863 protein-coding genes, 7 tRNA genes, 3 pseudogenes and 3 riboswitches (1 of these 876 running past the window's edge) are annotated in these 892,619 nt (G+C 66.1%); of the genes and pseudogenes, 365 read left to right on the forward strand and 508 right to left on the reverse strand.

The features are described from left to right. Positions 1-527 (forward strand): sigma-70 family RNA polymerase sigma factor (locus tag ACTIEY_RS00005; protein WP_439517091.1); only part of this gene is annotated, 527 nt, incomplete at its 5' end. Positions 528-621: 94 nt separating this feature from the next. Here the strand turns inward: ACTIEY_RS00005 and ACTIEY_RS00010 are convergent. The 7 genes from ACTIEY_RS00010 to ACTIEY_RS00040 all read right to left on the reverse strand — a co-directional run bounded on the left by ACTIEY_RS00010 (position 622) and on the right by ACTIEY_RS00040 (position 6,105). After that, on the reverse strand, positions 622-1,431 hold the full coding sequence (locus ACTIEY_RS00010; protein WP_439517092.1) for a hypothetical protein: 810 nt from the start codon (positions 1,429-1,431) through the stop codon (positions 622-624). 11 nt (positions 1,432-1,442) lie between these two features. Then, a complete protein-coding gene (locus ACTIEY_RS00015) occupies positions 1,443-2,108 on the reverse strand; it encodes a hypothetical protein (protein WP_439517093.1) in 666 nt (221 codons plus the stop codon). A gap of 69 nt (positions 2,109-2,177) precedes the next feature. Next, positions 2,178-3,557 (reverse strand): HAMP domain-containing sensor histidine kinase, encoded by a 1,380-nt coding sequence (locus tag ACTIEY_RS00020; RefSeq protein ID WP_439517094.1) that lies wholly within the window; start codon positions 3,555-3,557, stop codon positions 2,178-2,180. Then, positions 3,554-4,252, reverse strand: a complete 699-nt coding sequence (locus ACTIEY_RS00025; RefSeq protein ID WP_439517095.1) for a response regulator transcription factor — start codon at positions 4,250-4,252, stop codon at positions 3,554-3,556. Before ACTIEY_RS00025 ends, ACTIEY_RS00020 begins: the two co-directional genes overlap by 4 nt. A 13-nt stretch (positions 4,253-4,265) precedes the next feature. Continuing rightward, positions 4,266-4,577 (reverse strand): hypothetical protein, encoded by a 312-nt coding sequence (locus ACTIEY_RS00030; RefSeq protein WP_439517096.1) that lies wholly within the window; start codon positions 4,575-4,577, stop codon positions 4,266-4,268. A gap of 15 nt (positions 4,578-4,592) precedes the next feature. Next, positions 4,593-5,063 carry a Spy/CpxP family protein refolding chaperone gene (locus ACTIEY_RS00035; RefSeq protein WP_439517097.1) on the reverse strand — a complete coding sequence of 157 codons (471 nt, stop codon included), beginning with the start codon at positions 5,061-5,063 and terminating at the stop codon, positions 4,593-4,595. A gap of 58 nt (positions 5,064-5,121) precedes the next feature. Further along, positions 5,122-6,105, reverse strand: coding sequence for a LysR family transcriptional regulator (locus ACTIEY_RS00040; protein ID WP_439517098.1), 984 nt, complete (start codon positions 6,103-6,105; stop codon positions 5,122-5,124). Positions 6,106-6,129: 24 nt separating this feature from the next. Between ACTIEY_RS00040 and uraD the strand changes: the two genes are divergently transcribed. Genes uraD through ACTIEY_RS00055 form a run of 3 tightly spaced genes read left to right on the forward strand, consistent with a single transcriptional unit; the run spans position 6,130 to position 8,113 of the window. Then, complete coding sequence (gene uraD / locus ACTIEY_RS00045; RefSeq protein ID WP_439517099.1) at positions 6,130-6,768, forward strand: 2-oxo-4-hydroxy-4-carboxy-5-ureidoimidazoline decarboxylase; 639 nt, start codon at positions 6,130-6,132, stop codon at positions 6,766-6,768. After that, on the forward strand, positions 6,765-7,739 hold the full coding sequence (locus tag ACTIEY_RS00050; protein WP_439517100.1) for a Bug family tripartite tricarboxylate transporter substrate binding protein: 975 nt from the start codon (positions 6,765-6,767) through the stop codon (positions 7,737-7,739). The genes uraD and ACTIEY_RS00050 overlap by 4 nt, the downstream gene beginning before the upstream one ends. Positions 7,740-7,744: 5 nt before the next feature. After that, positions 7,745-8,113, forward strand: coding sequence for a hydroxyisourate hydrolase (locus tag ACTIEY_RS00055; protein ID WP_439517101.1), 369 nt, complete (start codon positions 7,745-7,747; stop codon positions 8,111-8,113). A gap of 3 nt (positions 8,114-8,116) precedes the next feature. On the opposite strand, the gene ACTIEY_RS00060 is transcribed toward ACTIEY_RS00055, so the two are convergent. From ACTIEY_RS00060 to ACTIEY_RS00095, 8 genes are read right to left on the reverse strand one after another with little or no spacing between them, the layout of a single operon-like run. Then, the gene (locus ACTIEY_RS00060; RefSeq protein WP_439517102.1) at positions 8,117-9,118 is read right to left on the reverse strand and encodes an aldo/keto reductase; all 1,002 of its coding nucleotides are present in this window, start codon (positions 9,116-9,118) and stop codon (positions 8,117-8,119) included. A 5-nt stretch (positions 9,119-9,123) separates the two neighbouring features. Further along, complete coding sequence (locus tag ACTIEY_RS00065; RefSeq protein ID WP_439517103.1) at positions 9,124-10,089, reverse strand: Gfo/Idh/MocA family oxidoreductase; 966 nt, start codon at positions 10,087-10,089, stop codon at positions 9,124-9,126. 1 nt (position 10,090) lies between these two features. Then, a complete protein-coding gene (locus tag ACTIEY_RS00070; protein WP_439517104.1) occupies positions 10,091-10,945 on the reverse strand; it encodes a class III extradiol dioxygenase subunit beta in 855 nt (284 codons plus the stop codon). Between the two features lie 2 nt (positions 10,946-10,947). Next, entirely contained in the window at positions 10,948-11,388 is a 441-nt protein-coding gene (gene ligA / locus ACTIEY_RS00075) for a protocatechuate 4,5-dioxygenase subunit alpha (protein ID WP_439517105.1), read from the reverse strand. A 4-nt stretch (positions 11,389-11,392) separates the two neighbouring features. Beyond that, a complete protein-coding gene (locus ACTIEY_RS00080) occupies positions 11,393-12,325 on the reverse strand; it encodes an amidohydrolase family protein (RefSeq protein WP_439517106.1) in 933 nt (310 codons plus the stop codon). An 8-nt stretch (positions 12,326-12,333) separates the two neighbouring features. Continuing rightward, the gene (gene ligK / locus ACTIEY_RS00085; RefSeq protein WP_439517107.1) at positions 12,334-13,017 is read right to left on the reverse strand and encodes a 4-carboxy-4-hydroxy-2-oxoadipate aldolase/oxaloacetate decarboxylase; all 684 of its coding nucleotides are present in this window, start codon (positions 13,015-13,017) and stop codon (positions 12,334-12,336) included. Position 13,018: 1 nt separating this feature from the next. Continuing rightward, entirely contained in the window at positions 13,019-14,053 is a 1,035-nt protein-coding gene (locus ACTIEY_RS00090; RefSeq protein ID WP_439517108.1) for an amidohydrolase family protein, read from the reverse strand. A 22-nt stretch (positions 14,054-14,075) separates the two neighbouring features. Beyond that, positions 14,076-14,768, reverse strand: a complete 693-nt coding sequence (locus tag ACTIEY_RS00095) for a substrate-binding domain-containing protein (RefSeq protein ID WP_439517109.1) — start codon at positions 14,766-14,768, stop codon at positions 14,076-14,078. 127 nt (positions 14,769-14,895) lie between these two features. Here ACTIEY_RS00095 and ACTIEY_RS00100 point away from each other — a divergent pair, with 127 nt between their 5' ends. Continuing rightward, positions 14,896-15,804, forward strand: a complete 909-nt coding sequence (locus ACTIEY_RS00100; protein ID WP_439517110.1) for a LysR substrate-binding domain-containing protein — start codon at positions 14,896-14,898, stop codon at positions 15,802-15,804. 8 nt (positions 15,805-15,812) lie between these two features. On the opposite strand, the gene ACTIEY_RS00105 is transcribed toward ACTIEY_RS00100, so the two are convergent. The 7 genes from ACTIEY_RS00105 to ACTIEY_RS00135 form a co-directional block, all read right to left on the reverse strand. Next, positions 15,813-16,787 (reverse strand): tripartite tricarboxylate transporter substrate binding protein, encoded by a 975-nt coding sequence (locus tag ACTIEY_RS00105; RefSeq protein ID WP_439517111.1) that lies wholly within the window; start codon positions 16,785-16,787, stop codon positions 15,813-15,815. A gap of 16 nt (positions 16,788-16,803) precedes the next feature. Continuing rightward, positions 16,804-18,123: a TRAP transporter large permease gene (locus ACTIEY_RS00110; protein ID WP_439517112.1), complete on the reverse strand. Its 1,320-nt coding sequence runs from the start codon at positions 18,121-18,123 to the stop codon at positions 16,804-16,806. Next, positions 18,120-18,596: a TRAP transporter small permease gene (locus ACTIEY_RS00115; RefSeq protein ID WP_439517113.1), complete on the reverse strand. Its 477-nt coding sequence runs from the start codon at positions 18,594-18,596 to the stop codon at positions 18,120-18,122. The genes ACTIEY_RS00110 and ACTIEY_RS00115 overlap by 4 nt, the downstream gene beginning before the upstream one ends. 106 nt (positions 18,597-18,702) lie before the next feature. Then, positions 18,703-19,743: a TRAP transporter substrate-binding protein gene (locus ACTIEY_RS00120; protein WP_439517114.1), complete on the reverse strand. Its 1,041-nt coding sequence runs from the start codon at positions 19,741-19,743 to the stop codon at positions 18,703-18,705. A gap of 104 nt (positions 19,744-19,847) precedes the next feature. Further along, a complete protein-coding gene (locus ACTIEY_RS00125; protein ID WP_439517115.1) occupies positions 19,848-20,831 on the reverse strand; it encodes a PDR/VanB family oxidoreductase in 984 nt (327 codons plus the stop codon). Next, positions 20,828-21,604: a GntR family transcriptional regulator gene (locus ACTIEY_RS00130; protein ID WP_439517116.1), complete on the reverse strand. Its 777-nt coding sequence runs from the start codon at positions 21,602-21,604 to the stop codon at positions 20,828-20,830. The genes ACTIEY_RS00125 and ACTIEY_RS00130 overlap by 4 nt, the downstream gene beginning before the upstream one ends. A 1-nt stretch (position 21,605) precedes the next feature. Further along, a complete protein-coding gene (locus ACTIEY_RS00135; protein ID WP_439517117.1) occupies positions 21,606-22,691 on the reverse strand; it encodes an aromatic ring-hydroxylating dioxygenase subunit alpha in 1,086 nt (361 codons plus the stop codon). Between the two features lie 141 nt (positions 22,692-22,832). On the opposite strand from ACTIEY_RS00135, the gene ACTIEY_RS00140 reads away from it, so the two are divergent. Continuing rightward, positions 22,833-23,960, forward strand: coding sequence for a 5-methyltetrahydropteroyltriglutamate--homocysteine S-methyltransferase (locus tag ACTIEY_RS00140; protein ID WP_439517118.1), 1,128 nt, complete (start codon positions 22,833-22,835; stop codon positions 23,958-23,960). A gap of 28 nt (positions 23,961-23,988) precedes the next feature. Here the strand turns inward: ACTIEY_RS00140 and ACTIEY_RS00145 are convergent, their stop codons facing one another. Genes ACTIEY_RS00145 through ACTIEY_RS00155 form a run of 3 tightly spaced genes read right to left on the reverse strand, consistent with a single transcriptional unit; the run spans position 23,989 to position 27,791 of the window. Then, positions 23,989-25,029: a TRAP transporter substrate-binding protein gene (locus ACTIEY_RS00145; RefSeq protein WP_439517119.1), complete on the reverse strand. Its 1,041-nt coding sequence runs from the start codon at positions 25,027-25,029 to the stop codon at positions 23,989-23,991. Between the two features lie 43 nt (positions 25,030-25,072). After that, positions 25,073-26,911 carry an AMP-binding protein gene (locus tag ACTIEY_RS00150; RefSeq protein WP_439517120.1) on the reverse strand — a complete coding sequence of 613 codons (1,839 nt, stop codon included), beginning with the start codon at positions 26,909-26,911 and terminating at the stop codon, positions 25,073-25,075. Positions 26,912-26,921: 10 nt separating this feature from the next. Continuing rightward, a complete protein-coding gene (locus ACTIEY_RS00155) occupies positions 26,922-27,791 on the reverse strand; it encodes an amidohydrolase family protein (protein WP_439517121.1) in 870 nt (289 codons plus the stop codon). 114 nt (positions 27,792-27,905) lie between these two features. On the opposite strand from ACTIEY_RS00155, the gene ACTIEY_RS00160 reads away from it, so the two are divergent. From ACTIEY_RS00160 to ACTIEY_RS00215, 12 genes are all read left to right on the forward strand, one after another. Next, positions 27,906-28,694 carry a crotonase/enoyl-CoA hydratase family protein gene (locus ACTIEY_RS00160; RefSeq protein WP_439517122.1) on the forward strand — a complete coding sequence of 263 codons (789 nt, stop codon included), beginning with the start codon at positions 27,906-27,908 and terminating at the stop codon, positions 28,692-28,694. A gap of 4 nt (positions 28,695-28,698) precedes the next feature. Next, positions 28,699-30,552 (forward strand): feruloyl-CoA synthase, encoded by a 1,854-nt coding sequence (locus tag ACTIEY_RS00165; protein WP_439517123.1) that lies wholly within the window; start codon positions 28,699-28,701, stop codon positions 30,550-30,552. Positions 30,553-30,562: 10 nt separating this feature from the next. Next, entirely contained in the window at positions 30,563-31,810 is a 1,248-nt protein-coding gene (locus ACTIEY_RS00170; protein ID WP_439517124.1) for a thiolase family protein, read from the forward strand. 16 nt (positions 31,811-31,826) lie between these two features. Beyond that, on the forward strand, positions 31,827-32,591 hold the full coding sequence (locus ACTIEY_RS00175) for an SDR family NAD(P)-dependent oxidoreductase (RefSeq protein WP_439517125.1): 765 nt from the start codon (positions 31,827-31,829) through the stop codon (positions 32,589-32,591). Continuing rightward, positions 32,588-33,007: an acyl-CoA thioesterase gene (locus ACTIEY_RS00180; RefSeq protein ID WP_439517126.1), complete on the forward strand. Its 420-nt coding sequence runs from the start codon at positions 32,588-32,590 to the stop codon at positions 33,005-33,007. The genes ACTIEY_RS00175 and ACTIEY_RS00180 overlap by 4 nt, the downstream gene beginning before the upstream one ends. Before the next feature lie 55 nt (positions 33,008-33,062). Next, positions 33,063-34,196, forward strand: a complete 1,134-nt coding sequence (locus tag ACTIEY_RS00185) for an ABC transporter substrate-binding protein (protein ID WP_439517127.1) — start codon at positions 33,063-33,065, stop codon at positions 34,194-34,196. A 174-nt stretch (positions 34,197-34,370) separates the two neighbouring features. Then, positions 34,371-35,411: a branched-chain amino acid ABC transporter permease gene (locus tag ACTIEY_RS00190; protein WP_439517128.1), complete on the forward strand. Its 1,041-nt coding sequence runs from the start codon at positions 34,371-34,373 to the stop codon at positions 35,409-35,411. Position 35,412: 1 nt separating this feature from the next. Beyond that, positions 35,413-37,182 (forward strand): branched-chain amino acid ABC transporter ATP-binding protein/permease, encoded by a 1,770-nt coding sequence (locus ACTIEY_RS00195; protein WP_439517129.1) that lies wholly within the window; start codon positions 35,413-35,415, stop codon positions 37,180-37,182. A gap of 1 nt (position 37,183) precedes the next feature. Beyond that, positions 37,184-37,918, forward strand: coding sequence for an ABC transporter ATP-binding protein (locus tag ACTIEY_RS00200; protein WP_439517130.1), 735 nt, complete (start codon positions 37,184-37,186; stop codon positions 37,916-37,918). Positions 37,919-37,948: 30 nt separating this feature from the next. Beyond that, a complete protein-coding gene (locus ACTIEY_RS00205; protein WP_439517131.1) occupies positions 37,949-39,676 on the forward strand; it encodes a tannase/feruloyl esterase family alpha/beta hydrolase in 1,728 nt (575 codons plus the stop codon). Then, positions 39,676-41,376, forward strand: a complete 1,701-nt coding sequence (locus tag ACTIEY_RS00210; RefSeq protein WP_439517132.1) for an acyl-CoA dehydrogenase family protein — start codon at positions 39,676-39,678, stop codon at positions 41,374-41,376. Before ACTIEY_RS00205 ends, ACTIEY_RS00210 begins: the two co-directional genes overlap by 1 nt. A 23-nt stretch (positions 41,377-41,399) precedes the next feature. Next, positions 41,400-41,942, forward strand: a complete 543-nt coding sequence (locus tag ACTIEY_RS00215; protein ID WP_439517133.1) for a MarR family winged helix-turn-helix transcriptional regulator — start codon at positions 41,400-41,402, stop codon at positions 41,940-41,942. A 10-nt stretch (positions 41,943-41,952) separates the two neighbouring features. Here ACTIEY_RS00215 and nhaR read toward each other — a convergent pair whose 3' ends face one another. Next, entirely contained in the window at positions 41,953-42,873 is a 921-nt protein-coding gene (nhaR, locus tag ACTIEY_RS00220) for a transcriptional activator NhaR (protein WP_439517134.1), read from the reverse strand. A 116-nt stretch (positions 42,874-42,989) separates the two neighbouring features. Between nhaR and ACTIEY_RS00225 the strand changes: the two genes are divergently transcribed. The 5 genes from ACTIEY_RS00225 (at position 42,990) to dnaJ (ending at position 48,357) form a co-directional block, all read left to right on the forward strand. Continuing rightward, entirely contained in the window at positions 42,990-43,916 is a 927-nt protein-coding gene (locus ACTIEY_RS00225) for a sodium-dependent bicarbonate transport family permease (protein ID WP_439517135.1), read from the forward strand. Positions 43,917-44,046: 130 nt separating this feature from the next. After that, positions 44,047-44,388: a winged helix-turn-helix transcriptional regulator gene (locus ACTIEY_RS00230; RefSeq protein ID WP_439517136.1), complete on the forward strand. Its 342-nt coding sequence runs from the start codon at positions 44,047-44,049 to the stop codon at positions 44,386-44,388. 175 nt (positions 44,389-44,563) lie between these two features. Further along, positions 44,564-45,124, forward strand: coding sequence for a nucleotide exchange factor GrpE (grpE, locus tag ACTIEY_RS00235; RefSeq protein WP_439517137.1), 561 nt, complete (start codon positions 44,564-44,566; stop codon positions 45,122-45,124). A gap of 89 nt (positions 45,125-45,213) precedes the next feature. Continuing rightward, positions 45,214-47,145, forward strand: a complete 1,932-nt coding sequence (gene dnaK / locus ACTIEY_RS00240) for a molecular chaperone DnaK (RefSeq protein ID WP_439517138.1) — start codon at positions 45,214-45,216, stop codon at positions 47,143-47,145. Positions 47,146-47,226: 81 nt separating this feature from the next. Further along, positions 47,227-48,357 (forward strand): molecular chaperone DnaJ, encoded by a 1,131-nt coding sequence (gene dnaJ / locus ACTIEY_RS00245; protein WP_439517139.1) that lies wholly within the window; start codon positions 47,227-47,229, stop codon positions 48,355-48,357. Positions 48,358-48,393: 36 nt separating this feature from the next. On the opposite strand, the gene ACTIEY_RS00250 is transcribed toward dnaJ, so the two are convergent. The 3 genes from ACTIEY_RS00250 to ACTIEY_RS00260 form a co-directional block, all read right to left on the reverse strand. Further along, complete coding sequence (locus tag ACTIEY_RS00250; protein WP_439517140.1) at positions 48,394-49,434, reverse strand: endonuclease/exonuclease/phosphatase family protein; 1,041 nt, start codon at positions 49,432-49,434, stop codon at positions 48,394-48,396. An 84-nt stretch (positions 49,435-49,518) separates the two neighbouring features. Continuing rightward, entirely contained in the window at positions 49,519-49,923 is a 405-nt protein-coding gene (locus tag ACTIEY_RS00255; RefSeq protein WP_439517141.1) for a hypothetical protein, read from the reverse strand. 24 nt (positions 49,924-49,947) lie between these two features. Then, entirely contained in the window at positions 49,948-50,235 is a 288-nt protein-coding gene (locus ACTIEY_RS00260; RefSeq protein ID WP_439517142.1) for a hypothetical protein, read from the reverse strand. Positions 50,236-50,347: 112 nt separating this feature from the next. Here ACTIEY_RS00260 and ACTIEY_RS00265 point away from each other — a divergent pair, with 112 nt between their 5' ends. The 3 genes from ACTIEY_RS00265 (at position 50,348) to ACTIEY_RS00275 (ending at position 53,988) form a co-directional block, all read left to right on the forward strand. Continuing rightward, positions 50,348-51,340: a ZIP family metal transporter gene (locus tag ACTIEY_RS00265; protein ID WP_439517143.1), complete on the forward strand. Its 993-nt coding sequence runs from the start codon at positions 50,348-50,350 to the stop codon at positions 51,338-51,340. 30 nt (positions 51,341-51,370) lie between these two features. Then, on the forward strand, positions 51,371-52,735 hold the full coding sequence (locus ACTIEY_RS00270; protein ID WP_439517144.1) for an MBL fold metallo-hydrolase: 1,365 nt from the start codon (positions 51,371-51,373) through the stop codon (positions 52,733-52,735). Between the two features lie 62 nt (positions 52,736-52,797). Further along, complete coding sequence (locus tag ACTIEY_RS00275; protein WP_439517145.1) at positions 52,798-53,988, forward strand: lytic murein transglycosylase; 1,191 nt, start codon at positions 52,798-52,800, stop codon at positions 53,986-53,988. Here ACTIEY_RS00275 and ACTIEY_RS00280 read toward each other — a convergent pair. Further along, positions 53,966-54,913, reverse strand: coding sequence for a helix-turn-helix transcriptional regulator (locus ACTIEY_RS00280; RefSeq protein WP_439517146.1), 948 nt, complete (start codon positions 54,911-54,913; stop codon positions 53,966-53,968). The genes ACTIEY_RS00275 and ACTIEY_RS00280 overlap by 23 nt on opposite strands. A gap of 115 nt (positions 54,914-55,028) precedes the next feature. On the opposite strand from ACTIEY_RS00280, the gene ACTIEY_RS00285 reads away from it, so the two are divergent. Further along, a complete protein-coding gene (locus ACTIEY_RS00285) occupies positions 55,029-55,631 on the forward strand; it encodes a glutathione S-transferase family protein (RefSeq protein WP_439517147.1) in 603 nt (200 codons plus the stop codon). 33 nt (positions 55,632-55,664) lie between these two features. On the opposite strand, the gene ACTIEY_RS00290 is transcribed toward ACTIEY_RS00285, so the two are convergent. Beyond that, positions 55,665-56,009: a heavy metal-binding domain-containing protein gene (locus ACTIEY_RS00290; protein WP_439517148.1), complete on the reverse strand. Its 345-nt coding sequence runs from the start codon at positions 56,007-56,009 to the stop codon at positions 55,665-55,667. 79 nt (positions 56,010-56,088) lie between these two features. Here ACTIEY_RS00290 and ACTIEY_RS00295 point away from each other — a divergent pair, with 79 nt between their 5' ends. Further along, a complete protein-coding gene (locus ACTIEY_RS00295; RefSeq protein WP_439517149.1) occupies positions 56,089-56,760 on the forward strand; it encodes a class I SAM-dependent methyltransferase in 672 nt (223 codons plus the stop codon). Between the two features lie 67 nt (positions 56,761-56,827). On the opposite strand, the gene ACTIEY_RS00300 is transcribed toward ACTIEY_RS00295, so the two are convergent. Both ACTIEY_RS00300 and ACTIEY_RS00305 read right to left on the reverse strand, forming a co-directional pair. Further along, a complete protein-coding gene (locus tag ACTIEY_RS00300) occupies positions 56,828-56,998 on the reverse strand; it encodes a hypothetical protein (RefSeq protein ID WP_439517150.1) in 171 nt (56 codons plus the stop codon). A 62-nt stretch (positions 56,999-57,060) separates the two neighbouring features. Continuing rightward, positions 57,061-57,954 carry a transglutaminase-like domain-containing protein gene (locus tag ACTIEY_RS00305; RefSeq protein ID WP_439517151.1) on the reverse strand — a complete coding sequence of 298 codons (894 nt, stop codon included), beginning with the start codon at positions 57,952-57,954 and terminating at the stop codon, positions 57,061-57,063. Positions 57,955-58,126: 172 nt separating this feature from the next. Between ACTIEY_RS00305 and ACTIEY_RS00310 the strand changes: the two genes are divergently transcribed. Further along, the gene (locus ACTIEY_RS00310) at positions 58,127-60,670 is read left to right on the forward strand and encodes an FtsX-like permease family protein (protein WP_439518243.1); all 2,544 of its coding nucleotides are present in this window, start codon (positions 58,127-58,129) and stop codon (positions 60,668-60,670) included. After that, complete coding sequence (locus tag ACTIEY_RS00315; RefSeq protein WP_439517152.1) at positions 60,667-61,800, forward strand: lipocalin-like domain-containing protein; 1,134 nt, start codon at positions 60,667-60,669, stop codon at positions 61,798-61,800. The genes ACTIEY_RS00310 and ACTIEY_RS00315 overlap by 4 nt, the downstream gene beginning before the upstream one ends. Position 61,801: 1 nt before the next feature. Here the strand turns inward: ACTIEY_RS00315 and ACTIEY_RS00320 are convergent, their stop codons facing one another. After that, positions 61,802-62,473, reverse strand: a complete 672-nt coding sequence (locus tag ACTIEY_RS00320; protein ID WP_439517153.1) for a FadR/GntR family transcriptional regulator — start codon at positions 62,471-62,473, stop codon at positions 61,802-61,804. A 149-nt stretch (positions 62,474-62,622) separates the two neighbouring features. Here ACTIEY_RS00320 and ACTIEY_RS00325 point away from each other — a divergent pair, with 149 nt between their 5' ends. Then, a complete protein-coding gene (locus ACTIEY_RS00325; RefSeq protein ID WP_439517154.1) occupies positions 62,623-63,495 on the forward strand; it encodes a fumarylacetoacetate hydrolase family protein in 873 nt (290 codons plus the stop codon). Positions 63,496-63,535: 40 nt separating this feature from the next. Next, the gene (locus ACTIEY_RS00330; RefSeq protein WP_439517155.1) at positions 63,536-64,513 is read left to right on the forward strand and encodes a tripartite tricarboxylate transporter substrate binding protein; all 978 of its coding nucleotides are present in this window, start codon (positions 63,536-63,538) and stop codon (positions 64,511-64,513) included. Here the strand turns inward: ACTIEY_RS00330 and ACTIEY_RS00335 are convergent. From ACTIEY_RS00335 to ACTIEY_RS00345, 3 genes are read right to left on the reverse strand one after another with little or no spacing between them, the layout of a single operon-like run. Continuing rightward, positions 64,510-65,169: a hypothetical protein gene (locus ACTIEY_RS00335; protein ID WP_439517156.1), complete on the reverse strand. Its 660-nt coding sequence runs from the start codon at positions 65,167-65,169 to the stop codon at positions 64,510-64,512. The two genes, ACTIEY_RS00330 and ACTIEY_RS00335, sit on opposite strands and share 4 nt — an antisense overlap. Next, positions 65,166-66,176, reverse strand: a complete 1,011-nt coding sequence (locus ACTIEY_RS00340; RefSeq protein ID WP_439517157.1) for an MlaD family protein — start codon at positions 66,174-66,176, stop codon at positions 65,166-65,168. The genes ACTIEY_RS00335 and ACTIEY_RS00340 overlap by 4 nt, the downstream gene beginning before the upstream one ends. Positions 66,177-66,180: 4 nt before the next feature. Continuing rightward, positions 66,181-66,987, reverse strand: coding sequence for an MlaE family ABC transporter permease (locus ACTIEY_RS00345; protein ID WP_439517158.1), 807 nt, complete (start codon positions 66,985-66,987; stop codon positions 66,181-66,183). A gap of 130 nt (positions 66,988-67,117) precedes the next feature. Between ACTIEY_RS00345 and ACTIEY_RS00350 the strand changes: the two genes are divergently transcribed. Then, positions 67,118-68,680 (forward strand): acyl-CoA synthetase, encoded by a 1,563-nt coding sequence (locus tag ACTIEY_RS00350; protein WP_439517159.1) that lies wholly within the window; start codon positions 67,118-67,120, stop codon positions 68,678-68,680. On the opposite strand, the gene queG is transcribed toward ACTIEY_RS00350, so the two are convergent. Continuing rightward, positions 68,668-69,741, reverse strand: a complete 1,074-nt coding sequence (gene queG / locus ACTIEY_RS00355; RefSeq protein ID WP_439517160.1) for a tRNA epoxyqueuosine(34) reductase QueG — start codon at positions 69,739-69,741, stop codon at positions 68,668-68,670. The genes ACTIEY_RS00350 and queG overlap by 13 nt on opposite strands. Before the next feature lie 33 nt (positions 69,742-69,774). Between queG and tsaE the strand changes: the two genes are divergently transcribed. Continuing rightward, on the forward strand, positions 69,775-70,323 hold the full coding sequence (gene tsaE / locus ACTIEY_RS00360; RefSeq protein ID WP_439518244.1) for a tRNA (adenosine(37)-N6)-threonylcarbamoyltransferase complex ATPase subunit type 1 TsaE: 549 nt from the start codon (positions 69,775-69,777) through the stop codon (positions 70,321-70,323). After that, positions 70,320-71,765 carry an N-acetylmuramoyl-L-alanine amidase gene (locus ACTIEY_RS00365; protein WP_439517161.1) on the forward strand — a complete coding sequence of 482 codons (1,446 nt, stop codon included), beginning with the start codon at positions 70,320-70,322 and terminating at the stop codon, positions 71,763-71,765. Before tsaE ends, ACTIEY_RS00365 begins: the two co-directional genes overlap by 4 nt. A 10-nt stretch (positions 71,766-71,775) precedes the next feature. Here the strand turns inward: ACTIEY_RS00365 and ACTIEY_RS00370 are convergent, their stop codons facing one another. Genes ACTIEY_RS00370 through ACTIEY_RS00385 form a run of 4 tightly spaced genes read right to left on the reverse strand, consistent with a single transcriptional unit; the run spans position 71,776 to position 74,880 of the window. Further along, positions 71,776-72,102: a non-heme iron oxygenase ferredoxin subunit gene (locus ACTIEY_RS00370; RefSeq protein WP_439517162.1), complete on the reverse strand. Its 327-nt coding sequence runs from the start codon at positions 72,100-72,102 to the stop codon at positions 71,776-71,778. Positions 72,103-72,118: 16 nt separating this feature from the next. Continuing rightward, on the reverse strand, positions 72,119-72,607 hold the full coding sequence (locus ACTIEY_RS00375) for an aromatic-ring-hydroxylating dioxygenase subunit beta (protein ID WP_439517163.1): 489 nt from the start codon (positions 72,605-72,607) through the stop codon (positions 72,119-72,121). Continuing rightward, positions 72,604-73,872: an aromatic ring-hydroxylating dioxygenase subunit alpha gene (locus tag ACTIEY_RS00380; protein ID WP_439517164.1), complete on the reverse strand. Its 1,269-nt coding sequence runs from the start codon at positions 73,870-73,872 to the stop codon at positions 72,604-72,606. The genes ACTIEY_RS00375 and ACTIEY_RS00380 overlap by 4 nt, the downstream gene beginning before the upstream one ends. A 21-nt stretch (positions 73,873-73,893) precedes the next feature. Continuing rightward, the gene (locus ACTIEY_RS00385) at positions 73,894-74,880 is read right to left on the reverse strand and encodes a 2Fe-2S iron-sulfur cluster-binding protein (protein WP_439517165.1); all 987 of its coding nucleotides are present in this window, start codon (positions 74,878-74,880) and stop codon (positions 73,894-73,896) included. A 72-nt stretch (positions 74,881-74,952) separates the two neighbouring features. Here ACTIEY_RS00385 and ACTIEY_RS00390 point away from each other — a divergent pair, with 72 nt between their 5' ends. Continuing rightward, positions 74,953-75,867 (forward strand): LysR family transcriptional regulator, encoded by a 915-nt coding sequence (locus ACTIEY_RS00390; protein ID WP_439518245.1) that lies wholly within the window; start codon positions 74,953-74,955, stop codon positions 75,865-75,867. Between the two features lie 2 nt (positions 75,868-75,869). On the opposite strand, the gene ACTIEY_RS00395 is transcribed toward ACTIEY_RS00390, so the two are convergent. Beyond that, positions 75,870-76,526, reverse strand: coding sequence for a DedA family protein (locus ACTIEY_RS00395; RefSeq protein WP_439517166.1), 657 nt, complete (start codon positions 76,524-76,526; stop codon positions 75,870-75,872). Positions 76,527-76,561: 35 nt separating this feature from the next. Here ACTIEY_RS00395 and mutL point away from each other — a divergent pair, with 35 nt between their 5' ends. The 14 genes from mutL (at position 76,562) to ACTIEY_RS00465 (ending at position 92,333) form a co-directional block, all read left to right on the forward strand. Continuing rightward, positions 76,562-78,505 carry a DNA mismatch repair endonuclease MutL gene (gene mutL / locus ACTIEY_RS00400; RefSeq protein ID WP_439517167.1) on the forward strand — a complete coding sequence of 648 codons (1,944 nt, stop codon included), beginning with the start codon at positions 76,562-76,564 and terminating at the stop codon, positions 78,503-78,505. Positions 78,506-78,589: 84 nt separating this feature from the next. After that, positions 78,590-79,933, forward strand: coding sequence for an NADP-specific glutamate dehydrogenase (gdhA, locus tag ACTIEY_RS00405; protein ID WP_439517168.1), 1,344 nt, complete (start codon positions 78,590-78,592; stop codon positions 79,931-79,933). A gap of 101 nt (positions 79,934-80,034) precedes the next feature. Next, positions 80,035-80,916, forward strand: coding sequence for an alpha/beta hydrolase (locus tag ACTIEY_RS00410; RefSeq protein WP_439517169.1), 882 nt, complete (start codon positions 80,035-80,037; stop codon positions 80,914-80,916). A 46-nt stretch (positions 80,917-80,962) separates the two neighbouring features. Then, the gene (locus ACTIEY_RS00415; protein ID WP_439517170.1) at positions 80,963-82,213 is read left to right on the forward strand and encodes a multidrug effflux MFS transporter; all 1,251 of its coding nucleotides are present in this window, start codon (positions 80,963-80,965) and stop codon (positions 82,211-82,213) included. After that, positions 82,210-83,181 (forward strand): tRNA (adenosine(37)-N6)-dimethylallyltransferase MiaA, encoded by a 972-nt coding sequence (gene miaA, locus ACTIEY_RS00420; RefSeq protein ID WP_439517171.1) that lies wholly within the window; start codon positions 82,210-82,212, stop codon positions 83,179-83,181. The genes ACTIEY_RS00415 and miaA overlap by 4 nt, the downstream gene beginning before the upstream one ends. Next, a complete protein-coding gene (locus tag ACTIEY_RS00425) occupies positions 83,178-83,834 on the forward strand; it encodes an ABC transporter ATP-binding protein (RefSeq protein ID WP_439517172.1) in 657 nt (218 codons plus the stop codon). The genes miaA and ACTIEY_RS00425 overlap by 4 nt, the downstream gene beginning before the upstream one ends. A gap of 102 nt (positions 83,835-83,936) precedes the next feature. Then, positions 83,937-85,415, forward strand: a complete 1,479-nt coding sequence (gene zwf, locus ACTIEY_RS00430) for a glucose-6-phosphate dehydrogenase (protein WP_439517173.1) — start codon at positions 83,937-83,939, stop codon at positions 85,413-85,415. Between the two features lie 4 nt (positions 85,416-85,419). Continuing rightward, positions 85,420-86,151, forward strand: a complete 732-nt coding sequence (pgl, locus tag ACTIEY_RS00435; RefSeq protein ID WP_439517174.1) for a 6-phosphogluconolactonase — start codon at positions 85,420-85,422, stop codon at positions 86,149-86,151. A gap of 18 nt (positions 86,152-86,169) precedes the next feature. Next, positions 86,170-88,002, forward strand: coding sequence for a phosphogluconate dehydratase (edd, locus tag ACTIEY_RS00440; RefSeq protein ID WP_439517175.1), 1,833 nt, complete (start codon positions 86,170-86,172; stop codon positions 88,000-88,002). A 22-nt stretch (positions 88,003-88,024) separates the two neighbouring features. Next, the gene (gene eda / locus ACTIEY_RS00445) at positions 88,025-88,660 is read left to right on the forward strand and encodes a bifunctional 4-hydroxy-2-oxoglutarate aldolase/2-dehydro-3-deoxy-phosphogluconate aldolase (RefSeq protein ID WP_439518246.1); all 636 of its coding nucleotides are present in this window, start codon (positions 88,025-88,027) and stop codon (positions 88,658-88,660) included. Continuing rightward, the gene (gene pgi, locus ACTIEY_RS00450) at positions 88,657-90,261 is read left to right on the forward strand and encodes a glucose-6-phosphate isomerase (protein WP_439517176.1); all 1,605 of its coding nucleotides are present in this window, start codon (positions 88,657-88,659) and stop codon (positions 90,259-90,261) included. The genes eda and pgi overlap by 4 nt, the downstream gene beginning before the upstream one ends. 71 nt (positions 90,262-90,332) lie before the next feature. Continuing rightward, positions 90,333-90,683, forward strand: coding sequence for a hypothetical protein (locus ACTIEY_RS00455; protein ID WP_439517177.1), 351 nt, complete (start codon positions 90,333-90,335; stop codon positions 90,681-90,683). A gap of 62 nt (positions 90,684-90,745) precedes the next feature. Further along, the gene (locus ACTIEY_RS00460; RefSeq protein ID WP_439517178.1) at positions 90,746-91,813 is read left to right on the forward strand and encodes a hypothetical protein; all 1,068 of its coding nucleotides are present in this window, start codon (positions 90,746-90,748) and stop codon (positions 91,811-91,813) included. 103 nt (positions 91,814-91,916) lie between these two features. Next, on the forward strand, positions 91,917-92,333 hold the full coding sequence (locus ACTIEY_RS00465) for a hypothetical protein (RefSeq protein WP_439517179.1): 417 nt from the start codon (positions 91,917-91,919) through the stop codon (positions 92,331-92,333). Between the two features lie 8 nt (positions 92,334-92,341). On the opposite strand, the gene garD is transcribed toward ACTIEY_RS00465, so the two are convergent. Next, entirely contained in the window at positions 92,342-93,928 is a 1,587-nt protein-coding gene (gene garD, locus ACTIEY_RS00470) for a galactarate dehydratase (protein WP_439517180.1), read from the reverse strand. 96 nt (positions 93,929-94,024) lie between these two features. Here garD and ACTIEY_RS00475 point away from each other — a divergent pair, with 96 nt between their 5' ends. The 5 genes from ACTIEY_RS00475 to glxR all read left to right on the forward strand — a co-directional run bounded on the left by ACTIEY_RS00475 (position 94,025) and on the right by glxR (position 99,249). Beyond that, positions 94,025-95,053 carry a LacI family DNA-binding transcriptional regulator gene (locus ACTIEY_RS00475; protein WP_439517181.1) on the forward strand — a complete coding sequence of 343 codons (1,029 nt, stop codon included), beginning with the start codon at positions 94,025-94,027 and terminating at the stop codon, positions 95,051-95,053. Between the two features lie 141 nt (positions 95,054-95,194). Continuing rightward, positions 95,195-96,145, forward strand: a complete 951-nt coding sequence (locus ACTIEY_RS00480) for a Bug family tripartite tricarboxylate transporter substrate binding protein (protein WP_439517182.1) — start codon at positions 95,195-95,197, stop codon at positions 96,143-96,145. 2 nt (positions 96,146-96,147) lie between these two features. Further along, positions 96,148-97,497 (forward strand): glucarate dehydratase, encoded by a 1,350-nt coding sequence (gene gudD, locus ACTIEY_RS00485; RefSeq protein ID WP_439517183.1) that lies wholly within the window; start codon positions 96,148-96,150, stop codon positions 97,495-97,497. Between the two features lie 19 nt (positions 97,498-97,516). After that, positions 97,517-98,305, forward strand: coding sequence for an HpcH/HpaI aldolase family protein (locus tag ACTIEY_RS00490; RefSeq protein WP_439517184.1), 789 nt, complete (start codon positions 97,517-97,519; stop codon positions 98,303-98,305). A 32-nt stretch (positions 98,306-98,337) separates the two neighbouring features. Further along, positions 98,338-99,249, forward strand: a complete 912-nt coding sequence (gene glxR / locus ACTIEY_RS00495) for a 2-hydroxy-3-oxopropionate reductase (protein ID WP_439517185.1) — start codon at positions 98,338-98,340, stop codon at positions 99,247-99,249. 27 nt (positions 99,250-99,276) lie between these two features. On the opposite strand, the gene ACTIEY_RS00500 is transcribed toward glxR, so the two are convergent. The 4 genes from ACTIEY_RS00500 to ACTIEY_RS00515 are packed head-to-tail and all read right to left on the reverse strand — an operon-like array spanning position 99,277 to position 102,635. Further along, complete coding sequence (locus tag ACTIEY_RS00500; protein WP_439517186.1) at positions 99,277-100,296, reverse strand: TRAP transporter substrate-binding protein; 1,020 nt, start codon at positions 100,294-100,296, stop codon at positions 99,277-99,279. Positions 100,297-100,329: 33 nt separating this feature from the next. Further along, positions 100,330-101,622, reverse strand: coding sequence for a TRAP transporter large permease (locus ACTIEY_RS00505; RefSeq protein WP_439517187.1), 1,293 nt, complete (start codon positions 101,620-101,622; stop codon positions 100,330-100,332). A gap of 3 nt (positions 101,623-101,625) precedes the next feature. Then, positions 101,626-102,117: a TRAP transporter small permease gene (locus tag ACTIEY_RS00510; protein ID WP_439517188.1), complete on the reverse strand. Its 492-nt coding sequence runs from the start codon at positions 102,115-102,117 to the stop codon at positions 101,626-101,628. Next, complete coding sequence (locus tag ACTIEY_RS00515; protein ID WP_439517189.1) at positions 102,114-102,635, reverse strand: gluconokinase; 522 nt, start codon at positions 102,633-102,635, stop codon at positions 102,114-102,116. The genes ACTIEY_RS00510 and ACTIEY_RS00515 overlap by 4 nt, the downstream gene beginning before the upstream one ends. A gap of 181 nt (positions 102,636-102,816) precedes the next feature. Here ACTIEY_RS00515 and ACTIEY_RS00520 point away from each other — a divergent pair, with 181 nt between their 5' ends. The 3 genes from ACTIEY_RS00520 to ACTIEY_RS00530 are packed head-to-tail and all read left to right on the forward strand — an operon-like array spanning position 102,817 to position 104,572. Then, the gene (locus tag ACTIEY_RS00520; RefSeq protein ID WP_439517190.1) at positions 102,817-103,842 is read left to right on the forward strand and encodes a LacI family DNA-binding transcriptional regulator; all 1,026 of its coding nucleotides are present in this window, start codon (positions 102,817-102,819) and stop codon (positions 103,840-103,842) included. Positions 103,843-103,885: 43 nt separating this feature from the next. Then, positions 103,886-104,254 carry a hypothetical protein gene (locus tag ACTIEY_RS00525; protein WP_439517191.1) on the forward strand — a complete coding sequence of 123 codons (369 nt, stop codon included), beginning with the start codon at positions 103,886-103,888 and terminating at the stop codon, positions 104,252-104,254. A gap of 30 nt (positions 104,255-104,284) precedes the next feature. After that, positions 104,285-104,572, forward strand: coding sequence for a DUF1330 domain-containing protein (locus tag ACTIEY_RS00530; RefSeq protein ID WP_439517192.1), 288 nt, complete (start codon positions 104,285-104,287; stop codon positions 104,570-104,572). On the opposite strand, the gene creD is transcribed toward ACTIEY_RS00530, so the two are convergent. From creD to creB, 3 genes are all read right to left on the reverse strand, one after another. Further along, positions 104,527-105,897 carry a cell envelope integrity protein CreD gene (gene creD / locus ACTIEY_RS00535; RefSeq protein ID WP_439517193.1) on the reverse strand — a complete coding sequence of 457 codons (1,371 nt, stop codon included), beginning with the start codon at positions 105,895-105,897 and terminating at the stop codon, positions 104,527-104,529. The two genes, ACTIEY_RS00530 and creD, sit on opposite strands and share 46 nt — an antisense overlap. A gap of 96 nt (positions 105,898-105,993) precedes the next feature. Then, positions 105,994-107,436, reverse strand: coding sequence for a two-component system sensor histidine kinase CreC (creC, locus tag ACTIEY_RS00540; protein WP_439517194.1), 1,443 nt, complete (start codon positions 107,434-107,436; stop codon positions 105,994-105,996). Between the two features lie 4 nt (positions 107,437-107,440). Then, positions 107,441-108,130: a two-component system response regulator CreB gene (creB, locus tag ACTIEY_RS00545; RefSeq protein ID WP_439518247.1), complete on the reverse strand. Its 690-nt coding sequence runs from the start codon at positions 108,128-108,130 to the stop codon at positions 107,441-107,443. A 111-nt stretch (positions 108,131-108,241) separates the two neighbouring features. Between creB and ACTIEY_RS00550 the strand changes: the two genes are divergently transcribed. Next, a complete protein-coding gene (locus tag ACTIEY_RS00550; RefSeq protein ID WP_439517195.1) occupies positions 108,242-110,557 on the forward strand; it encodes a penicillin-binding protein 1A in 2,316 nt (771 codons plus the stop codon). Positions 110,558-110,566: 9 nt separating this feature from the next. On the opposite strand, the gene ACTIEY_RS00555 is transcribed toward ACTIEY_RS00550, so the two are convergent. From ACTIEY_RS00555 to ACTIEY_RS00570, 4 genes are all read right to left on the reverse strand, one after another. Next, complete coding sequence (locus ACTIEY_RS00555; protein WP_439517196.1) at positions 110,567-111,547, reverse strand: NAD(P)H-dependent flavin oxidoreductase; 981 nt, start codon at positions 111,545-111,547, stop codon at positions 110,567-110,569. 23 nt (positions 111,548-111,570) lie between these two features. Then, positions 111,571-113,358: an acyl-CoA dehydrogenase gene (locus ACTIEY_RS00560; RefSeq protein ID WP_439517197.1), complete on the reverse strand. Its 1,788-nt coding sequence runs from the start codon at positions 113,356-113,358 to the stop codon at positions 111,571-111,573. A 78-nt stretch (positions 113,359-113,436) separates the two neighbouring features. Continuing rightward, positions 113,437-114,369: an electron transfer flavoprotein subunit alpha/FixB family protein gene (locus tag ACTIEY_RS00565; RefSeq protein WP_439517198.1), complete on the reverse strand. Its 933-nt coding sequence runs from the start codon at positions 114,367-114,369 to the stop codon at positions 113,437-113,439. A 1-nt stretch (position 114,370) separates the two neighbouring features. Then, complete coding sequence (locus ACTIEY_RS00570) at positions 114,371-115,120, reverse strand: electron transfer flavoprotein subunit beta/FixA family protein (protein ID WP_439517199.1); 750 nt, start codon at positions 115,118-115,120, stop codon at positions 114,371-114,373. Between the two features lie 294 nt (positions 115,121-115,414). Between ACTIEY_RS00570 and ACTIEY_RS00575 the strand changes: the two genes are divergently transcribed. The 3 genes from ACTIEY_RS00575 to ACTIEY_RS00585 all read left to right on the forward strand — a co-directional run bounded on the left by ACTIEY_RS00575 (position 115,415) and on the right by ACTIEY_RS00585 (position 118,320). Beyond that, positions 115,415-116,428: a TRAP transporter substrate-binding protein gene (locus ACTIEY_RS00575; RefSeq protein ID WP_439517200.1), complete on the forward strand. Its 1,014-nt coding sequence runs from the start codon at positions 115,415-115,417 to the stop codon at positions 116,426-116,428. An 81-nt stretch (positions 116,429-116,509) separates the two neighbouring features. Beyond that, on the forward strand, positions 116,510-117,028 hold the full coding sequence (locus tag ACTIEY_RS00580) for a TRAP transporter small permease (RefSeq protein WP_439517201.1): 519 nt from the start codon (positions 116,510-116,512) through the stop codon (positions 117,026-117,028). After that, positions 117,025-118,320 carry a TRAP transporter large permease gene (locus ACTIEY_RS00585; protein WP_439517202.1) on the forward strand — a complete coding sequence of 432 codons (1,296 nt, stop codon included), beginning with the start codon at positions 117,025-117,027 and terminating at the stop codon, positions 118,318-118,320. The genes ACTIEY_RS00580 and ACTIEY_RS00585 overlap by 4 nt, the downstream gene beginning before the upstream one ends. Here the strand turns inward: ACTIEY_RS00585 and ACTIEY_RS00590 are convergent. Together ACTIEY_RS00590 and ACTIEY_RS00595 are read right to left on the reverse strand one after the other, a co-directional pair. Further along, complete coding sequence (locus ACTIEY_RS00590) at positions 118,307-119,614, reverse strand: mechanosensitive ion channel family protein (protein ID WP_439517203.1); 1,308 nt, start codon at positions 119,612-119,614, stop codon at positions 118,307-118,309. The genes ACTIEY_RS00585 and ACTIEY_RS00590 overlap by 14 nt on opposite strands. An 18-nt stretch (positions 119,615-119,632) precedes the next feature. Further along, complete coding sequence (locus ACTIEY_RS00595; RefSeq protein WP_439517204.1) at positions 119,633-120,586, reverse strand: histone deacetylase family protein; 954 nt, start codon at positions 120,584-120,586, stop codon at positions 119,633-119,635. A 26-nt stretch (positions 120,587-120,612) separates the two neighbouring features. Here ACTIEY_RS00595 and ACTIEY_RS00600 point away from each other — a divergent pair, with 26 nt between their 5' ends. From ACTIEY_RS00600 to mltB, 4 genes are read left to right on the forward strand one after another with little or no spacing between them, the layout of a single operon-like run. Further along, entirely contained in the window at positions 120,613-121,533 is a 921-nt protein-coding gene (locus ACTIEY_RS00600) for an AAA family ATPase (RefSeq protein ID WP_439517205.1), read from the forward strand. Positions 121,534-121,536: 3 nt separating this feature from the next. Beyond that, positions 121,537-122,520 (forward strand): DUF58 domain-containing protein, encoded by a 984-nt coding sequence (locus tag ACTIEY_RS00605; RefSeq protein ID WP_439517206.1) that lies wholly within the window; start codon positions 121,537-121,539, stop codon positions 122,518-122,520. Further along, a complete protein-coding gene (locus tag ACTIEY_RS00610) occupies positions 122,517-124,538 on the forward strand; it encodes a transglutaminaseTgpA domain-containing protein (RefSeq protein WP_439518248.1) in 2,022 nt (673 codons plus the stop codon). The genes ACTIEY_RS00605 and ACTIEY_RS00610 overlap by 4 nt, the downstream gene beginning before the upstream one ends. After that, the gene (gene mltB, locus ACTIEY_RS00615; protein ID WP_439517207.1) at positions 124,505-125,614 is read left to right on the forward strand and encodes a lytic murein transglycosylase B; all 1,110 of its coding nucleotides are present in this window, start codon (positions 124,505-124,507) and stop codon (positions 125,612-125,614) included. The genes ACTIEY_RS00610 and mltB overlap by 34 nt, the downstream gene beginning before the upstream one ends. Positions 125,615-125,627: 13 nt before the next feature. On the opposite strand, the gene ACTIEY_RS00620 is transcribed toward mltB, so the two are convergent. Further along, on the reverse strand, positions 125,628-126,428 hold the full coding sequence (locus tag ACTIEY_RS00620; RefSeq protein ID WP_439517208.1) for an IclR family transcriptional regulator: 801 nt from the start codon (positions 126,426-126,428) through the stop codon (positions 125,628-125,630). A 147-nt stretch (positions 126,429-126,575) separates the two neighbouring features. On the opposite strand from ACTIEY_RS00620, the gene ACTIEY_RS00625 reads away from it, so the two are divergent. From ACTIEY_RS00625 to ACTIEY_RS00660, 8 genes are all read left to right on the forward strand, one after another. Further along, on the forward strand, positions 126,576-127,397 hold the full coding sequence (locus ACTIEY_RS00625; protein ID WP_439517209.1) for an SDR family NAD(P)-dependent oxidoreductase: 822 nt from the start codon (positions 126,576-126,578) through the stop codon (positions 127,395-127,397). Between the two features lie 52 nt (positions 127,398-127,449). After that, positions 127,450-128,466, forward strand: coding sequence for a TRAP transporter substrate-binding protein (locus tag ACTIEY_RS00630; RefSeq protein WP_439517210.1), 1,017 nt, complete (start codon positions 127,450-127,452; stop codon positions 128,464-128,466). A gap of 126 nt (positions 128,467-128,592) precedes the next feature. Beyond that, entirely contained in the window at positions 128,593-130,479 is a 1,887-nt protein-coding gene (locus tag ACTIEY_RS00635; RefSeq protein WP_439517211.1) for a TRAP transporter large permease, read from the forward strand. Between the two features lie 11 nt (positions 130,480-130,490). After that, positions 130,491-131,483: a thiamine pyrophosphate-dependent dehydrogenase E1 component subunit alpha gene (locus ACTIEY_RS00640; protein WP_439517212.1), complete on the forward strand. Its 993-nt coding sequence runs from the start codon at positions 130,491-130,493 to the stop codon at positions 131,481-131,483. Then, complete coding sequence (locus ACTIEY_RS00645; RefSeq protein ID WP_439517213.1) at positions 131,474-132,490, forward strand: alpha-ketoacid dehydrogenase subunit beta; 1,017 nt, start codon at positions 131,474-131,476, stop codon at positions 132,488-132,490. The genes ACTIEY_RS00640 and ACTIEY_RS00645 overlap by 10 nt, the downstream gene beginning before the upstream one ends. 11 nt (positions 132,491-132,501) lie before the next feature. Beyond that, positions 132,502-133,518: a ketol-acid reductoisomerase gene (gene ilvC / locus ACTIEY_RS00650; protein WP_439517214.1), complete on the forward strand. Its 1,017-nt coding sequence runs from the start codon at positions 132,502-132,504 to the stop codon at positions 133,516-133,518. Between the two features lie 5 nt (positions 133,519-133,523). Beyond that, positions 133,524-134,318: an SDR family NAD(P)-dependent oxidoreductase gene (locus ACTIEY_RS00655; protein WP_439517215.1), complete on the forward strand. Its 795-nt coding sequence runs from the start codon at positions 133,524-133,526 to the stop codon at positions 134,316-134,318. Positions 134,319-134,352: 34 nt separating this feature from the next. After that, positions 134,353-135,573, forward strand: a complete 1,221-nt coding sequence (locus tag ACTIEY_RS00660; RefSeq protein ID WP_439517216.1) for a hypothetical protein — start codon at positions 134,353-134,355, stop codon at positions 135,571-135,573. 9 nt (positions 135,574-135,582) lie between these two features. Here the strand turns inward: ACTIEY_RS00660 and ACTIEY_RS00665 are convergent, their stop codons facing one another. Further along, entirely contained in the window at positions 135,583-136,302 is a 720-nt protein-coding gene (locus ACTIEY_RS00665; protein WP_439517217.1) for a hypothetical protein, read from the reverse strand. 170 nt (positions 136,303-136,472) lie between these two features. Between ACTIEY_RS00665 and ACTIEY_RS00670 the strand changes: the two genes are divergently transcribed. From ACTIEY_RS00670 to ACTIEY_RS00680, 3 genes are read left to right on the forward strand one after another with little or no spacing between them, the layout of a single operon-like run. Beyond that, positions 136,473-137,063, forward strand: a complete 591-nt coding sequence (locus ACTIEY_RS00670) for a nucleotidyltransferase family protein (RefSeq protein ID WP_439517218.1) — start codon at positions 136,473-136,475, stop codon at positions 137,061-137,063. 12 nt (positions 137,064-137,075) lie between these two features. After that, positions 137,076-137,249, forward strand: coding sequence for a DUF1328 domain-containing protein (locus ACTIEY_RS00675; protein ID WP_439517219.1), 174 nt, complete (start codon positions 137,076-137,078; stop codon positions 137,247-137,249). A gap of 2 nt (positions 137,250-137,251) precedes the next feature. Then, positions 137,252-139,756: an excinuclease ABC subunit A gene (locus ACTIEY_RS00680; RefSeq protein WP_439517220.1), complete on the forward strand. Its 2,505-nt coding sequence runs from the start codon at positions 137,252-137,254 to the stop codon at positions 139,754-139,756. A 1-nt stretch (position 139,757) separates the two neighbouring features. Here the strand turns inward: ACTIEY_RS00680 and ACTIEY_RS00685 are convergent, their stop codons facing one another. The 5 genes from ACTIEY_RS00685 to ACTIEY_RS00705 all read right to left on the reverse strand — a co-directional run bounded on the left by ACTIEY_RS00685 (position 139,758) and on the right by ACTIEY_RS00705 (position 143,621). After that, the gene (locus tag ACTIEY_RS00685) at positions 139,758-140,570 is read right to left on the reverse strand and encodes a phosphatase PAP2 family protein (RefSeq protein ID WP_439517221.1); all 813 of its coding nucleotides are present in this window, start codon (positions 140,568-140,570) and stop codon (positions 139,758-139,760) included. A 17-nt stretch (positions 140,571-140,587) separates the two neighbouring features. After that, complete coding sequence (locus tag ACTIEY_RS00690) at positions 140,588-141,457, reverse strand: hypothetical protein (protein ID WP_439517222.1); 870 nt, start codon at positions 141,455-141,457, stop codon at positions 140,588-140,590. Between the two features lie 163 nt (positions 141,458-141,620). After that, entirely contained in the window at positions 141,621-141,932 is a 312-nt protein-coding gene (locus ACTIEY_RS00695) for an AzlD domain-containing protein (RefSeq protein ID WP_439517223.1), read from the reverse strand. 4 nt (positions 141,933-141,936) lie between these two features. Beyond that, on the reverse strand, positions 141,937-142,644 hold the full coding sequence (locus ACTIEY_RS00700) for an AzlC family ABC transporter permease (RefSeq protein WP_439517224.1): 708 nt from the start codon (positions 142,642-142,644) through the stop codon (positions 141,937-141,939). Positions 142,645-142,694: 50 nt separating this feature from the next. Beyond that, positions 142,695-143,621 carry a DMT family transporter gene (locus ACTIEY_RS00705; RefSeq protein ID WP_439517225.1) on the reverse strand — a complete coding sequence of 309 codons (927 nt, stop codon included), beginning with the start codon at positions 143,619-143,621 and terminating at the stop codon, positions 142,695-142,697. 89 nt (positions 143,622-143,710) lie between these two features. Between ACTIEY_RS00705 and ACTIEY_RS00710 the strand changes: the two genes are divergently transcribed. Next, the gene (locus ACTIEY_RS00710) at positions 143,711-144,589 is read left to right on the forward strand and encodes a LysR family transcriptional regulator (protein WP_439517226.1); all 879 of its coding nucleotides are present in this window, start codon (positions 143,711-143,713) and stop codon (positions 144,587-144,589) included. Here the strand turns inward: ACTIEY_RS00710 and ACTIEY_RS00715 are convergent. From ACTIEY_RS00715 to ACTIEY_RS00725, 3 genes are all read right to left on the reverse strand, one after another. After that, on the reverse strand, positions 144,558-145,517 hold the full coding sequence (locus ACTIEY_RS00715; RefSeq protein ID WP_439517227.1) for an alpha-E domain-containing protein: 960 nt from the start codon (positions 145,515-145,517) through the stop codon (positions 144,558-144,560). The genes ACTIEY_RS00710 and ACTIEY_RS00715 overlap by 32 nt on opposite strands. Positions 145,518-145,532: 15 nt before the next feature. Further along, positions 145,533-146,972: a circularly permuted type 2 ATP-grasp protein gene (locus ACTIEY_RS00720; protein WP_439517228.1), complete on the reverse strand. Its 1,440-nt coding sequence runs from the start codon at positions 146,970-146,972 to the stop codon at positions 145,533-145,535. A gap of 77 nt (positions 146,973-147,049) precedes the next feature. After that, a complete protein-coding gene (locus ACTIEY_RS00725; protein ID WP_439517229.1) occupies positions 147,050-148,636 on the reverse strand; it encodes a hypothetical protein in 1,587 nt (528 codons plus the stop codon). Between the two features lie 204 nt (positions 148,637-148,840). Between ACTIEY_RS00725 and ACTIEY_RS00730 the strand changes: the two genes are divergently transcribed. Both ACTIEY_RS00730 and ACTIEY_RS00735 read left to right on the forward strand, forming a co-directional pair. Beyond that, positions 148,841-149,440, forward strand: a complete 600-nt coding sequence (locus ACTIEY_RS00730; protein ID WP_439517230.1) for a response regulator transcription factor — start codon at positions 148,841-148,843, stop codon at positions 149,438-149,440. Next, a complete protein-coding gene (locus ACTIEY_RS00735; protein ID WP_439517231.1) occupies positions 149,427-151,844 on the forward strand; it encodes an ATP-binding protein in 2,418 nt (805 codons plus the stop codon). The genes ACTIEY_RS00730 and ACTIEY_RS00735 overlap by 14 nt, the downstream gene beginning before the upstream one ends. A gap of 7 nt (positions 151,845-151,851) precedes the next feature. Here ACTIEY_RS00735 and ACTIEY_RS00740 read toward each other — a convergent pair whose 3' ends face one another. Next, positions 151,852-154,224, reverse strand: coding sequence for a DNA internalization-related competence protein ComEC/Rec2 (locus ACTIEY_RS00740; protein ID WP_439517232.1), 2,373 nt, complete (start codon positions 154,222-154,224; stop codon positions 151,852-151,854). A 170-nt stretch (positions 154,225-154,394) separates the two neighbouring features. On the opposite strand from ACTIEY_RS00740, the gene ACTIEY_RS00745 reads away from it, so the two are divergent. The 4 genes from ACTIEY_RS00745 (at position 154,395) to ACTIEY_RS00760 (ending at position 162,076) form a co-directional block, all read left to right on the forward strand. Continuing rightward, a complete protein-coding gene (locus ACTIEY_RS00745) occupies positions 154,395-157,901 on the forward strand; it encodes a DUF2126 domain-containing protein (protein ID WP_439517233.1) in 3,507 nt (1,168 codons plus the stop codon). 91 nt (positions 157,902-157,992) lie between these two features. Beyond that, entirely contained in the window at positions 157,993-160,593 is a 2,601-nt protein-coding gene (locus ACTIEY_RS00750; RefSeq protein ID WP_439517234.1) for a circularly permuted type 2 ATP-grasp protein, read from the forward strand. Position 160,594: 1 nt separating this feature from the next. Continuing rightward, on the forward strand, positions 160,595-161,557 hold the full coding sequence (locus ACTIEY_RS00755; RefSeq protein ID WP_439517235.1) for a transglutaminase family protein: 963 nt from the start codon (positions 160,595-160,597) through the stop codon (positions 161,555-161,557). Positions 161,558-161,608: 51 nt separating this feature from the next. Beyond that, a complete protein-coding gene (locus ACTIEY_RS00760; RefSeq protein WP_439517236.1) occupies positions 161,609-162,076 on the forward strand; it encodes a RidA family protein in 468 nt (155 codons plus the stop codon). Positions 162,077-162,080: 4 nt separating this feature from the next. On the opposite strand, the gene ACTIEY_RS00765 is transcribed toward ACTIEY_RS00760, so the two are convergent. From ACTIEY_RS00765 to ACTIEY_RS00780, 4 genes are all read right to left on the reverse strand, one after another. After that, the gene (locus tag ACTIEY_RS00765) at positions 162,081-162,260 is read right to left on the reverse strand and encodes a hypothetical protein (protein ID WP_439517237.1); all 180 of its coding nucleotides are present in this window, start codon (positions 162,258-162,260) and stop codon (positions 162,081-162,083) included. A 2-nt stretch (positions 162,261-162,262) separates the two neighbouring features. Further along, positions 162,263-163,363, reverse strand: a complete 1,101-nt coding sequence (locus ACTIEY_RS00770; protein WP_439517238.1) for a DNA glycosylase AlkZ-like family protein — start codon at positions 163,361-163,363, stop codon at positions 162,263-162,265. A gap of 9 nt (positions 163,364-163,372) precedes the next feature. Further along, positions 163,373-165,718, reverse strand: coding sequence for a DNA topoisomerase IV subunit A (gene parC / locus ACTIEY_RS00775; protein ID WP_439517239.1), 2,346 nt, complete (start codon positions 165,716-165,718; stop codon positions 163,373-163,375). A 118-nt stretch (positions 165,719-165,836) separates the two neighbouring features. Beyond that, positions 165,837-167,807 carry a DNA topoisomerase IV subunit B gene (locus ACTIEY_RS00780; protein WP_439517240.1) on the reverse strand — a complete coding sequence of 657 codons (1,971 nt, stop codon included), beginning with the start codon at positions 167,805-167,807 and terminating at the stop codon, positions 165,837-165,839. A gap of 155 nt (positions 167,808-167,962) precedes the next feature. Here ACTIEY_RS00780 and ACTIEY_RS00785 point away from each other — a divergent pair, with 155 nt between their 5' ends. From ACTIEY_RS00785 to bamC, 5 genes are all read left to right on the forward strand, one after another. Continuing rightward, positions 167,963-169,210 carry an MFS transporter gene (locus ACTIEY_RS00785; protein ID WP_439517241.1) on the forward strand — a complete coding sequence of 416 codons (1,248 nt, stop codon included), beginning with the start codon at positions 167,963-167,965 and terminating at the stop codon, positions 169,208-169,210. Further along, positions 169,207-169,335, forward strand: a complete 129-nt coding sequence (locus ACTIEY_RS00790; protein WP_439517242.1) for a hypothetical protein — start codon at positions 169,207-169,209, stop codon at positions 169,333-169,335. Before ACTIEY_RS00785 ends, ACTIEY_RS00790 begins: the two co-directional genes overlap by 4 nt. Beyond that, positions 169,335-169,889: a class I SAM-dependent methyltransferase gene (locus ACTIEY_RS00795; RefSeq protein ID WP_439517243.1), complete on the forward strand. Its 555-nt coding sequence runs from the start codon at positions 169,335-169,337 to the stop codon at positions 169,887-169,889. The genes ACTIEY_RS00790 and ACTIEY_RS00795 overlap by 1 nt, the downstream gene beginning before the upstream one ends. Before the next feature lie 74 nt (positions 169,890-169,963). After that, positions 169,964-170,863, forward strand: coding sequence for a 4-hydroxy-tetrahydrodipicolinate synthase (gene dapA / locus ACTIEY_RS00800; protein ID WP_439517244.1), 900 nt, complete (start codon positions 169,964-169,966; stop codon positions 170,861-170,863). 90 nt (positions 170,864-170,953) lie between these two features. Next, positions 170,954-172,057 (forward strand): outer membrane protein assembly factor BamC, encoded by a 1,104-nt coding sequence (gene bamC, locus ACTIEY_RS00805; RefSeq protein ID WP_439518249.1) that lies wholly within the window; start codon positions 170,954-170,956, stop codon positions 172,055-172,057. 4 nt (positions 172,058-172,061) lie between these two features. On the opposite strand, the gene ACTIEY_RS00810 is transcribed toward bamC, so the two are convergent. Next, positions 172,062-172,583 (reverse strand): hypothetical protein, encoded by a 522-nt coding sequence (locus ACTIEY_RS00810; RefSeq protein WP_439517245.1) that lies wholly within the window; start codon positions 172,581-172,583, stop codon positions 172,062-172,064. 16 nt (positions 172,584-172,599) lie between these two features. Further along, positions 172,600-173,739, reverse strand: coding sequence for a JmjC domain-containing protein (locus ACTIEY_RS00815; RefSeq protein WP_439517246.1), 1,140 nt, complete (start codon positions 173,737-173,739; stop codon positions 172,600-172,602). Positions 173,740-173,753: 14 nt separating this feature from the next. Between ACTIEY_RS00815 and ACTIEY_RS00820 the strand changes: the two genes are divergently transcribed. Next, positions 173,754-174,305 carry an FKBP-type peptidyl-prolyl cis-trans isomerase gene (locus ACTIEY_RS00820; RefSeq protein ID WP_439517247.1) on the forward strand — a complete coding sequence of 184 codons (552 nt, stop codon included), beginning with the start codon at positions 173,754-173,756 and terminating at the stop codon, positions 174,303-174,305. Positions 174,306-174,317: 12 nt separating this feature from the next. Here ACTIEY_RS00820 and dut read toward each other — a convergent pair whose 3' ends face one another. From dut to ACTIEY_RS00855, 7 genes are all read right to left on the reverse strand, one after another. Next, a complete protein-coding gene (gene dut, locus ACTIEY_RS00825) occupies positions 174,318-174,767 on the reverse strand; it encodes a dUTP diphosphatase (RefSeq protein WP_439517248.1) in 450 nt (149 codons plus the stop codon). A gap of 38 nt (positions 174,768-174,805) precedes the next feature. Continuing rightward, a complete protein-coding gene (locus tag ACTIEY_RS00830; protein WP_439517249.1) occupies positions 174,806-176,608 on the reverse strand; it encodes a TRAP transporter large permease in 1,803 nt (600 codons plus the stop codon). A gap of 2 nt (positions 176,609-176,610) precedes the next feature. After that, positions 176,611-177,210: a TRAP transporter small permease subunit gene (locus tag ACTIEY_RS00835; protein ID WP_439517250.1), complete on the reverse strand. Its 600-nt coding sequence runs from the start codon at positions 177,208-177,210 to the stop codon at positions 176,611-176,613. Between the two features lie 172 nt (positions 177,211-177,382). After that, positions 177,383-178,462, reverse strand: coding sequence for a TRAP transporter substrate-binding protein (locus tag ACTIEY_RS00840; protein WP_439517251.1), 1,080 nt, complete (start codon positions 178,460-178,462; stop codon positions 177,383-177,385). A 193-nt stretch (positions 178,463-178,655) separates the two neighbouring features. Beyond that, on the reverse strand, positions 178,656-180,551 hold the full coding sequence (gene dxs / locus ACTIEY_RS00845; RefSeq protein WP_439517252.1) for a 1-deoxy-D-xylulose-5-phosphate synthase: 1,896 nt from the start codon (positions 180,549-180,551) through the stop codon (positions 178,656-178,658). Between the two features lie 45 nt (positions 180,552-180,596). Next, positions 180,597-181,493: a polyprenyl synthetase family protein gene (locus tag ACTIEY_RS00850; RefSeq protein ID WP_439518250.1), complete on the reverse strand. Its 897-nt coding sequence runs from the start codon at positions 181,491-181,493 to the stop codon at positions 180,597-180,599. A 5-nt stretch (positions 181,494-181,498) separates the two neighbouring features. Beyond that, positions 181,499-181,756 (reverse strand): exodeoxyribonuclease VII small subunit, encoded by a 258-nt coding sequence (locus ACTIEY_RS00855; RefSeq protein ID WP_439517253.1) that lies wholly within the window; start codon positions 181,754-181,756, stop codon positions 181,499-181,501. Positions 181,757-181,973: 217 nt separating this feature from the next. Between ACTIEY_RS00855 and ACTIEY_RS00860 the strand changes: the two genes are divergently transcribed. The 4 genes from ACTIEY_RS00860 to ACTIEY_RS00875 are packed head-to-tail and all read left to right on the forward strand — an operon-like array spanning position 181,974 to position 187,603. After that, a complete protein-coding gene (locus tag ACTIEY_RS00860) occupies positions 181,974-183,179 on the forward strand; it encodes an aromatic ring-hydroxylating oxygenase subunit alpha (RefSeq protein WP_439517254.1) in 1,206 nt (401 codons plus the stop codon). 55 nt (positions 183,180-183,234) lie between these two features. After that, a complete protein-coding gene (locus tag ACTIEY_RS00865) occupies positions 183,235-184,125 on the forward strand; it encodes a DMT family transporter (protein WP_439517255.1) in 891 nt (296 codons plus the stop codon). Between the two features lie 27 nt (positions 184,126-184,152). Next, positions 184,153-185,010, forward strand: a complete 858-nt coding sequence (locus ACTIEY_RS00870) for a sulfurtransferase (RefSeq protein ID WP_439517256.1) — start codon at positions 184,153-184,155, stop codon at positions 185,008-185,010. 22 nt (positions 185,011-185,032) lie between these two features. Beyond that, complete coding sequence (locus ACTIEY_RS00875; protein ID WP_439517257.1) at positions 185,033-187,603, forward strand: PAS domain-containing sensor histidine kinase; 2,571 nt, start codon at positions 185,033-185,035, stop codon at positions 187,601-187,603. Here ACTIEY_RS00875 and ACTIEY_RS00880 read toward each other — a convergent pair. The 3 genes from ACTIEY_RS00880 to polA form a co-directional block, all read right to left on the reverse strand. Next, a complete protein-coding gene (locus tag ACTIEY_RS00880; protein WP_439517258.1) occupies positions 187,595-188,410 on the reverse strand; it encodes a ZIP family metal transporter in 816 nt (271 codons plus the stop codon). The two genes, ACTIEY_RS00875 and ACTIEY_RS00880, sit on opposite strands and share 9 nt — an antisense overlap. A gap of 69 nt (positions 188,411-188,479) precedes the next feature. Then, entirely contained in the window at positions 188,480-189,379 is a 900-nt protein-coding gene (locus ACTIEY_RS00885) for a dienelactone hydrolase family protein (protein WP_439517259.1), read from the reverse strand. 69 nt (positions 189,380-189,448) lie between these two features. After that, a complete protein-coding gene (gene polA, locus ACTIEY_RS00890; RefSeq protein ID WP_439517260.1) occupies positions 189,449-192,262 on the reverse strand; it encodes a DNA polymerase I in 2,814 nt (937 codons plus the stop codon). Positions 192,263-192,377: 115 nt separating this feature from the next. Here polA and ACTIEY_RS00895 point away from each other — a divergent pair, with 115 nt between their 5' ends. Genes ACTIEY_RS00895 through ACTIEY_RS00910 form a run of 4 tightly spaced genes read left to right on the forward strand, consistent with a single transcriptional unit; the run spans position 192,378 to position 195,284 of the window. Further along, entirely contained in the window at positions 192,378-192,710 is a 333-nt protein-coding gene (locus ACTIEY_RS00895; RefSeq protein WP_439517261.1) for a DUF2782 domain-containing protein, read from the forward strand. 11 nt (positions 192,711-192,721) lie between these two features. Then, entirely contained in the window at positions 192,722-193,729 is a 1,008-nt protein-coding gene (locus ACTIEY_RS00900; RefSeq protein ID WP_439517262.1) for a homoserine kinase, read from the forward strand. Continuing rightward, entirely contained in the window at positions 193,726-194,535 is an 810-nt protein-coding gene (locus tag ACTIEY_RS00905; RefSeq protein ID WP_439517263.1) for a BPSS1780 family membrane protein, read from the forward strand. Before ACTIEY_RS00900 ends, ACTIEY_RS00905 begins: the two co-directional genes overlap by 4 nt. Next, positions 194,532-195,284: an iron dicitrate transport regulator FecR gene (locus ACTIEY_RS00910; RefSeq protein WP_439517264.1), complete on the forward strand. Its 753-nt coding sequence runs from the start codon at positions 194,532-194,534 to the stop codon at positions 195,282-195,284. The genes ACTIEY_RS00905 and ACTIEY_RS00910 overlap by 4 nt, the downstream gene beginning before the upstream one ends. Positions 195,285-195,299: 15 nt before the next feature. Here the strand turns inward: ACTIEY_RS00910 and ACTIEY_RS00915 are convergent, their stop codons facing one another. After that, entirely contained in the window at positions 195,300-197,558 is a 2,259-nt protein-coding gene (locus ACTIEY_RS00915) for a PhoX family protein (protein WP_439517265.1), read from the reverse strand. Positions 197,559-197,667: 109 nt separating this feature from the next. Next, positions 197,668-198,867: a glycosyltransferase family 4 protein gene (locus ACTIEY_RS00920; protein ID WP_439517266.1), complete on the reverse strand. Its 1,200-nt coding sequence runs from the start codon at positions 198,865-198,867 to the stop codon at positions 197,668-197,670. A 121-nt stretch (positions 198,868-198,988) separates the two neighbouring features. Between ACTIEY_RS00920 and ACTIEY_RS00925 the strand changes: the two genes are divergently transcribed. Then, the gene (locus ACTIEY_RS00925; protein ID WP_439517267.1) at positions 198,989-199,594 is read left to right on the forward strand and encodes a hypothetical protein; all 606 of its coding nucleotides are present in this window, start codon (positions 198,989-198,991) and stop codon (positions 199,592-199,594) included. 7 nt (positions 199,595-199,601) lie between these two features. Here ACTIEY_RS00925 and ACTIEY_RS00930 read toward each other — a convergent pair whose 3' ends face one another. Then, a complete protein-coding gene (locus tag ACTIEY_RS00930; RefSeq protein WP_439517268.1) occupies positions 199,602-201,257 on the reverse strand; it encodes an aminotransferase class III-fold pyridoxal phosphate-dependent enzyme in 1,656 nt (551 codons plus the stop codon). A 61-nt stretch (positions 201,258-201,318) separates the two neighbouring features. On the opposite strand from ACTIEY_RS00930, the gene asd reads away from it, so the two are divergent. After that, entirely contained in the window at positions 201,319-202,209 is an 891-nt protein-coding gene (gene asd / locus ACTIEY_RS00935; RefSeq protein ID WP_439517269.1) for an archaetidylserine decarboxylase, read from the forward strand. Between the two features lies 1 nt (position 202,210). Here asd and arsH read toward each other — a convergent pair whose 3' ends face one another. From arsH to ACTIEY_RS00970, 7 genes are all read right to left on the reverse strand, one after another. Further along, positions 202,211-202,927, reverse strand: coding sequence for an arsenical resistance protein ArsH (gene arsH / locus ACTIEY_RS00940; RefSeq protein ID WP_439517270.1), 717 nt, complete (start codon positions 202,925-202,927; stop codon positions 202,211-202,213). Further along, positions 202,914-203,342, reverse strand: a complete 429-nt coding sequence (gene arsC, locus ACTIEY_RS00945) for an arsenate reductase (glutaredoxin) (RefSeq protein ID WP_439517271.1) — start codon at positions 203,340-203,342, stop codon at positions 202,914-202,916. The genes arsH and arsC overlap by 14 nt, the downstream gene beginning before the upstream one ends. Before the next feature lie 4 nt (positions 203,343-203,346). After that, positions 203,347-204,372, reverse strand: coding sequence for an ACR3 family arsenite efflux transporter (arsB, locus tag ACTIEY_RS00950; RefSeq protein ID WP_439517272.1), 1,026 nt, complete (start codon positions 204,370-204,372; stop codon positions 203,347-203,349). A 9-nt stretch (positions 204,373-204,381) separates the two neighbouring features. After that, positions 204,382-204,705: an ArsR/SmtB family transcription factor gene (locus ACTIEY_RS00955; protein WP_439517273.1), complete on the reverse strand. Its 324-nt coding sequence runs from the start codon at positions 204,703-204,705 to the stop codon at positions 204,382-204,384. Continuing rightward, positions 204,698-205,957 (reverse strand): organoarsenical effux MFS transporter ArsJ, encoded by a 1,260-nt coding sequence (gene arsJ, locus ACTIEY_RS00960; protein WP_439517274.1) that lies wholly within the window; start codon positions 205,955-205,957, stop codon positions 204,698-204,700. The genes ACTIEY_RS00955 and arsJ overlap by 8 nt, the downstream gene beginning before the upstream one ends. A gap of 1 nt (position 205,958) precedes the next feature. Continuing rightward, positions 205,959-207,002 (reverse strand): ArsJ-associated glyceraldehyde-3-phosphate dehydrogenase, encoded by a 1,044-nt coding sequence (locus ACTIEY_RS00965; RefSeq protein ID WP_439517275.1) that lies wholly within the window; start codon positions 207,000-207,002, stop codon positions 205,959-205,961. Between the two features lie 102 nt (positions 207,003-207,104). Then, positions 207,105-209,519 (reverse strand): UvrD-helicase domain-containing protein, encoded by a 2,415-nt coding sequence (locus tag ACTIEY_RS00970; protein WP_439517276.1) that lies wholly within the window; start codon positions 209,517-209,519, stop codon positions 207,105-207,107. A 74-nt stretch (positions 209,520-209,593) separates the two neighbouring features. Between ACTIEY_RS00970 and ACTIEY_RS00975 the strand changes: the two genes are divergently transcribed. Together ACTIEY_RS00975 and ACTIEY_RS00980 are read left to right on the forward strand one after the other, a co-directional pair. After that, a complete protein-coding gene (locus ACTIEY_RS00975; RefSeq protein ID WP_439517277.1) occupies positions 209,594-210,607 on the forward strand; it encodes a hypothetical protein in 1,014 nt (337 codons plus the stop codon). A 192-nt stretch (positions 210,608-210,799) separates the two neighbouring features. Further along, positions 210,800-211,777, forward strand: a complete 978-nt coding sequence (locus ACTIEY_RS00980; protein WP_439517278.1) for a GMP reductase — start codon at positions 210,800-210,802, stop codon at positions 211,775-211,777. Positions 211,778-211,795: 18 nt separating this feature from the next. On the opposite strand, the gene ACTIEY_RS00985 is transcribed toward ACTIEY_RS00980, so the two are convergent. Further along, positions 211,796-212,680 carry an alpha/beta hydrolase gene (locus ACTIEY_RS00985; protein ID WP_439517279.1) on the reverse strand — a complete coding sequence of 295 codons (885 nt, stop codon included), beginning with the start codon at positions 212,678-212,680 and terminating at the stop codon, positions 211,796-211,798. 93 nt (positions 212,681-212,773) lie between these two features. Here ACTIEY_RS00985 and ACTIEY_RS00990 point away from each other — a divergent pair, with 93 nt between their 5' ends. Next, on the forward strand, positions 212,774-213,538 hold the full coding sequence (locus ACTIEY_RS00990) for a GntR family transcriptional regulator (RefSeq protein WP_439517280.1): 765 nt from the start codon (positions 212,774-212,776) through the stop codon (positions 213,536-213,538). Positions 213,539-213,640: 102 nt separating this feature from the next. Then, complete coding sequence (locus ACTIEY_RS00995; RefSeq protein ID WP_439517281.1) at positions 213,641-214,549, forward strand: NAD(P)-dependent oxidoreductase; 909 nt, start codon at positions 213,641-213,643, stop codon at positions 214,547-214,549. 75 nt (positions 214,550-214,624) lie between these two features. Here the strand turns inward: ACTIEY_RS00995 and ACTIEY_RS01000 are convergent, their stop codons facing one another. The 3 genes from ACTIEY_RS01000 to orn all read right to left on the reverse strand — a co-directional run bounded on the left by ACTIEY_RS01000 (position 214,625) and on the right by orn (position 218,974). Beyond that, the gene (locus ACTIEY_RS01000) at positions 214,625-216,442 is read right to left on the reverse strand and encodes a DEAD/DEAH box helicase (RefSeq protein WP_439517282.1); all 1,818 of its coding nucleotides are present in this window, start codon (positions 216,440-216,442) and stop codon (positions 214,625-214,627) included. Positions 216,443-216,732: 290 nt separating this feature from the next. After that, positions 216,733-218,319, reverse strand: a complete 1,587-nt coding sequence (locus tag ACTIEY_RS01005) for an inorganic phosphate transporter (protein ID WP_439517283.1) — start codon at positions 218,317-218,319, stop codon at positions 216,733-216,735. A gap of 61 nt (positions 218,320-218,380) precedes the next feature. Continuing rightward, on the reverse strand, positions 218,381-218,974 hold the full coding sequence (gene orn / locus ACTIEY_RS01010) for an oligoribonuclease (protein WP_439517284.1): 594 nt from the start codon (positions 218,972-218,974) through the stop codon (positions 218,381-218,383). Between the two features lie 88 nt (positions 218,975-219,062). Here orn and ACTIEY_RS01015 point away from each other — a divergent pair, with 88 nt between their 5' ends. The 3 genes from ACTIEY_RS01015 to rsgA are packed head-to-tail and all read left to right on the forward strand — an operon-like array spanning position 219,063 to position 221,579. Beyond that, entirely contained in the window at positions 219,063-220,325 is a 1,263-nt protein-coding gene (locus ACTIEY_RS01015; protein WP_439518251.1) for a M48 family metallopeptidase, read from the forward strand. 13 nt (positions 220,326-220,338) lie between these two features. Continuing rightward, a complete protein-coding gene (locus tag ACTIEY_RS01020; protein ID WP_439517285.1) occupies positions 220,339-220,659 on the forward strand; it encodes a 4a-hydroxytetrahydrobiopterin dehydratase in 321 nt (106 codons plus the stop codon). Further along, entirely contained in the window at positions 220,659-221,579 is a 921-nt protein-coding gene (gene rsgA / locus ACTIEY_RS01025) for a ribosome small subunit-dependent GTPase A (RefSeq protein WP_439517286.1), read from the forward strand. The genes ACTIEY_RS01020 and rsgA overlap by 1 nt, the downstream gene beginning before the upstream one ends. A gap of 2 nt (positions 221,580-221,581) precedes the next feature. Here the strand turns inward: rsgA and ACTIEY_RS01030 are convergent, their stop codons facing one another. The 6 genes from ACTIEY_RS01030 to rpsP all read right to left on the reverse strand — a co-directional run bounded on the left by ACTIEY_RS01030 (position 221,582) and on the right by rpsP (position 225,487). Next, complete coding sequence (locus ACTIEY_RS01030; RefSeq protein ID WP_439517287.1) at positions 221,582-222,511, reverse strand: CobD/CbiB family protein; 930 nt, start codon at positions 222,509-222,511, stop codon at positions 221,582-221,584. Positions 222,512-222,550: 39 nt separating this feature from the next. Continuing rightward, a complete protein-coding gene (locus ACTIEY_RS01035) occupies positions 222,551-223,234 on the reverse strand; it encodes a CoA pyrophosphatase (RefSeq protein WP_439517288.1) in 684 nt (227 codons plus the stop codon). A gap of 71 nt (positions 223,235-223,305) precedes the next feature. Then, positions 223,306-223,662, reverse strand: a complete 357-nt coding sequence (gene rplS, locus ACTIEY_RS01040) for a 50S ribosomal protein L19 (protein ID WP_086123134.1) — start codon at positions 223,660-223,662, stop codon at positions 223,306-223,308. Positions 223,663-223,804: 142 nt separating this feature from the next. Further along, positions 223,805-224,581, reverse strand: a complete 777-nt coding sequence (gene trmD, locus ACTIEY_RS01045; protein ID WP_439517289.1) for a tRNA (guanosine(37)-N1)-methyltransferase TrmD — start codon at positions 224,579-224,581, stop codon at positions 223,805-223,807. Between the two features lie 29 nt (positions 224,582-224,610). Next, the gene (gene rimM, locus ACTIEY_RS01050; protein WP_439518252.1) at positions 224,611-225,216 is read right to left on the reverse strand and encodes a ribosome maturation factor RimM; all 606 of its coding nucleotides are present in this window, start codon (positions 225,214-225,216) and stop codon (positions 224,611-224,613) included. A 10-nt stretch (positions 225,217-225,226) separates the two neighbouring features. Continuing rightward, the gene (gene rpsP / locus ACTIEY_RS01055; protein ID WP_439517290.1) at positions 225,227-225,487 is read right to left on the reverse strand and encodes a 30S ribosomal protein S16; all 261 of its coding nucleotides are present in this window, start codon (positions 225,485-225,487) and stop codon (positions 225,227-225,229) included. 177 nt (positions 225,488-225,664) lie between these two features. Here rpsP and ACTIEY_RS01060 point away from each other — a divergent pair, with 177 nt between their 5' ends. Both ACTIEY_RS01060 and ACTIEY_RS01065 read left to right on the forward strand, forming a co-directional pair. Further along, positions 225,665-226,195 carry a GNAT family N-acetyltransferase gene (locus tag ACTIEY_RS01060; RefSeq protein ID WP_439517291.1) on the forward strand — a complete coding sequence of 177 codons (531 nt, stop codon included), beginning with the start codon at positions 225,665-225,667 and terminating at the stop codon, positions 226,193-226,195. Further along, positions 226,192-226,650, forward strand: a complete 459-nt coding sequence (locus ACTIEY_RS01065; RefSeq protein ID WP_439517292.1) for a hypothetical protein — start codon at positions 226,192-226,194, stop codon at positions 226,648-226,650. Before ACTIEY_RS01060 ends, ACTIEY_RS01065 begins: the two co-directional genes overlap by 4 nt. Before the next feature lie 6 nt (positions 226,651-226,656). Here the strand turns inward: ACTIEY_RS01065 and ACTIEY_RS01070 are convergent, their stop codons facing one another. Genes ACTIEY_RS01070 through ACTIEY_RS01095 form a run of 6 tightly spaced genes read right to left on the reverse strand, consistent with a single transcriptional unit; the run spans position 226,657 to position 230,839 of the window. After that, positions 226,657-227,613, reverse strand: coding sequence for an AEC family transporter (locus tag ACTIEY_RS01070; protein ID WP_439517293.1), 957 nt, complete (start codon positions 227,611-227,613; stop codon positions 226,657-226,659). Positions 227,614-227,626: 13 nt separating this feature from the next. After that, positions 227,627-228,172 (reverse strand): DUF3299 domain-containing protein, encoded by a 546-nt coding sequence (locus ACTIEY_RS01075; RefSeq protein WP_439517294.1) that lies wholly within the window; start codon positions 228,170-228,172, stop codon positions 227,627-227,629. Between the two features lie 21 nt (positions 228,173-228,193). Further along, positions 228,194-228,436: a hypothetical protein gene (locus ACTIEY_RS01080; protein ID WP_439517295.1), complete on the reverse strand. Its 243-nt coding sequence runs from the start codon at positions 228,434-228,436 to the stop codon at positions 228,194-228,196. Between the two features lie 5 nt (positions 228,437-228,441). Continuing rightward, positions 228,442-229,668: an FtsX-like permease family protein gene (locus ACTIEY_RS01085; RefSeq protein ID WP_439517296.1), complete on the reverse strand. Its 1,227-nt coding sequence runs from the start codon at positions 229,666-229,668 to the stop codon at positions 228,442-228,444. Then, positions 229,665-230,324: an ABC transporter ATP-binding protein gene (locus tag ACTIEY_RS01090; protein ID WP_439517297.1), complete on the reverse strand. Its 660-nt coding sequence runs from the start codon at positions 230,322-230,324 to the stop codon at positions 229,665-229,667. The genes ACTIEY_RS01085 and ACTIEY_RS01090 overlap by 4 nt, the downstream gene beginning before the upstream one ends. Next, a complete protein-coding gene (locus ACTIEY_RS01095; protein ID WP_439517298.1) occupies positions 230,321-230,839 on the reverse strand; it encodes a Fur family transcriptional regulator in 519 nt (172 codons plus the stop codon). The genes ACTIEY_RS01090 and ACTIEY_RS01095 overlap by 4 nt, the downstream gene beginning before the upstream one ends. A 177-nt stretch (positions 230,840-231,016) precedes the next feature. On the opposite strand from ACTIEY_RS01095, the gene ACTIEY_RS01100 reads away from it, so the two are divergent. Continuing rightward, entirely contained in the window at positions 231,017-231,568 is a 552-nt protein-coding gene (locus tag ACTIEY_RS01100; RefSeq protein ID WP_439517299.1) for a fasciclin domain-containing protein, read from the forward strand. A gap of 18 nt (positions 231,569-231,586) precedes the next feature. Here ACTIEY_RS01100 and msrA read toward each other — a convergent pair whose 3' ends face one another. Beyond that, complete coding sequence (gene msrA / locus ACTIEY_RS01105; RefSeq protein WP_439517300.1) at positions 231,587-232,123, reverse strand: peptide-methionine (S)-S-oxide reductase MsrA; 537 nt, start codon at positions 232,121-232,123, stop codon at positions 231,587-231,589. An 18-nt stretch (positions 232,124-232,141) separates the two neighbouring features. Further along, positions 232,142-233,041 (reverse strand): LysR family transcriptional regulator, encoded by a 900-nt coding sequence (locus tag ACTIEY_RS01110; RefSeq protein WP_439517301.1) that lies wholly within the window; start codon positions 233,039-233,041, stop codon positions 232,142-232,144. A 97-nt stretch (positions 233,042-233,138) separates the two neighbouring features. Between ACTIEY_RS01110 and ACTIEY_RS01115 the strand changes: the two genes are divergently transcribed. The 7 genes from ACTIEY_RS01115 to ACTIEY_RS01145 all read left to right on the forward strand — a co-directional run bounded on the left by ACTIEY_RS01115 (position 233,139) and on the right by ACTIEY_RS01145 (position 242,028). Further along, positions 233,139-234,332, forward strand: a complete 1,194-nt coding sequence (locus tag ACTIEY_RS01115) for an acyl-CoA dehydrogenase (RefSeq protein ID WP_439517302.1) — start codon at positions 233,139-233,141, stop codon at positions 234,330-234,332. A gap of 88 nt (positions 234,333-234,420) precedes the next feature. Next, entirely contained in the window at positions 234,421-235,110 is a 690-nt protein-coding gene (locus ACTIEY_RS01120) for a TetR/AcrR family transcriptional regulator (RefSeq protein WP_439517303.1), read from the forward strand. Between the two features lie 25 nt (positions 235,111-235,135). Continuing rightward, positions 235,136-236,281 (forward strand): efflux RND transporter periplasmic adaptor subunit, encoded by a 1,146-nt coding sequence (locus ACTIEY_RS01125; protein WP_439517304.1) that lies wholly within the window; start codon positions 235,136-235,138, stop codon positions 236,279-236,281. Between the two features lie 9 nt (positions 236,282-236,290). After that, positions 236,291-239,470 carry an efflux RND transporter permease subunit gene (locus tag ACTIEY_RS01130; RefSeq protein ID WP_439517305.1) on the forward strand — a complete coding sequence of 1,060 codons (3,180 nt, stop codon included), beginning with the start codon at positions 236,291-236,293 and terminating at the stop codon, positions 239,468-239,470. Between the two features lie 70 nt (positions 239,471-239,540). Continuing rightward, positions 239,541-240,242, forward strand: coding sequence for a protein-L-isoaspartate O-methyltransferase family protein (locus ACTIEY_RS01135; protein WP_439517306.1), 702 nt, complete (start codon positions 239,541-239,543; stop codon positions 240,240-240,242). A 25-nt stretch (positions 240,243-240,267) separates the two neighbouring features. Beyond that, complete coding sequence (locus ACTIEY_RS01140) at positions 240,268-240,618, forward strand: rhodanese-like domain-containing protein (protein ID WP_439517307.1); 351 nt, start codon at positions 240,268-240,270, stop codon at positions 240,616-240,618. A gap of 45 nt (positions 240,619-240,663) precedes the next feature. Next, positions 240,664-242,028: a TolC family outer membrane protein gene (locus tag ACTIEY_RS01145; RefSeq protein ID WP_439517308.1), complete on the forward strand. Its 1,365-nt coding sequence runs from the start codon at positions 240,664-240,666 to the stop codon at positions 242,026-242,028. Positions 242,029-242,031: 3 nt separating this feature from the next. Here the strand turns inward: ACTIEY_RS01145 and ACTIEY_RS01150 are convergent, their stop codons facing one another. The 5 genes from ACTIEY_RS01150 to ACTIEY_RS01170 are packed head-to-tail and all read right to left on the reverse strand — an operon-like array spanning position 242,032 to position 247,250. Continuing rightward, positions 242,032-243,126 carry a rhamnan synthesis F family protein gene (locus tag ACTIEY_RS01150; protein WP_439517309.1) on the reverse strand — a complete coding sequence of 365 codons (1,095 nt, stop codon included), beginning with the start codon at positions 243,124-243,126 and terminating at the stop codon, positions 242,032-242,034. A gap of 5 nt (positions 243,127-243,131) precedes the next feature. Next, positions 243,132-244,379, reverse strand: coding sequence for an O-antigen ligase family protein (locus ACTIEY_RS01155; RefSeq protein WP_439517310.1), 1,248 nt, complete (start codon positions 244,377-244,379; stop codon positions 243,132-243,134). A 2-nt stretch (positions 244,380-244,381) separates the two neighbouring features. Further along, positions 244,382-245,500 carry a UDP-N-acetylglucosamine 2-epimerase gene (neuC, locus tag ACTIEY_RS01160; protein ID WP_439517311.1) on the reverse strand — a complete coding sequence of 373 codons (1,119 nt, stop codon included), beginning with the start codon at positions 245,498-245,500 and terminating at the stop codon, positions 244,382-244,384. Further along, entirely contained in the window at positions 245,500-246,552 is a 1,053-nt protein-coding gene (locus ACTIEY_RS01165) for an N-acetylneuraminate synthase family protein (RefSeq protein WP_439517312.1), read from the reverse strand. The genes neuC and ACTIEY_RS01165 overlap by 1 nt, the downstream gene beginning before the upstream one ends. A gap of 11 nt (positions 246,553-246,563) precedes the next feature. Continuing rightward, the gene (locus ACTIEY_RS01170) at positions 246,564-247,250 is read right to left on the reverse strand and encodes an acylneuraminate cytidylyltransferase family protein (RefSeq protein ID WP_439517313.1); all 687 of its coding nucleotides are present in this window, start codon (positions 247,248-247,250) and stop codon (positions 246,564-246,566) included. Between the two features lie 114 nt (positions 247,251-247,364). Between ACTIEY_RS01170 and ACTIEY_RS01175 the strand changes: the two genes are divergently transcribed. Together ACTIEY_RS01175 and ACTIEY_RS01180 are read left to right on the forward strand one after the other, a co-directional pair. Beyond that, the gene (locus ACTIEY_RS01175; RefSeq protein ID WP_439517314.1) at positions 247,365-248,765 is read left to right on the forward strand and encodes a 3-deoxy-D-manno-octulosonic acid transferase; all 1,401 of its coding nucleotides are present in this window, start codon (positions 247,365-247,367) and stop codon (positions 248,763-248,765) included. Beyond that, positions 248,762-250,018, forward strand: a complete 1,257-nt coding sequence (locus ACTIEY_RS01180) for a 3-deoxy-D-manno-octulosonic acid transferase (protein ID WP_439517315.1) — start codon at positions 248,762-248,764, stop codon at positions 250,016-250,018. Before ACTIEY_RS01175 ends, ACTIEY_RS01180 begins: the two co-directional genes overlap by 4 nt. 27 nt (positions 250,019-250,045) lie before the next feature. On the opposite strand, the gene ACTIEY_RS01185 is transcribed toward ACTIEY_RS01180, so the two are convergent. Continuing rightward, entirely contained in the window at positions 250,046-251,428 is a 1,383-nt protein-coding gene (locus ACTIEY_RS01185; protein WP_439517316.1) for a phosphomannomutase/phosphoglucomutase, read from the reverse strand. A gap of 107 nt (positions 251,429-251,535) precedes the next feature. Between ACTIEY_RS01185 and ACTIEY_RS01190 the strand changes: the two genes are divergently transcribed. The 3 genes from ACTIEY_RS01190 (at position 251,536) to ACTIEY_RS01200 (ending at position 254,566) form a co-directional block, all read left to right on the forward strand. Then, positions 251,536-253,086, forward strand: coding sequence for a DNA-3-methyladenine glycosylase 2 family protein (locus ACTIEY_RS01190; protein WP_439517317.1), 1,551 nt, complete (start codon positions 251,536-251,538; stop codon positions 253,084-253,086). Next, complete coding sequence (locus tag ACTIEY_RS01195) at positions 253,083-253,583, forward strand: methylated-DNA--[protein]-cysteine S-methyltransferase (RefSeq protein ID WP_439517318.1); 501 nt, start codon at positions 253,083-253,085, stop codon at positions 253,581-253,583. The genes ACTIEY_RS01190 and ACTIEY_RS01195 overlap by 4 nt, the downstream gene beginning before the upstream one ends. Positions 253,584-253,666: 83 nt before the next feature. After that, entirely contained in the window at positions 253,667-254,566 is a 900-nt protein-coding gene (locus tag ACTIEY_RS01200) for a DMT family transporter (RefSeq protein ID WP_439517319.1), read from the forward strand. Between the two features lie 11 nt (positions 254,567-254,577). Here the strand turns inward: ACTIEY_RS01200 and ACTIEY_RS01205 are convergent, their stop codons facing one another. The 6 genes from ACTIEY_RS01205 to ACTIEY_RS01230 form a co-directional block, all read right to left on the reverse strand. Continuing rightward, a complete protein-coding gene (locus ACTIEY_RS01205; protein WP_439517320.1) occupies positions 254,578-256,575 on the reverse strand; it encodes an acyltransferase family protein in 1,998 nt (665 codons plus the stop codon). 182 nt (positions 256,576-256,757) lie between these two features. Further along, entirely contained in the window at positions 256,758-257,714 is a 957-nt protein-coding gene (locus ACTIEY_RS01210) for a PDR/VanB family oxidoreductase (protein ID WP_439517321.1), read from the reverse strand. A 10-nt stretch (positions 257,715-257,724) separates the two neighbouring features. Then, positions 257,725-259,044 carry a Rieske 2Fe-2S domain-containing protein gene (locus tag ACTIEY_RS01215; RefSeq protein ID WP_439517322.1) on the reverse strand — a complete coding sequence of 440 codons (1,320 nt, stop codon included), beginning with the start codon at positions 259,042-259,044 and terminating at the stop codon, positions 257,725-257,727. A 44-nt stretch (positions 259,045-259,088) separates the two neighbouring features. Further along, positions 259,089-259,427 carry an NIPSNAP family protein gene (locus tag ACTIEY_RS01220; protein WP_439517323.1) on the reverse strand — a complete coding sequence of 113 codons (339 nt, stop codon included), beginning with the start codon at positions 259,425-259,427 and terminating at the stop codon, positions 259,089-259,091. After that, complete coding sequence (locus tag ACTIEY_RS01225; RefSeq protein ID WP_439517324.1) at positions 259,411-261,174, reverse strand: FAD-dependent oxidoreductase; 1,764 nt, start codon at positions 261,172-261,174, stop codon at positions 259,411-259,413. Before ACTIEY_RS01225 ends, ACTIEY_RS01220 begins: the two co-directional genes overlap by 17 nt. A gap of 8 nt (positions 261,175-261,182) precedes the next feature. Next, complete coding sequence (locus tag ACTIEY_RS01230) at positions 261,183-262,166, reverse strand: flavin reductase (protein WP_439517325.1); 984 nt, start codon at positions 262,164-262,166, stop codon at positions 261,183-261,185. 184 nt (positions 262,167-262,350) lie between these two features. On the opposite strand from ACTIEY_RS01230, the gene ACTIEY_RS01235 reads away from it, so the two are divergent. The 4 genes from ACTIEY_RS01235 to ACTIEY_RS01250 all read left to right on the forward strand — a co-directional run bounded on the left by ACTIEY_RS01235 (position 262,351) and on the right by ACTIEY_RS01250 (position 265,153). Beyond that, entirely contained in the window at positions 262,351-263,544 is a 1,194-nt protein-coding gene (locus tag ACTIEY_RS01235) for a thiolase family protein (protein ID WP_439517326.1), read from the forward strand. Then, positions 263,541-263,963 carry a Zn-ribbon domain-containing OB-fold protein gene (locus ACTIEY_RS01240; RefSeq protein ID WP_439517327.1) on the forward strand — a complete coding sequence of 141 codons (423 nt, stop codon included), beginning with the start codon at positions 263,541-263,543 and terminating at the stop codon, positions 263,961-263,963. Before ACTIEY_RS01235 ends, ACTIEY_RS01240 begins: the two co-directional genes overlap by 4 nt. Positions 263,964-263,998: 35 nt before the next feature. After that, positions 263,999-264,322 carry an NIPSNAP family protein gene (locus ACTIEY_RS01245; protein ID WP_439517328.1) on the forward strand — a complete coding sequence of 108 codons (324 nt, stop codon included), beginning with the start codon at positions 263,999-264,001 and terminating at the stop codon, positions 264,320-264,322. Between the two features lie 90 nt (positions 264,323-264,412). Further along, positions 264,413-265,153, forward strand: coding sequence for a FadR/GntR family transcriptional regulator (locus ACTIEY_RS01250; RefSeq protein ID WP_439517329.1), 741 nt, complete (start codon positions 264,413-264,415; stop codon positions 265,151-265,153). Here the strand turns inward: ACTIEY_RS01250 and ACTIEY_RS01255 are convergent. From ACTIEY_RS01255 to ACTIEY_RS01275, 5 genes are all read right to left on the reverse strand, one after another. Continuing rightward, complete coding sequence (locus ACTIEY_RS01255; protein WP_439517330.1) at positions 265,150-266,640, reverse strand: FAD-dependent oxidoreductase; 1,491 nt, start codon at positions 266,638-266,640, stop codon at positions 265,150-265,152. The two genes, ACTIEY_RS01250 and ACTIEY_RS01255, sit on opposite strands and share 4 nt — an antisense overlap. After that, positions 266,637-267,617, reverse strand: a complete 981-nt coding sequence (locus ACTIEY_RS01260; RefSeq protein ID WP_439517331.1) for a Bug family tripartite tricarboxylate transporter substrate binding protein — start codon at positions 267,615-267,617, stop codon at positions 266,637-266,639. Before ACTIEY_RS01260 ends, ACTIEY_RS01255 begins: the two co-directional genes overlap by 4 nt. A 31-nt stretch (positions 267,618-267,648) precedes the next feature. Continuing rightward, a complete protein-coding gene (locus tag ACTIEY_RS01265; protein ID WP_439517332.1) occupies positions 267,649-268,050 on the reverse strand; it encodes a cupin domain-containing protein in 402 nt (133 codons plus the stop codon). A gap of 5 nt (positions 268,051-268,055) precedes the next feature. Continuing rightward, positions 268,056-269,288 (reverse strand): amidohydrolase family protein, encoded by a 1,233-nt coding sequence (locus tag ACTIEY_RS01270; protein ID WP_439517333.1) that lies wholly within the window; start codon positions 269,286-269,288, stop codon positions 268,056-268,058. A gap of 127 nt (positions 269,289-269,415) precedes the next feature. After that, entirely contained in the window at positions 269,416-270,270 is an 855-nt protein-coding gene (locus ACTIEY_RS01275; RefSeq protein ID WP_439517334.1) for a FadR/GntR family transcriptional regulator, read from the reverse strand. Positions 270,271-270,435: 165 nt separating this feature from the next. On the opposite strand from ACTIEY_RS01275, the gene ACTIEY_RS01280 reads away from it, so the two are divergent. Genes ACTIEY_RS01280 through ACTIEY_RS01295 form a run of 4 tightly spaced genes read left to right on the forward strand, consistent with a single transcriptional unit; the run spans position 270,436 to position 275,037 of the window. Next, positions 270,436-271,281 carry a hypothetical protein gene (locus ACTIEY_RS01280; protein ID WP_439517335.1) on the forward strand — a complete coding sequence of 282 codons (846 nt, stop codon included), beginning with the start codon at positions 270,436-270,438 and terminating at the stop codon, positions 271,279-271,281. Next, positions 271,278-272,693, forward strand: coding sequence for a hypothetical protein (locus ACTIEY_RS01285; protein WP_439517336.1), 1,416 nt, complete (start codon positions 271,278-271,280; stop codon positions 272,691-272,693). Before ACTIEY_RS01280 ends, ACTIEY_RS01285 begins: the two co-directional genes overlap by 4 nt. A gap of 32 nt (positions 272,694-272,725) precedes the next feature. Next, a complete protein-coding gene (locus ACTIEY_RS01290; protein WP_439517337.1) occupies positions 272,726-273,826 on the forward strand; it encodes a CaiB/BaiF CoA transferase family protein in 1,101 nt (366 codons plus the stop codon). Next, the gene (locus ACTIEY_RS01295; RefSeq protein WP_439517338.1) at positions 273,823-275,037 is read left to right on the forward strand and encodes an MFS transporter; all 1,215 of its coding nucleotides are present in this window, start codon (positions 273,823-273,825) and stop codon (positions 275,035-275,037) included. The genes ACTIEY_RS01290 and ACTIEY_RS01295 overlap by 4 nt, the downstream gene beginning before the upstream one ends. Positions 275,038-275,041: 4 nt before the next feature. Here the strand turns inward: ACTIEY_RS01295 and ACTIEY_RS01300 are convergent, their stop codons facing one another. From ACTIEY_RS01300 to ACTIEY_RS01310, 3 genes are read right to left on the reverse strand one after another with little or no spacing between them, the layout of a single operon-like run. Beyond that, the gene (locus ACTIEY_RS01300) at positions 275,042-276,193 is read right to left on the reverse strand and encodes an MFS transporter (RefSeq protein ID WP_439517339.1); all 1,152 of its coding nucleotides are present in this window, start codon (positions 276,191-276,193) and stop codon (positions 275,042-275,044) included. Beyond that, the gene (locus ACTIEY_RS01305) at positions 276,175-276,633 is read right to left on the reverse strand and encodes a Zn-ribbon domain-containing OB-fold protein (RefSeq protein WP_439517340.1); all 459 of its coding nucleotides are present in this window, start codon (positions 276,631-276,633) and stop codon (positions 276,175-276,177) included. Before ACTIEY_RS01305 ends, ACTIEY_RS01300 begins: the two co-directional genes overlap by 19 nt. Next, entirely contained in the window at positions 276,630-277,811 is a 1,182-nt protein-coding gene (locus tag ACTIEY_RS01310; RefSeq protein WP_439517341.1) for a thiolase C-terminal domain-containing protein, read from the reverse strand. The genes ACTIEY_RS01305 and ACTIEY_RS01310 overlap by 4 nt, the downstream gene beginning before the upstream one ends. Positions 277,812-277,932: 121 nt before the next feature. Here ACTIEY_RS01310 and ACTIEY_RS01315 point away from each other — a divergent pair, with 121 nt between their 5' ends. Genes ACTIEY_RS01315 through ACTIEY_RS01340 form a run of 6 tightly spaced genes read left to right on the forward strand, consistent with a single transcriptional unit; the run spans position 277,933 to position 284,179 of the window. Further along, positions 277,933-278,952 carry a cyclase family protein gene (locus ACTIEY_RS01315; protein WP_439517342.1) on the forward strand — a complete coding sequence of 340 codons (1,020 nt, stop codon included), beginning with the start codon at positions 277,933-277,935 and terminating at the stop codon, positions 278,950-278,952. A gap of 26 nt (positions 278,953-278,978) precedes the next feature. Next, the gene (locus tag ACTIEY_RS01320; protein ID WP_439517343.1) at positions 278,979-279,740 is read left to right on the forward strand and encodes an SDR family oxidoreductase; all 762 of its coding nucleotides are present in this window, start codon (positions 278,979-278,981) and stop codon (positions 279,738-279,740) included. Positions 279,741-279,747: 7 nt separating this feature from the next. Continuing rightward, a complete protein-coding gene (locus tag ACTIEY_RS01325) occupies positions 279,748-280,827 on the forward strand; it encodes an amidohydrolase family protein (protein ID WP_439517344.1) in 1,080 nt (359 codons plus the stop codon). Further along, the gene (locus ACTIEY_RS01330; RefSeq protein WP_439517345.1) at positions 280,824-281,576 is read left to right on the forward strand and encodes an SDR family oxidoreductase; all 753 of its coding nucleotides are present in this window, start codon (positions 280,824-280,826) and stop codon (positions 281,574-281,576) included. The genes ACTIEY_RS01325 and ACTIEY_RS01330 overlap by 4 nt, the downstream gene beginning before the upstream one ends. Further along, positions 281,573-283,216: an AMP-binding protein gene (locus ACTIEY_RS01335; RefSeq protein ID WP_439517346.1), complete on the forward strand. Its 1,644-nt coding sequence runs from the start codon at positions 281,573-281,575 to the stop codon at positions 283,214-283,216. Before ACTIEY_RS01330 ends, ACTIEY_RS01335 begins: the two co-directional genes overlap by 4 nt. Before the next feature lie 12 nt (positions 283,217-283,228). Next, positions 283,229-284,179, forward strand: a complete 951-nt coding sequence (locus ACTIEY_RS01340; protein WP_439517347.1) for an SMP-30/gluconolactonase/LRE family protein — start codon at positions 283,229-283,231, stop codon at positions 284,177-284,179. A 9-nt stretch (positions 284,180-284,188) separates the two neighbouring features. Here ACTIEY_RS01340 and ACTIEY_RS01345 read toward each other — a convergent pair whose 3' ends face one another. The 4 genes from ACTIEY_RS01345 to ACTIEY_RS01360 are packed head-to-tail and all read right to left on the reverse strand — an operon-like array spanning position 284,189 to position 289,662. Beyond that, complete coding sequence (locus tag ACTIEY_RS01345; RefSeq protein ID WP_439517348.1) at positions 284,189-284,998, reverse strand: SDR family NAD(P)-dependent oxidoreductase; 810 nt, start codon at positions 284,996-284,998, stop codon at positions 284,189-284,191. 4 nt (positions 284,999-285,002) lie between these two features. Further along, positions 285,003-286,229 carry an ABC transporter substrate-binding protein gene (locus ACTIEY_RS01350; protein ID WP_439517349.1) on the reverse strand — a complete coding sequence of 409 codons (1,227 nt, stop codon included), beginning with the start codon at positions 286,227-286,229 and terminating at the stop codon, positions 285,003-285,005. 47 nt (positions 286,230-286,276) lie between these two features. Further along, positions 286,277-288,796 carry a branched-chain amino acid ABC transporter ATP-binding protein/permease gene (locus ACTIEY_RS01355; RefSeq protein ID WP_439517350.1) on the reverse strand — a complete coding sequence of 840 codons (2,520 nt, stop codon included), beginning with the start codon at positions 288,794-288,796 and terminating at the stop codon, positions 286,277-286,279. Beyond that, positions 288,793-289,662, reverse strand: a complete 870-nt coding sequence (locus tag ACTIEY_RS01360; RefSeq protein ID WP_439517351.1) for a branched-chain amino acid ABC transporter permease — start codon at positions 289,660-289,662, stop codon at positions 288,793-288,795. Before ACTIEY_RS01360 ends, ACTIEY_RS01355 begins: the two co-directional genes overlap by 4 nt. Positions 289,663-289,749: 87 nt before the next feature. Here ACTIEY_RS01360 and ACTIEY_RS01365 point away from each other — a divergent pair, with 87 nt between their 5' ends. Further along, positions 289,750-290,562, forward strand: coding sequence for a FadR/GntR family transcriptional regulator (locus ACTIEY_RS01365; protein WP_439517352.1), 813 nt, complete (start codon positions 289,750-289,752; stop codon positions 290,560-290,562). A gap of 28 nt (positions 290,563-290,590) precedes the next feature. Here the strand turns inward: ACTIEY_RS01365 and ACTIEY_RS01370 are convergent, their stop codons facing one another. Genes ACTIEY_RS01370 through ACTIEY_RS01390 form a run of 5 tightly spaced genes read right to left on the reverse strand, consistent with a single transcriptional unit; the run spans position 290,591 to position 294,458 of the window. Further along, the gene (locus ACTIEY_RS01370; RefSeq protein WP_439517353.1) at positions 290,591-291,160 is read right to left on the reverse strand and encodes a nuclear transport factor 2 family protein; all 570 of its coding nucleotides are present in this window, start codon (positions 291,158-291,160) and stop codon (positions 290,591-290,593) included. A 10-nt stretch (positions 291,161-291,170) separates the two neighbouring features. Then, complete coding sequence (locus ACTIEY_RS01375; protein WP_439517354.1) at positions 291,171-292,151, reverse strand: Bug family tripartite tricarboxylate transporter substrate binding protein; 981 nt, start codon at positions 292,149-292,151, stop codon at positions 291,171-291,173. After that, on the reverse strand, positions 292,148-292,576 hold the full coding sequence (locus ACTIEY_RS01380) for a Zn-ribbon domain-containing OB-fold protein (RefSeq protein WP_439517355.1): 429 nt from the start codon (positions 292,574-292,576) through the stop codon (positions 292,148-292,150). The genes ACTIEY_RS01375 and ACTIEY_RS01380 overlap by 4 nt, the downstream gene beginning before the upstream one ends. Then, positions 292,573-293,757: a thiolase family protein gene (locus ACTIEY_RS01385; protein ID WP_439517356.1), complete on the reverse strand. Its 1,185-nt coding sequence runs from the start codon at positions 293,755-293,757 to the stop codon at positions 292,573-292,575. Before ACTIEY_RS01385 ends, ACTIEY_RS01380 begins: the two co-directional genes overlap by 4 nt. Further along, on the reverse strand, positions 293,757-294,458 hold the full coding sequence (locus ACTIEY_RS01390) for a nitroreductase (protein WP_439517357.1): 702 nt from the start codon (positions 294,456-294,458) through the stop codon (positions 293,757-293,759). The genes ACTIEY_RS01385 and ACTIEY_RS01390 overlap by 1 nt, the downstream gene beginning before the upstream one ends. Positions 294,459-294,561: 103 nt before the next feature. Here ACTIEY_RS01390 and ACTIEY_RS01395 point away from each other — a divergent pair, with 103 nt between their 5' ends. Then, entirely contained in the window at positions 294,562-295,557 is a 996-nt protein-coding gene (locus ACTIEY_RS01395; protein WP_439517358.1) for a Bug family tripartite tricarboxylate transporter substrate binding protein, read from the forward strand. Positions 295,558-295,570: 13 nt separating this feature from the next. On the opposite strand, the gene ACTIEY_RS01400 is transcribed toward ACTIEY_RS01395, so the two are convergent. Next, positions 295,571-296,209 carry a DUF2889 domain-containing protein gene (locus ACTIEY_RS01400; protein ID WP_439517359.1) on the reverse strand — a complete coding sequence of 213 codons (639 nt, stop codon included), beginning with the start codon at positions 296,207-296,209 and terminating at the stop codon, positions 295,571-295,573. Further along, positions 296,209-297,519 (reverse strand): CaiB/BaiF CoA transferase family protein, encoded by a 1,311-nt coding sequence (locus ACTIEY_RS01405; RefSeq protein ID WP_439517360.1) that lies wholly within the window; start codon positions 297,517-297,519, stop codon positions 296,209-296,211. The genes ACTIEY_RS01400 and ACTIEY_RS01405 overlap by 1 nt, the downstream gene beginning before the upstream one ends. Before the next feature lie 125 nt (positions 297,520-297,644). Here ACTIEY_RS01405 and ACTIEY_RS01410 point away from each other — a divergent pair, with 125 nt between their 5' ends. Genes ACTIEY_RS01410 through ACTIEY_RS01430 form a run of 5 tightly spaced genes read left to right on the forward strand, consistent with a single transcriptional unit; the run spans position 297,645 to position 301,857 of the window. Continuing rightward, a complete protein-coding gene (locus ACTIEY_RS01410) occupies positions 297,645-298,178 on the forward strand; it encodes a nuclear transport factor 2 family protein (protein WP_439517361.1) in 534 nt (177 codons plus the stop codon). 43 nt (positions 298,179-298,221) lie between these two features. Next, entirely contained in the window at positions 298,222-299,193 is a 972-nt protein-coding gene (locus ACTIEY_RS01415; protein ID WP_439517362.1) for a Bug family tripartite tricarboxylate transporter substrate binding protein, read from the forward strand. 16 nt (positions 299,194-299,209) lie between these two features. Continuing rightward, complete coding sequence (locus ACTIEY_RS01420) at positions 299,210-300,118, forward strand: fumarylacetoacetate hydrolase family protein (protein ID WP_439517363.1); 909 nt, start codon at positions 299,210-299,212, stop codon at positions 300,116-300,118. A 46-nt stretch (positions 300,119-300,164) separates the two neighbouring features. Further along, positions 300,165-301,169 carry a Bug family tripartite tricarboxylate transporter substrate binding protein gene (locus ACTIEY_RS01425; protein ID WP_439517364.1) on the forward strand — a complete coding sequence of 335 codons (1,005 nt, stop codon included), beginning with the start codon at positions 300,165-300,167 and terminating at the stop codon, positions 301,167-301,169. A 7-nt stretch (positions 301,170-301,176) separates the two neighbouring features. After that, a complete protein-coding gene (locus ACTIEY_RS01430; RefSeq protein WP_439517365.1) occupies positions 301,177-301,857 on the forward strand; it encodes an EthD family reductase in 681 nt (226 codons plus the stop codon). Here ACTIEY_RS01430 and ACTIEY_RS01435 read toward each other — a convergent pair. From ACTIEY_RS01435 to ACTIEY_RS01495, 13 genes are read right to left on the reverse strand one after another with little or no spacing between them, the layout of a single operon-like run. After that, complete coding sequence (locus ACTIEY_RS01435) at positions 301,850-303,094, reverse strand: CaiB/BaiF CoA transferase family protein (RefSeq protein WP_439517366.1); 1,245 nt, start codon at positions 303,092-303,094, stop codon at positions 301,850-301,852. The genes ACTIEY_RS01430 and ACTIEY_RS01435 overlap by 8 nt on opposite strands. 6 nt (positions 303,095-303,100) lie before the next feature. Beyond that, positions 303,101-303,910, reverse strand: coding sequence for an enoyl-CoA hydratase/isomerase family protein (locus tag ACTIEY_RS01440; protein WP_439517367.1), 810 nt, complete (start codon positions 303,908-303,910; stop codon positions 303,101-303,103). After that, a complete protein-coding gene (locus ACTIEY_RS01445) occupies positions 303,900-304,793 on the reverse strand; it encodes an NUDIX hydrolase (RefSeq protein ID WP_439517368.1) in 894 nt (297 codons plus the stop codon). The genes ACTIEY_RS01440 and ACTIEY_RS01445 overlap by 11 nt, the downstream gene beginning before the upstream one ends. Before the next feature lie 14 nt (positions 304,794-304,807). After that, positions 304,808-305,653: a PaaI family thioesterase gene (locus ACTIEY_RS01450; RefSeq protein ID WP_439517369.1), complete on the reverse strand. Its 846-nt coding sequence runs from the start codon at positions 305,651-305,653 to the stop codon at positions 304,808-304,810. Continuing rightward, a complete protein-coding gene (locus ACTIEY_RS01455; RefSeq protein WP_439517370.1) occupies positions 305,650-306,795 on the reverse strand; it encodes a CaiB/BaiF CoA transferase family protein in 1,146 nt (381 codons plus the stop codon). The genes ACTIEY_RS01450 and ACTIEY_RS01455 overlap by 4 nt, the downstream gene beginning before the upstream one ends. Beyond that, positions 306,792-307,658: an alpha/beta hydrolase gene (locus ACTIEY_RS01460; RefSeq protein ID WP_439517371.1), complete on the reverse strand. Its 867-nt coding sequence runs from the start codon at positions 307,656-307,658 to the stop codon at positions 306,792-306,794. The genes ACTIEY_RS01455 and ACTIEY_RS01460 overlap by 4 nt, the downstream gene beginning before the upstream one ends. 9 nt (positions 307,659-307,667) lie before the next feature. Further along, complete coding sequence (locus tag ACTIEY_RS01465; RefSeq protein WP_439517372.1) at positions 307,668-307,925, reverse strand: hypothetical protein; 258 nt, start codon at positions 307,923-307,925, stop codon at positions 307,668-307,670. A 52-nt stretch (positions 307,926-307,977) separates the two neighbouring features. Then, entirely contained in the window at positions 307,978-308,958 is a 981-nt protein-coding gene (locus ACTIEY_RS01470) for an aldo/keto reductase (RefSeq protein WP_439517373.1), read from the reverse strand. Between the two features lie 39 nt (positions 308,959-308,997). Continuing rightward, positions 308,998-311,097 carry an acetate--CoA ligase family protein gene (locus tag ACTIEY_RS01475; protein ID WP_439517374.1) on the reverse strand — a complete coding sequence of 700 codons (2,100 nt, stop codon included), beginning with the start codon at positions 311,095-311,097 and terminating at the stop codon, positions 308,998-309,000. A 3-nt stretch (positions 311,098-311,100) separates the two neighbouring features. Continuing rightward, on the reverse strand, positions 311,101-312,369 hold the full coding sequence (locus tag ACTIEY_RS01480; RefSeq protein ID WP_439517375.1) for a CaiB/BaiF CoA transferase family protein: 1,269 nt from the start codon (positions 312,367-312,369) through the stop codon (positions 311,101-311,103). A 10-nt stretch (positions 312,370-312,379) separates the two neighbouring features. Continuing rightward, positions 312,380-313,162: a class II aldolase/adducin family protein gene (locus tag ACTIEY_RS01485; RefSeq protein ID WP_439518253.1), complete on the reverse strand. Its 783-nt coding sequence runs from the start codon at positions 313,160-313,162 to the stop codon at positions 312,380-312,382. Between the two features lie 25 nt (positions 313,163-313,187). Continuing rightward, positions 313,188-314,156 (reverse strand): Bug family tripartite tricarboxylate transporter substrate binding protein, encoded by a 969-nt coding sequence (locus ACTIEY_RS01490; protein ID WP_439517376.1) that lies wholly within the window; start codon positions 314,154-314,156, stop codon positions 313,188-313,190. 59 nt (positions 314,157-314,215) lie between these two features. Then, the gene (locus tag ACTIEY_RS01495; RefSeq protein ID WP_439517377.1) at positions 314,216-316,498 is read right to left on the reverse strand and encodes an acyl-CoA dehydrogenase family protein; all 2,283 of its coding nucleotides are present in this window, start codon (positions 316,496-316,498) and stop codon (positions 314,216-314,218) included. A gap of 179 nt (positions 316,499-316,677) precedes the next feature. Between ACTIEY_RS01495 and ACTIEY_RS01500 the strand changes: the two genes are divergently transcribed. Beyond that, positions 316,678-317,637: a LysR family transcriptional regulator gene (locus ACTIEY_RS01500; protein WP_439517378.1), complete on the forward strand. Its 960-nt coding sequence runs from the start codon at positions 316,678-316,680 to the stop codon at positions 317,635-317,637. Between the two features lie 9 nt (positions 317,638-317,646). On the opposite strand, the gene ACTIEY_RS01505 is transcribed toward ACTIEY_RS01500, so the two are convergent. The 3 genes from ACTIEY_RS01505 to ACTIEY_RS01515 are packed head-to-tail and all read right to left on the reverse strand — an operon-like array spanning position 317,647 to position 321,129. Then, complete coding sequence (locus ACTIEY_RS01505) at positions 317,647-319,206, reverse strand: acetyl-CoA acetyltransferase (protein ID WP_439517379.1); 1,560 nt, start codon at positions 319,204-319,206, stop codon at positions 317,647-317,649. Continuing rightward, the gene (locus ACTIEY_RS01510) at positions 319,191-319,985 is read right to left on the reverse strand and encodes an enoyl-CoA hydratase-related protein (RefSeq protein ID WP_413905481.1); all 795 of its coding nucleotides are present in this window, start codon (positions 319,983-319,985) and stop codon (positions 319,191-319,193) included. The genes ACTIEY_RS01505 and ACTIEY_RS01510 overlap by 16 nt, the downstream gene beginning before the upstream one ends. Positions 319,986-320,004: 19 nt before the next feature. After that, complete coding sequence (locus tag ACTIEY_RS01515; RefSeq protein WP_439517380.1) at positions 320,005-321,129, reverse strand: nitronate monooxygenase; 1,125 nt, start codon at positions 321,127-321,129, stop codon at positions 320,005-320,007. Positions 321,130-321,281: 152 nt separating this feature from the next. Here ACTIEY_RS01515 and ACTIEY_RS01520 point away from each other — a divergent pair, with 152 nt between their 5' ends. Continuing rightward, positions 321,282-321,770, forward strand: a complete 489-nt coding sequence (locus tag ACTIEY_RS01520; RefSeq protein WP_439517381.1) for a MarR family winged helix-turn-helix transcriptional regulator — start codon at positions 321,282-321,284, stop codon at positions 321,768-321,770. Then, a complete protein-coding gene (locus ACTIEY_RS01525; RefSeq protein ID WP_439517382.1) occupies positions 321,767-322,732 on the forward strand; it encodes a ketopantoate reductase family protein in 966 nt (321 codons plus the stop codon). The genes ACTIEY_RS01520 and ACTIEY_RS01525 overlap by 4 nt, the downstream gene beginning before the upstream one ends. Positions 322,733-322,747: 15 nt before the next feature. On the opposite strand, the gene ACTIEY_RS01530 is transcribed toward ACTIEY_RS01525, so the two are convergent. Next, on the reverse strand, positions 322,748-323,683 hold the full coding sequence (locus tag ACTIEY_RS01530; protein ID WP_439517383.1) for an alpha/beta hydrolase fold domain-containing protein: 936 nt from the start codon (positions 323,681-323,683) through the stop codon (positions 322,748-322,750). A 167-nt stretch (positions 323,684-323,850) separates the two neighbouring features. Here ACTIEY_RS01530 and ACTIEY_RS01535 point away from each other — a divergent pair, with 167 nt between their 5' ends. Together ACTIEY_RS01535 and ACTIEY_RS01540 are read left to right on the forward strand one after the other, a co-directional pair. Continuing rightward, complete coding sequence (locus ACTIEY_RS01535; RefSeq protein ID WP_439517384.1) at positions 323,851-325,467, forward strand: flavin-containing monooxygenase; 1,617 nt, start codon at positions 323,851-323,853, stop codon at positions 325,465-325,467. Between the two features lie 34 nt (positions 325,468-325,501). After that, positions 325,502-325,948 (forward strand): MarR family winged helix-turn-helix transcriptional regulator, encoded by a 447-nt coding sequence (locus ACTIEY_RS01540; RefSeq protein WP_439517385.1) that lies wholly within the window; start codon positions 325,502-325,504, stop codon positions 325,946-325,948. Between the two features lie 2 nt (positions 325,949-325,950). On the opposite strand, the gene ACTIEY_RS01545 is transcribed toward ACTIEY_RS01540, so the two are convergent. Next, positions 325,951-326,688, reverse strand: a complete 738-nt coding sequence (locus ACTIEY_RS01545; RefSeq protein WP_439517386.1) for an SDR family NAD(P)-dependent oxidoreductase — start codon at positions 326,686-326,688, stop codon at positions 325,951-325,953. A 7-nt stretch (positions 326,689-326,695) separates the two neighbouring features. Then, complete coding sequence (locus ACTIEY_RS01550) at positions 326,696-327,517, reverse strand: SDR family NAD(P)-dependent oxidoreductase (RefSeq protein ID WP_439517387.1); 822 nt, start codon at positions 327,515-327,517, stop codon at positions 326,696-326,698. 174 nt (positions 327,518-327,691) lie between these two features. On the opposite strand from ACTIEY_RS01550, the gene ACTIEY_RS01555 reads away from it, so the two are divergent. Next, the gene (locus tag ACTIEY_RS01555; protein ID WP_439517388.1) at positions 327,692-328,657 is read left to right on the forward strand and encodes a Bug family tripartite tricarboxylate transporter substrate binding protein; all 966 of its coding nucleotides are present in this window, start codon (positions 327,692-327,694) and stop codon (positions 328,655-328,657) included. A gap of 115 nt (positions 328,658-328,772) precedes the next feature. Here the strand turns inward: ACTIEY_RS01555 and gtdA are convergent, their stop codons facing one another. From gtdA to ACTIEY_RS01580, 5 genes and pseudogenes are all read right to left on the reverse strand, one after another. Next, positions 328,773-329,867, reverse strand: a complete 1,095-nt coding sequence (gene gtdA, locus ACTIEY_RS01560; protein ID WP_439517389.1) for a gentisate 1,2-dioxygenase — start codon at positions 329,865-329,867, stop codon at positions 328,773-328,775. Positions 329,868-329,888: 21 nt separating this feature from the next. Then, a complete protein-coding gene (locus tag ACTIEY_RS01565; protein WP_439517390.1) occupies positions 329,889-331,643 on the reverse strand; it encodes an FAD-dependent oxidoreductase in 1,755 nt (584 codons plus the stop codon). Beyond that, positions 331,640-332,071, reverse strand: a complete 432-nt coding sequence (locus ACTIEY_RS01570; RefSeq protein ID WP_439518254.1) for an NAD-binding protein — start codon at positions 332,069-332,071, stop codon at positions 331,640-331,642. The genes ACTIEY_RS01565 and ACTIEY_RS01570 overlap by 4 nt, the downstream gene beginning before the upstream one ends. A 6-nt stretch (positions 332,072-332,077) precedes the next feature. After that, positions 332,078-332,563: pseudogene (locus tag ACTIEY_RS01575) on the reverse strand (NAD(P)-dependent oxidoreductase); the annotation flags it as partial. After that, positions 332,557-333,264, reverse strand: a complete 708-nt coding sequence (locus ACTIEY_RS01580; RefSeq protein WP_439517391.1) for an EthD domain-containing protein — start codon at positions 333,262-333,264, stop codon at positions 332,557-332,559. The gene ACTIEY_RS01580 and the pseudogene ACTIEY_RS01575, both read right to left, overlap by 7 nt. Before the next feature lie 78 nt (positions 333,265-333,342). Here ACTIEY_RS01580 and ACTIEY_RS01585 point away from each other — a divergent pair, with 78 nt between their 5' ends. Next, on the forward strand, positions 333,343-334,326 hold the full coding sequence (locus ACTIEY_RS01585; RefSeq protein ID WP_439517392.1) for an NADPH:quinone oxidoreductase family protein: 984 nt from the start codon (positions 333,343-333,345) through the stop codon (positions 334,324-334,326). Here ACTIEY_RS01585 and ACTIEY_RS01590 read toward each other — a convergent pair. Together ACTIEY_RS01590 and ACTIEY_RS01595 are read right to left on the reverse strand one after the other, a co-directional pair. Beyond that, positions 334,316-335,269: an aldo/keto reductase gene (locus ACTIEY_RS01590; protein ID WP_439517393.1), complete on the reverse strand. Its 954-nt coding sequence runs from the start codon at positions 335,267-335,269 to the stop codon at positions 334,316-334,318. The genes ACTIEY_RS01585 and ACTIEY_RS01590 overlap by 11 nt on opposite strands. 38 nt (positions 335,270-335,307) lie before the next feature. Next, positions 335,308-336,000: an SDR family NAD(P)-dependent oxidoreductase gene (locus ACTIEY_RS01595; RefSeq protein WP_439517394.1), complete on the reverse strand. Its 693-nt coding sequence runs from the start codon at positions 335,998-336,000 to the stop codon at positions 335,308-335,310. A 212-nt stretch (positions 336,001-336,212) separates the two neighbouring features. Between ACTIEY_RS01595 and ACTIEY_RS01600 the strand changes: the two genes are divergently transcribed. The 4 genes from ACTIEY_RS01600 (at position 336,213) to ACTIEY_RS01615 (ending at position 341,855) form a co-directional block, all read left to right on the forward strand. Further along, positions 336,213-337,937: an N-acyl-D-amino-acid deacylase family protein gene (locus ACTIEY_RS01600; RefSeq protein WP_439517395.1), complete on the forward strand. Its 1,725-nt coding sequence runs from the start codon at positions 336,213-336,215 to the stop codon at positions 337,935-337,937. A gap of 15 nt (positions 337,938-337,952) precedes the next feature. Continuing rightward, positions 337,953-339,695: an N-acyl-D-amino-acid deacylase family protein gene (locus tag ACTIEY_RS01605; protein ID WP_439517396.1), complete on the forward strand. Its 1,743-nt coding sequence runs from the start codon at positions 337,953-337,955 to the stop codon at positions 339,693-339,695. 41 nt (positions 339,696-339,736) lie between these two features. After that, complete coding sequence (locus tag ACTIEY_RS01610) at positions 339,737-340,720, forward strand: Bug family tripartite tricarboxylate transporter substrate binding protein (RefSeq protein WP_439517397.1); 984 nt, start codon at positions 339,737-339,739, stop codon at positions 340,718-340,720. A 118-nt stretch (positions 340,721-340,838) separates the two neighbouring features. Next, the gene (locus tag ACTIEY_RS01615; protein WP_439517398.1) at positions 340,839-341,855 is read left to right on the forward strand and encodes a TRAP transporter substrate-binding protein; all 1,017 of its coding nucleotides are present in this window, start codon (positions 340,839-340,841) and stop codon (positions 341,853-341,855) included. A gap of 20 nt (positions 341,856-341,875) precedes the next feature. Here the strand turns inward: ACTIEY_RS01615 and ACTIEY_RS01620 are convergent, their stop codons facing one another. Continuing rightward, complete coding sequence (locus tag ACTIEY_RS01620) at positions 341,876-342,562, reverse strand: hypothetical protein (protein ID WP_439517399.1); 687 nt, start codon at positions 342,560-342,562, stop codon at positions 341,876-341,878. 72 nt (positions 342,563-342,634) lie between these two features. Between ACTIEY_RS01620 and ACTIEY_RS01625 the strand changes: the two genes are divergently transcribed. Both ACTIEY_RS01625 and ACTIEY_RS01630 read left to right on the forward strand, forming a co-directional pair. Next, a complete protein-coding gene (locus ACTIEY_RS01625) occupies positions 342,635-343,171 on the forward strand; it encodes a TRAP transporter small permease (protein WP_439517400.1) in 537 nt (178 codons plus the stop codon). A gap of 15 nt (positions 343,172-343,186) precedes the next feature. Continuing rightward, positions 343,187-344,467, forward strand: a complete 1,281-nt coding sequence (locus ACTIEY_RS01630) for a TRAP transporter large permease (protein WP_439517401.1) — start codon at positions 343,187-343,189, stop codon at positions 344,465-344,467. A 15-nt stretch (positions 344,468-344,482) separates the two neighbouring features. Here ACTIEY_RS01630 and ACTIEY_RS01635 read toward each other — a convergent pair whose 3' ends face one another. The 4 genes from ACTIEY_RS01635 to ACTIEY_RS01650 are packed head-to-tail and all read right to left on the reverse strand — an operon-like array spanning position 344,483 to position 348,921. After that, positions 344,483-345,262, reverse strand: coding sequence for an SDR family NAD(P)-dependent oxidoreductase (locus ACTIEY_RS01635; RefSeq protein WP_439517402.1), 780 nt, complete (start codon positions 345,260-345,262; stop codon positions 344,483-344,485). Continuing rightward, positions 345,259-346,134 (reverse strand): sugar phosphate isomerase/epimerase family protein, encoded by an 876-nt coding sequence (locus ACTIEY_RS01640; protein WP_439517403.1) that lies wholly within the window; start codon positions 346,132-346,134, stop codon positions 345,259-345,261. The genes ACTIEY_RS01635 and ACTIEY_RS01640 overlap by 4 nt, the downstream gene beginning before the upstream one ends. Beyond that, positions 346,131-347,198: an SDR family oxidoreductase gene (locus tag ACTIEY_RS01645; protein WP_439517404.1), complete on the reverse strand. Its 1,068-nt coding sequence runs from the start codon at positions 347,196-347,198 to the stop codon at positions 346,131-346,133. Before ACTIEY_RS01645 ends, ACTIEY_RS01640 begins: the two co-directional genes overlap by 4 nt. 13 nt (positions 347,199-347,211) lie before the next feature. Continuing rightward, the gene (locus ACTIEY_RS01650; protein WP_439517405.1) at positions 347,212-348,921 is read right to left on the reverse strand and encodes an FAD-binding protein; all 1,710 of its coding nucleotides are present in this window, start codon (positions 348,919-348,921) and stop codon (positions 347,212-347,214) included. 86 nt (positions 348,922-349,007) lie between these two features. On the opposite strand from ACTIEY_RS01650, the gene ACTIEY_RS01655 reads away from it, so the two are divergent. The 3 genes from ACTIEY_RS01655 to ACTIEY_RS01665 all read left to right on the forward strand — a co-directional run bounded on the left by ACTIEY_RS01655 (position 349,008) and on the right by ACTIEY_RS01665 (position 351,311). Next, complete coding sequence (locus ACTIEY_RS01655; protein WP_439517406.1) at positions 349,008-350,072, forward strand: Gfo/Idh/MocA family protein; 1,065 nt, start codon at positions 349,008-349,010, stop codon at positions 350,070-350,072. A 7-nt stretch (positions 350,073-350,079) separates the two neighbouring features. After that, positions 350,080-350,871, forward strand: coding sequence for an SDR family NAD(P)-dependent oxidoreductase (locus tag ACTIEY_RS01660; RefSeq protein WP_439517407.1), 792 nt, complete (start codon positions 350,080-350,082; stop codon positions 350,869-350,871). A 113-nt stretch (positions 350,872-350,984) separates the two neighbouring features. Next, complete coding sequence (locus tag ACTIEY_RS01665; protein ID WP_439517408.1) at positions 350,985-351,311, forward strand: DUF1330 domain-containing protein; 327 nt, start codon at positions 350,985-350,987, stop codon at positions 351,309-351,311. Between the two features lie 10 nt (positions 351,312-351,321). On the opposite strand, the gene ACTIEY_RS01670 is transcribed toward ACTIEY_RS01665, so the two are convergent. The 5 genes from ACTIEY_RS01670 to iaaH are packed head-to-tail and all read right to left on the reverse strand — an operon-like array spanning position 351,322 to position 357,233. Then, a complete protein-coding gene (locus tag ACTIEY_RS01670; protein WP_439517409.1) occupies positions 351,322-352,014 on the reverse strand; it encodes an ABC transporter ATP-binding protein in 693 nt (230 codons plus the stop codon). Continuing rightward, a complete protein-coding gene (locus tag ACTIEY_RS01675; protein ID WP_439517410.1) occupies positions 352,011-353,747 on the reverse strand; it encodes a branched-chain amino acid ABC transporter ATP-binding protein/permease in 1,737 nt (578 codons plus the stop codon). The genes ACTIEY_RS01670 and ACTIEY_RS01675 overlap by 4 nt, the downstream gene beginning before the upstream one ends. A gap of 4 nt (positions 353,748-353,751) precedes the next feature. Further along, positions 353,752-354,606, reverse strand: coding sequence for a branched-chain amino acid ABC transporter permease (locus tag ACTIEY_RS01680; protein ID WP_439517411.1), 855 nt, complete (start codon positions 354,604-354,606; stop codon positions 353,752-353,754). Positions 354,607-354,613: 7 nt separating this feature from the next. After that, the gene (locus ACTIEY_RS01685) at positions 354,614-355,780 is read right to left on the reverse strand and encodes a substrate-binding domain-containing protein (protein ID WP_439517412.1); all 1,167 of its coding nucleotides are present in this window, start codon (positions 355,778-355,780) and stop codon (positions 354,614-354,616) included. A 28-nt stretch (positions 355,781-355,808) separates the two neighbouring features. Continuing rightward, entirely contained in the window at positions 355,809-357,233 is a 1,425-nt protein-coding gene (gene iaaH, locus ACTIEY_RS01690) for an indoleacetamide hydrolase (RefSeq protein WP_439517413.1), read from the reverse strand. 151 nt (positions 357,234-357,384) lie between these two features. Here iaaH and ACTIEY_RS01695 point away from each other — a divergent pair, with 151 nt between their 5' ends. From ACTIEY_RS01695 to ACTIEY_RS01705, 3 genes are all read left to right on the forward strand, one after another. Further along, positions 357,385-358,200, forward strand: coding sequence for a helix-turn-helix transcriptional regulator (locus ACTIEY_RS01695; protein WP_439517414.1), 816 nt, complete (start codon positions 357,385-357,387; stop codon positions 358,198-358,200). Between the two features lie 29 nt (positions 358,201-358,229). Next, entirely contained in the window at positions 358,230-359,357 is a 1,128-nt protein-coding gene (locus ACTIEY_RS01700; RefSeq protein WP_439517415.1) for a hypothetical protein, read from the forward strand. A 327-nt stretch (positions 359,358-359,684) separates the two neighbouring features. Continuing rightward, complete coding sequence (locus ACTIEY_RS01705; protein WP_439517416.1) at positions 359,685-360,710, forward strand: tyrosine-type recombinase/integrase; 1,026 nt, start codon at positions 359,685-359,687, stop codon at positions 360,708-360,710. 1,111 nt (positions 360,711-361,821) lie between these two features. On the opposite strand, the gene ACTIEY_RS01710 is transcribed toward ACTIEY_RS01705, so the two are convergent. Further along, positions 361,822-362,118, reverse strand: a complete 297-nt coding sequence (locus ACTIEY_RS01710) for a hypothetical protein (RefSeq protein ID WP_137919463.1) — start codon at positions 362,116-362,118, stop codon at positions 361,822-361,824. 796 nt (positions 362,119-362,914) lie between these two features. On the opposite strand from ACTIEY_RS01710, the gene ACTIEY_RS01715 reads away from it, so the two are divergent. Next, positions 362,915-363,727, forward strand: coding sequence for a hypothetical protein (locus tag ACTIEY_RS01715; RefSeq protein WP_137919462.1), 813 nt, complete (start codon positions 362,915-362,917; stop codon positions 363,725-363,727). A 185-nt stretch (positions 363,728-363,912) separates the two neighbouring features. Then, positions 363,913-364,062, forward strand: a complete 150-nt coding sequence (locus tag ACTIEY_RS01720) for a hypothetical protein (RefSeq protein ID WP_171020016.1) — start codon at positions 363,913-363,915, stop codon at positions 364,060-364,062. A 568-nt stretch (positions 364,063-364,630) separates the two neighbouring features. Here the strand turns inward: ACTIEY_RS01720 and ACTIEY_RS01725 are convergent. Continuing rightward, positions 364,631-365,575: a sugar kinase gene (locus tag ACTIEY_RS01725; RefSeq protein WP_137919461.1), complete on the reverse strand. Its 945-nt coding sequence runs from the start codon at positions 365,573-365,575 to the stop codon at positions 364,631-364,633. Continuing rightward, on the reverse strand, positions 365,572-366,633 hold the full coding sequence (locus ACTIEY_RS01730; RefSeq protein WP_439517417.1) for an SPFH domain-containing protein: 1,062 nt from the start codon (positions 366,631-366,633) through the stop codon (positions 365,572-365,574). The genes ACTIEY_RS01725 and ACTIEY_RS01730 overlap by 4 nt, the downstream gene beginning before the upstream one ends. Before the next feature lie 76 nt (positions 366,634-366,709). Here ACTIEY_RS01730 and ACTIEY_RS01735 point away from each other — a divergent pair, with 76 nt between their 5' ends. The 3 genes from ACTIEY_RS01735 to pncB are packed head-to-tail and all read left to right on the forward strand — an operon-like array spanning position 366,710 to position 369,535. Then, entirely contained in the window at positions 366,710-367,462 is a 753-nt protein-coding gene (locus tag ACTIEY_RS01735) for an NUDIX hydrolase (protein WP_137919459.1), read from the forward strand. Between the two features lies 1 nt (position 367,463). Beyond that, positions 367,464-368,279, forward strand: a complete 816-nt coding sequence (locus ACTIEY_RS01740) for an isochorismatase family protein (RefSeq protein WP_137919458.1) — start codon at positions 367,464-367,466, stop codon at positions 368,277-368,279. Further along, positions 368,276-369,535: a nicotinate phosphoribosyltransferase gene (pncB, locus tag ACTIEY_RS01745; protein WP_137919457.1), complete on the forward strand. Its 1,260-nt coding sequence runs from the start codon at positions 368,276-368,278 to the stop codon at positions 369,533-369,535. Before ACTIEY_RS01740 ends, pncB begins: the two co-directional genes overlap by 4 nt. Positions 369,536-369,802: 267 nt before the next feature. Here the strand turns inward: pncB and ACTIEY_RS01750 are convergent, their stop codons facing one another. The 4 genes from ACTIEY_RS01750 to ACTIEY_RS01765 form a co-directional block, all read right to left on the reverse strand. Then, on the reverse strand, positions 369,803-372,949 hold the full coding sequence (locus ACTIEY_RS01750; protein ID WP_159604195.1) for an efflux RND transporter permease subunit: 3,147 nt from the start codon (positions 372,947-372,949) through the stop codon (positions 369,803-369,805). Then, a complete protein-coding gene (locus tag ACTIEY_RS01755; protein WP_159604197.1) occupies positions 372,946-374,550 on the reverse strand; it encodes an efflux RND transporter periplasmic adaptor subunit in 1,605 nt (534 codons plus the stop codon). The genes ACTIEY_RS01750 and ACTIEY_RS01755 overlap by 4 nt, the downstream gene beginning before the upstream one ends. Continuing rightward, positions 374,547-375,821, reverse strand: coding sequence for a TolC family protein (locus tag ACTIEY_RS01760; RefSeq protein ID WP_159604199.1), 1,275 nt, complete (start codon positions 375,819-375,821; stop codon positions 374,547-374,549). The genes ACTIEY_RS01755 and ACTIEY_RS01760 overlap by 4 nt, the downstream gene beginning before the upstream one ends. Before the next feature lie 93 nt (positions 375,822-375,914). Continuing rightward, positions 375,915-376,277, reverse strand: a complete 363-nt coding sequence (locus tag ACTIEY_RS01765) for a hypothetical protein (protein ID WP_439517418.1) — start codon at positions 376,275-376,277, stop codon at positions 375,915-375,917. Between the two features lie 110 nt (positions 376,278-376,387). On the opposite strand from ACTIEY_RS01765, the gene ACTIEY_RS01770 reads away from it, so the two are divergent. Next, positions 376,388-376,924: a hypothetical protein gene (locus ACTIEY_RS01770; RefSeq protein ID WP_439517419.1), complete on the forward strand. Its 537-nt coding sequence runs from the start codon at positions 376,388-376,390 to the stop codon at positions 376,922-376,924. Here ACTIEY_RS01770 and ACTIEY_RS01775 read toward each other — a convergent pair. Beyond that, positions 376,861-378,294, reverse strand: coding sequence for a heavy metal sensor histidine kinase (locus ACTIEY_RS01775; RefSeq protein WP_328793964.1), 1,434 nt, complete (start codon positions 378,292-378,294; stop codon positions 376,861-376,863). The genes ACTIEY_RS01770 and ACTIEY_RS01775 overlap by 64 nt on opposite strands. 11 nt (positions 378,295-378,305) lie before the next feature. Next, positions 378,306-378,989: a heavy metal response regulator transcription factor gene (locus ACTIEY_RS01780; RefSeq protein WP_159604205.1), complete on the reverse strand. Its 684-nt coding sequence runs from the start codon at positions 378,987-378,989 to the stop codon at positions 378,306-378,308. 140 nt (positions 378,990-379,129) lie between these two features. On the opposite strand from ACTIEY_RS01780, the gene ACTIEY_RS01785 reads away from it, so the two are divergent. The 5 genes from ACTIEY_RS01785 (at position 379,130) to ACTIEY_RS01805 (ending at position 383,223) form a co-directional block, all read left to right on the forward strand. Continuing rightward, positions 379,130-380,239, forward strand: coding sequence for a hypothetical protein (locus ACTIEY_RS01785; RefSeq protein WP_439517420.1), 1,110 nt, complete (start codon positions 379,130-379,132; stop codon positions 380,237-380,239). 30 nt (positions 380,240-380,269) lie between these two features. Further along, entirely contained in the window at positions 380,270-381,658 is a 1,389-nt protein-coding gene (locus ACTIEY_RS01790; RefSeq protein ID WP_159604209.1) for a multicopper oxidase family protein, read from the forward strand. A gap of 48 nt (positions 381,659-381,706) precedes the next feature. Then, a complete protein-coding gene (locus ACTIEY_RS01795; RefSeq protein ID WP_159604211.1) occupies positions 381,707-382,198 on the forward strand; it encodes a cupredoxin domain-containing protein in 492 nt (163 codons plus the stop codon). 39 nt (positions 382,199-382,237) lie between these two features. Beyond that, positions 382,238-382,600, forward strand: a complete 363-nt coding sequence (locus tag ACTIEY_RS01800) for a copper-binding protein (protein ID WP_201450009.1) — start codon at positions 382,238-382,240, stop codon at positions 382,598-382,600. 212 nt (positions 382,601-382,812) lie between these two features. Continuing rightward, positions 382,813-383,223: a DUF305 domain-containing protein gene (locus tag ACTIEY_RS01805; RefSeq protein WP_236574261.1), complete on the forward strand. Its 411-nt coding sequence runs from the start codon at positions 382,813-382,815 to the stop codon at positions 383,221-383,223. A 54-nt stretch (positions 383,224-383,277) separates the two neighbouring features. Here ACTIEY_RS01805 and merR read toward each other — a convergent pair whose 3' ends face one another. After that, entirely contained in the window at positions 383,278-383,712 is a 435-nt protein-coding gene (gene merR, locus ACTIEY_RS01810) for an Hg(II)-responsive transcriptional regulator (RefSeq protein ID WP_201450010.1), read from the reverse strand. 42 nt (positions 383,713-383,754) lie between these two features. On the opposite strand from merR, the gene merT reads away from it, so the two are divergent. The 4 genes from merT to ACTIEY_RS01830 all read left to right on the forward strand — a co-directional run bounded on the left by merT (position 383,755) and on the right by ACTIEY_RS01830 (position 385,074). Continuing rightward, positions 383,755-384,144 (forward strand): mercuric ion transporter MerT, encoded by a 390-nt coding sequence (gene merT, locus ACTIEY_RS01815; protein ID WP_159604213.1) that lies wholly within the window; start codon positions 383,755-383,757, stop codon positions 384,142-384,144. A gap of 14 nt (positions 384,145-384,158) precedes the next feature. Continuing rightward, positions 384,159-384,440: a mercury resistance system periplasmic binding protein MerP gene (gene merP / locus ACTIEY_RS01820; protein WP_236574262.1), complete on the forward strand. Its 282-nt coding sequence runs from the start codon at positions 384,159-384,161 to the stop codon at positions 384,438-384,440. Beyond that, a complete protein-coding gene (locus ACTIEY_RS01825) occupies positions 384,437-384,661 on the forward strand; it encodes a GDCCVxC domain-containing (seleno)protein (protein ID WP_159604217.1) in 225 nt (74 codons plus the stop codon). Before merP ends, ACTIEY_RS01825 begins: the two co-directional genes overlap by 4 nt. A 128-nt stretch (positions 384,662-384,789) precedes the next feature. Continuing rightward, positions 384,790-385,074, forward strand: a complete 285-nt coding sequence (locus ACTIEY_RS01830) for a CopK family periplasmic copper-binding protein (RefSeq protein WP_159604219.1) — start codon at positions 384,790-384,792, stop codon at positions 385,072-385,074. A gap of 220 nt (positions 385,075-385,294) precedes the next feature. Here the strand turns inward: ACTIEY_RS01830 and ACTIEY_RS01835 are convergent, their stop codons facing one another. From ACTIEY_RS01835 to ACTIEY_RS01860, 6 genes are all read right to left on the reverse strand, one after another. Then, positions 385,295-387,625: a heavy metal translocating P-type ATPase gene (locus tag ACTIEY_RS01835; RefSeq protein ID WP_159604221.1), complete on the reverse strand. Its 2,331-nt coding sequence runs from the start codon at positions 387,623-387,625 to the stop codon at positions 385,295-385,297. A gap of 10 nt (positions 387,626-387,635) precedes the next feature. Continuing rightward, positions 387,636-387,884 carry a DUF2933 domain-containing protein gene (locus ACTIEY_RS01840; protein WP_159604223.1) on the reverse strand — a complete coding sequence of 83 codons (249 nt, stop codon included), beginning with the start codon at positions 387,882-387,884 and terminating at the stop codon, positions 387,636-387,638. 103 nt (positions 387,885-387,987) lie between these two features. Continuing rightward, complete coding sequence (locus tag ACTIEY_RS01845) at positions 387,988-388,464, reverse strand: hypothetical protein (RefSeq protein ID WP_159604225.1); 477 nt, start codon at positions 388,462-388,464, stop codon at positions 387,988-387,990. 131 nt (positions 388,465-388,595) lie between these two features. Continuing rightward, complete coding sequence (locus ACTIEY_RS01850) at positions 388,596-389,009, reverse strand: hypothetical protein (RefSeq protein ID WP_159604227.1); 414 nt, start codon at positions 389,007-389,009, stop codon at positions 388,596-388,598. 80 nt (positions 389,010-389,089) lie between these two features. Continuing rightward, complete coding sequence (locus tag ACTIEY_RS01855; protein WP_328793965.1) at positions 389,090-389,737, reverse strand: MerR family DNA-binding protein; 648 nt, start codon at positions 389,735-389,737, stop codon at positions 389,090-389,092. A gap of 100 nt (positions 389,738-389,837) precedes the next feature. Continuing rightward, positions 389,838-390,029 (reverse strand): heavy-metal-associated domain-containing protein, encoded by a 192-nt coding sequence (locus tag ACTIEY_RS01860; protein WP_137922110.1) that lies wholly within the window; start codon positions 390,027-390,029, stop codon positions 389,838-389,840. A 138-nt stretch (positions 390,030-390,167) separates the two neighbouring features. On the opposite strand from ACTIEY_RS01860, the gene ACTIEY_RS01865 reads away from it, so the two are divergent. Further along, entirely contained in the window at positions 390,168-392,363 is a 2,196-nt protein-coding gene (locus ACTIEY_RS01865) for a heavy metal translocating P-type ATPase (RefSeq protein WP_439517421.1), read from the forward strand. 338 nt (positions 392,364-392,701) lie between these two features. Here ACTIEY_RS01865 and ACTIEY_RS01870 read toward each other — a convergent pair whose 3' ends face one another. From ACTIEY_RS01870 to ACTIEY_RS01920, 11 genes are all read right to left on the reverse strand, one after another. Next, positions 392,702-392,995 (reverse strand): hypothetical protein, encoded by a 294-nt coding sequence (locus tag ACTIEY_RS01870; RefSeq protein ID WP_439517422.1) that lies wholly within the window; start codon positions 392,993-392,995, stop codon positions 392,702-392,704. A gap of 450 nt (positions 392,996-393,445) precedes the next feature. Next, positions 393,446-394,099 (reverse strand): DsbA family protein, encoded by a 654-nt coding sequence (locus ACTIEY_RS01875; protein WP_137922108.1) that lies wholly within the window; start codon positions 394,097-394,099, stop codon positions 393,446-393,448. An 85-nt stretch (positions 394,100-394,184) separates the two neighbouring features. Further along, complete coding sequence (locus ACTIEY_RS01880) at positions 394,185-394,508, reverse strand: YnfA family protein (RefSeq protein ID WP_137922107.1); 324 nt, start codon at positions 394,506-394,508, stop codon at positions 394,185-394,187. A 15-nt stretch (positions 394,509-394,523) separates the two neighbouring features. Then, entirely contained in the window at positions 394,524-395,156 is a 633-nt protein-coding gene (locus tag ACTIEY_RS01885; protein ID WP_159604231.1) for an SCO family protein, read from the reverse strand. Next, on the reverse strand, positions 395,153-395,809 hold the full coding sequence (locus ACTIEY_RS01890; protein ID WP_137922105.1) for a DsbA family protein: 657 nt from the start codon (positions 395,807-395,809) through the stop codon (positions 395,153-395,155). Before ACTIEY_RS01890 ends, ACTIEY_RS01885 begins: the two co-directional genes overlap by 4 nt. Then, complete coding sequence (locus ACTIEY_RS01895; protein WP_137922104.1) at positions 395,806-396,222, reverse strand: disulfide bond formation protein B; 417 nt, start codon at positions 396,220-396,222, stop codon at positions 395,806-395,808. Before ACTIEY_RS01895 ends, ACTIEY_RS01890 begins: the two co-directional genes overlap by 4 nt. Continuing rightward, positions 396,219-396,743: a signal peptidase II gene (lspA, locus tag ACTIEY_RS01900; protein ID WP_137922103.1), complete on the reverse strand. Its 525-nt coding sequence runs from the start codon at positions 396,741-396,743 to the stop codon at positions 396,219-396,221. The genes ACTIEY_RS01895 and lspA overlap by 4 nt, the downstream gene beginning before the upstream one ends. Positions 396,744-396,838: 95 nt before the next feature. Continuing rightward, positions 396,839-397,213, reverse strand: a complete 375-nt coding sequence (locus ACTIEY_RS01905; protein WP_137922102.1) for a hypothetical protein — start codon at positions 397,211-397,213, stop codon at positions 396,839-396,841. Between the two features lie 46 nt (positions 397,214-397,259). Next, complete coding sequence (locus tag ACTIEY_RS01910; protein WP_159604235.1) at positions 397,260-397,727, reverse strand: hypothetical protein; 468 nt, start codon at positions 397,725-397,727, stop codon at positions 397,260-397,262. Between the two features lie 30 nt (positions 397,728-397,757). After that, positions 397,758-398,135 (reverse strand): DUF3703 domain-containing protein, encoded by a 378-nt coding sequence (locus ACTIEY_RS01915; RefSeq protein WP_159604237.1) that lies wholly within the window; start codon positions 398,133-398,135, stop codon positions 397,758-397,760. Then, positions 398,119-398,775, reverse strand: coding sequence for a cation transporter (locus ACTIEY_RS01920; protein ID WP_439517423.1), 657 nt, complete (start codon positions 398,773-398,775; stop codon positions 398,119-398,121). The genes ACTIEY_RS01915 and ACTIEY_RS01920 overlap by 17 nt, the downstream gene beginning before the upstream one ends. 80 nt (positions 398,776-398,855) lie before the next feature. Here ACTIEY_RS01920 and ACTIEY_RS01925 point away from each other — a divergent pair, with 80 nt between their 5' ends. From ACTIEY_RS01925 to ACTIEY_RS01950, 6 genes are all read left to right on the forward strand, one after another. Continuing rightward, entirely contained in the window at positions 398,856-399,278 is a 423-nt protein-coding gene (locus ACTIEY_RS01925; protein WP_159604241.1) for a Cd(II)/Pb(II)-responsive transcriptional regulator, read from the forward strand. 207 nt (positions 399,279-399,485) lie between these two features. Further along, positions 399,486-399,917 carry an HU family DNA-binding protein gene (locus tag ACTIEY_RS01930; RefSeq protein ID WP_439517424.1) on the forward strand — a complete coding sequence of 144 codons (432 nt, stop codon included), beginning with the start codon at positions 399,486-399,488 and terminating at the stop codon, positions 399,915-399,917. A gap of 135 nt (positions 399,918-400,052) precedes the next feature. After that, positions 400,053-400,325, forward strand: a complete 273-nt coding sequence (locus ACTIEY_RS01935) for a 2Fe-2S iron-sulfur cluster-binding protein (protein ID WP_439517425.1) — start codon at positions 400,053-400,055, stop codon at positions 400,323-400,325. A 97-nt stretch (positions 400,326-400,422) separates the two neighbouring features. Continuing rightward, positions 400,423-401,343, forward strand: coding sequence for a LysR family transcriptional regulator (locus tag ACTIEY_RS01940; protein WP_439517426.1), 921 nt, complete (start codon positions 400,423-400,425; stop codon positions 401,341-401,343). 96 nt (positions 401,344-401,439) lie between these two features. Next, positions 401,440-402,429: a Bug family tripartite tricarboxylate transporter substrate binding protein gene (locus ACTIEY_RS01945; RefSeq protein ID WP_439517427.1), complete on the forward strand. Its 990-nt coding sequence runs from the start codon at positions 401,440-401,442 to the stop codon at positions 402,427-402,429. Further along, positions 402,426-403,397, forward strand: a complete 972-nt coding sequence (locus tag ACTIEY_RS01950) for a succinylglutamate desuccinylase (RefSeq protein WP_439517428.1) — start codon at positions 402,426-402,428, stop codon at positions 403,395-403,397. Before ACTIEY_RS01945 ends, ACTIEY_RS01950 begins: the two co-directional genes overlap by 4 nt. Positions 403,398-404,040: 643 nt before the next feature. Here ACTIEY_RS01950 and ACTIEY_RS01955 read toward each other — a convergent pair. Further along, entirely contained in the window at positions 404,041-405,036 is a 996-nt protein-coding gene (locus tag ACTIEY_RS01955) for a LysR family transcriptional regulator (RefSeq protein WP_439517429.1), read from the reverse strand. 51 nt (positions 405,037-405,087) lie between these two features. On the opposite strand from ACTIEY_RS01955, the gene ACTIEY_RS01960 reads away from it, so the two are divergent. The 11 genes from ACTIEY_RS01960 (at position 405,088) to sorU (ending at position 413,471) form a co-directional block, all read left to right on the forward strand. Continuing rightward, a complete protein-coding gene (locus tag ACTIEY_RS01960; RefSeq protein ID WP_100174373.1) occupies positions 405,088-406,194 on the forward strand; it encodes a YeiH family protein in 1,107 nt (368 codons plus the stop codon). A gap of 161 nt (positions 406,195-406,355) precedes the next feature. Beyond that, positions 406,356-406,787 carry a nuclear transport factor 2 family protein gene (locus ACTIEY_RS01965; protein WP_008904227.1) on the forward strand — a complete coding sequence of 144 codons (432 nt, stop codon included), beginning with the start codon at positions 406,356-406,358 and terminating at the stop codon, positions 406,785-406,787. Positions 406,788-406,907: 120 nt separating this feature from the next. Further along, positions 406,908-407,225, forward strand: coding sequence for a COG4315 family predicted lipoprotein (locus tag ACTIEY_RS01970; protein WP_231624607.1), 318 nt, complete (start codon positions 406,908-406,910; stop codon positions 407,223-407,225). Between the two features lie 46 nt (positions 407,226-407,271). Beyond that, positions 407,272-407,775, forward strand: coding sequence for an RNA polymerase sigma factor (locus tag ACTIEY_RS01975; RefSeq protein ID WP_008904230.1), 504 nt, complete (start codon positions 407,272-407,274; stop codon positions 407,773-407,775). 19 nt (positions 407,776-407,794) lie between these two features. Beyond that, positions 407,795-408,694 (forward strand): anti-sigma factor family protein, encoded by a 900-nt coding sequence (locus ACTIEY_RS01980; RefSeq protein ID WP_108322911.1) that lies wholly within the window; start codon positions 407,795-407,797, stop codon positions 408,692-408,694. Between the two features lie 161 nt (positions 408,695-408,855). Further along, positions 408,856-410,250, forward strand: coding sequence for a YncE family protein (locus ACTIEY_RS01985; protein ID WP_062405660.1), 1,395 nt, complete (start codon positions 408,856-408,858; stop codon positions 410,248-410,250). Continuing rightward, complete coding sequence (locus ACTIEY_RS01990; protein WP_008904210.1) at positions 410,247-410,606, forward strand: DUF305 domain-containing protein; 360 nt, start codon at positions 410,247-410,249, stop codon at positions 410,604-410,606. Before ACTIEY_RS01985 ends, ACTIEY_RS01990 begins: the two co-directional genes overlap by 4 nt. 70 nt (positions 410,607-410,676) lie before the next feature. Beyond that, on the forward strand, positions 410,677-411,210 hold the full coding sequence (locus ACTIEY_RS01995) for an RNA polymerase sigma factor (RefSeq protein WP_050813810.1): 534 nt from the start codon (positions 410,677-410,679) through the stop codon (positions 411,208-411,210). Then, positions 411,207-411,809 (forward strand): hypothetical protein, encoded by a 603-nt coding sequence (locus ACTIEY_RS02000; protein ID WP_066787015.1) that lies wholly within the window; start codon positions 411,207-411,209, stop codon positions 411,807-411,809. Before ACTIEY_RS01995 ends, ACTIEY_RS02000 begins: the two co-directional genes overlap by 4 nt. A gap of 85 nt (positions 411,810-411,894) precedes the next feature. After that, a complete protein-coding gene (gene sorT, locus ACTIEY_RS02005; protein ID WP_041484972.1) occupies positions 411,895-413,127 on the forward strand; it encodes a SorT family sulfite dehydrogenase catalytic subunit in 1,233 nt (410 codons plus the stop codon). Continuing rightward, the gene (gene sorU / locus ACTIEY_RS02010) at positions 413,124-413,471 is read left to right on the forward strand and encodes a SorU family sulfite dehydrogenase c-type cytochrome subunit (protein WP_008904214.1); all 348 of its coding nucleotides are present in this window, start codon (positions 413,124-413,126) and stop codon (positions 413,469-413,471) included. Before sorT ends, sorU begins: the two co-directional genes overlap by 4 nt. A 1,404-nt stretch (positions 413,472-414,875) precedes the next feature. Here sorU and ACTIEY_RS02015 read toward each other — a convergent pair. The 9 genes from ACTIEY_RS02015 to folC form a co-directional block, all read right to left on the reverse strand. After that, positions 414,876-414,952 (reverse strand) — tRNA-Asp (locus tag ACTIEY_RS02015). 70 nt (positions 414,953-415,022) lie between these two features. Next, a tRNA-Glu gene (locus ACTIEY_RS02020) sits at positions 415,023-415,098 on the reverse strand. Between the two features lie 74 nt (positions 415,099-415,172). Next, positions 415,173-415,248, reverse strand: a tRNA-Ala gene (locus ACTIEY_RS02025). Between the two features lie 78 nt (positions 415,249-415,326). Continuing rightward, on the reverse strand, positions 415,327-416,712 hold the full coding sequence (gltX, locus tag ACTIEY_RS02030) for a glutamate--tRNA ligase (protein WP_439517430.1): 1,386 nt from the start codon (positions 416,710-416,712) through the stop codon (positions 415,327-415,329). Position 416,713: 1 nt separating this feature from the next. Continuing rightward, positions 416,714-417,925 (reverse strand): O-succinylhomoserine sulfhydrylase, encoded by a 1,212-nt coding sequence (locus ACTIEY_RS02035; RefSeq protein ID WP_439517431.1) that lies wholly within the window; start codon positions 417,923-417,925, stop codon positions 416,714-416,716. An 18-nt stretch (positions 417,926-417,943) separates the two neighbouring features. Further along, positions 417,944-419,449 (reverse strand): amidophosphoribosyltransferase, encoded by a 1,506-nt coding sequence (purF, locus tag ACTIEY_RS02040; protein ID WP_439517432.1) that lies wholly within the window; start codon positions 419,447-419,449, stop codon positions 417,944-417,946. Positions 419,450-419,470: 21 nt separating this feature from the next. Further along, positions 419,471-419,956, reverse strand: coding sequence for a CvpA family protein (locus ACTIEY_RS02045; protein ID WP_439517433.1), 486 nt, complete (start codon positions 419,954-419,956; stop codon positions 419,471-419,473). A gap of 19 nt (positions 419,957-419,975) precedes the next feature. Beyond that, positions 419,976-420,710 carry an SPOR domain-containing protein gene (locus ACTIEY_RS02050; RefSeq protein WP_439517434.1) on the reverse strand — a complete coding sequence of 245 codons (735 nt, stop codon included), beginning with the start codon at positions 420,708-420,710 and terminating at the stop codon, positions 419,976-419,978. A 76-nt stretch (positions 420,711-420,786) separates the two neighbouring features. Continuing rightward, positions 420,787-422,154 (reverse strand): bifunctional tetrahydrofolate synthase/dihydrofolate synthase, encoded by a 1,368-nt coding sequence (gene folC / locus ACTIEY_RS02055; protein WP_439517435.1) that lies wholly within the window; start codon positions 422,152-422,154, stop codon positions 420,787-420,789. Positions 422,155-422,188: 34 nt separating this feature from the next. On the opposite strand from folC, the gene ACTIEY_RS02060 reads away from it, so the two are divergent. The 3 genes from ACTIEY_RS02060 to argG all read left to right on the forward strand — a co-directional run bounded on the left by ACTIEY_RS02060 (position 422,189) and on the right by argG (position 424,256). After that, complete coding sequence (locus tag ACTIEY_RS02060; protein WP_439517436.1) at positions 422,189-422,536, forward strand: ArsC family reductase; 348 nt, start codon at positions 422,189-422,191, stop codon at positions 422,534-422,536. 64 nt (positions 422,537-422,600) lie between these two features. Further along, positions 422,601-422,918, forward strand: coding sequence for a pyrimidine/purine nucleoside phosphorylase (locus ACTIEY_RS02065; RefSeq protein ID WP_439517437.1), 318 nt, complete (start codon positions 422,601-422,603; stop codon positions 422,916-422,918). Between the two features lie 6 nt (positions 422,919-422,924). Beyond that, positions 422,925-424,256 carry an argininosuccinate synthase gene (gene argG / locus ACTIEY_RS02070; protein WP_439517438.1) on the forward strand — a complete coding sequence of 444 codons (1,332 nt, stop codon included), beginning with the start codon at positions 422,925-422,927 and terminating at the stop codon, positions 424,254-424,256. 203 nt (positions 424,257-424,459) lie between these two features. Here argG and murB read toward each other — a convergent pair whose 3' ends face one another. Further along, on the reverse strand, positions 424,460-425,512 hold the full coding sequence (gene murB / locus ACTIEY_RS02075; protein ID WP_439517439.1) for a UDP-N-acetylmuramate dehydrogenase: 1,053 nt from the start codon (positions 425,510-425,512) through the stop codon (positions 424,460-424,462). A gap of 58 nt (positions 425,513-425,570) precedes the next feature. Here murB and ACTIEY_RS02080 point away from each other — a divergent pair, with 58 nt between their 5' ends. The 3 genes from ACTIEY_RS02080 to ACTIEY_RS02090 are packed head-to-tail and all read left to right on the forward strand — an operon-like array spanning position 425,571 to position 427,632. Beyond that, entirely contained in the window at positions 425,571-426,473 is a 903-nt protein-coding gene (locus tag ACTIEY_RS02080) for a hypothetical protein (protein ID WP_439517440.1), read from the forward strand. 14 nt (positions 426,474-426,487) lie between these two features. Continuing rightward, a complete protein-coding gene (locus ACTIEY_RS02085; protein WP_439517441.1) occupies positions 426,488-426,979 on the forward strand; it encodes a YajQ family cyclic di-GMP-binding protein in 492 nt (163 codons plus the stop codon). Beyond that, entirely contained in the window at positions 426,979-427,632 is a 654-nt protein-coding gene (locus tag ACTIEY_RS02090; RefSeq protein ID WP_439517442.1) for a retropepsin-like aspartic protease family protein, read from the forward strand. The genes ACTIEY_RS02085 and ACTIEY_RS02090 overlap by 1 nt, the downstream gene beginning before the upstream one ends. On the opposite strand, the gene ACTIEY_RS02095 is transcribed toward ACTIEY_RS02090, so the two are convergent. The 4 genes from ACTIEY_RS02095 to ACTIEY_RS02110 are packed head-to-tail and all read right to left on the reverse strand — an operon-like array spanning position 427,633 to position 430,236. Continuing rightward, complete coding sequence (locus ACTIEY_RS02095) at positions 427,633-428,001, reverse strand: RidA family protein (RefSeq protein ID WP_439517443.1); 369 nt, start codon at positions 427,999-428,001, stop codon at positions 427,633-427,635. Continuing rightward, a complete protein-coding gene (plsY, locus tag ACTIEY_RS02100) occupies positions 427,998-428,627 on the reverse strand; it encodes a glycerol-3-phosphate 1-O-acyltransferase PlsY (protein WP_439517444.1) in 630 nt (209 codons plus the stop codon). Before plsY ends, ACTIEY_RS02095 begins: the two co-directional genes overlap by 4 nt. Before the next feature lie 56 nt (positions 428,628-428,683). Continuing rightward, positions 428,684-429,175: an aminoacyl-tRNA deacylase gene (locus tag ACTIEY_RS02105; RefSeq protein ID WP_439517445.1), complete on the reverse strand. Its 492-nt coding sequence runs from the start codon at positions 429,173-429,175 to the stop codon at positions 428,684-428,686. A gap of 8 nt (positions 429,176-429,183) precedes the next feature. Next, on the reverse strand, positions 429,184-430,236 hold the full coding sequence (locus tag ACTIEY_RS02110; RefSeq protein ID WP_439517446.1) for an aldo/keto reductase: 1,053 nt from the start codon (positions 430,234-430,236) through the stop codon (positions 429,184-429,186). 139 nt (positions 430,237-430,375) lie between these two features. On the opposite strand from ACTIEY_RS02110, the gene ACTIEY_RS02115 reads away from it, so the two are divergent. Further along, positions 430,376-431,059, forward strand: a complete 684-nt coding sequence (locus ACTIEY_RS02115) for an OmpA family protein (RefSeq protein WP_439517447.1) — start codon at positions 430,376-430,378, stop codon at positions 431,057-431,059. A gap of 62 nt (positions 431,060-431,121) precedes the next feature. Here ACTIEY_RS02115 and ACTIEY_RS02120 read toward each other — a convergent pair whose 3' ends face one another. Next, positions 431,122-432,870: an acyl-CoA synthetase gene (locus tag ACTIEY_RS02120; protein ID WP_439517448.1), complete on the reverse strand. Its 1,749-nt coding sequence runs from the start codon at positions 432,868-432,870 to the stop codon at positions 431,122-431,124. Positions 432,871-432,905: 35 nt separating this feature from the next. Here ACTIEY_RS02120 and ACTIEY_RS02125 point away from each other — a divergent pair, with 35 nt between their 5' ends. The 6 genes from ACTIEY_RS02125 to ACTIEY_RS02150 all read left to right on the forward strand — a co-directional run bounded on the left by ACTIEY_RS02125 (position 432,906) and on the right by ACTIEY_RS02150 (position 439,413). Then, positions 432,906-433,826: an alpha/beta fold hydrolase gene (locus ACTIEY_RS02125; protein ID WP_439517449.1), complete on the forward strand. Its 921-nt coding sequence runs from the start codon at positions 432,906-432,908 to the stop codon at positions 433,824-433,826. Between the two features lie 72 nt (positions 433,827-433,898). Continuing rightward, positions 433,899-434,435 (forward strand): hypothetical protein, encoded by a 537-nt coding sequence (locus ACTIEY_RS02130; protein WP_439517450.1) that lies wholly within the window; start codon positions 433,899-433,901, stop codon positions 434,433-434,435. A 66-nt stretch (positions 434,436-434,501) separates the two neighbouring features. Then, positions 434,502-435,606, forward strand: a protein-coding gene (prfB, locus tag ACTIEY_RS02135; RefSeq protein WP_439517451.1) for a peptide chain release factor 2 whose coding sequence is annotated in 2 segments (ribosomal slippage) — positions 434,502-434,582 and positions 434,584-435,606 — 1,104 coding nt in all. Because the reading frame shifts where the segments join, the coding sequence is not laid out codon by codon here. 3 nt (positions 435,607-435,609) lie between these two features. Beyond that, entirely contained in the window at positions 435,610-438,306 is a 2,697-nt protein-coding gene (gene pepN / locus ACTIEY_RS02140; RefSeq protein ID WP_439517452.1) for an aminopeptidase N, read from the forward strand. Between the two features lie 12 nt (positions 438,307-438,318). Next, positions 438,319-439,326 carry a class 1 fructose-bisphosphatase gene (locus ACTIEY_RS02145; protein WP_439517453.1) on the forward strand — a complete coding sequence of 336 codons (1,008 nt, stop codon included), beginning with the start codon at positions 438,319-438,321 and terminating at the stop codon, positions 439,324-439,326. Positions 439,327-439,337: 11 nt separating this feature from the next. Then, a tRNA-Thr gene (locus ACTIEY_RS02150) sits at positions 439,338-439,413 on the forward strand. Positions 439,414-439,578: 165 nt separating this feature from the next. Here ACTIEY_RS02150 and ACTIEY_RS02155 read toward each other — a convergent pair. The 3 genes from ACTIEY_RS02155 to ACTIEY_RS02165 form a co-directional block, all read right to left on the reverse strand. After that, positions 439,579-440,469, reverse strand: coding sequence for a hypothetical protein (locus ACTIEY_RS02155; protein ID WP_439517454.1), 891 nt, complete (start codon positions 440,467-440,469; stop codon positions 439,579-439,581). 111 nt (positions 440,470-440,580) lie between these two features. Continuing rightward, a complete protein-coding gene (locus ACTIEY_RS02160; protein ID WP_439517455.1) occupies positions 440,581-441,504 on the reverse strand; it encodes a DNA-processing protein DprA in 924 nt (307 codons plus the stop codon). A 781-nt stretch (positions 441,505-442,285) separates the two neighbouring features. Continuing rightward, a complete protein-coding gene (locus ACTIEY_RS02165; RefSeq protein ID WP_439517456.1) occupies positions 442,286-443,533 on the reverse strand; it encodes an NAD(P)/FAD-dependent oxidoreductase in 1,248 nt (415 codons plus the stop codon). Positions 443,534-443,748: 215 nt separating this feature from the next. On the opposite strand from ACTIEY_RS02165, the gene ACTIEY_RS02170 reads away from it, so the two are divergent. The 4 genes from ACTIEY_RS02170 to ACTIEY_RS02185 all read left to right on the forward strand — a co-directional run bounded on the left by ACTIEY_RS02170 (position 443,749) and on the right by ACTIEY_RS02185 (position 449,661). Continuing rightward, complete coding sequence (locus ACTIEY_RS02170) at positions 443,749-444,765, forward strand: porin (protein WP_439517457.1); 1,017 nt, start codon at positions 443,749-443,751, stop codon at positions 444,763-444,765. Positions 444,766-444,895: 130 nt separating this feature from the next. Next, positions 444,896-445,570, forward strand: coding sequence for a hypothetical protein (locus ACTIEY_RS02175; protein ID WP_439517458.1), 675 nt, complete (start codon positions 444,896-444,898; stop codon positions 445,568-445,570). Between the two features lie 727 nt (positions 445,571-446,297). Then, a complete protein-coding gene (locus ACTIEY_RS02180) occupies positions 446,298-448,190 on the forward strand; it encodes a DUF1800 domain-containing protein (RefSeq protein ID WP_439517459.1) in 1,893 nt (630 codons plus the stop codon). 10 nt (positions 448,191-448,200) lie between these two features. Beyond that, positions 448,201-449,661 carry a DUF1501 domain-containing protein gene (locus ACTIEY_RS02185; protein ID WP_439517460.1) on the forward strand — a complete coding sequence of 487 codons (1,461 nt, stop codon included), beginning with the start codon at positions 448,201-448,203 and terminating at the stop codon, positions 449,659-449,661. Here the strand turns inward: ACTIEY_RS02185 and soxB are convergent, their stop codons facing one another. The 8 genes from soxB to soxC all read right to left on the reverse strand — a co-directional run bounded on the left by soxB (position 449,662) and on the right by soxC (position 456,715). Further along, positions 449,662-451,386, reverse strand: a complete 1,725-nt coding sequence (soxB, locus tag ACTIEY_RS02190; RefSeq protein ID WP_439517461.1) for a thiosulfohydrolase SoxB — start codon at positions 451,384-451,386, stop codon at positions 449,662-449,664. Positions 451,387-451,475: 89 nt separating this feature from the next. Further along, positions 451,476-452,126: a sulfur oxidation c-type cytochrome SoxX gene (soxX, locus tag ACTIEY_RS02195; RefSeq protein WP_439517462.1), complete on the reverse strand. Its 651-nt coding sequence runs from the start codon at positions 452,124-452,126 to the stop codon at positions 451,476-451,478. Positions 452,127-452,141: 15 nt separating this feature from the next. After that, complete coding sequence (soxA, locus tag ACTIEY_RS02200; RefSeq protein ID WP_439517463.1) at positions 452,142-452,951, reverse strand: sulfur oxidation c-type cytochrome SoxA; 810 nt, start codon at positions 452,949-452,951, stop codon at positions 452,142-452,144. 81 nt (positions 452,952-453,032) lie between these two features. Further along, a complete protein-coding gene (gene soxZ / locus ACTIEY_RS02205) occupies positions 453,033-453,344 on the reverse strand; it encodes a thiosulfate oxidation carrier complex protein SoxZ (RefSeq protein WP_086122943.1) in 312 nt (103 codons plus the stop codon). A 55-nt stretch (positions 453,345-453,399) separates the two neighbouring features. Continuing rightward, a complete protein-coding gene (gene soxY / locus ACTIEY_RS02210) occupies positions 453,400-453,855 on the reverse strand; it encodes a thiosulfate oxidation carrier protein SoxY (RefSeq protein ID WP_086122942.1) in 456 nt (151 codons plus the stop codon). A gap of 36 nt (positions 453,856-453,891) precedes the next feature. Continuing rightward, on the reverse strand, positions 453,892-454,224 hold the full coding sequence (locus tag ACTIEY_RS02215; RefSeq protein ID WP_439517464.1) for a c-type cytochrome: 333 nt from the start codon (positions 454,222-454,224) through the stop codon (positions 453,892-453,894). Between the two features lie 77 nt (positions 454,225-454,301). Beyond that, positions 454,302-455,372: a c-type cytochrome gene (locus ACTIEY_RS02220; protein WP_439517465.1), complete on the reverse strand. Its 1,071-nt coding sequence runs from the start codon at positions 455,370-455,372 to the stop codon at positions 454,302-454,304. Beyond that, positions 455,372-456,715: a sulfite dehydrogenase gene (soxC, locus tag ACTIEY_RS02225; protein WP_439517466.1), complete on the reverse strand. Its 1,344-nt coding sequence runs from the start codon at positions 456,713-456,715 to the stop codon at positions 455,372-455,374. The genes ACTIEY_RS02220 and soxC overlap by 1 nt, the downstream gene beginning before the upstream one ends. A gap of 165 nt (positions 456,716-456,880) precedes the next feature. On the opposite strand from soxC, the gene ACTIEY_RS02230 reads away from it, so the two are divergent. From ACTIEY_RS02230 to ACTIEY_RS02240, 3 genes are all read left to right on the forward strand, one after another. After that, positions 456,881-457,183, forward strand: a complete 303-nt coding sequence (locus ACTIEY_RS02230; protein WP_439517467.1) for a c-type cytochrome — start codon at positions 456,881-456,883, stop codon at positions 457,181-457,183. Between the two features lie 10 nt (positions 457,184-457,193). Next, on the forward strand, positions 457,194-458,471 hold the full coding sequence (locus tag ACTIEY_RS02235; RefSeq protein WP_439517468.1) for an FCSD flavin-binding domain-containing protein: 1,278 nt from the start codon (positions 457,194-457,196) through the stop codon (positions 458,469-458,471). A 141-nt stretch (positions 458,472-458,612) separates the two neighbouring features. Continuing rightward, positions 458,613-458,723: riboswitch (TPP riboswitch) on the forward strand. Positions 458,724-458,792: 69 nt separating this feature from the next. Beyond that, positions 458,793-460,106: a purine-cytosine permease family protein gene (locus ACTIEY_RS02240; RefSeq protein WP_439517469.1), complete on the forward strand. Its 1,314-nt coding sequence runs from the start codon at positions 458,793-458,795 to the stop codon at positions 460,104-460,106. An 11-nt stretch (positions 460,107-460,117) separates the two neighbouring features. On the opposite strand, the gene thiD is transcribed toward ACTIEY_RS02240, so the two are convergent. After that, on the reverse strand, positions 460,118-460,963 hold the full coding sequence (thiD, locus tag ACTIEY_RS02245; protein ID WP_439517470.1) for a bifunctional hydroxymethylpyrimidine kinase/phosphomethylpyrimidine kinase: 846 nt from the start codon (positions 460,961-460,963) through the stop codon (positions 460,118-460,120). Positions 460,964-460,995: 32 nt separating this feature from the next. On the opposite strand from thiD, the gene ACTIEY_RS02250 reads away from it, so the two are divergent. The 5 genes from ACTIEY_RS02250 (at position 460,996) to ACTIEY_RS02270 (ending at position 464,364) form a co-directional block, all read left to right on the forward strand. Further along, a complete protein-coding gene (locus tag ACTIEY_RS02250; RefSeq protein WP_439517471.1) occupies positions 460,996-462,066 on the forward strand; it encodes an FAD-dependent oxidoreductase in 1,071 nt (356 codons plus the stop codon). A 12-nt stretch (positions 462,067-462,078) separates the two neighbouring features. Beyond that, a complete protein-coding gene (thiS, locus tag ACTIEY_RS02255; RefSeq protein WP_439517472.1) occupies positions 462,079-462,276 on the forward strand; it encodes a sulfur carrier protein ThiS in 198 nt (65 codons plus the stop codon). Positions 462,277-462,291: 15 nt separating this feature from the next. Beyond that, positions 462,292-463,101, forward strand: a complete 810-nt coding sequence (locus ACTIEY_RS02260; protein ID WP_439518255.1) for a thiazole synthase — start codon at positions 462,292-462,294, stop codon at positions 463,099-463,101. Beyond that, complete coding sequence (locus ACTIEY_RS02265) at positions 463,098-464,012, forward strand: thiamine phosphate synthase (RefSeq protein ID WP_439517473.1); 915 nt, start codon at positions 463,098-463,100, stop codon at positions 464,010-464,012. Before ACTIEY_RS02260 ends, ACTIEY_RS02265 begins: the two co-directional genes overlap by 4 nt. A gap of 112 nt (positions 464,013-464,124) precedes the next feature. Continuing rightward, positions 464,125-464,364 (forward strand): CsbD family protein, encoded by a 240-nt coding sequence (locus ACTIEY_RS02270; protein WP_439517474.1) that lies wholly within the window; start codon positions 464,125-464,127, stop codon positions 464,362-464,364. Positions 464,365-464,376: 12 nt separating this feature from the next. On the opposite strand, the gene ACTIEY_RS02275 is transcribed toward ACTIEY_RS02270, so the two are convergent. From ACTIEY_RS02275 to ACTIEY_RS02295, 5 genes are all read right to left on the reverse strand, one after another. After that, a complete protein-coding gene (locus ACTIEY_RS02275) occupies positions 464,377-465,078 on the reverse strand; it encodes a Crp/Fnr family transcriptional regulator (RefSeq protein WP_439517475.1) in 702 nt (233 codons plus the stop codon). 114 nt (positions 465,079-465,192) lie between these two features. Next, a complete protein-coding gene (locus ACTIEY_RS02280; RefSeq protein ID WP_439517476.1) occupies positions 465,193-465,702 on the reverse strand; it encodes a hemerythrin domain-containing protein in 510 nt (169 codons plus the stop codon). 88 nt (positions 465,703-465,790) lie between these two features. Next, positions 465,791-466,510 carry a Crp/Fnr family transcriptional regulator gene (locus tag ACTIEY_RS02285; RefSeq protein ID WP_439517477.1) on the reverse strand — a complete coding sequence of 240 codons (720 nt, stop codon included), beginning with the start codon at positions 466,508-466,510 and terminating at the stop codon, positions 465,791-465,793. Positions 466,511-466,677: 167 nt separating this feature from the next. Then, on the reverse strand, positions 466,678-475,200 hold the full coding sequence (locus ACTIEY_RS02290) for a GH36-type glycosyl hydrolase domain-containing protein (RefSeq protein WP_439517478.1): 8,523 nt from the start codon (positions 475,198-475,200) through the stop codon (positions 466,678-466,680). Between the two features lie 4 nt (positions 475,201-475,204). Continuing rightward, entirely contained in the window at positions 475,205-475,447 is a 243-nt protein-coding gene (locus tag ACTIEY_RS02295; RefSeq protein WP_439517479.1) for a hypothetical protein, read from the reverse strand. Between the two features lie 210 nt (positions 475,448-475,657). Here ACTIEY_RS02295 and ACTIEY_RS02300 point away from each other — a divergent pair, with 210 nt between their 5' ends. After that, positions 475,658-476,254 carry a glycine zipper 2TM domain-containing protein gene (locus ACTIEY_RS02300; protein ID WP_439517480.1) on the forward strand — a complete coding sequence of 199 codons (597 nt, stop codon included), beginning with the start codon at positions 475,658-475,660 and terminating at the stop codon, positions 476,252-476,254. A gap of 105 nt (positions 476,255-476,359) precedes the next feature. Continuing rightward, on the forward strand, positions 476,360-477,127 hold the full coding sequence (locus ACTIEY_RS02305; protein ID WP_439517481.1) for an SDR family NAD(P)-dependent oxidoreductase: 768 nt from the start codon (positions 476,360-476,362) through the stop codon (positions 477,125-477,127). A gap of 6 nt (positions 477,128-477,133) precedes the next feature. Here the strand turns inward: ACTIEY_RS02305 and ACTIEY_RS02310 are convergent, their stop codons facing one another. Next, a complete protein-coding gene (locus ACTIEY_RS02310) occupies positions 477,134-477,637 on the reverse strand; it encodes a hypothetical protein (RefSeq protein ID WP_439517482.1) in 504 nt (167 codons plus the stop codon). A 112-nt stretch (positions 477,638-477,749) separates the two neighbouring features. Between ACTIEY_RS02310 and ACTIEY_RS02315 the strand changes: the two genes are divergently transcribed. Then, positions 477,750-477,989: a SlyX family protein gene (locus ACTIEY_RS02315; protein WP_439517483.1), complete on the forward strand. Its 240-nt coding sequence runs from the start codon at positions 477,750-477,752 to the stop codon at positions 477,987-477,989. 12 nt (positions 477,990-478,001) lie between these two features. Here ACTIEY_RS02315 and ACTIEY_RS02320 read toward each other — a convergent pair whose 3' ends face one another. The 3 genes from ACTIEY_RS02320 to ACTIEY_RS02330 all read right to left on the reverse strand — a co-directional run bounded on the left by ACTIEY_RS02320 (position 478,002) and on the right by ACTIEY_RS02330 (position 479,897). Continuing rightward, complete coding sequence (locus tag ACTIEY_RS02320; protein WP_439517484.1) at positions 478,002-478,364, reverse strand: hypothetical protein; 363 nt, start codon at positions 478,362-478,364, stop codon at positions 478,002-478,004. Positions 478,365-478,489: 125 nt separating this feature from the next. Next, entirely contained in the window at positions 478,490-478,948 is a 459-nt protein-coding gene (locus tag ACTIEY_RS02325; RefSeq protein WP_439517485.1) for a carboxymuconolactone decarboxylase family protein, read from the reverse strand. Positions 478,949-478,991: 43 nt separating this feature from the next. Further along, on the reverse strand, positions 478,992-479,897 hold the full coding sequence (locus tag ACTIEY_RS02330) for an RNA polymerase sigma-70 factor (RefSeq protein ID WP_439517486.1): 906 nt from the start codon (positions 479,895-479,897) through the stop codon (positions 478,992-478,994). Between the two features lie 178 nt (positions 479,898-480,075). On the opposite strand from ACTIEY_RS02330, the gene ACTIEY_RS02335 reads away from it, so the two are divergent. The 3 genes from ACTIEY_RS02335 to ACTIEY_RS02345 are packed head-to-tail and all read left to right on the forward strand — an operon-like array spanning position 480,076 to position 484,919. Continuing rightward, positions 480,076-483,126: a transglycosylase domain-containing protein gene (locus tag ACTIEY_RS02335; RefSeq protein WP_439517487.1), complete on the forward strand. Its 3,051-nt coding sequence runs from the start codon at positions 480,076-480,078 to the stop codon at positions 483,124-483,126. A 30-nt stretch (positions 483,127-483,156) separates the two neighbouring features. Continuing rightward, the gene (locus tag ACTIEY_RS02340; protein ID WP_439517488.1) at positions 483,157-484,128 is read left to right on the forward strand and encodes a diacylglycerol/lipid kinase family protein; all 972 of its coding nucleotides are present in this window, start codon (positions 483,157-483,159) and stop codon (positions 484,126-484,128) included. Then, a complete protein-coding gene (locus ACTIEY_RS02345) occupies positions 484,125-484,919 on the forward strand; it encodes a metallophosphoesterase family protein (RefSeq protein WP_439517489.1) in 795 nt (264 codons plus the stop codon). Before ACTIEY_RS02340 ends, ACTIEY_RS02345 begins: the two co-directional genes overlap by 4 nt. 13 nt (positions 484,920-484,932) lie before the next feature. On the opposite strand, the gene ACTIEY_RS02350 is transcribed toward ACTIEY_RS02345, so the two are convergent. The 4 genes from ACTIEY_RS02350 to ACTIEY_RS02365 all read right to left on the reverse strand — a co-directional run bounded on the left by ACTIEY_RS02350 (position 484,933) and on the right by ACTIEY_RS02365 (position 487,732). Beyond that, complete coding sequence (locus ACTIEY_RS02350) at positions 484,933-485,832, reverse strand: NAD(P)/FAD-dependent oxidoreductase (RefSeq protein ID WP_439517490.1); 900 nt, start codon at positions 485,830-485,832, stop codon at positions 484,933-484,935. After that, positions 485,807-486,277 carry an Rrf2 family transcriptional regulator gene (locus ACTIEY_RS02355; RefSeq protein ID WP_439517491.1) on the reverse strand — a complete coding sequence of 157 codons (471 nt, stop codon included), beginning with the start codon at positions 486,275-486,277 and terminating at the stop codon, positions 485,807-485,809. The genes ACTIEY_RS02350 and ACTIEY_RS02355 overlap by 26 nt, the downstream gene beginning before the upstream one ends. Before the next feature lie 55 nt (positions 486,278-486,332). Beyond that, on the reverse strand, positions 486,333-486,854 hold the full coding sequence (locus ACTIEY_RS02360) for a DUF962 domain-containing protein (protein ID WP_439517492.1): 522 nt from the start codon (positions 486,852-486,854) through the stop codon (positions 486,333-486,335). An 83-nt stretch (positions 486,855-486,937) separates the two neighbouring features. Beyond that, positions 486,938-487,732: a hypothetical protein gene (locus ACTIEY_RS02365; protein ID WP_439517493.1), complete on the reverse strand. Its 795-nt coding sequence runs from the start codon at positions 487,730-487,732 to the stop codon at positions 486,938-486,940. Positions 487,733-487,765: 33 nt separating this feature from the next. On the opposite strand from ACTIEY_RS02365, the gene ACTIEY_RS02370 reads away from it, so the two are divergent. After that, positions 487,766-490,042 (forward strand): helicase C-terminal domain-containing protein, encoded by a 2,277-nt coding sequence (locus ACTIEY_RS02370; protein WP_439517494.1) that lies wholly within the window; start codon positions 487,766-487,768, stop codon positions 490,040-490,042. A 3-nt stretch (positions 490,043-490,045) separates the two neighbouring features. Here the strand turns inward: ACTIEY_RS02370 and ACTIEY_RS02375 are convergent, their stop codons facing one another. Then, positions 490,046-491,356 (reverse strand): hemolysin family protein, encoded by a 1,311-nt coding sequence (locus tag ACTIEY_RS02375; protein ID WP_439517495.1) that lies wholly within the window; start codon positions 491,354-491,356, stop codon positions 490,046-490,048. 9 nt (positions 491,357-491,365) lie between these two features. Between ACTIEY_RS02375 and ACTIEY_RS02380 the strand changes: the two genes are divergently transcribed. After that, positions 491,366-492,205, forward strand: coding sequence for a symmetrical bis(5'-nucleosyl)-tetraphosphatase (locus tag ACTIEY_RS02380; protein ID WP_439517496.1), 840 nt, complete (start codon positions 491,366-491,368; stop codon positions 492,203-492,205). Between the two features lie 52 nt (positions 492,206-492,257). Here the strand turns inward: ACTIEY_RS02380 and ACTIEY_RS02385 are convergent, their stop codons facing one another. The 4 genes from ACTIEY_RS02385 to dcd form a co-directional block, all read right to left on the reverse strand. Further along, the gene (locus ACTIEY_RS02385) at positions 492,258-493,739 is read right to left on the reverse strand and encodes a DEAD/DEAH box helicase (RefSeq protein ID WP_439517497.1); all 1,482 of its coding nucleotides are present in this window, start codon (positions 493,737-493,739) and stop codon (positions 492,258-492,260) included. Positions 493,740-493,806: 67 nt separating this feature from the next. Continuing rightward, a complete protein-coding gene (ypfJ, locus tag ACTIEY_RS02390) occupies positions 493,807-494,703 on the reverse strand; it encodes a KPN_02809 family neutral zinc metallopeptidase (RefSeq protein ID WP_439517498.1) in 897 nt (298 codons plus the stop codon). A gap of 57 nt (positions 494,704-494,760) precedes the next feature. Then, the gene (locus tag ACTIEY_RS02395; protein ID WP_439517499.1) at positions 494,761-495,864 is read right to left on the reverse strand and encodes a fatty acid desaturase; all 1,104 of its coding nucleotides are present in this window, start codon (positions 495,862-495,864) and stop codon (positions 494,761-494,763) included. Positions 495,865-495,928: 64 nt separating this feature from the next. After that, the gene (gene dcd / locus ACTIEY_RS02400) at positions 495,929-496,501 is read right to left on the reverse strand and encodes a dCTP deaminase (protein ID WP_439517500.1); all 573 of its coding nucleotides are present in this window, start codon (positions 496,499-496,501) and stop codon (positions 495,929-495,931) included. Positions 496,502-496,617: 116 nt separating this feature from the next. Here dcd and ACTIEY_RS02405 point away from each other — a divergent pair, with 116 nt between their 5' ends. The 3 genes from ACTIEY_RS02405 to ACTIEY_RS02415 are packed head-to-tail and all read left to right on the forward strand — an operon-like array spanning position 496,618 to position 499,616. Further along, entirely contained in the window at positions 496,618-497,214 is a 597-nt protein-coding gene (locus ACTIEY_RS02405; protein ID WP_439517501.1) for a GbsR/MarR family transcriptional regulator, read from the forward strand. 16 nt (positions 497,215-497,230) lie between these two features. Continuing rightward, the gene (locus tag ACTIEY_RS02410) at positions 497,231-498,595 is read left to right on the forward strand and encodes a cytochrome ubiquinol oxidase subunit I (RefSeq protein ID WP_439517502.1); all 1,365 of its coding nucleotides are present in this window, start codon (positions 497,231-497,233) and stop codon (positions 498,593-498,595) included. 16 nt (positions 498,596-498,611) lie between these two features. Then, complete coding sequence (locus ACTIEY_RS02415) at positions 498,612-499,616, forward strand: cytochrome d ubiquinol oxidase subunit II (protein WP_439517503.1); 1,005 nt, start codon at positions 498,612-498,614, stop codon at positions 499,614-499,616. Between the two features lie 126 nt (positions 499,617-499,742). On the opposite strand, the gene guaD is transcribed toward ACTIEY_RS02415, so the two are convergent. The 10 genes from guaD to ACTIEY_RS02465 form a co-directional block, all read right to left on the reverse strand. After that, positions 499,743-501,023: a guanine deaminase gene (gene guaD / locus ACTIEY_RS02420; protein ID WP_439517504.1), complete on the reverse strand. Its 1,281-nt coding sequence runs from the start codon at positions 501,021-501,023 to the stop codon at positions 499,743-499,745. 72 nt (positions 501,024-501,095) lie between these two features. Continuing rightward, positions 501,096-502,196, reverse strand: coding sequence for a BMP family ABC transporter substrate-binding protein (locus ACTIEY_RS02425; protein ID WP_439517505.1), 1,101 nt, complete (start codon positions 502,194-502,196; stop codon positions 501,096-501,098). Between the two features lie 72 nt (positions 502,197-502,268). Continuing rightward, on the reverse strand, positions 502,269-503,408 hold the full coding sequence (locus ACTIEY_RS02430) for a Fic family protein (RefSeq protein ID WP_439517506.1): 1,140 nt from the start codon (positions 503,406-503,408) through the stop codon (positions 502,269-502,271). 89 nt (positions 503,409-503,497) lie between these two features. Continuing rightward, the gene (locus ACTIEY_RS02435) at positions 503,498-504,508 is read right to left on the reverse strand and encodes an adenosine deaminase (RefSeq protein WP_439517507.1); all 1,011 of its coding nucleotides are present in this window, start codon (positions 504,506-504,508) and stop codon (positions 503,498-503,500) included. Between the two features lie 15 nt (positions 504,509-504,523). Next, positions 504,524-505,528 carry a Rieske 2Fe-2S domain-containing protein gene (locus ACTIEY_RS02440; protein ID WP_439517508.1) on the reverse strand — a complete coding sequence of 335 codons (1,005 nt, stop codon included), beginning with the start codon at positions 505,526-505,528 and terminating at the stop codon, positions 504,524-504,526. 134 nt (positions 505,529-505,662) lie between these two features. Continuing rightward, positions 505,663-506,817: a BMP family ABC transporter substrate-binding protein gene (locus ACTIEY_RS02445; protein WP_439517509.1), complete on the reverse strand. Its 1,155-nt coding sequence runs from the start codon at positions 506,815-506,817 to the stop codon at positions 505,663-505,665. Positions 506,818-506,892: 75 nt separating this feature from the next. Further along, positions 506,893-507,813, reverse strand: coding sequence for an ABC transporter permease (locus tag ACTIEY_RS02450; protein WP_439517510.1), 921 nt, complete (start codon positions 507,811-507,813; stop codon positions 506,893-506,895). A 19-nt stretch (positions 507,814-507,832) separates the two neighbouring features. Then, positions 507,833-508,888, reverse strand: coding sequence for an ABC transporter permease (locus ACTIEY_RS02455; RefSeq protein ID WP_439517511.1), 1,056 nt, complete (start codon positions 508,886-508,888; stop codon positions 507,833-507,835). After that, positions 508,875-510,416, reverse strand: a complete 1,542-nt coding sequence (locus ACTIEY_RS02460; RefSeq protein WP_439517512.1) for an ABC transporter ATP-binding protein — start codon at positions 510,414-510,416, stop codon at positions 508,875-508,877. Before ACTIEY_RS02460 ends, ACTIEY_RS02455 begins: the two co-directional genes overlap by 14 nt. 20 nt (positions 510,417-510,436) lie before the next feature. After that, on the reverse strand, positions 510,437-511,381 hold the full coding sequence (locus tag ACTIEY_RS02465) for a LysR family transcriptional regulator (RefSeq protein WP_439517513.1): 945 nt from the start codon (positions 511,379-511,381) through the stop codon (positions 510,437-510,439). Between the two features lie 94 nt (positions 511,382-511,475). On the opposite strand from ACTIEY_RS02465, the gene xdhA reads away from it, so the two are divergent. From xdhA to ACTIEY_RS02480, 3 genes are all read left to right on the forward strand, one after another. Next, entirely contained in the window at positions 511,476-513,050 is a 1,575-nt protein-coding gene (gene xdhA / locus ACTIEY_RS02470; protein WP_439517514.1) for a xanthine dehydrogenase small subunit, read from the forward strand. Continuing rightward, complete coding sequence (gene xdhB, locus ACTIEY_RS02475) at positions 513,047-515,557, forward strand: xanthine dehydrogenase molybdopterin binding subunit (protein WP_439517515.1); 2,511 nt, start codon at positions 513,047-513,049, stop codon at positions 515,555-515,557. The genes xdhA and xdhB overlap by 4 nt, the downstream gene beginning before the upstream one ends. Positions 515,558-515,658: 101 nt before the next feature. Further along, positions 515,659-516,174, forward strand: coding sequence for a class I SAM-dependent methyltransferase (locus ACTIEY_RS02480; RefSeq protein WP_439517516.1), 516 nt, complete (start codon positions 515,659-515,661; stop codon positions 516,172-516,174). Between the two features lie 17 nt (positions 516,175-516,191). Here the strand turns inward: ACTIEY_RS02480 and ACTIEY_RS02485 are convergent, their stop codons facing one another. Continuing rightward, positions 516,192-516,758, reverse strand: coding sequence for a hypothetical protein (locus tag ACTIEY_RS02485; protein ID WP_439517517.1), 567 nt, complete (start codon positions 516,756-516,758; stop codon positions 516,192-516,194). A gap of 204 nt (positions 516,759-516,962) precedes the next feature. Between ACTIEY_RS02485 and ACTIEY_RS02490 the strand changes: the two genes are divergently transcribed. Further along, entirely contained in the window at positions 516,963-517,472 is a 510-nt protein-coding gene (locus tag ACTIEY_RS02490; protein WP_439517518.1) for a DUF1993 domain-containing protein, read from the forward strand. 245 nt (positions 517,473-517,717) lie between these two features. Here ACTIEY_RS02490 and ACTIEY_RS02495 read toward each other — a convergent pair whose 3' ends face one another. The 15 genes from ACTIEY_RS02495 to ACTIEY_RS02565 form a co-directional block, all read right to left on the reverse strand. Next, positions 517,718-518,275: a hemerythrin domain-containing protein gene (locus ACTIEY_RS02495; protein ID WP_439517519.1), complete on the reverse strand. Its 558-nt coding sequence runs from the start codon at positions 518,273-518,275 to the stop codon at positions 517,718-517,720. Positions 518,276-518,294: 19 nt separating this feature from the next. After that, positions 518,295-518,699 carry a ribonucleotide reductase subunit alpha gene (locus ACTIEY_RS02500; RefSeq protein ID WP_439517520.1) on the reverse strand — a complete coding sequence of 135 codons (405 nt, stop codon included), beginning with the start codon at positions 518,697-518,699 and terminating at the stop codon, positions 518,295-518,297. A 13-nt stretch (positions 518,700-518,712) separates the two neighbouring features. Next, entirely contained in the window at positions 518,713-519,396 is a 684-nt protein-coding gene (locus ACTIEY_RS02505) for a nitroreductase family protein (protein WP_439517521.1), read from the reverse strand. Then, positions 519,374-520,072 carry a carbonic anhydrase gene (locus ACTIEY_RS02510; RefSeq protein WP_439517522.1) on the reverse strand — a complete coding sequence of 233 codons (699 nt, stop codon included), beginning with the start codon at positions 520,070-520,072 and terminating at the stop codon, positions 519,374-519,376. The genes ACTIEY_RS02505 and ACTIEY_RS02510 overlap by 23 nt, the downstream gene beginning before the upstream one ends. Beyond that, entirely contained in the window at positions 520,069-520,923 is an 855-nt protein-coding gene (locus ACTIEY_RS02515) for a peptidylprolyl isomerase (RefSeq protein WP_439517523.1), read from the reverse strand. Before ACTIEY_RS02515 ends, ACTIEY_RS02510 begins: the two co-directional genes overlap by 4 nt. A 25-nt stretch (positions 520,924-520,948) precedes the next feature. After that, complete coding sequence (narI, locus tag ACTIEY_RS02520) at positions 520,949-521,680, reverse strand: respiratory nitrate reductase subunit gamma (protein WP_439517524.1); 732 nt, start codon at positions 521,678-521,680, stop codon at positions 520,949-520,951. After that, positions 521,677-522,390 (reverse strand): nitrate reductase molybdenum cofactor assembly chaperone, encoded by a 714-nt coding sequence (gene narJ / locus ACTIEY_RS02525; RefSeq protein WP_439517525.1) that lies wholly within the window; start codon positions 522,388-522,390, stop codon positions 521,677-521,679. Before narJ ends, narI begins: the two co-directional genes overlap by 4 nt. Before the next feature lies 1 nt (position 522,391). After that, positions 522,392-523,924, reverse strand: coding sequence for a nitrate reductase subunit beta (narH, locus tag ACTIEY_RS02530; RefSeq protein WP_439517526.1), 1,533 nt, complete (start codon positions 523,922-523,924; stop codon positions 522,392-522,394). Positions 523,925-523,953: 29 nt separating this feature from the next. Next, positions 523,954-527,772 (reverse strand): nitrate reductase subunit alpha, encoded by a 3,819-nt coding sequence (locus ACTIEY_RS02535; RefSeq protein WP_439517527.1) that lies wholly within the window; start codon positions 527,770-527,772, stop codon positions 523,954-523,956. 58 nt (positions 527,773-527,830) lie between these two features. Next, entirely contained in the window at positions 527,831-529,459 is a 1,629-nt protein-coding gene (locus ACTIEY_RS02540; protein WP_439517528.1) for an MFS transporter, read from the reverse strand. 24 nt (positions 529,460-529,483) lie between these two features. Continuing rightward, positions 529,484-530,752 (reverse strand): MFS transporter, encoded by a 1,269-nt coding sequence (locus tag ACTIEY_RS02545; RefSeq protein ID WP_439517529.1) that lies wholly within the window; start codon positions 530,750-530,752, stop codon positions 529,484-529,486. A gap of 164 nt (positions 530,753-530,916) precedes the next feature. Next, positions 530,917-531,246, reverse strand: a complete 330-nt coding sequence (locus tag ACTIEY_RS02550) for a cupin domain-containing protein (protein WP_439517530.1) — start codon at positions 531,244-531,246, stop codon at positions 530,917-530,919. Between the two features lie 9 nt (positions 531,247-531,255). Beyond that, positions 531,256-531,954 (reverse strand): response regulator, encoded by a 699-nt coding sequence (locus ACTIEY_RS02555; protein ID WP_439517531.1) that lies wholly within the window; start codon positions 531,952-531,954, stop codon positions 531,256-531,258. Next, complete coding sequence (locus ACTIEY_RS02560; RefSeq protein ID WP_439517532.1) at positions 531,951-533,861, reverse strand: type IV pili methyl-accepting chemotaxis transducer N-terminal domain-containing protein; 1,911 nt, start codon at positions 533,859-533,861, stop codon at positions 531,951-531,953. The genes ACTIEY_RS02555 and ACTIEY_RS02560 overlap by 4 nt, the downstream gene beginning before the upstream one ends. Before the next feature lie 9 nt (positions 533,862-533,870). After that, positions 533,871-534,386 carry an Rrf2 family transcriptional regulator gene (locus tag ACTIEY_RS02565; protein WP_439517533.1) on the reverse strand — a complete coding sequence of 172 codons (516 nt, stop codon included), beginning with the start codon at positions 534,384-534,386 and terminating at the stop codon, positions 533,871-533,873. 110 nt (positions 534,387-534,496) lie between these two features. Between ACTIEY_RS02565 and ytfE the strand changes: the two genes are divergently transcribed. The 4 genes from ytfE to ACTIEY_RS02585 all read left to right on the forward strand — a co-directional run bounded on the left by ytfE (position 534,497) and on the right by ACTIEY_RS02585 (position 537,603). Then, on the forward strand, positions 534,497-535,195 hold the full coding sequence (gene ytfE / locus ACTIEY_RS02570) for an iron-sulfur cluster repair protein YtfE (protein WP_439517534.1): 699 nt from the start codon (positions 534,497-534,499) through the stop codon (positions 535,193-535,195). Positions 535,196-535,209: 14 nt separating this feature from the next. Then, complete coding sequence (locus ACTIEY_RS02575; protein ID WP_439517535.1) at positions 535,210-536,391, forward strand: NnrS family protein; 1,182 nt, start codon at positions 535,210-535,212, stop codon at positions 536,389-536,391. A 4-nt stretch (positions 536,392-536,395) separates the two neighbouring features. Further along, complete coding sequence (gene fdxA, locus ACTIEY_RS02580; protein WP_439517536.1) at positions 536,396-536,719, forward strand: ferredoxin FdxA; 324 nt, start codon at positions 536,396-536,398, stop codon at positions 536,717-536,719. 152 nt (positions 536,720-536,871) lie between these two features. Further along, entirely contained in the window at positions 536,872-537,603 is a 732-nt protein-coding gene (locus ACTIEY_RS02585; RefSeq protein WP_439517537.1) for a succinate dehydrogenase iron-sulfur subunit, read from the forward strand. Between the two features lie 146 nt (positions 537,604-537,749). Here ACTIEY_RS02585 and serA read toward each other — a convergent pair whose 3' ends face one another. Together serA and ACTIEY_RS02595 are read right to left on the reverse strand one after the other, a co-directional pair. Continuing rightward, positions 537,750-539,012 (reverse strand): phosphoglycerate dehydrogenase, encoded by a 1,263-nt coding sequence (serA, locus tag ACTIEY_RS02590; protein ID WP_439517538.1) that lies wholly within the window; start codon positions 539,010-539,012, stop codon positions 537,750-537,752. 233 nt (positions 539,013-539,245) lie between these two features. Beyond that, positions 539,246-539,551, reverse strand: coding sequence for a hypothetical protein (locus ACTIEY_RS02595; RefSeq protein WP_439517539.1), 306 nt, complete (start codon positions 539,549-539,551; stop codon positions 539,246-539,248). Between the two features lie 387 nt (positions 539,552-539,938). Between ACTIEY_RS02595 and ACTIEY_RS02600 the strand changes: the two genes are divergently transcribed. Further along, positions 539,939-540,961 (forward strand): uroporphyrinogen decarboxylase family protein, encoded by a 1,023-nt coding sequence (locus ACTIEY_RS02600; protein WP_439517540.1) that lies wholly within the window; start codon positions 539,939-539,941, stop codon positions 540,959-540,961. 38 nt (positions 540,962-540,999) lie between these two features. Here the strand turns inward: ACTIEY_RS02600 and ACTIEY_RS02605 are convergent, their stop codons facing one another. Further along, positions 541,000-543,105: a Fe-S protein gene (locus tag ACTIEY_RS02605; RefSeq protein WP_439517541.1), complete on the reverse strand. Its 2,106-nt coding sequence runs from the start codon at positions 543,103-543,105 to the stop codon at positions 541,000-541,002. Between the two features lie 131 nt (positions 543,106-543,236). On the opposite strand from ACTIEY_RS02605, the gene ACTIEY_RS02610 reads away from it, so the two are divergent. Next, positions 543,237-543,605, forward strand: a complete 369-nt coding sequence (locus tag ACTIEY_RS02610) for a DUF1428 domain-containing protein (protein ID WP_439517542.1) — start codon at positions 543,237-543,239, stop codon at positions 543,603-543,605. Between the two features lie 33 nt (positions 543,606-543,638). Here the strand turns inward: ACTIEY_RS02610 and ACTIEY_RS02615 are convergent, their stop codons facing one another. After that, positions 543,639-544,037 (reverse strand): GNAT family N-acetyltransferase, encoded by a 399-nt coding sequence (locus ACTIEY_RS02615; protein WP_439517543.1) that lies wholly within the window; start codon positions 544,035-544,037, stop codon positions 543,639-543,641. Between the two features lie 86 nt (positions 544,038-544,123). Here ACTIEY_RS02615 and ACTIEY_RS02620 point away from each other — a divergent pair, with 86 nt between their 5' ends. Genes ACTIEY_RS02620 through ACTIEY_RS02630 form a run of 3 tightly spaced genes read left to right on the forward strand, consistent with a single transcriptional unit; the run spans position 544,124 to position 546,393 of the window. Then, a complete protein-coding gene (locus ACTIEY_RS02620; protein ID WP_439517544.1) occupies positions 544,124-544,990 on the forward strand; it encodes a helix-turn-helix domain-containing protein in 867 nt (288 codons plus the stop codon). A gap of 42 nt (positions 544,991-545,032) precedes the next feature. Further along, positions 545,033-545,938 (forward strand): SDR family oxidoreductase, encoded by a 906-nt coding sequence (locus ACTIEY_RS02625; RefSeq protein ID WP_439518256.1) that lies wholly within the window; start codon positions 545,033-545,035, stop codon positions 545,936-545,938. Next, the gene (locus ACTIEY_RS02630; protein ID WP_439517545.1) at positions 545,935-546,393 is read left to right on the forward strand and encodes a GNAT family N-acetyltransferase; all 459 of its coding nucleotides are present in this window, start codon (positions 545,935-545,937) and stop codon (positions 546,391-546,393) included. The genes ACTIEY_RS02625 and ACTIEY_RS02630 overlap by 4 nt, the downstream gene beginning before the upstream one ends. A gap of 1 nt (position 546,394) precedes the next feature. Here ACTIEY_RS02630 and xth read toward each other — a convergent pair whose 3' ends face one another. The 5 genes from xth to ACTIEY_RS02655 form a co-directional block, all read right to left on the reverse strand. After that, positions 546,395-547,186 carry an exodeoxyribonuclease III gene (gene xth, locus ACTIEY_RS02635; RefSeq protein ID WP_439517546.1) on the reverse strand — a complete coding sequence of 264 codons (792 nt, stop codon included), beginning with the start codon at positions 547,184-547,186 and terminating at the stop codon, positions 546,395-546,397. Beyond that, the gene (locus ACTIEY_RS02640) at positions 547,183-548,565 is read right to left on the reverse strand and encodes a cation:proton antiporter (RefSeq protein ID WP_439517547.1); all 1,383 of its coding nucleotides are present in this window, start codon (positions 548,563-548,565) and stop codon (positions 547,183-547,185) included. Before ACTIEY_RS02640 ends, xth begins: the two co-directional genes overlap by 4 nt. Before the next feature lie 82 nt (positions 548,566-548,647). Further along, the gene (locus tag ACTIEY_RS02645; protein ID WP_439517548.1) at positions 548,648-549,796 is read right to left on the reverse strand and encodes an ATP-binding protein; all 1,149 of its coding nucleotides are present in this window, start codon (positions 549,794-549,796) and stop codon (positions 548,648-548,650) included. 66 nt (positions 549,797-549,862) lie between these two features. Beyond that, on the reverse strand, positions 549,863-550,621 hold the full coding sequence (locus ACTIEY_RS02650; RefSeq protein WP_439517549.1) for a helix-turn-helix domain-containing protein: 759 nt from the start codon (positions 550,619-550,621) through the stop codon (positions 549,863-549,865). A gap of 75 nt (positions 550,622-550,696) precedes the next feature. Beyond that, on the reverse strand, positions 550,697-551,035 hold the full coding sequence (locus ACTIEY_RS02655) for a DUF2834 domain-containing protein (RefSeq protein ID WP_439517550.1): 339 nt from the start codon (positions 551,033-551,035) through the stop codon (positions 550,697-550,699). Positions 551,036-551,157: 122 nt separating this feature from the next. Between ACTIEY_RS02655 and ACTIEY_RS02660 the strand changes: the two genes are divergently transcribed. From ACTIEY_RS02660 to ACTIEY_RS02685, 6 genes are all read left to right on the forward strand, one after another. After that, positions 551,158-552,060, forward strand: coding sequence for a LysR family transcriptional regulator (locus tag ACTIEY_RS02660; protein WP_439517551.1), 903 nt, complete (start codon positions 551,158-551,160; stop codon positions 552,058-552,060). A gap of 140 nt (positions 552,061-552,200) precedes the next feature. Further along, positions 552,201-553,256, forward strand: a complete 1,056-nt coding sequence (locus ACTIEY_RS02665) for an ABC transporter substrate-binding protein (protein ID WP_439517552.1) — start codon at positions 552,201-552,203, stop codon at positions 553,254-553,256. Next, entirely contained in the window at positions 553,256-554,050 is a 795-nt protein-coding gene (locus ACTIEY_RS02670; RefSeq protein WP_439517553.1) for an ABC transporter ATP-binding protein, read from the forward strand. The genes ACTIEY_RS02665 and ACTIEY_RS02670 overlap by 1 nt, the downstream gene beginning before the upstream one ends. After that, positions 554,043-554,951: an ABC transporter permease gene (locus ACTIEY_RS02675; protein ID WP_439517554.1), complete on the forward strand. Its 909-nt coding sequence runs from the start codon at positions 554,043-554,045 to the stop codon at positions 554,949-554,951. Before ACTIEY_RS02670 ends, ACTIEY_RS02675 begins: the two co-directional genes overlap by 8 nt. 76 nt (positions 554,952-555,027) lie before the next feature. Beyond that, complete coding sequence (locus ACTIEY_RS02680) at positions 555,028-555,429, forward strand: cupin domain-containing protein (protein ID WP_439517555.1); 402 nt, start codon at positions 555,028-555,030, stop codon at positions 555,427-555,429. Next, positions 555,407-556,174: an SDR family oxidoreductase gene (locus ACTIEY_RS02685; protein ID WP_439517556.1), complete on the forward strand. Its 768-nt coding sequence runs from the start codon at positions 555,407-555,409 to the stop codon at positions 556,172-556,174. Before ACTIEY_RS02680 ends, ACTIEY_RS02685 begins: the two co-directional genes overlap by 23 nt. A gap of 11 nt (positions 556,175-556,185) precedes the next feature. Here the strand turns inward: ACTIEY_RS02685 and ACTIEY_RS02690 are convergent, their stop codons facing one another. The 3 genes from ACTIEY_RS02690 to ACTIEY_RS02700 all read right to left on the reverse strand — a co-directional run bounded on the left by ACTIEY_RS02690 (position 556,186) and on the right by ACTIEY_RS02700 (position 558,652). Beyond that, positions 556,186-557,085: a LysR family transcriptional regulator gene (locus ACTIEY_RS02690; protein ID WP_439517557.1), complete on the reverse strand. Its 900-nt coding sequence runs from the start codon at positions 557,083-557,085 to the stop codon at positions 556,186-556,188. An 82-nt stretch (positions 557,086-557,167) separates the two neighbouring features. Further along, positions 557,168-557,749: an amino acid synthesis family protein gene (locus ACTIEY_RS02695; RefSeq protein WP_439517558.1), complete on the reverse strand. Its 582-nt coding sequence runs from the start codon at positions 557,747-557,749 to the stop codon at positions 557,168-557,170. Between the two features lie 9 nt (positions 557,750-557,758). Further along, positions 557,759-558,652 carry an NAD(P)-dependent oxidoreductase gene (locus tag ACTIEY_RS02700; protein WP_439518257.1) on the reverse strand — a complete coding sequence of 298 codons (894 nt, stop codon included), beginning with the start codon at positions 558,650-558,652 and terminating at the stop codon, positions 557,759-557,761. A gap of 164 nt (positions 558,653-558,816) precedes the next feature. On the opposite strand from ACTIEY_RS02700, the gene ACTIEY_RS02705 reads away from it, so the two are divergent. Continuing rightward, complete coding sequence (locus ACTIEY_RS02705) at positions 558,817-559,314, forward strand: GyrI-like domain-containing protein (protein WP_439517559.1); 498 nt, start codon at positions 558,817-558,819, stop codon at positions 559,312-559,314. A 15-nt stretch (positions 559,315-559,329) separates the two neighbouring features. Here the strand turns inward: ACTIEY_RS02705 and ACTIEY_RS02710 are convergent, their stop codons facing one another. From ACTIEY_RS02710 to ACTIEY_RS02730, 5 genes are read right to left on the reverse strand one after another with little or no spacing between them, the layout of a single operon-like run. After that, complete coding sequence (locus ACTIEY_RS02710; protein ID WP_439517560.1) at positions 559,330-559,749, reverse strand: GlcG/HbpS family heme-binding protein; 420 nt, start codon at positions 559,747-559,749, stop codon at positions 559,330-559,332. Positions 559,750-559,795: 46 nt separating this feature from the next. Next, positions 559,796-560,647 carry a fumarylacetoacetate hydrolase family protein gene (locus ACTIEY_RS02715; protein WP_439517561.1) on the reverse strand — a complete coding sequence of 284 codons (852 nt, stop codon included), beginning with the start codon at positions 560,645-560,647 and terminating at the stop codon, positions 559,796-559,798. A gap of 11 nt (positions 560,648-560,658) precedes the next feature. Continuing rightward, positions 560,659-561,648, reverse strand: coding sequence for a Bug family tripartite tricarboxylate transporter substrate binding protein (locus tag ACTIEY_RS02720; protein ID WP_439517562.1), 990 nt, complete (start codon positions 561,646-561,648; stop codon positions 560,659-560,661). Then, on the reverse strand, positions 561,645-562,652 hold the full coding sequence (locus ACTIEY_RS02725; protein ID WP_439517563.1) for an amidohydrolase family protein: 1,008 nt from the start codon (positions 562,650-562,652) through the stop codon (positions 561,645-561,647). The genes ACTIEY_RS02720 and ACTIEY_RS02725 overlap by 4 nt, the downstream gene beginning before the upstream one ends. Positions 562,653-562,656: 4 nt before the next feature. After that, the gene (locus tag ACTIEY_RS02730) at positions 562,657-563,202 is read right to left on the reverse strand and encodes a VOC family protein (RefSeq protein WP_439517564.1); all 546 of its coding nucleotides are present in this window, start codon (positions 563,200-563,202) and stop codon (positions 562,657-562,659) included. 114 nt (positions 563,203-563,316) lie between these two features. Here ACTIEY_RS02730 and ACTIEY_RS02735 point away from each other — a divergent pair, with 114 nt between their 5' ends. Both ACTIEY_RS02735 and ACTIEY_RS02740 read left to right on the forward strand, forming a co-directional pair. Next, positions 563,317-564,273, forward strand: a complete 957-nt coding sequence (locus tag ACTIEY_RS02735; RefSeq protein ID WP_439517565.1) for a LysR family transcriptional regulator — start codon at positions 563,317-563,319, stop codon at positions 564,271-564,273. Between the two features lie 56 nt (positions 564,274-564,329). Beyond that, a complete protein-coding gene (locus ACTIEY_RS02740; RefSeq protein ID WP_439517566.1) occupies positions 564,330-564,869 on the forward strand; it encodes an NADPH-dependent FMN reductase in 540 nt (179 codons plus the stop codon). A gap of 22 nt (positions 564,870-564,891) precedes the next feature. Here ACTIEY_RS02740 and ACTIEY_RS02745 read toward each other — a convergent pair whose 3' ends face one another. Together ACTIEY_RS02745 and ACTIEY_RS02750 are read right to left on the reverse strand one after the other, a co-directional pair. Then, entirely contained in the window at positions 564,892-567,282 is a 2,391-nt protein-coding gene (locus ACTIEY_RS02745; RefSeq protein WP_439517567.1) for a catalase, read from the reverse strand. Between the two features lie 77 nt (positions 567,283-567,359). Further along, on the reverse strand, positions 567,360-567,680 hold the full coding sequence (locus tag ACTIEY_RS02750; RefSeq protein WP_439517568.1) for a hypothetical protein: 321 nt from the start codon (positions 567,678-567,680) through the stop codon (positions 567,360-567,362). A gap of 259 nt (positions 567,681-567,939) precedes the next feature. Between ACTIEY_RS02750 and ACTIEY_RS02755 the strand changes: the two genes are divergently transcribed. From ACTIEY_RS02755 to ACTIEY_RS02770, 4 genes are all read left to right on the forward strand, one after another. Then, complete coding sequence (locus tag ACTIEY_RS02755) at positions 567,940-571,221, forward strand: PAS domain S-box protein (RefSeq protein ID WP_439517569.1); 3,282 nt, start codon at positions 567,940-567,942, stop codon at positions 571,219-571,221. A gap of 108 nt (positions 571,222-571,329) precedes the next feature. Continuing rightward, positions 571,330-571,812: a hemerythrin domain-containing protein gene (locus tag ACTIEY_RS02760; RefSeq protein WP_439517570.1), complete on the forward strand. Its 483-nt coding sequence runs from the start codon at positions 571,330-571,332 to the stop codon at positions 571,810-571,812. 68 nt (positions 571,813-571,880) lie between these two features. Then, complete coding sequence (locus tag ACTIEY_RS02765) at positions 571,881-572,087, forward strand: hypothetical protein (RefSeq protein ID WP_439517571.1); 207 nt, start codon at positions 571,881-571,883, stop codon at positions 572,085-572,087. Between the two features lie 81 nt (positions 572,088-572,168). Then, positions 572,169-574,202, forward strand: coding sequence for a spermidine synthase (locus ACTIEY_RS02770; protein ID WP_439517572.1), 2,034 nt, complete (start codon positions 572,169-572,171; stop codon positions 574,200-574,202). 16 nt (positions 574,203-574,218) lie between these two features. Here the strand turns inward: ACTIEY_RS02770 and ACTIEY_RS02775 are convergent, their stop codons facing one another. The 4 genes from ACTIEY_RS02775 to ACTIEY_RS02790 are packed head-to-tail and all read right to left on the reverse strand — an operon-like array spanning position 574,219 to position 577,346. Continuing rightward, complete coding sequence (locus ACTIEY_RS02775) at positions 574,219-574,950, reverse strand: CPBP family glutamic-type intramembrane protease (protein WP_439517573.1); 732 nt, start codon at positions 574,948-574,950, stop codon at positions 574,219-574,221. Between the two features lie 10 nt (positions 574,951-574,960). Beyond that, on the reverse strand, positions 574,961-575,149 hold the full coding sequence (locus ACTIEY_RS02780) for a hypothetical protein (protein WP_439517574.1): 189 nt from the start codon (positions 575,147-575,149) through the stop codon (positions 574,961-574,963). Positions 575,150-575,157: 8 nt separating this feature from the next. Continuing rightward, positions 575,158-575,988 (reverse strand): SAM-dependent methyltransferase, encoded by an 831-nt coding sequence (locus ACTIEY_RS02785; RefSeq protein ID WP_439517575.1) that lies wholly within the window; start codon positions 575,986-575,988, stop codon positions 575,158-575,160. Then, positions 575,985-577,346, reverse strand: a complete 1,362-nt coding sequence (locus ACTIEY_RS02790) for an APC family permease (RefSeq protein ID WP_439518258.1) — start codon at positions 577,344-577,346, stop codon at positions 575,985-575,987. Before ACTIEY_RS02790 ends, ACTIEY_RS02785 begins: the two co-directional genes overlap by 4 nt. 194 nt (positions 577,347-577,540) lie before the next feature. Between ACTIEY_RS02790 and ACTIEY_RS02795 the strand changes: the two genes are divergently transcribed. Continuing rightward, positions 577,541-578,704: a zinc-dependent alcohol dehydrogenase gene (locus tag ACTIEY_RS02795; RefSeq protein ID WP_439517576.1), complete on the forward strand. Its 1,164-nt coding sequence runs from the start codon at positions 577,541-577,543 to the stop codon at positions 578,702-578,704. 13 nt (positions 578,705-578,717) lie between these two features. Here ACTIEY_RS02795 and ACTIEY_RS02800 read toward each other — a convergent pair whose 3' ends face one another. Genes ACTIEY_RS02800 through ACTIEY_RS02840 form a run of 9 tightly spaced genes read right to left on the reverse strand, consistent with a single transcriptional unit; the run spans position 578,718 to position 588,863 of the window. Continuing rightward, positions 578,718-579,833, reverse strand: a complete 1,116-nt coding sequence (locus ACTIEY_RS02800) for an MBL fold metallo-hydrolase (protein ID WP_439517577.1) — start codon at positions 579,831-579,833, stop codon at positions 578,718-578,720. Beyond that, positions 579,830-581,092, reverse strand: coding sequence for an amidohydrolase family protein (locus ACTIEY_RS02805; protein ID WP_439517578.1), 1,263 nt, complete (start codon positions 581,090-581,092; stop codon positions 579,830-579,832). The genes ACTIEY_RS02800 and ACTIEY_RS02805 overlap by 4 nt, the downstream gene beginning before the upstream one ends. Further along, positions 581,092-582,015 carry an ABC transporter permease gene (locus ACTIEY_RS02810; protein ID WP_439517579.1) on the reverse strand — a complete coding sequence of 308 codons (924 nt, stop codon included), beginning with the start codon at positions 582,013-582,015 and terminating at the stop codon, positions 581,092-581,094. Before ACTIEY_RS02810 ends, ACTIEY_RS02805 begins: the two co-directional genes overlap by 1 nt. Before the next feature lie 10 nt (positions 582,016-582,025). Then, positions 582,026-583,087: an ABC transporter permease gene (locus ACTIEY_RS02815; protein ID WP_439517580.1), complete on the reverse strand. Its 1,062-nt coding sequence runs from the start codon at positions 583,085-583,087 to the stop codon at positions 582,026-582,028. After that, positions 583,077-584,621 (reverse strand): ABC transporter ATP-binding protein, encoded by a 1,545-nt coding sequence (locus ACTIEY_RS02820; RefSeq protein ID WP_439517581.1) that lies wholly within the window; start codon positions 584,619-584,621, stop codon positions 583,077-583,079. The genes ACTIEY_RS02815 and ACTIEY_RS02820 overlap by 11 nt, the downstream gene beginning before the upstream one ends. Continuing rightward, positions 584,618-585,616 (reverse strand): BMP family protein, encoded by a 999-nt coding sequence (locus ACTIEY_RS02825; RefSeq protein WP_439517582.1) that lies wholly within the window; start codon positions 585,614-585,616, stop codon positions 584,618-584,620. Before ACTIEY_RS02825 ends, ACTIEY_RS02820 begins: the two co-directional genes overlap by 4 nt. 44 nt (positions 585,617-585,660) lie before the next feature. Further along, positions 585,661-586,290 carry a uracil phosphoribosyltransferase gene (gene upp / locus ACTIEY_RS02830; protein ID WP_439517583.1) on the reverse strand — a complete coding sequence of 210 codons (630 nt, stop codon included), beginning with the start codon at positions 586,288-586,290 and terminating at the stop codon, positions 585,661-585,663. A 30-nt stretch (positions 586,291-586,320) separates the two neighbouring features. Then, complete coding sequence (locus ACTIEY_RS02835; RefSeq protein ID WP_439517584.1) at positions 586,321-587,562, reverse strand: URC4/urg3 family protein; 1,242 nt, start codon at positions 587,560-587,562, stop codon at positions 586,321-586,323. Further along, positions 587,559-588,863 carry a GTP cyclohydrolase II gene (locus tag ACTIEY_RS02840; protein WP_439518259.1) on the reverse strand — a complete coding sequence of 435 codons (1,305 nt, stop codon included), beginning with the start codon at positions 588,861-588,863 and terminating at the stop codon, positions 587,559-587,561. The genes ACTIEY_RS02835 and ACTIEY_RS02840 overlap by 4 nt, the downstream gene beginning before the upstream one ends. Before the next feature lie 121 nt (positions 588,864-588,984). Between ACTIEY_RS02840 and ACTIEY_RS02845 the strand changes: the two genes are divergently transcribed. Next, positions 588,985-589,284 carry a hypothetical protein gene (locus ACTIEY_RS02845; protein WP_439517585.1) on the forward strand — a complete coding sequence of 100 codons (300 nt, stop codon included), beginning with the start codon at positions 588,985-588,987 and terminating at the stop codon, positions 589,282-589,284. A gap of 27 nt (positions 589,285-589,311) precedes the next feature. Here the strand turns inward: ACTIEY_RS02845 and ACTIEY_RS02850 are convergent, their stop codons facing one another. Continuing rightward, on the reverse strand, positions 589,312-590,124 hold the full coding sequence (locus ACTIEY_RS02850; RefSeq protein WP_439517586.1) for a DUF72 domain-containing protein: 813 nt from the start codon (positions 590,122-590,124) through the stop codon (positions 589,312-589,314). A gap of 43 nt (positions 590,125-590,167) precedes the next feature. After that, a riboswitch (TPP riboswitch) is annotated at positions 590,168-590,282 on the forward strand. 58 nt (positions 590,283-590,340) lie between these two features. On the opposite strand from ACTIEY_RS02850, the gene thiC reads away from it, so the two are divergent. The 3 genes and pseudogenes from thiC to ACTIEY_RS02865 form a co-directional block, all read left to right on the forward strand. Continuing rightward, positions 590,341-592,221: a phosphomethylpyrimidine synthase ThiC gene (thiC, locus tag ACTIEY_RS02855; RefSeq protein WP_439517587.1), complete on the forward strand. Its 1,881-nt coding sequence runs from the start codon at positions 590,341-590,343 to the stop codon at positions 592,219-592,221. Positions 592,222-592,231: 10 nt separating this feature from the next. Continuing rightward, positions 592,232-592,459: pseudogene (locus tag ACTIEY_RS02860) on the forward strand (DUF1653 domain-containing protein); the annotation flags it as partial. Between the two features lie 90 nt (positions 592,460-592,549). After that, a pseudogene (locus ACTIEY_RS02865) lies at positions 592,550-592,684 on the forward strand (oxidoreductase-like domain-containing protein); the annotation flags it as partial. On the opposite strand, the gene ACTIEY_RS02870 reads toward ACTIEY_RS02865, so the two are convergent. Further along, on the reverse strand, positions 592,644-593,738 hold the full coding sequence (locus ACTIEY_RS02870) for a PA0069 family radical SAM protein (protein WP_439517588.1): 1,095 nt from the start codon (positions 593,736-593,738) through the stop codon (positions 592,644-592,646). The pseudogene ACTIEY_RS02865 and the gene ACTIEY_RS02870 sit on opposite strands and share 41 nt — an antisense overlap. Positions 593,739-593,792: 54 nt before the next feature. Here ACTIEY_RS02870 and ACTIEY_RS02875 point away from each other — a divergent pair, with 54 nt between their 5' ends. The 4 genes from ACTIEY_RS02875 to ACTIEY_RS02890 are packed head-to-tail and all read left to right on the forward strand — an operon-like array spanning position 593,793 to position 597,491. Then, positions 593,793-594,761, forward strand: a complete 969-nt coding sequence (locus tag ACTIEY_RS02875; protein WP_439517589.1) for an ABC transporter ATP-binding protein — start codon at positions 593,793-593,795, stop codon at positions 594,759-594,761. Then, positions 594,758-595,519, forward strand: a complete 762-nt coding sequence (locus tag ACTIEY_RS02880; RefSeq protein ID WP_439517590.1) for an ABC transporter permease — start codon at positions 594,758-594,760, stop codon at positions 595,517-595,519. The genes ACTIEY_RS02875 and ACTIEY_RS02880 overlap by 4 nt, the downstream gene beginning before the upstream one ends. A gap of 6 nt (positions 595,520-595,525) precedes the next feature. After that, the gene (locus ACTIEY_RS02885; RefSeq protein WP_439517591.1) at positions 595,526-596,746 is read left to right on the forward strand and encodes a helix-turn-helix domain-containing protein; all 1,221 of its coding nucleotides are present in this window, start codon (positions 595,526-595,528) and stop codon (positions 596,744-596,746) included. 46 nt (positions 596,747-596,792) lie between these two features. Continuing rightward, entirely contained in the window at positions 596,793-597,491 is a 699-nt protein-coding gene (locus tag ACTIEY_RS02890) for a hypothetical protein (protein ID WP_439517592.1), read from the forward strand. Here ACTIEY_RS02890 and ACTIEY_RS02895 read toward each other — a convergent pair. The 6 genes from ACTIEY_RS02895 to ACTIEY_RS02920 form a co-directional block, all read right to left on the reverse strand. Then, positions 597,470-598,675, reverse strand: a complete 1,206-nt coding sequence (locus ACTIEY_RS02895) for an extracellular catalytic domain type 1 short-chain-length polyhydroxyalkanoate depolymerase (RefSeq protein ID WP_439517593.1) — start codon at positions 598,673-598,675, stop codon at positions 597,470-597,472. The genes ACTIEY_RS02890 and ACTIEY_RS02895 overlap by 22 nt on opposite strands. Beyond that, positions 598,672-599,571: a YihY/virulence factor BrkB family protein gene (locus tag ACTIEY_RS02900; protein WP_439517594.1), complete on the reverse strand. Its 900-nt coding sequence runs from the start codon at positions 599,569-599,571 to the stop codon at positions 598,672-598,674. Before ACTIEY_RS02900 ends, ACTIEY_RS02895 begins: the two co-directional genes overlap by 4 nt. Before the next feature lie 28 nt (positions 599,572-599,599). Next, positions 599,600-600,007, reverse strand: a complete 408-nt coding sequence (locus ACTIEY_RS02905; protein WP_439517595.1) for a DUF2177 family protein — start codon at positions 600,005-600,007, stop codon at positions 599,600-599,602. A 50-nt stretch (positions 600,008-600,057) separates the two neighbouring features. Continuing rightward, on the reverse strand, positions 600,058-600,561 hold the full coding sequence (locus ACTIEY_RS02910) for a pyridoxamine 5'-phosphate oxidase family protein (RefSeq protein WP_439517596.1): 504 nt from the start codon (positions 600,559-600,561) through the stop codon (positions 600,058-600,060). Between the two features lie 141 nt (positions 600,562-600,702). After that, the gene (locus tag ACTIEY_RS02915) at positions 600,703-601,701 is read right to left on the reverse strand and encodes a hypothetical protein (RefSeq protein WP_439517597.1); all 999 of its coding nucleotides are present in this window, start codon (positions 601,699-601,701) and stop codon (positions 600,703-600,705) included. Positions 601,702-601,780: 79 nt separating this feature from the next. Further along, positions 601,781-602,674 carry a LysR substrate-binding domain-containing protein gene (locus ACTIEY_RS02920; RefSeq protein ID WP_439517598.1) on the reverse strand — a complete coding sequence of 298 codons (894 nt, stop codon included), beginning with the start codon at positions 602,672-602,674 and terminating at the stop codon, positions 601,781-601,783. A gap of 64 nt (positions 602,675-602,738) precedes the next feature. Between ACTIEY_RS02920 and ACTIEY_RS02925 the strand changes: the two genes are divergently transcribed. From ACTIEY_RS02925 to ACTIEY_RS02935, 3 genes are read left to right on the forward strand one after another with little or no spacing between them, the layout of a single operon-like run. After that, positions 602,739-604,100 carry an acyclic terpene utilization AtuA family protein gene (locus tag ACTIEY_RS02925; protein WP_439517599.1) on the forward strand — a complete coding sequence of 454 codons (1,362 nt, stop codon included), beginning with the start codon at positions 602,739-602,741 and terminating at the stop codon, positions 604,098-604,100. Then, positions 604,097-604,459, forward strand: a complete 363-nt coding sequence (locus ACTIEY_RS02930; RefSeq protein WP_439517600.1) for an AtuA-related protein — start codon at positions 604,097-604,099, stop codon at positions 604,457-604,459. Before ACTIEY_RS02925 ends, ACTIEY_RS02930 begins: the two co-directional genes overlap by 4 nt. Before the next feature lie 34 nt (positions 604,460-604,493). Continuing rightward, positions 604,494-605,468 carry a Bug family tripartite tricarboxylate transporter substrate binding protein gene (locus tag ACTIEY_RS02935; RefSeq protein WP_439517601.1) on the forward strand — a complete coding sequence of 325 codons (975 nt, stop codon included), beginning with the start codon at positions 604,494-604,496 and terminating at the stop codon, positions 605,466-605,468. Here the strand turns inward: ACTIEY_RS02935 and ACTIEY_RS02940 are convergent. Continuing rightward, entirely contained in the window at positions 605,440-606,360 is a 921-nt protein-coding gene (locus ACTIEY_RS02940; RefSeq protein WP_439517602.1) for a LysR substrate-binding domain-containing protein, read from the reverse strand. The genes ACTIEY_RS02935 and ACTIEY_RS02940 overlap by 29 nt on opposite strands. A 108-nt stretch (positions 606,361-606,468) precedes the next feature. Between ACTIEY_RS02940 and ACTIEY_RS02945 the strand changes: the two genes are divergently transcribed. Then, positions 606,469-607,209 carry a glutathione S-transferase family protein gene (locus tag ACTIEY_RS02945; RefSeq protein WP_439517603.1) on the forward strand — a complete coding sequence of 247 codons (741 nt, stop codon included), beginning with the start codon at positions 606,469-606,471 and terminating at the stop codon, positions 607,207-607,209. Here the strand turns inward: ACTIEY_RS02945 and ACTIEY_RS02950 are convergent. Beyond that, positions 607,161-607,907 (reverse strand): SDR family oxidoreductase, encoded by a 747-nt coding sequence (locus tag ACTIEY_RS02950; RefSeq protein ID WP_439517604.1) that lies wholly within the window; start codon positions 607,905-607,907, stop codon positions 607,161-607,163. The genes ACTIEY_RS02945 and ACTIEY_RS02950 overlap by 49 nt on opposite strands. A gap of 102 nt (positions 607,908-608,009) precedes the next feature. On the opposite strand from ACTIEY_RS02950, the gene ACTIEY_RS02955 reads away from it, so the two are divergent. Genes ACTIEY_RS02955 through ACTIEY_RS02965 form a run of 3 tightly spaced genes read left to right on the forward strand, consistent with a single transcriptional unit; the run spans position 608,010 to position 610,227 of the window. Beyond that, positions 608,010-608,936, forward strand: a complete 927-nt coding sequence (locus ACTIEY_RS02955) for an AraC family transcriptional regulator (RefSeq protein WP_439517605.1) — start codon at positions 608,010-608,012, stop codon at positions 608,934-608,936. After that, positions 608,933-609,826 (forward strand): amidohydrolase family protein, encoded by an 894-nt coding sequence (locus ACTIEY_RS02960; protein WP_439517606.1) that lies wholly within the window; start codon positions 608,933-608,935, stop codon positions 609,824-609,826. The genes ACTIEY_RS02955 and ACTIEY_RS02960 overlap by 4 nt, the downstream gene beginning before the upstream one ends. A 23-nt stretch (positions 609,827-609,849) precedes the next feature. Beyond that, positions 609,850-610,227 (forward strand): nuclear transport factor 2 family protein, encoded by a 378-nt coding sequence (locus ACTIEY_RS02965; RefSeq protein ID WP_439517607.1) that lies wholly within the window; start codon positions 609,850-609,852, stop codon positions 610,225-610,227. Between the two features lie 14 nt (positions 610,228-610,241). On the opposite strand, the gene ACTIEY_RS02970 is transcribed toward ACTIEY_RS02965, so the two are convergent. The 8 genes from ACTIEY_RS02970 to gcl all read right to left on the reverse strand — a co-directional run bounded on the left by ACTIEY_RS02970 (position 610,242) and on the right by gcl (position 618,734). Continuing rightward, a complete protein-coding gene (locus tag ACTIEY_RS02970; RefSeq protein WP_439517608.1) occupies positions 610,242-610,589 on the reverse strand; it encodes a DUF2894 domain-containing protein in 348 nt (115 codons plus the stop codon). Beyond that, positions 610,582-611,247: an OmpA family protein gene (locus tag ACTIEY_RS02975; RefSeq protein WP_439518260.1), complete on the reverse strand. Its 666-nt coding sequence runs from the start codon at positions 611,245-611,247 to the stop codon at positions 610,582-610,584. The genes ACTIEY_RS02970 and ACTIEY_RS02975 overlap by 8 nt, the downstream gene beginning before the upstream one ends. Beyond that, positions 611,247-613,025 carry a hypothetical protein gene (locus ACTIEY_RS02980; RefSeq protein ID WP_439517609.1) on the reverse strand — a complete coding sequence of 593 codons (1,779 nt, stop codon included), beginning with the start codon at positions 613,023-613,025 and terminating at the stop codon, positions 611,247-611,249. Before ACTIEY_RS02980 ends, ACTIEY_RS02975 begins: the two co-directional genes overlap by 1 nt. A 9-nt stretch (positions 613,026-613,034) precedes the next feature. Then, a complete protein-coding gene (locus ACTIEY_RS02985) occupies positions 613,035-613,688 on the reverse strand; it encodes a DUF3348 family protein (RefSeq protein ID WP_439517610.1) in 654 nt (217 codons plus the stop codon). A 69-nt stretch (positions 613,689-613,757) separates the two neighbouring features. After that, positions 613,758-615,083, reverse strand: coding sequence for a glycerate kinase type-2 family protein (locus ACTIEY_RS02990; RefSeq protein ID WP_439517611.1), 1,326 nt, complete (start codon positions 615,081-615,083; stop codon positions 613,758-613,760). Between the two features lie 134 nt (positions 615,084-615,217). After that, on the reverse strand, positions 615,218-616,120 hold the full coding sequence (locus ACTIEY_RS02995; RefSeq protein ID WP_439517612.1) for a 2-hydroxy-3-oxopropionate reductase: 903 nt from the start codon (positions 616,118-616,120) through the stop codon (positions 615,218-615,220). Positions 616,121-616,131: 11 nt separating this feature from the next. After that, positions 616,132-616,929 (reverse strand): hydroxypyruvate isomerase, encoded by a 798-nt coding sequence (gene hyi, locus ACTIEY_RS03000; RefSeq protein ID WP_439517613.1) that lies wholly within the window; start codon positions 616,927-616,929, stop codon positions 616,132-616,134. Positions 616,930-616,946: 17 nt separating this feature from the next. Next, positions 616,947-618,734, reverse strand: coding sequence for a glyoxylate carboligase (gene gcl, locus ACTIEY_RS03005; RefSeq protein ID WP_439517614.1), 1,788 nt, complete (start codon positions 618,732-618,734; stop codon positions 616,947-616,949). A 136-nt stretch (positions 618,735-618,870) separates the two neighbouring features. On the opposite strand from gcl, the gene ACTIEY_RS03010 reads away from it, so the two are divergent. Both ACTIEY_RS03010 and ACTIEY_RS03015 read left to right on the forward strand, forming a co-directional pair. Beyond that, entirely contained in the window at positions 618,871-619,779 is a 909-nt protein-coding gene (locus ACTIEY_RS03010; RefSeq protein WP_439517615.1) for a LysR family transcriptional regulator, read from the forward strand. Between the two features lie 96 nt (positions 619,780-619,875). Next, positions 619,876-621,330 (forward strand): 8-oxoguanine deaminase, encoded by a 1,455-nt coding sequence (locus tag ACTIEY_RS03015; RefSeq protein WP_439517616.1) that lies wholly within the window; start codon positions 619,876-619,878, stop codon positions 621,328-621,330. A gap of 4 nt (positions 621,331-621,334) precedes the next feature. On the opposite strand, the gene ACTIEY_RS03020 is transcribed toward ACTIEY_RS03015, so the two are convergent. Further along, positions 621,335-621,814, reverse strand: a complete 480-nt coding sequence (locus ACTIEY_RS03020; RefSeq protein WP_439517617.1) for an Lrp/AsnC family transcriptional regulator — start codon at positions 621,812-621,814, stop codon at positions 621,335-621,337. A gap of 70 nt (positions 621,815-621,884) precedes the next feature. Here ACTIEY_RS03020 and ACTIEY_RS03025 point away from each other — a divergent pair, with 70 nt between their 5' ends. Continuing rightward, the gene (locus ACTIEY_RS03025; RefSeq protein WP_439517618.1) at positions 621,885-622,850 is read left to right on the forward strand and encodes an EamA family transporter; all 966 of its coding nucleotides are present in this window, start codon (positions 621,885-621,887) and stop codon (positions 622,848-622,850) included. A 7-nt stretch (positions 622,851-622,857) separates the two neighbouring features. Here ACTIEY_RS03025 and ACTIEY_RS03030 read toward each other — a convergent pair whose 3' ends face one another. From ACTIEY_RS03030 to dctP, 4 genes are all read right to left on the reverse strand, one after another. Continuing rightward, entirely contained in the window at positions 622,858-624,135 is a 1,278-nt protein-coding gene (locus ACTIEY_RS03030) for a hydroxymethylglutaryl-CoA reductase, degradative (RefSeq protein WP_439517619.1), read from the reverse strand. 29 nt (positions 624,136-624,164) lie between these two features. Further along, positions 624,165-625,481 carry a TRAP transporter large permease gene (locus tag ACTIEY_RS03035; protein WP_439517620.1) on the reverse strand — a complete coding sequence of 439 codons (1,317 nt, stop codon included), beginning with the start codon at positions 625,479-625,481 and terminating at the stop codon, positions 624,165-624,167. Positions 625,482-625,542: 61 nt separating this feature from the next. Further along, positions 625,543-626,073, reverse strand: a complete 531-nt coding sequence (locus ACTIEY_RS03040) for a TRAP transporter small permease subunit (protein WP_439517621.1) — start codon at positions 626,071-626,073, stop codon at positions 625,543-625,545. 65 nt (positions 626,074-626,138) lie between these two features. Next, positions 626,139-627,185, reverse strand: coding sequence for a TRAP transporter substrate-binding protein DctP (gene dctP / locus ACTIEY_RS03045; protein WP_439517622.1), 1,047 nt, complete (start codon positions 627,183-627,185; stop codon positions 626,139-626,141). Between the two features lie 170 nt (positions 627,186-627,355). Here dctP and ACTIEY_RS03050 point away from each other — a divergent pair, with 170 nt between their 5' ends. Next, positions 627,356-628,759, forward strand: a complete 1,404-nt coding sequence (locus ACTIEY_RS03050; protein WP_439517623.1) for a PLP-dependent aminotransferase family protein — start codon at positions 627,356-627,358, stop codon at positions 628,757-628,759. On the opposite strand, the gene ACTIEY_RS03055 is transcribed toward ACTIEY_RS03050, so the two are convergent. Genes ACTIEY_RS03055 through ACTIEY_RS03080 form a run of 6 tightly spaced genes read right to left on the reverse strand, consistent with a single transcriptional unit; the run spans position 628,747 to position 636,082 of the window. Beyond that, positions 628,747-629,451, reverse strand: coding sequence for an alpha/beta hydrolase (locus ACTIEY_RS03055; protein WP_439517624.1), 705 nt, complete (start codon positions 629,449-629,451; stop codon positions 628,747-628,749). The two genes, ACTIEY_RS03050 and ACTIEY_RS03055, sit on opposite strands and share 13 nt — an antisense overlap. A gap of 24 nt (positions 629,452-629,475) precedes the next feature. Further along, positions 629,476-630,777 carry a TRAP transporter large permease gene (locus tag ACTIEY_RS03060; protein WP_439517625.1) on the reverse strand — a complete coding sequence of 434 codons (1,302 nt, stop codon included), beginning with the start codon at positions 630,775-630,777 and terminating at the stop codon, positions 629,476-629,478. After that, positions 630,767-631,273 carry a TRAP transporter small permease gene (locus ACTIEY_RS03065; RefSeq protein ID WP_439517626.1) on the reverse strand — a complete coding sequence of 169 codons (507 nt, stop codon included), beginning with the start codon at positions 631,271-631,273 and terminating at the stop codon, positions 630,767-630,769. Before ACTIEY_RS03065 ends, ACTIEY_RS03060 begins: the two co-directional genes overlap by 11 nt. Further along, complete coding sequence (locus tag ACTIEY_RS03070; RefSeq protein WP_439517627.1) at positions 631,273-632,304, reverse strand: TRAP transporter substrate-binding protein; 1,032 nt, start codon at positions 632,302-632,304, stop codon at positions 631,273-631,275. Before ACTIEY_RS03070 ends, ACTIEY_RS03065 begins: the two co-directional genes overlap by 1 nt. Positions 632,305-632,353: 49 nt before the next feature. Next, on the reverse strand, positions 632,354-633,931 hold the full coding sequence (locus ACTIEY_RS03075) for an indolepyruvate oxidoreductase subunit beta family protein (RefSeq protein ID WP_439517628.1): 1,578 nt from the start codon (positions 633,929-633,931) through the stop codon (positions 632,354-632,356). 3 nt (positions 633,932-633,934) lie between these two features. Beyond that, positions 633,935-636,082 carry a thiamine pyrophosphate-dependent enzyme gene (locus ACTIEY_RS03080; RefSeq protein ID WP_439517629.1) on the reverse strand — a complete coding sequence of 716 codons (2,148 nt, stop codon included), beginning with the start codon at positions 636,080-636,082 and terminating at the stop codon, positions 633,935-633,937. 133 nt (positions 636,083-636,215) lie between these two features. Here ACTIEY_RS03080 and ACTIEY_RS03085 point away from each other — a divergent pair, with 133 nt between their 5' ends. The 3 genes from ACTIEY_RS03085 to ACTIEY_RS03095 all read left to right on the forward strand — a co-directional run bounded on the left by ACTIEY_RS03085 (position 636,216) and on the right by ACTIEY_RS03095 (position 639,742). After that, complete coding sequence (locus tag ACTIEY_RS03085; RefSeq protein ID WP_439517630.1) at positions 636,216-637,148, forward strand: LysR family transcriptional regulator; 933 nt, start codon at positions 636,216-636,218, stop codon at positions 637,146-637,148. A 14-nt stretch (positions 637,149-637,162) separates the two neighbouring features. Next, a complete protein-coding gene (locus ACTIEY_RS03090) occupies positions 637,163-637,963 on the forward strand; it encodes a 2-keto-4-pentenoate hydratase (protein ID WP_439517631.1) in 801 nt (266 codons plus the stop codon). Positions 637,964-638,056: 93 nt separating this feature from the next. Continuing rightward, positions 638,057-639,742 (forward strand): AMP-binding protein, encoded by a 1,686-nt coding sequence (locus ACTIEY_RS03095; protein WP_439517632.1) that lies wholly within the window; start codon positions 638,057-638,059, stop codon positions 639,740-639,742. Here ACTIEY_RS03095 and ACTIEY_RS03100 read toward each other — a convergent pair. The 3 genes from ACTIEY_RS03100 to ACTIEY_RS03110 form a co-directional block, all read right to left on the reverse strand. Continuing rightward, positions 639,729-640,226 (reverse strand): low molecular weight protein-tyrosine-phosphatase, encoded by a 498-nt coding sequence (locus ACTIEY_RS03100; protein WP_439517633.1) that lies wholly within the window; start codon positions 640,224-640,226, stop codon positions 639,729-639,731. The genes ACTIEY_RS03095 and ACTIEY_RS03100 overlap by 14 nt on opposite strands. A gap of 68 nt (positions 640,227-640,294) precedes the next feature. Next, entirely contained in the window at positions 640,295-640,603 is a 309-nt protein-coding gene (locus tag ACTIEY_RS03105; protein ID WP_439517634.1) for an H-NS histone family protein, read from the reverse strand. A 68-nt stretch (positions 640,604-640,671) separates the two neighbouring features. Beyond that, on the reverse strand, positions 640,672-641,664 hold the full coding sequence (locus ACTIEY_RS03110) for an RluA family pseudouridine synthase (protein ID WP_439517635.1): 993 nt from the start codon (positions 641,662-641,664) through the stop codon (positions 640,672-640,674). A gap of 595 nt (positions 641,665-642,259) precedes the next feature. Here ACTIEY_RS03110 and ACTIEY_RS03115 point away from each other — a divergent pair. After that, complete coding sequence (locus ACTIEY_RS03115) at positions 642,260-645,361, forward strand: Rne/Rng family ribonuclease (RefSeq protein ID WP_439517636.1); 3,102 nt, start codon at positions 642,260-642,262, stop codon at positions 645,359-645,361. 251 nt (positions 645,362-645,612) lie between these two features. Here the strand turns inward: ACTIEY_RS03115 and ACTIEY_RS03120 are convergent, their stop codons facing one another. From ACTIEY_RS03120 to hemC, 4 genes are read right to left on the reverse strand one after another with little or no spacing between them, the layout of a single operon-like run. After that, entirely contained in the window at positions 645,613-646,926 is a 1,314-nt protein-coding gene (locus tag ACTIEY_RS03120; RefSeq protein WP_439517637.1) for a heme biosynthesis protein HemY, read from the reverse strand. Further along, entirely contained in the window at positions 646,926-648,152 is a 1,227-nt protein-coding gene (locus ACTIEY_RS03125) for a uroporphyrinogen-III C-methyltransferase (protein WP_439517638.1), read from the reverse strand. Before ACTIEY_RS03125 ends, ACTIEY_RS03120 begins: the two co-directional genes overlap by 1 nt. Next, a complete protein-coding gene (locus ACTIEY_RS03130) occupies positions 648,149-649,012 on the reverse strand; it encodes a uroporphyrinogen-III synthase (protein ID WP_439517639.1) in 864 nt (287 codons plus the stop codon). The genes ACTIEY_RS03125 and ACTIEY_RS03130 overlap by 4 nt, the downstream gene beginning before the upstream one ends. A gap of 4 nt (positions 649,013-649,016) precedes the next feature. Next, on the reverse strand, positions 649,017-649,973 hold the full coding sequence (hemC, locus tag ACTIEY_RS03135; RefSeq protein WP_439517640.1) for a hydroxymethylbilane synthase: 957 nt from the start codon (positions 649,971-649,973) through the stop codon (positions 649,017-649,019). A 131-nt stretch (positions 649,974-650,104) separates the two neighbouring features. On the opposite strand from hemC, the gene ppc reads away from it, so the two are divergent. The 6 genes from ppc (at position 650,105) to ACTIEY_RS03165 (ending at position 657,322) form a co-directional block, all read left to right on the forward strand. Continuing rightward, positions 650,105-652,915: a phosphoenolpyruvate carboxylase gene (gene ppc / locus ACTIEY_RS03140; protein WP_439517641.1), complete on the forward strand. Its 2,811-nt coding sequence runs from the start codon at positions 650,105-650,107 to the stop codon at positions 652,913-652,915. A gap of 43 nt (positions 652,916-652,958) precedes the next feature. Beyond that, positions 652,959-653,813: a 3',5'-nucleoside bisphosphate phosphatase gene (locus ACTIEY_RS03145; protein ID WP_439517642.1), complete on the forward strand. Its 855-nt coding sequence runs from the start codon at positions 652,959-652,961 to the stop codon at positions 653,811-653,813. Between the two features lie 14 nt (positions 653,814-653,827). Then, positions 653,828-654,463: an L-threonylcarbamoyladenylate synthase gene (locus ACTIEY_RS03150; RefSeq protein ID WP_439517643.1), complete on the forward strand. Its 636-nt coding sequence runs from the start codon at positions 653,828-653,830 to the stop codon at positions 654,461-654,463. A gap of 44 nt (positions 654,464-654,507) precedes the next feature. After that, positions 654,508-655,176: a site-2 protease family protein gene (locus tag ACTIEY_RS03155; RefSeq protein WP_439517644.1), complete on the forward strand. Its 669-nt coding sequence runs from the start codon at positions 654,508-654,510 to the stop codon at positions 655,174-655,176. A 13-nt stretch (positions 655,177-655,189) separates the two neighbouring features. Further along, positions 655,190-656,482: a tryptophan--tRNA ligase gene (locus ACTIEY_RS03160; RefSeq protein WP_439517645.1), complete on the forward strand. Its 1,293-nt coding sequence runs from the start codon at positions 655,190-655,192 to the stop codon at positions 656,480-656,482. Positions 656,483-656,728: 246 nt separating this feature from the next. Further along, complete coding sequence (locus tag ACTIEY_RS03165; protein ID WP_086122810.1) at positions 656,729-657,322, forward strand: LuxR C-terminal-related transcriptional regulator; 594 nt, start codon at positions 656,729-656,731, stop codon at positions 657,320-657,322. Here the strand turns inward: ACTIEY_RS03165 and ACTIEY_RS03170 are convergent. Then, the gene (locus ACTIEY_RS03170) at positions 657,308-658,735 is read right to left on the reverse strand and encodes a sensor histidine kinase (RefSeq protein WP_439517646.1); all 1,428 of its coding nucleotides are present in this window, start codon (positions 658,733-658,735) and stop codon (positions 657,308-657,310) included. The genes ACTIEY_RS03165 and ACTIEY_RS03170 overlap by 15 nt on opposite strands. Before the next feature lie 110 nt (positions 658,736-658,845). Between ACTIEY_RS03170 and ACTIEY_RS03175 the strand changes: the two genes are divergently transcribed. Then, a tRNA-Ser gene (locus ACTIEY_RS03175) sits at positions 658,846-658,936 on the forward strand. Positions 658,937-658,964: 28 nt separating this feature from the next. Here the strand turns inward: ACTIEY_RS03175 and ACTIEY_RS03180 are convergent. The 5 genes from ACTIEY_RS03180 to ACTIEY_RS03200 form a co-directional block, all read right to left on the reverse strand. Further along, on the reverse strand, positions 658,965-659,600 hold the full coding sequence (locus ACTIEY_RS03180; protein WP_439517647.1) for an OmpA family protein: 636 nt from the start codon (positions 659,598-659,600) through the stop codon (positions 658,965-658,967). Next, positions 659,597-660,091 carry a FecR family protein gene (locus ACTIEY_RS03185; RefSeq protein ID WP_439517648.1) on the reverse strand — a complete coding sequence of 165 codons (495 nt, stop codon included), beginning with the start codon at positions 660,089-660,091 and terminating at the stop codon, positions 659,597-659,599. The genes ACTIEY_RS03180 and ACTIEY_RS03185 overlap by 4 nt, the downstream gene beginning before the upstream one ends. Positions 660,092-660,292: 201 nt before the next feature. After that, entirely contained in the window at positions 660,293-661,606 is a 1,314-nt protein-coding gene (gene serS / locus ACTIEY_RS03190; protein ID WP_439517649.1) for a serine--tRNA ligase, read from the reverse strand. Between the two features lie 42 nt (positions 661,607-661,648). Continuing rightward, positions 661,649-662,620, reverse strand: a complete 972-nt coding sequence (gene ispH / locus ACTIEY_RS03195; RefSeq protein WP_439517650.1) for a 4-hydroxy-3-methylbut-2-enyl diphosphate reductase — start codon at positions 662,618-662,620, stop codon at positions 661,649-661,651. Next, positions 662,620-663,066, reverse strand: coding sequence for an FKBP-type peptidyl-prolyl cis-trans isomerase (locus ACTIEY_RS03200; RefSeq protein WP_439517651.1), 447 nt, complete (start codon positions 663,064-663,066; stop codon positions 662,620-662,622). The genes ispH and ACTIEY_RS03200 overlap by 1 nt, the downstream gene beginning before the upstream one ends. A gap of 65 nt (positions 663,067-663,131) precedes the next feature. On the opposite strand from ACTIEY_RS03200, the gene radC reads away from it, so the two are divergent. Beyond that, positions 663,132-663,824 (forward strand): RadC family protein, encoded by a 693-nt coding sequence (gene radC, locus ACTIEY_RS03205; RefSeq protein WP_439517652.1) that lies wholly within the window; start codon positions 663,132-663,134, stop codon positions 663,822-663,824. Between the two features lie 187 nt (positions 663,825-664,011). Here the strand turns inward: radC and ACTIEY_RS03210 are convergent, their stop codons facing one another. Next, positions 664,012-664,890 (reverse strand): class II aldolase/adducin family protein, encoded by an 879-nt coding sequence (locus ACTIEY_RS03210; RefSeq protein ID WP_439517653.1) that lies wholly within the window; start codon positions 664,888-664,890, stop codon positions 664,012-664,014. A gap of 146 nt (positions 664,891-665,036) precedes the next feature. Between ACTIEY_RS03210 and ACTIEY_RS03215 the strand changes: the two genes are divergently transcribed. Continuing rightward, a complete protein-coding gene (locus ACTIEY_RS03215; protein WP_439517654.1) occupies positions 665,037-665,318 on the forward strand; it encodes a hypothetical protein in 282 nt (93 codons plus the stop codon). Continuing rightward, a complete protein-coding gene (locus ACTIEY_RS03220; RefSeq protein WP_439517655.1) occupies positions 665,296-665,931 on the forward strand; it encodes a Smr/MutS family protein in 636 nt (211 codons plus the stop codon). Before ACTIEY_RS03215 ends, ACTIEY_RS03220 begins: the two co-directional genes overlap by 23 nt. A 7-nt stretch (positions 665,932-665,938) precedes the next feature. On the opposite strand, the gene ACTIEY_RS03225 is transcribed toward ACTIEY_RS03220, so the two are convergent. Both ACTIEY_RS03225 and ACTIEY_RS03230 read right to left on the reverse strand, forming a co-directional pair. Then, on the reverse strand, positions 665,939-666,823 hold the full coding sequence (locus ACTIEY_RS03225; RefSeq protein WP_439517656.1) for an SMP-30/gluconolactonase/LRE family protein: 885 nt from the start codon (positions 666,821-666,823) through the stop codon (positions 665,939-665,941). After that, the gene (locus ACTIEY_RS03230; protein ID WP_439517657.1) at positions 666,820-667,662 is read right to left on the reverse strand and encodes an IclR family transcriptional regulator; all 843 of its coding nucleotides are present in this window, start codon (positions 667,660-667,662) and stop codon (positions 666,820-666,822) included. The genes ACTIEY_RS03225 and ACTIEY_RS03230 overlap by 4 nt, the downstream gene beginning before the upstream one ends. Positions 667,663-667,777: 115 nt before the next feature. Here ACTIEY_RS03230 and ACTIEY_RS03235 point away from each other — a divergent pair, with 115 nt between their 5' ends. The 3 genes from ACTIEY_RS03235 to ACTIEY_RS03245 all read left to right on the forward strand — a co-directional run bounded on the left by ACTIEY_RS03235 (position 667,778) and on the right by ACTIEY_RS03245 (position 669,850). Continuing rightward, entirely contained in the window at positions 667,778-668,458 is a 681-nt protein-coding gene (locus tag ACTIEY_RS03235) for a hypothetical protein (RefSeq protein ID WP_439517658.1), read from the forward strand. 56 nt (positions 668,459-668,514) lie between these two features. Beyond that, positions 668,515-669,522: a TRAP transporter substrate-binding protein gene (locus tag ACTIEY_RS03240; protein WP_439517659.1), complete on the forward strand. Its 1,008-nt coding sequence runs from the start codon at positions 668,515-668,517 to the stop codon at positions 669,520-669,522. Between the two features lie 70 nt (positions 669,523-669,592). Then, positions 669,593-669,850: a hypothetical protein gene (locus ACTIEY_RS03245; RefSeq protein ID WP_439517660.1), complete on the forward strand. Its 258-nt coding sequence runs from the start codon at positions 669,593-669,595 to the stop codon at positions 669,848-669,850. Positions 669,851-669,857: 7 nt separating this feature from the next. On the opposite strand, the gene ACTIEY_RS03250 is transcribed toward ACTIEY_RS03245, so the two are convergent. The 10 genes from ACTIEY_RS03250 to ACTIEY_RS03295 all read right to left on the reverse strand — a co-directional run bounded on the left by ACTIEY_RS03250 (position 669,858) and on the right by ACTIEY_RS03295 (position 680,232). Further along, on the reverse strand, positions 669,858-670,277 hold the full coding sequence (locus ACTIEY_RS03250; protein WP_439517661.1) for a group II truncated hemoglobin: 420 nt from the start codon (positions 670,275-670,277) through the stop codon (positions 669,858-669,860). Further along, positions 670,274-672,829, reverse strand: a complete 2,556-nt coding sequence (locus ACTIEY_RS03255; RefSeq protein ID WP_439517662.1) for an ABC transporter permease — start codon at positions 672,827-672,829, stop codon at positions 670,274-670,276. The genes ACTIEY_RS03250 and ACTIEY_RS03255 overlap by 4 nt, the downstream gene beginning before the upstream one ends. A gap of 34 nt (positions 672,830-672,863) precedes the next feature. Next, positions 672,864-673,496, reverse strand: a complete 633-nt coding sequence (upp, locus tag ACTIEY_RS03260) for a uracil phosphoribosyltransferase (protein WP_439517663.1) — start codon at positions 673,494-673,496, stop codon at positions 672,864-672,866. A gap of 54 nt (positions 673,497-673,550) precedes the next feature. Continuing rightward, on the reverse strand, positions 673,551-674,411 hold the full coding sequence (locus ACTIEY_RS03265; protein WP_439517664.1) for a formate dehydrogenase accessory sulfurtransferase FdhD: 861 nt from the start codon (positions 674,409-674,411) through the stop codon (positions 673,551-673,553). Positions 674,412-674,503: 92 nt separating this feature from the next. Further along, positions 674,504-674,890 carry a hypothetical protein gene (locus ACTIEY_RS03270; protein ID WP_439517665.1) on the reverse strand — a complete coding sequence of 129 codons (387 nt, stop codon included), beginning with the start codon at positions 674,888-674,890 and terminating at the stop codon, positions 674,504-674,506. A 34-nt stretch (positions 674,891-674,924) separates the two neighbouring features. Next, positions 674,925-676,118, reverse strand: coding sequence for a formate dehydrogenase subunit gamma (locus tag ACTIEY_RS03275; RefSeq protein WP_439518261.1), 1,194 nt, complete (start codon positions 676,116-676,118; stop codon positions 674,925-674,927). Between the two features lie 45 nt (positions 676,119-676,163). Further along, a complete protein-coding gene (locus ACTIEY_RS03280) occupies positions 676,164-676,406 on the reverse strand; it encodes a hypothetical protein (RefSeq protein ID WP_439517666.1) in 243 nt (80 codons plus the stop codon). Beyond that, a complete protein-coding gene (fdh3B, locus tag ACTIEY_RS03285) occupies positions 676,403-677,005 on the reverse strand; it encodes a formate dehydrogenase FDH3 subunit beta (protein ID WP_439517667.1) in 603 nt (200 codons plus the stop codon). Before fdh3B ends, ACTIEY_RS03280 begins: the two co-directional genes overlap by 4 nt. A gap of 10 nt (positions 677,006-677,015) precedes the next feature. Beyond that, positions 677,016-679,982 (reverse strand): formate dehydrogenase subunit alpha, encoded by a 2,967-nt coding sequence (locus ACTIEY_RS03290; protein WP_439517668.1) that lies wholly within the window; start codon positions 679,980-679,982, stop codon positions 677,016-677,018. Positions 679,983-679,998: 16 nt separating this feature from the next. Beyond that, the gene (locus ACTIEY_RS03295; RefSeq protein ID WP_439517669.1) at positions 679,999-680,232 is read right to left on the reverse strand and encodes a formate dehydrogenase; all 234 of its coding nucleotides are present in this window, start codon (positions 680,230-680,232) and stop codon (positions 679,999-680,001) included. A gap of 441 nt (positions 680,233-680,673) precedes the next feature. Here ACTIEY_RS03295 and ACTIEY_RS03300 point away from each other — a divergent pair, with 441 nt between their 5' ends. Together ACTIEY_RS03300 and ACTIEY_RS03305 are read left to right on the forward strand one after the other, a co-directional pair. Beyond that, entirely contained in the window at positions 680,674-682,059 is a 1,386-nt protein-coding gene (locus ACTIEY_RS03300) for a sigma-54-dependent transcriptional regulator (protein ID WP_439517670.1), read from the forward strand. Further along, positions 682,056-684,164 carry a sensor histidine kinase gene (locus ACTIEY_RS03305; RefSeq protein WP_439517671.1) on the forward strand — a complete coding sequence of 703 codons (2,109 nt, stop codon included), beginning with the start codon at positions 682,056-682,058 and terminating at the stop codon, positions 684,162-684,164. The genes ACTIEY_RS03300 and ACTIEY_RS03305 overlap by 4 nt, the downstream gene beginning before the upstream one ends. Positions 684,165-684,177: 13 nt before the next feature. Here the strand turns inward: ACTIEY_RS03305 and ACTIEY_RS03310 are convergent, their stop codons facing one another. From ACTIEY_RS03310 to ACTIEY_RS03345, 8 genes are all read right to left on the reverse strand, one after another. Further along, entirely contained in the window at positions 684,178-684,798 is a 621-nt protein-coding gene (locus tag ACTIEY_RS03310) for a TorD/DmsD family molecular chaperone (protein WP_439517672.1), read from the reverse strand. A gap of 14 nt (positions 684,799-684,812) precedes the next feature. Further along, complete coding sequence (locus tag ACTIEY_RS03315) at positions 684,813-686,882, reverse strand: 4Fe-4S binding protein (RefSeq protein ID WP_439518262.1); 2,070 nt, start codon at positions 686,880-686,882, stop codon at positions 684,813-684,815. Continuing rightward, on the reverse strand, positions 686,842-687,510 hold the full coding sequence (locus ACTIEY_RS03320) for a DUF3306 domain-containing protein (protein WP_439517673.1): 669 nt from the start codon (positions 687,508-687,510) through the stop codon (positions 686,842-686,844). Before ACTIEY_RS03320 ends, ACTIEY_RS03315 begins: the two co-directional genes overlap by 41 nt. Before the next feature lie 2 nt (positions 687,511-687,512). After that, entirely contained in the window at positions 687,513-688,145 is a 633-nt protein-coding gene (locus ACTIEY_RS03325) for a DUF3305 domain-containing protein (protein WP_439517674.1), read from the reverse strand. Positions 688,146-688,236: 91 nt separating this feature from the next. Beyond that, entirely contained in the window at positions 688,237-689,529 is a 1,293-nt protein-coding gene (gene boxA / locus ACTIEY_RS03330) for a benzoyl-CoA 2,3-epoxidase subunit BoxA (RefSeq protein WP_439517675.1), read from the reverse strand. A 134-nt stretch (positions 689,530-689,663) separates the two neighbouring features. Beyond that, entirely contained in the window at positions 689,664-691,091 is a 1,428-nt protein-coding gene (boxB, locus tag ACTIEY_RS03335) for a benzoyl-CoA 2,3-epoxidase subunit BoxB (RefSeq protein WP_439517676.1), read from the reverse strand. Between the two features lie 19 nt (positions 691,092-691,110). After that, complete coding sequence (boxC, locus tag ACTIEY_RS03340; RefSeq protein ID WP_439517677.1) at positions 691,111-692,778, reverse strand: 2,3-epoxybenzoyl-CoA dihydrolase; 1,668 nt, start codon at positions 692,776-692,778, stop codon at positions 691,111-691,113. Between the two features lie 146 nt (positions 692,779-692,924). Beyond that, on the reverse strand, positions 692,925-693,845 hold the full coding sequence (locus tag ACTIEY_RS03345) for a helix-turn-helix transcriptional regulator (protein ID WP_439518263.1): 921 nt from the start codon (positions 693,843-693,845) through the stop codon (positions 692,925-692,927). Positions 693,846-694,045: 200 nt separating this feature from the next. On the opposite strand from ACTIEY_RS03345, the gene ACTIEY_RS03350 reads away from it, so the two are divergent. Both ACTIEY_RS03350 and ACTIEY_RS03355 read left to right on the forward strand, forming a co-directional pair. Then, positions 694,046-695,620 (forward strand): 3,4-dehydroadipyl-CoA semialdehyde dehydrogenase, encoded by a 1,575-nt coding sequence (locus ACTIEY_RS03350; protein ID WP_439517678.1) that lies wholly within the window; start codon positions 694,046-694,048, stop codon positions 695,618-695,620. A 19-nt stretch (positions 695,621-695,639) separates the two neighbouring features. Then, complete coding sequence (locus ACTIEY_RS03355) at positions 695,640-697,199, forward strand: benzoate-CoA ligase family protein (RefSeq protein ID WP_439517679.1); 1,560 nt, start codon at positions 695,640-695,642, stop codon at positions 697,197-697,199. 4 nt (positions 697,200-697,203) lie between these two features. On the opposite strand, the gene apbC is transcribed toward ACTIEY_RS03355, so the two are convergent. After that, positions 697,204-698,295 carry an iron-sulfur cluster carrier protein ApbC gene (apbC, locus tag ACTIEY_RS03360; protein WP_439517680.1) on the reverse strand — a complete coding sequence of 364 codons (1,092 nt, stop codon included), beginning with the start codon at positions 698,293-698,295 and terminating at the stop codon, positions 697,204-697,206. A 151-nt stretch (positions 698,296-698,446) separates the two neighbouring features. Between apbC and metG the strand changes: the two genes are divergently transcribed. Together metG and ACTIEY_RS03370 are read left to right on the forward strand one after the other, a co-directional pair. After that, the gene (metG, locus tag ACTIEY_RS03365) at positions 698,447-700,504 is read left to right on the forward strand and encodes a methionine--tRNA ligase (protein WP_439517681.1); all 2,058 of its coding nucleotides are present in this window, start codon (positions 698,447-698,449) and stop codon (positions 700,502-700,504) included. 10 nt (positions 700,505-700,514) lie between these two features. After that, positions 700,515-701,255: a YoaK family protein gene (locus tag ACTIEY_RS03370; RefSeq protein WP_439517682.1), complete on the forward strand. Its 741-nt coding sequence runs from the start codon at positions 700,515-700,517 to the stop codon at positions 701,253-701,255. Between the two features lie 12 nt (positions 701,256-701,267). Here the strand turns inward: ACTIEY_RS03370 and bamE are convergent, their stop codons facing one another. Beyond that, on the reverse strand, positions 701,268-701,774 hold the full coding sequence (bamE, locus tag ACTIEY_RS03375; protein WP_439517683.1) for an outer membrane protein assembly factor BamE domain-containing protein: 507 nt from the start codon (positions 701,772-701,774) through the stop codon (positions 701,268-701,270). Positions 701,775-701,873: 99 nt separating this feature from the next. Here bamE and ACTIEY_RS03380 point away from each other — a divergent pair, with 99 nt between their 5' ends. Genes ACTIEY_RS03380 through nadB form a run of 4 tightly spaced genes read left to right on the forward strand, consistent with a single transcriptional unit; the run spans position 701,874 to position 706,244 of the window. After that, complete coding sequence (locus tag ACTIEY_RS03380; protein WP_439517684.1) at positions 701,874-703,517, forward strand: SulP family inorganic anion transporter; 1,644 nt, start codon at positions 701,874-701,876, stop codon at positions 703,515-703,517. Between the two features lie 50 nt (positions 703,518-703,567). Continuing rightward, positions 703,568-703,780: a DUF3460 family protein gene (locus tag ACTIEY_RS03385; RefSeq protein WP_439517685.1), complete on the forward strand. Its 213-nt coding sequence runs from the start codon at positions 703,568-703,570 to the stop codon at positions 703,778-703,780. A gap of 8 nt (positions 703,781-703,788) precedes the next feature. After that, positions 703,789-704,640, forward strand: coding sequence for a segregation and condensation protein A (locus ACTIEY_RS03390; protein WP_439517686.1), 852 nt, complete (start codon positions 703,789-703,791; stop codon positions 704,638-704,640). Next, positions 704,637-706,244: an L-aspartate oxidase gene (nadB, locus tag ACTIEY_RS03395; RefSeq protein WP_439517687.1), complete on the forward strand. Its 1,608-nt coding sequence runs from the start codon at positions 704,637-704,639 to the stop codon at positions 706,242-706,244. Before ACTIEY_RS03390 ends, nadB begins: the two co-directional genes overlap by 4 nt. A 5-nt stretch (positions 706,245-706,249) precedes the next feature. Here nadB and nadA read toward each other — a convergent pair whose 3' ends face one another. Together nadA and nadC are read right to left on the reverse strand one after the other, a co-directional pair. Continuing rightward, positions 706,250-707,368 (reverse strand): quinolinate synthase NadA, encoded by a 1,119-nt coding sequence (gene nadA / locus ACTIEY_RS03400; RefSeq protein WP_439517688.1) that lies wholly within the window; start codon positions 707,366-707,368, stop codon positions 706,250-706,252. A gap of 29 nt (positions 707,369-707,397) precedes the next feature. After that, entirely contained in the window at positions 707,398-708,261 is an 864-nt protein-coding gene (gene nadC / locus ACTIEY_RS03405; protein WP_439517689.1) for a carboxylating nicotinate-nucleotide diphosphorylase, read from the reverse strand. A gap of 72 nt (positions 708,262-708,333) precedes the next feature. On the opposite strand from nadC, the gene panB reads away from it, so the two are divergent. Together panB and panC are read left to right on the forward strand one after the other, a co-directional pair. Then, positions 708,334-709,221, forward strand: coding sequence for a 3-methyl-2-oxobutanoate hydroxymethyltransferase (panB, locus tag ACTIEY_RS03410; protein WP_439517690.1), 888 nt, complete (start codon positions 708,334-708,336; stop codon positions 709,219-709,221). A gap of 25 nt (positions 709,222-709,246) precedes the next feature. Then, positions 709,247-710,098, forward strand: coding sequence for a pantoate--beta-alanine ligase (panC, locus tag ACTIEY_RS03415; RefSeq protein WP_439517691.1), 852 nt, complete (start codon positions 709,247-709,249; stop codon positions 710,096-710,098). Here the strand turns inward: panC and ACTIEY_RS03420 are convergent. The 4 genes from ACTIEY_RS03420 to ACTIEY_RS03435 form a co-directional block, all read right to left on the reverse strand. Continuing rightward, on the reverse strand, positions 710,095-711,117 hold the full coding sequence (locus ACTIEY_RS03420; protein ID WP_439517692.1) for an NAD(P)H-dependent glycerol-3-phosphate dehydrogenase: 1,023 nt from the start codon (positions 711,115-711,117) through the stop codon (positions 710,095-710,097). The genes panC and ACTIEY_RS03420 overlap by 4 nt on opposite strands. A gap of 27 nt (positions 711,118-711,144) precedes the next feature. Beyond that, complete coding sequence (gene secB / locus ACTIEY_RS03425) at positions 711,145-711,603, reverse strand: protein-export chaperone SecB (protein WP_439517693.1); 459 nt, start codon at positions 711,601-711,603, stop codon at positions 711,145-711,147. 105 nt (positions 711,604-711,708) lie between these two features. Next, positions 711,709-711,966: a glutaredoxin 3 gene (grxC, locus tag ACTIEY_RS03430; RefSeq protein ID WP_439517694.1), complete on the reverse strand. Its 258-nt coding sequence runs from the start codon at positions 711,964-711,966 to the stop codon at positions 711,709-711,711. A 34-nt stretch (positions 711,967-712,000) separates the two neighbouring features. After that, complete coding sequence (locus ACTIEY_RS03435; protein ID WP_439517695.1) at positions 712,001-712,411, reverse strand: rhodanese-like domain-containing protein; 411 nt, start codon at positions 712,409-712,411, stop codon at positions 712,001-712,003. 84 nt (positions 712,412-712,495) lie between these two features. Between ACTIEY_RS03435 and gpmA the strand changes: the two genes are divergently transcribed. The 3 genes from gpmA (at position 712,496) to ACTIEY_RS03450 (ending at position 715,667) form a co-directional block, all read left to right on the forward strand. Then, entirely contained in the window at positions 712,496-713,239 is a 744-nt protein-coding gene (gpmA, locus tag ACTIEY_RS03440; protein ID WP_439517696.1) for a 2,3-diphosphoglycerate-dependent phosphoglycerate mutase, read from the forward strand. A 153-nt stretch (positions 713,240-713,392) separates the two neighbouring features. Then, on the forward strand, positions 713,393-714,868 hold the full coding sequence (locus ACTIEY_RS03445) for a S41 family peptidase (RefSeq protein WP_439518264.1): 1,476 nt from the start codon (positions 713,393-713,395) through the stop codon (positions 714,866-714,868). A gap of 46 nt (positions 714,869-714,914) precedes the next feature. Beyond that, positions 714,915-715,667, forward strand: coding sequence for a HesA/MoeB/ThiF family protein (locus ACTIEY_RS03450; protein WP_439517697.1), 753 nt, complete (start codon positions 714,915-714,917; stop codon positions 715,665-715,667). 10 nt (positions 715,668-715,677) lie between these two features. Here ACTIEY_RS03450 and ACTIEY_RS03455 read toward each other — a convergent pair whose 3' ends face one another. The 25 genes from ACTIEY_RS03455 to ACTIEY_RS03575 form a co-directional block, all read right to left on the reverse strand. Further along, positions 715,678-716,193, reverse strand: coding sequence for a thermonuclease family protein (locus ACTIEY_RS03455; protein WP_439517698.1), 516 nt, complete (start codon positions 716,191-716,193; stop codon positions 715,678-715,680). After that, positions 716,190-716,411 (reverse strand): hypothetical protein, encoded by a 222-nt coding sequence (locus ACTIEY_RS03460; protein WP_439517699.1) that lies wholly within the window; start codon positions 716,409-716,411, stop codon positions 716,190-716,192. Before ACTIEY_RS03460 ends, ACTIEY_RS03455 begins: the two co-directional genes overlap by 4 nt. 120 nt (positions 716,412-716,531) lie before the next feature. After that, entirely contained in the window at positions 716,532-716,975 is a 444-nt protein-coding gene (locus ACTIEY_RS03465) for a VOC family protein (protein ID WP_439517700.1), read from the reverse strand. 74 nt (positions 716,976-717,049) lie between these two features. Beyond that, the gene (locus ACTIEY_RS03470) at positions 717,050-717,889 is read right to left on the reverse strand and encodes a helix-turn-helix domain-containing protein (RefSeq protein WP_439517701.1); all 840 of its coding nucleotides are present in this window, start codon (positions 717,887-717,889) and stop codon (positions 717,050-717,052) included. A gap of 49 nt (positions 717,890-717,938) precedes the next feature. Next, positions 717,939-718,442, reverse strand: a complete 504-nt coding sequence (locus ACTIEY_RS03475; RefSeq protein WP_439517702.1) for a 6,7-dimethyl-8-ribityllumazine synthase — start codon at positions 718,440-718,442, stop codon at positions 717,939-717,941. Positions 718,443-718,532: 90 nt separating this feature from the next. Next, a riboswitch (FMN riboswitch) is annotated at positions 718,533-718,723 on the reverse strand. 74 nt (positions 718,724-718,797) lie between these two features. Continuing rightward, positions 718,798-719,631 (reverse strand): DUF429 domain-containing protein, encoded by an 834-nt coding sequence (locus tag ACTIEY_RS03480; RefSeq protein ID WP_439517703.1) that lies wholly within the window; start codon positions 719,629-719,631, stop codon positions 718,798-718,800. 8 nt (positions 719,632-719,639) lie between these two features. Then, positions 719,640-720,062, reverse strand: a complete 423-nt coding sequence (locus tag ACTIEY_RS03485) for a BLUF domain-containing protein (protein ID WP_086122752.1) — start codon at positions 720,060-720,062, stop codon at positions 719,640-719,642. Positions 720,063-720,087: 25 nt separating this feature from the next. After that, positions 720,088-720,816, reverse strand: coding sequence for a GTP cyclohydrolase I (gene folE / locus ACTIEY_RS03490; RefSeq protein WP_439517704.1), 729 nt, complete (start codon positions 720,814-720,816; stop codon positions 720,088-720,090). A gap of 68 nt (positions 720,817-720,884) precedes the next feature. Then, entirely contained in the window at positions 720,885-722,657 is a 1,773-nt protein-coding gene (locus ACTIEY_RS03495) for an ATP-dependent DNA ligase (RefSeq protein WP_439517705.1), read from the reverse strand. Continuing rightward, complete coding sequence (locus ACTIEY_RS03500; RefSeq protein ID WP_439517706.1) at positions 722,654-723,682, reverse strand: ligase-associated DNA damage response exonuclease; 1,029 nt, start codon at positions 723,680-723,682, stop codon at positions 722,654-722,656. The genes ACTIEY_RS03495 and ACTIEY_RS03500 overlap by 4 nt, the downstream gene beginning before the upstream one ends. Then, positions 723,679-724,944 carry a cardiolipin synthase ClsB gene (gene clsB / locus ACTIEY_RS03505; protein WP_439518265.1) on the reverse strand — a complete coding sequence of 422 codons (1,266 nt, stop codon included), beginning with the start codon at positions 724,942-724,944 and terminating at the stop codon, positions 723,679-723,681. The genes ACTIEY_RS03500 and clsB overlap by 4 nt, the downstream gene beginning before the upstream one ends. 47 nt (positions 724,945-724,991) lie before the next feature. Then, the gene (locus tag ACTIEY_RS03510; RefSeq protein ID WP_439517707.1) at positions 724,992-725,720 is read right to left on the reverse strand and encodes an endonuclease/exonuclease/phosphatase family protein; all 729 of its coding nucleotides are present in this window, start codon (positions 725,718-725,720) and stop codon (positions 724,992-724,994) included. A gap of 23 nt (positions 725,721-725,743) precedes the next feature. Further along, a complete protein-coding gene (nudB, locus tag ACTIEY_RS03515) occupies positions 725,744-726,202 on the reverse strand; it encodes a dihydroneopterin triphosphate diphosphatase (RefSeq protein ID WP_439517708.1) in 459 nt (152 codons plus the stop codon). A gap of 9 nt (positions 726,203-726,211) precedes the next feature. Next, on the reverse strand, positions 726,212-726,514 hold the full coding sequence (locus ACTIEY_RS03520; protein ID WP_439517709.1) for a YqjK family protein: 303 nt from the start codon (positions 726,512-726,514) through the stop codon (positions 726,212-726,214). Continuing rightward, positions 726,511-726,882, reverse strand: a complete 372-nt coding sequence (locus ACTIEY_RS03525; RefSeq protein WP_439517710.1) for a phage holin family protein — start codon at positions 726,880-726,882, stop codon at positions 726,511-726,513. The genes ACTIEY_RS03520 and ACTIEY_RS03525 overlap by 4 nt, the downstream gene beginning before the upstream one ends. 20 nt (positions 726,883-726,902) lie before the next feature. Continuing rightward, complete coding sequence (locus ACTIEY_RS03530) at positions 726,903-727,223, reverse strand: DUF883 family protein (protein ID WP_439517711.1); 321 nt, start codon at positions 727,221-727,223, stop codon at positions 726,903-726,905. A gap of 132 nt (positions 727,224-727,355) precedes the next feature. Beyond that, on the reverse strand, positions 727,356-729,155 hold the full coding sequence (aspS, locus tag ACTIEY_RS03535) for an aspartate--tRNA ligase (protein ID WP_439517712.1): 1,800 nt from the start codon (positions 729,153-729,155) through the stop codon (positions 727,356-727,358). Positions 729,156-729,203: 48 nt separating this feature from the next. After that, the gene (locus tag ACTIEY_RS03540; protein WP_439517713.1) at positions 729,204-729,884 is read right to left on the reverse strand and encodes a DUF502 domain-containing protein; all 681 of its coding nucleotides are present in this window, start codon (positions 729,882-729,884) and stop codon (positions 729,204-729,206) included. Positions 729,885-729,893: 9 nt separating this feature from the next. After that, positions 729,894-730,247 carry an FmdB family zinc ribbon protein gene (locus tag ACTIEY_RS03545; RefSeq protein WP_439517714.1) on the reverse strand — a complete coding sequence of 118 codons (354 nt, stop codon included), beginning with the start codon at positions 730,245-730,247 and terminating at the stop codon, positions 729,894-729,896. Positions 730,248-730,386: 139 nt separating this feature from the next. Beyond that, positions 730,387-731,952 carry a ubiquinone biosynthesis regulatory protein kinase UbiB gene (ubiB, locus tag ACTIEY_RS03550; protein ID WP_439517715.1) on the reverse strand — a complete coding sequence of 522 codons (1,566 nt, stop codon included), beginning with the start codon at positions 731,950-731,952 and terminating at the stop codon, positions 730,387-730,389. Continuing rightward, entirely contained in the window at positions 731,949-732,557 is a 609-nt protein-coding gene (locus tag ACTIEY_RS03555) for a hypothetical protein (protein ID WP_439517716.1), read from the reverse strand. Before ACTIEY_RS03555 ends, ubiB begins: the two co-directional genes overlap by 4 nt. Before the next feature lie 31 nt (positions 732,558-732,588). Next, a complete protein-coding gene (locus tag ACTIEY_RS03560) occupies positions 732,589-733,587 on the reverse strand; it encodes a Tim44 domain-containing protein (protein WP_439517717.1) in 999 nt (332 codons plus the stop codon). A gap of 44 nt (positions 733,588-733,631) precedes the next feature. Beyond that, positions 733,632-734,363, reverse strand: a complete 732-nt coding sequence (ubiE, locus tag ACTIEY_RS03565) for a bifunctional demethylmenaquinone methyltransferase/2-methoxy-6-polyprenyl-1,4-benzoquinol methylase UbiE (RefSeq protein WP_439517718.1) — start codon at positions 734,361-734,363, stop codon at positions 733,632-733,634. A gap of 16 nt (positions 734,364-734,379) precedes the next feature. Next, complete coding sequence (locus ACTIEY_RS03570; RefSeq protein ID WP_439517719.1) at positions 734,380-734,793, reverse strand: gamma-butyrobetaine hydroxylase-like domain-containing protein; 414 nt, start codon at positions 734,791-734,793, stop codon at positions 734,380-734,382. Between the two features lie 24 nt (positions 734,794-734,817). After that, positions 734,818-738,696 (reverse strand): DUF3683 domain-containing protein, encoded by a 3,879-nt coding sequence (locus tag ACTIEY_RS03575; protein ID WP_439517720.1) that lies wholly within the window; start codon positions 738,694-738,696, stop codon positions 734,818-734,820. Positions 738,697-738,871: 175 nt separating this feature from the next. Between ACTIEY_RS03575 and ugpB the strand changes: the two genes are divergently transcribed. The 5 genes from ugpB to ugpQ all read left to right on the forward strand — a co-directional run bounded on the left by ugpB (position 738,872) and on the right by ugpQ (position 743,786). Beyond that, positions 738,872-740,191 (forward strand): sn-glycerol-3-phosphate ABC transporter substrate-binding protein UgpB, encoded by a 1,320-nt coding sequence (ugpB, locus tag ACTIEY_RS03580; protein WP_439517721.1) that lies wholly within the window; start codon positions 738,872-738,874, stop codon positions 740,189-740,191. Positions 740,192-740,298: 107 nt separating this feature from the next. Further along, positions 740,299-741,180, forward strand: a complete 882-nt coding sequence (gene ugpA / locus ACTIEY_RS03585) for a sn-glycerol-3-phosphate ABC transporter permease UgpA (RefSeq protein WP_439517722.1) — start codon at positions 740,299-740,301, stop codon at positions 741,178-741,180. Beyond that, complete coding sequence (ugpE, locus tag ACTIEY_RS03590; RefSeq protein ID WP_439517723.1) at positions 741,180-742,034, forward strand: sn-glycerol-3-phosphate ABC transporter permease UgpE; 855 nt, start codon at positions 741,180-741,182, stop codon at positions 742,032-742,034. The genes ugpA and ugpE overlap by 1 nt, the downstream gene beginning before the upstream one ends. A gap of 19 nt (positions 742,035-742,053) precedes the next feature. Next, positions 742,054-743,058, forward strand: a complete 1,005-nt coding sequence (locus ACTIEY_RS03595) for a sn-glycerol-3-phosphate import ATP-binding protein UgpC (RefSeq protein ID WP_439517724.1) — start codon at positions 742,054-742,056, stop codon at positions 743,056-743,058. Further along, a complete protein-coding gene (gene ugpQ, locus ACTIEY_RS03600; RefSeq protein WP_439517725.1) occupies positions 743,055-743,786 on the forward strand; it encodes a glycerophosphodiester phosphodiesterase in 732 nt (243 codons plus the stop codon). The genes ACTIEY_RS03595 and ugpQ overlap by 4 nt, the downstream gene beginning before the upstream one ends. A 15-nt stretch (positions 743,787-743,801) precedes the next feature. Here ugpQ and ACTIEY_RS03605 read toward each other — a convergent pair whose 3' ends face one another. Further along, complete coding sequence (locus ACTIEY_RS03605; RefSeq protein WP_439517726.1) at positions 743,802-744,071, reverse strand: hypothetical protein; 270 nt, start codon at positions 744,069-744,071, stop codon at positions 743,802-743,804. A gap of 48 nt (positions 744,072-744,119) precedes the next feature. Between ACTIEY_RS03605 and hemA the strand changes: the two genes are divergently transcribed. The 5 genes from hemA to ACTIEY_RS03630 all read left to right on the forward strand — a co-directional run bounded on the left by hemA (position 744,120) and on the right by ACTIEY_RS03630 (position 748,970). Beyond that, positions 744,120-745,418 carry a glutamyl-tRNA reductase gene (gene hemA, locus ACTIEY_RS03610; RefSeq protein WP_439517727.1) on the forward strand — a complete coding sequence of 433 codons (1,299 nt, stop codon included), beginning with the start codon at positions 744,120-744,122 and terminating at the stop codon, positions 745,416-745,418. Between the two features lie 71 nt (positions 745,419-745,489). Then, a complete protein-coding gene (prfA, locus tag ACTIEY_RS03615) occupies positions 745,490-746,578 on the forward strand; it encodes a peptide chain release factor 1 (RefSeq protein WP_439517728.1) in 1,089 nt (362 codons plus the stop codon). Further along, the gene (gene prmC, locus ACTIEY_RS03620) at positions 746,575-747,408 is read left to right on the forward strand and encodes a peptide chain release factor N(5)-glutamine methyltransferase (protein WP_439517729.1); all 834 of its coding nucleotides are present in this window, start codon (positions 746,575-746,577) and stop codon (positions 747,406-747,408) included. The genes prfA and prmC overlap by 4 nt, the downstream gene beginning before the upstream one ends. 52 nt (positions 747,409-747,460) lie before the next feature. Beyond that, on the forward strand, positions 747,461-747,784 hold the full coding sequence (grxD, locus tag ACTIEY_RS03625; RefSeq protein WP_439517730.1) for a Grx4 family monothiol glutaredoxin: 324 nt from the start codon (positions 747,461-747,463) through the stop codon (positions 747,782-747,784). Between the two features lie 181 nt (positions 747,785-747,965). Next, positions 747,966-748,970, forward strand: coding sequence for an AAA family ATPase (locus ACTIEY_RS03630; protein WP_439517731.1), 1,005 nt, complete (start codon positions 747,966-747,968; stop codon positions 748,968-748,970). Here the strand turns inward: ACTIEY_RS03630 and ACTIEY_RS03635 are convergent, their stop codons facing one another. After that, on the reverse strand, positions 748,971-749,600 hold the full coding sequence (locus ACTIEY_RS03635) for a lytic transglycosylase domain-containing protein (RefSeq protein ID WP_439517732.1): 630 nt from the start codon (positions 749,598-749,600) through the stop codon (positions 748,971-748,973). It lies immediately after the preceding gene. Then, entirely contained in the window at positions 749,597-751,342 is a 1,746-nt protein-coding gene (locus ACTIEY_RS03640) for a proline--tRNA ligase (RefSeq protein WP_439517733.1), read from the reverse strand. Before ACTIEY_RS03640 ends, ACTIEY_RS03635 begins: the two co-directional genes overlap by 4 nt. A 179-nt stretch (positions 751,343-751,521) precedes the next feature. Between ACTIEY_RS03640 and ACTIEY_RS03645 the strand changes: the two genes are divergently transcribed. Then, positions 751,522-752,163: an RNA pyrophosphohydrolase gene (locus tag ACTIEY_RS03645; RefSeq protein WP_439517734.1), complete on the forward strand. Its 642-nt coding sequence runs from the start codon at positions 751,522-751,524 to the stop codon at positions 752,161-752,163. Further along, positions 752,160-752,696 (forward strand): CNP1-like family protein, encoded by a 537-nt coding sequence (locus ACTIEY_RS03650; RefSeq protein WP_439517735.1) that lies wholly within the window; start codon positions 752,160-752,162, stop codon positions 752,694-752,696. Before ACTIEY_RS03645 ends, ACTIEY_RS03650 begins: the two co-directional genes overlap by 4 nt. Before the next feature lie 25 nt (positions 752,697-752,721). Here the strand turns inward: ACTIEY_RS03650 and proB are convergent, their stop codons facing one another. The 4 genes from proB to rplU form a co-directional block, all read right to left on the reverse strand. Further along, positions 752,722-753,870 carry a glutamate 5-kinase gene (gene proB, locus ACTIEY_RS03655; RefSeq protein ID WP_439518266.1) on the reverse strand — a complete coding sequence of 383 codons (1,149 nt, stop codon included), beginning with the start codon at positions 753,868-753,870 and terminating at the stop codon, positions 752,722-752,724. Between the two features lie 58 nt (positions 753,871-753,928). Continuing rightward, complete coding sequence (cgtA, locus tag ACTIEY_RS03660) at positions 753,929-755,002, reverse strand: Obg family GTPase CgtA (protein ID WP_439517736.1); 1,074 nt, start codon at positions 755,000-755,002, stop codon at positions 753,929-753,931. 142 nt (positions 755,003-755,144) lie between these two features. After that, positions 755,145-755,402, reverse strand: coding sequence for a 50S ribosomal protein L27 (rpmA, locus tag ACTIEY_RS03665; protein ID WP_428288247.1), 258 nt, complete (start codon positions 755,400-755,402; stop codon positions 755,145-755,147). 13 nt (positions 755,403-755,415) lie between these two features. Beyond that, a complete protein-coding gene (rplU, locus tag ACTIEY_RS03670) occupies positions 755,416-755,727 on the reverse strand; it encodes a 50S ribosomal protein L21 (protein WP_439518267.1) in 312 nt (103 codons plus the stop codon). 259 nt (positions 755,728-755,986) lie between these two features. Between rplU and ACTIEY_RS03675 the strand changes: the two genes are divergently transcribed. From ACTIEY_RS03675 to ACTIEY_RS03710, 8 genes are all read left to right on the forward strand, one after another. After that, positions 755,987-756,916: a polyprenyl synthetase family protein gene (locus ACTIEY_RS03675; RefSeq protein WP_439518268.1), complete on the forward strand. Its 930-nt coding sequence runs from the start codon at positions 755,987-755,989 to the stop codon at positions 756,914-756,916. Between the two features lie 49 nt (positions 756,917-756,965). Continuing rightward, a tRNA-Pro gene (locus tag ACTIEY_RS03680) sits at positions 756,966-757,042 on the forward strand. Positions 757,043-757,252: 210 nt separating this feature from the next. After that, positions 757,253-758,944 carry a type IV-A pilus assembly ATPase PilB gene (pilB, locus tag ACTIEY_RS03685; RefSeq protein ID WP_439517737.1) on the forward strand — a complete coding sequence of 564 codons (1,692 nt, stop codon included), beginning with the start codon at positions 757,253-757,255 and terminating at the stop codon, positions 758,942-758,944. Between the two features lie 31 nt (positions 758,945-758,975). Next, the gene (locus ACTIEY_RS03690) at positions 758,976-760,193 is read left to right on the forward strand and encodes a type II secretion system F family protein (protein ID WP_439517738.1); all 1,218 of its coding nucleotides are present in this window, start codon (positions 758,976-758,978) and stop codon (positions 760,191-760,193) included. Beyond that, a complete protein-coding gene (locus tag ACTIEY_RS03695) occupies positions 760,193-761,053 on the forward strand; it encodes a prepilin peptidase (protein WP_439517739.1) in 861 nt (286 codons plus the stop codon). Before ACTIEY_RS03690 ends, ACTIEY_RS03695 begins: the two co-directional genes overlap by 1 nt. Beyond that, a complete protein-coding gene (gene coaE, locus ACTIEY_RS03700; RefSeq protein WP_439517740.1) occupies positions 761,050-761,667 on the forward strand; it encodes a dephospho-CoA kinase in 618 nt (205 codons plus the stop codon). Before ACTIEY_RS03695 ends, coaE begins: the two co-directional genes overlap by 4 nt. A gap of 42 nt (positions 761,668-761,709) precedes the next feature. Beyond that, positions 761,710-762,465 (forward strand): cell division protein ZapD, encoded by a 756-nt coding sequence (gene zapD, locus ACTIEY_RS03705; RefSeq protein ID WP_439517741.1) that lies wholly within the window; start codon positions 761,710-761,712, stop codon positions 762,463-762,465. A 9-nt stretch (positions 762,466-762,474) separates the two neighbouring features. Beyond that, a complete protein-coding gene (locus ACTIEY_RS03710) occupies positions 762,475-762,678 on the forward strand; it encodes a DNA gyrase inhibitor YacG (RefSeq protein ID WP_439517742.1) in 204 nt (67 codons plus the stop codon). A 6-nt stretch (positions 762,679-762,684) separates the two neighbouring features. Here ACTIEY_RS03710 and mutT read toward each other — a convergent pair whose 3' ends face one another. From mutT to petA, 11 genes are all read right to left on the reverse strand, one after another. Further along, complete coding sequence (gene mutT / locus ACTIEY_RS03715) at positions 762,685-763,143, reverse strand: 8-oxo-dGTP diphosphatase MutT (RefSeq protein ID WP_439517743.1); 459 nt, start codon at positions 763,141-763,143, stop codon at positions 762,685-762,687. Then, complete coding sequence (locus ACTIEY_RS03720) at positions 763,140-764,018, reverse strand: ATP-binding protein (RefSeq protein ID WP_439517744.1); 879 nt, start codon at positions 764,016-764,018, stop codon at positions 763,140-763,142. Before ACTIEY_RS03720 ends, mutT begins: the two co-directional genes overlap by 4 nt. A 9-nt stretch (positions 764,019-764,027) precedes the next feature. Beyond that, entirely contained in the window at positions 764,028-765,275 is a 1,248-nt protein-coding gene (gene argJ, locus ACTIEY_RS03725; RefSeq protein WP_439517745.1) for a bifunctional glutamate N-acetyltransferase/amino-acid acetyltransferase ArgJ, read from the reverse strand. A 72-nt stretch (positions 765,276-765,347) separates the two neighbouring features. Further along, a complete protein-coding gene (gene secA, locus ACTIEY_RS03730; protein ID WP_439517746.1) occupies positions 765,348-768,104 on the reverse strand; it encodes a preprotein translocase subunit SecA in 2,757 nt (918 codons plus the stop codon). Between the two features lie 172 nt (positions 768,105-768,276). Beyond that, positions 768,277-769,227, reverse strand: coding sequence for a M23 family metallopeptidase (locus ACTIEY_RS03735; RefSeq protein ID WP_439517747.1), 951 nt, complete (start codon positions 769,225-769,227; stop codon positions 768,277-768,279). A 412-nt stretch (positions 769,228-769,639) separates the two neighbouring features. Continuing rightward, a tRNA-Thr gene (locus ACTIEY_RS03740) sits at positions 769,640-769,715 on the reverse strand. 15 nt (positions 769,716-769,730) lie between these two features. Continuing rightward, positions 769,731-770,276: a ClpXP protease specificity-enhancing factor gene (locus ACTIEY_RS03745; RefSeq protein WP_439517748.1), complete on the reverse strand. Its 546-nt coding sequence runs from the start codon at positions 770,274-770,276 to the stop codon at positions 769,731-769,733. Between the two features lie 23 nt (positions 770,277-770,299). Continuing rightward, a complete protein-coding gene (locus ACTIEY_RS03750) occupies positions 770,300-770,911 on the reverse strand; it encodes a glutathione S-transferase N-terminal domain-containing protein (protein WP_086122704.1) in 612 nt (203 codons plus the stop codon). A 112-nt stretch (positions 770,912-771,023) separates the two neighbouring features. After that, the gene (locus tag ACTIEY_RS03755) at positions 771,024-771,779 is read right to left on the reverse strand and encodes a cytochrome c1 (protein ID WP_439517749.1); all 756 of its coding nucleotides are present in this window, start codon (positions 771,777-771,779) and stop codon (positions 771,024-771,026) included. Between the two features lie 30 nt (positions 771,780-771,809). Next, positions 771,810-773,210, reverse strand: coding sequence for a cytochrome b (locus ACTIEY_RS03760; RefSeq protein ID WP_439517750.1), 1,401 nt, complete (start codon positions 773,208-773,210; stop codon positions 771,810-771,812). Between the two features lie 41 nt (positions 773,211-773,251). Beyond that, a complete protein-coding gene (gene petA / locus ACTIEY_RS03765; protein ID WP_439517751.1) occupies positions 773,252-773,860 on the reverse strand; it encodes a ubiquinol-cytochrome c reductase iron-sulfur subunit in 609 nt (202 codons plus the stop codon). Between the two features lie 208 nt (positions 773,861-774,068). Here petA and mscL point away from each other — a divergent pair, with 208 nt between their 5' ends. Continuing rightward, entirely contained in the window at positions 774,069-774,497 is a 429-nt protein-coding gene (gene mscL, locus ACTIEY_RS03770) for a large conductance mechanosensitive channel protein MscL (RefSeq protein ID WP_439517752.1), read from the forward strand. Position 774,498: 1 nt separating this feature from the next. Here the strand turns inward: mscL and pdxA are convergent, their stop codons facing one another. Together pdxA and ACTIEY_RS03780 are read right to left on the reverse strand one after the other, a co-directional pair. Then, the gene (gene pdxA / locus ACTIEY_RS03775; protein ID WP_439517753.1) at positions 774,499-775,530 is read right to left on the reverse strand and encodes a 4-hydroxythreonine-4-phosphate dehydrogenase PdxA; all 1,032 of its coding nucleotides are present in this window, start codon (positions 775,528-775,530) and stop codon (positions 774,499-774,501) included. 8 nt (positions 775,531-775,538) lie between these two features. Beyond that, positions 775,539-776,303 carry a Nif3-like dinuclear metal center hexameric protein gene (locus ACTIEY_RS03780; protein WP_439517754.1) on the reverse strand — a complete coding sequence of 255 codons (765 nt, stop codon included), beginning with the start codon at positions 776,301-776,303 and terminating at the stop codon, positions 775,539-775,541. Positions 776,304-776,508: 205 nt separating this feature from the next. Here ACTIEY_RS03780 and ACTIEY_RS03785 point away from each other — a divergent pair, with 205 nt between their 5' ends. Continuing rightward, positions 776,509-777,660 carry a S1C family serine protease gene (locus tag ACTIEY_RS03785; protein ID WP_439517755.1) on the forward strand — a complete coding sequence of 384 codons (1,152 nt, stop codon included), beginning with the start codon at positions 776,509-776,511 and terminating at the stop codon, positions 777,658-777,660. Positions 777,661-777,668: 8 nt separating this feature from the next. Here ACTIEY_RS03785 and tatC read toward each other — a convergent pair whose 3' ends face one another. From tatC to hisI, 7 genes are all read right to left on the reverse strand, one after another. Further along, positions 777,669-778,466, reverse strand: a complete 798-nt coding sequence (tatC, locus tag ACTIEY_RS03790; protein ID WP_439517756.1) for a twin-arginine translocase subunit TatC — start codon at positions 778,464-778,466, stop codon at positions 777,669-777,671. Further along, a complete protein-coding gene (tatB, locus tag ACTIEY_RS03795) occupies positions 778,466-778,957 on the reverse strand; it encodes a Sec-independent protein translocase protein TatB (RefSeq protein WP_439517757.1) in 492 nt (163 codons plus the stop codon). Before tatB ends, tatC begins: the two co-directional genes overlap by 1 nt. Positions 778,958-779,017: 60 nt before the next feature. Next, entirely contained in the window at positions 779,018-779,266 is a 249-nt protein-coding gene (gene tatA / locus ACTIEY_RS03800) for a Sec-independent protein translocase subunit TatA (protein WP_439517758.1), read from the reverse strand. A 115-nt stretch (positions 779,267-779,381) separates the two neighbouring features. Then, on the reverse strand, positions 779,382-779,744 hold the full coding sequence (locus ACTIEY_RS03805) for a histidine triad nucleotide-binding protein (RefSeq protein WP_439517759.1): 363 nt from the start codon (positions 779,742-779,744) through the stop codon (positions 779,382-779,384). A 3-nt stretch (positions 779,745-779,747) separates the two neighbouring features. Beyond that, positions 779,748-780,137, reverse strand: a complete 390-nt coding sequence (locus tag ACTIEY_RS03810; protein ID WP_439517760.1) for a DUF4870 family protein — start codon at positions 780,135-780,137, stop codon at positions 779,748-779,750. Positions 780,138-780,149: 12 nt separating this feature from the next. Next, complete coding sequence (locus ACTIEY_RS03815) at positions 780,150-780,530, reverse strand: phosphoribosyl-ATP diphosphatase (protein ID WP_439517761.1); 381 nt, start codon at positions 780,528-780,530, stop codon at positions 780,150-780,152. 7 nt (positions 780,531-780,537) lie between these two features. Continuing rightward, positions 780,538-780,936, reverse strand: coding sequence for a phosphoribosyl-AMP cyclohydrolase (hisI, locus tag ACTIEY_RS03820; protein ID WP_439518269.1), 399 nt, complete (start codon positions 780,934-780,936; stop codon positions 780,538-780,540). A gap of 93 nt (positions 780,937-781,029) precedes the next feature. Here hisI and ACTIEY_RS03825 point away from each other — a divergent pair, with 93 nt between their 5' ends. Continuing rightward, on the forward strand, positions 781,030-781,524 hold the full coding sequence (locus ACTIEY_RS03825; protein WP_439517762.1) for a LapA family protein: 495 nt from the start codon (positions 781,030-781,032) through the stop codon (positions 781,522-781,524). A gap of 10 nt (positions 781,525-781,534) precedes the next feature. On the opposite strand, the gene hisF is transcribed toward ACTIEY_RS03825, so the two are convergent. The 29 genes from hisF to ACTIEY_RS03970 form a co-directional block, all read right to left on the reverse strand. Further along, a complete protein-coding gene (gene hisF / locus ACTIEY_RS03830) occupies positions 781,535-782,314 on the reverse strand; it encodes an imidazole glycerol phosphate synthase subunit HisF (protein WP_439517763.1) in 780 nt (259 codons plus the stop codon). A 77-nt stretch (positions 782,315-782,391) separates the two neighbouring features. Beyond that, positions 782,392-783,132 (reverse strand): 1-(5-phosphoribosyl)-5-[(5-phosphoribosylamino)methylideneamino]imidazole-4-carboxamide isomerase, encoded by a 741-nt coding sequence (hisA, locus tag ACTIEY_RS03835; RefSeq protein ID WP_086122687.1) that lies wholly within the window; start codon positions 783,130-783,132, stop codon positions 782,392-782,394. Positions 783,133-783,163: 31 nt separating this feature from the next. Next, positions 783,164-783,823: an imidazole glycerol phosphate synthase subunit HisH gene (gene hisH, locus ACTIEY_RS03840; RefSeq protein WP_439517764.1), complete on the reverse strand. Its 660-nt coding sequence runs from the start codon at positions 783,821-783,823 to the stop codon at positions 783,164-783,166. 13 nt (positions 783,824-783,836) lie between these two features. Further along, the gene (hisB, locus tag ACTIEY_RS03845) at positions 783,837-784,457 is read right to left on the reverse strand and encodes an imidazoleglycerol-phosphate dehydratase HisB (protein WP_439517765.1); all 621 of its coding nucleotides are present in this window, start codon (positions 784,455-784,457) and stop codon (positions 783,837-783,839) included. After that, positions 784,454-785,542, reverse strand: coding sequence for a histidinol-phosphate transaminase (gene hisC, locus ACTIEY_RS03850; protein ID WP_439517766.1), 1,089 nt, complete (start codon positions 785,540-785,542; stop codon positions 784,454-784,456). Before hisC ends, hisB begins: the two co-directional genes overlap by 4 nt. After that, positions 785,539-786,930 carry a histidinol dehydrogenase gene (gene hisD, locus ACTIEY_RS03855; RefSeq protein WP_439517767.1) on the reverse strand — a complete coding sequence of 464 codons (1,392 nt, stop codon included), beginning with the start codon at positions 786,928-786,930 and terminating at the stop codon, positions 785,539-785,541. Before hisD ends, hisC begins: the two co-directional genes overlap by 4 nt. Continuing rightward, positions 786,927-787,580 carry an ATP phosphoribosyltransferase gene (gene hisG / locus ACTIEY_RS03860; RefSeq protein WP_439517768.1) on the reverse strand — a complete coding sequence of 218 codons (654 nt, stop codon included), beginning with the start codon at positions 787,578-787,580 and terminating at the stop codon, positions 786,927-786,929. Before hisG ends, hisD begins: the two co-directional genes overlap by 4 nt. Beyond that, positions 787,577-788,857 (reverse strand): UDP-N-acetylglucosamine 1-carboxyvinyltransferase, encoded by a 1,281-nt coding sequence (gene murA, locus ACTIEY_RS03865; RefSeq protein ID WP_439517769.1) that lies wholly within the window; start codon positions 788,855-788,857, stop codon positions 787,577-787,579. The genes hisG and murA overlap by 4 nt, the downstream gene beginning before the upstream one ends. 13 nt (positions 788,858-788,870) lie before the next feature. Beyond that, complete coding sequence (locus ACTIEY_RS03870) at positions 788,871-789,110, reverse strand: BolA family protein (protein WP_439517770.1); 240 nt, start codon at positions 789,108-789,110, stop codon at positions 788,871-788,873. A 1-nt stretch (position 789,111) separates the two neighbouring features. After that, a complete protein-coding gene (locus ACTIEY_RS03875; protein ID WP_439517771.1) occupies positions 789,112-789,867 on the reverse strand; it encodes an ABC transporter permease in 756 nt (251 codons plus the stop codon). Then, the gene (locus tag ACTIEY_RS03880; protein ID WP_439517772.1) at positions 789,864-790,802 is read right to left on the reverse strand and encodes an ABC transporter ATP-binding protein; all 939 of its coding nucleotides are present in this window, start codon (positions 790,800-790,802) and stop codon (positions 789,864-789,866) included. The genes ACTIEY_RS03875 and ACTIEY_RS03880 overlap by 4 nt, the downstream gene beginning before the upstream one ends. Positions 790,803-790,920: 118 nt before the next feature. Then, entirely contained in the window at positions 790,921-791,205 is a 285-nt protein-coding gene (locus ACTIEY_RS03885) for an STAS domain-containing protein (RefSeq protein ID WP_439517773.1), read from the reverse strand. Positions 791,206-791,211: 6 nt separating this feature from the next. Beyond that, the gene (locus ACTIEY_RS03890; protein ID WP_439518270.1) at positions 791,212-791,832 is read right to left on the reverse strand and encodes an MlaC/ttg2D family ABC transporter substrate-binding protein; all 621 of its coding nucleotides are present in this window, start codon (positions 791,830-791,832) and stop codon (positions 791,212-791,214) included. An 88-nt stretch (positions 791,833-791,920) separates the two neighbouring features. Next, entirely contained in the window at positions 791,921-792,682 is a 762-nt protein-coding gene (locus ACTIEY_RS03895) for an MlaA family lipoprotein (protein WP_439517774.1), read from the reverse strand. A gap of 20 nt (positions 792,683-792,702) precedes the next feature. Then, positions 792,703-793,194, reverse strand: a complete 492-nt coding sequence (gene mlaD / locus ACTIEY_RS03900; protein ID WP_439517775.1) for an outer membrane lipid asymmetry maintenance protein MlaD — start codon at positions 793,192-793,194, stop codon at positions 792,703-792,705. Between the two features lie 29 nt (positions 793,195-793,223). Continuing rightward, entirely contained in the window at positions 793,224-794,006 is a 783-nt protein-coding gene (mlaE, locus tag ACTIEY_RS03905) for a lipid asymmetry maintenance ABC transporter permease subunit MlaE (RefSeq protein WP_439517776.1), read from the reverse strand. Beyond that, positions 794,003-794,830 (reverse strand): ABC transporter ATP-binding protein, encoded by an 828-nt coding sequence (locus ACTIEY_RS03910; protein WP_439517777.1) that lies wholly within the window; start codon positions 794,828-794,830, stop codon positions 794,003-794,005. Before ACTIEY_RS03910 ends, mlaE begins: the two co-directional genes overlap by 4 nt. 109 nt (positions 794,831-794,939) lie before the next feature. After that, the gene (locus ACTIEY_RS03915; protein ID WP_439517778.1) at positions 794,940-796,406 is read right to left on the reverse strand and encodes a glutamate synthase subunit beta; all 1,467 of its coding nucleotides are present in this window, start codon (positions 796,404-796,406) and stop codon (positions 794,940-794,942) included. A 35-nt stretch (positions 796,407-796,441) separates the two neighbouring features. Further along, the gene (locus tag ACTIEY_RS03920) at positions 796,442-801,220 is read right to left on the reverse strand and encodes a glutamate synthase-related protein (RefSeq protein WP_439517779.1); all 4,779 of its coding nucleotides are present in this window, start codon (positions 801,218-801,220) and stop codon (positions 796,442-796,444) included. A 182-nt stretch (positions 801,221-801,402) separates the two neighbouring features. Beyond that, positions 801,403-802,104, reverse strand: coding sequence for a transposase (locus tag ACTIEY_RS03925; protein ID WP_439517780.1), 702 nt, complete (start codon positions 802,102-802,104; stop codon positions 801,403-801,405). Between the two features lie 33 nt (positions 802,105-802,137). Then, positions 802,138-803,334: an MFS transporter gene (locus ACTIEY_RS03930; protein ID WP_439517781.1), complete on the reverse strand. Its 1,197-nt coding sequence runs from the start codon at positions 803,332-803,334 to the stop codon at positions 802,138-802,140. Next, positions 803,331-804,521: a deoxyguanosinetriphosphate triphosphohydrolase gene (locus ACTIEY_RS03935; RefSeq protein WP_439517782.1), complete on the reverse strand. Its 1,191-nt coding sequence runs from the start codon at positions 804,519-804,521 to the stop codon at positions 803,331-803,333. The genes ACTIEY_RS03930 and ACTIEY_RS03935 overlap by 4 nt, the downstream gene beginning before the upstream one ends. Beyond that, a complete protein-coding gene (gene aroB / locus ACTIEY_RS03940) occupies positions 804,518-805,642 on the reverse strand; it encodes a 3-dehydroquinate synthase (protein WP_439517783.1) in 1,125 nt (374 codons plus the stop codon). The genes ACTIEY_RS03935 and aroB overlap by 4 nt, the downstream gene beginning before the upstream one ends. Before the next feature lie 47 nt (positions 805,643-805,689). Continuing rightward, positions 805,690-806,229, reverse strand: coding sequence for a shikimate kinase (locus ACTIEY_RS03945; RefSeq protein WP_439518271.1), 540 nt, complete (start codon positions 806,227-806,229; stop codon positions 805,690-805,692). A gap of 23 nt (positions 806,230-806,252) precedes the next feature. After that, positions 806,253-808,376, reverse strand: coding sequence for a type IV pilus secretin PilQ (gene pilQ / locus ACTIEY_RS03950; RefSeq protein ID WP_439517784.1), 2,124 nt, complete (start codon positions 808,374-808,376; stop codon positions 806,253-806,255). Beyond that, the gene (locus ACTIEY_RS03955; RefSeq protein WP_439517785.1) at positions 808,373-808,924 is read right to left on the reverse strand and encodes a pilus assembly protein PilP; all 552 of its coding nucleotides are present in this window, start codon (positions 808,922-808,924) and stop codon (positions 808,373-808,375) included. The genes pilQ and ACTIEY_RS03955 overlap by 4 nt, the downstream gene beginning before the upstream one ends. Then, positions 808,924-809,598 carry a type 4a pilus biogenesis protein PilO gene (locus ACTIEY_RS03960; RefSeq protein WP_439517786.1) on the reverse strand — a complete coding sequence of 225 codons (675 nt, stop codon included), beginning with the start codon at positions 809,596-809,598 and terminating at the stop codon, positions 808,924-808,926. Before ACTIEY_RS03960 ends, ACTIEY_RS03955 begins: the two co-directional genes overlap by 1 nt. Positions 809,599-809,615: 17 nt before the next feature. Beyond that, entirely contained in the window at positions 809,616-810,230 is a 615-nt protein-coding gene (locus ACTIEY_RS03965; RefSeq protein WP_439517787.1) for a PilN domain-containing protein, read from the reverse strand. Further along, complete coding sequence (locus ACTIEY_RS03970; RefSeq protein ID WP_439517788.1) at positions 810,227-811,306, reverse strand: pilus assembly protein PilM; 1,080 nt, start codon at positions 811,304-811,306, stop codon at positions 810,227-810,229. The genes ACTIEY_RS03965 and ACTIEY_RS03970 overlap by 4 nt, the downstream gene beginning before the upstream one ends. A gap of 267 nt (positions 811,307-811,573) precedes the next feature. Between ACTIEY_RS03970 and ACTIEY_RS03975 the strand changes: the two genes are divergently transcribed. After that, positions 811,574-813,997, forward strand: coding sequence for a penicillin-binding protein 1A (locus tag ACTIEY_RS03975; protein ID WP_439517789.1), 2,424 nt, complete (start codon positions 811,574-811,576; stop codon positions 813,995-813,997). Here ACTIEY_RS03975 and cyaY read toward each other — a convergent pair. Beyond that, positions 813,987-814,316 carry an iron donor protein CyaY gene (cyaY, locus tag ACTIEY_RS03980; protein WP_439517790.1) on the reverse strand — a complete coding sequence of 110 codons (330 nt, stop codon included), beginning with the start codon at positions 814,314-814,316 and terminating at the stop codon, positions 813,987-813,989. The two genes, ACTIEY_RS03975 and cyaY, sit on opposite strands and share 11 nt — an antisense overlap. 63 nt (positions 814,317-814,379) lie before the next feature. On the opposite strand from cyaY, the gene lptM reads away from it, so the two are divergent. Continuing rightward, complete coding sequence (gene lptM / locus ACTIEY_RS03985; RefSeq protein WP_439517791.1) at positions 814,380-814,520, forward strand: LPS translocon maturation chaperone LptM; 141 nt, start codon at positions 814,380-814,382, stop codon at positions 814,518-814,520. 18 nt (positions 814,521-814,538) lie between these two features. Next, positions 814,539-815,837, forward strand: a complete 1,299-nt coding sequence (lysA, locus tag ACTIEY_RS03990; RefSeq protein ID WP_439517792.1) for a diaminopimelate decarboxylase — start codon at positions 814,539-814,541, stop codon at positions 815,835-815,837. On the opposite strand, the gene ACTIEY_RS03995 is transcribed toward lysA, so the two are convergent. The 5 genes from ACTIEY_RS03995 to ACTIEY_RS04015 all read right to left on the reverse strand — a co-directional run bounded on the left by ACTIEY_RS03995 (position 815,773) and on the right by ACTIEY_RS04015 (position 821,867). Beyond that, positions 815,773-816,444, reverse strand: a complete 672-nt coding sequence (locus ACTIEY_RS03995; RefSeq protein ID WP_439517793.1) for a sulfite oxidase heme-binding subunit YedZ — start codon at positions 816,442-816,444, stop codon at positions 815,773-815,775. The genes lysA and ACTIEY_RS03995 overlap by 65 nt on opposite strands. Positions 816,445-816,449: 5 nt before the next feature. Then, a complete protein-coding gene (gene msrP, locus ACTIEY_RS04000; RefSeq protein WP_439517794.1) occupies positions 816,450-817,457 on the reverse strand; it encodes a protein-methionine-sulfoxide reductase catalytic subunit MsrP in 1,008 nt (335 codons plus the stop codon). 104 nt (positions 817,458-817,561) lie between these two features. Further along, positions 817,562-818,929, reverse strand: a complete 1,368-nt coding sequence (gene ccsB, locus ACTIEY_RS04005) for a c-type cytochrome biogenesis protein CcsB (RefSeq protein WP_439517795.1) — start codon at positions 818,927-818,929, stop codon at positions 817,562-817,564. A 2-nt stretch (positions 818,930-818,931) separates the two neighbouring features. Next, positions 818,932-821,079, reverse strand: a complete 2,148-nt coding sequence (locus ACTIEY_RS04010; RefSeq protein WP_439517796.1) for a cytochrome c biogenesis protein ResB — start codon at positions 821,077-821,079, stop codon at positions 818,932-818,934. A 173-nt stretch (positions 821,080-821,252) separates the two neighbouring features. Then, positions 821,253-821,867, reverse strand: a complete 615-nt coding sequence (locus tag ACTIEY_RS04015; protein ID WP_439517797.1) for a c-type cytochrome — start codon at positions 821,865-821,867, stop codon at positions 821,253-821,255. A gap of 103 nt (positions 821,868-821,970) precedes the next feature. Here ACTIEY_RS04015 and yihA point away from each other — a divergent pair, with 103 nt between their 5' ends. Next, the gene (gene yihA, locus ACTIEY_RS04020; protein WP_439517798.1) at positions 821,971-822,741 is read left to right on the forward strand and encodes a ribosome biogenesis GTP-binding protein YihA/YsxC; all 771 of its coding nucleotides are present in this window, start codon (positions 821,971-821,973) and stop codon (positions 822,739-822,741) included. 27 nt (positions 822,742-822,768) lie between these two features. Then, entirely contained in the window at positions 822,769-823,698 is a 930-nt protein-coding gene (locus ACTIEY_RS04025; RefSeq protein ID WP_439517799.1) for an alpha/beta fold hydrolase, read from the forward strand. Here ACTIEY_RS04025 and ACTIEY_RS04030 read toward each other — a convergent pair. Together ACTIEY_RS04030 and ACTIEY_RS04035 are read right to left on the reverse strand one after the other, a co-directional pair. Next, positions 823,683-824,618 (reverse strand): lysophospholipid acyltransferase family protein, encoded by a 936-nt coding sequence (locus ACTIEY_RS04030; RefSeq protein WP_439518272.1) that lies wholly within the window; start codon positions 824,616-824,618, stop codon positions 823,683-823,685. The genes ACTIEY_RS04025 and ACTIEY_RS04030 overlap by 16 nt on opposite strands. 25 nt (positions 824,619-824,643) lie before the next feature. After that, complete coding sequence (locus ACTIEY_RS04035) at positions 824,644-825,498, reverse strand: lysophospholipid acyltransferase family protein (RefSeq protein WP_439517800.1); 855 nt, start codon at positions 825,496-825,498, stop codon at positions 824,644-824,646. Between the two features lie 123 nt (positions 825,499-825,621). Between ACTIEY_RS04035 and metK the strand changes: the two genes are divergently transcribed. From metK to ACTIEY_RS04050, 3 genes are all read left to right on the forward strand, one after another. Next, positions 825,622-826,803: a methionine adenosyltransferase gene (metK, locus tag ACTIEY_RS04040; RefSeq protein ID WP_439517801.1), complete on the forward strand. Its 1,182-nt coding sequence runs from the start codon at positions 825,622-825,624 to the stop codon at positions 826,801-826,803. A gap of 183 nt (positions 826,804-826,986) precedes the next feature. Further along, a complete protein-coding gene (locus ACTIEY_RS04045; protein ID WP_439517802.1) occupies positions 826,987-829,059 on the forward strand; it encodes a PAS domain-containing sensor histidine kinase in 2,073 nt (690 codons plus the stop codon). Between the two features lie 69 nt (positions 829,060-829,128). Continuing rightward, complete coding sequence (locus tag ACTIEY_RS04050) at positions 829,129-829,896, forward strand: SDR family oxidoreductase (RefSeq protein ID WP_439517803.1); 768 nt, start codon at positions 829,129-829,131, stop codon at positions 829,894-829,896. Positions 829,897-829,912: 16 nt separating this feature from the next. On the opposite strand, the gene ACTIEY_RS04055 is transcribed toward ACTIEY_RS04050, so the two are convergent. Beyond that, complete coding sequence (locus tag ACTIEY_RS04055; RefSeq protein ID WP_439517804.1) at positions 829,913-830,461, reverse strand: NADPH-dependent FMN reductase; 549 nt, start codon at positions 830,459-830,461, stop codon at positions 829,913-829,915. A 238-nt stretch (positions 830,462-830,699) separates the two neighbouring features. Between ACTIEY_RS04055 and groES the strand changes: the two genes are divergently transcribed. Both groES and groL read left to right on the forward strand, forming a co-directional pair. Further along, the gene (groES, locus tag ACTIEY_RS04060; RefSeq protein WP_439517805.1) at positions 830,700-830,990 is read left to right on the forward strand and encodes a co-chaperone GroES; all 291 of its coding nucleotides are present in this window, start codon (positions 830,700-830,702) and stop codon (positions 830,988-830,990) included. Positions 830,991-831,039: 49 nt separating this feature from the next. Further along, positions 831,040-832,689 carry a chaperonin GroEL gene (gene groL, locus ACTIEY_RS04065; RefSeq protein ID WP_439517806.1) on the forward strand — a complete coding sequence of 550 codons (1,650 nt, stop codon included), beginning with the start codon at positions 831,040-831,042 and terminating at the stop codon, positions 832,687-832,689. Positions 832,690-832,764: 75 nt separating this feature from the next. Here the strand turns inward: groL and tal are convergent, their stop codons facing one another. Beyond that, on the reverse strand, positions 832,765-833,706 hold the full coding sequence (gene tal, locus ACTIEY_RS04070; RefSeq protein ID WP_439517807.1) for a transaldolase: 942 nt from the start codon (positions 833,704-833,706) through the stop codon (positions 832,765-832,767). A gap of 63 nt (positions 833,707-833,769) precedes the next feature. Here tal and ACTIEY_RS04075 point away from each other — a divergent pair, with 63 nt between their 5' ends. Next, entirely contained in the window at positions 833,770-834,618 is an 849-nt protein-coding gene (locus tag ACTIEY_RS04075; RefSeq protein ID WP_439517808.1) for a MurR/RpiR family transcriptional regulator, read from the forward strand. A gap of 60 nt (positions 834,619-834,678) precedes the next feature. Here ACTIEY_RS04075 and ACTIEY_RS04080 read toward each other — a convergent pair whose 3' ends face one another. The 8 genes from ACTIEY_RS04080 to ACTIEY_RS04115 all read right to left on the reverse strand — a co-directional run bounded on the left by ACTIEY_RS04080 (position 834,679) and on the right by ACTIEY_RS04115 (position 844,196). Next, entirely contained in the window at positions 834,679-835,722 is a 1,044-nt protein-coding gene (locus tag ACTIEY_RS04080) for an ABC transporter ATP-binding protein (protein ID WP_439518273.1), read from the reverse strand. A 44-nt stretch (positions 835,723-835,766) separates the two neighbouring features. After that, a complete protein-coding gene (locus tag ACTIEY_RS04085) occupies positions 835,767-836,744 on the reverse strand; it encodes an ABC transporter ATP-binding protein (RefSeq protein ID WP_439517809.1) in 978 nt (325 codons plus the stop codon). A 4-nt stretch (positions 836,745-836,748) separates the two neighbouring features. Next, positions 836,749-837,657: an ABC transporter permease gene (locus ACTIEY_RS04090; protein ID WP_439518274.1), complete on the reverse strand. Its 909-nt coding sequence runs from the start codon at positions 837,655-837,657 to the stop codon at positions 836,749-836,751. Between the two features lie 85 nt (positions 837,658-837,742). Then, positions 837,743-839,275, reverse strand: coding sequence for an ABC transporter substrate-binding protein (locus ACTIEY_RS04095; protein ID WP_439518275.1), 1,533 nt, complete (start codon positions 839,273-839,275; stop codon positions 837,743-837,745). Between the two features lie 41 nt (positions 839,276-839,316). Next, positions 839,317-840,600 (reverse strand): M20 aminoacylase family protein, encoded by a 1,284-nt coding sequence (locus tag ACTIEY_RS04100; RefSeq protein WP_439517810.1) that lies wholly within the window; start codon positions 840,598-840,600, stop codon positions 839,317-839,319. Between the two features lie 14 nt (positions 840,601-840,614). Then, positions 840,615-841,595, reverse strand: coding sequence for an ABC transporter permease (locus tag ACTIEY_RS04105; RefSeq protein ID WP_439517811.1), 981 nt, complete (start codon positions 841,593-841,595; stop codon positions 840,615-840,617). Positions 841,596-841,659: 64 nt separating this feature from the next. Continuing rightward, on the reverse strand, positions 841,660-843,231 hold the full coding sequence (locus tag ACTIEY_RS04110; protein WP_439517812.1) for an ABC transporter substrate-binding protein: 1,572 nt from the start codon (positions 843,229-843,231) through the stop codon (positions 841,660-841,662). Between the two features lie 176 nt (positions 843,232-843,407). Then, entirely contained in the window at positions 843,408-844,196 is a 789-nt protein-coding gene (locus tag ACTIEY_RS04115; protein ID WP_439517813.1) for a DUF3047 domain-containing protein, read from the reverse strand. A gap of 200 nt (positions 844,197-844,396) precedes the next feature. Between ACTIEY_RS04115 and ACTIEY_RS04120 the strand changes: the two genes are divergently transcribed. Then, a complete protein-coding gene (locus ACTIEY_RS04120; protein ID WP_439517814.1) occupies positions 844,397-844,714 on the forward strand; it encodes a ComEA family DNA-binding protein in 318 nt (105 codons plus the stop codon). 74 nt (positions 844,715-844,788) lie between these two features. Here ACTIEY_RS04120 and ACTIEY_RS04125 read toward each other — a convergent pair whose 3' ends face one another. Beyond that, positions 844,789-845,781, reverse strand: a complete 993-nt coding sequence (locus ACTIEY_RS04125) for a porin (protein ID WP_439517815.1) — start codon at positions 845,779-845,781, stop codon at positions 844,789-844,791. Between the two features lie 276 nt (positions 845,782-846,057). Continuing rightward, positions 846,058-847,065 carry a porin gene (locus ACTIEY_RS04130; RefSeq protein WP_439517816.1) on the reverse strand — a complete coding sequence of 336 codons (1,008 nt, stop codon included), beginning with the start codon at positions 847,063-847,065 and terminating at the stop codon, positions 846,058-846,060. Positions 847,066-847,381: 316 nt separating this feature from the next. On the opposite strand from ACTIEY_RS04130, the gene coq7 reads away from it, so the two are divergent. Beyond that, positions 847,382-848,035 carry a 2-polyprenyl-3-methyl-6-methoxy-1,4-benzoquinone monooxygenase gene (gene coq7, locus ACTIEY_RS04135; RefSeq protein ID WP_439517817.1) on the forward strand — a complete coding sequence of 218 codons (654 nt, stop codon included), beginning with the start codon at positions 847,382-847,384 and terminating at the stop codon, positions 848,033-848,035. Between the two features lie 4 nt (positions 848,036-848,039). Here the strand turns inward: coq7 and ACTIEY_RS04140 are convergent, their stop codons facing one another. Continuing rightward, positions 848,040-848,489 carry an OsmC family protein gene (locus ACTIEY_RS04140; RefSeq protein ID WP_439517818.1) on the reverse strand — a complete coding sequence of 150 codons (450 nt, stop codon included), beginning with the start codon at positions 848,487-848,489 and terminating at the stop codon, positions 848,040-848,042. A gap of 229 nt (positions 848,490-848,718) precedes the next feature. Between ACTIEY_RS04140 and ilvA the strand changes: the two genes are divergently transcribed. Then, complete coding sequence (ilvA, locus tag ACTIEY_RS04145) at positions 848,719-850,320, forward strand: threonine ammonia-lyase, biosynthetic (protein ID WP_439517819.1); 1,602 nt, start codon at positions 848,719-848,721, stop codon at positions 850,318-850,320. A 13-nt stretch (positions 850,321-850,333) separates the two neighbouring features. Beyond that, positions 850,334-851,434 carry a nicotinate-nucleotide--dimethylbenzimidazole phosphoribosyltransferase gene (locus tag ACTIEY_RS04150; RefSeq protein WP_439517820.1) on the forward strand — a complete coding sequence of 367 codons (1,101 nt, stop codon included), beginning with the start codon at positions 850,334-850,336 and terminating at the stop codon, positions 851,432-851,434. A 5-nt stretch (positions 851,435-851,439) separates the two neighbouring features. Here the strand turns inward: ACTIEY_RS04150 and ACTIEY_RS04155 are convergent, their stop codons facing one another. Both ACTIEY_RS04155 and ACTIEY_RS04160 read right to left on the reverse strand, forming a co-directional pair. After that, the gene (locus tag ACTIEY_RS04155) at positions 851,440-853,371 is read right to left on the reverse strand and encodes a DUF294 nucleotidyltransferase-like domain-containing protein (protein WP_439517821.1); all 1,932 of its coding nucleotides are present in this window, start codon (positions 853,369-853,371) and stop codon (positions 851,440-851,442) included. Positions 853,372-853,408: 37 nt separating this feature from the next. Beyond that, the gene (locus ACTIEY_RS04160; RefSeq protein WP_439517822.1) at positions 853,409-853,921 is read right to left on the reverse strand and encodes a type II secretion system protein N; all 513 of its coding nucleotides are present in this window, start codon (positions 853,919-853,921) and stop codon (positions 853,409-853,411) included. 99 nt (positions 853,922-854,020) lie between these two features. On the opposite strand from ACTIEY_RS04160, the gene gspG reads away from it, so the two are divergent. The 13 genes from gspG (at position 854,021) to ACTIEY_RS04225 (ending at position 867,683) form a co-directional block, all read left to right on the forward strand. Next, complete coding sequence (gene gspG / locus ACTIEY_RS04165; RefSeq protein ID WP_439517823.1) at positions 854,021-854,491, forward strand: type II secretion system major pseudopilin GspG; 471 nt, start codon at positions 854,021-854,023, stop codon at positions 854,489-854,491. A gap of 122 nt (positions 854,492-854,613) precedes the next feature. Beyond that, the gene (locus tag ACTIEY_RS04170; RefSeq protein ID WP_439517824.1) at positions 854,614-855,078 is read left to right on the forward strand and encodes a prepilin-type N-terminal cleavage/methylation domain-containing protein; all 465 of its coding nucleotides are present in this window, start codon (positions 854,614-854,616) and stop codon (positions 855,076-855,078) included. Next, positions 855,075-855,443, forward strand: coding sequence for a type II secretion system minor pseudopilin GspI (gene gspI, locus ACTIEY_RS04175; RefSeq protein WP_439517825.1), 369 nt, complete (start codon positions 855,075-855,077; stop codon positions 855,441-855,443). Before ACTIEY_RS04170 ends, gspI begins: the two co-directional genes overlap by 4 nt. 1 nt (position 855,444) lies before the next feature. Continuing rightward, a complete protein-coding gene (locus ACTIEY_RS04180; RefSeq protein WP_439517826.1) occupies positions 855,445-856,149 on the forward strand; it encodes a PulJ/GspJ family protein in 705 nt (234 codons plus the stop codon). Positions 856,150-856,238: 89 nt separating this feature from the next. Further along, positions 856,239-857,231 (forward strand): type II secretion system minor pseudopilin GspK, encoded by a 993-nt coding sequence (gene gspK, locus ACTIEY_RS04185; RefSeq protein WP_439517827.1) that lies wholly within the window; start codon positions 856,239-856,241, stop codon positions 857,229-857,231. A 113-nt stretch (positions 857,232-857,344) separates the two neighbouring features. Then, positions 857,345-858,655, forward strand: coding sequence for a type II secretion system protein GspL (gene gspL / locus ACTIEY_RS04190; protein WP_439517828.1), 1,311 nt, complete (start codon positions 857,345-857,347; stop codon positions 858,653-858,655). A gap of 3 nt (positions 858,656-858,658) precedes the next feature. Then, entirely contained in the window at positions 858,659-859,192 is a 534-nt protein-coding gene (gene gspM, locus ACTIEY_RS04195) for a type II secretion system protein GspM (RefSeq protein ID WP_439517829.1), read from the forward strand. Positions 859,193-859,232: 40 nt separating this feature from the next. Further along, positions 859,233-860,015, forward strand: a complete 783-nt coding sequence (gene gspN / locus ACTIEY_RS04200; RefSeq protein ID WP_439517830.1) for a type II secretion system protein N — start codon at positions 859,233-859,235, stop codon at positions 860,013-860,015. A 59-nt stretch (positions 860,016-860,074) separates the two neighbouring features. Then, positions 860,075-862,225 (forward strand): type II secretion system secretin GspD, encoded by a 2,151-nt coding sequence (gene gspD, locus ACTIEY_RS04205; protein WP_439517831.1) that lies wholly within the window; start codon positions 860,075-860,077, stop codon positions 862,223-862,225. A gap of 10 nt (positions 862,226-862,235) precedes the next feature. Then, positions 862,236-863,678, forward strand: a complete 1,443-nt coding sequence (gene gspE / locus ACTIEY_RS04210; RefSeq protein WP_439517832.1) for a type II secretion system ATPase GspE — start codon at positions 862,236-862,238, stop codon at positions 863,676-863,678. Between the two features lie 91 nt (positions 863,679-863,769). After that, positions 863,770-864,999, forward strand: coding sequence for a type II secretion system inner membrane protein GspF (gspF, locus tag ACTIEY_RS04215; RefSeq protein WP_439517833.1), 1,230 nt, complete (start codon positions 863,770-863,772; stop codon positions 864,997-864,999). A 2-nt stretch (positions 865,000-865,001) separates the two neighbouring features. Then, positions 865,002-865,898 carry a 5'-nucleotidase gene (locus tag ACTIEY_RS04220; RefSeq protein WP_439517834.1) on the forward strand — a complete coding sequence of 299 codons (897 nt, stop codon included), beginning with the start codon at positions 865,002-865,004 and terminating at the stop codon, positions 865,896-865,898. A gap of 12 nt (positions 865,899-865,910) precedes the next feature. Continuing rightward, on the forward strand, positions 865,911-867,683 hold the full coding sequence (locus ACTIEY_RS04225) for an ABC transporter ATP-binding protein/permease (RefSeq protein ID WP_439517835.1): 1,773 nt from the start codon (positions 865,911-865,913) through the stop codon (positions 867,681-867,683). Here ACTIEY_RS04225 and ACTIEY_RS04230 read toward each other — a convergent pair. From ACTIEY_RS04230 to ACTIEY_RS04240, 3 genes are read right to left on the reverse strand one after another with little or no spacing between them, the layout of a single operon-like run. After that, positions 867,662-868,708: a Gfo/Idh/MocA family protein gene (locus ACTIEY_RS04230; protein ID WP_439517836.1), complete on the reverse strand. Its 1,047-nt coding sequence runs from the start codon at positions 868,706-868,708 to the stop codon at positions 867,662-867,664. The genes ACTIEY_RS04225 and ACTIEY_RS04230 overlap by 22 nt on opposite strands. Before the next feature lie 8 nt (positions 868,709-868,716). Then, a complete protein-coding gene (locus tag ACTIEY_RS04235; protein WP_439517837.1) occupies positions 868,717-869,988 on the reverse strand; it encodes an FAD-dependent oxidoreductase in 1,272 nt (423 codons plus the stop codon). Next, the gene (locus ACTIEY_RS04240; RefSeq protein WP_439517838.1) at positions 869,985-870,971 is read right to left on the reverse strand and encodes a Bug family tripartite tricarboxylate transporter substrate binding protein; all 987 of its coding nucleotides are present in this window, start codon (positions 870,969-870,971) and stop codon (positions 869,985-869,987) included. The genes ACTIEY_RS04235 and ACTIEY_RS04240 overlap by 4 nt, the downstream gene beginning before the upstream one ends. 103 nt (positions 870,972-871,074) lie before the next feature. Between ACTIEY_RS04240 and ACTIEY_RS04245 the strand changes: the two genes are divergently transcribed. Then, the gene (locus ACTIEY_RS04245; RefSeq protein ID WP_439517839.1) at positions 871,075-871,998 is read left to right on the forward strand and encodes a LysR family transcriptional regulator; all 924 of its coding nucleotides are present in this window, start codon (positions 871,075-871,077) and stop codon (positions 871,996-871,998) included. A gap of 2 nt (positions 871,999-872,000) precedes the next feature. On the opposite strand, the gene queC is transcribed toward ACTIEY_RS04245, so the two are convergent. The 13 genes from queC to flgB all read right to left on the reverse strand — a co-directional run bounded on the left by queC (position 872,001) and on the right by flgB (position 884,453). Further along, positions 872,001-872,744 (reverse strand): 7-cyano-7-deazaguanine synthase QueC, encoded by a 744-nt coding sequence (gene queC, locus ACTIEY_RS04250; RefSeq protein WP_439517840.1) that lies wholly within the window; start codon positions 872,742-872,744, stop codon positions 872,001-872,003. A 130-nt stretch (positions 872,745-872,874) separates the two neighbouring features. Continuing rightward, the gene (locus ACTIEY_RS04255; RefSeq protein WP_439517841.1) at positions 872,875-874,074 is read right to left on the reverse strand and encodes an HDOD domain-containing protein; all 1,200 of its coding nucleotides are present in this window, start codon (positions 874,072-874,074) and stop codon (positions 872,875-872,877) included. Positions 874,075-874,090: 16 nt separating this feature from the next. Beyond that, a complete protein-coding gene (gene flgL, locus ACTIEY_RS04260) occupies positions 874,091-875,305 on the reverse strand; it encodes a flagellar hook-associated protein FlgL (RefSeq protein ID WP_439517842.1) in 1,215 nt (404 codons plus the stop codon). An 11-nt stretch (positions 875,306-875,316) separates the two neighbouring features. Continuing rightward, on the reverse strand, positions 875,317-877,230 hold the full coding sequence (gene flgK, locus ACTIEY_RS04265) for a flagellar hook-associated protein FlgK (protein WP_439517843.1): 1,914 nt from the start codon (positions 877,228-877,230) through the stop codon (positions 875,317-875,319). Between the two features lie 15 nt (positions 877,231-877,245). Continuing rightward, positions 877,246-878,097, reverse strand: coding sequence for a flagellar assembly peptidoglycan hydrolase FlgJ (gene flgJ / locus ACTIEY_RS04270; RefSeq protein WP_439517844.1), 852 nt, complete (start codon positions 878,095-878,097; stop codon positions 877,246-877,248). Positions 878,098-878,242: 145 nt separating this feature from the next. Beyond that, the gene (locus tag ACTIEY_RS04275; protein ID WP_439517845.1) at positions 878,243-879,367 is read right to left on the reverse strand and encodes a flagellar basal body P-ring protein FlgI; all 1,125 of its coding nucleotides are present in this window, start codon (positions 879,365-879,367) and stop codon (positions 878,243-878,245) included. 46 nt (positions 879,368-879,413) lie between these two features. Next, positions 879,414-880,106, reverse strand: coding sequence for a flagellar basal body L-ring protein FlgH (locus tag ACTIEY_RS04280; protein ID WP_439517846.1), 693 nt, complete (start codon positions 880,104-880,106; stop codon positions 879,414-879,416). Between the two features lie 9 nt (positions 880,107-880,115). After that, positions 880,116-880,898 carry a flagellar basal-body rod protein FlgG gene (gene flgG / locus ACTIEY_RS04285; protein ID WP_439517847.1) on the reverse strand — a complete coding sequence of 261 codons (783 nt, stop codon included), beginning with the start codon at positions 880,896-880,898 and terminating at the stop codon, positions 880,116-880,118. Positions 880,899-880,914: 16 nt separating this feature from the next. After that, positions 880,915-881,652, reverse strand: coding sequence for a flagellar basal-body rod protein FlgF (gene flgF / locus ACTIEY_RS04290; protein WP_439517848.1), 738 nt, complete (start codon positions 881,650-881,652; stop codon positions 880,915-880,917). A gap of 35 nt (positions 881,653-881,687) precedes the next feature. Continuing rightward, positions 881,688-882,911 (reverse strand): flagellar hook protein FlgE, encoded by a 1,224-nt coding sequence (gene flgE, locus ACTIEY_RS04295; protein ID WP_439517849.1) that lies wholly within the window; start codon positions 882,909-882,911, stop codon positions 881,688-881,690. A 53-nt stretch (positions 882,912-882,964) separates the two neighbouring features. After that, the gene (locus ACTIEY_RS04300; protein ID WP_439517850.1) at positions 882,965-883,627 is read right to left on the reverse strand and encodes a flagellar hook assembly protein FlgD; all 663 of its coding nucleotides are present in this window, start codon (positions 883,625-883,627) and stop codon (positions 882,965-882,967) included. 2 nt (positions 883,628-883,629) lie between these two features. Beyond that, a complete protein-coding gene (gene flgC / locus ACTIEY_RS04305; RefSeq protein ID WP_086122604.1) occupies positions 883,630-884,034 on the reverse strand; it encodes a flagellar basal body rod protein FlgC in 405 nt (134 codons plus the stop codon). 17 nt (positions 884,035-884,051) lie between these two features. Beyond that, positions 884,052-884,453: a flagellar basal body rod protein FlgB gene (gene flgB / locus ACTIEY_RS04310; RefSeq protein WP_439517851.1), complete on the reverse strand. Its 402-nt coding sequence runs from the start codon at positions 884,451-884,453 to the stop codon at positions 884,052-884,054. A gap of 182 nt (positions 884,454-884,635) precedes the next feature. On the opposite strand from flgB, the gene flgA reads away from it, so the two are divergent. The 3 genes from flgA (at position 884,636) to ACTIEY_RS04325 (ending at position 886,232) form a co-directional block, all read left to right on the forward strand. Next, positions 884,636-885,379 (forward strand): flagellar basal body P-ring formation chaperone FlgA, encoded by a 744-nt coding sequence (gene flgA, locus ACTIEY_RS04315; RefSeq protein WP_439517852.1) that lies wholly within the window; start codon positions 884,636-884,638, stop codon positions 885,377-885,379. 131 nt (positions 885,380-885,510) lie between these two features. After that, entirely contained in the window at positions 885,511-885,834 is a 324-nt protein-coding gene (gene flgM, locus ACTIEY_RS04320; RefSeq protein ID WP_439517853.1) for a flagellar biosynthesis anti-sigma factor FlgM, read from the forward strand. Between the two features lie 20 nt (positions 885,835-885,854). Further along, positions 885,855-886,232 carry a hypothetical protein gene (locus ACTIEY_RS04325; RefSeq protein ID WP_439517854.1) on the forward strand — a complete coding sequence of 126 codons (378 nt, stop codon included), beginning with the start codon at positions 885,855-885,857 and terminating at the stop codon, positions 886,230-886,232. 72 nt (positions 886,233-886,304) lie between these two features. Here ACTIEY_RS04325 and ACTIEY_RS04330 read toward each other — a convergent pair whose 3' ends face one another. From ACTIEY_RS04330 to ACTIEY_RS04340, 3 genes are all read right to left on the reverse strand, one after another. Continuing rightward, a complete protein-coding gene (locus ACTIEY_RS04330; RefSeq protein WP_439517855.1) occupies positions 886,305-886,862 on the reverse strand; it encodes a hypothetical protein in 558 nt (185 codons plus the stop codon). A 110-nt stretch (positions 886,863-886,972) separates the two neighbouring features. After that, positions 886,973-887,350, reverse strand: a complete 378-nt coding sequence (locus ACTIEY_RS04335; RefSeq protein WP_439517856.1) for an ankyrin repeat domain-containing protein — start codon at positions 887,348-887,350, stop codon at positions 886,973-886,975. Then, the gene (locus tag ACTIEY_RS04340; RefSeq protein WP_439517857.1) at positions 887,351-887,599 is read right to left on the reverse strand and encodes a DUF1272 domain-containing protein; all 249 of its coding nucleotides are present in this window, start codon (positions 887,597-887,599) and stop codon (positions 887,351-887,353) included. A gap of 256 nt (positions 887,600-887,855) precedes the next feature. On the opposite strand from ACTIEY_RS04340, the gene ACTIEY_RS04345 reads away from it, so the two are divergent. Next, complete coding sequence (locus ACTIEY_RS04345) at positions 887,856-888,308, forward strand: ankyrin repeat domain-containing protein (RefSeq protein WP_439517858.1); 453 nt, start codon at positions 887,856-887,858, stop codon at positions 888,306-888,308. Positions 888,309-888,329: 21 nt separating this feature from the next. Here the strand turns inward: ACTIEY_RS04345 and ACTIEY_RS04350 are convergent, their stop codons facing one another. The 4 genes in view from ACTIEY_RS04350 to flhA are tightly spaced (at most 2 nt apart) and all read right to left on the reverse strand, a layout consistent with a single transcriptional unit that may run on beyond the window. Next, the gene (locus tag ACTIEY_RS04350) at positions 888,330-889,046 is read right to left on the reverse strand and encodes an RNA polymerase sigma factor FliA (protein WP_439517859.1); all 717 of its coding nucleotides are present in this window, start codon (positions 889,044-889,046) and stop codon (positions 888,330-888,332) included. Between the two features lie 2 nt (positions 889,047-889,048). Next, positions 889,049-889,849 (reverse strand): hypothetical protein, encoded by an 801-nt coding sequence (locus tag ACTIEY_RS04355; RefSeq protein WP_439517860.1) that lies wholly within the window; start codon positions 889,847-889,849, stop codon positions 889,049-889,051. Next, positions 889,842-891,362: a flagellar biosynthesis protein FlhF gene (flhF, locus tag ACTIEY_RS04360; protein ID WP_439517861.1), complete on the reverse strand. Its 1,521-nt coding sequence runs from the start codon at positions 891,360-891,362 to the stop codon at positions 889,842-889,844. Before flhF ends, ACTIEY_RS04355 begins: the two co-directional genes overlap by 8 nt. Next, positions 891,359-892,619, reverse strand: the 3' portion of a protein-coding gene (flhA, locus tag ACTIEY_RS04365; protein WP_439517862.1) for a flagellar biosynthesis protein FlhA. The gene runs 818 nt beyond the window's last position; the window shows 1,261 of its 2,079 coding nt (coding positions 819-2,079); its start codon lies off the right edge, out of view; its stop codon occupies positions 891,359-891,361. Before flhA ends, flhF begins: the two co-directional genes overlap by 4 nt.

The following is an 892,619-nucleotide window of genomic DNA, read 5'->3' on the forward strand; positions in this document are numbered from 1 at the left end:
CCCGCTCGATCGCCGACCAGGCGCGCACCATCCGCATCCCGGTGCACATGATCGAAACCATCAACAAGATGAACCGCATCAGCCGCCAGCATCTGCAGGAGTTCGGCTTCGAGCCCGATGCGTCCATCCTGGCCGAGAAGATGGAGATGCCCGAGGACAAGATCCGCAAGATCATGAAGATCGCGAAAGAGCCGATCTCGATGGAAACCCCCATCGGCGACGACGACGATTCTCACCTCGGCGATTTCATCGAAGACCAGGCGAACACGGCGCCCATCGAGGCCGCCATGCAGGCCGGCCTGCGCGAAGTGGTCAAGGAGATTCTCGACAGCCTGACGCCGCGCGAAGCCAAGGTGCTGCGCATGCGCTTCGGCATCGAGATGTCGACCGACCACACGCTGGAAGAAGTGGGCAAGCAGTTCGACGTGACGCGCGAACGCATCCGCCAGATCGAAAGCAAGGCGGTGCGAAAACTCAAGCACCCGAGCCGCTCGGACAAGCTGCGCAGCTTCATCGACACGCTGTAAGCAAGCCGCCTTTTGGCAGAAAAAAAAAGGGGAGCTTGTGCTCCCCTTTTTCATGGCTCTCCGCGCAGCGAAGTGCCCGGGGACGGACCGGGGCTCATCGCACGCCGAGCATCCAGCCTTCGAGTTCGGCCACGTCGCGCTCCATGGGCGTGAGTGGCGGGTGAAAGCAGGCTTCCAGCGCATGGCGCGCGGCCATGTCGGCCATCCAGCGCGCGACGGCATAGGCGTCGTGCTCGTCCACGTCGCGCTGCTCGCGCGGAAAGCGCCGACGGAAAAGGGACGGGTGAACCTCGACGATCACCGACTTGTCCTCAGGCACCTGCCAGCCGTCAAAGGGCCAGAAATGCAGTCGGTCGCCGACCTGGTCTCGCAGCCATTTCAGCCAGGGGATGCCGGCGTGCGCGGCCTTGGCCGCAACGCCCTGAGCGTTGTTCAGACAGACGCCCCTGGCTGACACGGTCCAGCGCTCCGTCAGGCGAAGCACCTCGTCGTGGGTGTCCTGCTGCGCCGGGATCCATGCGCTCTTGCGCTGGCTGAGCAGGCGGCGCCTCACCGCATCGACGGCCACGCGATCTTCGTGGGTGGGCCAGTGGGCCACGAAGTGGCTGAGAAACGCGGGCCAGGTGTCGAGGTGATGGTGGCCGAAGTGCGACACCGGCATGGAGAAACCGTGGTCCATGCCGGCCAGGAATCGCGTGCCTTGCAGCACTTCGTCCCGCAACCGCTCAGCCACTTCACGCCGGTTCCACTGAGAGGGCGAGAAGTCGCCGCCCTCTGCGGGCGAACAATCCCAGCGCAGCGCCCCTCGAGCCTGGGGCCGGGCGGCATACACCTGCAGACCTTTGAGGCGGGTCAGTGGCGTCTGCGCGCCCGAATAGCCGATGCCGATGAAACAGTCGAACATGAACCGGGTTCCTATGCCGCCTTCGTCGACTCAATGAGGCGTCGCAGTCCCTGTGATGCCTCGGCGCGTTCGTGCGCGTTGCCCAGGCGCAGGGCGTCAAAGAGCGCCAGCATGTCGTGCAGGGCCGGATCCTGCACGGCCGCGTAGGGCACGCCGGCATGCAGTGGCTCGATGCCCTGGCCCACGGCCACTCCGTTCGGATGCGGCCAGACCCAGGCACCCTCACCAGGCGGCAGCCAGCGCGCAGCCGCCGGCCAGCTTCGACCGGTGGGTACGCCGGGCGACACGGGCAGGCGTTGCGCAGGAAAGGCGTAGCGCGCGCCATGCAGGGCGAACTCCACGAGGTGATCGGCGTGCACGCGCGCGGGGTTGTCGTCTCCCGAGGGCGATGCTTCGCTCACCAGACCCCTTGCTGCAGCCACGCGGGCGGGTCTGCGTGCCCGGCCGCGGACGCGGTAAATGGCAGCGGGCTCATCCAGCACCCCCGCGGAAGGCACGGCCGCCGACCGGCCCGCCGGGCCTTTGAGCAGCTCGGCCTGGAGTCCTCGCTTCACACACGCGTGCGCCTCAGAAGCGCTCAGGCCTAGTTCGTCGGCCAGACTGGCGTAGGTCCAACGCCGGCCCGCGAGTGCCGCCAGCTTGAGGGCCACCAGAAAATCCTGCGGTTTGAGCTGCATTGAAATTCTTCATTCGTGAATTGCGAATCAAGAATCTATCAGAGTGCCACAGCTTGCGCAAGACCTCCCTCATGCTGGCGGCAACGTCACCGTGACAGCCAGGCCTGGCTTCGCATTGAGCACCGAAAACGTACCGCCGTGCGCCTGTGCCACCAGCCGGCACAGGTAAAGGCCCAGACCCACCCCGCCTGCGCTGCGCGTGCGGGCGGTGTCGGGCCGAAAGAAGGGTTGGGCCAGATGCGGCAACTGGTCTTCGGGCACGCCGGGGCCATGGTCGCGCACCTGGATCTGCACGCCCTCGCCGCCGACATCCACCCGCTCCAGGTGAAGTTCCACCGGCAGCAGGGCGCCGGCGTTGTGGCGCAGCGCGTTGTCCAGCAGGTTGCGCAGCAGCAGGCGCACGCGAACGCGGTCCATGGGCAGCGTGGGCAGCGCGGGCGCGGTGAACAGGCGGACCGTGTGCGCGGCAGGCTGCGTGATGGCCAGTTCCTCGATCACTTCTCTGGCCAGCACGACCGGGTCCGTGGGTTCGCGGTGCAGCGCCTTGTGCCGCCCGGCCAGGCGCTCGCTTTCCAGCAGGTCGCTGATGAGGCGGGCCATCTCTGCGAGGTCGCGGAGCAGCGCCTCGCGCTGGGCGGCAACGTCCTCGGATTCGGGCAGCAGCTCGGTGTTGAGCCGTGCGCGGGTCAGCGGGCTGCGCAGTTCGTGGCTGATGGCCAAGAGCAGCGCGCGCTGGGCTTCGAGCATCTGGTGGATGTCGTGGCCCATGGTGTTGATGGTGGTCGCGAGCTGCCCCAGCTCGTCGGGGCGCTGCGGCCTGCGCACGGGTATGGGCTGTCCGAACTCGCCGGCGCCAAAGCGCTGCGCACCCTGCCGGATGTCGTCCAGCGGACGAAGCAGGCGGCGAACGTACAGGTAGGCCAGCAGCGTGAGCAGCAGCAGCACCGTGAGGGTGAAGCCGATCAGCTTCGGCCGGCGCTCGAACGCCGCATCGTTCAGGCCAAACTCGATCCGGTGGCCATCGGCGGTGGTCCGCAGCAGCAGCCGGTCCCAATCCTGCTCGTCGCCCCAGCCGGGTCCGTCGCCATCGGCGCTGCGAGGGCGATCGCGTTTCCACTGCGGCTTGACCTGATCGGGATGCGAGCGCCAGTTCACCTGCGGGCCGCTGATCGCAATGGTCAGCGGCAGGCGCTGCGTGAGCGCCTGCGCTCGCTCCACGCTGGGCGTGCCTCCCACCACCACCTCGCCGCCGAGGCGGTCGACATAGTCCATGAGCAGCGGCCGCGCGGCCTCGCGCCAACCCACTGAAAACGCCTTTTGCGCACCGCTGATGAACGTGAACGCCATGCCCATGGCGAGCAGCAGGAAGACGAGCACCAGGCGCAACCGCAACGAGCTGCGCAACGCCACAAAAGCGCGGCGGTACCAGGGCAGCGGGGACGCGCTCACGGCGTGAGGCGTCGCAAGGCCAGCGAGTACCCAGCGTTGCGCAGCGTCTTGATGCAATCCAGCGGCTCGAGCTTCCTGCGCAGGCGGCTGACCACGATGTCCACCGCCCTCGTGTACAGGTCGGCATCGTGTCCGCGCAACTGGTTGAGGATGTCGTCGCGGCTGAACACGCGGCCGCTCTCGCGCGCCAGGAGGTGGAGCAATTCGAACTCGGTGCCCGTGAGTTCCACCGCTTCGCCCTGGCGCACCACGCTGCGCCGCGCGGGATCGATGCTCAACCCTTCGAACGACAGCACGCCGGGCGATGCCGCACCGGCCGCCGGGCCGTTCTGGCCATGGCGTCGACGCAGCACGGTCTGGATGCGAGCCACCAGTTCGCGGGGCTCGAAGGGTTTGGGCAGGTAGTCGTCCGCGCCCAGTTCGAGGCCGACGACGCGATCCATCACGTCGCCGCGCGCGGTGAGCATGACGATGGGAATGTCGCTTTCCTTGCGGATGGTGCGGCAGAGTTCGAAGCCGTCCATCTCGGGCAGCATCACATCGAGGATGGCGACTTCGAACGATCCCGCGCGCAACCGGGCCAGGCCTTCGCTCGGCTTGAGCGCATGGGTCAATGCCAGTTCGAAGCGCTGGAAATAGGTCGCCAGCGGCGCCCCCAACTGTTCGTCGTCGTCAATCAGCAAGACACGGTGCATGCGGCATTCTCACTCACATCACCGCGCCCGGACCCACATCGCTGAGCGCACGGTGCCGCAGGATGAGCCGGCGAAGGCGCTGCTGTGCTCGCGTGTCCATGCCATCGAAGCGGTCGGCGACCGACAGGAGCGCAGGCAGCGTGTGCACGGCCTCGACGGGCCGCCGCCGGGACAGCCGGGCCCACAGGCCGAGCGCGTGTTCGCGATCGAATCGCGGTCCCCAGACCAGGGTCAGCAACTCGTCGTGCGGGTCCTCCACGTCGGCCAGCAGCGCAGGACCGTGGTCGCGCAGCGGCTGGCCAATGGGTTGCAGGGCCGGTGACATCGCTGCCTCGCCCACTCAACCGCGACCGAACCAGCCCTTGCGGTGTGCCATGCGATCGCGCACCTCGGCCTGCTGCGTCGGGTTGAGGCTGTCGTAGAAATCGGCCAGGGCGTTGATCACCTCGGGGCTGCTCACCTGCAGCACACGCGTCTTTTCGTCGAGCAGGCCCAGCGCGCGGGCGCGGTCGAACTTCTCGGCCGCCACCAGTGAACGCAGTTCGGCGCGCGGGTCGGCACTCTGGCCGATGAAGGCGGCGCGCTGCGCCTGCACCTTGTCGGCCAGCACGTTGAGCTTCTGCTGCTGTGCGGCGTCAAGGTCGAGCTTGCTGGTGATGCGCTCGATCACCTTGCCGCGCACCTCGGCCATCTTCTCGGCGCTCATGGGGCCGCGCTCGTGGTGGCCGCGTGTGCCGCAGGCAGCCAGGCCACCGAGTGCGATGGAGATGCCGGTGAAGGCCAGGAGAGAGCGTTTGATCCAGGGTTTCATGATGGAAGTCCTTTGCGAAGGGCTGTTGAACATGTCCGTCATGGTGCCGGCCGCGTCGCTACCTGGGGTCTCGCCGCGGTTTCGGTTTTTTTCGGTTTGTATCGGCACCGGCTGCACGCACGCGGTCGAGGTACTCGATCACATGCACACCGAGTCGCTCGGCCACCATGCGGGCGATGTGGGGCAGCGCGCGCCCCGCGCTGACCGCCACGTCCACCGTCTGTGGCTGCGCGCTCTTGTCCTTGAGGGGCACGAAGCGCAGTTGTCCCGCCAGGATCTCCGGCCCCGCATCCAGCTCCGAGGTGAGTGCCACGTGGCTGCCACTGCGCACCAGGCTCTTGACGAGTTGCAGCGAGTTCGTCACCAGCGGGGGGCGCGCCTCCTGCAGCAGCCAGTTGTGCCGCCGCTCCAGGTAGCGCCGGATCGCGAGCACCTTGCTCTGCGCTGCCAGTGGCCAGGCGGCAACATCCTTGAACGTCACCTGCGCCAGCGAAGCCAGCGCGTGACCCGGCGCCACCACGCAGCCCAGCGGCAGGTCGGCCGTGGCCACGATGTGCAGATCGCGGCCGGCCTTGAGGTTGAACGCCACCGCCAGGTCCACCTCGCCCGCGCGCAGTCGCTGCATGGCTTCATCCGGGCTCACGATGTCCACCTCCAGCACGATGCCGGGATGTTCCCTGGCCACCGCCAGCACGAACTCGGGCAGCAGGCCGTTCACATGGCTGTCCATGGCGGCCAGCCTCAGGTGGCCCTGGCTCACCCCCTGCAGGTGCTTGATGTCGGAGAGCGTGCGGTTCAGGTCGGCCTTCCAGCGCTGGGAGAGCGCGAGCAGCAGTTCACCGGCAGCCGTCAGGCGCATGCCACGCGGCTGGCGTTCGAACAGGGGCAAGCCCAGGTCTTCCTCCAGCAACAGGATGTGGCGGTCGATCGCCGAAGCAGAAATCGACACGTCGCGCGCCGCCGCCTGCACCGAACCGAGCTGGGCCACGGCCGCCACGTAACGCAGGGCCTTGGGATGGAGCAGCTGGCTCAGGTTGCTCATGCGTTCTCAAAATCAGAATGGAACATGCCCAATTATGCGATGGACAGCAACGCAGCTGCGTCGCAAACTGCGCCCATCATGAACACGCCCGGTGCTTTCCCCCTTTCATGGACCGCCTTGACGGCCCTGGACGAACCCGGCTTTGGCGAGCTGCTGGGACCGGTGGTGGAGCACGCGCCCTGGGTGGCGCAGCGGGCCTGGGCGGCGAAGCCTTTCGCCGATCGTGATCACCTCTTTCGCGCCCTGGCCGACGTGGTCATGCGCGCCGACCCTGCCGAGCAAATCGCCCTGTTGCGCGGCCACCCGGAGCTGGCTGGCCAGGAAGCGCGGGCGGGCACGATGACGGCGGACTCCCAGAGCGAACAGGGCCGACTCGGTCTCATGGCACTCGATCCCACCACAGTCCAGCGGATCGAGACCCTCAACCAGCGCTACCGCGAGCGCTTTGGATTTCCCTTCATCGTGGCTCTGCGCCTGCACGAGACGCTGGCGTCGGTGCTGAAGGCTTTCGATGAACGCCTGCGGCACGACGACGCAACGGAACGCCGCGAGGCGCTATTGCAAGTCTGCGAAGTCATGCGCGGTCGCCTGGCCAATACCGTGCTGCCCCCCACCCCCCTGCCCACCACGTCCGTACCCACCTTCTCAGAAAGCCCATCATGAAACACCCACGCCGCCACTTCCTGGCCTTCGCCGCCCTGCTTTGCCTGGCCATGCCGCAGGCCCACGCGCAAGCCTGGCCCCAGAAGCCGATCCGGATCGTGGTCACCTTCGCCCCGGGCGGCTCGTCCGACATCGTGGCCCGCCTGCTGCAGCCGGGGCTGCAGGAGAAGCTGGGCCAGACCGTCATCGTGGAAAACAAGCCCGGCGCGGGCAGCACCATCGGTGCCAACGAAGTCGCGCGCGCCGCACCCGACGGCTACACCTTGCTGCTGTCCAACACAGCGCCCATCAGCATCTCGCCCTTCATGATGGACAAGTCGCCCTACGACCCGGTCAAGAGCTTCAGCCACGTGGCCTACATCGGCTCGGTGCCCAATGTGTTCGTCGTGCACCCATCGGTTCCGGCCAAGACCATGCCCGAGCTGGTGAAATGGATCAATGCACAGGCCAAACCAGTGAACTACGGTTCTGGCGGCGTGGGCTCCATCGGCCACATCGTCGGCGAGATGTTCAAGCAGCAGTACAAGCTGAACATGGAACACGTGCCCTACAAGGGCTCGTCTCCCATGCACAACGACCTGCTCGGCGGCACGCTGCAGTTCGCGGTGGACACGCTCACGCAGAACGTGCCCTACATGAAGGACGGCAAGCTCACCGGCATCGCCGTGACCTCGCGCACCCGCGCTGCCATGTCTCCCAACGTGCCCACCGTGGTGGAAGCCGGCTACCCCAAGCTGGTGGCCGACAACTTCCTCGGCATTTCGGCACCAGCAGGCACGCCCAAGGACGTGGTGGACAAGGTGAACAAGGCGGTGAGCGAGGTGGTGGCCCAGCCCGACGTGGCGAGGCGCCTGGCCGACCTGGGCGTGGCGCCCGACAGCATGACCCCTGCTGAATTCACGAAGTTCGTCACCGAGCAGGTCTCCGACTGGGCCCCGGCCGTCAAGGCCTCCGGCGCGCGGTTGAATTGAACGCCATGAGCGGCGGCATCTCGATCCATTGTGTGGATGTGGCCAGCGGCCGGCTGGCCGTGGGCCTGCATGTGCAAGTGCAGCGCCTGGGCGCCAACGATTTGCCCCAGGGCGAACCGCTGGCCGAAGGCCGGGTGGGCAGCAACGGCCTGCTGCAGCACCCTGCCCTCATGAGCGACACCATCACCGCCGGCGGCTACGAAGTGCGCTTCGCGGTGGGCGACTTCTACCGGAGTCAGGGCACGGTGCCCACCGGCGCGGTGTTCCTGGAAGTGGTGCCTTACCGCTTCCACATCGCCGACCCTGTGCAGCACTACCACCTGCCGTTCAAGTTCACGGCCTGGGGGTTTTCGCTGTTTCGCGGCGGCGCCTGACGTTCAGTACGCTTCGGTGTCGACCTCGCGATTCGCCTGGTCGTTGTAGCGGTTGCCACTCACCGACTGCTGATTGATCAGATCTTCCAGCTTCAACATGGTGGCCGCATCGAGCTTCACGTCCGCCGCATCGATGTTGTCGCGCAGGTGGTCTTGCCGGGCCGTGCCGGGAATGGGCAGGATGTCCTCACCTTTGTGCAGCAGCCACGCAATGGCCAGCTGCGCGGGCGTGCAGCCCACGTCGCGCGCCATGGCCTCGTAGGGCGCCAGCAGCTTGAGATTGACCGCATAGTGCTCGGGCGAGAAGCGCGGCATGGTGCGGCGGATGTCCTTGGCGTCCAGCGCAGCAAGGTCCAGGGGACCGCACAGGAAACCGCGAGCCACCGGGCTGAAGGCCACGAAGCTCACGCCCAGTTCACGGCAGGCGTCCAGCACCGCGATCTCGGGGTTGCGCGTCCACAACGAATACTCGGTCTGCACCGCCGCAATCGGGTGCACCGCGTGCGCCTTGCGCAGGGTGGATGCAGACACTTCGGAGAGGCCGATGGTCTGGATCTTGCCGGCACGCACCAGATCGCTGAGGGCACCCACGCTGTCCTCCACCGGCACCTGCTTGTCCCAGCGGTGCAGGTAGTAGAGATCGATCACATCGGTCTTCAGGCGCTTGAGTGCCGCTTCGCAGGTGGCGCGCAGTGTCTCGGGCCGGCCGTCGATCACGCGCACCAGCTTGCCGTCGCCCGCCACGTCCACGCCCTGCATGCCGCACTTGCTCGCCAGCGTGAACTGGCTGCGGTGTCGGGAGAGCGCCTTGCCCACTGCCGTTTCGCTGGCACCGAAGCCGTACAGGGCGGCCGTGTCGAAGTGCGTGACGCCAAGGTCCAGCGCGTTCAGCAGCAAGCGCTCGGCGTCCGCGGGCGGAATGGGTGCGCCATAGGCATGGCAGATGTTCATGCAGCCCAGGCCGATGGCCGAGACCTTGAAGGGGCCGAGTTGTCGTTCCTGCATCGCGTTCAACCGTTGGCGTTGAGTTGTTGCTCCAGCTGGTGCAGCACTTCGTAGCAGGCAAACACCTTGGCCACGCTGGAGTTGGGCTCGCGGCCTTCGCGAATGGCCGCGAAGAACTCGCGGTCCTGCAGCTCGATGCCGTTCATGCTCACCGCCACTTTCGACACATCGATCTTCTCCTCCTTGCCGCTGAACAGGTCGTCGTAGCGCGCAATGTAGGTCGCGGTGTCGCCGATGTAGCGGAAGAAGGTGCCGAGCGGTCCGTCGTTGTTGAAGCTCAGGCTGAGCGTGCAGATGGCGCCACTGGCGGCCTTGAGCTGGATGCTCATGTCCATCGCGATACCCAGCACGGGGTGGATCGGGCCCTGCACAGCATTGGCCTGCACGATCGGGCTGCCGCACTGGTAGGCGAACAGATCCACGGTGTGGGCCGCGTGGTGCCACAGCAGGTGGTCGGTCCAGCTGCGGGCCTGGCCCAGGGCGTTGGTGTTGGTCCGGCGGAAGAAATAGGTCTGCACATCCATCTGCTGGATGTTGAATTTGCCGTCCTTGATCTGCTGGTTGACGTACTGGTGGCTGGGATTGAAGCGGCGCGTGTGGCCGCACATGGCGATCAGCCCGGTGGTCTTCTGCAACGCCACCACGTCCTGCGCGCCCTTGAGACTGTCGGCCAGCGGAATTTCCACCTGCACATGCTTGCCGGCCTTCAGGCAGGCGATGGTCTGTTCGGCATGCATCTGCGTGGGCGTGCAGAGGATGACGGCATCCAGTTCCTGGATGGCCAGGCTCTCCGCGAGGTTGGTCGTGACATGGCCGATGCCGTACTTCGTGGCCACTTCCTGCGTCTTGTCGAGCTCGCGCCCGATCAGCGAGATCACCTCGACGCCGTCGATGTTCTTGATGCCGTCCAGGTGCTTGACGCCAAAGGCGCCCGCGCCGGCGAGGGCGACTTTGATGGTTTTGTTGTTCATGTCAGGCGTGCTCCAGAATGAGGTGGCCCACGGCGGTGTTGCTCGCGGGCACATGGTAGAAGCGGTGCGCCACCTTCGGCGGCTGGCCACCGGCCACATCGGCCATGGCACCGCGTGCAATCAGCCACATCACCAGTTCGATGCCTTCGCTGCCGGCTTCGCGCACGTAGTCGATGTGCGGGACTCTCGCCAGGCCGTCCGGGTCGGCGATCAGCCGGTCGAGGAACGCGTTGTCGAAGGTCTTGTTGATGAGTCCTGCACGCGGCCCCTGCAGCTGGTGGCTCATGCCGCCGGTGCCCCAGATCTGCACGTTGAGGTCTTCGTCGTAGCTCTCCACGGCCTTGCGGATGGCCTTGCCCAGGTTGTAGCAACGCTGGCCGCTGGGCACGGGGTACTGCACCACGTTGACCGCAAAAGGGATGACCGGGCACGGCCAGGCCTCTGGCTGGCCGCACATGAGCGACAGCGGCACTGTCAGGCCGTGGTCGACGTCCATCCTGTTCACGATGGTGAGGTCGAAATCCTGCTGGATGACGGACTGCGCAATGTGCGACGCCAGGTCCGGGTGGCCCACGACCTTGGGCACAGGACGCGGTCCCCAGCCTTCGTCGGCAGGCTGGAACTCGGCCGCGGCGCCGATGGCAAAGGTGGGAATCATGTCCAGGCTGAAGGCGGTGGCGTGGTCGTTGAACACGAGGAAGATCACGTCCGGCTTGTTCTGCTTCATCCATTGCTTGGAGAAGTCGTAGCCACCAAAGACGGGTTGCCAATAGGGTTCCTGGGTCTTGCCCAGATCGAGTGCGGCGCCGATGGCGGGCACGTGCGAGGTGTAGACGGATGCGGTGATGCGTGCCATGTTCAGTTCACTTTCTTGCCGGCGGAGCCTTGCGGCTGGCGGTTCGCCTGCGCGTCGCCATCCTCCCCCACCACGCGGTTGCCATCGGCCGAGCGGCCGCCGGCGATCATCATGTTGCGGTATTCGTCTTCGGTCATGCCGGTCATGGAGCCCGCCATCTGCTGGAAGCTCTTGCCGTCGGTGGCACCGATCTTGGCCAGGAAGTAGATGTTGCCGCCCAGGCGGATGCACCAGTTCAGGTCGCGCGCCAGCACGGCCTCTTTCTGCTCTTCGGTCATGGCCCACTGGTCCAGGTAGGCGCGTTCGTCGGCCTTGAACTTCTCGCGGTTCTCGGCTTTCATGAGGCTCATGCAGAACTGGTTGAGCCAGTAGCCTTTGCGGCTCTGTTCGGCGTCGAAGATCGTCGTGCCGGGCACGTCCATGTAGGGTTTGTCCAGTGCCATGTTCTTAGACCTCCTCGGGCCAGTAGAGTTTCATCGGATTGGTCACCAGAAGCTTTTTCTGCAGCTCGGGTGTGGTGGCGATGTGCGGGATGAAATCGACCAGCAGGCCATCGTCGGGCATGTGGTCTTTCAGGTTCGGGTGCGGCCAGTCAGTGCCCCAGAGCACGCGGTCGGGGAACTCCTCCACCACCTTGCGCGCGAACGGAACCACATCGGTGTAGGCGTTCTGCTCGCCATTCAGGGCCCTCGGGCCGGTCACTGAGAGGCGTTCCGGGCAGCTCACCTTGCTCCACACATTGGGGTGCTGGCGCATGAACTTCAGGAACAGCTCGAACTCGGGTCCATCCACCGGCTTGCTCACGTCCGGCCTTCCCATGTGGTCCACCACCACGGTGGTGGGCAGTGCGGTGAAGAAATCCCACAGCTCGGGCAGGTCCACCGCCTCGAAGTAGATGACGACGTGCCAGCCCAGCTTCTGGATCCGGCCGGCGATCTCCATCAGCTCTTCCTTGGGCGTGAAGTCCACCAGGCGCTTGACGAAATTGAACCGCACGCCGCGCACGCCGGCGGCGTGCAGCGCCTGCAGCTCTTCGTCGGTCACGCTACGCCTGACCGTGGCCACGCCACGCGCCTTGCCGTCCGAGTGCACCAGCGCATCGACCAGCGCCCTGTTGTCAGCGCCGTGGCAGGTGGCCTGCACCACGACGTTGCGGGCAAAGCCCAGGTGGTCGCGCAGCGCGAAGAGTTGCTGCTTGCTGGCGTCGCAGGGTGTGTACTTGCGCTCGGGCGCGTAGGGAAATTCGGCACCGGGGCCGAACACGTGGCAATGCGCGTCCACGCTGCCGGCAGGCACCTGGAAGCGGGGCCGGCTGGGTCCGTCGTACCAGTCGAGCCAGCCGGCGGTCTTGGTGAAATCACCCGATGTGGTTTTGCTCATGGCTGCTTTCAATCGATGTATTTCAGGCCGGCAGCAGCGAGCGGCTCACGCATCTTGTACATGTCCAGCCCCAGCACGCCGCTGGCCAGCTTCGCGCGTTTCTCGCCTTCGAAACTCTCGCGCTTCCGGGCCGCTTCCAGCGTGGCGGCGGCGCGTGCGGCAGGCACACAGACCACGCCATCGTCGTCGGCCACGATCACGTCGCCCGGTGTCACCAGCATGCCGGCGCAGACGACGGGAATGTTCACCGAACCCAGCGTGGCCTTGATGGTGCCCTTGCTCGAGATGGCTTTGCTCCACACGGGGAAGTTCATCTTCTGGAGTTCCTTGACATCGCGCACGCCACCGTCGATGACCAGCGCGCGCGCACCGCGCGCCTGGAACGATGTGGCCAGCAGGTCGCCAAAGAAGCCGTCGGTGCATTCCGCAGTGACGGTGGCCACCACGATGTCGCCGGGCTGGATCTGCTCGGCAGCCACATGCATCATCCAGTTGTCGCCGGGCTGCAGCAAAACGGTCACTGCCGTGCCGCTGACCTGCTGACCCGGGAAGATGGGCCGCATATAGGGTTTGAGCAGGCCGACTCGCCCCATGGCTTCATGCACCGTGGCAGAGCCCAGTGCGGCCAGGCCGTCGGCTGCTGCGCGGTCAGCGCGGGTGATGTTGCGGTAGACAACGCCAAGTTCGTACATGTCAGAGGCCCTTTGATTTGAGACGCGCATCCAGGCGCGGGAACACGCGGCGCACATTGCCTTCGTAGATCTGGTGCTTGTCTTCCGCACTCAGGATCTTCGACGCCTCGATGTAGCGCTTGGTGTCGTCGTAGTAATGGCCGGTGGTCGGGTCGACGCCGCGCACCGCGCCGATCATCTCGCTGGCAAACAGCACGTTCTTCACCGGGATCACGGTGTTGAGCAGGTCGATGCCGGGCTGGTGATAGACGCAGGTGTCGAAGAAGATGTTGTTCATCACGTGGTCGTCCAGCAGCGGCTTCTTCATCTCTTGCGCAAGGCCCCGGAAGCGGCCCCAGTGGTAGGGCACCGCGCCGCCGCCGTGTGGAACGAGGAACTTCAGCGTGGGGAAGTCCTTGAACAGGTCGCCCTGGATGCACTGCATGAACGCGGTGGTGTCGGCATTCAGGTAGTGCGCGCCGGTGGTGTGAAAGCAGGCATTGCAGCTCGTGCTCACATGGATCATGGCCGGCAGGTCGTACTCGACCATCTTCTCGTAGATCGGGTACCAGTGCCTGTCGGTCAATGGCGGGCTGTTCCAGTGGCCACCCGAAGGATCGGGGTTGAGGTTGATGCCCACCGCACCGTATTCCTTGACGCACTTCTCCAGCTCGGGGATGCAGGTGGCCGGGTCGACGCCGGGCGACTGCGGCAGCATGGCCACGGGCACGAAGTGATCGGGGAACAGCGTGGAGACGCGGTAGCAGAGTTCGTTGCAGATCGCAGCCCAGGTGCTGGACACCTTGAAGTCGCCGATGTGGTGCGCCATGAAGCTCGCGCGCGGTGAGAACAGCGTGAGGTCGCTGCCGCGTTCCTTCATCAGCCTGAGCTGGTTCGTCTCGATGGACTCGCGCAGCTCGTCATCGCTGATGCGCAGGTCCGCCACCTGGGGCATCACCGCCGGGTCCTTGATGCCGGCGATCTGCTGGTTGCGCCAGTTCTCCAGCGCCTTGGGGGCGGTGGTGTAGTGGCCGTGGCAATCGATGATCAGACTCATGGGGTCTCCTGGTTGTTGGGGGTCAGCGCGCGGCTTCCATGCCCTGGCGCTGTTTGGCTTCGTCCGCAGCGGGCGAGACCATGAAGTCGAGCAAGGCGCGGACTTCATCGGTCCGCGACGTGGCCACGGGGATGCCGGCGGAAAAGGTGGTGACGATCTGGATGGCAGGTGGCAGTGGCCCGGCCACGGAGATGCCGTCGACGTGCAGCAGTTCGCTGAGCTGCTGGAAACCCAGCGCCACCTCGCCGCGAGCCACCAGCGTGCCCACGGGCACGCCGGGGGGCGCCTGCACCATGCGCCCTGCAATCTGATCGGCGATGCCCCAGCGCTCGAACAGCTTGCCCAGGGCGACGCCGCTGGGTCCGGTGGAGCAGCTCACGCTGCGTGCGGCCAGCACCGCAGCGCGCACCGAGTCTTCCGACGACAGGTCGGGCAGCGGCTCTCCCGCGCGCACGGCCACCGCCACGCCCGAGCGCACCAGGTCGACCCGGCTGCCAGGACGCAGGTGGCCTGCGGCGGTGAGCTTGTCGATGGCGTCCGACGCCAGCACCACCAGATCGAAGGTTTCGCCGGCCTGCACGCGCTTGGCCGCGTCCACACCGCCGACCGATTCGATCTCGATCGCAGCGGAGGCGCGCGCGCCGTACGCGGCCACCAGTTCGGCCAGGACCTGGCGCGTGGCCATGGAAGAAATGCCTCGGATGGGTGGGGTCATGGGAGGGGTGTGCGTGAAGACCGGCCATTGTGGACCTGCCTTGCACCCCTGAAAAGCCACATGACCGGCTAGCAGCTAGAACAAAAAAACATAACTATGATCGGCGCTCCCCCCTCATTCTTCGGCCATGGACCTCAAGCAACTCGAGTATTTCGTGCGCGTCGCCGAGCTGGGCAGCTTCACCCGCGCGGCCATGGCGCTGCACGTGGCCCAACCGGCGTTGTCCCGGCAGGTGCGCCTGCTCGAAGTGGAATTGCGCCAGAACCTGCTGGTGCGCAACGGCCGTGGTGCCGTCCCCACCGAAGCCGGCAAGCTGCTGCTGGCGCATGGGCGCGGCATTCTTCACCAGGTGGAGCGGGCACGCGAGGAACTGGGCCGGGTGCGCGGCGCCCTGGCCGGCCGCGTCGCCATCGGGCTGCCGCCCAGCCTGGCGCGGGTCCTCACGGTGCCGCTGACCCGCGCGTTTCGCCAGCAGCTGCCGCAGGCCAGCCTGTCGATCAGTGAAGGGCTGTCGGTGACCATGCAGGAGTGGCTGGTGACCGGACGGCTCGACATTGCCGTGCTCTACAACGCCCAGCCCTCGCCCGAACTCGAGATCCAGCCGCTGCACGACGAGGACCTGATGCTGGTGGAGCCGCGGCCGCCCGGCCTGCCCGAAGATCCGCCACCCCCGCCCGTGCCGTTGCGCGAAGTGGCCGCGCTGCCGCTGGTGATTCCCAGCCGGCCGAACGCGATCCGAATGCATGTGGAGGCCGAGATGGCCAACATTGGCTGTCGCCCACTGGTGGCGCTGGAGATCGATGGCGTGGCGGCCATCCTGGACCTGGTGGCCGACGGTGCCGGTGCCGCGCTGCTCTCGCGCAACGCGGTGGCCAGCTCGATCCGACCCTCGGCCTACCGCATGCGGCAGGTGAGCGAGCCGCCGCTGCGCACCCGCCTTTGCCTGGGCATCAGCTCACAGCGCCCGGCCACCCTGACACAGCAGAACACGCTGGACCTGATTCGACAGACGCTGGAAAAGCTCAGAACACGCTGAGCCACCGCTCACTGCCGGGGAATTCCGGCGCGCTCGATCACGCGACTCCAGCGCTGGATGTCGCTCACCAGCAGCGCCGAGGCCTGCTCGGGTGTGGACGAACGCGGGTCGATGTTGAGTTCGCGCAGCTTCTTCTGCACGTCCGCGTCGGCCACCGTGGCGGCAATCTCCCGCTGCAGCCGTTCAACGACGGCACGCGGCGTCTTCGCCGGCGCCGCCAGCGCGTTCCATGAGGACGCCTGGAACCCGGCAACGCCTCCCTCCATCGCGGTGGGCACCTCCGGCAGCACCGCAGAGCGCCGCTCGCCCGCCACCGCCAGCGCCTTGAGGGCACCACCACGGATCTGCGGGAGCACCGGCGCCAGGATCTCCACGCCCACGTCCACCTGCCGGCCGCGCAACGCACCAATGAGATTGGGCGTGCCATTGAACGGAATGATCTGCGCGTCGATGTCCGCGCTGCTCTTGAACAGCTCGGCCGCGAGGTGCTGTGTGCTGCCGATGTTGATGCTGCCCATGTTGAGCTTGCCCGGGTTGGCGCGGGCATAGGTCAGCAAATCGGCGAAGCTCCTGAACGGCGCATCGGGATGGGCGACCACCGCAATGTCGAAGTAGCCCAGCGTGGAAATAGGGGCGAAGTCGCGCACCGTGTCGAATGGCAGCGACTTGAACAGACCCGCCGTGACCGCCGTGCCGTTGGACATGAGGAACAGGCTGTGGCCGTCCGGCTCGGCGCGCGCCACGCTCTCGGCGGCCACCACACCACCCGCCCCGGGGCGGTTCTCGATCACCACCGTCTGGCCCAGGCGTTCACCCAGCCGGCCCGCGACGATGCGCGCCGTGAGATCACCCACGCCGCCCGCAGCGAAAGGCACCACGATGCGCAGGCCCTTGCTGGGGAAGACCGCTTGCGCAGCCGCCGGGGACGAGAAGGCACTGGCCATGAGCGACACCAGTCCAGCCAGGAATGCGCGACGTCCCATCGACTGGTCCCGTGTGTCAGCCGACGTACTGCACCAGCCAGAGCGAAAGCCCGGGGAACAGCAGCAGCAAGGTCGTGCGCACCACGTCGCTCGCCAGGAAAGGCAGCACGCCGCGGTAGCTCTCACCGATCGGCACGTCCTTGGCCATGCCATTGACCACGTACACGTTCAGCCCCACGGGCGGTGCCAGCAGGCCGAAGCCCACGGTCATGAGCACCATGATGCCGAACCAGATGGCCACCGATTCCTGCGGCATGCCGAAGTCCAGGCCCATGACGACCGGGAAGAAGATCGGGATGGTCAACAGGATCATGGACAGTTCGTCCATCACCGCGCCCAGAACCACATAGAACAGCAGGATGGCGGTCACCACCATCAGCGGCGCCACGTTCCAGCTGTTGATCACGGTGGACAGCATGGTGGTGACCTGGGTCAGTGCCAGGGCCGAGTTCATCATGTCCGCCCCGATGAAGATCATGAAGATCATGGCGCTGGCCGCGGCGGTGGCGTAGAAGCACTGCTTGATCTTTGCCAGGGTCAGTTCGCCCTTGAGCAGGGCCGCCACGAAGGTGCTGGCCGCGCCCACACCGGCGCCTTCCGTGGGTGTGAAAAGGCCGCCGTAGATGCCACCGAAGACGATGATGAACACGATCGCGATCGGGCCCACGCCCATGAGCGCCTCCATGGTCAGGCGCGGGTGATCGTCATCGTGCTCGGGCGCGTGGCCGGGCACCAGGCGCACATAGATCGCAATGGCAATCATGTAGCCCAGCATGGCGATGATGCCGGGCACCATCGCGGCCGCGAACAGCTTGGCGATGTTCTGCTCGGTCAGGATGGCGTAGATCACCAGCGGCACCGAAGGGGGTATCAGGATGCCCAATGTGCCGCCGGCAGCCAGCGTGCCCGTGGCCAGGCGGCCGGAATACCCGTGGCGTTTCATTTCAGGCAGCGCCACCGAGGTGATGGTGGCCGCCGTGGCGATGGACGACCCACAGATGGCCCCGAAGCCGGCGCTGGCCAGCACCGCCGCCATGGCCAGACCCCCCTTGAAGCGGGCCATGACCACGCTGGCGAACTGGAACAGTGCCTTGGAGATGCCGCCCTGGGTGGCGAAGTTGCCCATCAGGATGAACAACGGAATGACCGAGAGGTCGTAGCTCGCGAAACGGGCAAAGGCCGCGCCGTTGAGGTTGTTGAAGAAGGGCGGCAGCCCCACCTGGTAGATGTAGCCGAAGGTGCCTGCTGCAAACATGGCCACCGCAATCGGGACACGGATGGCCATCAGGCCCAGCATGATCCCGAAAATCAACCCCGCCAAAGACAAAGAACTCATTCACCCTGCTCCGGAAAGTTACGCACAAAGGCCTGGTACAGGGCGATCAATGCCGTCAGCAAGAACGGCGGCACCATGAAGCAATACACGATCCACTCGGGAAAGCCCAGCATCATCGAAGTGGTCTGGGTCTCGTAGGCGCTGATGCCGCCCACCGTGGTGCGCCACGTCAGCAGCAGCATGAGCAGCGCCAGCAGCAGCGCGCCAAAGCGGTCCATCCAGGCGGTGGCGCCGGTGGAGGCCTTCGAGGTGAAGAAGTCCACGATGATGTTCTCGCGCTTGAGCTGGCACCAGGGCAGGAACAGCGCGATCGCCGCGCCAGCGGTGAACGCGGTCAGTTCGTAGTCGCCCACCAGCGTCGTGCCGATGGTGTTGCGTCCGATGAGGCTCACACAGGTGATCAGGGTGATCACCGTCAGCAGGACACCCGCCAGGATCGCGCTCGATCTGGCCAACAAGGAAAGCAGTTTCAACGCGGCACCTTCTTGAAACAGGCGATCCGCTCAGGCCGAGAGCGGCCGGAGCGGATCGTTCGGTAGAGAACGCGGCACCGCTCGGGATGCCGCAGGGGGTACGGGATTATCGCTGGTACTTGGCGATGAGCGCCCGGGCTTCAGAGACCAGCTTCGCACCGTCCACGTTCTTGCCCTTCATTTCATTGATCCAGTCCGTTTCCACGGTGGCCGCGGTGCGGCGCCACCGCTGGGTCTCGGCGGTGTCGAGAGCGACGATGTTGTTGCCCGCCTTCTCGGCGATCGCGCGGCCAGCCTTGTCGCCTTCGTCCATGGCGCGCCCGAACATGGCCGCCGTCTCGATGCCGGCATTGGCGTCGATCACCTTTTTCAGGTCGGCTGGCAGCTTGTCGTACGAGGCCTTGTTCATGGAGAACGCAAAGGTCTGCGTGTACAGGCCTTGGCGTCCCGCAAAGGTGGTGTGGTTCTTCACCAGCTCGGTCACCTTGAGGGAGGGCGTGACCTCCCAAGGAATGGTCGTGCCGTCGATCGTGCCCTTGGACAGCGCATCGGTCACTGCGGGCACGGGCATGCCCACGGGCGTGGCGCCGAGCTTGGTGAGCATGTTGTTGATCACGCGCGAACCGCCGCGCACCTTCATGCCGCGAAGGCTCTCCAGCCCGGTCACGGGCGTCTTGGTGTGGAACAAGCCGGGCCCGTGCGTGTGCACGGCAATCAGCTTCACGTCCTTGAATTCGTCGGAGGCGTACTTGTCCACGTACTCCTGGAAGGCCCGTGAAGACTCTTCGGCCGATCCACTCATGAAGGGGAGCTCGAACACCTCGGACTTGTTGAAGCGGCCCGGGGTGTAGCCCAGCACGGTCCAGGTCAGGTCCACCACGCCGTCGCGCGCCTGGTCGAACAACTGCGGTGGCGCGCCACCGAGCTGCATGGCGTGGAAAAGCTGCACCTTGATCCTGCCGCCAGATTCGGCTTCCACCTTCTGCGCCCAGGGCACGAGCGCGCGTGCGGGGATGGTGGCTTGCGGCGGCAGCATCTGGTGCAGGCGCAGGGTGACCACCTGCTGTGCACCGGCACGCCCGGCCAGCCCTGCCAGGGCGACCGCGCTCAGGGCCAGCAGCGTGGTGCGGCGTGTGAGAAGGCTCATGTTTGTCTCCAGTTTCTGGTGGATGGTCCGGCTCGTGAGCGGGTGGGCGCGCTCCGATCCGGGTTCATTGAACAAGGCGATGCCCACACGTTGCAGCGTCACGATCAGGCGCACTCGGCGCGCCAGGCGGTATCCAGCGTGACCCGGCCCACCACCCGCGAGACGCAGGCGCAGATGCGCGTGTTCTCCTGCTTCTCACGCTCGCTGAGGAAAACGTCGCGGTGATCGATCTGGCCTTCGAGCGAGAGCACGTCCATGGCACACAGGCCGCACTCGCCGCGCCGGCAGTCACTCATGACCTCGATGCCGGCGGCTTCCAGCGCGTCCAGCAGTGGCTGGTCGGGCGGCACGTCGATGTGGGCGCCGTGGCGCGGCAGATCCACCTGGAAGCCGGCGCTGTGCAGCCGGCCTCCGCTGCCGAAGGTCTCGAACCGCAAGCTGGGCAGAGGATGGCCGGCATCGAGCCAGCGCGCGCGCATGTCGTCCAGCAACTTCGCGGGACCGCACACGTAGGCCTGCGAGCCGATGGGCAAGGCCTCGATCTCGCCGGCCAGGTCAAGGCGTTGGCCGCGTCCCGACACACAGGTGACGAGGCCTTCACCCAGCAACTTGCGCAAGGTTTCGCCGTAGGCCAGTTCGCTGTCGCTGCGCGCCGCGTAGAGCAGCCGCACCGGCTGTCCCCTGCGCACCAGGGCCTGCGCCATCGACACCATGGGGGTGATGCCGATGCCGCCAGCCACCAGCAGGGTGGCCGGGGCCGCGAAGCTCAGCGGAAAGTGGTTCTGAGGCGTGCCCACTTCGAGCCCGTCGCCCTCGGCGAGTTGCCACATGGCGCGCGAGCCACCCAGGCCATCGTCGAGCCGCTTCACGGCGATGCGGTAGCCCGCTGCTTCCTCCGGCGCACCGACCAGCGAATAGTTGCGCGTGTATTCGCGCGCATCCACCGTGAGGCGCACCTGCAGGTGGGCGCCTGGCGTCCAGCGCACGGCGGGTTCGCCCTCGGGCGTCAGCACGAACTCGCGCACGTGCGGTGTGAGATCGCGCGTTGCGGCCACGCGGGCCGGGTGCCAGGTGAGTGTGCTTTTCATCGTCTGCGAATCAGTTTGAGCGCGGGCATGGCACCGGGTGCGTGCACCCGGGCCGGACCGCTGAGGACGTCCTGCAGGTTGCGCTGGGCCAGGCGCGAGTGCTCGCGCATGATGGCTTCGGCGCGCGCGCCCTCGCGCTGCCCGATGGCATCGAGCACCTGCCGGTGCTGGTCCTGAGCCACCACCAGCATGTCGCGCGCTCGGCTGGAATGCGCCTGCACCACCACGAAGCCCGAGGGCGATGCGAATGGCAGGCTGAGCACCTTCTCCAGCTGGCGGACGATGGTCGGGCTGTCGGCCATCTCCCAGACGAGGCTGTGGAACTCGCTGTTGAGCACCACGTAGGCCGAGAAACCTTCGTCGTCGAGCGACGGCGCCGCGAGCACCGCATCGATGCGGTCCAGGCACTGCCGCGCTTCGGCCAGCACCACGCCGGGCGCGCCGCGCTCTGCGGCCAGCCTGGCCAGCAGGCCTTCGAGCGTGCCTCGCAGCTCGATGGCGTCGGCGATGTCGCGCTCCGAAAACGTCTGCACCACGTAGCCGCCATTGGGCAGCGCCTGCAGCAGCCCTTCTTGCTCCAGGCGCATGAGCGCGGCGCGGATCGGCGTGCGCGAAACCCCCAGGCGCTCAACGATGGCCAGCTCTGCAATGCGCGAGCCGCCCGCCAGCTCACCCGAGAGGATGAGCTCGCGCAATTGAAGCAGCGCACGCACCTGGGCGCTTTCGGTGCCCGTGCTTTCGCTGGCAGGCGCTGGAGGTGTCAAGGTGTCCATCTCATCCCGCCCGGCGAATGGGAATGACGGTGGACGGTGAACCACCGCGCTCTGCGTCCACAAGTCGGTCGATCAGGCGACGGGCCCACATCGCGCCCGCATCGATGTTGAGGTTGTAGAACTTGTGGTCCGGGTGTTCCTCGATCGCCTTCTGCTGGGCTTCGAGCACGAGCTCGTCCTCACGAAAGATGCTGGCCACGCCTTCGCGCAACTGGTGCGTGAGACGTTGCTCGTCCAGGCAGTAGTTGCGCGCAAAGGCCCAGAAGTACAGGCAGGTGTTGCCGGTCTCCGGGGTGATCGTGTTGAGCACAAACCCGTTGACCCCCTGGCTGCGATCGCCCTGTGGAGCGCCGGTGCCGGCAGGCGCCACGCCGACGTCGATGGCCACCGTGCAGGGCGCTTCGAAGCGGATGATCTGCCAGCGGTCCACCAGGCCGCTGTAGCCGCGCGCCTGCTGGATCTGGCCAGCCCAGAACGGCGGCGCCTCGATGCCCTCCATCCAGCGCGTCACCACCGCGGTGCGTTCGCCGTGCGTGGCCACGAAGGGCGCCTCGGCCACGGCGCGGTTGCCGATGCTGCTGCCGTGCACGAAGGCCTCGTGGGTGAGATCCATGAGGTTGTCCACGACCAGGCGGTAGTCGCACTTCACGCGAATCATCTTGCCGTCCGCGGCCCATGCCGGGTCGTGGTTCCAGTGCAGGTCGGGCACCAGGGCGGGGTCGGCCAGCGCCGGATCCCCGGGCCACACCCAGATGAAGCGGTGTTTTTCCACCACCGGAAATGCGCGCACACACGCGGAAGGATTCAACGTTTCCTGGCTCGGCATGTGGGTGCAACGACCTTCGGCGTTGTAGACCAGCCCGTGGTACCCGCACACCACCTCGTCCCCCTCCAGGCGGCCCATGGACAGCGGCAGCAACCGGTGCCAGCAAGCATCTTCCAGCGCTGCCACTGCGCCCCCGCTCTGCCGGTAAAGCACCATTTTCTGGTTGCAGATGGTGCGCGCCAGCAGGCTGCGGCCCACCTCCACGTCGTAAGCGGCGGCGTACCAGGCGTTGAGTGGAAAATGCGAGGGCGTCGTGTTCATGGGATACGCAATGTATACAGAACAACGCATTTTTCAAGGCTTTTTACCGGTTATTGGGGTTTTCCATAGGTTTCTGTATTCTTCAAAGGCTGGCAAAGTCTCTTTTTGCCTTCTTTTGACGACATTCAACCGGACCACACCATGACCTTGCGCCAGCACCCGCCCTTCCGCGCCGACCACGTCGGCAGCTTTCTGCGACCGGCCTACCTGCTCGAGGCGCGTGAGAAAAAGGCCAAGGGCACGATCACCGCGGCTCAGCTGCGCGAAGTGGAAGACCGCGCCATCACGGAGATCGTCAAGTTCCAGGCCGACGTGGGCCTGCAGTCCATCACCGACGGTGAGTTCCGCCGCACGTATTTCCACATTGATTTCCTGGAACAGCTCGGTGGCGTGAAGACCGACATTCCTGTGACCATCCGCAAGCCCGATGGCACCGAAGAGCTGGCGCCGCCGGTGATCCGTGTCATCGACAAGGTTCGCCACGCGAAAAACATCCAGCTTGCCGATTTCCAATACCTGAAGGCGCAGGTGGAAGCACTCGGATTGCCCGCCATCACGCCCAAGGTGACCATTCCCTCGCCCACGATGCTGCACTTTCGCGGCGGACGCGCGGGCATCAGCAAGGAGGCCTATCCCGAGCTGGACCCGGTGTTCTACGACGACGTGGCCAAGGCCTATGGCGAGGAACTGCAGAGCCTGGCCGACGCGGGCTGCTCCTACGTGCAGATGGACGACACCAATATGGCCTACCTGTGCGACGAGCGCATGCGCGAAGCGGCTCGCCAGCGCGGTGACGATCCGAATGAATTGCCGCACCGCTACGCCGGCTTCATCAACAAGGTGGTAGCGCACAAGCCCGCCGGCATGACGCTGGCCATGCACCTGTGCCGCGGCAACTTCAAGAGCACGCACGCGGCCGCCGGCAACTACGAACCCGTGGCCGAAGCGCTGCTGTCGGAAATGAAGCTGGACGCCTTCTTCCTGGAATACGACGACGACCGCAGCGGCGACTTCCGACCGCTGCGCTACCTCTCCAAGGACAAGGTCGTGGTGCTCGGCCTCGTGACCACCAAGTTCGGCGAGCTGGAAAGCAAGGACGCCCTCAAGCGCCGGATCGACGAAGCCGCGAAATACGCACCGCTCGACCAGATGTGCCTCTCTCCCCAGTGCGGCTTCTCCAGCACCGTGCACGGCAACAACATCGCCATGGAAGACCAGCGCCGCAAGCTGGCACTGGTGGTGGAAACGGCGCAGGAAGTCTGGGGTTGAAAGAAGGGGCGCCGCACGGCGCCCCACCTCACTTGGCGTACTTGGCGATCAGGGCCCGGGCCTCCGAGACCAGCTTCGCCCCGTCGATGTTCTTGCCCTTCATCTCGTTGATCCAGTCGGTCTCGACCGCACCGGCGGTGCGGCGCCAGCGCTGGGTCTCGGCGGTGTCGAGCGCCACGATGTTGTTCTTCGCCTTCTCGGCGATCTCGCGCCCCATCCGGTCGCCTTCGTCCATCGCCCGGCCGAACAGCGCCGCCGTCTCGATGCCGGAGTTGTCGTCGATCACTTTCTTCAGGTCCGCCGGCAGCTTGTCGTAGGCACCCTTGTTCATCGAAAACGCGAACGTCTGGGTGTAGAGGCCGGTGGCGCCTGCGAAGGTGGTGTGGTTCTTCACCAGCTCGGTCACTTTCAATGAAGGCGTCACTTCCCAGGGGATGGTCGTGCCGTCGATGGTCCCCTTCGACAGCGCGTCCGTCACCGCTGGCACGGGCATGCCCACGGGCGTGGCACCCAGCTTGACAAGCATGTTGTTGATCACGCGCGAGCCGCCGCGGATCTTCATGCCGCGCAGGCTTTCCAGGCCCGTCACCGGCTGCTTGGTGTGGAACAGGCCCGGCCCGTGCGTGTGCACCGCCAGCAGCTTGACGTCCTTGAACTCGTCGGCGGCGTACTTCTCCACGTACTCCTGGAACGCACGCGAGGACTGCTCGGCCAGACCGCTCATGAACGGCAGCTCGAACACCTCGGCCTTGTTGAAGCGACCGGGCGTGTAGCCCAGGACCGTCCAGGTGATGTCGGCCACGCCATCGCGCGCCTGGTCGAAAAGCTGCGGAGGCGTTCCACCCAGCTGCATGGCGTTGAAGATCTGGACCTTGATGCGCCCGCCGGAATCGGTTTCGATCTTGCGGGCCCACGGCACGATGGCGCGCGATGGAATGGGTGCCTGGCCTGGGAGGAACTGGTGCAGGCGCAGCGTGATCGGCTGCTGCGCCAGAGCGCCACCTGCCAAAGTAGCGGCGGCCAGGCCACTGAATGCCACAAGTGCGCGGCGGCGGTTGAATCGGTTCATGGGTGTCTCCAGGTGATGAAAAAAAGAAGGCAGGATCGCCTTCTCAACTGAAACGAATCTCGACGTCGATGGCCATGGCCGCCAGGCCATGCAACAGGCGTTCGTGCAGGGCACCGTCGCGGGGACCGGGAAGTTCGATCACCGCCCGCTGCCGTCCATCTTTCTCGAACGCGCGCACCTGGGCGTTCACGCCCGGTGCCCAGTCGCCCAGTGCGTCCTGCAGCTTGATTTCGATGGCACGCAGACGGAGTTCAGGCTTGAAGACCTTGCCGATGGCCGTCACCGGCAGGGCGTCGAGCAGCACCACGCGCCGTGGGCAGGCGGGGCGTTCGTACACGGTGGGCGCCACAGCGGCCAGCAAGTCTTCAGGCGTGAGCTTCGAACCGGGCTTCAGGCTCACGAAGGCCACCGGCACTTCGCCCGCATAGGCGTCGGGCTCGGCCACCACGGCGCACATCGCCACGTCCGGATGAGCGAGGAACGCGTCCTCCACCAACCCGGGGTCGATGTTGTGCGAGCCGCGGATGATCACGTCCTTGGCGCGCCCCGTGATGTGGATGCGGCCGGCCTGGTCGATATGGCCCAGGTCACCCGAGACGATCCAGCCCTCTTCGAACATGCCCGCGTTGCGTGCAGCGTCGGTGTAACCCGGGCTCACGTGCGGCCCGCGCAGCACCAGCACGCCGGTCTGGCCTGTTGCGCAACGCTCGCCCAGGCGGGCTTTGCCATCGCGCCAGGGCACGGCGTGCACTTCGGTGTACGGCAGGCGCAGGCCAGCCGACCCCGGCGTGCGCGGCCCCCGCAACGGTTCGATGCTCACCAGCCCGGCGCATTCGGTCATGCCCAGGATGTTGCGCACCGGGATCCCGGTGGCGAGCTCGAAGCGCTGCGCCAGTTCGGCGGGCAGCGGCGAGCCGCCCGTGTAGGCCGCGCGCACGCTCTTCAACCGGGCATCGATGGGCACGCCCAGCAGGCTGGCCAGGACCGTGGGCACGCAGGCCAGATGCGTCACGTGCTCGCGCTCGCAGAACTTCCAGTAGGCGCGCACGAAACCCGTGTTGCGCATGCCGGTGAGGGTGGGCAGGACCTGGCGCGCGCCAATGGCCAGCAGCGCCAGGCCGTACACAAAGGCGCCGGCCACATGGAACAGCGGAAAGCCGTTGATCTCGACGGCATGTTCGTCCATGTCGTAGAACGCGTGGGCGAACCACGCGGTATGTGCCTCGTTGCCCTGCGTGTGCTGCGCGAGCTTCGGCGCGCCGGTGGTGCCACCGGTGTGGAACAGCGCCACCACGCGGTCGGGATGCAGGTCGGGGTCAAACGCCAGCTGGTCGGCCATCAGGGCCATCTGGTCCTGCAGCACCGGTACGCCCGGCGCGAGCGTGGCCCCGACGCGGATCTGCACCAGTGGCAGCGGATGGTGCCGGACCACCTGCTCGGCCACGGGCCACACCGCCAGCTCGTCGTTCGGGCCCAGCGCCACCAGCACCCTGGCGTTGGCGGCCTTGAGCAGCGATGCAATGTGCTCGGGCTGCAGCAGGTAGTTGATCGGACACACGCGGCCCGCGAGCTGGGCACCCCAGAGCACCACCTGCGCTTCGGGCGTGTTGGGCGCCAGCACCGCCACCGCATCATCGGGCCCCACGCCCATCGAACGGAACAGGTTGGCGGCACGGTGGATGCCTGCCAGCAGCGCACGGTAGGTGGTGCGCCGCGCAGGCGTGTCCAGTCCCGCATCGGGCAGGAAGGTCAGCGCCTCACGCGCGGGAAAGCGCTGCGCCGAAGCGCGAATCAGGGCATACGGGCTGCGATGGGGCGCGACCAAGGCGCGCACGTTGCGCTCGAGATGTTCGATGTCGGCAATCGAAGTGAAGGCCTGCATGGCACCACGCTCACTGCACGTCCAGGCCCAGCAGGCGCACCGCATTGCCCTTGAGGATGCCCGGCATCACTTCGGGCTTGAAACCGGCAATCTCGAAGTCTTTCATCCAGCGCTCCGGTGTGATCAGGGGGTAGTCGCTGCCAAACAGGATGCGGTCCTTGAGCAGGGTGTTGGCGTACTGGACCAGTTGCTTGGGAAAGTACTTCGGGCTCCAGCCGGAGAGATCGATCCACACGTTGGGCTTGTGCGTGGCCACGCTCAAGGCCTCGTCCTGCCACGGGAAACTGGGGTGGGCCATGACGATCTGCATGTCGGGGAAGTCGATCGCCACGTCGTCCAGGTGCATGGGGTTGCTGTACTCCAGCCGCAGGCCACCGCCGCACCGCATGCCCGAACCGATGCCGCTGTGGCCGGTGTGGAAGATGGTGGGCAGCTTGTGCGCATTGATCACCTCGTAGATGGGCCAGGCCATCTTGTCGTACGGGTGGTAGCCCTGCACGGTGGGGTGGAACTTGAAGCCCTTCACGCCCTCTTCCTTGATGAGCCGCTCGGCCTCGCGCGCACCCATCTTTCCCTTGTGCGGGTCGATGCTGGCGAAGGCAATCATCATGTCGCTGTTCTCGCGCGCAGCCTGGGCAATCTCTTCGTTCGGAATGCGTCGCCGGCCCAGCTGGGCCTCGCTGTCCACGGTGAACATCACCAGGCCGAGCTTGCGTTCGCGGTAGTAGGCGATCGTCTCGGCAATGGTGGGCCGGCGGTTGCTGCCGAAGTACTTGTCGGCGGCGCGGTCGTACTCTTCGCCGTAGCTGTCGAAGGGGTTGCGGCAACTCACTTCGGCATGGGTGTGGATGTCGATCGCGATCAGCTTCTTGTGGTCCATGCATGTCTCCAATGACCTAGGGTAAACACGGGTGTGGTTTCAGACCGGCGTGCTTGTTTTGGTTATTGTTTATAACAATAATGCAAAGCCACTTCAAGCCCAACAACCCTTGCCATGCCCATCCATTCCAACGACATCACGCTGAGCCTGCAAGGCGCTTCGTCTGAAATTGCCGTCATCACGCTCAACCGCCCGGCCAAGCGCAACGCGCTCAACGATGGCCTGATCCTCGCATTGCGCGACATCTTCCAGGGCATGCCGCACGGCGTGCGCGCTGCGGTCATCCACGGCTCTGGCGACCATTTCTGCGCCGGCCTGGACCTGTCCGAACTGAGTGAGCGAGATGCGGGCGAAGGCTTGCACCATTCGCGCATGTGGCACGCCGCGCTGGACTGCGTGCAGTCCGGGCCGGTGCCGGTGGTGGCTGCATTGCACGGCGCGGTGGTGGGCGGCGGCCTGGAACTGGCCAGCGCCTGCCACATCCGCGTGGCCGACGAGACCGCGTTCTTTGCACTGCCCGAAGGCTCGCGCGGCATCTTCGTGGGCGGCGGCGGTTCGGTGCGCATCCCGCGCCTGATCGGCGCTGCGCGCATGGCCGACATGATGTTCACCGGCCGCGTGTACAAGGCCGCAGACGCCGAACGCATCGGCATCATGCAGTACCTCGTGCCCACCGGCACCGCACTGGACAAGGCCATGGAGCTGGCCACCCGCATCGCCGGCAACGCGCCCCTGACCAACTACGCGCTGATGCACGCGCTGCCCCGAATCGCGGAGCAACCGGCCGACCAGGGCTTCTTCACCGAGGCCCTGATGGCGGCCATCGTGCAGAACGCGCCCGAGGCGAAAGCCCGTGTGCGCGATTTCCTGGAAGGCCGCGCGGCCAAGGTCAGCAAGGACTGACGCCATGACCGCAGCGAAGTACCGACCCTTGAAGTTCGGCGTCACGACGGCGGTGCTGCGCGACGGCGCCGAAGGCGTGCACTACCTCAGCGCCAACCGGGCGCTGGGCGCATTTCCCGAGCGCATCACCGACCGCCTGGTGCACTGGGCGAAAGAGCGACCTGACCAGACGCTGTTCGCGCGACGGGTGAAGACCGCCGACGGCAGCACCGGCGACTGGCGGCATGTGACGTTCGCGCAGGCACTCGACGCCGCGCGCCGCATCGGCCAGGGTCTGCTCGACCGAGGCCTCTCAGCCGAAAGGCCCGTGCTGATCCTGAGCGAGAACGACCTCGAGCACGCGATGCTCGCACTGGGCTGCCTGTACGCCGGCATCGCCTATTGCCCCACCTCACCGCCCTACTCGCTCATCAGCCAGGATTTCGACAAGCTGCACCACGTGGTGAAGACCCTCACGCCCGGCCTGGTGTTCGCGAGCGATGCGAACCGCTACGGCCGCGCGATGCTGGCCACGCTGGGCGAAGGTGTGGAGATCGTGACGACCGAGGGCACCGTGCCCGGTCGCGCCACCACGTCGTTTGCAGAACTGCTGGCCACCGAGCCCACGCCCGCGGTCGATGCGGCGCAAGCCGCCACCGGTCCGGACACCATCGCCAAGTTCCTGTTCACCTCGGGCTCCACCAAGATGCCGAAGGCGGTGATCAACACGCAGCGCATGTGGTGCGCCAACCAGCAGCAGATGGCCGAGTCGATGCCGGTGCTGGCCGAGGTGCCGCTGGTGCTGGTGGACTGGCTGCCCTGGAACCACACGTTTGGCGGCAACCACAACTTCGGCATGGTGGTCTACCACGGCGGCACGCTCTACATCGACGATGGAAAGCCCACACCCGCGCTCATGGCCGAGACCTTGCGCAACCTGCGCGAGATCGCGCCCACCGTGTACTTCAACGTACCGACCGGGTTCGAAGCCATCGCCAACGCCATGAAGACTGACGACGCCCTGCGCAAGAAGCTGCTCTCGCGCGTGCAGATGTTCTTCTACGCGGGCGCGGCGCTGGCGCAACCCGTCTGGGACGCGCTGCATTCGGTGCAGGAACAGGAAGTGGGCGAGCGCATCGTGATGGGCACGGGCCTGGGCATGACCGAATCCAGCCCCTTCGGCATCTTCGTGACCAGCCCCAACGTGAAGGCAGGCGACCTGGGCCTGCCCACTCCGGGACTCGTGCTCAAGCTGGTCGACACCGACGGAAAAACCGAGGTGCGCTACAAAGGCCCGAACATCACGCCCGGCTACTGGCGCATGCCGGCAGAGACCGCGGATTCTTTCGACGAGGAAGGCTTCTTCAAGACCGGCGACGCCGTGAAGTGGATCGACGAGACCGACATCCACCAGGGGCTGAAGTTCGACGGCCGCATTGCCGAAGACTTCAAGCTCGCCACCGGCACCTTCGTGAGCGTTGGCCCGCTTCGCGCCAGGATCATTGCAGCGGGTGCGCCCTACATCCAGGACGTGGTGCTCACCGGCCTGAACATGAAGGAAGTGGGCGCCATGGTGTTTCCCACCGCCGCGGTGCGCGCCCTCAGCGGCATGCCGGCCGACGCAGCGCTGCATGACGTGCTCAACAGCGCGCCGGTCCTCGCCCAGTTCCAGCGCGTGGTCAATGACCTGGCGAAAACCGCCACCGGCAGCGCCAGCCGCATTGCGCGCCTGTGCCTGCTGGCCGACCCGCCCACCATCGACCGCGGCGAGATCACCGACAAGGGTTCGATCAACCAGCGCGCCGTGCTCACCCACCGCGCCGAGACAGTGGCCCGCCTGCACGACGACACGCTGCACGCGATCCTGAAACCTGAATAAGACACCCGACATGGCATCCCGAGGATTCTTCAACGCATTCGACGACGTCTGGGTGCTCGACGGCGTGCGCACGCCGATGGTGGACTACTGTGGTGCGCTCGGCCACATCTCACCCACCGACCTGGGCATCAAGGCCGCGCGCGAAGCGCTGTCGCGCGCGGGCGTGCCGGGCGAGCACATCGGCTCGGTGGTCGCCGGCAACATGGCGCCTGGCGACTTCGACCAGTTCTTCCTGCCGCGCCACATCGGCCTGTACGCAGGCGTGCCGGTGGAAGTGCCGGCGATCATGGCGCAGCGCATCTGCGGCACCGGCTTCGAGCTGTTCCGCCAGGCCGGCGAACACATCCATGGGGGCGCGTGCGATGCCGCGCTGGTGGTGGGCACCGAGAACATGACGCGCAACCCGATTGCCGCGTTTGACCACCGCACCGGCTTCAGGCTGGGCGCGCCGGTGGGCTTCAAGGACTACATGTGGGAGGCCTTGAAGGATCCCGCAGCCGGCATCAACATGATCCAGACCGCCGAGAACCTGGCCACCAAGTACGGCATCACCCGTGAAGAGGTGGACGCTTTCGCATCGAGCTCGTTCGCGAGGGCGGTCGCGGCTCAGGAAAGCGGCTTCCTTGCCGGCGAGATCGTGCCGGTGGTCACCGAGAAATTCGAACTCGCCGGGTACAAGGCACGCGGCATCAAGCTGCAAGGCAAGGTCACGGAAGTGGCCACCGACACCCACCCGCGCATCTCGCCAGTGGAGGTGCTGGCGAAGCTGAAAGCGGTGTTCGACGGCGGCGTGCAGACGGGTGGCAACAGCTCCGCGCTGGTGGACGCTGCAGCGGCCTGCGTGGTCGCGTCCGGCGCGTACGCCAAGGCCCACAGCAAGAAGCCGCTGGCCCGCGTGGTGGCTGCAGCCGCCGTGGGCGTCCCCCCCGAGATCATGGGAATCGGGCCGGCCCCGGCCATCCGTCTCCTGCTGGAACGAGCCGGCCTGAAGCTGGCCGACATCGGGCGCTTCGAAGTGAACGAGGCACAAGGTGCTCAGACGCTGGCGGTGGCGCGCGAACTCGGCATGGACCTGGACCGCCTCAACGTGAACGGCGGCGCCATTGCGCTGGGCCACCCGCTGGCGGCCACCGGCGTGCGCCTCACGCTCACGCTGGCGCGCGAACTGCAGCGCAGCGGGGTGCGCTACGGCATCTCCAGCGCCTGCGTGGGCGGAGGCCAGGGCATGGCGCTGCTCATCGAAAACACATCAGCCTGAAAAAGGAAAACCAGACATGAACATTCAAGGACATGCCGCCCTCGTCACCGGCGGCGGCTCCGGCCTCGGCGAAGCCACCGCGCGCGAACTCGCCCGCCTGGGCGCGAAGGTCGCGGTGCTCGACATCCACCTCGAGAACGCGAAGCGCGTGGCCGCCGACATCGGCGGCGCAGCCTTCGCCTGCGACATCACGAACACCGAAAGCCTGCAGGCCGCCATCGATGGAGCCGCCGCCGCGCACGGCCCGGCCCGGATCCTGATGAACATTGCCGGCATCGGCAGCGCGAAGCGCGTGGTGGCCAAGGACGGCAGCCCCGCACCGCTGGAAGACTTTGCGAAAGTCATCCACATCAACCTGATCGGCACCTACAACGCCAGCCGCCTGTTCGCTGCGGCCTGCGCCAGGCTGGACCCCCTGGAAGATGGCGAACGCGGCGTGATGATCTTCACCGCCAGCGTGGCAGCGTTCGACGGCCAGGTGGGCCAGCAGGCCTACAGCGCCTCCAAGGGCGGCCTGGTGGGCATGACGCTGCCCATGGCGCGCGATCTTGCCCAGCACGGCATTCGCGTCTGCACCATCGCGCCGGGCCTGTTCAGCACGCCGCTGATGAAGCAGCTTCCCGAGCCGGTGCAGGCATCGCTCGCGGCCAGCATTCCGTTTCCGCCGCGGTTGGGCAAGCCGGAGGAGTTTGCGCAACTGGCGGCCCACATCGTCACCAACACGCACCTGAACGGCGAAGTGATCCGCCTGGACGGCGCACTGCGGATGGCACCGCGATGACCAAGTCCGTGATCTACGAGGTGGAGGTCATGTTCGGCGACTGCGATCCCGCCGGCATCGTCTTCTTCCCCAATTTCTCGAAATGGATGGATGCCTCCTCGCTCAACTTCTTCGTGAAGTGCGGCGTGCCCCCTTGGCGCGAATTGAAGAAGACGCGAGGCATCGTCGGCACCCCGCTGCTGGAGATCCACACCAAGTTCATGCGCCCCGCCACGTATGGTGAACGCCTGCAGATCCACACCAGCGTGACCGAGTGGCGCGAGAAGGTATTCATGCACCGGCACCTGGTCAAGCGCGGCGACGACCTGCTCTGCGAAGGCACGGAGACGCGCGCCTTCGTGATCCACCCGCCCGAGGCGCCCGAGCGCATCAAGGCCATTCCCGTGCCCGAGGACATCAAGGCCCTGTGTTCCTGACTCCCGCTTTCCCTGCCCGTTCCGTTTCTCACCACCACCCAGAAGGAGACCTTCCATGAAAATCGTCAAGACCCTCGTTGCCGCCGCCGTCACGGCGCTGGCCACCACCGCCGCGCTGGCCGACATCAACATCGGCGTGAGCCTTTCGCTCACGGGCCCCGGTTCGGGCCTGGGCATCCCCATGCAGAACCAGCTCAAGCTGTTCCCCCAGACCATCGCGGGTGAGAAGGTCAACCTGATCATCCTCGACGACGCCAGCGACCCGGGCAAGGGCGCGGCCAATGCCCGCCGTTTCGTGACCGAAGACAAGGTCGACGTCATCATCGGTTCGTGCCTCACGCCCGTGGCCGCTGCCATGACGCCGGTGGCCACCGAAGCCAAGACGGTGCAACTGGCCGCATCGCCGGTGGGCGTGCCGCCCGGCGCAGACCACTGGATGTTCCGGCTGCCGCAGGGCAACGACGTGATGGCGCACGCCATGGTCGAGCACATGAAGAAGCAGAACATCAAGACCATTGGCTTCCTTGGCTACACCGACGCATACGGCGAGTTGTGGCTCAAGGCGATCACGCCGCTGGCCGAGAAGGCGGGCATGAAAGTGGTGGCGGTGGAGCGCTTCGCACGGGCCGACACCAGCGTCACGCCGCAGGCTCTCAAGCTGACCTCGGCCAACCCCGATGCCATCCTGGTGGTGGCGTCCGGTTCTGGCGCCGCGATGCCGCACAAGGGCATCGTGGAGCGCGGCTACAAGGGCAAGATCTACCAGACGCATGCCGCTGCCACGCCCGACCTGGTGCGCATCGGTGGCAAGGACGTGGAGGGTTCCTTCGTCGTCTCCGGCCCGGCCGTCATCGCCGAGCAGCTGCCTGAAGCCCATCCGTCGAAGAAGCTGGCGGTGGATTTCGTCACCAACTACGAGAAGGCCATGGGCCCCGGCACGCGCAACCAGTTCGCTGGCCACAGCTACGACGCCGCCATCGCCCTGAACAAGGCGGTTCCCATCGCCCTCAAGAGCGGCAAGCCCGGCACGCCCGAGTTCCGCGCCGGCCTGCGCGACGCTTTCGAGACCATGGGTCGCACCGTGTTCTCGCACGGCGTGATGAACTGGACCAAGGACGACCACTGGGGCTACACCAATGAAACCGGTGTGATGCTCAAGGTGGTTGACGGCAAATTCAAGGTGGAGTGAGTCGGAGCACCCCCCTGCGCCGCTGACGCGGCTTCCCCCCTCTCTGGCGCGCCTTCGGCGCTGGGAGGGGGGACGGCACCTTGGGCCGGCGGAGCCGGACCCTCGGTGCCTCTGGTGGTGGCGTGCCTGCAGTTCTGGTCTTTGTTGAGCGCTTTCTCTTCTCATGGGCTTTTTATGGATTTCTCCATTGCCAGCATTCTTTTGCTGGACGGCTTGACCAACGGCGCGGTGTACGCGCTGCTGGGGCTGGCCATCGTCCTGGTGTTCACGGTCACCCGGATCATCTTCATTCCCCAGGGCGAGTTCGTCGCGTACGGCGCGCTGACCCTGGCCATCTTCCAGACCGGCAAGGTGCCCGGCACCGTGTGGTTGCTGTTGCTGCTGGCCGGCGTGGCTGCGTTGATGGAGCTGGGCGAGCGCTGGCGCCATCAGCGATCGGCCCTGGCTGCGCTCAAGGCCGCAGGCCGCACGCTGGTGCTGCCGGTGCTGGTGTCGGGCGTGGCCATCTGGGCGGCGCCGCAACAGTTCGCGCTGTGGGTTCAGGCCGTACTCAGCGTGGCCGTGGTCACGGTTTACGGGCCTCTGGTCTACCGCGTGGCCTACCAGTCGCTGGAGAGCGCGACGCCGCTGGTGCTGCTGATCGTCTCGGTGGGCGTGCACTTCGCCATGACGGGCCTGGGCCTGCTGTTCTTCGGGGCCGAAGGCTTCCGCAACCCGGCCTTCTGGGGTGAACGCTTCACCATCGGCCCGGTCATGCTCTCGGGCCAGGCCATCATCACCTTTGCCGCCACGGTGGCGCTCATCGTCATGCTCTGGCTGTACTTCGAGCGTTCGCTGCGCGGCAAGGCGCTGCGCGCCATCGCGGTGAACCGCACCGGCGCTCGTCTCATGGGCATCTCGTCGCAGGCGTCGGGCCAGCTCACCATGACCATGGCGGCCTTCATCGGTGCGCTCTCCGGCCTGCTGATCGGGCCGACCACCACCGTGTTCTACGACTCCGGTTTCCTGATCGGCCTCAAGGGTTTCGTGGCCGCCGTGGCCGCTGGCCTGGCCAGCTATCCCGGTGCGCTCATCGCCGCACTGGGCGTGGGCGTGATCGAAGCCTTTGGGTCCTTCTGGGCCAGCGCCTTCAAGGAAGTCATCGTGTTCACCCTGATCCTCCCCGTGCTTCTCTTCCGTTCGCTGCGAAGCAAGCATTCCGACGAGGACCACTGACATGCCGAAACCGCAAAACCTCGGCCTGCTGATGCTGGCCTTCGCGATCCCGCTGATCGCCGTTCTGCCGCTGCCCGACTTCTGGATCACACAGCTCAACTACATCGGCATGTACAGCATGACCGTGCTGGGCCTGATCCTGCTCACCGGCGTGGGTGGCCTCACCTCATTCGGACAGGCGGCCTTCGTCGGCATCGGCGCCTACGCCACGGCGTGGCTCACCCTCAACCTCGGCATGTCGCCGTGGCTCACGCTCTTCATCGGCATGGGGCTCACCGCCGGCAGCGCGCTGCTGGTCGGGTTGATCACGCTGCGCATGTCGGGCCACTACCTGCCGCTGGCCACCATCGCCTGGGGCCTGTCGCTCTACTACCTCATGGGCAATCTCGATGCGCTGGGCAAGTACGACGGCCTGCTGGGCATCAAGAGCCTGTCCATCGGCGAATACGACATCGGCCAGGGCCGAGCCTTTTTCGTGCTCACCTGGGTGATCCTGCTGGCCTTCGTGGCCGCGATGCTGCACCTGCTCGACTCGCGCGCTGGCCGTGCGATCCGCTCGCTCAAGAGCGGTTCGCAGATGGCCGAGGCCATGGGCATCAGCACGTTCCGCTACAAGGTCACGATCTTTGTGCTCGCCGCGGTGTTCGCGTCCGTCGCAGGCTGGTTGCTCGCCCACTTCCAGCGCACGGTGAACCCCTCGGCTTTCGGTCTGAAGATGGGCATCGAGTACCTGTTCATGGCGGTGATCGGTGGCGTGGGCCACGTCTGGGGCGCCATCGTGGGCGCGGGCCTCATCCGCGTGCTGGAAGACCAGCTGCAGGTGCTGCTCCCCAGGCTGATCGGCACCAGCGGAAGCTATGAGGTGATCGTCTTCGGCATCGCGCTGGTGGTGGTGCTCAAGTACCTGCCCGATGGCCTGTGGTCGCTCGTGGGACGCCACATGCCCAAGCCGCCGCGCAAGGTGGACTGGCAAGGCGCTGCCGCCCTGCCCGCGCGCGTCAGGCCCGCCGCCGGAGAACTGGTGCTGGACGTGCAGAAGGCGCGCATGCAGTTCGGCGGGCTGGTTGCGGTGAACGACATCAGCTTCCAGATCCACTCGGGCCAGATCGTCGGCCTGATCGGACCCAACGGCGCGGGCAAGTCCACCACCTTCAACCTCATCACCGGCGTCCTGCCGGCCACCAGTGGGCAGGTGCTGTTCCAGGGTGGCAACGTGATCGGCAAGCCCTCGAGGGAAATCGCGCAGATGGGCATGGCGCGCACCTTCCAGCACGTGAAGATGATTCCGGACATGACGGTGCTGGAGAACGTGGCGCTGGGCGCGCACACGCGCGGCTCCAAGGGCGTGTTGCCGGCCATGGTGCGTGCCAACCGCGCGGAAGAGAAACAGCTGTTCCGCGAAGCGCAGCGACAGCTCGAACGCATCGGCATGGGCGAGTACCTGCACGAGCAGGCGGGCAACCTCGCCATGGGACCGCAGCGCCTCATGGAGATCGCGCGTGCGCTCAGCGCAGACCCGACCCTGCTGCTGCTTGATGAACCTGCCGCCGGCCTGCGCTACCAGGAGAAGCAGGCTCTGGTGGCTGTGCTGCGCCAGCTCAAGAGCGAAGGCATGAGCATCCTGCTGGTGGAACACGACATGGACCTGGTCATGCAGATCTGCGACCACCTGGTGGTGATGGAGTTCGGCACGCTGCTCACGCAGGGACCTCCCGCGCAGGTGCAGCAAGACCCGAAGGTGCGTGCGGCCTACCTCGGCACGGAGCATTGAAATGACCACACCGATTCTCCAAGTCAAGGGCCTGCGCGCCGGTTACGGTCGTGCCGAGGTGCTGCACGGCATCGACATCGAGGCCCTGCCCGGCGGCGTGATCACCGTGATCGGCCCCAATGGCGCCGGCAAGTCGACCATGCTCAACACGCTCATGGGCATCCTGCCTGGCCAGGGCAGCATCGAATTCCGCGGCCAGGACATCACCACGCTCACGCTCGAAGAGCGCGTGATGAACGGCATGGCGCTGGTGCCCGAAAAACGCGAACTCTTCGGCACCATGGCGGTGGAAGACAACCTGCTGCTGGGCGGTTTCCGCCAGATGCGCCTGGGCAATGCGAAGTGGCGCAGCAAGCTCGACGATGTGTACGCCATCTTCCCGCGCCTGCAGGAACGCCGCACCCAGCTGGCCGGCACGCTGTCCGGCGGTGAGCGACAGATGCTGGCTGTGGGCCGCGCGCTCATGTCCAGCCCCGATCTGCTCATGCTCGACGAGCCCAGCCTGGGTCTCGCACCGCTGATCGTCAAAGAGATCTTTGCCATCATCGAACGGCTGCGCCAGACCGGCGTGACGATCGTGCTGGTGGAGCAGAACGCCCGCGCTGCGCTGCAGGTGGCCGACCACGGCTACGTGCTGGAAATGGGCGAACTGAGTGCCCAGGGTCCGGCGAGTGAACTCGCCAGCGACCCGCGCGTGATCGAGACCTACCTGGGCACGGCCCGACAGAGTGCCTGATTTTCCGCAACGCCCCTGAGGAGACACACCATGAGAAAAACCGCAACCGTCGCCCGCCTGGCCTGGCCTGCTGCATTGGGCCTCGCGCTGGTGGCCTGCAGCACCACGACCGTGGCGCCACCGCCCGCTCCGCTCAAGCCGGCGGTGGGCGCCAGCCTCAACCAGTGCGACGCGCTTTTGAGCCAGTTCCGGTTCGACCAGACGGTCATCGATTCGGCCGTCAACGTGGCCGCCGGCGGCCTCATGCTGGCCGGCCAGCCCGTGGCGGCGCACTGCCTGGTCAAAGGCCAGATGCACCAACGCAAGGGCAGCGACGGCCGCGACTACGCGATCGGTTTCGAGATGCGCCTGCCGCAGGCCTGGAACGGCCGCTTCTACTACCAGGGCAACGGCGGGCTCGACGGGGCGGTGCGACCCGCCGAGGGCGCTCTGGGTGGCGGTCCGATCACGGGCGCACTGGCGCAGGGTTTTGCCGTGATCAGTTCGGATGCGGGCCACACCGGCGCTCAGACCACCGTCTTCGGCCTCGAGCCCCAGGCGCGGCTGGACTACGGTTACCAGGCTGTGGCCAGGCTCACGCCCATGGCCAAGGCCCTGATCGCCCGCGCCTACGGCAAGGCCCCGGATCGCTCCTACATCGGCGGATGCTCCAACGGCGGGCGCCATGCCATCGTGGCGGCTTCGCGGCTGGGTGAGCAGTACGACGGTTACCTCATCGGCGCGCCCGGCTACCGCCTGCCCAACGCGGCGCTGGCGCAACTGTGGGGCGCGCAGCGCTGGCTGCCGCAGGCCACGCCCGGAGCCACGGTGAAGCACCCGTTGAACCCGAACGCGAACATCCCCGACCTGGGCAGCGCGCTCACCGCGCCGGAACGCCAGACCGTGGCGCGTGCGATCCTGGAGCGATGCGACGCACTGGACGGCCTGAAGGACGGCCTGGTGCAGGCCACCCAGGCCTGCCAGAGCGCGTTCAATGTGTTGCGCGATGTGCCCACCTGCGTGGGTGCGCGCGACGGCAACTGCCTGACCGCACCGCAGAAAGCCACACTGGCCGAAGTACAGGCCGGCGGCAAGGTCGACAGCGGGCAATCGATCTACAGCGCCTTCCCCTACGACCCCGGCATCGCGGGCAGCAACTGGGCCACCTGGAAATTCGTCAACGCCGTGGCGCTGGATCCGCTGTCGGTGGGCACCATCTTCACCGCGCCGCCCGCCGCGCCGGTGAACTTCGCCAGTGCCAATCTCAATGCCCTGCTGCCCGCCATCTCGGCCACCACCGACACCTACCGCGAATCCGGCGTCTCGCTCATGGGCCCGCCCGGCCACGAAAAGCCCGACAACCTGCTCCCGCTTCGCGCACGCGGCGCGAAGATGGTGCTCTACCACGGCGTGAGCGACGCGATCTTCTCGGCAGAAGACACGCGGCAATGGGTCGAACGCGTCGACCGTTCGCAGGGAGGCAAGGGCAACGACTTCGCGCGCTACTTCCCCGTGCCCGGCATGAACCATTGCAGCGGCGGCCCGGCCACCGACCAGTTCGACCTGCTCGGCCCGCTGGTGAAATGGGTGGAGCAAGGTGTGGCGCCGCAAGCCGTGACCGCCAGCGCCCGCGGCGCCGGCAACGCCGGTGGCGTGAACGCCGAGCTGCCCGCCGACTGGGCACCCAACCGCACGCGCCCGCTCTGCGCCTACCCGAGCGTGGCGCACTACAACGGCACCGGCCCGGTGGAGAGTGCGGCCAGCTTCACCTGCCGCTGATGAACGCCTACCAGCCTCGGCCCGAGAGCCACGCCTTCATCCTCATGGAGGTGCTGCGCGCGCCCGAGGTGCTGGCCGAACTGCCCGCGCTGGCCGAACACGCCGAGCCCGCCCTGCTCACCCAGGTGATCGAGGAAGCCGGCAGATTCGTGGGCGAGGTGCTCTCGCCCCTGAACCGCGCGGGCGACGAAGTAGGCGCGCAATGGAAGGCCGGCTCGGTCACCATGCCACCGGGTTTCCGTGATGCCTACCAGGCGTTCTGGCGAGCCGGCTGGCCTTCACTGGCCTGCGCCACCGAAGACGGTGGCCAGGGCCTGCCCACCGCGCTGGAAGCGGTGCTGCACGAGATGTTGAACGCGGCCAACCACGGCTGGACCATGGCGCCCGGCCTGCTGCACGGCGCGTACGAGTGCCTCAAGCACCACGCCTCCGATGAGATCAAGGCGCGCTACCTGGAAAAGCTCGCCACCGGCGAGTGGCTGGCCACCATGTGCCTGACCGAGCCTCACGCCGGCAGTGACCTCGGCCTGGTCCGCACCCGGGCCACGCCGTTGCCCGACGGCCGATTCGCACTCAGCGGCACCAAGATCTTCATCTCCGGCGGTGAGCACGACCTGTCCGACAACATCGTGCACCTGGTGCTGGCACGCCTGCCCGATGCGCCGCCGGGCCCCAGGGGCCTTTCGCTGTTCGTCGTGCCCAAGTTCGACGAATCGGGTCATCGCAGTGCCGTCCATTGCGAGCGCATCGAAGACAAGATGGGCATCCACGCCAGCCCCACCTGCGTGCTGCGCTTCGACGAGGCCACCGCCTCGCTGGTGGGTGAGCCCGGCAAGGGCCTGAATGCGATGTTCGTGATGATGAACGCGGCGCGGCTGCTGGTCGGCCTGCAGGGCATTGGCCTGCTCGATGCCGCGTGGCAGAAAGCCAGCGCCTACGCGCAGGAGCGACGACAGATGCGCGCACCCGGCAGCGCGAGCCGGGCGGGTGAAGCCGATGCGATTGCACTGCACCCGGCCATGCAACGCATCCTGCTGACCCAGCGCGCCTGGATCGACACCGGCCGCGTGCTGGCCTACCGCACGGCCCTCGAACTCGACATCCAGAAACACCACCCCGATGCCGCGCGCCGCGAAGCCGCTGCGCGCTGGTGCAGCCTGGTCACCCCGGTGCTCAAGTCCGCCTGGACCGAACAGGCCTTCATCGGCGCCAGCGCCTGCCTGCAGGTGTTCGGCGGCCACGGCTATGTGCGCGAATGGGGCATCGAGCAGCACGTGCGGGACGCGCGCGTGGCCATGATCTACGAGGGCACCAACGAGATCCAGGCGATCGACCTGCTGATCCGCAAGACCCTGCCCGATGGCGCCGCGGCCCTTCAAACGCTGCTGGCCGAGCTGCAGGCCGATCTGACGGCGATGCCAGAGGCCCTGGCTGCACATGATGCGGTGCAGGGGTTCAGCGATTTCGTTCGTTCGCAAGTCCTGCCGATGGTCACCGCTGCCGACGCGCCGGCGGATCGCGCCCACTGGCTCGCCGACGATTTCCTGCGCGCATTTGCACTGGTGCTCATGGCCTGGGCCAGTGCACGCCTGGCTGCCACGCCCGGCGCGGGCGATGCCCCCGCTGCCTTCTGGCGGTTCGTCTGGCCCGAGTTCGACCTGCGCCTGCGCCTGATGCGAAGCACGCTGGGCGCTCCCTGATTTCGCCCAGCTATCCTCGAACCATGCCCGAGACCTCCATTGCCAATGCCCTGCGCCGTCCCCGCGGCCCGCGCAGGAAATCCGTCGCCGAGGCCGAACGCGCGCTGGGCCATGACACGGTGGGCGCGACCGAGCCCAACGAGATCGACACCAGCTACCTCGAGTCCCTGCTGGGCTACAACGCCCGGCGCACCGCGCTGGCGGTGATCGCCGTGTTCCTGCGCCGCATGGAGCCCTACGGCATGCGGCCGGTGGATTTCTCGGTGCTGTCGGTCGTGGCCCACAACCCGGGCGTGACCTCGCGCCAGATCTGCGCCGCGCTCGACATCCTGCCGCCCAACCTGGTGGGCATGGTCAAGAGCCTGCACAAGCGTGGCCTGATCGTTCGCAGGCCTCACCCCACAGACCGCCGCGCTCAGGGCCTGCACCTGTCCGCCGCAGGCCAGCGGCTCTACCGCGACGCGCAATCCACCGCCAGCCAGCTGGAACAGGAAGTTGCCGGTCGTCTCTCGGCTGTCGAGTTGCAGACGCTCATCGAGCTGCTGCGCAAGGTCTACCGGCGCTGAACGCTGCGCGCTAGCGTTTCGGAAACAGCTCACGACGCGCGGCATCGGTGATGGCCGCCACCGCGGGGTTGGAAATTCGGCGCTCGATCGAGATGGCATAGAACTCCTCCATGAGGTCGTCTGCGGCGCCGAGTTGCACCACCTGGTACTGCGCTTCAATCTCATGGGCCAGGATGGCCGGGCCGGCGAACACACCGAAGCCCTGACGGCCAAACGCCTTCGTCAAGGCGCCATCGTCGAACTCAGCGACCACGCTGGGCGACACATCTTCGTCCTTCAGCCATGCCTCCAGGCGGGGGCGAAGCACGGAATCGAAACTCGGCATGAGCCAGGGCAGCCCGGAAATGCTGCGCGGAAACCGGGAACGGGCCTGCCGCAGCGTGAGCCCTTCGCGCTTGAGCAGGTGAGGCGACGCAAAGAAGCACACACCCGTCCGGCCCAGCAGATGGGTGAACGCCTTCACGCTCAGCCCGGCAGGAAGCGGCACATCGGAGACGATCAGGTCGAGCCGATGCACAGCCAGTTCAGCCAGCAGGGGCGTGAGCTTGCCCTCGACGCAGATCAGGCGGCTGCGCTCGCCTGTCTCCAAGGCCGGCTCCAGCACATGGCAGGCGATGGACTTGGGAACCGAATTCACCACGCCGACGCGAAAGCTGCCTTGCCCGAACCCCTCCTGCCCCGCCTGCAAGGCCTCCTGCATGGCGGCCCCCATAGAAAAGATGTCGTCCGCGAACCTGTGCACCATGCGGCCTGCGTCGGTGGGTTCCAGGCCTCGCCCGGCCTTGCGCAGCAAGGGCTTGCCCAGGCGCTCCTCCAGCTGCTTGATCTGCCCGCTCAGGGTCTGGGGTGTCAGGTGCAACTGGGCGCTGGCGCGGGCGATGCTCCCCGTGCGCATCACGGTCCAGAAGTAGTGGAGGTGCTTGTAATTCATGTGAATGCATCGGTTTATTCGATGTGTTGGAGCGTAGATCCGAATTTTTCTCGAATCAACAGCTGACTACAGTGGTGCCCTGCATCAGGGAATCTGAGTCAAGGGAAATCATGTCCGTGGATGTTGTCGTTCTGTTCTTCGGACTCGGCCTGGCCGCCCGCCTGGCGGGCAGTGAACTCAAGGTTCCGCAGGCGTTGTACGAAACGCTGTCGATCTATCTGCTGCTCGCCATCGGGCTCAAGGGCGGCGTGGAGATCAGCCGCCAGCCGCTTCAGGAATTGCTGCCACAGGTGCTTGCCTGCCTCGGATTCAGCCTGGCCGTACCGTTCGCGGCGGTTCCGCTGCTGCGCCGCCTGGGCTTTTCGGGGGTGGACAGCGCCAGCCTGGCGGCGCACTACGGCTCGGTCAGCGTCGTCACCTTCGCAGTGGCCACCAGCCACCTGCAACAGAAGGGCGTCGGCTACGAGAGCCATGCAGCGCTCTGGGTGGCCTTGATGGAGGCGCCGGCCTTGCTGTCGGCCATCTTCCTGGCGCGCCGCGGTGGCGCGGGCCCTGTCGACTGGCGCCATCTGTCTCGGGATGTGCTGGCGGGCCCGTCGGTGATGCTGCTCGCCGGCGGGCTGGCCATCGGCGCTGTCATGGGGGAAGCCGGTACCGCCCCACTCAAGGCGGTGTTCGTCGACCCCTTCAAGGGCGTCCTCGCCTTGTTCATGCTGGAACTTGGTCTGGTGCTGGGGGAGCGCCTGGCGGAGGTGCGCCGTTTTGGCGTGCGCCTGCTGGTACTGGGTACCGTTCTGCCCCTGTTGCTGGCGGTCGCGGGTGCAGTGATGGGAAAGCTCCTGGGCCTGAGCGTGGGCGGGGTGGCGCTCATGGCCACGCTGGCGGCGAGTGCCAGCTACATCGCAGCGCCCACCGCCATGCGCATTGGCCTGCCCGAGGCGAATGCGGGGCTCTCCATCGCGGCAGCCCTGGGGGTCACTTTTCCCTTCAACATCCTGCTCGGCATTCCCCTGTATCTGTGGCTCGCAGGGCTGCTGGCCTGATGGCAATCCGGGTAAATCCGGATCATTGATCTTTAAGCCACATTGCTGCAGTGCACGCAGCTAGCAAACTGGTAGCACGCGGTTTTCCTGCCTATAGTGGAATGCTCCCTTCGAGCCGCACGGAGCCCCCATGACCGTCAAGGACAACGCCGCCGTGATCCAGCTCTTCGACCTGCTGGAATCGCGTTACGCCATGCGCGTGATCTGGGCCCTGAGCGACGGCCACCCGCAGACCTTCCGGCTCCTGCAGGACAGCGTGGGTGGCGTCACGCCCAACACGCTCAATACCCGACTGAAAGAGCTGCGGGCGGCCCGCCTGGTGGACCACGCCGGCAGCGGCTACCGGCTCACGTCCCAGGGCGCCGACCTCGCCCGACGCCTGCAGGAAGTGCAGCAGTTCGCGGGCAAGTGGTCGCAGCACCAGGCGCGGGTGGCGGCTTCCACCGCTCACCTGCATTCGCTCGGGACTTAAAATCACGCCCCTGGGGTGGTTTCCACCCCGGCACGGACACACCGCGGCCCAGCGCGCCGGTCGCCTGTCCAACCGGTGGCAAAACGGCCACCCACTCCCTTGAATCCGGGTCGCGAGCCCCCAACTGTCGTCCACGGCCTCTTTGGCCCCGAGTTTTCACGCACTTCAGAGATCCATGAGCCAGACCCCCAACCCACCCGCACAGCCCGACCCGAATGCACCCGTGAGCCCTGAAGAGGCGCTGGCTGCCGAGGCCGCCGATGAGGCCGATGCCCAGGCCGCCCTGACCCAGGAGCTCTCCACGCTCAAGGCCCAGAACGCCGATCTGGCTGACCAGTTCCTGCGCGCCAAGGCCGAGGCCGAGAATGCCCGTCGCCGCGCCGAGGAAGAAGTCGCCAAGGCACGCAAGTTCGCGGTGGAAAGCTTTGCCGACAGCCTGCTGGCCGTGGCCGACAGCCTGGAGGCCGGCCTGGCGATTGCCGACGCCACGCGCGACCAGCTGCGCGAGGGCACCGAAGCCACGCTCAAGCAGCTCAAGAGCGCGCTGGAACGCCACAAGGTGCTGGAGATCAACCCCGCCGTGGCCGCAAAGTTCGACCCGCACCAGCACCAGGCCATCAGCATGGTGCCGGCCGACCAGGAGGCCAACACCGTGGTCACCGTGCTGCAGAAGGGTTACCTCATTGCCGACCGCGTGCTCCGCCCGGCCCTCGTGACGGTGGCTGCACCGAAATGATCCACAGGCGGGCTTGAAATACCCACCGGTTATCCACACCTTCCCCACATCGTTTTTCACACATTCACTTTTCCAGACGGAGTTACAACATGGGACGAATCATCGGCATTGACCTGGGCACCACCAACTCGTGCGTGGCCATCATGGAAGGCAACACCACCAAGGTGATCGAGAACGCCGAAGGCGCGCGCACCACGCCCTCGATCGTGGCCTACCAGGAAGACGGCGAAGTGCTGGTGGGTGCTTCGGCCAAGCGCCAGGCCGTGACCAACCCGCGCAACACGCTGTACGCGATCAAGCGCCTGATCGGCCGCAAGTTCACCGAGAAGGAAGTGCAGAAGGACATCAACCTGATGCCCTACTCCATCGTGGCCGCCGACAACGGCGACGCCTGGGTGGAAGTGCGCGGCAAGCAGATTTCGGCCCAGCAGGTCAGCGCGGACATCCTGCGCAAGATGAAGAAGACCGCCGAGGACTACCTGGGCGAGCCAGTGACCGAGGCCGTGATCACCGTTCCTGCCTACTTCAACGACGCCCAGCGCCAGGCCACCAAGGATGCTGGCCGCATCGCCGGCCTGGACGTGAAACGCATCATCAACGAACCCACCGCTGCCGCCCTGGCCTTTGGCCTGGACAAGCAGGAAAAGGGCGATCGCAAGATTGCCGTGTACGACCTGGGTGGCGGTACGTTCGACGTGTCCATCATCGAGATTGCCGATGTGGATGGCGAGAAGCAGTTCGAGGTGCTCTCCACCAACGGCGACACGTTCCTGGGCGGTGAAGACTTCGACCAGCGCATCATCGACCACATCATTGCCGAGTTCAAGAAGGAACAGGGCGTGGACCTGTCCAAGGACGTGCTGGCCCTGCAGCGCCTGAAGGAAGCCGCCGAGAAGGCCAAGATCGAGCTGTCCTCCTCCGCTGCGACCGACATCAACCTGCCCTACATCACGGCTGACGCTTCGGGCCCCAAGCACCTGAACATCAAGCTCACGCGCGCCAAGCTGGAAGCCCTGGTGGAGGAGCTGATCGAACGCACGATCGCGCCCTGCCGCACGGCCATCAAGGACGCCGGCATCAGCGCCTCTGACATCCACGACGTGATCCTGGTGGGCGGCATGACGCGCATGCCCAAGGTGCAGGAGAAGGTGAAGGAGTTCTTCGGCAAGGAGCCGCGCAAGGACGTGAACCCCGACGAGGCGGTGGCCGTGGGTGCTGCCATCCAGGGCCAGGTGCTCAGTGGTGACCGCAAGGACGTGTTGCTGCTGGATGTGACCCCGCTGAGCCTTGGTATCGAGACCATGGGTGGCGTCATGACCAAGATGATCCAGAAGAACACCACGATCCCGACCAAGTTCGCACAGACCTTCTCGACCGCCGAAGACAACCAGCCGGCCGTGACCATCAAGGTGTTCCAGGGCGAACGCGAGATCGCATCGGGCAACAAGTTGCTGGGCGAATTCAACCTGGAAGGCATTCCAGCCTCGCCGCGCGGCATGCCTCAGATCGAGGTGTCGTTCGACATCGACGCCAACGGCATCCTGCACGTGGGCGCCAAGGACAAGGGCACCGGCAAGGAAAACAAGATCACCATCAAGGCGAACTCGGGTCTGTCCGAGGCCGAGATCCAGCAGATGGTGAAGGACGCCGAGCTCAACGCCGCCGACGACAAGAAGAAGGTTGAACTCGTGCAGGCCCGCAACCAGGCCGAAGCCATGGTGCACAGCGTGAAGAAGAGCCTGAGCGAACATGGCGACAAGCTCGATGCGGCCGAAAAGGAAGCCATCGAGACCGCACTGAAGGACGTGGAAGAGGCCGCCAAGGGCGAGGACAAGGAAGCCATCGAAAGCAAGACCGAGGCGCTGATGTCGGCCAGCCAGAAACTGGGCGAGAAGGTGTACGCCGCCTCGCAGGCCGAGCAGGCCGCTGCCGCGGGGGCCTCTGAAGCCCAGGCGGGTGGCAGCAAGCCGGCGGACGACGATGTCGTCGATGCCGAAGTCAAGGAAGTGAAGAAGGGCTGATCGATAGCCCGCTTGCTGACTGTTCGCCGCGTCCGGGCAACCTGACGCGGCGTTCGTGTTTCAACCGAACCGCAACTGACCATGGCAAAACGCGATTTTTACGAAGTGCTGGGCGTGCCCAAGAACGCCTCGGACGAAGAAATCAAGAAGGCGTATCGCAAGCTGGCGATGAAGCACCACCCCGACCGCAACCAGGGTGATGCGGCCAAGGCCGCCGAAGAGAAGTTCAAGGAGGCCAAAGAGGCCTACGAAATGCTCTCGGACGCGCAGAAGAAGGCGGCCTATGACCAGTACGGACACGCCGGCGTGGACCCCAACATGCGCGGGCCGGGCGGCGCCGAAGGTTTCGGCGGCTTCTCCGAATCGTTCGGCGACATCTTCGGCGACATCTTCGGTGGCGCACGCGGCCAGCGCGCCGGGCGCCAGGTGTACCGCGGCGCCGACCTCTCCTACGCCATGGAGATCTCGCTCGAGGAAGCGGCAGCCGGCAAGGAAACCCAGATCCGCATTCCCTCGTGGGACGATTGCGAAACCTGCAAGGGCACTGGCGCCAAGCCCGGCACCAGCGTGAAGACCTGCACCACCTGCCATGGGCAGGGCTCGGTGCAGATGCGCCAGGGCTTCTTCAGCGTGCAGCAGACCTGCCCGCACTGCCACGGCAGCGGCAAGATCATTCCCGAGCCCTGCGCCACCTGCAGCGGCCAGGGCAAGATCAAGAAGCAGAAGACGCTGGAGATCAAGATCCCCGCCGGCATCGACGACGGCCAGCGCATCCGCAGCACCGGCAACGGCGAACCGGGCCAGAACGGGGGCCCTTCGGGTGACCTCTACATCGAAGTGCGCCTGCGCAAGCACGACATCTTCGAACGCGAAGGCGACGACCTGCATTGCCAGGTGCCCGTGAGCATGACGGTGGCCGCCCTGGGCGGCGAGATCGACGTGCCCACCCTGGCTGGCAAGGCCACCATCGACCTGCCCGAAGGCACCCAGAGCGGCAAGACCTTCCGCCTGCGCGGCAAGGGCGTCAAGGGTGTGCGAAGCAGCTACCCGGGCGACCTGTACTGCCACGTGGCGGTGGAGACCCCGATCAAGCTCACCGAGCACCAGCGAAAGCTCCTCAAGGAACTCGACGAGTCGTTCAAGAAGGGCGGCCACAAGCACAGCCCGAACGACAAGGGATGGTTCGAGAAGGCGAAGTCCTTCTTCAGTTGACGCTCGGGACGGCATCGCCGGGGCGATGCTGGTGCGTCAGGTCACCGAGTCCAGATAGGCATCGGCGTCGTCCACGCCGAACTCCACCCACATGGGCAGGTGGTCGCTCATCTGGTAGGTGCGCCAGTCCTTGAAACTGCGGCCGGGCCGGCTGGCTCGCTGTGCAGCGTAGAGCGCCTCGTCTTCAAGCCGGTAGACCTGTTCGAAGACATCGAACACGCCCGCCCTTCCCTGCGGCTTCAAAGCCTGGAGGGATCGGTAGTAAGCGATCTGGTCGTAATGCTTGCTCTTGTCGACATTCGAACCAGGGACGTTCTGCAACTCGGGCGGAACCACAAAGCCCGCGCTGGTCAACGCTTCCATGGTGACGTCGTTGCGATTGAAGATGTTGAAGTCGCCCAGGATGAGCAGGTTGTCCCGGGTGGGTTTTCCTTCTGGTGCATAGACCGGGGCGCCAGAGAACTTGGCTGCCGACTTGGCCAGCGTCTTGCCGAACGACGCGATTTCTTCCAGTCGACGCGGGTCGACCTTGACGGACTGGCCGTAGTAGATGTGAACCGTCACCAGCGTGAGATAGGCCCAGCCGACGCGAAAGCCAGCCACGTAGGGAGAGCGCGCAAATTGCACCACCCGGGGCTCGGGCTCGCGGGATTCGGGGAGCACGAGTTCCGCAGCCAGGCCGGTGAAGCTGACCTTGCGCGTGTCGAAGAGGTAAGCCAGACGTTCCGAATTGCCCGATGTGCCCAGGGTCACGTCCGTGACGATGTATTCCCACGAAGGGCCGAGCAACCTGCGCAGGCGCTGCAAGGCGTACAAGCCCTCCCGCACCTCTTGAATGGCCACCAGGTCGAACCGGCTGACCACCTCGGCGATGTAGAAGTACGCCTCGTCCGTGCGGTAGCCGTACTTGCCGGAATCGAACTCCCTCAGGTTCCAGGTGGCCAGCAGCAAGGTATCGCTGGCGGTGCGCGTGGGCACCTGCTGGGCCAGTGCGCTGCGAAGTCGCTTCAAGCCGGCGACCGTTCGCAGGCGCACTTCCTGATTCTGGATGCGCTTGAGTTCGACATAGCTGGGCATGGAAACTCCCCGACGGCGTTGAGCAACGCCAGCCCCGCATCGTTGGATTCGCCAGCCCTGCTGTCAATCCTCAAAAAGGGGAACTCAATCCCGGCAGTAGCCCTCGCCTGCCTTCACGGTCAGGCAGTCCTTCTTTTCGCTCAGCCACTTCATGCCCGTCTGTGCGCCGTCGGTGGCGCGCACCGATTCGCGCACGCCGTCGCGTTCGAACTCGAGGCGTTCACCCGCCGCAGTGCCCTTGAAGGTGCGAGGGCCGTCCAGGTTCTGGACGGTGACTTCGTACTGGCCGTTGCCACCGGCGATCTGCACAAAGGTGCCCTCCGGACCGTTCCACTTGCCGAGCCACTGGTCCGCAGCCGGGGCGGCGCTCGCGGCCGCAGGCGCCGCTGCAGGGCTGGTGCGCGGCGCTTCGGCGGTGCGCTCCTGGCAACCCATGGCGAAGAGTGAGGCCACGGCAAACAAGGTGCCAAGGAAGGGAGTTCGATTCATGGGGGTCGATCCAGATCAAATTGTTCAGCCGCTGCGTGAAAGCCGATGGAATCGACGGGCAAAAACCCCCGCCGCGATGGCAATCGACCACAAGGCGAGGGACAGCAGCAGATAGAAGAATTCGCTGCCCGCGTGGTGCACCACGATGCCATCGAAATGATGGCCTTCCTCGTTGTAGGGCATGCGGAAGCGAGCCACGGTATAGAGCGAGACCAGCAGCGCCGGAATGGCGAATGCAAAGGCCAGCAGCGCCAGCAAGAAGGCTTTGAGGGCGCCGCGCGCAGGCGGGTCCCGGCCGGGAAGAGACTTCATGCTGCATTCTCGCCCGTCCGCTTCGACCCTATCTCCGCCATTGCCAACATCGATTGGACTTGTTCGATAGTCTTTATCAAACTGAACGCCTCCTACTGCAGAGCAACTCCCTATGACCGAACTGATTCGACAACTCCGCCCCGACTGGGCGACCGTTCCGGCGATGGACCTGAAGGTTCCTGCGCACGCGTTGCGCAATGCCCTGTTGTCGCTGGGTGCCGGGCTGCTCGTGATGGCAGGACTGGCGGCCCTCAGAACGTTCTGGGCGCCCACCCGCGCGTGGTGGGATGCGGCCGGGCATGGCAGCGCCATGGCCGCCGGCGTGCAGGCTTCGCTTCTGGCGGCCGTGGCCACTGCGGTGGGTGCCTTGCCGGTGTTCCTGGTGCAACGCGTGAGCAAGCTGCAGGAGGCCGCCCTGCTGTCCTTCTCGGCGGGCGTCATGCTGGCGGCTGCTGTGTTTGCGCTCCTGTTGCCGTCGCTCGACGCCGGCCAGGCGCTCCTTGGCCACCGCACCAGCGCAGCGGCGCTGACCGGGCTCGGCCTGGCACTCGGCATGGGGCTCATGCTGGCCATCGACCGATTCACACCCCATGAGCACGCGGTGTTGCCGCCCGCAGCGCAGGGGCACGCAGCGATGCACACCGACCGCGCGGCGCAAGGCGCCAAGCTGATGGTGCTGGCCATCCTGATCCACAACGTACCGGAAGGGCTGGCCGTGGGCGCGGCTTACGCCGGTGCGCAGGATTCGGCGGGCACCCAGGCAGGCGCCTCGGTGGCACTGGCCATCGGCCTGCAGAACATGCCCGAAGGTCTCATCGTCGCCATGGCCTTGCGCACCCTGGGTCAGAGCGCGGGACGCGCATGGGGCGTGGCCGCACTCACCGGGCTGGCCGAGCCACTGGGGGCGATCCTCGGTCTCTGGGTGCTGGGCAGCGTGCCGGCGTTCTATCCCATCGGGCTGGCGCTGGCCGCCGGCGCCATGTTGTTCGTGGTGAGCCACGAAATCATTCCCGAGACGCACCGCAGCGGCTACGAAACCCTGGCCACGGCAACGCTGCTGGCGGGGTTCGTGTTCATGCTGCTCCTCGACTCGGCACTCACCTGAGGCCAGAAACCCGCGGCGTAAGATCGCCGCATGAGTGTCCACATCCGATTCCTCGGCGGCGCCGGCACCGTCACCGGTTCAAAGTACCTGGTGGAGCACGGCGGCCAATGCCTGATGGTGGACTGCGGGTTGTTCCAGGGCTACAAGCAATTGCGCCTGCGCAACCGCGACCCTCTCCCGGTGGCGCCCGGGGACATCGGCGCAGTGCTGCTCACGCACGCGCACCTCGATCACAGCGGGTACCTGCCGCTGCTGTTGAAGGACGGCTTTGACGGCCAGGTGTGGTCCACGCCGGCCACTCGGGACCTGGCCCAGATCCTGTTGCCCGACAGCGGCCACATCCAGGAAGAGGATGCGGCCTACGCCAACCGCAAGGGTTTCTCGAAGCATTCCCCGGCACTTCCGCTCTACACCGAAGACGAGGCCCGGCAGAGCCTGAAGCGATTCCGCACCGTGCCCATGCACCAGGCCTTCGAGCCGCTGCGGGGCTGGACGGCGCGCTTCTACGGCGCCGGTCACATCCTGGGCGCAGCCAGCGTGCTGCTGGAGGTGGGTGGGCGGCGCATCCTGTTCTCGGGCGACCTGGGCCGCCCGGACGACTCGATCATGCTCGCGCCCGATGCGCCCCCAGCGGCCGACGTGGTGGTGTGTGAGTCGACCTACGGTGATCGTGAACACCCTGACGAAGACCTGCTCGCCGAGCTGCGCCCTGCGCTGCAGCGCGTGGCCGCCCGCGGCGGTACGGCGGTGGTGCCGGTGTTCGCGGTGGGCCGGGCGCAGGCGCTCCTGCACGCCATTGCGCAGCTGAAGTCCACGGGCGACCTGCCAGAGGCTTTGCCCATTTACCTCGACAGCCCCATGGCCATCCACAGCACCGAGCTGTTTGCCCGCCACCTGGGCGAACACCGCCTGCGCGCGCAGCAGTGCCACGACATGGGCCATGTCGCGACGATGGTGCGCAACGCCGAAGAATCCCAGGCCATCGCCAGACGCCACGGCCCCAAGGTGATCCTGGCCGCCAGTGGAATGGCCACCGGTGGCCGTGTGCTGCACCACCTCGTGCAGCAACTGGGCGACCACCGCAACATGGTGGTCCTCACCGGCTATCAGGCGCCCGGCACGCGCGGTGCCACGCTGGCCAATGGTGGAACTCAGGTGCGCATCCACGGGCAGGACCTTCCAGTGCGCGCGGAGGTGGTGCAGCTCACTGCGGCATCGGCACACGCCGACGCCGGCCAGCTCGTGGACTGGCTGCGCTCGCTGCCCACTCCGCCGCGCCGCGTGTTCGTGACGCACGGGGACATGGAAGCCGCCGACCGCCTGCGCCACCGCATCGAAACCGAACTTCGCTGGCAGGCGCTGGTGCCCGAGCACGGAAGCACCTGGGCCGCGTGATCTCGAACATTTCCTCACACGGGCATGGCGAACCGCAGCCCGTCGATCCGACTCCCACAAACATGAACCGACACATCCCCCTGATCCTCGGCACCGCCCTTGTCGCCTCCAGCGCCTGGGCGCAAACGCCCAATCCTGAATTCGACAACTGCCTGAACAGCCTGCGCGCCCCTGCCCGCGCCGCCGGCGTTCAGGACGCGACCTTTGCGCAGCACACGCAGGGCCTGGTGCCCGACATGACCGTGATCGACCGGCTGAACTTCCAGCCCGAGTTCCGCACCGCCATCTGGGACTACATGGCGGGTCTGGTGGACGAAGAGCGCGTGGAGCAAGGCAAAGCCCTCATGGCGCAGCACGCCGAGACGCTGGCGCGGGTCAACGAGCGATTCGGCGTGGACCCGGCCACCGTGGTGGCCGTTTGGGGGGTGGAGAGCAACTTTGGCCAGAGCTTCGGCAAATCGCCGCTGGTGCAGTCGCTCGGCACGCTCTCGTGCTTTGGCCGGCGCCAGGCGTACTTCCGTGGCGAGTTCTTCGCCACGCTGCGCATCCTGCAGGCCGGGCACATTGCTCCCGAGCGGCTGGTGGGTTCGTGGGCCGGTGCGTTCGGGCACACGCAGTTCATGCCCAGCACCTTCGAACGGCTGGCGGTGGACTTCGATGGCGATGGCAAGGCCGACCTGATGGACAGCACCACCGACGCGCTGGCTTCCACCGCGAACTTCCTGCAGAAAGCGGGCTGGCAGACCGGCCAGCCCTGGGGCTTCGAAGTGAAGCTGCCAGAAGGCTTTTCCGCTGCGGGCGAAGGCAGGCGCACCAAGCGCGCGATGAGCGAATGGACCGCGCGTGGCGTGAAGCGCGTGGACGGCTCTGCGTTGCCCGCCTCGGGGAGTGCAGGCCTCCTCACGCTGGCCGGTCCGCAGGGTCCCGCCTTCCTGGTGATGCGAAACTTTGACGCGCTCTACAGCTACAACGCGGCCGAGAGCTATGGCCTGGCGATCGCGCACCTGTCGGACCGCCTGCGCGGCGCCGGCCCCTTCGCCACACCCTGGCCCACCGACGACCCGGGCATCTCGCGCGCCGAACGCCGCGAACTGCAAACGCTGCTGATCCAGCGCGGTCACGACATCGGCGCTGTGGACGGCATGCTGGGCGACAAGAGCCGCACCGCCATCCGCGCCGAGCAGGAGCGCCTGGGGCAGGAAGCCAGCGGGCGCGCGGGCCAGAAGCTGCTCAGGGCGCTGCGAGGCGGTTGAGGCTGCGCGACAGGCGCTCGCTGGCCACGCGCAGGCGTTCCTTCAACAGCGGCGGCTCAATGACGTCGAAGTCCACGTCGAGGGCCATCAGCCAGTAAACCAGCGAGTCAAGCTGGTTGGCGGCGCACACCATGATGCAACGCTGGTCGTCGACCGCTTCGAGCACGGCGGCCGATGGTGGAATGCGTTGCAGCATCACGTCTCGCGGCTGGTGCAGCATCACACGCGCCTGCTCGGGGTGTTCCACGAAAGCGCGCAGCTCACCCGCAGGCGGTGGTCGCGGCGCAAAGTGCGCGCCGGTCTTCGGCTCACCCTCCACGCGGTCGATGCGAAAGGTGCGCCAGTCGTCGCGCGCCGGGTCCCACGCCACCAGGTACCAGCGGGTGCCGTTGTGCACCAGGCCGTGCGGCTCCACGTTGCGCTGCGTGCTCCGGTTCTTGCCATCGCGGTAGGCAAACCCCAGTTGAAACTGGTCGCGGCAGGCAGCCGCCAGGGTTGCCAGCACGTTGGCATCCACCGTGGGCCCCATGCGCTGGATGGGCATGATCGCCGCGCGCAAGGCCTCGATGCGTCGACGCAGACGCGCAGGCATCACCTGCCCCAGTTTCACCAGCGCCCGCAGCGAACTCTCTTCCACCCCACTCACGGTGCCGGCGGCGGCGATCTGCAGCGCAATCGCCACGGCCAGGGCTTCGTCGTCGTCGAGCAGCAGCGGCGGCAGCGCCTGCCCGGCACGAAACGCATAGCCACCCGCCACGCCGCTGCTGGCATGGATGGGGTAGCCCAACTGGCGCAGGCGGTCGATGTCGCGGCGAAGCGTGCGCGGGTTCACCTCCAGGCGCTCGGCCAGCTCCTGGCCGGCCCAGTGGCTGCGCGTCTGCAGCAGGGAAAGCACGCGTAGCAGGCGTGAGGATGAGGTCAGCATGCCTGCAACTCTACCTCTTATCGAGGGCAGAAACTGTCCGCAATGTGGACGACATTGCCATCACGGCCTCGGTGCCCTGCCGGGACGGTCATCAACCCCTTGAAAGGAGCTCTTCATGTCCATCGTTCTCTACTGGCACCCCATGTCCAGCGCCAGCCCCATCGCGTCGTCCCTCGTTGAACTCGACGTGCCGCACGAGCGCGTGAAGGTCGACATTCGCACCGGCGAACAGCGACGCCCCGAATTCCTGGCCCTCAACCCCAACGGCAAGGTGCCGACCCTCAGCTTCGACGGCGCGCCGATGTTCGAGGCGCTGGCCATCCAGCTCTGGCTCGGCGAGCAGTTCGGCGTGGATCGCGGCCTGTGGCCCGCCGCAGGCACGCCCGAGCGGCTGCAGGCCATGTCGTGGTGCACATGGTCGTACGTGACCTACGGTGGGCAACTCATGCGCCGGCAGGCCGCGCTGGACGCTGGCACGCCGGACGACGCGCACGGCACCGCCGCGCGAAAAGCCATGGATGAACTGCTCGGCCTGCTCGACGACCGCCTGGGGCGTCAGCCCTGGATGATGGGCGAGGCCTATTCGCTGGTGGACCTCGTGGTGGGTTCGGTCATCGGCTACAGCGCCTACATCGGCGCGCCCGTGGCCTCTCACCCGACCACACTGGCGTGGCTGCAGAAGGTGCAGGCGCGCCCGGCGATGAACGTCGAGAACTGAGCAGGAGCGGGGGTCTCGACCAGAGCACCCGAGCTACATCTTCACGGCGGTGCCGCTCACGCAGACCATCATCATGCCGTTGGCCTCGCCCAGCACCTCGTAGTCGAAGTCGATGCCGATGACACCGTTGGCACCCATCTCCTTGGCGGACTCGATGAGGTCTTCCATGGCGGCATCGCGCGCGCCCGAGAGCGCACGCTCATAGCCTCCCGCGCGCCCGCCCACCACGTCGCGCACCGACGAGAACATGTCGCGAAAGATGTTGGCGCCGATGATGGCCTCGCCGTGAACCACGCCCAGCATCTGCGAACGCTGCACGCCTTCGAGCGTGGTGGTGCTGAGGAAGAAGCCGTCCTTGCCCTTGGAAAACCAGCCCATGTGAAAACTCCCGCTGACGCACCACCCGCTGGGTGCCTGCGCATGGTACCGTGGCCCACAACCCCCACGAAAGCCATCCATGCCAGGCTACCAGGTCCGCACCGAGACCCTGAACCTCGGCGGCGAAGACTGGCACATCCGTCGTCTCAGCGACGGCCAGCAGTTCACCGACACCGATCACCGCGCAGCCGACCTGGGCCTGCCGCCGGCGGGCTGGGCGCACTTCGGCCAGGTGTGGCCCTCCTCGCGCGTGCTCGCGCTGGCCATGCTCACCCAACCCATGCAGGGCCTGCGGGTGCTGGAGATCGGGGCGGGACTCGCCCTGGCCAGCCTGGTCATGCACCGGCGCGGCGCCGACGTGACGGTCAGCGACTGGCATCCCCTGACCGAAGAGTTCCTTCGCCACAACCTGGTGCTCAATGGCCTGGGACCCCTGCCTTACCAGGCGGGGAACTGGGAGAGCACGGCGGCCACCGACAACCCGGCGCTCGGGCGCTTCGACCTCATCGTGGGCAGCGACCTGCTCTACGAACGCCAGCAGCCCGCGCAACTGGCGGCGTTCATCTTTCGCCACAGCACGCCCACCGCCGTGGTCATCATCGTGGACCCCGACCGGGGCAACCGCGCCGCCTTCGGTCGCGACATGGCCGCGATGGGGTTCGTCCTCAGCATGACCACTGCCGATCGACAACTGGAAGACGGCGAAGCCTACAAGGGCCGCTTCCTGCGCTTCCACCGCCAGCGGGTCTGACTTCACCATGCAAAAGGCCCGCGATTGCGGGCCTTTTGCATGGAGGCCGGGAACGGCCCGGCGGGGATCAGCCGCCCTTCTTGGAGCGCTTGCCCGGGTTCTTCTTGCTGCGCGTGGCCACGCCGCGTTCCAGGCTGACGCGCTGGCCGCGGCCCGGCGAGGTCAGGGAGACGCCGGCAACGGGCGTGGGGCGGGGGGTGCGCTTGCGGTCGGCTTCGGTGACGATTTTGTTGCCCATGACAGGATCCTGAGAGAGTTGGAAAAACCCCTATTAGGCCACAAGGCCCCGGCCAGCAAGCCTCAGGCGGTGGCGACCGGGCTCCAGCCCAGGCTCGAATCGGTGGACAGGCCTTCAGGCCGATGCACCGGGAGTTGCCAGCCTTTGCCGGCGTCCGTCTGCGCGGAGATGTCGATGCGCGGCGCGCTCGCCGCCACGCTGCCGAAGATCGTGGCGAAGGACGCGTCGGCCGCATCACGGCCGGTCCCGATGCGCACGAAGCCCATGGGAATGGCGGTGCCCGATGGATCGAAGATGTACCAGCGGTGGCCCAGGTAAGCCTCCACGTAGGCATGGAAGTCGGTGGGGCCCAGCGAGGGATCGGCACCGTAGTCGATGGCGGTGGTGAATCGTGCAGGGATGTTGAGCGCGCGGCAGAACGCGATCATGAGGTGGGCGAAATCGCGGCACACCCCCTTGTGATCGTTCAGGGTGTCCAGTGCAGAGGTCATGGAGTTGCTGGTGTTCGACTCGAACTTCACCTCGCTCTGCACCCACTGCTGGATCGCCTGCACCCGACGGTAGCCCTGCGGCATGTGGCCGAAGAGTTGCGTGGCCATCGCCGTCACACAGTCGGACTGGCAATAGCGGCTCGGATAGATGTAGGCCAGCGCATCAGGGGGCAACTGCGCCACCGGCACCTCGAACACGCTGTCGGGATCGGCCACATGGTGGGCGATGTCGAGCGTGGCGCGGTAGCGCAACTGCAGCGGCCCGGGCGAGGCCGTCAGCCGCAGGAGGCGCGTGCGCGTGGGCGCGTCCGTACTCATGGACATGGGCACGGGCTGGCTGAGTTGCAGTTCTTCCCACACCACCGTCTGCTGGGGGGCGTGCGCGGCCTGCACGTTGAAGATGAAATCCGCACCGGGCGGGTGCACCGTGTATTCGAGGTCGATGGCGAGGTGGATGCGTACCATGGGGTCACCGTGGAAAAGGACAGGAACTGGCCAGTTGGCCAGGCGGCCGCGCAGGGTGCGCGGATGAATCGGTGAACTCCAGAAAACCGTTGGTGCATCGTACGCGGGCAAAAGCCCCGCGTCTGTGCGATGAAACACTCTGCGAATGCACCCCGGCCTTAAGCTTCAGAGGATGCGCGCGTTGCTCTCCACCTTCTCCATGCAGGAATTGCGCCACCACCCGTGGCGCAACGCTTCCGCGGTGGTGGCGGTCATGCTGGGTGTTGCGCTGGCCTTCGCGGTGCACCTCATCAATGCATCGGCGCTGGCCGAGTTTTCCAGCGCGGTGAGTTCGGTCAACGGCCAGCCCGATGTGTCGCTGCGCGCGCGCCAGGGACCGCTGGACGACCGCCTGCTCGAGCAGGTCGCTGCTCACCCCGGCGTGGCCCTGGCCAGCCCGGTGCTGGAAGTGGCCACGCAGGTTCTGGACGCACGGGGCCAACCGGTTCAGGTGAAGCTGCTGGGTGTGGACGCGCTCGTGGTGGCCGGCCTGTCTCCTGCGCTCATGCCGGTGGTGGAAGGAACGGACGCGAAACGTCTCGACCTGTTCGCACCGGACGCTGTGTTCCTCAACCCCGCAGCCAGCCAGGCCCTGCAAGGCGCGAGCGGGCTGCAAGTGCCCGGCGGAGCGCTGCGTGTGGCCGGCCGCGTGACCGCACCTGGTGCGCCGCTGCTGGTGATGGATGTGGCCGCCGCGCAGGAGCGCATGGCCCGAGCGGGCCAGCTCAGCCGCATCGACCTGCGCCTGGCACCGGGCGCGCGCACCGACGAGGTGCTGACCGGACTGGACTTGCCGGACCATGTGATCGCGCAACGCCCTGAACAATCGGGTGAGCGCGTCAGCAACCTCTCTCGCGCTTACCGCGTGAATCTCACCGTGCTGGCGCTGGTCGCGCTGTTCACGGGCGCGTTCCTCGTGTTCTCGGTGCTGTCGCTCTCGGTGGCGCGTCGCCAGCCGCAATTTGCGTTGCTGGGCGTGCTGGGCCTCTCTGGCGGCGAACGTCTGCGGCTGGTGCTGGCCGAGTCGGCCCTGCTGGGCCTGCTGGGCAGCGCGCTGGGCGTGGCCCTGGGCACTGCCCTGGCCGCGCTCGCCCTGCGCCTGCTGGGCGGCGATCTCGGCGGGGGTTATTTCACCGGTGAGTCCCCTCCGCTGCTGTGGAGCCCGCTGGCGGCGCTGGTCTACGGCCTGCTTGGCGTGGCGGCTTCGGTGGTGGGTGGGTGGTGGCCGGCGCGCGCCACGGCGCGCATGGCGCCGGCGTTGGCGCTCAAGGGTCTGGGTGCACCGGCGCCGCGGGGTGGACGTCGCCACGCGCTGGCACTCGCGCTCATCGCACTGGCGGCGGCACTGGCCTGGGCGCCGCCCGTGGCGGGCATTCCGCTGGCCGCCTACGTGTCGGTGGGGCTGCTGCTGGTGGGTGGCATCGCCGCCCTGCCGCTGGCGGTGGGCTGGCTGCTGGACTGGATCGCGCCGCACGTGTCCCGCCGCACGCTCCCGCTGCTGGCGGTGGAGCGATCGCGGCGACTGCGCGAAACGGCCGCGGTGGCCACCAGCGGCGTGGTCGCCAGCCTGGCGCTGTCGGTCGCGCTCACGGTGATGGTGGCCAGCTTTCGCGATTCGGTCACGCAATGGCTCGACGCCGTGCTGCCCGCACCGCTCTATGTGCGCAGCGTGGGCGGCGTGGGCGACAGCAGCCACTTGCCCGACGATTTCGTGGCCGCGGTCTCGCGCGTGCCGGGCGTGGCGCGTGCCGACCCGTTGCGCGCCACCCCGGTGCAACTGGACCCGGCGCGCCCGGCCGTGGTCCTGCTCTCACGCCCGCTCATCGCGGTGCCCGGTGCCATGCTCGGCCTGCCGCTGGTGGGCAACCCGTTGCCCGCACCCGATGCCCGCGAAGGTGAGCGTGTGGTGCGCGTCTATGTGAGCGAGGCCATGGTGGACCTTTACGGTGCCACGTCCGGGGGCTGGCTGGACGGACTGGCGATGGCTTTTGCCGAACCGCAGGCGCGCGGCACGCGTTTCTTCGTGGCCGGCGTGTGGCGCGACTACGCTCGCCAGCACGGCAGCGTGGTGATGGACCGCGACGATTTCGTGCGCCTCACGGGCGACGCGCGCGTGAACGACCTGGCCCTGCTGCTCACCGCCGATGCGCGCGAAGACGAGGTGCGCGAGCGCATCCGGGTCGAAGCCGAACGGCTGGGTGTCACCGATCAGATCCAGTTCGCCTCGGCCAGCCAGATTCGCACCGGATCCCTGCGCATCTTCGACCGCAGCTTTGCCGTCACCGTCTGGCTGCAGGCGGTGGCGATCGGCATCGGGCTCTTCGGCGTGGCCGCGAGCTTCAGCGCGCAGGTGCTGGCGCGCAGACGCGAGTTCGGCCTGCTCGCGCACCTGGGCCTGACGCGCCGCCAGATCCTGGGCGTGGTGGCGCTGGAAGGCCTGGCCTGGACGCTGCTCGGTGCGCTGGCCGGCCTGGCGCTGGGCCTGGCGGTGAGCCTCGTGCTGGTGCATGTGGTCAACCCGCAGAGCTTTCACTGGACCATGGACCTGGTGTTGCCCTGGGCGCGGCTGCTCGCGCTGTGCGCCGCCGTGGTGCTGGCTGGCACGCTCACCGCCTGGCTCGCCGGCCAGGCCGCTGCCAGCCGCGATGCGGTGCGCGCCGTCAAGGAGGACTGGTGAAATTTGATCGGCGTCAATGGCTGGCCGGCGCCGTGGGTGCCTGCCTGGTGCCCCCGCTGCACGCGCAGGACACGCAGGACACGCACCAGCCGGGTGACGCCTTGCGACCGCGCCCGCTCTCGTTCCCGCGTGACCACGGCAGCCACAACGAGACGCGGACCGAGTGGTGGTACCTCACCGGGCATGCACGCGGTGCCAGCGGGCGCGATTTCGGGTTCCAGCTCACCTTCTTCCGCAGCCGCGTGGACGAGGCCCGCGCCCTCAAAAGCCGGCTCGCTGCCCGGCACCTGCTGTTTGCGCACGCGGCCATCACCGACGTGCAGAACGGCGAGCTCGTGCACGACCAGCGCATTGCGCGCTGGAACGGCCAGCCGCCCGCTCAAACCGGCCACGCGGTGTTTGCCAGCGTGAACGACACGCACATCGAACTGCGCGACTGGCATCTGCTGCGCGAGCCCGCGGGTGACTACACGATGCGCATCGCCAGCGAAGCCTTGCAGATCGAACTGCGCGCCCGGCCACAACAGGCGTGGCTGCTGCAGGGCCAGGCCGGCTTCTCCCGCAAGGGGCCCGACCCGGCCCAGGCCAGCTTCTACGTGAGTCAGCCCCACCTGGCCGTGCAAGGCACCCTGGGGGTGCGCGGGCAGCGCTTCGCCGTGCAAGGGAGCGGCTGGCTGGACCACGAATGGAGCGAAGCGCTGCTGCATCCCGAGGCCGTGGGCTGGGACTGGATCGGCATGAACCTGCTGGACGGCAGCAGCCTCACGGCCTTCCAGTTGCGGCGCAAGGACGGCAGCAAGGTCTGGGCGGGCGGTTCGTTCCGCGCCGCCGGCAGCGCGCAGGACCCGCGTGACATCTACGCCTTCGCGCCCGGCGAAGTGGACTGGCAGCCCCGGCGCTTCTGGACCAGCCCGCTCACGCGCGCTCGCTATCCGGTGGAATGGGTGGTGCGCACGCCCGCCGACTTCTACACCATCAAGGCCGTCATCGATCCGCAGGAACTGGACAGCCGCGCGAGCACCGGCACGGTGTACTGGGAAGGCCTCTCGGATCTGATCGACAGCAATGGCCGCACCGTGGGGCGCGGCTACCTGGAGATGACGGGCTACGCGCAGCGGCTGGTGCTGTGACTCAATAACCGAGCAGGTTGCGGCGCACCTGCAAGAGGTGTTCGAGGGTGAGCTCCCGGGCGCGGGCACCGTCCCGATCCCTGAGCGCGCTCACGATCTGCCGGTGCTGCACCTGGTACGCCAGCCGGCGTTCGGGCGTCACGCTCTTCTTCTTCAGCTGCCCCCAGTCGCCCTGGGCGCGCACCGTCTTCATGAGGCTGAACACGTTCCCCACGAAGCTGTTGTGGGCCGCGTCGGCAATGGCCTGGTGCAGTTCGGCGTCCCAGTGTTCGAAAGCCTCCAGGGTTTGCGCCGCCTCGGCCTGGTCGCAGCAGTCGTCCATGCGCCGCAGGTCGGCCACCGTGGCGTTGCGGATCGCGAGTTCGATGATGGCGGGCTCCATCGCCAGGCGCGCCTCCATGAGGTCGGCCGGGCTGGTGTGCTGGGACGAGTCGTGCTGGATGCGCTGGCCGAGGCGCGCCCCGGCCTGTTCGGCCACGAAGGTGCCGCTGCCCACGGTCTGCTCGATCAGGCCCTGCTGCTTGAAATCGGCCAGTGCCTTGCGCACCGTGGTGCGGCTCACCCCGAAGGTGTCGGCCAGTTCGCGTTCGGTGGGCAGTCGATCGCCGGCTCTCCATTGCCCGGTGTGCAACTGGTCGAGGATCGATTCGCGCAAGGGTCTGGCCAGGCTCATGAAAGCAAATGTACCAAACCAGACCAATTCGCTCACCATGCTGTAGCTCAGTGCTTTCCCCAATCCTGAAGTTGCCCTCATGGCCTATGATTTTTGATCTGGTACCAATTGGTACTTTTTGGTATTCATCGCATCATCAAGGAGTCTGCGTGCGCATCGCCACTTTCGTTCATCAAGGCCAGCGACAGGTCGGCACCGTTTCTGCGGACGGCCTCGCCGTCACACCGCTGGCGCTCAGCCCGACCGAAGCCCAGCGCGGCGCGCTGCCGCTGGTGGAGGCTGCCGCCCGTGGCGCCCCACTGCCCGCTGCCTCCGGCGCCGCGCTGAAGCTCGCCGACCTGCAGCTCGAAGCGCCGATTCCCGTGCCCCGCCGCAACATCTGGTGCGTGGGCCGCAACTACCACGAGCACGCGAAGGAGTTGCAGGGCTCGGTGTTCAAGAACAACAACACCAACCCCGCGGCCTGGCCCATCGTGTTCACCAAGGTGCCCGAATGCGTGGTGGCCAACGGCGCCGACGTGCAGTTGCCCGGAGACGACATCTCGCCTCAGATCGACTACGAAGCCGAACTCGCGGTGGTCATCGGCATCGGCGGCAAGAACATCGCGAAGGCCGATGCGATGAAGCACGTGTTCGGCTACACCATCGTCAACGACGTGACCGCGCGCGACGTGCAGATGCGCCACCAGCAGTGGGACATGGGCAAGAGCTTCGACACCTTCTGCCCCATGGGGCCGTGGATCGTCACCGCCGACGAGCTCGACGGCCAGCACACGCGCGTGCGCTGCTGGGTCAACGACGAGCCGCGCCAGGATGGCCGCACCGAAGACCTGATCTTCGACATTCCCACGCTGATCGAGACCATCTCGCGCGGCATCACGCTGTATCCCGGCGACGTCATCGCCACCGGCACGCCGGCGGGTGTGGGCCTGGGCATGACGCCGCCCACGTTCCTGAAGACCGGCGACGTGGTGCGCATCGAGATCGACGGCATCGGCACGCTGCAGAACCGGTTTGTCTGAACGCCCCTTCCTCTGTCAAGAAAATCGTCTGGAGACACTCATGCACCGCACCGCACTCAAACTCTGCAGCCTCGCGCTGGCGCTCGCTGCCACGATGGGCATGGCCCACGCACAGGACGCTTACCCGAGCAAGCCCGTCACCATGGTGGTGCCGTTCCCACCCGGGGGCGTGGCCGACGTGGTGGGCCGCCCGGTGGCTGAAGCCATGGCGCGCCACCTCAACCAGTCGGTGGTGGTGGTCAACCGGGCTGGCGCGGGCGGTGGCATCGGCATGGCGCAGGTGGCCAAGGCTGCGCCCGACGGCTACACCATGCTCATGGCGTTGTCCTCCATCGTGGTGCTGCCCGAAGCCGACAGGATTCTCGGCCGCCCACCGATGTTCGAACTCTCGCAACTGATCCCCATCGCGCGCATGACCGCCGACCCCACGGTGCTGGTGGTGCGCGCCGACAGCCCGTGGAAGACCTACGCCGAATTCATCGCCGCCGCCAAGACCAGCCCGGGCCGGCTGACGTTCGGCTCATCGGGCAACTACGGCACCATGCATGTCCCCATGGAGCAGCTCAAGGCGGCCACGTCCAGCTACATGCTCCATGTGCCGTACACCGGCGCGGGCCCCGCCATCCTGGGCATGCTCAGCGGCCAGGTGGACGCGGTGGCCACCGGTCCGGCCAGTGCCGTGGGGCAGATCAAGGCGGGCAAGCTGCGCGCCCTGGCGCACTGGGGCGAAGGCCGCCTGGCCCTGCTGCCGGATGTGCCCAGCTTCAAGGAACTCGGCGTGCCGATCAGCTACTCGCAGTGGTCGGGCATCTTCGTGCCAGCGGGCACACCGCCTGCGGTGGTGAACAAGTTGCGCGAAGCCGCGCGCATGGCCGCCCAGGATCCGAAGACCGTGCAGGTGATGACCACCGCCGGCACCTCGTTCCAGTTCCAGGACGCAGCCGAATTCGACAAGTTCGTCCAGGACGACGCCAGCGCCATGAAGACGGTGGTGCAGAAGATCGGCAAGGTGAACTAGGGCCTCGGCGCTGGCGCGACAAGGTTCATGCGACGTTGCAGGCGAGCGGCCTCCTCGCTGGCACCGGCGGCCTGCGCGCGGTCCCGTTGCACACCGAGCCACGCCAGCAAGGGACGCCGCCATCCGCGCGCCGATGCGGTGTCGACCGCCGCACCGATCACACCGGGTGTGGCCCGGCCTGTCTTGAGCAGCACGCCCGCAGCGACAAGCTGCGAGAGCGGATCCTGGATCGCGGCCACGGCTGCATCGGGTGCGGTGCTGGTCACCAGGGGGCGATGCACTTCGGGCAGCACAGCGGCGTCGGCTGGCGTGGCCGCGCCTTGCAGGTAGCGCGCGTAGGCCTGTTCGGCCGGCGCGGCGTCCTGCGCCAGGGCATCGAAACCCGCGCACGGCTCAAACACAAGCGAGGCCACCCGCGTGGCACAGCGCAGCAGTTCGGCGCGGGCCAGCAGATCGGCGCGGCCCGTGCTGGTAATCTCCCGCCGCGCGCGCGCGAATTCCACCGCCTCGATGCGCGCATCGCCCACCAGCCAGGCCTCGGCTGCGCGCTCGGCGCTCGACTTCGCATTCATCTGCCATTCGGGTGCGGGGGGCTTGCTGGCACAGGCGGTCAGCGCAACCAGTGAAAACACAAAGGCAGGGAAGAGCATGTTCATGGAAGGCGAATCTCTGTTTCACGCGCAAAAGGCCATTTGCGGTTGATCTCGTTGATCAGCGAATCCACCTTGCGCAGGCTGGACTCGACCTCGGCGCGCAAGGTCCCCAGGTCGCCGGTGGCATCGCGCGTGTTGCTCGCCACACCCTGCACCTCCACCAGCACCGCGTCCACCTTCTGCAGGCTGTTGCGCGCGTCGGCCAGCAAGGCATTGAGCTGCTTGACGGTGGCCTGCGCATCGCCCACCAGACCGGTCTGCCCTGGCGGCGCACCCTGGCCGAACACCTGGCGGTCGGCGTTGGCGGCCAGGCTGTCCAGCCGCTTGGCCAGCGCATCGGCACGCAGCAGCAGCGCGTTGGTGCGCTCGATGGTCTGCACCAGTTTCTTCGCATCCTCGTCGTTGCCCATCAGCACGCCCAGCCCACCGTGCGGACCTTTGAGGCGCTCGGCGGTCACCTGCACGCCGCCCAGCGTGCCGGCCACGGCGCCGTCGGCCGCCGTGAGCGCGGCCAGGTTCTCGAGCACCTCGCGCATGCTGGCCGCCAGCTTGGGAATTTCAGCGGCCGTATCGCCACGCAGCACGTTGCGCTCCGCGCCGTCGGGCAGCGGTGGGTCGTCCAGCACGCCGCTGTAGGCGCGCAGGCGCGTGCCACCCACCAGACCGCGTTCCATGGTGAAGATGCTGGATGTGCGAAGCCATTTCGCGTCCTTCTCCGGCACGTCCACGAGGATGCGCACGTTGCCGTCATCGGCCAGCTCGATGCGCGCCACGCGCCCGATCGCAAACCCGGCGAAGGTCATGTCCATCCCCACCACCACGCCCTCGGAGTCGTCGGAAATGAGCACCAGCCGCTGCGTGGGCTCGAACACGCCGCGCGCGAACATGACATAGGCGGCCGATCCCACCACCAGCAGCACCATCACCACCAACAGCAGCGCGGCTTTGAACTCCAGGTTCTTCACGGGGGGCGGTTCGTCGCCGGGTGGGCGTTCGGGTGTGGGGTTCATGGCATTAGTAATAGTTGCCGATCAGGGACGTGACTTCGATCAGGAGCACGACCGAAAACAGGCGGGCGAATTCAGACATGTCGCTGCGCCGCGAGAAACCCCCGCGCTCATCGCTCTGCGCGCTGGCGGCCAGCGGCACGACGCCCACGGCCAGGGCAAAGAACAGTGTCTTGAGCGTGAAGATGAGCGTGACCGTGGGGGAGAACACCTGCCCCACGCTGCGCGTGTAGGCCGGCAGGCCCCAGGGCGAGAAGCCGTAGACCGTGAGGTAGGTGAGCAGCAGGCAGACCACGCAGGCCAGCGCCGCGAGCAGCAGCACCGAGAACATCGCGGCCAGCGCACGCGGCAGCAACACCGAAGCCAGCAACGACTCTTGCGGCGCGAGGTGGCCTTCGCGGTGCGCCCGGGCGAAACGACCCCGCAGGGCCTGCGCGGCCGGCATGGCGTAACGCGCGGCCACGAACATGGCCGAATACAGGGGGATCAGCTCCAGCACCAGCGTGCGCACCAGGACTTCCAGCGCGTACTGCGACAGGCCATAGCTGTAGGCCGTGGCCACCACGATGCGGATGAGCACCAGGCTCACCAGCGCCGACAGCACCAGGAACCAGGTGAGCAGCGGTGCGGTGGCGGTGTAGAGGTGTGCGAACACCGCGCTGCGATGGGCCGACCGCGTGTAGATGGTCGGCGAGAGTGCCAGCACCACGATCTGAGCGCCCATGTGGATCACGTGCCACCACGCGCGCCAGGTGGCGCGGACCTTGCGGCCCCAGTGGCCGATCAGGCTGTGGGTGGCGTTCACGGGATTCATGGGCGGATGATAGTCGTCACCTTCGTGAGCAAACGTGACAGCGCGCTGGTGTAAACGCGCATGCCAGCCCGCCCGGATTCGATTTCAATCGGGCATCGCACTTCCCTCATCGAGCACTCAGGAGCCCTGCATGTCATTAGCCATCCACCCGGTGGTGCGCCGCCAGACCATCGCCGATGCGCTGCGCCGCACCGCGCTGCGCCTGCCGGCCAAGACCGCCATCGTCTGCGGTGCCACACAGTGGACCTACGCCGAGTTCGATGCGCTGGTGAGCCGCCTCGCGGCCGGCCTGGCACGCATCGGCGTGGCGCAGGGCGACAAGGTGGCCGTGCTGGCGCGCAATTCGCACGGCTTTGCCGCCCTGCGCTTTGCGCTGGCACGTCGCGGCGCGGTGATGGTGCCGATCAATTTCATGCTCAAGGCCGACGAAGTGGCCTACATCCTGCGCCACGCGGGCGCGAAGACGCTCGCCACCGACAGCGGCCTCGCAGCGCTGGCGCGCGAAGCCGCTGCACTGGACACGCAGGTCGCCCAGTTCGTCTGGCTGCCCGCGGAGGACCCGAGTGAGCCCGTGGCCGGCATGCACCGTTTCGACGAACTGGCCGCCTGCACCGACCCCCTGCCCGACGTGACCCTGGGCAGCTTCGACCTGGCGCAGATCGTCTACACCAGCGGCACCGAGTCCACCCCCAAGGGCGCCATGCTCACCCACGACGCCGTGTTGTGGCAGTACGTGAGTTGCGTCATCAATGCCGACATCGCCGAGGACGACCACGCCCTGCACGCCTTGCCGCTGTACCACTGCGCGCAGCTCGACGTCTTCTTCGGCCCGGCCATCTACATCGGCAGCAGCAACGTGATCACGGCCAAGCCAGTGCCCGACCACCTGATCGCCCTGATCGAGCGGTTCGGCATCACCAGTTTCTTCGCGCCGCCCACGGTGTGGATCGCGCTGCTGCGTTCGCCACTGTTCGATGCAGCCAGGCTCAGAAGCCTGGTCAAAGGTTATTACGGCGCCTCGATCATGCCGGTGGAGGTGCTGAAGGAACTCGCCTCGCGCCTGCCGGCGGTGCGGCTGTGGAACCTGTACGGCCAGACCGAGATCGCGCCGCTGGCCACCATGTTGCCGCCCGAGGACCAGTTGCGCAAACCCGGTTCCTGCGGCAAGGCGGTGCTGAACGTGGAGACCCGTGTGGTGAACGACGACATGCGGGACGTGGCCGTGGGCGAGGTCGGGGAACTCGTGCACCGATCGCCTCACCTGATGCTGGGCTACTTCAACGACCCGGAGCGCACGAAAGCCGCCTTCGAAGGCGACTGGTTCCACAGCGGCGACCTCGCCACCATCGACGAAGAGGGCTACATCACGGTGGTGGACCGCAAGAAGGACATGATCAAGACCGGCGGCGAGAACGTCGCCAGCCGCGAGGTGGAGGAAATGGTCTACCGCCTGGGTGCGGTCAGCGAAGTGGCGGTGATCGGCCTGCCGGACCCGAAATGGGTGGAAGCGGTCACCGCCGTGATCGTGGTCAAGGCCGGTCAGCAGCTCACCGAGGCCGAGGTGATGGCGCACTGCAACCAGCACATGGCCGGTTTCAAGAGCCCGAAGCGCGTGGTGTTCACCGAGAGCCTGCCCAAGAACCCGAGCGGCAAGCTGCTCAAGCGCGAGTTGAGGCAGCGCTACACGGCCTGAGACAGCGCCCAGGCCACGTGCTCCCGCACGAGGTCGCTGGGGTGATCGGCGCGGGCGCCCAGGGCTGACAACACGTGTTCGTCGCGGCTGGCCCGCAGTGCGTTGCCCAGCGCCACCGCAATGTTGCGCAGCCAGCGCTCATGTCCGATGCGCCGGATCGGACTGCCTTCGGTTCGCCGCAGGAACTCGCCCTCGCTCCAGCCGAACAGTTCGAGCAGCGTGGAACCGCTCAGGCCCTCGCGGGCATCGAAATCGGCCAGCGGACTGCGCCGTGCGAACTTGTTCCACGGACAGATCAACTGGCAGTCGTCGCAGCCATAGATGCGGTTGCCCATGGGCGCGCGCAGTTCTTCAGGAATGGCGCCTGCGTGTTCGATGGTGAGGTAACTGATGCAACGGCGTGCATCGAGCCGCTGCGGGGCGGTGATGGCCTGGGTGGGGCACACGTCGATGCAGGCGCTGCAGGCGCCGCAGTGATCGCTGACGGCCTCGGTGGCGGGGAGCGCGAGGTCCACATAGATCTCCCCGAGGAAGAACATGGATCCACCCTCGCGGTTCAGCACCAGGGTGTTCTTGCCGCGCCAGCCCTGGCCACTGCGCTGCGCCAGTTCCACTTCCAGCACCGGGGCCGAGTCGGTGAACACGCGGTGTCCCAGCGGCCCGACGGCTCCCTGGATGCGCTCGGCCAGTTTCTGCAGCCGGTTTCGCAGCACCTTGTGGTAGTCGCGGCCCCGCGCATACATGGACACCACGGCTTCACCCGGGTTTTCAAGCCGCGCGAACTCCAGCGCCTGCCAGCCCTCGGGCGCCTCGCGCGGCAAATAATCCATCCGCGCGGTGATCACGCTCACGGTACCCGGCAGCAACTCGGCGGGGCGTGCGCGCTTCATGCCGTGGGCAGCCATGTAGGCCATGTCACCGTGCCATCCAGCCGACAACCAGGCCTGCAGACCCGGCTCTGCCGAAGACAAATCCACATCGGCCACGCCAATTTGCGAAAATGCGAGCTCCTGGCCCCAGGCCTGTATCTGCGAGACGAGTTGAGCGGTATCGAGAGCCATCTTCATGTGAAGCCCATTGTAGGAACCGACCCGGTGCCTGCGGGTTCGGTGTCCCCAAATGCCCGTTGGCAGGGGCGCTGGGAGACCGAAGAAGACACACAGAGCTTCGCCCGCCAGCTCGCCATGTCCCCCGCCATCGCCCACGCCACCATTGCCCTGGACGGCGACCTCGGCGCGGGCAAGACCACGCTGGTGCGCCACCTGCTGCGCGCACTCGGCGTGCGCGGCCGCATCAAGAGCCCGACCTACGCCGTGGTGGAACCTCACACGGCCATCGATTGCGCCGTGATGCCCGCGGGCGAACCGCTGCAGGTCTGGCACTTCGACTTCTACCGCTTCAGCGATCCGCGCGAGTGGGAAGATGCCGGCTTTCGCGAACTTTTCGCCAGCCCCGGCCTCAAGCTGGTGGAGTGGCCCGAACGCGCTGGCGACTTTCTACCTCTGGTCGATCTGCGCATTCACATCCAACCCGACGAGATGACACCACAAGACCACATCGACCTCGACCAGGACACCCACCGTCGCGTCAACATCATGGCCATGACACCCACCGGCCGCCTGCTGCTGGAGGCCCTGCAATGACTGTCTCGCGGCGCCAGCTCCTGCGGACCGGCTCGCTCGTGTTGCTGCTCGGCGCGCAGCAGATTGCACGCGGTGCCAGCGTGCTGGCGGTGCGCATCTGGCCCGCCGAGGACTACACGCGGGTCACCATCGAGTCCGATGCGGTGCTGCAGGCGCGCCAGTTCTTCATCAACGAGCCACCCCGCCTGGCGGTGGACATTGAAGGCATCGACCTGCTGCCGGGCCTGAAGGAACTGGTGGGCAAGCTGAAATCGGACGATCCGAACATCGCCGGCATCCGCGTGGCCCAGAACGCGGCCAACGTGGTTCGCCTGGTCATCGATCTCAAGCAGCCGATCAAGCCGCAGGTTTTCAACCTCGAACCGGTGGCCGCCTACCAGCACCGGCTGGTGTTCGACCTGTATCCCGTCAATGCACCCGATCCGCTGGAGCAACTCATTGCCCAGCGCATGAAGGACCTGGACGAAGCCAGTGCGCGCGCGGCGCGGCTGCTGGGCCTGGAGACCGACAAGGTCACGCGGCCCGCCACGCCCGAGAACGACCCACTGGGCGCCTTGATCGCGAAACGTGAGTTGCCGCCGGGTGTCACAGGCCCCGTGGCGCCTGGCAACGCGCCCGCTCAGCCCCCGGCCACGGCCGACGACACGGCAGTGGCCGGCGCCACGCCACGCCAGGGAAGCGCGGCCAGACAGCCACCGGCAGGCAAGGGCAAGACCGAGCGCCTGATCATCGTGGCGCTGGACCCCGGACATGGCGGCGAAGACCCGGGTGCCATCGGACCGGGAGGCACGCACGAGAAGAAGGTGGTGCTGCAGATTGCGCAGAAGCTGCGGGACCGCATCAACGACACCCGCGTGAACGGCAACCCCATGCGCGCCTACATGACGCGCGACCGGGACTTCTTCGTTCCCCTGCAGGTGCGGGTGCAAAAGGCGCAGAAGGTCCAGGCCGATCTCTTCATCAGCCTGCATGCCGACGCGTTCCTCACGCCCCGGCCGCAGGGCGCCAGCGTCTATGCGCTGAGCACCAAGGGTGCCAGCAGCGCCGCTGCCCGCTGGATGGCCGACAAGGAAAACGCGGCCGACCTGGTGGGCGGCCTCAACGTGAAGTCGGGTTCAGACGCGCACCTTCGCCGCGCCTTGCTGGACATGAGCACCACCGCGCAGATCAACGACAGCCTGAAGCTCGGCAGTGCCATGCTGGGTCATGTCAAGCAGATCGGCAAGCTGCACAAGCCGCGCGTGGAGCAGGCCAACTTTGCCGTTCTGCGAGCGCCGGACATCCCCAGCGTCTTGGTGGAAACGGCCTTCATCAGCAACCCCGATGAAGAGAAGCGGTTGAACGATCCGAAGTACCAGAACGACCTCGCCGATGCCTTGCTGCGCGGCATCGTCGCCTACTTCTCCAGGAATCCGCCGCTGGCGAGAACGCGGCAGATCTGATCACCCGGCCTCAGCCCGTCAGGTCCAGCATCACGCGGCCGCCTTCGATGCGCACCGGATAGCAGCGCAGGGCTTCGGTCACCGGCGCGCAAGTGGGGCTTCCATTGCGCACGTCGAATTTCCCCTGGTGCAGCGGGCATTCGATCTCGTGCCCTTCCAGGAATCCGTCGCAGAGCCGCGCATGGCCGTGGGTGCAGGTGTTGTCGGTGGCGAACACGTCCCCTTCCACCTTGTAGAGGGCGATGTCGCGCCCCCCGATCTGAAGGCCGATGACGTCGTCATCGGGCAGGTCGTCGAGCGAGGCCGCATCGGTCCAGGCATCGGGGTTCGAACTCATGGGTGCACCTCGCGCGTCAGATGGGGTAGATGATGGAGTTCGGGATCATTTCGCTGTCGTACACGCACAGGCGGGAGGCGAACTTGAGACCTTGCGGTGTGCGAACGATGACGTCGATGTAGCGCCCCACATTGAACACCGTGCTCTCCTTCGAGAGCTTGGTCCGGAACACAGCGTAGTTGGCTTCCGTCTCAAAGCGGTCAACCTCGGCCTTGTGGACCAACGGCGCACCCACCACGTGGCGCTGGTAATACGGGTCGTGGAACAGCGTTTCCTTGATGCCGTAGGCGCGGTCCTTGAGCATGCCCTTGCTCTCGAAGGACAGGGTGGCCAGCGGAAAGCCGCGCTCGTGGTTCTCTCGCGGGATCAGCTTGTAGATGCCCTCGTCGATAAAGAACTCGGGCCACAGGTCCCAGTCGCCCGAGTCCACGGCCTGTGCGTAGTCGGCGTAGAGGCGCGTGATCGCCAGATGGTCTTCGAAACGGATGTCGGGTGTTGGGCTCATGCCTTGTCCTCCATGACTTCGCGCCAGTATTGGTACATGCCGCGGATCAGCGTCTCGGTGACCATGTGGTCGGTGTCGCCCACCTCGCGGCCGCCGAGTTCGGCAAGCGTGCGGTGGTGCGGCTTCTGCTCGAAGCCCTGCTGCGAAAACTCGATCACCTCGCCGTCGTCGGCCGACACGAAGCCGGCCGGGCCAAACAGGTTGGCCTGTCGCAGGCGGCGCTGCGTCATCTCCGGCGTGTCGTCCTCAAAACCGAAGTGCGTCCAGACGAAATCGAATGCGCCGTGGCCGTCGGGCTGGATGTGCCGCGTGGACACGCTGTTGACCTGCTGCTGAAGGATCACGCTGGGAAACAGAGTGGTCATGACCGCCGTGGGGCCACCCCACCAGTCCTCGGGCACGATGTCCAGGAACCGCGGGTCGTGCAGCTGCATGCTCTCCTTGAAACTGGACACCTGCGTCACCTGGTCGGCCTTGCCCGACTGGCCGCGCGTCGAAATCATGGCGGCATGGCGGTGGTGTGCGTCCATCTTCAGTTCGCTCTTGTTGTCGGCGCGCCAGAGGCCGAAGGTGACGAACCAGGTGTGCAGCAGGCCCGGGTGGTAAGGGTCCTTGATGTTCTCCTGCATGAGCTTCCAGTTGCCGGGGATGCGCTGGCGGTTGTAGCCCAGGATGGTGAGCTTGCGGCCGTTGAAGAGGCGGTCGAAGTAACCGAGGATGACCGGGCCAAGGAAGTCCTCGAGCGATTCCACACCGTGGTCGAAGCTGGCGAACACCACGCCACCGCGCGTGGCCACCTTGAGCTGGTTGAGACCGTGGTCGGTGGTCTTGAAATCGGCCGGCATGCCGCCGTTGACCTTGCCGTCCTGCTTCACGCCCCGGCGGAACGGCACGCCCTGCAGATCGCCTTTCAGGGTGTAGCTCCACTGGTGGTACGGACAGACGAACTCTTTTCGGTTGCCGTGGCGTTCCCGGCAGAACTGCATGCCCCGGTGCGCACACACGTTCTCCACCACCCGGATCTCGCCTTCGGCATCGCGCACCAGGATCACCGAACGCTCACCGATCACGGTGCGCTTGAAATCCCCGTTGTTGGGGACCTCCGCTTCCAGGCCCACATAGTTCCAGTGACGGGTGTAGAAGAAGCGTTCGAGCTCCTTCCTGTGCTGCGCCGGGTCGGTGTAGGCCATGAAGGGAATGCGGCTCGTGCCGTCGGATTCCCAGCGGATGCGATCGGGAAATGTCCCGTCGGTGGTGGTGCTCATGCGGTCTCCTTGTTGTGGTGATCAGGTGCTGCTGGCGTAGAAAGCGTCGGCGTGGATGTGGTCGGGCTGCACGCCCATCTGGCGGATGAGGATCGAGGTGGCCTCCACCATCGGCGGCGCGCCACACAGGTAGGCGCGAAAGCCGTGAAGCTTTGGCCAGTCGTGGCGGATGGCATCGGTCACGAGGCCGGTGCGGCAGCCCGGCGCGCGCCCGGACGCCACCACGGTGTGCACGTTCAGGTCAGGATGGCGCTTCTGCAGATCGGCCAGCCCTTCGTGCCCGTAGATGTCGCGCTCGGAACGCACGCCGACATACAGGTGCACCGGGTTGCGCAACCGCGCGTCCAGTGCCCCGCGAAGGATGGAGAGGATGGGCGCCAGTCCCGTGCCGCCAGCCACGCAGAGCATCGGCCCCGCGTGCTTCTGGCGCAGATAGGCCGAGCCCAGCGGCCCGCTCACACGGACCGCGTCGCCCACCTTCAGCGATTCCGCGATGTACCCGGTGACGCGGCCCTGCGGCACCAGCCGCACGTGGAACTCCAGCTCGCCATCGGTGCACAGGCCCGCCATCGAATAGGGCCGGATGTGCTCGGGCGTGAACTGGAGCTGGGCGTACTGTCCGGGCGAGAACTCGATCGGCTTGGCCGGCTTCAGGCGCAGGCGCCTGATGTCGTGCGTGACGTCTTCGATGGCCAGCACGGTGGCCTTGACGATGCGAGCGGTGTGCACCACCACCTCGTCCGGCTCGGGAATCTCCAGGGTGCAGGGCTCGGTCACGAAGGTCTGGCAGGCCAGCACGAGGTTCGGGTCGTCCCCGGCCTGCGCGTGCCGGACTTCGCGCCCGGATTCCAGCACGTGGCCCGAAACCACCTTGCACCGGCAGGTGCCGCAGCGCCCCGCCATGCAGCTGTACGACACCGGAATACCGTTTGCGCGCAGGGCCTCGAGCAGATTCGTGCCTGCGTTGACATGGAGCGTGCGGTCGATGGGCCGGATGTGGATGTCCATCGGGCGATGATCCGTGGCTCGGTGAAATCAGTCAACGCAATGGCATGAATGGTCGATATCATCCAGATCAATATGGAACTCGAAGACATCGACCTCAACCTGCTGGTGGTTTTCAACCAGCTGCTCACCGAACGAAGCGTCTCGCGGGTGGCCGAGAACCTGGGCTTGGGGCAGCCGGCGGTGAGCAATTCCCTGGCGCGTCTGCGCAAGCTGTTCGACGACGAGCTCTTCCTGCGCACCGCGCAGGGCATGCAGCCCACGCCGTTCGCGGAGCACCTGGCCGAATCCATCGGCTATGCGCTGGGCATGATCCACGGCGCGGTGAACGCGCGCACCTCGTTCGATCCCGCCACCAGCCAGCGCGGCTTCACCATCGGCATGACCGACATCGGCGAGATCTATTTCCTCCCACGGCTCATGCAGCGTGTGCAGGAACTGGCGCCCTCGGTGACGATCAGCACGGCGAGGCACACCAGCCTGAACTTGAAGGATGCGATGGAGGCGGGCCAGATCGACCTGGCCATCGGACTGCTGCCGCAGCTCAAGGCCGGCTTTTTTCAGCGACGCATGTTCGAACAGAAATACGTCTGCCTGTTCCGCCAGGGGCACAAGCTCGATCAGAAACGACTGCGCTCGGCCGACTTCTTTGCAGCCGACCACGTGGCCGTTGTTTCAGCCGGCACCGGCCACGGCCAGGTGGACGAGATTCTGGACAACCACACGCCGCAACGGCGCGTGAAGCTCAAGGTGCCGCACTTCGTGGCCATCGGCCACATCCTCCAGACCACCGACCTGATCGCCACGGTGCCCGAGCGCTTGGCCGAGCGCATGGTCGAGCCGTTTGCGTTGAGACACCTGCCGCACCCGGTCGATCTGCCGCGCATCGCCATCAACCAGTTCTGGCACGCGAAATACCACAAGGACCCCGCCAACCAGTGGCTGCGCAACCTGGTGTTCGACCTGCACGCCGACGGCGCGCCGGCCTGAGGTCACACCACCGGATTTTGCTTGGCTTCGCGGCTGGCCTTCCACCCACCATAGAGTGCAATCAGGCCTGGCACGAGGATCAGGGCCCAGATGATCACGCTCAGGTTTTCCTGCACCCACGGCAGGTTGCCGAACACGTACCCCGCCGTGGTCAGGCCCACCACCCAGATCAGCGCGCCGATCACGTTGTACGCCGTGAACTTGGTGCGCGTCATCTCGGCCACACCGGCCACGAAGGGCGCGAAGGTGCGGATGAAGGGCATGAAACGGGCGAGGATGATGGTGATGCCGCCGTAGCGCTCGTAGAAGGCGTGCGCCTGGTTGAACGCGTTGCGGTTGAACAGGCGCGAGTTTTCCCACTGGAACACCTTGGGTCCGAAGTAGCGGCCAATGGAGTAGTTCGTCTGGTCGCCCAGGATCGCGGCGATCACCAGCAGAACCATCACCAGCGGAAGGCTCATGAGGCCGGCACCGCAGAGTGCCCCCACCACGAACAGCAGCGAGTCGCCCGGCAGGAACGGCATGACCACCACGCCGGTCTCGGTGAAGATGATGAGGAAGAGCAGTGCGTACACCCAGGCGCCGTAGTTCTGCACGAAAGTCTGCAGGTGCTGGTCCACGTTGAGGATGAAGTCGATGAGGAAGGCGATGATGTCCATGGAGCGGCATTATCCCCGCCACCTACAATTTGCCCGTGACCACCCTGCCCTCCCTCGCCCGGGCGCCCCGGCGCCCCATCCGCGAACTTCCCGATGAACTCGTCAGCCAGATCGCCGCTGGCGAGGTGGTGGAACGGCCGGCCTCGGTGGTGCGCGAACTGCTGGACAACGCGCTGGACGCGGGCGCCACGCAGATCACAGTGCGCCTGCAGGCCGGCGGGGTGCGGCTGATCAGCGTTGAAGACAACGGTGGCGGCATCCTGCGCAGCGAACTCCCTCACGCGCTCAAGCGCCACGCCACCAGCAAGATCGCCAGCCTGGCCGATCTCGAGTCCGTGGGCACGATGGGTTTTCGCGGCGAGGCGCTGGCCGCCATCTGCTCGATTGCGGAAGTGTCGCTTTTGACCCGCGTGGACACCGACGACGAAGCCCACGGCTGGCTGCTCGATGGGCGCAGCGGCGAGCTACGCCCCACCGCCCGCGCACCGGGCACCACGGTGGAAGTGCGCGAGCTCTTCTTCGCCACGCCGGCGCGGCGCAAGTTCCTCAAGACCGACGCCACCGAACTCGCCCACTGCATCGAAGCCGTGCGCCGCCACGCGCTGGCGCGACCCGACGTGGGCTTTGCCATCTGGCACGAGGGCAAGCCAGTGTCGCAATGGCGCGCCGTGGCCGGCGGCGGCATCGATGCGCTGCGCCAGCGCCTGGCCGATGTGCTGGGCGAGGAATTCGTGGAGCAGGCGGTGGCAGTGCACTGGCCGGTGGACGCGCCCGATGACGACCTGCAGCGCCTGCGCGTGTGGGGCTTCGCCGGCGTGCCGGACGCTGCAAGGTCGCGCGCCGACTGGCAATTTGCCTATGTGAATGGCCGCTACGTGCGCGACAAGGTCATCATGCACGCCGCGCGCAGCGCCTACGAAGACGTGCTGCACGGCCACCGCCAGCCGGTCTATGCGCTGTACGCGTCGCTGGACCCGGCGCGCGTGGACGTGAACGTGCACCCCACCAAGATCGAGGTGCGTTTCCGTGACAGCCGCGAGGTGCACCACGCCGTGCGGCAGGCGGTGGAGGGCGCGCTGGCGGTGCCGCGATCGGGGTCGGCTGCGGAGCCGACGGCCATCGCGCCCGCGCCGGTGTGGACACCACCCGCGCAGCAGACCGGGCTGGCGTTTGCACCGCGCGAGCCAGAGGTGGGATACAGGGTGAGCGATGTGGGGGCTTTGTGGGGTAACGGGTCTGGATGGGCTTCGACTGGCTCAGCCCGAACGGTGGTGGGTGGAGCCGACACGAACACATCCGTTCGGGCTGAGTTCAATCCCCTTCGAGCTGAGTTCAATCCCGTTCGGGCTGAGCCTGTCGAAGCCCCTGCCCACCTTCCGCCCCTGCCCCAAGGCGACTGGCCCCTGGGCCGCGCCATAGCCCAATTGCAGGGCGTCTACATCCTCGCCGAGAACGCCCAGGGACTGGTGGTGGTCGACATGCACGCGGCGCACGAACGCATCGTCTACGAGCGCCTCAAGCAGCAACTGGACGACCAGCGGGTGGCCAGCCAGCCGTTGCTGATCCCGGCCACGTTTGCCGCCACGCCCGAAGAGGTCGCCACCGCCGAGAGCTGCGCGGACGTGCTGGGGACGCTGGGGCTGGAGGTGAATCCGCTCTCGCCCAGAACGCTCGCCGTGCGCGCCGTGCCCACCACCCTGGCGCAGGGCGACCCGGTGGACCTTGCGCGCAGTGTGCTGGCCGAACTGGCTCAGCACGATGCCAGCACGGTGGTGCTGCGCGCCCGCAACGAGCTGCTGGCCACCATGGCCTGCCATGGCGCCGTGCGGGCCAACCGGCGCCTCACGCTGGACGAAATGAATGGCCTGTTGCGGCAGATGGAAGTGACTGAGCGGTCGGACCAGTGCAACCACGGCCGACCCACCTGGCGGCAGGTGGGCATGAAGGAACTGGACGCGCTGTTCCTGCGCGGGCGCTGAGACACAGGCACCAGTCGAGGGCGTTTTGCGACGCGGAATGCGCGTTCCGCATAATCTCATGCACCAATTTGAAGCATGAGATCCATGAAATACCCTTCGGCCCACGCATTCCTCGAGCAAGTCGCGCACCGCAATCCCCACCAACCCGAATTCCTCCAGGCCGTCACCGAGGTGATGGAAAGCCTCTGGCCGTTCATCGGCACTCACCCGCGATACGCAGAGCAGGGCCTGCTTGATCGACTGGTCGAGCCCGAACGCGTGGTGATGTTCCGCATCTCCTGGGTGAACGACCACGGCGATGTGCAGGTGAACCGCGGCTACCGCATCCAGCACAGCTCGGCCATCGGCCCGTTCAAGGGTGGCATGCGCTTTCATCCCTCGGTGAACCTGTCCATCCTGAAGTTCCTCGCGTTCGAGCAGACCTTCAAGAACGCGCTGACCACCCTGCCCATGGGCGGAGGCAAAGGCGGGTCGGACTTCGACCCCAAGGGCAAGAGCGCGGGCGAGGTGATGCGCTTTTGCCAGGCGCTGATGAGCGAACTGTTTCGCCACGTGGGTTCGGACACCGACATTCCGGCGGGCGACATCGGCGTGGGCGCGCGCGAGGTCGGCTATATGGCCGGCATGATGAAGAAGCTGAGCAACCGCGCAGACAGCGTCTTCACCGGCAAGGGGCTGAGCTTTGGCGGTTCGCTGGTGCGGCCGGAGGCCACGGGCTACGGCACGGTGTACTTCGCCGAGGAAATGCTCAAGACCAAAGGCAGGTCGCTCGACGGCCTGCGCGTGAGCGTGTCCGGCTCGGGCAACGTGGCGCAGTACGCGGTGGAAAAGGCCATGGCCATGGGCGCGAAGGTGGTCACGGTGTCCGACTCCAGCGGCACCGTGATCGACGAGGACGGCTTCACCCCGGCCAAGCTGGCCGAGTTGATGGAAGTGAAGAACCACCTGTACGGGCGCGTGAGCGACTACGCCGAGCGCACGAAGACCCGCTTTGAAGCGGGCATCAATCCTTGGGGCGTGCCGGTGGACGTGGCCCTGCCCTGTGCGACGCAGAATGAGATCGCGGTGAGCGACGCGAACACGCTGGTGAAGAACGGCGTGTGCTGCGTGGCCGAAGGCGCCAACATGCCCACCACGCTCGAAGCGGTGGACGTGCTGGAGGCGGCCGGCGTGCTCTATGCACCTGGCAAGGCCAGCAACGCTGGCGGCGTGGCCACTTCCGGCCTGGAGATGAGCCAGAACGCCATGCGCCTGTCGTGGCCGCGCGAGGAAGTCGATGCGCGGTTGCACACCATCATGGTCGGCATCCATCAGGCCTGTCTGCAGCACGGCAAGCGCAAGGACGGCACGGTGAGCTACGTGGACGGCGCGAACATCGCGGGCTTCGTGAAGGTCGCCGATGCGATGCTCGCCCAGGGCGTGATCTAGGCCACACAAGCCCGATCTGGCGGTGGATCGCCGTGGCATGGAACGTGCACGATGGTGAAAACACCTGAACTTTTCACCGTTCACGGGCATCCATCACCGCCATGAAGCGACTCTTCGTCACCTTGTTTGCCGCCCTCGCCCTGATGGCCGGGTGCGCCACGCTCGACGAGAAGCAGCGCACCTGGATCTTCCAGCCGTCGGACCGGAGCTGGGCGGGCGGGGTGAGCGCAGCGCAGGGCATGGACGACGTGTGGATCGAGTTCCCGTCGCAGGTCACGGGCAAGCCGGTGAAGCTGCACGGTTTGTGGGCCCAGCACGAGAACTTCGCGGCACGCCCGGATGCGCCCATCCTGCTGTACCTCCATGGTGCGCGGTTCAACGTGACAGGCTCGGCCTTTCGGGCACGTCGCATGGAAGAACTCGGTTTCTCGGTGCTGGCCATCGACTACCGGGGCTTCGGCAAGAGCAGCAGCGACCTGCCCTCGGAAACCATGGCCTACGAAGATGCGCGCGCGGCTTGGAACTGGCTGGAACAGAAGTACCCGGGGCGACCTCGCTACATCTTCGGTCATTCTCTGGGAGGCGCCATCGCCATCGAGCTGGCGGCACAGGTGGATGACGAAGCCGGCACGGTGGTCGAGGGCACGTTCACCTCCATCCCCGATGTGGTGAGCACCTTCAAGTGGGGCTGGCTGCCGGTCTCGCTGCTCATCACCCAGCGCTTCGAAGCCGTCAAGCGCGTGCCCGACATCGGCTCGCCGCTGCTGGTGGTGCACGGCGGTGACGATCGCCTGATCCAGCCTGAACTGGGCCGCAAGCTGTTCGAGGCCGCCAAGGGCCGCAAGTCGTTCGTGCTGGTCGAAGGTGGGTCGCACCACAACACCAACTCGGTGGGTCAGGCGCAGTACCGTGCCGCGCTGGCCGACCTGTTCGGCCTGGGTGATGCCCTGCCGGAAACCGCCGTGAACGTGGTCCGCAACTAGCCCCGCAAGCCCGGTCTGGAAGGTGGCTTCTGCTACCCTCGACCGGATGCCCTCCCCGTCCGTTTCTCCCCGCATGTCGCCCGGCCTCATCGTGCTGGTGCTCGCCATGCTGCTGGGCCTGCAGCCTGTCACCACCGACCTGTACCTCCCCGCCCTGCCCTCGATCACGCAGGGCTTCGGCGCGCCGATGTCCCAGGCCCAGCTCACGCTCACTGCCTTGCTGCTCGCCTTCGGCCTGTCGCAACTGGTGTGGGGTCCGTTGTCGGACCGGTTCGGCCGCCGCCCCATCCTCCTTCTGGGCATGGCGGCCTACGTGGCCGCCTCGATCGGCAGCGCGTTCTCGCCCACCATGGAACAGCTCATCGTCTGGCGTGCCGTACAGGGCGTGGCCATGGGCGCGGGCGTGATGTGCGCGCGCGCCATCGTGCGGGACCTCTACGCACCCGCCGACGGCGCACGGGTGATGTCCAAGGGGCTCACGGGTCTGGGCGTGATCGCCTGCGCCAGCGCGCCGGTGGGTGGCCTGCTCTCGGACCTGTTCGGATGGCGCATTTCACTGGTGGCCCTGGCCGTGTTCGGCGCCGGCACGCTGGCGGTGCTGGCGTGGCGCTTCGAGGAAACCCTGGCGCGCAAGAATCCGGACGCCCTGCATCCGGGCAAGCTGTTCAGCACCTGGTCGCACATCGCGCGCCATCCCACCTTCTGGGCCTTCGCGCTGCTCGCGACGGCGTCCTACGGCGGCCTGTTCACATTCCTCGCGGGCTCGTCCTTCGTGTTCATCCAGGTGCTGGGCCTGAGCAAGACGCAGTACGGCCTGGTGATGTTCAGCATGTCGCTGAGCTACATCCTGGGCACTTTCCTGTGCCGGCAGATGCTGCCCCGCCTGGGCATCCGCCGCACCGAGGCCATTGCCGGCGCCATGACGCTCACAGCGGGCACCAGCATGGGCCTGCTGGCCTGGGCCGGCGTGCAGAGTGCGTGGGCCATCATGCTGCCGTTCTACCTGTTCATGCTGGCCCACGGGGTGCACCAGCCCGTGAGCCAGACCGGCGCGGTGGGGCCGTTCCCCCAGGCGGCAGGCGCGGCTTCGGCGCTCAGTGGCTTCCTCATGATGTTGGCCGCGTTCTTCATGGGCGGCTGGCTGGGTCGCAGCCTCGCGGGCATCGCCGAAGGCACGGGCTCCGTGCTGCCGCTCACCAACGGCATCTGGTTCTGGAGCGTGGTGATTGCCGCCACCGCGTGGACGCTGGTACAGCGGCACGGCGATCCGAAGCCTCTGCCCGTTCGCATGGCATGAAGCCCGCCGCACCCCGTTGCATCGCCATCGCCGGCCCCACGGCCAGCGGCAAGAGCGCCGCGTCGCTCGCGGTGGCGCAGCGCTGGCCGGTGGAGATCGTGAGCGTGGACTCGGCGCTGGTGTTTCGCGGCATGGACATCGGCACCGCCAAGCCCACTGCCGATGAGCGCGCGCAGGCCCCTCACCACCTCATCGACATCCTCGACCCGCTGGAGAGCTACAGTGCGGCCGCATTCGTGCGCGACGCGACGGCGCTGGTCGATCAGATCGCGTCGCGCGGGCGCACCGCGCTGCTGGTGGGCGGCACCATGCTGTATTTCAAGGCGCTGCTGGCCGGCCTGGACACCATGCCGCCCGCCGACGCCGCCGTGCGCGAGGCCATCGACGCGCGCGCCCGACAGGCGGGCTGGCCGGCACTGCACGCCGAACTCGCTCGCGTGGACCCTGCCACCGCTGCACGCCTGCCTCCCACCGACTCGCAGCGCATCCAGCGCGCGCTGGAGGTGTTCGAGGTCTCGGGCCGACCCATCTCGTGTTTCCAGAGCGGGCGCACCCACGACCCGCAAAGCCCGCTGGCGCCAGACCACCTGATCTCGCTGGAGCCCACGGAGCGATCCTGGCTGCACGCGCGCATTGCACAGCGTTTCGAGGACATGCTCGCCCAGGGCTTCATGGATGAAGTTCGTCGCCTGCGGGGGCGTGGCGACCTCTCCACCGGGCTGCCCTCCATGCGTTGTGTGGGTTACCGCCAGGCCTGGGAACTGATGGATCAACATGGTGAGTCGCTGCCTCCTGCCCAGCAGACCGAGTTGCGCGAGCGGGGCATATTCGCCACGCGCCAGCTGGCCAAGCGCCAGCTCACCTGGCTGCGCTCCATGCCGCAGCGCAAGGTGATCGCGTGCGACGCGCCCGATGCACTGGCGCAGGTGCTGACCAGCGTGGCTCAACGCCTGGGAGAACCCGCGTGACCCTGGTCGTCGAGCGCCTGGGCAAGCGCTACGGCGATGTGGCCGTGTTCAGCGTTGTGAGCCTGCGGGTGGAGCCCGGTGAATTCGTGGCCATCGTCGGCGAGTCGGGCGTGGGCAAATCCAGCCTGCTCAATTGCCTGGCCGCGCTGGACGACTGGAGCGAAGGCAGCATCCACCACGCTGGCGTGGACCTGGGCACGCTGGGCGAGACCCAGCGCGCCCACTGGCGGCGCGAGCACCTGGGCTTCGTGTTCCAGGCCTTCCATGTGCTGCCGCACCTGGACGTGGCGCAGAACGTGGGGCTGCCGCTGCTGTTGCTGGGTCGGCCCGACGCGGCACGCGTGCGCGAAATGCTCGACGCCGTGGGCCTGGGGGATCTCGGCGCGCGCCTGCCGGCCGAACTCTCGGGAGGCCAGTTGCAGCGCGTGGCGATCGCGCGCGCCCTGGTGCACCGCCCCGGCCTGCTGCTGGCCGACGAGCCCACCGGCAACCTCGATCCCACCACGGCCTCTCAAGTGATGGACGTGCTGCAGCGACAGGCGCAAGACAGCGGCGCCGCGCTGGTGCTGGTGACGCATTCCGCCGCCGCCGCCGCGCGGGCACGGCGCGTGCTCCATCTCACCGCCGACGGCCTGACGCATTTCGCAGCCTGACTGGGCCTTCTGGCCACAAGCGGGTAAGGTGGAAGCCTGATGACGCGGCAATGTAACTTTGTCACATTAGAATTCACAAAATCAAGTAACTAAATTAGAAGCATGGTCACTTCAACTGCCCCGGCGACCTCCGCCACCGCCCCGCTCGACCTGGTCATCTTCGGCGGCGCCGGGGATCTGTCGGTGCGCAAGTTGCTGCCCGCGCTGTACATGGCGCACCTGCACCACAACCTGCCACCGGCCACCCGCATCCTGGTGCTGGGCAGGCAGCCCTGGGACCGTGCGGCCTTCACCGCCTTCGTCGACGAAAAGGTGCGCGGTTTCATCGACCCGGAAGCGCTCGACGCGCTGGCCTGGCCGGCTTTCGTGGAGCGACTGGCCTATGTGTGCGTCGACGCCACGGAGGCCGGCGATTTCGCGCGCCTGGGCGCGGCCCTGCAGGACGGCTCCGACCGCGTCTACTACCTGGCCACCGCCCCCACGCTGTTCACCGGCATCTGCGCCCACCTGGCGCAGGCAGGCCTGATCGACGCCCGCTCGCGCGTGGTGCTGGAGAAACCACTGGGCCACGACCTCGCCTCCGCGCGAGCCATCAACGACGAAGTCGGCCGGCATTTCAGCGAATCGCAGACCTTCCGCATCGATCACTACCTGGGCAAGGAAACGGTGCAGAACCTCATGGTGCTGCGCTTTGGCAACACCATCTTTGAACCGCTGTGGCGCAGCCCTTTCATCAAGAGCGTGCAGATCACCGTGGCCGAGTCGGTCGGCGTGGGCAGCCGCGCCGGCTTCTACGACGGCACCGGCGCGCTGCGCGACATGCTGCAGAACCACCTGCTGCAGCTGCTGTGCATCGTGGCCATGGAGCCCCCTGTGTCGCTGGACCCGGATGCGGTGCGGGACGAAAAGCTCAAGGTGCTTCGCTCGCTGCGGCCCATGACGGTGGCCGACGTTGCGCGTGACACCGTGCGCGGGCAGTACACCGCCGGCGCCTCCAACGGCGACAAGGCCGTGGCCTACCACCAGGAAGCCAACGTGCCGCCCGACAGCCAGACCGAAACCTTTGTCGCCCTGCGCGCGCACATCAACAACTGGCGCTGGGCCAACGTGCCGATCTTCCTGCGCACCGGCAAGCGCATGGCCGAGCGGCGCTCGGAGATCGTGATCGAGTTTGCCGACCTGCCCTACACCATCTTTCCGGACGCACCGCGCCAGCCGGTCAATCGACTGATGATCCGCCTGCAGCCGGAAGAACACGTGCAACTGCAGATGATGGCCAAGGAGCCAGGCAGCGGCATGCGCCTGCGCCCGGTGAGCCTGGACCTGGACCTGGAATCCGCCTTCAGCGCGCGCCGTGCCGAAGCCTACGAACGACTGCTGATGGACGTGACCAAGGGACGCCTGACGCACTTCATGCGGCGCGATGAACTCGAGGCCGCATGGAGCTGGGTGGAACCCATCCTGGACGGGTGGAAGAACCTGAACGAAAAGCCACGTCCCTACGCCGCCGGCAGCTGGGGCCCCGCGGCCTCGTCCGCCCTGATGGCGCGCGAAGGCTCGGCGTGGGCCGAAGAGGTATGACCCCATGAAAGAAGACGAGCCGATCCCGCCCACCACCCTGCAGGTGCACCCGGCCGGCAGCGAAGCCGAACAGGCGCAGCAACTCGCGCGGCACATTGCGCGGCGCCTGCGTGAGGCGATCACGGTGCGTGGACACGCGGTGCTGGCGGTCTCGGGAGGCAAGTCGCCAGTGGCGATGTTCGAGCAGCTGCGTGAGCAGCCACTGGACTGGTCTCACGTGACCGTGGTGCTGGTGGACGAGCGATGCGTGCCTCACGATCATGCGGAAAGCAACACCGCGCTGGTGCGCCGGCACCTGCTGCGCGACGCGGCCGCCAGCGCCACCTTCGTGCCTTTCTTCGACACTTTGCCGGCCGCGCTGAGCGACGCCGCGCTCAACGCCATGGTCGATGCCGCGAACCACCGACTTGCCGCACATCCGTGGCCCATGGACCTGGTGGTGCTCGGCATGGGCGAAGACGGCCACACGGCATCGCTGTTTCCCGCCGCACCCCGGCTGGCGCAGGCGCTGCGCGGCAGCGGTCCGCTGACCTGGTTGCGCCCTGTGGCTGCGCCACACGCGCGCCTCACCCTCACCCTGCCCGCCCTGCTGGCCACGCGTGAAGTGGCGCTGTCCATCACCGGCGCGGGCAAGCTCGCCACCTACCAGCAGGCACGCCTGGGCGCCGACGAATCGCTGCCGGTCTCGCTGGTGCTGAACCAGTATCAGACCCCGGTCAGCGTCTGGCTGGCCTGAACCCGGAAGCAGAACACGATGAACACCACCCCACCGATTCACCCCACCCTCGATCGCGTCACCCGACGCATCATCGAACGCAGCGCGGACAGCCGGGCTGCGTACCTGGAGTCCATGGCCGCGCAGCGCAAGAACGGCACGCAGCGCGCGGGCATGGGCTGCGCCAACATGGCGCACACCACGGCGGCGCTGCCGCGCGCCGACAAACTCAAGATCCACGCGGAACGCGCGCCGCATGTGGGCATCGTCACCGCCTACAACGACATGCTCTCGGCGCACCAGCCTTACGAAACCTACCCGCAGAAAATCCGTGATCATGCCCACGCGCTGGGGGCCACCGCGCAGGTGGCGGGCGGCGTGCCGGCCATGTGCGACGGCGTCACCCAGGGCGCGGCCGGCATGGAGCTCTCGCTGTTCTCGCGGGACGTGATTGCGCTCGGCACCGCTGTGGCGCTTTCACACAACGTGTTCGATGCCGCCCTCATGCTGGGCATCTGCGACAAGATCGTGCCCGGCCTGTTCATGGGTTCGCTGCAGTTCGGCCACCTGAGCACGGTTTTCGTGCCCGCCGGTCCCATGACATCGGGCCTGTCGAACGACGCCAAGGCCAAGGTGCGACAGCAGTACGCGCAGGGTCTGGTGGGCCGCGACGAGTTGCTTGAATCCGAAGCGCAGGCCTACCACAGCCCTGGCACGTGCACCTTCTACGGCACCGCCAACAGCAACCAGATGCTCATGGAGATCATGGGGCTGCACCTGCCGGGCGCCTCGTTCGTGAACCCTGGCACGCCATTGCGCGAGGCACTCACGCGCGGCGCGGTCAAGCGGGCCGTGGCCAACACCGGGCGCACGGGCGAAACCGCCATCTGCATGGCCGACATCGTCACCGAGAAAACCCTCGTCAACGGCATCGTGGGCCTTCTGTCCACCGGCGGTTCCACCAACCACACGCTGCACCTCGTGGCCATGGCGCGCGCGGCCGGCGTGCTGGTGGACTGGGACGACTTTGCCGAGCTTTCGCACGTGGTGCCGCTGCTGGCGCGCGTCTACCCCAATGGCAGCGCCGACGTGAACCATTTCCACGCCGCCGGCGGCATGGGCTTTCTCATGCAGGAACTGCTCTCGGCCGGCCTGCTGCACGCCGATGTGAACACCGTGATGGGCCCCGGTCTGGAGGCCTACGTTCGTGAACCGTGGCTGGACAACGGTCAGCTCGCGTGGCGACCCGTGCCCCAGCGCAGCGGCGACACCAGCGTGCTTCGCCCCGTGACCGAACCCTTCAGCGCCGATGGTGGCCTTCGCCTGCTGCAGGGGAACCTGGGCCGCAGCGTGGTCAAGGTGTCTGCCGTGAAGCCCGAGCACCGGTTGGTGCGCGCGCAGGCCGTGGTGGTGAACGACCAGCACGACCTGCTGGACCTGTTCAACGCCGGCAAGCTCGAACACGATCTGGTGGCCGTGGTGCGCTACCAGGGCCCGCGCGCCAACGGCATGCCCGAACTCCACAAGCTCACACCGCCGCTGGCCGTATTGCAGGACAAGGGCTTCAAGGTGGCGCTGGTCACCGACGGACGCATGTCAGGTGCCTCCGGCAAGGTGCCCGCGGCCATCCACCTCAGCCCCGAATCGCTGGCGGGTGGACCGATCGCGCGCGTGCGCGATGGCGACTGGATCACGCTGGATTGCGAACGCGGCGTGCTGGAACTCGAAGTGGATGCCGCCACCCTGGGCAGGCGTCGCGTGAAACACCCCGACCTGCGCGGCAACCAGCACGGCAGCGGGCGTGAATTGTTCAGCCTGTTCCGCCAGCAGGCCAGCGCCGCCGAACTGGGCGCTTCTCCACTTTTCCCTTGAGACCCTGTTGATCGATCCCGACATGACGACCTGCTTCACCCCACCCACTTTCACGTCCCGCGTGGTGCCTGTGATCGTGCTCACCGATGCGGCGCAAGCCGTGCCGCTGGCGCACGCCCTGCTCGAAGGCGGCATCGACGTGATGGAGATCACCCTGCGCTCGGACGTGGCGCTCATGGCCATCGAGGCAGTAGCGCGCGCCGTGCCCCAGATGCACCTGGGCGCCGGTACGGTCACCCGCGTGGCCGAGGTGCAGCAGGTGTTGAACGCAGGTGCCACGTTCGCGCTGTCGCCGGGCTGCACCGACGCGCTGGTGGATGCCGTGAAAGCCGCCAACCTGCCCTTCATTCCCGGTGTGATGACGCCCGGTGAAGTCATGCGCGCGCGCGACCATGGTTTCCACCTCATGAAGCTCTTTCCCGCTGCGCAGGCCGGCGGCATCGGCATGCTCAAGGCACTCGGCTCGCCGCTGGCAGACGTGCGCTTCTGCCCCACCGGCGGCGTGAGCACCGACAACCTGCGCGAGCTGCTCGCCCTGCCCAACGTGGCGATGGTCGGCGGCTCCTGGCTCACGCCGGCCGACGCGCTGCGCCAGGGCGACTGGGCCCGCATCACCCAACTGGCCACCGAGGCCACCCAACTCTCCAAAGCCGCATGAACCTGCCCACCACCCTGCCCGCCTGGAGCCGTCTTCAGGCCCTGGCCGCCACGCCCACACCCCACCTGCGCGAACTGCTCGCCGAACCTGGCCGGGCCACGCGCTTCACCCACAGCGTGGCCGGCATCACGCTGGACGCCAGCCGCCAGCGCCTCACGCCCGACATCGAGAGCGCATTGCTCGAACTGGCGCAGCAGTCGAACCTGGCGGAGCAGCGCGATGCGATGTTTCGGGGCGATGCGATCAACGCCACGGAAGGCCGTCCGGTGCTGCACGTGGCGCTGCGCGGTGACCCGCTGCACACGGGCCCCTGGGGCCAGCAGGTGCAGGCCGACGTGCAACACGAGATCAACCGCGTGTGCGACTTCGCCGAAGCGCTGTCTGCCGGCGCGGTGCGCGGCCACAGTGGCGAGGTCATCACCGACGTGGTCAACATCGGCATCGGGGGCTCCGACCTGGGACCCCGCATGGCCGCAGAGGCCCTGGCGCACCTGGCCGACCCTGCCGTGCCAGGCCCGCGCGTGCATTTCGTCTCCAACCCCGACGCGTGGGCGCTGCACAGCGTGCTGCGTGGACTGGATGCGGCGCGCACGCTGCTGGTGGTTTCCAGCAAGACCTTCACCACGCAGGAAACGCTGACCAATGCTGCCAGCGCGCAACGCTGGCTGACCGACCAGGGCTGCCCCGAGGCTGATTTGCAGAAACACCTTGTGGCCATCACGGCAAGCCCGAACCAGTCCGCCCGAATGGGGTATCCGGCCGAGCGCACGTTTTTGTTCTGGGACTGGGTGGGCGGACGCTATTCGGTGTGGTCGGCACTGGGCTTGCCGCTGGCCCTGGCCATCGGCGCGGCCAACTTCCGCGATTTCCTGGCCGGCGCGCGCGAGATGGACCAGCACTTCATGGACGCACCGCTGGCGCAGAACATGCCCGTGCTGATGGCGCTGCACGGCGTATGGAACCGCAACTTCCTGCGAATGCCCAGCCACCTCATCGTGCCGTACGCCTCGCGGCTGGCGCGCTTCACGCCCTTCGTGCAGCAGATGGACATGGAATCCAACGGCAAGCGCACCCACGTCGACGGCACGCCCGCCACGGTGGACACCGGTCCCATCGTGTGGGGCGGCCTGGGCATCGATGGTCAACATGCCTATTTCCAGCTCATCCATCAGGGCCAGCACACCGTGCCGGTGGATTTCATCGGCGTGGAGAACGAGGACACGCCGCTGCCCCTGGCCGCCACCCACCACGCGGTGGTGAACCTGAACCTGCGCGCCCAGGCCGAGGCCATGGCGCGCGGGCGCAGCCTGCCGGATACGCAAGCCGTGCTGGAAAAGGAAGGCATGGCACCGGCGAAGGCCGCGGCCATGGCGCCGCACCGGAGTTTCGACGGCAACATTCCCAGCCAGATCCTCTGGCTGGACCGCCTCGACCCGCAACGCCTGGGGGCGCTCATCGCGCTGTACGAGCACAAGGTCTTCGTGCAGGCGGCCATCTGGCGCATCAACGCTTACGACCAGTGGGGCGTGGAACTGGGCAAGACCATGGCCAAGGCGATGAAATCGCTGGAAACACCCGGGACAGCGAGCCATCCCCGGTAGGGTATAAAATGCGCTGCCCGAAGTGGGCTGACCCTCCCAGCCCCCTGGCTTTTCCGCCCTAGGAACCGCGCATGCACAGCGTCAAGACCTTTCTCAGCAGCCTGACGTCGATCCTGACGTCGAGCCATGGAGATTCGACGCCCAAGGCCCCGGACCCGCATGCCATGCTGCTCATCCAGAAGTCCATGCTGCGGCTGCTGGGTGTTCGCGGCGCCGAACTGCACCCCGATCTGGAGCACCGCATCCGGTACGCGCCCAGCATCGAGGCCCTGTGGTTCCTGCGCTCCGATCTCGCCCAGGCCCTGTGCCTGCAACGCGACGAAACCAGTGCGCTGCAGGCGGTCTCGGACCTCACGCCGCTGTTTGAAGGCAACATCGCCAAGACGCAATTGCAGGCGTACCAGCGCGGCCAGCGACGCTGAATCGCCAGCGCATCGGCGCAGGTGTTAGGGTCCGGGGGTACCACAACCCCCAGGATCCATTCATGACCTCCTTCCCACTGACTGCACGGCGAGCCGCGCTGGCACTGCCCATCGCGTTTCTGGCCGCCTGTGGAGGTGATGCGTCGGCTCCTGCGCCCGTCAGCTCACCTCCGGTGGTGGTCACGCCCCCTCCCCCCGTGGTCCTGCCACCCGTCACCACCACCTTGTCGGTGAGCACGTCTGCGCTGGCGCTGGCCGTGTCCGGCTTGGGCCGCACCATCACGGTCACCAACACGGGGGCCGATGCGGCCACCGCGCTGGCGCTGGTGACCACACCTGCGCTGCCGGCGGGCTCCATCGTGTCCAGCAACACGTGTAGCGCCCTCGCGGCGGGCGCGAGTTGCCTGCTGACCATCACACCGGGTGCCACCGCTTCGGCCGCCGCAGGCGACACCAGCCCGGTGCCGGTCACGGTGCGCATCACCGGCAGCAACACCAACACCGTGACCACCGATGTCTCGGTGCTGGACCACGGCAGCGTCTACCAGGCCGGCTATGTGTTCTCGCTGGACGACACCACGCCGCCCACCGCCAGCGTGGGTGGCAGGGTCGCCGCACTCAACGATTCATCCCCAGGTGTGCCGTGGGCCGTCAATGCTGGAGGCGCACCAGCCTTCGACAACATTCCTGGCATATCCGAGACGGATGTGGCACCGCCCTGCAACGGCAACCGCGATGGCGCTTGCAACACCAATGTCCTCGTCAGCTACTACGCCACCACGCCGGTGAACCTCTACGCCGCCGGCTCGTGCAAGGCCACGTTGAACGGGTTGAGCGACTGGTACCTGCCGGCCATCTGTGAGATGGGCTTCGACGGAACCGGCAACGGCACTGGCTGTGGAACATCGGGTGCGCCGCTGACCGACAGCATCCAATCCAATCTGGTGGACAAGGGCAACATCGGGGGGATCGCCGACAACACCTACTACTGGAGCTCAACCCAGTATGTGCATGCGCCGAGCATCGGCGCCTACGCCCAATACTTCTCCTCACAGGGCGGGTCGGCGCAAGAGGGTTTTTACAAAGCGCAACAGTGGCAAACGCGCTGCGTGCGCGCCCTGACCCTTTGAGCGAGATCGGACAAGGACTACAGACCCCGGAGCGGCGTCCATCCAGCATGGTGATCCAGGGCGATGACATCTCATCACCTTCGACATTCGGAAAGGACCCACCATGAACTCATCCACTCGCTCCAACCTGCGAACCGGTCTGGCTGCTGCCGCTCTGGCCCTGGCGTTGCCAGGCGCCTGGGCGGCGGGCAGCGCCGACAAAGCGTCCATCGAGGCGAACTACCAGGCCGCGCGCTCGGCCTGCCAAGCCATGGCCGTGCCGTCGGACCGCACGAACTGCCTGCGCGACGCAGGCGCTGCCCGCGCCCAGGCCCTTCGCACCGGACCGTCCAGCACATCGCCCGAGCAACTGCAACGCAATGCGCTGCAACGCTGCCAGGCACACAAGTCGGCAGAAGACCAGGCCACCTGCGAACGCATGGCGCGCGGCGACGGCAACACCTCAGGCTCGGTGGAGAGTGGCGGCGTGATCCGCGAGCTCACCACCCAGGTGCCGGCACCGATGCCGCCGCGCCAGTAAACCGACGTTCAGGTCACCGGCGCGGGGTTGAACAGCACCAGGGCGTTGTGCAGCTTCCAGCGCTCCGCCCAGGTCTGCTGGCGACCGCTGGCCACCTCGAGCATCAGACGGAACAACTCCCAGCCCACGTCTTCAATGCTGGCGGTCCCGTCGGCGATGGTGCCAGCGTTGAGGTCCATCAGGTCATGCCAGCGACGAGCAAGGTCGCTGCGCGTGGCCACCTTGATGACCGGCACGGGTGCCAGCCCATAGGGTGTGCCACGCCCGGTGGTGAACACATGCAGATTCATGCCCGCTGCCACCTGCAGCGTGCCGCAGATGAAATCGCTGGCGGGCGTTGCGGCATAGGTCAGTCCCCTGGCTTGCAGTTTCTCGCCCGGTGAAAGCACGTTGTGGATGGGCGAACTGCCCGACTTCACGATCGAGCCCATCGCCTTTTCCACGATGTTGGACAGGCCGCCCTTCTTGTTGCCCGGTGTCGTGTTGGCGCTGCGGTCCACGCTGCCGCGCTTGAGGTAGTCGTCGTACCAGGCCATCTCCCGCACCATGGCCTGCGCCACCTCCGGCGTGGTGGCACGGGCTGTCAGCTGGGCGATGCCGTCTCGCACCTCCGTGGTCTCGGAAAACATCACGCTCGCGCCTGCGCGCACCAGCAGGTCGGTGCAGAAGCCCACGGCGGGATTGGCGGTGACGCCAGAGAACGCGTCGCTGCCACCGCATTGCACGCCCACCACCAGTTCGCTGGCCGGCACGGTCTCGCGGCGGCGAGCGTTCAGCCGCTTCAAGTGCACTTCGGCCTGGTGCAGGATCGAGTCGACCATCGACATGAAGCCCACGTGCGCGTCGTCCTGGAGACAGACGGTGTCCAACAACTCGGCAGCGCCGGTTGCACGGGTGTCCTGGATCGGGATGACGCCGGGAGGAAACAGGCGTTCGGGTTGCAGCTTCTCGCACCCCAGGCTGACCACCATGACTTCGCCGCCGAAGTTGGGGTTCAGGCTGATGTGGCGCAGCGTGCGGATGGGAATGATGGCATCTGGCGCGTCGATGGCCACGCCGCAGCCATAGCCATGTTCCAGCGCCACCACACCGTCCACGTTCGGGTACTTCGGCAGCAGCTCGCTGCGGATGCGCTGAACGGCGAAGTCGGTGACACCGGCCACGCATTGCACCGTCTGCGTGATGGCCAGGATGTTGCGCGTGCCCACGGAGCCGTCCGGGTTGCGGTAGCCCTCGAAGGTGTAGCCCTCCAACGGTGGCAGTGGATCGGGCTTGAAAGTGGCCATGGGCAGATCTTCCAGGCCGCGCGCCTCGGGCATCTTGAGCAGGCGCTCGTGAACCCAGCTGCCGGCGGGAATGTCGTCGATGGCGAAACCGATCGGCACGCCGTAGCGCAGCACCGTGCCGCCGAGCGGAAGGTCCACCAGCGCCACCTTGTGGCCTTGCGGCACCCTCTCGCGCAGCACCAGGCCACCGGGCAAGGCGGTGCCCGCGGGCAGGCCGCCGTCGTTGGCGACGATGGCCACGTTGTCGCGCTCGTGCATGCGGATGGTCAGGGGCGTTGCCGCCGAGACTCTGGCAAGGGTTTCCGACATCCGCATCTCCTATGATTCAGCGCGCAATCCGCACGCACGGGCCGTTACCGGCTACGATCGCGATCCATTTGGTACCGGTACCATTTTAAGCCGCAAATGAAAGAATCCGACAACACCCGGCGCACTCGCCGCGGCAGCGGGGCCATCACGCTGCGGGATGTGGCCCGCCTGGCCGGCGTGGCGCCCATCACCGCGTCCCGCGTGCTCAACACCCCGGAACAGGTGTCGGCCGACGTGCGGCAGAAGGTGCTGGAAGCGGTGCAGAAAACCGGCTACGTGCCCAACCGCATGGCAGGCGGGCTGGCCTCTTCGCGCAGCCGCCTGATTGCCGCGGTGGTGCCGAGCACGGTGATGTCGGTCTTCATGCCGACCATCGAGGCGCTGAACGGCACGCTGTTCGATGCGGGCTACCAGCTCATGCTGGGCCAGTCGGGTTACTCCGCGAGTCGAGAGGAATCGCTGCTGGAGGCCATCATCGGACGCCGGCCGGACGGCATTTTCCTCACGGGCATCCTGCGCCCGGGCCTGGGCCGCACGCGCCTGCTGGCATCGGGCATCCCGGTGGTGGAAACCTGGGACCTGACGCCCACCCCCATCGACATGCTGGTGGGCTTCTCGCACAACGACATCGGCCGCGAGGTGGCGCGCTTCCTCATGGGCAAGGGGCGCCAGCGGCTGGCCCTGATCCGCGCGGAAGACGAGCGCGCGGACCGGCGGGCGACCGCGTTCGCCGACGCAGTGACTCGGGCGGGGCGGGCCCCTGTGGAAGTGGTGAACGTGGGCGCTTCCCGCTCACTGGGCAGCGGGCGTGAAGCGCTGGGCCGCTTGCTGGCGCAGGCGCCCGATGTGGACGCGGTGTTCTGCAGTTCGGATCTGCTGGCGCTGGGTGTGCAGACAGAGGCGCGGGTGCGCGGCATCGACATCCCCGGGCAGCTGGCCATCGTGGGATTCGGTGACGTGCCGTTTGCCGCCGACATGGCGCCGGCACTCAGCACGGTGCGCATCAATGGCGTGGACATCGGGCGCATGGCCGCGCAGTGGCTGATCGACCGGGCACAGGGGCGGGAGGTGCCGCACCGCGTGGTGGACGTGGGGTTCTCCATTGTGGAGCGGGAGACTTCCTGAGTTTTTCTCCGAATCGGTTGCCAGAAAAACCGATTGACGCGCCCTGATGGTACCGGTACCATTCGCCCCAACTTCGGTTGGTACCGGTACCAGCCAGAAGCCCGTCTGGCCCGATTTCCCCAACGACAGGAGACACACCACATGAAGCAACTGCTTTGCGCACTCGGCGCTGCCATGACCCTCACATCGGCCATGGCCTGGCCCGACAAGACCGTCACCCTGGTGGTGCCCTTCCCGCCCGGTGGTTCCACCGACGTGATCGCGCGCACCCTGCAGCCCAAGCTGCAGGAAAAACTCGGCGGCACCTTCGTGGTGGAAAACAAGGCCGGCGCCACCGGCACCATTGGCGCCACCCACGTGGTGCGATCCGCGCCCGATGGCCACACCCTCTTTGTGTCCTCCCTCGGCCCGTTCGTCATCGCGCCCCACCTCTTCAAGGTCAGCTACGACGCGCCCAAGGAATTCGACTTCATCTCTGTGGCGGTGCAGGCGCCCAACGTGCTGGTGGTGCCCGCTGCTTCGGCGCACAAAAGCATGGCCGACGTGCTGGCGTTCCAGAAGGCCAACCCCGGCAAGATGACCTTTGCGTCTTCAGGCAACGGCAGCAGCGACCACCTGACCGCCGAGCTCTACTGGCAGCAGACCGGCACCAGCGGCGTGCACGTGCCCTACAAGGGTGGTGGTCCGGTGATGACCGACCTGCTGGGCAACCAGGTGGACTCCTCGTTCATGAACATCAACACCGCCATGCCTCAGATCAGAGCCGGGAAGCTGCGCGCACTCTCCATCACCAGTGCGCAACGCTCGCCGTTGCTGCCCGATGTCCCCACGCTCGATGAGCTCGGCATCAAGGACGCCAACGTCTACTCCTGGCAGGCCGTGGCTGGCCCGAAGGGCATGCCCGCCGACGTGAAGACCAAGCTGCACGCGGCCATCCGCGACGCGTTGAACGACCCCGCCGTGAAGCCGAAGTTGCTCGAGGTGGGCTTTGAAGTGGTCGCCAGCACGCCGGAGCAGTTCACGGCCTTCCAGGCTGCGGAATTTGCCCGCTGGCAAAAGCTCATCCAGTCGCGCAACATCAAGGCCGACTGATCATGCTGAGTCCCGTCGCCGTGTCCGCCTCCACGCCGCGCGTCACCGACCTTCGCGCCATTCCGGTGGCGGGGCGGGACAGCATGTTGCTCAACCTGAGCGGTGCGCATGCACCGTTCTTCACGCGCAACCTGCTCATCCTCACCGACAGCGCAGGGCGCACCGGGGTGGGCGAGGTGCCGGGTGGCGAAAAGATCCGGCAGACGCTGGAAGACGCACGCGAACTGGTGGTGGGCCAGCCGATCGGCGACCACCAGCGCCTGCTGCGCGAACTGCACAGCCGCTTTGCCGATCGCGACTCGGGCGGGCGTGGACTGCAGACCTTCGACCTGCGCACCACCATCCACGCCGTAACGGCCGTGGAGAGTGCCCTGCTCGACCTGCTGGGCCAGCACCTGGAGGTGCCCGTGGCGGCACTCCTCGGTGAAGGCCAGCAGCGCGACGCGGTGGAGATGCTGGGCTACCTCTTCTACATCGGTGACCGCACGAAGACGGATCTGCCCTACGCCAGTGAGCCTGGCGCGCCAGACGCCTGGAGCCGCCTGCGCCACGAAGAGGCCATGTCGCCGGAAGCCGTGGTCCGCCTGGCCGAGGCCGCGCGCGAGCGCTACGGCTTCAACGACTTCAAGCTCAAGGGCGGCGTGCTGCGCGGCGACGAGGAAGTGGACGCGGTGATCGCACTGCACGAGCGCTTCCCCGATGCCCGTGTGACGCTGGACCCGAACGGGGGGTGGCTTCTCAGGGACGCGATCCGCCTGGGCCAGCGCATGCGCGGCGTGGTGGCGTACGCCGAAGACCCGTGTGGCGCCGAGGACGGTTTTTCCGGCCGCGAGGTGATGGCCGAGTTCCGCCGCGCCACTGGCCTGCCCACGGCGACCAACATGATTGCCACCGACTGGCGCCAGCTCACGCACGCCCTGTCGCTGCAGTCGGTGGACATTCCGCTGGCCGACCCGCACTTCTGGACCATGGCCGGCAGCGTGCGCGTGGCCCAGACCTGCCGCGACTGGGGCCTGACCTGGGGTTCGCATTCCAACAACCACTTTGATGTGTCGCTCGCTATGTTCACCCATGTGGGCGCCGCCGCGCCCGGCAAGGTCACCGCGATCGACACGCACTGGATCTGGCAGGACGGCCAGCGCCTGACGAAGGAGCCGCTTAAGATCGTCGGCGGCCATGTGCAGGTGCCGCGCAAACCCGGTCTGGGCGTGGAACTGGACATGGCCGAGGTGGAGAAAGCCCACCAGATGTACCTGCAGCACGGCCTGGGATCGCGCGACGATGCCACCGCCATGCGGTACCTGATTCCGAACTGGACCTTCAACCCCAAGCGCCCGGCGCTGGACCGATGAACCACAACCCTTGCAATCCATGAGACCGAACCGACTGCGACAGATCTGGGCCGCTGGCGGCGCGGTGGCCAATGGCTGGCTCGCCATCCCCAACAGTTTTTCTGCCGAGACCATGGCCCACCAGGGCTGGGACTCCCTCACCATCGACCTGCAGCACGGCGTGGTCGATTACCAGTCCATGGTGACCATGCTGCAGGCCATCTCCACCACCGACACCGTGCCCGTGGTGCGCGTGCCCTGGCTGGAGCCGGGCATCCTCATGAAGACACTCGACGCCGGTGCTTATGGGGTGATCTGCCCCATGGTGAACACGCGCGAGGACGCGCAGAAGCTGGTGGCCTACACCCACTACGCGCCGCGCGGCACGCGCAGTTTCGGCCCGGTGCGCGCCCTGCTTTATGGCGGCGCCGACTATCCGAAGCACGCCAACGACACCATCGTCACCTTCGCCATGATCGAGACCGCGCAGGCGCTCGACAACCTGGAAGAAATCCTTTCCGTCCCCGGGCTGGATGCCATCTACATCGGCCCGTCCGACCTGTCTCTCGCGCTCGGGTGCAACCCGACCTTCGACGACCTCGATCCCAAGGCGGCCGCCGCGGTCGAACACATCCTGGCGCGCGCCAGGGCGCACGGCCTGGTGGCCGGCATCCACAACGGCTCGCCCGAAGCGGCTGCGCGCCGCATCGCCATGGGTTTCCAGTTCGTCACCATCAGTTCCGACGCGCGCCTCATTGCCGCCGGCTCGCAGCAGGTGCTGGCCACGCTGCGGGCGACGCATCCGCGCAGCACGCCGGACGGCTACTGAATACCTCACCCACTCTCTTGCAAGGACCCTAAATGAAGATCGGATTCATCGGCCTCGGCATCATGGGCACGCCCATGGCCTTGCACCTCGCGAACGCAGGCCACGCGCTGTACGTGCACACGCGCAGCCAGGTGCCTGAGTCGATCGGCGCAGCCGGCGGAAAGCGCTGTGACGACGCCGCCGCCGTGGCGCGCGAAGCCGAGGTGATCTTCACCATGGTGCCGGACACACCCGACGTGGAAGCCGTGCTGTTCGGCGAGAACGGCGTGGCCAGCGGCTTGAAAGGCAGCGCGGCCGGCCCTGACGGCCGGGTGGGCAAGGTCGTGGTCGACATGAGCTCGATCTCGCCCATGGCCACCAAGGGCTTCGCAAAACGCATCAACGAACTCGGCTGCGACTACATCGATGCGCCGGTGAGCGGCGGCGAAGTGGGCGCCAAGGCCGGTTCGCTCACCATCATGTGCGGTGGCGACGAAGCGGTGTTCGAGCGCGTGAAGCCCTTGCTGGAACTCATGGGCAAGAACATCACGCTGGTCGGTGGCAATGGCGATGGCCAGACGACCAAGGTGGCCAACCAGATCATCGTGGCGCTGAACATCGCGGCGGTGAGCGAAGCGCTGGTGTTCGCCAGCAAGGCTGGCGCGGATCCGGCCAAGGTGCGTCAGGCGCTCATGGGCGGGTTTGCGTCCAGCCGCATCCTGGAGGTGCACGGCGAACGCATGATCAAGCGCACGTTCAACCCGGGTTTTCGCATCAAGCTGCACCAGAAGGATCTGAACCTCGCATTGCAGGGCGCGCGCGAGATCGGCGTGAGCCTGCCGCAGACGGCGAACGCCGCGCAACTGATGCAGGCGTGTGCCGCGCACGGCATGGGAGAGCTCGACCACTCTGCGCTGGTGAAAGCGCTGGAACTGATGGCCGGCCACCCGGTGGCGCCGGACTGACCGCCTGCCAGTCCGGCGGCGCGCTGCTTACTTCGCGGCGCGCGCCTTGGCCACGGCGGCCTGCGTTTCCTTCCACAGGTCTTCGCCCACGTTGGCGGCAATGCCGGTGTTCACCGACGCCAGCTTCTCGCGCATGCGGTTCGCCTCGGCCGGGCTCAGCTGGTTGATCTGCATGCCCTTGCCCTTCAGGTCCGCCAGCGCCTTGTCGGCTTCGGCGCGCGTGTCCTGGCGCTCGAAGTCGCGGCTCTTCTTCGCCGCATCCATCAGCACCTTCTGCTCGTCCTTGCTGAGCTGATCCCAGTACTTCTTGCTCACGGTGACGATCCACGGGCTGTAGACGTGGTTGGTCACCGTCAGGTACTTCTGCACCTCGTAGAACTTGCTGGAGAGGATGGTGTTGTAGGGGTTCTCCTGTCCGTCCACGGTCTTCGTTTCCAGCGCGGTGAACAGTTCGGAGAACGGCAGCGGCACGGCATTGGCGCCCAGGGTCTTGAAGCTGTCGATGAACACGTTGTTCTGCATCACGCGCAGCTTGATGCCGTCCATGTCTTCGAGTTTGGTGACAGCACGCTTGTTGTTGGTGAGGTTGCGGAAACCGTTCTCCCAGTACACCAGTCCCACCAGGCCTTTTTCCTGCAGCTTGTCCATCACCTTCTGACCCACCGGGCCGTCCAGCACCACATCGGCTTCCTTGGCGTTGTCGAACAGGAACGGCGTGTCCCAGATCGCCATTTCCTTGGTGATACCCACCAGGGTGGCGGTGGAGCCCACCATCATTTCCTGCGCGCCGCCAATCAGGGCCTGCTGCATCTGCACGTCCGAGCCGAGCGCGGCAGCGCCGATGGCGCGGATCTTCATCTTGCCGCCGGAGGCTTTTTCCACCTCGTCGGCAAAGACCTTGGTGGCGCGGCCCTGGTTGGACACTTCGTTCAGGCCGTAGCCAAAGCGGATGATGCGCGGCTTGATGTCCTGAGACAGGGCGGCAAAAGGCGCGGCAAAGGCGGCCGCGGCAGTGGCGGCAATGAGGGTGCGGCGGAACAGGGTCATGACAGTCTCCTTGGAGTGGGTGAAATTGAATCGTCAGCGCATCCAGGCCACGGGCGCGGTAACGATCTGCGGGAACACGATGAACAGGCCGAGAACGAAGAGGTAGGCAAGCAGGAAGGGGTTCACGCCCTTGATCACCTGGTGCATGGGCAGCCGACCGACACCGGCGACCACGTTGAGCACGGTGCCCACCGGCGGCGTGATGAGGCCGATGGCGCCGTTGAGCACGAACATGAGGCCGAAATACACCGGGTCGATGCCGGCCTTCACGGCGATCGGCAGCATCACCGGCGCGATGATGAGGATGGTGGGCGTGAGGTCGAGGGCTGTGCCGATCAGAACCAGCGCGATCATCATGGCCACCATCAGGAGGCGCGGATGTTCGATCAGCGGCCCGAGCCAGCCCGACAGCGTGGACGGCAGGTCGGCCAGCGTGATCATGTAGCTGGCCACGGCGGCACCGGCGCACAGGAACATCACCACCGCCGTGGTGCTGGCCGCACGCACGAGCGCCGCGTACAGGTCGGGCAGGCGCATCTCGCGGTGCACGAGCATGGCGATCACCAGCGCGTAGAACGCCGCCACCACGGCGGCTTCGGTCGGCGTGAACACGCCGCTCTTCATGCCGCCGATGATGATCACCGGCATCAACAGCGCCCACACGGCGCGCCCGGTGAGTCGCAGCCGTTCGGACAGCGGCGCCTTGGGGTGGCTCTTGAGCGTCATCTTGCGCAGCACCACGCGCCAAGCCACGATGAGCGCCAGGCCCATGATCAGCCCGGGCACGATGCCGGAGATGAACAGCGCCGAGATCGACGTGTTGGTGGTGACGCCATAGATCACGAACGCCATGGACGGCGGGATGATCGGACCGATGACGCTGCCGGCGGCAATCAGCCCCGCCGACGAAGCCAGCGGGTAGCCGTGCTGGCGCATCATGGGCAACAGGATCGCGGACATGGCCGCCGCGTCGGCCAGTGCCGAGCCCGACATCGCCGAAAGCAGGACCGCGGCACCGATGGCCACGTAGCCCAGTCCGCCGTGAACATGGCCCACCCAGGCCTGCGCCATGTCGATGATGCGCCGGCTGATGCCGCCGGAGTTCATGAGCTCACCGGCCAGGATGAAGAACGGCACGGCCAGCAGCGGAAAGCTGTCGACGCCGGCCACCATGTTCTGGGCCAGCAGTTGCGTGTCCCAGAAGTCCATGACCCAGGCCATGGCGGCCCCGGTGAGGAGCAGCGCGAACGCCATGTTCATGCCCACGCCCATGAGCAGCACCATGCCGGCCATGAAAACGATGAAAGCGAGTGCTTCGACGCTCATGGCCTACTCCATGTCCACCGAATGGCCCAAGTCGAGCGGCGTGCGCCGCACGATCTCGACCAGCACCATGAATCCGATAGCCACCGCGCACAGCAGGGCCGGCAACGGCAACAGCGCCACCGGGTACCCCAGCACCACGGAATTGCTGTTCATGCCCACCACCACCTGCTGCCAGGCGCCACGGCCCAGCAGCACGCAGGCCAGCAGCACCAGCAGGCGGGTGACCAGGGTGACGAATGCAAACGCTTTCGGCCGATGGCGAAGCGTGCCCACCAGGCTGGTGAAGGCCATGTGCTGGCCCGCCGGGTAGGCCGCCGTGGCGCCCAGGAACACCATCCACACGAACAGCAGGCGCGAGAGTTCCTCGGTGGCGTTCAGCCCGCTGTTGAAGCCATAGCGCAGCACGACGTTGCCGAACACGCACAGCACCATGGCCCCGAGGCACAGCGCCAGCAAGGCTTCGGCACCGCGCTGGAGAAAGCGCTTCTGGTTCATTGCACCACCTCCGAACCGCGCACCCATCGGGTCACCTCGGCCCCCAGAGTGGCGAGTTCACGCGTGGCGTCCAGGCGCAGCACGCCGGGCTCTTCGCGCGGGTCTTCCAGCGTTTCGAACTGGCTGGCCACCAGGCTCACCGGGAAGACGTGCTCGGGTCGCGAGGCCACGCGCTCGCGCGCCTGCTCCTGCGTGAGATCGAGGAACACGAAGCGCAGGCCCGGTGCGGCCGCGCGCAGGCGATCACGGTAGCGGCGGCGCAGCGCTGAACACGTGAGCACCACGCCATCGCGGTGGCGCTGCAATTGCTCCGCCAGCGTGTCGAGCCAGGCCGCGCGGTCTTCATCGCTCAGCGGCGAACCGCTGCGCATCTTCAGGATGTTGCTGGCGGAATGGAAATCGTCGCCTTCGAGCAGTGGGACGCGCAGCGCGTGGGCGCACCACTGCCCCAGGCTGGACTTGCCGCAACCCGCCACGCCCATGACGACAAGCAAGGTGTTTTCGGGCCGATGGTTCATTTGGTAGCGCTGTCCCAAGAATCAAAAAAAAGGGCTGCAACAACAGCGTGGCATCCACCTCGACGCAGCGAGGTTTCATGGCAACATGTGAAGGCAGGTTCAGGGTAAGTTCGGGTGCCGGAAGGCATTGGACAGCGCTATCCTAATCGCCACTGCCTTTGTTGAAATACCGGGAAAACCCTTGGAACCTTCCGAACGCAAGCGGCGCCACAGCGGTCGCATCACCCTCAGCGACGTGGCCCAGGCAGCCGAAGTCAGCCCCATCACAGCGTCTCGCGCGCTGCGCGGCGAGCGCGGCGTGGCCGCCGAGCTGGTCGAACGCGTCAAGGCGGCCGCCGCCCAGTTGGGCTACGTGCCGGACCCGGCTGCACGCGCCCTGGCGTCGCAGCGCAGCGCGCAGGTGCCGGTGCTGGTGCCGCTGCTCTCCAACGCGCTGTTTGTCGACGTGCTGGAATCCGTACAGCGCACGCTGTGGCCGCACGGCTTCCAGACCCTCATCGGCGTGACGCACTACGAGCCGATGGAAGAAGAACAACTGCTTCGCAGCTACCTGGCGCACCGCCCGGCCGGTCTGCTGCTCACCGGATTCGATCGCACCGAAGCCGCCCGGCAACTGATTGCCGCCAGCGGCGTGCCCTGCGTCTACCTGATGGAGCTCACGCAGGCACCTGGCGTGTACTGCGTGGGTTTCTCGCAGATCGAAGCTGGCCACGCCATCACCGAGCACCTCGTGCAACGCGGGCGCCGACGCATTGCGTTCGTGGCCGCCCAGCTGGACCCACGCACCATGCAGCGCGCCGAGGGGTACCGCCGGTGCCTGCGCCAGCACGGCCTGTACGACGCTCGGCTGGAACTGCTCAGCCCGCAGCCGTCATCGATGCGACTGGGCGGTGAACTGCTGCAGGATCTGCTGCGCACCCGCCCCGAGGTGGACGCGGTGTTCTTCTGCAACGACGACCTGGCGCAGGGGGGCCTGCTCACCGCACTGCGCCTGGGCGTGGACGTGCCTGGCCGCATTGCCGTGGCGGGTTTCAACGACCTTTCCGGCAGCGACCAGATGGTGCCGCCGCTGACCACCGTGCGCACGCCGCGCCGCGCCATGGGGGAAGCGAGCGCGCAGATGCTGCTGTTGCTGATGCGCGGCGAGACCCCGGCACAGAACTCGGTGGACCTGGGTTTCGAGCCGATGATTCGCGGCAGCAGTTGACAACGGCGCTATGCTGGCGCACCCGTTCCCGCAGGAGGCTCCCATGTCCCATGCAGCTTTCACGATCAAGGCGTTTGCGGTCTACCTGGTGGCGCTCGGCGCGTCGCTGGTGTTTGTCCCCAACCTCATGCTCTCGATCTTCGGCTTCGCGCCCACGAACGAAGTGTGGATCCGCGTGCTGGGCGTCGTGGTGTTCAACCTCGGCTGGTACTACTGGTACGCCGCCGCGAGCGAAGCCCGCCCTTTCTTTGCCGCCTCGGTGGCCACGCGCGTGTTCGCGCTGCTGGCCTTTTCGGGGCTGGTGGTCAAGGGGTTCGCCCCGCCCATGCTGGCGCTGTTCGGCGTGATCGACGCCGCTGGCGGCGCGTGGACCTGGGCAGCCTTGCGCCGCGACCGCCGTTTCTTCCATTGATGCCCACCTTTCCCACAGGAGACCAACCCCATGGCTGCCTACATCTACGCCAATGTCCAGATCACCGACCCCGCGCTCTACGAGACCTACCGAAAGGACGTCCCCAGCGTGCTCGCGGCACATGGCGGCAAATTCCTGGTGCGTGGCGGCGCCGTGACCGTGCTGGAGGGCGACGGCAATCCTCAGCGCCAGGTGATCCTGGAGTTTCCCGACATGGCGCACCTGCAGGCCTTCTACCAGTCGCCGGAGTACCAGCGACTGGTCGCCATCCGTCAACGCGCGTCCACGGGCACGTTGTTCGCCATCGAAGGCGCCTGAGGCGGCGGCGATCCCATCACGCTGTACCAGTCCACCTGGCGGGTGGCGACCATGATGGCGGCGAGCACACCGAAGAGCAGCAACGAGCCCATCATCAGGGCGTTGTCTTCCGAAACGAGGATGCCGTAGAGCACGCCGTACAACGCGACGAGCAGGCCACTCATGGCCAGGCCCGGCCGCCAGCCTCCCAGCACATGGCGCAGGTAGTGCGCCAGCAGCCCGATGCAAGCGGAGCTCGCCACCGTGTAGGCCCACACGAAATCCATGTGCTCGGCGAGTGAGAGCAACAGCAGGAAGAAAAGCACCAGCGCAGCGCCGATCATGAGGTATTGCATGGGGTGGATGCGCCACTGGCGCACCATCTCCAGCACGAAGAACGCGGCGAACGTGAGCACGACGAACATCATGGCGTACTTGGTCGCGCGCTCGGTCATGCGGTAGACGTCCACCGGATGGTCCAGCGACACCGAAAAGCCTTCCAGCACGTGCGCCTTGTCGACTGGCTGCAGGAACTGCTGCTGTGCCTGGGCAGACAGCGAGGTCACGTTCCACTGCGCCTCGAAACCTTGGGGGCCCACACTGCGCGAACGCGGCAGGAAATCACCGCCAAAGCTGGGATGTGGCCACGACGACTGCAGGTGCACGCTGTTCTCATCCGCAAGCGGCACCCAGCCGATGCGGCCCGTGCCGGCCAGTTCCATCCGCAGTTCGAACGTCAAGGCTTCACCCGCCCGGAGCGAGGCGGCGTCGACCGGCGCACCCAGGGGCAAAGGCATGCGTTGGGCGGACAGGGTCGGAACCACCGCAAGCACACGACCGCCCACCTTCAACTGCGGCGCACTGAGCAGGCCACGCAGGTCGCCCACACCCATCAGCACACGCGGTTGCCCCAGCGCGATCTGACCACCCTTCTCTCTGGGCTGCACGTCGCTCCAGACGAATCGACCCTGGCTTTCCTGCGAACTGGTGTAGACCGTGATGTGAAAGATGCCGCGCCAGCGTGTCTCTGTGGTCAGGCGCGCCCGCGTATCCATTCGAACCGGAAAGCGGATGGCCACGTGGCTCTGCGTCACACGCTCTTCGCGCGTGAGGCCGCTGTCGCCCACCGGCACGGTGCGCAAGAAAGTCTCTGTGTACGGCACGTAGAGCACCGGCCCGGTGACTGTCTGGGCGCCTGCATGGGCGCGAGCCACTTCGGCGACCGCGGTCTCGCGGTTCTGGCTGCGCTCCTGGATCACTTCGCGCACCATCATCAAGGGAATCGAGAGCAGCATCATCAGCAATCCGATGACCAGCACTTTGCTCAGCAAGGGGTATTTGTTCAAGTCGGGCTCCGTGTTGACGACACCCGCAGTCTCATCAACACCCGTGCATCCAGTGTGCGGTGCAGCGGAAATTTGTGAAGCCGGCGTGAAACGGCTTCAGATCGGCAATCGCCAGCGAGCCTCGCACCCCGGCGGCGGGATGGCATTGCCGATGACAAGCTGGCCTCCGTGCAGGTCGCACACTTCCCGCACCAGGCACAGGCCCAGGCCCGAACCCTTGTCCTGCCCTTCACCGCGTGGCAGGGAATAGAAGCGTTCAAAGATGCGATCGAGCGCGTAGTCGGGAATGCCCGGTCCTTCATCGCGCACCGACCATTCCACGTATTCGCCATCCCGGTGCAGGCGCAGCCAGATCTGGCCCCCGGGCGGAGAAAAGTCCATCGCATTGTCCAGCAGGTTCTGCAAGCCTTGTCCGATCAGGAAGGCGTCACCCTGCACCTGCACGGCTTGCCCCAGGTCGTCATGCACGCGCAGTGCCTTGATCCGCAGGCCAGGCTCCATGCGTTGCAGCAGTTCGCGCGTGAGCGCACTCAGGTCCACGGTTTCGCGCGCGGCCAGTCCACGCATCTGCTCGATGTGGGCGAGTTCGAGCAACTTGTCCACCAGCAGGCGAAGCCGCTCGGCCTGGCGATGGATGTGCCCGGCGAAACGGCGTCGGTCGTCTGGTGGCAGATCTTCCTGCAGCAGCTCGGCGGCTCCCCGGATGGCGGCGAGTGGACTCTTGAGTTCGTGCGTGAGCGTGTGGACATAGCTCTCCACGTACGCCTTGTCCTCGAGCCGCAGCCGCATCTGCTCCAGCGATTGCGCCAGCTCGCTGAACTCGGTGCTGCCTGAAAGACGCCCCAGCACCGGCATGGCAACGCGGTCTCCGCGCGCGACCGCATTGGCGTAGCCACGCAAGCGAGAGAGCGAATGCGCGATCCACCAGCTGAACAACAGGCCAATGGCGAGAGAAAGACCCAGCAAGGCCCACGACCATCGAAGGATGCGTTGCTGGCTGCGCTCGATGTAGGGCTCGAGGCGATCGTTGGGCCGCGAGACAGACAGCGCACCGATGATGCGGTCGCCATCGCGGATGGGTGCGGCCACGTGCATGACCGTGGCGGTGTCGGGCGCGTAGGGGTTGGCAGGGCTTGAACGGGCACCGTATTCGCCGCGCAGTGCACGGCTCACATCGTTCCAGCGCGAGAAGTCCTGGCCGATCGCCTCCGGCCTGGTGTCGAAGCGGACCATCCCCTGGGCGTCGGTGACGGTGATGCGGTAATCGATTCGCTCCTTGCGAAAGCCCCAGATGCTGGCCTGAGGATTCACCTCGGAAAGATCGCTGAGGGCCTGGGCAAAGCCACCGGTGGCGATGATGCCCGCCTTCATGTCGGGCGCCGCGATTCGAGCGAGTGTGTACGCCGCGTCCACCAGGCTGTCTTCCATGGCCTGGCGCGTGCCCGGCTTGACCTCTTGCACGAACACACTCAGCACCACGAACAGCGCCAGTCCCAGGATCAGGAAAAAGCCCAGAAGCAGGCGCAGGCCGATGCGCATGGGTTCAGCCGGTGCGACGGATGGAATAACCCATGTTGCGATGGGTCTGGATCACATCTTCCCTCAGTCCGCGATCGCGCAACTTGGCACGCACCAGCTTCACGTGCGCGTCCACCGTGCGGTCCGACGTGTCAGCAGCGCCACCCCACACAAGGTCCATGAGTTCGGAACGCGAGAAGATGCGCTCGGGCCGACGCATCAGCGTGGCGAGCAACTGGAATTCGTAGCGCGTGAGCGCAAGCACGCTGCCCATGCAGGCGATGCGCTGGGCAGCTTCGTCCAGCACCAGGGCATCCGGGCCGGGCACCGGGGCGGGCGGCCCGCCGATCGAGCCACTGCGCCGAAGGATGGCGCGCACGCGGGCCACCACTTCCCTCGGCGAAAAGGGCTTGACGACGTAGTCGTCGGCCCCGAGTTCAAGCCCCAGCACTCGGTCGATCTCTTCGTGGCGCGCGCTCAGAAAAATGATCGGGAGTTCGCTGGTCTTGCGGATGGCACGGCACACATCGAGACCGCTGCCGTCCGGCAGTCCCACGTCCAGCACGGCGAGATCGGGCGGCTCGTCTTCCCAGGCCTTGAGCGCCTCGCCCACCAGGCGCACGTGCCGCACCTCGAAGCCTTCGCTCTGCAGCGCATAGATCAGCGTGTCGGCAATGGCCTGTTCGTCTTCCAGCAGCAGGATGCGCTTGCGCATGGGTGAGGTCACGGTCGTTGAAGGGCGCCATCTTAAGCGGACACAGCTGGTTACCTTGCCACCTTGGCCAGTGCACACGCGCTTCACACCCATCCGTGACAATTTGCCTCCATGTTTGCGCTCTACTTCCGGCGCGCGCTTCTGGGCCTCACCCTGGTTGCCGCCACTTTCTCCGTGCTGCCCACACAGGCGTCGACCTTCGACCTGCCGCCGCTGGACCGCATCGTCAACTACCAGCCCAAGCTGCCGCTGCAGGTGTTCACCGCCGACGGCGTCGAGATCGCACAGTTCGGCACCGAGCGGCGTGAATACGTGCCGCTCTCGCGCATGCCGCGGCGGCTGCAGGACGCGGTGCTGGCGGTGGAGGACGCGCGTTTCCGCGAGCACTCGGGCGTGGACCCCAAAGGCATGGCGCGCGCGCTGGTGGCGGCCATCACCGGCGGGCAGCGTCAGGGCGCGTCCACCATCACACAGCAGCTGGTTCGCACCATGCTGCTCACGCGCGAATTCTCCGCAGAGCGCAAGGCCAAGGAAATCTGGCTGGCGCTCAAGCTCGAACAAGAGATCTCCAAGGACCGCATCCTGGAGATCTACCTGAATGAAATTTTCCTGGGCCAGCGCGCCTATGGCTTTGCCGCCGCGGCGCAGATCTATTTCGGCAAGCCGCTGGACAAGCTCTCACTCGCCGAGACGGCCATGCTCGCCGGCCTTCCGCAGAACCCCTACTACGCCAACCCGGTGGCCAACCTCGCGCGCGCCACGCAGCGCCAGCGCGTGGTGCTCGCCCGCATGCGGGCGGTGGACGCGATCAACGACCAGCAGCTCGCCGCGGCGAAGGCGGAAAAGCTCGTGATCCGCCAGCCCGGCCTGCGCAGCGTGCATGCCGCACACGTGGCCGAAATGGCGCGCCGCGCCGTGGTGGAGCGTTTCGGCACGGAAGCGTATTCGAGCGGCATCAAGGTCACGACCTCCCTGCGCGCTGCAGACCAGCGCGCGGCCCACTCGGCCGTGCAGCGCGGCGTGCTGGCGTTCGACCGCCGTGGCCCCTGGCGCGGACCGGAAGACCAGGAGGCCTTGCCCGCGAAGGACGGTGCGGAGCTGGAGCGCGCCGCCGCCGAGGCGCTGAAGGACCACCGCGACGACGAAACCCTGCGCGTGGGCATCGTGCTCGCCGCCAGCCCCAAGGCGCTGCAGGTGCAGCTCACCAGCGGCGAACGCGTGACGGTGCAAGGGGAAGGCCTGCGCTGGGCACAGCGCGGCCTGGACGCCAAGGCCAAGGCACCGCTGAAGATCGAGCGCGGGTCCATCATGCGCGTGACCACCAGTGGCAAGACCAAGGCGGGTGCGGTGTGGGCCATTTCCCAATGGCCTGAAGCCGAGGCTGCGCTGGTCGCCATGGACCCGAAGACAGGCCGCGTGCGCGCGCTCGTGGGTGGCTTCGACTTCACCCGCCAGCCGTTCAACCACGTCACCCAGGGCTGGCGCCAGCCAGGTTCGGCACTCAAGCCTTTGCTGTACTCGGCCGCACTCGAATCGCGCGTGATGCCCGCCACGATGGTGGACGACCTGCCCTTCACCGCCGCCAACGGCTGGAGCCCGAAGAACAGCAACCACGAGTTTTCCGGCCCGATGTCGGTCCGCGAAGCCATCGCGCGGTCAAGCAACCTGGCCAGCGTTCGGGTGCTCCAGCACACCGGCACGCAGGCGGCGCGCGACTGGACCGGGCGCTTCGGCCTCGACCCTGCCCGGCAGCCCGACAACCTGACCCTGGCGCTCGGCACGGGCAGCGCCACGCCGCTGCAGATGGCACAGGCCTACGCCACGCTGGCCAACGGCGGCTGGGGCGTGTCCCCGGTGGTGATCGAGAAGATCACCGACGCCCAGGGCAAGGTGTTGTTCGAAGAGCCGCCCGCCGCTGCGCTGACGGAGGAGAACCGCGTCATCCCCGCGCGCAACGCGTTTGTGGTGTCCAGCCTGCTCAACGACGTCACCCGCACCGGCACGGCCGCTCGCGCGCAGGCCACCCTCAAGCGCAGCGATCTCTATGGCAAGACCGGCACCACCAACGACGCGGTGGACGCGTGGTTCGCCGGTTACCAACCCACCCTGGCCACTGCCGTCTGGATGGGCTACGACCAGCCGCGCGGCCTGGGGGGCGCGGAATCGGGTGGACGGCTGGCGCTGCCGATCTGGATCGACTTCATGGGCGCCGCCCTGAAGGGTGTGCCGGTGGCACCGGCGCCTGCGCCGCCGCCTGGGCTGGTGCGCGAAGGCGATGACTGGCTCTACGCCGAATGGGCCGAAGGCGGCTGGGTCTCCGCCATTTCCGATGAGCGCGGTGTGGAGTACGCCCGAACCTTCGCGGGCGACCTAGGCAAGATGTTCGACTCGCTGGGCAACTGGTTCAGGAACGGGCCCAGGCCCTGAGCCGCGCGCTCAGCCCGCGCAGATGCGGGCCTTGGCGTCTGCGTACTCGCGCTTGAAGCGCGCCACCAGATCGGCCGCCGGCATCACCTCGTGGATGGCGCCAATGCCCTGGCCGCAACCCCAGATGTCGCGCCAGGCCTTGGCGGCGTTCGCGCCTTCGCCGGTCGCGAAGTTCATCTTGCTCGGGTCGCTCTGCGGCAGGTTGTCCGGGTCCATGCCGGCGTTCTTGATGCTGCCCTTGAGGTAGTTTCCGTGGATGCCGGTGTAGAAGTTGCTGTAGACGATGTCGTCGGAATTCGACTGGGTGATCATTTCCTTGTAGCCATCCACGGCGCGCGCCTCCTCGGTGGCGATGAAGGCCGAGCCGATGTAGGCGAGGTCGGCGCCCATGGCTTGCGCGGCCAGGATCGCGCCGCCCGAGGCGATGGCGCCCGAGAGCGCAATGGGGCCACCAAACCACTCGCGGATTTCCTGCACCATGGCAAACGGGCTTTTCACACTGGCGTGGCCACCCGCACCGGCCGCCACGGGGATCAGGCCATCGGCACCCTTCTCGATCGCCTTGTGCGCGAACACGTTGTTGATCACGTCGTGCAGCACGATGCCGCCCCAGCTGTGCACGCCCTGGTTCACGTCTTCGCGCGCACCCAGGCTGGTGATGACGATCGGCACCTTGTACTTGGCACACAGCGCCATGTCCTGCTCCAGCCGGTCGTTGCTCTTGTGAACGATCTGGTTGATGGCGAAGGGCGCGGCCTTGTTGTCGGGGTTGGCCTTGTCGTGCGCCGCCAGCGCCTCGGTGATCTCGGCCAGCCACTCGTCAAGCTGCGATGCCGGACGTGCGTTCAACGCCGGCATGGCGCCCACCACGCCGGCCTTGCACTGGGCAATGACGAGCTTGGGGTTGCTGATGATGAACAGCGGCGAACCGATCACAGGGAATTTCAGGTTCTTCAGGACGGGCGGCAGGCTGCGGGCGGGTGCGGTCATGGGGTCTCCGATGAGGGTTCGGTTCAGAACGATTCGATGGCCAGCGCGGTCACGGCGTCGGCGCCATCCACGATGGCATCGCGCACGCCGGGAGCGCGGCTGAGGATGTGGTCGGCGTAGAAGCGAGCGGTGGTGATCTTGGCCTGCATGAAAGCGACGTCCTGTCCCTTGGCGGACAGATCCTCGGCCACCAGAAGCGCGCGCGCCATCTGCCAGCCCGCGATGAGATTGCCCGCCAGCATGAGGTAGGGCACGCTGCCGGCAAAGGCCGCGTTGGGGTTGCTTCGCGTGTTGGCCGCGATGAACTCCACCACGTCCACGAAGGCCTCGCGTGCGGCTGCCAGGCGCTTGCCCACGGCTTGCGCCTGGGCGCTGCCAGCGCCGAGTTCCTTTTCGGTCTGCTCGATCTGCGCGGCAATCGCCTTGGCCGCCATGCCGCCGTCGCGCGAGGTCTTGCGGCCCACGAGGTCGTTGGCCTGGATGGCCGTCGTGCCTTCGTAGATGGTGAGGATCTTGGCGTCGCGGTAGTACTGGGCCGCGCCGGTTTCCTCGATGAAGCCCATGCCGCCGTGCACCTGCACGCCCAGGCTGGTCACTTCCATGCTCATCTCGGTGCTGTAGCCCTTGACCAGCGGCACGAGGAATTCGTAGAAGGTCGCGTTCTGCTTGCGCACCTCGGCATCCGGGTGATGGTGCGAGGCGTCGTAGGCGGCTGCGGCCACGGCCGCCATGGCGCGGCAGCCCTCTGTGGAAGCGCGCATGGTCATCAGCATGCGCTTCACATCGGGGTGGTGGATGATGGGCGCGGCCGCGCTCAGCGAGCCATCCACCGGGCGGCTCTGCACGCGGTCCTTCGCGTAGGCCACGGCTTTCTGGTAGGCCCGCTCGGCAATGGCGATGCCCTGCACGCCCACGGCGTAGCGAGCTGCGTTCATCATGATGAACATGTACTCCAGGCCGCGGTTTTCCTGGCCCACGATGTAGCCGACAGCGCCACCGTGATCGCCATACTGGAGCACCGCAGTGGGGCTGGCCTTGATGCCCATCTTGTGCTCGATGCTGACGCAGTGCACGTCGTTGCGTTCACCGATCGAGCCGTCCTGGTTCACCATGAATTTCGGCACCACGAACAGGCTGATGCCTTTCACGCCTTCGGGCGCGCCGGTGACACGCGCGAGCACCAGGTGCACGATGTTCTCGGCCATGTCGTGCTCACCATAGGTGATGAAGATCTTGGTGCCGAACACCTTGTAGGTACCGTCGGGCTGTGGCTCGGCGCGGCTGCGCACCGCCGCGAGATCGGATCCGGCCTGCGGCTCGGTCAGATTCATGGTGCCGGTCCATTGCCCGCTCACCAGCTTCTCCAGGTAGATCGCCTTGAGTTCGTCGCTGCCGGCGGTGATCAGTGCCTCGATCGCGCCGTCGGTGAGCAAGGGGCACAGCGCAAAGCTCATGTTGGCGCTGTTGAGGATTTCACCGCAGGCCGCGCCAATGGTCTTGGGCAGGCCCTGTCCACCGAAGTCGGTGGGATGCTGCAGGCCCTGCCAGCCGCCTTCGGCGTACTGCTTGAATGCGTCCTTGAATCCGGGCGTGGTGGTGACCTTGCCGTCCTTGAAGGACGAAGGATTCTTGTCACCTTCCCAGTTCAACGGGGCGATCACATCCTGGTTGAGCCTGGCGCACTCCTCCAGCACGGCCTGGGCCGTTTCCAGACCGGCGTCCTCAAAGCCCGGCATCTGCGCCACCTGGTCGATGCGCGCCAGGTGTTCGATGTCGAACAGCATGTCTTTGAGAGGGGCGATGTAGCTCATGGCAATGTCTCCACAGGATTCACGGGTGCAGATGCAACAAGGGCATCGCGAACGATGCCCTTGCGTTGATCAGAGGGCTCAGAGCGCCTTGATCAGCTCGGGCACAGCCTCGAAGAGATCGGCCTCCAGGCCGTAGTCGGCGACCGAGAAGATCGGTGCCTCGGGGTCCTTGTTGATCGCCACGATCACCTTGGAATCCTTCATGCCGGCCAGGTGCTGGATGGCGCCCGAGATACCCGCAGCGATGTAGAGCTGCGGCGCCACGATCTTGCCGGTCTGGCCGACCTGCCAGTCGTTGGGCGCGTAGCCGGCGTCCACCGCTGCACGGCTGGCACCGAGCGCGGCGCCGAGCTTGTCGGCCAGCGGCGTCATGACGTCGTTGAACTTCTCGGCGCTGCCCAGCGCACGGCCACCCGAGACGATGATCTTGGCGGCGGTGAGTTCGGGACGGTCGCTCTTGGCGATCTCGCTGCCCACGAACTTGCTCTTGCCCTCGTCGGCTGCGGCCGTGGCGGTCTCCACCGCGGCGCTGCCACCCGTGGCAGCGGCCGGGTCAAAGCCCGTGGTGCGCACGGTGATCACCTTGGTGGCGTCCTGCGCCTGCACGGTGGCAATCGCATTGCCGGCGTAGATCGGGCGCTCGAAGGTGTCGGCGCTGATCACCTTGGTGATGTCGGAGACCTGGGCCACGTCCAGCGCGGCGGCCACGCGGGGCGCCACGTTCTTGCCGCTGGCGGTGGCCGGGAACAGGATGTGGCTGTAGTTCGATGCGATGGCCAGCACCTGCGCTGCGGTGTTCTCGGCCAGGCCGTGTTCGAAGCCAGGGGCGTCGGCGTGGATCACCTTGGCCACGCCGGCGATCTGCGCGGCGGCCGCGGCGGCGGGGCCGGCGTTGTGGCCAGCGATGAGGATGTGCACATCACCACCGCACTGGGCAGCGGCGGCGACGGTATTGAGCGTGGCGCCCTTGACGGAGGCGTTGTCGTGTTCGGCAATAACGAGTGCGGTCATGTCAGATCACCTTGGCTTCATTCTTGAGTTTTTCAACGAGGGTGGCCACGTCGGGCACCTTGATGCCCGCGCCGCGCTTGGGCGGCTCGCTGACCTTGAGCGTCTTGATGCGCGGCGTCACATCCACCCCGAGGTCTTCGGGCTTGACGATGTCGAGCTGCTTCTTCTTGGCCTTCATGATGTTGGGCAGCGTCACGTAACGCGGCTCGTTCAGCCGCAAATCCGTGGTGACCACCGCCGGCAGCGTGATGGACAGTGTCTCCAGGCCGCCATCCACTTCGCGCGTCACGCTGGCCTTGCCATCGGCCACTTCCACCTTGCTGGCAAACGTGGCTTGCGGCAGGCCCGCGAGCGCCGCCAGCATCTGGCCGGTCTGGTTGCAATCGTCGTCGATGGCCTGCTTGCCCAGGATCACGAGTCCCGGTTGCTCCTTGTCGAACAGGGCCTTGAGCAGCTTGGCCACGGCCAGCGGCTGCAGTTCGACCGAGGTCTCCACCAGGATGGCGCGGTCCGCGCCGATGGCCATGGCGGTGCGCAGCGTTTCCTGACATTGGGTGACCCCGCACGAAACAGCGATCACCTCGGTCACCACGCCTTTTTCCTTCAACCGCACGGCTTCTTCCACCGCGATCTCGTCAAAGGGGTTCATGCTCATCTTGACGTTGGCGATGTCCACGCCGGTGCCGTCGCTCTTGACCCGTACCTTGACGTTGTAATCCACCACGCGCTTGACGGGGACGATGACCTTCATGCTGCTTTGCTCCTGATGATTGGAAGAAACGGGCGCCACTTGACGTGAACGTCAACGGGGCATTGTATGCGGGGCATCGGTGCCATTCCGATGCAAACGAACGACCGTGCTTTTTCTTGCATTGTAGTGGCTGGACACGGCGCCACGGCGACTGTCGCTGCAATGACCATTAACCAACCACCCGGTCGGCGAATCCGGGTAAGTCTGGAGGCGGCGAACGCGGGCGCTCGCCTATAGTGGGTCATGCTCAACTGCTTATGTTGAGTAATCAACGACCCTCCCAGGAGATCCTGCATGAAACTTCGTTTGCTCGTGGCAGCCGCCCTTTCGTCGACCGCCTTGCTCGGCGGCGCCGCGTCGGCCCAGACCGTGTTTTCCGTCTCCAGCTGGGTCGGCCCGGCGCACACGCTGAGCATGGCGCAGAAGACCTGGTGCGACCAACTGGAGAAGGACAGCGCGGGCCGGATGAAGTGCAACATCCTGCCCAAGGCTGTGGCCGCGGCCCCCGGCACCTTCGACGCCGTGCGCGACGGTCTGGCTGACATCTCCTTCACGGTGGACGGCTACACGCCTGGCCGCTTCATCAACACGCAGGTGGCCGAGTTCCCCTTCCTGGGCAACAGCGCCACCGCCACGTCGGTGGCCTACTGGCGCATCTACAACAAGTACTTTGCACCTCTGGGCGAGCACCGCGGCGTGAAGGTGCTGTCGGTGTTCACCCATGGCCCGGGCATCATCTTCAACGCCAAGCAGCCGGTCACGTCGGCTGCGGATGCCAGCAAACTCAAGTTCCGCATCGGTGGCGGCAACATCAACGAGCTCTCCAAGGCGATGGGCTGGAACACCACGCTCAAGCCGGCGCCCGAGTCTTTCGAACTGCTCTCCACCGGCGTCATGGACGGCACGTTTTTCCCCGATGAATCCATCGCGTCGTTCAAGCTGAGCATGATCAAGCACGCCACCACCTTCCCCGGCGGCCTCTACAACACCAGCTTCGTCTTCATGATGAACCCGGCGAAGTACGACGCGCTCTCGGCGCAGGACAAGGCCGTGGTGGACAAGCTCTCGGGAGAAACCGCCGCACGCACCTTCGGCGAAGGCTGGGACAAGGTCGATGCCGCCAGCCGCGAACTGCAGAAAACGCAGGGTGTCGTGCGAGCCCAGGCCGATGAAGGCTTCGTGAAGGCGGTGGCCGCCAAGCAGGGTGAACTCGAGGACAAGTGGGCGGCGGCCGCCTCAGCCAAGGGTTTGAAGGATCCCAAGGCGGTGCTGGCCGAATTCCGCGCTGAAATCGCCAAGGCGAAGTAAGCTCGCGCATCTCGAGGCCTGCCCCTCAAGGCCGGCGGAGCACCATGCCCGCCGGCCTTTTCACATCAGGACATCAACATCATGCTCAAGACGCTGGAGCGCATGCTGCGCTGGTCTGCCGGGCTCATGGCCGCCATGGCCCTGTTCGCCATCATGTGGCTCACGCTGGTCGATGTGACCGGCCGGCGCTTCTTCAACCACTCGGTGCCTGGGGGGCTGGAGATCACCGAGATCCTCATGGTCATCGTGATCTTCGGCGCCCTGCCGATGGTGTCCTGGCGCAACGAGCATGTGGTGTTCGATTCGCTTGACGCTTGGCTGCCAGACTGGGTGCGCGGCATCCAGGCACGCGTCGTCAATCTGGTCTGTGCGCTCACGTTCGCGAGCCTGGGCTATTTGATGTCGACACGTGCCACGCGTTTTGCCGAATACGGCGACACCACGGTCTACCTGCAGCTGTCGATCGCCCCCGTGGCCTGGCTGATGGCCGGCCTTCTGGTGCTCACGGCCCTCGTTCACCTGCTGTTCGTCTTCGTCGAAGTTCCAGTGCCTTCGCCCCATCATCCCGCGCCGGCGCAACTCGAGGAGCCTGCACCATGATCGAAGCCTCATTGGGCTTTCTCGCGGTCTTCGGGATGGCGTTCCTGCGCATCCCCCTGGCACTGGCCATGGCCATCGCGGGCATGGTGGGCCTGGGCCTCATGCGGGGCTGGCAGCCTGCGTTCGCGAGCACCAGCCAGGTGATTTTCGAGACCGGTTTCCACTACGTGCTCTCGGTCATCCCGCTGTTCATCCTGATGGGCAACCTCGTGGCCCGCGCCGGCATGGCCCGCGAGCTGTACACGGCTGCGAATGCCTTCGTGGGCCACCGCAAGGGTGGCCTGGCCATGGCCAGCGTCATCGCTTCGGGCGGATTTGGCTGCATCTGCGGCTCCTCCATCGCCACGGCAGCCACCATGACGCGCGTGGCGTACCCCGAGATGAAGCGCCATGGCTACAAGGACACGCTTGCCACGGGCGCCATCGCCTCAGGCGGCACGCTGGGCATCCTGATCCCGCCATCCACCATCCTGGTCATCTACGGGATCATCACCGAGACCGACATCGGCAAGCTGTTCGTCGCGGGCATCCTGCCCGGGCTGGTCGCCATCATCTGCCTGTGCGTGGCCGTGATGTACATCACCTGGCGCGATCCGGCCGCTGGGCCACGCGCCGAGAAGTTCACCTGGCCGCAGCGGTTGGCCGCGGTAAGGAGCATCTGGGGTGTCGGCCTGCTGTTCGCGCTGGTGATCGGCGGCATCTATGGCGGGGTGTTCACGGCCACGGAGGGCGCTGGCGTCGGTGCGGCGGGCGCGTTTTTCTTTGCACTCGCCCGAGGCGTGCTGACGCCGCGTGTGCTTCTGGACATCCTTGTCGAAAGCACGCGCACGACGGCGATGCTGTTCACCATCCTGATCGGCGCCATGATCTTCACGAGCTTCGTGAACTTCACCAGCATGCCCGGCGATTTGCGCGACTTCCTGCTGCAGTTCAGCCCCCACCCCATCATGGTGGTGGTGGTGATGATGGCGATCTACGTGGCGCTGGGGCTGGTGATGGAGGAGCTCTCCATGGTGCTGCTGACCATCCCGGTGTTCTTCCCCGTCATCACGGGACTGGGGTTCGATCCCGTGTGGTTCGGCATCCTGATCGTCACCATTGTGGAGATCGGGATGATCTCACCGCCCGTGGGGATGAACCTGTTCGTCATGAACGCACTGTTGCCGCTGGTGAAACTGAAGTCCATCTTCCAGGGTGTGTGGCCCTTCGTGATGGCCGACATTGTTCGCCTGGGCATCCTGATCGCGTTTCCAGCCATCTCGCTCTGGCTGCCGAGCCTCATGAACCGCTAGTGGTTTCCTCGCGCGGGGTTCGGCGCAAGTGCACCACCCGCTGCGGATAAGGCAGATCAATGCCGTTCTCCTGCAGCAGTTGCAGGATGCGCCGGTTGACCAGCGAACGCAGCTTGAGCTGTTCGGCCCCATCCCCTGAGTTGATCCAGTATCCCACGGTGAACTCCAGCCCGTCGGCACCGAACGCCGACAGCGACGCCTGAGGCGCGGGTTCCCTGAGCGCGTCGTCCTGCTCGCTCACGGCCTGCAGCAGCCACTGGCTCACCCGCTCCACATCGCTGTCGTAGGCCACCGACACCACCGTGGTCTGCCACACCCGCGTCAGGGCTGTCGAGAGGTTCTCAACGCGGTTGATCACCATCAGTTCATTGGGCACGATCGACTCCCGACCCGTGGGTGCACGGATCACGCTGTATCGCGTGTTGATGTCGAGGATGCGGCCTTCGAAGTTGTCCACCTTCACGTTGTCGCCGATCCGCAGGCGACGCTCGGCCAGGATCACGAAACCGCTCACATAGTTCGACGCCAGCTTCTGCAGGCCAAAGCCCACCCCCACACCTATGGCGCCGCTGAACACCGACAGGGCGGTGAGGTCGATGCCCACCGCAGACAGCGCCACGATCAGGCCGACGAACAGGAGCAGCGCCCGCGTGGCGTTGCTCACCGCCTTGCGCATGGAAAGATCGCCGCCAGAGGCCTTGCGCAGCAACCGAGTCTCGATGGCAGAGGACACCCACAGGGACAGGATCAGGACGGCAGCGGCGGTGATGATGCCTTCGAGCAGCGTGCGCAGGGTGAGCGTGGAGCTCCCCACTTTCCAGGTGATGTCGTCGAGTTCGGCCAGAACGACGGGCAGCAGTCCACTGACCCACAGCACCATCGCCAGCCAGGCCACCCACGAAATGGTGCGTTCCAGCGCTCGGACCCAGGGCGCAGACGTGAACGCTGCCTGCAACACCTTCACGCCGACGCGAATGACCACCAGCGAGACCAGCACCGGAATGGCAAGCTTGAACGCGGCCAGCGGCATCAGCTTGGTCACCAGAGCGCGCGCCACATAGGCGAACAGCAGCAGCACCAGCGGGAACATGGCGCCATCGATGAGGCGACGACCGAACAGCACCGACGTCTTTTCCCCCTGCATGCGCAAGGCATTGCGCAGCGCCCACACGATGGCAAGGGAAAGTGCGACGCAGATGGCCAGTGCCGCCAGTTCCATGAGGACCGTGGGCTGGGTGAATCCGGCCAGCCAGAGGCCGATGTCATCGATGGGCTTGGGGGATGGATTCGGCATGGATCAAGGAAACTTCATTCAGACGTCGGCCAGCACACGCAGGTGCGCTTCCACGCTGCGTCCCAGTGCGCTCAGCGCATAGCCGCCTTCCAGGCAACTCACGATGCGGCCCTTCGCGTGGCGCAGCGCCACCTCTTTGATGCGGGAGGTCATCCAGCTGTAATCGCTCTCAACCAGCCCGAGCTGGCCCATGTCGTCTTCGCGGTGCGCGTCGAAGCCGGCGCTGATGAAGATCATCTGCGGCCGGTGGGCCTCCAGCCGCGGCAGCCACATCATGTCCACCAGCTCGCGGATGTCCATGCCCTTGGTGTAGGCCGGCACCGGCAGATTGACGAGGTTGGCAGCCTTCGAGTGGTCCCACACCGGATAGAAAGGGTGCTGGTAGAAGCTGCACATGAGGATGCGCTCGTCGCCGGCCACGATGTCCTCGGTGCCGTTGCCGTGGTGCACGTCGAAATCGACGATGGCCACGCGCTGCAGGCCGTGGCGCTCCAGGGCGTACTTGGCGGCCACGGCCACGTTGTTCACGAAGCAGAACCCCATCGCCTGGTTGCGCGTGGCGTGATGGCCTGGTGGGCGCACGGCGCAGAAGGCATTGGCCATTTCACCGGCCATCACCGCATCGGTGGCATCGATGGCGGCGCCCGCGGCCATGAGGATGGCGTCCCAGCTGTGGGTGTTGATGGCGGTGTCGGGGTCCACCTGGGCGTGTGTCGGACCGCCAGCGGCCATCTCTTCCTTGAGCCCTTCGCACAGGCCTCGCAACGAGGCCAGGTGCATGCGGCCATGGGCCAGTTCGAGGTCGGCCAACGACGCGGCGGTGGCTTCGCGGCGCTCGAGCGCCACATCCAGCCCGGAGATCAACAAACGGTCTTCGATGGCATCGAGCCGCTCGGGGCATTCCGGGTGGCCGGCGCCCATTTCGTGTCTCCAGCAATCCCTGTGGGTGAAATACCCGGTGGCCTGACTCATGGCGGTTTTACGGTATGGTTCGCGGCATGCAAGCCGACACAAGAATCCAACTGTTGCTGAATCAGCTTAACACGGTGATCGTGGGCAAATCGCAGCAGGTTTCGGACTGTGTGGCGTGCTTGCTGGCCGGTGGACACCTGCTGATCGAGGACGTTCCCGGCGTGGGCAAGACGACACTCGCGCACGCCCTCTCCCGGTCCTTCGGCCTGCAGTTCGCGCGCGTGCAGTTCACCGCCGATCTCATGCCCAGCGACCTGGTGGGCGTGTCGATCTACGAGCGTGGCCGCGAGGACTTCGTTTTCCATCCCGGCCCCGTGTTTGCGCAGGTGCTGCTGGCCGACGAGATCAACCGCGCCAGCCCGAAGACGCAGAGCGCGCTGCTCGAAGCCATGGAGGAAAAGCAGGTCACGGTGGAAGGCGAAACCCGTGCGCTGCCCCAACCCTTCTTCGTGATCGCCACACAGAACCCGCACGACCAGCTCGGCACCTACGCCCTGCCCGAATCGCAGCTGGACCGCTTCCACATGCGCCTGTCCATCGGCTATCCAGACCGCGCCGCCGAACGCGAACTGTTGCGTGGCCAGGACCGGCGCGACATGCTCGAACGCCTGCCCGCTGCCCTCACACCCTCCGACCTGGCCGACCTGCAGCACACGGTGAGCGAGGTGCACACCGCCGAGCCGGTGCTCGAATACCTGCAGGACCTGGTGGCTGCCACCCGCAGTGGCCGCTGGTTTGCACAGGGGCTCTCGCCCCGCGCGGCGCTGGCGGTGGTGCGTTCGGCCAAGGCCCAGGCCTACCTGAACGGCCGCGACTACGTGGCACCCGACGACATCGCTGCCATCCTGCCGCAGACGGTGTCGCACCGGCTCATTCCGGTTCGGGACGCGGGACGCGGCCCGGTGGAGCAGGTGCGCGCCATGCTGGAAGCCGTGCCTCTGCCCTAGGCGATGGACAACCCCATCCGCCTGGCTCGCGAGCGTGTGCAGCACTGGTGGCACAGCCGCCTGCCCCGCACCGACACCCTCACCCTCACGCAGCGCAACGTCTACATCCTGCCCACACGGGCGGGCTGGATGCTGGCCTTCACCCTCCTCATCCTGCTGCTGGCCAGCATCAACTACCAGCTCAACCTGGGCTACCTGCTCACCTTCCTGCTCGCCGGCACCGCCGCCGTGGGCATGCACGTGTGTCACGGCAACCTTCGCGGCACCACGCTGCACCTGCACCCGCCCGAGCCAGTGCACGCGGGGCAGGCGGCGCTGCTCGATGTGCGCCTGTCCAGCGAACGCCCGCGCACCCGCTACGGCATCGGCATGGGCGTGATCGGCGTGGACACAGCGCACGCCCCGCTGGCCTGGACGGACGTGCCCGCGCAAGGCAGCGCCACGCTGCAGGTGAGCTGGCCCGCGCCGAGCCGGGGCCTTCACACACTGGCGCCGCTCACCGCCCACACGCTGTTTCCGCTGGGCACCTTCCGCGTCTGGACCGTGTGGCGACCGGCGTCGCCGGTGCTCGTGTATCCCGAGCCAGAAAGCCATCCGCCCCCGCTGCCGCCGGGTGAGCCGCAGGCGGGCAGTTCGGGGCTGGCCCGCGTGCAGAGCACCGGCGAATTCGACGGCGTGCGCGCGTACCAGCGCGGCGATCCCATGAAGGCCGTGGTGTGGAAGAAGGCCGCGCAGGCGTTTGCATCGGGTCGCGATGAACTGGTGAGTCGCGACGCGCTGTCCAGTCAGCGGCAGCAGCTCTGGCTGGACCACGCGAAATGCGGTGCCGCCAGCGCCGAGGCACGCCTCTCGCGCCTGACCGCCTGGGTGCTGATGGCCGACCGTTTGGGGCTGGACTACGGTCTGCGCGTGCCGGGCCGCGAGATTGCTCCTGACCAGGGCGCTGCGCACCGCGCCCGCTGCCTGGAGGCGCTGGCGCTGTGCTGAAACAACTCCGGCAATCGGCCACCAGTCTCCCGCGCGAGACCCGCGACACCCTCTTCCTGCTCGCCGTGATCGGCTGGGTGGTGTTCCTGCAGGTGGGTCACATTCCGTGGTGGTGCGGGCTGCTGACGGCCTGTGTGCTGGTCTGGCGCACCACCCTCACGCTGCGCGGCCTGCCCCTGCCCGGCTGGCCTTGGCGTGTGGGACTGCTCGCGCTGTTGCTGGGCGCCACCTGGGCCACCCACAGCACCATCCTGGGGCGCGACGCGGGCGTCACGCTCATCGTGGTGCTGCTGGCCTTGAAGACGCTGGAAATGCGCGCACGCCGCGACGCCTTCGTGATCTTCTTCCTCTCGTTCTTCATGCTGCTCACGCACTTCTTCTATTCCCAGACGCTCCTCACTGCGGCGGGCATTCTGGTCGCGCTCATGGCGCTGCTGACCGCGCTGGTCAATGCCCACATGCCGGTGGGTCGCCCCACCCTGGGCCAGGCCGCGCGCATCGCCGGCGGCATGGCCCTGATGGGCGCGCCCATCATGCTGGTGCTGTTCCTCCTGTTTCCGCGCCTTTCGCCGCTGTGGGGCACACCGGGCGACGACGCGGCCGGGCGCAGCGGCCTGTCCAACAGCATGCGGGTGGGACAGATCGCCCAGCTGGTGCTGGACGAGAACATCGCGCTGCGGGTGAAGTTCGATGGCCCGCCGCCGCCGCAAGGCCAGCTGTATTTCCGCGGCCCCGTGCTGAGCGATTTCGATGGCGCGGAATGGCGGCCCGTTCGATCGGGCTTCCCCGACGCGATGGCGTTGCCCTCGGACCTGAGGGTTTCGGGCGACGCCGTGCGCTACGAGGTGACGATGGAAGCCAACCGCCGGCCCTGGCTGTTCCTGCTGGAAGCGGCACCGCAGGCGCCGGAAGTGCCCGGCGTGCGCGTGCGCATGACACGCGAGCTGCAATGGGTCACCGACCGCCCCATCGGCAGCACGGTGCGCTACCGCGCCGAAAGCCACACCGAATTTCGCCATGGTCCGCAGGAGCCTGCGGTGGCGCTGCAGGACCACATCGAGCTGCCGCCCGGCTTCAATCCGCGCACGCTGGCGCTCGCCCAGGAACTGCGGCGCCAGCATGGCAACTCGAACCCGGCGCTGATCGATGCCGTGCTCGAGCGCCTGCGCACCGGCGGCTACAGCTACACGCTCGAGCCCGGTGTCTACGGCCAGCACACCGCCGACGAGTTCTGGTTCGACCGCCGGCAGGGCTTCTGCGAGCACATCGCCAGCAGCTTCGTGGTGCTCATGCGGGCACTCGACATCCCGGCGCGCATCGTGACCGGTTACCAGGGCGGCGAACTCAATGGCATGGACAGTTTCTGGACGGTGCGACAGCGCGACGCCCACGCCTGGGCCGAAGTCTGGCTGCAAGGCCAGGGTTGGGTGCGCGTGGACCCCACGTCGGCCGTGTCGCCCGGGCGCATCGGCTCGCTGGAGCGGCTCACCGCGCCCGAAGGCGCGCTGGCCGGCGCACTGCGCAATTTCAATCCCACGCTGCTCACGCAGTTGCGCGACGTGTGGGAGGCTGTGAACAACCGCTGGAGCCAGTGGGTGCTGAACTACACGCAGGGTCGCCAGCTCGACCTGCTGAGGAACCTGGGCTTCCAGTCGCCGAGTTGGAGCGACCTCGTGACCGTGCTGCTCGGCGTGTTGGTGATCGCCAGCCTGCTGGGCGCGGCGTGGACCCTGTGGGAACGCCAGCAGCACGATCCCTGGCTTCGCCTTCTGCGCCGGGCGCGCACGCGCCTGCAGGCCCTGGGCATTGCCAGCGCCGACCACACGCCTGCGCGCGAGCTGGCGCGCCAGGTGGATCAGCGGTTTGGCGCCCAGACCGACGTTGCACAATGGCTGCTTCGGCTCGAAGCCCTGCGCTACAGCCGCCCCGACTCCACGAATCCCATCACCCTCGCCGCCTTGCAGCGCGAGTTCAGGCAACTGGCATGGCCCAGAAAAAATTCCACTCCCGCATCCTGACGCACGCCGCCCTGCTGGCGGTCACTGTATTCGCCCTTGCCGGCAACACCTGGGCACAGGGCAGCCCGGCCAAGACACGCCCCGGCGCTCGTCCCGCCCCAGCGCCCTATTTCTACGCACAGAGCGAAGCTGCCATGGCCTTCGCCACCGACCTTGCCCAGCGCCGCGACCTCGACCCCGCCTGGGTGCGCCAGCAGATCGGCCAGGCCCAGCGCCTGCCGGTGGTGATCCGCCTCATGCAGCCCGCACCCAGCGGCACACCCAAGAACTGGGCGGCCTACCGCGCCCGCTTCATCGAACCCGTGCGCCTGCGGGCCGGCCAGCAGTTCTGGGAAACGAACCGTGAAACACTGGCGCGAGCCGAGGCGGAGTACGGCGTGCCCGCCAGCCTCATCGTCGGCGTGATCGGCGTGGAAACGCTCTACGGCCGCCACACCGGTACGCACAAGGTGATCGACGCGCTCAGCACGCTGGCTTTCGACTTTCCCGCCAGCCACCCTCGCGCAGCCACCCGCAGCGAGTTCTTTCGCGGTGAGCTCGAGCAGTACCTGAGCCTCACCGAACGCAGCGGCGCCGACCCGCAGAGCCTGCTCGGCAGCTACGCCGGCGCCATGGGCTGGCCGCAGTTCCTGCCGAGCAGCTGGGTCAAGTACGCGATCGATTTCGACGCCGACGGCAAGGTCGATCTGTTCAACAGCACGGCCGATGTGATCGGCTCCGTGGCGAACTACTTCAAGGCCTTTGGCTGGCAAAGCGGCCTGCCCACCCACTACCCGGTGCGTTTCGACCCGAACCAGAGCAGGGAGGACCTGAGCACCCTGCTGGCGCCGGACATCCTGCCCAGCTTCAGCGTGGAGAGCTTCAATGCCAGAGGCGCGGTGATCGACAGCCCTGCTGCCGCGCAACACAGCGGCAAGCTCGCGCTGGTGGAACTCGAAAACGCAGGCGCACCGTCCACGTATGTGGCGGGCACCGAGAACTTCTACGTGGTCACGCGCTACAACTGGAGCAGCTATTACGCGCTGGCGGTGATCGAGCTCGGCCGTGAGGTGGAAGCGCTGGTTTCGGGGCGTTGAACATCGGCTGCGCTCAAGCCGATCCCTCCTGCTCGGCGCGGCTCATCACGTCGCGGCTCACGCGCAGCATGCGCTCGCCCAGCACCGCCCTGCGCATGGGGTGCAGGCGGGCCTCGCTGGTCACCAGCACGATGGCCGCCACGGGCCGGCCGTCCTGGCGCAACAACGGTACACCCAGCGCCCAGTAGTGCGGCACCACGATGCCCGGGATGATCGCGTAGCCGCGTTCGCGCGTTTCCTGCAGCAAGGGACGGATCACCGAGACCGGTGACTTGGGATAGTGCTTGTCGATGAACGCACCGTTCGCGCGCAGCGCCGCCTCGGCTTCGTCTTCGGGCAGCGCAGCCAGGATGGCCAGACCCCCCGCACCCACGCCCAGCGGGTGCCGGTCGCCCACGCGCAGGGCATCGGGCGGGATCGGCACGTCGCCCGTCTCGCGCGAAAGACAGATGGCCTCGAAGCCCTGCACCACCGAGAAGAACACCCAGTCGCCGGTTTCCAGCGCCAGCGCGCGCAGCGAGACCATGGCCAGGCGCTGCAGGGTGTAGCTGGGTTCGGCGGCCAGTCCCACCGCGAAGGTCTCCGGGCCCAGGCGGTAGCAGCGCGAGGCGGCATCGTGCACGACGAAGCGCTCGTCCACCAGGGTCTGGGTGAGGCGCACGGCGGTGGCCTTGCTCAGGCCCAGGCGGCGGCCGATGTCGCTGATGCGCATGCCATCGGGCTGGCTGCGCGCCAGCAGCTTGAGAATGGCCAGTCCGCGCCGCAGCGTCTGGGCGCCCGGTGTCTCGCCGGTGGCAAGTCCTGTGTCGGTCATGTTGGTAAAAACCCGTGGTGCCTGGTCTACATGTTGAACCGAATTCTGACTCCACTCCGCAGCATCCCTCTTCCCAGGCCACCTGCGCCGCTGCCAAGATCGGCAAGACGCTTCACATAATGAACTAAAACCCCGGACGACGACACGATGAACCAATCCAGGCCACACTCCGGACGGGTCGCCCTGGTCACGGGCGCCGCCAGCGGCATCGGCCTGGACGTTGCCCACGGGCTGTCTCGCCAGGGCGCGATCATCTGCGTGGTGGACCGCAACGGCCCCACCGCGCAGCAAGCCGCCCAGGCCATCGTGGACGCTGGTGGACAGGCCGAAGCCTTCGTGGTGGATCTGGCCGACATGGTGGCGGTGAGCGCCATGCTGGCGAAACTGGGCGAACGCCACCCGGTGATCGACATCCTGATCAACAACGCCGGCATCGTACTCACGCAGCCCGCGACCGACGTGGCCCTGTCGCAATGGAACACCACGCTGGCGGTCAACGTCACGGCGCCCATGGTGCTCACGCAGCACGTGCTGCCGGGCATGAAGGCGCGCGGCTGGGGTCGCATCGTCAACGTGTCCTCCATCAGTGGTGTGCGCGCCGGCACGGGCCGCCTGGCCTACGGCACGTCCAAGGCCGCGCTGATCGCCATGACCGGCCAGTTCGCCATCGAAGTGGCCGAATGGGGCGTGACCGTGAATGCGATCGCACCCGGCTTCGTGGACACGCCGATGATCCGCACGCTGCATGGGAGTTCGAAGCAATCCACCCTGCTGGCCGCGTGCCCCATGAACCGCCTGTGCTCGGCGCAGGAGGTGGCCAGTGCGGTGCTGTTCTTTACCTCGGAAGACGCCGCCTTCATCACCGGCCAGACCCTGGGCGTGGATGGCGGGTTTCTGGCCAGCGGCCTTTTCATTCGCAACCTGTTCGAGATTCCGGCCGCCACACCCGCCCAGGGTGTCGCTGCCTGAGTCGATCGCTCCCCTTTTCTTCACCCCGCACCACAACGACAGGAGACAGACGATGACCTTTTCCCGCCGCACCCTCATCAAGGCCACGGGCATCGCAGCGGCCAGCTGCGCAGCACCGCTGAAACTGGCTTACGGCCAGAGCGCCGAATTCACCTTCAAGTACGCCAACAACCAGCCGCCGGCGCACCCCATGAACGTGCGCGCCAAGGAAGCGGTGGAAGCGATCAAGAAGGAAACCAACGGCCGCATGGAGATCCAGCTCTTCCCGAGCAACCAGCTGGGTTCCGACACCGACACGCTGAGCCAGTTGCGCTCCGGTGGCGTGGAGATGTTCAACCTCTCCGGCCTGATCCTCTCGACGCTGGTGACCCCCACCGCGCTCAACGGCCTGGGCTTTGCCTTCCCCAACTACGACGCGGTGTGGAAAGCCATGGACGGCGACGTCGGCGCCTACATCCGCGCGCAGATTGCCAAAGTGAACCTGGTCGCACTCGACAAGATCTGGGACAACGGCTTCCGCCAGACGACCACGTCGACCAAGCCCATCGTGACGCCGGCCGATCTGGAAGGCTTCAAGATCCGCGTGCCGGTGTCGCCACTGTGGACCTCCATGTTCAAGGCCTTCGGCTCCTCGCCGATCTCGATCAACGCCTCCGAGATGTACACCGCGCTGCAGACCAAGGTGGCCGACGGCCAGGAGAACCCGTTCGCGGTCATCTCCAACTTCAAGCTCTACGAAGTGCAGAAATACTGCTCGCTCACCAACCACATGTGGGACGGCTTCTGGACGCTGATCAACAAACGCGCCTGGGACCGCCTGCCGCCGAACATCCGCGACATCGTGGCCAAGCACCTGAACGACGCTGCCATGAAGGAGCGCGTGGACGTGGCCGCCAACGAAGCCACGCTGCAGAAGGACCTGACCGCCAAGGGCATCGTGTTCAACACGCCCAACACGGCACCGTTCCGCGACAAGCTGCGCAGCGCGGGCTTCTACGCCGAATGGAAGGCGAAGTTCGGTGACGAGGCCTGGGCGGTGATGGAGAAGTACACCGGAAAATTGGGCTAACCCCCCCGCCGCGCTTCGCGCGACCCCCCTTCGGGGGGCGGCACTGGCGGACCGGCGGAGCCGGATCCGCGGTGCCTCTCGATCTGACCCGGCGTGCGTTGCGGGTCTTTTTTCTTTCACTTCCTTATGACTCAATCTTCTGCCGGGGTGCCGGCTGCCGACGTCGGCGACGCGCTGGAAGGCGGCGGCGTCTCTCACGAGACGCGTCCCAGCCCGCTGTGGATGCGGCCGATCGAGGCGCTCTCTGCGCTGCTCATGCTCAACATCACGGTGTTGCTGCTGGTGGGCGTGATCTCGCGCTACGTGTTCGGCAAACCCATCATCTGGTCGGACGAAGTGGTTTCGCTCTCGTTCATCTGGCTGACCATGCTGGGTGCTGCCATTGCCGTGCACCGCAACGAGCACCTCCGCCTGAGTCTGTTCGTGGACATGTTGCCGCCGCGCCCACGCGCCTTCGTCCATGCGTTCGCGCTGGTGGCGGTTGCGGCTTTGCTGATCGCCCTGATCGGCCCGGCCATCGGGTACGCAAAGGAAGAGTGGTACATCCACACGCCGGCCCTGGACCTGCCCAACACGTTTCGGGTGAGCTCGATTGCGTTCGGCTTCATCGCCATGCTGGCCATGGTGCTCATCTACGCCGGGCGCACGGTGCGCAAGACCGACCTCGCCCTCGCTGCGGTGGTGGTGGCCGCCATCGCCGGCGCCTGCTGGGCACTGTCGCCGCAACTGATGAAGCTGGGCACCACCAACATCGCCATCTTTCTCATCGGCTTCGTCGTCGTGTGCCTGGTCTCCGGCGTGCCCATTGCGTTCTGCTTCGGCATCGGCGCGGTGTGCTACCTCGCCTTCTCCACGCACGTGCCCGTCACCGTGGTGATTGGCCGCATGGACGAAGGCATGTCCAGCCTGGTGCTGGTCTCCGTGCCCATCTTCGTGCTGCTGGGCTGTGTGCTCGACGTCACCGGCATGGGCAAGGCCATCGTCGACTTCCTGGCCTCGCTGCTGGGCCACATCAAGGCCGGCATGTCGTATGTGCTGTTGGGATCGCTGTTCATCGTCTCCGGCATCTCGGGGTCCAAGGTGTCCGACATGGCCACCGTGGCGCCGGCACTGTTTCCGGAAATGAAGCGTCGCGGGCACAAGCCGCGTGAGATGGTGGCCCTGCTCGCCACCGGCGCGGCCATGGCCGACACCGTACCGCCGAGCATCGTGCTGATCGTGCTCGGCGCCGTGGCTGGCGTGTCCATCGCGGGGCTCTTCCAGGCCGGCTTCGTGGTGGCCATGGTGCTGCTGGCGGTGTTGCTGGTGATGGCCCGCTGGAAGGCGCGCAACGAAGACATGCACGGCGCGAAACGCGCGCCCATGCGGATGGTGGGCCGTTTCCTGCTGGTGGCTGCGCCCGCGCTGGTGCTGCCCTTCATCATTCGCAGCGCGGTCGGCGAAGGCGTGGCCACCGCCACCGAAGTCTCCACCGTGGCCGTGGTCTACGCGCTGTTCGTGGGCCATGTGCTCTATGGCGGCATCGGCCTGCGCAGGTTCTACAACATGCTGGTGGACACGGCGGCGCTTTCGGGTGCGGTGCTGCTGGTGCTGGGCGCGGCGTCGGCCATGGCCTGGTCCATCACGCAAAGCGGTGTGGTGCAGCAGCTTTCGGTGTTCCTGACCACGCTGCCCGGCGGCTGGATGGGCTTCATGGCGGTGACCATCGTCGTGTTCGTGGTGCTGGGCTGCCTGCTCGAAGGCCTGCCCGCCGTGCTGCTGCTCGCACCCATCATGTTTCCCATTGCCAAGACGCTCGGCATCAACGACATCCACTACTCGATGGTGATCGTCTGCGCCATGAACATCGGCCTGATGATGCCGCCCATCGGCGTGGGCTTCTACATTGCGTGCCGCATCGGCGGTGCCAAGCCCGATGAAGTGATCGGCGCGATCTGGCCTTACCTCGCGGCCCTGCTGGTCGGCGTGGTGATCATCGCGGCCGTGCCGTGGATCTCCCTCGTGGCCCTGTGAGCAACACCCCAATGATCGATCTCTACCGAACCATGGCGCGCATCCGCGCCTTCGAGCTCGCGGCCGAAGTGGCCAGCCAGGGCGGCGTGCAGGTGCTGGGCGCGAAGATGGACGACCGCGCCAAAGTGCGCGGGCCGCTGCACCTCTCCATCGGCCAGGAGGCGGTGGCCGTGGGCGTGTGCGCCCACCTGAATCGCACCGACCTGCTCACCAGCACCCACCGCGGCCACGGCCACACGCTGGCCAAGGGCGGCAACATGCGCCGCATGATGGCCGAGCTGTTTGGACGGGCCGACGGGAACAACGCCGGCAAGGGTGGCTCCATGCACATCGCCGATTTCTCCGTGGGCATGCTGGGCGCCAATGGCGTGGTCACCGCCGGCCTGCCCATCGCCTGTGGTGCCGCGCAGGCGCTCAAGCTGCAAGGCAAGCCCGACATCGTGGTGTGTTTCTTCGGCGACGGCGCCACCAACCGCGGACCTTTCCTGGAGGCGCTCAACTGGGCCGCCGTGTACCGCCTGCCCGTGCTCTTCGTGTGCGAGGACAACCGCTATTCGGCCACCACCGCCACATCCGGCCTCACCGCCGGACCGGGTGTGGTGGCGCGTGGTGCGTCGCTTGGCGTGCCCGGCGAGTCGGTGGACGGCAACGACATCGAGGCCGTGTTCGAGGCGGCGGGCCGCCTGGTGGCGCAGGTTCGGTCGGGCCAGGGGCCGCACCTGTTGCACGCCCTGACCTGGCGCGTGCGCGGCCACGTGTCGGTGGACCAGCAGGGTTACCGGGATCCGGAAGACCTGCGCGGGGCCATCGAGGCCGACCCGCTGCGCCAGGCGCGCGAACGTGCGCAGGCGCTGGGCGCCAGCGCCGCCGAACTCGACGCGGTGGATGCCGCCGTTCAGGCCGAGATCGACGACGCCGTGGCGTTCGCCAACGCCTCGCCGACGCCCGACCCCGAGCACGCCTTCACCGACATCCAGACCACCGGAGCCGGCACATGGCACTGAACCGAATGACCTATGCCGAGGCGGCCGTGCGCGCTGTGTCCAACGCCATGCAGCGCGACCCCAGCGTGGTGGTGCTGGGCGAAGACGTGGGACGCGGCGGCATCTTCGGCCAGTACAAGGGCCTGCAGGCCAGCTTCGGCCCCGATCGCGTGGTGGACACGCCCATCTCGGAAGCCACCATCGTGGGTGCCGGCGTGGGCATGGCGCTGGTGGGCATGCGCCCCGTGGTGGAACTGCGCGTGGTCGACTTCGCCATGTGCGCCATGGACGAGATCGTCAACCAGGCGGCGAAGAACCGCTACATGTTCGGTGGGCAGGGCCGCGTGCCGCTGGTGATGCGCATGCCCATCGGCATGTGGTCCAACTCGGCCGCGCAGCATTCGCAAAGCCTGGAAGCCTGGTTCGCCCATCTGCCCGGCGTGGTGGTGATGTGCCCGGCCACCCCGCAGGACAACTATTCCATGCTCACCCAGGCCCTGCAAGGCGAGGACCCGGTGATCTACATGGAGAACAAGGAACTCTGGACCCTGGAAGGCGAAGTGGACGAATCCATTGCCTGCGTCCCGGGCCAGGCCCATGTGCTACGCCGCGGCGCCGACCTCACGCTGGTGAGCTGGTCGGCCGCGGTGCACACCGCGTCGGCTGCGGCCGCACAGCTCGCTGAGCAAGGCGTGCAGGCCAGCGTCATCGACCTGGGCACCCTATGGCCGTGGGACCGCGACGCCGTGCTCGCCGACTGCGCCCGCACCGGTCACCTGCTGGTGGTGCACGACGCGGTGCAGGCCGGCGGCTTCGGCGCCGAGATTGCAGCCACCGCCGCACAGGCCACGGGCTGCCGCGTGGCGCGCCTGGGTGCACCGCGCATTCCCGTGGGCTACGCCACGCGCCTGGAGAGCGTGGCGCGCATTTCACCCTCCGCCGTGGTGCAAGCGGCGTTCAACCTCCTGTCCACCCATCCCTCCGTCCGCACCGAGCCGGGCGAGGAAGTCCCCTCCCATCCCATCTGAAGGCAACGACCATGAAAGTTTTCTACGACAAGGACTGCGACCTCTCCCTGATCAAGGGCAAGACGGTGGCCATCATCGGCTACGGCAGCCAGGGCCATGCGCATGCGCAGAACCTCAACGACAGCGGCGTGAAGGTGGTGGTGGGCCTGCGCAAGGGCGGCGCATCGTGGGACAAGGTCGGCAAGGCCGGCCTGAACGTGCTCGAGGTCAAGGAAGCGGTGAAGTCCGCTGACGTCGTCATGATCCTGCTGCCCGACGAGCAGATCGCCGAGGTCTACAAGAACAACGTGGAGCCCAACATCAAGCAGGGCGGCTCGCTGGCCTTTGCCCACGGCTTCAACGTGCACTACAACCAGGTGGTGCCGCGCGCCGACCTGGACGTGTGGATGGTCGCGCCCAAGGCGCCGGGCCACACCGTGCGCAACACCTACACCCAGGGCGGGGGCGTGCCCCACCTGGTGGCGGTGCACCAGGACAAGAGCGGCAAGGCGCGCGACCTGGCGCTGTCGTATGCCATGGCCAACGGTGGCGGCAAGGCCGGCATCATCGAGACCAACTTCAAGGAAGAGACCGAGACCGACCTGTTCGGCGAGCAGGCGGTGCTGTGCGGTGGTGCGGTCGAGCTCATCAAGATGGGCTACGAGACGCTGGTGGAAGCGGGTTATGCGCCCGAGATGGCGTACTTCGAGTGCCTGCACGAGCTGAAGCTGATCGTGGACCTGATCTACGAAGGCGGGATTGCGAACATGAACTACTCGATCTCGAACAACGCCGAGTACGGCGAGTACGTGACCGGGCCGGAGGTGATCAACGAGCAGTCGCGCGTGGCCATGCGCAATGCCTTGAAGCGTATCCAGAACGGCGAGTACGCCAAGATGTTCATCGCCGAGGGCCGCACCAACTACCCGAGCATGACGGCGCGCCGGCGCACCACGGCCGACCACAGCATCGAAGTGGTGGGTGCGCAGTTGCGCGCCATGATGCCGTGGATCGCCAAGAACAAGCTCGTGGACCAGACGCGGAACTGAAGTCCATGGCACACCCCGTCTCCGAAAGGGTTGCCGTCATCACCGGCGCGGCGCGCGGCATCGGGCTGGCCAGCGCGCGCTGGTTCCTCGCCCGCGGCTGGCGCACGGTGGTGGTGGACAAGGACGGCCCCACGCTGGCCGCCGCGCAGGCCGCGCTGGAGCGCGAGTCCCCGGGCCGTTCGCTGGCGCAGCAGGTCGACGTGTCGGACCCGGCACAGGTGAATGCGCTGGTGGCCAGCGTGGACGCCGCGTGGGGTCGCATCGACGCGCTGGTCAACAACGCCGGGGTGGCCGTGTTCAAGCCGCTGGTGTCCACCAGCTTCGAGGAGTGGCGCCACGTGATGGCCACCAACCTCGATGGCGCCTTCCTCTGCAGCCAGGCCTGCGTGCCCCTGCTGCGCCGCCAGGGCGGCGCCATCGTCAACATCGCTTCCATTTCGGGCCTGCGCGCCAGCACGCTGCGCGTGGCCTACGGCACCAGCAAGGCCGCGCTGATCCACTTCACCAAGCAACAGGCCGTGGAACTGGCCGGCATCGGCATCCGCTGCAACGCCGTCGCCCCCGGCCCGGTGGAGACGGCCATGGCCAGGCAGGTCCACACGCCTGAAATAAGGGCCGACTACCACGCCGCGATTCCGCTGGCGCGCTACGGCTCGGAGGAAGAAATCGCCGCAGGCATCGGCTTTCTCTGTGCGCCTGAGGCGTCGTACATAACCGGCCAGGTGGTGGCAGTGGACGGCGGATTCGACGCCGCCGGCGTGGGACTGCCGACCCTGCGGCGCGACTTCAGCGATCTCTGAGCGTGCCGCGCAGGGCTTGCTGCGGTGCAACAGCTTGGCTAGACTGCACCTGCCCTCGCAGACCTACCCCGAAAGCAGCGTGCGCCCTTCGATTCCATCCTGTCCCATTGAAGAAGCCGACCCGCGACTGCAGCGGGCGCAGGTCATGCTTGCGCTGTTCCAGCAGCTCGACGAGCAGGAGTGGACCCTGCCCGGCACACAGCGCCTGGCCGCCGCGCTGCCCGAGATCGACCCCTTGCGCGCCATGCTCGACAGCCTGGCCCACGATCCGGATCAGGCCAGCCTTCACATTGCACTGGCGGCCGCGAGCGCCTGGGTGTGGCAACCCGCCGGCCTGCACCTGGAAGGCCTTTCCCACCTCGAACGCGCCGGCTCGCGCATCGACCCCGCGCTCACGCCTGTGCCGCTCCAGGCGCGCTGGTCCACCGTGCGCGTGCTCGCTGCCATGCCGCTGCCCGGCGCCAGCGAGCGCGGCCACGCCGAACGCGCCGTGGCCCTCTACCGAGTGCAGGGCGACCGGCGCGGGCTGTACCACGCGCTGGGGGCTTTCGTGCGGCTCGCCGCCGTGGCACGCGATTTCGAGCCGGCGCAGGCCGCGTTGCGCGAACTGGAAAGCCTGCACGACCCGGGCTGGCCACCGTGCTCCCGCACCGTTCTGCTCACCGCGCGGGGTTACCTCGCGTACTTCGCGGGACGTGTGGAAGAGGCCCTGACCGCCTACGAAGCCCTGCTCAAACTCGTCACCAAGTCCGACGATGCCTGGGCCCAACGCAGCGCGTTGATCTTTCTGGAACAGGCCATGCAGGCGCTGGGGCGCTTCGAGGAGGCCGTGCGACTCGGTCGAGAACTGATCGCACAGCAGCGCGCCTTGCCGTTCCGGAGCAGTCTCACCATGCCCTGGGCCAACCTGTGCCAGGCACTGACCGAACTGGGTGAGCTCGATGAAGCCCTGCAGGCCGGGCGCGAGGCACTGGAAGAAGGCCTGCACGACGGACAGCTGTGGCTCACGCTCGACGTGTTCGCCTACCTCGCCGGACGGCGCGGGCGCCTGGGCGACGCAGCCCTGGCCTTTGGCTGTGCCGACGCGGAGTTCGCCCAACGCGGCGCCGTGCGCCAACCCAACGAACAGCGCGCCCACGACGTCACCCTGGCCGCTCTGCGCGAGGCCATGCCGAGCTACTTCGTCTCGGCACTGCTCACCGAGGGAGCGGCTCTCTCGGTGGAAGACGCGGCGCGGCTGGCGCTGGACAGCTGAGGCAGCCGCTCAGGGCGCGTCGCTGGCCTGCGCGCTGCCGGCCACCGCCGCACCGCCACCCGCGCCCACCCCCATCCCCACACCCATGCCTGCGCCACCGCCGCCGGCACCCCCTCCTCCACCACCGCCACCACCGCTGCGTCCACCGCGGGCATCGGCTCCGCCACCGCGGCGCGCGCCCCCGCCTGCGGCGTTCACGCGCAGCGGACCCTGGTTGGGCACGGCCAACTCGGCCGGCACAGGCGTGAGGTCCAGCGCCTGGCGAATGAAGCTGCGCAGCGACACCACCAGTTCAGCCACCTCCACATTGCGCCCCGCCACCATCTCGTTGGCCGCATGCGCAGCCAGGCGCACCTGTTCTTCGGTGCCCAGCAGGATGATGTCGGACAGCGCGGCTTCCACCGCATCGCGAATGCGCCGGCGCCGCTCGGAGGCGCTGGCGACCGGATCCATCTCGGCTTCTTCCGTGGTTTCGCTCTCACGCCGCAGGTCTCGCAGGTGTGCGGGGTCCACCGTGAGCACCCCGGTGAACGAACCACCCAGCGTCTTGTAGGCCGCGATCAGCACCTTCAGCCGCTCGTTGATCTGCCGGTTCTCGCGTTCACGCTTTCGCTGGAAGGTCTGCATGAACACCAGGCGGATGCCGACGAACACCAGCGACACCAGCACCAGGCCGAAAAGCGTGGTGAAGATGGCCGACAACGAACTGAAATCGAGCATGCCGCGCATGGTGGGTCCTGTGACAGTGGCAAGGGCCGATCAGTATGCACCGGCCATGTCGGCGCGCGAGCCTGCGTGCAGGCCGATGCGGGCCCGATTGCCAGCCTGGGTGGAGAACAGGGAAACTCCGTCATCGCATTGAACCTGGCGAATCTGCCCATTTTCTGAAGGCGCCACCGTTGCTCCCCTCGCAAGCCCGCTTCTTCAAAGACATCCTGACCAACCGCCACAACCGCGCGATTCTGGAACGCTGGCCCGGTTTGGACCTGCCCGACGGGTGGCTGGTGGCGGGCTGCCTGTTCCAGACCGTCTGGAACTTGAGCAGCGGACGTGCGCCGGAAGCGGGCATCAAGGACTACGACCTCTTCTATTTCGACACCAGCGACCTGAGCGAAGCGGGCGAACGCGCGGTGCAGGCGCGTGTGAGCGACGCCCTGGGCGACCTGGGCGTGACGGTGGAGGTGTCGAACCAGGCGCGCGTGCACCTCTGGTACACGAACTACTTCGGCGAGCCCTATGCCGCCCTGCGAAGCAGCCGCGAGGGCATCGACCGATTCCTGGTGCCCGCCACCTGCGTAGGCGTGCGCCCCGATGAGCTGTATGCGCCCAATGGACTGGATCTGCTCTACGAAGGCATGCTCACCATGAACCCGCTGACGCCCCACCGTGAACTCTTTCTGAAGAAAGCGCAGTCGTATCGGTCGCGCTGGCCGTGGCTGCAGATGCGACCGGGCACGGCAATTGCCCCCGTAGGCGGCTCTTCAAACTAACCAGGAATCGCCATGCTCAAGTGGGCCGTCATCTTCTTTCTCATCTCACTCGTGGCCGGCTTCTTCGGCTTTCGCGGCGTCGAATCCGGCTCTCAGAAGATCGCCAAGGTGCTCTTCTTCATCGCCATCGCCATCTTCCTGGTGGTGCTCGTCTTTGGCGTGTTCCTGGGCACGCTGGTGTTCTAGGCGTGCCCAAGCCCAATCGCGCGTCGCCCGTCAGGGAATCCGGGTTCATTCGCGTGCGCGGCGCGCGCGAACACAACCTCAAGGACGTGGACGTCGATGTGCCGCGCAATGCCTTGGTGGTGTTCACCGGCATATCGGGGTCGGGCAAGTCGTCGCTGGCCTTCGGCACGCTGTTTGCCGAGGCGCAGCGCCGCTATTTCGATTCCGTCTCGCCCTACGCGCGGCGGTTGATCGACCAGGTCGGCGTGCCGGACGTGGACAGCATCGATGGGCTGCCGCCTGCGGTGGCGCTGCAACAGGCCAGGGGTTCTGCCGGATCGCGGTCCACGCTGGGCTCGGTGTCGATGATGTCCAACCTGCTGCGCATGCTGTATTCGCGCGCTGGCCGGTACCCGCGTGGCATGCCCATACTGCATGCCGAGGATTTTTCGCCGCACACACCGCAGGGTGCATGCCCCACCTGCCAGGGACTGGGCTTTGTCTACGACGTGACCGAGAAGGCCATGGTGCCCGACGACACCTTGAGCATCCGCGAACGCGCCGTGGCCGCCTGGCCGCCCGCCTGGCACGGGCAGAACCTGCGGGACATCCTGGTGACACTGGGCTACGACGTCGACAAGCCCTGGCGCGACCTGCCGCGCAAGGACCGGGACTGGATCCTGTTCACCGACGAGCAGCCCACGGTGCCTGTCTACGCCGGCTTCACGCCCGCAGAAACGCGCGCCGCGCTGCGTCGCAAGCTGGAGCCCAGCTACCAGGGCACCTTCACCGGCGCGCGCAAATATGTGCTGCACACCTTTGCCACCACACCCAGCGAACTGATGAAGCGGCGCGTGTCGCGCTTCATGTCGGGCACCGTGTGCCCTGAATGCGATGGCAAGCGGCTGAAGGCCGACGCGCTGTCGGTGAGCTTTGCCGGTCTTGACATCGGCGCGCTCTCTCGCCTGCCGTTGAACGAGGTCGCGCGGGTGCTGGCGCAAGCCAGCACAAAGGAGCTGCCGCCTGAAAAGCGCATCGCCGCCCAGCGCATCACCCACAACGTGCTCGAACGCGTGAAGACCCTGCAGGACATCGGCCTGGGCTACCTCTCGCTGGACCGGCAGACACCCACGCTGTCCTCGGGCGAGCTGCAGCGCGTGCGACTGGCCACGCAGATTCACGCCAACCTCTTTGGCGTGCTCTATGTGCTGGATGAACCCTCTGCCGGCCTGCACCCCGCCGATGGCGTTTCACTGCTCGCTGCCCTCGACCGGCTCAAGCAGGCGGGCAACTCGCTCTTTGTGGTGGAGCACGACATGGCCGTGATGCAGCACGCTGACTGGATCGTGGACGTGGGTCCTGAGGCCGGTGAACATGGCGGGCACGTGCTGTACAGCGGCCCGCTGGACGGCCTGCGCAAAGCGAAAGGCTCCCACACCGCGCACCATCTGTTTGCGCCATCGAAACCCCGTGCCCGGGAGGTGCGTGCACCACGAGGCTGGCTCCAGCTGGCCGGCGTGGCCTGCAACAACCTGCACCGCGTGAACGCTGCGTTTCCCATGGGCGTGCTCACCGCCGTCACCGGTGTCTCCGGCTCAGGCAAATCCAGCCTGGTGGGCCACGCGCTGGTGGACCTGATGGCCGACCACCTGGGTCATCAACCCGCCGCGCCCGACACCGCAGGCGACGACGAGGCACCGGTGGGTGCCGTGGTGAGTGCTGGACGCATCGCGGCGGGCGCAGAAGCGTTTCGCCGCCTGGTGAAGGTGGACCAGAAACCCATCGGCCGCACGCCACGATCCAACCTGGCCACGTACACCGGTCTGTTCGATGCGGTGCGCAAGCTCTTTGCGGCCGAGCCCGCCGCCAGGAAGCGCCAGTGGGGCGCCGGTCGGTTCTCGTTCAACGTGGCCGGCGGGCGTTGCGACACCTGCGAAGGCGAAGGCTTCGTGCATGTGGAACTGCTCTTCATGCCCGGCGTCTACGCCCCATGTTCCACCTGCGGTGGTCAACGCTACAACGACAAGACCCTCCAGATCCTGCACGACGGCAAGAACATCGCCGAGGTGCTGGCGATGACGGTTGATGAAGCCACTGCGTTCTTCGCGCACGTGCCGGCCATCCACCGTCCTCTAAAGCTGCTGCAGGACATCGGGCTGGGCTACCTGCGTCTGGGCCAACCCGCCACCGAACTCTCGGGCGGCGAAGCTCAACGCATCAAGCTGGCCACCGAACTGCAGCGCCCCGAGCGCGGCGACACCCTGTACGTACTCGACGAACCCACCACCGGCCTGCACGCCGCCGATGTGGACCGGCTCATGGCCCAGCTCCATGCACTGGTGGACGCGGGCAACACCGTGGTGATCGTGGAGCACGACATGCGCGTGGTGGCCGGCTGCGACTGGGTGATCGATGTCGGGCCGGGCGCGGGGGAGGAAGGCGGGCGCATCGTGGTCGCCGGGGAGCCTGCGACGGTGGCCGTCCATCCCGTGTCCACGACGGCGCCCTATCTCGCAGCGCAGGGCTGAATCAGCCAGGGCGCGAATGCCGTCGCGCAACTTCCATCGCCACCACGCACACCGTCAACCACGCAAGCCCGGAAGCGAACCCGGCGATCACGTCGCTCGCCCAATGCACTTGCAGGAACACCCGGCTCCAGCCGGTGCTGAACGCCAGCGCAACGGCCAGAAGCACGGCAGGCACATGCCAGCGCGAAGGCAGCAGGCGCATGCAGAGGTAAGCGAGCATGCCGTACACCACCACCGAGCCGGAAGTGTGCCCGCTCGGAAAGCTGTAACCGTCGGCCACCGCGAAGCCATGGTCGTGCACGGGCCGCACGCGCTCGAAGATCTGCTTGAGCGCCCGATTCAGCACTGCGCCACCTGCGCAGGCCACCACCCAGCCGAACGCCATGGCGGTTTGCCGGCGAGCCAGCAACAAGATGCCCACGACCACCACCAGCACCGTGAGGGTGATGGGGTCACCCAGGTGCGTGAGCGTTCCGAACACGCGCAACGTGGTGGCCGACAGTTCCTTCGAGAGCGTCTCCGTCAATCGAGAATCGAACAGGCCGAACTCCTCGTCCGCCTGAAAGACTTCCATCATCTCGGCGAACACCGCCGCCGTTGCCACCAGCATGCCCGCTCCCACCACCAGGCAGATGCTCAGCAACATGGTGCGCGACAGGTTGCCGCCGACGATGCGTCCGCTGTAGCGCCTGAAGAACACCAGAGCAGTCGCGGTCACCAGGAGCAGGATGATCAGGGTCACGAAAAACACGGACACCGCGTGCGCCCCGAGCCAATCGGCCAAGGCCTGCACCTGCACTGCGTCGTCGTCCACAGGGACGTCGTGCCGTCTCAATGCGCCTGCAACCCCACCGGAAAGTCGTAGTGCTCATCCACCACCCGCGCCGCCATCAGCGGCAGCATGCGGTCGATGAAGACTTCGCCGATCCATTGGCGGGTGGTGGTGTCTGGCGTGTCGATGCAGCTTTGCAGCGTGAGGCTGCTGAAGCTGCCGATGCCGTCTTCCATGTACAGGCCGAGCGGCACCGCAGACAGGTGGTTGCCCTGGTTGTCCACGGGATGGCTCAGGGTGGCTTGTTGCCAGGCGCTGTAGAAGCGTTCGAAGCAGCCCACGGTGCCCTTGCGCCAGACGTCGCTGATGTAGAAGTGCCAGGCACCCTGGTCTTCCACCACAAAGCCCCAGCTGAACTCGTGAATGCCGTCGGGCGCTTCGGCGAGCACGCCGATCTCGGTCACGTCTTCGCGGGCCTTGTATTCGGCGTACAGCGGGCCGGGGCCGGTGAGTTCGCCGCGCACGAAGCGTTGCAGCAGCGTGGGGTCTGAACTGAACAGGGGTGGGGGGTCGCTCCAGGCGCGTTTGGCGCGGTGGATCAGGCGCGATGTGGCGTCGGCGCTTTTCTGTGCGTTGATGCAGCGGTCCATGAAGGTCTTGCGGCCGTCGGGGGTACCGAGCTGTTCGATGATTTCCTCGAAGGCGACGTCGTCCTTCAAGTAGCCGTCTTCACGCAGGCGCAGCACGATGTCGAGCATGGAGCTGCGGGTGATGTGTTCGAGCATGTAGGCCATGTCGCCGCCGTCGAACTGGTCGATGGACTTCTGCACCCAGGCCAGGGTCTCCTCGGGCGAGAGGCCTTGTGGCGCCCGCGGCATGTCGTTGAACAGGGCACGCAGCACCCTCACCGTATCCAGATCGCTGGCCATGAAATCTCCGTAATGGCATGCGGCCTGTCCCCCTTGATCAGGCCCCACGGCCAGCATAGCCGCGTCTGGCGCTCCGGCTCCTATCGCTTCCCCGGGTGTGTGACTTTTGAGCCGCTTTGGCGCAACGCCAAGCCGCTGTGCGTGACTTTTTGCGCCCGGCTTTTCAGAGCACGGCGCGCAGAACGGCCGTCACCAGCATGCAGGCCACCACGCCGCCCAGCTGCCCGCCGCGCGCCAGCCAGGCCAGGGTGGCGGCCACCAGGCCACCCACCAGGGCCGGGTCCAGGTTGCTCCAGTGCGGGCCGGCCACCGAGCCCACCAGCATGCCGGCCAGCAAAGCCGGTGCCAGGGCATCGATGACGGCGCTCACGCGCGGCGGCAGCGTGCGGCCGTGCAGCAGCACCGGGCCGGCGGCCTTGAGCGCGTAGTTGACCAGGGCAAAGGCCACCACCGCCAGCAGCATCGACTGGTTCATGGTTTCAGCCCTCCTGCCGGCGCAGGGCCAGGAAACCGGCCACGCCGCTGCACAGCAGCGCCACGCCGGGCGGGACGAACCAGCACATGACCCCTGCAATGCCCGCCGCCAGCAGAATCACCGGGCGCTGGCGCGGGCTCACCCGCCAGATGTCGAGCACGAAAATGAGGAACATGGCGGGAAACAGCGTGTCCAGTCCCCATTGCCTGACCAGCGCGGGCGACGGCGAAAGGTAGGCGCCGATGGCCGTGCCGCCCACCCACGCGGGCCATTGCACCAGCGTGGCCGCAATCATCTTCTCGCGGCTCACCGTGCCATCGGGCAGCCGGGCCGTGGCCCACGACGCATCCAGCACGGCCTGAGATTCCAGCGAACGCCGCCAAAGTCCCCCGCGCAGGCTGCGCGCTGCATTGATGGCCAGGGGCACGAAGCGCAGGTTGATCAGGGTGGCAGCGCTGACGGCGCCGATCACGCCACCGCCGCCACCGAACGCAAGGACGATGGCGAATTGCGCGCCACCGGCAAACACGATGGCCGACATGAGCACCACCAGCCAGGCGGGCCAGCCCTGCGCCACCGCGGCCACGCCAAAACTCACCGCCAGCGCAAAAGCCCCCACACCCAGGCCAAGGCCAGTGACGAGGCCTTGGCGCCAATGCAGGCGGCGGGTGGCCTCGAGGATCTCGGGCGATTCATGGGCAGCGGTGTTCATGCAGGCAGGCGGGAAGAAACGACTCCGGGGAAATTACCACGGAAGCCTCTTCATGCCTGCCGCGCGCGTTGCATGCCCACCACCACCAGGGCCACCAGCATCGCCAGCACGCCCACCATCTGGCTCGGGCTGAGCGCGCGGCCGTACACCAGCCAGTCCACCGCCACCGCCGAAGCCGGGTACACGAACTGCAGCACCGCCACGCGTCCGGCCGTCAGGCGCGCCACACCGGCATAAAGCACCACATAGGCCAGACCGGTATGGATCACGCCCAGCCCGGCCAGCCACGCCCACGCCGCCCCGGCAGAAGGCCAGCCCTGCGTGAGCGGCCACCAAAGCAGCACCACCGCGCCCACGGCGCACTGCCACCACGCCAGCGCCAGCGGGCTCAGGCCGCGCGCGCGGTGGGCAATGAGCGTGAGCGCCGCATAGCCCACCGAATTCAGCAAGGCCAGCGCCACGCCCCAGAGGTAACTGCGGGTCCAGCCCACGCCGGTGAGCGCGCCGTCCACCCAGCCAGAAGCCAGCGCCAGGCCCACCAGCGAAGCCAGCGCCGCGAGGGCCTGCGCACGCGTGATGCGCTCTTTCCACCACCATGCACCGAAGGCCATGACCAGGAACGGCTGCACGTGCACCACCACCGTGGCCACGCTGATGGAGGTGCGTTCGATCGCCTCGAAGAACAGCAGCCAGTTCACCACCGCCAGCACACCCGCGCTCACCGCGGCCACGCGAGCCGCGCCAGCCAGGCGCAGCTCACCCCAGCGGCGCGTGGCGGCGAACCAGGCCGTGAGCGCCAGCAGGCCGAAGGCACAGCGGAACCACACCGCCGTGAGCGGGCTTTGCCCCGCCTCCTCCAGGAACACCCCCAGCGTGCCCAGCATCAGACCCCCGGCCACCATCAGCCACATGCCACCACGTTCGCGTGCGTTGGCGGCTTCCACAGACATGGCTTGCAGGGCGGTGCTCGAGTTCATGCGCCGATGGTCGGGCGCTCGGCTGAATCTGTACAGCGGATAAATAGAATCCCATGCATCCGGTTTTCGAATAATGGAGCAAGACCATCATGAACCATGCAGACCTGCAACTCGACTGGTTGCGCGCTTTCGTCACGGTGGTGGACTGCGGCTCCCTGTCGGCGGCGGCGCCCTTGCTGCACCGCTCGCAGTCGGCGGTGAGCATGCAGATCAAGAAGCTGGACGACGCAGTGGGGCGGCCGGTGCTGTTGCGCGGGCCCAGGCACCTGGAGGTGACGCCCGTGGGCGCCGAGCTGCTGGGTTATGCGCGCCGCCTGCTCGCCCTGCACGGCGAAACGCTGGAAGCGCTGCACGGTCCGGTGCTCTCGGGTCATGTCCGCCTGGGCGTGCCCGATGACTACGCCGCCACCTACCTCACGCCGGTGCTGCGCAGCTATGCCAGCCGCCACGCGGCCGTGGAAATCGAACTGCACTGCGAGCAGTCCACCGCCCTCATTCCCAAGGTGCAGCGTGGCGAGATCGACATCGCCCTGGTCTCACGCGACAAGCCCACGCGCGGCACGCTGCTGTTTCACGAGCCGCTGGTGTGGGTGGGCGCGGCCGCCTTCGAAGCGTGGCGGCGCGACCCCTTGCCGCTGGCGGTGTACGAGCAGGCCAGCCAGGCCCGGCGGTCCACCATCGCCGCACTCACGGCACAACGCCGCGCCTACCGCATGGTCTACAACAGCTCCAGTCTGGCGGGCCAGCTGGCGGCGGTGGAAAGCGGCCTGGCGGTGGCCGTGCTCACACGCTGCAGCGTGCCGCCCCACCTGCCCATCCTGGGCGAGCGGCAGGGTCTGCCGCCGTTGGCGACCATGGAGGTGGCGGTCTACCGCAGCCAGGCGTCGCGCCGCATGACCGCCGTGGACGCGCTGTTCGACCAGATGGTGGCCACGCTCAGTGCGAGGGGACGAGAAAGTCCTGGCTGATGCGGCCACCGAGTTCGTTCACGCGGTCGAGGAACTGCGTGAGGAACGCGTGCAGGCCCGTGGAGAGGATCTCGTCGATGCGCGCGTACTGCAGGTCGGCCTTGAGCTTGCCGGCTCGGCGCAGGGTTTCGCCGCTGTGCTCGTTGGACACCACCGCGAGGTTGTTCACCACCTCGTTCAGGCTGGCGGCCAGGCTGCGGGGCATGTCGGCGCGCAGGATCAGCAACTCGGCCACGCGCTCGGGTGTGATCACGTCGCGGTAGACCTTGCGGTACACCTCGAAGCCGCTCACGCTGCGCAGGATCGCGCTCCAGTGGTAGAAGTCGTACTCCTGGTCCAGTTCGCTGGCGGCGCCAAAGAAGTCGCTGTGCACCGCGTGGAACTTCACGTCCAGCAGCCGCGCGGTGTTGTCGGCGCGCTCCAGGAAGGTGCCCATGCGGTAGAAGTGGAAGGCCTCGTCCTGCAGCATGGTGCCGATGGCGACACCGCGCGAGAGGTGCGAGCGGAACTTGACCCACTCGAAGAATTCGCTCGGATCGCGCTCGAAGTTCTTGGCCTTGAGCATGCGCGCGAGTTCCAGCCAGGTCTGGTTTTGCGTCTCCCAGAATTCGGTGGTGAGGGCGCCGCGCACGGCGCGGGCGTTCTCCCGCGCCGCCTTCAGGCAGGCCGCAATGCTCGACGGGTTGGACTCGTCGCGCACCATGAAGTCGAGCACGTTGCGCGGCGTGATCTCCTTGCCGTACTTCTTGGTGTAGGTGGGCATGAGCTCGCTGATCACCAGCAGCCCTTCCCAGCCCACTTGCGCCACGGCGGCAGACTGCGGCAGCAGAGAGGTCTGGTAGTTCACGTCCAGCATGCGGGCGGTGTTCTCCGCGCGCTCGGTGTAGCGGGACATCCAGAAAAGGTGGTCGGCGGTGCGCGAAAGCATTGGTTGTCTCCCTTGTCAGTCCTCGAGGACCCACGTGTCTTTGGTACCACCGCCCTGTGACGAGTTGACGACCAGCGAACCGTCCTTGAGTGCCACGCGCGTGAGGCCGCCGGGCACCATCTGCACTTCCTTGCCGCTCAGCACGAAGGGCCGCAGGTCGATGTGGCGCGGTGCCACGCCGCTCTGCACGTACGTGGGGCAGGTGGACAGCGACAGCGTGGGTTGGGCGATGTAGCCGCTGGGGTTGGCCAGCACGGCCTTGCGGAAATCCTCGATCTCGGCCTTGGTGGAGGCCGGCCCGACCAGCATGCCGTAGCCGCCCGCACCGTGCACCTCCTTCACCACCAGGTCCTTCATGTTGGCGAGCATGTACTTGAGGTCTTCGGCGTCGCGGCCCATGAAGGTCGGCACGTTGTTCAAAATCGGTTTCTGGCCCAGGTAAAACTCGATCATCTTCGGCACATACGGGTAGATGGACTTGTCGTCGGCAACTCCCGTGCCCACCGCGTTGCAGATCGCCACATTGCCGCTGCGGTACACACTGAGCAGGCCTTCGCAGCCCAGCGTGGAGGTGGGGCGGAACACGGAAGGATCGAGGAAGTCGTCATCGACGCGGCGGTAGATCACGTCCACCCGCTTGGGTCCGCGCGTGGTGCGCATGTAGACAAAGTTGTCCTTGACGAACAGGTCCTGGCCTTCCACCAGCTCGATGCCCATCTGCTGCGCGAGGAAGGCGTGTTCGAAGTACGCGCTGTTGTACATGCCCGGCGTGAGCACCACCACCGTGGGCTCGGCCGTGGTGGCCGGACTCACGGCGCGCAGGGTTTCGAGCAGCAGGTCGGGGTAATGCGCGACCGGCGCCACCCGGTTCTCACCAAAGAGTTCGGGGAACAGCCGCATCATCATCTTGCGGTCTTCGAGCATGTAGCTCACGCCGCTGGGCACGCGCAGGTTGTCCTCGAGCACGTAGTACTCGCCCACGCCTTCTGCATTGGGCGCGCGCACGATGTCGATGCCCGCGATGTGCGAATAGATCTGATGCGGCACGTCCACACCCATCATCTCGGGGCGGAACTGCGCGTTCTGGAAGATCTGGTCGGCCGGGATGAGCCCGGCCTTGATGATTTCCTGATCGTGGTAGACGTCGTGGATGAAGCGGTTGAGCGCCGTCACGCGCTGCACCAGGCCTTCTTCCATGCTCTGCCACTCGTGGGCGGGGATGACGCGGGGAATCAGGTCGAACGGGATGAGTCGCTCGGTGCCGGAGCCGTCTTCGTCCTTGGCGCCGTACACCGCAAAAGTGATGCCGACCCGGCGGAAGATCATCTCCGCCTCTTCCCGCCGGGCTGCCATCACGTCTTCAGGCTGCTGGGCCAGCCAGCGCGCGTAGTTCTGATAGTGGGCCCGCACCTCGCTGGGCGAGGCATTCATTTCGTCGAACATCGGTCTGCTCATGGGCTTTTTCTCCTGCCCACAGCATAGCAAGGACCGGGCCAGGGTTAGCCCTTGCGGGCTCTCTCCCTCGCCCGCGGTCAGCGCGCCGCCCGGAACAGCCCGTTGGTCACGGTCACGCTGCGCTGCAGGTCGGCGGTGACAAAGGTGCCACTGAAGCTGCCTTCGATGGCGTTGGTCACGTCGGTCAGCGTGATCGAGCAGCTGCTGCCGGCCGGGCCGGGCGCTGGCTGGGCCCGGTTGCCGGCGTAGTACCACTCGCTGTTCCACCAGAACCAGATGTTGACCTTGCGGTAGTTCGCATCGGCGACGGTGGACACGGCTTCCTGGTCACAGAGGTAGGTGCCGGTGGCCTGCGGCAGGGTGTGGATCTGCACGCCCAGCGGGTAGCCAGGGCTGGATGCCTCTGCGCCCACGGGCGTGCCGGTCACGGCGATGAAGGTGTAGTTGCGGTAGCTGTCGGCATACGAGGCATCGAGCGCGCTGCTGTAGCCGTAGGTCGTGCCAGCCACGTCGAAGGAAACACCGGTCTGCCCCGACGGAAGCTGGCCCCCGCCGGTGGAAGCTGCCAGGCGGAAGTAGCCATTGGCCATGGTGCTGGATTCGCCGCTGAGTCCGTCGATCAGCGTGCCGGCAAACCGGCCGGTGATGGTGTTGCTGGTGACCGCGATCACCTCCACCGCGCAACTGCCGCCCGATGGCGCGGTGCTCAGCGTGCGCCCACCGTCCTGCAGCTGGATGTTGAGACCCGTCGAACCCACGCAGGCATGCGTGCCCACGGTGGCCGGCACGTTGCGGATCATCCAGCGTTCCAGTGCGTTGGGGCTGCTGTCGGTGCCGCCGGAGGCATCGAAGTTGCCGGTGCTCGGGCCTTGCACGACCAACCAGCCGACGTTGGCCGTGCGGGTGAACACGGTGCCACCCACGGTGGCGGTGGCGCCGTTGCCTTCATTCAGCGCGGCGCCGTCGCCCGAGCCGGCGCCGCCAGAGGAAGCGGGGGCGGTGGGCAGGGCGGGCGGTGTGCCCGGCGCGGACCATTGCGCCAGCACCGCGCTGTAGCTGGTGCCCGCGGTGCTGATGGCCGCGCTGAAAGCCTCGAGCAGGTCGTCGTAGGGGTCGCCGCCGAGGGCGCTGAAGACCATGTCCAGCGGCGAGAAGCCGCTGGGCAGCGCGTAGCCGGCCGACTGCAGGGCCTGCCGGATGGCGGCGCTCGCATCGGCCGCTGCCTGGGCGGCGGCGGCCAGCCGCTCGGGCGTGACGGATGTGAACCAGCTGGCCGGCGACGTGTCGACGGCGGCGGCCACCAGCAGGTCGGTCAGCGGGGTGATGTTGACGGTGCCGGCGGTCAGCGCAAGCGAGTGGAAGGTCTGCACGTTCGGCACGCCGCCCACGGTGCCGCCACTGGCGCTGACCGCGCAGGGCAGCGCTGCCTGCGGCACGGTGGCGCCCCAGGCGCCGGTGCCGCTGGTGGAGACCGGCGTGAGCGTGACGGGAATCGAGCAACTGAGCTGGATGCTGGCGCCGACGATGGGCGCACCCACAGCGACCACGCCCTGGAGCTGGGCTGTCTGGGTCGCGGGGGTGCCGGAGCCGCTGCCACCGCAGGCCAGCAAGCCCGCGACCATGCCGGCGAGAAGAAGAGAACGGGTGAGGGTGCGAACTATCATCTGGAGTCCTTCGTGTTGGAGCGCCGCAGCGCAAGACCGGGTGCGGCGGCGGCGTAGTATTCGATGCGCCCGCGTCGCCGGACTCACCCGTTCGGATGAGCCACTCCATTGATCTCGCGCCGTGAAAGCTCCCAGGGGTACCAAGGGGCGCAGCGTGCGCAATCATTCACGCCTGCGGCCTGCGCCGCGCCATCCGTTCCAGCCATGACGACGTGTTCCGCCCTGGTGGTCGACGACCATCCCCTTGTCGCCGAATCCGTGGCGGTGCTGATCCTCTCGATCGCGCCGGGGGCGGTGGTCGAGCGCCGCGAAACGCTGCGCGGCTGCGCCAGCCTGGCGGGCCGCGCGGCTCCCCTGACGCTCATCGTGGCGGACCTGTCGTTGCCGGACGCCAGTGGCCTGCGGGCACTGGAACAACTTCGCGCCTGGTGGCCGCAGGCCAGCGTGGTGGTGTTCTCCGGTGCGCGCAACGCCCTGCTCCAGCGCCACTGCATGGAAGCCGGTGCGGCTGCCTTCGTGGTGAAGACCGCTTCCACGGTGGAACTGCGCGAATCGTTGCAGCGGGTGCTGAACGTCGCCCTGCCCAGGCCCACGCTCGCGCTGCCCACGCGGTGGTCGGACGGTGAGCTCTCGCCCAAGCAGGAGGCGGTGTGGCGCGACCTGGCCAGCGGCCTGTCGAACCAGGAAATCGCCCAGCGCCATGGCGTCTCGATCAACACCGTGAAGACCCACGTCCGCGAACTGTTCGAACGCATCGGCGTGCGCAACCGCACCGAGGCAGCGCGCCTGTATGCCGAGCGCTGAGGTGTTTCGGCGCGGCCTGCTCGCCGCCGCCCTGTTGCTGCTGTGCGTGGTCGCCTTTGCGCCGATGCCTGCGGCCGGTGCGCAGATGAACGCAGCATTGCGGGTCGCCGACGCGCCGCGCGAGCCGCTGCTGCTGTGGCGCCACCTGAGGGTGCTGCAGAACCTGGCCGGCGCCGAACTCACGCCCGCCGAGGCGTCTGCCGCCATCGAGGCCGGCGGCGCTGACGTGATGTCCTTGCGTCGACCCGAGCACTCGCTGGGGCGTCGTCCGACCCCGGTGTGGGCCCGGTTCACGGTGGAGCACGCCGGGGACGAGGCCATCGATCTCGTGCTCGCGCAGCGCTATCCCACCATCGAGCACCTGGAGCTCTACCAGCAGCAAGGTTCGCAATGGGAGCGCATCCTGGGCACCCACGAAACGGCGCGCGCGATGTTCGAGCGCGACCGCTTCCCGAACTTCCACCTGAGCCTGCAGCCCGGCGAGCGCGCGGAGTACCTGGTAAAGATGCAGACCGTGGCACCCTTGCGCTGGGTGCTCTCGGTGCAGGAGCCCGGCACTTTCGCCACGGAACAGCGGTGGCACGACTGGGCGCTGGCATTCGGCTACACGGTGCCCCTGTCGGTGTTGCTGCTGGTGGCTTTCCTGTACCGGCTCAACACCACGCCGGGCCTGGGTTTCTTCATGGGGTTGACGCTGGCCGACATCGTCGCCACCACGTGGATCGCCGGCTTTGCTGCCGAGTTGCTGCCCACGGTATCGGGGGAGCAATTGCGCACCATCGGACACGTGGCGTATGCGGCCATGCTGTTCTTCGGCCCCCGCCATGCGCTGGCGTTCGCCGGCGCGGCCAGCCCGCGGCGCCTGCGCCTGGCCGCCCAGGTGCTGTCGGTCGCCGGCCCGGCGGCCGTGCTGGTGGCCTTGTGGTTCGATCCCTCCACCGCGGCCGCCATGCCCGGGCCGCTGGGTTTCATCATGGCGGCGCTGTGCTGCGCCATGGCCTGGCATGCGCACCGGCAGGGCCAGCCGCATGCGCTGGCCTACATCGCGGCCTGGTCGGCCTACCTGGTGACCACCCTTTTGTATTTCTTCGTGCGTCTGGAGGTGTGGCCGCTGGAGGTGTTGCCGCTCATGATCTTTGGGCAGTCGCTCGGGCTGACGCTGCTCATGGGTCACACCGTGGCCCGCGCGGTGGTCGACCGCGACGGCCACCTGCGGGTGGCCTTGCAGGAGGCCGAGTCGCAGCAGCGCCAGATCGAGTCGATGGGAGCCGAGCGAGAACGCCTGTTCGCAGCGGCCAGCCACGACCTGCGCCAGCCCCTGCAGGCGATAGCGATCAACGTCGAGCTGCTCCAGCACCGCCTGAACGCCGCGACGCCGCGCGACAGCGACGACGACCGCGCCCTGCTCGACCGCATGCAGGCCGCGCTCACCGGCACCAACGAGCTGCTCGAATCGCTGCTCGACCTGCGCCTGGACGCGTTCAGCCAGGCGGCGGTCGAACACGTGCCGGTGGAACTGGCGCCGCTGCTGGAACGCCTGGGCGCGGAATACCGCAGCAGCACGGCCGCACGCGGTCTCATGCTGCGCGTGGCACCCACGCGAGCCTGGGTGCGCGCCGATCCCCAGCGGCTCGAACGCGTGCTGCGCAACCTGCTGGCCAACGCGGTGCGCTACACCGAGTCCGGCTGGGTTCTGATGGGTGTGCGCCGAGGCCCGGGCGCCCACTGGCGCATCCAGGTCATGGACACGGGCGCCGGCATCGATCCCCTGCGCGCCGAGCAGTTGTTTGGCGAGCATGTGCGCGGTGTGCACGAGCGGGCTGCTGGAGCCTCAGCGCCGGGCGGCTACGGGCTGGGCCTGTACATCGTGCAGCGGCTGGCCGACGCCATGGGCGCAAGGGTGGGCGTTCGGCCGCGCACGCGAAACTGGCACGAGGGCAGCGTCTTCGAGATCGTGCTGCCATCGTGCGCGCCCGTCTTGCCGGCGCCAACGCCCGCGCCACAGGCCCGGGCACCGCGCCCGCTGCTCGGGCGCCGCGTGCTGCTGGTCGACGACGACCGAGCGTCGCGCGAGGCGCTGGCGGCGGGGCTCGCCGAACTGGGGGCTCAAGTCGATGCCCGACCCATGCCGCCCGAGGCCCCGATCGACCCGCACACGTGGCACGCGGTGGTGTGCGACCTGGACCTGGGCGCCCGGCGCACGGGCCTGGACCTGTTGATGGAACAAGGCAGCGGCCTGCGCGTGCTCGTGAGCGGCCGACTGACACCCGACACCGTGGCACAGGCCAGCGCTCACGGCATCGTCCCACTGCAGAAACCGGTGTCGCTGGCGATGCTGGCACAGGTGATCGACCACGACGTCGGGGTCGCCGACCTGCAACCCGCTTCCGAGGCAGGCCGCTGAGCCAGCGTCACCCGCCAGCGCGCCAGTACCGCGGCGACTGCTGGCGATGGCAAGCCACGCCACCCGGATCGTCACTGCGCCAGGTGGCAGCCCCGCAATCCGGCGAATTCACCCAACCGATGCCGCGCTGGCGGTACCGCTCCAGCACGCTGTCGGCCGGATGGCCGAAGCGGTTGCGGTAGCCCGACTGCACGATCACCCAGCGCGGCATGAGCGTGTTGAGCAGCACCGGGCTGCTGGAAGACTGGCTGCCGTGGTGCGGCGCCAGCATGACGGTGGCGCGCAGTTCGGGTCGCGCCAGCGCCAGCCGCACCTCCTGCGCCGCGTCGATGTCGCCGCCGAGCCAGGCACTGTGGTGGCCGTTGGACACGCGAAGCACGCACGACATGGCGTTGCTGGAGAGGCGCGGTGCGCCGTCCTCGCGGTAGTGCGCGGGCTGCGGATGCAGGATTTCAAAGTCCACGCCGTCCCAGTGCCAGCGCCGGCCAGCGATGCAGCGGCGAAAAGGATCGGGGTCGAACGATGAGAGCCAGCGCGCCTGCGGCTGCGCGGCCTGCACCGAAGCCGCGCCGCCAGCGTGGTCGCTGTCGCGGTGGCTCACCACCACGGCGTCCAGCGTTTCGCCCAGCGCGCGCAGCAAGGGCAGCACCACGCGGTCGCCGGCATCGGCGGCGTCGGCCTGGGGGCCGTAGCGCGGCCCGGTGTCGTAGAGCAGGCTGTGGCTGGCGGTGCGCAGCAGCACCGCGCTGCCCTGTCCCACGTCCAGCGCCAGCAGTTCGAACTCGCCAGGGGCGGGGCGCGGTGGGGTGAAGATCAGCGCGGGCCAGATGAACATGAGGCCACCCAGACGCAGCGGCCAGGGCAGGCGAAGCACCAGCAGCACCCCGCCGGCCACGGCTGCCACGGCCAGCGGCCATGGAGCCACGGGCCGGAAGATGGCGGCCCAGGGCCATTGCGCGAGCCAGGTCAGCCCCAGCGACATGGCCTGCACCGCCCAGGCCGCCGCATCCCACAGCGGCGGCAGCAGCACGCCGAGCATGGCCAGCGGCGTGATCCACAGGGTGACCAGGGGAATGGCCACCAGGTTGGCGACCAGGCCCACCACGGAGAACTGCCCGAAGAGCAGCAGCGTGAGCGGCGCCAGCGCGACGGTGACGGTGCCCTGCTCTTTCACCAGCGACGCCACGGCTCGCCAGGCGCGGTGCGGCACGTTCAGCGGCGCTGGATCGCGCCACCGACCACCCGGGTCCGACGCGAACAGGATGCCCACGGCCACGAAACTGAGCCAGAAGCCCGGCTGCAGCAGCGCCCACGGGTCCAGTGCCAGCACGGCCACCATGGCCAGCAGCCAGACCGCCGGCCAGGGCCAGCGGCGCACCCCCAGCCGCAAAGCCACCACCACCGCCAGCATGATCAGCGTGCGCTGCGAAGGCACGCCCCAACCCGAAAACAGCGCGTAGGCCGTTGCCAGCGCCACGCCGCCCACGCCAGAGGCCAGCGGCGTGGGCACGGCGTGCAAGGCGCGTGGCCACCAGCGCGCCAGCCGCCGCCACGCCAGCGCCACCAGCACCGTGGCGAGCCACGCGAACATGGTCACGTGCAGTCCCGAGATGGACATCAGGTGAGCGACGCCCGTGGTCCGGAAGAGGTCCCAGTCGGCGCGTTCGATGGCCGACTGCTCGCCCACCACCAGCGCCGCGATCACCCCCGCGCTGCGCGGGTCATGGGCCAGCCGGGCGTCGATGCGCTCGCTCACCGACTGGCGAACGGCGTCCAGCGAACGCCACGGGCTGGACGCCAGCCGCCGCGGCGCCGGGTCGCGCGGCCCGCTTCGCACATAGCCGGTGGCCTGGATGCCGCGCTCCCAGAGCCAGAGCTCGCGATCAAAGCCGTGCGGGTTCGAGTTGCCGTGCGGCAGGCGCAGGCGCACGGTGAACTGCCAGCGCTCGCCCGCGCGCAGACCCGGGCTGCCGGCCGCCATGGACCAGCTGCCCCCGGCTGCTGCGTCCACACCGCCGTACCAGCTCAGTTGAAGCAGCGGCGGCAGCCGCACCGCATTGCCTTGCAGCGAGGCCGACTCCACCCTGAATTCAAAACGTTCGCCTTGAGCGCCGCGCTGCGGCAGCGAGTCGATGCTACCGGTGACCTGGATGTCCCGGCCCTCCAGCGCTGGATCCAACGCGTCTGCCGCGAAGTGGGCGGCACGCGCACCTGTGAGGCCAAACCCCGCCAGCGTGCCCGCCAGCAGTCCGATGACCACGCCCCAGCGACACAACAGGCGCCACTTCCAGGCCATGGTCAGCAGCACAAGCGCCAGGCCCGGCAACACGAGATAGACCACGAGCGCGTGAAGTTCGGCCTGCTGCAACTGCAAGGCCACGCCACACACCCCACCCCCCAAAGTACCTGCTCGCCACGCGCCTCGGCGGCCGCCGTGCGGCCTGTCATTCTTCTTTGGCGCGAGACTTGCTAGGATGCCTGCAAGCCGCGCCGGCATTTTTCCCGCCAGCGGACCCATCGATTCCTGTTTTTCCCTGTCGAAAGCTTTGCATGGCCATCCACGTTGCCCTGAGCCACATCACGCATTATCGGTACGACCGTCCGGTCAAGCTTGGGCCTCAGGTGGTTCGTCTGCGTCCCGCCCCGCACAGCCGCACGAAGGTGCTCTCGTATTCGCAGCGCATCGAGCCCGGCATGCACTTCATCAACTGGCAGCAGGATCCGTTTGCCAACTACCAGGCGCGGCTGGTGTTTCCGGAGCCCACCACGGAGTTCAAGGTCACCATCGACCTGGTGGTGGAAATGGCGGTGTACAACCCGTTCGACTTCTTCCTGGAACCCTCGGCCGAGAACTTCCCGTTCGAATACGAAGCCAGCCAGCTGCAGGAACTCGCGCCCTACCTCGCCACCGCGCCCAGGACGCCGCTGCTCAAGGCCTACTTGGCCGAAGTGGACCGCAGCGAACGCCGCACCATCGATTTCCTGGTCGACATCAACCAGCGGCTGCAGCGCGACATCGCCTACACGATCCGCATGGAACCCGGGGTGCAGGCGCCGGAGGAAACGCTGAAGATCAAGAGCGGTTCCTGCCGCGACAGCGGCTGGCTGCTGGTGCAGATCCTGCGCCACATGGGCCTGGCGGCGCGCTTCGTCTCGGGCTACCTGATCCAGCTCACGTCGGACGTGAAATCGGTCGACGGCCCGAACGGTCCCGAGAAAGATTTCACCGACCTGCACGCCTGGTGCGAGGTGTTCCTGCCCGGCGCCGGCTGGATCGGGCTGGACCCGACCTCGGGCCTGCTGGCCGGCGAGGGCCACGTGCCGCTGGCCTGCACGCCGCAGCCTTCGAGCGCCGCTCCCGTGGAAGGCGCGGTGGACAAGTGCGAGGTGACCTTCAGCCACCACATGGGCGTGACGCGCATCTACGAATCGCCGCGTGTGACCCTGCCTTACACCGAAGAGCAATGGGCCGGCGTGCTGGCGCTGGGCGAGAAGGTGGATGCCGACCTGGAAAAAAATGACGTGCGCCTGACCATGGGCGGCGAGCCGACTTACGTGGCCACGGCCGACCGCGATGCCGCGGAATGGAACACCGACGCGCTCGGGCCCACCAAGCGCGGCTACGCCACCGAACTGCTGGGCCGCCTGCGCGAGCAGTACGGCGCCGGTGGCTTCGTGCACATGGGCCAGGGCAAGTGGTACCCGGGCGAACAGTTGCCGCGCTGGGCGCTCTCGATGTTCTGGCGCGCCGATGGCGACACCATCTGGAACAACCCGGCGCTGCTGGCCGATGAGCGCGACGAAGCCCACTACACCGCCGACGACGCGCGCCGATTCACGCAGGCGCTCGCGCGCAAGCTGGGCCTGTCCACGCAGTACATCACCCCCGGCTACGAGGACACCTGGTATTACCTGTGGCGTGAGCGCCGCCTGCCGGTGAACGTGGATCCGTTCGACAGCAAGCTCGACGACGAGCTGGAGCGCGCGCGCCTGCGCCGCGTGTTCACGCAAGGGCTCGATGCCACGGTCGGCTACGTGCTGCCGCTGCAGGCCTCGGGTCCCAGCGGCGCGCTCTCCAGCAACGGCAAGGCAGGCTACCCGCGCATCTCCGGCACGGTGTGGTCCACCGGCCCCTGGTTCTTCCGCGACGAGCGCATGTACCTGATTCCGGGCGATTCGCCCATGGGTTATCGCCTGCCGCTGGATTCGCTGCCCTGGGTGTCGGCCGGCGACTACCCGTACCACATCGAGCAGGACCCGCACTCCGCGCGCGACCCGCTGCCGCGCGGCGCGGCGGTGAAACATCAGGTATCGCCTCATCAGGTGGGCGGCGGCTTTGCCGAAGGTGGCACGGTCTCGATGCAGAGCGTCGACTACGAAGTCGAGGGCGAAACGGTGGAAGGACTGCGGCCTGGTCAGCCCGGCCCGGGTTCGGCGCCTTCGCAGGCGCTCTCGTCGCGCTTCCCGCAGCGCGCTGAATCGGCCGCCTGGCTCACGCGCACCGCGCTGTGCGTGGAAGCGCGCGATCCGCACCGCTCCAACGGCCCCAAGGCCGAGAAGGCCGGCGGCGGCAAGAGTCACCACCTGTATGTGTTCATGCCACCCATGGTGCAACTGGAGGACTACCTGGACCTGCTGGCCGCCGTGGAAGCCACCGCCGAGAAGCTGGGGATGACCATCGTGCTCGAAGGCTACCCGCCGCCGCGCGACCCGCGCCTGAAGATGCTGCAGGTCACGCCCGATCCCGGTGTGATCGAGGTCAACATCCATCCGGCGCACAACTGGGGCGAACTGGTGGAGCACACCGAGTTCCTGTACGAAGCGGCACACCAGACGCGCCTGTGCGCCGAGAAGTTCATGACCGATGGCCGCCACACCGGCACCGGCGGCGGCAACCACTTCGTGCTGGGCGGCGCCACGCCCGCGGATTCGCCCTTCCTGCGCAAGCCGGAGTTGCTGGGCAGCCTGCTCGCCTACTGGCACAACCACCCTTCTCTTTCGTACCTGTTCAGCGGCCTGTTCATCGGCCCGACCAGCCAGGCACCGCGCGTGGACGAGGCGCGCAACGACCAGTTGTACGAGCTGGAGATCGCGCTCGCGCAGATCGAGAAGAACCGCGAGACCTATGGCGAGGACATGCCGCCCTGGATGGTGGACCGCACGCTGCGCAACATCCTGATCGACGTGACGGGCAACACGCACCGCAGCGAGTTCTGCATCGACAAGTTGTACTCGCCCGACTCCCCCACCGGCCGCCTGGGCCTGCTCGAGCTGCGCGCTTTCGAGATGCCGCCGCACGCGCGCATGAGCATCGCGCAGCAGCTCTTGCTGCGCGCCATGATCGCGCGCTTCTGGAAGCAGCCGTGGAACGGGCGCCTGACGCGCTGGGGCACCGAGCTGCACGACCGCTACCTGCTGCCGACCTTCGTGCGCATGGACTTCGAGGACGTGCTCGCCGACATGGCCGACATCGGCTACGACTTCGACATGGCGTGGTTCGAGCCGCACTTCGAGTTCCGCTTCCCACTGGTCGGCGAAGTGGCGGCGCGCGGCATCGAGCTCACCATCCGCAGCGCGCTGGAACCCTGGCACGTGATGGGCGAGGAAGGCGCACCCGGAGGCACCGTGCGTTACGTGGATTCGTCGCTGGAACGCGTGGAAGTGCTGGTCAAGGGCTTGAACGAAAGCCGGCATGTGGTCACCTGCAACGGCCGCGCCCTGCCGCTGATGAGCACCGGCACGGTCTCTGAGTTCGTGGCCGGCGTGCGCTACAAGGCCTGGAGTCCGCCTTCAGCCCTGCACCCGTCGATTCCCGCCCACGCGCCGCTGACCTTCGACATCGTCGACACCTGGCTGCAGCGCTCGCTGGGCGGCTGCCAGTACCACGTCGCCCACCCGGGCGGGCGCAACTACGACACCTTCCCCATCAATGCCTACGAGGCCGAGAGTCGCCGGCTGTCGCGCTTCTTCCAGATGGGCCACACGCCCGGGCGCATGGTGGTGGAACCGGCGTTCAGCAGCCGCGAATTCCCCTGCACGCTCGACTTGCGCACCTGAGCCCGGGCAAACCCGGGCTGTGTGAAGCATGCAACAAGGCGACACCGACGGCCCGGGGCCCCGAGCACCTGCGCGGGCATACTCGGGAGCAGTGAATCCCGAACCGACCGAATCCCTCTTTGACGGGCTGCGTCCGGACGCCCCCGGCGATCTGGCGCTCTCGCTCGCGGTGCCCGCCGACGCCGGCCACCGCGACGAGCTGCGTGCGGGCGCTGCGGCGGAGGTGCCTGGGCTTGCGCCCACCTGGGCCCGTTTCTTCGAGCACATCGGCACCGACGGCTTCGCCGACCTGAACCGGCGCAGCGAGAACCTGCAGCGGCAGATCCGCGACAACGGCGTCACCTACAACGTGTACGCCGACAAGGCGCGCGGCCTGGAGCGACCCTGGGCGCTGGACCTCTTCCCCAAGATCATCGACCCGCAGGACTGGGCCCGCATCGAAGCCGGCGTGCTGCAGCGCACGCGCCTGCTCAACGCCATGATGGCCGACCTGTACGGCGAGCGCGAACTGCTCAAGCGCGCGCTGCTGCCGGCCGCGCTGGTGCAGGGCCATCCGGGCTACCTGAGGGCGATGCAGGGCGTGCGGCCGCCAGGTGACACCTGGCTGCACATCGTGGGCTTCGACCTGGCGCAAGGCCCGGACGGCCAGTGGTGGGTGGTGGGCCAGCGCACGCAGGCGCCCTCAGGCCTGGGCTACCTGCTGGAGAACCGCATCGCGATTTCCCGCCAGTTCCCCAAGGCCTTCGCCGGCATGAAAGTGCAGCGCCTGGCGGCCAGCTACCGCGCGCTGATGGACGGCATCAAGCGCATGGCGCCCGAGGGCGAGAACGCGCGCATCGCGCTGCTCACGCCCGGGCCGTACAACGAAACCTATTTCGAGCACGCCTACCTGGCGCGCTACCTGGGTCTGACGCTGGTGGAGGGCAATGACCTCACGGTGCGGGACCAGCGCCTGTTCCTCAAGACGCTCGGCGGCCTGGAACCGGTGCACGCGCTCATCAAGCGGCTGGACGACGAGTGGCTGGATCCGCTGGAACTCAGGTCGGATTCCCGCCTGGGCGTGCCCGGCCTGCTGCAGGTGCTGCGGGCGGGCAACCTTCTGCTGGCGAATGCGCCCGGGTCGGCGCCGCTGGAATCGAGCGCACTGCTGGGCTTCCTGCCGGCCATCAGCCGCCACCTGCTCGGGGAAGAACTCAGCATGCCGTCGCTGGCCACCTGGTGGTGCGGCGAAGACGCCGCACTGCGCGAAGTGCTCCCGCTGCTCAAGGACAGCGTGATCAAGCCCACCTACCCACGCTCGGAACTGGAGACGGTGATGGGCCAGAGCCTGGGCGAACGGCAGCTGGACGAATGGTCGGGACGCATGGCGCGCCACCCCGACAACTACACCGTGCAGTCGTGGCTGCCGCTGTCGCAGACGCCCACCTGGTCGGGCGAGCGCCTGATTCCGCGGTCGGCGATGCTGCGCGTGTTCGCGCTCGCCAACGGACCGAAATCCTGGTGCGTGCTGCCCGGCGGTCTCGTGCGACTGGCGCCGCGCGGCGAACTGATCGCAGCCATGCAGCGCGGTGGCAGCAGCGCCGACTGCTGGGTCGTCACCAACGGGGCGGTGGACCACACCAGCCTGCTACAGACCGCACCCAGCACGCTCTCCATGGCCCTGCAGAAGCAGCCCGTGACCAGCCGCGCGGCCGAGAACCTGTTCTGGCTGGGTCGCTACACCGAGCGCGCAGAGAACACCATCCGCCTGGCGCAGATCGCGCTGTCGCACCTGGGCGGCGAGGAGCCGAGCTCCCGCCCGCTCATGGCCTGGCTGTCCGACACCGCACGCGAGCACGCGCTGGTGCTGCCCGACGTGCCCGCGGCCACGCTCTCGCCGCGCGTGTTCGCACGCAGCCTGATCGCGTCGCTCTCGCCCCATCCCGACACGCCCATGGAACTGCAGGCGCTCAGCGTGGGCTTCAACCTTCGTGCGCTCAAGCTGTCGGCCTCGCAGGTGCGCGAACGCCTGTCGCAGGAACACTGGAACCTCATCGAACGCGTGGAATCCGCGTTTGCGCACGATTGCGCGGCCCTGTCCACCGACGCCGAATACGCCATCGCCGAGGCGCTGACCGCACTGCAGAACGCGAGCGAGCTGCTGGCGGCCATCACGGGCTCGCAGACCGACCGCATGGTGCGCGACGACGGCTGGCGAATGCTCTCCATGGGTCGTCACATCGAGCGGCTGATCACGCTTTCGCGCGCGCTCGCGCTGGGTCTGGAGCACCGATGCGTGCACGACGCCGCCGGCTTCGAAGCGGTGGTGGCCCTGTTCGACAGCACCATCACCTTCCACGCCCAGTACCAGCAGCGTCGCGACATGGTGGCACTGATCGACCTGCTGGTGATGGACCGCGACAACCCGCGCTCGCTCGCCTGGGTGGTGCACACGCTGCGCTCGCGCCTGGCCAAGCTGGCCCAGAGCGCCACGCCGCAAGATGCGGTACTGGCGCGCAGCCTGCCCAACCCCGACACCTGGGTGCTGCCCGACCTGAGCAACTGGCAGCGCAGCCCCGATGGCCTGCGCACCTGGAGCGACCTGACCACGTTGCTGGAAGAATGCGAGGCCGCAGCGGTTGATCTGTCCAACGAGCTCACACGACTGCATTTCAGTCATGCGGACCAGCGCAATCAATCGCTCGGTGCTTGACATGCTGTTGAGAATCCTCCACCGCACCCGCTACCGCTACCACGCCGCGATCGACCTCGCGCAGCACATGGTGCACCTGCGGCCGGTGGACACGCCGACGCAGCAGGTGTTGCAACACGAACTGCGCATCGACCCCGAACCCGCCGCACGCAGCCACACCACCGACGTGTTCGGCAACCAGCGCACCTTCTTCTCCTTGCAGGCCCACCACGCCGTGCTGACGGTGGAGGCCGACAGTGTGGTGAGCACGCACGCACCCGAACCGCTGCCGCTGGGACAGCCCTGGCGCGCCATGAGCTGGGAGCGTGTGCGCGAGCATTTCCGCTACCGTGCGATGGCACCATTCGATCCCGCGAGCGAGTTCCTGTTTCCCTCGCCCTACGCGCCACGCGATGATCATTTCTCGGATTTCGCGCGCCCTGTCGTCAAGCCTGGGCTGCCCGCGCTGGAAGCCGCGCGCGCGCTGATGGAACACATCCACACCGAACTGACCTACGAGACCGACAGCACCGAAGTGAACACGCCGGCGGTCGACGCGCTGGCACAGCGCAAGGGCGTGTGCCAGGACTTCGCGCACATCATGATCGGCTGCCTGCGCAGCCTGGGCCTGCCCGCCCGCTACGTGAGCGGCTACCTGCTCACGCGCCCGCCGCCCGGGCGGCCCCGACTGATCGGTGCAGACGCCTCTCACGCCTGGGTGTCGGTGTATGTGCCACTGCTCACCGAGCAAGAAGACGAGTCCCCGGCTGGCGGATCATGGTTCGACTTCGACCCGACCAACAACCGCTGCGGCTGGGGCAGCCCCGGCGAGGACTACGTGACGCTGGCCACGGGGCGCGACTTCGGCGACGTCTCGCCCATGCGCGGCGTGATCCAGAGCGGCGCGCGCCACACGCTGTCGGTCGCGGTCACTGTCGCACCACCCGACGAACTCGCCGAACTCGCTTCGATCACGCCTGCCTGAAGTCTGGCGCTGCGCCGATAGAATGGCCCGCTCATTCTTCAGGAGTCTCCCATGTCCGTTCACGACCAGCTCAAGAGCCTCGGCATCACCCTGCCTCCCGTCTCCGTACCCGCCGCTGCCTACGTGCCCTTCGTGCAGACGGGCAACCTGATCTTTCTGAGCGGCCACATCGCCCGGAAGGACGGCAAGCCCTGGGTCGGCCAGCTCGGCCTGACCATGACCACCGATGAAGGCAAGGCCGCTGCGCGCGCCGTGGCGATCGACCTCATGGGCACACTCTCGGCCGCGTGTCTCGCCGCCGGCAAGACGCTGGACGACGTCAAGCGCGTCGTCAAGGTGCTCAGCCTGGTCAACTCCACCGCCACCTACACCGAACAGCACCTCGTCACCAACGGCTGCAGCGAACTGATCGGTCAGGTGTTCGGACCGGTGGGCGCCCATGCGCGCAGCGCCTTTGGGGTGGCGCAGTTGCCGATGGGCGCCTGTGTGGAGATCGAGCTGATCGCAGAGCTGGCCTAGGAATTCACTTCCTGCGGCGCTCGTTCGCCCGCCGCACCTGACGGCTCTGATGGGCCTGGGCCACCGCCACTTCCTTGGCCGCGCGTCGGCGAGCGAAGTGGCGCACGGCCCAGCGCGCCACACCGAACGACAGCGCCGCCACCAGCGCTGCCACCACCAAGCCGATCCATTCGCCGTTGTCCATGCTCAAGTCTCCTGGGTGAGGAAGATCTGGAAGCGCGCCAGTTCATCATCGAGCGCGCGCTGGAACCCAGGGCCTTTCGGCCGTTTGACTGCAAATCCCAACTGGTGTGACAAGCGCCCGCGTTCCATGCGCAGGTTGGCCCAGCCCACCATGTCTTCTCCCCACAGCACGGGCAAGGCGTAGTGGCCCATGGTGCGCTTGGGGGCCGGCACATAGGCTTCGAACCGGTAGGTCCAGTCCCACAGCATGGCAAAACGCCGCCGGTCCCACACCACGGGGTCGAAGGGCGCCAGCAGCCGAAGACCTTCGCCGGGCTGGTGGCGGCGGGAAGCCGGGTTTTCGTCCGCGGGCCAGAACCAGCTGGTGCCATCGACCACGGCGTGGTTGTAGCGTTCGCGCGCTGCCCTCGCCGCCGCCCGCGTTTCCACCGTCAGATGCGGCGCCCCATAGCGCAGGAGCGTCACCAGATAACCCAGGCTGGGCGAAGGGATGGGCGCATACAGCGCCACGATGGCATCGACCAATGCCTCGGCACGCGCCCGGCGCGCTGCGGGACTGTCGTCCTGTTCGACGTGGCGCATCGCCTCGTAGATCCGCGTGCCCGCTTCCCGACGGCGCACGCGCAGCCAGCCGTGGTGGTGCATGTGTTCGAGCAGGCGGGTGCTGGCATTGAGTTCGCCGCCCCAGTATCCAGCGATGCGTCCGTGGTGAGCAAAGGCCTCGCCCACCTCGCGCGGATGCACCGCGCCGCGCGCCTGCACGAACGCCAGCACCTCCTGTGCGCGGTCCATGGTGAGCGCGTCCCAGGGGCGACGCGGCGTGCGCGGATGCAGCATGGCCTGCATCGCGCGAGGCATGAAGCCGTAGTTGACGAAGGCGTCTTCCTCGATGCCCAGCCGCTCGTATCGACGCGCCAGATCGCCCGCCCTGTAACCACGCACGCGCTGGAAAAGGATCAGGTCCTGCGCACGGGCCGGTGCGCGCATGGGATCGGCCTGAACGAAGCCCAGCCGGCGAATCGCAGCCGGCAGGGTGACGGGCTTGAACAGGCTGCGCGCGATCGCGTAGCGGCGCAGATCGGCCAGCGTGGGCGAGCGCGCCATGGAGCAGCCCTACTCCACCCGGGTGATCCGGTTGGGTTTGAACCCCAGGTCGGCCGCCTTCCCTTTGCGGGCACGCGCTGCGCGGGCGTTGTTCAGGCTGCGGATCTCCAGCGTTTCGTCGCGTTCCTTGCCACCACGACCGATGCCTTCGATCTTCACGCTGCGCGTATAGGCGGCCGCGCCGGCCAGCGTGTCCTTGGGTTCCAGGTCGAGCAACATGAGGCCGCGACCACCCTTCTCCATCATCTTGAGTTCGCTGATCTCGAAGGTGAGGATGCGCCCACCGGTGGAGGCACAGCACACGTGCGTGGCGGGCACCAGTGCCAACGAGCCGGACGTGAACGCCGCGTGCGACGGCGCGCAGGGCGTCTCGCCCTCGCCAAGGTTGAGGAAGGTCTTGCCGCCGCGCTGGCGCGAAACCATGTTCTCCACGGTGGCCAGGAAGCCGTAGCCCCCGCTGTTGCTGAGCAACAGCGCGGCGTTGGCGGGGCCAGCGAAGTAGTGCAGAGGCTGTGTCCCGGTTTCCAGTTCGATGAGCGTGGTGATGGGCTGGCCATCGCCGCGCGCACCGGGCAGGCTCGCCACGGGCACGGAGTACACACGGCCATTGCTGCCGAAGGTGATGAGCGTGTCCACCGTGCGGCACTCGAAGGTGCCATACAGACCATCGCCGGCCTTGAAGGCGAAGCTGCCGGCCTCGTGGCCATGGCCGGTGCGCGCGCGCACCCAGCCCTTGCTGGAGACCACCACCGTCACCGGTTCGTCCACCACCTTGATCTCGGCCACAGCCTTCTTCTCGGTCTGGATCAGGGTGCGGCGCGCATCGGCGAAAGTCTTCGCATCGGCTTCGATTTCCTTGACCATCAGGCGCTTCAGGCTGCCCGGGTTGGCCAGGATGTCTTCGAGCTTGCCCTGCTCCTCCTTGAGCGACTTGAGTTCCTGTTCGATCTTGATGGCTTCGAGCCGCGCAAGCTGGCGCAGGCGGATTTCAAGGATGTCTTCGGCCTGCCGGTCGCTGAGCCTGAAGCGCTCGATCAACGCGGCCTTGGGCTCGTCGCTCTGCCGGATGATGGCGATCACCTCGTCGATGTTGAGCAGCACAAGCTGCCGACCTTCGAGGATGTGAATGCGGTCCAGCACCTTGGTCAGGCGGTGCTGCGAGCGGCGCGTGATGGTGGATTGGCGGAACTCGATCCACTCGGTGAGTATCTGCCGAAGCGACTTCTGCGTCGGCCGGCCGTCCAGTCCCACCATGGTGAGGTTGATCGGGGCCGAGGTTTCCAGGCTGGTGTGCGCGAGCAGCGCGGTGATGAGTTCCTGCTGCTCGATGCGGCTGCTCTTGGGCTCGAACACCAGGCGCACCGGTGCGTCCTTGCTCGATTCGTCGCGCACGCCGTCGAGCACCATGAGGATGCTGGCCTTGAGCTGCGTCTGCTCCTGCGACAGCGCCTTCTTGCCGGCCTTCACCTTGGGGTTGGTGAGTTCCTCGATTTCTTCCAGCACGCGTTGCGTGCTCACGCCCGGCGGCAGCTCGGTGACCACCAGTTGCCACTGGCCGCGTGCGAGGTCTTCGATCTTCCAGCGCGCGCGCACCTTGAGGCTGCCTCGCCCCGTGCGGTAGGCATCGGCGATGTCCCCGGCCGGGCTGATGATCTGGCCGCCGCCGGGGTAGTCCGGCCCGGGAAGGATCGCGAAGAGTTCGTCGTCCGACAGCTTGGGGGTCTTGATCAGCGCCACGCAGGCGTCGGCCACCTCGCGCAGGTTGTGGCTGGGTATCTCGGTCGCCAGACCCACGGCAATGCCGCTGGCGCCGTTGAGCAGGTTGAACGGCAGGCGCGCGGGCAACTGCCTGGGCTCCACCGTGGAGCCGTCGTAGTTGGGCACGAAGTCCACCGTGCCTTCGTCGATCTCGTCGAGCAACAGCGTGGTGATCTTCGCCAGCCGCGCTTCGGTGTAGCGCATGGCCGCTGCGCCGTCGCCATCGCGCGAGCCAAAGTTGCCCTGCCCGTCGATCAGCGGGTAGCGCTGCGCGAAGTCCTGCGCCATGCGGACCAGCGCGTCGTAAGCCGCCTGGTCGCCGTGCGGGTGGAATCGGCCGAGCACGTCGCCCACCACGCGCGCGCTTTTCACCGGGCGCGCTGCCGTGTTGTTGTTGGGACCGGAAAAGCCCAGCCCCATGCGGTCCATGCTGTAGAGGATGCGCCGCTGCACCGGCTTCTGCCCATCGCACACGTCGGGCAGCGCGCGGCCCTTGACGACCGACAGCGCGTATTCCAGATACGCGCGCTGGGCGTAGTTCGCGAGGTTCAAGCCGTCGTCCGGATCGGACAAGGGCAGTTCAGGAGTTTCAGTCATTGCAACTCAGTTCTTCGTTCAAGGCAGTGATTCGGTCAAGGACACCGCAGATCCGGCTTTGCCGGTCTGCCAGTGTCGCCCCTGAGGGGTGACGCGAAGCGGCGCGGGGGGAGTTCAACTAGATGTCTATCTCCACGGAGTCGCCGTGCAACTCCATCAACTCACGGCGCGAGGCGGCTTCGCCCTTGCCCATGAGCTTGGTGATGAGGGCTTCGGTGCCGGCGAAGTCGATCGCGCCCAGCACCACGGGCATGAGGCGTCGCGTGTCGGGGTTGAGGGTGGTGTCCCACAATTGCTCGGCGCTCATCTCGCCCAGGCCCTTGAAGCGGCTGATCTGGCATTTGTCCCGCGGCACGCCGTCCTTGGCGCACTTGTCCAGGATGGCGTGCAGCTCGCCTTCGTCCAGCGCGTACTGCTTGGCGGCCGGCTTCTTGCCGCGGGCGGGAATGTCCACGCGGAACAGCGGCGGGCGCGCCACGAACACGTGGCCCGCCTCGATGAGCTTGGGAAAGTGGCGAAAGAACAGGGTGAGCAGCAAGACCTGAATGTGCGAACCGTCCACGTCGGCGTCGCTCAGGATGCAGACCTTGCCGTAGCGCAGGCCGGAAAGGTCGGGCGTGTCGTTCGGCCCGTGCGGGTCGACGCCAATGGCCACCGCGATGTCGTGGATCTCGGTGTTGGCGAACAGGCGGTCCCGCTCGACTTCCCAGGTGTTGAGCACCTTGCCGCGAAGCGGCAGCACCGCCTGGCTTTCCTTGTCGCGGCCCATCTTGGCGCTGCCGCCGGCCGAATCGCCCTCGACCAGGAACACCTCGTTGTGTGCCAGGTCCTTGCTTTCGCAGTCGGTGAGCTTGCCGGGCAGCACGGCCACGCCGGAGCCCTTGCGCTTCTCGACCTTCTGGCCCGCCTTCTGGCGGAACTGCGCGGCCTTGATGGCCAGTTCGGCCAGCTTCCTGCCGTAGTCCACGTGCTGGTTGAGCCAGAGTTCGAGCGCAGGGCGCACGAAGCTGCCGACCAGCCGCACCGCATCGCGCGAATTCAGGCGTTCCTTGATCTGCCCCTGGAACTGAGGGTCCAGCACCTTGGCAGAGAGCACGTAGCTGGCGCGCGCGAACACGTCTTCGGGCAGCAGCTTCACGCCCTTGGGCAGCAGCGCGTGCAATTCGATGAAGCCCTTGACCGCCTGGAACAGGCCGTCCCTCAGGCCGCTTTCGTGCGTGCCGCCCGCGCTGGTGGGGATCAGGTTGACGTAACTCTCGCGCACGGGCTGGCCGTCTTCGGTGAAGGCCACGCACCAGGCGGCGCCTTCACCCTCGGCAAAGCTGTCGTGACCGCTGTCCGCGAAGCCTTCGCCTTCGAACAACGGGATCACCGGGTCGCCGGTCAGGGTCTGCTGAAGGTAGTCGCGCAGGCCGCCCTTGTAGAGCCAGGTCTGCGTATCCCTGGTCTTTTCGTTCACCAGCGTCACGGTCACGCCCGGCATCAGCACCGCCTTGCTGCGCAGCAGGTGCGTGAGTTCGGCCATGGGCAGCGCGGCGGACTCGAAATATTTCGCGTCGGGCCAGGCGCGCACCGTGGTGCCCTGCTTGCGGTCGGCCTCGCCCCGGGGCGTCAGCACCAGCGGCTCGATCACGTCGCCGGCCGAGAAGGCCAGCCTGGCCACCTGGCCTTCTCGGTAACTCGTGACCTCCAGCCGGGTGGAAAGCGCATTGGTGACGCTCACGCCCACGCCGTGCAGGCCGCCCGAGAAGCTGTAGGCCCCGCCCTTGCCCTTGTCGAACTTGCCGCCCGCGTGCAGACGCGTGAACACCAGTTCGACCACCGGCGCCTTTTCCTCCGGGTGCAGACCGAACGGAATACCGCGGCCATCGTCTTCCACGCTGACGGAATGGTCCGAGTGCAGCGTGACCTTGATCTTCTTGCCGTGTCCGGCCAGGGCCTCGTCGGCCGCGTTGTCGAGCACTTCCTGAATGATGTGCAGCGAGTTGTCGGTCCGGGTGTACATGCCCGGGCGCTGCTTGACGGGCTCGAGGCCCTTGAGGACACGGATCGAGCCCTCGGAGTATTCGTGGGGGGTTTGGGTCGCCATGGGGGCGGATTGTATGCGCGCCCACCCAGAATCACTGTATGCATTTACAGATTCCTCAGTGGCACGGACGATCCATGCGTCCGCGTCATCAATCCCGCCGTCCGATGTCAAAGGCGCGTCCGGCACAAAGGCGGCATCTTCGCTACATTTCCCGGATGTCCTCCGCGCCCCTCACGACCTCCCCGCAGGCTCCACGCCTGTCCGCCCTGCAGGTGCTGGCCTGCGGCGCCCTCATCGTCACCCTGTCCATGGGGGTGCGGCACGGCTTCGGCCTGTGGCTGCAGCCCATCACCCAGGCCCAGGGGTGGACGCGCGAGACCTTCTCGTTCGCCCTGGCGGTCCAGAACCTTTCCTGGGGCCTGTTCGGCATCTTTGCCGGCATGGCCGCCGACCGCTTTGGCGCCTTCCGTGTGCTGGCAGGTGGCGCGGTGCTGTACGCGCTGGGCATGGCCGGCATGGCGCTCAGCACCAGTTCGCTCATGTTCGCGCTCACCACGGGCGTGCTCATCGGCGCTGCGCAAGCCGGCACCACCTACGCGGTGATCTACGGCGTGATCGGTCGCCAGATGCCCGCGGAAAAGCGCTCCTGGGCCATGGGTGTTGCGGCGGCGGCCGGCTCGTTCGGCCAGTTCCTCATGGTCCCCGTGGAAGGCTGGCTGATCAGCAACGTGGGCTGGCAGCAGGCCCTGCTCTTCCTGGGCGTGCTGCTGCTGCTCATCATTCCGCTGGCACTGGGACTGCGGGAACCTGGCTTTGCCGCGGGCGAGGCCCCCAGGCGCGACCAGACCATCGCGCAGGCACTGCGCGAAGCCTTCCGCTACCGCAGCTTCCAGTTGCTCATGGCAGGCTATTTCGTCTGCGGCTTCCAGGTGGTGTTCATCGGCGTTCACATGCCCAGCTACCTCAAGGACAACGGTCTGTCGCCCCAGGTCGCCAGCTATGCCCTGGCGCTGATCGGCCTGTTCAACGTGGTCGGCACCTATGCGGCGGGCGCGCTGGGACAGCGCCTGGCCAAGCGCCACATCCTCGCGTTCATCTACTTCGCTCGGGCGGCCGCCATTTCGGTGTTCCTGATCGTGCCGCTCACGCCCGCCAGCGTGTACGTGTTCGCCAGCGTCATGGGCGTGCTGTGGCTCTCCACCATCCCGCCGACCAACGCGGTTCTCGCGCAGATCTTCGGTGTGGCCCACATGTCCATGCTCAGCGGTTTCGTTTTCTTCAGCCACCAGATCGGCAGCTTCATGGGCGTCTGGCTCGGTGGCGTGCTGTACGACCGCACTGGCAGCTACGACATCGTGTGGTACCTGTCCATCGCGCTCGGGGTCTTCGCCGGTCTGGTCAACCTGCCGGTGCGCGAGTCGCCGATCGTGCGCGCCCCGCAAGGCGTAAGGGCGGTCGCGTGAAGCCCCTCGCGCTGCGGGCGCTGGTCTGGACCGCGGTCGCTGCGGGCCTGCTGGCCACGCTGGCGCTCTACCAGCGGCCCGATTTCCTCGTCAACCTCGCCGACCAGATCTGGAGCTGCTTCTGATGCACGGCACCGAGGCCCCGTCGGCCTGGGTGCGACGCTGGGCGCATCTGGTGCCGGCCGGCGGCAGCGTGCTGGACGTGGCCTGCGGCCACGGGCGGCACCTGCGCTGGTTCGCCGCATGCGGTCATCCGGTCACGGGGGTGGACCGGTCACCCGAGGCCATCGCAGCCGTGGCAGGCGTCGGACGGACGGTGCAGGCCGACATCGAGCAGGGTCCGTGGCCTTTCGAGGGCGAATCCTTCGGCGCCGTGGTGGTGACCAACTACCTCTGGCGCCCCCTGTTGCCGACGCTGTTGGACAGCGTGTCAGAAGGCGGTGTGCTGATTTACGAGACCTTCGCCAGCGGCAACGAAAGTGTGGGCAAGCCCTCGAGGCCGGACTTTCTCCTGCAAAGCGGTGAACTTCTGGACGTCTGCAGGGACCTCAGGGTGGTGGCGTTCGAAGACGGGTTCTGCGACCGCCCCGAACGCTTCGTTCAGCGCATTGCCGCGGTCCGAAAACGTCCCGCCCACCCAGGCTCCCCCCCAAGGTACCCACTGGATCCCACTGGGTAGAATGCGTGATTCGCGCGCCGGTTGCGCGCCCTGCTGAAAAGGGCGCACCCGTCGCCCTCCATCGGACCCCGAACATGACACCCATCACCGGCAGCATCGTCGCCCTGGTCACGCCCATGCAGGAAGACGGCAGCGTGGACTATCCCACCCTGCGCAAACTGATCGACTGGCACATCACCGAAGGCACCGACTGCATCGGCGTGGTCGGCACCACGGGCGAATCCCCCACCGTCACGGTGGAAGAGCACTGCGAGATCATCCGCGTCTCGGTGGAACAGGCGCGCACCCATGGCGACAAACGCGTGCCCATCATGGCCGGCTGCGGCGCGAACTCCACCGCCGAGGCCATCGAACTCGCGCGCTTCGCCCGCAGTGTCGGTGCCGACTGCCAGCTGCAGGTGGTGCCCTACTACAACAAGCCGACTCAGGAAGGCCAGTACCAGCACTTCAAGGCCATTGCCGAAGCCGTGGGCGACCTGCCCACCATCCTCTACAACGTGCCGGGCCGCACCGTGGGCGACATGCACCATGACACCGTGCTGCGCCTGGCGCAAGTGCCCGGTATCGTCGGCATCAAGGAGGCCACCGGCAACATCGAGCGCGCGCAGTGGTTGATCCGCGAAGTGCCGAAGGGTTTTGCGGTGTACTCCGGAGACGACCCCACCGCTGTGGCGCTCATGCTGTGTGGTGGCCAGGGCAATGTCAGCGTCACCGCCAACATCGCGCCGCGCCTGATGCACGAACTGTGTGTGGCAGCCGTGGCGGGTGACGTGAAGCGCGCGATGGAAATCCAGTTCCAGTTGCTGCCCGTGCACAAGAACCTGTTCGTCGAAGCCAATCCGATCCCGCTCAAGTGGGCCATGTCGCGCCTGGGTCTCTGCAAGGAAACCCTGCGCCTGCCCATGACGCCCATGTCGCGAAACCTCGTGCCGCTGGTCGAGGGCGCTCTCAAAGAAAGCGGCTTGCTGGCCTGATCCGGCCCGCTCGCCTTCGTCGATTCCACCCGTCCCCAACAAGTCCCCTCCATGTCCATCCGCCAACCGAACACGACCCCCTCCACCCGGATGAGCCCGTCTCGCTCCGCCTCCAGCCTGCCGGTGCGCCTGAGCGCCTTGGCGATCGCTGCGCTCGTGGTCTCGGGCTGCTCCGTCTTCCAGGAAGACAAGATCGACTACAAGGGCGCCGCGCGCGGCAGCACGCTGGACGTGCCGCCGGACCTGACGCAGCTCAGCCGCGATTCGCGCTACAACGTCCCGGGCTCGGTGGTGACGGCCAGCGGCTATCAGTCGGCCCAGCCGGCTGCGGCTGGAACGGGCACCGCAACCGTGACGGTCGGTGACGTGCGCATCGAGCGCGCTGGCACGCAGCGCTGGCTGGTGGTCGACCGCCCGGCCGACAAGCTCTGGAGTCCGGTGCGCGATTTCTGGCAGGAGAACGGCTTCCTGCTGGAAGTCGACCAGGAATCGCTGGGCATCATGGAAACCGACTGGGCCGAGAACCGCGCCAAGCTGCCGCAGGATTTCATCCGCTCGACCATCGGCAGGATTTTCGACAGCGCGTATTCGACCGGCGAACGCGACAAGTTCCGCACCCGCCTGGAGCGCAATCCGGCCGGTGGCACGGAGATCTACGTCAGCCACCGCGGCATGGTGGAGGTCTACTCCAACACCGAGAAGGACCAGACGGTCTGGCAGCCGCGTCCGGCCGATGTGGAACTGGAAACCGAATTCCTGCGCCGCATGATGATCAAGCTCGGCGTGAGCGAAGCGCAGGCCAAGGCCGTGACCGCCACGGCGCCGGTGCAAGCCGCGGCCCGCATGACCATGGTCAACAACGCTCCGGTCGTGCAGTTCGACGACAACTTCGACCGCGCCTGGCGGCGTGTGGGCCTGTCGCTGGATCGCACAGGCTTCACGGTGGAAGACCGCGACCGCAGCCAGGGCACGTACTTTGTCCGATACGTTGAACCGGTCACCACCACGAAACCGGGCTTCATCAGCCGCATCTTTGGCGCTTCGACGCCCGAAGCCAGTGCAGCTCGCTACCGTGTGGTGGTGCGCAGCGTCGAGAACAAGACCACGGTGTCCGTGCTCGATGGCCAGGGCAGGGCCGACGGCTCGGCCAACGCCCAGCGCATCGCCCAACTGCTGGCCGACGACCTCAAGTAAGTCGTCAGAGGCCGAGGGTCGACGCCGGGAAGGCTGGCGTCCCCTTCTGCCACCACAGGTTCAGCCGCTCCCGCAGCGCCACGCGGCGCGCTGCGTCGTGGCTGGCCAGCAGCGTGCCGCGGGCCGGATCCAGTCGCTCCATCGTCCAGCCGGGTGACCACACCGCGCTGGGCAGTTCGCCCAGTGCGGCGTTCGCGCAGGCATGCGCTTCCACCAGGTGAGACCACGTCACGCGCCACTGCACAAAGCGCGGGTGGCGCTCGCGCAAATCACGGTAGTCCCTTGCGATCAACTGCAGTGTGCGACCGCGTGCCGACCAATCGTGCAGCGAGGCCACCACCTCGCGCTCGCCCAGCGGCCAGTCGGCGAAATCCACATCGCACAGCACGATTCGAGACCAGCCTTCTGCTGCGGCCGTGGCCAGCGCCTGGCGCACCACATCCACAAACAGCGCATGCCCTTCCATGCGCCCTTGCGGCAGCGCGGGCAGGCCCGACGGTGGTGTTGCTTCGTCCACAGGGTTCATCTGCGACTCCAGATCTTCAATCGATGACGGGATGCAGCCAGCCTGCTTCGAACCAGTCCTGCAGCAGGGCCCTGGCATCGGCGCTGGCCTGCTTCACCTCGCGCGTGGAAAGCACACGCCGGTCCGCCAGCGTGCGCATGAGGCGCGCATCGGCGCCCCCCGCGCGAAAACTCTCCCCGTTGATGAACACATGGTGTTCGTCGTACATCATGCGCGTGCGCCGATCCAGCCTCAAGGCAGCGGGCGTCCAAGCGCCGGAGGCTTCGTCGAACCAGATGTGGGGCTTGGGTTCGGTCATGACCTCACCGAGCGCACAGGCGAGCGATCGGCGATCGGCGAGAAGCCGCTGCAAGGCATCGAGGGCGAAGTCGCGAAGCGCCTCGGGGATGGCCGCGGGGTGCGCCGTGGCAGCCTGGCGAGGGTCGCGGTACAGCGTGTCGTCCTGAAGTTCGTCCGCCATGCGCTGCAACAGTTCTCCAGCCAGTCCTCCTCGTTGGGGCGCCCGGAATCCTATCGAGCAGGTGGTGCAGTCACCACCCACGGCCACGCCGTCGTGCGCCCACCGGGGCGGCAGGTAGAGCATGTCGCCAGGACCGAGCAGGTGCTCCTCCTCAGGTTCGAAATGTCGAAGGATCTTCAGGGGCACATCGGGTTGCAACGAAAAATCGCTCTGCCGACCGATTCGCCAGCGCCGCTGACCGGTGGCCTGCAACAGGAAGACGTCGTAGCTGTCGAAGTGGGGTCCCACGCCACCGCCATCGCTGGCCCAGGAGATCATCAGGTCGTCCAGCCGCGCATCGGGCACAAAACGAAACCGCTGCAAGAGTTCGTGCGCCGCATCCAGATGCTGGTCCACCCCCTGCACCAGCAAGGTCCAGCCGGGCTGCTTCAGGGGCGGCAGGCTGCTTCGGCCCAGAGGGCCCTGGCGCAGGGTCCAGCCGGCGCCCTGGCGCACGATCAGGCGCGACTCCACGCCCTCCTGGCCCGCCATGTCAAACAGTTGCTGGCGCGAGGCCAGGGGCCGAAAACCCGGCACCGCTGCGCGGATCAGTAGCGGCTTCTTCTGCCAGTGGCGGCGCATGAATTGCGCCGGCGTGAGCCCCCCCAGCAATGGCGTGGGTGTGTCGGGAAGGCTGGTGGCTGGTGCGGGTGTCATGGGACAATTGTCGGATGAAAATCAACCAACAATGCGTGGTCGCACTGACCTGGACCCTCAAGGACACGCTCGGCGAGGAGCTCGACGTGCTCGAAGAGCCGGTGGAGTTCCTGGTCGGCGGCAACGACTTGCTGGCCAAGATCGAGGAGGCCTTGCTCAACCACTCCGCGGGCGACACCATCGAACTGCACCTGGAGCCGGTGGACGGCTTCGGCGAGTACGACGACCGTCTGCTCTTCCTGGAGCCACGCCATCTGTTTCCGGACGAACTTGAGGAAGGCATGGGTTTCGAGGGTCTGCCCGAAGGTTGCAACGCGGCGGCACCCAGGGATCGCCTGTACTTCGTCAGTGACATCTACCCCGAGCACGTCGTGCTCGACGCCAACCACCCGCTCGCAGGGATTGCCCTGCGGATCGTGATGAAGGTGCACTCGGTGCGCGAGGCCGAGGAAGGCGAGATTGGTCGGGGCACGCTGGGCACCGGTTTCTTCCGCATGGAAGTGCACGCCCCGGACGAGCTTCAGGGCCCCGGCATCACACCGCCCGGTCCCAGGACACTTCACTAGACGGCGGACGCCTCAGCCGCGACCGGTTGAACCGTAGCCCCCCGCGCCGCGCTCGCTCGCGGCCGCGAAGTCGTCCACCACGTTGAAGCGCGCCTGCACCACGGGCACGATCACCATCTGTGCGATGCGCTCCATGGGCTCGATGGTGAAAGCCACGTCGCTGCGGTTCCACGCACTCACCATGAGCTGGCCCTGGTAGTCGCTGTCGATCAGACCCACGAGGTTGCCGAGCACGATGCCGTGCTTGTGGCCCAGGCCGGAGCGCGGCAGGATCATGGCGGCGTAGCCGGGGTCGGCCAGATGGATCGCCAGGCCCGTGGGCACCAGTTGCCAGGCGTTGGGCGCCAGCGTGAGGGGCGCATCGAGGCAGGCCCGCAGGTCCAGGCCCGCGCTGCCCGCGGTGGCGTACGCCGGAAGCTGGCTCGCTATGCGCGCGTCCAGCACCTTCACATCAATCTGCATGCCGTCACTCCGACCCGGTTGGGCCACTTGGTTGTTTTTCAGGGTTTTCTCAGGCTGTCCTGCAGCGCCTTGCCAGGATCGTCCTCCGGCTCCTGCGCGGGCGCGGAGGCATCGGGCTCCGGCACTTCGGCGGCCTCTTCGGCTGGCGCCTCTTCTTCTTGCGGCGCCTCTTCCTGCGGTGAGGCCTCCTCCAGACCGGGCATGTTGCGCAACATGTCGCTCACGGCGTCGTCATCCACCTGAACCTTGGCACCCAGGCTGCCGGTGACCAACGTGGGGTTGAGCACCACCACCGCCACCATGATGAGTTGCAGGATGATGAAGGCGATCGAACCTTTGTAGATCTGTGCAGTGGTGACCGCCGGGATGCGCTCTTTCGTGACCACGTCCGTGTAGTCGCTTCGCGCGGCCACGCTGCGCAGGTAGAACAGCGCAAAGCCGAAGGGCGGTGTGAGGAACGAGGTCTGCAGGTTCATGGCGAGGATCACGCCGAACCAGATCAGGTCGATGTCCATCTTGGCCGCAACCGGCGCGAGCAAGGGCACCACGATGAACGCGATCTCGAAGAAGTCGATGAACATGCCCAGCACGAAGACCAGGATGTTCACGAACAGGAGGAAGCCCATCTGGCCACCCGGCAGCTTGTCGAACAGGTGCTCGACCCAGATGTGGCCATCGGCGGCGTTGAAGGTGAAGCTGAAGACGGTGGAGCCGATGAGAATGAACAGCACGAAGATGGCGAGCTTGGTGGTGCTCTCCAGCGCCTGCTTGAGCAGGCTCCAGGTCAGGGCCCGGCGCGCGCTGGCCATGATGAGCGCGCCCAGCGCGCCCATGGCGCCGCCTTCGGTGGGCGTGGCGATCCCGAGAAAGATGGTGCCCAGCACCAGGAAGATGAGTACCAGGGGCGGAATGAGCACGAAGGTGACCTGCTCGGCCAGGCGAGAAAGCAGCCCGAGCCGGAACAGCCGGTTGAGCAAGGCCAGCGCGAGGGCCAGCAGGGAGCCGACGGTGATCGACAGGATCACCACCTCGTCGCCCGCGGGACTGAACTCGCGCCCGATCAGCGGGTTGATGACCGACTCATGCACTTGCGACCACGCAAAGCTCACAGCCGCACACAGTGCAAGCAGCACCAGCAGCGAACGGTGGCCGCTCGATCCGTCGGGCTCGTTGTAGATGCGCGCTTCGGCTGGCAGGGCCGGCACCCAGCGGGGTTTGATGATGGCCACGCCGGCGATGAACAGCAAGTACAGGCCCACGAGCATCAGACCGGGGATCAGCGCACCGGCGTACATGTCACCGACCGACCGGCCGAGCTGGTCGGCCAGCACGATCAGCACCAGCGAAGGCGGGATCGCCTGGGCGAGCGTGCCCGACGCCGTGATGGTGCCGGTGGCGATGGTGCGGTTGTAGCCGTACCGCAGCATGATGGGCAACGAGATCAAACCCATGGAGATGACCGCAGCCGCCACCACGCCCGTGGTGGCAGCCAGCAACGCGCCCACCAGAATGACGGCCACCGCCAGGCCACCTCGAACGGGGCCGAACACCTGCGCCACCGTCGCCAGCAGATCCTCGGCCATGCGGCTGCGCTCGAGGATGATGCCCATCAGGGTGAAGAAGGGGATGGCGAGCAGCGTGTCGTTCTGCATGATGCCGAACACGCGCAATGGCAGGGCCTGGAACAGGTTGGAGGGGAACAGGCCGGCCTCCATGCCGATGAAGCCGAAGAACAGCCCGGTGGCGGCGAGCGCGAAGGCCACCGGAAAACCGGACAGCAGGAAAACCAGCAGTCCCGCAAACATCATGGGGACAAAATTGGCGCCAATGAATTCGATCATGATCACTGCGCTCCCTTGAGCCGCGCCTGCGCTTCGTCGAGCAGTTGCTGGGCCAGTTTCTCTTCATCGGTGGGGCCGTCGTGGGCCAGCACGTCGGGCCCGTGGCCGGTGAGAAACGCGATGCGCTTGATCAGTTCGCTGACACCCTGCACGAACAGGATCACGAACCCCAGCGGGATCAGGCCGTAGACCGGCCACCGGATCAGGCCACCCGAGTTGGACGACATCTCGCCCGTGTTCCACGCTCGCTCGAACAGCGGCCAGCCGAGCGTGGCCATCATGTAGCAGAGGGGAAACAGGAAGATGAGGATGCCCAGGACATCGACCCAGTTGCGGCCCCGCGCGCTGAACCTGGAGGAGATGAAATCGATGCGCACATGGGCGTTGCGCAAGAAGGCGTAACCACTGCCCAGCATGAACACCGCGGCAAACAGGTACCACTGGATTTCCAGCAAGGCGTTGGAGCTGCTGTCGAACAGCTTGCGCACGATGGCGTTGCCGGCGCTGATGAGGGTGGTGGCCAGAATGAACCACATCACCAGCTTGCCGATGAAATCGCTGAAAGCGTCGATGAGGCGGGAGATTTTCAGTAGAAAAGGCATGGGATTCCCCGTTTGAAGGGCGGTCTCGAAGGCAACCGGGTAGTCTAGCGGACAGCACCCGACATAGCTCAACAACGGCCTACACCAGCGCGTGCCGACGCCGTTCCAAGCGTGAGCCCGCCCGAGCAAAAAACCCCGCCAGGGCGGGGCTTCCTGCAGAGGCGGTGGTGGATTACAGCTTGGCCGCCTGCATGTAGCGGTCGAACTGCGCTTCGGTGAAGCGGAACCACAGGTTCTGGTCCTTGCGGAAGTTCGAGTAGTCGGTGTAGATCTTCTTCCACTTCGGGTTCTTGGCGTTGTTCTCTTCGTAGAGCTCCATGGAGTTCTTGAACGCAGCGTCCATGATCACCTTGGGGAAGGCCAGCACCTTGGTGCCCGCGGCCACCAGTTGCTTGAGCGCAGCCGGGTTCAAGGCGTCGTACTTGGCCTGCATGGTGGTGTGGGCGATGGCGGCCGCACATTCCACGATCGCCTTGTTCTCGGCCGAGAGCGCGTTGTAAGCCTTGTTGTTGACGTAGAGGGAGAGCTGCGGGCCGCCTTCCCACCAGCCAGGGTAGTAGTAGTTCTTGGCGACCTTGTTGAAGCCGAGCTTCTGGTCGTCATACGGTCCGATCCACTCCGTGGCGTCGATCGTGCCCTTCTCCAGCGCTTGGTAGATCTCGCCGCCAGGGATGTTCTGCGGCACACCGCCCATGGTGGTGAGCACCCGGCCTGCAAAGCCGCCAATGCGCATCTTCAGGCCCTTGATGTCGGCCAGCGTCTTGATTTCCTTGCGGTACCAGCCGCCCATCTGCGCGCCGGTGTTGCCCATGGGGAAGTTGACGATGTTGTATCCCTCGTAGAACTCGCGGAACAGCTTCATGCCGTTGCCTTCGTACATCCAGGCCGTCATCTGCCGGCTGTTCAGACCGAAGGGAATCGCGCAATCAAGTGCAAAGGTGTCGTCCTTGCCGAAGAAGTAGTAAGGCGCGGTGTGAGCACATTCCACCGTGCCTTCCTGTACCCCGTCCACCACGCCGAAGGCCGGCATGAGTTCGCCACCTGGGTGAACGGAGACGGTGAACTTGCCACCCGTCATTTCGTTCACCTTTTTGGCGAACACATCGGCCGCGCCGAAGATGGTGTCGAGTGCCTTGGGAAAACTCGAGGCCAGTCGCCACCGGATGGTGGCCTGGGCATGCACCGCTGGCGCGACACCGGCGGTCAGCACGCCGGCGATACCGGCGTGCTTGATCATTGATCGACGATCCATATTGTTTGACTCCGTGGTTTTGATTGGGAATACACCCGGAGCGGCGAACCGCGCCGGAGACTTTTCAGTCCGAGGTCATTGTAGAAATGGCACCCGTGACGCAGTCAGGGGTTTTCCCTTGAAACACGCCCTGTGGCAGGGCATGTTCAGGCGCTTGCCAGCTATCTCACGGCCGGTGCACCGGCCGGGTGCATCAGCTCACGACCTTGAGGTTCGCCGGTGCGTGCAGCAGCGCATCGAAGCGCGCGCGAACCGAGGCTTCGATGCCGCTGGCGTCCAGGCCTTGCAACGACAGCAGCTTGGCGGGATCGCCATGCTCGATGAATTCATCGGGCAAGCCCAGTTGCAGCACCGGCAGGTTGAGGCCTTCCGCCTGCAGCGCTTCCAGCACCGCGGAGCCCGCGCCGCCTTGCACGCAGCCCTCTTCCAGGGTCACGATCGCGTCGTGGCTTTGCGCGATTTCACGCAGCAGTTCCACATCGAGCGGTTTGGCCCAGCGCATGTTGGCCACACTGGCCCCAAGTTTCTCGCCCGCCACCAGCGCGGGCTGGAGCAAGGTGCCGAAGGCCAGGATGGCCACGCCGCGGCCCTTGCGGCGCAGCTCACCGCGCCCATACGGCAATCCTTCCAGGCCCTCGGGCTGTGCCCCGCCTGCACCCGCACCGCGCGGGTAACGAACGGCCACTGGATGGTTCTGTTCAAACGCGGTGCTCAGCAACTGACGGCACTCGGCTTCGTCGGCCGGGCACGCCACGGCCATGTTGGGAATGCAGCGCAGGTACGCAATGTCGTAGGCCCCTGCGTGGGTGGCGCCATCGGCACCCACCAGTCCGGCGCGGTCGAGCGCAAACACCACGGGCAGGTTTTGCAGCGCCACGTCGTGGATGAACTGGTCGTAGCCCCGCTGCAGGAATGTGGAGTAGATCGCCACTACGGGCTTGAGGCCTTCGCACGCGAGGCCGGCTGCGAATGTCACCGCGTGCTGCTCGGCAATGCCGACGTCGAAATAACGCGCAGGAAAGCGACGTTCGAATTCGACCATGCCCGAGCCTTCGCGCATGGCGGGTGTGATGCCCACCAGCCGCGGGTCGGCGGCGGCCATGTCGCACAGCCATTTGCCAAACACCTGGGTGAAGGTCGTCTTCGCTGGGGTCGTCGACTTGACCAGGCCGACCGCAGGGTCGAAGGTGCCCGGACCGTGGTAAGCCACTGGGTCGGCTTCGGCGAGCTTGTAACCCTGGCCTTTCTTGGTCACCACATGAAGGAACTGCGGGCCGCTGTCGGTATCGAGCAGGTGGCGGATGTTCTCCAGCGTGGGGATGAGCGAATCGAGGTCGTGGCCGTCGATGGGCCCGATGTAGTTGAAACCGAATTTCTCGAACAACGTGGCGGGCACCACCATGCCCTTGGCGTGCTCTTCCAGCCGCTTGGCCAGTTCGAACAGCGGCGGCGCACCCTTGAGCACCTGCTTGCCCACGTTCTTGGCCGCGGCATAGAACTGCCCGCTCATCAACTGGGCCAGGTACCGGTTGAGCGCCCCCACCGGCGGCGAGATCGACATGTCGTTGTCGTTGAGCACCACGAGCAGGCGGCCTTCGGCAACGCCCGCATTGTTCAGGGCTTCGAAGGCCATGCCGGCGGTCATGGCGCCATCGCCAATGATGGCCACGGACTTGCGTTTCTCGCCCTTGATCCTGGCCGCCATCGCCATGCCGAGCGCCGCCGAGATGCTGGTGGATGAATGCGCAGTGCCGAAGGTGTCGTACTCGCTTTCGTCGCGACGTGGGAAACCGCTGATGCCACCCAGCTGGCGCAGCGAGCCCATGCGGTCGCGCCGTCCCGTGAGGATCTTGTGCGGATAGGTCTGGTGGCCCACGTCCCACACCAGCCGGTCTTCCGGGGTGTCGAAGACATAGTGCAGGGCCAGGGTGAGTTCCACGGTGCCCAGGTTGGAACTGAGGTGGCCGCCGGTGCGGGCCACGCTTTCGAGCAGGAAGGTGCGCAGTTCATCGGCCAGCGGCGTGAGTTGCGCGCGCGAGAGGCGGCGAACGTCCTTGGGCGACTCGATGGTGGACAGAAGAGAACTCATGGGCAAATTGGCTCGGGTCATGTCGTGGGGGCCTTGAGCAAGGACTCAGTATGCACGCCGACCCACCCAGTCGGCCAGCGCATGCAGGATGGCCGTGTCGTCCAGTCGGCTCTCGTCCAGGGCGGCGTGGGCCTGGTCCAGCAGGCGTTCGGCATAAGCCTGCGCCTGAGTCAGTCCCATCAGGGAAACGAAGGTGGGCTTGTCGGCTGCGGCATCCTTGCCGGCGGTCTTGCCCAGGGTGGCCGAATCGGCGGTCACATCGAGCACATCGTCCACCACCTGAAAAGCCAGACCCAGGGCCGCACCATAGCGTCCTAGTTGCTCAAGGGCTTGTGCGGGAACGCTCCCGGTGGCCGCGCCCATGGTGACGCTGGCCTTGAGCAATGCGCCCGTCTTCTGCCGGTGCATCGCCTCAAGGGCGGGCTGGTCCAGTGCCAGACCGACGCTGGCCAGGTCAATGGCCTGTCCACCCGCCATGCCGGAGGCGCCGGCGGCCTGGGCCAGCAGCCGGCAGAGCAAAGCGGCCATCTCGCTCGACACGCTGCCATCGCCCGGCACGAGCAGTTCGAAGGCCAGCGCCTGCAGGGCGTCGCCCGCCAGAAGGGCCTGGGCTTCGCCATAACGCACATGCACCGTGGGTTTTCCCCGGCGCAGCACGTCGTTGTCCATGCACGGCATGTCGTCGTGCACCAGCGAGTAGGCGTGAATCAGTTCGACCGCGCAGGACGCACGCAAGGCCGCACCGTGCGAGCCGCCCACCGCTTCGCTGGTGGCCAGCACCAGCAGCGGGCGCAGCCGTTTGCCGCCGTCCAGCACCGCGTAGCGCATGGCCTCACCCAGGCCAGCGGGCGCATCGGCAGGCACCCAGGTGGACAGGGCCTGCTCGACCTCGTCCTGCTTCGCCTGCCGCCAGGCTGCGAAATCCGTCGGATCGCTCAGCACGGCGTTCAAGCGGCGTCCCAGGGTTTGAGCTCGCCGCCCTCGAGCACCTTGATCTGGTTCTCCACCGCATCCAGGCGGGCACGGCAGAAGGCCAGCAGCTCGGCGCCACGCTGGTAGTGCGTGAGGAGTTGTTCCAGCGGCAACTGACCAGCGTCCAGTTGTGAAACCAGTTGTTCGAGTTCTGCCAGCGCCGCCTCGTAACTGGTGGGGGCATTGGCAGGCGCCGCAGCGCGGGCGGAACTGGTGGCGGGGCGTGTGGTCATAGGTGGGGTGTTCGTGGGCCGCCGGGGGGCCGACCGACATTCTATGCACAGCACGCCGTATTGACCCCCGGGGTACAATCCGGCCTCTTTTTTTCCAAACTGACGGGCCCCACAGCCCGGAGGGACGCACCACTCCACCCATCCCGCGCGAATTCGTCTGACGAGCACAGCGCTTACCCTGCCCCTTCATAGGGGGAGTCTCTAGGTCAGGACCCTGATGTCTGATTTAAGTCTTCAACTGCAGCAGGCCGCAAGCCAACTTCCGGTTTCCAGCTACTTCAGCGAGGCGCTGTTCCAGCGCGAAAAGGAAACGCTCTTCCAGCGCGGGCCCCGGTACGTGGGGCACCAACTCTCGGTCCCCAACGTGGGGGACTACCACACCCTGCCGCAGGAACGCGGAGGACGGGCCCTCGTGCACACGGCCAAGGGCATCGAGCTCGTCTCCAACGTGTGCCGGCACCGCCAGGCCATGATGCTGCACGGGAAGGGCAACCTCAACGACACCCGCAACGGCAGTGCCGGGGGCAACATCGTGTGCCCGCTCCACCGCTGGACCTACAGCGGCGTGCACGGCGAGCGCGCCGGGCAGTTGCTGGGTGCGCCGCACTTCGAGCAGGACCCCTGCCTGAACCTCAACCACTACCCGCTGCGCGAATGGAACGGGTTGCTGTTCGAGGACAACGGCCGTGACGTGGCGGCGGACCTGGCGAACATGGGGCCGCGCGCGGCGCTCGACTTCGAAGGCATGGTGCTCGACCACGTGGAGCTGCACGAGTGCAACTACAACTGGAAAACCTTCATCGAGGTGTACCTGGAGGACTACCACGTGGCGCCGTTCCACCCGGGTCTTGGCGGTTTTGTCACCTGCGAGGACCTGCGCTGGGAGTTCACGCCCGAGTACTCCGTGCAGACCGTGGGTGCGGCCAACCTGCTGGGCAAGGCGGGGAGCCCGGTGTACCAGCGCTGGCACGAGCAACTCATGAACTACCGCCAGGGCGCCATGCCCGAGCACGGCGCGATCTGGCTCACCTACTACCCTCACATCATGGTGGAGTGGTATCCGCACGTGCTGACGGTCTCCACGCTGCATCCGGTGAGCGTGGACAAGACGCTGAACATGGTGGAGTTCTACTACCCCGAAGAAATCGCTGCCTTCGAGCGCGAGTTCGTGGAGTCGCAACGCGCGGCTTACATGGAAACCTGCGTGGAAGACGACGAGATCGCCGAACGCATGGACGCCGGCCGCAAGGCCCTGCTCTCGCGCGGCGACAACGAGGTGGGCCCTTACCAGAGCCCGATGGAAGACGGCATGCAGCACTTCCACGAGTGGTACAGGAGGAGCATGAGCCGCCCTGCGCCGCCTTCGGCGTCACTCCCCCAGGAGGGCGTCACCTGCGGCCTGGCGGAGCCAGTTCCGCGGTGACTCTCGCTTGCTGCTGCCCTCCTGCGGCGCTGGTTCCAGAAAAGGGGCATTGAGCATGCAGGCCTTGTGGATCGTGCTGGCCTCGCTGCTGTTTGCCTCCATGGCGGTGTGCATCAAGTACGCCTCCGCCTACTTCAATGCCTTCGAGATCGTGTTCTATCGCGGCCTGCTGGGCATGCTGGTGCTCATGGCGATCGCCCGCGTGCAGGGCACCTCGCTGCGCACCAGCGTGCCTGCCATGCACGCCTGGCGCGGCGTGGTGGGCGTGATCTCGCTCACCACGTGGTTCTACGCGATTGCCCACCTGCCGCTTCCCACGGCCATGACCCTGAACTACATGAGCAGCGTGTGGATCGCCACGTTCCTGCTCGGAGGCGCACTCCTGCTGCAGGGTCGCAACGTGCCCATGCGCCAGCAAGGTCCCTTGTTTCTGACGGTGATCGCCGGCTTCGCTGGCGTGGCCATGTTGCTGAGGCCGTCGCTCAATCCGGATCAGGTGGTCGGCGCCTTCGTGGGCTTGCTCTCCGGTGTGTTTGCCGCGCTCGCCTACCTTCAGGTGGCCGCCCTGTCGCGAGCGGGCGAGTCGGAAAGCCGCACGGTCTTCTATTTTTCGCTCTGTGCAACCCTGGTGGGCGGACTGGGCATGCTGTTCTCCGGTGCCAGTGCTTGGCAATGGCCCTCGGCGCTCTGGCTCCTGCCCACCGGCCTGCTGGCGGTGTTCGGCCAGCTCTGCCTCACCCGCGCCTACTCACGGGGCTCGACCATGGTGGCGGCCAGCCTGCACTACACCGGCATCGTGTTTGCCGCGCTCTACAGCCTGCTCCTGTTCGGCGAGCAAATTCCGCTCATGGGCTGGCTCGGCATGGCGCTCATCGTCATCAGCGGTGTCGCGGCGACCGCGCTGCGCACACGCGCCGTGCCCAACGCCCCCGCCGAAGAGCACTGAAACGCGGCTCTGCCGCACAATTCACGGATGTACACCACCCTGATCACGCCGGCCGAACTCCAGCAACTGATGGGCAGCGGCACGCCGGTGCGCCTGCTGGACGCCAGTTTCGAGCTGATGAAGCCCGATGCAGGCGCCGCCCAGTTCGATGCTGAACACCTGCCCGGTTCGACCTACGTCCACCTGGACCACCACCTGAGCGACAAGACCGGCGCCGATCGCGCCAGCGGCGGGCGTCATCCGCTGCCCTCGCGCGAGACCTTTGCGCAAAGGCTGGGTGAGCTGGGTGTAGCCAACGATGTGCAGGTGGTGGTGATCGACCGGCAGGGTGCCAACTACGCGGGGCGGCTTTGGTGGATGCTGAAGTGGTGCGGACACGAGGCGGTAGCGGTGCTCGACGGTGGCCTGCCAGCCTGGAAGGCCCAGGGTGGCGCGCTCGCCAGCGGGCCGGCGCAGGCCGCCACCCCGGCCCGGTTCGAACTTCGCCCTCCCCTGGCCCATCTCGCCACCACGGACGAGATCGCGGGTTCGCTCGGGCGGCCCGGACTCACGCTCATCGATGCCCGCGCCGCAGCACGGTTCCGCGGCGAAACCGAGCCGCTGGATCCGGTGGCGGGGCACATTCCCGGCGCGCTGAACCGGCCGTTTGTGCAGAGTGTGATGGCGGACGGTCGCTTCAAACCGGCGGCCGAGCTGCGGGCCGAATTCGAGCAGTTGCTCGGTGCTCGTGATCCGGCCAGCGTCGTGCATCACTGCGGCAGCGGCGTGAGCGCCCTTCCCAATCTGCTGGCCATGGAGATCGCGGGCCTGGGGCGCACCCGGCTCTACGCAGGCAGCTGGAGCGAATGGTGCAACACGCCGGGCATGCCCGTAGCGCAGGGCTGAACGCCCGAGGATCCACGCCCTCATGACCCGACCCTCTCAGAACCAGGAACCGGCGGCGGTGCCCGTCCTGGCAGGAGGACCGCGAAAGCGCGTGCTGGCACTGCTGTCGCTGGTGATCGGCGTTGCCGCGTTTTTGGTGCTGGTGCTCGACCTGTTGGTGGCCAGTCCTGGTCAGCACGAAGCATGGAACGCGGGCGCGATGATGGTCGTGGCCGCCGTGGCATGGTGGCTGGTGCGCACGGACCGTGAGCACTACGTGGCGCACCTGATCGTTTTTGGAACCTTGTTGATCGCGATCAATTCGGTGCTCACCTACGGCTCCGTGCGAACCGCTGTGGGCTTCCTGTTCGTGGCCGCCGTCGCCGGGGCTGGCACGTTCCTGGGTCGCACGGCGCTGGTGCTCACGGTGCTGGCCAGCGTCGGATCACTGGGTGTGCTCACGCTGGCCGAATACAACGGCTGGCTCCCTGCGACCCCGTATTTTCAAGTGGGCATTCGTGTGTGGATCACCCACTCGGCCACGCTGGTGGTGGTGGCGGTGATGGTCTACCACAGCAGGCGGCAATTGCGCGATTCATTCGCCCGCCAGACCGATGAGCTGGAGCGTCGCAAGAAAACCGAGCAGGAACGCGACCGCAATCTGGAGCGTTTCGCACGCATCTTCCGCACCAATCCCAGCCCCATGGTGGCGCAGTCCGCCCGCTCGGGGGTGATCCTGGATGTGAACCCTGCGTTCGAGCGCTGCTACGGCTACCAGCGCTCGCAGGTGCTGGGTCGACAGGACGGTTTTCTCTGGGCGTCGCAGGAAGAGCGCGAATCGTTCATGACCTTCCTGTTTAGCCGGCGTCGGGCCGAACAGTACGCGGCGCACGGTCTTCGCGCCGACGGCAGCGTGTTCGACGCACTCATCTCCAGCGAGATGGGCGATGACCCCGAAGACAAGCTGATCATCACCACCATTTCCGACGCGAGCGCGCAAAACGAAATGCTGGAACGGCTTCGCCGCTCCGAGGAGCGGTTCGCCAAGGCCTTCAACTTCAGCCCGTTGAACATGACCATCACGCGGCTGTCCGATGGATCTTTCGTCGAGGTGAACCGGGCCGAAGACCGCGCCCAGGGCCTGGCGCCCGAAGACCTCAAGGGCAAGACGTCGGTGGAGATCGGCGCGTGGCTCACACCCGAGCACCGCGAGGCTTTTGTGGCGCGCCTGCTGCGCGACGGCCGCGTCGACGCCTACGAAACCAGGATGCGCCACAAGGACGGCCATCTGGTGGACACGCGCCTGTGGGCCGAACTCGTGGAAATGGATGGCGAGCGCTGCATCCTGTCCTGCACGGTCAACATCACCGAGGAAAAGCAGCGAGAAAACCTGCTGCTCAATGTGGCCAGGGGCGTCGCCGCCGAAACGGGCGAAGCTTTCTTCGGTGCGCTCACGCGCCACCTGGAGGAAACCGTCGGCGCCGACATGGTGGTGATTGGTGAATGCCGTGAGGACGGACGGGTGCGCACCCTGGCCATCCAGCAAAACGGCCGCGCCGCGTCCAACTTCAGTTTCAACCCGCAAGGTACGCCTTGCGGACAGACGCTGCGGCAGCAGGACATGCTGGTCTGCGTGAACGATCTGGCCGAGCAGTTCCCACAGGCCACCAGCCTGATTGCCTCCGGTTGCCAGGCCTACCTGGGCAAGGCGCTGCGCGATGCCGACGGCACGCCCATCGGCGTGATCTTTGCGCTGTGGGGCCGTCAGGTGGAGATCGGTGCGGACACGCAGGCGCTGATCGCCATCTTTGCCAGCCGCGCCAACGCCGAACTGGTGCGACTGCGGCGCGACCGCGAGATCCAGCAGTTCAGTGAAACGCTGGAGCAGCGCGTGCGAGAACGCACGGCGGACCTTCAGAACCTCAATGCCGAACTCGACTCCTTTGCCTATTCCGTCTCGCACGATTTGAAGTCTCCGCTGCGCGCGATCGACGGCTTCACGCGACTGCTGGACGAAGCGGTGGGCGAGCGCTTGAGCAAGGACGAACGAGAGCTGCTGGACCGCGTGCTGCATTCCACCAACCGGATGAGTTCGCTCATCAATGACCTGCTGGCCCTGGCGCGGGTGAGCCAAGGCCGCCTGGAGCGCCAGACCGTGGACCTGAGCGCGCTGGCCAGCCAGGTGCTGCTGCAGGAAAGGCAGAAACACCCGGAGCGCCTGATCGAATACCGCGTGGAGCCAGACTTGAAAGCGCATTGCGACCCGCGGCTGGCACGCATCGCACTGGAGAACCTGTTTGCCAATGCGTTCAAGTACACGCGCCGGCGGGAACAGACCTTGATCGAGTGGGGCCGCCTGCCAGCGCAGGACGCGCAACCAGGCCATTTCTTTGTGCGCGACAACGGCGTGGGTTTCGACATGGCCTATGCCGACAAACTTTTCAAGCCCTTCCAGCGCCTGCACATGCCCAGCGAATTTGAAGGCACCGGCATCGGCCTGGCCACCGTGCGCCGCATCATCGAACGGCACGGCGGCACGATACACGGAGAAGGCACCCCCGGCGAAGGCGCCCTCTTCACCTTCACCCTGGGCGATCCACCCGCGTCAGTGTGAGTGGGCCAGGCCGCTGACCAGCGTGACCAGACCGATGCCCGCCAGCAACCACAAGATCTGCGCCACCGTGGCGCTCAGGCCCACGCGCTTCTGCAGTTGCGGAATCAGGTCGGCCAACGCCACATAGACGAAGCTGCTGGACGCGGCGACCAGGAAGTACGGCAGGTAGTCTTCCAGCCGCGTGAGCAGGAAGTAGCCCACGATACCGCCCAGCGCCGTCACCGTGCCGGCGAGCGACACCTTGACCAGCGCGGCCCGCCGGGTGGGAGAGGTCTGCCTCAGCACCACCAGGTCTCCCATGTGGTGAGGCACTTCGTGGGCCAGCACCGCCAGCGAGGCAATCACGCCCAGCCGCATGTCGGCCATGAAAGCCGAGGCGATCAGGATGCCATCACCGAAGGCATGCACGCTGTCTCCGGCCAGCACGGTCCAGCCGCCCGAGCGCGGCTCCGGGTGGTGATGGCCATGGTGATGGCCATGGTGGTGGTGCGCATGGTCATGATCGTGGTGGGCGCCCGCGTCCGGCTGATGGTGCTCGTGTCCGTGGTGCCAGAGCTCGGCCTTGTCCAGAAGGAAAAAGAACACCAGGCCACCCAGCAGCAGGGCAAAGAGTTCGTGCGCGCTGGCCTCGCTCTCGAACGCCTCGGGCAGCAGGTGCATGAAAGCCGTGGCCATCAGCGCGCCCGCTGCCATGCTGAGCATGTGCTGCGTGTAGCGGGCCATCATGGCGAAACCCAGCAGGGCAGCCAGCCAGACGCTGCCGACACCGGCGGCAATGGTTCCAAGGAGGATGGCGAGAAGGGTCATCACGCGCTCGATCAGCCACAAAAAAGGGCCGCGATCTGCGGCCCCGGAGGTCAATGGTGCAGGCGGCTTTCAGGCCACGCCATGCTGCTTGAACCACGCCACCGCCCGTTTCCAGCCATCTTCGGCCGGTTCCTTGCGGAAGCTCGGGCGGTAGTCGGCATGAAAGGCGTGCGGCGCGTCGGGGTAGACCACGAAGGTCGACGCTTTGGCGGCCGGACTTCCGGTTGCCAGAGCGACCTTCATCTTATCAACCGTGTCAAGAGGGATGCCGGTGTCGGCTGCCCCATAGAGGCCCAGCACCGGGCCTTTCAGGCTGGCGGCCACATCCACCGGGTGCTTCGGGCTGAGCGGCGTCGCATCGCCCACCAGCCGGCCATACCAGGCCACGCCTGCCTTCACGGCCGGGTTGTGTGCGGCGTAGAGCCAGACCTGACGCCCGCCCCAGCAGAACCCGGTCACGCCCAGCTTGCTCACGTCGCCTCCGTTGGCCGCAGCCCACTTCACCGTGGCGTCCAGGTCGCCCAGCACCTGGGCATCCGGCACCTTGGAGACCACCTCGGCGATCAGCTTGGCGATCTCGCCATAGCTCTGGGCGTCACCCTGCCGCACGAACAGCTCGGGAGCGATGGCGAGGTACCCGGCCTTGGCGAAACGGCGGGTGGTGTCGGCGATGTATTCGTGCACGCCGAAGATCTCCGACAACACCAGCACCACCGGCAGGCCGGTCCTGCCGGCCGGTGCGGCGCGGTAGGCGGGCATCTTGAAACCGTTCACGTCGATCATGACCTCACCCACGGTCAGGCCGTCCGAAGGTGTCTTGATCGCCGTCTGCGCCATCAGCGGTGCGGCGGCGGCCGCGTAACCCACCCCGAGCGCGGCCTTCAGCGCGGTTCGGCGGGTGGCACCGAGTTCGGTGGACTGGCCAGGCAACAGGGCATCGAGGTCCTGGGCGTGTCGTTCGTCGAGCATGAGGCTGTCTCCTTCTGGGTGGGTGGTTGAGAGTTGGCTGACCCGGAGCGGCGCACGAAGTTCAAGCCCTCAATGGGCTTTGTCCCAGTTCGGGCCGACGCCCACTTCGGCCAGCAACGGGACCTTGAGGGCGGCCACGCCGGCCATGAGGTGCGGAATCTCGGTCCTGAGCCAGTCCACCTCGCCTTCGGGCACTTCGAACACCAGTTCGTCGTGCACCTGCATGATCATCCGGGTGCCCCGGCGTTGTTCGTCCAGCGCCTTCTGCACCGCCACCATGCTGAGCTTGATGAGGTCGGCGGCGGTGCCCTGCATGGGGGCGTTGATGGCGGCACGCTCGGCGCCGCTGCGACGCGGACCGTTGGGGCTGTTGATCTCGGGCAGGTACAGGCGCCTGCCGAACACCGTTTCCACGTAGCCGCGAGCCTTGGCGCTCTGGCGCGTTTCGTCCATGTAGCGCTTGACGCCTTCGAAGCGCTCGAAATAGCGCGTGATGTAGTTCTTGGCCGCCGTGTTGTCGATGGCCAGCGCCTTGGCCAGGCCAAAGGCGCTCATGCCGTAGATGAGGCCGAAGTTGATGACCTTGGCGTAGCGGCGCTGCTCACTGCTCACCTGCGCCGATTCAACGCCGAACACCTCGGCCGCCGTGGCGCGGTGCACGTCCAGCCCTTCGTGGAAAGCGCGCAGCAGGGCTTCATCCCCACTGATGTGCGCCATGATGCGCAGCTCGATCTGCGAGTAGTCGGCACTGGCGATCACATGGCCGGCGGGCGCCACGAACGCCTCGCGCACGCGACGGCCTTCGGGTGTGCGGATCGGGATGTTCTGCAGGTTCGGGTCGTTGCTGGAGAGTCGCCCGGTCACGGCCACGGCCTGCGCGTAGTGCGTGTGCACGCGCCCGGTGCGCGGCAGCGCGAGCTGGGCGAGCTTGTCGGTGTACGTGCCCTTTAGCTTGGACAGGCCCCGGTGTTCGAGGATCTTGGCGGGCAAAGGGTAATCCTCGGCGAGCTTTTCCAGCACCTCTTCGTCGGTGCTGCGCGCGCCAGTCGCGGTCTTCTTGATCACCGGGAGGCCCAGTTTGTCGAAGAAGATCTCGCCCAGTTGCTTGGGACTGGCCAGGTTGAAAGGCTGTCCGGCGATGGCGTACGCCTCCTGTTCCAGCGCCACGATGCGCTGGCCGAGTTCGTGGCTCTGCGCGGCCAGCGTGGGCGCGTCGATCAGCACGCCGTTGCGCTCGATGCGGTAGAGCGCCTCGCTGCTCGCCATCTCCAGCTCGTAGACGAACTTCAGCTTCTCGTCGGCCTCCAGCTTCGGCCACAGCGCCAGGTGCACGTCCAGCGTCTGGTCGCTGTCCTCGCAGGAATACTCGGCCGCCTTGGCCACGTCGACCTGGGCAAAGGGAATCTGGTGCGCGCCTTTACCGCACAGGTCCTCGTAGTTGATGCCTTGCCGTCCCAGGTGTCGCTCGGCCAGGCTGGCCAGGCCATGTGGCTTGTGCACCTCCAGCACGTAGCTCTGCAGCATGGTGTCGTGCGCGTATCCCTGCACCTCGATGCCGTGGTTGGCAAACACGTGGCGGTCGTACTTCACGTGCTGCCCGAGCTTCTTGCGGCTGCCGTCCTCCAGCCAGGGTTTGAGGCGCGCCAGCACGTCGTCGAACGGCAATTGAGCCGGCGCATCGGGACCGCTGTGGCGAAGCGGGATGTAGGCGGCCTCGCCCGGCGTCACGCTGAAGCTGATGCCCACGATCTCGGCGCGCATTTCGTCCAGCGAGGTCGTCTCGGTGTCGATGGCGACCAGGTCTGCAGCCTGCACCCTGGCGAGCCAGTCGTCGAACAGGCCCCAGTCAAGAATGGTGTCGTACTTCAGGTTGGTGGCCTGCGTGGTGCCGCTCAGGTCCGGCTCGTCAAACAGCCCCGGGGCGGTATTGCCCGATCGCGACTTGTGCTCCTCGATCAGTTCGGGGTGCACATCGTGCTGCTCGAGCGCCTTCACGAGACCCTTGAAACCGTAATTTTCGCTGAAGGTCTTGAGCGCCTCGGTGTCCTGTCCGCCGATGGTGATGGCCTCCAGCGAGGGCAGTCCCTCGATGTGGTCCTTCAGATCGCAGTCCGTCTTGATGGTGAGCAACTCACGGCCCCTGGGCAGCCATTCGAGTGCATTGCGCAAGTTCTCGCCCGCCACACCCTTGATCTCGCCAGCGCGCGCCACCAGCGCCTCGAGCGAGCCATACTCCAGCAGCCATTTCACCGCCGTCTTCGGCCCCACCTTGGGCACGCCGGGCACGTTGTCCACCTGGTCGCCCACCAGGGTCTGGTAGTCCAGCATCAGGCTGGGCGGCACGCCAAACTCCGCCGTCACACCGGCCACGTCCCGGCGCCGGTCGTTCATGGTGTCGATCACCGTGATGTGTTCGTTGACCAGCTGGCTCAAATCCTTGTCGCCGCTGGAGATGATGCAGGTGATGCCCTGCTGCGACGCGATATGGGCCAGCGTACCGATCACGTCGTCCGCCTCCACGCCCGGCACGTCCAGCACCTTCCAGCCCAGCAACTTCACCACTTCGTGGATCGGGCCGATCTGCGAGCGCAAATCGTCGGGCATGGGTGAGCGGTTGGCCTTGTACTCAGGGTAGAGCGCGTCCCGGAAAGTCGGCCCCTTGGCGTCGAAGACGCAGGCAGCGTAGTCTGCGCGCACGTCCTTGCGCAGCTTCTGCATCATGTTGACCATGCCCCGGATGGCCCCGGTGGCGGGGCTGGAGGGGTCGCCCGGCACGGCCCGCAGGTCGGGCATGGCGTGGAACGCGCGGTAGAGGTAGCTGGAACCGTCGACCAGCAGCAGCGTGGGCGCGGGGTTCGGGGAGGGGGTCTGGGCGTCGGACATGGGGCGATTGTGGCGGAGATCGTGCCGCATCCAGCCCGCCGCCGGCTGCGTATCCAGTGGTAACCGGCTTCGCCCCTGTCGCGGCGCTGCCGGCCTGCCTTGCCTACAATGCCGCATGACCCCGAACCTCCGCCGCTCCCTCGCCGCACTCGCCCTCGGCGGTTGTGCCACCCTGACTGCACTGGCCCAGGTCGCCCCCGTGGCGCCCACGGAGTCGCCTCGAGAACCCGGATCGCCGCGAGACCGGATCGAACGCATCACGCACGAGGACAGCCTGACCCGGATCGACGAGTTGCGCGTGGGCGGGCAGACGCAGAGCATCGACGTGCAGCCCAAGAATGGCGCGCCGGCCTACCAGATCCAGCCCGAGGGGGCCGGATCCACCGACTCAAGTGGCAAGCGCACCGGCAACGCCGGGCGCAGCAGCTGGCGCGTGCTGAACTTCTGATCGCCTGCGACATGGCTGTCTACACCGAAGTCGCGTTCACCGAAGCCGCCGCCCTCCTCCACACGCTCGATCTCGGCGATCTCACCGAGCTCCGGGGCATCCAGGGCGGCATTGAAAACACCAATTACTTCGTGACCAGCGAGCGCGACGGCGCCACGCAGGAGCATGTGTTGACCGTGTTCGAACGGCTCGGCTTCGAGCAGTTGCCGTTCTACCTTCACCTGATGAAGTTTCTGGCCGAACGCGGCATTCCCGTGCCGGCCCCGGCGGCCAATGGCCAGGGCGAGATCCTCCACGCCGTGCAGGGCAAACCGGCGGCGGTGGTGGCCAAGTTGCGCGGACGCAGCGACCTCGCGCCGGGCGTGGCGCAATGCGAGGCCGTGGGCGCCATGCTGGCCCGCATGCACCTGGCAGGGCGCGATTTTCCGCTGAGCCAGCCCAACCTGCGCGGGTTGCCCTGGTGGAACGAAACCGTGCCGGTGGTGCTGCCCTTCCTCACTTCGCCGCAGGCGGACCTGATCCGCTCGGAGTTGGCCTACCAGAACCACGTGGCCGGGAGTCCGGCCTACGCCGCGCTGCCGCGTGGGCCGATCCACGCCGACCTGTTCCGGGACAACGCCATGTTCGAGGAAGGGGAGCTCACCGGATTCTTCGATTTCTATTTCGCGGGCTGCGACACCTTCCTCTTTGACATTGCGGTCTGCCTGAACGACTGGTGCGTGCTGCACGACGAAGACCACGATGGTTCGCTGGACTCGCCGCGTTCTCTGGCCTTGCTGGCGGCCTACCAGGCGGTTCGCCCGCTGGGCGCCGCCGAACGGCAACTGCTCCCCGCGCTGTTGCGCGCCGGCGCCCTGCGCTTCTGGATCTCCCGCCTGTGGGACCTCCATCTGCCGCGCGAGGCCGCGCTGCTCCAGGCCCACGACCCCTCCCATTTCGAACGCGTGCTGCGCGCCCGTGTGCGCGACACGCAGGCACTGTCGGCCCTGCTGCGCGAAGACGCCCTCCAACCCGCATGAAACTCAACCTCGTCCCCGCCCGCACCGGCCTGCAATGGGTCAAGCTGGGCGTGAAGACCTTCTTCCGCCAGCCGCTGGCCATGTCGGGCCTGTTCTTCATGTTCATGGCCACGGTGTCCATCGTCTCGCTGGTGCCCGTGCTGGGCACCGCCATCTCGCTCACGCTGGTGCCGGCCGCCACGTTGGGCCTCATGGCCGCCAGCCAGGAAGCGTCCCACGGTCGCTTTCCCATGCCGTCGCTGCTGATCTCCGGTTTTCGGGCCGGGCCGTCGAAGACGCGCTCCATGCTCATTCTGGGCGCCATGTATGCCGCCGGCCTGATGCTGGTGCTGGGTGTCTCGGCCTTGTTTGGAACCGATGTGCCGCCGGTGGCGCCCGACGTGCCCGAAGGCGAGGTGTCGCCGGAAATGGTGCGCAACCTGTTCGCCAACGAGGGCCTGTGGGCGGCGATGGTGCTCTATGTGCCGCTGCTCATGGCCTTCTGGCACGCACCGGCCCTGGTGCACTGGCACGGCGTGAGCCCCTTGAAGAGCCTGTTCTTCAGCCTGCTGGCCTGCTGGTCCAACAAGGGCGCCATGCTGGTCTACTTCTTTGGCTGGGTCGGTGTCTTCATGCTGGTGGGCCTGTTCATGAGCCTGCTGACCACGCTGCTGGGTGGCACGCAGGCGCTCAACCTCATCCTGTACCCCATGGTGCTGTTCATGGCCTCCATGTTCCACACCTCGATCTACTTCACGGTTCGCGACAGTTTCATGGCCGAAGGCGCTTCCGCCCTCACCGATTCACCACCTGGAGACAACGCATGACCCAGCACACCCTGCAAGGCCGAAGCGAAGACGAGGTTCTGTGGTTCCAGCGTCGCGACACGCTCAAGGCCGCCGCTGCCTGGGTGATGGCCGGTGGCCTGCCGGCGGCCCTGGCCCAGCAGCGCAGCAACGTGGTGGAGTTCGTGGGTGACGTGATGCTCAACGGCCAGCGCATGGTGCCGCAGCAGACGGTGCAGACCGGCGACGACATCCTGACCGGGCCGGCGTCCAGGTTGGTGTTCCTGATCGGCAACGCCGCTTTCCATGTGCGGCAGAACTCGCGCCTGCGCGTGGAGCGTGGCAGCACGCTGAACACGGCGAGCCTGCTGCGCCTGCTCTCCGGGGCGGTGGTGAGTGCATTCGGGCCCGGCCGCAACCGCAGCATCGTGACACCCACGCTGACCGCCGGCATCCGCGGCACCGGCGTCTACACCGAAATCATGGCCGACCAGGGCGGTCGCAGCTACTTCTGCAACTGCTATGGCACCGTCGACATGGAATCGAACGGCAACCGCGCCGTGTCGGTATCGAGCTACCACCAGTCGTTCTGGGGCGAGGTGCAGCCGCGCGGCGGTCGCTTCCTCACGCCCGCGCCGGCGATCAACCACACCGACGAAGAACTGGAATTCCTCGCCCGCTTGATCGGGCAACGCACGGCCTGGCAGATCGTTGGCCAGACCGGCGTGAAGGACGGGCGCGGCTACATGGAGCAGCGCCCGCCGGAAGCCCACCCCGCAGCGCCGCGCTGAGGCGGCGCCAGGGGCTCAGAGGCCGATCACGCCGCCGTCGGTGCGGGTGATGACGATGGTGGCCGAACGCGGTCGGCCGGCGGGGCCATAACCCTGGTTGCCCGGCCACTGGCTCTGGAACGTGAACGGCCCGGCGCCGTAGGCCGGCGTGCTTTCACCCGGGTGCTGCACGTTCACAAACAGCGTGCGGCCGTCCGCCGTTTCGGTGATGCCGGTGATCTCGCAGCCCGCCGTGCCCACCAGGAAGCGGCGCAGCCGGGTCTCGCCCAGCGCAGCACCCAGGAAGGTGTTCTGCGTGCCGGTGGCGCCGCCCAGGCTGTTGTTCACCGTGACCGCACCGCCGTCACCCACCGACCCCGGAATGGCGGCAAGCAGCATGCAGTTGGTGACATCGGTGTAGGCGCCGTCGTCGGTCTGGATCCAGCAGATGCCGGTGGCCTGGCTGAACCACAGGCCATCGGGTGAAGCAAAGTCGTTCTTCGCGTTCAGGCCCGAGAGGTTGATGTTTGCGCCCGAGTCCTCCTCCGCGCCGAAGAGGAAGATGTCCCAGTTGAAGCTGGTCGCGGTGGAGGCGCCGGCCAGTTCCTTGAAGCGGATGATGTGGCCGTGGGGGTTGCCGGTGCGGGCGCGGCCGTCCACGTCGGCATACGCGCGCGGGTTGGCGGCGTCGGCGTTGGCCACGTTGCGGCTGCCGTTGTTGGTCATGGTGAAGTAGACCTCACCGTTCTTCGGGTTGATGGCGCCCCACTCCGGACGGTCCATCTTGGTGGCGCCCACAGCGTCGGCGGCGTGGCGCGCGTTCACCAGTACATCGGCCTGGTTGGCGAACACGTAGGTGGCATAGCCCGAGATGGCGGGGTTGGCGATGTTGAGTTCGAGCCACTCGCCGCTGCCATTGGCGTTGAACTTCGCCACGTACAGCTTGCCCTCGTTCAGGTACTTGTCGCCGGCGGCCAGGCCACCGCCCACGTCGCTGGCGCTCCACACGGCGGTGGAAACGAACTTGTAGATGTACTCGTTCTGCGAGTCGCAACCCATGTAGAACGCCAGAGGTTGGCCCACCACCGGAATGCTGCACACGGCAGCCTCATGGGCGAAGCGGCCCATGGCCACGCGCTTGGCGGGCGTGCCGCTGGTCAGCGGGTCGATTTCCACGTTGTAGCCGAAGGTGTTGGGCTCGTTGCGGAAGTCCAGCGCGGCGGTGGCGCCCGGTGCCGAGATGTCCCAGCGACCGAAGCGGTCGTCGGTGGCGGCCGTGGCGGTGGCGTACCAGCCTTGCGAACCGGCCGTGGTGGCACCACCCGCGATGGCCGTGCGGGCCACGCCGTAACGCTGACGCGAGGTGCTGGTCTTGGCGTCCACCGCCGTGGAACCCTGTGGCATGTTGAAGTACGCCGCCCAGTTCTCTTCACAAGCCAGGTAGGTGCCCCAGGGGGTCTTGCCATGGCCGCAGTTGTTGATGGTGCCGCGCGAGGTGGCGCCGGTGGTGTCGAACTTCGTCACCATGAAGGCGCGGATGTCGGCCAGATGGGCGGCCGGGCCGGCAATGCGCATCGGCGACTGGCCGGTGACGCGGCGGTTGTAGAGGGAATCGAGCTTGTGGGTCCACTGGCCCGAGGCGTTCTTGCCGATCTCGGCCACCGACACGCCATGGTGGTTGATTTCCTTCAGCACTTCCAGTTCGGGCCGCACGCCCAGGTCCCAGCCGCCGAACTGGCTGAACTTCTTGCCCGACACACCGGCAGAGGTCTGGCCGGTGGGATGGAAGAAGTGCGAGTCGGCCGAGCTTTCGTGGTTGACGACCAGCACCGCGCGACCCGTGTCGGTGGCGGTGTAGCGACCCAGCGAGTCGATATAGAAGAGGTCCATGCCGTCGTGGTGATCGCCCACGCGCATCGTCCATTCGTCCGTTTCCGTGCCCAGGTTGCTGTACGCGGGGATGCTTGACACCAGCCGGTCACCGGTGGCGTGCAGCACGGTGTAGGTGTAGCCGGCGGGCAGCGTCACGTTGTCGAGCAGGTTCTTGTCGACGGCGCTGAAACCGAGCGCCGTCTCGCTCGGCGTGCCGGGCGCGGGCGCGGGGGCGGGGGCAGGTGCGTCATCGCCGCCACCGCCGCAGGCCGAGAGGAACGGGATGGTGGAGAGCGCGGCCAGGCCAATGCCGCCACGGATGAGGTTGCGGCGGTTCAGCGGCGTGCGGCCGCTGCGTTCCAGCACGTCCTGGAAATGTTCGTTGGGCGAGTCGTTGAAGGAGTCGTCGGAATGGTGGGACATGTTGGCTTGCGTGGGTGGTTGAAAGACCCACGCAGTGTCCCGATCGCACATGACGCTTCCGTGAATCGGATGAAAACCCCCACCCGTACTTCATCATGCGTCTTCGACATCACCGTGTCACATTCGCCGCCACCCGCAGAAACAAGCCCTCCACCTGCCATGCGATCTGCTGCCAGTCGATCTGAGCAACTTCCGATCGCGCCCGCGCGGCGGCGTGTGCGATGCGTCCCGGCTGCGCCGCCAGCCCTGTTGCGGCTTGAACGAAAGCGGCTTCATCTTTCGGCGCCACCAGCCAGCCGTTGCCCTCGTGCTGCACCCAGTCGGCCGCGGCGGCGGTGTTGAACGCGAGCACCGGCAAGCCACTGGCCAGGGCCTCCACCGTCACGTTGCCAAAGGTCTCGGTGAGGCTGGGAAACAGGAACACGTCGGCCGAGGCGTAGTAGCCGGCCAGTTCGTCGTGCCGGCGCATGCCCGCGAACACCGCCTGCGGGCAGCGCTGGTGCAAGCTCTCTCGCAGCGGCCCATCGCCCACCACCACCAGCTTCACATCCGGGTGGCGTGTGCGCATGGCCTCGAAGGACCGAAGCGCCACGTCAAGGTTCTTCTCGGCAGCCAGGCGGCCCACCACCAGCAGCACCAGGGTGTGTGCACCGGCGCCCCACGACGCGCGCAACGCCTCGCTGCGGCGTGCCGGATTGAACAGTTGCGTGTCGACGCCGCGCGCCACCACCTGCACGTTGTCGAAGCCGCTATCCAGCAGCTCGTCGCGCAGGGCCTGCGTGGGCACCATGGTGAGTTGCGTGAGGTTGTGGAACTTGCGCAGGTAGGCCACGATCGGTTTGCGCAGCCAGCCCACGCCGTAGTGCTGGCTGTAGGCATGGAAATTGGTGCGGAAATCGGAGGTGATCGGCAGGCGCAGGTGGCGCGCGGCCTGCAGGGCCGACCAGCCCAGCGGGCCTTCGGTGGCGATGTGCACGAGGTCGGGCCGTTTGAGCGTCCAGGCATGGATCAGTGCCCGCTTGCCCGGCAGACCCAGCTTGAGCTGCGGGTAACGCGGGATCGGCATGCCGCGCATGAGCAATTCTTCAAAACCGGTGTGACTGGATGCCTGCTCCACCGGCGTCTGTCGCGGCCGGATCAACTGCACCTGGTGGTTGCGCGCGCAAAGGCCCTGGACCAGGCGCGACAGGGTGAGCGCCACCCCGTTGATCTCGGGCGGCCAGGTTTCAGTCACGACCGAGAGGCGCAGCGACGGCGTGGAGGCCGGGTATTCCTCCACCAGGATCTGGTCCGAGTGCAATGTGCTCATGGCGGCATGTTTGCGGGCGATTGCAACACGGCGATGACAGCGCACACCTGTCACCGGGTTTTCACACGTTCACGCAACCATGTCATGCGCCTGTCGCGCCCCTGCCACCCATGGAGCTGCCGTGAACGAGTTCTTCAGAACCCTTGAAATCCAGCGCTGGGACGACCACCGCTACTACCACCACAGCCGCATCAACCAGACGCTGCACTTCATCAGCGCCATGAGCTTCGTGGTCGCCTACGCGCTGCTCTGGACCGACCCGGTGCTCGCGGCGTTGATCGCATGGCTGGTGGCCATGACCAGCCGCCAGGCGGGCCACTTCTTCTTCGAACCCAAGGGCTACGACCACGTGAACCAGGCCACGCATGACCACAAGGAAGCCATCAAGGTGGGCTACAACCTGCGCCGCAAGGTGGTGCTCATGGCCTTGTGGGCGGGAACGCCGCTGCTGGTGTGGGCGGCGCCCGGTGTGTTCGGGCTCTTCCCACCACCTGCCACGGCGATGGAATTCACGCGCCAGGTCGGTGCGCTGTGGCTCGCTCTCGGTGTGGGAGGGCTGCTGTTTCGCACGGTCCATCTGTTCTTCATCGCCGACGTGAAAACGGGCCTGGTGTGGATGACCAAGATCCTCACGGACCCGTTCCACGACATCAAGCTCTACCACAAGGCGCCGCTCTACCTCATGCGCGGCCAGCTCATCGACCCGGGCATTGCCCAGCGCAGCTGAGGCCGCCTCAGCCGCGCAGGTGCTGCCACATCTCGCGCAGGATCTGCCGCCGGATGGTCTGGTGCGTGGTGCGCGAAGCGCGCCACCACCAGCCCTGGTTCTTCATGTCCTGTGCAGCCGCCACGCAGCGGCGCAGCACCTCTTCAAAATCGTCGTCGTGCAGGTCCAGGCGGAAGATCAAGCGCCCTGTGCCGACCCAGCTCAAGGCCAGGCCATGCCAGCGCAGGAAGTACTGGTACATCCAGTGATACCGACCCGGCTCGGTGTAGTTCAGTGTCCACACGCTCTGCAGGTTGGCGGCGCGCACCGGCAGGCCGTGGGCAGCCATGGTGTCGTTGAAACGCCGGGCTCGCGCGTCCCACGTCGCGTCCTGGTCCTGGTAAAGCGCCTGCATCTCCGGCGTCTGCAGGCGGCGCAAGAACGCATTCATGCCACCCATCACGTAGGGATGTGCGTTGAACGTGCCACGCGCAAAGCACACGTCGGCCGGGCGTTCGGATCGAAAGCGCTTCATGAGATCGGCGCGGCCGCAGACCACGCCGACCGGGTAGCCGCCGGCGAGCGACTTGCCGTAGGTCACCAGGTCGGCCCGCACACCGAAGTACGCCTGCGCTCCGCCCGGTGCCAGCCGGAATCCGAGGAACACCTCGTCGAAGATCAGCACGATGCCGCGTTCGGTGCACACCTGTCGCAAGCGCTTCAGCCACGCGGTGTAGGCGGCGCGGTCGTAGCCCGCGCGGCGGCTGCCGTCCACCAGCGTCGAATCGCCGGGTGCGTTGCGGTTGGGGTGCAGGGCCTGCAACGGATTCACCAGCACGCAGGCAATGTCGCGCCGCGTGCGCAACACCTGCAGGCTCTTCTCGTCCATGTCCTTGAGGGTGAAGGTCTCGCGCGGCGGCATCGGGTTGCCCGGGCCGGGCTGCACGTCTTCCCACCAGCCATGGTAGGCACCGCAGAAACGCACGAGCCGTTTGCGCCGCGTGTGGTAGCGCGCCAGGCGCACGGCCTGCATCACCGCCTCGGTGCCCGACATGTGGAAGGACACCTGTTCCTGGCCGGAGATGTCCTTGAGGCGCGCGATGTTGTCGGCCACACAGGGGTGGTAGGCACCCAGCACCGGCCCCAGCGTCTCGCCGATGCGTGCACCCTCGGCCATGCAGGCCTTGTAGACATCCACGCCGAAGACATTGACGCCATAGGAACCCGTGAGGTCGATGAACTGGTTGCCATCGAGGTCGGTCACGGTGTTGCCTTCTGCCGAAGCCACGAAGGCGCCCACCTGGAGGTGCTCACGCACATGCGGACTGAACTGGAAGGGCACACGGTAGCTGCCGGTGAACTGCAGGTCCGCCAGTCCCTCGCGCGCCTCGGCGGTGAGCGCCAGGGTCTGCGCGTACCGCTGCGCGTACCCCGCCGCCAGGGTGTCGAACGAAGCGCGGCGCAGATGCACCACCTCGGGCGGCGCACCGTCGCCGGCGAAAAATTTCTCTTCATCGTAGGCATAGCCGGGCAGCCAGGCGGCCAGCCGCTTGGCCATGCGCGAGTGGCCAGCCAGCGATCGGTGCTTGGCACGCGAGAGTTGCAGGCGTTGCCGCAGGTAAGGCAGCGCCAGCGCCAGCGAGCCCAGAGGCACGATGTAGGGCAGATGGGACAGGTAGGACATGCAGCAGGCGCTCCAGTGCGTTGGATGTGTGTCGTTTGTAGGTCGACCACATGACGCGCCCATGAACATCTCAAGACAGCTCCAGCGTCTCGCGCTGAACGAGGACCTCAACTTCCTGCTCACCAACCGGGTGCCTCGCGCCGCGCTCACCCGCTTCATGGGCTGGTTCAGCCGCATCCGGAACCCCTGGGTGCGCGACGCGTCGATGGCGGTATGGCGCGCCTTCACCGAACTGGACCTGAGCGAAGCGAAAAAGACCTCGTTCCACAGCCTGCACGATTGCTTCGTGCGGGAACTCAAACCCGGCGTGCGCCCCATCGACGCCCGCGCCGATGTGATGGTGAGCCCCTGCGATGCGATCGTGGGAGCGTGCGGCCGCATCGGCGACGATCCCACCGCCCAGGTGTTCCAGGCCAAAGGATTCCCGTACCCGCTCACCGACCTGCTCGGCCCGGATGCGCGTGCCCTCGAAATGATCGACGCCCTGCGCGGCGGCAGCTACGTCACCCTGCGTCTGACCTCCAGCATGTACCACCACTTTCATGCGCCCGACTCGCTGACGCTGGAACACGTGACCTTCCATTGCGGCGACACCTGGAACGTGAACCCGATTGCCTTGAAGCGCATCGAGCACCTCTTCTGCAAGAACGAGCGCGCGGCCCTCTACCTGCGACAGGACGACGGCACGCCGCTGCTGCTGGTGCCGGTCGCTGCGATTCTGGTGGCCAGCATGCGGCTGCGCGCCGTGGACGTGGCACTCAACGCGCAGTACCGCGGACCGCACGAACTGCCCTGCAATGCCCGCTATGGCAAAGGTCAGGAGATGGGCTGGTTCGAACACGGTTCCACCATCCTCGTGTTCACGCCGCCAGGCTTTCACCTGGCCGACAGTGTGGACGCGGGCCATCGAATCCGAATGGGAGAGCCCCTGCTCAAGCGCTCGCCCGCGTGAGTCAGATCGCGGATTGGTTCACCCGGCGCATGAGTGCTTCGGCGCTTTCCTTGCGTTCGCTGTAGCGATCCACCAGATAAGGCGCCACATCGCGCGTGAGCAGCGTGAACTTGACCAGTTCCTCCAGCACGTCCACCACCCGGTCGTGGTACGCCGAAGGCTTGAGGCGATCGTGCTCGTCGAACTCCTGGAAGGCCTTGGCGATGGACGACTGGTTGGGAATGGTGATCATGCGCATCCAGCGGCCCAGCACGCGCATCTGGTTCACCGCATTGAAAGACTGCGAGCCACCACTGACCTGCATCACTGCAAGCGTCTTGCCTTGCGTGGGTCGCACCGCGCCCAGCGACAGGGGAATCCAGTCGATCTGTGCCTTCATGATCCCTGTCATGGCACCGTGGCGCTCGGGCGAACACCACACCATGCCCTCGGCCCATGTCGCCAGCTGGCGCAGCTCCACCACCTTGTGATGCGTCTCGGGCGCGTCGTCCGGCAGTGGCAAGCCGCTGGGGTGGAACACGCGAGTCTCGGCGCCCATGGCCTGCAACAGCCGCGCCGACTCTTCCACCACCAGGCGGCTGAAGGACCGCAGACGCAACGAGCCATACAACAACAGGATGCGAGGTGCATGCGTGGACGCCTGCGTAGAGCGCAAGCGCGCCGCATCGGGCACTTCGAACGAGTCGACGTCGAGCTGCGGCAAGTCAGCGTTGTTCACGGACACGCGCCCCCTTCTCGTCCACCACCCGCTCGCCGTCTTCCTTGCTGAAGGCTCCCTGCTGCGGGTGTTCGAGGATGTCAAGCACACGCTCCGAAGGACGGCACAGCCGCGTGCCCAACGGCGTCACCACGATGGGGCGGTTCATGAGGATCGGGTGCTGGACGATGAAGTCGAGCAGTTGGTCATCGGTCCAGTGCACCTCACCAAGGCCCAGTTCGGCATAGGGCGTCCCCTTCTCGCGCAGGATGTCGCGCACGCTGCCATTCATGTCGGCCACCAGGCGCTGGAGCGTCTCGCGGCTGGGTGGCGTCTTCAGGTATTCGATGACCTGCGGTTCTTCGCCACTGTTGCGGATGAGCGCCAGCGTGTTGCGCGATGTCCCGCAGGCAGGGTTGTGAAAGATCGTGATCATGGGCTCATGCCTTCGCAGGTTGGTCGATGGGCCGCCAGGCGTTGACGAGCGCCACCAGCGTCAGCATCACCGGCACTTCCACCAGCACGCCCACCACGGTGGCCAGCGCAGCGCCCGAGTTCAGGCCGAACAGCGAGATGGCCACGGCCACGGCCAGTTCGAAGAAGTTGGACGTGCCGATCAGACACGCCGGCCCGGCGACGTCGTGGCGCAGCTTGAGCCATTTCGCGCCCCACCATGTGATGAAGAAGATGCCGTAAGACTGCAGCACAAGCGGCACCGCAATCAGCGCGATCACCAGCGGCTGTGCCACGATGGTCCGGGCCTGGAAGCCGAACAGCAGCACCACGGTGGCGATCAGGCCTGCCACCGACCACGGCTTGAGCACCGCCACGAAGTCGGCCACCGCATGGTCCGACTTTCGGTTCAGCAGGTGCCGCGTGGCCATGCCGGCCAGCAAGGGCAACACCACGTACAGCACGGTGGAGAGCAGCAGCGTCTCCCAGGGCACCGTGAGATCGGTAAGGCCAAGCAGAAAGGCGGCGATGGGCGCGTATGCCACCACCATGATGAGGTCGTTGATGGACACCTGCACCAATGTGTAGTTGGCATCGCCCTTCACCAGTTGGCTCCAGACGAACACCATGGCCGTGCAGGGCGCCACGCCGAGCAGGATCATGCCAGCGATGTATTCCTTGGCCGAGACCGGATCGACCCACGGTGCAAAGAGATAATGGAAGAACAACACGCCGAGTGCTGCCATGGTGAAGGGCTTGATGAGCCAGTTCACCACGAGGGTAAGGGCCAGGCCCTGCGGCTTCTTGCCCACGTCCTTGATGGCCGACCAGTCGATCTGGATCATCATCGGATAGATCATCACCCAGATGAACACCGCCACCACAAGATTGACGTGGGCGATCTCCAGGCTCGCCACCACTTCGAACAAACCGGGCAATGCCAGGCCCAGGGCCACGCCCAGTGCAATGCCACAGGCCACCCACACCGTCAGATACCGTTCGAACAGACCCATGATCCAGTCTCAGCAGCGGTCGCAAGCGACCGCGGTGACCTCGCACGGCTGCCCTTCGCAGCAGTGCGCGGTGAGAAAACCCAGCAGCGTGTTCATCTGCGCGAACTGCGCCCGGTAGATCAGGTGACGGCCATCGCGCTCGCTGCTGGCCAGGCCCGCATGCACCAGTTCCTTGAGGTGGAAAGAGATGGCCGTGGGCGACGTGTCCAGCGCTTCGGCCATGTGCCCCGGCAGAACGCCCTTGGGGCCTGCCACCACGAGCATGCGGAAGATGCGCAGGCGCGTCTCCTGCGCGAGTGCGCCCAGGGCGCGCACGACATCGGTTTCATTCATGGAGCAGCTCCGTCTGTGCGAGGGTAGGTCTTGCCTGCCTGGTCAGCGGCAGGCGCAGCGTAATCAGCCAGCAGGTGACCAGCATCACCGCCGATCCGGCGAGCGCATAGAGCAGCCCGCCCCACTGGTACAGCAGGCCCGACATCAGCGTGCCCATGAACCGGCCCAGCGCGTTGGCGGCGTAATAGAAGCCCACGTCTTCCGCCGCTTTCTCCGACCCGGCGTAGGCCAGGATCAGGTAGGAGTGCACCGAGGAGTTCACCGCGAACGCGAAACCGAACAGGCCGAGCCCGCCCACCACCGCCCATTCCAGGTGAGGCACCTGCAGGTACACCGCCACGGCGATGCCCATGGGCACCACCGCCAGCAGCGCCGACCACAGGCGCGCGGCCGGCACCTCGGCGCTCAATCCATCCGCGCTGCGGCGCACCAGCTGCGGCGCAAGCGCCTGCACCATGCCATAGCCAATGGTCCAGGCGGCCAGGAAGCCACCCACCATGGTGAAGGTCCAGCCCTGGGAGTACAGGAACACCGGCACGCCCACCACGAACCAGACATCGCGCGCGCCAAAGAGCACCACGCGGGCGGCCGCCAGCGCGTTGATGCCGGCGTTCTTGGCGAACAACTCTTTCGCCGATTTCGACGCCTGGCTCTTGCCCATCATGGGCGGCAGCAAAGTCACCACGCCCACCAGCACCAGCGCCAGCAAGCCCGCCATGCACCACAGCGAGGCCTGAAAGCCAATGGCTTGCAGCAGCAGGCCACCCAGGAAAAAGCCCACGCCTTTCATGGCGTTCTTGCTGCCGGTGAACCAGGCCACCCACTTGAACAATTGACCGGAACCCTGCTCTTTCGCCTGCGCCGACGTCACCTTGATGGCCGACTTGCTGGCGGTCTTGGTGAGATCTTTCGCCACCCCGCAGATGCCCTGGGCCAGCACCACCCAGGCCACCGACATGGCTGCGGTCCACGCCGTATTCAACAGCGAGAGCAGCGAGAAACCAACGATCTGCGTGACCAGCCCCACCGTGAGCATGCGCGTGATGCCGTAGCGCGTGGCCAACCAGCCGCCGATGAGGTTGGCCAGCACACCCGCCGCCTCGTACAGCAGGAACAGGAAGGCCAGGGCAAACGGCGAATAGCCCAGCTTGTAGAAGTGCAGCAGCACCAGCATGCGCAGCGCACCGTCGGTGAGCGTGAAGCCCCAGTAGGCGGCGGTGACGATGGCGTAGTTGCGCGCGGCGTGCTGCATGTCAGATGCCCGCGTCGTTCATGTGGCAGGCCAGGTCGACCATGCGGCAGGCGTAACCCATCTCGTTGTCGTACCAGGCGTACACCTTGAGCAGCGTCCCGTCGGTCACCATGGTGGAGAGCGCGTCCACGATGGAGCTGCGCGTGTCGCGCGCGTAATCGACGCTGACCAGCGGGCGCGTCTCGTAGCCGAGGATGCCCGCCAGCGAGCCCTTCGAAGCGCGCTCGAACAGGGCGTTGACCTCCTCTACGGTGGTTTCGCGTTGAAGCTCGAACACGCAGTCGGTGAGCGAGGCGTTCAGCGCGGGCACACGCACCGCGTGGCCATTGAGCTTGCCCTTGAGCTCGGGATAGATGAGCGCAATGGCGGTGGCGCTGCCGGTGGTGGTGGGTGCCAGGCTCATCAGCGCGCTGCGGGCTCGGCGCAGGTCCTTGTGCGGCGCATCCACCACCAGGTTGGTGTTGGTGGGGTTGTGCAGCGTGGTGATCTGGCCATGGCGGATGCCGATGGCCTCGTGCACCACCTGCACCACAGGAACCAGGCAATTGGTGGTGCACGACGCGGCGGTGACGATGCGGTCGCGCGCCGGGTCGTACTGCGCGTGGTTCACGCCCACCACGATGTTGAGCACACCGCCGACCTTCACCGGCGCGGCCACGATCACGCGCTTCGCACCCCGATCCAGGTGCCCCTGCAGCGTTTCGGGCGTGAGGAACTTGCCGGTGCATTCCAGTACGACGTCCACGCCCAGGTCACCCCAGGGAATCTCAGCCGGCGCGCCATGCGCGCTGAAGGACATGCGCTTGTCGTCGATGTGGACGACGTGCTCTCCCTCAGCGGCGATGTTCGCCCGCCACTTGCCCTGCACGCTGTCGAAGGCCAGCAGGTGCGCAGTGGCCGCGGCGCCGCCCTTGAGTTCGTTGAGGTGCACCACCTCCAGCCGATTGCCCGCGCGCGGGTCGTCGCTCTGCCGCTCGGCCGCCCCCAGCGCGGCGCGCAGCGCCAGTCGCCCGATGCGGCCCATGCCATTGATGCCAACTTTCATAGGGATCTCCGTGAGTGTTCGATTCTATATTTCAACAACTGTTGAATAATCGCACCGGACTGTGACACCGCGATGACATTCCAACTGCAGTGCGTTTCGCCCTCAGGTGATCGGCGTCAACTTCGCCACGCTCAATGCCAGCCACTTGGTGCCATGGCGCGTGAAGCTGACCTGCGCGCGCGCATCGACGCCCGCGCCTTCCACCGCCAGCACCTTGCCCTCGCCAAACTTGTTGTGAAACACGGCCAGTCCGGCGTGGATGTCGGTACCGCGGTCGGGCTCGGGCGCGGTCTGGCCCAGGCCCTTGGGATCGCCCTTGTCGTTGAACCCCGGTGACCAGGACGGCTGCAGCACCGGCGCGGCGCCAAAGCCGCGCCTGCCGTTCTGCCATGTGCCACCCCTGCCGCCCCAGGCGGGTTGCGCTGGCGTGAGCCATTTCAGACACGCCTCGGGAAGTTCGTCGAAGAACCGGCTCTTGAGGTTGTAGCGGGTCTGGCCATGCAGCATGCGTGTCTGCGAATGACTCAGGTACAGGCGCTTCCTGGCACGCGTGATCGCCACGTACATGAGCCGGCGCTCTTCTTCCAGGCTTGCCCGGTCGCTCATGGAATTCTCGTGGGGGAACAGGCCCTCTTCCATGCCGGTGATGAACACGCAGTCGAACTCCAGGCCCTTGGCGGCGTGCACCGTCATGAGCTGCACGGCGTCCTGCCCGGCCTGGGCCTGGTTGTCGCCGGATTCCAGCGCGGCGTGCGTGAGGAAGGCGGCAAGCGGGCTCAAGGTTTCGCCGGTTTCAGCGTCGGGCGCCAGGGGTTCATTGACCACCGGCAAGTTCGGATCCAGCCCCTGGCTCACCGGACTTTGCGTCAAGGGCTTGCCCAGTTCGTCCACCGGCAGGGCCACTGCATCGCGGCCGAAGCCTTCGATGCTCACAAAGCTCTCCGCCGCGTTCACCAGCTCCTCCAGGTTCTCCACCCGGTCCTGCCCTTCGCGCTCGGCGCGGTAGTGTTCGATGAGGCCGCTGTGTTCGAGCACCATCTCGATGATCTCGCGCAACGTGCTGCCTTCGGTCTGCTCGCGCACCACATCGAGCTTGGCCACGAAGGCGCCGATGGCCACACCCGCGCGGCCTGTCACGGCACTCACCGCGTCGTGCAACGAGCAGCCCGAAGCGCGCGCGACGTCCTGCAACTGTTCGATGCTGCGCGCGCCGATGCCGCGCGGCGGGAAATTCACCACGCGCAGGAAACTGGTGTCGTCGTTGGGGTTCTCCAGCAGCCGCAGGTAGGCCAGTGCGTGCTTGATCTCGGCGCGCTCGAAGAAACGCAGGCCGCCGTACACGCGGTACGGCATGCCCGCGTTGAACAGGGCCGTTTCCACCACCCGGCTCTGGGCGTTGCTGCGGTAGAGCACGGCCATCTCGCTGCGCGGTACGTCTTCGCGCGCGAGCTGCTTCATCTCGTCCACCATCCATTGCGCTTCGGCAAAATCGCTGGTGGCCTCAAACACCCGCACGGGTTCGCCTGCGCCTGCATCGGTGCGCAGGTTCTTGCCCAGGCGGTGCGTGTTGTGGCTGATCAGTTGGTTGGCCGAGTCCAGAATGTTGCTGGCGCTGCGGTAGTTCTGCTCCAGCTTGATCTGGTGGCGCACGTTGAACTCGCGAACGAAGTCGGCCATGTTGCCCACGCGCGCGCCGCGAAAGGCGTAGATGCTCTGGTCGTCGTCGCCCACCGCGAACACGGCGTTGCCCGAACCCGACAGGCCTTCGATCGGCGGCGCACTGAACATCTTGATCCAGGCGTATTGCAGTCGGTTGGTGTCCTGGAATTCGTCGATGAGGATGTGGCGAAAGCGCCGCTGGTAATGCTCTCGAATGGGGTCGTTGTCGCGCAGCACCTCGAAGCTTCTCAGCATGAGCTCCCCGAAATCCACCACGCCTTCGCGCTGGCACTGCTCTTCATAAAGCGCATAGAGCTCGATCTTCTTGCGCGTCTCCTCGTCCTTGGCGACCACGTCGCGTGGGCGTTGGCCGTCTTCCTTGCAACCGCTGATGAAGTACTGCACCTGCTTGGGCGGGAAGCGCTCGTCGTCCACGTTGAACTGCTTGCACAGCCGCTTGACGGCCGAGAGCTGGTCCTGCGTATCGAGGATCTGGAACGTGGCCGGCAGGTTGGCGATCTTGTGATGAGCGCGCAGGAAGCGATTGCACAGCCCGTGAAACGTCCCGATCCACATGCCGCGCACATTCACCGGCAGCATGGCCGAGAGGCGCGTCATCATTTCCTTGGCCGCCTTGTTGGTGAAGGTCACGGCCAGTATGCCGCCGGGGTACACGTGGCCGTTCTGCATCAACCAGGCGATGCGCGTGGTGAGCACGCGTGTCTTTCCCGAGCCGGCACCGGCCAGGATCAGTGCGTGCTCGGCGGGCAGGGTGACGGCAGCGGCCTGCTCGGCATTGAGGCCCGCGAGCAACGGGGACGGGAGCAAGCTGGCTTGCGACGGATCTTCAATCGGCATGCGCCTGATTGTAGGAAGCCGGTGTGGCGTTGCGAGGCACAATGCGCACACCGAAGGGACATGAAGAGGCTTTCGTGAAGATCCTGCGTGTGCTGGGCCTTTTGCTGCTGTTGCTGTTGATCGGCGGTGTCGTGCTGGCGTGGCCATCGCTGCGCGACTGGCGCCATGATTTTGTGGCCCCCACGCCACTGCTGGCGGAGGAGACGCCCATGGCGGCCATCTGCCGCATCCGCACCGAGTTCCTGGCGCTCCCCAACCCGGTTTATGAAGGTTTTCAGCACCACGACCGGTGGGAACGCCAGCGCCTGGGCGCACCCACGGAGCGCTTCGGCCCGTTCTGGGAAATCGACCTGGACTGGACCGCGTGGCGGTTTGCCCGACGCCACTCGCGGCTGGAGATCGTGGCCGCCATCGGCCCTTACCTGAGCGACCCTCAACTGGCGCCCAAGGCCACGGCAGTGCTTGCCGGCCTGCCGGTGCGTTCGCGCGAACAACTGGGCCAGGTGCAGACCTTTTCCATCCTGCTGGCCGAACCCGAGAAGTTCCTGCCCGACAGCCTGGCAGCGGCCCCGTGGACCGACCCCCAACTGGCGTTCGCCCAAGGCGCGATGAGAACCCTGTATGGCGTCGAGAACAGCGTTGATCGCCTGCAGGGCACCACCAGGTCATCGCATGCCGGCACACTGGAAGGCAGCCTGCTGGAAATCCTGGAGGCCAACGATGCCCTGAAGGCCCCCCAGTTCGAGACAGTGGACGTGAGCGACACGCCGACCTACCCGGACTACGAATCGCTGGTGCAGAAACTCGCTCCGCCCGCCCCCTTGCCGTCGTTCGATGCCTTCGTGCGGCGCTGGCCGCGCGAACTCATTGCCACGGCGTTGTTTCCGCTGGCACTGGATGCCGGGACCGACCGGAGCGCCACCAGCAACCGAGAGCGCTACATGCGCATCATGGGGCGCGAGGCGGCCTACTGGCCCTTGCACGCGCAGCGGCTCTTCAACAATGAAGCCCAGGCCGCAGCGTATCGGCGCGAGACCGGCGATTTTGCGCGTTCGCTGTGCCTGGGCAGCCAGCCCCGCACGCTGTAGCCATCTGCATTCGAAATTCCGTATGACCGGCATGGGGCCAGGCACATGTACCCGCCTGCGTGAGCACGGGTAGAATCAGTCACCGGGCCCAAGATTCTTGCGCCCGGTTTTTTTGTGGCCATTGCCCACAGAAGCCGGCACAAGCCAAGCGCTCTCCTGTTCAACCAACAGTTTTCTGGAGCCTGGTTTCAAATGGAAATTTTTGACTACGACAACGTGCTGCTGTTGCCACGCAAGTGCCGCGTGAACAGCCGCTCCGAATGCGACGCCGGCGTGGAGCTGGGGGGACGCAAGTTCCGCCTGCCGGTGGTTCCCGCCAACATGAAGACGGTGGTGGATGAACGCATCTGCACCTGGCTCGCGCGCAACGGTTACTTCTATGTCATGCACCGTTTCGACCTGGACAACGTGAAGTTCGTGCGCGACATGCGCGCAGCCGGTGTCTATGCGTCGATCTCGCTGGGCGTGAAGGCACCGGACTACGCCACGGTGGACCTGCTGGCGGCCGAAGGCATGGCGCCCGAATACATCACCATCGACATCGCCCATGGCCATGCCGACAGCGTGAAAGACATGATCGGCTACCTGAAGGAAAAGCTCCCCACGTCCTTCGTGATCGCGGGCAACGTGGCCACGCCCGAAGCGGTGATCGACCTGGAGAACTGGGGTGCCGACGCCACCAAGGTGGGTGTGGGGCCGGGCAAGGTGTGCATCACCAAGCTCAAGACCGGCTTTGGCACCGGCGGCTGGCAGCTCTCGGCATTGAAGTGGTGCGCGCGCGTGGCGACCAAACCCATCATTGCGGATGGCGGCATTCGGAGCCACGGCGACATCGCCAAGAGCGTGCGCTTTGGCGCTTCCATGGTGATGATCGGCTCCCTGTTCGCCGGCCACGAGGAGTCTCCCGGGCAGACCGTGGAAGTGGACGGCCAGCGATTCAAGGAGTACTACGGCTCGGCCAGCGACTTCAACAAGGGCGAGTACCGCCATGTCGAAGGCAAGCGCATTCTTGAACCCATCAAAGGGCGCCTGGCCGATACGCTGGTGGAAATGGAGCAGGACGTGCAGAGCTCCATCAGCTATGGCGGTGGTACCCGGCTCATGGACATCCGCAAGGTGAACTACGTGATCCTGGGCGGGGACAACGCCGGTGAACACCTGCTGATGTGAAGCTGGCGCGTTGGCGCCTCAAAGTTCCAGCAACTCCCGCGCCAGAAGGTGCAGCCGGTGACCCGGCTGCGCGAGCGCTTCCACGATGCTGAAATGGTTGAGGCCCGGCAAGGCTTCGCACACCGGCACCACCTCCGGTCCCCAGGCCTGCCGGATCAGGCGGTTCTGGCGCAAGAACTCGTCGCTCTCCTCGGCGCCCGCCAGCGCGTACAGCCGGCCGCGGCCGTCACGCAGCGGCGGCGCCGGCAACCGGGCAGGGCTGGCTTTCTTGACCTGGGCAGGCGTCAGGCGCAGTGACACCTGCACGGAGGGCGTGTGCATCACCGGTTCAAGGTCGTGCAGGCCGGAGATGGACATCGCGTTCATGACCAGGGAGGCAGGGAGATCGTCGCCGACCCTGGTCCATTCGCAGGCCAGCATCATGGCGGCCAGGTGCCCGCCTGCGGAATGGCCTGCAACAGTGATGCGGGCCGGGTCACCACCGTGGGCGGCAATGTGACGGTGCACCCAGGCGAGCGCCTTGACCATCTGCAGGGTGATCTCCGGAATGGTGACGGCCGGACACAGCGCGTAGTTGGGCACCACCACGCAAGCGCCCGCCTGCACGAAGGGCGGCGCAATGAAGGAATGGTCGGCCTTGTCCAGGCTGCGCCACCAGCCGCCATGGATGAACACCAGCACGGGTGCCAACGGCGTGCCCGGGCTGCGAACGGCGGGAAACAGATCCAGCGTCTCGCCAGCATCCAGGCCGTAGCTCACATCCAGCAGGGCACGCCCGTCCTTGCGTGCCTGGGCGGATTCGCTCGCCCAGCGCTCGAAATGGGCCGCATGTTCGGGCACGCGGGCACGGTTGTTGTACTCACGTTCCAGCCAATCGGCGTCGTAGGCGGTGGGGGTGCTCATGGAGGCGCATTGTGTCATGGGGGTTTTCACTGACCACGCTGTTCCGCAAGCCACCAAACGTGTATTCTGTATACAGAGTTCAGAAACTTCCCCATGCCCGCTCAATTGCTCAAGCTCGATGCCACGCCGGACCTGGTCGACCAGGTCTACCGGGTCTTGCTGGACGCCATCAGCGCAGGCTCTCTCCAGCCCGGTCAACGCATCACGCAGGAGGAACTGGCCGACCAGTTGGCGGTGTCCCGTCAGCCGGTGATGCAGGCGCTTCGGCTGCTGAAGAAAGACGGATTCGTACAGGACGCGCCGATCACCCATGGCCCCGCCGGTCGTTGCCGTGGCCTGCAGGTCACCCCGATCGACGCCAGTTGGATCGCGCAGGTTTACGAGGTGCGCGGCGCACTCGATGCCCTGGCTGTGCGCTTGGCGGCACAGCGCCGCACCCCGATCGATCCCGCGCTCATCGCAGAAGGTCGCGCGGCTGTCGAGCGAGGCGACATCAAGGCCATGATCGACGCCGATCTGGCCTTCCACACCGCGCTGTATCGAGCCTCCCGGAACCCCTTGATCGAGCAAAGCGCGTTGCTGCACTGGCACCACATCCGCCGCGCCATGGGTGAAGCCCTGCAGTCGGACATGTTGCGCGAGCCCGTGTGGGACGAGCACGAGGCCATCGCCCAGGCAGTGGCGGACGGCGACGTGCAGCGGGCTCAGGACCTGATGCATGAACACAGTGGCAAGGCCAGCTCCACGCTGGGCGCCGAAATGATCCTGAAGGCCCGGCCGCACGCAGCCGAGGCGTCTTCTGCGGCAGCAGCACCCGCCGCTCGCACCCGACAACTCCGTGGTCGTCATTTGCTCTAGCATCTGACCCACTTCCGCGCGGTTTCCGGGCTTGCCCGGAAACCGCCTTTTTTTGTCTGGTGCGGCCATCGCGCCATTCGTTGCGAACAGAGGAAACCATCCGTGAACACGCCCTCGCCCACACCCGAATCTTCCGCCCCGGTCCGAGTGGCGGTGCTGGGCATCGGCATGATGGGCCTGCCCATGGCGCGCCGCCTGTGTGAGGCGGATTGCGAGGTCAGCGCCTGGAACCGCTCGCGCGCGAAGGCCGAACGGCTCCTGCCCTTCGGCGCCAGCGTGACCGACCGACCGGCCGACGCGGTCGCACAGGCCGACGTGGTGATCACGCTGCTGGAGAACGGCGAGGTGGTGGAGGACGTCTTGTTCGAACAGGGCGCCACCGAAGGTCTGCGGCCCGGCGCGTTGCTGATCGACATGTCGTCCATCCAGCCTCGTCAGGCACGCGAGCACGCTGACCGTCTCGCCGCACTGGGCGCAAGTCACCTCGACGCGCCGGTCTCAGGCGGCACGCTGGGCGCAGAACAGGGACAGCTGGCCATCATGGTGGGCGGCAAAGTGGCCGATTTCGAACGCGCCCGCCCATTGCTGGAGCTGCTGGGCCGACCCACGCATGTCGGTCCCAGTGGCGCAGGACAACTCGCCAAACTTGCCAACCAGATGATCGTGGGCATCACCATCGGCGCGGTGGCCGAAGCCCTGCTGCTGTGTGAGAAAGGCGGCGCCGACATGGCCAAGGTCAAGCAGGCCATCACCGGCGGCTTCGCCGACAGCCGAATCCTGCAGGTACATGGCCAGCGCATGATCGAACGCGATTTCACCAAGCGCGGCGCCGTGGCCGTGCAACTCAAGGACATGCGAAACGCGCTGGCGACCGCCTCGGAGATCGGCTTCGAGGCACCGATCACGCAGCTGTTTGAACAACTCTTCGCCCAGGCCGCCGATCACGGCCTCGGTGATCTGGATCACTCTGCGCTGTTTGTAGAGCTCGCGAACCGGAACGGCATGGCCTGATCGAACCTGCCTGCATCAACCCATAAAAAAAACCGGGCACTAAGGCCCGGTTTTCGATGTTGAAGCGCTTGGTTCTCAGCGCGGGCTGCGGCGCGCCACCGGTCGGGCCGGCGCGCGCTCAGCACCCTTGTCGGTGCGACCGAAGCTGGAGAAGCTACCCGGCTTGCCACCCGTGCGGGCGGGCGCGCGGTCAGAGAAGCCTCGTCCAGCCGGCGGTCGACTGTCGAAGCGGCCTTCGCCACCGCCGCGGTTGTTGTCAAAGCGGTTCTCGCCGCGCGGATCCGCACGACCTTCGAAACGCGGGTCAAAACGCGTTTCAGGGCGGCTGTGGTCCACGCGCGGCGCTTCGAAGCGACCCTCTGAGCGGCCTTCCGGACGACCTTCAAAACGCGGTCCGCGCGGTGCCGAAGGACCACGGCGGTCGTTGAAACCGCTGCGGTCTGCATAGCCGTTGGCAGGACGACCACTCGGGCGACCACGGCCACCGAACTCGGGCTGCGGTGCGCGCTGACGCGGCTCCAGACCCGGCACGGTTTCAACATTGATGCGCTGGCGGGTGTAGGCCTCGATGTCACCGATCTTGCGGCGATCGCGGAACTCCGCAAACGTCACGGCCAGGCCATCGCGGCCGGCGCGGCCGGTGCGGCCGATGCGGTGGGTGTAGTCCTCAGCCTTCATGGGCAGGCCGAAGTTGAACACGTGGGTGATCGTGGGCACGTCGATGCCGCGTGCGGCCACATCGGTGGCGACCAGGATCTGCACCTGGCCGGCGCGCAACGCCATCAGGCGCCGGTTGCGGATGCCCTGGCTCAGCGCGCCGTGCAGTGCGACGGCAGAGAAGCCGTCTTGCTGAAGGTCGTTGGCCAGGCCGTCGCATTCGATTTGCGTGCTGGCAAAAACGATGGCTTGGTTGATGCTGGCGTCGCGCAGCCAATGGTCGAGCAGCTTGCGCTTGTGATCGGCGTGGTCGGCCCAGAAGAGCACCTGCTTGATGTTGGCGTGTTGCTCCTGCGGCGAATCGATCTGCACCTTCTGCACGTGCTTGCCGTTGTCGTGCATCACACGCATGGCGAGCTGCTGGATGCGCGGCGCAAACGTGGCGCTGAACATCATCGTCTGGCGGCGCTGGCTGGTGAGTTCGTTGACTTCAGCCAGGTCGTCGGCGAAGCCGAGGTCGAGCATGCGGTCGGCTTCGTCCACCACCAGGAACTGGACCTGGTCAAGCTTGAGCTGCTGCGAACGCTGCAGGTCGAGCAGGCGGCCTGGCGTGGCAACCACCAGGTCGGCGTTCTGCAGGCGAGCGATCTGCAGCTGGTAAGGCATGCCGCCGACCACGTTCGCGATGCGCAGGCCACGGCAATGGCGCACCAGGTCGATGGCGTCGTTGGCCACCTGCTGCGCCAGTTCGCGTGTGGGGCACAGGATCAGAGCGCCGGGGGTGGCGGCCTTGAAGTTGCGCGAGCTGGTGGGGTCCTTGCGCTTGGGGGCCTTGGGCGGCGCTTCGCCACGCGCGAGGGCTTCGGCCACGGCGCGCTCACGGTCGGCGCGCTCCTTGGCTTCAGCGTCGGCACGCTGTTGCAGCAACGTGTGCAGCAGAGGCAGCAGGAAGGCGGCGGTCTTGCCGCTGCCGGTCTGGCTGGACACCATCAGGTCGGCAAAACGCGCTTCGCCCTGGGCCAGCATGGCCTTGGGGATCACGTTGTTCTGCACCGCCGTGGGTTGCGTGTAGCCCAGGTCCATACAGGCCTGAACCAGCTCGGGTGCAAGACCCAGCAACTGGAAGCCGTTGGGTGCAACGGGCTCGGTGACCACAGGGGTGGAAGTGTCTGCCTCGGTCTCGGCAGAAAGAATTTCGGGCGAGAAATCGCCGCGGGCTTCAAAAGAGTCGCTCATGTTCGTCCATGCGCCAGATGCGCAATTGATCGAATGCAAACGCTGGGTGGGACGGCCGACCTCAAGGGGTGGCAGCTCCGGGGCGCTGGATCCGTTCGTGGTTACAAAACATCAACCATCAAACGATCAACGCGCCATGGGTCACAAGGAGAACGTGACACCGGGAGCGAAGGCCCATCCTGGAAATTCCGGGGGCCTGGTGTGTGAGGCAGATGCACAAATCATCGCAGTTGCCTGCGAAGCCACTGATTATGGCACAGATTCAGTAAAAACCCTAATCTCCCGGCAGATCATTCCAGAACCGCGCGCACGATGAAGAAGAGCAAGGCCGCCAGCACCGCAGTGGCGGGCACGGTGACGATCCACGCCGCCACGATGCGCATGACGGCGGAGCGCTTGACGATCTCTTTCTTGTAGGCCTTCTTCAGCGCCTTCTGCTCTTTCTTGGCGAAGACCGCGCCCTCCGCAGCCTCACGGGCCTTGGTGCGGCGTTTCATGTCGGCCAGCATGCGCTTCTTCTCTCTGACCTCGGCGGCCTCAAATCGGTGGAGGTAGGCTTCCACCTCCGCGCGGTCTGCGCCCTGGTGTCCGGCGAAAACCACCGCCTCCATCTTGGCGTAGTTCACCTTGAGCAGTTCCCGCAGAAAGCCCACGCCAAACACCGCACCGATCGAGATGTGCGTGGTCGAGACCGGCATGCCCAGCTGCGAAGCAACGATCACCGTGAGCGTGGCGGACATGGCAATGGCGTAGGCGCGCATGTTGTCCAGCTCGGTGATCTCCTTGCCCACGGTGCGGATCAGCCGCGCACCGTAGAGAGCCAGGCCGACCGACAGGCCCAGCGCGCCGAGCACCATGATCCACAGGGGCGTGCCGGCTTTGGTGGCGATGGCACCCTCCTTCACGGCTTCATAAATGGCGGCGAGGGGGCCGATGGCATTGGCGACGTCGTTGGCGCCGTGTGCAAAGCTCAGCAGGGCCGCCGAACACACAAGCGGCCAGGTGAAGAGGCGATTGACGCCGTCCTTGCTGTTGTCCTGGCGCATGGCCATGCGGGCGATCGGTTTGCGAATCAGCCACCAGACCACGATTGCCACAGCCGCACCCGCCAACAGCGCCACCAGAATATCCACCTTCACCACCTGGCCAAGCCCTTTGACCAGCATGTAGGTGGTGTAGGCCCACACCATGATGGCAATGAGCACAGGCACCACGCGGCTGGCGGCCTCGGTCTTGTCGCTGCGGTAAGTGACGCTGCGCTTGATCACATAAAGGAAGGCAGCCGCCATGGCGCCACCCATCAGCGGCGAGATCACCCAGCTGATCACGATGGCGCCGATGGTGTCCCAGTTCACCAGTCCCCAGCCACCCGCTGCAATGCCGGCGCCCATGACCGCGCCGATGATGGAATGCGTGGTGGAGACCGGCGCACCCAGCGCAGTGGCCAGATTCAGCCAGAGTGCGCCGGCCAGCAGCGCAGCGAACATGACCCAGGCAAACAACGCAGGATCCGAAATGGCGTCCGGATCGATGATGCCGCCCTTGATGGTGCCGACCACGTCCCCGCCGGCCACGATGGCGCCCAGAGCCTCGAAGACAGCCGCCACCACAATGGCCCAGCCCATGGTCATGGCGCCGGATCCCACCGCTGGCCCCATGTTGTTGGCGACGTCGTTGGCGCCAATGTTCATCGCCATGTAGGCACCCACCGCTGCCGCCACGATGAGTAGCCACATGGCCGAACTCGTCAGGCTGGCGGTGGACGCACCGGTGAGCGAGGCATAGACCCCCACCAGCAGCAAAAACAGCACGGCAGCGCCGAGCTGGAACACTTCCTGATGCTTCGAAACGAAGCGCGCGCGGGACTTTTTGGTCATGTGAAGCTCAGATGAATGTCACGATTCTGACATGTGACGCCGGCGGCGAAACCGCCTGAACTCAGCGCAGAAAATGCGTGCGGTAGTGCTCGAGTTCGTCGATGGACTCGTGCACATCGGCCAGCGCCGTGTGTTTCTGGTGCTTCTTGAATGCCTCGTACACATCGGGTCTCCAGCGCTTGGCCAGTTCCTTCAGCGTGCTGACATCGAGACACCGGTAGTGAAAGAAGGCCTCCAGTCTGGGCATGTACTTCACCATGAACCGGCGGTCCTGGCTGATGGTGTTGCCGCACATGGGTGAACCGTTCTTAGGCACGTACTGCGAAATGAACGCCAGCAAGGTGGCTTCTGCTTCGGCCTCCGTCACGGTGCTGACCTTGACCTTGTCGATCAAGCCGCTGCGGCCGTGCGTGCCCTTGTTCCAGTTGTCCATCGCACCCAGCACCGCATCGCTCTGGTGAATGACCACTACAGGTCCTTCGATCCTCGGGGTGAGTTGCGGGCCCGTGATGATCACGGCGATCTCCAGCAGACGTTCCTTTTCGGGATCGAGCCCGCTCATCTCGCAATCGATCCAGACCAGGTTCTGATCGCTTTTGGTGAGGGCGGGGGTGTCGGGTGCGGGCACGGCGGCGGGAGGGGAGGCAGAAGTCATGGCGAGGATTTTCACCGATCCGGCCGGGACTGCCGGCGGCATGCCCTGCGAGCTGCCGGCCCAGGCGGCATTCGATAGACTCGGCCCCATGGACATCGCCGCACTTTCCTTCACCGCTCTCTTTTGCACCCTGCTCGTGCTGGGCCTGCTCGTGCGCACGGTGCTGGCCAGCCGGCAGATCCGCCATGTGGCACGGCACCGGGGCACCGTGCCCGCCGCTTTCAGCGACGTCATTGCCATCAGCGCCCACCAGAAGGCCGCCGACTACACCATCACCAAATCGCGCTTTGGTCTGCTGGAGACGTCGATCGAGGCTGCGCTGCTGCTGGGCTGGACGCTGCTGGGCGGGCTGGACTGGCTCAACCAGACGCTGCTGGCGGCACTGGGCCCTGGCATGTGGCAGCAGCTAGCCCTGGTCACCTCGTTTGTGGTCATTGGCGGACTGATCACGCTGCCCTTGAGCTGGTACAGCACTTTCCGGATCGAGGAGCGCTTCGGTTTCAACAAGATGACCCTCTCGCTCTGGCTGGCTGATCTGGCCAAGGGCACGCTGGTGGGCGGCCTCATCGGCCTGCCGATCGTCGCGTTGATGCTGTGGCTGATGGGCGCGGCGGGTTCCAACTGGTGGCTCTGGGCCTGGGGGGTCTGGATGGCGTTCAACCTGCTGGCGCTGGTGCTGTACCCCACGGTCATTGCCCCGCTGTTCAACAAGTTCGAGCCGCTGTCGGACGAAACCCTCAAGGCGCGGGTGAACGCGCTGATGCAGCGCTGCGGCTTCGCAGCCAAAGGCCTTTTCGTCATGGACGGCAGCAAACGCAGCGCGCACGCCAACGCCTACTTCACCGGCTTCGGAGCGGCCAAGCGCGTGGTCTTCTTCGACACCCTGCTGCAGCAACTGAGCCCGGGCGAGATCGACGCCGTGCTGGCGCACGAGTTGGGCCACTACAAGCGCCGCCACATCCTCAAACGAATCGCACTGATGTTCGCACTCAGCCTCGCGGGCTTTGCGCTGCTGGGGTGGGTCTCAGGGCAGGCATGGTTCTACAGCGGCCTGGGTGTCACGCCCTCGATGGAGTCGCCCAACGATGCGCTGGCCTTGCTGCTCTTCCTCATGGTCGTGCCTCTCTTCACCTTTTTCCTCTCACCCCTGATGGCGCAGCTTTCGCGTCGGCACGAATTCGAAGCCGACGCCTACGCCAAGGCCCAGACCAGCGGCGACGACCTGGCGAGCGCGTTGCTCAAGCTGTACAAGGACAACGCGAGCACGCTCACGCCCGATCCGCTTTACGCCCGCTTCTACTATTCGCACCCGCCGGCCAGCGAGCGGCTCTCCCGCCTGCAATCCGCCTGATCCCACGCACGTCATGAATCCCATCCATCAGAACCGCCGCGCACTGTCTGCCACCGAAATCGTCACACAGCTCACCCAGCTCAACGGCGACGCCGCGCAGGGCTGGAAACTGATCGACGGCTCGCTGGAGAAGACCTACACCTTCGCCAACTTCCACGAGACCATGGCGTTCGTCAACGCGCTGGCCTGGGTGGCACACCGCGAAGATCATCACCCCGACCTCGCGCTCAGCTACAGCCGATGCACGGTGCGCTTCAACACGCACGACGTGGGCGGCATCTCCGTCAGCGACTTCCACTGCGCAGCCGCGGTGGACGCGCTGCAGAAGGACTGATGGCCGACCTCTTGCCCGGTCTGGTGGTGGCTGCCCACGGGCGCCACTGCCTCGTGGAGAGTCCCGATGGCGAACGCCGCATCTGTCACCCTCGCGGCAAGAAGAGCGCGGTGGTGGTGGGCGATGCGGTGCAGTGGCAGATCACGGGCGACGAAGGCAGCATCGAGCGCGTGGACGAGCGGCGCAACCTGTTCTACCGGCAGGATGAGATGCGCACCAAGTCGTTTGCGGCCAATCTCGACCAGGTGCTGGTGCTGGTGGCGGCCGATCCCGAGTTTTCAGAGAGCCAGCTCGCGCGCGCGCTGATCGCCGCCCAGGCCGAGCGCATCGACGTGCTGATCGTGCTCAACAAGAGCGACCTGCAGCCCGCTTTCGACCGCGCCTGGGCGCGACTTGCGCCCTACCGACGCATGGGTTGCACGGTGCTGCCCCTGCGCCTGAAATCGGCTGATGGCTCCGAGGCTGGCGTGAATGCGCTGCTGGACAGATTGATGGGCCAGCGTACGCTGGTGCTCGGGCCTTCGGGCGTGGGCAAGAGCACCCTGGTGAACCGGCTGGTTCCCGAAGCCCGGGCGCAAACAGGCGAGATCTCGCGCGCACTCAACTCGGGCAAACACACCACCACCAGCACCACCTGGTACTGGGTGGACCCAGCACGAACCACCGCCTTGATCGACTCCCCCGGTTTTCAGGAATTCGGCCTGAACCACATCGAGCCCATGCAGCTTGCGCAGCTCATGCCCGACCTGAATGCCACCCTGGGTGAATGCCGCTTCTACAACTGCACCCACCTGCACGAACCGGGATGCGCCGTGGTGGCCCACGTGCACAACGGCGACGCACCGCTGGCCATCAGCGAGAACCGCTACCGCATCTACCGCGAGTTGTTCGAAGAACTTTCGAACAAGCGACGTTACTAGCCCTACAAGCCTGCCAGCGTGAGCAGCGCGAGCAGCAGCATCCAGAGCACCACAGCGCGCCAGACCAGGCCCACCACGCTGCCCAGGTGAGCCAGCTGCGGCTCGGGGCGGCTGCCGGGGTCGCCCTCTTCGGGCAGGGCCAGGGCATCGGGTTGAGGCGCAAGGCGCACATTCAAGGCGCCCGAAGTGGCGGCCAGCACGACACCATCGCTGCCGGGTGCAAAGCGTTCGGCATCGCCTCTCCAACTGGCCACCGCTTCCTCGAAATTGCCCACGATGGCAAAGCCGAGCGCGGTCATGCGCGCGGGTACGTGATCCACCCATTCCCATGCCTTTTCAGCGGCGGACTGCAGCGCCACGCTGGGCGTGCCGTCAGGGCGGGCACGCCAGTTGCGAGAGAGGTACTCGGCCAGTCGGTAGAACACCGCGCCCGAAGGACCGAGGCCCAGCGCCCAGAACACCACGAAACACACCAGCACACCGAACACGTGGCGATGTGCGGCCAGCACCGAATGCTCGATCACCTGGCGAAGCAACTCGGTGCGCGGCAGCGACGATGATTCCACCCTCAGCCAGACCGCAAGTTTCTCGCGCGCCAGCCCATCATTGCCCTCTTCCAGAGCCTGCCGGATCTCGCTGAAATGATGGCTGAACTGTCGAAATCCGAGCGTGACGTACAGGACACCCACGACCCACACAAAAGCCAGCACCGAGCTGAATTGCCACAGACCCCAATAGACCAGCCCGGCCAGTATTGAAGGCACGCCCACAGCCAGCAGCCACGCCACCCAGCCGTGGGACGACTGCCCGGCATCCAGGTTGCGCCGCACGGTGCGCGCCCAACCGCGCAGGCCGGCATGAACGGGGTTGTTGAAAGCGAGGGGACGCGCTTGCTCGAGCAAAAGGGCAATGAGAATGGCAAAGAAGCTCATGGCGCCATCATAGTGGCGCGCTCCTTGCAGGCCGCCAGATCAAGCTGTGAGCAGCCGGTAGAAATTGCGCAACATCCCAGCGGTGGCGCCCCAGATGAAGCGCTCTCGGTCGCCGTCCTGGTACGGCATGGAATACCACTGGCGCACCACGCCCTCGAAATCGTGGGCATGGCGGCGATGGTGCAGGGGGTTCATGAGATAGGCGAGTGGCACTTCGAACACATCATCCACCTCATGGGGGTTGGGCACGAGCTCGAAGCCGGGTCGCACCAGACCCACCACCGGCGTGATGATGAAGGCCGTGCCGGTGACGTACTCTGGCAAGGTTCCGAGCACTTCCACATGGTCCGGCGGCAGGCCGATCTCTTCATGCGCTTCACGCAGCGCCGCCGCCGTCGCGTCGGCATCTTCGGGATCGAGCTTGCCGCCTGGCAGCGCGATCTGGCCTGCATGGGTGGACATGCGCGCGGTGCGTTGCGTGAGGATCAACGTGAGCTCCTCCCGCATGACCAGTGGCAGAAGCACGGCCGCCTGGGCGGGCGCCCGGTTGGCAAACCTGATTTCGCGGTGCAGCTCGGGGGTCCACTCTGGAAGGTGCGCGAACAGATCGCGCAGTCCTGCTGGCGTCAGGCGGTGCGCCTGCGCAGGATGCAGAATTTCGTCGGGTGCGTCGGCCAGGATGGGCACAAGTCGCGGATCGAAGGCAGGCAGGAGCTGGGTCATGAAGAAGCAAGCATAGGCGGAACGCAAAAAAGCCGCTCCAGGGAGCGGCTTTTCGAGGCCTGCCAGGCTGCTTACGCGCCCAGCTTTTCGCGGATGCGAGCCGACTTGCCGCTGCGCTCGCGCAGGTAGTACAGCTTGGCGCGACGCACGGCACCGCGACGCTTGACTTCGATCTTGGCGATCAGCGGGCTGTACAGCGGAAAGGTGCGTTCCACGCCTTCGCCGTTGGAGATCTTGCGCACGATGAAGCTGGAGTTGAGACCGCGGTTGCGACGGGCCACCACCACGCCTTCGTAGGCCTGCACGCGCTTGCGCGTGCCTTCGATCACGTTCACGCTGACGATCACGGTGTCGCCAGGGGCGAACGGCGGGATCACCTTGCCGAGGCGAGCAATTTCTTCCTGCTCAAGGGTCTGGATGAGGTTCATGGTTTCCTGTTTCGTCGATCATGACCGCGCTGCACTAAAGGCCGCGAATCCGGCAGGAGCCCTGTCCAACCTTCGCAGCGGGCTGCTGGGTTGCGGGCTGGCCCGGTCGCGGCGGCCGGTCAGAGGATCGAAAAGCCTTGGATTATAGCAAGCCCTGCGACCGCAGGAAAGCCTCGTCGACGGCGTCGACCAAACCCTGCTCCCGGGATTTCGCGAGGAGATCGGGCCGGCGGCGTGCCGTCAACAGCAGGCTTTGCTCGCGCCGGTGGCGGGCGATGCGTTCGTGGTGGCCGCCGAGCAACACCTCAGGCACCGCCAGAGGCCCCGAAGGCCCCTGCCACACTTCGGGGCGTGTGAAGTGCGGACTGTCCAGCAGCCCGTCGAGCGCCGGATTGAAGCTGTCCTGCTGGTGGCTGCCTTCGTCGTTCAACACGCCGGGCTGCAGCCGGGCCACTGCGTCCAGCAGGGCCATGGCGGCAATCTCGCCGCCCGAGAGCACGAAATCGCCCAGACTGATCTGCAAGTCCACACAGGCGTCGATGAAGCGCTGGTCGATGCCCTCGTAGCGACCGCAGACCAGCACGGCACCCTGCCCCTGCGACCAGGTCTCAACGCCCGCATGGTCCAGCCGGTCGCCCACGGGAGAAAACAGGACGACGGGCGCGGGCTGCGCTTCGGGATCGCTCCTTGACGCACGCACCGCCTGCAGGCAACGCCACAGCGGCTCGGCCATCATGACCATGCCGGGACCACCCCCAAACGGACGATCGTCCACGCGCCGGTAGTTGCCTTCCGAAAAGTCGCGGGGATTCCAGAAATTCACCACCACCTGCCCCGATTCGAACGCACGGCGGTTGATGCCATGGGCCAGAAACGGTTCGAACAGCTCGGGAAACAGGGTAATGACGTCAAAGCGCATGGATGGACCTGGATGCGGACGTCGCGCGCTCAATAGTCGGGTTGCCAGTCGACCGTGATCCGCCGCGCCGCCCTGTCGACCTCGTCCACATAGGCGTCGACGAAAGGAATCATGCGTTCGGCGACCTGCGGCTCCCCTTCCACGGTCTCGGGGTACTCCAGGACGAGCACGGAATTCGGCCCCGTCGGCATGAGGTCGCGCACCACGCCCAGATGCACACCCTCCCGGTTCACCACTTCCAGGCCAATGAGATCGACCCAGTAGTACTCGCCTTCGGGTGTGGCGGGAAACGCACTGCGCGGAAGGTAGATGCGAACGCCCTTGAGACCTTCGGCAGCGTTGCGGTTGTCCACCCCTTCGATCTGGGCAACCAGACCGTCGGTGTGGCCCTTGACTTCGGCCACCTCGACGCCCACGCAACCCGCGAACGCTGCGAAGCCGCGCGCGAAGCGGGCTTCGGGCGGCTGCAGGAACCAGTGGGAGGCGGTGAGCAGCGCCTCGGTATCGGCGCTGTGCGGCAGGATGCGAACCCAGCCTTTGATGCCCCAGGCGTCCTGGATGCGACCCAGCTCGATGGCGTCATCGGGCAGGGACGACGCCTGGAAGGCGCCGGACGCGGGGCTGGTCACCTTCAGTGGTGAAGGATCAGGCCGCGGGAGCCGTGGCAGCAGCGCTTTGCTTGACCAGGCGTGCCACGGTGTCGGACGGGGTGGCGCCCACGCTGGTCCAGTAGGTCAGGCGGTCGAGCGCGATGCGCAGGGGTTCTTCACCACCGCGGGCCAGCGGGTTGTAGAAGCCGATGCGCTCGATGAAGCGGCCATCGCGGCGGTTGCGCTTGTCGGCAACCACGATGTTGTAGAACGGACGGGCTTTTGCGCCGCCGCGGGAGAGTCGGATGACGACCATGATTTATCCTTCGGGTGGAGAGGTACCGAACTGGTACTTCACTGGGTTTTGCAACCCGCCTCGATCGCGGCGCCTGAGACACACGACTGACCACCCGGCCAGCGAAACGCCACGAAACCCGCGATTATAGCCCGTCTGGCGGTCCAGCCCTCTACTTCCACGTTCTCCACTCACGCCATGCCCCTCATCCGCCCCAGCCGCGACGAAGACCTCGACGCCATCACCCGCATCTATGGCCACCACGTGCTCCATGGGACCGGCACTTTTGAAACCACGCCGCCGAGCCAGGCCGACATGACCGCCCGCCGCGCCGACGTGCTGGCCAAAGGCCTGCCCTGGCTGGTGGCGGAAGACGATGGGCAGGTGCTCGGTTTTGCCTACGGCAACTGGTTCAAGCCGCGCCCGGCCTACCGGTTTTCGGTGGAAGACTCGATCTACATGGACCCGGCAGCCCACCGCAAGGGCCTGGGGCGCGCCCTGCTGGCCGAGCTGCTGGCCGTGCTGGAGCGCACCGGAACGCGCAAGGTGATGGCCGTGATCGGGGACTCGAACAACGCAGGCTCCATCGGTGTGCACCGTGCGCTGGGGTTCGAGATGGTGGGCGTCGTGCAGTCCTGCGGCTGGAAATTCGATCGCTGGCTTGACATCGTGATGATGCAGAAGACCCTGGGCGCGGGCGACAGCACGCCTCCGAACCCCGCCGCATGAACACGTACCGCCGGAACAAGACGCTGGCCGTCTGGCTCGCGCTCGTCTTGGGTGTGCTCGGGCTGCACCGCTTCTACCTGCGCGGCCTGGGCGACTGGGTGGGCTGGCTGCACCCCATTCCTGCCGCGCTCGGCCTGTGGGGTGTGGACCGTGTGCTGCTCTATGGACAGGACGACAAGCTCTCCTGGATCCTCATACCGCTGCTGGGCATGACGATCGCAGCGAGCTGCCTCATGGCCATCGTGTATGCGTTGACCGATCGGGAAAAGTGGAACCGGCAGTTCAACCCCGCGTTACCGGCCGATGCCAGCCCCGGTGGAACGAACTGGCTGACCATCGGCGCCCTGGTGGCGGCCTTGCTCATGGGCACCGTCGCGCTGATGGGGAGCCTCGCGTTCGGCTTTCAGCGCTACTTCGAATACCAGGTCGAAGAGGGCCGCAAGATCAGCCAGTGACCCAGCTCAGCCGATGTACGACATGAGCAGCATCACCAGACTCAGCGTGAACAGCGCCAGCACCGTGGACAGGCCCATGCTGGCGGTGGTGATTTCCTGGGCCACTTCGTAACGCTGCGCGAACAGGAACACGTTGGCGCCAATGGGCAGTGCGGCGGCCACCACCATCACGGTCAGTGGCAGACCGGAGATGCCCATGGCCCAGGCGCTGGCGCCCACCAGCACCGGCAACACCAGGTTTTTCGATGCGGTGATCCAGAGCGCCTGCCGAAGGTGGCCCGCCATGGGCGTGCGCGCCAGCGTCACCCCCACCAGCACCAGGGCGATCGGACCGAAGGCGCTGCCCAGCAGTTGAAGCGGGCGGTCCACCACCGTCGGGAGCGTCCAGCCGGTCTGTGCGAACAGCAGGCCACAAAGAATGGGAAGCGGGATCGGATGGATCAGCGCGCCCTTGAAGGCCGACCAGGCCGTGGCCAGCACATGCGGCGCCCGTTCACCGCCCGCTCTCGCTTCTCGCGCCACCGCCAGTTCCAGCACGATGGAGCCCACCGTGAGCAGGATGAGCGCGTGCACCGAGACCAGCGTGAGCAGGGTCACCAGTCCCGCCTTGCCGTACGCCAGTTCCACCAACGTGATGCCGAGCATGACCATGTTCGAGAACGTGCCGGCCAGGGCCATCACCACACTGCCGCGGTTGAACCCGCGCCACGCAATGGAAACGCCGAGCAGCGTCAGTGCGGCCAGGAAATAGGCGGCCACCGGCAGCAGGTCCAGCTGTTCGAAGCGCACCGCACTCATGGTGCGGAACAGCAGCGCCGGGATCAGCAGGAGGAAGACCAGGTTGGACAGGTCCTTGATGGAGCTGTCGCGGATCCACTGGAGTCGGCCGGCGAGGAAGCCGAGCGCGATGAGCAGGAAAACCGGTGTGAGAGAGGCAACGACGGGGTGTTGGGCGAAGTTCACCCGCGGATGTTACTCACTCGACCCCCACCGCCTCCGTGATGCGGTAGTACAGACCGTACTTGTCGTTCTGCAGCACGTGGAACTTTCCCTCGACCACCACCGCTTCCAGCTTGTACTTCACCGGCTTGCTGGTACGCACCTCCACCATGCTTTCAGGCCCGCCCGGCGTGCAGAAAGAGCAGGTGAGCGGCACCGAGGCCAACAGGAAGTGGCGCTGGTTCTCGCCGGGCTCCAGCGGCATCATGAAGCCCTGCAGGCGCAGCGTCTTCTGGTTGAGCGCATTCACCGCGTCGGGATACACCGGCACGATGCGCTTCTTCTCCACCTTCGTGGTGATGTCGGTGAGCGTGGACCAGGCCACCACGTCGCTGCGCCTGGGCAATGGCGCAAACGGGCTGAGCGGACTGTGCACGCCGGCGCCCTGCCCTTGCACATGTGGCGCGTTCTGTGGCTGCGAAGCTGCAGCACCAGGCGGCAGAGGTGAACTCAGCGTCTGAGCCCCGGCGCCACCCGAAAGGCACAGCATCAACAATGCGGCGGTGGATCGAAACAGGGTCATGGGCGGTCTGGATCAATGGGGTCAATGGGCGTGGCGCATGCCGCAGTATTTGCCCAGGGCAAGACCCTTGCAAGCGGCCTGGAGTTCCGCCAGGCACACTTTTTCGCCCTTGCCGGCCTCCAGGCACCTGGCCGCGCCCTCGTGGGCGCTGGCCATGGCGCGGTGGCGAGCGATGTCTTCCTTGGTCTCCTGCTCTGAATGTTGCGCCAGCGCGGACGTGGCGAGCAGGACAGCGGTCGAGAGAAGCAGCATGGCTTTTTTCATGGAATTCACCTGGTTGAGTTGAGAAGGGAAGTGACATCGATGCGGTAGGCGCTGATCGCGGGCAACAGGGCCGAGATCACCGCCACGCTGAAGGCCAGCGCAGGCACCCACCATTCGGCGGGAACCCACTGCCAGCCCGACATGCTCAAGGAATGACGGGTCGAAAGCAGTTCGCCCAGCAGTGCGGTCAACGCGTGCGCGCTCAGCAGGCCCAGTGCGCAGGCCAGCAAGGCGAGCCAGAGCGCCTCGCACAGCAGCAGTGCGCTCACGCGGGCCGGCGGTGCGCCGAGCATGCGCAGCATGGCGAGATCGCCCTGGCGCTCGCGCACGGCGCTCCAGAGGGCGATGAAGACCGAGAGTCCGGCCACGGCGAGCAGCACCGCCGTCAATCCCTGCAGCACCTGCGTGCCCACGCCGACCATGGCCAGCAGGCGGGTGATCTCCAGCGCCGGCGCGGCCGCCTGCATGGAGGTGGTCTCGTTGACGAAACGTGGGAAGCTCACGGCCGCCATGGGCGTGCGGTAGCGGATGAGTGCCAGCGTGATCTCGCGCTCGGCCTGCAGCGCGGCGTCCAGTTCGGTCCGCTCGGCCTCGCTCATGCCATCGCCCGCGTGCATGTCGTCGTGCACGCGCCAGACCGACTCGGTGGCGGTGAGGATCAGGCGGTCGAGCACGCAGCCGCAGGGCGCGAGCACGCCCGTGACGGTGTAGGGCGTACCGCCATGGGATGCGCCGCCACTTCCCAGGCCGTGCGCACCTTCAAAAACCTGGCCGATCTGCAGACCCGTGCGCGTGGCCACCTGCGCGCCGATGACCGCCTCCAGTGGGCGTTTCCACCACGCGCCGCCGGCCAGCGTGGCGTCGTAATGCGCGGGATAGTCGGGCGTGGTGCCCACGATGCGAAAGCCCTGCAGGTTGTCGCCCAGGCTGAGCGGGATCAGCTGTTCCACCTGAGGATGACGGGCCAGCTCGTCCGCTTCGGCCAGCGGGATGTTCCCCGGCGGCACGTCGATGTGGAAGACGCCGGCCAGGATGAGCTGCATCGGGCTGCCCTTGGCGCCCACGACGACGTCGATACCGGCCAGGTCGCGGTCGAACGCGCGCTCCACCTGATCCCGCGCCACCAGCACCAGCGCCATGGACGCCAGCCCCAGCGACAGCAGAAGCAGATTCAACGCAGTGGCCAGGGGGCGCGACCAGAGGTAGCGCCAAGACAGGGTGGCGACGTTCATGCCGCTGGCTCCGTGGTCGACCGCACGAGCGACAACACCTGCGCCTGCGGCAGCGATTGCCACACCCGCGCATCGTGCGTGGCAATCACCAGCGTGGCGTCCAGCCGGGCTGCGCTCTCCTTCAGCAAGCCCAGCGCCATGGCGCCGGCGTCGTCGTCCAGGCTCGCCGTGGGTTCGTCGGCCAGGATCACGCGCGGGCGCAGCAGCACGGCGCGCGCCAGTGCCACCCGTTGCGCCTGTCCGCCTGAGAGTTGCGAAGGCCGGCGCGTGGCGAACGCGCCCACTTGCAACGTCTCCAGCGCGCGCGCGATGGCTGCTCGATCCAGGGGCAGCCCGGCCGCGAAATAGACCAGGGCCAGGTTGTCGTTCACGCTCAGCGCGTCACTCAGGTGCAGCTTCTGCGGCAGAAAGCCCATGTGGCGCGCGCGCCAGGTGTCGCGGGCGCCCCCCGCCAGCGCACCGACCGACTGCCCGGCCACCACGATCTCACCGGCCGACGGGGTGAGCAGACCGGCCGCAAGTGCCAGCCAGGTCGACTTGCCGCTGCCGGAGGGCCCACGCAAGAGCAAGGTGCCGCCCTGCGACACCGTGACGTCGGGCATGTGGATGGGCGGTGCGTGCGGGTAGGCATGCACCAGCGAGCGGGTGCCGATCACGGGGTTGCCCTGGACCGTTGACGAGGCGGCAGGCAGGCCGCGCAAGTGCCGCGCACCAGGAGTTCCACTCGCGTCGCTTGGTGGCCCGTTCGTGCGACCGCCTGAGACAGCCCTTTCTTCAGCGCCCGCGCGGGTTCACCGGCATCGGGCAAGTCGAAACGCTGGTGGCAGGCGTCGCATTCAAAACGGGCCGCGGTGCGGTCGGTCTCTGCGGGACCATCCAGGTTCGACCTCAGGCTGAACCGCCACACGCGCTGTGCGTCTGCCTCGCGGCGCAGCACGCCGCAGCTGGCCAGGCGGTCCAGCAGGCGATAGAGCGTCACGCGATTGAGATCCAGGCCTCGCGCGGTCAGTGCGACTTGCGCCTGGGCATGCGTCAGGCTCTGCTGGGGCCGGGTGAGAAACAGGCCCAGCACCGCTCGGGTCGCCAGTGTGCGGCGCAGTCCCGCGCCTTCCAGGCGCGACTGCACCTCAGGGGGTACCGCGGTGGATTCTCTGGCGAGTCGGGTAGGCATGTCGTCCTTCATCCGTTGTTGCAACCGGGTTGCAATACGGCGGGATGTTAACGCAATTCAGTTGCAAAAACCTTCGGCGTGCGAAGGTGAATGACATTCCTGATTTCTGAATCCAGTCGGTATCCGCCCTGCGTATCTATTCCAGCCACATCGGCTTCAACCCCAACTGGAGACTTCATGATCACCAAGACCCTCAGCAAGACCGTTCTGGCCCTGGCTATCGGCACCGCATCCCTGGGCGCATTCGCGCAAGTCATGGTGGGCGGCGCGCCCATGCTCGCCAGCAAGGACATCATCGACAACGCCGTGAACTCCAAGGACCACACCACGCTGGTGGCCGCCGTCAAGGCAGCCGGCCTGGTGGACACGCTCAAGGGCCCGGGTCCGTTCACCGTGTTCGCACCCACCAACGCCGCCTTCACCGCACTGCCGGCCGGCACGGTGGACACCCTGCTCAAGCCCGAGAACAAGCCCATGCTCAGCGGCATCCTGACCTACCACGTGGTCTCGGGCAAGTTTGATGCGGCAGCCATCAGCAAGATGATTGCCGATGGCAAGGGCATGGCGTCGATCAAGACCGTGGCGGGCGGCACGCTGGTGGCCAAGTCGGCCGGCGGAAAGGTCACCGTGACAGATGAAAAGGGTGGCGTGGCCACCGTCACCATTGCCGACGTGTATCAGTCCAACGGCGTGATCCACGTGGTGGACAAGGTGCTGCTGCCGAAGTGATCTCCGGCTCCGCAAGACCTACTTCGCCAGCCGGGCGAAGGTCTTGCGGAACTTGGCCACCTTGGGCGCAGCCACTGCCATGCAGTAGCCCTGGTGCGGGTTGCGCTCGAAAAAATCCTGGTGGTAGTCCTCCGCTGGCCAGTAGTTGTCCAGCGGTTTCACCTCGGTGACGATGGGCTTGCCAAAGGCGTTGTCCTTGGTAAGTTCATCGATCAGCGCCTGCGCCACCTGCTGCTGTTCGGGCGTGGTGAAGTAGATGCCGCTGCGGTACTGCGTGCCCACGTCATTGCCCTGTCGGTTCAGCGTGGTGGCGTCGTGCACCACGAAGAAGATTTCCAGGATCTCGCGCGTGCTGATCTGCGCGGGGTCGTATTCGAGCCGCACCACCTCGTTATGGCCCGTGGTTCCGGTGCATACCATCTCGTAGCTCGGCTGTTTCACCTGCCCATTGCTGTAGCCCGACTCCACGTCGGTCACGCCCTTGACGCCCACGTACACCGCCTCGGTGCACCAGAAGCAGCCACCACCCAGCACCAGCACCTGTTTGTCGCTCATTGCATTTCTCCAGAAACATCAGCCCACCGAATGTACCGACTGCGCCGCCGCGCGCACGACCGCCAGGAATGCCCCCAGTGCGGCCTGGTCTCTGTCGGTCTTCCACAGGCAGTGCGTCTCGTAGGGAGGTGTCTGCGCATCCAGCGGCACGAAAACCGTGCCCGGCAGGTTGGCCTGTTGCAGCGCAGCCGGCACCAGCGCCACGCCCAGACCCTGCGCCACCAGCGACACCACGCTGAGCCAGTGCCTGAGTTCGTAGCGCACCTCGGGCGAGAAACCCGCGTCGGCGCACAGGCCCAGGATGCGCTCGTGGTAGTCGGGCGACACCGCCCGCGCGATCATGGCAAAGGGCTCACCCTGCAGCATGCGCAGGGCCAGCCGCCGGCGCCTCGCCATGGCGTGCCCCACCGGAAGACATGCCACGAACGGCTGGCGCGACACCAGGATCTGCGAAAAACCCGTCGGCACGCGCGTGGTGTGCACGAAGCCCACGTCCAGCCGCTCGTGCATGAGGTCGATCAACTGATCGCTCGAACTCAGCTCTCGCAACGTGAGGCGCAGCTTGGGGTGCTCGGCGGCAAAGCCCTTGAGCATCTGCGGCAAGCCCCGGTAAAGCACGGTGCCCGCAAAGCCGATCTGCAGACTGCCAACCAGCCCTTGCGCCACCTCGCGCGCCTCCCGGGCGGCCTGGCCCGCCTGGTCGAGCAATGCCCGCGCGGCCGGCACGAAGGCCTGCCCCGCCGCTGTGAGCTGCACGCCCCGGCTGTTGCGGGTGAACAGGGCCGCCCCTACCGAAGCCTCGAGTTGCTGGATGTTGAGCGAGAGCGGCGGCTGGGTGATGGACAGGCGCTGCGCCGCACGGCCGAAGTGCAACTCTTCGGCCAGAGCCAGGAAATAGCGCAGGTGGCGGAACTCCATGAATATCTTTTCTGGATCAATGGATACAGGGACGATATTAGACAAGTATGTATGTGCAGTCGACAATCGCGCTTTTCCCGACCCGGAGACAACCACCATGCTTTCACCCACCAAGGCCAAGGCCAGCTTCAGCTGGGAAGACCCGTTTCACCTCTCCCAGCAGCTCGACGACGACGAGCGCCAGGTGATGGACGCCGCGCGCGCCTACTGCCAGGAAAAACTGCTGCCCCGCGTGACGGAGGCCTTCCGCCACGAGAAGACCGACGTGGCCATCTTTCGCGAGATGGGTGAGCTCGGGCTGCTGGGCGCCACGATTCCGGAAGCCTACGGCGGCGCCGGCCTCAACTACGTGTGCTATGGCCTGGTGGCGCGCGAAGTGGAACGCGTGGATTCGGGCTACCGCTCCATGATGAGTGTGCAGAGCTCGCTGGTGATGGTGCCGATTAACGAGTTCGGCACCGAAGCGCAGAAGCAGAAGTACCTGCCCAAGCTGGCCACGGGCGAATGGATCGGCTGCTTCGGATTGACCGAGCCCAACCACGGCTCCGATCCCGGCAGCATGGTCACGCGTGCCAGGAAGGTGGACGGCGGCTACAGCCTCTCTGGCGCCAAGATGTGGATCACCAATTCGCCGATCGCCGACGTGTTCGTGGTCTGGGCCAAGGACGACGAAGGCGCGATCCGCGGCTTCATCCTCGACAAAGGCATGAAAGGACTCTCTGCGCCGGCCATCCACAGCAAGGTGGGACTTCGCGCCTCCATCACGGGCGAGATCGTGATGGACAGCGTCTTCTGCCCGGAGGAAAACGCCTTCCCCGAGGTGCGAGGCCTCAAGGGCCCGTTCACCTGCCTCAACAGCGCGCGCTACGGCATCGCCTGGGGCGCGCTCGGTGCCGCCGAAGACTGTTACTTCCGCGCGCGCCAGTACGTGCTGGACCGCCAGCAGTTCGGCCGCCCGCTGGCCGCCAACCAGTTGATCCAGAAGAAGCTGGCCGACATGCTCACCGAGATCAGCCTGGGCCTGCAGGGCTGCCTGCGCCTGGGTCGGATGAAGGACGAGGGCACGGCGGCGGTGGAGATCACCTCCATCCTCAAGCGCAACAGCTGCGGCAAGGCGCTCGACATTGCCCGCCTGGCGCGCGACATGATGGGCGGCAACGGCATCAGCGATGAATTCGGCGTCGCGCGCCACCTGGTGAACCTGGAAGTCGTGAACACCTATGAAGGCACGCACGACGTGCACGCGCTGATCCTCGGACGCGCCATCACCGGCATCGCGGCGTTTTCCTGACGGCGTTGACGCCGGCTTTACCGGCGCGACATCAGACGGGCAGGGCCATGGGTTATATTACTAACCCATCGGTCATTAACCAACGCCCATGCCTGCTCCACCCACGTCCGCCGCGCTGACGGCCGCTGATTCCGGCGCCGAGCCGCGCCAGCGCCGCGCGCGTCGCAAGGAAGCGCGTCCGGGCGAGCTGCTCGACGCCGCGCTGCAACTCTTCGTGGAGAAAGGCTTTGCGTCCACGCGCGTCGAAGAGGTGGCGGCGCGCGCAGGCGTCTCCAAGGGAACGCTGTTCCTGTACTTCCCTAGCAAGGAAGAGCTTTTCAAGGCCGTGGTGCGCGAGAACATCGCCGGCCGCTTCACGGAGTGGAACGAGGAACTTCAGCAGTTCAGCGGCAACAGTGCAGAGCTGGTGCGCTACTGCATGCACTCCTGGTGGGAACGCATCGGCAACTCGGCGGCTTCGGGCATCACCAAGCTGGTGATGAGCGAGGCCGGCATGTTTCCAGAGATCGCCGCGTTCTACCAGCAGGAGGTCATCACCCCCGGCCACGACCTGCTGCGCCGCGTCCTGCAGCGTGGCATCGACCGGGGCGAGTTCAGGCCGCTGGCGCTGGAGTACGCGGTCTACAGCCTGATTGCGCCCATGATTTTCCTGTTGATGTGGAAGCACTCCATGGCGCCGTGCTGTCCGCCATCTGAACAGATCGACCCGATCGGCTTCCTGGACAACCAGGTCGACCTGCTGCTCAACGGCATGCTCCTGGTCAGCAAGCCCGCATGAACACCTTTTTAACTTCCAACCGGTCATGACCACTCCGCGATCGCGTTCCACCTGGATCAAATGGCTGCTGCTGGTTCTTTTGGTGGTGGGCCTCGGCGTCGGCCTGCTGCGCGCGCTGGACAAGCGCAAGACACAGGCTTCCGAGGCGAGAAGTGCCGCCGAGGCCATGCAGAAGGCGCCCGTCTACACACTGGCCGCCAGCGATGTGGTGACGGCGCAATCCATCGAACTGACCCAGACCGTGGGCATCTCGGGTTCGGTCGAAGCGCTGCAGACGGCGGCCGTGAAGGCGCGCACCGCCGGCGAGATCCAGGGCCTGAGCAAGCGCGAAGGCGATGAAGTGAAGGCAGGCGAAGTGCTCGCGCGCATCGACAGCACCGAAGCCCAGGCGCGTGTGCGCCAGGCCGCCCAGCAGGCCGAATCGGCACAGGCGCAGGTGAGCATTGCACGGCGCACCACGGACAACAACCAGGCGCTCGTGCGCCAGGGCTTCATTTCCGCCACAGCGCTGGAGACTTCCAACAACAACCTGGCCGCCGCCGAAGCCAACCACCGCGCTGCACTGGCGGCGCTGGACATCGCGAGAAAGTCCTTGACCGATACGACGTTGCGTTCGCCGCTGAGTGGCCAGATATCTGCCCGGCTGGTGCAGAACGGCGAGCGTGTGGGCATCGACACGCGCGTGTTCGATGTGGTGGATCTGTCGGCCTTTGAAATGGAAGCCGCCATCTCGCCCGGTGATGCCGCCACGGTGCGGGTGGGCCAGGCCGCCCTGCTGCGCGTCGAGGCACTGCCCGACCCTGTGCAGGCCACGGTGTCGCGCATCAACCCCAGCGTGCAGGCCGGGAGCCGCAGTGTGCTGGTCTACCTGCGCGTGCCAGCGGCCCCCGGCATGCGCCAGGGCCTCTTCGCGCAGGGGCATCTCGTCACCGGCTCGGTCAAGGCCATCGCCGTGCCGGCCTCTGCCGTGCGCAACGACAAGCCGCAGCCCTACATCCAGCTTGTGCGGGAAGGCGCGGTGGTTCACCTGACCGTGACCGGCGGAGCCACCGGTTTGCGCAACAGCGAGCCCATGCGGGAGATCGCCGGCCTGGCCGAAGGCACTCAGGTGCTGGGCGCGCAAGCCGGGCTGATCCGCGAAGGCACGGCTGTGAAGCTGGCCACGAACTGAGCACCTGCCATGTGGTTCACCCAGGTCTCGCTGCGCAATCCGGTCTTCGCCACCATGGTGATGATCGCGTTCGTGGTGCTGGGCCTGTTCTCGTTCCAGCGGCTGCAGGTCGACCAGTTTCCCAACATCGACTTTCCCGTGGTGGTGGTGCAGGTGGCCTACCCCGGCGCGTCGCCCGAGATCGTGGAGTCCGAGGTCACCAAGCGCGTCGAAGAGGCGGTCAACGCCATTGCCGGCGTGAACACGCTGACCTCGCGGAGCTACGAAGGTCAGTCGATCGTGATCATCGAGTTCCAGCTCACCGTGGACGGCCGCAAGGCGGCCGAGGACGTGCGCGAGAAGATCGCGATCCTGCGCCCCGTGTTCCGCGACGAGGTGGAAGAGCCCCGCGTGCTGCGCTTCGACCCGGCGAGCCGGTCCATCTGGTCGGTGGCGGTGATCCCCCAGGAAGTGAACGGCAAGACCCCCAGCGCCGTGGAGCTCACCACCTGGGCCGAGCAGGTGTTCAAGAAGCGGCTGGAGAACGTGCGGGGAGTGGGCTCGGTGACGCTGGTGGGGCCCACGCGTCGCGCCATCAACATCGACCTCGATCCGTCGGCCATGGAAGCGCTCGGCGTGACCACCGAACAGATCAACACCGCCGTGCGCAACGAGAATCAGGACCTGCCGGTGGGCACGCTCAAGACCGGTGAAGCCGAGCGCGTGGTTCAGGTGCTCTCGCGCCTGGAGAATCCGAAAGACTTCGAGAACATCATCGTCGCGCGGCGTGGCGGCCAGGCCGTGCGCCTGGGCCAGGTGGCCCGCGTGAGCGACGGCACGCAGGAAGTGGAGAGCCTGGCGCTCTACAACGGCCAGCGCACGTTGCTGCTGCAGGTCCAGAAGGCGCAAGACGAGAACACCATTGCGGTCACCGACGGGCTCAAGGCCGCGGTGGCGTCGCTGGGCGCCGAGCTGCCGCCGGGCATGCGGCTGGAGCAGATCGCCGACGGGTCGCGCCCGATCCGCGTCTCGGTGGACAACGTGCGCCGCACCCTGATCGAAGGCGCCCTGCTCACGGTCCTCATCGTCTTCCTGTTCCTGAACTCGTGGCGCTCCACCGTCATCACCGGCCTCACGCTGCCCATTGCGCTGATCGGCACCTTTTTCTTCATGAACCTGTTCGGGTTCACCATCAACATGATCACGCTGATGGCGCTCACGCTCTCGGTGGGTCTGCTGATCGACGATGCCATCGTGGTGCGCGAGAACATCGTGCGCCATGTGCAGATGGGAAAGACGCCGTTCAACGCCGCCATGGACGGCACGCAGGAGATCGGGCTGGCCGTCCTGGCCACCACGCTGTCCATCGTCGCGGTGTTTCTGCCCATCGGCTTCATGGGCGGCATCATCGGCAAGTTCTTCCACGAGTTCGGCATCACCATGGTGGCGGCGGTGCTCATCTCGATGTTCGTGAGCTTCACGCTGGACCCCATGCTGTCGTCGGTGTGGCACGACCCTGAAATCGAGAAACACGGCAAGGGCACCGGCCCCAGGTCTTTCTACGACAAGACCATCGGCCGTGTCACCGGCTGGTTCGACCGCTTCCAGGACGACCTGGCCGACACCTACCAGGGAACGCTTCGGTGGTCGCTCCGGCACAAGCTCGCCACCCTGGGACTGGCGCTCGCCACCTTCGTCGGCAGCCTGTTCATCGTGCCGTTGCTGGGCACCGAGTTCGTGCCCAAGGCCGATTTCTCCGAAACCTCGCTGAGCTTCAACACCCCGGTGGGCTCGTCGCTCGAGGCCACCGAAGCCAAGACCCGGCAGGTCGAAGCCATCCTGCGTGAATTCCCCGAAGTGCAGTACACGCTGTCCACGCTGAACACCGGCAATGCGCAGGGCGCCATGTATGCCAGCATCTACGTGCGCCTCGTCGATCGCAAGGACCGCACGCTGAGTGCCGATGCGATGTCGGCGCGGCTTCGCGAGCGCCTGCGCAGCGTGCCGGGCATCACCGTGACGCACGTCGGCCTGCTCGACGCCGTGGGTGGCAACAAGCAGGTGGAGTTCTCGCTGCAGGGGGATGACCTGGCCGAGCTCGAACGCCTCACGCAGACCGTGATGGAGCGCATCCGCCCGATCGTGGGACTGGTCGACCTCGATGCAAGCGTCAAGCCCAACAAGCCGACCGTGGACGTGAAGATGAAGCGCGACCTCGCCTCGGACCTGGGCCTGAACGTGGCCGCCGTGGGGGCGAGCCTGCGCACGCTGGTGGCTGGCACCACGGTGGGCAACTGGCGCGCCGCCGACGGCCAGAGCTACGACGTGAACGTGCGTCTGGCACCTGGCGAACGCGAGCGCACCAGCGACCTCGCCAACCTGCCTTTCATGGTGGGCACGGCCGCCGACGGCACCGCGCGGGTGGTGCGTCTGGGCCAGGTGGCCGATGTCGTGGACGCCACGGGTCCGAACCAGATCAACCGCCGCAACCTGAACCGCGAGGTGGCGATCAACGCCAACGTCTACGGCCGCTCGCCCGGCGAGGTGTCCACGGAGATCCGGCAGGTGCTCGATGGCATTGCATTCCCACCGGGCTACCGGTATGAGTTCGGCGGCTCCACCAAGAACATGCAGGAGTCCTTCGGCTATGCGCTCTCGGCGCTTGCGCTGGCGATCATCTTCATCTACATGATCCTGGCCAGCCAGTTCCAGAGCTTCCTGCAGCCGCTCGCGCTCATGACCTCGCTGCCGCTCACCCTGATCGGCGTGGTGCTCACGCTGCTGATGTTCGGCTCGACCATGAGCATGTTTTCCGTCATCGGCATCGTGCTCCTCATGGGACTGGTCACGAAGAACGCCATCCTGCTGGTGGACTTCGCCATCCGCGCGCGCGAAGGCCGCGCCGGCGGGCCGCCGCTGGACCGGGAGTCCGCCTTGCTCATGGCCGCTCGCGTGCGGCTGCGTCCCATCCTCATGACCACGCTGGCCATGGTGTTCGGCATGGTGCCGCTCGCCTTCGCGCTCACCGAAGGCTCCGAGCAGCGCGCCCCCATGGGGCAAGCCGTCATCGGTGGCGTGATCACCTCCTCGCTCCTCACCCTGGTGGTGGTGCCCGTCGTCTATTGCTACATGGACGACCTGGGCGCCTGGTTCCGTCGCCGGTTCGGCCTGGCGCCTGTGCACCCCGTCCCGGCCAGCCCCACTCCTTAAAATCCCGCGCTGATCCGCACCTCCCGTCGCCCGTCCATTCGCCCTTCACCGCTTCAACCGAGTCGATGCCATGACCACTTCCACCCTCCAAACCATGAGCCTGAGCCAGGCGCGCTTCAACATGATCGAACAACAGATCCGTCCCTGGGAGGTGCTGGACGCCCAGGTGCTGGATCTGCTGGCCCGCGTGCGTCGCGAGGATTTCGTCCCCGCCGCCCACCAGGCGCTCGCCTTCGCGGATCTGGAGCTGCCCCTCACCCAGCCTGCGGTGGAAGGCGAAGCGATGCTCGCACCCCGGGTCGAGGCCCGTCTGCTGCAGGACCTCATGCTCAAGCCCACCGACAAGGTGCTCGAAGTGGGCAGCGGCAGCGGCTACATGGCTGCGCTCCTGGGCAGCCTGGGCCAGAGCGTGGTCTCGCTGGAGATCAACCCCGAACTCGCCCGCATGGCGCGCCAGAACCTCAAGAGCGCTGGCATCCACAACGTGGATGTGCGCGAGGCCGACGCGGCTGCCAATGGCTTTGCCGCCTGCGCCAGCCAGGGGCCGTTCGACGCCATCGTGCTCAGCGGCTCGGTGGCCGAAGTGCCCACCGCCTTGCTGTCGTTGCTGGCACCCGGCGGTCGCCTGGCCGCCATTGTGGGTTTCGAGCCGATGATGCGCGCCACCATCGTCACCCGCACCGGCGAGGCCTCTTATCAGACGGCCCAGCCGTGGGACACGGTCGCGCCGCGCCTGAGGAACTTTCCCCAGCCTTCGGGCTTCCGTTTCTGATGTCCAACCCCTCCACCGCGCGCCCATGAAAGCCATCCACCCCGCCCAGCTCCAGGACTGGATTCAACTGGCCGCGGCCAGTGCGCCCGCGAACACCTTGCCCGTGGTGCTCGACGTGCGTGAGCCCTGGGAACTGCAGACCGCCTCGGTCAAGCCCGAAGGTTTCGAGCTGATCGCCATGCCCATGCGCAGCGTGCCCGAGCGCCACCTGGAGCTTGATCGCGCGCGTCCCATTGCATGCCTTTGCCACCACGGAGCCCGCAGTGCGCAGGTCACGCAGTTCCTGCTGCAGAACGGTTTCACCGACGTGGTCAACATCCACGGCGGCATCCACGCCTGGTCGCAGGAACTCGACCCCAGCGTGCCCGTGTACTGAACCGCATCCCACCGAACCGAACAGCCCGATTCACAAGGACACGTCATGACCGCCCCCATCGCCCACCCTTCCCCCGCACGGCGCGGCTGGCCTGCCCTGAGCCGCACGGCGCTGGCCGCGTTGATGGCGCTGGGTGCTGCCACCACGGCACAGGCCCAGAGTCTGGTGGAGCTGTTCGACGCCGCACGCGGTTTCGACGCGACGTACCTCTCGGCCCGCTCGCAGTACGACGCCGACCTGTTCCGCGCCGCACAAGCGCGCGCCGGCCTGCTGCCCCAGGTGGGCCTGGCGGCAGCCGCCAGCTGGGCACGGCGCGAGAGCAGCAGCAATGCGCTGGAGGCCACCAGCAACAGCCAGAGCACCGGCATTTCGGCCAGCCAGCCCCTCTACCGCCCGGTCAACAAGCTGGTCGACGAGCAGGCCCAGCTGTCCACGGACATCGCGCGGGCCCAACTCGTGCAGGCCGAGCAGGACCTCATCCTGCGCACTTCGCAGGCCTACTTCGATGTGCTCGCTGCGCAGGACACCCTGACCTTCGTCCAGGCGCAGAAGACCGCCGTGGCCGAACAGCTCGCTGCGGCCAAGCGCAACTTCGAGGTGGGGACCACCACGGTGACCGATTCGCGCGAGGCCCAGGCCCAGTACGACCTGGTGCTGGCGCTGGAGATCGCGGCGGAAAACGACCTCAGGGTGAAGAAGCTCGCGCTGGACCAGCTCGTGGGGCGCCCGGGCGTGACACCCCGGCCGCTGATCGCACCGGTTGAACTGCCGCCACTGTTGCCGGCTGACCCCCAGGCCTGGGTGAACCTGGCAGACGACACCCATCCCGCCATCCTGCAGGCCACGCGCGGGCTCGAGATTGCGAAGCTGGAAACCGCCAAGGCGGAAGCCGGGCACAAGCCCACCGTGGATCTGGTGGCGCAGTACCAGGTGGCACGCGCGCCATCGAACGTGGCCTTCGTACCGGGCAACGTGCGCACCAACAACGCCAGCGTGGGCGTGCAGTTCAACATGCCGCTGTTCGCCGGCTTCTCGATCCAGAACCGCGTGAAGGAAACGTTGTCGCTGGAAGAGAAGGCCCGCACCGATCTGGAAGCCACGCGCCGCGGCGTGGACCTGAACACCCGCAGCGCCTACCTGGGCGTGGTATCGGGCCAGAGCCAGGTCAAGGCCCTGGAAGCGGCGGAGGCTTCCAGCCAGAGCGCGCTGGACGCCAACCGCCTGGGCTACCAGGTCGGCGTCCGCATCAACATCGATGTGCTCAACGCGCAGAGCCAGCTGTTCCAGACCAAGCGCGATCTTGCGCAGGCGCGCTACAACGTGCTGCTGGGCAGCCTGCGGCTGCGCCAGGCCAGCGGCAGGCTGGTGCCGGAAGACCTGCTGCCGGTGAATTCGCTGCTGGCGCCCTGAGGCTCAGCCGGCGACGCTGGCCAGGATTTCCTGGAACGTGGCGGTGTCGGGCCTCGGCAGATCCCCCGCCTCCACCGCGCGCACGTACTGGCGCCGCATGCGGACCTGCAGTTCTCCCCGGTTCTTCTTGAGCAGCGGCACGCCCATCAGCCCGATGGTGGCGTAACAGAACGAAGAGTGGAAATTGCGTCGGGCCGAGACCGCTTCGATGTGCGCCATGGCCCTCGCGCGCCATGCGCTGTCGCGCGCACCCGCGCCCATGAGTTCGTCGCGCTCGCGCTGCAGATGGGGATCGGTGTAGGCGCCGTATTCCAGCGTCTTGACGATCGCCTCCACCGGTTGCTGGGCGATGACACGCAGCAACCGGTCGCGCGAGTAGACGCCCTCGCTGGGCACCCCCGCAGCAAACAGGGCGCGGGAAAAACCGCGCTCGCCGCGCCGCACGGTGAGGTACTTGTTGCTCGTGGCAACGTAATGGTTCCAGTAATCGAGGAACACCGCCGAGCTCAAGACCGACCGCTTGATGTGGAAAAAGTAGGACAGGAAGATGCCGGCATGTTCGGCTTCGGGCTCCCCTTGATCCACATGCCGCAGCGCCCCCATGAAGCCCGCATTCGACCGCTCCATGGTGCTCAGCAGGGTTTCGGCATCATCCAGTGGGAACCAGACGCTGTCGTTGAGGATGACGAGATGTTCCGGTGCGACGGACCAGTGCCAGAGCAGGCGGATCCCGTCGCGGTAGCCACCGAAGTCGTAGCCAAAATTGGGGCGCTCCACAAAACGCCACACGCACGAACCCAGCGTGCGCTGATCCTGCGCCGACACCGGAGCGTTCGAGACCAGCATCACCGCGTAGCCACGCCGCGCCAGGTGCCGGCAGGTGGCAAGCACCGAAGCGGCCATACCCCTGGGCTGGTACACCAGAAAGATCGCCACCTTGGGCGTGAGCGGCGCGGCACCGTTGAGCAACCGGTGGTCCGACGGAAATCGGGCATCGAGCCGGCGCTGGCGCGCCGCACCGATCAGGCGCTCGGGCAGCGCCTGGGCCTGCTGACGCAGGGTCTCGATTTCACGCGCGATCTTCCAGCGGGGAACCATGCGCATTACCTCGTCTGCGCGACAGGCATGCGCCAGCCGGCCAGCAGCAGGGGCATCATCGATGCAAAGAAGTGACGCTCGGTCGTCACCCAGAAAGGCCCGTTGATGAAGCTGTCCACCAGAAGAATGGCCATGAACGCCACGGTCAGCAGGCGGTAGCGTCCCTGCAGCGACAGGCCTGCAGCCAGCGCAGCCAGCAGCAGCCACACATAGGCCAGCAAACCGAACACGCCGTGCTCGGCGGCAAAGAAGAGGAACTGGTTGTGCGGATGCACGCAGGAAATCGCACACTGGCCGGCGTCGTTGTAGTACTGGAGCGAATACACGCGGTAGCCGCCCGTGCCGTGCCCCCAGATCGGGCTGGCCACGAACATCTCAGACGCGTTCTTCCACATGTCCAGCCGTGCGCCGATGGAGGTGCTCACCACGCCGCTGTCGACGTACTGGCTGAACTCGGCCACCGCGGAAAGGATGCGCTGCCGCAGCAGGGGCGAGGACGCAAAAAGCACCGCCATGAGCACCAGCACCACCGCCAGCGAGCGCCAGCGCCAGACCACCGGCACCGACACCAGCGCCAGCGCACAGAACATGGCCAGCACCACCACCTGGCCGGTGCGGCCCTGCAGCAGGTGCGTGATGCTGAACACGGCAAACACCGTCACCACAGTCCAAGCCAACCGTGCGCCGCGCCCCTTGGCCTCCAGGGCGTACACCACGGCCAGCGCGGTGAAGAACGACATCGCCAGACCCTGTGCGATGTAGTCGTTGAAGATGTTGTGGCTCACGCCGAAGCCGCGCTGGTGCGAGTCCGACCAGGGCACCTGGACCCAGATGTTGGCGTAGGTCGACACCAGCGTGATCAGTGAACCCACGGCGAAACCCACGAGCGCACGGTTCTGCCAGCGCGGCTCGTGCAGCAGTGTGAGCAGCATCAGCATCATCGGAAACTTGCTGTAGACGTACAGGTGGCTGCCGATGGTGGAACGCGGCGCATCGGTGTAGGTGATGCCCACCAGCACCAGGGCGAACAGCATCAGGCTGGGCAGCGTGATGGGGTGGCGGCGGATCAATGCCCACTTCTCGGCGTAGCGACCGGAAAGCGGCCAGCAGACCAGGATGAGCAGCACCGCAATGTTGACCAGAGCGATGGAGGTCGGAGCGCCCAACAGCAACGCCACGGCGGCCCACCGGGCGGTCACATCCATCGAGGACTGGAAACGGTCCAGGACCGTCGGGGCGCGTGCGTTGTCCAAGATCAATCGCTGGAGAAAGCCTTCTGCAGCGGCTGCAGCCAGAACGCAGGGCGCCGCAGCACCTCCACGAATCCCTCAGCCGCGTGGCCGGTGCCGAACGTGGTGTCGGCCGGCAACCGCTGGCCCCAGGTCTCCTTCAGGAACCGGTCGATGGTGGCAGAGTCCTCCGCGGCGCACGCGGTGATCGACGGTCCGCTGGCGCGCTTGTTCTGGCGCGTCCCCACATCCAGGCTCGGCACACCCAGAAACGGCGCTTCGCGCACGCCGGCGCTGCTGTTGCCCACCATCGCCGAGGCATGGCGCATGAGCTCAGAGAAGTAGGCAAAGCGCATCGACGGGATCTGCCGGAACCGCGCAGGCGGCAGGCGGTCGAGCACGGCGAAGATGTCTTCGGTGCCGGGGTCGTTGTTGGGCGAGATCACGACGAAGTTCCGCCCACTCGCTTCGAGCCGAGCGAACAGTGCCGCTGCCTGTGCGCCGATGGTGTCGGCCTCGGAAGTGACGGGATGGAAGATCGCAATGCCGTAGTCGTCGAATGCAATGGCGTAGCGCTCCTTCACCTGCGCCAACGTGACGCCCGATGGGAGGGCGTGCGTGTCGAGTTCGGGGGAACCGATGTTGTGCACGCGATCGGCCGGCTCACCCAGCGCCAGCACGCGCTGGCGGGCTTCTTCCGAGCTCACGAAATGCTGGGAGCACAGCTTGGTGTTGCAGTGCCGGATGCTCTCGTCGATGGTCCCGGACACCTCGCCGCCTTCGATGTGCGCAGAAGGGATGTACTTCATGGCACAGACGATGGAGGCGGCCAGCGCCTCGACCCGGTCGCCATGGATGACCACGAGGTCGGGCCGATGCTCATGCACGAAGTCGGAGAAACCGAGGATGGTCTTGGAGAGGATGAAGTCCTGCGCGTCGCCTTCGCGCTGGTTGACGAACTCGAAGAACTCGGCATCGGGAAACCGCTTCACCTCCAGCCTGGTTTCGCCATAGCGCCGCATCATGTGCATACCGGTGATGAAGAAACTGATGCCGAAGCCGGCCCGCTGCGCAGCCAGTGCCAGCGGCTCGAGCTTGCCGAAATCGGCGCGCGTGCCGGTGACGAAAAGCAGCTTCTGGCCCATCAGCTGTTCGCCAGCGGCTGGATGCCGTCGAGGTCGCTCCACAGCAGTTGCTGGTTGCGCTTCACCGCGCGCGTGAGCCGTGCGCCGACGAGCCGGTCGAAGTGCTGCACCGAGATCTCGCCCGAGCCGGGACGCCGCGCCCAGATGTCCGCCGGGGTGATGACATGGCCGGCGGCGAGGTCGCGGTCGGCCACCATGGAACCGCGCGCGAAGCGGTACACGTCTTCCTCGGGTGCGGTGCGCACCTTGGGGTTGTGCAGCGCGGTGTGGATCTCACGCGAGCGGTCGATCAGGAACTTCAGCTCGGCCGGGTCCATGGAACAGGAAATGTCAGGACCCTTGCGGTAGCGCGTGTCGGTGAAATGACGCTCCAGAATGCACGCGCCGAGCGCCACCGCCGAGATCGCCATCTCCGGCCCGATGCTGTGGTCGGAGAAGCCGATAACGGCGCGCGGAAAGGCGTTGCGCAGTTCGGTGATGCCCTGCAGGCTCACGATCTCGGGTGGCGACGGGTAGAGGTTGGTGCACTCCAGCAGCGCGTATTCAACGCCAGCGTCGTCGAGTGCCCTGACCGACGGGCGCATGCCTTCGATGGTCTGCATGCCGGTGCTCATGATGATGGGCTTGCCGAAGCTGGCGATGTGCCGGATCAGTGGCACATGGTTGCACTCGCCCGAACCGATCTTGAAGGCCGCGATGCCGATGTCGTTGAGGAAATCGGCCGCCGCGCGCGAGAACGGCGTGGAAATGTAGATCATGCCGAGCGACTCGGCATAGGCCTTGAGCGCAATCTCGTCGTCTTTGGACAGCGCACATTCGGCCATCACGTCCCAGATGGATTTGTCGGCGTTCGGCGGGAAGATGGCCTTGGCTTCGTCGGTCATCTCGTCGTCCACGAAATGCGTCTGGTGCTTGACCATCTCGCAGCCTGCGCGGTGCGCGGCCAGCACCATGCCCTTGGCCACATCGAGGCTGCCGCCGTGGTTGATGCCGATCTCGGCCACCACGAGGGGTGGGTGGGCGCTGGAGATCTCCCGATGCGCGATCTTCATGGTGGTGTCCTTCAGGAACGGGTCTGTTTCAGGAGCGCCTCGCAGCGCTCGAAGTCTTCCAGCGAATCGATGTCCAGGCTGCGTTCGGCCGGCATGGGCAGCACCCCGATGCGTTCGGAGACGAAGCTGCCGCGGCCCACGAACCAGTCGGCGTCGAGCACATAGATGGCGCCGTTGGGTCGCACCACCGCCGGCAGGCTCTGGCGGTTGGCGAAGCAGTGCGCAGGATCGGACAGGGGCTGAAACCGGTTGCCCCGCAGTGTGCCCCACTTGAGGACGCCCCGGTCGGCCTCGGTGACCGACATCACGAGCTCGAAATAGCCTCCGGCGAAGACGCGCAGCGCTTCTTCGATGTCGCTCGGGCGGCGCAGCGGCGAGGTGGCCTGCAGCAGCACCACCGCACCGTGCACGTCCGCAGTTTCCAGGGCGTGTAGCAACACCGGCGCCATGGGGACGTTGTCGCCCGCCAGCTCGGCGGGGCGCTCCACCAGCGCCACCTGCGTGGGCAGTTCGGCCCACAGCACGTCGGGCATGTCGGTGGTGATCACCACGCGCGATGCGCCGGCGGCCAGCGCCTGGTCAAGCGCATGGCGGTACAGCGGCTTGCCCGCCAGCGGGCGGATGTTCTTGGACGGAAGGCCCCTGGATCCGGCGCGCAGCGGGATGACCGCGGTCCAGGCCGGAGATGGAAGGGACATGGTGGATTTCCTGTGGTGCGGGGTGCGCCCGCACGGCGGGATGGCGGGTGCAGGTGCGTAACTATACTGAAAGCCTTTCGCCGGGCTCCCGGCCAGCGCACCCCGCAACCACCGATGGCCCAGCCCCCTTCCACCCGCCCATCGTCACGCCCGTTCCCGCCCGGCTGGCGCCTGTCGGCCATGATCGCTGTGTACGAACTGCTGTGGCATTTGCTGCTGCCGTTCTTCCTGCTGTTTCTCTGGCAACGGGGCAGGCGAGAGCCGCTGTACCGACAGCACTGGGGCGAGCGTTTTGGGGGCGTGTCCACCGCCTTGCGCAACCCGTTGTGGGTTCATTCGGCTTCCATGGGCGAAATCCGCGGCGCCGCGCCGCTGGTGCGTGCCCTGCTCGCGGCCGGCTACCCGGTGCTCGTGACCACGCTCACGCCCGCCGGCCGCACCGCTGCCCTCGCCTTGTTCAAGGAAGCCATCGCCGAGGGGCGTGCGCAAGTGGCTTTTGTGCCACTGGAACTGGGCTGGGTGGTGCGACGGTTCATCCGCCGCGTGCAGCCGCGCGCGGCCATGATGACCGAGATCGACACCTGGCCGGTGCTGCTGGCCAGCACTCGCCGCCAGCGCGTGCCCCTGTGCATCGCCAACGCGCAGTACCCGAAAAAGAGCATCGAGCGCGATCGTCGGTGGGGCGGTTTTCGCGCCGGGATCTTCCAGGCGTATGAACTGGTGCTGTGCAAATCGGAAACACACGCGCAGCGCTTTCGCGACGTGGGCTGCGAGCGTGTGGTGATCGCGGGTGAAACGCGCTTCGACCTTCCGGTCTCGCCCGCGCAGCTGGCCGCAGCCCAGGTCTTGCTGGCTCCGTGGAACCTGGCCACCGGTGGGGCAGGCGAGCGGCCGGTGTTTTGCTTCGCCAGCGCCATCGTGGGCGAAGATGAACAGTTCATCGACGCCATCGCGCGTGTGCAGGCGGGCCTGGCACAGGCCGGCCTGCCGCGCCCGCTGGTGGTGTACGTACCGCGCAGCCCGCAGCGTTTCGACGCCGTGGCCGCGCTGCTGGAAGGCGCGGGCTTGAAGGTGGCGCGCCGCGGCCGCATGCTGGACGCTGCGCTGGCACCCACACCCGACGCACCCGACATGGCGCAGGTGGACGTTTTGCTGGGCGACTCGCTGGGCGAGATGTACTTCTACCTCGCGCTCTCCCAGGTGGTGGTGGTGGGGGCGTCCTTTGTCCCGCTGGGCGCGCACAACGTCATCGAACCGCTCGCATTGAAAAAACCGGTGATGGTGGGCCACAGCATCTGGGGCATCGAGTACCCGGGGGTGGAAGCACTGGCCGCCGGGGTGTTGCAGCAGCACATGACGATTGCGGGCCTGGCCGATGCGCTGGTGAAGCTGCTCACCTCGCCGTCGGACTACGCGGCGGCCATCGCGGGGGCAGAGGCCTTCTACGCCGAGCATGGTGGCGCCACCCGGAAACACATGGCCACCCTCGTGCCCTGGCTGGAGGGGCGTGGATGAATGCACCGCGCCAGCCATGGGCGCTGCGGGCCTACCTGAGCCTGACGCGCACGCTCGCGCCAGTGTGGCGACGAGGGCTGGAACGGCGCCTGAAGCGCGGCAAGGAAACGCCGCGCAGCGTGCGACAGAAGCTGGGCAGTGAGTATGCGGACCGGCCCGAAGGCACGGTGGTGTGGGGCCATGCGGTGGGGGTGGGCGAGGCGATGGCGCTGGCTGGCCTGTTCGCGCGGCTGGCGCCGCTGCGCCCCGACTGCAGTTTCCTCATCACCACCACCGCGCGCACCTCGGGCGACGCGCTCAAGCGCACCGGCCTGCCACCTCGCTGCCAGCACCAGTTCGCACCGGTGGACACCCCCGAGGCCGTGTCCCGTTTCCTGGACCACTGGCGCCCCTCGCTGGCGCTGTGGTGCGAGATGGACCTGTGGCCCGCGCTGATCGCCGGGACCGATGCGCGCGGCGTGCCGCGGCTGCTGGTCAATGCCCGGCTATCGCCCGAGTCGCTGGCCAGGCGCCGTTGGGGTCGCTGGCTCTACCAGGCCCTGCTGCCCGGCTTTCGCGATCTGTTCGCCCAGAACGATGCCACGGTTGAAGCGCTCGTGAGCCTGGGCGCGCCGCGCGATCGCATCACGGTGAGCGGCACGATCAAGTCGCTGGTGCCGGCGCTGGGCTGCGATGTGGACGAACTGGCGGCCTGGCGTGAAGCGCTGGGCACGAGAAGGGTGTGGCTGCTGGCGTCGAGCCATCCTGGCGAAGAGACGATGGCGCTGCAAGCCCATGCGCGCCTGCGCGAAGATCAACCCCAGGCCTTGCTGCTGATCGCGCCGCGTGCGCCCGCGCGCGGCGCCGAGGTGGCGGCGCTGGCCGGTGATGCGCCGCTGCGCAGTGCGGGCGCGCAGCTGCCCACCGCCGCACCGGTGTATGTGGCCGACAGCATCGGCGAAATGGGCCTGTGGTATCGCCTGGCACCGATCGCGCTCGTGGGTGGCTCGTTCGCTCCCGTCGGTGGCCACAACCCCCACGAGCCGCTGGCGCTGGGCTGCGCGGTGCTGCACGGACCCAACGTGTGGAATTTTTCAGAGAGCTACGAGCGGCTCGACAGCCTGGGCCAGAGCGGACTGGTTCAAGACGTTGACGAACTGGTGCGCAGCGTCACGGCGGCCTGGGCGGCGCCACGCGACTCCGAAGCCATGGCGCTGGTGGATCCGCAGGCCGAGGCGGTGATCACCCGCGTGCTTCACCACCTGCCGGGCTGACAGATCGCCTGGGGGCGAGCACGGAACTCAGTGCGCGCTCGCGCCCACCACCGCATCGGGCTTTCCGAGGCGCAACAGGGTCAGCATGGCCGCCTCGATGCGGTGCAAGGCCTCTGGCGTGTGCCCTTCGAAACGCAGCACCAGCACCGGCGTGGTGTTGGACGCGCGCACCAGCCCGAAGCCATCGGGCCAGTCGACCCGCACCCCGTCGATGGTGGAGACCTTGGCGGGCGCATCGAATTTCGCCAGCGCCACAAGCTTCTCCACCACCGCGTGCGGCTCGCCTTCGGCGCAGGGCACGTTGAGTTCGGGCGTGCTGAAGCTGGTGGGCAGCGCGTTGAGCACGGCGCTGGCGTCGGGGCTGCGGCTCAGGATTTCCAGCAGGCGTGCGCCGGCGTAGGTGCCGTCGTCGAAGCCGTACCAGCGCTCCTTGAAGAAGATGTGGCCACTCATCTCGCCGCCCAGAGGGCTGTTCAGCTCCTTCATGCGCGCCTTGATCAGCGAGTGGCCCGTCTTGTAGATGTGGGCCACGCCACCCGCGGCTTCAATGGCGGGCGCCAGGCGCTGCGAGCATTTCACGTCGAACACGATGTCGCCGCCCGGCACGCGGGAGAGCACGTCCTGCGAAAACAGGATCATCTGGCGGTCGGGATAGATGGTGGCGCCGTCCTTGGTGACGATGCCCAGGCGATCGCCATCGCCGTCAAAGGCCAGGCCGAGTTCGGCATCCGTCTCGCGCAGGGTGCGGATCACGTCCTGCAGGTTCTCGGGCTTGCTCGGGTCCGGGTGGTGGTTGGGAAAGTTGCCGTCGACTTCGCTGAACAGCTCGATCACCTCGCAGCCCAGCGCGCGGAAGATCGCCGGGGCGGAGGCACCGGCCACGCCGTTGCCGCAGTCCACCACCAGCTTCATGGGCCTGGCCAGCTTCACATCGCCCACGATGCGCGCCTGGTAGGCGGCCGATACATTGATCAGCCGCACGCGTCCGCCGTCCTGGCGCTGGTGGGTCTCGCCCTCCATCGTGCGGCGCAGGCCCTGGATGTCTTCGCCATAGATAGCGCGTCCACCCAGCACCATCTTGAAGCCGTTGTAGTCGCGCGGGTTGTGGCTGCCCGTGATCTGGATGCCGCTGGTGCACAGCGTGCTGGCCGCAAAGTACAACTGCGGCGTGGTCGCCATGCCGATGTCGATCACGTCGACGCCCGCGGCCACCAGGCCACGGATCAAAGCCACCGAAAGCGCAGGACCGCTGAGTCGGCCATCCCGCCCCACGGCCACAGTGCGCTCGCCCAGCGCCATCGCCTGCGTGCCAAAGGCCAGGCCCAGGGCTCCGGCCACGCCTTCGTTCAGGTCGGTCGGCGTGACGCCACGGATGTCGTAGGCCTTGAAGATGGACGCAGCAACTTGCATGGGGGATCCCTGTTGAACGGAAGAAAAACATTGTAGGAGGGGGTATCGCCGGCTTTGTGAGGCATATGTCCGGAAACGGCCAGTTGCAACGGCCCGGGGGGCCTAACATGGCCCCCATGGAACACCCCGCCCGGATCGACGACGACGCCTGCTACCGCGCCCTGTGCGCGCACGACGCGCGCTTCGACGGCCGCTTCTTCACCGCCGTCACGTCCACCGGCATCTATTGCCGGCCGGTGTGCCGGGTGCGCACGCCGCGGCGCGAGAACTGCCGTTTCTTCGAGCACGCGGCTCAGGCGGAACGGGCCGGTTTCCGCCCGTGCCTGCGCTGTCGGCCCGAGCTGGCGCCGCTGGAGCGCCACTGGTCCACCGAAGACGCTTCCACCATCCTGGTGCAGCAGGCCACGCGCTGGCTCGACGACCCCGAGCAATGGACCGACCCGGATGGTGCGACCGCGATGAGCGGGCGACTGGCGAACCGGCTGGGCGTGAGCGACCGCCACCTGCGCCGCGTGTTCGAGGAGCACCTGGGCGTTTCGCCATTGCAGTACCTGCAGACGCGCAAACTTCTGACGGCCAAGCAACTGCTGGCCGACACCGACCTGCCGGTGACGCAGGTGGCGCTGGCCAGCGGCTTTGCGAGCGTGCGGCGTTTCAACGCCGCCTTCCTCGCCCACTACCGCCTCAACCCCACGCAACTGCGACGGCAGGCCCCAACCAGGCGCGACGCCGACACGGGCCGGGGCACCTCGGTGCGGCTGGGCTACCGGCCGCCCTACGACGCCCCCGCCCTGCTCGCCTTCCTGCGCCAGCGGCTCATCACCGGCACCGGTTTCGTGCGCAGCGAAGCCGGCGCGCCCCTGCAACTGGGACAGACGTGCCGCCTTGCAGCGGCCGGGCAGATGCACAAGGGCTGGTTGCTGGCCGACTTCGACGAAGCGCGCTGCCAGGTGGTGCTGCGCGTGAGCGATTCCCTGCGCGAAGCGCTGCCCCAGGTCATCCACCGCGTGCGCGCGGCACTCGATCTGGACGCAGACCCCGCCGCCATCAACGCCGTGCTTCATGCGGCCTTTCCCCATGGCGACGGGTTGCGCGTGCCGGGTGCGGTGGACGGTTTCGAGCTGGCGGTGCGCGCGGTGCTCGGCCAGCAGATCACCGTGGCCGCCGCCCGCACGCTGTCGCAGCGGCTGGTGGACGGCTTTGGCGAGGTCATCGAGACCCCGTTTGCGGAACTCACGCGCCTCTTCCCCGCGCCCGAGGTGCTGGCCGTAGCCGGCGGCGATGCGCTCGGCCAGCTCGGCATCGTGAAGCAACGCCAGGCCGCCATCGTGGCGCTGGCGCAGGCGGTGGACGGGCAGCGGCTGTCGCTGCACGGCAGCGCCGACGTGCCCGCCACCATCGCGGCGCTCAAGGAACTGCCGGGCATTGGCGACTGGACCGCACAGTACATCGCCATGCGCGCGCTGCGCTGGCCCGATGCCTTCCCCGCAGGCGACGTGGCCTTGCACAAGGTCATGGGCCTGCAACAGCACAAGCAGGCCGCGCGCCTGGCGGAGGCGGCATCGGGCGTGTGGAAGCCCTGGCGCAGCTACGCCGTGATCCGGGCCTGGGCAGGCGGCGTCACACCTCCCACAGAATCTGCAGGAGCACCCCTATGAAACACGACCCCACCACCCACTTCACGCGCTGGCAGGCGCCCATGGGACCGATGATCCTCGCCGCCACGTCCCGTGGCCTCAGCGGCGTCTGGTTCGAAGGCCAGCGGCACGCGCCCGACCCCTCGGCGTGGCAGCGTGCCGACGACGCGCCGCTGCTGGTCCAGGCCCAGGAGCAGCTCACGGCGTACTTCGCCGGCCGGCGCACCACGTTCGATCTGCCGCTGGACCTGCAGCGCGGCACCGCCTTCCAGCAACGCGTGTGGCAGGCGCTGCTGCAGATCGCTGCGGGGCGCACCACGAGCTACGGCGCACTGAGCCAGCGCATCGGAAACCCTGCCGCCGTCCGCGCGGTGGGCGCTGCGGTGGGACGCAATCCGGTGAGCATCGTCGTGCCCTGCCACCGCGTGATTGGAGCCAATGGTTCGCTCACGGGCTACGCTGGCGGACTGGACCGGAAAACCGCCCTGCTCGCTCTCGAAGGTGCGGTCCTGCATTGAACCGACCGGCGCATCAATCGCCGGGCCAAGCATCATCAATCCACGGGCGTGAGCACAGCGCTTCAAATGCATACTTCCGGCCTATGAATCCTGCACTCGTTTTCGAATTCGTCCTGCTCGGCGCGATCTGGGGCGCCTCCTTCCTTTTCATGCGCCTGTCCGTGGTGGACTTCGGGGCTTTGCCCACGGCCTTTGTGCGCGTCTCGGTGGCCGCCGCCTTCCTGCTGCCCATCCTGTTGTGGAAGCGCGAGGGCGGCATCCTCCTCAAGCACTGGAAAGCGCTCTTCATCGTGGGACTGCTGAATTCGGCCATACCCTTCGCGTGCTTTTCGTTTGCGCTGCTGGCCATCACCACCGGCCTCTCGGCCATCCTGAATGCGACGGTGCCGCTGTTCGGCGCCCTGGTGGCGTGGCTCTGGCTGAAGGACCGCCCCAACGCGTCGCGCATCCTGGGCCTGGTGATCGGCTTTGCCGGCATCGTCGCGCTCACCAGCGGCAAGGCCAGCTTCAAGCCCGACGCCGTCTCGGGCATTGCGCCGGCCTGGGCGGTGCTCGCCTGCCTGCTCGCCACGCTGTGCTACGGCATCGCCGCCAGCTTCACCAAGCGCCACCTCGGTGGGTTGCCCTCCATGGTGACCGCCACCGGCAGCCAGCTCGGCGCGGTGTGCGGCCTGGCGCTGCCCGCGCTCTGGCTGTGGCCCGCCAGCAACCCCGGCAGCACCGCCTGGCTGGCCATCGTGGCGCTGGGCGTGCTCTGCACCGGCGTGGCCTACATCCTGTACTTCCGCCTCATCGAACAGGCAGGGCCCGCCCGCGCCCTCACCGTCACGTTTCTCATCCCCGTGTTCGCCCTGATCTACGGCGCCCTGCTGCTGGGCGAGGCCATCACACCGCTGATGCTCGGGTGCGGGGTCGTGATTCTGTGCGGGACGGCGTTGTCGACGGGGTTGGTGCGTCTTGGGTGGCTGAGCAGCGCGCGTTGATGCGGCTGACGTCAGGGATCGAGCAACTGACGCTGCACCCAGAGTGCAGCCTTCTCGGCTCCCCGAATGTTGAGGTGGTCCCGATCCTGGTACCAGGGGCCGTCCCTGTCGCCCATCCAACACCGATCTACTGAGCAGAACACTTGCTCCGGGTTGAGCACCCTGAATCCTTCGATCGACAGCAATCGATCCAGCAATCGCCGAACCCGCGCCGCTTGCATCTGGTGTTGCGGGTACGGCAGGGCGTGGCGACGGATGACGGTGTCCGCTGCCGCCTCACCCCACAAGCCAGCCCGGTTCAGCTGGAAGAAAACCTTGCGCGGTTCCGTGGTCTGCTGCGGCACCTGCTCCATCAGATGGACTCGCGCGCCCAGGGCTGCATAGGCACGCGCCGTGCGCTCGAGTGCCCTGACGAACACCGCCCGACTGTGTTCCCGGGAATGAGGGTCGCCATCGTTCTCCACCAGGAAGTAGCGTCGCGCGGAGCGGTTGGCGTTGTTTCCATCGATGTACATGCCCCAGCGCGCCACCAACAGGACGTTCCGCGGCCTCAACCGGCGGGCGTGCTCGTACTGCGCCTGAACCAGCGCGCGGCAGACACCCTCTGGCCAGACGCCCGAGCGAACGTCGACGCCCAGCAGGGGAATGCAGCCTCCCATGCCGATGTAAGCATGCTCGATGCCGAGGTCTCGCGACGCTGCCACGAGTGCAGGAAGAAATGCATCGGCATGGCTGTCGCCGACCAAAAGGGTATGCACGTCACCCGGCTGAACGCCAGCGCGCCAGTGGCATTGCGCCTCGATGTCCGCCGGCAAGGGAAGCCGCTCGCCGCAGGGGGTGGCGATACCCTGCCATCGAAACATATCCGCCACGCGAGCGTGGCGGTCTACCCGCTCCGGAAAACCCTGTTGCGTGTGGATCAGGAAGGCGAGGCTCGCCAATCCCAGCGAAAGGGCCAGAGCGCCCATGAAGACGCCCCTTCGATTCAGGAAGCCCTTTTGCCGGAACGGCTGCTCCACGAACCGCCATGTGAGCGCCGCCAGCAACACACTGAGCGTGCACAGCATCAGCATGGCGGCGAGAGAGGGCTCTTCCAGCGCAGCAAGCCGCGCCAGCGCAAATAGAGGCTGGTGCCAAAGGTATGCGCTGTAAGTCACGAGCCCCACACCGACCAGTACCCGTGACCCCAGCAAGCGCCCGACCACGTTGTGCGGTCCGGCAAACAGGATGAGCAGCACGGCGCCCGCCACAGGCAACAGCGCGCTCGCGCCTGGCCACGGCATGGCACGATCGAAAGCAGAGACGCTCGCAAGAAGCAGGAACAAGCCCACGAGACACCACCAGGAGCCTGCCGTTCTGGATGCCAACTGTCGGCCCGATCGAAGATGCAGCGCCACGAGCGCGCCGGCCGCCAGCTCCCAGCTTCGAAACGGGAGCAGGTAGAAGGCCGCGTCCGGATAGGTTCTGGAACCCCATGCGGCCAGGGCGAAACTGGTCACCGCCACGCCGGCGAGCATGGCCGACAACTGCCTGATCCCGCGCCTGAAAATCAATACCACCAGCGCCGGGTAGATCAGGTAGTACTGCTCTTCCACCGCCAGGCTCCAGGTGTGCAGCAAGGGCAGCAGCTCGGCACTGGCGTCGAAATAACCACTTTCGCTCCAGAAAAGGAAGTTGGAGACGAAAAGCACCACCGCGAGCATGCTTTTGGAAAACGCCTTGAAATCCTCGGGAAGCAGGACCCACCAGGACAGGATCAGCGTGGCGAGGATCACCACAAACAGCGCGGGCAGGATCCGTCGCACGCGACGCTCGTAGAAGCCCGTGAATGAAAACGAGCCTCGGCTGAGTTCGTCGAGGACGATGCCGGTGATCAGGTAGCCACTGATGACGAAGAACACGTCGACACCAACGTACCCGCCTGAGAAACCGGGCGCGCCCGCGTGGAACAACAGTACCGGCAACACGGCAACGGCCCGCAGCCCGTCGATCTCCCGTCGGTAATTCAAGGGTCCTGGGTCCGGGCAAGGTTCTTGTTCGATGGCACGTGAACGTGGTGCCGCAGATCACCCTGGCGGGCGCGGTGCGGATCATGCTCAAGTGGCCATCGATACAGATCGATGACACCCGGAGTTCAGGTTTCGGGATACGGTTTGCTGCCTTGCAGCCACCAGAGGCTGGCGGGACGCGCCTAGAGATCGAGCACCAGCGTCGGCGACTTTGAGCCCGAGCAGCAGATCATGATGTGGCGGTTGTCGGCGCGTTCCTCGTCGGTGAGGTACTCGTCGCGGTGATCGGGTTCTCCCTCGATCACGCCGGTCATGCAGGTGCCGCACACACCTGCGCTGCAGGCGTACTGCACCTGCACGCCCTTGTCGAGGAGGGCATCGAGGATGGTCTTGCCCGGCGCCACCGGAATGCGCTGCCCGCTGCGCTGGAGCACGAGTTCAAAGCCACCGGCGGTGGCGGCTTCGTTGGCGGCGGCGAAACGCTCGATGTGCACCTGCGCGGCAGGTCGCGCGGCGCTTGCGTCGAGGAAGGCATCGATCATGCGCGCCGGGCCGCAGCAGTAGAAATGCGCATCGGCAGGCGCATCGGCCACCACACGCGCCATGTCCATGCGGGTCTGGTCTTCGGCACCGCAATGCAGGGTGAGCAAGCCACGCCCCGCGTCGAGCGCGGCGAGTTCGTCGACAAACACGGCGTGCTGCCGCGAGCGCGCAGCCAGATGCAGGCGCCAGGCGCGGCCCTCGCGCTCGAGCTGGCGCACCATCGACATCAGCGGGGTGACGCCGATGCCACCGCCGATGAGCACGGACATCGCCGTATCCGCCGAGAGGGGAAAGTCGTTGACCGGAGGCCGCACCTGCAGCACGTCGCCCACGCGGGGATGGTCGTGCAGCCAGGTCGAACCGCCCTTGCCGTCGCGCTCGCGCAGCACGGCCACCACATACCGGTGCGTCTCGGCGGCATCGTTCACCAGCGAATAGCTGCGCACTCTCTCGCCGGGCAGCAGGAAGTCGATGTGGGCGCCGGCACTGAAGGCGGGCAGCGGCCCACCCTGCGCGGCCACCAGTTCGAGCGAAACGACGTCCTGGGCCTCCTGCCGGATCTGGCGCAGGCGGACGTTCAACGGCTGATCGGGCATGCGGTGCGGCTCAGGGCGCGTAACCGAAATCGGCACCCAGGCGCGCGCGCATGTGCTCGGCGCCCTCTTCCTGCCAGGAGGACCTGGCCGGCAGCGTGAGCGACACCGCGCGCACCATGAAGAGATCGGGATCGTCGTAGCGAGGGGGTCGTTGCTGGCGTTGCGCCAGGTTGCGCACCGTCTCCAGCAGCTGGCGCCGCGTCATGGCGATGCCGGTGTCGCTGATGCCCAGGTGCTCCTGGCTGCGGTCGTAGATGGGCGCCACGCCCGACTGGCAGGCCGCATCCTGCACCCACAAGCCGGGCAGGCCGGAGAACCAGGTCTTGGTCTGCGCGTCGTAGTTGAACTGGAAACCGGTCTCCAGGTTGAACTTGGTCCAGTACTTGGCGAAGGGCACGCTCACCGGCCTCGGTGCGAAAGCGTGCTCACTGGCGTGGCCGGTCTCGCGGCCAGCGTGGCCCTCTTCGAACAGCTTGCGCGTTTTTTCGTAGAGCGGCTGCGAGGGGTGGTACGAGAACATGATGCACAGCGTGTTCTCGTCGTCCAGCGGCACCCAGGCGTGGCCGCTGAGTTCGGGATACTTGGACTGCGGCGGCACCAGGGTGTAGAACGGCAGCAGGAACTGGTTGACGCGCCAGTACCAGGTGTTCTCGTCCAGCACGCGGCGCGACGCAATGCTCATGCCCTGCTCGCCGCGCTGGCATTCGAACACCGGGCGCAGGTCCTTCTTGGCCACCCAGTCGTTGATGGCGCCTTGAGAATCGATGCGGCCGTGCAGGATGGCCGCGTGCGCCGAGTCGATCTCGCCTTCCACCGCCTGAAGCCAGTTGCATTCCTGCACGCGAAAGCTCACGTGCACGTTCTCCTGCGGCACCATGTTCCATTCGAGCGAGGGCAGTGGTGGTGGCGACTCCCGATCAGGGCCCATGTAGGCCCAGACGATGCCGTTGCGTTCCTGGCAGGGGTAGTTCTTGATCCGCGTTTTCGATTTGAGACGGCTCTCCGGCGGCTCGGCGGGCATGTCCACCACCTCGCCGTTCACATCGAACTTCCAGCCGTGGTAGACGCAACGCAGCCCGCAGTCTTCGTTGCGGCCGAACACCAGCGGCGCCCCCCGGTGCGGGCAGGCGTGGTCCACCAGCCCGATGCGGCCTTCGCTGTCGCGAAACGCCAGCAGGTCTTCACCCAGCAGGCGCACCCGCACCGGCTGGCCGTTCACCTCCAGATCGGTGGACGGCAGGAACGGCAGCCAGTACAGGCGCATGAGCTGGCCCATGGGCGCATCGGGGCCCACACGCACGAGCAGTTCGTTGTCTTCGCGGGAAAGCATTCGCGGGTCTCCAGTCGGGATGTTGTGGTGTGCGCGCTGGCGCTTCAGCCCTGGCGCAGGCTGGGCAGGTCAATGCGGCGGATCAGGCGCGTCTCCTGCGCCACGATGAGGTGCTCCGAGGCCGACAGATAGGCCGGAAAATCCGGGTGCGTGTCGCGTGCGAGCGAGCGGCGCTCGTAGTCGGCCATGTCGTCGTAACCCCAGAGGTGCACCACCTGGTTCAGCGGCCCGACCACGCTCGAATAGAAGGCCAGGGGCGTTCCCAGGGTCTTGAGCAGCACCGGCATGGCCAGGCGATCGAACACCTCCAGGAACTCCGGCATCTTGCGCAGCTTGATCGTGTAGATGCGGTGATCGACCAGCGCCTTAGGCGGCAACAGCATGCGCTTCCTCCTGGATCACGGCCGTCTCCAGCCCGGGTTCGAGGCCGGCCAGGAAGCGCCCGGTGAGGTAGCCGAAGGTCAGGATCGGACCCAGGGTGATACCGGCGCCCGGGTAGTTGCCACCCATCACGCTGGCGCGGTCGTTGCCCACGGCGAAGAGGCCCGGGATGGGGCGGCCCTGCGGGCCGAGCACGCGGCCGGCGACATCGGTGGTGATGCCATCGAAACTGCCAAGGTCGCCCACCAGCAGCTTGAGCGCGTAGTAGGGGCCGTCGCCAATCGGCGCCACGCACGGATTGGGCTTCTGCTCGGGATCGGCCAGGTAGCGGTTGAAGGACGTGCGGCCACGGCCGAACTCGGGGTCCTCACCGCGCACCGCCCCTTCGTTGTACCGGCGCACGGTGGCTTCGAGGCCCGCGGGGTCGAGGCCGGCGTTCTTAGCAAGCTCCGCCAGCGTGCGGCCCTTGCTCAGGTATCCGTTGCGCACGAAGCCGCCCAGCGGCATGGGCGCGGGCTTGGCGTATCCCAGGCCATATTTGCTGATGGTGGCCTGGTCGCAGATCAGCCACGCTGCGGTCTCGCGGTCGTTCTTGCAGGCCTCGATCATCGCGGCGCCCACATCGTGGTACGAGTTCGATTCGTTGGTGAAGCGCTTGCCATTGCGCAGCACGCCGATGATGCCGGGCTTGTAGCGGTCCAGCAGATGCGGGAACGCACCAAAGGTGCCGTCCTTGCGCGGCACCTTGGACGTGGGCATCCAGGCTGCCGCCGAGGCAAAGCGGATCGGCACCGTGCCGCCCACCTGTTCGGCCATGCGCGAACCGTCGCCGGTGTTGTCGGTCGGCACCGGAGAGAAATGCTCGCCGCCGCGGCGCAGGTGCGGGTAGGCCCGCTGGATGCGCTCCAGGTCGTGCGCAAACCCGCCCGCCGCCAGCACCACACCCTTGCGCGCACGAATGGTGCGTTCGCCATCGGGGCCGGCCACGCGCGCACCGACCACGCGGCCGTCTTCCACCAGCAGTTCGCGCGCGGGTGTGGAGGTGTGGATGGGAATCTTCAGGTCCAGCGCGGACTTGGCCAGCCGCGCCGCCAATGCGTTGCCGCTGGTGACCAGCACGCCTCGGCGGTAGAGCGCGAGTTCCTTGATGTGCGTGAGCAGCCGCTTGAACACATAGGTGGCCGACTTCAGCGATTTCGTGGCGTTGAAGAAGTGCTTGAGGTCGGCGTTGGACGAGTTGAACATCATGCCGATGAAGGTGATGGTCGCCAGCGGAGGCCGCAGGCGCGCCATGTCCGGGCCCAGGCCGCGGATGTCGTAGGGCGCGGCCAGGATGGAACGGCCAATGTCCACGCCGCCATCCACGTCGGGGTGGTAGTCGGGGTAGAGCGTGGGGATGAACTTGAGTTCGGTCTCCCGGTCGAAGAACTCGACCATTTCCGGGCCCCGGTCCACGAAGGCCTCGACCGCCGGGCGATCAAAGAAAGCGCCGGTTTCGGCGCGCATGTAGCGCATCACCGCTTCGCGGCTGTCGGCAATGCCGGCCTTGCGGGCCTGGGGGCTGCCGGGAATCCAGAGCACGCCGCCGGAGAAAGCGGTGGTGCCCCCGAAGACGGCGGCCTTCTCGACCACCACCACGTCCAGGCCGTGGTGCCGGGCGGAGATGGCGGTGGACAGGCCCCCCGCGCCGGCCCCGATGACGAGCACGTCGCACTCGGTGGCGCTGGCTGAATGGTTTGACTGGCTCATGGCGGTCCTCAGGTGGAAGCAAGTGCGGCGGATGCGGCAGCGGCGCCGCGGCGCATCTCGTCGAAATAGTGCGACATGGCGGCTTCGGCCGCTTCGGCGTCGCGCTCGCGCAGGTGAGAGAGGATCTGCTTGCGCACCGGCACCAGGTCGGGACGGTAACGCAGCGAGGAATCGGCCTTGAGCACCTGCCGCATGATGTTGGTGAGAGTCTCCGAGACCACCACCAGCACCTCGTTGTGTGCCGCGTGCGTGATCAGGCGGAAGAACTCCAGGCTGGCTTCGGCGCGCTGCTCGCGTTCCTCGGGCGCCACCAGTTGCTCGATCTGCAGGATGTTGTTCTCGATGGCGTCGAAATCCTCCTCCGCGCCGTTCTCGCAGGCCAGGCGCAACAGCATGCAGTTGACCAGTCGGCGCGCCTGATCGAGGTTGCCCGGCTCCATGCGCCCCCGGGCGGAGAGCTCGCGCAGCGATTGCGTGAGCATCATGTAGGCGCCCTTGTAGAACACAAGCGAGTCTTCATGGCGACCGTGCTCGAACTTCGCCACCTGTCCCAGGAACAGCACATGGTCGCCCGCAAGGTGTTCGGCGAACTTGTCGCATTCGAACGTGGCCACACAGTCCTCGATGATGGGCAGTTCGCGGTGGCCCTTGTGCCAGGCGACGCCCTCGAACTTGTCGACGATCTGGCCGCTGGCAAACCGGCCCGACAGGTCCTTCTGGTCCTCGGCCAGGATGTTGATGGCGAAGGCGCCAGCCTTCTGGAAGGCCTCCAGGCTCTTGCTGTTGATGCGCAGGCCCCAGGAGACCAGGGGCGGCTCCAGCGAGACCGAGCTGAACGAATTGCAGGTCAGACCCACCGGGCGGCCATCGGCCCCCATGGTGGTGATGATCGCCACGCCGGTCGGGAAGCTCCCCAGCGCATTGCGGAACGCGCGGACATCGAACGCCGGATTCGGCTCCGTGACGACGGGAGGAGTGGTGGTGGCGGACATGCGGTCTCCAGATACTGCGCGGGATGGCGGACTGGCCAGATTATGGCGCACCCAAGCATGACCGTCAATGGTATTACCAATACGTTGAACTGGCATCCGGAACCGATCGAGAACCTGTCATTGATATGAATGGTCCGTCCATTACCGCTATACTGCGACCGTCACTGAACGGAAGGAACACAGCATGACAAGACGCGTGGCCATCGTGGGCACCAGCGCCATCCCCGTGGGGCGTCACCAGACGCGATCGGACGAACCGCTGCAGGTGCTGGAGCAGGAGATCATGAGCAAACTGGTGGTGGACGCCGTGAAGGACGCCGGCGTCGACCGCAAAGACATCCAGAGCCTCATCTTCACCGTGACGCGGCCCTACACGCTGCAGAAGTATTTCCACACCTTCCTGGTCAGTCACTTGCGCCTGCCATGCACCGGCAACGTGATGGAGGTGATGGGCAACGGCATGACGGCGGCGCTGGCCTTCGATCAGGCGTGCAATGAAATCATGCTGGGCCGCACCGACGTGGCGCTGGCGCTCGGCATCAACATGGAGGCGGCCACGCCTTCCATTGACCACGCCATGAGCAGCATGCGCTCCACGGGCGACGTGGACTTCCACGCCACCGCCGGCTTCATCCCGATCTCCTGGTACGCCATGGACGCCATGCGCTACATGCACGACTTTGGCGCCACGCGCGAGCAATTCGGCTCGGTGGCGGTGAAGAACCGTCACCACGCCTCGCTCAATCCGCTGGCCCAGTACCGCAAGCCGATCACGCTCGATGAGGTCATGGCGCAGCGCCCGATCGTCGAGCCTCTGGGCCTGTACGACGTGCCGGGCCGCAGCGACGGGGCAGCCTGCCTGGTGCTGGCCACTGAGGAAGTGGCGAAGTCACTGGGCAAGCCCTATGTGCTGGTGCGCGGCCGGGGCTTCTTCCACGACGGCTCGCACCAGATCAACGAAGTGCCCAACGACATGACCGAACTGATCGCCGCCAAGCGCGCATCGGCCACGGCCTACGAGCAGGCCGGCGTCAGCGCGGCGGACATCGACTTCGCCGAGTTCTACGCGCCCTGCACCATCGTCGAGATCCTGGTGAGCGAGGCGGTGGGCTTTTTCGAACGCGGCCAGGGCGCTCCCGGCGCGCTGGAAGGCCAGACCCGCCTGGGCGGGCGCATTCCCATCTCCACGTCCGGCGGCCTCACCTCGCGCGGGCACCCGGCCTACGTGACCTCGCTCTACAACATGGTCGAGGTCGCCGACCAGCTGCGCGGCCGCGCGGGCGAAAGGCAGGTGGCCAATGCCCGACTCGGTCTGGCCACCGGCGAACTCGGCAACTACAACGCCGCCCTGATCCATGTTCTGGAGGCCGTCCGATGACACTCGAGCTGATCCCCGTTCCCCGCCAGCGCGCCTACCCGCCGCGCGTCTCCGCCTTCACCCAGCCCTTCTGGGAGGGCCTCTCCCAGGGCAAATGGCAATCCACCTGCTGCCAGGCTTGTGGCAAATTCACCTTTCCGCCCAAGAAGATCTGCCCGCACTGCTGGTCGGAGGACATGGTGTGGAAGGACCTGAGCGCGCGCGGCACGCTGTATTCGTGGACGCGCATCCACGCCGCCCCCAAGGTGTTCGCCGAAGAATCCCCGTACGCGGTCTGCGTGGTGGACCTGGACATCGGCCTTCGCATCGCCACGCGCATGGTCGAGCGCGAGGGGGTCGACTTCCAGCCCGGCATTCCCATGGAACTGGTGGTGCTTCAATACGAAGACGGTCCGCTGTTCGCATCGCGCCCTGCCTGATCGTTCCCCTTCACCCTTTGCAACGGAGACCCCGGATGTTCTACGAACTGCGCACCTACACCTGCCTGCCCGGCAAGATGCCCATCGTCCTCAAGCGCTTCGAAACCGCGACGCTCGGACTCTTCAAGAAACACGGCATGAAGGCCGGCCCCCTCTTCACGGTGGCGGTGGGCGAGGACAACCTGCAGATCAAGTACATCCTGGAATGGGAATCGCACGCCCAGCGCGACAAGGCCTGGACGGACTTTCGCAACGACCCCGACTGGGTGAAGGCACTGGCCGAAAGCGAGAAGGACGGGCCCGTGGTGGCCAGGATCGGCAACGAGCTGCTGATGGCGGTTCCGTTCTCCCTCAAATAGGGGACACGAACGCGGTGCACGGGTCAGACCCTGATGAGGTTCGACCGGTCGGTCGGTAAAATGCGAGGATCGTTCACTTCGAATACACGCATGAACAACGCCACCGCTTCCGCGCTCGGGTTCGCGCCGATCACGCCGCAACGCGCCTTCGAAGAGATCGCCAACCAGATCCGCGAACTGGTGGCCAGCGGCAAGCTCAAGCCCGGTGACCGGCTGCCCGCCGAGCGCGAGCTCTCCGCCAAGTTCAACGTCAGCCGCAACACCCTGCGCGAGGCGCTCCGCGCCCTGGAGCTCTCCGGCATGATCGAACTGCGCAAGGGCGCCACGGGTGGCGCCTTCGTGTTGCCCGGCAGTTCCGGGGTCATCGTCAACGGCTTGCGCGATCTGTACCACCTGGGCGCCATCACGCCGCAGCACCTCACGGAGGCGCGCACCTGGATCAGCGGTATCGTGGTTCGCGTGGCCTGCGAACGCCTCACCGAAGAAGACCTGCAGCGGCTCGAGGCCAATGTGGCCGCTGCGGCGCAGGCGCAGAAAGCCGGCAACTTCGAGGCGCGGGCCGAGTACCACCGTCAGTTCCACATCCTCCTGGCCGAAGCCACCCACAACCCCATCATCCTGATTGCGGTGGAAGGCATGAGCGAACTCATGCGCCAGTTCATCAAGGCCATCGGGCCCAGCGAGAACGCCTACACCCTGCCCTCGCGGCGCCGCCTGCTCAAGCACCTGCGGGACCGCGACGCCGATGCCGCAGAAGCCGAGATGACCAAGTTCCTCGAACGCCTGGAGATCAAGTACCTCGATCTCTGGAACTCGCGCACGAAAGTCTAGGCGCGGGCGGCTTCCTGCGCGGCATGTCGCCCGGCCCGTCGCCCCGACGTGACTGCCCAGCCAATGTGGTGGCCGTTGCCCGCCAGCAAGGCACCCCCCTGACCCACCGCCCCGGCCGCATACAGCCGCGGAATCACGCTCCCATCCTCGCGCAGCACCTGGTGGCGCGTGTTCACGGCCAGGCCACCATCCGTGATGACGATGCGACTCTCCAGCGGACCCAGCGCATGAAACGGCGCCTGCAGCACGCCGCCGGCCACGCCCTCGGGCCGTGCAGCGTTTTGCTGCTCGATCGCGGCACACAGGGCATCGGCTGGCAGGCCCACACTGTGCGCCAGCGATGCCAGGCTGTCGGCGCGGTGGTAGAGGTCCGCGCGGTGCCGCTGGTAGTCGGGCAGATAGGCAAAGGCGACTCCCGGCGCGGTCGATACATAGTGAGGCGGCTTTGAAAACATCGTCGCCACACGTTGGTCAAACACCAGCCACGCGTGTCCGCCGGGTTGCCTTGCAATGGCCAGACCCGGTTGCCCCAGTTCATCCACAAAACGCTGCCCATGCCGGTTGACCAGCACCGCGCCCGCGCGCAGCAGCGAAGCCTCCGGTCCCAGCGAGGCCGTCATGAACGACATCACGAAGGGACGGAACAGCGAAGCCGGCAAGCGGTTCAGCGCCCATTGCATCAGCTTGCCCAACAGCATGGAAGGCGGCAGGCGTCTCACGAGACTTGGCCGCGCCGGCTCCATGAAGCGCAGGCCAGGTCCGTACACCACTTCGCCATTGACCACGCGCGCACCCAGCGCCTCGCCGAGCCTGTGACCATCGCCTGTGGCGGTGGGGTTGATGGCCGGGATGCCGGCCAGTTCGGGTCGAAACCGTCCCTTGAGTTCGGGGTCGTTGCTGTAGTCGCCCGCCGCCAGCACCACGCCCGAACGCGCCTGCACCTCCACCGTCTGACCGCCGATGCGCGCCAGCACGCCGCGCACCGCACCGTCGCTTCCCGTCAGGATCTGCTGGACCGGCGCATCGAGCCGGACGTCCACGCCGCGAGACTTTGCGGCGCGATTCAGGTAGTAGGGGTAGGCGCGCGAATTGGGCAAGACGTTGTGCATGCGCGGGTGGCGGTGCGGCGGATCGGCGGTGGGGCCGTAGAAGCTCAGCCCGAGCGACATCAGCCACTCCAGCGACTCGGCGGCATGGTCCACCAGCAGGCGGCGCAGCTCCAGGTTGTCGCGGCCCGCGAAAGGACCCATGAAGTGGTCCATGTCGGCAAAGTGCTCGTCGGGCGTGTCCACGATGCCGGCGCGCTTCTGCAGGCTGGACCCCGCCGCGTTGATGGAGCCCACCGAAAGGCGGCTGCTGCCGCCGGGCATGGGGTTCTTCTCCAGCACGATCACGCGGGCGCCAGCGTCGGCGGCCTCGATGCTGGCCGACAGCCCCGAGGCGCCAGCACCCACCACGATCACGTCACACGTCAGACCGGCGTTCATTCCACCTTCAGGCCGGTGGTGCGGATCAGGTCGGCCCAGCGGGCAGACTCAGCGCGCGTGATGTCGTGGAAAGCGGCCGGCGTGCTCGGAGCGGCCAGCGCACCGATGCTGGCGAACTTCGCCTGGATGTCCGGCCGGGCCAGCACCTTGTCCAGCGCCTCGTTGAGTCGGGCCACATGGGCGGCCGGCGTGCCGCTGGGGGCGAACAGACCGAACCACACCTCGGCTGAGAAGCCCGGCACGGTGGCCGCAATGGGCTTGACTCCGGGCAGCAGCGGCGCGGGCCGCACCGAAGCCACGCCCAGCAGCTTCACCTGACCTTCCTTCACGGCGCCCATCATCAGCGGCGAGGGCGGCGTCATTAGCGCCTGCACCTGACCTGCCCGCAAGGCCAGCAGCAGAGGCGCTTCGCCACGGTAGGGCACGTGCACCATCTTCATGCTGGCCGCCTGGGCCAGCAGCGCCATGCTCATGTGGCCAAAGGACGCCGTGCCCACCGAACCGTACTCGACCGGTGCTCGCTGGTAGCGGATGTAGTCGATGAATTCCGTCATGGTGCTGGCCGGCACCTCGTTGTGGACGAGCAGCACCATGGGGGTCAGGCTCACGCGCGACACCGGCGAGAAGTCCATCAGCGCGTCGTAGCCGGCCTGCCGGTTCAGGTGCGGCGTCATCACGAATCCGTTGTTCGCAAACACCAGCGTGTGGCCATCCGGCGTGGCCGTGGCGACGGCCTGGGTGCCAATGGCACCGGTGGCACCCGGCTTGTTGTCGACGATCACCGGCTGACCGAGCAGCTTGCCCAGTGGCTCGGCCACGGCACGGATCTGGACGTCGGACAAGCCCCCGGCCGCATACGGCACCACGATGCGAAGCGGCCGGCTGGGAAAGGTCGCCTGCTGGGCCATGACCGGCCACCAGGCGAGCGCGGTCCACGCGGCAAGGCCAGCCATGAGCGCGCGGACGGGGTGGCTCATGGTGCGGGCCGGAGGGCGCCGCCTTCCGGCATTACTTCAGTTCCTTGCCAGCGAATTCGCCTTCGAGGAACTTGTTGGGCTTGAGGAAGAAGGAAATCACCAGCGCCCCGTTGGGCGACCGGGCGAGATGCCGGTTGCCCTTGGGTCGCCACACGTAATCGCCTTCACGCACCTCGCCTTCGTCGTCCACGATGCTGCCCGAAAGCACGTAGGTCTGCTCGATCTCCACGTGCTCGTGCAGCGGCAGCTGCGTGCCGGGCTGCCAGCGGAACAGCGCGGTGAGCAAGCCGCTGCTCTCGTCCTGCATCAACACCTTCATGTCGATGCCGGGGGTGGGCGTGGGCTTCCAGGGAATGCTCTGCACGTCCACGTAACGGGACTCGTCATCGCCCAGCTGGTCGTGCTGCGGATGAAAAGGCGTGATGGCGTTCATGCCCTTCAGGCCTTGGCGTTGTACTTGGCCAGGATTTCCTTGAAGCCAAACACCTTGGCGGCGTTCATGCCCAGCACCTTGGCCCGGCTGGCTTCGCTGATGCCACCCATCTGGCGTTCGATGGCCTGGGCCGAATGCGGCCAGGTGCCCTCGTGGTGCGGGTAGTCGTTGGCCCACATGAAGTTGTCCTGCAGGCCATGCTCTTCCATCAACGCCAGGCCGGCACGGTCTTCACCGAAGGTGGCAAAGCCCTTGGCCTTGAAGAAGTCCGACGGCAGCGCCTTGAGCTTGGGTTTGACCCAGAAGTGGTGCTTGAGGTAGGCCTCGTCCATGGCGTCCAGCATCCATGGCACCCAGCCGATGCCGGCCTCCACGCTGCCGAACTTCAGCTCGGGGTGACGCTCGGCCACGCCCGATGCGCAGATGTTGACCAGCGGCTCCAGCGTGGGAGAAAGCGAGTGCACCACGTAGTTCACCACCGCGCCGCCCAGGCCGCGCGTGGTGCGTGGATCCTTGCCGGTGGACACGTGGAAGGTGACGGGCACATCGGCCTCGGTGAAGCGCGCCCACATGGGATCGAATTCGATCTTGTTGTAGTTGAGCTCGTTGGTCTTGGGTGGGCCGAACAGTGGCTTGCAGGGCAGCGTGAAGTGGCGGAAGCCGAGCTTGAGGCAGCGGTCGATTTCCTTCAACGTGGCCTCGATGTTGCCGGTGGCCAGCGCCGCCGCCGGCGAAAGGCGGTCAAAGTGCGCGCCAAAGGTTTCGTGTGCCCAGGTGTTGTACACCTCGCACTGGGCATGCGCAAAATCGGGATCGAACGTGTACCACATGCCCAGGCCCTTGCCGGGGAAGATGATCTCGCCGTCGATGCCATCCATCTCCAGATCCTGGATGCGCTGGTCGACGGACGGGCCCTTCTCGGTCGCCGTGGCGCCGGCCCTGGAACGGGCCAGGTCTTCGCCCTCGAGCCGGGCCAGCACCAGACGGTCAGGCTGCTCGGAAGCTTCCATCTTGCGCCACTGGATGCCCTTCTCGTCGATCCACATCTTGGGCAGGCGGTCCTTGTACTTGGCGTCGATGCGCTCGGCCCACAGGTTGCCCGGTTCATTGGCATGGGTGTCCGAGGAGATCATCAGGTACTTGTTGGCAGCGCCCGGCTGTGGCGACTTGTCCCAGCCGGTGGCGCCAGGGGTGTTCAGGCGCCACTGGTTGGCTTCGTTGACGACGATTTCGCTCATGGTGTGTGGTCCTCGTGGTGATTGATCGGGCATTCGTTTTTGAATGGTATGACCATTATATGTCCCGAAAAACCCTTGTCAAGCAAACCACGAACACGGGAAACCCCAGCGCGGGGTGACCGGGCCGTCAGCGAGTGGCAGGTCGGGCAGCAGGTTTGGCCGACTTCGCTGCCGACTTGGCGGCCGACTTGGCCGGGGCCTTGGGCGCCGGCTTGGCCAGGGGCAGCGCGTCCTTGGCCACGGCTGCCACGGTGCGCCCGGGGCGCACCACCTCGATCGGATCCGCGTCCATGCCCTGGTGCACCACCGAGAGGTATTCGTTCATGTGCTTGATGGCGGTGTCCGCATCGCGCGCGCGCATGGCCTTGACGATGCGCTTGCGCACCGCCACCAGCTCGGGCCGAGCCACGCGGCCGGTGCGGTCGATCACCACGCGGATGATGTCGCTGAGCGAGTCCACCAGCATCATCAGCACTTCGTTGCGCGTGGCCTTGGCAATCAGCCGGAAGAACATCACGCCGGCATTGGCCCGGTGGAGCATGTCTTCGCTGCTCTCGATGTAGGCGATGTTGGCTTCGATGGCCTGGAAGTCTTCCTCCGTGGCGCGTTCGCATGCCAGGCGCATCACCATGCCGTTGATGAGGACCCGGGCCTCGGCCAGGCTGCGCAGTGTCACGCGGCCCAGGAACATCAGGTCCTGCAGGGACTGGGTGAGCATGGCGGGGTTGCCGTCGCGGATGAAGGTTCCGCCCTTCACGCCCTTCTGCAGGGAAACCACCCCCGAGATCTCCAGCGTGCGCAGCGCCTCGCGCACCGCCGGCCGGCTCACCTTGAACTCCAGCGCCAGCTCGCGTTCGGCGGGGAGCTTGTCGCCGGGCTTCAAGGCGCCCGAACTCAGCCGGTTTCGGATCTGCTCGCAGATCTCCTCGAACACCCTGCGGGTCTTGATTTGCTGGAAGGCGAGATCCTGCGTCGGCTCCATGAATTCTTTCCTCTCTGGTCACGCTGCCGCAGGGTTGCGGGCAGTGGGCGAAAGCATAGCAGTACGGGGTCCGCAGACCGTCCCATTTCCATCCTTGGAGGCGACTTCCTTGAATGGACTTACCATTACATCATTAACGCCCATTTTTGCACCCAAGGAATCCGCATGGCATCCACCCATTCCCCGCGCATCGTCAACAACCCCCAGGGCCGCGTGCTGGTCTTCGATTCGGCCACCTACGTCGAGTCCTTTGTGGCCTCCGAGCCCGCCACCCAGGGCGATGTGGTCGTCAATGCCTCCTACAGCGGCGTCCTGTGCGCGCGCATGGTCATGTCGGCCAGGCCGCAGGCCGTCATCGGTCTGGATTGCGCCATCGGCAAGGACGGCGCCGGTATTGCCGGCCTCTGGTACTACGAGGCGCTGGGCGTGCCCTCCGCCGCAGTGGATGTGATGACGGCCGAGATGGGCAACGGCAGCGACCTCTATGACAACGGCATCGTCAGCCGCGTGAACGACGCCGCGCAGGCGCTGGGCATCGAGCCCGGCATGAAGGCGAGCGACGCGGCTCGCTTCCTGCAGACCGGCGAAAAGAAGCCCACCGTGTTCGAACCGACGCGGCGGCGGGTGATCCACACGGCGTCCAGTGGACGCAGCATCGTGTGCACCGATTCCATCGCCTATGCGCTGCCTGAAGACAAGAACCGCAACGTGCTGTGCACCGCCGGGCACACCGGCCGCAGCGTGGTCGGCTATTTCAGGGATTTCCGCCCTTGGGCCTTCATCTGCTCCGACGGCGGCGTCGGCAAGAACAACTCCGGCCTGTCGGCGCTGGAGGCGGTCGAGCCCGATGGCATCCCCGGTGCGTCCGTGAGCGCGCTGACCGCCCGCATGGGCGACGGCCAGAGCACCTATTTCGACGGCGTCATCAGCGCCTGCAACCAGCCAGCGCGCGACAAGGGCGTGCGGGTGGGTCAGAGCGCGAAGGAGGCAGCCCTGCTGCTGCTGGCGTGAACCCGAGCGTGGAGGCATCGGAACTCCCCGCGGCGCGGACGCCACCAGCGGCCATCAGCACCTTGATGCTGGTGGCCATGATGGCGGGCACGCTGTTCAACCTGTTCCATCCGCACCCGGGTGCGGTGGCGCTGGTGGGCGTGGCCGCCGCCGTGTTCCTGTTGCGCGAACGCCATCGCCTGCCGCCCAGCATTCGGCGCGTCACGCTGGCGCTGGGCGCCATCACCCTGCTGTTGCTGCCCCTGGCGGCGGCGCCCGGGCAAAGCCTCAGCAAGGGTGTTGCCATCGGCGGTCTCATGGCGTCCATCATTTCCTCGGTGACGCTGATGGCGCGCGCCGCACTGGCCGCGCCGCAGACCGGTGTGGTGGCGCGTCACCTGCTGGCCACAGGCCTGCGCAGCCGCTACCTGGTGGTGTCACTGGCCTGCCAGCTGTTCGGAGGCCTCATGGGCCTGGCCGGTGTGAGCATGCTGATGGACATGGCGTCCAAGGGTGAGGTGCAGGTGGAGGAAGACCGCCTGTCCATGCTGGCCGCCATCATGCGCAGCTTTGCAGCGGCCACCCTGTGGAGCCCGATGTTCAGCAACGTCACCATCCTGCTGGCGCTCTACCCCGGCCTTACCTGGTCCACGGTCGTGCCGCTGTGCCTGGCCATGGCGGCGTGCTCCATCGTGCTCGGCAGCCTGCTCGAGATGCGCCGCCTGCGCCACCGCCCCCTGGTGCCACCCCTGCCGATGCCACGTGCACCGTTGTTTCGCGCCCTGCTGCCCATGCTGGTGGCCATGGGCGTGTTCCTCGCGGCGGTGATCGCACTGGCCCACGCGCTGAAGGTGGCGGTGGTCGCCGGCATCGTGCTGCTGATTCCCCTGGCGGTGCTGGTGCTGCATGCGCTGCAGGCCCAGGGACCGGCCAGACTCCAGCAGGCACGCCAGCGCCTTCGGGAGGACTACCTGAAGCTGCCGGCACTCGCGGGCGAGGTGGCGCTCTTCATGGCGGCGGGCTGCGGTGGCACCGTCATCGCCAGCGTCATCCCGGTCGCCTGGACGAGCGCCATAGGCAGCGTGCTCGCGACGTCGCCGTTCCTGGCCTGCTTCGCGCTGATTGCCATCGTCATCGGGCTGGCTTTCCTCGCGGTCCATCCGGTGCTCACGGTGGTGCTGGTGGGCACGGCCCTGCCGCCGGCCATGGTGGGGCTGCCCGTCACGGTGCACATGTCGGTCATCCTGGTGGCCTGGGGCGTGGCCAGCTACGCCACCCCGTTTTCCATGATCGCGCTCATGGCGCACCGGTATTCCGGGCACTCGGTCATGGCCGTCACCGTGGCCCTCAACCGCGGCTTCGCCGTGATCTACCTCGGCCTGGCCATCCTGTTCCTCGGTACCATCGCCACGGTCCTGCGTGGCGCCGGGTGAATTCCAGACTCCTGAACGAAAGGACCCCTTCCATGACCTCTTCCAACACCCCCAGCGGGCCGCTCGCCGGCCTTCGCGTGATCGAGTTCGCCGGCATCGGCCCGGGGCCGTTCGCCTGCATGCTGCTCTCCGACATGGGCGCCGACGTGATCACCATCGACCGCCCCACCCGCCAAGTGGGTGACCGAAACAACATCACCGGACGCGGTCGCAGCGTGGTGCTGGCCGATCTCAAGGACCCGACCGCGCGCGAAGAAGTGATGGCCTTGCTGGAGCACGCCGATGTGCTGGTGGAAGGCTTTCGCCCCGGTGTGATGGAACGACTGGGTTTCGGACCCGACGTGGTCGCCGCGCGAAACCCGCGCCTGGTCTATGGCCGCATGACCGGCTGGGGCCAGCATGGGCCGCTGGCCCGCGCTGCCGGCCACGACCTCAACTACATCTCGATCGCCGGCGCGCTGCACGCCATCGGCCCGGCCGGGGGTGCGCCCGTGCCGCCACTGAACCTGGTGGGCGACTACGGCGGTGGCAGCCTGTACCTGATCGTGGGCATCCTTGCCGCGCTGCATGAAGCCAAGAGCTCGGGCAAGGGCCAGGTGGTCGACGCGGCCATGAGCGATGGCGTGATCTCGCTCATGAGCAACTTCGTCTCGCACGCGCGGCGCGGCCTCTTCAAGGAAGAGCGTGGCAGCAACGGGCTCGACGGTGGCGCGCCCTACTACCGAACCTACGAGACCCGCGACGGCCAGTACATCAGCATTGCCGCCATCGAGCCGCAGTTCTTCAAGGATCTCTGCGAACGCACGGCACTGCCTGAACCACTGCACGGCGCGCAGCTTGACCGCGCGCGCTGGCCGAAGATGCATGCCGAGTTCGAGCGGATCTTCCGTGAGAAGACGCGCGAGGAGTGGGTGAGCCTGCTCGAAGGCACCGATGTCTGCTTCGCGCCGGTGCTGCCGCTCAGCGAGGTGCCACAGCACCCGCACAACCTGGCGCGCGAGGCCTTCGTGGATGTGGACGGCGTGAGCCACCCCGCGCCGGCGCCGCGCTTTTCACGCACCCCGTCGGCCATACAGGGCCCCACGCCCGCTGCGGCCGTTACGGCGCAGGCGGTGCGAGCGCGCTGGATGTGAACCTCGAGCCCGCCTCCATCGCTGCGCGGGAAGCCGAGCGCGACAGCACCATCCTGCTGCTGGCCTGCGCCGCGTTCTTCAGCGGCGCCGCGCTGCGGGTGTGCGACGGGCTGCTGCCGCGCCTGGCGCGCGACTTCGCCATCACCCCCGGCGCCGCCGGTCAGGTGGTGATCAGCTTTGCGGTCGCCTACGGCCTCATGCAGCTGGTGTTCGGGCCACTGGGCGACCGCTACGGCAAGGCGCGCCTGATGTGCGCGGCCCTCTTCGGTTGCGCTGGCGGTGCTGCCGCTTCGGCGCTGGCGCCGGGGTTCGAGGCCCTGGTGTGGACGCGCATGCTCTGGGGCATGGCGGCGGCCGGTGTGATCCCGCTGGCCATGGCCTGGATCGGCGACAACGTGCCGTACGCGCAGCGGCAGGCCACACTGGCGCGCTTCCTCACGGGCACGCTGTCGGGAATGATGGCCGGGCAGCTGGCCGGTGGCCTGTTTGCCGAAATTGCAGCGGGCTGGCGCGGCGCCTTCTTCACACTCGCTGCGGGCTTCACCCTCGTGGCAACTCTGCTGCTGCGTCGTGTGCGCCGCATGCCCACACCTGCGCCCGCCGCCCCTGCCACCCCCGGGCATTTCGGCCGTGGACTCTGGTCGGTGCTGCAGTTGCCGTGGGCGCGACGCGTGCTGCTGGCCGTGGGCGCCGAAGGCATCTTTCTGCTCGGCCCCATGGCGTTCCTGCCCACTTACCTGCACGACCGTCACGGCCTTTCGCTCGCCCTGGCCTCCGGCCTGATCGCGTTGTATGCGGCGGGCGGCCTGCTGTATGCCGTCAGTGCACGCCGAATCGTGGCCACGCTGGGCGAGCGGCGCATGGTGCTGGCCGGCGGCCTCATCGTGGGCGCGACCTTCGTCGGACTCTGGCTGTCTCCGTGGTGGATCACAGCCGGCCCGCTTGCGCTGATCATGGGGTTCGGCACCTACCTGTTCCACAACACCCTTCAGACGCATGCCACGCAAATGGCACCGGCCTCGCGTGGCACGGCGGTGGCGCTGTTTGCTTTCTGCCTGTTCGGCGGTCAGGCGCTGGGCGTCACGCTGGCCGGCTGGTCGGTCGACCACCTCGGTTACACGCCCCTGCTGCTGACCGCGGGCGCGGGGCTCGCGCTGGCAGGGTGGACGTTTGCCGGCGCGCTGGGCCGCCGCGCGCTGGAGGCCCCTTGAACTGCTACCGGTGCCGTCCCGCGTAGGCACCGCCCCCGGCGAGCAGCGCCGCACCGAGCCAGAACACCACGCCCACGCCCATGGCCGAGCCCAGCGCGCCGAACACCAGCGGCAGCAGGGTCTGGCTGGCGCTGGTGATCGTGGAGCGCACACCCACCGCCTCACCGGCCCGGCCGGCGGGTGCGGTCACGTGCAACAGCCCCATGGCCATGGGCTGGCCGCAACCGAGCGCCACACCGAGTGCGAAGGCGGCCAGCAGCATCACCGGCAGCGAGGTCGCCATGGGGAACAGCAGGTAACCCGCGGCGGTGATGAACATGGCCCAGCGCAGGGTTCGCCACTGGCCCAGGCCCGCCGCCAGGTGCGGCAGGAAGATGCGCACCACGAAAGTGCCGACACCGAAAGCCCCCATCACCGAGCCAATGGCGGTGGCGCTCAGGCCGGAGCGCGCGCCATGCAGGGGAACCAGGAAGGCGAACAGGTCCCAGCCCATCGAAAGCAGACCGCTGACCACGAACACGGCACGCAAGGGCCGGTGACGCAACAGGTCCACCACGGAATGCGCAGCTTCGTGGGGTGCAGGCCGCAGCAGCGCGGGCGACTTCGGCGAGGAGGCCAGGATGTAGAGCGCGCCCAGGGAACAGGCCGCCGCGCCCAGGAACGCGGCCGCATGCCCGAGCTGGTCGATGGCCACGCCCGAGAGCATGGGCCCCACCACGCCCGACAACGAAAAACCCATCGCCAGCACCGAGAAGGCGCGCGTGAGACCTTCGGGTGGCGCCTGCTGGCCGATGGCGTTGTTCACCGCCACATGGGCCAGCATGTAGCCGGTGCCCACGAGCACGCTCGCCACGCACAGCGCGGGAATCGATGGCCACCATCCCGCGACAAGCGCGCCGGTGGCCGCCAGGACCAGCCCGGCCATGGCAGGCTTGTGGTGGCCGATGCGATCGGACCAGCGCCCGGTCTGCACCGCGAGGAACATGGGAACCACCATCAGCAGGCCCATGACGAGCCCGATGGCCAGGGGCGAGGCGTTCAGCGCCACCGCCTGCAGGGTGAGTGTGAAGCGGCCTGCGGCGAAGGCCACGTGGCCCAGCACCAGCAGGCCGATGAGCCGCAAGGGAACGGAAGAACCTATTTCGCGTAACGCCACTGCAGCAGTGTAAAGGGCGGTTCGGCCTGGGGATGGTGTTCGAACACGCCCTCCACCTCAGCGCCAATGCGCACTTCCTCCATCGGATCGCCCAGCAGGTTGCCGAGCATGCGCACGCCGGGTGCGCCCTCGATCTCCACCACCACCACCAGATAGGGACCGTGGTGGTTCAGGCTGGGGTGCACCGGGTGCCAGACGCGTTCCCAGCTGTAGATGCGGGCGCGCGGCGCCACTTCATCCCACTCGGGATCGATGGCGTGGCAGCCGTGGCAGATCCATTCCGGGCCATGCTGCCAGGTGCCGCAGGCCTTGCAGTGCTGCACCATCACGCGGTTCTCGCGCAGGCCGTTCCAGAACGGCGCGGACAGGCCGTCGCCCTCGGGCACCGGGATTGGCAGGCCGGCCGGCAGGTAAGACTCGTTGGTGGTGTTCGCGCTCACAGCGTGGCCTCCGATCCCAGAAGAAGGTTGCTCACCGGCGTGACCATCGGTCCGCCGATCACCAGCGCCACATCGCTGCGCGGCGCCTGCGCGGTCGAGGTGCCGCGCACCTGACGAACCGCCTCCAGCACCAGCTCGAAGCCGTGCATGTAGCACTCGGCGAGATTGCCGCCGCTGGTGTTCAGCGGCAGCTTGCCGCTGGGCGCGAGGAGGTTGTCAAGCTGCAGGAACTCGTTGGCCTCTTCAGGCTTGAAGAACCCGTGCTCGGCCAGCGCCATCAGCACGCCGCCAGTGAAGTTCTCGTAGCTCTGCACCACGCCCACGTCCTTCGGGCCCAGGCCCGCCATGCGGTACATGTTGGGCGCCACGGTCGAGAAACTGGAACTGGCGTAGTTCGGCTGGTTGTGCGCGTTGGCCCCCACGCGGTGGTCCGAACCCGTGGCCGCGCCCAGGATGTAGACCGGCCGGTTCGGAAAGTCCTTCGCACGCTCGGCCGGCACCATGATCACGGCGGCAGCGCCGTCGTTCTCCATGCAGCAGTCGAACAGGTGGAAGGGCTCGACGATCCAGCGCGAGTTGTCGTACTTCGCTTCGTCCAGCGGCTTGCCGTACATCACCGCGCGCGGGTTGGATTGCGCGTGGTGGTAGGAGGCCATGGCAATGGCGCGCAGCGCTTCCTGTTTCACACCGTTCTCGTGCATGAATCGGCGTGCCTTCATGGCGAATTTCTGCCCCGGCGAGAGCACGCCATACGGCGCCTGGTAGGCCATGTCGCTGGAGATGGTGGGCGCGGTGGGTGCCTTCCCGAAACGGCCGAACTGCCCCTGCGCCAGCGAGCGGTAGGCCACCACGCAATCGGCCAGGCCCGATGCGATGGCCGCCGCGCCGTTGGCCACGGCACCGCAGTTGCCGCCACCGCCTCCGCCCCACTGCATGGTGGTCGAGCGCAACTGCTTCGCACCGAGCGCCGCCGACATGCGGGACGGCTCGCTGCGGTCGTTGGAATAGGACGCAAAGCCGTCGATGTCGCGCGGATCGATGCCCGCGTCCTTCGAGGCCGCCAGCACCGCCTTGAGCGCGAGCTTGAACTCGGCGTCGGGCGACTGGCTGTGCTTGTAGTAAGTGGTCTCCCCGATGCCGACGATGGCAACGCGTCCCCTGAGTGATCGATCGGTCATCGAAGCTTCCTGTGCGCCCTTCGTGACGCAGCAAATATTTGACATTCAAATGGATGGACCAATACTAGCATACGAACTATACTGGCCGCCGACCTGGAAAGTCAGCCTGGAGACACCGACTATGCGATGGAAAAACAGGCCGGAGGGCTCCAATTGGGGCGACTTCGGCGAGGACGATCAGATCGGGCGCATGAACCTGATCACCCCGGCCCGGCGACTCGCCGCGGTGCGCGAAGTGACCGAAGGCCTGGCGTTTTCGCTCAGCATGCCACTGGACTACCCCGGTGGCTCCGACCTCGTGCCGAGCCGGCGTGCACCACGCATCGAGGCCACGCGCCGCGCCACCGGCGAGTACAGCTACAACTTCTGCTTCTCCTGCCAGAACCACTCGCTTTTCGACATCACGTCGGACGACGCCGTGACAATCTGGACCCAGTATTCCACGCAATGGGATTCACTGGCCCACTGGGGCCAGGAGTTCGATGCCGATGGCGATGGCGTGGCCGAACCGGTCTACTACAACGGCTGGCGCGCGGGCGAACATGTGCTCGGCCCCGACCAGCCCGGCGGGCCGTTTGCGAAGAAGCTCGGCATGGAGACGCTGGCGGAGACGGGTGCGCAAGGCCGCGGGGTGATGGTGGACCTGAATGCGATCCATGGCGAGGCACCGGCCGTGGTCGGCTACGACGGCCTCATGCGCGCGCTCGAGCGGCAGAAGACCAGCGTGGAGCCAGGCGATTTCCTGTGCCTCTACACGGGCTGGGCGGACCTGGTGCTGTCGATGAAGAAGCAGCCCGATTTCGACCGGCTCAAGAAGTCCTGCGCCGTGCTCGATGGCAAGGACCCTGCGCTGCTCAACTGGATCACCGACAGCGGCCTGGTGGCGATCTGCGCCGACAACCTCGGCGTGGAAGCCGTGAACAGCGCGGCCTCGGCCGGTGGTGGCGACAAGCATTCGTTCATGCCGCTGCACGCGCACTGCCTGTTCAAACTCGGCATTTTCTTTGGCGAGATCTGGAACTTCAGCGAACTGGGGCCCTGGTTGCGCGAACACCAGCGAAGCCGGTTCCTGCTGACCGCGCCGCCCCTGCGCCTGCCCGGGCTGGTCGGTTCACCCCCGATGCCCGTCGGCACGGTTTGAGATCAACACAACGAGGAGAAGACAACGTGACGGATATCAAGCAACGCGTGGCCGCCGTGACCGGTGCCGGCGGTGGCATCGGCCTGGGCATTGCAGAGCGTCTGGCGCGTGCCGGCTACCAGGTGATCGCGATGGACCGGGACGCTAAGGTCAACGAGGCGGTGGCCATCCTGAGCGCCGAGGGCCTGAAGGTGCAGGCGGTGGTGCTGGACGTGGCCGATGAAGCGGCGGTAAAAAAGGCCGTGGCCGACATCGATGCGCAGCACGGCCGGCTGGACGTGCTGGTGAACAACGCCGGCATCCACCCGAAGGTGAACGGCGAACGCAACAGCTTCATGAAGATGACCACCGCCCAGTGGAACGAGGTGCTGGGCGTGAACCTCACATCGGCCTTCGTGCTCTGCCGCGAGGTGGCCCCGCTCATGAAGCGCCAGCGCTGGGGCCGCATCATCAACATGTCGTCGCGCGCAGGCCGCACGCTGGTGGACACGGCAGGCATCCACTACGCGGCGGCCAAGGCCGGCATGATCGGCATGACGCGCGTGATCGCCGCTGAAGTCGCGGCCGATGGCATCACCGCCAACTGCATCGCGCCAGGGCGCATCGTCTCGCCCATGACCGACCAGGGCAGCGCAGAACAGCGGGCCATGCTGGTGGGTCGCATTCCAGTCCGCCGCATCGGCACCCCGGACGAGATCGGCCATGTGGTGCAGTTCCTCGCCTCGGAGGACGCCGGTTACCTCACCGGGACGGTCATCGACGTCAACGGCGGCACCTTCATGTGCTGAGGCCAGCATGAGCAACGACAACGCAAAGCGTCGCGGCGCGCCACCTCACCATTTCATCGACGACGCCTGGCTGGCGCTGCGCGACGAGCCGGTGCTCGACGCCGGCCGTCCCATCGTCGACCCGCACCACCACCTGTGGGACCGGCCGCACCACCGCTACCTGCTGCCCGAGATCCTGGCCGACCTGAACACGGGTCATCACGTGCGCGGCACCGTATTCGCTGAATGCAGTTCCATGTACCGCGCCGACGGAGACCCGCGCTTTGCCTGCGTGGGCGAGGTCGAGTTTGTCAATGGCATTGCGGCCATGAGTGCCAGTGGCGTGTATGGCCCGGTGCGCGTGGCCGCCGGCATCGTCGGCAAGGTCGATCTCACGCTGGGCGCCTTCGCCGAGGACGTGCTGCGCGCCTGCATGGAGCGGGCGCCCGACCGTTTCCGCGGCATCCGCCACATGGCCGCGTGGGACGCCAGTCCGCAGGTGAGCACGCTGCTGCGCCCCCCGCCGCCCGACCTGCTGGTCAACCCGGCCTTTCGCGAAGGGCACGCGGTGCTCGGGCGGCTGGGGTTGTCGTTCGACGCCTGGGTCTACCACCCGCAATTGCCGCAGCTCATCGAGCTGGTCGACGCCAACCCGCACACGCCGGTGGTGCTCAACCACCTGGGCGGCCGCGCCGGCCTTGGCCCGTACGCGGGACAGCAGGACGAGGTGTTCAAGTCGTGGAAGGCCTCCATCGTGGCGCTGGCCGAGCGGCCCAACGTCACCATCAAGCTCGGTGGCATCGGCATGCGCCTGGGCGGTTTCGATTTTCACGAAAGAGACCTCCCCCCCTCTTCGGAAGAACTGGCGGCGGCCTGGGGTCCGTACGTCCACACCTGCATCGAGGCTTTCGGCACGTCCCGCGCCATGTTCGAGAGCAACTTCCCGGTCGACAAATCCTGCTGCAGCTACCGCGTGCTGTGGAACACGTTCAAGCGGCTCGCAGACGGATTCTCCGAGTCGGAGAAGGCCGACCTCTTTGCCGGCAGCGCGGTTCGAACCTACCGACTGCCTGTCGAACTGGCGCAACCCGCGCCCACCACACCGTGAGAGCCGGACCACCCCGCGTGGCGCTGGTCACCGGCGCGGCGAGCGGCATCGGCCTGGCCATCGCCACCCAGTTGGCGAAGGACGGGCTCATCACCGTGATGCTCGACCGGTCGCCCGCCATCAGCGACATCGCCGCCGGCATCGGGGAACGGGCACACGCCATCGTGTGCGACGTCGCCGATGCGGCGCAGATCCACGCCGCGGTGGACGAGGTGGACTCGCGGCATGGCCGATGCGATGTGCTGGTGAACAACGCCGGCATCCACCCCAAGCGCGATGGTGGCAAGTTCCTGATCGAACAGATTCCGATGGCGCAGTGGCAGGAAGTGATGGCCATCAACCTCACTTCGTCCTTCGTGTTCTGCCAGCGCGTGATGCCGCTGATGCGCCGCAACCACTGGGGTCGCATCATCAACATCTCATCGCGCGGCGGTCGCACCGCCTCGCCCGTGGCAAGTGCCCACTACGCGGCCACCAAGGCGGGACTGATCGGCTTCACCCGCATCGCCGCCCTCGAAGGGGCGGCGGACGGCATCACCGCCAACTGCGTCGCGCCAGGCCCCATCGAAAGCGCCATGACCGCGGGTTCCTCGCCCGAGGTGCGCGCGGCCTTCGCCCGCAGCGTGCCGCTGGGCCGCTATGGCGACCCCGAGGAAATCGCTTCCGCCGTGAGCTTCCTCGCGGGCAACGGCTCATCCTTCATCACCGGCGCCATCTTCGACATCAACGGCGGGACGTACATGCCATGAGCGACACCTACCAGCGCGACACCTTCCCCCTTCGCGAACTCACCATCGGCCAGGTGCTGCGCAAGCAGCGCCAGCGCTTTGGCGGCAAGACCCTGCTCACCGAACTGTGGACCGGCCGCCAATGGACGTACGCCGATCTGGACGATTTCGCCAACCGGGCCGCCCAGGCGTTGCGAGGCCTGGGCGTGAAGAAGGGACAGCATGTGGGGCTCATGCTGGGCAACTCGGCCGAACACCTGGCGCTCTTCCTCGGCCTGGGCAAGCTGGGCGCGGTTTCGGTGCCGGTGAACACCGCCGCGCGCGGCGATCTGCTGCGCTACTACCTCAGCCACGGCGATGCATCGCTGGTGATCGTGGACGAAGTCCTGGTGTCGCGCCTGGCGGAAGTTCTGCCCCAGCTCGATCTGGTGCGCAGCGTGGTCGTGCTCGGCGCCGATGGCACGAAAGCCGATACCCAGAGCCTTGCGCTGCCCCGGCCCGTGCACGACCTCGCCACCTTGCTGGCTGAGGCGTCCACGGCCGATCCAGAGGCTGACGTGAAGTGCTCGGATCTCCTCATGCTGGCTTTCACCAGCGGCACCACCGGTCCGTCCAAGGCCAGCATGCTGCCGCACGCCGCGGCCCTCACGTACGGCACCAGCGCGGCCGAGGCCCAGGGCTACCGTGAATCCGACGTGTTCTACATCTGCCTGCCCCTCTTCCACAACAATGCGCTGCTCGCCGCGTTCTGTGCCGCGCTGGTGTGCGGTGGCTCTGTGGCCCTCTCTCAGCGCTTCTCTGCCTCGCGCTTCATGGACGAGATCCGCCGCTCGGGAGCCACCATCACCAACTTCCTCGGCGCGATGTCCAACTTCCTCTGGAGCCAGCCGCCGCGATCCGACGACACGGACAACAGCCTGCGCCTGGTCAGCATGTCGCCCATGCCCGGCTTCGTGTCGGCGTTCGAGAAGCGCTTTGGCCTCCAGGCCATGAGCAACTACGGCCTCTCCGATTTCGGCACCGTCAGCGCCTTTGTGCCTGGCGCTCCCGACAGCAAGCTCGGCTCCATCGGCAAGGCCCGGCGCGACTTCGAATTGCGCGTGGTCGACGACGACGACTTCGAATGTGCCACCGACGAGGTGGGTGAACTGGTGATCCGCTCGCACGAGCCGTGGCGTGCCACCACCGGCTACTACAAGATGCCCGAGGCCACCTTGGCGGCGCGTCGCAACCAGTGGTTCCACACCGGCGACCGGGCGCGCTGCGATGCCGATGGCTATTTCTGGTTCGTCGACCGCAAGAAGGATTGCATCCGCCGGCGCGGCGAGAACATCTCGGCCTACGAGGTCGAACAGGTGATGGCGCGCTTCGACTCGGTGGCCAACGTGGCGGTCTTCCCGGTGAAGACGCCCGATGGCGACGAGGAGGTGGGCGCCAGCGTGGTTCTCCGCGAGGGCCACACGCTGAGCGAGGCCGAACTGGTGGAACACTGCGCGCGCAACATGTCCTACTTCATGGTGCCGCGGTACGTGCAGTTGCTGCCCGAGCTGCCGGTCACGGTGAATCAGAAGGTGGAGAAATTCCGCCTGAAGCAGGCCATGGAAGCCGCGCTCGGCACCGTGTGGGACCGCGAACGCAGCGGCATCGTGCTCGAACGCTGAAGGGCCGTGGACATGATCGATACCCCGACCCCGGGAAGCACTTGCCCGATCCGCGTGGTGGCCAGCGGACTGGCTTTTCCCGAAGGCCCGGTGGCCCTGCCCGATGGCAGCTTCCTGGTGGTGGAAGTGGCCAATGGCCGGCTCACACGCGTGCGGGCCGACGGCCACCCGCACACGGTGGCCGAACTGGGCGACGGACCCAACGGCGCCGCGCTCGGGCCCGACGGCCACGTCTACGTGTGCAACAACGGCGGCTTCGCCTGGCACATCGAGGACGGCAAGCGCCACGTGGTCGGACCCAGCAGCGACTACCGGGGCGGGCGCATCGAGCGCGTGAACCTCGCCACCGGTCGCGCCGAGGTGCTCTACACCCATGCCGGCCCACACCGTCTGTGCGGGCCCAACGACCTCGTGTTCGACCGCGAAGGCGGTTTCTGGTTCACCGACCTGGGCAAGACCCGCGCGCGCGACATGGACCGCGGTGGCGTGTACTACGCGCGCGCCGATGGCAGCCTGATCCGCGAGGTGATCTTCCCCATCTCCAAACCCAACGGCGTGGGCCTGTCGCCCGACGAGAAGACGCTGTATGTGGCCGAGACCGAAACCGGCCGCCTGTGGGCCTTTGACATCACGGGTCCTGGGGAGGTGGCACGGCAGCCGCGGCCCTCGCCCCATGGCGGTCGCCTGGTGATGGGCCTGCCCGGCTTCCAGATGCTGGACTCCATGGCCGTGTGCGCAGACGGCAGCGTGTGCTGCGCCACGCTGGTTCGCGGTGGCATCACGATGGTCTCGCCCGACGGCCAGGACGTGCGCCACGTGCCCATGCCGGACGGGCACACCACCAACATCTGCTTCGGCGAACCGGATCTCAAGACCGCCTACATCACGCTGGCGCACCGTGGCGAGCTGGTGGCCACGGCCTGGGACCGGCCCGGACTCAAGCTGAATTTTTCGGGCTGGTGAGGTCCACGCTCAGGAAGGCGTCAGCACGGCACCGCCGCAGACCGAGATGCACTGCCCGGTGACATAGCCCGACAACGGCGTGACCAGAAACTCCAGCACGTTGGCGCAATCCTCCACGTCCCCGAAACGGCGCAGCGGAATGCGGCGCATCTCCTTTTCGGTGTGCATGTGGCGACCTTCCGATTGTTTGCGGATGCGTTGCGTGAGCATGCCGCCTGGCGAAAGGCAGTTGACCCGGATGCCGTCGGGCCCCAGTTCAGCGGCCAGATGCCTTGTGCAGTGCAGCACGGCTGCCTTGGCCACCGAGTAAGGCGTGAGGTTGGCGCCCGACTTGGCCGCGTCGAGCGCCACCATGGTGGCCACGTTCACGATCACGCCGCTTCGCTGCGCGCGCAGGGTCGGGGCCACCGCCTGGCAGCAGAACACCGCGCTGCGGTAGTTCACGCCGAACATCTGGTCCATGTCTTCATCGGTGAACATCGTGGCGGCGCTGCGTTCCACGGGGGAAAAGGCACCGCCGGCGTTGTTGACCAGGATGTCGATGCGCCCGAACGCGGAAAGCGTCTGGTCCACCAGATTGCGTGCCGCTTCTCGCCGCGTGAGGTCACCCTGCACCCCCAGGCTGCGTCGGCCCAGCGCACGCACTTCGTCGGGCACGGTGGCCGCGGTGAGTGCCTCGCCGAACTCGTTGGACGAGGCCAGGTCGATGTCGGCCACCACGACGTCGGCACCGAGGGCTGCCAGCCGCAGCGCATAGGCGCGGCCCAGGCCGCGCGCTGCGCCGGTGACGATGGCCACCTGCCCCTGCAGTTTCAGCATGTGCTCAGAGCCCGCCCATCGAGCAGCCGATCTCTTCCTTCGTGCCGTAGAGCGCCTCGAAATCGGCCATCTTCATGTCGGTGTTGAGGATCTCCAGCGCGTCGTAGCGGTCGGTGACGTTGTCGCGGACTCGGGCCACCGGCAGGCGGGTGATGAACTGGTGATCCCAATCACGGAAGTAGCCCGGCACGTGGGCCGGACGCACGGTCTCCAGGCCGCGCACGATGGCGGCCGCGTCGGTCGACTTTTCCTTGGCGATGGCCGCCAGGATCATGTTCATGCACACCCAGCCCTGCGCCATGCTGGCAGAAGCCGGCGTGCCCTTGATCTTGCGCACCGCTTCGTTGAAGGCGCGCTCGGCCGGGCCGTTGGCCGGGTTGTTGTAGTGCCAGTACTTGCCCATGATGCCGGACAGGCCGTTCTGCGACCAGATGTCTTCATCGGCCACCGTGAGGCTGGCCAGCGGAATGCGCCCGCGCAGGCCGAACTCGTTGTACTGCTTGAGGAAGGCGGTGAGGTCGGTGCCGGCAATGCCCAGCGCCACGGCGTCCGGCCGCGCCTGCCGGATCTTGAGGATGATGGAGCTGAAGTCGGTGGTGCCCACCGCCGCCGAATCGACACCCAGATCGGTGCCACCGGCCGCTTCCAGTTCCTTCTTGAGCATCTGGTACGCCTCCTGGCCGTAGGCGTAGGCACCCACCAGGAAATACCAGCGCTTGCCGGTGCGCAACAACTCGCGTGCCACCAGCTTGGCATAGACCGCAGGCGTCGCGTTGTTGCGAAACACATAGCGGTTGCAGTTCTTGCCCGTGATCTCGCGCGCCAGCGCGGCGCTGATGATGGTGGGCATCTTGCCGCTGGCCGCGGCCGAGGCGATGGCCAGACCGGTCGCGCTGTTGCTACCGCCGATGACCGCACTGACCTTGTCCTCCTGGATCAGCTTCTGCATGTTCTGCTGCGCTCCCAGCGGATTGGGCTCGTCGTAGGCCACCAGCTGGACGGGACGGCCCAGCACCTGGTTGTTGGCCTGGTCCAGCGCGATCTTGATGCCGAGCGAGGCGGCCTCGCCCTGCAGGGCGAACGGCCCCTGGCGAGGCAGCAGGCTGCCGATCTTGATGGGCGCGCCGGTCTGGGAAAACACCAGCGTCGGCGCGCCGAGCACGGCGGCGCCCGCACCGACGGTCTGCAGGAGCCGGCGGCGACCGGCGGAGAAACTCGAATCGTGTGTCATGTTTTTCTCCTTGTGGAATGGATCAGGAAGGCTTTCAGGAAAAGGCGTCAGGCGGAGGGGATCAGGACCGGCTCCACCAGTCCCAGCAGGCGGGCCTGCAGGGCGTGGTCTGCGGCCAGGTCAGTGGCGTCGCCCTCGTAGGCGACCTTGCCGTTGACCAGCACCACGGCGCGGTCGACGATGGAGAGCACCTGTTCGGCGTGGTGTTCCACCAGCACCATGGCCACGCGCCCGCGCAGCTTCTGCACCGCAGCCATCACTTCGTTCACCACCGCGGGCGCAAGGCCCTCGAACGGCTCGTCGAGCAGGATCAGGCGGCTGGGCGTGAGCAGCGAGCGAGCAATCGCCACCATCTGCCGCTCGCCGCCAGAGATGTTCTCGGCGCGCGACCTGCGCACGGTGGCCAGGCGCGGGAACAGCTCGTAGACCTCGTACAGCGACATGCCGCCCTTGCGCAGCGCGATCAGCAGGTTGTCCTGCACCGTGAGGTTGGGGAACAGGCGCCGACCCTCGGGCACCATGGACATGCCCAGGCGGTTGATCTCGAAGGGTCGCAGGTTCTGGATCTCGCGTCCGTCCCAGACGATGCGACCTTCATCCGCCGGCAGCATGCCGTAGAGAGCGCGCAGCAGTGTGGTCTTGCCCACGCCGTTGCGCCCGAGCAGGGCCACCGCTTCACCCTCGTGCACGCGCAGGTCGATGCCGTCGAGGATGCGCCCGCCGCCATAGCCTGCCGCCAGGCCGCTGGCCTGCAGCAGCACCGGAGACGGCGCGCGCGGCAAACGCGCTGCCCCGGCCGCGCCCCGCACCTCCGGCGCGCTGCCCAGGTAGGCGCGCACCACCTCGGGGTTGGCCGCCACTTCGGCGGGTTTGCCGTCGGCGATCAACCTGCCCTGGTGCAGCACGGTGATGCGGTCGGACAACGCGAGCACGCGGTCGATGTCGTGTTCGATCAGCACCACGCCGTGCGAGCGCGCCAGGGTCTGGATCAGACCGGCCACGCGCTCGCGGTCGGCTTCACCCAGGCCGGCCAGTGGCTCGTCCAGCAGCAACAGGCGCGCTTCGGTCGCCAGCGTGATGCCGATCTCCAGCAGTCGGCGTTCGCCGTGCGAGAGGTCGGTGCAGAGCTCGGCGGCACGCCCGTCCAGGCCGACCGCCTCCAGCACCGACCAGGTCCGCGCGTTGATTTCATCCGAGGTGTGAGCGTCGCGCCACAGGGCGTGCGCGTTCGCGCGCGTGGCCTGCACGGCCAGGCGCACGTTCTCGAACGCCGTGAGGTGGGTGAACACGCTGACGATCTGGAATGAGCGGGCCAGCCCCAGCCGGATGCGCTGGTGCAAGGGCAGGCGGGTGATGTCCTGGCCCAGGAAACGCACCACGCCCGCGTCGGCCGGCAACACGCCGCTGAGCATGTTGAAGAAGGTCGTCTTGCCGGCCCCGTTGGGCCCGATGAAGCTGTGCAGCGTGCCCGCGTGGACATCGAAGTCGTACCCCGCCGCCACCGTGAGCGAGCCGAACTTCTTGGTCAGCCCGCGCACGCTCAGCAGTGGCTCGCCGTGGGCGGGCGCGACCACCGGGTTCGGCGCGTAAGGCGTGATGCGCGCGGGTCGGGGTGGAATGCCCTCGCGCACGAGCGTCCAGCCCTTGAGGCCAAGCACCCGGCGCAACAAGCCGTGGATGCCCTCGGGTGCCAGCAGCACCACCAGCATGATGAGTGGCGCGAACAGCAGCCACCAGTTGTTGATGAGGGCGCTGAGCTGGTCTTCGAGCACGATGAAGACGATGGCCCCCCAGAGCGCTCCGAGGAAATGGTGCATACCACCCAGCACGGTCATGAGCAAGGCATCGGCCGCGTGCTCCCAGCTCAGCGGGTTGGCGTAGACACCCCGCATGAACAGCGTGAGCATGCCGCCGGCCAGTGCGGTGATGGCCGCCGAGAGCACAAAGCCGGCGAGCTTGATGCGCTGCACGTCGTAGCCCAGGCTGGACGAGCGCTGTTCGTTGTCTCGAATGGCCTGGAACAGACGGCCCAGGGGCGAGTGCGCGAGGCGCCACATGAGCCACAGCGTGACGAGCACCGTGGCCACCACGAAGACGTGAAAGGCCATGGCCGATTCCAGCACCGGCCGTGGCACGCGCTGCAGGCCGTTTTCACCCCCGGTGAGATCGGTCCACTTGTAGGCGATCTCGTAGGCGATCTGTGCGCACGCCAGGCTCAGGAGTGAAAAGTACAGGCCGCGTCTTCGCAGGATGAGCGCCCCCACGGGAAGCGCCACCAGCGCGGTGAAGACCACGGCAAAGGCCAGGCCCACGAATTCATTGACGTCGCCGAACCAGTGCAGCAGCGAGAGCGCGGCCGCATAGCCGGCCACGCCGAAGAACACCGAACCGCCAAAGGGCACCAGGCCCAGGTAACCCACCAGCAACCCGACGCCCGCGGCATAGAGCACGTAGATGGCGATCTGCGTGACGCGGCCCAGCGGCAACGTGGTCACCAGCGTCAGGATGCTGAGCACCACCAGCGCGGCCGCCACCTGGGCCACGGGGTGTCTGAAAAGGCGCTTCATGAAAAGTGTTCCCAGTGCTCACCGAACAGGCCGCGGGGCCGCACCAGCAGGATGGCCGCCATCAGCAGGTACATCGCCACGCCAGCGGCCTGCGGGAAGAACTGCGTGCTCATGGCCGTCACCAGCCCCACCAGCAACCCGGCCACGACGGCACCCCCGTAAGAGCCCAGGCCGCCGATGGTCACGATCACGAAGGCCGGCATGATGGCCTGCGCCGACATGCTGGGCGTGACCGACCACAGCGGCGCGGCCAGCACCCCGGCAGCACCCGCGAGCATGCAGCCCACGCCGAAGGCGCCCGTGAGCACCAGCGGCAGGTTGATGCCCAGCATGCCCACCATCTGGGGATCTCGGCTGCCCGCACGCAGGATGCGGCCATAGGGCGTGAACGACAGGAAGGCCCACAGCAGCAGCAGGATGGACACCGTGATGAACAGCACCGCCACGCGGTAGGTGGTGGTGAGGATGGGCCCGTACTCGATGAAGCCCGAGAACACCTCCGGCGGCGACAAGGGCTGGGCATTCGACCCCCAGGTGGTGCGGATCACGGCTTCGATGAACAGCGAGAGCGCAAAGGTGAGCACCAGCGTCATCAGCGGGTCCTTGCCGTAGAGCCGGCGCACCAGCACGCGTTCCACCAGGATGCCCACGAGCCCAACGCCGAGGGGGGCCAGGAACACCGCAGGCCAGCCGAACTCTCGCTGAAGGGTCAGTGCGAAGTAGGCGCCGAGGGCGAAGAATGCCCCGTGCGCGACGTTCACGATGCCGAGCAGTCCGAAGACGATCGAAAGCCCGATCGAGATGAGGATGAACAGGAAGCCGAGCACAAGGCCATTGACGGTCTGGGAGAGGATGGCATCAAGCATATTGCCTCAATATATCATTGGACCAACCATTGATGCAATAGAACTTCCACTGTCCATCACCCATCCATTGCCACTACGATGGCGACCATGAAAACCTCGCCCCCCACCTCCAGCTTCGGCATCCAGCCGATCAGCCCTCAGCGCATCTACCAGGAAGTGGCCAGCCAGTTGCGGCGCAACATCTCCGAAGGCAAGCTGCGTCCGGGCGACAAGCTGCCGCCGGAGCGCGACCTCGCGCAGATGTTCGGCGTGAGCCGCAACACCATGCGCGAGGCGCTTCGGGCGCTCGAGCTCAGCGGCCTGATCGAGCTCAAGCTGGGGTCGGCCGGCGGTGCCTTCGTGCTGCCCGGCAGTTCCAACGCCGTGGTCAACGGCATGCGCGACCTGTATTTCCTCGGTGCCATCACGCCCGACCACCTCACCGCGGCGCGCATTTCGGTGAGTTCGGCGGTGATCCGCATGGCCTGCGAGAACATGACCGCCGAAGACCTGGCCGAGCTCGAACGCAACGTGGCCATGGCCGAGGAAATGCACAACTCGGGCAGCTTCGAGGAGCGCACGAAGTACCACCAGGCCTTCCACGTGCTGCTGGCCAAGGCCACGCACAACCCGATCCTGCTGGCCACCACCGAAGGCATCGTGGAAATCCTGCGCCAGTTCGTCAAGGCCATCGGTCCCACGGAAGACCAGACCTACACCCTGCCCTCGCGCAAGCGGCTGCTGGCACACCTGCGCAAGCGCGACGCCGAGAAGGCGGTGAAGGAAATGACCTCGGCGCTGACCAAGCTGCACGAGGGCTACATGGTCAAGGCGCGGGGGTTGCCGCCTGGCAAGCCGGCGGCAGCCAGCAAGGCCCCTGCGGCTGCCAGAACGCGCACCCGCACTCCTCGCGCCACCTGATCGTGGCCCCGCGCACGGGGTGACCCGATCAGGCCAGCCCCATGGCCTTGCGTTCACGAAAGATGAAGTCTTCCTGCGTGCGCTGACCCGACTCCCACCCCGGCACGGGTTGTGGCGCATTCGCGGGCACCGGCACCACCTGTTTCCAGTCGGCCACCAGCGTGCGCTTCTGGATCTTCCATTCGCCATCGCGACGCTCGAAGCGGTCCACGTAGCGCGAGCAGGTCAGCAGGTCCATGGCGCCCTCGGGGGCCTTGCCGCCCGCGAGCTGTGCCAGCGCCTGGGCTGCATCGGCCGGGTATCGCTGCGTGGTGCGCACGTAGCTTTCCACCAGGGCCATGTCCGGCCCGGCAAACTCGATGAGCACATTGCTCACCGCGTGCATGGAGAACGGGATGTTGCGATGGCGGTTGCGGATCCACTCCATCAGGCCGTCCACGCCGCCGTCGTAGGCGCCGTGCGCATCGGTGGCGTCGGGGTGGAACACCGTCTTCATCAGCTTGAAGTCGAGCCGGTCCACGCTGCGGCACCAGCGGTACATGCAGTCCTGGATCTGCATGCGGTCGGCGATGCGTTCGGGCGAGTAGTCGTTGTTCATGTCGGGCGACTTATTCAGGCTGGAGATTGGCCTGCTGCATCACGCGGGTCCAGATCTTCTGGTCGGCTTCCCAGGTGTCGGCGAAGCTTTTCGCGGAGGCGGGCTTCGGTGTCATGCCCAGGCCCGAGAGCTTGGCCTGCATCGCGGGTTCGCTCACGGCCTTGTTCACGGCGTCGTTCAATTTCGCAACGACCTCGGGCGGCGTGCCAGCCGGCGCAGCCAGGCCGAACCACGCCAGTACGTCAAAGCCCGGCAGCGACTCGGCGATGGCGGGCACGTTGGGCAGCAAGGGGCTGCGTTGCGGCGAGGACACGCCCAGCATCTTCAGGCGTCCTGCCACCACCAGGCCATTGATCGCGTCCGATGGCGTGGTGATCACCATCTTGACTTCACCGGTGAGCGCCGCGTTGGTGGCCTGCGACGAACCCTGGTAGGGCACATACACCATCTCCAGGCCGGCCATCTGGTTGAACAGCTCGTTGGTGAGGTGGCCCAGCGAGCCCCGGCCGGCCGAGGCGTACTCCAGGCCGCGCGGCCGTGCCTTGGCGTAGGCAATCAGCTCGGCCACGTTGTTGGCGGGAATCACGGGGTTGGTCAGCAGCACCATGGGTGTGGTGGCCACCAGGCCCACGGAGGCGAAATCCTTGATGGGGTCGTAGCCGGCGTTCTTGCGCATGAGCGCGGTCGTCACGGTGGAGTTGCCCACCTGCAGCAGCGTGTAGCCATCGGGCGCGGCGTTCTTCACGTGCTGCGTGCCCACAGTGCCGCCAGCGCCCAGGCGGTTCTCCACCACGATGGGTTGACCCAGCAGGCGTTGCAGCGGCTCCTGCAGGTTGCGGCAGAGCACATCGCCTGTGCCGCCGGCGGCGAACGGCACGATCAGGTGAATGGCCTTGTTGGGGAAGCCCGACTGGGCCCAGGCCTGGCCGGCAGGAAGCGCGGGCAGGGCAGACAGCGCGGATGCGCCCAGCAGGTGGCGGCGGGAAATCATGGGGAGTCTCCTTGGTCTCGGGATGTGTCGGCGGCGGCGCCGCTCGGCTGGAAGGCGGGAAAGGCCAGCGCATGGCCGTCCTCTTCCCAGGTGATCTCGAGCGGCTGGCCGATGACCAGTTGCTCGTAGGGCGCCAGGATGCGCGCCAGCATGCGCGGGCCCTCTTCGAGCTTCACGAGTGCGAGTGCGTACGGCACCCGGCCGGCCAGCGCGGGCGGCGCCACGCGACTTTTCGTGAGCGCGAAGATGGTGCCGCGTCCGCTGGCCTCGCGCCATTGCACACCGGCCTCGCTGTACAGGCTCTGGGGCCGGGGGTAGAACTGCGCGCGACCACTGGCGGCGTCGAACTGCAGCATGAGCTTTCTTTCGCGCACGCCCGCCCAGAACGGATCGGCCACATCGCTGTGCTGCGCACCGGTGTTCATTGCGCGCGCTCCAGCAGCATCACGCTGCTCGTGCCCCAGTTGCGCGCATACGGAATCACGCCGATGCCGCTGAGCATGGCGTTGCCGTGCCGTTTCACCTGCCGCTCGCCGGCTTCACCGAAGAGCTGGCGCAGGCATTCGATGAGGTTGACACCGCCGCCGGCCAGACCGGGCTGCCCGGCCGAGATCTGGCCCCCGCCGGTGTTCAGCGGCAGGTCGCCAGCGTGGCCCATGTCGTGGGCCAGCACGAAGGCACCGCCCTCCCCCGCGCCGCAGAAACCGGTCTGCTCCAGTTGCAGGATCAGCGCGATCAGGAAGTCGTCGTACCAGTGCAGCATGTGCACGTCCTTCGGTGCCATGCCGGCGGCCTTGAAGGCGCGCGGGCCCACTTCGTTGAAGCCGCTCACCAGCAGGTCGTCGCCATGCAGCTCGCGCGGATCGAAGTTGATGCGTTCGGCGTAGGCCACGGGATGCACCAGTTTCTCGAAGCCGAGCTCGCGCGCCTTGCGCGTGGACATCACCAGCACGGCGCTGGCGCCGTCGCAGCGCATCACGCAGTCGAGGATGCGCAGCGGATCGGACACGATCTTCGATTCCAGGTAGTCGCGCTCGGTGAGTGGCTTGCGCAGCACCTCGCAGGCATGGGGATTGAGCAAGGCACCGTTGCGCTGCGTCACCGCCAGCCGGGCCAGCGCGTCGTGGGGCAGGCCATGGCGGTGGTCGTACACCGAACTCAACAGCGCGAAGGCGCTCAGCGGACCAGCGTACCCCGCCGGATCGCAGAAGTCGGTGCGGTGGCCGGACTGCACCGAGCGGTCCCGCGTGGACACCGCGTCGGCGGCAAGGCACAGCACGATCTCGCACTGGCCGGCATCGATCGCCATGCCCGCGCGGATGAGGTTGCCGCCGGAGGACGCGCCGCCGATGTCGGTGGCCTGGCACCAGGTGACCGACAATCCCAACCCCTCCGCCATGAGGCTGCTGTAGAACGGGTTGCCGCCTTCGGACATGGCCAGCGTGGTGGCGAAGCCATCGATCTGGTCGCGCTGGATGCCGGTGCTGGCGAGCAAGGCGCTGACCGCTTCGCCGGCGAGCGACAAGGCGCTGCGGCCGCTGCGCCGCACGAGCGGCGTTTCGGCGTAACCGACGATGGCCAGGTCACGCCGCGCCAGGAAGCCCATCAGGCGTTCACCCAGGTCACCACGTCGTCCAGATCTGCCCGGCTCGTGCGGTAGCTGTTGGCCGGGTGGCTGGTGTCCTCGTAACCGAACGAGATGCCACACACCACCTGGCGAGAGGGATCGATGCCCAGCAGCGATTTGGCCAGCGCACTCTGCGAAGCCAGCGCGGCCTGAGGAATCGCGGCCACGCCGTGCGCCTGCATCGCCAGCAACAGCACCTGCACGTACCCGCCCACATCCACCGCACCGTACACACCCAGGCCCGGGTCGCTGGTGAGGATGGCGACATGCGGCGCCCCGAAAAGCCGGAAGTTCTCCAGCGCCTGCCGGTTGCCACCGTCCTTGTCGCCGCGCTCCACGCCCACGGCCTTGTAGAGCTGGAAGCCGCACTCACGCCGGCGAGCCAGGTAGTCGCCGGTGTATTCCTTGGGAAAGGGAAAGTCGCTGCCCTTGTCCGATCCGGTTCGCGCGGCGTTCCACATGGCGTCGCGGAAACGCTCCACCGCTGCTCCAGAGGCGATGGTGACCTTCCACGCCTGCGAGTTGCACCAGGACGAGGTGCGCTGCGCGGTGGCCAGAAAGCGCTTCTGCACGTCGACGTCCACCGGCTGCGGCAGGAACGCCCGGCAGCTGTGGCGTTCGGCCAGCAGCTTCTCGAGCGCGGCGGCCTCGCCGGTGGCGAAGGTCGTGTTTCGGTCCATGTTGGGTGCAATTGACTTGATGTTTAATGGTTAGACCAATATAATGCACCCTCCAATCGTTGTCAATTCAACCCCTGCCGACCCACCCGGAAGCGAGGCAGACATGCACCACCCCGACCCGACCTCCAACCCCAACCGCCGCCTCGTGCTGGCTGCCGGCCTGGGCGCAGCAACCCTCGGACTGACACTTCCCGTGCGGGCGCAGGATGCGTTCCCCAGCAAACCCATCCGCGTCCTGGTGGGCGCTGGCGCCGGAGGCTCCACCGACATCACGGCCCGCCTGGTGGGCACCGAACTGCAGAAGCTGCTGGGCCAGCCCGTGGTGATCGAGAACCGGCCGGGCGCATCGGGCACCATCTCCGTGCAGCAGACCGTGCGAGCGCCGGCCGATGGCCACACGCTGGTGTGGGTGGGCAACAGCGTGATGGCGATTTCGCCGTTCCTGTACAAGGAGCCCGGCTACGACGTGAAGACGCTGATCCCGGTGAGCCTGGCCACCACGTCGATGTTCGTCATCATGGCCTCACCCGAATTCAAGGACCTCAAGCAACTCATCGCCTACGGCAAGGCCAATCCAGGCAAGCTCAGCTTCGGCTCCAACGGCGTGAACGGCAGTCTGCACCTGCTGGCCGAGCTGCTCAAGACCGAAGCCGGTTTCGACGCCGTGCACATCCCCTACAAGGGTGGCGCGGAATCGGCCAGCGCCACCATGGGCGGCCAGATCCAGTTCTACTTCGATGCGCTCTCGTCCAACCTCCAGCTCGCGCGCACGGGCAAGCTCAACGCGCTGGCCGTGACCGGATCGCGCCGCGACAAATCGCTGCCCGACACGCCCACCATGGCCGAACTCGGCCTGCCGGCCATGACCACCGACGTGTTCTTCGGCCTCGTCGCGCCACCCGGCACGCCCACGCCTGTGGTGAACAAGCTGGCCGATGCCATGAAGACGGTGCTCGCACAGGCGCCGCTGCGGGAGGCACTCTCCGCCACCGGCAACGAACCGCAAAGTTCCACGCCGGCGGAGTTCCGCGCGCTGGTCGACAAGGAAGCGGCGCGCTTCCAGGCCTTGATCAAGGCCAAGGGCATCCAGCCGCAGTAGAAGGTCGGGCGCCCTATCGAGAGCTGCCGTCGGGCCGGCTTTGCCGGACCACTGGCAGCGCCCCCTGGGGGGTAACGCGCAGCGCTGCGGGGAGGCCCCATCTCACGATGGCGGGCTGGCCTTCCCTTCGAAGGCCGTGGCAGGAATCGAGGAGAGCCGGGCGCGGACCGTCGTCCGGGGGTGGCAGGCCCTGCTGATGGCGCCTGCGCTCCATGGCCGGGCGGATCGATTGCAGTGCCGTGGTGGCCAGCGGCCCGAGCAGTTCGGTCAAGTGGGTGCAACCGAGCGGGCCACGAAAGCGCGCCTTCACCGCCTGCGTGAAGCCCGGCTGGATGCGCAGGCCGATCAGCTGTTCGTAGGCGGGGTTGATCTCGATGCAGTCTGCGTACGGCACCTGGTGCGACACCGCCTGCGCCTCCACGATGGTGAAGCTGTCATCCAGCGCGATGCGCAGCGACATGAGATGCACCGGGTCACCCGCCTTGCGCATGACCACATCGCCGCGCACGAAGGCCGGCTCCATGTCGTAGGCACGCGTGTCGGACAGGCGCGCCTCCACCTCCCAGAGACCGTCTTCGCGCGCCCAGCCCGTGCAGGTGATCTGCCGGGTGTGCAGGGGCTCGCGCGGCTTGGCGGGTGGAAGCTCCCGCATCAGGCTGCGGCCTCCACCCGCGCGGGTGCGGGGATCTTCGCGGCGGGTGCCGTGGCGCTCAATGCACCCGTGGCGCGCAGCGCGGCAATGCGCTCTTCGCTGTAGCCCAGCGTGTCGCGCAGCACTTCTTCGGTGTGCTGGCCCACGGCAGGGGCCGGCCTGGGATCGGCCACGGGCGTTCCCGAATAGCGGATGGGCAGCGCCACATTCGGCATCCACCCGATCACTGGATGCTCCACCCGTGTGACCAGATTGCGAGCGCGCGCTTCGGGCGAACGGATCGCGTCACCCACGTTGCGCACCTCGCCACACGGAATGGATGCGGCGCGCATGCGCGGCTGCCAGTAGGACCAGGGCTGCTTCGCGAAGATCTCTCCGAGCATCTCGAAGATCTCCTTGCGCCGGGCCATGCGGCCGTTGCGATCGGCCAGCACCGGGTCGGCGGCGAGGTCCGGCCGCTCGATCACCTGGGCCATGAGGCGGTGGAAGATCTTGTCGTTGCCGCAGTTGATGTAGAACGGCTTGTCGCTGGACTCGAACACGCCCGACGGGCAGGTGTCCGGGCTGGTGTTGCCATGGCGCTGCGGCACGGCACCGGTGAACAGATGCTGCAACGCGGCGTAACCCGTCATGAGCACGGCGTTGTCGAACAGCGCGACCTCGATCGACTGGCCTTCGCCGGTGCGGTGGCGCGCGAGCAGTGCGCCCAGGATGGCGTTGCACGCCATGGTGGCGGTGCTGATGTCGATCACCGGGGAGAGCGTTCGCACACCTTGCCGGTCGTTGTAGCCGTTCATCGAGATGAAGCCGCTCTCGGCCTGCGCGATGGGGTCGAAACCCAGTCGGTCAGCGAACTCGCCCTCGCGCCCGTAGGCCGAGACCGAGCAATAGATCAACCTGGGGTTCAGCTTGCGACAGCTTTCATAGTCCAGACCGAAGCGCTCCATGACGCCGGTGGAGAAGTTCTCCACCACCACGTCGGCCTTGGCCACCAGCTCGCGCACCACGGCCAGGCCTTCCGGCGTCTTCATGTTGAGCGCAGCGCTGCGCTTGTTGCGGTTGCTCCAGAGGTAGGGAGCGCCCTGCGCCGGCAGATCCGCGTGCACCGGCGGATAGTGGCGGAACTCGTCGCCTCGCCCCGGCGTTTCCACCTTGATCACATCCGCGCCCATGTCGGCCATCACCATGGTGGCGAAGGGACCCGCAATGAAGTGGGTGAAGTCGACCACCGTCACGCCCTCAAGCGCCTTGGGCGCATTGGCCGCACGCGGCGTGTGGATGGGGAACTCGGCTTCCAGGTTGTCAAGCATGTTTGTCCTCATACGGCCGCATGAAATGGGCCTTGTGTTCCATTGGTAAGACCATTATACTGTCAAGTTCCAACAGCGGTCAAAGCTTTTTGCAGACTTTTGCCCACACCCACGGAGACATGCCCTTGCCCGCTCCCACTTCGCACGGCCAGCCGGTCGACGCACTCGACCAACTGCTCTGCGCCGACGCCATCCGCCAGACCAAGGCACGGTACTGCCGCTTCATCGACACCAAGCAGTGGGACCGCCTGGCGTCCATCTTCACAGAAGACTGCCGTTTCGAAGGCCTGGGCTCGGCACCGGCAGGGGCGGACGTGTCCATGTTCGTGCAAGGGGTCTCCAGCCGGCTGGCCAACACGATTTCGGTGCACCACTGCCACATGCAGGAAACCGTCAGGACCGGGCCGGACACGGCCCGGGTGATCTGGGCGATGGAGGACTTCGTGGAGTGGACCGACGGCAGCACCGTGAAAGAGACGCCGGGCAGCAAGGGATTCTTCGGCTACGGCCACTACGAAGAGGAATACCGGCGCGTCGGCACCGACTGGAAGATCAGTTTCCTGCGCCTCACCCGCTTGCGGCTCGACCCCGTTCCGGTGGACGCGCCCGCGCCCCGCATGGGGCAGCGCCAGGCCACACCCGACTGGCTCGACGTGTGAGCCAGCGCCCCCATTCATCCCGCCTTTGAGGAGACTTCCCCCCATGCAGATCCGATTCCGTCCCTGGCTCACCGCGTTGGCACTGTCCGCCGCGGCCCTCCTGCCCGCCTGGGCCGCCTATCCCGAGAAGCCGGTGGTGCTGGTCGTCCCCTACCCACCCGGCGGCATGGGCACCACCTTCGGCAACATGGTCAGCGAGGCGATCAGCCCCAGCCTGGGCCAGCGTGTGGTGGTTGAGTACAAGCCTGGTGCCAATGGCGCGCTCGGTGCCGGTTTCGTGGCCAAGGCCCCCGCCGATGGCTACACGCTGCTGATGGCGGTGAACAGCACCATGACGATCAACCCCAGCCTGTACGCCAGCCTGCCCTTCGATCCGCTCAAGGACTATTCGCCGGTCTCGATGGTGTTCACCTCGTCCAATGTGCTGGTGGTCAACGCCAGCAGCCCCGTGAAATCGGTGCAGGACCTCATTGAATACGCGCGCGCAAGACCGGGCAAGGTGTTCTATGGCTCGGCCGGCAACGGATCGACACCGCACCTGTCGGGCGAGATGTTCCGCCAGCTTTCGGGCGTGCCGGTGGTGCATGTCCCGTACCGCGGCGCGGGCCCCGCCATCAGCGACCTGCTGGGCGGACAGCTGGACTTCATGTTTGTCGACACCTCCGTGCTCACGCACGTGCGGGCTGGTCGCCTGCGTGCCCTGGCCGTCACCGGCAAGACCCGCCTGGGCGCGGCACCCGAGCTGCCGACGATGGAGGAAGTGGGTCTCAAGGGCTTCTACATCGACACCTGGTACAGCCTGGCCGCACCGGCCGGCACGCCACCGGACGTGATCGAGCGGCTCAACGCCGAGGTTGCGAAGATGGTGGCCTCGCCCGCGGTGCGCGAGCGCATGCGCAACATCGGCGTGGATCCGGCCACCGACACGAGTGCGAAGTACATCGACCAGATCGTGCGAAGTGATACGGCACGCTGGAAGAAATTCATCTCCGGTACACGCATCCGCCTGGATTGATCCTTATACAGCCCGTATGAAGTTCCTCACCTTTTCACAGGATGGCGCCATGCACCTGGGCGCCCACACCGATGCCGGCATCGTCAACCTGGGCGCGCTGCTGCGCAGCGCCCTGGGTGCATCGGCGCAGGTGCCGAACGACGTGGCAGGGCTCATCGATGCCGGCCCGGCGCTGCTGGAGCATGCGCGCCGTGCCCTGCATGACACATCGGCCCACCACGCCCACATGGCCGCACCGGGCGCGCGCGTGCTCGCGCCCCTGCCGCGCCCGGGCAAGAACGTGTTCTGCGTGGGTCGCAACTACCGCCTGCACATCATCGAAGGCAACCTGGCGGCCAAACGCGATCCCGATGACTTTCCCAAGGCGGCCGAGTTTTTCTCCAAGCCCTGGACCACGGTCATCGGCCCTGGCGATTCGATCCAGCGGCACGCCAGGCACACGCGCATCCTGGACTACGAGATCGAACTCGGCATCGTCATCGGCAAGGGCGGCGTGGACATATCGCGCGAGTCCGCGCTGGACCACGTGTTCGGCTACACCATCATCAACGACGTCACCGCGCGCGACCTGCAGAAACGCCACGGCCAGTGGTTCAAGGGCAAGGGCCTGGACACCACCTGCCCGATGGGCCCGTGGGTGGTGCACCGCAGTGCCGTGCCGGACGCTCAGGCCCTGCACATGGAACTCGACGTCAACGGCGAGGTTCGCCAGAACGCCAGCACCCAGGACATGCTGTTCGACGTGCCGTCCATCATCGAGCAACTCTCGGCCGGCCTCACCCTGCACCCCGGCGACGTGATCGCCACCGGCACGCCTTCGGGCGTGGGCTTCGCCATGACGCCACCACGCTGCCTGGAACCCGGTGATGTGATCCGTGCGCGCATCGACGGCCTCGGCGAACTCGTCAACACCGTCGTTGAATGACTTTTCTTTTCCCCCGCCCCCGCGCAACCACCCCGAAGGAGACACCATGAACCATTCCGACAAGATTTCCCGGCGCGCGGCCACGCTGCGCCTGGCCGCCATGGCCGGCGGCGCCGCCAGCCTCGGCGCATTGCCCTCGCTGGCGTTCGCCCAGTCGAATTACCCGGAGCGTCCGATCACCCTGATCGCGCCCTTCGGTGGCGCCGTCGATTTCCTGGCGCGCCAGATCGCGCTGCACATGGCCAAGACCCTGAATGGCAGCATGATCGTGGACGTCAAGCTCGGGGGTTCGGGCACCATTGGCCTGTCAGCCGTGGCGCGCGCCGCGCCCGATGGCTACACCATCGGCATGGGCACCAGCACGGCCATGACCTCGGCCCCTCACCTGATCAAGAACCCCGGATACGACGTGGTCAAGTCGTTCACCTACCTCGGCCTGATCCAGACCACGCGCCAGGTGCTGGTGGTGTCTCCCGCGCTCGGTGTGAACACCGTGGGCGAATTCATTGCGCTGGCCAAGTCCAAGCCCGGCAAGCTCAACTTCGGCTCATCGGGCATCGGCAACAGCATCCACCTGGCGGCCGAGCAGTTCAACCACGATGTCGGCATCCAGGCCGTGCACATTCCCTACAAGACCGGCCCGGAAACCGACGCGGCCATCATGGCCGGTGACGTGCACTACGCGTGGCAATCGGTGCCGAGCTCCATTGCGCTGCTCACCAGCGGTCGCACCAAGGGCCTGGCGGTCACGGGCGATTCGCGCGATCCCGCGCTGCCCAACGTGCCCTCGCTCAAGGAAGCCGGCTACAACGTGCTGCTGCCCGACCAGCTCTTCGGGATGGTCGCTCCGGCCAACCTCCCCGCGCCGGTGCTGGCCAAGCTGAACCAGGCGGTGCAGGCCATGACCGCCGATCCGGAGTTCCAGGCCATCGTCCGCAAAGGCGGCGGCACGCCCTCGCAAGTGAATGGCGAGGAATTCGCCAAGATCGTGCAGCGCGACAGCAAGCTCTGGGGTGACCTCATCAAGCGCCTGAACATCACGCCAACCTGAAGCCGAAATGATCTTTCGCTCGGGCGTCTTCAGCCGCAAGGACGGCATCAGCGAAGCAGAGTTCGGCGACCACTGGTTCCAGGTGCACGGGCACCTGGCCAGTTTCATGCCGGGGGTGCACCGCTACTTGCAGAACCACATCCGCGAGCGCCTGTTCGAGGTGCAGCCTTTCCCCGACCACGAGGTGGGCGGCATCTCGCAGCAGTGGTTCGACGACGTGGCCGCCATGGAGCGCTGCGAACGGTCGCCGGAGTACGCGGCGGTCAAGCGCGACATCCCGAACTTCCAGGGCGCCATCACCATCCTGGTGCTGGCGGGTGAGCCGGTGTTCGGCACCGCCCCCGTGCCCGAGAAAGGTCGCGCCCCTGGCGGGGCGGCGAGCAAGCTGCTGGTGCTGTCCCGCCTGCGCGCGACGGCGCCCCCCGGTGCTCGGCCCGCGCTGCTTGCGCCCACGGAGGGAGGCCCTTTCGCCTATGTGCAGAACACGGTGGTGGACAGCGCGCACCCGGTCTCTGCCAACGTGCCCAGCGGCAAGGTGCCGGTGGAGGCCATGGCCGAGCTGTTCTTCGACAGCGAGCAGCAACTGCACAACTGGGTGGCGTCAGCGGCCGGGCAGGCGTTCATCCACCAGCACCCGGCCTACGAGCCACTCGCCGCCTACGCGGTGAACGCGGTTCGAATCACGTAGGGCCGAACGCGCCGAGTGCGCGCGATTCGCGCAGCTGCTCTTCGGTGTAGCCCAGCACCTCGCGCAGCACCTCGTCGGTGTGCTGCCCGAGCAGCGGCGCGGCCCGGGGTGGCACCACGGGCGTGCCCGAAAAATGCAGGGGCAGTGCCACGTTGGGCACGTGGCCGGCGGTGGGGTGAGGAACCTGCGTGACCAGGCCCCGCGCCTTCACCTCGCGCGACTCCAGCGCCTCGGGCAGCGTGCGCACCGCACCGGCCGGCACCTTGGCGGCGTCCAGCCGCTTCAGCCAGTTCTCGCGCGTGTCGGCGGCAAACACCTGGTTCAGGATCTCGATCACGCGAGCGCGTTGCGCCAGGCGGCCGTCGATGCGCTGCAGCGCAGGATCGTCCCCCACCTCGGGCATGTTCAGCACGTCGATGAAGAGGCGGCGGAACAGCGACGTGCTGGTGCAGGTGAGGAAGATCGGCAGGTCGGCCGTGGGGAAGACGCCGCTGGGAACGGCGTCGTTGCTCACGTTGCCGTTGCGCTGGGGCACCTTGCCACTGAACAGGTACTGCGCGGTCATGAACCCGGTCATCAGCACGCCGGTGTCGAACAGCGGCACGTCGACATGCTGGCCGAGGCCCGTGCGCTGGCGCGCGGCCAAAGCAATCAGGATCGCGTTGCTCGCCATCATGGCGCAGGCCATGTCCATCACCGCCGGGCCGGTGCGAACGCCGTCGCGGTCGGGGTAGCCGGTCAATGACATGAAGCCGCTCTCGGCCTGCATGATGGTGTCGAAGCCTGCGCGATCGGCCAGTTCGCCGCTGCGCCCGAAGGCGGAGACCGAGCAGTAGATCAGGCCCGGGTTGTCGCGCGAGAGCGTCTCGTGGTCCAGTCCGTACCGCGCCATCACGCGAGAGGTGAAGTTCTCCACCACCACATCCGCGTCACGCACCAGCGCCTGGGCAATGGCGCGACCGGCGTCGGTCTTGAGGTCGAGCGTGATGCTGCGCTTGTTGCGGTTGGCCCAGAGGAAGCTGGCGCCCTGCCCGTCCAGGCTGGATTCGGCCGGGGCAAAGTAACGCTGGTCGTCGCCTTGGGGCTTTTCGATCTTGATCACGTCGGCCCCCGCATCGGCCAGGATCATGGTGGCCATGGGCCCGGCGATGAAGTGGGTGAAATCGATGACGCGCAAGCCGCCCAGCGCGCTGGATTGCAGTCGGGCCTGTGTGGGGGTCGGGTTCGTTTCGCTCATGCTGCTTCAGGTGCCATTGAATCGGGGTGGACGCTTCTGCGCGAACGCCTCAAGGCCTTCGCGCCGGTCGTGCGACGGGTTGTGCGCCTCGACCATCACGCGCTCGTTGCGCAGCGCCACATCCGGCGGCTGCTCAAGGCCGTCGTCCACGAGCTGTTTCATGCGACGCAGGCCCAGCGGGCTCTTGTCGGCCATGCGAGCGGCGAGTGCCTGCACGGCACCATCGAGTTCGGCGCCGGGCACCACCTGGTGTACCAGGCCCCATTCCGCCATGGTCGCTGCGCTCACCATCTCGGCGGTGAACATCATCCACTTGGCGCGGTTGGGACCGATCTTTCGCGGCAGGCGCACCGAACCACCCCAGCCGGGAATGAGCCCATGGCGTGCGTGGGCGTCGCCAAACTTCGCTTCTTCAGCGGCCAGTACCACGTCGCACACGAGCACGATTTCCAGGCCACCGGCCAGGGCCAGGCCGTTGACGGCACCGATCACCGGCATCGGAAACTGCTCGATGCGGCGCAACAGCGCGGTGGCTCGCCCCAGGAACGCGCGCACGGCACTGGCCTGATCTTCAGCGTCGCTGAAGGCCTTGACGGCCTTGAGGTCAGCGCCGGCGCAAAAAGCCCTTCCCACGCCCCGAATGGCAAGGCAGCGAAGATCGCGGCGGGTCTCCACGTGGTCCAGCGCAGCGCTCAGGTCGGCCACCATCTGCGGGCTCATGCTGTTCATGGCCTCGGGCCGATGCAGCGTGATCCACGCCAGAGCGCCTTGCACTTCCAGCTGGATGGTCTCGAAGGTGGGCACGTCAGCGGCCACGAACGACCCCGGTGGGTTCCGCAAAGAAGGCCTCGAAGCCGTGTTCGGGCTCAAAGCGCTGGCCTCGCGTGAACAGGCGCAACGGCCCGGGCATCGCCCGCTCGCGCACCGGGTGCAGTTCATCACCCGGATAGCACATGGTGCGCCCCTCGCCCGCGCGGATCACGTGCGGCTGGATCAACGCGGGCAATCGACCACGTGCTTCTTTCAGCACGCTGTCCACGCTGCCGTGCCGCGCCAGGTGAGCCAGGGTCATGATCTGCGGCGGCGCCAGGCTGAGTTCGCCCTGCCAGTAGCTCTGCAGCGCAGGTCGTGGCTGCACCCAGCGCGCCTCGGTCGTCTCGCGCTCGTCGTGGCGGGCCAGGCCTTCGGGGGCGCGCGCCACGAAGAAGCGGGTGTCGAAACGCTTGTTGGGCGAATCGGGTGGCGTGATCCAGCGCGACCACGGCGCGAGCGCGCCCACGCGCAGGCGCAAGCCCATCTCGGCCAGCAGGTTGTTGAAACCCATGCCGCTGGCCAGGCGCGCCAGCGCCTCCTGCGCGCGAGCCTCGGCCAGGTCTTCGGCCAGCAACAGGCCGGACTCCTCGAAGGTCTCGCGCAGTGCGGCCACGTACAGGCCCACGGCGGTCGCGGTGTCGATGTCGTTCTCGCCCAGTCGTGCGTGCAGCGCCTGCGCCGATTCGTCGAGATGCGCCGTGTCCGTCAGTTCCGAATCGGGCGCATCGAGCTTGCCGCCCGGGAACACGAACGCACCTGCGAGCACTTCGGAGAGCCCATGGCGCTTGAGCATGAGCACCTGCGGGCCTTGCGCCGAGTCGCGGAGCAGGATGAGGGTGGAAGCCGCGCGCAGGGCTGTTTCCGTCGAGGCAGGTGTCGGGTGCATGGTTCGGAACTCCGTCATTTCTTCTCGACCATTTTCCACAGGCTGGTGGCGCTGAACACCGGCAGGCTGTTGACGCGAAAGCGGCCGCTGACGACCAGTGTTTCGCCCTGCTGGCCCTCGGTGTGGCTCTCCACCTCGAGCGCGTCCCCCAGGCGCACCGGCGCCAGGCGAGAGATGCCCATGCCCACGGTCACGCAGACGGAGCCGCTGAGGGTTCGCGCGCGGCGGCCCAGGAAAAGGTCGGCCATCATCAGCACCATGCCGGCATCGATCTCGTCGCCGCCTCTGGCGTCGAGGCATTCCGGGTGCACCTGCAGACCGCCCACCGGTTCGCCTTGTTCGTCGGCACGCACAAGAAACTTCCCCACGTGCGCGCTGAAGGCGTCGACCGGTTCGCGCACCGAATGATCGGGATGCAGCGCCATGTTCTCAGATGCACGCAGGCGGCGCGTTGGTGCCTCGGCCTCGATCTGGTAGACGGCGCTGGCGGTCAGCAGCACGCGCTCGCCCGATCGCAATCCGCCGGTGACGAAGACCATGGTGCGCGTCGTGCGCTGAACGGTGGCCTCGGTGAACAACCACTCGCCCACCTGTGCCGAGTCGATGAGCTCGAGGTTCAAGGTCAGCAAGGTGGCCCGGCTGCCCGGGCGTGCGGCGCGCTGCGCGGCCTGTGCGAGACCCATGGAGGCCAGGCCCATCGCCATGCCGCCGTGCACCCGGCCGGTGATGTTGGTGTGGCGGTCTTCGATGCGCAGGGCCAGCGCCCCGTCGGCATCGCACCAGAGGGGGCCGACGTGAAGGGCGTAGCCCCGCAGGCCCTCACGGCTCCAGGCACCGGCGCGGGGCGGTGGCAGGCTCACGACACCGTCCCGACTTCAGCGAGCGTCCGGATCTCCCCGGCCTCCAGTCCCCAGCCGGCCAGGGCAGCCGCCACGTCCACACCGGGCTCCACGCCGGCGGTGGGCGTGGCAGCGGGCGTGCGCGAAAAGCGCGGGGCAGGCGCCGGTTGCAGCATGCCATCGACCTCGATGAAGGTGCTGCGCGCCGCGTTGTGCGGATGCGCTGCCGCTTCCTGCATGTCGAGCACCGGGGCAAAACAGGTTTCGCTGGTCTCCAGCTGCGCGCACCACGCGTCGCGCGTTTTCGTGCGAAACACCGCTTCGAGCCGCTCGCGGATCACCGGCCAGTTCGCCGGATCGCTGCGGTCGGGCAGGCCAGCCTGGTCCAGCCCGGTCTGGCGCAACAACTCGGCATAGAACTTGGGCTCGGCAGACCCCACGCTGATGTACTTGCCGTCTTTCGTTTCGTACACCGCGTAGAACGGCGAGCCGCCGCCGGTGACGCTGCGGCCCCGGCCCGGCCACTTGCCACCCGCGCGGTAGCCGTGGAAGTAGGTCATGAGCGAAGCAGCACCATCCACCATGGCCGCATCCACCACCTGCCCCTGGCCGGAGCGCGCTGCTTCAATCAGCGCGCAGGCGATGCCGAACGCCAGGTACATGCCGCCGCCCCCGAAATCGCCCACCAGGTTCAGCGGCAGCACAGGTGGCCGTCCGGCTTCGCCGATGGCTTCGAGCGCGCCAGAGAGCGCGATGTAGTTGATGTCGTGGCCCGGCGCCATGGCCATCGGACCGTCCTGGCCCCAGCCCGTCATGCGGCCATACACGAGGCGAGGGTTGAGGGCAAGGCACGGTTCGGGCCCGAGGCCCAGTCGCTCCATCACCCCGGGACGGAATCCCTCGATGAGCGCATCGGCACCGCCCACCAGGCGCCGGACCAGCGCCACGCCATCGGCCGACTTCAGATCCACCGCAATGGAGCGGCGGTTGCGGTCGGTGAAATAGAAGCGCTGCGGCATCGCGCGCGGGGCGGGGTCGGGCCGGTCGATGCGCAGCACCTGTGCGCCCATGTCGGCCAGCATCATGGCCGCGAAGGGCCCAGGCGCCAGGCCCGACATTTCGACCACCTTGAGGCCGTGCAAAGGTCCCCGGGAATCGGTCATGCAGAAAGCCCCATGTGCGTGGCGAACCACGCGGCCGTGACCTCGGCCACGCGCGGCAGCGCCTCGTCGTACACCACCCAGTGGTTGCCCGTGGGAAAGATTTCCATCCGCTTCTCCGTGGTGACGCGATCGAAGAACTGGCGCGTCTGGTCGCACGGCACCACGGTGTCGTCATCGGCGCCGAACAGGAAGACGGGCATGGTGAGCCGGTGGGCCTGGTCGACCGGTTCGTGGTGCAGGAGGTGCCACACGGTCTCCAGCGAGATCGGTGTGGTCTCGGCGTAGCGCACGAGCGATTCGGGCTCGGGCGACATGATGTCCAGGCGTTCGCACAGTTCGATCTCCCCCGTGGCGGCCTTGTGTGAGATGGCAGAAAGCGCACGGCGCTGGATGGCGCGGAATTCGTACCAGCGGTGCACGCTGCGCATCCAGCCGCTGCCCGACATCACACTCACGGACGCGACCAGCGCACGCGGGCGCGGGCTGCGCACCGCCGCCAGCGCGGCAATGCCGGCACCGAAGCTCGTGCCATAGAGGCCGATGCGTTGCGGGTCCACGCCGGGCACCTGCGTGGCAAGGTATTCGAGGGCCGCCACCGCGTCGTCCACCTGCTCCTGTGGCAGCAACAGCGCGCGCTCGCCCTCGCTGGCGCCGAAGCCGCGGTAGTCGAAACACAGCATGGTGAAGCCCGCCTCGGCGAGCGCGGTGCACAGACCCACGGGCGTGCCCTCCTTCACGCCGCCAAAGCCGTGGCAGAACACGGCGCCGGCCCCCAGGTCACGGGCGGGATCGGGCAGGTAGAGCCGACCCGAGAGCTTCAGGCGCGGCCCACTGTGGAAGTGGATGTCCCGTGTGGTCGGCATGCGCCGCGCTCAGGCGGGTTGCTCAGCGGTCTCGCCTTCGATCGGCTCCACCACGGTGCCGGTGCCGTCGATCACGTACCGGCCATCGCCCACGGGGTCCAGGAAGCCGCCGTTCTCGGTCATCAGCAGATGCCAGGTTTCGCGCCATTGCGCCGATGCCGCTTCATCGGCCTCGCTTTCCATCCACGCGTAGCGCGTCACCTTGTACTGGCGGCCGCTGGCGTCCTTCACCTGGAACACACGTTCGGGAATGGTCTTGTTCAGCATGGCAGGCCTCTGTCAGATTCAATGGTCATACCATTATAGGCCGATGTTCCCTTCACGCAAAGCCGGCCACGGCGTGCGGAATGTAGGGCGCTTCCAGCGTGGCCACTTCTTCGGGCGTGAGCTGGATCGACAGCGCGGCCACGGCATCCTGAAGGTGCCCCGGTCTGGAGGCCCCGACGATGGGCGCGGTGACGCCCGGACGGCTGGCCACCCACGCCAGGGCCACTTGCGCGCGCGGCACGCCCCGCGCCGCTGCCACCTGCGCCACCGCATCGACCACACGGCGATCGGCTTCGCCCAGACCCTTGTGCAGGCCCTTGCCGTACTGGTCGGTCTCGGTCCGGAAGGTGGTCTCGTCGAAATTCCGCGTGAGCCGGCCACGCGCGAGCGGGCTCCACGGGATCACCCCCACGCCCTCTTCTGCGCACAGACGCAGCATCTCGCGCTCTTCCTCTCGGTAGAGCAGGTTGTAGTGGTTCTGCATGGAGACGAAGCGCGTCCAGCCGTGACGATCAGCCAGATAGAGCGCCTTGCAGAACTGGTAGGCGTACATCGACGAAGCACCGATGTAGCGCGCCTTGCCTGCCTTGACCACGTCGTGCAGCGCTTCCAGCGTTTCCTCGATCGGCGTGGTGTAGTCAAACCGGTGAATCTGGTAGAGGTCCACGTGGTCGGTGCCGAGGCGCTTGAGGCTGGCGTCGATCTCGGTCATGACCGCCTTGCGCGAGAGGCCCGCCGCATTCGGGTCCTTGCGCATCGGGCTGTTGAGCTTCGTGGCAATGACCACGTCCTCGCGCCGAGAGAACTCCCGCACGGCGCGACCCAGGAACTCCTCGCTGGTGCCATCGGAATAGATGTTGGCCGTGTCGAAGAAGTTGATGCCCGCTTCGAACGCCTGGCGCAGCAGCGGCCGGCTGGCTTCTTCGTTCAGCGTCCACTCGTGCGCGCCACGCGTGGGCTCGCCATAGGTCATGCAACCGAGGCAGAGGCGGGAAACCTTGAGGCCGGTTCGGCCCAGTCGAACATAGTCCATGCGAGTCTCCAGTCGTTGGCCGCGGGTATCGGCCCATCTTCAGCGGTAAGTCGCCAGCGCGTCGAGCGCCTCGATGCGATCACCCTCGGCCAGCAGGGGATTGACCTCCAGGGTGTCCAGCGTGTCCCCCAGCGCAAGTGCTGCATCACCGATGCGCGAGACCATGCGCGCGAGTTCGTCAAGATTCACCGGGGTCGCCCCGCGAAAGCCATCCAGCAGGCTGGCGCCGCGCAATTCGGCCACCATGCGCCGCACTTCAGCGGGCGTGACTGGCAGCACCCGCAGGCTCACGTCCTTCAGCGCCTCGATCCACACCCCGCCGAGGCCGAGCGCCATCACATGGCCCCATTGCTCATCGCGGCGCACACCGACGAAGAGTTCCACGCCACCGCGCCGCATGGGGGACACGATGACACCGTCCAGTCGCGCCTCAGGCAGAGCACTCTGTGCCGACGACACGATACGGCGAAAGCCTTCGGCCACGGCAGCGTCGCCATGCAGATTGAGCAGCACGCCGCCCACCTCGGTCTTGTGCGCAATGTCGGGCGAGGCGATCTTGAGCACCACCGGGCCACCCATGGCGGCAGCGGCTGACGCCGCCATGTCCGCGCTGGCCGCCAGCACCTGAGGCACCACCGCCACGCCCGCTCCGGCCAGGTAGGCCATGCTTTCAGCCTCGGAGGTGGGAAGGCAAGCAGGGGTGACCACCAGGGCAGGCGGTGTCGAGTTCCGTCCAGCGCCTTCGCGCTGCCAGGCGGACCAGCGCAGCGCGTGGCGCAGGGCCTTCATGCCCACGTCCAGGCCGCATGGCAGATACGGCATTCCCGCCGCCTCGACCTCCGCCCGGCTGCGATCGGAGACGTACTTGACGGTGTTGCTGATGGCGAGGAACCGCACCCGCCCCTGGGGCTTGAAGCGACCGATGGCCTGCAGCGAACCCACCGCAAATGGCGCCCAATCGTTGTTCAGGTCGGTCGGCACGTCGAACACGCAGACCAGCACCGACACGGCAGGGTCCTGCTCCAGCGCCTGCATGCAGTCGAGAAAAAGCTCGGGCTTGTTCACCACCGCACCGGTCAGGTCCAGCGGGTTGGCCGGCGTGGCCATGGGCGGCAGCGCGGACGAGAGCGCCGCCAGCGTGCCCGGCGCCAGCCTGGGCAGACACACGCCTTCCAGGTGCGCGTAGTCGGCCGCGAGTTCACCCATGCCACCCGAGGCCGACAGCACGGCCACGCCCTCGCCCTGCAGCACGCCGGTCTTTTCCAGCAACGCGGCGGTGAACATCAATTCCTCGATGGATCGCACGCGCACAAGACCCAACTGTTGGCACACGCCGTCGAACACGCTGTCATCGCCCACCAGAGAACCGGTATGCGACTGCGCCGCCTGAACCGTGATCTCTGAGCGACCCACCTTGAGTATCACGATGGGTTTGCCCACGCGCAGGGCGCGTCTGCCTGCATGTGTCAGCAAGGAGGTGTCACGAACGGACTCGGCAAACACCGTGATCACGCGCGTGGCGGGATCGTCCACCAGGTAATCCACCACATCGGCCAGACCCAGCACGGCCTCGTTGCCAGTGGCAGCCACCACATTCAAACCGATGCCGTGCTGGTGTGCGAAGTGCTTCATTACCGTGGCCACCGCGCCACTCTGAGACACGATGCTGATGCCACCCTTGAGCGGCGGCGTGCGCATGGATCCCGTCCAGCAGACGCCGCCGGTGTTGAAGTTGATGAAGCCAAGGCAGTTCGGGCCCAGCAGGCGGATGCCCAGGGAACGCGCGGTCGCCACCATCTCGTCCTGTAGCGCGCGGCCCTCGGGCCCGGTCTCGGCAAAGCCGCCAGCAAGCACCACCGCATTGGTGATGCCTGCCGCCCCGAGATCTCGCAGGGCATCGTTCATCGCAGCAATCGGGAGCATGAGGAGCGCCACATCCACGGGCTCGCCGATCTCCCTGACGGACGTGAAAGTGGGCTGCCCGTGTGCGCTGCCACCACCGCGACTGACGAGGTGCACCCGGCCCTGGAAGCCCAGAAGACGCAGGTTGTCGAAGGCCATCTTCGACCAGGTGGAGCGGTCGGTCGCACCGACCAGCACCACCGACCTGGGGTTGAACAGTGTGGAGAGCTCCGACATGGATCACACCGCCCCGAATGCGCCGGCCGCCTTCAACTGCGCGATGCGCTGGTCGTCGAAACCGAGCACTTCCCTCAGCACATCCTGAGTGTGCTGGCCCAACCGGGGAGCCGGCACTGGGTCCACCACCGGGGTATCTTTCAGGCGGGCCGGGGGTGTCAGGTTCGGCACCCACCCCGCCTCGGGATGGGGAATCCGGGTGACGAGACCTCGCGCCGACACCTCTGCAGACGCCAGCGCCTGCGGCACCGAGCGCACCTGCCCGCTGGGAATACCTGCTTCGCGGAACTTGGCACGCCAATGGGCCCAGGGCTTTTGTGCAAAGGCCTCTTCCAGGATGGGAAACAGCGCATCCCGGTGCGCGTTGCGCCCGACGCGGTTGTTGAAGCGCGGATCCGCCGCCACATCGGGCCGTTCCAGCACCCCGGCCACCAGACGCTCGAAAATCCGGTCATTGCCGCTGTTGACATAGAAGCTGCCGTCGGTGCAATGGAACACACCCGAGGGCGAGGTATCCGGGCTCACATTGCCGTTGCGCTGCGGCTCGACGCCCCCCAGCAGGTATTGCATCGGCGCATAACCCAGCATGGCCACGGCGCTGTCGAACAGCGACACCTCGCAGTACTGGCCGCGGCCTGTGGCATGGCGCGCCATCAGGGCGGCCAGCACCGTGCTGCTCACCATGAGCGAGGTGCCGATGTCCATCACGGGCGACAGCGCGCGCACGCCGTCGCGGTCGGCGTGGCCATTCATCGACATGAAACCACTCTCTGCCTGCACCACCGGATCAAAGCCAGGCCGGTCGGCGAACTCACCATCGCGGCTGTAGGCCGGCACCGAGCAATACACCAGGCGTGGATTGAGCGCCAGGCAGGTTTCAGGATCGAGCCCGAAACGCTGCATGACACCGGTGGAGAAGTTCTCCACCAGCACGTCGCTCGTGGCAATGAGTTCACGCACCACCTCGAGCGCCGCAGCGTTCTTGAGGTCGAGGGCCACGCTGCGTTTGTTGCGGTTGGCAAAGAAGAAAGAAGCACCCTGCGCGGGAAACGCCGGATCGGTCGGTGGGTAGTGCCGGAAATCGTCGCCCTTGCCGGGCGCCTCGATCTTGATCACGTCCGCTCCGAAGTCGGCCAGCATCATGGTGGCGTAGGGACCGGCAATGAAATGGCTGAAGTCGACAACGCGGATGCCACCGAGCGCGGTGGGCGCGGCCGGGTCACGGGCTTGCGCGGGAGGCAGTTGTCGTTCGATCTGGTCCAGCAGGAACATGGGTGAAGATTCAGAGTTGATAGGAGGAATCGGTTCGATCGATCTGGCGCAGCAGCGCGGACCATTCGCGCTGACCGTTCCAGTTACCCAGGGACGCCTCAGCGCCCTGGCGGCCGCTGAAGGTGGGCGGTGCGAGCACGCGTGCGGTTTTCGTCATCACGTCCGGGGTCGGCAAGCGCAACGGCGTGTTGGCGCCCATGAAATCGATCTGCACCCGGCAGGCCATCTCCAGCCGATGCATGAGCAGGAAAGCTTCAGCCACCGAGCGACCGCAGGTGAGCAGTCCATGGTTGCGCAACACCATGGCGTCGCACGAGCCCAGGTCAGACACCAGGCGCTCGCGCTCGCCTTCGTCCACCGCCGGACCTTCGAAGTCGTGGTAAGCCAGGCGATCATGAAAGCGCAAGGCGCCCTGGGTCGCGGACAGCAGACCGCACTCCATCACCGAGACCGCCATGCCTGCGCGCGTGTGGGTGTGGATCACGCAATCCACATCGTGTCGTGCTGCATGCACCGCGCTGTGAATCACAAAGCCTGCCCTGTTGACCTCGTAGGGCACATCAGGCCTCTCGACCACGCGGCCATCCAGATCGATCTTGAACAGGCAGGAAGCCGTGATCTCTTCGTACAGGAAACCGAAAGGATTGATGAGGAAGTGCCCCTCCTCACCCGGCACCCGCGCGGTGATGTGGTTGTAGATCAGGTCGGCCATGCCGTAGCGGGCCACCAGCCGGTAGCACGCGGCGAGTTCCACCCGCGTGGCCCACTCGGCTTCACTGACACGGTCCCGCATCGGGGCCAGCGACTTCACACTGACCTCACTCACCGTATTTGATCGTGGCGACTTCCATCGCGCGCTTGATGTTGGCGACTTCGTGCTCGGTGATGCTCACCAGCTTGCCCGGGTCGGAATGGGCCGGCGACATGGCCATCGCATTGAGCCTTTCCTTGATTTCCGGCGCGGTCATCGCCACGCGGATGGCTTCGCTCACCTTGGCAAGGACAGGAGCCGGCAGGCCAGGCGGGCCCCATACAGCAAAGTTGATGTCCTGCACGTAGCCCGGCACGTACTTGCCGATGGGCTCGGCGCCGGCAATGAGCGGCGATGCCTGTGCCGAGGTGACCCCCAGTACCTTGACCTTGCCCTGTTTGGTGAACTCCAGCGTGGACGCCGTGGGCGAAGTGAAGAACAGCTTGACCTCGCCCCCCAGCAAGGCCTGGAAAGCGGGCGCGGCACCCCGGTAGGGAACGTTCACCATCTTGATGTTGGCACCCTTGTTCACCAATGCCGAGGCCACTTCCAGCGTGGGTCCGGCAACGGCCACGTGCACACCATCGGGCTGTTTGCGCGACCATTCCACGAAGGCAGGAAACGTATCGGCGGGCACACTGGGGTGCGCCAAAAGCACCAGAGGCTGCGAAGCAATGTTGGCAATGGGCGTGAGCGACTTGACCGGGTCGAACTCCTTGTCACGCATCACCATGGGAATCTGAACCACGGTGGTCACGGTGGTCAGCAGCAAGGTGTAGCCATCGGCCGGCGAGCGTGCCACCGCCATCGTGCCGACACCGCCGGACGCGCCGGTCCGGTTCTCCACCACCACCGGCTGCCCCAGCGTGGGCGACATGTGCTGGGCCAGCAGGCGCGTCAGGGCATCGCCTCCCCCTCCAGCGGCGTAGGTGAAGATCAACTTCACGGGACGGTCGGGATACGCTTGCGCGTGAACGGAGGGAGCAAGCGCGAGCGCACAGGTGGCGGCCAGCAGGGTTCGGCGATTCAGGGTCATGGAGGTCTCCTTCAAGGGTGGTGTGCGAGGTGAAATTCCGCTTTCGCGAGCGGGCGCGCTCAGCGCGGCATCCCCATGCCTCTCTGGGCAATCAGGGTGCGCTGGATCTCGTTGGTGCCGCCGCCAATGGTGTAGAGCAAGGCATCGCGCACGGCATATTCGAATCGGCCATCGAGCAGCGCGCTCGTTGCGCCACCCTCCAGCGTGGCGCCGGTTCCGACCAGGTCGAACACGGCTTCGGAGAGGGATTCCATCAACTCGCTGGCGAAGACCTTCACCATGGCGCCCTGGTGGACCGGTACTTCGCCGTCCTGCACCACGACGGCGGTGTTGACAGACAGCAGGCGCGCGGCCTGTATCTGCGCGGCCAGCTGGCCGATCCGGTCGCGGACCAGCGAGTCCGCAGCCAGTGGCTGATCGGCTTTTAGGGCGGTCTGCACATGCGCGAGCAGCAGATCGAAATAGCCGCGCGTACGCGCCGCAATGGCGGCCAGCGAGACGCGTTCGAATGCCAGCGCAGCGGTGATGACTTCCCACCCGCCGTTCAGTTCGCCGACCAGCGCGTCCTCGCCCACCAGCACGTCGTCGTAGAACACGACGTTGGAACGGTGACCGTTGATGCCGCTCATGGGCTGCAGCGTGATGCCGGGCGCCTCCAGCGGCACCATGAACACGCTGATGCCACGGTGGCGCTGCTGGGCCGGATCGGTGCGCGCGGCCAGCCAGACGTGGGTGGAGAAACCGGCAGTCGACGTGAAGATCTTCTGGCCCCTGATGCGCCAACCGCCCTCGGGCAGCCGGGTGGCTGCCGTGCGGATGCCGGCCAGGTCGGAGCCGTGGTCCGGTTCGCTGTAGCCGAGCGCGAACGAGATGTCGCCACGCGCGATACCGGGCAGAAAGACCTGCTTCTGCTGCGCGGAGCCGAAGCGGATCAGGGTGGGGCCGATCATGGTGGCGGCCGTGTTGTGGAAGGTCACCGGCGCTTCGCTGTAGGCCATCTCTTCTTCGAACGCCAGGTGCTCGAGAGCACTGCGCGCCTGGCCACCGTACTCGCTCGGCCAGCTCACGCCAAGCCAGCCGCGTGCGCCCAGCTTGCGGCTGAAGTCCTGGCGGGCCTTGCGGTGGTTCAACGGCTGGCCCCGGGTTTCTTCGGGATAACGGTGGTCCCAGTGATCGGCCAGCCATTCGCGCACTTCGGCGCGGAAGGCGTTGGCTGATTCGCCCAGATCGAATTCCGGCATGCGTGCACCCGGCTCGAGAAGGCTGCGAGCGAGCTGCGCACGCGCCGCGCCCACGCCGCCCAGCCGTGTGAGGTCGGCATGCACGCGGCGGAAGATGCGCGGCATCTCGTGCTCTTCCCAGAACGAAATGCCACCGAATCCGTGGTGCAGCTCCAGCACCACCTGCCGCAGATACTGCCCAGCCAGCGCGGCGGCCGTGGCAGCCCGCACCTCGTCCATGGGATCCGCATCCGCAGTGCCAGCGTGCACCAGGGCAAGTCGACAGACTTCCACCCCGATCAGACAGTTGGCCAGCTTGTGCTGGATGGCCTGGAACTGGCCGATCTTCTGGCCGAACTGGGTACGAACGCGCGCGTAGTCGCACAGCAAGTCCAGCCCGTGGCGCGTGGCACCCAGCGCGCGCGCGGCCAGCAACAGCCGGGCCTGCGTGGGCAGAGTCGTCAGGTCGAACCTGGTATCGATGCGCTCGAACCGATCAGCGCCTTCCAGCATCACTTCGGCAAGCGCGGGGCGCGCCAGCCCGGTCGTGGCCCGCACGGAAGCTGTGGACATCGGCACCACCAGCACTTCACGCTCACGACCCGTGACGACGAAAAGGTGGGTGGCAATGGCGGTGTTTTCCACGAAGGAAAGACGGGCGTTGAACGTGGATCCTTTGTCCACCAACTCGTATGCATCGGCCTCGCCGCTGTCGGGACCAAAGCACCAGGTGGGCACCAGATCTCCCTGGTGCAGCGCGGCGCGCAACGAGGCCGCTGCTGCCCCTGAGGCACCCGCCAGAACGGCATCGCACAACACAGCGTCCGCCAGGGGCAGAGGGCACTCCGCACGACCCAGCTCCTGCTGCAGCACCAGTGCCGCCGCCAGACCGAGTTCCCGGTCATGCAGGTCGAGCTGCGTCCATCCCTGGCGAACCGCGTGGCGCCACAGACGCTGAAGGTCCTCAGGTCGAACGGCCAGGGCTGCGGCTTGTTGGCTGGGCCACTCCGCATCGAGCAGCGCCCGTGCTGCATCGCGCACCATCTCGAGTTCGGCGCTCTCGCGCAAGGGCTGGCTCCGCGCGCCGACGGCGGTCTGGTCCAGGGTGGTGCTATGGCTCATGGTGATGGTCAGTCTTTCTGCGAGGTCTTGACTCACAGCGTGTCTCCGGCGGTCCCGAAGGTGTTTCCACTGAGGGAATACGCGCAACGGCCAGTTCGCTGCATTAGACCCAGCGCGACCCGGTTGAACAACAAAGGACCTAGAATTGGACCATTCAAGACTCCAATGGACGAGCCATCATGACGACGCAGCGCATCGAGGTCAGCCTGCTGTTCTGTCTGGAAGCATTGCTGGCAGAAAAATCCGTCACGCGGGCGGCAAATCGCCTGGGCATGAGCCAGCCTGGAATGAGCAATGCGCTGTCGCGCCTGCGTGAACTCACGCGCGACCCGTTGCTCGTTCGCACCGGCCGGGGAATGGAGCTCACCCCGCGCGCGGTGGAGCTCACCGCGCTGGTGAAAACCGGTCTGCTGGTGCTGGAGGACATCTTTTCGGATCCGCGTCCTTTCGAACCCGCGCGGGCTGAAGGCACGCTGACCGTGGCCATGTCGGATTCCATGGCGCTCCTGCTGGGGCCTCGCCTGATCGGTCGCTTCGACAACGCGGCACCGCAGTTGTGTGTGGGCATTCAGCGCCTGGATCACACCAACCTCTTTGCACTGATGGCGGAAGGCCGCATCGACCTCGCCGTGGGCTATGCCACCTCGGTACCTGAGCAGATGTACGCAAGCGATCTGCTGGTGCAGTCGCTGTCTGCCATCCGATCGGCGCGACATCCCCGAATCCGGGACCGGCTCACGCTGGAAGCCTTCATCCGCGAGCGGCATGTGCTGACGGCCGCACCCAACGTCGCACTTTCGTGGGCCGAATCCTCTGTGGCCGAAGCACTCAAGTCGCGCAACCTGGTACGCACCGTGGGCGCTCGGGTGAACTCCATCCTGCTGGCACCGGAGATCGTGTCCGCCTCGGCACTCTTGTGCACCATGCCCACCTGGCTCGCGCGACGCAGCGAGGCCGCCCTGGAGCTCCGGCTGCATGAGGTGCCGGTGAACATCGCGCCGTTCAAGACCACCATGGTCTGGCATGAGAGAACCCACCGGCAACCGCTGCACCAGTGGGTGCGCGCGGCACTTCGCGAGGTCGTGCAGGAAGTGTGTGCGGATTTCGGACATCGCGATGGGCTGCCCCTGCTGGCCTGAGCCGTCAAGCTAGGAGGCGGGGACAAACACGTTGATGTCGCCCTCACGGGACACGTGTCCGCGCAGGCCCAAACCTTCGCTCGACTGCATCGTGGCCAGTGTCTGTGCATCGCCAGGCGTGTTGGCCAGGAATCGCGCGCCCGTCGACACCAGCTTGCCGAACAGCACACAACGCTCGGGTCCCGACTTGCCGTGCAGCACGGCATAGGTCTCGATCACCGCCTCGCCTCGCGGCTCGTGATCGAGCTCCTGTTTCGGCATGCGGTCGATCTGATCCTGGATCAGCGAGGCGCTCTCGCGCACGAATGGCGTTTCGGGCCGCAAGGTGGAGTAGATACCCACGGCTTCCTTGGTCACCAGGCCGCCGTTGGCCATCACCAGACCAAAGGAGCCTGGCTCGCCGCGCACTCGCTGGACCATCTCGGCGATGGCGTGCGTCACGTAGTTGTTGCCCGGGCCCCCAAAGTACGGCAACCCCCCCGTCACGGTCAGCCCTCGAGGATCCTCAGGCGACAGGCCCAGCTCCTTGCAGGCGATCTGTACCGCTGAGGGAAAGCAGCTGTAGATGTCGAGATGGGACACCTCTGCGAGTGAGCGCCCCGCCTGGGCCAGCGCATGCTGCGCGCAGAGGCGCATGGCGGGCGACTCGTCCAGGCGTGGACGCTCGCTGACGAACCATTCGTCGTGCGCGGCGGCGCTGCCATGCAGGTACACGCGCCTGTCTTGGGGAACACCCAGATCGTCGGCGCGCGCCTCGGACACCACGACAAACGCGGCGGACTGGTCGATGAAGGCGCTGGCCGTCATCAGCTTGGTGAAAGGGAAGCCCACGTAGGGGTTGTCCTGCGTGAGTGTGGAGATGGCTTCTGCGCTGTAGCCCGCCCGGCGCGTGGCCAGCGGATTGGCCTTGGCCACCGCGGCAAGGCCTGCAAACAGGCGTGCACTGGCTTCGCGGTACGCATCGACCGTCTGTCCTGCGGCGCCGCGCAACGCCTGTCCGATGAGTGCGTACATCGCAATCGCCGAGCGCATGCCGTGCGCCTCTTCCTCCGCGGTGTACATGTCCTTCACGCCTCCCAGCCCATCGGGCAACGTGGGGGCGTCTTCACCCCACTGCAGCGCCAGGCCCGCGCGCTTGGCCGAGAGCTCCGTGCGAAGCGCCTCGCCGCCCACGATCAACGCCGCCTGTGATTCGCCGCGCGCGATGCGCTCACACGCGCGAGCGAGCAGCACCTGCGGGGAATCGCCACCCTGTGGGGGGTAAACCAGGTCGACGGCGTGCTGTGCACCCAGGCGCCGGGCCACGGACCAGGGCGGGTTGACCAGCTTGCCAAAGGGTGATGCAAAGCGCGGCACCGTATCGGCAAACAGACGGATGACGGTGATCGAATCGAGCGCACTCCACAGCGCTTCTCCGGCGCCGCTGTCGGCGGCAGCGAGTCGTGCCGCGTCCAGCATCAGCTGCAACGGCGAACGCGCCGACTCGGGTGGTGAGGTGGTGTCGGTCACCTGGCCGACGCCGACGATGACGGGAACGCGGGTCTTGTCCAGCATCATCGGTTCTTCCATTGGGGTTTGCGTTTTTCGGCAAAGGCGCGAGGGCCCTCCTTGTAGTCCTCGCTGGCGCGCAGTCGCTGGGCGGCGGGGAACTCACGCGCGGCCATGAGTTTGGTTTCAAAGTCGTCGCCGAGCATGGTCTTGCGAGCGACTTCCTTGGTGGCTCGCAAGGACAGCGGCGAACACTCCAGCATCTGGTCGGCCCACTTGCGTGCCTCGGCAAGCGCACCACCCGCCGGGGCCAGTGCCGTCACGAACCCAAGTTCGTACCCCTCGGCGGCAGGCACACGCCGCCCGGTGAGCAGGATGCCCATGGCGCGCGGCAACCCAATGGCCCGTGGCAGATACTGCACACCCCCGGCCAGGGCCGCGAGGCCCACACGTGGTTCCGACAATGCGAAGAACGCGTTTTCTGCGGCGATGACCAGATCGCAAGCCAGCGCCAGTTCAAAGCCGCCTCCCATGGCAATGCCGTTGACCGCCGCGATCACCGGTTTGTCCAGATCGAAGCGGGTGGTCAGGCCCGCGAAACCGGTCGGCGGAAAATGGCGCACGCCGCGCTGGGCGTGCATCTTCAGGTCGTTGCCGGTGCTGAATGCCTTGTCGCCCGCTCCGGTGATGATGCCGACCCACTGCTCGTCGTCGGCGGCAAATTCATTCCAGACCTCGTGCAGCTCCTCGTCGGCCTCGAAGTGGGTGGAGTTCATCACGTCGGGTCGGTTGATCGTGACGATAGTGAGATGGCCGTCTCTCTCGACGGTGCAGAATTCTCTGGATTCGATGTGACTCATGGTCTTTTCGTTGCAAGGCTCAAAGGTTGATCAGGGGAGACAGCCGTTCAGCGGTCTCCGCGTATTCGTTCATCAGGTCGGCCATCACCTGGCGCACAGATGTCTCTTCGCGCATCGTCCCCACCACCTGACCGGCGGGAAAAGAACACAGGTCGGCGCGGCGCGCCTTCTCGATCCGGATGCGCGCGCTGTGGTAGAGCACGTTCTGCAGCGGCGGTGGCAAGTGTTTTGGCGCACCTGGCTTCTCCCAGGCTTCCGACGCTTTGCTGCGGATCATGCGAACGGTCTTGCCGGTCTGGTATTTGCGCTGCACGGCGTCCTCCGTACGGGCCTTGAAGAGCACGTCCTTCTCCATCGGCGTGAGCTCGCTCTCGCGCGTGCCCAGCCACACCGTGCCCATCCACACGCCCTGAGCGCCGAGCGCGAAAGCCGCCGCGATCTGGCTGCCGCGGCTGATGCCGCCGGCCGCAAGGACCGCCATGCCAGGGTTCACCACGTCCACCACCTGCGGCACCAGCACCAGGGTGGAGATCTGCCCTGTGTGGCCTCCGGCTTCCGTTCCCTGCGCCACGATGATGTCGACCCCCGCCTCGCGTTGGTCCACCGCGTGCTCGGGCTTGCCGCAGAGCGATCCCACGAGGATGCCGCGGGCGTGCAGTTCATCCACCAGGGCCTTGGGCGGGGTGCCCAGCGCACTCACGACGAGCTTCACCTGCGGGTGACGGAGCGCCACGTCGATGAGCTTTCGCGCTCCGGCGGGGGTGGAGTTGCGGCCTCGGCCACTCAGGTCTTCACGCGCGGCCTTCGTATCGTCAGGACTGAGTTCGGGGACGCCTTCGCGGGCAAGCAGGTCTTCCATGAACTGGCGCTGCTCGTCCGGCAGCATGTCCTGCACCGGCTGGTCTCCCGCTTCGGCCGCCTTGTCGTAGTTGGAAGGAATCAGGACGTCCACGCCATAGGGTTTTCCGTCCACGTGCTCGTCGATCCACTTGAGTTCGCGTTCGAGCTGCTCGGGCGAAAAACTCACTGCACCGAGCACGCCGAAGCCACCAGCGCGGGTGGCCTCCACGACCACGTCCCGGCAGTGGGAAAACGCAAAGATGGGCACCTCGCAACCGAGGCGTTCGCAGATGGGGGTTTGCAAGCTTGTCTCCAGCGGTGCACACCTCACGGGCGGAGGCATGGCGAATGTTGTTCGTATACATACTATATCTATTCAAATAGAATTTGCCAAGACCCCGGTGCAGCCCATCGCGCCGCTGCGTCGCCACGAAAAAGCACCTCTACACTGCGACCATGCCCATCCTCTCCGTCAAGGACCTGCGCCAGGCGCCCGGCTACCTTTTTCGCCGGGCGTTCCAGTTGTCGGTAGCCATTGCCACCGAACAGCTCGCCACCCACAACCTCACCACGGTGCAGTTCGCCTCGCTCGTGGGCATTCACGAGCACCCCGGTCTCGACGCCACCCGGCTCTCGGCCTTGATCAAGTTCGACAAAGCCACGCTCACGGGCGTGATCGACCGTCTCGAGGCCAAGGCGCTGATCGAGCGCAGGCCGCATCCGAGCGACAGGAGGGCGCGAACATTGCACCTCACCCGAGAAGGAGAGAAGGTGCTGCGCGAAGCCAGCGTTGCGGCCCGCGAGACCCGAGAAGCCGTGCTGGAGCCGCTGCCGCGTGCCGAGCGCAAGCAACTGCTGCTGCTTCTCGACAAGCTGATCGAGTTGCACGCCGATCGCGAGCACCTCGATGCCCTCGATCCGGAGCAGAAGGTCACGCCACCATGAAGATTGCCGTGTTCGGCGCAGGCGCCACCGGCGGCCACTTCGCAGCCCTCCTGGCCCGCTCAGGCGCGGACGTCAGCGTGGTGGTGCGCGGCGCCACACTGGATGCGGTGCGCCGCTCGGGCCTGACGCTGCGAACCGACACCGGTGAAATCACGGCCGAGGTCAAGGCCAGCGACGACGCGCGCGATCTCGGTGCCCAGGACCTCGTGCTGGTCACGCTCAAGTCCTACGCTGTGCCCGCGGCCGCCGAGGCCATCGCGCCACTCCTGGGACCAGACACGCCGGTGGTGTTCCTGCAAAACGGCATTCCCTGGTGGTACCACCATGGTGTGGGTGGCGCGCGCGACGGCCAGCGGCTGCCCCAGCTCGATCCGGTGGGTGCGCTCTGGCAACGGATTGGTCCCCAACGCGTGATCGGTGGCGTCACCTCGAGCGCTTGCACGGTGCTGTCTCCCGGCCTCATCGAAGTCAAGGGCGGCAACCGCGCTCTCACGCTGGGCGAGCCCGGCGGACAGGAGACCCCCCGCCTGAGCGAGGCCGCTCAGGCGCTGCGGCAGGCGGGCTTTCCGGTCGAGACCACCCCCACCATCCGCGACGCCATCTGGACCAAGCTCGCGCTCAACCTGGGTTCAGGTCCCATGGGCGTGCTGGTGCCGGTTCCGATCCGGGATCTGTTTGCCGAGCAGGTGCTGGTGGACGCTCGCTTTCGCATCCAGGCGGAAGTGGCTGCCATTGCCATGGCCGTGGGAAGTCGTGCAGAGATCGACTTTGCCGCTCAGATGGCCTTCGCGAAGAGTTCACCCCATGTGCCCAGCATCGCGCAGGACGCGGCTGCCGGCCGCCAGATCGAAATCGAAAGCATGTTTCTCGCGCCCCTTCGCATGGCACGCGAGCACGGCGTGTCCACCCCCACGCTGGACCTTCTGGTGACGCTGGCAGCACTCAAGACCAGGGGCCCGTGACCCCTTGTACGCCGCTCAGCCCGCGTTGACGCGCCCGATCGCCGCCACCATCTTCTCGAACGCACGGCCCGCACTGGGCGCGTAGTTGATCATGGCCAGGAAGCCATGCACCAGGCCTTCTCCCCGCACCACTTCCGTGGGCACGCCTGCATCCTTGAGGCGCTGGCCATAGGCTTCGCCTTCGTCGCGCAGCGGGTCCCGCCCCGCGGTGACGATGAGGGCGGCGGGCGAATCAGACAGGTCCTGGGCCTGCATCGGCGAGGCATCGGGGTGCGAGCGCTTCGACGTGTCCGGGCAGTAGTGATCCCAGAACCACTTCATGTCGTTGCGGGTGAGCAGGTTGCCTTCGGCAAACTCGGCGTAGCTCCCCGTGTCGAAGCGGTGGTCCGTCACGGGGTAGGCCAGCACCTGAAGGTCCACCCGGCGAGCAGGCGACGAGGCATTGTGCAGGCGCGATGCCACGGTGGCGAGGTTGCCCCCTGCGCTGTCGCCCATGGCCACCAGCACGGGCGGCTCGAGGCCGATGGCCTTTGCCGCCGCCGGGGAGGCAGCCCAGCGGACGGCGGCCAGCGCGTCGTCCACCGGCAGGGGAAACGCGTGTTCGGGTGCGAGCCGGTAGTCCACGGAGAGCACAGCGCAACCGGTGCGGTTCGCCAGGGTGGCGGTGAACGGGTGGTAACCCGCCACGGTGCCAATGACCCAGCCGCCGCCATGGAAGTAGACGATCAGGCCTTTGGGCGCCTTGGACGGTACGTACAGCCGCACGGGCAGGTCGAAACCGCCGGAGGAAGGGATGGTGAAGCTCTCGTCGCGCTCGACGGACGGCGCCTCGCCAAAGAGCAGGGCCATGAGCATGGGTCCGCTGCGCGCTTCCTGTGGCGTACTCTGCCAGAAGGGCCTGCGGTTGGCCGACTTGACCATCTCCAGCAGGGTCTCGATTTCCTTGTCCATCGGTTCGTGTCTCCTCTCGGGTTGCGGGCTTGCTGCGGCGCATTAGACGTCTGAACTGTTGTGAGGTCAACCTATTAGGTTGACAACACAACACCAGACGGCGCAAAATCGTTCTGGACAGCGGGTTCTTCAACGCCCGCCCCACCCGAGACCCGAGGAGCACATCCATGACCCCCCAAAAGACCACCGCGCCGGTGGACATGATCATTGTTGGCGCCGGCTTCGCCGGCCTGTACCAGCTGTACCGCGCCCGCCGCATGGGCCTGTCGGTGAAGCTGCTCGAAGCCGGTGACGGCGTGGGCGGCACCTGGTACTGGAACCGCTATCCCGGCGCGCGTTGCGACGTCGAGAGCCTGGACTATTCCTATTCCTTCAGTGAAGAGTTGCAGCAGGAATGGAACTGGAGCGAGCGCTATGCGCCGCAGGCCGAGATCCTGCGCTACATCAACCACGTGGCCGACCGATTCGACCTGCGCAAGGACATCCAGCTGGAAACGCGCGTGGCCAGCGCAAACTTTGACGACGCCAGCGCGCGCTGGACTGTGATCACCGAAGCAGGTGAGCGTTTCGATGGCCAGTACCTCATCATGGCCACGGGCTGCCTGTCGATCCCGCAACCGCCAGACTTCAAGGGCCTGGAAACCTTCAAGGGTGATTGGTACCACAGCGCCAACTGGCCACGCGAAGGCGTGGACTTCGCCGGCAAGCGCGTGGGCCTGATCGGCACCGGCTCCAGCGGTGTGCAGATGACGCCGGTGATTGCCGAGCAGGCGGCCCACCTCACCGTCTTTCAGCGCACGGCCAACTTCAGCGTTCCCGCGCAGAACGAACCGCTCACCGAAGCCACGCTCGCTCACGTGAAGGCTCACTACGCCGAACGGCGAGCCCTGGGTCGCGAAGCCGTCACCGGCCAGTTCCTCAGCGCCAACGACAAGAGCGCCCTGGAGGTGAGCGACGAAGATCGGCTCAAGGAATTCGAGTTCCGCTGGCGCGGCGCGGGCGGTGGGTTCCGCATGCTGCGCGCGTTCAACGACCTCATGCGCAACCCCATTGCCAACCAGTACGCGGGCGACTTCGTGCGCGGAAAGATCCGCGCCACGGTGAAGGACCCGGTCAAGGCAGAGATCCTCTGCCCCAAGCCAGACCTGCCCTTCGGCACCAAGCGACTGTGCGTCGATACCCATTACTACGAGACCTTCAACCGCGACAACGTGGACCTGGTGGATGTGAAGGCCCATCCCATCACCGAGATCACGCCCACGGGACTGCGCACCACGCAAGGCCACCACGAGCTTGACGCCATCGTGTTCGCCACCGGCTTCGACGCCATGACCGGCGCGCTGCTGGCCATGGACATCCGGGGCACGGGAGGCCAGTCGCTGCGCGAGAAGTGGGCGGCGGGCCCCCGCACCTACCTCGGGGTGTCCATCGCCGGTTTCCCCAACCTGTTCGTCATCGCCGGCCCGGGCAGCCCGTCGGTGCTCAGCAACGTGGTGCACTCCATCGAAACACACGTCGACTGGATCTCGAACTTCATCGAGCACAGCCGGTCCCGGGGCACCCGCCGCATCGAGGCCGAACAGGCGCACGAAGACCAGTGGGTGGACCACGTCAACGAGGTGGCCAACCAGACCCTCTACCCGGTGGGCAATTCGTGGTACCTGGGCGCCAACATGCCGGGCAAGCCGCGGGTGTTCATGCCCTACGTGGCGGGGGTGCCGGCCTACCGCCGCATCATCGAAGGCGTGGCGGAAAAAAACTACGAAGGATTCGCCCAGGCCTGATTGCGGTGGTGTTCCAACCACTACCATTCGGGGCATGAAACTCGATCTTGATCGTTACGTGCCCGGCCTCCTGCTCTGGCTGTCCAACAAGATGTCCAGCAGCGCGTCCAGCCTGTACCGGGCCCGCTTCGACCTGGGTGTGGCCGACTGGCGGGTGCTGTCCTACTTCGAGATCTATCCCTGGACCACCGCCTCCGCTGCCTGCGACCTCATGGGACTGGACAAGGCCGCCGTGAGCCGGAGCGTGGCCCTGCTGCAGGAGCGCGGCTTCCTCAAGTCGCGCCCGCTCGGCCTGCGCAAGGTCGAGTACGCCACCACGCCCGCCGGCAGGAAGCAGCACGACCGCATCATCCGCCTTGCCACCGCGCGGGAAGAGGCCCTGCTGAGTGGCTTCAGCCCCCACGAGCGCGACGCACTGATCGGCTACCTCAACCGCATGCTGGCGAATCTGGATGCGGTGCGTGAGGTGGGCAAGGACTGAACTCAGGACGAGTTCAACACCCCGCCGTCGACCGTGATCAGTTGCCCGGTCATGTAGGCCGAGTCTGGCCCGCAGAGAAACCTCACCACGCCGGCGATGTCATCGGGCGTGCCGTACCGGCCCAGCGGGATCTCCGCCATGCGCTGGTCACCGAAACGGGCGATCACGTCGGTGGTCATGCGCGTCTCGATGAGGCCCGGTGCCACGGCATTCACCAGAATATGGGGCGCGAATTCGCGGGAAAAGGTGCGCGTGAGGCCAACGATGCCGCCCTTGGCCGCCGTGTAGGCGGCACGACCGGGCGCGCCGCGCTGGAAGGCGCGCGAGCTGCACAGCACGATGCGCCCGGCCACGGGCCCTGGCGTGTGCTGGGCTCGAAAGGCGATGGCCATGTCGTAGGCATTGGTGAGGTTGCTGCCGATGGCGCGCTCCCACACGCTGCGGTCGTCTGCATGCAGGGGGTCCGGCTCGAACACGCCGGCCATGTGCACCAGTGCGTGCACGGCCTGGCCGCACGAATCGAACGCCAGACGACATTCCGCAGGCGAGGCCAGGGCGGATGGGTGCGCGGTCACGTCGCCCATCGCTCCGAGCGCCTGCTGTGCCTGCGCCAGGCGCTCGCCATCGATGTCCACCAGATGAACGCGGGCGCCCCAATGCAGGAAGGCGCGAGCTGTGGCCCGGCCAATATCGCCAGCACCGCCGGTGACCAGCACGCACCGACCTTCGAATTCGTTCATGCGGCGCTCACCTCGGCAGCACGCGTTTCTCGGCCACCGTGCCCAGCTTGGCCGGGGGCGCGCCGAACGATGACCAGCCACCGTCCACGGGCAGCGTGACACCGGTGATGAAACTGGCGCGATCGGACGCCAGGAAGGCGATGGCTTCGGCAATCTCCTCCGGTCGCGCCGTGCGGCCCATGGGAGTGCAGCTTTCGAGATCGGCCAGGTTGAGTGCACCCTTGGCGGCAAGCTCCTTCACCAGGTCGGTCAGCACATAGCCGGGCGCCACCGCGTTGACGCGGATCCCGTCGCGCGCCCATTCGCTGGCCATGGCCGCCGTCATGGTGGCAATGCCTGCCTTCGCTGCGCCGTAGGCGTTGCGACCAGGATGCCCCTGCATGCCCGCGATGGAACTGATGTTGACGATGGCGCCGGACTGCTGCCGCACGAAGATGCGCCCCGCTTCCCGGCTGGCGAGGAAGGTGCCGCGCAGGTGCACCGCGAGGATGCGGTCGAAGGCGTCCACCGTCTGCTCGAGTGTCATCACCGTCTGCTCGCCGATGCCGGCATTGTTCACGAGCACGTCGATGCGACCAAAGCGCTGGTGCACCTGCTGCATCAGGGCCACCACCTCGGCCTCGGAGGTCACGTCGCAGGCCAGGCCCAGGTGGCCCGTGCCGAGTTCGGTGGCCCGCTTCGCAGCCGCATCGGCGCGCACGTCGGCAACCACCACGTGCGCGAAATCCTGCGAGAGCCGCTGCGCGGTGGCCCAGCCAATGCCATCGCCGGCACCGGTCACCACGGCCACGCGTTCGGGGGAACTGGAGGAAGTCGTCTTTGCAGTCAAGGGGTTCTCCTGAAAGCCGCTGTGCAGGGCACCTGCACGGGGGCGAATGAGGGGTTCTACTCACGCGCCCACGAAGACGCATCGCTATTATGCCTATCGAGTTCCATTGGTCTGTCCTATAGGCCTATGGACCAATTTGGACCACAAGCGCCCTCACCCACCGGAGACAAGACCATGCTGCACCGCCGCACCCTTCTCGCATCCCTCGCGCTCACGCTCGTGGGCACCACCGCCCTCGCGCAGGACGCCTGGCCCAGCAAGCCGATCCGCTTCATCGTGCCGGCCGCCGCCGGTGGCACCAACGACGTGCTTGGCCGCCACCTTCAGGAGCCTTTGTCCAAGCTGCTGGGCCAGCCGGTCATCATGGAATACAAGGCGGGCGCGGGTGGCGCCATTGCTTCGCAATATGTCGCCACGCAACCTGCCGATGGCTACACCTTCCTGCTGCATGGCAGCGGCCTGGTGACCGTGCCGCTGGTGCAGCGCAAGCCGCTGTACGACGCCATGAAGGACTTCGTGCCGGTCTCGCTCATCGGCACCTCGCCCATGGTGCTGATGACGCACCCATCAACACCCGGCACGCTCAAGGACTTCGTCGACTACGCACGCGCCAACCCGGGCAAGCTCGAGTGGGGTGCAGCCGCACTGGGCGGCGTGGGCCAGTTGGCGATGGAAGCGTTCCACAGTGCGGCCGGCATCAAGAGCATGGTGATGGTGCCCTACCCCGGTGCAGGCCCGGCGGCGCAGGCCTTGCTGGCGGGCCAGACCAAATACATGCTGTCGACGCCTTCTTCGGCCACGCGCGGCTTTGTGGCTGAAGGCAAGATGCGCGTGCTGGGCGTGTCCAGCGCGAAGCGCAGCCCGCTGCTGCCGGATGTGCCCAGCATCGGCGAAGTGGTCCCCGGCTACGACACGGAGACCTGGTTCGGCCTGGTGGCGCGCACCGGCACGCCGCAAGCCATCATCGCGCGGGTGGCCGATGCGGTGGCGCAGGTGGTGGCCATGCCGGACGTGCAGGAGAAGATCCGGGGTGTGAACGTGGTGCCGCAGAGCGGGACGCAGGCGCTGGGCGACATCCTGAAGAAGGACCATGCCTTGTGGGGCAAAGTCGTGAAAGAGAACAACATCAGCATGGATTGACGGGATTGGCCCACCCCCGCGCCGCGCCTTGGGGCGCGTCACCCCCTCAAGGGGGCAACACCAGCGGCCCGGCAAAGCCGGTTCCGCGGTGTTTCTGGTCTGCGCTGCTTCTCGCCTAAAGCTGCTCTTCTCTGAGCAGGCCCAGCTTCTCCTGCACGGCCCGGTCCGAATAAGTGAACAGCACGGCGTCTTCGCTGGCCGTGTGGGTGACCTGCTGCCAGCTGGGCACCACGAACACGTCGTGCGGTTCCCAGTGCAGGGTCTTGCCTTCCACCGTGGTGCTGCCCCGGCCTTCAACCACGGTGAAGACCGTGCTGTCGGTGCTGCGGTAGGGCCGGGTCTCGAAGCCTTTGGGCAGCAGTTGCATGCAGGTGGCCATGGTGGGCATGGCCCAGTCGCCGTTGACGGGGTTGACGTAGCGCATCTTGTGACCGTGCCAGGCGTTGATCTCGCGAAACCGTGCCAGGCGGTCCAGGGCTTCGCGCGTGCGGGCGTAGGGGTAGTTGAAGATCGGTGAGGTGAGCGTCCTGCCGAAGTCGTGGTCCACCGGCAGCATGTTGGTGCCGGCCTCGGCCATGGCCGCGCCCTCGGGCCGGTCCAGCGGCTGCACCTTGCCCGGGTGGCCTTCGCGAAAGCTCGCACCCAGCAGGTTGACGATGTGCATGTCCAGCCCGTCGAGCCACACCATCGGGCCATCGCCCTCGTTGCCGTGGTCGTGCCAGGCCATGGACGGCGTGATGACGAAGTCGCCAGGCTCCATCATGGTCTTCTCGCCCGCCACCGCGGTGTAGGCGTTGCGGCCTTCGACGATGAAGCGCAGCGCGGAAGCCACATGGCGGTGCGCCGGTGCAATCTCGCCCGGCAGCACGATCTGGAAACCACCGAACAGGCTCTGCGTGATGCGCGACTGACCCGGCAGGCCGGGGTTCTCGAACACCAGCACGCGGCGTTCGGCTTCCTCGGTGGATATCTGGTCGCACGCTTCCATCAGGAAGGGCCGCACATTGCGGTAGTGCCAGATGGCCGGCACGCAGCGTGGCACCGGTTTTTCTGTGACCAGACCGTGCAGCACACGCCACAGCGGTGCCAGCTGATGCTCGGCGGCTCGGGCGTAGAAATCACTGCGCCCGGCCTCGGCCTCCAGGTTCACGGTGGGCACCACGCCGGAGTGGTCGCGCAGATCGGGCAGGTGGCCGGGCGGCTGGGTCATGGTGAATCTCCTTGCAGGGGGTCAGGCCTCCACAGGCTGACACACGGCCGCAGCTTGCGGCTGGCTTGCCTCCGCGGCCATCGATTCTGCCGCGAGAAAGCCGAACGTCATGGCCGGGCCGAGCGTGATGCCCCCGCCCGGGTAGCCGCCGCCCATCACGCTGGCGTTGTCGTTGCCCGCGGCAAACAGCCCGTCAATGGGCCGTCCCTGGCCGTCGAGCACCCGCGCCTGTGCGTCGGTGCGCACGCCCGCAAACGTGCCCAGGTCGCCCATGACGATTCGCACCGCGTAATACGGGCCTTGCGCCACCGGTGCCACACAGGGATTGGGCTGGTGTGTCTTGTCGCCCAGGAAGCGGTTGTAGACGCGCCAGCCGCGGCGGAACTGCAGGTCCTTGCCGTCCACTGCGCCCAGGTTGTACTCGTCGATGGTCTTCTGCAGTTGCTCCCCGTCGATGCCGGCCTGGGCCGCCAGCTCCTTCAAGGTGGCCCCGCGCAGCAGATAGCCCGAGCGCAGGTGCCCGCCCAGCGGCAGCGGGAACGGTTTGGCGAAACCCAGGCCGTAGCGGCGAATCGTGCGGTGGTCGGCGATGAGCCAGGCGCACACCTCGGGCTCTTCCGCGCACGACTTCTGCATCGCCATCCCCACGTCGTGGTAGGAGTCCGACTCGTTGGCGAAGCGCTGCCCGCGGCGGTTCACGGCGACGATGCCGGGCTTGTAGCGGTCGATCAGATGGGGGAACACGCCGGTCTCGCCGTTGGAGCGCTGCACACGCGACACGGGTATCCAGGCCGCCGCGTTGGGCAGGTCGGTCGCCACCTGGGCGCCCACGGATTCGGCCATGCGCAGGCCATCACCCGTGTTCCCGGGCGGTGCGGGCGAGAGATGCTCATGCCCGGTGGGCGCATGCGGAAAGAGTTGCTGGCGGCGCGCCATGTCCTGCGGAAATCCGCCCGCGGCCAGCACCACGCCGCGGCGTGCACGCACGCGCACGGTGCTGCCGTCCTTTCGGCCCACCACCACACCGGTGACGCGATCTCCTTCGCGAACGAGTGACCTCGCGGGCGATTCCAGCCAGAGGGGAATGCCCAGGTCGAAGGCCGATTTCGCCAGACGCGCAGCGAGCGCGTTGCCGTTGGTCAGGCGCATGGCTCGACCGTGGAACAGCATCTCGAACGCATGCGTCACCAGACGCCGGGCGACGTACATGGCGGAGGTGAGCGAGCGCGTGACGTTGAAGAAGTGGCCCACCTCGGCGCTGGAGTTGAACATCATGCCGACAAAGGTGATCTCCTGGAGCGGCGGGCGCAACTGCTTCACGCGCTCGCCGAGCAAGCGCCCGTCCATGGGTGCGGCCATGATGGAGCGGCCTGCCGTCCGGCCCCCTGGGCTCTCGGCGTGGTAGTCGGGGTACTCCGGCAGCGGGATGAGCTGCACATCGGTTTCCTTGACGAAGAAATCCACCATGCGCGGGCCATGCGCCAGGAACGCCTCCACGCGTTCTTCGTCGTAGAACTCGCCGCACTCGTAGCGCATGTAGGTGCGGGCAGCGTCCATCGAATCCGGCTCTGGTCGCGCGGTGGAAATGGGGTTGTTGGGTACCCACAGCACCCCACCGGATCTTGCTGTAGTCCCGCCGTACAGCGCTTCTTTTTCCAGCAGCAGCACATCCAGGCCCAGCTTGCGCGCGGTCACGGCCGCCGCCATGCCGCCCGCACCGGTGCCGATCACCACCACGTCGACCGACTGGTCGAATAACTGAGTGCTCTCGTTCATCGAGACATGTCCTTTGTTCCGTTGTCCTTCGGGCCAGCCGCCTTCAGCGGCCCCTGTGCGTACATGCGCATGGTGGTCGGCAGGCCGCCCGTGGTGTAACCCTGTGCAATCTGCATGCGAAAGAAAGAGGCCACCAGCCCCGTCACCGGCATGGCGCTGCCGGTGAGGCGACCCAGGTCCATGATGATGTCGATATCCTTCATCGCGGTCAGGGTGTTCCCCCTGTACGTGCCCGCCACCATGTGCTGGCCGTAGTGGCGCAGCACGTTGGAATCGGCGAAGCCGCCTGCCACCGCCTCCGGGATCAGCGCCGGGTCGATGCCGAAGCGTGCCGCAAAGTTCAGCGTTTCGGCCACCACCGCACCGGTGCCGTAGTTGAGCATCTGGTTGCAGGCCTTGGTGGCCATGCCGCAACCCACGGGGCCCATGTGGGTGATACGTCCCCCGAAAGCAGAGAGCACCGGGCGCACGCGCTCCACCGCCGCGGCTTCCCCACCCACCATCACCGCCAGCGTGCCCAGGCGCGCGCCGGCCGGCCCACCGGACACCGGGGCGTCCACCCACGCGATGCCGCGTTCGTCGGACAGGCGCCTGGCCATCTGTTGCGTGTGCACCGGGTGGATGGTGGAGAGATCGACCAGCACCTGCCCGGCACGGCCCGCCTCGGCCAGGCCACCGGGGCCGAACACCACCTGCTCCACGGCTTCGCCGTTGCTCACGCAGAAGAGGATCACGTCACAGGCGGCGGCGAGCTCGCTGAGGCTGGCAGCCACCTTCGCGCCTTTCTCGGCAAAGGGTGCCGTCTTGCCTGGCGTGCGGTTGTAGACCATGAGCGCGTGGCCCGCATCAAGGATGCGCATCGCCATGGGCGCGCCGATATCGCCCAGACCCACGAAACCGATGCGGTCCACCGTCACCGGATCACCTTGCCGTCGACGAGGATGGTGCTCACGCGGGCGTTGAGCTCGGCGCCATCGTCGCGCAAGGGCAAACGCGCGTCAGACGCATAACTCTCCACCATGGCCGCCTCGTCCGCATAGCAGACCTCCGCGATGCCATCGATGGGCAGGTCCGTGTAGGTCACCGGCTCGCCTTGCGCGTTGTACCGCGCGTTCACCAGGTTCTGCACGTAGCCGTCGAGCCTGGGCAGGTGCTTCACCAGGTCGGCGTGGCGAACGAACCAGGCTTCGCGGAACGCTTCCACCGTGGGCGCCTTGCGCGTGAGCAGCAGCCAGCGGCGAAAGCCCCCGTGGACGGAGCCCGCGCGCAAAGGCACTGGAACGTTGGCCTCGCTGTCCAGCGAGAACAGAGGGCGCGCCAGCGGCGCGATGGCCAACAGGAAATTCCGCCAAGCCTGGCTCGCCACCACCTGCGCACCGGCCTCGGGGCTCGTCAGCTGCAGATCCAGCACGACGCCGATGTCATCCGCCTGCGCCACCACGCCACCGTAGGGCCTGTCGTTGGCGATGTAGTCGGTCGGCACATGGCGAACCACACGGTCCAGCCCGACCTGGCGCAAGCCCTCCAGGCCCAGCAGGTGGTCGCGGGCCGCTCGTTCAATGCCTTCGACGACTTCGGGCAAGGGTCGCAGCGCGGCCAGGCAAACGGTTTTCAGGCTCATCGGGTCGATCTCCAAAGGTCTTGGTGGCAGATATTATCGCCCAATACATATAATGGACAGACCATTTGAAGGATGTCCATGAAAGCCATTGTTTGCCGCGAATTCGCCCCTGTCGATCAACTGGCCTGCCTCGACCTGCCCCTGCGAACCCTGGCTTCTGGCGAGGTGCGCGTCCGCATCAAGGCGGCGGGCGTGAACTTCCCCGATTCGCTCAAGGCTGAAGGTCTGCACCAGATCAAGCCACCGCTGCCGTGGATCCCCGGCAGCGAAACGGCGGGTGTGGTGAGCGAAGTCGGCGCAAACGTCACGCACCTCCAGGTCGGCGACCGGGTGATGGGCGTGTCCAGCGCCGACGGCGGCGGCTTCGCTGAGGAGATCGTCTTGCCGCAGGAACGCGTGTTCCCCCTGGCAGCCAGCATGAGCTTCGAGTCGGCCGCGGCCGTTCCCGTGGTGTACGGCACCACGCTGTACGCGCTCAAGCAGCGCGGCCACCTGCGCCCCGGCGAATGGGTGCTGGTGCTCGGCGCGGCGGGCGGTGTCGGCCTGGCCACGGTGCACCTGGCCAAGGCCATGGGCGCGCGCGTGATCGCCGCCGCCAGCACCAGCGAGAAGCGCGAACTCACCCTGCAACATGGCGCCGACCACGCCGTGGACTACACCCAGCCCGACTGGCGGCTGAAGGTGAAGGAACTCACTGGCGGCAAAGGCGTGGACGTGGTCTACGACCCGGTGGGTGGCGACGCCTTCGACGAGGCCGTGCGCGCCATTGGATGGGGAGGACGCTACCTCGTGATCGGTTTCACCTCCGGCCGCATTCCCACGCTCAAGATCAACATGCCGCTGGTGAAAGGCTACGACGTGATCGGCGTGCGCTACGACGTCTGGCGCGATGGCTGGTGGAGCGAAGCACGCGCCAACCTGGAGCAGGTGCTGCAATGGTGCGCGGAAGGCCGCTTCCAGCCGCTGGTCTCGGCCAGCTACCCGCTGGCCGATGCAGTGACCGCACTCAAGCGCATCACCAGCCGACAGACCAGCGGCAAGGTCGTGCTCGTCAACGACTAGCCTGGTCGAGCCGCTGCATGTCGGCAGCGTCGAGCTGGAGCGACACGGCCGCCACCAGGTCGTTGAGCTGATCGAGTGACGTGGCACTGGCGATGGGCGCCGTGATGCCCGGCATGCCGAGCTGCCACGCAATGGCCACCTGGGCCGGCGTGCTGCCATGTCGCAACGCCACCTCGTCCAGTGCCGCCAGAATCGCCAGCCCGCGGGGGTTGAGGTACTTGGCCACAGTGCCCTTGCCCCGAGCGCTCTTGGCCGCGTCCTCAGGTCGGCGGTACTTGCCACTGAGGAAGCCAGCGGCCAGCGCATAGAAGGTGAGCACGCCCACACCGTGCGCCTGGCACACCGGCAGCAGATCGGACTCGAACGCCTCGCGGTCGTAGAGGTTGTAGAGCGGCTGCAGTGTTTCGTAACGGGGCAGCCCCTGGCGCTGGCTCACGTCCAGCGCCTCCTTCAGGCGCGCCCCGGTGTGGTTGGACGCACCGATGGCGCGCACCTTGCCTTCGCGGATGAGGTCCGCAAAGGCGCCCAGTGTGTCTTCCAGCGGCGTGTCGGCATCGTCGTCGTGCGACTGGTACAGGTCGATGCGGTCGGTGCGCAGGCGCTTGAGCGAAGCCTCCACCGCTTGCCGGATGTACCCGGGCTTCAGGCCTTGCTTGCCCGGCCCCATGGGCTTGCCCACCTTGGTGGCAATCACCACCTGATCGCGCTTGCCGCTGGCCTTGAGCCAGTTGCCAATGATGGTTTCCGAATCGCCACCCTGGTTGCCCGGAACCCAGTTGGAATACATGTCCGCCGTGTCGATGAGGTTGAACCCGGCGTCGACCCAGGCGTCGAGCAGCCGGAACGATTGCGCCTCGTCCACCGTCCAGCCGAACACATTGCCGCCGAAGGCCAGCGGGACAACCTGGATGCCAGAACGGCCGAGTGAACGGGAAGAAATCATGATGGCTCGTCTCTTTGAATCTTGGAGGGAAAGTCAGCTTAGCTCAGCCCCGTGACCGGCACGCTCGCGCCGTGAATATCCCTGGCCGCATCCGAGGCCAGAAACGCGATCACGCCAGCAAGGGACTGGGGCGAGACCCATTTCGAGGGATCGGCCTTGGGCATGTCCTTGCGGTTCTCCGGGGTGTCGATGATGCTCGGCAGGACACAGTTGACGTTGATGCCCTTGTCGCGCAATTCGGCGGCCATCGACTCGGTCAGGCGCGCGACGGCGCTCTTGGAGGCGGCATAGGCGCCCATGTTCGCGCCACCCTTGCCAGCTGCGCCCGCACCCACGTTGACGATGCGTCCGCCACCGGCCGCGAGCATGGCAGGGACCACAGCCCGCGCCGTGTGCAGCACCGAGCGTGCGTTCAGGCCCATGAGGAAGTCCCACGTGCTGTCACTGGTTTCGTGCACGGCCTCGCCCATGCGGAAGCCACCGGCGAGGTTGCACACCACGTCGATGCGCGCGAATCGTTTCAGCGCCTGCTGCACAGCCGCATCCACTGCCGCTGCATCCAGAAGATTGGCCGCCACGCTGAGCTGGCGGTCGTTTTCGGGCCCGTAGATCGATGCGAGCAGGGCCTGATCGCGGTCCAGCAGGACCAAGGCCCAACCGTTCGAGGAAAAGGCCTGCGCTACAGCGCGGCCGAGATTGCCACAGGCACCGGTGATCAGGACAGTTTGCATTGCGTCTTCCATTCAATTAGTCTATGGTCTTACCATTTTAGGTTTGCGCCGGAGCTCATCCCATCTTCGCGCCCTGGATCGCCATTATTCATGGCGCCACGCCACGCAATGGATTCAGCTTGTGTTGATTACTCAACTTATTAGGTTGACAACACAACTCTTCAAATCCACAATCGCGTCTCGCTGGAGACAAGACTTCAAAAGGACAATCCATGAACAAGACCCACGACCTGGTGATTCGCGGCGGTGCGGTGGCCGATGGCCTTGGCGGCCCGCTGGTGGAAGCGGACGTGGCAGTGGACGCCGGCGTGATCGTGGCGGTGGGCAAGGTGGATGGCACCGGCCGGGAAGAAATCGATGCGCGCCACCACGTGGTGGCGCCAGGCTTCGTGGACATCCACACGCATTACGACGGCCAGGCCGTGTGGGACCAGCGCTTCGCCCCGTCGAGCTGGCACGGCGTGACCACCGCCGTCATGGGCAATTGCGGCGTGGGCTTTGCGCCGGTGCGCCAACAAGACCGAGACCGCCTGATCGACCTGATGGAGGGCGTGGAAGACATTCCCGGCGTGGCCTTGCAGGAAGGCCTGGACTGGGCATGGGAGAGCTTCGGCGACTACCTCGATGCACTGGATCGCAAGCCGCACGACATCGATTTCTGCGCACAACTGCCGCACGCCGCCCTGCGCGTGTACGTGATGGGCGAGCGCGCCTCGCGGCTGGAGATGGCCACCGCAGAAGACCGGGCCCGCATGCGGGCGCTCACCACCGAAGCCATGCGCGCGGGTGCCATCGGCTTCTCCACGTCGCGCTCGATCAACCACAAGTCCATCAAGGGAACGCCCACCCCCACGCTCAAGGCGTCCGAGGACGAGCTCATGGCCATCGCCATGGGTGTGAAGGACGCGGGTCGCGGTGTGCTCCAGATGATCACCGACTTCGATGGTGAGGACGTCGACAGCGAGTTCGGCCTGATGCGCCGGCTCACTGAAGCCTCTGGCCGCCCGCTGTCGTTCTCGCTCATGCAGAAACACAAGAACCCGCGCGGCTGGGAGCGCATCCTGCAGCTCACGCGGCAGGCCAACGTGGATGGCCTGCACATGCTGGCCCAGGTGGCGCCCCGCGGGGTGGGCATCATGCTGGGCCTGCAGGGCAGTCGCAATGTGTTCTCGGAGTGCCCCTCCTACCAGGCGATGGCCGACCTGTCGTTCGAAGATCGGGTGAAGCGCATGCGCCAGCCCGCGCTGCGCGATGCACTGTTGCGCGAACTCCCCCTGAGCGGCACCACACCGCTGGGGATGCGCCTGGTGGAGTTCACCAACATCTTCCGCTTCGGCAATCCCCCCGAGTACGACCCGGGCCCCGAGAAGTCCATTGCCGCCATCGCGGCCCGCGAGGGACGCGAGCCAGGCGCGGTGGCCTACGACCTGATGTTGGCCGACGACGGCCACGGCATGCTCTATTCGCCATTCGCCAATTACGCCGGACGCAGCCTGGAGGCGTGCGGCGACATGATCGCCCACCCCGACACCGTGATCGGGTTGGGCGATGGCGGTGCCCACGTCGGCCTGGTGTGCGACGCCAGCTTCCAGACCTTCGTGCTCAGCCACTGGGCCGGCGAAACGGGCCGCTTCGAACTGCCGTGGCTCATCAAGCGCCAGACCTCGGACACCGCACGCGCCGTGGGCCTGTACGACCGCGGCGTGATCGCGCCGGGCATGAAGGCCGACATCAACGTCATCGATCCCGATGCCCTCGGCATGGCGGTTCCCCACATGCAATTCGACCTGCCCGCAGGTGGTCGCCGACTGATGCAACGCGCCAGCGGCTACGCCGCCACCATCGTCTCGGGCACGCCGGTCTACCGCCATGGCGAAGCTACCGGCGCCCTCCCTGGTCGGCTCGTGCGGGGACCGCAGGCCGCACCCACCGTCTGAAACGCAGGAATGTCCATGACACCAGAATTCGACCTCGTCATCCGCAACGGCCAGGTGATCGACGGCAGCGGCTCGCCCGCGTTTGCCGCCGACGTGGCCATCAAGGACGGCAAGATCGCCGCGGTGGGCGAGGTCAGGGGAAAAGGCACCAAGGAACTCGACGCCCGAGGCCAACTCGTCACGCCCGGCTTCGTCGACATCCACACGCACTACGACGGCCAGGCGATCTGGGACCGATTCCTCACACCCGGCTCCTGGCACGGCGTGACCACCGTGGTCATGGGCAACTGCGGCGTGGGCTTCGCGCCAGTGCGGCCCGCCGATCGCGACGCACTGATTGAACTCATGGAAGGTGTGGAAGACATTCCCGGCCCCTGTCTGGTGGAAGGCCTGCAGTGGAACTGGGAGAGCTTCGGCGAATACCTCGATGTGCTGGACTCGCAGACGCGCGACACCGACATCTGCGCCCAGCTGCCCCACGGCCCGCTGCGCGTCTATGTGATGGGCGACCGCGCACTTCGCCTGGAAAACGCCACGCCCGAGGACATTGCCGAAATGCGAAAGATCACCGCCGAAGCGATGCGGGCGGGCGCGTTCGGATTCACCACCTCGCGGACCATCAGCCACAAGAGCGCCTCGGGCGACCCCACGCCCATGCTGCGCGCGCAGGAAGACGAGCTCACCGGGATCGCCATGGGCCTGGCCGACGCGGGCCACGGGCAGCTCGAGTTCGTCTCCGACTGGGACCAGCCGAGCCCGGCGGGCGAGTTCGGCATGATGCGCCGCCTGGTCGAAAAGTCGGGCCGCACCTGTGTGTTCTCGCTCAACCAGCGCCACGGCGATCGCAAGGAAGTCTGGCGCGAGCTTCTCGCTCTCTCGGACGAGGCCGCGGCCGACGGCTTGAGCATCCGCCCCGTCACCGCACCGCGCCCCATTGGTTCGCTGTTCGGCCTCACCGGCACGCAGAACCCGTTCGCCGGCACTCCGACCTACCGAAGCATCGCCCACCTGCCGCTGCCAGAGCGGGTGGCGCGCATGCGCGATCCTGAGATCCGCCGCCGCATCCTCAGCGAAGACCCATACAAGGAAAGCACCTTTCCACTGTTCGAGCGCATGGGCTTCGAGAAGATGTACGAGCACATGTTCCTGCTGGGCAACCCGCCCAACTACGAACCACCGCGCGAGAGTTCGATTGCCAACATCGCACGCCGCGAAGGCCGCAGCGGCGCCGAGGTGGCCTACGACATGCTGCTGGCCGATGGTGGCCTGGGCTTTCTCTACGCCACGTTCACGGGCTTCCACGATTTCGAGTGCGAGCCCACGCGCGAAATGCTCACCCACCCCAACGCCATGATCGGCCTGGGCGACGGCGGTGCCCATGTGGGCTTCATCACCGACGCGTGCTTTCCCACCTACCTGCTCACGCACTGGGGCCGCGACCGCGCCCATGGGCGGCAGCCGGTCGAGGAACTGGTGCGCCGCTACACCAGCGATCCCGCCAAGACCGTAGGGCTGGACGATCGCGGACTGATCAAGCCCGGCATGAAGGCCGACATCAACATCATCGACTTCGATCGCCTCGCGCTCGGCCTCCCTTACGTCGTGGAAGACCTGCCCGCGGGTGGCAAGCGACTGTTGCAGAAGGCCACCGGCTACACGGCCACCATCCTCTCGGGCGAGATCACCTACCTCCATGGCGAGTCCACCGGTGCCACGCCGGGGCGCCTGGTGCGGGGTCCGCAGAAAGCCAGCGCCTGAGACGCACTCCCCCTCTTCCAACCCGTCAGCAGGAGACATGAATGAACACTCTGAAAATGCTTCGCCGCACCGCACTGGGCGCGCTGGTTGCCGTGGCAGCCGCCTGGCAATTGCCGGCTTTCGCCGAGTACCCGGACCGCCCCGTCAAGCTCATCTGGCCGTATGCGGCCGGTGGGCTCGGCGCCAACCTGGCCCGGCTCATCACCGACGGACTGCAGGAACGCCTGGGCCAGCCGGTGGTGATGGATGTGCGCCCCGGCGCCGGAGGCACGCTGGGCATGGGCGTGCTGAAGAACTCGGCGCCCGACGGCTACACCATTGCGCTGAGCACCATCGCGCCGCTATCGCTCGCGCCCAGTCTCTACAAGACCCTTCCCTACGATTCGGTCAAGGACTTCGAGCCCGTGGCCATGACTTTCATCGGGCCCAACCTCATCGTGGTGAACGCCTCAAGCCCGATCAAGACCTTTGGCGAACTTGTGTCCTACGCCAAGGCCAACCCGGGCAAGCTCAGCTACGGCACCGCGGGCAACGGCAGCACCTTCCACCTCACGGCCGGCCTGTTCTCGCAGCTCACCAAGGGTGAACTTGTCAACGTGCCGTACAAGGGCGGCGCACCCGCCTTCATGGGCCTGCTGGGCAACGAAACCCAGGTGGTCTTCGGCAACACCGATTCGCTGCCGCACGTGGCCGCCGGCAAGATGCGCGCGCTCGCGGTGATGAGTCCCCGTCGCGTGTCGATCGCGCCCGATGTGCCGACCACCGCCGAGCTCGGCATGCCCGAACTGATGCTCGAGTCCTGGTACGGCGTCGTTGCACCGGCCGGCACGCCCAAACCCATCATCGACCGCCTCAACCGTGAGATCACCGCCGTGCTTCAGACGCAGCGGGTGAAGGACGCCATGAAGACGCTCAACACTGAACTGGCCCCCGACACCAGCGTGGCGACCTTCCGAAAGACCATCGCGAGCGAGATCGCGCGGTGGAAGCCCGTGATTGAAACGGCGGGCATCACCGCTGAGTAAGGGCCGGCGACACAGCCACGAGTCCATCGCTCTGGCTCAACCATTGACGCCCATGGACTAACAAGCGTTAGTATTCGTGGCTGATACCCGTTTCTCAATTCCAACATCAGGAGACCTCATGAAATTCCGCCTGCTCGTCCTACCGCTCACGCTGGCCGCGGCCTTCATGGCTTCGTCCGCTGCCCACGCGCAGGACATCCAGAGCCGCACCATCCGCTTCGGTCACCTCACCCCGGTCGGCCATCCCATCAGCGACGGCGTGCGGCGCTTCGCCGAAATCGTTTCGCAGAAAAGCGGCGGCAAGATGGTGGTGAAGGAGTTCGCCGCGTCGGTGCTGGGTGGCGAACTGCAGCAGCAGGCCGCCGTGCAGGGTGGTGTGCAGGAGATGTTCACCCCGGCCACCACCACCGCAGCCGCGCTGGTCAAGGAGTTCGGCATCCTCGACGCGCCGTTCTCGATCACCAACGCCCAGCAGGCCGACGCACTGCTGCAGGGTCGCTTCGGCAAGGCCCTGCTGGACCGTCTGCCCGAAAAGGGCATCGTGGGCTTGGACTACTGGGAGACCGGTTTCCGCAACTTCACCAACAGCCGCAAGCCCATCCTCGCCGCTGACGATGTGAAGGGCCTGAAGATCCGCGTGATGGCCAACCCGGTGTTCGTCGAGAGCTTCGGTGCGCTCGGCACCAACCCCGTGCCCATGGCGTTTGGCGAGCTGTACGGCGCGCTGGAGTCCAGGGCCCTGGACGCGCAGGAGAACCCCTACACCATCATCCTGTCGAACAAGTTCTACGAAGTGCAGAAGTTCGTGAGCGTGACCAATCACGTTTACACGGCCAACCTCATCGAGGTGAGCAAGAAATTCTGGGACAGGCTCTCGCCCGCCGAGCAGAAGATTCTGCAGGATTCCGCGCGCGAAGCCGGCGTCTACCAGCGCAAGGTGAGCCGCGATTCGGCCCAGCAAAGCCGCGCGGAACTCGAAGCCAAGGGCATGAAGGTCAACGAGGTGCCTCCTGCCGAACTGGCGAAGATGCGGCAGTCCACGGTGCCGGTGATCGAGAAATTCGCCGCCAGCTACGACCCCGCGCTGATGAAGATCTACCGCGAGGAGATGGACAAGATCCACGCCAACCGTTGAATCGCCGCGCGCGCTCCCACTCAGTCGGCGCGCGTCGCCGGCTCGATGAGGAAGCTCAGTCCATAGGTGCGCGCCTGCATGCCGGAGACGTCGGCCACGTGGGCGTGCAGCGCCTTCACGATCCCGTCCAGGTGCTCGAGCAGCGCGCCCGCATTGGCCGACTCCACCAGCAACACGTGGTCGTCGGCGCTCTCGTGTGCGTTCGCCGCGCGCAGTTCGCGCTCGCGCGTGGTCGTGGCCGCCACCGCCGCTTCGGGCGTGCCGAGGTGGCAAGCGGTCACCACGGTGTTCTGCAACAACGCATCGCACAAAGCCTGACCCGCCTGTTCCACCGGTCCGACCGGCGCACGGAACCGCAGCGTGGCCAGCGACCCTCCCACATGCCCACCCGCGGTGCCCACGGTGCGGCAACCCATGCGCAGGAAGTTCGTCAGGCAGGGCATGATGCGCTGCGTGAGGGGCGTCGGGTGGTTCAGGCGCTGCAGGTACGCCGCGCCTGTCAGCACGGCGGCGTCGCGCGTTTCGTAGCAGTTGAAATAGCGGTGCGGTCCGTCGTCGAGGGCGATGTAGCGCCGACCTCGCAGGAAGCCCGGAACACCCACGCGCTCGATCATGTGTTCGTGCGTGAGCCAGGCGTCGTATTCGGTGGGCGTGATGCCCTCGATGTCGTTCCAGATGGCGAGGAAAGAGGTGCCGCGAAATGCCATGTCCATGGTCTCCTTCGGTCTGACCATAACATTGACCACGGTTTTGTGATCGCAGTCTGAGAAAGGGAACCCATGCAAAAACTGATCGACGGCTACTGCCGACTGCTGAACTTCCTTTGCGCCCTGGCGCTTGCCGCGATGGTGGTGCTCGTCTTCGGCAACGTGGTTCTGCGCTACGCCTTCAACTCCAACATCGCCGTGTCCGACGAGATGTCGCGCTGGCTGTTTGTCTGGCTCACTTTCCTGGGAGCCATCGTGGCGCTGAAGGAACACGGCCACCTCGGCACGGATGTGCTGGTCTCGCGCCTGCCGCGCACGGCGCGCAGGGTCTGCCTGTTCATGGCGCAGGCGCTCATGCTCTGGGCCACCTGGCTGCTGCTCTCGGGCAGCCTGACTCAGGCCCGCATCAACTGGGACTCGGTCGCCCCCGTCACCGGGCTGTCCATGGCCCTCTTTTACGGATCAGGCGTGGTCTTTGGCGTCTCCGCCATGGCGCTGCTGCTGCGCGAGATGTGGCGCACCGCCACGGGCACCGCCACCGATGAAGAACTGGTGATGGTGGCCGAGTCCGAAGAACTCGCCCACCCCGAGCCGGCGAACCGCCGCTGAACCCAGGGGAACTCCATGACCGTTTCCATCTTCATCATCTCCCTGCTGGCCGCCATGCTGATCGGCGTGCCGATCGCCTATGCGCTGCTGCTCTCGGGCGTCGCACTGATGTGGCACCTCGACCTGTTCGACGCGCAGATCCTGGCGCAGAACGTCATCAATGGCGCCGACAGTTTTCCCTTGCTGGCCGTGCCCTTCTTCATGCTCGCGGGCGAGATCATGAACGTCGGCGGCCTCTCGCAGCGCATCGTCAACCTGGCGCTGGCGCTGGTGGGTCACCGGCGCGGCGGTCTGGGCTACGTGGCCGTGCTCGCGGGTTGCCTGATGGCGGCCCTCTCCGGCTCTGCGGTGGCCGACACCGCCGCGCTCGCCGCGCTGCTGCTCCCCATGATGGTCAAGGCCGGGCATGACAAGGGCCGGGCCGGTGGGCTGATTGCGTCGGCAGGCGTCATCGCACCGGTGATCCCCCCTTCCATCGCGTTCATCATCTTCGGCGTGGCAGGCAACGTGTCCATCGGCAAGCTCTTTCTCGCCGGTATCGTGCCGGGCCTGCTCATGGGCGCTGCCATCGCACTGACCTGGTACATCGTGGCGAGACGCGAGAACGTGACGCCACCGCCCAAGGCCACCTCGGCCGAGCGCTGGCGCGCTTTCCGGGAGTCCACCTGGGCATTGATGCTCCCGGTGATCGTGCTCGTGGGCCTGAAGTTCGGCGTTTTCACACCCACCGAGGCCGCGGTGGTGGCGGCCGTCTACGCGCTCTTCGTGGCCACCGTGGTGTACCGCGAGCTGCACTGGTCAAAGCTGTACGGCGTGTTCGTGGCAGCCGCGCGCACCACCGCCATCGTGATGTTCCTGATCGCCGCCGCCATGGTCTCGGCCTGGCTCATCACGGTGGCCGACATTCCGGGCCAGGTGGTGGCCATGCTGGAGCCCTTCATGGACAACCAGACACTGCTGCTGGTGATGATCATGCTGCTGGTGATCGTGGTGGGCACCGCCATGGACATGACACCCACCATCCTGATCCTCACGCCGGTGCTCATGCCGGTGGTCAAGGCCGCCGGCATCGACCCGGTCTACTTCGGCGTGCTGTTCATCATGAACAACGCCATCGGCCTGGTCACACCGCCGGTGGGTGTGGTGCTCAACGTGGTGGCGGGTGTCGGCAAGATGAAGCTGGACGAAGTCACGCGCGGCGTGTGGCCGTTCATGCTGGCGCAGTTCGCTGTGCTCTTCCTGATGATCCTCTTCCCCTGGATCGTGACGGTGCCCGCCAGGTGGCTCGCGGGCTGATGCGCCCGCGCAGGCTCAGGCGAAGACGGCAGGCTGTACGTTCATGAGTGCGGTGCGCATGAAGCCGCCGTCCACGATGATGTCCTGCCCGTTCATGTAGGACGCGGCGTCGCTGGCCAGGAAGGCGATCGCATCGGCGATGTCTTCCGGACGGCCGATGCGGCCGGTGGGCACCACCTTGATGCGGCCCTGGTGGAGTTTTTCGTTCTGGTAGAAGTGCTCGGACATCGGGGTGCGGATCATCCCCGGGCTCACCGAGTTGGCCCGCACGCCACGCGGCCCCCACTCCACCGCCATCTGGTGCGTGAGACCCAGCACGCCGGCCTTGCTGGGCCCGTAGGGTCCGATGTCGTTGGGCACGCGTGCCCCGATGGAGGCGATGTTGATGATGGCGCCGTTCTTCTGCGCCAGCATCATGCGAACCAGGTGCTTGGCGCACAGGAAGGAGCCCCGCAGGTTGACGCCCATGACCTTGTCCCAGGTGGCCACCGGCAGCTCTTCCAGCGGCACCACGGGCGCCATGATGCCGGCGTTGTTGACCAGGATGTCGCATCGACCGAACCTGTCCCTCACCTGGGCGGCCATGGCCTCAATGGCGGCCTCGTCGGTCACATCGCAGGCCAGCGACAGGGCGGCCAGCGGATTCTCCGGCGCCTTCATGTCGACCGTGACCACGCTCGCGCCCATGCCGTGCAGGCGAGTGACCATGGCGCCGCCCAGGCCGCCGCCGGCCCCCGTGACGACGGCCACGCGCCCCTGAAGAGAGGCTTTGTCGAAAGTGGTGTGCGAGTTCATGGTGTCGGTGTCTCCTGGGTTGAGGTGGGTGACTGTCCGCCGGCAAGAAAATGCCGGGCGAAGAATTGCCGGGCGGCCTCGGCGGCGTGACGCGCGCGCAGCGCGGGTGAGAGGTCGGCGTGCTGTATGGCGGGCGTTTCCAGTTCCAGTTCGGCGTCGGGCGGCAGTGCGTCGACCAGGCCGGCCAGGTCGAGCCCGCCATCGCCGAGCAACCTGCGCCCGGCCATCGCCTCGTTGAACAGGGTGTCGCCCTCGGCGAGCTTTTCAGGCGCATCGCACAGTTGCGTGAGGTACACGAGCGATGGGTCGAGGGCCGCCACGTCTCGCGCCGTCGCCCCCGAGCGTGCGAGGTGCAGCGCGTCCACCAGGATGCCGACGTTGCCAGCGCCGGTGGCGGCAATGAGATCCACCGTCTGCGCGAGCGTCCTGAGTTCGCTCATGGGCATGAATTCGAGCGCGATGCGCACGCCAGCCTCGCGCGCGGCGGCGGCGTAATCGCGCACCAGCGCAGCCACACGGGGCTGGTCGCCATCGAAGCAACCCTGCAGGATCAGCGGTGCGCCCACCGCCTTCGCGGCGGACACGTTGGCGAGCAAATGCTCCAGTTTCACCTGCGGCGAAATGTAGTAGCCGCTGATGCTGGAGAGGCGCACGCCGCGCTGCGCGGCGACGCGGCGAATCTCTTCGAACGCGTCGGGCCGGCCATCCACCGAAGCCCACGCATCGCCTGGATAACGCCCGCTGATGCGCGGGCCCGCCGCGCCGAAGCCGGCATCTGCCGCGGCGTGGATCACGTCCAGCGGCGCGGCCTGCGCACCGAGCGTGAGGAAGCCCAGCGTCAGCGCTCCAACGTCGCGGTGCCTCGGGTTCACGACGGCAGCACCTTGTGTTGCTGCAACTCGTGCAGGCGTTGCACGAACATGCGGTCGGTCTCGATGCAGTCGTGGAACCCGGCGCGCCGGATCTTGCCGGTCTCGAGCAGCACGTCGTGCGACATGCGCAGCATGTAGTCGACCCAGGCCCAGTTGACGATGCGGTTGATGTCGATCCTGCGCAGCCCCTGGCGCTCGGTGATGCGGTCCCACAGCGCCTGCTGGTCGGGCATCACGTCCACCAGCGGCATGGTCTTGGGTTCGGCCCATTCCATGCCCAGGCCCTGGGCGATCACCGGCCACGTGTTCCGCCAGCGCGCCGGGTCGCCGTTGCTCACGTTGAAGGCCTGGTTGTCCGCGGCGTCCGAGAGGGCGGCCCAGCTCGCGGCCGATCCGATGATGTGGGCGTCGGCGATCTGGTGCAGCGCGTCGTAGGCGCCCGCGCTGCCAGGGAATCGCAGCGGCAGGCCCATCTCCTTGCTGATGGCCGCGTAGATGCCTACGCCCATCACCAGGTTCATGGGGTTGCCGACGGCAAAGCCCGAGACGAACGGCGGAATGAGATTGACCCAGGTCCAGCGCTGTCCTTGCTGCGCCTGCCGCAGGAAGTCCTCCTGGTCGTAATAGAAGTTGGGCGGCAACTGACGCGGATCGGTTTCGCGGCACGGCGTCTTTGACTGGCCCCACTGGATGCCATAGAACTTCGCGCCGGTGGTCAGCACCACCTTCTCCAGCGCGGGCGCCACGGCGCTCACGGCTTCCACCAGGTTGCGCAGCATGGCCAGGTTCGGCGCGACCTCTGCGGCCCGGCTGGCCGCCTGCTGGTAAGCCGTGAAGAACACGTGCGTGATGTCGGTGTGACGGGCCAGCACCTCCCGGCACGCTTTGGGGTCCATCAGGTCCAGCGCGATGCCTTCGGTGCCTTCGATGTCGCCACCGCCGGAGCGCGACGCGCAGAGCACGCGCCAGCCATCGGCCACCAGGCGCTGGGTCACGCCGATGCCGACGATGCCGCTGGCGCCGGCCACGAGGGCCACCGAACGAGAGGAAGATGCAGTTGACATGGTTGTTTTCATTTCAGGGAGTGAGCGAGGCGGCGTGCGCAGCGACCCGGTAGCCGAAGACCATGGCAGGGCCGATGGTCGCGCCCGGCCCGGGATAGGTGCCCCGCATGAGCGAGGCGGCGTCGTTGCCGCAGGCGTAGAGCCCGGCGATGGGCCGGCCTTCGGCATCCAGCACCTGGCCGTGCTCGTTGGTGGCCAGCCCGGCGTCGGCCGCTGCGTCACCGGGCCACAGCGCCATGGCGCAGAACGGCGCCTGCGCGATCGGGCCCAGGCAGGGGTTGGGCTGGTGTTCGGGATCGCCGTTGAACCGACTCACCTCGGTGGCGCCCTTGCCGAAGTCGCTGTCCACGCCGGTGACGGCGTAGGCGTTGTTGCGGGTCACGCTGTCCTTGAGCCCGGCCGCGTCCACGCCAATGCTGCGCGCCAGAGCGTCCAGCGTGTCACCCACGTGCAGGTACCCGCTTTTCACGTGCGGCGCCAGGTTCGTGGTGCCGGGGTAGATCAGGCCCAGCCCGTACTTCGACACGAACGTGGCATCGCACACCAGCCAGGCCGGAATGGCCGGCGTGGTGGCGTGGCGCCTGATCATGTCTTCACAGAAGTAGTGGTACGAGGCGCCCTCGTTGGTGAAGCGCTGGCCTGCGCTGTCCACCGCGATGAGCCCCGGCTTGGCGCGGTCCAGGAAGAGGTGCGGAAAGAGGCCGGTTCCACCCTCGGCGCCGGGCGTGACCGACACCGGTTGCCACAACACACCGGCTCCATCGGGCGTGCGATCGATCGCGGCACCGGCGAGCTCGGCCGCTCGCACGCCACCACCCTGGTTGCCTTCAAAGATCAGCGACGGCCAGCGGTCGTGCCCGGGCGCCATCCAGCGTTTGCGCAAGGCCGGGTTGCGTCCGATGCCTCCGGTGGCGAGCACCACACCCCGACGCGCCTTCACCTCGACGAGTTCGCCCGTGGCGAGCTTGAAGCGCGCGCCGGCGACGCGGTCATCCGTCTGCAGCAGCGACTCGATCTGAGCGCCAAAGGCCACGGACGTTCCCGCATCGCGCAAGCTGGCGAAAAGCCGAGCCACCAGCGCATTGCCCATCACCAGCCGCGTGCCGCGCGCATGGCGCAGCCGGTCCGATGCGTAGCGCAGCACCAGGCCCGCACTGTGCTTGAAACTCGCCCAGGAGCGGAAACGCCCGAGCAGGTGACCGATGTCGGCCTTGCCGACCATCATGCCGCCCAGCACCATGAACTCCTTCATGGGCGCACGGATGCGGTGGAATTCGTCGCCCAGCAGGCGGCCGTCGTAGGGCAGCGGCGCGAGCGCGCGTCCGGCCACGCGTGAGCCGGGAATGTCCACGTAGTCCGGGTGCTTTCCCGCTGCCATGAACTTCACCTGGGTTCGCTGCACGATCTCGTCGATGATGCGCGGCCCGCTCTCGAGGTAGACCTCGCGCAGACGACGCAATTCGCCGGAGGGCACCAGGCCATCGAGGTACTGCATGCCCGCCTCGATGCTGTCCTCGAAGCCTGCTGCCTTGCCCAGGTTGTTGTTGGGGACCCAGATCGTGCCAGCCGCGGTGGCCGTGGTGCCGCCCACCTGCTCGGTGCCTTCGCACAGCAGCACGTCGAGCCCGGCGAGGCTGCCCATCACAGCGGCCGTCATGCCGCCGGCACCGGCGCCGACGACCAGCAGATCGACTTCTTTCTTCATGGAGGACGCGCGGCTCACGGTGTCATTTCCCAGGTTGTCGGAGGATGAGGTGTTTGGTTGGACCATAGGATACTATCGCGAATTATCTGACCATCGGCACCATCATGAGCACATCCCCTTCCACGCGCCTGCCCGTCGCCGTCATGGGCGCGGGTGCCATGGGTCGCATGCACATCGAACGCATGATGCGCCACCCCGATGTGCGCGTGGCCGCCATCGCAGACCCCACCCCCGCAGCCCGCACACTCGCCGAAAGCCTGGGACTGCCCTGGTTCGCCGACCACCGCGATCTGCTGGAGCAATCGGACGCGCGGGCGGCCATCGTCGCCACGCCCAACGACACGCACGCCGAGGTCGGCATCCACTGCATCGAGCGCGGCCTGCCGGTGCTGATGGAAAAGCCCGTGGCCGATACCCTGGAGAACGCGCAGCGGCTGTGCGAGGCAGGCGAGCGGGCCGGCGTGCCGATCATGGTGGGCCACCAGCGGCGCCACAACCCCATCATCCAGCGCGCCCGCACGCTGGTGAACGACGGCGTGCTGGGGCGACCCATCAGCGTCAATGGCATGGCCACCTGGCTCAAGCCCGACAGCTACTTCGACCTGGCGTGGCGCCGCGAGAAAGGCGGTGGGCCGGTGCTGATCAACCTGATCCACGACCTCGACCTGCTGAGGTTCCTGGTCGGCGAGATCGTGGCTGTGCAGGCCATGACATCGAACACGGTGCGCGGGTTCGAGGTGGAAGACACCGCCGCCGTGCTGCTGCGCTTTGCCAACGGCGCGCTGGGCACGCTCACCGTGTCCGACGCCGCCGTGTCGCCATGGAACTGGGACCTGGCTGCCGGCGAAGCGCCGCACTATGCGCAGGTGTCGGTGGACACCCACTTCCTCAGCGGCACCGAAGGCTCGCTCACACTGCCGCGGCTCAACGCCTGGCGTTTCGACGGCCAACGCGGCTGGCACGAGCCGCTCACACACACGCAGACCATGCTGCACCGCCAGGACCCGTACATGGAGCAGTTGCGCCACGTGCGGGCCGTGGCCGAAGGGCGCGAGCAGCCGCTGTGCTCCGGCGTGGACGGCCTGCGCACGCTGCAGGCGGCGCTGGCGGTGCACGAGGCCGCGGTGGGGGAGAAACAGACGACACTTGAAACCAGAATGCAAGGGTGAGGCGACCATGGATCTCAGACTCAACGGACAGCATGTGCTCATCACCGGCGGCAGCCGCGGCATCGGGCTGGCCTGCGCAGCAGAATTCTTGCGCGAAGGCGCGCGCGTGAGCATCGTGGGGCGCAACGCCGAACACCTCCGGACCGCACAGGCCCGATTGCTCCAGGAAGTGGGTGCCACCGTGTTCACCCACAGCGCAGACCTCAGCGACGCTCAATCCGCACTGGACATGGTGGAGGCGGTCGAGCGCGAGGGCGGCCCGGTCCATGTGCTGGTGAACTCAGCCGGCGCGGCGCGGCTCACGCCCTTCGCAGAACTGAATCCAGCCGCCTGGCAGGCCGCCATGCAGGCCAAGTTCTTCAGCTACATCAACGTCACGGACCCCCTGATCAAGCGCATGGGAGCGCGCGGCCAGGGCGCGGTGGTCAATGTGGTGGGCATGGGCGGCAAGGTCGCCACCATCCACCATCTCGCGGGAGGCTCAGCCAATGCGGCGCTCATGCTGTCCACCGTGGGTATGGCCTCGGCCTATGCGCCGCAAGGGGTGCGCGTCAACGCGGTCAACCCGGCTCTCACGCTCACCGAGCGTGCGGCAGCCAGCATCTCTGCCGACGCGCGGCAGCGGAACGTGCCTGAGGAAGAAGCCATGCGCCAGGCGCAATCGCGCGCGCCACTCGGTCGCCTGGCCCAGCCGCAGGACATTGCGGATGTGGTGGTGTTCCTCGCATCGCCGCGCGCCGCCTACGTCACGGGGATCGTCATGTCGATGGACGGCGCATCCGTTCCCATCGTGGTCTGAGGCAGATCCACGACCATCACCTGCGAGGTCATTGCAGCGCGGCCTGCGCCTGGCGAACATGCCCTGGAAAGCCACTCCCCTTCGGAGCGGCTGAATCCCACAGGAGCATCGCCATGAACGCCTTCGCCATCGCCCACCTCCGATCGGTCAACTGGAACGGGGACGTCGTGTCCTACGTGCGCCAGATCGACGAAACCCTGACCCCGTTTGGTGGGGTCTTCCGCATCCACGGCGCCAACCCGGAGGTGACCGAGGGGGAACTGCCCGGCCACATCGTGCTGATCGAGTTCCCGTCGATGGACATGGCCAGGGCCTGGTACCACTCCGAGGCGTACCAGGCCATCCTTGCGCTCCGCACACGCCACAGCGAAGGCTTTGCGGCGCTCATCGAGGGACTGCCCGAAGGCTACAGGGCGGTGGATCTGCTGGCCAAGTACTGAGCAGCGATCGCTACACCACCAGGTGCGCCTCCAGCGCCTCGCGCGCCAGGGTGGACACGGCGCCCTGCAGCACGCAATCGCCATGGTCGAGCACCAGCACATCGTCGGCCACGCTCATCAGGAACGACAGGTTCTGCTCCACGACGATGAAGGCTGCACCCGCTTCGTCGCAACGCTGGCGCAGCAGCGCGGCCATGCGTTCGATGTTCTCGGGTTGCACGCCTTCGGTGGGCTCGTCCATCAGACTGAGGTCGGCGCGCAGGCCCAGCGTCCTGGTGAACGACAACAGCTTGCGTTCGCCGCCACTGAGCGAGCCCGCACGCTGTCCCATGCGTTCGGCCAGCCGCGGGAACTGCGCCAGCAGCGCGGCGTAGCGATCGCCCTGCCGTTCAGGCAGGTGAAGCCACAGGTTTTCCTGCACGCTGAGTTCGGCAAACACCACTTCCTCCTGCGGCGCATAGGCAATGCCCTGCGCCAGCCGGCGATGGGGTGCCACGCCGCGCAGGTCGCGTCCTGCCCATTGCACCTGCCCGCCGGCCAGGGGCAGGAACCCGGCGAGCGCGCGCAACAACGTGGTCTTGCCCACGCCGTTGCGGCCCAGGACACCGAGCACACGACCCGGGGCCACGCGCCCGCTCACGCCGCGCAGCACCATCGTGTCGCCATAGCCGCAGACGATGTTCTCGAACACCAGCTCCTTCACTTTCGTCCTCCGGCATAGACCGCGCGAACCGCCGGATCGGCCTGGATGTCCGAAAGGCTGCCTTGCGCGAGCAGTTGTCCCTGGTGGAGCACGAACACATCGCCACCGATGGCCGCCACGGCGCTGATGTCGTGCTCGATCACGAGCGCGGCGGCGTCCAGCGCCGCCACCGCGACACGGATCACGTCGATCATCTGGTGCGTCTCGGCTGGCGACAGGCCCGCGCACGGTTCGTCCAGCAGCACCAGGCGCGGCTCGGGCAACACGGTCATGACGAACTCGAAAGCCTGCCGCTGGCCTTGCGACAGGCTGCCGGCGGGTTCCTCCAGCCGCTCTCCCAGCGCAGGAAAGCGCAGCAGCAGTTGGTCCTGCAACGCGCTGTGCCAGGCCAGCGGTGCCCGAGTGAGCGACATCCAAGGCCGCAGGCGCGAAGCCCACAGCGCAATGGCCAGGTTCTGCCGCACCGTGAGCGCACCGAACACCGAGGGAATCTGCATCTTGCGGCCAACGCCCTGCCGCGCCACACGCCAGGCCGTGGCACCGGTGATGTCGGTGCCATCCAGCACGATGCGGCCGGTCCGCACGGGCAGACGCCCGGTCATGGCGTTGAAGGTGGACGTCTTGCCTGCGCCGTTCGGCCCAATGACACAACGGATGCCCGGGCCCTGCATCCCCAGCGTGAGTCCATCCAGGATCTTCACCCCGCCCTGCCCGCACGCCACACTTTCGAAAGACAGGCTCAACCCGCGCCCGGCCCTGGGCAACGCTGGTGCATCGCGTGCCGCGCCTGGCGTGTCGCGTTCCTTGCGGAAGAAGCGCACGCCCAGGCCGGCCACGCCGTCGGGCAGGAAACGCACCACCCCAATGAAGAGCAGACCGACCAGGACTTCCCAGTAGCTGAAGTGGTCGCGCAGTTCGCTGGACGCATAGCCCACCAGCACGGCGCCGAGCAGTGCACCCAGTGGGCTGGCCTTGCCGCCCACTGCCGCCCAGATGACGAACTCGGTGGACAGCACGAAGCCCATGGTGAGGGGCGTGACGATGCCTTGATGCGCCGCAAACAGCGCGCCAGCGCCAGCGGCGAGCAGCGCCGAGAGCGCATACGCGTTGGCCTTCATGCGGTCCGTCGCAAAGCCGAAGAGTTGAAGGCGGTCTTCGTTGAGTGCAATGGCGCTCCACAACACACCGAGCGGGCGGCGGTACAGCAGGCCGAGCAACGTGGTGCTGGCCACCGCGCAAGTCGCAATCAACCAGTACAAGGTGCTGTAGCGCTCGGTGCCCGGCAGGTCCGGGATGCTGGCCATGCCGTTGAAGCCACCGGTGAGTTCGCTCCACTGCTGCGCAGCCAGGAAACCCAGCATGGTCATGGCCAGCGTGATGAGCGAGAAGAACGGACCGCTTCGGTGGCTGCGCGCGAAGATGAGCCGTGCGACCAGATACGCCAGTGCGGCCGGCAACAGCAAGGCCAGTGGCAACGCGGCCAGCCACGCACTCTGCTGCTCCGCCGCCTTGAGCGTGCCGCCCGCGAGGTAGGCGCCCAGGCCGAAAAACAGCGCATGCCCCAGCGGCAGGAAGCCCAGCCGACCCCAGCACAGCGCCACGCCCTGCGTGGCGATGCCGTAGATGAGGAAGAGCGCGATCTGGTAGGCAACGAACTCGTTGCTCGCGAACGGCAACGCCGTGAGTGCGACAGCCAGCGCCAGGGGCGCCGCCAGGGGCTTGGCAAGGATCACGGTGTCAGCGGCGCCCGAAGAGCCCCTGCGGACGCAGCCACAGGAACAGGATGGAGAGCACCAGCACCACGGCGTAGCCGCTGGTCTGGCCTGCGATGCTGCTCATGACCGCCTGTGATCCGCCGATCACGCCCACGCCGCCGGCAAAGCCGCCCAGCGTGCCGAGACCGCCGACCACGAGCACGAAGAAAGCGTCGAGCAGGTAGTCGACCCCGATGCCGGGCTCGATGCGCACCAGTGGCGCCAGCAACACGCCCGAAGCACCCGCCAGCACCACGCCGATGACGAAGGCCTGCGATGCCAGCCGCTGCGTGTCGATGCCCAGCGCCTGCGCCAGCACCGGGTTGCTCGTCATGGCGCGCACGCGCAGGCCCGCCGCGCTGCGCCGGTACCAGAAGAACAAGGCCACCAGCAAGGCCACGGCCAGCGCAATGAGCACGAGCCGGTACGCCGGGTACTCGATGCCACCGAATTGCATGGGCACGCCGAGCTGGCTCTCCACGTTGCGGTAGCCCTTGCCGTAGATGGCCTCCACCAGCTTGCGCAGCAGCATGGCCAGGCCCCAGGTGGCCAGCAGCATGTCGAACGGCCGCGCGTACAGCGGGCGGATCAGCCAGCGTTCCACCACCAGGCCCAGCGCGCCGCACACCAGCACCGCCAACGGAAACGCCGTGAAGATCGGCCAGCCCCAGGCCTGCACCGTGACGACCGAGTAGGCGCCGATCATCACGAACTCGCCGTGGGCCATGTTCATCACGCCCAGCAGGCCGAACACCACGGCCAGGCCCAGTGTGGTGAGCCCGAGCGTGGCGAGCTCGTAGGCGATGTTCAGGCCGTGCAGCAGCCAGCTTCCCTCCATCGCCAGGTCACACCTTGCAGGTCTGGCCCGAGCCGATGCGCGGGAAGGTCTTGATCACCCTGAAGCCCTTGTCGTTCACATCGGCGAGGTAGATGTCCTGGTCCACGTGGCGCGCGCGCATGGTCACGGCTCCGCGTGGGCCGTTGTAGCTGGCGCCCTGGCTGGCCACGTCCATGGCCTTCGCATCCAGGGCCTTGGCCTTGGTGGCCACGGCATCGAGCATCAGGAAGCCCTCGTACACCGACTCAGCCAGGCCGTTGAGCGCAGGCGCCTGCGCACCGAAGCGCTTGAAGTAGGCATCGGAGAACGCCTTGGCGGCGGGCGTGGTGATGTTGGCAAAGTAGCCCGCGCTCGAGTACAGGTTGCGCGCGCTGGCCACGCCGATGCCGGCCAGCGTGTTCTCTTCGATCAGTGTGCCCAGGCGAATCGCCTTGTCGGCCAGGCCGAAACTGGCAAAGGCCTTGTTGAAGCCGACCGAAGCGCCACCCACCAGCGAGACCAGCACCGCATCGGCACCGCTCTCACGGATGCGCGCGAGGCTCGAGTCGAAGTTGTCGGCAGTGAACGGAAGGTACTCATCCCCCACGACCTGCGCACCGGTCTTGGTGATGTAGCCCTTGGCCACGGCGTTGGTCGTGCGGCCCCAGATGTAGTCGTTGCCGATCATGTACCACTTGGTGGGCTTGCGCTCTGCGGCCAGCCAGGGAATGACGGGCTCGAGCTGTTGCTGCGGCGTCTCGCCGTTCACGTAGGTACCGGCCGCGCATTCACCGCCCTCGTACACCGGCGTGTAGAAGTAGGGCACCTGCGCCTTGAACAGGCCCACCAGCGCGCCGCGCACGGCGCTGTCGTGCATGCCGATGAAGGCTTGTGCGCCGGAGCCCTTCCACAGCTTGAGCGCGGCCTGCGACGCCTCGGCCGGCGGCAGGCCCGCATCGCCAAACAGCAGAGAGATCTTGCGACCCAGCACGCCGCCTTTCGCGTTCAGCGTTTCAGCGGCGAGTTCGGCACAGGCCTTGGACGACGGGCCGAACAAACCGGCAGGCCCGCTCTGCGGCAGCATCACCGCCACTTTCAGGTCGGACTGGGCAAACGCGGGCGCGACGCCCAGCGTGGCGACAGTGGAACTGCCGGCGATGGCGCCGGTGTACTTCACGAATTGACGACGGTCCATGGAAAGGCTCCTGGTTGGGTGGCGAAGATCAGGCGGACAAAGGGGCGAAGGGGGCAAGGGGAGCGGGTGGCAGCAGCGCTTCGATGGCCGCGGCAATGCCCAGCAGCGCGCGGTCGCTGCCCGCAGGGCCATCGAGTGCGATGCCCACGGGCAAACCATCGCTCTGGCCGGCAGGCAGCGTCACGCCGGGAATGGCGGCGTTGCTGCCCGGGTCGGTGTTGCGGATGAAGGTACCGAAGGTGGGACCGCGAACGCCATTGAGTTCGACGGTTTCGTCTTCGCCGATGGGCCGCGCGGTGAGCACGGTGGTGGGGAACACCAGCGCTGCGACGCCGGATTTTTCGAATGCACTGGCATAGATCGCCTGCAGGCGACTTCGCGCGGCCAGCGCGTCCTGGTACACGGCTTCGGGCATGGCGCCCTCACCCAGCAGACCGGGCACCATGCCGGCCACGTCGGGGCTGCGCACGTCGGCCACCAGCTGCTCCAGCGTGATGCCGCGGCTGGCTTCCTTCAGGTAGGCCCGCATGTCGCGCACGAATTCGTACAGCGCCACCGGAAAGCTCGCTGCGGCGTTGGCCTCCTGCAGGCCGGGCAGCTCCACTTCTACCAGCACCACGCCAGCGGTGCGCAGCGCCTCCAGCGTGCGCAGGCCCACCTGCTCCACGCCAGGCTCCAGGTTGTCCCAGTACCCGGCGCCGGGAATGCCCAGCCGCAGGCCGCGCAGGGCGGGCACGTTCAACGGCGTGGCGTCCCCGGTCAGCACCTCGTCCAGCAGCGCACAGTCGAGGATGCTGCGGGCCATGGGGCCGGCAGTGTCGCGCGTGGTGGAAATGGGCGCGATGCCGGTACCGGGCACCCGGCCCACCGTGGGACGCAACCCGGCCAGGCCGCAAAGGGCTGAGGGCACGCGCACAGAACCACCGGTGTCGGTCCCGATCGCCGCGGGCACCATGCCGGCGGCCACCACCACGCCGCAGCCGCCGCTGCTGCCACCCGGGATGCGCGAAGGGTCCCAGGGGTTGTGCGCTGCACCGGTCACTGCGTTGTTCGTCGTGATGCCGAAGGCGAGTTCGTGCATGTTGGTCTTGCCGGTGATCAGCGCACCGGCCGCGCGCAGGCGACGCACCAGTTCGGCGTCCTGCACCGGGTGCAGGCCGTGCAGGGCTCCTGTTCCGGCGCCGCAGGGCCAGCCGACGGCGTCGATGTTGTCCTTGAGTGCGATGGGAATGCCCAGCAGCGGGAGGTCTTCGCCCGCGGCGATGCGCGCGTCGGCCGCTCGCGCCTGTTCCCGCAGCGCTTCGGCATCGAAGGCCACGTAGCCATTGAGCGCTGCGCCCGCCTCCGTGCGGGCGATCAGGGCATCGACGAGTGCCAGGCTGCTGAGCGTGCGCGCCTGGAGCTGACGTCGCAAGGCGACCACGCCCTGCCCGATGAGATCCTGATCCGACATGTGTGCGACTCCAGAAAGGGACTTGAATGCACGCAGCGTAGGTGGCGGTGCCCGTGCGCACACCTATCAGGATTGCTAGGGGTACCAGCCGTCGCGCGGGGGCGGGAAAGACCCGATGCGGGCTGCGCACGTTTATTGCTTCACTCTAGGCATGCACCTGTCCACCTCCCAGACGCGCGCGCTGCGCGATGTGATGCGCCTGATGGCCGACGCCACCGACGCCGACACCCTGCGCGAACAGCTTGCCCTGCCCATGCTGGACCTCATGGGCGCCGATACCTATGTCTCTTTCGTCTGGAACGGCACGCAGCAACGCTTCGAGCGCGTGAAGTCGATCAACATCTCGCAGGAGAACCTGCGCGCCTGGGACGAGCACTACCGTTTTGTCGACCCGCTGACCTTCCCCATGATGGAAAGGCGCCGCCCCACGGTGGCCACGCAGATCCTGCGCCAGCCCGAGCTGATGCGCACCGAGTTCTTCAACGACTTCCTGCAGCGCGACCGCATGTACTGGGGCGTGAACGTGTACGCCTACGCGGGGGACGAATGCGTGGGCGACCTGCGCATCTGGCGCCAGCACCACCGCGGCAACTTCGACAGCAACGAGATCGAGGTGCTGCGCATGGTGGAACCCGCACTGGCCGCCGCGCTCGCGCGGCTGCGCTGGCAATCGCACCTCGCGCCCCCACCCGCCGAAGACGAACGCGCCGAAGACCTGCTGCAACGACACGCGCGCCTGAGCCAGCGAGAAGCCGAAGTGGCCTGGCTGGTGGCCTGCGGCTGCCCCGACAAGCTCATCGCCCAGCGCCTGTCGGTGGGCCATCCCACGGTGCGCTTTCATCTGGCGAACGCCTTCCGCAAGTTCCAGACCGACAACCGCGCCCAGCTCGCGGCGCGGGTGCAAGCGGTGCTGGATGCGCACCGGCGCGAGAACGGCGCTGTGGTCAGGGCACAGCAGCCTCACTGATCGTCGGATCGATCGGTAGACTCGTGGCGATGAGCCACGACGACCTTCATCTCAAATACCAGCTCACGCCCGTCATCAATGCGGCAGGCAGCTTCACGCCACTGGGGGTGTCCCGATCTTCGGAGCACGTGGCACACAGCGTGGCACAAGCGTTGCGCAGGTTCTTCGTCGTGGAAGAGCTCCAGCAACTGGCCTCGCAAAGGCTCGCATCGTGGGCAGGCTGCCAGGCGGGCGCGGTGACCCACTGCGCATCGGCCGCCATCACCCAGGCGGTGGCGGCGTGCATCGCAGGTACCGACGGCGCGGTGGTGGGCTCGCTGCCCGAGACAGGTGAGCGTCCCAACTTGGTGGTGATTCCCGAGGGCCACTGCGTGAACTACGGCCACCCGATCGAGACCGACATCCGCCTGGCCGGTGGCCGCGTTCTGAAAGCCGGCGATCGCACGTCGCTCCCTGTGAACGAACTGGAGCGCTGCCTCGATGCACCCGGGGTGTGCTGCCTGTTGCTCGTGTCCTCCCGACTGACTTCGTTTCACCATCTCGATCTCGCCAGTGCGGTCTCGACCGCCAGGGCAAGAGGCATCCCGACCGTCATCGACGGCGCTGCGCAGGATCTGCGCGTGCAAACCTTGCTAAACACCGGAGCCGACGCCGTGCTGCTGAGCGCCCACAAGTACCTGGCCTCCCCCACCGCCGGCGTGGTGCTGGGCACGCACGCGTTCGTGGAGGCATTCAGGGCACAGGAACGCGGCATCGGCCGCGCCATGAAGGCCAGCAAGGAAGCCATCGTGGGCGTGCTCGCCGCCCTCGAAGATCGGGTCATGCTGGATGGCGATGCATGGAAGCTCGCTCAGCAACGCAAGGTGGATCTGTTGCTGGAGCTTCTGCGACCGAGCTCAGGATTACTTCAAGCCTGGGCGCAGGACGACCCGGCAGGCATGCCTTTCCAGCGCATCAAGCTCTCCATGCCAGGCGGCGCGACAGCGGCTGCGGCGCTGGTGCGCGCCCTCAAAGCCGGTCGACCCAGCATCTGGACGATGGAGCACGCTCTCTATGAAGGCATCGTCCAACTGGAACTGGTGGGCCTGGACGAATCGGAAGTGCGCCTCCTTGCCAGCCGGCTTGTGGAAGCGGTCGGCGAACAGAGCCCACGCTGAAACAAAAAAAGCCGCTGCAAGCAGGACTTGCAACGGCTTCTCGATCTCTGGCGGAGTGGACGGGGCTCGAACCCGCGACCCCCGGCGTGACAGGCCGTAAATACACAGCTCTTATATCTTTGATTTACAATATGTTTTTTACATATTCTCCCCCATTTTTCTTTTTTGGGGACAAATCCGGGACACTGAACTTCGATGGCAAATTTCACGCGACGCGAATCTGGAAAGTGGCAGGCAAAAGTCCGTCGTGATGGATGGCCCTCTCAAAGCAAAACGTTCGACACGAAGGCGGCAGCGGAGGCATGGGCGAGATCGGTGGAGCGTGAGATGGATACGGATTCGTTCATCTCCAGGAACGACGCCGAACGAACCACTTTCTTCGAAGCTGCTGAGCGCTACCGGACAGATGTACTCCCTTCAAAGCGAGGGAAGCAACAAGACGGCTACGTGCTCAAGCGCGTGACCGAAGAGTTTGGCTCGTACTCCCTTGCCGCCATCACGCCGGCCAAGCTGTCTGCGTACCGGGACGAGAGATTGAAGGCAGTAAGTCCACAGACCGTGCTGCATGAGCTGGGCATGGTCTCTCGGATCTTCAAGGCTGCCAAGCTGGACTGGAACATAGCCCTGCCCAAAGGAAATCCTGTCGAGGATGTTCGTAAACCCAGCCCGAACAACGACCGAACAAGAAGGCTCGAGAGTCTTGAAGAGGATCTTCTGCTGAATGCTTTGAAAGAGTGTGCCAGCGTGTGGCCACATGCTGCAGCAGTACTGGCCATGGAGACTGGGGCGCGCCAAAGTGAGCTGTTGTCTCTCAAATGGGAAGAAATCGACCTGGAGCAACGTGTTGCACGAATTCGTGGTCGGGATGGCGGAAAAACCAAAAACGGCGATGAATATCGAGATGCACCGCTTTCGAGGCGGGCTGTGGCTCTTCTCAACTCACTTCCCCAAGCTACACGAGGAAAAGTACTCCCACTTAGTCAGAACGCACTTCAGTTGTCTTGGGAACGGGCAGTGACTCGCGCAAGGAGAACCCATGTATTTGGATTGCTTCGTGAGCTACTCGAAAAGCACGGTGTCGACGAAAAAGCCCAAGAGCGCGAGATCACCGCACTGAAGTTCAAGAAGCGTGCACCCAGTGAGGCGACGATCAATCACCTTGCTGATATCGACAAACATGACAGGGTGATGGTCGACCTTCATTTCCATGACTTGCGTCATGAAGCCACCACGCGGCTCGCCGAGAAACTGGAAATGCATGAACTCATGAAGGTCACCGGCCACAAGACCACACGCATGCTTGCCAGGTATTACCACCCTCGAGCGGCTGATCTGGCCAAGAAGCTTGACTAGAAAGAAGCCTTTTGTCGTATAGGTGCGCGCGACTGAAAAGGTCAGGACGCTGTCGAACGGACTTTATTTTTTGGCGACATATCCCAAGCAGTCACCCGCCACTCACGTGAACGGCCAAAGGCAAAAACAGCATGACAATCCCGTCAATGCGTTTGCCCGCTAGCGCACATGGCGACGTGCATTGCACCCTAACAAACCCAAAAGGATAACGGTCATTCGCCTGATCAGTTTCTCTAGTAGCTCTTCGGAGCTACTAGTTTTTTATGGGCGACAGTTTTTTGTTCGAAACACAAAACTTCACCAAGACAGGTGAATGTTGGTCGATGAACAAGTTAGATGCTTCGCCTACAGCGTGAACCGGCACCATCGCGTTCTCCGAGGTTACAGCCACCCCTTGAAGCCATAGGTCAGGTCTGATGCTCACAAACCGTCACGATCAGGCTGAACGCCATGAGCAGTTCTTGCTTGAGCAGTGTGGGATCAGAAAGGGTGCTGTCTGACAACAGTGCTACCTCGTCCCGGACACGGTTGAGAAGCGGATCGAAAACTCTTTATTTTTCCAGCATATTGAGACTGCCATCTGATGGGTGAGGCACACCGCCTTCCGATCAAGAAGGCTGAGTCTCGAGTCCACGGATCCCCAAGCTGAAACCTTAAAGCGAGCAGGTTGGTACGGCTGGGTGCCTTTTTTCTGTAGATACATATCCCTCTCAGTCATGGCGATGTGCCTGACCTTTTAAAGGAAAAATCTACTTATGCGTATCAACACTGCTCAACGGACTGGTCTTGCTGATCTTTTCGAAAAGATTGCCACGGGTTTGGTCTGGGCCCTCTTCTTTATTATCTTCATCAATGAACAATTTTCATGGCTGAAAGTGGTTATAATTTCAACATTATCGTTAGCATCCATTGTTGTCTCAGTGTACCTGAGAGGTTTTGACAATGAAGACTGACATAGCCAACAGCTTGCATCAACATTTTCACCAAGGCAAGTATCATTAAATGTCGATCTTCACCAGATCAACATAGTTAGCAACCCAAAACCACGATTCGTCGTGGTTTTTTTATGCGCATATGGAAATGAAGAAAATCCCGCCGAAGCGGGATTGGGTTAACTAGCAGTTAGCTTTTCAAATGACTTGATTTCGCCATGAACAAAAATCAAGAAATCATCAACCTGTCCCAATAAATGAAAATATTCATCATCAAATAGTTGGCTGGTGGTTTTACAGAGCAGCAGAAGCTCTCTAAATCCCTTAACTCTCTGCTGTGACTCAAATAAACATCCCAGCAGATTCATTTGCATCACCACAGGATAGCCGTATTCACCATGCTGATGAAATTTTATTAACCCCTTCATGTCTTCAAGCGTTTCCGAAAGTTGGACGGGGTCGAGTGTGAGATCCATATCTTAATACCTTTGAAGTTAAACATATTCAACCGAATAGTCTCCTGCTTTTTTGGTAGCTCATCACAGAAAGTGACGTTCTACCGATGTTGCTCGGTGACTGCAGTGGATATGTGCACAACTCAAAAAGGCAAGAAGGTGGATCTATCCAGAACCCAAGGAAGCCATGTGGGGGTTTGGCTGGATCAAGAAGCTCAAGAGTTTGCGGAGCGGCCACACGGTGTGGAGTCTCCGCTCATGTTCGTTGCAGATGCTCTATGAACATGCGTCGCGTGGTCGGCGAGGAAAGAATGCGCCGCCAGGTGCATTCGGGGGCACCCGCCTTGCGGGGGGCGGCAGCCCGGTCGTAGACCTGTGCGGAGGGCACCCGGCCCACCGGGGAGGCGGGAGCCTCGTCCGAAGGACTGCTGTGCGCCGCTTCGCGGCTACCTGGGAGGTTTCCGATGTGCGGAGCACAGGCGCCAGCCCGAGCACGGCAGTGCGCAGTCGGTAAACCTCCCAGGTAGCCGCGAAGCGGCGCACAGGTGTTGGGGATGGGTGGGGAGCCGCCGCATGGCGGGGAGGGATAGGGGCGAAGCCACTGCCCCTCCCGCGCAGGCGCAGCCGAAGCGCTGGGGGGCCGCGTAGCGGGGAGCGCAGCTCCCGCCGCAGGCGCGGACTTATTTTTTGTCGCACATATCCCCCGTGCACACATCTCAAAGTCTGTCCAAGTGCGCCTCATAGTGGGTGCAAATCAACTTGGATAGTGCGGGACATAGTGCTAGCGGAATCAATGTCTCCCACTATTTAACGAACTATGAACATCAAAGAACCGGAAGAAGAATTCAACAGGACCTCAATTGCAAGAGCTGTTTTAAGGGAACGACTAAAAGGGCAAACAACCCTTGAGAGAGGAAGAGAAAGGACACAAACAGCACTAAGCTGGATGTACAGGTGGGGATGGGCAAGCTCCACGACGTTAGAAATTTTAGTTGGATCCAAAAGATCAGGACTGGCATCTCGCCTAGTTAAGAACAAGTTGGCAGTCGTCACAAAGACGAACAGTCGGCGGAACGAGAAATATCTGCCGGGTTCTTTTTTGACGTTGACACAAGATGGCAAGCACATGGTTGAGATCAATCGGATGGAGCCGCTGCAATATGAGCATCGTCCAGATCGGATCAACCAGAACACTTTGCTGCACAACGAGATGGTGCAACGCTTCACAGCAGAGCACTTAGTCTCAGGTGAGATTTCGGATTATTGGTCAGAGAAGGAAATGAAGGCAAAGAGTCAGAATGGGGTAAAGCACCCCGATGCTGTGTGGCTTTATTCCTCGGGATTGAAAGTGTCTATCGAGGTTGAACTTTCACCCAAGTGGGAGCGAGATTTGGATGTCTTTGTTTATTCAACGTTACTCTCATTGAGGACAACAAATGGGTCCGCTAGATTTGACAAGATGCGCTTGATAACAGATGCTCCAGCGATTCTCAAGCGATATAAAGAAGCTTTTAAGCCAGGTGCCAATTTTTGGATTTGGAGAAAAAACGATTCTGGACGCTGGATTGCTGAAGACGAGCTGACCGTGCCGGCTTGGACGCCAGAACGAATAGACTGGAAGCTCGTATAGAACGGTTCTAATTTTTGGTTTTCGCAATGATCGAGGTCCGCCCCAGCTGTAGCCTGCTTTACAGCTGGGGCGGAACACCAGGAACGTGGTCGGTGTCGGAGGCAGCTGAGGTCACCGAGGTTAGTAAAACGGGGACACTTGATGCGTAGCGAGGCCTGTTTATGCCCAGAAACTTCCACTGGGACATGCAAATAGCTCTCACCAAAGAAGGTTCAGGACATGTGATTTTGGAAGACCAATCCGCATTCACCTTTGATTTCAAAGGAGAAATTACCGCTGCTGCGATGAATGCCACTACACCACCCTGTAGAGTTGGCGATGCACTCGGCCGGTGACTTGCGGTGCAGAAGGTGCGGCCACTCGAGGTTAGTAAAACGGGGACACTTGATGCGTAGCGAGGACTGTTTCTGCCCAGAAACTGCCATGGGGACATGCAAATAAAATTCTCACCAAAGAAGGTTCAGGACATGTGACTTTGGAGGACCAATCCGCATTTACCTTTGATTTCAAAGGAGAAATCACCGCTGCTGCGATGAACGCCACTACACCCCCCTGTGGAGTGCGCAATGCACTCGGCCGGTGATTTGCGATGCAGAAGGTGCGGCTAGTTGGGGTTAGTAAAACGGGGACACTTGCATTTTTCGGGAAGTGCACACAGAGAGCCTCACAGTCGCTGGCGCCTAGTGAAAACATTTTTTGCTATGCGAACCCAGGCGCACAACCGCATCCGTCGTGGACTGAAGGCCTGGCCCAATAGGTCGTTCTAGGGCCACCCCAGCCCAAAGGGCATAGAGATCGTCAGTTGCGCTGCTTTCGATTGGTTGGTGTGCGAACGAAACGGTCGCTGGCGACGCATTACTCGAGCGCCCCTCGATTGCAGTGTCTCTACCGGTGAACGCGATTTCAGATCACCAGTTGGCCAGTCGTTACAGAGGGCTCGATCGTGGCCTCCATACCCGCTGTGAACTGGAGGTAGTCGGCCTCCATGCCGTCCGAGAAGATGATCCCGTTGTCCGACATGCGCGATCGGACCTTAAGCGGCTCGCCGACCTGCACCCGCCCGTAGACCAGCGTGGCTTGCGCGGTCCGCGTCGGAAACGGCTCCCGCACGGCAAACACCAGAGCCCGCTCTTCCCACGGCATGGGCTGATAGACCTCCTCCGACGATTGCGTGCCCAACGTGCGCGCAATCGCCAACGAACCCGTCACGATGCTCTTGAGCCAAGCGGTGGAGCCCAGTCCTGTCGACACGATCAAGCCCGAGGAGGACTGGAACTCGGTCTTCGATCCATGCGAGAGGTCGTAGAGCGCCGAGGTGTGGCCGCGGGGACCGATGAAGAGATCGTTCACGGCGCGCAGCACCTGCCCGTCGCTCAAGCGCGCTTCGGCCATCGTCACCGAGCGGGTGTCTCGCTGGTCCGCGGCCACGCCTGGCAAGACCGCACCCAGGTCGTCCGGCCGAAACGGCAACAACACACCGTCCCAGCGCGAAGGCTCCGGATTGAGGCCCACCAGCGGTTGACCCTCCAGGTACTTCATGGTGTTGGCCACCAGGCCATCCTGCCCCAGCGCCACCACGATGTCTGTGGGTGCGAAGACGAAGTTGGCCAGCAGCGACCGGTCCACGATCTGATAGCGGCCCCAGGTTTGCAGGGCCTGCACCGTCACCCGCAGGCTGGCCGCGTACGCCTCGCTCTCTTTGAGGTAGTCCGTGAAGTCCGCCCCCAGGTGCTCGACGTAGAACTTGGCCTGTCCGAGCGTGTTGTAGCGGGCGATCAGCTGGTCCAGCCGGGTGCGGCGCGTCACCAGCACCACCCGCCGGTCCCCCAGTCCGACTGCCCCGCTCACACCGGCCTCCGTGCCACCACCGACCCAGTCCCGACACCCGCACCCACACCGGCGCCCATCAGCGAGTTGAGCAACTCGGGCGACATGTTCAGCTGCCCTATCCGCTCGGCCCGCTCGGCGATGCCGCCGAACGCCTGTGCGATCAACTGACCAGGCTGCATGCCCACGGCCGCCAAGGCCTGTACCACGCGGGGATCGGCCTTCTCCAGGGCGTCCATCACCGCGCGCACCTTGTGCGCCTGCGCCTCGGCCTCCTGGCGTGTGTTCTGTGCCTCGCTGGTGACAAATTCCTTGCGCTGGTTCTCCAGCACGATGTCGGCGCTCATCTGCTCCGCCCGCAGCTCGTTCTGGCGCCGCATCGCCGCGGCCTTAGCCTCCATCTGGGTTTCCTGGATTTCGCGTTTCTTCACCTCTACCGCGATCTCCGTGTCCAGCTCGTTCTGCCGGATGGCCCGCTCGTTCTGCACACCGGCCATGCGGCGCTGGGAGATGGCGTCATCGGCGGCCTTCAGGTTGGCCTCGCGGGCCTCGGCCTCCAGCGCCCGGGCGATGTCGGGCGTGGGCTTGATAGCCACCACCGCCACACCCAGGATCTCCAGACCCAGCGCCTTCACCTCGGGCTGGTTGCCCAGCTGTTCCTGGGCGGCACGCGCCACCTCGGCCGTGGCCTTGAGTGCATTGCGAAGCGGCAGCGCCTGGATCACCTGCTGCACGATGGCGCGCACCTGCATCACGACCCGGTCCTGGAGGCGCTCGGGGTCGTCCGAGGCGTAAGTGACGCCATCAGGTTCCATTGAGAAATCCATCATTTTGTAGATGCGGCTTGGGTCACCCACCCGGTAGGTGACTTCACCCTGAACCGTGACCCCCTGGAAATCGCTGGTGACCAGGTCGAGCATGAAGCCGGCGTCGCGGCTGGCGATCGGCACCGCGACCAGCGAGGTGGTGGGTGCGTAGTAGAAAAACGAGAGGCCCGCCCCCTGGCGCACGAGCTTGCCGCCACGGAACTGCATGAGGTGGGTGGTGGGCTGCGATTTGATGAACTGGATGCCAAGCATTTGGAGCTCCTTTTTAAGTTGCACAGTACAACCTTTAATGGGTTGTATAGTACAACTCAAACAGGAGATGTCAACCATGGCCACCAAAAAACCCACGGCACGCCCATCGGTACCCGCCTTCGAACGCCCGCTGGTCACGGTCGACGTGGTGATCTTCACGGTGATCGACGAGCAGTTGAAGGTGCTTCTCGTGCGCCGTCTCGATGCCGCTGGAGATCCTCACCCCGGGCGCCTGGCCCTGCCGGGCGGATTCATCAACGTGGACGTCGATGCGAGCCTGCACGACTGCGCGCTGCGCAAGCTGGGGGAGAAGACCGGGCTCCAAACCCCCTACCTGGAGCAGCTGGGCAGCTGGGGCAGCGCCACGCGCGATCCTCGGGGGTGGTGCGCCACGCATGTCTATTTCGCTCTGGTGCCACCGCCCGAGACCGGTGAGGAAACGGGATCGAAGGCACCGCCCGTATCGGAATGGGTCGAGGTCGACACGGCCCTGCGCAAGCGCCTCGCCTTCGACCACGCAGAGATCCTGGCGGCGGCCGTGGAGCGACTGCGCGGCAAGGTGGAGTACACCTCGCTTCCGGCCTTTCTGTTGCCGGAGCCTTTCACGCTGCCGCAGCTGCAACGAACCTACGAGATCGTGCTGGGCAGGCCCATGGACAAGAGCGCGTTTCGCAAGCGCATGCTGGATGCGCAGTTCCTGATCGAGGCGGGATCCATCGCTGGTGATGCCGGCCGCGCAGCCATGGGCTACCGCATCCTGGACCGCGAGCGGGCGGCGGTGTTTCCGCGAACGTTCCGCTCTGTCGAAGTGTTATCCACCAAGGACTGACATGCGCACCAAGCTCCTGATCATCGATCCCCAAAACGATTTCTGCGACATCGACGGCGCGGCGCTGCCGGTGGCGGGTGCCAACACCGATCTCACGCGCCTGGCCGGCTTCATCAAGACGAACCAGGGCCGCATCAGCGACATCACGGTCACACTGGATTCGCATGCGAGTGTTGCGGTCGAACGCACCACGTTCTGGCTCGGCCGGGACGGACAGCCCATTGCGCCCTTCACCTTCATCACGGCTGCGGATGTGTTCGCCGGTGCCTACCGTCCCAGAGATGCCGGCTTGACCAGGCAGGTCGTCGCCATGCTCGAACAACTGGCCGGGGCAGGCAAAGGCGGGATGGTGGTCTGGCCGGTGCACTGCGTCACGGGCACCTGGGGTCACAACATCCACAGCGATGTGGCCCGTGCCCTCGCGGCCTGGGAAATGACCCACCAACGTGCCGTTGCCAAGGTGCTCAAGGGCGAGTACCCGTTGACCGAGCACTTCGGGGTGTTCGAAGCCGATGCTCCCGTGCCGTCGGTCCCGGGCACCCAGTTCAACACGGCACTGGCCACCTCGCTGGCCGACGGTGCCGATGTCATCGCGATCGCGGGTCAGGCTTCGAGCCACTGTGTGGCCGCCAGTTACGACCAGTTCATGCGCTTCCTGGCCGGTGCGCCGGCTCTGACGCCGAGAGTGGTCCTGCTGCGGGACTGCATGAGTCCGGTGCCGGGCTTCGAAAAGCTGGCCGATGCCCTGTTCGCGCGAGCCCGCGCAGCCGGCACCGTCGTGATGACGGCCGACGAATTCGCACAATCCATTTCATGACGCACGGACACGACGGGGAGACCACAGTGAACACGCACCACACACCAGCGCAGGAAGTCGGAGCGGACTTTGTACCGGTCGTGACCTCACTGCTGGGGACCGACCTTTACAAGTTCACCATGTTGCAGCCCATGCTGCACTCGATGCCGGCCAACCAGGCCGAGTACCGTTTTGTGTGCCGCAACGAAGCCACCTACCCGTTGAGTGAGATCCGGGACGAGGTGGAGCGACAGATCGAGCACCTATGCACGCTGCGCTTCTCCGAGGAAGAGTTGCAGTACCTGGGCGGCCTGCGGTACATGAAGTCCGACTTCATCGACTTTCTGCGCATCTTCCGAATCCAGCAACGCTACATCTCGGTGACGGCCAGCGGTGATGGGCTGAGCATCGTGGCCAAGGGTCCCCAGATCCACGTCATGCTGTTCGAGATCTTCGTGCTCGCCATCGTCAACGAAATCCACTTCCGACGCCTGGCCACACCGGACGTGATCGAAGAAGGCCGTCGGCGTCTGCAGGACAAGATCGCCCTGCTGCGGATCGGCGCGCGGGACCTTCAGCGCCAGCACCCGTTCGAATTCTTCGACTTCGGTGTGCGCCGGCGCTTCTCGGCGGCCTGGCAAGAGGAGGTGGTCGCGACCCTCGCGCGTGAGGTGCCCGAGTTCTTCAAGGGCACCTCCAACGTTCACCTGGCGAAGAAGTACGGCCTGGTGCCCATCGGCACCATGGCGCACGAATACCTCCAGACCTTCCAGGCGACGGGCGTTCAGCTCAAGGGCTTTCAAAAGGCGGCCTTTGAGAACTGGGTGCAGGAGTACCGCGGTGACCTGGGCGTGGCCTTGACCGATGTGGTGGGCATGGACGCGTTCCTGGCCGACTTCGACCTCTATTTCGCCAAGCTGTTCGACGGGCTGCGCCACGACTCGGGTGACCCTATCGTGTGGGGAGAGAAGGCATTGGCGCACTACGCGCGCCTGAAGGTCAATGCGCACAGCAAACGGCTGGTGTTCTCCGATGGCCTGGACCTGCCGGCAGCACTCAGCCTGTATGGTCGTTTCGCCGATCGCATCCAGACCGGCTTTGGCATCGGCACGAACCTCACCAACGACGTGGGTTTGACGCCGCTGAACATCGTGATGAAGCTGGTGAGCTGCAATGGCCAACCCGTGGCCAAGCTCTCCGACTCGCCGGGCAAAACCATCTGCGACGACGAGACATTTCTGGCCTACCTGCGTCAGGTGTTTCGCATCGAGGGCTGAGACAAGCAGCTGATCAAATTGTCGAATCTCATAACGGCTGGAGATCTTGGCTACCCGCACCGGCTGTTTCAAAAGCTTCAGACTGACGGCTGTAGCCCACCCTTGGAAGGTGAGAGACAGCAGTGCCAGCGATTGCTGCCTTTGGCTCAGTCGGGTTTCAAACGCACTCCATGCCAAAAGCGGTCACTCTTCAGCGTCTTCTGGACGGCTGCTTGCGGACAAAGCTGTCGTAAAAGGCGATCCGTTGCATTGAGATTTCTGGGTGGGTCAAGTTGACTCCTGAACCTTGGAGGGTATGCGCGGTCGTCGCATCAATCGGTAAACCACCGGCACCACCAACAAGGAGAGCAACGGCGCGCTGATCATCCCGCCGATCATTGGGGCGGCAATGCGCTGCATGACCTCGCTGCCGGTGCCCATGCCCCAGAACAGGGGCAACAACCCGGCCACGATGGTGGCCACCGTCATGGCCTTGGGCCGCACGCGAAGCACCGCGCCTTCGCGGATCGCCTCCAGCAGCGAAGGCTCGTCATTGCGCCCGGCGTCCAGCCGCTCCTGCCAGGCCTGCTTGAGGTAGATCAGCATGATCACGCCGAACTCGGCCGCCACACCGGCCAGCGCAATGAAGCCCACCACGCTGGCCACCGACAGGTTGTGCCCGAGCAGCCAGAGGAACCACACCCCACCCACCAGCGCGAACGGCAGCGTCGCCATGATCAGCAGCGCTTCGTCGAAGCGGCGAAAGATCAGATACAGCAGCACGAAGATGATCAGCAGCGTGACCGGCACCACCAGCTTGAGCTTGGCCGTGGCGCGCTCGAGGAACTCAAACTGGCCCGACCACGACACCGAGTACCCGGCGGGCAACACCACCTGCTGCGCCACCGCGCGCTGCATGTCCAGCACCGCGCCGCGCAGGTCGCGCCCGCGAATGTCCACGTACACAAACCCGGCCAGGCGCGCGTTCTCGCTGCGCAGCATGGGCGGCCCATCAGAAATGCGAAGGTCGGCGACATCAGACAACACCAGGCGCTGGCCGCCGGGCGCCACGATGGGCAGTGCGCGCAGCTCAGGGAGTGAGTCGCGCAGCTCGCGCGGGTAACGCAGGTTGATCGGGAAACGTTGCAGGCCCTCCACCGTCTCGCCGATGTTCATGCCACCCACGCCGCCAGCCACGATGTCCTGCACGTCGGCGATGTTCAGGCCGTAGCGCGCAGCGTCCGCGCGGCGGATCTCCACGTCGATGTAGCGCCCGCCCGTGAGGCGCTCGGCCAGTGCGCTGCTCACGCCGGGCACGTCCTTCACGGCTCTCTCGATCTCGCCGGTGAGGCGGTCGATGGTGGTCAGGTCGGGCCCGGCCACCTTCACGCCCACGGGGCTCTTGATGCCGGTGGCCAGCATGTCGATGCGGTTGCGGATCGGGGGCACCCAGATGTTGGAGAGGCCAGGCACACGCACCGTGCGGTCGAGCTCTTCGATCAGGGCCTCGGGCGTAAGGCCAGTGCGCCACTCGTCTCGCGGTTTGAACTGGATCGTGGTCTCGAACATCTCCAGCGGCGCCGGGTCGGTGGCGGTCTCGGCGCGTCCGGCCTTGCCGTACACGCTCTGCACCTCCGGAATGGTCTTGATCAGGCGGTCGGTCTGCTGCAACAGCTCGGCCGCCTTGGACGCAGAGAGCCCAGGCAGCGCGGTGGGCATGTAGAGCAGGTCGCCCTCGTCCAGCGGCGGCATGAACTCGCTGCCCAGCTGGCGCAGCGGCCAGATGCTGACCACCAGCACCAGCGCTGCCACCACCAGCGTGAGCTTCGGTGCTTTCAGCACAGCATCCAGCACCGGGCGGTACAAGGCGATGAGAAAACGGTTCAGCGGGTTGGCCGTCTCCGCCGGTATGCGCCCGCGAATCAAATAGCCCATGAGCACCGGGATCAGCGTCACGGCCAGGCCGGCAGACGCCGCCATGGCGTAGGTCTTGGTGAAGGCCAGCGGCGCAAACAAACGGCCCTCTTGCGCCTCCAGCGTGAACACCGGAATGAAGCTCAACGTGATGATCAGCAGCGAGAAAAACAGCGCCGGCCCCACTTCGGCCGCGGCGTCGCCGATCACACGCCAGCGCGGCTCACCCTGCAGTGTCTGGCCCGGGTGCTGGTGCGCCCAGCGCTCCAGATGCTTGTGGGCGTTCTCGATCATCACGATGGCTGCGTCCACCATGGCGCCGATGGCGATGGCGATGCCGCCCAGCGACATCACGTTGGCATTGATGCCCTGCTGCTGCATCACGATGAAGGCCATCAACACGCCCAGCGGCAGCGACACGCTGGCCACCAGCGCACTGCGCAGGTGAAACAAAAAGGCCAGACACACCAGCGCCACGACGATGAACTCCTCCAGCAGCTTTTCACCGAGGTTCTTCACCGCGCGTTCGATCAGGCCTGAACGGTCGTACACCGGCACGATCTCCACGCCCGCCGGCAGGCTGCGCTGCAGCTCGGCCAGCCGCGTCTTCACCGCTTCGATGGTCTGCAGCGCGTTCTTGCCGGATCGCATGACCACCACGCCGCCCACGGCCTCGCCCTCGCCGTTGAGCTCGCCGATGCCTCGCCGCATCTCGGGCCCGGTCTGCACCCGCGCCACGTCGCCCAGGCGCACCGACACACCAGCGCTGCTGGTGATGAGCGGGATGGCGCGGAAGTCGTCCAGCGTTTTCAGGTAGCCGCTGGCGCGCACCGCGTACTCGGCCTCGCCCAGCTCCAGCACCGAGCCACCGGCCTCCTGGTTGCCGCGCGCCACCGCCTCGGCCACCATCGCTTGCGTCACACGGTAGGCGGCCATCTGGTCGGGGTCCAGCACGATCTGGTACTGCTTGACCATGCCGCCCACGCTCGCCACCTCGGCCACGTCGGGCACGGTCTTGAGCTCGAAGCGCACGAACCAGTCTTGCAGGGCCCGCAGCTGCGCCACGTCCTGCCCGCCCGTTCGGTCGATCAGGGCGTATTGGTAGATCCAGCCCACGCCGGTGGCGTCGGGCCCGATGCTGGAGGTGGCGCCGCGCGGCAGGCGCGCCTGCACTTGGTTGAGGTACTCCAGTACGCGCGAGCGCGCCCAGTACGGGTCCACATCATCTTCAAACAGCACATAGACGAAGCTGTCGCCAAACATCGAGAAGCCGCGCACCGCGCGCGCGCCCGGCACCGAGAGCATGGTGGTGGTCAGCGGGTAGGTGACCTGGTTCTCCACGATCTGTGGCGCCTGACCGGGCCAGGTGGTGCGGATGATGACCTGCGTGTCGGAGAGGTCGGGCAATGCGTCCAGCGGCGTGCGCTGCAGGGCCACCACGCCCCAGGCGCTCAGCAGTGCGGTGGCCAGCAGCACCAGGAATCGGTTGGCAATGCTCCAGCGGATCAGGCCGGCGATCATTTGCCGACCTCCGGCGCCACGCGCTGCAGGCTGGTGATGCGCGGAAAATCGCCCTCCTGCATCTCGAACTCGATCTGCAGGCGGTCACCGGCTTCCAGGTTGCGTGGCTGCTGCGCGCGGGGCGGCAGTTTGAAGTCCATCTGCATCTGCGGCCATTTCAGCGCCGCAATGGGCGGGTGCGTGAGCGTGACCGTGTCGCCGCTGAGCGCGTCGATCACCGCGTCGGTGGTGTAGCGCTGAGCTGTGGACGCAGGCTCCTGGTTGAGCCGCGCCTCCAGCCCGCGCAGGCTGGCTTCGGAGTCAATCAAAAACTGGCCTGAGAGCACCACGCGCTGCCCCATCTGAAGCCCCGCGCTGATTTCGGTCTGGCCGCCCACCTCCAGGCCTGCAGTCACCTCCACCGGGCGGAAACGTCCGCCGTCTTCGGCCACCATCACCACACTGCGCCGCCCGGTGTGAATCACAGCGTCGCTGGGCACCAGCAGCGTGGCCGCGGCCTTGGGGCGGTCCAGCCGCATGCTCACCAGCATGCCTGGCACCAGCCGCCCCTGTGGGTTGGCCAGCTCGACCCGCGCGCGGATGGTGCGCGTGACCGCATCCACCTCGGGCAGCAACGCCTGCACCTGGCCCTCGAAGGTCTGCCCCGGCGCGCCTGGGCTGGTGGTGCGCACGCGTGCACCGGATTGCAACAGCGCGGCCTGGCTCTCGGGCACCGCTCCCTCGGCCCACACCGTGCGCGTGCCCTGCAGGCGCATCAGCGTCATGCTCGGCATCACGGTGGCGCCCTCGCGCACCATGAGCTCGCTCACGATGCCGGCGATGGGCGCGGTGAGCGTGAAGCGCGGCTGAACCACGCTCGATGCCACCACGCGCTCAATGTGCGCGGGCGTCATGCCGGCCTGGCGCATGCGCTGGCGCGCCGCATCCTGCAGTGAGTCGGTGCCTTCACCGCTCAGGCGCGCCAGCGCCAGGTATTCCTCCTGCGCGGCCACCCAGTCGGGCACGTACAGCTCGGCCAGCGGCGCGCCGACAGCCACGCGGTCCAGGGCGGCTTTCACATGCAGCTTCTCCACAAAACCCATGGCGCGCGAACTCAACACCACCTGTTCGCGCTCGTTCCAGGCCACGTTGCCGACCGCCGTCACCTCGGACACCAGCGAGCCTTCAACCACCGGCGCCGTGCGCAGCCCCAGGTTCTGCTGGATGCGCGGGCTCACGCTGACGCTGCTGGCATCCGCCGCACCGCTGCCGGCGTAGCGCGGCACCAGCATCATGTCCATGAACGGCGACTTGGCCGGTGCCTCGAAGTTCTTGCCCGGCACCATGGGGTCGTGGTAGTTCAGGATTTGCCGGCCCGTGGCCGGGTCCACGTCCCCCGCCTTGAGCGATTCGCGGATGTGCCGGCGCGTGGCTTCTTCGCCTTGCGGGATGGTCCACAGCGAAGGGTCGTCGCTGGTGCTGGTTGGCGTTGACGCAGACGACCCGCCTGCTTGCGAGGTGGTTCCCATGCCCTGCCGCATGCCCAACCACCACGCGCCAGCGCCCACAGCAATAAGCGCGGCCACAGCAGCAAGTGCGACGAAAGATGTTTTTTTGTTCATGGCTTCACTCCAGTGGAGCTGTCGGGGATGAGGTATTCGAGTTGAGCCCACAGGCCAGAGGTTTCACGCTCCAGCGCCAGGCGTTCGAGCGCGAGGTTCAGTGCGTCGCGTCGCGCCTGCAGCACCGGGCCCAGGCCTTCGCGCCCGCCCCGGTACGCCGCCAGTGCGGCATCCACGCGCTGTGTGGCCAGCGGCTGGCGCTGCGCATCCAGGTAGGCCAGCCGGTCCAGCCCGGCGCGCCAGTCCTGCTGCCAGCGCTGCACTTGCAGCACACGCTCGCGCGTCTGCTCTTCGCGCTCTGCCTCCAGTTCGTTCACGCGCGCCAGGCGCGCGGCGAGCTCGCGCTGCTGGCGCTGCGGCTTGTCCCACTGCAGCGGCACCGACACGCCGATCGACACCATGTTGGAGAACGCCGAGCCGCGCTGGCTGAACATGATCTCGGCGCTCCAGTCGGGCTTGAGGTCCTGGCGGGCCACTTCGGCCTCGGCGCGGGCCACGGCTTCGCGAGCCTGCAGCGCAACGAGATCGGGCAGGTTGCGCAATGGGTCCGCTTCACCCACCGCTGCGGTGATCTGCCGCATGGGCGGTGGATCGGCCAGCGGCTGGTCCGGCGGCCCACCGGTGAAGCGCGCCAGCGTGAGGCGGGCGTTGGCGCGCTCGGCCTGCGCGCCGATCAGGCCTTGCTCCAGCTGGGCCAGCGCCTCGCGCGCGCTGAAGGCATCGGCCGTGGAGCCTCGCCCACCCCGCAGGGCTGCCTCGGTTGTCTGCACCAGCACGCGCGCCTCGGTGATCTGCGCCTGCAGCAACCCAATGCGTTGCTCTTGCATGCGCCGCTCCAGCCAGGCCTGCGCCGCTTCGGTCTGCAGCACGGCTACACGCTGTGCTCGTTCGCTCAACGCCACGTCGGCCTCGCGCTCGAATCGCTCACCCCGGGCGCGGCGCTTGTCCGCGTTGGGCAGGGTCTGCATGAGCGCGATGGAGCGCATGGTCATGAAATCGCGTGTGGTGCTGAAGCGCTCAGGTCCGTCCACCGGCAGGTTGTCCAGCGACAGGCGCAGCACTGGGTCGGGCCGCTGCGCTGCCGCCACCGCCATCTCGCGTGCGCCTTGCGCGGCGGCGGTTGATGCGTCGAGGCTGCGCGAGTGGGCCAGGGCTGCGCTCACCGCAGCGCTCAGGCTCAGGGGTTCATCGGCGGCAGCGGGTGTGACCAGCACAAGCAGGCCAGCGAGGGCCAGCACGGCGCGTGCAAGAAAAAGCGAAGGGTGTTCCATGTCTGAGCTCCGGAGCAGGCACGCCCGGGCTCAAAAGCCCTGACAGCGCGCGACAGCAGCGCCACCGCCGGGTGGGCTGCGCAGTGCGGGGAATCAGACGGAAGTTGGGGGGCGCCAGAGGCGCGAAGTCGCGCCCGGGGGAAGGCTGCGCCAGGCCGGCGCTTCAGGGTCCTGGGTGACCGAGGTCTGGGCCACGAGGGATGGGAAAGACGGCAAGGCTGCGGCGGGCACGACGCAACTCTGAATACTCTTGCAGGGCTGGCCCGTGCTCTCAAAGGTGGCCATGTCGTTGCAGCAATCGTCCATGGCCTCGGCCAGGGACTCTGCCATCCCGTCAACTTCATCCGCCATGGCCATCATGCCCTGCATGGGGCATGGCGCGGCAACGCCCTGCACTGCCGCAAATCCCTGCAGGGGAAGCAGCAGACACAGGACGAGGGCGAGCAAGCGGCGCATAGCTGGATTCTATGGCGCGCAGACTGACTGCGCTTGCCTGATTGGAGAGCCTGCCCAAACAAGGCACCGTAGACTGTTCAGCGAGAGCCAATCTGTGCTTGGAGGCCAACGTGGACATTGCTGCACATGCGCTGTGGGCGGGAGCGGGCGTCGTCCTGCTGTTACGCCATCGGCCAATACCCGTTGCAACTGGTCTTGCCACTGCCGCAATGGCGGCGTTGCCGGATCTGATGCACATGTTGCCTGTGGCGGCGTGGGCTCTCTTCAACGGGCTGCCGGCCGAGTTCATAACCTATGTCCGAGCGCTGCCGGAAAGGGTGCAGCCTTTACCCGAGAGCGTGGAACTGTGGTCGCACCATCTCCACTGCATCTTTCACAGCGGGGTGATCGCCATGGCAGTGACGTTGGTCGCTTGGCGATGGTCTCGTGTCTTCTGGCTGCCGTTGGCTGGATGGTGGTCGCACATCCTCATTGATGTGTTCACCCACTCGGACGACTTCTTTCCGTCTCCAGTCCTCTACCCGCTCACCTACCGAGGATTTGATGGCGTTGCCTGGAACACGCCTTGGTTTGTCGTCGCCAACTACTCGGCGCTCGCGCTCGTCTGTGTTTGGCTGTTGGCGACGCGAAGAGAACGAGACCCATGAGAGCCCGGAAACTGCAGGCAGAACCGCGTTGTTCCCTCCGACGAAGTAACCGACGCGCTTCCGCCGTGAGCAAGCATGATGGCCTTGGTAATGGCCAGACCCAGGCCAGCACCATCGGATGAGGGATGCGCGCGCGCCTTGTCCACGCGATAGAAGCGATCAAACAGGCGCGGCAGGTCGGCGGCATCGATCGGATCGCCCGTGTTGGTGACACAAAAGCTGGTGCCATTCATCTGGGTCTCGACAGTCAGCGCAACATCGGTACGAGGGTGGGCGTGCCGCAGCGCATTGGACAGCAAGTTGCTGATGGCTCGCCGAATCATCAGTCGATCACCCACCACGCTACCCGCTCCCACCACCCGAAGGCGAAGTTCTTTGTCCTCGGCAACCGCATCGTAGAAATCCAGAAGGCTCTTCGCCTCGTCTTCGAGTGCGACGTCCTCGCGATTCGGAAGCTGGATGCCGTGGTCCGTCTTGGCAAGAAACAGCATGTCGGACACCATGCGCGCCAAGCGCTGAAATTCCTCGGCGTTGGAGGCGAGGATGTCGCGGTAGGTTTCTGGATCGCGATGCTGCGAAAGCGACACCTGGGTCTGCGTCAGCAGGTTACTGATGGGCGTACGCAGTTCGTGGGCGATGTCGCTTGAGAATTCCATTAGCTTCGCAAAATCCTGCTGCAGCCGCTCCAGCATGGCGTTGAGGCTGTGGGCCAGCTCCGCCATCTCCACAGGCACAGCGTCGATCGGCATGCGCTCGTCGAGCTTGTGGGCCGTGACCTTGAGCGCGCGCTCTCTCATGGTCCGCAGCGGGGCCAGACCGCTGCGGGCTGCCCACCACCCCAGGAGGCCGCTGAGCAGGGTGGCCAGGACGACATAGATCGCCAACTGCTGACGCAGCATCTGCATGAAATGGGTGTGGTGTTGCGTATCCAGCGCAAGTGTCAGGCGCATGGTCTGACCTGGACTGCTCAATCCGCCGGGCATCTGCGCTGTGGAAAGCTGCGTGCTCATACCTCGTAGTTGTCGCTCACCATCGGTCCAGTCCATGGGCTGATCTGCGGCGCTTCGTGCAGCGAGTTCTGCTGGAAATGTGATGCCGCCTTTTCCAAACAGCTGTTCGTCACCGCGCGTGATTGAGATGAAAAGGCCTTGGTGGCTGTTGAGCGATTCATCCAGCTTGGCCGCGAGTTCAGCTGGCTCTGGCGTTTCATCGACGATCTTCTCGATGAGCTGCACCTTGTCCAGCAGGTAGTCGCGGTCAAGGTCAATGAAGTGCAAATGGGTGGACCACGCCACCAGGACACCAAGGCCCAGCAACACTACAGCCGATACCAGGGTGTACAGAAAGGTGAGTCGTGCGGTGAGGGTCAAGCGCCGGATCATCAGGGGTGCTCCGGCACTTCCAGCACGTAACCCATGCCTCGCACCGTCTGCAACAGGCGGCACTCAAACCCGTCGTCCACCTTGACACGTAGCCTGCGCATGGCCACCTCGATGACGTTGGTGTCGCTGTCGAAGTTGACGTCCCACACCTGGGAGGCGATCAGCGAGCGTGGCAACACCTCACCCTTGCGGCGCATCAGCAATTCGAGCAATCCGAACTCCTTGGCGGTCAGGTCGATGCGCTTGCCCGCGCGGGTGACCCGACGGCGCAGCAAGTCCAGCTCCAGATCCGCGACCTGCAGGGTGGTGGGCTCCATACCCGAGCGCCCACGGCGCAAGATGGTGCGCACCCTGGCCAACAGCTCAGAGAACGAAAACGGCTTGACCAGGTAGTCGTCCGCTCCGAGCTCCAGACCCTTGACGCGGTCGTCCACATGGTCCTTGGCGGTCAAGAACAGCACCGGCATCTCCCGGCCTTGGGCACGCAGACCTCTGAGCACCTGCCAGCCGTCCATGCCGGGCAGCATGACGTCCAGAATGATGAGGTCGTGGTCGCCCTCCAGCGCCTGGTGCAATCCGTCCACACCGTTGTTGAGCAGCTCTACCGCGTAGCCCGCCTCGCGCAGTCCCATGCACAGGTACTCACCCGTTTTGCGTTCGTCTTCAACAATCAAGATTTTCACGTTCACTCCTGCGGCGATTTTGACTGCCAGCGGCCATCTGCAACCGAACCTGACAACTTTGTAATGAAACCGACAGGTTCGTGACGGGTGGCCTTTTGCACACTGCCTCCTGCTTGAAACAGTTGAACAGGAGCAAATCAGTGATTCATCGACGTTACCCTTCCTCCGCACTGCGGGCCATCGTTCTGGGCGTGCTGGCGCTCCCCATGGTCGTTTCCGCCCAGATCGCACCGGCCCCTCCTGAGAAAAACTGGCGCGAAGCCAACGACGCCGTTGGGCAGTTCAAACGCGGCCATGCCGACATCCTCAAGTGGGAAAAAGAGAACGTTCCCGCTGCAGCAGGTCAGGAGTTGGCGTCTCCCAGCCTGAGCCTCATGACGGCGGAAGACGCCGTGCGTCAGGCCTGGCGGGCCCACCTGGATTTGGTCAAACCCATGAACAGGATCGGTACGGCCAACGTGGATTTGATTGCCAAAGGCCAGTGGGCCGAGCTTGATCCCATCCATCAGCGCAGGGTAGACGACATGGACGAGCTGCTGGAAGTCGCCGCTCAAGGTCGCAAGGCGTGGTTTCAGGCAGTGGCTGCGCGCCAGGTTCTCAAACAGCACCGCGATGCGCTCGACGCCGCCGAGGCCGGCAACGAGCTGGGTCGCCGCATGGTGAGTGTGGGCAATTGGAGCAAGCTCCAGCAGGCCCAGGTTCAACTGGCTCAGTCATCCGCCAAGATGAACGTGCGACGCGCACAGAACGCCGCCGCGCAGGCCGAAGCCTCACTCATCAAAACGTTGGGCCTCACCGGCATGCACAGCGCTGTTGCGCTGCCTGACCGTTTGCCCGATGTGCCGGTCCAAGCCTTGTCGCCGCAAGTGCTGGACGAGCGCGCTGCGGCCATTGCTGCACAACTGCCGCGCGCCGAGGGCATGCGCAATGGCGCCAACGCCCGCCTCGCTCGCCAGGCCTACCTCTCCAGCCACGCCCTGGCTGTGAGTGCGCGCGAAGAAGTGCTGAAAGTTCGAGAGTTCATCACCGAAGAAACCGTTCTTCACTACAACGGCATGCTCAAAAGTGTGTGGGACTTGTTGGGTGAGGTTTCCAGCCAGTCACAAGCGGTGGCCAGCGCCATCGAGGCGCAGCGGGACTTCTGGATTGCAGAGACCGATCTGCAGTGGGTCCTTCAAGGCGGTGCGCCCGACAGCTTTGTCTCTCTGGGCGGCGGCGGCGGTGAGCCCGCTGCCGCCGCTGGCCACTGATCGCATCGAACGCATAGAAAGAAAACCAACATGAGTCTCCTCAATTCACGTCGTCAGTTTTTCGCGGGTGCTGCCGCTTCGGTGGCTGGGCTGGCGGTTGCGCGATCTGCCATGGCCGCTTTGCCCGAGCCTGTCTACCAAACGTCTGTGGACACAGCGCCTCCATTGGTGCCCACCACCGGTCGACCCTACAACCCGGTGGTCACGCTCAACGGCTGGACCCTGCCGTGGAAGATGAACAACGGCGTCAAGGAATTCCATCTGGTGGCAGAACCCGTGGTGCGCGAGGTCTCGCCGGGCTTCAAGGTCAATATGTGGGGTTACAACGGCCAGAGCCCGGGCCCGACCATCGAGGTGGTCGAGGGCGACCGCGTGCGCATTTTCGTCACCAACAAGCTGCCCGAGCACACCACCATCCACTGGCACGGCCAGCGCCTGCCAAGCGGCATGGACGGTGTGGGTGGCCTCAACCAGCCTGCCATCCCCGTGGGCAAGACCTTCGTCTACGAATTTGAAGCGCGCCGCCCGGGCACCTTCATGTACCACCCGCATGCGGACGAAATGGTCCAGATGGCCATGGGCATGATGGGCATGTGGGTCACCCACCCCAAGGGCAAGCATCCCCACATCAGTGAGGTGGATCGTGACTTCTGCTTCCTGCTCAACGCGTTCGACATCGAGCCCGGCAGCAAGACGCCCAAGATCGCCACGATGACCGACTTCAACATCTGGTGCTGGAACAGCCGGGTGTTCCCCGCCATCGACACGTTGAACGTGCGACTGAACGATCGCGTGCGCATTCGTGTCGGCAATCTCACCATGACCAACCACCCGATCCACCTTCACGGTCACGAGTTTTTGGTGACTGGCACCGACGGTGGCCCGACGCCACCGAGCACGCGCTGGTATGAAGTGACCACCGACGTGGCCGTGGGACAGATGCGCCAGATCGAGCTGATTGCCGACGAGGAAGGCGATTGGGCCATGCACTGCCACAAGAGCCACCACACCATGAACGCCATGGGCCACGACGTGCCCACCATGATCGGTGTGGACCACCGAGGCCTTGTCAACAAGATCCAGAAGGTGGTGCCCGACTACATGCTGATGGGCGAGCGCGGCATGGCCGACATGGGTGAAATGCAGATGCCCATTCCGGACAACACCGCTCCCATGATGACGGGAACGGGCCAGTTCGGTCCGCTGGAGATGGGTGGCATGTTCACCGTGTTCAAGGTTCGCAAGGACCAGAAACCAGGCGACTACAAGGACCCGGGTCCGTACAAGTTCCCCGAAGGCACTGTTGCGCACGAATGGACCGGTGCGCCGTTGCCCGCCGTCAGGCCCAAGGTCAGTGCAGACACGGCACCCGCCACAGCAAAGGCGGTCAAGCCCAGCGGCTCCGCCATGAAGCATTGATCAAATCATTCGCGCCCCTCAACTCAACCATCGACAAGGAATCTCCACATGCACATCACCAAAACCCTGATCGTGTCCGCCATGCTGGCGGCCGCAACGTCTTCATTTGCTCATGGCGACAAGGAACACGCCAAAGGAGCAGCGCCCATGAAAATGGAACAAAAAGATTGGGGCATCGGCGGTCACTCGAACGCCGTCAAGCGCACCGTGGAAATCAGTATGACCGACAACATGCGCTTCACACCCGATCTCGTTGAGGTCAAACAGGGCGAAACAATCAGGTTCGTGCACGTCAACGGTGGCAAGGTGATGCACGAGTTCGTCTTGGGAACCAAGAAAGAGCTCGATGAGCACGCTGCACTGATGAAGAAGTTTCCCAATATGGAGCACGATGAGCCCTACATGGCCCACGTAGGTCCTGGCAAAAAAGGAGAAATCGTCTGGAACTTCAACAAGGTCGGTGAGTTCGACTTCGCCTGCCTGCTGCCAGGCCACTACGAAGCGGGCATGGTCGGCAAAATCAAAGTCGTTGCCAAATAAGCCTCCCCGATCACGAGATCTCAATCAAGGAAACACATCATGAACAAATACACCCAAACCGTTGCGCAACTCCTCACCGCTGCCGCGCTCTCCCTGTCCTTGCCTTCGATGGCGCAAGCGGGTGCAGACCACAGCAAAATGGGAATGGATCACAGCAAGATGACCATGACAGCCACACCAGGCATGACCGACGGCGAAATTCGCAAGATCGACAAGGAAAACGGCAAGGTCACGATCAAGCATGGCGAGATCAAGCACATGGACATGCCTCCGATGTCCATGGTATTCAACGTCAAGGACAAGGCCATGCTGGACAAAGTCCAGGTGGGCGAGAAGATCCAGTTCATCGTCATTCAGGACGCCGGCAAGATGGTGGTCACCGATATCAAAGCGATGAAGTGATTTAACCAATCCGACCCTATGGGTCGGTTGTGGTCAAGGGATCGGTTGTGATGACCGATCCCTTTTTTGCATGGGCGACGTCCTCCCTGCTATGTGAAACCGGTCCGACACAGTCTCGCAACCAATGAGCAGGCGTACGTTGGCGCACAGTCAATCCGAGCGTCGTTGTCAATGATGGTGAACCCGACTTCGGGCAATTTATAGGAACTCACATGAACCATCAATCCACCGCAAAACGCTTTACCACTGTGCCTGCCAAAGCTCTGTGCGCCGTTTCGCTGACTGTGCTCATGTCGCTATCGGCGCATGCCCAGTCCACGCCAGCCACAGGCCCAGCGACGATGCCCATGTCCGATATGCACAAAGGCGCCACAGGTGCACACGACATGAAAGGTTCCATGATGATGGGCATGGAGGAAATGCAAAAGATGCCCATGTCAGGCAATACCGACAAGGACTTCGCGATGATGATGAAAATTCATCACCAGCAAGCTTTGAACATGGCCGAGATGCAGCTCAAAACCGGCAAGTCACCCGAGATGAAGGCCATGGCAAAGCAGATCATCGTGGCGCAAAAGAAAGAGATTGCTCAGTTCGACAAGTGGCTTGCCAAGCAGAAGTGATCTGTATGGCAGGGGCAAAGCGGCGGTGCTGCTGACATACGCATAAGCGCTGGCTCAGGCACTCAACGAAGCGTCGGTCTTCAAGGCTGCAATCAGCGGGCATCGCACCTTGCCCCTGGATGCTCCGCAGAGTCGAATCAATCCCTCAAGCACTCCTTCAATCCGGTGCAGGTCCTCAAGCCTGCTCTTCACATCCGCGAGCTTGGTCTGTGCTTTGGTTCGGGCTTGGACACAGCTGGCGCCATCGTCGAGTTGCAGCAGCTCGGCTATCTCGTCCAGGCTGAATCCGAGGCGCTGCGCCGACTTGATGAAATGAAGGCGAGAACGGTCAGCTTCTGCGTAGCGGCGAATCCCGCCGGATGGGCGGAGCGGCTCAGGCATCAATCCCCTCCGCTGGTAGAAGCGAATGGTCTCCACATTGACTTCGGCTGCCTTGGCCAATCCGCCAATCGTCATGTTGGAGGCGGAAGGTGTGTGGATATCGCTCATGTCGCTTGACTCCGTACTTGGGTACGGCTTTAAGGTTATCTCATGCCAGCGCACTCCACCACCCCGAACACACCCATCTCCAGTCCCGCTACCGAACAGGGCGGCAAAGCCCTGCTGGCCGGTGGTCTTGCAGCCCTCTTTGCATCGGCCTGCTGCCTGGGCCCACTGGTGTTGATCCTGGTGGGCATCTCGGGCGCCTGGATCAGCCATCTCACGGCCTTGGAGCCCTATCAACCGCTGTTCATGGGTGTATCGCTGGCGGCGCTGTTCTTTGCGGCAAGAAGCATCTGGAGGCCAGCGGCTGCCTGCGAACCAGGTCAGGTGTGTGCGATTCCCCGCATCAACCGCATCTACAAACTGCTGTTCGGTGTCGTGGTGCTGCTGCTCACCACCGCAATGGCATTCCCGCTGATAGCTCACTGGTTCTATTGATGAAAGGCCTGGCTGTGAAACACATCTTGATTGCTGTCGGATTTGTGCTGAGTCCGCTTGCATGGGCAGCGCAGAGAACCGTCACTCTTTCCGTCCCCGGTATGTCCTGCGCCACCTGCCCGATCACGGTCAAGAAGGCGTTGACGAAACTGGTTGGCGTGGTCGACGTGGAGTCCAATCTCGGCAGGCGGGAGACCTCGGTGGTTTACGACGACACCCAGGTTTCATTGGACGCTCTGACCCGGGCGACCAAGGACGCTGGCTTCCCGTCAACCGTCACGGGAGTTGAGCCTTGACCGAAGTGCTCCTGACGTCGGTGTTGACCTGTCCTGAGTGTGGACAAGCAAGGACTGAAGTCATGCCCACCGATGCTTGCCAATGGTTCTATGAATGCGAAGACTGCCACGCTATTCTTCGGCCGAAGACGGGTGACTGCTGCGTGTTCTGCAGTTACGGAACGGTGCCATGTCCACCGATTCAAGGAGGAGACCAATCGGGTTGCAAGAAGGCCTGCTGACTTTGCGCTGACCAAGATGTAATGCGTTCGCAAGCTGCCGGTCATGGGTGCCTCGCTACATTGAATCTGTACTTCGTACCACATTGATTCAGTCGAACAATGTGATTTGTTCTTGAAGGAGAAACCCCATGATTCGCAAGCTCAGCATCCTCGTCATCTCAATGGCAGCATTGGCCCCGGCATTCGCGATGGACGCAGCCAGATCCGAGGCCAAGCAGGTCATCGCACTGCAGAACGGTGAAACGCTCTACGTCTTCAAAGACGGACTGATGGCCAAGGAAAGCAAGTTTGGAAGCGTGACTCACCTTAGCAAGGGTCAAGTCGTCCAGACCGTCGATGGCAAAAGCATCACGACGATGGGTAACGAAGTTGCGCGTCTGAGTTCCCTGTTGAACAAGGGGCACGGGAACTGACCTTCAGGCGATTTATCCAAACGGGGACGATCGAAAAGTCTCTGACCACGCAGCCCTCCCGCCGACATCGGTGCGAGGGCTGCTTTTTTTGGTCAGCGATCTGGACGCAGGTCGCACTGCAACCCCTTCGTCTGAGCAAAACGCCACTCAATTGCTACGGCCTGTAATCACGGAAGAAACCGGTCAAGTGGAGTTGGCCGAGGCTCGCAGAACCGACGCGTTATGGCTTGCCGCGCCGCAAACGCAGCGCATTGCCAATTACCGACACCGAGCTCAAGCTCATGGCCAGCGCGGCAATCAACGGCGACAGCAGCCACCCCGTCAGTGGATACAGCACGCCGGCCGCAATCGGAATGCCCAGCGCGTTGTACAAAAAAGCAAACACCAGGTTTTGCTTCATGTTGCCCACAGTCGCTTCGGACAGGGCGCGCGCAATCACGATTCCGCGCAGATCGCCCTTGACCAGCGTGATCTGTGCGCTGTTCATCGCCACGTCGGTCCCGGTGCCCATGGCCACACCCACATCGGCCTTGGCCAGTGCCGGTGCATCGTTGATGCCGTCGCCTGCCATGGCCACCACACGGCCTTCCTTTTGCAGCTTTTCCACCAACTGCAGTTTGTCGGCCGGCTTGACTTCGCCGTGCACCTCATCGATGCCCAAGCGGGCTGCAACAGCCTTGGCTGTGGTCAGTCCGTCCCCGGTTGCCATCACGATGCGCAGGCCGGAGGCCTTGAGCGTCGCCAAGGCCTCCGGCGTGCTTGCCTTGACCGGATCGGACACCGCCAACAGGCCCATCAGCTGTCCATCAACGGCCAGGTACATCACGCTGGCACCTTCTGCGCGCAGGGCCTCGGCCTGCGGCACCAGCGCACCAACCGCTACACCGATCTGCTCCATCAGCGTGGTGTTGCCCAGAGCCAGCTGACGACCTCCCACTTGCCCACGCACGCCAATGCCCGAGCCAGATTCAAAGTTCTCGGGTTTGTCCAAAGACATGCTGCGCTCGCGGGCGGCGCGCACGATGGTCTCGGCCAAAGGGTGTTCGCTGCCCTGGTCCAGGCTGGCGGCTAGGCGCAGCACCTCATCGGCGTCAAAGCCTGGCGCGGGAACGGCGCGCTCAAACGTGGGACGGCCTTCGGTAAGCGTTCCGGTCTTGTCGATGATGAGGGTGTCGATCTTGCGCATGTTCTCTATGGCCGCTGCGTCCCGGAACAACACGCCGTGTGTGGCGCCGCGACCGGTGGCGACCATGATGGACATGGGCGTGGCCAGGCCCAGCGCGCAAGGACAGGCAATGATCAGCACGGCCACCGCGTTGATCAGGCCGAACACCCAGCTTGGCTCGGGACCGAACAGACCCCAGCCAAAGAAGGTCAACAACGCAATGCCCACCACAGCGAGGACGAAGTAACCCGCCACCACATCGGCCATGCGTTGCATGGGCGCACGGGAACGCTGTGCCTGGGCCACCATCTGCACGATCTGCGACAGCATGGTGGACGCGCCGACGCGCTCAGATCGCATCACCAGCGCGCCACTGGTGTTCAGCGTGGCGCCGATCACCATGTCGCCCACGCGTTTGGTGACGGGCATCGGCTCGCCCGTGAGCATGGATTCATCGATCGAGCTGCCGCCCTCCGTCACCTCGCCGTCCACCGGTACTTTTTCGCCTGGGCGCACGCGCAGCAAGTCGCCTACATGCACATGGGTCAGTGGCACATCCTCTTCGGTGCCGTCTTCCCGGATGCGCCGGGCGGTCTTTGGCGCCAGACGAAGCAGCGACTTGATGGCCGCCGAGGTCTGAGAACGGGCCTTTAGTTCGAGCACCTGCCCCAGCAGCGTAAGCGAGATGATCACGGCGGCGGCTTCAAAGTAAACGGCCACGCGGCCCATGGAGATGAACGAGTCCGGGAACACCTGCGGGGCGACGGTGGCCACCACGCTGTAGACGAAAGCGGCGCCGGTGCCCAGGCCGATCAGGGTCCACATGTTCGGGCTGCGGTTCACCACCGACTGCGCGCCGCGCACAAAGAATGGCCACCCGGCCCAGAGCACGATGGGTACCGCCAGCACGAGTTCAATCCAGCTTTGGGTACCCATGTCGAACCACTGCAATCGGTGACCAAACATCGCGAGCACGAACACCACCCCCGTGAGCGGCAAGGTCCACCAAAAGCGGCGCTGGAAGTCGCGCAGTTCAGGGTTGTCATCGTCGTCAAGGTCGGGCAGCAAGGGCTCGAGCGTCATACCGCACTTGGGACAGTTCCCTGGATGGTCCTGGCGAATCTCCGGGTGCATCGGGCAGGTGTAGATCGCACCGGTCACAGCTGGACTGGTTTCTGCGGGTGGCTCGGGTGCGAGGTATTGCAGCGGGTTCGCAGCAAACTTGCCCTGGCACTTGGCACTGCAGAAATAGAAGGTCCGGCCCTCGTGGGTCAACATATGACCAGACTGCGCCGTGACGGTCATGCCACACACGGGATCCTTCAGGTCCGTTGGTGAGGCCGATTCCGACGGGGCACTGCTGCCGTGATGTTGGTGTGCATTCATGTTCGTCTGCCTATTTTTCGTCGTTGTGGGTACGCCCGGAGTCCTGTGAATGGCTGCCATGCCCCCCGTGGCCGTTCCCGTGCATCAAGTGCATCAGCGGACAAGCGAGCAGCAGCAGATAGGGCCAGTAACCCAGCACATGACCCCAGTGCTCTCGCAGCAAAAAGAAGCCGGCGATCAAGGCAACCGTGAGCAGCACCATGCCTGCAGGCCGGCGCCAGAACGTTGACCCGTTGGATTCGTCGTTGGCTGGGTTCATTGAATCGCTCCGCCAGGGTTGACTGCGAAAGTTGAGGGAGAACGTGTCACCCCTGGCGATCAATGCGCAGTTCCATCGCACCCGGTTGAGCGTTGATGGCTTGTCACTTGCTGACGGGCGCGGTGGCTGCACCCGGCATGCGCTGCATCATCATTTCCATCATGGTCTGCATCATGTCCATGCGCATCTCCATCATCTGATGGTGCTTGCCCATGTCCACGGGCATCTCCTTCATGCCGGACATACCTGGCATGCCTTCCTTGCCATGCATGCCGCCCGTTCCCTTCATGCCTTTCATCATCGCCATGCCTTCTTGCATGGTTTTCATGTGCTCGTTCATCAGGGCCTGCCGTTCGGCTGGGGTCTTGGCATTCATCATCTTGTCGCGCATGGCCTGCATGTCCTTCATGCCGTTTGGCATGGCAGCAGGTGCTGCAGAAGATGCCGCAGCCGCTTGATGGGCGTTGTGTTCGTCGGCTATGGCTACCGACATTGCGCCGGTTCCCGGTGCGCTTGGGTTTGCGCATGCCGTCAGCAAGAAGGCGGCAGAGATCGCGAAGATGGTGTGGAGAGTTTTCATGGTGGTGTTCTGTGAATGAATATGAGAGCCGCCTCATGCGGCGACAAGGTGGCGGAAGCTAAAAACGGGACGGGGGCCATCTGGCCAGACCAGAGTGCGGAAGCACTCTTCGCAATGGACTGCAATGCGGCCTACAACGTCAACCGATGCGGGCGGGCTGCGGTGGGCACAGTCAGATGCACGGGTCTGGTGGCCTGCACCCGGACTCGTGTGGCGATGGCCGAGGTCATGGATGGCCCCCATGCCTGGTGTGGCAAGCCCACCAACCCTGGACTGACATCGGCGATGGGCTGATCCACCTTGGTGACGGCCAGAGCGGCTTCATCACAAAACTTCAAGCATCCGGCATCGTCGGGATCGGATTGTTCGCCGTGATGGGTTTGGGCGACGGGTACATCCTGTGGCATCGCCGCGAACAAAGATTGACTACCGTTGTTCGATTCGTTCAAAAGGCATGCATTGGCCACACCTGCTCCCAACGCAAACAGCCACACCGCCAAAATCATCCAGGTGGCATGGCGCAGCGAGTGGCGATACAGGTGCATATCAGTCAGGTGAACAGAGGCAACGATCCAAGGCTAACCCTGGACGCTTGAGCAGCCTTGACGCAGATCAAGAAAGCAGGTCAAGGCAGGCTCCCACGTCGAAAGAGTGTGCGACTGGGCGCTACGTCGGTCGGTTCGTCACCGAACACACCGGCTCGCTGCCTTGGCAGTGACGGCTTGTCCTCTAAGTGAGCGTCATGGTGAACGTGCACGCCCCGCATCCAGGCCATGAGGTCGATCGGGCTGGAGGTGCCAGCGCTGGTTGCCTCTGCCTGAGCACGGGACTTCTTGAGCTGCGGCTTTTGATGAGGTTGGTGTTGGGTCAGGCTGCCGCGCGATAGCTTGTCCAGGATCGCGCAGTGAGGCAGTTCGTTGCCATGGCAGGCCTTCACCAAGACCGAGAGCCCGTCCATCATCTGTTCGATTTCACGCCGCTTCTCTTCCAGGTCCGCCAGGTGCCGTTGCGCCACGGCCTTCACCTCGCGGCTCGTGCGCTGTGAATCGCTCCACAGGCCGATGAGCTCGGCGATCTGGGCCACCGAAAACCCCAGATGGCGCGACTGCCGGACGAATCGCAGTACCGAGACTTCACGATCACCATACAGACGGTAACCCGCATCGCTGCGCTCTGCCTCAGGCAGCAGGCCGATCTGTTCATAGTGGCGAATCATCTTGGCGGAGACGCCTGCGGCGGCAGCCGCCTCGCCAATGTTCATCAGAGTGGTCATAGTGCGATCCGGGGTTTGAATGACTCCAACGGTCGAAGGATGTAGCTTGTCATGGTGGGAAGGTCAAGGCCCTCACCGGGAGAGCCCTGAGGAGCGGGGTTCAAAGGGTTGGATAGCCAGCGTCAGCCAGCGCTTCGACCAGAACATCGCGGTCTTCACCGCTTTTCACGGTGATCAAACGCCGCGGCAGATCGACCTGGATCTCGCATGCTGGATCAACCAGTTTCAGGGTGACGTTCACCTTGGAAGCGCAGTGGCCGCAGGTCATGTCGGGGAGGTGGAATTCGTGCATGGATGACTCCGTAAGAGGGTTGAGGGAACCCGCACTGTGGGTATTGCCACGGTGGCAATGTCAAGTCGCATCTGCCGTTGCGCTTGCCACCGTGGCAAGGCCAACCATTCGCTCCACCCTCAACCCTTGGAGTGCCTCATGAACACCGCCACCTTGTCGCTCATCGAGCATCAGTTTCCCATCGAAGGCATGACCTGCGCCTCGTGCGTCGGCCGCGTCGAAAGAGCCTTGAAGGCCGCTGCTGGCGTGAAGGAGGTCAGCGTCAACCTGACCACCGAACGGGCCACGGTGAACGCGGCCTCTTCCACGCTGGCTGCCAGCCTGGTGGCTGCGGTGCAAAAGGCCGGTTACAGCGTGGGCGAAGAAACCAGTGCGGAGCCGGGTGCCGAGCCCGCAAAACGCAAGGGCGAACCCTGGTGGCCGGTGGCGCTGGCCGCTGCGCTGTCGCTGCCTTTGGTGCTGCCCATGTTCGCCATGCTCTTGGGCAGCGATTGGACGATCAATGGCTGGTTGCAGCTCGCATTGGCCACACCCGTTCAATTCTGGCTGGGTGCGCGCTTCTACCGCGCGGGCTGGAAGGCGGTGCGTGCCGGCGCTGGCAACATGGACCTGCTGGTGGCGCTGGGCACCAGCGCCGGATACGGCCTGAGCGTGTATCTGCTGTTCAAGCACGCCGAACACGGCATGCCGCACCTGTACTTCGAGGCTTCGGCGGTGATCATCACGCTGGTGCTGCTGGGCAAATGGCTGGAGTCGCGCGCCAAACGCCAGACCACGGCCGCCATCGCCGCCCTCAACGCCCTCAAGCCCGAGGTGGCGCGGGTGCGCATGCCTTATGGCGACGTGGACGTCGCCATTTCGCAGGTGAAGGTGGGTGACACCGTGGTGATTCGCCCGGGTGAGCGCGTTCCGGTGGACGGTGTCATCACCATCGGCTCCAGCCAGGTGGACGAATCGCTGATCACGGGCGAGAGTCTGCCGGTGGCCAAACACGCGGGCGACAAGGTCACCGGCGGTGCTGTCAACGCCGAAGGACTGCTGCTGGTGGAGACCACTGCGGTGGGTGCCGAGTCAACGCTCTCGCGCATTGTGCGCATGGTCGAATCGGCGCAGGCGAAGAAAGCCCCGATCCAGCGAATCGTGGACCAGGTGAGCGCCATCTTTGTGCCGGTGGTGCTGCTGATCGCCGCACTCACCCTGCTGGGCTGGGGCCTGACCACCGGAAACTGGGAGCAGGCCATTTTGAACGCGGTGGCGGTGCTGGTGATCGCCTGTCCTTGTGCACTGGGCCTGGCGACACCGACTGCCATCATGGCGGGCACCGGGGTGGCCGCTCGCCAGGGCATCCTGATCAAGGATGCCGAAGCGCTGGAGGTCGCGCACCGCATTGACACCGTCGCGTTCGACAAGACGGGCACGCTCACCGAAGGCAAGCCGACGCTGGTCGCGGCGGTGCCGGCCCCCGGCCACGACGATGAGTTGCTGTCCTGGAGTGCCGCGATCCAGGCGGGTAGCGAGCACCCGCTGGCACGCGCAGTGATGAACGCCGCTGAAGAGGCCGGCCTTGAGCTGCTCTCAGCCGCCAAGGTGAGCGCCGTGCCGGGACGCGGCATGTCGGCCGAGGTGCAGGGTCGTGCATTGCGTCTGGGCAGTCCGCGATACATGCAGGAACTGGGCGTGGACACTTCGGCACTGGCCGGACCCGCCCGCCAGCTCGAAGACGAAGGACGCACGGTCTCATGGCTCGCCGACGTGACGCAAGCACCTGTTCTGGTGGGCATGCTGGCTTTTGGCGATGCGCCCAAGGCCAGCGCCATCATCGCCATTCGGAGCCTGCAAGCTCTGGGCATTCGCACGGTGATGGTCACTGGCGACAACCTGGGAAGCGCGATGGCCGTCGGGAGTGCTCTGGGCATTGACCAGATCGAAGCCCAGGTGTTGCCGGCAGACAAGGCAGCCATCGTGAACCAGCTCAAGGGAGGAGGCCGCTCTGTGGCCATGGTGGGCGACGGCATCAACGATGCCCCTGCGCTGGCCTCGGCCGACGTGGGCATTGCCATGTCCACTGGCACCGACGTGGCCATGCACGCCGCCGGGATCACCCTGATGCGGGGCGACCCCGCGCTGGTGGCCGACGCGATCGACATCTCGCGCCGCACCTACCGCAAGATCCGCCAGAACCTGTTCTGGGCCTTCGCCTACAACGTGATCGGCATCCCGCTGGCGGTGGCCGGTCTGCTCAACCCAGTGGTGGCGGGTGCTGCCATGGCGCTGAGCAGCGTGAGTGTGGTGAGCAACGCGCTGCTGCTGCGGGGTTGGAAACGCCGAGGGTAAGTCCTGAAGCGTGTTCGAAGTGGGCGCTGTAACAAAAGTCGCAGCGCCCTGCATTCACTTCATTTGCTTGATGTCGGTGTAGTCACCGCGCGTGCGCAGGATGACCTTGACGTTGGCCTGGCCCCGGTTGCGCCAGTACCAGCCGTGGTTGCCCGTGAATGCCGCTTCCAGCACGCCTTTATCGGCCGCAACCCCACGGCCTTTTTCGTAGCTGATCGATTTGCCCGATGCATCTCAGTGCGTGTCGAAGTTCACCTCTCCACCTTCGACCACCCACGAATACTCGGCTTTGGCACCCTGGACCATCTTCAGCTTGATCTCAGTGCCCTCTCCAGGCGTCAAGGTGCGGGCACTTCGTCGCGCCAATCAATCTTGGGGGCTGCGGCAGCTACTGGCGCTGGTGCGGGTGCTGGAGTCGAAGGCTGGGCAGCGCCGGCCGTGGCTATGCCATCGGCGCCGTCTGCCTGCGCGGGAGATGCTGGAACAGCAGCAGCGTCGGCAGCAGCTTCTGCCGCCAGTTGCTGCTTGATCTCGCCCATCTCGGTCATGCGCAAGACGCGGCCGATGTCGGTGGGATCGACGCCGTATTCGGCTGGCAGCACGACGGCTACCAGAAGAACAATTGCAGCCACGGCGGCGAGGATGTTGGTGTGGTGGTTAGGGGAGCTGCTTGAGCTCGGGTTGAAGGCGAGGCTCCTGCGGATCTGAAGCAGCCTCACTGCTTCTTCATATCGCCGTGCCCAGCATGGCCAGCCATGGCGTCCTTGCCGTGATCGGCGAGTTGGGCGTCAAACTATTCGTGCAGCGCATACACGAGGTCGAGATCACCTGCGCATCGGGTCCGGTCTGAAGTCCGTGGTAACCGAACTGGCCGTGACCCACTAGGCGCTTTACCCCACTTTTGCCACGCTGAAAAAAGACGGCGTGGTGTTCCGAGAGACAGGGTTCATCGCACTGGCGCGCGACCAAAGGCGCTGAGAACCAACGTGCGCTGTCCAATGCGTCGCCATGCGCGAGAAATCGCCGTCAAGTGCTGCGCCCTCGCACCAAAGTCACGAGGCAATCGCTCATGCTCACGGCGACTACCGAAGGCGCTCCACCTCTCTCTTGACCAGCTCGAAGAGCTGATCCGGATCGGTCGAAGACAGCGGCTTACCGTTGACGAAGAAGGTCGGGGTGGCTCGAACCCCGATCGCCTTCAGATCCACGACGTCTTGCGCCAGCAAGGCATCCACCGAACCAGCGGCGATATACTGGCGTGCCTGCTCCACGTCCAGGCCGACCGATTGCGCAATGGCCCACGCTCGCAAGGAGGCGTTCGTGCGTTGACCCGTCCACGCCCGCTGCCCGTCCAGCAAGGCGTCAAGCACAGGTTCAAATTTCCGCTGTGCACGCGCTGCTTCAAGAATCCTCACCGCTTCCACAGACGCCTCCCTATGAAACGGCGTGTACCGAATCACCAAGCGCGTCTCACGCGGAAACGCCGCCAGGATCTGTTTCACGCGAGGATGGAAGGCCTTGCACGCCTCACAGGCGGGATCGAAGAACTCGACGATGGTGACCGGCGCATCCTCGGCACCAATGATCGGCGAGTGCGGTCGCACCATCGCGCCGGCCTGCTCTGAAGCCTGCAACGCCGCAAGCTGCAGCGTGTGTCGCTGATAAAGAAAGACGGCGGCAGCAAACACCGCGAGGGCGGCCAGCGCCGAGAGGAAAACAATGTGGCGGCGGGTCATGCAGTGGCACCCAACGCGTTTGATACCGACGCTCGGTGAGAGACAGACGCATTGGCTTCTTTCATGGTCAGCAGGCCCTCTTGTTTCATGCTCGGGGTTGGTACGCAATGATCGCCATGCCCGCCAGCGTGACCGCCACGCCCACCCCATCCCAGATCGACGGGCGAACGCCATCGACCGACCAGAGCCATGCCAGCGCAACCGCCACATAGACCCCGCCGTAGGCCGCGTATACCCGCCCCGAGGGCGCGGCGTGGAGGGTCAGCAGCCAGGCGAAGGTGGCCAGGCTCACGGCCGCTGCGGGCAACAACAGCCAGCCCGACCCCTGACCGCGCAGCCACAACAACGGCAAGTAGCAACCCACGATCTCGGCGATGGCGGTGGCCAGGTAGAGCAGCAGTGTTTTCATACCGGCAACGGGTAGTCAGGCGTCCATGGATTTCAGCAGGGCCAGGATGTATTGGGCGATCACGGCGGGCTCGGTCCCGTAACTCGAAAACAGGCGCACGGCTCCGTTGGTGTCGAACACGTACTTACCCGCCGAATGGTCCATCGTGTACGAGGTGGGTGTCGAGCCCTCGGCTTTTCGGTAGTAGATCTTGAAGCTGTCAGCGACGGCCTTGAGCTCGGTCGGTTCAGGGCGCAGCGCCAGAAAGCTCGGGTCGAAGTTGGTCATGTACTCCTTGAGTAAGGGCAACGTATCGCGCTCCGGGTCCACTGTGATGAAGAGCACCTGCAACTGCTTGCCTTGATCGCCCATGAGGCGTTTTACCTCGGCCAGGGTGGTCATGGAGGTGGGGCACACATCGGGGCACTGCGTGAAGCCGAAAAACACCACCACAGCCTTACCGCGGAAATCGGCCATGGTGCGCACCTGCCCGGTGTGGTCGGTGAGCTTTAGGTCCTGTGCAAAAGCAGCCCCTGTGATGTCGGTGCTCTTGAAGGTGGGCGCCTGGGGCGAACAGCCCGCCAGGAGACCACCTGACGCAAACCACGAAGCGCTCAACACCAACACCTTGCGTCGGTTGAAAGGACGTACGGGAGCCATCTCTCTCATTTCTTCACCTTGGCCACTTCTTCTGCTACCAGTGCGGCAAGCTGATCGGGCCCGAAACTGGACAGGCTGCGGCCGTTGACGAAGAAGGTGGGCGTCTTGGTGACTTGCAGCGCGGTAAGGTCTTCTATGTCCTGCTGCAGGACTGCCTGCATACCGGGTTTTTCCATGTCCTGCCGCGCCTTGACGAGGTCCAGCCCGGCCTGCTCGGCTACCTTGAATGCGGTCTCGATGCTGGGTTGACCGTGGTCGGCCCAGGCGGGCTGCGCGGCCAACAACGATTCCAGCACCGGCTGGTACTTGGCCTGGCTCTTGGCCGACTCCAGCAGCTTGACCACCACGTCCGAACCCTGGTGAAACGGCGCGTACCGGATCACGAGCCGCACGTCGTTGGGGTACTGGGCCATGAGGTTCTTGACGATGGGATAAAACGCGCGGCAGGTCTCGCAGGCGGGGTCAAAGAACTCGACGATGGTGACGGGTGCGTTCTGCGGGCCGAACACCGGTGAGTGCATGCGCACCAGGCGGGTCTGCTCGGCCTTGACCTGCACGTCCTGCGCGGTCTGCACCCGCGATTGATAGGCGTTCATGCCCAGGTAGAAGAACAAGGCAACGATGGCCACCAGGCCGATGACGGTGAATTTTTTGGCGTTCATGAACGGGACTTTCTCAAATAGACAAAAAGCAGGAAGGCGATGGCGATGAAGGCCAGGAGAGACAACCAGGGAATCTGGATGCCGTTCAGGATCTCTAGGCTCTGTTCGCTGCACGAAGGCCCGGCGCCGCAGGGCACCCACCACTGGGGCACCCACCCAGCGATCAGCGCGGTGTGGTAGCCCGCGATGGCGGCACCACCCAAGGCCAGCGGCAACGCGTACACCGCACCGCGGCGGTCTTCGGCGAACGCGGCCATGCCCAGGATGATGGCCAACGGGAACATGCAGATGCGCTGATACCAGCAGAGCAGACAGGGCGTCATGCCCATGACTTCACCGATAAAAAGCGCCCCGAGAGTGGACGCAAGAGCGAAGGCCCAGGCGCCCAGGATCCAGAACCATCCACGCTTCATGAAGGAAGCTCCTCAGGGGTTTTGCGGGTCGGTTGGCGCGGTGGCGCTTTCAATGAAGCAAGGCACCAGGTCAGCGCGGCGCAGACGATGAAGACATCGGCGAGATTGAAGGCCGGCCAATGGATGTTGCGCCAGTGAAAGTCGAGGAAATCCACCACAGCGCCGATCTGGACGCGGTCCACGAGGTTGCCGCCACCACCGCCAGCCACAAAGGCGCCCAGCCAGCGGTCCATCGGTTCGGCTTGCCGCGCGAGGCTTACCACTGAAACGAAGCCCACCACCAGCACCGAAACGCCGATGAAAAACCAGCGTTGCCAGCCACCGGCATCCGCCAAAAACGAGAATGCCGCACCTGCGTTGAGCACATGCACGAAGTTGAACCAGTCGGTGACCCGAACCGCTTCACCCAGTTCGAGGATGGTGGAGAAATACGATTTGCTGAGTTGATCAACAAACAAGAGAGCCGCGACGGCAGCAAGCCAAGTCCATCGCGGGTTTCGCTGGGTCCAGCGAGTATTCATGAGAGAGTCCTTCCAAAACGATCCGGGGATGACCACCGCATGAGGTGATGGCCACTTGATGCCAGCGGATCGGGGAAGAGGTGCCTGTCAGCGCATCAGGCGAAAACGTTCATCCCCGAGCCTTGCGGGGCGGACCATTGGGGCCTGTAGGGTTGCTCGTGCCAGGGCAACAAGACAAGTTCAACGAGGTGCTCACCTCGCTCGATGCCAGCTGGGTCCACAACGGTCTCGGTCGTTGCCATCACGGCGGCCGTGCAGTTGGCGTGACAGGTGCCACAGTCAAGATCGAACCCAAAAACGTCGGAGCCCATGCCGTCCGTGCCGGAAATCACCGGCTGGTGGATGGGCTGGTGGTGATTGGTTGGAGATTGCTCGAAGGCCGCCCCATGGCCGCAGCAGTCAGCATCCGCTGCGGCAGAGAACTGCAACGGCAGCAGTGTGAGCATCAAAAGAGCCAAGAACAGACGCATAGTTGAATTTTAGGGCCGTGGGATAGACCAGTTGATGTGTGGCAGTTCACGGCGGGAGCACTTCGCCCATCGATAACCGCCTAGCGAGCAGGCGCCAACGGCGCTGTCGGTGCCGGTAAAACGCTTGTGCAAACAACCAGACTGGGAGCGTGAGCAGGCCCGCATCGATGATTACCGAATCCTTGTAGCGGGTTCGCCCGGCGTTTGATGTGATCGAGATGGTGTGGTCCCAAACCTTGACCAGGGCGCTGTGGCCGTTGTCACGGAGCAGGAATCCTCCCCCAGACTGAGGAAAGGAGATCACGATGGCTTGTTTGCCAAAAGGCAGGAAGCCCAGTAGTCGCACTGCGACCCAGAAGGTGCCCTCGGACCATTCCACGGGCCAAGAGCTTGGGTTGATCGGTGCGAAGTGAACCAACGGATGGGCAACGAACTTGAGCAGTTGCGTTGTCTTGGCATTGGCGACCGCTTGCTCAACCGAGCAGTCAAGCAATGTGGAAACATCGATTCGCACGTTTTGGCCGGCGGTTTCGCGGGACGATCTTCAACGCAGCGGCTGGGCTGCTTGAGCAATCAGCTCGGCCAGTTCCTGACGCACGGGAAGCGGCTCGAAGGCGCTCACGGTTGATCTACCCGGGTTGCCCAAGGGCAAGCGCCCGCTCAAATGCCCCAAAGGCACCAAAGCCAGTCTGAGTACCTGCCCAGCAGCTTCTGCCCAGTCGCGGGTGCGCCATGCCAACCGCAGCATCAGGGCGTGCGTCTGCAGATGCGGCTTAACGTGGAGCTGCCCCGCGACATGCGCAGCCTCAAGGTACAGCCACGCCTGCTGAGGGGACTCAGCGATCTTCGCCGCATGGACTAGTCGAGCAAAGGTGTCTTTGTCGCATTGACGGTCTGACATCGTTTCAGTGGACGTGGCCATGGCCGCCTCCCTCGTTTTTGCTCTCGCCAAGCTCACCCCTGGCCTGCCGCAACACGGTCCAACCGCCGTGTAACGCCAGAGCCGCCATGAGACTGGCCACCAACAGGTCGGGCCAGGCAGAGCCGGTGCCGAACACACCGAGCGCGGCCATGAACACCGCCACGTTACCGATGGCGTCGTTGCGCGAGCACAGCCACACGCTGCGCATGTTGGCGTCGCCCTCGCGAAACGCGTAGAGCATCCAGGCCACGGCCACGTTGGCCACGAGTGCCAGCAGCGCCACCGCACCCATGGTCGTGGCTTGCGGGACCCCGCCGTGCCACACCGACCACACCGCAGCGCCCAGCACATATAGGCCAAAGCCCATCATGCTCACGGCCTTGAGCATGGCCGCGCGGGCGCGCCAGGCCAGGGCAGACGCCAGCACGGCGAACGACACGGCGTAGTTGAGCGCGTCGCCCGCAAAGTCCACCGCATCGGCCAGCAGCGAGAGCGAGCCCGACTGGAAGCCGGCGCCAATCTCCACCAGAAACATGGCGGCGTTGACGATCAACGCGATCCAGAGGATCTTGCGGTAGCGCGGCAGGTTGACGAGGGACTCGGCCTTGGGGGTGTCGTGTTCACAGCAATGGGCGGACATGGTTTTTCCTTTCGATGCCTGCATTGGAAACCCTGGAGTCGCTACAGTGTCAATCACTTGTTTGAACTGAGGGCTTCAACATGCAGATCAAGGACCTTTCCCGCGCCACGGGCGTGGATGTTGAAACCATCCGCTACTACGAAAAGCAGGGTCTTCTGCCCGAGCCGGCGCGGCGAGACAACGGTTACCGAGACTACGCTGCGCAGCATCTAGAGCGTCTGTCCTTTATCCGGCACTGCCGGGCGTTGGACATGCCGCTGGCCGATGTGAACCGTTTGCTGGGTTTTGTAGATGCGCCGCTGGCTGATTGCAGCGACGTGGACATGCTGGTGGATGAACAGCTGGCGCGGGTGCGCGCACGGCTCAAGAGCATGCGGGCGCTGGAGAAACAGTTGCTGCAGTTGCGGGCGCGCTGCTCGGGCTCGCACGAAGGGCACTGCGGCATTCTGGACGAGCTGGTGTCTGCGGCGCATGGCGAGGCGTGCGCCAGCCATTCAGGATAAAGCCACGTCAAGGATCGGTAAGAACTGAAAACCAGTCATTGCCTTCGGAATCCTGAACGGCTGCATCGTGCTGGATTCTCATTGCCCCTATTTCTTCTGCGAACTTCCGCAACCAGTCTGAAGCCGTCTTGCCACGTGAGCACTCTTGGTTTCTACAATCATGTGGCGCGCCTTGCGCATTCTCATCACTCGAAAGTAGATCAATCCATGGCAACTGCAAAGAAGACTATCGCTGCGAAGAAGGCAGCACCCGCCGCGAAGAAGCCAGTCACAGCCCCCAAGGCCGCCGCGGTCAAGAAGCCGACTGCCAGCGTGGCGACACTGAAGCCGATCAAGACGGCCTTCAACAAGACCACGCTCCAGGTTCATCTGGCCGAGGTCGCCGGTGTCGAGCCGAAGGCCGCGAAAGCCGTGTTGGCTGCGTTGGAAGCCACGATCGTGGCCTCCATGAGCAAGAAGGGCCTGGGCGAGTTCACGCTGCCAGGTCTGCTCAAGATCACCGCGCAGGCGATCCCTGCCAAGAAGAAACGCCGCGGCATCGACCCCTTCACCAAGGTTGAGCGCGAGTTCGCCGCCAAACCTGCCACCGTGCGCGTGAAGGTTCGCCCCCTCAAGAAGATCAAGGACGCCTCCCTGTAAGGTCTCCCGGGCGCTCGGCGACAAGCTGAGCGCCCACACCGGCCGCCCTGTGGTACTTCAAGCGGTCGGTCTCGCCACTGGCGTGGCTCGGCATGCGTCGAGCCCACAAATGCTTGTCGTCCACCTCCAACGCGCATGAAAACCTTTCGTCTTCGGGTTGACGGCCAAGCGGCTGACGTAGAGGCAGACAGCGCGACCAGCTTGTTCGCTGCGATGACGCGCGCGGGAATTGCATGGCCAGTGTCCTGTCGCAACGGGACCTGTCGAACGTGCATGGCTCGCTTGCTGCAGGGGCAGGTGCGCTACGACATCCCCTGGCCCGGCCTGAGCGCCGAGGAAAAGATGGAAGGCTATTGCCTGCCCTGCATTGCGCGGCCCACGGCAGATGTTGTCATCGCCCGGGCCTGAACTGTCGCGCAAAGAGTCAAGCTGCGTCCTCTGGCCACGCTGCGCACCGCGGCCCAGGCATCGGACTTGTCGAAGCATGGGCAATGCGGTGTACTGCGTGCAGTTCAAACTGCTCCACCTTCAATCGATGGATATCAAGCTGATCGAAGACCTGGCCGCGCTTCAGCGTTGTGCCAGCTATGTCAAAGCGGCAGAAGAAAGGCACGTCACCCACCCTGCGTTTGGGCGTCGCATCCGTGCTTTGGAAGACTGGGCTGGTGTGCCGCTGGTGGCTAATGCCAGGGCACCGGTGAAGCTCACACCCGAAGGGCAGGCGCTCTTGGCGCAAAGCGCTCCCCTGCTGGCGGGCTTGCAGCAACTCCGCACGCAGTGGGGTGCACCTCAGTCAGCGGACGGCGGTGGCGTCGGCTCCTTGCGCATCGGTACGGGTCGAACGCTTGCACGCACCCTGGTGGCAGACTGGCTCGCAAAACTGCGCGGCACCATTCGGGGTGCGCGGGTTCATCTGCACACCAGCGCCATGGCAGAGGTCTGTGCTTCGTTTGAACGCGGGGAGGTGGACTTCCTCATCTGCTACGAGCACCCGGCGCTGTCCAACGGCCTGACCGGGCAGAGTTTTAGACACATCACGTTGGCCACCGACAGGCTGCTCCCTGTCGCACGGGTGGATGCATCAGGCAGAGCGCGCCATGATCTGTACGACCCGAACTGGATTGGCTATGCGCCCACCCTGACCTTGGGTCGCCTCCTCAACGACCACTTGAATGCGACCCGCCCAGCCCAACAGCCAGCACCAGCCATCGTGTGCGATTCGGCCGATGCGGTGCTGGAGCTTGCGATCAAAGGTCTTGGAATGGCCTGGCTCCCCCATTCATTGGCTTCTGCCTCGGTTCGTTCAGGGCTGCTCAAGGTGTTGGGCGGGCGGGGTGATCAGATCCACTTTGAAGTTCGCCTGTATCGGCATCGGGCTCGCCAGTCAAAGCTGGTTGAGGCTGCATGGGAACTCAGCAATCGGTAGAGAGCACGCGTCGGTGCCAGATCGGCACCTTGGTCGAGACGGAGGTTCCTAAAGTCCGCTTCATAGCTGCTGGGTCGCAGCCAATCAGGAACAACGATGAAACCCCACCTGCTTCGCCGACGAGATGTTCTGCTGGTCACTGGCGCTGCCGCAGCGGTCACCTGCGTACCGGCACTGTCCCAGACGCCGACATACCCCAGCCGACCGATCACGCTCGTTGTCGGCTATCCCCCTGGGGGCAGCACCGATTTAACAGCGCGCGTGCTGGGCGAACAGCTTGCCCGAACGCTGGGCCAGCCGGTGGTGATCGAGAACGTGGGAGGTGCCGGTGGCGCCCTGGGTGCACAGCGTGTGGCGCAGGCCAATGCCGATGGTCACACCTTGCTGCTGGGCAGCAACAACGAGATGGCCATCGCTGGCCTGATCAATCCCGCGCTGCGTTATGACCCCCTCAAACAGTTCACGCCCATTGGCAGAGTGGCCTCCCAGCCCATGGTCCTGGTGGCCAGCAATCAGTCGGGCATGAAGGACATGAGTTCCTTTATCGAGCGAGTGAAGCAGAACCCCGGCAAGTTCAGCTACGGGTCCTCCGGTGTGGGGACGGCTTTGAACCTGGCAGGAGAAATGGTCAAGCAGGCTGCGGGCTTGTTCATCGTGCACATCCCCTACAGGGGCGTGGCGCCCCTGACCACCGATCTCATCGGGGGTCAGCTCGAGCTGGGTGTTTTCGTGCTCTCCAGTGGTTTGCCTCAGATCACGTCGGGCAAAGTGGTGGCCCTCGGCGTGACCGAGCGCGCCCGTTCTCCGGTAGCGCCCAACATACCCGCGCTCTCAGAACTGCCGATCCTGCGCAACGTGGATATCGGAACCTGGTTCGGTCTGTGGGGTCCGGCAGGTTTGCCCGCAGGCGTCACCCAACGCCTCAATGCTGCGCTGGCCGAGTCCTTGAAAGCACCCGATCTGGTGCAGCGCCTCACAGCTTCCGGGGCCACCATCTCCGATCCCGGCGTTGCTCTGGCTCAGTTCCAAGCCACTGAGATCGACAAGTACCGGCGAATCGTGCAACAAGCCAACATCCGCGTGTGAACTCACCCCCATTCGAGATACCGCCTCCAGACCTGACACCCTGGCTGGCTGGGAACACAGGTACGCATGGCGTCTGGCGGTTCGCTGCAGATGCACCTGGCCGGCACGTACTGGTCACAGCGTTGGTGCATGGCAATGAGATATGCGGTGCCTGGGCCCTGCGCGACTGGCTCGAAGCAGGGGCGAGGCCACGCCGCGGCACACTGACTCTCGCTTTTGCCAACTTGGATGCGTTCTCCCGGTTTGACCCGGCGCAGCCTCACGCTTCGCGCTTCGTGCACACAGACATGAACCGGTTGTGGGGGGACATGCCTTGGCGACATGACGGCGCGGGGACAGGGTCAGAGCACCAGCGTGTGCTCGAACTTCTGCCCCATGTGAACGCGAGCGACTGGCTGCTCGATCTGCATTCGATGCACGAGCCTGGGCCGCCATTGGGAATGGTTGGGCCATTGCATCGCCATGCCAGGATCGCAAAAGGCTTGGAACTGGACGCACTGCTAGTTGCAGATCAGGGGCATCGCGCAGGAGTTCGCCTGCGCGACCACGCTCAGTATGGTGACGCGCTGGCACACAATGCTTTTGCGTTGCTGGTTGAATGCGGATTCCACGGTGCAAGCGAATCGATCCATGTGGCGCGCGACGTGATGGCGCGTTTCTTGACGCTAAGCGGTGTGGTCGACCCTGGCGACGTTCCGCAGGGATGGCGTCGGGCGTCACCGCGGCAGGCCCCTCCCCTGCTGGAGGTCACGCATGCAGTGACCGTCGCGCCGGGCGAGGCACCCCGCTTTACCCAGGCTTGGCGCTGCGGAGATCTCGTTGAGAAAGCCGGCACGGTGATTGGGTGGAATGCCGAGGTGGCGGTCAGTACTCCGTACGACAAGTGTGTTCTTGTCATGCCCACTCTGTTGCACGCAACTCCCGGCGCGACTCTTGTGAGAATGGCAAGGAAACGGGAGGTTGCGTGAGCAGGTTCTTGTTGGTTCGGACGCGTCAGTTCCAGGCAGCTTCGGCCTGCGAAACTCGCAAGGTCAAGTGACCGCAGCAGACTGATTGCTGCCACTTAGGTTCGACGGCAGAGTCCATGGGCGCCACCGCAAGCGGTCGCTCACCGGTCAGGATCTCAAGCGACCGATCGATTACCTGTACCGGTCGTTCGGCACTGTAGCGAAGTGCAAAGTTCTGGAATGGCCCTTTGCGTCACGGACGAAACGGTGTTCTGGACCCTGGGCAGGCCTTCTTCAAGCGCCAGCAGGGAGGGCGAATCACTTCTTTTGGTCCTTCAGTGTCCGTAGCGCAATACCCGCCACCCGGGTTCCCAGTGCTCCTCAAAGTGCGTGATAGACGGGCAATAGTTCACTTTGACCTGATGCTGTTGCAACATTCTGATCATTGCTCTCGCCGCAAATAAAGAAGGAGACAAGGGGTGGCCGTTGGATCGCAATGCCCAAGACATCGCGTGCGGTATGTGGATATGCGGCAGTCTTGACCTCGCCATCCGCATCCGGCATTTGTGCAGGTGAGCCTGCCGTGAATCTCGTTGAAGGTGCGTGGATAAGCTTGAGCGCCGACTGGCGAGCTGCTCAGGCCTGACCTCGATGGAGTCACATTTCATGGCGCCGTTTTCTCGGCGCCAGATACCTGGTCGACAAATGCCAGCAGCGAAGCGGTGGGCTGTTTGTCGCGATGCACGACCAGGTGAGATTGTCGGAGCTGCCGCGGCAAGGTCGTGGCGATGCGGCACAGGCGGCCGGCCTCCAAAGCGTCGCTCACGACCCACGACGAAAGGCAGGCCACCCCCATACCCGCCTCGGCCGCATGTTTGATCGCCTCCGAACTTCCCAGCTCGATGCTTCGACGGTAGGAGCGCAAGTGGGGCAGCAGACTTTGGTCGGTGGCCTCGCGCGTTCCCGAGCCCAACTCACGCACCAGCCAGACCCCTTCACGCAGTGTCCGCATTGGCACCCGCTCGCCGGCCAGGCTCATTCGTGCCCACGCGCTGTCGGGCGATGTAACGACCACCATCTCGTCCTGGTGCCATGGCGTGACGGCCAGCGCCGCTTGGTGGCAAGGCCCTTCGATCAGGCCCACGTCCAGTTCAAACGCAGCGACCGCGTCACAGATGGCCGCCGTGTTTCCGATCACGACCTTTGAGCGCCAGGCACTGGCATGGCCCGGTTGCGCTGCGACAAAACGGGCCAGCAGCCTGGGCAGCACATAGTTGCCGATGGTGGTGCTGGCGCCGATGCGCAGCGACTGCGCCTGGGCGCTGCCATCGCGGGACATCAACTCGATGCCGGCGGCACCGTCCAGCAGCGCCAGGGCCCGCGGCAGTAACGCACGGCCGTTGTCGTTGAGCAGCAGGCGCTTGCCCGCGCGGTCGAACAGGCGCAGCGACAGCAGCCGCTCAAGTTCATTCACGGCCGAGCTGGTGGCCGACTGCGACAGCGCGATCTCGGCGCTGGCTGCCGTGGTAGTGCCGCTGCGCGCAACCGCCACGAAGATCTGCAGCTGTCGCAGCGTGAGGCGAAGGGTATTCATGGCGGATTTGTTTGCAAAGCGATCAGATGGGTACATCTTAGCGATACAACCCGTTTGACGGGTCATCTATGAAGCCGGAAGCTTCGTCCTCATGAACTTCAACCGGAGGCAAGCAGCATGACCATCAACGTACTTCCTGAGCCACGCACATCGGCCTCTGCATCGGCTTTCGCACGCATGCTCCCCGGCCTGGCCCTGAGCGGCGCCTTGGCTGCCACCGGTATCGCGCTGGGCCGCATCGCCTGGCTGCAGGACCATGGCTTCAGTGCGCTGACGCTGGCCATCGTGCTGGGCATGATCGTGGGCAACACGGTTTACCCGTGGGCCCCGCGCTGGGCGGTAGCCAGCGGCGCCGGCGTCAACTTCTCCAAGCAGAACCTGCTTCGCCTGGGCGTGGTGCTGTACGGCCTGCGGCTCACCGTGCAGGACATTGACCATGTTGGCATAGCTGGTGTCGCCATCGACACAATGATATTGGGCTCGACCTTCGCACTGGCCTGCCTCATCGGCACGCGCTGGCTGGGCCTGGAGCGCAAGACGGCGATGCTGATCGGCGCTGGCAGTGCCATCTGCGGCGCTGCTGCGGTGATGGCCGCCGAGCCGGTGGTCAAGGCGCGCGCCGAGCAGGTCACGGTGGCGGTGGCCACGGTGGTGGTGTTCGGCACGCTGGCGATCTTCCTGTACCCGGCGCTGTTCGAGCTGAACCGGCACTGGGCGCTGATCCCCGGCGGCGCCAACGGGTTCGGCATCTACGTCGGATCGACCATCCACGAGGTGGCCCAGGTGGTGGCCGCAGCACGTTCGGTGGGCCCGGACGCAGCCAACTCGGCCGTCATCGCGAAGATGGTTCGAGTAATGATGCTGGCGCCGTTCCTGGTGATGCTGTCGGCTTGGCTGGCGCGCGACAGCACCCTGCAAGCCCTGGTGGAGGCAGAGCATGCTCACGCCAAGGGTCAACTCGCTGTGCCCTGGTTCGCCTTCGGCTTCGTCGCGGTTGTGTTGCTCAATTCGCTGCAATGGCTGCCGGCGTCGGTGGTGGCAGTGACGATCGAGATTGACACCGCGCTGCTGGCGATGGCGATGGCTGCGCTCGGCCTGGCCACGCACATCGGCGCCATTCGCAAGGCCGGGGCCAAGCCGCTGCTGCTGGCGTTGATCTTGTTCGGCTGGCTCATCGTCGGAGGCGCGCTCATCAACCGCTGGGTGCCGGCCCTGCTGGGCTGAAGCCTCGAATTCACGGCCCAGGGCCCTGACCCTAAATTTCTTTGCACGCTCTGGAATAGACCGCATGCCGACGCCGTCTGCTCTTTTGTCGGGACCTATCGGACCCTTCGTCCAGCACTCACCCCCCTTCACTTCACACCAACCCTTCATCGGAGCCCACAATGTTCAAGACTTTCGCTTTCGCCGCCACCGCCCTGACGCTCGCCTCCGGCAGCGCCTTCGCCGCCCCCAGCGACGACGCCCGCACGCACTTCCAGGCCATCGCCTCGGGCGACACCCAGATCGTCATGCGTGCCTATGCCGACCAGGCCCAGCTGAACTGGGTAGGCGGCCCACTCGACGGCACCTATGCCACCACCGATGCCATTCGCGGCACCTGGGAGAAGTTCGGCAAGGCCGTCGGCCCACTGAAGCTCACAGTCGGCCAGATTGAAGAATCGGCCAACCCCAAGGGCGCCACCGTCTCGGCCAACGTCGTCTTCGAAGGCAAGATGCCCATCAAGGTGCGCTACGTGCTGACGTTCCGTGAAGGCAAGATCGTCAGTGAAACCTGGCAGATCGACCCCAAGCTGGCGGTGGCTGCGGCTTACTGAACGGCACGCAGCGTGGCTACTCTCCACCAGACCCTAAAGGACAACCCCATGAAGCACCTTTCGACTCTGGCCGCGCTGCTGATCACAGCGGCTTCCTTCGCGGCACCACTCACCGGCGCTATGGCTGCCGACGCGCCGGCCAAGCTCGCCAACGGCGCGCTGGTCGACGCCAAGGGCATGACGCTCTACACCTTCGACAAGGACGTGGCAGGCAGCGGCAAAAGCACCTGCAACGGCGGCTGCGCCGCGCTGTGGCCGCCCGCGATGGCCGCCGCCAGCGACCAACCCGCCGGTGCATACACGATCGTCATGCGCGACGACGGTGCGCGCCAGTGGGCCTACAAGGGCAAGCCGGTGTACACCTACCAGGCCGACCAGAAGCCCGGCGACCGCGCCGGCGACAACTTCAAAGACGTCTGGCACATCATCAAGGAATGACATTTGCTGTCGACTTCCGTCCAGACCCTCAGGCCACGACCCCCCGATGCAAGACGACGCAAGCCTGCTGAGCTGGGTGCCGCGCCTGCGCCGCTATTCGCGCGCACTGGTGAACAACCGTGACGACGCCGACGATTTGGTGCAGGACACGCTGGAGCGGGCCTGGGCCAAGTCGAACCTGTGGGGCGGCGTGGCCGACATGCGCGCCTGGCTCTTCAGCATCATGCACAACCTGCACGTCGATGGCGTGCGCCGTCCCAGGCTGCACACCGTGACCATGGACGACGACACGCCCGAAGTGCCGGTGGCGCCGACACAAACCGACAGGCTGGCTGTACTGGATCTGCAGGCTGCACTGGACTTGCTGCCCGTCGAGCAGAAGGAAGTGCTTCTTCTGGTGACGCTGGAAGACATGGCCTATGCCGATGTGGCGCAGGCCCTGGGTATCCCCATCGGCACCGTGATGTCGCGCCTGTCGCGAGGCCGTGAGCGCCTGCGCGGCCTGATGGAAGGCCGCGCAGAACCGGTGCGGCTGAAAGTCGTCAAATGAATGTATTGCGAAGCAACCCATGAATACCGACCGTCCGCCACCGTCCATTCCCCCGGTCACCGAGGCCGACCTGCATGCGTTCGTTGATGGCCGCCTGCCCGCTGAGCGCCAGGTCGAGATCGCCGCTTATCTGGCCGCACGCCCTGAAGACGCGCAGCGCTTGGAGGCCTACCGGGCGCATAAGCGCGAACTGCACGCCTTGTTCGATCCCGTGCTGGATGAACAGCCGCCGCAGCGCCTGCTGAAATCGGCGCGCCCGCGCGCCGTGCCGCAGACGCCTTGGTACCTCCAGCGCCTGGCCGCTGGGATCGCCATCGCCGTCATCAGCGGCGCCACAGGCTGGGGCTTGCGGGGCGGCCTGCCCGCGGGGGGCGACGATGCCGGCCGCATGGCCGCCGCGGCACCCGCCGAGCGCGGCCTGACGCTGGCGTCAGCGGGCGGCTTCGCGCAGCGCGCGGCGGTGGCTCACGCGGTATACAGTCCCGACCCGCGCCGCCCGGTCGAGGTGGACGCGGCGCACGAAGACCAGCTCGTGGCCTGGCTGTCCAAGCGCATGGGCGCGCCGATGAAGCCGCCGTACCTGCAGGCCCAGGGCTATACGCTGGAAGGCGGGCGCCTGTTGCCGGGCGGCCAGGGGCCGGTGGCGCAGTTCATGTACCGCAACGAGCTCGGCAGCAAACTGACGCTGTACGTATCCAACGATGTCGCCGACGTGGGCAGTGCCGCGGGGCCGGACAAGGCACTGCAGGCCAGCGTGAAGAACACAGACACGGCCTTCCGCTTCGCACGCGAAGGTGTGGTCAATGTCTTCTACTGGGTCGACGGTCCCTTCGGCTACGCCCTGTCGTCCGACGCCGACCGCAGCGTGCTGGCGCAGGTGTCGGCCGAGGTCTATCGGCAACTTGGCACCCCGCGCTGAAGGCCAGGGCGGCGTCGGCGCGACGCGCTGTCGGCATGCCCAGGGAATGAAACGGCCCGAGCCGCGCTCTTGACCTGAAGCAAGCGCTGGGCAGTGGTTCATCGGCGGCTCCCGGCCCACGACCCAAGCGATCACTCTCCACACCAACTCAGAAAGCACACATGACCACCCAACGCCGCGACATTCTCAAGTACACCCTGGCCGCCGCGGCAGCCAGCGCGCTGCCCGCAGCACATGCCCAGGCCCCGTCCGGCGCTTCAGCGGGAGCCGCAGCCACCGGCATCGACCCGCGCGACCGCGTCTTCATCACCAATGAAGACTCCAACACGCTGGTCGTCATCGATCCGAAGACGAACACCGTCGAGAGCACGATCAACCTGACCAGCTTCGACGAAGACCCGCGGCCTCCATTTCGCTACGTCACCGCCGGCGTGGCGCCGACACACGCGGCGATGATCCACAAGCCGCTGTACCACGGCTGCATCGACGCCCACGGCGCGGTGCCGTCGCCCGACGGCCGGCTGCTGGCCACCAGCGGGCGCGGCTCCAGCAACATTTATCTGATCGACGCCGAGCAGCGCCGCGTGATCGGCAACACACCCAACCCTGCGTCTGGGCCCACCACCAACCCCGAGCGCCTGAGTAGTGGCCTGCTGCTGGGCCGCGAACCGCACGAGCCCACTTTCACGCGCAACGGCCGCGAGCTGTGGGTCACGCTGCGCGGTGAAGACCGTATTGCCATCGTCGGCGTCGATCGTGCCGTTCGCCAGCTCAAGGGGGCCGACAGCCCGGGCTCCAGCGCGGTTCGCCAATACCTGCCCACACTGAGCGGCCCGGCGCAGGTGTGGTTCAACCGTGAGGGTACGTTGGCCTTTGTGGCCAGCCAGAAGGTGTCGAAGATCGACGTGTTCCGCGTCAACCCCGGCGCGGATGGCCACAGCCAACCGCAGCGGCTGACCACGCTGGACATCAGCGCACAGGACAAACCCGGCTTCACGCCCTTCATGAAGACCACACCCGACGGTGCCGAGGTGTGGTTCTCGCACAAGCTGGCTGATGCGGTGTCTTGCCGCTCGACGCAGGGTGGCTTCGACCTGATCGACACCGTGCCACTCGGCATGGGCGCTCGGCCCAACCACGTTGAGTTCGTGCGCAATGCGCGCGGCAGCGTGGTCTATGCCAGCCTGGCGCGCATCGACGATGGTGGCCCCGGCGGCGTGGCGTCGAGCCCGATCGCCATCATCGACCGCAGCGCTCCGGGCGGACAGCGCAAGGTGGTGGGCACCTTCTCCAGCCGTGGCCGCGAGTCGCACGGGTTGTGGACCAACCCCGAGAACACGCTGCTGTATGTGGCCCACGAACAGGACGAGCTGCCCGGCACGCCCAACGCGGGCCAGACCGTGTGCAGTGCATTTGATGTGAGCGACCCGCTGCGCCCGACCTTCATTGCGCAGATCCCCCTGGGCAATCTGACGCTGCCCTCTGGCGCGCTGCGCAACAAAAAGAGCATCAACCTCGTCTACGTGCGTGTGGGCGAGAAGGGCCAGACGGCATGAGCGGCGCGCACACCAGCCACGGCGCCAGCGCCGCGCACACCAGCGCATTCCAGCGGGATATGGACGAATCGATGGCCCGCATGATGCAGGCCATGCACAGCCCGGGCTACGCAGGCCAGGCCGACCAGGACTTTCTGGCGATGATGATTCCGCACCACGCCGGCGCTGTGGACATGGCGCGGCTGGTGTTGCAGCATGGGCGCGATCCTGTCACCCGGCAGTTGGCCGAGGAAATCATTGCCGGGCAGACGGTGGAGATCCAGAGCATGCAACGCCGACTGCACACCCTGCAGCAGCGCACAGCCAAAGGTGCGGAAGCGGAATTTCCGTCGCTGGGTGGGACGCGGGGGCCTTGATCGACAGCCCTAGGGAAAGTACCAATGAGCGCCACGGAATGAACCAAGCCATGCAGCGCTCTTGATCACCATGCTGTTCCAGTCTGCCGAGTCCCGCTATAACCAATGGGTGCGTGAGCACTACCGTTTTTTGCTGCGCAGTGCGTGGGCGCTCACTGGTTCGCGCGCCATTGCCGAAGACGTGGTGCAAGACTGTTTTGCCAACGCCTGGAAGCACCGGGAGCAACTGCGCGACGCTGCGCTGGCACGGGCTTGGCTCTTTCAGATCATGCGCCGCGCCGCCTTTCGCCAGGCCGCACCCAGCATGCAGTCGCTGGACGATGAAGAGCAGCCCGAGCAAGCGGCGCCCGACGCGGGGCTGGACGACAAACTCGATGTCGTCAAGGCGCTCGCGCGCCTGGCGCCCATCCACCGCGAGGTGCTGGTGCTGTTTTATTTCGACGACATGCCCACCGCCCAGATGGCCGAGGCGCTGGAGATCGCGCCCGGCACGGTGTTGTCGCGCCTAGCCCGTGCGCGCGACGCTTTGAAGCTGGCCATGGGGGTACCTGCGACACCCAAGGCCGATGTCAACGTTACCCCGTTTCGCAGGACCAAGACATGAGCCCCGATACCGACGCGCCTTTCCTGCCCGACAGCGAATTCGATTTGCGCGCGCGCGCCGAGTTGGCGATCGCCTTCGAGGCCAGCGACGCACCGGCACACCTGTACCGAAAGCCGCAGCCGCTGCTGGCGCGACGCGGCTTGCAGCGTTTTCTGGCTGCGCTTTTGCTGGCCGGTGGCACCAGCGGCGGGGTGCTCGCCGTGCGACCGCCAGCGATGGTGCGCGACGCGATCGACCACGAATACCACGAGCGCAGCTTGCGGGGCAGTTTCATGGAGCAGCGCCAGTTGCTCATGCACCTGGGCATGCGGGACGCCAACGTGGTGCCCGGGTTTCCCCAACTCATGCGGCCATGCGATATCGAAGGTCACCTCGCTTACCACCTCACCACGTTCTTCGAGAAGGGCGGCATGGTGACGGTGTATGCCTTTGACCAGTCTGTGGACCTGCGCGAGGCCAGCGGCTGGTGGAGCAACGTGCACTGGAAGGTGATCCGCTCGCGCGAGGGCAAGCCCTTGTTGCTGGTGGCCCAGAAAAAGAAGGCACTGGCGGTCGCGCAGACGGCACTGCAGGCACCTCCCGTGTCCGGGCCAGGCTGAGGCACCGCGTCCCTGTCAACGAATCAACCGCTCACCCCTTTCACCCCAACCGGCGCACGACGCCCAACCACCGGAGACCCCAGAAATGAACCAACAACCCACCTCGCTCCCCCGGCGCCACCTGCTGGCCGGCAGCGGCGCTGCTTTGGCTGCCGTTGGTCTGGCCAGCTTTGGCCGCACCGCAGCCGCTGCTGGTGAGACCGCGCCCGTCGCCTTGGCCGGTGCTGCCAAGCCTCTGCCAGCGTACGTGGGCTGGAAGGACCCGGCCAGCCTGATCGTGCACAGCAGCACCACCATTGAGACCAAGCGCAGTGTGTTCGGCACCAGCGTAATCACGCCGTCCGAGCAGCTCTACATCCGCAACAACCTGCCCGCGCCCGACGCCTCGATCCTGGGCAACCGCGATGCCTGGGAGATCAACATCGAGGGGGTGAAGAACCCGCGCAAACTCACGCTGGGCGACCTCAAGCGCATAGGCATCGAGACCACGGCGATGGTGTTGCAATGCTCTGGCAACGGACGCGGCTACTTCCCCAACAAGCCCAGTGGAACGCCTTGGCAAGTGGGCGCAGCAGGCTGTGTGGTGTGGAGCGGTGTGCCGGTGCGCTGGGTGGTGGATGCCCTGGGCGGCGTGGAGGCCGGCATGGCCTACCTCACCGGCACAGGCGGCGAAAAACTCCCCGATGGACTGGACCCCAAGAGCGTGATCGTGGAACGCTCGGTGCCTGCTGCCGCACTCGCCGATGCCCTGCTGGCCTGGGAAATGAACGGTGTGCCGATTTCGCTGGCCCACGGCGGCCCACTGCGCTTGATCGTGCCGGGTTACACGGGCGTGAACAACATCAAGTACGTCAAACGCCTGGCCTTCACCGCTCAGGAGACCGACGCACGCATCATGTCGCACGGCTACCGCATTTCACCGCCCGGCGCGAAGGGCGACCCGTCGCAGCCATCGGTGCAGGAAATGACGGTGAAGTCGTGGATCAACGGTCCCGGCACGGACGGCGCCCCGCTTAAAGCGGGTGACACACAGATCCATGGCGTGGCGTTTGGCGGCATGAACGCGGTGGCCAAGGTCGAGGTTTCTCTGGACGGCGGAAAAACCTGGCAGCTCGCGCGCATGGTGGGGCCCGACCTCGGCCGCTTTGCGTGGCGGCAGTTTGTTTTTGCGGCGCGCCTGCCGGCGGGCCAGTTCACCCTGGCGAGCCGAGCCACCGACACCGCAGGCAACGTGCAGCCCGAACAACGCATGGAAAACGCGGGCGGCTACAACAACACCAGCTGGGCCGACCACGCCGTGAAAGTGAGCGTGGCATGAAGCGCACAATCCAAAAACACGCGTTGGTCGCTGCCCTGTGGTCGTTGGCATTCACAGTGCTGCCCGTGCACGCCGCCGACGATGCCGCGCAACTTCAACAAGGCAAGGTGTTGTTCGGCCAAGGCGCGGTGCCTGCCTGCGCCCTGTGCCATGCGCTCAAGGACGCGGGAGCCGAAGGCGCCGTGGGCCCCAGCCTGGACGAGCTCAAGCCCGATGCCAAGCGCGTGGCCACCGCGCTGCGCAACGGCATTGGGCAGATGCCGTCCTACAACGGCAAACTCAGTGATGCGCAAATTGCCGCCCTGGCGGCCTACGTGGCCAAGGCTTCGGGTGGATCAAAGTGATGGCTGGTTGGCCACAGCGCTGTTGCGCCAACTGACAAAAAGGACGGGATCACCTGCAAACAGCGATCCCGACTGAGTGGCTGACCCAGGGCGGGTCAGCCACTCACCATCACTTGCCTGGTTTGATGTCGGGGACCACCATCCAGCCAGCCCCCATCATCACAACCGCCGGGAACTTCTCGCCGGCCTAAGTCTTGCCCAGCATGGCCTTGTGCTCGCGGTAAGCCATCAACGCTGGCGACACGCCCAGGTGATTGATCGCACCATGCTTGATGCTGCTGCAGTCTTGCTCGTCGAGCTTGCAGATCTCTGCACGCTGTTGTCAACTCTCTAGCAATGTCAACTGCGCGCCTGAAACCTGTCTCTGCGCATTACCACGATGCATGAATAGGAGTGATCGCAATCCGGCACGCCAAGGGCATTCACGTTGAAAACTCGAACGGCAGCAACCGCTGCACTGCTGCCTCTCACCTTCCAAGGGTGGACGACAGCCATCAGTATTCACTTCATATTCTCCGAGACTCGCCGAGTACTTAGTGCACGGTCACCGCAAACCGCTGCTCAAATAGAGCGAGAAACCCCGTTTGAGTTTGCAGACTTCCGAGGTCTGCCCCTGCTTCTTTTGAGCTCGACAGCAGGTGGTGCCACCTTGGAACAAACGGTCTCGCGAGGTGGCTCGCCAAGGCCTGCGACAAAGGCTTCGAGATCTGAAACTCGAACCATCCTTCGGCGTCCGATCAGGAAGGTCGCAACTGGAAACCTTCCGGCAGAAAGCCAGTTTTTTGCTGTCTGGTTGGCAATACCAATTGTTCGGGCTCCCTCAAGGTAGGGGATCAGTAACGCTGTGCTCATGGCTCTTCCTGGCGGCGCGGACGCGCCCAGTTTCAACGAGCTGACGGGTTGAGACTGACAGATGATCGATCGAGACACGTGAAGTGTTCGACTCATCGACATTCCACGACATTGGGAAATGTTGATGCCGCACATGAGTGCGCGATTGAGCATGGAGTGGGAGGGCTTGTGTCGGACGGTCAGCTTGGGACATCACGACGATCAAAGCCTCGAGTCCGTTGAAAACGGACGTTCAATTTATCCACATTCAGATGGATGACTGCACGCAGAATACCACACGCGCCGATGGCATCGGCTCAGGTGGTGGCAGCCACCGAAAGTACACTCCCGACGTACTGGTACAGAGCCTGACATCAAGCGCTCTCACAGCGACGCTTCCACTCTGCTTGCATTGAAAGTGGGGACAAAACCGGGACGATCCTCCAGGTACTTCAAAGTCCTTCAAAGTATTTCCCGGGACAAAACGGGGACACTGATTTCCGTTCGGGCAAGAAAAAAGCCCGCTGCTTTCGCACCGGGCTTTATCTAAGCTGTTGATTTACAACGACATTTTGGCGGAGTGGACGGGGCTCGAACCCGCGACCCCCGGCGTGACAGGCCGGTATTCTAACCAACTGAACTACCACTCCTGGTAGATGGCGTTCGCTCTTGCGAGCCAAGTGCCAACCACTTGTTTGCCTACTTGCCTTGCGGCTTGTTTGGCGACCCTACGGGGATTCGAACCCCGGTACTCACCGTGAAAGGGTGATGTCCTAGGCCTCTAGACGATAGGGTCAAAACCTTGGGACTGAACGAACCGCGAATTCTAGCATCGGGTGACCGGTGCTCTTCTTCGCCACTGAAAAACTTTGGTGGAGGTAAGCGGGATCGAACCGCTGACCTCTTGCATGCCATGCAAGCGCTCTCCCAGCTGAGCTATACCCCCACGTGGGCTGCTTCCATGACCCCGGCAGATCGCTCCACCCGGTGCATTTCAGCAAGCCTCAGATTATAGGCGATATTTTCAGGCGGCCTGCAATCGGGCGAGCACGATCTCACGATCCTGCAGTTCCAGCACAGCGTCGAGCGAAGGCGTCTGTGCCGTGCCCATCACGAGCACGCGCACCGGCATCGCGAGCTGCGGCATCTTCAGGCCGTGCGCGGCCAGCGTCTCCTTGATGGCCGCAGATATCGCGGCCTTGTCCCAGGCGCAATCGGCCAGCTTGCTGGCCAGCGTGTTGAGCACCGGGCGCACCGCCGCGGTGACGTGCTGGGCGTGCTCTTCGGCGTTGGGCGTCACGTCGGCATAGAACGCCCTGGCCCACTGCGCAAGCGCGACGGTGGTGTCACAACGGTCCTTGAAGAGCGCGCAGATGCGAGGCAGGCGCGCATCGGCAACGACGCCCTGCTTCTCGAGCTGCGCCGACACCAGAGGCGCCAGCGCCTCGTCGGGCATGGTCTTGAGGTGCTGCGCGTTGACCCAGCGCAATTTGGCATCGTCAAACTGCGCGGCGCTGCGGCCCAGATGGTCGAGGTTGAACCATTCGAGGAACTGGGCGCGGCTGAAGATCTCGTCGTCGCCGTGGCTCCAGCCCAGGCGCGCCAGGTAGTTCACCATGGCATCGGGAAGGTAGCCTTCGTCGCGGTACTGCGTGACGGGCTTGGCCCCGTTGCGCTTGCTCATCTTCTCGCCCTGCTCATTGAGCACGGTCGGCAGGTGGGCGTACACCGGGGGCTCCTTGCCCAGCGCGCGGAAGATGTTGATCTGTCGCGGCGTGTTGTTCACATGGTCATCACCCCGGATCACGTGCGTGATGGCCATGTCGATGTCGTCGACCACGACGCAGAAGTTGTAGGTGGGCGTGCCGTCGGGCCGCGCGATCACAAGGTCGTCGAGTTCGTCGTTGCTGATCTCGATACGCCCCTTGACCTTGTCGTCCCAGGCCACCACGCCGCCCTGCGGGTTCTTGAAGCGCAGAACCGGCTTGACGCCTTCGGGCACCGGCGGCAATGACTTGCCCGTCTCGGGTCGCCAGGTGCCGTCGTAACGCGGTTTCTCCTTGGCGGCCATCTGCTTCTCCCGCAGGGCGTCGAGTTCGGCCACGCTCATGTAGCAGGGATACACCAGGCCGGCAGACGCCATGTCCGCGAGCACGGCCTTGTAGCGGTCCATGCGCTGCATCTGGTAGAACGGCCCCTCGTCGTGGTCCAGGCCCAGCCACTTCATGCCTTCAATGATCACGTCCACCGCCGCTTGCGACGAGCGTTCGAGGTCGGTGTCTTCGATGCGAAGGATGAAGACGCCGCCCGTGGAGCGCGCAAAGGCCCAGGGATAGAGGGCCGAGCGGATGTTGCCGAGGTGAATGAAACCGGTGGGCGAAGGCGCGAAACGGGTGCGGGTGGTGGGCATGTCAGAAGGAAGAAAGGCCACGATCGATGTCGGCCTGGATGTCGTCGAGATGTTCGAGGCCCACGGCCACGCGAATGAGGCTTTGCACCACGCCGGCGTCCTGGCGCTGGGCCTCGGTGAGGCGACCGTGCGACGTGCTCGCCGGATGAGCGAGCAGGGACTTGGTGTCGCCCAGGTTGGTCGAGAGCGAAAGCACCTGCAGCGCGTCGAGAACCTGGAAAGCGCGCTCGCGACCTTGCTCGGGGCTCGCTGCCTTCACCTCGAACGACAGAACGGCGCCGCCACAGCCCGCCTGTTGCGCCATGGCCAGGGCGTGCTGCGGGTGGCTGGCCAGGCCCGGGTAGTGCACACGAGCCACGCCAGGGTGTTGCTCCAGCCACCGCGCCAGCGCCAGTGCGCTGGCCGACTGAGCGCGCATGCGGATGTCCAGCGTCTCCAGTCCCTTGAGCACGACCCAGGCGTTGAAGGGGGCGAGCGTCATGCCCGCGCTCTTGAGCACCGGCAGAAACGTCTTGGTGACCATCTCCTGGCTGGCGCACAGGGCACCGGCCATCACGCGGCCCTGGCCGTCCAGGTACTTGGTGCCCGAGTGCATGACGATGTCAGCACCCAGCGCCAGGGGGCGTTGCAACGCGGGGGTCGCAAAGCAGTTGTCCACGCAGAGCAAGGCACCGGCGTTGTGCGCCAGGTCGGCCAGTGCGCGGATGTCGCACACCTCGGTAAGCGGGTTGGTGGGGGTTTCGGCAAACAACAGCTTCGTGTTCGGCGTCATGGCGGCTTGCCATGCGGCCACATCGGTCTGCGGCACGAAGGTGGATGCGACGCCAAACTTGGCGAGATCGGTGCCGATGAGTTTGATGGTGGAGCCGAACATGGACTGCGAACACACCACGTGGTCGCCGGCCTTGAGCAGGCCCATGCACATCATCAGGATGGCCGACATGCCCGATGCGGTGGACATGCACGCCTCGGCACCTTCGAGCGCGGCGAGACGTTGCTCGAAGCTGGCCACCGTGGGATTGCCGTAGCGGCCATAGGTGAACCCGTCTTCTTCACCAGCGAACCGGCGCGCAGCGGATTCAGCGGAAGGCTGCACGTAGCCGCTGGTGAGGTAGAGGGCCTCGGAATTCTCGCCGTACTGGCTGCGCGCAACGGCTTCGCGCACGGCCAGCGTGTCGCGGTGCAGGGCGGGAGCGGATTTCTTCTGCGTCATGGGGAGGATTCCTGGGGATCACGCCACCTGTGCGTTGGGCAGGGCCAGGCGTGATGTGTCTTCCTCGCCTTCTTCGCTCTGGTCGCGCCCGGCATTCAGGCGGGCGATGTCGTCGGGCGTGATGTCGCCGGTGACATAGACGCCGTCGAAGCACGAGGCGTCAAAGCCGTCGAGCTTCTGGTTCAGCGAGCCGATGGCCTGCTTCATCGCATCCACGTCCTGGTAGATCAGCGCGTCGCAGCCGATGCTCTCTCGCACCTCGTCCACCGTGCGGCCGTGGGCCACCAGTTCGTCGGGCGTGGGCATGTCGATGCCGTAGACATTGGGATAGCGCACCGGTGGCGCGGCGCTGGCCAGATACACCTTGCGCGCCCCGGCATCGCGCGCCATCTGCACGATCTCGCGGCTGGTCGTGCCGCGCACGATGGAGTCGTCCACCAGCAGCACGTTGCGGCCCTTGAACTCGCTGCCGATGACATTGAGCTTCTGGCGCACCGACTTCTTTCGCACCCCTTGGCCGGGCATGATGAAGGTGCGGCCCACGTAGCGGTTTTTCACGAAACCTTCGCGGTACGGCAGGCCCAGGAGCTGGGCCAGCTCCATGGCGCTGGGGCGCGACGACTCGGGAATGGGAATGACGACGTCGATCTCGTTGGGCGGCACGGTGGAGACCACGCGCTTGGCCAGGGTGATGCCCAGGTTCAGACGGGCCTGGTAGACCGAGATGCCGTCGAGCACGGAATCGGGCCGGGCGAGGTACACGAATTCGAAGATGCAGGGGTGGTGGCTGACCTTGTCGGCGCATTGCTGGAAATGCATCTGGCCTTCGAGGTCGACGAACACCGCTTCGCCCGGCTGCAGGTCGCGGTCGAGCACGTAGCCCGTGCCTTCGAGCGCCACCGATTCGCTGGCGACCATCACGCCGCCCTGGTCGTTGTGGCCCACACACAGTGGGCGAATGCCATGCGGATCACGGAAGGCGAGCAGGCCGTGGCCCGCCACCAGCGCCACCACCGCATACGAGCCCTTCACGCGCTGATGCACGCCGCGCACCGCCGCGAACACGTCCGCCGGCTTGAGCGTGATGCCACGCGTGACCTTTTCCAGTTCGTGCGCCAGCACGTTGAGCAGCACCTCGGAATCGCTCTCGGTGTTGACGTGGCGGTGATCGGTCTGGAACAGTTCCTGCGCCAGCGCCTTGGCGTTCGTGAGATTGCCGTTGTGCACGAGCACCAGGCCGAATGGCGCGTTCACGTAGAAGGGCTGGGCCTCTTCTTCGCTGAATGCGTTGCCTGCGGTGGGGTAGCGCACCTGCCCCAGGCCGCAGAGGCCGGGCAGCGCACGCATGTTGCGGGTGCGAAAGACGTCGCGCACCATGCCCTTGGCCTTGTGCATGAAGAACTTGCGCCCTTGCTGTGTCACGATGCCGGCAGCATCCTGGCCGCGGTGCTGCAGCAGCAGCAAGGCGTCGTAAATGAGCTGATTGACCGGCGTCTTGTTCACCACGCCCACGATTCCACACATGATTTGAACCCTCTGGAAAAACTAACGGATATGTCGGGCCACCGGCTCGGGTAACAAGGGGCGGATCTCCAGCAGCGTGGCGGAAAGCATGCCGGCCGCCGCCGATGCCCGCCACCAGGCAGCTTGCTGCATCTGCGTCACGCTCACCACCACGGCCACACCCAGCAGCATCACGAATGCACGCGCCAGCCCGAAGGCGCCGCCCAGAACACGATCGACCGGCCGCAGGCCCACCGAGGCCACCAGTTTCTGCACCAGCCAGGCCACCAGACCACCTGCAAAGGCCACCAGGACGAAAACCAGCACAAAGGCCACCGCCAGCTTGAGGGCCGGGGACAAACCGTCCATCGGCAGCCAGGCCGCCACGTCATCGGCCAACGCCTGGGCCAATATGAACGCCAGCACCCAGCCCACCAGAGACAGCACCTCGTACATCAAGCCGCGCCAGAGCCCCAGCAGCACGGACAGCAGCAAAACCGCGAGCAGCACCCAGTCCGTCGTCACCATGGCGTGCGCCCCGCGTCGCTCACAGCGTGAGAACGCTGGCACTCACGCCCAGCGCCTTCACGCGAGCGGCCACCTTCTCGGCTTCGGCGCGGCTCTCATACGGGCCCAGGCGCACGCGGATGCGGCGACCATCGGCCGTCTGGGCCACCTGGGTGTAGGTCTTGAGTCCCGATGCCTCCAGCTTCTGTCGCACGGCACGCGCGCCGGCTTCCTCGGCAAAGGCCCCCACCTGCACCACCAGGCGCTCGGAAGCCGCCGCTGCCGGCGCGGGGGCTGCAGCGGCTGGCGGGGTTGGCTTGCCTTCGAGCAGAGCGCGCGCGCGCTCGGCATCGGCAGGCGGCTTTGCCGGTGCCGGTGCCGGGGCGGGCGGAGCAGCCGGCGCGGGTGCGGGGATCGGGGTCGCAGCGGGCCTGGCCTCCACGACTTCTTCTTTGGCGCTCAGCGTCTCGCGTGCGTTGACGCTCTCGGCAGGCGCACGGGGCGCCGGCGCCGAAGCAGCCGGCGGCATCGCGCCGGCCGCCACGGGCGGCTTGGGAGCCGCGGCCGGCAGCGCGCGGGCGGGAATCTCGATGGGAATATCCACCGGAATCGGGCGCGGCTGGGTGTCGAAGAGCAACGGGAAACCCACCACGCCCAGCAGCACCAGCACGCTCGCACCAATCAGGCGGTGGCGGGCGCGCCGGCGCACGGCCTCGATGCTCTGGGGTGGCGGTGTCGAGGGGTTGCCCTGGGAACCTGAACGGGATTTGAACATTCGGGGTGGGACCGTGGCGCCATGGAAGGCCTGGCGGGGGGCGCGGCAGGGAGAGCGCTCGGCGCGTGGGAGGCGGCTAGGCGGAGAGGTGTTTCGCCGACATTCGGGGCACACCGTCCTGCAAAACGCCACCCACGGTGTAGAACGATCCGAAGACGACGATTCTATCAGCGGGGTCTGCGGCAGACACCGCCGCGCGCAGGGCATCCATGGGGCTGGCGTGGCGCCCCGCGACCCGGCTTTTGCCGCCGGGCGCGGTGGCCGGATGGGCATCCAGCATCTCGGCCAGCGCATGGGCGGTGCTGGCGCGCGGCAACGGCAGGTCGGTCACGTGCCAGTGGTCGATGAGCGGCGCGATGCGTTCCAGCATGGCTGGCAGGTCCTTGTCGGCCATGGCCCCGAACACGGCATGCGTGCCGGGGTAGAAACCCATGGCGTCCAGGTTCTCGGCCAGGGCGGCCACAGAATGCGGGTTGTGCGCCACATCCAGCACCAAGGTGGGGGTGCCGGGCACGATCTGGAAGCGCCCCGGCAGCTCCACCAGGGCCAGACCATTGCGCACCGCCTGCGCCGTCACCGGGAGTCGCGCGCGCAGCGCTTCCACCGCCGCCAGCACGCCCGACGCGTTCACCAATTGGTTGGCGCCGCGCAAGGCGGGGTAGGCCAGGCCGGCGTAGCGCCGCCCACCTTGGGACGGGTGCATGGCCCACCCCCACTGCTGCTGGTCGCCGGCGAAATGGAAGTCCTTCCCCAGCCGCCACAGGTTTGCACCGATCTCCACCGCGCGGTCGAGCACGCTTTGCGGCGGCACCGGATCGCTCACCACCACGGCGCGGCCGGTGCGCATGATGCCGGCCTTCTCGAAGCCGATGGCCTCGCGGTCGTTGCCCAGCAGGGCCATGTGGTCCAGCGCGATGCTGGTGATGACGGCGCAGTCGGCATCGATGATGTTCACGGCGTCCAGCCGCCCACCCAGCCCGACTTCCAGAATGGCCACATCGAGCCCGGCGCGCGACAGGGTGCGCAGGATGGCCAGGGTGGTGAACTCGAAGTAGCTCAGGCTGATCTCGCCCGTGCCATCGTCGCCGGGTTGCCCCTTGCGCGCCACCTCCACTTCGGCCAGGGCGGGCAGCAGTTCGGCCTGCTCCACCGGCGACCCTGCGATTCGGCACCGCTCCTCGAAGTGCACCAGGTGCGGAGAGGTGTAGACCCCGGTGCGGTAGCCCGACTGGGTGTAGATCGCCTCGAGCATGGCGCAGGTGCTGCCCTTGCCGTTGGTGCCGGCCACCGTGATCACCGGGCAGTCCAGCGTCAGGCCCATGCGCCTGGCCACTCGCTGGACACGGTCCAGCCCCATGTCGATGGTGACCGGGTGCAGGCGTTCAGCGTGGGCCAGCCAGTCGGCCAGGGTGGTGGGGTGGTCGGGAACGGGGATGTCGAGCATGGGCGGGATTGTCCCATCGCGGACAATGGCGCACATGATCACCGTATATGGCATTCCCAACTGCGACACCGTCAAGAAGGCTCGCGCCTGGCTCACCGGACACGGCGTCGAGCACCAGTTCCACGACTTCAAGAAACAGGGCGTGCCCGAAGCCGCGCTCGACCGCTGGCTGGCCGCGCGCGGCTGGGAGACCGTCATCAACCGCAAGGGCAACACCTGGCGCCAGCTGGACGAACCCAGCCGCGCGGCCGTCACCGACGCCCGCAGCGCGCGGGCGGTGGCTCTGGCCAACCCGAGCGTGATCAAGCGTCCGGTGGTTCAGTGGGCCGATGGAGAAATCACCATCGGCTTCGACGCATCCGCCTGGCAGCAGCGGATCTGACCGGGCGGGCCCGCCGTCTGGCGGACCTAAAATCGCGGTTTCGCCTTTTTCCTTTCACTCCCTCATGACCACCACCCAATTCGACGGCGTGACCGTCAACACCCAGGCCAGCGTGTACTTCGACGGCAAGTGCGTGAGCCACGGCATCACCTTCGCCGATGGCACGAAGAAATCCGTGGGTGTGGTGCTGCCCGCCACCCTCACCTTCAAGACCGGTGCGCCCGAGGTCATGGAATGCGTGGCCGGCGGCTGCGAATACAAGCTCTCGGGCAGCGATGCCTGGGTCAAGTCCGGCCCAGGCGAAAAATTCGGCGTGCCCGGCAACAGCAGCTTTGACATCCGCGTGACCGAGCCCTACCACTACATCTGCCACTTCGGCTGACCCCTCATGGCCACCATCCTCCAGAACCTTCCCACGAAACAGAAAGTCGGCATCGCCTTCTCCGGCGGCCTGGACACATCGGCCGCGTTGCTGTGGATGAAGCAGAAGGGCGCGATTCCCTACGCCTACACCGCCAACCTGGGCCAGCCCGACGAGCCGGACTACGACGAGATTCCGCGCAAGGCCATGGCGTACGGTGCCGAAAAGGCCCGCCTGGTCGACTGCCGCAACCAGCTTGCCCACGAAGGCATTGCCGCGCTGCAGTGCGGTGCGTTTCACATCAGCACCGCCGGCGTGACCTACTTCAACACCACGCCGCTGGGCCGCGCTGTCACTGGCACCATGCTGGTGGCCGCGATGAAGGAGGACGATGTCCACATCTGGGGCGACGGCTCGACCTTCAAGGGCAACGACATCGAGCGCTTCTACCGTTACGGCCTGTTGACCAACCCGAGCCTGAAGATCTACAAGCCCTGGCTGGACCAGTTGTTCATCGACGAACTCGGTGGGCGCGCGGAGATGAGTGCGTTCATGACGGCCAATGGCTTCGGCTACAAGATGAGCGCCGAGAAGGCCTACAGCACCGACAGCAACATGCTGGGCGCGACCCACGAGGCCAAGGACCTGGAGAACCTCAACAGCGGCATCCGCATCGTGAACCCCATCATGGGCGTGCCGTTCTGGCGTGAGGACTGCGCGGTGAAGGCCGAGGAAGTGACCGTGCGCTTCGAAGAAGGCCAGCCGGTCGCGTTGAACGGTCTGACTTTCGACAACCCCGTGGACCTGATCCTCAAGGCCAACGAGATCGGCGGGCGTCACGGCTTGGGCATGAGCGACCAGATCGAGAACCGCATCATCGAAGCCAAGAGCCGCGGCATCTACGAGGCACCTGGGCTGGCGCTGCTGTTCATCGCTTACGAACGGCTGGTGACGGGCATCCACAACGAGGACACCATCGAGCAGTACCGCATCAACGGCCTGCGCCTGGGCCGTCTGCTGTACCAGGGCCGCTGGTTCGACCCGCAATCCATCATGCTGCGTGAAACGGCGCAGCGCTGGGTGGCGCGTGCCGTGACGGGTGAGGTGACGGTGGAACTCCGCCGTGGGAACGACTATTCGATCCTGAACACCGAGAGCCCGAACCTGACCTACGCGCCGGAGCGCCTGAGCATGGAGAAAGTGGAAGACGCACCCTTCTCACCGCTGGACCGCATCGGTCAGCTCACCATGCGCAACCTGGACATCACCGACACGCGGGCCAAGCTGGGCATCTATGCCAAGTCGGGTCTGCTTTCGTTGGGTGAGGGGTCGCAGATGTTGAAGCTCGAGGGCGAGTAACAGCCTTCTCGCTGAAGCCTTCGCAGGCTCGAAGAGCCCTGGCGCTCTGCTCCGCGAATGTCCCCCGGTCGGCTTCGCCGCCCTCCTCCTTAATTTCGCTGCGCAGAGCGCCAGGGCTCTTCGATCTGAAGCGATGTTGGAGCTCCAACATGGGTCCGCCAGGGTGCAGGCAGCGGGCCAGAAGAAAAAGCAGGCCTGAAGAATCAAACCACCACAGGCTCGGGCTCCAGCAAGATGCCGAAGCGCTCGTAGACACTGGTCTGGATGGCCTTGGCCAAAGTCATCACTTCACCACCCGTGGCACCTCCACGGTTCACCAGCACCAGCGCCTGCTTCTCGTACACCCCCGCGTTCCCCACACCCCGGCCCTTCCAGCCGCAGGCGTCAATCAGCCAGCCAGCAGCCAGCTTGATGCTGCCATCCGCCATGGGGTAATGGACCACCTTCGGATCGCGCGCAATGATGTCGGCGCACTGCTCCACGCTGACCGTCGGGTTCTTGAAGAAACTGCCCGCGTTGCCGATCACCGCCGGGTCCGGCAGCTTGGCGCGGCGGATCGCGCAGATCCAGTCGAAGATCTGCTGCGCATCCGGATGCTGGATGCCGGTCTCGGCGATCTTGCGTTCGAGGTCGGCATAACCCAGGACCGGCTTCCACGGCTGGGGCAGCCAGAAGCGCACGCGCGTGATGAGCGCCCGTCCTGCCAGACCCAGGCCCTTCGCACCCGCCGGCACATGCTTGAACACCGAATCGCGGTAGCCGAAACCGCACTGCGCGGCATCCAGCGTGAACGCGCGCCCGGTCTGCAGATCGATGGCATCCAGCGAATGGAAACGGTCCTGCAGCTCCACGCCATAGGCGCCGATGTTCTGCACAGGAGAGGCGCCCACGCTGCCGGGGATCAGCGCCAGATTTTCCAGGCCGGGCCAACCCTGCTCCAGCGTCCAGCGCACCACCTCGTGCCAGTTCTCACCAGCACCGGCCTCCACCACGCGACCCCGCGCGGTTTCTTCCACCAGGCGGCGACCACCGATTTCCACCTTGATCACCAGCGGCTTGATGTCGCCCGTGATCACCAGATTGCTGCCGCCGCCGAGCACGAAAGGTGGTGCTTCGCGCGTGAGCGCCGCCCACTGGTCACTGGCCATCAAGGCCGTCACGTCGGCCTCGTTCGTCACCCGGGCCAGATGCAGCGCGCGCGCCACGATGCCGAAGCTGTTGTGGGCCTGTAGAGGAACCTGGTTCTCGACTATCATCCGTCGATTGTCTCACCCGCCTCTGCCCGGACCGGGCTTGCAGCACGTTCGTCAGCCCATGAATCCAGCCCCTTCGACGCCCGCCAGTTCGCCCACATGGCAATGCGTGCTGGTGTGCTGGGGCACGAAGTACCCGGTCACGCTGATCAACCACCTGATCGAACGCATCGCCGCCCACAGCCGCCGCGTGCCGCGTTTTGTCCTGATCTGCGACGAACCCAAGGCCGGCCTGCTCCCTTTCGTTCAGACCAGCCTGTTTCCGCCCTTCTACATGCAGAAGCCCTTCAAGTCGGTGGGCTGCCAGGCCAAGCTGGCCATGTTCGAAGACGGCGTGCTGCCACAGGACCTGCCGGCGGTCTACATCGACCTGGACACTGTGGTCATGGGCGACATGGGCGAGGCCGTGGGCTTCATGGACGACCAGGACACCGTGCTCATGCTGCAGAGCGCCATCATCCCGTTCGGGCCCATCGGCCGCGCCATCTGGCGCGCCACCAAGGGCCGCAAGTACGCGCGCGGCAACTCGTCGGTGGTGGTCTTTCACCCGGCGCGATGCACCTACATCGCGCGGCGGTTCCGGGAGCTCGAGCAGCAGCACCCCGATTTCGGCTTTCGGCCGATGGCCGCCGATGAACGCTTCATCAGCTGGGCAGCGCAGCCTCACATGAAACGCATACCGAAGTCGTTCGCGGTCAAGTTCCCCAACGAGTTCATGTTCCACCTGCCGGGCTGGCTGTATGTGAAGGCCCTCTTCCCCTGGGTGCGCGCCCGGCGCGAGAAGCTGGCGGCCATCACGCTCTGTGGGCTGGACATCAAACCCGAGAAACTGCTGGCGCTCAACGACGCCGAGGTGATCGCGGACAACAAGGACCGCAAGCTGGTCTGGAGCACGCGCGTGATGGGCTCGTCCAAACAGAAGATCATCGATTTCTACCGCGACATCATTCCCCTTTCCTCCTGAGCGAAGACACCACCATGCCCTCCTTTGACACCGTCCTTGAAGCCGATTTTGTGGAAGTGAAGAACGCGGTCGACCAGGTCTCGCGCGAGATCGGCACGCGCTTCGATTTCAAGGGCACCGGTGCGGCCATCGAACTCAAGGAGAAGGAAAAGGAAATCGTCCTGCACGGCGATGCCGAGTTCCAGCTCCAGCAGATCGACGACGTGCTGCGCGGCAAGCTCACCAAGCGCGGCGTGGACGCGCGCTTTCTTGACGTCGGCAAGGTCGAAAAAGTCGGCGGTGACAAGGTCAAGCAGGTGGTGAAGGTGAGGAACGGCGTGAGCACCGAGGACGGCAAGAAGATCCAGCAGGTGCTCAAGGGCAGCAAGCTCAAGGTGCAGGGTGCGATTCAGGGCGATGCCGTGCGGGTGACGGGCGGCAAGCGCGACGACCTCCAGGCCGCCATGGCACTGATCCGCAGCGAGTTGAAAGACCTGCCGCTTTCGTTCAACAACTTCAGGGATTGATGCGCGCCACCACCGCTGCGTTCCTGGCAGCGGCCTGCTGGTTGCTGGTTGCTGCGCCGGCGTTGGCCCAGCAGGTGGCGCTCTCTGGTCTTTCCAACGGCCGCGCGCTGCTGGTGATCGACGGTGCCAAACCCCGTTTTCTGCTGCCCGGCCAGAGCCACAACGGTGTTCGACTCCTGAGCGCGCTGGGCGATTCGGCGGTGATCGAGGTCAATGGCCAGCGCCAGACCTTGAGAGTGGGCGACGCCCCCGTGAGCCTGGGCAAGGCGGCCGAGCAGACCGGCGCCCAACGGATCGTGCTCACCGCCGATGCGCAAGGGCACTTCATGCCGCCCGGCCAGATCAACGGCCGCGAAGTGCAGTTCATGGTGGACACGGGCGCCACCCTGGTCATCCTGAGCGAATCCGATGCACGGCGGATCAATCTGGCTTACGACAAGGGGCGCAAAGTGAAGGTGAGCACCGCCAACGGGTCGGTCACGGGCTTCGAGGTGCGGCTGGCCACCGTCAAGGTGGGCGAAGCGCAGGTGTACGACGTGCCCGCCATCGTGCTGCCGCAGAGCATGCCCTTCGTCCTGCTGGGCAACAGCTTCCTCACGCGCTTCCAGATGCAGCGCAACAACGACCAGCTCACCCTGGAGAGGCGTTTCTGATCACACCTGCTTCTGAGCAGCGGTGACAACGATCTCGATGCGGTAGCCAGCCTGCGCCAGCGCCGCCTGCACCGTGGCGCGCGGCGGTGCGGTGCCCGGCACCACCCACGCGTCCCACACTTCGTTCATCACACCGATTTCAGCGATATCGGCCAGGAAGATCTGAGCGCGCAGGATGCGCGACTTGTCGCTACTGGCTTCCAGCAGGCGCTGCTGCACCTGCTCGAGCACGTCTTCGGTCTGGCCACGGATGTCGGTGTCGCCACGTTCGGGCACCATGCCCGCGAGGTACACCACGCCGTTGAACACGGCCGCCTCGCTGTAGCGAGCTGCAACGCCAATGCGGGTGATGTGGGTCGATGCGTTCATGTCTTCTTTGCTCCCAGCTTGCTTTCCTTGCCTGCCATCAGGCGGTTGATGTTTTCCTGGTGCCGCCAGACCAGCAGCATCCCCATCAACGTCAGCGCCATCACCTGGACGCCGGGCGCGTCCCACGCCACGCGGTGGCCGAGCAGGAAGTACGCGGGCGCAAAGACTGCCGTGACGATGGACGCCAGCGACGAGTATCGAAAGAAGAACGCGATGATGACCCAGGTGGCCAGTGCCGCCAGCCCCAGCCAGGGCTGGAAACCCACGATGACACCGGCCGCGGTGGCCACGCCCTTGCCACCGTGGAAACCGAAGAACACCGGATACAGATGGCCAAGGAAAGCGGCCAGGCCCACGAGTGCCACGGTGCCATCACCCAGCCCCCAGGCCTCGCCCCACCACTTCACGGCCACCACCGGCACCCAGCCCTTGAGCGCGTCCAGCAGCAGCGTGACGATGGCAGCGGCTTTGCTGCCGGAACGCAGCACGTTGGTGGCGCCAGGATTCTTGCTGCCATAAGTGCGCGGATCGGCCAGGCCCATCGTGCGACTCACCAGCACGGCAAAGGACAGCGAGCCGATCAGGTAGGCGGCCAGCGTGGCCAGCAGGGGGTAGATGGCTTCCAAAGGGATCTCCTCTTTCTTGTTCGTGCGCCGCGGTGCAGGGCCAGACGGCAGGCTGGCTATTCTGCCAGCGCGCACGTCACGGGCTTTGCGCCCAGGGGGCCATTGAGCACACCCGGATCGATGCCCACCAGGTAGCCACGTCGCCCCCCGTTGATCCAGATGCGCGGCAGTTCCAGCACGGTCGCCTCCACGTACACGGGCATGGCGCGTTTCAGGCCGAAGGGCGACGTGCCGCCCACCAGAAAGCCACTGTGCCGGTTGGCCACCTCCGGCTTGCAGGGCTCCACCGATTTGGCACCGATCTGTCGGGCGAGGTTCTTGGTGGACACGGTGCGGTTGCCGTGCATGAGCACCGCAAGCGGCTTGGTGTTTTCGTCCTGCATGATGAGCGTCTTCACCACCGAGAACGGGTCCAGACCGAGCACCTGAGCGCTGTGCTGTGCGCCGCCGTGCTCCAGGTACTCGTAGGGATGCTCCGTGTACGCGACACCATGCGACTTGAGCCAGGCCGTGGCGGGCGTTTCACTGACGTGCGATGACTTCGCCACGGCGGAACTCACTGCGCTGGATCGCGCTGCTCGAACCGGATGCCGTCGATCTCGGCGATCAGTTCCGGCGACAGCTTCGTGTCCCAGGCATCCAGGCATTCGTCAAGCTGCGCGAGTGTGGTGACTCCGATGATGGTGCTGGCCACGCGCCAGTTGGCGTAGCAGAACGCCAGCGCCAGTTGCGTGGGCGTGAGTCCCTTCGACCGCGCCAGCGCGTTGTAGCGGCGCGCAGCCGCCAGCGCCTCCGGGCGACCCCACCGTTGCTTGCGCATCGATTCGAACAGTGCGAGGCGCCCCGCCTCACCCACCAGGCCGGTGTCGTCGTACTTTCCGCTCAGCAGGCCAAAGCCCAGCGGCGAATACGCCAGCAGCGAGACATCCAGGCGATGACAGGTTTCGTCCAGCCCGTTCTCATAGCTGCGGTTGATCAGGCAGTACGGGTTCTGCACCGTGGCCACTCGCGGCAGGCCATGCTGCTCGGCCACGCGCACGAATTCGTGCACACCGTATGGCGACTCGTTCGACAGGCCGATCTCTCGCACCTTGCCGGCCCGCACCAGTTCGCCCATGGCCTCCAGCTGCTCGTGGATGGATGCGCAAGGCCGGTCCTTGGTCGGGTCGAACACCGTGGCGCCAAAGGCCGGCACGTTGCGGGCTGGCCAGTGGATCTGGTAGAGATCGATGGTCTCGGTCTGCAGCCGGCGCAGGCTGTTCTCGCAGGCCTGGATGATCTCCGCCTTCGTGAGCCCGGCCACTTCGCCACGCACCCATGGCATGCCGCGCGATGGGCCTGCCACCTTGGACGCCAGCACCACCTTCTGCCGCAGGCCCGGGTTGCGCGCAAACCAGTTGCCGAGGATGGTTTCGGTCGCCCCATAGGTTTCGGCACGCGCCGGCACCGAGTACATCTCGGCCGTGTCCAGGAAATTCAGGCCGCGCTCCAGCGCGCGGTCCATGATGCGGTGCGCCGTGGCCTCGTCGACCTGCTGGCCGAATGTCATGGTGCCCATGCAGATGGGCGAAACTTTCAGGCTGCTGGTGCCGAGTGAAATGGAGTTCATGAAAATCTTTGTAAAGTCGGACGGGTCCTACTGCGAATTTCAGAAGGAGGCGTATAAGTTTAGAGTGCCTCGGTCCAGAAGGCCGGCATCGTCAAGAATCTCGTTGAACCCCATCCAAAACGCAGTGGAGCAAAAAGCCATGAACACCATCACCACCCGAATCACGCGCGGCCTGACCGTCACCACCCTCGCTGCTGCCATGGCACTGGCCGGTTGCGCCAACATGAGCGAAACGCAATCCGACTCGGCCAAGGGTGCCGGCATCGGCGCGCTGGGCGGTGCCATTCTGGGCGGCCTGACGGGTGGTTCCAAGGGTGCCACGCAAGGTGCTGTGATCGGTGCCGGCGCCGGCGCATTGGGCGGGTACATCTGGTCCACGCGCATGCAGGAACAGAAGAAAGCCATGGAGCAAGCCACCCAGGGCACCGGCATCGGCGTGAGCCAGACCGCCGACAACCGCCTCAAGCTGGACGTGCCAGCCGACGCGGGCTTTGCCACGGGCCGCTCGGCCGTCAACCCCACGCTGGGACGCGTGCTCGGCCAGTTCGCCACCACGCTTCAGAGCAACCAGGCCACCACCGTGGCGATCATCGGCCACACCGACAACACCGGCAGCGACGCCGTCAACAATCCGCTGTCGTTCGACCGTGCCAACGCGACGCGCGACTATCTGGTGGCACGCGGCGTATCTCCGGCGCGCTTCGCCACCGATGGCCGCGGCTCCCGCGAACCCATCGCCGACAACAGCACCACGCAGGGCCGGGCCGCCAATCGCCGCGTGGAAATCTACGTGGCCGAGCCTGCGCAGACCGCCGCACGCTGATCGCGGATCCCGCATCCACAAAAAACCCGGCCAGGCCGGGTTTTTTGTTGGCTGCGATCCAGTCATCCTGTCGCACCACGCGCCCGGGCCTCTTCCTGCAACCGCAGGACCCGCCGCTGAACCTTGCCCGTGGTGGTCATCGGCAAGGCGGCAATGAACTCGATTTCCTTGGGGTATTCGTAGGGGGCCAACATGCCCTTCACGTGCGCCTGCAGGGCTTTCACCAGCGCCTCGTCTCCCACATGCCCGGCCGCCAGCACCACATAAGCCTTCACCAGGGCTCCGCGCTCGCTGTCCGGCTTCGGCACCACGGCCGCGTTGGCCACTGCAGGATGCTTGACCAGACAATTCTCGATCTCGCTCGGCCCGATGCGGTAACCCGCTGACTTGAACACATCGTCCGCACGCCCCTGGTACCAGAGGTAGCCCTCGGCGTCGCGCACGGCCAGGTCGCCCGTGCGGCACCAGCTGCTGGCGGGATCGCCCGTGTACTTGGCGCGTGTCGCGCCCTCGTTTTTCCAGTAACCAAGAAAAAAGGTCGGGTCCGGGTGCCCGTGGCGATCGAGCCGGTGCACGGCCACCTCGCCGGGCGTGCCCACCGCGCTCTCACGCCCCTCGTCGTCGATCACCGCCACGCGGTGGCCGGGGTAGCCCTTGCCCATGCTGCCCGGCCTGGCGGGGTACAGGCGCGAGCAGTTGCCCACGATGTAGTTGATCTCGGTCTGGCCAAACATCTCGTTCACGGTCACGCCCAGTTGATCCCGGCAGTAGGCGAACACGGCGTCGCCCACCGCCTCGCCTGCGCTCATGAGCGCCTGCAGCTTCAGACGGTACTTCGCGCGAACGTCAGGCACCGCTTTCATCATGGCCTTGAGCGCCGTCGGGAACAGGAAGCTGTGCGTGACGCCATGGCGCTGCATCAATTCGAACGCGGTGAGCGGGGCGAATCGCCCCTGCCACGCCACGATGGGACGGCCGAAATACAGCGTGGGCAAGAGCGCGTCCATCAGTCCACCGGTCCATGCCCAGTCGGCCGGCGACCAGAACACCGCCTGGGTGGACACCTTTTCGTTGAACGGATCGAAGCCGAACCAGTTCTGGCTGCACACGAATCCGGGCAGGTTGCCGATGAGCGCGCGGTGTGGAATGAGCGCGCCTTTGGGATTGCCGGTGGTGCCGCTGGTGTAGATGAGCACTGCGGCTTCTTCGGCCAGCGTGTTCACCGCGTCGAACTCCGCCGTCTCCTGAGCCAGCAGCGAAGTCCAGTCGAGGTCGGCGCGCATGCCTTCGGGCGTGCCGTCGCCATCGATGCCGATCACGCAACGCAGCAACGGGCAGTTCTCGCGCACGTCGAGCAGCGGAGCAAGCGAAGCGCCGTCGCAGATCGCCACCACCGCTTCGCTGTCGTGCAGACGGTATTCGAGCGCGTCGGGTCCGAACAGCTGCGACAGCGGCATGCCCACCGCACCCATCTGAAGCACCGCCATGTAGGCCACCGCGGTCTCGAAACGCTGCGGCAGCACGATGGCCACGCGGTCGCCGCGCTGCACCCCCAGAGCCGCCAGCGCCTGAGACAGGCGGTTCGCCTGGTCGAGCAGGTCCGCATAGCTGTGGCGCTGATCGGTGCGATCCGGCGCGCAGGCGATCACCGCGGTTTGCGGGGCGCTGGCAGAGCGTGCCGCCCAACGGCGCATGCACACGTCCGCGATATTGAAGTGCTCGGGCACCTCCCAGCCAAAGCCCTCGTGCAGGGCTTCGTACAGGTTCATCTGATCACTCGCCTTCTTGTCCCTGGCTTGACTCTGGCGCATGCGTTGTCTCCGGCCTGTTCTTTATGATCCATCGAATGTACCAAGCCCTGAAGCCCTCGCGCAGCGAGTTCCTCCCGATCCGCCAGCTCACCTGCCACCTTCGCAGCTGGGGCGAGCCCGACCCGGCCCAGGTACCGCTGGTGCTGGTGCACGGCTGGATGGACGTGTCGGCTTCCTGGCAGTTCGTGGTGGATGCCCTGGCCGAAGCGCGCTGGATCCTTGCGCCCGACTGGCGCGGCTTCGGCCTCACCAGGGCCGAAGGCCCATCGCCGGACAGCTACTGGTTTCCCGACTACCTGGCCGACCTGGACGCCCTGCTCGACGACGTCGTGGGCGACCGGCCCGTGGACCTGGTGGGCCACAGCATGGGCGGCAACGTGGCCATGATCTACGCCGGCGTGCGGCCGCAGCGCATCCACCGTCTGGTCAATCTCGAGGGTTTCGGCATGCCCGAAACACGACCTTCACAAGCCCCGGGTCGCTACGCGCAGTGGCTTGATGAGATCAAGGCCATGCGAAAGGGTGAGAACACGCTGAAAAGCTACAGCTCTGCCGATGGGGTGGCCCGGCGCCTGATGAAGACCAACCCCCGCCTGCCCCAAGACAAGGCAGACTGGCTCGCGCGGCAATGGGCCGCGCCCAATGCCAACGGCGAGTGGGAGATCCTCGGCGACGCCGCGCACAAGGTGGTGAGTGCGCAGCTGTTCCGCGTGGACGAAACGCTGGAGCTGTACCGGCGCATCAGTGCGCCGGTGTTGTCGGTCACGGCCAGCGACGACAGCCTGTCGCTCTGGTGGAAGGGGAGGTTCACTCTGGCGGAATTCCACCAGCGCATGGAAGCGGTGCCCAACCTGCGCAGCGCCGTGGTCAACGACGCGGGCCACATGATGCACCACGACCAGCCTGAAGAGCTGGCCCGTCTCATCGAGGATTTCCTGGGCGTTCAGGCACCCTGAGCGCGTGTACGGGTTGTTGCACGCGGCCGAGCTCCCATGCGTGGTCTGCATGCATACTTGGGCGCCATGCCCATGTCAATATCCCCCGCACCCGGCCCCTGTCTTTGCGCCGCTCTCCTGTGTGCCGCGCTGGCAGGTCCCGTTCACGCCGAAGGCCGGATTCAGGAGGCGTTGTGTCCGGGCCTGGGCCAGCTTTCCGGCACGGGTCAGAAATACCAGGTCTTCTTCTCTCCCTACACCCACCACTGGTCTTACGACGAAGAGCACAAGCAGGTCTACGCGCTCAGCGTGAGCCGTCTGCTCCCGAACGAGCGCGTCTGCGGCTTCAGCCTCTTCAACAACTCCTTTGGCCAGCCATCGGCCTACGCCTACATCGGCAAGACCTGGCCCGGGCTGCTGGCTAGCTACCCGGAGGTCTATGTGTCCGCCACCGCCGGCATCATCTATGGCTACGTGGGCAAGTACAAGAACAAGGTGCCGCTCAATGTGGGCGGCTTTGCGCCCGTCATCATCCCGGCCGTTGGCTACCGGCTCTCGCCCAGCGCCAGCGTGGAAGTGCAGCTGCTGGGCACCGCTGCCTTCATGGTGGGCGCCACCTGGCGCTTCTGATCAGGCAGCCGGCGGCGTGCCATGAGAAAATCGCGGTTTTGATTCACGCACCGCAGGAAGAGACCCATGGACGCCGAACGCAGCAACACCATCCGCAGCCAGCTCGAAGACTTGACCACCCGGGTGGTCGAGCTCCGGAGGTATCTTTGACTACGATGCCAAGGCATCGAAGCTGAAAGAAGTCGAGTCCGCCCTGGAGGATCCCACGGTCTGGAACGACCCCAAGCGTGCCCAGGACCTGGGCCGCGAAAAGAAGTCACTGGAAGATGTGGTGCTGGTGCTGGACCGGCTCACCAGCGAACTCTCCGACAACACCGAGCTGTTCGAGATGTCGAGCGAAGACGGCGACGACGCTGGCCTGATCACCATTGAAGGCGAAGCGGCCAAGCTGGCGGCCGAAGTGGAGAAGCTCGAGTTCCGCCGCATGTTCAACAACCCGGCGGACCCCTTGAACTGTTTCGTCGACATCCAGGCCGGCGCGGGTGGCACCGAAGCCTGCGACTGGGCCAGCATGCTGCTGCGCCAGTACCTGCGCTACGCGGAACGCAAGGGCTTCAAGACCACGCTGGAGGACGAGACCGAAGGCGACACGGCCGGCATCAAGAGCGCCACCATCAAGGTGGAAGGCGAGTACGCCTTCGGCCTGCTGCGAACCGAGACCGGTGTGCACCGCCTGGTGCGCAAGAGCCCGTTCGATTCGTCCGGCGGGCGCCATACCTCGTTTGCTTCGATCTTCGTGTATCCCGAGATCGACGACTCGATCGAGATCGACATCAACCCGGCCGATGTGCGCGTGGACACCTACCGCGCCAGCGGTGCCGGTGGCCAGCACATCAACAAGACCGACTCGGCCGTGCGCCTGACGCACTTGCCCACCGGCATCGTGGTGCAGTGCCAGGACGGCCGCAGCCAGCACAGCAACCGCGACGTGGCGTGGAAGCGCCTGCGCTCGCGCCTGTACGACCACGAGCTGCGCAAGCGCCAGGAAGAGCAGCAGAAACTGGAAGACACCAAGACCGATGTGGGCTGGGGTCACCAGATCCGCTCTTATGTGCTGGACAACAGCCGCATCAAGGACTTGCGCACCAACGTCGAGATCTCCGCCACGCAGAAGGTGCTGGACGGCGATCTCGATCCCTTCATTGAAGCGTCTCTCAAACAGGGGGTCTGACCCATGAGCTCATTGCGTGAAGGCCCCACCACCGTGGTTCGCCGAGAAGACTACGCCGCCCCGGCCTACTGGATCGAGACGGTGGACCTCTGCTTCGACCTGGATCCGGCCAAGACGCGAGTGCTCAACAAGATGCGACTGCGCCGCAACCCGGACGTGCCGGCCCAGGCGCTGCGGCTTGATGGGGAAGACCTGAACCTCGCGCGCGTGCTGGTCAATGGCGCGGGCTGCTCGTTCAAGATCGAAGGCGTGCAACTGGTGCTGGAGAGCCTGCCAGAAGGCGCCGAGCCTTTTGATCTGGAGATCTTCACCACCTGCTCACCCGAGAAGAACACGCAATTGATGGGCCTGTACGTCAGCCAGGGCACGTTCTTCACGCAGTGCGAGGCCGAGGGCTTCCGGCGCATCACCTACTTCCTGGACCGCCCGGACGTGATGGCCAGCTACACCGTGACGCTGCGCGCCGACAAGGCGAAGTATCCGGTGCTGCTCTCCAACGGCAACCTGGTGGAAGAAGGCGAGCTGGCCGAGGGCCGCCACTTCGCGAAGTGGGTCGACCCGCACAAGAAGCCGTGCTACCTGTTTGCCCTGGTGGCCGGCCAGCTGGTGGCGCGCGAGCAGCGCATCACCGCGCGCAACGGCAACCCGCACCTGCTGCAGGTGTATGTGCGTCCCGGCGACATGGACAAGACCGAACACGCCATGAACTCGCTGATTGCCAGCGTGGCCTGGGACGAAGCCCGCTTCGGCCTGCCGCTGGATCTGGAGCGTTTCATGATCGTGGCCACCGCCGACTTCAACATGGGAGCGATGGAGAACAAGGGCCTGAACATCTTCAACACGAAGTACGTTCTGGCCAACAGCGCCACGGCCACCGACACCGACTTTGCCAACATCGAATCGGTGGTGGGACACGAGTACTTCCACAACTGGACTGGCAACCGCGTGACGTGCCGCGACTGGTTCCAGCTCTCGTTGAAGGAAGGCCTCACCGTGTTCCGCGACCAGGAGTTCAGCATGGACCTGTGCGCCGAACCCTCGGCACGCGCGGTCAAGCGCATTGAAGATGTGCGCGTGCTGCGCACCGCGCAATTCCCGGAAGATGCCGGACCCATGGCCCACCCGGTGCGGCCCGACAGCTACGCCGAGATCAACAACTTCTACACCGTCACGGTCTACGAAAAAGGCGCCGAGGTGGTGCGCATGATGCAGACGCTGACCGGGCGCCAGGGCTTCGCGAAGGGCATGAAGCTCTACTTCGAACGCCACGACGGCCAGGCCGTGACCTGCGACGACTTCGCCCAGGCGATTGCCGATGCCAATCCGGAGTCGGACCTGAATCGCCTGCTGCCGCAGTTCAAGCGCTGGTACAGCCAGGCCGGCACGCCGCATGTGCTGGCCGAAGGCCACTTTGACGCAGCCGCGCGCACCTACACCCTGACCCTCAGCCAGAGCTGCGCGCCCACGCCTGGTCAGGTGACCAAGGAGCCTTTCGTCATCCCGGTGTCGCTCGGCCTGCTGGATGCACACGGCGCCGAACTGCCGCTGCAACTGGCCCACTGGACCCAGCCCGAGCCAGGCAGCCGCACCTTTGTGCTGACGCAAGCCAGCGAGAGCTTCACCTTCGTCAACCTGGAAAGCGAGCCGGTGCCTTCGTTGCTGCGCGGCTTCTCGGCGCCCGTGGTGCTGGACTGTCACTACACCGACGCCCAGCTCATGACGCTGCTGGCGCACGACACCGATCCCTTCAACCGCTGGGAAGCAGCGCAGCGCCTGGCCCTGCGCCGCGCGCTCAAGGCCATCCTGGCGGAAGGCCCGGTGAGCCACGAGCCACTGGACGGCGCCTTCCTGGGCGCCATGCGCGATGTGTTGCGCCACTCCTCGCTGGACGCGGCGTTCAAGGAACTGGTGCTCACCCTGCCCAGCGAGACCTACATTGCCGAGCAACTGGCCGAAGTGGACCCGCAGCGCGTGCACGCCGTGCGCGAAGCCATGCGCGCCCAACTGGCCACCGCGTTGCAGGACGACTGGGTGTGGGCTTTTGAAGCCCACAAGGACAACGGCTCCTACCGCCCCGACCCGCGCAGCACCGGCCGCCGCGCGCTCGCCGGCATGGCCCTCATCATGCTGTGCCTGGCCGCCCGTGACGACACCCGGCTCGACTGGCCCGAAAAAGCCTGGCACCACTTCCAGGTGGCCGGGAACATGACCGACCGCTTCAACGCCCTGAGCGCCCTGGTGACCAGTGGCCACGCGCTGGCTCGCCAGGCGCTGGACAACTTCCACACGCTGTTCCGCCATGAGGCCCTGGTCATCGACAAATGGTTCGCCCTGCAGGCCGGCGCCAGCGACCGCCAGGGCAACGTGTTGCCCGCGGTGCGCCAGCTCATGAGCCACCCCGACTTCAACCTGAAGAACCCGAACCGCGCCCGCAGCGTGATCTTCAGCTATTGCAGCGCCAACCCAGGCGCCTTCCACCGCGCCGACGCAGCGGGTTACCGTTTCTGGAGCGACCGCGTGGTCGAACTCGACGCCTTCAACCCCCAGGTGGCCGCGCGCCTGGCGCGCGCGCTGGACCGCTGGCGAAAGCTGGCCGAGCCCTACCGCAGCGCCGCGCGCGAAGCCATCGCCCGCGTGGCGGCCAAGCCCGAACTGAGCAACGACCTGCGCGAAGTGGTTACCCGCGCACTCGCCGACTGAACGAAAGACACCATGTCCAAACGCATCTCCCTCACCCGCTACCTCGTCGAACAACAGCGCGTCGACGGCCACATCCCTTCCCAGTTGCGCCTGCTGCTTGAGGTGGTGGCCCGCGCCTGCAAGAGCATCAGCCAGGCCGTGAACAAGGGCGACCTGGGCGGCGTGCTCGGCGTGGCCAGCACCGAGAACGTTCAGGGCGAGGTGCAGAAGCAGCTCGACATCATTGCCAACGAAGTGCTGATCGAAGCCAACGAATGGGGCGGCCACCTGGCGGCCATGGCCAGCGAGGAAATGGACAGCATCTACGTGGTGCCCAACCGCTACCCGCAGGGCGAATACCTGCTGCTGTTCGACCCGCTCGACGGCTCGTCCAACATCGACGTGAACGTGAGCATCGGCACCATCTTCAGCGTGCTCAAGAAGCCCGAAGGCAGCGCCGGCGTGAGCGAGCAGGACTTTCTGCAACGCGGCGCCCAGCAGGTGGCCGCCGGCTACTGCGTGTACGGCCCGCAGACCACGCTGGTGCTCACCGTGGGCGACGGCGTGGCCATGTTCACGCTCGACCGCGAGCAAGGCTCCTTCGTGCTCACCCAGGAAAACGTGCAGATTCCCGCCGACACCAAGGAATTCGCCATCAACATGAGCAACATGCGCCACTGGGACGCCCCCGTGAAGCGCTATGTGGACGAATGCCTGGCCGGCAAGGAAGGCCCGCGCGGCAAGGACTTCAACATGCGCTGGGTGGCCAGCATGGTGGCCGACGTGCACCGCATCCTCACGCGCGGCGGCATCTTCATGTACCCCTGGGACAAGCGCGAACCCAACAAGCCCGGCAAACTGCGCCTGATGTACGAAGCCAACCCCATGGGCTGGCTGGTGGAACAGGCCGGCGGCGCCGCCACCAACGGCAAGGAACGCATCCTGGACATCCAGCCCGGCAAGTTGCACGAGCGCGTGAGCGTGATCCTGGGCTCGAAGAACGAAGTCGACCGCGTGACCAGCTACCACACCGGGCTATAATCGCGGGCGTTGCCGGTGTAGCTCAGTCGGTAGAGCAGCTCATTCGTAATGAGAAGGTCGGGTGTTCGATTCATCTCTCCGGCACCAACAAATAGAAAGCCCCTGACTGTCGTGGTCAGGGGCTTTTTCCTTTGGCAGTTGCTGTGGGCAAATTGGAGACAACACGCCAAGAATCTTATGCAATGGACGCGTCTCATGTGTCCCTGGGCTATCGCCCTACGGCTCTGCCCCCCTGTAGCAGGCGTCACACCGCTATCGCCTATCGGCGTCTGACCCAAACACAAACCTTTCCCCGGGTATCAACCTGTAGTTGCGCTCCTCAGGCGGAAGACCGTTCAGCCTCAACATAGTGATGGAGTCGCCCTTCTCTGCCAAGTCGCTAAACATGTGTCCCTCAAGCTTCTCCAAATGCCACAGCATGTGATGAAAACTTGTCATCACTTCGGTGCCATCCTTCAACAGTTGGTCCTTCGACTCTTGCACGGATCGGATGTTTAAAGCCTGAATCTCGGAATGGGCAGCCTGCGAGTTGCGCAGCTTATTCACAAGGTCCATGTGATCCATGGCGCAATGTTCAAATTCCAGGCACAAGCGAAATGGGTGCGCTAGCGTGCCAACCATTGAAACTGTGTGAGGCACATTTCCGTTTTCCCTCTTGCAACTCGGACATGGAGACTCAAGCAGAGCTCCAAGCGCCATGCGCCTGTACCGCGCCTCGGGGAATTGAGTGCAATGAAGTAGCTGCTTGATTACAACCTCGCACACTCTTGCTGAGTAGAGCAGCAATTCGTTGTACAAGCGGAGTCTTTCAACTTCTGCGTCCATTGAGTCATGGTCCGGCGATGACATGGTGGCGTATTCGTGAAAAGCGTTGATGACTCGACTCAGTAGTAGAACGAGCGCCACTCCGTTGAACGTGTAGGGGTTCTTGTAGCCACCGCTCTTCTGTCGATCGGCATCGGTTACCACGGGAAGATCGCCACTCCGATCCATCCACTTTCGCATCTGGGACGCCAACGGGTAGAAGTTGATGCCCGCGATCCGTTCACCATCCCAGCGAAATGCGTTGGGTCGGTAACACCAAAAATGATGCGCTCCGTGCCACTCGCGTTGCGTGGGATGTTGTTTGCCATCGAGCGTCATGACATCAGCGAGTTTGTGCTACCTAGCCGAACTGCGACTTCAGACAGCCCACTAGCAGGCATTGATGCAAGCCAGACATGCACTGTCCTATTTGCACTCAAGAACGGCATGCTATGCCCCTGGTTGACCCAGCACTTTCGCAGCGCGCTCCACCTGTACAAGCACGCTCGGATAGTCGTTTTTAGAGTAAATGGGTGTGGCGCCTCGCACCTTCACTAGCATCCTTGGTAGCTCACTAACGGTCGCAACGTTCGACCCTACTTCAGGAAGTACGGCGAATAGCAGTCGCCTGTTCCGCAGGCAGAAGTCCGCCTGCGTTTTTGAACCGCTCTGCTCTTCACCCTCAACAATGATCGACGCACAAGATAGTCCAACTTGAATACGATTCCGCAGCACAAAATTCGCCGGCATTGCCTTGACCCCGACCGGGTGTTCCGAGACCCAGACACCTCCCGCTTCCAGAATACGCTGCGCGAGTGGTCGATTTGCCGTAGGGTGGGCAATTTCCAAGCCATGCGCCAGCACCGCGATGGTCGGGGTCTTTCCTAACAATGCGCCCTCGTGAGCAGCGGCATCAATTCCCAACGCCAACCCGCTGACAACGGACCAGCCACGTTCTGACAAGTACTGAGACACACGCGTGGCGATCACAAGCCCATGTGCCGAAGCTTTACGCGTCCCAACCACAGCAACGCCAGGTACCTTGGCGAGGACCGACTGATCACCGCGTACGAACAATAGGGGTGGAGCGTCCGCGATACCGCGCAATGAAAACGGATACTTTTCCGAAGAGATCGGGATTGGCCAAACATCAAGCGCAAGACCACGGTCAATATCTCGTTGAGCGTCGGCAACAGAGCCATTCACTAAAGCACGTGGCGTCTTAACCAAGTCAAGCACTGCGTCAATCGAGATCGGATGATCTAATTCTGAGCGTATGCGGCTCAGTAGGTCCGTGGCTGCCGAGAGCGTCAGCCGCTTAGCTCGGATTAGTCCGAGGGTAGCAACCGCAACAACAACATCTGATTCAGTCATGGGTGGTACGCCCAAAAACCAAGGGCAGAGTCGTTGCGCCCATCCCATACTGCCCGATGAGGGTGCATGCAGCCGCCAATGAATTTCCCGATGTCGACACATCGTCCAGAACAATCTTAAAACCCGGGCTCCCCGGCCTTGGGTGGTAGCTCATCGAATCAAGATGAATTTGGACGGACCGGTCCCCCCCAGTCGCAAGCTTTTCGATTGTCTTGTCACGCGTAAGCCCACCAGGTACGTAGACTACGCGCCTGTCGGTGCGGCAAATGTTCTGAACAACCTTTTCGAGGCCCTGAGAAACTTGGCCCTTCTTACTTGAAGGAATGATCAATATCTCCGCCGCCCCAAAGTTTTGCTTTTGCAGAAATTGCCTTAGCACTCCACTGCAGTAGCGTACGGCAGGATCGAAGTACTGTCGCCTGTCTGGCGACTTGAGATTCAGTACTTGTTGAGAGTGAGCATCAAACTGCGGGTTTCGAATCTTTTCCCCATCTTCCCCTTTGACGTAATAGGGGCGGTAGTGCCCAAGAGCATGCGCGAGCTTGGGCTCAAAACTTAAAACATTGTGTAGAAAAAAAGTGTGCACTTCGCTGTTTTTCGTAACTTGCAAACAGGATAACGCACGCATAGGTTGCCTGGCCGCCAGCCGTGGTGTCCTCTGCACACCCACCGAGCTTCTACCGGCTCGCAAGAACAGCCGGCACCACCGAGAGCACGGCTGATGCGCGGATGATGCCTTTTGCGGCTCTTGCCCAAGTCTACGGCGAGGCCCCCTAGACGATCAACCAAACCGTCCCGGCGAAAACGGCCGCACATCCACCCGTGGCACCGCTCCGGTCATCATCGCCGCCAGCAGCTCCCCCGTCACCGGCCCCAGCGTGAATCCCTGGTGCCCGTGCCCGAAGGCGCACCACAGGCCGGGCACTTCGGGCACGGCGCCGAAGACGGGTTTCATGTCGGGCATGCAGGGGCGTGTGCCCATCCAGGGTTCGGGCTCGACGCGTTGACCCAGGGGGAAGCTCTGGCGGGCGATGTGTTCGGCGGCTTCGATCTGGGCTGTGTTGCGGGGGGCGTCCACGTTCGCCAATTCGGCGCCGGTGGTCAGGCGCAGGCCCTTTTTCATGGGTGCGATGACGTAGCCGTATTCGGCGTCGATGACGGTGCAGTTCAGTGGCTGGCCCGGCACGGGCGCGTAGTGCATGTGGTACCCGCGCTTGGGGATGACGGGCGCGGTGTAGCCAAAGCGTGAAGTGAGCTGCGTGGTCCAGGGGCCGAGTGCCACCACCACCTGCCGGGCCCTGAGGGTGTGGCCGCTGGCCGTGTCCACTTGCCAGGTGCCGGCGTCTGCGCGGCGCAGGGTCATGGCTTCGCCCAGGTGCACGGCGCCGCCGCGCTGTTCGAAGAGTTGCGCGTAGCGCTGCACCAGGTCGCCCGGGCTGCGGATGGCCACGGGGTCCGTCCAGCGCACGGCGCCGGCGAAGCGGCCTTTCAATGAAGGTTCTTCTTGAGCCACGTCGGCGCTGCTGAGCTTGATGTGGTTCACGCCCTGCGTGGCCCGCTGGTCCGCCACCGCATGGAAGCTGTGCAGTTCGCGCTCGGTTCGAAACAGCATGAGGTAGCCCTGCCCGCCGATGAGGTCGTTCGCGCCGGCATCGTGCATGAGTTGCTGGTGGGTTTCCAGCGACAGGGCGATGAGCGTTTCGTATTCGGCAGCAATCTTTTGCAGCGGGGCCGGCGCGGAATTGCGGTAGTAGGACCACAGCGGACCGAGCATGCGCGCGGCGTCGGCGGCGTTGTAGCGCACGTCCACGCGCCGGTTGGTGACGCCCGACAACAGGAAGCTCAGGCCCCGCGGCAGCGCGTAGGGTTCGATGGCTTCGCGCTGGATGATGCCGGCGTTGCCGTAGGAGGTTTCCAGGCCGGGCGCGCGGCGATCGAGCAGCGCAACCGCCTGGCCCCTGGCCTGCAGGTGGAGCGCACAACCCACGCCCACCATGCCTGCGCCGAGAACGATGGTGTCGTGTGTCATGGTGCGGATCATTCTAGTTGCTGCGATTTTGATGGCACGGTGATGACAGACCGTGGGGCTTGCAGGGACATGTGTGGTATCTCCGGGCAAACCCTCTGGCGGCGGCGGGGTGTCACGGAGCCTTCGCAGCAGATCGATGAAATACGCAGGACTTCCTGCATGGTGCAGGAAGCAGGGGCATCACGCCCTGCATTCCATTTCATCGGAGCACCCACATGAAGAAGAGCCTCATCGCTCTGGCCGCACTGGCCACCCTGGCCGCCGCCGGCACCGCATCGGCCCAGTCCACCGTCACCATCTATGGCCGCATGGACGCATCGGTCGGCAGCAACAAGGTCGACACGACCAGCACCACCCAGCTGTTCAGCGGCAACCTCACCACGAGCCGCCTGGGATTTCGGGGCACGGAAGACCTGGGTGGCGGGCTCAAGGCCAACTTCCAGCTTGAAAGCGCCCTCACCGTGGACGACGGCACCGCCGCTGGCCTGCGTTTCGGTCGCGCATCGTGGGTGGGCCTGAGCGGCGGCTTTGGTGCCGTGCGCCTGGGCCTGATGGACAGCCCGTTCAAGGACATCTACGACATGGGCATCTCGAACAACCTGTACGACTCGGAGTTCACGCCCACCAAGATCGCCTTCGTGAGCGGTGCCGTGGGCACGGCCACCGGCGTGAGCGACTTCACCAGCCGCCCGAGCAACATGGTTCGCTACGACTCGCCCAACCTCGGCGGCTTCAGCGGCAGCGTGGGCTACGCGTTCGACGAGAACGTGGCCCCGGCCACCACCAACTCGAAAATCACGGCCCTGAACCTGCGCTACCGCAGCGGCCCGCTGGACGTGGGCCTGGCCTACCAGGACCAGAAGAACGCCACGGCCACGCTGGACCGCAACTTCACGGTGCTGGCGGCCGCCTACAACTTCGGCGTGGCGCGCGTGTCGGGCCAGTACCAGATCACGGACCAGTCCAACGGCCTGGAAGACCGCGACTATTCCTTTGGCGTCACGGTGCCGTTCGGCAACTTCGATGTGTCGGCCGGTTACGCCAGCGGCAAGTCGGAACTCAATGGCGTGAAGACCGGTGAGGGCAAGGCCTTCGCGCTGGGCGCCACCTACGCGTTGTCCAAGCGAACGCGCCTGTATGGCGGCCTGCTGGACGGCGATGTGGAGAACGGTGCGGGCGCCACCGCTCGTGAACGCCGCCTGTACGCCGTGGGCGTTCGCCACGACTTCTGAGCATCTGTGCCGCTCGGCGTTTCCAGGGCACGTCGCGGTGCGGCCGGTCTGATCGAACCACGGTTCGTTCCGCAGCCGCCGCAAAACGACGTGCCAGGGAGATGATCCCGTCCAACCGACGGAGACTCGAATGGCCACCACATTTCGCCAGGCAGCGCGCCTGGTCGCAGGCACTGCAGCCACGGGCGCGCTGCTTCAGGACTTGAGACGCGTGCCGGGCGACTTGGCGGAAGCCAGCCGCTTCAACCGGGAAGCGAAGCTGGCCATGGCGTCTGCCAGACAAACGCACCCACACCATGCCCTGCTGCTGCACGGATACGGCGGGCAGAGCGGGCTCGCGCAACGACAAGGTCGGCTGGATCCGCAAGACCGCAGTGGCCTGTACTTCATGCCGGCGGCCGACTGGACCTCGCCCCTGATTTCAGCGGGGTACGCACGGGGCGGGTTCGTGGCCCTGTTCCGCGGCCCTGCGCTGCCGCTGCAAAGAGCCCATGCCGCGCGACCAGCCCACATGGCCAACGAAGGCCTGCCATGCATCGAAGGCGCTTCCGACGCTGAGGCCACGGCAAGCGCGCACTACGCCTCGAATCCCGCGGGCAATCTGTACCTGCTGCCAGCCGGCCTGGCGCAATCGCGCCTGGAGCCGCTGGCCGTGCTGGAAGCGCCGAGGTTCAGGAGCCAGTCGTTGACACTGTTGCACCGGGCCGCGGCCCGGAGTTTCTCTGCGGACCCGGGTGAGGAGACCCTGACCCGATCGATGCCAGCGCGCGGCAGTTCAGCGAACCGCGCCGGCGCTGAGCTCTGAACAACCGCGCGGACGCACGGATCAACCAGGGGCATGCCCGGTGTGCCGGGTCCGACGCAGCTCTCTGGCCCACACGGCGCCAGACGACTTCGCCGGGGGTGCAGGTGCGGGACTCGCATGATCGGTGAGAGGTGTCACCTCGCGAAGCGAAGACGCCACCAACGCGGCAGTGCGCGGTGGCGGGAACTCAGCGGACTGCTCACCTGCCACAGAAGGCGGCTTGCCGCCAAGCACTTTCGCGGGTGCACTCAGGGGCGCCGGTCTTCGGATGGGAGCATGTTGGCCGGGTCGGTCAGTCCATCCCGGCCGTTGGGGCAGAAGCGCCCCACTCGATGGAAACGCACCATTTGACTGAACAGGATCGGTAGCGGGTGCAGGAACACCGCTCAAGGAATTGTTGACGCGAGGAAGCATGGGTGCTGTTCGTGTTGATGAAGCAGCGAGTGTCAGGGCGCCTTGGTCCATGCCACGATGCTTCTCACGAATGAGCGTCCTTCCAGGATGAAGCAGCGCTTTTCTCTCACAAGAGTCGGCGCTCGATGCGCTGCAGCGAGGGTCAGGTCGCTCGGCCAATGCGTCGCCGGGACCGACTGGTACCACCACGGGAACTGTCCATTCCCTGGGGCACCGCACTCGTCCCTCCATCGCTAATCTGCGTGCGATCCGATGCGAGTCGTCGGACTCGACTGCCCTGTTGAAGCAGTTCGATCGAGCGGAAAGCGAAATCATGACAGACACCCCCACGCACTCCCCCACCGAGGCAAGCGCTCCACCGAGCGCCACGGCCACAGCAGCAACGGCCACACTGGCCATGACCGCGCTGCTCGCCGCCTGCGGTGGCGGCGGCGGCGATGCCCCGGCCAGCGCCAACCCCGGGACCGGGCCGAACCCCAACCCCAACCCCAACCCCAACCCCAATCCGAATCCGAATCCGAATCCCAATCCCAATCCGGGTCCAGGACCAACGCCTACGCCCACCATCACCGGGCCGGACACCGACGCCCAGGCCGCGCGTTTTCTTCAACGGGCCCAGTTCTCCTCCACCACGCAGGAAATCAGCCAGCTGCGCAGCTTGGGCTATACGCAATGGCTCACGCAGCAGTTGAGCAGCCCGCGCAGCGGCATCACCGGATGGGACTGGCTGGAGTCGCGTGGATACGGTGTGTCCAACAACCACCAGTTTCTTCATCAGTTCTATCCGGTCGACTACATGATCGGGCAGCAGTTGCTCAGTGGCCCCGACATGGTGCGCAAACGCATGGCACTCGCGCTCTCGGAGTTCTTTGTCGCGTCGCTGGTGAACGCTTCGTTCTTCTGGCGCAGCCACGCCTACGCGGACTGGTGGGAAATGCTGATGCGCAACAGCACGGGCAACTTCCGCCAGTTGCTTGAAGACGTCACCCTCCACCCGGTGATGGGGGTGTTCCTCAACACGCGGGGCAACAAGAAGGAAGACCCCGCCACGGGGCGCCTGCCGGATGAGAACTACGCGCGCGAGGTCATGCAGCTCTTCAGCGTGGGCGTGCACCTGCTGAACCTGGACGGCACCGTCAAGACCAATGCCGCCGGGCAGCCACTGGACACCTACACGCAGGACGACGTGACGAACCTGGCCCGCATCTTCACCGGCTGGGAGTTCGATCACACCGACGGGCAGACGGACTTCGATCCCGTGCTCAACCGCTACTACCCGTCCAAGGCGTACGCGCGCAAGCCCATGGCTCTGAACGCCAGCCTGCACTCCACGCTGGCGTCCACCTTCCTCGGCGTCACGGTGCCCGCCAACACGCCGGGGCACGAAGGCCTTCGCATGGCGATGGACACGCTGTTCAACCACCCCAACGTCGGCCCGTTCTTCTCGCGCCAGATGATCCAGCGTCTGGTGACCAGCAACCCCACGCCGGCCTACGTGGCCCGCGTGGCCGCGAAGTTCAACGACAACGGCGCGGGTGTGCGCGGCGACCTGCGCGCGGTCTGGGCAGCCATCCTGCTCGACGAAGAAGCGCGCGGTTCACAGACCTTGCAGAGCACCACGTTCGGCAAACTCCGCGAACCCATGGTGCGGTTCATCCAGTGGGCACGCACCTTCGGCGTCACGTCGATCGCAGGCTCGTGGAAGTTCCGTGGCGACACCCTGCTGAACCAGTTCGGCCAGAGTCCATTGCGCTCGCCCTCGGTCTTCAACTTCTTCCGGCCCGGCTATGTGCCACCGGGCACCGCACTGTCGGCATCTGGCGCCACCGCGCCCGAGTTCCAGCTGGTCAACGAGATCACGGTGTGCAACTACATCAACGTCATGGCGGCGTATGTGCGCGCCGGCATGAACGTGCTGGACCCGAACCTGCCCCAGCTGGACAACCGCTCCACGAACTGGGTGAGCGACATCGTGCCGAACTACCAGGCCGAGCTGGCGCTGGCACACGACGCCACGGCGCTGGTCAACCACTTGGCGCTGGTGCTCGCCGCCAACCAGATCTCCAGCGCCAGCAAGCAACTCATGGTGACTGCACTGGAAGCCACTTCCGTCACCAGCGGCAGCAGCGACTCCATCAAGCTGGACCGCATCTGTGGCGCCGTCCTGATGGTCATCTCCTCGGCCGAGTACATCGTCCAGAAATAAGGGAACCACCGTGCACTTCCTCCAGAACGACAAGCACACTCGCCGCGCTTTCCTGAACCGTGCGGGCCAGTTCGCCCTGACGGGTGCGGCCCTGCCCACGGCCATCAACCTCGCGGCCATGGCAGATGCCGCCGCTTTCGATGCCACGGACTACAAGGCCCTGGTCTGCGTGTTCATGGTCGGCGGCAACGACTACGCCAACACCGTGGTGACCTACGACAACGCCAGCTACGACCGCTACAGCGCGATCCGCGGTGGTGGGGCGGGACGCACCGCCGGTGGCATTGCACTCGCGCAGAGCGACCTGGCCCTCACGCGCCTGGACCCCACCACGCCGCTGCCGGGCGGACGCCAGTACGCGCTGCACCCGGCCATGACCGGCCTGGCCGGCCTGTTCAACAGTGGCGCGGCTGCGGTGCAGCTCAACGTCGGCCCGCTGGTGATGCCCCTCACACGCCAGCAGTACAACGCTGGCAACTCCTTGCTCTATCCCGTCCCGCCCAAGCTCTTTTCCCACAACGACCAGCAGTCGATCTGGCAATCGTCCAAGCCCGAAGGCGCGGCCACGGGTTGGGGCGGGCACCTCGGCGACCTGGCGCTTTCGTCCAACACCGAACGGGCGCTGACGTGCGTCTCGGTCAGCGGCAATTCGGCGTACCTCACAGGACAATCCGCACGGCCTTACGGCATCAGCACCAGCGGCGCCGTGAGGATCAACGCGATCAACAGCAACGTGTACGGCTCGGCGGCCGTGCGCGCCGCCATGGCGCAGCTGGTGCTGCAGAACCGGACGCACGTGCTGGAGAACGAGTACAACCTGGTGACCGCGCGCGCCGTGAGCTCGGAAGGCCTGGTCTCCGCCGCGCTGGACCTGCATCCTGCTTCTCACGCTGCCTTCAGCGCCTTCCCTTCGGGCAACGGCCTGGCCGATCAGCTCAAGATGGTGGCGCGCATGATCGCCGCGCGCAACACGCTGGGCAACCGCCGGCAGGTCTTCTTCGTCACCATGGGTGGATTTGACCTGCACGACAACCTCATCCCGAACCAGGCCACGCTGATGGGACAACTCAGTTCGGCGCTCACCGCGTTCCACGCGTCCACCGTGGCGCTGGGCGTGGCGAACAAGGTGACCGCGTTCACCGCCTCGGACTTCGGCCGCACCCTCACGTCCAACGGCGATGGATCCGACCACGGCTGGGGCGGTCACCACTTCATCGTGGGCGGGGCGGTTCGTGGCAAGGCCTTCTACGGCAAGGCACCACCGGTGAGCGTGACCAATTCCACCACCGACGCCAACGACCAGTGGCATGTGGGACAAGGTCGCCTGTTGCCGAGCACATCGGTGGACCAGTACGCCGGCACGCTGGCCAAGTGGTTCGGGGTGCACAGCTCGGAATTGAGCGGCATCCTGCCCAACCTGCAGCGCTTCGGCGGCAGCGACTACCCCCTTGACCTGGGGTTCATGGCCTGATCAGGCGGCCAGCCCCGGGTTCCCCTGCATGCCCACCAGACGCGGTGTGTTGATCTTCACGCCCTTGATGGTCTTTTTCTCGCGCAGGTAGCCCGACACCACGTCCCAGATGGGCTCGCCCTTCGCGCCCTCCTGCACCGAGGCCCAGCCGGCCACCTTGTAGGTCTTGCCGGCATCGATGGGCTTGCCCTTGAGCGTCATGTTGTTGATGCGCTGGCCCATGGGTGCGTTGGGGCTCAAGGTGTACTGCATGCCGCCCACGCGCACCATGTCGCCGCCCTGCTGGTAGTACGGGTCGGGGTTGAAGATGTTGTCGGCCACGTCTTCGAGGATGGTCTTGATCTGCTCGCCGCTGAATTCGTTGAGCGTCGTGGCGGGATAGGTCAGGGCCATCTGGTCCATCATGCGTTCGTAGGTGATGGTGTCACCCGGCAACAGCGAAGTGCCCCAGCGCACGCCTGGCGAGAACGCGATTTCCGCGCCCTTGTTTTCCATGAGGGCATCGCAGATGAGCTGGTCCCACGAACCATTGAAGTTGCCGCGGCGGTACAGCAGGTCTTGCGTGACCGCCAGCTTCTCTTCCAGCTTGTCCTTGTACGGCGCGCGCACCTGGTCGATGAAGCGCTGCATGTCGGCGTCGGCCGGCAGCAGGTTGGAGAAGATCGGCAGCAGCTTGTAGCGGAAGTCCTGCACCTTGCCGTCGCGCACGTCGAAATCGAGCACGCCGAGGAATTTGCTGTTGGAGCCGGCGTTGGTGACCAGTGTTTGACCGCCGCCGTTCTTCACGATGGTGGGTGCGGGCATGCCGTCGTGCGTGTGGCCACCGAGAATGGCGTCGATACCTCGCACGCGCGAGGCCATCTTGATGTCCACGTCCATGCCGTTGTGCGAGAGCACCACCACCACCTGCGCGCCCTTGCCGCGCACCTCGTCCACCATCTTCTGCATGTGCTCGTCCTGGATGCCGAAGGTCCAGTCGGGCACGAGGTAGCGCGGGTTGGCAATGGGGGTGTACGGGAACGCCTGGCCGATCACCGCGACCTGCACGCCGTTCATTTCGCGCAGCGCATACGGTTTGAAGACCATGTCCTCGAAGTCGGTGGTCTTGATGTTCTGCGCGAGGAATTCCATGTTTCCCTTGAGATCCTTCTCCACGATCTCCTGCACGCGCTTCGCGCCGAAGGTGTGCTCCCAGTGCGACGTCATCATGTTCACGCCCAGCAGCTTGCAGGCGTCCACCATGTCCTGGCCCTGGGTCCACAGCGAGGTGGCGGAACCCTGCCAGGTGTCACCGCCATCGAGCAGCAGTGCATGGGGCCGGCTGGCCTTGAGTTGCCTGACCAGCGTGGCCAGGTGCGCAAAGCCGCCGACCTTGCCATAGGTTCTTGCGGCCTGGCTGAAGTTCAGATAGGTGAAGGCGTGCGCCTGCGCGGTGCCGGGGCGGATGTTGAAGTGTCGGAGCAGTTTCTCGCCCACGATGTGCGGCGGGCGACCCAATGCTTCGGCCACACCCAGGTTGACGCTGGGTTCGCGGAAGTGGATGGGGGTGAGCTGCGCGTGGCAGTCGGTGAAATGCAGGAAGCTCACGTTGCCGAATTTCGGCACGTCGTACAGGCGCTCGCCCGCGCCGGGCGTCGCGGCCAGCAGGTCGCGGTGGTCGAGGGCCATGCCGGTGGCGCTGGCCACGGCCAGCACCTGCATGAATTCACGGCGGCTGAAACTCATCTCTATCCCTTGTCAATTGATCGCTGATATTCGCGCGAAATTTTTTTGAGCGACAGCCCCGGCCGCGCGTGGCGGCCGGGGAGGCTCCATCACTTGTTGACGGGGGACGCCGGATCGAGCAACAAGGCCATCACATCCTTGAGCTGCTTCTCGTTCAGGATGGCCATGTGACCTACGCGCGGCATCTGGGAGCAGGCGTTGTAGGCGCGCGAGTTCCAGAGCTTGCCCCAGGTGTATTCGACGATGGGCTTGCCGCTGGCGGCGTTCGGGTCGGTGACGCCGCGCAGCTTGCCGTAGTTGTAGAGGCTCGGGCCCAGCGTGCCGAAGGAGATCTCTTCCTTGCTGATCTGGTGGCAGTTGTAGCAGTTGCCGCCATTGGCGTCGCCTGCCTTGTCGGTCCAGGTCAGGCCGCGGCCGCTCTGTGCAATCTTCTCGCCCTCTTTCCAGTCGCCGATGAACTTGCCGTCGGTCGGCCATTTCACCGTTTTCATGTTGGCGGCCTCGATGGCCTTGGCGGTTTTCTCGTCGATCGGCTTGCCAGCCACATCGGCCGCGGCGCATTCGCGGTTGGCGTCGTCCTGCGCCAGGCGGTCCAGCTTGGCAATGCCACGTTCCTGGAACGACGACTTCAACAGCTCGGCGGTGGCCTTGTCCATGTCGGCGGGCGATGGCGAGGAGGTGCAGCCCGAGATCACGAGCGCCGCCACGGGCAGCAAGGCAAACATCAGTGTCTTGTTCATGTGGGTGTCTCCGGTTCAGCGCTTGATGGCAGGCACGATCGACTCGGCGCTCTTCGCGTTCACGCCCATGTAGGTGCTGAGCGCAATGGTGGCGTCGCTGCCGAACTTGGGCTCTGGCCAGCGCATCTGGCGGAAACAGTCGTTCAGGCGAAGCTGCATGCCCCACATCTGCGCGTTGGACACGCGGTACGCCGGCCAGGCGGCAAAGCCAATGCCGTCGCCCGGGTTCTTCGTCAGGTTGGGCAGATCCTGCAGGCGGATGCGCTTGTCGTTCTCGCCGTGGCAGGAAGCGCAAGAAAAATCGTGCGTGCCGCCGCGGGTGAAGAACAGGCGCTTGCCCGTCTCGTACATCGTCTTCTCACTGGTGTGCTTCTGAGGCAGGTTGAACTTCATGCCCTTGGACGCCGTGGCCACATAAGTGGCCAGTGCGGTCAAGTTGGCCATCTCGCCACGGCCGAACGGCGTCTTGGCGATCTCGGCGGGGTTGAAGCCCTGCAGGGTTTCCATGCACGTGATCAGGCGCGTCTCCAGGTCCTGCACGCGGCCGGTGTCGCTGAAATAGCGTGGCATTTCCACGAAGGCGCCCTTGATGACACCCGGCCCCTTGCCCAGGTCGCACTGCTCCAGCGACGCGTTCTTCGGACCCCGCTTCTGTTTCCAGAGTTCTTCGCCCTTCATCTCGAACAGCTCGGCCGGATTGCCGTCCTGCAGCATCTCGCGGTATTTGGCGATGCCATCGGCCGTCGAGCTCTGGGCGTGTGCGCCGCCCACTGCGGCAGCGGCCGCAGCAAACGCCAGCAGGCCCTTGCGGAGGTGTTGGTTCATCGGGGGTCTCCTCTTCTTGGTGGTGAAAAAAACGAAACGGCCAGTCACGCAGTGCTGGCCGTTGATACCCTGCAGCCAGGGTCAGGCGACGGTCGCCTCGTCGGTGCGGGTGTCACCCTTCGTGTCGACCCACTTCACGACGATCTTGTCGCCCTTGGCGGCACCCTTGAACTTGAACGACAGGAACGGGTTCTGCGCCACGGAGCCGGTGAACTGCGACTGCAGCACGACCTTGCCGTTGTGGGTGGCTTCCACGTCCTTGATGAAGTGGGCGGGAATGAGGTTGCCGCCAGCGTCGCGGCGCGTACCGGGTTCCATGACGTGGGACATGAGCACGCGGACGGTGGTTTCGTCACCGGCGAGAGCAGCGCGGATGCGCATCGGATCGGCCATGATGGACTCCTGAAATTCTGTGAACGTTGAAGCGGGGCGAGGAATGCGGGGGCGCTCAGCCGCCGCAGCCACCCAGCGTGACCTTGGTTTCCTTGGTGGCCGAGAACAGCTTGCCGTCGGCCTTGACCACGGCGACGACGTTGCTGCTCTGGCCCATCTTCAGGCGGGTCTGCACGTCCGGCGCGGTGCCGGCGGGAATGGTGAAGCCGCACGAGAGCGGCATGGGATTCTTCTCGACGATGAGGAAGATTTCAGTGGTGTTGGGCAGCTTGCTCGAGGCACCCACGGGCACGACGGCGCCGTTCTCTGCAATGTCGGGCGCAACCACGGTGACCTGGTCGCTGTTGGCGGGCGTACCGCCCACGGCCTTGAGCGCTTCGGCCAGCGTCTTGACTTCAAAGCCAGCGCGGTCCACGGCGGCCTGCGCCTGGCTCTGGGTGATGATGCCCAGCGACACCAGCGTGGCGAACGCCCCGGTGGTCTTGAGGGCGACTCGGCGTGAGTTGTTCATGGGAGCTCCTGGAGAAATGGGGAAACGGTGGGGAGTTTACTTGTCGGGTGCGCCGGCCAGAATCCAGCCAGCGAGCAGTTTGAGCTCGTCGTCTTTCAGGGTCGGCTGTGGAGGCATGGGCACCGGTCCATACATGCCAGAGCCGCCGGACTTGATGCGCGCGGCCACCTTGTCCAGCGCGCCTTCCTGGCCCTTGTGTCTGGCGGCCACGTCCTTGTAGGAAGGACCCACCAGCTTCTTGTCCACCGCATGACAGGCGAGACACGCGCTCTTGCTGGCGAGGGCCTTGGCGGCCGCAGCGTCGACGGCATGCGCCGACGGCACCCAGGCCATGCCGGCGACGGTCAGGCTCAGCAGGATCGATTTCATGGACATAGGGTACGGACTCCTTCAGGGTGGGGAAATGGGGTTTACGAGTAAATGCGAATATTTATAAGCATGCCAATTCACCGGGCACCACCGGCGATCCATTTCGCGATGGCGGCTGCTTCAGCCGCGCTCAGCTGGGGTTGCGCGGGCATGGGCACCGGCCCGAACACGCCCACCCCGCCCTCGCGGATCTTCACCGCGAGATAAGCCTCCAGGCGGTCCTGACCTTTGTGCTTCGCAGCGATCTCGTTGAAGCCGGGGCCAACGATCTTCTGCGTCATGCCGTGGCAGGCCGTGCAGCTGTTGGCCGCGAGCAGCGCCTTCACGTCACCGCCCGCGGCGGGTTTCGCAGACGCCACCGCCACCGCCGCGCGCGACCCCGTGCCCACGGGCGCCGTGGGCGCGGGCTTGGTGGTGTCGGCACCGCGCACCGGGCCGATCACCCGGTTCTGCTCGGCAATGTTGCCGTGCGCATCGCGCGCGAAGTCCGGCAGAAAAGACCGGATGGTGGTCTCCACCGGGCAGTCCTTCATGCAGGCCACGTTCTTCACATCGCCCTGGCCTTCCAGCTTCCACAGCGGCTCGTGGAACACCATGCCGTTGCGGTTGGGCATGCGCTTCTGCACCTCGGCGATGTTGGCGTCGCTCAGCGTGAAGTCCGCCGGCACCACCTCGGCCAGACTCAGGATGTAGGCCGTGACGCTGTAGACCTCTTCGGTGGTGAGCGTCTTGGGCGCGTTCCAGGGCATGGCGCGGTTGATGTAGTCCCACAGCGTGGAGACCGTGGCCACTTTCATCATGGTGGTCTTCTGCGGGAAGCTGCTGCCTGGCTCCAGGTTCTTCACGCGGCCGCGCTCGATGTCGGCCTTGGTGGTGCCACCCACGATGGGCGTGAACACTTCGTTGGATTCGCCAAAGCTGCCATGGCACGACGCGCACTGCGCCTCCCACACCTGCTCGCCCTTGGCCACCGTGCCGGACCCCTTGGGCAGGCCCTTGAAGTCGGGCCGCACGTCGATGTCCCAGGCCTTCACCTCGGCCTGCGTGGCATCGCGGCCGATCTCCCGCCAGGGCTTGCTCTGGGGAAGCGCCGCGCTCGCAGCCAACGTGGCCACAAGCAGGAAGGTGGATTGAAAAAAGGATCTCATCAATACACCTGCACGTTGGAGACTTCGCCGTTTTCAGAAACTTTCCACGATTGAATGGCGTTCTGGTGGTAGATCGAGCGCGTGCCGCGCACCGCGCGCAGCTGGTTGATCTTGGGCTGCACGTAGCCGGTGCTGTCCATGGCGCGGCTTTGCAGGATGGCGGGCTTGCCGTCCCACACCCAGTCGATGTTGAAGCGCGTGAGCGCCTTGGGCAGCACGGGGCCTTCGAGGCGCGCGGTGCGCCAGTTGCGTCCGCCGTCCATGCTCACGTCCACGCGCTTGATGCTGCCGCGCCCCGACCACGCCAGGCCGGTGACGTTGTAGTAGCCCTTGTCGAGCAGCGTCTGGCTGCCCGACGGGGTGGTGATCACGCTCTTGCATTCCTGGATGCCGGTGTACTGGCGGTGTGTGCCATCGGGCATGTGGTCGATGTAGTGCACCGCCTCGTCCTTGGCGGCCCATTTCATGTCGCCCACTTCCAGGCGCCGCAGATATTTCACCCAGCTCACGCCCTGCACGCCGGGCACCACCAGCCGCAGCGGATAACCGTTTTCCGGCCGAAGCATCTCGCCGTTCATGGCCCAGGCGACGATGCAGTCGTCCATGGCGCGTTCGATGGACAGCGTGCGCGTCATCGATGAACCATCGGCGCCTTCGGCCAGCACGTACTTGCCTTTCTGCCTGTCGTAGCCGCACATCTCCAGCAAGGTGGAGAGCAGCACGCCGGTGTATTCGCAACAGCTCAGCATGCCGTGCGTGTACTGCACGGAAGGCAGGGCCACGTTGCCCCACTCCGGCGCGGAGTTCGCGCCGCATTCAATGAAGTGGATGCGCGAGACGCTGGGCAGGCGCATCAGGTCGTCCATGGTGAACACGCGCTCGCGCTTGACCAGGCCGTTGATCATCAGCCGGTGTTTTGAGGGGTCGATGTCCCACCAGCCCTGGTGATGGCGTTCGAAATGCAGGCCGTTGGGGGTGATGATGCCGAACAGGCCCTGCAGCGGTGCAAAGCTCACCGACGCCTGCGGCACGCGCGTGAGCCCCGGGCTCTGGCGCCGTTGCAGGTTGCCTTCCCACTGGCTGGGCACGCCGTAGCCCGGCGTGGCCACAGGCTGACCGAGCCCTTTGGTGTGCGGCGGCAACTCGAGGATGGCGCTTTCGCCGTCGGCGGCCACGGCACGCGCGGAAGCCGCCACGCTGGCAGCAGCGCCAGCGCCCATGGCCAATGCCCTGCCCATGAAGCTGCGCCGCGCCTTGCGGGCCTGCTCCAGCTTCTCGACACTCAGGTGGTTCTCCGGCGCGGGCAGCACGCGCCCGATCACTTGGCTCAGGTCTGCAGACACGGGGTTTCCTGGAGGTTTGAATCACCCGGCAACTATATGAGTGTTTGCTGATATTCGGATTAGTAAAAACCCCGACGCATTTCCGAGGGCAAGCCCACTGCCCTCCGGCAGCCTCTGCTACATTTTTCGTCGCACTTCCTTACAACCAATCCAATGGAGACCACGATGGGGAAATCGATCAAATGGCTGGCAGGGGGCGTGCTGTGCGCCGCCGCACTCGGGGCGCAGGCCCAGGTGAATCAGGTGAGGGTGTGGGCGGCCGCCTGCGCCAACTGCCACGGCACCGATGGCCGTGCCGAGCCCGGCGCCATTTCACTGGCTGGCCAGGGCAAGGACGACATGCTCCAGAAACTGCTCGATTTCAAGGCCGGCAAGCGGCCTGCCACCATCATGCACCAGCTCTCCAAGGGCTACACCGACGAGCAGCTGGCGCAGATCGCCACCTACTTCGCCGCCCAGAAGAAATAAGGAGCCCGCCATGAAACGTCGTCAATTTGTTCAAACGCTGGGTGCCGGCTCGGCAGTGGCTGGCCTCGGTCTCCTGAGCGGCTGCGCCACTCGGGGCAGCGGTGCGCGGGTCATCGTGGTCGGCGGGGGCTATGGGGGCGCCACCGCCGCCAAGTACGTGCGCATGTTCTCCGACCACAGCATCGATGTGACGCTGATCGAGCCCAACGCGGCCTTTGTCTCCTGCCCCATCTCCAACCTGGTGCTCGGTGGTCACAAGACCATGGCCGACATCACCACGCCGTACGACAACCTGAGCAAGCGCCATGGCGTGAAGGTGGTGCGCGACATGGTGGCCAGCATCGACCCGGCCAAACGCACGGTGAAGCTGGCGGGCGGCTCCGAACTGGCGTACGACCGCCTGATCCTCTCGCCCGGCATCGACTTCATGATGGATTCGCTGCCTGGCATGGCCAAGGCCGGCGCTGCCGACAAGGTGCTGCACGCCTGGAAAGCCGGCCCGCAGACGCTCGCGCTGCGCCGCCAGCTCGAAGCCATGCCCGATGGCGGTGTGTACGCGCTGTCGATTCCGCTGGCCCCCTACCGCTGCCCGCCCGGCCCCTACGAACGCGCCTGCATGGTGGCCAGCTACTTCAAGGTGGCCAAACCGAAGAGCAAGGTCGTGATCTTCGACGCCAACGACGACATCACGTCCAAGAAGGGCCTGTTCATGAAGGCCTGGGACGATCACTACAAGGGCCTCATCGAATACCGGCCCAAGCACAAGCTGGTGGATGTGGACGCCGCCACCAACACCTTGAAGTTCGAGTTCAACGACGACTTCAAGGCCGGCGTGGCCAACGTGCTGCCGAACCAGCGCGCTGGCGACATCGCGGTGAAGACGGGTCTGGCCACCGCGAACGGCCGCTGGTGCGAGGTGGACTTCCTGACGTTCGAGTCCAAGGCGCACAAGAACATCCACGTGCTGGGCGATGCCATCCAGGTGGCGCCGCTGATGCCCAAGTCCGGTCACATGGCCAACCAGCACGGCAAGACCTGTGCGGCCGCCGTGGTGTCGCTGCTGCAGGGCAAGGAGGCGCCTTCGCTGCCGATCTACGCGAACACCTGCTACAGCTTCGTCACCGCCACCGATGTGGTCCACGTGGCCAGCGTGCACCGCTACGACGCGACGCAGAAGACCATGCTCACCGTGCCGGGTTCGGGCGGCCTGTCGGCATCGGCCACCGCGCTCGAGGGCGAGTACGCCATGGCCTGGGCGCGCAACATCTGGGCCGACACACTGGCCTGATCCGCGCTCGCGCCTGCGATCAAGCCCCGCCTCATGCGGGGCTTTTTCTTGCGCGCCAGCCTTGCCCGGTGGAAGAAGCAAGTCCGCGCGCACTCTATGGCCATGCAGGCGCTGACCGTATACTCGCCGTCTGCCGCAAGGCACATCCGCTAGGGGTGTTGCACCGGGGTTCCGAACCCTGGTCGCGACTGAGAGAGTCCCTTTGAACCTGATTGAGGTAATCCTCGCGCAGGGAAGCAGCCCGGAATCCATGGACCTTCAATCGGCGTTCACGGCAACCCGGGCCAGCCCACCTGCCTCAACTTTGCATGGAGCAAATTGATGGCTTCCGCTTCTTCTTCCTCCCCCGCCAACCAGGCGCTGACGCCCGTGGCCCCCGGCAACCGGGTGTTTCACTTCCACGAACATGCCGCGCTCTGGTTCAGCCTGGGCACTGGCTTGCTCGTCATGCAGATCGGCGCCTATCTGGTGCCTGCGGTGGGCACGCGCGATGCCGTGATCGCGATCGTGCTGGGGTCGCTGGTGGGCGCCGGCCTGCTCGGCTGGACCGCACGCCTGGGTTGCCAGACGGGGCTGGCCAGCGCGGGCCTGATGCACGCCACCTACGGCAGTGCCTTCGCACGCCTGCCGGTGCTGCTCAACATCGCGCAACTCATCGGCTGGACCACGTTCGAGCTGGTCATCATGCAGGAGGGCACGGTCGCCATCCTCAAGCAGGCGCTGGGCAGTGAACCCGGCGGCCTTCTCGACGGGACCGGCGGCAAGCTGCTGGCCACGCTGCTGTGGGGCGGTGTGCTGATCGCGCTGATGGCGGGCTCCATGCTCACGCTGGTGCGCCGCTTCGTGAGCCGCTTCGGCCTGCCGCTGGTGGTGGCCTCGCTGGTCTGGCTCACCTGGCAGTTCGGTACGCGCCTGCAGGCGCAGGGCTTCGACGCCTTCTGGAACCGGCCAGGCAACGGCAGCATGGGGCTGTTTTCCGCCATGGACCTCGTGATCGCCATGCCGGTGTCGTGGCTGCCGCTCGTCGCCGATTACGCGCGCCACGGCAAGCGGGCCGCCACCACGCTGGGTGGCACCTGGCTGGGTTACGCACTGGCCAACATCTGGTGCTATGCGCTGGGCGTGCTGGTGGTGAGCACGGTGGAGCCCGGCACCAACCTGGTGGCGGCGCTGTTGCTGGCACAGGGCGGCCTGTTCGCCCTCGGCCTGATCCTGCTCGACGAAATGGACAACGCGTACGGCGACGCGCACTCGGGCGCCGTCTCGGTGCACAGCCTGCGCCCGCGCTGGAGCATCCGCGCTGCGGGCCTGGCCTTTGCCGCCCTGTGCACGGTGCTGGCCCTGCTGCTGCCCATGCACACGCTGGAGCCCTTCCTGTTGTTGCTGAGTTCGGTGTTCGTGCCGCTCTACGGCGTGATCCTGGGGCGACTGGGCAGCGGCACTTCGCTGGGCGAGCGGCGCGCCGTCAACTGGAGTGCCGCCGCACTGTGGGTGACGGGCATCGCCACCTACCACCTGCTCGCGAAGTTCGCGCCAGAGTTCGGCTCTGCCTTGCCCACACTGGCACTCACCTTCGTGCTGGCGTCACTGAGCCGGCCGCGCAACTCCACCGGGCTGGCCACCGCCAGCGCCTGAGCCCGATGCGATCAGCCCCTTGCCTGCTTTCTCTGAACCAGGGGTGCGTGCCCGTGGTTGAGCGGGCCGTGGCCGGAGCCGGTGAACACGTCGGCGCCTTGTTCAATGGCCTTCAGGATGTAGCCGCGCGCCAGCGCCACGGCCCGGGCGAGTGGCTCGCCCAGTGCGAGGTGCGCCGCGATCGCCGAGGACAGCGTGCAGCCCGTGCCGTGCGTGTTGCGGCTGGCGATGCGGCGCGAGCTCAAGCGCTGCGGCGCACCGGCGCCCGTGAGCAGCAGGTCGGTCACATCGTCGCCCGGCAGATGCCCCCCCTTGAGAAGCACGGCCGGCGCACCCAGCGCCAGCAGATCGCGCGCGGCGCCCTCGAGCTCGTGCGCGCCGTTGATGGGCCGGCCCAGCAGCAGCGCCGCTTCGTCCAGGTTGGGGGTGACCACCGTGGCGAGCGGAAAGAGTTCGTCGACCAGCACCTGCACGGTCTCGGGTGCGATCAGACGGTCGCCCGAGGTGGCCACCATCACCGGGTCGAGCACGACGCGCTTGACCTGGTAATGCTTCATTGCCCAGGCCACGGTGCGCACGATGTCCGGGGCGTGCAGCATGCCGATCTTCACCGCGTCCACGCCGATGTCGTCGAGCACCGCGCTCAACTGCGCCTTGAGCATCTCGGGCGGCACGCCGTGGATGCCGCTCACGCCCCGCGTGTTCTGCGCCGTGAGTGCGGTGATGGCGGTCATGCCATAGCAGCCCAGGGCGGCGAAGGTCTTGAGGTCGGCCTGGATGCCTGCACCACCACCGCTGTCCGAACCCGCGATGGAGAGCACGCGGGTGTAGCGAAACGCTTCGTCGTTTTTCATCATGGCGCGCATTGTGGCAGCGCTGGAGCGCGGCGATGCTGAAATTCCACGCCGTGGTGCTTGGCGCCGGCCTGATGGGCCGGCTGCTGGCCTGTGCGCTGGCGCGTCGCGGTCACCGCGTCGAGGTGTTCGATGCGGGCGGTCCGGAAGCCGAACACGCTGCCGCGCGCGTGGCCGCCGCCATGCTTGCGCCCCTGGCCGAATCGGCCGTGACCGAGCTCGCCGTGGTTCTTATGGGCCAGCACGCGCTGGCACGCTGGCCGCAACTGCTGGCTGCGCTGGAGCGTCCGGTGTTCTTCCAGCAGAGCGGCACGCTGGTGCTGTGGCACCGGCAGGACGCGGCCGAGGCCGAGCGCTTCGCGGGCCAGCTGGCCCGCACGAACGCCGCCCTGCCCTCGCTGCCGCAGGCGCGGCGCATCGACGCCCACGCCATCGCGGCCCTCGAACCCGCGCTGGACCACCGCTTTGCGCAAGGCCTGTACCTGCCCGAGGAAGGCCAGCTCGACAACCGCGAGCTGCTGGCTGCGCTGGCGCACCAGATGCAGGTGCTGGGCGTGTCGGTGCACTGGCACTCTCGCCGCACACCCGCCGAGGTGGACTCCGGACCGGACGCATGGCTGTTCGACTGCCGCGGCCTGGGCGCACAGCCGCAATGGAACGCGCTGCGCGGCGTGCGCGGTGAGGTGGCGCGCGTGCACGCCCCTGGGGTGAGCCTCTCGCGCCCCACTCGCCTGGTGCACCCGCGCTACCCGCTCTACATCGCGCCCAAGCCCGATGGCGTTTTCGTCATCGGCGCCACCGAGATCGAGTCCGACGACCTGAGCCCGGCCAGCGTGCGCTCCACGCTGGAACTGCTGAGCGCGGCCTACACCGTGCACCCCGGCTTTGGCGAGGCGCGCATCATCGAATTGGGGGTGCAGCTGCGCCCCACCCTGCCCGACAACCTGCCAGCGCTGCGAATGGAAGGACCGCGCAGAATGTCGATCAATGGCCTCTACCGGCACGGCTTCATGATCGCGCCCGCCGTGCTCGACGCGGTGCTGGAGCTCGTGGACCACGACCACTCGCCACTGGCCGCCTCCCTGGGCCTGCCGGTGGTCCGATGAAGGAAACTTCGCATGCATGTGCTCATCAATCAGGAACCCCGTGAACTGCCCGAAGGTGCCACGCTGGCCGATGCCTTGAAGGCGTGGGAGACGCCCGCGGTGTTCGCGGCCGCCGTCAATCTGCAGTTCGTGCCGCGCACCGCCTACGCACAACACCGGCTGGGCGAGGGCGACCGCATCGAGATCATCGCGCCCATCACCGGCGGCTGAGGAAACCCCATGGACATGACCACCCCGCTCACGCACGAAGACCCGCTGGTGCTCTACGGCGACACCTTTGCCAGCCGCCTGCTGCTCGGCACCTCGCGCTACCCCTCGCCCGCCACGCTGGAAGCGGCCGTTAAACGCGCACAGCCGGCCATGCTGACCGCCTCGCTGCGCCGCCAGGGCGCTGCCCAACCCGAGGCTGGGGCGTCGTTCTGGAAGCTCCTGCAGGAACTCGCTGTGCCGGTGCTGCCCAACACCGCGGGTTGCCACACCACGCAAGAGGTGATCACCACGGCGCAGATGGCGCGCGAGGTCTTCAACACGCCCTGGATCAAGCTCGAGCTCATTGGCGACGACTACAGCCTGCAGCCCGACACGCTCAACCTGGTTGACTGCGCGCGCCAGCTCATCGACGACGGCTTCAAGGTGCTGCCCTACTGCACCGAAGACCTGGTGCTCTGCCAGCGTCTGGTGGACGTGGGATGCCAGGCGGTGATGCCGTGGGCGGCGCCGATCGGCACCGGTCGTGGCCCGGTCAATCCCTACGCCATGCGCCTGCTGCGCGAGCGCCTCGCGGTGCCGCTGATCGTGGACGCGGGCCTGGGCCTGCCTTCCCACGCCTGCACCGTGATGGAGTGGGGCTATGACGCCGTGCTGCTCAACACCGCGGTGGCGCTGGCGCAGTCGCCGGTGGACATGGCCGGCGCGTTTGCCGATGCGGTGCGCGCGGGGCGCGCCGCGTTCCGCTCGGGCGCTATGCAGCCGCAGGACAGCGCCCAGCCCAGCACGCCCGTGATGGGCACCCCTTTCTGGCACCACACCCCATGAGCAGCGACCCTCAAACCGAAGCGATGGCGCGCGCCATCGTCGATGCCCACCGCGACGCCCTGGCGCTGCCCGTGCAGCCGCACGCCGAACCCATGTCGGTGCAGACCGGCGACGAGGTCTTCACCGCCGCCCTGCGGGCCGCCCAGGCGCTGGGGTTCGTGCCGGACGACGCCCTGTGCGTGGCCCGCGCGTGGTCGCGCCAGGTGCAGCGCACGGGCCGCTTCGATGCGCGGCATTGGCCCGATGAACCCGCCGATTTCGGCATGGCACCCCATCCGCGCCCCGACGCCTTCGCGGCCTGCCCCATGGCGCTCGGCCTGTACGCCGTCATGCCCGATGCGGCCTGGACCATCCGCATGGCGCGCGCCGGCGTGCCCACGGTGCAGCTGCGATTCAAGTCCACCGATGCGGATGCCGTTCGGGCCGAGGTGCGCGCCACCGTGGCCGGCGTGCAGGGCACCGGCGCGCGCCTCTTCATCAACGACCACTGGCAGGAGGCCATCGACGCCGGTGCCTACGGCGTGCACCTGGGCCAGGAAGACCTGCAGGCCATGACGCCTGCCGCCCTGGATGCAATCCGCCACGCCGGCTTGCGCCTGGGGCTGAGCACGCATGGCTATGCGGAAATGATGATCGCCGAACGACACAGCCCGAGCTACATTGCCCTGGGTGCGGTGTTTCCCACCACGCTCAAGCTCATGGCCACGGCGCCACAAGGCACTGGTCGGCTCGCGGCGTATTCGCGCCTGCTGCGCGATGTGCCGCGCGTGGCCATTGGCGGCATCGACCTGGGTCGCCTGAGTGCGGTGCTGGCCACCGGCGTGGGCTCTGTGGGCGTGGTGCGCGCGCTCATGGCAGAGAGCGATGTGGACGCCACCGTGGCCACCTGGAACGCCGCCTTCGCGGCCTGAAGCCCGGCTGGTCCTTGTCTTGGTGCCGTGGCGCACAGACCCCTGCAGCCCCACACCGTAAAAAGTCCTCAGGCGGGCCGATTGGCGCTCGCCGCAATGCAAAGGACTTCACATGAACTGGGACACCATTCAGGGCAACTGGAAACAACTCACCGGCCGCGCCAAGCAGCAGTGGGGCAAGCTGACCGACGACGACCTCCAGGTGGTGGAAGGTCACCGCGACATGCTCTCGGGCAAGATTCAGGAACGTTACGGCATTGCCAAGGACGAGGCCGACAAACAGGTGAGCGCGTGGGAGAAAAGCTCCGACGACACCTGGCTCGACGCCGGGACCCGCACGCGCCGGGACTGACCCCGCAACACGCTACTGCTCCTGGCCCATGAGCTCGGTGTAGAGCGCCCGGTCGGCCACGTAGCAACTGCAGGCCTCGGTCTCGAGGCCTGCCCGATCGAGCACCGTCAGCTCACCGCGGCGGTACTCGATCAACCCGTTGTGCTGGAAATCGTGCGCGGCCTGTGTCACCCCCGCACGGCGCACCCCCAGCATCAGCGCCATGAACTCCTGCGTCACGTGAAAGCTCGGACTCTGGGCGCGGTCCTGGCTCATGAGCAGCCAGCGCGCCAGGCGTGGACCGATCATGTGGAACCGTTCGCACGCAGCCGCCAGCGCCGCCTGATGGAGTCGAACCATGAGCGTGCGCTGCACCACCATCCGCAACTCCGGCATGGCCTCGCTCGCCTCCCTCAATGCGTCCGCACCAATGCGCCAGCTCATGCCGGCGCCCTGCACGAGGGCGCGCCAGGGCGTCTTCGCCAGGCCCAGGATGAGTTCGGAGCCCAACATCGCCTCGCGGCCCACCATGCCCACCTCCAGCGGTGGGTGGCTGTCGACATCGATCACCAGCGAGATGAAGCCCTGATTGGGGAAGTAGGCGTGGCTCAGCACGCGGTTGCTTTCGCTGAGTTCGGCAGATAGCACCAGTTCGAAGGGTTCGCACCGTTCCAGGAATCGACCACGCACCGCCTTCGGCAATTGCTGGATCAGGCGGTTTTCAGATAAGACCATGGCTCGCTTCACAAGGCGCCTCGGGCGGCGGTGCCACCAACGAAGACGAACCAGTGTGGGTGCCATGGCGGCTTCGCACTGTCTGCCAGCGCACTTAGTCGCTGGCCAGTGGCATCAGGCCCGCTGCCGCTCCGGTTCGATCTGCGTGAAGTCGCGCTGGTGGGCCTTTCGGACCCGCGTCATCTTCTCGCCCAGCGCACGCGTGTCGATGCCGGCTTCGCGCACCAGGCGAAACAGCACGGCCTGCTCGCTGTCCATGCTGGGCACCACGCAGTCGGCGATGTCGCCCACGGTGTCGTCGTAGTCCGGGTCGCCGGGCTCCATTTCGTCGAGCTGCGCAATCAGCTCCAGCAGGCGCTCGTGGTCACAGAAGGCGGAGAGTGCGGGCGAGTTCTCGCCCGCCACGGACCGCACCAGCGGGTAGAAGATTTCTTCTTCCAGGTGAGCGTGCAGGGCCAGCGTGTCGCACAGGCAATCCACGATCTCGGCCTTGCCCTCGGGCCCGCCCGCACCCGCCATGCGCAGCCGGTCGAATTCGCGCAGCAGGCGACGAATGAGTTCGTGATCCAGCCGCAACTGGTCCAGCGCATCTCGGGCCCGGCCAAAAGTGCGGATTCGCATCATGAGGAACAGTCTTTCATGCCCGCTTTGTAGCCCTCGGCAGCGCATTTTTCTGTTCGCTAACGCACATCGAGGCGCGGCTGTAGAGCCTTCAGGCCGACTTCTCCGCTGGCAGCAGGCGGTCGTATTCCCGCTTCACCACGGCGTAGCACTCGCAGGTGCGTTTCTCCAGCTCGGGCCGGTCCAGCACGGTGATGCGTCCGCGCGTGTAGCGAATCATCCCCGCGCGCTGCAGCTTGGCAGCGGCTTCGGTGACGCCTTCCCGGCGCACACCCAGCATGTTGGCTATCAGTTCCTGCGTCATCACCAGTTCGCTGCCCTTCAGGCGGTCCAGGCTCAGCAGCAACCAGCGGCAGAGCTGTTCGTCCAGCGAATGGTGGCGGTTGCACACCGCCGTCTGGCTCATCTGCGTGATGAGCGCCTGCGTGTAGCGCAGCATGACGTGCATCACCGGTCCGGCGCGGTCGAACTCGGCCTTGACCAGGCTCGCGCGAAGCCGGTAGCCCTTGCCGGCGCTCTGCACCACCGCGCGGCTGGGGGTTGATCCGCCGCCCATGAAGATGGACACACCCACCACGCCCTCGTGGCCCACCACGGCGATCTCGGCCGAGGCACCGTTCTCCAGCACGTAGAGCAGCGAGACGATGGCGCTGATGGGGAAATACAGGTGGGCCATGGGCGCGCCCGATTCGTAGATCACCTTGCCCAGCGGCAGGTCGACCAGTTCGAGTTGGGGCAGCCAGCGCTGCCACTCGGCATCCGGCAAGGCGGCGAGCAATTGGTTCTGGCGTGGATCGCTCTTTGTGCTCATGGTTGCCCCTGGTGCTGGTTCTTGTTTTCAGACAGGCATCCACCCACCTTTTCAGATCGGGTCCATGATGCGGGTCGGGTTGCGCTCCGTATGTACGGTAGCGTACATACAAGGTCGCACGGCGGGGCGCCCCGCCGTGCTCGCCAGCCCACCTTCCGATGACCGGTTCAGCCGCCGCCGCGCAGGGGAATCACGCGGCAGCTGCGCAGCGGCAGCTCGCGCCAGCGCAGGGGCTCGCCCACCTCCAGCAAACGGGCGCCTTCGTCCGCCCAGCGCGCCAGCGCCTGCGCCGGGTCGTCGCGCACCAGCACGAACCGCATCGAGCGTCCGTCACGCTGCAGGCTGATCTGCGCCTCCGGCCAGTGCGAGGGCAGGCAGGGTTCGAACCGGATCTCGTGCGCGTCCAGCCGCAGCCCCAGGATGGATTCAAGCGCGGCGCGGTGCAGCCACCCGGCCGCACCGGTGTACCAGCTCCAGCCACCCCGCCCCACATAGGGGGGCTGGCTGTAGACGTCGGCGGCCATGGCGTAGGGCTCCACCCCATAGACCGCCCCGCGCTGCGGGTGCGCGGCGCGATGGGCCGGGCTGAGGTAGGTGAAGTAGCGGTACGGCGCGTCGCGCGCTTCGGTGTTCGCGCCTTCCTGGCGCGCCAGTTCGGCCGCGGCCATCAGCGCCCACACGCCGGCGTGCGAGTACTGTCCGCCGTTCTCGCGCACGCCCGGTGGGTAGGCCTGGATGTAGCCTGCGCTGGGCATGGCGTTGGCCAGGGGCGGCGTGAGCAGTTGCAGCAGGCCGGCCTCGGTGTCCACCAGGCAGGCTTCCACCGCTTCCATGGCCTGCACCTGCCGCTGCGGCGGCGCCTGGCGTGACAGCACCGACCACGCCTGCGCGATCAGGTCGATGCGGGCCTCTGGCTGCGTGTGTGAGCCCAGAGGACTGCCATCGTCAAAGAAAGCGCGCTGGTACCACTCGCCGTCCCAGGCTTCATGCTCCAGTGCCTGTTGCCAGCCTTCGAGGGCATGTTCCCAGCGATGCACGCGGGCATCGTCGTTGCGCTGGCGTGCCAGGGGCAGCCAGTCGGTGACGATGGCGCACAGGAACCACGCCAGCCAGACGGACTCGCCGCGCCCTTCGATGCCCACGCGGTTCATGCCGTCGTTCCAGTCGCCCCCACCCATCAACGGCAGGCCGTGCACGCCCACGGACAGGCTGTGGTCGATGGCGCGCGCGGCGTGTTCGTACACGGTGGCCTGCGACAGGCTCACACGCGGCGTGTCGTAGTTGTCTTCGGCGCCTTCGGCCAGCACGCTGCCTTCGAGGAACGGCGCCTTCACCTCGAGCACGCCCGCATCGCCGGTGGCGCGCAGGTAATGCGAGCAGGCGAACGGCAGCCAGAGCAGGTCATCCGAGAAACGGGTGCGCACACCGGCACCGCCCGGCGCGTGCCACCAGTGCTGCACGTCGCCTTCGGCGAACTGGCGCGAGGCGCACAGCACGATCTGGTCGCGCAGCAGCGCGGGCCGCGCCCACACCAGCGCCATGGTGTCCTGCAACTGGTCGCGGTAGCCGGTGGCGCCGCCCGCCTGGTAGAAGCCTGCCTTGGCCCACAGCCGGGACGACACGGTCTGGTAGAGCAGCCAGCGGTTCACGATCACGTCGAACAGGGGATCGGGCGTTCGCACCTCGCTCGCGCCCAGCAGCGCATCCCAGCGGGCGCGTCCGGCCTTTTCGCGCGCCAGTGGTGCGGTGCCGATGGCCCGCTGGGCCAGGGCACGCGCGGCGCCGGGGCTCTCGGCATAACCGATCAGGAACACCTGCTCCAGGCTGGCGCCCGGCCGCAGCGTGATGGGCCGCGAGAGCGCGGCGCACGGGTCCAGGCCAAAGCCGCTGCGCCGGCCCAGGTGCTCGGGCAACACCAGTTGGCCGCGCGGATCGAAGAACTCGCGGCGGTCGCAGGTCCAGTCCAGGCCTTCGCTGTCCTGCGCGCCCACTTGCGCCTCCGCCAGGAAAGCGGTGCCACCGCCAAAGCCCCCGGCGGCGTCGGTCTGCGTGCACATCAGGCCCACCAGTCCGTCGCCTGCCGCGCCCGAAGGCGCGGGCTCGGTGTGCAGCGTGGCGCGGTTGCTGCGCTTCTCACCCATCATCCACTCCACCATGCCCACCGCGCGCAGGTGGGCCTTGCCCGTGCCCCGGTTGCTCAACCGGATGCGCACCTGTTGCACCGACGTGTCCGGGTCCACGCACCAGCGCACCAGCACCTGCAGCGCGCCCCGCTGGTGCTCGATGGTGGTGTGTCCCTGGCCATGCGCCACTCGGTAGCTCACATCGCTGGCGCCCCAGGCCGAGGGCGCCACGCTCCAGACCTCGCGCGTGCGGCGGTCCTGCAACAGGAACCACTGCGACGGCGTGTCCGCCACGGTGTCGTTCGACCACGCGGTGAGCTGGTTCATGCGGCTGTTGATCGCCCAGCTGTGGCCTGCGCCGCTCTCCGAGACCATGGTGCCGTAGCCGGGGTTGGCGAGCACGTTGGTCCAGGGCCGCCGGGGCCGCACGCCCACGCCGACCTCGAACGCGAAATCGCCCGAGGCGGTGTCGAACGCGCCCACCGACGTCGCGGGCCGGCGTTCAATGGCCTGGGCAGGCACCGGTTCGATGCGACCTGAACGATCGCTGTAGCCGGCCAGCGTGCCCTGCCGCTGCGCCCAGGCCCTCACCTGCTGCACCCAGGGCGAACCGTCGGCCTGCAGGTGGATGCGCGAAAGCATCTCCAGCGTGGCGAGCTGGACTCCGCTGAGCGCGTCCGGCCTCAGCACGTGCAGCCCCGTCACCGAACCCCGCTGGTGGGCCTCGGCACCCGCCTGCTGCTCGGTCAGCAAGGTGAGCTCGCGCTGCAGCGGCATCTGGTAGGAGTGCACTTCGTTGGTGAGCACGACCAGGTCGCACTGCACGCCGCAGCGCGACCACTCGCGCAGCGCCTGAGCCAGGATGCGCAGCAGCCCCATGCCTTGCGCCGAACCGGCTTCGACCAGCAGCAGGGGCCGGTCGCCCGAGATGCCCAGTGGCCACAGCGAACGCCGGTCGCATTCACGCGGCAGCGTGGCGCCCTCGTGCACCGGCAAGGGGTCCCTGGGCACGGTCAGCACCAGCGCGGTGGTGAGGGCCTGCAGGGCGGGCAGGTATTCGGGCAACGGCCGGTGCGAGACCGCCTGCACACCGGCCAGCGTGGACGACATCACCGATGCGCGCTCCACCGTGCTGGGCTGGCGGTATTTGTCGATGATGGCGCGAAGGGTCGGCGCGTCGTCGCTCGCTGCCGTGGCAAAACTGACGCTGGCCTGCGCGCCGGGCGCCAGTCGCAGGGTCACACCCAGCACCGCCACCGGGTCGAGCCCCGTGTCCAGCGGACCGCTTTGAGTGGGCACGGCCTGCAGCGTGGCCAGCGGTTGTGCAGCGGTGTGGTTGCGCCCCAGCCAGTGGAGCCGGTCGGTCTGGCAGCGCCAGCCGGTCACCACGCCCTCGGTGGCGGCCACGAAGTGCGCCGCCTGCAGCGTTCGTTCGGTGTGCAGGCGAGGCCGGCGCTCGAAATGCAGCGCCTGCTGGTCAGCCAGCCAGTTCGCGGAGACGAACAGGTTGGAGAACGCCGGGTGGGCCTCGTCAGCGCTGGGGCTGGCCAGCGTCACCTCGAAGGCCGAGATCAGTTCGAGCTCCACCACCTGCTCGCTGCGGTTGACCAGCACCACCTTGCGCAACTCCACGTCGTCCTCGGGGCTGACCCACACCGTGGTGCTGGCGCGCAACTCGGGCCAGTTCGCTTCAAAGCACACGCGGTCGGTGTGGTAGGTGCACTGGTACGACGCGTTGGGGTCGGGCGCGGGATGGCTGGTGATGGACACCGGCATGTCCTGGCGGCCCAGGCGCAGGTAGATGAAACTGCCGCAGGCATCGCGCAGGGCGTCGTCTCGCCAGCGGGTGATACCGATCCCATCCCAGCGGCTCCAGCCGCCCCCGTGCGGGCGCAACGTGACGCTGTATCGGCCGTTGGACATGAGGTGCGTGGGAGCGAGCGACTGCGCGTCCGGCGGCACCGGCCGCACGTGGTCGGGCGCGCGGCGTTGCAGCGCGTGCAGCGGCAGGCTCGGTGGCGCAAAGGCGGGCAGTCGCGGCAGGTCGCGCGGCGAGGCCTCGTGCAGCAGCGAGGCCACGGCTTCCAGGCGCGGGTGCGCCATGCCCCAGCGACGCGCCACGCCATCGCGCAGCACGTTGGCCAGGGCCACGATGCTCATGCCCTGGTGGTGCGCCATGCAGGTGCTCACCAGCGTGTAGCGCCCGCCTTCGGTCTGACGCGAAGGCGTGAAATCTAGCGCCTCGAAAAAGCCGTAGCGCCCGCGCGCGCCCAGCGCGGTGAGGGCACGCAGGTTGCGGCAGGCGAGGTCCACGTCGATCTGCGTCGCCAGCGCCGTGGCGTACGGTGCGATCACGCGCTCATGCAGTGGCGTGCGCCGCAGGGCCAGGCGCGGCACACCTTGTGGCGCGTACTGGTAGGCCAGCGTGTGGTCCCGGCCGGCGTAGGCACTCTCGGAAATGCCCCAGGGCATGTCCTGGCCCTGCACGAAGGCCACGTGCTCGTGCAGCGCGGTGCCCGCGGCCTCCTGCATCAGGCTGCCGTGCGGCTCGGCGGTGAGCAGCGTGGGCATGAGGTACTCGAACATCGAGCCCGACCACGAACGCAGCAGGGCACGCTGGCCACTGGCAAAGAACGGTCGGCCCAGGGCCGACCAGTGCCGCACGGGCAGGTCGCCCTTGGCAATGGCCAGCAGGCTGGTGGTGCGCGATTCGGATGCCAGCAGGTCGTAGAAGGACTTGTCGAGCTGTTGTTCGTCGAGCCGGTAGCCGATGTGCAGCAGGTGGCGCCGCGTGCTGTAGAGGAACCCGAACTCGGCCTCCCAGGCCATGCGTTCAAACGCGGCCGCCAGCGCCAGCAGCCGCTGTGCGGCCCGCTCGCCCGTGCTCTCGGCGGCCGCCGCGCGGTCCAGGCTGGCCGATCGCAGCGTGGCCAGGTGATCGGCCAGCAGCCAGGGCATTTCCTCGCGCTCGGTCACCGGCTGCCTTGAATTCGCCACCGCAGGCGCCATGCCGTGCAGCTCCAAGGTCGCGTCCAGCATCAGCGTCTGGAAGCGCGCGAAGGTGCCGGCATCGTGCGGATCGGGCAGGGTCAGGCGCAGCAGTTGCCCGATGGCCGTGTGCTTGACGGGCCGGTGCAAGAGGCTCTGCACCACCTCCATGCGCGGCGCGATGCGCTCGCGCGAGCGTTCGATGGCGCGCTGCGTCGCACCCGGCTCGTGGGGATCGCGCGCGAGTTCGGTGCACGCCTGCGCCACCGCGAGCAGTTCGGCACTGAGGTTGCCACTGTCCACCGTGGACACGTACCGCGGCAGCAGGGCCTGCAGGGTCTGCGTGTCGTACCAGTTGAGGAAGTGGCCCCGGTGGCGCTCCATGCGCTGCAGGCTGGCCAGGGTCGCTTCGAGGCGGGCCAGCAGGTCCTGCGTGCCGATCCAGCCGAACTGGCGCGCACAGGCCACGCTGAGCAGGTACAGGCCGATGTTGGTGGGCGAGGTGCGGTGCGCCACCGCATCGAACGGCAGCGTCTGCAGGTTGTCGGGCGGCAGGTGGTTGTTCTGCGCGTCCACGCAGCGCTCAAAGAGACGCCAGGTGTCGCGCGCCACGCCCTCCAGAAAATCGCGGTCCTCCGGCGCGATGGACTGCAGGCGCGGCCGGGACCACGGCTGGTTGGCCCACCAGGAGAACACCGGCCCGCACACCCAGACGCCCAGCACGCCCAGGGCCAGGGGATCGGGAGAATCGCGAAGCCACCACAGCAAGCCCAGCAGGGCCAGCGCCAGCAGGCTCGCCAGGCCATGGCGGCGCCACGCAGCCAGCCAGCCATGGTTCTGCGCGGCGCGTGCCGCGTCGGCGGTGGTCCATTCCATCAGATGGCGCCGGCTGAGCCAAAGCCGGTACAGCGTGCGGGACGCGGCGTCGATCGACAGCAACGCGTGCTGCGGCAGCAGCACCAGATGCCACACGCCGCCCGCCAGTGCACGCGCCAGACCCGTGAGCGCCGAGCGCACGAAACGTTCACCCACCTGGATGAAGCGGCGCGGCACGCTGCCGGCGAACGCACCCAGCAGCGGCGCGGCGGCCTGCGCGGCCGCACTCAGCAGCAAGGCCAGCGGCAGCGAAAGCCCATGCCCGAACAGGGCCAGCACGATCAGGCCGAGGGACGCGGGCGCCACCAGCGAGCGGCGCAGGTTGTCGGCCAGCTTCCAGCGGTTGATGCCCGACAGCGGCCAGCGCAGGAGGATCGGCAGCAGCTGCCAGTCGCCGCGGATCCAGCGGTGCAAACGGGCGGCGGCCACATCGGCGTGGGCGGGCTCGTCCTCGATCAGGGTGATGTCGCTCACCACCGCGCAGCGCGCGATCGCGCCTTCCAGAAGATCGTGGCTGAGCACCTGTTCCGTCGGCATCCGGCCAGCGAGCACCGCGTGCAGTGTGTGCACGTGAAGCAGGCCCTTGCCGGTGAAGCTGCCTTCGCCGAACAGGTCCTGGTACACGTCGGAAGACATCGCGCTGTAGGGGTCCAGCCCGCGCTGGCCGTCGTGCAGCCATTGGTGTGGCGTCGGTATGCCCTCGTCGCGCAGGGGCGCCACCACGCGCGGCTGCAGGATGCCGTAGCCGTGCACCACGCGCTGGCCGTCGGCATCGAGCACGGGCTGGTTCTGCGGGTGCTCGGCCACGCCCACCAGAGCACGCAGGCGCCCCGGCGGCAGTTGCGTGTCGCTGTCGAGCGTGAGGATGTAGCGCGTGCCGGCGGCCAGGCGCGAGAGCTCGCCGAGGTCGAGGAAAGGACCCGGGGTGCCGGTGGCCAGCGCAGCGACGAGCTGTTCGATCTTGCCGCGCTTGCGTTCCCAGCCGAGCCAGCGGCCCTGGGTTTCACTGAAGCTGCGCTCCCGGTGCAGCAGCAGGAAGCGGGGAGCCTCTCCGGCGGCAGCGGGGTAGCGCACGTTCAGCGCTTCCACCAGGCCCCGGGCCTGCCGCAGCAACACCGCGTCATCGGTGCGCTGCGGTGCATCGGCGTCGGCCCAGTCGCTGAGCAGGGCGAACTGCGCGGCCGGTTCAGGGTTGGCCAGGAAATGCAGGTGCAGCCGGTGAACCAGCGCGGTGATGCCAGCGGCACTGGTGAGCAGCGCCGGAATCACCACCAGCGTGCGAGCCGAGCCCGGCAGGCCCTCGGCCATGAGGAAACGGGGCAGGTGCATGGGCTTGGCCGATTCGCTGATCAGCCGGTTGACCAGCGCCACCACCGTCTCCGATGCCGGGAACAGCATGAGCACCAGCGCGAGTGCGGCGGCCACCCGGTCGACCCAGCCGACGCCCGGATCGCCCCAGCGCAGCAGCAGCCACATCACGAGCCAGAGCGTGCCGGCCAGCAAGGCGCTGAAGTACAGCGGCGTTCGGGACAGGCGCAGGCTGTCGCGCCAGCGCGGCGAGAGCAGCCGGCGCACGCCGAGCTGCTGCTCCAGTTCGGCACGCCCCTCGCCTTCGAGCCAGTAGCCCGCCAGTGCGGCCGCACCGGCGCCGGCCGTCATCGCCTCCAGCAGGGTCCGGGCCACCTCCGATTCGGGCCTGGTTCCCAGGGCGGACAAGCGCTCGATGCCGTGCAGCGTGGTGTTGCGCGTGGCATCGTCTTCGGCCGCGAAGATGGGCGAGGCCAGCATCACGCGCATGACGCGGCTGGTGTGGGCGACGATCTCGGTCCAGTCGGCCGCGCCGATCAGCCGCAGCGACGTCACCGCGTTGCCCATGCTCAGGTGATCGGCCGCCTGGTCGGCGTGCAGTTGCGACTGCAGGGTCGCCAGATCAGGAGCGACCTCGCGCAGCCAGTCGCGCACCTCCGGCAGGGCCGAGCCTTCGCGCGAGGCCCGCGGGCCCGCCAGGCTCTGCGCGAGATGCACCAGGAACACGCCACGTGCGCCGCGCTGTTCAGCCAGCGTCAACAGGGCCTGGGTCTCCTGCAGCGTGGTCTGGTCGATGCGGCTCGCGCACTGCGCGGCGAGTTCGCGCGCCGCCTTCTGGCTGGCAATGCGATCCACCAGGCGACGCAGGTTCTCCACCAGCACCACCCGCAACGTGGTGGGCAGAGCCCACAGTTCGCCCTGGCCGAGTTCGCGCGTCTCCTGGTACGCATTGAGGAAATGTTCCAGCAGCGTTTCGTCAAACGCGCCGTCGGTGTGGGCCACGAACGCCCAGGCGATGCCATAGACGCGCGGCAGTCCTGCCAGGGGCGCATCCTGCAACACCGGCAGGGACCGGTAGTAGCGCGCGGGCAGGCCTTCACGGATCTCGCGCAGCTGGTCTTCGATGAGGTGGAAGTTGTCGAAGAGCCATTCCGCCGCAGGGCTGATGTCGCGCTCTTCGAGCGAATGGGTGACCAGGTGCTGATAGGAGGCCCGCAGGCTGCGGATGTTGCTCTGCAGTCGCGGATAGAACGTGGACTGGCGCAGCGTGGGGCGGTGGGCGCGGTGGGACTCACCCAGGCTGCGCCCGTGGCGCTCGAAACGGGCGATGCCGAAGATTTCCGAACGAATGGGCTCCTGCGCGGGTCCCAGGCGCTTCAACGCCTTGCGCGGCATTGACTCAGAACACGATCCATGCGGCGCTGGCCAGCACGATGATCATCAAGGCGGCGGTCACCGTTCTTTCGGACATCCAGCCCACCACGCCGGACACCGTTCCCCAGGCGGCCTCCACCGGGCTGTGCAGCGCGCCACACAGGCTCAGGTGCTCGCTCAGGGCAGATCGGTTGAGCGCGGAGATTTCCGCCGGTTCGCCGTACGACGAGGTGTCCCAACTGGGTTGCAGAGAGGCGGATTTCGACATGACAGCTCCTGATGAACGGTGGAAGGGGCTGGGGTTTTTCAGCGTTCATCGTTTGTAGGGCCCGGTCATTCCATCGTCTGTTCGTTGACGCACGCAGATCCGCGCCAAGGGCACGCCTGCAGGCCGCGTGGAATGAGCGGCAGCGCACAGACTCGGGTGCGCGCGAAGCGCAAATTCGGTGCATCGCACGACCGATCTGAAAGGATCACCATGAAACATTTCCAGACACTTTTCTCGATGCGCCAAAGAGGTGCATTCGCGGCCGCCTGTGGCGCCATCGTGCTCGCAGGCTGCGCCGCCCCGGCCTACCAGACCGCGCCGCCCGGATACCCCTATCCCGACGCCCAGGTGCAATCAGGCCAGCCGATGGCGCAACCCGACTACCGCCGACGCCCGAACGAGACCCTGTACGAAGCCAACGTCACGTCGATGCGCGCCGTGGTCGCGCCCGGCCCGCAGCGCTGCTGGATCGAGCGCGAGCCGGTGGCGCAGCCCCGGGCCAACGTGCCCGGCGCCATTGCCGGTGGCCTGATCGGTGGCATCCTGGGCCACCAGATCGGACGCGGCACCGGACGCGACATCGCCACCGTGGGTGGCGCTGTGGCCGGCGCCGCCGTGGGCTCCAACGTGGGCCGCAACAACGCCCCGCAAACGCAGGACGTGCAGCGCTGCACCACCGACACCAGCGCCGCCACCGAATACTGGGAAGTGACCTACAACTTCCGCGGCACCACCCACTACGTGCAGATGACATCCCCGCCCGGTCGCACCATCCTGGTGAATGGCAACGGCGAGCCGCGCATCTGAGCGCATTGCAAGCATCTCCCCCCCTTTCCACGTCGGTCGCCGGGTCCGCCCAGCGCCTGACGTGGATTTTTTTCGCCTCGCGCTCCGGCGCCCTGGAGCGCTGACATGTTGAAGAAGAAAGTGGTGCTGGTCACCGGGGCCGGTTCCGGCATTGGACGGGCGGTGGCCCTCGTGTGCGCCCGCGAAGGTGCCGCCGTGCTGGTGAGCGACATCGACGCTGCCAGCGCGAAGACCACGGCCGAGATGGTTCGGGAACTGGGCAGCGAGGTGTTGCCGGTGGTGGCCGATGTGGGCAGTGCCAGCGACTGCAAGAACCTGGTGGAACGCTGCTGCGCCCACTTTGGCCGGCTGGACGTGGCCTGCAACAACGCCGGTGTGGGTGGCGCGAGCCTGCCCACGGCGGACTACCCGCTCGAAGAATGGGCGCGCGTGATCCGGGTGAACCTCAGCGGCGTGTTCTATGGCATGAAGTACCAGATCGAGGCGATGCTGCGCAACCACGCCAGCGCATGCGGGGCTCGTGGATCTGTGGTGAATGTGGCGTCGATCCTGGGCTCGGTGGGTTTCGCCACGGCGCCCGCCTATGCCGCCGCCAAGCACGGTGTGGTGGGACTCACCCACACCGCGGCACTCGAATACAGCGCTCAGGGCATTCGCGTCAATGCGGTGGGTCCGGGTTTCATCCGCACGCCCATGATCGAGTCGCTGGAGGGCGATGCCGCGGCGGTGGACATGCTGGTCGCCGCGCATCCGATCGGCCGACTGGGCGAGGCCGAGGAAGTGGCTGAACTGGTCGCGTGGCTGGCTTCGGACCGCGCGTCGTTCGTCACCGGTTCCTACCACCCGGTGGACGGGGGATACCTGGCCCGCTGACCCGGTTCAGAAACCGACCGCCACGAAACGGTCGCTGCGGGCGGCCTGCCGCACCGCCTGCAGGTCGGTGTGCATCGCGTGCGCCGGACAGGCGCCGGACAGCCAGTCGTTGCCGGTCACGAACCACGTGGCGAGCTCCGTGTCGTCGAAGGCGCCGCGGAGCTCCGACAGCAAGGGCCGCATGCCCGCATGCACGGCCGTGCGGGGCAGGTCGAACTGGAAAAGCGGCAGCAGGCGACCCCACGGGCTGTCGACGGTGACCACCGAATGGGTCACGATCCAGCGCGCGACCAGCGAGACCGGGTCCACCGGCGAGACGTTTTCCTGGCCCACGGCGTGCTGGCGCAGGAGTTCGGCCAGTTCGTCGCCGCTGACCAGGCCGCCGGTGTCTGCGAAGGCACGGGCCGTGGCCGCCCAGTGCTCGTCGGCCGAGGCCATCGGGGTCTGCACGGCGGTGTCGTCGACAAAGGGAGAAGACTGGAAACTGTTCGGCATCGGATGGGCAGGCATGCGGGTTCTCCTGTGGGGGAGCAGATGGCATCCTCGATGCCTGGTAGCCAGCAGCTTGAACGACGCACCCGCACCGGTCTGTGCGGTAGCAGACATGAAGTCCAATAGGCCCATGACATCCACAGCGCAACCACCCCTCCCTGCCCACGACGTGGAGCAACGCCTCAACGAACTCGAGATCAAGGCCAGCTACGCCGACGACCTGCTCGACACCCTCAACCAGCAGGTCGCCCGCCAGCAGGACCAGATCGAACTGCTGCTGCGCGAAGTGAGCCGCTTGCGCCAGCGCGGTGAAGGTGACCCCGGCACGGCCGTGCGCGACCCGCGCGACGAGCTGCCGCCCCACTATTGACGCAACCGTCGCCTACGGTCGCACCAGCCTGATGGCGCGACCGTTGTCGAAGGTGCCTTCGAGGGTCTTGTCGTCCGTGCGCTGCAGCGTGGCCTTGCGGTCGCGGCAACCGGCGATGGCGCTGGAAACATCGAGCCGCAGGTCGAGCTTGCCCGCGGCGGGATCGCCGGCAATGGTCACGGGCAGCGGGCGTCCCACACAGACGTCCCGCTTGTCCTTGTCGCTGCGGGCGTAGGTGGTCCAGGTGCCACTGCCGCCCTTGAGTTCCACCATCGCCTCCCGACCTTCGGATCCCTCGGTGGCGAAGGTCACCCGCCAGTTGCCGTCGAGTGGCGATTGGGCCCACCCGGATGAGGCCAGAAGGCAGGCAATCACGAAGAGCTGGGGTGGTGTGGCGTGCGCATGGCGCGCATTCTCGCGCTAGCCAAGCCATTGCGCCAGCGCCCCTGACGACCTCACGAGCATCACGCCGCGAATTCACGAGGTGTCCGTTCGGGATTTCAGGCGATGTCTTTCTGGGGCACCGGCGCGCGCAGGCCCACGCACATGCGGTTCCATGCGCTGATCTGCGCGATGGTCCAGCACAGCTCGACGATTTCGAGGTCGCTGAACTGCCCCTGGAGCGCGGCGAATTCGGCGTCCCGGTGGCCGTGCTGTTCGACCAGGCGGGTGAGCGATTCCGCCCAGTCCAGCGCAGCGCGCTCGCGCGGGCTGTAGAGATCCGCCTCGCGCCAGGTGACCAGGCTGTTGATGCGCTGCCAGGTTTCTCCGTGCTTGCGCAGGTCGCGCACGTGCATGTCGACGCAGAAGGCGCAACCGTTGAGTTGCGACACGCGCGTTTTCACGAGTTCCATGAGCGCCGGGCCGAGCGAGGAGGATGCGGTGGTGGCGCCCACAGCGGCCATGGCCTGGAAGGCTTTGGGCGCGATGTCGGTCCAGGGGAGTCTTGCGGTTTTCATGATTCGCCTTGATGAGGTGGTTGGGACACACCTCACAAGACGGTCAGGCCGGCGGTTTTGTGACAGCGCCTTCGCGGCCGAGCGCTGCGGCGATGCGAGAGAGCTTGTCGGGGTTGCGCTGCACGTGCAGGCGCAGGATGCGCTGGCCGTCGGTGACGAACGACTGCGCGGACTCCAGCACGCCATCGATGAAGCGCAACAGGCCCCACTGCCCGTTGAGCACCACGACCTCGAAACGCACGGCGTCGCCGAACCGGCGGTGGGTGGCGTAGAACAACTGGGCGATGCGGCGGTCGCCCATGATGGGCACGCCGAAGCTGGGCACCTTGCCTCCGCCGTCCCCCACGAGCTGGGCATCCTCGGCCAGCAGGTTCCTGAGTTCGTCGAGCCGGCCACTGGAGGCGGCTGCGGCGAACCCGCGCAGCAGACGCAACTGGTCCTCGCGCGAGACGAGGTGGCGCGGTCGCTCGTCCTTGAGCTGCTCCCGGGCACGGTGGACGATCTGGCGACAGGCGCTTTCGGTCTTGCCCAGCGCCTGCGCCACTTCGCCGTAGTCGGCGTCGAACACCTCGCGCAGCAGGAAAGCCGCACGCGCTTCGGGGGCCAGGCGTTCCAGCAGCACCAGGAAGGCCACCGAGACGTCGTCGGCGCGTTCGAGCAGCTGCTCCGGCGATACCGGTGAATCCGCCATCAGCGGCTCGGGCAACCAGGTGCCGATGTAATGCTCGCGCTGCACCTTGGCGCTGCGCAGGCGGTCGATGGCCAGCCGGGTGGTGACCGTCACCAGCCACGCCTCGGCGTTGTCGATCTCGCCGTGACGGCTCTCGTGCCAGCGCAACCAGGCGTCCTGCACCACGTCCTCGGCCTCGGCGGAGGATCCGAGCATGCGGTAGGCCATGCCGTGCAGTCGCGGGCGCAATCGGTTGAAGGTATCGGGGGACATGCTCATCAGACGTTCCAGCCGCCCATTTTGTGACAGCCATCACAATCGATTCGTGCCGGTCGGGGCGGCTGCACCGCCTGTCACAACCACACGCGAACGCACAGGGCGAACCGTGACAATGGCACGCGGCGACAGGCGCCCGACGAAGGATACTTTCAGGTGTTGTGCATGCATGGGGAACCCGATGATCGAACACCGGTTCGGTGAGGAGCCCTTTACCGCGGGTCTGGGCGACCCGCCGGGCTACCAGCCCCCGCGACGCATGAGCCGTCGCCGGCGCCTGGTGCTGCTGGTCCTGCTCACTGTGGCCGCAGCGCTGGCCATGCTGGTCTGGCACGAGGTCCAGACCTCGTACTGGCAGGCGCGTGAACTCAACGGCTACGCCGCTGGCCTGCGCCACCATGTGGCGCCGGGTCCGGCGAACCCGATCCGGTTTCCGTCCGAGGGACCGTTTGACGAACGCCTGGGCTACGTGGCCATTCCGGGCTTTGCGAAGCGGCTTGAGGCGCGGGGCTTCCAGGTCACTGCGCAGGCGCGCCAGAGCGACGCGTTGCAGGCCCACCTCGCTCGCGGCTGGTTCGCGCCGTACGCGGAGAAAACCCACACCGGCCTGACCGTGCTGGACTGCAGCCGCGAGTCGCTGCACGCGTTTCGTTACCCCTACCGCCGCTTCGAACGCTTCGAGAACCTGCCCCCGGTCGTGGTTCAGGCCCTGCTCTTCATCGAAAACCGCGACCTGCTCGACCCCGAGCGTCCCGAGATGAACCCGGCCGTGGACTGGGTGCGCTTCACGCGCGCCGTGATCTCCCAACTGGGCAGCCAGATCGACCCCGACATCGACACCCACGGCGGCAGCACGCTGTCCACCCAGATCGAAAAGTACCGCCACTCGCCCGGCGGCATCACGCACGACGCGCGCGAAAAACTGCGGCAGATGATCTCGGCCTCGGTGAGGGCCTACCAGCAGGGAACGCAGACCATGCCGGCGCGCCGCCAGCTGGTGCTGGACTACCTGAACACGGTGCCGCTGTCGGCGGCGCCGCGCCACGGCGAAGTGCACGGCCTGGGCGACGGCCTGTGGGTGTGGTTCGGCACCGACTTCGAGCGCGCCCGTACCCTGCTCTCGGGGCAGGCCAGCGACGCCGACGCGCAGGCACAGGTGCTGCGACAGGCGGTGGCGCTGATGATTGCGCACCGCCGGCCTTCCTACTACCTCGGCCAGGGCCGCAAGGACCTCAACCTGAGCACCGACGCCCACCTGCGACTGCTCGCCACGGCCGGCATCATCGACGACGCCTGGCGCGACGCCGCCTTGCGGCAGACGCTGGTGTTCCGCGACATGGAAAAGGACCCGCCGCTGCTGCCGTCCACCGCCAGCAAAGGGACCACCGCGGTGCGCACCCGGCTGGCCGGCATGCTGGGCACCTCGCTCTACAGCCTGGACCGACTCGACGCCGAGGCCAGCACCACGCTGAATGGCAAGCTGCAGGAAGCCGTGAGCGACTACCTGGGCCGTCTGAGCGAACCCGATTTCGCCAGCTCCCAGCAGCTCATGGGCGAGCGCCTGCTGCAGCCGGCCACGCTCTCGGAGGTGCGCTACAGCTTCACCCTGGTGGAGAGCACGCCGCAGGGCAACCTGGTGCGCGTGCAGACCGACACCACGCAACAGCCGCTGGACATCAACGAAGGCAGCAAGCTGGAACTGGGCTCCACCGCCAAGCTTCGCGTGCTGGCCACCTACCTGGAACTGGTGGCCGAACTGCACGGCCGGCTGGCCAGCCTGGAGCCGGCCGCGTTGCGGGCCACGGAGGTGAGCCGGCAGGACACCCTGACGCGCTGGGCGGTGGACTACCTGGGCGGCCCGAACGACACCAGCCTGCCAGCGATGCTGGAAGCGGCGATGGACCGGCGTTTCTCCGCCGATCCCGGCGAGCAGTTCTTCACCGGTGGCGGCCTGCACAGCTTCCACAACTTCAACCGCACCGACGACGCGCGCAACCCGACGCTGCGCGAGTCGATGCAGGCGTCCATCAACCTGCCCTTCGTGCGCCTCATGCGCGAAGTGGTGCGCCACACCATGTACCAGGTGCCCGGCAGCACCGCGAAGTTGCTGGAAGACGATCTCGATCCGCGCCGCGAGGCTTACCTGGCGCTGTTCGCGGACCGGGAAGGCCAGGCGTTCCTGCGCCGCTTCTGGCGCAAGACCGACAACCGCACGCCGCTGGAGCTTCGCGCGATGCTGCTGGATGGGCTCACGCCCAACGCCGACCGCCTGAGTGCCGTGTTCCGCTACCTGGAACCCGAAGCCTCGGCCGAGGCGCTCGGCGTCTTCCTCGCCACGCGCCTGGGCGACAAGGTGCCCGATGCCGAGCGCCTGGCCAGCCTGCACGAGCGCTTTGCACTCGACGCCTTCGACCTGCCGGACCGCGGCTACGTGGCGCGCGTTCACCCGCTCGAACTCTGGCTGGTGGCCTACCGCCTGAAGCATCCCCAGGCCACGCTGGGTCAAGCCATTGCCGCCAGCGCCGCCGAACGCCAGGCGGTGTACGGCTGGCTGTTCCGAACACGCGCCAAGGACGCGCAGGACACGCGCATCTACACCATGCTGGAGGTGGAGGCATTCCTTGAGATCCACCGCCGCTGGACCCGCCTGGGCTACCCTTTCGGCCACCTCGTGCCCTCGCTGGCCACCTCGCTCGGCAGCTCGGGCGACCGCCCGGCCGCGCTCGCCGAACTGATGGGCATCATCGTCAACGGCGGCGTGCGCCGCCCCACGCACCGCATCGCCGATGTGAAGTTCGCGCAGGGCACGCCGTGGGAAACCGAACTGCGTCCCACGCCCACCGAGGGCGAACGCGTGATGGCCCCGGAGGTGGCGCAGGCGCTGAAGAAGGCCTTGTCCGAAGTGGTGGAAGCCGGCACGGCGCGACGGCTGGCCGGCAGTTTCCAGAGCCCGACGGGCGAAGACCTCTCGCCCGGCGGCAAGACCGGCACGGGCGACAACCGCGTGGTGATCAAGGGGCGCAGCGGCGCGGCCATGAACCGCACAGCCACCTTCGTCTTCTACCTGGGTCCGCGCCACTTCGGCACCATCACGGCCTACGTGGTGGGGCCGGACGCATCCAGGTACCGTTTCACCTCCGGCCTGCCGGTGCAGATCCTGCGGTCGATGGGGCCCGTGCTGCTGGCCCACCTGGACGGCAGCCCGGGCAGTGGGTGTCCCCGGGAACCGTAGGCCTGAACCGCGCGGGCTAAACTGGCCCGAATGGCCCACACCCCTCCCGACATCGACCCCTCCGCCACGCTGCGCTTCATCCTCAACGGCCATTCCGGCAGCCAGGACGGCGAGGGCACGCGCGAGGCCATCGAGTCCACGCTCAGGTCGGCCGGCCGGGCCGGTGAACTGATCTATTGCCAGCCCGGGGAACTGCCGCAGGTGACAGCGAAAGCGGCCCGACAGGCGCTCGCCGATCGATCCGCCATCGTGGCGGTCGGTGGCGACGGCACCATCAACGCCGTTGCGCAGGCCGCCCATGCCTCGGGCTGCGCCCTGGGCGTGATTCCGCGCGGCACCTTCAACTACTTCGCCCGCACGCACAGCCTGCCGCTGGATGTGGCCGAGGCCACCGCGCAACTGCTGGTGGCGCAACCGATGCCGGTGCAGGTCGGCGCCATCAACGACCAGGTGTTTCTCGTCAACGCCAGCGTGGGTCTGTATCCGCAGTTGCTGGAAGACCGCGAGGCCTGGAAGTCGCGCTTCGGGCGCAACCGGGTGGTGGCCCTGGGCGCCGCCTTTGCCACCTTGTTGCGCACGCCCAACCGGCTCAAGCTGAGCATCGAGCTCGACGGCGTCACGCGCGAACTGCGCACACTTACCCTGTTCGTCGGCAACAACCGTCTGCAGCTCGAGCAGGTGGGGGTGGCCGAACACCAGCCTGCCACGGCGCCGCGGGACAGCGGCCGCGTCACCGCCGTGGTGCTCAAGCCCATCGGCACGCTGGGCATGCTCGGCCTCATGCTGCGCGGCGCACTGGGTTCGCTGGGCGAGGCCGAAGGCATCGAGCACTTCGAGTTCGACCAGATGGTGGTGAAGCCCCCGCGCGTGATGGGCCTGCGCCGCCTGAAGGTGGCGTTCGACGGCGAGGTGGCGCGCATGAAACCCCCGCTGCATTTTCGCGTCATGCCCGAGCCCTTGTACCTGCTCAAGAGCAATACGCCTGCGAAGGACGCGGTTTGAGCGTGGTCCTGCAGATCTCCGATCCGCATTTCGGCACCGAGGTGCCTGAGGTGGTGGAGGCGCTGGCGCGTCTGGCCAGCGCGCTTCGTCCGGATCTGGTGGTGCTCTCCGGCGACATCACGCAGCGGGCCCGCGCCGAACAGTTCGAAGCGGCCAGGGCCTTCATGGATCGCATCGAAGCGCCGCTGCTCGCGGTGCCTGGCAACCACGACATCCCGCTGATGAACCTGTGGGGGAGGATCGTTCAGCCCTACGCGGACCATTGCGCCTCGTTCGGCCAGGCACTGGAACCCCAGTTCGAAACCCCCGAGTTGCTCGTGCTGGGTGTGAACACCACGCGGGCACGTCGGCACAAGAATGGCGAAGTGGACGCGACGCAGGTGCGGCGCGTGGGCGATCGGTTGAGCCGCGCGTCCGGCCACCAGCTGCGCGTGGTGGTGGTGCACCAGCCCATCGAAGTGAAACGTCCGCAGGACGAACCCGATCGGTTGATCGGCCACGCGGCTGCTCAGCATGCCTGGGCCGTGGCCGGCGCCGACATTGTCATGGGTGGCCACATCCACCTGCCTTATGTGATGGCGTTGCCGGGTCTGGCGCGACCCATGTGGGCGGTGCAGGCCGGCACCGCTGTCTCCAACCGTGTGCGCCGCGGCGTGCCGAATTCGGTGAACGTGTTGCGCTGGTCGGCAGCGCAGAAGCAGTGCGCGGTGGAGCAGTGGGACCACGTGGCTGCCCGAGGCGCCTTCGAGCTGCAGCTCACGACCCCTCTGGACGTGTCGCGCGCCACCTGAGCGCCCGGTTCGCTCAGCCGAACATCATCGAGCGGTGCGCCGCGGCGCCCGCCATCGCACCCGCCCCCACCGAAATCGCCACATTGCCGGCCGCGCGCGCGGCGTCGCCACACGCGAAGACGCCCGGCACGCTGGTGGCCTGCATCGCATCGGTGCGGATGAACTCACCGGTCGGCCCTTCTTCCATGGCGCAGCCGAGCTGGCTCGCCACCGGACTCGCCATGCGTGTCCGGGTGACGGAAAAAAGCCCGTCCATCTCGAAACGTCTGCCGTCGTGCAGCTCCACGGTGGCGCCATCCAGCAGCCGCGCCACCGCCCCCGACTCCACCATCACGCCACGCGCCGCCAGCGCGGCCCGCTGCTCGTCATCTGGCACAAAGGCGTCGTTGAGAAACAGGGTCGTCTTGCCCCAGTCCGGCAGCATGAGGGCGTGGTGCATCGACAGGGGGCTTGAGGCCAGCACGCCGATGCGGCCCTGGTCGAGTTCGTAGCCGTGGCAATACGGGCAATGAAACACGCTCGTGCCCCAGCGCTCGGCCAGGCCTTCGATGGCAGGCAATTCGTCGACCACGCCGGTGGCCAGCACGAGCTTGCCGGCCCGCTCCACGCGCCCGTCGGCCATCGAGATGCGAAAGCCGTCGCTGACGGTCTCGGCCTGCGCGGCGGTGCCATCCAGCCATTGCACATTGGGGTACGCCAGCAACTGCGTTCGCGCGGCGGCCGCGATGTCGCCAGGCGCCTGCCCGTCGTGGCCGAGGAAGCCGTGCGAGGCGCTGGCAAAGCGGTTGCGGCGCAGGCTCGAATCGACCACCAGCACGCGGCGGCGGGCGCGCGCCAGTTGCAAGGCGGCCGACATGCCGGCGTAGCTGCCGCCGATCACGATGGCGTCATGGGAGGTGGTGGAGGTGTTCATGGTGGCTCCTGGCGTGGGGGTGTTCGGCGAAGCGACGGCTGAAATCGGCCGCGAGATCGGCCAGCGTGATGCGGCCCAGGCGCTGGACCAGCAGCGCCTGCGCTTCCTGCAGCGCGCCCGACAAGGCCTCGTTGACGGCCTGCTCCACCAGGCAGTCGGGTTTCTGCGAACGATGCCCCATGGCGAACACCGCGGGCGCCCCCACCGCGTCGTACACATCGCGCAGGGTCACCGTGTTCAGGTTGCAGGCCAGGACCCAGCCACCGCCGTGACCCTTTTCAGAACTGACGAAGCCCGCGTCACGCAGGCCGGCCAGCGTCCGGCGAACCACCACCGGGCTGCCCTGCAGGCAGGCGGCGAGCGCTTCGGACGTCATGGGCGCACCGCTCTGCGCCATGTGCAGCAGCAGGTGAAGGATGGAGGAAAGCCGGCTGTCGAGTTTCATGTAACTTCGAAGGTTACATGAAACAGGAAACCCTCAGCCGCTGAGGGGGATCGCGCTATTTCGCCAGCGCGCGCCCCGAATGCACCGCGCCCGAGCGCGATTCGATCACCGCTTCCACCTCGCGGCGCAGGCCAAGCAGGAAACCGAGCTCGGCCACCACGAACAGCGGACCGATGATCAGGCCCATGATGTCGTCGACGAAGGCCGGCTTGCGGCCTTCGAAGATGTGACCCACGAACTGGATCACCCAGCCAACCACGAATAGGCCGATGCCGAGCGTGGCCCAGGCGCCCGTGGACAGGGCGGCGGTGCTGTGGGCGAAGGCCAGGCAGGCCGACAGCAGCAGGCCCATCGCGACGCCGTAGCGCAGGTCCAGCCGAAGGTAGTAGAGCGTGGCCGCGATCACCGCCAGGGTGGCAGGCGTCAGCGACAGGCCGGCCACCTCGAATGCCGGACGCGCGAGCAGCACCACGACCGAGAGCACGATCATGGGAATGCCGATGAAATGCGTGAGGATGTTGCGCCGGTCGCGGTGGTAGGCGGCGTAGTTGCTCAAATGGTCATTCAGGGTCTTCATGCTTGTCTCCTGTCTGGCTTGGTCCGGGCAGACATCATCGCCAGAGTCGACGGCGAACACCAGCGGGAATGCGCGAGCGGTCGTCACAACAGCGACTGTGCATCGTCCTCCGGTCGCACGGCGGGTCCGGTGCGCGCCAGCGACATCCACACATGGAACGGCAGTTGCGCCATGGCGCGGCGGGGCGCCTCTCGCGCCACCCACAACCGCTCGCCCTCAACCTGCAGCACGCCGCACTCCGGCGGCACCTCTTCCGGCTGCGCAATGGGACGGCCTTTTGCGTCCTGCCCCAGCACATACCAGCAGGCGCTGGCAAGCCCGAGGTAGGCGGCGCGCTTGGCGGGCCGCCGCAAGTCGCCGAGCAGATCCGCGCGGCTGACCTTGATCTCGTGCACCACCGGTTCCAGATACGCTTCCACGGTCGTGTGCCGCACCGAGAACACATCGGGGCAGGCCATGCACCACACATGCCCGGGAGCCAGATCCGGCGCGTGGCTGTCAAAGGCACTGAGTTGCACGCCGCGCTCCGGTTCACAGGGACCGACGTCGAACAGCTCGCGCGCCAGGGGCACGCGCAACATGAGACCCCGCCAGGTGAGGCGACCGGCCTGCGCCATGGCCACCGCCACGCGCTCCACCAGCGCCTCGTGCGGTGTGCGCACCGCCTTGTTGCGCGCGAACACCTCGGCCAGGCAGCGAATGCCGGCATCGCTCACGCGCAAGGTCTCGCGGCCCTCAGGCGAGAGCCGGCGTTCCAGCAATCCCGCTGCGAGCAGTTCCACCTCCAGCATGTCGTGGCAGGGCCAGCCGGCGGAGCGGTGAATCTCGCGCAGGCGCCGGTGGTGGTGGCGGGTGAGTGGGGGAGCGCTGACGTCCATTCACTGACTATATATCCAGTACCATCCCGCGTGATGCCTGCCGATCTCCTGCCCGACGAAACGACGGTCCCCAACCGGGTGGCCGTGCGCGTGCTGTGCGCGTTCGCGGCCCGGAAAGGCGACCTCGACCTGCGCTTCACCCCCTCGCCGAGCGCCCAGGACGGCATTCAGGGACACACCACCGTGACCAGCCGTCGCAGCGCGAGCTACCAGCGCGAGGTGCCGCTGTCCGCGCGCTGCGGCGAACTGCTGGTCCAGGGCCGCGCCGACGGCTTTGATCCCGCCACGCCGCGCCTGGAAGAGATCAAGACGCACCGGGGCGATGCGGACCGCATTCCCGACAACCACCGCGCCCTGCACTGGGCGCAGGCGCGCGTGTACGGCTGGATGCTGTGCGAGCAACTGGGCCTGGATCGCATGGAAGTCGCGCTGGTGTACTTCAACATCGACACCGCGCGGGAAACCGTGCTGCCGGTCTGGCACAGCGCCGTGGAGCTGAAAGCGTTCTTCGAGTCGCTGTGCGCCCACTATGCCGACTGGGCGCGCACCGAACGCGAGCACCGGGCCAAGCGCGATGCCGCGATGCGATCGCTCGGCTTTCCGTTCGAGACCTTCCGCCACGGCCAGCGCGACATGGCCGCCGCCGTGTTCCGGGCGCACGGCGCGGCCCGCCACCTGCTCGCGCAGGCGCCCACCGGCATCGGCAAGACCATGGCCACGTTGTTCGGCGCCCTGCGCGCCGCGCCCGCCAACGGCACGGACAAGCTTTTCTACCTGACCGCCAAGACGCCCGGACGGCAGCTCGCGCTGCAAGCCTTGCAGCGCCTGCAGGCCAGGCCACTGCGCGTGCTTGAGCTGGTGGCGCGGGAGAAGGCGTGCGAGCACCCCGACAAGGCCTGCCACGGGGAGTCCTGCCCGCTCGCGCGCGGCTTCTACGACCGCCTGCCGCAGGCGCGCCAGGAAGCCGCACACGCCGGCTGGCTCGACAAGTCGGCGTTGCGCGACATCGCGCTCAAGCACAACGTGTGTCCCTACCACCTGGGACAGGACCTGCTGCGCTGGAGTGATGTGGTGGTGGGCGACTTCAACCACTTCTTCGACCTGAGCGCGAGCGCCTGGTCGCTCACGCTGAACGACGAGCTGCGCGTCGGCCTGCTGGTGGACGAGGCGCACAACCTGATCGAGCGCGCTCGCCTGATGTACAGCGCCGAGCTGCGGCCCGTGGCTTTCCAGGCCGTGCGCAAGACCGCACCGGCCGCGCTGAAGAAGTCCATGGATCGGCTGCACCGGCAGTGGAGCACGCTGGCCCGCGCGCAGGCGCAGGACCACGAGGTGCTCGCCGAACTGCCAGGCGCTTTCATGGAGGCCCTGCAGCGCCATGGCGCCGAACTCTCCGATCACCTCGCCCACGAGCCCGCCGATGCGCAGGGTGACCTGCAGGCCTGGCTGTTCGAGGTGCTGCATGTGCTGCGCGTGGCCGAGGTGTTTGCCGACCACTCCATGGTCGATCTCACGCGCGCACGGGTGGCCCACGGCCGCGCGCAGCACCCCGTGCTGAACATCCGCAACCTCGACCCGGGGCCGCTGCTCAAGCCTCGCTGGGACGCCGCACGCAGCGCCACGCTGTTTTCGGCCACGCTGCGTCCCATGGACTACGTGAGCCAGTTGCTCGGGCTGCCCGATGACACCGCGAGGCTCGAGGTGCCCTCGCCCTTCGATCCCGCGCAGTTGCGCGTGCGCATCACACCGCACCTCTCCACCCGCTACAACGACCGCGACGCATCGCTGGACGGCCTGGTGGACGTGATGGCCATGGAGTACACCGGGCGTCCCGGCAACTACCTCGCCTTCTTCAGCAGCTTCGACTATCTGCGCCAGTCGCTGGACCGCCTGCGAGAGCGCCATCCGGCGGTACCGGTGTGGGCACAGTCGCGCGGCATGAGCGAGCCCGAGCGCAACGACTTCGTGGCCCGCTTCACCGATGATGGCCAGGGCATTGGCTTCGCGGTGCTGGGCGGCGCGTTCGGCGAGGGCATCGACCTGCCCGGCCGTCGGCTCATCGGGGCCTTCATCGCCACGCTCGGCATGCCGCAGGTGAATGCCGTCAATGAACAGCTGCGCCAGCGCATGCAGGCTCGCTTTGGTCAGGGATACGACTACACCTATCTGTTTCCCGGACTTCAGAAAGTGGTGCAGGCGGCGGGCCGCGTGATCCGGGGACCCGAGGACGAGGGCGTGCTGGTCCTGATGGACGATCGATTCAACCGCGCGGAGGTGCGTCGCCTGCTTCCCGCGTGGTGGAAGCTCTGAAATTCAGATGCCAGCGTCGATCGCGGTTTCGATCTCGGGCAGCCGCGAGATCAGCACCTGGTCGATGCGCCGGCCATCCAGCACCAGCACCTCGAAGCGCCAGCCCGCGCAGTCCACGCTGTCGTCCTTCTCCAGCAGGTCGCCGGCCACCGTCTGCATGAGGCCGGCCACCGTGTTGTAGCGGCCTTTGTCCTCATCAGGCAGTTCCTCGATGTCCAGGCGCGACTTGAGTTCTGCCACCGGCATGGCACCGTCCACCAGCCAGGCGCCGTCTTCGCGCAGCGTGGCCCAGGCGTCGACCGCCGCGCGCGGCGACAGCTCGCCAGTGATGGCCTCCAGCATGTCCAGCGGCGTGAGCAGGCCCTGCACCACGCCGTATTCGTCGACCACGAACACCATCCGCGTGGCGCGTTCGCGGAACTGCTCCAGCAGTTCCATGCCGGTGAGCGTCTCGGGCACGAACACCGCGGGCTGCACGTGACGCATCAGCGGTTCGTTGTCGCCCTCCGCCTGCAGCGCCAGCATGCGCGGCAGGTGGATGACACCCACCACATCCTCCAGCCCACCACGGCACACGGGGTACCACGAATGGCCGGTGGTCCAGGCTTTCTGCACCGCCGCGTCGATGCTGTCCTGTGCGTCCAGCCACCGGATTTCGGAGCGCGGCACCATGATGGAGGTGAGCTGGCGGTCGTCCAGCAGGAACACGTTGCGCACCATCTGGTGTTCGTGCTCTTCGATGATGCCGGCGTCCACGCCCTCCTCCAGGCTGGCGTTGATCTCTTCCTCGGTGACGTGCTGCACGGCGTTGGTGTCGATGCGCAGCAGCTTGAGCACCCACTGCGTGGTGTGGGTGAGCAGCCACACGAAAGGCTTGGCGGCCTTGGCCACGAAGGCCATGGGCCGCGAGACCCAGCGCGAAACGGCTTCGGGGTAGAGCTGCCCGATGCGCTTGGGCACCAGCTCACCGAAGACGATGGTGATGAAGGTGATCACCAGCACCACGATGGCGGTGGAGGCCACATTGGCGGTGGCCTCGGTGAGGCCTTTGGCTTCCATCCACAGGCCCAGGTCGTCGCTGAAGGCCGCCTCGCCCACGATGCCGTTGAGCATGCCGATGGACGTGATGCCGACCTGCACCGAGGAGAGGAACTGCGTCGGGTTCTCCAGCAACTTGAGCGCGGTGATCGAGCCCTTGTCACCGGCCTCGGCCATGGCCGTCAGGCGCGCCTTGCGGCTCGAGGCCAGGGCCAGCTCCGACATGGCAAAAGCGCCATTGAGCACGGTGAGGAAGACGATGAGCAGGATATCCATAATGCGTGGATGTCAATTTACATGATCGGCGACGTGCAAGGCTGCGACACGGCGCTGGGCCGTCTGCTCGATGAGATGGATTTCTCCCCCAGCCGCGATACGCTGTACCTGCTCGGTGACCTGGTCAACCGCGGTCCGGAATCGCTGGCGGTGATGCGCCGCCTGATGGCACTGGGCACGTCGGCGCAATGCCTGCTTGGCAACCACGACCTGTTCCTGCTCTCGGTGGCGCACGGCGTGCGCAAGCTCCACCGCAGCGACACGGTGGACGACATCCTCGACGCACCCGACCGGGACGCGCTGCTGGACTGGCTGCGCACGCGGCGCATGGCCATCCACGAGCACGGCTGGCTCATGGTGCACGCGGGGGTGCTGCCGCAATGGGACGTGCAGCGAACCGTGGCTCTGGCTGACGAACTGCATGCCGTGCTGCAGGGCCCCGACTGGGTGGATTTCCTGCACACGATGTACGGCAACGAACCCGCCCTGTGGAGCGAGTCCCTGGCCGGCGCTGCGCGCCTGCGCGTGGTGGTCAATGCATTGACCCGCCTGCGCTTTTGCACCGCCCAGGGCGTGATGGAGTTCGAGGTGAAGAGCAGTGCCGCCGTTCCGCCTGAAGGCTTCATGCCCTGGTTCGATGTGCCCGGCCGGCGCACCGCGGGCGTGCCGATCGCATTCGGCCACTGGTCCACGCTGGGCACGGTGGACCGTGCCGATCTGCAGGCGCTGGACACCGGCTGCGTGTGGGGCGGTTGCCTGACGGCGGCGGGCATCGACGCGCAGCGGCCAGGCCAGGTGGAGCGGATCTCGGTGCGCTGCGAACAGGCCAGCAAGCCCGGCAAGCGTTGAAGCGAAGGCGGCGGCGAGGGCCGCCTGGCAGGGTCGGGCAAGGGCGCTGCCCTCAGCTTTCTTCCGGAACCGGCGCAGGGGCCGGTGCGCTCTTGAAGAGCGCCGGCACTTTCTTGCGGGTCTTGATGTTGGGCGAAGCGGTGCGCGTGGTGGCACGCTGGGCCACTTCCCAGGAAGGCGGCGCATCGCTGGCAGCCGTGGGTTCGTAGGGCTTGTCGAACAAAGGATCGGCCGGAGCCCGAGGTGCGCGTGCCGGAGGACGGCCGGGCGCGGCGGTGCGGTCCGGGCGCTCGCGGCTCGCGCGCACTTCACGGCGTTCGGCGTCGTCGTCGGACGGTGGGGCCTGCCACGCACGCTGGCCGTCGTTGAAACGGCCGGCGGGGCGGCGATCGGCCTCGAATTCCAGGGCCTCGAGCTCGAGCTTCTTGCCCAGCAGCTTTTCCAGGTCGCCCATCAGGCGCGCATCGCGGCCGCTGACGAACGACACCGCCAGGCCCGAAGCACCCGCGCGGCCGGTTCGGCCGATGCGGTGGACGTAGTCCTCCGCGTTGAACGGAATGTCGAAGTTGAACACCGCCGGCACGTCCTTGATGTCCAGGCCGCGCGCGGCCACGTCGGTGCACACCAGAAGATCCACTGCGCCGCTCTTGAACGCGTCGAGCGCCTTCAGGCGTTCGTCCTGGCTTTTGTCGCCGTGCAACGCCGTGGTGTTGAGGCCTTCGCGCTCCAGCGAACGCGCCAGGCGCGCGCACCCGAGCTTGCTGTTGACGAACACAAAGGCCTGCTTGAGGCCGCGCTCGCGCAGGATCTGCTTGAGCACGCCGCGCTTGTCGTCGTCTTCCACGCGGTAGAAGTGCTGCTCCACCGTGGAGGCGGTGGCATTGGAGCGCGCCACCTCGATCGTCACCGGGTCCTGCAGGTAGCTGTTGGCCAGGCGCTTGATCTCGGGGGAGAACGTGGCCGAGAACAGCAGCGTGGTGCGCTGCTTGGGCAGGTAGGAGAGGATGCGCTGCAGGTCCGGCAGGAAGCCGATGTCGAGCATGCGGTCGGCTTCGTCGAGCACCACGTACTCGACCTGGTTGAGCACGCAGTTCTTGGCTTCGATGTGATCCAGCAGGCGCCCTGGCGTGGCCACCAGCACCTCCACGCCCTTCTTGAGTTCGGCGGTCTGGGGCTTCATGTCCATGCCGCCGAACACCACCGTGCTGCGCAGATTGGTGTACTTGGCGTAGAGCTTGACCTGATCAGCGACCTGGTCAGCGAGTTCGCGCGTGGGCAGCAGCACCAGGGCACGCACCGGGTGGCGCGCCGGCGAGGTGGAAGCGTTCTCGTGCTTGAGCATGCGCTGCAGCAGGGGCAGCGTGAATGCGGCGGTCTTGCCGGTGCCGGTCTGGGCTGCGCCCATCACGTCGCGGCCTTCCAGCACCACCGGAATCGCCTGCGCCTGGATCGGCGTCATGGTCTCGTAGCCCATTTCGGCCACGGCCCGCTCAATGGCAGGCGAGAGGGAAAGTTCGGAAAAGGATTGGGTCATTGCGGTCAAAGTTAGCCCGGTATTGTCTCACTTTGACGACTTTTGGCGGAAAAGTGCCCTCGGCAGGTCAAAGACTGGTGGCTTTGAACGTGTCGCAGGACTGCACGCTGCCACTCTGAAGCCCCGCATTGAACCAGCGCTGCCGCTGCGCGCTGGTGCCGTGCGTGAAGCTGTCGGGAACGATCTGGCCCTGGCTCTTGCGCTGCAGGGCGTCGTCGCCAATGGCGGCGGCGGCCGTGAGCGCCTCTTCCACGTCGCCAGGTTCCAGGATGGCCTTGGACTTGTTGTTGTGGTGCGCCCAGAGACCGGCGAAGCAGTCGGCCTGCAGTTCGAGGCGCACCGACATGGCGTTGTACTCGCGCTCGCTCACGCGCGACCGCATCTTCTCCATCTGGTCGGTGATGCCCATGAGGTTCTGCACATGGTGGCCCACCTCGTGCGCAATCACGTAGGCCTGCGCGAAGTCGCCCGGCGCGCCGAGCTGGCGGCGCAGGGTCTCATAGAAACTCAGGTCGATGTAGACCTTCTGGTCGCCAGGGCAATAGAACGGCCCCATGGCCGACTGACCGGTGCCGCACGCGGTGGGCGTGGCGCCGCGAAACAGCACCAGGCGCGGCTTCTGATACTGCGCGCCCGCTTGCTGGAACACCTGGCCCCACACATCTTCGGTACCGCCGAGCACGGAGGCCACGAAGCGCCCCATGTCGTCGGTAGGCGCCTGCGCCGGGCCTTGTGCCTGCTCCACCTGGGCGGGGGGCGCCATCTCGCCACCACTCAGGGCGCCCAGGATGGTCAGGGGATTGATGCCGAAGATCCAGCCGGCCACCAGCGCCACCGCGATGGTGCCGATACCGATGCCGCGCCCACGGCCACCACCCCCCAGGCCACCGAATCCGCCCCCGCCACCCGGCTGCGAACGGCGGTCCTCGACCTGGTCGGATTCCCGGTTGTTTTCCCATTTCATGCGTGGCTCCTCAGCGGCCCGAATACGGCCACAGGTATGCGCATTATGGGGGGCGACTCACGCCATGGCGCGGGCCACGGGACTGGTCGCGCGGCCCTGGAAATCGGTCCAGCAGCGGCGACCGAAATCGTAGAGCTTGCAGCGGCGCGCGGTGTCGAAATACCAGCGCCAGGAAAAGCGCTGCACGATGATGCGGCCCGGCAGCGCGCCTTCCAGCAACTGCTGCGCGCCCTGGAGCCTGTAGAGCGGAATGCTCATGTCCACATGGTGCGCGGTGTGCTCCATGATGTGATGCAGGAGCGCGCCCACGCGCAGCGGGAACGTGAGGTGCACCGTGGTGGAGACGAAAGGCGCAGCCCGTGCCCAGGCGGTCTTGTCGTCATGCCACTGCACCGCCGGGTGGGTGTGGTGCACATAAACGACGAAACCGATCATGGCGTTCCAGAACAGGAACGGCACGGCGAATCCCATGCCCAGCAGCAGCCAGACCGACTGCCCGGTGGCGAGGGCAGCCACCACCAGCGCGCCGGTCCACAGCACAGCACTGGCCACGACGAACACGCCGTCCCACACGAACTCGGGTCGGCGCGTACCCATATAGGTCTTGCGGGGAAAGAACATGCGGCGCCACCACATCTCCACCAGGTAATACAGCGCCGGCCCGAAGCCGCTGCGGTAGGCGCGCTCCAGGGCTCGTCGGCCGGGCGACAGGGCTTCGTACTCCGCTCGGGTGAGCGGCGCCCACACGAAGTCGACCCCCTTCAGGTTGGTGTAGCCGTGGTGCACGACGTTGTGACCCACCTCCCACAGGCTGTACGGCGTGAGCGACGGCAGCATGGCCATCCGCCCCAGCACACGGTTCAAACCCCGGTGCGGCGTGTAGCTCTGGTGGCAGGCGTCGTGGCCGATGATGAACAGGCGCCCGATCATGAAGCCCGCGCCCAGGCCGCACAGCAGCTTGGCCCACCAGGCGCCGAGCCACACCGTGCCGACCATGAGGGCGGCGAACACCACCCAGTCGAACATCAGCAGCGCCACGCCGGTTGCGGTGCGGCGTTCGACGATCGGCGCGAGCCAGCCACGAATCACCTTGCGGTGCGGCAGCGGCTGGCCGGCGGGAACGGGGTCGGGAAGTTCGAAGGAAGGAGGAAGGCTGGACATGGGCCGGGATGCTAGTCCCGCCCCTTCCTCGTGGCCTTGACGCAGGTCAAGGAGCGGGGCGCCCTCAGGCTTTCGGTAGCGTCACACCCACCTGGCCCTGGTACTTGCCGCCGCGGTCCTTGTAGCTGACCTCGCACACATCGTCCTTGTCGCTCTCGAAGAACAGCACCTGCGCACAGCCTTCGCCGGCGTAGATCTTGGCGGGGAGCGGCGTGGTGTTGCTGAACTCCAGCGTCACATAACCTTCCCACTCGGGCTCGAAGGGCGTGACGTTGACGATGATGCCGCAGCGCGCGTAGGTGCTCTTGCCCAGGCAGATGGTGAGCACGTTGCGCGGGATGCGAAAGTACTCCATGGTGCGCGCCAGCGCAAAGCTGTTGGGCGGGATGACGCACACGTCCTTGTTGATGTCGACGAAGCTGTTCTCGTCGAAATTCTTCGGGTCGACCACGGTGCTGTGGATGTTGGTGAACACCTTGAATTCGGGCGCGCATCGGATGTCGTAGCCGTAGCTGCTGGTGCCATAGCTGATCACCTTTCTGCCGTCCACCTGCCGAACCTGGCCGGGCTCGAACGGGGAAATCAGGCCGTGTTGTTCGGCCATGCGGCGGATCCACTTGTCGCTTTTGATGCTCATGGGGCGGGATTGTAGGTGGCGCGCAGGGCGCGCCCGCCACCGTGAGAGCCCCCATGAACTTCCCGGAATTTCAGTAATTACTGAAAATTCAAGCCGATACGGCTACAGTGGCACCCATGCCGCTGCAAGACCACCTCCCGCCACTCAACCGCGAATTCGTTGCCCACTTCGGGGAGATGGGCAGTCGGTGGGGCATCAACCGCACCGTGGGGCAGATCTATGCCCTGCTCTTCATTTCCCCCAACGCACTCAATGCCGACGAGATCGCCGAGACGCTGGAGTTCTCGCGCTCGAACGTGAGCATGGGCCTGAAGGAGCTGCAGGCCTGGCGGCTGGTGCGGCTGCGCCACCAGCCGGGCGATCGGCGCGAGTACTTCGAAGCACCCGCCGATGTGTGGGAAATCTTTCGTGTGCTGGCCGAGGAGCGGCGACGCCGCGAGGTGGAGCCCACGCTGTCGATGCTGCGCACCGCGCTGCTGGAAACGCCCAAGACCGAAGCCGAGCGGCACGCCCAGGAGCGCATGCGCCAGATGCACGACCTCATCGACCGGCTCATGACCTGGTTCGACGACGTGCAGAAACTCGCACCCGAGACCGCCATGCAGCTCATGGGCATGGGTGCCACCGTGACGCGCGTGCTGGAGATCAAGGACCGCCTGACCGGCAAGGGCTCGCGCGGCGCGCGGCCCGAGAAACTGCCCGACGCCGCCTGAACAGGAGATTCCCTTCATGGACGCCTTGCTGCTTTCGCGCCTCCAGTTCGCGGCCAACATCAGCTTTCACATCCTCTTTCCCACGATCACCATCGCGCTGGGCTGGTTCCTGCTGTACTTCCGCCTGCGCTTCCTGAAAACGCGCGACCCGGCCTGGGAAGAGGCCTACTATTTCTGGACCAAGGTTTTCGCGCTGTCGTTCGCGCTGGGCGTGGTATCGGGCCTGGTGATGAGCTTCCAGTTCGGCACCAACTGGCCGGGCTTCATGGAAAAGACGGGCGACATCTCCGGCCCGCTGCTGGGCTACGAGGTCATCACGGCGTTCTTCCTTGAAGCCAGTTTCCTCGGCATCATGCTGTTCGGCCGCGGTCGCGTCTCCGAGCGCGTTCACGTGGCCGCCACTTTTCTGGTGGCCTTCGGCACCACGCTGTCGGCCTTCTGGATCCTGAGCCTGAATTCGTGGATGCAGACGCCGGCCGGCTTCGAGATCGTGGACGGCAAGTTCATCCCGGTGGACTGGCTTGCCGTGGTGTTCAACCCCTCGTTCCCCTACCGGCTGGCGCACAAGCTGCTGGCCTCCACGCTCACGGCGTCGTTCCTCATCGCGGGCCTGTGCGCCTGGCAACTCATCAAGGGCAGTGCCACGCACGGCACGCACAAGGCCCTGCGTGCGGCGATGGTGGCCGCGGCCGTGGCCATGCCCTTGCAGTTCGTGGCGGGTGACATGCACGGCCTGAACACGCTCGAACACCAGCCCGCAAAGATCGCCGCACTCGAAGGCATCTGGCAGACCGAGAAGAGCGCGCCGCTCACGCTGTTCGGCATTCCCGACGAAGCCGCCGGCACCACCCACTACGCGGTGAAGATCCCCAAGTTGGCCAGTCTGATCCTGGCGCACGACATGGACGCGGAGTTGAAGGGCCTCAACGAATTCCCTGGCGCCCACCCGCCCGTGGCACCCATCTTCTGGGCGTTTCGCGTCATGGTGGGCGTGGGCACGCTGATGCTGATGGTGGCCTGGTGGGGCGCATGGGTGCTCTGGCGCCAGAGGCGCGAGGTGCACGACCGGGTGAAACTCCCGCGGCCTCTGCTCTGGACGCTGGCGGGCATGACCTTCTCCGGCTGGCTTGCCACGCTCTCGGGCTGGTATGTCACGGAGATCGGCCGCCAGCCTTTCATCGTCTACGGTCATCTGCGCACGGCCGATGTGGCCACCACCCTGCCCTCGCCCATGATCGCGGCCACGCTGACTGCGTACCTCATCGTCTATGGCCTGCTGCTCATCACCTACGTGGGTGTGCTCAAGTACATGGCCGAGCACCCCTTCAAGCACGCACCCGAGGCGCCGGCGGGCGCCGCGCTCGGCAAAGCCGGCGTCTGAGCACAGGAACCTCACCATGACCACCTGGGCAGAAATCCTCCCCCTCATCTTCCTGGCCGTGATGGGCCTGGCGCTGCTGGCTTACGTCGTGCTCGACGGCTACGACCTGGGCGTCGGACTCCTGCTGCCATTGGCGCATACCAGGGAAGAGAAGGACGTGATGATCTCGAGCATCGGCCCCTTCTGGGACGCGAACGAAACCTGGCTGGTGCTGGGCGTGGGCGTGCTGCTGGTGGCGTTTCCCATGGCGCACGGGCTGGTGCTGCAGGCGCTGTACCTGCCGGTGGCCGTGATGCTGATCGGCCTGATCCTGCGCGGTGTGGCGTTCGACTTTCGCGTCAAGGCGCCGACGAAATACGTGCCGTTCTGGAACCGGGCCTTCTTTGCAGGCTCCCTGTTGGCCAGTACCGCCCAGGGGTGGATGCTGGGCAGCTACATCACGGGCTTCGACAGCGGCCTGATCGGCCTGGCTTTCAGCCTGGGCATTGCCATCACGTTGCCGGCGGCCTACGTGCTGCTGGGTGCGGGCTGGCTGATCATGAAGACCGACGGCGATCTGCAGGCCCGCGCGGTGCAGTGGGCGGCCCGCGTGATCTGGCCGATGGGTCTTGCGCTGCTGGCCATCTCGGCGGCGACGCCACTGGTGAATGGCGGGGTGGTGGCGAAATGGTTCAGCGTGCCGGAGGTGTTTGCGCTGGCCCCGATTCCGTTGAGTTGCGCCATCGCCTTCTTTGCCGCGCGCTGGGTGGTGACGCGGCCGAACGTGGTGAAAGCGGGATATGGCTGGGTGGTGTTTGCGTCCACGGTGCTGATCTTCATCCTGGCCTTCTTCGGCCTGGCCTACAGCATCTTCCCGGACATCGTGATCGGCCGCATGACGGTATGGGAAGCGGCCATCTCCACCGAATCGCTCACCGTCATCTTCGTCGGCGTGGCGATCATCCTGCCGATGATCATCGGGTACACGGTGTACATGTACAAGGTGTTCTGGGGGAAAGCACGGGCATTGACTTATACGTAGGCACCCCCCTGCGCCGCTGACGCGGCTTCCCCCCTCTCTGGCGCGCCTTCGGCGCTTGGAGGGGTGACGGCATCTCGGGCCGGCGGAGCCGGACCCTTGTTGCCCCCGGTTGTCGGCGGGGCGACCTTACTGTCCGGCGACCACCGTGCGTTCGACCACCCGGTCGTCCCCCAGCACGATCAACGCAAACAGCAACTCATCCAGACTGCGAGCCTTAGACGTCTTGCGAGCGAGCAATGGCGTGGCCTGCGGATCAAGCACCACGAAATCCGCGTCGTTGCCCGGCTGCAGATTGCCCACCACACCTTCGAGCCCCAGTGCCCGCGCAGCACCTGCCGTGTGCTGCCACCAGAGCTGCCCCGGTGTGAGGCTCAGGCCCTTCTTGGTCTGGCCCTCGCGGCCCACGTAGTAGGCCGCCAGCATGGTGTGGAACGGTGAGAAGCTCGTGCCGCCACCCACGTCGCTCGCCAGCCCATAGCCCATCCCCGCCGCGTCGGCGGCTTCGTAATCGAAGAACCCGCTGCCCAGAAACAGGTTGCTCGTCGGGCTCACCGCCGCCACGGCGCCGGTGCGCGCCATCAGTTCGCGATCGGCCTGGTCCAGGTGGATGCAGTGCGCGTACACGGCGCGCTGTCGCAGCAACCCGAAGTCGTCGTACACGCCCAGGTAACTGCGCGATTGCGGAAACAGCTCGGCCGCCCAGCGCACCTCGTCGCGGTTCTCCGCCACGTGCGACTGGATCCACACATCGCCGTACTTCGCTGCCAACTCACCCGCGCCGCGCAACTGCGCGGGCGAGCTGGTGGGCGCAAAGCGCGGCGTGATGGCATAGCCCAGCCGGTCCACGCCGTGCCAGCGCTGGATCAGCGATTCGGTGTCGATCAGGCTTTGCTCGGTCTCGTCTCGCACGCCGTCCGGGCTGTGGCGATCCTGAAGCACTTTGCCGGTGATGAAGCGAAGGCCCCGCGCGCGGGCTTCCTCGAAAGCCGCATCCACCGAGGCCGGGTGCGAGGTGGCAAAGGTGAGCGCGGTGGTCACGCCATGGCGCGCGAGTTCGTCAAAGAAAAATCGGGCCACTTCGCCCGCGTGCGCGGGATCCGCGAAACGGGACTCGTGCGGGAACGTGTAATTCTCCAGCCAGGGCAGCAGGCCTGCTGCCGGCGCACCGATCACATCCGTCTGGGGGTAGTGCACATGCATGTCGATGAAGCCCGGGGCAATGAGCTTGCCGCGCAGGTCTTCCACCGACACACCGGGGTAGTTGCCGATCAATGTGGCGTGGTCGCCGACGGCCCGCACCACGCGCCGGCCCTGTGCATCGGGTCCCACTACCAGCAGGCCATCGGCGTCGTGAACAGGGGTCTGGTCGTCGGCGAAACGGAGGATGGCGGCGCGGTAGGCTCTCATGCGGGCGAGCTTAACGCGTCGGGCAAGCCGCGGCATACCGGCCTGCCCATAGGGCTCATACGGCGCTGGAGGTCAACGGTCCACCGAGCCCTGCACGCCTTCCACCAGCCAGTTCATGCCCACGATCTGCGCATCACTGAGCGCCTGGCCCGCGTCGATCGCGGTCCTGCCCTGGTTGTCGCGCACCGAAGCCGTGCGCGAGGCCGCGAACACCGGCAGCTTGCCGGCCGCCATGTCGGCCTGGCGCGCCTGCACCTCCTCGCGCACGGCGGCCGGCACCTTGCTGCCGAACGCGTCGACGCGGATCATCCCGTCCTTCACGCCGCCCCACACGCTGGCGCTTTGCCAGGTGCCGTCGAGCACGGCCTGCACGCGCCGCGTGTAGTAGTCGCCCCAGAGATGCGTCACGGCCACCACCTGGGCATCGGGCGCAACGCGGCGCATGTCGGAGTGGTAGGCCACGGCCAGCCTGCCGCGCTCCTGCGCGGCCGCCATCACGGCCGTGGAACCGGTGTGGAACGCCAGCACCTCCGCACCCTGGTTCATCAGCGTCATGGCGGCGTCGCGCTCGCGCGGCGGGTTGAACCACTCACCGAGCCACACCACCTTCACGGTGGCGCGCGGGTTCACCGAGCGCATGCCCAGGGTGAACGCGTTGATGCCCTGGATGACCTCCGGAATGGGGAAGCCGGCGACATAGCCCGCCTGCGTGGCCAGCCGACCTGCCGCAACACCAGCCAGGTAGCGGCCTTCGTAATAGCGCGCATTCGCCGTGGCCACGTTGGGTGCGGTCTTGTAGCCGGTGATCGATTCGAACTTCACGTCCGGAAACTCGCGCGCCACTTTCAGCGTGGGTTCCATGTAGCCAAAGCTGGGCGTGAAGATGATGCGCGCGCCCTGCTGCGCCAGGTCGCGAATCACGCGCTCGGCGTCTGCGCCCTCTGGCACGTTCTCCACGTAACGCGTTTCCACGCGCGTTCCCAGAGCGGCCTGTACCGCCAGACGACCCTGTTCGTGCTGGCGCACCCAGCCGGCATCGGTGAGCGGCGCCACGTACACGAACGCGGCCCTCAGCGGCGCAGGCGTCTGTGCCTGGGTGGTGGACAAGGGAGATAAAAAGCTGGCGACCGCCAGCACGCTCAGAGCGCACCGGGCCACGAGGTTTTTGTACATGGTGTTCCTCTACATGGCTTCCGTGAATGAAAAAGCGAGCCGGGGAAGCACCGGGCTCGCTGGGGGCGAATTTTACGCCGAGCGGCTCGACACCAGTTCGTAGGCCGTGCTGCGTCCGCCATCCTCGGTCTTGCGCAGGGCGCCGAGCGATACCAGGTGCTGGATGTCACGCAAGGCAGTGTCGGACGAACACTTGGTCAGTTTGGCCCATTGCCCGCTGGTCAGCCGCCCTTCAAACCCATCGAGCACGCGGTTGAGCATGGACACCTGACGGTCGTTGAGCGGCGTCTGCGCCCATCGTTGCCAGAAGGTCGACTTGAGCAACACCGAATCCAGCGTGTGGTGGGCGCTGTCGACGGCGCGCTGCAAGGCGGTGATGAACCAAGCCAGCCACGCCGTCACATCCAGATTGCCGCGCTGCGTCCGTTCCAGAATCTCGTAGTACCCCTTGCGTTCGCGCTGAATCTGCGACGAAAGGCTGTAGAAGCGCTGTGGACTGCCGTCACCGCGCGCCAGGAACAGGTCACCCACAGCGCGCGCGATGCGACCATTGCCATCGTCAAAGGGATGCAGCGTGACGAACCACAGGTGCGCCAGGCCAGCCTTGATCACGGCCGCCTCGCCCGTGGGGGCATTGGCCCAGTCCAGGAAGCGCGCCATCTCCAGATCGAGTTGCTGCGCCGGCGGCGCTTCGAAGTGAACACGCTGCCGCTGCACGGGCCCCGAGACCACCTGCATGGCACCACTGGCATCGTTGCGCCATGCGCCCACCCGGATGCGGGTGAGCGAACCAAATCCGGTAGGAAACAAGGCGGCGTGCCAGCCATACAGTCGGTCCGCGCTCAAGGGCATCTGGCAGTTTCCTGTGGCGTCAAGCACCATGTCGACCACCCCATCGACATGTCGATCGGTCGGCGCGAGCGCGCCGATGTCCACGCCCAGTCGGCGAGCGACTGAGGACCGCACGGAATCCTCGTTCAGCTGCTCGCCCTCAATGGCGCTGGTCTTGAGCACATCTTCGGTCAATGCACTGAGCGCGGCCCGGTCGCGCGAAGCCAGTCCGGCATCGGCCATGCGCCCCAAAAGCAAACCCTGGGCGCGAATCACCTGGCTCAAGGATTCGCTCAACGCCGGGAGGTCGTAGTGAAGCGCGGGCCAGTGATGGGACTGCCAGATATACCGGGCATCGGGTCTGTATTCGCCGCTTTTCATGCGGAGATTATGGCCCCGTTTCACCGCACAGAGCGCTTATTCGACGCAAAATATGCGGCGAATAAAGCACGCATTCGCCGCATACCCCCTCAGCCGCTGATGGCGGCGTCGAGCATGGCGGTCATTTCCATGCGACGTTCTTCGTTGACGAAGCTGGCTTCGATGCTGTTGCGCGCCAGGGTGATGACGTCGTCGCGCGAGAGGTCCAGGGCCTGCACGGTCTGCACGAAGTTGGCGTTCATGTAGCCCCCGAAGTAGGCGGGGTCGTCGCTGTTGACGGTGGCGCACAGGCCGGCATCCAGCAGCCGCTTCATGGGGTGGTGGGCCAGGTCTTCCACCACGCAGAGCTTGAGGTTGGACAGCGGGCACACGGTCAACGGCATGCGTCGGCGCGCCAGTTCCTCCACCAGCCTCGGGTCTTCGAGGCTGCGCACGCCGTGGTCGATGCGCTCGGTCTTCAGGTCGTCCAGCGCTTCCCAGATGTATTCGGGCGGTCCCTCTTCGCCCGCATGCGCCACCACATGCAGGTCGAGTTCGCGGCAGCGCGCGAACACGCGTGAGAACTTGGAGGGCGGATGCCCCACCTCGCTGGAATCCAGACCCACGCCGATGAAGTGCGCGCGGTAGGGCATCGCCGCTTCGAGCGTGGCCAACGCGTCTTCCTCGCTCAGGTGGCGCAGGAAACACAGGATGAGCTCGGCGCTCATGCCCAGTTCGCCACGCGCGCGCTCGCAGGCGCTGGACAGGCCCTGGATCACGGTGGCCATGGGCACGCCCCGCGCGGTGTGCGTCTGCGGGTCGAAGAACACTTCGCTGTGCACCACGTTGTCCGCCTTGGCCCGCAGGAAGTAAGCCCAGGCCATGTCGTGGAAATCGGCCTCGTGCAGGAGCACGCTGGCACCGGCGTAATAGATGTCCAGAAAACTCTGCAGATCGGTGAACGCGTAGGCCGCGCGCAGTTCCTCGACGCTGGCGTAAGGAAGCGACAGGCCATTGCGCTCTGCCAGGGCAAAGATGAGTTCGGGCTCCAGCGAACCTTCGATGTGGATGTGCAGTTCGGCCTTGGGGATGGCAACGGCCAGTTCGGCGGCGGTGGTCATGTTCACTCTCTTGTTTCAACAGGTTCCGAGCGAGATGCCCAGGCGTTTGAGGTAACGGCGGTAGGCGCTGGACACTCGGTCCGCCGGGCCATGCACCTCGGTGATGGGGCCCAGCCGGCCAATCGGCAGCGCACGCGGCGTCTGCGATTCCACCACAGGCCGGTCCTGCGAAAACACGGTGTCCTGGAACGTTCGCAAGGCTTCGTCGCTGGAGGGATCGCCCTGCGTGGCCATGGCGAACCAGGCGGTACAGGTTTCGTGCCCGTCGGGCCGCACGAAGAGCGCAATGGCGTTGCTCACCGGGTCGCCCTCTGCCGCATCCTTGCGCAGGATGGCCGCATAGGGATGCGGCACGGTGTAGCGGTAGGCGATCCACGCGCCGCCTTCGGCCTGCGCGTAGGCGCGGGGTTGCCAGGCACGCGCGCCGTTCACCTGCAGCCCGTCGGCGCCCTCTTCCACCTGGCCGATATCGACCTGCGCATGGCTGCGCTCGCCCAGCCAGCCTTCGTGCACGAAGCCAAAGTGACTGAGGTCGAGGAAGTTTTCCACCAGGCGCGGCGCGCTCGTGCTGAGTTCGTAAGGGCCACACAGCACCTGCCGCCACGCGGGATGGTCACCAGGCTCGAAGGCGGGCACATCCGGCATCGGCTGTGTGGGTGGCAGCAGGCGGACCCACACCAGGCCGTAACGCTCGCGCGCCTCGAACACCGTGGCCACGTGGCCAGCGGGCGGCTCAAAGTCGGGGGCCGCTGGCACATGCCGGCAGCGCCCGCCGGCTTCGAACTGCCAGCCGTGGTAGGGGCACTCCAGCCGCGCGCCATGCAGGCCGATGAGCACGCGTCCGAGTGAGAGACTCGCACCCCGGTGGGGACAGCGGTCGGCCCAGGCATGCACCTGGCTCGAGCCGTGTGCGTGCTCGCGCCAGAGCACGACCCGCTGGCCGAGCAGCGAGCCAGACACGGGTTCGTCGCGCAGCTCGTGCGACGCGACGACGGGGTGCCAGAGTTGCTCTTCGATCACTTCGCCTTCATCCTTCGCGACAAAAAGAAAGCCGCCCGGAGGCGGCTTTCCATCCAGGGCATGGCGGGTCCGGCTCCGCCGGCCCGCACATGCCGCCCCCTAGAGGGGGTCGCGCGAAGCGCGGCGGGGGTGGGTCAGTTCGGCACCTTGCCTTCGACGCCCTTGACGTAGAACTTCACACCGCCGAGGAATTTGTCGTCAGCCACGGTGTCCTTGGCCAGCACTTCCTTGCCGTCCTGGCCCACGATCGGACCCTTCCAGATGTTGTAGGTGCCGGCTTTCAGGCCTGCGCGCACTTCGTCCACCTTGGCCTTGGCATCGGCAGGCACGTCTTCGGCCACCGAGACCATGTCGATCGCGCCTTCCTTCACGCCCCACCACACGCCGCCGGTGGTCCAGGTGCCTTCCAGGGCGTCCTTGGTGGCCTTGATGTAGTACGGCGCCCAGTTGATCACAGCCGAACCCAGGTGGGCCTTGGGGCCGTAGGCGGTCATGTCCGAATCCCAGCCGAAGGCACGCTTGCCCATCTTCTCGGCGGTCTGCAGAACGGCCGACGAGTCGGTGTTCTGGAAGAGAACGTCCGCACCGCCGTTGATGAGCGAGGTGGCGGCCTCGGTTTCCTTGGGTGGGTCGAACCAGCCGTTCACCCACACCACCTTGGTCTTGACCTTGGGGTTCACCGACTGCGCGCCCAGGGTGAAGCTGTTGATGTTGCGGATCACTTCAGGAATTGGAATGGAAGCCACCACGCCCAGCGTGTTGGACTTGGTCATGCTGCCGGCAATGATGCCGGCCATGTAAGCGCCCTCGTACGTGCGGCTGTCGTAGGTGCGCATGTTGTCGGCGGTCTTGTAGCCGGTGGCGTGCTCGAACTTCACGTCCTTGAAGTCCGCCGCGACCTTGAGCATGGGCTCCATGTAGCCGAAGGTGGTGCCGAACACCAGCTTGTTGCCCTGGCTGGCCATATCCCGCAGCACGCGCTCGGCGTCGGCGCTCTCAGGCACGTTCTCCACGAAACTTGTCACCACCTTGTCGCCGAACTCCTTCTCCATCGCCCTGCGGCCGTTGTCGTGCGCGAAGGTCCAGCCGCCATCGCCCACCGGGCCGACGTAGGCAAACGCGATCTTCAGCGGCTCGGGCTTCGGTGCCTCGGCGGCCGCCGGAGCCGGCGCGGGTGCAGCGGCAGGCGCAGCAGCCTCTTCCTTCTTGCCGCAGCCGATCAGCACTGCAGTGGTCAACGCGGTCAGCGCGGCAACCTTCATCAGGGAGCGTTTGTTCAGGTCTGTCATGGTTTCCTCGGTGTGGGAAGGGTGGTGGAAAAGCGGAGTTGAATACAGGTCTGGGTACCGTACGGTATCGACAAATTATGCACCTGGGTAGAAGGGTTTTCCGATGGAGGTGGGCATGTTGATCCGGATCCAGGTGGGGTTGCGGGAGATCAGCACCAGCACCACGATGGTGGCCAGGTACGGCATCATCGTCAGGAACTGGCTGGGCACGTTCACGCCGATGCCCTGCAGGTGGAACTGCAGCATGGTCACGCCGCCAAACAGGTAGGCACCAAGCAACACGCGTGCCGGGCGCCAGGTGGCGAACGTGGTGAGCGCCAGCGCGATCCAGCCCTTGCCGGCGATCATCCCTTCCACCCACAGCGGTGTGTACACGGTGGACACGTACGCACCGGCCAGGCCACAGAGCGCACCGCCGGCCATCACCGCCATCATGCGGATGCGGCGCACGGGATAACCCAGCGCATGGGCCGATTCCGGGCTCTCGCCCACGCTGCGCAGCACCAGTCCCGAGCGCGTGCGGTACAGGAACCAGATCAAGGCCAGCACCAGGGCCACGCAGGCGTAGACCATGGGGTGGTGGCGGAACAGCGCCGGGCCCACCAGGGGAATGTCGCTGAGGAAGGGAATCGCGAACTGCGTCTGCTCGGGCAGCTTTTCCTGCACGTATCGGCTGCCCGCGAACGCCGAGAAGCCCGCACCGAAGAGGCTGAGCGCCAGGCCCGTGGCGTACTGGTTGGTGTTGAGCCAGATGACCAGCCCGCCGAAGATGGCCGCAAGCAAGGCCCCGGCGCCCATGCCCGCCGCAAATCCCAGCGCGGTGCTGCCGGTGTGCACCACCGTGGCAAAGCCCGCCAGCGCCGCGCAGAGCATCATGCCCTCGGCACCGAGGTTGACGATGCCGGCCTTCTCGTTGATCAGCAAGCCCAGCGAGGCAATGGCCAGCACGGTGCCCGCGTTGAGCGAGGCGGCGAAAAGCAGTGCGATGGATTCCATGGTGCGTGGTCCTGTTGAATTACTTTTTCCACACGAGGCGGTAAGCGATCAGCGTGTCGCAAGCCAGCAGCGCAAACAGCAGCAGCCCCTGGAACACCCCGGTGATGGATTTGGGGAGACCCAGGCGCGACTGCGCGAGTTCACCGCCGATGTAGAACATGCTCATGAGGACGGCCGAGAACACGATGCCCACCGGGTGCAGCCGGCCCACGAAGGCCACGATGATGGCCGCGAACCCGTAGCCCGCGGGCACATACGGCGTGAGCTGGCCGATCGGACCTGCCACCTCCAGCGCACCAGCCAGGCCGGCCGCACCACCCGAGGTCAGCAGCGCGATCCACAAGGCCTTGCGCGAAGAGAAGCCCGCATAACGTGCCGCCGCCGGGGCCAGACCGCCCACCAGCTGCGCATAGCCCGAATAGGTGCGAAACAGGAACACCCACACCGCCGCCACGCCGGCCAGCGCCAGGAGCAGGCCGATGTTCACGCGCGACCCGCTCATCAGGCGCGGGATCTGCGTCACGGATTCGAAGGTCTTGGTCTGGGGGAAGTTGTAGCCCTGCGGGTCCTTCCATGGGCCGTACACCAGGAAGTTCAGCACCTGGATGGCCACATACACCAGCATCAGGCTCACCAGGATCTCGTTGGCGTTGAAGCGGTCTCGCAGCAGCGCGGTGATGCCGGCCCACAGCATGCCGCCCAGCACGCCCGCGGCCAGCACGGCGGGGATGATCCACACGCCGGTTTCCTTGGTGGCCAGCAGCGCCACGCCGCCGGCACAGATGGCACCGATGATGTACTGGCCCTCGGCGCCGATGTTCCACACGTTGGAGCGGAAGCACACCGCCAGCCCCAGCGCAATGATGAGCAGCGGCGTGGCCTTGACCATCAGCTCGGAGAGCGCGTAGGTGCTCTTGATGGGTTCCCAGAAGAACACCTGCAGTCCACGAACCGGATCCTTGCCGAGCACGGCGAAGAGAATGACGCCGATCACCACCGTGATCAGCAGCGCCAGCAAGGGAGAGGCATAGCCCCAGCGCGCCGAGGGCTGGGGACGGACTTCAAGCCGCAGCATGGGCGACCTCCTTCTTCTGGTGTTCTGCGGCGTTGTCCCACAGGCCCGACATCCATTCGCCGATGCGCTCGATGGTCGCGTCCTTGCGGTCCAGGCTGGGCGAGAGCCGGCCCTTGGCGATCACGTGCAGGCGGTCGCTGATCTCGAAAAGCTCGTCCAGCTCCTCGCTCACCACCAGCACCGCACAACCGGCGTCGCGCAGCGCCAGGATCTGCCCGCGGATCTGCGCCGACGCGCCCACGTCCACACCCCAGGTCGGCTGGCTGACGATCAGCAGTTTGGGGCTCGCTTCGATCTCTCGGCCCACGATGAACTTCTGCAGGTTGCCGCCCGAGAGCGACTTGGCCGCCGCGTCCGGCCCGTTGGCCTTGACGTTGTAGCGGGCGATCACGTCTTGCGCCTGCTTCCGGAGTGCGTTCACCTTGATCCACCCACCCGCGCCCAGCGCGTCGCTGCGCGAGAGCAGCAGGTTCTGCGCCAGCGACAGCGTGGGCACCGCGCCGCGCCCCAGCCGTTCTTCCGGCACGAAGTGCAGGCCGAGTGCGCGTCGACGCCCGGGCGCGTAGCGCGAGGCGTCCTGTCCGCTCACGCGGATGCTGCCGGCAGGTGCGCGGCGGTCTTCGCCCGACAGGGCATACAGCAGCTCGCTCTGGCCGTTGCCCGACACACCGGCAATGCCCACCACCTCGCCCGCGCGCACGGTCAGCGCGATGTCATGGAGCTGCGTGCCAAAGGGGTCGTCGCTCGCCAGCGTGAGTCCGCTCACCTCCAGCACCGCCGCACCCGCGTGCAGTTCACGCACGTTCAGCGCCGGCGGTTCCGCACCGATCATCAGGCGCGAGAGCGATGCGTTGCTCTCCTGGCGCGGATCGCACACGCCAGTGACCTTGCCGCCGCGCAACACCGTGCAGGCGTTGCAGAGCTCGCGAATCTCGTGCAGCTTGTGGCTGATGTAGAGGATGCTGCAGCCCTCCGACGCCAGCTTCTTCAGGACCACGAACAATTTTTCCACCGCCTGCGGCGTGAGCACCGACGTGGGCTCGTCCAGGATCAGCAATTGCGGGTTGGTGAGCAGCGCGCGGATGATCTCCACCCGCTGCATCTCGCCCACGCTGAGCGTGTGCACCGGGCGCGAGGGATCGATGTCCAGCCCGTACTCGGCCGCCTTGGCGGTGATGCTCGCGGCCACCGCCGGCAGCGTGAGCGATTTGTCCAGCCCCAGCCACACGTTTTCTGCCACGGTGAGTGTGTCGAACAGGCTGAAGTGCTGGAACACCATGCTGATGCCCAGCGCGCGCGCCTCCTGCGGGTTGCGGATGTGCACCGGCTGGCCGTTGAACATCACCGTGCCTTCGTCGGGCTTGACCGACCCGTAGATGATCTTCATCAGCGTGGATTTGCCGGCGCCGTTCTCGCCCAGCACGGCGTGCACCTCGCCCGGCTGCACGGTGAGCGAGACATCGCTGTTGGCCACCACACCGGGATAGCGCTTGGTGATGCCGCTGAGTTGTAGTCGGGGTGTGGTCATGGGTCTCCTTTATGGGTGGGTCAGGACTCGGCGTCCAGCCGCTTGAGCGAAGCGGCGACCGTCTTGATCTGCTCGCGCAGCCAGCGCGCCGCGTTGGACGCATGGGTGCGCTCGTGCCAGAGCTGGTAATACATCATCCGGGGGAATTCCACCGGGCTGGGCAGCACCTTCACCGGCAGCACGCTGGTGAAGCGTTCGCAATACTGACGCCCTGTGGTCAGCACCAGCAGGCTGCCCGCCACCATGGCCGGAATCAGCCCGAAATGCGGGCAACGTGCGGTGATGTTGCGCACCAGGCCCAGGCTGGCCAGGTGGTCGTCGATGAAGCCGCGCGCGCCGGGGTGGGTTGGCGTGGGTGCAATGTGCTCGGCGCCCAGCCAGGCCTCCACATCCCAGCCACGCCGCGCGGCCGGGTGCTGGCTGGACACCAGGCACACCACCTCGTCGCCGAACAGCCGGCCCAGGTGCAGATCGTCCGGCGGCTGCGCCCAGTTGCCGATGACCACGTCCACATCCCCTTGCGCCAGGTGGTTGCGGTAATCCGAATCGCGCGAGAGCGGGTGGATGTCGATGGGGCAGTGCGGCGCCAGGCTCTTGATCTGCGTGACCAGTTGCGGCAGGAACAGCGGGTCCAGGTAGTCGCTGGCGGCCAGGCTGAAGCTGTGGTGGGCGGTGGCGGGGTCGAAGCTGCGGGCGTCGGAGAACAGCACTTCGGCGATGCGAAGGATGTCGGCCGCCGGTTCGATCATGCGCAGGCCGGCCACCGTGGGCACCATGCCCGAGCCCGAACGCACCAGAAGGGGGTCTCCGGCCAACTCCCGCAGGCGCTTCAGGGCCGCGCTCACCGCCGGCTGGTACATCCCCAGCCGCAGCGCCGCACGCGAGACGCTGCGTTCGGTAAGCACGGTGTGCAACACGCGAATGAGGTGCAGGTCTATCTTGTCGAACATGGCCCCGTATTTCATACCGGTGTCATATGCTGGTGAATGGTGTTTTGGGCATTCTGGACATATGGCTGAGCATATGTTGTGCCATGGGGCCGGCGCTATGCTGGCGCGCATGACACCCCAAAAATCAGCACAAACCCTGAGCTTCCTGCGGCGCGGCCAGCCCGTGACGCTGGACAACGTGGCCCCCGACCGCACCCTGCTCGAGGTGCTCCGGGAGGACCTGCACTGCACCGGTACCAAGGAAGGCTGCGGCGAGGGCGACTGCGGCGCCTGCACCGTGGTGCTGGGCGAGGTGGTGGGCGGCCGGCTGGAATACAAGGCCATCAACAGTTGCATCCGGCTGGCGCATTCTGTCCAGGGGCTGGCGGTGTGGACGGTGGAGGACATCAGTGCTCGCAGCGACGACCCCGCCGCCGGGCCGCCCCAAGGCGGGGTCAGCCCCCACGGGGGGCAGCGACCCGCATCAGCGGCGGAGCGTGGGGGCCACCTCCATCCCGCGCAAGAGGCCATGGTGCAGTGCCACGGCAGCCAGTGCGGTTTCTGCACCCCGGGCTTCGTGATGAGCCTGTTTGGCATGTACCAGAACAGTGGTGGCGGGAAGGGCATCGACCGCACCCAGGCGCAGGTGGAGCTTTCGGGCAACCTGTGCCGCTGCACCGGCTACCGCCCCATCCTGGATGCGGCGCAGCAGATGGGCGCCCTGCACTTGCCGGCCGGTTGTGGTGTGAATGAGGCTGCCACCGTGGCGGCCCTCAAGAATCTCGCACCCGCGCCGGCTGAAAGCTACCTGCGCCCCACCACCCTGCCCGCCCTGCTGCAGGCGCGCGCCGCGCACCCGAAAGCCCAGGTGGTGGCCGGCTGCACCGACGTGGGCCTGTGGGTCACCAAGATGCACAAGCGGTTCGCCCAGGTACTGGACGTGACTGCCACCCAGGAACTGCGCCGCGTGGAAACCTATGCGCACCACATTGCCATTGGCGCGGCCGTGACGCTGACCGACGCCTACGCCGCCCTCGTGAGCGAGCGCCCACAGCTCAAGATTTTCGCGCAACGCTTCGCCGGCCTGCCGGTGCGCAACTCGGGCACGCTGGGTGGAAACGTGGCCAACGGCTCGCCCATCGGCGACTCCATGCCGCTGCTGATTGCGCTGGGGGCGAACGTGGTGCTGATGCGCTGGGACGCGAAGCGCGGCGCCATCGCCCACCGCGAGATGCCGCTGGAACACCTGTACACCGGCTATCGGCAGAACGTGATGAAGCCCGACGAGCTGCTGTGCTGGATCAAGGTGCCCAGGCCGGTGAAGGGCGAAACCGCCAAGGTCTACAAGATCAGCAAACGCTTCGACGACGACATCTCTGCCGTCTGCCTGGCCATCCGCATGACGGTGGAGGACGGCACGGTCAAGGCCGTGTCCATCGGCGCCGGCGGTGTGGCCGCCACGCCGGTGCGCGCGCGCCAGACCGAAGCCGCCCTGCTCGGCCAGCCGTGGAACGCCGACACCGTGATGGCCGCCACCGCTGCGCTGCGCGCCGAATTCCAGCCCATCTCCGACATGCGCGCCAGCGCCGCCTACCGCCACACGGTGCTGGGCAACCTGCTGCAGCGCTTCTGGCTGGAGAGCCAGGGCCTGCAACGCATCAACCTGGAAAGCCTGACCGCATCCGACCTGGAGGCTGTGGCATGAACGCACGCGACAAAACATCCGCCGACACGCCGGTGGTGATCTCTTCCCGGGGAGACGCAGAGATCGCGCCTGAAGCCCCCATCCCGACCACGCCCAAGCAACCCAAGGCCGAACGCGCCGCCGGCGTTTCCCGCTTCCACGAGAGCGCTCGCGCCCAGGTGGCCGGTGGCGCCACCTATATAGACGACATCCCCGAAGTGCGCGGCACGCTGCACGCCGCGCCGGTGTGCTCACCCGTGGCACACGGCAAGCTGCGCGGGCTCGATGCCTCTGCCGCGCTGGCCGTGCCGGGAGTGCGCGGCATCTTCAGCACCGCCGACGTTCCCGGCGACCCGATGCTCGCCGCTTTCGCGCACGACGAACCCATCTTCGCCACCGACACCGTGCAGTTCCTTGGCCAGGTGGCCGCGCTCGTGGTGGCCGACGACGTGATGACCGCGCGCCGCGCCGCGCGGCTGGTGAAGTTCGATATCGAACCGCTGCCCGCCGTGATCAGCGTGCACGAGGCGCACGCGCTGCAAAGCTATGTGCTGCCGCCGGTGCATGTGAAGCGCGGCAACGCCGCCGCCGCACTGAAGCGCGCGCCGCAGGTGCTGGAAGGCAACTTCGAGATCGGCGGACAGGAGCACTTCTACCTGGAAGGCCAGGTGGCGTATGTGCTGCCGCTCGAGCAGGACCAGTGGTGGGTGTACTCCAGCACCCAGCACCCGGGCGAAGTGCAGCACTGGGTTTCGCACGCGCTGGGGCTGGACAACCACGCCGTGACGGTGGAATGCCGGCGCATGGGCGGCGGCTTCGGCGGCAAGGAAACGCAGGCCGGGCACCTGGCGGTATGGGCCGCCGTCGCCGCCAACCGGCTGAAGCGCCCCGTGAAGCTGCGACTGGACCGCGACGACGACTTCATGATCACCGGCAAACGCCACCCCTTCGCCTACCACTACCGCGCCGGCTTCGACGAGACCGGCCTGCTCTGCGGGCTGGAGCTGGAGATGCTGGCCAACTGCGGCTTTTCCGCCGACCTCTCCGGCCCCGTGGCGGACCGCGCCATCTTCCACGCCGACAACGCCTACTTCCTGGAAGACGTGGCCATCTCCAGCTACCGCTGCAAGACGAACATTCAAAGCCACACGGCCTTCCGCGGCTTCGGCGGCCCGCAGGGCGTGATCGTGATCGAACGCATCCTGAGCGACATTGCGCGCACGCTCGGCATGGACCCGCTGGATGTGCGACTGCGCAATTTGTACAGCGACGAGCCGACCACCTCGCATGCCCTTCGACAGGCTCAGGGCGAACGGAAAAAGTCCGTTAGCCCCGAGCCGACCTCCGTTCGGGCTGAGCAGACCTCCGTTCGGGCTGAGCTTGTCGAAGCCCATCCCACCCACCGCAACGTCACCCACTACCAGATGAAGGTGGAAGACAACATCCTCGAACCGCTCATGACCACGCTGGCCCACACCAGCGGCTACCGCGAACGCCGCGAGCAGATCGCGGACTGGAACGCGCAGAGCCCCGTCATCAAGAAAGGCATGGCGCTCACCCCGGTGAAGTTCGGCATCAGCTTCACCGCCACGCTGTTCAACCAGGCCGGCGCGCTGGTGCACGTGTACACCGACGGCAGCGTGCAGGTGAACCACGGCGGCACCGAAATGGGCCAGGGCCTCAACACCAAGGTGGCCGCCATCGTGGCCGACGAGCTGGGCGTGCCGTTCGAGAAAGTACTCTCCACCGCTTCCGACACCAGCAAGGTGCCCAACGCCAGCGCCACCGCCGCCAGCAGCGGCACTGACCTGAACGGCCGCGCCGCGCAGTTTGCCGCCCGGCACGTGCGCGACAACCTGGCCGCGTTCGTCTCCGGCCTGGACAACTGCGGTGCCGGCGCCGTGCGCTTCGAAGGTGGCCAGGTCATCACGCCCGCCAACACCCGCAAGTTCGAAGACGTGGTGAGCGCCGCGTACGCCAACCGCATCCAGCTCTGGAGCGACGGCTTTTACCGCACGCCCAAGATCCACTACGACAAGACCACCCTCACCGGCCGCCCGTTCTACTACTTCGCCTACGGCGCGGCGGTGACCGAAGTGGCCATCGACACCCTGACGGGCGAAAGCCGCGTCCTCAAGGTCGACATCCTTCACGACGTCGGCCGCAGCATCAACCCCGCCATCGACATCGGCCAGATCGAAGGCGGCTTCGTGCAGGGCATGGGCTGGCTGACGACGGAGCAGCTCGTCTGGAACGACAAGGGCTACCTGCAGACCCACGCCCCCAGCACCTACAAGATCCCCGCCACCGGCGACATCCCCGAACACTTCAAGACCGACCTGTGGCCCGAAGCCAACCGCGAAGACAACGTGCACGGCAGCAAGGCCGTGGGCGAGCCGCCGTTCATGCTGGCGATCAGCGTGTTTGAAGCCTTGCGAGATGCAGTGGCGCAGGCGGGCGGGAATGCGGAAAGGATGAATGCGCCGGGGACGGCCGAAGAAATCTTGAAGGCGGTGGGGGCGGCGTAGTGACGTCTCAAATCCCCGGTTCAGCTGGATACGGTGCGAATGCATCGGCCCTTGCCACGCAATACGAGAGCATCACCTTTGCCGAGGTCTACCGTGACCTGATGCACCTGTTCCCTACACAGCCATCCAGCGTGGTGGACATCGGAGCCGGGTCCGGGCGCGATGCTGCCGCACTCGCTCGCTGCGGTCACCAGGTGGTTGCTGTGGAGCCCACCAGCGAACTTCGCCGTGAAGGGCAACGCCTTCATGGTGCACTGCCCATCGAATGGGTGGACGATCATCTCCCCGCGCTGAACGTGTTGCGGCGCGCAAAGCGCCAGTTCGACATCGTGCTTCTCACCGCGGTGTGGATGCACCTTGACCCTCAAGAACGGGAAGCGGCCATGGAGGCCATTGCGGAACTGGTGGCCGACAACGGACGGGTGTTCCTGTCGCTTCGGCACGGCCCGATACCCGAGGGCAGAAGAATGTTCGGCGTCTCCGCAGACGAAACGCTTCGTCTGGCGGCGGGGCATGGGTTGCGCTGCATCCACCAGGCGGAGCGCGAGGACATGCTCGGGCGGACGGACATCAGCTGGAGCTTCCTTGCATTGGGCCGCTTGCCGGCTTCTGGTTAGCCAGTACGAAGCCTGCTTCAAGCCACCAACTTCTGGCCGAGCCTGTGTTTGATGGCGTACCTGCGGCCATCCTCTTTCAACGCGATGCTGCGTCGCTCGTCGAGCGGCACATCGTCGATGAAGGATCGAATGCGCAGGTTGCCCAACGCATTCTCAAAGCGGCGTTCATTCAATCCGGTGTTTCGTTGCAGCTTGTCGGCATCGACGCTGGTGGCGAACCCGGCCAGTGACGACAGCACGGTTTGTTCATCGTCCGTGAGGCTCATGCGGTCCATCTTCTGATCGGAAGGCGCATCGAAACTGGGTTCCAGCTTCGACGGGCCACTGGCGACGGCTTTGGCTTTCCCCTGGCCTGCCTGTTGCGTCTTGTTCTCTCGCCCACTGACCGCGTACTCGAGCAGAAGGAAACCGATGGCCAACACGGCAATGGCGACGACGAGTCGGGGAAGCGGCATGGGAGCCCACGCCAGATCGAAGATGGCTGCCCACTCGCCGGGAAAACGGGCTTTGTATGGCTCCAGGAGCCACAACATGACGCCGCCTGCCACCAGGCCGGCCACCACTGCCCCCAACACCTTGCGCATCCCGCTTCTCCTGTTTGCCAAAAGGCCGCCAGCCTGTGCCGACCGGCGAACTGGTTCACAGCGATCCTTGCATGACCAGGGGGTCTGAAACTGTGCGCTAGACCGCAGACGCACGCATCATGCTGGTAGCCTCACAGGGTCGGCAGGGCCTCTGCCATGCCAGCCCCGGCGATCTTGCCCCACCAGAAAGTGAATTGATCCACCATGACCAGCCCTCTGTACACCGCCTCCGTTCCCGTCCTGCAGCAGATGCTGAAGGCCTTGTCGGATGTGCTCACGAAAGCCGAAGACCACGCCGCGCAAAAGAAGATCGATCCCGATGCGCTGCTTCAGGCACGGCTGTTTCCCGACATGCTCCCGCTGATCCGTCAGGTGCAGATCGCCGCAGACTTCTCCAAGGGCATTGCCTCCCGCCTGGCCGGTGCCGAGGTGCCGTCCTGGCCGGACACCGAAGCCAGCTTCGCGGACCTGCAGGCATTGATCACCAAGGCCCTGGCCCATGTCGGCTCCTTCAAGCCGGATCAATTCGATTCAAGCGAGAGCCGCGAGATCGTGCTGCGCCCCGGCACGCCGAAGGAAAAGAAGCTGATGGCCAGCGCCTATCTGCTGCACTACGGCCTGCCGCAGTTTTTCTTCCACGTGACCACCGCGTATGGCATCTTGCGGCACAACGGGGTTGAGATTGGTAAGCGGGACTACATGGGTGCTTACTGAAGCTGGACACCCCGCCGGTTTTCGGCGGCCGGCGTCGGTTTGTGAATGACTGCTGTGCAGCGATTGCTGACGTTGGTGAGTAGTGAGCTGACCTGCAATTTTTGCCGCATAGCGGTCATCCATTCATCTCAATCAAAGGGATTGAGGGTCGGCTCCTGAAGAAACGGCTGACTATGACCGAGTGTTCAAGGGTCGAGCACTCTTGGCGAAGACCGAAGGTCCAGTCAATTCAACAGGTATGAGTGTCAGTCAGGTTGCAGCCCGCGGCGTAGCATCATGTCGGTGCTCATGATCTCCAGGGCTTCGGGCGACAAACAGGCGTGGGCAGATGGGTAGACCAGACCGTCCTCTTCGTGCAGGTGGCCGTCATACAGGCGCGTGAAATGGGTAAGCGTGGCCTCTTCGGGCGCACTGAAGTGCGCCCACCCGGGCGGGGGCGACTCTGTCACTGAGGCCAATACAGCCCGCACCGCCACCCATGCAGCTTCCATGTCTCGATGGTCCTGCTGCAGGCGCTGGACCGCCCGCCGCAGGGCTGCATCGTCGCCGGCCAGCAAGGGCGGAAAAACATGGCGCTCTTCGTCTTCGTGGTGCAGCGGCGCGGCCTGATCGAAGTAGCGCATGACGTCGCGCGCAGCGCTGGCCACGCTCTCGTCCCAGCCATGCGCCAACACATGGTGCTGCAGCTTGGCCAGCAGGCCCAGCATCCGTTCGACGCGTTCGTGGCAGGCGCCCAGCATCTCGAACGGCGCCTCGAAGCCTGCCGCGGGTGCTCGGTGCCCAGGCAGGGTGATGGACGACATAGGAATTGAACTGGCCATCTCAGCCCAGCGCCATGGCATGGCCGCGTGGGTCAAACGGAATGAACGCCTGCAAACGTCCCTGGCGGATAGCCTCCACCATGTCCTGCAACGGCTGTTCGGCTTCGGGGCTCTCGGGCTGGTGGCCCGGCGTGCCGGCAAGTGCGGCGGCGAACACCATGCCCCAGGGCTGGCCAAAGGCGTTGGCCTCGTGCACCAACTGGTCGAACGAGTGAAGCTCGTCCAAGCCTTTGTCCACGCACATCTGCGGCACCAGCGCGCCCCCCTCACCCCGCTCGAACTCAAGGCGCTGGGCCGGCGTGGCGTCGTCGGGCAACTCGACGTCGGCAAAGACGAACAGAAGGCGTTGCGGCAACGACTGGCTGCGCGCGGCGCTCAGCAGATCATCAAAGGTTTGAATGTTCATGGGGTCTCCGGTGTCAAAGTTGGGATGTTGGCGCAGGGCCGAGCGTGCTGCAGTAGTCGTCCACGGTCGGGCGCGCGCGCGCGGGCCGGCGCGCCGCCACCGTGCCCACGCTCATGAAACAAAGAGCTTGTTCGCCCGCACTCAGGCCGAAGCGGTGGCGAAGGACCTGCGATCCCAGCGCTTTGCCGCTGGTCAGTGCCGATCCATAGCCCATGGCGGTGGCCATGAGCAGCATGTTCTGCAAAGCGCAGCCAGCTGAAAGAATGCGCTCTGACAGTTCCACCGCGGGATCGCCGCGGTCGCCGTCCACCACCAACAGCAGCAGCAAGGGCGAACGGTGTGCCTTCTCGCGCGCATGGTCCAGTTGTGTGGGCGTGGCGCTGACGTCGCGTTCGCGCAAGGCCTGCGCGAACACCTCACCCAACGAAGCACGCTCGGCGCGCGGCACGATCACAAAGCGCCAGGGCAGCAGCTGCCCGTGGTCGGGCGCTGCGGCCGCCGCGCCGAGCAGGGCTTGCAGTTGGCACGCGTCAGGCCCCGGAGCCAACAAGCGCTTGGGCAGAACCGTCTGGCGCGCGTAGATCAGCTCGGCAGTTGCGCGTGGGCACTCGCACTCGGTGGCATCGCCCTCAAAGGCAACCAGCAAAGTTCGGGTTACCAGCAGGTCGGCGGCATCAATACTGGATGACTTGTCCATCGTGTTCCACATAGGGTTGGTACGGCCCGGTGCCGCTGTTCGCGGCTACCGATGCTGCGACGAAGTCGCCTTGCTGGGCATCAAATACATGCACGTCTCCGTCCTCGATCACGTAGTGCCAGCCGTGCAGCGTGAGCCGGCCGGCCTCGACCTCGCGCCGCACCATGGGATAGCCCATGAGGCGTTCGAGCTGCAGCACCACGGCGCGCTGCTCGGTTCGGCGCATGGATTCGGCGCAAGGTTGCACCGGCAGCAGGGCTTCGTCTATCAACTTGAGCCAAGCGGTGAGGGCCACGGCCTCGGCGGGCGCGCCTTCGTAGGCTGTGCGAATCGCGCCACAGTGGCTGTGGCCGCAGACCACGATGCGTTCCACGTGCAGGCTGAGCACGGCGAACTCGATCGCTGCCATCGTTCCATGCAGGCCGTGCGACTGGTCATGCGGTGGTACCAATGCGCCCACGTTGCGCACGATGAAAAGTTCGCCAGGACCGGCCCCGGTGAGCAGGTAGGGCACCAGGCGCGAGTCGGAGCAACCGATGAAGAGCGTCTTGGGGTGCTGGCCCTCAGCCACCAGATCCTGAAAGCGCTGTTGGTGGCGCGGAAAATAGTCGGAGCGGAAATGCCGCAGTCGCAATAGCAGCTCGTCCGCTGATGCGCCTGTGGCCGCCTCATTCATTGCACAAGCGGGGTGTCGACCCCTTCCAGTTCCACACCCTCAACATCGGCCTGGCCCACCAGCAGCTGCATGTACTGGCGCAGCGCCGTGGCCTGCGATTGCAGGGCCAGCCTTGCGCCGATCTGCGCTTGCAGCTCGGCGAACTCGGGCAGGCGCCCCGGATCGCGCTCCAGCACGTCGACGATGTGCAGACCGAAGCGGCTGTGTACCAGGCGGGGGTGCAGGCCCAGCGCCTGGATGGCGTCGTTCTGCAGGAACAGCGCCTTGGCCAGTTCGGGCGCGCAGTCCTGCGGCGTGATCCAGCCGAGGTCGCCACCCTGGGTGCTGGACGGGCAGTTGGAGAGTTCGGTCGCGAGCTGTGCAAAGCGCTCGATGGAGACGCCCTGGCGCGAGAGTTCCAACAAGGCGGCCTCGGCGCGCTGGGCCAGCGCGTTCACCGGCACACCCGGCGTGACCGCAAACAGGATGTGACGCACGTGCAGCGCCTGGCCCACCACAAAGCGCGGCTTGTGGGCCTCGTAATGGCGTCGGCACTCCTCGGGCCCCGGCTCGGGCGAGTGCACCTCGGCTTCGAGCAGGGCCTCGATGGCGGTACGCGTCTCGGCGTCGGGCTCGGGCGCATTCAGACCGGTGGAGCGCGGGAGAAAGCCGGCGCTCACCGCCTGCTGGCGCAGCAACTCGGTGCAGGCGCGCTCGCGCAGGGTCTGCTCGTCCAGCACCTCCCCTGCTTCGTGAAGGGCCATACCGTTGATGCTTGCGATCCCGGCCGGGGCCGCCGCAGCCGCCTCCGGGCTTTTGCAGGCGCAGGCGCTGCTGCCGCAACCCGACGTGGTAGAGATGTCTTGGTTCATGGGGTCTCCCGTGGGTGGGGGTGGATCAGCGGGGCTTGGCCGGGTGGGCCGGATTGGTCGGGTTCGCAGGCACGCCCAGGCGGCGGCTGCGCACCACCTGATACGGCCGCACCAGGTAGGCCACGCTGGCGAAGCCGCTCCACACATGCACCAGCCGCGAGAACGGGAACAGCAGGAAGATCGTCATGCCCAGCACCAGGTGCACCTTGTAGGGCCAGTCCATGGTCACCAGCAGGGAGGCGTCGGGGCGGAAGGTGAGGATGCGCTGCGCCCACTCGGCCAGCACCAGCATGGCGCTGCCGTCGGCGTGCGAATACGAATAAGGCAGCGTGATCAGACCCAGTGTGAGCTGCACCCACAGGATGACCAGGATGGCGATATCGGTGCGGTGGCTGGTGAGGCGAATGCGTGGATCGAAAATACGCCGGTGCAGCAGCATCGACAGGCCCACGAAGCAGACCACGCCGGCGGTACCGCCCGCATAGATGGCCAGCCGCTGCTTGACCGCGGCATCCAGAAAGCCCTCGTAGAAGAAATGCGGCGTGAGCAGGCCCACGGCGTGGCCGAAGAAAAGGAACAGGATGCCGATGTGAAACAGGTTGCTGCCCCAGCGCAGCTGGCCCTTGCGCAGCAGCTGCGAGGAATCGCTTTTCCAGGTGTACTGGTCGCGGTCAAACCGGGCCAGGCTTCCCATGAGGAAGACCGCGAGGCAGACGTAGGGATAGACGCCAAAGAGGAAGTGGTGCAGTGAGGTCATGCCTGCGCTCCTGAGGGAGGGGAAGGGTGGCGGCCGGTGGCGGCCTTCACGATGCGGATCGGTTGCGGTTGGCCAGGTTTGGCCTGGCCTTCGGTCGAGCAGCCGCCGAACACCGCGGGCTCGGCCCAGCTCTCGTCGATGCCGGGGTCGGCCGCCACCGGCACCGGCTCGGCTTTCTCACCGGCGATCTCAAGCACTGCGGCCAGCACGCTGGCGTACGGGCTCTGTCGCTTCTGCAGGGCGCTGAAGATCACGCGCACGATGTGCGCGCTCTCACCGAGAAACTCGCGCGCCACCGCAGCGGGCTGGGTGGAGGCGAACTCCAGCAGCACGCTCAGGTGATCGGGCAGCTCGGTCGGGCCGAAGAACAGACCGGCCTTCTCGTAGGTCTGGATCAGGTCGATCATGGCCGGGCCACGGTCGCGAGAATCGCCCAGCACGTGCTCGAACAGGTGCAGCGCGGTGCTGCGACCGCGGTCGAACAGCTCGACGTAGTCGGCTTCGACGTCGAGCGCCGGTTGCTGGCTCAGGTGCACCAGCAGCGCGTCGAGCTCGGTCAGCCGCGTGGCGGGCAACGCGGCCTCGGCGCGCAAGGCCTCGCGCAATTCACCGGCGTGTTCGCGGAGCTCGGCGGTGGGGTAACGCAGCAGGTGGGCGAGCACACGCAGGGTGTGCACTGCAGGCCTTTGGGGGGAAGAGAAAAAGCCCATGTCAGACCCCTGCCTTGATCGGAATCGTTCGTTTCTTCTCGCTTCCAAAGAGACTCGTTTCCGTCTGCCCTTCCGAACAGCCGTTGCCGAACGTGAAGCCGCAGCCACCCTTGATGTTGAAGGTGTTCTCGGCGTATTCGCGGTGGGTGGTCGGAATCACGAAGCGGTCCTCGTAGTTGGCGATCGCCATGGTCTGGTACATGTCCTCGACCTCGCGCACGCTCATGCGAACCTGGTCGAGCACGTCCTGGTTGATCACGCCGTCCACGTGTTTGGCGCGCTGGTAGCTGCGCATGGCCAGCATGCGTTCGAGCGCGCGCACCACCGGCACGGTGTCCCCGGCGGTCAGCAGGTTGGCGAGGTACTTCACCGGAATGCGCAACTGGCTCACGTCCGGAATCTCGCCGTTGCCACCCAGGTGCCCGGCGTTGGCCGCAGCCGTGATGGGCGAGAGCGGCGGCACGTACCAGACCATGGGCAGGGTGCGGTACTCGGGGTGCAGCGGCAGCGCCACCTTCCAGTCCACCGCCATCTTGTAGACCGGGCTGTGGCGCGCGGCTTCCAGCCAGTTGTCGGGGATGCCGTCGGCGCGCGCCTGTGCGATCACGGCCGGGTCGTGCGGGTCCAGGAACAGGTCGATCTGCGCCTTGTAGAGATCCATCTCGTTGGGCACGCTCGCCGCCTCCTGGATGCGGTCCGCGTCGTACAGCAAGACTCCCAGATACCGGATGCGACCCACGCAGGTCTCGCTGCACACGGTGGGCTGGCCGGCCTCGAGGCGCGGGTAGCAGAAGATGCACTTCTCGGCCTTGCCGCTCTTCCAGTTGTAGTAGATCTTCTTGTAGGGGCAGCCGCTCACGCACATGCGCCAGCCGCGGCACTTGTCCTGGTCGATCAGCACAATGCCGTCTTCCTCGCGCTTGTAGATGGAGCCCGAAGGGCACGAGGCGACACACGCCGGGTTGAGGCAGTGCTCGCACAGGCGCGGCAGGTACATCATGAAGGTGTTCTCGAACTCCCCCACCATCGCCTTCTGCGCGGCCTCGAAGCCGTTGAAGTTGGCGTCCTTGCTGCGTTTGGCGAATTCGCCGCCGAGGATCTCTTCCCAGTTCGGGCCCCACTCGATCTTCTCCATGCGCGCGCCTGTAATCAGGCTGCGTGGGCGCGCGGTGGGGGTGTGTTTCATCTCGGGCGCCGACTGCAGGTGGTCGTAGTCGAAAGTGAAGGGTTCGTAGTAGTCGTCGATCTCCGGCAGGTGCGGGTTGGCGAAGATCTTCATCAGCAGCTGCCACTTTCCGCCCTGCTTCGGAACGATGGAGCCGTCGGCGCGGCGCGTCCAGCCGCCCTGCCACTTCTCCTGGTTCTCCCACTCCTTCGGGTAACCGATGCCGGGCTTGGTCTCGACGTTGTTGAACCAGGCGTATTCCACCCCGGGTCGGTTGGTCCAGACGTTTTTGCAGGTGACCGAACAGGTGTGGCAACCGATGCACTTGTCCAGGTTGAGCACCATGCCGATTTGTGCGCGTATTTTCATGATTCAGACTCCTTCGGATCGACGGGTGTTCAGGGGTTCTCGCCCTGGGACTGGTACGCGCGGATCAGGTGGTCGTCGGCCGGTGTGTCGAGCCAGTCCACCTTGTCCATCTTGCGCACTACAACGAACTCGTCGCGGTTGGTGCCGATCGTTCCGTAGTAGTTGAATCCGTAGCTGAGCTGCGCGTAGCCGCCGATCATGTGGGTCGGCTTGAGCACGATGCGGGTGACCGAGTTGTGGATGCCGCCGCGCACGCCGGTGATCTCGGAGCCCGGGGTGTTGATGATCTTTTCCTGCGAGTGGTACATCATCACCATGCCCGGGTTCACACGCTGGCTCACCACCGCACGCGCGGCCACCGCGCCGTTGATGTTGAACAGCTCGACCCAGTCGTTGTCCTCGATGCCAGCGCTCTTCGCGTCGTCTTCGCTCAGCCACACCACGGTGCCGCCCCGGTTGAGGGTGAGCATCATCAGGTTGTCGCTGTAGGTCGAGTGGATGCCCCACTTCTGGTGCGGCGTGATGAAGTTCAGCACGATCTCCGCGTTGCCGTTGGACTTGATGTTGTGGATACCTGAAGTCGCCTTCATGTCCACCGGCGGGCGGTAGCTGCCCAGGCCTTCGCCGAAGGCAATCATCCAGGGGTGATCCTGGTAGAACTGCTGGCGGCCGGTGAGGGTGCGCCATGGAATGAGTTCGTGCACGTTGGTGTAGCCGGCGTTGTAGCTCACCGTCTCGCTCTCGATGCCGCTCCAGGTCGGGCTGCTGATGATCTTGCGCGGCTGGGCCTGGATGTCGCGGAAGCGGATCTTCTCGTCCTCGCGGTGAATCGCCAGATGGGTGTGGTCGATGCCGGTCTGTTTGCCCAGCGCTTCCCAGGCCTTCACCGCCACGTGGCCGTTGGTTTCGGGCGCGAGCTGCAGGATGACTTCGCAGGCGTCGATGTCGGTCACGATCTTCGGCATGCCCTTGGTCACGCCCTCGTCGAGCGTGGTGCCGTTGAGCTGGCCGAGCTGCTCGACTTCGGTGCCGGTCTTCCAGCCGATGCCCTTGCCGCCGTTGCCCAGCTTCTCGAGCAATGGGCCCAGCGCCGTGAAGCGCTTGAAGGTGTTGGGGTAGTCGCGCTCCACCACGGTGATCTGCGGCGCGGTCTTGCCAGGGATGAGCTCGCAGTGGCCCTTGCGCCATTCCTTCACATCAAACGGTTGCGCGAGTTCGCCGGGGGTGTCGTGCATGATGGGCGTGAGCACCACCTCTTTCTCCACCCCGAGGTGGCCCACGCAGACTTCGCTGAAGGCCTGCGCAAAACCCTTGTAGATCTCCCAGTCGCTGCGGCTCTGCCACACCGGGTCCACCGCCGCCGAGAGCGGGTGGATGAAGGGGTGCATGTCGCTGGTGTTGAGGTCGTTCTTCTCGTACCAGCTCGCGGTGGGCAGCACGATGTCCGAGTACAGGCAGGTGGTGCTCATGCGGAAGTCGAGCGTGACCAGCAGGTCGAGCTTGCCTTGTGGCGCGTGCTCGTGCCACACCACCTCTTCGGGTTTGGCGTCGTCACGTCCGAGGTCCTTGCCCTGCACGCCGTTTTCGGTGCCCAGCAGGTGCTTGCAGAAATACTCGTGGCCCTTGCCGCTGGAGCCCAGCAGGTTGCTGCGCCACACGAACATGTTGCGCGGCCAGTTCTGCTGCGCGTCCGGGTCTTCGCAGCTCATGGCCAGCGTGCCGTCTTTCAGCGCGCGCACCACGTAGTCCTTGGCATCGAGCCCGGCGGCGGTGGCGTCCTTCACCACCTGCAGCGGGTTGGTCTTGAGCTGGGGAGCGCTCGGCAACCAGCCCATGCGCTCGGCGCGCACGTTGAAGTCGATCATGCTGCCGCCGAAAGCGGCTTTGTCGGCCAGCGGGCTCACGATCTCTTCCATGCCGAGCTTCTCGTAGCGCCACTGGTCGGTGTGCGCGTAGAAGAAGCTGGTGCTGTTCATCTGGCGCGGCGGGCGCGACCAGTCGGTGGCAAACGCCAGCGGCACCCAGCCCGTTTGTGGTCGCAGCTTTTCCTGACCCACGTAGTGCGCCCAGCCGCCACCGCTCTGGCCGATGCAGCCGCACATCATCAGCAGGTTGATCACGCCGCGGTAGTTCATGTCGGCGTGGTACCAGTGGTTCATGGCCGCACCGATGATCACCATTGACTTGCCGTGGGTCTTGTCGGCGTTGTCCGCGAACTGCTGCGCCACCGTGATGACCTGGTCGCGTGGCACGCCGGTGATGCTCTCCTGCCAGGCCGGGGTGTAGGCGGCGTTGTCGTCGAAATTCTTCGCGCCACTGCCCAAGCCGCGGTCGATGCCGTACTGCGCCACTTGCAGGTCGAACACGGTGGCCACCAGCGCGTGGCGCTCCTCACCGGCCTTGCCCATGCGCAGGCGCACGGCCGGCACGCGGGCGTGGTTGATGCTGCCGTTCTGTGCGTTCGGCGTGAAGTGCGGGGAAGCGTCGCCACCGAAGTAGGGAAAGGCCACGTCCACCACCTGCGTGTCCTGCTCGCCGTCCTCGATCACCGAGAGCTTGAGCTTCACATCGGTGTCGCTGCGGGCCTCCTTGGCCTGCAGGTTCCACTTGCCTTCGTCAGCGCGGCCGGCCTCGCCCCAGCGGAAACCGATCGAGCCGTTGGGCAGCACGGCCCGTCCACCTGTGTCGAAGGCCACGGTCTTCCACTCGGGGTTGTTCTTCTGGCCGAGCTGGCCGTTGAAGTCGCTGGCCCGCAGGTAGCGGTCGGGCACCAGGGTGGTGGTGCCATCGGCCAGCGTGTGCTCTTTGAGCATGACCAGCAACGGGAGGTCGGTGTAGCGGCGCGCGTAGTCGTCGAAGTAGCTGCTGCGCGGCTTGCCTCCCTCGGGAAAATAGAAGTTCTTGAGCACCACGTGGCCCATGGCCATGGCGAGCGCGGCGTCCGTGCCCTGCTTGGGGTGCAGCCAGAGGTCGGAGAGCTTGGCGACCTCGGAATAGTCAGGCGTCACAGCCACGGTCTTGGCGCCCTTGTAGCGCACCTCGGTGAAGAAGTGCGCGTCGGGTGTGCGCGTCTGCGGCACGTTGGAGCCCCAGGCGATGATGAACGAGCTGTTGTACCAGTCGGCCGATTCGGGCACGTCGGTCTGTTCCCCCCACACTTGCGGGCTGGCAGGTGGCAGATCGCAATACCAGTCGTAGAAACTCATGCACACGCCGCCGATCAGCGAGAGGTAACGCGAGCCGGCGGCATAGCTCACCATGCTCATGGCCGGGATGGGCGAAAAGCCGATGATGCGGTCGGGCCCATGCTGTTTGATGGTGTAGACATTGGCCGCGGCGATCAGCTGGTTGACCTCGTCCCAGGTGCTGCGCACGAAGCCGCCCATGCCGCGCACCTGCTGGTAGTCGCGCCGGGCCTCGGGGTTCTCGACGATGGAAGCCCAGGCGTCCACCGGGCTCTTGGCCACGCTCAACGCGGCGCGCCAGCGCTCCAGCAGGCGGCCGCGCACCATGGGGTATTTCACGCGGTTGGCGGAATACAGGTACCAGCTGTACGAGGCACCCCGCGCGCAGCCGCGTGGCTCGTGGTTGGGCATGTCCCAGCGTGTGCGCGGGTAGTCGGTCTGCTGGGTTTCCCAGGTGACGATGCCGCCCTTGACGTAGATCTTCCACGAGCACGAACCGGTGCAGTTCACACCGTGGGTGCTGCGCACGATCTTGTCGTGTGCCCAGCGGTTGCGGTAGGCGTCTTCCCAGGTGCGGTCTTCACCGGTGGTCTGGCCGTGGTTGCCCGAGAAGTTTTCGCGCGGCAGCGAAAAATGGGAAAGGCGGTCGAGGAAATGGCTCATAGAAATGCTCCGTGTGACTGCGATGCGGGAAATGCGGGTACGCGTGGAGGCGGGCCGGTCAGGGGTTCTTGATCTCTGCGCCCTTGCGCAAGTAGAACCACCAGTTCAAGACCAGGCAGACGGCGTAGAAGATGGCGAAGCCGTACATGGCGTACTGCGGGGTACCGGCCTTGATCTGCGCGCCGATCACCACTGGTGCAATGAAGGCGCCGTAGGCGGCCACGGCCGAGGTCCAGCCGAGCACGGGGCCGGCCTGCTGGCGGTCGAAGATGACGCCGATGGTGCGGAAGGTCGAGCCGTTGCCGATGCCACTGGCAAAGAACAGCACGATGAACAGGCCGATGAAGGCGGGGAAGTACTGCTCGGGTGTGGCCGAGCCATAGGCCTGCATCATCACGTAGCCCACCGCACCGGAGGCCAGCACCATCACCGCCGAGATGACCTGGGTGACGATGGAACCCCCGACCTTGTCGGAGATCCAGCCACCGAGGGGGCGCACCGCGGCACCGACGAAAGGGCCGATCCAGGCGTAGGTGAGGGCCGAGGGCGCGTTCGGGTTTTTGAGCGTGTGCGTCATCACGCCAGCGGCATCGGCCACGTGCTGGAACCCGAAGATCACCGTGATGGCCAGCGGCAGCACCATCGAGAAGCCGATGAAGGAGCCAAAGGTGACGATGTAGAGCGCGGTGAGCGACCAGGTGTGCTTGTTGCCGAAGATGGCGAACTGCTTGGCAACGTTCTCCTTCATGGCACCGTAGGCGGCCACACGCATCATGAGCAGCGCCAGCACGATGTCCAGCGGAATGGCGATCCACATGTTCAGGATGCCCAGCCCGGTGGGCGCCGGCAGGTACAGCCAGAGCATGAAGATGGCCGGAATGAAGGCCAGGGTGTAGAGGTAGGTGACCTTGGCGAACGCGACGATGGGGTTGCCGGTGTCGGGCGACACGGTCTTCAGGTTGTTCATGCCGAACCAGGCCAGGATCGACAGGGGCACCAGCGAGATCACCCAGGCGAAGCCGGCGTTCTGGATCCAGGTGGGCGTGCCGGCGGCGATCTTGCCGAAGATCCAGCCGCTGTCCTTCACCAGCGTCATCGGGTCGCCGCCAAAGGCCCCGAGCAAGGGCAGCGTCATCACGAGCGGGATGACGACCTGCATCGTGGTCACGCCGAAATTGCCCAGCCCGGCGTTGAGGCCCAGCGCCGTGCCCTGCAGCCGCTTGGGAAAGAAGGTGCTGATGTTGGACATCGAGCTGGCAAAGTTGCCGCCGCCCACGCCTGACCACAATGCCAGCAGCTGGAACACCCACAGCGGCCACTCGGGGTGCTGCAGCGCAAAGCCGGTGCCGATGGCCGGGGCCAGTAGCATGGCGGTGGTGAGGAAGATGGTGTTGCGCCCGCCCGCCAGCCGCACCAGGAACGAGGCCGGGATGCGCATGGTGGCGCCCGAAATGCCGGAGATGGCGGTGAGCGTGAACAGCTCGGCCTGGGTGAAGGGGAAGCCCAGGTTGAGCATCTGCACCGTGATGATTCCCCACATGCCCCACACGGCAAAGCCGCACAGCAGTGCCGGCACGGAGATCCAGAGGTTGCGGTAGGCGATTCGCTTGCCAGTGGTGTTCCAGAAGGTTTCGTCCTCCGGGCGCCAGTCGACGACGTCGGGGCCGATCTTGTGTGTGTTGCTCATGGTGTTGTGAACCGACGCGTGGGGTCAGCTTTGAAGAGAAAAGGGTTTGGCGTTGGCGCCCATGACCTCGGTCTGTCGCACCTCGGTCCAGTACATCCAGATGAGCGAGACCCAGACCACGCCGTACATCAACATGAAGGCGCTGGAGCGGATGCCCGTGATGTCCATCAGCGCGCCGAACAGGATGGGCAGCACGAAGCCGCCCAGGCCACCGGCCAGGCCCACGATGCCGCTGATGGCGCCGATGTTCTTCGGGTAGTCGTCGCTGATGTACTTGAAGACGCTGGCCTTGCCGAAGGCCCAGGCGATGCCCAGGATGAACATCAGCGCGGTGAAAAGGTAAACGTTGAGTCCGATGTGGAAGGTCTTCGGACCGTCCACGGTGGCCACTGTGAAGTCGGTCTGTGGATACGACAGCAGGAACAGGCAGATCCAGCTCACCCACAGCACCCACCAGGTGACCTTGTGCGCGCCGAACTTGTCCGACATCACCCCGCCGACCGCACGCAACACGCCACCGGGCAGCGAGAAGCAGGCCGCCAGCAGCGCGGCCACGCGGATGTCCAGACCGAACTCGCCCACGTAGTACTGCACCATCCACAGCGAGAGCGCCACGTAGCCGCCGAAGACGATGCTGTAGTACTGGCAGTACTTGAGCACCTTGGGGTCTTTGAGTGCCTTGAGCTGGTCCATGAAGGACACGTTGCTCGGTACCAGGTGGTCGGGTTTGCTGTAAGTGAAGAGCCAGAACAGCACCACGGTTCCCAGCATGATGGCCGCGTACACCTGCGGCACCATGCTCCAGCCGAAGGCCACCAGCAGCACCGGTGCCACAAACTTGTTGACCGCCGCGCCCGAGTTGCCCGCTCCGTACACGCCCATGGCCATGCCCTGACGGCTCTTCGGAAACCAGCGCGCCACATAAGGCGTGCCGACCGAGAAGGATCCGCCCGCAAGACCCACGAACAGGCCGATGGTGAGGAAATGCCAGTAGGCGGTGGCGTAGCTCATGAGCCAGATGGCCGGCACGGTGATGGCCATAAGGATGGTCATCACGATGCGGCCGCCATAGCGGTCGGTCCAGATGCCCAGCGGCACCCGCACCAGCGAGCCAGTGAGCACGGGCGTTGCCATGAGCAGCCCGAACTGGGTGGAATTGAGGTCTAGAGCCTTCTTGATCGGGATGCCGATGACGCCGAACATCATCCAGACCATGAAGCACACGGTGAAGGCCAGCGTGCTGACGATCAGCACGGACCACGCTTTCTTGTCGCTGTTCGGTTCAGAGGCCATGATGTCTTTCTCCAAGCGGGGCATGGCAAGACTGTCGGCGCTGGGCGCGACGGTGGCTATCCGCCTCCCGGGCGGCGGGGGCGGCTCTGACGAACGATGGCGAAAGGACGCAGCGCGTCCGGAAGAACTACCGCGGCTCTCTTGTGGCCGTCAGTTGATCTGGATCAAATCGGCAGGACGATGGTGACCAGCACGCTGGCGTCTTCCACCGCGAGCAAGCTGTGGGGCACACCGCCAAGCAGAAAGAGCAGTTGGCCGGCCTGCAGGCGCTTTACACCCTCGGGTGTCTCGAAATCGATCTCGCCTTCGAGGCACTGCACGGTGATCTGGCCCGCGACCTTGTGCATCGGCATGGTCTTGCCCACGGGCAGCCTCAGGCGAATGACCTCCAGCTGCTCCGACTTGAACAGGGCAACGGACTGCTCGCTCAGGGCATCGCCGCCCTGGTGCAGGAGGTTGGCGATTTCGCCGGAGTCCAGGTGGTGCAGGGCCATGTTCTTCCCCTATTGAGCGTGTCGGGCGGCGAACACCGCTGCCTGCACACGCGAGGTGAGGTGGAGTTTGCGCAGGATGTGCTGCACGTGGATCTTGACCGTGGTCTCGGCGATGTCGAGCTGGCGGGCAATGTGTTTGTTGCTGTCACCCCGTGCGATCAAATGCAGGATTTCGAGTTCACGCACCGACAGCGATGCCAGCTCGGCGCCCGCAGTGGCCGTGGCGGTGGACACCGGCGCGTCGGGCACGGCGCCGTTGACGGGCGGCTGCGCACGCAGGGCCGACACCAACTTGGTCGTCATCTCGGGGCTGACCACCGATTCACCGTCCATCACCTTGACGATGGCTTCGCACAGATGGTGTGACTCCACAGTCTTGAGCAGATAGCCGTCGGCACCGGCCTTGAGCGCAGCCACCAGGTCGGCCTCGTTCTCGCTCACGGTGAGCATGAGCACGCGGCTGCCCGGTGCGGCCTCGCGCAGCGCAGGGATGGCGTCCACCCCCAGCACGCCCGGCAGGTGGTTGTCGAGCAGGATCACATCGGGCCGCCGGCGGGCCGCACAGCGCAGCGCTTCGCCCACGTCGCCCGCCTCACAGGTCACCTCGAAGCGCGGGTCCTGCGCGAGCAGGGCCATGAGCCCCCGGCGGAACAGGGAATGGTCGTCGACGACGAGCAACTGGATCGGGCGGGCAGACGTGTCGGTCATGGGGCGCTGTGTTCGGCGGCGGGTGCGGCGGCCGGGCTGGCCGCCATCGGGTGGAGTGGCAGGGTCAGGGTCACGGTGGTGCCCTGGCCTGGGTCGGAGCTCACGTCGACCCGCGCTCCGATGAGGCCGGCACGCTCGCGCATGATCTTCAGGCCCACGTGGGATTCGTCGGGCGTGTCGAGCGTGTCGAAGCCCGCGCCATCGTCGCGCACACGAAAACGCCAGTGCGCGCCCTTGATCACGTCGAGCTGCACATGGCGGGCCCCAGCATGCTTGCGCACGTTGGACAGCGACTCCTGCAGCACGTGCAGCACCTGCACCTGCACGTCGGCCGGCAGGGGCAGGCCGTGACCTTCAACATGCAGCTTGGCGGGCAGGCCGGTCTGGTGCTGGAACTTCTGCAGCGTCTCCTGCAGGGCACGTTCGATGTCGTCGGTGTTGGTGCGGGTGCGGAAGTGCATCAGCAGCTCGCGTACATCGTTGATGCTCTCTCGCAGGCCCTCGTCGAGTTCGTCCAGCGTGCTCATCACCCGCGCGTCCTGGCCTTTGCTTGCCGCGTTGCGCAGCAACTGCACCTGGATCTTGAGAAAGGCCAGCGACTGCGCGATGGAGTCGTGCAGTTCTCGCGCGATCAGCGCACGCTCCTCCCCCACCGCAGCTTCGCGCTCCAGCGCCGAGGCGCGGAGGCTCTCCAGTGCGTTGGCCAGATGGCTGGCCAGGGCGTCGAGCAGCTCGGCCTCGCCCGCGCTCAGGCTGGTGTGCGAGCGGTAGAACAGATTGACCTCGCCGATGAGGCGCTGCTGCAACCGCACCGGCACGCTCACCAGCGTCTCGAACCCCGCGCGCACGCAGTGGCGTACTTCCAGCTCGTCGTGGCTGCGGATGGGAATCACGCGGGTTCTCGCGTCGGGCTGCAGGTTGCCGCAGGCGCAGGCCCCGGCCAGCAGGCTGCGCTCCTCTTCCACCATCTCCTGCGGAAAACAGTCGGAGGCGAGCATCAGGTACCGCTGACTGGCGTCGTCGCTCCAGCGCACCGCCACCGCGTCGGCTTTCACCACCGCGCGCACGCGCTGGGAAAAACCGCGCGAGAGTTCTTCGATGCTGCCGGCATGCGCCATGAAGGCGCTCACCTCATACAAGGTCTCCAGCCGTGCGCGCTGCGCCTCGATGTGGTGCGTCTTGGTTTCCACCTGGCTCTCCAGCCCGGCGTACATCGACTGCAGCGTCGCCGCCATTCGGTTGAAGCCTCCGGCCACCTGACCGAATTCGTCGAGTGTCTCAACCTCCACACGCGCCTTGAAGTCGCCTGACTCCAGCCGGCGCAGGCCCTGGCGCAGGTGGGCCAGCGGGTTGATCACGTACATGTAGCCGGTGTAGAGCATCACCACTGCACCCGCAATGGCCAGCGCCATCATGAGGAACTGGAAGAGGTTGAGGATGGCGGTGAAGCCCGCGAGCTGGTGCTCAATCGCGAGCACCAGGGCGTCGATGGCTTCCACAAAGGTGTCGGCCGCGGCCAGCGCCTGCGCGGGTTCGGGCGGTGTGACCTGCAGCCACAGCGGGCGCTGGTTCTGCCACAGGGCCTCCACCGTGGCGAACTCGCGGGCCACTGCGTCGTCCCAAGGCACGAAGAGCGGGCGGCTGGCATCTCCCTGGCGCAGCAGTACCAGGCTCTGGTCAAACTGCTGCACCAGCGCCGTCATCTCGCCAGGTGGGGGCACGGCCTGCGCCACGCTGGTGAGCCGCCAGGTCTGCATGCGCATCCGCCCCGCTTCGTTCACCGCCGCCGCGCCGCCTTCGAGCTGCCAGGTGACCCACAAGGTGAGGCCGATCGACGCGAGCGCGACGAGCAGCAGCCCGGCGCCGATGCGCACCAGCTTGGTCGAGAGGGAGGCGGTGGACACCATGGTCGGAGGTTAGCGGCTTTCGCCTCCGGCAGATACCCGGGAGCGACGGACTGCTGCCTCGGGCGGACGCGGCAGGCCGGGCACCAGGCGCACCCGCTGGGCGCCGCGTGCACCCGGTGCGGGCGCAACGAGGTCGGCCAGCGTCACGCCGTCGAGCACTTCCAGGTAGCGATCCATGGCCTCGCGCAGCGCGCTTTTCAGGCGGCAATGGCCGTCGAGGCGGCAGGTGTTGTGTTCGGCGTCAAAACACTCCACCAAGGTGAAGTCGCTCTCGGACTGGCGCACCACCTCGCCCAGCACGATGGTGTTCGCAGGCTTGAGCAGGCGCAGGCCACCGCCCCGTCCGCGTGTGGTTTCCAGCAGGCCCTGGCCGGAGAGCGTCATCACGATCTTGGTCAGGTGGCTGCGCGAGATGCCGTGCGCCTCAGCGATTTCGCCCACGGTGGCGGGTTGCTCGCGCTGTTCGCTGGCGGCGCAATACATCAGCACGCGCAGGCTGTAGTCGGTCCATTGGGTCAATCGCATGGTGCATCCTCCTCAAGACCGATGTCCTTCTGGACGGCTTGAATATTCGTATCGGGTGCATTTTATGCATTAATATGTTCATTCGATATGAATATTAAAGGACCCATGCGATGGACACCGCCTTTGCCCCTGCAGACACCCTGAAACGCGCCAGCCAGCCCATCGGACAAATCGCCGTCGACCTGCCCGGCTCCACGGCCATCTTCCGCCGCCACAAGCTCGACTTCTGCTGTGGCGGTCAGATCGCTCTGCAGCAGGCCTGTGACAACAAGGGCCTCGACGTGGACGCGGTGCTGGCCGAGCTCGCCCAGCTGGACCGCCAGGACGCGCCCGTGTTGCCGCAGGCCCCCGCCGAGATGATCGAACACATCCTCACCCGCTACCACGCGGTGCACCGCGAACAGTTGCCCGAGTTGATCCGCATGGCGCGCCGGGTGGAAGCGGTGCACCGCGAGCACCCCGATGTGCCCACGGGTCTGGCCAAGCACCTGGAGGTCATCGAGACTGAGATGCTGGAACACATGGCCAAGGAAGAGAACATTCTGTTCCCCATGCTGAAGATGGGCGGGCGTGGCATGGCGGTGCATCCCATCGGCGTGATACGCGAGGAACACACCAGCCACGGCGAACAGTTGGAGCGCCTGATGGTGCTGACGCACGACGCCAAGCCTCCCGGAGGCGCGTGCAATACCTGGCGCGCCCTGTACGCGGGCGTCGACCAGTTTGCCGAAGACCTGATTGCCCACATCCACCTCGAGAACAACCAGCTCTTCCCTCAGTTTGAACCGGCGCGGTCGAGCTGCTGCTGAGCCCCTCTTCGACCATGCGCTCTGCATCTGCCTCCGTGCCGTCGCTCCAGGGATGGCCATTGCTGCGACTTGGGTTCCGGCCGTTCTACCTGGGTGCTGCGGCCTACGGCATGCTGGCCGTCCCGTTGTGGATTGCCGTCTTGTTGGGTCGGGTTTCCTTGAATCTGACCATCCCTCCCGTGCTGTGGCACGCCCATGAAATGCTGTTCGGTTTCGCGGTGGCGGTCATCGTCGGTTTCTTGCTGACGGCCGGGAAGGCTTGGACAGGCCTGGAAACGCCTCGAGGCTGCGTGCTGGCGGCGCTGGCGGGCCTGTGGCTGGCAGCCCGACTGGCGGCGGTCTTTGCACCCTATGGGGTCTATGCGGTGCTCGACTTGCTGTTGTTGCCGCTGGTGGGCGCCATCTTCATCTCGGTGCTCCTGCGTGCGGGCGGGGGGCGAAACCTGCCCTTGGGTGCAATCCTCCTGCTTCTGGCCCTGACCAACGCCGCGTTTCACGGCGCAGTGAGCGGGCTCATCGAACTTGAGCCGGTCCGCGCATTGCACGGAGCACTGGCGCTGGTCGTGATGATTGAGTGCGTGATCGCCGGGCGGGTGATCCCGGCATTCACCCAGTCGGCGCTGCCCGGCGTGCGGTTGAAGGTGCCTGCCTGGTTGGAGCAGGCCACACTGGGCACCACGGCCATTGCGCTGACCTCGTGGGTGCTGGTTCCCGCCAACGTTCTCAGCGCCACGGCGCTCGTTGCTGCAGCATTGCTGCATGTCCTCCGCCTGTTGCGTTGGGAACCGCTGCGCACCCGCTCGCGACCGATTCTCTGGGTGCTGCATCTGGCGTATGGTTGGCTGCCCATCGGCCTCGCGTTGCTCGCACTCTCCCAACTCGACGTGGTGGGCGCCTCGTCCGGCATCCACGCCCTCGCGGTGGGTGCCACAGGCGGGCTCATCATCGGCATGATCACCCGAACCGCACGCGGGCATACCGGGCGTCCACTTCAAGCCTCAAAGCTGGAGGTGGCTGCCTACCTGCTGGTGGCCTGCGCTGCCGTGTCGCGGGTACTGCTTCCTCTGCTGGCGCCGCAGCATCTCGTCATCTGGCTGGTGGTCGCCGCAGCCGCATGGGGCATGGCGTTTGCCCTGTACCTGATGGTGTTCTCACCCTGGCTGCTGACGACCCGCCTCGACGGAAAGGACGGCTGAGTCCATGACCTTTGTTGTCACGGAATCATGCATTCGCTGCAAGTACACCGACTGCGTGGATGTGTGCCCGGTGGACGCCTTTCGCGAAGGGCCCAACTTCCTCGCCATCGACCCCGACGACTGCATTGACTGCGCCGTGTGCGTCCCGGAATGTCCGGTCAGTGCCATCTACGCCGAAGAGGATGTGCCGAGCGATCAGTTGCACTTCACAGCCCTGAACGCCGAGCTCGCGCGCGAATGGAAGCCCATCGTGCGGACCAAGCTGCCGCTGCCGGACGCCGAAGCATGGAGCAAGGTCGCTTCGAAGCTGTCGGAGCTGAAGCGATGAGGCGCACAAGGGGTGATCCAGCTTGACCTCCAAGCCCTCGTCATAAGTTCGGCACCGTACGGACCAGCGGCGCACGACTCGTCAACATTCACCACCCGCTGACCCCTCTTGCTCTTGAGGGAACGCGGAATTGACTTTCGAGGAGCGCCCCAATGGTGAGCACCTGGACCTCCATTGAAAAACCCGTGCACACCTTCAAGATCTACCGCTACGACCCGGATGTCGACGCCAAGCCCTATGTGCAGACGCTTGAACTCGAAGTCAGCCCGGGCGACCGCATGCTGCTGGACGTGCTCATGCGTCTCAAGGCCATGGACCCAAGCCTGTCCTTTCGGCGCTCCTGTCGCGAAGGCATCTGCGGCTCAGACGCGATGAACATCAACGGCAAGAACGGGCTGGCGTGCGTCACCAACATGAAGTCGCTGCAGCGCGTGGTGACGCTCAAACCCCTGCCGGGCTTGCCGGTCATCCGCGACCTGATCGTGGACATGACCGACTTTTTCAAGCAGTACCACTCGATCCGGCCCTACCTCATCAACCTGACACCGCCCCCCGAGCGGGAACGCCTGCAGTCGACCGAGCAGAGAGAAGAGCTCAATGGCTTGTACGAATGCATCCTGTGTGCCTGTTGCTCATCGGCGTGCCCGAGCTTCTGGTGGAACCCGGACAAGTACGTCGGGCCCGCTGGACTGTTGCAGGCCTACCGCTTCCTGGCGGACAGCCGTGACACGGCCACCGCCGAACGCCTCGACGATCTCAACGACCCTTTCCGGCTGTTTCGCTGTCGCGACATCCTGAACTGCGTCGATGTGTGCCCCAAGGGCTTGGTTCCGGCGGGTGCCATCAGCAAGATCAAGGAAATGATGGTTCGCCGCAGCGTCTGAGGCGACGGCAGCGGCAGTTCATGCGCCGAGCAGGTCAATGGCGATTTCAGTGCTGGACAATGAGTTTCAGGTTGCCGACCTGGCGGCCCTGTAGATCCCAAACCGGGCAAACACCGGCCCCGCTACTGCCTATGGTCGGTCTGACATCAGAACAGCACGCGGGTGCGCAAGGTGCCGGTGACACCGGCCAGCCCGGACAGAGCTGCGTCGGCGTGCACGGCGTCGACGTCGATGACCACGTAGCCCAGGTCGTCGCGCGTCTGCAAGTACTGCGCGGCGATATTGACGCCGTTGTCGGCGAACACTTGGTTCACGGCCGACAGCACGCCGGGCACGTTGCGGTGCACGTGCAGCAGGCGGCGCTTACCGGGGTGGGCGGGCAGCGCGACCTCGGGGAAGTTGACCGACGATGTGGTGGTGCCGTTGTCGCTGTACCGGACCAACTTCTCCGCCACTTCGTGCCCGATGTTGGTTTGTGCCTCCAGCGTGGAGCCGCCGATGTGAGGAGTCAGGATCACGTTGTCCAGGCCGCGCAACGGCGACTCGAATCGATCGTCGTTGCTCTGCGGCTCTTCTGGAAAAACGTCGATGGCGGCCCCGGCCAGGCGGTGTTCGCGCAGCGCGGCGGCCAGAGGCTCTATCTCAACCACGCGGCCGCGTGAGGCGTTGATGAGCACCGCGCCGGGCTTCATCTGCGCGATTTCGCGCGCGCCGATCAGCCATTCGGTGCTGGCGTTCTCGGGCACGTGCAAGCTGATCACGTCGGCGGCGCCCAGCAGTTCGGCAAGGGTGGTCAACTGGCGGGCATTGCCCAACGGCAGCTTGCTCAGCACGTCGACAAAGACCACCTTCATGCCCAGCGCTTCGGCCAGCACCGACAGTTGTGAGCCGATGGCGCCGTAGCCCACGATGCCCAGTGTCTTGCCGCGGATCTCGTGGGCATTGCGCGCCGTCTTGAGCCAACCACCGCGGTGAGCCACCGAGCTTTTTTCGGGCACACCGCGCAGCAGCAGAATCGCTTCGCCCAGTACCAGCTCGGCCACCGACCGGGTATTGGAAAACGGTGCGTTGAACACCGCTATGCCACGCTGTTGCGCCGCCACCAGATCGACTTGGTTGGTACCGATGCAGAAGCAACCAATGGCGATCAGCTTGGGCGCATGGGCCAGCACTTCGGCCGTGAGTTGTGTTCGCGAGCGGATGCCGACGAAGTGCACGTCCGCAAGCTTCTGGCGCAGTACGACTTCGGAAGGCGCGCCTGCGAGGCTTTCGATCTGGCTGTAGCCGGCGGCTTGCAGCGTGGCGGTGGCCGAGGGGTCGATACCTTCGAGCAGCAGGAAACGGATCTTGCGCTTGTCGATCGAGGTGGTCGCGGCTACCGGGCTAACGAGAGGGAGGGCGGCGCTCATATCCGATTAATGTAGACGTGATTAAGCGTTGGGCGGGACGGACCAGCGCCAGGTTGAGGAACGCCAGACCCGCAAAGCGGTCATTCGGAGCGACGGCCATCGAATGTCCGGCATTGCGAATCCGAGCTCTCCGCGCGTCGGGCTCGAATGACTCCATTCAGTCTTGAGCGGCCGTTCCATAAATGCGCCGATAGCTCCCAGTCTCGCCACTAGAAATTTCTGACTCCTCGCACTCAATCCGTTCGATCGGTGACATGAGTGCAAATAACCGAGGTGAGGCTCACGAGCCTTTCCACCTGCGATTCCATCTCCCCATTGAGCGCCCGCATCAGCGATCCCAACGCTGATCGCGTAGTCGAACGCTCCAGCGCATCGTCTTCGTGCGTCATGAGCTTTTCCATGGCGGTGTAGGCCAGCACCATGACGGCGAGCAGTGATGCCTGATCGGCGGCCTGAGTGGCCAGGATCACGAGTTGGGGATTGATGGGTAGAGCGCCATCGTCTCGAATGGACGCAACTTCAGTTTCGAACATGGCCATATCGGGCCTCCCTGGACTTCGGTTTTGCAACAACCGCCGCCTTCGACGCCAATCGGTGGCGGCGGCTCGAACGGGTTGGCGTGCCGGGAAGTCCTCGCGGAACCGGTGGGCCTTGCGGCCCCCCATCCGAGCCGCCATAAAACATGGAGGCACGAGCGAGAAAGCCGCAAGGTTTCCTGCGACAGACTGTGGTTCTCACCACAGGACTTCAACGGGACGCCAATCCCGATCACGCCTTTGTGTGACGTGACCGGCGCAGTATATCGACGGGTCTGGCGAAGCCGGGGTGCTGGCTCGTGTGGGCGGGTAAAGGTACCAATACCCCCCATGGGTATCAAGCGGTACGATGTGCCGCGATCAGCCATTCCCCCATTGAAAGGTGTATCCATGTTGTTCCCCACCACCGTCGTCGGCAGTCTTCCTCAGCCCGACTGGCTCATCGACCGCGCCAAGCTGGCCGGCCGGTTCCCGCCCCGGGTTCGGGCCAAAGAGCTGTGGCGCATTCCAGAGGCCTATCTGGCCGAAGCGCAGGAAGACGCCACCCTCATTGCGATTCGCCTGCAGGAAGACGCGGGGCTGGACATCGTGTCCGACGGCGAGATCCGCCGCGAGAGCTATTCCAACCGCTTCGCCACCGCGCTGGAGGGTGTGGATCTGGACAATCCGGGCTCGGCGCTGGACCGCTCAGGTCACCCCAACCCGGTGCCGCGCATCGTGGGCAAGATCCGGCGCAAGCACGCGGTGGAGGTGGCCGACCTGCAGTTTTTGAAGAAGCACACCAAGCTGCTCACCAAGATCACCGTGCCGGGCCCGTTCACTATGCTCCAGCAAGCGCAGAACGACTTCTACAAAAGCGAAGAAGAAGCCGCCATGGACTACGCGGCCGCCGTGAACGAAGAGATCAAGGATCTGTTTGCCGCGGGCGCGGACGTGGTGCAGATCGATGAGCCCTACATGCAGGCCCGGCCTGAGAAGGCCCGTCAATACGGCCTGGCCGCGCTCAACCGCGCGCTCGACGGCGTGCAGGGCACCACCTGCGTTCACATCTGCTTCGGCTATGCCGCCATCATCCACGAGCGGCCTACGGGCTATTCCTTTTTGCCCGAGCTCTCGGGATGCCGTTGCAAGCAGGTCTCGCTCGAAACCGCGCAGTCCCATCTGGACACGTCGGTGCTGCGGCAACTGGAAGGCAAGCAGTTCCTGCTGGGCTGCCTGGACCTTTCCGACCTGAATGTGGAAACGCCCGAGGTGATTGCCGATCGCGTGCGCAAGGCACTGGCCCACGTGAAGCCCGAGCAGATCATCCTGGCGCCCGATTGCGGCATGAAGTACCTGCCCAGAGAGGTGGCGCAGGGCAAACTGGAAAACATGGTGGCGGCGGCGAAGCATCTTCGCAAGGAATACGCGTAAAGAAAGCAGGGAGGGCGACAATTGCGCCCTCGCTTCGATCACTTCGCTGCCGCGCCCTTGCCCCGCCGCCGGCGAGCCGCCAGCGGTGACTCGGCCGCCGCATAGGCCCCCAGGCCCGCCTGGCGATCCAGGGGCGCCACCGTCTGCAAGGTGGTGCCGCCCGGTGGCTGCAGCTCTGGCGGGAAGAACGCGAGCTTCTGCGCCCGCGCCAGCTTGTCGGTGCGCGAAGGGTCCAGGTCTCGCTCGTTCACGCCGCCCGGCGGCTTCACCGCCATGCCGTCCACGATCTCGAGATCGAACCACCAGCGTTTGACCGCGTTGCGCTGGCCGCCGCCGGTGGCGTCGTCGTGCTCGATGAGCTGGCGGCGCGACGATGGCACCTCGATCGACAGCCACAGCAGCCGCTCGGATTCGACCAGGTCTTCGCGGTTGTAGGGGCAGGTTTTCATGCAGCGACCGCAGGCCGAGCCCTTCATGTTGGTCAGCCGGTACTTGCCGCATTTCTCCACGTCGGGCTTCCAGATCTCGTAGCCGTTGAACATCACCTTGGGGCCGAAAGGGATGGCGTTGCAGGGGCACTCGCGCGCGCACTTCATGCACAGGTTGCACATGGCCTGCAGGCCGAAATCGATCGGCTTGTCCACCGCGAGCGGCAGGTCTGTCGTGATCAATACAGACTTGGAGCGAGGGCCGATGAAAGGGTTGAGGATCAACTCGCCGATGCGGGACAACTCGCCCAGGCCCGCCATCAACACGGCGGGCAGGTGCAGCAGCTCGGAGTGGGCGTTGGAATGCGCGCGCGCTGAATACCCCATGCGCCGCACGTGCGCGGCCATCACGCCGGCCATGGTGGCGCCGCGCAGGTAGGCGCGCATCGATTGCGCGCCCGAGATCCAGTCGTCCCCCGAGGCGCCCTCCATGGTCTCGAAGCCCTGGTCCATCAGCATCACCACGGCGTACCGGTGGTAGGGCTCGATCGGGCGGCCTTCCACTTCGTCGTGGGAGTAGTACATCCAGGGCTCGGCTTCGCAGATGCCCACCAGGTCGGCGCCCAGCACATGGGCCAGGGCCTTGATGGCGTTTGCGTTGCGCTGCGGGTCCGAGAGGTCACCGCCCAGGCCGGTGGGCTGCAAGGGCTCGCGTGTGCCCTGCAGTGGCACCAAGGCACGGATCAGCGGCGTCATGGCAAAGGCCAGCGGGTGCTTCACGGCAAAGCGGGTGCGCTCGATGCGGGCTTTTTCGCCCAGGTCGCCGGCCAGGGCGCGGGTGAACAGATCGGCGCGCTTGGGCACACGGCGAATCTCGTCGCGCAGCAGCAGCGTGGTGGGTTCGTCCACCCGGCGGATGCGCTCCATCTCGTAGCGGCCCATGTGCACCGGCCGGCGCGCCAGCTCATCGTCTTCGAAGCCAGGCCGCGTGCCCAGGGCGCCCATGTAGGTGTCGGAATCTGGCCAGGCCAGGGAGGCATCCGGTGCGATGGGCAGATCCACGGCCAGCGGGTAGTCGGTGGTGACAACGCCCACGCGAAAGCCGCGCTTCGAATACGGCATGGCCAGCACCCCGTCCACCGCCTTGGCCACGCCGGCACGCTGGGCCAGGGCAGCCAGGTCGAGATCGGTATGACCGGCCACGTGCCCGCGCGCCGACCAGCCGAGCGCGCGGATGTAGCCCGCCATCACCGCCGCCACCTCGGCGCAGCGCAGGTCGGTGCGTTCCGCGTGGGTGCCCACGATCCATTCGGCGCCCGGCTCGCCTGGCTTGGGTTCGCGGCTGAACTCCATCAGGAACACGAAGGCATGGGTGTGGGACGAAGGATCTGACGGCAGCCAGTCGTGCGAGTCGATACCGCAGACACCGGCGAGCGTGCACTCCAGAAAGTAGGCAGACGCCTTGAGGTTGCGGGAGCGTGTCGTCAGATCATCGGGCACGGGCGCGCGCGCAGGCGCCGTCGCTCCATCCAGATGGGCGGCGAAGAGCGCTCTGTATTCGGGGAGCGCCGCCAGCACCGCATCGGGCCCCGGAGGCGTTGCGGCCTCGGGCTGGCGTGCGCCCGGGACCGGATCCACAGCGGCACGCGACAGCAGTTCGGTGGGCAACACGCCGAGATCGAAATGCCGATCACGGTTGGAAAACAGACGGGGCATGCGGATTCCTGTGGTTTTTTGAGGGTATTCCCCGGGGTTGCCGATGTCGATCTGGCTGGCTGTCGTTCGTCGACAGGGTAGTGGCGCTCAAAATCGGCGCGCCACCACCTCAACCCAACAGGAGCAACCCCATGTCCTACATCGACGGTTTCGTGATCGCGGTTCCTACCGCCAACAAGCAGAAGTTCATCGAGCACGCCCGCCAGCTCGACCCCATCTTCCTCGAACTGGGCGCCATCCGGGTGATCGAGGGCTGGGGCGATGACGTCCCCGATGGCAAAGTGACCGATTTCCGCCGCGCAGTGCAGGCCACGGCCGAGGAAACGGTGGCCTTTTCGTGGGTCGAATGGCCGGACAAGGCCACCCGCGACGCGGGCATGAAGAAGATGATGGAAGACCCGCGCATGGACCCGTCCAACCCCGGCAACCCGCCCATGCCCTTCGACGGCAAGCGCATGATCTTTGGCGGTTTCGAACAGGTGGTCGAAGTGAAGGCCTGAGCTACGTGAGGCACTGGAGCCGCCTCATCCACTTCACCGGCTGCGCCGGATGATGAATGCGTTGTCGGCGTGCTCAAAGCCGAGTTGCGGGTAGTACGTCATCGCTTCTGGTGCAGACAGGAGAATGAGGGTGACGTGATCGCCGAGAGCGCCTCGCGTGCGCGCGATGAGTTCCCTTCCGATGCCGCGCCCCTGGTATTCCCGGGCCACGGCGAGGTCGGACAGGTAGCAGCAGTAGGCATGGTCGGTCAGTGACCGGCTGACGCCCACGAGCAGATCCTGGTCCCAGGCGGAAAGGATGAGCCCTGGCGCTTCAAACATGAGGGCAATGCGCGTCAGGTCATCGGTGGGCCTGCGGATGCCGGAGCTGTTGAAAACGCGCGCCACGTCCTGTGGATTGAGCGAATGGTTGAGCCGGTATGTAATGTCCATGTGTCCTGCTTTTGATGCGCCAGGGAAGCCGCCTGCACGGAGCAGTGCGTCGCCCTGAAGGAGATTAACGCCATATTCGCTGCACCATGACCGAACGCCTGTTCCTTCGCCTCCAAGAGGATCTCCTTCAAGGATCGGAGTCCATGGCGCCCGCCGACACGCTGCGCTCCCTGCCGGTACCGTTGGCCCTGCGCCGGCATGTTGCGCACGGACTGGAGTATCGCGAGCGTTTCCCAGAGCACCACGATGTCTGGGAGCGCGTCCTGCCCGATGGCGCGGTTCGCCTGATCGTCCATCTGGCGTCGCCGGTTGGCGGCCACGGCGCAGCACCGTCTGCCCTGATGGTCGGCGCATCGACAGCGCCCGCCATGGTGCCGCTTCGTGGCGAGATGCACGGCTTGTCCCTCACCTTGCAGCCGGGGGCCACGATGGCGCTGTTCGGGCTGCCAGCGGGAGAGCTCACGGGCAGGTCGGTTCCGCTGCGGGACCTCCTGGGCCCCGAAGGCGCGGCGTTCTCCGAGCAGGTCCTGGCAGCCCCCGACGCGAGTTCGTGCGCCGCTGTGCTGTGGGCCTCGTTGCTCAGGGGGCTTCGGACGGGGCGCGCGCAGGAGGGCACGCCGGTGTTGCCCGCCATTGAGCGAATCACGGCCGCAGGCGATCGGGCAAGCGTGCGCGACGTGGCCGAATCCATAGGCGTCGGGGAACGAAGACTGCAGCAGCTGTTCCACGATCAGGTGGGTCTGTCGCCCCGGGCGGTGGGGCGCCTCGCCCGACTGCATCACCTGCTGCGCACGTTGCGCCAGCAACCGGGGACGAAATGGGCGGAACTGGCTGCCGACTGCGGCTTCTACGACCAGTCGCATCTGGTCAGCGAGTTCCGCTCGCTGTGTGGCCTCACACCCACCGAGTTCGCCCGTCGCACCACTTCGGGTTCTTCCAAGACAAGCTCTTGAACGGGCGCTAAGGTGATTCCCTTGACACAGAAAGGGAACGTCATGGACAAGCTGGAGCGGAGCGGACTCTTGAAGGGACGTGTGGCGCTGGTGACGGGCGCGAGCAGGGGCGCAGGCCTGGGCATCGCCACCGAGCTGGGCGCGGCGGGAGCCACGGTCTACGTCACGGGTCGGAGCACGCGGCAACACCCTGCTCAGACCTATGGGCAGATCCTGGCGCTGTCGGGTCTGAGCACCATGCCCGGCAACATTGATGAGACGGCCGAGGCGGTGAGTCGAGCCGGTGGCGTCGGCGTTGCGGTGGCCTGCGATCACACGCAGGACGAGGAGGTGCAGGCCCTCCTTGCGAGGGTCCAGCGAGAACAGGGCAGGCTGGACGTGCTGGTGAACAACGCGTGGGGCGGGCACGAAACCTTCAACGGTGTGTTCGATGCGCCGTTCTGGGAGCATCCAACGGCGCATTGGGAATCGATGATGGACCGCGGTGTGCGAAACCACTTGCTGGCCAGCCGCGCGGCCGCGCCGCTCCTGGTGCGCCAGGGTCATGGCTTGATCGTGGCCACCACCTTCTGGGACCGCGACCGGTACCTTCGCGGCAACCTTTACTACGACCTGGCCAAGGCGTCCATAACCCGCCTCGCTTTCGGCCTGGCGCAGGAACTGCGTCCCCACGGCGTCGCATCGGTTGCCGTGTCACCTGGCTGGATGCGGACCGAGCTGGTGCTGAAAGGCCACCAGACCGATGAGGCGCACTGGAAGGAACGGCCCGCGCTGGCACGCACCGAGTCGCCTCGCTACCTCGGACGAGCCGTCACGGCATTGGCCGCCGATGCAGAGGTGCTGAAGAAGTCGGGCGGCGTGCTCCGGGTGGCGGACCTCGCGCGGGAGTATGGCTTCACCGATGTCGACGGCCGGCTCGTGGAAGCGTTCGAACTGGACGAAAAGTGAACGCGTTGATCGCCTCAAGCTCGCTGCCAGCGGTGCTCTATGCCCGCGAACCAGATCTCGGCGTCGAAGCGTTTCAGCAAGTGCTCATGCAGTCCGGTCTGGCGGCGATCAGACCCGTGAACGACGTTGCCCGATTGCAGGCCATGCTCGCGTCTACCGATCTCCTCGTCACGGCCCGGCTCGTACAACCGGACAGGCAGCTCGTGGGCATTGCGCGAAGCATCACGGACTTCTCCTGGTGTGCCTACCTGTCGGAACTGGCCGTGGCGGCATCCGCGCAGGGGCTGGGCATTGGCAAAGGCCTGCTGAGCGAGACGCGCCGAATTCTGGGCCCCGGCGTGGCACTGGTGTTGTCGTCGGTGCCGGAAGCGGTGGGTTTCTACGAACGGGCGCAGATGCAGCGCATTGCAGATGCCTTCTGGTACCCACGCCAGATCCAGCCGCCCCCTTCGTGATTCAGGAACGTGCACGCTCCCTGAGCGTGATCCACGCTGGCGCATGGTCGCTGGGCTTCTCCCCTCCCCTTTCCTCACGGTCAACGCCCGCATCCTTCAGCCGCCTTGCGGCCGCTGCGTTGAGCAGCAGGTGGTCGATGCGCAGACCGGCATTGCGCTGCCAGCCCTGCCGGAAGTAGTCCCAGTAGGTGTACATGGGTTGGCCGGGGTGCTTCTTCGCGATGGCGTCCGTCCAGCCCTGGGCCAGCAGCCGCTGGTAGGCGTCCCGGCTCTCGGGCTGGAGCAGTGCGTCCTTCAGCCACGAGCGCGGGTTGTAGATGTCGGCCACTTCGTTGGTGGGCACCACGTTGAAGTCCCCTGCCAGCACCACCGGCTCGCGGCGTTGGGCGTACGCAGCCGCGTGCGCGATGAGGCGCTCGAACCAGGCCAGCTTGTAGTCGAACTTCGGCCCGGGCTGCGGGTTGCCGTTGGGCAGGTACAGGCACGCCACCAGCACACCGTTCACAGCCGCTTCGATGTAGCGGCTTTGCTTGTCCTTCTCGTCACCCGGCAGCCCCCGCCGCACCTCGGTGGGTGTTTCGCCGCGCGCGAGGATGGCCACGCCGTTGTAAGCCTTCTCACCGATCCAGAGGGCGCCATAGCCGGCGCGTTCGATGGCTTCGTGAGGGAAGGTGGCCGACGCGGTCTTGATCTCCTGCAGGCAGACGACGTCGGGCTGTGCAGCGGCCAGCCATTCGGTGAGCCTGCCCAGGCGGCCGTTGACGCCGTTGATGTTGTAGGTGGCGATCTTCATTCTGGTGTTCCTCGGTCCGACTTCTGGCCACGGCCCCGCATGCTCTCGTAGCGCTCCATCAACGGCGTGACGGAGATGCCATGCGCGACGATGGACGCTACCACCGTGGTAAGGGTCAGCGCCACCAGGGTGTTGGCCAACGCAGGGTCCAAGCCGTGGTTCATGGCATAGCCCAGGTAGTAGAGCGATCCGATGCCTCGCACGCCGAACCATGCAATCAGCCGTCTCTGGGTGCCCGGCACCGGGCTGCCCGCGAGGCCGATGGCCACCGCGAGCGGGCGGATGACGAGAAACAGCAGAGGAACGAACCACCAGGTGACGAGTGCCCAGTCGACGGCCCACAGCATCGCGCCCAGCAACACGACCGCCGCGACCTCACCGATGCGTTCCACCCGCTCGGTCGAACCCTGCATGGCGTGGGCCAGGAATGCAGGCGCATGTGCTGGCTGGGTGGCGATGTGGTCGGCATCCACCGGAGGATCGGGTGTGGTGAGCGCCTGCTCAACGACGGCCTCGGCGTCTGGCGCAGGCGCAGGCGCAGGCGCATCGTGCGATTTCCGGTGGGCATCCGTCTCTTGACGCTGGACGCGCCGAAGCGCCACGCCTGCGGCAAAGACCGCCAGGAACCCGTAGGTGGTCGCCGCCAGCGCCGCGCCGTACGAAAGGCCGATCAGCCCCAGTGCCAGAAAGTCGTCGTATCCGACGGCCTGCGAATGCCGTGTCCGCAGGTACAGCACCAGCCGGCCCATCAGGGTGCCCAATGCGGCTCCAATGGCCAGACCACCGCACACCGCCCACACCACATCCACCGCCCACCAGCGCACACCCCATTCCCCCAGTGGGTGCAGACCCAGGAGGCCCAGGCCGAGCATGACGAAAGGAAAGGCGGTGCCGTCGTTGAGGCCGCCTTCGCCGGTCAGGGCCACTCGCAGACGGCTGCGGTCCTCCGGATCGGACACCTGCACATCGGAGGCCAGAACGGGGTCCGTGGGGGCGAGGATGGCACCAAGAAGCACGGCCGCGCCCAGCGGCAGGCCGATCGCCAGTCCGACCAGCGTGATCAGCCCCACCGTGATCACCATGGAGCCCATCGCCAGGCGCAACGGCAGCAGCCAGCGACGATCGTCGAGTTCCACACTCAGCTTGAGGCCGACGGAGAACAGCGACACCACCACCACGAACTCCGTCAGGTGCTCGAGCAGCCGGGCGTCGGCAATGGGGTGGACGCGAGCCAGTTCCAGCCAGAACGGCCCGATGGCCAGACCGACCGGAAGGTAAAGCATGGCCGTGCTCAGCGGCAGGTGCTTGAGCGAGGAGCCGCTCAAGGCCATGAGAACCAGCAGGCTTCCCACGATGAGAGCCCAGGCGGCTATTTCCATGACGCTTCCTGCACAGTGGTGTGGCCCTGCGGGGGCAAGCGGCGTTCCAGGGGCGTTCGCCTGGCGCCGTTCGGTGGACGGCTCAGTCGATCGCGGCCAGCTGCCGGCGCGGCAAACGGATGGAGAAACGCGTGAACGCGTCGTTGGACACCACGTCCACCGTGCCGCCGTGCGCCTTGGTGATTTCCTGCACCACGTACAGACCCAGACCCATGCTGGCGCCGGCGGTCCATGGCGTCTGCGGGCTCACGTCCTCGGCGCCGCCGCGAACGAAGGGATCGAAGAGCGTGGCCAGCGCGGACGTTGGAATCGGCTCGCCCGTGTTCTGCACCGCCAGCTTCACTTCGTCCGGGTCCGTGCCGTCCAGCGTGATGAAGATGGGGGCATCGGCCTGGCCGTACTTGAGTGCGTTGAAGATGAGGTTCGAGAGCGCCTGGTGCAGGCGTCGGGCGTCCCATTCGCCGTCCAGGTTGCCGTGGCTGTCGAGGTGGATCACGCGTTCATTGCGAATGGCGGCAATCTCGTCCAGGGTGTTGCGGGTGAAATCGCCTAGATCCAGCGATTTCGGCTCGATGTCGAAGCCCGTGCCATGCCGGTGCCGCGCGTACTCCACCAGATCGTCGAGCAGCACACGCATCTGTCCCACGCTGCGCAGCACGATGCCCGCCTGCTTGGCGTCTTGCGGGCGGGTGTGCATCTGGAGGCTGGCCACGTTGGCAATGGCGCTCAAGGGGCCGCGCAAGTCGTGGCCGAGGACACCCAGGAAGAGGTCGCGCGACTTGTCGAGCTCGGCCATGAACGCCTCCAGGGACTCGGCAATGGCCTGGTCCACCGCCTCGTTGAAGCGCGTCACGCTCTCCAGATCGCTGCCCCTGAACTCCCCGGTCGATCGAGACCAGAGGCGGAGCACGGTGGCGCGCAAGGCGCGGTACTCGGCCACCAGTTCTTCAATGTTGAAGCCTTGCCTTTTCCTCTGCCGGGCATGCGTTCGCGAAGGCAGCTGGAGGGACTGTGGCGCATGGGCGCTGTGGCCTTCGGACTTGTCCTGCTGCTCGGCGTCGCTCTGGGGCCGCTGCATGTCCGCCGCGATTTCGGTCAGGATGAGCCGGCCATGGTCGAGCAGGGCCGCTTCGTCCAGATCGGCTCCAGGGGGTTGCAGCTCGCGCGCGAACGCGACCCAGTCCACCAGGATGGCATCCAGGTTCTGGGTGATGAAGGTGTTCAGAGGCATGGGCGCAGATTCGCAGGTGCTGGACCATTGAAGCACACCCGCCCCGCATGAAAATCCGTACCCCTTTCAGGGCGGCAGGTGGTCCCGCGCGGCCTGCATGGCGCGCGGCGTGGACAACGCCCACCACGCAGACTCGGGCGTTGCCTGCGACTTCATCTGCAAGACACTCGCGCCCCCGAGTTCCCGGGCATCCAGCGCCAGGTGCGACTGGTCGCAGTAGCCCGCGTTGAGCGACTCCTCTGCGAGCGACGGCGCATCCTGCATCACCACCGCCGTCAGCGCGCGGTGAAAACGCTCCAGCCGCTCGAACCGTTTGGGCGAGATGCCCAGCAACTCCCGGCAGCGCCGCTCGAGCTGCCGTCGGCCAATGCCGAGCGTGGCGCCTGCTTGCGCGCCCAGACGCCCTACGGTTTCGCACAGTTGTTCGGCCTGATGCCACCGATCGGCCGCAACGCCTTGCATGGTCCGCTCAAAACTCGACGTCAACGCACGCAGACACACCCCTTCGTTGTCCAGCCGGCCGAGTTCTTCCGCGAGCCGCTCTGATTCGCGCGCGCCGGCCACGTCGCTCCAGGCCATGGCGTGGTTCGTGACGGCGCCGCCCGCCGGGCCGAGCAGGCAGGCCGCAGCACCGGGCCGGACGATCAGCCCGAGCGCCGTGATGCCGGCCGCGTGGGTGTAGACCACCGGCTCGTTGGTGAGCGTGAGGAAGGTGGGCGGCTGGACAACCGTCCACGGCGCATCCACCTCGCCGCGCAGCAGGTGCATCACCAGCATGGCCCGTGGCATCGCGGGAAACCGCGATTCATGCTGATGGGCAGCCATGCGAACGATCACCGCGCCGTCGAGCCAGCGAGAAAGGGGTGGAGGAACAGGAAAGACCTGCAGCATTGCGGCATCTTACGGACAGCCTGACGCATCCGGGTGCTGCCCCGAGCGCCACCAGAGGTAGGCCGGCAGCACAAAGGAGAGCCCCACCAGGAACGTGAGGGGAATGGCCGCCCACCGCGCCCCACCTGCCGCCCGGTCCATGGCCACGCCGACACTGAACGCGAAGGCGGCCAGGTAGACGTCGAACGTGATGGCGGTGGTGAGCGGGTTGGCGAAAGCGTGCTGGAAGAACGCGCCCGGCCACACGCTGCCGCCCTGGGCGAAGTACTGCAGGTTGTGGTGCCATGGCAGCAGCAAGCCCGCAATCGCCAGAGCGAACAGCAGGTGACGGTGAAGCTTCGTTCTCATGCCCTGGACATTAGCGGCCAGGCGGCGGGTGCGTCTTGGAAAAACGCGTCATCCTTGAGACCCGCCGCTGCGTGCCCGCCCACAATGCCGGACATTCCCCACCCACACGAGGCCATCCCACCATGACGCCGAACCGCATCGATCCCCGCCACCTCCGATTCTTCGTGGCCGTGGCGGAATCCCTGAACTTTCGCAAGGCGGCCGAGGGTCTGCACATGGCCCAGCCGGCACTGACCCGCCAGATCAAGGCGATGGAAACCACCATGGGCGTGCAACTGTTCGAGCGCGACAAGCGGCATGTGGCGCTGACGTCGGCCGGGCGTACCGCGCTGGACCGGGCGCGACAGCTCCTGCGGGACATGGACGACCTGGTGGTGGCCACGCAGCGCGCCGCGCGGGGCGAGATCGGCTCGTTGCGGGTGGGCTTCATCAGCTTCGTGGCTTACGAATACCTGCCCACCATCCTGCGGGCCTTCCGGCAGAAGTACCCCGACGTGGGTGTGGAGCTGCACGAATTCCTGGTGATGCAGCAGTTCGAGATGCTCCTGGACGGCCGCATCGACGTGGCCGTGCTGCGCCCGCTCTACCGCGATTCGCGCATCGCGACCAAGACCATCGTGCGCTCGCGCTTTGTCGCGGCGCTTCGAAACGACCACCCCCTGCTGCGCAAGAAGACGATCCGCATGGAGGACCTGTCTGAAGAGGATTTCGTGAGTCTGCCCAAGCGCCTCGGACCGAGTTTCCATGCTCAGATCATGGGATTCTGTTCTGGTGCGGGCTTCCTGCCCAAGGTGGTGCATGAGGCCTCGGACGCCCAGGCGGTGGTGGGCCTGGTGGGCGCGGGGATGGGGGTGGCGGTGGTACCTGAATCGGTGGCCAAACTCAACACCGCTGGCGTCGAGTACCGCCTTGTCATGGGCCTGCCCGAAACGGCCGAAATCGTGCTCGCCTGGAGGCGCGACAACGACAGCGAAGTGCTCAAGCATTTCGTGCAGATTGGCACCAGGATGATGCGCGCACGCTGATGCCGAAACGGCATCACAGCGCGTTTGAAATTGTATTGGTGATTCGTTTTTTCCGATGCTACTGTTCGCCGCAATGAGGCCGACAGAGCTTCGAAGCGAGACCAAGAACCCACTTGAAACGTCCTTTAGGAGTGCCCACGATGATCTCGACATCCCCGTCTGCCGGTGCCTCGCGCCGCACCGTTCTTCGCAACGCCACCGGTCTCGCGGTGGGCTCCATGCTGGCGCCGTTTGCGCTGGCCCAGTCCCGCAAGGCGGGCAGCGCCGAATACGGGGTGGCCAGCATCGACCCCAGCTACGCCATGGCGTACGTCGCCTTGAAGAAGGGCTACTTCAGCGATGCAGGCCTGGACGTGAAATACCTCAATGCGCAGAGCGGTCCGCGTGCCAAGCAGATGCTGGCCGCAGGGCAGATCCACATGGCCACCACGGGCGTGAACGACTCCCTGGCCCTGCGCCTGGCTGGCAAGCCTTCGGTTCTGGTCGCCAGCTTCGACAACCGGGTGCCGTTTGCCAACATCCTGATCAACAAGAAGCTCTATGACAGTGGCGTCAAGACGGTGAAGGATCTCGCCGGCAAGTCCATGGGCGTGACGCAGCCGCAATCGGCCACCTGGCTCATGGCCACGTTCATCGCCGACCGGGCTGGCCTGAAGGACAAGATCGCCATCAAGCCCCTGGGCGACTTCGCCACCATGATGGGTGCGGTCAAGAGCGGCGCAGTGGACTGCTGCACCGCCACCTTCGGCATGCTGGAGAAAGCGCAGGAAGAAGGCTGGGGGGTGCCCCTGTTCGACATCACCAACGACGCCACCTGGACGGCGCTTTTTGGCGGCGACGTGAACGGCGTCGGCTGCTACGTCCTCCAGGAAACGATCGACAAGCGCCCCGAGGCTGTTCAGGCGCTGGTCTCGGGCATCGTCAAGGCCACCGACTTCATCAAGACCTCCAGCCCCACCGAGATTGCGCAAGTCATCCACGCCGACTACCTCCAGGGCTACTCCATGCCATCGGTGGTGAGTGCCATCACGGTCTACAAGAAGACGTGGACGCAGGACAACCGCATCACCCGCGCGCACTACGACCGGCTGGTCGGCATCATGGACGGCCGTCAGTTCAGCAGCGCCGAACTCAAGACGGTGCCCTATGAACAGAGCGTGAACATGAGCTTCGTGGACGCAGCGAGGAAGGCGTGATGATCGAGGTCAGTCACATCGCCAAGATCTACCACTCGGACACACGCGAGACCTACGCCATCGGCGACGCCAGCTTCACGGTGGCCAAGGGCGAATTCGTATCGATCGTGGGCCCGAGCGGGTGCGGCAAGAGCACCCTGCTCAACATGGTGGCCAGCTTCATGGCCCCCAGCTCCGGCACCATCAGCGTCAACGGGCATCGGGTGGTGCCCGGGCAGATTCCGAAGGGGCTCGGCTACATCTTCCAGAAGGACACGGTGCTCCCCTGGTTCACCGTGGCCCGCAACATCGGGCTGGGACTGAAGTTCCGCGGCGTGCCCGAACCCGAGATCCAGGGCAAGGTCGACCGCCTGCTGGCCATGGCCGGCCTCAAGGACTGCCACGACATGTTTCCGCACCACCTCTCTGGCGGCATGCGGCAGCGGGTGGCCCTGCTCATGACGCTGGCCTGCGACCCGGACATCCTGCTGCTCGATGAGCCCTTCGGCGCGCTGGACAGCAACACCAAGATGGTGCTGCACAAGGAGCTGCTGGACATCTGGCAGCAGCTCGGGCAGACCATCATGATGGTCACGCACGACCTGGACGAAGCGGTCACGCTTTCGGACCGCGTGATCGTGCTGTCGGCGCCGCCCAGCCGCGTGGTGCTGGACCACCGGGTGGACATCGCACGGCCGCGCGACGTGTTCTCGCTTCGGCAGTCGCGCGAGTTCAGCGACCATGTGCGCGAAATCTGGGGCGTGCTCGGACGCGAGTTCAAGCAGGTCGGCAAGGAGGCACTGGAACATGCTTGACCTCTCACTCGAAAAGCCTGCCGGACCCATGCCTTCCAGCCCAACGGTGGAGCCTGGCGGCTCGGCAGCGCTCAACAACTACCGTGCACGGGCTGCTCGCGCGGCTGCGCGCGACAAATGGATCGTTCTGGCCAGCCAGATCGGCATCCTTTCCACGTTCCTCGGTCTGTGGGAGGTCCTCACCCGCGTGCCCTGGTTCGTGCAGAACACCTTCATGGACCCGTTCTTCATCAGCCGTCCGTCCATGGTGGCGCAGCGGCTCTATGACTGGACCGTGGGTGCCCAGGCCGGCTTCATCTGGCCCCACCTGGCGAGCACCTTGCTGGCCACCATGATCGGGCTGGTGGTGTCGGTGGTGACCGGCTTTCTCGCCGGTTTGCTGCTCTCGCAGAACCCGCGCGTGGCGCGCGTGCTCAATCCGTTCATCACGGGTGCCAACTCTCTGCCGCGCATTGCCTTCGTGCCGCTGATCACCATGATCTTCGGCCTGGGACTGGCGTCCAAGGTGGTGACCGCCTGGTTCATCGTGTTCTTCCTGGTGTTCTTCAACACGTTCAAGGGAAGCTGCAGCATCGAGAAGCACATCATCGACTTCTGCCGCACATTGGGCGCCACCCCTTCGCAGATCACGTGGAACGTGCGCGTGCCGCATGCCCTGGCCTGGACGTTCGCAGCCCTGCCCAACGCGGTGGCGTTCTCGCTGATCGGGGTGGTGCTGGCGGAGTTCGTCGGCTCCACGGTGGGCATGGGCTACCTGATCATCAGTTCGCTGTCCACGCTGAACGCCACCGACATGTTCTCCACCATCACCCTGCTTTCTGCGCTGGGCATCTTGCTGGTCACCCTGATCCGCAAGGTGGAGCGCTACCTCATGCGCTGGGCGCCCGAATTCCGCGAGTGAGCGCCTGCCTGCGCAGGCGCCTCTTTTTTCCACCCCCTTCATCAACCGGCCTCTCACGGGGCCCAAGGAGACCCTCATGACCGAAGCCACTGCCACCACCCGAAGAAAGCCCGAACCCACCATTGGCGGTTCGGTGTACGTCAAGCCCGACACCCTGCCGTGGAAGCCCACGCGCTTTGACAAGGTGTCCATCAAGGTGCTCTACGAGAACCTCGATGCGGGCGAAATGACGGTGATGGTGAAGCTGGATCCGGGCGCCTACATCCCGTTCCACATGCACCCCGAGCTGGAGCAGGCCTACGTGATCGAAGGTGCCATGCACGACCACGATGGCGTGGCCGTGGCGGGTGACTTCATCTGGCGCAAGGGCGGCTCGAAACACGACAACTCGTCGCCCGATGGTGCGGTGATCCTCGCCGTCTACCGCAAGCCCAACATCTACTACCACGCCGCCGGTGACACGACCACCGGGTTCTGAGCCGGTCGCCATCGTCACGGGCGCGGGCTCCGGCATCGGCAAGGCCACCACGCTGGCCCTGCTGGCCGACGGCTGGCGGGTGGTGCTGGCGGGCCGCCGGGCCGAGCCCCTGGCCGAGGTGGTGGCACAGGCGGGGGCCAGCCTGGCGCAAGCGCTGGCCGTGCCCACCGATGTGGCAGACGAAGCCGCGGTGCAGCACCTGTTCGCGCAAGCGGTTGAACGCTTCGGGCGCGTGGACCTGCTCTTCAACAACGCTGGTGTGTTTCCGCCCGCCGCGCTGCTCGAAGACCTGGAACTCACCGAATGGCAGAAGGTGCTGGACATCAACCTCACCGGCATGTTCCTCTGCCTGCGCGAAGCCTTCCGGGTGATGAAGGCCCAGACACCGCAGGGAGGCAGGATCATCAACAACGGCTCGACCGCGGCCCATGTGCCCCGGCCCAACTCCCTGGCCTACACCGCCACCAAGCACGCCGTGACCGGTCTCACCCGCACGGCCGCGCTGGACGGCCGCAAGTACGGCATCGCCTGCGGCCAGATCGACATCGGCAACGCCGCCACCGAGCTGGCGGCCCGCTTTTCCACCGGCGTGATGCAGGCGGACGGCACGATCGCCACCGAGCCCTTGATGGATGTGTCAGCCGCTGCCCGAACCGTGTTGCACATGGCGAATCTGCCGCTGGAGGCCAATGTGCTGTTCAGCACCGTGATGGCGACCCGGATGCCCTTTGTGGGTCGAGGCTGAAGGAAGGACCTTCAGCCCCGGTCCATGTCGAGCGCATGGGCCTTGAGCAGCCGGATGAATTCCAGCGTGAGGCGGCTGCTCTGCTCGAAGCGTGAGCGCACGATGCTCAGGGTCAGCGGGATGTCTTCCTGGATGCGCAGCACGCGCAGGCCTGGCCAGCCCGCGCCCCCCACCGAGAACTCGTCGACGATGGCCACGCCCACGCCGGCGCGCACCAGGGCGCAGGCGTTCTCGGCGCGTTCAATGTCGACCGCCGACTCCCATTCCACGCCCGCGCGCTGAAAAGCGCCTTCCACCAGCTGGCCAAAGGGGATGTGGCGGCTGTAGAGGATGAGCGGGTGCGCTGCGATCTGCGCGAGGCCCACGCTGTTGTTGTGCGCCAGGGCGTGCCCGTCGGGGACGATGCACACCATGCGGCCGGCCACGAAGGGTTCGATGACGAGGTTCGGGTGCTCCAGCGGCAGCACCGAAATGGCCACCTCGGCCTTGCGGCCCAGCAGTTCGTTGGGCATGTCCGCGATCAGCGTGGTGCGGTACTTCAAGCGCACCTGCGGCCAGGCCTTTCGCCACTGCGCGACCACCGGCGGGATGAAGTTCAGCGCCAGGCTGGGGCTGGTGCACAGCGAGAGCACACCCTGCGGCTGCGTGGTGAGGTGCCGCGCAAAATCGTCCACCTGCACCGCGCGTTCATAGAGCGCATCCACCTCCAGGAACAGCAGGCGCGCCTCGGCGGTGGGAATCAGCTTGCCCTTCTCCCGCTCGAACAGCTTCAGGCCCAGGCTCTGCTCGGTGTAGGCCAGCAGGCGGCTCACCGCAGGCTGCGAGACGAAGAGCAACTGGGCCGCGCCACTGGTGGAGCCGGTCAGCATGACCGCCCGGAAAACTTCCATGTGCCGCAGCTTGAATTTCATGGTCCGTCATCGCATGGCCTACAGGCGACCCACTATAGGCCACTCAGGGGCCGCGGCCCGGGCGCTGCCCAGGGGTCCGGGTTCAACGCTGGCCGTCGTGCACGCTGACCTTGTCGACGGTGAGCCCGCCCAGGCGGGAATGGATGCGGCCGCCATCGCCCATGACCAGTGCGAACAGGATTTCGCGCGGCCGGGGCGCGTCCTGGATACCGATCTCGATGCTGTTGAAGTGGCTGCGCACATACGAGGCGTGCAAGTAGTGCACGGGGACCATCACGCGGTAGCCCGCACTGGCCACGGCCTTCACCGCCGGTACCATGGCCTTGGGTTCGCCCAGCACCGTGCGCATGGCCCAGCCACCGGCTTCATGCCACACGGCGCCGTGCTCCATCTCGCCGTCGATGCCCACAATGGCGGCCTTGCTGTACACCTCCACGTTCTGCCGGCCGCCCAGCGTCTCCACCAGTTCGATGGCCAGTTCGGTGCCCAGGGAGCGCAGCGCCTGCATGAAGGGCATGAGGTCGGGCTCGTAGCGGCCGGCGAACGGGTTGGCAATCACCGCGCACGCTGCCGCCAGGCGCAGCGGCTTCGCAGGTGGTGGCCCGCCTTCGTGGTACGTGGTCTCCACGATCAGATGGCGTTTGCGGATCTGGATGAGTGACATGGTGCTGAATCAGGTTTTTGCGGGTGAGCGGTTTTCGATGAACTGCACGATGGCCGTGTTGTCCACGCCGGGCGCAAAGGCCTGCGTGGCTTCCTTCCAGAGACCTTCGCACAGCGCGAGCTGCGGCGCATCGGTGCCGGTGCGCTGGCCCAGCGTGTGGGCGGTGGCGATGTCCTTGGCCTGCAACTGCATCTGGAAGCCGCCATTGAAGGTGCGCGGGATCACGAACTGCGTCAGCTTGGTTTCGGTGGCCACGTTGCGACCGCTCGACGCATTCAGCACGCTCGCAAACACCGTCAGGTCCAGCTCCAGTCGCGCGGCGATGGTGGTGGCCTCGGCCATGGCCAGCAGGCCGGCCGCGTACACGTAGTTGTTGAGCGCCTTCATGGCGTGCGCCGATCCCACCGGTCCGGTGTGGATGAGCTTGCTGCCCATGCGCCGCATCACCGGTTCGATGCGCTCGATGGCCTGATCGCTGCCACCTTGCAGGATGGACAGCTCGCCGGTGCGCGCCTTCGCCACCGATCCCGACACCGGGGCGTCGACGAAATCGATGCCGCGCTGCGCCGCCTGCGCGGCCAGCGCCTCGGTGTTGGACGGGTTGCTCGATCCCATGTCGACCAGCACGGCGCCGGGCTGCAACCACGGCAGCAGGCGCGTCACCACTTCGTCGGTGATGCCGCTGTTGGGCAGCATGGTGATGACGATCTGGCAGGCGGAAAGGTCCTGGAGGTCGGCCGCCCAGTGCAGCCCCTGGCCCCAGGCGGGCCAACTCTGCAAAGCGTCGCGCCGCTCGGCGCTGCTGTCGTGCACCAGGACCTTCAACCCCTCGACGCGCGAGAGGTTGTCCACCATCGGCTGGCCCATCATGCCCAGGCCGATAAAGCCCACCGTCAGCGTCAAAGAGCTGTTTTCGTTCTGCGAGGTGTTCATGGTCGCCCGCACTGTAGGACCGATGCGGGTCGTTGTCGCATGTCAAGTTGTCGGTGGGGTATGCGCTTTGGTTATCGCCTGAGCCGGCACGCCGCTTGCCCCTTTCGGCCATCACTTTCATGAAAGGCCACGCCATGTCCGAGACCCCGCGCATCGAACAACGCACCGAGCAACCTTACCTGGGCATCCCGGTAGAGACGTCCATGCAGGAAGAACCGCGGGTGATTGCCTCGCACCTGCAAGAGCTTCAGGCCTGGCTGCGCGCCGAAGGCATTGCCGCCACCGGTGCGCCGTTCGTTCGCTACCGACGCATCAAGATGCCCGAGCTGCTGGCGATCGAAGTCTGCCTGCCGGTGCAGACCGCGCCACCGGGCGACGGCCGCGTGCGCGGCAACGCCATCCCCGAGGGCCGCTACGCGGTCCTGGTGCATCAGGGGCCGGTGAGTGGCCTGGTCGAAGCCAATGCCCGGCTGCAGCGCTGGGCGAGAGAACAGGGGCTGGACTTCCTCACGCAGGACAGTGGCGACGTCGAGGGATGGACCTCGCGCATCGAGACCTACCTGAGTGATCCGCAGCAGGAGCCCGATGCGAGCCAGCACCGGACGGAGATTGCCTACCTGCTGAAAAGCTGACGTTGCCTCGGGAATTCAGCCTGCCTGGAAACCACCGGACTCCACACCGGCGATGCAAATTCTTTCATCCTCGTCGCCCGTGCCGCCACTGGCGCCCACCGCCCCCAGCACCTCGCCCGCCGCATCCTTGATGAGCACGGCGCCGGTCTGGGGCAGAAAGCGCCCGTTGGAGGTGGCGGCGAGCGAGACGAAGAAGTTGGGATTCTCCTTCGCGCGCGTGGCCAGGACACGGCTGGAGACGCCCATTCCCACGGCGCCCCAGGCCTTGGCCTGGGCAATCTCGAAGCGGAACATGCTGGCACCGTCTTCACGGGCAAAGGCCTTGAGGTGACCGCTGGCATCCACCACGGCCACGGCCATGGGCTTGTAGCCCAGTTCGCGGGAAGTGGCGAGGGCGACGTCGATGATGTCCTGCGCCTGTTTCAAGCTGAGCATGCGATGCGGTCCTTGTCGAAAAGAGCGATGTGGTTAAGGCGCGAGTTCATTGCACGGCCACTTCCATGCTGCCGATGCCCTGTATGGCAGCCAGCATGCGGTTCCCGGGCACGATGGGACCCACGCCCTGCGGGGTTCCAGTCAGGATGATGTCACCTGGCTCCAGTGTGTAGAACGAAGACGCGAACTCGATCAGTTCAGGCACGCCCAGGATCAGTTCGCTCGTGTTGGCCTGCTGGCGAAGCTCGCCATCCACATGGATGGAGAAATCCAGTTGGCCCGGGTCTGTCAGTTCGTCGCTGGTGGTGAGCCACGGACCCAGCACGGTGTAGCTGTCGGGCGATTTGCGCAGGCTGCGCTCCTCAGGTCCCCTGATCGTGATGTCCAGGCCAATGGCGTAGCCCGCCACATGCCTCAGGGCCTGATCGCGATGCACGTTCCTGCACCTCTGACCGATCACCACCGCCAACTCCACCTCATGGTCGTTGCGGCGATCGGTGTGCACCAGCGTCACGGGCGAGCTCGCACCGACGAGTGAACTGGTGGCCTTGAGAAACAGCCCGGCCTTGTGGATCTCGTTGATCAGGTTGCCGTGGTGCAGTTGCTTCTGCGCCAGCACCTCTTCCAGATGCCGGGTGTAGTTGACGGGCGCGGCCACGATCTTCCCCGGGTTGGCCACCGGAGAGAGCAGCCGCACGCTGCCCAGAGCGATGGGGCTGGCCCGGGCCGAGAGTTCCTCCAGCCGCGCACGCATCAAGGGCAGGTTCTCGATGAGGACGTCGTGCCGGGGAAACGGGTAGCTAGCCGGCCGCAACGCGTCCAGCGCTTCGCTCACGTCGAAGACGCTCTCGCCCTTGACCACGCCCAGGCGTGCGTCGTTGAATCGGCAGATTTTCATGACCGCAGGCCTTACTTGTTGCCCGACGAAAGTTGAACGACCGACTGCCACTGCTTGCGGTGTTCCTTGATGGTGGCGGCAAACTGTTCGCTGGGCATGGCGACGGAGTCGAACCCGAGTTCCTCCAGCCGCTTGGCGTAGGCAGGATCCTTGGGCAGAGCCAGGATCTCCTTGCTCAAGACGGCGCTGACGTCCCTGGGCAGCTTGCTCGGCGCAAACATGCCGAACCAGCCGTACACGGTCACATCCTTCACGCCAGCCTCTGCCGTGGTGGGGATGTTGTCCCCGACACCCTTCAGCCGCTCGCTGCCCACCACCGCCAGAGGCACAAGGCGGCCATCGGCGAAGTAGCCCTTCACGGCCTGGATGGGCGCCACCGTCATGTGCACCTGGCCCGCCAGCACGTCGGCCACCGTGGGTGCCACGCCCCGGTACGGCACGTGGGTCATGGAGCCACCCAGCGATTTCAGCAGCAGTGCGGCGGTGAGTTGGTATTCGTGGGCTTCGCCGGGCGAGCCGTAGAAGTACTTGCCTGGGTTGTCTCGCGTCAACGCGGCGAGTTCCTGCAGTGTCTTCACCTTGAGCGATGGGTTCACCACCACGATGGCTGGCGTGGTGGCCACCATCGCCAGCGGCAGCAGATCGCGGTCCGGATCGTAGCTGGGCTTTTGCTCCAGCAAGCCGGCAATGGTGATGGGGCTCTGGGGGGTGAACAACAAGGTGTAGCCGTCGGGCTGAGCCGACACCACGGCCTTGGCACCGATGGTGCCGCCCGCGCCGGTGATGTTCTCCACCACGATGGTCTGGCCGAGCTTCTTGCCCAGGTGCTCGGCCATCACGCGTGCGATCACGTCCGAACCGCCGCCCGCTGCGAAAGGCATGACGAAGCGGATCGGCTTGCTGGGGTATTTGTCGTTGGCCCAGGCGGAGTGGCCCAAGGCCAGAGCGCTGGCCGAAGCCAGGCTTGCTTGAAGGAAATGACGGCGCGTGTTGTCGCTCATGGTGTTGTCTCCAGTTTCAGGTATTGGATTGCGTTCTCTCTCATCAACCGTTGTGTCGTCCGGTCGTCGAACCCTGCCGCACGCAAACTGCCCACAGGATCCTTGTCACTCATGCCGAAAGGAAAGTCGCTGCCCACGAACACCTGCGTGTCACCAACGGTCTCCACGAGGAAGCGCAATGCGGTCGGGCTGAACACCAGCGAGTCGAAGAAGAACTTGCGGGCATAGGCACCCGGTGATTCCGGCAGCGATTCGTGCGCCGCAGGTATGCCCTTCCAGGCCTGCACCAGCCGGGGCAGCAGCATCGCGAAAGCACCCCCGCCATGGCTGAATGCGATGCGCAGATCCGGGCATTGCTGCGCCGTGCCACCCGTGATCATGGAAGCGGCCGCCAGCGCGATGTCACCCGGGAAGCACACCACCTGCTCGGCAAAGGCGCCGACGATGCGCTCCTTGCCCGCAGGGCGCAGGGCATGAACGAAGATGGCCATGCCCAGTTCGGCCGCACGCTGGAAGAAGGGGACGAAGCGCGGGTCACCAATGGAAACGCCATTGACGTGACTGGCGATCTCGATGCCCTGGAACGCCAACGCGCGTTGCGCATGCTCCAGTTCCACGATGGCCGCATCCACGTCCTGCAACGGGACAGCACCAAAGCCGATGAAAGCACCGTTGCCCGCTGCCACCATTTCTGCAATCTGCTCGTTGATGTAGCGGATCAGCACCTTGGCATCTTCGGTGGGCAGCCAGTAGGAGAGCAGCTCCGGCATGGGAGAGAGCACCTGCCGCTCGATGCCGGTGTCCGCCATGGAGGCCATGCGCCGCTCGGTGCTCCAGGCACCGTCGTTGATGGTGCGGTAGTGCTTGCCGGAGATGAGCACATGGCGATGGCAGGCGTCCACCGCCTGCGTCGAAGGCCAGGGCACGTTCACGCCGCTGCCCACGTAGCGGGGGAACTCCGCCGGCACGATGTGGGTGTGGACGTCGATGCAACCGCAACTCATGGTGTCAGCCGCCGTTGCGCTGCAGTGCGGTCCGGGCTTTCCAGTTGCTCATGAGGTCGAAGCTGGGCTCGTCCTTGTACTTGTCCTCGATCTGGCGGAACACGGACTCCTGCGACGCAGAGAGGTCCACATCCAGTTGTGCGGCAATGGGTTGCTTCACGTAGAACGGCGTCTCCAGGAAGAACTCCAGCCGGTTGTTCTCGATGTCGCGGTAGTAGACGGACAGCATGGACGCGTGCGTCCAGAGCTCGATGCCCGGCACGTTGCGCGCCTTGAGGTGTTCATGCCGTTCGTGCAGCTCCTGGAGCGTCCGCACGCCAAAGGCCAGGTGATGCAGGGCGCCGGCATCGCTGCCCTTGCGCCCACCGACCAGCGCCACCTGGTGATGCTCCAGCGATGGATCGAGCGTGATGAACGCCATCTGTTGCCCTCTCGCCTCGCCAATGTCGGAGAGATGGAATCCGATCTCCTCGGTGTAGAACTTCAGCATGGCGTCGAAGTCGTGGCAGAACAGCACGACGTGGCTGAGGTAGGCGCGGGGCTGGGTCATCTTCGGTTCCTGGTGATGTGCAAAACGTGCTGAAGTCTAGGGTCTGTGTTTTTTCCTGAATGCATCTCAGGCAAACTTCAGATGTTTACCCAGGAAACTACAGAGGCCTACCGGATGACCACCGAACGACGCCCCACCCCGCGCGCGCTCTCGACCCAGCTCGACCTGAACCTGCTGCGGATCTTCGCGGCCGTGCACCGGTTTCGGCAGGTGACGGCCGCCGCCAGCGAACTCGGCATGACGCCTTCGGCCGTGAGCAACGCGCTGGCCCGGCTGCGCACGCACTGCGACGACAAGCTGTTCGTGCGGACCCAACGCGGCGTCGTGCCCACGGCGTTCGCCACCCGGCTGGCCGAAAGCGTTCAGGGCGGCCTGGAACTGTTCAACGCGGGGCTGCAGGCCAAGGACGCCGTGTTCACACCCGCGAGTTGCTCACGCATGTTTCGCATCAACCTCGCCGACGTGGGTCAGATGCTGATGATTGGAGAAATCGTGAGCCAACTGGCCAGACAGGCGCCCGACGTGACCATCCGGACAGCGGACTACGCCGTGATCGAAGCCGAACAGGCGCTGGTGAGCGGCGACCTCGACCTGGCGGTGGGGTACATCCCTAACATCGGCAAGTCCCTGCACTCACGAAAAATCACCAGTGAGACCTATGTGTGTGTGGTCGCCAGAAGCAGCCGGCGGCACGCCAAGGGCGTTTCACTGAAAGGCTACTTCGAGGGCACGCACATCCGCTACTCGCCCAAGGCGGTGTCGCTGTCGCGCCTGAACGTGGAGGTCGACCGGGTGTTCCAGAAGGCGGGCCACCGACAGCACGTGGTGCTTGAGGCCGCGCATTCCTTCGGTCTGTCGGCCATCGTGGCGAACTCCAACTACATCCTGACCGTGCCATCAAGGCTGGCCGCGCACTACGCCCGCATCAGCCCGGTGTCCGTGCATCCGCTGCCATTCCGGCTGGCCAGCTTCGACATCAGCCTTTACTGGCACGCACGCGAGCAGCAGGACCCCGCGCACCAATGGTTTCGCCAGCTGTTCGTGGATGCCATCCGGGCGGGCACGGAGTGAGGCCTGTCCTATAGTCGCCCTCCATGAACACCACCCATCACACCCAAAAGCCCCACGTGGTCACGCTGATCGGCAGCCTTCGCGCGGCGTCCCTCAACCTCCTCCTCGCCCGCAGCATCCACACCCTTCTAGAGGACCGCTTCACATTCAGTATCGCGAACATCGGTGCACTGCCCCACTACAACGAAGAGGATGAGGGCAAGCCGCCTGAGCAGGTCAAGGCGTTTCGCGAGATGGTGGCTACGGCAGACGGCTTTCTGTTTGTCACGCCCGAGTACAACCGCTCCATTCCGGGCGTGCTGAAGAACGCGATCGACCAGGCGTCGAGGCCCAAAGGCGCGAACGCCTGGAAGAACAAGCCGGCGGGGGTCATCGGCGCTTCCCCAGGTGCGCTGGGCACCTGCATGGCGCAGCAACACCTGCGCAATGTGCTGGCGCCGCTGGACGTGCACGTGATGGGCGTGCCCGAGGCCTACCTGCAAGTACCTGCCGGTGCCATCCTGCCCACCGGGGAAATCGTTGACGAACGCATTCTCCCGTTCATGTCAACGTGGTCGAACGCGTTCGCCGCTTGGGTCGAGCGGATGAAGCGCTGAGTCGCGGGCGCCTCGCGGGGCGTCACACCTTCGGCGGATCTGTCTCCCGCTCGAAGTGGCGGTGCTTGCCCACGGCGGCGATGAACGCGTCCACGTCCGTGCCCAGCACGATGCCGGGATCGGCCTCCCCGGTGGGCAGGGTGGGTGCCACCCCGGCCGCCTCCAGCAAGCCTTCGGAAGCCGGCATCACCAGAATCGTCTTGCAGTGGCGGTGCTGGTCACGGATGAACTCCATGGTGTGCCCGTCGCTGGCCAGCGCATCGGCCACGCCGTCGCCATCGGGCAACACCAGCGCATCGAACAGGAAGCCCGGCTCGTTCTCCAGCGAGGCATCGGCGTCGATGGCCACGCCGTCCGACGTCTTCACCGGGCCGATGCGCGGCGCGACAAAGCGTGGCACCGCACCTTCGGCAAACAGGGCAGCATGCACGTTCATGGCGCTTTGACCGTTGACACCGTCCGCCACCAGCAAGGCGATCTTGCGCGCTTTGATGGAACCGTCACCGGGTCGGGCCAGCAGCGAAAGGGTGGGCGACCGGGTCACTTCGGGCATGGTGGGCGTCTGCAGCGCGCGCGGCATGGCGTCGGGCAGCACCGGCATGCCCAGGCCCTGGGCCACCTGCTGGGCCAGCACCTCGGACGCATTGCGCAGTGATGCGACCATGCGCTCGCGGATCGCGGGCACCGTGACCTTGGACAGTTCGAAGCGGAAGGCGGCGGCAATGTGGGCTTGTTCCACCTCGCTCTGGCTTTCGAAGAACAGCGTGGCCTGGGTGTAATGGTCGGCGAACTTCTCGGGCTTGGCGCGCACCTTGCCCTGCTCTTCCTTGGCCTGGATGCGGGCAGGCACCGACACGAAGCCTTGCTGTGCACCGGCCTGGAAAGGGCAGCCTCCCGCCAGCGAATTGGGCTCGTAGCTCACCCGGCCACGCGGGATGGCCTGGCGGTGCATGCCGTCGCGCTGGTTGTTGTGAACCGGCGCCAGCGGCGAGTTGATCGGAATCTCATGGAAATTCGGCCCACCCAGTCGGGTGATCTGCGTGTCCACATAGGAATGGATGCGACCAGCGAGCAAAGGATCGTTGGAAAAATCCAGACCCGGAACAATGTGCGCGGTGCAGAAGGCAACCTGCTCGGTCTCGGCAAAGAAGTTGTCGGGATTGCGGTTGAGCACCATGCGGCCCACAGGACGGACCGGCACCAGTTCCTCGGGGATGATCTTGGTGGCATCGAGGATGTCAAAGCTGAACTGGTCGGCCTGTTCCTCGGTGAACACCTGGAGCCCCAGTTCCCATTCCGGGTAGGCACCGGCTTCAATGCGTTCCCAGAGATCGCGGCGGTGGAAGTCAGGGTCGGCGCCGGAGATCTTCACCGCCTCGTCCCACACCAGCGAATGCGTGCCGTAAACCGGGTTCCAGTGGAATTTCACGAACACGGATTCGCCCTGGTCGTTCACCATGCGGAAGGTGTGCACGCCAAAGCCCTGCATGGTGGCGTAGCTGCGCGGGATGCCGCGATCGGACATGGCCCACATCAACATGTGCGTGGACTCCGGCATGAGCGAGACAAAATCCCAGAAGGTGTCGTGCGCACTGGCGGCCTGCGGTATTTGATTGTGCGGCTCGGGCTTGACCGCGTGCACGAGGTCCGGGAACTTCATGGCGTCCTGAATGAAGAACACCGGCATGTTGTTGCCCACCAGGTCCCAGTTGCCTTCGTCGGTGTAGAACTTCACCGCGAAACCGCGCACGTCGCGCGCGGTGTCCTTGGAACCCCGTTCGCCCTGCACGGTGGAGAAACGCACGAACACCGGCGTGACCTTGCCGGCTTCCTTGAACGGCGCGGCCTTGGTGATGTCGGTCAGCGGTTCATAACACTCGAAAAATCCGTGCGCCGCAGAGCCGCGTGCATGCACGATGCGCTCTGGAATGCGCTCGTGGTCGAAATGGGTGAGCTTCTCGCGCAGGATGAAGTCCTCGAGCAGGACGGGACCACGCACGCCGTACTTCAGCGAGTTCTGGTTGTCGGCAATGGGCACGCCCTGATTGGTGGTGAGCATCTGGCCCGAGGAATCCACACGAACGCGGTCGAGGGCTTCAATGGTCCAGTTCACGCCCTCGGCGGCCTGGGTGCCGGTCTTGGCGGACACGTTTTCTTCAGACAGGGTGCTACCGGTGGGCAGGCGGGACGCCGGATCCACGGTGATGCCGGGCTGGGGTTGCAGGCCGTTGTCGAAACCGTGCTCACCCGCCTTGTTCGCATTGAACGGCATGCCGGCGACCATGTCCTGTGTCTGGACCGCCTGTTGGGAGGCGGTGTCGTCTGCGCCCTTTACCTGGGAAGGGGCGCTGTCGGTGTTGCGGGCTGCGGCCTTGGCGTCACTGCCGGCGGGGTTGTTTTTGGATTTGGACATGGGGAGCTTTCCGATGCGAAGAAGAAAAGCCCCCGGCCGCCTGGGCTCAGGCGGCCGGGAGCAGGGGGGAGGCCGACTCAGGACTGGTCGGATCGGTCGCGGCGGTTGGCGTCGTTCTCGCGCTGCTCACGCGAGCCCGGCTGGTCCTGCTGGACGGAAGGGTTCACATCCTTGCGGCCCTGCTGGTCGGAGCCGCCGGGGTTGCTCTGCTCGCGCTGGCCGCGCTGGCTGTTCTGGTCGCCTTGCTGTTCGGGGTTCTGGCGGCCCGGATTCTGGCGATCCTGCCCGGCCTGGTTCTGGCCTTGCTGCTGGCCTTGCTGACCCTGCTGGTTTTGCTGGCCTTGCTCGTGCTGCTTCTGGCCTTGCTGGCCCTGCGGATTCTGGTTGTTCGATGCCATGTGGTTTCTCCTGCTTGGTGTTGAAGGAATGCGCTGGCCAGGACGGGCCATCCGCACCGCTTGTTGGCAATGCGCGTGCCCGCTCGCGCTGGCAGGGTGGCGGGATTCCACACCCGAGGCGAAGCGCAGCGGCGGCGCAATCTGCGGCAAGAATGACTGAACACCGGTGGTATAAGCCCGTTGAACGGGGAGCGAGTTCCGGAGGGGCGGGAACGCCACTTGCCCTGCAGGTGGCCTGCTCCCAGGATGAAAGGTGCCCATGACCGCCAACCCTGTGGCCTACCTCCCCAACGCCGGATCCAGCCACGCGTATCTGCTTGCCCTCAACGACGCCCTGCGGCCACTGGCCGATCCGGTGCTCATCCAGGCCACCGCCAGCCGCATGCTGTGCGGTCTGCTCAAGGCCCACCGCGTGGCCTACTTCGAACTCCGCGGCAACGAGTATGTGATCGAACGCGATCACGTCGAAGGCGTGGTGTCCATCGCGGGCCACTACCCGGTTTCGTCATTCGGCCAGCGCCTGCTGGACCATTACGCCGGGGGCCGCGTCGCCGTTTGCGACAACGTGGCGGCCGACACGACGTTGTCACCCTCCGAGCGCGCGGCCTACGCCGCTGTCGAGGTGGGTGCGTACATCGGTGTGCCGCTGATCAAGAACGGGGAGTTCGTGGTCGGGCTGGGTGTCCATGTGAAAGTGCCACGTGCCTGGTCGGCCTGGGAGACGTCGCTGGTGAACGAGACCGCGGAAGTGACCTGGGCAGCGGTCGAGCGCGCCCGTGCGGAATCTGCCCTGCTGCGCTCTGAGCAGCACTACCGCCTGCTGTTCGACTCGATCGACCAGGGCTTGTGCACGATCGAGGTGATGTTCAATGAGCAGGGCAAGCCCGATGACTACCGCTTCCTGCAGACCAACACGGCATTCGAACGGCACACGGGCATCGCCCATGCGCACGGCAAACGGGTGCGCGAGGTCGCGCCGGACCATGAAGCCTTCTGGTTCGAGGTCTATGGCCAGATTGCGCTCACCGGCAAGGCCCGGCGCTTCGAGCACGCCGCCCGGGCCCTCGACCGGTATTACGAGGTCTATGCCTTCCGCGTGGGCGCACCGCAAGACCACCAGGTGGCTGTGCTGTTCAATGACATCAGCGAGCGCCGTCGCCGTGAAACCGACCTGGCCTTCCTCTCGGAGGTCAGCAGCGACCTGGTGCAGTTGACAGACACCGACGAAACCATGGCCGTGCTGGGCGCCAAGATCGGTGCGCACATGCGCATCTCGCGCTGCGAGCTGGCCGAGATCAACGAGGCGGGCGACGAGGTGACGGTGGGGCACGAGTGGCACCGCAGCGGCATGCCTGGCCACCGCGGCGTCTACCGCCTGGCCGACTACCTTTCACAGGACGTGGTGAACGCCCTGGGGCGCGGCGAAGTGCTGGTGGTGAGCAACGCGGTCACGGATTCGCGCGTGGATGCGACGCGTCTGGCCGCTCTGAACACCGCCGCCTTCATCTGCGTGCCCATGGTGCGTGACGGCCGCTGGCGCTTCCTGCTGTCCATCAAGCATGCCGAAGCGCGTGACTGGCGCGAGGACGAGGTCGAACTCATGCAGGAGATCACCACCCGCGTCTGGACCCGGCTGGAACAGGCCCGCGCCGAAACCGCGCTGAAGGTCTCGGACGCCAGGCAGAAGGCGCTGTTCAGCCAGATGCTGGCCGGCGTGGCAGAGACCGACCTGAATGGCCGCTTCCTCAGCGTCAACCGGCGCTACAGCGAGATCCTCGGCTACACCCAGACGGAGCTGCTGGGCATGCGCATGCAGGACGTCCTGCACCCCGACGACCGCCCCGTGAATCTCGAGCGGCGCGCGCGGCTCATCCACCACGGCGTACCTTTCGAGATCGAGAAGCGCCACATCCGCAAGGACGGCTCGGTCATCTGGGTGCACAACAGCGTATCCCGCCTCAGCGACAGCGTCGGCAAACCGATGAGCATCATCTCGGTGTCGCTGGACATCACCGCCCGCAAACGCCAGGAAGCGGAAGTGCAGCGGGGCGCCGAACTGCTCGACTACCTCATCCACCATTCGCCCAGCGGCTTCTACATCGTCGATGCCGACTTCCGCATCTCGCACATCAACGCTGAAACGCAGGCGCGGGCGTTCCGGAACGTCAACCCGGCCATCGGCGTTCCGCTGGACGAGGCGATGCGCGTGCTGTGGCCGGAACCGCTGGCCACCGAGCTCATCCAGATCTTCCGCCACACGCTGGAGACCGGGGAGACCTATGTGTCGGACAGCCTGGTCAGCGGCCGCGCCGACATCACCGAGGTCGAGACCTACACCTGGCAACTGCTGCGCATCACCATGCCCGACGGCCGGTACGCGGTGGCCTGCTTCTATTACGACACCACGCAATTGCGGCGCGCCGAACAGGAGCTTCGCGAGGCCGATCAACGCAAGGACGAGTTCCTGGCGACGCTGGCACACGAGCTGCGCAACCCCCTGGCACCCATCCGCAACAGCCTGCACATCCTGCGCGTGGCCCATGGGGGTGCTGCGGGAGCCGATCGGCTGCACGACATGCTGGACCGGCAGGTTTCGCACATGGTGCGGCTGGTGGACGACCTGATGGAGATCTCGCGCATCACACGCGGGAAATTCGAGCTGCGCCCGGAGTCGATCCAGCTTGCCGATGTCGTGCAGAACGCGGTGGAGACCAGCAAGCCGCTCATGCAGGCCGCCTCGCAGCAACTCACGGTGACCCTGCCCGACGATTCGCTGACACTGCAGGCCGATGGCATTCGCCTGGCGCAGGTGCTGGCCAACCTGCTGAACAACGCTTCCAAATACACCGAGCCGGGTGGCCGCATCGGGCTGGAAGCCCACCGGGAAGGCGCAGAGGTCGTGATCTCGGTGCGAGACAACGGCGCGGGGATACCCGTGGACATGCTGCCGCGCGTCTTCGACCTGTTCACCCAGGGCGATCGCACCGAACACCGGGCCCAGGGAGGGCTCGGCATCGGTCTCACCCTGGTGAAGAACATTGTCACCATGCACGGGGGCAGCGTGGAGGCGCGCAGCGCCGGGCCGGGACAGGGCAGCGAATTCGTGGTGCGCCTGCCGCTGGCCACCGAAGACCGGGTCCGCAACGACACGGCCCGACCACCCGAGGCCCAATTGCCGCAACTGCGCCGGGTGCTGGTGGTGGACGACAACCGAGACAGTGCCGACAGCCTGGAAATGGTGCTGCAATTTCTGGGTGCGGACGTGCAGACCGTGTACGACGGGAAGGCCGCGCTGGAGGCAATGGACTCGTACCGCCCGTGCGCGATGTTCCTCGACATCGGCATGCCGGACATGGACGGCTACGAAGTCGCCCGTCGCGTGCGGCAGAGCCCGCGGGGCCGCGACATGACCCTGATCGCACTGACCGGCTGGGGCCAGAAGGAAGACCTGCGACGCTCGCACGAGGCCGGCTTCGACCGCCACCTCGTCAAGCCCGCCGATGTCGAAGACCTGCGCGCCGTGCTGGCCAGCCTGAACTGAGCGACACCGGCCTCTGCGAGGGCCGGGCACATGACTTGCCATGGGGAGATGCGTTCACATGAGTGAACGCAACAGCACCCATTCAAACCCACGTCAAAAGGAACTCCCATGGCCACCACCCGCACCGCTCCCGATGCATGCACGCTGCTCGACGCAGACCACAAAGCGGTCAAGAAGATGTTCAAGGACTACGACGACCTGGCGTCCTCCAAGTCCAAGTCCGCCATGCAGAAACGGCTCGACCTGGCACGCGAGATCTGCCAGGAGCTGACCGTTCACGCCACCATTGAAGAGGAAATCTTCTACCCCGCTCTGCGCGCTGTCCTCAAGGACACCGACCTGCTGGCCGAAGCCGAAGTGGAGCACGCGGGCGCCAAAGACCTCATCGCGCAGATCGAGGCCATGGACGAGGTCGACGAGATGTTCGACGCCAAGGTCAAGGTGCTCGGCGAGTACATCGACCACCATGTCAAGGAAGAGCGCAACGAGATCTTTCCGAAGGCGCGCGCCGCTCGCGGGCTCGACCTGGTGGCGATGCGCGAACCGCTCCAGGCGCGCAAGGAAGCCTTGATGGGCATGGAAACTGCCTGAGCCTGAGCCCGGGCGGGCAGGAACGTCGATTGCCCCTGGAGGCCACCCCCAGCGAAAGGAGAGCCTCCATGGACAACCAACACCAACATCCGCCGCCCGACCAGGCGCTGGCCGAGCGTCCAGCCGACTATTCCGACCCGGAACTCAAGGAATACACCGACGAGCAGGCGGAAGACCTGCTGGAGACGGTGATCCACTACATGCCGATCGTGCTGCCGCTGGCGGGCGCTCTGCAGATCTTCATGCTGGCTTTCATCGCCATCTACATGGCCTGATTCCCGGCTTGATGGCGGGCGAAAGGCCCGCCTTGCGCAACGGTCATACTCCGGCATCCCTGCTCCGGAGCTCGCCGTTCCATGCCCCTCTTCGCCGCCACGGTCTTCCTGTCAGCCTTCCTGCTGTTCCAGATCCAGCCCATCGTTGCGAAGATGATCCTGCCGTGGTTCGGCGGGTCTTCGTCCGTCTGGACGCTGTGCATGGTGTTCTTCCAGGTCGAACTGCTGGTGGGCTATGCCTACGTGCACCTGGTCCATGAAAAGCTCAGCCCACGTCGCCAGCCCTGGGTGCACGGTGCGCTGCTGCTGGTGAGCCTGGCCACCCTGCCGGTGGTGGCCGACCCGGCGTGGAAGCTGGACGCGCAGGCCCACCCCACATGGAGCGTGCTGGGGGTGCTGGCCACCACAGTGGGCGTGCCCTACCTGCTGCTCTCCACCACGGGCCCGCTGATGCAGGCCTGGTACGCACGCAGCTTCGTGGCCCAGGGCGTGCAGCCCTACCGCCTCTACGCGCTGTCCAACCTGGCCTCCATGCTCGCGCTGCTGTCCTACCCGGTGCTGGTGGAACCCAGGCTGGCCGTGACGCCGCAGGCCTGGGTGTGGTCAGCCGGCTACGCGCTGTTCGTCCTTGCCTGCGTCGCCACGGCCGGCTATACCCTGCGGCGCCAGGGCGTTGCCTCGGCCGGCACGCACGCCACGCCTGTGGACGATGCGCCCCACCCGGGCTGGCGCGAGTGCCTGATGTGGGTGGGCCTCGCGGCCACGGCCTCCATGCTGCTGCTGGCCATCACCCGCCACCTCACGCAGGACGTGGCGCCCGTGCCCTTTCTCTGGGTGCTGCCGCTGGCGCTCTACCTGCTGAGCTTCATCCTGTGTTTCGATGCGCCGCGTTACTACGTGCGACCCCTCTTCCTGGGCGCACTGCCCCTGGCCTTTGTGGCGCTGGATTTCGCCATGAACGAGGGCCTGAGCGCGCCGGTGCTGGTGGGCCTGCTGAGTGCGGCCGTGTTCATCTTCTGCATGGTCTGCCACGGTGAACTGGTGCGCCGGCGGCCACCGGTGCGCCACCTCACGCTGTTCTACCTGATGCTCTCGGTCGGTGGCGCGCTGGGGGGCCTGTTCGTGGGTCTGGTGGCGCCGGTGGCATTCAATGCGTACTTCGAGCTGCCCCTGGGCCTGTTCCTGTGCGCGTTGCTCACGGTGCTGGTGCTCTGGCCCGAGTGCCGTGGCCGGCAACACGGCCGCTGGCTGCGCGCGGCCCTGCTGGTGGGTCTGGTGGCGTATGGCGCGCGGCTCTCCAGCATCTCTCTGGACTATGTGCAGGGTTACACCGAGGTGGTGCGCAACTTCTACAGCCAGACCCGCATCGAGGACAGCGTGGACCCCGATGGCCTGGGACCGGTGCGCAGCATGGTGCACGGCAGCATCACCCATGGCGAGCAGTACCTGGACCATCCCCGGCGCGCCACCGCCTACTACTGCGAGCGCACCGGCATCGGCCGCGCCCTGCAGAGCCTGCCGACCGATCGGCCACGGCGCATCGGCGTCGTCGGCCTGGGTGCCGGCACGCTCGCGGTGTACGGGCGAGCGGGCGACGAGATGCGCATGTACGAGATCAACGACCAGGTGCTGGACCTGGCGCGCAGGCATTTCAGCTACCTCGCCGACAGCGCTGCCACCATCGTGCCGGTGCTGGGCGACGGCCGCCTGATGCTGGAACGCGAACCGCCGCAGGCCTTCGACCTGCTGGCCATGGACGCTTTCTCCGGCGATTCCATTCCGACCCACCTGCTCACCCTGGAGGCGTTCGAGGCCTACCAGCGACACATGAAACCGGATGGACTGCTGGCGGTGCACATCACCAACACCTACCTCGATCTGCGCCCCGTGATGGCGTCGGCGGCACAGCGCCTGGGCAAGGTCGCGCTGTTGCTGGAACTGGCCCCTGGCCATGGCGACCCTTTCTGCCGCCGTTCGTCGTGGGTGGTATTCGTCAACCCGGCCCAGGCCACGGCGCTGCCCGCGGCGCTGCAAGGGGCCAGGGTGCTGGAACCCACGCCAGCCTTCCGGCCCTGGACGGACACGTTCTCGAACCTGTTCGACATCCTGATCTGAGGGATCGATGGCGCGGTCAACCCGCTCCCTGCCGGGCCAGCACCAGGCTCATGCCGAAGAGCGCCCAGTCGTTGAGGATGTGCGCGCCGGTGGACACCGCCAGGTTCTTCGTGGCGAGGTACGCCAGCGTGAGCACCAGCCGCGCGCTGCCGATGATGGCCAGACACTGGAGCAGGTCCCCGTTGTAGGTGGGCAGGTGCGCCAGTGCGAAAGGGAGTGCCGACAGGATCCAGGCCAGCACCAGCGCCTTCTGGCGAGACAGCCCGCGCCGGGTGTGCAACCACCACAGGCAGGCCAGCAGCGGCAGCATGGTCAGCAGCTCTTCACCCAGCAACTGCGGCACCATGGCGAGGAAAGCCATGGTCACGGTGAAGCCGTCGGCGCCTGCCAGTTGCCCCATCAAGGGATTGGGCGTGGGGGCGTGGAACCTGCTGAGTGCCCAGCCGATGCCGAACGTGACCACGATGTTCAGGGCTGCAATGCCCACGATCCAGGCCAGATCGATCCGGCGTATGCGGGCGAACAGCGCCCTCCAGTGCCGGCCAGCCACCCAGGCCAGTGCGGCGAGCGGCAGCAGGCAGAACAGCAGCGCCGGGATGAAGCGGCCCACCGGTGTGCGGAACCAGGGCACGGGGGCACTCAGCGCCGCGAAGGCCGCCACCACCGCGAACAGCACCAGCAGCCACTGCCGACCGCTGAGTGCGACCGGTTGTCCAGCGTAGTAGGGAAAGTCGCGCTGGCCGGGCATCTCCAGCCCCTCAGCCGGCCAGGTTGCGCAGCAGGTAGCGGCCCAGTGCCGCCCAGAAGTCCCCGCCCGAATGCTGCTTCCAGAGCATCGAAAGATCGGCGAAGCCCTTGTGAAAGATCATCGCCATCAGGCCGATGAGGCACAGGATGCTCAGGACCTGCAGGACGGTCTTGAACCGGGCGTCGGGGTCGGTGGACATGGCGCGCATTATTGCGCGCGCGTCGCCCTCCATGCGCTGCCCCCGTTCACCCTGCCCTGCATGTCGCCGCCCTTGACCTCGCCGGCGTAACGCAGGCCGTCCACGGTGAACTGGATCCGGGCGCCGTCCAGCCGCGCGTCGCGCACCGGGAACGGCTGGCCGCCGCGGCGCAGCGTGCCTTTGACCTTCTGGAAGGTCTGCTCCAGCACCAGTTCCTGGCCATTGCCCATCCGCCAGGTGCCGGCCACCTGGGCGGGCACGGTCCATTGGTAGGCCTGGCAGTAGGTGCGGCAGCCTTCGGTCACCTGCTGGGTCTGGTCGGGCTCCCAGTCGTCCATGTTGAAGGAGTTGGAGACGATGCGGGTGCCGGGCTTCATGGCCAGCAGCGTGGGTCGCAGGCGCAGGTTCAGGTCGGGCAGCAGGAACAGGGTGACCACGGTGGCGTTGGAGAAGTCGGACTCGAAGATGTCGGCCTTCTCGAAGGTGGCGCGCTCGCTCACGCCCTCGGCCTGCGCCGCGCGTTTTGACAGCGCCACCATGTCGGGGTTGTATTCGATGCCGTGGGCAATGGCCCCACGTTTGGCCGCCGTGATGACGAGGCGGCCATCGCCGGAGCCCAGGTCGACCAGGCGGTCCTGCGGCGTGAGTTTCGCCATCTCCAGCATGCGGTCCACCAGCACCTGCGAAGTGGGAATCCAGATCACGTCCTTGCCGGCCTGGCCTTCCGAAGGCTGGTAGGTGGGCGCAGGCGCAGGGGTTTGCGCCATGGCCTGGACGCACAGCGCCGACGCCGAGGCGAAGATCGCGGCGGCCAGCAGGGAGGGGCGAAGTTTCATCATGGTGGTTCTCCTGATGGTTGGGAATGGTTGGACTGGAACAGCAGGATCGGCGCGCCCGCGATGAGCACACCCAGGCCGACCAGCGCGGCAGCGCCGGTGTGCATCACGCTCGCGTACAGCATGTACGCACTGGTGAGACAGAAGAGGATGGGGGTGAGGGGGTAGAGCGGCACCCGGAACGGCAGGGTGCGACGCGGGTCGCGCCAGCGCAGGACGAAGAGCGCACCGCCGACCAGCAGCAGGAACATCCAGAACACGGGAGCGGTGTAGTCGACCATGGCCTTGAAGCCATCGGGCGCCACCGAGCCCATGGCAATGAGCGCCAGCGAGAGCACCCCCTGCACGATCTGGGCATTCGCGGGCGTTCCGCCGCGTCCGTTCCACACGCCCATCCACCGCATCACGCTCAGGTCGCAGCCCATGGCATAGAACACGCGCCCGCCCGTGAAGATGGTGGCGTTCAGCGTGGAAATGGCGGCCACCACCACGGCCAGCGTGACCAGCAACTCGCCCGACGGCCCGGCGGCCACGCGCATCATGTCGGCCGCCACGGCGTCGGAAGCGCGCAGGCCATCGAGCCCGAGGATGGAGAGCAACGCCATGTTGGCCAGCACATACAGGGCCACCAGCAGCGCGGTGCCGAGCGTGAGCACCTTGGCGATGTTGCGCGGCGCATCGCGCAGTTCACCGCTCAGGTACGCCGCATCGCTCCAGCCGCCGTAGGTGAGCAGCACGAAGATCATCGCCACCCCCAGCGCCGCGGCTTCTTCCGGCACCGGGATGCTCGGCGCCGACGCAGGGGCGGGCGGGCCGAAGAAGCCGAAGCCGATGATGGCCAGCATGGCGCCGATCTGGATGAACGTCACCACCACCTGCAGGTTCTTGCCGGCAGCGGTGCCCACCACGTTGACGCCGGTCAGTACGACAACCGCCAGGGCGGCATAGAGGGCGGGGCCATGGGGTCCCAGGGGCACCACCTGCGAGATGTAGTCGCCGAGCAGGAAAGCCACCAGGGCGATGGATCCGGTCTGGATCACGGTGCACCGCGCCCACCCGAACATCATGGCCACCGGCCGGCCGTACGCCCTCGAGAGGAAATGGTATTCGCCGCCCGCGTGCGGATGGGCCGACGCCAGCTCGGCGTAACAGAGTGCGCCGATCAGCGTGATCACGCCCCCGATCAGCCACACGAGGATGAACATGGCCTCGGACCCCACGCCATCGGCCACGATGGACGGCGTGCGGAAGATGCCGATGCCCACCACCAGGCCGACCATGACCGCGACCGCATCGAACACGGACAGCTGGGGGCCTGGCTGAGCACGCGCTGCGGTCTCTGCTCGATCCGGCACGTTCATGCGGGCCTCCCTGCCGATCTTGGTGTCGTTTCCCACGGTGTCATGCAGTCTCCAGCGGTTGTTCTGGTCAAGGTCAACCATCCCATGGAACACCCAGGGCAGTCAGAGTTCCCGAACACCCGACCGGTGTGGCTCAACGTCCCGGGCACGGCGCTTGCCGCAAAGGCGGTTTCCCACTCCCCAAGGACCACCCCATGAAAGCACTCACCTACCAGGGCAGCCACGACGTTCGCGTCGAAAGCGTGCCCGATCCGGTCCTCGAAGAAGCGGACGACATCGTCCTGCGGGTCACCGCCACAGCCATCTGCGGTTCCGACCTCCACATCTACCGCGGCAAGATTCCCATGATGAAGGACGGCGACATCCTCGGCCATGAATTCATGGGCATCGTCGAGGAAGTCGGCCCGGCGGTGACGAACCTGGTGCCCGGCGACCGGGTGGTGATTCCCTTCGTCATTGCCTGCGGCCAGTGCTTCTATTGCAACCTCTCGCTGTTTGCCGCCTGCGAAACCACCAACCCGGGACGCGGCGCCATCATGAACAAGAAGAGCGCCACCTCGGGCGCCGCGCTCTTCGGCTACAGCCACCTCTATGGCGGCATCCCGGGTGGCCAGGCCGAGTTCGTCACCGTGCCCAAGGCCAACGTGGGCCCGCTGAAGATTCCCGATGCGCTCACGGACGAAGAGGTGCTGTTCCTCTCGGACATCCTGCCCACGGGCTACCAGGCGGTGGTGAACGCGAACGTGCAGCCGGGTTCGAGCGTCGCCATCTTCGGCGCAGGACCCGTGGGGCTGATGAGCGCGGCCTGCGCGCGCTTCATGGGAGCAGAGAAGATCTTCATGGTCGACCACCATGCCTACCGGCTCCAGTTCGCCCAGGACACCTACGGCGTGATTCCGATCAATTTCGATGAAACCGACGATCCGGCGGACGTCATCCTCAACGCCACCCATGGCCGTGGCGTGGACGCCACCATCGACGCCGTCGGCTTCGAGGCCAAGGGCAGTGCCATCGAGACCGCGCTCACCGCCATGAAGCTCGAAGGCTCCAGCGGCAAGGCCTTGCGCCAGTGCATGGCGGCCACAAGGCGCGGTGGCGTGGTGAGCGTGCCAGGTGTGTACGCCGGATTCATCCATGCCTTTCTGTTCGGCGATGCCTTCGACAAGGGCCTCACGTTTCGCATGGGCCAGACGCACATGCAGGAACACATGCCGCAATTGCTGGAGGAAATCGGCAACGGACGCCTCAAGCCGGATGTGATCATCAGCCACCGGATGAAGCTCGCCGACGCCGCGCGCGCCTACGAGATCTTCGAGAAGAAGGAAGAGAACTGCCGCAAGATCGTGCTCACGCCCTGAACCGGCCTTGCCCTCAATCGAGGGGCCATGGCAGCTGTCGTTGAAGGGCAGGCGGCTCAGCGGAGTCGGGCGCATCGTCCGACCCCAGGCCGCGCCACCAGGGAACGACCGGTAACCGGTGCGCGGGCTCCACCGCCTCGCCCAGGCGTGGCAGGAGCAAGGGAGCGTCCGTGGCAGGCGCGAGTTGCAGCAGCGTTTCGACCGGCTCGTCCCACTCATGCATGGCGAGACTGAAGGTGCCCCAATGCACCGGCAGGAAGGCGCCGCCACCGAGCAGCGCGTGCGCCTTCAGCGCATTGGCCGGACCCAGGTGGATGTCGCCCCACGCCGGGTGGAAGGCACCCACTTCCAGCATCACCAGATCGAAGGGGCCCAGGCGCTCGCGGATGGTGGCGTACTCGGTGGTGAGGCCGGTGTCGCCACTGAAGAAAACGCGGTGCTGGTCGGACTGCACCACCATCGACGACCACAGCGTGGCGTTGCGATCCTTGAGGCCCCGCCCGGAAAAATGCTGCGACGGTGCGGCGGTGATGGTGAGGCCTGTGCCCGGCACGCGGTGGCTCTCCCACCAGTCCAGCTCGGTGATGCGCTCGGCTGCCACCCCCCACGCTTGCAGATGGGCGCCCACGCCCAGCGAAGTGACAAAGGGCACGCGGCTGTGCCGGGACAGGGCGCGGATGGTGGGGTAGTCCAGGTGGTCGTAGTGGTCGTGCGAAATCACCACCACATCCACTTCGGGAATTTCCTTCAGGCGCAGCGGCACCGGCTGGAAGCGCCGGGGCCCGAGCAGGCGAAACGGCGAGGCGCGCGTGCCCCACACCGGATCGGTGAGCACGCGATGACCGTCGATCTCGATGAGCACGGTCGAATGGCCGAGCCAGGTGGCGCGCAGGCCGCTCTGCACCGGGCGGCTCCACGCTTCACGCGGATCCAGCGCAGGCAACGGAGCGCCGGGCGTGCGCCGGCCACCCGAGCTGAGGAATTCCTTGAGCGTGGGACGGGGCACGGTGCCGTCCCGCAAGCCGGGGAGCACCGGGTGCTGGTTGCGAAATCCCTCGCCGTTCCACAAGGGTGAGGCCTGCATGCGCTCCAGCCGTTCACCCTGGGCGCGCTTGCCGAATGACTTCATGGAGCGACGCCTCCACGGCCCGGCAACGAGAGGCGCGGGTGAGCCGGCGCCATCTCGGAGAGCAGCCGCCCCTGGCGCCACACTTTCAGTCGCGTCGCGCGAAGGCGGATCGCCTCGATGGCATCGCGCGCCTGCAACAGCACGAAGCTGGCGTCCTTGCCCGCTTCAATGCCGTAGCGGGTGAGGCCCATCACCTTCGCGGCGTTCACCGTCACCGCGTCGAAACACTGGCGCATGCCGGCCTGGCTGGTCATCTGCGCCACGTGCAGGCCCATGTGCGCCACCTCCAGCATGTCGCCGCTGCCCAGGGAGTACCAGGGGTCCATCACACAGTCGTGGCCGAAGGCCACCGTGACGCCTGCGGCCATGAGCTCGGGCACGCGCGTCATGCCGCGCCGCTTGGGGTAGGTGTCGTGCCGGCCCTGCAGAGTGATGTTGATGAGCGGGTTGGCCACCGCGCTCACGCCGGATTCGGCGATCAGGGGGATCAACTTGCTCACGTAGTAGTTGTCCATGCTGTGCATGGACGTGAGGTGCGAGCCGTTCACGCGGCCCTGCAGGCCCAGGCGCTGCGTCTCGAAGGCGAGTGTCTCGATGTGGCGAGAGAGCGGGTCGTCGCTCTCGTCGCAGTGCATGTCCACCGGCAGGCCACGTTCGGCGGCGAGTTCGCAAAGCAGCTTCATGCTGGCGGCGCCCTCGCTCATGGTGCGTTCGAAATGCGGAATGCCGCCGACGACGTCCACACCCAGGTCCAATGCACGCTTCAGGTTGCCGAGCCCGCCCGGGCTGCGCAACACACCATCCTGCGGAAAGGCGACGAGCTGCACGTCCAGGTACGGCGCCATGCGCTTCTTCGCCTCGAGCATGGCGCGCACCGGCAGCAGGCTCGGCTCGCTGGTGTCCACGTGGCTGCGGATGGCCAGCAATCCTCTGGAGACGGCCCAGTCGCCGTAGGCCAGTGCGCGTTCCACCAGCGCTTCTTCGGTCAGCAGAGGCTTGAGCTCGCCCCACAGCGCGATGCCTTCCAGCAGCGTTCCGCTCTGGTTGACGCGCGGCAGGCCGTAGCTGAGCGTGGCGTCCATGTGGAAATGCGGGTCGCAGAACGGTGGTGTGAGCAGTTGACCCTGCGCGTCGAGTGTCTCGTGCGCCGGCGCTTCCAGGCCGGGCCTCACCTCCACGATGCGCCCGTCCTGCACCGCCACGCCCACGTCGGTGCGGCCATCGGGCAGGCTGGCATGCGTGATCAGCAGGTCGAGCATCAGCGTTCACCTTTGCGGTAGGGTTTCATCAGCGCCTGAGGATACGCCGCGCGGCGCGCCACCAGCACCAGCGCGAGGATGGACAGCGCGTACGGCAGCATCAGGTAGATCTGGTAGGGCACCACGCTGTCACCCGATTGCTGCAGGCGCAACTGCAAGGCATCGAAGAAGGCAAACAGCAGGGCGCCCGCCAGTGCCTTGCCCGGGCGCCACGAGGCAAACACCACCAGCGCCACGCAGATCCAGCCCCGGCCGTTGACCATGTTGAAGAAAAAGGCGTTGAAGGCCGAGAGCGTGAGGAACGAGCCGGCCACGCCCATGAGCGCCGAGCCGAGCACGATGGCGCTGGTGCGCACGGCCAGCACCGAGATGCCCTGCCCTTCGGCGGCCTGCGGGTTCTCGCCGACCATGCGCACCGCCAGGCCAGCCGGCGTGCGGTAGAGCACCCAGGCGAACACAGGCACGCCCAGCAGTGCCATCAAGGTCAGAGGCGTCTGCGCCGACAGCACGGGAATGCCGAGCCACTCCATGGGCGCGAAGGGCGTGATGGTGGGCGGTGTACTGACCTTCGGGAAACTCACGCGGTAGGCGAAGTAGCTCAGCGCGGTGGCCAGCAGCGTGATGCCCAGGCCCGCCACGTGCTGCGAAAGCGCCAGGCCCACGGTGAGCGCGGCGTGCAGCAGCCCAAAGGCAGCGCCCGTGAGCGCGGCCACCGCGACCCCCCCCCACAGCGGCAGCCCGAGGTAGACCGCCAGCCAGCCGGCCAGCGCGCCCGCCACCATGATGCCTTCGATGCCCAGGTTGAGCACGCCCGCGCGCTCGCACCACAGCACACCCAGCGTGCCCAGGATCAGCGGCGTGGCAATGCGCAGCACCGCGGTCCAGAACGCGGGGTTCACGAGGATGTCGATCCATTCGTTCATGACGCTGCTCTCAGGCTCTCCTGAGGCGGTACTGCGCCAGCAGGCTGGCCACCAGCACCGACAGCAGCGACACGGCCACGATCACGTCGGCCAGGTAGGTGGGCACGCCGATGGCGCGGCTCATGCTGTCGGCCCCCACGAGCACGCCGGCAATGAACACCGCGGCCGCCATCACGCCCAGTGGGTGCAGGCCAGCCAGCATGGCGATGACGATGCCGCTGTAGCCGTAGCCCGGCGACATGTCCAGGGTGACGTAGCCGGCGCGCCCGGCCACTTCGATGGCACCGGCCAGTCCCGCGAGCGCGCCCGAGAGCAACGCCACGAGCAACACGGTGCGGGTGACGGGTACACCGGCGAACGCCGCTGCGCGCGCGTTGGCGCCAACCGCGCGGATGTCGAAACCCAGCACGGTGTACTTGAGCAGCACCCAGAGCATGACGGCCAGCGACACGGCCCACAGCAGCCCGGTGTGCAGGCGTGTGCGCTCGACCAGCCGCCCCAGTTCCAGCTCCGGCACCAACCCCACGCTCTGCGGCCAGCCGAGCGCCATGGGGTCCTTCATCGGACCATCCAGCAGGGCCGAGACCAGCAGCAGCGCCATGAAGTTCAGCAGCAGCGTGGTCACCACTTCGTCCACGCCCAGGCGAAGTTTCATGAGCGCAGGCCCGAGCAACAGCAGTGCGCCGGCCAGCGCGGCGGCCAGCATCATGAGTGGAAACAGCAGCCAAACCGGCCACGCCAGGCCCGTGCCACCGTGCAGGCCGCCGATGGCGACCGCTGCCAGCGCACCGGCGTACAGCTGGCCTTCGGCGCCGATGTTGAACAGGCGCGCCTTGAAGGCCACCGTGGCAGCCAGACCCGTGAGCATCAGCGGCACGGCCCGCGTCAGCGTCTCGCTCCAGGCGAAGAGCGAGCCGAATGCGCCCTGCACCAGCAAGCCGAAGGTCTGCGCCACGGGCGCTCCGGCCCAGAGCACCAGCAGACTGCTCACGAGCAGGGTGAACGCCACGGCCAGCACCGAAGCGCTGGCCATGGCCAGCGGCGAGGTCTGCGCGCGACGCTCAAACCGCATGGTCGGCCCCCGCCATCGCCAGGCCGATGCGCTCGCGCGTCCACGCGTCCGCCGGCAAGGCCTCGGTCAGGTGACCCTGGTGCATGACCGCGATGCGGTCCCCCAGCGCCATCACCTCGTCCAGGTCGTCGGAGATCACGAGCACCGCCGCGCCGGCGTCTCGCGCTTCGATGAGTTGCCGGTGCACGTAGGCCACGGCACCGATGTCCAGCCCCCAGGTCGGCTGGTGCGCGACGATCAAGGCGGGTCTTGTGTTCTCGCCTTCTGGAGACAGCAGCGCGCGGCCAAGAATGAGTTTCTGCATGTTCCCGCCAGAGAGCGCACGCGCGGGCGTGGCGGGCCCACCGCCGCGCACATCGAAGGCTTCGATCACGCGCTGCGCATGGCGCCGCGCCGCCCGCAGCCGGACCCAGGGGCCGCGCGAGAAGGCAGGGCTGCGCAGGCGCTCGGCCACCGCGTTCTCCCACACCGGCAAGTCGCCCACCACGCCGACGGCGTGGCGGTCTTCGGGAATGCGGGCCACCCCTTGTGACACCAGCCAGGCCGGCGAGGTGCGCAGCGGCTGGCATTCAAACCGCACCTCGCCCGCGCTGGCGCTGCGCGTTCCGCACAGCAGCTCCGCCAGCGCCACCTGCCCGTTGCCCGACACGCCGGCAACGGCCACGATCTCGCCCGCGCGAAGCGCCAGCGAAACCCCATCGAGCCGGTCGCGCACGCCTGCCGGAGTGCTCACCGCGAGCAACGTGCAGATCTCGCGACCCACGCCGCTGGCGGGCTGGCGCACGGCCGCGTCCACTGCATGCCCCACCATCCACTGCGCCAGTTGCGCCTGCGTGGTGCCCGCCACCGGTGCCTCGGCCACCAGCTTGCCCTGGCGCAGCACGGCCACGCGGTGCGACACCCGCAGCACCTCGGCCAGCTTGTGGCTGATGAAGATGATGGACAGGCCCTGCGCGACCATCTGCGAGAGCGTGTCGAACAGCGCCTCGCTCTCCTGCGGCGTGAGCACCGCCGTGGGTTCGTCCAGGATCAGGATGCGCGCGCCCCGGTACAGCGCTTTCAGGATCTCCACCCGCTGGCGCTCACCCACCGACAGGCCGCCCACCAACGCGTCGGGCTGCACGGCAAGCCCGAAACGTTCGCCCACCTGCAGCAGGCGCGCCAGCCCCTCGGCGCGGCGCGAAGCCGGCCGCCACAGCGCCTCGGTGCCCATCATCACGTTGTCGAGCACCGAGAGGTTGTCGGCCAGCGTGAAGTGCTGGTGCACCATGCCGATGCCGGCGGCCAGCGCAGCGCGCGGCTGGCCGGGTGGCAGGCGCTGGCCGTGCACCTCGATCTCGCCCTCGTCGGCCACGTAGTGCCCGAACAGGATGGACACCAGCGTGGACTTTCCCGCCCCGTTCTCCCCCAGCAGCGCCAGCACCTCGCCCTCGCCCAGCGTGAGCGAGATGGCGTCGTTGGCCACCAGCGCGCCGAAGCGCTTGGTGATGCCCGAAAGGCGAAGGACCGGGGTGCCTTCGGGAGCCGAGGTCACTTGCTGGACTTGGGCTGGCCGTCGTCCACTTTGACAGTGAACTTGCCGGAGAGAATTTCAGCCTCGCGCGCCTTGACCTTGGCCACGATCTCGGCCGGTACCTTCTTCTCGAAGGTGCCCAGCGGTGCCATCTCGGAACCCTTGTGCTTCATCATGGAATAAGGGCCGTAGTCCTCGGCCGTGAACTTGCCGTCCTTCACCAGCTTGATGGCGCGGTCCATCGAGGGCTCCATGTTCCAGAGCGCAGACGCCACGACGGTGTCGGGGTACTGGGACTGGGTGTTGATCACGTTGCCGATGGCGAGCTTGCCTTTTTCCTTGGCCGCGTCGGACACACCGAATCGCTCGGCGTAAAGCACATCGGCGCCTTTGTCGATCATGGCGAACGCCGCTTCCTTGGCCTTGGGCGGATCGAACCAGCTGTTGATGAAGCTCACGGTGAACGTCACCTTGGGGTTCACTTCCTTCGCGCCGGCCATGAAGGCGTTCATGAGGCGGTTCACCTCGGGAATGGGGAACCCGCCGACCATGCCGATCTGGTTGGTCTTGGTCATGCCGCCAGCGATCATGCCGGTGAGGTAGGCAGGTTCCTGGATGTAGTTGTCGAACACGCTGAAATTGGGTGCCTGCGGCTTGCCCGAAGATCCCATCACGAACGACGTCTTGGGAAAGTCCTTGGCCACCTTGCGCGCTGCGGCCTCCACGCCGAACACTTCACCCACGATGAGCTGGTTGCCACCGGTGGCGTACTCGCGCATGACGCGCTCGTAGTCGGCGTTGGCCACGTTCTCGCTGGCCTTGTATTCGATCTCGCCGCGCGCCTCGGCGGCCTTGAGGGCCTTGTGGATGCGGCTCACCCACTGCTGCTCGAAAGGCACGGTGTAGATGCCCGCGACCTTGAGCTTGGTCTGCGCGAACAACAGACCCGGGGATGACAGCGCAAGCGCCGTGGCCAGGGCCAGCAGCGGGCGACGACGAAGGGAATAGAGAGACATGGCGCGACTCCTTGGTGGGTGGGTGGGGGCTGGAAGAAAAGGTTTCACTGCGTGCCGAAGATGCGATCGCCCGCATCGCCCAGGCCGGGCAGGATGTAGCCGTGGCTGTTGAGTTCGCGGTCGATGGCGGCGGTGTAGATCGGCACGTCCGGGTGTGCGCGCTGCAGCGCGGCAATGCCCTCGGGACAGGTGAGCAGGCAGACGAACTTGATGGACTTGGGGCCGATCTCTTTCAGCCGGTCCACCGCCGCAATGGCCGAATTGCCGGTGGCCAGCATGGGATCGACCACGATCACGTCGCGCTCGTTCATGTGGGTCGGCATCTTGAAGTAGTACTCCACCGCCGTGAGCGTCTTCGGGTCGCGGTACAGGCCGATGTGCCCGACACGCGCGCCCGGCACCACGCTGAGCATGCCGTCCAGGATGCCATTGCCCGCGCGCAGGATGGAGACGAACACCAGCTTCTTGCCATCGATGACCTTCGCCTGCATGGTCTCCAGCGGGGTCTCGATCTCGATGTCCTGCATCGCCATGTCTCGCGTGACCTCGTAGGTCATGAGCATGGCCATCTCGTTGAGGAGCCGGCGGAAGCTGTTGGTGCTGGCGTCCTTGCGTCGCATCAGGGTGAGCTTGTGCTGCACCAGGGGGTGGTCGATGAGGTGAACGTTGCTCATGGTGGTGATGGCCCTTCGGGATGAAACAGTTCAGAAGACCGTGCCGTCGCTGGCAATGACGAAGGGCGGCAGACCGCCACGCAAGCGCTGTGCCAGCAGGCGCCCTGTCCCCCAGGTGCCGCCTTCGAGCACGCAGGCCAGCGGCAACTGGTCGGGCGGCAGGCCGAGTTCGGCGCGCACCAGCGGTGCGAGTTCGTCGAGCAGGGCCACCGTGAGGGCACGCCATTCGACGATGAATTCGTCGCCTGCCTGCCAGGTGCGGGTCGCGTGGTCGTTGGGCAGCGGCTGCAGCACGCCGGCATCGACCAGCAGGCCGCCGTTGCGGTACTCGGGCAGGCCGGTGAGCGCGTCCAGGCCGCCCACCTTCACGCCCGCCCACTCGAAGGGCTCCAGCAGCGAATAGGTGAGCCACTGCGAGAGCTTGTGGAACGGCATCCAGCCCCCCGTCAGACCCTCGCCCTGCACGGCGGCGTGCCGCCAGCAGTCGCCCACGGCAATGCCACCGAGGGCGTTCTGCGCCGGCCAGATGTCGGACAGCGTGTCGAGCAGCGTCTTGAGGATGTCGTGCGCTTCGAGCGTGGGCGCCTGCAGCGCGTCGTACAGCGCACCCGGCCGTCCCAGGGGACCGTAGGTGGCGCGATGGCCGAGCATGACAACGCCCAGGCGGCGCAGCACGGCGACGCGACCTTCGAGCCCCACGAGGGGATTGCCCTCGTTCACCTGGAACGCCGCGGCCAGCGTTTCGGTGGTCAGCGCGGCCAGCCCCGCCGAATCCACGCGCAGCGGCTGCGCCGGATCGCTGGAGAACAAGCCATCCGTGAAGGCATGGAAGCTCGCCACGCCCAGCCCTTCGGAGCGCGAGAAGCCCTGCCCGCTCGCCGCCTCCTCGTAGCGCCAGTCCGCGCCCGCGCCTGCGTCCAGCAGCACGCTCACCACAGCCAGGTCGATCTGCGCGCGCGCGCGTTCATCCGCATCCACCGGGCCCAGCATCGCATCGAGCCGCGCCCGCCGGTCCACCCCGCCGGCCTCGAAATGGCGCCAGCGGCTGTGGTACGGGATTCGCAGGTCCGGAAAGCGTTGACGTGTGAGCTCGGCCACGGTGCGCGCGGCGGATTTCAGGGCGGCATCGTCCACCGTGAACGACGACGAACCTCCGGCGCGGGCGCGCGCCAGCAAGGCGCAGGCGCGGGCGCGAATGGCCTGGGTGGACCTCAGCGCATCCACCGCGCCGGCAACGGTGGACACATCGGCCACGGTCGGACCCTCGCTCAAGCGCCCAGCCCCCGGCCCTTGGCAATCTTGAGTTCCTCCGCGCCGGGCACCAGCCCCGGCGTGAAGTAACCCGCCGCCATCTTGGCGTCCATCTCCACGCGTGCGTCGGCGGGAATCAGCTCGTCGGGGATGTTGATGCGCTCGCCCACCTCGATGCCACCGCCCGTGATGGCGTCGTACTTCATGTTGCTCATCGACACCAGGCGGTGGATCTTCTTCACGCCCAGCCAGTGCAGCACGTCGGGCATGAGTTCCTGGAAGCGCATGTCCTGCACGCCGGCCACGCATTCGGTGCGGGCGAAATACTGGTCGGCCGTGTCGCCGCCCACCTGGCGCTTGCGCGCGTTGTAGACCAGGAACTTCGTCACCTCGCCCAGGGCGCGGCCTTCCTTGCGCGAATAGGCCACCAGCCCCACGCCGCCGCGCTGCGCGCCGAGGATGCATTCCTCGATGGCGTGCGTGAGGTAGGGGCGGCAGGTGCAGATGTCCGAGCCGAACACATCCGAGCCGTTGCACTCGTCGTGCACGCGCGCGGTCAACGTCACGTCTGGATTGGCCAGGTCGCGCGGCTCGCCGAAGATGTACACCGTCTGCCCGCCGATGGGCGGCAGGAACACCGAGAGGTCCGAGCGGGTGACCAGCTCGGGGTACATGCCGCCAGTTTCCTCGAACAGCACGCGGCGCAGGTCGGTCTCGCTGCAGCCAAATCGCTTCGCCACCCCCGGCAGATACCACACCGGCTCCACCGCCACCTTGGTCACCACCGCCGCGCCACCCGCCGTGAGGAACCTGCCATCGGGTTGCAGTCGGCCTTTGTGCAGCGCATCGATCACCTCGGGCAGGATCACGTGCGCCTTGGTGACGGCGATGGTGGGGCGGATGTCGTAGCCGGCGGCAAGCTCGGTGGCGTAGACATCGGCCACCACCGCACCCCACGGGTCGATGCTGCAGATCTTTTCCGGGTCCGCCCACTGCGGGTGCGGGCCGATGATGTCGGTGGGTGAGGTGTTGGTGAGGTCAGCGCGGTGCTCGCGCTTGAGCGCCCCTGCCGCCACGGCCAGCGCCCGGTACACGCTGTAGCTGCCACTGTGCGTGCCGATCACGTTGCGGTGCGCGAGGTTCAGCGTGGTCCCCACGACCGGGCCGCGTTCCCGGGCGGTGGCCGCGCCCCACTGGATGGGCAAGGCGCCGAAGCCACCCGAATGCGAGGTGAGTCGGATGTGCCGCGGATGCGGCGAGTTCGGCGAGGGCGGCACTTCAGCGGCAACGAGGCCTGTCGGCGAGGGCGAATCTGCGGACATCATGGGAAGCTCCTGGGACTGGCCTACCCCCAAGCAAGCTCAGTGCCAGCCATCTTATGCCTGCATCTCAGGCAGTGGCCTCAGTACAATCGCCGACCCGCTCCAATACCCCGGTCGCCCCATGAACTACTCCGCCTCCCACCACAAGCTCAAGCTCATCCTGGCGGCCCACGGCCTGAAGACCGGTGACGCGGGTGGCATCGACAAGCTCTTTGGCGGCAAGGATGGCTACTACTGGTTCGGCACCGTTCGCGACCTCTGCCCCGAAGGCAAGACGCTCTCCTGGGAGAGCCAGTACGCGATGGTCAACGCCATCCAGGCGCACGAGAACGCCACGGCTGAAGAAGACGAGATGAAGCCGCAGGTGCCGAGCGCTGCGAACATCGCGGCGCTCTCCAAGCTGCTGGCCGATCCGATCTGATCTGCTCGGCTCTGATCCGGGCAAGGGCTACTTCAGCCGCTCGATCAGGCCCATGGCCGCCGCCGGCGCGCGCTCCTTGGCGCCGCTGATGAAGAACATGAACACGTCACGAGCCCCGGCGGGTTTGCCGGGTGGCGCCAGCCGCGGGACCTCGGTGGGCTCCCTGCCGGCGGCCCAGGTGCGCGCCGCATCGGCCCAACGGTCCAGCGCCCGGGGCGCGTAGCCGGTCTTCACTTTCGATTCGGTGCGCATGAGGCGCGCGTAGACGAAATCACCCGTCAGGTCGACGAAGGACGGGTAGTCGTCGGAGTCCGTGAACACGGTGGCGCAGCGGTACTTGCGCGCCAGCGCCAGGTAGGCGGGGTCGATGAAGCTGTTGTGCCGCACGTCCAGCGCATGGCGCAGCGGCAGGCCATCCACCCGGTCGGGCAGCAGCTGCAGGAAGGCCTCGAAATCGTCCGGTTCGAACAACTTGGTCGGTGCGAACTGCCACACCAGCGGACCCAGCTTGGGGCCCAGTTCGCTGAGGCCACTGCCCACGAATCGCTGGATCGATTCGCCCGCGTCGGCCAGCACCTTGCGGTTGGTGGCAAAGCGGTTGGCCTTCAGCGTGAACACGAAGCCTTCCGGCGTCTCGTCGCGCCACCTGGCGAAGGTGGGCGGCTTGAAGGTGCTGTAGTAGGTCCCGTTGACCTCGATCGCCGTCAGGTGCGCGCTGGCGTAAGCCAGCTCCTTGCTGTGGGCCAGCCCCTCGGGGTAGAAGTTGTTGCGCCAGGGCTCGAAGGTCCAACCCCCAACGCCGACCCGGATGTGGCCTGCTGCGGTTTTCTTCCTGCTCACACGGGTCTCCCGATGAATGCTGCGTCCGGATCACTTTACACTCGCCCCTGCTCCGGGGTGCACGGACCTGCCAAGGTCCGGTGCTGAGATGGCCTAAGTGCCGAACCCGCGAACTTGATCCGGCTAGTACCGGCGAAAGAAGAGCGAACGCACACCCTGGCGGGTGGGCGGCACTCCGGAGCATTTCTTCCATGCCCTTTCACCGGAGACCGCCCCATGAACGCCCCTGACGCCCTTGCCGCTGCCCAGTTCGCCCTCAGCCGCGAGCCCTTCCCTGCCTCTCGCAAGTTGTATGTGCCCGGTCAGCAGGCTGGCGTGAACGTGCCCATGCGCGAGATCGCGCTCACCAATGGCGAGCGGGTGGTGGTGTACGACACCTCGGGGCCGTACTCCGATCCCACGGTCGCCATCGACGTCACGCGCGGCCTGCCCGATGTTCGAAGCGCCTGGATCGAAGCGCGTGGCGACACCGAGACCTACCCCGGCCGCGCCCGCCAGGCGCTGGACGACGGCGTGAAGCACGAGACCCGCGACGCCGAACGCATCGAGGCTCTGCGCGCCCAGGCCGCCGGCCTGCAGCGCACGCCGCGCCGTGCACGAGGCGGCGTGGGCGGGGGCCTGAACGTGACACAGATGCACTACGCGCGTCGGGGCATCGCCACACCCGAGATGGAAAGCGTGGCGCTGCGCGAGAACGGAAAGCGCGAATGGATGGCCGAATACCTGGGCGACGCCACCCGCGAGGCGCGGCTGCGCGGCAACCCACTGGGCGCGCGCATCCCCGAAGTGATCACGCCCGAATTCGTGCGCGACGAGGTGGCGCGCGGCCGCGCCATCATCCCGGCCAACATCAACCACACTGAACTCGAGCCCATGGCGATCGGGCGCAATTTCCTGGTGAAGGTCAACGCCAACATCGGCAACTCGGCGGTCACTTCCAGCATCGAGGAGGAAGTGGACAAGCTCGTGTGGGCGATCCGCTGGGGGGCGGACAACGTGATGGACCTCTCCACCGGACGCAACATCCACACCACGCGCGACTGGATCGTGCGCAACTCGCCCGTGCCCATCGGCACGGTGCCGATCTACCAGGCGCTGGAGAAGGTCGGCGGCGTGGCCGAGGACCTCACCTGGGCCATCTTCCGCGACACGCTGATCGAACAGGCGGAACAGGGCGTGGACTACTTCACCATCCACGCCGGCCTGCGCCTGGCGTTCGTGCACCTCACGGCCCAGCGTCGCACCGGCATCGTCTCGCGCGGGGGTTCGATCATGGCCAAGTGGTGCATCACGCACCACCGCGAGAGCTTCCTCTACACGCATTTCGAAGAGATCTGCGAGATCATGAAAGCGTACGACGTGAGCTTTTCGCTGGGCGACGGGTTGCGACCCGGCAGCGCGGCGGACGCGAACGACGAGGCGCAGTTCGCCGAGCTGAGGACGCTGGGCGAACTCACGCAGCTTGCGTGGAAGCACGACGTGCAGACCATGATCGAAGGACCGGGCCATGTGCCCATGCACCTGGTCCAGGCCAACATGGACGAGCAGTTGAAGCACTGCCACGAGGCGCCCTTCTACACGCTGGGACCGCTCACCATCGACGTCGCCCCGGGCTACGACCACATTGCCAGCGCCATCGGTGCGGCCATGATCGGCTGGATGGGCACGGCCATGTTGTGCTACGTGACGCCCAAGGAACACCTGGGCCTGCCGGACCGCGACGATGTGAAGCAGGGCCTGATCGCCTACAAGATCGCGGCGCATGCGGCCGACATCGCCAAGGGCCACCCCGGCGCCCGTGCGCGAGACGACGCCATGAGCAAGGCCCGTTTCGAGTTCCGCTGGACCGACCAGTTCAACCTGGGCCTGGACCCGGACACCGCGCGCGACTTCCACGACGAGACCCTGCCCAAGGACAGCAGCAAGGAAGCGCACTTCTGCAGCATGTGCGGGCCGAAGTTCTGTTCGATGAAGATCACGCAGGACGTGCGCGACTATGCGGAAAAGGGCATGGCAGAAAAGTCCGCCGAGTTCAAGGCCACGGGTGGCGAGTTCTATGTGCCGGTGCCACCCATCCCGAAAAGGAGCGACGCATAAACTTGTCCACATGACCGACGACGACCTGCCCCCGCTGCACCCCACGCCACCGGGCCTCTACCGCCACTACAAGGGTGGCTGGTACGAAGTGCTGGACACGGTGCGCTGCAGCGAGACCCTGCAAGGCATGACGTTGTACTGCGCGCTCTACGGCGGCTGGGGGCTGTGGGTGCGGCCGGCGTCGATGTTCGCCGAGGTTGGCTCGTTCGAAGGGCGTCAGCAAGCGCGTTTCAAGCGACACGACCCTGCCACCGTGCCGCTGGCCGACCTGGCCACCGCGCAGGCGCTCATCGCCCACCTGCGACCACGGGCCAACCGACCGCCACCACCGGAACCCACCACCTGCTGCGGACGCGGGTGCAACGGCTGCGTGTGGGAAGGTTTCTACGAGGCCCTGCACTTCTGGCGCGAGGAAACGCTCGCTAGAACAGCTCCCGCTGCGCCCGCACCGCCTGCGGCGTGAAGAGCGAAGTGTCCAGCGGCTCGCGCTCCTGGTTGAAGCCCAGGCGCTGGCAGGTTTTGTCGAAGCGCTGGCGGATCAGGTCGGCCCAGACGCCGCTGCCCTTCATGCGCTGCGAAAAATCGGCGTCGTAGTCCTTGCCGCCCCGCATCTCCTGCACGCGCGCCATCACGCGCGCGGCGCGTTCGGGGTAGTGCTGCTCCAGCCACAGGCGGAACATGGGCGCCACTTCCCAGGGCAGGCGCAGCACGGTGTAAAACGCTCGGCCAGCGCCCGCTTCGCGGGCGGCCTCCAGCACCTGCTCCATGTCGTCGTTGATGAACGGAATCTGCGGCGCCACGCTCACGCCCACCGGAATGCCGGCCTCGGCCAGCGTGCGCAAGGTGCGCAGGCGCCGGTGCGGCGCGGCCGCGCGGGGCTCCAGGATGCGCGCCAGCCTGGGGTCGAGCGTGGTGATGGTGACGTACACCGCGGCCAGGCCCTGAGCGGCCATGGGCGCGAGCAGGTCGATGTCGCGTTCCACGCCGCTGCCCTTGGTCACGATGGCCAGCGGGTGGCGCGTGTCACTGAGCACCTGCAACACGCCGCGCATGAGCCGCAGCTCCCGTTCGATCGGCTGGTAGGCGTCGGTCACCGTGCCGATGGCCAGCAGTTCCGGCACATGGCGGGCGCTGCCCAGTTCACGGCGCAGCACATCGGCCACGTTGCGCTTGGCCACCAGCTTCGTTTCGAAATCGAGGCCGGGCGAGAGGCTGAGGTAGCTGTGCGTGGGCCGCGCATAGCAGTACACACAACCGTGTTCGCAACCTCTGTAGGGATTGAGACCGAGGTTGAATCCGATGTCCGGCGAATGGTTGCGGGTGATGGCGCTCTTGCAGTCTTCCCAGCTCACCTCGGTGGCGGGCGGCGGCGCCTCGTCCCGGGCGAGCGCGCTGGAGTCCAGTGCGCCCCAGCCATCGTCGAAAGCTTCGCGCGCGTCGCGTTCGAAGCGGTGCGGCTGCTGGTGGGCCACACCGCGTCCCTTGATGGCCTGAATGGGAATGTGGACGCTTTTCATGAAGTCGATCACTGTACACAAAACCAGTGTAGAGTGCGCGATCCAGGAGGATCCATGAACCCATCTTTACAGGCGGCCAGCACCGCCGATCCCATCGTGTCCGTGCGCGGCGTGAGCAAGACCTACCCGGGCGGATTCCAGGCCCTCAAGCGGGTGGATCTCGACATCCGCCGCGGCGAGATCTTTGCGCTGTTGGGCCCCAACGGCGCCGGCAAGACCACGCTCATCAGCATCGTCTGCGGCATTGCCAAGCCCAGTGAAGGCGTGGTGCTGGCCGATGGCTTCGACACCGAGCGCGACTTCCGCCAGGCCCGCGAGGCCATTGGCCTGGTGCCACAGGAACTGCACACCGATGCGTTCGAGACGGTGTGGGCCACGGTCACCTTCAGCCGCGGCCTGTTCGGCAAGCCGCCCAATCCGGCGTACGTCGAGAAAGTGCTCAAGGATCTCTCGCTCTGGGACAAGAAGGACAACAAGATCATGACGCTCTCGGGCGGCATGAAACGCCGCGTGCTGATCGCCAAGGCGCTCTCGCACGAGCCGAAGATCCTGTTCCTCGACGAACCCAGCGCGGGTGTGGACGTGGAACTGCGGCACGACATGTGGCGCATGGTGCGCAAGCTGCGCGAGGGTGGCACCACCATCATCCTCACCACCCACTACATCGAGGAAGCCGAGGACATGGCCGACCGCATCGGCGTGATCAGCCAGGGCGAACTCATCGTGGTGGAAGACAAGCACGTGCTGATGCGCAAGCTGGGCATTAAGCAGCTCACCCTCACGCTGCAGCATCCGCTGGACCGCCTGCCCGATGCCCTGGCGCAGTGGCCGCTGGAGCTCTCGGGCAACGGCCTCACCCTCACCTACACCTTCGACACGCAGAAGGAGGAAACCGGCATCGCCGAGCTGCTGCGCGCGCTGGCCGGGCAAGGGATCGATTTCAAGGACCTGCAGTCCAGCGAGAGTTCGCTCGAAGACATCTTCGTGAGCCTGGTCCACAAGAAGCAGGAGAGCCTGGCATGAACATCCACGGCATCAAGGCCATCTACCGGTTCGAGATGGCGCGCACCTTCCGCACCATCACGCAAAGCATCATGGCGCCGGTTCTCACCACCTCGCTGTACTTCATCGTGTTCGGCACGGCCATCGGCTCGCGCATGGGCGAGATCGACGGTGTGAGCTACGGCGCCTACATCATTCCTGGCCTGGTGATGCTCTCGCTGCTCAGTGAAAGCATCTCCAACGCCTCCTTCGGCATCTACATGCCCAAGTGGTCGGGCACCATCTACGAACTGCTTTCCGCGCCGGTGTCCTGGGTGGAAGTGCTGCTGGGCTATGTGGGTGCGGCGGCCACCAAGTCGGTCATGCTCGGCCTGCTGATCCTGCTCACCGCACGTGTGTTCGTGCCGTACCACATCGAACACCCGGTGTGGATGGTCGGTTTCCTTTTGCTCACCGCCGTCACCTTCAGCCTGTTCGGTTTCATCATCGGCCTGTGGGCCGACAGCTTTCAGAAGCTGCAGGTGATTCCACTGCTGGTGGTCACGCCGCTCACCTTCCTGGGTGGCGCGTTCTATTCCATCAACATGCTGCCGCCGGTGTGGCAGACCGTGTCGCTGGTGAACCCGGTGGTCTACCTCATCAGCGGCTTCCGCTGGGCCTTCTACGGCGTGGCCGACGTGCACATCGCCGTGAGCACGGGCATGACGCTGGTGTTCATGGCGGCGTGCCTGGGCTTCATCTGGTGGGTGTTCAAGACGGGTTACAAACTCCGGCGTTGAGATCGCATGGATTCGCTCATCGCTGCCTCTGCCCGCGCGCTGGCCGCCGGCGATGCGCTGGGCGCGCTCAAGCGCGTGGCGCTGCGGGAAGACCCGCCGGCGCTGGCGCTGCGCGGCATTGCCATGGCGCAGCTGGGCGAACTGCCCCGTGCCCGCGAACTGCTGCAACGCGCGGCCGGCCGTTTCGAGGACCATGAAACGCTGGCCCGCGCGCGCTGTGTGGTCGCCGAGGCCGAAGTCGCCATGGCCATGCGCGACTTCCGCGGATCGCCGCAGGCCCTGTTCGCGGCCGCGGCCACGCTAGAGGCGCAAGGCGACCGTGCCAACGCGCTGCAGGCGCGGCTGATCGCCGCGCGTCGCCTGCTGTTGCTGGGCCGTCTGCAGGAAGCGGCCAACCTGTTGGCGCACTGCGACACGCAGGGCCTGCCTCCCATGCTGGCGGCGGTGGCCGAACTCACCGCCGCCGAACTCGCGCTGCGTTCGCTGCAGGTGCACGCCGCGCGCGGCGCGCTCGACCGCGCGCAGTCGGCCGCAGAGCGGGCCCGCGTACCCGCCTTGCTGGCCGAAGTGGCGCAGGCGCGCGAAGTGCTGGACCGGCCCGCCGCCCGACGGCTGAGCCTGGGGGGTGAACACACTTTGCGGCTCGACGAGGTGTCCGCGCTGATGGCCTCCGATGCCCTGGTGATCGACGCCTGCCGCCGCGCCGTGGGTGGTGGAACGGCGTGGCATTTGCTGGCACGCCGCCCGGTCCTCTTCACGATCGCGCGCGCGCTCGCCGAGGCGTGGCCCGGCGACGTGGACCGCGAGACGCTGAACCTGAAAGCGTTTCGCACGCGGCGTCCCGACGAGACGCACCGCGCGCGCCTTCGTGTGGAAATCGGCCGGCTGCGCGCCCTGCTGCCCACGCTGGCGCGCATTGAAGCCACAGCGCGGGGCTTTGCGCTGCGGCCGCTGCTGGACCGCCCCGTGTTCGTGCTTGCGCCGCCAATCGACGGCGAGCAGGCCTCGGTGATGGCCCTGCTGTCCGACGGCGCAGCCTGGTCCACCTCGGCCCTGGCGCTGGCGCTGGGTGCCAGCCAGCGCACCGTGCAGCGCGCACTGTCCGAACTCGAGGCCGCCGGCCGGGCGCGCGCCATCGGGCAGTCCAGGGCGCGCCGCTGGCAGGCGCCTCCGCTCACGGAATTCACGACGATCTTGTTACTCCCCGCTGTGCTGCCGATTGCCTAAAGTCGCGCCATGGCCTCACCCCGGGGCCCGTTGAAAAGGAACAGCGATGCCCACCACCACCCTCAGTGGACCCCTCAAAGCGAATGCGAAGGTGCGCGCCCGTGCGGCCGAGATCGTGCGGGAGTACGGCCCCTTTGCCGGTGCCGACACGGCCCACGGCGTCACGTGGGACGGCCAGCGCGTCTGGGTCGCGACCGGCGCCACGCTGGTCGCCTTCGATCCCGCCAGCGGTGACACCGCGCGCACGCTGAACTGCACGGGCGATGCGGGCACCGCGTTCGACGGCACGCACCTCTACCAGATCGCCGAGCAGCGCATCGACAAGATCGACCCCGCCACGGGCAGGATCCTCGCCACCATTCCCGCGCCCGGTCACGGTGCCGACTCGGGCCTCGCCTGGGCCGAGGGCAGCCTCTGGGTGGGGCAGTACCGCAACCGCACGATCCACCAGATCGACCCGGCCACCGGGGCGGTCCAGCGCACCATCGAGTCCAACCGCTTCGTCACCGGCGTGACCTGGGTCGACGGCGAGCTCTGGCACGGCACCTGGGAAGGCGACGAGAGCGACATCCGACGCATCGACCCCGCCAGCGGCGAAGTGCTGGAGCGCCTGGAGATGCCTGCGGGTGTGGGCGTGAGCGGGCTTGAGTCCGACGGCGCAAGCCTGTTCTATGCGGGTGGCGGGCCCAGCGGCAAGGTGCGCGCGGTGCGCCGCCCGCGAACCTATAGCCCGTGGTCGGCGTAGCCGGTCACAGGCAGCGCCAGGAAAAAGCGCACCATCTCCGCCGAGGCATCGGGACCCGCGCCATCGGTGTAGGTTCCCTTCGGATCACCGCCGGACCACGCGTGCCCGGCACCGTGCAGGACCCACGACTCGATGATCACCTGCCCCGAGCCGTCGGTGTGCACGGTGCGCGTGTACCGCCGGCCCCCACGCGTTTCACCGCTCTGCGAACTCTCCGTCAGGCGCGTGCCACCGCTGGACGTCTGGTGCGCCTCACTGGCCTGCCGGACGACTTCAACGGCGTTGGACTGTTGCACCGTGTGGTCGCGGTCACCATGGAAAACGATGGTGGGCACCGCCCGCGTGGCCCGCGCACCGGGCCTGGCGGGATCGGCGGACGCCTCCTTCATGCCGGCCATGCCGCTGCGACCGCCCTTCATCTTCGCCAGGGCCGACGGCACGTCCTTCGCACTGCCGAAGGCCAGGCCGGAATGCACACCCACGCCGGCGAACAACTCCGGATAGGTCTCGCCCATCACGACGGCCATCGCGGCGCCAGCCGAGAGGCCGGCCACGAACACACGGCGTGGAGCCACCCGGTGGCGATCCGCCACCTCGCGAACGATGCCGGCGATGAGGGACGGCTCGCCGGCACCGCGCGCCTGGTCTTGCGGCTTGAACCAGTTCCAGCACTTCGACGAGTTGGCCTGCGCGGTCTGCTCGGGATACACGACCATAAAACCGTGCTCGTCCGCGAGCCGGTTCATGCGGGTCCCCACGGCAAAGTCGTCGGCGGACTGGGTGCAGCCGTGCAGCATCACCATCAGGGCCGGTTCGTCGGCCACGCGGGTGGGGGTGTAGAGCTTGTAGGGCCTGGCGCCCGCGCGGCTGCGGAACTCGTGCTTGATGAAGCTTCCCGGCGCTGCAGGCGCTTTTTCGGTCGCAGGCTTGACCACGTCGTCTGTCGGCACGTCCACCGCGTCGATCACGGTGGCTTCCACATCGATCACCCCGTCCTGCTGCCCAGGCGAAGGGGACATGCCAGCCGCACCGTCGGGATCCAGCGCCCGGCGAATGGTCTCGGTCACCCCGCGCATGGGACCCGACGAAGTGTCGATGCCGGCGGAGGCCAGCGCGCGTTCAATGGTGTCGTTGATCGACTGGGCGTCGTAAGGGGGCGCGCGGGGACCGGCAGGTATCTTCATGGAGGCTTTCGATCGTTGAGATGAGGCACCGGCTCGTTTGGGGGTGCGGTGTTCTTCCGGGAGCCGTGACGGTGCGCATAGATCCAGGTGAACTCGGCGCCCAGCAGAAAGATCTGCGCCGAGTAGTAGACCCACATCAGCAGCACCACCAGCGAAGCAGCGGCGCCAAATGGAGAGGCAACGCCACTTCGGCCGATGTAGAGACCGATGAGGAATTTGCCGACCGTGAAGAGGAAGGCGGTGAGCGCCGCGCCCATCAGCACGTCTGGCCAGGCCACCCGCACCCTGGGCACCCACTTGTAGATCATCGCGAAGAGCGCGGTCATGAGCGAGAAGCTGAGGATCCAGTCCACCAGCGTGGCCACGCGCGCGAATTCGCCGAACCAGGGCGCCCACCACTTGCCCAGCGCCGCCAGCGCCGCACTGGCCACCAGCGACACCATCAGCAGGAACACGATGCCGAGCACGATGCCCACCGAGAGCAGGCGGCTCTTGAAGAACTGCACGATGCCCCCGGCCATGGGCTTGTCGGGCGCACGCCAGATGCGGTTCATGGCGTCCTGCAGCTCGACGAACACCGTGGTGGCGCCGACGATCAGCGCGCCGACACCCACCAACGTGCCATAGGCCCCGGCCTCAGGCCGGTTCAGGCTCTCCAGCAGGGTCTGCACGGTCTTCGCGCTTTCGGTGCCCAGCAGATCCGAGAGCTGCTCCAGGATCTCGCCGCGCGCAGCCTGTTCACCGAAGAACAGGCCTGCCAGTGAAATCACGATCAACAGCAGCGGCGTGATCGAGAAGATGGTGTAGAAGGCCAGGGCTGCGCCCATGCTGGGCGCATAGTCGTCGATCCACGCGTTGACCGTGTCGCGAATCAGCGCACCGATGGCCCGGATCATGGTGGACAGCGCACGGTGCGCGTGGCGTTCACGCCTTGATCGCCCAGTCCATCGCCAGCTTGCCGCCCGCCGCGGCAGCCGCGCTCACGAAGGTGCCCCAGGCGATGTCGATGGCCGAAAGGCGCCAGGGCCAGTCGCGCAGCGTGGCCAGGTTGGTGAGGTCGTAGGTCGCATAGGCGAAGAAGCCGAACAGCGCTGCCATGGCCAGGGTCGAGCCCCAGCCGGCGCCGCCCGATTGCGGTGACACGCCGAAGATGACCACGCCGGCGGCGTAGAGCGCGTAGAAGGCCACGGCCACGGCGATGTTGGGTCGCTCCGACATCAGGTGGCCGATGCCCTGCTGGTACATCGGCTTGGCGATCACGCCCAGCCAGATGAGATCCAGCACGATCATGACGACCGCGGTACCGGCGTAGGCTGCGAGGTATTTGTTCATGGTCGGAAGTATCCATCGGGCGCTCCAGTCTGGCGCGCCCGGGGGATTCTTCAGGTTTGCGACAGGCCTGTGTGCGTGCCGTGTTCACCCATGGCGATGGGCTTGCCGGCCAGCGCCGAGGCCACTACACCAAAAGCCCGCACCATCGTGCTGTCGGGCGCATCCCAGTAGTCGGCGGCATCGGGAACGAACTTGATCAGACCCAGGTTGGGCGAATCGGGACCTTCCGGGAACCAGGGCTTGGCGAACGCGGTCCAGAGGCGCTCGATGTGCGCGCGATCGGTGACGATCTCGCCGCGACCCGAAAGCGACACGTAGGTGCCGTCAGAAGCATCGACAAAGGCCAGGTTGGCCGCGCGCAGCTGCTCCACCTTCGCCGAGCGCAGGTCCGTGTAGAACCAGATCGCACCGTTCTCGTCCATCTCCAGTGGTGCCATGGGCCGGCTGGCCAGGCTGCCGTCGGGCTCCACGGTCGTGAGCATGGCGGTGGAAATGTCGTCGATCAGGTCGGCCACATGCTGGCGTTCGGCGCTGGTCTGCGTATCGGGTTTCATGGGTGGGCTCCTTGCAGGATGGGCAGCATTGCGACCGGGTTCAGGTCAGGATGGCAATGAGGATGATGATGGGCAGTGGTACGCCGAGGAAGAGCAGCAGAAGTGAACGCATGGCGGCCTCTCTGGATGGGGGTTGAGGGATCAGGCGTCGCGGCGGCGACCACCGAACGTGGCGGCCAGGCTGGCCACGAACGCGCCCGCAAGCAGCGAGATGAAAAGCCACAAGGCGCTCTTGGCCGACGCGGAGCGGGCTTCGTCGGCGGCTTCGCGCGCAGCGGTCTCGGCCTCCTGCAGACGGGTCTGGGCGCGCTCGTAGGTGTCCGTCACGCGCCGCTCGGCTTCCTGCTGCGACAGACCCGTGCGTTGCGCCACCAGCTGGCCCACGTACTGCACGTCATCTTGTGGCAACGGGTCCGTGAAACCCGCATTCATGAAGATGCGCGCGACTTCGACACTGTCCTGCGCAGAGCGCTGGTAGGTGAACGGCTGCGGCGTGGAGGGTGCCATTCCGGGCGTGGTGGAGGTGATCGCGGCCGCGTCCTGGGGGGTCGGTGCGTTGCGGCGGAACAGCGAGTCGATGAAATAGGCCGTCGGGCCCTCGCCGTCGTTCGCCTGCGACCCACTCGTCGCCGCTCCCACCACGGCCGTGGCGGCCGTGCTTGCCGCACCCCCGGCCACGGTGGCCGTGGCCTGCACGCCCGTGCCGACAATGGAGGCGATCACCGAGGTGAGCAGCGCAGCGGTCGTCAGCGTGGCCACGGCCCAGGCCAGGAAGCCATGGGCGGTGTCGCGGAAGTAGACCTCGTCGATGTGCGTGTGGAGCCAGCGCGTGCGCAGCCGACCGGCGAGATACCCGCCCATGCCCGAAGCGACCAGCTGCGTCGCAGTGACCCACACGACGGTGGACACGCCAAGCGCCGTGGCGCTGGCACCTTCACCGGCCCAGGGCGACACCGACGACAGCCCGAGGCCGACACCGAGCATGAGCAAAATCAGCGAAAGGGCAGCCGCTGCGGCCGCACCTGCAAAGATGGCTCCCCATGACACGGCGCCAAGCACGGCATTGAATCCGCCGTCGCGCTGGTCGTCGTAAGCAGGGACCTGACCGGGCCTGCCGGTGTCCGAAGTGATGATCGCCATGAAGTTCCTCCGCATCTCTGGAATGTGAGACTGCACCGTATCTGCTCGGTGACGGGAGGGTCTGTGCGCTCTCGCACTCTCAGGTGGGCCGGTGTTTCATCAGCAGTGCGTGCAGGCCTTGCGCGGCCGACGAAAGCGCACGGTCGGCGCGCTGAACCAGGAACACCTGCCGCTTCAGACCCGCAGACTTGATCCTGCGCGCCAGCAGGCTGGGTTGCTGGAAATGGAACAGGGTGAGCGTGGGCACGATGGTGATGCCCAGTCCTGCCTGCACCATGCCCGCCACCGTGCTGAGCTGTTCGATTTCGAGCACGGTGCGCATGCGGTGCGGGTACAGGGCAGCTTCCACGTACTGGCGCACGCTGCTCGACCGCGCGAGCTGGATGATGGGCCACGCGTGCAGTTCAGCCAGGCGCACCGGCCCCTTGGCCCGCGCCAGTTCATGCGCCTTCGGGTAGACCACATGGAAATCGTCCGAACAGAAACGCTCGGTGCGCAGTTCGGGCAGATCGGTGCGCGATGAAGCCAGCGCGAAGTCGGCACGGCCCGTGCGCACACGCTCCAGGCATTCATCGGACAACACGTCCGCCACATCGAGTTCGATGCCGGGATGTGCATGGTGAAAGCGCGCGAGCAAGGGCGGCAGCCAGCCTGCGGCGAGTGAAGGCAGGATGGCAATGGCCACCCGACCGCGCCGGCGCGCGACGTGATCGCGCACGCCCTCGATGGCACCCTCCGCGTCCTTGATCAACCGCAGCGCCGCATCGAGAAACGCTTCGCCTTCGGCGGTGAGCTCCACGTGACGCGTCGTGCGCTCGAACAGGCGGCCACCCAGGTTGACCTCGAGCGAACGGATGAGGGCGGAGAACGCCGGCTGCGAAAGGTGGCACAGCGACGCCGCGCGTGTGAAGTTCCGCTGCTCGGCCAGCGCCACGAAAGCGCGCAGTTCGCGGGTGGAAAGATTGATCTGCATTGCAGATCAATATATCTGAAATACGAGTTTCCAGAATGACTGGATCGCGCCTACATTGCGCGGCATGGCAGGCAACAACACGATTCATGTGGGCTCGGCCGCCGGTTTCTCCGGCGACCGCATCGACGCCGCCGACGCCGTCGTGGACGCGCTCATCCGCACCGGTGGACCGGCCTGCCTGATCTTCGAGACCCTGGCCGAGCGCACGCTGGCCCTGGCGCAACTTGCGCGACTGCAGGATCCCGAGGGCGGCTACGAGCCGCTGCTGGACGAACTCGTGCGCCCTGTGCTCGCGCGCTGTCTGGCGCACCACATTCCCATCGTCAGCAACTTCGGTGCCGCCAATCCCCGAGGCGCAGGCCTGCGTATCCTGGCCATCGCGGCATCGCTGGGCTTGCGGGTGCCACGTGTGGCCGTGGTCGAAGGAGATGAGGTCTCGCACCTCGTGGCCGGTCGACTCATGACACCCGAACTTCAGGCCCAACTGGCCGGCCGCGCGGTCATCAGCGCCAACGCCTACATTGGCGCGCAGGCCATCGCCGATGCGCTGCGCGCCGGGGCCGACGTGGTGGTCACCGGACGCGTGGCCGACCCGTCGTTGGTGCTCGGACCGGCGCTGGCGCACCACGGCTGGGATCTGAATGACTGGGACCGCATCGCCAGCGCCACCATGGCAGGCCACCTCCTCGAATGTGGCGCGCAGGTCACGGGGGGCTACTACGCCGACCCCGGCGTGAAGGACGTGCCCGGACTGGCCCGCGTCGGCTATCCCATCGCCGCCATCGAGGCCGACGGCAGTTGCACGGTGTTCAAACCGGAGGGCACGGGCGGCATGGTGGACGAGCACACCGTGAAGGAACAACTGCTCTACGAAGTGCACGACCCCGCCGCCTACCTCACGCCCGATGTGGTGGCCGACATCACCCATGCGCAGGTGAAGCAGGTGGGGACCGACCGGGTCAGGCTCTCTGGCGTGAAGGGCCACGGCCGGCCGGACACCTTGAAGGTGAACGTGTGCTTCGAGAGCGGCTGGCTGGCCGAAGGCGAGATTTCGTATGCCGGCGTGCGTGCCGAACAGCGCGCCCGGCTGGCCGCCGACATCCTGACCCAGCGCCTGGAAGCCCTCGGCCCGCTGCGCATCGACCTGATCGGCGTGACCAGCGTGCTCGCCGACGACCACGGCCGCTGGCTCCGTGAACGGCCGCATGGGGACGCGACCGATGTCCGCCTGCGCGTGGCCACACGCCATGCAGACAAAGCCATGGCGCAGCGCCTCATGCGCGAAGTGAATGCGCTCTACACCTGCGGGCCGGCGGGCGGCGGCGGCGTTCGCACGGCGCTGCGGCCCACGCTGGGCACCGTGTCCTGCACGTTGCACCGCGATCTCGTCCCGGCGCGCTTCTTCATGTTGGAGGCCGCCGCATGAGGCCCGTCGTCTCCGTCCCGCTCTGGCGCGCGGCGCACGGCCGCACCGGCGACAAGGGCAACCGTTCGAACATCAGCGTGATCGCCTGGAGCGAGGCGCTGTATCCGTTCATCGAAGCGCAGATCACCGCACAGCGGGTGGCCGAGCACTTCCGCCACCGCTCGCCCACGCAGGTGGTCCGCCACGCACTGCCCAACCTGCAGGCGCTGAATTTCGTGCTGGACGACGTGCTGGACGGCGGCGTGAACGATGCCCTGAACCTCGACAGCCATGGCAAGGCGCTGTCCTTCCACCTGCTTGAACTCGAACTCGACATCCCCGACCACCTGGTTTCCCTGCTGCGCGGTCCGCCGGACTGAATCAGCTTCCATTCCCATCCACAAGGAGACAGACATGAACCATATCTTCAACCGACGCCACGCAGTCATTGCCCTCGCTTCCGCACTGGCGGTGCCTGCCGCCCTGGCGCAGGCCACCCTGGCCACCAAGCCCATCACCTTCGTCGTGCCGTTCGCCGCGGGCAGCGCGACCGACATTCTGGCCCGCGCGCTCGGCCAGTCGGTCAGCGAACAGACCGGCCAGCCCGTGGTGGTGGACAACAAGGCCGGCGCCAGCGGCATGATTGCCGCGCAGGCCGTGGCCGCAGCGCCCAAGGATGGTCACACGGTGCTGATCACCACCAACACCACGCATGCCGCCAACCAGCACCTGTACAAGAAGCTGTCCTACGACCCGGTGAAGGACTTCGCCGCCATCACCGGCATCGGCAAGGGCGGCCAGATCATGATCGTGCGCGCTGATGCACCCTACAAGACCGTGGCCGACGTCCTGGCTGCGGCCAAGGCGGCACCGGGAAAGCTCTCGTTCGGCAGCGGCAGTTCGTCCAGCCGGGTCGCGGGCGAACTGTTCCAGCAGCTCGCTGGCGTGAACATCCTGCACGTGCCCTACCGCAGCAACCCCATGGGCATCACCGACCTGCTGGGCGGCCAGATCACCATGATGTTCACCGACGCGTCGACCGGCATGCCGCAGATCACCACCGGCAAGGTGCGCGCGCTGGGCGTGACCGCTTCGAAGCGCATGGCCGCACTGCCCGACGTGCCCACCATTGCCGAGGCGGGCGTGAAGGGCTATGACATGGGCTACTGGTTTGCCGCCTACGCGCCCGCGGGCACCCCGGCGCCGGTGGTGACGCGCCTGAACGAATTGCTGCACAAGGCCATCGAGAGCCAGGGTGTGCGCCAGTTCTTCGCCAACAGCGGCGGCGAGGTGTTCCCCACCTCCCCGGCCGAACTGGTGAAGTTCCAGGCCAGCGAAACCGAGATGTGGGGCCGCGTGATCAAGGCGGCCGGGATCGAAGCGGAGTGAGTTGGGTTGGCGCCGACACATGCGCCGACAGGAAGTCCAGCACCGCCCGCACCGAAGGCAGCAGGCTGCGACGGTGCGGCACCAGCGCGGTGGTGGTCACGTTGCCCGCGCACCAGCGCGGCAGCACCCGCACGAGGTCGCCGCTGGCCACGTGGTGACCACAGATGCTCTGCGGCAGGCACGTGATGCCGAGGCCCGCGGAAGCCGCCTGCAGCAGGGCCACGGATTCATCGGCCACCAGTCTGGGCGGCAGCGTCACGGTCTCGGTCGCGCCATCGTCGCGTCGCAGGGTCCATGACGGGGCTTCCGGCGAAGTGAGCAAGCCCGGGTGATTCAAGAGGTCGGCCGGCTTGCGGGGTGTGCCGTTGGCCTTGAGCAGGGAAGGCGCGGCCACCAGCCACACCGCCTCGTCCATCAGCTTGCGCTGCACCAGCCCCGAATCGGCCAGGGGCGCGAAATGGCTGCGCACGGCGATGTCAAAGCCTTCCTGGACCAGATCCACGAACCGGTCGCTGGCGTGCATCTGGATGAGCAATCGGGGCCACTGGCGCGCCAGCGCGGGCAGGTGTGGCGCCAGCAGGAACTGCACCACGGGCACGGCCGCGGTGATGCGCACCGTGCCGCTGGGCTCGGCCAGCCGCTGCTGCACGACCTGCTGGGCGCTCTCCACCTCGATGAGGGCCGCGCGCGCATGCTCGTAGAAGTCGCGGCCCGTCTCGGTCAGGTGGAAGCTGCGGGAATTGCGTTCGATCAGACGCACGCCCAGGCTCTCTTCCAGCGCGGCCACCCGTTTGCTCAGCGTGGACTTCGGCACGGCGAAACGACGCGCCGCCGGCGCAAAGCCACCGCTGTCCACGGCCTGGGCAAACAGGATGAGGTCGTTGAGGTTCATGCGGCCATTGTCCACGCATGTGGACTTTGAATCCACTTTCTGGTGTCTAGGCAGCCAGCGTCCACGCCGCAAGAATCCGCTCCACCATCAACCCCAGGAGCTTTTCTCATGAACCCCATCCTCTTCTACGGCGTGCCCGAGGGCTGCTCGTTCGGTGCCATCGTCGCGCTCGAATGGAGTGGCCTGCCCTACCAGCTCTGCCGCATCGACATGCCGGCTGTGGTGAGCAGCGCCGCCTACCGGCGCATCAACCCGGTGGCCGAGACACCGTCGCTGCGCACCGCCGAAGGTCGGCCAGTGAACCAGAGCGTGGCCATCCTTCACCACATCGGAGCGCAAAACCCGGGCAGTGGACTGGTCCCTGCACAGGGCACGCCGGACTACGACCGCTTCAATGAAGTGCTGGCCTTTCTGAACACCGATTTCTTCGAAGCGTTCTCGCCTCTCTGGTACGCCATGGAACACGGCATGGCAGACAGGGACCGGCAAGTCCTGCAGGCCATGGGCCACCACAAAGTGCGCAAGGCCCACGCGGACCTGGAGCAGATGCTGGGCTCGAACCCCTGGCTGGCGGGTTCACGGCGCAGCGCCGCCGACGCCTACTTCGTGGGCATTGCGCGGTGGAACGACTTCCACCAGGTGCTGGACCGGCGCGAGTTCCCTGCCCTGGCCGCGCTGCATACCCGACTGGAGGCCGAGCCCGCCGTGCGCTTCGCCCACGCGGTGGAGCACGGGGAGCCGGCGCTGAGCACGGGCGCCTTCATGGGGCATGTGGATCTGGAAGACGTGCTGGTCGGCCATCAGGCGGCCGTTCGCGCAAGCGCCAAGGCATCGGCACCCGCTGCGTAGTGCAATCGACTCGACGGATCGTTGGCAGCGAGCCACACGGCTTCGGCCACATCCGTTTCACGTGTGAACGCCGATTGCTGGCCCAGCAGGGCAAACACGGACTCGGCGAAGGGCGCGTACGCGGCGGGGATCAGACCCTGCATGCGCCCGGCGCCGTTTTCGGTGAACCGCGTCGTGGGCGCGTATCCCGGTTCAACCAGCTTCACGCGCACGTTGAAAGCGGCGAGCTCGTGGGCGAGCGAGGCCGTGAAACCCGCCACCGCCGTCTTGCTCGCCGTGTAGGCCGCGACCAGGGGCATGGGCGCCAGTGTGGCGCTCGAGGTGATGTTCACCACCAGCCCGGCCCCGCGTTCGCGGAACTGCGGCAGCACCGCCTGCGTCATGGCCATGGTGCCGAAGGTGTTGGTGTCGAAGATCTCGCGCACGGTGGCCATGGGCGTGGCCTCGAACGCACCAAACAAGCCCAGCCCGGCGTTGTTCACCAGCACGTCGATGGGGCCGGCGGCCCCCAGCGCGCGGGCGATGCTTTCGGGTTGGGTGACGTCCAGCGCCAGCACACGCAGGCGCTCGGCCGCCGGCCAGGATTCGGTTCGAGGCGTGCGCATCGTGGCGACCACGTTCCAGCCGTTGGCGTGAAAGTGGCGCGCGGTGGCCAGGCCGTAGCCGGACGAGCATCCGGTGATCAAAACGGTTTTCATGAGCGGGTTCCTTGGAATGAAGGGGGAAGGCCGCAACGATATCGAGTGAAATCGATACCTTCTACAATGCAGAGTCCATTTTTCTTCTGCATAAGTCCACTCATGTCGGATCCGTTGGCGGAGTTCATCGAGTTGCTTCGTCCCCGCGCGGTGTTCTCGAAGGTGATCAGCGGCGCGGGAGCCTGGGGCGTGCGTTACTCGGCATTCGGCCATCCCAGCTTCTGCACCATGCTTGAAGGGCAGTGCCTGCTCGCGGTCGAAGGTCAGGAACCCGTCACCCTGGAAGCGGGCGACTTCGTGCTCATGCCCGCCACGCCAGGGTTCGTCCTGTCGGGCTTCGAGCCCGTGGCGCCAGTGTTCCTGGACCCCACGTTGGCGACCGCGCCCCAGAGCGAGCTGCGCCACGGCAGCCTCGACGGCCCGCCTGACGCGCGCATGCTCGGTGGCTATTTCGCCTTTGACTCACCAGACGCCCACCTGCTGGTGTCCTTGCTGCCGACCCTGCTGCACGTGCGCGGTATCGAACGTCTCTCGGTGCTGGTGCAACTGGTCAGGGAAGAATCCACCGCACAGCAACCGGGGCGCGATCTGGTGCTGGCACGTCTGGTGGAGGTGCTGCTCATCGAAGCCCTCCGGTCGACCGGTGCGGCCACGGCGTCACCAGGTTTGCTGCGCGGACTCGCAGACACCCGACTGGCCGTTGCCATGCACCTGATGCACGAAGAGCCGGCCCGCACGTGGACGGTGGAAGAGCTCGCCACCCATGCCGCGTTGTCGCGCTCGGCCTTCTTCAACCGTTTCTCGAGCGCCGTGGGCCTGCGGCCCATGGAATACCTGCTGGCCTGGCGCATGGCCCTCGCCAAAGACCTGCTGCGCCGCCACGACGCGCCCGCCATTGCCGAAATCGCCGAACGCGTGGGCTACAGCTCGGCCAGCACCTTCAGCACGGCCTTCAGCCGGCATGTGGGACAGGCGCCAGGGCGGTATGCGCGTGCCAGGGTGGCAGCCCCTGAGGAGGCCCTGTCATGACCGTTCGCGCATTCGCCGCCGCACTGCTTGCCACGCTGCTGTCGGGCTGCACGGCAGCCCAGGCGAGCGAGCCCGAGCTCATCCCCTTCATCGACGCCCACGTGCACCTCAACGACGAGCGCATGCAGCTCGAACTGATGCAGCGCCACGGCGTGGAGCGTGCCGTGGTGTTCTGGGGAAGAAACAGCGACAACGAGACCGTGGCCGCCAGCGCCAGGCGGCACCCGGACCGATTCATTCCCTTTGCCTCCATCTCGCCCGAGCGCGCCGGGTACCGGCGTGGCTGGGAGCGAGACGACCCCGGCCTGCTGGACACGCTCGACGCCATGCTGACCACGGGCCAGTACAAGGGCATCGGCGAAATCTCGGTCACGCACTTTCCATCTCCAGGCCTGCCCGAAGCCGACTTCAACCCCAACGGCGCCACGTTGCGCGGCATCCTCGCGCTGGCCCGCCAGCACCGGCTGCCCGTGATGGTGCACGCGGAGTGGACGCGGCTGCGTGAGTTCAGCGAGTTGCTGCGCGGCTTCCCGGACGTGCCCGTGATCTGGGCGCACGGCGGCTATACGCCGCTCTTCATCGCGCAGCGCATGCTGGATCAGCACCCAAACCTGTTCTACGAACTGAGCGCCCGCACCTGGCCCGTGCATCCCCGCTCGCCCGACTACACCATCCTGCGCGATGGCCAGAACGTGTGGCCGCAGTGGCTGGCGTTCATCGAGAGCAAACCCGAGCGCTTTCTGGTGGGCACCGACGCCAGCCATCGCTCCGCCGAAAGCGAGGCCATGAAGTTTCAAAGCGTGCAGAGCTTCCTGCGCCAGCTCAGTCCTGCAACACGGGATCTGGTGGCGCGCGAAAACATCCTGAAGCTGTTGAGGCCGCCCCCATGAATCCCTGCTCACAAGGACATCAAATGCCCACCACCGAAACCCTGGAGCGCTTCATCGAGCGCGTTGAGCAAGGCCTCCACGCGGAGGCCATCGAAGATTTCTATGCAGAGAACGCGAGCATGCGGGAAAACCTGGCCGCGCCGAGGGCGGGCAGGGATCGCCTTGTGGCGCACGAACGCAAGGTGCTCGCCCGCGCGCACTCCGTGCAGTCCACCTGCGTGCGGCCCGTGTTCGTCAACGACTCGCACGTCGTCATCCGCTGGATCTTCGAGTTCGCGTGGAAGGACGGCAGCGCGACGCGCATGGAGGAGCTGGCGTACCAGCGCTGGGAAGGGGAGCTGATTGCCGAGGAGCAGTTCTTCTACGATCCCGCGCAAATGGCGCCGACGCGAAACGCCTGATCCCCGCAGGGCCGCTATCGCTTCTGCCGCGTGGTCTTCACTTTGGCCGCAGGCTGCTTCAAGCTGTTTCCAGCCTGATCGAGCCACAGCAGCGCATCTGCGTGTGCCACGAAGCGTCGCAGGTAGTCCGGCGACAAGGTCTGCAACAGACCGAGCGTGCGCAGCACCAGCATCTGCGAGTTGAGCGGGCCCGCGTTCTCGGGGCCGCGCTGCACGGCTTCGCTCACCCGGTCTTCGGTGGCCATGCGGGCCCAGCTTTCGCGGAAGGCCTGGACGCTGCGGAGCTCCGCGCCTGGCGGGCTGAGGGATGCGATGTGCTGGTTGAGCCCGGCCAGCGCGGACACCCTGGCGCGTTCACTCACGGCCGGGCACCTTCGACGCGGTGGCCTTGGGCACGGGTGCCATCTCCACCCTTCGGTTGAGCGCCCGGCCCTTTTCATCGCCGTTCGAAGCCACCGGTTGTTCGGCGCCGAAGGCGGCGCTGAACACGCGTTGCGGCGGCATGCCTTCCTGGATGAGCGCACGCGTGACCGTGAGGGCACGCTGCGCAGAGAGTTCGAGATTGTCGGCGAAGCGCTGGTTGGTGGCCTGCACGGGGCGGTCGTCGGTGAAGCCGCTGACCATCAGCATCTCGTCGCGCTCGCCCAGGTACACCTGCAGCGGCGGTACCAGGCTCTGCAGGATCTGCCGGCCTTCGGGTCGGAGTTCGTCGGAGTTCAGCGCAAAGAGCACGCTGCCGCTGATGCCGATGCGGCCGTTGTCCAGCGTGACGCGGCCATTCTGCAGGGGAATGGCCAGCGCCTTCTCCAGTGCCATGCGTCGCTGCTCTTCCTGCTGGCGCTTCTGCACCTCGGCCTGCAGGCTGGCCACCAGGTCCATCTGCATCACCAGCACACCCACGAGGATCAGCACAAAGGCTCCCACCAGGCCGGACATGAGGTCGCCGAACACGGCCCACACGGGCGCGGTGCGGTCGGTGCCGTCCTCGTCGTCGATGGCGCGATCGTCCAGGCCGGTCATCATGCGAGCGCCTTCCTTTCCGACTTCATGTCGGCCTTCGACGCGGGCTCGCCGCTGCGCAGGCGCCGCAAGTCTTCCAGGATGCCTTGCTGTGACGTGATGCTGAGGTCGATGACCTCGCGCGCCTGCGCCACGTAGTAGGCGAGTTGCTCGTCACTACGGGCGATGGATTGGCTCACCGCACGCTCCACGCCCTGCAGGCTGGCGATGAGCTGCTCGTTGGTGCTGCTGAATCGCCGCACGCCCTCACCGAAGGCCTCGCCCAGGTTGCCCAACTCCTCAGCACTGCCGCTGACCTGCGCGGCCACGGCTTCGGCGCGCACGGCCTGCGCACCCACGGACTCGGCGAACTGCCGGCCCACCTGGTCGAGCACGCTGCCGGCGGAAGTGACCAGCGATTCGATGGCCGCGCGCTGCTCGCCGGTGGCGGTCTCCACGCTCTTGAGCAGGCCGCCGATCTGGCCCATGAGCTCGGCGCGCTCCTGCAGCGCGAGGTGGTCCCGCTCGGTGAGCTGGCTCATGTCGCGGCGCATCTGCGCCATGACCTCGGCGGCGGCCCTGGGGGCTTCTGCGGCCGTGTTCAGAAGCCGCTGGAGGACGGCTTCCCCGCGTGCAGCTTCCTCGCTGCGAAGGGTGGCCATTTCGTCGCGCCACAGCGTGGCGGTCTTCGCCAGCTCAGCCGCGGCGGCCTGCTGTTGCGCCACGGCCTGGGCGCTCGCCTGTTGCCATTCACCCTGCAGCGTGTGCGCCAGCGCTTGCTGGGTCGCCGCCCAGGCGGCCTGCTGCTGCTCCAGCCGACCGGTCAGGCTTGCCATCTGGGCCAGCAGGGCCTCGTTGACGCGCTCGTGCTGGCGAGCGGTGTCGGCTGCGATGGCACCCATGGCACTGCTCACCACGGGCTGCAGGCTTTCGCCGGCCGCACGGGCGCTGGCGGCCAGGCTGTCTTTCAGCGAGGCCTCGACCGAACGCGCCAGGCCGCTGTAGGCCTGCGCCGCTTCCTGATGGAACTGCGCCTGCCGCGCCAGCAACTGTTCGTCCAGGTGCTGGTGGCGGCGTTCCATCTGCTCGATGAGGGCGCCCAGCTGCTGGGCCACGGCGGGCAGCGCACCGGCCTGCTGCTGCAGCGCCTTGAAGGTTTCCTGCCGCTGGTGGGCCAGGGTGAACGGGCGCAGGCTGCTGGCGGCCAGCGTGTCCAGCTGCCGCACCACGTCCACCCGTTCGCGCCGGCTGATGGCCGACATGAGGCCGAGCATGGCCGAGGTGGCCACGCCCACCACCGAGGTGCCGAAGGCCAGGCCCAGCCCCTTGATGGGCGCGGCCAGTGCGGAGCGGATGGCCTGCAGATCGGCCGAGCCTTCGAGCGTGAAGACCACGCCCTTGAATGTGACCACCATGCCGAGAAAGGTGCCCAGCATGCCCAGCATCACGAGCAGGCCGATGAGGTAGGGCGTGAGCGCCAGGCCCGGCAACGCACCCCGCTCACCCTCGATGCGCTGGCGCACGGCGTTCTGCAAGGCGCCCGGCACGCGCGTGAGCCATTCGTCCAGACTGCCCACCGAGGGTGGAACGTTCGAACAGGCTTGCGCGAGCGAGAAGCTGACGGCGCGAAAACGCCGGATCTCCTGCGCACCGAGCAGGTAAACAGCGCCCATCAGCACCGTCATGGTCAGGGCGATGCCGCCCGTGCCCACGAAGCCCACGCCCACCCAGGCGATGGCGGCAAGACCCAGGACAAAGGCGGCAACGAAAAACAGGCGATTCAGGACAGGGCTGCTCATGGAGGGCGTTCAGTTCGGTTCTTCGGTCAGCGCTTCCACCAGCCCGGTCACGGGCTGCAGGCGCAAATCCAGTTCGGCGCGAAGCGTCTGCTGGAAATCGTGTTCGAAAATCGGCGGCCAATCTTGCGGCTGCGCCTTGCGCAACTGCTGGAAGCGGCTCTTCAGCAGTGCCGGTATCCCGGCCAGCAGCTTCTGTTCACGCCCGCCGAGCATCTGATCCAACACCGCGTCCAGCGCGGCCAGTTGCGCCAGGCGAACCGACGTATGGCTGAGCGCCTGGCGCAGGTGCTCGCGAAAGGCGTCGATGGCCAGCTCCATCTTGCGTTGCAGGTCCAGGTGGCGCTGGTGGTGCGGCGCGAACTCGGCGTCGGACGCCTGGACGGGATGGATGGGCGGTGCAGCGATGGATCGGGACAAGGTGTCCCGCACACGCAGCAGCTCGGCCTGCGCGGCGAGTGCATCCAGCCGCTGGCCAGCGCGTCGGCGCATCCGGGTGTGGGGCAGGCCCTGGTGCGCCGAATGCAGCGCGATGGCGTCGGCCACGTTCAGCCATTCGCCCAGGCGCTCGCCGATGTCGCGCCGCGGCGCGGCGTGCGCCTCGGCGGGCAGCCAGGCGGCGAGCTGTCGCACCAGCGGGGAACGGTTGAAATGGCTGTTACGCAAACACGGGTCCTTTGGAAGACTTCACATGGCTGGTGGACACCGCCACGCCATGCACACACCGGGAGGCGTTCAGACCACCAGCACGGCGCGGAAGTCGTTCACGTTGGTGTGCGTAGGCCCGGTGATGACCAGGTCGCCGATCGGCTGGAAGAAGCCATAGGCGTCGTTGCGGGCCAGGTGGTCGGTGACCTTCAGGCCCTGGGCACCGGCCCGGACGAGCGTGTCGGGCGTGACCAGCGCGCCCGCATTATCTTCCACCCCGTCGATGCCGTCGGTGTCGGCCGCCAGGGCCCACACGCCGGGCTGGCCGCCCAGGGCCTGCGCCAGCCCCAGGCAGAACTCGCCGGCGCGCCCACCTCGCCCCTTGGGCTGGCCTTCAGCGCGCGGGCGCACGGTCACCGTGGTTTCGCCGCCACTGAGGATCACGCAGGGTTTCGGAAGGCTGCTGCGCCCCAGCGCGGTGGAGCGCGCCAGCGCCGCGTGCACCTTGCCCACCTCGCGCGACTCGCCCTCGATCTCGTCGCTGAGCAGCACCACGTTCAGGCCCAGCCTGCGCGCGGCCTCGGCGGCCGCTTCCAGGCTTTGTTGCGGTGTGGCGATCAACTGCACTTCATGGCCCTGCAGACGCGGGTCGCCCGGCTTGGGCGTCTCCAGTGCGCCGCTCTCGAGCTGCGCGCGCACGGACGCGGGCACATCGATGCCATAACGGCGCAGGATGTCCAGCGCCTCGGCACAGGTGGACGCGTCGGCCACCGTGGGCCCGCTGGCGATCACGCTCACGTCGTCGCCCGGCACGTCGCTGATGGTCAGCGTGACCACGCGGGCCGGCGCACACGCTGCGGCGAGCCGCCCGCCCTTGATGCGCGAGAGGTGCTTGCGCACCGTGTTCATCTCCCCGATGTGCGCGCCGCTTTCCAGCAACTGCCGGTTGATGCGCTGCTTGTCCTCGAGCGTCAGGCCATCACAAGGCAGCGTGAGCAGCGCCGAGCCACCACCCGAGACGAGGCAGAGGACCAGGTCGTCGGCGGTGAGGCCTTCGGCGAGTTGCAGGATGCGCTGCGCCGCTTCGAGCCCGGCGGCATCGGGCACGGGGTGCGAGGCCTCCACCACCTCGATGCGCCGAGGCAGGCCCTGCGGACGCGGGGGCGTGTGGTGGTAGCGCGTGACGACCAGCCCACTGAGGGGCGCATCGGCGGGCCACAGGGCTTCCACCGCCTGCGCCATGGCTCCTCCAGCCTTGCCGGCGCCCAGCACCAGCGTGCGACCCTTGGGCGGCTGCGGCAGGTGGGCGGCGGTGTTGTGCAGTGGCAGCGCGCGCTGCACCGCCACGTCGTACAGGTGACGCAGGAGGGCACGGGGATCGTTCAGGCTGGGGGTGGCGGTCGGCTGGGGCATGGGGGCGAGTTTAGTGCTGGCAGGCCGACGCCTTGACGCCTGTGCTCACCCCCGTTCGGGCTGAGCCTGTCGAAGCCTCGCTGGGAAACCTTCGACAGGCTCAGGGCGAACGGCCCACCGGCTGGGGGCGGCGATCAGCCGGGCGCAATCTCATGGCCTGCCATCATTTCAAGGCTGCGGCACAGCGCCGAGTGATCCAGTCCCGCCATGCCGTGTGCGGCGCAGCTCTGCATGAGCTGGGCGGCGCTGGCGGTGTGCGGCAGGCTCACGCCCAGTTCCTTGGCCCCCTGCAGCGCCAGGTTCAGGTCTTTCTGGTGCAGCTCGATGCGGAAACCCGGGCTGAAGGTGCGCTTGACCATGCGTTCGCCGTGCACTTCCAGGATGCGGCTGGCTGCGAAACCACCCATCAGCGCCTGGCGCACGCGCGCTGGATCGGCACCGGCCTTGCTGGCGAACAGCAGGGCTTCGGCCACCGCCTCGATGTTGAGCGCCACGATGATCTGGTTGGCCACCTTGGTGGTCTGGCCGTCGCCATTACCGCCCACCAGCGTGATGTTCCTGCCCATCGCTTCGAACAGCGGCTTCGCACGCTCGAAGGCCGTGGGCTGGCCGCCCACCATGATGGTCAGGCTCGCGGCTTTCGCGCCCACTTCCCCGCCGCTCACCGGCGCATCCAGGTACTCGCAGCCCAGCGCGTTGATCTTCTGTGCGAACTGCTTGGTGGCCATGGGGCTGATGGAGCTCATGTCGATCACGAGCTTGCCCCTGGCCAGGGCCCTGGCCACGCCGGTCTCGCCGAACAGCACGTCTTCCACGTGCGGCGTGTCGGGGACCATGATGATCACCACGTCGGCGCGCCTGGCCACCTCGGCGGCGTTGGTGCAGACCGTGGCGCCCTGCTCCGCAAACACTGCGGGGACCTTGCCACGGCTGGACACGAAGAGTGTGTGCCCTGCCTTGCGCAGGTTGAGCGCCATCGGCGCGCCCATGATGCCCAGGCCGATGAAGCCCACCTTGAGTGTGTTGTTCGATGTCATGCGTGTGGCCTCTACAAGGTCTGTTGGTGCTCGGCAAGCCAGACCAGACCCTTATCGGTGCCGCCCGGGCCTGCATCGCGCGGCTTGTATTCGCAGCCGATGTGGCCCGTGTAGCCGAGTTCGTCGATGCGATCGAACAGATAGCGGTAGTGGATCTCGCCCGTGCCCGGCTCGTGGCGACCCGGTGTGTCGGCCAGTTGCATGTGGGCGATGCGCGGCAACAGGTCCTGGATGGTGCGGGCCAGTTCGCCTTCCATGCGCTGCGCATGGTAGATGTCGTACTGCAGGAAGAGGTTGTCCGAGCCGACCTCGTCCAGGATCTCGATCGCCTGGCGCGGGCGGTTGACGAAGAAGCCCGGCATGTCGAAATGGTTGATGGGTTCGAGCAGCAGGCGCACGCCCTGCTGTTTCGCGGCATTGGCAGCAAAACGCAGGTTGCCGACCAGCGTGGCGTGCGCCTGCGCGCGGCTCACACCGGCCGGCGGGATGCCAGCCATGCAATGCAGGTGGGGCGTGCCCAGCGCACGGGCGTATTGCAGGGCCAGCGCCACGTTGGCGCGGAACCCGTCTTCGCCACCGGGCCAGCAGGCCTTGCCGCGCTCGCCCTTCGCCCAATCGCCGGGCGGCATGTTGTGCAACACCAGCTTCAGGTGGTTCTGCTCCAGGCGCTGGCTGATTTCCTCGGCCCGAAAGTCGTAGGGAAACAGGAACTCCACGGCCTTGAATCCCGCGCGAGCGGCGGCATCGAAGCGTTCCAGGAACGGCAACTCGTTCCAGAGCATGGAAAGGTTGGCGGCGAATTTCGGCATGTCTTCGGTTCCTTGTTCTAGTCCAGCAGGCCGACGGTTTCCAGGCCCTGCGGCGCACGGCAATCGATCGCCTCGAATTCGTTGATCCTGTCGATCTCGGTGCCCATGGCGATGTTGGTGACGCGTTCGAGTATGCATTCCACGACCACCGGCACGCGGTGCTGCGCGGCCATCTGCTGGGCCTGGCGAAACGCCCCCTGCAGCTGTTCCGGATCGGTCACGCGCAGGGCCTTGCAACCAAGCCCTTCCACCACCGCCACGTGGTCCACGCCGTAGCCTCGCAAATCGCCGGCGTCTTCGCCGATGTTCTGGTTCTCGAACGCCAGTTGCACGCAGTAGTCCATGTCGAAGCCGCGCTGGCTCTGCCGAATGAGGCCCAGGTAGGAGTTGTTCACAAGCACGTGCACATAAGGCAGGCGGAACTGTGCACCCACTGCCAGCTCTTCGATGAGGAACTGGAAGTCGTAGTCGCCGGAAAGCGCCACCACGCTCTTCGTCGGGTCGGAGGCGACCACACCCAGGGCGGCCGGGAGCGTCCAGCCCAGCGGCCCCGCCTGGCCGCAGTTGATCCACTGGCGTGGACCGTACACATGCAGGAACTGCGCGCCCGCAATCTGCGACAGGCCAATCGTGCTCACGTAGACGGTGTCGCGGCCAAAGACGGCGTTCATCTCTTCGTACACGCGGTGCGGCTTCATGGGAATCTGCTCGAAATGCGTCTGGCGCAACATGGAGCGCTTGCGCTCTGCGCAGCGACCGGCCCAGTCGGCGTAGCTCGGCCAGTGGCCGGCGCCCTTGCGCTCGCGTGCCACCTGCACGAAGAGCTCGAGCGCGGCCCTGGCGTCGGACACGATGCCGAAGTCCGGGTCGAACACGCGGCCGATCTGCGTGGGCTCGATGTCCACGTGCACGAACTGGCGGCCTTTGGTGTAAGTCTCGACGGAACCAGTGTGGCGGTTGGCCCAGCGGTTGCCAATGCCGACCACGAAGTCGCTTGCCAGCATGGTCGCGTTGCCGTAGCGGTGGCTGGTCTGCAGGCCCACCATGCCGGCCATGAGCGGGTGGTCGTCGGGGATCGTGCCCCAGCCCATCAACGTGGGGATCACCGGCACGCCGGTGAGCTCGGCGAACTCCACCAGCAGGTCGGCCGCGTCGGCGTTGATGATGCCGCCGCCCGCCACGATCAGCGGCTTGGTGCTGGCGGCCAGCATGTCCAGCGCTTTCTCGATCTGCCTGCGGCTCGCGGCGGGTTTGTAGACCGGCAGCGGTTCGTAGGTGTCGGGGTCGAACTCGATCTGCGCCATCTGAACGTCGAACGGCAGGTCGATCAGCACCGGACCGGGCCGGCCCGAGCGCATGAGGTGGAAGGCCTGCTGGAACACGCGCGGCACCAGCGCGGGCTCGCGCACCGTGACGGCCCATTTGGTCACCGGCTTGGCGATGCTCTCGATGTCCACCGCCTGGAAGTCCTCCTTGTAGAGCCGGGCGCGCGGTGCCTGCCCGGTCACGCACAGGATGGGGATGCTGTCGGCCTGCGCGGAATAGAGGCCGGTGATCATGTCGGTGCCAGCGGGTCCGCTCGTGCCGATGCACAGGCCGATGTGGCCGGCCTTGGCACGCGTGTAGCCCTCGGCCATGTGCGAAGCGGCCTCCACATGGCGCGCCAGGATGTGGCTGATGCTGCCGCGCTCGCGCATGGCCGCATAGAAAGGGTTGATGGCGGCGCCGGGCACGCCGAAGGCCTGGGAGACGCCTTCCTTCTCCAGCACACAGATGGCGGCTTGCGCCGCAGTCATTCGGGCCATGGTGCGATTCCTTACCTGGGTTGATGGACTGGTGTGGATGCTAGGCAGATGCCGTCTCCTTGGGAATGGCAGCGTCGGTACTTTGATTCGGTACTTCTGGTATGCAATCGCAGCGAGCCGGCGTTAACATGCCGCCATGGACCGCTTCAAGGAAATCGAAGCCTTCGTGCAGGTGATGGAGCACGGCAGCCTGGCCGCGGCCGCACCGCACGCGGGTATCACCCCGGTGATGATGGGCCGGCGCATCGACGCGCTTGAACGCCGGCTCGGCACGCAGCTCATCCACCGCTCCACGCGGCGGCTCGCGCTCACCGAGCAAGGCGCAAGGTACCTGGACGAATGCCGGGCGCTGCTGGCGCAATGGGCGGCGGCGGAGGCCACGGTGTCGGCGCAGAAGCACCGCGCCAGCGGGCACCTGGTGGTATCTGCCCCGGCGGCGTTCGGGCGCCTGCACGTAGCGCCGCACGCCAGTGCATTCCTCAAGGCCAACCCGGAGGTGAAGATTTCCTTCAATCTCACCGACCGGGTGGTGGACCTGGTGCGCGAGGGCTACGACGTGGGCCTGCGCATCGGCGGAGCGATCGACCCCAACTTCGTGGCCGTGCACCTCGCCACCAACCAGCGCGTGGTGTGCGGCACGCCGGCCTACTTTCGCAAGCACGGCAAGCCAAAGACGCTGGACGATCTGAAACGTCACAACTGCCTGGCCTTCAACCTGCAGGGCGGGCAGCAGCGCGGCTGGTATTTCCAGCAGGACGGCAAGACCGTGACCGTGCGCGCCGAGGGCAACCTGGACTGCAACGACGGCGAGCTGTTGCACCGCTGGGTGAGCGAAGGACTGGGCCTGGGCTGGCGCTCCACCTGGGAGATCCAGGCGCAACTGCAGCGCGGCGACCTGGTCACCGTGCTCGACGATTTCGCCCTGCCCGCCTACGACATCCTCGCCGTGTACCCGCAGCAGCGCCATCTGCCGGCCAAGGTGCGGTTTTTCATCGACCACCTGAAGAAGGTCTATGCCCGTCCGAACTATTGGCTCGGAGGTTAAGTTCTCCGTTCGCCCTGAGCCTGTCGAAGGGCTCACCAACACCTCGGCCAGGGCTTCGACAGGCTCAGCCCGAACGGTTTTCTGAAGTGCGCCACCATGAACACCCTGCTGATCCAGAACGCCACCTGCATCGCCACCTTCGACCACGACGACCCCGCAAATGGCCGCGAGCTGAAGGACGCGTCGCTGTTCGTGCGCGGCAATCTCATCGAATGGATCGGCCCGCAGGCGGACCTGCCACCGGCGCTTCGAGGCGAGGCACACGACGTGATCGACGCACGCGGCCACCTGGTGACGCCGGGGCTGGTGAACACGCACCACCACATGGTCCAGAGCCTCACGCGGGCGATCCCTGCCGTGCAAGACGCCGAACTCTTCGGCTGGCTGCGCGGGCTCTATCCCATCTGGGCCGGCCTCACCCCCGAGATGGTGCAGGTTTCCACGCAGATCGCCATGGCCGAGCTGCTCCTGAGTGGCTGCACCACCACCAGCGACCATCTCTACATCTACCCCAACGGTGTTCGGCTCGAAGACAGCATCGAGGCGGCACAGGCCATCGACATGCGCTTTCTCGCCACACGCGGCAGCATGAGCGTGGGCGCCAGCGCCGGCGGCCTGCCGCCCGATTCGGTGGTGGAGAAAGAGGACGCGATCCTGAAAGACAGCCAGCGCCTCATCGAGACCTGGCACGACGCGCGCCATGGCGCGATGCTGCAGGTGGCGCTGGCCCCTTGTTCACCGTTCTCGGTGAGCCCGGCGCTGATGAGGGAGAGCGCCGCTCTGGCCCGCAGTTTCCAGGGCCAGCGTGTGCGCCTTCATACCCACCTGGCGGAGAACGACCACGACATCGCCTACAGCCGCGAGAAGTTCAACAAGACGCCTGCGCAGTACGCGCAGGAACTGGGCTGGCTGGGCGATGACGTGTGGCACGCGCACTGCGTGAAGCTCGACGACGAAGGCATTTCGCTGTTCGCCGCCAGCCGCACGGGCGTGGCCCATTGCCCCTGCAGCAACATGCGCCTGGCTTCGGGCATCGCGCCGGTGCGCCGCATGCTGGATGCGGGTGTGCCGGTGGGCCTGGGCGTGGACGGCAGCGCGAGCAACGACGGCGCACACCTGGTCAACGAAGCGCGCCAGGCCCTGTTGCTGGCGCGCGTGGGGCGGGCTCTGCAAGCGCCCGAAGTTCGCGGTGGCAAGACCTTCTTCGGCTGCGACCTCGGGCCGTCAGAAATGACGGCGCGCGACGCATTGCACCTCGCCACGCGCGGCGGCGCACAGGTGCTGGGCCGATCCGACGTGGGCCACCTCGCACCCGGCATGTGCGCCGACCTCGCCCTCTTCGACCTGCGCACGCTCGGCTTTGCCGGCGGTGCGGTGCACGACCCAGTGGCCAGCCTGCTGCTCTGCGCGAGCCCCATCGCCGCGCACACGGTGGTGAATGGCCGGGTGGTGGTGCGGGATGGTCAGCTCACCACGCTGGACCTCGGCCCGCTGGTGGAGCGGCACAACCGGCTGGCGATGCAGCTCGCGCAGGCGGCACGCAGCGCGTGAGCCGTCAGGCCTCGCCGCTGCTGGGCAACTGCAAAGGCCGATCCTCGAACTCGGTGTTCAGCACCACCGTGCTGGTGGTTCGCGCCACGCCCGGAATGGCCTTGATCTTGTAGAGCACGTCTTCCAGCGCTCGCGCATGGGTGGTGCGGATCTTCGCCAGAAAGTCGTGTTCACCGGCCACGCTGTGCAACTCCAGCACCTCCGGCAGTTCCTGCAGGCGCGGCGCGATGTCGCGGCAATGGGCACCGCCGTCGTTGCGGATGGCGACAAAGGCCGTGAAGCGCAGGCCGACGCGATCGGGGTCGACGCTGAGCGAGAAGCGCTCGATCACGCCGCGCTCCACCATCTTCTTCACCCGTTCGTGCACCGCCGCGGTGGACAGCCCCACCTCGGAGGCCACGTCGGCATACGAACGACGGCTGTCGCTGCTGAGGGCCGTAAGAATTCTGGCGTCTGTGTCGTCGAGCTGAATATTTGCTTGCATGGGGGCTGAAATCTGTTCAAAATACGGACACACGGCGTTTCGCCGGAAATTATCCTACGCAGAGCCGGATATGCCGTCCATTTTCAACCCCAAAGCCCTGGATCGCCAAACCCTCAAGCTGGGCGGCGCCCTGCTCATCGTGTATCTGGTGTGGGGCACCACCTATTTCGCACTCGATGTGGCCATGCAGACACTGCCGCCGTTGCTCATGAACGGTGCGCGTTTCCTCCTCGCGGGCCTGCTCATGCTGGCGATCGCGCGCTGGCAAGGACTGTCCTGGCCCACGGCGAGCCAATGGCGCGCCAGCGCGCTCATCGGTTCACTCATGGCGTTTGCCGCCATGGGCCTGGTGGTGCTGGCGCAGAAACTGGGCATCGGCTCCGGGCTCATGGCCACGGTGGTGACCACCATGCCGATGTGGCTGGCGCTCTGGACGCGCTGGGGCGGCGAGCGCGTGCCGGTCACGAGCTGGATCGGCCTCGTGCTGGGCGGCGCCGGCGCGGCGCTGCTGGCCCTCGAAGGCGACTTCTCCACCACGCTGGCCGGCACGCTGTGCGCCTTCGGTGCGCCCCTGGCCTGGAGTCTGGGCTCCTACGCCTCCCGTCGACTCGATCTTCCCCCGCCCGCCATGGCCTCGGCAGCGCAGTGGCTGCTGGGTGGCCTGCTCGGGCTGGTGGTCGCGTGGTCGTTCGAGCCCGGCGCGCGCGACATGGCATGGGCCCAGGTGTCGCTGGCCTCGGCGCTGGCCTGGCTCTACCTCGTGGTCATGGGGACCATGGTGACGCTCAATGCGTACCTGTGGCTGCTCAAGAACAGCTCCGCCGCGCTGGCCGGCAGCTATTCATTCGTGAACCCGGTGGTGGCGTTGTGCGTGGGCGTGATGCTGGCGGGTGAGCGCCTGACGGGTTGGGTGTTCGTGGCGATGCCGCTGATCCTGCTGGCGCTGGCGCTCATCCTGTATGGGCGCGACCTCATGCGCCTGCTTCGCGCGCTCTGGCCGGCACGGCGTACCGATTCCATGCCGGGCGTGCGCTGATCGCCCCTCAGGGGTTGCGCAGCAGGCCCAGTTCAACCTCGGCCACATCCATGCGCACCATGCCCTTGGCCACCAGCACCTGAGCCAGGCGGTCGATCTCGTCGCCCACCGCGCCGGCCATCATGGCGATGTTCTGCGCGTGCAGCGCCATGTGGCCTTTCTGGATGCCGGTGGTGGCCAGCGCCTTCAGGGCCGAGAAGTTCTGCGCCAGGCCCACCGCCGCGATGATGCGGGCGAGTTCTTCGGCGCTGCCCACGTTCAGGATCTTCAGTGCCAGGCGCGCCATGGGGTGCACCTTGGTCGCGCCACCCACCAGGCCCACGGCCATGGGCAGTTCGATGGTGCCCGCCAGGTCACCGCGGGCGGTGGCTTCCCACGCGGTGAGGCTGGCGTAGCGCCCGCTGCGTGCGGCGTAGGCGTGGGCGCCGGCTTCCACCGCGCGCGTGTCGTTGCCGGTGGCGAGCACCACGGCGCTCACGCCGTTCATGATGCCCTTGTTGTGCGTGGCCGCGCGATAAGGATCGGCATCGGCGAAGTGGTACGCCGAGAGCATGGCGTCGCGCACCTCGGCACCGCCGATGGCGTCCAGCGGCCACACGCAGCGGGCGCGCGCCAGCCGGCGGTCCGCCAGGTTGGAGAGGATGCGCAGGTTGGTGGTGCCCGAAGTCCACTGCGCAATGTGGGGCGCCAGCTTCTCGGCCATGGTGTTGACCGCGTTGGCGCCCATGGCGTCGCGCGTGTCCACGATGAGGTGAGTGATCACCATCGCGCCGCCGCGGGTGTCGAGCAATCGCACTTCCAGATCGCGAAAACCGCCACCGAGCTTGACCAGCACCGGGTCGCAGGCGTCGCACATCGCACGAATGTCTTCCTTGCGCTCCAGGATGCGGATGCGTGCCTGCTGAGGATCGCTCACGCCGGTCAGCTGGATCTGCGCAATCATCTGCGTGCCCGACATTGACGTGACGAAACCGCCCGCGTCGTAGCTCTGGCGTGCCGCGTTGCACACCGCCGCCACCACCGACGATTCCTCGGTGGCCATGGGCACGAGCCGGTCGCGGCCATCGATGCGCAGGTTGGTCGCCACGCCCATGGGGATGTTCATGGTGCCGACGAAGTTCTCGATCATGTGGTCGGCGGTCTCGGCCGGGAGGTTGCCGGTCTGCGCGAGCAGGGCCTGGTCGTCGGCGCCGAGGTGGGCGAACTGCGCCACGCGCTCGATGCGCTGGGCCACGGCCAGCTTGTGGAAGCCGCCAATGCGGCTGGAGGGTGTGTGGGTGTTCATGGGGTGAACCTTGATGAGGAAGTGCGGAATCAGCGTGAAGCCATGAGCTTCGGCAGCCAGGTGATGAGGTCGGGGAAAGCGGCGCAGATCAGCAGGCCGACGAACTGCAGAAAGAAGAAGGGAATGATTCCCTTGTAGACCGCACCCATGCCGATGTGCTTGGGCAAGGTGCCCTTGATGTAGAACAGCGTGTAGCCGAACGGCGGGCTGATGTAGCCCATCTGGATCGTGATGGCGTAGAGCACGCCGAACCAGATCTCGTCGAAGCCGAGCAGGCGCACGATGGGCAGGAACACCGGCACGGTGAGCAGGATGATGCCGAGCTCATCGAGCACCGTGCCCAGGAAGATCAGCAGCAGCATCATGGCGGCCAGGATCCACCAGCGGTTCACTTCCATGCCCTTGATGAATTCGAGCAGCGTGTCCGCACCACCGAGTCCGGTGAAGATCGCCACATACGCCTTGGCGCCGAGCGTGATCCAGAGAATCATCGATGTGGCCTTGAGCGTGTCCACGCCTGCCTGGCTCAGCATGGGCAGGTTCAGCTTGCGCTTGAACAGCGCGGGCACGATGGCGCCGGCCACGCCCACGGCGGCCGACTCGGTGGGTGTGGCGATGCCGAAGAAGATGGAACCGAGGATGAGCACGATCAGCATGCTCGGAAACACCAGCGCCTTGAGCGCCACGATCTTGTCGCGCAGCGGCGCCTGGCGCGTGCTCGGGTCCAGCGGCACCCACTCCGGCTTGAGCCAGCCCACCACCACGATGTAGGCGATGTAGAGCGAGGCCAGGATCAACCCGGGGATGAGGCCGGCAATCAGCATCTGGCCAATGGAGACCTGCGCCGTGACGGCGTAGACGATGGTGAGCACCGACGGTGGAATGAGGATGCCCAGCGTGCCCGATGCGCAGATGGTGCCCAGCGCGAGTTCGGGCTTGTAGCCCCGGCGCAGCATCTCTGGCAGCGCCAGGATGCCCATGGCGGTGACCGCCGCACCCACCACGCCGGTCATGGCCGCCATCACCACGCAGATGATGACGGTGCCAATCGCCAGACCGCCACGCAAGCGGCCGAACCACAACTCCATGGCCTTGTAGAGGTCTTCAATCACGCCGGAGCGCTGCAGGATGCAGGCCATCAGGATGAAGAGCGGAATGGCGAGCAGCGCTTCCGACTTCATGGTGTCGTAGATCTGCAGCACCAGCACGATCACCGCGCTGGGTTCCCACAGCGTGACGATGAAAAGCAGCGACAAACCGCCGAGCACGAACGCGATCGGCAGGCCGCTGAGCATGAACAGCGTGAGGCTGCCGAACATCAGCAAGAGGATGGTGTTCGGGCTCACTGGAATACCTCCGCCCTGTGGGCTGCGGTGCGAGCTTGCTTGAAGCGGTTCTGCGCTGCGCTCATGCTGTCGGCACCTCATTCACCACGAGCTCGACATCGGTGCGGTAGAAGACGCGACACAACTCCACCACCGCCTGCAGCAGCATGAGCACCAGGGAGAGCGGCACCACCGCCTTGGCCGGCCAGATGGGCGGGTTCCAGGCCGAGAAGCTGGTCTCGCGGTACTGCCACGCGCTCCAGGCCGACGGCCAGCTGAAGTAGATGAGGATGGCGCAGAACAGGATGATCACGGGGAAGTTCACCAGGTCCATGCGGCGCTGCCAGGTGGCGTTCAGGCGCTGGCGAACGAGATCGAGCGTGACGTGGCCGCGCAGGTGCAGCAGGTAGGGGCCCCCGAGCAGGAAGTACGGACCGAAGAGCAGCACCGCGAGTTCCATGGCCCAGACGGTCGGGTCGTTGAAGAGGTAGCGGCGCACCACCTCGTACAGCATCACGGGCACCACGATGGCCATGAGCCACACGGTGAGGTAGAAGATGGCGCGGTTCAGGCGCGTGACGGCCGAGGTGGCCGCCGACAACCAGGCGGGCATACCGGTTTCCTTGAAGGTGCAGCAAAAACACCCCGCACCGCCCAGGCGGCGCGGGGCGCATGCGATCAGGCCAGCAGGCCCAGTTCCTTCATGAAGGCGATCTGGCTGTCCAGGATCTTGCCGGCCAGGGCATCACCCTTGGTGGCGGCGCGCCAGGCTTCGATGGCCTTGGGCCGTGCGGCGGCCACGTCGGCCGCACTGAAACGGATGATCTCGCAGCCCTTGGCCTGGTACTTGGCGAGCACCGCGGCGTCGTTCACCACGATGCGCTGGCGCAGCGCGCCCGAGACCTCGCGCGCGGCCACGGCCAGCGCGGCCTTGAACTCGGCCGGCAGCTTGTCGTGCGCGCCGCGGTTGGCCACGTAGGCGGTGGCGGTGGTGGGCTGGTGGAAGCCCGGCACGATGACGAACTTGGCCACTTCGGCCAGGCCCGCCTCGAAGTTGGCGGTGAGGTCGCCGCGGTCGGCCATGTCGATCACGCCCTTGTCGAGCGCGGAATACACCTCGCCCGTGGGCAGCGGCGTCACCGCCACCCCGAACGCGCCCATCACCGAAGAGGCCAGCCCGACGAAGCGGCCCTTTTTGCCTGCGAGGTCGGCAATCTTGCGCACCGGCACCTTGGAGTGCAGGGGCTCCTGGCCGTACACGGTGGGAGCGATGTAGTGCAGGCCGGCGGGCGCATAGGCCTGGCGGGCCATGTCCAGGCCACCCTTCTCATAGAACCAGGCTTCGTACTCATCGGGCTCGGCAAAGCCGAAGGGCACCGTGCTGGTGAAGGCGAACGACGGAATCTTGCCGGCTTCGTAGCCGTCGAAGGTCTTCATCATCTCGAAGGCGCCGCCACGCACGGCATCGAAGGCCTGGGCGGCGGGCACGATCTGGCCCGCGGCGAACAGGTTGATCTTGAAACGACCCCCCGTGAGTTCGGCCACGCGTGCCACGAACTGCTCCTCGAACTTCTGCGGCGTGGTGCCGCCGTCCCACAGCGCCTGCATGCGCCAGGTGACGGTGGACTGGGCGCTTGCCAGCTTCGGCGCGGCAAGGCCCGCCACGGCGGCCCCGGCCAGGGCGGACTTCAGCATCGCGCGCCGCGCAACGGTTTTCTCGGTCATCTGTCTGTCTCCAATCGATTCTGGTTGTGGCATCCCGCACGGTCTGGCGGGCGGTGGTGTCGCCGGTTGGGGCGACGACGGACAAAGTGTATCGACCGCATGGGCCCAAAATAGGTACAGTTTGGTGACGGCCAGAGAAACCGTACCCCTCGAATGATGGAGACAGCGACATGCAGACCGCCCTCACCCTCGCGGACGACAACGCCTCCCCCGACACCAAGGTGGAAGCACTGGTCAAGCGCATCGCGCTGGCCATCGACCATGGCCTGCTACCGGCGGGCGCACGCCTGCGATCCATCCGCGACTGCGCGGACAAGGAAGCGTTGTCGCGCAACACCGTGGTGGAGGCCTACAACCGCCTCATCGCACGGGGCTATGCGGAATCGCGCCCCGGCTCTGGCTACTTTGCGCGCAAGGCCACGGGCCCGCGCGCGCAGGTGCCGGCGGCGCACCTGAGCGAGGCGGTGGACGTGGTCTCGCTGCTGCGCGAGCAACTGGAACAGCACTATGAGGTGCGCGTGGGCGATGGACGGCCACCGGCTTCCTGGATGGAGGGTTCGGAACTCGGCCGCCATCTGCGCGGCGTGAGGTCGAGCACCTGGAGCCAGCTTGAACACGGCTACGGCACACCCTGGGGCTACCTGCCGCTGCGCCAGACCATTGCGCGGCTGCTGCACGAACGCGCCATCCAGGCCGACGCGCGCCAGGTGCTGCTGACCCAGGGCGCCAATCACGCACTCGACCTGATCGTGCGGCAGTTGCTGCAGCCCGGCGACGTGGTGCTGGTGGACTCGCCCGGGTACTACCCGTTGTTCGGCAAACTGAAACTGGCCAAGGTGGAGATGGTGGGCGTGCCGCGCCTGCCCGACGGGCCCGACCTCGACGCCCTGCACACGCTGGCCGCCACGCACCGGCCCAAGGTGTTCTTCACCCAGTCGCTGGCGCACAACCCCACCGGGGGCTCGCTCTCATTGGCCAAGGCGCACCGGCTGCTGCAGCTCGCCGCGCAGCACGACTTGCAGATCGTGGAAGACGATCCGTTCGCCGACCTCATGCCCGCCAGCGCGCCGAGACTCTCGGCGCTGGACCAGCTGGACCGCGTGATCTACGTGAGCAGCTTTTCCAAGACGCTGTCGGCTGGCCTGCGCGTGGGTTTCATTGCCGGGCGGAGCGCCACCATCAACGACCTGTGCGACCTCAAGATGGTCACGCTGGTCTCCACCTCGGACTTCGTGGAGCGCGTGGTCAGCCAGCTCATCGACGGCGGCCAGTACCGCCGTCATCTCACGCGCCTCAAGGCGCGGCTGGACGCGGCGCAACGGCTGTCGATTCCGGCGATGGAGCGCGCCGGGCTGCGGCTGTTCTCGCCCTACACGGGCGGCTACTACGCCTGGGCCGAACTCCCGCACGGGGAGTCCGAGATTGCGCTGGTGCGGCGCGCGGCCGCGCTGGGCATCTTCATTTCACCGGGTTCGGTGTTCTTTCCGGACCGCCACTCCGAGCGCGCCCGCATGCGCGTGAACATGGCCTACGCCAGCGACGAACGCTTCCTGCGGCTGTTTCAGGCGGCCTGAGCCAGCACGCGCAGCAGCCAGCCGTTGAGGTCCTGCACCTCCTCGGCGCACACCGAGTGCTCCATCGGGTAGGTGTGCCAGTCGACGTCGTAGCCGAGCGACTGCAGCACGTCGCGCGTCGCTTCGCCGCGGTCCAGCACCACCATGGGATCGTGCTTGCCATGCGCGAGGAAGATCGGCACGTCGCGGTTGGCCTGGCTGCGTTCGGCCGCGGTGGTGCCGGCCAGTGGCAGGTAGCCGGACAGGCCCGCCAGCCCGGCCAGGCGCTGCGGCGCGCGCAGGCCGACCATCAGCGTCATGGCGCAGCCTTGCGAGAAGCCCATGAGCACCGTGCGGCCGGGCGGCACGCCGCGCGCGGCTTCGCGGTCCAGCAGCCCCTGCACCAGCGCAGCGGCTTCGCGCAGGCCGGGCTCGTCTTCAGGCCGATCTGCGCCTGGCCGACTGGGTGGCGGAAAGATGTCGTACCACGCCCGCATGCGGTAGCCGCCGTTGAGCGAAACCGGACGCACCGGCGCACTCGGGAACACAAAGCGCACCGGACCGATGGCGGAAAGGTCCAGTTCCTGTGCGATGGGCACGAAGTCGTTGCCGTCGGCGCCCAGGCCGTGCAGCACGATGATGGAAGCGACCGGTGCGGCGGCCGGGTCGCCGCCGCTCACGAGTTCAAGGAGTTCGAGCGAGGTGGTGTTCATCGAAGCAGCATAACGCCGCACTCGCTACTCGATGAACCCCGGTAACCACAGCGAGATCGCGGGAAAGGCGCACAGGATCAGCAGGCGCACCACGTCCACCGCGATGAAGGGCATGGTGCCCTTGTAGATGGCGCCCAGCGGCACGTCGCGCGCGATGGAGTTGATGACGAACACGTTCATGCCCACGGGTGGGCAGATCATGCCGAAGGTCACCGCCATCACCACGATCACGCCGAACCAGACCGGGTCGAACCCGAGCTGCATCATGGCCGGGAACACGATGGGCACGGTGAGCAGGATCATGGCCAGCTCGTCCATCACCGCGCCAAGGATCAGGTAGCCCACCATGATGAGCGCCAGCACCCCATAGGGCCCCACCGGCAGGTGCACCAGGAACTCCACCGCGTTCTGCGTGAACTGGGTGATGGTGAGGAAGTAGCCGAACAGGTAGGCACCCACCACGATCATCATGATGGCCGAGGACACCCGAAGCGCGCCAATGAGTGCCGCGCGGATCTGGGGCCAGCGCAGCCGCCCGCGCAGCATGCCGATCAGCAGCGTACCGATGGCGCCCACGCCCGCGGCTTCCTGCACCGTGAAGATGCCACCATAGATGCCGCCGAGCACGAACACGAACAACAGGACCACCGCCCACAGCGAGCGAAGCGAGGCGAACCGCTCGCCCCAGCCATGGACTTCTCCACGCGGCATCGCGTCCGGCCGCAGCCGCGCCACCACCGCGACCACCACGCTGTAGAAGGCCACCGCCATCAGGCCGGGGATGATGCCCGCTGCGAAGAGCTTGGTGATGTCGGTCTCGGTCATGATGCCGTAGAGCACCAGGATCACGGACGGCGGGATCATGATGCCGAGCGTGCCGCCCGCGGCAATGAGCCCGGCGGAAAAGCCCGCGCTGTAGCCCGCGCGCCGCATTTCCGGCAAGGCCACCTGCGTCATGGTGGCGGCGGTGGCCACCGACGAACCGTTGATGGCCGAGAAGCCGCCGCAAGCGGCGATGGATGCCAATGCAAGACCACCGCGCCTGTGCCCCAGCCACGCCCTCCCCGCCATGAACAGCTCCGTGCTCATGCCCGCCTGGGACGCGAACGCCCCCATGAGGATGAACATCGGGATCACGCTGAGGTTGTAATCGGTCAGCACCGAGAGTGGCACATTGGCCAGCAGGTTCAAGGCCGGTGTGGTCCCCGAGAGCAGCGCAAACCCGCCCACGCCCGCGATGCCCATGGCAATGCCGATCGGCACACGAATGGCCATGAGGCCGAACATGGCCACGAAGCCCAGCAGGGCCACCACATCACGATCCATGGGCGGCTCCCGGCACGTCTTCTTCCAGGGGCTCGGGCGCAGCTGCGCGGCCCTGCCACAGATGGACCAGCCGCACCAGCGCCAGCACGGCGGCCACCGTGGCGCCCACGGCAGCGACGCTGTAGAACCATTGCAGCGGCAGCCGCAGGTCCATGGTGCCCTGGCTGCCGGTGCCCGCCACCTTCACCCACACCATCCAGGCCAGCGGGATCATGAAGGCGGCGGTGACGGCGGTGGCCACCAGATCCACACGACGCTGCCCTGCGGGCTTGAGGTGCTCCCACACGATGTCCACACCGATGTGCGTGCCGTAGTACGTGGCCAGCGCAATGCCCCAGAACATGGCGATGCCCTGGAGCATCTGCGAGCCGTCAAACCAGTCGGGGATCTGCGTGCTGAACGCGTAGCGCACCAGCACGTTGCCCGCGGTCAGCACCGCCACCAGCAGGAGCGTGAGCGCGGCCACCGTTTCGATGGCCGAGAACAACCGCTTCATCAGTTGGAAGCCTTGCGCGTTGCCAGTTCCTTGCGCAGGTCATCCAGCGCCGCCTGGCCGGGCACGCCGACGCCATCGGCTGCCTTGACCCACTGCATGTAGACCGGCTCCACCGCCTTCTTCCACACGTCGAGTTGCGCGGCCGAGATCGGCACGATGGTGTGGCCGGCGGTCTTCTCCAGCTTGGCCTGTCCCGAATCTTCCTCGTCGCCCCACGCGCCACCGACCTTGCCGGCCCACTCGTTGTTGCAGTGGTCGTCAATCACCTTTTTCTGGCCAGCGGCCAGCTTGTCGTACCAGGGCTTGTTCATCACCCACACGAAGTCCGAGGTGTAGAGGCGCATGTCGCTGTGGAACTTCACGGCCTTGTCGATGCCGAAGGTGACGATGGAATTCCAGGGGAAGGTGATGGCATCGGCCAGGCCTTTTTCCAGCGCGTCGCGCGACTCGGGCGCCGACACCTGCACGTTGGTCGCACCCAGAAGCGTCATCGTCTGCGCCACCGTGCCGTTGGCCGAACGGATCTTCATCCCCTTGAGCTGACCGGGTTCGGTGATGGGCTTCTTGGAGTGGAAGGTGCCCACGTGCACATGCGCGAAACAGAACTTGACGTCCTTCATCTCGGCCGCGGCGTACTTGCGGTACCACTGGTCCAGCGCGGCGGAGCCAGGACCCGGCTTGGCGATCAGGAACGGCAGTTCACCGGCGGCCACGATGGGGAAACGGCCGGCCTGGTAGCCCGGGTTGACCCAGGTCATTTCTGCAATGCCGTCGCGCGCCATGTCGTAGTGGTCGGCGGCCTTGCCGAGCTGCTGCGCAGGAAACAGCGCGACCTTGATCGAACCCTTGGAAGCGGCTTCCACCGACTTGGCCCACGGCTCGAAGCCGAGCTTGGCCAGGGGGTGCGAGGCAGGCAGCCAGTGGGCGAACTTGAGTTCGACCGCCTTGTCCTGCGCCTGCGCGCCAGCGGCACCCAGCAACAGGGCCGCCACGGCAATGGCACGAAGGGAGGGGTGGAAGGTTTTTTTCATGTCTGTCTCCTGGTGAGGTCTTCTGGGGGAAATCGCAGGCGGCGAGCGCTCATGCGGCGGGGGTGACGGTTTTTTCGCGCCCGGGCCGCTCGGCCCAGAACACGGGTTGTGCGCCGCCGGCACTGGGCCGGTGCGCGCTGTTGAGTTTGCCCTCGGGGTCGGCGAGCGTGGTCTTGAGCGCGTCGCGCAGCGCAGTGGCGGCCGTGGCGGCATCGAGCGTGCCGGCGAGCGCCGGCGCCACGTGCGTCGTCCACAGGCGCGCATAGTTCAGGCGACCACGGGCCTGGGTGTCGCCATAGCCCTTGAGCACCTGGGGCAGTCCCGCGAGCACCAGGGCCAACGCCGGCGATTGCGGCAACACCTGTCGCATGGCGCCGAGCCAGGCGGCCAGCGTCTCGTGTTCCTGCGCGTACCGCAGCGAGCGTGGACGCAGCGGGCGCAGGCGCGCCAGGCTGCGCAGCATGAGGTAACCCCACAGGCTGGTGGAGCGAATGTGCATGCTGACATGGGCCTTGCCCAGCCAGCCGCGCCGCTGTGCCAGCTTCATCAGCCCCTCGCCCATCGAGCGCGGCAGCACCGCGGCCACTTCGTCGATGCCGGGCTTGAAGTGCTCGGTGACGCGCACGATGTCGCCGCTGCGGACCTGAGCCTCGCTGGCCACGCGGGCATAGCGGCTGCGTCGGGTCTTGAGGTCGGCCACGCGGATCACGTCTTCGAAACACATCCACAACGCCAGGTGGCGCACCGCCTCTTCCAGCGCTTCGCCAGCCTTTGGCGGGGAGACACCCACCAACGCCTGTACATGGTCTAGGTACGCGGCGGCATAGCCATCGTGCTGGTAATCGCGGCAACGCAGCGCACCGTGTGCGGCAAGGGTCTGCACGGCGGGCGGCCATGCCTGCAGCCGCGCGGTCCAGGCCTCCAGCAGGCGCGCCGGCAGCTTCGCATCGGCCAGCACCGCACGCGCGTCGCTCGCCACCTCCAGCACCACGGTGGCAGGATGCTGCGCTTGGTCATGCGCCGCAGAAAAGCCCGCCAGGCTGGCCTGCACGCCTTTGCCCGATGCGCGGATCACGTCCTCACACACCTCGCGCGGCCACGGCAGCACCCCCGCGCCCGCCAGCGCACCGAACATCACCGCCGAGATCACGGTGCCGCTGCGCGCCGTGACCGCTTCCATGTCAAACAGGACGGTCTGGCGCGCCAGCGCACGCGCCGCGCCCACCAGGCGCTGCGGGTCCTGACGGCCGTCGGCCATGTGCATCTTCTCCAGCGTGGTGTACACGCGGTGGGTGGATGCCAGCAGCGTCGTGCGGTTCGTGACGAACCCGCGTTCGATCATGCGCGCAGCTTCCAGGAGCTCACTGGCCACCACCACGTCCACGCGGCCGGCCACCGGCGTGAGGCCGAACACCGGTCGGTCTCCACCGGCCAGCGGCGCGCGAAGCAGCTCGATGTAGTAACTGGTGGCGCCGGTGCGCTGCGCGACACCCGGCACCGAGGTGGCCTGCACCGGCAGGCCCTGAATGCGCGCGCATTGCACCAGCCAGTCGGCCAGCACACCGCCGCCCTCGCCGCCGAGCGCGGCGATCAGGATGCCGTAGGCATTGTCTTGGGATGTCGTCATGGATCAGGCCGGCTGCAACAGGCCGATGAAAAAGCGGTTGAAGCGATCCGTCACGCGGTCCCACCAGCTCGGGTGCGTGACGATCTCGATCTTGTGGAACGACGGGCAGAGCACGGCTGCATCGGCCACTTCGCCACACAGGCCGCAGCCCACGCAGCCGTTGGTGACGTGGGCCACCGGCTCGCGGCGCAGCGGATCGCTGGAAGGCTTCACCGTCAGTGTGGGGCAACCCGACAACCGGATGCAGGAATGGTCGCCGGTGCAGGTGTCCTCGTCCACGCCGTAGCGCGTGCGCACGCTGCGCAGCCCTTCCTTCAGGCGGCGGGCGCGAATGGGCTTGAGGCGGCGCTGCCGCTCGAGCTGGCATTCGCCCTCGGCAATCACCACCTTCAGGCCCATGAACGGCGAGTTGACCGCCTCCTTCAAGAGATCCCGCACCTTCGAGACGCGGTAGTTGTGCACCGTCTTGACCCACTTCACGCCCATGCCCTTGAGCGTGTTCTCGATCGTCATCTCGTGGGCCGTGGCGCTCGATCCTTCGGCCACGCGCTTGGCCTCGGACATGGGCGACGACATCGTCTCCTGCGTGCCGGTGGCCGAGGTGTAGCCGTTCTTCATGATCACCAGCACACCGTCGCCCTGGTTGAGCAGGGTGGAGCTCACGCCCGAGAGCAGGCCGTTGTGCCAGAAGCCACCATCACCCATGATGGCGATCGGGCGCTTGGCGGAAAAGTTCTTCACGGCCGCACTCGACGCCATGCTCATGCCGTAGCCGAGGATGGAGTTGCCGAACGAAAACGGCTCGAAGGTGGCAAAGGAATGGCAGCCGATGTCGGTGGAGATGTGCAGCTTGCCGACATCGCGCTCGACCAGCTTGAGCGCCGCAAACACTGGCCGCTCCGGGCAGCCGGTGCAGAAGTTGGGCGGGCGCGCCGGCACGCCGCCACCGAGTTCGGCCAGGGCGCGCTGGCGCACTTCCACCAGCTCGGTGCCAAAAGTCTTCGCCGCCGACGTGTCCACCGTCGGCACATGACGATCCACAAACTCCGTGATGCCCTTGAGGAGGATCTCGGCGGTGTACTCACCACCCATGGGCAGCAGGTCCTTGCCGTGCAGACGCGTCTGCAGGTCGGCGCGGCGCAACAGCGTGGCGATCTCCTGCTCGATGAATTCGGGCTGGCCTTCCTCGATCACCAGCACCGCGCGCTTGCCTGCAGCGAACGCGGCGATCTGGTCGGGCACCAGCGGATACACCACGTTGAGCACCAGCATCGGCAGGCGGGTGTCGCCATTCGCATCGGCAAGGCCAGCCTGCTGCAGCGCCCGGATGGTGGTGTTGTACAGGCCCCCCTGCACGATCAGGCCGACCTCGGCGTGCTCGCCATCGAACAGTTCGTTGAGCCCGGCCTGGGCAATGAACTGGCGCGCCGCCGGCATGCGCACTTCGTACTTGTGCTTCTCGTGCCGGAAGGTGGAAGGCGGGTGCGAGAGCCGGTCGTAGCTGAAGCCGGCCGCCTCCTGCTGGAGATGCCGGCTGGAGATCGCGGGGGCGATGTTGTCACTCGCCACAAAGCTGCCCTGCACGTGGCAGGCGCGGATGCGCAACTCCATCATCACCGGCGTGTTCGACGCTTCGGAGAGCTCGAACGCCTTCTCGACCATGCGCACGATGGTGGGCAGGTTGGGGCGCGGGTCCATGAGCCAGAGCGCGGACTTGAGCGCAAACGCATGGGTGCGTTCCTGGATGACGCTGGCGCCTTCGCCGTAGTCTTCGCCGACCACGATGAGCGCACCCCCCATCACGCCGGGCGATGCCAGGTTGGACAGCGCATCGGAGGCCACGTTGGTGCCCACGACCGATTTCCAGGTTACTGCGCCACGCACCGGGTACATGATCGACGCCGCCAGCATCGCGGCGGCAGAACTCTCGTTGGTGCAGGCTTCCACATGCACGCCGAGTTCGTCCATGTAGGGCTTGGCCTGCACCATGACATCGAGCAGGTGGGAGATGGGAGAGCCCTGGTAGCCACCCACGTAGGTCACGCCGGACTGCAGCAAGGCCTTGGTCACCGCCAGGATGCCCTCGCCATGGAAGGTCTCGCCGTTGCCGAGCTTCAGCGCTTCAATCTCGCTGTGAAATGAACGTTCCAATCGTGGGTCTCCAGTCGTTATGTAGGGGAATTTAGGCGACTGCCCGCTATCTGACCAATGGATTGATCGGATGTGGCACATTCATGAAACCGATAATTCGGGTGAACCCTTAGAGCCGTTCCAGGGCCTTGCAATGAACTTCCGCCAACTCGATCTCAATCTGCTGCGCGTGCTGGTCGCCATCCACCGCAGCGGCTCGGTGACGGCCGCCGGCAAGGCGCTGGCGCTCTCGCAACCCGCCACCAGCAACGCACTGGCGCGCCTGCGCGAGTACTTCCAGGACGACCTGTTCGTGCGCTCTCCGCGCGGCCTCAAGCCCACGCGCCTGTGCGAGCGGCTGGCGCCCGAGGTTCAGGTGCAGTTGCAGTTGCTGGAAGGCGCCGTGATGGTCCGCGACCAGTTCGATCCCGCGAGCACCGAGATGCGCTGGCGCCTGTCGTTGTCGGACCTGGGGGAGATCATGTTCCTGCCCGAACTGGCGGCCACGCTGCGCCAGCAGGCGCCTCAGGCGCACCTGACGAACGTCTCGGTCGCGGCCGAGGACGTGCCGGCCGCGCTCGAATCGCGCGACATCGACTTCGCCATCGGCATCCTGCAACCGCGCCACCGCGGTGTGCGTTCCGACCTCCTGTTCCGCGAACACTATGTGGCCCTGACCTCAACCGACTGGCGGCCCCGGTCGGGCAAGGTCGGCCGCACGCTGAGCGCCCGCCAGCTCGGCGAGGCCTCTCTGGTGGTGGCCTCGCCCACCGCCACCTTTCATGGCAGCGTCGAGAAAATGCTGCTGCGCATGAAGCTGTCCGAACGCATCGTGCTGCGCGCCCGCCACTTCGGTGCGTTGCCAGAGCTCGCGCTCAACACCGACCTGCTCACCATCGTGCCGCAGATGTACGCCGCCAACCTGGGACAGCGGCGCGATCTGCGCGTGTGGGAGTTGCCGCGCGCCGCCGCACCCAGCTACGAGGTGCGCCTGGTCTGGCACGAGAGCACCGCTCGCGATCCGGCCCATCAGTGGATTCGTGCCCAGGTGCACCGCCTGTTCGGACGCGCCAAGGGCGTGTCGTGAATATGATGCGATCCATGACACCCCAGACCCTCATCGACCACCTGGACCAGGGCAGCCTGTGGCCCGCCCCGCTCAGCGCCGACGCCACCTTCGACCTCGAAGCCGCTTACGCGCGCCAGCTCGATGTGAGGCAGTTGCGCGTCGCGCGTGGCGAACAACCGCGCGGCTTCAAGGTGGGGTTCACCAACCGCACCATCTGGCCGCGGTACAACGTGTTCGCGCCCATCTGGGGCACGGTGTGGGACACCACGCTCAGCTTCTGCGAAGGCGAAGGCACCGTGTCGCTCGCCCGCACCTGCCAGCCGCGTCTGGAGCCCGAGATCGTTTTCGGCATGAGGGCCACGCCTGCACGTTGCGCCACACTGGACCAGTTGTTCGATGCCATCGAGTGGATGGCCCCTGGATTCGAGATCGTCCAGTCGCACCTCGCGGACTGGAAGTTCCTGCCGGCCGACACCGTGGCCGATGGCGCGCTGCATGCGCGCCTGCTGGTGGGCCAGCGCACGCCGCTGCGCGAACTCGCCGACAGCGCATCCGCACTGGATGTACAGCTCTCCAGCGCGACCGCGTCACTGCGCCAGGGCGACCAAACCGTCGATCAAGGCCAGGGCGCCAACGTGCTCGACAGCCCGCTGCGCGCCCTGCTTCACTTCGTCAACACGCTGCGGGCCTGCCCCGGGGCGCCCGATCTGCACGCGGGCGATGTCGTCACCACGGGCACCTGGACCGATGCCTGGCCCGTGCAGCCGGGCCAGACATGGTCGGCCGACTTTTCCGCACCGCTCAACAGCCTCTCGGTGCGCTTCACCGACTGATGGGCCACGCTGCTTGCAGGTAAACCCCTCTAAACAGGCAAGCGTGCACGGGGTAGATTCGCCAGTTCGCATTCAAAAACGGAGACAGATCCAATGAGCCAAGTCGCGCCTGAACTGCTGGCCCTGCAGCGCCTCTACCACTGGGAGAAAACTGCGCCCAATCGGGTGGCCCTCACGCAACCCATGGGAGGTGGCGCGGTGCAGGACTTCACCTGGGGCCAGATCGGCGAGCAGGTGCGCCGCATGGCCACGCACCTGCAATCGCAGGGCTGGGAGCCCGGCTCGAAGGTGGCCATCCTCTCCAAGAACTGCGCCTGGTGGATGATGAGCGACCTCGCCATCTGGATGGCCGGCCACGTGTCGGTGCCGCTCTATCCCACCCTGGCCCCCGAGACCGTGCGCCAGATCCTCACGCACAGCGAAGCCAAAGCCTGCTTTGTCGGCAAGCTCGACGGCTGGGAAGGCATGAAGCCGGGCGTACCTGCCGGCATGCCCTGCATCAGCTACGCCCTGTCGCCCGATGACGCCGTGCGCAGCTACGAGAGCTGGGATGCCATCTGCGCGCGCAGCGCGCCGCTGCACGGCCAGCCCGTGCGCGACGGCAACGACCTCGCCACCCTTATCTACACCTCCGGCACCACCGGCATGCCCAAGGGCGTGATGCACAGCTTCGGCAACTTCGCCTGGGCGCTCGATGCGGGCCTCAAGCGCATTCCGATGTCGGGCGAAGACCGCATGCTGTCGTACCTGCCGCTGGCCCACGTGGTCGAACGCATGCTCGTCGAACACGGCTGGATGCGCACCGGCATGCACGTGTATTTCGCCGAATCGCTCGACACCTTCACCGCCGATCTGCAGCGCGCCCGCCCCACCATCTTCTTCTCGGTACCGCGCCTGTGGGTGAAATTCCAGCAAGGCATCCACCAGAAGATGCCGCCCGCCAAGCTCAACCGGTTGCTGGGCATTCCCATCCTGGGTGGCATCGTTCGAAAGAAGGTGATGAAGGCGCTGGGCCTGGACCAGTGCAAGTTTGCGGCCGGTGGCGCAGCCCCCATGCCCATTGCCTTGCTGCAGTGGTACAGCAAGCTGGGCCTGAACATCAACGAAGGCTACGGCATGACGGAGAACCTGGCGCTCTCCCACATCACCGAACCCGGCAAGAATCAGCAGGGTACCGTCGGCCCTGTGTACGAAGGCGTGCAGCATCGCCTGGACCCGCAGACCGGCGAAGTGCAGATGCTCAGCCAGGCGCTCATGATGGGCTACTACAAGGAGCCCGAAAAAAGCCGCGAGTGCTTCACCGAGGACGGCTGGCTCAAGACCGGCGACAAGGGCAGCATCGACGCGCAAGGCCTGCTGCGCATCACGGGACGCGTGAAGGATCTCTTCAAGACCGGCAAAGGCAAGTACGTGGCGCCAGCGCCCATCGAAGACAAGCTGGTCATGCACGACGCGGTGGAGGCCTGCGTGGTCACGGGCGCCAACCTGGGCCAGCCGCTGGGCATCGTGATGCTCAACGCCGATGCGGTCGCGCGCACGGCGGACGCTGGCGCCCGCGCCGAGCTGGAAACCTCGCTCGCCGGCCACCTCAAGGCCATCAACACCACGCTGGACCCGCACGAACAGCTGCAATGCCTGGTGGTGGTCACCACCGCCTGGACGGTCGACAACGACATCATCACGCCGACCTTCAAGGTCAAGCGCAACCGAATCGAGGACCTCTACGCGAAGAACTACGAAGCGTGGGAGTCGTCAGGCAAGAAAGTCATCTGGCAGTGACGCCGGGCCAGGCCCGCTCCCGCGCCACGCGCTGGAGCACGCCCTGGCTGCCCTGCTCGCACAAATCCAGCACCGTCGAGAAGCCGTCCATGTTCCCGTAGTATGGGTCGGGCACTTCTTCCGGTGCCTGGATGCCGGCGTAAGCCAGGAACAGGTGAAGCTTGTGCCGATGCGCAGGGGGGCACTCCCGCTCCAGGTGACTCAGGTTCAGCCGGTCCATGGCCAGGATCAGGTCGAAAGCCTCGAAATCCTCCGCGCGCACACGCCGCGCACGCTGCTGGTCGATCTGGCGGTAGCCGCGCGAGCGGGCCACCTCAATGGCGCGCGCATCCGCCTTCTCACCCTGGCGACCTGCGTAGGTGCCCGCCGAATCCACTTCCACCTCGGGCGCCAGTTGCAGGCGGGCCAGTTCGGCGTGCATCACGCTCTCGGCCAGGGGAGAGCGGCAGATGTTGCCCATGCAGACCAGGAGTATTCGAAACATGCCGTGGAGGGTACCAAACGACAAGGCCCGCCAGAGGCGGGCCTTGCGGTGCACAGAGATATGGTGCTTCAGATGAGGTAGCTGTCCAGGCTCTTGCCCGAGGCCAGCACGGCGCGAACCCATTCCGGCTTGCGGCCCGGGCCGCCGGCCCAGAGTTCGCCATTCGGGCCACGGTACTTGGCCGGCGCACCCGATTTGGATTTGCCGGCCTTCTTGCCAGTTGCCGTGCTGCCGCCGAGGTCGGCGGTGGTAATGCCGAATTGCTTCATCTTGGCCTTGATATCGGCAATCACGGAAGAAATCTCATTCTTGCGCGCCTGCTCGGCTTGCGCCATCAGGTTCTGGGCTTGCGCCATCAGTTCGGAATACGTTGCCATGTGAATGTCCTTTTATTTGGAGTCGCTGCTGAATTGATCTGATGCATCCCAACGATGCAAAAGGGATTCTAAAGAGGTTTGAGGGTGGTCACCCAACCCTGCAGATCCGAAGGTAATTCACTTTGTAACTCGATGGGCGCCGACGTGAGGGGGTGCGCCAATGCGAGGCGCCACGCGTGAAGAAACATGCGCTTCAATCCCGAGCGTTGCAATTGCCGATTGAGTTCGAAATCCCCGTATTTGTCGTCACCCGCAATCGGGTGGCCTGCGCTGGCAAGATGGACGCGGATCTGGTGCGTGCGCCCGGTCTTGATGGTGACCTCCAGCAGGGAGAAACCCTCCGGCGAGACTCCGCTCAGCACCGGGGTAGCCTCCAATCGAGACGCCACTTTCACCAGCGTGACCGAGCGCATGCCGTCGGGGTCGTCCTTGCTGGTCACCCGCACCCGCCGCTCCCCGTCGGGCAGCAGGAATTTGTGCAAGGGTTGATCGAGCACTTTCAAGCGCGCCGGCCATGCACCTTTGACCAGTGCCAGATAGGTTTTCCCCGTGGAGCGCTCCCGGAATTGGTCCTGCAACGCCGTGAGCGCGCTCTTCTTCTTTGCAATCAGCAGCAAGCCGCTCGTTTCGCGGTCGAGCCGATGAACCAATTCAAGAAACCGGGCCTGGGGCCGCGCCTGGCGGATTTGTTCAATCACGCCGAAGCTCACGCCGCTGCCGCCATGCACCGCCACGCCGGCGGGTTTGTCGATGGCCAGAAACGCATCGTCCTCGTGGATCAGCGGGAATTCGCGCGGCGGCGCCGGATGCGCTGCCTTTTCCTCGGCGCGCTCTGAAAGGCGAATCGGTGGAATGCGAAGGACATCACCCGCCGCCACGCGGTCATCGGCGCCCACCCGGCCTTTGTTGCGACGAACTTCGCCCGACCGGATGATGCGGTAGATGTGCGATTTGGGCACACCCTTGAGCATGCGAATCAGGAAATTGTCCAGACGCTGACCGGCCGACTCTTCATCGACCGTGATCTGTCGGACTTCCGCTGGGTGCGGCTGGCTGGACATGGTGCGGAATTAAGCCACCACAACGGGCGGGGAGCTGACTATAATGCGCCACACCCGTCGTGTGCCGTAAGTGATTGATTTGCTTTGAGTTTAAGCCAGTCACTGTGGGCAGAGGCCTGATCTTGCCGGGCAAGAGGCCATACACGGGTTGGTTGCCACCCTCAGCACCCGGGTCTGGCGCCCCGCCTGACGCATTTGAGCGTGAATCCAGGCAGGGCACCGGATCGGTCGACGCTGCGGGCGAATCCGCTGAAGAAAACGCGAACCCGAATACGGAATACCCCAATCGCCCAGCCCCGGAATGAGGCTGGGTGAGGACACAAGTGAAACCAGAGTGAGACCGGCCAGATCCATGTCCCTGACAGCCATCGAGCCATCCCTGTTCACCCAACTCCACGCGCCTACGCCCTGACCCGGCGGTTCGACGCGCGGCACCTCGGTGCCCGCCTGTGTTGAACGCCTCCCGCGAATCGCGGGTCAACGGCTCTCCGGCAATTCCTTCCTTCGTTCGCTTTTCCCGCTGGTTCATGGCGAGTTGGCGCCTCGGGCCCCATGGCCCGTGCGCTGTTGTGTGCTGGAACGAAGGAAACGCATCATGAAACGCATGTTGATCAACGCCACGCAGGCCGAAGAGCGCCGGCTGGCGATCGTGGACGGGCAGAAACTGCTCGACTACGAAATCGAAATCGAAGGGCGCGAACAGCGCAAGGGCAACATCTACAAGGCCGTGGTCACGCGCGTGGAGCCCTCCCTGGAGGCCTGCTTCGTCGACTACGGCGAGGAACGGCACGGCTTCCTGCCGTTCAAGGAAATCTCGCGTCAGTATTTCGCCGCCGGCGTTTCGGTCAACCAGGCGCGCATCAACGACGTGATCAAGGAAGGCCAGGAGCTGCTGGTCCAGGTGGAAAAGGAAGAGCGCGGCAACAAGGGCGCGGCCCTCACCACGTTCGTGAGCCTGGCCGGCCGCTATGTCGTGCTGATGCCGAACAACCCGCGCGGCGGCGGCGTGAGCCGGCGCATCGAGGGCGAAGACCGCCAGGAACTCAAGCAGGCGCTCGACCAGCTCGAATACCCCAATGGCATGAGCATCATCGCGCGCACCGCCGGCATTGGCCGCGACGCCGCCGAACTGCAGTGGGATCTGAACTACCTGCTCAAGCTGTGGAACGCCATCGATGGCGCCACCAAAGGTGCCAAGGGCGCCTTCCTGATCTACCAGGAATCCAGCCTCGTGATCCGCGCGATCCGCGACTACTTCAACAGCGACATCGGTGAGATCCTGATCGACACCGACGACATCTTCGAACAGGCTCACCAGTTCATGAGCCACGTGATGCCCGAGCACGGTCACCGCGTGAAGCGCTACCGCGATGACGCACCCCTGTTCTCGCGCTTCCAGATCGAACACCAGATCGAAACCGCCTACAGCCGCACCGTGAACCTGCCCTCGGGCGGTGCCATCGTCATCGACCAGACCGAAGCTCTCGTGGCGGTGGACGTGAACTCGGCGCGCGCCATCAAGGGCGGCGACATCGAGGAAACCGCCACGCGCACCAACCTGGAGGCCGCCGATGAAGTGGCGCGCCAGGCCCGCCTGCGCGACCTCGGTGGCCTCATCGTGATCGACTTCATCGACATGGAAGAGTCGAAGAACCGCCGCGAAGTGGAAAACCGCCTGCGCGATGCGCTGCGCCAGGATCGCGCCCGCGTGCAGTTCGGCGCCATCAGCAAGTTCGGCCTGCTTGAAATGAGCCGCCAGCGTCTGAAGCCCGCACTCAACGAAGGCGCGTCCATCCCTTGCCCGCGCTGCGGTGGCTCGGGCCACATCCGCGACACGGAAAGCTCGGCGCTGCAGATCCTGCGCATCATCCAAGAGGAGTCGCTCAAGGACAGCACGGCCGCCGTGCTGGTGCAGGTGCCGGTCGAAGTGGCCAGCTTCCTGCTCAACGAAAAGCGCACCGAGATCACCAAAATCGAACTCAAGCAGCGCATCAGCGTGCTGCTGGTGCCCAACAAGTCGCTCGACACGCCCAACTACAAGCTCGAGCGACTCAAGCACGACGACCCGCGCCTGGACAACCTGGACGCCAGCTACAAGATGGCCGAGGAAGTCGACGACGTGGCCAGCTTCACGCGCCGCAGCCAGGAGCGCACCAACAAGCAGGAGCCGGTGATCAAGGGCGTGCTGCCCGATGGTCCGGCACCGGTGGCTGCGCCCCGCCCCGAGGTGGCCGCAGCGGCTCCGGTGGTCGCCGCAGCCGCGCCTGTGGTGGCTCGGCCCGCGCCGGTGGCACCAGCGCCCGCGCCGGCTGAAAAAGGCTTCTTCGGCTGGCTCAAGAGTCTGTTCGGTGCTGAACCGGTGGTGGCCAAGCCGGCCGCACCGATCGTGGTGTCACCCGCCACCGGCAAGCCCGGCGCGCGGGAGGAGCGTGCCGAGGGTCGCCGTGAAGGTGGTCGCGACGGCGGGCGCGATGGCCGTGGACGCGGTGGCCGCAACGGCGCCGACAGCCGTGGCTCGCGCGAAGGCCGCGAAGGCAACCGCAATGGCCGGGGTGGCGAAGGCCGCCCGGTGGAAGGCCGGGGCGAAGGGCGCCCTGTCGAGGGCCGGGGCGAAGGCCGTGGTGACGGACGTCGCGGTGAACCGAGGGGCGAGGGTCGTGCCGAAGGTCGCACCGACAACCGCGGTGAAGGCCGAGGTGAAGGTCGGGGTGAAGGTCGCAATCGCCGTGAAGGTCGCGGCGAAGGCCGCCGCGACGCGGCTCCGGTGGAAGCGGCTGGTGTCAACACCGCCGCGTTGCCGATGGGTGCTCCCGACGGAGAGGGCCAGACGGAGCAAGCCGAGGGACAACGCCGCGAGCGGCGCCCGCGGGGCGACAACCGCCGTCGCCAGGGGGGCGAGCAACCGCAGGAAGGCATGACGCGCCCGGAAACCACCGACGCGTTGCCTCAGGAAGGTGGCAGCACGGAAACGGTTGAAGACACCGCGCCCCGTGAAGCCGATGGTGAAGCCGGCGCACCACGCAACGGCCGCAACCGCAACCGCGATCGCTATGGCCGTGACCGCCGCGAACGCGCACCGCGTGAGACACAGGCACCGGCCGAAGCCGACCCGGATGCTCCGGTGACGCAACCGATGGCCTATGGCTCGGCGGCCGAGGAAGCGGACGCTTCGGCCTATGAAGCACCTGTGCGCAGCTACTTCAGCGTGCCCACGCCCGAGGCCGCACCGGCGGCCACGCAAGCACCCGCCGCAGAACCGGTGGCGCCGGTGGCAGCAGTCGCACCCGCCCTGGCGCCGGTGCAAGCCCCGCAGGTAGCCCCTGTGCAGGCTGCGGCTCCGATCGAAGCGGCCGCACCACGGGCGCCTCGCGCTCCCGTGGCAGCGCCACGCCCAGCCCCGGTGGCGGCGCCAGTGGCCCAGGCACCCGCAGCGCCGGCCGCGCGCGCGCTTCCCAAGGTGCAGAGCTACGCGCTGTCCATCGACGAACTGCAACAGGTGGCGCAGGCCAGCGGTCTGGAATGGGTCAACTCCGACGCCCAGAAGGTGGCTCAGGTGCAAGCGGCCATTGCCGCCGAACCCAAGCCCATCCACGTGCCTCGCGAGCCACGTCCACCAGTCGTGATCGACGAAGGTCCGCTGGTGCTGGTGGAGACGCGCAAGGACCTGCGGTCCATGACGCTTCCGTTCGAGAGCTAGAAGCACCCCCCTGCGCCGCTGAGGCGGCCCCCCTCTCTGGCGCTCCTGTCGGCGCTTGGAAGGGGGACGACAGCTTGGGCCGGCGGAGCCGGACCCTTGCTGTCTCTGGGTGAGTAGCATCTCTCTCCGGCGCTCGTGCCTGCGTCCAGGGATGCCGTGCAACCGGCTTCGCCGGGCCACAGGCATCGCCCTCCCAAGCGCCGACAGGAGCGCCAGAGAGAGGGGAAGCCGCCTCAGCGGCGCAGGGGGTGTCAGTCGAGAAATGCGGCCTGTTTCCAGGCTGCTTGTGCAGCGGCTTCGTCGCCCCGTTCTTCAGCGAGCTTGGCCAGCCCGCGCCAGGTGCGCCGCAACAAGTCGGGGTCGCGCAGGCTGTTGCTGGCCTGGCCCAGCATCTGTGCCGCCTTGCCCCAGAGCTGTCGACGCAGGCAGGCCTGGCCGGCGAGGTATTGCAGGTTGGCGTTCTGCGGCATCTGGCGCTGCAGCTGTTCCAGTTGTGCCAACCCCTGTGCGTCGAGCTGCTCCAGCCCGGGTTCGAGCGCCATGACCATGTGCCGCTGCTGGACCGGATCCAGCGTGTCGAACCTGGTCCAGAGCGGGTCGAGCCAGGCGCGCGCGCGCTGTGAAGCCAGCTGTCGATCCTGCTCGCTGCCGTCGCCGGCCACACTGCGGGCCAGCTCGTTCGCACGCAGCGCTGCGGCCAGCGCGAGTTCGGGCATGGCGCGCTCTTCGGCGTCCAGGCCATTCCAGAAGGCATCGAGCTGCGCGAGATCGTGCGCCTCGCTCAGCGCGTCCAGCGCCAGCCCACGCACGATGCTGCGCGAGGCCTCGGCCGAAAACGCGCGGTGCTTGGCCAGCAGGCGTGCGGTCTCCAGCGCTTCACCAGAGGCCCCTACCAGACGCGCAATGCGCAGCTTCAGGCGCAGCGCCACGATGCGGCGGGCCGCGCCCTGCGGCAGTTCAGCCAGGCGGATGCGCGCGGCCTCGCCATCGCGGTCCTCGACGGCCCAGCGCACTGCGCGCAGCAGCACGCCTTCGTGGGCATCGGGTGCACTGCGGGCCAGCTTCGGGTTGAGCGCCGCCTGCAGGTTCTCGTCGCGGCGCTCGCGGTTCTGCAGGGATTGCGCGCTTTCCGCCACCAGCAGGTGCGCAAGCAGCTGCATCTGGTCGCGCCGGGGCCACTGGCCGGCCGGCACGGAACGCAGTTGGTCCACCGCCTGCTGCGCCGCCGACTGGGCGCGCACGAAACGCCCGGCAAGCTGATGAGACAACGCGTCCAGCACATGACCCACGACCACGCGCTCGACCTGCTGGCTGCGCCAGCGCTGTGCCTGGGCCGGCAGGTCGCGCAACATGGCGAAGGCGCGCATGGCCAGGTAAAGCAGCACGAAGCCGACGATCAGGCAGAAGACCGCAAAGTTGAAGGACACATCGAACCGGTAAGGCGACCAGAACAAGGTGAGGGTGGCGTTGTTGTGGCCCACGAGCAGTGCCAACGCCACCGCCAGAGCCGCCAGGCCGAGCAGCCAGAACACGCTGCGCATGGCGCCACCGAAGCGAGCAGCCATCAGCGGCCTCCCGCGGCCGCGTTCAGCGCCGCCAGCGTTTCTTCCGGGCGCGGCAGCTCGCTCTCCACGAGCTCCTTTCGCAGCCTGCCCAGCGTGCCCTGGGCCTGGGCGATGGGCGCGGCGGACGTGTCGAAGTAGCGCCCCAGCGCCGCTTCCACGGCGATCAGATCGGCCTGGCTCGAACGCATGTGGCGCGCCAGCAAGCCAAGCCGCGCATTGAGCAGCTTGAGCTTGAGGTTCTCGCGCAGGAAGAGCGCCTGGTCGGGCGCGAGCAGGATGGCCTCGGGGCGGTCGATGCGGCTCACACGAACCAGCTCGCGGCTGCTGCGCGAGACATCGGCCACCATGCGCTCCCACAGGCCAGACCACCACATTGAAAGACGGGCATCCCACGCGGGCGCCACATCTGCGGCGGCGTCGGTGGCCGAGCCGCCTTCCAGCGCGGGCTCGGCCGGCGCGGACGCCGCGGACGCCGCGGACGCCGCGGACGCCGCGGGCGCTGCGGGCGCTGCGGGCGCGGCAGCCTTGCGGGTCCTGGGCTTGGGCACCGTCACGGGGTGGCCGGGTCCGACCTGGTTGAGCAGCGGCCAGTCATCGATCTGGCGGGCGAGTTCGTCGAGTTGCTGGACCAGCGACGGGATGTCGGCGAGTGCGGCGCCTCGAATGCGTTCGATGTCGCGCCCGATCGCGCGCTGCACCGGATTGAGCCGCGGCTGGGCAGCGCGTGCGATGCGCTGGTCGGCCGCCTGCAGGGCAGAGATGAGGGGCTGCGCACTGCCGGTGAGTTGCGCGTGCTGCTGGGCGAGCCGCACCGCCGATTCCAGGTCCTGCACAAGGTTGTCATCGCGCGAACGCGACAGCGACAACATGAGTTCTTCCAGCTGGCTGCGCTGCAGGCTCACCTCGGACAGCCGCAACTCGGCCACCGAAAGCCGCGCCTGCAGTTCCTGGGTGAGCGCCTCGGCCTGCTCGGCGTAGCGCCGCGCATCACCCGCCAGCGTGGCGGAATCCTGCGCCCTGCGGGCCATTTCCTGCTGGGTCAGGTTGAACTTCTGCCACAGCAGGCCACCCAGCACCAGCGCAAGCACCGCGAGGGTGAGCCCCAGCAGGGCAAAACCGCGCCCGGAAGGCGCAGGCGCAGGGGCCGGCGGCGGTGAAGCGACAGGGCCGGCGACAGCGGCTTGCGCTGACGGGGAGTTGGGGAGTTCGGAGGAAGTTGCGCTCATGGTCGGTACCACGCCGATTCTAGGGTGCGCATCACATCGCCAAGCGATGGCCGGGTCATGAGCACATGGTCGAATCCGGCTTCTTGAGCCGCCTGCGCGATGCGGGGATGCGTCACCAGCGCGCTGCTGCGAGACCAGTCGACCACGATCTCACGCGCGCGCAGGGTGCGCAGCGCCTCGGAACTGCTGAACAACCACGCGCTGCCGGGCTCGGCCGCGGCACGGATCAGGGCCTCATCGGACGGCGTGAGGGCCGGGGGACGCCGCGCATAGGCCACACAGCCCTCCACCCGCGCACCCAGCGTCAGGCATTGCCGGATGAGCCAGTCGCGCCCGCTGCCCGCGATGTCGCCTGCGTCGGCGGGCTCCTGATCGGGCGACACGCCGCGAACGATGAGCACCAGGCGACCGGGGCCCACCTGCGAGGCCACCCGAGGCCACAGGTGCTCCGAGTCGAACTGCGCGGCATCGTGCTCGGGAGCATCGATGCGCGCGGCGTCGATACCCAGGCGAGCCAGGTGGCTGGCCAGCAGGCGGGCCGTGCCCGGCCCGGGAGCCCAGAAACGCGTCTTCAGGTCGGCGGGCACCGGCGCCACGTCTGCGGCAAAGAAATGGCTCACGGCCGCACCGCTCACGAACAGGATGGCGTCGGCCTGCGGCCAGTTCAGCCGCCAGTGGCGCAGGCCTTCCTGCTCGGCCGGCGATTCGGGTTCGCCGATGTGGATCAGCGGCATCGAGTGGGCCGGCCAGCCCTGCTCGCGCAAGGCGTCCACCCAGACCCGCGCCTCGGGCGCGGGGCGCGTGACGATGAGTCGATCCAGTCGACGCGCAGGGGGCGTCGGTTGGCCGGACGGCGCCAAGGCTTCAGGCCTCCGGCCGCGGCGGCTGTGCACCGGCCCGGCGCAGCTCGCCAGCCACGCGCTGGCCGAGTGCCTCGGCGTCGGCCAGTGACTGCACCGCCGCGTGGCCCGCCACGCGCACCACCGCCTGCTGGCCCTCGGGATCGCCCCAGGCTGCCTGCAGGCGCAACTGGCCCATGGCATCCCATTCGGCATAGGCAGCCAGCGGCATCGAGCAACTGCCGCCCATGGCGCGCGACACGGTGCGCTCGGCCGCCACGCGCTGCCAGGTCGGTGTGTGCGCCAGCGGCGCCAGCGCGGCCAGCAGGTCGGCGCGGTCGGCACGCACCTCGATGCCCAAGGCGCCTTGTCCCGCCGCCGGCAGCGATTCGGCGGGTTCGAAGATGTGGCGGATGCGCGCCGCCAGCCCCAGGCGCTTGAGTCCCGCAGCGGCGAGCACGATGGCGTGGTACTGGCCTTCGTCGAGTTTGCGCAGGCGTGTGTCGAGATTGCCGCGCAGTGGCTCGATGCGCACATCGCCACGACCGGCCCGGTCGAGCGCCTCACGCAGCAGCACCAGGCGACGCAAGCTGGAAGTGCCCACCACACCGTTGGCGGGAAGATCGGCGAGGCCCGCGCAGTGCGGTGACACCCAGGCATCGCGTGGGTCTTCGCGTTCCATCACGCAAGCCAGCGCAAAGCCGGCCGGCAGGTCCATCGGCACATCCTTGAGGGAATGCACGGCGATGTCGGCGCGTCCCTCCTCCAGCGCGACCTCGAGTTCCTTGACGAAGAGTCCCTTGCCGCCCACCTTGGACAGGCTGCGGTCCAGGATCTGGTCGCCCAGCGTGGTCATGCCCAGCAAGGTCACCTGATGGCCAAGCCCTTCCAGCAGCGACTTGACGTGTTCGGCCTGCCAGAGGGCCAGCCGGCTCTCGCGGGTGGCGATGGTGATGGCCAGTGAGGCAGCGCTTGAGGACATGGGTGGAGTGGCATCTGCCGGGCCGCAACACCTGCGCGGCGTGGTACCCGGCTGGTAACTGAAAGGGTGTTTTTGAATGCTAGCATGGCCTCTTGCCGCAGCGGCGGTCCACCTTATCAACGCCCACGCCCATGACGCGCAAGCCCAACCGCAACGACAAGGACCAGCCGCTGATCGAGGACATCCGCCTGCTCGGGCGCATCCTGGGCGACGTCATCCGCGAGCAGGAAGGCCAGGCCGCCTTCGACCTGATCGAACAGATCCGCCAGATGTCGGTGGCGTTTCGCCGACACGACGACCAGTCGGCGGACAAGGCGCTGAAGAAGCTGCTCAAGGGCTTGAGCGGCGACCAGACGGTGAGCGTGATCCGCGCGTTCACCTACTTCAGCCACCTGGCCAACCTGGCCGAGGATCGGCACCACATCCGCCGTCGCGCCGTGCACGAGCGCGCTGGCGACCTGCAGGAGGGCAGTCTGGCGCGCACGTTGCAACGCCTGCACAAGGCAGGCATCGCTCCGGCCGACGTGGTGCGTACGCTGGAACAAGCCCACATTTCGCCGGTGCTCACGGCACACCCCACTGAAGTGCAGCGCAAGAGCATCCTGGACGCCGAACGCGCCATTGCACGCCTGCTGGCCGAGCGCGACGAACACGACATCCTGCCGCGCGAACGCGCCGACAACGAAGCACAGATCCGCGCGCGCGTCACCCAGCTCTGGCAGACGCGCTTGCTGCGTTTCACCAAGCTCACGGTGGCCGACGAGATCGAAAACGCGCTGAGCTATTACGAGTCCACCTTCCTGACCCAGATTCCGCGCCTGTACCGCGAACTCGAGGAGGGACTGGGCGACGGCAGCGAACTCGCCCACATCGCGCCTTTCCTGCGCATGGGCCAGTGGATCGGCGGCGACCGCGATGGCAACCCCAATGTGACGGCGCAAACGCTGGTGCTGGCCCTGAACAGCCAGGCCGAGATGGTGTTGCGCCACCACCTCACGCAGCTGCATCACCTGGGCGCAGAGCTTTCTGTCTCGGCCATGCTCAACAGCGTGAGCCCGGCCATGCTGGCACTGGCCGAGCGCTCGCCCGATACCAATGCACACCGCCAGGACGAACCCTACCGCCGCGCACTCACGGGCATGTACGCGCGACTGGCCGCCACGCTCAAGCAACTCACGGGTGGTGACGCTGCGCGACACGCGGTGGCGCCGCAGCACCCCTACACCAGCGCGGCCGAATTGCTGGACGACCTGCGCGTCATCGAAGCTTCGCTCAAGGCACATCACGGCGAAGCACTGGCCCGCGCGCGCCTCACGCCGCTGATGCGCGCCGTGCAGGTGTTCGGCTTTCACCTGGCCACGGTGGACTTGCGCCAGAGCTCGGACAAGCACGAAGAGGTGGTGGCCGAGTTGCTCGCGGTGGCGCGCATCGAGGCGGACTATTCGAAGCTGGACGAAGCGGGCAAGCGCGCGGTTCTGCTGCGTCAGCTCAACGACGCGCGGCCGCTGCGGGTGCCCGGGGTCAGCTACTCGGAGCACACGCTGGGTGAACTGGCGATCTTCGACACCGCGAGCAGCGGGCGCCGGCGCTTTGGCGCCCAGGCGATCCGCCACGCCATCATCAGCCACACCGAAACCGTGAGCGACCTGCTGGAAGTGCTCCTGTTGCAGAAGGAGGCAGGGCTCATGCGCGGCACGCTGGACGAGGACGCCGTGTGCGACCTGATCGTGGTGCCGCTGTTCGAAACCATTGAAGACCTTCGCAATGCCGCGCCCATCATGCGCGAGTACTACGGCCTGCCCGGTGTGCGCGCGATGGTGCTGCGTGGCGCGGCCGATGGCTACAGCGAGCAGGACATCATGCTCGGCTACTCCGACAGCAACAAGGACGGCGGCATCTTCACCAGCAACTGGGAGTTGTACCGGGCCGAGATTGCGCTGGTCGAACTGTTCGACAGGTTGAACCAGGAAAGCCCGAAGGCCATCCAGTTGCGCATGTTCCATGGCAGGGGTGGCACCGTCGGAAGAGGCGGAGGCCCCAGCTACCAGGCCATCCTCGCGCAGCCACCCGGCACGGTGCGCGGGCAGATCCGCCTCACCGAACAGGGCGAGGTGATCGGATCCAAATACGCCAACCCCGAGATCGGGCGGCGCAACCTCGAAACACTGGTGGCCGCCACACTCGAAGCCACGCTGCTGCAGACCTCACGCGCCGCGCCCAAGGCCTTCCTGGACGCCGCCGACGAGATTTCGCGCCAGAGCATGGCCGCCTACCGCGCGCTCGTGTACGACACCCCGCGCTTTGCCGACTACTTCTTCGCCGCCACACCGATCCGCGAGATCGCCGAACTCAACATCGGTTCGCGCCCGGCTTCGCGCAAGGCCACACAGAAGATCGAGGACCTGCGCGCCATTCCCTGGGGTTTCAGCTGGGGCCAGTGCAGGCTCACCTTGCCGGGCTGGTACGGCTTTGGCTCGGCGGTGCACGCCTTCCTCCATCGCGATGGTGCCAAGGGCGTGGCCGCTCGCAAAGCGCTGCTGCAGAAAATGGTGGCGCAGTGGCCTTTCTTCAGCACCCTGCTCTCCAACATGGACATGGTGCTGGCCAAGAGCGACCTGGCGCTGGCCTCGCGCTATGCCGAACTGGTGGAGGACAAGCGCCTGCGCACCAAGGTGTTCACCGCCATCGAAGCCGAATGGCACCGCACCGCCGCGGCGCTCGCCCTCATCACCGGCGAGAAGCAGCGTCTGGTGAACAACGCGGCGCTGCAGCGGTCCATGCAGCACCGGTTCCCCTACATCGATCCCCTGCATCACCTGCAGGTGGAACTGGTGCGTCGCTACCGGGCCGGGGAGAACCAGGCCGATCGCGACGAGCGGGTGCGGCGCGGCATCCACATCTCGATCAACGGCATTGCCGCGGGACTTCGGAACACGGGGTAGCCTCTGCTCAGCGCGGTGATCGGGCAAAACCTAGAATGGCCCTGTGAACACCCTGACCAACGCCGACCTGCACTGTCACTCCGTCGTTTCCGACGGCACCCTCACGCCCGAGGCACTGGCGCAGCGCGCCAAGGCCAACGGTGTGGAACTCTGGGCATTGACCGACCACGACGAACTGGGCGGGCAGGACCGCGCCCTGGCGGCTGCGCACGAGGTCGGCCTGTCCTACTTGACGGGCGCCGAGATTTCCGTGACGTTTGCCGGCATCACGGTGCACATCGTCGGCCTGGGCATGGACCACCACAACGAAGCGCTGCTGGCCGGCCTGCGTGCCACGCGCGGGGGGCGCGAGGAACGCGCCCGCGAAATGAGCGATGACCTGGCGCGGGTGGGCATCCCGGGGGTCTATGAAGGCGCCCTGAAATACGTGGGCAACCCCGAACTGATCTCGCGCTCGCATTTCGCGCGCTACCTGGTGGAGATCGGTGTGAGCAAGGACACCAACGAGGTGTTCCGCAAGTACATCACCGAAGGCAAGCCCGGCTTCGTGCCGCACCGCTGGGCCTCGCTCGGCGACGCCGTGCGCTGGATCACCGGCGCGGGCGGCGTGGCCGTGATCGCCCACCCCGGGCGCTACAAGCTCACCCCGACCGAAGAATTCGCGCTCTTCACCGAGTTCAAGGCCCATGGCGGCCAGGGCGTGGAAGTGATGACCGGCGCGCACGGACAGGCCGACTATGTGAAGTACGCGGGCTATTGCCAGGAGTTCGGCCTGGCGGCATCGCGCGGCAGCGATTTCCACAGCCCCGAGGAAAGCCACACCGACCTCGGCAAGCTGCCCGACCTGCCGGGCAGTGTCACCCCCGTCTGGGAACTGCTGGCTTCGCGCATCCAGTAGGTTCGCGCGCGTCCATGTCCCAGTTCTTCGACGTCCATCCCGACAACCCTCAGCCGCGCCTGCTCAAGCAGGCGGTGCAGCTGCTCGAACGCGGCGGCGTGCTTGCGGTGCCCACCGACTCCAGCTACGCGCTGGTCTGCCACCTCGACGACAAGGCCGCCGCCGACCGCCTGCGCCGCATTCGTCAGGTGGACGACAAGCACCACCTCACCCTGCTCTGCCGCGACCTGAGTGAACTGGCCAGCTACGCCAAGGTGGACAACCGGCAGTACCGGCTGCTCAAGCTCGCCACGCCGGGTGCCTACACCTTCATTCTGGAAGCCAGCAAGGAAGTGCCCCGGCGCGTGAGCCATCCCTCACGAAAGACCATCGGGCTGCGCGTCCCGGCGCACAAGACCCTGCAGGACCTGCTGGCCCTGCACAATGCGCCGCTGCTGGCGACCACGCTGATCCTGCCGGGGCAAACCGATCCGCTGAACGACGCACACGACATCCGCGACCAGCTCGAACACGACCTGGCGGGCGTGATCGACGCTGGCGCCTGCGCGCTGGAGCCCACCACGGTGATCGATCTGACGCCCATGGGCACGGGCGGCGACCCCGAGGTGCTGCGCACGGGTCAGGGCCCATTGGCCGCGCTCGGCCTCTGACGGGCCGCTCTGGGACAATACGCGTTTGCCCGACGCCCCACCCCATGGATTTCGCCCAGATCATTCAGACCGTCGCGTTCTACGCCCTGCCCGTGCTGTTTGCGATCACGCTGCACGAGGCCGCCCACGGTTACGCAGCGAAGCGGTTCGGCGACAACACGGCCGAGATGATGGGTCGGATCACGCTCAACCCCCTCAAGCACATCGATCCGGTAGGCACCATCGCGATGCCGCTGATGCTGTACTTCGCCACTTCCGGCGCCTTCCTGTTCGGTTACGCAAAGCCGGTGCCGGTGAATTTCGGGCAGCTGCGCAACCCCAAACGCGACATGGTCTGGGTGTCACTGGCCGGCCCGGGCGCCAACCTGGCGCAGGCCATCGGCTGGACCATCCTGTTCTACGTGCTGCTCTCGGCGGGCGTCGAAGAACCCTTCTTCCTGAAGATGTGCCAGGCCGGCTTGCTGGTCAATCTGGTGATGTTCGCCTTCAACCTCTTCCCCCTGCCCCCGCTGGATGGTGGACGCATCCTGGTCGGCCTGCTGCCCTGGAAACAGGCCGAACTGGTGTCCCGCGTGGAGCCCTGGGGATTCTTCATCGTGCTGGCGCTGGTCATCACCGGCGTGGTGGGCAACCTCTGGTTGCGTCCGCTCATGATGCTCACGGGCAGCGCCATCGAAACGTTGCTCACCCCTGTCCGCATGCTGCTGCTCTGATCCGAACCCGTTCATGAAAACCCAACGCGTCCTCACTGGCATCACCACCTCGGGCACACCGCACCTCGGCAACTACGTGGGCGCCATCCGCCCCACCGTGCGCGCCAGCCGCCTGGCCGAAGTCGAGAGCTTCTATTTCCTGGCCGACTACCACGCGCTCATCAAGGTGGGTGAACCTGCACGTGTTCAACGCTCCACGCTGGAGATCGCCGCGACCTGGCTGGCCTGCGGCCTCGACCCCGAGCGCGTAACCTTCTACCGCCAGTCCGACATCCCGGAGATTCCGGAACTCACCTGGCTGCTCACCTGTGTGACCGGCAAGGGCGTGCTCAACCGCGCTCACGCCTACAAGGCCTCGGTGGACAAGAACGCCGCAGCCGGCGTGGACCCCGACGCGGGCGTGACGGCAGGCCTCTTCATGTACCCGGTGCTCATGGGCGCCGACATCCTGATGTTCAACGCGCACCAGGTGCCCGTGGGCCGCGACCAGATCCAGCACATCGAGATGGCCCGCGACATGGCGGCGAGTTTCAACCACCTGTACGGCGAGCATTTCACGCTGCCAGAAGCGGTCATCGAGGAACATGTGGCCACGCTGCCGGGCCTTGACGGCCGCAAGATGAGCAAGAGCTACGACAACACCATCCCACTGTTCACACCACGCGAACAGCTGAAGAAGCTCATCATGGGCATCGTCACCGACTCGCGAGCGCCGGGCGAACCCAAGTCCACCGAGGGCTCGGCGCTGTTCCAGCTCTACCAGGCCTTCGCGTCCCCGGACGAATCCGCCGCGCTGGCCCGCGCCTATGCCGAGGGCATTGCCTGGGGCGACGCCAAGCAAGCCGTCTTTGAGCGGCTGGACCAGGAGATAGCTCCCCTGCGCGAGGTCTATGACCAGCTCATCCAGGACCCGGCCCGCATCGAGAAAATCCTGCAGGCGGGGGCTGTCAAGGCCCGCGCCATCGCGACCCCCTTCACCGCCCGGCTGCGCAATGCGGTGGGGTTGCGCCGGCTCGACAGCGCGCACGCGCAACGCAAGGAAAAGTCGGGCAAGGCCGCGGCGCCCACCTTCAAGCAGTACCGCGAAGGAGATGGGCTGTTCTATTTCAAGCTGATGGACGCCGCAGGTCAATTGCTGTTGCAGAGCCGTGGATTCGACTCACCGCGCCAGGCCGCCCAGTCCATTGCCACCCTCCAGCAACTCGGCGTTGCGGCTCTGGGTGACATGCAGGCACATCTGGCTGTGCAGGCCGATACCGATGCCTTGGCCGCGGCGCTCGCGCACTTCCAGTCGCCCGCGCCCTGACGGCCGAGGGCACATCGAGGCCTCCTCAGATTCGTGGAAAATCTACCCCCACGTGTTCCCGAGTCATGTACATTCGTTCCTCAGCCGAGAATCCAACCGGATTTGAGGCAGTGAGTTCGAATCCTGGGTCGGAAAGCCGCCCAAAAGTAAAAAGAACGACTGCCTTTGAACGCCTTTGGCTATCGCCAAGTGGCCTTGACCTCGATATGCTGTCGATTTGAACCCTCTTAATACCGCGCGCCAGACATGAGTATTTTTGTAATTGATGACCATCCGCTGATGCGGGAAGCGGTCGTCATGCTGCTACGTCGCCTGAGGGCATCCACCCAGGTGGTCGAGCTGGAGCGTCTGGCTGCGGTGAGCAAGGCGATTGCCGAACACGGTGAGCCCGAACTGGTCTGCCTGGACCTGAAATTGCCCGACACCAACGGCGTCTCAGGCGTGCGCGAAGTGCGCCAGATGCTGCCCGACACGTCGCTGATCGTGCTCTCCGCGTCTCCATCCTCCGACTACGAGGACCTCGCCCGCGAAGCCGGTGCGGATGCCTACGTGGAGAAATCAGCAGGGGCGGCCCAGATCGCCAAGGTGTTGCGGGAATTCCTGGCCGAAGAGGTGGAGGACGAGAATGCGCCCACCATTCCGGAGAAGCTCTCCAAGCGGCAGAAACAGCTGCTGGTGATGCTGGACCGGGGCCTGAGCAACCGCGACATCGCCGAACAGCTCCAGATCAGCGAGCACACCGTCAAGGTTCACCTGTGGCGCCTGTTTCGCCGGCTCAACGTCAAGAGCCGCTCGCAGGCCAGCCATCTGGCTCGCACCGCGGGTCTACTGGACCTCTGAGCGTCCCGGCTCGGTCGTTCCGACCGGCTCCTGCTGCGTGAATGCAGGCAGCATCACGCGAAACACACTCCCGCGGCTCGCTTCCGAGTTCAGGGACAGCTGGTAGCCCATGAGCGAGGTGAGCTTGGACACGATGGTCAGGCCCAGTCCCAGGCTGTCCTCCGTGCCCTGGTGCTGCGACACGCGGAAGAACTCCTGGAAAATCGCCTGCTGGTGTTCGCGCGCAATGCCGACACCGGTGTCCCACACCTCGAACACGAGCATGCCCTCGCGCCGGCGCAGGCCCAGCAACACGCCCCCCTGGTGCGTGTGACGCAACGCGTTGGACAGCAGGTTGCCCAGGATGCGGCGCAGCACCACGGGATCGGACCAGATGGTGCACGGCTTCGCGTAGGTCCGCAGCCGAAGCGATTTTCCTTGAGCCACCGGCTCGAACTGAAGCGACAGATCGGCAAACAGTTGGCGGACATCGACGTGCTGCAGACGCACCTTGTAGTTGCCGGCATCGATGCGCGTCAGATCGAACAACGAGTCGAACAGTTCGTTGATCGCACGGGTCGACTGCAGGATGCGCGGCGCGATGTCGCGGGCCATTTCGGGCTCGGTGGCCAGCCAGTCAGCGTAGAGGCTCAGCGCGTGCACGGGCTGGCGCAGGTCGTGCGCGGCCGAAGCCAGGAAACGGTTCTTGGTGGCCACGGCACGCAGGGAGGCGCGTGTCTGCAAGGTGAGTGAATCGATGAGTTCCTGGTTGGAGAACTGCAGTTCGAAACTGGAGCGGTGCACATCATGGAGCCGCCGGCCCGCCATCACCAGCAAGCCCCAGAAGACCAGCAACAGCGCCATCAGCACCAACCCCACCTGGATCGTGCCGGGGCGGTCGAAATGGCGAATGGTGTTGGTCAGCAGCGCCACGGTCACTGCAAGAACAAGCGTGCCCGCGTAGTGGCGGAACACCGGCAGGTAGGCACTGAACGAGGTCAGCGTGAGCAAGGCATGGCCCAGCACCACCAGCCCGCAAATGAACTGCACGGCATGCGGCGCCTGCAGATAGGTCAGGATCACCGGCCCACCCCACAGGAATGCCGATGCGGTCCAGGTCCATCGGTAACGCTCAAGGAAGTCGAGTCGCTGCGGGCCTTCCTGGCTGTCGTACCGAAGTCGGTAGATCCCGATCAGCCGGTACCGGTAGACCAGCATGGCCAGCGTGAGCAAGGCCCAGGTGCCCAGGCCCCACGGTTGCACATGTCCCGACATGGTGTACACCAGCAGCGGCAATGCCAGCGCTGTGGCCAGCAGCGACGGGCCCAGGTTGTCCATGAGCACGCCGATGAGGTGGGAGACGACCCAGGTATCCCGCACTTCAGGCGAGGCGGGCACGTGCTGGTAGGTGGCAGGTTGGGTGTCGACGAGCATGAAGGGCCACGGAGGCGGGCACAGGTTCGCGCATTGTCTCACCGGCCGCGGCCGGGCCGGGCACAGAATGCAGCAAGAAGCCTCCTGCTAGAATCGCAGGCTTCGAACACGGAGAGGTGGCAGAGTGGTCGAATGCGCGGGACTCGAAATCCCGTGTACGTTTTCAACGTACCGTGGGTTCGAATCCCACCCTCTCCGCCAGACCCCTGGACAGCGGCTCTGGTTCGACTCAATAGGCCAGGATTTCCACTCGCCGGTTTCTGGCTTCCGACGCGCCAGCGCCGGGCGAAACCAGCGGTTTCCTGTCGCCGAAAAACTGCAGTTCGATGTCGCCGAGCGAAGAATCGCCCGCACGCAACAGGTTGGCCGCCGCCTCGGCCCGCTCGGCTGACAGTTTCATGTTGCGAGCGGATGAGCCGGTGGCGTCGGCGTGACCGAACACGGTGATGCTGGTGGGCTTTCTCTCGCGCACCGCAGCCAGCACGGCGGGCAGCTGGGACCTCGACTCCTCGGTCAGTTCGGTCTTGTCCAGCAGGAAGTACAGGGTGAACCTCAGGGGCATCGGCGCCTGAAGCCGGATCAGTTCGCCATATTCCCTGTTCAACGCGGCGCGGTCCACGGAGCCTGCCTTCAGCGGCGCTGCGGTGGCCGATTCCACGCTGGTGAAGGTGAAGCCGCCGTCGAGGGGCTGCGAACCGGACGAAGACGACACCGTGACGGCGCCCACCTTGCCATCGTCGTCAGGCAGCAGGACAACAGTCGTCCGTGGCGCTGGATGCGGCTGGGTGGCGCATCCCCCCAGCACGGCACCGATGATGAGAATGGCGGCTCCGAGACGCGCGAATCGCGTACTGATGGCGCTCATGGGCGGGGCTGGCCCGCGTCGACGATGAAGCGGGTGCCGCGAACGCCGATGGTGGCGATGGGCGTGGCCACCTTCACCGCTTCGGGCGACAGCTTGCCGATCATGCCGGACGAATAGATCGCGGCCCCCTTCGCGAGGTAGACGAAGAAATCGTACTTTTCCCGCTTGGGCTCGAAGGTGTAGTCGCGCACCTGGATGTCCGCAGAAGGTCCGACGGTCATCACCGTACCGTCCTTGAACACGATGCCGGCCGAGGAGTTGGTGCCTGAGACGATGCGATCCGAAACAAACAGCTGCGTGCCGGATCCTGCATCCACCAGGGCGTCCTTGCGCGCCACACTGATGTCGCCGGAAACGCTTTTCAAGGTCGCCACCGGGGCGTCGTTCGCGCGCGCATGGCCCACCGCACCCAGCGCGGCCGAGAGCCCCATGGCCGCGAGCAGGCATGTGCGCGACACGGGGAGGAAAGAAATGCGGTGGACTGTGGGCATGGGAGCGACCTGGAGTGAGCGATGCAGCGCAGCTTAGAAGTGCACCCCGGGTGCCACTGTGCGTTGGCGCACACAGCGCGCGCGCATCGCTTTTTTAAGCGCGTTCAGGCCAAATCCATCACGCTTGCCACATGCGATCGGGCCCTCCCGCCCACAAAAAACCCCGCGATGCGGGGCCTTCTGCAGTGCCGGGAGCCGTCTTCAGGCCGCCGTGAGGCGATCGAGTCCACCCATGTAAGGACGCAAGACCTCGGGCACGGTCACACTGCCGTCCGCGTTCTGGAAGTTCTCCAGCACTGCCACGAGCGCGCGCCCCACGGCCAGTCCCGAGCCATTGAGCGTGTGCACCAGCTCGTTCTTGCCCTGGGCGTTCTTGAAACGGGCTTGCAGCCGGCGCGCCTGGAAGGCTTCGCAGTTGGAAACCGAGCTGATCTCGCGGTACGTGCCCTGCGCTGGCACCCACACCTCCAGGTCGTGGGTGCGCGTGGAACCAAACCCCATATCGCCAGTGCACAGCACGATCACGCGGTAGGGCAGACCCAGCTTCTGCAGGACGGCCTCGGCGTGCCCGGTCATGGCATCCAGCGCCTCATAGCTCTTCTCCGGATGCACGATCTGCACCATCTCCACCTTGTCGAACTGGTGCTGGCGGATCATGCCCCGCGTGTCGCGCCCTGCGCTGCCGGCCTCGGAGCGGAAGCACGGCGTGTGCGCGGTCATGCGGATCGGCAGCTCGGATTCGGCCAGCACCGTGTCGCGCACGGTGTTGGTCAGCGTGATCTCGCTGGTGGAAATGAGGTAGAGCGCCTGCGTGTCGGGCACGGGTTCGCTTTCCTGGCCGCCCTTTTTCACGGCGAACATGTCGCCCTCGAACTTGGGCAGTTGACCAGTGCCCAGCAGCGTTTCGGCGTTCACGATGTAGGGCGTGTAGCACTCGGTGTAACCATGCTCCTGCGTTTGCACATCCAGCATGAACTGGGCGAGCGCGCGGTGCAGGCGGGCAATGGGACCGCGCATGAAGGTGAAGCGCGAGCCCGCGAGCTTGGTGCCGGTTTCGAAGTCGAGCCCCAGTTGCTCGCCGATGTCGACGTGGTCGCGCAGCTCGAAATCGAATGTGCGGGGCGTGCCCCAGCGCCGCAGTTCCACGTTGCCCTGCTCGTCGCTGCCCACCGGCACGCTTTCGTGGGGAAGGTTCGGCACCGACAACAACATCGCCTGCAGCTCGGCCTGAATCGCCTCCAGCCGGACACCCGATGCCTCGAGCTCGGCCTTGAAAGACGCCACCTGGGCCATCACGGCATCTGTACTTTCGCCCCTGGCCTTGAGCTGGCCGATCTGCTTGGACAGTGTGTTGCGCTGGCTCTGCAGGTCTTCGGTGCGGGTCTGCAGAGCCTTGCGTTCGGCTTCCAGCGCCCGGAAGGCGGCCACGTCCAGATAGGGCTGGGGCTGCTTGCGGGTTTCCAGGCGCGCCACGACGGCGTCGAGGTCTTTTCTGAGTTGGACGATGTCTAGCATGCGGCGATTGTAGTTTTGCGCCCTGAACAGGACGCTCGCGCGTCAGCGCAGATGCTGGAGCGGAGCGGTGTCGCCGCCTTCGGACTTGAGTCCCTTGGGCAGCGGGAACTTGATGGTTTCCGTCAGGCCGTCCATGGTGCGCACGGAGATGGCACCCAGCGCCTTGATGCGATCGATCACCTGGCGCACCAGGATTTCGGGTGCCGAGGCGCCAGCGGTCAGGCCCACGCGGCGTTTGCCCACGAACCACTCGGCCTTGAGCTCGTCGGCGCTGTCCACCATGTGGCTGGCGGTGCCCAGCTTGATGGCGACCTCACGCAGGCGGTTGCTGTTGGAACTGGTGGGACTGCCGACCACGATGACGATGTCGACCTGCGGACTGAGCAGCTTGACGGCGTCCTGTCGGTTCTGGGTGGCATAGCAGATGTCCTGCTGCTTGGGTTCGCGCACCTGCGGGAAACGCGCCTTGACCGCGCTCAGGATCTGCGCGGCGTCATCCACCGACAAGGTGGTCTGCGTGACCACCGCCAGCTTCTGCGTCTGCCCTGGCGACACGTGCGCCACGTCCCGCACGTCTTCCACCAGGTGGATGCCGCTTTCCAGCTGACCCATGGTGCCTTCCACTTCCGGGTGACCCTTGTGGCCGATCATGATGAACTCGAAGCCCTCGCGGTGCAGCTTGGCCACTTCCACATGCACCTTGGTCACCAGCGGGCAGGTGGCGTCGAACACGTGGAAGCCGCGCTGCTTGGCCTCCTGCTGGATGGCCTTGCTCACACCGTGGGCGGAGAACACCAGGGTCGCGCCGGGCGGCACCTCGGCGAGGTCCTCGATGAAGATGGCCCCCTTGGCCTTGAGGTCGTTGACCACATAGGTGTTGTGCACGATCTCGTGGCGCACATAGATGGGCCGGCCGAACTTGGCGATGGCGCGCTCAACGATCTCGATGGCGCGGTCCACACCCGCACAGAACCCGCGCGGCTCGGCCAGAACGATCTCTTGGGAATCCGGCATCACAGCACTCCGATCAACTGCACTTCGAAGCGCACAGGCTGGCCCGCCAGCGGGTGATTGAAATCGAACAGCACCGCGCCGTCCTCGCGCACCTCCACGGCGGAGCCGGCATAGCTGCCCAGTCCATCGGGCGTGGGGAACTGCACCACGTCACCCGCCACGTACTGCTCGTGCGGATCGCCCAGTTCGTTGAGCAGCTTGCGCGCCACCCACTGCACCATCTCGGGCTGCCGATCGCCAAACGCTTCGCCCTCGTCGAGCTCGATCACGGTCTGCGTGCCCTCCTCCAGGCCCATCAGCCGTTGTTCGATCGCCGGCGACAGCTCGCCCGCGCCCAGGCTGAGCGTGGCCGGCTGGCCGCCGAAGGTGTCGATGATCACCTGGCCCTGCGGTCCTGACATGCGGTAATGCAGGGTCAGGAAGGAGCCTTCTTGGACGTGGGGCATGGGAGGGGGAGTAGTGGCAACAAGGCCTATTGTAAAAAGCACGCTCCAACAGGGAGAAAAACAGGATGGAAGGCCTTTTGACACCCGGGCTCAAGAGCCTGCCCAGCGACATGCGCCCGCGCGAAAAGCTGCTGGCGCGCGGCCCGTCGGCGCTCAGCGACGCCGAATTGCTGGCGCTGCTGCTGCGCACCGGCATCCCCGGCAAACACGTGGTGCAGCTCGCCCAGGAACTGCTGGACCGCTTTGGCGGCATGGGCGGCCTGCTGAACACCGGCGCCGATGCGCTGCGAGAGATCAAGGGTCTGGGCCCGGCCAAGCGGGCCGAAATGGTGGCGGTCCTGGAGCTGGCGCGCCGTGCACTGGCGCACCGGCTGCAGCAAAGCCCGGTGTTCGACAGCCCCCAGGCGGTTCGCGACTACCTGCAGTTGCAGTTGGGCGGACGGCACCACGAGGTGTTCGCGGTGATGTTCCTGGACAACCAGAACCGCCTGATCGCCCTGGAAGAACTGTTTCGCGGCACGCTCACGCAGACCAGCGTCTACCCCCGCGAAGTGGTGCTGCGCGCCCTGCACCACCACTGCGCGGCGGTGGTGCTGGCCCACAACCATCCCAGTGGCGTAGCGCAGCCGTCCCGTGCCGATGAAACCCTCACGGCCACTCTCAAGGCGGCGCTGGGGCTGGTGGACGTGCGCGTGCTCGACCACTTCATCGTCACGCGCGAGCGCGCGGCGTCCATGGCGGAAATGGGGTTGGTGTAAGCGGGCGACCTCGCTTTCAATCACCCACAAGTTGTCGTGAGGTCCGCCGAGCAGATCAGCGGCAACATGGGCTACTCTGCTCGAACAGGACGGGCTTGTATTCGTGCGCCTGAAAATACCGCCCTGAGACCAGTCCCGCAGGTCCCTCGCCAATCACCGCTACCTTGCGCAACTCCGAATACGGAGGCTAGGCGGGCGAATGGGGGCGCGAAGCGGCAAGCGGCGTGCCGGCGGCGGGCCCTGGTGCGCAACAACCAGCGCTGCCTTGCAGGTAATGGCGAAAGTCCCTGTGCTGTCGGGCGTCTGGTCTCCAGGCATGCGCCGCATTTCCCGATGCAGCCACGCTGTTGGCCACTTCGGCCGTCACGTGGAGCTGTTCGGCCAGGATAGCCGCGTACTGCGGCGATTTCCCGACAACGACAGCGCCGTGTCCCTGCATGCCGCAGGCGTTCGCACCCGCGGGCAGCATTGCCTCGGCGACTCTTCGCGCCAGATCCTCGCTGCCGGGCGGGGCCCAGCCGGCGACAGGAATGGACCCATCAGCGTCGCAGCCCAGCAGTCCGCCGCCAATGGCGTAGAAAGCAGGGATGGCTGTACCGGCCGCACAGGCCGCCACGACCGGCGCGGCATGCGTATGGATCGCCGTCTTGCCTTCATCCCAATGAGGACCCTCCACGAGTTGGAGCAACATGCCGGTCTCGATCGATGGCTTCGGTTGACCGCTGAATACTGGGGCCGCAGTTTGTGCGTCGATCACGACAAGGTCGGCGGGCTGAGCCGACGATCCTTTTCCCGATGCGGTCACCAACACCCATTTCTCGCCCTGAGGCCCGGCGACGCACATGGCGGCATTGCCGCTTCCCATCGTGTTGACATGCCGCGTGGTCAGGGTGGAGACGGCGGTGCACAGGCTGCGACGATGCGCAAGGTCCGCATCGTCGCAATGCTTTTCGCCGAGAGCCAACGGTGCCGGCGCTGCGCTCCTGCGGCCGGCGAGGAAGCCGCCCGAGAACAAGGCTGTTCCTGCGCCAACGAGAAGGCCAAGTGAGCGGTAAGAAAAGGGCATGGGATGTCGTTGAAATGGGGCAGGACACTGCAGCCAATCGCAGCCAGGCACATGTCGCAGAGCTGCTCAAGCAGGCTGGCGACTGGCCGTCATCAGCGTAGAAATTTCGGCGCCATTTTAGGGTAAGCCGTCAACCAACCACGCCCATGCGCAGCGCACGCTGCGAGAGACAGGGCACCTTGGGGCTGGCGGGGTTCTGGCTGACGATGCTCAACCGCGCCGATCCCCATTCCAGCGCCGACCATGCGTTCACCGACTCGGAGATCCAAGCGCTGGGCGGCCTGCAACCAGACAAAGACAGCGGTGTTGCGGGGGTCAAAGCCGGTCTCACTCGCTCACTGACATCGTCATCACGCTACGCATTGCCGGAAATCCTGTCGGTCATTGAAAGGCGACAATGCCCAAATGAAAGTCCGCACGCTGGCTGAGCTCAAGGCATTCAAACGCGCCATGGCAGAACAGGCCGCCGCCCACGCCGCGCGCGACGATGCCGAACGCCTGCTGAAACTGCGCCGCGAGCGCGAGCAGAAACTGTTTGCGCTCGCCGTCGGGCCGGTGCAACCGCTGGCCGACAAAGGGCGCATACCGCCGCGCCGCGTGCCGGTCGATCCGCAGCCCGTCCAGCGCCTGCGCGACGAAGCCGCCGTGATGCGCGAAGCCCTGTCCGACGATTTCGACGTCGAGACCCTGCTGCACACCGACGACATGCTGAGCTACCGCCGACCAGGGCTGGGCCCGGCGGTGGTGCGCAAACTGCGCGAAGGCGGGTGGAGCATCCAGCGCCAGATCGACCTGCACGGCCTGCGCGTCGACGAGGCGCGCGAAGCGCTGGGCCGATTCATTCGGGAGGCCCACCAGAACGGCCTGCGCTGCGTGCGCGTGGTGCACGGCAAGGGTCTGGGTTCGCCGGGGCGCACACCGGTGCTCAAGCAGCGCGTGCTGCGCTGGCTGGTGCAGAAGAACGAAGTGATGGCCTTCGTGCAGGCGCGCCCGGCGGAGGGTGGCGCTGGTGCCCTGGTGGTGCTGCTGCGCCCGGGGTGAGCAGCGCTCAGGCCGAACCGACCGGATAGCGGTGCTCCGGCAGGCCAGGCACATCGACCTGTACGGCCAGCACGCTGCCCGCCAGCGGTTCGGCGCGGAGTTGCGTGCGGCTGAGGAACTTGCGTGCCGTGGTGATGTACAAGGTGCGCAGGTCAGGGCCGCCCAGGCAGACGCAGGTGGGGTTCGTGACGGGGAGTTCGATCACGCGGTCGACCGTGCCCGATGGCGTGTAGCGGACCACGCGAGCACCCGCGAAGATCGCGTTCCAGACGAAACCCTCGGCGTCCACGCAAGCGCCGTCCGGCCGGTCGCGCGGCCCGCTGTGGTCCACGAACACCCGCCGGTTCGACAACACACCAACCTTGGGGTCCATGTCGAACTGCCAGGTGACATGGCGCCGCGTGTCGGAAAAATAAAGCCGGTCCTGCGCAGGCGAAAACGCCACGGTGTTGGAGACGATCACGTCGCCGAACAGGTGATGCGCCTGTCCCTGTGGGTCCACGCGGTAGAAGGCGCCCTGGGGCCGGTGCAACTGGTTGTCCATCGTGCCCACCCAGAAATTTCCCGCGGCGTCACAACGTCCGTCGTTGAGCCGGTTGTCGTTCTCTGCGGGTTCGACCTGGCACACCAACCGCAGCGAGCCGGTCCCCATGTCGAACAGGTACAGAGCGAGATCGAGCGCGAGCAGCACGCAGTTTGCCCGCCGGGTCAGGGCCAGGCAGCCCACGAAACGCGCATCAAAGCCAAAGACGTCGTGCCGGCCAGTCGCCGGGTGGAAGCGCTGCAGCTTTCCCCCGTCGATGTCCAGCCACAGCAGGGACTGCGTCTGGTCGCACCACAAGGGCGTCTCTCCCAGGAGGTCCTGACCCGGGACCGCGCAGACCGGGCTCATCGGCGGGCCACCGCGCGGCCGGTGGAAGCCTTTTCGGCGACGTTGCCCCAGGTTCCCACATTTGCCGACTTCAGCAGCGGCGAGGCGTTCGACGCCAGCGCGAGTTCCTCGGCGGCTCGCAGCAAGGCAGGTCCGAACTGCAGCATCCGCTTCAAGCCCAGCCGCATGGTGGGCCCGGCGATGACGATCACGCCCGACGTTGCTTCCTCTCCTTTGTGGATGGGCGCAGCCATCGAACTCATGCCCGGGGCATAGGCGTCCTGGATGATGCTGAAGCCGCGCTTGCGGTGCTCGTCCAGCGTCTTGAGGAAAGCCCGTACGCTGGTCGGCGCGTTGGGGCCGTAATGCTTGGGAAGGCCCAGGCCCTGACGCGTCACGTATTCGATCGCGACATCTTCGGGCAGTGTCATGAGCCAGGCCTGTCCTGCCGCGCTGCAGGACAGGCGGAGGTCAATGCCCATGTCGGGGTCGTACAGCAAGCCGGACTTCGCACCTTGCGCCTTCGCCACCAGGGTCAGGCGTTCGCCATCGACGATGGCCAGGCGAACGAGTTCCTCGGTGGCGGCGGCCAGCCGGCTGATCACGGGTTGAGCGATGTCCACGACGCCGGACTTGCCGAGAAAGCTCAGGCCCATCGAGGCCATCTTGGTCGTCAGCGCATATTCGCCGCGCACGGGCAACTGCCGCACGTAGCCGAATTTGATGAGTTCCTGCAGCGTGCGATGGCAGCCGCTGCGCAACTGGTTGAGCTCGGTCGCAATCTGGGCGAGGCCCACGCCGTCGGGGTATTCGGTCAGGTACTCGAGGATGGACAGGGACTTTTCAAGTGCGCCACTCATGACCTGCCTTTGTTGAAATCGTTCATTTTTTGAATGGTATATTTTTATTGAACGACATTCAACTTTATGGCAGCATTCGCCACCTTGAAACGCAACGAACAAAGGTCGGCAGGCAATGTCTCTTCTAGGAAATGCAGCGCTCGCCATGTGGTGGGACATGGCCGCCGACCAGCGCTCAGAGTTCGAGCACTGGCATTCGCACGAACACTTCCCGGAACGCATGGCCATCCCCGGTTTTCGCCGCGGCACCCGCTGGGCCAGTGCCACCGGCGGTGAAGGCATCTTCCAGATGTACGAGCTTGACGACTACGGTGTGGTCCAGTCGGCTGCCTACCTGGAGCGGCTGAACGCACCCACGCCGTGGTCCACCCGGATGATGCCGCACCACCGCAACATGGTGCGCAGCCAGTGCCGTGTGCTGGCGTCTGCAGGCGGCGCAGTGGCCAGGCATGCGCTCACCATTCGCCTGTCGCCCGGGCCCGACTCGCACGCGCGTCTGCAGGTCGCTCTCTCGGATCGTCTGAACACGCTTGCCGCGCAGCCAGGCCTGGTGGGTGCGCACCTGTTGCGCCACGAGACGCCCCCGATTGCCACCACGCGCGAGCAGCAGATTCGTGGCAGCGACCGCGTGGCGGACTGGGTGCTGGTGATCGTGGGCTACGACCTGGATGCGCTGCGCACCGTGCAGACCACCGAATTTTCAGCGACGGCCCTCCAGGCGCTGGGGGCTGATGGCGGCGCGCTGGGCGAACTCCACGAGCTCTGCCATTCCGCGGCAAGGGCAGACGTCACCTGACGCGCACGGATTTCATTGCGGCCCATGGGCCATTTTCACCAACCAGGAGACAAGTCATGAAGGTTCGTCATTGGATGCTGGCCGCCACGCTGGCGGCAGTCGTTGCAGGCGCCCAGGCGCAGTCCCAGGAGCGGATCATCCGTTTCGGGCACGTGGTGCAGCCTGGTCACCCCATCTCGCTGGGAGTGCAGAAGTTCGGTGAGATCGTCTCCGCCAAGACCGGCGGCAAGATCAAGGTGCAGGAGCTTGGCGGCGGCACGGTGGGCGGTGAAGCCCAGCAGTTGAGTGCCGTGCAGGGCGGCGTTCAGGACATGACCCTGCCCTCGGCCACCATCATGGGGGGTGTCATCAAGGAGTACACGCTGCTGGACATCCCGTTCTCCTTCACCAAGGCGGAGCAGGTGGATGCGCTGGTGGCAGGCCCATTCGGGCAGGCGCTGGGCGCCAAGCTGGCCGACCGCGGCATGGTGGGGCTGGCTTTCTGGGAAACCGGCTTTCGGAATTTCACCAACAGCCGCAAGCCGATCGTGAACGTGGAAGACCTCAAGGGGCTCAAGCTGCGCGTGATTCCCAACCCCATGTTCCTTGAGAGCTTCGGCGCACTGGGCGCCAACCCCGTTCCCATGCCGTTCCCGGAGCTGTACGGCGCGCTCGAATCCAAGGCGATGGACGCGCAGGAGAATCCTTTCTCCGTGGTGCTCACCAGCAAGTTCAATGAGGTCCAGAAATACCTCAGCGTGACCAACCACGTCTACACCGCCAACCCCGTGGTGATCAGCAAGCGCACCTGGGATCGACTCACGCCCGACGAGCAGAAGATCGTGCGTGAAGCGGCGGTGGAAGCCGGTGAATTCCAGAAGAAGCTCAGCCGGGAAGCGGCAGGGAGTGCGCGCAAGGAACTCGAGGCCAAAGGCATGCTGATCAACGACGTGCCACCGGCCACGCTGGCAAAGATGCGCGACCTGACCAAGCCGGTGGCGGACAAGTTTGCGGCCTCCTACGATCAGGCGATCGTCACGATCTACCGTACGGAGATCGAAAAGGTGCGCGCCAGCATCAAGTAACACGCGGGTGGGCCAGGCTGCGATAAGCTCATCCCTCATGCGGCCACGGTGGCCCGCTTGAGGAACCCACATGAGCCTGTCCACCCTGCGCGTGGTGTTTGTTTTCACGGCCGACGACCAGTCCTGGATCCGGCGGTCGTCGGTCACAGTGCCCCAGTTCTGGAACGGGCATTCCGTACCGCCGGTTCGCGGTGACGTGGTCCGCTTCCAGGGGCGCCAGTTCACCATCCAGGGACGTGTGTGGGAGCACGACGGCGAGGCACCCACGCTCAAGCTGTACATGGGCGCGGCGCACGCACCGAGCGACACCGACTTCGGCTCGCTCTGAGCCGCCCTCAAGCCGGGGTGTTGCGCATCCAGTCTGCGGTCTGGAAGAAGCTGGTGCGCAAGCGCTCGCGCAAACCCGCATCCACACCGGTTTCGCCCATCGCCTGGTCCATGCAGGCCAGCCACTGGTCGCGCTCAACGATGCCGATGGCAAACGGCATGTGGCGCATGCGCAGGCGCGGGTGGCCGAATTGCTCGGTGTAGTGCTGCGGGCCACCCATCCAGCCACACAGGAACCAGAACAGCCGTTGGCGCGCGTTGTCCAGTGTGCTGCCGTGCGCGGCGCGCAGTTCCCGGTAGCCGGGTTCGATGTCCATGAGGTCGTAGAAGCGATCGACCAGCGCGCGCACCTTGTCCTCGCCACCGATCCATTCGAACGGGGTGTCGAAACGCGTGGGTTCCTGCGGCTTGTGGATCGGGATGTTCATGCCGCCGCCTTGCGCAGGGTCTCGACCACGGGCGTGCGCAGCACGCTGCGCAAACCCCACCAGCCCGCCATGAGGGCAAGCACCGCACCCGCGATGGCCCCACCCAGCGGTACCCAGGGAGAGGCGGTCCAGGCAAACTCAAATACGAAGCGGGCCAGCGCCCAGCCCACCGCCACCGCCACCACGGAGGCGAGGAAGCCGGCGAGCAGTCCAACACCCAGCAGCTCGATGCGCTGCACCTGGCGCAGCAGTTTCGAACCCGCGCCGACCGCACGCAGGATGGCGAATTCGCGCTCACGCTCGCCGCGGGTGGCGGTGATGGCGGCCAGCAGCACCACCAGGCCGGCAGCGAGCGTGAAGGCGAACAGGAACTCCACCGCACTGATCACCTGCCCGAGCACGCGCTGCACCTGTGCGATGGTCTGGCTCATGTCGACGTTGGTGATATTGGGAAACTGGCGCACCAGGGCGTTGTCGAAGCTGGCGCCGGCGGCACTCGCGCCGTCGGGCGCGCGAAACGCGCTGATGAAGCTCACCGGCACATCGGGCACGTTGGCCACCGGGAACACCACGAAGAAATTCACCCGCATCGAGGCCCAGTCGACCTCACGCAGGCTCGTGATCCGGCCTTCGGTCAACTGCCCTCCGATGTCGAAACCCAACCGATCGCCGAGCTTCAGGCCCAGCGTCTCGGCGAGTCCGGCCTCCACGCTCAGGGCGTCGGCTTCGTTGTCGGTCCATCGACCCGCCACCACTGGATTGTTGTCGGGCAGCGTCGCGGTGTTGGAAAGATTGAACTCGCGGTCCACCAGTCGCGCGGCCCTGTCGTCGGGGTAATCCTCCGGCTTGACCGCCGCGCCATTGATGCTGACCAGACGTCCTCGGATCATGGGGTACCAGTCAAAGCGCTCCACGCCCGCGCTGCGCAGGGTCTGCTGGAAGGCCTCGCCCTGCTCGGGCTGCACGTTGATCACGAAACGGTTGGGAGCGTCGGGCGGTGTGGCGTTGCGCCAGCTCGAAATGAGGTCGGTGCGCAGCAGCACCAGCAGCACCAGCGCCAGCAGTCCGACCGACAGCGCACTGATCTGTACCACCGCGTAGGCCGGGCGGGCGGAAAGCTGGCGTGTGGCCATGACGAGCGCGCGCGGTGCCGTGGCTTCGTTGACGCTGGCACGCAACAGGCGCACGGCCACATAGCTGGCCACGGCAAACAGCAGCACCGCCGCCGCAAAGCCACCCACCGCGATGCCACCAAGCAGCAGGTCGCGGCTGGCCGCCAGCAGCAACGCGGCAAAGCCGGCCATGCCCAGCGCCAGCACCGCCAGCGTGGCGGGCTTGAGCTGACCCACATCGCGGCGGATCACGCGCAGGGGTGGCACCTTGGCCAGCTGCAGCACCGGTGGAAGACCAAATGCCATCATGAGCGTGAGGCCCATGCCCAGACCCAGGAGCACGGGTGTGATGCCGGGCGGCGGCAGGCTGGCCTCCACCAGTCCGGCGAGCAGCACCACGAACACATGGTGCACCGCATAGCCGATGGCCACGCCCAGCGCACTGGCCAGCAGGCCGACCAGCGCAAACTCCAGCGTGTAGGCGCGCGCCATGGTGCCTTGCGACAGGCCGAGCACGCGCAGCATGGCGCAATCGTCCAGGTGCCGCTGCGCGAATCCGCGCGCCGCAATGGCCACGGCCACCGCACACAGCAGCGCAGCCAGGAGGGCAACGAGATTGAGGAACTTCTCGGCGCGCTCCAGCGTTTGCTGCATCTCGGGCCGACCGCCTTCGAGCGACTCGAGCCGGATGCCGCGGACACCGGGCTTGGCCAGCTCGGCCTGTGCCCACTGGTTGTAGCGGGCCACCCGCGCTTCGTCGCCCACCACCGCGAGGCGGTAATTGAGGCGGCTGGCGGGTTGCACCAGGCCCGTGGCGGGCAGGTCCGCGTTGTTGATCATCACGCGCGGCGCAAAGGACATGAAGCCGGCGCCCCGATCGGGCTCAACCACGATGATGCGGCCGATGGTGAGCGACGAATCGCCCAGCAGCAGGGGCTGCCCCACCTGCAGGTTCAGGGAGACCAGCAGCGCGGCGTCCACCCAGGCCGTGCCGGGGGCGGGAATCTCCCGGGTGGGCGCATCCGCGCCGGTGGGCGACTCGGCCACGCGCAGGGTGCCTCGCAGCGGATAACCGTCCCCCACGGATTTCAGCGCGACGAGCCGCGCCGCGCCGCCCTCTTCCTCGCGCGCACGGCCCATGGTGGGAAAGCCCAGGGTCTGCACCACCGTCAGGCCCAGGTCGCGCGCCTGCTGTTCGAAGGCAGGTGGCGGCGTGTTGTCGCTGCTGATCACCACATCGCCGCCAATCAAGGCACGCGCGTCGCGGGACAGCCCGCCCTGGAGACGGTCGGCGAAGAAGCCCACCGCCGTGAGTGCCGCCACCGCGAGCGTCACCGCGAGCATGAGCAGCCGCAATTCGCCGGCGCGCCAGTCGCGCACCAGGGAGGACCAGCCCAGGGTCCAGAAGCGGATGGGCAGCGAGACGATGGGCTTTGTCATGGTGTGCGGTTGGAGCGGCGCCGCTCGATCTGGTTCACTTGGTACCGAAGATGCGGTCGCCAGCATCACCGAGGCCGGGCACGATGTAGCCGTGCTCGTTCAGGCCGCGATCCACCGCAGGGGTGTAGACCGGGACGTCGGGGTGCGCATCGTGGAACGTCTTGAGACCTTGCGGACAGGTAACCAGGCAGACGAACCGGATCGAGCGCGGGCCGGTCTTCTTCAGGCGATCCACCGCGGCCACCGCCGAGTTGCCGGTGGCCAGCATCGGGTCGAGCACGATGACGTCTCGCTCGTGCATGTCCTGCGGCATCTTGAAGTAGTACTCCACCGCCTGCAGCGTGGCCGGGTCGCGGTACAGGCCGATGTGGCCCACGCGAGCGCCGGGGATGACCTGCAGCATGCCGTCGAGAAAGCCATTGCCGGCGCGCAGGATGGACGCCAGCACGATCTTCTTGCCATCGATCACGCGCGACGTCATTTTCTCCAGCGGGGTCTCGATCTCGATCTCTTGCATGGGCATCTCGCGCGTGAGTTCATAGGCCAGCAGCGCACTGAGCTCCTGCACGAGTTCGCGGAAATTCTTGGTGCTGGTGTCCTTGCGGCGCATCAAGGTGAGCTTGTGCTGCACCAGCGGGTGGTTGATGACGTGGACGTCTCGGCTCATGGGGCATCTCGGTGAAGGGACACCGAGTTTATGCCCGCCGGGATTTTCGGCGCCTCAGGAGGGGCTGGCAGCGCGCTCGCGGGTCACTGGCGGCGCCGGCGGCACGGCATCCAGCACCAGCCGCTGCGGATTCGCGTAGCAAAGGAAGTGCTTGTTGGTCGCACGGCCGATCGCACACAGGCCCACGCGCTGGGCCACGTCCAGCCCCATCTGCGTGATACCGCTGCGCGAAACCACCACCGCCACGCCCATCTGGGCCGACTTGATCACCATCTCGCTGGTGAGGCGGCCGGTGGTGTAGAAGATCTTTTCGCCCGGCGGCAGGGCGGGCTGCAGCGACATCCAGCCGGCGATCGTGTCCACCGCGTTGTGGCGACCCACGTCTTCCACGAACAACTGCAGGTCTTCGCCGCAGAACAGCGCACAGGCGTGCACCGAGCCGGCCGACTTGTAGGTGCTCTCCTTGAGCCGGATCGCGTTGACGATGGCGTAGAGCTGCGACTGCTTCAAACTGGCTTCGGGCGGCAGACGGATGCTGTCGATCTCGTCCATGAGGTTGCCGAACACACTGCCCTGGCCACAGCCGGTGGTCACCACGCGCTTCGACGTGCGCTCCTCGATCTGGTCGATGCCGTGGCGGGTCTTCACCGAAGCGGCATTCACATCCCAGTCCACCGTGACGGATTCGATCTGGTCCACCGACGCAATCAACCGCTGGTTGAGCAGGTAACCCAGCACCAGCCATTCGGGGTGCGCGCCGAGCGTCATGAGCGTCACGAGTTCTCGCTTGTCCACGTACACGGTCAGGTCGCGTTCGGCCGGGATGAACACGGTCTCGCGCTGGCCATGCTGATTCATGACCTCGACTTCGCGGGTCAGCGGCGCACGGGCCTGGGTGAGTTCGGGAAAAGGCATGAAACGAAGACTACCGCATGAAAAAGGCCGCCACCCGAAGGTGCGGCCCTGGCAAGGCCCCCGCTGGGTTTATCCGGCCTTGTTCGACCGGCTCACTTCTTGGGAGTGGGCAACGTCACGGCAGCGGGGATGTTGGTGTTGGGAGGGCCTTTGGACGTTTCCGCCGGGGAGTGCGCGCCAGCGGCTTCGATTGGCTTGGGGGGCGAGTACGCAAAAGGCCCAGGGTCTGCACAGGGAGGTGCCGGCACCGCCGGGCTCACGGTCTTGCCGGTGGACGCAGCGGTCTTGAAATAATTGCTCGCCGCCTTGTCCATCGCCGCGCAGAGCTTGTAGGCGTCGACCTTGGAAGCCCAGGCGGTGCGGGCAGCGGTCTCTGCGGCCTTGGCTTTGGCTTCCTCGGTGAGTGGCGGGGGCGCGGGCAGCTTGGCGTGGGCGGCGAATGCCAGCAGCAGGGAGAGGCACAAAAGGCTGCGTTTCATGGAGATTGTCCTTGTCTCTTTTGTTCAGGAAGCGTCAGGCCTTGACGGCGCGCGTGGCGTCGGCGGCATCTTGCGCATTCACCGGACCACTGCTGCGTTGCGCCGGGATCTTGCCGGCCTTGATGTCGTCGTACCAGAGCTGGTGGTGCTCCTTGGCCCAGGTCTCGTCCACATAGCCCGTTCTCATGGCCGTGTAGGCGCCCTTCATGCCGATGGTGCCCAGGTAGATGTGGCCCATGAAAAGGCACATCATGAGCACCGCAGCGGTGGCGTGGATCATGTGGGCCCACTGCATGTTGCCGCGGGTGTATTCCACCGCTGGCACCAGCTTGTCGAGGAACAGGCCGGAGCCCACCACGATCAGGCCGAACAGGAACACACCTGCCCAGAACACCACCTTCTCACCAGCGTTGAAACGGTGCGAGGGCACTTCCTGGCCGCTGAGCATACCGCCGCCCTTGAGCAGCCAGGTGAGGTCGCCCTTGGCCGGAAGGTTGTCCTTGATGAAGGTGACGATGATGATGACCAGCGAGACGGCGAACAGCGGTCCGGCGAAGTTGTGCAGGTTCTTCAGCGCATAGGTGAGCCAGCCGAACAGCGTGCTGCCCATGATAGGCAGCAGAAAGAACTTGCCGAACGCCATGATGATGCCGGAGATGGCCAGTGCCACGAAGGCAATGGCGTTGAGCCAGTGCGCGGCGCGTTCCAGGTAGGTGAAACGCTCGATGACGCGGCCGGTTGGCTGGCCATGCACATCGATGGCGCCCTTGGCGAAGTAGAACAAGGCGATGGCGACCATCACGATCAGCAGCAGCGATCCGCCGTAGGGAATGATCCAGTTGTTGCGCACCTGGCGCCAGGCCTCGCCCGCGCTCGTCATGCGGGAACCGGGGTATTGAACCACCGGCTGGATGAGGTTGCCGGCTTCGAGGTACGGCAGGCTGGTGGTGCCCGTCACGCCTTTGCCCACGTCACGCCACATCGGCGCGTTGTTGCCGGGCTGGACCTTGCCGCGCTCGGCGTTGTTCTGCTCGCCGTACTTGGGGTCGGTGCTGGCGTCCGGCCCGATCTCGAAGATGTTGGCGCTGCGAATGCCGCCCTGCTGGGCCGGCTGCGTCGCTGCGGGCGCCGGGTCTTCCTGCGCGGGCTCCACCTTCAGGGCCTGGGCGCTGGCCCAGCCGGCGCTGAGCGCCAGCACGGTGGCCGACCAGAAGACCGGCGATGCCATGCGGCGCAGGCCACGTGTCAACAACGAAGTGGACATGGTTCGGCCTTACTTGCTGTTGCCCATGCGGGTGTAGTCGTTCTGTCCGTACTGGGCGCGCGATTTCAGCTGCTGCTCCCAGCTCGTCTTGTCGCCGGGCTTCCAGCCGGTGTTCACATACTGGCTGCTGCCCACACCCTGGTAGGGTGCGCCGTCCTGCTTGACGCCAGCGTTGTTCATTTCCTGGGGCTTGTCGCCGCAGGCGCTGAGCGCCAGCGCGGTCACGCTGAGGATGAAGAGGCGTTGGATCATGACTTGGTCCCTTGTGCGCTGCCGTAGGCGGTGCCCCAGCCCCAGACTTCAGCGCCCTTGCCGCGCTGAAGCACCCGGTTGCGGAAGATGTCGGCCACCACGTCGCCATCGCCGGCGAGCAGCGCCTTGGTCGAACACATCTCGGCGCAGGCGGGCAGCTTGCCTTCGGCCAGGCGGTTGCGGCCGTACTTCTCGAACTCGTTCTGGCTGCCGTGGGCCTCGGGGCCGCCGGCACAGAAGGTGCACTTGTCCATCTTGCCGCGAACGCCGAAGGTGCCCTGCGAAGGGAACTGAGGCGCGCCGAACGGGCAGGCGTACGAGCAGTAGCCGCAGCCGATGCACACGTCCTTGTCGTGCAGCACCACGCCTTCGTCGGTGCGGTAGAAGCAGTTGACCGGGCAGACCGCCATGCAGGGCGCGTCGCTGCAGTGCATGCAGGCCACCGAGATGGATTTCTCGCCGGGCACGCCGTCGTTGAGCGTGACCACGCGGCGGCGGTTCACGCCCCAGGGGACTTCGTGTTCGTTCTTGCAAGCGGTGACGCAGCCGTTGCATTCGATGCAGCGCTCGGCGTCACAGATGAATTTCATTCGTGCCATGTTGTGCTCCTCAAGCCTTCTCGACGTTGCAGATCGTCGTTTTGGTTTCCTGCATCATCGTCACGATGTCGTAGCCGTATGTCGTGCCGGTGTTGACGGCTTCGCCGCGCACTACGGGGAACGCGCCATCGGGGTAATAGGGCTTCATGTCCTGCCCCTGCCAGCGGCCGGAGAAGTGGAACGGCAGCCACACCGTGTCCGGTCCCACACGTTCCGTCACCAGGGCTTGCACGTTGAGGCGCGCGCCGGTCGGGGTGTTCACCCATACCCGCTCCCCATTGCGCACACCGCGCGCTGCGGCCGTCTGCGGGTTGATCTCGACGAACATTTCCTGCTGCAGCTCGGCCAGCCAAGGGTTGGAGCGCGTTTCCTCGCCACCGCCTTCGTACTCGACCAAGCGGCCCGAGGTCATGATGAGCGGGTATTTCTCGTGCATCTTGTCGGCCACGTTCTTGGCCTGCAGCGATTTGTAGAGGATGGGAAGGCGCCAGCGGGTCTTCTGATCGTCGTGGCTGGGGTACTTGGCGACCAGGTCCGGGCGCGTGCCGTAGATCGGCTCGCGGTGCTGCGGCACGGCATCCGGAAAGTTCCAAACCACAGCGCGCGCCTTGGCGTTGCCGAACGGGTGGCAGCCGTGCGCCATGGACACGCGAATGATCGCACCGGTCGGGTCGGTCTTCCAGTTTCTCCCCTCGGCCGCCTTCTGTTCAGCCTCTGAAAGGTCGGCCCACCAGCCCAGTTTCTTGAGCAGTATGTGGTCGAACTCCGGATAGCCGGTCGTGATTTCGGCGCCCACCGAATGGGAACCATCTTCTGCCAGCAGGTTTTGACCTTCGCGCTCCACACCGAAGTTCGCGCGGAAGTTGCCACCGCCATCCATGACGTGCTTGGAAGTGTCATAGAGGTTGGGTGATCCGGGGTGCTTGATCTGGGGGGTGCCGAAACAGGGCCAAGGCAATCCGAAGTAGTCACCGGTCATGTCGTAGCCGGATTCCTTGTCGATCACTTTGCCCTTGACTTTGAGCGTCTTCACATCAAAGGCGTTCATGTTGCGCATGTGGGCCTTGAGGCGCTCCGGGCTCTGGCCCGTGTAGCCGATGGTCCAGACGGACTTGTTGATCTCGCGCAGGATATCCTCGGGCACGGGCTCATCCAGCCCCTTGACCTTTTGCATCTTGTAGTTCTTGCTGAGCTCGGTTGCGAAGCCGAGCTTTTCAGCGAACTGGTGCATGATCATGTGGTCGCTGCGGCTCTCCCACAGCGGCTCGATGACTTTCTCCCGCCATTGCAGCGATCGGTTGGAGGCCGTGACCGAGCCGCTGGTTTCGAACTGCGTGGCCGCCGGCAGCAGGTACACCGCGCGGTTGGGATTCAGGTCTTCCGGCTTGCCGGGCATGGCGGCCATCGACGCGGTGGCCGATGGGTACGGGTCCACCACGACCAGCAGGTCCAGCTTGTCCATGGCACGTTTCATTTCCAGGCCACGCGTCTGCGAGTTCGGCGCATGGCCCCAATAGAACACGCCGCGCAGGTTCGGCCCCTGGTCGATGAGTTCGTTGTTTTCCAGCACGCCGTCGATCCAGCGAGAGACCGTGATGCCCGGCTTCTCCATCATGCCCTCGGCATACTGTTTCTTGATCCACTCGTAGTCCACGCCCCATACGTTGGCGAAGTGCTTCCAGGAACCGGCAGCCAGGCCGTAGTAACCGGGCAGCGAATCGGGATTCGGACCGACGTCTGTAGCACCCTGCACGTTGTCGTGGCCGCGAAAAATGTTCGCGCCACCGCCGCTTTTGCCCACGTTGCCCAGGGCCAACTGCACGATGCAAGACGCACGAACCATGGCGTTGCCGATCGAGTGTTGGGTCTGACCCATGCACCACACCAACGTGGACGGTCGGTTCTTGGCCATCATCTCTGCGACCTTGGCCATCTGTGCTTCACCAACACCGCAGGCTTCTTCCACCTTGTCCGGTGTCCACTTGGCCATCACGTCGGCCTTGACGGCTTCCATGCCGTATACGCGGTCGTTGATGTATTGCTTGTCTTCCCAGCCGTTCTTGAAGATGTGATGCAGCAGGCCGAACAGGAACGGAATGTCGGAGCCGGAACGGATGCGCACGAACTCGTCGGCCTTGGCCGCCGTGCGCGTGAAGCGGGGATCCACCACGATCATCTTGCAGCCAGTTTCCTTGGCGTGCAGCATGTGCAGCATGGAAACCGGGTGCGCCTCGGCGGCGTTGGAGCCGATGTACAACGCACACTTGCTGTTCTGCATGTCGTTGTACGAATTGGTCATGGCGCCGTAGCCCCAGGTGTTTGCCACGCCGGCCACCGTGGTGGAGTGGCAGATGCGAGCCTGGTGGTCGGTGTTGTTGGTGCCCCAGAAGCTCACGAACTTGCGCATGAGGTACGCCTGTTCGTTACTGTGCTTGGACGAGCCAATGAAGTACACCGAGTCGGGGCCGCTGGCCTCGCGCAGTTCCTTCATCTTCGCGGTGATTTCGTTGAGCGCCACGTCCCAGCTGATGCGCTGGTATTTGCCGTTCACTAGCTTCATGGGATAGCGCAGGCGGTACTCACCGTGGCCGTGCTCACGCAGGGCGGCTCCCTTGGCGCAATGGGCGCCGAGGTTGATGGGCGAATCGAACACCGGTTCCTGGCGCACCCAGACGCCGTTCTCCACGATGGCATCGGTTGCACACCCCACCGAGCAGTGGCTGCAGATCGTGCGCTTGACCTCGATCTTGCCGGTGCCGTCGATGGACTTGCCTTCGGCGGCTTTCGCCTTTTTCACCAGCGTGAGCTGCGTGGCCGCCAGGCCCACGCCAACGCCCAGGCCGGAGCGGCGCAGGAAGCCACGCCGGTCCATGGTGGGCAGCGCGGAAGACAGGCCGCGCTGGAGCTTGTGTACGAAGCCCGAAGGGCTGCGCGACGCAGAAGCGCCGACGCTGGAGGATTTCTTGGTCAACAACATGGGGCCTCCTGTGCGCTCAGATGCGGGTGGTCTGGTAGTACTGCTTCACGTGATCGCTGAGGCTGTAGCCCCCGCCCTTCGTGGGGGCCGGCTTGGGCTCGGCCGCGACGGCGGACTCCTCAGGCGCCACCCGGGGCAGCAGCGTGGCCGCAGCGGCCAGGGCTCCCACGGTGGATGCGCCGGCAAACAGGGTGCGGCGCTGGAGGTTCGGACGGCCTTCTTCGGGCGTGGATCGTGGGGACTTGGACATGCATGTCTCCTGGTTGAACACCAGCCCGCCACACAACGTGCGGACCTTTTGCATACGTGGAATCTAACCCGCGCACACAGACGGTGCAAGCGGTTACACGCCCCCTGCGCACCCGGGAGATGAGAGCCATTCTCATCGCGCAATGCCGCAGCGCAGCATGCTTGGGCGCTCCCGAATTCATAGCCAGAAGCGTGCCATCGCGAGCGAGCGGTTCAGGTGGTTGCTTTGGTATTCATCTACCCTCGTGCGAGGGCCCTGCGGCAAGGGATAACCCTGTGAAGCACGGCCATTGCTTCGAGGGCGGCGCCAGCCTGTCACGCTGCGTGCGACAAGTTGTCGCAGCGTTCCCGCCCGCCAAATTCAGCCAAGTACCCGCTCGACCGTGGGATTTCGCCCAATACCCAAGTGATTTGGTAGGCCTCCTCCGTAGAATGCCAGCGGGTGGAGCCCACCCTATACCCCCCATCCCCCGAAAAGAGCCTCGAAGGCTGGCCCGACTGGTCGATCCTGGTGGTCGACGACGAGCAGGGCATGCTCAACTTCCTGGTCAAGACGCTGGCCCCCCGTTGCCACTTCGTGATGAGCGCGAGCAGTGCTGAAGACGGCGCGCAATGGCTGCGAGGCCACCACGTCGACCTGGTCATCCTGGACATCTCCCTGCCCGGCAAGAGCGGCGTCACCTGGCTCAAGGAACTGCGCGAGCAGGGCTTCAATGGCGAGGTGATCCTGATCACCGCCTTTGCCGATCTCGACACCGCCATCGAGGCGCTGCGCGCCGGCGCGTCCGACTTCATCCTCAAGCCCTTCCGGGTGCCTCAGATCCTGAACGCGGTGAAGCATTGCTACGAACGTTCGCGACTTCGGCGCGAGAACTTCGTGCTGCGCCGGGCGGTCATCAGCACGCCCGGGCGCAGCGCGCTGGTGGGCTCGTCGCAGGCCATGCAGCGCCTGGGCCAGTCGATCGCGCGCGTGGCGCCGGTGAACAGCACCGTGCTGCTGCAGGGCGAGTCGGGCACGGGCAAGGAACTCGTGGCGCGCGAACTTCACGCCCTGAGCAGCCGCGCCAGCGGGCCGTTCGTTCCAGTGAACTGCGCGGCGGTGTCGCCCGAGCTGATCGAAAGCGAGCTCTTCGGCCACGCCAAGGGCGCCTTCAGCGGCGCCACGCGTGCGCGCGATGGTCTCTTCCACTACGCGCAAGGCGGCACGCTGTTCCTGGACGAAATCGCCGAACTGCCGCTGTCGATCCAGGCCACGCTGCTGCGCGCGATCGAGGACCTGAAGATCCGACCCGTGGGCAGCGAACAGCTCGTGCCCTTGAACCTGCGCATCGTCGCCGCCACCAACCGCCAGCTCAGCGAGGAAGTGGCCGCCGGCCGTTTCCGCAAGGACTTGTTCTTCCGCCTGCAGGTGGTCGACCTCACGCTGCCACCGCTGCGCGATCACAAGGAGGACATTGCCGAACTGGTGGCGCACTTCATCGCCCAGCTCGCGCCCTCGCTCGGGGTGGAGCCACTGACCATCAGCGAGCAGGAGATGGATTTTCTGCGCCAGTACGACTGGCCAGGCAACGTGCGCGAGTTGCGCAACCTGATCGAGCGCTCACTCATCCTCGGCAGCCTGAACGTGTCGGCGCTGTACCCGGGCGTGAAGCCGGTGGCCGAGAGCGGCGCAGCGCCCGCGCTGCCCACCGACCTGCACACGATGGAGAAGATGCACATCCTCAACGTGCTGGATTCGGTGCACGGCGACAAGACGCGTGCGGCGCAGTTGCTCGGCGTGTCGCGCCGCACGCTCGAACGCCGCGTGGCCGAGTGGAACAGCGTGTGACTTTCTGGCGCGCGCCCGGCTGGCTCGCGGGCTCGGTCCGCAACAAGCTGCTGGCCATGGCGCTGCTGCCTTTGCTGGTGGCCTTCCCGCTGCTGGTGCTGGCGCTGGCGCTGTGGGGCAACGCGGCCTACGACCGGCTGCTCATCACCAAGGTGCGCAGCGACCTGGCGGTGGCGCACGGCTATTTCGAGCAGGTTCTGGGCGAGGTGGGCTCCGGCACGCAGGGCGTGGCCGCGTCGCAGGCCTTGTATTCAGCGCTGCGCCCTGCGTCGCCGGCTGCCTTCCCTGCCGGCCTGAACGAGCAGCTCGCCCTCGCTCGCGAGCGCCTGGGCCTGGACTTCCTGCTGCTCTACGACCCGCAAGGCCGACCGCTGGCGCGCGCCGTGCCTGCCGGCCTGAGCACGGGCGATGCCCGCGCACCTGTTGCGCCGATGCCGGCGGCGCTGGCTGGTGGTGCCAGCACACGCGCTGCGCGCCTGCTGGTGCTGGAGCCGGACGACCTCGAGGCCCTGGCACCGCACCTGATGCCGCGACTGCGCATTCCCCTGGTGGCCACGCGCAACGCCGCGCCCGCCACGCGCGAGGCCGAGCACCGCGCCATGGTGATGCTGTCCACGCATGCCGTGCTGGATGCCAACGGCCGAACCATCGCCGTGCTGGCGGGCGGGCTGCTGCTCAACCAGAACCTGGACTTCATCGACCACATCAACCGCATCGTGTACCCGGAAGATTCTCTGCCGTTCGGCAGCCAGGGCACGGCCACGCTGTTCATGGACGACGTGCGCATCACCACGAACGTGCGCCTTTTCCAGGACCAGCGCGCGATCGGCACGCGCGTGTCGCAAACGGTGCGCGACGCCGTGCTGGGCCAGGGCCAGACCTGGCTGGACCGCGCGTTCGTGGTCAACGACTGGTACGTCTCGGCCTACGAGCCCCTGCTGGACGCGCGCGAGCAACGCATCGGCATGCTGTATGTGGGCTACCTCGAAGCACCGTTCCGCCTGGTGCGCTACGCCATGCTTGCGGCCATGGGCCTCATCTTTCTGGTGGTGATGGCGCTCTCAGCCTGGTTCTCGCTGCGATGGGCGCGCAGCATCTTCCAGCCGGTGGAACGCATGAACAGCACCATGCAGCTGGTGGAAGAAGGCCGGCCGCAGGCGCGCGTGGGTCCTCTACCAGCGCGCGACGAACTGGGCGCACTGGCGGGACACCTGGACCAGTTGCTGGACGTGATTGACGACAAGACGGCCGCCCTGCAACGCTGGGGCCAGGAGCTGGACCACAAGGTGGCCGAGCGCACGCAGGAGCTGGAGGCGAGCAACGCGTCGCTGCAACTGGCGCAGCAGCAGCTGGTGAAGAGCGAGAAGCTTGCCGCCATCGGCCAGCTCACGGCGAGCATTGCGCACGAGATCAACAACCCCATCGCGGTGATGCAGGGCAACCTGGACCTCATGCGCGAAACACTCGGCGAGGCGGGTGCGCCGGTGCGGTCCGAGTTGAAGCTGCTGGACGAACAGGTGGAGCGCATGCGCATCATCGTGACGCAGTTGCTGCAGTACGCCCGACCGACCGAGTACGCAGGCTACGTGGAAGCGCTGGACCTGAACCGCACCCTGGAAGATTGCCTTGTGCTGGTGGGCCACCTGCTGGCGCAGACCAGCATTGCGGTGGAGCGCGACCTCAAGGCGACACGCCGCGTGGGCTGCAACCGGCAGGAACTGCAGCAGGTCATCATCAATTTGCTGATCAACGCGATACAGGCGATGCCGCAGGGGGGAGCGCTGCGTCTGCTGACGCGGGACTGGTGGCCTGAAGGCACAGAAGGTGGTGAGGCGAGCGGTGCACTCCTTGTCGTGCAGGACAGTGGCGCCGGTCTTTCGCCGGAAGTGCGCGAGCGACTGTTCCGCCCTTTCTTCACGACCAAGAACGATGGCAATGGCCTGGGCCTGTGGATCAGTCAGGGGCTGGTGGAGCGCTACGGCGGCGCCATCAGCGCCGACAACCGTTCGGAGGTTTCAGGGGCTTCGTTCACGGTGAGGATGCTGACCGAGCCTCGGGCGCCGGAGGCGACACCCACCGGGGACGGGCGACCTGGCGCACTTTGAGGGGCGCGCCCCTTCAAGCCAGCATGTCGAAACCCTGAGCTTCCACGCTCATGAAAGCCCGGGTGAACCCCGCCAGCGCTCCATAGAAACGCGCCTTCGGGTGCGCAGCGATCGCATCGCACATCTGTGGTACCCACGGCAGGACGTGGGTGGTGAAGAACTTCTGTTGCTGGGTGAGGTTGGCCACTTCCACTTCGTCGCCTGCGATCAGGTAACGCATGACCTCACTGATGTAGGCCACATGGTCCTCGGTCTCGGGCATGGCCTCGTCGCGTGCCAGACCGAGTTCGGCCAGGTCGCTGCGCAGCGCGGCGAGCGGCTTTTCGTTCAGGAAGCCACTCAGGTAATGCGAGCCGAACAGGTAGACCTCGGGTTTGCCAACGCCACCGAAGAGCGCGTCGTACTCGCTGGCCACCGCCTGATCGTCCACGGCCCGCGCCGCAGCCACGAATTCGCGCCAGGGTTCTTCGAGGAAACCCCCGGCGGCGGGCGCCTCGGTCACCGCCACGCGCAACTGCGCCATCAACTCCGGCGTGGGTGGCGCGTAATACAAGGCGGCCAGCAGTCCATAGACCTCGGCGCGGGCGGTTTCTTCGTCGAGTGCAGACGAAACGGGGATGGCGTTGCTGTTCATGAGGGGAGAAGGGTTCAGAGGTCCGTGATCCGGGCTTCACCGGGATTGGAGTACAGGTCCACCACGCGGCAGTCGCCGCACATCTTCAGGCGCTCCAGGGCCTCGCCCTGGAACATGGCGTGGCCCGAGAGCTTGGCCAGCATGACCTCGATGCCCTTCAAAGTGCCGAAAGGCTTGCTGCAGCGGATGCACTGGTAGGGCTGCGCTTCGTTGAGCACGCGCAACTGCTTGCGCTGCTCACCCAGCAGCAGGCGGGGCTGCAGGGTGATGGCGTCTTCGGGGCAGGTGCTGGCGCACAGGCCACATTGCACGCAGTTCTTCTCGATGAAGCGCAGTTGCGGGCGCTCGGTGTTGTCCTGCAGCGCGCTGGCGGGGCAGGCGCTCACGCAGCTCAGGCACAGCGTGCAGGTGTCCTTGTTGACTGCGATCGTGCCGAGCAATGAAGCCTGCGGCAGTGAAATCGCTTCAACAGCGGGACGGTGGGCGAGACTGTCCTGCATGAGGTGATCGAGGGCGAGTTCAACCGTCCCGCGCTTCTCCGCCTGGATCGCGAAGGTGGCGCGGCGCTTGACGCCCTGCGCCGGCGCATCGCCCAGCATCGCGTCCAGCGCCTTGGCATCGCGCGCCTCAATGAGCCGGAAATGCTGGCCGCTGTAGCCCAGGCCGCTCAGCACCGCCTGCGCCACGGCCATCTGCTCGCGCACCGCATCGCGGTACTGCGGCGCTTCCTCGCCCGTCATCAACACCCAAACCTGCGAGGCGCCATAAGCAAAGGCCGAGAGCCACACGTCCAGACCGATGGAGGCCGTGTGCCAGAGCGGCAGCGGGATCACGCGCGCGGGCACGCCGCGCACGCCCTTGCGGTCCAGCGATGCCGCACGGCCCAGGTCACCGATCAGCGCGGCGCCTGCTTCCTGGCTGTGCAGCAGCAGGGCAGCGTCCTTGCCGCCCGCCTTGGCATAGGTGGCCAGCACGGTGCGCAGCTTCACGCCCTGCTCGCTGGCCCGCGGGTAGGCGTACGACAGCGCGCCGGTTGGGCACACGGTGGTGCACGCGCCGCAGCCCACGCACAGGTTGGGGTTCACGACGATCTGGTTGCGCTTGATCTCGCTCGAGATGGCCAGCGCCGAGCAGATCTCCACGCAGGCGTTGCAGCCCACGGTTTCGTTGCGGCCGTGCGCGCAGATCTTCTGCTTGTAGGTAAAGAACTTCGGTTTCTCGAATTCCCCCACCAGATCGCGCAACTGGACGACCGTGGCCATCGCGCGCGCGTCCTGCAGGCCGCCGGCCAGGTGGAAGTAGCCTTGGGGATGCGCATGCTGCTCGAAGGCGGGTGCACTGCGCAGATCAAGCACCACGTCGAACTGCTCGCTGTGCTCCTGTGGTTCGCGCTGGAAGTTGATGGCGCCCACCGCCTCGCAGGCTCTCACGCAGGCGCGGTGGCTCCGGCATTTGTCCATGTCGATCTGGTAGTCCAGACCGATGGCATCCTCCGGGCAGACGGCCAGACAGGCGTTGCAGCGCGTGCAGAGGTCGAGGTCGATCGGGTTGCCGGTCTGCCACTGCACGTCGAAGGCACCGAGCCAGCCGCGCACCCGCTGCAGGTTTCCCGCGATCACCGGGTACTGCCGCGCCTGCATGCCGGCGCCGCCGGTGGCCATGAGGCTGACCTCCAGCGTGTCCGCCACCATGCCGGCGATGCGTTCGCTCTCGTCCAGCGGGCCAATGATCAGGAGGCGACCGGCGCTCTTGTAAGTGACCGTGGGCACCGGTTCGGCGTCGGGCAGGCGCGCTGCGGCCAGCAGGGCGGCCATCTTCGGCGCTGCCTGCGCGGCTTCGCGACCCCAGCCGCCGGTTTCGCGGATGTTCACGAAGTGGATAGGGCGCACGTCCAGCGACACCGCGCCCTCGGTCTCCTGCGAGAGTTCGGTGAAGAGGCGGCTCTCCTGCGTGCAGGCCACCACCAGCTCTTCCTGGCTGCGGCACGCGCGCTGGAACGCTGGCGCGTCGCGGCGGCACAGCGTGGTGTGCAGTGTCAGGTCTTCATCCAGCGCCTCGCCCAGAACCTTGGGGTTCAGGGGCATGGTCTGGTTGCAGTTGCAGATCAGCGTGGTCATCTTGGGGCTTCTGGAAATCGGAATCGGAATCGGAATCGGAGGCGATGGTTTCGCGAGGTTGTGGAGCGGTGTCTGCAACGGGCTCGTCCACGGCGACAGAGGCTTCAGGTTCTGCGGGCGCTGGAGCTTGCAGCGGGACCGCCACCTTGGGCTTGTCCTCGGGATCGTCCACCAGTTTCAGGAACTGCGCACCCACCATCTTCGCCATCTCGGCCACCGAGAGCGGGCTGGGCTTGGAGTAGTCGTCGATGTAGATGTCCAGACCGTCCATCACGTTGTAGTGCGGATCGGTGAAGAGCTTCTTCACGGCCGCGTTGCGCACGTCCGAAGGCACGCCGCGCGCCACAAACGCCGAGTAATCGGATTCTGGCGTCAGGCGTGCCACATCTTCGAGCGTGAGGGCCGGGGGCTGCTCGGGCGGCGGTTCCTGCAGCGCGGGAGCCGACGTGGGCGGCACCGCGGCCACCACCACGGCGGGTGCGGGTGCGGGAACCGGCACGACGGGAGGTTCGGGCGGCAGCGGTTCGCCGCTGCGCACCTGCACCTTGCGGCGCGACCAGCGCGAGAAGAAGTTGCTGTCGTCTTCGGTGGCCATGGTCAATGTCCAGGTGGGCCGCCACCGCGGATCTTTTCCGTGGAGATGCGCACGGGCTGCCCGAACCGGTCGGTCAGTGGCTTGAAGCTGTCGGGGCGCTTGCGCTTCTTCGGTTCGGGTTGGTAGGTGGCGTCGACGAAGCTGCGCAACCAGTCCACCACCTCGCTCGGCGCGGGCACCTGGTCCACACGCTCCTGCGCATCCAGCCAGCGGCCCGCATCGTGGTAGCTCAGCGTCACAATCTGCGGCACCGCCATCGCTTCGCCATCGAGCAGGCGCGCTTCATCGGCGCGCCAGAACACCCAGAAGCACGGGTTGGGGCTGTTGAGGTTGAGGAAGTAACCCTCGGCATCGTCGCGGAACAGTTCGACGCGAAAGCGTGGAAACAGCCAGTGGGCCGCTTGCGCACTTGCATCGGTGGCTTGCACCGGTTCCACTGCTTGCGGTTCATGGGTCTCGTGCGGATCGGCGGGTCCGGTGTCGTCAGGCTCGGAACGCAACACCACATCGGCAAGCACCCAGCGCCAGGGCTGCCAGCGGCTCATGGGGCCAGTCACCGGCTCGCGCCGCATCACCACGTCCACCTCGATCGCGGGGCGGCTGCGTGCCGATACCGGGGTATGTTCAATCTTCATAAGAAGACCGCAATGTAAGCCATCCCCCGCCCATGCGATTCCCGCCTGGCGGTTCACCCTGCGAAGGGTGCCGAAATGCGCGGGCAAACCCCTAGTAAGTCTCGAGGTGGAGGCGACCTTCGCGCTTCAACGATGCGCCGATGCTGTCCCAGTTCAGGCCCGCACCTTGCGCCACATCGCGCAGCGCCAGCACCACGCCCTCCTCCATGCTCTTCAAGCCGCACACGTAGAAGTAGGTGTTCGGATCCTGCAGCAGCACGGCCAGGTCGGCCGCGCGCTCGCGCATCGCGTCCTGCACATAGCGCTTGGGCGCGCCCGGCGTGCGGCTGAACGCGAAGTTGGTGTCGATGAAGTCCTTGGGCAGGCTCTGCAACGGCCCAAAATACGGCAGCTCTTCCTGCGTGCGGGCGCCGAAGAACAGCATGAGCTTGCCACCCTCGAACTTGCCCGAAGCACGCAGACGCCTGCGCCATTCCGTCATGGCGCGCATGGGCGCGCTGCCCGTGCCGGTGCAGATCATCACGATGTTAGAGCGCGGGTGGTTCGGCATGAGGAAGCTGGTGCCGAACGGACCGATCACCTCCACCTTGTCGCCCACCTTGAGGTCGCACATGAAGTTGCTGGCCACACCACGCACCGGCTGACCCTGGTGGTCTTCCAGCACGCGCTTGATGGTGAGCGAGAGGTTGTTGTAGCCGGGGCGCTCGCCGTTGCGCGGGCTGGCGATGCTGTACTGCCGCGCATGGTGGGCGCGGCCCGAGGCATCGGTGCCCGGAGGCACGACGCCGATGCTCTGGCCTTCGAGCACAGGGAACGGCATGGCGCCGAAATCCAGCACGATGTGGTGCGTGTCGTAGTCGCTGCCGGCTGTCTTGCCCACTTCGGTCACGCGCACGTTGCCGGCCACCGTGGCCGTGACGGTCTTTTGCGCTGCCTTCGGTCCGTAGAGGTTGGTGTAGGCGTGCGCGGCCGACCAGGGCGGCAGCGTGGCACCGAAGGACGATGCGTTGAACGGCGCCTGACCCGTGGGATCGGGTGGGCTGGCGGGGGCTTCGACAGGCTCAGCCCGAACGGTGACGCCTTCTGTCAGGCCTTCCAGTTCTTCAGAGGGCAACTCGGCCGGCAGCTCATCCCAGGTGAGCTGCTCCTCCGGCGTGTACGCGCGAATGCGCGGCATGGTGCGCCAGTTGTCGATGGACCCGGTGGGGCACGGCGAGATGCAGGCCATGCAGAGGTTGCACTTCTCCGCATCCACCACGTAGTTGCGGTCGTCGTGCGTGATCGCCTGCACCGGGCATGTGGCCTCGCAGGTGTTGCACCGGATGCAGATCTCGGGATCGATCAGGTGCTGCTGAATGACAGCGGCTTCGGCTATGGCGTTCATGGCAAGTCTCCGAAAGATCTAGAGACAGTGTAGGAGAGGGGTGAAGCAAATCGAGAATGCCGCGGGTCCGGGTTTCCCGGCCCGCAGGCATTGCCCCCTGGGGGGGTGACGCGCCGCAGGCGCGGCGCGGGGGGTCAATTGAACCTTACATATTCGAAATCGACCGGCTGGCGGTTGATACCCATCACCGGCGGTGCGATCCAGCCAGCGAACTTGCCGGGATCCACCACGCGGCCCATGAGCGAAGCCACGAAGGCAAAGTCTTCCGGCGTCGGCAGCCATTCGCTCTTCTTCGCGGCCCATTCGGCCTCGCTCACCACTCGGCCATCGGGCGACATCTTGATGCCGGCGAGTGCGCCGATCTGGCGGTTGAAGGCCTTGTGCGGCACGGTCAGGCGCGTGGGGATGCCGGCCTTTTCCAGCACCTTGTTCCAGCGGTTCACACCCGCCACCGAATCCTTGATGAAGTCGTCGCGCAGCACTTCGTTGAGCGCATTCAGCATCGGCACGTCCTTCTCCACCAGTTGCCCGTTCTGCACCTCCAGCACCTTGTAGGTCTGGCCTTTGAGCACGTGGTCGTCGGTGCGTTTGCCTTCTTCGTAGCGGCCCTTCAGGCCCGAGCTGTAGAAGATGGCCGCATTGCTCGACTGGTCGGCACCGAAGAGATCGATGGTGACCGAGTAGTGGAAATTCAGGTAGCGCTGGATGGTGCCCAGGTCGATGCAACCGGCGGCGCGAACCTTCTGCGGGTCGTCGGTCTTGAGCTCGTTCATCACCTGGGCGGTGCGAGCGAGCACGCGCGAGACACCGCTCTCGCCCACGAACATGTGGTGCGCTTCCTCGGTCAGCATGAACTTGGTCGTGCGTGCGAGCGGGTCGAAGGCAGACTCCGCCAGCGCAGAGAGCTGGAACTTGCCATCGCGGTCGGTGAAGTAGGTGAACATGAAGAAGGCCAGCCAGTCGGGCGTCTTCTCATTGAACGCACCCAGGATGCGCGGGTTGTCCTGGTCGCCGGACTGACGCTGCAGCAGCGCTTCGGCCTCTTCGCGGCCGTCGCGGCCGAAATGCTTGTGCAGCAGATAGACCATGGCCCACAGGTGGCGGCCTTCCTCCACATTGATCTGGTAGAGATTGCGCAGGTCGTACATGCTGGGCGCCGTCAGGCCCAGGTGGCGCTGCTGCTCGACCGATGCGGGTTCGGTGTCGCCTTGCGTCACGATGATGCGGCGCAGGTTGGCGCGGTGTTCGCCGGGCACGTCCTGCCAGGCCTTTTCACCCTTGTGGTCACCAAAATGGATCTCGCGGTTCGCGTCGCCCGGGTTCAGGAAGATGCCCCAGCGGTAGTCGCGCATCTTCACGTGGCCGAACTGCGCCCAGCCCTGCGGGTCCACGCTGACGGCGGTGCGCAGGTAGACGTCGTAGGCCGTCGAGCCGTCCGGGCCCACGTCGTCCCACCAGTTCACGAAGTTCGGCTGCCAGCCTTCCAGCGCGCGCTGCAGCGTGCGGTCTTCGCTCAGGTTGACGTTGTTCGGGATCTTTTCGCTGTAGTTGATCGTGGACATGTGGGCTCCTGGGTGGTGTTCAGACGCGGTTGAAATCGAAGGCGGCCTTGTCGCCCTTGCCGTAGACCTTGAGCGCGCCCTTGTCGCCGACGGCGTTGGGGCGGATGAAGATCCAGTTCTGCCAGGCGGTGAGGCGGCCGAAGATGCGGGTGGCCATGTTTTCTTTCTGGGCGAAGCGCAGATTCGCTTCAAGGCCGGTGAGGGCGTCGGGCGACATCGATGCACGCTCTTCGCGCGCCATGCGCACCTCGTCTTCCCAGTCGATGTCGTCAAGCGCGGCGGTCACCAGGCCGAGTTCGAAAGCGGCATCGGCGTCCAGCGCCTTGCCGATGGCGCCGCGTGCGGCCTCCATCGGCGCTTCCTCTTCGTAGAAGCGGCGTTGCAGGCGCGACTGGTCGTTGACCATCGGCAAGTAGCCGAAGTTGAACTCGTCAAGCTGCAGCTTCGGCGCGGCATCCGCGTCATCGGGCAACGCGAGCATGTAGGCGCGGTCGGCGCAGAAGGCCAGTTCTGCCAGCGAGCCGGCAAAGCACGAGCCCGACTCGATGAGCGCAAACAGGCTGCGCGAGGACACATCGAGGCGCGCGAAGGTGCGGCGCATCAGGCCGAGGGTCTCGCGCACCAGCCAGTGGTCCTTGTTCGCCAGCATCAGCGCGTCGCCGGCCAGCACGGCCGATGCGTCGCCTTCGGTCTTGAGCAGCCACGTGCCCATGTCGAGTTCGTTGGTGCGCAGGCACAGGATGGCGTCGTCGAGTTCGCGCGCCATCTGCAGCGGCCACCAGGCGGCGCCCGCGGCTTCGATGCCGGCCAGGTCGGTGGGCTGCGTGCCGCTGGGCGCCTTCACCGTGATGGTGGCGCTGCGCTTGCTGCGGTCGATGGCCACATTCACATAGGCGTAGCTGATGCCATCGGCGCTGTCGGTGCGCTCGATGCGGGGCAGCGCCACGCCCTTGCCCGCTGACGGGCGATCGCTCTTCGCGGCCAGCGCGTCCGCGCGTTCCTTCACGTGGGCGGCGAACTGCTGCGGTTTGGCAATGGAGTCCACCAGCCGCCAGTCCACGGCCTTCTTGCCGCGGACGCCTTCGCTGGTGGTGCAGAAGATGTCGGCCAGGTCGTGGCGCACGTGGCGCTTGTCGGTGACGCGCGTGAGGCCACCGGTGCCCGGCAGCACGCCCAGGAGCGGCACTTCGGGCAGCGACACGGCAGATGACCGGTCGTCCACCAGCACGATCTCGTCGCAGGCCAGCGCCAGTTCGTAGCCGCCGCCAGCGCAGGCGCCGTTGAGCGCGGCCACGAACTTCAGGCCGCTGTGCTTCGACGAATCCTCGATGCCGTTGCGCGTCTCGTTGGTGAACTTGCAGAAGTTCACCTTCCAGGCGTGGCTGGACAGACCCAGCATGAAGATGTTGGCGCCCGAGCAGAACACGCGGTCCTTGCCGCTGGTGACCACCACCGTGCGCACCTCGGGATGTTCGAAGCGCACGCGGTTGAGGGCGTCATGCAGTTCGATGTCCACGCCCAGGTCGTAGCTGTTGAGCTTGAGCTTGTAGCCGGGGCGGATGCCGGCGTCTTCGTTGATGTCCACCGCCAGGGTGGCGATGGCGCCGTCGAAGGACAGCTTCCAGTGGCGGTACTGGCTGGGGTCGGTGCGGTAGTCGACGGTGGTCGGGGTGGTGCTGGCGCTCATGGTGGTTGTCTCCGGGCGGTGGTCGCGTGCAGCCGCGTGGCGGCTGCGGGATCAGGCCCGACAACCCGCCACTACCGGCTGGTTCGAACCTGTTGATGTGAATAATAATTCACGAAGCTCAAAACGTCAATGCACTTTTCTGCATGTTACCCGGGGAGGTCGACCAGTTCGCGCACCTGCTCGCGCAAGGCGACAAAGGCCTCGTCCAGCGGGTAGGCGCTGGTGTTGAAGCTCATGTCGGCCTTCGAATAGAAGGCCGAGCGGCCCGCGAGGATGCGTTTCAGGTCTTCCATGGCCTCACGGCTGGCGGCCATGGGACGCATGTCGCCTTGCGCGGCCACGCGGCCCATGTGATCGGCCGGATCGGCCTGCAGCCACACCGTGGTGCAGTGAGAGAGCAGCAGGTTGAAGTTGGCGGCGTCCGACACCAGGCCGCCCGGCGTGGCGATCACCACCTCGGGGTAGATCTGGATGGTCTCTTCCAGCGCCCGGCGCTCGTAGCGGCGGTAGGCCGGCGTCCCGTAGAGCGAGTGGATCTCGTTGATGCTGCAGCCGGCGAACTTCTCGATCTCACGGCTGAGCTCGACAAACGCAAAACCCAGGTCGTCGGCCAGGCGCTGGCCCAGCGTGGACTTGCCCGCGCCACGCAGGCCGATGAGCGCGATGCGAGCCCGGCGGCCAGGGTCGTCGCCCGGCATCGCGCCGCCGCCCAGCAGCCCGCCGATGGCGATGCGCGCCCGTCGCAAGTCCGATTCGGTGCGTTTTTCCAGCAGTTCACGGATCAGCAGCCACTCGGGTGAGCTTGTGCTCACATCGCCCAACAGTTCTGCCAGCGAACACTGCAGTGCCTGCGCGACCTGCAGCAGCACCAGGATGGATGCATTGCCGGTGCCGTACTCCAGGTTGGCCAGGTGGCGCTCGGACACATCGGCAGCGAGCGCGACCGCCTTGCGCGTCATGCCCCTGCGCGAGCGCAGGGTGCGCACCCGCTCGCCGAGCGACACCAGAAAGGGATGCCGCGGCTCTTCAGGGGCGGCATCCCCCGGCCGGCTGGCGGCGGAGGCCATCACGCTGGTGTCGGCTGCATCCATGGTGAAGGGGACTTTCAAAAATGTCTTGTCAGAGGGGACAAACCCTTGGGTCCCTTGCCAAGCTGGCAAACATGCACTTTAATGCACAATCTGCGGCAAGCAAGATAGTGCATTTATAGCGCCAATCCACGACCGCGAACAGCCCTGACTACCCGAGGGGCCCTCTGGAGACCACCATGACCACCAACCTGCTTCCCAACCACCTGGGCGGCCAGTGGCACACCGCCACCGATGCCGGAACACCCTTGTTCGATCCCATTCTCGGTACCGAACTCGTCCGCGTGAGCAACCGGGGCCTGGATCTGGCTGCCGGGTTCCGTTTCGCGCGCGAGGAAGGCGGCAAGGCCCTTCGGGCGCTCAGCTACGGCCAGCGCGCAGCCCTGCTTTCCGCCATCGTCAAGGTGCTGCAGGCCAACCGCGATGCCTATTACGAGATCGCCACCGCCAACTCAGGCACGACCACCAAAGACTCGGCGGTGGACATCGACGGCGGCATCTTCACCCTGGGTTACTACGCGAAACAGGGTGAAGCCCTGGGCGAAGCCCGCGCCCTGCTGGACGGCGAACGCATCCGCATGGGCAAGGACCCGGTGTTCCAGACCCAGCACGTCCTGCAGCCCACGCATGGCGTGGCCCTGTTCATCAACGCATTCAACTTCCCGAGCTGGGGCCTGTGGGAAAAGGCAGCGCCCGCCCTGCTCTCGGGCGTGCCGGTGATCGTCAAACCCGCCACGGCCACCGCCTGGCTCACGCAACGCATGGTGAAGGACGTGATCGATGCGGGAATCCTCCCGCCGGGCGCACTCTCGGTGGTCTGCGGCTCTTCCACAGGCTTGATGGATCAGTTGCAGCCGTTCGACGTGGTGTCGTTCACTGGCTCGGCCGACACCGCCCGCCTCATCCGCAGCCACCCGGCCGTGGCCGAACGATCCGTGCGTTGCAACATCGAGGCCGACAGCCTGAACAGCGCCCTGCTCGACCCGGCTGCTACCGCCGACAGCGAGGCCTTCAACCTGCTGGTGAGTGAGGTGGTGCGCGAGATGACGGTGAAGGCGGGCCAGAAGTGCACCGCGATACGCCGTGTGTTCGTGCCAAGCGCGCTGTACGACGCTGTGGCCCAGGCCATCGGCGCCAAGCTCGCGAAGACCAGCGTGGGCAATCCGCGCAACGAAACGGTTCGCATGGGTTCACTGGTGAGCCAGGAACAGAAAGCGAGCGTGCTCGAAGGCATCGCCAGGCTGCGCACCGAGGCCGAGGTGTTGTTCGACGGCAGCGGCGCCGCGCTGGTGGACGCCGATCCGGCCAAGGCCGCCTGCGTGGCGCCTGTGCTGCTGGGATCGCGCGAGCCCGCCCGCGCGAAGCTGTTGCACGACGTGGAGGTGTTCGGCCCGGTGGCCACGCTCATGGCCTACGACAGCCTGGACCAGGCCTACGAACTCATCCGCCGTGGAGAGGGTTCGCTGGTGTGTTCGATCTACAGTGCCGACCCTGCGTTCATCGCGAGTGCCGCACTCGAACTTGGCTCCGCCCACGGCCGCGTCCACGCGATCTCGCCGGACGTGGCGGCCAGCCAGAGCGGACACGGCAACGTGATGCCCATGTCCCTGCACGGCGGCCCGGGTCGCGCGGGCGGCGGCGAGGAACTGGGTGGCCTGCGCGCGCTGGGCTTCTACCACCGCCGCAGCGCCGTGCAGGCCAGCAGCGCCGCCCTGGACGCACTGGCCGGCTCGGCGGTAGCCTTCAAATACTGAGCCGCTGAGGAGATCCACCATGTCCGACACCGTCGCCCCCCCGGAGCGCTTCAATTTTGCGCGGCACCTGCTCGAGCTCAACGCCGGGCGCGCGCAGAAGACAGCGCTCATCGATGACCAGGGCTCGCTCACCTACGGCCAGCTGGCCGATCAGGTGCAGCGATTCGCGGGCGCACTCCAGGCGCTGGGGCTGCGGCGCGAAGAGCGCGTGTTGCTGCTCATGCACGACAGCAGCGACTGGGTGGTGGCCTTCCTGGGCGCGCTGCACGCCGGCGTGGTGCCGGTGGCGGTGAACACCCTGCTCACCGCCCAGGACTACGCCTACATGCTGGCCAACAGCCGCGCACGGGCCGTGCTGGTGTCGGCCGCGCTGCTGCCCACCCTCCAGACCGCGCTGGCTTCGAACGCCAACGAGGCGCAGCACCTCATCGTCTCGCGCGCCTCTGCCGCACTGCCCGAAGGCGCCCACGATTTCACCAGGCTGGTGGCACGCAGCGAGCCCGCTGCGGCAGCCGACACGCACGGCGACGAGCCGGCTTTCTGGCTGTATTCGAGCGGCTCCACCGGCGCACCCAAGGGCACCGTGCACACGCAGGCCAACCTTTATTGGACGGCCGAGCTCTATGGCAAGGCCGTGCTGGACCTGCGCGAAAGCGACCTCGTCTTCTCGGCCGCCAAGCTGTTCTTCGCCTACGGCCTGGGCAACGCCCTCACCTTCCCGCTCAGCGTGGGCGCCAGCGTGGTGCTGATGGCCGAGCGCCCCACGCCACAGGCCTGCTTCAAGCGCTTCACCGAACTCAAGCCCACCGTGTTCTACGGTGCGCCCACCGGTTACGGCGGCATGCTGGCCAGCCCCGATCTCCCTGGAAAGAGCGACGTCGCCTTGCGCCTGTGTTCATCGGCCGGTGAAGCCTTGCCACAAGACATCGGCCAGCGCTGGACGAACCACTTCGGCGTGGAGATCATTGACGGGATCGGTTCCACCGAGATGCTGCACGTGTTCCTCTCGAACCGCCCGGGCGATGTGCGCTACGGGACCACCGGCAAGCCGGTGCCGGGTTACGAGATTGAACTCCGAGGCGAAGACGGTCAGCCAGTGCCCGATGGCGAAATCGGCGACCTCTACATCAAGGGACCGAGCGCCGCACTGATGTACTGGAACAACCGCGACAAGACGCGCGACACCTTCCAGGGCGGATGGACCAAGGCCGGCGACAAGTACACGCGCGACGCCGACGGCTACTGCACCTACGCCGGCCGCAACGACGACATGCTCAAGGTCAGCGGCATCTACGTGAGCCCGTTCGAAGTGGAAGCCACGCTGGTGCAGCATCCCGCGGTGCTGGAAGCCGCCGTCATCGGCAAACAGGACGCCGACGGCCTGACCAAGACCAAGGCCTTCGTGGTGCTCAAGGCCGGCACGCAGGCCACCGAAGCCGAACTGCAGGCTTTCGTGAAGGAAAAGCTCGCGCCGTACAAGTACCCGCGCTTCATCGAATTCCTGCCCGAGCTGCCGAAGACCGCCACCGGCAAGATCCAGCGGTTCCGGTTGAGGGAAAAGGAAAGCGGCGCGGCTTGAAGATTCAGGTGTCCTTGGACACCTTGATCGAAGGAAACTTGCTCGAAAAATCCTTGGCCTTGGCCGCGATCTTGATCGCCACCTGCCGCGCCACGGTCTTGTACAGCCCTGCAATCTCGCCCTCGGGGTCGGCCACCACCGTGGGCATGCCGCTGTCGGCCTGCACGCGAATGCTCATGTTCAGCGGGAGCGCGCCCAGGTAATCCATGCCGTACTCCGCGGCCATGTTCTTGCCGCCGTCGACGCCGAAGATGTGTTCCACGTGACCGCACTTCTCGCACACGTGCACGGCCATGTTTTCCACAATGCCCAGAATGGGCACGCCAACTTTCTCGAACATCTTGATGCCCTTGCGCGCATCCAGCAGGGCAATGTCCTGCGGCGTGGTGACGATCACCGCGCCGGTGAGCGGCACGCGCTGGGAGAGGGTGAGCTGGATGTCGCCCGTGCCAGGTGGCATGTCGACGATCAGGTAATCCAGGTCTTTCCAGTTGGTCTGGCGCAGCAATTGCTCAAGAGCCTGGGTGGCCATGGGGCCCCGCCAGATCATGGCTTCGTCGCGGTCGATGAGAAAGCCGATGGAGATCACCTGCACACCGTAGTTCTCCAGCGGCTCCATGGTCTTGCCGTCTTCGCTTTCGGGCCGGCCTTCCACGCCCATCATCATGGGCTGGCTGGGTCCGTAGATGTCGGCATCCAGGATGCCGACCTTCGCGCCCTCGGCCGCCAGTGCCAGCGCCAGGTTCACCGCCGTCGTGCTCTTGCCCACGCCGCCCTTGCCCGAAGCCACGGCGATGATGTTCTTCACATTGGGCATGAGCTGCACGCCGCGTTGCACCGCATGCGCGGTGATCCGGGTCGTGACGTTGACGGACACGTTGTCCACGCCCGCCACCGATTTGGCGGCGGCAATCAGCGCGCGGCGCAGCGCCGGAATCTGGCTCTTGGCCGGATAGCCCATTTCCAGGTCGAAGGACACATCGCCTTCGCTGGCCTGCAGGTTCTTGAGGGCCTTGGTGGACACGAAGTCCTTGCCCGTATTGGGGTCGGTCACGGCTTGCAGCGCGGTCAGCAGCGCCTGGGAATCAACGGCCATGGGGAACGGTCTCCAGAGAGGAAGGGATGCGCCGGTTATCGGGCAAGCGGGGAAGAGTCTAACGTCCCGCCCTTGCCGGGGTCATACACACAGCCGGCATGAGGGCATCGGCCCGTAAAATCGCGGGTTCCCCTGACAGAAAGCCTTTCCCATGAGCCAGCCGCGACGCCTGTTCGTCACCACCGCCCTGCCCTACGCCAACGGCCATTTCCACATTGGCCACATCATGGAATACATCCAGGCCGACATCTGGGTGCGGTTCCAGCGCATGCAGGGGCATGAGGTGAACTTCGTCTGCGCCGACGATGCGCACGGCGCACCCATCATGATCGCGGCCGACAAGGCGGGCAAGACGCCGCAGCAGTTCGTCGCCGATATCGCGGCGGGCCGCAAGCCTTACCTGGACGGCTTTCACATCGGCTTTGACAACTGGCACAGCACCGACGCGCCCGAGAATCACGCACTGGCGCAGGACGTGTACCGCGCACTCAAGGCCAACGGCCTGATCGAGACCCGCACCATCGAACAGTTCTTCGACCCCGAGAAGAACATGTTCCTGCCCGACCGGTTCATCAAGGGCGAGTGCCCCAACTGCCACGCGAAAGACCAGTACGGCGACAACTGCGAGGTCTGCGGCAAGGTGTACAACCCGACCGACCTGATCAACCCGTACTCCGCGCTGTCAGGCGCCAGGCCCGAGCTCAGGAACTCTGAACACTTCTTCTTCAAGCTCTCCGACCCGCGATGCCTGGACTTCCTGGGGCAGTGGACGCAGAGCGGCGCGGTGCAGCCTGAAGTGCTCAACAAGATCAGCGAATGGATCGAGCCTGACGAGAACGGCCAGACCAAGCTGGGCGACTGGGACATCAGCCGCGACGCGCCCTATTTCGGCATCGAGATCCCGGATGCTCCCGGCAAGTACTTCTATGTGTGGCTGGACGCGCCCATCGGCTACCTGGCTTCGCTGAAGAACCTGTTCGACCGGACGGGCCGCGATTTCGATGCCTTCATGGCGGACCCGACCACCGAGCAGTTCCACTTCATCGGCAAGGACATCATCACCTTCCACACGCTGTTCTGGCCGGCGATGCTGAAGTTCAGCGGCCGCAAGGTGCCCAACGCAGTGTTCGTGCACGGCTTCCTCACCATCAACGACGGCGAGAAGATGAGCAAGAGCCGGGGCACCGGCCTGGATCCCCTGAAGTATCTCAGCCTGGGCATGAACCCGGAGTGGCTGCGTTACTACCTGGCCGCCAAGCTCACGGCGCGCAATGAAGACGTGGACTTCACGCCCGACGACTTCATGGCCCGCGTCAACAGCGACCTGATCGGCAAGTACATCAACATCGCCTCTCGCGCGGCAGGCTTCATTGCCAAACGATTTGGCGGGAAGCTGGGCGAAGTCTCCGCGGATGGCGATGCCCTGATCGACCACCTGCAAAGCGCAGCGCCCTCCGTGGCCGCGCTGTACGCGGAGCGTGAGTACGGCAAGGCGCTGCGCGAGATCATGCTGCTGGCCGATCGCGTGAACGCCTACGTGGACCAGAACAAGCCCTGGGAACTGGCGAAGCAGGACGGCATGGACGGCCGGCTGCACGACGTGTGCACCACCTGCATCGAGGCATTTCGTCTGCTCACCCTCTACCTCAAGCCGGTGCTGCCCGCGCTCGCCACCCAGGTGGAGTCTTTCCTGCAAACCACACCGCTGGCGTTCGCGGACGCCAGCCGCGTGCTCGGCAAGGACCACGGCATCAACGCCTACCAGCACCTGATGCAGCGCGTGGACGTGAAGCAGCTCGACGCGCTGTTTGAAAAGCCGCCGGAGCCCGCGGCGCCGGCCACGGTACCCGGCGGTGAGCCGGTGGCCGACACCATCACCATCGACGACTTCAGCAAGATCGACCTGCGCGTTGCACAGATCGTGAACTGCGAGTCGGTGGAAGGCTCGACCAAACTGCTTCGACTCACGCTCGACGTGGGCGAGGGCCGCCACCGCAACGTGTTCAGTGGCATCGCCAGCGCCTACGCGCCGCAAGACCTGGTGGGCAAGCTCACCGTGGTGGTGGCCAACCTGGCGCCGCGCAAGATGAAGTTCGGTGTGAGTGAAGGCATGGTGCTGGCGGCCAGCCACGCCGACGAGAACGCCGAGCCCGGGATCCACATCCTCCTTCCCTGGCCGGGCGCCAAGCCCGGCATGCGCGTGCGCTGAACGGCTCACCTTGTTCGCACCCATCCGCGGCTTCACCAGTCTGCAGCGCACGCCGCAGACCGACCTGAAGCTCGGCTCGGTGCTGGCCTTCGTCGCCGGCGCCGCCAACGCGGGCGGCTTTCTGGCGGTGGGCCAGTACACCTCGCACATGACGGGCATGGTGTCGTCGGTCGCCGACCACCTGGTGCTCGGACGCTTCACGCTGGCATGGGCGGGCTTGGGCGCGGTGCTGGCCTTCCTGCTGGGCGCCATGACCACCGCCTGGCTGGTGAACTGGGGCATGCGCCATGAGCTGCGCAGCGCCTACGGACTGCCGCTGATCCTGGAGGCCGCAGCGCTGCTGGTCTTCGGCCTGTTCGGCGCGGCCATCGGCTTCATGACCCCGGTGTTCCTGCCGCTCACGGTGGTGCTGCTGTGTTTCATCATGGGCCTGCAGAACGCGGTGATCACCAAGATCTCTCGCGCGGTGATCCGCACCACGCACGTCACCGGCCTCATCACGGACCTCGGGATCGAGCTGGGCAAATTGCTGTACGTGAACCGCCAACCGGATGCCGCGCCCGTGCAGGCCGATCGGCATCGCCTGCGCGTGCATGGCCAGCTGATCGCCTGCTTTTTCGTGGGCGGACTTGCAGGCGCGCTCGGATTCAAGTACCTGGGCTTCATCAGCACCGTGCCGCTGGCGCTGATGTTGCTGCTGCTGGTGATGCGTCCCGCGCTGGACGACTGGCAGCGGCTGCGCGCGTCGTGAGCCGCAGGTGACCTACTTAGGGTCGATCTCGGGGTCGCGCATCGACCCGGTGGACACCACCCGCAGGTCGCGGTCGAAGACCACCGTGAAGATCTTCGAATCACCGGGGTTGGGGCCGTCGAGGTAGCGCCAGTCGTAATGGGTCTCGCGCTTGAGATCGTAGGTGGTCACCTTCATCGGTTTGCCCAGCATGCGCCGAACCGCTTCCATGGGCATGCCGGGCACCACCTGTCTGAAGTTCTGCGGCGTGAGCACCTGGCGCAGGGCGGCCATGCGGCCATCCGGGCCAATGGTGATCATGTAGTTGCGGTGGCCGGCGGGCTGGCGGTTGTACTCGTAGACCTGGGCGCCGTCCTCTGCCTCCCACACCGCTTCCGGTGCGCCAAAGCGTTCGCGAACATCGGCCTCGGTGGACACGCCCTCTTCGAGCTCGCTGATGTTTTGCGGATCACACGCCGCCAGAAGCAACAGCGAGGTGCACAGCCCTGCGAGCCACTTTCGCGTTGTCGATCCTTGCATGCGGGCACCTTCTGAAATGGACGAAATTCAGTGTAAACCCCACGCCTTGAGCGACCGGTTTGTCAGCCTCGTGAACGGTTGCGAAAGGTAACATGCCCCATGTTCCATGGATTGCCGCCCCTGGCCACCTTCCGCCCGCGCCTGCTGCAAGACATGCGCGGCTACAACCGGGACAAGCTGGCGCGCGATGTCGGCGCCGGCGCCACGGTGGGCATCGTGGCGCTCCCGCTGGCCATGGCGTTTGCCATCGCCAGCGGCCTCAAGCCCGAAGCAGGCTTGTGGACCGCGATCATTGCGGGCTTTCTCATCTCGGCCCTGGGCGGCACGTCGATGCAGATCGGGGGACCGGCTGGCGCCTTCATCGTCATCGTCTATGGCATCGTCGAGCGCTATGGCGTGGCCAACCTCCTGATTGCCACAGCCAGTGCCGGTGTGCTGCTGTTCCTGCTGGGCCTCTTTCGCCTGGGCACCCTGGTCCGTTATGTGCCGGTGAGCGTGGTGATCGGCTTCACCAACGGCATCGCGGTGCTGATCGCCCTCTCCCAGGTGCGCGACCTGCTCGGCCTGGAGATCGCGCACATGCCGGCGAGCTTCTTTGGCCAGATCAACACCATGGCGCTGCACATCCAGAGCTTCAATGTGTTCGCCTTCGTGCTGGGCGCACTGTGTGTGCTGGGCCTGTTCGTCTGGCCGCGGCTGTGGGCGGTGGATTCGCAGTTCCGCCGCCAGCTCAAATCGATCGAGACCGTGAGCGCGATCAAGGCCACGTCCCGCATTCCCGGCCCCGTGGTGGCGCTGGTCACGCTGTCGCTGCTGGCCTGGGTGCTGGCCTTGCCGGTGGAGACCATCGGCACGCGGTTTGGCGGCATTCCGCAAGGTGCGCCGGCCTTCCAGCTGCCCGACTTCTCCTGGGAAACCGTGCGTCTGCTGGTGACCCCCACGCTCACCATCGCCATGCTGGGTGCCATCGAATCCCTGCTTTGCGCGCGTGTGGCCGACCAGTTGAGCGATGCACCCAAGCACGATCCCAATCAGGAACTGATGGCGCAGGGGATTGCCAACACCGTGGTGCCCTTCTTTGGCGGCATGCCGGCCACCGGCACCATCGCACGCACGGTGACCAACATCCGGTCCGGCGCCGCCTCGCCGGTGGCGGGCATGGTGCACGCCCTCACGCTGGCCGCCGTGGTGCTGCTGGCGGCACCGCTGGCGTTCCACATTCCGCTGGCGGTGCTGGCCGGTGTGTTGCTGTTCGTCGCGTGGAACATGGGGGAATGGCGCGAATTCGCGCGGCTGAGGCAGTTCAGCAACCACTACCGGTTGATGATGCTGTCCACCTTTGCGCTCACGATCATCTTCGACCTCACGGTGGCGGTGGAGCTCGGCCTGGTGCTGGCCGTGGTGCTGTTCGTTCGGCGCCAGAGCTCGATCTTCCGCGCCGATCCCGTGGCCCGCACCGAGCAGCAACTCACCTACAAGCTCTATGGTTCGCTGTTCTTTGGCGCCGTCGCCAAGATCGACCCCATCGTGGCCGAAGTCGAGCGGTCACCCGAGCCGATCAATGTGATGCTGGACGCCAGCCACATGATTTCGCTCGACACCACCGGGCTGGACGCCCTGGAACAACTGCACAAGGCGGTGTACAAGCGCGGCGGCCAGCTCGGCATGGTGGGCCTGCACGAGCAGCCGCGTTCGCTCATCGAACGTTCGGGCTTTGCCCAGCGCCTGCACACCTGCCAGTAGCAGACCGGTAAAATCGCCGCTTTCCCCTGCGCCCACCCCGGCTGCCCACCATGTCCTTCTTCCGCCGCCCCGACTACACCTCCGACACGACCCAGTTCATCGAGTCGCTCAAGCAGAAAAAGCCGTCGCTGGAGCAGGAGCAGCGAAAGGGCCGCGCGCTGCTGTGGGACAAGCAGATCGACCGCGAATTCCAGGCCAGGGCCGAGGCTGCCCGGGTGCCGCAACAGCCCTACGTGTACCAGACCGGCTCCGACCACGCCTGAGCCCGCGAATGAACGGCGAGCCCCACATGCTCGACGAGGCCCCGCAGGGGCTGGACGCGGTGCTGCCCAGCGTGGTGGACCACGTGGCGCTGGCCCGTCTGTACGGCGAGCCCCTGTTCGCCATGCCGCGCGATCTCTACATCCCGCCGGACGCGCTGCAGATCTTCCTGGAAGCCTTCGAAGGACCACTGGATCTGCTGCTCTACCTGATCCGCAAGCAGAACTTCAACATCCTCGATATCCCGATGGCGGCGGTGACCCGCCAGTACCTGACCTACGTGGACGAGATCCGCGCCAGCAACCTGGAACTGGCGGCCGAGTACCTGCTGATGGCGGCCATGCTGATCGAGATCAAGTCGCGCATGCTGCTGCCACCGAAGAAGGTGGCCGAAGGCGAAGAACCGGAAGATCCCCGCGCCGAGTTGGTGCGCCGACTGCTGGAATACGAGCAGATGAAGCTCGCCGCCCAGCGCCTGGCCGACTGCCCGCAATACGGACGGGATTTCCTGCGCGCCCAGGTCTATGTGGAACAGGCGCTGGCGCCTCGTTTTCCGGACGTCAATGCCGTCGACCTGCAAAGTGCGTGGCGCGACATCCTCAAGCGCGCCAAGCTCGTGCAGCACCACAAGATCAGCCGCGAGGAACTCTCGGTGCGCGAGCACATGAGCATCGTGCTGCGACGCCTGCAAGGCCGCAAGTTCGTCGAGTTCGGCGAGCTGTTCGATCCTGCTCACGGCTCGCCCGTGCTGGTGGTGACCTTCATCGCCATGCTGGAGCTGGCCAAGGAAACGCTCATCGAGCTGACCCAGGCCGAAGCTTTCGCCCCCATTTATGTGCGTCTCGCCTACACCCCTGCATGACCGATCTGCACCGCTTTGACGTTCTCATCATCGGCAGTGGGCTGGCAGGCCTGACCACCGCCCTGCATCTGGCTTCCACGCACCGGGTGGCGGTGGTCACCAAGCGGGCCCTGAGCGACGGCTCCAGCAACTGGGCCCAAGGTGGCATTGCCGCTGTGCTGGCCGAGGGCGACAGCTACGCATCGCACGTGGACGACACGCTGGTGGCCGGCGCCGGCCTGTGCGACCTGGAAGCCACGCGCTTCACCGTGGAGAACGCCCCGGCCGCCATCGCCTGGCTGCAGGAACTGGGCGTGCCCTTCTCCACCGAAGACGGCGAACTCCACCTCACGCGCGAGGGCGGGCACAGCCACCGCCGCATCGTGCACGCCGCCGATGCCACCGGGGCGGCGGTGCAGGCCACGCTGATCGAACGGGTGCTTGCCACACCCGCGATCGAGGTGTTCGAGCACCACATGCTGGTCGACCTCATCACCGACCGGAAACTGCCCGGCCATGACCCGGCACCCCACGCCACAGGGCGCTGCTTCGGCGCGTATGTGCTGGACACCGTGCGGGACGAGGTGGTGACCTTCAGCGCCACCCACACGGTGCTGGCCACCGGCGGCGCGGGCAAGGTCTACCTGTACACGACCAACCCCGACACCGCCACGGGCGACGGCATCGCCGCCGGCTGGCGCGCCGGCTGCCAGGTGGGCAACATGGAGTTCATCCAGTTCCACCCCACGTGCCTGTACCACCCGCACGCCAAGAGCTTCCTGATTTCCGAAGCCGTGCGCGGCGAAGGCGGGTTGCTCAAGCTGCCTGCTTCGCATGGTGGCCACCGCTTCATGCCCGACCACGATCCGCGTGCCGAACTGGCACCGCGCGACGTCGTGGCCCGCGCCATCGACTTCGAGATGAAGAAGCACGGCCTGGATTGCGTGCACCTGGACATCTCGCACCAGTCACCCGAGTTCCTGCGCGAGCACTTCCCCAACATCCTGGCGCGCTGCGCCGAGCTGGGCATCGACATCACCAGGGAGCCGATTCCCGTGGTGCCCGCTGCGCACTACACCTGCGGCGGCCTGGTGACCGACCTCACCGGCAGCACCGGCATCGCCGGCCTCTATGCCGTGGGCGAGACCACCTGCACGGGCCTGCACGGTGCGAACCGCCTGGCCAGCAACTCGCTGGTGGAATGCATGGTGTTCGCACAGGGCGCGGTGGGCGCCATTCGCAGCGCGTCCGGCTCCTCAGCCCCCGCCATGCCCTTGTGGGACGACAGCCGCGTGACCGACGCCGACGAGCTGGTGGTGATCTCGCACAACTGGGACGAACTGCGCCGATTCATGTGGGACTACGTGGGCATCGTGCGCACCGACAAACGCCTGGAACGCGCCGCGCACCGCATCTCGCTGCTGCAGGCGGAAATCCACGAGTTCTATTCGAAGTTCCACGTCACCCGCGACCTGCTGGAACTGCGCAACCTGGTTCAGGTGGCCGACCTGATCGTCATGTCGGCCATGATGCGCCACGAGAGCCGTGGCCTGCATTTCAGTCGCGACTATCCGGAATTGCTCCCGGAACCGAAACCCACCATCCTGGTGCCCCCGGCAAGGTAAGGCTCTCAGGCGGCGCCGATGTTCGGCACCAGCGCGCCCGGGTTGTTGCCCGATCGCTGAGCCGCGGTGAACGCCAGCATGCGGTCGATCGGCAACCTGGCCCGCTCGATGAGCGCTGCATCCACCTCGATGCGGTTCAGCCCTTTTTCCAGCACCTGCGCCACCCCCGCCAGCCCGTTCATGGCCATCCACGGGCAGTGCGCGCAACTCTTGCAGGTGGCGCTGTTGCCCGCGGTGGGGGCCTCGATGAACACCTTGCCCGGGTTCTGCTGGCGCAGCATGTGCATCATGCCGTTGTCGGTGGCCACGATGAACTCGCTCGCGTCCATCTCGCGCGCCGCCTTGAGGATGGCGGAGGTCGAACCCACCGAGTCGGCCAGCGCGATCACGTCGGCCGGGCTCTCCGGGTGGACCAGCACTTTCGCCTTGGGATGCTCTTTCTTGAGGGCCTCCAGTTCGAAGGCCTTGAACTCGTCGTGCACGATGCACGAACCGGTCCACATCACCATGTCGGCGCCGGTCTCTCGCTGGATGTAGGCGCCCAGGTGCTTGTCGGGTGCCCACAGGATCTTGTGGCCCTTGTCCTTGAGCGCGCTCACGATGTCGAGTGCGCAACTGGAGGTGACCAGCCAGTCAGAACGCGCCTTCACCGCGGCGCTGGTGTTGGCGTACACCACCACCGTGCGGTCAGGGTGTGCATCGCAGAACGCACTGAATTCGTCGATGGGGCAGCCCAGGTCGAGCGAGCAGTTGGCGTCCAGGTCGGGCATGAGCACCGTCTTCTCCGGGCTCAGTATCTTGGCCGTCTCACCCATGAAGCGAACCCCGGACACCACCAGCGTGGTCGCGGGGTGGTCACGTCCGAAGCGGGCCATCTCCAGCGAGTCGCTGACGATGCCACCGGTTTCCACGGCGAGGTCCTGCAGGTCGGGGTGCACATAGTAGTGAGACACCATCACCGCATTGCGCTCCTTGAGCAGCGCCCGGATGCGCTCCTTGAGCGCGGCACGCTGCTTTGGCCCCGGCTCCACCGGCACGCGCGCCCAGGCGTGCTGCGTGGGGCAGGCGGGTTGCTCGTACTCGACGTCGATCACGTCACTGCCGGATTCGTTCGTGGGGGTCATGTCGTTCTTCCTGTCTCGCAAATGGGTCGTCAGATCGACTCGAAACGCATCGAGAAGTCGATCGCGCGGATGTCCTTGGTGAGCGACCCGATGGAAATGCGGTCGACACCGGTTTCTGCAAGGGCTCGCACCGTCTTCAGGCTCACGCCGCCGGAAATCTCCAGCACGGCGCGCCCCGCATTGCGGCGCACGGCCTCCAGCAGGTCGGCGTTCGCCATGTTGTCCAGCAGCACCATGGTGGCGCCGTGGGCGAGGGCTTCGTCGAGCTGGGCGAGCGTCTCCACCTCGATCTCTACAAAGCGGGCCGCGGGTGCCGTATCGCGCACACGCTGCAGCACCTGGGCCACACCGCCGGCAGCGGCAATGTGGTTCTCCTTGATCAGCACAGCGTCGTAGAGACCGATGCGGTGGTTCAGGCCGCCACCGGTCGTCACCGCGTACTTCTGCGCCAGCCTCAGGCCTGGCAGGGTCTTGCGCGTGTCCACGATGCGGGCGCGCGTGCCAGCCACGGCCTCGACATACATCGCCGTCTGCGTCGCCACGGCAGAGAGCAGCTGAAGGAAATTGAGCGCCGTGCGTTCGGCTGTCAGCAGCTTCTGTGCACGGCCTTCGATCGTCAGCACCGTCTGGTCAGCGGCGCATCGCTGGCCCTCGGCCACATGCCACTGCAAGCGCGCCTGCGGCTCGAGGGCGAGCACCGCAGCTTCCACCCACGGCGTACCGCAGATCACCGCCGATTCGCGCGCCAGGATGCGCGCGCGCGCCAGGCGGGTGCCGTCCACCAGCGCAGCCGTCAGATCGCCTTCACCGACGTCCTCTGCGAGCGCCCTGGCGACGTCGGCCCGCGCCAGCTCCTCCATGTCCAGAGAGGTGAATTCCGAGAGATGTTTCATGGGGCGCAAGCATAACGGGATGGTCTATAGTCCCGCATTCTCACCCACCCCTGAAACACGCGGGACCCACGCATGAGCACCCCCACCACCACCGCGCCCATGGCCACGCCGTATGGCACCCTGCCCACGGCATCGCCGCTGCCCCAACGCAAGCCCGTGAGCCTGCCGCGCCTGAACGAAATGCGCGAGCGCGGTGAAAAGATCACCATGCTCACCTCGTACGACGCCACATTTGCGGCGGTCGCCGATGCGGCAGGAGTCGAATGCATCCTGGTGGGCGATTCCCTGGGCATGGTCTGCCAGGGCCTGGCCAGCACCGCCGGCGTGACGCTCGAAACCATGGCCTACCACGTGGAGAGCGTGGCACGTGGTCTGCGCCGCGTGCAGGGCACCGCCTGGCTGCTGGGCGACCTGCCCTTCGGGAGTTACCACGAATCGAAGGAGCAGGCCATGCGCAGCGCCGCGCAACTGGTGCATGCGGGCGCGCACATGATCAAGATCGAAGGCGGTGGCTGGACGGCCGAGACCGTGCGCTTCCTCGTCGAACGCGGCATCCCGGTGTGTGCGCACCTCGGCCTGACGCCACAGACGGTTCACGCCCTCGGCGGCTACCGCGTGCAAGGACGCGGCGACGCGGCCGCGCTCACGCTCAAGCGACACGCCCTGGAACTCCAGGACGCGGGCGCCACCATGCTGGTGCTGGAGATGGTGCCTGCCGCCCTCTCCGCCGAAATCACGCAACAACTGCCGAACTGCCACACCATCGGCATCGGCGCGGGCAAGGGCACGGCGGGCCAGGTGCTGGTGATGCACGACATGCTGGGCGTGAACCTCGGCAAGAACCCGAAGTTCGTGCGCAACTTCATGGAAGGCGCCAGCGGTGTGCGCGAGGCCATGGCAGCGTATGTGGCCGCGGTGAAGGATGGGAGCTTCCCGGACGATCAACTCCACGCCTGGTGACGGTCGGTCCACCAAATTGCCTCAGATGAAAGTCGTCCACACCATCGAAGACCTGCGCGCCACGCTGCAGCCGTTCAACTCCCCCGCCCTGGTGCCCACCATGGGCAATCTGCACGACGGTCATCTGGACCTGGTTCGCGCCGCCAAGCCAATGGGCGATGTCACCGTGGCGAGCATCTTCGTCAATCGCCTCCAGTTCGCGCCGCACGAGGATTTCGACACCTATCCGCGCACGCTGCAGGCCGATTGCGACAAGCTCGCCGCCCAGGGCTGCGACGTGGTGTTTGCGCCGTCTGAAAAGGAGATGTACCCCGAGCCGCAGGGGTTCAAGGTACAGCCACCGACCGAGCTCGCGGACATTCTGGAAGGTCACTTCCGTCCCGGTTTCTTCACGGGGGTGTGCACCGTCGTGATGAAACTCTTCCAGACCGTGCTGAGCGAAGCCAAGGGCCCGCGCTACGCAGTGTTCGGCCAGAAGGACTACCAGCAGCAGATGGTGATCCGCCGCATGGTTCAGCAGTTTGCGCTGCCCGTGCGCATCGTGAACGTGCCCACGCAACGCGCCGCCGACGGCCTGGCGCTGAGTTCGCGCAATGGCTACCTGAGCGAGAGCGAACGGGCCGAAGCCGTGCAGCTGTCGCTGGCGCTGCGTGCGCTGGGACGCGACGCACTGGCCGCTGCCGACGGCCTGGTGCGCCACCTGCCTGCGCTGGAAGACCGCGCCATGCAGGCCCTGACGGCGCGCGGCTGGCAGCCGGATTACCTCACCGTTCGCCGCCGCAGCGACCTGCAGACGCCGCACGCGGGCGACGCGCTGGTGGTGCTTGGCGCAGCGCGCCTGGGCAAGACGCGCCTGATCGACAACTTCGAGATCTAGAGCGTTTCCTGTTTGGGGTCGCGACCCATCAGGGTGGCCACCGCCTGCGCCGGTTGCAGACGACCTTCGAGCAAGGCCACCACGGCTTCGCTGATCGGCATGTCCACCCCCAGCGTTCGGGCCCGATGCACCGCCGTGCGCGCGGTGTAGACACCCTCGGCCACATGACCCAGCGAATCCACGGCCTGACGCAGGTTCATGCCTTGGGCCAGCAACTGGCCCACCTTGCGGTTGCGCGACAGGTCGCCGGTGGCGGTGAGCACGAGATCGCCCAGGCCGGAAAGGCCCATGAAGGTTTCCGCGCGCGCGCCCAGCGCCAGCCCCAAGCGAGTCATCTCGGCCAGGCCACGGGTGATCAGCGCGGCGCGCGCGTTCAGGCCCAGCCCCAATCCGTCGCACAGGCCGGTGGCGATGGCCAGCACGTTCTTCACCGCGCCGCCCACCTCCACGCCCACGATGTCGTCGTTGGCGTACACCCGCAGGGTCTGGCTGTGAAAGGCGGCCACCAGCACATCGCGCACGCAGGCGTGCTCGCTGGCCGCCACCAGCGCGGTGGGTTGGCCGTGCGCCACTTCCTGGGCAAAGCTCGGGCCGCTGAGCACGCCGGCCTTGAGCCGGGGCGCCACTTCAGCGCGGATCTCGTGGCCCAGAAGACCCGCAGACCGGGCGTTTTCCTGAGGCACTTCGAAACCCTTGCAGAGCCAGGCCACGGGCGAAGGATGGTCCTTGAGTTGTCCGAGCAGCCCGCGCAGCCCGGCCATGGGTGTGGCAATCACCAGCAGATCGGCGCTGCGCCATTCGGCTGCGTGATCGTCCAGCGGCGCGTGGGTGATCGCCAGCGTGGGCGGCAGCGGCAGGCCCGGCAGGTAACGTCGGTTCTCGCGGTGGGCCCGCATGTCCTTGGCCTGCAGCGCGTCGCGCGCCCACAGACTGACCTGCCGAAACTCGCCCTCCTGGGAGGCCGCGCTCGCCGCGAGTGCAGTGCCCCAGGCACCCGCTCCAAGAACGACGATGTTCATCTGGCCTGCTTCGGGCAGTGAAGCGGCTTACTGGGTGACGATGCGAGGCGCGTCCTGCTCCGCCTGGGCCTGTTGCTGCTCGTACATGGCCTGGAAGTTGATTTCGGCCAGGTGCACCGGTGGGAAACCGCCGCGCTGGACGATGTCGGCCACGTTGCTGCGAAGGTAGGGATAGACGATCTGGGGGCAGGCAATGCCCATGATGGGTCCCATCTGGTCCTGTGGCAGGTTGCGGATCTCGAAGATGCCTGCCTGCTTGGCTTCCACCAGGAACACCGTGCGGTCCTTGATCTTGGTGGTGACCGTCGCGGTCACACAGACCTCGAAGATCCCGTCGGCCACCGGGCTGGCTTCCACACCCAGCTGGATGTCCACCGAAGGCTGTTCCTGCTCGAGCAGGATGGCGGGCGAATTGGGTTGCTCCAGCGAGGCTTCCTTGAGGTAGACGCGCTGGATCTGGAAGGTCGGTTCCTGGTTTTCTGCCATGGTGTGTCTCGAAAGAGGAAAAAAAGTCAAGCCCGCCGGGGCGTTGATCCCGCAGCGGGCAAAGGGGCGATTATGGCAGCCCCGGAAAGGCGAAAACCTGCCGGATCAGCCCTGCAGGAGGGGCACAAGGCCGCCTCGGCCATCGAGCGCGTGGAGGTCGTCACAGCCGCCCACATGGGTATCGCCGATGAAGATCTGGGGCACGCTGGTGCGCCCGGTGAGCTGGGTCATCTGCGACCGCAGCCCGGGCTGGCCGTCCACGTAGATCTCCTCGAGATCGGCGACACCCCGGCGCTCCAGCAGCGCCTTCGCGCGACTGCAGTAGGGGCAGTACGCACTGGTGAACATCTTGACCTTGGCCATGCAGCAATTTCCAGAAAACCCGAAGACCCGATGATCAGGCCTTTTCCACCGGCAGGCTGGCGCCGCGCCAGGCACCCATGCCGCCGGTCAGGGATTGGGCGTCGGCATAGCCCAGTTTCCTTGCAATGGCCACAGCCCGGTTGGCGCGAGCGCCCGTGGCGCACACCATGATCAGCGGCGTGGCCTTGTTCTTGACCACCGTGGGGAGCTTGGCCTCCAGCTCGTCCAGCGGCACATTCTTCGCCCCGATGACATGCCCGGCAGCGAATTCCTTGGCCTCGCTGACATCGATCACGACCGCCTTGTCGCGGTTCATGCGCTGCACCGCCTGGACGGTGCTGAGCGTACCGGCACGTCCGCCGGCAGAAACCGCCGGCCACACCAGCATGGCGCCGGCGGCGAAGGCCACGGCGATGAGAACCCAGTTTTCAATGAAGAAACTCACGGAGACACCTTTCGAGTAAGCCCGGGATTCTAGAATGCCTGACCGATTCGCCCGCTTTCCGACCTTCAACGCCCGTTTTTCCTCATGCACAAACTCGTCCTGATCCGCCACGGCGAATCCACCTGGAATCTCGAAAACCGTTTCACCGGCTGGACCGACGTGGACCTGACGCCCACCGGCCTGGAACAGGCCAAAGCCGGCGGTCGGCTGCTCAAGGCCGAGGGGTACGACTTCGATCTGGCCTACACCAGCGTGCTCAAGCGCGCCACCCGCACGCTCTGGCATGTGCTCGATGAAATGGACCGCACCTGGTTGCCCGTGGTGCACAGCTGGCGGCTGAACGAACGGCATTACGGGGCGCTGCAAGGCCTGAACAAGGCCGACATGGCGCGCCAGTACGGCGATGAGCAGGTGCTGATCTGGCGCCGCAGCTACGACACGCCCCCGCCTCCGCTGGAACCCGCTGATCCGCGAAGTGAGCGTGGCGACCGCCGGTACGACCGGCTCAAGCCCGAAGAGATTCCGCTCACCGAGTGCCTGAAGGACACCGTGGCGCGCGTGTTGCCTTTCTGGAACGAAGCCATGGCGCCGGCCATCCGATCGGGCAAGCGCGTGGTGGTGGCCGCGCACGGCAACAGCATCCGCGCCCTGGTGAAATACCTGGACGGCATTTCGGACAGCGACATCGTCGGCCTCAACATCCCCAACGGCATCCCGCTGGTGTATGAACTCGACGGCGATCTGAAGCCTCTCAGGCACTACTACCTCGGCGACGCCGAAGCGGCAGCGCGGGCGGCAGCCTCGGTGGCGGCCCAGGGCAAGGCCTGACCACCCCGGTGATCCTTCACGCACCCGCCGGATAACCGGTGCCGGCGTGGGGAACCGACGCATCCCGACATGCTCCAAGGTGTATATTGACCCGCCAGGGTCTGGCAGGCCCTGCTTGGGCGTCTTTAACGGGGTATCTCGATGGCAAAACAGGTGAGTCACAAGCTGAAGATCGCAGGTTGGGTGGCGATTGGCGCTGTGGCCGGGGCGTTGACCACGGTGCAGTTGCAGGCGGTTGCGCGCGGCACGCTGGCCCCGCTGCCGCTGGAAGAGCTGCAGCAGCTCGCTGCCGTCTTCGGCATGGTCAAGACCGACTATGTGGAACCGGTCGATGAGAAGAAACTCATCTCCGAGGCCATCTCAGGCATGGTGGCCAGCCTGGACCCCCATTCCCAGTACTTCGACAAAAAGTCGTACAAGGAATTCAGGGAAGGCACCAGCGGGCGTTTCGTTGGCGTGGGGATCGAGATTTCCATGGAAGACGGCCTCGTCAAGGTGGTCTCTCCCATCGAGGATTCCCCCGCATTTCGCGCCGGTCTCAAGTCGGGCGACCTGATCACCAAGATCGACGACACCGCCGTCAAGGGCCTGACGATCAACGACGCCGTCAAGCTCATGCGAGGCGAGCCGCGCACGAAAGTGCTGCTCACGATCTTCCGCAAGGACGAGGACCGCACCTTCCCGGTGACGATCACCCGAGAGGAAATCAAGACCCAGAGCGTGAAATCGCGCGTGGTTGAACCGGGCTACGCCTGGGTGCGTGTCTCGCAGTTCCAGGAACGCACCATCGAAGACTTTGCCCGCAAGCTCGAGGACATCTACAGGACGGACCCCAACCTCAAGGGCCTCGTGCTGGACTTGCGCAACGACCCGGGTGGCCTGCTGGATGCGGCCGTGGCCCTGTCTGCCGTCTTCCTGCCCGAAAACGTGACCGTGGTGTCCACCAACGGGCAGCTTGAAGACAGCAAGTTCATCTACAAGGCCATCCCTCAGCACTACCTTCGCCGTGGGGGCACCGACCCGATCAAGCGCCTGACCGAAAACACCAAAGGTGCGCTCAAGCGTGTGCCGATGGTGGTGCTGGTCAACGAAGGCTCTGCCTCGGCCAGTGAAATCGTGGCCGGCGCCTTGCAGGACCACAAGCGCGCCACCATCCTGGGCAGCCAGACCTTCGGCAAGGGCTCGGTGCAGACGGTGCGCCAGCTCACACCGGAAACCGGCCTGAAGCTCACCACCGCGCGCTACTACACCCCTTCGGGCAACTCGATCCAGGCCAAGGGCATCGTGCCCGACGTCATGGTCGACGAAACGGTGGAAGGCAATGTGTTTGCTGCCCTGCGCACGCGCGAAGCAGACCTGCAGAAGCACCTGGGCAATGGCCGGGATCCGGCGGAACCGCCCATGACCGACGCACGCCGCGCCGAAGAACAGCAACGCGACGAAGCCCGCGAGATCGCGCGCAAGCGGGTGGAAGAAGAAGCCCGCAAGAACCCGGGTCAGCGACTCGTTCCCGAGTTCGGCAGCGAAAAGGACTTCCAGCTTCAACAAGCACTCAACCAGCTCAAGGGCCGCCCGGTGCTGGTGAGCAAGACGCTGGAAGTGCGTCCGCCCGAGAAGAAGGAAAACTGACGCTCACGCAGGGTTGCTGTCTGCGACAGCGCCCTGGGACCTTGCCTTGGACGACGCCCAGCTTCTGCGCTATTCGCGCCACATCCTGCTCAACGAACTCGGCATCGAGGGGCAGGAAAAACTCCTGGCCTCGCATGCGCTCGTCATTGGCGCGGGTGGCCTGGGTTCGCCCGTGGCGCTGTACCTGGGCAGCGCGGGCGTGGGCCGCATCACGGTGGTGGACCACGACGTGGTCGACGAGACCAACCTTCAGCGGCAGATCGCGCACAACCTCGCGCGTGTGGGTCACCCCAAGGCGGAGTCCGTGCGCGACGCCATCGCCGCCATCAACCCCGATGTGCGGGTGACGCCACTGGTGCAGCGGGCCGACGACGCCTTGCTCGATGCACTGGTGCCCGAGGCCGACGTGGTGCTGGACTGCACGGACCATTTCGCGATCCGCCACGCCATCAACCGCGCCTGCGTGAAACACGCCAAGCCCCTGGTGTCCGGGGCAGCGATCCGCATGGACGGGCAGCTCAGCGTGTACGACACGCGCGACGCCTCGCGCCCTTGCTACGCCTGTGTGTTCCCGGAGAATGCCGGGCTGGAGGAAACGCGCTGCGCCACACTGGGTGTCTTCGCGCCGCTGGTGGGCATCGTGGGCAGCATGCAGGCCGCCGAGGCGCTGAAGCTGCTCACCGGCCTGGGTTCGCGCCTGGCGGGCCAGTTGCTCATGCTGGACGGTCGCGACATGGCCGTCCACCAGATCGCCCTGCCCCGCAACACGCATTGCGAGGTGTGCTCCTCGCGCGACTGATCGATCGCAGTCAGGGCAAGGGGCAAGGCCCGTGGCGACGACGGAAGTCGCGTGGCAATTCGGCCGCTGGATCGGCCACCACACCCAACCCCGCGCTGCGCGAAGACGCCTCCTGTTTCGCATAGGGCCCCGGGTTGCGGCCCCACCGGTAGGACCAAGCCAGGCCGCGGGCGACCAGCCAGCCGGCGATGTCCTCGCGCTGATGCGTGATGTGCGCCAGACCTCTACCGTAATCGTCGTAGCGGCGCACGCGCACCTGCACCACCTGGTCCAGCACCCGACCGGCGAGCATGTCGCGAGCGGTGGCGCCGCCTGGCTGGCAGATTTCGGGTGCGTCGATGCCGTCAAGCCGAAGCTTGCGGTAGCGCCCGCCTTCCAGCGGCTTGACCCACAGGGTGTCACCATCGAACACCCGGCTCACGCGCGCCGCATAGACCTCATCCTCGCGCGGCCCACTGGCCTGTGCCCCGACTGCGGTGCAGGCGAGCGCCGCCACGCACAGCAGCCACCCGCGCGAAAGAATCACCCTTTCTTGCCACCCATGACGAGCAGCACGGCTCCGATCACGATGGCGCCCACGCCCGCCCACACCGGCACGTTGACGGTTTCCTTTTCCTTCACGGAGAGTTCCAGGGGGCCGAGCTTCACGGCCTCGGTGTTCTTGGTGTAGCTGAAGCTGCCATACACCAGGCCGATGGCGCCGGCGGCGATGAGGATGATGCCGATCAACTTGGCGGTGTTCATGGGAAAAGTCCTCTGAAGGTCATGCGCTTCCGTGCGACGCCCGACATGGGCGTCACGCAGCGCAGTGCCGATGATGCATCAAACCTCCAGGGCTTTCGCACAACCCGCGCAACAAGAAAATCAGGAGGATTCGAACAGGCGGGTGTACCTGCGCTGCATCTCGTCGGTGCTCACGTCTTCGATGGCGTGGCCGATCAGCCAGCGGTGGCCAAACGGGTCACGGACCACACCCGAACGCTCGCCATAGAACGCATCCTGCGCCTCGCGTTCCAGCGAGGCGCCCGCCGCCAGAGCCTGTTCGATCATGCGATCGGCGTTTTCCACATGCAGGTGGATGGACACGGGTGTGGCGCCGATCGACGACGCGCTGCGGATACCGTATTCCGGAAACTCGTCGCACAGCATCACGGTCATCGCGCCGAACATCATTTCGGCGTGGCCGATGCGCCCGCTGGGCTCGGTCAGCCGGAATTTCTCCTGGGCGCCGAACGCACGCTGGTAGAAATCGATGGCGGCCGCAGTGTCGGACACGCACAGATAAGCGAACACTTCTTCGATCTTCATGAAACACCTCTGAGTGGATGGAACGTGCCTCATCTTTCCCGCACGCCGATCCGGCGTCTAGAACAAATTTGACCTCAGCCGATTGACCGGGGGCGCGCCGGCACGGGCAGGTGGTTGCGCTCATCGGGCGAGATGCGCCGGTAGGCCTGCGGCGTCACGCCGCTGAGCGCCAGGAAATCGCGGTTGAAATGCGACTGGTCGCTGTAACAGGCATCCAGCGCGATCTCGGCCAGGGACGCGCCAGTGCCTTGACCCACAGCCGCCATCACCTGCTGGAAGCGCTGCACCCGAAGCCAGGTCTTGGGCGGCAGGCCGACGGTCTCTTTGAACAGCGCGATGAAGCGGCGATGGCTGACACCACTTCGGCGCACGGCCTCGCCCACGCTCCAGGTGCCGGGCCTCTCTGCCAGCGCAGAGGCGACGGCGGGATGGAGACCTCGCAAGCGCGGCAGCCGCGCAGAGAGCACCACCTCCAGCAGCGCCAGGCGGTCGTGCGCATTCGGCGTTTCCTGCAGCCGCAGACGCAAGCTGCGCGCGCCTGCGCCCCACAGGTCTTCGAGCGGCGTGTGGCGCTCGGCGAGTTCGTGGGCGCTCGTGCCGAAGAGGCATTGCGCTGCGCCGGGGCGCAGCACGGCGCCCACCGAACAGGCACGTCCGGAAAACTCACGCACGTAGAAACCCGAGCGTGCGCCTCCCACCAGCGCGGCGGCCATGGGTTGCGCCCCGTCGTGGTGCCGTGGATCTGCAATGCGCAACGGCGTGTCGGTCAGGCGCAGCACGAGGTGCATCATCCCGGTGGGCAGGGCGTGCTCACGCACCGTCTCCCCTGCATCGCCGGACCCGCAACCTTCGCTCGCCCACACCAGCGCCACGAAGGGCCGCAGGGCAGGCATCGGCAGGCGTTGCAGCGTCATCACCTTCTCCTCTCGCAGGCCCATCCCGGAGCCCGCAAGCGCCAGCGTATCAGGCGCTCAGGCGCTCGTCGAGCCGCCGCAATCCCGCCACGGTCAGCAGGCAGGCTTGCGCGGCCTCCGTGCCCTTCACGGCGAAATGCCGCAGGAAGTACTTGCGGTGTTCGGCGTGTTCGTGGAAATGGTGCGGTGTGAGCACGGCGGAGATCATGGGCACCCCCGTGTCGAGCTGCACATCCATGAGCGCCTGCACCACCGTCTGGGAAACGAAGTCGTGTCTGTAGATGCCGCCGTCGACCACCAGCGCGCTGCCCACGACGGCGGCGTATCGGCCCGAGCGGGCCAGGCGCTGCGCATGCAGCGGAATCTCGAACGCGCCAGGCACGTCGAACACGTCGATGGCATCGGCGCCGAAGCCGCTTCTCGCCATCTCGGCAAAGAAGGCATCGCGCGCCTGGTGAACGATGTCGACGTGCCAGGACGCCTCGACAAACGCGAAGCGCAGTTCGCCTGGCAACTGGACCGTGGGGGAAAGGGAAGCTTCAGACTGATTCATGGTGTCCTCGAATCGGGATTGGCCAAAAAATCAGGGCGCACAAGCGCGAACGCCAACCGCGGGCGCGAAGGCTCCCGGCGGGCATGCGGCTCGCGCTCTCTTTCATCCGGACTCTGGCACCCGCACGCGGACACCTTACCGTCGGTCCCGGGATCTCACCGGGTCTGCTGACCCCATGCGCCGACCTGATCGGCACCTGGGCGCTCGCGGAACTCGTGCGCACGCGTTGCCACGTCGCCATCACCGCCGGTGGGGAATCTCACCCCGCCCTGAGAACGCTGTTGTCCGGCACGCTGGCCGGACCCGACGCATTGTAGGCAGGGCCACCCGACCCCACTGTCGCGCGGGTTGAAGCTCAGGCGCTCACTATCCAGCCTTCCAGCGGATCGAACGCGGGCAGGCCCCAGCGCGGGTGCCCTGCTTCGTGCTGGTGGCGTGCCCAGGCCGCCTGCAGCAGGCACAGCACGGCGTCGAGGGTGTCGCCGCTGGCGTCGTCGGCGAGTGCGTCGCGCTGGCCGTGGGTGAGCCGCAGGCGAACGCCACAAGCCGCGAGCAGCGGCGCCTGGCCGTTTTCCAGCGCATTGATCAGGGTCTTGCGGGCGATCAGCCGGTCGGGCGTCTGGCGCGCCTTGTCGTCGCTCTTGTAGGAAGTGCCTCCGAGCACGCTGCGCGCCAGCAGACCCGGATACGCCTCCAGACCCACGCGCGTACCGTCTCCCGGCCACAGGCCAGGCAGCGTCACGCCTGCGGCCATGAGCCTGGGCACGCCAGCGTGCATCATGTACGCCACGGGCGGATTCACCCATTTCATGCTGGGGCTCGAGCCGGCGGAGCCGTCGGTGGCGCGGTGGGCAAATTTGCCACCCACTGGACGCGCAGCGCAGAACGAGACGAATGCGTCTCGAATCTCGGCGCGAGACATCGCAGCGAAATGGGACATGCAGGCCGCCCATTCGGCGGGCCAGCCCAAAGCCGCGACCAGCTCACGCGGCAAGCCGAAAGGCAGGTCGAAGCCGCCGACCCATTCACCCGGTGCGGACACGCGCTGGCTCCAGGCCTCGAGGGTGTCGAAACGCTCCACGGCGTCCAGACACACGCGAGCGCGATCGACGCGGCCCACGGCCAGGGTGATGGGTTTGCGGCGGCTCGGCGCGCTGGTGAAATCGCACCCGAGCAGGAGGGGCGACACGGTGCCGTTCAGGCCCGGCCGATGATGCTGGCCGTGGCCATCAACTCTTCCAGCAGCGCCAGCGAGACCTTGCCCGAGACCGCATATGGATCGAATTCGGGCCGCTCGGAGTACTTCAGCACGATGGAGGTGTTGAGCTTGGAGAGATTCACCTGGCCCATGGTCCAGCCGCCGAACCGGCGCTCGGAGATTTCCTCGTAGTGCAGCAGCTCCACGCCCGCGTGTCTCGGGTCGGCCACGATGTGGTTGTAGAGCGTGTTGACGGCCGTGCGTCCGCCTTCAATGGCCTGCAGGAACACACCACCGCCATAACAGAGCACGCCGGTGATGCCGTTGCCCATGTTGTGTGAGCGCGAAGCCTCCAGGATGGATTCGATGGCCTTGGCGTCCTTATCGACCGCGCGGCTGACGTAGAGCAGGCGTACCAGCATGGGGTTCTTCTTCGAAGGGTAGGGTTCAGCGGGGAATGAGCGCGAGGAATTCTCGCCGGAGGTTGGAATCTTTCAGGAACACGCCTCGCATGACCGAGTTGATCATCTTGCTGTCCATGTCCTTCACGCCGCGCCAGGCCATGCAGTAGTGGCTGGCCTCCATCACGATGGCCAGGCCATCGGGCTGGGTCTTCTCCTGGATCAGGTCGGCCAGCTGCACCACCGCCTCTTCCTGGATCTGCGGACGGCCCATGATCCACTCGGCCATGCGCGCGTACTTGGACAGGCCGATCACGTTGGTGTGCTCGTTGGGCATGACGCCGATCCAGATGCGGCCAATGACCGGGCAGAAGTGGTGGCTGCAAGCACTGCGAACGGTGATCGGGCCCACGATCATCAGCTCGTTCAAGTGCTCGGCATTCGGGAATTCGGTGACGCTCGGGCCCTTCACGTAGCGTCCGTTGAAGACCTCCTTGAGGTACATCTTGGCCACACGGCGAGCCGTGTCGCCGGTGTTGTGGTCGTTCTCCGTGTCGATCACCATGGCGTCGAGCACGCCCTGCATGTGCACGGTCACTTCTTCGAGCAACTGGTCGAGCTCACCGGGCTGGATGAATTCCGCGATGTTGTCGTTGGAGTGGAAACGCTTGCGTGCGGCCTTGACGCGCTCACGGATCTTCACAGAAACGGGCACGCCGATGTCGTCGTCTGGGGGGGCGGCGGGGGTCATGTCGGGTTCGGCTTTCATGAGCATGGCGCATGCTAACACCGGACTTCGCGCCGCACTTCATGGGGGAAATGGCGTCCGGCTGTGAAGGGTTTTCACTCGTCCGGGGCGTTCAGCAGTCGCTGCAGGTCCTGCAGTGTGTCGGCCTCGTGCAGCGGTTTGTCCGGGCGCAGGCGCTGCATGCGGGGAAAGCGCAGCGCCACCCCGCTCTTGTGCCGAGCGCTGCGCGCAATGCCTTCAAACGCGAGTTCGAACACCAGCGTGGGCCGCACGCTGCGCACGGGCCCGAACTTCTCCAGCGTGGTCTTGCGGATGACCGCGTCCACGCCATCGAATTCCTGGTCACTCAGGCCGGAATAGGCTTTGGTGAAGGCCACGAGCTGCAGGCCCTGCGGGTCGGCCGGGCGGCGGGCCGCGATCGCATCGACCACCGCCTGCGCCTCGGCCGCGTCCCGGGGTGTCCGGTTCCAGACTGCAAACGTGTAGTCCGTGTAGACGGAAGCGCGGCGGCCGTGGCCCGCCTGGGCGTAGATCAGCACGCCATCCACGGTCAGCGGATCGAGCTTCCATTTCCACCAGGCGAGCATCGAACCCTCGCCATCGCGCTTCTGCCGCCCGGTGCCGTATGCGCTTTCCCGGTGCTTGAGCATCAGACCCTCGACACCCAGTTCACGCGACTGCGCACGCAACGTCGCCAGTGCGTCCCAGTGCTCGAAACGCAACAGGGGTGAAAGCCACAGGCGAGCCCCGGGTGTCTGATCCATCGCCGTGGCCAGCGCCTCCAGGCGCGCTCGGCGTTCGTGCTGCGGCAGGCTGCGCAGGTCCAGGCCTTCCGCTTCCAGCAGGTCATAAGCCATGAAACTCACCGGCGCATCGGCCAGCACCTTGGGACCCAGGGTCTTGCGGCCGATGCGCTGTTGCAGAAGCGCAAACGTGGCGGGCCTGCCGGGCCGATCGCTGCCGGGCAACAGCGGCGAATCCGCCGAAGCATCCCAGACCAGGATCTCGCCATCGACCACCGTGCCGTCGGGCCAGCGCTGGGCCATGGCGAGCAGCTCGGGAAAGCGCTCGCTCATCAGTTCCTCGCCGCGCGACCACACCCACACGCGACCGGCACGCTTGACGATCTGGCCGCGTATGCCGTCGAACTTCCACTCGGCGAGCCAGTCGCCTGCTGGCGCCTGCGCGCGCAGGGTCGCCGCGGCTTCGGCATCGAGCGCACTGGCGAGGAAGAAGGGATAGGGCTGGCTCGGCTCCGCTTCGAAGGCCGCTGCATCGGAAATGAGCGCGCGGTACATCTCGGCGGTGGGCGCTCGCCGGGTATCGGTGTAGCCCATCATGCGGGCGGCCACGTGGCGGGCGTCGAGACCGGCATGGGCGGCAATGGCACGCTGCACCAGCAGCTTGCTCACCCCCACCCGGAAACCGCCGCCCACCAGTTTGATGAGCAGGAACCGGCCAGTCGGATTGAGCTCTCCCCACCAGTCCCGCAGCGCGCGCGCCACCGTATCGTCGTCCTGCCCGCGCAGGGGCAGCAGGCGTTCGTGCATCCAGCGGCTCAGCGAAACCTGCATGCCGCCTGTGCTCCCCGCATCGGGCAGCACCAGCGCGATGGTTTCGGCCAGGTCGCCCACGGTCTGGTAGCACGCTTCAAACAGCCAGTCGGAAAGGCCCGCCGCCTCGATGGCCAGTTGGCGCAGGTGGGCTGTCTTGATGAGCTGGCGTGGCTTGCCGCCCGAGAGGAAGTACACCGCCCACGCTGCATCGGCATCGTCCACTTCGGCCAGGTAGCGCTGCAGCGCCGCCAGCTTGGCGCTCGTGGCGGTGCTGGCGTCCAGCTCGGTGAACAGGGCGGCGAACCGGTTCATGCGGACTCGGCGCGGGCCTCGTGGTCGTCGCCGTACTCGGTGTGGAATTCCTCGGCGCGCAAGCCGCGTTCGCTCAGGTGCCTCACGAGTTCGACCGCACTGCCGTGGGTGACGATGACGCGCTCGGCGCCGGTGGCCTCGATGGCACCGAGCAGCCCCGGCCAGTCGGCGTGGTCGCTCAGCACGAAGCCTCGATCATGGCCGCCGCGCCGGCGCATGCCGCGCACCTGCATCCAGCCGCTGGCGAAGGCGTCGGAGTGATCGCCGAAGCGGCGGATCCACGGCGTGCCCAGCGCGCTGCCTGGCGTGAGCACCAGCGCACGGCGCAACAGGACCGGGTCCGCGATGTCGGTCACCAGGCTTGTCTCGGGCAACGCCACACCCGCCGCCCGGTAGGCGCGATTGAGCGGTTCGACCGCGCCATGGCACACGATGGGACCGATGGACGGATCGACACCGCCCAGGATGCGCTGGGCCTTGCCCAGGCTGTAGCACACCAGCACGCTGGCGCGGCCGGTGGCGGCGTTGTCGGCCCACCACTGGTTGATCTGGCCGAACAGCTCGGCGTCTGGTCGCCAGCGGTAGATGGGCAGGCCGAAGGTGGATTCGGTGATGAAGGTGTCGCAGGGCACCGCCTCGAAAGGCGTGCAGGTGTGATCGGGGACGGCACCGGCCGGTGTGGGCCGATAGTCGCCGCTGGCCACCCACACCTGACCCTCATGCTCCACCCGCACCTGCGCCGACCCCAGCACATGGCCCGCCGGGTGCAGCGAGATCCGCACACCGTTGTGCACGACCGCCTCGCCATACGCCACGCCCTGCAGGGTGATGTCGGCACCCAGCCGCGAGCGCAGCAAGCCTTCCGAGACCGCCGTGGCAAGGTAATTTGCGTGCCCCACGCGCGCGTGGTCGGCGTGCGCGTGCGTGATCACCGCCCTGTCCACGCGGCGCCAGGGGTCGATGTAGAAGTCACCCGGCGGGCAATACAGGCCTTCGGGGCGCTGGACGATGAGATCGGACTTCAATATCGATGGCCCGTCAGGAACAACGTGGTCCGCATGATGCCGAAGGCCACGCGGTCGAGCAGGCGCTGGTGCCAGGGCCGGCTGTTGAGTGCCGTCACGTCCAGCGTGTGTCCGGCGTTGAGCACGATTCCATCGAGATAGACCAGCAACAGCGTGGCGAAGCGACGGTCGTTGGTCATCACATTGGCTTCCCGAGCCAGCAGCATCGACAGCGGATCCAGGTTGGTGGAGCCCACCGTGGACCAGCGGTCGTCGACCACGGCCACCTTCGCGTGCAAGGCACTGGGCGCGTATTCGTGGATCTCGATGCCGGCGGCCAGCAGCGGCGCGTAGACCGGGCGCGCGGCACGGTACTGCAGGAAATGCTCGTATTTGCCCTGCAGCAGCAGGCGCACACGCACGCCGCGCGCAGCGGCCATCTTCAGTGCCCGGCGCAGCTTGCGGCCGGGAATGAAGTACGCATTGGCGATCACGATGTCGTGGCGCGCGTCGCCGATGGCCTTGAGGTAGGCGCGTTCGATGTCGTGGCGGTGGCCCACGTTGTCGCGCAGCAGCAGGCAGGCGCGCGCGCCGTCCACGCCCAGAGGCGCAGGCCCGCTTTCGCCGGCCGGCCCACCCTCGCGGCGGCCCACGGCGGCACCGGCGTGGGCCTCGATCTTCCGCAGGAGCCGCGAGAAATCCCCTGCAGGCCGGGATTCGCGCAGCGCGTCCCAGGCCGCCTTGAACTCGCGCTGGCGGGCCTTGTCCGCCGCCCGCAGGCGCCACCAGAGCTGCTCCATGGTGTCCACCATGTCCTGCACCAGCGGGCCGGCCACGCGCAGGCAGAAATCGAGTCGGGGTTCGGCCAACCGCCCCAGCGCGACGTCGTCCTGGTCGTCGATGATGTTGATGCCCCCACAGAAGCCCACCGTGCCGTCGACCACGCAGAGCTTGCGGTGCAGGCGCCGCCAGCGGCTGGGCAGCAGCAGGCCCAGGCGGCCCAGCGGCGCGTAGATGTAGAGCATGACGCCCGCGCTTTCCAGACGCTCGCGCCACTCGGTCGGCACGTGGGGCGATCCGACCCCATCGATCACCAGTCGCACGACCACGCCACGCCGGGCTGCGCGCTCCAGCGCCTCGGCCACCGTGAGCGCGGAGCCCGCGAATTCAAAGATGTAGGTCTCGAGATGGACCACCTGCCGCGCGGCGTCCATGGCGTCGACCAGCGCTGGGAAGAATTCAGCGCCACCTTGCAACAACAGCAGTTGGTGACCGCCGCGCATGCCACCCGGAGAGGCACGTCGAGCCGGGGTGGGGGGCAGATCGGCGCTCACAGCTCCAGCTCGGCAATCAGGGGCAGGTGGTCGGACATGCGGGCCCACACCTTGCCGTGCGGAACCTGCGCCGAGAGCGGTCGCAGGCCGCGCACGAAGATGCGGTCCAGGTGCAGCAGCGGCAGCCGGGATGGGTAAGTGGGCAGGCGGATGCCTTCGAAGGTGCGCAAGCCCAGCGCCGCCATGGGCTTGAGCAACTGGGCACCCCAGTCGTTGAAGTCACCCGCCACGATCAACGGTGCGGTCTCGGGCAGCTCGGAGGCGATGTACTGGCCCAGCCGCTGGACCTGACGTTCCCGGCTGGCGTGGATCAATCCCAGGTGCACCACCACCACATGCACGTCGACCCCTTCGATGAACAGCTGCACATGCAGCAGCCCACGCTGCTCGAACCGGTGGTCGGAGACGTCGGAATGTCTGCTGTCCAGAACCGGCCAGCGCGACAGCAGCGCGTTGCCATGCTCACCATGGCGCGTGATGGCGTTGGTGCGGTAGACCGACTCGTAGCCGTCGGGGGTGAGGTAGTTGGCCTGGTCCAGATCGGGCCAGCGGGTGAAGTGCTTTTCAAGCTTGCGGTGGTGGCGGCGCACCTCCTGCAGGCAGACGATGTCTGCATCGAACTGCTCGACCGCATGCGCCAGGTTGTGGATCTCCAACCGGCGCGCAGGGCCCATGCCCTGAACGCCTTTGTGGATGTTGTAAGTGGCGACACGCAGAATGCTCATGTGCAAATCATGCCATCAGGGCGTTAACCGAAGGTGAAGACGGTCGCCAGGCGGGGAAGCCAGGTGATGGCTTCGGCGTTCGATGGCGAAAAGCACCGCTCCGCCGCTTCGGCCCAGGGCAGCCAGACCTGAGCGCGGTGCTCCCGCGCGCTGAGCACCACCGGCACCGCCCGGGGCACGCAAAGTCCAAACAGATGTTCGGTGTTGTGCGTGACGCCGGGCGCGTAACGAGGCAGCCACTGAGGATAGATCTCGTAGACGTTCTCCAGCCCCCAATCGCTCAGCACATGACCCCGAGCGCGAGCGTCCAGTCCGGTTTCCTCCCGCACCTCGCGCACAGCCGTGTGCTCGAACGACTCGTCCTCCGAGTCCTTGGAACCAGTCACCGACTGCCAGAAGCCGGGTGCATCGGCCCGTTCGATCAGCAACACCTCGAGCGCCGGTGTGTGGATGACCACCAGCACCGACTGCGGAATCTTCATGAGCGACGCTCAGCGACGTGGCACGAAAGCCGCGCGCAGCGCGAGCAGGCGGCGCGCCAGGCGCCAAAGGGACCACGCCCTCAGGCCCAGACCGAGTGCGCGACGGGGCCTCCACATCGCGAGCAGGCCGACGCTGCCCGCCACGGCGAGCGGGTTGGCCCGCAACCAGTGCCACGCGTCCTGCGCGCGGTCGATCCAGGTGAAGGTGTTCTGCAGGCCGAAAACCTCCACCCCGGCCTGCCGGCGCAGGTGCGCCGACCGCAGCACCAGGCGTTCGCGGCGGCTCGCCAGCACCCTCGCGCGGGCATTCATGAACGCAGCTCCTCGCGATCCTGGCGCAGCTCTTCAAGGCTGGCCGAAAACAGGCGCGTGCCGCTCCTGACGCGTTCGCGCGCCAGCCAGGCGGCGACCCCGCCAGCGAGCAGGAACAGCGCGCTGAAGATGCCCAGTGCCAGCAGACGATGGCTGTCCCACAAGGCCACGGTGATGAATAGTGCCAAGAACGTCAGGCCCAGGCTGAGGAAGGTGACGGCGATGGCGCCGTACACCATCAGCGCGCCGACGCGCAGCACCTCCTCTTGCGCTTCCACGCTGAAGAGCTCCAGTCGAACCTGGAGCAGTTCCAGCACCGTGCTGGCGAGACCGCGCAGCGACGAAGACAGGCGTTGCGGTGAAGCCATGGCGCTATCCGGCGCGGGGCTCAGCGGCGTCCGATCAGGAGACCAATGACCAGTCCGACGCCGGCGGCGGTGCCGATGGCGCGCCAGGGGTGTTCGTGCACGTAGTCGTCGGTGGCCCGCGCCACTTCACGCGTTTTTTCCTTGATGGCGTCCTCGGCGTCGGCCAGCTTGTGGCGCGCGGTGCGCAGGTTCTCGTTGATGCGATCGCGCAGCTCGGCCACCTTGCCCTCCGTCTGGTGGGCGGTGGCCTGCATCAACTCTTCGGCGTCGGCAATCACGCGCTGGAGATCGGCAACGAGCTTCTCTTTGGGGTCGATGGATTCGGTCTTGCGGGTGCTCATGCGGACTCCTTTCAAAAGGCCATCCTAACAAATCGGACCAGAACGCCGCGTTTGCCGGCAGATAACCGCCCAAACTGGTCCGATACACGAAAAAGGGCGCCACCCGGCGCCCCTCCTCCACGGCCGATGGGTTCAGGCCTTGACCGCGTCCGCGTTGCGCAGGCGGATGTGCAGTTCTCGCAATTGCTTTTCGTCCACCGGGCTGGGGGCCTGGGTCAGCAGGCACTGCGCACGCTGGGTCTTGGGGAAGGCAATCACGTCGCGGATGGATTCCGCACCGGTCATGAGGGTGACGATGCGGTCCAGGCCGAAAGCCAGGCCACCATGTGGCGGCGCACCGTACTGCAGGGCGTCCAGCAGGAAACCGAACTTGAGCTGCGCTTCTTCCGGCGAGATCTTGAGCGCATCGAACACCTTCTGCTGCACCGCCGCGGTGTGGATCCGCACCGAGCCACCACCGATTTCCCAACCATTGAGCACCATGTCGTAGCCCTTGGCGATGCACTTCTCGGGCGCGGTCACCATCCAGTCTTCATGGCCATCCTTGGGTGCCGTGAAGGGGTGGTGCACGGCCGTCCAGCGGTCAGCTTCCTCGTCGTGCTCGAACATCGGGAAATCCACCACCCACATGGGTGCCCAGCGGTCTTCGAAAAGCCCGTTCCTGCGGCCCAGTTCGCTGTGGCCGATCTTCAAGCGGAGCGCGCCGATGGCGTCGTTGACGATCTTGGCCTTGTCCGCGCCAAAGAAAATGATGTCGCCGGCCTTCGCGCCCGTGCGCGAGAGCAATTCGGCCACCGCCTGGTCGTGCAGATTCTTCACGATGGGGCTCTGCAGGCCTTCCCGGCCCTTGGCAGGGTCGTTGACCTTGATCCAGGCCAGGCCCTTGGCGCCATAGATCTTCACGAACTCGGTGTAGGCGTCAATCTCGCTGCGGCTCATGTCACCTCCGCCGCGAACGCACAAAGCCACCACGCGGCCACCCTTCATGGTGGCGGGGGCCGAGAAGACCTTGAAGTCCACGTCTCCCATGACGTCGGTGAGTTCGGTGAACTCAAGCTGCACACGCAGGTCGGGCTTGTCGGAGCCGAAGCGCTGCATGGCTTCGCCATAGGCCATGACCGGAAACTCGCCCAGGTCCACGCCCAGGGTGTTCTGGAAGACCGTCTTGATCATGCCCTGGAACATGTCGCGGATGTCTTCCTCGGTCAGGAACGAGGTTTCGATGTCGATCTGTGTGAATTCGGGCTGGCGGTCGGCACGCAGGTCTTCGTCGCGGAAGCACTTGGTGATCTGGTAGTAGCGGTCAAAGCCGGCCACCATGAGCAACTGCTTGAAGAGCTGAGGCGACTGCGGCAGGGCAAAAAAGTGGCCGGCGTGCACACGGCTGGGCACCAGGTAGTCGCGCGCGCCTTCTGGCGTGCTCTTGGTGAGCATCGGCGTTTCGATGTCGATGAAGCCATTGGCATCCAGAAACTTGCGCACTTCCATGGCGACGCGGTAGCGCAGCATCAGGTTGTTCTGCATGTAGGGGCGGCGCAGGTCCAGCACGCGGTGCGTGAGGCGTGTGGTCTCGGACAGGTTCTCGTCGTCGAGCTGGAACGGCGGCGTGACCGAAGGGTTGAGCACCTTGAGTTCGTGGCAGAGCACCTCGATCTGGCCGCTCTTGAGTTTGTCGTTGGTGGTGCCGGCGGGGCGCGCGCGCACCAGGCCAGTGACCTGCACGCAGAACTCGTTGCGCACGTCTTCCGCCGTCTTGAACATCTCGGCGCGATCGGGATCGCAAACCACCTGCACATAACCTTCGCGGTCGCGCAGGTCGATGAAGATCACACCACCATGGTCGCGCCTGCGGTTCACCCAGCCGCAGAGCTTGACGGTTTCGCCCAGTTGGGCTTCGGTCACGAGACCGCAATAGTGGGAACGCATGGCCATCGGGTTTCTTCTTTCAACATGGTGGCAGGACGGTCCTGCCGGGCAACATCAGGGGTTGGATCGGGCAGCGGCCTCGGCCAGCGCCTTGATCTGGGCATTCTTGGGTCCACCGGGCACGATCACGCCCATGGACACGATGTAGGTCAGCGCCTCGTCGACGCTCATCTGCAACTCCACGCAGGCACTCTTTCGCACCATCACGAAATAGCCGCCGGTGGGGTTGGGGGTGGTGGGCACGTAGACGCTGTGGAATTCGTCGAACTCGCCCATGCTGCCGGGTTTTTCCTGCAGGTGGCGCAACACGTCACCCGCCGGCGAGCCCGTGAGGAAGGCGATGGTCCACATGCCCTCATGCGGCCATTCCACCAGCAAGGCCTTGCGAAAGGCGTTGCCTTTTTCGGAGAACAGCGTGTCGGACACCTGCTTCACACCGGAGTACACCGAACGCACCACGGGGATGCGGTGTAGCAAGGCGTGCCACCAGTGCACCAGCTTGTTGCCGATGATGTTGGACGCCAGTGCACCGATGGAGAGCACGACCACCAGCGCGAACACCACACCCAGACCTGGAATGTGCATGCCCAGCAGCTGGTCGGGCTGCCAGCTGGTGGGGAGGATGCGCAGGGTCTGGTCGAGCGTGCTGATCACCCATTCGAGCACCCAGAGGGTGACGATCAGGGGGACCAGCACCAGCAGGCCCGAGAACAGCCACTTGCGAATGGAGGGCATGGGAACCGTTCAGGAGCCTGCGGGAGGCGCTGCCGGCGTGGCCGCAGGTGCGGCTGCGGGCGCGGCTGCGGGCGCAGGCGAAGGTGCAGCACTGGAGGCCGGCACTGCAGGGGCTGCCGGCTCACTGGCGGGCTTGGCGGGCTCTGTCGCAGGCGCTGCTGCCGCGGCAGCGGGCTTCTGCCCTTCACGGAAATCGGTCACGTACCAGCCCGAACCCTTCAGCTGGAAGCCGGCGGCCGTCAGCTGCTTGCGAAAGGTTGCCTCGCCACATGAAGGGCAGACGCTGAGCGGATCGTCCGACATTTTCTGCAACACGTCCTTGGCATGGCCGCAGGACTCGCACTTGTAGGCATAGATGGGCATGACGTGAACCGGTTGAGGTGCGGGAGCGCCGCAAGAGGAGGGTCGCGAAGCGACGCTAGACGCCCCACACCTGGGGCGTGGAACAAAACCCGTCATTATAAATTGAGGGCTCTGCCCTTGCCTGCCCGGGTGTCGGGCGCTACCAGAGCTGTACGCGCACGAGCACCTGCATGGCCAGCAAACCCAGGAGGAAACCCAGGCCCGCATAGATGATGCCCTGCAGCAGGCGGTTGGTGCGGCGCTGCTCCGCCACGAGCTGGTCGATCTCACGCCGCAGTTCGTGGGGCTTGTGCTGCAGGTAATCGTGCAGCAGCCGAGGCAGGGCGGGCAGCAGCTTGGCATACTGAGGGGCTTCGGCCTTGAGCTGCTGCAGCAGTTTGCCAGGCCCCACCTGCTCGATCATCCAGCTCTCCAGGAACGGCTTGGCGGTGTTCCACAGATCGAGTTCGGGATCCAGGTCTCGCCCGAGGCCCTCGATGTTGAGCAGCGTCTTCTGCAACAGCACCAGCTGCGGCTGGATCTCGACATGGAAGCGCCGCGAAGTCTGGAACAGGCGCATGAGCACCAGCCCGAGCGATATCTCTTTCAGCGGACGATCGAAATACGGTTCGCACACCGCGCGAATCGCCGATTCCAGTTCGTCGACCCGGGTGTTGGCGGGCACCCATCCGGATTCAATGTGGAGTTCGGCCACCCGCTTGTAGTCGCGCCGAAAGAAGGCGGTGAAGTTCTGCGCCAGGTATTCCTTGTCGAACTCCGTGAGCGTGCCCACGATGCCGAAATCGAGCGAGATGTAGCGCCCGAATGTGCCCGGCGCCGTGCTGACCTGGATGTTGCCCGGGTGCATGTCGGCATGGAAGAACCCATCGCGAAAGACCTGGGTGAAGAAGATCGTGACGCCGTCTCGCGCGAGCTTGGGAATGTCCACCCCTTCGCGGCGCAACTCCTCGATCCGGTTGATCGGGATGCCGTGCATGCGCTCCATCACCATCACGTCGGTGTGGCAGTAGTCCCAGAGCATTTCCGGAATGAGCACGAGGTCCAGCCCCTGCATGTTGCGGCGAAGTTGCGCGGCGTTTGCGGCTTCTCGCAACAGATCGAGTTCGTCGTGCAGGTACTTGTCGAATTCCGCCACCACCTCGCGCGGCTTGAGGCGCTTGCCGTCGGCCGACAGACGTTCCACCCAGCCAGCCATCATGCGCATGAGGCTGATGTCCTTGTCGATCACCGGGCGCATGTTGGGGCGCAGCACCTTCACCGCCACCTCCCGGCCACCGTGACGACCGTCCCTCAGTGTGGCGAAGTGCACCTGGGCAATGGAGGCACTGGCCACCGGTACCTGCTCGAAATGGGTGAAAACCTCCGAGAGCGGCTTGCCGAAAGCGCGTTCGATCGTGGCCACGGCCACGGCGCTGGGAAAAGGCGGCACGCGGTCCTGCAGGTGGGCCAGTTCGTTGGCGATGTCACTGGGCAGCAGGTCGCGGCGGGTCGAAAGCACCTGGCCAAACTTCACGAAGATCGGCCCAAGCCGTTCGAGCGCCTCGCGCAGGCGCTGGCCGCGCGGCGCATCGAGGTTGCGACCGATCGACACGATGCGTGTCAACAGCCGCAATGCAGGTCGCTGGAAACTGGACAGCACGAGCTCGTCGAGCCCGTAGCGCAACACCACCCAGACGATGAAGGCGCCGCGGAAAAGACGCGTCATGCCGAAGGACCGTCGGGGCGTTCGCTGTTGGGTGCAGCGCCTTGGGGTGGCCGGGGCGGAAACCCAGACGGCAGGCGGTCGACAAACGCCTTGACGGCCTGGGCCGCCGAGCGGGCAAACCGCGCCAGTGTGTGGGCCGTGGCATCGCCCAGCACTCGCGACAGGTCTTCCTCCACGTCCCAGCGCACGTTGTCCACCAGCCAGGCCACTTCGGCCGCCAGTTGAACATCGCCCTGGATGTCGACGCCCGGCTTGTCGCCGGCCAGCAGGCTCTGTGCCAGATCTAACGGCGACGTCTGCGTCAGCGTCATGCTCAGCTCGGCCTTGGTGTCGGGTGCACAGCGCTCCAGCAGGCCTGCGGCGGTCGGAGCGAGCGTGAGATGGAAGTCGCCCCACTGGATGCGCACTGCCTTGCCCTTCTGGCGACGCAAGCGTTCCTGGGCGGCCTTTTCCTGCATCAGCACGTGATTCAGGAAAAGCACCAGCCGGTTCTGCAGTTCGTCGACCACCCATTCGGGCGGTCGGATCGCGCCCAACAGGGACTGCAGGAAGTTCAGCGGCCGGGGGCCGGAAGCGGGCGGTGGGGCGGGCGGTTCATGGTTCATGGCCGCCCGATTCTGACACCTCTTGATCGGCCTACTGGAGTGCCTGGACGCCAGCCACCAGCCAGCCACCCGAACCGCTCTTGGGCCGGGTGATGTTCCAGACTTCCCGGAACGGGTTGGGGCCGGCAGAGGCTTCCTCGCGGATCAGACCGGAGAACTCGACGCTGGCCATGTACTCGTCGTCCATTTCCTCGATGCCCAGCAGTTGCGCGTCCAGCATCACGACCTCGGTCTTGTTTTGCACGCCCGCGCTGGCCTGTTCGCGCTCGGCGAGCTGGCTGCGGATCTGCTCCAGCATGCCGTCGGTCATCATGGCGCGCAGGCTGGGAATGTCGGAGCGGTCCCAGGCATCCTGCAGGTTGACGAAGTTCTTCTTGGACGCGCTGAGGAAACCATCCACATCAAAGCCTGCCGGCACCCCCCAGGACTGGCTGCCGCCCAGTGCGGAGCCGATGAGGGAGCCACTGCCGCCGTGCACGTTGCGGTTGTCCAGAGCGACAGGACCGCTGCGTTCCCAGGGACGTGCGGAAGCATCGTTGCCCACGTTCTGCGGCAGGTAGCTGCGCGGCGTTGCGGGGTCGTACTGTGAATTGCCGGTCTGGCCTGCGGCCTGGTAGGCCAGACCCTGAGAACTGGCGGCACGGCGCCGCATGACCATGCCGATCACGGCCATCACCACCAGAGCGAGCAGGGCGAACAGAAGGACCTGGCCAAATGCCTCGCCAAAACCCAGGGCGGAAGCCAGCCAGGCCAGGCCCAGGCCAGCGGCCAGGCCACCCAGCATGGCGCCCCATGGGCGCTTGGGGGCGGCAGCGGCTGCGCCGGCAGGGTTTGCATTGGCGGGACGAGCCGCATTCTGTGCGGGCGTCGGCGCGGTCTGCTGTTGAGCAGGCGGTACGGCGTTGCGCTGCTGCGTCACGTTGCCCGACTGCTTGCCGAACGACATGCCACCGCCCATGCGCTTGGCCCACACATCCTGCGAGCCCAGCGCCATGACGAACACCAGAACCAACGACCACAACTTGTTCATGCCTTTGCCCCCTAAAAATTACAAACAGATTTTCAGAACCGGAATCAACACTTGATGCCCACGTGCAGCGCCACCACACCGGCCGACAGATTGTGCACGTCGACATGGCCAAAGCCCGCCTCGCGCATCATCTGTCTCAGCACTTCCTGCCCCGGGTGCATGCGGATGGACTCGGCGAGGTAGCGATAACTGGCCTCGTCGTTGGCCACCAGCTTGCCCAACTTGGGCAGCACGTTGAACGAATACCAGTCATAAGCCTTTTCCAGCGGCTTCGCCACCCGGGAAAACTCCAGCACCAGCAACTTGCCCCCCGGCTTGAGCGTGCGATGCATCTCACGCAACGCAAGTTCCTTGTGCGTCATGTTGCGCAGACCAAAGGCCACCGTGACCAGGTCGAAAGAATCGCTGGCAAACGGCAGATGTTCGGCGTCGCACACCAAGGTGGGGAGCACCACGCCGTTATCAAGCAGGCGCGTGCGACCTTCGCGCAGCATGGCTTCGTTGATGTCGGTGTGAACCACTCGACCACGTTCGCCCACCTTGCGCGCGAACGCCAGCGCCAGATCGCCCGTGCCACCGGCGATGTCGAGCACCTGGTCGCCCGGCTGGGGGTTGGCCACCGTGATCGTGTAGCGCTTCCAGATGCGATGCAACCCGCCCGACATGAGGTCGTTCATCACGTCGTATTTGGGCGCCACCGAGTCGAACACGCTGCGCACCCGTCGCGCCTTTTCGCCTTCGTCGACGGTCTTGAATCCGAAATGAGTGGATGCCATTCGTGCTCCGTTCTGCTCAATGGCTGCCGCAGGCATGACCGCCCTTTTCCGGCATGGGCGCGTCGCGTTCCACACCGGCAGCCTGGAGCCTTGCGTTGTAATCAGCCCACAGTTCATCCTGTTTCGAACCGAGGAAGTACAGGTAATCCCAGGAAAAGATGCCCGAACTGTGCCCGTCGCTGAAGGTGGGCTGCACAGCGTAGTTGCCCACAGGCTCCAGGGCGACGATGTCCACCTCCCGCTTTCCGGTCTGCAACACCTCCTGGCCCTTGCCATGGCCCTGCACTTCGGCCGAGGGCGAACAGACGCGCATCAGCTCGAATGGAATGCGGTATTCGCTGCCATCCGAAAAGCCGATCTCCAGCACGCGCGACTGCTGGTGCAAGGTGATCGATTCCGGCGTGGGGCTGTTCCTGTCGAGTCCGGCCATGGGGTTCTCCGTTGGGGTAGGCGATCAGACGAGCACGCGCTCGATGCCGCCTTCGTTGGCCTTCGCCACATATTCCGGCAGCCATTGCTCACCCAGAATCTGGCGCGCCATCTCCACGACGATGTAATCGGCCTCGAGCAGCCCGTTCTGAAGGTCGTCCGTGTAGCGTGAGAGACCCTGCAGGCAGCTGGGGCAGGAGGTCAGGATCTTCACGTTCTCCTTCTCGCCCACGGTCCCGGCTTCGCGCAGGGCGGCTTCACCCTTCTGGAGCTCTTCTTCCTTGCGAAAACGCACCTGGGTGGAGATATCGGGTCGGGTCACGCCCAGCGTGCCCGATTCGCCGCAGCAGCGCTTGCTCTCGAGCACGTTGTCGCCCATGAGGCCTTTGACGGTCTTCATGGGGTCCTGCAGCTTCATCGGCGTGTGGCAGGGGTCGTGGTAGAGGTATCCGCCCTGCCCGGTGGCCAGCGTGATGCCCTTTTCAAGCAGGTACTCGTGGATGTCGATGATGCGACAGCCCGGGAAGATCTTGTCGAATTCGTAACCCTGGAGCTGGTCGTAGCAGGTGCCACAACTGACCACCACGGTCTTGATGTCGAGGTAGTTCAGCGTGTTGGCAACGCGGTGGAACAGCACCCGGTTGTCGGTGATGATCTTTTCCGCCTTGTCGAACTGGCCGCTGCCGCGCTGCGGGTAGCCGCAGCACAGATAGCCCGGCGGGAGCACGGTCTGCACACCGGCATGCCAAAGCATCGCTTGCGTGGCGAGACCCACCTGGCTGAAGAGGCGCTCGGATCCGCACCCGGGAAAATAGAACACAGCCTCGGTCTCGGCGGTGGTGACGACCGGGTTGCGGATGATGGGGACGTAGTCCTTGTCCTCGATGTCGAGCAAGGCGCGCGCTGTCTTCTTGGGCAGGCCGCCCGGCATCTTCTTGTTGATGAAGTGGATGACCTGTTCCTTGATGGGTGCCGGCCCCAGCGTGGCCGGAGGCGCACTGGTCTGCTTGCGCGCCAGGCGCTTGAACAGATCGTTCGCCAGGCGCTGTGCCTTGAAGCCCACGCCGACCATGGCACCCCGCATGAACTTGATGGTTTCAGGGTTGGTCGCGTTCAGGAAGAACATGGCCGCCGCGTTGCCGGGACGAAAGCTCTTCTGCCCCATCTTGCGCAGCAGGTTGCGCATGTTCATGGTCACATCGCCGAAATCGATCTTCACCGGGCAGGGTGAGAGGCACTTGTGGCACACGGTGCAGTGGTCGGCCACGTCCTCGAATTCTTCCCAGTGCTTGATGCTGATGCCACGGCGCGTCTGCTCTTCGTACAGGAAGGCCTCGATCAGCAACGAAGTGGCCAGGATCTTGTTGCGGGGCGAATAGAGCAGATTGGCGCGCGGCACGTGGGTGGCGCAGACCGGCTTGCACTTGCCGCAACGCAGGCAGTCCTTGACGCTGTCGGCGATGGCGCCAATGTCGCTGCGCTGCATGATCAGCGATTCGTGTCCCATCAACCCGAAGCTGGGTGTATAGGCGTTGGAAAGGTCGGCACTGCGCAGGCTGGCATCGCCTGCCGGGCCCTGGCGCAGCAGCTTGCCCTTGTTGAAGCGGCCTTCAGGATCGACGCGGCTCTTGTAGTCGGCAAACGGCTGCAGCTCGGCGTCGGTGAGGAATTCCAGCTTGGTAATGCCGATGCCGTGCTCACCCGATATCACCCCATCGAGCCGGCGCGCGAGCGCCATGATGCGCGCCACCGCCTCGTGCGCGGTCTGCAGCATCTCATAGTCGTCGCTGTTGACGGGAATGTTCGTGTGCACGTTGCCGTCGCCGGCGTGCATGTGCAAGGCCACCCACACCCGTCCCTTGAGCACGCGTTGATGGATGGCATTGATCTCGGCGAGCAACGGACCAAAGGCCGCGCCGGCAAAGATCTGCTGCAGCGGCGCGCGGATCTGCGTCTTCCAGCTCGCGCGCAACCGGTGGTCCTGCAACTGCGGAAACAACGCATCCACGTCACGCAACCAGCCCGACCATTGCGCTCGCACCTCGCGAACCAGGGCCAGCGCCTGCTGCACGCGGTCTTCAAGCAGCTCGGCGGTGGGAATGTCGTTGGCGTCGTCGGTCTTGCCCAGCGGCAGGTTTCCCCGCGTGAAAAAGGCCTCCAGCGCCTCACACAGCTTGAGCTTGTTGCGAAGCGAGAGCTCGATGTTGATGCGCTCGATACCCTCGGTGTATTCGCCCATGCGGGGCAGCGGAATCACCACGTCTTCGTTGATCTTGAAGGCGTTGGTGTGCTTGCTGATGGCGGCCGTGCGCTTGCGGTCGAGCCAGAACTTCTTGCGCGCTTCGGGGCTGATGGCGATGAAGCCTTCGCCGCTGCGTGAGTTGGCCAGGCGGATGACTTCGCTGGTGGCTCGCGCCACGGCGTCGGCGTCGTCGCCCACGATGTCACCCACCAACACCATCTTGGGCAGCGTGCCTCGCTTGCTCTTGGTGGCATAGCCCACGGCCTTGAGATAGCGGTCGTCCAGGTGCTCCAGGCCGGCCAGAATGGCGCCTCCAGGGCGCTTCATCTCGGTGAACATGAAGTCCTTGATGTCGACGATGGAGGGCACGCAGTCGCGAGGATTACCAAAGAACTCCAGGCACACCGTGCGCACATGCTGCGGCATGCGGTGAACCACCCAGCGCGCGCTGGTGATCAGGCCGTCACAGCCCTCTTTCTGGATGCCCGGCAGGCCGCTCAGGAACTTGTCGGTCACGTCCTTGCCCAGGCCTTCCTTGCGGAAAGTCTTGCCGGGGATCACGAGCTGTTCGGTGCGCACCGGCGTCTTGCCGTCGGCCTCGAAGTACTTCAACTCGAAGCTGGCCATGTCGGCATCGTGGATCTTGCCGAGGTTGTGGTCGATGCGGGTCACTTCCAGCCACTGCGCCTGGGGTGTCACCATGCGCCAGCTGATCAGGTTGTCCAGCGCCGTGCCCCAGAGCACGGCCTTCTTGCCACCCGCGTTCATGGCGATGTTGCCGCCAATGCACGAGGCTTCCGCACTGGTGGGGTCCACCGCAAACACATGGCCCGCGCGTTCGGCCGCGTCGGCCACGCGCTGCGTGACCACGCCGGCTTCGGTCCAGATCGTGGGCAAAGGTTTGTCGTGCCCGGGCACGCTCACCCACTCCACCTCGGTCATGGCTTCAAGCTTCTCGGTGTTGATCACCGCGCTTTTCCACGTGAGCGGAATCGCGCCACCGGTGTAGCCGGTGCCGCCGCCACGCGGAATGATGGTCAGGCCCAGCTCGAAGCAGCCCTTGACGAGCAGCGCCATCTCCGCCTCGGTGTCGGGCGTCAACACGACAAAGGGGTACTCGACGCGCCAGTCGGTCGCATCGGTCACGTGCGAGACGCGCGAGAGGCCGTCGAACTTGATGTTGTCGCGCGCGGTCAGCCGGCGCAACACCTTGTTGGCGCGCTGGCGCAGCGCGGCCATGTCTTCGAACGAGCGCGCGAAGCTGTCCACCGCCCCGCGGGCCGCGGTGAGCAGTTCGGCCACCAGAGCATCGCGCGCGCCATCGTCCTGCGGGGTGCGGCGCTTCTGCACCTCGGCCAGCCTGTGATGCAGGGCGTCCACCAGCTGCTGCCGGCGCTTGGGGCTGTCGAGCAGATCGTCCTGCAGGTAGGGGTTGCGCTGCACCACCCAGATGTCGCCCAGCACCTCATACAACATGCGGGCCGAGCGGCCGGTGCGGCGTTCACCCCGCAAACCGTCCAGCAATGACCACGCACGATCGCCCAGCAAACGCAGGACGATCTCACGATCCGAGAACGAGGTGTAGTTGTAAGGAATCTCGCGCAGGCGCGGCGCTTCGTCAGTGTTGGTGGCGAACAGCGATAGCGGCGTGGGAGCGTTCATTGGTGTGGCAGTCGCCAGCATGACAGTAATGAACCCAGGATGGTACCGCAGCGCAACATACACCCACCCCCCCTATGGAAACCCCTGTTGTCATGGGCAGGAAACCCCGTTGCAATCGTTCTGTCACACAAGACCCATACGCTACCCCGTTCCCGACACCCTCTTAGGAGCATTCATGCACAAGCGACTTCTTCCCCTGTCCGGCGCCCTGGCGCTCGCCGCCCTGCTGAGCGGCCCGGCCCACGCCCAGACTGAAATCCAGTGGTGGCACTCCATGGGCGGCGCCCTGGGTGAATGGGTGAACGACCTTGCCAAGGATTTCAATGGCTCGCAGACCCAATACAAAGTGGTGCCCACCTTCAAGGGCAGCTACGACGAGTCGATGACCGCGGCCATCGCGGCATTCCGGGCGGGCAACGCTCCTCACATCCTTCAGGTGTTCGAAGTGGGCACCGCCACGATGATGGCCAGCGGCGGCGCGATCGTGCCGGTTGGCAAGATCATGAACGACGCGGGCGTGAAGTTTGACCCAGCGGCCTATGTGCCGGCGGTGTCGGGCTACTACACGGCGCCCAATGGACAGATGCTGAGCTTCCCGTTCAACAGCTCGACCCCCGTGTTCCACTACAACAAGGACGCCTTCAAGGCGGCAGGTCTGGACGCTGAAAACCCACCCAAGACCTGGCCCGAAGTGGCGCTGGCCGCGGGCAAGCTCAAGGCCTCCGGCCACAAGTGCCCTTTCACCACCAGTTGGGTGAGCTGGACGCAGCTGGAGAGCTTCGCCGCCTGGCACAACATCGAGTTCGCCACCAAGGGCAACGGCATGCGCGGCATCGACGCGCGCTTGAACTTCAATGGCCCCCTGCACGTGCGCCACATCGAGAACCTGGCCAACATGGCCAAGACCGGGCTGTTCGTCTACAAAGGTCGCGGCAATGCGGCTGACTCGACCTTCGTCTCCGGCGAATGCGCCATGATCACCGGCTCATCAGCGCTCTACGGCAACGTCAAGCGCAACAGCAAGTTCGTCGGCGGCATCGGCACCCTGCCCTACTACCCTGATGTGTCCGGCGCACCGCAGAACACCGTGATCGGCGGTGCCAGCCTGTGGGTGATGTCCGGCAAGAAGGCCGACGAGTACAAGGGCGTGGCCCAGTTCTTCGCGCACCTGTCCAAGCCTGAGGAAGCGGCCAAGAGTCACCAGCGCACAGGTTACCTGCCGGTCACCATCGCGTCCTTCGAACTCACCGACAAGAGCGGCTTCTACAAGCAGAACCCGGGCACCGACGTCTCGGTGACGCAGATGATCCGCAAGACCACCGACAAGTCGCGCGGTATCCGCCTGGGCAATTTCGTGCAGATCCGGACCATCAACGACGAAGAACTGGAACAGGTCTGGTCGGGTCGCAAAGCGCCCAAGCAGGCACTGGACGACGCCGTGCGTCGCGGCAACGAGCAACTGTCGCGCTTCGAAGCCGCCAACAAAGGCAAGTGATGAACCTGTGGGCGCCGCTGGCGCCCTGCCCGCCCCGCACCGGCGCGACCCGGTCGGGGCGGTTTTTGTTGTAGCCTCGCGCACATCGTCCGCACTCACGAGCCTTCATGGAAAAACGCGTCCGCTTCCGTTCGAGCTGGTTGCCGTGGGCACTGGTGGCCCCGCAGATGGCGGTGGTCCTGATCTTCTTTTTCTGGCCGGCTGCACAGGCGCTTTACCAGAGCGTGCTTCAGGAAGACGCGTTCGGAATGGCCACGGAATTCGTGGGCATGCAGAACTTTCGCCGGTTGTGGGAAGACGAGACCTACATCGCCTCGTTCAACACCACCGCAATCTTCTCCGTCCTGGTCGCGACCGTCGGGCTGGCTGTGGCGCTGTTGCTGGCGCTCATGGCAGATCGCGTGATCAAGGGATCGGGCGCCTACAGGACGCTGCTGATCTGGCCCTATGCAGTCGCGCCTGTCGTGGCTGGCGTGCTCTGGCTGTTCATGTTTGCCACGCCTTTTGGCACCGTTTCCTACCTTCTGCGGGCGCTGGGGTATGAATGGAATCACCTGCTGGACCCGACCGACGCCATGGGACTCATCGTGATGGCGGCGGTCTGGAAGCAGATCTCCTACAACTTCCTGTTTTTCCTGGCCGGTCTGCAGTCGATTCCCAAGTCTCTCATCGAGGCAGCGGCCATCGACGGCGCCGGGTTCTGGCGGCGTTTCGCGACCATCGTGTTCCCCCTGCTTTCGCCCACCACCTTCTTCCTGCTGGTGATCAACATCGTCTACGCGTTCTTCGACACGTTCGCGATCATCGACGCGGCCACGCAAGGAGGTCCTGGCAAGTCCACGTCCATTCTGGTCTACAAGGTGTATTACGACGGTTTCAAGGCCCTCGACCTGGGGGGCTCGGCCGCGCAGTCCGTGGTCCTGATGACGATCGTCATCACGCTGACCGTGATCCAGTTCCGTTTCGTCGAGAAAAAGGTGCAGTACTGATGATCGAACGACGCCCCGGACTGACTTTCCTGTCCCATTTCATCCTCATCCTCGGCGTGGCCATCGTGGCCTTTCCGGTCTATGTGACGCTGGTGGCTTCCACGCAATCGTCGGCACAGATCGCGTCGTCGGTCCCCATGTCGCTGCTGCCAGGCAACAATTTCCTGCAGACGTACAAGGTGGCCCTTTTCGGAGGCGAAACGGAAATGGGCAGCACGTTGCCCGCCGCCTTGCCCATGATGGGCACCAGCCTGATCATGGCGTTGGTCATTGCCCTCGGGAAAATCGCCATCTCGCTGCTGTCGGCCTTTGCCATCGTGTACTTCCGGTTTCCGATGCGCAATCTGGTGTTCTGGATGATTTTCGTGACCCTGATGCTCCCGGTGGAGGTGCGCATCGGGCCCACCTACAAGGTGGTGAGCGACCTGGGCATGCTCAATTCCTACGCGGGACTCACGATTCCGCTCATCGCCTCGGCCACCGCCACCTTCCTGTTCAGACAGTTCTTCCTGACGGTGCCTGACGAACTGGTCGAAGCCGCGCGCATGGATGGCGCAGGTCCCATGCGCTTCTTCTGGGACGTGCTGCTTCCTCTCTCACGCACCAGCATCGCAGCCTTGTTTGTCATCCAGTTCATCTATGGGTGGAACCAGTACCTCTGGCCGCTGCTGGTGACCACCAGCGAGGAGATGTACCCCATCGTGCTCGGCATCAAGCGCCTGGTCTCCGGAGAGTCCTACACCGAGTGGAACGTGCTCATGGCCACGGCGATCCTCGCCATGCTTCCGCCGGCCATTGTGGTCATCCTCATGCAGAAGTGGTTCGTCAAGGGCCTGGTAGACACCGAGAAGTAAGCGAAAGACCGAGAACAACATGGCCTCCATTTCCCTGCGCAACGTCGTCAAACGCTACCGCACCGGCAAGACCGAGTTGCAGGTGATCCACGGCGTGAATGCCGAGATCACCGACGGCGAATTCATCGTCATCGTCGGCCCTTCTGGCTGCGGCAAGTCCACCTTGCTGCGCATGGTCGCCGGGCTGGAAGAAATCAGCGGTGGGGACATCTGCATTGGCGATCGCGTGGTCAACCAGCTGGAACCGGCCGAGCGCGACATCGCCATGGTGTTCCAGAACTACGCGCTGTATCCGCACATGACCGTCTTCGACAACATGGCCTACGGCCTGAAGATCGCGAAAGTGCCCATCGCCGAGATCAAGCAGCGCGTGGACAAGGCCGCCGGCATTCTGGAGCTGGGTCATCTGCTGGCCCGCAAGCCCCGTGAACTCTCCGGTGGCCAGCGCCAGCGCGTGGCCATGGGCCGCGCCATCGTGCGCCAGCCGCAGGTGTTCCTGTTTGACGAGCCGCTGTCCAACCTGGACGCCAAGCTGCGCGCCCAGACGCGGCTGGAGATCCAGAAGCTGCACCGTGAGCTCGGCATCACATCGCTGTTCGTCACGCACGACCAGGTCGAGGCCATGACACTGGCCGAACGGATGATCGTGATGAACGCCGGGCGCATGGAACAGTTCGGCACGCCCGAGGAGGTCTACTCCCGCCCGGCCACCACCTTTGTCGCCAGCTTCATCGGCTCACCGCCCATGAACCTGCTGAAGAATGCCCCGGGTGGTCGCCCCGGCAGCATCCTCGGCGTCCGGCCGGAGCACCTGGACATCGGCACCGAAGGCTGGTCTCTGCAGGTGGAAACCGTGGAACTCCTGGGCGCCGAGCGGCTGGTCCATGCGCGCCTGGACGGCGAACAACTCATCATCCGCACCCACGAGGACCAGGGCGCGCCGGCCATCGGCAGCACCATCCACGCCAAGCCGCGTGAAGACCGGATGCACTGGTTCAACGCCGAAACCGGCCAGCGCCTGTGAAGTACCCCCGGTGGATCGCCCACCGCGGCGCGGGAAAGCTGGCGCCTGAAAACACCCTGGCCGCGTTCCGGCTGGGCGCCCGGCACGGCTACCGCATGTACGAATGCGACGCCAAGCTCAGCGCCGACGGCGTGGTGTTCCTGTTGCACGACGCCACGCTGGAGCGCACCACCAACGGCCAGGGCGTGGCGGGCAACCTGGCATGGAGCGATTTGAGCCGGCTCGACGCCGGCGGCTGGCATTCGCGCGCGTTCGCAGGCGAACCCCTGGCGACGCTGGAGGCTGTGGCCCGCCACTGCCAGGCGCAGGGCCACTGGTTGAACATTGAAATCAAGCCCACGCCCGGCATGGAAGCGCAGACCGGACGTGCGGTAGCGCTGGAGGCCGCCCGGCTCTGGGCCAACGACCCCGAACACACCCCGTTTCTCACGTCCTTCCAGCCCGAAGCGCTTCAAGGGGCCAGGGACGCAGCCCCCGATCTGCCCCGTGGGCTGCTGCTCGACACGCTCTGGGATGGCTGGCTGCAGGCCGCCGGTCAGCTGGGCTGCGTGGCACTGGTGTGCAACCACGCTCTATGGGATGCCGCGACCGTGGCACAGGCCCGGGATGCAGGCCTCAAGACGCTGGCCTACACGGTCAACGACGACTGGGCTGTGCAACGTCTGCTGGCTCTGGGGCTCGACGGCATCATCACCGACCGCCTCGACCTGTTCGCGCCGATCGACTGAGTCCGGCGCCGCCGGTCAGCGGCGACGGTGAAGCCACCAGGCCAGCGTGCCCTGCACCACCACCAGTGCGGCATAAGTGGCGATCTTGCCGTCTCGCCCGAAGAACACGAGGCCGCCCACGAGCACCGCGATGCCCGCCACCAGCAACATGAAGGCTTCCAGCCGGGCGCCAGGTGCCATGCGCCCGGCTCGACGAAGCCGGGGCACGCCCCAAAGGATCACCGCCACCACCAGCGCGGGCGCCACGAAGCCCGCCAGGTGCCCCAAAAACTCCAGAGGTGTCATTTCAAGTTGACAGTGACATGCATAAGGGTTCAATTTTATAATCAGCGCATGTCTGTCTGGGCCCTCGGCATCAATCACAACACGGCTCCGCTCGATCTGAGAGGCCGTTTCGCCTTTGCCATCGACCAGATCCAGCCTACCCTGCATGGGTATCGGCAGAGTCTGGCGCGCCAGCCCGAGGCCACCTTGCTCTCCACTTGCAACCGCACCGAGCTCTACGGAGCCGGGGATCAGTCGGCAGTGGATCCCACACTGGATTGGCTGGCTCAGACTGGCGGCGTGAGCAGCCATGTGCTGCGCGACCACGCCTACGTGCTTCGCGACGACCACGCCGCACGCCATGCTTTTCGCGTGGCCAGTGGCCTGGACAGCATGGTGCTGGGCGAAGCGCAGATTCTTGGCCAGATGAAGGACGCGGTGCGCGCTGCCAGCGATGCCGGCGCCCTGGGAACCACGCTGCACCAGCTGTTCCAGCGCTCATTCGCCGTGGCCAAGGAAGTGCGCAGCTCCACCGAAATCGGCGCGCACTCCATCAGCATGACCGCCGCCGCCGTGCGCCTGGCTTCTCAGCTGTTCGAGGACCTGCGCGACATCAAGGTGCTGTTCGTCGGCGCAGGGGAAATGATCGAACTGGCTGCCACCCATTTCGCAGCCCGCACGCCCAAAAGCATGGCGATCGCCAACCGCACGCTGGAACGCGGTGAAAAGCTGGCGATCCGTTTCGGCGCCCAGGTGATGCGCCTGGCCGATGTGCCCGACCGCCTGCACGAATTCGACGCCGTGATCAGCTGCACCGCCAGCACGCTGCCCATCATCGGCCTGGGCGCCGTGGAACGCGCTTTGAAGAAGCGGCGCCACCGCCCGATGTTCATGGTCGATCTGGCGGTGCCGCGCGACATCGAGCCCGAGGTCAAGGCGCTGTCGGACGTTTATCTGTACACCGTGGACGACCTCGCCACCGTGGTGCAGACTGGCAAGGACCACCGCCAGGCTGCAGTGGCTCAGGCCGAAGCCATCATCGATGCGGGTGTGCTGAGTTTCATGAACTGGATGGAGCAGCGCGACCCCGCCCACGGTGTGGTTCCGCTCATCCAGCAGATCAACGCCCAGGCGGACGAATGGCGGGCGGTGGAGATGGCCCGTGCGCGAAGACTGCTGGCCAAAGGGGAATCGGTGGAAGCCGTGCTGGAAGCACTCTCCCGCGGGCTCACGCAGAAGATGCTGCACGGCACCCTGGCCGAACTGCACACAGGTGACAGCGCGGCGCGGGCCGCCACTGCGCAGACCGTCTCCCGCTTGTTCCTGCGCGACGAGCCCTCCCGAATCCCGCGCGACACGCAACCCTAGCTGGTGGCTCCAGCATCGGGCCCGTGCAGGCGAAGGTTTGCGCTGGCGGGGCTGGATCATCCTTCCCTCCCATGAAAAATTTTGTCCGCGATACCTTGCTGCGTCAGCGCGCACGGCTGCATGAACTCGACGCGTTGTTGTCCGCACCCGACGTCGTCGACGACATGGAACGCTTTCGCTCGTTGAGCCGCGAACACGCGGAAGCTTCCACCGTCGTCGACGTGTTCAACCGCTACCTGCAGCGGGAAGCCGATGCCGCTTCGGCGAAAGACATGCTGGGCGATGCCGACATGGCCGAGATGGCCCAGGAAGAAATCAAGAGCGTAGAAGCCGACCTGGACCGTCTGGACGACGAATTGCAGCAACTGTTGCTGCCCAAGGACCCCGACGACGAGCGCAACGCCTTCGTGGAAATTCGCGCCGGCACTGGTGGCGATGAATCCGCGCTGTTCGCCGGCGACCTGGCCCGGCTGTACACACGCTATGCCGAACGGCAACGCTGGCAAGTCGAAATCGTGAGCGAATCGCCCAGCGAACTGGGCGGCTACAAGGAAGTGGTGCTGCGCATCGCCGGGCCTGGCGCATATGGGCGCTTGCGCTTCGAGTCCGGCGGGCACCGCGTGCAACGCGTGCCCGCAACGGAAACGCAGGGTCGCATCCACACCAGTGCGGCCACCGTGGCGGTGATGCCCGAGCCCGATGAGACACAAGCGGTGCAACTCAACCCGAGCGAACTGCGGATCGACACCTACCGCGCCAGCGGCGCCGGTGGCCAGCACATCAACAAGACGGATTCGGCCGTGCGGGTGACACACCTGCCCACCGGCATCACCGCCGAGTGCCAGGACGGGCGCTCCCAGCACAGCAACAAGGCCAAGGCGTTGCAGGTGCTCACCGCACGACTGCAGGAGAAGGACCGCAGCGAGCGTGCGGCCGCCGAGGCTGCCACCCGCAAGGGGCTTATCGGAAGCGGTGACCGAAGCGACCGCATCCGCACGTACAACTTCCCACAGGGTCGGCTGACGGACCATCGCATCAACCTCACGCTGTACAAGGTGCTGCAGGTGATGGAAGGCGATCTGGACGATGTGATCCACGCGCTGCAGGTGGCGCGCGGCACCGAGCTGCTGGCTGAGCTGGAACAGCGCAACGGCACATGACACTGGGCGACACCCTCAGGGAGCTGCGGCGCCAGGGGCTGGAGCGGCTCGATGCGCAGATGCTGCTGCTGACGGCCCTTGGACGCGATCCGCACGACCGCGCCTGGCTGATGGCACATGAGGGCGACGGGGTGGCCCCGGAAGCCGGCATGGTCCTGAACGCGCTGGCGCAGCGTCGCCTGCAGGGCGAACCCATGGCCTATCTGCTGGGCGAACAGGAGTTTTTCGGCCTGACGCTCGAGATCGACGCCAGGGTGCTGGTGCCGCGCGCCGACAGCGAAGCCCTGGTGCAATGGGCGCTGGAGGTGACGGATGGCATGCCGTCCACCGCGAGTGTGCTGGACCTCGGCACGGGCAGCGGCGCCCTTGCCCTGGCACTCAAGGCCACCCGCCCGGCGTTGAGGGTCACCGCCACAGATGCCAGCGCGCCGGCATTGGAAGTGGCCACCGCCAACGCCCGGCGCCTGGGGATCACGGTGGACTTCCATCTCGGCAACTGGCTGGCCGCTGTCCCGGGTCGGTATTTCGACGTCATCGTCAGCAATCCGCCGTACATCGCCACGGGCGACCCGCACCTGCCAGCGCTGAGCCACGAGCCAGTTCAGGCATTGACTTCAGGCGAGGACGGCCTCCTGGACATCCGCACGTTGGTGGCGGCCGCGCCGAGCACACTCAACCCGGGTGGCTGGCTGCTGCTGGAGCATGGCCACGACCAGGCAGCTGCCGTGCGCCTGCTGCTGGAGAACGCAGGTTTCACCCACGTCAGCAGCCGCACCGACCTCGCGGGCATCGAACGCTGCACCGGCGGGCAATGGCCCGCACGGCGATAATGCGAGACGTTCCCGGGTGTTGCCCGAACCATTTGCAAAAGGACACTCCACCATGAGCGACGCACAAGACCGCATCGACCAACTGGTCAAGACCAATGACATCGTGCTGTTCATGAAAGGCAGCGCGAGCTTTCCCATGTGCGGCTTTTCGGGCCGCGCGATCCAGATCCTGAAGGCCTGCGGCGTTGAAACCAAGACCCTCAAGACCGTCAACGTCCTCGAGGACGACGGCATTCGCCAGGGCATCAAGGAATACAGCAACTGGCCCACCATCCCCCAGCTCTACGTGAAGGGTGAGTTCGTTGGCGGCTCGGACATCATGATGGAGATGTACCAGTCGGGCGAACTGCAGCAGGTGATCAACGGACAAGCCTGACTGTTTCTGCACCGCACGACAGCCACCTTCGGGTGGCTTTTTTCTGGTCTCAAGTTGCGGCTTTTCACACAGCCAGCGGCAGTCCTATGGATTGAGGGCAACAACAGTGGCATTTCTGCATTGAGCGCAGGCACGTCTTGTGCTTGAATGAATTCGTCACCGAACCCCACAGGAGAACCGCATGAGCTCTCGCAGCCTGGTCGCTTCACCCTCCCTCGGTCTGCCCATCGCCCAGATGCGCAGCGTGTTCAGTGCCGACGACGTCGAGCGCAAGCTGGCCCACCTGCAGGCCAGCGGCAACGAGCGCGACTACGAGGGCCTGCGCAACACCTGGCAACGCATGCTCGAGCGCGGCCCCCAGCGCTTTGCGGTCAAGCCCTCCGGTGTGCCCGACATGGCGCCGCTCTACGACTTACTGCCCAATTTTGGTGAGGTGCTCGACGACGTGAAGCGCCATGTGGCACTCAGCCAGGACAGCAGCGACAGTCTGGAGGTGACGCCCATTCTTCTGCTGGGCCCGCCCGGCGTGGGGAAAACGCACTTCGCGCGCCAGCTCGCCGACCTGCTGGGCACGAGCATGAGCCTGGTTCCCATGAGTTCCATGACCGCAGGCTGGCTGCTGTCGGGGTCGTCTTCCCAATGGAAGGGTGCCAAGCCGGGCAAAGTGTTCGAGGCATTGGTGGACGGTCAGTACGCCAACCCCGTGATCGTGGTGGACGAGATCGACAAGGCCAGTGCCGACGCGCAGTACGACCCCCTGGGCGCGCTGTACAGCCTGCTCGAACACGACACGGCGCAGAACTTCGTGGACGAGTTCGCGGAGGTCCCGATCGACGCCAGTCAGGTGATCTGGGTGACCACGGCCAATCACGAACGCAGCATTCCCGAGCCCATCCTCAACCGCATGAACGTGTTCGAGATCGCGCCACCATCACCCGATGCCGCGCGAAAGATCGCGGCCCACCTCTACCGCAGCATCCGGGGCGAGCACGACTGGGGCCAGCGCTTTGATCCTGAACCTGCCGACGACGTGCTCGACGCCCTCGCCACACTGGCACCTCGCGAGATGCGCCGCGCCCTGGTGACCGCGTTTGGCAATGCGCGCCTAGACAACCGCTACGGCCTGGAGGCCGACGACCTGCCCAGGCAAGGCTCGGGCAAAACGCGCATCGGCTTCGTGCAGTAGTTACGCATCCGGGTGGGCCCAGTTCTTCGCCGCGGCATACACCGCGTTGGGGTACTCGGCGCGTCCCCGGCTGCCGTTGTACCGGCCCAGCGCCATGAAGGTATCGCCCCGTTCGCGGTCCAGGTAATGGCGCAGGATGACGCACCCAAAGCGCAGGTTGGTCTGCATGTTGAACAGGCGCCCCACCTCGCCGTCGCCGATCAGCCGCGACCAGAACGGCATGATCTGCATGTAGCCTCGAGCGCCCACGCGTGAAATCGCAAACTTGCGAAACGCGCTCTCCACCTGGATCAGCCCGAGCACCATGGTGGTGTCGAGTCCGGCGCGCTTCGACTCGTACCAGACGGTCTGCAGGAATTCGATGCGGGTCTGAAAATCGGTCTTGCGTCGATAGAGGCGATCGCTCATGGCCCCGAGCCAGCGCAAGTAGGCCAGTCGCCTCACAGGATCGGTGAAATCCGGCACAGGCGGCGCGTTGTTGGCGATCGCGGCACTCAGCGCCCCCCGCACGGAGTCGGCCAGCGGCTCTTCGAGTTGACCGCCCGCCGCCGCCAGACCCGGCCAGCCTGCCAGGCCCAGCGAGGCGACGCCGATCAGGCAGTCCCGCCGCGACCAGCTTGCCAGGTTCATGCCTTCAGTTTGCCCTGGAGAAAAACAAGCAGCTCGGGCGTGTTGACCTGGGTGGCTGCGCTGTCCCGGCGGTGCTGGTACTCCACCTGTCCCGCCTTCAGGCCGCGCTCGCCGATGGTCACGCGATGCGGCACGCCGATCAGTTCCCAGTCGGCGAACATGGCGCCCGGGCGCTCACCGCGATCGTCCAGGATCACGTCCACTCCCGCAGCCATCAGTTCGTCGTGCAGCCGCTCGGCGGCCTGCTTCACCTCCGCGCTGCGGTCCATGCCGATGGGGCAGATCACCAGCGTGAACGGTGCCAGTGCGTCCGGCCAGATGATGCCGCGTTCGTCGTGGTTCTGCTCGATGGCAGCGGCCGGCAGACGCGTGATGCCGATGCCGTAACACCCCATCTCGAAAAAGGCCGGCTTGCCATCCTCACCGAGGAAAGTCGCGTTCATGGCCTTGCTGTACTTGGTGCCGAGGTAGAACACATGGCCCACCTCGATGCCGCGCTCGATGGCAAGCGGGCCCTTTCCATCCGGCGATGCATCGCCCTCGACCACATTTCGCACGTCTGCCACCAGGGCAGGCTCAGGCAGGTCGCGACCCCAGTTCACGCCGGTCATGTGGAAATCCGGCTCGTTGGCACCACAGATCCAGTCGGCCAGCACCGCCACCTCGCGGTCCACCACCAGCTTGACCGGCTTCTTCAGGCCGATCGGGCCCAGGTAGCCGGGCTTGCACCCGAAATGCGCTTCAATCTCGGGAACGGAAGCGAAACGGAACCCGGCCTCCAGGCCCGGCACTTTGGCCACCTTCACCTCGTTCATGTCGTGGTCGCCGCGCAGCAGCAGCAACCAAACCTGACTCTGCGAGACTTCGCCGGCCTCGTTGAGCTCGTCCGTGGCGAGCACCAACGACTTGACCGTGGTGGCCAGCGGCACGCCGAGCAACGTGGCGACGTCGGCGCAGGTGCTCTTGCCAGGCGTGGGCGTCTTCACCATCGGATTGACGGACCCCGGCCGGGGTCCCGCCGGCGCCAGCGCCTCGGCTTTCTCCATGTTGGCGGCGTACTCGCTACCCGGGCAGTAGACGATGGCGTCCTCGCCGGTGGCGGCGATCACCTGGAACTCCTCGGACAGGTCGCCCCCGATCGCGCCACTGTCGGCTGCGACAGCGCGATAGCGCAGACCGAAGCGGTCAAAGATGCGGCGGTACGCGGCGGCCATCACCTGATAGCTCGCCTGCGCGGCTTCTCCGTCGCGGTCGAAGCTGTAGGCGTCCTTCATGATGAATTCGCGGCCGCGCATGAGGCCGAAACGCGGGCGCCGCTCATCTCGGAACTTGGTCTGGATCTGGTAGAAGTTCTTCGGCAACTGCTTGTAGCTGCGAAGCTCCTGCCGCGCAATGTCGGTGACCACCTCCTCGCTGGTGGGCTGAACCACAAAATTGCGTTCATGTCGGTCCTGGATGCGCAACAGTTCCGGCCCCATCTTCTCGAAGCGGCCGGTCTCCTGCCACAGCTCGGCGGGCTGGATCACCGGCATGGTGAGCTCGACCGCGCCAGCCCGGTTCATCTCCTCGCGCACGATCGCTTCCACCTTTTGAATCACGCGCAGGCCCATCGGCATGTAGCTGTAGATGCCGGCGCCGAGCTTCTTGATCATGCCGGCGCGCGTCATCAGCTGATGACTGACCACCTCCGCATCTGCGGGAGCTTCCTTGAGGGTGGAGATGAAGAACTGCGAGGCTTTCATGGAGGCACCAGGGTTCTGCCAACGGCAGGAAGTGGGAGTCGATCTGGGGGTTCGGGCGCACCGCGCGGCCCCCGGCGGGAACCGTCCGCACGCTCCAGCGGGGCAACGGGTGTGTGGTCACTTCGCAAGTCGCACGCAGCGATGCATAATGAACACAGTTTAAAAATTTGGGGTTGATTATGCTTGACAGAGAAGGCTTCAGGCCCAATGTCGGCATCATTCTGCTCAACCAGCGAAACCAGGTGTTCTGGGGCAAACGGATCCGTTCCCACTCCTGGCAGTTTCCGCAGGGTGGCATCGATCGGGGGGAAACTCCCGAACAGGCGATGTACCGCGAACTGCACGAAGAAGTGGGGCTCATGCCCGAACACGTGAGCATCGTCGCCCGCACGCGGGACTGGTTGCGCTACGAAGTGCCGGACCGCTTCATTCGCCGCGACGCGCGCGGCCACTACAAGGGTCAGAAGCAGATCTGGTACCTGTTGCGCCTGGTGGCGCAGGACTGGAACCTGAACCTTCGTGCCACGAGCCATCCTGAGTTCGACGCGTGGCGCTGGCACGACTACTGGGTGCCGCTGGATGTGGTCGTCGAGTTCAAACGAGGCGTGTACGAACTGGCGCTCACTGAACTCTCGCGCTACCTGCCCAAGACCGAAAATCGCAACCGCTACCTTCGTGGCGGCGTGCGCCATCGAAACGAGGACGGCCAGGCGAACGCGAACGCATCGCTCTCTCCCCATGGGCTGGAGTTGCCGCCGGGCGCCAGCTTCGACCCCGACCCGCAGAACGACACCCGTTCTGCGCCCATCGAACCCAAATGACCACTTCCCAATCCCGCCTGCCGACCCGCAAGTCGGCATTGGCCCGTGCCTCCCTGTGTGCGCTCTTCAGCCTGAATGCGGCAGGCCTTGCCTTGGCCGTCGATGACGAAGCGGCCTGGCAGGAGATGGCCACGCCGGCACCCAAGACGTTCAGCGTCGACCGGTTGCAAAGCTTCACCGTCTCGCCTTCATCCTCGTTGACCTACGGTATCGACCCCGAGACCTTGACCGTGGGCGAAGACCGGGTGGTTCGGTATGTCATGGTGGCCCGCAGCTCCAGCGGCGCACTGAACGTGCTGTATGAGGGGATCCGTTGCCAGTCGGCGCAAGTGAAAACGTACGCACGCTGGGACAACAACCGATCCGCCTGGAACACACCCCAAAAAGCAGAATGGAAGCCGTTGGCTCTGGATGGGGCTACACGACCCGCCACCATTCTGGCGATGGAAGGCTTGTGCAACGGGAACGCCGTCAATGGCACGCCGCGAAAGATGCTGGCGACGCTCAAGACCGGCAGATACCTGCAGCGCTGACGACTGGCGCCGCCCGGTCGTCGGATCAAGACCGGGCTGCCAGCACCAGGTTGTCGCGGTGGATCATCTCGGGCTCGGCGGCGTAGCCGAGCAGGCGCTCAAAATCGGCCGATGATTTGCGACAGATCAGCCGCGCTTCCGAACTGGCGTAGTTGGCCAGACCGCGCGCCACCTCCTGACCGCGAACATCGTGAACGGCGATCACATCCCCGCGCGAAAAATCGCCGGACACGGCCGTCATGCCGATCGGAAGCAGGCTCTTGCCTTCACTCACGATCTTGCCCACCGCGCCGTCGTCGACCACCACCGCGCCGCGAAGCTGGAGGTGGTCAGATATCCAGCGCTTGCGCGCCTGATTCTTCGCTGTCTGTGCCACAAGGCAGGTGCCGATCGCTTCGCCAGCCACCAGGCGCAACAGCACACGTGGTTCTCGCCCCCAGGCAATCACGGTGGAGGCGCCAGAGCCGGCTGCCCTTTTCGCAGCGAGGATCTTGGTGATCATGCCTCCCTTGCCGATGCCGCTGCCCGCGCCTCCGGCCATCGCCTCCAGCTTCGGATCGCCGGCGCGAGCCACGTGCACGAACTGCGCTGCGGGGTCGCGCCTGGGGTCGGCTGTGTAGAGACCTTTCTGGTCCGTAAGGATCACGAGCACATCCGCTTCCACCAGGTTGGCCACCAGCGCACCCAGCGTGTCGTTGTCTCCGAACTTGATCTCGTCGTTGACCACGGTGTCGTTCTCATTGATCACCGGCACCACACCCAGCTGCAGGAGCGTGAGGAGGGTCGAACGCGCATTGAGATAGCGTTCCCGATCCGCCAGGTCAGCGTGGGTGAGCAGCACCTGTGCGCTGCCCACGCCACAAGCACTGAGCTTGCTTTCGTACATCTGCACCAGCCCCATCTGACCGACGGCGGCCGCGGCTTGCAGTTCGTTCACTTCGCGCGGACGTGTGCTCCAGCCCAGGCGCTTCATGCCTTCGGCAATGGCACCGCTGCTCACCATGATGACCTCGCGGCCTTGCTGGACCAGCGCCGCCAGTTGCTCGCTCCACTGGCCGATGGCTTCCTCGTCCAGGCCCCGGCCCTCGTTGGTGACAAGGCTGGAGCCGACCTTGATGACGATCCGGCGCGCTGACTGAAAGACAGCGGCGGGCGTCAGGCCCAGGGCGTTCATCGAAACATCGGTCTGCAGCATGTGGGAAGCTAGGTCCATCGGTCGAAGGGATTCGTGATCAGGGCGCTTTGGATGCGTCGGCGAAGCGCGGGTCGATGTCCACCGGAGGAAGCGAGTCCGTGTGCACCTTCGCAATGTGCTGGTACACCTTCTGAACAAGCAGCTCACACCCTTCTCGGGTCAGCGCGGAGATTTCGAACACGGGTCCCTTGTACTTGAGGCGTTTCACGATGCCCTGGATGCGCTGTTCGCGCTCTTCGGCAGGCAACATGTCCACCTTGTTGAGCACCAGCCAGCGTGGCTTGTCGTACAAGGCCTGGTCGAACTTTTTGAGTTCGGCCGCGATCGCCTTGGCCTGCACCACCGGATCCACGCCTTCATCGAACGGCGCGACATCCACGAGATGCAGCAACAGTCGTGTGCGCTGCAGATGTCGCAAGAATTGGTGACCAAGGCCCGCGCCTTCCGACGCGCCCTCGATCAGCCCCGGGACATCGGCGACGACGAAGCTCTTCTCCGCTGCGACGCGCACCACACCAAGATTGGGATGCAGTGTGGTGAATGGGTAATCGGCAATTTTCGGCCGGGCGTTCGAAATGGCTGAAATCAAGGTCGACTTGCCGGCGTTGGGCATGCCCAGCAAACCCACATCGGCCAGCACCTTGAGCTCGAGCTTCAAGCTGCGTTTCTCGCCTGGCCAACCGGGCGTCTTCTGCCGCGGCGCGCGATTGGTCGAACTCTTGTAGTGCATGTTGCCGAAGCCGCCATCACCACCTTTGGCGATCGTCACCTGCTCACCAGGCTGCAGCAATTCGTGCAATACCTCGCCGGTTTCGGCATCAGCAATGATGGTGCCCACAGGCATCTTCAGCACGATGTCATCGCCCTTCACGCCAAACATGTCCGACCCTTTGCCATGTTCGCCGCGGTGGGCCTCGAAACGGCGGGTGAAACGGAAGTCGACCAGCGTGTTCAGGCTCGCATCTGCCAGCGCATACACATGCCCTCCCCGGCCCCCATCGCCCCCGTCCGGACCGCCGAATTCCTTGTACTTTTCGTGCCGGAACGAGGCGCAGCCATTGCCGCCATCGCCCGCAGCGACATCGATCGTGGCTTCATCCACAAATTTCATGACACGCCCTCAAGGAAGGAAAACTGACTCCACGAACCCAAAAACAAAAAGCCCGCATGAGCGGGCCTTCTGCATTCGACATATCACCTGAGCCCCACACGCTGCCCGGATTCTGCAATCGGGCTGCGCCTGCGGCAACCGGTCAGACCGGCGTGATGCTGACGACGTGGCGGTTCAGTTCGCCCTTGACGGCAAACGTGACGTGGCCGTCGGCCGTCGCAAAGATCGTATGGTCCTTGCCCAAACCCACATTGAGGCCGGGGTGGAACTTGGTGCCGCGCTGACGCACGATGATCGAACCGGCTGTGACCAGCTCGCCGCCGAAGGCCTTCACACCCAGCATCTTGGGCTTGGAATCGCGCCCGTTTCGCGTTGAGCCGCCGCCTTTTTTCTGTGCCATGTTGACTTACTCCTCAGGCTGCGATCGACGAGACCTGCAGTTCGGTGAAATTCTGACGGTGACCCTGGCGCTTCTGGTAGTGCTTGCGACGGCGCATCTTGAAGATGTGCACCTTGTCGTGCCTGCCATGGACCAACACCGTGACCGTGACCGTTGCGCCGGAAACCAAGGGAGTGCCTACCTTGATCTCGGTGCCGTTGCCGACAGCCAGAACCTGGTCAAACACGATCTCTTGGCCCACATCCGCAGCAATCTGTTCTACTTTGATTTTTTCGCCAGCAGCAACACGATACTGTTTGCCGCCGGTTTTTATGACCGCGTACATATGAACCTCTTGTAAAAAATCCACGAATGGAAATCCAGCGGACCAAATTCCACTGAACTCGGGATTTTAGCATGTGCCATTACACGCTGGCTAGTCCACCCGTCAGGCCTCGCGTATGGCGATATTCGCGCAAATGGCATCTGCGACGCCTTTACCACCCTTCCTATAATCCGAGGCCGTTCGTGACCCACCCGCGAACGGCGACCACGTGACCACATCCACCCCGACTCGAACGCTTCTGGAACTGATCCAGCCCGACATGCGGCAGGTGGATCGGGTCATCGGCGAACGGCTGACCACGGAAGTGCCGCTGGTCCGCGAAGTTGCGCAGTACATCATTTCCGCCGGTGGCAAGCGCTTGCGCCCCGCCTTGTTGCTGCTGATGAGCGGTGCGATTGGCAGCCAGCACCCCATGCGTCACACCTTGGCGGCGGTGGTGGAGTTCATCCACACCGCCACACTCTTGCACGATGACGTGGTCGACGAGTCGACCCTTCGCCGCGGCCGGGAAACCGCCAACGAGCGTTTCGGCAACGCCGCCAGCGTCCTAGTGGGCGACTTCCTCTATTCACGGGCTTTCCAGATGATGGTGGACGTCAGCAACATGCGTGTGATGCAGGTGCTGTCTGATGCCACCAATGTGATTGCCGAGGGCGAGGTGCTGCAACTCGTGAACATGCACGACGCCTCCATCGATGAAAGCGCTTATCTCCGCGTCATCCGCTCCAAGACGGCCAAGCTGTTCGAGGCCAGCGCCCGCCTTGCTCCAATTCTGGCGGGATCGGATGAGCGCACCGAGACGCTCTGCGCGCAGTACGGCCAAGCATTGGGCACGGCGTTCCAGGTGATCGACGATGTGCTGGACTACGAGGGCAGCCCCATGGAACTGGGCAAGAACCTGGGGGATGACCTCCGAGAGGGAAAGGTCACACTGCCCATCATCTGCGCCCTTCGGACAGGGTCGGACAGCCAGAAGGCGCTCATTCGGCAGGCCATCGAGCAAGGCGATGTCTCGCACCTAGACACCATTCGGGACATCATCCTGGAGACGGGCGCTCTGGAGGCTGCGCGCACCAGTGCGCACGCCGAAGCCACGCGCGCAATGGAGGCGGCAGGGCAACTGCCGGTCAATGCGTACAGCGAGGCTTTGCTACAATTGGCGGCTGGTCTCCTGGAGCGCCGCTCCTGAGTCCAGACGGCGACCACAACGCCGTTTTGCGGTCGACTGGAAGACCCATCGGGGTGTAGCTTAGCCTGGTAGAGCGCTACGTTCGGGACGTAGAGGCCGGAGGTTCGAATCCTCTCACCCCGACCAGCTTTTGCGTCTCGCATCACGAAGGGCTCAGCGCCCAAAGGCGAGATTTGGCGGATGGCCGGCAAGCCCGCCACCTCCATACAACGCCAAATGCGGCATAAACGGCATTTTCAGCACAAGTTGCCTCAATATCGCCGGGCAAGTCCTTGATTTACGCTAGATTACGGGCTTATGGCGTCTGTCGAATCCGTCGTCCAAGATACACCTTCCATGGCCTTGCCAGGCTTGGGGCGTGCGCTCGTGTCCGCAGGCAAGCTTGGGCAAAAGGCCGCTGAAGACCTTTACCGCAAGGCGCAAAGCGGTCGCACCAGTTTCATTGCCGAACTCACCGGCTCGGGCGCCGTGTCGGCTTCGGACCTGGCCCACACCATGTCAGTGGCGTTTGCGGCACCTTTGCTGGACCTTGATGCCATCGATGTCCAACGACTCCCTGCCGGCCTGCTGGACGCCAAGATCTGTGCCGACTACCGCATCGTCGTCCTGAGCAAGCGCAACAACCGGCTCATGGTTGCCACGGCCGACCCCGCGGATCAGCAAGCGGCCGAGAAGATCAAGTTCGCCACGCAGATGGGTGTGGACTGGGTGATTGCCGAGTACGACAAGCTCAGCAAACTGGTGGAAACGCAGACCACCAGCGTCAACGAGACGATGGACAACATCATCGGTGGCGATTTCGAGTTCGACGAGGTGGCGACCGACGCGGTGAGCGATGTGACCGACAAGGCGTCGGAAGTCGATGACGCGCCGGTGGTCAAGTTCCTCCACAAGATGCTCATCGACGCATTCAACATGCGCGCGTCCGACCTGCATTTCGAGCCCTACGAGCACAACTACCGAGTGCGCTTCCGGGTGGATGGCGAGCTTCGCGAAATTGCCTCGCCGCCCATCGCGATCAAGGACAAGCTGGCCTCCCGCATCAAGGTGATCTCCCGCATGGACATCTCCGAGAAGCGGGTGCCGCAAGACGGTCGGATGAAACTCAAGATCGGCCCTGAACGGGTGATCGATTTCCGCGTCAGCACACTGCCCACGCTCTTTGGCGAGAAGATCGTGATCCGTATCCTGGACCCGAGCAGTGCCAAGGTCGGTATCGATGCGCTGGGGTATGAGCCGGAGGAGAAGGAACGGCTGATGAGCGCCATTGGCCGTCCCTACGGCATGGTGCTGGTCACCGGCCCAACCGGTTCGGGCAAGACGGTTTCGCTCTACACCTGCCTGAACATCCTCAACAAGCCGGGCATCAACATCTCGACGGCGGAAGATCCATCTGAAATCAACCTGCCCGGTGTGAATCAGGTAAACGTCAACGAGAAAGCCGGCCTCACTTTCGCGGCTGCACTGAAGGCGTTCCTGCGTCAGGATCCCGACGTGATCATGGTGGGTGAGATTCGGGATCTCGAGACCGCCGACATCTCCATCAAAGCGGCCCAGACGGGTCACATGGTGCTGTCCACCCTGCACACCAACGACGCACCCACCACGCTCACGCGGATGATGAACATGGGCATCCCCACGTTCAACATTGCCTCCAGCGTCATCCTGATCACTGCACAACGGCTCGCACGCCGCCTGTGCGCCACCTGCAAGGCGCCATTGGACGTTCCGCGCAAGGCGCTGGTGGACGCCGGATTCAAGGCCGAAGACCTTGATGGCACCTGGACGCCGTATCGGCCGGTGGGTTGTTCTGCCTGCAACAACGGCTACAAGGGACGCGTTGGTATCTACCAGGTCATGCCCATCAGCGAAGAGATCCAGCGGATCATCCTGCGCGGTGGCAGTGCACTGGACATTGCCCAGCAAGCCAGCAAGGAAGGGGGCCGAACGCTTCGAGAGTCGGGCCTCCTCAAGGTCAAGCTCGGCATGACTTCACTGGAAGAAGTGCTCAGCGTGACGAACGAGTGACGCTGTCTGGACACAAGCCTTAGAGGACCCCATGGCAACCGCAGTATCCAAGAGCATCAAGGACGTTGTCTTCGAGTGGGAAGGCAAGGACCGCAACGGCAAGACCGTTCGCGGAGAGACACGTGCGGCCGGCGAGAACCAGGTCCTCGCGGCGTTGCGTCGCCAAGGTATCGTGCCTGGCAAGGTCAAGAAGCGGCGCACCAGTTCTGGCAAGCGCATCAAGCCCAAGGACATCGCCATCTTCACGCGCCAGCTTGCCACGATGATGAAGGCGGGCGTGCCGTTGCTGCAGGCCTTCGACATTGTCGGCCGGGGCAATCCCAACCCCAGCGTGACCAAGCTGCTCAACGACATCCGCTCCGACGTGGAGACGGGCACCTCCTTGAGCGCCGCGTTCCGCAAGAACCCGCTGTACTTTGACAGCCTTTACTGCAACCTGGTCGAGGCAGGTGAAGCGGCCGGTATCCTGGAAGAGTTGCTGGACCGACTGGCGACCTACATGGAAAAGACCGAGGCGCTCAAGTCCAAGATCAAGTCCGCCCTGATGTACCCGATCGCCGTGATCATCGTGGCTTTCGTGGTCGTTGCCGTGATCATGATTTTCGTGATTCCCTCGTTCAAGGAGGTGTTCACCTCTTTCGGCGCGGACCTGCCAGGCCCGACCTTGTTCGTGATCGCGATGAGCGAGTTCTTCACCGAATACTGGTGGCTGATCTTCGGCGGGTTGGGCGGTGGTGGCTACTTCTTCATGCAGGCGTGGAAACGAAACGAAAAGGTCCAGCGCTTCATGGACCGCGTTCTGCTCAAGCTGCCGATTTTCGGTCCGTTGATCGAGAAGTCCGTGGTGGCCCGCTGGACTCGCACCCTCTCCACGATGTTCGCCGCAGGCGTCCCGCTGGTGGAGGCGCTGGATTCGGTGGGTGGCGCCTCCGGCAACTCGCTCTACGCCATTGCCACCGAGAAGATCCAGCAGGAAGTCTCCACAGGCACCAGCCTGACCAACGCCATGACCAACGCCAACATCTTCCCTTCCATGGTGCTGCAGATGTGCGCCATTGGCGAAGAGTCGGGCTCGATCGACCACATGCTGGGCAAAGCGGCGGATTTCTACGAGGCTGAGGTCGACGACATGGTTGCCGGCATCTCCAGCCTGATGGAACCCATCATCATCGTCGTGCTGGGCACCATCATCGGCGGCATCGTGGTCTCGATGTACCTCCCGATCTTTAAGCTGGGTCAGGTGGTTTGATGCCCGTGGGAGGTGCGCCGGCGGCGGCGCTGCTGGGCCTGCTGGGCTTGCTGGTGGGCAGTTTTCTGAATGTGGTGATTCACCGGCTGCCCCGCATGATGGAAGCGCGATGGGCCGCCGACTGTGCCGATCTGCTTCCCGCTGCAGAAGCTGCACCTGAACCCGCCGCACCGGTTGAGCCCTACAACCTGATGGTGCCGCGTTCGCGCTGCCCGCATTGCGGTCACCAGATCCGCTGGTTCGAGAACGTGCCGGTGCTCAGCTACCTCGCTCTCGGGGCGAAATGCAGCCAGTGCAAGACCCCCATCAGCTTTCGGTATCCGGCCATCGAGCTGGTCAGCGCAGCGCTGTTCGCGTGGTGCGGGTGGCACTGGGGTCCGAGCTGGTCCGCGCTTGCGTGGTGCGGCTTTTCAGCGGCGGTTCTGGCCCTGGCCTTCATCGACTGGGACACCACGCTGCTGCCGGATGACATCACCCTCCCCCTTCTCTGGGCAGGCCTGTGCGCTGCCGCCCTGGGCCTGACGGAACCACGACTGTCCGATGCGGTCTGGGGCGCGGTGGCGGGCTACCTGTCGCTCTGGTTGGTGTACTGGGCCTTCAGGCTGGCAACGGGCAAGGAAGGCATGGGGTACGGCGACTTCAAGCTCTTCGCCGCGTTCGGCGCCTGGTTCGGGTGGCAGGCACTCATCCCGGTCATCCTGATGGCGTCGGTGCTGGGTGCGGTGGTTGGCATCGGTATCAAGCTCGTGGGTCGTCTGCGCGAAGGTGGTTACGTGCCCTTTGGACCCTTCCTCGCGCTGGCAGGACTCACCGCCATGGTGTTCGGACCCACGGCCATGCTGGCCGCGATCGGCCTGTGAAGTCAGCAGCGCAGGCGCGCATCCGCTGGCGAGTGGGACTGACCGGTGGCATCGGCAGTGGCAAGAGCACCCTGGCCAGGCTTCTGCAGTCCCACGGTGCCGACCTGATCGATGCAGACGCCATCTCGCGTGCGACCACGGCCCCTGCAGGCGCGGCCATCCCGGCGATCGCTCAGACCTTTGGCCCAGAATTCATCACCAGCGAAGGTGCTCTCGATCGTCAACGCATGCGCGAACATGTGTTCGCGCAACCCGAGGCGCGCCACGCACTCGAGCGCATCGTTCATCCCCTGGTAGGCGCCGAAATCCAGCGCCAGGCGGCCAACTGCCATTCGCCCTGCATCGTTTTCGATGTCCCGCTGCTGGTGGAGTCGCCACACTGGCGTTCCCGGCTGGACCGCGTGCTGGTGGTGGACTGCTCCTCCGCCACCCAGATTCGACGGGTCCAGCAACGCAGCGGTTGGGCCGTGGAGACCATCGAGGCGGTGATGCGCAATCAGAGCACCCGGCTGCAGAGGTTGAGGGCTGCCGATGCCGTGGTGCACAACGATGCTGACGACATGGCGGCCCTGCAAGCCGCCGCAGAGAAGCTGGCCCATCGGTTCGGGCTATGATGAAGCTCCGCCCGCCGCTCCACCCCGCGCACATTCGCCGCTGTGATCCTGTACGACTACCCCTTCAACGAACGCATCCGCACCTACCTGCGGCTTGAGCAGTTGTTCAGACGACTGGTGGAACTGGTGCCCCGCACCCACCCGCTGGACCACCACTACGCGCTGCAGACCATCTTCGAGATCATGGACGTGGCTGCCCGTGCCGACATGAAGTCGGACGTGCTCAAGGACATCGACCGGCACAAGCAGCAACTGGCCAGCTACCGCGGCAACCCCATGATTGCCGAGGAAGTGCTGGATGGCGTGATCCAGCAGCTCGACGACTGCTTCACGCAGCTCAGCCAGCTCGCGGGGAAGACAGGGCAATCGCTCACCGAAAACGATTGGTTGATGAGCATCCGCAGCCGGATCGGCATACCGGGCGGCACTTGCGAGTTCGATCTGCCAGCCTACTACCACTGGCAGCATCAGAGTGTGGAGGCCCGCCAGGCGGACCTGCACCGCTGGACCGTGCCGCTGTCCCCTCTGGCCGAGGCCATCGTGTTGCTGCTCAAGATGCTGCGCGACTCGGGCTCGGCGCAGAAGGTGGTTGCACCCGGCGGGCTGTTCCAGCTGACGCTGCCCCAAGGCCGCACTTTCCAGTTGCTGCGCCTGCGCATCGACCCGACGTTGGGGCTGATCCCTGAGATCAGCGGCAACCGGCTCATGCTGTCGGTGCGACTCATGCGCCACGGCGAAGACGACCGGCTGCACCCGGCGCAGGAAGACGCCGCCTTCGAGCTCACTCTCTGCGCCTGAGGTTTGGCCATGGATTCGAGCGCTGCTGGCGCCCCCGTCAAGACCGTGCGGTGCCCTGGCTGCGGCGGCCCCAGCGTATACGCAGCTCAAAACCTCTATCGACCCTTCTGCAGTGAACGCTGCAAGCAGATGGACCTGGGCGCATGGGCCAGCGAAAGCTTCAAGCTGCCCGAAAAGGAAGGCCAGAGCGACCCGGGATTCGAGCAGAGTTGAGCTGGCTCAAGCTGGCCCGACGCCATCGCTCGCCAGCCACTCAAGCACCGGCACGGTACCGGGCAACACGGGCGCACAGCGCACCGGCAGACGCTCCCAACCGAACTCCTGGCCTTCGCGCATCTGCAGGTCACCGGTCCAGTCCCGCACCTTGCAGAAATGCAGACGCACCAGCGCATGCGGGTAGTCGACCAGGGACTGTCGCCAGAGCTCCGCAGCACCGATCGTCACCCCGATTTCCTCTTGCAGTTCCCGCCGCAGCGCCTGCTCCACCGTTTCACCGGCCTCGAGCTTGCCGCCCGGAAATTCCCAGTAGCCCGCATACACCTTGCCATGCGGTCGTCTGGTGAGCAGGTAGGCACCAGACGCATCGATGAGTATCCCCACCGCCACATCGACCACCTTGCGATCGGCCGGCCGAGGATGTTCCTGGTCGGCGTCCACCACCAGCGTCGAGGCGCTCATGCGGACGGGCGGTGCGTGCCTGCGTAATCGCGTGCGAACTGGTAGGCCACGCGACCACTTCGCGAACCGCGTTCCAGCGCCCACACCAGCGCCAACGGGCGCGCCGCTTCGATGTCCTCAGCACCCACACCCAGCGACGAGAGCCACTGCGCGACGATGGTGAGGTATTCGTCCTGGCTGAAAGGGTAGAAGCTCACCCACAGCCCGAAACGTTCGGACAGGGAGATCTTCTCTTCCACCACCTCGCCCGGATGCACCTCGCCCTCGGGTGTGTGGGTGTAGGTGAGGTTCTCCTTCATGTACTCGGGCAGGAGATGGCGGCGGTTGCTGGTGGCGTAGATCAGCACGTTGGGGCTGGCCGCCGAGACCGAACCATCCAGAATGGATTTCAGCGCCTTGTAGCCGGGCTCACCGTCTTCGAAGCTCAAGTCGTCGCAGAAGACAATGAAGCGCTCCGGCCGATCCGCCACCACGTCGACGATGTCCGGAAGATCCACCAGATCGGATTTGTCGACCTCGATCAAACGCAGTCCCTGAGGCGCGTACTCATTCAGGCAGGCACGCACCAGTGAGGACTTTCCCGTGCCTCTCGCGCCGGTCAGCAGCACGTTGTTGGCCGGCAGTTGTCGCACGAACTGCTCGGTGTTGCGCCGGATCTTTTCCTTCTGGCCGTCCACTTCTTTGAGATCGGTGAGCGCCATGGCGCCCACATGGCGTACTGGCTCCAGGGCCCCATGGCCACTGCTTCGCTTGCGGTAACGCCAGGCCACTGCTTGCGACCAGTCGGGCGCGGTCATGGGCTGCGGCAACACCGCCTCGATGCGGGCGATCAGTTGATCAGCGCGTTGAAGCAGGTGCTCGAAGTGCTCGTTCATGGAGGCGCCTCAGGAGCGGTAGTCGGCGTTGATGGTGACGTAATCGTGGCTGAAGTCGCAAGTCCAGACAGTCTCGGTGGCCTGGCCGCGACCGAGGCCGATGCGCACGAGGATCTCGGCTTGCTTCATCACCCGCTGGCCATCTTCCTCTCGGTATTCAGGGTGGCGTCCGCCTGAGCGGACCACGTGCACGTCGCCCAGGTGCAGGTCGATGGTTCCGACCTCCAGGTCGTCAATGCCTGCGTAGCCCACCGCCGCCAGGATGCGTCCGAGGTTGGGATCGCTGGCGAAGAAAGCGGTCTTCACCAACGGCGAGTGAGCCACCGCGTAGGCGGCCTTGAGGCACTCGACCGAATCGCGACCGCCTTCGACACGGATCGTGATGAACTTGGTGGCGCCTTCGCCGTCGCGCACGATGGCGTGCGCCAGGTGACGCGCCACCTTGGTGAGTGCCGACAGGAGTGCGCTGCCCGACGGGCTGTCGAGGTCCGTGATGGGCGGGTTTCCCGCTCGCCCCGTGGCCACCACCACGAAGGAGTCGTTGGTGCTGGTGTCGCCATCGACCGTGACCCGATTGAACGAGGCGTCGGCCAGTCGGCGCGCCAGGGTGTCCATCAGGGCCGGGGCGACCTGGGCATCGGTGGCCAGGAAGCCCAGCATGGTGGCCATGTTGGGCCGGATCATGCCCGCCCCCTTGGCAATGCCCGTGGCACTGACGGCGTGACCGTCGAGCTCGAAGCGCTGGCTGAAAGCCTTGGGCAGGGTGTCCGTGGTCATGATGCCCTGCGCCGCGGACAGCCAGTGTGCGCCGGTGTCGTCCTGCGCCGGGGCCGCATCGGCCAGGGCCTGTGGCAATCCGGCGAGCAGTCGGTCCAGGGGCAAGGGCTCCATGATCACGCCGGTGGAAAAGGGCAGCACCTGCTCATGCTGCAGGCCCAGCGAACGCGCGAGCGCCGTGCAGGTCTGGCGCGCCACCGCCAGGCCAGGCTCTCCGGTGCCCGCGTTGGCGTTGCCGGTGTTGATCACCATCGCGCGGATCGGATGCGCCGAAGCCAGGTGTTCCCGGCAGACCTGCACCGGGGCAGCGGCATACCGGTTGCGGGTGAATACCGCTCCAACCGAACAGCCTTCGTCCAGCAGAAACACCGTCAGGTCTTTGCGGTCCGCCTTGCGGATGCCCGCCTGCGCGACGCCAATGCGGACGCCTGCAATCGGCAAGAGGTCGGAAGCCCTGGGCGTTTCGAGAAGAACCGGCATGAAAACTCCGTCAATGAAACTGGGTGGTCCGGGCCGGGACAAGGTGCCCGGCGTGCATGGCCGATGCCCGAGTCAGTCCAGCTTGCCGTGGCACTGCTTGAATTTTTTCCCGCTGCCACAAGGGCAAGGATCGTTGCGCCCGACCCGGGGCATTGCCGCCGCGGGGCGAGCCTCAGCAGCGGTCGCTGGCTGGATGCTCTCCACTTCGCCGGTTTCGGTGGGGGCGGTGTAGGTCACATTCCCGATCTGCTCGGCCCGCTCTTCCAGCTTCTCTGCCGCTTCGGCCATCTGTTCGGCCGACTGCACACGCACGTTCATGAGGATGCGCGTGACATCGTTCTTCACGCTGTCGAGCAACTGTCCGAACAACACGAAGGCTTCCCGCTTGTATTCCTGCTTGGGCTGCTTCTGCGCATAGCCACGCAGATGGATGCCTTGACGCAGGTAGTCGAGCGCGGCCAGGTGTTCGCGCCACTGGCTGTCGATGTTCTGCAGCAGCACCACGCGTTCGAACTGGGTGAAGTTCTCCTCGCCAACGAGCGCCACCTTGGCATCGAACGCCGTCTTGGCAGCGGCCAGCACCCGTTCGACAATTTCTTCCGCGTCGATGGCTTCGGCATCGGAGACCCACGAGGTCACCGGCGCGTCGACCGCCCACTCCTCTTTCAACGCGCGCTCCAGCGCTGGCAGGTCCCACTGCTCCTCCACGCTGCCTTCGGGCACATGCTCGTGCACCAGGTCGGTGAAGCAGCCGTCGCGCAGCGAGTCGATCTGGGCCCGCAGTGAACTCGCGTCCAGAATGTCGTTGCGCTGCTGGTAGATGACCTTGCGCTGATCGTTGGAGACGTCATCGTATTCCAGCAATTGCTTGCGGATATCGAAGTTGCGGGCCTCGACCTTGCGCTGGGCGCTTTCGATGCTGCGGGTGACGATACCCGCCTCGATGGCCTCGCCCTCCGGCATCTTCAGGCGGTCCATGATCGCGCGCACGCGGTCACCGGCAAAGATCCGCATCAGCGAATCGTCCAGGCTCAGGTAGAAGCGCGAGGAACCCGGATCACCCTGGCGGCCCGAACGGCCGCGCAGCTGGTTGTCGATGCGTCGCGACTCGTGGCGTTCGGTCGCGATGATGCGAAGGCCACCCAGGGCCTTCACCTTTTCGTGGTCTGCCTGCCAGTGCTGACGCAGGCCCTCGATCCGGCTGGCCTTGGTGGCGTCGTCGAGCGACGGGTCGTTCTGCACGGCGTCGACCATCTTCTCCAGGTTGCCACCCAGCACGATGTCCGTACCGCGACCCGCCATGTTGGTGGCGATGGTGATGGCCCCCGGCCGACCAGCCTGGATGATGATGTCTGCCTCACGGGCGTGCTGCTTGGCGTTGAGCACCTCATGGGGCAGCTTCTCGGCCTGCAGCAGCTGCGCAATGATCTCGGAGTTCTCGATCGAGGAGGTGCCCACCAGCACCGGCTGTCCGCGCTCGTGGCATTCGCGGATGTCCTCGATCGCCGCGACGTATTTTTCCTGGGTGGTCTTGTAGACGCGATCGAGCTGGTCGCTTCGCTTGCTGGGGCGGTTCGGGGGAATCACCACCGTCTCCAGGCCGTAGATTTCCTGGAACTCGTAGGCCTCGGTGTCGGCCGTGCCGGTCATGCCGGAGAGCTTGCCGTAAAGGCGGAAGTAGTTCTGGAAGGTGATGGAGGCCAGCGTCTGGTTCTCAGGCTGGATCGCCACACCTTCCTTGGCTTCGACGGCCTGGTGCAGGCCGTCGCTCCAGCGGCGGCCTGACATGAGGCGACCGGTGAACTCATCGACGATCACGATCTCCCCACCCTGGTTCACGTAGTGCTGATCGCGGTGGTAGAGGTGATGCGCCTTGAGGGAGGTCACCAGGTGGTGCAGGAGCGCGATGTTGGCAGGGTCGTACAGCGAGGCGCCCTCAGGCAACAGACCAGCCTGGCTGAGCAGGCGCTCGGCGTTCTCGTGTCCCTGCTCGGTCATGTGGATCGAATGCGCCTTCTCGTCCACAGTGAAATCGCCGGGCTTGATCACGCCCTCGCCAGTGCGCGGATCGGCCTCGCCTTCCTGGCGCACCAGATGAGGCACCAGTTGCTTGATCGCGAGATACACCTGGGTCTGGTCTTCGGCCTGGCCACTGATGATCAGCGGTGTACGGGCCTCGTCAATCAGGATCGAGTCCACCTCGTCGACGATGGCGTAGTTCAGGCCGCGCTGCACCCGGTCTCCCGACTCGTACACCATGTTGTCGCGCAGGTAGTCGAAGCCGTATTCGTTGTTGGTGCCGTAGGTGATGTCGCAGCGGTAGGCGGCCTGCTTTTCCTCGCGCGGCGCCGAAGGAAGGTTGATCCCCACCGTGAGGCCGAGAAAACTGTAGAGGCGACCCATCCACTGCGCGTCCCGGCTGGCCAGGTAGTCGTTCACGGTGACCACGTGCACGCCCTTGCCGGTCAGCGCGTTCAGGTACACCGGCAGGGTGGCGGTCAGCGTCTTGCCTTCACCCGTGCGCATTTCAGCCACCTTGCCATGATGGAGCGCGAGTCCCCCCACCAGCTGCACGTCGAAATGGCGCATCTTCATGACGCGCTTGCTCGCCTCGCGCACCACCGCAAAGGCCTCCGGCAGGATCGCCTCGAGTGTCTCGCCCTGGGTCACGCGCTGCTTGAAGGCATCGGTCTGGGCGCGCAACTCGTCGTCGCCCAGCTTTTCGTACTTTGACTCCAGGCCGTTGATGCGTTCGACCGTCTTGCGGTAGGTCTTGAGCAGGCGGTCATTGCGGCTACCGAAGATCTTGGTGAGAAAGGTTGTGGCCATACGTGCGGGCCTGCGCCGGACACCCTCGTGGATTCCGGGCAGACAGATGAATTGAGGAGGGCTATTGAAAGCCCGAGCGAACCTGGTAAGACGGGAAACTACCCGTGATATGCCGTCAAACGCGGCGCTAACAAGGGCAAGCCCCGCATTTTACCCGCCGCACCCGACAAGATCAGGGCTTGCGTGGCCCGGGTCCGGGCGACTGCGCAGCGGCCACGTTTTCACCGGCAGCCAGAAACCTCTGGGGATCCTGCGGCACACCGGCCACCCAGACCTCGAAGTGCAGGTGCGGACCTGTGGAGCGGCCCGTCGAACCGATTTCGGCGATCTTCTGCCCTCGCTTGACGATGTCGCCCTTTTTCACGAACACCTTGGAGGCATGGGCGTAGCGGGTGATGAGGTCGTTGCCATGATCGACTTCGACCATGTTCCCGTACGCGAGGTGGTATTCCTGCACCACCACGACGCCTCCGGCAGCGGCCAGGATCGGGGTGCCAGGGTCTGCCGGAAAGTCAAGGCCCGTGTGAAGGGCGGAGCGGCCCGTGATCGGGTCGATACGAAAGCCAAAACGCGAGCCCGCGGACACGCCCGCCACGGGTTGCTCGGTCGGCACCATCGTGCGCTGGATCTTCTGGTCGAACAGGCGGGACTCCACCACCGTGAGCCAGTCCACCCGAGATCCACTGGACTCATCGACGCGGTCAAGCGCCCCCATCAGTTCTTCCATGCTTAGCTCACGGCTGCCCACCAACGCGCCGCCAGCGCCGGGCTTGGCCTTGAACTCGCTGGGGCTCAGGCCGGCCAGACCCGCAACCCGCTCTCCCAGTGAATCGAGCTGCACCATGCGGGCCTGCATCTCGCCGAGCCTGCGCGCCATGGCGTCCAGATTGGCACGCATGTACGCGTCCTGAGAGTTCATCTGATCCTGATGCACAAGCCGCGCCACGGGGGCAAAGCCGGGCCAGCCCTGCCGCACCCCTTCCAGAAACACCCAGTGGTAGGTGGCGATCGCGCTCAGCATGAGCAAGGCCGAGGCGAGCGCGCCTGCGCCGATGAGCTTGATCCCACTCAGGTGCAGGGCCCGGCTTCTGGCCAGCCAGGCGTCCGTGATAATGATGTGCAAGTCTTCACCTTTCCTGGGCCCCGGCCGCCACCGCCGCCGGGCATCCACCACCGCATGTCCACCGCGCCTCGAAGTTCCACCATGCTCAGCCTCGAGCAGGCTGTGGGCGCAGCACCCACACTGTCTGCGTTGCGGGAACGCATCCGCGAATCCCGTTGGTGCCTGGACCAGGTACAACACCTGATCCCGCAAAACCTCCGCCCCCATGTGCTCCCTGGACCATTGCAGGATCAGGAATGGTGCCTGCTCGTGGCCAGCGCCTCGGCCTCAACCAAGCTGAGGCAATTGCTGCCGGCGTTGCAGCTGACATTGACGCAAAGGGGTGCGCAGGTTACCGCAATCCGTATCAAAGTCCAAACGCCAGGCCGATGAGCGCATCGGCAAAGCGCACCAGCGGCGCAGAGCGATTCCTTGGTGCCGCTTGTCTGACTCGAACAGACGACCTATCGCTTACAAGGCGATTGCTCTACCAACTGAGCTAAAGCGGCGCAGGGTCGAGAATTTTACTTGACCCGTTTGAGCTGGGGCCTTCCGCCCGGCCGATCCGGGCCCTTGGGGGGCTGGGTCGGGGGTTCGCCCTCACCGGAGGCGGACGACTCGCTCGGGACGGACCTCAGCGGCGCAGAGCGCGATGCATCAGCGTCGGGATCGTGCGCCTGATCGGCGGAAGCTTCCATGCCACGCGCCGGCTGGCCAGGGGGCGCCTCAACCGGCTTGGCGGACGAAGGCGCCGGAAATGCCATGCCCTGCCCGTTTTCACGTGCGTAGATGGCGATCACATGGGTGACCGGGACGATGATCTCGCGCGCCACCCCCCCGAACCGGGCCTTGAATTCGATGAACTCATTGCCCAGCTTGAGCGCGCTGGTGGCGTCCATGCTCACGTTGAGCACGATCTCGCCGTTCTTGACGAACTCCATCGGCACCCGCACCGAGGCGTCGACCTGCACCGCGATGTAGGGCGAGAACCCGTTGTCGGCGCACCATTCGTGCAGGGCACGAATCAGGTAAGGCCGGGTGGACGGGACTTCGGTTTCGAATGCGTTCATGGAAAAGCGCAGGCCGTCAACGCTTACTTGCGCATGACTTTCTCGGACGGGGTGAGCGCCTCGATGTAGGCCGGGCGCGAAAAGATGCGCTCGGCGTACTTCAGCAGGGGCGCAGCATTCTTGCTGAGCTCGATGCCGTAAAAATCGAGACGCCACAACAGAGGAGCGATGGCCACATCGAGCATGGAGAAGTTGTCGCCCAGCATGAACTTGTTCTTGAGGAAGACGGGCGCGAGCTGGGTGAGACGGTCGCGAATGTGCGATCGGGCCTTCTCCAGCGCCTTTTCATTGCCCTTGCTGCTGCGCGACTCCAGCATGGAGACGTGGGTGAAGAGCTCCTTTTCGAAGTTGAGCAGGAACAGCCGCACGCGCGCCCGGTCCACCGGATCACCCGGCATCAACTGCGGGTGCGGGAAGCGTTCGTCGATGTACTCGTTGATGATGTTCGACTCGTACAGAATCAAGTCGCGCTCCACCAGGATAGGTACCTGGCCGTAAGGATTCATCACGCTGATGTCCTCGGGCTTGTTGTAGAGGTCCACATCCCGGATCTCGAAATCCATGCCTTTTTCAAACAGCACGAAACGGCAGCGGTGGGAATAGGGGCAGGTGGTACCCGAATACAAGACCATCATGAGGGAGTCTCCTTAAAGCAAAAAACAGTGGCTTGCTTCCATGCCTTGAGGCACTGCAAACCACTGTGGGACGGGCGGCACGGTCGACGACCGAACGCGCCAGATCAACGAGCTACTTGACGTCTTTCCAGAACGAAGCGTTCAGGCGCCAGGCCACGACGGTGAAGGCCGCCAGGAACAGCAACACCCAGACACCAATGCGCACGCGCGTGTTCTGGTTGGGCTCTGCCATCCATTGCAGATAGGCCACCAGGTCGCCCACGTTGTTGTCGTACTGGGCCTGGCTCATGGTGCCGGGCTTGACCACCTCCCAGCCCTTGAGCTTGTCGACCTCGTGACCATGGCTCATCACCTTTTCATTCACAGGACGACGTTCACCCTGCATTTCCCAGAGCGGGTGCGGCATACCGATGTTGGGGAAGGCCAGGTTGTTCCAGCCCGTGGGCTTGGTGTCATCGCGGTAGTAGGTGCGCAGGAGTGTGTAGACATAGTCCGCCCCGCTGCCAGCCTTGCTGGACCGCGAACGCGCGATGAGGGTGAGATCGGGCGGGTTCACCCCGAAGAACTGCTTGGCCTGCTTGGGATCGATGGATGCCTTCATGGTGTCACCGATCTTGTCGGTCGCGAACACCAGGTTTTCGCCGATCTGCTTTTCGTTGAGACCAATGTCGCGCAAACGGTTGTAGCGCATGAAGGCCGCGGAATGGCAGCTCAGGCAGTAATTGACGAACAGTTTGGCGCCATTCTGCAAAGCGGCCATGTCATTGGTGCGTTGAGGCGCCTTGTCCAGGGGTATGCCACCGCCGGCGGCCAGCGCCGTTCCCGAAAGGCCCAGGGCCAGCATGAAGCCCATGAGGATTTTTTTCATTTGCTTGACTCTCCGGATTGCTCTAGGGGTTCAGTGAGGCTGGAAGGTGACGCGGTCCGGCACCGGCTTGAATTCGCCGATGCGGCTCCACCAGGGCATCAGGAGGAAGAAGCCGAAGTAGAACAGCGTGCCCACTTGCGAAACGCGCTCGCCCACCGGCGAGGGCGGCAGCACACCCAGGTAGCCCAGGATCAGGAAGTTGATGACGAACACCGCATAGAGCCACTTGTTCCAGCTCGGACGGTAGCGGATCGATTTCACGGGGCTGTGATCGAGCCAGGGCAGGAAGAACAGGATGATGACCGCGCCACCCATGGCCACCACACCCCAGAACTTGGCGTCGATGGACATCATCAGCGCCACGAGCACCACGGCAGCCGCCACGATGCCCAGCTTGATCGCACCGGATACCTTGGCTTTCATGGCACCGAGCGCGGCCGCGAGGACCACAATCACCACCAACGCATACATCATCTCGGTGGTGATGGCGCGAAGCATGGAGTAGAACGGCGTGAAGTACCAGACTGGCGCGATGTGCAGCGGTGTCACCAGTGGATCGGCCGGGATGAAGTTGTTGTACTCGAGGAAGTAGCCGCCGAATTCGGGCGCAAAGAAAATGATGGCGGAGAAGGCCATCAGGAACACCGTGACCCCCAGAAGGTCGTGCACGGTGTAGTAAGGGTGGAAAGGAATGCCGTCCAGCGGCTTGCCCGAAGCATCCTTCTTGGCCTTGATTTCCACGCCATCGGGGTTGTTGGAGCCCACTTCGTGCAGCGCAATGATGTGCGCCACCACGAGGCCCAGCAGCACCAGAGGCACGGCTATCACGTGGAAGCTGAAGAAACGGTTCAGCGTGGCATCGCCCACCACGTAGTCGCCACGTATCAGCAGCGCCAGGTCGGGACCCACGAAGGGAATGGCAGCGAAAAGGTTCACGATCACCTGGGCGCCCCAATAGGACATCTGGCCCCAAGGCAGCAGGTAGCCCATGAAGGCCTCGGCCATCAGGCACAGGAAGATCGCGCAACCGAACACCCAGACCAGCTCACGCGGTTTGCGGTAGCTGCCGTAGATGAGGCCTCGGAACATGTGCAGGTAGACCACGACGAAGAAAGCGGAGGCGCCGGTGGAGTGCATGTAGCGGATCAGCCAGCCCCAGGGCACGTCGCGCATGATGTACTCGACGGAGGCAAAGGCCAGCGCGGCGTCCGGCTTGTAGTGCATCACCAGGAAGATCCCGGTCACGATCTGGATCACCAGCACCAGCAAGGCCAGCGAGCCAAAGAAGTACCAGAAGTTGAAGTTCTTTGGCGCGTAGTACTCCGCCAGATGCTCGTTGTAGAGCTTGGAGAGCGGGAACCGGTTGTCGATCCAGTTCAGGGCTTTCTGACCCATCGGTGCGTCGGGGGAAATTTCTTTGAATTCAGCCATGGGGTGCCTTCTTGATCCGTTGTCTGCCAGCGCCGCGGGGCTCAGGCCTGCTTTTCTTCACCCACCAACAGCGTGGTGTCGGACAGGTAGTAGTGCGGTGGCACCTCCAGGTTGTCCGGGGCGGGCTTGTTCTTGAAGACGCGGCCGGCCACATCGAAGGTGGAGCCATGGCAGGCGCACAGGAACCCGCCTTTCCAGTCGTCGGGCAGCGAAGGCTGCGGCCCGGGCGTGAGCTTGTCGCCAGGGGAGCAGCCGAGGTGGGTGCAGATGCCCACGGTGACGAGGAACTCGGGCTTGATGGAACGGTGACGGTTCTTGGCGTACTCGGGAGTCGGGTAGGCCGTGCGGTCGGAATTCGGGTCGGCCAACTGGCCTTCGATGGTCTCCAGCGCAGCGAGCTGCTCGGGCGTGCGCCGAAGGATCCACACCGGCTTGCCGCGCCATTCGACGACGATTTTTTCGCCCGGCTGAATGCCGGAAATATCCACCTCGACCGCTGCACCTGCGGCCCTGGCGCGCTCGGATGGCTGGAACGTGCTCACGAAGGGAACGGCGACGGCGGCTGCGCCAACGCCACCCATGGCGCAGGAGGTGATCAGCCAGGTACGGCGGCTGCGATCGACGGTCGCGCCAGCGGTTGCTTCACTCATGGGGATCTTTCAATGAGGTACGGTCGGGACACTAGGGACAACCCGGCATTGTACTGGAGCGCCAAGGCCTGGCCGGGCGTTGCCGGGGTAGCTGACTGGAGTATTTCGGCAGGCTGCCGACCGTCCCGGTGAGAGTGCCTTCCCCACCCACGGGCTGTGTAAGAATGCACCGCGATACGTTCAATCCAACCGCAGCCTGGAGGGCACCATGGGCATGATGCAGGAGTTCAAGGAGTTTGCCGTCAAGGGCAACGTCATCGACCTCGCCGTTGGCGTGATCATTGGCGGAGCCTTCGGGAAGATCGTCACCTCCATGGTGGAAGACATCATCATGCCCATCGTGGGCGCCATCTTCGGCAACCTGGATTTCACCAACCTCTACATTGCGCTCGGCAGGGTTCCGGAGGGAACGGCACCCACGCTGGCCGCGCTGAAAGCGGCGGGCGTGCCCACCCTGGCCTATGGCAGCTTCATCACGGTGGCGCTGAATTTCACTATCATGGCCTTCATCATCTTCATGATGGTCAAGCAGATCAACCGCCTCAAGCGCGAAACGCCAGTGCCGCCGCCAGCACCGGCCGCTACGCCGGAAGACGTGCTCCTGTTGCGAGAGATCCGCGACAGTCTGAAAAAGTAAGCTACCCCGTCGCCCGCATCGCAGCGTCGATCGCGGCCAGCAAACTGGCCGCGCTGGCCCGGCCAGTGCCGGCCAGGTCAAAGGCCGTGCCGTGGTCCGGGCTGGTGCGCACAAAGGGCAAGCCCAGTGTGGTGTTCACGCCGTGCTCCAGCCCCAGGAGCTTGACCGGGATCAGCCCCTGATCGTGGTACATGGCCACGACGACGTCAAAGTCGCCCTGGCGGGCCCGCATGAACACGGTGTCGGGGGCATGCGGGCCGCTGGCATCAATGCCCGCCTTGCGGGCCCCCGCGACGGCCGGCGCAATCACCTCGATCTCCTCCCGTCCGAAGAGTCCCCCCTCTCCAGAGTGTGGGTTGAGGCCCGCCACCGCAATGCGCGCGCGCGGGTGGCCCAAGCGCTGAAAGTGCGTGTGAGTGGTCTCGATGGTCTGCAGCACCCGGGCGGTGGTGACCGCATCCAGTGCCTGGCGCAGCGACATGTGAATGCTCACCAGTACCGTGCTCAACCCCGGACTGCTCAGCATCATGCGCACGGGCATGGCAGTGACGGGTACGCCGGCGTGCTCGGCCGCCAGCGCCTGCAGGAGCTCGGTGTGGCCCGGATGCGAAACGCCTGCCGCGGCGAGGGATTCCTTGTGAATGGGTGCCGTCACCACGGCTCGCGCCTCCCGCCGCAGCGCGGCGCGAGCGGCAAATTCGATGCACTCTGCGGCGGCTCGACCGGCTTGCGCGCCGATGTCGCCCCAGGCCACGGGCTGGACGAGGGCGCAGGCCTGCACCACGGCCATGCAGCCCACCGGCACCCCGGGCAGGCTCGCCAGTGTCCCGATCTGCGCCAGCATCAGCGCATCGGCGCGTGGCTCGTGCGCACCAAGGCTCAGCGCGCGGCGCAGCGTTGGCACGTCACCCGCCACCACCACTTTGCCGAGCAGATCGGGCCGCTCGCGCAGCGCCTTGACCACGATTTCCGGGCCAATGCCGGCAGGATCGCCCATGGTCAGCACCAACGGCCGCAACAAGGAAGTCGACATGGTGCGTCTCAGGCGGGGTTGTCGATGTCGATGAACACGTGCGTGAGGCCCAGCTGGGCTGCGACGTGCGCCCCCACTGCCGGTGCGCCATACCGTTCGGAGGCGTGGTGCCCGCAGGCGATGTACGCCACACCACTCTCGCGCGCGTAATGCGCCTGGGGTTCGGATATCTCGCCGGTGATGAACACATCGGCGCCAGCCGCAATGGCGGACTCGAAATAGCCTTGCGCACCTCCGGTGCACAGGGCCACGCGGCGAACGGGCCGATCGGGCTCGGCCACCAGCGTCACCGCCCGCCCGAGCTGCTTCGCCACATGATCGGCGAGCCGAGCTGCAGACGAAGCTTCGCACTCGCCCAGGAAGCCCAGTGACTGGTCACCAAAGCGGCCACGCGCGTCCGGATACACCGACACGCCCAGCCGCAGCGCCAGTTGGGCGTTGTTGCCCAGCCTGGGGTGCGCATCCAGCGGCAGGTGATAGGCCAGCAGGTTGATGTCATGGGCAAGAAGGCGGGAGAGCCGCTGCTTCATCCAGCCGGTCACGCGGCCGTCCTGGCCGCGCCAGAACAAGCCGTGGTGAACCAGAATGGCGTCCGCGCCCTGCTCGATGGCCGCATCGATCAAGGCACGGCTGGCCGTGACGCCCGAGATCAGCTTGCCCACCGTGTCGCGACCCTCCACCTGGAGTCCGTTGGGGCCGTAGTCCTTGAACTGTGCGGGCTGAAGCAGTTCCTCCAGGCAGGCGGTGAGGTCAGCACGGGTGACGGAGGACATGGGTGGCGGGCTGTATGGCGGCGGAAGGCGAAAGGAACTCCATTCTGACACCCGACACGACGCGAGCCTGCCGCCCCCCCTGGGAACCGGCACGGGTTGAAGCCGTCGTTCGCGAAGCCATTTGCTGGACAATACGGTGCGCGAATCGGCCACCAGCCGGCAAGAAACCGGAACCATTCGCGTCACTCAACCGTCCGGCCCCAACATGAAACGTCTCTGGCTTCTCTTCGCCCAAACCGTCACCGTGGCGGTGGCGGCCCTGTTCGTCGTCGCCACCCTGCAGCCTCAGTGGCTGGGTCGCGCGTCGAGTATGGGTTCTGTGGTGCCTGTGCTGCAGGCTCCGGCGCCCGCGCCCACGGAGGCTGCGGCTTCGGGCAGCTTTCGCGCTGCCGCCAAGGCAGCCTCGGCGGCTGTGGTGAGCATCAACACCAGCAAGGCGCCGCTGAACAATCCGCAGAGCGCTGATCCCTGGTTTCGATTCTTCTTTGGAGATCAGGCGCCGTCGCAACAGCAAAGCGGCCTGGGCTCGGGTGTGATCGTGAGTCCGGCAGGCTATGTGCTCACCAACAACCACGTGATCGAGGAAGCCGACGAGATCGAGGTAATCCTGAACGACGGTCGGAAGTCGGTGGCGCAGGTGATCGGCACGGATCCGGAAACGGATCTCGCGATCCTGAAGATCAACCTGACCGACCTGCCCGTGATCACGCTTGGCAATTCCGATGCACTGGAGATTGGCGATCAGGTGCTGGCGATCGGCAATCCCTTCGGCGTGGGACAAACCGTGACCAGCGGTATCGTCAGTGCGCTTGGCCGCACCCAGCTGGGGATCAACACCTTCGAGAACTTCATCCAGACCGACGCGGCCATCAATCCGGGCAACTCGGGCGGCGCCCTGGTGGACGTCAATGGCCACCTCATGGGCATCAACACCGCCATCTACTCGCGCTCGGGCGGCTCCATGGGCATCGGGTTCGCCATTCCCACGTCCACGGCACGCAGCGTGATGGAAGCCATCGTCAAGGATGGACAGGTGACGCGTGGCTGGATCGGCGTGGAACCACAAGACCTGGGCCCTGAACTCGCAGAGAGCTTCGGCATCGCGCCGGGGAGCGGAGTGATCATCACCGGCGTCCTGCAGAACGGTCCCGCGGCTCAGGCCGGTATCAAGCCAGGCGACGTGATCACGGCCGTGGCCGGACGCAACGTGACCAGCGTGGCGCAACTGCTCTCTGCAGTGGCCAATCTGTCACCCGGTACGCCGGCCACCCTCGACGTGGTGCGCAAGGAAGGCCGGACGCAAGTGCAGGTCACGCCGGGACGTCGCAACCTGCCTCGACAGGCCGCAGCGCGCTGAAAGCGGGTTCAGGACGCGGAGGTTTCCTTTTCCGCGTCTTCCTCGGGCTTGGCCGAGGTCTTGATGAACCAGTGCGCGCCAAGGATGCCCAGCTCATAGAGCAGACACATGGGCACGGCGAGCGCCAGTTGGGAAATCACATCGGGTGGTGTGACCACCGCGGCGATGACGAACGCCACCACGATGAAATAGCCCCGGAAATCCTTGAGCTTCTGCACCGTCACCATGTTCATCTTGACCAGCAGCACGACCACGATGGGAACCTGGAACGCGAGCCCGAAAGCCAGGTACAGCGAGAGGATCGCCTCCACATAGGACGCGATATCGGGTGTGGCGGCCACGCTGGCGGGCGTGAACTGCTGGATGAAACCGAACATCTTGTCCAGCACGAAGAACTGCACGAAGGCAATGCCGGTGTAGGCCAGCATGCTGCCCAGCACAATCAGGGGAATGGCGAAGCGCTTCTCGTGGCTGTAGAGACCGGGCGCCACGAATGCCCATACTTGGTACATCCACCACGGCAGCGAAAGCAGCAGCGCAGCCATGGCAAGCACCTTGATGGGCACGAAAAACGGCGAGAACACGCCAACGGCAATGAGCTTGGCGTCCGGCGGCATGTGGGCGCGGATGGGCACCGCGATCAGGTCGATCAGTCCGCTGGGCCCAGGCCAGACCGCCAGCAATGCCATACAGATCGCCAGGCCCACGATGCCGTAGAGCAACCGATCGCGCAGCTCCTTCAGGTGCTGGACAAAAGGCTGCTCGGAACCGGCGAGTTCGTCGGTGGAATCTTTGGGGTCGGACATCAACGGGGGGCGGAATTGGAGCGCGGCCGGAATCGGGCCACACGGGCCGCACCGGACTGGGTGCGGGTACGCACGCCAGCGCGGGCCTTGTACCACTGCGGCATGGCCCCTTGCTTGAGGCGCCAGTTCTTCCGGGGATGTTTGTAAACCGGGGGTTCAAGCGATCCCAGTGGTGAACTGGTGTCGTACGAACTCGCTGCGCCGTCGAGCCCGGCGGTGGCCTCCGACCAGGATTTCTCGAAGTCACTGGCACCGCTTTGCACCGAAGACTCCATGTCGCGCGCGGCCTCGGTCACCGAGTCCTTCATCTTCCGGAGCTCCTCCAACTCCATGGAACGGCTCACTTCCGCCTTGACGTCGGACACATAGCGTTGCGCCTTGCCCAGCAAGGCGCCCACCGTGCGCGCCACGCGCGGCAGCTTCTCGGGTCCGATGACGATCAATGCCACCGCCCCGATGAGCGCCAGTTTGGAAATGCCCAGATCAATCATGGGAAGACCATTCCACGGACCAGGTCACCGAACGGGTGCCCCGCACCGTGCGCCGTGGCATCAGCTCTTGTGCTTGGCTTCGACGTCGATGGCGTTCTTGTCGGCACGAGATTCCTGGGTGACCTGCGATGCCGGGGTGGCGGTGGTGGTGGTGTCAGCGGGGTTCTGGCCCCCTTCCTTGATGCCGTCCTTGAAACCTTTGACGGCACCGCCCAGGTCAGACCCGATGTTCTTGAGCTTCTTGGTGCCGAACACCATCACGACGATCAGCAGCACGATCAGCCAGTGCCAGATGGAAAACGAACCCATGATGATCTCCAGACTTGAATAAAGGTAGCGACAGGCGCAATGGGTGGGATTCTAAGCCCGGGAGGGAGTTCAGCCTCTCTCGATCCGGGGCTCGACAGACGGGCGAAGGGGGTATTCAGCCGCGCAACCAGGGGCGCGGACCGCCCATCACATGCCAATGGAGATGGTGGACTTCCTGGCCGCCTTCGACGCCCGTGTTGCACACCATGCGAAATCCGCCCTCGGGGTATGGACTGCAGCCTTCCTGCAGAGCCAGTTGGGGGGCGAGCACCATCATACGACCCATCAGCGCCTCGTGTTCCGCGCCCAGTTGCGCCATGGAGCTGATGTGCTTTTTGGGAATCATGAGGAAATGCACGGGAGCCCACGGATGGATATCGTGGAAGGCGAAGACATCGTCGTCCTCATACACCTTGCGCGACGGGATCTGACCGGCAACGATCTTGCAGAAAAGGCAGTTCGGGTCGTGTTCGCTCATGGTTCAGGAGGGCATGGGCCGACTCGCGTTCATGCGAACCATGCCTTTGACGATGCGGTAGAGGAACCAGATGGAAATGAGACACCAGGCCACCAAACCGGGGATGAAGAACAACAGCCAGAGCGGTGCTGTCACCAAGTAGAGCACGCCAGCCCAGATGACTGTGCGGATGCGCCACGAAAAATGGCTCGCCTGCCAGGTGCCTTGCGCGTCGCCCTTTTTCACGAGGTCGATCACCAGCGCAATGATCAGCAGCGCCGGGCTGGCCTGCGCCCCCGGCAGCACTGCGGCCAACGCCACCACCAGGTGAAGGATGTAACTCACCCACCCCACCGTCTTCAAGGACTGCGCCATTTCGCTGTCGACAGCTTCGACGTCGATGATGTCACTCATGGAGATTCCCTTTCACCTGGTTTGCTCACCAGAGGAGGCTTCGCGCTGCAGCACCTTGCGCATCGCCTTTTCTTCCAGACCGCTCAGGCCTTCTCGCCGGACCAGCTCGGCCACCACGTCGGCCGGGCCCAGGTTGTAATGAGCCAGTGCAATCATGCAGTGGAACCAGAGGTCGGCGGTTTCGTTCACCAGTTTCTGCGGATCGCCCCCATGGTCAAGGTCCTTGGCCGCCATCACGGCTTCGGTCGCCTCTTCGCCGATCTTCTTCAGGAAGGTGTCGGGGCCTTTGTGCAGCAGGCGCGCCACGTAGCTCTTGTCGGGGTCGCCGCCATTGGCGGGCTTGCGGCCCTCGATCACGGCGGCCAGTCGCGCGAGGTCGTCTGAGGTGGACATGGTCGGCTTACCTGTAGATGGACTCGGGGTCTTTCAGCACGGGCTCGACCGCATTCCAGTGGTCGTTCTCCAGCCTCTGGAAGAAGCAACTGTGGCGGCCCGTGTGGCAGGCAATGCCGGGCTCGTGCCCGAGCTGGGTCACCTTGAGCAGCACCACGTCGTTGTCGCAATCCATCCGGATGTCGTGCACGGTCTGAACGTGGCCGGACTCTTCACCCTTGAACCAGAGCCGCTCGCGCGAGCGGCTGTAATACACGGCGCGTCCGAGCGCGGCGGTTCTCTCCAGCGCTTCGCGGTTCATCCAGGCAAACATGAGGACGTCGCCCGAGGCGGCCTCCTGCGCGATCACCGGCACCAGACCCTGCGCGTCCCACTTCACTTCATCGAGCCAGTTCATGGCGGGAATCTACCATGCGCTTGCGTCTGGACACATATGCTCCAATGAATGCCGGTAGGATGAATCCGATCCTGCCCTTACCGAACGTCCAAGGACCCCCTCATGAAACTCCGCACCGTGCTCCTGGTCGTCTTCATCCTGCTCATAGCCGGTTTTGTTGCCCTGAACTTCGAGCAGATCCTGCTGCCCACGCCGCTCAATTTTGGCGTCACACAAGTGCAGGCTCCCCTGGGGCTGGTGTTGCTGGGCATGCTGGCGCTGGTGCTGGTGGTTTTTCTGGCGGCGCTGGTCTATTCGCAGACGCTGCACATGATGGAGGTGCGCCGCATCACCCGCGATGCCGCCGAGCAGCGCACGCTGGCCGACAAGGCGGAAGCGTCCCGTTTCACCGAACTGCGGCAGTACCTGCAGACGGAGTTGCAGGCCACTGCCGCACGTGAGCGGGAACTGGCCGACAGGATGAACTTGAAGATGGATCAGGTTCAGGCCGCGCTGACCCAGGTGATCGAGCAGACTGGGAATGGACTGGGCGCCAGCATCGGAGAACTGGAAGACCGGTTCGAGCGGCAGAACCTGCCCCGCAACGAGCGGCTCTAAGGGCTGCGGCTCAGAGCCGCACGGGAATCCCGCGCTCGGCCATGCGGGCCTTGGCCTGAGCTACGGTGAACTCACCGTAGTGGAAGATGCTCGCGGCCAGCACCGCGTCTGCGCCACCTTGCTGCACGCCATCGGCCAGATGGTCGAGGTTGCCCACGCCGCCCGATGCAATGACGGGCACGTCCACCGCGTCGGCCACCGCACGCGTCAAGGACAGATCGAATCCTGACTTGGTGCCATCGCGGTCCATGCTGGTCAGCAGGATTTCGCCCGCGCCATGCTCGGCCATCTGCCGGGCCCAGGCCACCGCATCCAGCCCCGTGTTCTTGCGCCCCCCATGGCTGTAGACATCCCAGCCCTCGCCGCGCTCGCGCAGGTCATCGGCATGCCGGCGTTTGGCATCGATCGCCACCACGATGCACTGCGAGCCGTACTTCGCGGAGGCGTCCCGGATCACTTGAGGGTTGGCGATGGCGGCGGAATTGAAACTGGTCTTGTCGGCGCCGGCATTGAGGAGTCGGCGGACGTCTTCCACCGTTCGCACACCTCCGCCCACCGTCAGGGGAATAAACACCTGGGACGCCACGGCCTCGATGATGTGCAGGATCAGGTCGCGTCCGTCGGAGGTGGCCGTGATGTCCAGAAAGGTCAGTTCGTCGGCGCCTTGCTCGTTGTAGCGCGCTGCGATTTCCACAGGGTCGCCGGCATCGCGCAGTTCGACGAAGTTCACGCCTTTGACCACGCGGCCGCCCGTGACATCCAGGCAGGGAATGATGCGTTTGGCGAGCATGTCAGGCCGCAGCGCGGGGCCGCCCCCCCTTGGGGGGCAGCGAATACACGAAGTGATGAGCTTGAGGGCGATTCATATCATCCGTTGAGTTCGTCGGCGAGCTGCTGCGCGGCTTCGAAGTCCAGATCGCCGCTGTAGATCGAGCGGCCACAGATCACGCCTTCGACGCCCTCGTCTTCGACCGCACACAGCGCACGGATGTCCTCGAGGTTGGACAGGCCGCCCGAGGCGATCACGGGAATGGACAGTGCCTGAGCGAGCTTGACCGTGGCGTCGATGTTGATGCCGGAGAGCATGCCGTCGCGACCGATGTCGGTGTAGATGATGCCTTCGACGCCGTAGTCCTCGAACTTCTTGCCCAGGTCCACCACCTCGTGGCCAGTCAGCTTGCTCCAGCCGTCGGTGGCGACCTTTCCGTCCTTGGCGTCCAGGCCAACGATGATGTGGCCGCCGAACGCGGTGCAGGCGTCCTGCAGGAAGCCCGGGTTCTTCACCGCGGCGGTGCCGATGATCACGTAGCGCAAGCCGGCATCGAGGTAGCGCTCGATGGTGTCGAGGTCCCGGATGCCGCCACCGAGCTGCACGTCGACCTCCGCGCCCACCTCCTTCAGGATGGCGCGGATGGCCTGTTCGTTCTTGGGCTTGCCGGCAAAGGCGCCGTTCAGGTCCACCAGGTGCACCCGGCGTGCGCCTTTGTTGACCCAGTTGCGGGCCATCGCCGCCGGGTCTTCACCGAACACCGTGGATTGGTCCATGTCGCCCTGTTTGAGGCGAACGCACTGGCCGTCTTTCAGATCAATGGCAGGAATCAGCAGCATGATGATGTGATGTCAGTGAAGGCAGAAGGACTCAGGGATTCCAGGACAGGAAGTTGCGGTAGAGCGCCAGACCCTGATCGGCGCTCTTCTCGGGGTGAAACTGGGTGGCAAAAATGTTATCGCGGGCGATCGCTGCGGAGAAGCGTCCCCCGTAGTCGGCTTCGCCCACCGTGTGCAGCGACTGGACCGGCCGAGCATAGAAGCTGTGCACGAAATAAAAATAGGCGCCTTCCCCAATGCCGGCCCACAGCGGGTGCACCGGACGCCCGAGCTCGTGAAACACCGGGTTCCAGCCCATCTGGGGCACCTTGAAGCGGCTGCCGTCGGCCTGCAGACGGCCTTCCAGGCGGAACCGGGCCACTGCGCCGGGGAACAGGCCCAGACCGTCGGTGGGCCCTTCTTCACTGCGGTCGAGCAGCATCTGCATGCCCACGCACACGCCAAACAGTGGCTTGTTGGCGGCTGCGTGCAGCACCGACGCCAGCAGGCCGGAGCCGGCCAGCTCCCGCATGCAGTCGCCCATGTGGCCCTGCCCGGGCAGCACCACGCGATCGGCGTCGAGCACCTCCTGCGCGCTGGAGGTGACACGCACGTCCACATCTTCCGCACGTGCCACGTGCTGCACCGCCTGCGACACCGAGCGCAGGTTCCCGCTGCCGTAGTCCACCACGGCGACTGTCTTGCGTTTCATGGCCGGGAAGGGGTTACAGCGAGCCTTTGGTCGAGGGAATCACGTCGCCCATGCGCGGGTCGCGCTCCAGGGCCATGCGCAGGGCACGGGCGAAGGCCTTGAACACGGTCTCGGCCTGGTGGTGCGCATTCTCGCCGTGCAGGTTGTCGATGTGCAGGGTCACGCCGGCATGGTTGACAAAGCCCTGGAAGAACTCAAAGGCGAGTTGCGTATCGAAGCCGCCGACCATGCCGCTCTTGAACGGGACGCGCATGTGCAGGCCGGGGCGACCCGAGAAATCAATGACCACGCGCGACAAGGCTTCATCCAGCGGCACATAGGCGTGTCCGTAGCGACGAATGCCCTTTTTGTCGCCCACGGCCTGCGCGAAGGCCTGGCCCAGCGTGATGCCCACGTCTTCCACGGTGTGGTGGCCGTCGATGTGCAGGTCGCCCTTGGCCTGGATGTCCAGATCGATCAGCCCGTGGCGCGCGATCTGGTCGAGCATGTGGTCGAAGAAGCCAATGCCGGTGGACAGGCTGGCCTGGCCCGTGCCGTCGAGGTTGACGCGCACGCCGATCTGCGTTTCCGAAGTGTTGCGCTGCACGTGCCCGATGCGGTCGGACACGGTGGCGGCGGGAGGCGTCTGGGTCATAGGGTGGTTTGGAGGGCGCGGATCAACTGGTCATTCTCCGACGGCGTGCCCACCGTCAGGCGCAGGCATTCGGCCAGCAGTGGATGCATTCTAGAAACATTCTTCACCAGAATGCCCCGGGCCTTCAGCCCGTCGAAGCAGCGTTGCGCATCGGGCACACGCACCAGCACCATGTTGGCCTCGCTGGGAAAAGGCTTCACACCCGGCATTTCCGCCAGCGCGGCAAGGAGCCGGCCACGCTGTTCCCGGATGTCGGCCGCCTGCCGGGCGAAAACGTCGGCGTGTTCCAGCGCGAAGAGCGCGCACTCGGCGTTGAGCACGCTGACGTTGTAGGGCGGACGCAGCTTGTCCACTTCGTGCAGCAGCGCCTGCGGCCCCAGCATGTACCCGATGCGGACACCCGCCAGGCCGAACTTGGAGAGCGTGCGCATGAGCAGCACGTTGGCGTTGTCCGCTGGCTCTGCACGAATCTCGTCCAGCCAGCTCCGACTGGAAAAGGGCTGGTAAGCCTCATCCATGACCACCAGGCCGCCAAAGCTGGTCGCTTCGGCGATCAGGCGGCGGATGGTGTCCGCACTCCAGAGATTGGCGGTGGGATTGTTGGGGTAGGCGATGAACGTGATCGCCGGGCGGTGTTCGCGCATCGCCGCCAGCATCGCAGGCTCGTCGAGCCCGAAATCGGGCGTGAGCGGCACACCCACGAACTTCAGGCCTTGCAGCTGAGCGCTCATGGCGTACATCACAAAACCAGGCAGCGGAGCCAGGATGGTGGCGCCTGGCAAGTCGCAACCCATGGCGAGCAGCGAAATCAGCTCATCGGAGCCGTTGCCCAGCATCAGCGCGTGTCCTACGGGCAGGTCCACATGGCGGGCCAGCGCCTGCTTCAATTCTTCGATGCGCGCACCGGGGTAGCGGTGAATGGCGACGGCGCCCAGTCGCAAGCCCAGTTCGGCCTGCAGCGCGGCGGGCAATGCAAAAGGATTCTCCATCGCGTCGAGCTTGACCATGCCGGTCGAGTCCTGGATGGCGTAGGCGTGCATGGACTGCACATCCTGTCGAATCATGCCCAGGGGGTTGGCGCTCATGGGCGCTCCCGCATGGGCGGCACCACATCCAGCCGCAACTCGGCGGCACGCGCGTGCGCCTGCAGACCTTCGCCATAGGCCATTTCAGCCGCGATCCTGCCCAGGCCCTGCGCGCCGGCCTGGCTCACTTCAATGAGGCTGCTGCGCTTCTGGAAGTCGTAGACGCCCAGCGGCGAGGAAAACCGCGCCGTGCCGCTGGTCGGCAGGACGTGGTTGGGCCCGGCGCAATAGTCGCCCAGGCTTTCGCTGGTGTACGCGCCCAGGAAGATCGCGCCTGCGTGCTTGAGCAGCGGTTCCCACCGGTGCGGCTCGCTGCTGGAAACCTCCAGGTGCTCAGGCGCAATTCGGTTGCTGATGGCGCAGGCCTCTTCCATGCTGCGGGTGTGGATGAGCGCACCCCGATCGCTCAGACTTCTGGCGATGATGGCCGCGCGCGGCATGGTGGACAGCAAGCGGTCGATCTCGCGCTGCACGGCGTCGATGTAAGCGGCGTCCGGGCACAGCAGGATGCTCTGGGCCAGCTCGTCGTGCTCGGCCTGGCTGAAGAGGTCCATGGCCACCCACTCGGCGGGCGTGCTGCCGTCGGCCAGCACCAGGATCTCGCTGGGGCCTGCAATCATGTCGATGCCAACGGTGCCGAACACGCGCTTCTTGGCGCTGGCCACATAGGCATTGCCGGGGCCGGTGATCTTGTCGACCTTGGGCACGGTGGCGGTGCCGTAGGCCAGGGCAGCCACAGCCTGGGCGCCGCCGATGGTGAAAGCACGCGTCACACCGGCCACGTGCGCGGCCGCGAGCACGAGTTCGTTGCGCTCTCCTCTCGTGGCGGTGGCGACGCCGTTGCCGCCGGTGGCCACGCTGCCGCGCACCGGCGTGGGCACCACCATGATGATGTCCTGCACGCCAGCCACATGCGCCGGCACGGCGTTCATGATCAGGCTGGACGGGTAGGCCGCCTTGCCGCCCGGCACGTAGATGCCGACCCTGTCCAGCGGCGTGACCTTCTGGCCCAGCAGCGTGCCGTCTTCGTCGCGGTAGCTCCAGCTCTCTCCACCGGCCTTCTTCTGGGCCTCGTGGTAACTGCGCACGCGGCGCGTGGCGGCCTGAAGCGCTTCGCGCTGCGCCTCGGGCAGGCCGTCGAAAGCCCGTTTGAAGTCGGCTTGCGTGAGTTCCAGCTCGGCCATTCCGGCCGCGACCAGGCCATCGAAACGCGCGGTGTACTCGAGCACGGCGGGATCACCGCGCCGCTGCACATCGGCCAGGATGTCGGCCACGCGCTGCTCGATGGCGCCATCGGTCTCCGAAGACCAGTGCAGTCGGGCCTGGAAACGGGTTTCGAAATCGGCGTCGGCGGTGGACAGGCGCAACGGTTCGGCCTTCAGGCTCATGGCTGGCGGTCTCCCTGGGCGATGGCGCCAGCGAAGGCTTCGATGATGGGGCGAATGGTCGCCTGCTGAAGCTTGAGCGAAGCCTGGTTGACCACCAGGCGGGCACTGATGTCCATGATGCGTTCGACCTCCACCAGCTGGTTGGCCTTGAGCGTGTTGCCGGTGGACACGAGGTCCACGATGGCGTCGGCCAGGCCGGTGAGGGGCGCGAGCTCCATGCTGCCGTAGAGCTTGATCAGGTCCACATGCACGCCCTTGCCGGCGAAGAACTCGCGAGCGATGTGGGTGTATTTGGTGGCGACCTTCAGGCGCGAACCCTGTCGGACCGCCGAGGCGTAGTCGAAGTCGGCACGCACGGCCACACTGACGCGGCAACGCGAAATGTTCAGGTCCAGCGGCTGGTACAGGCCCTGGCCGCCATGTTCGATCAGGGTGTCCTTGCCGGTGACACCCAGGTCGGCGCCGCCGTATTCGACATAGGTGGGCACGTCGCTGGCGCGCACCAGCACCACGCGCACGCCAGGGTGGCTGGTGGCCAGGATCAGCTTGCGCGACTTTTCCGGGTCTTCCAGCACCTCGATGCCGGCCGCGCGCAGCAGCGGCAGGGTTTCGTCGAAGATGCGGCCTTTCGAAAGGGCAAGCGTGATCATTTGATGCGTTCAATGTCGGCGCCGATCCGGCGCAATTTCTCTTCCATCTGGTCGTAGCCGCGGTCCAGGTGGTAGATGCGGTCGACAATGGTCTCGCCTTCGGCCACCAAGCCGGCGATCACCAGGCTGGCGGAGGCGCGCAGGTCGGTGGCCATGACGGTCGCACCCGACAGGCGCGGCGTGCCTTCGATGACCGCCACCTTGCCATCGGTCTGGATGCGCGCGCCCAGGCGGACCAGTTCGTTGACGTGCATGAAGCGGTTCTCGAAGATGGTTTCAGTGACTTTGCTGGCGCCTTCGGCGATGCAGTTCAGCGCCATGAACTGGGCCTGCATGTCGGTCGGAAAGCCTGGGTACTCGGTGGTGCGGAAGCTCTGTGCCTTCAGCCGCCCCGACGCACGCACCCGGATGAAATCTCCGTCGGCGTCCTTGCCCGCCTCGATCTCGGCGCCGGCTTCATGCAGCTTGTCGATCACCGCGTCCAGGTGATCGGCGCGGCCATGGCGCAGGACCACATCGCCCCCCGTGGCGGCCACGGCGCAGAGGAACGTGCCGGTCTCGATGCGGTCGGCGACCACCTGGTGGGTGCAACCGTGCAGGCGGTCCACGCCCTGCACATGAATGCGGCTGGTCCCATGGCCTTCGATCTTCGCTCCCATGGCGATCAGCATCTCGGCCAGATCGCCGATCTCGGGCTCCTGCGCGGCGTTCTCCAGCAGGGTTTCGCCCTCGGCGAGCGCGGCGGCCATGAGGAAGTTCTCGGTGCCGGTCACGGTCACCATGTCGGTGGCGATGCGCGCACCGTGCAGGCGCTGGCGACCCGCGGGCAGCCGCGCCACCATGTAGCCATGCTCGACCACAATCTCCGCGCCCATGGACTGCATGCCCTTGATGTGCTGGTCCACCGGGCGAGAGCCGATGGCGCAGCCCCCGGGCAGCGAGACACGGGCATGGCCAAACCGCGCGAGCAGCGGACCGAGCACCAGCACCGAGGCGCGCATGGTCTTGACCAATTCATAAGGCGCTTCAGCCTTGATCGGCTCGGCCGCCTGCAGCGTGATGCCGCCACGTTCGCCGTGCATCGAGGTCTGCACGCCCATGTTGTCGAGCAACTGGCGCATGGTGGCCACGTCGCGCAACCTCGGCACGTTGTTCAGGGTCACCGGGTCGGCGGTGAGCAGTGCCGCACACAGCTCAGGCAGCGCGGCGTTCTTCGCGCCGGAGATGTTCACCTCTCCGCCCAAGGTCCGGCCGCCGGTGATTCGCAGTTTGTCCATGTGTGGCAGGGGTTCAGGGTTGGGCCGCCCATTCGGCAGGCGTGTAGGTCTTCATCGAAAGCGCGTGCACCTCGTCGTTCTGAATGCGCGGGCCCAGCGTGCCGTAGACGGCCTGATGGCGCTGGATGAGGCGACGCCCCTCGAAGGCGGGCGAAACGATCACGGCGGCCCAGTGGCGGCCGTCGCCCGTGACTTCGATGTGCTCGCAGGGCAGGCCCGCGGCGATGAGGGTTTGCAGTTGTTCAGCGGTCATGTCAGTGTCGGATCTTGTAGCCGGTCTTCAGGAGGTGCAGCGCGATGGCGCTCACCACGAGCAACGCGCCACCCACCAGCGCCAGGCTGATCCAGGGCGACACATCGCTCACGCCGAAAAAGCCGTAGCGGAAGCCGTCGATCATGTAGAAGAACGGGTTGAGGTGGCTCACGCGCTGCCAGAAATCGGGCAGGGAATGGATCGAGTAGAACACGCCCGAGAGAAAGGTCATGGGCACGATGATGAAGTTCTGGAAGGCGGCCATCTGGTCGAACTTTTCGGCCCAGAGCCCGGCGATCAGTCCCAGCGCACCCAGCAGGGCAGCCCCCATGAAGCCAAAGGCAAGGATCCACAGGGGCGCTACCAGCGAAGGCTGGGCGAACCACCAGGTGACCACCATCACACCAAGCCCCACCGCCAGACCGCGCACCACCGAGGAGCCCACGTAGGCCACGAACCACGCGCGGTGCGACAGGGGTGTGAGCAACAGAAACACGAGGTTGCCCATGATCTTGCTCTGGATCAACGAGGAGGAACTGTTGGCAAAAGCGTTCTGCAGCACGCTCATCATCACCAGGCCCGGCAGCAGAAACGCGGTGTAGCTCACCGAGTCGTAGACCTGAACGCGGTCTTCGAGCACATGGCCGAAGATCATCAGATAGAGGATGGCGGTGATCACCGGCGCGGCCACGGTCTGGAATCCCACCTTCCAGAACCGGAGCACTTCCTTGTAGAAAAGCGTCTGCCAGCCGGTCATGCCAGCACCTCCGCAGCCGCCGACGCGCGCGGATGCGCACCGGTCAGGTCGAGGAAGACATCTTCCAGGTCGGCTTTGCGAATCTCGATGTCCTCCGGCGACACGCCCACTTCGCGCAGTCGCGCCAGGATGCGTTCGACGGCCAGCGCGTCGTTGGCCGGCAACTGCACCACGCGCCCGGTGATGCGCGCCTGCACCGCCAGATCGGTCGGCAGGGCCGCGTCCGTCTTGAATCGCAGCACGTTGGACGCAGCGCGAGCCAGCAGCGCCGACGTGGATTCCAGGGCCACCACCCTGCCCTGCTTGAGCATCGCGATGCGCCCGCACAGTGCCTCGGCCTCTTCGAGGTAGTGCGTGGTCAGCAGCACGGTGCTGCCCAGGCGCTTGTTGAGGTCGGAGACAAACTGCCACAGCGTCTGCCGCAACTCCACGTCCACACCCGCGGTGGGCTCGTCGAGCACGATGACCGGGGGCTTGTGCACCAGCGCCTGCGCGATCAGCACCCGGCGCTTCATGCCGCCCGAGAGCTGGCGCATGTTGGCCGTGGCCTTGTCGGCCAGTCCCAGGCCTTCGAGCAGCTCATCGATCCAGGCGTCGTTGTTCCGGATGCCGAAGTAGCCCGACTGGATGCGCAGGGCCTCGCGAACGTTGAAGAAGGGATCGAACACCAGCTCCTGGGGCACCACGCCGAGCTGGCGGCGCGCCGCGGCGTAGTCGGCCTGCACATCGCTGCCGTGCACGAGCACACGCCCCGCAGTGGCTCGCGCCAGGCCCGCCAGCACGCTGATGAGCGTGGTCTTGCCCGCGCCGTTGGGTCCCAGCAGGCCAAAGAACTCGCCGGGTTCGATGTCGAAGGACACCGATTGCAGCGCGTGCAGGTCGCCGCGCGGTGTCGTGTAGGTCTTGGAAACGTTCTGGAAGGAGACGGCTGGCATGCGCGGGCAGGACCCATGGGTCACCGGCGGCGGGCAGGACATCTGGCCGCCAGAGGAGGTGAACCGGGTATTTTATGCGTCGACCGCCATCCCCGCTGACGGCGGGACGCTGCCGCTTTCAGGCGGTGACGAGCAGCTCCTGCACGCCGTAGAGTCCGGCCAGATCCTGCAGCCGGCGGGGCCAGCCTTCGACCGTCAAGGTCTTGCCGCGAGCCTGCAAGCGGCGACGCAGTTCAAGCAGCACCGCGAGCGCCGAGGAATCGAACTCCCGCAGCGAATCGGCCTGGAGCACCACGGTGGCGCCCCCCTGCTGCGCCAACTGGCCATCCAGACGCTCCAGCGTCGGGACGGCTTCCTCCAGCGTGAGTCGCTCAGGCAAGGCCAGGGAGGCGTGCTCGGCCATGAAGGATCAGCTGGCCTTGGCCGTGTTGCTCTTGTTGCGCTGGACCAGCGAGGCAATCAGGCCATCGATGCCCTTGGCGCCGATCTCCTGCGCAAACTGGGTGCGGTAGGTTTCCACCAGCCAGACGCCGAGCACGTTCAAGTCGTAGATCTTCCAGCCCGAGGGCGTCTTTTCCATGCGGTAGTCGAGCTGGATCGGGTCGCCCTTGCCGCGAACCTCTGAGCGCACCACCACCTCGGTGTCTTCGGGCTTGGAACGCATGGGACGGTAGGTGACGGTCTGGTCCTTGACCTCGCCCAGTGCGCCGGAGTAGGTGCGCACCAGCAGCGTCTTGAACTCGTCCTGCAACTGCTTTTGCTGCTCGGGGGTGGCCTGGCGCCAGTAGCGGCCCACCGCCGACGCGGTCATGCGCGTGAAATTCACGTTGGGCATGATCTTGGTGTCCACCAGGCCCATGATGCGGTTCACGTCACCTGCCTGGATGGCTGGGTCGGCCTTGATGGCAGCCAGCACCTCTGCGGAGACGCGCTTGACCAGCGCGTCGGGCGCCTCGTCATTGGCCAGAGCGGGCAGGGAGACCGCGGCGGCGGACATCATCAAGGCGGCGAGCCAGGAGCGGCGTTTCATCATGTGTTTTCCTTTCGAGGCCGTTGGCCTTGCTGCAGACAGGGCAGCGTAAGTCATCTGAGCGGCTGCCGTGTGAAGGGGTTCCCCCTCAATCGTTGCTTTTCGTATCTTCCTGCGAGCCCCCGTCGCCGGTGCCGATGCCTTTGTCGATCATGTCGTCAATCTGGCTCTGACGCCGGTTGAGGTAGAGGTCGCGCGTGAAACTGTATTTGTCCAATGCAGCCTCTTCCAGCATCGATCCCGCCCGAAGGAAGCTGGCACGCGTGTGCACGACCCGCAGCGCATACAAGGAATTGCGCGCCGACACGGGCGTGACACCGGTCATCAGGTCGCCCTGGCTGTCCACCAGCAGGCCTGCTGTGTCGCGCGCGGTCGAAGGCCCCAGCACCGGAAGCACGAGGTAAGGGCCCGCCGGCATGCCCCAGCGCCCCATGGTCTGGCCGAAATCGATGCGGGTGCGCGGAATACCGGCCTCGCTGGCGATGTCGAGCAGGCCACCCAGGCCGAAGAAGGTGTTCAGGTTGAAGCGTGTGAGGTTCTCGGTGGCCTCGCGTGGACGCAGCTGCAGGACGGCATTGAAAGACGACCAGAGATCACCCAGGTTGCTGAAGAAGTTGCCCACGCCGGTCTGGACCAGGGGAGGTGTGACGTCCTGGTAGACCGTGGCCACGGGCTTGAGGACGGCCTCGTCCACGGCATCGTTGAATTTGGTCACGCCGCGGTTGAAAGGCTCGAGCGGATCGCGCGGGTTGGCGTCGGGGCCGGTGGCGCACGCGCCCAGCATCGACAACGACAACAACAAGGCACCCGTTTTGACGGCCCGGTGGCGGCCCAGATCTTGGTTTGACATGTGTTCTACCCCTGCCGGACTCATTCTTTCGTGGGTTCGCTGGCCGGTTCCTTTTCGCCGTCGGCGGCCCGGCTGAAAAGGAACTGGCTGATAAGGTTCTCGAGGATCACGGCCGACTGCGTCTGCGTGATCACGTCGCCATCGGCGATGTTGCGTTCGTCCCCGCCGGGCTCGATGCCGATGTACTGCTCGCCCAGCAGGCCGCTCGTGAGGATCTTGAGCGAACTGTCCTTGGGAAAAGCGTAGCGGGATTCCAGGGCCAGCGTGATGTTGGCCTGGAAGGTTTTGTCATCAAACGTAATGGATTCCACGCGGCCGACCAGCACGCCGGCGCTGCGCACAGCGGCCTTGGCCTTCACGCCGCCGGCGTTGTCGAACCGGCCCACTACTTTGTAGGTCTTCTCGAAATTCAGGGTCAGCAGGTTCGCGGATTGGAGCGCAAGAAACAGGATGGCCGCTGCGCCGATGAGCACAAACAGGCCCACCCAGACGTCGTTCTTGGAAGATTGCATGGTGTTTTCTCCGCTGAAAGGGGTGCTTCTCAGATGCTGAACATCATGGCAGTCAGGACGAAGTCCAGCGCCAGCACGCTCAACGATGCGACCACCACGGTGCGGGTGGTGGCGCGCGACACGCCCTCGGGCGTGGGGTGGGCCTCAAAGCCCTGGAGCAAGGCGACGAAGGTGACGGCGAAACCAAAGACGATGCTCTTGAGGACCCCATTGCCGACATCAGCCCACACATCCACACCGCCCTGCATCTGGCTCCAGAATGCGCCGCTGTCCAGGCCGATGAGCAGCACGCCGACGACCCAGCCGCCCAGGATGCCGACCGCACTGAACACGGCCGCCAGCAGCGGCATGGTGAACACGCCTGCCCAGAAACGGGGCGCGAGCACGCGGCGCACCGGGTCCACGGCCATCATTTCCATGGCGCTGAGTTGCTCGCCCGCCTTCATGAGACCGATCTCGGCCGTGAGCGACGTGCCCGCGCGACCCGCGAACAACAGCGCGGTGACCACAGGTCCCAGTTCGCGCAGCAGGCTCAGGGCCACCATCATGCCCAGGGCCTCGGCCGAGCCGTAACGCTGAAGAATGTAGTAGCCCTGCAGGCTGAGCACGAAGCCCACGAACAGACCCGAGACCGCGATGATCGCGAGCGAATGGTTGCCGAGAAAATGGATCTGGTCGCGCACCAGGCCGGGGCGGCGCAGCGCAGCGCCCAGCAACCAGAGCAGACGGAAGAAAAGCCGGGTGCCGTGCCCGATGTCCGCCAACTGGCGGCGCACGGCAAATCCCACGCGGGCTGGGTGCAGGGCATTCATCGACGTGACCTTCCGCGGGACAAGCCAAAGTCTTCAGCCAGTTCTGGCCCCGGATGGTGGAAGCGCACCGGTCCGTCCGGCAGGGCATTGACGAACTGCCTGACCAGCGGGTCTTCGCTGTGGCGCACTTCTTCGGGCGTTCCCTGCGCGGCGATCTTGCCGTTGGCGAGCACGATGACCTGATCGGCGATGTGGAAGGTTTCGTCGAGATCGTGAGACACGACGATGCTGGTCAGCCCCATGGCGTCGTTGAGCTGTCGGATCAACCGTGCTGCCGTGCCCAGGGAAATGGGGTCCAGACCGGCAAACGGTTCGTCGTACATCACCAGCTCGGGGTCAAGCACGATGGCACGGGCCAGCGCCACGCGCCGCGCCATGCCGCCTGACAGCTCGCTGGGCATGAGATCGCGCGCACCGCGCAACCCCACCGCGTTGAGCTTCATGAGCACGATGTCTCGCACCAGTGCGTCGGGCAAGGCCGTGTGCTCAATCAACGGGAAGGCCACGTTGTCGAACACGCTCATGTCGGTGAACAGCGCCCCGAACTGGAACAGCATGCCCATGCGGCGCCGCGCGGCATACAGGGCCTTGGGGTTCATCACGGTCACGTCCTGGCCGTCGAACAGCGTCTGGCCCTTCTGCGCACGTATCTGTCCACCGATGAGCTTGAGCACCGTGGTCTTGCCGCCACCCGACGCGCCCATGAGCGCCGTGACCTTGCCACGCGGCACGGTCAGCGAGATGTTGTCGAGGATGGCGCGCTCACCGTAACCAAAGGTGAGGCTGCGCAGTTCGACCAGAGGGGTGTTGGAATCGGTGGGCATCAAACAAAAACCGGGCAGTTCAGGGCCCGGTTTTTGGATGATACGGGATTCAGGGTTGACCCTGAGCGCCGCTGTGTTTCGATAGATATCAGCGGTGTTTCAATAAATGTCAGCGCGGGAGATCAGAAAACCCCATGAGGTACTCGTCCACCGAGCGCGCGGCCTGGCGGCCTTCGCGGATCGCCCACACCACCAGACTCTGGCCGCGGCGCATGTCGCCAGCGGCAAACACCTTGGGCACGTTCGTGGCGTATCCCTGGATGAACTCGGTGGTGGCTTTGGCATTGCCCCGGGCGTCCTTTTCCACGCCAAAGCCATCCAGAATGCTGGCGACCGGATTCACGAAACCCATGGCCAGCAACACCATGTCGGCCTGATAGGTCTTCTCGGTGCCGGGAATCTCGGCGAGCTTGCCGTCTTTCATTTCCACATGAACGGTCTGCAGGCCGGTGACCTTGCCTTTTTCACCGATGAAAGCCTTGGTGGAGATCGCGAACTCCCGCACGCAGCCTTCTTCGTGGCTGGAGCTCGTGCGAAGCTTGAGCGGCCAGTAGGGCCAAACAAGAGGCTTGTTCTCCTGCTCGGGCGGCTGAGGCATCACCTCGAACTGCGTGACGCTGGCCGCGCCGTGGCGGTTGCTGGTGCCCACGCAGTCGCTGCCGGTATCGCCTCCCCCGATCACGATCACGTGCTTGCCGTCGGCGCGGAGTTGTCCCTTGAGCTTGTCACCCGCGTTCACCTTGTTCTGCTGCGGCAGGAATTCCATCGCGAAATGGATGCCGTCGAGCTCACGGCCGGGCACGGGCAGGTCGCGACTCTGCTCTGCGCCGCCCGTGAGCAGCACCGCATCAAAGTCTTTCTGGAGTTGCTCGGGCGTGATGGTCTCCTTGGCCCAGTTCGTCACCTTGCTGTCCTTGGGCAGGCTGCCCACCATCACGCCGGTGCGGAACACCACGCCTTCTGCTTCCATCTGCGCCACGCGGCGGTCGATGTGGCTCTTCTCCATTTTGAAGTCGGGGATGCCGTAGCGCAGCAGGCCGCCGACGCGGTCATTTTTCTCGAACAGCGTCACGTCGTGACCCACACGCGCCAGCTGCTGGGCGGCCGCCATGCCGGCCGGGCCGGAACCCACCACGGCGACTTTCTTGCCGGTCTTGTGACGCGCAGGCTGCGGCTGCACCCAACCTTCGGCCCAAGCGCGGTCGATGATGGCGTGCTCGATCGACTTGATGCCCACGGGGTCGTCGTTGACGTTGAGCACGCAGGCCGCTTCGCACGGAGCCGGGCAGATGCGACCGGTGAACTCCGGGAAGTTGTTGGTGCTGTGAAGGACGGTGATGGCGTTCTTCCAGTCGTTCTGGAACACCAGGTCGTTGAAGTCCGGAATGATGTTGTTGACCGGGCATCCGCTGTTGCAGAACGGCGTGCCACAGTCCATGCAGCGCGCGGCCTGCACCTTGGACTGGGCTTCGTCCAGGCCCACCACGAATTCCTTGTAATGCTTCAGGCGCTCCGGCACGGGCTTGTAGCCCTCTTCCAGACGCTCGAATTCCATGAAGCCGGTGACTTTTCCCATGATGCGTGTCCTTCAATCGTTTTCAGTGCGGCGGCTCACTTGGCCGGAGCCAGGGTCTTCTTGGCCGATCCCTGGGCCTTCGTGGTGACCGCTGCGGCGGCCTTGCGGGCGTTGATCTCGCCCAGCGCGCGCTTGTATTCGTTGGGGAATACCTTCACGAAACGTCCGCGCGATTGCGCCCAGGTGTCCAGCAATTCACGCGCTCGCTTGCTGCCCGTCCAGCGGTTGTGCTCTTCGAGCAGCTTCTTGAGCTGTGGCTCGTCGGCCATGTCGCGGTGCCAGATGGCGCGGTCCATGGAAGCTTCCTGCTCGGCCGCGGGCAACACCTTCTCCAGGCTGACCATGGCGGTGTTGCAGCGCCGGGCGAACTCGCCGTCCTCGTCGAACACATAGGCCACGCCGCCGCTCATGCCGGCAGCGAAGTTCCGACCGGTCTTGCCGAGCACCACGACGGTACCGCCGGTCATGTACTCGCAACCGTGGTCGCCGGTGCCTTCCACCACCGCCGTGGCGCCGGAGAGACGCACCGCAAACCGTTCGCCGGCCACGCCGCTGAAGAACGCCTCGCCCGTGGTGGCGCCGTACATCACCGTGTTGCCCACAATGATGTTGCGCGCAGCCTCTCCCCGGAAGTCGATGCTGGGACGCACCACCACGCGGCCACCCGAGAGACCCTTGCCGGTGTAGTCGTTGGCGTCGCCGATCAGGTACAGCGTGATGCCCTTGGCGAGGAAGGCCCCGAAGGACTGGCCGCCCGTGCCTTCGAGCTGGATGCGTATCGAATCGTCGGGCAGGCCTTCTGGATGCAGCTTGGTCAGCGCGCCCGAGAGCATGGCGCCCACCGAGCGGTTGACGTTGCGCGCCACTTCGATGAACTGCACCCGCTCGCCCTTGTCGAGCGCCGCACGCGACTTCTCGATCAGCACCACGTCCAGTGCCTTGTGCAGACCATGTTCCTGGTTCTGCGTGTGCAGGCGCGGCACGTCGGCCGGCACCTGCGGCAAGGCCAGCAGGCGGCTGAAGTCCAGGCCCCTGGCCTTCCAGTGCTCGATCCCCTGCTTCATGTCGAGCAGGTCGGCGCGGCCAATGAGGTCGTCGAACTTGCGAATGCCCAGCTGCGCCATGATCTGGCGCACTTCCTCGGCGACGAAAAAGAAATAGTTCACCACGTGCTCGGGCTTGCCGCTGAATTTCTTGCGCAGCACCGGGTCCTGCGTGGCCACGCCCACGGGGCAGGTGTTCAGGTGGCACTTGCGCATCATGATGCAGCCTTCCACCACCAGGGGTGCAGTGGCAAAACCGAACTCATCGGCACCGAGCAGCGCACCGATGGCCACATCGCGGCCGGTCTTCATCTGGCCATCGGCCTGCACGCGGATGCGACTGCGCAACCGGTTGAGCACCAGGGTCTGCTGGGTTTCGGCCAGGCCGATTTCCCACGGGCTGCCGGCGTGCTTGATGGACGACCAGGGCGATGCGCCGGTGCCGCCGTCGTGCCCCGCAATCACCACGTGGTCGGCCTTGCACTTGGCCACGCCCGCGGCGATGGTGCCCACGCCGATCTCGGACACCAGCTTGACGCTGATGCTCGAATGCGGCGCCACGTTCTTCAGGTCGTGGATGAGCTGCGCCAGATCCTCAATGGAGTAGATGTCGTGATGCGGCGGGGGGGAAATGAGACCCACACCCGGCACGCTGTGGCGCAACTTGCCGATGTAGTCGCTCACCTTGCCGCCGGGCAGCTGGCCGCCCTCACCGGGCTTCGCACCCTGCGCCATCTTGATCTGGATCTGGTCGGCGCTGTTGAGGTATTCGGCCGTGACACCGAAGCGGCCCGAAGCCACCTGCTTGATCTTCGAGCGCATGGAGTCGCCGGCCTGCAGCTCGTAGTCGACTTCGAAGGTGTCCTTGCCCAGCAGGTCGGACATGGTCTGGCCCTGCTTGATGGGGATGCCCTTGAGTTCGTTGCGGTAGCGCAGCGCGTCCTCACCGCCCTCGCCGGTGTTGCTCTTGCCGCCGATGCGGTTCATGGCCACGGCCAGCGTGGCGTGTGCCTCGGTGGAGATGGAGCCCAGCGACATGGCGCCCGACGCGAAGCGCTTGACGATCTCGCTGGCCGGTTCCACCTCGTCAATGGAAATGGCCGTGGCCGGATCGATCTTGAACTCGAAGAGACCGCGCAGCGTCATATGACGACGGCTCTGGTCGTTGATGAGCTGTGCGTATTCCTTGTAGGTGTTCCAGTTGTTGGCACGGGTGCTGTGCTGCAGCTTGGCAATGGCGTCGGGCGTCCACATGTGCTCTTCGCCGCGCGCGCGCCACGCGTATTCGCCACCGGCGTCGAGCATGCTGGCAAGCACGGGGTCGTCACCGAAGGCCGCCTTGTGCATGCGGATGGCTTCTTCGGCGATCTCGAACACGCCAATGCCGCCCACGCGGCTGGCGGTGCCGCTGAAATACTTGTTCACCACATCGCTGCTGAGGCCGATGGCTTCGAACAGCTGGGCACCGCAGTACGACATGTAGGTGGACACGCCCATCTTGGACATGATCTTGGACAGGCCCTTGCCGATGGCCTTGACGTACTGGTAGATCGCCTTGTCGGCGTTGAGGTCGCCGGGCAGGTCCTTGTGGATCGCTGACAGCGTTTCCATGGCGAGATAGGGGTGGACGGCTTCCGCGCCATAGCCCGCGAGCACGGCGAAGTGGTGCACCTCGCGCGCGGTCCCGGTTTCCACCACCAGGCCGGCCGTGGTGCGCAGGCCCTCGCGCACGAGGTGCTGGTGGATGGCCGAGAGCGCCAGCAACGCGGGGATGGCGATGCGGGTGGCGCTCACGTTGCGGTCGCTGATGATCAGGATGTTCTTGTGACCCTTGATCGCGTCCACCGCGGCCGCGCACAGCGAGGCCAGCTTGGCCTCCACACCCTGGCGCCCCCAGCTGGCCGGGTACGTGATGTCCAGTGTGTGGCTGCGGAACTTGCCTTGCGTCACCGCGTCGATGTCGCGCAGCTTGGCCATGTCAGCCACGTCCAGCACGGGCTGGCTCACTTCCAGCCGCATGGGTGGGTTGACCTGGTTGATGTCCAGCAGGTTGGGCTTCGGGCCGATGAACGACACCAGCGACATCACGATCGCCTCGCGGATCGGGTCGATCGGTGGGTTGGTCACCTGCGCGAACAACTGCTTGAAGTAGTTGTAGAGCGGCTTGTTCTTGTCGGACAGCACGGCCAGCGGGCTGTCGTTGCCCATGGAGCCGATGCCTTCTTCGCCGTTGGCGGCCATCGGGCTCATCAGGAACTTGATGTCTTCCTGGGTGTAGCCAAAGGCCTGCTGGCGGTCGAGCAGATCGGGCGCGAAGTTTTCCACGCCCGATGTCTGGGGTTCGGTGGCACTGATGCGCTGCTCCTGCGCCGATTCACCCGCCACGGGCGTTTCCACATCGTCCAGGCGGATGCGCAGGTTGTCGATCCACTGTTTGTAAGGCTTGCCATTGGCGAGGTTGGCCTTGAGCTCCTCGTCGTCGATCATGCGGCCCTGCTCCAGGTCGATGAGGAACATCTTGCCGGGCTGCAGGCGCCACTTGCGCACGATCTTGTTTTCCGGCACGGGCAGCACACCGGATTCGGATCCCATGATCACGAAGTCATCGTCGGTGATGCAGTAGCGCGACGGACGCAGGCCATTGCGGTCCAGGGTGGCACCGATCTGTCGGCCGTCCGTGAACACGATCGACGCCGGGCCATCCCACGGCTCCATCATGGCCGCGTGGTATTCGTAAAAGGCCTTGCGGCGCTCGTCCATCGTGGTGTGCTGTTCCCAGGGCTCGGGAATCATCATCATCACGGCCTGCGCAAGCGGGTAACCCGCCATGGTCAGGAGTTCCAGGCAATTGTCGAACGTGGCGGTATCGGACTGGCTGGCGAAGCTGATGGGGTAGAGCTTCTTCAGGTCGTCTCCCAGCACGGGCGAAGACATCACACCCTCGCGCGCCTTCATCCAGTTGTAGTTGCCCTTGACCGTGTTGATCTCGCCGTTGTGCGCGACGTAGCGGTACGGGTGGGCCAGCGGCCATTCCGGGAACGTGTTGGTGGAGAAGCGCTGGTGCACGAGGCCCAGGGCCGACACGCAGCGTTCATCATCCAGATCCAGGAAGTAGGTGCCAACTTGGTCGGCGAGCAGCAAGCCCTTGTAGACCACCGTGCGGCTGCTCATGCTGACGACGTAGTATTCCTTGCTGTGGGTCAGTTGCAGGCGCTGGATGGCGGCGCTCGCGGTCTTGCGGATCACATAGAGCTTGCGCTCCAGCGCGTCCTGCACGATCACATCGTTGCCGCGGCCGATGAACACCTGGCGGATCACCGGCTCCTTCTCGCGCACGGTGGGCGACATCGGCATGTCCTTGTTGACCGGCACGTCGCGCCAGCCCAGCAGCACCTGGCCTTCGGCCGCGACCGCGCGCTCCATTTCCTGCTCGCAGGCCAGACGGCTGGCATGCTCCTTGGGCATGAATATCATGCCCACGCCATACTCACCGGCCGGCGGCAGGTTCACACCCTGCGCAGCCATCTCCGCGCGGTACAGCGCGTCAGGCAACTGGATCAGCAGCCCAGCGCCATCGCCCATCAATTTGTCCGCGCCCACCGCGCCCCGGTGGTCCAGGTTTTCCAGGATCTTCAAGCCCTGCTTGACGATAGCATGGCTCTTCTCACCCTTGATGTGAGCCACAAAGCCCACCCCGCAAGCATCGTGCTCGTTCGCGGGGTCGTACAGGCCATGTTGCTGGAGGTGCTGCTGCTCGGCTGCCGTGTTCATGGCGCTTCCTTCTCGGTTCGTGGGCATGGGGACGAAAAACGGACTCGAAAGGATATTGCATTGCAACAACAATGCCAAGCATATTAAAAGGGGTCAGATTCGATTTTTTCTTCGTAAACGAACGCTTCGAATCAATTGGGGACAGATTGATGCGATGTGAAGACCGCTGACTCACACGACGCTCAGGCAGTGTCCAGGGATCTGGAGGGTGGTCGACCTCGCGGAGCTGGCGCGATCCGGCGCTCGGTTTTCTTCTGCAGTTCGGCCAGGAAATGCGGATCACCCAGGGCCCAGCCGCGCAAGGTGGCGTTGGTGATGGCGCATTCGGAAGGCGCATCCAGTCCTGCGCGCACCATTTCGGTGTAGGCGGCCTCCCGCGCAAAGGGCGTGTTCCCCAGGCTCCAGTACATGGGATGCGGTGTCACCCGCCGGTCTTGCGTCTGCCCGATGAAATGGCGGTGGCTGGACCACGCGTACTGTCTCGGATCGCTGACGACGCCGGCCCGCAGCGGGTTGAGATCCAGGTAGATCATGCACGCCAAGAGATAGCGCTCGGTCTGGATCAGCGTGGATTTGTACCTTCCCTCCCACAGCGTTCCGGTACGGCGATGCAGGTCGTTGAAATACCGCACATAGCTGCGCCCCACCGCCTGCATCATCAAGGGCACCCCATCGGCCGTCTCGGGCGTGAGCAGCAAATGAAAATGGTTGTCCATCAACACGTAGGCGTTGATGGCCACACGGTGCCGGCGCGCGTTGTCGCTCAATGTGTCCAGCAAGACCTCACGGTCCGCATCGTTGGAGACGATTGCCTGGCGGTTGTTGCCGCGCTGAATCACATGGTGGGGATATCCGGGGACCGTGAGTCGGGGCAAGCGGGCCATGGCACGACGTGTGAAATGGGAATCTGGCCCCAATTATGCCCGGCGGTTCCAGGCGGCCTGCACACGGCTGGCCAGCACCATGCCGAGCACCGACGAGACGCCTGTGACCACCCATGTCCACTGCCAGCCACCGAGCTGGGTGGCGACCCAGGCCACCAGCGGAGGACCGAGGAATTGCCCGAGGGCGGAGAACTGCTGCATCCAGCCGACGGTGGTGGACACGGTGTCGCGGTCGGGCGCCAGGCTGACCGACAAACCGAACAGCGTTCCAGGGATCAGCCCTCCCACCCCAGAAAACACCAGCACCGCCAGGTATTGCCAGATGGGATGGCCCTCTGCGCCAAAAGCCACCCAGGCACCCAATCCCATGGCGAGGTAAGCCAGCATGAGCACGGTGCCGGGCCGGGCCCCCCGGGCGAGCCACCACCCGGCACCGATGTTGCCGGCCATGTTGATGCCGGCGGCCAGCGCTGTGAGCAGGCCCACCACGCCGCTGGCGTAGCCCGCCTGCTGGTAGATCGTGGGCAGGAAACCGACGACCGCCAGCCACTGTCCGGAATAGAGGAAGAACGCCAGCGCCATCAACCAAGGGCCGGGTGCCCGCAGGGTGCGCGCCAGCCTAGGGCCCAGCGCGTTGTCGCGGCTGATGGGCGCAATCCGCGCATCACGCGGGACCCAGCGAGCCAGCGCGACGGCGGCGGCAATCGACAGCACGGCCAGGAAGCACCAGGCGCCTCGCCAACCCAGCGCACCGAGCAAGGGCACGCCCAGCAGCAGCGCCAGGGCCGTGCCCAGCGGCATGTAGGCGCCCCACCAACCGAGCGAGCGCGCCAGCGTCGGCCCATGCTCCACGCGCTGGCGAAGCAAACCTGGCGCGGGCAGCACCGCGAGCAGGAAACCCATGCCTTCAAGCACACGGGTGGCCAGCAGCGTCTCCACGTCGGGAGAAAGTGCCCCCAACACGCTGCCCAGGGCAAGCAGTCCGAGTCCTGCGAGCATGACGCGCCTGGGTCCCAGTCGATCCGCCATGAGCCCGACGAGAAGCCCGAGCGTCATGCCGGCCAACTGAACGAGTGAGAGCAGGAAACCCGCCTGCACGAGGCTCATGCCGAGCGCCTCGCGAAGCACGGGAATGGCCACCGGCAGCTTTCCTACGTGCAGGGCGCAACTCACGCCCACCAGCACCACCAGCGCGGCCAGTCGCCGGGGCTCGATGGTCGATGCGTTCACGGGAACATCACCGCACCAAACAGCCGCTCGTGCTCCCGGATGGCAAAGCGATCGGTCATGCCGGCGATGTAGTCGGCCACGGCGCGCGCCTGATGCTGGCGCTGGCCGTGGGCATCGGGCATTTCGGAAGGCATCTCCATGTAGCGACCGAAGAGATCGGCCACCACCCGTCGCGCGCGCTGGGTCGTCTCCATGACTTGCGGATGCCGGTAGAGGTTGCGCAACAGGAAGGTCTTGAGGGCCTGGGTGCGTTCGCGCATGCCTTCGGAAAACGCCACCAGCGTGGGTCCCGCGCGAACACCTGCCACATCCTCGATGCCCGCAGCCGCAATGCGTGCGCGCGTGGTGTCGATCACGTCGTACACCTGATCACTGAGCATCAGGCGGATGGCCTCGAACAGCAGGCGACGACCGGTCAGTGCAGGGTGGACGCGCAGCGCATGCTGGCGATAGTGCTCGAACAGTTCGACCTCCGCCAGCTGGTCCATCGTGAGCAAACCCGAGCGCACCCCGTCGTCGATGTCGTGCGCGTTGTAGGCGATCTCATCGGCCAGGTTGCACAGCTGCGCCTCGAGCGAGGGTGATCCGCCGTGCACGAACCGCCAAGCCACGCCGCCGGCCTCCTGCTGCTCCAGACGCAGCGCATTGGCCCGCGAGCAGTGCTTGAGAACGCCTTCGCGCGTTTCAAAACAAAGGTTCAGACCATCGAACGCGGGATAGCGCTCCTCCAGCTCGTCCACCACGCGCAAGCTCTGCAGGTTGTGTTCGAAACCCCAGCCATCGCCTTCGTCGATCGCGGGCGGCGACGAGAGATCCCGCAGGCAGCCATGCAGCGCGTCCTGCCCTGCATGGCCAAACGGCGTGTGGCCCAGGTCGTGCGCCAGTGCGATGGCCTCGACCAGGTCTTCATTGAGCCGCAGTGAACGCGCGATGCTGCGCCCCAGTTGCGCCACTTCCAGCGAATGCGTGAGCCGCGTGCGAAACAGGTCCCCCTCGTGGTTCAGGAACACCTGCGTCTTGTAGACCAGCCGACGAAACGCCGTGGAGTGGATCACGCGGTCGCGGTCGCGCTGGTAAGCCGTGCGCGTGGGCGCCTCAGCCTCCGGGTGACGTCGACCGCGGCTGCGCGCCGGGTCGCTGGCCCAGGGTGCCAGGCCCGACACGGCATGAACCACGGCCCCAGTCATGGGTGGCGGACGCTGGCGTCGATCACGCGAGCCACCACCTCGTCGGGCGCCGACTGCACCCTGGCATGGCCAGGGCTGTCGATCACCACAAACTTGATCTCGCCGGCCTCGGCCTTCTTGTCGACCCGCATCAGCGCCAGGTAGCGACCCACGTTGTCTCTGGCGTCGAGCACCGGCGCCACGGTGGGCAGGCCGGCGCGCTCCACCAGAGCTGCGAGACGTTCGACAAAGGCCGAATCCACCAGCCCCAGGGCGCGTGACAGTCGAGCCGCCATCACCATGCCGCATCCGACAGCTTCGCCATGCAGCCATTGCCCATAACCCATGCCAGCTTCAATGGCGTGACCAAAAGTGTGGCCAAAGTTGAGGATGGCGCGCAGGCCGCCCTCGCGTTCGTCCTGGCCCACCACCTCGGCCTTGATCTCGCAGCTGCGTCGCACCGCATGTCCAAGCGCTTCAGGATCGCGTTGCATCAGCGCGATCATGTTCGACTCGATCCAGTCGTAGAACCCCATGTCGGCGATGGGCCCGTACTTGATGACCTCGGCCAGACCCGCACTGAGTTCGCGCGCCGGCAGCGTCTTGAGGGTATCGAGGTCGCACACCACGCGCTGCGGCTGGTAGAACGCGCCGATCATGTTCTTCCCCAAGGGGTGGTTGATGGCCGTCTTGCCGCCGACCGAGGAGTCCACCTGCGCCAGCAAGGTGGTGGGCACCTGCACAAAAGGCACGCCACGCATGTAGCTGGCGGCTGCGAAGCCGGTCATGTCGCCCACCACCCCGCCGCCCAGCGCAAACAGCACGGTCTTGCGGTCGCAGCCGTGCGTCAGCAAGGCGTCAAAGATGACGTTGAGCGTTTCCCAATTCTTGTGCGATTCGCCGTCGGGCAGGCTCACTGTGTGGATGCGGGGAAAACGGGCAGCGAGCGCCCGCGCGAGGCGTTCGGCATAGAGCGGCGCAACGGTGTGGTTGGTGACGATCAGGGCGCTCGCCGCCTTCGGCAGATTGGCATACGTGTCGGGCGCATCCAGCAGGCCAGGGCCGATCGCAATGCCATAACTGCGATCTCCCAGGTCGATGCGCACTGGATCGAGGCTGGCGTGCGAGGTCAGAGAAGTCATGGCCCCGAGTTTATGCCGGGCGACGACCGCGCCCGTACGGGCGTGACTCAGTGACCTGGAGAGTCCGGATCCGGGGCGCGCCGGCCCGGCGCCATGCCGGCCAGCTCGATCTGCATCATGATCATGTTGACCAGTGTGGCCACCGAAGGCCGGCCCGTTTCGATCACGAAATGAGCGGTCTGGCGGTAGAGCGGATCACGCGCCTCGAACAGGTCACGCAGACGTTGCAGGGGGTCCTCGACTTGCAGAAGGGGTCTGTTCCGGTCGTGCCGCAGGCGGCGAAACACCTCCTCTGGAACGGACCGCAGGTAGACCACGTTGCCACGCTCGTGCAGGTGGGCGCGGTTGGCAGGTCGCAGCACCGAACCGCCGCCGGTGGAAACCACCGAGACCGGGCCGCGCGTCAACTCATCAAGAACCGATTCTTCGAGATCGCGGAAACGCGCTTCCCCCTCCCGCTCGAAGTACTCCCGGATCGAACAACCCAGGCGTTCTTCGATCACGTGATCGGAGTCGAAGAAAGGGAGCGAAAGGCGGCGGGCGAGCTGGCGCCCGATGGTGGACTTCCCCGACCCCGGGAGGCCCACCAGGAAACACGATGCAGCGACGCTCAATTGATGGCCGAGCGCCCCAGTACGCGTGGCGTGATGAAGATCAGCAGCTCGGACTTGTTGGCGATGCGTTCGCGCGACTTGAACAGGTTGCCCAGGGCCGGGAGGTCGCCCAGCAGCGGCACCTTGTTCACCTGGTCGCGTTCGGTCTGCTCGAAGATGCCGCCGATCACGACCGTGCCGCCGTTCTCCACCAGCACCTGCGTCTGCACGTGCTTGGTGTTGATGGCGATGCCATCGGGCGTGGACTCGCCACGGCTGTCCTTGTTGATGTCGAGGTCCAGGATGATGTTGCCTTCAGGCGTGATCTGTGGCGTGACTTCCAGCTTCAGGTTGGCCTTGCGGAACGCAATGGCCGTGGCGCCGCTGGACGTGGCCGTCTGATAGGGGAACTCGGTACCTTGTTCGATCAGGGCCTTGACCTGATCGGCTGTCACCACCCGAGGGCTGGAGACGATGCGACCCTTGCCATCGGATTCCAGCGCGGAAATCTCCAGGCTCAGGAAGCGCGACGCGTTGGGGCTGAACAGCGACAGCGCGTAGGAGGCCGCGAGTGCATTGCCGGGGTTGGCGGGCAGGCTCACGAAAGGCTGCGACGTCAGGGTCGGGCCCGTGGAGACCGCGCCGTACGTGGAGCCGAAGTTGCCCTGAACCTGGTTGCCGTTGACCGAACCCACGTTGAAGCCCCGCACGCCACCACCCAGTCGCACGCCGAGTGATTTGCCGAAGCTGTCGTCGGCTTCGACAATGCGCGCTTCAATCATCACCTGGCGAATCGGGATGTCGAGCTTGGCGATCAGCTCCTGCACCTGCTGCAGCCGTGAGGGAATGTCGGTCACGAAGAGCTGGTTGGTGCGCGGCTCCGAAATCACGCTGCCGCGCTCAGACAGGATGCGCGCATTGGACGCGCCGCTGCTACCGGCCCCGGAGCCCGTGGAGACCAGCTGCGTGGCGATGTCCGCCGCCTTGGCGTAGTTCATCTGGAAGCCCTGCGTGCGCAAGGTCTCCAGGCTTTCGATCGAAGCCTTGGATTCAAGCTCCTGCTTTTCGCGTGCCGCAATTTCGTCCTTGGGTGCAATCCACAGCACGTTGCCCGACTTGCGCATGCCCAGGCCCTTGGCCTGCAGGATGATGTCCAGTGCCTGGTCCCAGGGCACGTCTTTCAGCCGCAGGGTGACCGCGCCAGTGACCGAGTCGGAGGTGACCACGTTGAAGTTGGTGAAGTCGGCGATCACCTGCAGCAAGGTGCGCACTTCAATGTTCTGGAAGTTCAGTGAGAGCTTCTCGCCGTTATAGCCAGGGCCCTGCGTGAGCTTGGAGGAGTCGATCTTCTGTTCGCGCACTTCGAGAACGAACTGGTTGTCGCTCTGGTAGGCCGAGTGTTCCCAGTTGCCAGTGGGTGCCACCACCATGCGCACGCGGTCACCGGTCTGCGTGGTCGTCACGCTCTGGACGGGCGTGCCGAAGTCGCTCACGTCCAGACGACGACGCAGGCCTTCGGGCAGGGACGTCTTGAGGAATTCGACGACCAGGTTCTGTCCTTGCTGGCGAATGTCCACGCCCACCTGGTTGTTGGCCAGATCCACCACCACACGGCCAGCGTTGCCCACGCCGCGGCGGAAATCGATGTCCCGCAGGGCGGTCACGTCGCGATTGCGGCTTTCTGCAAACGCAGCCGGCGGCGCCGTGGTCGCTGTCACGGGTTGTGCACGGTCCAGCACCACGAGCAGGGTCTTGCCATCCACCCGCGTCTGATACGAAGCCGACTGCTTGAGGTTGACGACCACACGCGTGCGGTCACCGGCCTGAACGACATTGACCGAACGGATGTTGCCTTCGTTGACTTCAATGGCGTTGCGCCCAATGGAATTGGCCACGCCGGGAAAGTCCAGGGCGATGCGAGCCGGCGCCTGAATGGTGAAACCGGTCGGCACTGCTGCCAGCGGCTCGGTGGTCGTGATCCGCACCACCTCCACGCCGCCCTGCACGCCCCCGGTGATCGACTGGATCGCGTTCTGAGCCTGCGCCCAGAAGCTCGTCAGCGTCATGCACGCAAAGATTGCGCCCTTGAGCACCCCCCGCTCCACGGCTGCAAAACCGGTCGCCTTGTTTGGCTTGTTCATTTAATGACTTCCTCTTGTAGCTGCAGCGCCGCAGGGCGCTCGGTCCATTCGCCTGATGAGTCCTGCACGATCTCGCGCATCAGCACTTCGGTTTCGCTGATCCGGGTCACGCGACCGTAGTTCTGTCCCAGGTAGTTGCCGGGGCGAACCTGGTACAGCAGGCTGTCCACCTTCACCAGCGCCACCAGCTGGCCGCCACGATTCAGGCTGCCGACCATCGTCATGACGTCCAGCGGGTAGGCTTCAAGCGGTTGCTTGCGGCGAGCGAGTTCGGGTTCGATCAGCGCCGCGTTGGCCACGGGTACCGTCTGACTGCCGCGCAACACGCTGGCCAGCTTCTCGCTGCTGAATGGAGGCGTCATGCGTTCGCCCACATACTCCTGCGGTACGAACTTGGTGGGTTCGGGAATGGGCTGGACGGAGGGCTTGATCGAGTTGCGCTCGGTCTGCATCCACGTCTGGAGCTCATCCTGGCTGGACGACGTGCACGCCGTCAATCCCATTGCCAGCGCCAGGAACGTCCCCGGCATCAACCATCGGGTCTGCATCACTTCGGGGCTCCCTGGGCTGCCTTTTGCTGCAGCGCAACTTCTTCCTGATCCAGGTAACGGAACGTCTTGGCGGTGGCATCCATGGTCAACACACCTTCGCGGTCCTTGACCGGCGTGAGGGTCAGGTTGTTCAGGGTGACGATGCGCGAGAGGTTCGCGATGTCGGCGGCGAACAAGCCGATGTCGTGGTAAGTGCCGGTGACGCGCACGGAAATTGGCAGCTCGGCGTAGTACTCCCGCACGCTGACCTGACCGGGCCGGAACAGTTCGAACTGAAGGCTGCGGCCGAGGCCCGCCTGGTTGATGTCGGACAGCAGCGCATCCATCTCCGCCTTGCTGGGCAACTGCTTCTCGAGCTGGGTCACGTACTGCTGGACCTGCTCCAGCTGCTTCTTGAGTGCATCGAGGTTCACCGCCTGGACGAGCTTCTTGCGGTAGTCCTCACGCAGCGTGACTTCACGCGCTTTCTCCGCAATCAGTTCTTCATCGGACGCCTTGAACAGCGCGAACCAGAGGCCGGCTATGACCGCGGCACAGGCCGCCACGAACAGAAGGTTGCGTGGCAGGGCTGGCCACTGGGAAGGGTCGTTCGGGTCAAGGCCGCTGAACTGCGACTTGAGCTTGTCCTGGATTCCCTTGAAATCCACCTGGATGCTGGGCGATTTGGCCATGGTGCTTGGGTCCCCGATCAGACTTTGCCAGCTGCGGCAGGGGCAGCGCCCGGAGCCGCAGGCACGGGGGCGGTGGGACGCTTGAGCGTGACGCGCACGGAGAAATTCGACACACGCCGCGTCTCGCGGTTGGGCCCGGCCACGTTGGCCGCGACGATTTCAACCAGATCGGGGCGCACGAGCCATGTGCTGCTGTTCGAGAGGTTGCGCAACAACTCGGACACCCGCTCCTGCGACTGCGCGACACCCACCAGAAGCACGTTCTGGTTTTCCTGGCGCATGCTGCTGAGGTAGATGCCATCCGGCAACTGGGCCACCAGCTCATCGAGCAGGTGAACCGGCAGGTTGCGATCGCCCTGGAGGTTCTCCACCGCCGTCTGGCGCGCGCGCAACGATGCGATCTCGCGCTGCAGGCTGGCAATGTCCTTGATCTCCGCTTCCAGTTTCGCAATTTCGCTCTGGAGGAAGGTGTTGCGGTCCTGCTGCGCGGCAATCTGTCCCTGGTACCAGAGCAGGATCGCGCCGGAAATCAAACCACCGATCAGGAACGACGTGACCAGCTGGACGTAGAACTGGTCTTTCTGCCGTTTGCGGGCTGCCTCGCGGTGCGGCAGCAGGTTGATGAGGATCATTGGTAAAACCTCCGCAGGGCCAGGCCGGTCGAGGTCAGGTACGACGGCGCTTCCCTGGAAATCTTGCGAGCCTGCACAGAGGCCGCCATCTCCATGGCGTCGAACGGATTGATCACCATGCAGGCAAAGGAAGTCTGGTGGGTCACGGACTCCGTGAGGCCTGGCAACGCGGCACTGCCACCGGCCAGCAGGATGTGGTCGATCTTGTTGTAGGGCGTGCTGGTGAAGAAGAATTGCAGCGCACGGCCGATTTCCTGGGCCATGCTTTCGATGAAGGGGTCGAGCACCGCAGAACGGTAGTCGTCCGGCAGATCGCCCGAGCGCTTCTTGGCCTCTGCCTCATCGGAGGAAAAGCCGTACTGGCGCACGATGAGCTGGGTCAGTTGGGCACCCCCAAAAGCCTGATCGCGCTCGTAGAGCACGTCGTCGTTGCGCATGACCTGCATGCTGGTGGTCAACGCCCCGACTTCAAAGAGCGCCACCAGCGAGTCCACGCCCTGATTCGGCAGGGTCTCGATCACGCGGCCCGCTGCCATGCGCGAAGCGTAGGACTCCACGTCCATCACCACCGGCTTGAGACCGGCCGCTTCGGCAAGACCCTGGCGGTCCGAGACTTTTTCCTTGCGCGAGGCGGCGATCAGCACCTCCACATCGCCCACCGAATTGGCGCTCGGGCCAATCACGCAAAAATCCAGGCTGACTTCGTCCAGCGAGAAAGGGATGTACTGGTTGGCTTCGGACTCCACCTGGGCTTCCAACTCCTTGTCGGAAAGGCCGCCTGGCAGGATGATTTTCTTGGTGATCACGGCCGACGCGGGCAGGGCGAGGGCCACGTTCTTGGTCTTGCTGCCGCTTTTGCGAACCACACGGCGCACGGCTTCGGCCACGTCGTCGAATTTCTCGATGTTGCCGTCCGAAATCCAGCCACGTTCCAGCGGCTCCATGGCGCAACGCTCCAGCACGAGGTCTCCCGCCCGGTTGCGACCTAGTTCCACCAGCTTCACGCTGGATGAACTGACATCGATGCCCAGCAAAGGCGCCGGTTCACGGCTGAATAACGATCCCAATGAGATCAAGGTGACCCCCAATAATGGTAACGACGGGCGGCGCCAGACTTAAGAATTCACTTGAATGCTAGCAGTAAGCCCCTTGTCCAGCAAAGATTTTTTGCCTTTGCGACAAAGTGAAACGTTGTCAAAAGCATACGCATCCGGGACCCTTCGTGAACTGCTTCATGAGCCGCCGATCCGGCCAATTCACAACAACTCACAATAAGCCGGACAAGCGCTCGATTGGAGGGCGTCCCGATTTTTATAATCGCCAATACCGCTCTGATCGACCGCATGCCCAAAAACGACACTTCTTCACCTCGCTCTTCCGATGGGTCAGTATCGACCGGACGCACCGCACTCATCTGGGCCGGTCGCTTGGTGGTGGGTCTGGCCGGACTGGCGGTGGCAGGTGTTGCAGGATTGCTGATGGCCGTGGGCATTGCCCTGGCGGTGGCCTACCCCAATCTTCCCGAAGTGGCCAGCCTGGCCGACTACCGTCCCAAGCTGCCGCTGCGCGTGCTCTCCGCCGATGGCGAGCTCATCGGCGAGTTCGGCGAGGAGCGGCGCAACCTGCTCACTTTCGACCAGATTCCCTCGGTCATGAAGAACGCTGTGCTCGCCATCGAGGACGCACGCTTCTTCGAACACAACGGGGTTGACTACCGGGGCATGGTGCGCGCGGCGCTGGCCAACCTGCGCCAGGCGAAGAGCCAGGGCGCATCCACCATCACCATGCAGGTGGCGCGCAACGTGTACCTCTCGGCCGAGAAGAGCTACACCCGCAAGATCTACGAAGTGCTTCTGACGTTCAAGCTGGAGCACATGCTCACCAAGGAGCAGATCCTCGAGATCTATATGAATCAGATCTTCCTGGGCCAGCGGGCCTACGGCTTCTCGTCTGCCGCACAGGTCTATTTCGGCAAGTCGCTCCAGGACGTCACGATCGCCGAAGCCGCCATGCTTGCCGGTCTGCCCCAGGCCCCTTCAGCCTACAACCCGGTGCGCAACCCCAAGCGCGCCCGCGCCCGGCAACTGCACATCATCGACCGCATGGTCGAGAACGGCTTCATCACCGCCGCCGAGGCAGAGACAGCCAAGGCCGAAGAACTCCGATTGCGACCTGCGGTCAACCCCGACCGCCCCCAGACCGACTTCGTGGCCGAAATGGTGCGTCAGTCCATGGTGGCTCAGTACGGCGACGAAGCCTACACACGCGGCCTCGTGGTAATGACCACCCTCGACAGCAAGTTGCAGCTGGCGGCCTACCGGGCGGTGCGCCAGGGCGTTCTGGACTACGAGCGGCGCCAGTTCTATCGGGGTCCGGAGTTGTTCATCGATCTCCCGCCGGACCAGACCGCGCGCGAACAGGCCATTGACGAGGCGCTGACCGACCGGCCTGACAACGACGACCTGTTGTCGGCGGTGGTGCTGGAGGCCAATCCACGCCGCGTGCTGGCCGTGCGGCAGGACGGCGAGCCTTTCGAAATCACGGGGGAAGGCTTGAAACCCGCGCAATCCGGCCTGTCGGACAAGGCCGGACCCAACATCAAGATCCGTCCGGGTGCGGTGATTCGCGTGGTGCAGACCGGTCCGAAGGCCTGGCGCATCACGCAATTGCCCGAAGTGGAATCGGCTTTCGTGGCACTCGACCCGCGCAGCGGCAACATCGTCGCGCTGATCGGCGGCTTCGACTTCCAGAAGAGCAAGTTCAACCACGTCACGCAGGCCTGGCGCCAGCCGGGCTCCAGTTTCAAGCCCTTCATCTATTCCGCCGCGCTCGAGAAGGGCCTGACGCCCATGACGGTGGTGAACGACGCGCCGCTCTTCTACTCCGCCGGCGAAACCGGTGGCAAGCCCTGGGAACCCAAGAACTACGACGGCCAGTTCGAAGGTCCCATGTCGGTGCGACGAGCGCTCGCCAAGTCCAAGAACATGGTGTCCATTCGTGTTCTGCAACTGGTAGGCACCCAGAGCGCGCAGGAGTGGGTGACGCGCTTCGGCTTCGATGCGGACAAGCATCCACCCTACCTCACCATGGCGCTAGGGGCTGGCTCGGTCACCCCCATGCAGATGGCGATCGGCTATTCGGTGTTTGCCAATGGCGGTTACCGCATCGCGCCGAACCTGATCACCCGGGTGAGCGACCACAAAGGCAAGGTGCTGTATGCCGCCCAGCCCAAGCCACCTGCTGAAGAGCAACGCGTCATCGATGCGCGCAATGCGTTTGTCATGAACAGTCTCCTGCAGGAGATCACGCGCTCGGGCACCGCCGCACGCGCGCAATCCACGCTCAAGCGCACCGACCTCTACGGCAAGACAGGTACCACCAACGATGCGGTGGACGCCTGGTTCGTCGGCTACCAGCCCTCGTTGGTTGCAGCGGCCTGGGTGGGGTACGACACGCCGCGCAACCTGGGCAGCCGGGAAACCGGCGGGGGGCTGAGCCTGCCGATCTGGATTTCGTTCATGTCCGAGGCGCTCAAGGGCGTTGAAGTCTCCACCTACACGCCGCCATCCGGCGTGGTCAACGTCGGCGGCGAGTGGTACTACGAGGAATTCGGTCCTGGGCGCGGCGTGCATGGACTGGGTCTGCAGGACCCATGGCCAGGCGCCCCTGCAGCGCCGGTGGAGTACGACCCCAACACCAACGAGCCGATCAAGCCGCCCGTGGAAAACGCGGACCGCCGAAGCATCCTGGACCTGTTCAGGAACTGAAGCGCAGCGGCAGGCCCGCCTGGTCCGAGGCGAAGCCACTCAGCAATTCGAAGAATTCGCCCTGCTGACGGGTGTCCATCCAGCGTTCTCCCTCGAGCTTGAAGTGGAACCCACCAGCGCGGGCCGCCATCCAGACCTCGTGCAGCGGCTTTTGCAGATTCACGATGATCTGGCTGCCGTTGGCAAAGGTAATGGTGATCATGCCGCCCACCCGCTGGTTGTCGAGGTCGGCATCGGTCGTGTCGTTGATGCGGTCGCAGGCCAGTTCAATGGAGCGAAGCAAGGCTTCGGCGCGGTCCTGGTACTCGGTGTCGGTCATTACAATGCCTGGATGTCTGGGTTGAAAAGCATTCTAGGGCGTGGTCCCTCCCCATCCCGCCGCATGGCCATCGCGTTGCTGTGCCTGGTGGGCGCGGTCGGTCTGTCGGCCTGCGGGCAAAAGGGGCCGCTGTACTATCCGGCGCCTGGTACGGCGGGCAAAGACAAGCCCGCCAGTGCGCCTGCCCAGACCACCCCTCGCTGACCACAACACCCCGATCGAATGACCACCATTTCCGGCCTGCCAGGCCCGGCACTGCCCGCCTGCTTCACCTACCAGGACCAGCGGTTGATGGTCGAAGGCGTCTCCCTGGAGCACCTGGCGCGCGAGCACGGCACGCCGCTGTTCGTCTACAGCCAGACGGCCATGCTGGCGGCACTGGGGGCCTACCAGCGGGGCCTCGCCGGGCGCAAGCACCTGATCTGCTACGCCATGAAGGCCAATTCTTCACTGGCCATCCTGCAGACGCTGGTGCGCGCAGGCTGCGGGCTGGACATCGTCTCGGGCGGTGAACTCGAACGTGCCCTGGCCGCCGGCGCGGATCCGGCACGTGTCATCTTCTCTGGCGTCGGCAAGACGCGCGCGGAAATGCGGCAGGCGCTTCGCCTGGGCATCGGCTGCTTCAACGTGGAGAGCCGTGCCGAACTCGACGTGCTGAATGAGGTGGCGCTCGAGATGGGCCTGCGTGCGCCGGTGAGCGTGCGCGTGAACCCCAATGTGGACGCGAAAACGCACCCCTATATCTCAACCGGACTGAAGGGCAACAAGTTCGGCATCGCACACGAGGACGTGATCGCCACCTACCAGCATGCAGCGGGATGCGCCGGCTTGCGGGTGGTGGGCATCGATTGCCACATTGGCTCGCAGATCACGCAGGCTGGGCCGTACCTCGATGCCATGGACCGCATCCTTGACCTGGTGCAGGGCATCGAGGCGGCTGGCATCACGATCGAGCACATCGACTTTGGCGGCGGACTGGGTATCGACTACCAGGGCGATGCGCCCCCCGAAGCCGACGCGCTGTGGACCCAGTTGTTGCAGAAGCTTGATGCGCGCGGGTTTGGCGATCGCGCGATCTATATCGAACCGGGCCGCTCGCTGGTAGGCAACGCGGGCGTCTGCGTGACCGAGGTGCTCTACCTCAAGCCGGGCGAGCACAAGAACTTCCTGATCGTCGATGCCGCCATGAACGACCTGCCGCGGCCCGCGCTGTACGAGGCGTTCCACCGCATCGTGCCGGTCGCGCCCCGCGAAGGTCTCCCAGGCTCCACGTGGGACGTGGTGGGACCCGTGTGCGAAAGTGGCGACTGGATCGGACGTGACCGCGCATTGGCCGTGCAGGCGGGCGACTTTCTTGCCGTGCTCTCGGCAGGCGCCTACTGCATGAGCATGGCGAGCAACTACAACACGCGCGGCCGGGCGGCCGAAGTGCTGGTGAACGGGGACCAGGCCACGCTCATCCGTTCTCGCGAGACGGCCGCCGACCAGCTCCGCCTGGAGCGCCTGTTGCCGAGCGCCTGACCCTGCGCCACAGACGCCAACCCAGCAACGCCGCCAGAATGGTCGCGTACATCGCCACCTCGGCGTAATCGTTCTTGCCACTGCGCATCCAGAAGAAGTGCAGAACGGCCAGCGCAGCGACCGCGTACACGAGCCGGTGCAGTCGCTGCCAGGCCTGGGCGCCCAGTGCACGGATGGCGCGGTTGAAAGAGGTGGCCGCCAGAGCCGTCAACAGCAGCCAGGCCAGGAAACCCACGAGGATGAACGGCCGCTTGACGATGTCCGCCGCGATGCCTGACAGGTCGAACTCCATGTCGAACCAGGCATAGGCGAGCAGGTGCATGCATGCGTAGAAGAAAACGAACAGACCCAGCATGCGACGCCATCTGGCCAGCGCTGGCCAGCCCACCATCACGCGAAGCGGCGTGATGGCCAGCACGATGACCAGGAAGCGCAAGGTCCAGTCGCCCAGCGACCGGATCAGCGCCTCCGCCGGATTGGCGCCGAGCTGGTTGGCAAACGCCGCCCACACCAGCCAGGCAAAGGGCAGCGTGGACGCCAGGAACACCAGCGGCTTGGCGGCCCTGTGCCCGATCCACCGGTTGACGCTGGAGCCTTCCGGACGCATCCCGGTCAATAGAGCTTGCGCAGGTCCATGCCGGCGTACAGCTGGCCGACCTGGGGCTCGTAGCCGTTGAACATCAGCGTCTGGCGCCGCTTGGCGAAGAGCCCGCCCTCCTCGCCGATGCGCCGTTCGGTCGCCTGGCTCCAGCGCGGGTGATCCACCTTGGGATTGACGTTGGAATAGAAGCCGTATTCCTGAGGTGCCGCCACGTTCCAGGCGGTGCGGGGCTCCTTGTCGGTGAATCGGATCTTCACCAGCGACTTGCCGCTCTTGAAGCCGTATTTCCAGGGCACGACCAGTCGCAGGGGCGCACCGTTCTGGTTGGGCAGGACCTCGCCGTACATGCCGAAGGCCAGCAGGGTCAGCGGGTGCATGGCTTCGTCCAGGCGCAGGCCTTCCACATAAGGCCACTGGAGCACATTCGATCGCAGGCCCGGCATCTGCTTCGGGTCGGCCAGGGTGTGGAATTCCACGTACTTCGCACCTCCCTGGGGCTGAACCTGCTTGATGAGTTCCGCGAGCGAATAGCCCACCCACGGAATCACCATCGACCAGCCCTCGACACAGCGCAAGCGGTAGATGCGCTCCTCCATCGGGCTGAGCTTCAGGAGCGCATCCAGATCGAAACTGCCGGGCTTGTTGACCAGGCCTTCGACCGCGACCGTCCAGGGGCGTGGCTTGAGCGTCCGGGCAGCGTTGGCAGGGTCTGCCTTGTCGGTGCCGAATTCGTAGTAGTTGTTGTAGGTGCTCGCGTCCTGGTAGGACGTGAGCTTCTCCATCGTGCGTGCCCCGCTCACGCTGGACGCAACGCCACTCAGCGTGGCCAGTTTTCCGGGTTTGGGGACGCCCGCCTGAGCCCAGGCATCACGAGCTGACCAGGTGCCGGCCACGCCCAACGCCGCCGCCGTGAGCGCGCTGCGTTCGAGCCACTGCCGTCGGTTGAGGTAGGCCGCTTGGGGCGTGATCTCGCTGGACAGCGGATGCTGGAAGCTGTGGTGGCCGGTGCGGATGATCATGGGACGGTCCTTGCTGGGTGAACCCGCGCGTGGGAGATGCCACGCCGGGTCTTCGTCCGTCGTCGGACAGCCGCGATTCTTACAAAGTTCCAGTCCGGGCGCGCTCAGAGCTCGCCGTAGCTGTGCAGACCCGAGAGGAACATGTTCACGCCGATGAAGGCAAAGGTGGTGATGGCCAGGCCAACCAGCGCCCACCAGGCGGCCACGGTGCCGCGCAGTCCCTTCATGAGCCGCATGTGCAGCCAGGCGGCGTAGTTCAGCCAGACGATGAGCGCCCAGGTTTCCTTCGGGTCCCAGCTCCAGTACCCGCCCCAGGCTTCGGCCGCCCACAGGGCACCCAGCACGGTGGCGATGGTGAAGAAAGCAAAACCGACCGCGATGGCCTTGTACATCACGTCATCCAGCACCTCGAAGCTGGGCAGCTTCTCTGCAATGCGGCGACGGCCGAAGATGATGGTGCCCACGATCAAGGCGGAGATGCCGAAGTAGACAAACCAGTAGCTGCCGCCGTTTTCGGCCGCCGACTGGCGAAACACGATGGGTTCGAAGCACAGCACCACGCCCAGGAGCCACAGCGGTGCGAGCTTGTACCAGCGGCTCTCGCTGGCGCTCTGCTTGATCAGGTAGGCGAAAGCCAGCATGGCCGCGATGGCGAAGGTGCCGTAGCCGATGAAGTTGGCGGGCACGTGCAGTTTCATCCACCAGCTCTGCAGCGCCGGCACCAGCGGTTGGATCTGATGCGCCTCCCGCACCACGGTGTACCAGAGCAGGAAGCCCACCGCCGCACTGACCACGAGCATGGCAAAAGCGCCCATGCTGCGCGTCCTGTACTGGTCTTCGTAGTACAGGTAGAAGGCGGTCGTCATCCAGCAGAACAGCACGAACACCTCATAGAGGTTGCTGACGGGGATGTGACCGATGTCGGGACCGATCTGGTGGCTCTCGAACCAGCGCACCATGGTGCCCACCAGTGCCAGCGTCACGGCCACCCAGGCCAGTCGCGAGCCGAGCACTTCGAAGGTGTCGCCGCCGCGCGTGACCATGCCGATCCAGTAGAACGCCGTGCTCATGAAGAACAGCACGCTCATCCACAGAATGGCGGACTGGCTGGAGATGAAGTACTTGAGCAGGAACACCTGGTCCGCGCGCGCGAGGTCCGCCGTGCCCGCCGGGGTCATGTACAGCCAGATCGCCAGCAGCGAGAGGGCAGCCACCACCACCGAAAGTGCTCGCAGCGGTCGCCAGAACCAGCCGAGCCAGATCATGGCGGGCACGGCACCCGCCAGGATGGCTTTCTCGTAGCCGTCCATCGCGGCGTTGTAGCGGACGAAGGCCCAGGTCGCACCCAGCACCACGAGCGCGGCGAACAGCCAGTCCCACACGTTGCGCCGTGCAAAGTATCCGGGCTGCAGGCCGTCGGCACCCCGCCCCTTCTTGAGTTCGATGGTCTGTGATGCGGTGGCGGTATTCATGTTTACACCTTGAGCAATTGCGTCTTCAGGAGGTCGAATTCGCGGTCGGCCTCCATCGTCTTGCGGTTCAACGACAGGGCCATGGAAGCGCTGGATCCCTGCTCACCGGCTGGCGAGAGCCACACCCACAACCGGCGCTCGCGGACATACAGCATGGCAAAAACGCCGATGATGAGCAACAGGCAACCCAGGTAGACGATGTTCTGACCCGGCGCGCGCGCCACCTGGAAGACGCTGGCCTGCACGTGGGTGAAGTCCTTGAGCTGGAAGGTCATGGGCGCGGGGTAGAAGAACGTGTCGCTCAGGCTGATGACCGCCTGCGCCATGAACTGCTGCGTCGCCTCACCGCGCTCCGCTGGCGAGAGGCCAGCGCGCTCACGGCTGAGCTGCATCAGTTCGAAGAGCGTTCCGTTGAGGATGCGCACCAGCACTTCGCTCGCTCGCTCGCGTTCGGCCGCCGGCACATTGGCCTCAAGAAACGCCGACACGGCCTGCAAACCGCCCCGGACGTCCTTGGGTGCGGCCCCATCGGCCACGCGCTGCGCGGCCACGGGCGTCACGCTCTCCACGCCCGCGAACAGGTCCATGGCGCGTCGTGCGGAAGCCGCCAGTGCCTCCGCCAGCTCGGGCTTTCCATCTTCCACCGCGGATGTGGCGTATCGGCGCACCGCCTCCGCCCGCATCTGCGGGTCGTCCAGAGCACTGCGCAAACGCACGAATCCATCCAGCGCGTCGTTCTCATCGACAGGGATGCGCAAGTAGCGGAAAGGCTCGGAAGGCGTTTCGCGCAGCCCCAGCAGGTACATGCGCGAGCCTTCAATTTCCATCGGCAGCATGTAGTTGTGGTATTCAACCGCCTGGCCCGCCGCATCGCGCAACTTGTACGTGATGCTCGGCCCCACATTGCGCAACGTCTTCTCGGTCACCGTCTTGTGGCCCGAACCGAGGCGGCTTTCGATCGAGCTCCGCAGGTCCACACTGCGCACGTCGGTACCGGCGCCGGCACTGGACCCCGCGAAGTTCTCCACATTGATGACGCGCAGGCCGGTGTATTCCAGCGTGAGTTGGTCGGCGCCGTTGCTCAGCGCGGTCGAGCTGCCGATGGTGCCTTCGATCTCGAACGCGCGCGTGGGTCGATTCAGTGGCACGGCCTGCAGCTTCACGCGCGAGCCGCCGTCGTCGAAGCTGGACTGGTAAATGTTGATGCCGCGGTGGCTGGCGGGGTGGTTCACCTCGACACGCGCCTCTTTCTTCTCGCCCGTCTCGTTGTCCTGGATCACGATCTCGCTGGCAAACAGCTTGGGCATGCCGGTGTCGTAGTACTCGACGATGAACTTCTTGAGTTCGACCGTGAACGGCAGGTCCTGCAGAAGAACGCCCGAGGGCTGGGCCAGGATCGCTGTACCCGCGGTTGTGCCTTCGGTCACCAGCAGGTTGCCGCGGAACGTGGGGTTCGTGCTCGCCAGGCGGTGCTGCGCGGGCACGTCGGCAATCAGGCCACCGCCGGTGAACGGCGTTTTTCCGTTGAACCACATCTGGGCACGCACCACCAGGTCACCGTCCAGCAGTCCACCAATGCACACCAGCACGATGGCGCTGTGGGCCGCCAGGTAACCGATCTTGTTGGCCGTACCCGCCTTGGCCGCCACCATCCAGCCGGTGCCATTGGCCACGGGACGCGACTGCAGCTTGACCTTCCAGCCCGAGCCCAGCAGCGTCTGGCCAATGCGGTTGGCCGCCACTTCGGGCGACTCGGCGAGCGTGCTCTCGGCCCGGTGAGGGAAAGCCTTGAGGCTCTGCTCGCGGATGTTCTCCTTGTAGGCCTTGTAGTCTGAAAAGATCTTGGGGGTGTTGCGGGCAATGCACAGGCTGGTGCTGGTCACCAGGAACGCCAGGATCAGCAGGAACCACCAGGCGCTGTAGACCGCGAACAGCTGCGCACTGGCGAACACATCGGCCCAGAACGGGCCGAACTGGTTCACGTAGTTGATGAAGGGCTCGTGCTGCTTGACCACCGTGCCGATCACCGAAGCGATGCAGATCACCGTGAGCAGGGAGATCGCAAAACGCATCGAAGACAGAAGTTCCACTGCCTCGCTCACGAAGCGGGGACCAGATCGGATCTGCAGGCCTTGGGTGGAAACGGTCATGAAAGCGTGGGAGGCAGAAAAAAGGCGGTTCCGGTGAATCCGGAACCGCCCTGATCAGATGTTGTTTTTGGCTGGCGGTTCAACGCCGGAGGCATCGGCGGCATTGTGCCGCTAAATATCAATGCCGACTTATATCTCCGGCGCGCGAGAGGGGCAAGTGTGGCGGGCGAATTTCAGCGCAGGCCCGCAATGTAGTCAGACACCGCCTGGATCTCGCGGTCGTTCATCTTCGAGGCCACGGCGGTCATCTGGGCGTTGTTCTTGCGCACACCGCTGCGGAAATGCTCCAGCTGCGTCTTGGTGTATTCGGCATGCTGGCCCGAGAGGCGCGGGTACTGCGAAGGAATGCCGGCGCCATTGGGGCTGTGGCAACCGGCACACGCGGCGATCTGGCGGTCTGCGATGCCACCACGGTAAATGCGCTCGCCCAGTTTCACCAGGTCCTTGTCGGTGGCAGCACCGCCCTTGGCTTTCTGGTCGGCCAGCCAGTAAGCGATGTTGCGCATGTCGGCGTCGCTCAGTGCGGTGGCAAAGCCCTTCATGATCGCGTTCTCGCGCTTGCCCGACTTGTACTCCTGCAGCTGCTTGACGATGTATTCAGGGTGCTGCTGGGCGAGCTTGGGGTTGGCAGGCGTGGTCGAGTTGCCGTCGGCTGCATGGCAGGCCACGCACACCTGGCCGAAGGTGGCCGCTCCCTTGGCCAGATCGGGCTTGACGGTTTGCGCCTGGGCGCCGAACGACAGGGCTGCAGCGGCAGCGGCACAAAGAAGGGAGACAGGCAATTTCATGACGGGGCGGGCGTCGGCGGCGACGGCTTCTGGTTGATGGAATTCGCGGGTTGTCTGGTCAAAGCCAATCGATTTTACAATGCCCCACCGGGAAAACCCCCAAATGACCCAATACCCCACTCCAGCCCAACCGACCGCTCCACCCACCGAGCACGCCCAGGGCCCCAAGCCCCGCCCGCCCCAAGCTGGAAACCCAACGCCCGATCCCAAGATTGCCCACGGCTGGCTTCACACCGCGCGCTTTCTCACCACCGCCCCGCAGCTGGAACACCTGCCGCCGCTCACCGTGCCCGAAGTGGCCTTCGTGGGTCGTTCCAACGCCGGCAAGTCGACCTGCATCAACACCCTGACGCAGCAGAAGCGCCTGGCCTTCGCGTCCAAGACGCCCGGACGCACACAGAGCATCAACCTGTTCTCACTCGGCAAGCAAGGCATCACCGATGCGGTGCTGGCCGACCTGCCCGGTTACGGTTACGCTGCGGTGCCGCGCGAAGCCAAGCTGCGCTGGCAGCGCGTGATGGGCAACTATCTGCTCACGCGCGAGAACCTGCGCGGCGTGGTGCTGCTGATCGACCCCCGGCTGGGACTCACCGAGCTGGACGAGGTCCTGCTCGAAGTGATCCGTCCCCGTGTGCAGGAAGGCCTGAAGTTCCTGGTGCTGCTGACCAAGGCCGACAAGCTCAACCACGCCGAAGCCCAGAAAGCACTGTCGATTGCGCGACTGCAATCCGGCGGCGGGGAAGCCAGACTCTTTTCGGCCCTGAAGAAAAAAGGGCTCGACGAGGTGGCCCAGATGCTCTGGCGCTGGACCCACGAGGCCAGCGCCCCGGCTGCAGCCGTCAACCCGGAAGAAGAGCCGCCCGCGCTGGATTGATCTGGGCGGGCTCCAGAGAGCGCCCCCATGATCCAGACTTTCGACCTCCTCCTGCCCCACGGCACCACGCTGAGCTGCCGCGCCGCCGGTGATCCCGGCCGGCCGGTGCTGCTCTTTCTGCACGGCTTCCCCGAAGCGGCGTTCGTGTGGGACGGCCTGCTGCTTCATTTCGCGAAGCCCGAACACGGTGGCTACCGTTGCGTGGCGCCGAACCTGCGTGGCTTCGAGCGCTCCAGCGCTCCCGCGGAGGTGGCCGCATACCGCGCCAAGCCGCTGGTCCAGGACCTTTGTGCTGCGGTGGCGGCCATCACCCCGGACAGCCCCACGCCGGGCCAACTGGCCGGCCTGGTGGCGCACGACTGGGGGGGCGCATTGGCCTGGAGCGTTGCCGCCCAACATCCCGGTCTGATGCGGCAGCTGGCCATCCTCAACGCACCCCACCCCGCCACGTTTGCGCGCGAGCTCGCGAACTCCGCCACCCAGCAAGCCAGCAGTGCCTACATGAACTTTCTCGCGCGCCCCGATGCCGCCGAACTGCTGGCCGAAAACGACTTCGCCCGCCTGTGGCCGTTTTTCACCAACATGGCCGCCGACAGCCAGCCTACCGCCTGGCTGGACGGTGCAACCCGCGAACGCTACCGTGAGGTGTGGCGCCTGGGCCTGCGCGGCGGCTGCGCCTATTACGCCGCGTCTCCCCTGCGACCTCCCACGGCGCAAGACCCCGGCGCCGCGGCGGTGCAGTTGCCTCGCGACAAGGTGGTGGTGAAGGTGCCGACACTGGTGATCTGGGGCCTGGGCGACATCGCCCTGCCGGCGGCGCTGCTCGACGGCCTGGGCGATTTCGTGCCGGACCTGCGCATCGAACGCGTGCCCGGAGCCTCCCACTGGATCGTGCACGAGCAACCCCAGAGGGTGGCCACCCTGCTGGGAAACTTCTTCGCTCAGTCGCTGCCGTAGAGCGACGGCTCGCCAGGAGGGCGCGTCTTGAATCGCTTGTGCACCCAGTAGTACTGCTCGGGAATGCGCTTGATCATGCCCTCGATCCGCCGGTTCATCTGCGCCGTGTCTTCCACAGCGTCCGGTCCGGGGTAGCCGGGCCACGCGGGCATGACCTCCACCTCGTAGCCCCGCCGGGTGAGTCGAGTCACCACCGGCACCACCTTGGCGCCGCCCAGTCGGGCCAGGCGCGGCAACGTGGGCACGGTGGCCGTGGGCACGCCGAAAAAGGGCACGAAGATCGACTCCTCGGGTCCCAGGTCCATGTCGGGCAGCAGATACAGCGCTTCCCCGGAACGGATCGACTGCACCACGGTTCGCAACCCCTGCTGCTTCTCGATCAGGCGCACGGTTCCGAAGCGCAGGCGTCCGGTGCGGATCCACTGGTCCACATCCGCGTTGATCTGCGAGAGGTAGATGCACGCGTACGGACGCGGCTCCAGCAGTGCCAGTGCGGTTCCGCCAGCGTCCATGCCCACGAAATGGGGGGCGAGCATCAGCACCGGCTGGTCGCCGTGCAGTTCGTGAGTGGCGCCCACCACCTTGAGCCGTGAACGCACCGTGGCTTCGCTGCCTTCCCAGAGCCAGCTGCGATCCAGCCAGGCCTGCGCAAACGCGACGAAATGGCGTCGAACAGCCCGGTGACGCTCCAGCGTGCTGTCCTGCGGAAAACACAGCGCCCAGTTGGTGCGCGCAATGCGCCGGCGCCGCGACGCCACCGCGTGCAGCACCTGGCCCATGATCCAACCCAGGCCGCGCACCCAACTCAGCGGCAAGCGCGCCAGCAGCCGCATCACGCCCACACCCAGGCGGTTGCCCCAGCGCTCGCTGAACGAAGCATCGGGCTGGTCGGAAGCTTCTTTCGATTCGGGTGGTGGCATCACGAAGTGGATTGAGGAAACCGGTTCAACGGGTCGCCGGGGCCGGCGCCTTGTAGCGGTCGTAGGACCAGAGGTATTGCTGCGGGCATTCTCGCACCAGCATTTCCATGGCCCGGTTGATCTGCGCGGCGGCCTCGCCTGCGTCTTCGGACAGCGCCACTCCTCCCGATCCTTCAAAAGGCCGGACATGAACCCGGTACCCCCGACCCCCGCTCAGTCGTTCGCACCAGGCGATCAGGATCCGCGCCTGCGACGCATGCACCAGCCGCGCGGACAGGGTCATGGTGTAGGCGTCGCGGCCAAAAAACGGTGCCCACACGCCCTGCCCGGCGGGCGGTACCTGGTCGGGCAAAAGGCCCACCGCCTGGCCGGCCTTGAGCGCTTTGATGAGTTGCTTGACGCCTGCCAGGGTGGTGGGCGCCGTGAACAAGCCCGGACGTTCGCGCGCACCGGCCATGAGCTCGCGCAGCCAGGCCTTGCGTGCGGGACGGAACAGCACCGTGGTGGGCTGGCGGTCGCCAAAACGCTGTGCATAGGCTTGCGCTGCGACCTCGAAGCAACCCAGGTGGGGCGTCAGGAAAAGCACACCGCGGCGCTCGGCCAGTGCCGCCTCGATGTGCTCGGCACCTTCCCAGGCCACGGGCACCGAACGCCCGAGCCAGAGGCGTGGCAATTCGGCCACGAGCTTGCCTGACTCCCCCACAGAGGCCAGTGCCACGCCACGGGAAAACCCAGCCTGCTGGGCGTGGGCAAAGAGGCGTCGGCGGTACCGGCTGGACAGCGCGAAACTCAACCAGCCCAGGCACCACCCCAAGGCGTGCAGCACCGGCAGCGGCAACAGGCTGGCGAAGCGGAACAGGAAGCGGATCAGCACGGCCATGGTCTAGAATGCGCGCATCGCCGAGTTATTGAACTAATTGCGGGGCGATTCATAAATTCCGCTAAAGCGTTCGCCGAACTCTGACAGACCGGCAACGCCGATCAACCACTCAGGAGTTTATACATGGCGAACGATTTCCTTTTCACATCCGAATCCGTCTCTGAAGGTCACCCCGACAAGGTGGCCGACCAGATCTCCGACGCCATTCTGGATGCCATCTTCACCCAGGACCCGCGCAGCCGCGTGGCGGCCGAAACCCTTTGCAACACAGGTCTGGTGGTGCTGGCCGGTGAGATCACCACCAACGCACACGTCGACTACATCCAGGTCGCGCGCGACACCTTGAAGCGCATCGGCTACGACAACACCGACTACGGCATCGACTACAAGGGCTGCGCGGTCCTGGTGGCCTATGACAAGCAGAGCAACGACATCGCCCAGGGCGTGGACCACGCGTCCGACGATCACCTGAACATCGGCGCCGGCGACCAGGGCCTGATGTTTGGCTACGCCTGCGACGAAACGCCCGAGCTCATGCCGGCGCCCATCTATTACGCACACCGCCTGGTGGAGCGTCAGGCCCAGCTCCGCAAGGATGGCCGCCTGCCCTTCCTGCGCCCCGACGCCAAGAGCCAGGTGACGATGCGCTACGTGGATGGCAAGCCGCACAGCATCGACACCGTCGTTCTCTCGACGCAGCACAGCCCGGACCAGAGCGAAAGCGCCACCAAGATGAAGGCTTCGTTCAACGAGGCCATCATTGAAGAGATCATCAAGCCGGTATTGCCCAAGGAATGGCTCAAGGACACCAAGTACCTGATCAACCCGACCGGGCGCTTCGTGATCGGTGGTCCGCAAGGCGACTGCGGCCTGACCGGCCGCAAGATCATCGTCGACACGTACGGCGGTGCCTGCCCGCATGGCGGTGGCGCGTTCAGTGGCAAGGACCCCAGCAAGGTGGACCGCTCCGCCGCCTACGCCGCTCGCTACGTGGCCAAGAACATCGTCTCCGCCGGTCTGGCGCGGCAGTGCCAGATCCAGGTGGCCTACGCCATCGGTGTTGCGCGCCCCATGAACGTGACGGTCTACACCGAAGGCACCGGCGTGATTCCCGACGACCAGATCGCCGCCCTGGTCAATGAGCATTTCGACCTGCGTCCCAAGGGGATCATCCAGATGCTGGACCTGCTGCGCCCGATCTACACCAAGACCGCCGCTTACGGCCATTTCGGCCGGGAAGAGCCGGAATTCACCTGGGAACGCACCGATCGCGCTGCCGCATTGCGTAAAGCCGCTGGCCTGTAAATATAGACAGTCCACCAGTTCAAAGCCCCGTGGCGCAAGCCCCGGGGCTTTTTCTTCGCCTGGCTCGGCCCTGGACCTTGCACCGCCAGTCGTAACAATCTGAATTTTTCGTCCAGGGTTCCGATATGGGAGTACAAGCCACTTTCTGGCCCCTCCCCCCGCAACGATCTGGAGCCCTTGACGATGAACACCTCTATCTGCCCCGACGGGATGGACGCTTCTGCGCCGGATTGCGAGCAGTTGTTGAGAGAGCGCACGAAAGAACTCGAAACCGCGCTGCTGTGCGCCCGCTCGCTGTGCGATCAGGCGCCCTGCGGCCTTCTGTCGTTCGACGTTCAGCAACATTGCACCCACCTGAACCAGACCTTGTTGGGCTGGCTGGGCCACGACCGGCAGGACACCAGCGTGCCCAAAAGCCTGCGCGAACTGGTGGCTCCGCGCTGGCGCGAACAGGCATCAGCCCATGTGGAGACGCTGCGTATGAGCGGCCATGCCGACCCGGTCGATATCGAACTGGTGCGCAAGGATGGGAGTCTGTTCAAGGCGCGTTTGTCCTCCACACCGGTATTCGACGAGGACGGCCACTTTCTGCTCGGAAACAGCACGGTCACCGACCTGGCAGGACATGCGCCTTCCGCCAGGCCCTCGGCCAACGAAAGCCTGCTGCGCAGCATCACCGACCGCATCCCTGCGCGCCTGGCCTACTACGACAAGGACCTGATCTGCCGCTTCGCCAACAACGCCCACGCGGTTCGCTATGGCAAGAAGCCGGACGAGATGCTGGGTTCGCACCTGAGTCAGGTGGTGCGGCCGGACATCCTGCCCGACATCCTGCCGCGCGTGGCTCAGGCGCTGAGCGGCCAGACGCAGACCTTCGAAGCCGAACGCGTCGCGGCCGATGGTTCGCGCAACTATTTCGAAGTGCACTACATCCCCGATTTCCAGAATGGCGAAGTCGAGGGCATCTTCATCGAGCTGCACGACATCTCGGAGCGCCGCCGCACCGAGGAATTCGTGCTGCACGCCAACCAGGATCTGGAAGAACGCGTGCGCGAACGTTCGGCCGAACTGTTTGCCAGCGAGCAGCGCTACCGCCTGATGGTCGATGCGATCCAGGACTACTGCGTGTACTTCGTGGATGAGAGCGGCATCGTCACCGAATGGAGCGAAAGCGCCCAGCGCCTGCACGGGCACAGCCATGCGCAAATGGTCGGGCGTTCGTATGAAGAGTTGCTGAGCCCGGACAACGCGGGCGAAGACGAGGTGGACGCCGGCCAGGTGCTGCGCCTGGCCAAGGCGCATGGGCAATGGGAAACGCGGGGCTGGCGTCTTCGGGAGGACGGCTCCCGCTTCTGGGCCCACACCGTGCTGACTGCACTGCGCAATGAAACCGGCGAACTGCAGGGGCTATCGAGCATCACGCGCGACATGACCGCGGCCAAGAGCCTGGAGGACGTGATGAACGACCTCAACCGCGAACTGGAAAAGCGCGTCGCCGAGCGCACGCAGCAGCTCGTGGCCGCCAACAAGGACCTCGACGTGTTCTCGCACATGGTTTCACACGATCTGCGCGCGCCCTTGCGCCACATCGCCAGCTTTGTGAGCCTGCTGCAGGAGCAGATGGGCGAGTCTGCCGATACGCTCGCGCTGCAATACCAGAACTCGATTGCCAAGGCTTCGCGGCGCATGAGCCTGATGATCGAAGGCCTGCTCGAATACGCGCGCCTGGGCCGTGTGACCATCGAGTCTCAACCGGTGCCTCTGGCACCGCTGCTCGAAGGCGTGATTGCCCACCTCAAGCAAGAGAATCCGCAACGGCGCATTGAATGGGTGATCGACACCGACCTGCCCGTGGTGCGCGGTGACGCCATGCTGCTGGCGCAGGCCTGGGGCAACCTGCTGGGCAATTCGGTGAAATACACCCGCCAGCGCGACCTGGCGCGAATCGAGGTGGGCTGGAAGGTCAACCCCGTGGGAGGCCGCACCTTCTACGTCACCGACAACGGCGCGGGCTTCGACCTGGCGAAGGCGCACAACCTGTTCGTGATGTTCCAGCGCCAGCACCATTCGATGGACTTCGAAGGCACGGGCACCGGCCTGGCCCTTTCGCAACGCATCATCGAACGCCACGGCGGACGCATCTGGGCCGAGACATCGCCCGGCGAAGGCTGCACCTTCTACTTCACCCTGCCATTCGATGGCATGGAGCCGGAGATGGCGTTTCCTGAGTCATCGATGGCCGAGCTTTCGATCTGAGGTCGGGATCGGGGAGCGGCACGCGCCGATAATCGCGCGGTGAATTCCGCAGCGTCGTTCCCCACTCACTTGTTCTCTCTTGAAGGCCGCGTGGCGCTCGTCACGGGCGCCGGCCGTGGCCTGGGCCTGTCCATGGCCTGCGCGCTGGCGGCCCATGGCGCAACTGTCTGGCTCAATGGCCGCGACGCAGCGGGGCTGAGAGAGGCCGTGGAGCGTGTCGGATCAGCAGGCCGCGACGGCGGCGGCACGGCACATGCCCTGCCTTTCGATGTGAGCGACGAGTCGGCGAGCAGCGAGGGCGTGGCACAGGTACTCGCCGCGAGCGGCCGCATCGACATCCTGGTCAACAACGTGGGACAGAGGCGGCGGCAAACGCTTGACGAACTGCCCGCACAAGCCCTGCGCGACCTGCTGAACGTCAACCTCTTGCCCGCCTGGCACCTGAGCAGGGAGGTGGCCGTGCCGATGCGCGCCCAGGGCTTCGGCCGCATCATCAACGTCACATCCATCGCCGGGCCGATCGCCCGGCCTGGCGACGCCGCCTACACCACCGGCAAGGGCGCGCTGGAGGCGCTCACCAGAGCGCTTGCGGCCGAACTTGGCCCGCACGGCATCAACGTGAATGCCATCGCGCCGGGCTATTTCGCCACCGACACCAACGCGGGGATGGTGAACGACGCCGACACGGCGCAATGGCTTCGCCAGCGCAGCTCACTGGGGCGGTGGGGGCAGCCGGATGAACTGGGCGGCGCTGCGGTGTTCCTGGCCTCCGCCGCTTCCAGCTACGTCACCGGCCAGGTGTTGGTGGTGGACGGCGGTTATCTCGCGCACTTCTGACGCGCCATCGGCGTGTTCAGGCGTGACGACGGACCCAGGCGGCGTAAGCGTCCACCCACTTTTGCACAAATCCCGCGCTCTCGGCACCGAGCGCTCCGCTGGCATCGAACAGGCCCTCCTTCGCCTGAATGAAGGCTTCTGGCTGGCCCAGGGTCGGCATGTCGAGATAAGCAAGGACGTTTCGCAGGTGCTGCTGCGCCAGCGACGTGCCGATGGCGCCCACCGAGACGCCAATGACGCCGGCGGGTTTGCCTGCCCAGGCACTCTTGCCATAGGGACGCGACGCGTGGTCGATGGCGTTCTTGAGAACACCCGGAACGGACCGGTTGTATTCGGGCGTCACGAAAATCACCCCCTGCGAGGCAGCGATCTCGGATTTCAGACGCGCCACCGACGCCGCAGGCTGGGCGTCGTCGTCCTGGTTGTACAGCGGCAGATCGCCGATTTCGAGTTGCTTGAACACAAAGTCCTTGGGGCCCAGCGCGGGGAGCGCCGAGGCAAGACGGCGATTGAAAGAGTCGCGGCGAAGGCTGCCGACGACGACAGCGATCTTGAATTCGGCCATGTGAAATCCTCTGTTTGTGGGTGGTTGAGCGCAAAGGCTACCCGGTTTCGGCGCGCGGCCGGTGGAAGAAAAAAACCACCCCGGCTTGAAAACGGGTGTTCGCGCCCTTATCATTAGCACTCGCTGGAGTTGAGTGCTAACACGCAACTCCAAGTCGACCGGCGGTAGTCGCCCACCCTGTTCAGGGGGCCAACGCCGTTCTGAACAAATCCCTCAAGTTCCATATCCAGGAGATGCAATGAACCTTCGTCCTCTCGGCGATCGCGTGATCGTCAAGCGCATTGACAGCGAAACCAAGACCGCCTCTGGCATCGTCATCCCCGACGCCGCCGCCGAAAAACCCGACCAGGGCGAAGTCCTGGCGGTGGGTCCGGGCAAGAAAAACGACAAAGGCGAACTGTCCGCCATGAACGTCAAGGTCGGTGACCGCGTTCTGTTCGGCAAGTACAGCGGCCAGACCGTCAAGGTCGATGGCAATGAACTGCTGGTCATGAAGGAAGACGACCTCTTCGCGGTCGTCGAGAAGTAATCCTTCGCTTCTTCCTCCCCACCCCATCTACTGAATCCGGAGAAATCACATGGCAGCAAAAGACGTCATTTTCGGCGGCGAAGCCCGCGCACGCATGGTTGAAGGCGTGAACATCCTGGCCAACGCGGTCAAGGTCACCCTGGGCCCCAAGGGTCGCAATGTGGTGCTCGAGCGCTCGTTCGGCGCCCCCACCGTGACCAAGGACGGTGTGTCCGTGGCCAAGGAAATCGAACTCAAGGACAAGCTCCAGAACATGGGCGCCCAGATGGTCAAGGAAGTCGCTTCCAAGACCTCGGACAACGCCGGTGACGGCACCACCACCGCGACCGTGCTGGCCCAGGCCATCGTGCGCGAAGGCATGAAGTACGTGGCCGCCGGCATGAACCCGATGGACCTGAAGCGCGGCATCGACAAGGCCGTGGAAGCCCTGATCGCCGAGCTGAAGAAGGCCTCCAAGGCCACCACCACCAGCAAGGAAATTGCTCAGGTGGGCTCCATCTCCGCCAACAGCGACACCAGCATCGGCGAGATCATCGCCAACGCCATGGACAAGGTCGGCAAGGAAGGCGTGATCACCGTGGAAGACGGCAAGTCGCTGCAGAACGAACTCGACGTCGTCGAAGGCATGCAGTTCGACCGCGGCTACCTGTCGCCCTACTTCATCAACAACCCCGAGAAGCAATCCGCGCTGCTGGACAACCCCTTCGTGCTGCTGTACGACAAGAAGGTGTCCAACATCCGTGATCTGCTGCCCACCCTGGAGCAAGTCGCCAAGGCCGGCCGTCCGCTGCTGATCATTGCCGAAGACGTCGAAGGCGAAGCCCTGGCGACGCTGGTGGTCAACACCATCCGCGGCATCCTGAAGGTCGTGGCCGTGAAGGCACCTGGCTTCGGCGACCGCCGCAAGGCCATGCTGGAAGACATCGCCATCCTGACCGGCGGCAAGGTGATTGCCGAAGAAGTCGGCATGACGCTGGAAAAAGTGACGCTGGCCGACCTGGGCTCGGCCAAGCGCATCGAAGTCGGCAAGGAAAACACCACCATCATCGACGGTGCCGGCGCTGCCGCTGACATCGAAGCCCGCGTGAAGCAAGTGCGCGTGCAGATCGAAGAAGCCACCAGCGACTACGACCGCGAAAAGCTGCAGGAACGCGTGGCCAAGCTGGCCGGCGGTGTGGCCGTGATCAAGGTCGGCGCTGCCACCGAGGTCGAGATGAAGGAAAAGAAAGCCCGCGTGGAAGACGCCCTGCACGCCACGCGCGCTGCGGTGGAAGAAGGCATCGTGGCCGGTGGTGGCGTGGCCCTGCTGCGCGCCCGTCAGGCCGCTGGCACCATCAAGGGTGACAACGCCGACCAGGACGCCGGCATCAAGCTGGTGCTCAAGGCCATCGAAGCGCCTCTGCGCGAAATCGTGGCTAATGCCGGTGGCGAGCCTTCGGTGGTGGTCAATGCCATCCTGGCTGGCAAGGGCAACTACGGCTTCAACGCCGCCAACGACACCTACGGCGACATGATCGAAATGGGCATCCTGGACCCGACGAAGGTGACCCGCACCGCGCTGCAGAACGCTGCTTCCGTCTCCAGCCTGATGCTGACGACCGAAGCCATGGTGGCCGAGTCCCCGAAGGACGAAGCACCTGCCGGCGGCATGGGCGGCGGCATGGGTGGCATGGGCGACATGGGCGGCATGGGCATGTAATGCCGCTTTGCCTCCAGAAGGCAAAAAGCCCCGCCAGCGATGGCGGGGCTTTTTTTCGTCTGCGTGATGGGCGGGCTACTTCATCATGCCTTCGAGCTTGATGGTGTCGGCCACGAAAGCCCGGATGCCTTCAGCCAGCTTCTCGGTGGCCATGGCGTCCTCGTTGAGCGCGAAGCGGAAGCCCGCTTCGTCGTAGGTCACGAAGGGGATGTCCAGTGTCCTGGCGGCGTTTGCATCCAGTGAGCGTTCCAGCGGCGCATCGCTGGCGGTGAGCTGGGCCAGCAGATCGGGGCTGATGGTGAGCAGGTCGCAGCCGGCGAGCGCCGTGATCTGACCGACATTGCGGAAACTTGCGCCCATCACCTCGGTGGCAATGCCGTGCCTTTTATAGAACTCGTAGATGCTGCGGACCGAGCGCACGCCGGGGTCGTTGGCCCCCGCCATGCCGGCTTCGTCCCAGCTGGAGGCGGCGGTTTTCTTGTACCAGTCGTAGATGCGCCCCACGAACGGTGAAATCAGCTGCACTTTGGCCTGCCCACAAGCCACGGCCTGCGCGAAGGAGAACAGCAGCGTGAGGTTGGTGTGGATGCCTTCGCGCTCGAGCCGGGCGGCGGCCTGGATGCCTTCCCAGGTCGAAGCGATCTTGATCAGCACCCGGTCGACAAGCACGCCTTCGCCCTGGTAGAGGTCGATGATTCGGCGCGCGCGCGTCACCGTGGCCTCGGTGTCGAAACTCAGGCGGGCGTCGACTTCGGTGGAAACCCGCCCGGGAATCAGGCCAAGGATCTCGCAGCCGAATCGCACCAGCAGGCGGTTCATCACCTCGTCGAGCCCCTGCCCGCCATACCGGGACACGGCGTCCTTGAGCAGGTGCGCGTATTCGGGTTTCTGGACCGCCTTGAGGATCAGGGAGGGGTTGGTGGTGGCGTCTTGAGGCGTGTAAGCGGCAATCTGCTTGAAATCGCCGGTGTCGGCCACGACGGTGGTGAATTGTTTGAGGGCGTCGAGCTGGTTCATGGGCGGATTATCGGACAAAGTCCGTAATAAAATTTCACCTCCTCCTGTAACCCATGGCGCTCCATGCTCGACCGGATCAAAGCCTCATTGCCCTCCCTGGCGCCTGCCGAGCAACGCGTGGGCAAGCTCGTCCTGCTCGATCCCCGTGCCTTTGCCAGCCTGCCGGTCACCGAACTGGCCGACCGCGCCCACGTGAGCAAGCCGACCGTGGTGCGTTTTTGCCGCAGCATGGGTTACGACGGGTTGTCGGATTTCAAGCTGAAGCTCGCCGGCACGGTGAGCGAGGGCGTGCCGTTCATCCATCGCAGTGTGGACGCCGACGACAAGACCAGCGACGTGCTGGTCAAGGTGATCGACAACACCGTGGCCGCGTTCCTGAAGTACCGCAACGACGCGTCCAGCCACGCCATCGAAAAAGCGGTGGATGCCCTGGTGGCCACCTACAAGAACAAGGGCCGCATCGAGTTCTATGGCGCGGGCAACTCGGGCATCGTGGCGCAGGACGCGCAACACAAGTTCTTTCGCCTGGGCATCAATGCCATTGCCTACAGCGACGGCCACATGCAGGTGATGAGCGCATCACTGCTCGGTCCGGGTGATTGCGTGGTCATCATCTCCAATTCGGGACGCACACGCGACCTGATGGATGCCGCCGACATCGCGCGCAAGCACGGTGCCACGGTGATCGTCATCACCACCAGCGGGTCACCTCTGGCCCAAAGCGGCCACATCCATCTGTCGGCCGACCACCCGGAAGGCTACGACCGGTACAGCCCCATGACCTCGCGCCTGATGCACCTGATGGTGATCGACGTGGTGGCCACGTGCCTGGCATTGCGCATAGGCGGCACGAAGCTGCAGCCGTTGCTCAAGGAAATGAAGAACAACCTGAAAAGCAAACGGTACGCGTGACCTTGCGCGGTGCGCACAGGTCACGCATCCTCTGCGCTGCTGGCGCGGCTTCCCCCAGCGCTAGATCCTGCCTTCTTCCACCGCATGGCAAGCGATGCGGATCCCGCCGAGCGTCAGCAGACTCGGCCGCTCGTTGCGGCAACGGTCATTGGCGTGCGGACAGCGCGGATTGAAGGCGCAGCCGCTGGGCGGATTCAGCGGATTGGGCACCTCACCGGAGACCGGGGTGCGGGCCCGGCCCGTGTCGTGCATCTTCGGGATCGCATCCAGGAGCATGCGCGTGTACGGATGGCGCGGTGTGTCGAACAGTGTGTGCTTGGGCGCGAGCTCCACCAGGCGACCCAGGTACATCACCCCGACCTGGTCGCTCACATGGCGCACCACGGCCAGGTTGTGGCTGATGAACAGGTAAGTGAGTCCGCGCTCGCGCTGCAGGTCCTTCATGATGTTGAGCACCTGCGCCTGCACGCTCACGTCCAGCGCCGAGGTTGGCTCGTCGCACACCAGGAATTCGGGCTGCGTGGCCAGGGCGCGCGCGATCGAAATGCGCTGGCGCTGCCCGCCCGAGAACTGGTGCGGATACTTCGGCCCGTCCAGCGGTGAGAGGCCCACCGACCTGAGCAGATCGGCCACGCGCTCCTTGAGGGCTGCCGGCTGGGTTTCAATCTCGTGCTCGCGAAGTGGTTCGGCAATGATGTCTTCCACCCGCCAGCGCGGATTCAGGCTGGCGTACGGGTCCTGGAAGATCATCTGGATGCGGCGACGCAGCTTGCGGCCTTCGGGCGTCTTGAACGCGGCATGGGCGTCCTGCCCGTCGAACTCGAAACCACCCCGTGTGGGGTCGTACAGACCCACCAGCAGGCGTGCCACGGTGCTTTTGCCACAGCCGGACTCACCCACCAGCGCCAGCGTCTGGCCGCGCGGGATGTCGAACGAGACACCGTCGACCGCGCGCAGCAGCAGGCGCGGCTGGCGTTCGATCACCCGGTTGAGCCAGGGAGCGGACACATCGAAGGTCTTGGCCAGGTCGGTCGCCCGCACCAGCGGTGCGGCCGCGGACGCTTGATGCGTGGCGGCGGAAACGGAGGCATGCGCTTCGGCCATCCTGGACCTGTCGGCGTCGCTCTGCAGGGTTTTCTCGATGGCGCTCATGCAGACACCGCCTTTTCACGGTCGTGCAGCCAGCACGCCGCCTGCGTGGCACCGGCGGGCAACAGGTCGGGACGCTGCACGTGGCATCGGTCGAACACCTTCTCGCAGCGTGGGTTGTAGGCACAACCCGTTGGAATGGCGTTGAGGCGCGGCATGGCGCCGTCGATCTGGTGCAGGCGCTCGCGGTCCTCGCTCATGTCGGGAATGCAGGCCATCAGCCCGGCGGTGTAAGGGTGTGCAGGATGGTTGATGACCTCGTGCACCGGCCCGATCTCGGCCACGCGGCCGGCGTACATCACGGCCACGCGGTCGCAGGTTTCAGCGATCACCCCCATGTCGTGCGTGATCAGCATCACCGCGGCACCGCGCTGTTTGCAGATGGTCTTGAGCAGCGTGATGATCTGTGCCTGGATCGACACGTCCAGCGCGGTGGTGGGCTCGTCGGCCACGATGAGCTGCGGCTCGGCGGCCAGCGCCAGCGCAATCACCACGCGCTGGCGCATGCCGCCAGAGAACTGGTGGGGGAAATGATCGATCCGCTGCTCGGCGGCCGGAATGCCGGTGTCCTTGAGAAGATCGATGGCCCGCTTGCGCGCTTCAGCCTGGCTCACCGGCAGGTGCGTGGTGATCGTCTCGATGAGCTGACGGCCCACCGAATACAGGGGGTTGAGCGAGGTCAACGGGTCCTGGAAGATCGCGCCGATCTTGCGACCGCGCACCTTGCGCATGGCCTCGTAGGGCAGGTTGTCGATGCGTTCGCCCTGCAGCAGGATCTGGCCCGACGCGATGCGGCCCGGGGGTTCCAGCAGACCAATGATGGACGCGCCCGTGAGCGACTTGCCGGCGCCGGATTCACCCACCACACCGAGAATTTCCCCCGGTGCAATGTCGAAGGAAATGTCATCGAGCGCACGCAGGGTGCCGCGTCGGTTGGGGAACTCGACGACCAGGTTCTTGACTTGAAGCAGACTCATGTTGTTATCGCAGTCGCGGGTTCAGGGCATCGCGCAGCCAGTCGCCGAGCAGATTCACGCTGAGTGCGATCAGCACCAGCATGGCACCCGGAAAGATGGTGATCCACCACTCGCCGGAGAAGAGGTAGTCGTTGCCCACGCGGATGAGCGTGCCCAAAGAGGGCGACGTAGGCGGCGCGCCCACGCCGAGGAAGGACAGCGTGGCTTCGGTAATGATGGCCGTGGCCACCTGGATGGTGGCCAGCACCAGCACCGGACCCATCACGTTGGGCAGCACGTGGCTGCGCATGATGCGCAGCGGCGCCACACCGGTCACGCGCGCGGCCTGCACGTATTCCTTGTTGCGTTCCACCAGCGTGGAGCCGCGCACGGTGCGTGCGTACTGCACCCAGCCGGTGAGCGTGATGGAGATGATCAGCACGCCGAAGGCCAGCGTCTCATGGGCGTTCGGAAACAGGGCACGCCCCACGCCGGCGATCAGCAGGGCGATCAGGATCGGCGGGAACGACAGCATCACGTCGCAAAGGCGCATGAGGAGCCCGTCGACCCACCCGCCCAGGAAACCGGCCAGCAGGCCGAACGACACGCCGATGATCACCGAGAGCAGCACCGACGCCAGGCCCACGGCCAGTGAGATGCGTGCGCCATACATCAGGGCCGACAGGATGTCGCGCCCCTGGTCGTCCGTGCCCAGAAGGAATTTGGACGAGCCATCGGGGCTCCACGCGGGCGGCAAACGCGCGTTGGACAGCTCCAGCGTGGCAAGGTCGAAAGGGTTGTGCGGCGCCACCCAGGGTGCAAACACCGCACAGAAGACGCAGATGAACGCAATCACCGCAGCCACAATGGCCGTCGGCGAGGTGCGGAAGCTGTGGCCGACATCGCTGTCGAGGCCTCGTTTGAGAAGACTGATCACGTGGGGAACCTGGTTGGAATCATCACCACCGCTCGGACGTGGCACGCGATGCGGTCCACGTCCGGCGGCGATTGCGCCGGTTTTATTTCACCGACATGTAGCGGAACGGCATGAAGTTGTCGGCCAGCTGGACCAGCGTCACGTTGCTCGCCACGCCCCAGGCCAGGGCCTGCTGGTGCAGCGGCAGATGGCCGATATCGTCCGTGTGCAGCTTGAAGGCTTCCTTGATGAGCGCGTCGCGCTTGGGCTTGTCCGTTTCCGACTGGATCTTCAAGGTGAGCTCATCCACCTTGGGGTTGCAGTAGGAACCCAGGTTGAACTGGCCACTGCCCTTGTCGTCCACGCAGCGCATGAGGGCGTTGAGGGCGTTGTGCGAGTCGTAGGTGCCGGGCGTCCAGCCCAGCATGTAGAAGCTGGTGTCGCGGCGCAGGATCTTGGGGAAGTACGTGCCCTTGGTCTCGGCCTGCAGGTTGATCTTCACCCCCACGCGCGCCAGGCTGGCGGCCACGGCCTGGCAGATGGCGCCATCGTTCACATAGCGGTCGTTGGGGCAGTTCAGCGCCACTTCAAAACCGTTGGGGTAGCCGGCATCGGCCAGCAGCTTCTTGGCGGCTTCCGGATCGAACGGCAGGCGCGTGTTCATGGCGTCGTCGAAACCGTTGATGCCAGGGCCCACCATCAAGGCCGTGGGTTTGGAAGCGCCGCGCATCACGGTGCGCTGGATGCCGTTGATGTCGATGGCCTGGTAGAAGGCCTGGCGCACGCGCTTGTCCTTGAACGGATTCTTGCCCTTGATGTTCGAGTACTGCAACTCGTCGCGCTTCTGGTCCATGCCCAGGAAGATGGTGCGCAGCTCAGGGCCCTGCATCACCTTGGTCTTGCCGCCGGCGTTGATGCGGGCCACGTCCTGCAGCGGCACAGGTTCGATCACGTCCACCTGGCCTGAGAGCAGGGCCGCCACGCGGGTGGAGTCGTTGCCGATGGGCGTGTACTCGACGTTGATGACGTTGCCTTCGATCTTGCCCCAGTAGTTGCCGTTGCGCACGAAGCTGGTCTTGATGTTGGGCTGGCGTTCGCGCAGTCGGAACGGACCGGTGCCGTTGGCGCGGAACGACGCCGCGTTCTCGATGCCCTTGCGACGGTCCACCGGGCGCATCGCCTGATTGGTCTCCGCCCACTTCTTGTTCATGATGAACAGCAGCGAGATGACGTCGGGGAGGATGGGAAAGGGGGCCTTGGTCTCGATTTCCACCACCGAGTCGCCGACTTTGCGCACCTCCTTGATGTCGTTGGTGTAGCTCTTCATGTCGGAGCCGTCGGCCCCTGCGCGCTCGAAGCTGAACAGCACGTCGTCGGCGGTGAATGGTGCGCCGTCGTGAAACTTCACGCCCTTGCGCAGTTCGAAACGCCACACGGTAGGCGAGGTCTGTTTCCAGCTCGTGGCCAGCGCAGGTGCAAGCTTGAGGTTGGCGTCGCGACCCACCAGCGGCTCGTAGATGTTTCCCGTCACGCTGAGCTGCAGCGATTCGTTGAGCGAGTGCGGATCCATCGAAAGGGCATCACCCTGGTTGCCGATGCGGATCGTCTGCGCGGACGCGGCGCCCATGGTGATCATGGCAGCGGTCACCACGGTGGCTGCCAGGGTTTTCTTGAGTTTCATGCGTCGCTCCTAGTTGCGGTTGGGGTTGCGGAAACGGGTGAAAGGCCATGCGCATGTGAATCGCTGGCCAGGGGCATGCCGTGCTCGACGAGCCCGGCATGCAACGCGGCCCCCAGGGGGAGCACTTCGTCGTTGAAGTCGTAGCGGCTGTTGTGCAGGAAGCACCCGCCCATGCCGCTTTCGGTGCCTTGGCCAAGGCGAAGGTAGGCACCCGGCTTGACCTGCAACATGAAGGAGAAGTCCTCCGCGCCCATGCTGGGGTCCATGTTGCGGTCCACGTGGTCGTGGCCCACCAGTCGCTGCGCCACATCGGCAGCGAAGCGGGCTTCGTCGCGGCTGTTGATGGTGGCAGGGTAGATGCGTTCGTAGTTCACATGTGCCGCAGCGCCCAGCCCGAGCGCCACGCCGGAACACACCTCGTGCAGGCGCTTCTCCACCAGGTTCTGCACCTCGGGGTTGAAGGTGCGCACCGTGCCCACCAGCGTGGCCTTGCCCGGCATCACGCTGAAGGCACCCATGTCGCCAGCCTGCATGGCGCACAGGCTGATCACGGCGCTGTCGATCGCGCGCACGTTGCGCGAGACGATGCTCTGCACCGCCGTGATGATGTGGGCCGCGACCAGCACCGGGTCCACGGTCTGGTAGGGATGCGCACCATGGCCACCCTTGCCCGTGATCTCGATGGTGATGCGGTCGGCCGACGCCATCATCGGCCCTGGGTTCACACCCACCATGCCGGGCTTCATCTGCGGCCAGTTGTGCATGCCATAGACCGACTGCACCGGGAAGCGATCGAAGAGGCCATCTTCAATCATGGCCTTGGCGCCAGCAAATCCTTCTTCGCCGGGCTGGAAGATCAGCACGGCAGTGCCATCGAAGTGGCGCGTCTCGGCCAGGTATCGCGCCGCGCCCACCAGCATGGTGGTGTGGCCGTCGTGTCCACAGCCGTGCATCATGCCGGGCCGTGTGGACCGCCAGGCAAAGTCGTTGTGCTCTGTCATGGGCAAGGCGTCCATGTCGGCGCGCAGCCCGATCATGCGGCCGCTGCCTGTGCTGCGACCGCGGATCACCGCCACCACGCCGGTCCGGCCAATGCCGGTGTGGATCTCATCCACGCCGCAGACCTTGAGCGACTCCACGACGCGCTGCGCCGTGTAGTGCTCTTCAAAGCCGATCTCCGGGTGTGCGTGCAGATCGCGACGAAGCGCCGTGAGCTCGGGATGGAAGGCCGCGATGTGCGCGAACGCGCGGCCGTGGGCCTTGATGCGAGGGGCCAGCATGTCGTTTCGGGCGTTCAATGGCCACCCGCCTTTTCTGCGCGAAGACGCGGATCCACTGCGAAGTACAGCAGGTCGACCACGAGGTTGATCACCACGAAGATCAGCGCAATGAGGCAGAGATACGCGGCCATCACCGGAATGTCGGCAAAGGTCACGGCCTGGATGAACAACAGGCCCATGCCGGGCCACTGGAACACCGTCTCGGTGATGATGGCGAACGCGATCAGGCCACCCAGTTGCAGGCCGGTGATGGTCATGACCGGCACCAGCGTGTTCTTCAGCGCGTGGCCAAAGTGAACAGCACGGTTGGTCAAGCCACGCGCCCGCGCGAACTTGATGTAGTCGGTGCGCAGCACCTCCAACATTTCAGCGCGCACCAGCCGCATGATGAGCGTGAGCTGGAAGATCGCCAGCGTGATGGCCGGCAGCGTGATGTGGTGCCAGCCTTTGGCACTCAGCAGGCCGGTGGTCCACCAGCCAACCTGGGTCACCTCGCCGCGGCCAAAGCTCGGGAACCAGCCCAGGTTCACCGCGAAGCCCAGGATCAGCAGAATGCCGATCAGGAACGTGGGCAGCGACACACCGAGCAGCGAAACCGTCATGAACACCTGGCTCATGAAGGAGCCGCGCCGCAAGGCGGCATAGACGCCCATCGGAATGCCAGCCGCCAGCGCCAGCAGCGCTGCCACCATGGAGAGCTCCAGCGTCGCCGGAAACCGCTCCGCGATCAGGCGCGAGACCTTCGCGCCCTGTCTCAGCGAGAGCCCGAACTCGCCCTGCACGGCGTTGGCGAGGAAATGCCAGAACTGGATGAAGAAAGGTTGGTCCAGGCCGAGGTCGGCGCGCAGCTCGCGGATCTGGTCCGCCGTGGCGTCCTGTCCGAGCAGGAACACCACGGGATCGCCCACGTACTGGAACAACAAGAACGCGATCAGCGCCACGCTGACCATGACGACGACCGCTTGCGCGAGCCGCCGGAGAATGAATGCGAACATCTTGTTGGAAATGAAGAGAGGGTCGCCCCTGTGCGGTGCGCGACCCTCGTCTGGCTGACTGAAATCAGTTTACCTTGATCAAACGCCAATCCAGGCGGTTGTCGGCACGGTGCACCACGTCGATGTTCTTCTTCATGGCCCAGGGGATGATCTGGTTGTGAAGCGGGATGTGTGCCACATCTTCGTTCTGCAGCGCCAGGGCCTCAGTCAGCAGGCGCGGACGGACGAACGGATCGGTCTCGGTCTTGGCGCGGTCGATGATCGCGTCCATCTTGGGGTTGCTGTAGCGACCGACGTTGTAGTTGCCGTCGCCGCCCGTGCCGAGCGTGCGCACCAGCGATTGCAGGCTGTAGAGCGCATCGAAGGTGGGCACGCCCCAGCCCAGCATGTAGATGCTGGCTTCAAAACGCTGGATCATCGGGAAATACGTGGCCAGCGGCAGCGTGCGCAGCTTGGCCTTGACGCCGATGCGAGCCCACATGGCGGTCACGGCCTGGCAGATCTGCTCGTCGTTGATGTAGCGGTTGTTCGGGCAGGCGAAATCGATCTCGAAGCCATCCTTGTAGCCGGCGTCTGCCAGCAATTTCTGTGCAGCGGCGACATCGAACGGATGGCGCTGGTGCACCGCTTCGGTCCAGCCAGCAACTTGCGGCGCCACCAGCGCGCCGGTGGCCTGGCCCAGGCCGCGCAGGCTCACGCGTGTGATGGCGTTGATGTCGATGGCCTGATACAGCGCCTTGCGCACGCGCTGGTCTTTCAGCGGGTTCTTGCCTTTGACGCTGCTGCCGGGCAGCTCGTCGCGGAACTGGTCCATGCCAAAAAAGATGGTGCGGTTCTCGACGCCATCCATCACCTTGAGGTTGCCGTCCTGGCGGATGCGGGGCAGATCCTGTGGGCTGGGATCGAGCACGAAGTCCACTTCACCCGACAAGAGTGCGGCCATGCGGGTGGCCACGGCCTTCACCGGGGTGTAGACGATCTCGGTCACATTGCCTTCGGCAGTTCCCCACCAGTTCGGGTTCTTCGTCAGCACGATCTTCTGGTCGGGCTGCCACTCCTTGAGCATGAAAGGGCCGGTGCCGTTGGCGTTGCGGTGCGCAAAGTTCTCATCCTGCGTCTTGATGTCCTTGGGCGCGGTCGAGTTGTTCTTCTCGGCCCACGCTTTGCTCATCATGCGCAGCTCGGTCAGCTGGTTCACCAGCACCGGGTTCGGGCCGCCTGTGATGATGTCGATGGTGTTTGCATTCACCTTCGTCACCTTGGTGATGCCCTGCGTATAGACGGTGAAGTTCGAGGTCTTGCTCATGGCGCGTTCGATGGAGAACACGGCATCGTCGGCCGTGAAGGGCGAACCGTCGTGGAACTTCACGCCACTGCGCAGCGTCATGCGCAACTGCGTCGGCGAAACCTGCGTCCAGCTGCTGGCCAGCATGGGCTCGGGCTTGAAGGTGCGGCTGTTGTAGTAGACGAGCGACTCGTAGACCGATGCATGCACGCCGTTGGCCAGGGCGTTGTTCTGCGAATGGATGTCCCAGGTGGGGATGTCGCTGGCGCTCGTCCATTTGAAGGTCTTGGCCTGGACACCACCGACGCCCATCGCCATGGCGGCGCAGAGGAGTGCGAGTCGAAATTTCATTTGTTGACACCTAAATAAAATGAACATCCCGCAACTATGCAACAAACGTTCCCGCTCATGCACGGGACTAACCCCAAGGGCGTGGCCAAAACGCACTGGAATGGTCACCGGGGCGTCTCTTGCGGCGGCAACGCGCATCGCGGCGGGGCATGGAGACGCTAGGCGGGAGCAACTGCTCAGTCGGTTCCGCCTTCCAGCGTCAAGCTGCCGTACCAGGCTGTCAGCCGGCTCTGCGTGTTGTCGGTGTCGGTCATGAGAGCGACTGCGCGCAAAGGCCCAGGCTCTTCGCCGAAGGCCAGCAGGAAATCCGCGCGGATGTCCCGAACATGTTCACGCCATTGCCCCAACCCGGCCGTGCCGCTGTCCACCACCAGCTTGCGGATGCGGTCGGTGCGCGGATTCATCACGACGCTGCCGGGAGCGTCCTTCACGCTCCACACATACACCAGCGTGGCGTACGGGAGCTCTTCGCCCGTGAAGAGGCGACTCATCTCCGAGAGCCGATGCACTCGGGCGGGCCAGCGCTGGCGGTCGCCCTCGAAGGCCAGAACGACCCGCACCGGCGAATCAGCCAGGGCGGATTGCGTCAGATCCGCGTTGTCGGGCAGGGCATCGACGAGCCATGAAAAGCGAAGCTGGCCGGTCCGGCTCAGCTGGGGTTCGAAGCGCTGGCGCAGGATGCTCACCGAACTCTGCGCACGCACCCGCAGCGCCTCACGCTCGAGCATCACCACAGGTTCGAAGGCCGCAAAGCGTTTGCCCGGAAAGACGAAGGTATCCCAGTCCGGCAAGGGCGCGGGCGTGTGCAGCAGCCGGTGGGCGACTGACTTCAGTTTCGCGCTTGCCTTCGGGTGCACGTGGGCGGCATCGGTCACTTCATCGGCGTCCTTCGACTCCTCCTCGATCGGTCCCCCGGCGCAACCGGCCAAGGTCACGGCGAGCAGGACGGCGCTCAAGAACAGCATGTTGATTTGCATCGGTCCCCTGGCCAATGGACTTCTCCACCTCTGGTCGGCAAGTCTAAGTTGCCCGCCATGAGCGTCGGGAAATTTCTGAATGACAAAGTAATTTAAAAGTACTACATTGCGATCCGGATGCCGCCTCAGGCGACACCCGCCTGCGCAGCAGGTGATTCCAAAACCCAATTTCCGAATGGAGGAAACGCATGATCAAGAAAACCCTGGCCGCACTGATGGCCTTCTTTGCCCTCAGCTGCTGGGCCGCCGTGGACGTGAACACGGCCACCGCTGCCGACCTGGACAGCATCAAGGGCATCGGGCCCGGCACCTCGGGCAAGATGCTCGAGGAGCGCAAGGCCTCACCGTTCAAGAACTGGGCCGACCTGGTCGACCGGGTGCCAGGCATCGGCGACAAGCGCGCCAGCAAGCTCTCGTCCGAGGGGCTCACCGTCAATGGCGAGGCCTACAAGCCTGGCAGCACCGCCGGCAACGTGGAGAAAAAGCCCGCAAAGGCATCGAAGTAAGCGCAGCGCCCAAAGAAAAAGCCACCCGGCCTGCCGGGTGGCTTTTTTGCTTTCGAAGATCCGGAGAACGTCGATCAGAAGGTGTGGCGAACGCCCACGCCCCAGATGCTGATGTCGTTGGTCTTCACGCCAGCGCCGTCTTTCCAGTCGGCGGAGGTGTAAGCACCGTACAGCGCGGTGCGCTTGGACAGGGCGTAGGTCGCGCCCAGGCCGAAACCGTCGCGCTTGTTGCTGCCAGCAGCGGCGTTGTCCTTGGAGCGGGCATAGCCAGCGGACACCACCACAGCGGGGCCCACGGGCACGTTCACACCCAGGGCGTACTCGTTGGTCTTGGCAGCGCCGACCTTCTTGTTGCCGTAGGTGGCCAGCAGCTGGGCAATACCGAAGTCGTAGGACGCGTTGGCGCGGATGTACTCAGGGTTGGGCAGGCCACCGGTGGTGCCTTCGTCCTGGTAAGCGATACCTGCGTAGATCGGGCCGCCGGTGTACTTGATGTGGAAGGCGGTCACTTCAGCGTCGCCACCGACGGTTTCGTCCAGGGCGTACGACACAGAGCCGCTGATGCCACCGAAGTCAGGCGAGGTGTACTTGAAGCCGTTGTTGGGGTTGCCGATGTAGTCGCGGCCGCTGAGCATCACGGCGTATTCAGGAGCGAAGTCCAGGCCACCGAACAGGCTGTGTGCACCGGCTTCGATGTCGTCGTACGACGTCCACATCTTGCCGAAGGTCACTTCACCGAAGCCGCCGGCAAAGCCAACGTAGGACTGGCGGTTGAAGCTCAAGCCACCTGCGGTGCCGTTGTCGATGGTCAGACCGGCTTCGAGGCCGAAGATGGCGGACAGGCCACCACCGAGGTCTTCCGTGCCCTTGAAGCCCAGACGGCTGGCCGACAGACCACCCGACTCAAGGACGTTGGTGGACGAAACCTGGGGCACCACGACGCCGCCGGTGTCCTTCTGGCTGCCGACCCACACGTCAGCGATACCGTAGATCGTGACGGAAGACTGAGCGCTGGCAGCGCCTGCAAACGCGCCCAGAACAGCCAAAGCAACTAGCGATTTTTTCATGTGATTTCCTTGGAGGTGGTTTAACGGGTATGGGTATCTCGACACAAACTCAATCTTAGGCACTGCGCTCGTCCAATTACAGGGTTATCCCCTACAACTTGATGAAAAGCCGTCAAATCGTTGCAGTGCAACAACAGGCGATTTGATGCTTTGTTACAGCAAATTCCATACCACCAGCCCGCGTCCGCGGGGACGCATCGGCCAAGAAAAAAGCCCACCGCTTGCGCGGTGGGCTTTTGATTCTTCGCTCGAAGCTGGCGTGAGCCAGCGCGGTGCTTAGAAGGCGTGGCGAACGCCGAATTCCAGGCCGGTGGAGTTGCCGCTAGGCGTCACAGCTGCTGCGTTGGGAGCCAGGCCCTTCGTGCCGCCATTCTTGTTGGCGATGCGCGAGAACGTGGTGTACAGAGCGGTGCGCTTGGACAGGTTGTAGTCGTAACCCACGGCGATCTGGTTGGCGTCCTGGTCGCCAGCGGCGGCGTTGTAGTCAGAGCGGACGTAGGAAGCCTTGATGTTGCCAGCGCCCAGCGGAGCGACCACGCCCAGCAGGTAGTGGTTGACCTTGGCGGCGCCAAACTTGCCCTGGGTGTACTGTGCCATCGGCTTGATGAAGCCGAAGTCATAGGACGCGCCGACGTTGGTGCGCTTGAACGATTCGGTGGCGATGGAGGAGCCTTCCGAAGCGGTGGCCAGCGCCACGCTCAGAGGACCTGCTGCGTACGTCAGGCGGATACCAGCGTATTCGTTGGGATCGTTGGCAGCCGGGGTTTCCTTGAACGCGTACTGGATCTGCGCGCCGAAGCCGCCCAGGTTAGGCGTGAAGTAAGCGATGGTGTTGTTCGCGCGAACCAGGGTGGTAGCGCCGCTGCCCAGCACGGTGAACGTGTTGACAGAGCTGCCCACGCCGTTGGTGCCGAACGGATCGTACACGGTGTGGTTCCAGAAGGTCGGGGTGTAGTCACGGCCCAGACGCACTTCACCGAAACCGCCCATCAGGCTCACGGTGCTGCGACGCTGGAATTGCACGCCAGCGGGGGTGCCGGTGTCGGGGTTCAGACCAGCTTCCAGCCAGAAGCCAGCGCTCATGCCACCACCGAGGTCTTCCACGCCACGGAAACCGAGGCGGCTGGAAGCGATACCGTCCTGGCTCAGCGACGTCAGGTTGTCGCCGCCTTGACGAACGTTGCGGATGTTCAGGTCAACGATACCGAACAGCGTGACGGAAGACTGGGCAAAAGCGGCGCCGGTAGCGGCCACGGCTGCCAGAGCAATCAGGGTCTTTTTCATTGAGGGTTTCTCCAAGGTTGAGTAAAGAGGCCGAAGGTCTTGAGCCGTCGAGCCAACCTCCGTTGAGGAAGCTGCGGTCATTGCACCAGAAGGGCTCTGCGCTTGCAAAAGTTTCGAAGCACAAAAGAACAAATCGTCGTCCAGCAACAACGAACCGCCGTTTTGGTGCGCTCAAATTAGCTACAAAGTAGTATACGCACCGAGTTGGCGCATATTGGCGACGAGTTTCGGCCGTGTCTGACACGACCCCACGGATCCCGCCGACGGCGCCTGCCAAAGGCGTGCGCTACATTGCCCTTCTCACTCGCACACGGAAATGTCGATGGATGCCTTGCTGAACGCCGCCGACTCGGCACTGAGAACTTTGTTCGTCGCACCCCGTGCTTCGCGGGAATGCCCCACTTTGCCTGAGCAGACGCCCGCACCCGAGCTGTCAGACGACGAGCGGCGGCTTTCAGGCGCCCTGATGCGGGTGAACCATGTGGGCGAAGTCTGTGCCCAGGCGCTGTACACCGCGCAGGCCCTCGCCGCCCGGTGGCCCCGCGCCGGTCGAGCCGGCAACGAAGCGCTGGCGCGCCAGCTGGAAGCAGCCGGCAGGGAAGAAACCGACCACCTCGCCTGGACGCAGGCTCGCCTGGACGAGTTGGGCGCCAAACCATCCTTGCTGAACCCCCTCTGGTACGCCGGTGCCTTCGGCCTCGGGCTGCTGGCGGGCCGCATGGGCCCCGGCGTGAGCCTGGGCTTCGTGGTGGAGACCGAACGGCAGGTGGAAGCTCACCTGGCCGGGCACATGGACCGACTGCCGCCCACCGACCAGGCGTCTCGCGCCATCGTGGCGCAGATGAAGGACGACGAGGCTCGGCACGCGCGGGAAGCGCAGCACGCAGGTGGCGTCGAACTTCCTGCGCCGGTCAAGGGCCTCATGCGCGCGGCGGCCCGTGTGATGACCACCGTGGCCCATCGCATCTGAGATTTCAGGCGTCCAGCAAATCGAAGCTGGTGGTGATGTCGGCCGTCTTGCCCAGCATGATGCTGGCCGAGCAGTACTTCTCATGGCTCATGCCGATCGCGCGCTCCACGGCGCTGGCCGGAATGCCCTTGCCGGTGACGGTGAAGTGCATGTGGATCTTGGTGAAGACCTTGGGATCCGCCGGCGCGCGCTCGGTGACGAGCTTGACGCTGCAGCCGCGCACGTCGTGGCGGCCGCGCTTGAGGATGAGCACCACGTCGTAGGCGGTGCAACCTCCCGTGCCCGCGAGCACGGTTTCCATGGGACGCGCCGCCAGGTTGGCCCCACCGTTGGCGGGCTTGTCGGCATCCGGTGCGCCGTCCATGGCAATGACGTGGCCGCTGCCGGTTTCAGCCACAAAGCCCATGTGGGATCGGGTGCCGGTGGCGCCGGTCCAGGTGACGGTGCATTCCATGTCGGTCCAGTCGTGAAGAATTGAACGGTATTGGGCCCAGCGCTCTAAAAAAGATAGAAAAGCAACAACGGATGTTGCATTGCAGCAAGGGATCGATATACTCGCGGCATTGTATTGAAGGTTGTCTCCTCTACCCTCCACGGGTGGATTCAAGCCCGGACCGGTTCTGCCAGTCCGGGCTTTTTTTGGCCAGAAGGCCTGCTGGCTATGATCGGCCTCGAGGAACACCATGCCAGCCAGCGCCAAAAAGTCTCCCGCAAACACCAGCGTCTCGCCGCTCACGAACATGGGCCCGGCCGACTACCTGAAGAAGATTCTCACGGCGCGCGTCTACGACGTGGCGGTGGAATCGGCACTCGAACCCGCCAACGACCTGAGCCGCCGCCTGCACAACAAGGTGCTGCTCAAGCGCGAAGACCAGCAACCCGTGTTCAGCTTCAAGCTGCGCGGCGCCTACAACAAGATGGCGCACCTGAGCGCGGAGCAATTGAAGAAAGGCGTGATCTGCGCCTCGGCAGGCAACCATGCCCAGGGCGTGGCGCTGGGCGCACGCAAGCTGGGCACCCGTGCCGTGATCGTGATGCCCACCACCACACCGCAAGTGAAGGTGGACGCGGTGCGCGGTTTCGGTGGTGAGGTGGTGCTGCACGGCGACAGCTATTCCGATGCCTACACCCATGCGGTGCAGTTGCAGGCACGAGAAGGGCTCACGTTTGTGCACCCCTTCGACGACCCGGACGTGATCGCCGGCCAGGGCACGATCGCCATGGAGATCCTGCGCCAGCTGCAGAGCCTGGGCTCGGACCATCTCGACGCGGTGTTCGTGGCCATCGGCGGCGGCGGATTGATCTCCGGCGTGGCCAACTACATCAAGGCGGTGCGACCGGAGATCAAGGTGATCGGCGTGCAGATGAACGACTCGGACGCCATGATGCGCTCGGTGGCGGGCGGTTCGCGGGTGACGCTGGCCGATGTGGGCCTGTTCGCCGACGGCACCGCGGTCAAGCTGGTGGGCGAGGAAACCTTCCGCATCGCGAGCAACCTGGTCGACGGCTTCATCACGGTGGACACCGACGCGGTGTGCGCGGCCATCAAGGATGTGTTCGTGGACACGCGCAGCATCGTCGAGCCTTCAGGTGCACTGGCGGTGGCGGCGATCAAGCAGTACGTGGCCACCCACAAGACGCGCGGCGAGACCTATGCCGCCATCCTGTGTGGCGCCAACATGAACTTCGACCGCCTGCGCTTCGTCGCGGAACGCGCGGAGGTTGGCGAGGAGCGCGAGGCGCTTTTTGCAGTGACGATCCCCGAGGAACGCGGCAGCTTCCGGCGCTTCTGCGAAGTCATTGGTGAGCTCCCCGGAGGCGCGCGCAACGTGACCGAGTTCAACTACCGCATCAACGACGGCAGCCAGGCGCATGTCTTCGTCGGCCTGACCACGCATGGCAAGGGCGAGTCCAGGCGGATCGCGACCAACCTGGTCAAGCATGGTTTTGAAACGCTGGACCTCACGCACGACGAGCTGGCCAAGGAGCACATCCGTCACATGGTGGGCGGGCATTCGCCGCTGGCGCAGGACGAACGCCTGCTGCGCTTCGTCTTTCCCGAGCGCCCTGGTGCCCTGCTGAAGTTCCTCAGCCTGATGCGTCCGGGCTGGAACATCAGCCTCTTCCACTACCGCAACCAGGGCGCCGACTACGGCCGCATCCTGGTCGGCCTGCAAGTGCCCAAGAACGATCACAAGGCCTTTGACAAATTCCTCGAGACATTGGGCTACCCGTACGTGGAAGAAACCGCGAATCCCGTGTACCGCCTTTTCCTGAAAAGCTGAACGACAAGCGAACATGGCCATGGATCCCGTCTTTGCCCCGATGAACAGCAGGCGGGTGCAGGAGTTGCCCGCCAACCTGCACCTGCCGCACATCCCACCGACCACCGATACCTTGCTCGACCATGCCGTCAAGCAGCGCCTGGCGCCCGAAGGGTTGCCCGAGCACGCGCTCGGCCGGATGGAAGATCTGGTGCTGCAGCTCGCACGAATCCAGAACGCCGGCGGCGTGCCGCTCGAACAACTGACGTTCGACTCGCCGCAGCTCGTCGTGTTCGCCGGCGACCATGGCATCTCCGATGAAGGCATGTCCGCGCTGGACCAGGGCATGACGGTGGAACACGTGCTGCAACTGCTGATGGGGCTGGCTCCGGTGAATGCGCTGGCCGACATGCATGGCTTCGATCTCACGGTGGTCGACGCCGGCGTGGCCACGCACATCGACCTGCCGGAAGCTGCGCGCACCAAGGCGCCGCTGCTGGCGCGCAAGATTGGCTACGGCACGCGCAACCTGCTGCTGGGGCCTGCGATGTCGCAAGCGCAGGTGGTGTCGGCCCTGCACGCGGGCATGGACGTGGTCCGGCACCTCCCCGGCAACGTGATCGCGGTGGGCGACGTGGGTGTGGCCAATATGGTCAGCGCTTCCCTGCTGCTCTCACGTCTGTGTGGCGTGCCGCTGGCGGACGCCTGCGTGCGCGACGACTTCCAGATGCCGGGCCTGGACGACAGCGCCCACCTGCAGCGCATCGAGAAGCTCTCGGCGGCGGCGTCCCGCCATCGCAAGGCGCTCGGTCCTCTCGATGCGCTGGCCGCGCTCGGCGGTTTCGAGATCGCCATGATGGTGGGCGCGATGTTGCAGGCAGCCAGCGAGCGTCGGATCGTCCTCGTCGACGGCTACGTTTGCGGTGCGGCCGCCCTGGTGGCGCGCGGTCTCTGCCCCGACGTGGCGGACTACCTGGTCTATGCGCACCGCACTGCCGAGACCGGACACCGACTCATGCTCATCCACCTGCAGGCGCAGCCGCTGCTGGACATGGGCCTGCGCGTGGGACAGGGCACGGGTGCCATGATGGCCTGGCCCCTGCTGCTGGCCGCGCAGGGGCTTCTCGAGCGCTGAGCCACTCAGCGCTCGTAGTCGAGCCGCGCGCGTTGTTGCAAGGTTCGCAGCACCCGCAGCGTTTCCTTCAGGATGCGCCGGTCGATGTCGTTGAGGTCGCTCACCGCGATGCGGTTGGCGTTGCCGCCCACCGTCGTGCCATCGAGCTGCGCCCGCAGGCGCAGCATCTGCAGGAATTCGAATCCGCCGATCCAGGCCTGGTGCTCGTGGTCGGGCACGCCCATGGCCGGCCCGACGGCTTCGAGCCGCTCGCGGGTGCCGGTGGCGGCCACGCCGCGGGCCAGCGCATACAGGCGCGCCACATCGACAAAGATCGCCGTGCCCTGCAGTTTCAGATCCAGCGTGTCCCGCCCTTCCACCGTGGTGGTATCCACCTGGCCCAGCCAGTTCAGCGGCGCGCTCTGGGCGAGTCCATTGAGGGCGAGCTGGCGCAAGAAGCGCGGGTTGGCCATGGCGCGCGCCGTCACGGTCTCGCGCAGGCGATCGGTCAGGCGCGCGTTGCCGGCCAGGCTGCGGAAATCGAAGTAGATGCTGGCGTTGAGAAGATCCTGCGGCGAGCCCTGGTCGATCCAGTGCGCGAAGCGCTGCTGCCATTCCCCCAGCGTGAGGCAACACGCCGGGTTGCTGGCCATGATGTTGCCCTTGCACAGCGGATAGCCGCAGGCGTCCAGCCCTTCATTGACTTCGCGCGCAAAGGCCAGCACGCGCGCCCTGTCCTGCGGGGTCCGGTCGGCAGGGTCGGCCAGGATGAGCGCGTTGTCCTGGTCGGTGGCGATGGTCTGCTCCCCGCGCCCTTCCGAGCCAAGAGCGATCCAGCAGAAACCTTGCAGGTCCAGCCCGTGCCGTTCGGCGGTGAGCTCCACCAGCCGCGAGGTCAGCACGTCGTTGAGATGGCTGATCAGCGCGGTGAGCTGTTTGGCCTGGACGCCCTGCTCCAGCAGGCTGCGGGCAAAACGTCGGATGTCGTGCGCTACCGACTGCAGCGTGGCCAGGTCGCCCGCATGTCGAATGCTCGCACTGACCTGCTTGAGGCTCAGGCGCTGAAGCGCAAACAGGTCGCGCTCCGAGACCATGCCCACCACGCGGCCTTCGCGCGTCACCGGAACATGCCGGATGCCGTGGCGCGACATGAGCAGGGCGGCGTCCTGCGCGGTGTGTTCGTGGGTGAGCGTGAACACGGGCTGCACCATGACCTCGCGCATCGGGATGGACAAGGGCACCTGCGCCAGTGCGACGCGCCCCAGCACGTCGTACCGCGTGAGAATGCCCTGCGGCACATTCGCAGCGTCCACCACCAGCATGGAGCCGATGTGGAGCTCGTGCATGCGGGCCAGCGCATCGCGCAGCGGCGTCTCTGGTGAACAGGTCACTGGCGTCTGGCGGCACAGGCTCGCCAGCGGCGTCTCCAGCGACTGTTCGGCCAACGCCTGCGACGCGTACGCCACCTGCAGCGCCGAGCGCGAGAGGTCGAGGAACTTGAGGATGCGGCGGTTGAGGAAATCGCCGAACACCGCGCTGCGCTCGGCCAGCGCCTGCATGTCCTCGGCACTCACGGCGAGGGCGAAGGTGTCTTCGGTGGCGCTGTACAGCGTGGTCGGGGCGCGCTGCGCCAGCACGGCACTAACCGGAAACAGGTCGCCGGCTTCGTACTGGAACGCGCCGCCGGACAGGTCGGACAAGCCGCGCTTGCCGGTGACGGCACCGCGCCGGATGAAAAACAACTCGCGCACTGGCCCGTCCTCGGGCCGGACCACCGCCTCGCCGGGCTTGAAGAATGCCTGCCGCGAGGCGGCCACGAAGTCCCTGACGTGAGCCTCCTCCATCTCATTGAAGGGAGGATGGTGGCGCAATTCGCCGCTCAGGTTCTCCAGCGCCTGGCCCGACGGCCGCAGCCAGGCGGTTGGCATGGCACGGGTGTGGTCGGATCGCGAAGCCATGGCGGCAGTGGCGCTGCGTTCTGCTGAACGCGGGGCTTCAGGACGGCGCCGTGGCCTTTTCAGGCAGGGACAACTCCATCGACGCCGGCGCGTCCAGGGACGGCCCGAGGCGCACGGTGCGGCGCGTGACGGCCTGCAGCACCAGGCCGCCATCGAGTGCGGCACCCACGCGGTAGGGGCGCGGCGGCTGGCTGTCCACAGCAATCAGGGCGGCGCCGCCGTCGGTTCCCGTCGACACCACACCCAGCAACACGTAGCGTGGCGGCGCCGTGGGCACGGGTGCCGCCCCCACGGCGGCCACCGGCACCGCGCCCAGGGTGCGCGCCACCGCCATGGAATCCGGCGGCGGGGGCGTGGTGGCCACCGCGACCACCGGCGTCACCGCAGAACGCCCGAGGAATTGCAACACCCAGTAACCGACGCTCAGGCCCGCAGCCAGCCAGAGCAGGCCGGCAGCCAGCGCCGGCCCTCGACGCGAGGCGTTCTGCTGCAGGGCAGCGGGGCTTTCCATGAGGAAACCCGAATGGCCAAACGTCGGTGCCTTGTTCATGCGCGCATTATGATCGACCGCCAGCGTTTCACGGGCCTTCCGCCACCGGCGGAGCCGGCCCGAGGGCCACCGGTCGGCCCACGTTGGCGGGAGATCCCATTGAACCACCTCGCCCCCCACCCATCGACGCTCAAGGCCACCGCGGCCAGGCCCTGGCGCGCACTGCAGCGCGGCTTCACCCTGATCGAACTCATGGTGGTGCTGGTCATCATCGGCGTGCTGGCCGCCCTGATCGTTCCCAACGTGCTCGATCGCGCCGACGATGCCCGAGTGACCGCCGCGCGGACCGACGTCAACAACCTCATGCAGGCGCTCAAGCTGTACCGGCTGGACAACCAGCGCTACCCCACCGGCGAACAAGGCCTCAATGCGCTGGTGAACAAGCCCACCGCGGGCCCGGCCGCACCCAATTGGCGCCGATACCTCGACAAGCTGCCTTCCGACCCCTGGGGCAGGCCGTACCAGTACCTCAATCCGGGCCTGCATGGCGAGGTGGACGTGCTTTCCCTGGGTGCCGATGGGCAAGCCGGCGGAGAGGCCAAGGACGCCGACATCGGCAGCTGGCAGTGATCATGACCTCCCCACGCTCCGCCGCTGCGCGGGTCGCTGCCCTGTCAGGGCGCTGGGCCTGCCTTGGGGGCGGCCCGGTGGCCACGCCCCCACGCTACGCCGCTGGCATCTGAGGCGACAACGTGCAGCGCCAGGCAAGAGGGTTCACGCTGCTGGAGCTCATGGTGGTGGTGGCGCTCGTGGCCATGGCCACGGCGGCGGTGACCTTTGCGCTCCGGGACGACGGGGGCACGAGGCTGGAGCGGGAGGGCCTGCGCCTCTCGGCCATGCTGGAATCGGCGCGCGCGCAGTCGCGCACCAGCGGGCTGCCGGTGGTCTGGCGCCTGCTGCCGCAAGGATTCGAGTTCGTCGGCCTGCCCACGGCGCGCGACGGGCGGGCGCTGCCGGGTTCGCTCGCTGGCGCTCGCGGCTGGCTGGACCCGGAGACGCAGGCCGTGGTGCTGCAACCGCCGGGCTCTCAGGTGCTGGTGCTCGGGCCGGAGCCGCTGATTGCGGCGCAGCGGCTGGAGCTCGTGCAGGGCAATCGCCGCCTGACCCTGGCCACCGACGGCCTGGCGCCTTTTGCCGTGCTGAACGCCGTGCCATGAAGCGATCACAGGGCTTTACCCTCATCGAGGTGCTGGTGGCCCTGGCGGTGGTCGCCATCACCCTCACCGCCGGGCTGCAGGCCACCGGCGCGCTGACGCGGGCCTCGGCACGCCAGAGCGATCAGTGGCTCGCCCAGCTCTGCGCCGAAAACGAGCTCACGCGCTTGCGGCTTCAACGCCAGCTGCCCGGTGTGGGCGACAGCGAGTACGCCTGCATGCAGGCCGGTCGTGAGATGCGGGTGCGCCTGACCGTGGCACCGACGCCGAATCCGAACTTCCGCCGGGTGGATGCGGTGGTGGAAGCGGTGGTGGAGGCCGACACGGTGCGTCTGCTCAGCCTGTCAACCATCCTGGGCCGGTACTGACATGGCACGCGGCAGGTTCACGCACGGCTTCACGCTCATCGAGTTGCTGGTGGCCATCGTGGTCATGTCCATGCTCGCGCTGCTGAGCTGGCGGTCGCTCGATGGCATGTCGCGAACCCAGTCCATCACGCAGGAACGCGCCGATGGCCTGTTGCGCGTGCAGGCCACGCTGGGCCAATGGGTGGCCGATCTCGACGCCGCCATGGACACGGGCGAGGTGGCTGCGCTGGATTTCAATGGACAGGTGCTGCGCATGACGCGCCGCGACAGTGGCGAGACCGGCCTGGACAGCCGCGGCATCCGGGTCGTGGCGTGGGCGCGCCAGGGTACTGCCGCGGGCGGGCAATGGATGCGTTGGCAATCGGGCCCGCTGCTGCGGCGCGACGAACTCGCACGCGCCTGGCAACGCGCCGGCGAGTGGGGCCGGGGATCGGTGCCCTCCCAGACCGGCACAGCCAGCACCGAGAGCGCGATCGCGCTGATCGGCATCGAACAGTGGCAGATCTTCTACCACCGGGGTGAAACCTGGGGCAATCCTCTGTCGTCGGTGGGCAACGACGGCGCCGGCACCCTGGTCCCGGGCGTCGGCAACCTGCCCAATGGCGTGCGGCTGGAACTGGTGTTGAGCCCAGGGCAGGGTTTGACGGGTGGCATCGTGCGCGACTGGGTCCGACCCACGCTCGAAGCAGGCAGGGTGGGCGGATGAACAAAGAGCCCCCACGCTCCGCCGCTGCGCGGGTCGCTGCCCCCCGAGGGGGCTGGCCTTGCTTGGGACGGCCCGGCGCTGCGGCCCCGGTGCCCCGACCCTCCACCCCTGCGCGGGTCGTGCAACGCGGCGCTGCCCTGCTGCTGGCGATGCTCACGGTCACGCTGGTGGCCACGCTGGCGTCGGCGGCGCTGTGGCAACAGTGGCGCGCCAGCGAGGTGGAGCAGGCCGACCGGCAGCGCGTGCAGGCCGGCTGGATCCTCACCGGCGCGCTCGACTGGGCACGCCTGATCCTGCGCGAGGACGCCCGCAGCAACCAGAGCAGCGGCAATGGTGACCATTTTGGTGAGCCCTGGGCCATGCCCCTTGAGGAAGCGCGTCTGTCCAGCTTCCTGGCGGCCGACAAGAGCAACAACGCCGATGAAAGCGCGCTCGATGCCTTCCTTTCGGGCGAGGTGATCGACCTGCAGTCGCGCCTGAACTTCACCAACCTCGTGCGAACGGTGGGCGATGGCGCGAACGCCAAGGTCGAGATCTCCGAATACGACCTGCGCAGCTTCAGCCGGCTCTATCAGCAACTCGGCCTGCCCGAGGCGGAGCTCAATGCCGCAGCGCGCGAGCTGCAGACCTCCACCCACCTGGCCATGAATGACCCCCAGCCCTCGCGCACCGCCCTGCTGCCGCGCAAGTTCGCCCAGCTGGCCTGGCTGGGCGTGAGCCGCGCCAGCCTGGCCGCGCTGGAGCCCCATGCCACGGTGCTGCCCACCCGCACCACGCTCAACCTGAACACCGCCAGCGCCCAGGCCATTTTCGCCAGCGTGCCCGGCATGGACCTGGCGCAGGCGCGCCAACTGGTGACGGCGCGGGAGAACCGGCCCTTCAAGAGCCTGGGCGACGTGGGCAGCGTGATCCCGGCCATGACGGGTCAACTGTCTGATCTTTACCACGGTGTGCGCAGCGAGCATTTCGAGGTCCGCGGCCGGCTGCGCCTGGACAACACCATCATCGAGGAACGCTCGCTGGTGGTGAGAAACAACCTCGATGTGCGCATCTACTGGCGCGAGCGCTTCTCCCGTCCCTGAAGGCGCCTTGTCCGGCCATCCGCGCCCACATGGGCGCCTTCTCCCCCGATTTGCAGCGCATTGACACCGGGCCTATCTAGAATGGCTGTCCACCCTCCCATGACCACCCCTTCGTGCTGATCGTCACACCCACGGATTTCTCTGCCGCCCCGTCCGCCGGTCCCGCGGCCCTGTTCGACTGGGCCACGTCGGCCAACGGCCAGCAGGTCGCCGACCACGGTCAGGGCGCAGCGTCCCTGTTGCCGCGCGATGAAGAGGTCGTGCTGGTGCTGCCGCCGCGCGCCGTGTCGTGGCACCGCGTGGCCCTGCCCAAGGTCGCCGCCGCGCGCCTGCGCGCCGCGCTGGACGGCCTTCTTGAAGACCGCGTGCTCACCGACACCGCCGACCTGCATTTCGCCCTGGAAGCGGGTGGCCGTTCGGGCCAGACGGTGTGGGTTGCAGCCTGCCAGCGCACCTGGCTGCGCGGCTGGCTGCAGGTGCTGGAATCGGCCGGTCGGCCGGTCTCGCGCATCGTGCCGGCGCTGTGGCCGCTGGTCGAATACGAAACGGTGGCCGCCAAAGGTGCGTCCCGCAGCTTCGCGCTGGAGGTGCCTTCCACCATCCACTGGGCGCACCACGAAGGGGAACAGGCCTGGCTGGGCAGCGCCAGCCTGCTGGGCGTGAGCTGCATGCCGCTGCGCGAACCCGCCGCCGGCATGGCTGGCGGCGCCACTGCCAACGCGGTGGTCACGGCGCTCATGCCGCCGGGCTCCGACCTGCCGGGCGACCCCGGGGATTTCGACGTCTGGCTGGCCGACCCCGGCGTGGCCGAACTGGCCGAGCGCGTGCTGCAGCAGCGTTTCGAGCTGGTCGCCCGCCCGGCCTGGCTGCTGCGTTGCGCCCAGTCAGACTGGAACCTGGCCCAGTTCGACCTGAGCCTGTCGGCGCGCGCCCGCCGCGGCCAGCGTTTTCGCCGCACCCTGCGGCAATGGCGCAGCGCCCCCCAGTGGCGCGCGGCGCGCTGGGGCCTGGCTGCGCTGGTGGGCGCCCAGTTGCTCGGCCTGAACGCGGCGGCCTGGCACGAGCGCAGCCTGCTGGCTGCCAAGCAGGAATCCGTGCAACAGACCCTGCAGGGCAGTTTTCCCCAGGTGACGCTGGTGCTGGACGCCCCTGTCCAGATGCAGCGGGAGCTGGCGCGCCTGCAGCAGGCCAGCGGCGCGCTGACGCCGGGTGACCTCGAAGCCCTGCTGGCCGCCATCGACCAGGCTGCCAACGGCGAATCGATGGTGCCCTCCAGCATCGAATACACCCAGGGCGAAGGCCGGTTCAAAGGCTGGCGCGCCACCGAAGACCAGTTGCGCGCGTTGCAGCAATCGCTGGAGCGCAATGGCTGGCGCGTGCGTTTCGATGGCAATGAAATCGCCCTGCGACCCCCGGAACCCTGAACCATGGCTCTTTCGCCCAACCCCAATGCCTTCAAGCGCCTGAGCGCCACCACTTCGACCACGTTCGCCAGGCTGGCGCCGCGCGAGCGGCGCGCGGTGGTCATTGCGGCCTGGGTGCTGGGGCTGGGCCTGGTCTGGTGGCTGGCCGTGGCGCCGGCGCTGGACACGCTCTTCCAGGCCAATGCCCGGCATGCCCGGCTGGATGCGCAGCTCGCGCAGATGCAGCGCATGGCCACCGCCGCCGACGCCCTGCGAGGCCAGAACACCGCCCTGCCACCCAGCCGGGACGAGGTGCTGCGCACCCTGGAGGTGGCCACCAACGGACTGGGCGGCACGGCGCAGCTCTCCGTGCTGGGTGACCGCGCCACGGTGACCCTGCGCAACACCCAGCCCGACGCGCTGGCCCAGTGGCTGGCGCAGGTGCGCATCAACGCCCGCCTCATTCCCCTGCAGTCCCAACTCACGCGCGATCCCGGCAGCCCCGGCTGGAGCGGCACTGTGGTGTTCACCGGCCCCAGCCTGGGGCAAGGATCATGAGCAGTGCTCGCTCCGCAGTGCGAAGCACGGAGGCACTTCTGTGACCTCGCGCCTGGCCTGGATCGGCGCTGCCTTGGGCCTGCTGGCGGCCCTGCTTTTCTTCGCGCCGGCGCGCTGGCTGACCGACCGCGTGGGCTCGGCCACGGGCGGCCAGTTGCAGCTGGTGAACGCGCGCGGTTCGGTCTGGAACGGCCAGGCCGACCTGGTGTTCACCGGTGGCGAAGGCAGCCGCACCCAGACGGCCCTGCCCCAGGGCCTGCAGTGGCGCCTGCGGCCCACGCTGGCGTCGGGATCGCCTGCGGTGTCGTTGCGGCTCTCCGCGCCGTGCTGCACGCCTGAGCCCATGGGCATCACCCTGGTCCCCCGCCTGGGCGGCGCGGAAGTGCGCATCGCCAGCAACACCAGCCGCTGGCCGGCCGAACTGCTCATGGGCCTGGGCACGCCATGGAACACCTTGCGCATGGAAGGACAGCTGGTGTTGCAGACCCCTGGCCTCACGCTGCGTTTCGACCAGGGCCGAGCCTCCTTGCAGGGCGAGGCGGCCATTGACGCCGTGGACCTGGTCTCGCGCCTCTCCAGCCTTCGCCCGCTGGGCAGCTACCGCATGAGCCTGCGCGCCGAAGCCGGGGGCAACACCACCACGTTGGACCTCGCGACACTGCGCGGCGCGCTGCAACTGCAGGGCTCGGGCCAGTGGGTGGGTGGGCGCCTGCGCTTCCAGGGGGTGGCCGAAGCCGCGCCCGACAGCGAAGCCGCCCTGGCCAACCTGCTCAACATCGTGGGCCGCCGGGAGGGCTCGCGGTCACTCCTCACCATCGGATGACGAACACCGGCTGACAACTGAACGCTTTGTTATTCACGAACTCAAGATACGATCGCCCCATGAAACCGAATCCCACCCGTGTCGCCCTCGCGCTGGCCCTGCTGCTGGTCGCTGGCCACGGCGGCCTGCCTGCGGCCCTTGCGCAGACCCGTGAACCCGTCACACTGAACTTCGTGGGTGCCGAGATCGAATCGGTCGCGCGCACCATGGCCGCCATCACCGGACGCAACGTGGTGGTGGACCCGCGCGTCAAGGGCACCATCAACCTGGCCACCGAGCGACCCGTCACACCCACCGCGGCGCTCAACCAGTTCGCGGCGGTGCTCCGCCTGCAGGGTTTCTCGCTGGTGGACACCGGCGGGCTCTACAAGATCGTGCCCGAGGCCGACGCCAAGCTCCAGGGCAACGTGGTGAGCGCGGGCCGCGTCTCTGCACTGCCGGCGTCCAACACCGTGGTGACGCAGATCTTCCGCCTCAACCACGAGTCCGCCAACAACCTGGTTCCGGTGCTGCGCCCTCTGATCGGGCCCAACAACACCATCAACGTCAACCCGGGCAACAACTCGCTGGTCATCACCGACTACGCGGACAACCTGCAGCGGATCGGCCGCATCATTGCCGCGCTGGACGTGGCGGGCGCGACTGACGTCGAGGTGATACCCCTGCAGCACGCGGTGGCCACCGATCTGGTGGCCCTGGTTCAGCGGCTGATCGATCCGGCCGTGGCCGGCGCCGGCGCACAGGCCGACGCGTCCTACAAGACGACGCTGGTGGCCGAACCGCGCAGCAACAGCCTGGTGCTGCGCGCAGCCAACCCGGCGCGTGCCGCGCTGGTGCGCGCACTCGTCACCAAGCTGGACCAGCCCTCCTCGGAAAACGTCAGCGGCAACATCCACGTCGTCTACCTCAAGAATGCGGACGCCACCGCGCTGGCCGCCACGCTGCGCGCGGCCATGGCCGGCGAATCGGGCGGCTCCGGCGGCGGTGTCAGTGCCGGCATGGCCAGCAGCCCCATCCGCCTTGCAGCCACGCCCACGGGCGGTGCCGGCGGTGCTTCTCCGGTTTCAACGCCAGTGTCTGCCAGCGCGCAGCCTTCAACCGGTGGCCAGATCCAGGCAGACCCCGCCACCAACTCGCTCATCATCACCGCGCCCGAGCCCCAGTACCGCCAGTTGCGCGCCGTGATCGACCAGCTCGACTCGCGCCGCGCGCAGGTCTATGTGGAAAGCCTGATCGCCGAGGTGAACGCCGACCGCGCCGCCGAGTTCGGCATCCAGTGGCAGGGCGCCATCGGCAACTCGGGCGACCGCGTGATCGGCCTGCTCGGCACCAATTTTGGCGAAGGGGGTCGCAACATCCTCAACCTCGCCACCGGTGACGCCACCCCGGCGCCGGGCCTCAACTTCGGTGCGGCGCGACGCACCAACGGCGTCTATGTGCTGGGCTTCCTGGCCCGTTTCCTGCAGCAGAACGGCGAAGGCAACATCCTCTCGACGCCCAACCTGCTCACGCTGGACAACGAAGAGGCCAAGATCGTGATCGGCCAGAACGTGCCCTTCGTCACGGGGCAGTTCACCAACACCGGCGCCAACAATGGATCGGTCAATCCGTTCCAGACCATCGAACGCAAGGACGTGGGCCTGACGCTGCGGGTGAAGCCGCAGATCAGCGAGAACGGCACCATCAAGATGACCATCTACCAGGAGGTCAGCAGCGTGCAGGCCTCGTCGATCAACTCGGCCACCGGTCTCATCACCAACAAGCGCACCATCGAATCCACCGTGCTGGTCGACGACGGTGCCATCGTGGTGCTGGGCGGCCTGCTGCAGGACGAGTACGCTGGCAACCAGGACAAGGTGCCTGGTCTTGGTGATGTCCCGGTCATCGGCGGCCTGTTCCGCAACGAGACGCGCTCGCGACGCAAGACCAACCTGATGGTGTTCCTGCGTCCGGTGGTGATGCGTGATGCCCGCGAGACCAGCAACCTCGCGCTCGACCGCTACGAACTCATGCGCTCGGTGCAGAAGGATTCGCAGCCGGTGCGCAGTGGCGTGCTCGGCGTGAATGAAGCGCCTGTGATGCCTCCGCAGGCACCGCCCACCACGCCAGTGCCGCCACTGGGCAGCACACCGCCGGTGCGCTCGCTGGCCGATCCGAACACGACGCCACCGGTGAAGCCGCCGCCCCAGAACGGCGGCACACCCAACTGAGGGCGCGGCCGTGAAGTACCCGCTGCCCTACGCCTTCGCCCGCGAGCACCACTGGCTGCTGGAAGACGACGGCATCACCCAGACCCTGCTGGGCAGCAGCACGCCCGCGATCGACACCGCGGCCCGCACGCGCCGCCTCTCGGCCCTGACCGAAATCCTGCGCAGCCATGAGGTGCGTGAAATCCACTGGGAAGAAGGCGAGACGCTCAAGCAACGCATCAGCGCGGCCTACGCGCAGGGCGAATCGAGCGCCGCTGCGGTGGTGAGCGAGGTCCAGGGCGAGGCCGACCTCAGCCGAATGATGCAGGAGCTGCCGGCCATCGAGGACTTGCTGGAAACGGCCGACGACGCGCCGATCATCCGCATGCTCAATGCCCTGCTCACGCAGGCCGCGCGAGACGGTGCGAGCGACATCCACATCGAACCCTACGAACGCCATTCCAGCGTGCGGTTCCGGGTCGACGGCACCTTGCGCGAGGTGGTGCAACCCAACCGCGCGCTGCACGCCGCACTCATCTCGCGCCTGAAGATCATGGCCGAGCTCGACATCTCGGAGAAGCGCCTGCCGCAGGACGGCCGCATCTCTCTGCGCATCGGCACCCGCGCGGTCGACGTGCGTGTTTCCACGCTGCCCAGCGCGCATGGCGAACGCGCCGTGCTGCGGCTGCTGGACAAGAGCGAGAGCAAGCTCAGCCTGGAAGCGGTGGGCATGCAGGGCGATGTGCTCGACCGGTTCCGCCAGCTCATCGGCCAGCCGCACGGCATCATCCTGGTGACTGGGCCCACGGGTTCGGGCAAGACGACCACGCTGTATGCCGCGTTGCAGCGCCTGGACGCCAACACGCAGAACATCATGACGGTGGAAGACCCGATCGAATACGAGTTGCCCGGCGTCGGCCAGACGCAGGTGAACGCCCGCATCGACCTGGACTTCGCCAAGGCGCTGCGCGCCATCCTGCGCCAGGACCCGGACGTCATCATGATTGGCGAAATCCGCGATTTCGAGACCGCGCAGATCGCCATCCAGGCCTCTCTCACGGGCCACCTGGTGCTCGCCACGCTGCACACCAACGACGCACCCAGCGCCGTGACGCGCCTGACCGACATGGGGGTGGAGCCGTTCCTGCTCAGTTCCTCATTGCTCGGCGTGCTGGCCCAGCGCCTGGTGCGCCGCCTGTGCGTGCACTGTCGTCGACAGGACGACCGGGGCCAGTGGCATCCAGTGGGTTGCGAGCATTGCAACCAGAGCGGCTACAAGGGCCGAACCGGCATCTACGAACTGATGGTGGCCGACGACAAGATCCGCTCGCTGATCCACAACCGGGCCGCCGAGAGCAAGGTGTTCGTGGCCGCCGAAGAAGCCGGCCTGCGCTCGATGCGCGCCGACGGACAGCGCCTGATCGAAGCCGGCATCACCTCGCCCGAGGAAGTCATGTCAGTCACTAGAGACTGAAACATGAAGCCCCCACGCTCCACCGCTGCGCGAGTCGCCGCCCCCCACGGGGACTGTTCCGCCCTGGGGCGGCCCGGCGGCGGAACCTGACATGCCCGCCTACACCTTCGAAGCCCTGGACGCCCAGGGCGCCACGCAAAAAGGCCTGATCGACGCCGACACCGCGCGTTCGGCGCGCAGCATGTTGCGCGCGCGCGCCCTGGTGCCATTGCTGGTGGAGCCGGCGACCACGTCGTCCAGCGGTGAGAAGACGGGTGGGCTCAACGTCACGCTCTGGGGTGGCCGGGTGTTCGGGGCCACGGCCCTGGCGGTATGGACGCGACAGCTCGCGGGACTGGTCAGTGCCGGCCTGCCACTCGAACGCGCGCTGACGGCCCTGACGGAGGAAGCCGAGGAAGACAAGCAGCGCAACCTCATGGCCTCCCTGCGCTCCGAGGTCAACAGCGGCTCGCCATTTGCGCGCGCGCTGTCGCAACACCCCCGCGAGTTCTCACCCATCTACACCGGCGTGATCGCCGCCGGCGAACAGAGCGGCCTGCTGGGCACGGTGCTCGAACGCCTGGCCGACGACCTGGAGGCCCGCGAGGCGCTGAAAAACAAGATCGTGGCGGCGTCGCTCTACCCGGCCATCGTCACGCTGGTGGCCATCGTCATCGTGGTGTTCCTGGTGTCCTACGTGGTGCCGCAGGTGGCGAACGTCTTCGCGGGCAGCAAGCGGGCGCTCCCCTTCCTCACCGTGGTCATGCTCGACCTGAGCGCCTTCGTTCGCAGCTACGGCTGGTTCATGCTGGCGGCGCTGGTCCTGGGCGGCTTGGGCATCGCCGCGGCGCGGCGCAACGAGGAACTGCGCCTGCGCATGGACGCGGCGTGGCTGCGCCTGCCGCTCGTGGGCCGGCTGGCTCGCGGCTACAACGCGGCGCGCTTTGCCGCCACGCTGTCCATGCTGGCCGCGGCCGGTGTGCCCATCCTGCGCGCGCTGCAGACCGCAGCAGAAACCCTGGGCAACCAGGCGATGCGCGCCGATGCACTCGACGCGCTCGTGCTGGTGCGCGAAGGCGCACCGCTGGCCACGGCGCTCAGCAGCAAGAAGCGCTTTCCACCGCTGGTATCCATGTTCGCGCGCCTGGGCGAACAGACTGGCCAGTTGCCCGCCATGCTGGACCGCGCAGCCGCGCAGCTGGGCGCCGAAGTGCAGCGCCGCGCCATGCACATGGCCACGATCCTGGAGCCGCTGCTCATCGTCGGCATGGGCCTGGTGGTGATGCTGATCGTGCTGGCGGTATTGATGCCCATCATCCAGCTCAACCAGCTCGTGACCTGAACATGGGCGTGACGCTCGAAGGCAAGCTCGTCGTTGCCATCTCCTCGCGTGCGCTGTTCGATTTCGAGGAAGAGAACGAGGTCTTCGAAACCGGCGACGACCGGGCGTACATGAAGTTGCAGCTCGACCGGTTGGACCAGCCCGCGCTGCCGGGCGTGGCGTTCTCGCTGGTGCACAAGCTGCTGGCCTTCAACGACGCGAATGCCCAGCGCGTGGAGGTGGTCATCCTCTCGCGCAACGATCCCGTCTCGGGCATGCGGGTGTTCCGTTCGGCGCAGCACTACGGCCTGCCGATCCAGCGCGGCAGCTTCACGCGCGGCCAGCCGCCCTGGCGCTACCTGCGGCCGTTGCGGGCCAACCTGTTCCTGTCCACCCACCTGGCCGACGTGCGCGCGGCGCTCGACGCCGGCGTGCCCGCTGCGCAGGTGTATCCGCAGTCCGTGCATGCGGGCGACGCGCACCCGCACGAGGTGCGCATTGCCTTCGACGGTGACGCCGTGCTGTTCTCCGACGAAGCCGAACGCGTGTACCAGGCGCAGGGACTCTCGGCCTTCCAGGCGCACGAGGCCACGAACGCCAGCCTGCCGCTGGCGGGCGGCCCGTTCAAGCCGTTGCTCGAAGCCCTGCATCGCCTGCAGAGCGAGGGCACACCCCTCATGCGCGTGCGCACCGCGCTGGTGACCGCGCGCAGTGCGCCGGCGCACGAGCGCGCGATCCGCACGCTGATGAACTGGAACATCGAGGTCGACGAAGCCATGTTCCTCGGCGGCCTGCCCAAGGGCGAATTCCTGCGCGAGTTCGAACCCGACTTCTTCTTCGACGACCAGACCGGCCACATCGAGTCCGCGTCCCTGCATGTCCCCGCTGGCCATGTGGCCAGCGGCATCTCCAATCCCTGAACAGGTGACCCCATGACCCTGCGCGAGAAATTCCGGAGTTTTCGAGAATTTGCCGGCAAGGTGCATAGGCTCGCCGCGCCCTACTTCCACTCCGAGGAAAAGTGGAAGGCGCGCGGTCTGCTGGCGGCCATCGTGCTGCTCAACCTGGGCGCGGTCTACATGCTGGTGCTCATCAACGAATGGAACCGCGTGTTCTACGACGCGCTGCAGAACAAGGACGCTGCAACGTTCTGGCGTGAACTCGGTCGCTACACCTACCTGGCCTTCGGGTTCATCATCATCGCGGTCTACCGCTTCTACCTCACGCAACTGCTCGAGATGCGCTGGCGCGCCTGGATGACCGGTCACTACCTCGACCGATGGCTGTCGAACAAGGCCTTCTACCAGCTCGAACTCTCCCGCTTTGCCAAAGGTGAAAATGCGCCACCCGACAACCCGGACCAGCGCATCGCCGAAGACATGAACCTCTTCACCAGCTACTCGGTGACGCTGTCGATGGGCCTGCTCAACGCGGTGGTCACGCTGGTGAGTTTCGTGGGCATTCTCTGGACGCTCTCGGGCAGCTTCGCCTTCAACATCAACGGCAGCGAATACACCATTCCCGGCTTCATGGTGTGGATGGCGGTGCTGTACTGCCTGCTGGGCAGCATCGCCACGCACTACATCGGGCGCCCGCAGATTGCGCTGAACTTCAAGCAGCAGCGCTATGAGGCGGATTTCCGCCACCATCTGGTGCGCGTGCGCGAGTACAGCGAATCGATCGCGCTGGACAAGGGCGAGCCGGTGGAGCGCCAGCAGCTCGGCGGCCGCTTCAGCACGCTGCTGGCCAACTACCTGAAGCTCATCAACGCGCAGAAGCGACTCATCTGGTTCACCAACGGATTCGGGCAGGCCGCCGTGGTGTTTCCCTTCATCGTGGCAGCGCCGCGTTTCTTCAGCGGCGCCATCCAGCTCGGGCAGTTGATCCAGATCTCGTCGGCCTTTGGCCGCGTGCAGGATTCGCTCTCGTGGTTTGTCGACAACTACAGCAGCCTGGCCGTCTGGCGCGCCACCACCGACCGCATCACCAGTTTCGAAGAGAGCTTCCAGGCGCTGCCCGTGCCCGCCACCGACACGGCCGCCCACGCCCACACCGAAGACGCACTGGCCGTGGACGACCTGCAGCTCGCGCTGCCGGGCAACGTGCCCTTGCTCTCGGCGCAGGGCCTGCACATTTCGCCGGGCGACACGGTGCTGGTCAGGGGGCCCTCGGGCAGTGGCAAGTCCACGCTGTTCCGGGGCCTCGCAGGCATCTGGCCCTGGTCCGAGCGCCGCCTGCGCATGCCCAAAGACTTTGCGGAACGCGCCATGTTCCTGCCGCAGCGGCCGTACTTCCCTCACGGCCCGCTGCGCGACGCGCTGGCCTATCCCGAACCGGCCACGAAGTACAGCGACGCCGACCTGCAACAGGCGCTGCGCGAAGCGCTCCTGCCCGACCTGGCCGCCCGCCTGGATGAACACGACACCTGGGGCCAGAAGCTCTCGGGCGGCGAGCAGCAACGCCTGGCGATTGCACGCGCCTTGCTGAAGAAGCCGCGCTGGCTGTTCGTGGACGAAGCCACCAGTGCGCTGGACGAAGCGGCCGAGGCCACACTCTACGCGCGACTGCAGGCCCTGGTGGCGGAGTCGGACGGCGCGCTGGTCTCGATTGCGCACCGACCTGCGGTGGCGCAGTTCCACCAGGCCCAGTGGACGCTGGAGCCCGGTGGCGCAGCCGGGGCGCGCTACCGGCTCGCGGCCAGCTGAGCCAGTGGATCCTGCGCCCGCAGTGGTGCAGGATCGATCGCGCTGCGGGCGACCAGTGAATCGCACGCCGCTTGCGCCAGGGCAAGGGCATGCCAGCCGTCCTCGAAGCTGGCGCCGGCCACGCGCCCGGTCTCCAGCGATCCGACGAACGCATCCCACTGGTTCACAAAGGAACGCAGGTAGCCCAGGATCGGTGAATCGTGGTGCAGCGGCAGGCGCGCGGTGCCGATGCGGTCCGAGCGCTGCAGCGGAGCGCCCAGGCCGTTCTGCAGACTGAGCTTGCCCTCTGAGCCAAACACCTCGACGCGGTGGTCCAGGCCGTACGCACAGCGTCGCGCGTTCGTGATGTGGGCCGCCGATCCATCGGCAAAGGCCAGCTGCACCATGGCGCTGTCGATGTCGCCCTCGGCCGCCAGGCCCGGATCGATCAGGGCCGCGCCCTGCGCGAACACGCTGGCGGGCTCGGCGTCCAGCAGAAAGCGCAACAGATCGAAATCGTGGATGGTCATGTCCCGGAACAGCCCGCCGCTGTCCCGGACGTAGCGGTAGGGCGGCGGCGAAGGCACCCGCGTGATGACGTGGACACTCTCCACCCGGCCGACCTCGCCGTCGCGTATGGCCTTTCGCAAGGCCACGAAGTGGTCGTCGAAGCGGCGGTTGAACCCGATCTGGACATGGGCCGTCCGTTCCCTGATGAGCTCGTGGCATTGCTGCACGCGCGCGAGCGAAAGATCGATGGGTTTCTCGCACAGCACCGGCTTGCCCGCCGCCACACAGGCCGCGATCAGGTCGGCGTGGGTGTCGGTGCTCGAGGCAATCACCACCGCGGCCACCGCAGGATCACCGAGGATGTCGTCCACCGAGCTCACGGCCCGCGCGTCGTGCCGCAGCGCCAGCGCGCCGGCCAGGCGGGCGTCGACATCCTGCACCAGCGCCAGCGTGCAGCGGGGATGCTGGTCGATGATCTGCGCGTGCAGCATGCCGATGCGGCCTGCGCCGATGAGTCCGATTCCGAGTCTGGCCATGGCGTTCTTCACAGGATGGCGCCCTGGCGGCCAAGCTCCTTGCGCACGCGTTCAACCAGCCCTTCACCATCCTTCCCGTCGGCCTGCAGTGCGGCCGACACCCCGGCTGCGTGGCCGGTCGCAAACGCGGTGCCCATGACGCGCACCGATGCATAGGCCCTGGGATCTGCACCGATGACCCGTCCGGCCAGTCGCAGGTTGTCCAGTCCGTGGGCCATCAGCGCGGCGTGCGGCACGTCGAAGAAACCCTCACCGCCCAGGTGCACCCACTTCGCGCGGCCGGGTGCTTCGTGGAATTCCATGGGCCAGGCGGCACGGGCAATGCCGGTCTCGTCGCGCCGACCCGCCAGCGCATCGGCCTCGGTCACGTCGCGCTGCGACGCCGGCCGTCGGCTTTCGCGAATGCCGAGTTGCGGGCCGGTGGACAGCAGGCTGGCCTTTTCGAAGCCGGGCATCTGCCGCAACAGGCTCACGAAATGCCAGGCGGCCTCTCGCGCCTGCGATTCGGCGCGCGCGAGGTCGGAACCGCTCAGCCCATCGGTGCGCAGGTCGATGGTCAGCGACCAGCAATTGCCGCTCAAGGGCAGGCGGAACATGGCGCCACCGTCTTCGCGCGAAATGGGTGCGAGGCCGCTCTGGTTGTGGGCCTGGATGAGCGGCCGCAGCAACGCAGCGTCTGCCACCACGCCAGGGGGCACGCCGCCGATGCGCAAGGGCAGCGATGCGGGTTGCAGCGGGTCGCCCGCCGCGCCGTCCTGCGTGAGGGGCACGCCGGCAAAGGCACTCAGGCAGGCGTGGCCGCTGGCGTCGACGAAGCAGCGGGCTTCGATCTCGCGCAGGCCGAGGTAGTCCAGCACGCGGATCGACTCGACCCGGCCGTCGCGCACGCTCGCATCGGCCAGCTGGGTGTGCAGCAGCACGTCGACATCGGAGCGCCCGGTCAGACGGTCGAAGGCCAGCTTGGTAGCCTCGGGATCGAGCAGGACGATCCAGGCACCGCTGCGCGCGCGCCAGGGGTCGATGGGCACACCCAGCAGTTCCAGTTCGTCGAGCATCTCCTGACCGATGCCCTGCACCATGCGCACGGGCTTGTCACCGAACAGGAAGAAGCCGCAATAGGCCAGCACCTGGGAGTGCGTGGCCGCCCCGCCCTGGAACGCGTGCCGCTCGATCAGCAGCGTGCGGGCGCCGGTGCGCGCGGCGGCGATCGCGGCGGCGGTGCCACCGGCACCCGCGCCCACCACCACCACGTCGTAAGTCAGCCTCGGGCGTGCGCTCATTCGGGCTGGATGCCAGCGGCCTGGATCACTTTCCCCCACATCACGGTTTCGCGCTGGATGACGGTGGCCAGTTCGGCGGGGCCGGTGCCCGAAGCGGCAAAGTGCTGGACCTGGAGCGTCGCCTTGAATTCGGGCGAGGTGATCACCTTGTTGAGCTCGGTGGCGAACCGCTCGACCACCGCGGGCGACGTGCGTCCCGGTGCCAGCACCGCATGCCAGGCCACCGCCTCGAAATCCGGGTAGCCCTGCTCGGCGATGGTCGGCACCTCCGGCATGGACGCGAGTCGTTGCGCCGACGTCATGCCCAGCGCCACGAGCTTGCCCGCCTGCAGGTGGCCCACGGCCACGCTGGGCACCATGAAGGAGACCTGGATCTGGCCGGCCAGCATGGCGGTGACGGCCTGCGGGGAGGACTGGTACGGCACGTGCACGATGGAGAGGTCGGCACGGGATTTGAAGAGCTCCATGGCCAGGTGCGTGCCCTGGCCGATGCCGGTGCTGGCGTAGTTGTAGGTGCCGCTGTTGCGGCGGGCCAGTCGCACAAAGTCCCCGAGGTTGTTCACCCCCAGACGGCTGTCGGCCACCAGCAGGAAAGGCGCCTTGGCGACCTGCGTCACCGGTGCCAGGTCGGCCACGGGGTCGTAGGAGAGCTGCTTCATGAGCCGGGGTGCCGTGACAAGGGGCGACTGCGTGGTGAAAACGAAGGTGTGGTCATCGGGTGCGGCCTTGGCCACCAGCCCGGTGCCCAGCGTGCCGCCCGCGCCACCCTTGTTGTCGATGACGATGGGCTGCCCCAGCACGGTCTCAACGCGCGTGGCGAGCAGGCGGGCCACCACATCGGGCGAGCTGCCCGCCGGATAGGGCACGACCATGCGAACGGGTCGCTGGGGCCAGGCACCGCCCTGCGCCATGGCACGGGGAAGATACCCCAGGGAAACGGCGCCCGCAGCGATCGCGGTGCGCAGGACTTCTCGACGTTGCATGGCAGGTCTCCTGTCTTCGAAGTGTCTGGTCGACCAGCGCAGTATTTGGCGATCGTGATAGAACGCCAAATACTTTGAATTTCGCCATCGGTAACTTCTGTTTATGGCCTTGTCCAACCCACGCAGCAGGATCAGCGAGCGACAGATCGAGGTCTTTCGCACCCTGATGATCTCGCGCACGCTGAGCGCCGCGGCCAGGCGGCTGTTTGTCTCGCAGCCGGGCCTGAGCGTGACCCTGCGCCGGTTCGAGGAGCAACTGGGCACGAAGCTGTTCGAGCGCATCGGGGGGCGCCTGGTCCCGACCGAAGAGGCCCTGCGCATCTTCGAAGAAATCGAGCGCGTGCACGGCCGCTTCGGCCAGCTGATCGAATCCATCCAGTCGATCGTGCGCGGAGACAAGGCGGTGTTTCGCTTCGGCACGTCGCCCAGCGTCAGCCAGCAACTCGTGCCCGCGGTGCTCTCGCGCCTGTCGCGCCAGTCCCCTGGCCTGCGTTTCCAGTGCGACGTGCTGGGCGAGAAGGGGATCCGCGACTACCTGTGGTTCGGTCACGGCGCCTGCGTGCTCACCATCGCCGAACTGGACGACCCCGCCCTGGCGCGCGCGGTGGTCACCAAGGGCCGCCTGATGGTGCTCCTGCCACGCGACGATGTGCTGGCCACGCGCAAGAGCCTGGCGCCGGGGGAACTGCAGGGTCGCCCGCTCATTTCATTCGAACCCGAAACGCCCCATGGCCGCTTCATTGCCGCCACGCTGGCCAAGACCCGCTGCCACCTGGAAGTGACCATCTACGTCCACGTGGTGCAGCTCGCCATTGCCATGGTCCGGGAAGGCCTGGGCGTGGCCATCATCGACGAGTTCGCCGCCATCGGCTGTGGCGCTCTGGGGCTGGTGGCCGTGCCGCTGCAACGCAGCGTGCCGGTGCCGGTGCACGTCTACTGGTCCCGCCTGAGACCCCTGCCGCGCGGCACGGAGGCCTTCATCGAAGCCCTTCGTTTCGTGGCTTCGCCGCGTCGACGCACGTCCTGATTTCAGACCACCGGCGCGGCGAAATTTGCCCAACCCCTGGCCCGCAACTCGCACGCGGGACAACCACCGCAGCCGTATCCCCACACGTGGCGGTGCTCCCGGTCGCCGAGGTAGCAGGTGTGGGTGTGCTCCACGATGAGGTTGACCAGCGCGTTGCCGCCACCCACCAGGCTGGCCGCCTCGCCCAGCTCGTGGGCCAGGCGCCATGTGGCGGCCTTGTCGATCCACATCAGCGGCGTCTCGATCAGGAATCGGTGGTCCATGCCCAGCGACAGGGCCACCTGCAATGCCTTCATGGTGTCGTCGCGGCAATCGGGATAGCCGGAGAAATCGGTCTCGCACACGCCGGTGACGATGACCTGGATGCCGCGGCGGTAGGCCAGTGCCGCGGCCAGCGTCATGAAGAGCAGGTTGCGCCCGGGCACGAAGGTGTTGGGCAGGCCGCTCTCTTCCATGCGGAAGGCCATGTCGCGCGTGAGCGAGGTCTCGCTCACCCTGCCGAGCACGGCCAGATCGAGAACGTGGTCCTCACCCAGGCGCTCGGACCACGCCGGGAACCGCTGGCGCAGCTCGCGCAGCACCACGTGGCGCGCCTGCATTTCCACATGGTGGCGCTGGCCATAGTCGAAACCAATGGTTTCCACGCGGGTGTATCGGGAGAGGGCGTGGGCCAGGCAGGTGGTGGAGTCCTGGCCGCCAGAGAACAGCACCAGGGCGCTGGTGTGATGAGGAGTGGGATGCGGCATGGGGCAAATGGTAGCGCCCCGAAAGCGGTGCCCTCTCCAGGAACGCCGCGGAACCGGCTTTGCCGGGCCGCAGGCGTTGCCCCCTTGAGGGGGTGACGCGCCGCAGGCGCGGCGCGGGGGCGGGCCCAAATCAAGTCATCCGTTCGGACCGCTTGCTCGCGTGGTCGCGGCTCGTGGCCAGCATGCGGATGAGCGCGCGGTTGGCGTGCTCCAGGCTCACGTCGTGCCGCTGGCAGATGGCGGGCACGCGGTGCAGTTGACCCGGTTCGCCCAGCGCGCGCGCCACGTCGAGCAGCGGGTGGTACGGCCCGTCGTGGCGCAGCAGGGCATCGAACACGCGCCCGGCCAGCGGCAGGCGGTGCAGAAGATCGCCCAGCGGCTGGTGCAGCAGTCGGTCCAGCTGGGCCAGCAGCGCGGTGGTGTAGACCTCGCCACGCAGGTTGTCGTCGGACCCGGTGGCCAGCAGGTGCTGGGCCAGGCGCGAGCGCATCACCATGGCGTAGCGCACGGGGTGCAGGTCGCGGTCGGGTTCGCTGCCGGGCAACTGCTCCACGAGCCAGCGGCCGAGTTCGCGAAAGCCCAGCATCATCAGCGCGTGGCGCAGCGACGCGATTTCATGACGCAGCCCGTAGGCGGCGGAATTGACGAGCAGCAGGATGCGGTAGACCAGCACCGGGTCCTGGCGCACCAGCCGCTCCAGGTGTTCGAGCGAGCCGTCTTCGTCTTCGGTGGCGCGCAGCACCTGCCGGATCACGTCGCCGTCGTAGTTCAGGGGCTGGTGGCGGTGCGCGTACAGCACGTCGTTGTCGGGCCAGCCCAGCACGCCCCATGCACCGGCCTGGTCCAGGCACTGGCGCGCCAGCGTGGCGCTGGTGACGCCCTCGACCAGCTGGCCGCTCAGGCCCGCCGGTGGCGCCGATTCGGCACCCAGACGCAGCAGGTTGCGCGTGTCCACGCTGGCCACGGCCTGCCCCTGGACCGATTCCAGGTCGGTGTGGCGCAGCAGCCGGTGGCCTCGCTTGCCGGCCGCGGAAAGACGGGCGAGCGTCTCCGGATCTTCGTACCAGGTGCCGGGCACTTCCAGCCACGTGTTGTGCACCGGCGGGCAGACCATGGCCTGCTGCAGCAGCTTCGGGCTTTCCACGGCAAGGATGAGCACCGGGGCGCTCGCCGGCCAGTCGTCACCCAGCGCCTGCATGAGGTGCGTGGCGTCGACCGACTCCGGATGCACCGCGCGCACGCCCAGGCGAACAGCCGCGAGTTCGCGGCCCCGGTTCCAGACCGGTTCGTAACCCAGCGCGACGCTGTCCAGGACGGTGTGACTCAGCATGAGGCGCGTGCCTTCATCAGATCACCGAGAACAGCGACAGGCGCTGCACCTGCGCATACGACTTGATGGCAGCCTCCAGACCCACTTCCATCGACTTGAAGTCGGAGAGCCCCTGGACCATGTCCATCTCTTCCAGCCTCGCCTTCTCGGTCTTGAGGTCGAGGCTTCGGTCCTCCATGAGGCCGCCCAGCGAATCGGAGCGGTTGAGCCATTCGCCAGCGCGACCGCGCGCCATCAACACGCGGTCGTGCCCGGCGTCGAGTTCGGTCATGGCGCGTGCGAGGCCTTGCGACAGCGCGGCGCTGTTGCCGGCGGAGGGGCTGCGCAGCGCATTCACGGCGTCCTGCACCACCTGGAAGAGGTCGGTAGGTCCGCTGGCCGGAGCGACGTCGATGCGGTCGCCAGCGGCAGGCGTGCCGCGCATCTGCAGCGACAGGCCGTCGAAACTGATGGTGCCACCGGCCACATAGGGAACCCCGGTGTGACCGGCCACCGGTGTGCCCGTGGTGGTGTTGGTGACGGTGTACTGGAGCGTGCCGGCCACGTCGGCGATGTCGATGCGGTAGGCGTCACCGGTGAGCAGGGTGGGATCGGCCACCTGGCCCATGTCGGTGCTCATGCCGCCGGTGTTGGCCGGATCCAGCCCAATGGTGAAGGTGCCGTTGCCCTGCGGCACGCGCATCCAGATGGCCTCGCCATCGAAGGCTTGCGGCAGCGACGCGGCACCGGCCGCCGCCTGGCCGCGCTGACCCTGGAACTGCACACCCGCACCGCTGGGGCCGTACAGGTCCACAAACGGGGTGGCGGCGCCGCCGAGACCGCCATAGAGGGTGCGGCCCGCGCTGTCCTTGCGGTTGGCCACGGCGATGAGTTGTTCTCGCAGGCCTTCGAGCTGCCGGGCCACGTCTTCACGTTCGCTGCCGGTGAAGGTGGCATTGCCGGCGGAGACGAGCAGGTCGCGCACCTTGATGATCAGTTCGCTGGACTCGGCCAGTCCGCTTTCGGCCTGCTGCAGGCTGGTGGTGGAGGCATCGAGCGCGCGCAGGTCGGCCTGCGTGCGCGAAAGGCGGTTGGCCGCGGTCTCGGCCAGCGTTGCGGCCACGGGATCGTCGCTGGGCCGCATCACGCGCTTGCCGGTGGTCAGGTTTTCCTGCAGCTTGGAGAGTTCGGCCTGGCGCCGCGTGAGCAGCGAGATGGTGTTGTCGTAGGCATTGGCGGTGGAGACTCGCATGGTGGTGTTCCTTATCGACCAATCGTCTGCAGCAGGCTGTCGAAGGTGCTCTGCGCCACCTGGAGGAATTTCGCCGCCGCCTGGTAGGCCTGCTGGTACTGCAGCAGGCGCGCGGCCTCTTCATCCAGGTTCACGCCCGCCACATTGGCGCGCGCCGTCTCGGCGGTGGTGGCCACCTGGCCAGAGAACTCGGCGGCGAACTGGGCACTCTGCACGCGCGTGCCCACGTCCGAGAACAGGCTCACGTAGCCGTCGGCCAGTGGCACGCCCTCAAAGGTGGCGCGGTCGCGCAGCGCGAGCATGGCGGTGGCGTTGCCGGCGTTCTGCGTGGTCGAACCCGGTGGCGCCGCACCCACACTGAAGCTGTCGCCAGCGGTGGGGCTGCCGCGCAGGGTGAGGCTCCAGCCGTTGAACACCATCGGCTCGCCGGGCGTGAAGTTGTAGCTGGCCGGCGGGCCGGGGTTGTCGGGCGCAGGATTTCCCGGGCCCAGGCCCGTGGCCGTGAAGGTGCCGTTGGCGAGGAAGGTGATCGTCACCGGATCGGTGAGGTTGGCCGAGGCGCTGCTGGCGTAGAGGCTTTCCACGCTCAGGCCGGTGTTGTTTCCGGTGCCGGGTGTCACCAGCACGGGGCTGGAGGCGGCCAGCCGGTCGGGCGATCCGATGGCCAGCTGAAGGTCGCGCGCCGCGGCCTCGAAAGGCCGCACCTTGAAGCTGTCTCCGGGCACGGCGCCCGCGGTGTCCAGGTTGAAGGTGAGGCCGTCCACCTCCGTGGGCAGCGCGGGAACCGAGGTGACGTTGCCATCGGAGAGGCGCACAACGCTGATGCCCGCCGCCTCGAAACGGACTTCGTAATCCGATGCGATCAAGGCCGCCGGGTTGCTCACGCTGGCGCTCACGGCACCGGTACCGGTGTTGCCCGCTGCGGCCTTGCCCAGCGCGGTTGCCGGCGGCACGAAGAAGTTCTGGCCCGGGTTGCCCTGCAGGTCCACACCTAGCGTGTGCTGGGCGTTGACGGTGCTGGCCGTGGCCAGGGCCATGCGGCCCAGCAGGTTCTGCACGTCCACCAGGTCGTCGTTGAGGAATTTCATGAGCCCGGACAGCTCGCCGCCTCCCAGGGTGGCGTTGTCCATGGGCGTCGAGGCGCCGCCCTGCACGAAGGCAATGCCGATGCGCGACGGGTCGGCGGGATCGCGGGCGACGGCCAGCTCGTTCGCGGTCTGTCCCAGCACCAGCGGCTGGCTGCCGGCCACGAACACGCTCACGGTGCCGTTGCTGGCTTCCACGGTGCTGATCTGCACCTTCTTGCCCATTTCGCGCAGCAGTTGATCGCGCTGGTCCAGCAGATCGTTGGGGGCGTGGGTCTGGCTGCCCGCCTCGGTGAGGCGCTTGTTGATCGTCGCCAGCTCCTTGGCCATGGTGTTGACGGAGGTCACCGTGCCATGGACCTGCTGTTGCGTGGTGGCGGCGAGCGCATCCAGCGTGCCGGCCGTGTTGCGCAGGCGGGAGGCGAATTCTTCAGCCCGCGCGATGGTGACCACCCGCGCGGTGAGGTTGCCCGGCGAAGACGACACATCGCTCCAGGCGTTGAGCATGTCGTTCATGGCCGCGCCCAGGCCGGAGGTGCCCGTGGGAAAGGCGGCCTCGAGCTGCTCCAGACGCGCCAGGCGCAGGGCATCGGACGCGGCCACCGCGCCGGTGGTGCGCGCTTCCCGGGTCAGGAACTCGTTGTGGGCGCGCTCCACGGTGGAGATGTCCATGCCCTTGCCGAAGTAGCCATTGCCCATCTTCTGGTAGCCAGAGGACGTGAGCTCGATGTTCTGGCGCGAATAGCCCGCGGTGTTGACGTTGGCGATGTTGTGGCCGATGACCTGAAGGGCGGCGAGGTTGTTGGTGAGCGCGCGTGTGGCGATGTTCAGGGAAGACATGCGGGACTGGCCTCGTTATCCCTGCGCTCTTTGCAGGCTCAGGGTGGTGTTGATGGCGCGGCTCAGCTTGGCGGCGTACTGCGGATCGGTGGCGTAGCCGGCCTTCTGCAGGCCGGTGGCGAAGCCCTGCACCGAGCCCAGTTGCTCCATGACCTGGCCATAGCGCGGGCTCTGGCTGATGAGCTGGGCGTAGTCGCGGAAGGAATCGGCGTACGAGTCGTAGGCGCGGAACTTCGCGGTGACCTTGCGCGGCTCGCCGTCGATGTACTCGGTGGTCGTGATCTCGGCGACCTTGCCCTTCCAGTTGCCCGTGGCCTTGATGCCGAACAGGTTGTGCGAAGGCGTCCCGTCGGCGTGACGGATCTCGCTGCGGCCCCAGCCGGTCTCGTGGCCGGCCTGGCCGATCATGAAGCTGGCGGGAATGCCCGACTCACGCGCCACTTCTGCTGCCGCCGCTCCATGCTGGTCGACAAAGCCCGCCTGCCGCGGGCCCACGCTGGCGCGGCCCACGGTGCTGGTCTCGCCCGATTCCGGCAGCGCGCTGGAGGCGTCGACACCCTTCATCTGGCGGGCGAGCTGGCGTTCGATGGCTTCGGACAGGCCACCGGGCAGGCCGGAGAGCTGTACCGAGAACTGCTGGTCCAGCAGGTCGGTCCCCATGTCGCTGCCCTCGCCGTCCATCAGGCCCGACTTCTGCGTCGCCTCGCGCATGCTCTTGATCAGCTCGCGCATGAACAGCGATTCGAACTGTTTGGCGGCTTCCTTCAGCGCGGCCTTGTCGTTGCCCTTGCCCGAGCCGTAGCGCAGCGCGTTCAGCGCTGTCGGGTCGGCGGCGAGGCCGGTGGGCTTGAGGGCGTTGGCGTTCATGGCAGCTTGATCCCGCGCAAAGCCTTCGACAGGCTCAGGCCGAACGGAGACTGGAGCAAGCGAGCGAGAAGATTTCCGTTCGGGCTGAGCCTGTCGAAGCCTTCGCCCACACGTTGGTCAGTCTGAACCAGTGCTCCGTACAACATCAAATCACCTCGAGTTCGGCGTTCATGGCGCCGGAAGCCTTGATGGCCTGCAGGATGGCGAGCAGATCCTGGGGGGTGGCGCCCAGCGAATTGAGGGCGCGCACCACGTCGGCGAGTTGCGGCGCGGCGTCGATCTGGATGAGCGACCCCTTGTCCTGGCTGATCTGGATGTTGGCCTTCTCGGCCACCACCGTCTGCCCACCCACCGACAGCGGATTGGGCTGGCTGATGACCGGCGTGGAACTGATGCTCACCGACAGGTTGCCGTGCGACACCGCACAGGCGCTGAGCGTGACGGCCTGGTTCATGACGATGGAGCCGGTGCGCGAATTGATGATCACGCGCGCCATGGGCACCGCCGCATCCAGGCGAACCTCTTCCACGCGCGCCAGGAAACCGACGCGGGCGGATGCATCGGCCGGCGCGCGCAGGCGGATGACGCGGCCATCCACGGCGCTGGCCACGCCGGCACCCATGGCCTTGTTGATGGCGTCGGTCACACGGCTGGCGGTCTGGAAATCGTTGGAGCTCAGGCCGAGATCGATCGTCTCGCCCAGCGCGAACGGCGTGGCCACGGCGCGCTCCACCTGGGCACCACCGGGCACGCGCCCTGCGCTCAGGTGGTTGATCTGCACCTTGCTGCCACCGGCCGACGCGCCCGCACCACCGACCAGCAGGTTGCCCTGGGCCAGCGCGTAGATCTCGCCGTCGGCGCCCTTGAGCGGCGTGGTGATGAGCGTGCCGCCGCGCAACGACTTGGCGTTGCCGATGGAGGACACGGTGACATCGATCGTCTGGCCAGGCTGCGCGAAGGCGGGGAGCTGCGCGGTCACCATGACCGCCGCCACGTTCTTCAACTGCATGTTGGCCCCGGGCGGCAGCGACAGGCCGAGCTGCTGCAGGTAGTTGTTCAGGCTCTGCGCGGTGTAGGGCATCTGGGTGGTCTGGTCGCCCGTGCCGTCCAGCCCCACCACCAGGCCATAGCCCGTGAGCTGGTTGGAGCGCACGCCCTGCACCGACGCGATTTCCTTCACGCGGATCGCCTGCGCAGCCGCCGGCAGCGCCACGGCCACGGGAAGCAGGGCCAGGGTCAGCGTGCGCAAGAAGATAAAGAGGGATTTCACCGCGAGGTTCCTATGAGGACAGTCCGTGGTCCATTGTGGTGGCGTGTCAGAACGGCAGAACCGTCAAAAAGAACCGTGCCAGCCAGCCAATTGAAAGCGCTTCGCCCTGAGCACCGCGCCCGCGCGACTCGATGCGCGCGTTCGCCACCTGCGTGGACGCGACCACGTTGCCGGGTCGGATCTGTTTCGGATCGACCGTGCCGGAGAAGCGCAGCACGTCCACGTTCTGGTTCACGCCGATCTGCTTTTCCCCCACCACCAGCAGGTGGCCGTTGGGCAGCACTTCCTGCACCGTGGTGGTGATGGAGCCCGAGAACGTGTTGGCGCTCTGCGTGCTGCCGTCGCCCGAGAACTTGTTCGATGAATTGGCGCCCACATCCAGCTTGCCGAGCAACGAACTGCCTGGGCTGATGAAGGGGATGGCCGACACGCCGGCCGAGGCCTCGCCCGAACGATCGATCGAAGCCGACGAACTCTGGCTGGCGTTGATGCGCTCGGTGATCTGGATGGTGAGGGTGTCGCCCGGCAGCCGGGCGCGCGGATCCTCGAACGCGGGCCGGTAGCTCGCGGCCTGGAACAGGCCACCGCTGGGCGACACCGTGGTGGCCGGCGCGGCCAGGGCCGGTGCCTGCGCATAACGCACCGGCGCGGCCGGCACCACGTCGACCTGGGGCGTGCGCTGCAGCGTTTCGCAACCGGTGGCGAGCAAGGCGAGCAGCAGGGTGAAGGCGATGCGCATGGCGAATCCTCAGAGTTGGCTCAGGCGTTGCAGCATCTGATCCGACGTTTGAATGGCTTTTGAATTCATCTCGTACGCACGCTGCGTCTGGATCATGGTCACCAGCTCCTGCACGACGTTGACGTTGGAGGTCTCGACGAAGCCCTGCATGAGCGTGCCCATGCCGGCCGAACCGGGTGCACCGTTGATGGGGTTGCCCGAGGCCAGGCTCTCGGCATACAGGTTCTGACCCATGGGCTCAAGACCGGCCGGGTTGATGAAGCTGGCCAGTTCGATCACGCCCACCTGCTGCGGCGCAGCGTTGCCCGGCATCTTGATGGTGACCACGCCATCGCTGGAGACCGTGATGCTCTGCGCCTCGGCCGGCACGGTGATGCCGGCGGTGAGCGGGTAGCCGCTGGAGGTAACGATGCGGCCCTGCGCGTCGGGCTTGAAACCGCCATCGCGTGTGTAGGCCGTGGTGCCGTCGGGCATTTCCACCTGGAAGAAGCCGTTGCCGTTGATGGCCAAGTCCAGCGGGTTGTCGGACTGCTGCATGCTGCCCTGGCTGAAGTTGCGCGTGGTGGCCACGGTGCGCACGCCCAGGCCCACCTGCAGGCCCGTGGGCAGCTCGGCCTGCTCGGCGGAATTGGCACCCACCTGGCGCAGGTTCTGGTACATGAGGTCCTCGAACACGGCGGATGCGCGCTTGAAACCGGTGGTGGAGACGTTGGCCAGGTTGTTGGAAATCACATCCAGCTGCATCTGCTGCGCCTGCATGCCGGTCTTGGAAATCATCAGGGAGTTGATCATGGTGTTTCTTCCTTGTTCAGCCGTTCATGCTGAGGAGCTGGCTGGCGGTCTTGTCATTCGTTTCGCCGTTCTGCAGCATCTTCATCTGCACCTCGAACTGGCGGGCGACGGCGATCATGCCGATCATGGCTTCCATGGGATTCACGTTGGAGCCTTCGATGGCACCGTCCTGCAGGCGGGCCACGTCGCTGGCGGGGAGCGGGTCGCCCTCCAGGCCACGAAACAGGCCGTCGGCACCGCGCCTGAGCGGGTTGTCCTCGTCGGGCACCACCATCTTGATGCGCCCCACGGTCTGCGGTGGCTCTTCGCCCACCCGGGTGCTCACGGTGCCGTCGGTGGCAATGTCCACACGCGCGCCTTCGGGAATCACGATGGGGCCGCCGTCCCCCAGCATGGGCATGCCCTGCGGGTTCACCAGCGTGCCATCGGTATTCACTTCAAGGGCACCAGCGCGGGTGTAGGCCTCGGTGCCGTCGAAGGCCTGCACGGCAAAGTAGGCGTTGCCCTGCGCTGCCACATCCAGGTTGCGCCCGGTCTCGCTGACCGCGCCCGGCAGGTTGGAGTGGCCAGCCGTGGCTTCGAGTGCGAACACGCGGGTGGTCGCGCCATCGCCGCGCACCGGCACGGCGCGAAAGGTGGAGAGTTCGGCCCGGAAGCCCGGCGTGGAAGCGTTGGCCAGGTTGTTGGACAACACCTGCTGGCGATGCTGCGCGGCGTTGGCGCCGGTCATCGCGGTGTAGATCATGCGGTCCATGCGGGGCTCCTTGAAGTCGTCAGATCAGGCGTTCATCAACGCATGTTCAGCAAGGTGCTGAGGACCTGATCCTGCGTCTTGATGGTCTGTGCGTTGGCCTGGTAAGCGCGCTGCGCGGTCATCATGTTCACCAGCTCGCCGGTGAGGTCGACGTTGGAGTCTTCCAGGGCGCCGGCCCGGATGCCGCCGAAGTTGCCCGAGCCGGGCTCACCGCGCACGGGCTCACCGGAAGCGAAGGTGGCCGTCCAGTTGCCGCCACTGGAGGGCGAAAGGCCCTGCGTGTTGCGGAAGTTGACCAGCGCCACCTGGCCGGCAGCGCGGGTTTCGCCGTTGGAATAGCTGCCGGTGACCACGCCGGTCTCGTCGATGGTGAGGCTCACGAACTCGCCGGGGTAGTAGCCGTCCTGGTCGAGGTTGTGGATGGCGAAGCTGGTGCCGAACTGGCTGGCGTTGCGCAGATCGAGCGTGACCGGGAACGTGACCGCCGGGTCGTTGGGCGAGGCCAGGGTGATGGTGGGCAACGGCGTGATGGAGGCAGGATCGATCGATCCATCGGCGTTGAAGTTGAGTTCGAGCGGCGGCACGAAGGCGGTGGGTGCGCCGCCGTTCACGCTGGTGTACACCTCCCAGGTGTTGTTCGCCGTCTTGGAAAAGGCCAGGCCCACGGGCACTTCCATGCCCTGCGGGTCGTACGCCACGATGGATGTGCCGTAGGTGGTGATGGGCGTGGGCGGCGTGACGCTGGACGCGATGGGCGCGCGGGCATCCAGGTTGAACTCGGCCATGATGTTGCCGGTCTGGCGCGCCGGGATCGGGGCGCCGGTGGGCAACGTGAGCGGCTGGCTGTCGAAGCTCAGGCGGTTGCCGGCGGCGTCGGTGGGGTAGCCCATGAGCTGGCCGCCCTGCTGGTTGATGATGTTGCCGTCGGGATCGAGCTTGAACATGCCGGCGCGCGTGTAGGCCAGCGTGCCGTTGGGCTGGGTGACTTCAAAGAAGCCGTTGCCGTTGATGGCCAGGTCGAGGTCGTTGCCCGTGACGGTGATGTTGCCCTGCGTGAAGAGTTGCGAGACCGTGGCCACCGTGACGCCGATGCCCTTGTTGCTGCCGCCCGCGGCATTCACCGAGCTCGCATAGAGCTCGGCGAACTCGGCGCGAGAAGTCTTCATGCCCACCGTGTTGGCGTTGGCGATGTTGTGGCCGATCACGTCGAGGTTGCGGCTGGCGCTGTTCAGACCGGAGAGACCTTGCTGGAATGCCATGGTGATGTCCTTGAGGGGGGAATGGGGTGTGGATGCGGAAGGGGTTCAGGGGCTCACATGAACGCGAGAACCTGGTCGTAGGTGCGTGAGCTGCCGTCCTGCAGCAGCATCTGGATGGAGCCGGAGGCGAAGCTCACGGAGTCGACGGACAGGCGTTGCAGCGCCAGCGCACTGACCGACTGCGTGCCATTGAGGGCACGAACCTGGAAGCCCTTGACGGTAGCGGGATCGATGCCGGCGGCGTTCCAGTCGAAACCGTGCAGGCCGGCGTTCATGGCACCCATCTGCAGCGTGTCGATGACCTCGCCGTTGGTGCCCATGATGTCCACGCGCACATCGGTGGCCTTGGCATCGAGCGAGAACGCGGCCTTGGCGGTGTCGCCCTTGAACGTCAGCGTGGAACCGGGCAGCAGCGCTTCGCGGCCGATGAGGGACGTGCCCTGCAACTGCGTGAGCGAGGAGAACTGCGTGGCCATGCCCTTGAGCGTGGCATTGAGTTCCTGGATGCCGCTGACCGTGTTGATCTGCGCCATCTGGGTCGTCATCTGCGCGTTGTCCATCGGATTCAACGGATCCTGGTTGTTCAGCTGCGCCACCAGCAGCTTGAGGAACCGGTCCTGTGAGGCCGCCGGATCCATGTTGTTCTTCGCGGTCGTGCCGGTGGTGTTGCCCGGCGTGGTGCCGAGCGTGGTGAGGTCGAGTGGCTGGATGAACATGCTTATTGCCCCATCTGCAGGGTCTTGAGCAACAGCGACTTGGCCGTGTTCATGACCTCGACGTTGTTCTGGTACGAACGCGAGGCGGAGATCATGTTGACCATCTCCTCCACCGGGTTCACGTTGGAATGGGTCACGTAGCCTTCACCGTCGGCGCTGGGGTGCGCGGGCTGGTATTCACGGCGGCCCGGCGTCTGGCTCTCGACAATGTCTTTCACGGACACGCCCGCGTTGCCCTGCCCGCCCATGGGTTCGGTCTGGAACAGGATGTGGCGCGCCTTGTAGGTCTGGCCATCGGGCCCGGCCACGGCATCGGCGTTGGCCAGGTTGCTGGCCACCACGTTGAGCCGCTGCGACTGCGCGCTGACCGCGCTGCCCGAGACCCCGAAGATGGAAAACATCGACATGGCTGGTTCCTTTCAGGCTATTGCCCGGTGATCGCGGACAGCATCGTCTTGACGTGTCCGTTGATGAAACGCAGCGTGGATTCGTAGCGCACGCTGTTGTCCACGAAGCTGGCGCGTTCGCGGTCGAGGTCGACCGAGTTGCCGTCCTGGCTGGGTTGGGTCTGCACCGTGTAGGCCAGATCGGGCTTGCCGCCTTGACCGCCGCCCACCTGCATGTGCCGCGCGTCGGTGGCCGCCACGGTGGAGCCGCCCAGGCCGCCCGAGGCGTTCTTGAGCGCCTGCGCGAAATCGAAATCCCGCGCCACGTAGCCGGGGGTGTCTGCGTTGGCGATGTTGCTGGCAATCACCTGCTGGCGCTGCGAGCGCAGCAACAGGGCGTTGGCATGGAAGTCCAGCTTAGCGGTCATCTGTTCAAGCATGTTCACCTCTGCGGGGTGGGAAGGCCGGTACCGGGACCGGGGCGTGAAGGAATTATGAAAATCTTGAGGGTCGGCAATGGGCCGAACAAGCGCCGCTTTGCAAGGCATTTCCCGGCTTTGGGCTGCTCCCGGCGCGCCTACAGTGATCCCCTGAACCCGCCCGAACGCTCCAGGAGATGCCCATGCCGAACGCCTTTTGCACCCCGCACCGCGCCGTCTGCGCCGTGCGCTGGTCGGGCCTGCTGCTGGCTTTCCTGTTGCTGGGCCGCATGGCCCACGCCGGCGAGGTCGAGGTGCTGGAACAGACCGCCCGCGAGTGGATCGAGCCCGCGCTGGCCGCCAGCCTGCCCGCCGATGGCAGCGCCCCGCTGCGCACCGAGGTGGACATCGGATCGCTGGACAGCCGCCTTCGCCTGGCGCCCTGCGACAAGGTGGAGGCCTTCATGCCCCCGGGCTCGCGGCTGTGGGGCCGCAGCCGCGTCGGCCTGCGCTGCGTCGAAGGCGCGCGCCGCTGGAGCGTCTACCTGCCGGTGACCGTCAAGGCCTTCGGGCCGGCCTGGGTGCTCAAGCGCGCCGTGGGCGCGGGCGCCACCCTCACTCAAGAAGACGCCGAACTCGCCGAAGTGGACTGGGCGGCCCACCGCGCAGGCGTGCTGGCCGCGCCCGAGCGCTGGGTGGGGCTGGAAACCGCCTTTCCCCTCACCCCGGGCCAGCCGCTGCGCGAACACATGGTGCGACCCATGAAAGCCTTCGAGGCAGGCGCCCAGGTGCGTGTCATGGGTGGCAGCGGTGGCATTCGAATCAGCGCCACCGGTCAGGCCATGACCACGGGCCTGGTGGGCCAGAACGCCCGGGTCCGGCTGCCCGGCGGCAAGGTCGTGAATGGCCTGGTGCAGGCCGACCAGACCGTCGAGTTGGCACTTTGAGCCGGGCATCCCCCACGCACTCCAGGGCGTGACGGATTGCGCAAGACTGCGCAGCAAATATGTTTAAAGTCTGCTCAACCCCGGTCGATAGTTTCATGACATTGCCCTGAAACCAGGGCCTGGAGCGTGAAATGAAAGTCGATTCCTCACCCGATTCGTATATAGGTTCGGTGGCTGGCGGCCCGCAGAAGGCGGCCGACAAGCCCGTCTCTGGCGCTGAAGCCGTCGCCGGCGTGCCCGCTGGCAAGCCCCAGGCGGCCGGTGTGTCGGTGACGCTGTCGTCTGCCACCGTCTCGGCCATGGGCCCCGGTAGCGGCGGCGAGGTGTTCAACGCCGAGAAGGTTGAAGCCATGAAACAGTCGATTGCCAACGGCACGTTCCAGGTGAACGCCGAGGCCATCGCCGACAAGATGCTGGCCAATGCGGCCGAAATGCTGTCAGGCGCCCGCGCCTGATCCCACCTCAGGAAAACACCATGACCTCGCCCGCCACCAACAACGCCCACCCCTGGATCGCCGCGCTGAAGAACAGCCTGGACACCCTGGAGACGGCACTGTTGCAGGGCGACGCAGCGGGCGTGGAACAGGCCAGCGCAGCCATGCAGTCGGTGTTGCAGCAGGCTCCCAGGACCAGTGAATTCGCCGTGCCCGGCAGCACCCTGCGGCACGACATGCAGAACGCTGCCCAACGGTTCGCCCAGCTGCGCTCAGCCGTGCTGCGCGCCACCGCCCAGAGCGAACGCGCCGTGGGCAGCCTGCTGCCCCAGCAAGCCCTGCAACGCCAGCCCACCTACGGCCGCATCGTCAAACCCAACGCCCTGGGTGGCGCGGGACGCGGCTACGTGCGCGCCTGAGCGATCCGCCTTTCCGAATGAACGGCCCCTCGAGGGCCGTTTTTCATGGGTGCATCTTCGAACGCCGTACCTTCACCGGTTCTGCTGGATCCACCGGCTCAGCGCGTTGAACAGGGGGTAGCGGGCGTTCTGGTCGTTGACCCCGGCCCAGACAAAGTCCATGTGGACCTCGCTCACGAACACCTCATCGAGCGTGTCGGGGTTGATGGCCACGAGCTGAAGATAGGGTTTGTTCTCGCGTTGCACGCGCTTGAAGTGCACCCACAGGAAAGGCTTGTAGGCGCGGTAGAGCTTGTTCACACCGATCGGCTCGTTCAGGCTGGGCACCTGGTCCTGCAGGCGGTTGGCGATCACGATCTTCTGCAGGTCGTCGTAGCTCACCACCTGGTCGAAATAGCCCAGTGCCCGCATCTGGTCCACGGCGTAGGTGCCGCCCCCGGAGACGAAGACCATGCCCTTGTGCTGGGCCAGCGGGAACTTGCGGGAGGTGACCACGGTGGCCTCGGTGACCGTGCCCTTCTGGGACTTGATGAGGCCCGTCTGCGGGTCCACTGGGGCCACTTTCAACTGGGTGCCGCAGCCCACCAGCAGGACAGCAGACAAGGCAATGGCAGACAGGCGCAGGCGCATGGGGTGGTTCTTTCGGTGAATGAAGGTCGGACAGCGGCAGGGATTATCCGACCCTGCGCGGCCCCTTCGTCAGACCTGAACGTGCAAAAGGCCCGTTTTCTGCGGGCTCGTCACCCGAGCCACCAGGGAATGCGGTCGCGAAACCAGTTGCGCCACCGTTCAGGACTCCACGGTGATGGCCTCAAGCCGGGATCGGGCGCGCCCAGCGCACGCAGCCGCGCCTCCAGAGCGGGCAGCGCTGCCTGGCGCGCGGCCTGCACCGGCGTGAGGTTGTCGAACTCCGAGGGCAGCAGCGGATTTGCGCCATGGTCCAGCAGCAGGGCCGCGACGGCTTCCTGCTTCTCCAGGATGCAGGCCACCAGCGGCGTGGACAAAAACTCGGGATGGGCGTAGTTGACGTCCACCCCGTTTTTCACGTGGTAGCGGACCAGTTCGATGTCCCCCTCGCAGGCGGCCCGGAACAGTTCTTTCCAGTCTCCGCCGGACATTCAGTGTCCCGCCGCACAGCCTTGCGGCTTGAACACGCGGGTGGTGGATGCCGGGTTGTTGGCCAGCCTGGCGGCCGGTCGACGGGGCCGGCGAACCAGTTCGCCGCCGCAGTTGGGGCAGACGCCGTGCAGTCTGTCCTGCGCACAGGCGGTGCAGAAGGTGCACTCGAAAGTGCAGATGAGCGCCTCGGTGGAATCGGGGGGCAGGTCGCGGTTGCAGCATTCGCAGCCGGGTCGAAGTTCGAGCATGGCGGTCCTTCGGGGACGGTTCGGGGGAAAGTTCAGCACTCTAGCGGCCAGGCCCACGAACGGCAATGGCCGTTGCTTCGCTTGCGTCCCGCGTCGGTGGCTCGAATCGACAAGTTCGTGAACCTGCGGGCTTTTTAACAGGCTCCTCCCCTAATCTCGCGGGCGCCCTGCGGCCCCCGCAGGGACCTGCACCCGCTCGCACCGCCCCGGCCGGTCACGCTCGCAGGTCCACCACCGCCGGAGAGGATCCCGACCGATGCCCCACCCGAGCCTTCACCCACCCGAGGCAAACGCTTTCAATGATCGACTCCGGACAGCCCGTGACACGCGCGACCTGCGCCAGGCGATCTGGAACGACGATCAGCCGGCCATCGAGCTCATGCTGGCTCGCGGCGTCGGGAACCTGAACGAGGTCGCCATCGGCAGAACCGCCTTGATGGAGGCCGCTGCACTGGGCAATGACCGTGCCGTGGCAGCGCTCCTGCGCCATGGTGCCAATCCGAACCTGCAGGACCTGAACGGCAGAACGGCGCGGGCGCTTGCGGCCGAGAACGGTCATGAAGCCGTGCTCGCGCGGCTCCATGAACCCAACGTGACCCCAGCGCCGCGCCACTGGACCGAGATCGCCAGGCCAGGGAATGCCGACGTGGCTGAAGCAGTGCGCCGTGAACACGCCTCCCGCCGCCTGAGCCAGTGCATGATTGCCTGAGCGGGCGTTCGTGCCGGCAGCTCAGTGCTCGCGCAGCTTCGCCCGCAGACGGGCGATCGACTGGCTGTGCAACTGGCAGATGCGCGACTCGGTGACGCCGAGCACGGCCGCAATTTCCTTCAGGTTCATGTCGTGTTCGTAGTACATGCTCATGATCTGCTGCTCGCGCTCCGGGAGCACCTTGATCGCAGCCACGAGCGCCGTGCGCATGCGGTGGTCCTGCAGCTTGGCTGACGGGTCGGCCTCGTGGTCGCCCATGTGGCGGTCCAGGAAGCCGTCCTCGTCGTCGCTGTTGCCGCTGATGTCCTCCAGGTACACGAGCTGGGTGCCGCGCACCTTGGCCAGCAGGTGCTGGTAATCCGCCAGGCTCATGCCCATCTCCTCGGCAATCTCGCTCTCGCGCGGCACGCGGTGCAGTTTCTGCTGCAGCCGGTTGACGGCCTGCTCGATGTCTTTCTGGCTCTTGCGCGACCCGCGCGACATCCAGTCGCCTTCGCGCAGCTCGTCGATCATGGCGCCGCGAATGCGCTGGCTTGCAAAGGTTTCGAACTGCACGCCCTGCGTGGGTTCGAAACGGGCGATGGCTTCGGTCAGCCCGATCATGCCGACCTGGATCAGGTCGTCCAGCTCCACGCTGGGTGGCAGCTTTGCGATCATGTGGTGGGCCAGGCGGCGCACCAGCGGGCTGTACTTCTTCAGCTGATCGTCGCGGTTGAGAGTCCCTTTGGCGGTGTACATCTTCAGCTCCACAGAGTTGGGGTCGCACTCGCTCGACCCGCTTGCCAGCCACCCGGCACAAGGCCGTGGTATCCGTTGTTGTCGTTGAGGGCCTTGCGGGGCCGCTCGATGGCGCCGGCCTGCACGCGCCGGGCCCAGCTCGCGGCGGGCCAGGAATCGAGAGACAGCCCCAGGTGGCGTTGCGCGGTGTCGACCACCGTGTTCACCACCACCTGCAGCGATGCGGGGGCGCCGCTGGCCAGCGGCGCGAGCACGGGTGCGAGCCCTGCGGTGTGCAGCAGCTTCACGGCACCGTAGGCGTCGATGCTGGATTGGGGTTGTTCGATCACGGGCACCAGCGCTCGGGCGCCCAGGCCCGGCAGGAGCCCGGCGAGGTCGAACGCGGGGGCGAACAGCAGCACCAGCACACCCGATGCGAACGGGGCGAGCAGGCGGGAAACAGCAGCCTGCGCACCGGCGGCCTGCGCGGTCTCGCCCAGCGTGCGAAGCCCCTGCGCACCCGGCATCACCAGCCAGTCGGCGCCATCGGCAGCGCGCTCCAGGTTGGCGATCGACGGGTCCTGCAGCGCGCGCAACAGGCCCAGATGGGCGCCATCGCGCGTGTCGCGGCTGATCGATTCGTTGGCCGTGGCGTCCACGATGACCACCGCACGGCCCTGCCCAGACAGCGTGGCGGCCAGGGTGCACAACCACTCGTAGGCGCGGGCGGGCTGCGCCGGGCTCGCCACGGGCACCAGGCCCGCGCCGACCGTTGGCGCCTCGGCGCGAAGACCGGCGGCCTGGTCGAAGCCGGGTTCAAACATGCGAAGCCCCCAGCGTGATGCCGCTGGCTGCCGCCGGCGAGAAATAGAAGCCCATGTCGGTGGGCTGGGGGTCGTAGGCCGACTTGCCCTGCGTGGCCATGGACTGGCGAACCAGCGCGGCGGCGTCGGGGTTCTGCCAGTCTTCCGGCACGCGCTGGCCGTTGGCCACGCCGCGCAGGGTCACGCCGTGGCGGATCAGCGCGTCCAGCGCCGGCCCGAGCTTGACGGCTTCGTCGACCTTGGAGAGCACCACGCCATGCAGCTTGCTGGCCTTGAACGTGGTCAGCACCTCATCGAGCGTGTCGCCATGCGAGCCGGCGTTGAGCACCAGCGTCTTCTTCACCGAGGGCATGTCCAGCAGGTCCAGCATGTCCTGCACGCGCTGGTCGCGCTGGCCCAGGCCGGCGGTGTCGATGATCACCATGCGCTTGCCCGAGAGCAGGTTGAGCAGGTCCTTGAGCGCGGCGCGATCCTGCGCCTGATGAGCCACCACACCCAGCATGCGGCCAAAGGCACGCAGTTGTTCGTAGCCGGACACGCGGTAGGTGTCGAGCGTGACCAGGCCCACGCTGCCCGCGCCGAACTGCTTGACGCACTGGGCGGCCAGCTTAGCGGCGGTGGTGGTCTTGCCCACGCCGGTCGCACCGATCAGCGAGACCACGCCACCTTCGTCGCACAGGCTGGCGCCGGAGGCCGCCACCTTCACGTTGCGGGTGATCACGTCCATGAGCCAGCGCACCGCTTCAGGCGCTGCAGCATCGGTCGGCACGCGCTCGAGCACGGCGCGTGACATCGCGGGCGAAAAGCCGGCGCGGATCAGCTTGAGCATCAGGTTGGACTGGATCGGGTTCTGGCGTGAGGAGCCCAGCCAGGCCAGCGTGTTGAAGCGCTCTTCGATCATGTCCTTGAGCGCCGAGAGCTCCACCGCCATGCGGCTGTTGTCCTGGCTGGCGAAGCGCGTGGACGGTTGCGAATCTTCCCAGGCGGGCCCGGGATTGGCGCGTGTGCGGATGGGCTGGGGCGAACGCGGCAGCAGGGCTTCGGGGTCGTTGAAGCGCTGCACCGGCACGCTGATGGGCTCGGCAGCGGGAGCGGGCATGGGTGCCACGGGCTGCGCCACGGCAGCACGGCGCGGCGGATCGAAAGGTTCGGGCGCAGCGGGAGCAGCCCCGTCGTGCAGCGCGGCGCGGCGCTTGCGCAGCATGCGTTCACGCACGTAGTCCTGGAACGACAGCGTGCTCATCGCCATGGCTTCGGTGTCGCTGGAAACGGAGTCCGTGGCAACGGGCACAGCGGCAGGCTGGGTGCGCACCGCCGGCGCCGGACGCTGGGCGGGTGCGGGCTTCTGGCCCTGGTCGGCCAGGTTGGCCAGGCTTTCCTCGGCGGCGGCCATCACCTCGAAACCTTCGCCGGTGGAGCGCGTGGAGAGGATGACGGCGCTGTCACCGAAGGACAGGCGCGCCTTGGCCATGGCCTCGCGCGAGGTGGGAGCGGTGAAGCGCTGGATGTTCATGCTGCGAGTTCTCCAAGAATCGGGCCAATGCGGATGAGGTGGGTTTCAGGAATTTCGCTGTGCGCCAGCACCTGCAGGCGCGGAGCGGCCCGGCGCAGCAGTCGCGCCATGGCGTTGCGGATGGCGTCGGGCACCAGCAGGCAGGCGGGCACGCCCTTTTCTTCCTGACGGTTGGCGATGTCGGTGGCGGATTTGCTCAGCATCTCGGCCACGCCGGGATCGAGCGCGCCATTGGCGGCACCCGAGAGGGCCTGCATCAGCAGACGCTCCAGGCCGGGCTCGATGGCGATGACTTCGAGCTCCTTCACCGGGCCGTAGATCTGCTGGACGATGGCCGGCGCCAGGGCCATGCGCACGCGGCGGGCGAGCTCGACCGGGTCGGTGGTGGCGGTGGCGTGCTCGGCCAGGGCTTCGATGATGGTGCGGATGTCGCGCACATGCACCGACTCTTCCAGCAGCAGCTGAAGCACTTTCTGGAAGGTGGCAACCGGGACCATCTTGGGCACGACTTCTTCAATCAGTTTGGGGGCCAGGCGGGTGACGTGTTCAACGAGGTCCTGGGTCTCCGTCCGGCTGAGCAAGCGCGCGGCCTGGACTTGCATCAAGTGTGAAAGATGCGTCGCCAGCACAGTCTCGGAATCAACCACCGTAAAACCGGCCATTTGCGCGCTCTCGCGCTGCTTTTCATCGATCCAGTGCGCGGGCAGGCCGAAGGCCGGGTCGGTGGTGGGCGTGCCGATCAGGGGTGTGCCGATGCCACCGGGGTCGATCGCCAGGAACATGCCCGGGAACACCTCGCCCTCGCCGACCACCACGCCGCGCAGCGTGATGCGGTAGCCGCTGGGGCGCAGCTCCAGGTTGTCGCGCACGTGCACGGCGGGCGGCAGAAAGCCGACCTCCTGCGCGAACTTCTTGCGCACGCCCTTGATGCGCGTGAGCAGGTCGCCCTGGCGGGTCTTGTCCACCATGGCAATCAACCGGTAGCCGAGTTCCAGGCCCAGCAGGTCCACGGGCTGGAGGTCGTCCCAGGTGGCTTCGCCATCGCCCTGCGGGGCGGCCACCTCGGGCGCGGGCGCCGGGCGCATGTCCACCTGGTGACGCCACCACGCGGCCGCACCGAACGCGGCGGCGAACAGCAGGAAGAACACATGCGGCATGCCGGGCACCACGCCGAGCGCGAACAGCACGGCGGCGACGATGGTCAGGACCTTGGTGGAGAGGAACATCTGTTCCATTACCTGCACGCCGAGGTCTTCG

This window comes from Hydrogenophaga sp. (assembly GCF_051858985.1).
Taxonomy (GTDB): Bacteria; Pseudomonadota; Gammaproteobacteria; order Burkholderiales; family Burkholderiaceae_C; genus Hydrogenophaga.

Bases quoted from the DNA above. Each gene is read 5' to 3' on its own strand.
- ACTIEY_RS00920 (WP_439517266.1), bottom strand. From the start codon at position 198,867: ATGAGCACATTGCACTCGGACCAGATCCTGGTGGAGGAATACCCGGCC.
- ACTIEY_RS02120 (WP_439517448.1), bottom strand. From the start codon at position 432,870: ATGCGCCAGAGTCAAGCCAGGGACAAGAAGGCGAGTGATCAGATGAAC.
- ACTIEY_RS00050 (WP_439517100.1), top strand. From the start codon at position 6,765: ATGAAACACCCACGCCGCCACTTCCTGGCCTTCGCCGCCCTGCTTTGC.
- ACTIEY_RS03485 (WP_086122752.1), bottom strand. From the start codon at position 720,062: ATGCTGGTACGCCTGCTCTACGTCAGCCGCGCGGTCGATAAGGACGCC.
- ACTIEY_RS02785 (WP_439517575.1), bottom strand. From the start codon at position 575,988: ATGATGAAACTTCGCCCCTCCCTGCTGGCCGCCGCGATCTTCGCCTCG.
- ACTIEY_RS02510 (WP_439517522.1), bottom strand. From the start codon at position 520,072: ATGAATGAGGCGGCCACAGGCGCATCAGCGGACGAGCTGCTATTGCGA.
- ACTIEY_RS03465 (WP_439517700.1), bottom strand. From the start codon at position 716,975: ATGAAGATCGAAGAAGTGTTCGCTTATCTGTGCGTGTCCGACACTGCG.
- cyaY (WP_439517790.1), bottom strand. From the start codon at position 814,316: ATGACCGACACCGAGTACCAGGACCGCGCCGAAGCCTTGCTTCGCTCC.
- dctP (WP_439517622.1), bottom strand. From the start codon at position 627,185: ATGACCGAGAAAACCGTTGCGCGGCGCGCGATGCTGAAGTCCGCCCTG.
- orn (WP_439517284.1), bottom strand. From the start codon at position 218,974: ATGACTTCTGCCTCCCCTCCCGCCGCCGTGCCCGCACCCGACACCCCC.
- ACTIEY_RS00730 (WP_439517230.1), top strand. From the start codon at position 148,841: ATGACGACGTGTTCCGCCCTGGTGGTCGACGACCATCCCCTTGTCGCC.
- flhF (WP_439517861.1), bottom strand. From the start codon at position 891,362: ATGAACATCCAGCGCTTCACCGCTCCCACCTCGCGCGAGGCCATGGCC.
- ACTIEY_RS00655 (WP_439517215.1), top strand. From the start codon at position 133,524: ATGGCACACCCCGTCTCCGAAAGGGTTGCCGTCATCACCGGCGCGGCG.
- ACTIEY_RS03150 (WP_439517643.1), top strand. From the start codon at position 653,828: ATGTCCCAGTTCTTCGACGTCCATCCCGACAACCCTCAGCCGCGCCTG.
- ACTIEY_RS03065 (WP_439517626.1), bottom strand. From the start codon at position 631,273: ATGAAGCGGTTGTTCTCGGCCATCGAAACGGTGGCCGCGCTCACGCTC.
- ACTIEY_RS00605 (WP_439517206.1), top strand. From the start codon at position 121,537: ATGGACAACCCCATCCGCCTGGCTCGCGAGCGTGTGCAGCACTGGTGG.
- ACTIEY_RS00040 (WP_439517098.1), bottom strand. From the start codon at position 6,105: ATGAGCAACCTGAGCCAGCTGCTCCATCCCAAGGCCCTGCGTTACGTG.
- upp (WP_439517583.1), bottom strand. From the start codon at position 586,290: ATGAGCAACGTTCACCTCATCGACCACCCCCTGGTGCAGCACAAGCTC.
- ACTIEY_RS01230 (WP_439517325.1), bottom strand. From the start codon at position 262,166: ATGTCCGCCACCACCACTCCTCCCGTCGTCACGGAGCCGAATCCGGCG.
- serA (WP_439517538.1), bottom strand. From the start codon at position 539,012: ATGAGCGCCGCCCTCCCTCTCGTTAGCCCGGTAGCCGCGACCACCTCG.
- ACTIEY_RS02050 (WP_439517434.1), bottom strand. From the start codon at position 420,710: ATGTTCAAATCCCGTTCAGGTTCCCAGGGCAACCCCTCGACACCGCCA.
- ACTIEY_RS00515 (WP_439517189.1), bottom strand. From the start codon at position 102,635: ATGAACCATCGGCCCGAAAACACCTTGCTTGTCGTCATGGGCGTGGCG.
- ACTIEY_RS03385 (WP_439517685.1), top strand. From the start codon at position 703,568: ATGTCCTTCTTCCGCCGCCCCGACTACACCTCCGACACGACCCAGTTC.
- ACTIEY_RS01250 (WP_439517329.1), top strand. From the start codon at position 264,413: ATGAACAACGCCACCGCTTCCGCGCTCGGGTTCGCGCCGATCACGCCG.
- ACTIEY_RS00310 (WP_439518243.1), top strand. From the start codon at position 58,127: ATGCGCGCGTTGCTCTCCACCTTCTCCATGCAGGAATTGCGCCACCAC.
- flgK (WP_439517843.1), bottom strand. From the start codon at position 877,230: ATGTCTTCCCTGAACATCGCCACACGCGCGCTCACCAACAACCTCGCC.
- hisA (WP_086122687.1), bottom strand. From the start codon at position 783,132: ATGCTGCTGATTCCTGCCATTGATCTGAAAGACGGCCAGTGCGTTCGC.
- ACTIEY_RS01570 (WP_439518254.1), bottom strand. From the start codon at position 332,071: ATGGGCCCCGTGGGTTGCGGCATGGCCACCAAGGCCTGCAACCAGATG.
- ACTIEY_RS02480 (WP_439517516.1), top strand. From the start codon at position 515,659: ATGCACCTGTTCCCTACACAGCCATCCAGCGTGGTGGACATCGGAGCC.
- ACTIEY_RS02615 (WP_439517543.1), bottom strand. From the start codon at position 544,037: ATGGACATTACATACCGGCTCAACCATTCGCTCAATCCACAGGACGTG.
- ACTIEY_RS03995 (WP_439517793.1), bottom strand. From the start codon at position 816,444: ATGCGTCCGGAAGGCTCCAGCGTCAACCGGTGGATCGGGCACAGGGCC.
- ACTIEY_RS00010 (WP_439517092.1), bottom strand. From the start codon at position 1,431: ATGTTCGACTGTTTCATCGGCATCGGCTATTCGGGCGCGCAGACGCCA.
- ACTIEY_RS01660 (WP_439517407.1), top strand. From the start codon at position 350,080: ATGGATCTCAGACTCAACGGACAGCATGTGCTCATCACCGGCGGCAGC.
- lptM (WP_439517791.1), top strand. From the start codon at position 814,380: ATGGCCATCGCGTTGCTGTGCCTGGTGGGCGCGGTCGGTCTGTCGGCC.
- ACTIEY_RS01065 (WP_439517292.1), top strand. From the start codon at position 226,192: ATGAACACGTACCGCCGGAACAAGACGCTGGCCGTCTGGCTCGCGCTC.
- soxB (WP_439517461.1), bottom strand. From the start codon at position 451,386: ATGAGTTTCAGCCGCCGTGAATTCATGCAGGTGCTGGCCGTGGCCAGC.
- ACTIEY_RS01470 (WP_439517373.1), bottom strand. From the start codon at position 308,958: ATGGACTATGTTCGACTGGGCCGAACCGGCCTCAAGGTTTCCCGCCTC.
- ACTIEY_RS00885 (WP_439517259.1), bottom strand. From the start codon at position 189,379: ATGCTCGACGAACGACACGCCCAGGACCTCGATGCCCTGTTGCCTGGC.
- ACTIEY_RS03125 (WP_439517638.1), bottom strand. From the start codon at position 648,152: ATGAGCGCAACTTCCTCCGAACTCCCCAACTCCCCGTCAGCGCAAGCC.
- ACTIEY_RS00090 (WP_439517108.1), bottom strand. From the start codon at position 14,053: ATGAGTCTGATCATCGATTGCCACGGCCACTACACCACCGCCCCCAAG.
- ACTIEY_RS03030 (WP_439517619.1), bottom strand. From the start codon at position 624,135: ATGAACACCCACACACCCTCCAGCCGCATTGGCGGCTTCCACAAGCTG.
- ACTIEY_RS01260 (WP_439517331.1), bottom strand. From the start codon at position 267,617: ATGAGCCACCCCGTCCGCGCGCTCATGGCTGGCCTTGCCGCGTGGACC.
- ACTIEY_RS04335 (WP_439517856.1), bottom strand. From the start codon at position 887,350: ATGTCCGGCGGAGACTGGAAAGAACTGTTCCGGGCCGCCTGCGAGGGG.
- flgB (WP_439517851.1), bottom strand. From the start codon at position 884,453: ATGCTTGAACAGATGACCGCTAAGCTGGACTTCCATGCCAACGCCCTG.
- ACTIEY_RS04345 (WP_439517858.1), top strand. From the start codon at position 887,856: ATGCCCCACCCGAGCCTTCACCCACCCGAGGCAAACGCTTTCAATGAT.
- ACTIEY_RS02455 (WP_439517511.1), bottom strand. From the start codon at position 508,888: ATGCTGCGGCTTGAAGTCCGTCCCCAGCCCTCGGCGCGCTGGGGCTAT.
- ACTIEY_RS01425 (WP_439517364.1), top strand. From the start codon at position 300,165: ATGAACCATTCCGACAAGATTTCCCGGCGCGCGGCCACGCTGCGCCTG.
- lspA (WP_137922103.1), bottom strand. From the start codon at position 396,743: ATGAATACTCGCTGGACCCAGCGAAACCCGCGATGGACTTGGCTTGCT.
- ACTIEY_RS03245 (WP_439517660.1), top strand. From the start codon at position 669,593: ATGAGCCTGTCCACCCTGCGCGTGGTGTTTGTTTTCACGGCCGACGAC.
- ACTIEY_RS02490 (WP_439517518.1), top strand. From the start codon at position 516,963: ATGACCAGCCCTCTGTACACCGCCTCCGTTCCCGTCCTGCAGCAGATG.
- ACTIEY_RS04045 (WP_439517802.1), top strand. From the start codon at position 826,987: ATGAACACCTCTATCTGCCCCGACGGGATGGACGCTTCTGCGCCGGAT.
- ACTIEY_RS03280 (WP_439517666.1), bottom strand. From the start codon at position 676,406: ATGATCCAACGCCTCTTCATCCTCAGCGTGACCGCGCTGGCGCTCAGC.
- ACTIEY_RS01120 (WP_439517303.1), top strand. From the start codon at position 234,421: ATGCCTGCTCCACCCACGTCCGCCGCGCTGACGGCCGCTGATTCCGGC.
- ACTIEY_RS03885 (WP_439517773.1), bottom strand. From the start codon at position 791,205: ATGGCCGAGCACGCCTCCCTGGCCTTGCCTGAGCGACTCACGCTGGAG.
- ACTIEY_RS02625 (WP_439518256.1), top strand. From the start codon at position 545,033: ATGGACAAGCTGGAGCGGAGCGGACTCTTGAAGGGACGTGTGGCGCTG.
- ACTIEY_RS03210 (WP_439517653.1), bottom strand. From the start codon at position 664,890: ATGCCCTTTTCTTACCGCTCACTTGGCCTTCTCGTTGGCGCAGGAACA.
- ACTIEY_RS02895 (WP_439517593.1), bottom strand. From the start codon at position 598,675: ATGAAGATACCTGCCGGTCCCCGCGCGCCCCCTTACGACGCCCAGTCG.
- ACTIEY_RS00990 (WP_439517280.1), top strand. From the start codon at position 212,774: ATGCCCGCTCAATTGCTCAAGCTCGATGCCACGCCGGACCTGGTCGAC.
- ACTIEY_RS02885 (WP_439517591.1), top strand. From the start codon at position 595,526: ATGGATTCGCTCATCGCTGCCTCTGCCCGCGCGCTGGCCGCCGGCGAT.
- ACTIEY_RS01165 (WP_439517312.1), bottom strand. From the start codon at position 246,552: ATGAAGATCGCGCATCGGGAGATCTCCAGCGCCCACCCACCCCTCGTG.
- mlaE (WP_439517776.1), bottom strand. From the start codon at position 794,006: ATGAATGCCCTGCACCCAGCCCGCGTGGGATTTGCCGTGCGCCGCCAG.
- ACTIEY_RS01945 (WP_439517427.1), top strand. From the start codon at position 401,440: ATGAAACCCCACCTGCTTCGCCGACGAGATGTTCTGCTGGTCACTGGC.
- ACTIEY_RS00645 (WP_439517213.1), top strand. From the start codon at position 131,474: ATGGCACTGAACCGAATGACCTATGCCGAGGCGGCCGTGCGCGCTGTG.
- ACTIEY_RS01110 (WP_439517301.1), bottom strand. From the start codon at position 233,041: ATGGAGTTCCGCCACCTGCGCTATTTCCTGGCTCTGGCCGAAGAGTTG.
- sorT (WP_041484972.1), top strand. From the start codon at position 411,895: ATGAACCAACAACCCACCTCGCTCCCCCGGCGCCACCTGCTGGCCGGC.
- ACTIEY_RS01420 (WP_439517363.1), top strand. From the start codon at position 299,210: ATGAAGTTCCTCACCTTTTCACAGGATGGCGCCATGCACCTGGGCGCC.
- ACTIEY_RS02425 (WP_439517505.1), bottom strand. From the start codon at position 502,196: ATGTACAAAAACCTCGTGGCCCGGTGCGCTCTGAGCGTGCTGGCGGTC.
- ACTIEY_RS02180 (WP_439517459.1), top strand. From the start codon at position 446,298: ATGACAGACACCCCCACGCACTCCCCCACCGAGGCAAGCGCTCCACCG.
- ACTIEY_RS04245 (WP_439517839.1), top strand. From the start codon at position 871,075: ATGGCCTTGTCCAACCCACGCAGCAGGATCAGCGAGCGACAGATCGAG.
- ACTIEY_RS02810 (WP_439517579.1), bottom strand. From the start codon at position 582,015: ATGAACGAATGGATCGACATCCTCGTGAACCCCGCGTTCTGGACCGCG.
- prmC (WP_439517729.1), top strand. From the start codon at position 746,575: ATGACACTGGGCGACACCCTCAGGGAGCTGCGGCGCCAGGGGCTGGAG.
- ACTIEY_RS00930 (WP_439517268.1), bottom strand. From the start codon at position 201,257: ATGTCCTACCTGTCCCATCTGCCCTACATCGTGCCTCTGGGCTCGCTG.
- ACTIEY_RS03185 (WP_439517648.1), bottom strand. From the start codon at position 660,091: ATGCCCACAGTCCACCGCATTTCTTTCCTCCCCGTGTCGCGCACATGC.
- ACTIEY_RS02415 (WP_439517503.1), top strand. From the start codon at position 498,612: ATGACCACCTGGGCAGAAATCCTCCCCCTCATCTTCCTGGCCGTGATG.
- ACTIEY_RS00100 (WP_439517110.1), top strand. From the start codon at position 14,896: ATGGACCTCAAGCAACTCGAGTATTTCGTGCGCGTCGCCGAGCTGGGC.
- ACTIEY_RS03910 (WP_439517777.1), bottom strand. From the start codon at position 794,830: ATGCCCACCGATTCCAACACCCCTCTGGTCGAACTGCGCAGCCTCACC.
- ACTIEY_RS00480 (WP_439517182.1), top strand. From the start codon at position 95,195: ATGAAGCAACTGCTTTGCGCACTCGGCGCTGCCATGACCCTCACATCG.
- ACTIEY_RS02445 (WP_439517509.1), bottom strand. From the start codon at position 506,817: ATGACAGACCTGAACAAACGCTCCCTGATGAAGGTTGCCGCGCTGACC.
- ACTIEY_RS01075 (WP_439517294.1), bottom strand. From the start codon at position 228,172: ATGACCCTGTTTCGATCCACCGCCGCATTGTTGATGCTGTGCCTTTCG.
- thiS (WP_439517472.1), top strand. From the start codon at position 462,079: ATGCATGTGCTCATCAATCAGGAACCCCGTGAACTGCCCGAAGGTGCC.
- ACTIEY_RS00185 (WP_439517127.1), top strand. From the start codon at position 33,063: ATGAAAATCGTCAAGACCCTCGTTGCCGCCGCCGTCACGGCGCTGGCC.
- mlaD (WP_439517775.1), bottom strand. From the start codon at position 793,194: ATGCAATCTTCCAAGAACGACGTCTGGGTGGGCCTGTTTGTGCTCATC.
- ugpA (WP_439517722.1), top strand. From the start codon at position 740,299: ATGGAAAAACGCGTCCGCTTCCGTTCGAGCTGGTTGCCGTGGGCACTG.
- ACTIEY_RS00705 (WP_439517225.1), bottom strand. From the start codon at position 143,621: ATGAACTCGAGCACCGCCCTGCAAGCCATGTCTGTGGAAGCCGCCAAC.
- ACTIEY_RS04105 (WP_439517811.1), bottom strand. From the start codon at position 841,595: ATGTTCGCATTCATTCTCCGGCGGCTCGCGCAAGCGGTCGTCGTCATG.
- ACTIEY_RS01735 (WP_137919459.1), top strand. From the start codon at position 366,710: ATGGCCACCAAAAAACCCACGGCACGCCCATCGGTACCCGCCTTCGAA.
- ACTIEY_RS02325 (WP_439517485.1), bottom strand. From the start codon at position 478,948: ATGAAAACCGCAAGACTCCCCTGGACCGACATCGCGCCCAAAGCCTTC.
- uraD (WP_439517099.1), top strand. From the start codon at position 6,130: ATGCCCAATTATGCGATGGACAGCAACGCAGCTGCGTCGCAAACTGCG.
- rpsP (WP_439517290.1), bottom strand. From the start codon at position 225,487: ATGGTCGTCATCCGACTCTCCCGCGGCGGCGCAAAAGCCCGTCCGTTC.
- ACTIEY_RS01080 (WP_439517295.1), bottom strand. From the start codon at position 228,436: ATGAAAAAAGCCATGCTGCTTCTCTCGACCGCTGTCCTGCTCGCCACG.
- ACTIEY_RS03015 (WP_439517616.1), top strand. From the start codon at position 619,876: ATGAACACCCTGCTGATCCAGAACGCCACCTGCATCGCCACCTTCGAC.
- ACTIEY_RS00015 (WP_439517093.1), bottom strand. From the start codon at position 2,108: ATGCAGCTCAAACCGCAGGATTTTCTGGTGGCCCTCAAGCTGGCGGCA.
- glxR (WP_439517185.1), top strand. From the start codon at position 98,338: ATGAAGATCGGATTCATCGGCCTCGGCATCATGGGCACGCCCATGGCC.
- ACTIEY_RS02690 (WP_439517557.1), bottom strand. From the start codon at position 557,085: ATGAAATTCAAGCTGCGGCACATGGAAGTTTTCCGGGCGGTCATGCTG.
- ACTIEY_RS02875 (WP_439517589.1), top strand. From the start codon at position 593,793: ATGAACCCATCTTTACAGGCGGCCAGCACCGCCGATCCCATCGTGTCC.
- ACTIEY_RS03720 (WP_439517744.1), bottom strand. From the start codon at position 764,018: ATGAACGAGCACTTCGAGCACCTGCTTCAACGCGCTGATCAACTGATC.
- ACTIEY_RS03475 (WP_439517702.1), bottom strand. From the start codon at position 718,442: ATGAATCAGTCTGAAGCTTCCCTTTCCCCCACGGTCCAGTTGCCAGGC.
- ACTIEY_RS03895 (WP_439517774.1), bottom strand. From the start codon at position 792,682: ATGTCAAACCAAGATCTGGGCCGCCACCGGGCCGTCAAAACGGGTGCC.
- ACTIEY_RS01350 (WP_439517349.1), bottom strand. From the start codon at position 286,229: ATGACACACGATTCGAGTTTCTCCGCCGGTCGCCGCCGGCTCCTGCAG.
- ACTIEY_RS00465 (WP_439517179.1), top strand. From the start codon at position 91,917: ATGAACTCATCCACTCGCTCCAACCTGCGAACCGGTCTGGCTGCTGCC.
- ACTIEY_RS02725 (WP_439517563.1), bottom strand. From the start codon at position 562,652: ATGAGTTGCGGTTGCATCGACGTCCACACCCACATCGTGCCGGCGGAG.
- ACTIEY_RS01755 (WP_159604197.1), bottom strand. From the start codon at position 374,550: ATGAACAAAAAAACATCTTTCGTCGCACTTGCTGCTGTGGCCGCGCTT.
- ACTIEY_RS00745 (WP_439517233.1), top strand. From the start codon at position 154,395: ATGGCCATCCACGTTGCCCTGAGCCACATCACGCATTATCGGTACGAC.
- ACTIEY_RS03965 (WP_439517787.1), bottom strand. From the start codon at position 810,230: ATGATCCTCATCAACCTGCTGCCGCACCGCGAGGCAGCCCGCAAACGG.
- sorU (WP_008904214.1), top strand. From the start codon at position 413,124: ATGAAGCGCACAATCCAAAAACACGCGTTGGTCGCTGCCCTGTGGTCG.
- ACTIEY_RS02535 (WP_439517527.1), bottom strand. From the start codon at position 527,772: ATGAGCCATTTCCTCGACCGCCTTTCCCATTTTTCGCTGCCGCGCGAA.
- ACTIEY_RS02130 (WP_439517450.1), top strand. From the start codon at position 433,899: ATGTCAATATCCCCCGCACCCGGCCCCTGTCTTTGCGCCGCTCTCCTG.
- ACTIEY_RS01960 (WP_100174373.1), top strand. From the start codon at position 405,088: ATGACCATCAACGTACTTCCTGAGCCACGCACATCGGCCTCTGCATCG.
- radC (WP_439517652.1), top strand. From the start codon at position 663,132: ATGGAAGGCCTTTTGACACCCGGGCTCAAGAGCCTGCCCAGCGACATG.
- ACTIEY_RS00785 (WP_439517241.1), top strand. From the start codon at position 167,963: ATGTCCTCCGCGCCCCTCACGACCTCCCCGCAGGCTCCACGCCTGTCC.
- ACTIEY_RS01850 (WP_159604227.1), bottom strand. From the start codon at position 389,009: ATGCACCTGTATCGCCACTCGCTGCGCCATGCCACCTGGATGATTTTG.
- ACTIEY_RS02505 (WP_439517521.1), bottom strand. From the start codon at position 519,396: ATGGACAAGTCATCCAGTATTGATGCCGCCGACCTGCTGGTAACCCGA.
- ACTIEY_RS01485 (WP_439518253.1), bottom strand. From the start codon at position 313,162: ATGCGGGACCGTGTCAGTGAAGCCGAGTGGGCCACGCGGGTGGAACTC.
- ACTIEY_RS00835 (WP_439517250.1), bottom strand. From the start codon at position 177,210: ATGCCTTTTCTACTGAAAATCTCCCGCCTCATCGACGCTTTCAGCGAT.
- ACTIEY_RS02840 (WP_439518259.1), bottom strand. From the start codon at position 588,863: ATGTCCGCAGATTCGCCCTCGCCGACAGGCCTCGTTGCCGCTGAAGTG.
- ACTIEY_RS01185 (WP_439517316.1), bottom strand. From the start codon at position 251,428: ATGCAAGTTGCTGCGTCCATCTTCAAGGCCTACGACATCCGTGGCGTC.
- ACTIEY_RS00175 (WP_439517125.1), top strand. From the start codon at position 31,827: ATGAACATTCAAGGACATGCCGCCCTCGTCACCGGCGGCGGCTCCGGC.
- ACTIEY_RS03915 (WP_439517778.1), bottom strand. From the start codon at position 796,406: ATGGGAAAAGTCACCGGCTTCATGGAATTCGAGCGTCTGGAAGAGGGC.
- ACTIEY_RS00895 (WP_439517261.1), top strand. From the start codon at position 192,378: ATGACCCCGAACCTCCGCCGCTCCCTCGCCGCACTCGCCCTCGGCGGT.
- ACTIEY_RS04280 (WP_439517846.1), bottom strand. From the start codon at position 880,106: ATGCGCATCGCCTTCACCCTGCTGCTCGCCTTGCTCGCCACCGGTTGC.
- bamC (WP_439518249.1), top strand. From the start codon at position 170,954: ATGAGCCCGTCTCGCTCCGCCTCCAGCCTGCCGGTGCGCCTGAGCGCC.
- ACTIEY_RS01630 (WP_439517401.1), top strand. From the start codon at position 343,187: ATGACCGTTTCCATCTTCATCATCTCCCTGCTGGCCGCCATGCTGATC.
- nudB (WP_439517708.1), bottom strand. From the start codon at position 726,202: ATGAAGATTCCGCAGTCGGTGCTGGTGGTCATCCACACACCGGCGCTC.
- eda (WP_439518246.1), top strand. From the start codon at position 88,025: ATGACGACCTGCTTCACCCCACCCACTTTCACGTCCCGCGTGGTGCCT.
- ACTIEY_RS00320 (WP_439517153.1), bottom strand. From the start codon at position 62,473: ATGAGCCTGGCCAGACCCTTGCGCGAATCGATCCTCGACCAGTTGCAC.
- ACTIEY_RS01665 (WP_439517408.1), top strand. From the start codon at position 350,985: ATGAACGCCTTCGCCATCGCCCACCTCCGATCGGTCAACTGGAACGGG.
- ACTIEY_RS02175 (WP_439517458.1), top strand. From the start codon at position 444,896: ATGGCCACCACATTTCGCCAGGCAGCGCGCCTGGTCGCAGGCACTGCA.
- ACTIEY_RS04180 (WP_439517826.1), top strand. From the start codon at position 855,445: ATGGCACGCGGCAGGTTCACGCACGGCTTCACGCTCATCGAGTTGCTG.
- ACTIEY_RS02000 (WP_066787015.1), top strand. From the start codon at position 411,207: ATGAGCCCCGATACCGACGCGCCTTTCCTGCCCGACAGCGAATTCGAT.
- ACTIEY_RS03315 (WP_439518262.1), bottom strand. From the start codon at position 686,882: ATGCCCCTGAACCCCAAGGTTCTGGGCGAGGCGCTGGATGAAGACCTG.
- ACTIEY_RS00820 (WP_439517247.1), top strand. From the start codon at position 173,754: ATGAAAATCAACCAACAATGCGTGGTCGCACTGACCTGGACCCTCAAG.
- ACTIEY_RS01125 (WP_439517304.1), top strand. From the start codon at position 235,136: ATGACCACTCCGCGATCGCGTTCCACCTGGATCAAATGGCTGCTGCTG.
- ACTIEY_RS00455 (WP_439517177.1), top strand. From the start codon at position 90,333: ATGCACAGCGTCAAGACCTTTCTCAGCAGCCTGACGTCGATCCTGACG.
- ACTIEY_RS02305 (WP_439517481.1), top strand. From the start codon at position 476,360: ATGTTGAAGAAGAAAGTGGTGCTGGTCACCGGGGCCGGTTCCGGCATT.
- ACTIEY_RS03650 (WP_439517735.1), top strand. From the start codon at position 752,160: ATGACCACTTCCCAATCCCGCCTGCCGACCCGCAAGTCGGCATTGGCC.
- ppc (WP_439517641.1), top strand. From the start codon at position 650,105: ATGACGCGCAAGCCCAACCGCAACGACAAGGACCAGCCGCTGATCGAG.
- narJ (WP_439517525.1), bottom strand. From the start codon at position 522,390: ATGGGCTTTTTCTCTTCCCCCCAAAGGCCTGCAGTGCACACCCTGCGT.
- ACTIEY_RS00530 (WP_439517192.1), top strand. From the start codon at position 104,285: ATGGCTGCCTACATCTACGCCAATGTCCAGATCACCGACCCCGCGCTC.
- ACTIEY_RS04025 (WP_439517799.1), top strand. From the start codon at position 822,769: ATGATCCAGACTTTCGACCTCCTCCTGCCCCACGGCACCACGCTGAGC.
- ACTIEY_RS03555 (WP_439517716.1), bottom strand. From the start codon at position 732,557: ATGAACCATGAACCGCCCGCCCCACCGCCCGCTTCCGGCCCCCGGCCG.
- ACTIEY_RS00155 (WP_439517121.1), bottom strand. From the start codon at position 27,791: ATGGACCACAAGAAGCTGATCGCGATCGACATCCACACCCATGCCGAA.
- ACTIEY_RS01865 (WP_439517421.1), top strand. From the start codon at position 390,168: ATGAACACCGCCACCTTGTCGCTCATCGAGCATCAGTTTCCCATCGAA.
- ACTIEY_RS04325 (WP_439517854.1), top strand. From the start codon at position 885,855: ATGACCTCGCCCGCCACCAACAACGCCCACCCCTGGATCGCCGCGCTG.
- ACTIEY_RS01505 (WP_439517379.1), bottom strand. From the start codon at position 319,206: ATGGAAGAACCGATGATGCTGGACAAGACCCGCGTTCCCGTCATCGTC.
- parC (WP_439517239.1), bottom strand. From the start codon at position 165,718: ATGACTGAAACTCCTGAACTGCCCTTGTCCGATCCGGACGACGGCTTG.
- ACTIEY_RS03180 (WP_439517647.1), bottom strand. From the start codon at position 659,600: ATGAGCGCCATCAGTACGCGATTCGCGCGTCTCGGAGCCGCCATTCTC.
- ACTIEY_RS01680 (WP_439517411.1), bottom strand. From the start codon at position 354,606: ATGGAGGGAAGCTGGCTGCTGCACGGCCTGAACATCGCCTACGAGCTC.
- ACTIEY_RS03250 (WP_439517661.1), bottom strand. From the start codon at position 670,277: ATGAACATCCCGATCCACAAGCCGCAGGAACCCACGCGTTTCGACACC.
- ACTIEY_RS00560 (WP_439517197.1), bottom strand. From the start codon at position 113,358: ATGAGCTACATCGCCCCTCTCAAAGACATGCTGTTCGACATCGAACAC.
- ACTIEY_RS02450 (WP_439517510.1), bottom strand. From the start codon at position 507,813: ATGGAATCCATCGCACTGCTTTTCGCCGCCTCGCTCAACGCGGGCACC.
- ACTIEY_RS01360 (WP_439517351.1), bottom strand. From the start codon at position 289,662: ATGCTTGATGCCATCCTCTCCCAGACCGTCAATGGCCTTGTGCTCGGC.
- asd (WP_439517269.1), top strand. From the start codon at position 201,319: ATGAACATCTCAAGACAGCTCCAGCGTCTCGCGCTGAACGAGGACCTC.
- ACTIEY_RS00755 (WP_439517235.1), top strand. From the start codon at position 160,595: ATGCTGTTGAGAATCCTCCACCGCACCCGCTACCGCTACCACGCCGCG.
- ACTIEY_RS00910 (WP_439517264.1), top strand. From the start codon at position 194,532: ATGACCCAGCACACCCTGCAAGGCCGAAGCGAAGACGAGGTTCTGTGG.
- ACTIEY_RS00490 (WP_439517184.1), top strand. From the start codon at position 97,517: ATGAGACCGAACCGACTGCGACAGATCTGGGCCGCTGGCGGCGCGGTG.
- proB (WP_439518266.1), bottom strand. From the start codon at position 753,870: ATGAACGCCCTGGGCCTGACGCCCGCCGCTGTCTTTCAGTCAGCGCGC.
- ACTIEY_RS03270 (WP_439517665.1), bottom strand. From the start codon at position 674,890: ATGAAACGCAGCCTTTTGTGCCTCTCCCTGCTGCTGGCATTCGCCGCC.
- ACTIEY_RS01980 (WP_108322911.1), top strand. From the start codon at position 407,795: ATGAATACCGACCGTCCGCCACCGTCCATTCCCCCGGTCACCGAGGCC.
- ACTIEY_RS01565 (WP_439517390.1), bottom strand. From the start codon at position 331,643: ATGAACGAGAGCACTCAGTTATTCGACCAGTCGGTCGACGTGGTGGTG.
- ACTIEY_RS02995 (WP_439517612.1), bottom strand. From the start codon at position 616,120: ATGACATCGAACAACACACTCAAGGTGGGCTTCATCGGCCTGGGCATC.
- ACTIEY_RS00145 (WP_439517119.1), bottom strand. From the start codon at position 25,029: ATGAACCGATTCAACCGCCGCCGCGCACTTGTGGCATTCAGTGGCCTG.
- ACTIEY_RS03675 (WP_439518268.1), top strand. From the start codon at position 755,987: ATGCGGCAGGTGGATCGGGTCATCGGCGAACGGCTGACCACGGAAGTG.
- ACTIEY_RS01020 (WP_439517285.1), top strand. From the start codon at position 220,339: ATGAATCCCATCCATCAGAACCGCCGCGCACTGTCTGCCACCGAAATC.
- boxC (WP_439517677.1), bottom strand. From the start codon at position 692,778: ATGAGCGCCAGCACCACCCCGACCACCGTCGACTACCGCACCGACCCC.
- ACTIEY_RS01345 (WP_439517348.1), bottom strand. From the start codon at position 284,998: ATGCTGAAACTGCAGGGGCAGGTGGCCATCGTCACCGGCGCAGCGCGC.
- ACTIEY_RS00365 (WP_439517161.1), top strand. From the start codon at position 70,320: ATGACTGTCTCGCGGCGCCAGCTCCTGCGGACCGGCTCGCTCGTGTTG.
- thiC (WP_439517587.1), top strand. From the start codon at position 590,341: ATGAACGCCCCTGACGCCCTTGCCGCTGCCCAGTTCGCCCTCAGCCGC.
- mutT (WP_439517743.1), bottom strand. From the start codon at position 763,143: ATGAGCGCCTCGACGCTGGTGGTGGACGCCGACCAGGAACATCCTCGG.
- ACTIEY_RS00695 (WP_439517223.1), bottom strand. From the start codon at position 141,932: ATGAACCAGTCGATGCTGCTGGCGGTGGTGGCCTTTGCCCTGGTCAAC.
- queC (WP_439517840.1), bottom strand. From the start codon at position 872,744: ATGCCGCATCCCACTCCTCATCACACCAGCGCCCTGGTGCTGTTCTCT.
- ACTIEY_RS00810 (WP_439517245.1), bottom strand. From the start codon at position 172,583: ATGAACCCTGTGGACGAAGCAACACCACCGTCGGGCCTGCCCGCGCTG.
- ACTIEY_RS03325 (WP_439517674.1), bottom strand. From the start codon at position 688,145: ATGAAGATTGAACATACCCCGGTATCGGCACGCAGCCGCCCCGCGATC.
- ACTIEY_RS00105 (WP_439517111.1), bottom strand. From the start codon at position 16,787: ATGGGACGTCGCGCATTCCTGGCTGGACTGGTGTCGCTCATGGCCAGT.
- ACTIEY_RS02410 (WP_439517502.1), top strand. From the start codon at position 497,231: ATGGACGCCTTGCTGCTTTCGCGCCTCCAGTTCGCGGCCAACATCAGC.
- ACTIEY_RS01290 (WP_439517337.1), top strand. From the start codon at position 272,726: ATGACCTCTTCCAACACCCCCAGCGGGCCGCTCGCCGGCCTTCGCGTG.
- ACTIEY_RS00720 (WP_439517228.1), bottom strand. From the start codon at position 146,972: ATGAGCAGACCGATGTTCGACGAAATGAATGCCTCGCCCAGCGAGGTG.
- ACTIEY_RS01370 (WP_439517353.1), bottom strand. From the start codon at position 291,160: ATGAACAACGACTACTCGCCCGAACGCATCGCCGACCGCATGCAGATC.
- ACTIEY_RS02235 (WP_439517468.1), top strand. From the start codon at position 457,194: ATGAAACGTCGTCAATTTGTTCAAACGCTGGGTGCCGGCTCGGCAGTG.
- ACTIEY_RS02870 (WP_439517588.1), bottom strand. From the start codon at position 593,738: ATGAAAAGCGTCCACATTCCCATTCAGGCCATCAAGGGACGCGGTGTG.
- ACTIEY_RS00840 (WP_439517251.1), bottom strand. From the start codon at position 178,462: ATGGATCGTCGATCAATGATCAAGCACGCCGGTATCGCCGGCGTGCTG.
- dnaJ (WP_439517139.1), top strand. From the start codon at position 47,227: ATGGCAAAACGCGATTTTTACGAAGTGCTGGGCGTGCCCAAGAACGCC.
- ACTIEY_RS00025 (WP_439517095.1), bottom strand. From the start codon at position 4,252: ATGCACCGTGTCTTGCTGATTGACGACGACGAACAGTTGGGGGCGCCG.
- narI (WP_439517524.1), bottom strand. From the start codon at position 521,680: ATGACCTCACTGCACCACTTCCTCTTTGGCGTCTATCCCTACGTCTGC.
- ACTIEY_RS04095 (WP_439518275.1), bottom strand. From the start codon at position 839,275: ATGATCACCATGGGCGCCGCGTCCGCGCAGACGATCCGCATCGGCAAC.
- ACTIEY_RS01465 (WP_439517372.1), bottom strand. From the start codon at position 307,925: ATGCTGAACAAGACCATTCCCGAACGTGTGTTCCAGGTGAAGGACGCC.
- ACTIEY_RS02800 (WP_439517577.1), bottom strand. From the start codon at position 579,833: ATGAAGTCATTCGGCAAGCGCGCCCAGGGTGAACGGCTGGAGCGCATG.
- ACTIEY_RS04085 (WP_439517809.1), bottom strand. From the start codon at position 836,744: ATGAGTCTGCTTCAAGTCAAGAACCTGGTCGTCGAGTTCCCCAACCGA.
- ACTIEY_RS01400 (WP_439517359.1), bottom strand. From the start codon at position 296,209: ATGCGGGAGCTTCCACCCGCCAAGCCGCGCGAGCCCCTGCACACCCGG.
- dut (WP_439517248.1), bottom strand. From the start codon at position 174,767: ATGCAGATTGATGTGAAGGTGCTGGACGCGCGCATAGCGAGCCAGCTT.
- ACTIEY_RS02215 (WP_439517464.1), bottom strand. From the start codon at position 454,224: ATGAAATCGATCCTGCTGAGCCTGACCGTCGCCGGCATGGCCTGGGTG.
- mltB (WP_439517207.1), top strand. From the start codon at position 124,505: ATGGCCCAGAAAAAATTCCACTCCCGCATCCTGACGCACGCCGCCCTG.
- boxA (WP_439517675.1), bottom strand. From the start codon at position 689,529: ATGAACGCCATAGCCGAAGCCGCTGTCATTCAGCAGCACCTGATCGAT.
- soxX (WP_439517462.1), bottom strand. From the start codon at position 452,126: ATGAACAAGACACTGATGTTTGCCTTGCTGCCCGTGGCGGCGCTCGTG.
- ACTIEY_RS02695 (WP_439517558.1), bottom strand. From the start codon at position 557,749: ATGTCACTCATCCAGATCCGCAAACGCCATCTGATCGTGGAGACCACG.
- ACTIEY_RS00865 (WP_439517255.1), top strand. From the start codon at position 183,235: ATGCAGGCCTTGTGGATCGTGCTGGCCTCGCTGCTGTTTGCCTCCATG.
- ACTIEY_RS03920 (WP_439517779.1), bottom strand. From the start codon at position 801,220: ATGAACACGGCAGCCGAGCAGCAGCACCTCCAGCAACATGGCCTGTAC.
- folE (WP_439517704.1), bottom strand. From the start codon at position 720,816: ATGCTCATGAAAGCCGAACCCGACATGACCCCCGCCGCCCCCCCAGAC.
- gltX (WP_439517430.1), bottom strand. From the start codon at position 416,712: ATGCCCACCACCCGCACCCGTTTCGCGCCTTCGCCCACCGGTTTCATT.
- ACTIEY_RS02670 (WP_439517553.1), top strand. From the start codon at position 553,256: ATGATCGAGGTCAGTCACATCGCCAAGATCTACCACTCGGACACACGC.
- ACTIEY_RS02310 (WP_439517482.1), bottom strand. From the start codon at position 477,637: ATGCCTGCCCATCCGATGCCGAACAGTTTCCAGTCTTCTCCCTTTGTC.
- ACTIEY_RS00555 (WP_439517196.1), bottom strand. From the start codon at position 111,547: ATGACCGCACCCGCCCGCAGCCTGCCGCCCGTCCTGAAGAACCTGAAA.
- ACTIEY_RS01035 (WP_439517288.1), bottom strand. From the start codon at position 223,234: ATGACCCAGCTCCTGCCTGCCTTCGATCCGCGACTTGTGCCCATCCTG.
- ACTIEY_RS00125 (WP_439517115.1), bottom strand. From the start codon at position 20,831: ATGAAAAGCACACTCACCTGGCACCCGGCCCGCGTGGCCGCAACGCGC.
- pepN (WP_439517452.1), top strand. From the start codon at position 435,610: ATGAGCTCATTGCGTGAAGGCCCCACCACCGTGGTTCGCCGAGAAGAC.
- ACTIEY_RS01875 (WP_137922108.1), bottom strand. From the start codon at position 394,099: ATGACCCGCCGCCACATTGTTTTCCTCTCGGCGCTGGCCGCCCTCGCG.
- ACTIEY_RS02915 (WP_439517597.1), bottom strand. From the start codon at position 601,701: ATGGCGATCATCACTTCGGACACCGGCAGGCCCGGTCAGGTCCCTGCT.
- ACTIEY_RS01805 (WP_236574261.1), top strand. From the start codon at position 382,813: ATGAACCATCAATCCACCGCAAAACGCTTTACCACTGTGCCTGCCAAA.
- nadA (WP_439517688.1), bottom strand. From the start codon at position 707,368: ATGACCCCCACGAACGAATCCGGCAGTGACGTGATCGACGTCGAGTAC.
- ACTIEY_RS02930 (WP_439517600.1), top strand. From the start codon at position 604,097: ATGAGGCCCGTCGTCTCCGTCCCGCTCTGGCGCGCGGCGCACGGCCGC.
- gspM (WP_439517829.1), top strand. From the start codon at position 858,659: ATGGCTCTTTCGCCCAACCCCAATGCCTTCAAGCGCCTGAGCGCCACC.
- ACTIEY_RS03290 (WP_439517668.1), bottom strand. From the start codon at position 679,982: ATGTTGTTGACCAAGAAATCCTCCAGCGTCGGCGCTTCTGCGTCGCGC.
- ACTIEY_RS01915 (WP_159604237.1), bottom strand. From the start codon at position 398,135: ATGGCCACGTCCACTGAAACGATGTCAGACCGTCAATGCGACAAAGAC.
- ACTIEY_RS02540 (WP_439517528.1), bottom strand. From the start codon at position 529,459: ATGAGCAACACACACAAGATCGGCCCCGACGTCGTCGACTGGCGCCCG.
- ACTIEY_RS02065 (WP_439517437.1), top strand. From the start codon at position 422,601: ATGACCACCACCCAATTCGACGGCGTGACCGTCAACACCCAGGCCAGC.
- ACTIEY_RS03215 (WP_439517654.1), top strand. From the start codon at position 665,037: ATGCGCAGCGCACGCTGCGAGAGACAGGGCACCTTGGGGCTGGCGGGG.
- ACTIEY_RS03560 (WP_439517717.1), bottom strand. From the start codon at position 733,587: ATGAACAAGTTGTGGTCGTTGGTTCTGGTGTTCGTCATGGCGCTGGGC.
- ACTIEY_RS02815 (WP_439517580.1), bottom strand. From the start codon at position 583,087: ATGCGGTTTGAGCGTCGCGCGCAGACCTCGCCGCTGGCCATGGCCAGC.
- ugpE (WP_439517723.1), top strand. From the start codon at position 741,180: ATGATCGAACGACGCCCCGGACTGACTTTCCTGTCCCATTTCATCCTC.
- ACTIEY_RS00300 (WP_439517150.1), bottom strand. From the start codon at position 56,998: ATGGGCAACAAAATCGTCACCGAAGCCGACCGCAAGCGCACCCCCCGC.
- ACTIEY_RS03780 (WP_439517754.1), bottom strand. From the start codon at position 776,303: ATGTCCTCCGTCACCCGTGCTGACCTCACCGCCTGCCTGGAGGAACTG.
- ACTIEY_RS03635 (WP_439517732.1), bottom strand. From the start codon at position 749,600: ATGAACCTGGCAAGCTGGTCGCGGCGGGACTGCCTGATCGGCGTCGCC.
- ACTIEY_RS03870 (WP_439517770.1), bottom strand. From the start codon at position 789,110: ATGACCGCTGAACAACTGCAAACCCTCATCGCCGCGGGCCTGCCCTGC.
- ACTIEY_RS04115 (WP_439517813.1), bottom strand. From the start codon at position 844,196: ATGCTGTTCTTGAGCGCCGTCCTGCTCGCCGTGACCTTGGCCGGTTGC.
- ACTIEY_RS03165 (WP_086122810.1), top strand. From the start codon at position 656,729: ATGAGTATTTTTGTAATTGATGACCATCCGCTGATGCGGGAAGCGGTC.
- ubiE (WP_439517718.1), bottom strand. From the start codon at position 734,363: ATGGCATCCACTCATTTCGGATTCAAGACCGTCGACGAAGGCGAAAAG.
- mscL (WP_439517752.1), top strand. From the start codon at position 774,069: ATGGGCATGATGCAGGAGTTCAAGGAGTTTGCCGTCAAGGGCAACGTC.
- grxD (WP_439517730.1), top strand. From the start codon at position 747,461: ATGAGCGACGCACAAGACCGCATCGACCAACTGGTCAAGACCAATGAC.
- ACTIEY_RS01610 (WP_439517397.1), top strand. From the start codon at position 339,737: ATGAACACTCTGAAAATGCTTCGCCGCACCGCACTGGGCGCGCTGGTT.
- ACTIEY_RS02795 (WP_439517576.1), top strand. From the start codon at position 577,541: ATGAAAGCACTCACCTACCAGGGCAGCCACGACGTTCGCGTCGAAAGC.
- ACTIEY_RS01140 (WP_439517307.1), top strand. From the start codon at position 240,268: ATGAAAGCCATCCACCCCGCCCAGCTCCAGGACTGGATTCAACTGGCC.
- ACTIEY_RS02045 (WP_439517433.1), bottom strand. From the start codon at position 419,956: ATGGTGACGACGGACTGGGTGCTGCTCGCGGTTTTGCTGCTGTCCGTG.
- creB (WP_439518247.1), bottom strand. From the start codon at position 108,130: ATGCGCAAGCGCATCCTGCTGCTGGAAGACGAACAGGCCATTGCCGAC.
- murB (WP_439517439.1), bottom strand. From the start codon at position 425,512: ATGATAGTCGAGAACCAGGTTCCTCTACAGGCCCACAACAGCTTCGGC.
- ACTIEY_RS01595 (WP_439517394.1), bottom strand. From the start codon at position 336,000: ATGCAAACTGTCCTGATCACCGGTGCCTGTGGCAATCTCGGCCGCGCT.
- ACTIEY_RS02665 (WP_439517552.1), top strand. From the start codon at position 552,201: ATGATCTCGACATCCCCGTCTGCCGGTGCCTCGCGCCGCACCGTTCTT.
- ACTIEY_RS03010 (WP_439517615.1), top strand. From the start codon at position 618,871: ATGGACCGCTTCAAGGAAATCGAAGCCTTCGTGCAGGTGATGGAGCAC.
- ACTIEY_RS03265 (WP_439517664.1), bottom strand. From the start codon at position 674,411: ATGCCTTTTCCCGAACTCACCCAGGCCCGTGCGCCGCTGACCCGCGAA.
- ACTIEY_RS02565 (WP_439517533.1), bottom strand. From the start codon at position 534,386: ATGCGATTGACCCAATGGACCGACTACAGCCTGCGCGTGCTGATGTAT.
- ACTIEY_RS01540 (WP_439517385.1), top strand. From the start codon at position 325,502: ATGAAACTCGATCTTGATCGTTACGTGCCCGGCCTCCTGCTCTGGCTG.
- zwf (WP_439517173.1), top strand. From the start codon at position 83,937: ATGGTCACTTCAACTGCCCCGGCGACCTCCGCCACCGCCCCGCTCGAC.
- ACTIEY_RS01175 (WP_439517314.1), top strand. From the start codon at position 247,365: ATGGCCCAGCCCCCTTCCACCCGCCCATCGTCACGCCCGTTCCCGCCC.
- ACTIEY_RS01860 (WP_137922110.1), bottom strand. From the start codon at position 390,029: ATGCACGAATTCCACCTCCCCGACATGACCTGCGGCCACTGCGCTTCC.
- ACTIEY_RS02610 (WP_439517542.1), top strand. From the start codon at position 543,237: ATGTCCTACATCGACGGTTTCGTGATCGCGGTTCCTACCGCCAACAAG.
- ACTIEY_RS02170 (WP_439517457.1), top strand. From the start codon at position 443,749: ATGAAGAAGAGCCTCATCGCTCTGGCCGCACTGGCCACCCTGGCCGCC.
- ACTIEY_RS03095 (WP_439517632.1), top strand. From the start codon at position 638,057: ATGAGCCAAGTCGCGCCTGAACTGCTGGCCCTGCAGCGCCTCTACCAC.
- ACTIEY_RS00505 (WP_439517187.1), bottom strand. From the start codon at position 101,622: ATGAGCGTCGAAGCACTCGCTTTCATCGTTTTCATGGCCGGCATGGTG.
- ACTIEY_RS01620 (WP_439517399.1), bottom strand. From the start codon at position 342,562: ATGGCATTTCGCGGCACCTCTTTCCTCGCCATCTGGAACGACATCGAG.
- ACTIEY_RS03525 (WP_439517710.1), bottom strand. From the start codon at position 726,882: ATGGCTTCACCGCAACGCCTGTCTTCGTCGCTGCGCGGTCTCGCCAGC.
- rplS (WP_086123134.1), bottom strand. From the start codon at position 223,662: ATGAACCTCATCCAGACCCTTGAGCAGGAAGAAATTGCTCGCCTCGGC.
- ACTIEY_RS04100 (WP_439517810.1), bottom strand. From the start codon at position 840,600: ATGCTGGCCCCTCGCATCAAGGCCCACGGCCGCGCGTTCGCGCACATC.
- ACTIEY_RS01030 (WP_439517287.1), bottom strand. From the start codon at position 222,511: ATGAGCTTCTTTGCCATTCTCATTGCCCTTTTGCTCGAGCAAGCGCGT.
- soxA (WP_439517463.1), bottom strand. From the start codon at position 452,951: ATGAACCAACACCTCCGCAAGGGCCTGCTGGCGTTTGCTGCGGCCGCT.
- ACTIEY_RS02990 (WP_439517611.1), bottom strand. From the start codon at position 615,083: ATGCCCCAGCCGACCGCCACCCCCAGCCTGAACGATCCCCGTGCCCTC.
- ACTIEY_RS03350 (WP_439517678.1), top strand. From the start codon at position 694,046: ATGACCACCAACCTGCTTCCCAACCACCTGGGCGGCCAGTGGCACACC.
- ACTIEY_RS03115 (WP_439517636.1), top strand. From the start codon at position 642,260: ATGAAACGCATGTTGATCAACGCCACGCAGGCCGAAGAGCGCCGGCTG.
- ACTIEY_RS00815 (WP_439517246.1), bottom strand. From the start codon at position 173,739: ATGACACCCGCACCAGCCACCAGCCTTCCCGACACACCCACGCCATTG.
- ACTIEY_RS00210 (WP_439517132.1), top strand. From the start codon at position 39,676: ATGAACGCCTACCAGCCTCGGCCCGAGAGCCACGCCTTCATCCTCATG.
- ACTIEY_RS03220 (WP_439517655.1), top strand. From the start codon at position 665,296: ATGAAAGTCCGCACGCTGGCTGAGCTCAAGGCATTCAAACGCGCCATG.
- soxZ (WP_086122943.1), bottom strand. From the start codon at position 453,344: ATGGCCGATCCGATGCGCATCCGCGCTGCTCTCGCCGGTGACGAAACC.
- ACTIEY_RS00955 (WP_439517273.1), bottom strand. From the start codon at position 204,705: ATGAATGAAACCGATGTCGTGCGCGCCCTGGGCGCACTCGCGCAGGAG.
- ACTIEY_RS00500 (WP_439517186.1), bottom strand. From the start codon at position 100,296: ATGACCCTGTTCCGCCGCACCCTCATTGCCGCCACTGCCGCGGCCGCC.
- rplU (WP_439518267.1), bottom strand. From the start codon at position 755,727: ATGTACGCGGTCATAAAAACCGGCGGCAAACAGTATCGTGTTGCTGCT.
- ilvA (WP_439517819.1), top strand. From the start codon at position 848,719: ATGCCAGCCAGCGCCAAAAAGTCTCCCGCAAACACCAGCGTCTCGCCG.
- ACTIEY_RS00795 (WP_439517243.1), top strand. From the start codon at position 169,335: ATGCACGGCACCGAGGCCCCGTCGGCCTGGGTGCGACGCTGGGCGCAT.
- tal (WP_439517807.1), bottom strand. From the start codon at position 833,706: ATGAACCAGCTCGACGCCCTCAAACAATTCACCACCGTCGTGGCCGAC.
- flgF (WP_439517848.1), bottom strand. From the start codon at position 881,652: ATGGACCGCATGATCTACACCGCGATGACCGGCGCCAACGCCGCGCAG.
- ACTIEY_RS03020 (WP_439517617.1), bottom strand. From the start codon at position 621,814: ATGCAAGCAAATATTCAGCTCGACGACACAGACGCCAGAATTCTTACG.
- ACTIEY_RS03815 (WP_439517761.1), bottom strand. From the start codon at position 780,530: ATGTCCACCTCAGACGACCTCGCGCGACTGGCCGCCGTGATCGAGGGC.
- ACTIEY_RS01685 (WP_439517412.1), bottom strand. From the start codon at position 355,780: ATGGACCGTCGTCAATTCGTGAAGTACACCGGCGCCATCGCCGGCAGT.
- ACTIEY_RS01895 (WP_137922104.1), bottom strand. From the start codon at position 396,222: ATGAAGCGTGGATGGTTCTGGATCCTGGGCGCCTGGGCCTTCGCTCTT.
- ACTIEY_RS01215 (WP_439517322.1), bottom strand. From the start codon at position 259,044: ATGCTTTCCCGCGAAGACAACGAACTGCTCGTGCGTGTGGGCCCCGAT.
- yihA (WP_439517798.1), top strand. From the start codon at position 821,971: ATGACCCAATACCCCACTCCAGCCCAACCGACCGCTCCACCCACCGAG.
- ACTIEY_RS01170 (WP_439517313.1), bottom strand. From the start codon at position 247,250: ATGTCCCTTCCATCTCCGGCCTGGACCGCGGTCATCCCGCTGCGCGCC.
- ACTIEY_RS01545 (WP_439517386.1), bottom strand. From the start codon at position 326,688: ATGAACGAATTCGAAGGTCGGTGCGTGCTGGTCACCGGCGGTGCTGGC.
- merR (WP_201450010.1), bottom strand. From the start codon at position 383,712: ATGAGCGATATCCACACACCTTCCGCCTCCAACATGACGATTGGCGGA.
- ACTIEY_RS02705 (WP_439517559.1), top strand. From the start codon at position 558,817: ATGTCCGAGACCCCGCGCATCGAACAACGCACCGAGCAACCTTACCTG.
- garD (WP_439517180.1), bottom strand. From the start codon at position 93,928: ATGTCGGAAACCCTTGCCAGAGTCTCGGCGGCAACGCCCCTGACCATC.
- ACTIEY_RS01475 (WP_439517374.1), bottom strand. From the start codon at position 311,097: ATGTCGGAGCTCTCCACACTGTTCAACCCCAGGTCGGTGGTGCTGGTC.
- ACTIEY_RS02720 (WP_439517562.1), bottom strand. From the start codon at position 561,648: ATGAGCGACAACACGCGCCGTCATTTCCTTCAAGCAAGCCTGGCTTCG.
- ACTIEY_RS04300 (WP_439517850.1), bottom strand. From the start codon at position 883,627: ATGTTCATCCAGCCACTCGACCTCACCACGCTCGGCACCACGCCGGGC.
- ACTIEY_RS02220 (WP_439517465.1), bottom strand. From the start codon at position 455,372: ATGAGATCCTTTTTTCAATCCACCTTCCTGCTTGTGGCCACGTTGGCT.
- bamE (WP_439517683.1), bottom strand. From the start codon at position 701,774: ATGCAAGGATCGACAACGCGAAAGTGGCTCGCAGGGCTGTGCACCTCG.
- ACTIEY_RS01325 (WP_439517344.1), top strand. From the start codon at position 279,748: ATGAGCAACGACAACGCAAAGCGTCGCGGCGCGCCACCTCACCATTTC.
- queG (WP_439517160.1), bottom strand. From the start codon at position 69,741: ATGGCTCTCGATACCGCTCAACTCGTCTCGCAGATACAGGCCTGGGGC.
- ACTIEY_RS03530 (WP_439517711.1), bottom strand. From the start codon at position 727,223: ATGAGCACCCGCAAGACCGAATCCATCGACCCCAAAGAGAAGCTCGTT.
- ACTIEY_RS01855 (WP_328793965.1), bottom strand. From the start codon at position 389,737: ATGACCACTCTGATGAACATTGGCGAGGCGGCTGCCGCCGCAGGCGTC.
- ACTIEY_RS04160 (WP_439517822.1), bottom strand. From the start codon at position 853,921: ATGAACAAGGCACCGACGTTTGGCCATTCGGGTTTCCTCATGGAAAGC.
- ACTIEY_RS03380 (WP_439517684.1), top strand. From the start codon at position 701,874: ATGTTCCATGGATTGCCGCCCCTGGCCACCTTCCGCCCGCGCCTGCTG.
- ACTIEY_RS00065 (WP_439517103.1), bottom strand. From the start codon at position 10,089: ATGAACAACAAAACCATCAAAGTCGCCCTCGCCGGCGCGGGCGCCTTT.
- ACTIEY_RS01715 (WP_137919462.1), top strand. From the start codon at position 362,915: ATGAACATCAAAGAACCGGAAGAAGAATTCAACAGGACCTCAATTGCA.
- ACTIEY_RS00200 (WP_439517130.1), top strand. From the start codon at position 37,184: ATGACCACACCGATTCTCCAAGTCAAGGGCCTGCGCGCCGGTTACGGT.
- ACTIEY_RS03055 (WP_439517624.1), bottom strand. From the start codon at position 629,451: ATGAACACCACCTCGCTCGAACTCCTTGAACTCGTGAGCGGCGGCGAC.
- ACTIEY_RS01830 (WP_159604219.1), top strand. From the start codon at position 384,790: ATGATTCGCAAGCTCAGCATCCTCGTCATCTCAATGGCAGCATTGGCC.
- iaaH (WP_439517413.1), bottom strand. From the start codon at position 357,233: ATGTCGGATCAGGATCTCATCGGGCAGGGCGTGGTCGCCTTGCGACGT.
- ACTIEY_RS02495 (WP_439517519.1), bottom strand. From the start codon at position 518,275: ATGTCGTCCATCACCCTGCCTGGGCACCGAGCACCCGCGGCAGGCTTC.
- ACTIEY_RS00135 (WP_439517117.1), bottom strand. From the start codon at position 22,691: ATGAACACGACGCCCTCGCATTTTCCACTCAACGCCTGGTACGCCGCC.
- ACTIEY_RS00060 (WP_439517102.1), bottom strand. From the start codon at position 9,118: ATGCAGGAACGACAACTCGGCCCCTTCAAGGTCTCGGCCATCGGCCTG.
- flgC (WP_086122604.1), bottom strand. From the start codon at position 884,034: ATGTCGATGTTTTCCATCTTCGGGGTCTCGGGCAGCGCGGTCAGCGCG.
- ACTIEY_RS02750 (WP_439517568.1), bottom strand. From the start codon at position 567,680: ATGGCATCGAACAACCAGAATCCGCAGGGCCAGCAAGGCCAGAAGCAG.
- pilQ (WP_439517784.1), bottom strand. From the start codon at position 808,376: ATGAACAAGCCAAACAAGGCGACCGGTTTTGCAGCCGTGGAGCGGGGG.
- ACTIEY_RS02660 (WP_439517551.1), top strand. From the start codon at position 551,158: ATGACGCCGAACCGCATCGATCCCCGCCACCTCCGATTCTTCGTGGCC.
- ACTIEY_RS00715 (WP_439517227.1), bottom strand. From the start codon at position 145,517: ATGCTTTCGCGCACCGCCGACCACCTTTTCTGGATGTCCCGCTACACC.
- ACTIEY_RS03745 (WP_439517748.1), bottom strand. From the start codon at position 770,276: ATGAACGCATTCGAAACCGAAGTCCCGTCCACCCGGCCTTACCTGATT.
- ACTIEY_RS03805 (WP_439517759.1), bottom strand. From the start codon at position 779,744: ATGAGCGAACACGACCCGAACTGCCTTTTCTGCAAGATCGTTGCCGGT.
- ACTIEY_RS03960 (WP_439517786.1), bottom strand. From the start codon at position 809,598: ATGGCCAAATCGCCCAGCATCCAGGTGGATTTCAAGGGAATCCAGGAC.
- ACTIEY_RS01225 (WP_439517324.1), bottom strand. From the start codon at position 261,174: ATGAGCCAGTCAAACCATTCAGCCAGCGCCACCGAGTGCGACGTGCTC.
- ACTIEY_RS03345 (WP_439518263.1), bottom strand. From the start codon at position 693,845: ATGGCCTCCGCCGCCAGCCGGCCGGGGGATGCCGCCCCTGAAGAGCCG.
- ACTIEY_RS04030 (WP_439518272.1), bottom strand. From the start codon at position 824,618: ATGCCACCACCCGAATCGAAAGAAGCTTCCGACCAGCCCGATGCTTCG.
- folC (WP_439517435.1), bottom strand. From the start codon at position 422,154: ATGCTCGACATCCCCGTTCCCGACCACCCCACCACCCTGGCCGACTGG.
- ACTIEY_RS02485 (WP_439517517.1), bottom strand. From the start codon at position 516,758: ATGCGCAAGGTGTTGGGGGCAGTGGTGGCCGGCCTGGTGGCAGGCGGC.
- ACTIEY_RS00030 (WP_439517096.1), bottom strand. From the start codon at position 4,577: ATGTCACCGGCCCTGCAACCCATTGGCCAGCCGCTGCGCGACCACGGT.
- ACTIEY_RS01405 (WP_439517360.1), bottom strand. From the start codon at position 297,519: ATGCTTGACAACCTGGAAGCCGAGTTCCCCATCCACACGCCGCGTGCG.
- ACTIEY_RS02805 (WP_439517578.1), bottom strand. From the start codon at position 581,092: ATGCTCGACCTGCTGATCACGCATGCCAGCCTGCCCGATGGCCGCACC.
- arsC (WP_439517271.1), bottom strand. From the start codon at position 203,342: ATGATCACGATCTTTCACAACCCTGCCTGCGGGACATCGCGCAACACG.
- ACTIEY_RS02155 (WP_439517454.1), bottom strand. From the start codon at position 440,469: ATGACGCTCGATGGCAAACAACATCCCACGCAACGCGAGTGGCACGGA.
- ACTIEY_RS02460 (WP_439517512.1), bottom strand. From the start codon at position 510,416: ATGACCACACCCCGACTACAACTCAGCGGCATCACCAAGCGCTATCCC.
- ACTIEY_RS03085 (WP_439517630.1), top strand. From the start codon at position 636,216: ATGAACTTCCGCCAACTCGATCTCAATCTGCTGCGCGTGCTGGTCGCC.
- hisC (WP_439517766.1), bottom strand. From the start codon at position 785,542: ATGAGCGCCAACCCCCTGGGCATGATTCGACAGGATGTGCAGTCCATG.
- ACTIEY_RS01190 (WP_439517317.1), top strand. From the start codon at position 251,536: ATGGCCCCCATGGAACACCCCGCCCGGATCGACGACGACGCCTGCTAC.
- ACTIEY_RS03390 (WP_439517686.1), top strand. From the start codon at position 703,789: ATGAACGGCGAGCCCCACATGCTCGACGAGGCCCCGCAGGGGCTGGAC.
- ACTIEY_RS00130 (WP_439517116.1), bottom strand. From the start codon at position 21,604: ATGGACACCTTGACACCTCCAGCGCCTGCCAGCGAAAGCACGGGCACC.
- merT (WP_159604213.1), top strand. From the start codon at position 383,755: ATGCCAGCGCACTCCACCACCCCGAACACACCCATCTCCAGTCCCGCT.
- hisG (WP_439517768.1), bottom strand. From the start codon at position 787,580: ATGATCACGCTTGCCCTTTCGAAAGGCCGCATCTTCGACGAAACCCTG.
- argG (WP_439517438.1), top strand. From the start codon at position 422,925: ATGGCCACCATCCTCCAGAACCTTCCCACGAAACAGAAAGTCGGCATC.
- ACTIEY_RS02350 (WP_439517490.1), bottom strand. From the start codon at position 485,832: ATGAACACCTCCACCACCTCCCATGACGCCATCGTGATCGGCGGCAGC.
- ACTIEY_RS03275 (WP_439518261.1), bottom strand. From the start codon at position 676,118: ATGGCATCGCCGGTCTTCTGGTCGGCCACCGTGCTGGCGCTCAGCGCC.
- ACTIEY_RS03040 (WP_439517621.1), bottom strand. From the start codon at position 626,073: ATGCCCGCCTGGTTGTCGGCGGCCACCTCGGCCGTCACGCGCCTGAAC.
- pncB (WP_137919457.1), top strand. From the start codon at position 368,276: ATGACGCACGGACACGACGGGGAGACCACAGTGAACACGCACCACACA.
- ACTIEY_RS02270 (WP_439517474.1), top strand. From the start codon at position 464,125: ATGAACTGGGACACCATTCAGGGCAACTGGAAACAACTCACCGGCCGC.
- ACTIEY_RS02945 (WP_439517603.1), top strand. From the start codon at position 606,469: ATGAACCCCATCCTCTTCTACGGCGTGCCCGAGGGCTGCTCGTTCGGT.
- ACTIEY_RS02250 (WP_439517471.1), top strand. From the start codon at position 460,996: ATGCTGAAATTCCACGCCGTGGTGCTTGGCGCCGGCCTGATGGGCCGG.
- ACTIEY_RS00180 (WP_439517126.1), top strand. From the start codon at position 32,588: ATGACCAAGTCCGTGATCTACGAGGTGGAGGTCATGTTCGGCGACTGC.
- ACTIEY_RS01375 (WP_439517354.1), bottom strand. From the start codon at position 292,151: ATGATTTCCCGCCGCCACCTGCTGGGCGCATCCGCGCTGTCTGCCCTG.
- ACTIEY_RS00190 (WP_439517128.1), top strand. From the start codon at position 34,371: ATGGATTTCTCCATTGCCAGCATTCTTTTGCTGGACGGCTTGACCAAC.
- ACTIEY_RS00165 (WP_439517123.1), top strand. From the start codon at position 28,699: ATGACCGCAGCGAAGTACCGACCCTTGAAGTTCGGCGTCACGACGGCG.
- ACTIEY_RS02035 (WP_439517431.1), bottom strand. From the start codon at position 417,925: ATGACGCAGAAGAAATCCGCTCCCGCCCTGCACCGCGACACGCTGGCC.
- aspS (WP_439517712.1), bottom strand. From the start codon at position 729,155: ATGGCCATGCGTTCCCACTATTGCGGTCTCGTGACCGAAGCCCAACTG.
- ACTIEY_RS04220 (WP_439517834.1), top strand. From the start codon at position 865,002: ATGGGCGTGACGCTCGAAGGCAAGCTCGTCGTTGCCATCTCCTCGCGT.
- ACTIEY_RS02550 (WP_439517530.1), bottom strand. From the start codon at position 531,246: ATGGCCCTGCACCACCTGGACTCCGGCGAAATCGCCAACCTCCTGCAC.
- ACTIEY_RS00170 (WP_439517124.1), top strand. From the start codon at position 30,563: ATGGCATCCCGAGGATTCTTCAACGCATTCGACGACGTCTGGGTGCTC.
- ACTIEY_RS02920 (WP_439517598.1), bottom strand. From the start codon at position 602,674: ATGCAGATCAATCTTTCCACCCGCGAACTGCGCGCTTTCGTGGCGCTG.
- ACTIEY_RS03170 (WP_439517646.1), bottom strand. From the start codon at position 658,735: ATGCTCGTCGACACCCAACCTGCCACCTACCAGCACGTGCCCGCCTCG.
- ACTIEY_RS00565 (WP_439517198.1), bottom strand. From the start codon at position 114,369: ATGACCGCACTCGTTATTGCCGAACACGACAACGCCTCCGTCAAGGGC.
- pgi (WP_439517176.1), top strand. From the start codon at position 88,657: ATGAACCTGCCCACCACCCTGCCCGCCTGGAGCCGTCTTCAGGCCCTG.
- ACTIEY_RS03075 (WP_439517628.1), bottom strand. From the start codon at position 633,931: ATGACGACATCCCAAGACAATGCCTACGGCATCCTGATCGCCGCGCTC.
- tatA (WP_439517758.1), bottom strand. From the start codon at position 779,266: ATGGGTTCGTTTTCCATCTGGCACTGGCTGATCGTGCTGCTGATCGTC.
- nhaR (WP_439517134.1), bottom strand. From the start codon at position 42,873: ATGAATTACAAGCACCTCCACTACTTCTGGACCGTGATGCGCACGGGG.
- ACTIEY_RS00525 (WP_439517191.1), top strand. From the start codon at position 103,886: ATGTCCCATGCAGCTTTCACGATCAAGGCGTTTGCGGTCTACCTGGTG.
- cgtA (WP_439517736.1), bottom strand. From the start codon at position 755,002: ATGAAATTTGTGGATGAAGCCACGATCGATGTCGCTGCGGGCGATGGC.
- ACTIEY_RS01085 (WP_439517296.1), bottom strand. From the start codon at position 229,668: ATGAACGTCGCCACCCTGTCTTGGCGCTACCTCTGGTCGCGCCCCCTG.
- ACTIEY_RS01530 (WP_439517383.1), bottom strand. From the start codon at position 323,683: ATGGACAAGGAAATCGAGACCCTGCTGGAGATGGTCAAGTCGGCCAAC.
- polA (WP_439517260.1), bottom strand. From the start codon at position 192,262: ATGTCCGACGCCCAGACCCCCTCCCCGAACCCCGCGCCCACGCTGCTG.
- ACTIEY_RS04330 (WP_439517855.1), bottom strand. From the start codon at position 886,862: ATGCGCCTGCGCCTGTCTGCCATTGCCTTGTCTGCTGTCCTGCTGGTG.
- upp (WP_439517663.1), bottom strand. From the start codon at position 673,496: ATGAGCCGAGACGTCCACGTCATCAACCACCCGCTGGTGCAGCACAAG.
- ACTIEY_RS01445 (WP_439517368.1), bottom strand. From the start codon at position 304,793: ATGCACCCGACACCTGCCTCGACGGAAACAGCCCTGCGCGCGGCTTCC.
- flgG (WP_439517847.1), bottom strand. From the start codon at position 880,898: ATGATCAACTCCCTGATGATTTCCAAGACCGGCATGCAGGCGCAGCAG.
- ACTIEY_RS01985 (WP_062405660.1), top strand. From the start codon at position 408,856: ATGACCACCCAACGCCGCGACATTCTCAAGTACACCCTGGCCGCCGCG.
- ACTIEY_RS04350 (WP_439517859.1), bottom strand. From the start codon at position 889,046: ATGTACACCGCCAAAGGGACTCTCAACCGCGACGATCAGCTGAAGAAG.
- edd (WP_439517175.1), top strand. From the start codon at position 86,170: ATGAACACCACCCCACCGATTCACCCCACCCTCGATCGCGTCACCCGA.
- ACTIEY_RS03640 (WP_439517733.1), bottom strand. From the start codon at position 751,342: ATGAAAGCCTCGCAGTTCTTCATCTCCACCCTCAAGGAAGCTCCCGCA.
- dxs (WP_439517252.1), bottom strand. From the start codon at position 180,551: ATGAGTTCTCTTCTGTCCACCATCGAGTCGCCCAAGGACGTTCGCCGC.
- ACTIEY_RS03420 (WP_439517692.1), bottom strand. From the start codon at position 711,117: ATGAACATCGTCGTTCTTGGAGCGGGTGCCTGGGGCACTGCACTCGCG.
- ACTIEY_RS03355 (WP_439517679.1), top strand. From the start codon at position 695,640: ATGTCCGACACCGTCGCCCCCCCGGAGCGCTTCAATTTTGCGCGGCAC.
- flgM (WP_439517853.1), top strand. From the start codon at position 885,511: ATGAAAGTCGATTCCTCACCCGATTCGTATATAGGTTCGGTGGCTGGC.
- ACTIEY_RS03645 (WP_439517734.1), top strand. From the start codon at position 751,522: ATGCTTGACAGAGAAGGCTTCAGGCCCAATGTCGGCATCATTCTGCTC.
- ACTIEY_RS01365 (WP_439517352.1), top strand. From the start codon at position 289,750: ATGAAAACCTCGCCCCCCACCTCCAGCTTCGGCATCCAGCCGATCAGC.
- ACTIEY_RS03090 (WP_439517631.1), top strand. From the start codon at position 637,163: ATGACACCCCAGACCCTCATCGACCACCTGGACCAGGGCAGCCTGTGG.
- ACTIEY_RS02950 (WP_439517604.1), bottom strand. From the start codon at position 607,907: ATGAAAACCGTTTTGATCACCGGATGCTCGTCCGGCTACGGCCTGGCC.
- ACTIEY_RS02080 (WP_439517440.1), top strand. From the start codon at position 425,571: ATGAATCCAGCCCCTTCGACGCCCGCCAGTTCGCCCACATGGCAATGC.
- ACTIEY_RS02500 (WP_439517520.1), bottom strand. From the start codon at position 518,699: ATGAACATTCAAACCTTTGATGATCTGCTGAGCGCCGCGCGCAGCCAG.
- groL (WP_439517806.1), top strand. From the start codon at position 831,040: ATGGCAGCAAAAGACGTCATTTTCGGCGGCGAAGCCCGCGCACGCATG.
- ACTIEY_RS01605 (WP_439517396.1), top strand. From the start codon at position 337,953: ATGACACCAGAATTCGACCTCGTCATCCGCAACGGCCAGGTGATCGAC.
- ACTIEY_RS00510 (WP_439517188.1), bottom strand. From the start codon at position 102,117: ATGAACCAGAAGCGCTTTCTCCAGCGCGGTGCCGAAGCCTTGCTGGCG.
- boxB (WP_439517676.1), bottom strand. From the start codon at position 691,091: ATGTCCACGATCAACTACAGCGAAAAGATCCCGAACAACGTCAACCTG.
- ACTIEY_RS00110 (WP_439517112.1), bottom strand. From the start codon at position 18,123: ATGAGTTCTTTGTCTTTGGCGGGGTTGATTTTCGGGATCATGCTGGGC.
- ACTIEY_RS03825 (WP_439517762.1), top strand. From the start codon at position 781,030: ATGAAACTCCGCACCGTGCTCCTGGTCGTCTTCATCCTGCTCATAGCC.
- ACTIEY_RS00290 (WP_439517148.1), bottom strand. From the start codon at position 56,009: ATGGGCTGGTTTTCCAAGGGCAAGGACGGCTTCTTCCTCAGCACCACC.
- ACTIEY_RS03750 (WP_086122704.1), bottom strand. From the start codon at position 770,911: ATGATGGTCTTGTATTCGGGTACCACCTGCCCCTATTCCCACCGCTGC.
- ACTIEY_RS01340 (WP_439517347.1), top strand. From the start codon at position 283,229: ATGATCGATACCCCGACCCCGGGAAGCACTTGCCCGATCCGCGTGGTG.
- ACTIEY_RS00120 (WP_439517114.1), bottom strand. From the start codon at position 19,743: ATGAGCCTTCTCACACGCCGCACCACGCTGCTGGCCCTGAGCGCGGTC.
- ACTIEY_RS00265 (WP_439517143.1), top strand. From the start codon at position 50,348: ATGACCGAACTGATTCGACAACTCCGCCCCGACTGGGCGACCGTTCCG.
- ACTIEY_RS00770 (WP_439517238.1), bottom strand. From the start codon at position 163,363: ATGGCGCGCTCGCCCACGCTGGCCGATCTGCGCCGCTACGCGATCGCG.
- tatB (WP_439517757.1), bottom strand. From the start codon at position 778,957: ATGATTGATCTGGGCATTTCCAAACTGGCGCTCATCGGGGCGGTGGCA.
- ACTIEY_RS00230 (WP_439517136.1), top strand. From the start codon at position 44,047: ATGACCGTCAAGGACAACGCCGCCGTGATCCAGCTCTTCGACCTGCTG.
- ilvC (WP_439517214.1), top strand. From the start codon at position 132,502: ATGAAAGTTTTCTACGACAAGGACTGCGACCTCTCCCTGATCAAGGGC.
- panB (WP_439517690.1), top strand. From the start codon at position 708,334: ATGAGCACCCCCACCACCACCGCGCCCATGGCCACGCCGTATGGCACC.
- ACTIEY_RS03545 (WP_439517714.1), bottom strand. From the start codon at position 730,247: ATGCCCATCTATGCCTACAAGTGCGAGTCCTGCGGCCATGCCAAGGAC.
- ACTIEY_RS03695 (WP_439517739.1), top strand. From the start codon at position 760,193: ATGCCCGTGGGAGGTGCGCCGGCGGCGGCGCTGCTGGGCCTGCTGGGC.
- ACTIEY_RS02290 (WP_439517478.1), bottom strand. From the start codon at position 475,200: ATGCCGCGCAAGGCGTTGAAGCGCCTGGGACCCGCGCAGGAGCCCATT.
- ACTIEY_RS02125 (WP_439517449.1), top strand. From the start codon at position 432,906: ATGTACCAAGCCCTGAAGCCCTCGCGCAGCGAGTTCCTCCCGATCCGC.
- ACTIEY_RS04080 (WP_439518273.1), bottom strand. From the start codon at position 835,722: ATGGCCGAAGCGCATGCCTCCGTTTCCGCCGCCACGCATCAAGCGTCC.
- ACTIEY_RS04235 (WP_439517837.1), bottom strand. From the start codon at position 869,988: ATGAGCGCACGCCCGAGGCTGACTTACGACGTGGTGGTGGTGGGCGCG.
- ACTIEY_RS00640 (WP_439517212.1), top strand. From the start codon at position 130,491: ATGATCGATCTCTACCGAACCATGGCGCGCATCCGCGCCTTCGAGCTC.
- ACTIEY_RS02555 (WP_439517531.1), bottom strand. From the start codon at position 531,954: ATGACCGACACGTCTGCCCGCCCGATCCAGTTGCTCGTCGTCGACGAC.
- ACTIEY_RS01845 (WP_159604225.1), bottom strand. From the start codon at position 388,464: ATGAAAACTCTCCACACCATCTTCGCGATCTCTGCCGCCTTCTTGCTG.
- ACTIEY_RS02545 (WP_439517529.1), bottom strand. From the start codon at position 530,752: ATGGCCTCTGAACCGAACAGCGACAAGAAAGCGTGGTCCGTGCTGATC.
- ACTIEY_RS01315 (WP_439517342.1), top strand. From the start codon at position 277,933: ATGCGATGGAAAAACAGGCCGGAGGGCTCCAATTGGGGCGACTTCGGC.
- ACTIEY_RS00460 (WP_439517178.1), top strand. From the start codon at position 90,746: ATGACCTCCTTCCCACTGACTGCACGGCGAGCCGCGCTGGCACTGCCC.
- ACTIEY_RS02960 (WP_439517606.1), top strand. From the start codon at position 608,933: ATGACCGTTCGCGCATTCGCCGCCGCACTGCTTGCCACGCTGCTGTCG.
- petA (WP_439517751.1), bottom strand. From the start codon at position 773,860: ATGAGTGAAGCAACCGCTGGCGCGACCGTCGATCGCAGCCGCCGTACC.
- ACTIEY_RS02165 (WP_439517456.1), bottom strand. From the start codon at position 443,533: ATGACACACGACACCATCGTTCTCGGCGCAGGCATGGTGGGCGTGGGT.
- hemA (WP_439517727.1), top strand. From the start codon at position 744,120: ATGTCTGTCTGGGCCCTCGGCATCAATCACAACACGGCTCCGCTCGAT.
- ACTIEY_RS03100 (WP_439517633.1), bottom strand. From the start codon at position 640,226: ATGTTTCGAATACTCCTGGTCTGCATGGGCAACATCTGCCGCTCTCCC.
- ACTIEY_RS00205 (WP_439517131.1), top strand. From the start codon at position 37,949: ATGAGAAAAACCGCAACCGTCGCCCGCCTGGCCTGGCCTGCTGCATTG.
- hisH (WP_439517764.1), bottom strand. From the start codon at position 783,823: ATGAAACGCAAGACAGTCGCCGTGGTGGACTACGGCAGCGGGAACCTG.
- ACTIEY_RS03875 (WP_439517771.1), bottom strand. From the start codon at position 789,867: ATGACCGGCTGGCAGACGCTTTTCTACAAGGAAGTGCTCCGGTTCTGG.
- ACTIEY_RS02560 (WP_439517532.1), bottom strand. From the start codon at position 533,861: ATGGTGTCCACCGCCTCCCTCTCGACCAAGCTGGTGCGCATCGGCGCC.
- ACTIEY_RS02335 (WP_439517487.1), top strand. From the start codon at position 480,076: ATGATCGAACACCGGTTCGGTGAGGAGCCCTTTACCGCGGGTCTGGGC.
- ACTIEY_RS01740 (WP_137919458.1), top strand. From the start codon at position 367,464: ATGCGCACCAAGCTCCTGATCATCGATCCCCAAAACGATTTCTGCGAC.
- ACTIEY_RS03880 (WP_439517772.1), bottom strand. From the start codon at position 790,802: ATGCCAGCCGTCTCCTTCCAGAACGTTTCCAAGACCTACACGACACCG.
- ACTIEY_RS00260 (WP_439517142.1), bottom strand. From the start codon at position 50,235: ATGAAGTCTCTTCCCGGCCGGGACCCGCCTGCGCGCGGCGCCCTCAAA.
- dapA (WP_439517244.1), top strand. From the start codon at position 169,964: ATGACACCCATCACCGGCAGCATCGTCGCCCTGGTCACGCCCATGCAG.
- ACTIEY_RS01525 (WP_439517382.1), top strand. From the start codon at position 321,767: ATGAAGATTGCCGTGTTCGGCGCAGGCGCCACCGGCGGCCACTTCGCA.
- ACTIEY_RS02715 (WP_439517561.1), bottom strand. From the start codon at position 560,647: ATGAAAATCTGCCGATTCAACGACGCACGCCTGGGCGTGGTCAAGGGC.
- ACTIEY_RS02680 (WP_439517555.1), top strand. From the start codon at position 555,028: ATGACCGAAGCCACTGCCACCACCCGAAGAAAGCCCGAACCCACCATT.
- lysA (WP_439517792.1), top strand. From the start codon at position 814,539: ATGACCACCATTTCCGGCCTGCCAGGCCCGGCACTGCCCGCCTGCTTC.
- ACTIEY_RS03520 (WP_439517709.1), bottom strand. From the start codon at position 726,514: ATGAATGCCCGCGCGAGGGTGCTGGCGAGCCGCCGCGAACGCCTGGTG.
- ACTIEY_RS01625 (WP_439517400.1), top strand. From the start codon at position 342,635: ATGCAAAAACTGATCGACGGCTACTGCCGACTGCTGAACTTCCTTTGC.
- gtdA (WP_439517389.1), bottom strand. From the start codon at position 329,867: ATGACCCAGCCGCCCGGCCACCTGCCCGATCTGCGCGACCACTCCGGC.
- ACTIEY_RS02110 (WP_439517446.1), bottom strand. From the start codon at position 430,236: ATGAACTCCATTTCACTCGGCACCAGCAGCCTGAAAGTTTCGCCCATC.
- ACTIEY_RS00410 (WP_439517169.1), top strand. From the start codon at position 80,035: ATGAAGCGACTCTTCGTCACCTTGTTTGCCGCCCTCGCCCTGATGGCC.
- ACTIEY_RS02385 (WP_439517497.1), bottom strand. From the start codon at position 493,739: ATGACCCAATCCTTTTCCGAACTTTCCCTCTCGCCTGCCATTGAGCGG.
- ACTIEY_RS03540 (WP_439517713.1), bottom strand. From the start codon at position 729,884: ATGCCCTCCATTCGCAAGTGGCTGTTCTCGGGCCTGCTGGTGCTGGTC.
- trmD (WP_439517289.1), bottom strand. From the start codon at position 224,581: ATGCGCTTTGACGTCATTACCCTGTTTCCCGAGCTGTTCGAACCGTTT.
- ACTIEY_RS02965 (WP_439517607.1), top strand. From the start codon at position 609,850: ATGCCCACCACCGAAACCCTGGAGCGCTTCATCGAGCGCGTTGAGCAA.
- ACTIEY_RS01590 (WP_439517393.1), bottom strand. From the start codon at position 335,269: ATGATTTCTTCCCGTTCACTCGGCCGTTCTGGCATCCAGGTTGTCCCG.
- ACTIEY_RS02600 (WP_439517540.1), top strand. From the start codon at position 539,939: ATGTTGTTCCCCACCACCGTCGTCGGCAGTCTTCCTCAGCCCGACTGG.
- ACTIEY_RS03105 (WP_439517634.1), bottom strand. From the start codon at position 640,603: ATGGCAACGTATTCCGAACTGATGGCGCAAGCCCAGAACCTGATGGCG.
- ACTIEY_RS02605 (WP_439517541.1), bottom strand. From the start codon at position 543,105: ATGCCCCGTCTGTTTTCCAACCGTGATCGGCATTTCGATCTCGGCGTG.
- ACTIEY_RS01935 (WP_439517425.1), top strand. From the start codon at position 400,053: ATGAAAACCTTTCGTCTTCGGGTTGACGGCCAAGCGGCTGACGTAGAG.
- aroB (WP_439517783.1), bottom strand. From the start codon at position 805,642: ATGACTTCTCTGACCTCGCACGCCAGCCTCGATCCAGTGCGCATCGAC.
- ACTIEY_RS04125 (WP_439517815.1), bottom strand. From the start codon at position 845,781: ATGAAAAAATCGCTAGTTGCTTTGGCTGTTCTGGGCGCGTTTGCAGGC.
- ACTIEY_RS01880 (WP_137922107.1), bottom strand. From the start codon at position 394,508: ATGAAAACACTGCTGCTCTACCTGGCCACCGCCATCGCCGAGATCGTG.
- ACTIEY_RS00900 (WP_439517262.1), top strand. From the start codon at position 192,722: ATGGCTGTCTACACCGAAGTCGCGTTCACCGAAGCCGCCGCCCTCCTC.
- ligK (WP_439517107.1), bottom strand. From the start codon at position 13,017: ATGTACGAACTTGGCGTTGTCTACCGCAACATCACCCGCGCTGACCGC.
- ACTIEY_RS01115 (WP_439517302.1), top strand. From the start codon at position 233,139: ATGCTTTCACCCACCAAGGCCAAGGCCAGCTTCAGCTGGGAAGACCCG.
- ACTIEY_RS03155 (WP_439517644.1), top strand. From the start codon at position 654,508: ATGGATTTCGCCCAGATCATTCAGACCGTCGCGTTCTACGCCCTGCCC.
- ACTIEY_RS01710 (WP_137919463.1), bottom strand. From the start codon at position 362,118: ATGGATCTCACACTCGACCCCGTCCAACTTTCGGAAACGCTTGAAGAC.
- ACTIEY_RS01600 (WP_439517395.1), top strand. From the start codon at position 336,213: ATGAACAAGACCCACGACCTGGTGATTCGCGGCGGTGCGGTGGCCGAT.
- ACTIEY_RS02365 (WP_439517493.1), bottom strand. From the start codon at position 487,732: ATGGACGTCAGCGCTCCCCCACTCACCCGCCACCACCACCGGCGCCTG.
- ACTIEY_RS01195 (WP_439517318.1), top strand. From the start codon at position 253,083: ATGAAACACGACCCCACCACCCACTTCACGCGCTGGCAGGCGCCCATG.
- ACTIEY_RS02975 (WP_439518260.1), bottom strand. From the start codon at position 611,247: ATGACCGGCCTGGACGATCGCGCCATCGACGACGAGGACGGCACCGAC.
- gspF (WP_439517833.1), top strand. From the start codon at position 863,770: ATGCCCGCCTACACCTTCGAAGCCCTGGACGCCCAGGGCGCCACGCAA.
- ACTIEY_RS01455 (WP_439517370.1), bottom strand. From the start codon at position 306,795: ATGACCGATTCCCGGGGACCTTTGCACGGCCTCAAGGTGGTCGAAATG.
- ACTIEY_RS00675 (WP_439517219.1), top strand. From the start codon at position 137,076: ATGCTCAAGTGGGCCGTCATCTTCTTTCTCATCTCACTCGTGGCCGGC.
- ACTIEY_RS02575 (WP_439517535.1), top strand. From the start codon at position 535,210: ATGCGCTCTGCATCTGCCTCCGTGCCGTCGCTCCAGGGATGGCCATTG.
- xdhA (WP_439517514.1), top strand. From the start codon at position 511,476: ATGACACCCCAAAAATCAGCACAAACCCTGAGCTTCCTGCGGCGCGGC.
- ACTIEY_RS02085 (WP_439517441.1), top strand. From the start codon at position 426,488: ATGCCCTCCTTTGACACCGTCCTTGAAGCCGATTTTGTGGAAGTGAAG.
- ACTIEY_RS01760 (WP_159604199.1), bottom strand. From the start codon at position 375,821: ATGGAACACCCTTCGCTTTTTCTTGCACGCGCCGTGCTGGCCCTCGCT.
- ACTIEY_RS00875 (WP_439517257.1), top strand. From the start codon at position 185,033: ATGACCCGACCCTCTCAGAACCAGGAACCGGCGGCGGTGCCCGTCCTG.
- ACTIEY_RS03785 (WP_439517755.1), top strand. From the start codon at position 776,509: ATGAAACGTCTCTGGCTTCTCTTCGCCCAAACCGTCACCGTGGCGGTG.
- ACTIEY_RS00635 (WP_439517211.1), top strand. From the start codon at position 128,593: ATGACTCAATCTTCTGCCGGGGTGCCGGCTGCCGACGTCGGCGACGCG.
- ACTIEY_RS02845 (WP_439517585.1), top strand. From the start codon at position 588,985: ATGAACTACTCCGCCTCCCACCACAAGCTCAAGCTCATCCTGGCGGCC.
- ACTIEY_RS03975 (WP_439517789.1), top strand. From the start codon at position 811,574: ATGCCCAAAAACGACACTTCTTCACCTCGCTCTTCCGATGGGTCAGTA.
- ACTIEY_RS01795 (WP_159604211.1), top strand. From the start codon at position 381,707: ATGCACATCACCAAAACCCTGATCGTGTCCGCCATGCTGGCGGCCGCA.
- ACTIEY_RS01240 (WP_439517327.1), top strand. From the start codon at position 263,541: ATGACACTCGAGCTGATCCCCGTTCCCCGCCAGCGCGCCTACCCGCCG.
- ACTIEY_RS00905 (WP_439517263.1), top strand. From the start codon at position 193,726: ATGAAACTCAACCTCGTCCCCGCCCGCACCGGCCTGCAATGGGTCAAG.
- ACTIEY_RS02645 (WP_439517548.1), bottom strand. From the start codon at position 549,796: ATGCCTCTGAACACCTTCATCACCCAGAACCTGGATGCCATCCTGGTG.
- ACTIEY_RS02465 (WP_439517513.1), bottom strand. From the start codon at position 511,381: ATGAAATACGGGGCCATGTTCGACAAGATAGACCTGCACCTCATTCGC.
- ACTIEY_RS00215 (WP_439517133.1), top strand. From the start codon at position 41,400: ATGCCCGAGACCTCCATTGCCAATGCCCTGCGCCGTCCCCGCGGCCCG.
- ACTIEY_RS01730 (WP_439517417.1), bottom strand. From the start codon at position 366,633: ATGCTTGGCATCCAGTTCATCAAATCGCAGCCCACCACCCACCTCATG.
- ACTIEY_RS01535 (WP_439517384.1), top strand. From the start codon at position 323,851: ATGACCCCCCAAAAGACCACCGCGCCGGTGGACATGATCATTGTTGGC.
- ACTIEY_RS02435 (WP_439517507.1), bottom strand. From the start codon at position 504,508: ATGACCACCGCCGCCGAACTGGCCGTTGCCATCCCCAAGGCCGAACTG.
- nadC (WP_439517689.1), bottom strand. From the start codon at position 708,261: ATGAAACATCTCTCGGAATTCACCTCTCTGGACATGGAGGAGCTGGCG.
- ACTIEY_RS04130 (WP_439517816.1), bottom strand. From the start codon at position 847,065: ATGAAAAAGACCCTGATTGCTCTGGCAGCCGTGGCCGCTACCGGCGCC.
- ACTIEY_RS01765 (WP_439517418.1), bottom strand. From the start codon at position 376,277: ATGCGCCGCTTGCTCGCCCTCGTCCTGTGTCTGCTGCTTCCCCTGCAG.
- ACTIEY_RS02060 (WP_439517436.1), top strand. From the start codon at position 422,189: ATGATCACCGTATATGGCATTCCCAACTGCGACACCGTCAAGAAGGCT.
- ACTIEY_RS03230 (WP_439517657.1), bottom strand. From the start codon at position 667,662: ATGAGTGGCGCACTTGAAAAGTCCCTGTCCATCCTCGAGTACCTGACC.
- ACTIEY_RS01435 (WP_439517366.1), bottom strand. From the start codon at position 303,094: ATGAGCGAAACGAACCCGACCCCCACACAGGCCCGACTGCAATCCAGC.
- soxY (WP_086122942.1), bottom strand. From the start codon at position 453,855: ATGAACAACTCACGCCGAGTCGCCCTCAAGACCACCGGGGCGTTCGCC.
- ACTIEY_RS02710 (WP_439517560.1), bottom strand. From the start codon at position 559,749: ATGCTCAGCTTGAAACAGGCGCAGGACATCATCGACGTCGCCCTCGCC.
- ACTIEY_RS00575 (WP_439517200.1), top strand. From the start codon at position 115,415: ATGAAACTTCGTTTGCTCGTGGCAGCCGCCCTTTCGTCGACCGCCTTG.
- ACTIEY_RS01995 (WP_050813810.1), top strand. From the start codon at position 410,677: ATGCTGTTCCAGTCTGCCGAGTCCCGCTATAACCAATGGGTGCGTGAG.
- ACTIEY_RS04015 (WP_439517797.1), bottom strand. From the start codon at position 821,867: ATGAAATTGCCTGTCTCCCTTCTTTGTGCCGCTGCCGCTGCAGCCCTG.
- ACTIEY_RS03570 (WP_439517719.1), bottom strand. From the start codon at position 734,793: ATGGCCGGACTCGACAGGAACAGCCCCACGCCGGAATCGATCACCTTG.
- gpmA (WP_439517696.1), top strand. From the start codon at position 712,496: ATGCACAAACTCGTCCTGATCCGCCACGGCGAATCCACCTGGAATCTC.
- ACTIEY_RS03200 (WP_439517651.1), bottom strand. From the start codon at position 663,066: ATGCCCCACGTCCAAGAAGGCTCCTTCCTGACCCTGCATTACCGCATG.
- ACTIEY_RS02940 (WP_439517602.1), bottom strand. From the start codon at position 606,360: ATGAACCTCAACGACCTCATCCTGTTTGCCCAGGCCGTGGACAGCGGT.
- ACTIEY_RS02755 (WP_439517569.1), top strand. From the start codon at position 567,940: ATGACCGCCAACCCTGTGGCCTACCTCCCCAACGCCGGATCCAGCCAC.
- ACTIEY_RS03225 (WP_439517656.1), bottom strand. From the start codon at position 666,823: ATGAGCCCGGTCTGCGCGGTCCCGGGTCAGGACCTCCTGGGAGAGACG.
- dcd (WP_439517500.1), bottom strand. From the start codon at position 496,501: ATGAGCATCAAAAGCGACAAGTGGATCCGCCGCATGGCCGAACAACAC.
- guaD (WP_439517504.1), bottom strand. From the start codon at position 501,023: ATGAGAGCCTACCGCGCCGCCATCCTCCGTTTCGCCGACGACCAGACC.
- ACTIEY_RS01415 (WP_439517362.1), top strand. From the start codon at position 298,222: ATGCAGATCCGATTCCGTCCCTGGCTCACCGCGTTGGCACTGTCCGCC.
- ACTIEY_RS02890 (WP_439517592.1), top strand. From the start codon at position 596,793: ATGCCCACCACCACCCTCAGTGGACCCCTCAAAGCGAATGCGAAGGTG.
- metG (WP_439517681.1), top strand. From the start codon at position 698,447: ATGAGCCAGCCGCGACGCCTGTTCGTCACCACCGCCCTGCCCTACGCC.
- ACTIEY_RS00345 (WP_439517158.1), bottom strand. From the start codon at position 66,987: ATGAATCCCGTGAACGCCACCCACAGCCTGATCGGCCACTGGGGCCGC.
- ACTIEY_RS01460 (WP_439517371.1), bottom strand. From the start codon at position 307,658: ATGCCGACCACACGGGACATCCACTTCCACAGTGGGCCGCGCCTGAAG.
- ACTIEY_RS02380 (WP_439517496.1), top strand. From the start codon at position 491,366: ATGTCAATTTACATGATCGGCGACGTGCAAGGCTGCGACACGGCGCTG.
- ACTIEY_RS03925 (WP_439517780.1), bottom strand. From the start codon at position 802,104: ATGGCCCGCTTGCCCCGACTCACGGTCCCCGGATATCCCCACCATGTG.
- ACTIEY_RS01655 (WP_439517406.1), top strand. From the start codon at position 349,008: ATGAGCACATCCCCTTCCACGCGCCTGCCCGTCGCCGTCATGGGCGCG.
- ACTIEY_RS02900 (WP_439517594.1), bottom strand. From the start codon at position 599,571: ATGATCCGGGCCATCGGTGCGCTGATTCGCGACACGGTCAACGCGTGG.
- ACTIEY_RS00665 (WP_439517217.1), bottom strand. From the start codon at position 136,302: ATGCGCGGCATGCTCGATTTCAGTTCGTTGTCGGCCATCTTCACCACG.
- gdhA (WP_439517168.1), top strand. From the start codon at position 78,590: ATGAAATACCCTTCGGCCCACGCATTCCTCGAGCAAGTCGCGCACCGC.
- ACTIEY_RS01095 (WP_439517298.1), bottom strand. From the start codon at position 230,839: ATGCCTACCCGACTCGCCAGAGAATCCACCGCGGTACCCCCTGAGGTG.
- ACTIEY_RS00710 (WP_439517226.1), top strand. From the start codon at position 143,711: ATGAACCATGCAGACCTGCAACTCGACTGGTTGCGCGCTTTCGTCACG.
- ACTIEY_RS00350 (WP_439517159.1), top strand. From the start codon at position 67,118: ATGTCATTAGCCATCCACCCGGTGGTGCGCCGCCAGACCATCGCCGAT.
- ACTIEY_RS01000 (WP_439517282.1), bottom strand. From the start codon at position 216,442: ATGAGCGACTCTTTTGAAGCCCGCGGCGATTTCTCGCCCGAAATTCTT.
- ACTIEY_RS03460 (WP_439517699.1), bottom strand. From the start codon at position 716,411: ATGAACACCGCCAAGTTGATCGGCATCATCCTCATCGCCGCCGGCGCC.
- hisF (WP_439517763.1), bottom strand. From the start codon at position 782,314: ATGCTCGCCAAACGCATCATTCCCTGCCTGGATGTCACGGGCGGCCGC.
- ACTIEY_RS01520 (WP_439517381.1), top strand. From the start codon at position 321,282: ATGCCCATCCTCTCCGTCAAGGACCTGCGCCAGGCGCCCGGCTACCTT.
- ACTIEY_RS04055 (WP_439517804.1), bottom strand. From the start codon at position 830,461: ATGGCCGAATTCAAGATCGCTGTCGTCGTCGGCAGCCTTCGCCGCGAC.
- hyi (WP_439517613.1), bottom strand. From the start codon at position 616,929: ATGCCGAAATTCGCCGCCAACCTTTCCATGCTCTGGAACGAGTTGCCG.
- pgl (WP_439517174.1), top strand. From the start codon at position 85,420: ATGAAAGAAGACGAGCCGATCCCGCCCACCACCCTGCAGGTGCACCCG.
- ACTIEY_RS01720 (WP_171020016.1), top strand. From the start codon at position 363,913: ATGCAAATAGCTCTCACCAAAGAAGGTTCAGGACATGTGATTTTGGAA.
- ACTIEY_RS03120 (WP_439517637.1), bottom strand. From the start codon at position 646,926: ATGGCTGCTCGCTTCGGTGGCGCCATGCGCAGCGTGTTCTGGCTGCTC.
- ispH (WP_439517650.1), bottom strand. From the start codon at position 662,620: ATGCCGGATTCCCAAGAGATCGTTCTGGCCGAGCCGCGCGGGTTCTGT.
- secA (WP_439517746.1), bottom strand. From the start codon at position 768,104: ATGGCCACAACCTTTCTCACCAAGATCTTCGGTAGCCGCAATGACCGC.
- ACTIEY_RS00595 (WP_439517204.1), bottom strand. From the start codon at position 120,586: ATGAGTCAGGCCACCGGGTATTTCACCCACAGGGATTGCTGGAGACAC.
- ACTIEY_RS02780 (WP_439517574.1), bottom strand. From the start codon at position 575,149: ATGTCCACCGACCCCGACGCCCGGTTCAAGACCGTCCTGCAGGTCCTG.
- ACTIEY_RS02355 (WP_439517491.1), bottom strand. From the start codon at position 486,277: ATGAAACTCGACAGCCGGCTTTCCTCCATCCTTCACCTGCTGCTGCAC.
- ACTIEY_RS02515 (WP_439517523.1), bottom strand. From the start codon at position 520,923: ATGAACCAAGACATCTCTACCACGTCGGGTTGCGGCAGCAGCGCCTGC.
- ACTIEY_RS01885 (WP_159604231.1), bottom strand. From the start codon at position 395,156: ATGAGAGAGATGGCTCCCGTACGTCCTTTCAACCGACGCAAGGTGTTG.
- ACTIEY_RS01280 (WP_439517335.1), top strand. From the start codon at position 270,436: ATGGCATCCACCCATTCCCCGCGCATCGTCAACAACCCCCAGGGCCGC.
- ACTIEY_RS00870 (WP_439517256.1), top strand. From the start codon at position 184,153: ATGTACACCACCCTGATCACGCCGGCCGAACTCCAGCAACTGATGGGC.
- ACTIEY_RS01265 (WP_439517332.1), bottom strand. From the start codon at position 268,050: ATGAACGCCATCACGCCTTTTCATCCGCAGCACGACCAGCTGGGCGAT.
- ACTIEY_RS01355 (WP_439517350.1), bottom strand. From the start codon at position 288,796: ATGAAGCGCCTTTTCAGACACCCCGTGGCCCAGGTGGCGGCCGCGCTG.
- ACTIEY_RS02145 (WP_439517453.1), top strand. From the start codon at position 438,319: ATGTCCAAACGCATCTCCCTCACCCGCTACCTCGTCGAACAACAGCGC.
- ACTIEY_RS01965 (WP_008904227.1), top strand. From the start codon at position 406,356: ATGTTCAAGACTTTCGCTTTCGCCGCCACCGCCCTGACGCTCGCCTCC.
- ACTIEY_RS02360 (WP_439517492.1), bottom strand. From the start codon at position 486,854: ATGAAGACCCTGAATGACCATTTGAGCAACTACGCCGCCTACCACCGC.
- ACTIEY_RS00985 (WP_439517279.1), bottom strand. From the start codon at position 212,680: ATGAGCACCCCCACCGCCTACGACGCCGATTGGCTGGAACGTGAGTAC.
- ACTIEY_RS01100 (WP_439517299.1), top strand. From the start codon at position 231,017: ATGATCACCAAGACCCTCAGCAAGACCGTTCTGGCCCTGGCTATCGGC.
- ACTIEY_RS00070 (WP_439517104.1), bottom strand. From the start codon at position 10,945: ATGGCACGCATCACCGCATCCGTCTACACCTCGCACGTGCCCGCCATC.
- fdh3B (WP_439517667.1), bottom strand. From the start codon at position 677,005: ATGGCACGAATGAAATTCATCTGTGACGCCGAGCGCTGCATCGAATGC.
- ACTIEY_RS03310 (WP_439517672.1), bottom strand. From the start codon at position 684,798: ATGAACAGCAACGCCATCCCCGTTTCGTCTGCACTCGACGAAGAAACC.
- ACTIEY_RS00625 (WP_439517209.1), top strand. From the start codon at position 126,576: ATGAACCAATCCAGGCCACACTCCGGACGGGTCGCCCTGGTCACGGGC.
- ACTIEY_RS01585 (WP_439517392.1), top strand. From the start codon at position 333,343: ATGAAAGCCATTGTTTGCCGCGAATTCGCCCCTGTCGATCAACTGGCC.
- ACTIEY_RS01145 (WP_439517308.1), top strand. From the start codon at position 240,664: ATGACCGCCCCCATCGCCCACCCTTCCCCCGCACGGCGCGGCTGGCCT.
- nadB (WP_439517687.1), top strand. From the start codon at position 704,637: ATGACCGATCTGCACCGCTTTGACGTTCTCATCATCGGCAGTGGGCTG.
- ACTIEY_RS02090 (WP_439517442.1), top strand. From the start codon at position 426,979: ATGCGCGCCACCACCGCTGCGTTCCTGGCAGCGGCCTGCTGGTTGCTG.
- ACTIEY_RS03755 (WP_439517749.1), bottom strand. From the start codon at position 771,779: ATGAAAAAAATCCTCATGGGCTTCATGCTGGCCCTGGGCCTTTCGGGA.
- groES (WP_439517805.1), top strand. From the start codon at position 830,700: ATGAACCTTCGTCCTCTCGGCGATCGCGTGATCGTCAAGCGCATTGAC.
- neuC (WP_439517311.1), bottom strand. From the start codon at position 245,500: ATGGGCCAGAAGCTGCTTTTCGTCACCGGCACGCGCGCCGATTTCGGC.
- flgJ (WP_439517844.1), bottom strand. From the start codon at position 878,097: ATGAACGCCAACGCCCTCAAGCCCACCGGCCTCGCCGCCGACCCGACA.
- ACTIEY_RS04230 (WP_439517836.1), bottom strand. From the start codon at position 868,708: ATGGCCAGACTCGGAATCGGACTCATCGGCGCAGGCCGCATCGGCATG.
- ACTIEY_RS02115 (WP_439517447.1), top strand. From the start codon at position 430,376: ATGAACACCATCACCACCCGAATCACGCGCGGCCTGACCGTCACCACC.
- ACTIEY_RS02430 (WP_439517506.1), bottom strand. From the start codon at position 503,408: ATGAAAAGCGGCGAATACAGACCCGATGCCCGGTATATCTGGCAGTCC.
- ACTIEY_RS03060 (WP_439517625.1), bottom strand. From the start codon at position 630,777: ATGGATCGTGATGTGGTGGCCCTGCTGGGCTTCGTGGCCATGTTCGGC.
- ACTIEY_RS01580 (WP_439517391.1), bottom strand. From the start codon at position 333,264: ATGAGCCTGAAAACCGTTTGCCTGGCCGCGCTGCGACCCTTGCCCGAA.
- ACTIEY_RS01835 (WP_159604221.1), bottom strand. From the start codon at position 387,625: ATGAATGCACACCAACATCACGGCAGCAGTGCCCCGTCGGAATCGGCC.
- ACTIEY_RS02240 (WP_439517469.1), top strand. From the start codon at position 458,793: ATGGCTTCCGCTTCTTCTTCCTCCCCCGCCAACCAGGCGCTGACGCCC.
- ACTIEY_RS01510 (WP_413905481.1), bottom strand. From the start codon at position 319,985: ATGAGTCACATCGAATCCAGAGAATTCTGCACCGTCGAGAGAGACGGC.
- ACTIEY_RS03025 (WP_439517618.1), top strand. From the start codon at position 621,885: ATGCCGTCCATTTTCAACCCCAAAGCCCTGGATCGCCAAACCCTCAAG.
- ACTIEY_RS01130 (WP_439517305.1), top strand. From the start codon at position 236,291: ATGTGGTTCACCCAGGTCTCGCTGCGCAATCCGGTCTTCGCCACCATG.
- ACTIEY_RS01925 (WP_159604241.1), top strand. From the start codon at position 398,856: ATGCAGATCAAGGACCTTTCCCGCGCCACGGGCGTGGATGTTGAAACC.
- ACTIEY_RS01385 (WP_439517356.1), bottom strand. From the start codon at position 293,757: ATGGGCTTCCTGGCGCGGCGTGACCTGGCCATCGTCGGTTACGCCGAA.
- ACTIEY_RS00295 (WP_439517149.1), top strand. From the start codon at position 56,089: ATGCCAGGCTACCAGGTCCGCACCGAGACCCTGAACCTCGGCGGCGAA.
- ACTIEY_RS04255 (WP_439517841.1), bottom strand. From the start codon at position 874,074: ATGCTGAGTCACACCGTCCTGGACAGCGTCGCGCTGGGTTACGAACCG.
- ligA (WP_439517105.1), bottom strand. From the start codon at position 11,388: ATGGCACTGGACAAACCCTACATGGACGTGCCCGGCACGACGATCTTC.
- ACTIEY_RS01800 (WP_201450009.1), top strand. From the start codon at position 382,238: ATGAACAAATACACCCAAACCGTTGCGCAACTCCTCACCGCTGCCGCG.
- ACTIEY_RS02295 (WP_439517479.1), bottom strand. From the start codon at position 475,447: ATGTCGAAATCCGCCTCTCTGCAACCCAGTTGGGACACCTCGTCGTAC.
- grpE (WP_439517137.1), top strand. From the start codon at position 44,564: ATGAGCCAGACCCCCAACCCACCCGCACAGCCCGACCCGAATGCACCC.
- ACTIEY_RS02585 (WP_439517537.1), top strand. From the start codon at position 536,872: ATGGTGAGCACCTGGACCTCCATTGAAAAACCCGTGCACACCTTCAAG.
- ACTIEY_RS00880 (WP_439517258.1), bottom strand. From the start codon at position 188,410: ATGACCCTTCTCGCCATCCTCCTTGGAACCATTGCCGCCGGTGTCGGC.
- prfA (WP_439517728.1), top strand. From the start codon at position 745,490: ATGAAAAATTTTGTCCGCGATACCTTGCTGCGTCAGCGCGCACGGCTG.
- pdxA (WP_439517753.1), bottom strand. From the start codon at position 775,530: ATGTCGACTTCCTTGTTGCGGCCGTTGGTGCTGACCATGGGCGATCCT.
- ACTIEY_RS02905 (WP_439517595.1), bottom strand. From the start codon at position 600,007: ATGAACAAATACCTCGCAGCCTACGCCGGTACCGCGGTCGTCATGATC.
- ACTIEY_RS01270 (WP_439517333.1), bottom strand. From the start codon at position 269,288: ATGAGCGAAATCGTCGTCAACGAAGCCAACCAGTGGCGCCTGAACACC.
- ytfE (WP_439517534.1), top strand. From the start codon at position 534,497: ATGGACACCGCCTTTGCCCCTGCAGACACCCTGAAACGCGCCAGCCAG.
- purF (WP_439517432.1), bottom strand. From the start codon at position 419,449: ATGTGTGGAATCGTGGGCGTGGTGAACAAGACGCCGGTCAATCAGCTC.
- ACTIEY_RS02760 (WP_439517570.1), top strand. From the start codon at position 571,330: ATGGCCACCACCCGCACCGCTCCCGATGCATGCACGCTGCTCGACGCA.
- hisB (WP_439517765.1), bottom strand. From the start codon at position 784,457: ATGACCCAGACGCCTCCCGCCGCCACCGTGTCCGACCGCATCGGGCAC.
- ACTIEY_RS03510 (WP_439517707.1), bottom strand. From the start codon at position 725,720: ATGAGCATTCTGCGTGTCGCCACTTACAACATCCACAAAGGCGTTCAG.
- ACTIEY_RS01990 (WP_008904210.1), top strand. From the start codon at position 410,247: ATGAGCGGCGCGCACACCAGCCACGGCGCCAGCGCCGCGCACACCAGC.
- ACTIEY_RS01975 (WP_008904230.1), top strand. From the start codon at position 407,272: ATGCAAGACGACGCAAGCCTGCTGAGCTGGGTGCCGCGCCTGCGCCGC.
- ACTIEY_RS00830 (WP_439517249.1), bottom strand. From the start codon at position 176,608: ATGATCGAATTCATTGGCGCCAATTTTGTCCCCATGATGTTTGCGGGA.
- secB (WP_439517693.1), bottom strand. From the start codon at position 711,603: ATGGCAGAAAACCAGGAACCGACCTTCCAGATCCAGCGCGTCTACCTC.
- ACTIEY_RS03470 (WP_439517701.1), bottom strand. From the start codon at position 717,889: ATGACGCTGCAACGCCTGCCGATGCCTGCCCTGCGGCCCTTCGTGGCG.
- ACTIEY_RS01695 (WP_439517414.1), top strand. From the start codon at position 357,385: ATGCACCTGTCCACCTCCCAGACGCGCGCGCTGCGCGATGTGATGCGC.
- ACTIEY_RS00340 (WP_439517157.1), bottom strand. From the start codon at position 66,176: ATGAACCCCACACCCGAACGCCCACCCGGCGACGAACCGCCCCCCGTG.
- ACTIEY_RS00590 (WP_439517203.1), bottom strand. From the start codon at position 119,614: ATGCCGAATCCATCCCCCAAGCCCATCGATGACATCGGCCTCTGGCTG.
- ACTIEY_RS02745 (WP_439517567.1), bottom strand. From the start codon at position 567,282: ATGTCCAAATCCAAAAACAACCCCGCCGGCAGTGACGCCAAGGCCGCA.
- ACTIEY_RS00095 (WP_439517109.1), bottom strand. From the start codon at position 14,768: ATGACCCCACCCATCCGAGGCATTTCTTCCATGGCCACGCGCCAGGTC.
- ACTIEY_RS00305 (WP_439517151.1), bottom strand. From the start codon at position 57,954: ATGGTACGCATCCACCTCGCCATCGACCTCGAATACACGGTGCACCCG.
- ACTIEY_RS01395 (WP_439517358.1), top strand. From the start codon at position 294,562: ATGCACCACCCCGACCCGACCTCCAACCCCAACCGCCGCCTCGTGCTG.
- ACTIEY_RS02595 (WP_439517539.1), bottom strand. From the start codon at position 539,551: ATGGCCATGTTCGAAACTGAAGTTGCGTCCATTCGAGACGATGGCGCT.
- miaA (WP_439517171.1), top strand. From the start codon at position 82,210: ATGAAGCCCGCCGCACCCCGTTGCATCGCCATCGCCGGCCCCACGGCC.
- hisD (WP_439517767.1), bottom strand. From the start codon at position 786,930: ATGAGCCTGAAGGCCGAACCGTTGCGCCTGTCCACCGCCGACGCCGAT.
- ACTIEY_RS00140 (WP_439517118.1), top strand. From the start codon at position 22,833: ATGACCTTGCGCCAGCACCCGCCCTTCCGCGCCGACCACGTCGGCAGC.
- serS (WP_439517649.1), bottom strand. From the start codon at position 661,606: ATGCTAGACATCGTCCAACTCAGAAAAGACCTCGACGCCGTCGTGGCG.
- ACTIEY_RS03890 (WP_439518270.1), bottom strand. From the start codon at position 791,832: ATGAAACGCCGCTCCTGGCTCGCCGCCTTGATGATGTCCGCCGCCGCG.
- ACTIEY_RS02640 (WP_439517547.1), bottom strand. From the start codon at position 548,565: ATGGAAATAGCCGCCTGGGCTCTCATCGTGGGAAGCCTGCTGGTTCTC.
- ACTIEY_RS04140 (WP_439517818.1), bottom strand. From the start codon at position 848,489: ATGGAATGCACCGTCACCTGGACCGGCGCCACCGGCACCCGATCCCAC.
- ACTIEY_RS02375 (WP_439517495.1), bottom strand. From the start codon at position 491,356: ATGGATATCCTGCTCATCGTCTTCCTCACCGTGCTCAATGGCGCTTTT.
- arsB (WP_439517272.1), bottom strand. From the start codon at position 204,372: ATGGGTCTGTTCGAACGGTATCTGACGGTGTGGGTGGCCTGTGGCATT.
- ACTIEY_RS00725 (WP_439517229.1), bottom strand. From the start codon at position 148,636: ATGATAGTTCGCACCCTCACCCGTTCTCTTCTTCTCGCCGGCATGGTC.
- ACTIEY_RS01615 (WP_439517398.1), top strand. From the start codon at position 340,839: ATGAAATTCCGCCTGCTCGTCCTACCGCTCACGCTGGCCGCGGCCTTC.
- ACTIEY_RS04120 (WP_439517814.1), top strand. From the start codon at position 844,397: ATGATCAAGAAAACCCTGGCCGCACTGATGGCCTTCTTTGCCCTCAGC.
- ACTIEY_RS01890 (WP_137922105.1), bottom strand. From the start codon at position 395,809: ATGAACGCCAAAAAATTCACCGTCATCGGCCTGGTGGCCATCGTTGCC.
- flgA (WP_439517852.1), top strand. From the start codon at position 884,636: ATGCCGAACGCCTTTTGCACCCCGCACCGCGCCGTCTGCGCCGTGCGC.
- ACTIEY_RS03240 (WP_439517659.1), top strand. From the start codon at position 668,515: ATGAAGGTTCGTCATTGGATGCTGGCCGCCACGCTGGCGGCAGTCGTT.
- ACTIEY_RS02395 (WP_439517499.1), bottom strand. From the start codon at position 495,864: ATGTCCAGCCTTCCTCCTTCCTTCGAACTTCCCGACCCCGTTCCCGCC.
- creC (WP_439517194.1), bottom strand. From the start codon at position 107,436: ATGCGCATCGGCCTGCGCCTGCTTCTGGGCTTTTTCCTGATCCTGGGA.
- argJ (WP_439517745.1), bottom strand. From the start codon at position 765,275: ATGCCGGTTCTTCTCGAAACGCCCAGGGCTTCCGACCTCTTGCCGATT.
- ACTIEY_RS00330 (WP_439517155.1), top strand. From the start codon at position 63,536: ATGCACCGCACCGCACTCAAACTCTGCAGCCTCGCGCTGGCGCTCGCT.
- ACTIEY_RS01635 (WP_439517402.1), bottom strand. From the start codon at position 345,262: ATGAACTCGCACACCACTTTCGACAAAGCCTCTCTTCAGGGGCGCGTG.
- coq7 (WP_439517817.1), top strand. From the start codon at position 847,382: ATGTCGATGGATGCCTTGCTGAACGCCGCCGACTCGGCACTGAGAACT.
- ACTIEY_RS00035 (WP_439517097.1), bottom strand. From the start codon at position 5,063: ATGAAACCCTGGATCAAACGCTCTCTCCTGGCCTTCACCGGCATCTCC.
- ACTIEY_RS01135 (WP_439517306.1), top strand. From the start codon at position 239,541: ATGACCACTTCCACCCTCCAAACCATGAGCCTGAGCCAGGCGCGCTTC.
- hemC (WP_439517640.1), bottom strand. From the start codon at position 649,973: ATGTCCTCAAGCGCTGCCTCACTGGCCATCACCATCGCCACCCGCGAG.
- ACTIEY_RS00965 (WP_439517275.1), bottom strand. From the start codon at position 207,002: ATGAAAGTTGGCATCAATGGCATGGGCCGCATCGGGCGACTGGCGCTG.
- ACTIEY_RS00760 (WP_439517236.1), top strand. From the start codon at position 161,609: ATGTCCGTTCACGACCAGCTCAAGAGCCTCGGCATCACCCTGCCTCCC.
- ACTIEY_RS01255 (WP_439517330.1), bottom strand. From the start codon at position 266,640: ATGAACGCCGGTCTGACGTGTGACGTGATCGTGGTGGGTGCTGGCGCC.
- ACTIEY_RS02300 (WP_439517480.1), top strand. From the start codon at position 475,658: ATGAAACATTTCCAGACACTTTTCTCGATGCGCCAAAGAGGTGCATTC.
- ACTIEY_RS02730 (WP_439517564.1), bottom strand. From the start codon at position 563,202: ATGACCCAGCCCCGCGCCTACCTCAGCCACGTCGTGCTGTTCTGCCAC.
- ACTIEY_RS01210 (WP_439517321.1), bottom strand. From the start codon at position 257,714: ATGCCCGATCAGCCGTTGAACGTCCGCCTGCGCCAGATCCGGCAGGAG.
- ACTIEY_RS00765 (WP_439517237.1), bottom strand. From the start codon at position 162,260: ATGGACAACGGCGAATGGATCGGCTTGGTGGTGGCAGCGCTGGTGGCG.
- ACTIEY_RS02880 (WP_439517590.1), top strand. From the start codon at position 594,758: ATGAACATCCACGGCATCAAGGCCATCTACCGGTTCGAGATGGCGCGC.
- ACTIEY_RS04010 (WP_439517796.1), bottom strand. From the start codon at position 821,079: ATGACCGTTTCCACCCAAGGCCTGCAGATCCGATCTGGTCCCCGCTTC.
- ACTIEY_RS02770 (WP_439517572.1), top strand. From the start codon at position 572,169: ATGCCCCTCTTCGCCGCCACGGTCTTCCTGTCAGCCTTCCTGCTGTTC.
- ACTIEY_RS00585 (WP_439517202.1), top strand. From the start codon at position 117,025: ATGATCGAAGCCTCATTGGGCTTTCTCGCGGTCTTCGGGATGGCGTTC.
- ACTIEY_RS03320 (WP_439517673.1), bottom strand. From the start codon at position 687,510: ATGGCCACCGAAGACGACAGCAACTTCTTCTCGCGCTGGTCGCGCCGC.
- ACTIEY_RS02275 (WP_439517475.1), bottom strand. From the start codon at position 465,078: ATGGTCTTATCTGAAAACCGCCTGATCCAGCAATTGCCGAAGGCGGTG.
- ACTIEY_RS03070 (WP_439517627.1), bottom strand. From the start codon at position 632,304: ATGAAAAAAACCTTCCACCCCTCCCTTCGTGCCATTGCCGTGGCGGCC.
- ACTIEY_RS03110 (WP_439517635.1), bottom strand. From the start codon at position 641,664: ATGTCCAGCCAGCCGCACCCAGCGGAAGTCCGACAGATCACGGTCGAT.
- gcl (WP_439517614.1), bottom strand. From the start codon at position 618,734: ATGGCCCGAATGACTGCGGCGCAAGCCGCCATCTGTGTGCTGGAGAAG.
- ACTIEY_RS03050 (WP_439517623.1), top strand. From the start codon at position 627,356: ATGCAGACCGCCCTCACCCTCGCGGACGACAACGCCTCCCCCGACACC.
- ACTIEY_RS00600 (WP_439517205.1), top strand. From the start codon at position 120,613: ATGCAAGCCGACACAAGAATCCAACTGTTGCTGAATCAGCTTAACACG.
- ACTIEY_RS02315 (WP_439517483.1), top strand. From the start codon at position 477,750: ATGACATCCACAGCGCAACCACCCCTCCCTGCCCACGACGTGGAGCAA.
- ACTIEY_RS03690 (WP_439517738.1), top strand. From the start codon at position 758,976: ATGGCAACCGCAGTATCCAAGAGCATCAAGGACGTTGTCTTCGAGTGG.
- ACTIEY_RS01180 (WP_439517315.1), top strand. From the start codon at position 248,762: ATGAATGCACCGCGCCAGCCATGGGCGCTGCGGGCCTACCTGAGCCTG.
- ACTIEY_RS00970 (WP_439517276.1), bottom strand. From the start codon at position 209,519: ATGCCGATTGAAGATCCGTCGCAAGCCAGCTTGCTCCCGTCCCCGTTG.
- ACTIEY_RS01275 (WP_439517334.1), bottom strand. From the start codon at position 270,270: ATGGAGCCGACGCAGGATCTCGCCTTCCAGCAAATCAAGACCCGCAGG.
- ACTIEY_RS01905 (WP_137922102.1), bottom strand. From the start codon at position 397,213: ATGCGTCTGTTCTTGGCTCTTTTGATGCTCACACTGCTGCCGTTGCAG.
- ACTIEY_RS00280 (WP_439517146.1), bottom strand. From the start codon at position 54,913: ATGCTGACCTCATCCTCACGCCTGCTACGCGTGCTTTCCCTGCTGCAG.
- ACTIEY_RS02160 (WP_439517455.1), bottom strand. From the start codon at position 441,504: ATGACTGAATCAGATGTTGTTGTTGCGGTTGCTACCCTCGGACTAATC.
- ubiB (WP_439517715.1), bottom strand. From the start codon at position 731,952: ATGACGCGTCTTTTCCGCGGCGCCTTCATCGTCTGGGTGGTGTTGCGC.
- tatC (WP_439517756.1), bottom strand. From the start codon at position 778,466: ATGTCCGACCCCAAAGATTCCACCGACGAACTCGCCGGTTCCGAGCAG.
- ACTIEY_RS02405 (WP_439517501.1), top strand. From the start codon at position 496,618: ATGCCGCTGCAAGACCACCTCCCGCCACTCAACCGCGAATTCGTTGCC.
- ACTIEY_RS02675 (WP_439517554.1), top strand. From the start codon at position 554,043: ATGCTTGACCTCTCACTCGAAAAGCCTGCCGGACCCATGCCTTCCAGC.
- flgL (WP_439517842.1), bottom strand. From the start codon at position 875,305: ATGCGAGTCTCCACCGCCAATGCCTACGACAACACCATCTCGCTGCTC.
- ACTIEY_RS01555 (WP_439517388.1), top strand. From the start codon at position 327,692: ATGCTGCACCGCCGCACCCTTCTCGCATCCCTCGCGCTCACGCTCGTG.
- clsB (WP_439518265.1), bottom strand. From the start codon at position 724,944: ATGCGCGGCGGTCACCAACTGCTGTTGTTGCAAGGTGGCGCTGAATTC.
- ACTIEY_RS00475 (WP_439517181.1), top strand. From the start codon at position 94,025: ATGAAAGAATCCGACAACACCCGGCGCACTCGCCGCGGCAGCGGGGCC.
- ACTIEY_RS00160 (WP_439517122.1), top strand. From the start codon at position 27,906: ATGCCCATCCATTCCAACGACATCACGCTGAGCCTGCAAGGCGCTTCG.
- ACTIEY_RS01705 (WP_439517416.1), top strand. From the start codon at position 359,685: ATGGATACGGATTCGTTCATCTCCAGGAACGACGCCGAACGAACCACT.
- thiD (WP_439517470.1), bottom strand. From the start codon at position 460,963: ATGATGAAAAACGACGAAGCGTTTCGCTACACCCGCGTGCTCTCCATC.
- ACTIEY_RS03255 (WP_439517662.1), bottom strand. From the start codon at position 672,829: ATGACAAAGCCCATCGTCTCGCTGCCCATCCGCTTCTGGACCCTGGGC.
- msrP (WP_439517794.1), bottom strand. From the start codon at position 817,457: ATGATCATCCGCACCGGCCACCACAGCTTCCAGCATCCGCTGTCCAGC.
- ACTIEY_RS00055 (WP_439517101.1), top strand. From the start codon at position 7,745: ATGAGCGGCGGCATCTCGATCCATTGTGTGGATGTGGCCAGCGGCCGG.
- ACTIEY_RS01235 (WP_439517326.1), top strand. From the start codon at position 262,351: ATGACAAGACGCGTGGCCATCGTGGGCACCAGCGCCATCCCCGTGGGG.
- ACTIEY_RS04240 (WP_439517838.1), bottom strand. From the start codon at position 870,971: ATGCAACGTCGAGAAGTCCTGCGCACCGCGATCGCTGCGGGCGCCGTT.
- ACTIEY_RS02265 (WP_439517473.1), top strand. From the start codon at position 463,098: ATGAGCAGCGACCCTCAAACCGAAGCGATGGCGCGCGCCATCGTCGAT.
- apbC (WP_439517680.1), bottom strand. From the start codon at position 698,295: ATGGCCGTTGATTCCCAGGCGCTGCTGACCGCGCTGCAAGCCGTGACC.
- ACTIEY_RS00855 (WP_439517253.1), bottom strand. From the start codon at position 181,756: ATGACCACACGCCCCGCCACCAGTTCCGCCCGCGCTGCGGCGCCTGCC.
- ACTIEY_RS02280 (WP_439517476.1), bottom strand. From the start codon at position 465,702: ATGATGCGAATCCGCACTTTTGGCCGGGCCCGAGATGCGCTGGACCAG.
- ACTIEY_RS04340 (WP_439517857.1), bottom strand. From the start codon at position 887,599: ATGCTCGAACTTCGACCCGGCTGCGAATGCTGCAACCGCGACCTGCCC.
- ACTIEY_RS01200 (WP_439517319.1), top strand. From the start codon at position 253,667: ATGAATCCTGCACTCGTTTTCGAATTCGTCCTGCTCGGCGCGATCTGG.
- ACTIEY_RS03495 (WP_439517705.1), bottom strand. From the start codon at position 722,657: ATGAACCGGTTCGCCGCCCTGTTCACCGAGCTGGACGCCAGCACCGCC.
- ACTIEY_RS01750 (WP_159604195.1), bottom strand. From the start codon at position 372,949: ATGATCGCCGGCCTGATCCGCTGGAGCATTGCCAACCGATTCCTGGTG.
- ACTIEY_RS01220 (WP_439517323.1), bottom strand. From the start codon at position 259,427: ATGCTGTTGCCGCCTAAGGCGCTGGTCGATCACCGCATCTACACGATC.
- ypfJ (WP_439517498.1), bottom strand. From the start codon at position 494,703: ATGAAATGGGAAAACAACCGGGAATCCGACCAGGTCGAGGACCGCCGT.
- ugpB (WP_439517721.1), top strand. From the start codon at position 738,872: ATGCACAAGCGACTTCTTCCCCTGTCCGGCGCCCTGGCGCTCGCCGCC.
- ACTIEY_RS00385 (WP_439517165.1), bottom strand. From the start codon at position 74,880: ATGGACATCCACATCCGGCCCATCGACCGCACGCTCCATGTCAACGCA.
- ACTIEY_RS00780 (WP_439517240.1), bottom strand. From the start codon at position 167,807: ATGGCGACCCAAACCCCCCACGAATACTCCGAGGGCTCGATCCGTGTC.
- ACTIEY_RS00395 (WP_439517166.1), bottom strand. From the start codon at position 76,526: ATGGACATCATCGCCTTCCTCATCGACTTCATCCTCAACGTGGACCAG.
- ACTIEY_RS01955 (WP_439517429.1), bottom strand. From the start codon at position 405,036: ATGACCCGTCAAACGGGTTGTATCGCTAAGATGTACCCATCTGATCGC.
- ACTIEY_RS04355 (WP_439517860.1), bottom strand. From the start codon at position 889,849: ATGTTTGAACCCGGCTTCGACCAGGCCGCCGGTCTTCGCGCCGAGGCG.
- ACTIEY_RS00380 (WP_439517164.1), bottom strand. From the start codon at position 73,872: ATGAGCACCACCACCGACGGGACATTTCCCGATCGCATCCGCTGGGAA.
- ACTIEY_RS00415 (WP_439517170.1), top strand. From the start codon at position 80,963: ATGCCCTCCCCGTCCGTTTCTCCCCGCATGTCGCCCGGCCTCATCGTG.
- ACTIEY_RS01930 (WP_439517424.1), top strand. From the start codon at position 399,486: ATGGCAACTGCAAAGAAGACTATCGCTGCGAAGAAGGCAGCACCCGCC.
- ACTIEY_RS03235 (WP_439517658.1), top strand. From the start codon at position 667,778: ATGTCTCTTCTAGGAAATGCAGCGCTCGCCATGTGGTGGGACATGGCC.
- ACTIEY_RS03760 (WP_439517750.1), bottom strand. From the start codon at position 773,210: ATGGCTGAATTCAAAGAAATTTCCCCCGACGCACCGATGGGTCAGAAA.
- flgE (WP_439517849.1), bottom strand. From the start codon at position 882,911: ATGGCATTCCAGCAAGGTCTCTCCGGTCTGAACAGCGCCAGCCGCAAC.
- ACTIEY_RS00285 (WP_439517147.1), top strand. From the start codon at position 55,029: ATGTCCATCGTTCTCTACTGGCACCCCATGTCCAGCGCCAGCCCCATC.
- ACTIEY_RS00735 (WP_439517231.1), top strand. From the start codon at position 149,427: ATGCCGAGCGCTGAGGTGTTTCGGCGCGGCCTGCTCGCCGCCGCCCTG.
- ACTIEY_RS02340 (WP_439517488.1), top strand. From the start codon at position 483,157: ATGGCCCACACCCCTCCCGACATCGACCCCTCCGCCACGCTGCGCTTC.
- ACTIEY_RS02285 (WP_439517477.1), bottom strand. From the start codon at position 466,510: ATGAGCACAAAGAGCGATCCACGCCAGAACCAATTGCTCGCCGCCTTG.
- arsJ (WP_439517274.1), bottom strand. From the start codon at position 205,957: ATGCAGCACGCCGCGCGCAACTACGCCATCGTCACCGCCGCCTACTGG.
- ACTIEY_RS02910 (WP_439517596.1), bottom strand. From the start codon at position 600,561: ATGAAACCCGATACGCAGACCAGCGCCGAACGCCAGCATGTGGCCGAC.
- ACTIEY_RS01840 (WP_159604223.1), bottom strand. From the start codon at position 387,884: ATGAACCCAGCCAACGACGAATCCAACGGGTCAACGTTCTGGCGCCGG.
- ACTIEY_RS00700 (WP_439517224.1), bottom strand. From the start codon at position 142,644: ATGAACACCGCTGCCCATGAATCGCCCGAGATCCTCGAGGCCACCCGC.
- ACTIEY_RS00195 (WP_439517129.1), top strand. From the start codon at position 35,413: ATGCCGAAACCGCAAAACCTCGGCCTGCTGATGCTGGCCTTCGCGATC.
- ACTIEY_RS00150 (WP_439517120.1), bottom strand. From the start codon at position 26,911: ATGCAGGCCTTCACTTCGATTGCCGACATCGAACATCTCGAGCGCAAC.
- ACTIEY_RS02765 (WP_439517571.1), top strand. From the start codon at position 571,881: ATGGACAACCAACACCAACATCCGCCGCCCGACCAGGCGCTGGCCGAG.
- ACTIEY_RS01480 (WP_439517375.1), bottom strand. From the start codon at position 312,369: ATGTTCCTGCTGGACCAGATCGAACGACAACTGCCTCCCGCGCAAGCC.
- ACTIEY_RS00370 (WP_439517162.1), bottom strand. From the start codon at position 72,102: ATGAGTTCGAACCCCGATGCCTGGACCGATGCGGCCTCGCTCGACGAC.
- msrA (WP_439517300.1), bottom strand. From the start codon at position 232,123: ATGAGCGACAAACAGGTGCTGGTGCTGGGTGGTGGCTGCTTCTGGTGC.
- ACTIEY_RS02935 (WP_439517601.1), top strand. From the start codon at position 604,494: ATGAACCATATCTTCAACCGACGCCACGCAGTCATTGCCCTCGCTTCC.
- ACTIEY_RS02925 (WP_439517599.1), top strand. From the start codon at position 602,739: ATGGCAGGCAACAACACGATTCATGTGGGCTCGGCCGCCGGTTTCTCC.
- ACTIEY_RS02260 (WP_439518255.1), top strand. From the start codon at position 462,292: ATGACCACCCCGCTCACGCACGAAGACCCGCTGGTGCTCTACGGCGAC.
- xdhB (WP_439517515.1), top strand. From the start codon at position 513,047: ATGAACGCACGCGACAAAACATCCGCCGACACGCCGGTGGTGATCTCT.
- ACTIEY_RS01390 (WP_439517357.1), bottom strand. From the start codon at position 294,458: ATGGACCGAAACACGACCTTCGCCACCGGCGAGGCCGCCGCGCTCGAG.
- ACTIEY_RS01005 (WP_439517283.1), bottom strand. From the start codon at position 218,319: ATGACCAAAAAGTCCCGCGCGCGCTTCGTTTCGAAGCATCAGGAAGTG.
- ACTIEY_RS02825 (WP_439517582.1), bottom strand. From the start codon at position 585,616: ATGTCTCTCTATTCCCTTCGTCGTCGCCCGCTGCTGGCCCTGGCCACG.
- ACTIEY_RS00390 (WP_439518245.1), top strand. From the start codon at position 74,953: ATGGAACTCGAAGACATCGACCTCAACCTGCTGGTGGTTTTCAACCAG.
- ACTIEY_RS02735 (WP_439517565.1), top strand. From the start codon at position 563,317: ATGACCACCGAACGACGCCCCACCCCGCGCGCGCTCTCGACCCAGCTC.
- ACTIEY_RS02095 (WP_439517443.1), bottom strand. From the start codon at position 428,001: ATGAACGCATCGACCCACATCACCCGCATTGGCGTTGCAGCTCGCTAC.
- ACTIEY_RS01150 (WP_439517309.1), bottom strand. From the start codon at position 243,126: ATGGTTCCCCGCTGGAAGATCGCGCGTGAAATCGAGACCCTGCGTCAG.
- ACTIEY_RS03955 (WP_439517785.1), bottom strand. From the start codon at position 808,924: ATGCAGACCCGATGGTTGATGCCGGGGACGTTCCTGGCGCTGGCAATG.
- rpmA (WP_428288247.1), bottom strand. From the start codon at position 755,402: ATGGCACAGAAAAAAGGCGGCGGCTCAACGCGAAACGGGCGCGATTCC.
- ACTIEY_RS00630 (WP_439517210.1), top strand. From the start codon at position 127,450: ATGACCTTTTCCCGCCGCACCCTCATCAAGGCCACGGGCATCGCAGCG.
- ACTIEY_RS01015 (WP_439518251.1), top strand. From the start codon at position 219,063: ATGGACATCGCCGCACTTTCCTTCACCGCTCTCTTTTGCACCCTGCTC.
- ACTIEY_RS00620 (WP_439517208.1), bottom strand. From the start codon at position 126,428: ATGACCGACACAGGACTTGCCACCGGCGAGACACCGGGCGCCCAGACG.
- ACTIEY_RS02790 (WP_439518258.1), bottom strand. From the start codon at position 577,346: ATGAACGTGCCGGATCGAGCAGAGACCGCAGCGCGTGCTCAGCCAGGC.
- ACTIEY_RS01920 (WP_439517423.1), bottom strand. From the start codon at position 398,775: ATGTCCGCCCATTGCTGTGAACACGACACCCCCAAGGCCGAGTCCCTC.
- ACTIEY_RS03710 (WP_439517742.1), top strand. From the start codon at position 762,475: ATGGATTCGAGCGCTGCTGGCGCCCCCGTCAAGACCGTGCGGTGCCCT.
- ACTIEY_RS01495 (WP_439517377.1), bottom strand. From the start codon at position 316,498: ATGAGCCATAGCACCACCCTGGACCAGACCGCCGTCGGCGCGCGGAGC.
- ACTIEY_RS02775 (WP_439517573.1), bottom strand. From the start codon at position 574,950: ATGCCCGGCCAGCGCGACTTTCCCTACTACGCTGGACAACCGGTCGCA.
- ACTIEY_RS01500 (WP_439517378.1), top strand. From the start codon at position 316,678: ATGACGACGCAGCGCATCGAGGTCAGCCTGCTGTTCTGTCTGGAAGCA.
- ACTIEY_RS00690 (WP_439517222.1), bottom strand. From the start codon at position 141,457: ATGGCCAGCGATCTGGATACGGTGAGGGTGCTGCGTGCCCTGTTCAAC.
- ACTIEY_RS01310 (WP_439517341.1), bottom strand. From the start codon at position 277,811: ATGACCGATCGATCACTCAGGGGACGCGTTGCCATCGTCGGCATCGGG.
- xth (WP_439517546.1), bottom strand. From the start codon at position 547,186: ATGAAGATCGCCACCTACAACATCAACGGCGTCAACGGCCGCCTGGGC.
- ACTIEY_RS00375 (WP_439517163.1), bottom strand. From the start codon at position 72,607: ATGAGCCCAACACCCGACATCCGTTTCGAAGACCATCTGGCGATCACG.
- ACTIEY_RS02370 (WP_439517494.1), top strand. From the start codon at position 487,766: ATGCCTGCCGATCTCCTGCCCGACGAAACGACGGTCCCCAACCGGGTG.
- ACTIEY_RS02980 (WP_439517609.1), bottom strand. From the start codon at position 613,025: ATGAGCAGCCCTGTCCTGAATCGCCTGTTTTTCGTTGCCGCCTTTGTC.
- ACTIEY_RS01970 (WP_231624607.1), top strand. From the start codon at position 406,908: ATGGCTGCCGACGCGCCGGCCAAGCTCGCCAACGGCGCGCTGGTCGAC.
- ACTIEY_RS01430 (WP_439517365.1), top strand. From the start codon at position 301,177: ATGATCTTTCGCTCGGGCGTCTTCAGCCGCAAGGACGGCATCAGCGAA.
- ACTIEY_RS01380 (WP_439517355.1), bottom strand. From the start codon at position 292,576: ATGAACACCGGTGCGCAGCACAGCGATGTGGCCGATCCGTTCTGGGCG.
- murA (WP_439517769.1), bottom strand. From the start codon at position 788,857: ATGGACAAACTGCGAATCACCGGCGGCCGGACCTTGGGCGGAGAGGTG.
- ACTIEY_RS04110 (WP_439517812.1), bottom strand. From the start codon at position 843,231: ATGAAATTTCGACTCGCACTCCTCTGCGCCGCCATGGCGATGGGCGTC.
- panC (WP_439517691.1), top strand. From the start codon at position 709,247: ATGAAAGTCGTCCACACCATCGAAGACCTGCGCGCCACGCTGCAGCCG.
- ACTIEY_RS04225 (WP_439517835.1), top strand. From the start codon at position 865,911: ATGACCCTGCGCGAGAAATTCCGGAGTTTTCGAGAATTTGCCGGCAAG.
- ACTIEY_RS03160 (WP_439517645.1), top strand. From the start codon at position 655,190: ATGAAAACCCAACGCGTCCTCACTGGCATCACCACCTCGGGCACACCG.
- ACTIEY_RS02655 (WP_439517550.1), bottom strand. From the start codon at position 551,035: ATGAGAACGAAGCTTCACCGTCACCTGCTGTTCGCTCTGGCGATTGCG.
- gspD (WP_439517831.1), top strand. From the start codon at position 860,075: ATGAAACCGAATCCCACCCGTGTCGCCCTCGCGCTGGCCCTGCTGCTG.
- ACTIEY_RS01645 (WP_439517404.1), bottom strand. From the start codon at position 347,198: ATGTCAACTGCATCTTCCTCTCGTTCGGTGGCCCTCGTGGCCGGCGCC.
- ACTIEY_RS04155 (WP_439517821.1), bottom strand. From the start codon at position 853,371: ATGGCTTCGCGATCCGACCACACCCGTGCCATGCCAACCGCCTGGCTG.
- ACTIEY_RS04035 (WP_439517800.1), bottom strand. From the start codon at position 825,498: ATGGCCGTGCTGATCCGCTTCCTGTTCCGCTTCGCCAGCCTGTTGCCG.
- ACTIEY_RS03595 (WP_439517724.1), top strand. From the start codon at position 742,054: ATGGCCTCCATTTCCCTGCGCAACGTCGTCAAACGCTACCGCACCGGC.
- ACTIEY_RS03630 (WP_439517731.1), top strand. From the start codon at position 747,966: ATGAGCTCTCGCAGCCTGGTCGCTTCACCCTCCCTCGGTCTGCCCATC.
- ACTIEY_RS02955 (WP_439517605.1), top strand. From the start codon at position 608,010: ATGTCGGATCCGTTGGCGGAGTTCATCGAGTTGCTTCGTCCCCGCGCG.
- ACTIEY_RS01335 (WP_439517346.1), top strand. From the start codon at position 281,573: ATGAGCGACACCTACCAGCGCGACACCTTCCCCCTTCGCGAACTCACC.
- ACTIEY_RS00550 (WP_439517195.1), top strand. From the start codon at position 108,242: ATGTTTGCGCTCTACTTCCGGCGCGCGCTTCTGGGCCTCACCCTGGTT.
- dnaK (WP_439517138.1), top strand. From the start codon at position 45,214: ATGGGACGAATCATCGGCATTGACCTGGGCACCACCAACTCGTGCGTG.
- ccsB (WP_439517795.1), bottom strand. From the start codon at position 818,929: ATGAATACCGCCACCGCATCACAGACCATCGAACTCAAGAAGGGGCGG.
- grxC (WP_439517694.1), bottom strand. From the start codon at position 711,966: ATGGCCAAGGTCAAGATGTTCACCAGTGCGTACTGCCCCTACTGCAGT.
- ACTIEY_RS04075 (WP_439517808.1), top strand. From the start codon at position 833,770: ATGCTCGACCGGATCAAAGCCTCATTGCCCTCCCTGGCGCCTGCCGAG.
- narH (WP_439517526.1), bottom strand. From the start codon at position 523,924: ATGAAAATACGCGCACAAATCGGCATGGTGCTCAACCTGGACAAGTGC.
- ACTIEY_RS03605 (WP_439517726.1), bottom strand. From the start codon at position 744,071: ATGACACCTCTGGAGTTTTTGGGGCACCTGGCGGGCTTCGTGGCGCCC.
- gudD (WP_439517183.1), top strand. From the start codon at position 96,148: ATGCTGAGTCCCGTCGCCGTGTCCGCCTCCACGCCGCGCGTCACCGAC.
- ACTIEY_RS02650 (WP_439517549.1), bottom strand. From the start codon at position 550,621: ATGGCTGCCCATCAGCATGAATCGCGGTTTCCCGCGATGCCACGGGCC.
- gspI (WP_439517825.1), top strand. From the start codon at position 855,075: ATGAAGCGATCACAGGGCTTTACCCTCATCGAGGTGCTGGTGGCCCTG.
- ACTIEY_RS00860 (WP_439517254.1), top strand. From the start codon at position 181,974: ATGTCTGATTTAAGTCTTCAACTGCAGCAGGCCGCAAGCCAACTTCCG.
- ACTIEY_RS00915 (WP_439517265.1), bottom strand. From the start codon at position 197,558: ATGTCCCACCATTCCGACGACTCCTTCAACGACTCGCCCAACGAACAT.
- rsgA (WP_439517286.1), top strand. From the start codon at position 220,659: ATGGCCGACCTCTTGCCCGGTCTGGTGGTGGCTGCCCACGGGCGCCAC.
- ACTIEY_RS00270 (WP_439517144.1), top strand. From the start codon at position 51,371: ATGAGTGTCCACATCCGATTCCTCGGCGGCGCCGGCACCGTCACCGGT.
- ACTIEY_RS04150 (WP_439517820.1), top strand. From the start codon at position 850,334: ATGGCCATGGATCCCGTCTTTGCCCCGATGAACAGCAGGCGGGTGCAG.
- ACTIEY_RS01700 (WP_439517415.1), top strand. From the start codon at position 358,230: ATGAGCCACGACGACCTTCATCTCAAATACCAGCTCACGCCCGTCATC.
- ACTIEY_RS00335 (WP_439517156.1), bottom strand. From the start codon at position 65,169: ATGAACATGCTCTTCCCTGCCTTTGTGTTTTCACTGGTTGCGCTGACC.
- ACTIEY_RS00255 (WP_439517141.1), bottom strand. From the start codon at position 49,923: ATGAATCGAACTCCCTTCCTTGGCACCTTGTTTGCCGTGGCCTCACTC.
- ACTIEY_RS02620 (WP_439517544.1), top strand. From the start codon at position 544,124: ATGACCGAACGCCTGTTCCTTCGCCTCCAAGAGGATCTCCTTCAAGGA.
- ACTIEY_RS02330 (WP_439517486.1), bottom strand. From the start codon at position 479,897: ATGAGCATGTCCCCCGATACCTTCAACCGATTGCGCCCGCGACTGCAC.
- ACTIEY_RS01245 (WP_439517328.1), top strand. From the start codon at position 263,999: ATGTTCTACGAACTGCGCACCTACACCTGCCTGCCCGGCAAGATGCCC.
- pilB (WP_439517737.1), top strand. From the start codon at position 757,253: ATGGCCTTGCCAGGCTTGGGGCGTGCGCTCGTGTCCGCAGGCAAGCTT.
- ACTIEY_RS01490 (WP_439517376.1), bottom strand. From the start codon at position 314,156: ATGACCCTGAATCGCCGAACCCTGCTGGCCGCCACCTGTGCGCTCGCG.
- ACTIEY_RS00570 (WP_439517199.1), bottom strand. From the start codon at position 115,120: ATGAAGGTCATCGTCCCCGTCAAGCGCGTGGTGGATTACAACGTCAAG.
- ACTIEY_RS03935 (WP_439517782.1), bottom strand. From the start codon at position 804,521: ATGACTGGGGCCGTGGTTCATGCCGTGTCGGGCCTGGCACCCTGGGCC.
- ACTIEY_RS03295 (WP_439517669.1), bottom strand. From the start codon at position 680,232: ATGTCCAAGTCCCCACGATCCACGCCCGAAGAAGGCCGTCCGAACCTC.
- ACTIEY_RS00580 (WP_439517201.1), top strand. From the start codon at position 116,510: ATGCTCAAGACGCTGGAGCGCATGCTGCGCTGGTCTGCCGGGCTCATG.
- ACTIEY_RS02230 (WP_439517467.1), top strand. From the start codon at position 456,881: ATGGGGAAATCGATCAAATGGCTGGCAGGGGGCGTGCTGTGCGCCGCC.
- ACTIEY_RS00980 (WP_439517278.1), top strand. From the start codon at position 210,800: ATGGAAATTTTTGACTACGACAACGTGCTGCTGTTGCCACGCAAGTGC.
- ACTIEY_RS01060 (WP_439517291.1), top strand. From the start codon at position 225,665: ATGCCCCTCATCCGCCCCAGCCGCGACGAAGACCTCGACGCCATCACC.
- ACTIEY_RS00080 (WP_439517106.1), bottom strand. From the start codon at position 12,325: ATGAGCAAAACCACATCGGGTGATTTCACCAAGACCGCCGGCTGGCTC.
- ACTIEY_RS00275 (WP_439517145.1), top strand. From the start codon at position 52,798: ATGAACCGACACATCCCCCTGATCCTCGGCACCGCCCTTGTCGCCTCC.
- ACTIEY_RS01790 (WP_159604209.1), top strand. From the start codon at position 380,270: ATGAGTCTCCTCAATTCACGTCGTCAGTTTTTCGCGGGTGCTGCCGCT.
- ACTIEY_RS00250 (WP_439517140.1), bottom strand. From the start codon at position 49,434: ATGCCCAGCTATGTCGAACTCAAGCGCATCCAGAATCAGGAAGTGCGC.
- metK (WP_439517801.1), top strand. From the start codon at position 825,622: ATGGCGAACGATTTCCTTTTCACATCCGAATCCGTCTCTGAAGGTCAC.
- ACTIEY_RS03575 (WP_439517720.1), bottom strand. From the start codon at position 738,696: ATGAACGCTCCCACGCCGCTATCGCTGTTCGCCACCAACACTGACGAA.
- fdxA (WP_439517536.1), top strand. From the start codon at position 536,396: ATGACCTTTGTTGTCACGGAATCATGCATTCGCTGCAAGTACACCGAC.
- ACTIEY_RS03810 (WP_439517760.1), bottom strand. From the start codon at position 780,137: ATGAGTGACATCATCGACGTCGAAGCTGTCGACAGCGAAATGGCGCAG.